The following is a 922,746-nucleotide window of genomic DNA, read 5'->3' on the forward strand; positions in this document are numbered from 1 at the left end:
CTGCCAACCCACAGCCGGGTGCTGGAGCGTAAAAGCCTGATCCGCCGCCGCGCACCGGGCAAGGATCGCAAGGTCCAGCTGATCGCCGCCAATATCGACACGATGTTTGTGGTCACCTCCTGCAATGCGGATTTCAATGTCGCGCGGCTGGAGCGGTTCATCGCCATGGCGTTTGATGCAGAGGTGACGCCGGTGATCGTGCTGACGAAAATCGACCTTTGCGAGGATCCGGCGGAGTATATCAGCCAGGCCAGGAGCATTTCCGATCTGGTGGAGGTGGTGCCGCTGAACGCCAAGAGCGCGGCCGCGCGCGAGGCGCTGGCGCCTTGGGTGCGGGCCGGGCAGACCATTGCCTTCCTCGGCACCTCGGGCGTTGGCAAATCGACGCTGACCAAGGCGCTTGGCGAGGATCTGGATATCGCGACGCAGGGCATCCGCGAGGATGACGCGCGCGGACGCCACACCACCACCCGGCGGCAGCTCTATTTCCTCGACAACGGCTGCGGCGTGCTGGACACGCCGGGGATGCGCGAGTTGCAGCTGACCGATGCGGCCAGCGGTGTCGGCGATGTCTTTGCCGATCTGGAAGAGCTGGCGACACAGTGCCGCTTCCGCAATTGCGCCCATGAAGGGGAGCCGGGCTGCGCGGTGCAGGCTCGGCATTGCCGCCGGTGAGGTTGACGCCAGCCGGTTGGACCGCTGGCGCAAACTGGCCGCCGAAGAAGCCTTCAATTCCGCCTCTCTGGCGCAAAAACGCGCCAAGGACAAAAGCTTTGGCAAGATGGTGAAAACGGCGAAAACCATCAAGAAGCGCAGCCGAAAATAGCCGCTATCGCAGGTTTCAAACCGATAGAAGGGCGCCCGATCTGGGCGCCCTTTGAGTTGTTCAGGCTCGGATCAATAGCAACCGATCAGTTACCGCCCTGCAGAAGCGGCGTGATCCGGCGCACGGCGGCGCGGCGATTGGCACGCTCGGCCCGTTGAGTCACCACCGCCAGATCGGTCTCACCATAGCCCTGCACCACCATATTTTCGGGCGGCACCTTGAAATACTCGGTCAGGGCCAATGCGACACTTTCGGCGCGGCGATCTGACAGTGCGAGGTTAAAGGGGGCGGCACCAACCGCATCCGTGTGGCCTTCGATCAGGAACACCTCCTGCGGGTTCTGCGCGATCATCTCGCGCAGCGCATTGCCCAGCGCCGCCAGTTCTTCGGCCTCTGCTGCGCGGATCACCGCGGAGCCGGTTTCAAAGTTGATCGACTGCACGGTGATTTCCGGAACCAGTTGGCGGACCGCATCGATATTGCGGATCTGGCGCAGGGAGAAGCGGCGGCTGACGGCGGGGGTTTCCTTGGCGGCGAGCGCCAGCGCCAGCTCATCCGCGTTGATCGTATCGCTGTTGAATGCCGACCTGCGCGGGGCGGCGGTGGGCAATTCGGAGACCACCACATTGTCGGCGCGCTGGGTGTCATCGAACAGCACAACGCTGCTGCCATCGGTGAGCGTACGGGTGCGGCGCAGAACGCGGCCATCGCGGGCGCGGATGGTTTCAACCTCCGTCCCGTCTTCGCGCACGACCACGGTGCGGGTGGAGCCGTCCTTGAACTTATACGTGGTGACATTGCTGCCGGGCTGGCGCAGCAGGGCGTCGTCATTCTTGATCACCCGGTACTGGCCGTTTTGTTCCACCACCGCACGGTCACCGGAGTTGGTCACCACGGTTTCGCCCTGCTTCAGCAGCTGGCCAATGGCAACGGCGCCAAGCCCCAGAAGCGCGGCCTTCTGCAGCTTGCTGAGGCCGTCGTCCTCCTCTGCGGCTGGGGCGGCGGCTGCGCTGTTCTCAGTCGGCGCAGCAGTTTCCGCCTCTGCGGTGGTTTCAGCCTCGGCAGCGGGCGTGTTGACGGCGGTTTCAAACTCCTCGTCCGAACTGCGCGCGGTGTCTTCGGTCACGGTTTCTTCCACCACCTCAGCCTCTCCGGTGGTGTCAGCGCTCGCGGCGGCGGCGGCGCTGTCATCCTCGGCCTCAACCTCCGCCAGCGCGTCAGCCTGCGCCTGACTGTCGAGCGGTTCGACCTCGGGTTCGGGTTCAGGCTCGGACGCAGGTGCAGGGTCGGTCCCGTCCTCTGCCTCTGCCAGCGCTGCGGCCAGTTCGGTGTCGGAGGTGGTTTCGACATCAGCCACATCCTCTGGCGCGGCGGTGCCTGCTTCTGTGTTGGCCGCTGTGTTCACACCATCATTGGCGACCGGCTCCACCGGAGTCTCTGCCTCTGCGGTGGTTTCACCTGCGTTCTGTTCAGCGGTTGTCTCTGCCGTCTCGGCCGGAGCTTCGGTCTGCGCGGTCTGAGAGGGGGCCGCGTCTGTGGCGGGTTCTGGGGTAGGTTCAACCGGAGCGGCGGCGGCCTGCTCTGCCTCGGTCGGGGCTGCTGGCTCGGCCTGTTCGCCCGCGGCAGGTACGGCCTCAGCCTGTTCAGCGCCTGCCATCAGTGCGGAGGAGGCAAGGGCGGGATCCAAACCAGCGTCCAATTCACCGGTGATATAGGCTTGGCAGAACTTCGCTTTGGCCCCTTTTCCCTTGCCCTTCAGGATCTCCCCTTCAGGGCTGATGCGCCCATTCTTGAGCCACCGTAGGCAGCGCTGCACCGCCTGTGTGATTTCTTCAGGGGCCATCTGGCTGAGGTCAGTCGGGTCCGATTTCGACTGCGCGGGGGCGGCAACCGGGAGAGTGAGAGAGACGATGACCGCCAGCGCGGTCGAGGATCTGAGAAGCTGCGAAACCATGCGGTGTTCCTTTCGCTGTGCGGTGCAAAGCCTAGAAACATAACCCGCGTCGGGGCAAATAAGTTGCCTGTGAGCGATGATTTTCGGCCAGAGCCTGCCGATCAGAGGTGGCGCTTGTGTCCGTTATTCAGTCGTCAGCATCTGCATCAACCGCTGTTTTTCGCCGCTGTCTTCCGCCCGGGTGAGGACATCCGCAAGATCCTGCAGCGCCGCAATCGAATGGCCCGCGCGGAAGCTGTCCACATGGGGTAACATGGCGCGGATCCCGCGTGCCTTGGGGGCGAAACCGTCAAAGCGCAGCAACGGGTTGAGCCAGATCAGGCGGCGCGCGGAGATATGCAGCCGCTGCATTTCGGCGCTGAGCTGATCGCTGTCATCGCGGTCCAGCCCGTCGGTGATCAGCAGAACCACGGCGCCCCGCCCCATGACACGGCGCGACCAGTCACGGTTGAAATCATGCAGGCAGGCGCCAATCCTGGTGCCCCCCTCCCAATCCTGCGCCTCTGCCCCGGCGGCAGCAAGGGCGGCATCCACATCGCGCTGCCCCAGATGGCGGGTGATATTGGTGAGCCGTGTGCCGAAGGTAAAGCCATGCACACGCGCCCAGCCCGGCCCCTTGCGATTGGCGACCGCATGCAGGAAGTGCAGGATCAGGCGGGAATATTGGCTCATTGAGCCGGAGATATCGCAGATCACCACCAGATTGGGCCAGCGCAACCGGCGTTGAGCGCGTGCGAGGGTTGTGATCTCGCCGCCCTGACGGGCGGCTTGCGCCATGGTGCGGCGCCAGTTGATGCGATTGCCAGTGGCGGAGGCGATCAGGCGGCGGGACTGGATCGGACGGATTGGCAGCTGCATCATGGCCAGCATCCGCTTGGCCTCGGCGACTTCGGCGGTGCTCATCTGCTCAAAATCCAGCTGCCGCAGCCGTTCCTCCCGCGACATGGTGAGTTCGGCGTTTAACTCCAGCTGCTCCGGTGGCTCCTCCCCCTCCGGCTGGTCGGGGCGATCCGGAGCCTCGGCACCATCCAAGAGCGCCTCGGCGGCGCGTTTCTGGGCCGGCTTTGCGGCTTTTTCCTCCTGCGTGCCGCGGATCGCGGGCAGCATCGCCGCCATCATATGCTCCAGAAAGCGCGGATCCCGCCAATAGAGCCGAAAGATCTGTGCAAAGACCTGACGATGTTCAGGTTTGGAGACAAAGCAGGCGTGCAGGGTCCAGTAGAAATCCTGCTTCGAGGTGAAGCCCGCCGTGGCCACCGCCTCGACGGCTTCGGCCACCCGGCCGGGACCGATGGGAAGCCCGGCCCGTCGCAAGCCACGCGCGAAATGGGTGATATTCTGCGCCAGCCGGGGAGCCTCCGGTAGCGGCAGGGGTGGGTATTCAGGCATCAGCGCAGGTCCGCATCATCCTGCAGGGCCCAGCGTTGCGCGCGCCTGATCCAGTATGCGCTTCGCCTCGGAGCCCTGCAAGCGGCTGATATCATCCTGATATTTCAGAATGGCCCCCAATGTGTCGGCGATCACCTCCGGCGACAGATCAATGACATCCAGCGCCAACAGGCAATTGGCCCAATCAATTGTCTCGGCAATGCCGGGATGTTTGAAGAGATCTTCGGTGCGCAACGCCTGCACAAAGGCCACGACCTCCTGCGACAGACGCGGCGCCAGACCGGGCGCGCGGGCGGTGAGGATTTCCATCTCGCGGTCAAAATCCGGATAATCCACCCAGTGATAGAGGCAGCGCCGTTTCAGCGCATCATGCACCTCGCGGGTACGATTGGAGGTGAGGATCACGATGGGAGGTTCCGGCGCCTTGATGGTGCCGAGTTCGGGGATGGTGACCTGAAAATCGCTGAGCGCCTCCAGCAGGAACGCCTCAAACGGCTCATCGGTGCGGTCCAACTCATCAATAAGAAGGATTGGCGCGCCAGCGGGATCGGGCTGCATCGCCTCCAGCAGCGGGCGGCGGATAAGATAGTCGTCGCTGAAGAGTTCCGCCTGAAGGGCTGCGCGATCACGCGGTTCGCCAGCGCCTGCCTCGGCGGCGCGGATGGCGATCATCTGGGCCGCGAAGTTCCATTCATAGACCGCGCTGGAGGTATCCAGCCCTTCGTAGCACTGCAACCGGATCAAGCGACGGCCCAGCGCGGCCGCGAGGGTCTTGGCGATCTCGGTCTTGCCCACACCGGCCTCGCCCTCCAGAAACAGCGGGCGGCCAAGGCGCAGCGACAGAAACACCACCGTCGCCAGTCCGCGGTCGGCGACATACCCGGCCTCCGTCAGCAGGGTTTCCACCGCATCAATGGAGCCGGGCATCCCGCGCGCGCCGACCGGCGCAGAGAGGCCTGCAGCGTGACTGCTGGGATGGCTGACAGTATGGCTGGTGGTCTGCGGTTGGCTCGTCTTCGTCTGCTGCGACATCTGGCTCCCCTTCGGCTCTGCCCAAGAGGCCACGGCGATGGAAGCGGGTCAAGCGGCTGGTCATGCCACTTTGGTCCCATAGGTCATCCGTGGACGATACTGTGCCCGGGTTCCGGACACATTGACCGGCCTGCGCTGCAATGCGATGACAGAGACACGCCATCGGCCCAGGCGGGTCCGGTACAGACGTGGCAGGAGACAGCATGCGAACACTGGCCGTGACATGTGTAAAGAACGAAGGCGCTTTCCTGCTGGAATGGATTGCCCATCACAAGGCGGTGGGTTTCAGCGATATCCTCGTTCTGTCCAACGACTGCGCGGATGGCACGGACCGGATGCTGGATCGGCTGGATGAGCTGGGCCATGTCACCCACCTGCGCAACGATGGTCCCTATGACAAGGGCGGCATTCAGTTCACCGGGCTGAAGAAGGCGGACAAACACCGCCTGATGCGCAAGGCTGACTGGGTGATGGCGCTGGATGTGGATGAATTCGTCAATATCCATGCAGGCGAGGGTCGGCTGGCGGATCTTCACGCAGCGCTGCCCGATGCGGATGCCATCACCCTGACCTGGCGGCTGTTCGGCAATGGCGAGACGGTGCGCTATCAGGACCAGCCGGTGACCGACAGCTTCACCCGCTGCGCGCCGGAGGTGATCCACTGGCCGTGGCGCGCGGCCATGTTCAAGACGCTCTATCGCAACGATGGCACCTATCGCAAACTGGGGGTGCATCGCCCGCGCAGCCCGGACGACGGCGCCACCCTAGAGGAGTTTCGCTGGTTCGATGGTTCCGGACGGGAACTGGATCACGGGTTCAAGACGCAGCGGGTCTATTCCGACTACGGGCAGGCAAATTTCGATCTGGTGCAGCTGAACCACTATCCGCTGGGGTCCATGGAAAGCTATGTGCTGAAGGCCGAGCGGGGGCGGGTCAACCGTCCGGGCGATCTGGGGATGGATTACTGGGTTGAACGGAATTTCAACACCGATGAGGATGAGAGTATTGCTCGTTATCGCCCTGCCCGCGAGGCCATTGCCGATCTGCTGCGCGAGGACGCCAAGCTGCAAAAGCTGCACACCCGTGCGGTCCAGTGGCGCCACGAGCAGTTTCGCAGATTGATGCAGCAGGAGGCATATCGGACGCTGTTTTCGCGGCTGATGATGACACCGCCCTCGCGGCTGATCAGCCCCGGCACCGCACGCACGCTCACCGGCTTTGCCACGTTGGGCCGCCATGGCGCACCGCAGGGCGGCGACAAGAGCGACTGATCCGGCGCAATATTGCGGCCCGCGCCGCAGAGCAGCCAGCCAGACGGCAGGATATGGGACATATGGCGCTGGCCTTAAAAGGCATCTTTTCCAACGAAACCCGCGCCGATGGCCGATAAACCGGCCTTACAATTTCCAATTTTAGCCTTATTTCGCCCTTAGATGTTGCCAGACGCAAACCCGTCCGAACAAGGGCGGGACAAGAGGACGATGCAATGCAGCAGGATACATTGGACACGCTGGACGAGGACCTGTCGGGGCTGAAACCCGCGCAGTGGCAGGCCCGTATGGCCGCCCTGGCCGAGGAAAACGGCATGTATCAGCCACTGGGCAGCCGTCACTTTGCCAGTTTCATTGATCAGGGCAATACGCTGTTGGTCAGTTTCGAGACCATCCAAGGGATCCACAACCTGTCGGATGTGGCGCAGCCGCTGGGGTTTGATCTGGTGAAGAACCTCGGCTGGTCCCATCTGTGCATCATCTCCAATGGCGACACCTGGTTCCGCAACGAGCGGATCTACGGGTTCTTCGACCAGCTGGTTGACGACGGCTTCTTCGATGAATTCGACAAGGTGGTGTTTTATGGCGCCTAGCCCCTGCGGCTATGCGGCGGCGGCCTTCTCCGTTGCCGCCCCCGGCGCAACTGTCGTGGCGGTGCAACCACAGGCAACGCTGGATCCGCGTCTCACAGATTGGGACGATCGGTTCAGCGAGATGCGCCGCGTTGACTTCACCGACCGCTACGGCTTTGCTCCGGACATGATGGATGCGGCCAAGCAGGGTTTTGTCATCTACGACCCGCGTGAGCGGCTGGATTCGATGCATGCCGCCCTGTTTGCGCGCAAGAATGTGCTGCGGCTGCGCACGCCGCATCTGGGCGACACCGTTCAGACGCGGCTGATTGAGATGGAAATCCTCTATAATATCCTCGCTCTGGCTGGGGCGGACCGACTGACCGAGCGGCAGTTTTACAAGCTCTACCGGGCCCGCCGCAGCAATGGCCCCTACCTGCGCAAGTTGATGGCCCGTCTGGAACAGGATGAGCGCCCCTATCTGATGGCGCTGCTGTGCCGCAATGTGACCAGCAGGCTGCGCGCGCCCCGATTCCGCCGCCGTCTGGAGGCATTGCGCAAAAGCGCCGCAGACGGCCAGATCAAACTGCCCCCCGAACGGTAACGGCAGCCCGGCGGCGCCCGGTACAAAAGCCGGTCCCGCCAATCGCTGTCGCAGATGATGCCGTTGCTTCCCCTGCGCGCGCCCCTGTGCTAGGCGGGCGCCATGACCGTTCAGCTCACCATCCCCCGCCCCGATGACTGGCATCTGCATCTGCGCGACGGCGCAATGCTGACAGCCGTTCTGCCTGAAACTGCCCGCGATTTTGCCCGCGCAATCATCATGCCGAATCTGGTGCCGCCGGTGGTGACAGGCGATCAGGCCGCAGCCTACCGCGACCGCATTCTGGCCGCCCTGCCCGATGGCATGGCGTTTGAGCCGCTGATGACGCTCTACCTGACTGAGGACACAGATCCGGCGGATGTGGCCGCAGCCCATGCCAGCGGGTTGGTCAAGGCCGTGAAGCTCTACCCGGCCGGGGCGACCACCAATTCCGCCTCTGGCGTCAGTGATTTCGACAAGGTGCGCGGCGTGCTGGAGACAATGGCCGACATCGGCCTGCCGCTCTGCACCCATGGCGAGGTGACGGACCACGACATCGACATCTTCGACCGCGAGGCTGTGTTTATCGACCGGGTGCTGGATCCGATCCGTCGCGCCACCCCCGGTCTGCGTGTGGTGATGGAACATATCACCACCAAGAACGCTGCCGATTATGTGACCAGCCAGGACCAGGACCTTGGCGCGACAATCACCACGCATCACCTGATCATCAACCGCAACCACATTCTGGCTGGCGGCATCAAGCCGCACTACTATTGCCTGCCTGTGGCCAAACGTGAGGAGCACCGTCTGGCCCTGCGCGCGGCCGCGACCTCTGGCGACAAGCGGTTCTTCCTTGGCACGGATTCGGCGCCCCACACCGATCCCAACAAACTCAGCGCCTGCGGCTGTGCCGGCTGTTTCACCGCCCCCAACACCATGCCGCTGCTGGCGCATGTATTTGAGGAAGACGGCGCGCTGGACAAGCTGGCAGGTTTTGCCTCTGAAAATGGACCGGCCTTCTACCGCCTGTCGGTGAACAGCACGCGCCTGACGCTGGAAAAACAGGACAGCCCGGTCATCTTCCCCGAGCAGATCAGCACCGAGGAAGGCCCGGTTACCGTCTTTGATCCCGGTTTTGATGTGTTCTGGAAGGTCGCCTGATCTTCTGGCCCCAAATACTCCCGCCGGAGGCTTCTGCCACCGGCGTCTCGCGCCGACCAAAAGGATGATAGAATGATCCCCTCCTCCTACCCCTCCCGCGAAGAAATCGCCCGCCTCTCTGCCCGCATGTTGCTGGAGATCGGCGCGGTGAATTTCAACACCGGCACGCCGTATACGCTGGCCTCTGGCCTGCCCTCGCCCAGCTATATCGATTGCCGCAAGCTGATTTCATTCCCGCGGATCCGCACCACGCTGATGGATTTCCTTACCGTTACCGTGATGCGCAATGCGGGTTTCGAGGCGTTTGACAATATTGCTGGCGGCGAAACCGCGGGTATCCCCTTTGGCGCGCTGGTGGCCGAGCGCATGGCGCTGCCGATGACTTATGTGCGCAAGAAGCCCAAGGGCTATGGTCGCAATGCCCGCATCGAAGGGGTGATGACCGAGGACCAGCGCGTGCTGCTGGTGGAGGACATGACCACCGACGGTGGCTCCAAACTGTCCTTTGTCGATGCGATCCGCGAGACCGGCGCCACCTGCGGCCATACCGCAGTGATTTTCTATTACGACATCTTCCCCGAAACCACTCAGCGCCTCGGCGACCACGGTGTTGAGCTGCATTACCTGTGCACCTGGTGGGATGTCCTGGCCGAAGCCAAGGCGCAGAAGAGCTTTAGCGCCGAAACACTGGATGAGGTGGAGACATTCCTGAAGGATCCGCGGGCCTGGCAGGAGGCGCATAAATCCGCCTGATCACCCTCTGTCAGACATGCATCTTATCTGGGGCGGCCTGTGGACAGGGTCGCCCCGAATCAACTTGGAAGCAAGCAGATCAGCGCAGATATAGACAGCTTCCCAGAATGCACCGCATCATATAGACTACACACACCCCAACCCGGCTACTGTAGAAACGACACACAGGTCAGCCTGCGGATATCCACAGGCTGTGCACAGCTTATCCTCAGAGTTTTCCAGATAGCCAGACCGAGCGCCCCGCCGGTATACACAGGCCAAATCACGCGGGCCACATAACGTCGGCCGCAGACGAGAGCAGCGATGAACGATATTACGCCTTTTGATCCCAATCTGCCCGCCGCCCCGGAGCCTGCTGCCAATGGCGAGGCGACGGGCGACGACGCCAGCATCCTGCCGCATTCTGTCGAGGCTGAACAGCAGCTGCTGGGCGCCATCCTGACCAACAATGACGTCTATGATCGCATCGCCTCGATCATCACCTCGGCGCATTTTTACGACCCGGTCCACGCCCGCATCTACGAGATTGCCGCCGCGCGGATTTCCAAGAATGCGCTGGCCTCGCCGGTGACGCTGAAGGCCTTCATGGAGGATGACGAAGGGCTGAAGGAGTTGGGCGGCCCGGCCTATCTGGCCAAGCTGGCGGGCGCATCCATCTCGGCCTTTGCGGTGCGCGACTATGCGCAGATGATCTATGATCTGGCGATCCGGCGGGAACTCATCGCGCTGGGGCGCAGCATTGCGGACAAGGCGCGCCGGGTCGATGTGGCCTCTGAACCCAAGGAACAGATCGTCGAGGCGGAACAGTCGCTTTATAAACTGGCCGAACAGGGCCAGACCGAAAGCGGTTTCAAATCCTTCCTCAAGGCCGTCACCGAGGCGGTCAATGTCACCAATGAGGCCTATCAGCGCGGCGGCGGCATGGCGGGGATTTCCACCGGGCTGGCCGATCTCGACAAACAGTTGGGCGGTCTGCACCCGTCGGACCTTCTGATCCTGGCGGGGCGTCCCTCGATGGGGAAAACCTCGCTCGCGACCAATATCGCCTTCAACGTCGCCAAGGCCTATAAGCGCGGCCAGAAACCGGATGGCACCGAAGGCGCCGTGGATGGCGGCGTCGTTGGCTTCTTCTCACTGGAGATGTCCGCCGAACAGCTGGCGGGCCGTATTCTGGCCGAAGCCTCCGAGATTTCCTCGCATAAGATCCGCCAGGGCGACATGACGGAGGAAGAATTCCGCCGCTTTGTGCAGGCGGCCAAGGATCTTGAGAGTTGCCCGCTGTTCATCGACGACACCCCCGCCCTGCCGATCTCGCAGCTGGCGGCCCGCGCGCGCCGTCTGAAACGGACCCATGGGCTGGATCTGCTGGTCATCGACTACCTGCAGCTTTGCCGCGGCATGGCCGAAAACCGGGTGAATGAAATCGCGGAGATTTCCATGGGGATGAAGGCCATCGCCAAGGAGTTGAACATCCCGGTGGTTGCCCTCTCCCAGCTGTCACGTCAGGTCGAAAGCCGCGAAGACAAACGCCCGCAGCTGTCGGATCTGCGGGAATCAGGCTCGATCGAGCAGGACGCCGACGTCGTGATGTTCGTGTTCCGCGAGGAATACTATAAGGAACGGGAAAAACCCGGCGATCACGAATTGGACAAGATGGAAGAGTGGAAGCAGGCGATGGAACGCCTGCACGCCAAGGCCGAGGTCATCGTCGGCAAACAGCGTCACGGCCCCATCGGCACGGTTGAGCTGGCCTTTGAGGCGCAGTTCACCCGCTTTGGCAACCTCGCCAAGGCGTGGCAGCAGGATCACGCGCCGGAGTATTGATCCGCGTCGCAGCACCAAGATCGCAGCGCGCCGCCTGAGACACCCGCCATTGATACCGGCGGCTGGACCCGGCGGGGCGCCTTTGAACGCGCCCTGTCACCTTTCCTCAAATACTCAAAATTCCCGTGCTTGCCCCGCAGGCTGACGCGTGCAGGGGGCGCCCACGCCGCCCGCCGCAACCCCAAGCCTGGGCGCGAAATCGGCCAACCGCCCCCTCGCCGGGGTCGGAATGCGGTTTCCCCCTTGACCCCTGTGCCCTCCGTGTCATGAACAGCGCATGACGACTGCTAGACTGACACTCAATCTGGATGCGCTGGTGACCAACTGGCGCAACCTCGATGCGCTGACCAATTGCGAAACCGCCGCGGTGGTCAAGGCCAACGGCTATGGACTGGACGCAGGCCGCGTCGGCAAGGCGCTGGCCAATGCCGGTGCGCGCAACTTCTTCGTGGCGATGGCAGAGGAAGGCGTGGCCCTGCGTCGCGCCATCGGCCCCGGCCCCGGCATTTCGGTGTTTGCTTAGCCATATGGAGGGCGACGCAAAACTGCTGCGCGATTTCCAGCTGACGCCGATGCTGAATTCGCTCGACCAGATGCTGCGCCATTTCGAGAGCCTCCCCGGCCATCCCTTTGGCGTGCAGCTTGATACTGGTATGAACCGGCTTGGCATGGAGGCCGCCGAATGGGCCGCCGTCCGCGATATTGCCCTCAGCCAGGGTCCGGTTCTGTTGATGTCGCATCTGGCCTGCGCCGATGAGGCCTCGCACCCGATGAATGACCATCAGCTGCAGACATTTGTTCAGATGACAGAAGGTCTGGATCTGCCCCGTTCTCTTGCCGCTACTGGCGGGCTGCTGCTGGGGCGCAACTATCACTTTGACCTGTGTCGTCCGGGCATCGGGCTTTATGGCGGGCAGCCTTATGGCGATGCGCTGCCCGTGGCGCAGCTGGACCTGCCGGTGATCCAGATCCGCAGCCTCGATCCGGGCGAAACCGTGGGCTATGGCAACAGCTGGACGGCGCAGCGCCCCAGCCGCATCGCCACGGTCGCAGCCGGGTATGCCGATGGTCTGCACCGCGCGCTCGGCAGTGGCCAGATTCAGGTCTACGCAGGCGACACGCCTTGCCCGGTGGTCGGCCGCGTTTCCATGGATCTAATCACTGTCGATGTCAGCGACCTAGGCGACGATCCCAGCCACCTCAGCATCCTCAACGAGCGCCAGACCGTGGATACGCTCGCACAGGCTGCGGGCACCATCGGCTATGAAATCCTCACCTCTCTCGGCGGCCGCTACGCACGGAGCTATACTGGATGAGCACATCTTCGCGTCTTTCACCCCTCAGCCTGATTGCGCGGCTGGGACAATTGGTCCTTGCCGGTCTGGGCGCTGTGGGGCGGGTGACGCTCTTTGGTCTGTCCACGTTCAGCCATATGCTGCGGCCGCCCTACTACCCGCGCGAGCTGCTGAATGCGCTGTTGCAGGTGGGCTGGCTGTCGCTGCCGGTGGTGGGCCTCACGGCGATTTTCACCGGGGCGGCGCTGGCCTTGCAGATCTATGCGGGCGGCGCGCGTTTCAACGCCGAGGCAGTGGTGCCGCAGATCGTTGCCATCGGCATGGTGCGCGAGCTTGGCCCCGTTCTGGTTGGACTGATGATTGCTGCGCGCGTCACCTCCTCCATTGCGGCGGAGATCGCCACCATGAAGGTCACCGAACAAATCGACGCGCTGGTCACACTCTCCACCCATCCGATGAAATACCTGGTGGCGCCGCGTGTGCTGGCCGCGCTGATCACAGTGCCGGTGCTGGTGGGCGTTGGCGATATCATCGGCATCATGGGCGGCTATGTGGTCGCGACGCAGAACTTGGGCTTCAATCCGGCGGCCTATCTGAAAAACACTGTCGATTTCCTTGAGCTGCGCGATATCGTCTCCTCGCTGGTCAAGGGGGCGGCCTTTGGCACCATCGCTGCCACCATGGGCTGCTACTATGGTATGCAGTCGGGCCGCGGGGCGCAAGGCGTGGGCCGCGCCACCAAAGGGTCGGTTGAGGCCGCAGCCGTCCTGATCCTTGCTGCCAATTTTGTCCTCACAGGGATTTTCTTCTCGCTATGATCCAGATGAATGACGTCCATAAGGCCTTTGGCGATAACCGGGTTCTGCAAGGCATGACGCTTGAGATCCCCAAGGGCAGCTCCATGGTGATCATTGGTGGCTCCGGCACCGGGAAATCGGTCGCGCTCAAGAGCATTCTGGGGCTGATCAAGCCGGACAGCGGTGAGATCCTGGTTGACGGCAAGCCCGCCGACAGTGGTGACCGCGATAAGTTTCTGGCGCGGTTTGGCATGTTGTTTCAGGGAGCTGCACTGTTTGACTCCCTGCCCGTCTGGCAGAACGTCGCCTTCCGCCTGCTGCGCGGCTCACTAAAGCGCCCGGTGGATGAGGCGCGCGCCATCGCCATTGAAAAACTGCGCCGGGTGGGGCTGAAGGCCGATGTGGCGGACCGCCTGCCCGCAGAACTGTCGGGCGGCATGCAGAAACGTGTCGGGCTTGCCCGCGCCATTGCCGCCGAGCCGGAGATCATCTTTTTCGATGAGCCCACCACCGGCCTCGACCCGATCATGTCCGGCGTGATCAACGACCTGATCCGCGAGATCGTGGTTGAGATGGGCGCCACCGCGATGACCATCACCCACGATATGACCTCGGTGCGCGCCATTGCCGACAATGTGGCGATGCTGCATGGCGGGGTGATCCAATGGACTGGTCCGGTGGCAGATATGGACCAATCGGGCGATCCCTATATGGAGCAATTCATCCACGGCCGCGCAGAGGGGCCGATTGAAGCGGTGCGGTGACAGGCCCGATGGAAGGCTTGCTAGCGCTCCTGTTATTGGCTTCTCCCTTTGTGGCTGCAGCGGTTACAATGTGGCTAGGGATGAAGCTGCAACGAGAGACAGTGCATCAAAAAGTAGGAGTTAGGCTGGTAATTCTGCCACCGATGACGCTGCTTTGGTTGGCTGTTCTATTCTTCATACTAGCAAGCGGTTCCGATCTAAGGCGACATTTGTCGTGGCAGGTTCATTTCGTGACACTTGCCGCATTCCTAGCTGTCGAGTTTTCACTCATCCGCACGATAATAGTCGGCCCATTTCGCCTGCATGCAGCAGGTGCGGCGGCGCTATGCGGTCTAGCTGGGTTTGCCATTTTTAAAGCGATCTTTCTCTAAGCTCTCGGTCTTCTGGAGGTTAAACAGCGCATACTTCCTTTTTTGTCCAAGCCCCCCGCTAACCGCATTCAACACGAAGCCAGTGCCTGTTCGCGGTGTATGCACAGCGCCCTCCGTTTTACCGCGGGCAAATCTGTGACTTGACGGTGGCGGACGGGCGCTGGCCGGGCCGCAAGCGACCTTGCTGGAAGAAACCTATTGCTTCCCCCTTTCCAATTTAGCCTGAAACGCACAAGTGTTGACCACCGCAAGACAAAGAGCCGCCATGACCCTCCGCTTCCTCACCCTGTCGCTCCTGATCCTCTACCCCGTCGCGTGGTTCGCACCGTTGATGCGGGCGGGGTTGTTGCCGATCTTTGGCCTCAGCGAGATCTCGGTGATCACCGGGTTGCAGAGCCTTTGGGGCAGCGACGTCATTTTGGCGCTGACGGTCACGGCTTTCGCGATCTTCGCGCCGTATCTCAAAACCATCGGGCTGGCGCTGGTACAATGGGGCCTGCTGGACACGCGGGTACAGCCAGTTCTGCATGTCTTGGGCAAGCTTGCGATGGCGGATGTGTTCCTCATCGCGCTTTATATCACGCTGGCCAAGGGGATTGGTTACGCGACGATTGAGACCGCCTGGGGGCTTTATCTGTTTACGGGCTGTATTCTGGCGTCGATTGTCCTGTCTCTTCTGACTGCGCGCCATCTGCGCCGACAGGACGACTAGAAACGGGGCGCTGCTCCCGGCCTTCGGCCTCCCCCGGGATAAGTGTCGCCAGAAGATGCTCTGTGCGCCCCATCTTGTGGCCCGAAATATCCCGGAGCGCGAGGCAGAGCCTCGCATGCCCGGTCTGAGGCGCCGCAGCGCTTGAACAAACCGGAAACATCTGCCACAGCTAGCGCATGGCTAAAACATCCTATTCCTGCTCTGCCTGCGGAGCCTCCTTTTCAAAATGGTCCGGGCGCTGCGATGGCTGCGGCGAGTGGAATTCCATCACCGAAGACAAGGGCCTGTCCAAGGGCGGCCCTGCGTCGAAATCCCTCGGCATGCGGCGGGGCAAAACGATCCCGCTGAGCGATCTGGCAACGGAGGAAACGCCGCCGCCGCGCACCTGTTGTGGTGTGGGCGAGCTGGACCGGGTTCTGGGTGGTGGGCTGGTGCCTGCCTCTGCCATTCTGGTCGGCGGGGATCCGGGGATCGGGAAATCAACGCTGTTGTTGCAGGCGGCAGCGCAGTTTGCCCGCTCGGGCCTGAAGACGATCTATGTGAGCGGCGAGGAAGCCAGCGCGCAGGTGCGGATGCGCGCGCAGCGGCTGGGGTTGGCGGAGGCGCCGGTCAAGCTGGCAGCGGAAACCAACCTGCGCGATATTCTGACCACGCTGGAGGCGGAGCGGCCGCAGCTGGCCATCATCGATTCCATCCAGACCATGTGGGCCGATCATGTCGATAGCGCGCCGGGATCCGTGAGCCAGGTGCGCGCCGCCGCGCATGAGCTGACCACATTCGCCAAGACCAATGGTATCTCCATCATCATGGTCGGCCATGTCACCAAAGAGGGGCAGATTGCTGGTCCTCGCGTGGTCGAACATATGGTCGATACCGTGCTGTATTTTGAGGGCGAGCGCGGGCATCAGTTCCGCATCCTGCGCGCCGTCAAGAACCGCTTTGGTCCCGCAGATGAGATTGGCGTTTTTGAGATGACCGGCGGCGGGCTGAGCGAGGTTCGCAATCCCTCCGCGCTCTTCCTGTCAGAGCGCGGCACCCCCTCGCCCGGGTCGGTGGTGTTTTCCGGCATCGAAGGCACCCGCCCGGTTCTGGTGGAGATGCAGGCGCTTGTTGCACCCTCGCCGCATTCGCAGCCGCGTCGGGCCGTGGTGGGCTGGGACTCCTCGCGCCTGGCGATGATCCTGGCCGTTCTGGAGGCGCGCTGCGGCATCCCGTTTGCGGGGCTTGATGTCTATCTTAATGTTGCCGGTGGCATGAAAATCTCGGAACCGGCGGCGGATCTTGCGGTGGCAGCGGCGCTGCTGAGCGCGCGCGAAGACACCGCGCTGCCCGCAGATACGGTGGTATTCGGAGAAATATCGCTCTCTGGTGCCCTGCGACCGGCCCCTCAGACCGAAAACCGGTTGAAAGAAGCGCAAAAACTTGGTTTCACCGCAGCCATAGCTCCAAGTGGTGGCAAATCCGTCGCGGTCCCCGGACTTGCGGTGCGACAGGCCTCTGATCTCGCCGGTTTTGTTGGCGAGTATTTTGGGGCTGGCTAAAGTCGCAAGAATTCTAATCGCAGGTTAACGGGCGAGGGACATGGAAGGTTTCACCATTATCGACGGGGTCGTGGCCCTTGTCATTGTTGTATCAGCGTTGCTGGCCTATTCGCGCGGATTCGTGCGTGAGGCGATGGCCATCGCTGGTTGGATTGCCGCCGCCATCTTGGCCTTTCTGTTTGCGCCGCAGGTCGAGCCGCTGATGGCCGAGATCCCGGTGATCGGGGAGTTCATCGCGGACAGCTGCGAATTGTCGATCATCGCCGCCTTTGCTGCGGTGTTTGCATTGGCACTGATTGTGGTGTCGTTCTTCACACCGCTGTTTTCTTCGCTGGTGCAGCGCTCTGCGCTTGGCGGGCTGGATCAGGGCATCGGGTTCTTCTTTGGGGTGCTGCGCGGCATCCTGTTGGTGGCGATCGCCTTCTTCCTCTACAATGTCGTGATGACCGGCCAGAGCTTTACCATCGTGGATGAGAGCCGCTCTGCCGTGGTGTTTGAGCGGATGATCGGCAAGATCGAGGACCGCAACCCCGAGCAGGCGCTTGGCTGGGTCACCACGCAGTATGAGAGCCTGATTGGCGCCTGCGAGAAGTAAGCGCTTACTGCCTGATCGCGCATCTGCGACAGTGGTACATATGATCATGATTGGAACGGGGCGCCTCTGGCGCCCTTTTTCGTGGCCGGATGGGAGCGGTTGAGGTTTGGCAGGGTTGCAAGCCCCAGCATTGACCACCGGACCCATCGCCATGTGACCGCTCGCGGCGAGGGCTAAGGCGAGGGCGGAGATTTCGCACGGGACACTTGTCCAATGACGATATTTCCAGATGCAGGCACGTTTACCTTTCCTAACATCAAAAACACTCATTAACACTCTGTTAACCAATTAGAATCGCTATTTTTGGACATTGGAACGCGTGCCGATCCTCGGGTGACACCGGAACGCAGACCGATAAAAGTTAACAAATCCTGCGATCCAAGGTGTTTTCGGGCAACAATTCGGTGAATGAGGCAGGATTGACGGCCAAAAACCCCTGAGTTGTCCCAATCGGCCCGATCCTTGCCCCATTTCCGTCCAATTTCGCAGCGCACATTGGTGTCAACAAGACGCCGGACAGAATGTCAGGCACATCGCTCAGAAGGACGACACCATGCTGCTGGACCACTCGACATCGTTTGCTGACTGTCAGCCCGTTGGTCTTCTGCTGGATTTCCCGGCAGCTGTCTCCCCCGCCGCTCCCAGCCGTGCCCGGCCCCGGCCACGCACTGGTGGTCTGCTGCCGCATGTGATGGTGGAAACGGATCGCGGGTTTGTTCAGGCCCGTGATGTGAAGCCCGGTGACAAGATCTACACACTGGATGGCGGGGCGCAGGAAGTGACCAGCGTCAAACATGCGGTGCCGCGCCTGACCTCCTTGGTGCATGTTCCCGCCGGTGCGCTGGGAAATGATAATGACCTCACCTTGCCTGCGGATCAGAAGGTTGGTCTGGAACTGGCCGCAGTGGAGCGCCTGTTCGACATCCCCACTGCGATGACCAAAGTGGTCTCGCTGATCGGCTACAACGGTATCTCTGCCGCCATGCCGGAGAAGATGGCGCGCATCTATCTCACCTTTGCCGAGGAAGAAATGATCTGGGCCGAATGTGGCATGCTGGTGCATGTGGCAGGTGAGACTGGCGCAGACGACGACGGCGCGTTTCGCATGCTGACACTGACCGAGACGCGTCAGATCCTGGCCAGCGAAGACGGCCGCGCACTTACCGATGCAGGTAAAGGCGACGCGGATGAGCGCGATGAAGAAAGCGATGACGTGCTCTCCGCCTTTGATATGCTGCGCGGTCTGCTGGCGGCCTGAGGGCGCGATTACGATCTGCTTCAGCCAAGCTGAGGCCCTGCGTTTTCTAGCCCCGACCATGGCAAGACACCCGACCTGCGACCGCTCGCAGGTCTTTGTCGTTAGAGAGAGCACCAGCAGCCGGGCGGGGTTTTTACCCCCAACTGTCGTGAAACCGTGATCCTTTGGTGACATGGGCGGGCGGACCCTCTATGTGGGGGGCATCCTGACAACCGGATTCGGAGCCACACCGCCTTGCCGATGCCGCAGATGCCCCCCGCCCACCCGTTTGACGATGACAAGCTGCGCGAAGAATGCGGCATCTTTGGCGTCGTCGGCGTCCAGGACGCCTCCAATTTCGTTGCTCTTGGCCTGCACGCCCTGCAACACCGAGGACAGGAGGCTGAGCGGCATTGTCACCCATGATCCTGTCGAAGGGTTCCAGAGTGCCCGCCGGTTTGGCTATGTCCGCGACAACTTCACCTCGCAGGATGTGATGTCCACCCTGCCCGGCCCGATTGGGATTGGCCATGTGCGCTATTCCACCGCCGGGTCCAAAGGTCAGACCGCGATCCGCGACGTGCAGCCGTTTTTTGGCGAGTTTGCCATGGGCGGCGCAGCTATTGCCCACAATGGCAACATCACCAATGCCGATGCCCTGCGCAAAGAGCTGATCGAACGTGGTTCGATCTTTCAGAGCTCATCCGATAGCGAATGTATCATCCACCTGATGGCGCGCTCCCTGCAGCGCAATATTCCGGAGCGGATGGAAGATGCGCTGCGCCGGGTCGAAGGGGCGTTTTCCGTCGTGGCGATGACCCGCACCAAACTGATCGGCGTGCGGGATCCGCTCGGCGTGCGCCCGCTGGTCCTCGGCAAGATCGGCGATGGCTATGCGCTCAGCTCGGAAACCTGCGCCCTGGACATCATCGGCGCCGAGTTCATGCGCGAGATTGAACCGGGCGAAATGGTGGTGATCACCGACAAGGGCGTCGAGAGCCATTTCCCGTTCCGCCGCCAAGCGTCCAAATTCTGCATCTTTGAGCATGTCTATTTCTCCCGCCCTGATTCGATCCTTGGCGGGCGTTCTGTTTATGAGACCCGCGAAGCAATTGGCCGCGAGCTGGCCAAAGAAAACCCGGTCGAGGCGGATCTGGTCTGCCCCGTTCCCGACAGCGGCACCCCGGCGGCGATTGGCTATTCGCTGCAATCGGGGATCCCCTATGCGATGGGGATCATCCGCAATCAGTACATGGGCCGGACCTTCATCGAGCCGACCGAACAGATCCGCAACATGGGTGTGCGTTTGAAGCTGAACGTGAACCGCGCCCTGATCGAAGGCAAGCGCGTGATCCTGGTGGACGATTCTGTTGTGCGCGGCACAACGTCGCGCAAAATCAAGGAGATGATCCTGGATGCCGGGGCCAGCGAGGTGCATTTCCGCATCGCCTCTCCGCCAACCGCCTGGCCCTGTTTCTACGGCGTGGACACCCCCGACCGTGACAAGTTGCTGGCGGCAAACATGTCCGAAGATGAGATGGCCAAGCACCTCGCCGTGGACAGTCTGAAGTTCATCTCACTGGACGGGCTTTACCGCGCCGTGGGTCAGGATCAGGGGCGCAACAGCGCCTGCCCGCAGTATTGCGATGCCTGTTTCTCTGGCGAATACCCGGTTGTTCCCACCGATATGGTGGAACGGGGGTTTGAAATGAAAGCCGCAGCAGAGTAAGAGCGCAGCCGATATCAGTTCGACTCATGAGGCGCTGATCACCGGATCGGCGCCTCTTGCCGTTTTGCGACCACCACCGCCCGCCACCGAAAGGCCGACCCCTTGGATCCACATCTCGCCCGCATGCTTGGCTCACAGCGCCAGTGCCGCTGTTGCGGGGCGACCTTTGCCCAGCTTTTGAGCCTCAGCTGTGACCGGCCCGATGTCTGCCCGGAAGATATGTTCGTGCATGACAACACCGCCATCTCTGCTCAGGCCGGTGATGTGCTGACCGAGGATTTTTGCCGCCTTGGCAAACTGCGCTTTGTGCGGGCAGTGCTGGCGGTGCCACTGGCGGATACCCGTGGTGAGGAGTTCATTCTGGGCACTTGGGCGCGGCTGAGCCAGGAGGATTTCGAGGCCTATCTCGACCGGTTCGAGATGCAGGAGACCGAGGATCTGGGCAGCAAACGCGCCTGGCTGGCCAATGCCATCCCACCAGACGGCAGCGAGTCGGTCGAGGCGATGCTGCATATGCGGCCTGAAGGGCAATATCCTGAGTTGCAGATCTCTGAGCCGGATCACCCGCTCTACAATTTGCAGATGGTCGGTGCGCAGCTGGAAGAGCTGCTGGGCCTGCTTTATGCCTATGGCCACGATCTGCCGTCGCTGATCTACGACGCCTGACCCCACTGAAGTTCCCCCGCTTCCCAGCCTGCTTCCCCCCGCAAACGTTCAAGGGCCTGCGCGCAATTGCGCAGCGTCAGCAAAGGCCATGCGCAAGGGCTTGCGCACCAATGGGCGGACCACCGGCAGTCGCTTGCCACCATGCCCCGCCCCCTCTGTTCGGCGGAAAGCGAAGCTGATAGCCGACCAGCATCCGCCCTGAGCGCACTAGAGAAAGAACCAAGTTACCAGAATGGCAAATCGTGATAGCGGCAAGACCCCGGCGAATGTTGCAGGTCATGCCACCCAGAAAGACGCCTTGCGTCGCAACCGCCTCAGCCTGTTGGGACTGTTTGGCGCCAGCAACAACCTCAGCGCCATGGTGCGCATGCCCAGTGGGCGCACGCAGGTGGTGACCCGTGGCAGCCGACTGTCTGGCGGTGAGGTCATTGCGATTGATGCCGACGGTCTGATCCTGCAGAAAAACGGCAAAGCTGCGCGGATCGAGATGCCCGGCAGCTGACTCGCTTTGGCGGCTGACGGGGAGCTGGGACGGAGGGCTGGGACGGAGGCTGCGCCGCTTTGGCCCCTTGACCCGCGTCACGCGGCACCGCACAAGGCGCCCATGACACAGAAACTTGCTCTCATCACCGGGGCCTCTCGGGGTCTGGGCGCCGCCCTCGCAGAGGCACTGGCGCCGACGCATCACATCGTTGCCGTGGCCCGCACCACAGGCGCGCTGGAAGAGCTGGACGATCGGATCAAATCCGTCGGCGGTTCTGCCACATTGGCCCCGATGGATATCACTGTCCCCGAGGCTATGGCGACGCTCTGCCGCGGCATCCACGACCGTTGGGGGCAGCTGAATCTCTGGCTGCATACCGCGATCCACGCCGCACCGTTGAGCCCGGCCAATTTCGTCGCTGCGAAGGATTGGCAGAAATCCATGGCGATCAATGCCACAGCGACCTCCGTGCTGATCCCCTATGTGGCCCCGCTGCTGGGGCAAACCGGTCAGGCCGTGTTCTTTGAGGATCCCCGCGCGGGCGAGAAGTTCTTTGGGGCCTATGGTGCCACCAAGGCGGCCCAGATGTCGCTGGCCAACAGCTGGCGGATTGAGACTGCCAAAACTGGCCCCAAGGTGCAGGTGCTGACACCGCACCCCATGGCCACCGCTGTCCGTGCCCGGTTCTTCCCCGGCGAGGATCGCGACGCGCTGGCCAGCCCGCAGCAGGAAGCCGCCCGGTTGTTGCCCCAGATCCTGACCGCCGCCGACTGACCAAACGCTGCTCATCGGCTGCATGACGCCCAATGGCGACGCAGACGCGCGACATTCCGCCGACCGGTGCCCGACAGGGACGCCGGTCGCCTTGGTTTCAGGGCCGGGCGGCAAACCTGTGGCCTCTGTGCCGCAGGGGCCGTCACCGGGTAGCTTGCGCGCGGTCACAGTGGGGAAACTCTTGCCCCCTTTTGCCCCACATCTTATTCAGGTCGGACATGCGGATCGGCGTGACCGCACCCAAGATACAGCCCGCCAGAGCCAGACGAGAGGCCCAGTTCATGCGAATTCTGATCACCAACGACGATGGCATCAGCGCCCCCGGTCTGGCGGTTCTGGAGCAGATCGCCCGCGATGTGGCAGGCCCCGACGGCGAGGTCTGGACCGTCGCGCCCGCGTTTGAACAATCAGGCGTCGGCCATTGCATCAGCTACACCCGCCCCTTCATGCTCAGCCAGCTCGGAGAGCGCCGCTTTGCTGCCGAAGGATCGCCTGCGGACTGTGTGCTGGCAGGATTGCATGTGGTGCTGAAGGATCAGCTGCCGGATCTGGTGTTGTCGGGCGTGAACCGGGGCAACAATTCGGCTGAGAATGCGCTCTACTCCGGCACCTTGGGTGGCGCAATGGAGGCAGCATTGCAGGGCATCCCCGCGATGGGACTGTCGCAGTATTTTGGGCCAGAAAACAACCAGCTGGACAACCCGTTTGAAGCCGCCGCCCAGCACGGCGCCGATCTCATCCGCTCAATCCTTGACACACAACCCAAGGAAGACGCGGATTACCGATTGTTTTACAACATAAATTTCCCGCCCGTCCCGGCGGCGAATGTTAAAGGGCGACGGATCGCACCGCAGGGGTTTCGGCGTGGCAGCCACTTCTCCGCTGAAGAACAGACCTCCCCCAACGGGCGGCGCTACCTCTGGATCCGTGGCGGCAATCAGCATATCGCGACCGCCGAGGGTACGGATGCGGCGCAGAACCTGGCAGGCTATATCTCGGTTACACCGATGCGGGCAGATCTTACGGCGACGGACGCGCTGGAGCGCCTGAAGGGCATTGAATGAGCGAGCCGACTGCCGAAACCAAGATGCAGTTTCTGTTTGCCCTGCGTTCGCGCGGGGTGACGGATGCGCAGGTACTGGACGCGATGGAGCAGATCGATCGCGGCCCCTTTGTGCGGGGGTTGTTCTCGGCGCGCGCCTATGAGGACATGCCGCTGCCGATAGCCTGCGGCCAGACCATTTCGCAGCCTTCCGTCGTAGGGCTGATGACGCAGGCTTTGCAGATTTCGCCCCGCGACACGGTGCTGGAGGTCGGCACCGGGTCCGGCTATCAGGCGGCGATCCTGAGCAAGCTGGCGCGGCGTGTCTATACCGTGGACCGTCATGCCCGGCTGGTGCGGGAGGCGCGGCAGATTTTTGACCAGCTGCATCTGTCCAATATCACCTCGCTGGTGGGGGATGGCAGCCACGGGCTGCCGGAGCAGGCGCCCTTTGATCGAATCATTGTGACCGCTGCCGCCGAGGATCCACCCGGCCCGCTCTTGGCGCAGCTGAAGACCGGCGGTATCATGGTGGTGCCCGTGGGGCAGTCGGACACCGTACAGACCCTGATCCGTGTTCAAAAAACCGCCAGCGGTCTGGAATACGACGAATTGCGCCCGGTGCGTTTTGTTCCCCTGCTTGAGGGGATCGGCAAAGACACGTAAGTGAGAGGCAAGACCTGCCCTCCCCCAAAGTTCGGGAAGATCCCGAGCCGGATCACGTGGCTGGCCGACGGACTATTGGCAAGCCCCAGGGATAATGGGGGCCCGCAAGACGGGAACGGCGTTCTGAGGAGAGCGAAATGACAGTGACTGACCCCACCCGCCGCGATCGCGCGACAGGCCGCAAGGTGCTGATGGCGTTGCCTCTGGTGGCCGTGCTGGCCGCTTGCGAGGCGCCGCTTGACTACGATCTGCGCGGCCAGATCGGTGCTTTCAACACCACCAAGGCGGCCCAAACTGCCACCACCAGCCGTCCGAAACCGGATTCCAATGGCCTGATCACCTACCCGTCCTATCAGGTGGCCGTGGCCCGACGCGGCGATACGCTGAATGACGTGGCTGGCCGCATTGGTCTCCCCGCCAGCGAATTGGCCCGTTTCAACGGCATGAAGACGGACGATCCGCTGCGCCAGGGCGAAATCATCGCCCTGCCCCGCCGGGCACCCGGCACTGCTTCAAAAAGCACAGGCGGTGTAGATATCGCCTCGCTGGCGGGAGATGCTATCGACAGTGCCCCCTCCACCACGCCAAATGCAGCAAGCACCGTCAACACCACACCGCTGGCACCGCAGCCTCCGGCGAGCAAGCCGCAGGTGCAGAGCGGGCCGGAGCCGGTGCGCCACAAGGTGAAACGCGGCGAGACAGCCTATACCGTGTCGCGGCTGTATCAGGTGCCAGTAAAGGCACTGGCGGAATGGAACGGTCTCGGCAGCGATTTTGCCATTCGTGAAGGCCAGTTCCTGCTGATCCCGCTGAAGGACCGTCCGGCACCGCGCAAGGAGGCCTCCGCAGCAGCAGCCGTGCCCGCAGTCGCAACCGTCACGGCCCCCGGTGAGGGCACCAGCACGCCCACCCCACCCAGCGCGACCAAGCCGCTGCCGCAGGAAACCGTTGCCCCGGCCGCAGAAGCTCCCAAGGATCTGCCAAAGGTGGAAGTGCCCGCCCCCACCCGCAGCGCCAGCAGCGCGATGAGTTACCCGGTCAAGGGCAAGATCACCCGCACCTATGCCAAGGGCAAGAACGACGGCATTGATATTGCGGGGGCTGCGGGCGCGCCGGTACAGGCCGCCGATGGCGGCACCGTCGCGGCGATCACCAAGGATTCAAACAATATCCCGATCATCGTGATCCGCCATGACGCCAAGCTGCTGACGGTCTATGCCAATGTCGACAAAATCGCAGTGAACAAAGGCGACACGGTATCACGCGGCCAGACGATTGCTGCGCTGCGTGACGGGCCGTCGGCCTATGTGCATTTTGAGGTTCGCAACGGCTTCGAAAGCGTTGATCCCCTGCCCTATCTGCAGTGACGTCGCCCCCGTACATCAGACCATAAAAAACGGCGCCCGGGAGATCCCTGAGCGCCGTTTTCCATTTGATGTACCGGTGGGGTCGTTCCAAAGCCGCGCGCGACCTTCTCAGGTGACTTTCACACCGTGACGACCGGCGAGATCGGTGAAGAACTGCCAGGCCACCCGCCCCGAACGCGCACCGCGTGTGGCTTGCCATTCTATCGCCTCGGCGCGCAGCTCCTGCTCCGCAATCTCTACACCGTAGGCTGCGCAATAGCCTGAAATCATGGTGAGATATTCATCTTGATCGCAAGGGTGGAAACCGAGCCACAGCCCGAACCGATCCGAGAGCGAGACCTTTTCCTCAACCGCTTCGGAGGGGTTGATGGCGCTGGAACGCTCGTTTTCGATCATATCGCGCGGCATCAGGTGGCGACGGTTGGAGGTGGCGTAGAACAGCACATTATCCGGGCGCCCTTCGATGCCACCATCCAGCACCGCTTTCAGGCTTTTGTAGTGCTGATCATCATGGCCAAAGGAGAGATCATCACAGAACAGGATGAAACGCTCAGGCGCGGCCCGCAGGTGGTTTAGAAGACGTGCCACCGAGGGCAGATCCTCGCGCTGCAGCTCCACCAGTTTGAGTGCTGGAAACTCCGGTGACAGCTGGCCATGGATTGCCTTCACCAGGCTGGATTTCCCCATGCCACGGGCGCCCCATAGAAGCGCGTTATTGGCCCCGAACCCGGCGGCAAAGCGACGGGTGTTGTCCAACAGTGTGTCGCGCGCGCGATCAATCCCCAAGAGCAGGTCCAGATCAACACGGTTGACGCTTCTCACAGGCTCCAGCCGGTCCGGGGCGACATGCCAGACAAAGGCCGACGCCGCACCGAAATCCGGTGCCTTCAACGGTGCGGGCGCCATCCGCTCCAGCGCATCCGCGATACGGGTCAGGCTTGTCTCATCCATAATCTGGGCCTCCGGTTATCTGGCTTGGGGGCGCGACCCTCTGTGGGATCAGCTGTCCTGCGGCTCAATCATATCCACGCGGGTGGCGTGGCGACCGCCTTCAAACTCAGCATTGAGGAAGGCATCAACGATCTCAATCGCGAGGCTGTCACCAACCACACGCGCCCCGATGGAGAGCATATTGGCGTTGTTGTGCTGGCGGATCATCTTGGCGGAGAAGGTTTCGGAGCAGACGCCGCAACGGACGCCCTTCACCTTGTTTGCGGCCATCATGATGCCCTGACCGGTGCCGCAAAGGATGATCCCGAGATCGCAATCGCCCGAGGCCACACGCTCCGCCGCGGCTGCGCCGTGCTTGGGGTAATGGGTGCTCTCCGGGGTCGTGGGGCCAATGTCGACGACCTCCCAGCCATTGGCGGCAATGTGGTCCGCGATGGCCTGGCGCAGCTCAATCGCGGCGTGGTCACTGGAAAGCACAACGCGGGTCGGTTTTTTCTGGTCCATGGGAGTCTCCGTCGGTGGGTTACCTGGGTCAAAGCATGTTCAGGCTGCGCGGGCAAGAGGGCAGCCGCCAAAGCAAAAAGGCGCGCCGTTTCCAGCGCGCCTTTTGTCATCCGTTCCGGTAGGGATTACTTGGCCTTACCGTCGTCCTGATCATCATCTTCAAACTCGGCCATCAGAGGATCATCTTCGGGATGCATATCCATTTCCTCGCCGAGATCATCGTCGTCGTCATAGTAGCCCTCGGCGCGCAACTTTGCCTCGCGGGTCTTCTCAACCCGGCGCACCAGAAGGATCGACACCTCATAAAGACCATAGACCACCGAAAACAGGATCCCTTGCGTGATCACATCCGGCGGGGTCACAAGAGCTGCCAATACAAGGATGGCGACAACCGCATATTTGCGCACGCTCCCCAGCCCGTCAGCGCTGACCAGACCGGCCTTCCCCATCAGGGTCAGAAGCACCGGCAGCTGAAAGCACAGGCCAAAGGCCATGATGAATTTCAGCGTGATATCCAGCGACTCGTTCACCTTGCCAAAAAAGGTGATCCGCACCCCTTCGGTGGTTTCCGGCACCACGGCGGCATCGGCAGGCAGGCTGCTGACCGCGCCAGACAGAAGGTTGGCAAAGATCGACGACACATCGGCAAAGCCAAGGAAGAAAGCCATCGCCAGCGGTGTCACCACGAAATGCGCAAAGCTCGCCCCCAAGAGGAACATCACCGGCGAGGCTATGAGGAAGGGCAAAAACGCATTCTTCTCCGTCTTGTAGAGACCCGGCGCCACAAAGCGCCAGAGCTGGAAGCCAATGACCGGGAACGACAGTGCAAAGCCAAACACCATGGAGATGCGGAACAGCGTGAACAGATATTCCTGCGGGCTGGTGTATTGCAGTGTCGGTGCGGGATCGCCCAGATTGCGCAGGGTTTCCTCAATCGGACCCAGCAGGAATTGCAGGATCGGTTCTGCAACAGTGAAGGCCAGCACGATCCCCACGATGAACGCGCCCACCGCCCGGATCAGGCGGGTGCGCAGTTCAGCCAGATGCTCAATCAGCGGCGCTGTGCTGTCGTCGATGTCTTCAGACGCGCTCATGTCTTGGTCTCACTTTCCGGCGTTGTCGGCGTGTCCGGAGCTGCCAAAGCGGCCTCCGCCTCAGCCGCTTTGGCCTGCGCTTCAGCGGCCTCGCGCGCCTTGCGGTCTGCCGCAGCACGGGCGGTGGCAGCCTGGATTTTCTTGGCATCTTCTGCCCGTTCAGCCGCCAGTTTCCCGGTTTCGCTGTCGGGGTCGAATTTGGTCGGGTCAATCGACTTAGCCATATCCTGCGCCGCCTGTTTGACGCCATCCATTGCGGTGTTCATCGGATTGGCCGCCGCCTTTAGCCCCTTGGCCATGTCATTGACGCCCGCCTCATCGGCAGCGTCATTCATGGCCCGGCTGAATTCGCGCGCCATGCCCTTGGCCTTACCCACGAACCGCCCGACATTGCGGAACAAAACCGGCAGGTCCTTGGGCCCGACAACAATCAGCGCCACAACGCCGATGACCATGAGTTCGGTCCACCCAAGATCAAACATCGCCGCTTAGACCTTGTCTTTTTCGGTCTCGGGGGTCACGTCGCGCGCAGCCTCTGCGGAGTTGTCTTCTTCCAGTTCCTTGGTGCTGTCGTTGACGCCTTTCTTGAAGGCGGTGATGCCTTTGCCCACTTCGCCCATCAGCGACGAAATCTTGCCGCGACCAAACAGGACAAGCACGACAACGGCGATGAGCAGCAGGCCCGGAAGGCCGATATTATTAAGCATGAGAGGGTCTCCTTCTGCGTGCGGACCGGGGGATGGCCCGCAGATGTCATTTGACGACGGTTTTACGCCCCCACCCCGGCGCGGCAAAGATCTGAGCCGCATGGGCGGCATCGGAAACTGACAAAAAAGCAGTTTTATCCGAGGTGACGCAATCCAACTGACAGGTTTATGTCAGTTGAGGGGCGCTATTGCCAGTGTATCACACCGAAAAGGAGACAAGTGATGGACAAACATGTGGCAGAGATCGTGACCTTTCATCTGGCTGAGGGCGTCAAGACAGCGGATTTTGTGGCGCTGATGCAGCGCACCGAAGGATTTGTGCGCGCGCAATCCGGCTTTCTGCATCGTCAACTGACACGGGGCGCAGATGGCAGTTGGACCGACTATGTGGTCTGGCAGGATATGGCGACAGCACAGGAGGTGGCACAAAGCTTCATGACGCAGGAGTTCTCGGCAGAGGTGATGGCGGCAATCGCGCCCGATACGGCCAAGATGCGTCATGAGGAGGTCCGTTTGGTCCATGGCCAGCTAGGGTCAGATAACTTACAGGCTCAAGGGGCGGAGGGTGGTCTTGACCTCCTCCCCGCCCCGTATAAAGGCTAGGACATGCGCCGCACCGACCGCCTGTTCGACATTATCCAGATCCTGCGCGATGGAAAACTGCACCGCGCGCAGGACATTGCCGCACGGCTGGAGGTCTCGACCCGCACAATCTACCGCGACATGGACACGCTGGTTGCCAGCGGTGTGCCGGTCGAGGGTGCCCGCGGTGTGGGCTATATGGTGCGCGAGGCGATCACCCTGCCGCCCCTCACACTCACCAGCGAGGAGCTGGAGGCGCTGAACCTTGGCATGGCGATTGTCGCTGAGGCTGCCGATCCGGATCTGAAAGCCGCTGCCGAAAGTCTGGCCGCCAAGGTGGATGCGGTGTTGCCCGAGGGTACCATTGCCGAAGCTGATGCGTGGAAATTTGCAGTCTACCCCTTCGCCGACGCAGCGCGAGGGTTTACCCAGATGCCGACGCTGCGCGCAGCAATCAAGGCGCGCCAAAAGCTGCATCTCACCTACAGACGTATTGATGACACGCTGACCGAGCGGGTCATCCGCCCGTTGCATATGGAATACTGGGGCCGGGTCTGGACCCTCACCGCCTGGTGCGAGGCACGTGAGGATATCAGGGTGTTTCGGGTTGACCTCATCGAGGCCGCCGAGCCCCTGCCGGAGTTGTTCGTGGATGAACCGGGCAAGCGCCTGATGGATTATCAGCCCTATGCCGACACGCCCGCGCCGGACTAATCCATCGCGTCAGCCGCCGGTTGGAAAGACGAAACAACGGTTGCGGCGCACAGTCAGCCACATCACCCGCCCGGCATCCGGCAGGAAGACATTTGGCACCGTCGCCTTCAACACGCTGCCGTCAAAATCCATACGAAACTCAACCAGGCTCTCATGCCCGAGGAAGCGGGCCCGTTTGACGACGCCGCGCGCGGCAACCCCGTCGCTGGGCGTCGGATGAGGACCGCGTCCGTTGCGGTCAAAATCAATCCGCAGGTGCTGCGGGCGAAACACAATGTCGACCTTGGTGCCATCCGGCACGCCCGGCGCCAGAAACTGGCCAAAGGGGGTTTCGGCAAGTGCTCCGTTCACCTCGGCATGTAAAATGTTGGTATCACTAAAAAAACCCACCGCGGCGCGATCCACTGGTCGGGTGTAGACGTTATAAGGCGCGCCCTGCTGCACGATCTTGCCGGAACGCATCAAAGCAATCTCATCAGCCATCCGCATCGCCTCTTCCGGCTCATGGGTGACCAGAAGGACGGCGGCGTCCTCTTCTTTCAGCAGTGTCAGGGTCTCATCGCGGATGCCGTCACGCAGGCGATTATCAAGCCCAGAAAATGGCTCATCCATCAGCATGATCCGTGGGCGTGGGGCCAGCGCGCGGGCCAAAGCCACACGCTGCTGTTCGCCACCAGACAGTTGATGGGGGAATTCGTCGATATATTGCGCGAGCGAGACCTTATGCAGCAATTCTTCAACGCGGGCGCGTTTCTCGTCCTTGCTGCCCTTCAGGCCGAAGGCGACATTGTCGGCAACGCTCAGATGCGGAAACAGGGCAAAATCCTGAAACATCAACCCGATTTCACGGCGCTCTGGCGGTACGCGAAACACGGTATCGCAGATCAGTTTGCCATCGACGTAGATCTCGCCGCTGTCCTGCATCTCCACCCCGGCGATCATCCGCAACGTGGTGGATTTGCCGCATCCCGACGGACCAAGCAGACAGGTCACCTGCCCGGCCTGGATCTGCAAGGACACATCATCTACCACCGCACGCCCGTCAAAAAAGCGCCGCAGATTGCGGATTTCGAGACGCGGCGCAGCTGCCGTCGGGCTGTCGGTGCCAAGCATCGGATCAGGGGGGGCAGATGTCATGCGACCTCGTTATTCGTGTCCGACCTAAATGATCGGGATTGGCCTGCAGATATCAACGCCAATGTCTCCATGCAAGGGAGCGCACCAGAGCGCGACATCAAGGGTCGACAGTGGCAGCATGATCACTGCGGTGGCAACAAATCAAAACTCAACTCAGCGTGCACGCGCCCGTTGACCAGCAGTTCGAGCCGATGCGGTCCCGGCACCAGAGTAAAGGTGCTCGCCCCGGCTTTCAGCGGATGGCGCTTGCTGAGGCGTGTACCGCCGCCGGTCAGGGCCGTTTGTTTCAGCTTAAAGACCTTGGCCGACACCTTGCCGCCGGGGCGTTGAAAATGCAGACGATAATCCACCAGCACGGGGGCGTCCGGTGCACCGTCCAGCTGGCAGTCAAACTGTAGAGCGCCGCCAATATGCACAGGATCATCGCGCAGCGTGATGGTCGCGGCGAGAGGCATGTCCGGGTCATACCCTAGCATCTCCATCGCGCCGCTGTGCCCGGCCTTCACCAACCCACGCAGCGCATGGGCGGTCATCCAGGCCAGCTCCTGCGGGCGCTGCTGATCTGCCGCCTGCCAGCTGCGCAGCCGATCCAGCACCAGCTCCGGATCCTTTTTTGAGATGTCGTTGAGGTGATTGGCCACTGAACGTGTCACATAGCGGGTCGGATCGGCGTGGAGCTCATCCAGCAGGGGCAAGGGCTGCGCCAATGTGAGCGGAACCGACTGGCCCCAGGGCAGCCTTGGCCGGGTGCCTTCGCTGACTAGCCGCCGAACGTGATAGTTGTCACTTGTCGCCCAACCCTGCATCACGGCCAATGTCTGATCGGTCCAATGGGTGAGAAACGGACGGATAGCCCATTCCATGGAAAACCGCTGGGTGATTTCGGACAGCAACTGCAGCGACAGATCCGGTGCGGCCTCCAGCCCGCGTAGCACCACAAACTCTCCCAGCGGCGCAAAGATGAAGTCGCCGAAATCATCATCCGACAGGCTGGGATCCAGAGGCGGCGGCAGCGCCCGTCGCAGAACGGGTGCGGCGGCCTCCAGATCCGCAGGCAGATGGCGGACCAGCACCTCTGCTATCAGGGAAATGCGCTCCTTCAGCTCCAGATCCGGCAGCTGAGCCATCACCTCAGCCTCAAACGCTGCGGCGTCAAATCCGGGATCCGCCGCCGCGAAAAGGCCCGCTAGGTAGCGGGTCTTCTTCTGATTAAACAGTTGATCCTTCAGCGAGAAACCGGATGCCATCTGCCCGCCCCGTTAAATGGTCATATTGGTGGCGCCACCGTCCAGCAGGATATTCTGGCCGACGATGAAGCCCGCGTGCTGCGAACAGAGGAAGGCGCAGGTGGCGCCGAACTCCTGCCGCGTGCCATAGCGACCAGCGGGAATGCTGGCGGCGCGCTGCTCGGCGGCCTGCTCAAGGGAGATCCCCTGCTGTTGGGCCACGCCGGTATCCAGCGAGACCGCCCGATCCGTGGCGTGGATACCGGGCAGCAGGTTGTTGATGGTCACGCCCTTCGCGGCAACCTGACGGGAGGTGCCTGCCACATAGCCAGTCAGCCCGGTGCGCGCCGCATTCGAAAGGCCCAGAACCGGGATTGGCGCCTTCACCGATTGTGACGTGATGTTGACCACCCGACCCCAGCCCCGTTCCATCATACCCGGCACCAGCGCCTTGATCAGCGCGATCGGGGTCAGCATGTTGGCATCCAGCGCCTTGATAAAATCCTCACGCTCCCAGTCAGACCACAACCCCGGCGGCGGGCCGCCTGCGTTGGTCACCAGAATATCGACCCCCTCGGCTGCGGCGATGACCTTGGCCTGCCCCGCCTCGGTGGTGACATCCGCGGCGATGGTTTCCACGTTGACGCCATGGGCATCCCGGATGGATTGGGCCGAGGCCAGAAGCGCCTCCGCCCCCCGCGCGTTCATCACCAGATCCACCCCGGCCTCTGCCAGGGCCTCCGCGCAGCCGAGGCCCAGCCCCTTGCTACTGGCACAGACCAATGCCCGCTTACCCGCCAATCCCAAATCCATGACATATCTCCCTGTTGCGCCGCGATATCTTATTCCGGCCATGCCGTTTGCAAGCCGGGATCCTACAGCGTTTCCGTCGCGGCGGAGCTTGCACCCTTGTCCCGGTATTGACCAGCCCAAACACCAACCGCAGGTGCCGATGCTGCGGCAAGACGACCCGTGCCTGCGCGTCATTGCCTTCCGGCTCTGCTGGCTTCGCAAAACCACCCCCGTCTGGTCTGCATCTCGCCACATTTGCCGCCAAAATGGGACATCACACGCGCAGGACGCGCGCCGCTATTGGTTAGGTTACCCATGTTGACACAGCTGCATCAGATCCCCGTTGCCGCCCAAACGCTCCCGGTGTTCGCGGCGGCTGACTTCTGCGTCGAAATGGGAGCGAACATGGGCGATAGCCTTGGGGTCTATGATGATCTGCAACTGGACGACGTCTATCAACTGACCCGCAATACCCCGCTCCGCCAGATCGGCCTGACAGCGCGTCCGGACGGGCGCCTTACCCTAGATGAAGGAACCGCGACCGGCACCCCGGGCGCGCGCCTGCATCTGGATTGCCTGCTGACACTGATGCCCGATCTCGGCGCCAATGTTGAGGCTCTGGTTTTGGTCGAGGTGGACGACGACGGGTTGATTGCAGCGATCTATTTGCTGCCACTTTCGCCACTGCGCCCGCAGACAGGCTACACTTTGGTGCGCAAAACGCGCGAGGGCACACGTCAGCGGCTTGCGCAGCTGGCCTGCGTCTCCTTCACGCGCGGCACCCATATTACCCTCGACACTGGTGCACAGCGGCCGATTGAGGATCTTGTGGTCGGGGACCGGGTTCTGACGCGCGATGACGGCGCCCAAGAGGTGCGCTGGATTGGCCAATGCACAAGCCGCGCGGTTGGTGAAATGGCTCCGATCCTGATCCGGGCCGGTGCGCTCAACAATGAAAATGATCTCCTGGTCAGTCCGGACCACCGGTTGTTGGTGCATCCCCGCCGCGACATCCGCCGCAGGGGTCGCCCTGATCATCTGGTTCGGGCGCGAGAGCTGGTGAACGGGATTGATATCTTTGAACAAAGCGGCGGCTTTGTGGATTACTTCCAGCTACTGTTTGAGCGACATCAGATCATATTCGCCGAAGGGATCGCAGCTGAGAGCCTCCTGCTTAACCCGTTGACGCGGGCTGCGCTGCCACAGGACAACCTGAGCCGGACACCGGGCCTGTTGCTGGGCCATCAGCGGGTGGCCTTTGGGCTGGAAATTCAACCGGCGCTGATAGACAGAGGTCAGACCGTGGCCGGGTTGAAGCGCCGCGTCATGTGACCGCGCGCGTCTGATCTGCGCGTCCCGCAGAAAGCTACCGACACAACGACAGATGTGCATCAGCTCAACAGATGCTGAAAAATTCAGCACACCGGGGCAAGAATTTACGATTTCTGATGGAAATCTCCGTGATTATTCCGACACATGGGCCAGACGCCCGGATTTGGAATTTATGGAACTTTGCCTAACTATGACGAAACGAGACCTTGTGCAGCGCTGGTTTTCCGAGGTTTGGGAAAATCGCGACATGTCCATATTTGCCCAGATGCTTGCCCCCTCGCTGGAGAACACCGAACTGCTGGACGGGCTGACCAACCCCCGCAAGGATTATCCCGTCCTAATCGAAGTTGTTCACAAGCTGGCGGGTGAGCTGCAGGTGCAGATGCTGCACTACATGGAAGACGGCGACTGGACCTCAACGCGCTACCTGCTGACATCCGATGGCCCGGACGGGGTCACGCCTGTTCATGCTGAGGGGATCATGATGATTCGTTTTGAAGGCGACAAGATTGCTGAACTGACGTCCCGATTTGACGCCTTCGCCTTCTTCGAACAGCTGGGGCAACTGCCCGCAGATGCAATGCCTGCCTGTCTTGCCGGGCAGGCCCTGATCTGGGATTGAAACGGCGGCCCCGATTGTCGGTAATGCGCAGGGGGCCTGCCCCCTGTTTTTCTTGCCTCGGCGCGCCATCCTGATATACGCGCGCTCATGCTCGATACCGTCCCAAACCGCCCCGACCTGCTTAAGCAGAAATCGCCCGGCGCCGCACCTTTGCGATCATCTCGCATCCGGATGCCGGCAAAACCACGCTGACTGAGAAGTTCCTGCTTTATGGTGGTGCTATTCAGATGGCCGGTCAGGTGCGCGCCAAGGGTGAGGCCCGGCGGACGCGCTCAGACTTCATGCAGATGGAGAAGGATCGCGGTATTTCCGTTTCGGCCTCCGCGATGTCGTTTGACTATGCCAACTACCGCTTCAACCTGGTGGACACGCCCGGTCACTCCGACTTTTCGGAAGATACCTATCGCACGCTGACCGCCGTTGATGCAGCGGTCATGGTGATTGATGGCGCAAAGGGTGTGGAAAGCCAGACCCAGAAACTGTTTGAGGTCTGCCGCCTGCGGGATCTGCCGATCCTGACCTTCTGTAACAAGATGGACCGCGAAAGCCGTGACACATTTGAGATCATTGACGAGATCCAGCAGAACCTCGCGATTGACGTGACACCAGCCAGCTGGCCGATCGGCGTCGGTCGCGATTTCATCGGCTGTTACGATATGTTGCGCGACCGTCTGGAGCTGATGGACCGGGCCGACCGCAACAAGATCGCCGAGAGCATTGAGATCAACGGTCTGGACGACCCGAAACTGGCAGAGCATGTGCCAGAGCACCTGCTGGAGCAGCTGCTGGAAGAGGTCGAAATGGCACGCGAGCTGCTGCCGACACTTGATCCGCAGTCGGTTCTGGAAGGTCACATGACGCCAATCTGGTTCGGCTCTGCGATCAACTCCTTTGGGGTGAAGGAGTTGATGGACGGCATCAGCACTTACGGACCGGAACCGCAGCCGCAGACCGCTCAACCGCGCCAGATTGCGCCGGATGAAAAGAAAGTCGCCGGTTTTGTTTTTAAGGTGCAGGCCAATATGGATCCCAAGCACCGCGACCGCGTGGCCTTTGTCCGGCTGGCGTCGGGCCATTTCAAACGCGGCATGAAGCTGACACATGTGCGGTCCAAGAAACCAATGGCGATCTCCAACCCGGTGCTGTTTCTGGCGTCGGATCGCGAATTGGCAGAGGAAGCCTGGGCTGGCGATATCATCGGTATTCCGAACCACGGCCAGCTGCGCATCGGCGATACGCTGACCGAGGGTGAAGCGCTCCGCGTGAGTGGCATCCCGTCCTTTGCACCGGAACTCTTGCAAGGCGTGCGCGCGGGCGACCCGATGAAGGCCAAGCATCTGGAAAAGGCGTTGATGCAGTTCGCCGAAGAAGGTGCCGCCAAAGTGTTCAAACCCTCCATCGGATCCGGGTTCATTGTTGGCGTGGTGGGGCAGTTGCAATTTGAAGTGCTCGCCAGCCGGATCGAGATGGAATACGGCCTGCCCGTCCGGTTTGAGGCCTCGCAATTCACGTCTGCCCGCTGGGTCAGCGGCGACAAGACCGCGCTCGACAAGTTCATCAACACCAACAAGCAGCACATTGCCCATGATCATGATGGCGATGTGGTCTATCTGACACGCCTTCAGTGGGACATCGACCGGGTTGAGCGCGACTATCCGGACTTGAAACTGACCGCGACCAAGGAGATGATGGTCTAAGACCAGCCTCCCAGATCATCGGTGACACCAGCCCCGCCATGGATATCGACAACGAAAACTATCCTGGCGGGTTCTATAAACTGCTGCGGCAGCTCGAAAAGAAAGAGGTGCCGTTTGTCGAGCCGCTGTCGGCCTTGCCGACGGCGGATGCCGATTTGACCGCTCTCCTTGGTCCGCTGACAGATCCAGGCCCCAAGCCCGCGACGCAGAAGGATCTGCCGATCCACCATATCGCGCATAAATGGCAGTCTCTGCGGGAAGAGTTTGCAGGCGATCCTGAAATCTGGGCGGTCCATGCGCTCTGTATTGCGATCTTGCGCCGCCGGGATGCGCCACCGGAAGCGCGGGCGCTGTTCCTGCGGATCTGGGCGGAGCATGGGGGTGCACTGGCGGCGGGTCTGCCGACGCGCTGGCTGATCTCAGCGGCAACCACCTTTGCGGATCATGGGGACACGATTGATCAGCGGCTTGGCGGACAAGGGCTGCAGTTGCTGTTCCACCTGATCAAGCTGCATGACAGTGAACGGAGATTGTCAGGGCGACCCACCGACAGTGGCCTTCCCCGTGTAAAGGGCAAGGATCTGGATGACATCGGCCTTGGCATGACACCTTACCACCTGCCCCATGGCGATCTGGATCGACAAATGCTGGCGCGGCTGTGGCGGTATGGCGAACGGGACTTGGTGCTGCGGCCGCTCGCCATCAGGATGCTGCGCATGGTGATGGAAGATCCCCGCAGCATTTTCGGACGCATTCAGCGCTACAAGACGCATCGCAGGTCATGACCACGCCGAGCCAACCGAAATGGGGTCTTGTCAGCACCATCAAGGCCGACGCCAAATCTATCCTGGATTTTGCCGCCTACCACCTGGATCTGGGTGCCCACCGGTTACATCTGTACCTTGATGCAGAAAATCCCGACGTCTACCCACATCTAAAGGCGCATCCGAAAATTCGGGTAATCACCTGCGACGACCGCTATTGGAAGCAGCACAAGGCGCCGCGTCCAAAGATGCACCAGCCCCGCCAGACGATGAACGCGACCCACGCCTACGAGCGGATCCAGACCGACTGGGTCGCCCATATCGATGTGGATGAGTTTCTCTGGCCTCATGTTGCAGCCGCGGACCAAAGCCGGGCGATCACAGAAACGCTCGCCGCGCTGCCTGCTGAGACGGATGTGCTGCGGATGCGCCCGCTGGAGGCGCTGGCCGGGCATGCGGATCACTACAAGGCAATGGTCCCCTCTGGTGCTGAACGCGAGCATGAGGTCAGGGCGATCTATCCCGAATTCGGCGTTTTTCTCAAAGGCGGCTTTCTCAGCCACACGGCAGGTAAGCTGTTTGCCCGAACCGGCCTCCCCGATATTCAGTACCGAATCCATAACTTGTTCCAGCACGGCGAGAAAAACACCCGCGAGACCGAGCAGGAGGGATTGCGGATCTGTCATCGCCACGCCGCCAGCTGGGATGACTGGCAAGGCAGCTACCGATTCCGACTGGCGCGTGGCTCCTACCGGCCAGGTCTGGGTGCAGGCTTTCCGGCGCGTTTCGGCGGGTTAAACAAGCATGAGCTGCTGACCATGATCGAACAGGACCACGGTATAGACGGATTGCGACGCTTCTTCGGCGAAATCAATGCGGAGCTGCCTGAGGTCTATGATGCGCTACGCCTGCGGGGTATGATCCATCATTGCCCGCTGAATTTGGCGGCCAAGCGACGTCAACATTTCCCGCAATTTGACTAAACTGTTTCGGATTTACCCGTTACAGGATCAATAACCTGCGAAAACCCGGCTTCGTTTGACGATTGCAGCGGATTTTGCTATGCCCCGCCGCAAGCCGATCAAGACAGGACGCAAGACCATGCGGAATCGGCCCTGACATACACGCGCGGGCCAGGTCAGTGTCCGCAAAAACGGACGCATATGACAAAATTTTCAGATCTGAACCTGAACCCCAAAGTTCTCAAAGCGATTGAGGAAGCGGGTTACAGATCCCCTACCCCTATTCAGGCAGGGGCCATTCCTCCTGCTTTGGAGGGGCGCGATGTGCTGGGGATTGCACAGACCGGCACCGGCAAGACAGCCTCTTTCACCCTGCCGATGATTACCCTGCTGGCGCGCGGTCGCGCCCGGGCACGCATGCCGCGCAGCCTGGTGCTCTGCCCCACGCGCGAGCTGGCAGCACAGGTGGCGGAGAATTTCGACACCTACACGAAACACTTGAAACTGACGAAGGCGCTGCTGATTGGCGGTGTTTCGTTCAAGGAGCAGGACACGCTGATCGACAAAGGGGTGGACGTGCTGATCGCTACCCCCGGTCGTCTGCTCGACCATTTCGAGCGTGGCAAGCTGATCCTCTCCGACGTCAAGGTGATGGTGGTGGACGAAGCCGACCGGATGCTCGACATGGGGTTCATTCCCGATATCGAACGCATCTTCGGCCTGACTCCCTTTACCCGTCAGACACTGTTCTTCTCCGCCACGATGGCGCCAGAGATTGAGCGGATCACCAATACGTTCCTATCTGCCCCAGAGCGCGTGGAAGTGGCGCGTCAGGCAACGACGTCTGAGAACATCACCCAAGGCGTGGTGCTGTTCAAAGCCTCCCGCCGGGACCGTGAGGGCAGCGAGAAACGCAAGTTGCTGCGCCACCTGATTGATCAGGAAGGCGAGAAATGCACGAATGCGATCATCTTCTGCAACCGTAAGACGGATGTCGATATCGTTGCGAAATCGCTGAAAAAATACGGCTATGATGCCGCGCCGATTCATGGCGATCTGGATCAGAGCCAGCGCACCAAGACTCTGGACGGGTTCCGCGAAGGTTCTTTGCGGTTCCTGGTCGCCTCCGATGTGGCGGCGCGCGGCCTTGATGTGCCCAGTGTTAGCCATGTGTTCAACTTCGACGTTCCAAGCCATGCAGAGGACTATGTCCATCGCATCGGTCGGACTGGCCGTGCCGGGCGTGACGGCACCGCGATGATGATCTGCGTGCCCAAGGACGAAAAGAACCTCGAAGACATCGAACGTCTGGTCCAGAACGAGATCCCGCGCATCGAGAACCCGCTGAAGAAAGCCAAGGCCGAGCCAAAGGCGAAAGACAGCAAGGACGATGCAAGCGGCGAGGCGCCTGAGCGCAAGACCCGCAGCCGCCGCTCTTCTTCCCGCAGCTCCGCTGCCAAGGATGTGAACGAGGCGGCAGACGCCCAGCAGGCAAATGATGCTGCGACCGCTGAGGTCGATTCAACAGCACAGGAGCAGAAGGCCCCTGAGCAGGAAAAGCGCGCGTCTGGCCGTGGCAAATCGGCCGAGAACAAATCCTCCGGGCAGAAATCCGGGCAGAAGGGCAACCAGAAATCCGGTCGTGGCCGTGGCGGCAACGACCGGGGCAATGATCGCAATGTGGTTGGCATGGGCGACCACATGCCCAGCTTTATCGCCCTCAGCTTTGCCGAGCGCCGCGCCGGGTAATATCCTCGGTGATGGCTAAAATCATCAGGGCTGCCTCCTGGGGGCGGCCCTTTTTCATTGTGCCGGGTCACCGGACCAACGGGAGCCATGCGCCAGTTGTCGGCCAAACGCCTCTGAGCTTTGCACTTGCAGCATGGCGGGATTGCCCATTTTTGCGGATGTCGCCCGACCCCGAAAAGCCTATCTGAGGGTCAACAAGACATAAGACACCCAAGAGGCCTGCCATGAACAATCTGGAGTTTCCAACCGTGACCGCCGACGAAATCCGCGCCATCGAAGCCCGCGCGCATGAGCTGCGTGCCGAGGCAATGGCCGCTTTCCTGCGCAGCCTTGGCCGGGGCATGGCCAGCCTGCCGGGGAAGTTGGCCGCGCTGATTTCGCGCCCCCGTCACGCCTGATCCGACGCCTGCGCGCAGGCAGCTGAGAGCAGACGGTAAGGTCAATCCCCTACCACAGATGAAAGCCCCGGCACGCTGCCGGGGCTTTTTCGTTACAGCCCATCAACTATGGGCATATGACCGAAACAACGGATCAAAAAAGGCCCGCCACATCAGGTGCGGCGAACCCTTAAATTAGATCAAAACGGTCTGGCTCAGCGCATCCGGCTGACCACAACGGTCACCTCGGGTTTCTTGCCGATCTCATTCTGCGCGGTCTGGCGGGCGACACGGCGAAGGTTCTCTTCCAGCTTGTCATCATCGCGCAGGGTCTTCGCACCGGCACGCATGATAAACTGGTTCAGATCCTCTTCCATTACCTCAACCAGCGCGGCATTGGATCGACCGGTTTCCGCAAGCCCCTTGATATCGCACCAGGGTTCGCCGAGTGGTTCGTCTTCTTCATCCAAGATGACAGTGACGACCACATGACCGTTGAGCGCCATGCGGATCCGGTCGCGGACAACGCCATCCAGCGCGCCATATTTGACCGACCCATCCAGATAGGTGCGCCCGGTGTCGACGTAATCCACCACCTTCGGCGCGTCACCTGTCAGATCCATCATCATGCCGTTCACGGCCACAGCGCTGGCGATACCCTTCGCCTCGCCCAGACGGGCGTGCTGGCGCAGATGGCGGTGTTCGCCATGCATAGGGATCAGCATCTGCGGCTTGATGATGTCATGCATCCGTTCCAGATCGGGACGGTTGGCATGGCCGGATACATGATAAAGACCGGAGCTGTCATCCACCACATCCACGCCTTTTTCGGAGAACTGGTTGATGATGCGAATGACACCGCGTTCGTTGCCAGGGATTGTCTTGGAGGAGAACAGGAACAGATCGCCCTCCTTCACCTCAACGCCGCGATATTTGCCGCGTGCCAATTGGGCAGACGCCGCGCGGCGTTCCCCCTGGCTGCCGGTCACCACCAACATCAGGTTTTCGCGCGGCAGCTCCTGCGCCGCCTCAACGCTGACCACCTTTGGGAAGTTCTTCAGAACGCCTGTTTCGGTCGCGGCCTCCACCATGCGCTGCATCGCCCGGCCAAGAAGGACAACGGAACGGCCCGCGGCATGGCCTGCCTCCGCCAGGGTTTTTACCCGCGCCACGTTAGAGGCAAATGTGGTTGCAACAACCATGCCCTCAGCCTCGCCCACCAGACGGGTGATCTCGGGGCCGACTTCGACCTCGGACCGACCGGGGTTCAGCGAAAACACATTCGTGGAATCGCAGACCAGCGCCTTGACGCCATCCTTGGCGATCTCCGCCCACATTTCCGGGTCGAAGGCTTCGCCCACGATGGGAGTCGAGTCAGTTTTGAAATCGCCGGTGTGGACGATACGGCCCGCAGGTGTATCGATCACCAGACCGCCACTTTCCGGGATGGAATGCGAGATCGGAGCGACGCCGACGGTGAAGGGACCAAGTTTTGTCACCTCGGGCCACGCAGAAACGGTTTTCACCTCTTCACTGTCGAGACCAGCCTCGTCCATCTTGCGGCGCGCCAGATTGGCGGTGAAGGCACGGGCATAGATCGGCACGTTCAGATCGCGGTAAAGATGCGCGACGGCGCCGATGTGGTCCTCATGCGCGTGGGTGATGAACACCCCTTCCAGCTGGTCGGCTCGCTCTTTCAACCAGCGGATGTCCGGCATGATCAGATCGACGCCGGGGCTGCTGTCCATATCCGGGAAGGTGACGCCCAGATCCACCAGGATCAGGCGTTCCTTGCCCGGTTTGCCGTAGCCGTAGATATAGGCGTTCATGCCAATTTCGCCCGCCCCACCCAGGGGCAGGTAGATTAAACGTTCAGTGCTCATCCTCGAGACCGTTATCCTTGTTGTATCTGTGTATGATCTGTAGCCCGTGCATCGTGAGATCATCCTCAAATGCGTCAAACAGATCGGCTGTCTGCTGGAACAAAGGCGCCAGCCCGCCTGTCGAGATTACTTTCATCGGCACGTCACGCTCCGCCTTGATGCGGGCGCAGATTTCACGCACCAGTCCTACGTACCCCCAGAACACACCTGACTGCATACATGCAACCGTATTGGTGCCGATGACGGACTGGGGTTTGGAGATATCCACATGGGGCAAGGCGGCGGCGGCCTGATGCAGCGCCTCAAGGCTGAGATTCACGCCCGGCGCAATGACCCCGCCGATATAGGCGCCATCCTCGGCCACCACATCAAAGGTTGTTGCTGTGCCAAAATCGACCACGATCAGATTGCCACCATATTGATCAAACCCGGAAACCGTATTGACCAAACGATCGGGGCCCACATTCGTTCCCTGATCCACCCGCACCGAAACCGGCAGAAGGCAATCCGGCTTGCCGACCACAAGGGGGCGCGTGTTGTAGTAGCGATCCGCCAGAACCCGCAGGTTGAACACCACACGTGGCACCGTGGAGGAGATGATCATATCGGTGATATCTGCCTCGATCCCCTGCAACCGCATCAGCGTGTTGAGCCAGACATAATACTGATCCGCCGTGCGCCGCCAATCGGTGGCAGTCCGCCAGGTACCGATGAAATTCTCCCCGTCCCAGATTGAAAACACCGTGTTGGTATTGCCGCAATCAACTGCCAGAAGCATGACCTGCCCTGCTCCTCTTCCTAGAAAAAGATATCCGCCGCAGGGATGCTGACGCGGCCCTTGGCGGTCTTGAGGACAAGGTTACCGCTGCCGTCCACCGTCTCAAACGTGCCCTCGGTTTCAGAATTAGAGGTTCGCGCGATGATCACCTCACCCAGACGGGCTGCACGGGCCAGCCAGGCGGTGCGGATCGGTTCGAAGCCATAGGTGACAAACTGCTGTTCGCAGCGGGCATAGGCGGCCGCCAGCTCAGTCAGGAAATCCTCAGGCGTGATGTGGATACCCGTCTCCGACAGCAGTGACACCGGCCAGACCGCGCCCGGCTCCAGCCATTCCTGCATCGGCGTCTCAATCAGATTGACCCCGATCCCAATCGACAGATGAGTGACGCCGCCTGCGACCCCTGCGCTCTCCAGAAGAATGCCCGCCAGCTTACCACCGTTCAAAAGCACATCATTGGGCCATTTCAGCGCCAGTCCCGCGGTCTCCCCGCAGAGTGCGACGCAAGCCTCATGCAAGGCAAGGGCCGCCACGAAGCTGCGCAGCGCCACCTGCTCCGGCGCGCCATCCGGCCGCATCACCAGGGTTGCTGCAAAATTGCCCTTCGGTTCCTTCCAGGCCCGCCCTCTGCGACCGCGCCCCTTGGTCTGGCGCTTGGCCATGATCCATTCCGGGCCGGTCAGCGTAGGCGCGCGGCGCGCGGCCTCATCCAAGGTGCTGTCCACCTCCTCTAGCAGGCTGCGCCCGTATCCCTCTGGCCACTCACTCATGATCCTGTCCCTTCAAGGCAAAAAGGCCCGGTCCGCAGACCAGGCCTTTGTGTGTTCTGTGTCAGAGCGGTCAGTTGACCAGCGTGGCAGCCGCTGATGCCGCTGCACCCTCGATGCCGAACATGTTGATAATACCCAGAAGCATCACCGCAGCCGACGCCATCAGGAACCCCCAGAGGATTGGCGAACGGTTGGTCTCCAACTCCTCGCCCTCTTCACCGAAGTACATGTAGTAGACGATGCGCAGGTAGTAGAAGGCCCCGATGACAGAGGCAATCACACCAGCAACCGCCAGCCACGCAAGGCTGGCCTGATAGGCCGCGTTCAGCACGTATAGCTTGCCGAAGAACCCCAGCATCGGCGGCACGCCTGCCAGCGAGAACAACAGGATCAGCATGGCCAGCGCCTTGCCCGGCTCACGACGGGAATAGAGGTTCAGCGCGCGGATATCGGTGATTGGCTTGCCGTCTTTCTCCATCATCAGGATGAAGGCAAAGGTGCCGATGTTCATGGAGACGTAAATCGCCATATAGACCAGCAACGCCTGCACACCATAGGCCGTACCTGCTGCAAGACCCATCAACGCGTAGCCCATATGGGCAATGGAGGAATAGGCCATCAGACGTTTGATATCGCGCTGACCAATCGCGGCAACAGCGCCGACAAACATGGAAAGCAGCGACAGCAGCGCAATGACCTGGCTCCAGTCCTGCACCGCATGGCCAAAGGCATCATGCAGCACGCGCGCAAACAGACCCATTGCCGCGACCTTCGGCGCCGAGGCGAAGAAGGCTGTGACCGGTGTCGGCGCACCTTCGTAGACGTCCGGGGTCCACATGTGGAACGGCACTGCCGAGACTTTGAATGCCATGCCGGAGATCAGGAAGACCAGACCAAACAGCAGGCCGACAGACACGTCGCCGTGCTTGGCGACGGCGTAGATGCCCGCAAAATCGGTCGTACCGGCAAAGCCATAGACCAACGACGCGCCATACAGAAGCAAACCGGAGGACAGCGCGCCAAGCACGAAATACTTCAGGCCAGCTTCGGTCGATTTCACGCTGTCACGACGCAGCGATGCCACGACATAGAGCGCCAGCGACTGCAGTTCGAGGCCCATGTAAAGCGACATCAGGTTGCTGCACGGAGACCATCACCATCATGCCCACCGCGCTGAGCGCGACAAGAATGGGATATTCAAACCGAAGCATGCCCCGGCGCGACATGTAATCCTGGCCCATAACCAGAACCGCCGACGCCGATAGCAGAATGGCGACCTTGGCGAAGCGGGCGAACCCGTCATCGACGAACATGCCGTTGAACGCCTCGCGGCTACCAGACGCGCCTGTCCCGATCCAGATCGCCAGCGCCGACATCAGACCGGCCATCAGCCAGATCAGAGCCGGGGCCAGTTTGTCCTTGCCCGTGTAGACACCCACGAGGAGCGCCGCCATTGCGCTGAGCGCCAGAACAATCTCTGGCAGGATAACGGTGAGATCAGCTGGGATCATCGCCCACGCCCCCTTAGTGCGAAGCCATCTGGGTCGCCGGGGACAGATCCGCAGCGGCCAGAGATTGGTTGAAGTTAGCAATCAGCGCCTCGGTCGACGGGCTGATGATATCGGTGACAACTGCCGGATAGACGCCCAGCAGGATGGTCATCACGACAAGCGGTGCAAAGATAAACCGTTCACGCGCAGTCATATCCTTGATGGTTTTGAGGCTGCCTTTGATGAGGTCGCCAAATACCACGCGGCGATACAGCCACAGCGCATATCCCGCCGAGAAGATGACGCCGGTCGCAGCAACGGCTGCCACCCAGGTATTTTTCTGGAAGGTCCCCATCAGGGTCAGGAATTCACCGATAAAGCCAGACGTGCCCGGCAGGCCGACATTGCCCATAGTAAAGAACATGAAGACCAGCGCATAGGCAGGCATACGGATGACAAGCCCACCGTAGGCGTCGATGTCACGGGTGTGCATCCGGTCATAGATCACGCCAACACAAAGGAACAGCGCCGCCGAGATGAAGCCGTGGCTCAGCATCTGGAAGATCGCGCCGTCAATACCCTGCTGGTTCGCGGCAAAGATCCCCATCGTCACAAAACCCATATGCGCTACGGAGGAATAAGCGATCAGCTTTTTCATATCCGACTGCACCAGCGCCACAAGTGAGGTGTAGACCACCGCGATGGCGGACATCCACAGGATCACGTCGGTCATTACATCGGCGCCAACCGGGAACATCGGCAGACTGAAGCGCAGGAAGCCATAACCGCCCATCTTCAGCAGGATCGCCGCCAGGACAACAGAGCCAGCCGTCGGCGCCTGAACGTGCGCATCCGGCAGCCAGGTGTGGACGGGCCACATCGGCATTTTTACCGCGAACGATGCAAAGAAGGCCAGGAACAGCAGGGTCTGCATACCGCCAACAACATGGATGCCCAGAAGATCAAAGCTGCCCGCAGAGAAGCTATGCGTCAGCAGCTGCGCAATATCCGTGGTGCCTGCATCTGCATACATCGCGACCATCGCCACCAGCATCAGCACCGAGCCGAAGAAGGTATAGAGGAAGAATTTGAACGAAGCGTAGATCCGTTCTTTTCCACCCCAGATCCCAATGATCAGGAACATCGGGATCAGGCCTGCCTCGAAGAACAGGTAGAACAGCACCAGATCCAGCGCCATGAAGACGCCAAGCATCAGCGTCTCCAGCATTAGGAAGGCGATCATATATTCCTTCACACGCGTGCTGACGCCCCAGCTGGCCAGAATGGTCAGTGGCATCACAAATGTGGTGAGCATCACGAAGAGCACCGAAATGCCATCCACGCCCATCTTGTATTTCAGGCCAAAAATCCACTCCGCCTCTTCGACGAACTGAAAGCCCGTGTTGGAAGGGTCGAACTGAAAATAAATGCCAAGGCTGACCAGGAAGGTGATCGTGGTGGCAAAAAGCGCAACAGATTTGGCGTTGCGCTGCGCCGCCTCATCCTCGCCGCGCAGGAACAGGGCCAGAATGGCCGCCGCAAGCGCCGGGATAAAGGTGACGATAGAAAGGAGATTGTCCATCAGTGCGTTCCTCCGCCGATCGACATCCAGGTAACCAGAGCAGCAATGCCCAGCACCATCCAGAAAGCATAAGTGAAGATGTAACCCGACTGTGCGCGACCGGCGAGGCGGGTGAAGAAGGGAATGATGCCCATGGCGATACCGTTCAGGGCACCGTCAATGGTCTTGCCGTCCCCGCGCTTCCAGAAGAAGCGGCCGATCATCAGCGCTGGTTTGACAAAAATCGCATCATAAAGCTCATCGAAGTACCACTTGTTCTTGAGGAACAGATACAAAGGCTGCTGTTGCTTGGCGAGACGGCCAGGCAGGCTTGGGTTCACGATGTAGAACAGGATCGCAAGACCAAGGCCAAGCAGCATCGCGATGAACGGCGACACCTTGACCCATTTCGGGGCAGCGTGGGCGTCGTCCAGCACGGTGTTCTCGGGGCCGACGTACAGCGCGCCCTCACCCGGCTTGCCGGTGAACACATAGTGATGCTCGCCCGTGGCCGCTTCACCGTGATCATCCTTGGCTTCGCCATGGCTGTCTGCACCATGCGTATCGTCCCCATCAGCATCACCGTGGCCCTCAGCCGAAGCTTCCGCATAGGGGATGCCATAGAATTTGCCGACCTTATCGGTGTGGCCAAAGAAGCTGCTGTACCAGATCATACCGGAGAACACCGCACCAAGCGCCAGAACACCCAGCGGGATCAGCATGACCATCGGGCTTTCATGCGCGTGATCATGCGTGTGCTTGTCGCCACGTGGCTTGCCGTAGAAGGTCAGGAAAATCAGACGCCAGCTGTAGAAAGAGGTCATCGCGGCAGCCGCCACCAGCAGCCAGAACCCGTAGGAGGATCCACCGGCATATGCGCTTTCGATGATGGCGTCCTTCGACAGGAAACCAGCAAAGCCGAAATGGGTTAGCGGAATACCAACACCGGTGATGGCCAGCGTGCCGATCATCATCGCCCAGAAGGTATAGGGGATTTTCTTACGCAGGCCGCCATAGTTCATCATGTCCTGCTCGTGGTGCATCGCGTGGATCACGGAGCCCGCGCCAAGGAACAGCATCGCCTTGAAGAAGGCGTGTGTGAACAGGTGGAACATTGCAGCCGAATACATGCCAACACCTGCGGCGACGAACATATAGCCCAGCTGAGAACAGGTCGAATAGGCAATCACACGCTTGATATCGGTCTGAACCAGACCAACCGTTGCCGCGAAGAACGCCGTGGTCGCACCCAGCACGGTGATGAACGTCGTCGCCTGAGGCGCCACTTCCATCAGCGGCGACATCCGGCAAACGAGGAAGACACCCGCAGTAACCATGGTTGCGGCGTGGATCAGGGCCGACACCGGGGTCGGCCCTTCCATCGCGTCCGGCAGCCATGTGTGCAGGATCAACTGTGCCGATTTACCCATCGCACCGATGAACAGCAGGATGGCAATCAGGTTCGCGGCATTCCATTCGCCCCACAGAAAGCTCAGCTGGGTTTCAGCCAGCTGTGGCACCGCTGTGAAGATATCATCGAAGTTGATGCTGTCGGTCAGGAAGAACAGTGCAAAGATACCAAGCGAAAAGCCAAAGTCACCCACACGGTTGACGATGAACGCTTTCATCGCTGCCGCGTTGGCTGAGGGCTTGCGGTAGTAGAAGCCGATCAGCAGGTAGGAGGCAACGCCCACGCCTTCCCAGCCGAAGAACATCTGGACCAGATTGTCAGAGGTCACCAGCATCAGCATCGCAAAGGTAAAGAACGACAGATACGCAAAGAAGCGCGGCTTGTAGCTCTCGCCGTCTTTCCACTGCGGATCATGGGCCATGTAGCCGAACGAATAGAGGTGAACCAGCGAGGACACTGTGGTGATCACGATCAGCATGATCGCGGTGAGCCGGTCCAGACGGATCGCCCAGGAGGTCGACAACGACCCGCTTTCGATCCAGCGCAGGATTTCGACGGTGTAATAGCCGTTTTCATGCGCAGACGGGTCAAAAGTAAGGAAGATGATCCACGACAGAAGCGCCGACAGGAACAAAAGCCCGGTTGCGGTCCACGTCGCTGCGGTCTCACCGATGAATTTCCAGCCAAAGCCACAGATGATGGCCCCGACCAGAGGGGCAAAGAGAAGGATGGTTTCCATGACGCTTTAGCCCTTCATCACGTTGATGTCTTCCACGGCAATGGTGCCGCGGTTGCGGAAGAAGCAAACCAGGATCGCCAGGCCAATCGCGGCCTCAGCGGCGGCCACGGTCAGCACAAACAGCGTGAACACCTGCCCGACCAGATCGCCGAGGAACGACGAGAAGGCCACGAGATTGATATTCACCGCCAAGAGCATCAGTTCGATGCTCATCAGGAGAATGATGACGTTCTTGCGGTTCAGGAAGAGCCCGAAGATGCCGATGACGAACAGCGTCGCCGCGACGGTTAGATAATGCTCGAGTGTGATCATTGTCTCAAAGCCCCTGCCCCGGTTTCACATCCTTGAGTTCCATCGCAGTCGCCGGGTCACGCATCATCTGCGCGACGATGTCCTGACGTTTCACGTCCTGACGATGGCGCAGCGTCAGCACAATGGCGCCGATCATCGCTACCAACAGGATCAGGCCGGAGAGTTGGAACAGAAGGAAGTATTGATCATAGATGATGAGGCCAAGCGCCTCGGTGTTATGTTGGTCGGCGGGGATCGGCTGAGCCAGCTGCGTGGCGGCCGCCGGTGCGCTCTCCCAAACGCCAAAGGCCATCACGAACTGCATCAGGATGACCAGACCGATGAGCAGCGCCAGCGGCATGTAACGCGCCATCTCGGCCTTCAGCTCGGCAAAGTCCACATCCAGCATCATCACCACAAAGAGGAACAGCACCGCAACCGCGCCCACATAGACGATGATCAGCAGCATGGCAACAAATTCAGCCCCCAGCAGGACGAACAGCCCGGCTGAGGAAATGAAAGCCAGGATCAGCCACAGCACCGAATGCACCGGCTGACGGCTGATCACCGTGAACAGCCCGCCGGTGATGGCGCTGATGGCAAAGAGGTAAAAGGCAAAAACGCTCATGTTTCATCGTCCCCTTTGGCGTCCATGACGTCTTGCGCCAGCTCCAGCGCGCGGGTCATGGCCGGGATGCCGGCAAACACCGACATCTGTCCGATCGTTTCAACGATCTCTTGTTTCTTCGCGCCCGCCTCAAGGGCGTGGCGCACGGTCTGGCGCACGGCTGAATCTGCCTGTGCGCCCTGCATTGTCAGCCCGGCCAGCGTCAGCAACAGACGGGTTTTGGCATCCAGACCGCCCTTATTGACTGTATTGCCGAACATCATTTCCATGACGTCCTTCGGCATCGTCGGCCACAGCGCCTCAAACTCCTTGAACGCGCCGGTGGGAGAGAAGCTCTCCAACGCGGGGTTCAGGGCTTTGGCCATGTCCTGTGCCTGGGCCATCATAGCCTCAAATGGGTTTTTGGCTTCGCTCATCGGTAGGGCGCATCCAGTTCGAGGTTGCGTGCAATCTCAGCTTCCCAGCGTTCGCCATTCGAAAGCAGCTTGTCCTTGTCGTAGAACAGCTCTTCGCGGGTTTCGGTGGCGAACTCGAAATTCGGACCTTCGACAATGGCATCCACCGGGCAGGCTTCCTGACAGAAACCGCAGTAGATGCATTTGGTCATGTCGATGTCATAGCGCGTGGTGCGGCGGCTGCCGTCCTCGCGCGGTTCCGCGTCGATGGTGATCGCCTGTGCCGGGCAGACCGCCTCGCACAGTTTGCAGGCAATGCAGCGCTCCTCGCCGTTGGGGTAGCGGCGCAGCGCATGCTCACCGCGGAAGCGGGGCGACAGCGGGCCCTTCTCATGCGGGTAGTTCAGGGTTGCCTTGGGGGCAAAGAAATACTTCAGCCCCAGTTTGAAGCCGACCCAGAAATCCTGCAGCAGGAAGTATTTGGCGGCGCGGGTGTAGTCGATGTTCGCCATCAGTTAGCCTCCCACGGTCCAGCGAGCGAAGATGCCCCAGAACCAGTCAAATTTTGCAGCAAAGGATACGAAGACCACCCACGCCAGCGAGAACGGCAGGAACACTTTCCAACCCAGGCGCATCAGCTGATCGTAGCGGTAGCGGGGGGTGATCGCCTTTACCATTGCGAAGAGGAAGAAGAAGAACGCCATCTTGGCAACCATCCACAGCACACCATCGGGCAAGCCCGGGATCGGGGACAGCCAACCGCCAAAGAACAGCAGCGAGGTCAGCGCGCACATCAGGAAGATGGCGATATATTCTCCGGCCATGAACAGAAGGAAGGGCGTCGCCGAGTATTCCACCTGATAGCCCGCAACCAGTTCAGATTCCGCTTCCGGCAGGTCGAACGGCGGGCGGTTGGTTTCCGCAAGTGCCGAGATGAAGAACAAGAACACCATCGGGAAATGCGGGATCCAGTACCAGTTCAGCAGCCCCAGATCACCGTCCTGTGCGCGTACGATGTCGCCAAAGTTCATGCTGCCGGTGGAGATGATGACACCAACGATGATCAGCCCAATGGAAACCTCGTAAGAGATCATCTGCGCTGCAGAGCGCAGCGAGCCGAGGAACGGATATTTGGAGTTCGACGCCCAGCCGCCCATGATCACGCCATAAACCTCAAGCGAGGACACCGCGAAAACATAAAGAATAGCGACGTTGATATCCGAGAGCACCCACCCGTCGTTGAAAGGGATCACCGCCCAGGCGATCATCGCCAGAACAAAACTGGTCAGTGGTGCCAGAATGAAGACCGCCCGGTCGGAACCAGCCGGGATCACGACTTCCTTAACCACATATTTGAGCGCGTCCGCCACCGATTGCAGCAGGCCGTAAACGCCCACAACATTGGGGCCCCTGCGCATCTGGACAGCCGCCCAGATCTTGCGGTCCCCGTAAACGAGGAACAGAAGCGAAATCATGACAAAGGCAACAACTGCAAGCACTTGCGCCAGGATCAGTACAGCAATGCCGCCTGGGGTGTTAAAGAATTCAGCCATAGGTCCTCACACCGTGGGTATTCCGTTAGCCTCGCAATCCGCGACCACGACTTCAGCGTCGATGGTGCGCAGTCCGCGCGGGAGGGAAGGCGAGATGGTGTAGACAGCATCTGCCGTCTGAACGCCACCCTCTTGTTTCATTTTTGTGCGCACGTGACGTGCAAATCCATAACCGCGGATCAGCGCATATTGCGCCGCTGCGCATTCAGCATAATTATCCAGATCGGCGCTGTTTCTGGCACCGGTCATGGCAACGTGGAACTGCACCAGATCGCCGTCCAACAGCCGCGTTTCCACCCCTTGGTAATCGGGGGTGAACGGCGCCTGCGATGTCTGTGGGACCTGCACGCAGGCCGCCAGCAGCAAGGGCGATATGATGCCCGCCCGGATCACTCCGCAGCGATCTTCTCAGCGCCGCGCGCCTTTGCACCCGCCGACAGTTCCGCCATCAGCTGCGACGACCGCGCAATCGGGTTGGTCAGATAGAAATCCTTGACCGCCGACAGGAACGCCGCCTTGCCCATCGCCTCGACCTCAAGCGCCGGACCCTCGTTGTCCGCCACGTCGTCGATGCGGGCCAGATGCGGCACCTCTGCGACCAGCGCGGTGCGCAGTTGTGCCAGTGAGTCATAGGGAAGCTTGGCGTCCAATTCTGCGCTCAGCGCCCGCAGGATCGCCCAGTTTTCCTTCGCCTCACCCGGCGCAAAGCTCGCGCGCATAGCCAGTTGCGGGCGGCCCTCGGTGTTCACGAACAGGCCGTTTTCTTCGGTATAGGCAGCCCCGGGAAGGATGATGTCAGCGCGATGCGCTCCGCGATCCCCGTGCGAGCCCTGGTAGATCACCGTCGTGCCCGCATCGATTTCGACCTCATCCGCGCCCAGGTTGTAAATCACCTCAGCCCCGTCAATGGCCGCTTCGACGCCGCCTTCGGTGACGGCATTCACATCCATTGCGCCAACACGGGCCGCAGCGGTGTGCAGCACCATCAGCTTGCTTTCGGTCAGCGCCGCATATTTCTGCGCGTGCGCCAGCACCGCCAGACCGTCGGCCTCACGCAGGGCACCCTGTCCCACAATAACCAGCGTCTCCTTGCCAAGCGCACCTTCGGTCTCGCCATTGAGCAGCGCCTCAAGCGCTGCACGGTCGGTGCCGAGATGCGCATAGTCATAGGTGAGATCGACCGGCTGGCCGATCAGGCCGATGTTGGCGCCATTGATCCAGGCTTTGCGCAGGCGCGCGTTCAGCACCGGTGCCTCGTTGCGCGGGTCGGTACCGATCAGCATGATCGCCTTGGCGCTGTCGATGTCTTCGATGGTTGCAGTGCCAACATAGGCCGCGCGGTTGCCGATGGGCAAACGGGCCTTGTCGGTCCGACATTCCACTTTGCCGCCCTGCCCTTCGACCAGCTGCTTCAGAGCAAACGCCGCCTCAACCGGGACCAGATCCCCGATCAGACCGGCGATTTTCTTGCCCTTCATCGCTGTGGCAGCCGCCTCCAGCGCTTCCGGCCAGGTGGCGGGCTTCAACTTGCCATCAACACGCACGTAAGGACGATCAAGGCGCTGGCGGCGCAGCCCGTCCCAGACAAAGCGGGTCTTGTCGCTGATCCATTCTTCGTTCACGCCATCATGGTTGCGCGGCAGGATCCGCATCACTTCGCGGCCCTTGGTATCCACGCGGATGTTGGAGCCAAGCGCGTCCATCACGTCGATGGTCTCGGTCTTGGTCAGTTCCCACGGACGCGCGGTGAAGGCGTAGGGTTTCGACGTCAGCGCCCCAACCGGGCAAAGATCAATGATGTTGCCTTGCAGGTTCAGAATCCAACGTCTCGTTCAGATAGGAGGTGATCTCGCTGTCCTCACCCCGGCCGGTCTGGCCCATCTGGGTGATGCCTGCCACCTCGGTGGTGAAGCGGACGCAGCGGGTGCAGGAGATGCAGCGGGTCATTGCGGTGCCGACCAGCGGCCCCAGATCCAGATCATCAACCGCGCGCTTGGCTTCGCGGAAGCGTGAGAAGTCCACGCCATAGGCCATCGCCTGATCCTGAAGATCACACTCACCGCCCTGATCGCAGATCGGGCAATCCAGCGGGTGGTTGATCAGCAGGAACTCCATCACGCCTTCGCGCGCCTTTTTCACCATGGGCGAATTGGTCTTCACCTGCGGTGCCTGCCCCTCAGGGCCGGGGCGCAGATCGCGGACCTGCATGGCGCAGGACGCGGCGGGTTTCGGCGGGCCGCCAACAACCTCAACCAGGCACATGCGGCAATTGCCGAGCGATGGACAGGCGTTCGTGATAGCAGAACCGGGGAATTTCCACCCCGGCCTCTTCACAGGCCTGGATCAGGGTCATTGCCCCATCCACCTCAATCTCGGTTCCGTCAATGTTGATCTTGCGGAGGTCAGACATGGTCTATTTCGCCCTCAATAAAACGCCGATCGCGCTGTTTTTCTTGATTTCCGCACGACCAAACGCACAGAATGTTTCCGTTTTCTCATAAGAGACCCCGTTTTGAGCCAGGAAGCGTTCTCCCTTGGCCCGCATCCGGGCTTTTTCCGTGTCCGAGCCGATATAGGCGCGGATTTCACTATCCGTATAGCCGAGGGCATTGGCGCGCGCGCGCAGGCGACGCAGCTCTGTCAGCCCCTTGAAATAACGCGCAGATATGCTGTCGCAGTGGTCCGACACTTCCTTCGCCAGCGCGACCGCAAATAGCGGGTCTTCAATCTCTTGCACGTCGCGCAGAGATGGCTTCGCTGCCGCCATAGAAGGCAGTAACATCAGGCAGGTGGCACAGGTTGCAATCAGGGTTCGCATGGTTGAACGCTCCTTGGTGGGAAAGCGTTCAGCACGCGCGCAGACAGCGGCGTTATGCAATAACACCGCCGCTGGCGCATCATGCGCAGCCACAGGATATGCAGGCGTCATGCTCACGGGGTGCAGGTTCCACCATAGACCGCCGTGTCGCCATCCAATGGGACCGCGACATCCGTATCAAGCGGGTTCACCTGCCACGCGATACGCGAGGATCCGAAATTCTCGATGCAGTAGCGGGTGCCTTCGTGATGCGCAGCCAGCCGCGCGCCCTCAAGCGAACGCGGCGCCTTTGATACCGCGGTGGTAAACACCGCCAGCGTCTCTTTCTTGTTCACCGGCTTGGACTTCGCCTTGAACGGAACGCCTGCATAGGTTGGACGGTCGTTGACGATCCCGTCACACCCCGCCAGTACCCCGCCGCAGAGGGCCAGCACAGCCATGGTTTTGCTCACACTCGTGATCATCAACTGCTCCCCCGGACCTTATTCAGCCGCCATGGCGCCCATGCGCCCGGACTTCTGTGCCTTGATGCGGTCCTCAATTTCCTCGCGGAAGTTGCGGATCAGACCCTGGATTGGCCAAGCTGCCGCATCACCAAGCGCACAGATGGTGTGGCCCTCAACCTGCTTGGTCACATCCCACAGCATGTCAATCTCTTCCAGCTCGGCCTCGCCCTTCACCAGACGATCCATCACACGCATCATCCAGCCGGTGCCTTCACGGCAGGGCGTACACTGACCGCAGCTCTCGTGTTTGTAGAACTTGGACAGACGCCAGATCGCCTTGATGATGTCGGTCTGTTTGTCCATCACGATGACTGCTGCGGTGCCAAGGCCGGAGCCCAGTTCGCCGCGCAGATAGTCAAAGTCCATGATGGCGTCTTTCATCTTCTCGCCGCGTACGCAGGGAACAGAGGATCCACCGGGGATGACCGCCAGCAAGTTGTCCCAGCCGCCGCGAATGCCGCCGCAATGCTTCTCGATCAGCTCCTCAAAGGAAATGCTCATGGCCTCCTCCACAACACAGGGGTTGTTGACGTGGCCAGAAATGGCAAAGAGTTTGGTGCCCGCGTTGTTCTGACGGCCAAAGCCTGCAAACCAATCCGGGCCACGGCGCAGAATGGTCGGCACAACGGCGATGGATTCCACATTGTTCACCGTGGTCGGGCAGCCATAAAGACCGGCACCCGCCGGAAACGGCGGCTTCATACGCGGCATGCCCTTCTTGCCTTCGAGGCTTTCGATCAGGGCAGTTTCTTCGCCACAGATGTAAGCGCCCGCGCCGTGGTGCAGAAAGACGTCGAAATCCCAGCCGGATCCGGCGGCATTGCGCCCCAGCAGACCCTGGTCATAACATTCGTCAATCGCGGCCTGCAGCGCCTCGCGCTCACGGATGTATTCGCCGCGCAGGTAGATGTAGCAGGTATGCGCATTCATCGCGAAGGAGGCGATCAGCGCGCCCTCGATCAGCGTATGCGGATCATGACGCATGATCTCGCGATCTTTACAGGTGCCCGGCTCCGATTCATCGGCGTTGATGACCAGATAGGAGGGGCGACCGTCGCTCTCCTTCGGCATGAAAGACCATTTCAGGCCGGTCGGGAAGCCCGCACCACCGCGTCCGCGCAGGCCGGAATCCTTCATGTTCTGGATGATCCAGTCCCGCCCTTTTTCGATGATGCCCGCAGTGCCATCCCAATGGCCCCGCTGTTTTGCGCCCGCCAATGTGCGCTCATGCATCCCGTAAAGGTTGGTAAAGATCCGGTCCTGGTCCTTCAGCATGTCTGCCTACCTTTGGCTGTCCTGGCGCATGCGCCAGAGTTGAAAAATGTTGACCGCTGCATAGATGAAGCCTGCAAGGGCTGCGAAATCAAACAGCAGAGCGTACCGTCCGGCGAGCCCCAGTGCGGGTCCGATGAACAGTGACATCGCCAGCCAACCAAGCATGGTTGCGGCAATCACCAACGCGATGTGCCGCCCCTTTGCTGCCAGTGCTTTGTCGTGTTCTACGCTCATATGGTCCTGAATTTTGGCCCCTGCCCCGATGGGCAGCGGCGGTTATCTTGTTTCAGTCGTCTTTGTAGCGATCGTCGGCCTTGGCCTTCTTGGCGAAGTCCGTTTCCTCACCTGCCGCAAGCTGCCGGGACTGTTCGATCCAGCCATCGCGGACGATGCGTCCCTTGAACTTCAACCGGCTGTCGACCCAGGCGACCTGCTCGTCGGTCCAGGCTGCGATCTGGTCGAAGTGGAAGAAGCCAAGATCGTTCAGGGTCTGCTCCAGCTTGGGGCCGACACCTTTCAACATCTTCAGATCATCTGCACCGCTATCGCGAGCTGCAGTCAGCGTCTCTGGCTTTTCCTCGACACCGGCAGCCGCCTCAGTCGCGGCCCCCTCAGGAGAGGCCGGTTCACCAACACCCGCTTTTTTCGGTGCGGCCTTCTTTGGCGCGGCGGGTTTCGCCTTGGCAACCTCTGCCTGTTTCACTGCGGGAAGCGGTGTTTTCGGCGCAGGCGGCGGGGTATCGGCGCTGTCGCGTCCGGCAACCTTACCATCCTTACCAATCCAAGGCGTCAGGATCGGAACCTCGGTCCCGTCGATACGCTTAACTGTATCGCCAATATCAGCCGCCAGCTGGACGGAGGCATTATACTGCGTCTTCCCGCTCTCATATTCGGTGAGCGAGGTGAGGCCAGACTTCGGCTCTGCCGCATAGCGTCCGTTCTGCGGACCCGGCAGCGGCACCTGACCAGCGGCCAGATCATCGAGCAGTTTCGCAAAGCCTTCAGCGGTCAAGTCTTCGTAATAGTCCTTGCCGATCTGAGCCATGGGTGCGTTGGTGCAAGCACCAAGGCACTCGACCTCTTCCCAAGTGAACTTGCCATCTGCGGACAAGGTGAAGGGTTTATTGGCAATCTTCTCCTGACAGACTGCAATCAAATCCTCCGCGCCGCAGATCATGCAAGATGTGGTCCCGCAGATCTGGACATGTGCAATCGAACCAGTCGGTTGCAGCTGAAACATGAAGTAGAAAGACGCCACTTCAAGGGCGCGGATATAGGCCATACCCAGCATGTCCGCGACACATTCGATTGCAGGTTTGGTCAGCCAGCCTTCCTGCTCCTGGGCACGCCACAGCAGCGGAATGATCGCGCTGGCCTGACGACCGTCGGGAAATTTGGTGATCTGCGCCTCGGCCCATGTCTGGTTCTCAGACGTGAAGTCAAAGCTGTCGGGTTGTTCGGAATGCAGACGACGAAGCATTAGCGGTCAATCTCTCCAAATACGACGTCCATGGTGCCAATGATGGCAGCGACGTCCGCGAGTTGATGGCCCTTGGCCACATAATCCATGGCCTGCAAATGCAGGAAACCGGGCGCGCGCAGTTTGGCGCGGTAGGGTTTGTTGGTGCCATCTGCGACCAGATAAACGCCGAACTCCCCTTTGGGCGCCTCAACAGCGGCGTAAACTTCGCCAGCGGGGACGTGGAAGCCTTCGGTGTAGAGCTTGAAGTGGTGGATCAGGCTCTCCATCGAGGTTTTCATGTCGCCGCGTTTTGGCGGGGTCAGTTTGCCACGGGCCAGAATGTCGCCGGGAGTTTCGCGCAGTTTGCCGATACACTGACGGATGATCGACAGCGACTGGCGCATCTCTTCCATACGAACAAGGTAACGATCATAACAGTCGCCGTTCTTGCCGACCGGGATCTGGAAATCGAACTCATCATAGCATTCATAAGGCTGCGAACGACGCAGATCCCATGCCAGGCCAGAGCCCCGCACCATGACGCCAGAAAAGCCGTAGTTGAGGATATCTTCCTCAGTCACGACACCGATATCCGCGTTACGCTGCTTGAAAATCCGGTTTTCGGTCAACAGCCCGTCGATATCGTCCATCACCGCCGGGAAGGTATGGGTCCACGCCTCAATATCGTCGATCAGCGCATCTGGCAGGTCCTGATGAACACCACCGGGGCGGAAATACGCCGCGTGCAAGCGCGCGCCACAGGCCCGTTCGTAGAAGATCATCAGCTTTTCGCGCTCTTCAAAGCCCCAGAGCGGCGGGGTCAGCGCGCCAACGTCCATCGCCTGCGTCGTCACGTTCAGCAGGTGGTTGAGGATACGGCCAATCTCAGAATATAGCACACGGATCAACGACGCGCGACGTGGCACTTCCACCCCAGTCAGCTTTTCGATGGCCAGACACCAGGCATGTTCCTGGTTCATCGGCGCCACATAATCAAGGCGGTCGAAGTACGGCAGGTTCTGCAGGTAGGTCCGGCTTTCCATCAGCTTCTCGGTGCCACGATGCAGCAGGCCGATATGTGGGTCGCAGCGCTCAACGATCTCGCCGTCCAGCTCCAGAACCAAGCGCAAAACACCATGTGCAGCAGGGTGTTGCGGGCCGAAGTTGATGTTGAAGTTACGGATCTTCTGTTCGCCGGTCAGGGCGTCGTCCATTTTGGAGCCGTCCATCATTTCGCCCCCTCTTTCTCGTCGCCGGGTAGGATGTATTCGGCACCCTCCCATGGGCTCATGAAGTCAAACTGGCGGTATTCCTGCACCAGGCTCACCGGTTCGTAGACCACGCGTTTCTGCGCCTCGTCATAGCGCACTTCGGTGTAGCCAGTGGTCGGGAAATCCTTGCGCAGCGGATAGCCACGGAAGCCATAGTCGGTCAGGATGCGGCGCAGATCCGGGTGACCGGTGAACAGGATGCCGAACATGTCGAACACCTCCCGCTCAAACCAATTGGCCGAGGGGTGAATGCCAACGATCGACGGCAGCATCTCATCCTCGCGGATCGACACGCGCAGGCGGATCCGCTGGTTTTGATACATCGACAGGAAATGGTAGACGACGTCGAACCGCTTGGGGCGATCCGGGTAGTCTACAGCGGTGATATCGACCAGCGACGAGAACTTGCAGGTCGCGTCCGCTTTCAAAAATTCAACAAATCCCGCCAGATTTGACGGCGCAACATCCACGTTCAGCTCATCAAAGCTGACATCCCAGCCGATAACGCAATCCGGGCGCTTGGCCGCGATCTGGGTGCCGAGTTCGTTCAGCGCTTCAGTCATTTTTGTCTCTCCAACCAAAGCCACTTAGCGCACAAGGGTGCCGGTGCGGCGGATTTTGCGCTGCAATTGCATCAGACCATAAAGCAGCGCCTCTGCCGTGGGCGGGCAGCCGGGCACATAGACATCCACGGGCACAACCCGGTCACAGCCACGCACCACAGAATAGCTGTAGTGATAATACCCACCACCGTTGGCGCAGGACCCCATAGAGATCACATAGCGCGGCTCGGGCATCTGGTCATAGACCTTGCGCAGGGCGGGGGCCATCTTGTTGGTCAGCGTGCCTGCCACGATCATCACATCCGACTGACGCGGGGAGGCGCGTGGCGCAATGCCGAAACGTTCCGCATCATAGCGCGGCATCGAGGTGTGCATCATCTCAACCGCGCAGCACGCCAGACCAAAGGTCATCCAGTGCAGCGAACCGGTGCGTGCCCAGTTGATGATGTCTTCGGCGGACGTCAGCAGAAACCCTTTGTCCTGCAGCTCCGCATTCAGGGCCTGGGTGACGACTTCCTTGTCGACGCCAGCCGTGTTGGCTCCGGTCATCACTCCCATTCCAGGGCCCCTTTCTTCCACTCATAGGCAAAACCAATGGTCAGCACAGCGAGGAACACCATCATCGACCAGAAACCAGCATCGCTCATATCCTTGAAGCCGACGGCCCAGGGAAACAGGAATGCAATTTCCAGATCAAAAATGATGAACAGAATCGACACCAGGTAAAACCGGACATCAAACTTCATCCGTGCGTCGTCGAATGCGTTGAACCCGCATTCGTAAGCGCTGACCTTCTCAGGGTCCGGATTGCGGACGGCCAGCACAACTGCCGCCAAAATAAGAACAATTCCAAGCCCGACCGCTACGGCCAGAAACACCAGAATCGGGAGGTATTCCCGCAACATCTCTTCCACGAGTGGCTCCTTTCCGTGCGCGCGGATTTCTGCGCGCCGTCAATTGGCGTGTTGACTTGGGGCTGTGTCTACTCCCCTGCCCCCTCACCGTCAACCAACGCATCGTTAATGGATAAACCTTCTGTAACCGACGCGGCAGATCAACATCACGGCAGGTAAACCCTATTGTTTTCATAGGATAAGGCGCGCCTCGCAAAAGGCACGCCCTGGTGAATGAAATCCGACATTTTTGACGGAATTACTGCTGCCAGCTGGGCTTTTCCTTGGCAAAAAACGCGGCGATCCCCTCAGGTGCCTCGCGGCCTTCCCAACGGTCCACCAATGCGGCGATGGTGTGGTCAATCACTGCATCGTCGATTTTCGGCCCCAAATCACGGACCAACGCCTTAGCCGCACCCACCGCTTCGGGCGCACAGCTGAGATATGGGATCACTTCCGCCTCGATCGCGGCGCCCAAATCTGCTGCGGGAACCGCCCGAGCGAGAATCCCCAGCTCCACCGCTTCCGCAGCGCCAAACAGCCGCGCCGACATAAAGACACGCCGCGCCCGCGCTTCTCCCATGCGGGCCACCACATAGGGGCCGATGGTGGCCGGGATCAGGCCAAGCCGGGTCTCAGTAAGGCCCATCTTGATATGATCCGCGCCGATCGCGACATCACAGACCGAGGCCATACCGACGCCGCCGCCAAAGGCATTGCCCTGGATCGCGCCAATCACCGGCTGCGGCAGGGTGTTGATGGCCATCAGCATCTCCGCCAGCACCCGCGCCTCGCGCCCGCGGGTTTCGGCATCTGCCTCCATCTGCGCCTGCATCCAGCCCAGATCCCCACCGGCACAGAAACTCTTGCCCGCCCCCGTGAGGACGACAACACGAACAGTGCGATCCTTGGCCAGCTCGGCTGCGGCGGCTTTCAGCTCCTGCAACATCTCACCGGACATCGCATTGTGTTTTTCCGGTCGGTTCAGCGTCAGCGTGGCAACGCCGCGCTCATCCGTCGTGAGCGTGATGGTCTGATACATATCGGGTCTTTCTGCCTGTCGATGTTACAGCCCGAAGGCCACGGGCTGCCTGTAGTGTGATGAAGAAGATGCCCGCCGCGGCTCAGCTGCCGTCGCTGCGCATCTCCCGCGCCATAGCTGCGGCATCGGTCAGCACATCCCCATCAAGGCCGGTTTCATAGCCCAGACGCGTCAGGTGCTCATGCACCGCCTCGGTCGCCACATTGCCCGCAGCGCCCGGTGCATAGGGACAGCCCCCCAGCCCGCCAACAGCGGCATCAAAGACCCGAACACCCAGTGACAAAGACGCATCGATATTGTCAATCGCCCGCCCGGCCGTGTCGTGGTAATGGCCCGCCAGACGGGTGACCGGCACACGCTCCCGCACCGCCAGCAACATGCGCGCTATGGAATCCGGTGTCGCCTGACCGATGGTATCGCCCAGCGAGATCTCATAGCAGCCCATGGAGAACAGGCGATCCGCCAGCGCCGCAACTGCGTCCGGGTCGGTCGGCCCGTCAAAGGGACACTCAGTCACGCAGGAAATATAGCCCCGGACCGGCATATCGATATGGCGCGCCGCCTCGATGATTGGCGTAAAACGCTCAATCGATTCTGCCACGCTCGCGTTGATATTGGCCTTGGAGAAACCTTCGGAGGCGGAGGCAAAAATCGCAATCTCATCCGCCTTTGCGGTCAGGGCATCCTCGTAGCCCCGCATGTTGGGCGTCAGCGCAGCATAGCGCACATCAGACCTGCGACGGATCCCCGCGAGCACCTCTCCCGACCCCGCCATCTGCGGCACCCATTTCGGGGAGACAAAGCTCGCCACCTCGATCCGACGGAACCCGGCATCGGTCAGCCGGTCGATGAGGGCAATCTTTTCAGCGACGGGAATGTCGCGCTTTTCATTCTGTAGCCCGTCGCGCGGACCTACTTCGAAAATTTCAACGCTTTCGCTCATGATGCACTTCTCCCCAAGGCAATCTCAGACATCGCTCAAACCACAGACGTTGCTGCGGTGGCAGATGGGGCAGCACCTATGGCACCGCCCGATCTGATCGCTGTTCAGCTGTCCGCCTCTTCCAGACGAACCAGCGCGGCGCCAGCCTCGACCTGATCACCGGCAGAGGCCAAAACCTCAGCCACCACGCCATCGCGCGCCGCCAAGAGAGAGTGTTCCATTTTCATCGCCTCAAGGATAGCCAGTCTGTCACCTTCTTTGACCTCGGCACCCGCCTCCGCAAACACGGCCTTGACCAAACCGGGCATCGGCGCCTCGATAACATTGGTGTCACCACCGGCAGTCCCGGCCCGATCCAGCGGATCAATCGCATCAAAGATGCTGCTGATCCGGCCAAACACTGTCAGCTCAGCCATCCGCTTCAGCCACATTTGGCAGGGGATCTCCGCTGTGCCGCCAAACTGCGCCATCAAAGGTGACCTCATGACTGCTGTCGTCCAACTGCCAGCGCTGCGCCTGCGGCCCGAGAACCTCAACCGAGATATCAAGGCACGCCTCGCCATGGGTGAGTTGTACTGCCCGATGGAGCGGCGCCCAGAGGGTAAACCCGCTGTCCTCACCTGGCTGATGCAGGCCCAACGCCCGCTGGGCGGCAGCAATCCAATGCGCCACAGGAACCTCACCAACCGCCGTCAACGCCTCAAGATCGCGGGCGATCAGGCCGGTGTGGACCTCGCCCCGGCCAAACCCCTCATGGGCAGCAAGTGCCCCCAGAAAGGCAAGGTTGGTGACCGTCCCTGCAACCTCTGTCCGTTCCAGCGCCCGGCGCAGCTTCGAGAGGGCCACCTCACGGGTGGTGCCATGCACGATCACCTTGGAGATCATCGGGTCATACCACGGGCTGATGGTATCGCCTGCCCGCACACCGCTGTCGGCGCGACACTCAGCCGGGAAGGACAGATGCGTCAGCGTGCCAGTTGCTGGCAGAAACCCCTTCGGTACGTCCTCGGCATACAGCCGTGCCTCAAACGCGTGGCCAGTGATCGTGAGGTCGTCTTGCTGGGCAGGCAGGCTCTCACCGGAGGCAACGCGTAGCTGCCAGTCCACCAGGTCGACGCCGGTGATCAGTTCCGTCACCGGATGCTCCACCTGCAGGCGGGTGTTCATTTCCATGAACCAGAAACCATCCGTGCGCAGCCCATCGGACCCATCAACGATGAATTCGACAGTACCCGCACCCTTGTAACCGATGGCCTCAGCCGCGCGCACGCCCGCCTGCCCCATGGCCTCGCGCATCTCGGCGGTCATGCCGGGTGCGGGCGCCTCTTCGATCACCTTCTGATGGCGACGCTGCAGAGAACAGTCGCGTTCGAACAGATGCACCGCGCGGGTCCCGTCGCCAAAGACCTGCACCTCGATATGGCGGGGTTGCTGGACGTATTTTTCAATCAGCACATCCGGGTTGCCGAAGGCCGTGGTCGCCTCGCCCTGCGCGCTTTTCAGGGCATCGGCAAATTCGGATGGCTGTTCAACCAGCCGCATCCCCTTGCCGCCGCCGCTCGGCAACCGCCTTGATCAGCACCGGATAGCCGATCTTCTCCGCCTCACCTGCCAGGAACTCCGCATCCTGATTGGCACCGTGATAGCCCGGCACCACCGGCACGCCGGCCTCTTCCATCAGCGCCTTGGCAGCATCCTTGAGGCCCATTTTGCGGATCGCATCCGCAGACGGCCCGATAAAGGTGAGGCCTGCGGCCTCGACCGCATCCACAAACCCTGGGTTTTCCGACAGGAAGCCATAGCCGGGGTGGATCGCCTGCGCGCCACGTTCCTGCGCCACACGGATGATCACATCCCCCTTCAGATAGCTGTCCGCCGGGGCCGGGCCGCCGATATGCACGGCCTCATCCGCCATCTGCACATGTTTTGCAGCCGCATCGGCGTCGGAATAAACGGCCACGGTCCGCACCCCCATGGCACGGGCGGTTTCCATCACGCGGCAGGCGATTTCGCCGCGGTTTGCAATCAGGATTTTATCAAACATGGGGGATCCTCACATCCGGAAGACGCCGAAGCGCGTGTCTTCAATCGGGGCATTGAGTGCCGCACTCAGGGAGAGCGCCAGCACATCGCGGGACTTTCGCGGGTCGATGATGCCATCATCCCAAAGCCGCGCTGAGGCATAAAGCGGGTGGCTCTGCTCCTCGAACATATCGATGGTTGGCTGCTTGAAGGAGGCTTCCTCCTCGGTGCTCCAGCTGCCGCCCTGACGTTCGATGGCATCGCGTTTCACCGTTGCCAGCACGCCTGCCGCCTGCTCACCGCCCATCACCGAAATGCGAGAATTCGGCCAGGTCCAGAGGAAGCGCGGGGAATAGGCGCGGCCCGACATGCCGTAGTTGCCCGCCCCAAAGGAGCCGCCGACCAGCATGGTTACCTTCGGTACGTTGGTGGTCGCCACCGCCGTCACCATCTTGGCGCCGTGACGGGCGATGCCTTCGTTTTCGTATTTACGCCCCACCATGAAGCCGGTGATGTTCTGCAGGAACACCAGCGGGATCTTGCGCTGGCTGCACAGTTCGACGAAATGCGCGCCTTTCTGGGCCGCTTCGGAGAACAGCACGCCGTTGTTGGCGATGATCCCGATAGGGCAGCCCTTGAGATGGGCAAAACCGGTCACCAGCGTCTCGCCGAACCTTGGCTTGAACTCGTCGAACCGCGAGCCGTCCACCAAACGCGCAATCACCTCGCGGATGTCATAGGGCGTGCGCAAATCACCCGGCACCACGCCAAGAATTTCCTCAGGGTCATAGGCAGGCTCTTCGGGACTGGCCCAGTTCACCGTCAGCGGCTTGGTGATATTCAGCGACTGCACCGCGCGCCGCGCCAGCGCCAGGGCATGGGCGTCATCCTCGGCGAGGTAATCGGCCACGCCGGAGAGGCGCGTGTGCACATCACCGCCGCCCAGCTCCTCGGCGCTGACAACCTCGCCCGTGGCGGCCTTCACCAGCGGGGGCCCTGCAAGGAAGATGGTGCCCTGCTCCTTCACGATGATCGTCACATCGGACATGGCGGGCACATAGGCGCCACCCGCAGTGCAGGATCCCATGACAACCGCGATCTGCGGGATGCCTTTCGCCGACATCCGGGCCTGATTGTAGAAGATGCGCCCGAAATGGTCACGGTCGGGGAAGACCTCATCCTGATTGGGCAGGTTGGCACCACCTGAGTCGACCAGATAGATGCAGGGCAGATGGTTCTCCTCGGCAATCTCCTGTGCGCGCAGGTGTTTCTTCACCGTCATCGGGTAGTAGGTACCACCTTTCACGGTGGCGTCGTTGCAGACCACCATAACCTCTTGGCCGTGCACCCGCCCGATACCTGCGATCGCGCCCGCCGCAGGAGCAACCCCATCATACATACCATGCGCTGCAGTGGCACCGATCTCCAGAAACGGAGAGCCGGGGTCCAACAGGTTCGCGACCCGGCGGCGCGGCAGCATCTTGCCGCGGCTTTCGTGCCGGGCGCGGGATTTCTCGCCGCCGCCCATGCGCGCGGCCTCTGCCGCCTCGCTGATCTGCGCCAGCGCATCCAGATGCGCCGCGCGGTTCTGTTTGAAGCCTTCAGAGGAAGGCATCGCCTTGGATGTGAGTTTCATGTCCACTCTCCCATTGTAGGGTTGAGATCTTTATTCGCGTTTGGGGCCGCGTGCGCCGGGTAAGCAACACTTTGGATCATTGGCTTGCCTCCCCGATCAGCCCGTCACTGCGCATTAGAATTCTTAGTTTGAGCCAATGCGAAAGCGCCTCCGAATAGCGGCACACCGTTTCGGACGACAAATTTGGGTCCGAAACCTTGGTACAATCAGGCACCTCTCCCAAAGCAGACAAAGGCGGGCCTACGAGGCCGTTGTCATCAAAGACACTCATATCGAAGCCAGGCATCTGAGTAATAATGCGTGCACTATCTGTCTCCATCCAGGCCGCGGCGCTATCAACACAGCGCTTCAGAACCTGCAATTCGTGGCTCAGGTTACACATGCGTACCGCCTGCGAGATGCATTGAGTGTCCATCGGCAACGCATAATCAACATCCGGAACAAATCCTGTGCATGAGCTCAGGAAACCAGCGGTATCGAATAGGTGCGGTTCACTGTCGGCGGCTAAAGGTGACGCAGTGCGCCCCAGAACAACGAAGATGGTCGTGATCGCAAAAAAGGTTGAGTGTTTCATCCTTCCTCCTCCACCGCAGCCCGCGCCTTCAGGTCCTTGCGGATGACCTTGCCGGTCACGGTCATCGGTAACGCATCCAGAAATTCCACCTCTCGGGGATAGGAGTATTGGGCGAGGCGCTGCTTGACGTAGTCTTGCAGATCTTTCTCCGCGGGAGAATGACCGGGTTTCAGCACCACATAGGCTTTCACGATCTCGGTGCGCAGCGCGTCGGGTTTGCCGACGACCCCTACAGTCGCCACCGCCGGATGCGTCATCAGGCAATCCTCAATCTCCGCCGGGCCGATGCGGTAGCCGCGCGGAGGTGATGACATCATCCTCACGCCCGACAAAGCGCAGATAGCCACCTTCCCAGATGCCGCGATCCCCCGTTACCAGCCAGTCGCCATGAAATTTTTCAGCCGTCGCGTCAGGGCGGTTCCAATATTCCAGCATCATTGAGGCAGCCCCCCGGCGTACGGCGACGTCGCCTTCACCTTTGGTGGGGGTGCCGTCGGTGTCTATCACCTCGACCACACATCCCGGAACCGGCTTGCCGATGCAGCCCGGCCGCACCGGAAAATCAGCGGCACAGGAGGACACCGTCATGTTGCATTCGGTCTGGCCGTAGAATTCATTGATGGTCACGCCCAGATGACGCTGGCCCCAGGCGAGCATCTCTGCGCCCAGGGGCTCTCCTCCGGATGCCACGGAGCGCAGACCGTCGAGCCCCTGCCCCGCCGCCTTCAGCAGGCGCAACGCAGTGGGCGGGAAAAACACATTGCGCACATCGCCCTGACGAATGATTTCGGCGCAGGCCTCCGGCGTAAATTTGTCCAGCCGCGCCGCCACAACCGGCACGCCCAGCGCCAGACCCGGCATCAGCACATCGAACAGGCCGCCGATCCATGCCCAATCCGCAGGGGTCCAAAGGCAGTCACCCGGCTGGCCCAGATGATCATGACTGATGGCCACGCCCGGCAAATGACCAGAGAGTACCCGGTGACCATGTAGCGCGCCCTTGGCGCTGCCAGTGGTGCCAGACGTGTAGATGAGCACTGCCGGGGTCTCTGGCGTGGTTTCCGCATAAGGCAGGAGGTGGCCGCTGTGACCTGCGCTTGCAGCCAGGATATCCGCGACCAGCAGCGGTTGCGCCAGCACGCCCAGCTGCGCCGCGCCTGCGCCATCCGTCAGCACCAGCTCAAGCCCCGCATCGCCAATACGCGAGGCCAGCGCATCGTGCTGGAACAGCTTGAACAGTGGCACGGAAATGGCACCGATTTTCCAGATCGCGAGATGCGCCACGGCGCAATCGACAGATTGGCTGAGCAACACACCGACACGGTCACCGGGCTGCACCCGCTGCATCAGATCGCGCGCCATCACATCGACCATCTGCCGCAACTCACCGTAGCGGACATCGCGACGCACCCCGGTGGTGAGATCAATGAGGGCGACCTGCTCGTCCGGATGATCCAGCGCCTGCGCCGCCATGTTCAGACAGGCGGGAAACTGCCAGCCACCGTCGGCGCGCAATCCCGGGTACGATATAGGTCCAGACATGCCGCTCATCCCAAGCCCTTCGCAGAACGCATAACTGATATGCAGTTTTTCCCTGCGTTCCCAAAGGGAAAGCACGCCGCTTCTTGATCCAGATCAGTGTTCTGTCGCTGCCTGAGGCGCATACGTTCTTTGCAAACAAACGACCCGACCACGATAGAAGAGGGATAGTCCCAATGACCCGTATGGTTTCCGCCCTGGCTCTTAGCGCTGCACTGGCAGCTCTGGCTAAGCCCCGCCCTTGCCCAGTCCCAGGGGGATTGGACCCTTGGCGTCGGTATCGCCAACGTCAATCCAAAGTCCGACAACGGCACCGTTGCGGGCGCGGCTGCGACGATTGACGACGATACCGCACTCACCTTCACTGCGGAGTATTTCATCCGCGACAACATCGGTATCGAACTTCTGGCCGCCAGCCCGTTCGAACATGATATCTCCTTGAACGGCGCCTACACCGCGACCACCAAGCATCTGCCGCCGACCCTGTCGGTCAACTATCACTTTCCGACACAAACCCAGTTCAAACCCTTTGTCGGCATCGGCATCAACTACACCACCTTTTTTGAGGAAAGCTCCCCTGCGGGCGTAATCTCGCTTGATGACAGTGTCGGGCTGGCGCTGAACCTTGGTGCGGACTGGCAGATCTCTGACCGCGGCGCACTGCGGGTGAACGTCCGCTACATGGACATCGAAACCGATGTGACCCTCAACGGCGCCAAAATCGGTACCGCCGAAATCGATCCGGTCACAGTGGGCTTTGGCTACGTTCACCGCTTTTGATCCTTTTGACGAGTAACAGACTGAGACGAGTGCTTCAGGGAGGGGCGGCGTGCCGAATGGCGCGCCGCTTTCTCGTTTTCCGGATAAGAAACCGCGCAGAATAAGCGCGAACTGTCCTACCGACCGCCCTAAGGCCCAAGCGTGGCTACATCTGGCCCATCAACTCGCGGCCAATCAGCATGCGGCGAATTTCCGACGTGCCCGCACCGATCTCCATCAGCTTGGCATCGCGGAAAATCCGCCCAACCGGGTTGTCAGAGAGATAGCCCGCACCACCGAAGGCCTGCACCGCCTGATGCGCCTGGGTCATGGCGACTTCGGATGCATAAAGACAGCAGGCTGCCGCATCCTGACGGGTTACGGTGCCCTTGTCGCAGGCCTTCGCAACCTCATAAACATAGGAACGGGCCGTGTTCATCGCAGTGTACATATCCGCGATTTTGCCCTGCATCAGCTGGAAGTTCCCGATGGGCTGGCCGAACTGCTTACGCTCTTTCATGTAAGGCATCATCTCATCCATGCAGGCCGCCATGATACCGGTGCCGATCCCTGCCAGCACCACGCGCTCATAATCGAGGCCGGACATCAGAACGCGCACACCCTTGCCCTCTTCGCCCAGCACGTTGTCAAAGGGGACTTCCACGTCTTCGAAAACCAGCTCGGCGGTGTTGGAGCCACGCATCCCCAGCTTGTCGAAATGCTGCGAGGTGGAGAAGCCTTTCATCTCTTTCTCAATCAGAAAGGCCGTGATCCCTTTTGACCCGGCATCCGGATCTGTCTTGGCGTAGACCACCAGCGTGTCAGCGTCAGGACCGTTGGTGATCCAGTATTTATTGCCATTGAGGCGGTAGTGGTCATTGCGCTTTTCCGCGCGCAACGACATCGAGACGACGTCCGAGCTAAGCGCCTGCTTCGGACATGGCCAGAGCGCCAACATGCTCACCAGACACCAGTCGCGGCAGGTATTTGGCTTTCTGCTCGGCATTGCCGTTCAGCTTGATCTGATTGACGCAGAGATTCGAATGCGCGCCATAGGAAAGCGAGACCGAAGCACTGGCCCGCGCGATCTCCTCAACCGCAACAGTATGGGCCAGGTAGGACATGCCAGCGCCACCGAACTCCTCGGGCACAGTGATGCCGAGAAGACCCAGCTCCCCCATCTCCTGCCAGAGTTCTGCCGGAAATTCGTTTTTCTGATCAATCTCCTGCGCCATCGGGCGGACGCGCTCTTGCGCCCAGCGGTGCACCATGTCGCGCAGGGCGTTCACGTCTTCGCCCAGATCAAAAGTCATGCTTGCGTTGAACATCGTTTTCTCCTGAACCCGTCAGTTATTGAACAGTTGTTCATTAATTGCCACATCCCTCCCCCTCAGTCAATAACGCGTCACGTTGATGCCAGAAATATTCACCCATCCGCCCGCGCACCGCTGGCCGTCGCCACACTGACGCCTTAGTCTGCCATTAGGAAAAAATTTACCGAAGCACATAGAGATCCGGCCAGATGCAGAACTTGATCATAAATGGAACCTTCGACAGCGGATCTGCCAATTGGGGAGGCACCGATCTTGAGACCAGCTACACCGAGAACGCCTATCTCGGGAACGGCTCGTCCAACCGCGTTGCCGAGATGGACGGACAATCCGGCCAGACCACGGTCATGGAGCAATCTTTCACCGTCAACAATCCAATCCAGACCGCGTTGACACTGGATGCCGCCCTACGCACAGCATCGCTGAACCAGGCCGGAACCGAAGGGTTCACCGTTGAAATTCTGGATGCGGGCGGGGCCGTTATCGCGTCGATGTCGGTACTGCCAACCACCAACAGCTTCACGCAGGTCAGTCTGAATGTGGATTTCCCCAGTGCAGGCCAATACACCCTGCGCCTGACAGAACTGGGCAGCGACAACAGCCTGGGCGCCATCGTCGACAATATTTCGCTGATGGTCTGCTTCTGCAATGGCACGCTGATCGAAACGGCTGAGGGCCCCCGCGCAATAGAGACATTGACGCCGGGGACTGTCATCCTGACCGAAAATGGACCGCGGCCGTTGCGCTGGATCGGCAAGCGCAGCGTGTCGCCAGCACAGATTGCAGACAACGCCAAGCTCTGCCCGGTTCGGATCGAAGCAGGCGCGCTTGGCCCCGGACTGCCAAGTCAGCCGCTACAGGTCTCACGCCAGCATCGCATGCTGATCCGCTCGCGCGTGGCGCAGCGCATGTTTGGTCAATTTGAAGTGCTGATCCCAGCCATTCGCCTGACCGCCCTGCCCGGCATCTACATCAACGAAGACCGCGCGGCTGTCACCTACTATCATATGCTGTTCGACAACCATGAGATCGTAGTTGCCAATGGCGCGCCGAGCGAAAGCCTGCTGGTGACCGAACAATCGCTCGCCGCCTTGTCGCCTGCCGCACGAGAAGAGCTGACACTGCTTTTCCCCGATCTGATCTGCGGCACAAAGCATGGCGGCACCGCAAGCGCCAGACCCATCCCGCCGCATGCCAGACAAAAGCGGCTTGTCGCGCGGATCAGCAAGAACAATCGCGCCGCTCTGGATGCCATCTGAGCGGCAACTCTGCGCGGCCGGACCAACCCAAATCTGCCTGTGTTGGACCCTTAGTTAGGGCCTGCCTGGAACACCGCCGCCACCTCTGCGCGGATGATGCGGGCAATCTGCGCGCAGTCATCCAGCGAGAATGTCAGCGGAACACGCATATCTATAACACCGTGCAGAACCCGGTCGCTTGCGGGCATCTCTGGTGCCTCGGCATAGCGCCAGCTGTCATAGCGAGAGGTAAAGGCAACAGGTTCCGGCGCGCCAAACCACTTGAGCTCAACCCCCCGCGCGGCACAACGGTTGAGCACCTCGGTAATCTTCTGAGCAGACCAATCGAGCAGCAGAAACTGGATGGAAGAGCCGACATAAAGCTCCTCGGTCGGGCGTTCGACCACCTTCAGACCCGAGGTGTCGCGCAGACCAGCCTCGATCTGCTGATAGCTGTCGTTCCAGCGCTGCACCTGCCGATCAAGATCTCGCAACTGCGGGCGCAGGATGGCCGCACGCAGATTGTCCATCCGCCCGGAGATATTGGGGGTTTCGTATTTTATCCGCTCAAACACCTCTGGCCCCGGAGCTGCGCGATGCCGCTCATAAAGCATATACGACCCAGACAACATGATCGCGCGTGCGGCGATGTCCGGGTCCGAGGTCACCAGCAGACCACCCTCGCCTGAGTTCACATGTTTATAGGTCTGGCAGGAATAGCAGCCAACCGCACCGTGACGTCCAGACAATACCCCGTTCCAGCGCGCCCCCATGGTGTGGGCGCAATCCTCAATCACGGTGACATCCGAAGCGTCGCAGATCGCCATCAACCGGTCCATATCACACAGATGCCCGCGCATATGCGACAGCATCAGGACGCGCGGGTGCCCGTCGACCGAAAGCTGCCGCTTCAGATCCTCCAGATCCAGCGTCAGCGCCTCAGTGACGCCGACATAGACCGGATCTGCGCCCACAGCCGCAATTGACCCCGGCACCGGCGCGAGGGTGAAGGCGTTGGTGAGGACCTTGTCGCCCGGCTTCACCCCGACAGCACGCAGCGCCGTCGCCAGCGCATAGCCACCGGAGGCCACCGCAAGCGCATAAGGCGCGCCCATCTGTGCTGCGAATTCCTCCTCCAGCAGGGTTACTTCCCCTGCCTCGCCTTCAACCACGTTGTAGCGATGCAAACGCCCGTGCCGCATCACCTCGACGGCGGCGGCAATGGCCTCTTCCGGGATGGGTTCCTGCTGGGTAAAACTGCCGCTGAAAATCTCTGTCATACTGCGTTTGTCTGCGCCCGACTGCCCAAGGTCAAGCCCGGCCAGTGGCATATATTGCGACTAGAGCGGCAGCAGACGCGCGGCCAGTGCGGGCAGATCCTCAAACCGCTGCAACAGCGCTTCCGGGCGCAGCGCCTCAAGGTCGCCGCCAGACGGACCAAAGGTGACCAGCACCGAGGCAACACCCGCAGCAGCGGAGGTCTTGCGGTCCGTATCGGTATCACCAATCAGGATGGTCCGCTCCGGGTCCCCACCTGCCCGGCGCGCGGCCTCGCGCAGGGGTTCGGGATCAGGTTTGCGCACAGGTAGGGTATCCGCCCCAACCAGCGAGTGAAACGCATCCCGCACGCCCAGGCTGCGGGTCAGCTTCTCTGCCAGCGCCTCAGGCTTATTGGTGCAAATCCCAACGCGAAACCCGTCCGCCTTCAACTGCTCAACCGCCGCCATGGCACCGGGATACATCACGGTATGGTGGTCGATCGCATCGCGGTAGTGCTCCAACAGCAACGGGTAATATTCTTCAACGGTTTCTTCGTGATAGTGATCAACCCGCTTCAGTCCGGTCGTCAGCATGCTCTTGCCGCCACGCAGGGCTACGCCCGCATCCCGCGGCAAGGAAAGCAGATCCCCCAACCCCATCTGACGAAAGCAGGCGTTGGCGGCGGCCAGCAGATCGCCAGATGTATCCGCCAAAGTGCCGTCAAGATCGAAGATAACCGTTCGCATATCTGCCCCCTCTCGGCGCGTTTTCGCCACCGCTTGTTGCAACCCGCAACCTTGTTTGATGGCGCTTTGCCTTGCGCGCCTGCTGTTAGCGGATAAAACGGGGGCGCTGAAAAGACAAAGAGAAAACACCACATGAGCACCGCCCTCGTCATTCTGGCCGCAGGCAAAGGCACCCGGATGAACTCCGACCTGCCCAAGGTTTTGCATCCCATTGCCCACGCCCCGATGCTGGAACACGCGCTATCCGCAGGGCGCTCGCTGACCCCGGAACGCACAATTGTTGTGGCTTAGCCACGGGGCCGATTATGTGCGCGCCGTGATGGCCGACATCGACGAAGACGCTGAGATTGTTGTTCAGGAAGAACAGCTTGGAACGGCCCATGCGGTTGCGCAAACCCGTGACGCCTTGTCCGATTTCGAGGGCGATATCGTCGTGCTTTATGGCGACACACCCTTCGTCAGCGCCGAGACATTGCAGCGAATGCTGGCCGCACGACAAAACGTAGATCTGGTGGTCCTTGGTTTCACCGCGGCTGATCCCGCGCGCTATGGCCGGTTGGTCATGGATGGCGACAGCCTTGAGCGGATTGTTGAATATAAAGACGCAACCGAGGCGGAGCGGGCGATTGATTTCTGCAACTCAGGCCTGATGGCGGGCAATGCGGCGCAGATGTTTGCGCTGATTGACCGGGTTGATAGCGCCAATGCCTCGGGTGAATATTACCTCACCGATCTGGTCGAATTGGCACGCACCGATGGGCTGCGGGTCACAGCTGTGTCCTGTGATGAGGTTGAGACCCTTGGCATCAACTCCCGCGCTGATCTGGCCCGTGCGGATCGCGTTTTCCAGCAGCGTAAACGCGTCGATCTGATGGCAGATGGTGTCACGCTGATGGACCCTGAGACCGTCTATCTGGCCTTTGACACTGTCATCGGTCGCGACACGATCATCGAACCCAATGTCGTGTTTGGCCCTGAGGTCACGGTGGAAAGCGGTGTGTTTATCCGATCATTCTCCCACTTCGAGGGCTGCCATATCTCGCGAGGCTCCAAGGTTGGCCCCTACGCCCGCCTGCGTCCCGGTGCGGAACTGGCCGAGAACACCCACATCGGCAACTTTGTGGAAATCAAGAACGCCGAAATCGCCGAAGGCGCCAAGGTCAATCACCTGAGCTATATCGGCGATGCCAGTGTGGGCGCGGCGACCAACATCGGTGCGGGCACCATTACCTGTAACTACGACGGCGTGATGAAGCATCGCACCGAAATCGGCTCCGGCGCCTTCATCGGATCCAACACCATGCTGGTCGCCCCGGTGCGCATTGGCAATGAAGCCATGACTGCAACCGGCGCGGTCATCACCAAATCGGTTGAAGACGGCGCGCTGGCGATTGCCCGTGCTGAGCAACAAAACAAACCGGGCCGCGCGCGTAAGCTGATGGACATGCTGCGCGCAAAGAAGGCCCGTCTGAGCAAAGGAGCCGACTAATGTGTGGCATCGTCGGCGTTCTTGGCAATCACGAAGCAGCCCCCATTCTGGTCGAGGCGCTGAAGCGGCTTGAATATCGCGGCTATGACAGCGCGGGCATCGCCACGGTCAACGGTGGCGCGCTGGACCGCCGCCGCGCTGTGGGAAAACTGGTGAACCTCTCCGATTTACTGGTGCATGATCCACTGCCCGGTAAATCCGGGATCGGTCACACCCGCTGGGCCACGCACGGTGCCCCAACTGTTGGCAATGCCCATCCACACCGGGCCGGTGGCGTCGCGGTTGTCCACAATGGCATCATCGAGAATTTCAAGGATCTGCGCGGCGAGTTGGCTCAGAAAGGCATCACCTTTCAAACCGAGACCGACACCGAAACCGTGGCCCTGCTCTGCGAATTCCTGATGCGTGAGGGGCACACGCCCATTGAGGCCGCGCGTGAAACCGTCGCGCGGCTGGAGGGGGCCTTTGCGCTGGCCTTTCTCTTTGAGGGCGAAGAGGATCTGATGATCGCCACCCGCAAGGGGTCGCCCCTGGCAATCGGCCATGGTGACGGCGAAATGTTCGTTGGCTCCGACGCCATTGCGCTGGCGCCCTTCACCGATCAGATCACCTATCTGGAAGAAGGCGATTTTGCGGTACTGACGCGCAACAGCCTTGAGATCCGGGACCAGCGCGGCGCCATTGCCAACCGCGAGAAACGCCAGATCCAGCTGGTAAATGCCCGCGTCGACAAAGACGGGCACAAGCACTTCATGGCCAAGGAAATCGCCGAACAGCCGGTGGCCATTGACCGCGCCTTGAAGGCCTATCTGGGCGACGACGGGCAGCTGGCGCTACCTGCAGAGCTGGATTTCACCAAGATCGAGCGACTGACCATGGTGGCCTGCGGCACCGCGTTTTATGCCTGCATGGTTGCGAAATACTGGTTTGAGCAAATCGCCCGGATGCCGGTTGAGGTCGATGTCGCCTCCGAATTCCGCTACCGCGAGCCGCCGGTGTCGGACAAGACGCTGGCGCTGTTTGTCTCGCAGTCGGGCGAGACCGCTGACACGCTGGCGGCGCTGCGTTACATGGACGGCAAGGCACAGCAGATCGTCGGGCTGGTCAACGTTCCCGAAAGTTCCATCGCGCGCGAGAGCGATGTGGTGCTGCCGCTGCACGCGGGCCCCGAAATTTCTGTCGCCTCAACCAAGGCGTTCACCTGCCAGCTGTCTATTCTGCTGCTGCTGGCCCTGCGCGCGGCTGAGCAACGCGGTCTGCCACTGCCGGATGGCATGCCTGCCGATCTGCGCGCCCTGCCCGGGCTGATTCACCAATCGCTGGCAGGAGAGAAGCAAATCACCGCCTCTGCCCGCGGGCTGGCCAAGGCGCAGGACATCATCTTCCTTGGTCGCGGGCAGCTTTATCCGCTGGCTTTGGAAGGCGCGCTAAAGCTCAAAGAGCTGAGCTATATTCATGCAGAAGGCTATGCCAGCGGCGAGCTGAAGCACGGGCCCATTGCCCTCATCGACGAAAAGGTGCCGGTGGTGGTCCTCGCCCCCCGTGATGCGCTGTTCGACAAGACCGTCTCCAACATGCAGGAGGTGATGGCGCGCGGCGGCAAGGTGATCCTTGTGACGGATGCTGAAGGTGCCCGGATTGCTGGCGATGGCACCCATGAGGTCATTGTAATGCCGCAAGTCCCCGACACGCTGGCGCCGATCCTCTATGCGGTACCTGCGCAGCAGATCGCCTATTACACCGCAATCGCCAAGGGCACCGATGTCGACCAGCCGCGCAACCTTGCCAAATCGGTGACCGTGGAATGAACATGCTGACGATTGAAGTGGCATTGGCCGCGCTGGAGGCCGCTGCGGAGCCTGCGCGCGCGACCCAGATGGCGGGCTATCACAAGCAAAAACGCCGGGTGTTGGGCGTACCGAACCCGGTGATCAACAGCCTCAGCCAAGAGTGGCGCAAGACACTCAGCGCGCAGGATGACGGCCTTACCGCCCGCTGTGCGCTGGCGCAGGAGCTCTGGGCCAGCGATGTGTTCGAAGCCCGAATCGCAGCGGCCAAGCTGCTGACCCAGGCCCGGATCAAGGAGGACGCGCCGGTCTGGGATCTGTTGCAAAGCTGGGTGCCGGATTTTGACAGCTGGGCCATTGCCGACCACGCCGCCTCAGCCATTCAGAAACGGCTTCAGGCGCAGCCCGAGCGGCTGGACACAGTTGAGGCCTGGACGTCCAGCGACCACATGTGGACCCGCCGCGCCGCATTGGTTTCGACCCTGCCCTGGGCAAAACTGCCCAATCCAAAACCTGAAGAGCTGGCTGCGCGTGAACGGATCCTAGGCTGGGCTGCACGCTACGTGCCCGATCGCAACTGGTTCATTCAGAAAGCCATCGCCTGGTGGCTGCGCGATCTCAGCAAACACGATGCCGACCGCAGCCGCGCGTTTCTGGCCGAACATGGCGCGGCGATGAAACCTTTTGCCCGGAAAGAAGCGGCCAAATATCTAGGGCCCGCTGGTGAACCCACCGCAGATACAACTGTCAGCGACAACGCATAGTCCGATACACTAAGAAAAGGCGCTAGGGAGACATCCCTCGCGCCCTTTTTCATCGCTTCAGGATGTCAGATCACGCCGCTGGCAACACCTGTACTTCGACCAGCTCGGTCAATGGCAGTCCCAGTGCGCGCATCGCATCAATGGACAAGCGGCTTCCAGCTCCGGTATCGCCGCCGATGGGCCGCAGGGTCAGCGTGACCTCGGTGCCGCGCGGCGAACGCACGCGGGCTGTCTGTGGGCTATCGACCAGCGGCGTCTCCATCCACAGACCCGATTGCGAGGGGTCGCCCAAGCTGGCGACGGTCGACGCGCGCCCGGTGTAGCCTGCGGTCACACCGGCTGAGGCGCTCTGCCCTTCTGCCGCATCCAAGGGTGTCTGTTCGACCCCCGGGGCCAGCGGCACCGTATTGGCGGCGGTATCGGTGGCCGACTCCCCGGCCGTGCCAGCGGACGTCCGCCCGCCCAGAACCGAGGAATTCCACTGCAACGGGCCACAGGCCCCAAGCAGCACGACAGAAGACAGGATCAAAACAGAATAACGCATAGCGCGACACTAGCTCTCACCTCACGGCATTGCCAGCGGCAATCCCCGTTTCGGCCAAACTCAGCCCTTGCCGCAAGCCCGCCCCCGCTTTACCTAAGAGGGATGACTGCTCCGCTTATCGATCCCTTCGCCCGCGCCATCACGTATCTGCGTGTCTCGGTCACTGACCGCTGCGATTTTCGCTGCGTTTACTGCATGTCCGAGAATATGACCTTCCTGCCGAAGAAAGAGCTGCTGACGCTGGAGGAGCTGGACCGGATGTGCTCAACCTTCGTCAATCTGGGTGTTGAGAAGCTGCGCATCACCGGGGGCGAACCGCTGGTGCGTCGGGGCATTATGACTTTCTTCCGCTCCATGACACGCCATCTCGAAAGTGGCGCGCTGAAGGAGCTGACGCTGACCACCAATGGGTCTCAGCTGGAGAAATATGCGCAGGGCCTCTACGACGCGGGTGTGCGCCGAGTGAATGTCTCCCTCGATACCATCGATGAGGGTAAATTCGCCGAGATCACCCGCTGGGGCCGCCTACCGCAGGTGCTGCGCGGGATTGACGCCGCACAGAAGGCCGGGCTGCGGATCAAGATCAATGCGGTCGCTCTCAAGGGCTTCAACGAAGACGAGCTGCCCGCCATCACCCGCTGGTGTGCGGAGCGTGATATGGACCTCACCTGGATCGAGGTCATGCCCATGGGCGATATCGGCAACGAAAACCGACTGGGTCAGTACTGGTCGCTGAAAGATGTGCGCCGCGCTTACGACGATCACTACAGCGTCACCGATTTGGCGGAGCGCACAGGTGGGCTTGACGCGCTACGTGCGCTTGGAAGAAACCGGTCAGAAAATCGGTTTCATTACGCCGCTGTCGCATAATTTCTGCGAAAGCTGCAACCGCGTGCGGCTGACCTGCACAGGGGAGCTGTACATGTGTCTGGGTCAGGAAGACATGGCAGACCTGCGCGCGCCCCTGCGCGATCATCCCCAGAATGATCAGGCGTTGGAAGATGCAATCCGTGCGGCGATCACCCTGAAACCCAAAGGCCATGACTTTGACTATTCGCGGCAGAAGCTCGACGGGCAAATGCCCCGCCACATGAGCCATACCGGCGGCTGAGATGTCCAGCCGCAAGACCAGCGCAGCGCCGCTGTTGTTTCACCTCTACCGCGCGATCACTGCGGTGCTGGCGCCGTTTGCCTATCGTAAAGTCGCAGGCAAGCTCGCCGATCACGGCGTGTCAGCTGCCCGCCAGCGCGAACGGATGGGCTATCCAACAGAGCCGCGCCCGGCACCTCAAACGCCCGATGGCCACCCTGCGCCGTTGCTGTGGTTTCACGGTGCCTCGGTCGGCGAGAGCCTGGCCGCGCTGAGCCTGATCGACAAACTGGCCCCCCGCCTGCCCGGCGCGGAATTCCTACTGACTTCGGGCACCGCAACTTCTGCCGAGATGATGGCCAAGCGTATGCCCGGCAATTGCCGCCACCAGTTTGCGCCGCTGGATGCGACAGCCCCCGTGCGCCGCTTTCTGCGGCATTGGCAGCCGGACGCAGCGCTCTTTGTCGAAAGTGAGCTGTGGCCGGTAACGCTGGACGCGGCCAAACGCTCCGGCGTGCGGCTGGCATTGGTCAATGCCCGACTGTCGGCCCGATCCATCGCGCGGTGGAAATCCAAACCGGCCACCGCTGCCTTTATGATGCAGCATTTCGATGTGTTGCTCAGCCAGAACCCGCAGATGGGCCAGAGCCTGATCGACCTTGGCGCCCCGGCTGATCGCGTCCATCCCAGCGGCAACCTGAAAGCCGGGTCCGCCCCGCTGCCCGTTGATCAGACCGCCCTTGCCTCCGTTCAGGCCGAGCTGGGAGCGCGCCCGCTCTGGGTCGCAAGCTCCACCCACCGTGGAGAGGAGGAGACCGTGATCGCCGCGCATAAAGCGCTGCTGGCCGAGACCCCCGACCTCTGCCTGTTGCTGGCGCCCCGTCACCCGGAGCGCGCAACAGAGGTGATCGCGCTGATCAAGAAGGCGGGCCTCAGCGTTGCCCGTCGCAGCGTAGGCGATGCCCTCACCCCTGACACGCAGGTCTATCTGGCGGATACACTGGGCGAGGTCGGCACATGGTATGCGCTGTCGCCCATCGTGTTTCTGGGCGGCTCCCTTGCCCCCATCGGCGGGCATAATCCGTTTGAGGTGGCACAGGCTGGCGCCGCCGTCATCACCGGCCCGGGTTATTCCAACTTTGCCGAGACCTATCCACCGCTGATCGACGCCGGTGGAGCGGTTGAGGTCAGCGACGCCCCAACGTTGGCCGACGCAGTCCAGCATTGGTTGACGGATGACACCGCCCTTAACACGGCTCGCACTGCTGCGCGCAGCGTGGTCGAGGCGCAGGCGGCAGCCCTTGACGGTGTGGTGGACCTGTTGATCACCCATCTGGCGCTCCCTTCACCCAACACGCGCAACTGATCGGAACCGCCAGATGGCCGACCTGCTTGTCACCAACTTCAATCACAATTTCACCGGTGTCTCGGCGACCGCTGCGAATGTGGTGCGTCAACAGGCCGGACGATACGAGATGGCGCTGGTCGGACGCGCCCTGCCCGGCTGCCCGGATCCGATTAGCATCGCCGCCGCCCGCGCGGCCTCACGCCATCATGACCCCGCCAAACCCTTCGCGATCTGGCACGTCCGGCGCAACACCGAAATGCGTGCCGCGATCTGGGCGCGCGACGTCCTGCGCCTGCCGGTGCGGATCGTTTTCACCTCAGCGGCGCAACGGCGGCATTCTGCGTTTCCGCGCTGGCTGATCTCGCGCATGGATGCGGTGATCGCCACCACCGAAGCCGCCGCAACCTATGTCCCCCATGTGCGTGCTGTGGTGCCGCATGGGGTCGACACCGATGTCTTCACACCGGCGGAGAACCGCAGCTCGGCGTGGGCCACGCTTGGCTATGGCGGCCAGCAAGGGATTGCCACCGTCGGGCGTATTCGGCCCGAGAAAGGCACCGATCTGTTTGTTGACGCTATGCTGCGCCTCTTGCCGAAACACCCCGGCGCTATCGCTCTGGTGATCGGGCGTGCCACACGAGAGCATCAGGGCTTTTTGAAGGGCTTGCAGGCAAAGATCGCCGCGGCGGGCCTTGGCGAACGCATTCTGTTTCCCGGCGAAATTCCGGCAAGCGATCTGCCGCGCGTGATGCGGGCGCTGTCGCTGGTGATGCAGCTGCCCCGCTACGAAGGCTACGGTATGGCCCCGCTGGAGGGTCTCGCGAGTGCTGTGCCCTTTGTCGGTTCAGACACCGGGTATTATCGTGCCTTTTCAGCGCAAGGGACCGTCGGCACCGTGGTGCCGTTGGAGGCCGCCGACGCCGCGGCAGAGGCCGCAGGTCAGTTGCTGTCAGCACCCGAAGAACTGTCACGCCGCGGACAAGCTGGTCGCGATTTGGCGGTCCACACCTTCAGCGCCCGTGCGGAGGCAGATGGCATCGACGCCGTTTATCAAGAGCTCTGGTCCGCAAGTTAAGCGCGAGCAGCCTCTCAAGCCCCCTAGATAACGCCAAAAAAAATCGCCTGCCCACAACGGGACAGGCGATCCTCTTAGCTTGTCTTTTACCTCAGTGATCAGGCGGCGGGCATCCGCTGTTCGACAATCTCTGCCCACCAGCTGCACCCGGCGGGAATGGCCTCATCGTTGAAGTTATATTCGGGGTGGTGCACGGCGGCGGTGTCGCCGTTGCCAACCAGAATATAGGCACCGGGGCGTTCTTCCAGCATGAAGGCGAAATCTTCGCCACCCATCACAAGGGGCGCATCATCGCAGCCACCAGAGATATCCCGCGCCACCTTCGCTGCAAACTCGGTCTGTTCGTCATGGTTCACCATCACCGGATACCCCCGGTGGTAGGTCACGGCCGCCGTACCGCCAAAGGTCGCAGCAATGCCATCGCAAATCTCATTGATCCGCTTTTCCGCCAGATCGCGCATCTCGCCAGACATGGTCCGCACTGTCCCCTTGATCTGAACGCTCTGCGGGATGACGTTGAACGCCTTGGAGGAGGTCTCAAATGAGGTCACCGAGACCACGATCTGATGCACAGGATCGGCATTACGCGAGGCAATGGTTTGCAGCGCCAGCACGGCCTGCGCCGACATCACGGTCGTGTCGATGGTTTCCTGAGGCTTCGCCGCATGACCACCGCGCCCTTCAAAGGTGATGTCGAACTGATCGGTCGCCGCAAAAAACGCGCCCGGACGGATCGCGAAGGAGCCAACCGGGCGGCCCGGCCAGTTGTGCATGCCGTAGACTTCCTGGATGTTCCAGCGATCCATCATGCCGTCGTCGCACATTTCCTTGCCACCGCCGCCGCCTTCTTCGGCGGGCTGGAAAATCACCACCACGGTGCCGTCGAAATTGCGGGTCTCAGACAGGTATTTGGCCGCCCCCAGCAGCATTGCTGTGTGGCCATCATGGCCACAGGCGTGCATCGCGCCATCGGTCTTGGAGGCATAGTCCAACCCGGTCTGTTCATGGATCGGCAGCGCGTCCATATCGGCGCGCAAACCGATCACCTTGCCAGAGCTGTCAGACTTGCCCTTGATCACACCAACAACGCCGGTGCGGCCAATGCCGGTGACAATCTCATCACAGCCGAACTCTTTCAGCTTCTCCGCAACCAGCGCGCTGGTGCGGTGGGTCTCGAACAGGATTTCAGGGTTTTCATGGATGTCACGTCGCCAAGCGGTGACTTCGCTTTGCAGTTCGGCGAAACGGTTCTTCACAGGCATGGTAAGGTCCTTTTTCTCTATCAATGCGCTGACGATCTTGGTCCGCGCTGTTTTCAGTTGAATGACGGTTGATGCAGACGACCCCTTCCTATCAAGGCATTGGTAGCCGCTGCTCGATCAGGGTGACGAACCAGCTGCATCCGGCTGGGATGGCATCGTCGTTGAAATCATAAGCCGGGTGATGCAGGCCAGCCGAAGGGCCATTGCCAACACGGATCATGGCACCGGGGCGCTCCTCCAGCATGAAGGAGAAGTCCTCACCACCCATGGCCAGTGCCACCTCCTCACAGTCGCCCGCCACCGCCAGCGCTGCCGCATGGGCGTATGTGGTCGCCTCAGCATCATTGATTGTCACGGGGACACCGTTCACAAACTCCACCTCCGCAGAGCCGCCAAAACTCTGCGCAATTCCGGCAGTGACAGCACGCAGCCGCTCTGGGATCTGTGCCCGGACTTCTGGTGAATGGGTGCGAATGGTGCCTTTCACCTCCGCCCGGTCCGGGATGACGTTATACGCCTTTGACGATGTCTCTGCCGAGGTGATCGACAAAACCCCCTGCATAATGGGATCGACATTGCGCGACACGATGGTCTGAAGGGCTGTGATCAGCGAGCACATCATCACCGTGGTATCGGCGGTTTCCTGCGGTTTGGCCGCATGGCCACCGCGTCCTTGCAGACGAATAATGAACTCATCAACAGAGGCCAGGATCGGCCCCGGGCGCAGGGCGAATTTGCCCAGTTCAAGCCCCGGCGAATTGTGGATGGCATAGACCTCATCAATACCGAAGCGGTCCATCAGACCATCCTTGCACATGGCCTCAGCACCATTGCCGCCCTCTTCGGCGGGCTGAAAAATCACCACGGCAGTGCCATCGAAATTGCGGGTCTCGGACAGGTATTTGGCCGCTCCCAGGAGCATCGCGGTATGGCCGTCATGGCCGCAGGCGTGCATCGCGCCCTCAATCTGCGAGGCATGCGGCAGGCCGGTGTCTTCTGCCATAGGCAGCGCATCCATATCGGCACGCAGACCAATCGCCCGGTGCTGCGTATCGCTGCGACCCCGGATCACCCCAACAACGCCGGTCCGGCCGATCCCCGTCACCACCTCGTCACAGCCGAAGGCACGCAGCTTCTCGGCCACCAGTGCGCTGGTGCGATGTGTCTCGTAGAGGATTTCCGGGTGCTGATGGATGTCCCGACGCCAGGCGGTGATTTCGGCGTGCATTTCAGCAAAGCGGTTCTTCACGGGCATCGGGTCATCCTCAGGCTGCGGGCATACGTCGTTCGACCAGCTCGGCGAACCAGCTGCAGCCCAGCGGGATCGCCTCATCGTCGAAATCATAGGCCGGATGGTGGCACATGGCGGTGTCCCCATTGCCAAGGAAGATATAGGCGCCCGGGCGCTCTTCCAGCATGTAGGAGAAGTCTTCCGATGGCATGATCGGATCCGTGTTGTCGCTCACCTTGGGCGACACGGCGCGCGCCGCCTCCACCGCATAGCCGGTCTCGGCTTCGGTATTCACGGTCACCGGATAGCCCGGCATCCAATTGACCTCAGCCTGCGCGCCGTAGGCCGAGGCGATATCCTCCGCAATGCGGCGCACGCGGGTCTCGGCCAGGCTGCGACATTCCTTATCCAACGTCCGCACGGTGCCCTGCAGCCGAGCCGTATGGGCGATCACATTGGAGGCGGTGCTGTCGGTTTCAAAGGTGCCAACAGTCAGCACCACACGCTTCAGCGGGTCGATATTGCGCGCCACAATCGACTGCAAAGACACCACAATCTGTGCAGCCACAAGCGTGGTATCAATCGCCTCATGCGGGGTAGCCGCGTGCCCCCCTAGCCCGGTCACGGTGATCTCGAATTCATCGGAGGACGCCATAATGGGACCGGAGCGAATGGCAAATTCCCCAACCGGAATGCCCGGCGCATTATGAAGGCCATAGACCTCCTGAATACCCCAACGCGCCATCATGCCGTCATCGCACATCGCCTTGCCTCCGGCACCGCCTTCTTCTGCCGAGCTGAAAAATCAGCACTGCCTTGCCGTCAAAATTGCGGGTCTCGGCCAGATATTTCGCAGTGCCGAGCAGGATCGAGGTATGGCCATCATGGCCGCAGGCGTGCATCAGCCCCGGCGTCTGGGAGGCATAATCCAGCCCTGTCGCCTCAGTGATTGGCAGCGCATCCATATCGGCACGCAGGCCGATAGCGCGGCCCGAGGTGTTGGTCTTGCCCTCGATGACGGCGACGACCCCGGTTTGGCCAACACCGGTGGTGATGTCTGTGATGCCAAAGCTGCGCAGCTTCTCCTCGACAAAAGCGGCGGTCTTATGCACCTCATAGAGCAGTTCCGGCATCTGATGCAGGTGACGCCGCCAACCGGTGATCTCAGCGTGCATTTCAGACAGGCGATTCTTGATCGGCATGGGCATCTCCCTAATATTGGTCCGCTGTCCCAGCTGCATCGCTGGCTGCCAAGCAACGAAAACACTGTTTCCAATGGCGCGAGCAGGCGGATAGCCGCATCAACGGTAAGGTCTGCGGCCACTCTCTTTCAGAAAACTTGCCTTATCAAGTAATGAGGTTCAAGCAGATCGCCGTCGGCCATGATCAGCCCAAGCAAAGGCCCCGAAACCGGCGCAGGCCAGCCGTCAGGCTGCGAGGCGGTCAACCAGCTGCTGCATGAACCGATGGCCCGCGTTGAACTGCGATACCTCGATATACTCATTTGGCTGATGCGCCTGCGCGATATCACCAGGCCCGCAGATCACAGCGGAATAGCCCGCTTCCTGAAACTGCCCCGCTTCGGTCCCATAGCTCACCACATGGGTGCCATTGTCGCCGGTGAGCGCACGCACCAGAGTTTCGGCTTCGCCTTCGACCTCGGGAACCAGGCCCGGCACATTGAACTTCTTGCTGACATCAATGCGGGTGTCGGGATGGACCGCCTGCATCTCTGCCTCGATGTCGCGCAGCTTCGCCAGATAGGCCGCTTCCCATTCGGCCGCAGATTCGCCGGGAACAACCCGGAAATCCATCACGAAACGGCAATCTTTTGCCGTGATGTTATGGGCCGTGCCGCCATTGATCATACCGACGTGGCAGGTGGTGAAGGGCGGCGTGAACAGAGATGCGACGTCATCCGGCGTCTTGGCCATATTCTCCGCATTGCGCGCATTGGCCCAATCAATCAGCCGGGCCCCCTGCATGATGGCGCTGACACCCGTGTGCATGAGAGAGCTGTGCACCTCAAAGCCCACCAGATGAGTGCTGTAGCCAATACCACCCTTGTGCCCGGTCACCGGGCGCATCACCGAAGGTTCCCCAACGATGACACAGGATCCCTTGGGCAGAACCTCCTGCATTGCGACAATCATCGGCGGCGCACCGGTGCAGCCTACCTCCTCATCAAAGCTGAGCGCCAGCTGCAAAGGCCGCGCGACACCTCGGTGGTGCGCGGCGACCAATGCCCAGATCGCCAAGGCGTCAAAACCTTTCATGTCGCAGGTGCCGCGACCAAAATACTTGCCGTCCCGCTCAACCACGGTGAAGGGATCGCTGTCCCACGGCTGCCCCTCAATCGGCACAACATCCGTATGCCCTGACAGCACCACTGCCCCTTCGACCTCGGGGCCGACATGCGCAAAAACCGCCGCCTTATGCGGCTGATCGGGATCTACCCAGCGGTGCGCGGTGATGCCGTGACCGGCCAGATAGCCCTCGACCCAATCCACCAGCGGCAGGTTGGTTTCGCTGCTGACAGTGGGAAAAGAGATCAGCTTGCTCATGATCTCCAGCGGGGTGAGCTGCTCTGCCATGTTCTTAGTAACCGCTATCCGTGGTCAGAACAAAATGCCCCGGTTCCACCTCAATATACTGCGAGGGCTCGGGCTCGTAGTTCAGATCGTGGATCGGCGACGGGATCGGTTTGAAGTTCAGATCCTTCTCCGATTTGCGCTGGTTGGGATCAGCAATCGGCACCGCCTTCATCAAGGCCTGCGTGTAGGCGTGCTGCGGGTTCTCAAACACGCGCGCGCGCGGTCCGAGTTCGACAATGCGGCCCAGATACATCACGCCAACCTGATGGCTGACCCGTTCAACAACGGCCATATCATGGCTGATAAACAGGAACGACAGCCCCAGTTCGGCCTGAAGTTCCATCATCAGATTAAGCACCTGCGCCTGCACCGACACGTCCAGCGCCGAGACCGCCTCATCCGCGACAATCAGTTTCGGATTGAGTGCAAGGGCGCGGGCAATGGCGATACGCTGGCGCTGACCGCCGGACATCTCATGCGGATAGCGGCGCATGAAACCGCGCGGCAGATGCACCCGATCAAACAGGGTGGCAACGCGGTCCTGCAGTTCTGAACCAGAGGCCAGACCGTAGTTGCGCATCGGTTCCGCCACCTGGTCCAGCAGCTGCATCTGCGGATTGAGAGAGGCAAAAGGATCCTGAAAGATCATCTGCATATCAAGCCGCGCCTTGTGCAGCTCGCTCTGGTTCAGGCCAAGGATATCGCGGCCTTCGAATTCCACCGCCCCGGATTGCGGCTCCACCAAGCGCAGGAGCGACCGCCCGGCGGAGGATTTGCCGCAACCGGATTCACCAACCAGCGACAGGGTCTGCCCCTTGAACACCTTGAAAGACACATCTTCAACCGCATGCACATTGGCCACGGTACGGCGCAGGATGCCCCCCTTCACCGGGAAACGGGTCACCAGGTTGCGAACGTCCAGCAGCACCTCATCGCTGCCCGTGATCGGTGCAATTTCCTGCTGCTCCACGCCCATCAGCTTCATCGGCTCCGGGTAGTCCTTGCCGCGCATCTCGCCCAGCTTGGGAACCGCCGCCAATAGGGCTTTGGTGTAGTCATGCTGGGGGTTCTCGAAGATCTCCGTGACGGTACCTTCCTCGACCTTATTGCCACGGAACATGACGACCACACGGTCTGCCATCTGCGCGACCACCGCCATATCGTGGGTGATGAACATCACGGCTGTGCCGGTTTCCCGCTTCAACCGGTCCATCAGCGCAAGGATTTCAGCCTGAATGGTCACATCCAACGCCGTCGTCGGCTCATCTGCGATCAGCAGACGCGGCTCGCAGGCCATCGCCATCGCGATCACCACCCGCTGGCGCATCCCGCCCGACAATTCATGCGGATACTGTTTCAGGCGGCGTTCCGGCTCTGGGATGCGGACCTCACGCAGCAGCTCCAGCGCGCGCGCTTCGGCGTCTTTCTTGCTGAGGTTTTTGTGGATCCGCAGCCCTTCTGTCAGCTGACGCCCGACGGTGAACACCGGGTTCAGCGCGGTCATCGGCTCCTGAAAGATCATCCCGATCTCATTGCCGCGAATCTGTTTCATCAGCGCCTGATCGGTTTTGCCGAGATCCACCTCACCTCCGTCGCGGCGGTCAAACAGCAGCTGCCCTGACGTAATATCGCCGCCACCAAACTCAACCAGACGCATCAGCGACAGCGAGGACACCGATTTGCCAGACCCGGATTCGCCAACAATGCAAACGGTTTCGCCGGGATTAACATCAAAGGAGACATCCTTGACGCCCACCACCGGGCCGTCTTTGGTCTGAAACTCCACCCGGAGCCCTTTGATTTGCGCGATTGGTTGATCCAGCACCGTGACGTCCCCTTCGTATTCTTCTTTTTTCGATGGCGTTAACAGAAAGGTGTACGCACCTGCGCTGACCCCGTCAAACCCACGGCCAGAGCCTGCGCAATTTTTTCTCGGCTGCAAGTCTTGCAATTTGGCAGAAGTCTGTATTCGATACCCGCAGTGCAGCCACGCCTGCCTCCGGTTGCAAGCCCTGATCGCGGTAACGTGATCGCAGCCACAACCCGGCAGAGATTGCGTGCTCAACCGCACAGACCACAGCGATGTGGCAAATCTCCGGGGTGCAACAGACCCGGTCAAAAGAAGGCACATACGTGTCCGACAAGGAGTGAATTATGAAAATTAAGACCCTTTTGCTGGGTGCAATTGCGTCAGCCGCGCTTGCCCCCGCAGCCTTTGCCGAACGGGGATCGGACGGCCAGGTTAACATCATTTATTGGCAAGCCCCGTCCATCCTGAACCCGTTCCTGTCGGGCGGCACCAAGGATGTGGAATCGGCGTCACTGGTGATCGAACCGCTGGCACGCTACGACCCACAGGGCGAAATGGTTCCCTATCTGGTTGAAGAGATCCCGACTGTCGACAATGGCGGCGTGAGCGAAGATCTCACCTCGATCACCTGGAAGATCAAGCCGGGCCTTCTTTGGTCGGATGGTACGCCTTTCACCTCCAAGGATGTGAAATTCACCGCTGATTATTGTATGCACCCCGAAGGCGGCTGCGCGCAGGTCACCAAATTCGAAGGCGTCACCAGCGTCGAAGCTGTCGACGATCTGACCGTCAAGGTCACTTTCGACAAACCGACCCCCTTCCCCTATGGCCCCTTTGTCGGCGGCGAAAGCCCGATCATCCAGGCTGCGCAGTTTGCTGATTGCGTCGGTGCCAAAGCACCCGAATGCACCACCGCCAACTTTGCGCCCATCGGCACCGGCCCGTTTGTGGTCGATGAGTTCAAGCCTAACGACGTGATCACCATGTCGGCCAACACCAACTACCGTGACCCGGCGAAGCCTGCCTTTGCCAAGGTTCTGTTCAAAGGTGGCGGCGACGCAACCGCAGCAGGTCGTGCCGTTATGGAAACCGGCGAGTTCGACTACGCTTGGAATCTCCAGCTGGCCCCCGAAGTCATCGCGCAGATGGAAACTGGCGGCAAAGGCGTGCCAGTCGCGGGCTTTGGTCCTCTGGTTGAGCGTATCATGCTGAACAACACCAACCCCGATCCGGCGCTTGGTCCGGATGAGCGTTCGGTGATCCGCCCGCATCCGTTCCTCAGCGATCCGGCGGTCTACAAAGCCATGTCACTGGCCATCGACCGTCCGCTGCTGGTGGAAATCGGCTATGGCAAGGCAGGCAAAGTCGGCTGTAACTGGGTTCCTGCCCCTGCAGCCTTTGCGTCGGATACGTTCGACTGCTCCACTCAGGATCTCGCCGCCGCTAACGCGATGCTGGACGAAGCCGGCTACAAGGATACCAACGGTGATGGCGTCCGGGAAACACCCGACGGCAAGCCAATGAAAATCCTGTACCAGACATCGACCAACGCCGTGCGTCAGGATTTCCAGGCGCTGATCAAACAGTGGTGGAGCGAAATCGGCATTGAGACCGAGCTGCGCAACATCAACTCTTCGGTCTTCTTCGGTGGTGATCCGGGTTCCCCCGACACCTTCCAGAAGTTCTATGCTGACGTCGAAATGTACGCAAACACCTTCAACGGCACCGACCCGCAGTCCTATCTGGGCAACGGTCTGTGCGACAAGGCACCGCGTCCTGACAGCCAGTGGCAGGGTGAGAACATCTCCCGCTTCTGCGATGAGGAATTCGACAAGCTGCACGCCGAACTGTCCCAAACGGCTGGTCTGGAAGCGCGCGCGGAAATCGCCAAGCGCCTGAACGATATCATCGTCGAAAAAGGTGGCATGATTCCGCTGGTTCACCGTGGTCGTCTGTCCGCGCGCTCCAACACCCTGGGTGGCGTGGATCTGAACGTCTGGGACACCGAGCTGTGGAACGCAGCTGACTGGCACCGCACCGAGTAAGCGTCTAACGCCTGCAGTGGCCCCGGTAATGCGCCGGGGCCTCTTGCCATTTACGTCCGAATGACGTCATTGCATCGGCCAGAAATGGATCTCAGGCAAAAGACCGCCCAGTTCCACCCCATTCTTCCAATTGCAAAGGCGCCTACTGGATGCTGACCTTTACAATCAGACGCCTTGTTCTGTCGGTTCCGACGCTTCTGTTCATCAGCCTTGTTATCTTTTTGCTGCTTGAACTCGCGCCCGGTGATCCGATGGCTCAGGTTCCTCTGACCGTCCCCCCCGAAGTCAAAGAAAAGATGCGCGAGGCGCTTGGCCTTGGCCAACCCGCGCATATCCGATTCTGGAAATGGATCGTACAGTTCTTCTGGATCGAACCTCAGGTTCTGATCGACCACTATTTAGGCACCAGCTTTTCAGCCGGTGACCTGCGTGTGATCTCCTGGCAGACCCGCTCGCCAGTGATGGATATCGTTGTGCAGCGCATGCCGCAGACCCTCTGGGTTGTGGGCACGGCCTATCTGGTGGCGATCGCCATCGCCCTGCCTATCGGCATTTATTCAGCCTACCGCCAGTATAGCTGGTTCGATCAGGTCGGCACCTTTGTGTCGATGGTCGGCTTCTCGGTGCCGCCGTTTTTCTCCGGCGTGTTGGTGATCGTAATTTTCTCGGTGCAGCTTGGCTGGTTCCCCTCGATCTATGACACCACGCATGTGGTGAACAGTTGGGACTCCTTCGTCAAACAGCTGCAACAGATGGTCATGCCGGTCATGGTGCTGGCGTTGCAAATTACCGCACAGCTCAGCCGCTTCATGCGTGCCTCGATGCTGGACAACCTAAATCAGGATTATGTCCGCACCGCCCGCGCCAAAGGCCTGAGCGAATATGTGGTTGTGATGGTCCATGTGCTGCGCAACTCGATGATCCCCGTGGTTACCGTGATTGCGCTTGGTATTCCGGCCATCTTCGGCGGTGCGATCATCACTGAACAGGTGTTCAAGGTGAACGGCATCGGTCAGCTGCTGATCGGCGCGATTGAGGCCAACGATCTGCCGATGGTGCAAACGCTGACCTTTATCTTTGCTGTGCTGATTGTTCTCTTCAACCTGATCGCAGATGTGCTCTATGGCATTCTAGACCCGAGGATCCGCTATGACTGATAAGGACCGTCTGGTTCCCGACGAAGGGATTGCCCCCGCCTCCACCGCCCTGCCCGCCGCAGGTGTGATGGAAGAGCTGGACCAACCGCCCCGCAGCCAGTGGCTGGATGTGTGGGATCAGTTCAAATCGCACAAAGGTGCCATGCTTGGCGGTGCGCTGTTTCTGCTGATCGTGCTGACGGTCTATCTTGGCCCGTTTTTCTGGGATATCGATGCCACCCGCATCGACATCCGCGCCCGCAATCAGGGCCCCAGCTGGGCACATCCCTTCGGGACCGATCAGCTGGGCCGCGACATGCTGGCCCGGATGATGGCAGGGGGGGCGACTTCCGTTTCCGTTGGTCTGACCGCAATGCTGCTGGCGCTGTTCCTCGGCTCGCTGGTGGGCGTATTGGCGGGGTTCTTCAAGCGCCTCGACGGGCCGCTGATGCGACTGACAGATCTGTTTCTGGCGCTGCCTTTGCTGCCGCTCCTCCTGGTGATGATGCTGCTGTTCCGCGAGCCGCTGAACGCGACCTTCGGGCCGGAACAGGGCATCTTCATCCTGATCGTGGCTTCCATCGGCATCACCAGTTGGATGCCCACCGCACGGATTGTGCGGGGCGATGTTCTGGCGATCAAGGAACGGGAATTCGTGTTGGCGGCGCGCTCCATCGGGACCACCAACAGCAAGCTGATTTCGCGCCACATCCTGCCCAACGTGCTGTCGCCGATTATGGTGTCGGCCACACTGGGTATTGCGACCGCGATCATCACCGAGTCGGCTTTGTCCTTCCTCGGCCTCGGCTTCCCGCCGGATTTCCCGACCTGGGGACGGCTGCTTTATGATGCGACGGATTATCTCCAGCAGTATCCTGAGCGGGTGTTCTGGCCCGGCATGGCGATCTCTCTCACCGTGCTGAGCGTCAACTACCTCGGCGACGGCCTGCGCGACGCGCTGGACCCTCGGATCCGGGGCCGCTGATACCGAAGACGCAGTACGGGGCATAACACCCCTACACATTCAAATAAAAACATATCAATCGGCCACTCCCTCAGAGTGGCCGATTTGTTTTTGCCCACTGCAAGCGCGGCGGGACGCCTGATCCAGAGAGATCACTTCGGACAGAATAATTTCCTGCACAATACGCCATGCCATCTGGCCTCAAAGCTTGCTGCCTGCCGAAAAAACGGTCATTTCGGGAAAATATTCCAAAAGCGATGGATCCCGTCGCACCCCATCGCAGTCACGGAGACCGCATATGTTCGAAACACTTGGCTTTGAAGACACCACCGCCCGTGCGGTTTCGGTCCTGTTTGCCCTTGGTGTCGGGATCCTCTTTGGAGGGCTGGCGCAGCTGACCCGGTTTTGTTTTCGCCGTGCTGTAGTCGGCGCGGATCGCCGTCAAGCCGCTGGTGTCTGGGCAATGGCGCTCGCAGTTGCGGTTCTTGGCACCCAAGCCGCTGTGGCGCTTGGCTGGATCAGCTTTGGTGAACACCGCCTGATGGTGGCCGATCTGCCCGTGGCAGCGGTGGTCCTAGGCGGGTTGATGTTCGGTGCTCAGGCATGGTGCTGACACGCGGCTGTGTCTCCCGGCTGATGGTGCTGACCGGCAGCGGCAATCTGCGCGCCCTGGTGGTGATTGTGACTTTCGCCATTGTCGCCCATGCGACACTTAAGGGCGTGCTGGCTCCGCTCCGCACTTGGATTGGCGGCGTAACCTTGCCGGTCGGCGACTATGCCTCACTGGCGACACTGACCGGTGCGCCCTTGGTGGTTGCCACCTTGGTCGCTGCTGCTGCGCTGGTCCTGGCCCTGCGCTCCGGCAATCGCGCGCTTCCACTGCTCGGCGGGGCACTGATTGGCGCGCTGGTGCCTCTTGCCTGGGTGGGCACTGGCTATGTGCTGTACGACGAATTTGACCCCATCGCGATGGAAAGCCTCTCCTTCACCGCGCCATCAGCCGAGACCCTGTTCTACACGCTGGCGTCCAGCGCCGTACCGGCTGGTTTTGGTACGGGTCTGGTCGGTGGCGTGCTAATCGGCGCACTGGTCGCCGCGCTGCTGAGTGGCAGTTTTCAGTGGCAAAGCTTTGAGAGCCCGCGCCAGACTGGCCGCTACCTCAGCGGCGCTGTACTGATGGGCGTTGGCGGTGTTCTTGCAGGCGGGTGCACCGTTGGCGCAGGCCTCGCTGGTATTCCGACACTCAGCCTGGCTGCGGTGCTGGCACTGGCGTCGATTGCCGCAGGTGGCCTGGCCGCAAATGCCTGGCTCAATGCAGCCGCTTCCGGATCTGGCGCACAGCGAGCCACACCATCAGTACAACCGGCAGAGTAAGCGCTGCCGTCATCATCCCCTTGCTGAGGCCCAGAACCGCGGCAAGGGGATAGAGCGCATAGGACGCCAGTGACACCGCATAGTAGCTGATCGCCACCACAGACAGCCCCTCCACCGTATGTTGCAGCCGCAGCGCCATATCTGCGCGGCGGTCCATGCTTTCCAGTAGCGCCTGGTTCTGTGCGGAGCGTTCTACATCGACGCGGGTTCGCAGCAACTCCCCTGCCCGCCGCGCGCGATCCGCCAATGTGGCCAGCCGTCCCTCTGTTGATTTTACGGTCCGCATGGCCGGTTCAAACCGGCGCAGCATAAACTCGGCAAAGGTTTGATACCCTTCAAATCGCGCCTCCCGCAGCAGGGCAATGCGCTGGTTGACCAGCGCATCATAGGCCCCTGTCGCCCCAAAGCGGAACGCCGCCTGCGCCGCCATCGCTTCCAACTCAGCCGAGACGATCAACAGCTGTGACAGCGTCTGTTCGGCAGGCATGCGGTCGCCGGTCATCTCCACCATCATCTCACTCAGATGGGTATCCAGCGCCCCGATGGTGGGGCTGAGGCCACGCGCCCGCGAAAACCCCAGCATCGACATGGCGCGATAGGTTTCGATCTCGCAAAGACGCTGCACCACCCGGCCAATCCGCTGTGCGCCCGTCTCCGTGTTCGGAAAAACGGCGAACCGCATGTGACCTGCCGGGTCGATACGGAAATCCCCAGCCACCACACAACTGTCATCCAGCACCCGCGCAACGGCCAGGCTCTCAGGCACAAACCAATCGGTCAGCGCCCGGCGTACATCCGCAACCTCGCCGCGCGGCAGGATCCGCAGCATCAGCGAGGTGATCCGCTGCCCCGGCGCCTCGGACAGCCAATCAGACGGGAACACATCGAAATCCGCAGGATCGTAGGGCCGCTCGCTGATGCCATCGAAATACAGCGTGTAAGACACGAACTCGGTATGCTGTTCCCATTTCAGGGTATGGCGCCCCAGCTGCGCGGAATGATGTGTCGCACCCGGTTTCGGATGCGGCACCCCGTGCCGGTCCAGTAGCTCAATGAGATGGGCAAGATCCCGGCTGCGGTCGCGGTGCACCGCCTCCTGCGGCTGCTTGATCGCAAGATAGATCACCGTCGACGGATTGCTCATCGTTGGGAACGGGCGGGCGTGCAGCTCATTTGCCAGCTGGTAACGCAGCGGGTGGTCTTGGATTGGCGGCATCTGTGGTCTCCCTGAGCGGCAGACCACAGGTTAGCGGAGGCAAGTTGACCTGTAAAGAATTACGTTATTTCAATGCCTTAACTGGATACAACCGTATACAATCGAGGCAAGCCCGACGCCAGACGAGGGCATTATGCCGCCTCAAACACCTCAATCGCCGCATTCAAACCATTGATGGCCGCAGGCATCCCGCCATAAACCGCCATCTGCCAAATCACCTCCAGAATCTCCGCCTCACTTGCGCCCGCCGCACGGGTATGAGCGATATTTATCTTCAACTGCGGCGTGGTCTGACCGCCAAGCGCCGTCAGCGCGGCAATTGTACAGAGCTGCCGTGTGCGCAGGTCCAGGCCCTCACGCGCGTAATGGCGCCCATAGGCCCATTCCACCAAGCTCTCTGCCATTCCCGGCAAATGTGCATCGTAGCGCTCTGCCAGGATCGCTTCCAGATTCGGGTTCATCTCTGCCAGCAGCTTGCGGCCATTGGTCAATGCGTCAGACATCTGCGCTGTCCTTTTCCAGGTCATGGTAGATCGCCACCTTACGATCCATCAGGGCAAGCGTGTCATGAAGCTGCGCCAGCTGGCGGCGGATCACCTCACGGTGGGCTTCCAGCATTTCGCGCCGTTCGGCCAGTGTTTCCCGCCCCTTTGCCCGTAATCTGGCATAGCGGACGCGGTCCGCCTGCTTCATTCCTGTGGCGTTCAACTGCCCCAGAAAACGGATCCAGCCGAGGATATCGCGGTCATAGACCCGCCGCCCGGCGGCATCCCGCGCGGGCGGGTCTATCAGCCCGATCTTCTCGTAAAAGCGCAGGGTATCCACGCTCAGGCCAGTGGCCATCGCCACGTCTGAAATCTTCATGCACGTCTCTCTTGCTGCCCACCCACCATGGGTGAGTCGGGACACCCTAGCGGCTGGAGTACACTCCAGCTCAAGCGGTATCTGCAGCCCGCCCAATCGGCTGCCACAATTCTATCGGATTGCCCTCAGGGTCGTGCAGCCGCGCGAAATAGCCGATCTCACCGTCCCACTCCGGCCGTGTCTCCACCGAGATATCCGCCGCCTGCAACTGCGCGATCATCGCCGCCAGATCCGTTACCCGGAAATTGATCATCCACTGTTTGCTTGTGTCTCCGAAATAGTCGGTGTCCTCAGCAAACGGGGCAAAGACAGTATAGCCGCCTCCCTGCATCCAGGGTGTCCCCCCAACGGGGTCAATTCCCAGATGGTCATTGTACCATCGGCTGAGCGCTTCTGGGTCTTTGGCGCGGAAGAACACGCCACCTATGCCTTGGGCCTTTTCCATATCATCCTCCTCGGCTGCCCTATGATAGCACAGGCCCCAGTCCGCATTGGCCAACAAAAAAGAGCGCCCCGTCAGGAGCGCTCTTTCAGTGTGTGCAGCGATGAGCCGAACAGTCAGCCGATCATGGTCAGCAGCTTGTCAAGGCTGGTCTTGGCATCGCCATAGAACATCCGCGTGTTTTCCTTGAAGAACAGCGGGTTCTCGATCCCGGAATAACCGGTGCCCTGACCGCGTTTGGAGACAAAGACTTGTTTCGCTTTCCAGCATTCCAGCACCGGCATGCCAGCGATCGGCGAATTGGGGTCTTCCTGTGCCGCTGGGTTCACGATGTCGTTGGAGCCAATGACAATCGCCACGTCGGTTTCCGGGAAATCCTCGTTGATCTCGTCCATTTCCAGCACGATATCATAGGGTACCTTCGCTTCCGCCAAGAGCACGTTCATGTGACCGGGCAGACGTCCTGCAACCGGGTGGATCGCAAATCGCACGTTTTTGCCCTTGGCCCGCAGACGGCGGGTCAGTTCCGCCACATTCTGCTGGGCCTGCGCCACTGCCATGCCGTAGCCGGGGATGATCACTACAGAGTCGGCCTCATCCAGCGCGGTAGCCACGCCATCTGCCTCGATTGCGATCTGCTCACCGTCGATTTCCATCGCCGGGCCTGCAGTGCCACCAAAGCCACCAAGGATCACCGAGACAAAGCTGCGGTTCATCGCCTTACACATGATGTAACTGAGGATCGCACCGGAGGAGCCAACCAGCGCGCCAACCACGATCAACAGATCATTGCCGAGCGAGAAACCAATCGCTGCCGCCGCCCAGCCGGAGTAGCTGTTCAGCATCGAGACAACCACCGGCATATCGGCGCCGCCAATGCCCATGATCAGGTGGTAGCCGATGAACAGTGCCGCCAGAGTCATCAGGAACAGCGGGAAGAGGCCGCCAGTGTTGAAATACCAGATCAGGCAGATCAGCGAGAGCCCGGCCGCACCGGCGTTCAGCATATGCCCGCCGGGCAATTTGGTCGCCGCCGAAGACACTTTGCCCGCCAGCTTGCCATAGGCAATCACCGACCCGGTAAAGGTCACAGCCCCGATGAAGACACCAAGAAACAGCTCAACCCGCAGGATCGCGATCTCAACACCGTCTTTCTTGGCCAGCAGCGCGCCAAAACCCTCAAGCGCCTTCTTGGCGGTGTCATCCATCGCCAGAACGCGACCCAGCTCAATATGGGCGATGAAGCCCACAAAAACCGCTGCAAGACCCACCAGCGAGTGCATCGCCGCCACCAGTTGTGGCATTTCGGTCATCTGCACACGTTTGGCGACATAGTAGCCGATGAGGCCGCCTGCAGCGATCAAGAGGATCGACAACAGCCACAGACCAGCACCCGGCCCAATCAAGGTTGCCAGCACCGCCAGCGCCATACCCGCAATGCCGTACCAGACCGCGCGCTTTGCGCTTTCCTGCCCGCTCAGGCCGCCCAGCGACAGGATGAAGAGAACAGCCGCAACCACATAGGCGGCAGTTGTAAAGCCAAAGTCCATAATCCCGGCCTCCTTAAGATTTCTGGAACATGGCAAGCATGCGCCGGGTGACGAGGAAACCGCCGAAGATATTGATCCCGGCCATGAATACCGACACTGCCGCGAGGAAGATCACCAGGAATGATCCCGATCCGATCTGCATCAGCGCCCCAAGGATGATGATCGAGGAAATCGCATTGGTGACAGCCATCAGCGGCGTATGCAGCGAGTGGGCAACACCCCAGATCACCTGAAAGCCCACAAAACAGGCCAACGCAAACACGATGAAGTGCTGCATGAAGCTGGCGGGCGCAAACAGCCCAACGAACAGCACCAAAGCACCGCCGACAGCCAGCAGGGTGACTTGGTTCTTGGTCTGCTGCTTGAAGGCTTCGACTTCCTGCTCCCGCTTCTCTTCGGGCGTCAGCTCCTTCACCTCTTTCTTCGGCTGGGCCGCGATGGCCTGCACCTTGGGCGGTGGCGGCGGGAAGGTGATTTCCTTCTCGAAGGTCACAGTCGCGCCACGGATCACATCGTCTTCCATGTCGTGATTGATCTGACCGTCCTTTTCGGGCGTCAGGTCAGTCATCATGTGACGAATGTTGGTGGCATAAAGCGTCGAAGCCTGCGCCGCCATGCGGCTGGGGAAATCGGTATAGCCGATGATGGTTACGCCGTTTTCGGTCACGACCTTCTCGTCCATCACCGTGCCTTCGACATTGCCGCCCTTTTCAGCTGCAAGGTCAATGATAACGGATCCAGGCTTCATCGCCGCGACCATATCCTCAAGCCACAGCTTGGGGGCCTCGCGGTTGGGGATCAGCGCGGTGGTGATGACGATATCAACATCAGGGGCCAATTCGCGGAACTTGGCCAGTTGGGCCTCGCGGAACTCGGGGCTGGAGACAGCTGCGTAACCGCCGGTTGCCGCACCGTCCTGCTGGCTTTCCTCAAAATCAAGGTAAACGAACTCTGCGCCCATGCTTTCGACTTGCTCGGCCACTTCAGGGCGCACGTCAAAGGCATAGGTGATCGCGCCAAGGCTGGTGGATGCCCCGATGGCCGCCAGACCGGCAACACCGGCCCCGACAACCAAAACCTTGGCCGGGGGCACCTTGCCCGCCGCCGTGATCTGACCGGTAAAGAACCGGCCAAAGTTATTCCCCGCCTCGATCACCGCGCGATAGCCCGCGATATTGGCCATGGAGGACAGGGCGTCCATCTTCTGCGCGCGGGAAATCCGCGGCACCATTTCCATCGCGATCACGTTGGCGCCCTTGGAGCGTGCAAGCTCCATACCGGCCTCATTGCCGCCCGGATTGAAGAAGGAAATCAGCGTCTTGCCCGCTGTCATCCGCTTCAGTTCCGTTTCAGTCGGCTGGCGCACCTTGGCCACGATATCCGCCGCTTTCCACAGGGCGGCCGGTGTTTTGACGATCTCAACGCCAACAGCCTCATATGTGGCATCTGCAAACCCAGCCGCCGCGCCTGCGCCGGTCTCGATCGCACAGGTATAGCCCAGCTTTTGCAGTTGAACCGCAGAGTCCGGGGTCATCGCAACCCGCGCCTCGCCGTCAAATACTTCTTTTGGCGTGCCTATTTTCACCTTGTCGGTCCCCCTCATTGTCCCCGCGCCAGACTCGCTGAGCACGTATCGCAAATATTTTGACTACATTGCGCAACATTTTTGCGCAACAGTTTCGCTGCGTCGCCGCAACGGATTGCCGCGGTGCCGCAAATCCATCACAGCCATCGCCGTGTCTTCTGTTCATACCGCGCCCAGTCCGCGCGAAACTGCCTGCGCAACCGGTTTTCTTCCGGCAGAATGAACCGCCGCTCCAGCACCCAAACGAAAATCGGCAGCAGCGCCAGCGACAGCACCGCATCGAACCGCAGGATCAGCCCCAGCAGCAACAGGCAATCACCGAGATAAATCGGATTGCGACTGCGTTTGAAAATGCCAGATTGCACCAGCTGGCTGGGCTGCCCATGCGGGTGAAGCGTTGTCTTCTGGCGCCGCAGTTCCGTCACCGCCAGCAGCATCAAAACGATCCCCCCGCCGATCAGCACACCGCTGAGAAACCCCACAAACGCGCCGATTGCGCCCCCCGAGAATTCAAGCCCCAACGGCAGAAACCGGGCCTGGCACCAGGCCAGCACCGCAAAGCCCAACAGCCACACCGGAGGCACGTCGATCCATTTCATTGCAGGCGACACTCCGGGTGATCCTTGTCCGATTTGATGCGCATCAGCGGCAGTTTTCCCTTATGAGGCCAGAAGGTCCACCCTTCGGAGCGCTCCTCCGAAGGATAAGGACAAATTGCCCTGAATGGTCGTGAAACGGCGAATCCGTTCCATTTGCGGCATGATCCTGCACAAATCGTTGTGGATAGCCACGTATACTTTGGCATGCCCAAACGGGTGATCAGCGCAGACGGCGCCAATCACCGGTCACAAGAGCGTCAATGGCCAAAGCGACAGACCCCCTGCGGCTATTCCCACTCCATTTCCTCATAGACGCGACCGGCGTTCTTGGTCGCCAATTCCTCAAAGGTATCAAGCTGCTGCCAGCGGGCCTGATCCACGTAATAAGCCGACGCCAGATCGCCGCCCTCTTCGATATGGGCACCAATCTTGCTGCGCAGATCTACGAGGTAGTCCAGCGTGTAGCGCCGCACCTGATCGAAATTGGTCGGATGGCCGTGACCGGGGATCACATAGGTTGGATCCAGTGGTTCCAACTTTTCCTGCCAAGTCTCAATCCAGCAACTGGTGCAGGTATGTTCAAAAATCGGCAGCATCCGCTCGTGAAACGCGATATCCCCGGCGATCAACATTCCCCACTGCGGAATCCAGACCTGAGTATCGCCAGGATCATGGGCCGGGCCCAGATGCAGGATCTGAAAATCGACGCCCCCCAGCGACAGATCATAGCGATCCTCAAAGCTGAGGTTGGCAGGCTCAATCCGTGTCGCGCCCGCGCGGTCCTTATTGTAGCTCTGCATGCCTTGCAGGATGAAATGGCCGTTCTCTTTGACCTCTGCCGTGGCCTCCATATGGGCCAGAACATCCACGCCCTGATCGCGCCAATAGCCATTGCCCAGCATCGCATGGCCCTGACCATTTTCATTGATCACCAGCACCACCGGCTGATCGGTCAGCGCTTTGATCTCCGCATGCAGCGCAGCCGCCAGCGCGTCCGACGCGCCCGCATTGATGACGACAACGCCCTGATCCGTCACGACAAAACTGAGATTATTGTTGTGACCTGCGTTTTCGTAGGTTGGCGGTGCGGTCGCCCCGATAGCGGAAAATACCTGCGGGATCACCTCCACAGGTTTGGAATACAGCTCGGACTGGGGGTATTGATCGGCGATATCTTCGCTCGCCAGCGCAGCTGCGGGCGATATCAGCGCGGCCAAGAGGCCAAGGGCCAGAGTTTTCATGTTATCCTCCATCTGCAACGGGGGCCTGTCGCCACCTTTGGCATGACATTCACACATTGGAATATTTATGTAAACAATCTCTCGGAGGTGGTCAAAACGGCAAAATCCCCCTGCCCCTGAAATCCCCGACAAAGTGACGGAACGGAGATCTTGCCTGCCTTCGCGCGGCGGTTAGGCTCTTCTCACAGCCGGGAGATATCCCGGCAAAGAACACCAACACCCAACAGCGGAGCAAGGCCATGACACTCAAGGGAAAACACGCGTTGATCACCGGCGGCGGTACCGGCATTGGCCTGGCGATGGCACAGGCGCTGGCCGCAGAAGGTGCAGAGGTCACCATCACCGGACGCAGGCAAGAGGTTCTGGAGGAGGTTGCAACCGACGGGCTGCATCCGCTGGCGATGGATGTCCGTGACGAGGCGGATGTCATCGCCAAGATCGACACCGCCACTGCCGCCCGCGGGCCGATCCAGATCTGCGTGCCCAATGCTGGCATCGCCGAGGGCAAGGCCCTGCACAAGATGTCGATGGAGTTCTGGCGCAATATGATGGCCACCAATCTGGACGGCGCCTTTTTGACGATCCGCGAATCCATGAAATCCATGCGCCAGACCGACTGGGGCCGCGTCGTCACCGTCTCTTCCATCGCGGGCCTGCGTGGCCTGCAAGGCGCGCCATGCTATTCGGCCAGCAAACATGGGCTTATCGGCCTGACACGCTCGCTGAGCGAGGATTATCTGGGCACGCCTTATACCTTCAACGCCCTCTGCCCCGGCTACGTCGATACCCCGATCATCGACCGGAACGTAACCTCAATCTCTCAGCGCGCGGGCGTCAGTGAGGAAGATGCACTGAAGATCATGGTTTCCGCCAATCGTCACAAACGCCTGATTCTGCCCGATGAGGTGGCCGCAGCGCTGCTGTGGCTTTGCGGTCCCGGCTCACAGTCGATCAACGGGCAGACAATTGAGATTGCCGACGGGCAAACCTGATGACACGGGAAGAGTTCAACGCGTTCTGCGCCAGCTTTGCCGCCACGTCCCATGTGGTCCAATGGGGCAATGCCGACGTGTGGAAGGCAGGGGGCAAAGTTTTTGCCATCTGCGGCTGGGCTGATGGCAAAGACGCGTTTACCTTCAAGACCGGCGACATCGCCTTTGAGATCCTGCAAGAGCGTCCGGGCGTCCGCCCGGCGCCCTATCTGGCGTCGCGCGGGATGAAATGGCTGCAGCATTTCAAGGATCCCGGCCTGAGCGACACGGAACTGAAAGAGCAGATCAGCCTGTCCTATCGTCTCGTCACCGCAGGCCTGTCCAAGCGCAAACGCACCGAGTTGGGCATTCCCGAGCCACAGCCGGGTGGCGCCCAGAGCGGGGATCCTGGATCCTATCTCTGGACAGGGGCGGCACGATGCGATAGCACTCCAGAAACTTTAAGCATAAAATATGCTGACCGCCAGATCACCCATGCTCACGAGGTTCAGATGACCGATTTTGCCGCGACCAAGGCCATGTTCTCCCTGCCGGAAGGGATGATCTACCTCGATGGCAACTCTCTCGGGCCAATGCCCCGCGCCACCGCAGAACGGGTGCGCAGCACGATTGAGGACGAATGGGGCGAGATGCTGATCACCGGCTGGAACAAGGCCGGTTGGATGCAGAAACCCACCGCCATCGGCGACCGGATTGCGCGTTTGATCGGCGCCGAACCGGGCCACGTGGTGATGGGAGACACCCTGTCGATCAAGGTCTACCAAGCCGTCGCTTCGGCGTTGGAGCTGAACCCAACCCGCAAGGTGGTGCTGTCCGACAGCGGCAACTTCCCTTCCGACCTCTATATGGTTGAGGGGCTGGTGAAATCGCTGGGCCCGGACTATGCCCTGCGCGTTGTCGCGCCGGAAGAGGTCAGCACCCATATCACCGATGACATTGCGGTGCTAATGCTGACCGAAGTGGACTATCGCACAGGGCGCAAACACGACATGAAGGCGCTGACAGAACAGGCCCATGCCGCTGGGGTTATAACGGTCTGGGATCTGGCCCATTCCGCAGGCGCGCTGCCGGTGGATCTGGCTGGCTGCAAGGCGGATTTCGCGGTCGGCTGCACCTATAAATACCTCAACAGCGGCCCTGGTGGTCCCGCCTTCATCTACGTCGCCCCCCGCCACGCAGATGCCGCCCGCCCGGCCCTGTCCGGCTGGCTGGGGCACGCCGCGCCGTTTGATTTTGACCTGAACTACAAACCCGGCAACGGCATCGAACGGATGCGGGTCGGCACGCCCCCTGTGTTGCAACTCGCCGCGCTTGAGGCGTCGATGGACATCTGGGACATGGCCGATATGGCGGATGTGCGCGCCAAGTCGATTGAACTTTGCGATCTGTTCATCGCTGAGGTCGAAGCCCGCTGTCCCGATCTCACCCTTGCCTCCCCTCGCGATGGCGCTGGCCGTGGCAGTCAGGTCTCGTTCCGCTTCCATGAGGGTTACGCCGCCATGCAGGCGCTCATTGCCCGTGGCGTGGTCGGTGACTTCCGCGCGCCTGACATCATGCGCTTTGGCTTTACTCCTCTCTACATTGATGAGGGCGATGTCCGGGCCGCCGTCGATATCATCGAGGATGTGATGACCAACGCGCTGTGGGACAGTGCCGAATACAAGACCCGCAACGCCGTCACCTGATGATGGCTCTGCCCGCATACCGCGTGCCACTGTGCCGTCCGGCTGGCTGGGTCGCCCTGTGGCGACGCCTGGCCCAATGCGGCACGCTCAATTCGAGAAAGGCTCCTGTTCCCGCAATCTGATACACTACCGGAACACCAAGGAGCCTTACCATGTCCATCCCCTATGATCCCGCCAAAGAAGGCGCGCAGATGTCGTTTGACGGGCGCATGTCCTATGGCGACTACCTGTCGCTCGACACGCTGCTGACCGCACAGAAAACCTGGACCAACACCCATGACGAGATGCTGTTCATCATCCAGCATCAGACCTCCGAACTCTGGATGCGTCTCGCCATTCACGAGCTGACCGCTGCGCGTGCGCGCCTACTAGCGGACAAGCCGCATGAGGCATTCAAGATGCTTGCCCGTGTCGCCCGTATCTTTGAACAGCTGAATTCGGCCTGGGATGTGTTACGCACCATGACACCCTCCGATTACACCGCCTTTCGGGATGAGCTGGGGCAAAGCTCGGGCTTTCAGTCGCACCAGTACCGCCAGATCGAATTCATGCTCGGCAATCGCAACAAGGCGATGTTGCGCCCCCACGCCCACCGGCCCGACATTCTGGCCCTGTTGGAGGAAGAGCTGAGCAAGCCCTCGCTCTATGATGTGGCGCTACGGACGCTTGGCCAGCGCTTCGACCTGCCGGATGAGGTGCTGAACCGCGACCTGTCAGAGGCCTACACGCCCCATCCCGCGGTCGAGGCCGCCTGGTGCGAGGTCTACCGCAATACCGAGGCACATTGGGACCTCTACGAGCTGGCAGAAAAGCTGGTGGATTTTGAAGATTACTTCCGCCGCTGGCGCTTCAATCACGTGACCACGGTCGAGCGCGTCATCGGTTTCAAGCGCGGCACCGGCGGCACTGGTGGTGTAAGCTACCTGAAACGGATGCTTGAGGTGGAACTTTTCCCCGAACTCTGGCACCTGCGCACCGTGCTCTGACACGCCACTCCCTGAGGCAGGCCTGCTTGGTCTGCCTCACCGCGGGGACAGCCCCGCCGCAAACAGCTGCGCCAGCTGACGCACACCTGCGCGATAGCTGGCGTAATCCGCAGAGGTGTGTTTCACGCCCTTCATCGCGCTGCAAAATGTCCGTGCGACCTCTTCGGCCGTGCCTGTCAAACGAATGGTGCCCGTCGCAGCCATCTCAGCCAGCCATGCCGCGTAAACATCCCGCAAGAGCGCCTCGCCTGCATAAATACGGTCCCCCGCGCTGCTCATGCTGGCTTCCAGCACTTCCATCCCATGGGGCGTGTTCAACATCGCTTCCATCGCCTCTCCGCCCTGCGCCTCAAAGGCCGCAAGCAGTTGCGCCGCTGCTGTGCCTTGCAACGTCAGCGCCGCACGGAGCCGATCAGCAGTCTCCGCATAATGCGCATCAATCAACGCCTCCAGGATCGCCTCCTTGTTTCTGAAGTGCAGATAGACCGCGGGTCGCGACATGCCCGCCCGCCTTGCAATGTCGTCCATTGAGGTTTTGCGATACCCGTAGGTCGCAAATCCCCCCCAGGCCGCTTCAAGAATGGCGCGTTGTTTCGGATCGCTGGAAGATTTGATCATGAAATCGCTTCTGACACTTCGCCTCAATTATGTCAATTGACAGCCTGACAAAATAAGCCAATTATGTCACCACGTCAGCCAATCGAGAAAGAGCCCGCCATGTCCACCACCCTTCGCATCAATGGAACCTCTCATCAGGTCGATCTGCCGGACGACGTGCCCCTGCTGTGGGTGCTGCGGGATGAGATTGGTCTTACCGGCACAAAATTCGGCTGCGGCGTCGCGGCCTGCGGCGCCTGCACGGTGCATATCGATGGCGAGGCCGTGCGCTCCTGTCAGGTGGCGCTCTCCGACGTCTGGGGCGATGTCACCACAATCGAAGGGGTCGGAACACCCGACACAATGGCCGTTGTGCAAAAGGCATGGGTCGCCAATCAGGTGGCCCAATGTGGCTACTGCCAGTCCGGCCAGATCATGCAGGCCGCCAGTCTGTTGGCGGAAAACCCCTCGCCCAGTGACACAGAAATCGATGAGGCGATGCAGGGCAACCTCTGCCGCTGCGGCACCTACCCGCGTATCCGCGCCGCCATTCACGACGCCGCCAGTATGATGAAGGAGGCCTGATTCATGGCCAGCCTCAAGAAAATTGCCCGCCGCAGCTTTCTCATCGGCTCTGCCGCCATCGTCGGCGGTGTTGCCTTCGGCACCTATAAATACCACCAGCCCGCCCCCAATCCGCTGGCACAGGAGGACGGGCGCGCGGTGCTCAACCCCTTTGTCTTTGTCGATCAGTCCGGCGTCACGCTGATCGCGCCTCGGGCCGAAATGGGACAGGGTGTGAAATCCGCATGGGCCAGCCTGATTGCGGAGGAGTTGGACGTCGATCCCGGCAAGGTCACCGTGCTGCATGGCCCGGCAGCCAAGGCCTATTACAACAGCGCCATGATGTCCGAGGCGCTGCCCGGTCGCGGCTATGATGCCTCCGAATTCCAGCACTCGCTGGGCGAAATCGTCGGCCACATGTCGAAGTTTCTTGATCTGCAGGTCACCGGCGGCTCCTCCTCCATGCGGGACGGGTTTGAACGGATGCGCCATGCTGGCGCCAGCGCCCGCGAAACCCTGAAACAGGCCGCCGCCGATCAGCTGGGCGTCAGCCGCGATCAGCTCACGACCGAGGACGGCCATGTTATTGCTCCCGACGGCGCCCGCCTGCCCTATAGCGCGCTTGCAAATGCCGCTGCCTCCCTTGCCCCGATTGAAGCGGATCTGCGCCCGGCCTCTGAATGGCGTCTGATCGGCAAAGACGTGCCGCGCATCGACATGGTCGCCAAATCCACCGGTACTGCAGAGTTTGGCGTCGACGTCCGCCTGCCCGGCATGAAATTTGCTGCCATCCGGCAAAGCCCGCATTTCGGCGTTGGCAAAACCGCCTTTGACGCCAGCGCTACCGATGGGATGGCCGGTGTCGAAAAGATCATTGACCTTGGCGATGCGGTTGCAGTCGTGGCCAGCAATACCTGGCTTGCCCAGCAGGCCGTCGATGCCATTGACGTCACGTGGGAGGCAGCCCCCTACCCCGAGACCACAGAGGACATCTTTGAGGAAATCGCTCGCAGTTTTGGCGCCGCACCAAATTCCACCATGCGTGATGACGGCGATGTGGACGCGCTACCAGAGGGCGCGACCGTGATCGAGGCTGAATACCGGTTGCCTTACCTCGCCCACGCCACGATGGAGCCGATGAATGCCACCGCGCTCTATTCCGGAGACAGCTTGCAAATCTGGGCCCCCAATCAGGGTCCAACCATTGTGCAGAAAAACGCCGCAGCCTTGGCAGGGCTCGACACCGACGCGGTGGAGGTGAATACCACCTATCTGGGCGGCGGCTTCGGGCGGCGGATCGAAACCGACTACACGGACCGTGCAGTGCAGATCGCCCTGCAAATGCCCGATACCCCGGTGCAGCTGACATGGAGCCGCGAGGAGGACATGGCGCACGACGTCTACCGCCCCGGTGCCGTTGCCCGCTACCGCGCGGCGGTGAAAGATGGCAAGGCCGTGATGGTCCATGGCAAGATCGCCGCCCAATCCGCCACGGTTGAGGGCGCAGGCCGGATGCTGGGCCTGCCGATGAGCGGCCCGGACAAGGGGCATGTGGACGCGGCCTTCAACCAGCCGCTCGCGATCCCGAACTTCCGGGTTGAGGGCTATCTGGCCACGCCCATGCTCCCGGTTGGTTTCTGGCGCTCGGTCGGGGCGTCGTTCAACGGGTTCTTCTCCGACAGTATTATTGACGAAATGGCCCAAGCGGCGGGCCGCGATCCGCTGGACTTCCGGCTGGAATTGGCCCGCGCCGAATGGGCCCCCGCCGCCAACGTGCTGGAGACCGTGCGCGACATGTCCGGCTGGACTGGCAAAACACCCGACGGCATCGGCCGCGGGGTCGCCATGGCCTACAGCTTTGGCACGCCGGTCGCTCAGGTGATCGAAGTGGCCGATGAAGAGGGCCAGATTCGCATGACCAACGCCTGGATTGCTGCCGATCTGGGGCGTGTCATCGACCCGAAGAACACCCGGGCGCAAATGTTTGGCGGCATGGTCTACGGCTTGTCAGCCGCCTGTTTTGGGGAGATCACCATTGATGGCGGCGCGGTCGAGCAGGAGAACTTCCCCGACTATGACGCGCTGCGCATGCACACGATGCCCCGGGTTGAGGTGACCCTGCTGGAAAATCAGCCCCGAATGGGCGGAGCCGGTGAACCGGGCACCCCGCCTGCCGCGCCTGCGCTGGCCAATGCTCTCTTTGACCTCACGGGCAAGCGCGCACGGCAATTGCCGCTGATGCATGAGTTTGACCTTCTGGTCTGAGAAGGCTTCCCTGACACGACAACAGGCACCGTCATCGCGGTGCCTGTTGATACAAACGCAAGCAGAAGCAGCGCCGTCAGATGCCTCACATCAGGCGCTTTGACGATGGCCCCGCGCTCCGGTCCCGTCCGCCCAATCCCGCACCGCATCCCCGAAGGCCGTGAACAAGGGCCGCGACACAGGATCATTGGCGGCGTCCCATTCCGGGTGCCATTGCACCGCAAGGGTAAAGCCGGGCGCGTCTTTCACATAGATCGCCTCAGGCGTGCCGTCAGGCGCAGTTCCGTCAACCACAATCCGGTTGCCCGGTGCCTTGATCCCCTGCCCATGCAGCGAATTGGTCATCACCTCAGGCGCACCGAACAATCGGTGGAACACACCGCCCTCGCTCAGCTCCACGATATGGCGCATGGCGAATTTCTCCTCCAGCGTACCATCGGGCGGCATCCGGTGGTTCATGCGCCCCGGCAGGTCACGGATCTCCGGGTAAAGAGTGCCACCCATGGCCACATTCACCTCCTGAAACCCCCGGCAAATGCCAAGGAACGGCTGCCCCCGCTCCACACAGGCCCGCACCAGCGGCAACGCGATGGCATCGCGCGCCCGGTCAAAGGCGCCATGCGCATCGGTTTCCGCCTCACCGTATTCATTTGGATGCACGTTCGGTCGCCCGCCGGTCAGCAGGAAACCGTCGAAACTCTCCAGCAGTTCCTCAACCGAGAGGAACCGGGGATCGGAGGGGATCAGCAGCGGCATGCAGCCCGCCACCTCGGCCACCGCCTCGGAGTTCATGGTCCCCCCGGCATGGGCCGGGTATTCATCGTTGATCAGATAGGAGTTGCCAATAATGCCGACTTTGGGGCGTGTCATTCTGTCCTCAGCGGTTTGGGCATCGGTCATGCGCCCTTACGGGCGGCACGACCGGATCAGGACAATCCTACAGCCACGCTGCGGCGAGTGGCAATTCCCCTTAAGGGCGCGACCCGCCGTCAGCCCGTAAAAAGCTGCATATGCGCCGCAGCTTTCACATCGGTCATGTCGTCTGCGGCCTGTCGTCCTGCCCGACCTCCCATGATGTCGGGCAAACCAATCACGCCTCGCCGTTCAGACCGGTGGCCCGAATGCCCGCCATCGCGGCCTCCGCGTCATTGTCGGAGGTATCCCCGGTAACCCCAACCGCACCGATCACGACCCCCGCCTCACTGCGCAGCAGAACGCCGCCCGGAACCGGCACAACCTGCCCACCATAGACACCGTTCACGGCCGCCATGAAATAGGCCTGCTGCTCAGCCCGCGCCATCTGGGCTGTGCCCGCCATGCCCAACATCACCGCGCCGTACGCCTTGCCATGCGCGATAGCAAAACGCCCCGGAGCGGCACCATCTTCACGTTCAAACGCCAGCACGTGACCGCCCGCGTCCAGAACGACCACCGACAACGGCTTAAGCGCCATCTCGCGGCCCTTCGCCCGGGTGTGATCAATGATGCTGCGGGCCTGATCCAGTGTAAGGGTCATTTCGGTGTCCTTGATATGCTCTAGTATGTTCGTAAAAAAAGGGGCCGGGCACAGCGCCCGACCCCATCTGTTCTCTTAGCCCTGCGCCTTCAGTTCAAGGCGACGCGCATGCAGCACCGGCTCGGTATAGCCGGAGGGCTGAATCCGCCCACGGAACACCAGATCGCAGGCCGCCTGAAAGGCAATTCCATCAAATCCCGGTGCCATAGGCGTGTAGCTGGCGTCGCCCGCGTTCTGTCCGTCCACGACTGCGGCCATTTTCTGCATCGCGGCCATGACCTGCGCCTCATCCACAATGCCGTGATGGAGCCAGTTGGCCAGTGCCTGGCTGGAAATCCGGCAGGTTGCACGGTCTTCCATCAGGCCCACATTGTGAATGTCGGGCACCTTGGAGCATCCCACGCCCTGATCGACCCAGCGCACCACATAGCCCAGAATACCCTGCGCGTTATTCTCGATCTCCTGCGCGATTTCGGCCTCCGACAGGTTCTCGCCCTGCATCACCGGGATGGTCAGCAGATCATCCAACGTGCCCCGCGCGCCGCCCGCTTTCAGCTGGTCCTGCACCTGATGGACGTTCACGCGGTGGTAATGCGTGGCATGCAACGTCGCGGCGGTTGGCGACGGCACCCAGGCGCAGGTCGCACCGGACTTCGGATGGCCGATCTTGGCCTCCAGCATCTCGCCCATGCGATCCGGCATGGCCCACATGCCCTTGCCGATCTGGGCCCGCCCTTTCAGGCCGCAGGCCAGACCGATATCAACATTGCGATCCTCATAGGAGGCAATCCAAGGCGTCGCTTTCATCTCGCCCTTGCGCATCATTGGCCCCGCCTCCATCGAGGTATGGATCTCGTCGCCGGTGCGATCAAGGAAGCCTGTGTTGATGAAGGCAACCCGATGTTTTGCGGCCCGGATACAGGATTTGAGGTTTACCGAGGTGCGACGCTCCTCATCCATGATGCCGATCTTGACGGTGTGACGCGGCAAGCCCAGCGCGTCTTCGACATGGGTGAAAATCCGGTCGGTGAAAGCAACCTCCTCCGGCCCGTGCATCTTCGGCTTCACCACGTAAACGGACCCATGCAGCGAGTTGCCGCCCTCGGCCTGAAGATCATGCATTGCACATAGGACGGTGGTCATCGCATCAATGAAGCCCTCGCCTGCCTCGCGCCCAGCGCTATCGCGGACGGCAGGGTTGGTCATCAGATGGCCGACGTTGCGCACCAGCAGCAGCGAGCGCCCTTTCAGCACCAGATCCGAGCCATCCGGTGCGGTGAACGTCTGGTCGTCGTTCAGCACACGGGTGAAGGTTTCACCACCCTTCGTCACCTCTTCGGCGAGGTCGCGCTTCATCAGCCCAAGCCAGTTCGAATAGGCCGTGACCTTGTCCTCACCATCGACGCAGGCCACGGAATCTTCGCAGTCCATAATGGTGGAGAGCGCTGACTCCAGGACAATATCATTGATCCCGGCCTGATCGCCCGTGCCGATGTTCCCGTTGGCATCCACCACGATCACCGCGTGCAGGCCATTGTTCTTCAACAGGATTTTGCCCGGCGTGGCCGCATCGCCTTCATAACCTGCAAACTGCGCGGCATCCTTGAGCGTTGGCACCAGCGCGCCGCCTTCCACAGACAGACCGGTGCAGTCGTTCCACGACCCCTCAGCCAGCGGGAAGGTCTGATCAAGGAACCCGCGACCCCAAGCGATCACCCGCGCACCGCGCCCGGCATCATAGCCTTTGCCCTCAGGCAGATCACCCATGGCATCAGTGCCATAGAGCGCATCATAGAGGCTGCCCCAACGGGCGTTGGCCGCATTCAGAGCAAAGCGCGCATTGGTGATCGGCACCACCAGCTGCGGCCCCGGAACATTGGCGATCTCATCGTCGACATTCTGCGTTTCGATCTCAAAATCGTCGCCCTCAGGCAGCAGATAGCCGATATCGCGCAGAAACGCCTCATAGGCGGCGGCGTCATGGGCCTGCCCTTTGCGTTCGATGTGCCAGGCGTCAATCTGTCCCTGCAGATCCGCACGTTTTGCCAGAAAGGCGCGGTTCTCATCGCCCATCCCGTTGACCAGCCCGGACAGACCGGCCCAGAACGCATCCGCTGTCACACCAGTGCCGGGCAAAGCCTTGTCTTCGATGAAGGACACCAGCGTGTCAGCCACCTGCATATCATGACGTTCCTGCATCCCGCTCATGGGGTGATCCTCCTGTAAATGCGCGTTTGCGGACTCGGATACACCAAAAGTTTCCTATCAGCAACGATGGTGGTAATATTAGTTTACCAATTCAGGCGAAGCTGCTTCAAATAAACACGATAGGTGCTGTTCTCCCTTTAGGATTTCCCGGAACAAACCCAGCGCTATAGAAAAAACCAAAAAAAGACCCGGCAGAGCGCTGCCGGGTCCAGTCGGGGAGGAATTTCAAGTCGTCGGAGGATTGGGTCAGTTGTCCGCGATAGTCGCTTGCACTTCGGCAGCCGTCTGCGGTGTTTCGACGACATCTTGTTCGCCGCCTTTGTTGAAAACCCAAAGCAGGAAGACGGCAAACATCAGCAGCACAGCCACCACGACGCCCCGGATCCCCAGCAGGGCCGGTTTGTGCAGCTTCTCTTCGCGTTCAACATTGGTGTCAGGTGCCGACATGGGCCGCTCCTTTGTCTACAAGTTTGCGCGGTTGCTGGCGCGGGGCCGCAGCCGCTGGTACACAGGCTTGTAATAGATACGCTGACCGACCCGCCCGGGTTCCACGGAACAGGAAAAAACCATGAAAGATGCCGCGCCCACCACCGCACCGGAGACATTTTATCTGAAGGATTACAAACCTTTCGGATTTGAGGTGGAGGCGGTAGAGCTGACATTTAAACTGGCGCCGAATTCGACCCGCGTGCTGAGCAAGATCCGCTTTGCCCCCAAGGAAAACGCCGCCGATCCGCGGTTTTGCCTGCACGGTGAAGCGCTGAAACTCATCTCCGCCAAGATCGACGGTAAGCCTGTGACGCCCGAGCTGATCGCGGGTGGTCTCATCTGCGACACACCCGACACCCCCTTCACCTGGGAAGCGGAGGTGGAAATCGACCCCGCCGCCAACACCGCGCTGGAGGGACTTTATATGTCCAGCGGCATGTATTGCACCCAATGTGAGGCCGAGGGGTTTCGCAAGATCACCTATTACCCTGACCGCCCTGACGTGATGTCGACCTTCTCGGTCCGTATCGAAGGGAATGAAAAGGTCCTTCTATCCAATGGCAATCCCACCGGGTCAGGCGACGGTTGGGCGGAGTGGCACGATCCATGGCCAAAACCGGCCTATCTCTTTGCGCTGGTGGCCGGTGATCTGGTGAACCATCCCGACAGCTTCACCACCCGGTCCGGCAAGAATGTCGAACTCAACATCTGGGTCCGCCCGGGAGACGAGGGCAAATGCGCCTTTGGCATGGAAGCGCTGAAGAAGTCGATGAAATGGGACGAGGATGTCTACGGCCGCGAATATGATCTGGATATCTTCAACATCGTCGCGGTTGATGACTTCAACATGGGCGCGATGGAGAACAAAGGGCTGAACATCTTCAACTCCTCCTGCGTTCTCGCCTCGCCCGAGACCTCAACGGATGCCAATTTCGAACGGATTGAGGCGATTATCGCCCATGAGTATTTCCACAACTGGACCGGCAATCGCATCACCTGCCGCGACTGGTTCCAGCTGTGTCTGAAGGAAGGCCTGACCGTGTTCCGCGATGCCCAGTTCACTGCCGACATGCGGTCAGAGCCGGTGAAGCGGATTGAGGATGTGATTGCGCTCCGCGCGCGCCAGTTCCCGGAGGACAACGGCCCCCTCGCCCATCCGCCGCGCCCGGAACAATTCCAAGAGATCAACAACTTCTACACCGCCACCGTCTATGAAAAGGGCGCTGAGGTCATTGGGATGCTGAAGCGCCTTGTGGGCGATGAGAATTACGCAGCGGCGCTGGATCTCTACTTTGATTGGCACGACGGTCAGGCCTGTACGATCGAAGACTGGTTGAAGGTGTTTGAGGATGCCACCGGGCGTGACCTCAGCCAATTCAAACTCTGGTACAGTCAAGCGGGCACCCCGCGGGTGCAGGTCTCTGAGGACTATGCCGACGGTCGCTATACCCTCACCTTTGAGCAATCGACACCGCCCACCCTCGGCCAGCCCGACAAGGCCCCTCGCGTTATTCCAATCGCGGTGGGACTTCTCTCTCCTAACGGCGATGAAGTGCGGGAAACGGAGGTGCTGGAGCTGACCGAAGCCAAGCAGAGCTTCACCTTTGATGGCATCGCCGCGAAACCCGTGCCCTCCATCCTGCGCGAGTTCTCGGCCCCGGTGATCCTGGAGCGCGAGACCACAAACGCAGAACGCGCCTTCCTGCTGGCCCATGACACTGATCCCTTCAACCGCTGGGAGGCGGGCAACGCTCTGGCCACCGAAACCCGCGTCACTATGGTGACCGAGGGCGCCGCGCCCGACGGGGCCTATCTGGATGCGCTGGAGAAACTGGTGCGTGATGACATGCTTGATCCAGCCTTCCGCGCGCTGGTGCTATCGCCGCCCAGCCAGTCCGAGATTGCCCAATCTCTGCACGACCGAGGTGTCACCCCCGATCCGCAGAAGATCTACGATGCGGCAGAGACCTTCGCTCAGACGCTGGCGCAACAGCTGGAAACCAGCCTGCCCCGGCTCTATGCCGCGACTACTGTAGATGGCCCCTATCAGCCCGATGCCCATGGTGCCGGTCTGCGGGCGCTGAACGGTCGTATCCTGTCCCTGCTGACCCGGCTGGATGGCGGCGAACAGGCGGCACGCCAGTATCAGGCCGCTGACAATATGACCCAGCAATATGCGGCGCTGGCATCACTGATGAAGGCGGAAAATGGCGAGAGCCAAAGTCAGGCGTTCTTCGACCAATGGCAGGATGACCGTCTGGTGATGGACAAATGGTTCGCCCTGCAGGTGGCCTGTGCCGCCCCCGATGCGGCAGCCGGGGTTGCCTCGGACCTCACCGGTCACACGCTCTTTGACATGAAGAACCCCAACCGCTTCCGCGCCGTGATGGGCGCGCTGGCGGGCAATCACGCGGGCTTCCACCATGTCAGTGGCGCGGGCTATCAGCTGCTGGCAAAGAACCTGATCGCGCTGGACAGCCTGAACCCCCAGACCACCGCGCGGATGTGTGCGGCCTTCCAGACCTGGAAACGCTACGACAGTGCGCGACAGGCCCTGATCCGAGTTGAACTGGAACGCATCCTCGCCAAAGAGGGTCTCAGCCGTGACACCCATGAGATGGTCAGCCGGATCCTGCAGGGGTGATGCCCACCACACGCAGAAAGAGCGGGCGGCCTGACTGCCCGTTCCCCTCTGTAGATCTGGAAACGGTGCAGCATTGCCGTCAGCCGGATCTCGGTGACACCCACCGTGCCGTAGGTCTGACGGGTGTCTGACGGCGGTGCCTCCTCCACGGCGTATCGCTACAGCGGGACCGCCCGCACACCGCGCCTCACCGTGGCGCTTGGCCTCTGGGCGGTCGGCATTCTGATCATATCGCTTTATTTCTCCGCCGCTGTCTGGATTGCTGTGGTGCTGGCGCTGCCCCTGCTGCCCGGCCTGTGGGAGCTATGGCGCAACCCTACTGCGATGCTGGCGGTGGACAGCAAGGGCCTTAGCTGGTGCAACGCGGCCTCCGGCAGCACAGATATCCCCCTGGATCGGATCAGCCACATCCGGCTCGACAGGCGCTGGGATTTCTCCCATCGCGCCACGGTTCACACCAACAGCGGCAAACGCCTGCGTATCCCGCCGGATTGCCTGCCGCCGCATCAGCGCTTTGAGCAAGCTCTGATTGCCGCCAATCTGCGGGTTGAGCGACATCATTTTCAGATTTTCTAGCGGTCTGAGCGGCGTCTCCGCCGCAAACCCAACTCTTAACGCCCGTTAACCTGCCACTGGAATATCCCAATCGTCCTCCGCAATGGCGCGCGCGCGCCATGATTGCGCCCCAAAGCCGGGTCAGTTTGTTTTCAGTGATTTAAGCTGCCAGCACGCGGACATAGATATGCTCAACAAAAACACCCCAGCGCGCGATCTTTTCAAACAGGTTTTTGCGACATTTCTGCCCGGCGACGGGCGCGCACCGGCGGTCCAGACCGCCGATGGTCACCCCGTCCGCTTGCCAAAACCAACAACGGTTCAGGACAGTACCTGCGAGCCGCGCAGCCACAGCAGCGCCATCACCCAATCAACCGAGCAACTGATCGTGCCAATCTGCGATCCTGCGCACTCCGGCAGTGACTGCGCGGCGCTGCAGGATCAGGGCCAGTTCCTCGCCCGTCAGGATCGCTGGGCTGACCTCTCCGCCCGGATCGCAGAGGCTGATAGGGCGCGACGCAACACGCCGCATGGCCTCCCCGTCGCCGAACTGCTGGCCCATGGTGCCCGCGGCGATGTGGTCAATGCCGTCGAACACGCGCTGAGCCTCGGCCACGCCGCAGACCGGCGCAAGATGATCGAAGGTGTCATGGGGCTGGAGGCCATGTGCGTCGAGCATCGCGACGACCCCTATCTGCGCACCTTGGTGGCCCTGGCCCATATTGATGTGGCGTGGATCTGGCGGGGGTATTCCGACGTCTTGTCGATCACCGTCGCCAACGGTCAGCGTTGTGCAGCCCATTTCGACAGGGCCGCCGCGCTGTTGCACCCGCTGGATGGCATTGCACTCGACAGCCCCTTCATAGCCGCCGCCAAAACCGCCCTTCTGGCCGGGCAACGCTCTGCCGGGACCACGCAGGTCGCCGATGACTTTGCAGCACTCATTGATCTTGATCCCGACAATCACCGCCACATGCGCAGTCTGGGCACCCATATGCTGCCGCGCTGGTTCGGCGACTATACCGCGCTCGAACTGGAGGCCCGCCGCACCGCCGCTCGCACCGAGGCCACTTGGGGCCACGGCGCCTATGCCTGGGTCTATTTCGATGCCATTGCACTGGACCCGGAGGCCTGCGCCCGCGTCGATATCGACTTCTTCATGGACGGTCTGCGCGATATCGTGGCCCGTCGCCCCGATCAGGAAATGATCAACCTCCTGTCCTCCTATTGCGCCGTGGCCCTGCGCTACGGCGAGGAAGCCGCCACCAAAGGCTCCCCGCAGCGTACCGAAATCGTGGAGGCCGCAGAATGGCTGATCCGCGATCACCTGCGCGAAATCCATCCCCTGATCTGGGCCCACGCAGCCCAGCGGTTTGACAACAACCTGCGCATCGCCTCGCCGCGCCGCTTTGCCGATCACGGACGCAAGGATGCACTGGCCTTTATCGCGAAACTGTTCCGCAATGAGATCGAGGCAGGCCAGAGGGTGGAATTCTCCGCCAGCGGCCTGCGGGTCACCTCAAACTAGCACAGGCGCCTCGCACGCCTGCGCCACGTTCACGCTCCATCCGGTGTCCTGCTATCGTTTCTTGAAGGCATCCATCAGAGCGGCCCCCAGAGCGCCGGTATTCTGATCAGTCTTCTGACCGGAGTTTTGACGCGCGCTTTGAGTTTTGCCCTGCTTCTGCCCCGGCCCCTTATGCCTGCCATGAGCAGACGCAGGCTTGCCGCCCTGTCGCGGGCCTGCCCCCTTGGCCGGTCCGCGTGCGTTACGCTCCTCTTTGGCAGAGGCGCCGCCGTCCTTCTTCATGGTCAGCGCGATCCGCTTGCGCGGCACATCCACCTCCGTGACGGTGACCTTGACCACCTGGCCTGTCTTCACCACCTCATGGGGGTCTTTCACAAACCGGTCCGCCAGCTGGCTCACATGCACCAGCCCGTCCTGATGCACGCCAATGTCCACAAAGGCGCCAAAGGCTGCAACATTGGTCACCGTGCCCTCCAGCACCATGCCGGGCTTAAGATCGGTAATCGTCTCAACCCCATCCTTGAACGAGGCCGTCACAAAGGACGGACGCGGATCGCGGCCCGGCTTTTCCAATTCCTCGAAAATGTCGCGCACAGTCGGCAGCCCGACCTCGCCGCCGACAAACTCCTCTGCCCGCAGAGACTTCAGCGCTGCCCCGTCGCCCATGATCTGACGAATATCGCGCCCGCAGGCAGCCACAATCTTACGCGCCACAGCATAGCTTTCGGGGTGAACCGAGGACGCATCCAGCGGCTCCTTACCATCCCGGATGCGCAGAAACCCCGCGCATTGTTCATAGGCTTTGGGGCCAAGCCGCGCCACCTTCAGCAGCTCGCGGCGTGAGGAAAACGCCCCGTTTACATCCCGATGTGCGACAATCGCCTCTGCCAGACCGGGGCCAAGGCCCGAGACATGCGCAAGCAGCGGCGCAGACGCCATGTTGAGATCAACGCCAACGGCGTTCACAACATCCTCGATCACCGCTTCCAGCGATTTCGACAGTTTGTGCTGGTCCACATCGTGCTGGTACTGGCCGACGCCAATGCTCTTGGGTTCGATCTTCACCAGCTCCGCCAGCGGATCCTGCAGGCGCCGCGCAATCGACACCGCCCCGCGCAGGCTCACGTCCAGATCCGGGAATTCCCGCGCCGCCAGTTCGGATGCGGAATAGACCGAGGCGCCGGCCTCGGACACCACCACCTTGGTCGGCGCCTTCACCTTGGCAGGCAGATGCTTCAGCACCTCCGCCACCATCCGCTCAGTCTCGCGGCTGGCGGTGCCGTTGCCGATGGCGATCAGCTCCACCCCATGCTCGGCGATCAGTTTCACAATCGATACCTGCGCGCCGCGCAGATCGTTCTTCGGCTGGAAGGGATACAGCGTCTCGGTGGCCACCAATTTCCCGGTTGCGTCAACCACCGCCGCCTTGACGCCGGTGCGAATACCCGGATCCAGCCCGAGAGTCGGCCGCGCACCGGCTGGCGCTGCAAACAGCAGGTCCTTGAGGTTGCGGGCAAAGACCTGAATAGCGTCCTCCTGCGCACGACCGCGCAGGTCTCCCATCAGCTCCAGCATCATCGACAGCGACAGCTTCACCCGCCAGGCCCAGCCCGCGACCTTGCGCAGCCAAATATCCCCCGGCCCGTTGCCGCCCGCGCCCAGCTCCGCCGCAACCATGCCTTCGGCCCGCGCGGCACCTTCTTCCGGCTCCGGCCCCACATCCAGCGTCAGCACGCCCTCGTTTGACCCACGCAGCATCGCCAGCGCCCGGTGCGAAGGCACATCGGCCCAACGCTCGGAATGCGCGAAATAGTCCGAGAACTTGGCGCCCTCCTGCTCCTTGCCCTCGATCACCTTGGCGGTGACCACCGCTTCCTTTTGCAGGAACCCCCGCAACCGCCCCAATAGGGCTGCATTTTCAGTCAACCGCTCGGTCAGGATATCGCGCGCGCCGTTCAGCGCATCCTTCACCGTTTCCAACGCCTCGGAAATGTACCCTTCCGCCAGCTTTTCCGGGTCTATGCGGCGGTCGGCCAGAATGGCCTCTGCCAGCGGCTCCAACCCGTTTTCGCGGGCAATCATCGCCTTGGTGCGCCGCTTTGGCTTATAGGGCAGGTAGATATCCTCCAGCTGCGCCTTGGTTTCTGCCGTCGCGATTGAGGATGCCAGCGCATCGGTCAGTTTGTCCTGCGATTTCACCGACTCAAGGATCGCCGCCCGCCGCTTTTCCAGCTCACGCAGATATTCCAGCCGTTCCGCCAGCTAGCGCAGCTGGGTGTCATCCAGACCCCCGGTCGCCTCTTTCCGGTAGCGCGCGACAAAGGGCACGGTGGCGCCTTCGTCCAGCAGCGCGACAGCGGCGCTCACCTGTTTCGCGGCAGCGCCGATTTCCGTGGCAATGGTCTGGCTGATGCGGGCGGATGTGTCCAAGGCGGCCTCCTGTTGAACTGCTCGGGCTGCCAGTTCTATCTGCACGCCCTGACCCCGCCAAGAGGGCAAATACCGCCCCGGCAATCCCGCGCCGCCATTGCCCTCTTGCCCCTGCCCGCGCAGAGGCCTAGAACGCTTGCCAACTATAGACATTCGGATACGGCGGAAAACCATGCTCGACCTGACATATGAACTCCCCAAGCCCAAAGTAATCGCGGGCGCCAAGCATGACTGGGAACTGGTCATCGGCATGGAGGTGCATGCCCAGGTCAGCTCCAATGCCAAGCTGTTCTCCGGCGCCTCCACCAAGTTCGGGGCCGAGCCAAACTCCAACGTGGCATTTGTTGATGCGGCGATGCCCGGCATGCTGCCGGTGATCAACGACTACTGCGTTGAACAGGCCGTGCGCACCGGTCTTGGCCTAAAGGCCGATATCAACCTGTGGTCCGCCTTTGACCGCAAGAACTATTTCTACCCCGATCTGCCGCAGGGCTACCAGATTTCCCAGCTCTATCACCCCATCGTGGGCGAGGGCGAAGTGCTGGTGGAACTGGGCGACGGCACCGCGCGCAACGTGCGGGTTGAGCGCATCCACATGGAGCAGGACGCAGGCAAATCGATCCACGACATGGATCCCAACATGTCCTTCGTCGACCTCAACCGCACCGGCGTCTGCCTGATGGAGATCGTCTCTCGCCCCGACATCCGCGGGCCCGAGGAAGCGGCCGCCTATATCGCCAAGCTGCGCCAGATCATGCAGTATCTGGGCACCTGCGATGGCAACATGCAAAACGGCAACCTGCGCGCCGACGTGAACGTCTCCGTCTGCCGTCCGGGCCAGTATGAGAAGTATCAGGAAACCCAGGACTTCTCCCACCTCGGCACCCGCTGCGAGATCAAGAACATGAACTCCATGCGCTTTATCCAGCAGGCCATCGACGTCGAGGCCCGCCGCCAGATCGCCATCATCGAGGCGGGCGGCACCATCGACCAGGAAACCCGCCTGTACGATCCGGACAAGGGCGAAACCCGCTCCATGCGCTCCAAGGAAGAGGCGCATGACTACCGCTATTTCCCCGACCCGGATCTGCTGCCGCTGGAAATCGAACAGGCTTGGGTTGATGATATCGCCGCCAACCTGCCGGAACTGCCGGACGAGAAAAAGGCACGTTTCATCAAGGATTTCGGTCTGTCCGATTATGACGCCTCGGTGCTGACCGCCGACGTGGAATCGGCCACCTTCTTTGAGGAAACCGCCAAGGGCCGCAGCGGCAAGCTGGCCGCCAACTGGGTGATCAACGAACTCTTCGGCCGCCTGAAGAAGGACGAGGACAAACAAATCACCGACAGCCCGGTCTCCCCGGCGCAACTCGGCGGTATCATTGATCTGATTTCTTCGGACGCCATCTCGGGCAAAATCGCCAAGGATCTGTTCGAGATCGTCTATACCGAAGGTGGCGACCCGGCTCAGATCGTCGAAGAGCGCGGCATGAAGCAGGTGACAGATACCGGCGCCATCGAGGCCGCGCTGAACGAGATCATCGCCGCCAACCCCGCACAGGTGGAGAAGGCCAAGGTGAACCCCAAGCTCGCAGGCTGGTTTGTCGGCCAGGTGATGAAAGCCACCGGCGGCAAGGCCAACCCCAAGGCGGTGAATGAGCTGGTGGCCAAGAAACTGGGCGAGTGAGCGCAACCCGCGGGTCGCAGATCAGACCCAATTGCAGATTGACCAAGGGCGCCCCAGTGGCGCCCTTTTTGGTGCCTGCGCAGGCTGCAACTCACCCGCCTGTGTCCCCTTTGTGCTGACATCACGGCGCAAGCCCCCGTCATCAAACTGGAATTCCGCCGCGGAATTTGGTTATACTACAGATCGACTTGCCCATCGACAGGTCCCCGCCCATGGGGAACGCGGACGCTTGACCCCCCGCACGCTTGCGCTAAACCTGCCGCCGACACAGGAGACGTTTATGCAAGCTTTTGAGTACAAGGTTGTTCCCGCCCCCGCCAAGGGCACCAAGGCCAAAGGGGTCAAAACTGCCGAAGCCCGGTTCGCCAATTCCATCGATATTCTGCTTAATGAGATGGCAGCAGAGGGCTGGGAGTATCAGCGCGCGGAGCTTCTGCCCTCAGAAGAACGCAGCGGGCTGACCGGCTCGACAACCAATTGGCGCAATGTGCTGATTTTCCGCCGCGCCTTGCCAGCAGCGGCTGACGATACACAGTCTGGCGCCATCGCCCAGCTGGCCGCACAGCTCAGCGCCCAGATCGCCACTCAGACCACGGGGCCGACCATCAGCGAGCCAGCAGATCCGGACACCAAAGACGTCGCAGCCGCCACCGCGGAGCCCGCGGCCGCCAGCCGCCCGGAAACCACCACTGTGCCGACCCTTGGTCCGGCGACCACCACCGCCATCGTACCGCCCACCGCCATTGCCGGTGATCCGGAGGCCCCGGCGGGCGCCATCGCCGTTCCCGGTCGGGGTGCACGTGCGATGATGGCTGATGATGGCGTGGAGGAACTCAGCCCGGTGTCTGGCGTAACCGCCGCACTGAAGGCCCGCGCCACCCTCGCCGCAACGCCGAAAGGCGCCGCAGTCAAACCTGCCGCAAAGGCCGAGCCAAAGCTGACAAAGGCGCAAGCCCCCTCCAAAGATCCGGCAGGGAGCTGACCAGCCCCTTACCCGAATTCCCCGCCGACGTTGCCGCATGGTCACATAGGCGGGGCTTTGCCTGACTTGCCGCGCTAGGCGCCGATATCCAGCGCCAGCGCGTGGATGCGGGGCACAATGTCGCCCAACGCCTTATGCACCGCACGATGCTGCGCGACGCGGCTCATATCCGCAAAGGCCGCGGCCCGGATATGCACGTTGAAATGGCTCTCGCCGCGCCCGTCGTGGCCTGCATGGCCGATGTGCTGATCGCTCTCATCCTCGACCCGCAGCACGCTTGGCGCAAATTCTGCGCGCAGGCGTACCTCAATCTCATCACGAATGCTCATTCTGCCGTGTCCTGCATAAAAATCCCCGTATTAATTTTCCCAGCCCCCTTCAATCTGCCGCCCCTTAGACTAAACTGCTGCCTCCGAGTCGAACAGTTGCGTCTAGAAGGTGCGCCCCATGACCAAGTCAGATCCCTTTGGTTTCGATATGTCCATCCGGTCAGCGAAGAAAAAGAACCCCCGCGGGCGGCGGGCCGCCACCGGCGCGTCCGAGACCTCCCAGCGCGTTTGCGACAAGGATGGCTGCGATGAGCCCGGCAAATTCCGCGCACCCAAGGCCCCCGATGTGCTGGATGATTTCTACTGGTTCTGCCAGGAGCACGTACGCGAATACAACAACAAGTGGAACTTCTTTGAAGGCACCACTGAGGCTGAGTTGAACGCTCAGCAGTCCAAGGACAAGGTCTGGGAACGCCAGACCAAACCCATGGGCGATCCAGAGGCGCGGGCCTGGGCGCGGCTAGGCATTGAGGATCCGCATCAGGTACTGGGTCAGAACGCCACCCGCAATCCGGGCCGCTCCGCCCCTGCCGGGCGCCGTCTGCCGCCGACCGAACGTCGCGCGCTTGAGGTGCTGGAGGCCAAGGATGACTGGAGCAAGGCAGACATCCGCAAGGCCTATAAAAAGCTGATCAAAGTGCTGCACCCCGACATGAACGGAGGCGACCGCAGCCAGGAAGAACAGCTGCAAGAGGTGGTCTGGGCTTGGGATCAGATCAAGGACAGCCGCAGCTTCAAGTGAGCCGCTGCACCTAAACCGTTTCAACCAACTGGCGTCATTGCCGTTTCGAAAAAGCCAGAGAGCGGCGCGCAAGCGGCGCTTTTTCTTTGTCCCCTACGCCGCCTCCCGCAGGTTTTCGCCGATCAGCCGAGCGCCCGTTGAACATCGGCAAACTGGCGGATAACCGCGCCTCTCTCCTGCGAATATAACAACGAAAAAAGCCACGGCACATTGGCGCCGTGGCTTCTTCATTTTACGTTGATAGGCGGTTCAGCTGCCCTTGCGCTGCGGTCGCGCGTTGCCGCCGGGTTTACCGGAAACGACTGCACGGGCCTTGTTTTTCTTGCTGTTGGGCTTGCCCTTCGGCGGTGGCGGCCCTTTGCGACCGGATTTCCCCGGATTGGACCAATCGCCCTTGGGCTTGCCCGGAACCGCAGGTTTGGCAGGCGCCGACGGCGTTGCCCCCCGGTCCGACGACCCGCGTGCGGTCACTGTGGCTTTGCCGCCCTCACCTGTGCGCTTGGGCTTATCGAAACGGGGCTTGTCGCCATAGGCCGGTTTGTCACCGCGCGGTTTATCGCCATAGGGTTTGCTGGCACGAGGCTTGTCACCATATGGTTTTTCACCACGTGGCTTGTCACCGTAAGCAGGCTTGTCGCCGCGCGGTTTGTCATAACGGGGCTTGTCGCCATAGGGCTTACGCTCCCCCCGCTCGCCGCCGCGATCTCCGCGATCTCCGCGATCTTGTCCACGGTGGCCGCGCTTGTCATCGCGGAAACCACCGCCTTCACGCCCCTGCGGGCGTGGAGATTTGGGCAGATCCGGCGCCTTGTCCAGACGGGTGACATTTGCCCCCTCTTCCAGACCGTCATGTTTCACCGCGCCCCAGAAGCTTTCGGCGCTGGCTTCGCGCACTTCCACGTAGCTTTGATCAAACTGAACCCGGATCGCGCCGATATCATCCTTGGTCAGCCCACCGGCATTGCACAGCGCAGGCAGCAGTCGGCGTGGCTCGGCACCAGCCTTGCGGCCACCGCTGACGGCAAACCACACGGACGGACCAAAGGGCGCGCGCTCTTGGCGCTCACGTTTGTCGTGCTGCGGATCGCTCAGCTCCTCAGGCGCGCTGTGGCGATCGTGGAACAGACGCAGATAGGCGGCGGCCAGCTGCTCGGGCGAGAACCGCTCAACCAACTCCGCCACAGGGGCGGTCTCGTTTTCGCTGACCGGTTCGCTCCAGGCCTTGTCGCCCAGAAGGCGCTCAAAGTCGCGGGTGCGGACATCATCTGCACTGGGGGCCGGGCTGGTCTCTGCCGTGATCTTGGCCGACCGCAGCAGGCGCAGGGCCTTGCCCTTTGCCTTTGGTGGCACGATCAGCGCGGACACGCCCTGACGCCCGGCACGGCCAGTACGGCCCGACCGGTGCAACAGCGTCTCATGGCTGGATGGCAGATCCGCGTGAATGACCAGATCCAGCTTCGGCAGGTCGATCCCGCGCGCCGCCACATCCGTTGCAACGCAGACCCGCGCGCGCCCGTCCCGCAGGGACTGCAGCGCGTTGGACCGCTCCGCCTGGGACAGCTCGCCGGACAGGGCAACCACGGAAAATCCGCGATTGCTCAGCCGTGTGGTCATCCGATTCACCACCGCGCGGGTGTTGCAGAACACAATCGCATTGGGCGACTCGTGGAAACGCAGCACGTTAATGACCGCGTTCTCAACATCCCGCTGCGCCACGGCCAGCATCTGATATTCAATGTCAGCATGCTGCGAGGCTTCCGCCACGGTTTTGATGCGCTGGTGATCCTTCAGATAGGTCTCCGCCAGCCGCGCAATGCCCGCAGGCACGGTGGCCGAGAACATCAGGGTCCGACGCTCTTCCGGGGACTCGCCCAGAATAAACTCCAGATCCTCGCGGAAGCCCAGATCGAGCATCTCATCGGCTTCGTCCAGCACCACGGCGCGGACCTGCGACAGATTGATGGAGCCGCGCATAATGTGGTCGCGCAGACGCCCGGGCGTCGCCACGACAATATGGGCGCCACGTTCCAGCGCGCGCCGCTCATCGCGCATATCCATACCGCCAACGGTGGAGACCACATGCGCGCCCGCTTCGGCATAAAGCCAGCCAAGTTCGCGTTTGACCTGCAACGCCAGTTCGCGGGTCGGCGCAATGACCAGCGCCAACGGCAGATCGGCACGGTCCAGTTTCTCGGCGTCGCCCAACAATGTGGGGGCCATCGCCAGGCCAAAGCCTACGGTTTTGCCGGATCCGGTCTGTGCCGACACCAGAAGGTCGGACTGATCCAGCTCGGCTGCGGTGACGGCCTCTTGCACGGGTGTCAAATGCTCGTAGCCGCGCGCCTGAAGCGCTTGTTCGAGTGCTGTTTTCAAGATTTCATTTCGCTTGCTGCGGGGCGCGCCGCCAGAGGGCACGCCGATATCGGGAATGTCCCCGACTGCGCAGGAACGCGGATGGCATCATCCAGGTGCGCGCTGATATCGGCTTTGCCCCCTGTTGTACAGGGTTCATTTGCCCATCGGGGCGCCGCAGACCGCCCGCAGACGCAACCCCGCTATGCGTTTACTGCGACATCCACCCGCGTCGCCGACCTCCCGGCACAACACGCGTTAGGCGGAGAGAACATAGCGCATCCGGTAGCGGGGACAGCCCCCATAGGGCCAGTTTTGATCCAAACGTCACGACAGCTGGTCAAACCCGGTCATGGCCCCTTGCGATTGCAGACAAGATCGGGCACCAATCCAGCGGATTGCCCGCAGCCAACGGACGCTGCGCGGATGAGGATAAGGATCGACTGCGATGACCGACGGTTTGCTGGATATGAACGCGAAACCCACCGAGACCTTTTCGGTGCGCGATGTGTTCGGAATTGATACGGATATGACCGTCAAGGGCTTCGCCGAAGGCTCTGACCGGGTTCCGGCTCTGGACCCCACCTATAAATTCGATCCCGAAACCACACTGGCCATTCTTGCAGGGTTCAGCCACAACCGCCGTGTGATGATCCAAGGCTACCACGGCACCGGTAAATCGACCCACATTGAACAGGTCGCCGCCCGCCTGAACTGGCCCTCCGTGCGGGTGAACCTCGACAGTCACATCTCCCGGATCGACCTCATTGGTAAGGACGCGATCAAGCTGCGCGACGGCAAGCAGGTCACTGAATTCCACGAAGGCATCCTGCCCTGGGCCCTGCGCAATCCGGTTGCCATCGTGTTTGACGAATATGATGCTTAGCCGCGCCGACGTGATGTTCGTGATCCAGCGGGTGCTGGAGCATGACGGCAAGCTGACGCTGCTGGACCAGAACGAGATCATCACCCCGAACCCCTACTTCCGCCTGTTTGCCACCGCCAACACCGTGGGCCTTGGGGACACCACCGGGCTCTACCACGGCACCCAGCAGATCAACCAGGCCCAGATGGACCGCTGGTCGCTGGTGGCGACACTGAACTACCTCAGCCATGATGCCGAAGCGGCCATCGTGCTGTCCAAGGCGCCGCATTACAACACCGCCGAGGGCCGCAAGACCATCTCCCAGATGGTGACCGTCGCCGACCTCACCCGGACCGCCTTTATGAACGGCGATCTCTCCACCGTGATGTCGCCCCGGACCGTGATCAACTGGGCACAGAACGTCGAGATTTTCCGCGACGTGGGTTATGCCTTCCGCCTGTCGTTCCTGAACAAATGCGACGAGCTGGAGCGCCAGACCGTGGCCGAGTTCTACCAGCGCTGCTTTGACGAAGAGCTGCCCGAAAGCGCCGCCAGCGTGAGCTTGGGGTGATCAAAGCCCGGCATACTTTAGCCACGTTCCTAGTGGTTTGCGGCTCGGTCAGCACCACATGGGCCGCAAACTCCCCAGCGCCGACACAAAATTTGACAAAGGAAAAAATGCTCGCGATTGCGGAACATCAGGACATGAGCAACCCCAGATTCGTTGCCGCCAGATGCCGCGGACTGTTTGACGCAACAACTATTCATCGGATGATTATGCGATCCAACCCTGTTTCCCGCAAACAAAAGCACCTCGGCGCGCCTTTTGACTGGGTAACCGACCGTGACATCTTTGATAATCTCATTGCCTTAGAAGAAGAGGCTGATGGGCCTGACCACTCGTATATCAACGACTACATGAAGGCATTTGGCCCGATTAGTATTCCCTCGCGTGTTCCTGAGCTCAAGTTGTATATTGCTGACAAGGCAACCTGTCTGGAAAGGTTCGGCAAGAAATGAAAAAGCTCAACGATAACCCCGCCGATCCGTTCAAGAAGGCGCTGGCCGAAGCCACCAAGGTGATGGCTGACGATTCTGAGCTGAACGTCTCCTATTCCGTTGACCCGGCTGGAATGTCCGGGGACAGCATGCGGCTGCCGCAGGTCTCCCGCCGGATGAGCCGCGAAGAGGTGCTGCTGGCCCGTGGCACCGCCGATGCGCTGGCGCTGCGCCACAAATTCCACGACACCGCCACCCATGCCCGCTATGCCCCACCCGGCGATATGGCGCGGGACCTCTATGAGGCGCTGGAGTCCGCCCGCTGCGAGGCGATGGGCGCACGGCACATGCCCGGCACCGCCTCCAATATTGACGTCAAGATCCAGAACGAGGCCCTGCGCAAGGGCTATGACCAGATCAAATCCGCAACCGAGGCGCCGCTGGCGGTCTCGGCTGGCTATCTGATCCGCCATCTCGCCACTGGCCGCCCGCTGCCAGAGGCCGCCGCCAATGTGATGGAACTCTGGCGCGGGTTCATTGAACAGCAGGCCGGTGAAACACTGGCCAACCTTGACGACACCATCGAGGATCAGGCCACCTTTGCCAAATTTGCACGGCAGGTGATCACCGATCTGGGCTATGGCGATCAGCTGGGTGAGGACCCGGACCAGCTCGACGATGAGCAGGAAAACGACGCTGAAGAGGACGCTGAGGAGCAGCAGGACCCCGACAGCAACGGTCAGGACGATTCCGACGAGGAAGAAGCCGACGCCAACCCCGAGCAGGCTCAGGAACAGCAGCAGGACGAGAGTCAGGCGCAGGTCTCCATGGATGAAATGGCGGATGATGAATTCGCCGAAGACACCGAAATGCCCGATGGTGAGGCGCCGCTTGATCCCCCGCCGCCGCCAGCTGTGTCGGAGGCGGATCCCGACTACAAGGTGTTCAACGATGCCCATGACGAGGAAATCGCCGCCGAAGACCTCGCCGAACCTGCCGAGCTGGAACGTCTGCGTGCCTACCTCGATCAACAGCTGGAACCGCTGAAAGGCGCTGTTTCACGGCTGGCCAATAAATTGCAGCGCCGCCTTCAGGCGCAGCAGAACCGCTCTTGGGAGTTTGATCTGGAAGAGGGCATTCTGGATGCTGGTCGTCTGGCCCGTGTGGTCGCGAACCCCACCACGCCCTTGTCGTTCAAACGCGAGAAAGACACCGAATTCCGCGACACCGTGGTGACGTTGCTCCTCGATAACTCCGGCTCCATGCGGGGGCGCCCGATCTCCATCGCCGCGATCTGCGCCGATGTTCTGGCCCGCACCCTGGAACGCTGCAACGTGAAGGTCGAAATCCTCGGCTTTACCACCCGCGCCTGGAAAGGTGGCCTGGCCCGCGAGGCCTGGCTCAATGAGGGTCGTCCGCAATTGCCCGGCCGCCTCAACGACCTACGCCACATCATCTACAAAGGCGCCGATGCGCCGATGCGCCGGACCCGTGACAACCTCGGCCTGATGATGAAAGAGGGCCTCCTGAAGGAAAACATCGACGGTGAGGCACTGGAATGGGCGCACCGCCGTATGATCGCGCGGCAAGAGGCGCGCAAAATCCTGATGGTGATTTCCGATGGTGCGCCGGTGGATGACAGCACCCTGTCGGTGAACCCGGCCAACTATTTGGAAAAACACCTGCGCGATGTGATCGCCATGGTGGAGCGGCGCAAACAGGTCGAACTGCTGGCCATCGGCATCGGCCATGACGTGACCCGCTACTATGACCGCGCCGTCACCATCACCGATGTTGAACAGCTGGCAGGCGCCATGACAGAACAGCTCGCCGCGCTGTTTGACAGTGACCCGCGCGCCCGTGCCCGCGTCATGGGGATCAAACGCGCCAGCTGATCCGATCTGTCAGCCGTCCCTTCTTACCAAAGCCCCGCCAACCGTGCGGGGCTTTGTGTTACAGGGGTTGCGGGAAGCCGCCGGATTTGGAACAAGTGTTCGCGACAGAGCGCGCCATGATTGCCGCGTCATTTCCTTGTTCCTGCCGACGTCGCGCAACACCCTCCCGGAAGGGCCGGTCGCTGCGCCCTGACCGACCGTCGCGGACCACCCGAAACAGATGGAGGGAGCCGATGTTCCAGACCTTTGACGTAGCGACCCGCCCGGACCAAGGCCCGCCCCGGCTCAACGCGCTGCGCGCGGAGATGCAAAAGGAGGCGCTGGACGGCTTTCTGGTGCCCCGCGCCGATGCCCATCAGGGCGAATATGTTGCCCCCGGCGATGAGCGGCTGGCCTGGCTCACTGGCTTCACCGGTTCGGCCGGTTTCTGCGCCGTGTTGCGCGACATCGCAGGCGTCTTCATCGACGGGCGTTATCGCACGCAGGTGAAACAGCAGGTGGCAGAGGTCTACACCCCGGTCCATTGGCCGGAGGTGCAGCTCGCCGACTGGCTGAAAGAACAGCTGCCAGAGGGCGGACGCATCGGCTATGACCCCTGGCTGCATTCGGCGAGCCAGATCCAGGCGCTGACAGCCTCACTGGGCGACCATGGTTTTGACTTCGTCCAATGCGACAATCTGGTGGACCGCATCTGGCCCGATCAGCCCGCCCCGCCCATGCAACCCGTCATCGCCCATCCTGTTGACTACGCAGGCACAACCGCCGCCGCCAAGATCACCTCTCTGGCCGAGGTGCTGCGCAACGCGGGTCAGAGCGCGGCGGTGATCACCCTGCCTGACAGCATCATGTGGCTGCTGAACATCCGTGGCAGCGATATCGCCCACAACCCGGTTGCCCACGGCTTTGCCATTCTGCACGCCGACGCGCGGGTGGATCTGTTCATGGCCGCAGAAAAGCTGGCTGACGTCACCGCACATCTCGGCCCGGATGTGTCCGTGCAAACGCCTGCGGCCTTCCTCCCGGCGGTGGCGGACCTTGCTCAGGCCCGGAATGCCGCCGTCGCCGCTGACCTGACCACCCTGCCCCAGATCGTCGCCGATCAGCTCGGCGATGCGCTGGTCGCAGCCGGTGATCCCTGCGCCTTGCCCAAGGCCCGCAAATGCACCGCCGAGGTCGAGGGCAGCGCCGCCGCTCATCTACGCGACGGGGCAGCGGTGGTCGAAACCCTCGCCTGGCTCGATGCGCAGCCCGCCGGTACGGTCACCGAAATCGACGTGGTCAAACACCTCGAAGCGGAGCGGCGCAAGGATCCCAAACTGCGCGACATCAGCTTTGAGACCATCTCCGGCACCGGCCCCAACGGCGCAATCATTCACTACCGCGTCAGCGAGGACAGCAATGCCACGCTGGACGAAGGCCACCTTCTGGTGCTCGACAGCGGCGGGCAATATCTGGACGGCACCACCGACATCACCCGCACCCTCGCCATCGGCACCCCACCGCAGGACGCCCGGGATGCCTATACCCGCGTCCTTCAGGGCATGATTGCCATGTCGCGGCTGCGCTGGCCCAAAGGTCTCGCCGGGCGCGACATCGAAGCGGTGGGCCGAATGCCACTTTGGCTGGCCGGACAGGATTTCAACCATGGGCTTGGCCACGGGGTCGGTGCCTTCCTCAGCGTTCACGAAGGCCCCCAGCGGCTCAGCCGCGCTGGCGCCGTTCCCCTGGACCCCGGCATGATCCTATCCAATGAACCGGGATATTACCGCGAAGGCGCTTTTGGCATTCGCATTGAAAACCTGTTGGTGGTAGAACCGGCCCCTGAGCTGGCCAGTGCCGACGCAGACCGTGAGATGCTGAGCTGGCGCACCCTGACCTACGCCCCGCTGGACCGGCGACTGATCGTCGCAGAGATGCTCACAACGGCAGAGCGGGACTGGGTGAACACCTATCATGCGGCTGTGGCCGACAAGATTGGACCCAACGTAACAGCCCCGGCGCGACGCTGGCTGGATGCCGCTACGGCACCACTGTGATACCGCAGTGTTACAACCAAAGACGATATTGATCCGTGACGAACGACGTGAAGGAAAAGACCATGACAAAGATCCAAATTCGCAAGGCAGCAGGCACCTGGGTGGTGCGCTCCGGTGGCGCAGTGCTTGGCGAAAGCAGCAACGCGCTTGAGCTGAGCGAGGGCGATCTGGCGCCCGTCATCTATTTTCCGCGCGGTGACATCGCAACCGCCTTCCTGGACCGCAGTGACAAGACCACCCATTGCGCGAGCAAGGGCGACGCCAGCTACTACTCCATCGTGAACAAATCCTCGGTGACGGAAAACGCCGTCTGGAGCTATGAAGATCCACTCGACGCCGTGGCCGAGATCAAAGATCACCTCGCCTTTGTCACCGGAGACACGGTCAAGGTTGAACAGATCTGAGACCCGAAAATCATCGGCAGGAATACGCTGCCCACATCTCGCAGGCGTCCCATATCGGGGCGCCTTCTTTGTGAATAAGCAAGCTTTCGCCCAGATCTACGGGCGGTCAGAAGCCCTGCACACCAAGGGGACGCCGGGTCGTAGTCAGATGCTGACGGATCCGGAAACCGCAGGGCGGCACAGCGTAAATCTGGTCGAAAAACGACCCCTACTCACAAGCAGAGCAGCCGCGGGCCAGCCGCCTGTCGCAAAGCGCGGCACGCAAAACGCACGTATAACGATCAATTTGATCGATTAGTGCTGTGTATTACCGGGGCCGTTTTTAGATCCTTAGAAGCGGATCTGAAGAAATAGAAACAATACCAATTAACAAACCAATATAAGCCGACTGAAACACCGTGGCGGTTAGCTGAGGATCGTTTGGCACAGATGCTCACGCGCCGCCTCTACAGACTCGCCTGTGCAGAACATCTGCGCATCTCGTGCACTTTGAACAACATAGTCGATCAACGCCTCATAAGACGCGCGTTCGTTTTCCTGCTCTACTGCCTTCGCCACGTGTTCAGCCTCTGTCGGGCTGATTTTATTGTGTTGCATGTTTTCACTTCCGAAGAATGATCACCATTATCGTTATGTTAACCATAATTAAGTGGCCGCGCCGACAAAGGTTAAAATTACTTAAGAAAAAAAGCGGACACCCGTTTCAGAAATATCACATATTCGAGATCGTCTTTTGCGGGTATACATACATTTGCGCGGCTCCTTTGTTGGAAATGTCGCAAACCGGCGCTGAGCTGCCGCAGTTTTCAGCCGTCAACTGTGCTCTTCGGCAGCCGCTGCGGCCAATGCGCGGTTGTAGGCCTTGAGCGAATCAATGTGGTAAAGGGCCCCGATGAGATTCGGCGGATTGTCGCCACCTTCCGCCTCAGCCAGAACCGGGAGATACATCAGTTCCGCCCGATCGAAGATCGGCATCGCGGCCTCCAGTGAGGCGGAGGCCCGGATCGACAGCCCCTGTTCAATCAACACGGCGCAGTCTTCGGCGCTGGCACAGCGCGGATCCCCCATCGGCCGCATCACCGCCCCTGCGCGCAGCATCGACAGCAGATAGGCCTGCGGACCTGCGGCACAGTGGATATTGCGCCGCTCCAGCTGGGTGAGGAAAAACGACCGATCCACAATGCGCGAGGCCAGCGCCGTCGACATCGACACCGCCACCATCACCGCCAAGCCAATTTGCCAGTCGCCTGTCAGCTCAAACACAATCAACGTGGTGGAAATCGGTGCCCCCAAAACAGCTGCCGCCACCGCCCCCATTCCGGCAAAGGCATAAAGCGTGTGCGTCCCCGAGACATCCGGCAGCACCGCCGTTGCAATCAGCCCAAAGGCCAATCCGGTCAGCGCGCCCACCATCAGCGAGGGGGAAAACACCCCGCCCCCCATGCGTCCGCCCATAGTGATCGCCACAGCGGCGGTTTTGACTACCGTAAAGAGGATCGTCTGATGCAACACCAACGCCCCTGTCAGCGCCAGAACCGTGGTCTCATAACCGACGCCGATAATATGGGGGAACCACACCGCAATCACGCCCAGCAGCAGACCCGACGCCGCCGGGCGCAGCCAGCGCGGCAGCTGCAACCGGTCCTGCAACGCATTGCCGATCTGCTCGGCGAAGAAAATCGAGCGCATCAGCACCACCGCCACCAGCCCGCAGATCAGCCCAAGCATCAGAAAGGCTGGCAATTCGACATAGAACTGCAGCGCGCCCGGCGTGATTAGATCAAATTCGGTCACATCGCCGTATTCCAGCCGGTTGATCACTGTCCCGGCGACCGAGGCAATCACAATCGGCGCAAAGGCATGGACCGCAAAATGCCGCAGCACCACCTCCAAGGCAAACAGCGCCCCGGCGATGGGCGCATTGAAACTGGCAGAGACCGCCGCCGCCACCGCACAGCCCAGAAGATCGCGCCCGGTGATGCCATCCGCCTGAATGCGGTTGCTGACCCAGGTCGAGATCACCCCGGCCATATGCACCACCGGTCCCTCCCGCCCGGTTGAGCCTCCGGTGCTGAGCGTCAGGAAGGACGCACAGGCCGAGGCCAGCCCGGCGCGCATCTCTACCCGGCCATCTCCCAGCGCTGCCCCTTCGATCACATCCGCAACGGAGCGGACGCGGGCGTCGGGGGTAAACCGGTGCAGGATCAACCCAACCACCAGTCCACCCAGCGTGGGGATCGCCACCAGCCAGTACCACGGCATGCCCTGCGCAAAACTATGCAGAAAATTCACATCTTCCGCGCCGTAGACCCAGGCCTGAAACACCGTGATCCCCTTGCGAAAGAACAGCGCCGCGAATCCGGCGGCAATCCCGATCAGCAAAGCGATAAACCAGAATTGTATCTGGCTTGGGCCGCGATGCCGCAACACCCGCCAGACATCCCGCGCTCCGGCCACGCCCTGAGTGAACTGGGCAGAAATAACGGAGCGAATGGTCTGTGGCATGAACCCGATTGTCCCGGTGTCGTTCTTGTCTCTTTCAGCGGCAGACTATCGACAGGGTGGTTAAACCATCGTGAAAACTCAACCGCTTACGGCCGCCAGAGCGACAGTTTTACATCAGCCCGCCAGCAGCGCCTTGGCAGCGGCGCGGGCCTCTGGGGTGATTGTATCACCAGAAACCATCCGCGCCAGCTCATCAACGCGCTCGCCCTCATCCAGAGGCACCACCTGCGACAGGGTCTGGCCGTCAATCACCTGTTTCTGGACCCGCCAGTGATGCGCGCCCTGTGCGGCAACCTGCGGTGAATGGGTCACCACCAGAACCTGACTGCCCTCAGCCAGCGATTTCAGCCGCCGTCCAACAGCATCGGCGGTGGCACCGCCAACACCGCGGTCGATCTCATCGAAGATCATCGTTTGATTGCCCGTCTCACCGCGCAGACACACCTTCAGCGCCAGCAGGAAGCGGCTCAACTCACCGCCCGACGCGATCTTGTTCAGCGGCCCCGCTCAGCGCGCCCGGATTGGTTGCCACGGTAAAGGCAACAGCGTCCTTGCCCTCCGGCCCCGGCTCCGCATCGGTGAGCCGTGTTTCAAACACTGCCCGCTCCATCTTCAGCGGCGCCAGCTCCGCCATCACTGCGGTATCCAGCGCAGCAGCCGTTTCGCGGCGCGCGGCTGACAGTTGCGCGGCAGCGCCTGCATAGGCGGCCTCAGCCTCGGCCAATGCGGCTTCCTGATTGGCCAAATCCTGATCACCGGCGTCAACCGCCGCCAGTTTCCGGCGCAGCGTCTCGGCATAGCCACCCAGATCATCCGGCAGCACATCATGCTTGCGCGCCAGCGCTCGGATCGCAAAGAGGCGCTCTTCGCTCTCCTCCAGCTCACCGGGGTTGAACTCCAGCCCGTCCAGCACCCGGGCAACGCCGTCCTGCGCCTCGCCCAGTTCAATCATCGCCCTGAGCAACGCGGCAATTGGCGCATCCAGCGCATTTTCCGCCTGATCCGAGACCCCTTCAAGCCACCGCTGCGCATCCCCCAGTGCCGCCTCGGCGCCGTCTGTCAGAATACCCTGCGCACGCTGGATATCACCGCGAATGCGTTCGGCAGACTGCATCTCACGGCGGCGCTGATCCAGCGCGGCATCCTCGCCGGGCTGTGGGTCCAGCGCGTCCAGTTCTGCCACCGCATGGCGCAGAAAATCTTCCTCAGCGCGGATGGCCTCCAGCGCGACACGGGTTTCCTCGACAGCCTTTCGTGCCCGGCTGGCCGTGGCCCAGCGATCTCGCACGGTGGCCAACATGTCGCCCAGCCCCGCGAATTCATCCAGCATGGCGCGGTGGCCGCGCGGGTTCAGCAGCCCCCGGTCGTCATGTTGGCCGTGCAGCTCCAGCAATGTGTCGGACAGTGCCCTGAGCACCTCGCCGGAACAGCGCCGGTCGTTGACCCAGGCGGTCTTGCGCCCCTCAGCGGTGTTCACCCGGCGCAACAACAGCGTGTCGCCACCGGGCAACCCGGCCTCCGCCAGCACCGCATGGGCAGGATGGTTCGGGGTCAGGTCGAACTCGGCCAGAACCTCGCCCTGTTTGGCGCCCTGACGCACCAGTTCCGCACGGCCCCGCCAGCCCAGAACAAACCCAAGCGAATCCAGCAGGATGGACTTACCGGCGCCGGTTTCCCCGGTCAGCACGTTCAATCCCGGCTGAAAATTCAGCTCAAGATGGTCGATAATCAGGATATCGCGGATATCAAGCGCGCGCAGCATGGCCCGGCCCCATTGCGGACGTGGCGATTACAGCCACTGCCCCTTGATGGACTGACGGTAGATCTGGCTCAGCCAGTTGTTGCCAACATCGCGCATTTTCAGCCCGTTGTCTGTCAGCAGCTTGAAGCTGTCCTCATACCATTCGGTCGATTGATAGTTATGGCCCAGAATGGCACCGGCGGTCTGCGCCTCATTCACCAGTCCCAGCGACAGATAGGCCTCCACCAGACGGTGCAGCGCTTCTGCGGTATGGGTGGTGGTCTGGAAATCCTCGACCACGACGCGGAACCGGTTCACCGCAGAGGTATAATGCCCCTTGCGCAGGTAGTAGCGACCGATCTCCATTTCCTTGCCCGCCAGATGATCAAAGGCGAGGTCGAATTTCAGGATCGCTGAACTGGCGTATTCACTGTCGGGATAGACTTCGATCACAGTGCGCAGCGATTGCAGCGCCTGAAAGGTCAGCCCCTGATCGCGGCCCACTTCGTCGATCTGGTCATAATAGCTCAGTGCCAGCAGATACTGCGCATAAGCGGCATCTTCTTCGGTTGGATAGAAGTCGATATAGCGCTGCGCGGCAGCGCGGCTGTCCTCATAGTCCCGGCCCAGATGGTAGGCGTAGGCCTGCATGATCAGGGCCTGTTTGGCCCAGGACGAATAGGGGTAGAGACGTTCAATCTCGGAGAAATAGAAGGCCGCATCCTCGGTCCGGTTGCGCTCCATCTCGAACTCACCACGTTCGTAGATCTGCTCCGGCGTAAAGCCTTCAAGCGGTTGCGAACTCTTGGCCGCGCCCCCATCTCCGCCGCATCCCGAAAGCGCAGCTACGAGTAGAACCGCGCCGATGGTTTTGGCTGCCGCCCCCATGCCGATCATGTCCGCCTAACCTCACCGTCATTTACTTACGGGTGTGAACCCCGGTTCTGCCCGGTCTAGCACATTCAATTGACGCGCAAAACGTCTTTAACCGATTTCCAGCCCACTTGGCAGAGAAAGCGCGGCGGGGTCAAGGGTATGAAGCAGCCCAGCCCCGCCCCGTCGCAGTAAGGCGCGGCAAAACAAAGGTCTGGCATGCGGTCAAAATCAGGTAACACAGGCTCAGCACGGCGGCATGTCACGCACACCCGTTGGCAGCATCCGCCGGTGTGATCTTCGAACCGCCCCGCCCCTCAAGGGTCTGTGCCTAAGAACGGCTCGAAGATCTCCCCCCGGTGCCCCCGGCGCAAGCTGCTCCGGTCGGGCTGCGCCAACGCATGGGCCTGTATAGAAGCGGACGGAGGTGCAGCCTGTGCCCGGCACGCCTGCTGCTTCGCTCTGTCCGAAAATGACCGATGTGCTGTCGTTGCAGCGCGCGGTCCGGTTGGCGCCGGGTGCGCCCCGTTTGCCGGGGGAACCCAGATCGAACGTCAGGCCCCCCAGCCGACGTTCCCGCCCGATAGCCTCAATTCAGTTACGCAACGCGGCGCGCGTCGGTCGGGATCTCGGCCCAGACCAGCCCCTGCCCGGGCAGGCGCGCTGTCATCGCGGTATCGCACGTCACCTGACGCACGGCGCCGGGTGTTGCAAACACGGCCCGCAGCAACGTGTTGGTCAGCGAATGACCAGCACGGTCACCGATGTAATGGCCAAACACAGGGCCACCGGCCAGCGACAAATCGCCAAGCGCATCCAGCATCTTGTGGCGCACCGGCTCATCCGCATGACGCAGGCCCAGACCGCTTTGGACTTCGGGACCGTCAAACACCACGGCGTTCTCACCGGGAACACCCCCCAGCGCCAGGCCATTGGCCTGCATGCTTTCGACATCAACGCGACGGCAGAAGGTGCGGCTGTCACAAAGCTCACGCGCGAAGGCGCCATTGCGCAGATCCAGCGTCTTGCTCTGACGGCCAATCGCCGCCTCAGCAAAATCGATGTGGAATTCGATGGTCAGACGGTTGCTCGGCAACAGGGTCGCTGTTGCGCCGTCGTGACTGACGCTCACTGGCTTCAGGATCTGATAGGCGGTGACAGGTGCAGCGAGACGCTGAATGCCGGTCTGCATGATGCCGCGAACAAAATAGGCCGAAGACCCATCCATGATCGGCACTTCGGGGCCGTCGATGTCAATCATCGCATTGTGGATGCCACAGCCCGCCAGCGCGGCCATGATGTGCTCTACCGTGGAAACCGCAACGCCGGAGGCATTGACCAAACGTGTGCAGAGCGGCGTGCGCTCGACCCGGTCCCAAAGCGCGGGGACCAGAGTGTTGCCCAAGGCAATGTCAGTGCGCCGGAAGCAGATGCCGTGCCCTGCCGCAGCAGGCTTCAGGATCATGCGAACAGGTTTGCCGGAGTGGAGGCCCACCCCGTCAAATGTCACTGATGCTTTAAGCGTATTCTGCACGTTGGCCTCATTCCGTATGGGAGGGCCGCAGTCTTGGCCCTTGTTGCGGAACAGAGGTAAGGTGTCACTCCGTCAGGCTCAACTCAATCTTTGTAACGGAATGAAACATCCCTGTAACAGATAGGCAAAACACTGCCCAACCGGCAATAAACCTCTGATACAAAATGAAAAAAGGCCGCCAGATGGCGACCTTTTTATCTTATATGTGATCAGCTCAGTTGGCTTGACGGCGCAGGAATGCCGGAATTTCGATCCGCTCCTGCTCCGGGTTGGCCTGACGCTGCGGCTGGGCAGCCGGGGCCGCCTGCTGGCCCTGATGCGCAACTTGGGGCTGATGCATCGGCGCCTGTTGAACCGGGGACTGCTGCACCGGCGGCTGCTGGCGCGTCGGCTGCTGCGGCTTGGCAGCTTGGCCTTCAGCGGCGCTGCCAGTCATGCGGTGGATCAGGGAGTTGAGGCCAAACCGGCGCTGTTCCTGACCTGCTGCAGCGGGCTGCTGCTGAGGCTGGTGCTGCTGCACCTGCTGAGGCTGCGGCGCACGCGGCTGAACCGCATCAATCGAGGGGCGCTGCTGCATATGCGGCTGCTGGACCTGCTGTTGCATCGGCTGCTGAGGCTGCGCACGCTGTGCGGCGGCCTGAAGACGCACGATCGCCTCAGGCGAAGGCGTGCCGGGCGCAGGTGCCTTCGGCGCGACAAAGCTTTCGGCCTGAGTGCTGGCCACATCCGCTTGTGGCTGGAATTCCGGCGCAGGCGTGCCCTGATAGGCTGGCGCAGGCAGACCATCGGCGCCCAGCTGTTCGCCTGCGTCTTCCAGAACCTCTTCGTAGTGGCCCTCGGCAGCGGTCTGACCGTCGTCGAATTCCGAGAAAAGCGACGGTTCTTCCTGCGCTGCGGCAACCGGCTCTGCGGTGGCGGCAACGGGCTGCTCGACCGGGGTGCTCAGCTCCAGCGGCGCGGCGCTGCGGGTTTCTTCAACGCTTACGGTCTGTTTCAGCGGCGCGGACATCGGACGACGCGGCACCGGAATGTCGGAGTGGACGTCGACCGCATCAATACCCGTGGCAACCACGGAAACGCGCATCTTGCCTTCCATCTCAGTGTCGAGGGTGGAGCCCACGATGATATTTGCGTTCGGGTCGACCTCTTCGCGAATGCGGTTGGCCGCTTCGTCCAGTTCAAACAGGGTCAGGTCATGGGCGCCGGTGATGTTGATCAGAACACCCTTCGCGCCTTTGAGGCTGATTTCATCCAGGAGCGGGTTGGCAATCGCCTTCTCGGCGGCCTGCACGGCACGATCTTCGCCCTCGGCCTCGCCGGTGCCCATCATTGCCTTGCCCATCTCGTCCATCACGGCGCGCACATCCGCAAAGTCGAGGTTGATAAGACCGGGGCGGACCATCAGGTCAGTCACACCCTTAACACCCTGATAAAGAACGTCATCCGCCATGGAGAACGCCTCGGTGAAGGTGGTTTTTTCATTGGCCAGACGGAACAGGTTCTGGTTCGGAATGATGATCAGCGTATCGACGACCTTCTGCAGGGCTTCGACACCCTCCTCGGCCTGACGCATCCGCTTGTTGCCTTCGAACTGGAACGGCTTGGTGACAACACCCACGGTCAGCACACCCAGTTCACGGGCGGCCTGCGCGATGATCGGCGCCGCACCGGTGCCGGTGCCGCCGCCCATACCTGCGGTGATGAAGCACATATGCGCCCCCGCGAGGTGATCCACGATCTGTTCGATGCTCTCTTCAGCGGCAGCAGACCCGACCGAAGGGCGCGCGCCCGCGCCCAGACCTTCGGTCACCTTGATGCCCAGCTGCACGCGGCTCTTGGAGGCGCTTTGCTGCAGCGCCTGCGCGTCGGTGTTGGCGACGACAAAGTCCACGCCATCCAGCTGTTTGTCGATCATGTTGTTGACGGCATTGCCGCCTGCCCCGCCGACGCCAAACACGGTAATCCGGGGCTTCAGCTCTTCCTGGCCGGGCATCGAAAGGTTCAAGGTCATGCTCGTTCCGCCTGTGTTTATCAGCCCTCCCGCAAGGGCCTATTCCTGTCCATCTTTGCGACAATCCTACCGCGCAGCACGAGTCGCGTCATCCAAAAAAGCGCTATTTTCCACAAAATATAGACATAGTATTGTCTAATTTCGCGACATTTCGCCGATTTTGGCAAATGCTGTGGAAAGCCACGCAACACACCACAACATGACGTCAGCCCCCGAAAACCAAAGCCCTCGAAAGCACATCTCGTCACTGATACTGGTGGCCACTGCTCGGCCTACATGCGCCGCATGATGCGGTCGTTATCGGAATATTAACGCGGCGGGATTTCGCTGTCACCCGCGAAACCGCCTTGCCAGCGAAGTTTTTCGTTAACATTTGATTAATGAAAGCCCTGCAACCACAGGTCCCGAGGTGACGACAGACCCTTGTCAGCCCTGCCGGACACCACCGCTCACCAGTTGTCGCGGAACCATTTCACCGCCCGCTTCAACGTGCCGCTGGCGTTGCGATCCACCGGCATTTCAAAATCCCACCACTCATCCTGCGGATGGGCGGCAAACAGGCTGAGACCAACAGCGGAGGCAAAGCCGGGACCGGTCGCCGATTGCGGCAGGCCGTGAACGCGCAAAGGCTTAGCCAAGCCGCACCTGCTGACCCAAAACACGGCTCGCCAACCCGTCCAGACCCATGATCTGGCTGGACCCACCGGTCAGCACGATCTGTTGGCTGGGCAGGCTGTCAAACCCAGCCGCATCCAGACGCGCACGGACCTCTTCGAGGATCTCCTCAACACGCGGACGCATGATGCCGATCAACTCGGCCCGGCTGACTGTACGGCGATCATGCTCCCAATCGCCGGTGTCGGCATGGATGTCGATCATCTCGCGGTCATCCGCGCCAGTGGCATGCACCCCGCCATGGAAGGTCTTGATCCGCTCCGCATTGGCGGTCGGAACCCCCAGACCCATGGAGATATCGCTGGTGATGTGATCGCCACCCATACGCACCGCATCGGCATAAATCATATGTTTCTTCATGAAGACCGAAATCGAGGTCGAGCCGCCGCCCATATCGATGCAGGCCGCCCCCAGTTCCTGCTCATCCTCAACCAGCGCGGCAAAGCCGGAGGCATAGGCAGAGGAGGCAATTCCCGCCAGTTCCAGATCGCAGCGCTGGATACAGCGCACGAGGTTCTGCACCGTCAGCGCATCCACCGTCAGCATGTGCATATCTGCGGCCAGCGTCTGCCCCATCTGACCACGCGGATCGTTCAGACCGGAGCGGTTATCCAACGCAAAGTTCACCGGCTGGGCATGCAGCACCTCGCGCCCGGCGCCATATTCCGGCACCTCGCAGGCGGCCAGCACGCGGGCGATTTCATTCTCGGTCACCACCTGACCTTCCAGATCGACCTGTGCATCCAGCCCGTAGGAGCGCGGGTTGGCCCCGGAGAAACAGGCGATCACGTGATCCACCCGCACCTCAGCCATTTTCTGCGCCGCCTGAACAGCGGTGCGGATGGCGCGCTCGGTTTCCTGCATGGCGGTGATCTCGCCAAACTGCACCCCGCGGGAGCGGGTGGTGGCCGCGCCGATCACCCGAAATCCCGACTGCCCCGCCAGTGAGCCGATGGAATTGTCCTCGCTCAGCCGCCCGGTACCGTCAAAGCGCAGCACCAGACAGGCGATCTTGGAACTGCCCACATCCAGAATGGCCACAACACCGCGCTGCATCGCCTGACGTCGCATCTGCCGCATGGCGCGCTGGGATTGGTAAAGATCGGTCATGTCATAGCCCGCCTGCGTTCAACTGTCGGATCCGCCACCAGTCCTCGACGGCGTTTTCGGTCATTCTTACGGTCGGACGCGCCGCCAGGCGCATGTCCACCGCCGCCACGTCGCGCTCCAGAAGGTCGCGCACTTCGCTGACGGCAATCACCCGCTCCAGCGCGGGCACTGGGTTTTCGGCTAAGCAACATGATCCGCTGACCACGGTCCAGCACCAGATCCCAGCGCCGCTCGCCAATGCGCACCAACCCGCGCATCCGCGGCCCCAACGGCTTGGCCACGGCAAACAGCCGCAGCGCTTCCACAATGGCATCATCCGCACTGCGCCCGGCCACCAGCGGCAGGTCCGGGTGCATATTGCGCGCCCCCAGCTCAGCCACATGCACCCCATTTGCATCCAGCAGCGCCAACCCTTCGCGGCTGCGCCAAACAACAGCGGGCTGGCGTTCTTCCACCGTGACCTGAAGCACACCACCGGGGCGGATCCGCACATCCGCCGTCTGCACCGGGTCCAGCCCGGTGATCTCATCGCGGATCTGCGTCAGATCCAGATCGAAGGAACTGATGGGGAAATCAATCGGCACCACTTCGCGGATGTCTTCGGCAACGCTGCGCCCGGCCCCATCAATGGCCATCACATTGACCATGAACTCGGGCCGTTCCTCGATCGACGCCCGCAGGTCGCTGATCATCACCTGCAACCGGTCACGCCGCGCCTCATCCGCCATAAAGGCGGCCCCGGCGACAAAAACCAGACAGAAGGGAATGCCAAACCGCACGCCAAAGCGAATACCCGGCGTCAGCATCCAGCGCTGGATGCGATAGGTCAGCCGCGATGGCGCCGGATCAGGGCGCCCCTCGCGGGGTTTGCGGAAACGGTCGATCAACGAGGACATGTCGCATCCTCAACCAACCAGGAACAAAGCTGCCCAAAGGTCATACCGCTGTGCTCCGCCTGCTCCGGCGTCAGAGAGGTCGGGGTCATGCCGGGCTGGGTGTTGGTTTCCAGCAGGATCAACCCCTCGGCGCCCCGCGCCTCGTCCCAGCGGAAATCGGTCCGGCTGATGCCCCGGCACCCCAGCGCATCATGGGCCTTCACCGCGTAATCAAGGCAAAGCGCAAAAATCTCTTCGGGGACATCTGCTCAGCAACACATGCCGCGAACCGCCGGGTTTGTATTTCGCGTCGTAGTCATACCAGCCGTCGGTCAGGATATCCGTTACCGTCAATGGCCGGTCACCCAGCACAGTGGTGGTCAGCTCACGCCCGGGGGCAAAGCTTTCGACCATCACCTCATCCGGCATATCCTGCGACAGCTGCGGCGGGCCATTGGCAACCTCATTCACCAGATAGACACCGACGCTGGAGCCTTCGTTGTTGGGCTTCACCACATAGGGCGGCGCCATCACATGCCCCGCCATCACCTCGGCTTTGGAATAGATCCCGCTCTCAACAACCGGCAGGCCAGCGGCGCGGTAGATGGATTTGGCCCGCTGCTTGTCCATCGCCAGCGCCGAGGCCAGCACGCCGGAGTGGGTGTAAGGGATGCCGAGCCATTCCAGCAGCCCCTGCACGCAGCCATCCTCGCCCCAACGACCATGCAGCGCATTGAACACCACATCGGGGCGATCCGCCTGCAAACGTGCGGCAAGATCCGGACCCGCGTCCAGTTCCGTAACCTGATATCCCTCGTCCCGCAGCGCGGTGGCGCATTCGCGCCCAGTGGACAAAGACACCTCGCGCTCAGCCGAGGGGCCACCCATCAATACCGCCACTTTCGGGAGTGTCCTGCTCGACTTACTCACGACAAGCGCCTCAAATGTTCCGGGGCTTTTCGCCCCTTGTTGTGCGATCCCAAATTGACCGCAAATGCGGCAGGTCAAGACCTGCCTTTTTGATATTGCGAGGCGTGTTCCCCGCACTGCGCGCACCCTTGTGGTTCGCTGTCACCACATTAACGTCATAAACGTTACCGGCCCGTTAACAGTGCCTTTACCAAGATCGCGCTTTTCCAGTTTGCCTGCCGCTGCGATTCCCAAAGCGGTGCCCTGCTGATCAGGAGTAACATCCTGAAAAACATGGCCTTTGTCGGCTATTTGGAAAGCGGATCCCCCACCCGCATGATTTCCCACTCTAGCGTTATGCCAGAATTGGCGTAAACCTTTTTTCTGACATCTTCCCCCAATCCCTCAAGATCTGCGGCAGATGCGCCACCCGTGTTAATCAAGAAATTGGAATGCTTCTCACTCATCTGCGCAGCCCCTCGCCGCGCGCCGCGCATTCCGGCATCATCAATGACCTTCCAGGCCTTCAGATCATGGACATCATCCGCCTGCCCGGTCGACGAAAACCCCGCCGGATTGCGAAAGGTCGACCCGGCTGACCGGTCCTTAGTGGGTTGTGTCGCATCACGCTTGGCCAGCTGTTCTTCCATCCGCGCATGCAGCGCTTCGGGATCACCTTTGGGCCCGCGCAAAACCGCTGACACCAGCACCGCGCCCTCGGGCAGATCGCTCTGGCGATAGGCGAACTTCAGGTCATCACCACGAAGGGTGACCACCTCGCCGCTGCGCAGCACCACGGTCGCGGATTGGAACACATCGGCCATATAGCTGCCGTAGCAACCCGCATTCATCCGCACCGCACCCCCGATAGAGCCGGGAATGGTGCGCAGGAATGTCAGGTCGATGCCCGCGTCTGCCGCCTTACGCGCCACATGGCCATCCAGCGCGGCAGCCCCCGCCACAACCGTGTCGCCCTCAATCTCAATCGCATTGAACCCGCGCCCCAACCGGATCACCAGCGCCCGCATACCGCCGTCCCGCACGATCAGGTTTGAGCCGACCCCCATCGGAAACACCGGCACTTCTGGGTCGAGACTGCGCAGCATATGGCTCAGATCCTCGATATCAGCAGGCTGAAACAGATAATCCGCCGGGCCGCCAACCTGCAGCCAGGTCAACCCGGATAGATCGCGATTGGGATGAAGCTTGCCACGCAGCCCGTCGATATTCATATGCCCTGCCCCTGCCTGTCGCACCAATACGCACTGGCGCCATTATGGCCACCCGGACGCAGAAAAAGACTCATGCGCGCCGGATCAGACCTGCGTTTACTCTGGTTTGGGTCGGGCACACAATGGCCCAACCCGATGCCAGGTGCCAAAGGAAGATTGCAAGAGCGAAAGAATCGGCGGGCTTCAGCCGCGGCTCAGCCGACTGCGCAGCCAGCGGCCCAGATAGATCACCGGCCATCGCAGCATCGACATGCCAGCAAACAGCACGCCCAGCCCCCACCAGGGGCCGTTTTCATAGGTCACATAGCCGACGAGCGGGATACCTGCCGCGATCAGCAGATAGGCGCGCGACCAGTGATTGTCGCGGCTGGGCACCATCGCCAACACATTGGCCGCCACCACCCAAAGACAGGCAAGGATCAGCGACAACGTCATTCCTTCACCTCCGGCGCCGGGGCGCGGCGCAGGCGCGACAGCACGTGCAACAACGGGCGGCGGAACATCGACACCAGCGCAAATGTTCCAAAAGCGGCGGCAAACCAGCCGTGATCCCGTCCCAGCAGATAGATCAGAACCGGCGCCACAGCGATCAGTGCAATCCCCGGCCCCCGCTGCCAGCGCAACGGCAATGCGGCCACGCCGGTGGCCACGAACACCCAGAGGATGGCAGCAAGCAGGCTCAGCATGGCGTCACCTCACCCACCGGGCCAACCGCCAGCAGATATGAGATCACGCCCGTCACCCTCAGCCCCGCAACCGGTCGGGTAGACCATTGGCCCAGGCGCTGATGGTACCCGCACCGAGGCAGACGACCATATCACCGGGTCGCGCCTGTTCGCGCACCAGGCGTTCCAGATCCGATTCGTCCAGCAGGGCGCGCGCGTGGCGGTGGCCATGGCGGATCAGACCGGCCACCAGATCATCGCGACCGGCGCCCTCGATCGGGTCTTCACCGGCGGCAAAGACCTCGGCGATGGCAACGACATCGGCCTCATTGAAACAGGCACAGAAATCTTCAAACAGGCTGGACAGGCGCGAGTAACGATGCGGCTGATGTACCGCAATCACCCGCCCGTCGCAGGCCTGACGCGCCGCTTTCAGCACGGCGGTGATCTCAACCGGGTGGTGGCCATAGTCGTCGATAATGGTCACGCCATCCACTTCGCCCACCTTGGTAAAGCGACGGTTCACCCCGCCAAAGGCGGCCAGCGCCTCGCGGATCTCACTGCTCTTCATGCCCAGATGGCGCGCCACGGCCACGGCGGACAATGCGTTGGAGACATTGTGATCCCCCGGCATCGGCAGGGTGCAGCCCTCGATCACGCGGTCTTCAGCCTGCAAGTGAATGTCGAAATGCGCCACACCGGCCTTGTAGCTCAGGTTGACCGCACGCACATCCGCCTGCGCGTTGAAGCCATAGGTCACAACCCTGCGGTCGGTGATCCGGCCCACCAGCGCCTGTACCTCAGGGTGATCGGTGCAGCAGACCGCGACGCCATAAAACGGGATGTTGGAGACAAAGTCATAAAACCCGTCCCGCAGTGTGTCGAAATCCCCCCAATGCTCCATATGCTCCGGGTCGATATTGGTGACAACAGCGATGGTCGCAGGCAGGCGGTTGAATGTCCCGTCGCTCTCATCGGCCTCAACCACCATCCACTCGCCCTGCCCCATCCGCGCGTTGGAGCCATAGGCGTGAATAATCCCGCCATTCACAATCGTCGGATCAAAATGCCCCGCCACCATCAGCTCTGCCATCATGGTGGTGGTGGTTGTCTTGCCATGGGTGCCTGCAATGGCGATGTTGGATTTGAGCCGCATCAGCTCTGCCAGCATCTCCGCCCGGCGCACCACCGGCAGACCGCGCAGGCGGGCCTCGTCCAGCTCGGGATTGCCCGGTTTGATCGCTGAGGAAATGACCACAACTGCGGCCTCTTCCAGATTTTCTGCTGCCTGCCCGACAAAGATCCGCGCGCCCAGCTCTGTCAACCGGTTGGTGATCTTTGACGCCTTCAGATCCGAACCCTGCACCACATAGCCGAGGTTCAGCAGCACTTCGGCAATGCCGGACATGCCGATGCCGCCGATACCCACAAAATGGATCGGGCCGACGTCGCCGGGGAGTTTGGTCGCAGGGGTCATGTCATTCCTTCCTCGGACAGCTGTTCAACAAGCCCCACCAGCCGCTCGGTCGCGTCGGGAATACCCACCTGCAAGGCGGCCCGCGCCATCTGGCTGGCACCATCGGGATTGCTGAGAACCGCGCTCATTTGCTCTGCCAGCGCCGAAACGTCAAGAGCGCTCTCCGGGATCAGGATCGCAGCACCGGCATCCACCAGCCCACGGGCATTGGCGCTTTGATGATCGCCAGCCGCCGCAGCAAAGGGGATCAGGATCGACGGGCGGCCAATCACCGCGATATCCGCGACCGAAGAGGCGCCAGAGCGTGAAATCACCAGCTGCGCTTCGGACATGCGCGCAGGAACATCACTGAAGAAGGGCTGCACATCCGCCGCAATCCCATGTTCGGCATAAAATTGCGTCACCCGCGCGCCATCCTCATCGCGCGCCTGATGCGAGACACGCAACCGGCTGCGCAGCGCCTCGGGCAGCGCAGCAATCGCCCCCGGCACCACATCCGACAGGATCCGCGCGCCCTGGCTTCCGCCCATCACCAGCACCGACATCGGGTAGTCACCGGGGGGGATATAGCTAAGCCCCAGCGCGTTCAAGAACAGCGCCGCGCACCGGGTTGCCGACATGCACGCCATCAACCCCTTCCGGCAGATCCGTCGGCCAGACGCCACAGGCCACACCGGCCACCCGGGTGGCAAACAGCTGATTGACCCGGCCCAGCACGCCGTTTTGTTCATGGATCATACGCGGCAGTTTCAGCAGCGTCGCCGCCCCCAGTGCCGGAATCGACGGGTAGCCGCCAAATCCCACCACCACATCGGGCCGGTCGCGCCGCATCTGCAGTGCCATCCGCGTAACACCCGCCGCGATCTTCGGTGCCACCATCGCCTTCGCCAGCAGCCCGCCCCGGGCAAAGGTGGCCGAGGACACCTCGGTGATCTCCGTCGTGTGGGGATAGCCACCGGTGTAGCGCGCCCCGCGCGCATCGGTGGACAGCTTCACCCGCCAGCCGCGTCTCAGCATCGCTTCGGCCAGAGCCTGCGCGGGGAACATATGCCCCCCGGTGCCACCCGCCGCCATCAAGAGCAATTTCTGCGCCATCGTAATTCAGGTCTTTCTTCTATCCGCGCCCGTGACCGCGCGCAGGCCCGGTCTGATGCCCGTGACCCCGTCCGTGTCCACGCAGGAAATCCGCGATCTCGCCCTGCGGACGCGAGCGCGAAAACGCCAGCAGCATACCAACCGCAATACCGCCCGCAATGAGGGAGGAACCACCATAGCTCACAAACGGCAGGGTCATCCCCTTCGCTGGCAAGAGCCGTACAGCAACGCCCATATTGATCATCGCCTGCACCCCGAAGGTGCAAACCAGACCGGTGCCTGCAAGGCGGATGAACGTGTCCCGCTCCCGCATCAGGCGGAACAGGGTCCGCGCCACAACAGCGGTGTAGAGCAGGATCAGGATCACCACGAGGACCAGCCCGTATTCCTCGGCCGCGACGGCAATGATGAAATCGGTGTGCGCATCCGGCAGCGACCACTTCACCTCACCCTCGCCGACACCAACGCCAAACAGACCGCCCTCGCGAATGGCGTTGGTGGCATAGCCCATCTGGGTCGTCGGATCGATTTCAGGGTTCAGGAAGCCGTCAATGCGGCGGGCAAAATGCTCTGAGCTGGAATAGGCGACAACGCCGCCCATCACCACCACCGCCGCCATGATCACCAACAGCAGCATCGGCGCGCCAGCCACGAAATACATCACGCCCCAGCCAAACAGCACCAGACAGGCCTGACCAAAGTCGGGCTGCATCACCAACATCAGCACCACGGTCAGACACAGACCAAAGGACATCAGCGTGCCCGGTGGCCCGTTGATCTGCTGGCTTGCGGCAATCATCCAGGCCGCCACCACGATAAATCCGGGCTTCAGGAATTCTGACGGCTGAAGCGACGCAAAGCCAAGGCTGTACCAGCGCGTCGCGCCCTTGCCAAAATCGGTGCCAAACACCGGCAGCAGAGCCAGCGCCACAAAGGCGCAGATAAACCCGATGACCGCCAGCCGCCGCACCAGCGTCGGTGACATCATCGAGGTGATCACCATCGCCACCAGCGCCGTGATACCAAACACCGCCTGCCGCTCAACATAGTGGAAATTGTCAAATCCGTTGCGCTCTGCCAGCGGGACCGAGGCCGCAAGCCCCAGCAAAAGCCCGATGACAAACAGCATCAGGACGCAGGACATTGTCCACTTGTCCAGCGTCCGCCACCATTTAGGTAGAATCGGCTCGCCCGCCTGTACGGGGAGCGCGCCATAGACCATTTCAGTCATGGATAAACCGCCACTATCTGCCTCGTGATCCGTCCCGTTTTCGGGATCGTTGGGCAAACAGTACCCGGAAAGTTTTCATCAGGCCACCCTCTTCCTCTTGCCTTTGGCAGTTATCCGCGCCTATGGCCGGGCATGGCTTATGAAACCCTGATCCTTGGCGCTAAGCGCAGCTGGCATGATGTGTGCAACGCGTTCCGGCCCCGGCACGCTGGTGATTGATCACGCCAAGGCACCGGGTGAAAAAATCCGCATCTCTGGCGGCGGGCGTTGCAATTTCACCAATATGTATGCCAGCCCCGAAAACTACCTGTCGCAGAACCCGCATTTCTGCAAATCCGCCATGGCCCGCTACACCCAGTGGGATTTCATCGAGCTGGTGGACCGTCACGGCATCGCCTGGCATGAAAAAACCCTCGGCCAGCTGTTCTGCGATGGCTCGGCCAAGCAGATTGTCGCGATGCTGGTGGAGGAAATGAAGGCAGCGGGCGCCGATCTGTGGCTGCAAACCAGCGTGACCTCCGTGACGCGCAGCGCCGATGGGTTCCGCGTCGAGGTGGCGCGCGAGGGCAAGCCGCAGGTGCTGACCGCCCGCAATCTGGTGATTGCCACGGGCGGCAAATCCATCCCCAAGATGGGGGCCACCGGCCTCGCCTATGATCTGGCACGCCAGTTTGATCTGCCCCTGACGGACACCCGCCCCGGTCTGGTGCCTTTCACCTTTTCCGAAGAGCGCTTCAAACCACTGGCAGGCGTTGCCCTGCCCGCGCGGCTGTCGAATGAGCGCACCCGTTTTGACGAGGCCCTGTTGTTCACCCATCGTGGCCTGTCTGGCCCGTCGGTGTTGCAACTGTCGTCCTACTGGCATGAAGGGGAGCAGATCAGCGTCAATCTGATCCCTGAAACGCCACTATTTGACCTGTTGCGCAGCCAACGTCAGGAGGCCGGGCGCAAGGCCCTGACCACCGAGCTGGCGCGCCACCTGCCCGGACGGCTGGTGGAATTCTTAGCGCCCGAGTTCAACCTCAACGGACGGCTGGCAGATCAATCCGACGCGGCCTTGCGCGATCTCAGCGACCGTCTGGAAAACTGGCACCTCACCCCCTCCGGCAGCGAAGGCTACCGCACGGCAGAGGTCACGCTGGGCGGCATTGACACCGATGCGCTGTCGTCAAAAACCATGGAAGCGAAGACCGTACCCGGCCTTTATGCCATTGGTGAAGCGGTGGATGTGACCGGCTGGCTTGGCGGCTATAATTTCCAATGGGCCTGGGCCTCAGGCGTGGCCGCGGGCAGCGCCATCGCCGCCCGCAGCTGAGCCAAGCCGCCCGCCTGTGGCTTGACATCCGCGCCCGCACCCCCATTTAGTTAGCATGATAACTCATTAAGGAGCCTTTTCATGACAACGCAATTTCAACTGATCGCCAAAATCACCCCGAAGCCCGAGCATATGCAGGATGTCCGCGACAGCCTCACCAGCATCCTGGCCCCCACCCGCGCCGAACCCGGCTGCCTGAAGTTCAACCTGCTTGAAGGCCGCAGCGGCGATTGTTTCTACTTGGATGAGGAATGGACCAGCGACGACGCCCTCGCTGCCCATTACGAGATGGACTACATCAAACCGATCTTTGCCAAATATGAAAACTGGCTGGCGGCCCCGGCTGAAATCCACAAGATGACCGCGCTGGCCTGACCGCATGTTCTTCCTCAAGGAGCTGCCCTCCCGCCAGATGGTCGAACGCTACGTGGAGGCCTATGGCAGTGACCCGGCGCTCATCAGCGATGCCCTGCTGATGATGCGCCGGGCCAGCCTGCTGATCCGCAAGTTGGAAACCTATTTTGCAGGGCATGGCCTGTCGCAGCTGCGGTTTCTGGTATTGATCGTGATTGACCGGGAACCGGATCGCCAATGGCTCAGCCCGAATGAGATCGCGCAGCGGATTGATGTCTCGAAACCGGTGATGACCCGCACGCTGCACGCGCTGCAGGCCGACGGGCTGGTTCGCATCACCGCAAGCGAGACCGATGGCCGCTCCAAGGAGGTGACACTGACCCCCGAGGGCCATGCCCGGCTACAGGCCACCCTGCCCGAATATTACGAGATCCTATCCAGAGAGATGGCGCAATCCGCAGCTCAGTAGGCGTCAACTCTGCAGCTTCGCCACCTCGGCGATGAAGTCCTCGCCGCGCTGTTCGAAGTTGTCGTATTGATCAAAGCTCGCCGCCGCAGGGGCCAGCAGGACCGTGTCGCCCGCCTCCGCCTCAGCGCTGGCGCGGGCGACGGCCTCGGCCATGGTGATGCAGACCTCAGCCTCGACGTCCAGCTGCATGGCAAAGCCCGCCGCCTCGCGCCCGATCACATAGGCTTTGCGCACCTTGCCGGTCTGGCCGCGCAGGGCCTCCAGCCCGCCATCTTTCTCCAGCCCGCCGCAGATCCAGCGGATATTGTCAAAGGCGCTCAAGGCCTTCACCGCGCTGTCCAGATTGGTGGCCTTGCTGTCGTTGACATAGCGCACGCCTGCGTGGGTCGCGATGGTCTGACTGCGATGCGGCAGACCCGGATAGCTGGCCAGCGCGTCCTCGATCAGACGTGGTGCGAGGCCCAAAGCACGCGCCGCGGCATAGGCCGCACAGGCATTCTGATGGTTATGCGCGCCGGGCAGCCCCTGCATCTGGCGCAGATCAATCGACGCCGCCTGTCGCCCTTTGCGGTATTCACTGAGGAACCCCTTGCGGGCGAAGACCTGCCAGCCCGGTCCGGTCAGTTTCCGGCTGGCCGAGATGCGGATCACCCGGTCGTCGCTGGCGGCCTCAGAGAGCTGACCGGCCAGATACAGCCCCTCATCCTCATCCACGCCAATGATAGCGCGATCCGGTCCGCCTTCGGCAAACAGCCGTCGCTTGGCCGCGAAATAGCCGCCCATGCCCGCGTGCCGGTCCAGATGGTCGGGGCTGAGGTTGGTGAACACCGCCACGTCCGGCGTCAGCGCGCGGGCCAGATCGGTCTGATAGCTCGACAGCTCCAGCACCACGATGCCGCCGGATCCCGGCGGGTCAATGTCCAGCACACCCCGGCCGATATTGCCCGCCAGCTGGCTCTCATGTCCGGCCTCCTGCAGAATATGATGCAGCAGCGCCACCGTGGTGGATTTGCCGTTGGACCCTGTGACGGCCACGATGCGCGGCGCCTGATCGAACCGTTCCCAGCCCCGTGTCGCAACCGAGCGGAAGAACAGCCCGATATCATTGTCCACCGGCACGCCCGCGACCATCGCCGCGCGGATCACCGGGTTGGGTTTGGGATAAAGATGCGGGATTCCCGGCGAGACAACCAATGAGGCGATGTCATCAAAAGCCCCGGATTTCAGCAGATCGCGGCAGGTGAGGCCCTCAACCTCGGCCCGCGCCCGTGCGCCGGGATTGTCATCCCAGCAGATCGGCTCTGCTCCGCCTTCGCGCAGCGCCCGTGCGGTGGCAAATCCCGACCGGCCCAGCCCCAACACAGCGACTTTTGCGCCCTCAAAACCTGTGACAGGGATCATCGCCCAACCTCCCGCAAAACCTTTGATCAAATCGCTACCCGATCCATGGAACCAATGCCAGTCCCGTTGCGTTTGTCACCGCACCAGCATCCGGCTAACGTCGGCCATAAATTGGGAGGCCCCGTAGCCATGGACGCGCGCTTGCAGCAGATCCTCGACGCCATCAACAGCGATCTTCGCGATGACCCCGACCGGGGTGAGGTCGCCAGCTACATCCCGGAGCTGGGTCAGGTCGACCCCGACCAATTTGCCATCACCGTGGCAACCGCCGACGGGCAGATCTACAGCGCGGGGGATGCCGCCACCCGGTTTTCGGCCCAAAGCATCACCAAGGTCTTCACCCTCGCCATCGCGCTCGGTCGCTCTGGCGATCAGCTGTGGCGGCGGGTCGGGCGGGAGCCTTCGGGCACCGCGTTCAACTCCATTGTCCAGCTGGAACACGAACGTGGCCGCCCCCGCAATCCATTTGTGAACGCAGGCGCGATCGTTACCACGGATGAGGTGCTCGCAGGTCGCGAGCCGCGCGAAGCGCTGGCCGAGTTCCTCAGCTTTATCCGCGCCGCGGCGGAGGATGACGACATTCACATCAACGCCGATGTGGCCCGCTCGGAAACCTCCCATGGGCACCGCAACTTTGCCCACGCGCATTTTCTCGCCTCTTTCGGCAATCTCAAGAACCCGCCGGAGAAGGTGCTGGGCACCTATTTCCACCATTGCGCCACCGAACTGACCACCACGCAGCTGGCACGCGCGGGGCGGTTTTTGATCGGCGCCGACTGCCATCCGCGCATGGTCTCGCTGGACCGGGTGCGACGGCTCAATGCGCTGATGCTGACCTGCGGGCATTATGACGGGTCAGGTGAATTTGCCTATCGCGTCGGCCTGCCCGCCAAAAGCGGAGTGGGCGGCGGCATCCTCGGTGTTGTGCCGGGTCAGGCCTGCATCGCCGTCTGGTCGCCGGGGCTGGACCGCAATGGCAATTCCAAACTGGGCACTGAGGCGATGGAACGTCTTGCCCGGGAAATGGACTGGTCGGTGTTTTAGGCGCGTTGCCAGCCCTGCGCACGCAGCGGTTATCCTCCGTTCAGGTACCACCGCTACCCTGGAGACGTTGCAACACGACGACCAGGAGACCGTCCCCCATTCCCAGTCCCACCAAGGCTGTTGGGGGATCCGCACAGGCCGACAGACGGAGATGACCCCTAGCAAAGGTCATCCACCCTCCGCCCCCCGGCGGCGCCGCCTTCTTCGTACTGAAAAACCGCCCGAGGCATCCCTGCCCAGAGCGGTTCCAGATATCAGACCAGACCGGCCCCACCGGCCCCGCAGGACAACCTGCGCGGCGGCAGTCGGTCGTGACTTAGCGCACTTTCAAGGTCGCCAGACCAATCATCGCGAGGATCAGCGAGATGATCCAGAAGCGGATCACAATGGTCGGCTCCGCCCAGCCCTTTTTCTCATAGTGGTGATGGATCGGCGCCATCAGGAACACCCGCTTGCCGGTGCGTTTGAAATAGAGCACCTGAATGATCACCGACAGCGCCTCCACCACAAAGAGACCGCCAACAATCGCCAGCACCAGCTCGTGTTTGGTGACCACCGCAATGGACCCAAGCGCACCCCCCAGTGCCAATGACCCGGTATCGCCCATAAACACGGCAGTGCAGCGGCGCGTTGTACCACAGGAACCCCAGACCACCGCCAAACAGCGCCGCGGCAAAGATCAGGATTTCCCCGGTGCCGGGCACATAATGCACATCCAGATACTCGGTGAAGTCAACACGCCCCACCGCATAGGCGATCACGCCCAGCGTGGAGGTCGCAATCATCACCGGCATAATCGCCAGACCGTCCAGACCATCGGTCAGGTTCACCGCATTGGCCGCGCCAACGATCACGCAGATCGAAAACGGCACATAGAACAGGCCCAGATTGATCAGCGTATCCTTGAACACCGGCAGCGCCAGCTGGTTTTGCAGCTCCACCGGATGATAGGCGGAGGCCCAAAGCGCTGCGATCACCGCGATGGTGATCCCCAGCGCCAGCCGCAGCTTGCCCGGCACGCCTGCGGTGTTCTGTTTGGAGACCTTGGCATAATCATCCGCAAAGCCGATCAGCGCGAAGGACAGCGTGACAAACAGCACCAGCCAGACAAAGGGGTTGTCCCAACGCGCCCACAAAAGCGTCGCGGTCACCAGCGCGCCGACAATCAGCAAGCCCCCCATGGTCGGGGTGCCCGCCTTTGCCAGATGCCCCTCAGGCCCATCATCGCGGATCGGCTGGCCCTTGCCCTGCTTGCGGCGTAGCACGTTGATCAGCGGTGGCCCAAACAGAAACCCAAACAGAAGCGCCGTCAGAAACGCCCCGCCCGCGCGGAAGGTGATGTAGCGGAAGAGGTTGAAGAGATCCCCCCCATCCGACAGCGCGGTTAACCAATAGAGCATGTCAGCCGGTCCTCAGTTCATCAAAGTTCAGAAAGTGGTCTCGCCATGACTCAATTCACGGATGCCGTCAACGATCTTGGCCAATGCCATGCTGAGCGAGCCTTTTGCCAGCACCACATCCCCCGCCTTGATCTGACCCGCCAGATCCGCCAGCACATCAGCGCTGCTGGCATAGTGACCGCCGCGTTTGTCCACAGGCAGCGCGGCATGGAGCGCGCCCATCAGGGGGCCAATGCAATGCACCGCCTCCAGATCTGCCATCGCGGGCAGCTCGGCCAGCGCCACATGCAACTCAAGCTCCTGCGGGCCGAGTTCCTTCATATCGCCGAGGTAGGCAATCCGGCGACCGTCGCAGGGGGTTGCCGCCAGCACCGTCAGCGCCGCCGCCACAGACGTGGGGTTGGCGTTATAGCTGTCATCCAGCAGCAGGACGTCACCCTTCCCTTCGCCCAGCGACACGGTTTCCCGCGCGCCACGACCGGTGACCGGCGACCAGAGCGACAGGCTCTGCACCGCCTTGGTCAGATCCAGATCCAAGGCCGCCAGACAGGCCAGCGCCCCTAGCGCGTTCATCGCGAAATGGGCGCCAAGCGACTGGATATGCAGACGATGCGTCTGTCCATCCGGCAGCGTGATCAAGGCCAGTGTCTCATCCCCGCGCAGGGTGGTTGCGGTCAGCCGGTATGTGGGGGCAATCGACCCCTGCCCAGCGCCGAACCACAACACATCGCGTGCCGCGCCCTCGGCAACCGACTGGAGGATCGGGGCCTCAGCAATATCGGCGTTCAGAACTGCGACACCACCGGGCTCCAGCCCCTCCATGATGGCGGCCTTCTCGGCGGCGATGCCGTCGATCCCGTCAAAGGCCTCCAGATGCACCGGCGCCACAGTTGTCACCATCGCCACATGCGGTCGCGCCTGTCTCGCAAGCGGGCTGATCTCACCGGGGTGGTTCATGCCGATCTCAATCACGGCAAATTCAGTGTCACCCGGCATCCGCGCCAATGTCAGCGGCACGCCCCAGTGGTTGTTGTAGCTGGCGACGGCCGCATGGGTGCGGCCCTGATCCGACAGCATCCGGGCCAGCATTTCCTTGGTCGAGGTCTTACCAACGGATCCGGTGACCGCGATCACCCGCGCATCTGTGCGTGCGCGGCCTGCACGGCCCAGGGCCTCAAGTGCGGTCTGCACGTCGTCAACCAGCAACAGCGGCGCATCTTCGGCAACGCCCTCGGGTCGGTGTGAGACCAGCGCAGCACCGGCGCCTTTCTCCAGCGCTTGCGCCACGAAGTCATGGCCATCGCGCGCCGCCTTCAGCGCCACAAACAGATCGCCCTTGGCAATGCTGCGGGTGTCGATGGAAATACCGTTCACATGCCAGTTGCCAATGGCCTGACCGCCAGTTGCGGCGGCGGCCTCCTTAGCTGTCCAAAGGCTCATACCAATCTCCCGTCCAAAGCGGCGACGGCCATGCTGGCCTGCTCGACGTCATCAAAAGGCAGGACATCGCTGCCGACGATCTGGCCGGTCTCATGCCCCTTGCCGCAGATCAGCAGGGCATCGCCCGCCCCAAGCGCATCAACGCCGCGCAGGATCGCCTCGGCCCGGTCGCCGACCTCCATCGCATCCGGGGCGCCGCCCTTGACGGCCGCGCGGATCACCGCCGGATCCTCGCTGCGGGGGTTGTCATCGGTGACGATCACCAGATCGGCGTTATTCTGCGCCGCCTGCCCCATCAACGGGCGTTTGGCGGCGTCACGGTCACCACCTGCGCCGACAATGGCCACCAACCGACCCAGCACATGCGGGCGCAGCGCCTTGATCGCGGTGGCCACGGCATCGGGGGTATGGGCGTAGTCGACAAACACCGTCGCGCCGTTTTCCCGCGTGGCGGCCAGTTGCATCCGCCCCCGCACGGTCTGAAGATGCGGCAGCGTGTCAAACACCGCCTGCGGATCCTCTCCGCTGGCAATCACCAGACCGCAGGCCAGCAGGATATTCTCCGCCTGAAACCCACCAATCAGGTTCAGCCGCGCCTGATAGGGTTTGTCGTGCCAGGTGAAGCGCATGTCCTGCCCGGAGGCATCATAGCGCGCGCCCACAAGGCTCAGATCACCCACGCCACGCCCGACGGAGATCACCTCCTGCCCGCGAGCGGCAGCGACAGCGCGCATCTGCGCCCCGCGGGGGTCATCCATATTGATCACCGCCACGCCGTCATCCGGCAGGGCCGGCGGAACAGACCCGCCTTGGCAGTGAAATACGCCTCAAATGTTTCGTGATAGTCCAGATGATCCTGGGTGAAATTGGTAAACCCCGCCGCCGCCAGATGCACGCCGTCCAAGCGCCGTTGCTCCAACCCGTGAGACGAGGCCTCCATCGCGGCATGGGTGACCCCCGCAGCCGCCGCCTGCGCCAGCGCATCATGCAGGGTGACCGGTTCCGGTGTGGTGTGATTGAGCGGGTGGCTCCAGGCGCCCTCCACACCGGTGGTGCCAAGGTTCACCGCCTGATGGCCCAGCTCAACCCAGATCTGGCGCACGAAGCTCGCCACCGAGGTTTTGCCATTGGTGCCAGTGACCGCCACCATGGTCTCAGGCTGGGCGCCAAACCAGAGGGCGGCCGCATAGGCCAGCGCCTGACGCGGGTCTTCGACCACGACCAGCGCTACGGTCGACTCGCGCAAAAGCTCAGCAACGATCTGCGCCCCGGCTGCGTCGGTCAGGATTGCCGCCGCCCCATTGCCAAGCGCGGTAGGCGTGAATTTCGCCCCATGCACCTGACTGCCGGGAAGGGCCGCAAACAGCCCGCCCTCGACCACCTTGCGGCTGTCCACGGCAATGCCCCGGATCATCGGATCGACACCGCCACGCGCGGTCAGCCCCAACTGGCTGAGAGGACGGTTTTCAATGGTGCTCATAGCAACCCCACCTGTTCAGTTTGAGGTGAGGGTTATAGCAGCAAGCCCATCGGGTTCAACTTGTGGTCTGAGCCCCAGAAGCGGCGCAACGCGGCCGATCATTTCACCCGCAACCGGCACAGCTGTCCAGCCTGCGGTGCGGCGCTCCTCACCATGGGCAATGACCGACGGTTCATCCAGCGTCACCACCAGCACATATTTCGGATCATGGGCGGGGAACATGGCAGCAAAGGTGGCGATGACCTTGCTCTCGTAATAGCCGCCACGGGGTTTGGGCTTGTCAGCGGTGCCGGTCTTGCCGCCGACCTGATAGCCGGGCACCTCGCCAAAACTGGCGGTCCCGCTGGTCACGACCTTGCGCAGCATCGCGCGGGCCTGACCGGCGGCCTCCGGCGACATGACCCTGTGGCCCAGCTGTGGCCCCTTCTGGCGCAGGATGGTGGGGGCAACATATTGGCCGCCATTGGCAATCGCCGCATAACCCGCCGCCAGATGCATCGGGCTGGTGGACAGCCCATGCCCATAGGAAATCGTCACCGTGCTCAGCTCCCCCCATTTGCGGGGTTTCAGCGGTTTGCCGCCTGCCGCCTCGGCGATCTCAATCGGGGTGGGTTCGAACATGCCCATCGCGCGCAGGAAATCCTGCTGACGCTGCGCGCCAATCTGCAAGGCCAGCCGCCCGGTGCCCCGGTTGGAGCTGTTGACGATAATGTCGGCAACACTCAGCTTGCCATAGTTCTTGTTGTGAAACTCACCAATCGGGAAACGCCCGATCCGCATTGGACCGGAGGTGTCGATAATGGTCTCGGAATTCACAATCCCCAGATCAACTGCCTGTGCCGCCGTGAAAATCTTGAAGGTCGAGCCGAGTTCATAGACGCCCTGCACCGCGCGGTTGAACAGCGGGCTGGTGGAGGGATCAAAGCCGGAGGTGGGCGGACGCGGGCGGTCATTGGGATCAAAATCCGGCAGCGACACGACGGAGATCACCTCGCCGGTGTGGACGTCCATCAAGATCGAGGTCGCCCCCTTGGCGTTCATCAGCTTCATGCCACCATAAAGCACCCGTTCGGAGGCGGCCTGTACCGTCAGATCCAGCGACAACTGCAGGGGACGCCCGCCATTGGCCGGATCGCGCAGGTAGTCGTCAAACTGCTTCTCGACACCCGCGACGCCGATCACCTCGGCGGCGCTGACACCTTCCTTGCCGAAACCGGCCCCACCCAGCACATGCGCCGCGACGCTGCCATTGGGATAAAGCCGCATCTCGCGGGGGCCAAACAGCAAGCCGGGATCACCGATATCATGCACCGCCTGTTTCTGCTCGGGGCTGATTTTCTTCTTGATCCAGATAAACTTACGCTTACCGGTGAAGTCACCGACCAGCCGCTCCAGCTCCAGATCGGGGAAGATCTCAACCAGACGCTGCGCGGCCCCTTCCGGGTCCACCATCTGCGGCGGCTGGGCATAGAGCGAATGGGTTTCAAAGTTGGTCGCCAGAATGCGGCCCTTGCGGTCGACGATATCGGCGCGTTGCATGGCGATGGCGCTGCCGGGCGCGCTGGCGATTGGCTCAACCGGTTCGGAGGTGGCCAGTGTCGCCATCCGCGCGACAATCGCGGTGAAGGCGCAGAGGAAAAACATCCCCAGCACCAGCAGCCGCCCCTCGGCGCGCTGGCGGGATTGGGTCTGCATTTCCGCATGGCGCTGGCGCAGGTTTTCCCGTTCGATGGCATCCGGGTTTTCGCCGCGCGCGCGCGCAGTCAGGATCCGGGCCAAGGGGCGCAGCGGCGTGCGGATCATGGCTGCGTCCCCGTTGCTGTCTGGCCATTGGCCCCAAGCGCGGAAACCTCAACCCCGTTGGTGAAATCCAGCAGCTCATCCTCCTGCGGGGGATAGGCAACCTCATCCACGCGGCCAAATTGTTCCGGGCGCAGCGGCAGCAGGCTGAGGCGATCAAAGTTCAGCTCCGCCAGTTCGCGCAGGCGATCCGGGCGGTTGAGATAGGCCCATTCGGCGCGCAACACACTAAGCCGGACCTGCGAGGCACCGATCTGGCGTTGCAGGCTGCGGGTCTCCTTCAGCACCTGCTGAGTGGTGTAATTCTCGCGGTAAGCCCAGAACGCCAACCCAAAGACAGCCAGGCAGGTGGCGATATAAAGCAGCGTCTTCATGAGCGTTTGTCTCTCCCCTGCGCCTGCTTCAGCTGGGGCATGCCGATGTCCTTGGCGCTGATTGCAATCGGCGCGGCCTCGGTGCGGCGTCCGACCCGCAGCCGCGCAGAGCGGGAGCGCGGGTTTTCGGTCAGTTCCTCGTCGTCTGGGCCCACCGCCTTGCGGGTGACCAGTGTGAACTGCGAGGGGGTTTCCTCCACCTCGGGCGCATAACGGTTGGCGCGACCGGTCTTGCCCGCGCGGTGCTGGAAGAAGCGTTTGACCATGCGATCCTCGATCGAATGAAACGTCACCACGGCCAGCAGTCCGCCCGGCTTCAGCGCGCGCTCGGCAGCCAGAAGCCCTTCAAACAGCTCTTCGTATTCGGCGTTCACCGCAATGCGCAGCCCCTGAAAGCTGCGGGTGGCGGGGTGTGACTGGCCGGGTTTGGAGCGCGGCAGGCAGCCTTCGATAATGCCAGCCAGTTGCAGCGTCGTGGTGATCGGCGCCTCGGTCCGGGCCTTCACGATGGCGCGGGCGATACGGCGGCTGGCGCGTTCTTCCCCAAAGAGGAACAGGATATCGGCCAAGGCGGCCTCATCCAGCTCCGCAACCAGATCAGCGGCTGAGGGGCCATCCTGCGACATGCGCATATCCAGCGGCCCGTCGCGCATAAAGGAAAAGCCGCGTTCGGCCAGATCCAGCTGCATGGAGGAGACGCCAAGGTCCAGCACAACGCCATCAAGATCCTGCGCATAGTCGTCCATGCGGGAGAACACACCCTGTTGCAGGCTCAGACGGCCAGCATAGTCGCCGATCCAGCCTTCGGCCATTTCAAAGGCCAGCGGATCGCGGTCGACGCCAATGACATGATCCGCGCCCGCCTCCAGCAGGCCACGGCTGTAGCCCCCGGCCCCAAAGGTGCCATCAAGCCAGCGCCCGGTGACCGGCGCCACCGCTTTCAGCAGCGGACGCAGAAGAACCGGTACGTGAGGACCGGTTGAGGTTGGGCGGTCCGTTGTCATGGATCAAGCGCCTCCGGCGCCGTCGAGGAGTTCCATCGGGTCGAAGTCCTCGGGCAGATCATCCATCCACTCCTCAGATTTCGCCAGCTCTTCCTCTTCATAGGTTTCAGGCTTCCAGATCTGGAATGTGTCGCTAAGCCGCGATAAAGAACGCTTCGGCCTCCAGATCAATCTTGTTGCGCAGCTTCGCAGGCAGCACCAGGCGCCCGGTTTCATCCACATTGGTCGGGAAGGACTGACCATGGAACATGCGCTGCAACATTTTGCGCGGCATTGAGCCCCGCGGCAAGGCGTCGATTTTGGCGTCGACTTCCTCGATCGCCTCCATCGTGTAACATTCGAGAAAATTGCGGCGCTGGTCGCCGTAGACGATCACCAGTTCGGGGTTGCTGCCGGACTGCCAGTTGGGATCGCCCGCTTCCAGAACACGGCGAAAGGAGGCCGGAATCGAGACCCGCCCCTTTGTATCCACCTTATGGTGGCTTTCACCTCTGAACCTACGGCCCAATCTATCGTCCCTTTTTTCAGCGTCCCTCGTGCCGAAGCGATCCCCAGAAGCAAAAGGGGCGGGCTGATCTGCTGCCACTGATCAACCCGCCTCCCTAATCCCGACATGCGGGGTGTCCGACTGCGCGCGCCACCTGGGGGGATGTCTGCTCGCTCGCGCGCCGGATCTCTCTATTTTCGATGAAAGCGAAGGCCTGTATGAAACCTGCTTCTTAGTAGTTTTGGTTGGGGTCGTTTGGTGCCCCTGCTCTTCGTCTCATTCGATGAACTAGGGATACTATGGGAAAACGTGGGCCACAACTGTTTTCTGTGGACCCTCCTGCCGCATGTAGATAATGCCGCGCCGATTCTACGGAGAGGAATCGATAATTTTCCCACGTATAGATTAAGACATCGCAAAACCCACTACATATAGGTGCGATCGTGGATCTGAAAAAAGTGCCATGATTTCCCAGATATTCTGCAAACAGATCTGGAGAATCAGCGTGTTCTCTTTTCGTTCGAAAAGCTCCATCCGTGCGGAACACTCAAAACGGCCTGATTTGGCCGGTATTCCCGAATAAACGCACCGTAAGGGCACAGTGATTCGGAGTAGCGGCGGCAAAACGCGCTCACGCACGCCCATAAATTCCCACCGGCCCCATGAACTCCCATGGCTCCCATAATTTCCCAGATAGCCCATGATCGCCCAAAGCCAGCCCGGCGGTCGGGCTGCTGTGAGATCCGACAACAGGGCTTGCGGGTGAGACCGGCCTTCAGCAGGCCGGTCGATTGGCGATCAGATAGTGTGTCAGGCCATACCGCCGCGGATCAGCCCTTCGGCCATTTTGGCGTAGGCCTGCGCCATCACGCCATCACCGGCCGCAATCGGCGTGCCATTGTCGCCTGCCAACCGGGTCTCAAGATCAATCGGCAGCGCGCCCAGCAGCGGCACGCCAAGGCGCTCCGCCTCCGCAGCGACGCCGCCATGGCCAAAGATATGATGCTCGCCACCGCAGTCCGGGCAGGAGAAGAAGGACATATTCTCAATCAAGCCCAGCACGGGGGTCTTGAGGGTGTTGAACATGTCGAGCGCTTTGCGCGCATCGAGGAGCGCCACATCCTGCGGCGTGGAGACCACGATGGCGCCGGACAGCTCCGCCTTGGTACAGAGGGTCAACTGCACATCGCCGGTGCCGGGCGGCAGGTCCACAATCAGCACGTCGAGTTCACCCCAGTTCACCTGCCCAAGCATCTGCTGCAACGCGCCCATCAACATCGGGCCGCGCCAGACCACGGCCTTGGCCTCATCCACCATGAAGCCGATGGACATCAAAGTGACGCCATGGGCGTGCAGCGGTTCAATGATTTTGCCATCCGGGCTGGCGGGGCGGCCACTGGCGCCCATCATGCGCGGCTGGCTCGGTCCATATATATCCGCATCCAGCAACCCCACCTTGCGGCCCTGCCGCGTCAGAGCCACGGCGAGATTGGCGCTGACGGTGGATTTGCCCACGCCGCCCTTGCCCGAACCAACCGCGAGAATGCGTTTGACACCACTGGGTTTCAGCGGCCCCTGCTGCGGTTTGGGATGACCGCCCAGTTTCAGGGTCGGCGCCGGTTTGGCGGCCGCGTCCGCATGAGCGGTCAGTGCAGCGGACACGCTGTCCACCCCCGGCAAGGCCAGAACAGTGGCCTCGGCAGCGCGGCGCAGCGGCTCCATCTGGGCGGCGATCTGCGGATTGGGGGCCTCGATCACGAAACTGACGCGCCCGCCATCAACCATCACCGCGCGCAGCATGTCACGTGAGACCAGCGTGCCGCCATCGGGCAGCTGCAGCCGCGCAAGGGCGTCGCGAATCTCTTCCTGGGTGGGGGTCATGGCCGGTCTCCTCATGGTTTCCAGCCATATAAGACCTGCCGCGACCAAGCCCAAGGCCGCATTGCGATGAGAGACCGCGCCGATCAAGGCAGGCGCCATGGCACGCCGGTTCACGCCCCGCCCGGTTTTTGAGCGCCTGACCGCTCCTTGATGCATAACTCAGCAGGATCAACCCCGTTTCCCTTAGGAAACCCATGCATTTGCTGCATAGCAGAAATGCCCCTTTCAGGGATTGTGCGCTCGCAGCATTATCATATTTATGGGGTCAAGCGAGGCCGGAAACGGCCAGACACACACATAGACGTTAAGGACAACACCGATGGCCGCTGTTGATAATATGACAACCCGTAAAGGCGCTCTGGCCTTCAGCCCGCGCGCCGTGTTTGACGAACTGAAAGGCAAGATTGCACGCTACCGCCTGTATCGCCAGACCATGAATGAGCTGTCGACGCTCTCTGGTCGCGAACTGGCAGATCTGGGGCTGAGCCGCTCCATGCTGCGCAGCGTTGCCTATGAGGCCGCCTACGGCACGAAATAAAGAGTTCAGGCTCTCTTCTCCTCCTCCCTTGAGGGCCTGTAATCGCGGTGACATCCTCCTCCTCCCTGATGTCACCGCACCCTATACCGGCGTCATAGCCGGATCCTGATACACCATGCCTCCTCCTCCCTGATGGTATGGTGTTGCACAGAACGGCGGTGCCCTCCTCCTCCCTGGCACCGCCGTTTTTTTGTGCCTTATGGCCTGCACCGCAGTCCCTCCCACTGATCACCGGCCGCAAAAAAGGCGCCGACAGAATGTCGACGCCTGATCTGTTTTGACTGCTATGTCGGCCTTCGTCACTGCGACGACCAATAGATGTGATCCATCACGGCAAGGTCCCATCTAGGTGTGGATTAAAAGGGCACGTCCTCCGCTGCGGAGACAAAGCGGGCCACGACTTTCTTGGTGCCAGCCTTCTCAAAATCCACCTCCAGTTTGTCGCCTTCGATCCCGGTGATCGCCCCATAGCCAAATTTCTGGTGAAACACCCGCTCCCCAACCATGAAGGCGGATGTCGCGGTGAGGTCGATGACGCTGGATTTGCTTTCCTTGGGTTGTGACAGACCACGCTCACCGGCGCGGGATTGCATGCGCTTCCAACCGGGCGAGTTGTACCCGTCGGCAGCTGCCATGCGATCCTCAATCGTGGAGCGCACCGCCCCACCACCACCGCCGGGGGCCGCAGCCCCGTAGCCACCACCATAAAGACCGGGCGGGGTCAGCACCTCCACATGTTCTTCCGGCAGCTCATCAATGAAGCGGGAGGGCAGTTGTGACTGCCATTGCCCAAAGACACGGCGATTGCTAGGCAAAGGAGATGGTGCAGATTTCCTCGGCCCGTGTGATGCCGACATAGGCCAGACGGCGCTCTTCCTCGAGGCCCTTCAGGCCGCTTTCATCCATGGAGCGCTGCGAGGGGAACAGGCCATCCTCCCAGCCGGGCAGGAACACAGCCGGAAATTCCAACCCTTTGGCGGCGTGTAGCGTCATGATCGACACCTTTTGGGCGGCGTCCTGTTTGTCATTATCCATGATCAGACTGACATGTTCGAGGAAGCCTTGCAGGTTTTCAAACGCCTCCAGCGCCTTCACCAGTTCCTTGAGGTTTTCCAGACGCCCCGGCGAATCCGGGTTTTTGTCGGTCTGCCACATGGTAGTGTAGCCGCTTTCATCCAGAATGGTTTCGGCCAGCTCCATATGGGTCATGTCGGCGTCGCCCGCCAGACGTCCCCAGCGGGCAAGATCGGTGACCAGCTGGCGCAGGGCATTGCCCCCCTTCCCCTTGATCTGGCCGGATTCAACCGCAAGCCGCGCGCCCTCCACCAGGGAGACTCCATTGCTGCGCGCCATGGTCTGAATGGTCTGCTGCGCCTTGTCGCCAAGGCCGCGCTTCGGCGTGTTGACGATCCGCTCAAAAGCCAGGTCATCGTCAGCACTGACCACCAGCCGGAAATAGGCCATGGCATCGCGAATTTCGAGCCGCTCATAAAAACGTGGCCCGCCAATGACCCGGTACGGCAGGCCGATGGTCAGAAACCGGTCCTCAAAGGCGCGCATCTGATGCGAGGCCCGCACGAGGATCGCCATATTGTTAAGATCGACCGGCGCCAGACCACGGGTGCCGCGCTGCATCGCCTCAATCTCCTCGCCGATCCAGCGGGCTTCCTCTTCGCCGTCCCAATGACCGATCAGCCGGACCTTCTCGCCGCCGCGCGCCTCAGTCCACAGCTCCTTGCCCAGACGGCCGGAATTGCCACGGATCACACCGGAGGCCGCGCTGAGAATATGTTCGGTCGAGCGGTAGTTTTGTTCCAGCCGCACCACATTGGCGCCGGGAAAATCCTTTTCAAACCGCAGGATATTGCCGACCTCTGCGCCGCGCCAACCATAGATAGATTGGTCATCGTCACCGACGCAGCAGATGTTCTTATGCGCGCCCGCCAGCAGCCGCAGCCAGAGATACTGCGCCACATTGGTATCCTGATACTCGTCCACCATGATAAAGCGGAACCAGCGTTGGTACTGCTCCAGCACATCCGGATTATCCTGAAAGATGGTGACCATATGCAGCAGTAGGTCGCCAAAATCGACCGCGTTCAGATCCTTTAGCCGCGCCTGATACTGAGCATAGAAATCCACGCCGCGATGGTTGTAGGCACTGGCATCGGAGACCGGCACCTTCGACGGCGTCAGCGCCCGGTTTTTCCAATCGTCAATGACGCCTGCCAGCATCCGTGCGGGCCAGCGTTTGTCATCAATGCCCTCCGCCTTGATCAGCTGTTTCAGCAGGCGGATCTGATCATCGGTATCCAGAATGGTGAAATTGGATTTGAGCCCGACCAATTCGGCATGGCGGCGCAGCAGTTTCACGCAGATCGAGTGGAAGGTGCCAAGCCAGGGCATCCCCTCAACCGCCTGCCCCAACATGCCTGCAACCCGCTCCTTCATCTCGCGCGCGGCCTTGTTGGTAAAGGTCACGGCAAGGATCTCGTTTGGTTTGGCGGTGCCCGTGGTTAGAAGATGCACGATGCGCGCAGTCAGCGCCTTCGTCTTGCCGGTGCTGCAGCCCCGGCCAGCATCAGCACAGGTCCCTCCAGGCATTCAACGGCGGCCCGCTGTGCCGGGTTCAGCCCGTCGAGATACGGCATCGGCCGCGCTGCCATGGCGCGCGCGGACAGCGAGATCCCCTCATAGGGGTCGATATCGTCAAAACTGCTCATGAGCGGGACATTAGCGCGATTCAATCCCGGCGGAAAGAGGGCGTTCACAGTCTGTTCCACCCTAATATCATGGCAACTCATGTCCGCTTTGCGGCGTTATCCATGGGCACCCTGCCCCCCTCAAGACGGCCAGGAACTGGGGCGTTAACGTTTTCTAAAACACCGTCAGCCATGTTGATTCACCTATGGGTTGTTGTTGATTGACCAAGTACCAGTGGGGCAGACCAGCACATTATGAACACTGCATTGACCTCAAGCATTGCGGAGAAAATCCGCAGCCTGTCCCTGCTGCTCATGCTGATTGCAGCCGCTGTGGTATCGATCTGGGCAGTACTGGCGGTGCCCGGCCCGGTTGTCGATAAAATGCTGGAGGCGGACATCCGGAAGCAGGCCGAACTGTGGCAGCGCCGCGTGACCCTACATATGGCCAACGCCGAAAAAGCCTTTGAAGAGGGGATCATCCAGCCTCAGGATGCCGCGTTGCTGACCTTGTTCACCGAGGAGACGGATGTCTATCGCTATCGCCTCCTGACCAGCGCGGGAGAGATTTTCTGGTCCTCGCGCAGTGATGAAATCGGGGAATTTGAGGCCAACGTCTTCTTTTCGACTCAGGTGTCCCGCGGTGAAGTCTACTACAACAGTAGAACGGTTTCCGCGTTTGAGATCGACGATTCCCCGCTCAGCGACAGCTACGACGAGGGGATCACCCGAGAGGTTGCCCGCATCTACGTACCGCTTATGCACAATGGTCATTTCGACGGCGCGATTGATTTCCATACGGATATCACCGACCTGCGAGACACCTTCATACAGCTGGCCCGGCTTTCGGTTGCCCTGCTGACCGGCGTTGCGCTGCTGGCAATGACAATTGCCGTCTATGTTATTTTCAAATCGAACCGTTTCCGCATGAACCAGCTGCGTCAGCGCAGCGAAACCGAACGTGAAATTCTGGACGAACAGCTGCGGTTGGCCCGCGAGGTCCAGCTGCTGGGGGAGCTGAACGAATGGCTGCAATCCAGCCGCTCGCTAGATGAGCTGTTTGACATGGTTGCGCGTTTTATGACCCATATCCTGCCAACAGCCGAAGGCAGCGTTTATGTCTACTCCAACTCACGCGATGTACTGGACGGCTGCGCCAGCTGGAATGGCGGCACCCACAAAGATCACATTCACCCGGAAGAATGCTGGGGGTTGCGCCGTGGCCGCACCTATGAATTTGGCGCCTCGGAGATTGATTTTGTCTGCGAACATGCCGAACCCCATGACGGTCGCGCCTATTACTGCTTCCCGATCCTTGCGCATGGCGAAACTGTTGGCCTGATGCATCTGCGCGCCCTGAGTGACGTCACTGAAGAATTCACACAGAGCAAGAAATTGGCCCAGATGTGCGCGGAACAGATTTCCATGGCCATCGCCAATGTGCGGATGCGCGATCAGCTGCATGATCAATCCGTGCGTGACCCGCTGACGGGCCTGTTCAATCGTCGCCATATGACCGAAACCCTGCGCAAGAGCATCAATGCCAGCCAGAAATCGGGCATCCCACTCAGCCTGATCGCGGTGGATGTGGATCACTTCAAGAAATTCAATGACAACCATGGTCACGATGCCGGGGATATGGTTCTGCGCGCCGTTGGCTCGGTGCTGGAGCAGGCCTGCGACGGCGAAGAGGTGGCCTGCCGTCCGGGCGGCGAGGAATTCACCCTGATCCTGCCCGGCGCCAGCCAGGAAGACGTCATGACCAAGGCCGAGCTGCTGCGCCAGGCGGTGGAGGCCATTGTTGTGCGCTACGGGGAAAAGGCGCTGCCAGGAATTTCGATCTCCCTTGGGGTGGCCCATTACCCGCGTCACGGCACCATGCCACAAGATCTGCTGCGGGCCTCGGATGAGGCACTCTATGAGGCGAAGGCAAAGGGGCGCAATCAGGTCTGTGTCGCCTCCTCAGCCGAACAGGCCCCGCGCGACCCCGGCGCGCAAAAAGGCCTGTCCACATCTCCAAAACCCGACGGTCCGATCGCCGCCGAATGAGGCGATTGCGCGTGACCAAGGAGTCGGGCCATCGCGCCCCTTGACCCGGCCAGCAGCGATCTACCGCGCAAGCTCAGCCGCCGCGGTCTCGCGACCTAACCCCTGCCTCGCTGCCCAACCTCTACCGTTCAGTGCGCGCGGCGGTCGTGTGCCTCCCTTGCGCCTGAGACATATTTTCCACCATTGAGTGACACGGCAGCAGCAAGCAAAGATCCGCGAGGGCCGCCGAGGCAAAGGAGACGCCTGCAACACTCAGATGGCTTTCTTGCGCAGCTGACTTGGCCCCTGCAAGCACACAGGTCAGTATGCCCAATGCTCTGGCCCGGCACCTGCCGCACGCGACCAGTATCATGTCACGAAGAGCGCAATGCGGGCGGCGGCGGGCCTGGATGAGCGCATGGCCGCATGGCCTCGCGCAGCCGCATGAGAGGGAACCAGATGGAACAGGCCCAGCACGAATAGTTACAAAATTATTTCAAACCCGCACTCGGCACTAGACTTTTGCTGCAAGGCAGCGACAAATGCGCGGCATGGATCTGCACCAGCGTTATCCCGCTCTCAGTGACCTTCGCCAGCGCGCCCGGCGGCGCCTGCCGCGGTTCGTTTGGGAGTATCTGGACAGCGGCACCGGGACCGAGGCAACCAAGGCCCGCAACCGTGCTGCGTTGGATCAGCTGGGGTTTTCGCCGTCTATCCTGCATGGGCCTCAGCAGACCAATCTGACCCGTCGCTTTCTGGGCGTTGACCGCCCGCTGCCGTTTGGTGTGGCGCCGGTTGGCATGTCCGGGCTGATCTGGTCGGATGCGGAACGGTTGCTGGCGCGCTGCGCTGCGGCACAGGGCCTGCCCTATTGCCTGTCCACCGTCGCCAGCCAGTCACCCGAGGATCTGGTGGATGATCTGGGGGCCGCGCCGTGGTTCCAGCTCTACCCGCCGAAGGACCCAGACATCCGCCGCGATCTGCTGGCGCGCGCCAAGGCCGCCGGATTTGCCGGGCTGGTGCTGACCGTGGATGTGCCCGTCGCCTCCCGGCGGGAACGGCAGACCCGCTCCGGGCTGACGCAGCCGCCGCGGCTCACCCCCCGGCTGCTGGCACAGGTGGCCATGCGACCGACCTGGGCCATGGGCATGGCGCAGCGTGGCCTGCCGCATATGCGGACATTGGACAAATACACCGCTGGCCAGACCGACAGCCTGTCGTCGACCGCCCATGTCGGCTACCTGCTGCGCACCTCGCCCGACTGGGACTATGTGAAATGGTTGCGGGACCATTGGGATGGCCCGTTGATCATCAAGGGCGTTATGCGCGCCGAAGATGCCGCGCCACTGGAGGCCCTTGGCGTTGATGCGCTCTGGGTATCCAATCACGCCGGGCGGCAGTTTGATGCGGCCCTGTCAACGATTGAGACCTTGCCCGGCATTCGCGCCGCCACCCGCCTGCCGCTGATTTTCGACAGCGGAATCGAGGGCGGGCTGGATATCCTGCGGGCGCTGGCATTGGGAGCTGACTTCGTGATGCTAGGCCGCGCCTTCCATTTTGCGCTCGCCGCGCTTGGACCACGGGGACCGGCGCATCTGATCGACATACTGCGTAAGGACCTGGAGGCAAACATGGGCCAACTCGGGATCCCCGATTTGACCAACTTGCCGCAACCGCTGACACTTCCGCCCCTTAACCCGCCATTCGCGACAAATAGGACCGATACGGACATAAATACACCGCCGTAATCGCAATTTTTGCCGGTTTCTGGCCTCAGGTCAGCGCTATCACGCTGGCCATACCCAGAACTACGTCTATACCGGACCCTAATTTGCGCTTATCACTTCGCCAAACTGCACGACCCCGAGGAAGCCATGACCGACTTCAAGAAAATCCTGATCGCCAACCGCGGCGAGATCGCCATCCGCGTCATGCGGGCAGCCAATGAGATGGGCAAGAAGACCGTGGCCGTCTATGCCGAGGAGGACAAGCTGGGCCTGCACCGGTTCAAGGCGGATGAAGCCTATCGGATCGGCGAAGGGATGGGGCCAGTCGCCGCCTATCTGTCGATTGATGAAATCATTCGTGTCGCGAAGGAATGCGGCGCCGATGCGATTCACCCCGGATACGGCCTATTGTCCGAGAACCCGGACTTCGTGGATGCCTGCGCGCGCAATGGCATCACCTTCATCGGGCCGAAAGCGGAAACCATGCGCGCCCTTGGCGACAAGGCAAGCGCCCGCCGCGTCGCGATTGAGGCCGATGTGCCCGTGATCCCGGCAACCGAGGTGCTGGGCAATGATATGGACGCGATCCGCAAGGAAGCCGCAGACGTGGGTTACCCGCTGATGCTGAAAGCCTCCTGGGGTGGCGGCGGTCGCGGCATGCGCCCGATCCACAGCGAAGATGAGCTGGAAGAAAAAGTACTGGAAGGCCGCCGCGAAGCGGAAGCCGCCTTTGGCAATGGCGAGGGGTATCTGGAGAAGATGATCACCCGCGCCCGGCACGTTGAGGTTCAGATCCTTGGCGACAAGCACGGCGAGATCTACCATCTCTATGAGCGGGACTGCTCCGTCCAACGCCGCAATCAGAAGGTGGTCGAACGCGCGCCTGCCCCCTATCTGACAGAGGAGCAGCGCGCCGAGATCTGCGATCTGGGCCGCAAGATCTGCCAGCATGTGAACTATGAATGCGCAGGCACCGTCGAATTCCTGATGGATATGAACGACGGCAAATTCTACTTCATCGAAGTAAACCCGCGCGTTCAGGTGGAACATACCGTCACCGAGGAAGTCACCGGTATCGACATCGTGCAGGCGCAAATCCTGATCGCCGAGGGCAAGACCATTGCCGAGGCCACCGGCAAGGCGTCACAGGATGAAATCCGCCTCAACGGCCATGCCTTGCAGACGCGGGTGACCACTGAAGATCCGCTGAACAACTTCATTCCCGACTATGGCCGCATCACCGCCTATCGCTCGGCCACCGGCATGGGGATCCGTTTGGATGGTGGCACGGCTTATGCGGGCGGGGTGATCACGCGATACTACGATTCGCTGCTGACAAAGGTGACAGCCAAGGCCCCCACCCCGGAGAAGGCGATTGCGCGGATGGACCGCGCCCTGCGCGAATTCCGGGTGCGCGGTGTCAGCACCAATATCGCCTTTGTCGAGAACCTGCTGAAACACCCGACCTTCCTATCGAATGAATATACCACCAAATTCATCGACGAGACGCCGGAGCTGTTCCAGTTCGCCAAGCGCCGCGACCGGGGCACCAAAGTGCTGACCTATATCGCCGATATCTCGGTCAACGGGCATCCCGAAACCGAAGGCCGCGCCGCGCCCCATGCCGATCTGAAAGAGCCGCGCGCCCCCAAGGCGGATGCCGCAACGCAGCCCTATGGCACCCGCAACCTGCTGGAGCAGAAGGGCGCTCAGGCGGTGGCCGACTGGATGAAAGCACAGCGCCAGCTGCTGCTGACAGACACCACCATGCGCGACGGCCACCAGTCACTGCTGGCCACCCGGATGCGCAGCCATGACATGATCAAGGTGGCCCCGGCCTATGCGCAGAACCTCAGCCAGCTGTTCTCGGTTGAGTGCTGGGGCGGCGCGACATTCGACGTGGCTTACCGCTTCCTGCAGGAATGTCCCTGGCAGCGCCTGCGCGATCTGCGCGAGCGGATGCCGAACCTGATGACCCAGATGCTGCTGCGCGCCTCCAACGGGGTTGGCTACACCAACTACCCCGACAATGTGGTGCAGGAATTCGTGCGTCAGGCCGCGACCACCGGCGTGGATGTGTTCCGCGTATTTGACAGCCTCAACTGGGTTGAAAACATGCGTGTTGCCATGGATGCGGTCGTCGAGAGCGGCAAGATCTGCGAAGGCACCATCTGCTACACCGGTGATATCCTCGATCCGAACCGGGCCAAATACGACCTCAAATATTATGTCGGCATGGCCAAGGAGCTGGAAGCCGCAGGCGCGCATATTCTGGGCCTCAAAGACATGGCTAGGCCTGTTGAAGCCAGCGGCCGCCCGCCAGCTGGTCAAGGCGCTGAAGGAAGAGGTTGGCCTGCCGGTGCATTTCCACACCCATGACACCTCCGGTGTGGCGGGTGCCACCATTCTGGCGGCGGCTGATGCGGGCGTGGATGCGGTGGATGCGGCGATGGATGCCTTCAGTGGTGGCACCTCGCAGCCCTGCCTCGGCTCCATCGTCGAAGCGCTGCGCAACACCGACCGCGATACCGGTATCGACATTGCCGCCGTGCGCGAAATCTCCGGTTACTGGGAGCAGGTGCGGGCGCATTATGTGGCCTTCGAGAGCGGTCTCGCCGCGCCTGCATCCGAGGTTTACCTGCACGAGATGCCCGGTGGTCAGTTCACCAACCTCAAGGCACAGGCCCGGTCGCTGGGTCTGGAAGAGAAATGGTCGGATGTGGCGCAGACCTATGCCGATGTGAACCAGATGTTTGGCGACATTGTGAAGGTGACGCCATCGTCCAAGGTGGTTGGCGATATGGCGCTGATGATGGTGTCCCAAGGGCTGACCCGCGATGATGTTGAGGATCCGAAGACCGATGTGGCCTTCCCCGACTCGGTGGTGGACATGATGCGCGGCAATCTGGGCCAGCCTCCGGGCGGCTTCCCTGAAGCGATCGTCTCCAAGGTGCTGAAAGGCGATGCCCCCAATCTGGAACGCCCCGGCGCCCATCTCGCCCCGGTGGATCTGGAAGCGACCCGCGCCGAACTGTCCAAAGAACTGGAAGGCAAAGAGGTCGATGATGAGGATCTGAACGGCTACCTGATGTATCCCAAGGTCTTCCTTGATTACATGGGCCGCCACCGGACCTATGGCCCGGTCCGCAGCCTGCCCACCCGCACCTTCTTCTACGGGATGGAACCGGGCGAGGAGATCACGGCCGAAATCGATCCCGGCAAGACGCTGGAAATCCGCCTGCAGGCGATTGGCGACACTGACGACAAGGGGGAGGTCAAAGTCTTCTTTGAACTGAACGGTCAGCCCCGCGTCATTCGCGTCCCGAACCGTCTGGTCAAGGCCACCACCCAGGCCAACCCGAAGGCCGAGCAGGGCAACCCCAATCACATCGGTGCGCCGATGCCGGGTGTTGTGGCCTCCGTTGCGGTGCAGGTTGGTCAGCCGGTGCATGAGGGCGATATGCTCTTGACCATCGAGGCGATGAAGATGGAGACCGGCATCCACGCCGAACGTGATGCGGTGGTGAAGGCCGTGCATGTCCAACCCGGTGGTCAGATCGACGCCAAGGATCTGCTGATCGAGCTGGAGTGATCGCCGCCAGCGCCTGTCACGGATGGCGGGCGCTGCGAATACATATGAAGGCGTCCCCTCAGATCGGGGGCGCCTTTCTCTCGTCAGATGGTGCGTGCTGCCAGATGCGTGATGGTCAGATCAGCGCCTGTGTCTCAATCGCGGGCGGCAGCATCACCGGGGTCTCGGCGGAATGAAGACCCGCGGCCTGTCCACCGGCGGTGAGTTTGACGCCGATTGCCAGACAAATGGCAACGGTCAGACCCAGAATACGCAGGGTATCCAGCCGGTCGTCCAAGGATGTGCCCAGCCGGTCACGCAGCGGTGTGCTTAGCAGTGTTATCAAGCGGCTCCCTTTTCGGTTTCGCAGATCTGTCTGCGGGTTGGCCCGGCTCATTGGTACGTTGTGCTTGGGGTCGTTTCGGCCGGGCTCATGGTGTCATTATAGAGGTAAAACGCAGCAACCAGCGGGTTCCGTCGCTCAAATCGCTGTGACGGTCATTTTTTTGCCGACCACTTTGCGTTTTTCGCTTGCAGCCCTGCCAGCGAATGACTAAATCCCCCTCACCGAATGGCAGCGCGGGCGTAGCTCAGGGGTAGAGCATAACCTTGCCAAGGTTAGGGTCGGGCGTTCGAATCGCCTCGCCCGCTCCATTTGGACAGCAAAAAGGCCACCGCTGCAGACGCAACGGTGGCCTTTTGTGTTTCTGAAATCCAGCGTAGCCTCTGGCTTGCGCGGAATCACTTCAGCGCCTAAGAACAGAGCGGGAACAGCTGCATCCGCAGCACGAGAACAGGTAATACGGCAGCATGCTCACATCGGTAGAACTCTGCGCAGGGGCAGGCGGTCAGGCGCTGGGGCTTGAGAAGGCCGGATTTGACCACACCGCGCTGGTCGAAATCGACAAACACTGCTGCGCCACCCTGCGCCACAATCGCCCTCAGTGGAACGTACTGGAGGAGGACGTGCGCGCCTTCAAGGCGGATGCCGACGCCTATCGCGGTATTGATCTCCTGGCTAGGCGGCCTGCCCTGCCCGCCATTTTCCGTTGCGGGCAAACAGCTTGGTGAGAAAGACGAGCGCAATCTCTTTGATGACGCCATCGAAATCGTCGCCGCCACCCGCCCGCGCGCGGTGATGATCGAAAACGTACGTGGCTTCCTCGATGCGGTGTTCCATGATTACCGCGAGAAGCTGAAGAAACAGCTCGCCAAGCTTGGCTATGAGACTGACTGGCGGCTGCTCAATGCCTCTGACTACGGCGTGCCGCAGCTGCGCCCCCGGGTGGCGATTGTTGCCCTGCGCAAGGAATTTTCTGGCCAGTTCAACTGGCCCGACCCCCTGCCGCATAATCCGCGCACTGTGGGTGAGACGCTGCTCGACCTGATGAAGGAACGCGGCTGGCGCGGGGCGGACGACTGGGCCGCCAAGGCCGATGAAATCGCCCCGACCATTGTTGGCGGCTCCAAGAAACACGGCGGACCGGATCTGGGTCCGACACGGGCACGGCGTGCCTGGGCGGCCTTGGGCGTTGAGGGGCGCACGATCGCCTATGAGGCACCGGATCCGTTCCACAACGATATGCCGCGCCTCACCGTGCGGATGGTGGCGCGCATCCAGGGTTTCCCCGACAGCTGGCATTTCACCGGCGCCAAGACCAACGCCTATCGCCAGGTCGGCAATGCCTTCCCGCCCCCGGTGGCGGAGGCTGTGGCGCGCCAGATCCGCCTGGCTATTGCACGCCCCAGCCTGAAGGTTGTCACCACGCCTGCCGCCGGACGCTGAGGCGCGTTGAGATGTTGGGCCTGATTTCCGCCTGCTCCGATAGGCCACGCCCTGCCCCGTCACCTTTCCAGAAATACTCATCCCGCCGCTGCGGATCAGCACAGGGCGTGCGATGAAACAGAAACTGCCGCCCAGCCAGGTCAGCCCCGGTCACGCCGATCACGCCCTGCTGTCTGCATTGGCGCAGGACATCACCACCCGTGCGGGCGGGTTGATGGAGCTGACCCGCAGCGTTCCCGCAATGCTGCGCGATTGCATTGACGATGTGATCCTGACCGCCAAAACCGGTCGGCGCGCCTATGAGGATCTGGAAAAAACCGAAAAGACCTATATCGGCACGCGGGTGGAGATTGAGCTGCGCGCACTGCTGCGGCTGCCGAAGGGGCGGCTGGATACCGAAATCCTCGGCCATGACGTGGATATCAAACACACGATGGGCAGCAACTGGATGATTCCAACCGAGGCGGTGGATCAGCCCTGCATTCTGGTGGCGGCAGATGAGCCGCGGGCGCGTTGTTATCTGGGGCTCATTGTGGCACGGCGCGATTACCTGACCGCCGGGCAGAACAAGGACGCCAAACGGTCGATCTCTGCGCAGGGGTTTGAGCATATCCTCTGGCTGCTGTGCGACCAGCCCTACCCGGCCAATTTCTGGCGCCTGCTGCCGGAGGCCGTAGTGGAGGAGATTTTCGCCGGGGACAGCGGCAATGCCCGGATGGCGACCCTGTTCCGGGCGGTACAGCGCCAGCCGATTCCGCGGGATGTGGTGGAGGCCGTGGCAGCGCAGAAGGATTTCATGCGGCGGATCCGTTCGGACGGCGGCCATGGCACCCGCGACCTTCTGGCCCGCGATGGCATCGTGATCCTTGAGGGGCGCAAAGATGCACAACTGATCCGCGCACTCGACCTGCCCAATTGCAGCGCATCCGAATTCATCTCCGCGCAGCTGACCACCCTGGCAGAGGCCCGGCTGGCGGCGAGCGCCAGCCACGCGGGCTGCGAAGATTTTTTCGACAAGGCGTAAAAAGCCGCTGTTTTCCTATTGCAGCCCTGCGCGCAATTGCCTATTCACCGCCTCACCAGATGGCAGCGCGGGCGTAGCTCAGGGGTAGAGCATAACCTTGCCAAGGTTAGGGTCGGGCGTTCGAATCGCCTCGCCCGCTCCATCAGGACAGAAAGGCCGCTCAATTGAGCGGCTTTTTCTTTGTCCAATGAAAACAATTCACTAGAGGATATTTGCCGGATCAGCGCGGGCGGTAAAGCGCAGGCCCGCGAGTGTGTGGGGCCAGCGTGGGTTTTGCTATTTTCTGCTATGGCAGGTCATTTTTCCTCTTGCGGGGGCTGCAGCAATTTCCTACATACCGCCTCACCAAATGGCAGCGCGGGCGTAGCTCAGGGGTAGAGCATAACCTTGCCAAGGTTAGGGTCGGGCGTTCGAATCGCCTCGCCCGCTCCATTTGGATTGCAAAGGCCGCTCTTTCGAGCGGCCTTTTGCGTTTCTGCCTTTTGCTGCGCGCCACATATGGCCTGTGCGGAATTGGCGCGAAGATTTGATCAAATTCCTTTGACCCGACTCTCAAAACCCGCCAATGCTGTGGCCAAAGGGGGCGCCAGCCCCATTCCCGATATGCCGCCGCGGCGGCGCGCCAGCTCAGGAGGACAACAGCCCATGGCCCCGGTCATTTATCCCACCACCAATTTCACCGCCACTGAACAGCTTTGCCTTGAGCGGGGCGAAGGCATTTATGTGTTCGACAGCGACGGGCGCAAATATATCGAAGGGCTGGCGGGTCTTTGGTGTACCTCGCTGGGCTACAGCAACACCGAGGTGATGGATGCGATCACCGAACAGCTGCACAAGCTGCCCTTTTCCCACACCTTTGGCGGCAAGACACATCAGCCGATCCAGGATCTGGCGGATAAACTGGCGGCAATGGTGCCGGTGGAGGATGCCTATATCTTCTTCGGCAACTCCGGCTCGGATGCCAATGACACCCATTACAAGATGCTGCGATATTACTTCAACGCCATCGGCAAGCCGGAAAAACGCAAGATCATCACCCGCGAGCGCGGCTATCACGGGGTCACGGTGGCGGCTAAGCTCACTGACGTCCCTGCCCGCAAATCTGGCGCATTTCGACGCGCCGCTGGAGGCGCTGAGCATCCTGCGCGCCGACTCGCCGCATTATTACACCGCCCGGCAGGGCAATGAGACCGAGGCGCAGTTTGTCGAGCGGATCCTGCAAAACCTTGAGGATCAGATCCTTGCTGAGGATCCCGATACAATTGCTGCGATGATCGTGGAGCCGATCACCGGTGCCTCTGGCGTGATCGTGCCGCCGGAGGGGTACTATGAGGGGCTGCAGGCGCTGCTGCGCAAATACGGCATTCTGATCTGGGCGGATGAGGTGATCTGTGGCTTTGGCCGCACCGGTGCGGATTTCGGCTGCACCACCATGGGCATCACGCCGGATCTGATGACCTTCGCCAAGCAGCTGTCGTCTGCCTATTTCCCGATCTCTGCTTCGGTCATTCCGGGCTGGATGTATGAGGCGATGGTGGATCAGACCAATGAGGTCGGCGTGTTTGGCCACGGCTACACCTACTCCGGTCACCCCGCCGCCTGTGCGGCAGCGCTGAAGACGCTGGAGATTTACGAGCGTGACAACCTGTTTGCGCATGCCGCCGAGGTGGGCAGCTATTTGCAGGCGCAGCTGCGGGAGATTTTCACCGATCATCCACTGGTGGGCGAGGTGCGCGGCAAGGGATTGATTGCGGCGCTGGAGTTGGTGTCGAACAAAACCACCGGCGCGAGTTTTGAAAAAGGGCGTGCCGGAGCAACCGCGCAACGGCTGTGCCAGGACAACGGGCTGATCTTGCGGGCGGTGGCCGGGAATGCCGTCGCGCTATGCCCGCCGCTGATCATCACCCGCGAGGAAGTTGACGAGATGCTGACCCGCCTGAAGACCGCGATCGACGCCAGCTACGCGGAGCTGAAGGCCGGTGGCCACCTGGCCCACTAACGCGAAAAAGCGCGGCAATTAAGACTGCAAAATCAACGGCAGCGGCGTCAGATCATGGCGCCGCTTTTTCTTGGTCAGGTGGCTTATCACGGTGGGGCGCAGGATGGCCTCCCAGATCAGCAATGTCACAAACCTGCGGTTTTTCCCCGTGAATGGACCATAAAATGCTGCAAGGCTTATCCTATTCCAAAGGTGTTCCAAACCAGCATTTCAGCACCAGTTGATTATGTGATCCTGCATGGCCCTGCGGTCAGATGGTTTCGGGGGGAACCAGACGGTCCGGGACTTGCGGTGTACAGAGCGCCAGTGGATCCGGGGACCACTGTATCCGGTAGGTCGGGGAAACCGGGGCAAGGGAGGTGGCGTGGCATGGACCCGCGCCGCTCCCCCGCTGCCCCGAACGCTGCGGCGGATCAGAACACCTTGAAGGTCATTGTGGTGAGCGAGCGTTCAATCCCGTCGATGACCAAGAGCTGGTCATTGATATATTTGCCAACATCCTGATCGCTGGGAATATATAGCTTCATCAACAGATCATAGTCCCCGCTGGTGGAATAAAGCTCGGAATGGATTTCACGCAGAGCAATCTCCTCGGCGACCTTGTAGGTGGTGCCGGGCTTGCAGCGGATCTGGATAAAGACGCAGGTGGACATGGTGCCCCTCAACTGTTTGGGAATGCGTGGTTTGACCGCCAAGCTGACACGCAGGCGCGGCGGAGGCAATCCCCGGCGCGGCCTCCCGTGGGGGCCGCGCGGTCGAATGGCGCAACAGTTTTGCGCCAATTGCTGCGGCAGGCTTGAGCGCGCCCCCGCCCTGCCCCTATAAGCGGCGCAGGATATCAAGGACATGCCGACCATGCGTAGCGCTCAGATCACCCGCAAGACCGCCGAAACCGAGATCACTGTCGAGATCAACCTCGACGGGACCGGTGCCTATGACAACCAGACCGGCGTCGGCTTTTTCGACCATATGCTGGACCAGCTGTCGCGCCATTCGCTGATCGATATGACCATCCGCGCCAAGGGAGATTATCACATTGATGATCACCACACCGTCGAGGATACCGGCATCGCGCTGGGGCAGGCACTGGTTGCGGCCCTTGGTGACAAGAAGGGCATCAACCGCTATGGCGAGTGCCACCTGCCGATGGATGACGCGCAGGTGCGCTGTGCGCTGGATCTGTCTGCGCGTCCGTTTCTGATCTGGAATGTGGATCTTCCGACCCAGAAGATCGGCACTTTCGACACCGAACTGGTGCGCGAGTTCTTTCAGGCGCTGAGCACGCACGGCGGCATCACACTGCATATTGACCAGCTGCACGGCTTCAACAGCCACCACATCGCCGAAGCGGCATTCAAGGCCGTGGCCCGCGCCCTGCGCACGGCTGTCGAAACCGATCCGCGCAAAGGCGATGCCATCCCGTCGACCAAAGGTGCGCTCTAATATGCTGACCGCGATCATCGACTACGAATCCGGCAATCTGCACTCGGCCGAAAAAGCCTTTCAACGCATGGCGCGGGAGGTGGATGGCGGCGAGGTTGTGGTGACCTCGGACGCCGATGTTGTGGCGCGGGCCGACCGGCTGGTGCTGCCCGGCGATGGCGCCTTCCCGGCCTGCGCGGAGGAGCTGCGCGGCCATCGCGGCATCTATGAGGCCATGGTGGAGGCGGTCGAACAGAACGGTCGCCCCTTTCTGGGGATCTGTGTCGGTATGCAGTTGATGGCCACCACCGGCCACGAATACCGCGACACTCCAGGCCTTGGCTGGGTTCAGGGGGATGTGGTCAAGATCACGCCCAGCGACAGCAGCCTGAAAGTGCCGCATATGGGCTGGAACAATCTGGTGATCGACCATGACCACGCGATGTTTGATGGCATCACGTCCGGCGATCACTGCTATTTCGTCCACTCCTACCATTTCCGGGTAAAAGACCCGGCGGAGCGGCTGGCACATGTGGATTACGGTGGCGATGTCACCGCCGTTATTGGTCGTGACACCATGGTGGGGATGCAGTTCCACCCGGAGAAAAGCCAGGACGTTGGCCTGCGGATGATCGGGAATTTCCTGACCTGGGCGCCGTAACCCAAGGGTTGGTATATCATGACATCCGAAAGCCACCTGCTGCGCAGGTGGCTTTTGTATTTGAGTATTTATGGAAAGATGACAGGCGCGGCGGCGATCAGGCAGCCGCCATGCGCAGCGACAGCGGCGCCACGCCATAGGCCTTGCGAAAGGCACGGCTGAAACCTTCGGGGCTGCTATACGCATAGCGCCGGGCCACGGCATCAACCCGATCCCCGCGCGACAGATCCTGATGTGCAAGGATCAACCGCCAGCGGCGCAGGTATCCGATCGGGGTTTCTCCCACCTCTGCGGCGAAAACTTCGGCAAAACGCGACAGCGACAATCCCGCGACCTCGGCCAGATCGGCATTGCTCCAGAGGCGGCCCGGATGATCATGCATGGCGACAATCGCCCGGCTCAGCCGTGGGTCCGCCAGCCCGGCCAGCAGCCCCGGCTGGGTCGCACCATTCTGAAGCTGGTTGCGCAGAAGATGCACCATCAGCACCTCACCCAAGCGGTTGATCACTGATTGCGCCCCGCAGCGACCGGCCTCAGCCTCCCCCCGCATTGCACGCACCAGAGCCTGTACCTCCGGAGCATCGGAGATGTCATATTCGACCTGCGCCGGAAGAGCCGCCAGAAACGGGTTGCGACGTCCAGACCATTCTACCCGCGCCGCCCACATCACCGCAGCAGAGGTGGGCATCTGTGACCGTTCGTTCGTACGATAGCAGATACACACCGGCTCACCTTTGGAATCCGCAAGGGCGATAAGGTTCGCCTCCCCCGGCCCTGCGGCGCATACGCTGAGCTGGAAGCGATCCATCAATGTGGTCAGACGATCCATGGAAATCGGATTATCCATCATATTTTTCGGATTTATGTGACCCTAATCTGCGCAAAGATGAAAAACAAGCCACCAACACTGCGATCTGACAAGGACCACCCCATGCTGATGCCACGCCAAAAAACACCCGATCTCACCCTGCCGACACTGGACCACGGGACATTTGATCTGTCCTCAGAAGATGCGACACGGGGCACGGTGATCTGCTTTTACCGCGGATTGCACTGCCCGATCTGCGCCAACTATCTGACCGAGCTGGAAAAGCGGGTTGCTGATTTCGCCAGCCGCGGTGTGGCCTGTATCGCCGTCAGCAGTGATGGCGAAGAACGGACCCGCGCGATGGCCGACAAGATCGGCGCTGAGGCGCTGCGCTTTGGTTATGACCTGTCGCTGAACGTCGCCCGCCAGTGGGGGCTGTATCTGTCAACCTCGCGCGGCAAGACCTCCATCGGGATTGAGGAACCGGCGCTGTTTTCCGAACCCGGCCTGTTCATGGTGACGCCTGAGCAGACGCTTTATTACGGGTCGGTGCAGACCATGCCCTTCGTGCGCCCGCATTTCTCGGAACTGGTCTCGGCGCTGGATTTTGCCATCGCCAATGACTACCCCGCGCGCGGCGAATACGACGGCGACGTCTGATCACGGGCATCAGATCAATGACGGGAAGGCATCTGGCCGCAGGGGGCTGTGGCCAGATGGCAACCGGACGCCACATGGCAATGTGAAATCCGCGCGAGAATGGATGGACAGTGGGGACGCACACGGGCATACACCGCAAACCCAGATATCCCCAGTCTTTTGCAGGTCGCGGCCCGGTGCAGATCCGTCTCGAAAAATTCGACTATATTGAAGGTCAACACCGCTATTGCGTGCTGAACCTGAGCCAGACCCTGTTCGGGGAGTGGTGTGTCGAACAGACCAACGGCCCGCTGGGAGAGGCCGGGGGTCAACAGCGGCGCAGCTACTACACATCCCAGGAAACCGCCCTGGCAGCTGCCGAGAAACATCGCGATCGCCAGATCAAACGCGGCTTCGTGCCGATCCCGGTGCAGCTGGGGCTGTTCTAGGGCCCTGCCCCCAGTGTCCGCGCACCGATCACAAAAAAAGGCGCCGACCTGATGTCGCCGCCCCCTGATGTCCCGATCATCTCGTGTGATCTTGAAAAGCGCGCTTACTTCACCCGGCTCCAGGTCTGTTTGGAGCAGATCAGACCGCCTGCCACGCAGCCCCGCAAGGCCAGCGATTTGCCGGACAGGTTCATCTTGCCGGTATAGATCTTGTTGTTGGAGGGGCGCCAGACCTTGCCCGCGTAAGACCCATCGCCATTCGCCACCATGTCAATCACCAGCGTTTTGCCGATATTGGGCGATTTATACTCCCCCTCAGCATTGAACGTCCGGCTGATCTTGCCGCAAACGGCTGCGCCACAGGGCGCCATGGTGACATGGGCATATGAGCCGTCATCAGGCTGCGTTTTCCAGGTGCCCAGCACCGGATCAGCTGAGGCCATGCCCGCCAGACCCAATGCACAGGCGATACCAAGTGCCAGTTTCTTCATGTGTCATCCTCCCTTTTGCAGCCAGTCTGGCCGCCAAGAGGCAATTCAGGCAAGCTTGACCTCGGGTCGCGTTGCAATCCGGCGTGGCCTTGTGCAAAAGAGGCCAGCTTAGTTTTATGAAGGACCGGCCAGATGATCCTCTACCCCGCAATCGACCTCAAAGATGGCCAGGCCGTTCGCCTGCTGCATGGTGATATGGAGAAGACCACCGTCTTCAACGATGACCCCGCAGCGCAGGCGCTGGAGTTTGTCGAGGCAGGCTGTGACTGGCTTCATCTGGTGGATCTGAACGGGGCCTTCGCGGGTGAGCCGGTCAATGCGGCCCCGGTCGAGGAAATCCTGAAGCGCTGCAAGGTTCCGGCCCAGCTGGGCGGCGGCATTCGGGATATGGCCACCATCGAACGCTGGATTGACAAAGGTCTGGCGCGGGTGATCCTCGGCACCGTTGCGGTGGAGAACCCCGATCTGGTCCGCGAAGCGGCGCGCGCCTTCCCCGGCAAGGTCGCCGTCGGCATTGATGCCCGCAATGGCCGCGTCGCCACCAAGGGCTGGGCCGAAGAGACCGATGTCATGGTGACCGATCTGGCAAAATCCTTTGAGGATGCCGGTGTGGCCGCGATTATCTACACCGATATTCTGCGCGATGGTGCCATGAAAGGTCCGAACGTTGAGGCCACAGCCGCGCTGGCCGATGCCGTGAGCATTCCGGTAATTGCCTCGGGCGGTGTGTCTTCGCTGGACGATCTGCGGGCGCTCAAATCCTGCGGCGCGCCTTTGAACGGCGCCATCTCCGGTCGCGCGCTTTATGATGGCGCGATCGACCTTGGCGAGGCGCTGAAGATCCTCAAGAGCTGATCGCCCCTCTTCTGGCAGGAAATATCTCTGGGATGAATGGGCCGGAGGCCCAGAGGGGGCAGCGCCCCCTCCGCCTGTGCTGAAACCGCCCGCGTTATTTGACCGCGGCACCCGTCAGCTTGCCAAGCGCGCCCTGCATCTTGGCCACGGCCTCCGCATCGGCCGGAACATCCAGCGCTGAGAGCATCTCGGCCGGATCTTCATAGGTCAGCCAGACCTGCCCCTCCGCGTCCTGATACGCGAGGATTTTCAGGGGCAGGAACAACCCCGCGCGCGGATCCGCCTGCATCACCGGGGTACCCAGTTTGGGATTGCCAAAGATCAGCAGCTGCGCGTCACCAAGCGACAGATCCACTTTCTGCGCCCCTGCGGCGTGATCCACACGGGCAAACACCGTGGCGCCCGCGCCCTCAACGGCGGCCTGCAGCGCATCCATGGTTTCGGCCACGGGTTTTTGGCTTGGTATTTTGATCAGGTCAGCAGCGGCAGGAAAGGCGGACATAACAGCAATGGCTCCGGCGAGGGCAAGGGATTTGATCATAACGGCAGCTCCGAATTGGGGAATGAATGCGCTAAGAACAAGCCAGTACAGCCCTGTGTACAATTCACATCTTTGGCATCGGCAAACCCGTGCCACAGGGCCGGGTCCGATCATTTGCACACAGCAAACCTAGTCATAAATGGTGCCGAGGCAGATGCCGCACCCCCTGCGGCACCGCGCCCGCTTCCCATCTGTCGCAAATTGACGTTTATTGCGCCGCAATAGTGCCGTTGATCTCTCCGGTGCGAAGACAGAAACGGAACTCAGCCCATGCCCCGCGTCCGCAAGACCCGCCTCCCCGACAGTGCCCGTTTGTGGCAGATGGTCTCGCCCGGCGATTTCATCGACGGCTATGCGGTTGAAAGCCCATTGTCCCCGCGGGAGGCTGCCGATATTGGCCTGTCGATGCCGGGATGGGCCTCCGCGCTTTTACGGCTGCGCAACGCGATTGTACGCCCGCTGGGACTAAAAACCGAGGTGAGTGACACCGGCGAAGGCGCGATCTTTCCCGTCACCTTTGAGGACAGCCGCGAATTGATCCTGGGTGCCGATGACAGTCATCTGGATTTCCGCATCACCGTTTTACGCCATGACGGGCAGATTTACATGGCCACCTGGGTACACCGACATAACCTTCTGGGGCGGATCTATCTGGCGCTGGTGATGCCGTTTCACATCCTGATTGTCCGGGACAGCATGCGCCGCATCGCGCGGCACAGCCCCGTGATTGCATCCCAACCACCCGCGCAGTAAGACAGGCCCATCCGCAGCGGCAAAGGGATCCTCCATGCTGAAAACCCGCATTATCCCCTGTCTCGACGTGGCTGATGGCCGCGTGGTCAAAGGTGTAAATTTCGTTGGCCTGCGCGACGCTGGCGATCCTGTTGAGGCCGCCAAGGCCTATGATGCGGCCTAGCGCGGATGAGATCTGCTTTCTCGACATCCACGCGACCCATGAAAACCGCGGCACCATGTTCGATATGGTGCGGCGCACGGCGGAGCAGTGTTTCGTACCGCTCACCGTGGGCGGTGGGGTCCGCACAAAAGAAGACGTGCGTGCCTTGCTCCTGGCTGGGGCCGATAAGGTCTCGTTCAATTCCGCAGCAGTGGCCAATCCGGATGTCATTCGCGAGGCTGCGGATCAGTTCGGCAGCCAGTGCATCGTCTGCGCCATCGACGCCAAAACGGTGGCGCCCGGAAAATGGGAAATCTTCACCCATGGCGGTCGCCGTGAAACCGGCATTGATGCGGTTGAATTCGCCCGGCTCGTAGTGGCCAAAGGTGCGGGAGAGATCCTGCTGACCTCAATGGACCGCGACGGCACCAAATCAGGTTTCAACCTGCCGCTGACCCGCGCGATATCCGATGCCGTCGATGTGCCCGTGATCGCCTCTGGTGGTGTCGGCACGCTGGACCATCTGGTGGAGGGCGTCACCAAGGGCGGTGCCAGCGCGGTTCTGGCGGCCTCCATCTTTCACTTTGGTGAATTCACTGTGCAGGAAGCCAAACAACATATGGCCGCTGCCGGTATCCCGATGAGGCTTACATGACCCTGCTGCACGATCTTGAGACCACTATTCTGTCCCGCAAGGGGGCTGATCCGGACAGCAGCTGGACCGCCAAACTGCTTGCCAAGGGGCCGGAAAAATGTGCCGAGAAATTCGGCGAGGAGGCCATTGAAGCCATCATTGAGGCGGTGAAGGACAACAAGACCGGCCTCGCTTCTGAGGGGGCGGATGTGCTTTATCATTTTCTGGTGATGCTGGCAGCGCGTGATGTGGCGCTGGATGATGTGCTTCAGGTGCTGGCAGATCGTCAGGGTCTGAGTGGCATTGCTGAGAAGGCCGCGCGACCCAAGGGCTGACATAGGGATCTGTGGCTGGTGGGAGCACCGATTTGACCAGCCGCCTCAGAGCTTCGAGGAAATGATCCCGGTGGCAAATCCACCCATGCGCAGCTCTCCGAACAGGCGCTGATATTCGATCTTCGGACAGCGGTTCTGGATCACTGTGACACCACGCGCCTCCGCTTTTGCGGCGGCCTCGGCATGCTCTACGCCGATCTGCATCCAGATCGTCTGCACCCCTTCGCAGACCTCCAGCGCCTCCTCCACGATGGCGGGCACCGCCTCGGAGCGGCGAAAGATGTCGACCATATCGACCGGCTCCTGAATATCACTCAGGCTGGCGTGAATGGTCTGACCAAACAGGGACTTCCCCGCATGGCCCGGGTTCACCGGCAGCACGCGATAGCCCTTGAGGCCGAGATATCGCGCCACATAGTAGCTGGGACGGACCGAATTCGTGGAGACGCCAACCACCGCGATGGTCTTGGTGCGTGTCAGCACACCTTTCAGATGCTGGTCGGTATAGTCTGGCATCGCTCCCCCGTCTGCACTGGTCTCACATCGCCCTGCCAAAGTCGTCTGATGAGCGTTGCGTCAACCCTGACCGTATCGCCTGATGCATTGGGTGCAAGATCAATTGCGTGCTGCAGCCCTGTCAGAAATCACACGCTCCCTACAGAGCAAGAAAAAAGCGCCCGGGATCAGGCCCGGGCGCAAGGTATGGAACGAGGGACAGTGAAAAAGATCTGCGAAGGTTCCAGTTCGCAGTCTGTTAATAATATGGGGTGGGTTGTCGATTTTGAAAGGGAACCTCTCAAATTCGTGACATTTCTCTCGCGCGGCCAGTCACATAGGAACCTGTCGCGGGGCTTTCGCAACTCAGGCAAGAGGCGGTGCCTGCCGGTCACTTCCGCAGGATTTTGGGCCACCGCCCTTCTGCGGCGGCGATCAGCGCTTGCCGCTCGGCCTGCCATGCGGCCAGCGCGCTTGGATTGTTCAGCAGATAAAGCCGACCGTCCGCAATCACCCAAAGCGTCGGATTACCGGGCGCCAGATACCCTTTGGAGAGCGCATATGCGCAATAGCCCCCAAACCGGGGCGCATAGGCGCGGGGGTTCAGCTCAAACCGCTCCTGATTCTGCGAGGAGGCAAAACGCCAGACCGCCCCATGCCACAGGATCGCATGGGTCTGCTGGCCCAGCACGGCCGTCCCATCCTGAAAAAATGCCACCACATCATGGCCACCTGCGGCCACTCCCCTTGGCGCGGAGACCAGCGCCGGGTCAGCGCGGGCTGTCTCAGGCGTCAGCGTCGCCGCCAGAGCGACCACACTGCCGACCGCCAGCACGGCCATCATCGACCTGACCACAGCACCCAGATGCCGGACTTTCCCTTCCCGCAGGCGCGGAATGCGCGACGTCGGGATCGGGTGGGATTGCGGACTGGGCATGGCAGGGCGGCGGGTCACGGGCAGGCGGGGTCCTTCGTCGAGTTGTTCAGTCTTGGCGCGCAGACAGGTGCATGCCCGCGACGGCGTCACGATAAGTCTGCCCGGCAGACCGGCGTCTGCAAAGAGAGGATACGCATTTGTGATAGGCCTGTGAGGGCGCGCTGACATTGTCACGAGAGCGCCTCACAGGCCTGATCGGGGTCGCTGGCACCAATTAGCGAGGCAGCGAGGCGTAGAGCGCAATCGCCGCCGCATTGGAGACATTCAGCGACCCAAAACCACCGGCAGCATCAATCTTGACCAGATGATCCACGGTTTCCTTCGTCTTTTGACGCAGGCCCGGCCCCTCTGCCCCGAGGACCAATGCCACAGGAGCGCTCTTGCGCCCGTCCAGAACCGTTTCGATGGTTTGCTCCGCCTCGCCATCAAGGCCCAGCACCAGAAAGCCCATCCGCTGCAATTCGACAATCGTGTCCGCAAGGTTGCGCATCCGCAGATAGGGTTGGCGCTCCAGCGCACCGCTGGCAGTTTTGGCAAGCGCGCCGGTCTCTGGTGCGGAGTTATGTCGTGTGCCGATGACAGCGCTGGCGCCCAGCACCTCTGCCGAGCGCAGGATCGCGCCAACGTTGTGGGGATCTGTCACCCGGTCCAGCAGCAACACGCGCGGAACCTCCGCGCCGATGCAGTTCTCGTCCAGCCCGCCCCAGTTCAGCGGCTTCACTTCGAGAACGGCGCCCTGGTGGACCGACTGCTTGTCAATCGGCGGGTTGAATTTGCGCGGGTCAATCACCTCTGCCTCAACCCCCGACTGTGCAATGGCATCGGCCAGCTTTGCCTCCGCGTTCTGGGTCACCATCAGTCGGAGTTTTTCACGCTCAGGATTGAGCAGCGCATCGCGCACCGCATGCAGGCCAAACAGCCATACGGTTTCAGCGGAAGCCGCCTTCTTGGCCTGCTCTTTTTCGACGACCCACTTGGGTTTTTTGGACATATTGCTCTCCAGCAGAAAGAAATCAGGACCCGCGTGAAAAACTTGCGTTTTTCCGGTTGACGCCCCTTTGACCTGCTTGTAATCACGCCTCCACATCAGGTGCAACATGCAACTGATTGTGGGCGACAGGCCGCAAGGTGTGGCAGGGGACTGTAACTCCCTCGCGGAGACGCACGCCTGGTTCGATTCCAGGGTCGCCCACCATCTTCTCTCTTTCAACAGTATGAAGCAAGAAGATGGTGGCACTTGCCGCTGGGCGAATATCTTAATCCAACCACCTGATTTATATCATTATTCCTGACTTCACGCACCGACCACCCGCGCCTATACACTCCACTCTCTGATATCATCTGCGGCAGGTACGCCAAACAAACCGGCGTGATATCTCCCACCGGTTTGTTAGATCAGCTGTGCGACTACAGGGATTATCAGCTCTCTTTCGCGGCCTCTTCAACGGCGGAATGGACCCAGTTTACGAGCGCATCAAGATCCGGTTCAGCCTCCTGCGCCAGCCCGTCAGAGAAGTTCTGAAACGCCTCGACATTCATCCGGTTGACGCCAGAAACCACCACCGCTCCGCGCGCCAGCGCCTCGCCGATGACAGGGCGCATTCCGCGCCCGTCCGCCTCATGTTTGCCGAATTTGTTCACCAACAGAACCTGCGGTGCCGGTCCTGCCCCAGCGCCGCCGTGACCTGCCCCACCGCGCGCTCCAATGCCTCCGGGTTGAGACGGCATCCCCGCGCCTCTGGGCCGAGAGATTGCGAAATACGGATGGTCTCACCCAGCCGGCAGGACGCGCACATCCATGTCACACAGCGCGTTGTCATAGCATTCGGTGTTGGTCTGGACGATCCCGGCCAGTCGCAGCCCATCGGCCTGCAACCGCTCTGCCAATGCGCTGAGCAGCTTGTCGGTGGCACCGCGCTCCTGGGTCATGACGTAGGACAGATGCATTGTGGCCTCTTATTTGGTGATTTTCGGCCACAGGCTAGCGCCAAAGCCGCGCAACTGCCAGAGGCGCAATCGTCGCGCGGCCTGCGACTTTGGCCGCAGTGCTGTTCAGACGCGCCGTGCCAACATCAGCACCGGATCATAGGTGAGACACACACCGCCCTGATGGGAAAAACGGCTGCAATAAGCGTCTTCAAACGCCCGAAGCCTGCCACGGCTCCAGCCACCGCGCGACTGGCCGTTCACACCGGTGTCCCGCAGATGGCGCAGCACCGCCCGCGGAGTGTCAAACCTGAGGACGATCGGCGCCTGTCGCAGTTCGATCAGCCGCAGACCCTGAGGCAGCACCCCCGCCCATTGGTGGTGGTCCATATAGTTTGGGGCTGCCGCATCAGAGCCGAGTGCGACCAATTCATGAAAATGCGCCGAGCCGAAACCGGAGAGCGCGAGCCAGCCACCGGGGCACAGCGCAGCCTCAAATCGGCGCAGCAGACCTGGCAGGTCGCTGACCCACTGCACAACAGAGGCCGCTGCGATCAGGTCTAGCGGCTCGGGCAGGCAGATGTCCTCAATTCGCCCTGGGAGGAAACTTGCGGATTTCCCCCGTGCCTTCAGGATCGGCAGCAAACCGGCCTCCGCCTCAGGCAGCAGATCGTTGAGCGTGAGGCGCGAAACCGAGAGATCCCGCAGCAGCGCATCGGTCAGATGGCCAGTCCCGGCCCCAAATTCAAACAGATGCGAAAACGGTGTCTGACCCACGTGTTTGGCCAAAAGCGCCGAAAGTTCGGCTGCAATCTGCGCCTGCGCAGACGCCGCACCGTGATAGCTGCCCAGCCCCCGGCGAAAGGCGCGCGCCACACGGGCGGCATCAACAGCTGGGGGTGTCAGATCTTTCATGGGATCAGGGCCTGCCAGCTGTCGAAGTGATCAAAGGGGGCATGGGCCGCCGCGGGCAGTTCCCGAAGTGGCGCACCTTCCCAGGCCCGGTGCTGATTGGCAGGCGGAAAAATTCGATCCCGCCCCGCGATCCAGACCTGATCGAAGGCCACGGCGGGGGCCGCGCCGCGCGCAGCAACCGCATGCAGTTCAGCGCGGCGGGCCTCGATGTCGATCACCCTGGGGGGTTGCGGCGCATTGAAGGTCCGGCGCAGGAACTGGGCAAAGCTCGCCTCACTCAGCCCTTCCGCCGTTTTGGCCATCACATCTGGCGGGATACCGTGCCCTGCATCCACCGGCGCAAGGGTTCCGTTGACTGCAACTTTGCGGCCAAAGGGATCGGTGCGCCCCTCCTGCCAATGGGCATAGGCTGCAACGCCAAAAGACCACGCCAGAAGGGTGACATGGTCGTAACCCGACATATCGGGAAGGTCTGCATCAAGGCCGCGGTAATCACTGACAAAAAGGATGTCCTGAGGGCCTGTGAGATGATCAAACACATCCGGCCCCACAGCCCAGCCGCCAAAGACCACGATGGCCTCAGCTGCCTGATCCTGTTTGAGCCAGCGGAAATCCATTTACAGCTCCCGCGCCAGCCGCAGCATGCCTGCGGTGATCCGGCTCAGCTGCTCTGGCGAGGTGATGAACGGCGGCATGGTATAGATGTTCTTGCCGAAGGGACGCAGGAACACGCCCATTTCATGCGCCCGGGCGTGGGCCTCATCCGCAGACACCGCGTGTTTCATCTCGATGACGCCAATCGCGCCCAGCACCCGCACATCCGCCACATTGGGCAGATCGCGCGCCGGTGCCAGCTCAGCCTGCATCTGCTCTGCGATCGCAGAGACGGTGCCGCGCCAGTCTTGAGTTTCGGGGGCCTGCCCGGTCAGCAAATCCAGCGAGGCCTTGGCCGCCGCACAGGCCAGCGGATTGGCCATATAGGTCGGCCCATGCATGAAGATGCCAGGGTTGCTGCCGCCGATGCCCTCCGCGACGCGGTCGTTGGTCATGGTGCAGGCGAATGAGATATGGCCGCCCGTCAGCCCCTTGCCCAAACAGATGATATCCGGTTGGACCGTGCAGAAATTGGTGGCAAACAACTCACCGGTGCGGCCAAAGCCGGTGGCAATCTCGTCGAAAATCAGCAGGACACCCAGTTCATCGCACAAGGCACGGGCCTGGTTCAGGTATTCCGGGTGATAGAAATACATGCCGCCGGTACCCTGCACCACGGGTTCCAGAATAAAGGCAGCGATCTTGTCCCGCCCGGCCTCCAGCACGCTGCGCAGCTCACCCAGCCCGTTCAGCGTCGGGTCCTCCACCCATTCTTCATGGATACGGATGGGCGGGCGCGAAACGAAATGCTGCACGCTCAGCGCGCCCTGAAACAGGTGGTGCATGCCGGTGTCCGGGTCGCAGACGCTCATCGCCTTCCAGGTGTCGCCGTGATAACCGGAGCGGATGGTGGCAAACTCCTTGCGCGCTCGGCTGGCCGATGGCATGCTGGTATTGCACCGCCATTTTCATCGCCACCTCGACCGAGACCGAGCCAGAGTCGCAGTAGAAGATGCGCGTCAGGCTTACGGGCGTGATCTCCAAGAGCTTGCGGCCCAAGTCGATCGCCGGATCATGGGTCAGCCCGCCGAACATCACATGCGGCAGGGTGTCGAGCTGGTCGTGGATAGCCGATGTGATCGCCGGGTGCCTGTGGCCGTGCATCATGCACCACCACGACGACATGGCATCAATCAGCCGGGTGCCATCGTCGAGCGTGATGTGGACGCCCGCGCTTTCCTTCACCACGAAGGTCGGGCCGGGTCTGGCGACATTGGTGTAGGGATGCCAGAGGTGCTGCTGGTCGAACTCCAGCTGGCTGAGGTCAGCAGCGCTCATCCCAAGGCCTCCTTGATCAGGTCTATGCGGATACTGGCCTGGAAGGCCACGGCCAAAGCGTCAGAGGTCAGCTCGCCCAGCACCGGCAGACGGCCCAGATGCGCCACCTGACCAAACTGGCAGATGGTTTCTTCAACCGCAGGCTCCGCATCGCCGATAAAGGCCACGCCCACCACCGAGCAGCCCGCGCCGCGCAGGGCCTTTAGCGACAACAGCGTGTGGTTGATCGTGCCCAGCTGCGTCCGCGCGCATAAGATCACCGGCGCGCTCCAGCGGGCAAAAAGGTCAAGATACAGAACCTTGCGGTTCAAGGGAACCATCAGCCCGCCCGCCCCTTCGGCAACCAGCACGCCGTCCACGTGCGGCAAGGCCAGCGTATCGGGGTCGATCTCTACGCCCTCGGCCTCCGCCGATAGATGCGGCGAGGCTGGCAGTTGCAGCAAATACCCTTCAGGCAGCGCCGGACGGCCGGAAAGGCGCGCCACGATCTGGCTGTCGGTTTCCTCTTCCAGCCCCGATTGCACCGGCTTCCAATAGGTGGCGCCCAGTGCCTGCACCAGACCTGCGGAAAAGATGGTCTTGCCGATGCCGGTATCGGTCCCGGTGACGATCAGCGCGCTCATGGGTTAGTCTCCATTTCCCGGGCGAGGTCTTCGAACATTTGGGTGATGACCCCTGCCCCGGTATTCAAAGTAATCGACAGCCGCAGCCGCGAGGTGCCGCGCGGCACCGTCGGCGGGCGGATACCGCGAATATCATAACCCAGCGCCTGCATGGCGGACGCCAGCGCCATGGTGCGCTTATCGTCACCGATCACCACCGGCAGGATCTGGCTTTGGAAACCGTCCAGCCCGCAAAGGCGTTTGGCCTCGCCTTGGGCATGGGTGATCCCCTGCCATGCCTGTTCGCGGCGGCCCGTGTTCTGTTGCAGCTCAGCCAAGGCCGCGCGCACCAGTGCGGCATTCAAGGGCGACGGGGCGGTGGCAAAGATAAACCCGCGCGCCTTGTTGATCAGCGTCTCGATCAGCACCCGCTGGCCGCAGATCAGCGCACCAGAGGCCCCCAGCGCCTTGCCGCAGGTGTGCAGGCTCAGGACATTCGGCCGGTGGGCAAAGTCGTGCGCCAGCCCGCGCCCCAAATCGCCGAACACACCCGTTGAATGCGCCTCATCCACCACCAGCACCGCGCCGTCCGTATCGGCAAGCGCCATCAGCGCATCCAGCGGCGCCAGGTCGCCATCCATGGAATAGACCGCCTCAACCGCGATCCAGACCTGTCCGGTGCCACCAGCAGCGCGCCAGTCCGTCAGCACCCGCGAAGCGTCTTCCGCATCGCCGTGGGCAAAGCTGCGGGTCTCCGCCCGGCCCAGCCGCATCCCGTCATGGGTGCTGGCATGGATCAGCGCATCATACAGCACCAGATCGCCCTGCTGCGGCAGGGTCGAGAAAATCGCCTGATTGGCAGTGAAGCCGCCCCCCATGAAAAGTGCTGCCTCGGTTCCAAAGAACGCCGCCGCCTCAGCTTCCAACTGCTGATGCTCTGCGTCATTGCCGCGCAGCAGGCGCGAACCGCCTGCCCCGACCGGCACTCCGCGCGCCAGCGCATCAACAGCAGCGGTGCGCAGCACATCGCTGCCCGCCAGCCCAAGGTAATCATTGGAGGCAAAGTCATGCCCGTCCCGCGGCATCAGCTGCCGGTAGCGCCCGCGATTGCGCAGCGCTTCCAACGATGTCTCATGCCTCGGGAAGGCCCCCGCCATCAGCGGCTGCCGTCACATCCCACCGCCATCGCGGTGATGCCCAGACGGTCGAACAGCTGCTGGTCCTTGTCCTCTTCCGGGTTGTCGGCGGTCAGCAGCGTGTCACCCACAAAGATCGAGTTGGCCCCGGCAAAGAAGCACATCGCCTGCATCTCGTCCGACATGTCTGTGCGGCCTGCAGACAGGCGCACATGCGATTTCGGCATCAGGATCCGGGCCAGCGCCACGGAGCGGACAAATTCGATCGGATCCAGCTTTTCCACATCCGCCAGCGGCGTGTCGGCAATCGGGATCAGCATGTTCACGGGCACCGAATCCGGGTGCACCTCCAGCGTCGCCAGCGCCAGCATCATGTCGATGCGGTCCAGCTGCTTCTCCCCCATGCCGACGATGCCCCCGGAGCACACCTTGATGCCCGCCTCGCGCACCCGGTTCAGGGTGTCGATACGGTCGGCAAAGGTGCGGGTGGTGATGATCTCGGAGTAGTAACGCTCCGACGTGTCGATGTTGTGGTTGTAGTAGTCGAGACCCGCATCACGCAGGCGGAACACCTGTTCCTCGTCCAGCATGCCCAGGGTCATGCAGGTTTCCATGCCCAGGTCCTTGACCCCCTGCACCATTGCCTCCAGCGCCGCCATGTCGCGGTCCTTGGGCGAGCGCCAGGCGGCACCCATGCAGTAGCGGGTCGCGCCGCTTTCTTTGGCTTTTTTCGCCTCGGCAATCACCCGCTGCACTTCGATCAGCTTGGAGGCCGACAGCTGCGCACCGTTGCGGGCCGACTGCGAGCAATAGGCGCAATCCTCGGCGCAGCCGCCGGTCTTGATGCTGAGCAACTTGGATTTCTGCACCTGATTGGGATCGAAATACTGCCGGTGTACCGAATGCGCCTGAAACAGCAGATCCATTAAAGGCGTGTTGTAAATTGCCTCCGCTTCCTCGCGGGTCCAATCGGTGCGGATGGGTGCAGCGTCCAGCATGCTGTCTCCTGTTCTCTCTACCTGATGGCCATACGCGGATGGCGTTGATGTTTTATAGATAACTTGACGTGCAGCGATCAAGTGCAAAGCTGCGCTGCGGCGAATTCACTCCAACCCCCAGCTAATAACATCACATATCATTGTTACTTAAAGATAATAATAATCTATAAAATAATACATTGACGGAGAGACCATATCTCCCCTACCCCTAAAGCACGCAGGGGAGTCCCGCCAAGGGGACTGAGAGGCGTTTAGGTGCGGGGCATTCCCGAACCGGCGGCGCGACCCTTTGAACCTGACCCAGTTGATACTGGCGTAGGAAGCTAGGCGCGCATGGTTGCGGGACTTGTACACTCCCGGACGTCTTGCGATGACTGAACAAGGGGGCGCTACGCCCTCTGTTTCCCGAGCCAAACCTCATCTGGTGTCTTTTCCAAGTCTAGGCTTCGAGGAGCACCAAAATGAACGTCCCCAATCCCAAGATCACCACAGGCGCATTGCCTGCCTCGCGCAAGATCTATGTCAGCGGCGAAGTCCATCCGGACATCCGCGTGCCCATGCGCGAAATCGCCACCCACCCCACCGCTGGCGAGGCGCCATTGCCGGTCTATGACAGTTCCGGCCCTTACACCGACCCCGATGTGCTGACCGATATCCGCGAGGGCCTGCCGCAGTTGCGCCGTCAGTGGATAGAGGCACGCGGCGACGTCGAAAACTATCAAGGCCGCGATGTGAAGCCTGAGGACAACGGGTTCGTCGAGGGTGACCGTCTGACGCCGGGATTCCCGGTGAAGCCTGCCCCCCTGCGCGGCAAGGACGGCAAGGCACCAACCCAGCTGGCCTATGCCCGTGCCGAGCATCATCACACCGGAGATGGAATATGTTGCCATCCGCGAAAACCAGCTGCGCGAGCTCTCGCCCTGCCACCGCGATGGCAACGACTTTGGTGCCAATATCCCCGATTACGTAACGCCGGAGTTTGTCCGCGATGAGATCGCCGCTAGCCGCGCCATCATCCCCGCAAACATCAACCACCCCGAGATTGAACCGATGGTCATCGGTCGCAATTTCCTGGTGAAGATCAACGCCAATATGGGCACCTCCGCGGTCACCTCCTCGATGGAGGAGGAAGTGGACAAACTGGTCTGGGCGATCCGCTGGGGTGCGGATACGGTGATGGACCTGTCGACGGGGCGCAACATCCACAACACCCGCGAATGGATTGTGCGCAATTCCCCAGTCCCGATCGGCACCGTGCCGATCTATCAGGCGCTGGAGAAGGTGAACGGCATCGCTGAGGATCTGACCTGGGACGTGTTCCGCGACACGCTGATCGAACAGGCTGAACAAGGCGTCGACTATTTCACCATCCATGCCGGCGTGCGGCTGCATATGGTGCCAATGACCGTGGAGCGCGTGACCGGCATCGTGTCGCGCGGCGGCTCGATCATGGCCAAGTGGTGCCTGCATCACCACAAGGAGAGCTTCCTTTATGAACATTTCGAGGACATCTGCGACATCTGCCGCCAGTATGACGTCTCCTTCTCGCTGGGCGATGGCTTGCGCCCCGGCTCCATCGCAGACGCCAATGACGAGGCGCAGTTTGCCGAGCTCGAAACCTTGGGCGAGTTGACCAAGATCGCCTGGGCCAAGGATTGCCAGGTGATGATCGAAGGGCCGGGCCATGTTGCCATGCACAAGATCAAGGAGAATATGGACAAGCAGCTGGAGTGCTGCCACGAGGCACCGTTCTACACGCTGGGGCCGCTGACCACCGACATTGCACCGGGCTATGACCACATCACCAGCGGTATCGGGGCGGCGATGATCGGCTGGTTCGGCTGTGCGATGCTCTGCTACGTGACGCCCAAGGAACACCTTGGCCTGCCGGATCGCGACGACGTGAAAACCGGCGTGATCACCTATAAGATCGCCGCCCATGCAGCCGACCTCGCCAAGGGTCTGCCGGGGGCGCAGCGCCGTGACGATGCCCTCAGTCGCGCGCGGTTCGAGTTCCGCTGGGAGGATCAGTTCAACCTGTCGCTGGATCCGGATACTGCGCGCGAGTTCCACGACCAGACCCTGCCCAAGCAGGCCCATAAAGTGGCGCATTTCTGTTCAATGTGCGGTCCGAAGTTCTGCTCAATGCGGATCAGCCACGACATCCGCGCCGAGGCGCAGAAGGAAGGCATGGAGGCGATGGCCGCCAAGTTTCGCGAAGGCGGCGAACTCTATGTGCCAGCGCCCGAGGCTGCGGAACCGGCGGAATGATCACCATCGCAGGTGCAGGCCTCGCGGGCCTCGCCTGCGCCTATGAACTGGCGCAGCGCGGGGCTGCGGTGCGGGTCTATGAGCGCGCGACAGAGATCGGCGCGGGCAGTGTCTCGCGCTATGCAGGCGGCATGCTGGCACCCTGGTGTGAACGCGAAAGCGCCGAGGAGGAGGTGATCACCCTCGGTGGCCGCGCCATCGACTGGTGGGCCAAGGTCACAACCGTCCACAGGCGCGGCACGCTGGTGGTGGCGCCTGCCCGCGACCGGGCAGAGCTGACCCGCTTTGCCCGTCGCACGACCGGCTATCGGGGGGTTGACGGGGCAGAGATCGCGGCACTGGAACCAGCCCTCACAGGGCGCTTTGCGCAAGGTTTGTTCTTCGAACAGGAGGCGCACCTGGATCCGCGTCGCGCCATCCGGGATCTGGCCGCTGCGGCCGCCGCGCTGGGGGCGGAAATCTACCTTGGCACGGATGCCCCCGGCTCTGTTGATCTGGATTGCAGGGGCATCGCCGCGGCAGGGCAACTGCCAGATCTGCGCCCTGTGCGCGGCGAGATGGCGATCCTGCATTGCCCGGAGGTGAAGATCAGTCGCACGCTTCGGCTGCTCCATCCGCGAATGCCGCTCTACCTGGTGCCGCGGGGCGACAGCCTGTTCATGATCGGCGGCACGATGATTGAGAGCACATCGACGCGCGCAATTTCCCTGCGCTCGCTCAGTGAGTTGCTGAACGCCGCCTTCACCCTGCACCCCGGGTTTGCCGAGGCCAGCGTGGTGGAAACCGGCGCAGGTCTGCGCCCCGCCTTCCCCGATAATCTGCCCCGCCTTCATCAGGACGGCGGGACGCTTTTCCTCAATGGGCTGTACCGCCACGGATTTCTGCTGGCGCCCGCCATGGCGCAGTATGTGGCAAACCGCCTGAGACCGGAGACACAGGATGAAAATCACCGTCAACGCCAAACCGCATGAGGTCCGCGCGGGCACTCTCGACGAGGCGCTGCACCAGCTAGGCTATGCCCAGTCCGCAGTTGCAACCGCCGTCAACGGACACTTCGTGGCCCGCGCTGCCCGCCCCAAAACTCAACTGGCGGAGGGGGATCGGCTGGAGATCCTCACGCCGATGCAAGGGGGCTGAACCATGCAACTCTATGGTCAGGACATCACCTCACGCCTGTTGTTGGGGACCGCGCAATACCCCTCACCCAGCGTTCTGAACGCGGCAATCAAAAGCAGCGCCAGCGAAATCATCACGGTGTCGCTGCGACGGGAAACGGCGGAGGGCACCGGCGCCGGGTTTTGGGATCAGCTGCGGACATTGAACTGTCGCATCCTACCCAACACAGCCGGGTGCCATTCTGTGCAGGAGGCCGTGACCACCGCCCATATGGCGCGCGAACTGTTTGACACCCCGTGGATCAAACTGGAGGTGATCGGCCATTCCGACACGCTGCAGCCCGATGTGTTTGCGCTGGTGGAGGCCGCGCGCGTGCTGTCTGATGACGGGTTTCAGGTGTTTCCCTACACGACCGATGATCTGGTGGTGGGTGAAAAGCTGCTGGAGGCAGGCTGCGAGGTGTTGATGCCCTGGGGCGCGCCGATTGGATCCGGTCAGGGCCTGCGCAACCCCGATGCGCTGCGCGCAATGCGGGCGCATTTTCCCGATGTTCCTTTGATCGTCGATGCGGGCATCGGCCGCCCCTCTGATGCCACTCAGGCAATGGAACTGGGAATGGATGCGGTGCTGCTGAATACGGCAGTGGCAAAGGCCGGAGACCCTGCTTAGCATGGCCCGTGCCATCGCACTCGCGATTGAGGCTTAGCCGTGGAGGGTATCTGGCTGACCCGATGGAACGCCGCGATATGGCCGTACCCTCCACCCCTGTTCTTGGCCTCGCCGCGCTGAGCTGAGCCCCCTCAATTTGGAGACGACAATGGAGCGTTTTTACCTGATCGTTGGCCATGTCAGCCAACTGGAACTGCTGGTGCCGCATGGGGTCCGACTGGTGCAGCTGCGGCTGAAGGATCTGCCAGAGCAGGAGCTCCGCCGCCAGATCGCGCGGGCGCGGGATTTCTGTGCGGTGCATGGCGCACAGCTGGTGGTCAATGACCATTGGCAGGCCGCGCTGGACCTGAATTGCGGATTTGTCCATCTGGGGCAGGATGACATGGACAGCGCCGATTTTGCCGCGCTGCGTCGCAAGGGCGTACGGTTTGGCCTGTCGACCCATGATGAGGCGGAACTGGAGCGCGCCTTCGCGTTTGAGCCGGATTATATTGCCCTTGGCCCAGTGTATGAAACTCTGCTGAAGAAGATGAAATGGGCGCCACAAGGCTTGGATCGCCTGCGGCGCTGGAAGGAAATGGCGGGCGACACACCTCTGGTCGCCATTGGCGGGCTGACGCCCGAACGCCTGCCCGGTGTCTTTGCTGCGGGCGCAGACAGCGCCGCGGTGGTCACCGATATCCAGCAGGCCCCTGATCCGGAGGCGCGCACCCGCGAATGGATCAAGGCCTGTGCCACATGAGTCGCTTTGACCGTCAGATTGCCCTGCCCGAGGTGGGGGCGGAAGGACAGGCAAAGCTCGCAGCCGCCCATGTTCTGGTGGTCGGGGCTGGCGGGCTGGGCAGCCCCGTCCTGCAATATCTCGCCGGGGCTGGACTGGGTGAAATCACGGTGATGGATGGCGACAGTGTGGAGGCCACGAACCTGCCGCGCCAACCCCTGTATACGCCCGCAGATATCGGCCGCTACAAAGTTGACGCCGCCCGCGAAAGGCTGCGCGCCATGGCGCCCGAATTGCGCCTGCATCCCCATGCGCGAGATCTCACCCCCGACAATGTCACAGCTGCGGTGACACCGGTGGATCTGGTGATTGATGCCGCCGACAGCCACGCGGTGTCATATACGTTGTCAGATTGTTGCCAGCGGCTGGGACGAGATTTGATCTCTGCTTCGGCGCTGGCACAATCGGGCTATGTCGGCGTGTTCTGCGGCGGCGGCCCGTCGCTGCGCGCGGTCTTCCCTGACCCGCCCAGCAGTGCCGCCACCTGCGCCAGTTCCGGCATTATGGGGCCGGTTGTCGGCGTGATTGGCGCCTGGCAAGCACAGTTGGCGCTGAAACTGTTGCTCAACCACCAGCCGACCCCGCGCGGGCGCCTCTTCAGCATGGACTTCGCAGGGCTGCAGATGGGTGGTTTTGATTTCAGCACTGCAGAGGAGCCATCCCGCCCCGTCCCCTTCATCGGACGGAACGCGATCACCGATGAGGATTACGTGGTTGAGTTGCGCCCCGAACAAGAAGCCCCGACACCCGCCGTCCGCGCTGCCGTTCGTATCCTGCCGGAGGCCTTGCGTGCAAGCGATCTGCCCCGTGATCGCCGCGTGGTGCTGGCCTGTCACAGTGGCCTGCGCGCTTGGCGCATGGCGGCTGAGATTGCCCCGGAGTTCGCCGGAGAAATTGTCCTGCTGGCTGCGGGTCGGCGCGGATGAGCGCGCTTCTGATCATCGCTGGAACCGACAGCAGCGGCGGTGCGGGATTGACCCGAGACATCGCCGCGGCCACTGCAATGGCGCAGCTGCTGCCGCCATTTGCACAGCGAACGCCCGCGTTGCGGCCGGTGGTGACGGCGATCACAGTCCAGACGGATACGGCGCTGGAGGAGATCCAGCCGACACGGCCCGAGACCATCCAAAGCCAGATACGCGCCGCCGCCGCGACCGGGCCGATTTCTGCAGTAAAAATCGGTATGGTCGGCAGCGCAATGGCCGCCGAAGTCATCGCCAAGGCGCTGGTCCACTCCGTGCCCGAAACATGCCCGGTTGTGCTGGATCCCGTGCTGCGCAGCAGTTCCGGTGGCCAGTTGATGCAGGCCGCAGACCTCAAACCGCTGATTGCGCGCGCCACTCTCATCACCCCTAATCTGCAAGAGGCCGCTCAGCTTGCCCCCTCCGCCAGCAACCGGCACCCCGACAGGCCTGAGGCATCCGGCATCTCATTGCAGGCCCGCCAGTTGCAGCAGGCCCGTGAGTTGCAGCAGGCGGGCGCCGATGCGGTGCTGATCAAAGGCGGACACGGAGGCGGGGCCATGGCGGTTGACCAGCTCTTTTTTGGCGACACGCATGTGCGCTACGACAGACCACGGCTGCCACGCAGCAGGCGTGGCACCGGCTGCACCCTCGCGACGGCAATTGCCGTACAGCTGATGGCGGGTCGGAGGTTGGAACAGGCCTGCGCCCATGCCGGCGATTATGTGCATGAATGTCTGAAGGAAGGCGCGGCCTGAACCGCCCCGCTCAGACCAGACAGACCAGCGCTGCCAGATCTCGCTTTCGGAGCGCCGTGGAACCGCACCCTGGTTGCGTACCATCTCGCGCGTCTTTGCCTCGGCTTGCTCTTGCGGCTTGGACAGCGCCATTCACTGCCGACGGACACATCAGCCGGAACCAGCGGCACGGAAACACCGCGCCGAACTGATCCGGCGCGGTGTTTTTCTAATCGGCCTAATTCCGAGCCTGAGCTGACCTCACTTGGCTTGGAATTGGGGTTGGCGGCTTTTGGCGGGATCAGAAATCCTGCCAGATGTCCTTGGCGGCATTGCCGCTGGTGCTTGCGGCTGCGGGGGCTGGCTGCGGTGTGACAGCCTCAAGATCCCAATCATCGCCATGAGCACTGGGGGCACTGGGGGTGGCATCCTGCGGTGCAACCGGGCTCCGGGTTGGCGCCGGGGCCGCTGCGGGTTTGCGGGCTGGGGCCGCCGTCTGCCCGCCGCCTGCTGCGACACGGAAATGGGCAACCAGGTCGGCCAGTTTGCTGGCATCCGCATTCAACATGTGACCGGCGGCGGTGGCCTCTTCAACCATGGCGGCATTCTGCTGGGTGACCTGATCCAGCTGGGTCACGCCGGTGTTGATCTCATGCAGGCCGGTAGATTGCTCGCTGGCCCCGGTTGCGATGCCGGACACCAGTTGCGAGATATGGCTGACCCGCTCGACAATGCCCTGAAGCGCATCGCCGGTTTTGCCAACCAGATCCACGCCACGCTCCACCTGTTTGGTGCTGTCGCCGATCAGGGTCTTGATTTCCATCGCGGCATCCGAGGAGCGCTGCGCCAGGGCCCGCACCTCGCTGGCGACCACGGCAAAGCCCTTGCCCGCCTCGCCAGCACGTGCGGCTTCCACCCCGGCATTGAGCGCCAGGAGGTTGGTCTGAAAGGCGATGTCATCAATCACACTGATGATCTGCGAGATATGGCTTGAGGATTGTTCGATCTCGGTCATGGCAGAAACTGCGCTCTGGACCACTTCGCCGCTGGTTTCGGCCTCCTGTTTGGCCTCCTGCATGATGCTTTCGACGCTGCGCGCGCCTTCGGCGGCGGATTTCACGCTGGCCGTCATCTCATCCAGAGCGGCGGCGGTTTCCTCCAGCGTGGCGGCCTGGCTTTCGGTGCGGTTGGACAGATCGTCAGAGGCCTGGCTGATTTCATTTGCGCCACTGCGAATGCTCTCGGCTGTGTCAATCACCTGGGTGACCGTGGAGCCAAGGGTTTCCGCCGTGCGGTTGAAATCACGCTGCAGCTGGGCGTAATCCTCCGGCAGGTTTTCATTGATGCGAACGGTCAGATCTCCCTGTGACAGCGTCGCCAAGCGACTGGAGATAACCTGCACCACATCAGCACGCTCCGCATCGCGGGCCTGTTGATGGCCTTTCATCTCCTCCTGCTGCTCCAGTTTCTCGCGGAACGCTTCCAGCGTGCGGGCCATTTCGCCGATTTCGCTGCGGGCCTGCGTGTAGGGAACATCCGCATGGGTTTCGCCCTCTGCCATGGAGGCCATCCGCGCCTTCAGCCCATTGATCGGCCCCGTAACACTGCGCAACAGGACGGTCGAAGCAATCATCAGCAGAACCAGGCTCACGCCAAGGGTGATCATCGATTCGATCCGCATCTGCGCGAGGTCCGCCTGAATGTCAGACACATAAGATCCCGTGCCGATGATCCAGCCCCAGGGTTCAAACGCCTGCACATAGCCGATTTTCTGTTCTGGCGTGGTCTGCCCTGGTTTCTGGAACCAATAGCGGACAGATCCAGCACCGTCGCTGGCGGCAACCTTGCCGAGTTCCTGGAAAACCTTCATGCCCTTCACGTCTTCGAAACCGGACCGGTCGGTGCCCACCCAATCGGGCACCATCGGATGCGCCCGCACAACCAGGTCCTGGTCGAAGGCAAAGAGATACCCGGACGTCTCGAAGCGGATTTTTTCAATCACTTCACGCCCCTGCGCGCGCGCCTCATCGGCGGTAAGGTCACCCGACTGCACCTGAGCCTCAAGATCGGCAAGCAGGCTGATGGACGTGTCAATGATGTTGTTTAGTTCACGGTCACGCATGGCATAGGCATTATCGACCGCGCGCGACAGCAGCAGAACGGTCAACAGCACGGAAAGTGCGAGCGCCATCGCCACCACTGCGTAGATACGGATGGGAAGACGAAAGAATATGGACGGCATCGGTCACTTGGTCCTTTGAGGAATTACATCCCTCGACACTATGCCGCTGCCCCCTAACAAAGCGTTAGGTCAATGCCTTCAATTGCCCGTTTCGCAACATTATTACGTAGAGTTTCGATCTGTTTTCTTAAGGCGTTTGAAACCCACCAAGGCTAAGGCCCTGCCCGGTGTAACAGCGAATCCGCGATCCCCTGCCAAGCGATGAAAAACGGCCCCAAAGCGGGGCCGTTTCATCACATTTGCAACGCAGATCTGCTGGCGTCACTGGACTGACAACATGCCCTTCTCGGACGCCAGTTCGCGCATCTTCTTCTGCAGCTTTTCAAAGGCGCGCACCTCGATCTGGCGGATCCGCTCGCGGCTGACGCCATATTGCGTGCTGAGATCCTCCAGCGTCTTAGCCTGATCGGCCAGACGGCGCTGAGTCAGAATATCCTTCTCGCGATCATTCAACACCTCAAGCGCGCTTGCCAGAAGTTCACGCCGGGCCTCAAGTTCATCGCGTGCCTCATAGTCACCGGCCTGATCTGCGTCTTCATCTTCCAGCCAGTCCTGCCACTGCATGGTGCCCTCGCCCTCACTGCCAACAGTGGCATTGAGAGACGCGTCCCCACCGGACATACGCCGGTTCATGGAGATCACCTCGGTCTCGGTCACTCCGAGATCAGTGGCGATTTTCTTGACGCTGTCCGGGTGCAGATCGCCCTCTTCAAGTGCACCGATACGGGCCTTGGCCTTGCGCAGGTTGAAGAACAGCTTTTTCTGCGCCGAGGTTGTGCCCAGCTTCACCAGCGACCAGGAGCGCAGGATATACTCCTGAATTGAGGCGCGGATCCACCACATGGCATAGGTCGCAAGGCGAAAGCCCTTCTCGGGGTCGAACCGTTTGACCGCCTGCATCAGGCCGACATTGGCTTCAGAGATCACTTCGGCCTGCGGCAGGCCGTAACCGCGATATCCCATCGCAATTTTTGCCGCCAGACGCAGGTGCGACGTCACCATCTTATGGGCAGAGGCACTGTCCTGCTCTTCCACCCAGCGCTTGGCCAGCATGTATTCCTCTTCCGGTTCCAGCAGCGGGAACTTGCGGATTTCCTGAAGGTACCGATTCAGCCCGCCTTCGGGTGTTGGTGCGGGCAGGTTTGCATAATTCGCCATTCTTTGTGTCCCTCCCAATGTATAAGGACTTAACATCTTGTCATATGGGTTAACGCATAGCCCCGTTCAAGAGTTGCCAAGTTTATCTCTTATAGGAATCGTAAGAAAAGCGGTCTGTGACGAAGTTCACAGGGATTTGCACACAAAGGAGCCGCGCATCCACACCGAATGCGCGTATAATCCCCTCTATAATTCAGCAGCTTACCAACCAAGAGGCCGTATTATGCGCTGCAGCGGTTCCCAGCTTTTGCAGCAAATGCGCCATATCTTCCGGCAAGGGCGCCTCAAACCGCATGGCGTCGCCTGTGACCGGGTGGATGAACCCCAGAACCGCCGCATGCAGCGCCTGACGCGGGAAGGTCTGGATGGCAACGGCGGTGTCTTCCGGCAGCGATTTTGCCGCCAGCTTGCGCTTACCGCCATAAACAGGATCCCCAACCAGCCCGTGGCCTGCATGCGCCATATGCACGCGAATCTGATGGGTGCGCCCGGTTTCCAGCCAGCATTCGATCAAGGCGACAACTGGCGGTGTGCCAAAGGCATCGACGATGCGCGCGCGGGTAATGGCATGACGGCCGCCCTGAAACAGAACCGCCTGCCGCTGCCGGTCGGTCTTGTGACGGGCCAACTGGGTGGTCAGCTTCAGGATATTGCCCGGCTCGAAACTGGTGCCTTTTACACCGCGCAGCCGTGGATCGTTGGCGTCAGGCACACCGTAGCAAATGGCGCGGTAGTAGCGTTCCACTGTGTGTTTCTCAAACTGCGCCGCCAGCCCCTGATGTGCGACGTCGGATTTGGCCACCACCAACAGACCGCTGGTCTCCTTATCGATGCGATGAACAATGCCGGGACGTTTGACACCGCCCACGCCGGAAAGGTTGTCGCCGCAGTGATGCAACAAAGCGTTGACCAAGGTGCCGGAGGGTGTGCCAGGCGCCGGATGCACGACCATGCCTGCGGGTTTGTTGATGACAATCAGATCGTCGTCTTCATAGATGACCTCAAGCGGGATATCCTCGGGGCCTATGTGGCTGTCCTCGGCCTCCTCCACGGTGATCTCGATCAGCGCGTCAGCCTCCGCCTTGGCCTTGGGGTCGGTCACGACCACACCGTCCACCTGCACCTGCCCAGCCTCAATCAGGCCTAGCCAGTCGGGTGCGGGACAGGGTGGCTTCCTCTGGCACATCACGCGAAACCGCTTTATCAAGCCGTTTAGGCGGATTTTCCGCGATGACAAACTCGATCCGGCGGCGGGCCATGACACATCCTTCTGAAACAGATAATCAAAGTGAACCGCCCCAGCTGGTGTTCCTGCGGCGGATGGTGACCACATTGACGGTGATCATGATTTGCGGGTTCTTAGTGGTTCTGACCCTGCTTGTCATCCGTTTGTCTGCATCCGGTCCAAACCTGCCGGAAACTGTCTCCCTGCCGACTGGCGTCAGTGCCCGCGCCGTGACCTTTGGCGACGGCTGGATTGCGGTGGTGACAGATGAGGATGAAATCCTGATCCTGAACAATCTGAGCGGCGCGGTCGAGCAGCGGTTGAAGATCCAGCCTGCCGAAAACTGACGCAAGGCGGCGGTCACAAGTCGGCAGACAGAGCCTCACAGGCTTGAGAGAGCGTTGAATTCACAGGATAAAGATAAAACCAACGCAGCATAGCCTGAAGCCGGTTTCTGTCTAGGCCGCGATTTTCTTGGGGTGAAGAGTGGTACCACCTCCCCGGCTCGAACGGGGGACCTCCTGATCCACAATCAGGCGCTCTAACCTACTGAGCTAAGGCGGCACTGAGGGCGATTTAATACAGGGGCGATGAGAGCGCAAGAGGAAAGCCGCAAGTTTTTACCCTCAATGTGCAGAGATGTGCCGCCAATGGGACGGGTCGCGCGCACCCAGACATACCCCGTCTGACATACCCCGTCTGGCGGCGGCGGGTTCTTGCCTTTAGACTGCTGGCAAGCTAGCAGAACCAGCTAACGCAAGCCCGACGACAGGAGTGCCGCATGAGCATCAATACCGAGCGTGACATCGAAGCCAATATGCAGATCGGCCCCACCGATGCTGGCATGGTGCGCATTTTCATCGAAGCCGATGGCATCGAGATCCCGATGGATTTCGACCCGGAAGAGGCCAATGAAATCGCCGAAGAGATCATGGCAGCCGCTCAGGCCGCGCGCAGCCTCAACACCTGATCTCGGGACCGAACCGGCCCTCAGACACTCCAGGTCCCAGCCGCACCCGGCTGGGGATCACGCAACCGATGCAGGCGACTGGCCGCATCCATCGCGAATTTCTGGATCAGCTTTTTGCGTCTGGCGGCGGGCAGCTTCTGCTCCGGCGCCATGCGGACAATCTCTGCGTCGTAGTCATCTGCAATGATCAGCCCGCTGTCATCCGGCAACAGCTCATTCGGAAACGCCAGATCCACGGCCCAGAAATAACGGTCGCACCACTCCAGATAGCCCTGCCATTTGCTGTCGGACTGGAAATCGGCGCGGCTGGACTTGCACTCCACCACCCATAGCTCACCCTTCGGGCCAAGCGCCATAACATCAACCCGAAGACCGCGCGCAGGGACGAATTCCTCAACTGTGACAAAGCCAAGCGTCGCCATGTGACGCGCCACGCCGCGCGCAAGACGCTGACCGGGGGCAAGATCCTGTACCATGGCGGCAATGTGAACAATTCATGAACAAATAGCAAGTCCACGCCATGGACCAATCGTCTGATCACGCCCTGTCAGCGGCGCTGAGTGCCCTGCGTTGACCAACGGCACGAAAAGACTTGGGCCACCCCCTTGTCTCCCCCCTGCCCGCCCCCTAGTTAGAGCGGAGGCGGGTTCTGCCCTTCTCGTGACAGGTAGCATTCCAGTGGCCTTAAGCAATTCCGAGGGAGCTGGCTCTGTTCGGACCCTGGTCCTTTTACCTGGCGCCCACCTGTACATACAGGTCCTCGGGAATCAAAACCGCACGGTTGACTGGTGGTCCCGCCGCATTCCACCACAATTCGATCTGACAAAAGAAAAGCCGCGCCTGAGAGAGGCACGGCTGGTCGATTGGGGGCAAGTGTGCCCAAGCCACATCGCACTGCGGACTAAGGGTCAGCGACGCGGCAGCTGTCTGGAGGCTTTCTCGGCGGGGACCCGCACCGGGATCATCTCACGTTTCACATCCGGCGTGATGCGCATTCCGCCCCGCGGGCCATCGTCCTTCCCTGCGAGCGACATCACCGCATAGCCGAACTGCACCCCAGCAAAGACGATCCCGTTCATGAACCACAGGAGCGCAACCGCCAGCAACCCGCTGTCCGATGTGCTGACCAGATGCCAAAGGTTCATTACATTGAGCCACAACAGCATCCCGACAAAGGCCCCGGCGATGGCAAAGCCAATCACCACATTCTGAATATAGAGTCTCACCAGCTTCGGCATAAAACGCCCTCCTGCTACAGGAAAAACGGTAGCATTCTTTGCTGGGGCGTCCAGCGGCAAATGGCGGATCGGCGGAATTTGACGCATGTCGCCCGGTCTTTGACACTCGCCTTCGGAAGCAGAATCAAAAAAGCGCGCCACTGGGGCACGCTTTCCAATTGTCTTCACATGACGCTCTATCTTCACCTGTCTTTTTGCATCCCGTTACCAAGGGACGCCGCCTGCCAAGCGGGCCTCAAAAGGCCTCGGGCGCTGCCTCGCGGGCCATGTGGTCCAGCACGGCGTTCACAAACTTCGGCTCTTTCCCTTCCGGGAAGAAGGCGCGTGCGATATCGACGAACTCGTTGATCACCACCTTGGGCGGGGTTTTACCCGTCAGAAACTCAGCGCCAGCGGCACGGAACAAGGCGCGCAGCGTGGGATCAATCCGGGCAATCGGCCATTTGGCCACCAGCGCACGGTCGGTCATCTGGTCAATCTTGGCCTGTTCGTTGACCGCGCCCTCAATCAGCTTGCGAAAGCTCTTGGAGTCGCCCTCAGCCATTTCATCGCCGTCATAGACTGCACCAAACCGGTGGTCTTCGAATTCGACAATGACCTTGTCAAAGGTCAGATTGCTATGTTCCATCTGAAACAGCGCCTGCACGGCATAAAGCCGGGACGCTGATTTCATCTTGTGCTTGTCACTGCCCTTGCGAGCGGCGCCCTGGCTGTCCGAGGTGGTCATGCGGTGGTGGGTCCATTATCTGAGTCGGCCAGTCTGATGGCCTCGGAAGGGGCCTTGAAGCCGACTCCCTTGGTTTGGGCGCCCCATTTACGCGTCAGCGCGATCAGATGCAAGGCCGCAGCGGCAGCGCCGCCCCCCTTGTTCTGATCCTTGGTATCTGCCCGGACCTCTGCCTGCTTGCGATTTTCCACGGTCAGGATGCCATTGCCGATGCACAGCCCCTGCAAACCCATCAGCTGAATTGCCCGGCTGCTGTCATTGCAAACGGTTTCATAATGGGTGGTTTCGCCCCGGATCACACAGCCCAGCGCCACATAGCCATCAAAGTTTGAGCTGCGATCGGCGATTGCGATGGCCGTCGGCACTTCCAACGCGCCGGGCACCTCGATCAGCTCGCAGGTGCCGCCCGCGGCCTCAATCTCCGCCTGCGCCCCGGCGACCAGATTGTCGGCGATGTCCTTGTAATAAGGGGCGACGACAATCAGCAGCTTCACCGGCTTGTCAAAGGTCGGGCGGTCCAGCGTGTAGTGGGTTTCATGTGCAGCCATATCAAGCGTCCTTCAACAGAGGTTTGGTGCCAACAATGGTCAGGCCATAGGCATCCAGTCCAACATAGGTGGTGGAGGGCGAATCTGTCAGCAGCACCAGCTCCTGCAGCCCCATTTTTGAGAGGATCTGCGCGCCCAGACCGGTCTGCTTGATGGTGCGCGGGCCCTCGTCGTCCTGCGCATAGAGTGCGCTGCGCGGCTCGCGGAACAGGCAGACCACACCGCGCCCTTCCGCGGCGATCAACTCCATCGCGCGGGGCAGCTGGCGGGCCGACTTGGGACCCAGCCCCAGCAGATCGGTCGCCTCATGCAGCGCGTGGGTGCGGGTCAACACAGGTTCCGGCGTGGTGATATCGCCTTTGATCATCACCACATGTTCGATGCCATGGGTCTGATCGGTAAACAGGCGCATCTCCCAATCACCACCAATCTCGGCCGTCACAGTCTCGCGCGAGGTTTCAACCACCAGATTGTCGTTGCGCGCCCGGTAAGCGATCAGGTCGCTGATGGTGCCAATCTTCAGCCCATGTGTCTTGCCAAAGGTGACCAGCTCCGGCAGGCGCGACATGGTGCCGTCATCATTCATGATCTCACAGATCACCCCGGACGGGTTCAGCCCGGCGAGGCGCGAGATATCAACCGCAGCCTCGGTATGGCCCGCCCGCACCAGAACCCCGCCCCGCTTCGCCCGCAGCGGAAAGACATGGCCCGGTGTCGCGAGCGATGCCATGGTGTTATTCTCGTTAATGGCCTCCGCAACGGTCAGGGCGCGGTCGGCTGCCGAAATCCCGGTCGAAACACCCTCGCGCGCCTCGATTGATACGGTGAAGGCGGTTTCATGACGCGAGGAGTTGTTCACAGCCATCATTGGCAGCCCCAGCGCATCAACCCGTTCGGCGGTCATCGGCAGGCAAATCAGCCCTCGCCCATGAGTCGCCATAAAGTTGATTGCCGCAGCATCCGCAAATTCGGCGGCAATCACCAGATCGCCTTCGTTTTCGCGATCTTCGTGATCCACGAGGATAAACATCCGCCCCTGGCGGGCCTCTTCGATGATCTCTTCAATCGGGCTGATTGCATCGCGCAGCTGGGCTTCAATCGGCCCCGGTGTTTCAAAGCTCATTCAGGCAACCTTTCGGTGGGCAGTCGTGGACAGCGGTCTATGCGACCCCCACAGCCCCGAGCAAGGCCGTGGATACCAAAGCGGGATAGACCAGCCATCCCGCAAATACCAGCCCCGCATGCGGCAGACCATAGCCCGGACGCGGCGTCGCCGTCAGCAGCAGGCCTGTCAGTTGGCGGGTTGGATCGTCAACGTGGCAGCGTCCCGACCTGCCAGTCGCCCTGCAGTCAAGCGTTGACGCGCGCCGCCAAGGCGGCGCGCTCGGCCCAACGCTCTGCGCGGCACTGGTGGTGCCGCGACCAAGGGGCGGGAGCCGTTTGCCTCAGCTCTAGACGGTCGTTCCGGTCGGCGTAGGTGACCAGAGTTAGCTTGCTTCGTTCAACCGCGCGACGTAGCGGGCCAGCGTGTCGATCTCTAGGTTCACCGCATCACCGACAGCCACATCCCCCCAGGTTGTAACCTCTTTGGTGTGCGGGATGAAATTGATGCCGAAATCACAGCCCTCCACATCATTCACAGTCAGTGAAGTCCCGTTGAGCGCAACCGACCCCTTCGGTGCGATGAAACGTGCCAGATCCTGTGGCGCGCGTAGGGTAACACGGGTGCTGTCACCCTCATCGCGGATGTCCACCACTTCGGCAACCCCATCGACGTGGCCTGACACGATATGGCCGCCCAGCTCATCACCAACTTTCAGCGCGCGTTCCAGATTGACCCGCTTGCCAACGGTCCAGCCGTTGCCGCCGATATTGGTCTTGGACACAGTCTCGGCCGATATCTGCACGTCATACCAATCGTCCCCCAGCGCGATCACTGTCAGGCAAACGCCGTCAGAGGCAATCGAGGCGCCAATATCAATGGTGGCGGTGTTATAGCCGGTTTTAATCCGCGCCCGCAGGTCGCCCTGCTGCTCCAGCTCGGTGATGATGCCGATATCGGTGACGATGCCTGTGAACATGGGCGGGCTCCTGCAAATGCGGTTGTGGCCGTGTTGATCGGCTTAGCGCCTCTCTGGTAGCCATTGGACCGCCGCGCGGCAAGCCCCGCTGTTGCCGGATGAACCCGCCCCGCCCTGCAAATGCCCGACACCGATGGCCGCTCTTGCCTTGCGCTGGTCCGGCGCCCTACCCTAGACCGCGAATATGGTTAAGCCGAATTAGCGGTTAAGCCATTGTTTGTACAATCGGGATATAATTGACCCATTATGCACAAGACCGACGATCCACAGCGCGCTTTCCTGTTTCTGCAAGGGCCTCACGGGCCGTTCTTTGCTAGTCTGGCAGAGATGCTGCAGGCGGCTGGCTGCGCTGTCTGGCGCGTCGGTTTCAACGCGGGCGATCAGGCGTTCTGGCGCGACAAGACCAGCTACCTGCCCTATCGCGGCACACCGGAGGACTGGCCTGCACATCTCGAACAGGTGCTGGGTGATCGTCAGATTACCGATCTGGTGCTTTACGGCGACACCCGTCCGATCCACGCGACAGCTGTGTCCGCGGCGCGCGCACGCGGCATCCGGGTACATGTGTTTGAGGAAGGTTATCTGCGCCCGTACTGGGTCACCTATGAACGGGAGGGCTCCAACGGGCATTCCCGGCTGATGGACATGCCGGTCACGCAGATGACCGCGGCCCTTGCCCTGTCCGACATGGAGGCACCATTGCCGCCGTCCCATTGGGGCGATACCCGGCAGCATGTCTTCTATGGCGCGCTTTATCATGGTTTTGTCATGCTGCTCAATCGTGGCTACCGCCAGTTCCGCCCCCATCGGGCGCTGCCGGTCACCCGCGAATTTCAGCTATATCTGCGCCGCCTGCTGCTGATGCCGTTCCAGGCGCTTGAGCGTCGGGTCGCCACAAGACGCATCCGCAACGGCGGTTTCCCCTACCACCTGGCGCTGCTACAACTGGAACATGACAGCGCCTTTCAGGAGCATTCGCCCTTTGCCAGCCTGACGGATTTCCTGACCGACGTGTTTCAGGGCTTCGCTGAGGGTGCGCCACGTCATCATCACCTCGTGGTCAAGGCGCATCCGCTTGAGGACGGCCGGGTTCCGATCCGGCGCACCGTCCGTCAGCTGGCCAAACGCTACGGGCTGGAACATCGCGTGCATTACGTGCGCGGCGGCAAACTGGCCGCCCTGCTGAACGAGGCCCGCACCGCCGTTACCGTGAATTCAACCGCAGGTCAGCAGGTGCTCTGGCGCGGCATCCCGCTGAAGGTGTTCGGCAAGGCTGTCTATGACAAGCCTGAGTTTGTTTCGACCCAGCCACTGGCGGACTTCTTTGCCGCGCCCGCAAGGCCGGACAACCGCGCCTATAAGGACTATCGCCGCTATCTTCTGGAAACCTCGCAACTTCCCGGTGGTTTCTATTCCCGCAAGGGTCGCCGCCAACTGCTGCGGCAGGTGGTGGATATGATGCTGGCGGCAGAAGACCCCTATCAGGCGCTGATGCAGGGGACAGCGGCACCGCGGCAACAGTTGCGTGTGGTGAGCTGAGGCGCCACATCTCTAAGGCTGGATTTTTTCAAGACACTGCGCTAGCTTGGCCCCAAAACTTGAGGCAAAACAATAATAGGTCGAGGAGACCGAGCAGTGAAAACCGTTCCCTTTCAATGGGCGCGACCGGTTGCGATTCTGGCCGCAGTCTCGCTGGCAGCATCCTGTGGCCTTCCCCAGGTCGGCCCGAACAAGCGTCAGATCTACGCCGGTTCCGTGCAAAAAGAAGGCGATGCCTTCATCGTCTCGGTCAATGACCGCGTCACCCGTGCCACCGCTGTTGTACCCGCGCTTGGATTTTCTGACAGTTTCCGCAGCGCCGGTCGGCTGACCTCCGATGTGATCCGCCCCGGTGACGTTCTTGGCCTCACGGTTTGGGAAAACGTCGACGACGGGTTGCTGGCGGCTGAAACAACCAATGCCACGGTTCTGGAAGAGGTGCAGGTCGATAGTGCCGGCTTCATCTTCGTTCCCTATGCTGGGCGGCTGCGCGCCTCCGGCAATACGCCGGATCAGCTGCGCCGCACCATCACCAAGAAACTGGAAGACCAGACCCCGGACCCACAGGTTCAGGTGCGCCGCCTTGCAGGCGATGGCGCAACCGTCAGCCTGACCGGGGCCGTAGGTGGACAAGGGGTCTACCCGATTGAACGCCCCACCCGGACGCTGGCGACCATGCTGGCCCGTGCAGGCGGCGTCGCGATTGAGCCTGAAAACGCCCAGATCACCGTCATTCGTGGCGCCGAGCGTGGCACCATCTGGTTCCAGGATCTCTTCAAACATCCAGAGCTGGACATTGCTCTGCGCGGCGGGGACAAAATCCTGGTGGAAGAGGACAGCCGCTCCTTCACCGCATTGGGCGCCACCAGCGCGCAGGCGCGCGTCCCGTTTGAAAGCCAGAACCTCTCCGCCCTTGAAGCGATCGCGCAGGTCGGCGGTCTGGTCTCCACCGCGTCGGATCCCACCGGCGTCTTTGTCTTGCGCAATGAACCTGCCGAAATCGCCAATCAGGTCTTGGGGCGCAACGATCTGATCGGTGCGCAGCGGCTGGTCTATGTGCTGAACCTGACGAAACCCAACGGGCTGTTTGTGGCGCGCGACTTTGTGATCCGCGATTCCGATACGCTCTACGTCACAGAGGCGCCCTACGCCCAGTGGACGAAGACGATTTCCCTGCTGGCCAGTCCGCTGGCTCCCATCGCCAGCGTCGAAAGTTTGGCCAGCGGCGGCTGATGACATGACGGGACAATACCCGACGACCAAGGCCGGGGGCGCGCGCTCCCGGCTTTTTTATTACAACGCCGGCTTCCTGCGTCAAAAGCGGCTGCGGCGCATCCTGACACTCGCCGGGTATGACCTGCGCTTGGGCAAACCAACCGCCGATGATCTGGTCGCGGTCTGGGGCAATGCTGATACCGCCCATCGTGGCCATGCTGTGGCTGAGGCGCAGGGCTGTGAGCTGTTGCGGGTCGAGGACGCTTTCCTCCGCTCGATCCATCCCGGCCGCGCGGGAGAGCCGCCATTGGGGCTGTTGCTGGACCGCTCCGGGTTGCATTTTGACCCTGCAACTCCCTCCGATCTGGAGCAACTGCTGGCCTCGCACCCACTGGATGACAGCGCATTGATGCGGCGCGCCCGGCGCGCCATCGCACGGCTGCAGGACGCCCATCTGAGCAAATACAACGCCTATTCACCGCAGGCCCCGGTCCCTGATCCCGGTTACGTGCTGGTGATTGATCAGGCTCGTGGTGATGCCTCCGTCCGTGCCTCGACCCCGTTCGAGGGCACCGATCACGCGCGATTTCAAGAGATGCTCTATTACGCCCAGGACGAACATCCGGGCGCCCGTATCATCATCAAATCCCACCCAGAAGACCGCGCAGGCCACCGCCCCGGCTACTACAGCGCAGCAGACGCGCAGGGCCGGGTTGAAATCCTTGACGCGCCGGTGTCGCCCTGGGCGCTGCTGGAGGGCGCAATCGCTGTCTATACTGTATCGTCGCAAATGGGGTTTGAGGCGATCCTCTGCGGCCACAGGCCCCGTATCTTCGGCCAGCCCTTCTACGCTGGCTGGGGCCTCAGCGAGGATGAATTCCCCATCACCCGCCGCCAGCGCCGCCTGACCCGCGCGCAGCTGTTTGCAGCCGCGATGATCCTTTATCCCACGTGGTACAGCCCCCATCACGACCGCCTGTGCGAGCTGGAGGAGGTGATCGACGCGCTGGAGGCAGAGACCCGCGCCTGGCAGCAGGACCGCGCCGGTTGGATCGCCTCTGGCATGCGGCTCTGGAAACGTCAGCCGCTACAGACTTTCTTTGGCCGCTACCGGCGCCTGCGGTTCAGCAACAGCGCCAAGACGGCGAAGACCAGCGGGCGCAACTGGATGATCTGGGCCGGGCGCACCAGCACGGGGCAATCTCCCGGCGCTCATCGTGTCGAGGATGGGTTCCTGCGGTCGCGCGGGTTGGGCGCGGATCTGATCCCGCCGCTGTCGCTGGTGGTGGACCGGCAGGGGATCTACTACGACCCCCACCAACCCAGCGATCTGGAGGATCTGATCGCCGCCCGCGCCACCCTGACGCCGGAGCAGCAACAGCGCGCAGAAGCCCTGACCCAGCGACTGGTGCAGGACAGCCTGTCGAAATACAACCTTGGCGGCACGGTGCCGGACCTGCCGGAGGGGCATCGGGTGCTGGTCGTGGGACAGGTGGCCGATGATGCGTCGGTGCGGCTGGGCTGTGAGAAAATCGCGACCAACGCTGATTTGCTACGTGCCGCGCGCGCTGCAAATCCGGACGCGGTGCTGATCTACAAACCCCACCCCGATGTAGAGGCCGGACTGCGTAGTGGCAGCATCGCCGCTGAGCAGCTGGCGGATGTGGTGGTTCCCGACAGCGATCCGATGGCGCTCTTGGATATGGTACATGAGGTCTGGACGATGACGTCGCTGATGGGGTTTGAGGCCCTGCTGCGCGGGGTGAAGGTCACGACGGTTGGCGCGCCCTTCTATGCCGGTTGGGGGCTGACCACGGATCTGGGAGCCGTCCCGGTGGCCCGCCGCCGTGCACGCCTCTCGCTGATGGGGTTGGTGCACGCTACGTTGATCGACTACCCGCGTTACGTGGATCCAGTCAGCGGCCAGCCCTGTCAGGTGGAACTGGTGGTCGAGCGACTGGCCAAAGGAGAAATCCCCGAACTAAGCGCCGCCAACAGAACACTGGCCAAGCTTCAGGGTCTGCTGGCCACCTACGCCCACCTGTGGCGCTGATCTGCGCGCGCTTAGGAGACCCTTTTGGCAGTGGGCGCCTGCCCCTACTCGCGCAGGGAGCGCGTCCAGCGGTGCTGGATATCAGCCCCGACCGGACGAACATCCAGTAAATCAAAGCGCGGCGCCTCGGCCAATGTGTCCAGCCCGAGGCCGCCAATCGAAGACAAGCCATCGCCGCCGATACCCAGCCCTGCGGTGAACCCGATCAACTCATCCACCAGATCCTGCGCCAGAAGCGAGGCCGCAAGCGCACTGCCCCCCTCGCAGAAGACCCGTGTCAGCCCGGCCTGTCCCAGTTGCTGCAGCACGTCGCCCGCGTCCAGCTGCAACCCGTCCGCCGCGCAGGGCAGCAAGACCGCCCCCAACCCTTCCCAGGCGCGCAGGCGCTCAGTGTCGGCTCCGGCACCGTGGCAGATCCAGACCGGAATGTCGCGCGCGCTGCGCGCCAACTGTCCCATCAGCGGCAGATCCAGATGACGCGAAATCACCACCCGAACCGGCTGATGGGTCACGCCAAGATCCCGCACCGTCAACGAGGGATCATCGGCCCGCGCGGTACCGCCGCCCACCATCACCGCATCATGGCGCGCCCGCATGGCATGTACTGCCCGCCGCGCCTCCGACCCGGTGATCCACTTGCTTTCGCCTGTTGCGGTGGCAATACGCCCGTCAAAACTGCTTGCCAGTTTCAGGGTAACAAAGGGACGTCCCTGTTCGGTCTTCAGGAAGAAACCGGCATGATCCCGCGCTGCCGCATCGGAACAGACCCCAGTGGTGACCGAGATCCCAGCGTCACGCAACATCGCAAACCCATGACCTGAGACGCGCGGGTCGCTATCCTCAATCGCGGCGACAACACTCGCGACACCGGCGTCGATCAAGGCCTGCGCACAAGGCGGTGTCTTCCCGGTGTGGGAGCAAGGTTCAAGCGAGACATAGGCGGTTGCGCCGCGCGCCAGCCCCCCGGCCTGCTGCAACGCCTGTGGTTCAGCATGGGGACGCCCGCCCGGTTGCGTCCAACCACGGCCAACGATGCGTCCGTCGCGCACAATCACACAGCCTACCGCCGGGTTCGGCCAGCAGTTCCCCTGCCCGCGCCGCCCCAGCGACAATGCCAGCGACATGAACCTCGCGTCCTCGGGCCGCGCCCGTTCTGCGGGGCTCACTCTTCCGGCGCCACCGGCGGGCGCAGCTCGTGAACGAAATCCTCGAAATCATCCGCCGCCTGGAAATTCTTGTAAACGCTGGCAAAGCGCACATAGGCAACGGTGTCGATCCGGGCCAGCGCCTCCATCACGATCTCACCAATCTTGCTGGACTGAATATCGGTCTCGCCCATGCTTTCCAGCCGTCGCACGATCCCCGAAATCATCTGGTCAATGCGTTCCGGCTCAATCGGGCGTTTCTGCATGGAAATACGGATCGAACGCTCCAACTTGTCGCGGTCGAAATCTTCACGTTTTCCATTGGTCTTGATCACAACGAGATCACGCAGCTGCACCCGCTCGTAAGTGGTAAACCGACCGCCGCAGGCCGGACAGAACCGGCAGCCAAGCGGATCGAGACATGATCCTCAGCAGGGCGCGAGTCTTTTACTTGGGTGTCGATATTTCCGCAAAATGGGCAGCGCATCAGCTGTCCCCCCTGTTCCAGTCCGCCGGTCAACGGGACGCCGCTGCGCCCTTATCCACAACTATATGGCAGCCTCTAGGGTTTGGGTAGAGGTGAATTGCGACCACAAGATGCCGGGGCCTAGACCAGATGCGCGATCACCCTGCGGCTGTGTGGCGCGTCGCGATGCTCGAACAGGTAGATTCCCTGCCAGGTGCCCAATGCAGGGCGCCCATCGCGCACAGGGATGGACAGGCTGACCGGCAACAACGCTGCCTTGATATGGGCGGGCATGTCGTCCGGCCCTTCATAGATGTGACGCAGATAAGCCATCGACGGATCGGAGGCCGGAGGCACCAAACGGGACAGATAGGCCAGCAAATCGCCCTGCACCTCCGGATCAGCGTTTTCCTGGATCAACAGCGAACAGGACGTGTGCTGCACAAAGAGCGTCAGCAGCCCTTGGCTGCGCCCGCTACCCTGCACCCAACGGGCGATTTGATCGGTTATCTCATACAGCGCCTGGCCACGGGTTGTGACGGTGAACTCTGCCTGCATGGCCTCTGCCCTTGGTCCTGATTGCCTTGATCTGGGCACCTTAGTTGCGACTGCGGAAGGGAAAAATCCAATCTTCGCATTTGCCATAAGCCGCATTGGCGCGGAACGCATATCCCGACGTCAGGATATCGCCGGTCCAATTGCCGGTAAAGGGCGTCACCCCGGTAGCTGCCGGATCCAGCGTGAAGCGCACGGCAGAGCGGGCACCAGTGGTGGCGCTGGGGCCGATACCGTCCACGGCGTAGATCTTCGTCTGCCAGGACAGCCCCAGGGATTTGCGCACATAGTCTCCGGCGGCACACCAATAGTCTGATTTCAGGGCTCCGGCCCGGCCAATCACCTCAAACTGCCCGGTCCCGGCAGGCACCACCTCCAGCCGATTGATGGCGCGAAAGGCGAAGGCCGGTGTCGACAGGGCGACCAGTGCCAGCCCGGCGCCCACGGTTCCCAGAATCCGTCCACCTGAGGTGGGAATAGTGCGGCCCGCTACTTTGGTAAGGTGGGAGGTAAAACGGGAAAGAAAACGCATGGGCAACCTCCTGGTTCGGGGCCACTGTGATCCTTAGAAGCGGGTAAAAGCAGTTGTGCATTGGTGGTCAGCCTGCTGAACACTCAGCCGGTCCCCGACGCGATAGGCGTTGGTCCGCTTCAGCCAGCTGTCGCCACGCTCGCTCGCAACCGGTGTCAGCGTGAAATGCACGGTGGATTTGCGGTTCACCGCCACCCCGGCGCCCAAGCCACGGGCGACGTAAATGTCCTGCCTCCAGCCAGCGCCCAATGCGCGGCGGGCGTAGTCGGCAGCCCCACACCAGAACGCCGAACGAACAGCGCCCTGCGGTGGGGCCACTTCGAACTGGCCATCAGACAGCGCAAAAACCCGCGCCCGGTCAGGGGTGACATGGGCTGTCGGCGCTGCCTCTGCACAAGCTGAGAGCGCAAGCGTCGCTGCAAGGGGTAAAGAAAGTAGTCGCATGATGCCAATCCCTGAATAAGTTGATCTGCCGCGCGTCCGGACTGAAACCCTCAGACCAAAGGGGCCCACTCCGCAAAGCATACGGGTCTCAGACCTGAGATAGGAGGCCAAAGGCAGGATTCCAGATACCGAGCGGTGCGGCCAGTCACAACTGATCACTTTCACCGGGGCAACGCCACTTTGCCGCGGCGACGCAACCAATCACCTGGTCACCGCGTTGAGCAGCCAAACACCCCAAGCGAGAGGATCTTTCTATGGCTCAGAAAACCCTGTTCATCACCGGCGCTTCCAGCGGCATTGGCGCGGCAACCGCCCGTGCGGCCCATAAGGCAGGCTGGAATGTCGGGTTGTTTGCCCGATCCGAGGACAAATTGAACAGCCTTGCCACGGAACTGGGTGACGGTGCCCTGATCCTGCCCGGCGATGCGACGAAATTCGAAGATCAGGTTGCCGCCCTGCAGCATCTTCACGACAGTTTCGGCCAGGTCGACGCTGCTTTTGCCAATGCGGGCACTGGCTTGAACACACCCGGCACGGAGAAGGGCGATCCGGCTGAATGGCACGATTTGGTACATATCAATATCATAGCCCTGCTCTACACAGCCAAGGCCGCCCTCCCACATCTGAAACGCCAGAAAGGCCACATGGTGCTGACCGGCTCGGCAGCCGGGCGCGTGCATATTCCCGGCTCAATCTACGGCGCCTCCAAATGGTTCGTCCATGGCTATGGTGGCAATCTTGCAGAGGAGATGAAGGAATGGGGTGGTCGCTGTACGGTCGTCGCACCGGGCATGGTGGACACCGCCTTCTTTGATGAGGCCAAGCCAGACAAGCTGAAGCCCGAAGATGTGGCCGATGCCGTCGTCTTTGCACTGGAGGCTGATCCGCGTAACGCCGTGCGCGAAGTGTTCCTGATGCCTACCGGCTAACCCGGCAGTCGCAGACTCTATCTGTCGCATACCATCCGGGCGTGGATCACATCCCGTCCGGGTGGTTGCAGCGACATCACAAGTGCCGTCAGCAGAACACCCGGCTTAGTGGCGGCGCTCAGTCGGAAAGGGTATGATTTCAGCGGTTTGTCCTTCGGTCAGGGCCGTGGCCAACACATCCAGAACATCTGGGTCCGCCGCCTCACCAGCCTCTTCGCCGAAGGCGGCGCAGGCCCGATCCATCAACATGGCGCGGGCAGCTGGAGCGTCCAGCTCCTCAAGCAACGCGCGATCCTTGCGCATGATATCCACCAAAAAAGCATTCGCCTTGGTCAGCGCGCTGAGCGATCTAAGTTTGTCGTCCAACACGGTGAGTGCGTCGTTCAAATTCGAATTTTGCGGCATTGGACCCCCTCCGATATCGCGAAATTAATATGTTGGTAACTTAGGTACTCGCAGGCCGAAGACAATTGCTGACCGTTAGGAATGGTTAACACACCGACCGGCCGGTACATCGCCAAGCGCCCCGTATTTCGCCCCGCATCCAGCGCAACCCTGCACACGCGCAACAAAAAAGGCGCCCCGAGTGGGACGCCTTTTTCTTTGATGCGGTTGCATCAATGTTACTGGTCGAGGAACGACCGCAATTTGCGCGAGCGGCTCGGGTGCTTCAGTTTCCTGAGCGCCTTGGCCTCAATCTGACGGATCCGTTCGCGGGTCACGCTGAACTGCTGGCCAACTTCCTCCAGCGTGTGGTCGGTGTTCATACCGATACCAAAGCGCATCCGCAGAACCCGTTCCTCACGCGGGGTGAGCGAGGCCAGAACCCGGGTGGTGGTTTCCTTGAGGTTCTCCTGAATGGCGCTGTCCAAGGGCAGCACGGCATTCTTGTCCTCGATAAAATCGCCCAGCTGGCTGTCTTCCTCGTCCCCGATCGGGGTTTCGAGAGAGATCGGTTCCTTGGCGATTTTCATCACCTTGCGGACCTTCTCCAGCGGCATTTGCAGCTTTTCGGCCAGTTCTTCCGGCGTCGGCTCGCGGCCGATTTCATGCAGCATCTGGCGGCCAGTACGGACCAGCTTGTTGATGGTCTCGATCATGTGGACCGGAATACGGATGGTCCGCGCCTGATCCGCGATGGAACGGGTGATCGCCTGACGGATCCACCAGGTCGCATAGGTCGAGAACTTATAACCGCGACGGTATTCGAACTTATCCACCGCCTTCATCAGGCCGATGTTGCCTTCCTGAATGAGGTCAAGGAACTGCAGGCCGCGGTTGGTGTATTTCTTGGCGATGGAGATCACGAGACGCAGGTTGGCCTCGACCATTTCCTTCTTGGCCTGGCGGGCCTCTTTTTCGCCCTTCTGAACCTGCTGCACAATGCGGCGGAATTCAGAGATATCCAAACCAACGTATTGACCGACCTGGGCCATGTCAGCGCGCAGTTCTTCAACCTTCTCGGTCGACCGCTCGACAAACATCTGCCAACCACGACCGGGCTTTTCGCCCATCTCAGCAAGCCAGTTCGGGTCCAGCTCGCGACCGCGATAGGCCTCGACGAATTCACGACGGTTGATGCGGGCCTGATCTGCCAGCTTCACCATGGAACTGTCGATCGACATGACCCGACGGTTGATCCCGTAGAGCTGGTCGATCAGCGCTTCGATCCGGTTGTTGTGCAGGTGCAGCTCATTCACCAGCAGCACGATTTCTGCGCGCAGGGACTGATAGACCTGCTCGTCGCGTTCGCTGAAGGAGCCATCTTCATTCAGGGTGGCCGAAATCCGGCTGTCCTGCATCTCGCTCAGCTGTGCGTAGTCTGAGGAGATCTGCTCCAGCGTGGTCAGGACCTTGTCTTTCAGCGCCGCTTCCATCGCGGCGAGGGACATATTGGCCTGATCATCTTCGTCGTCGTCATCGTCCTGGGCAATCGGATTGCCGTCGGCATCCAGCTCCGGGCCGGTTTCCTTGGCGGCGGGCTTGTTCGCGGCCACGGCAGAGGTATCCACCACCGGCTCGCTCACCTCGCCATCCTCATCCAGCTGGTTGCCGAATGTCGCCTCAAGGTCGATCACATCGCGCAGCAGGATATCTTCGGACAGAAGTTCATCGTGCCAGATGGTGATCGCCTGGAAGGTCAGCGGGCTCTCGCAGAGGCCTGCGATCATCGTGTTGCGACCGGCCTCGATCCGCTTGGCGATGGCGATCTCGCCCTCGCGGCTCAGCAGTTCGACGGATCCCATCTCGCGCAGATACATCCGCACGGGGTCGTCGGTGCGGTCCAGCTTCTCAGCTGCCGCCCCGGCCACCGCCACTTCGCGGTTGCTCTCGGTGGTCACCAGTTCGGTCGAGCCTTTCTGCTCTTCCTCTTCGGCTTCCTCATCCTCGATGATGTTGATGCCCATTTCGGAGAGCATGGACATCACATCCTCGATCTGCTCCGAACTCACCTGATCCGGCGGCAGGACCTGATTGAGCTGATCATAGGTGATGTAGCCCTTCTCACGCGCTTCGGCGATCATCTTCTTGACCTGAGCCTGGCTCATGTCGAGAGAGATTTCGGGCTCCTGATCGTCAGGTTTGCGGTCGTCGGTATCTTTGGCGGCCATTCAATGCTCCTCGTAGGGGCTGGGGCGATTCGGTTTCGCGAATCATTATCGCGATCCGCTGATTCGTCACCCGGTTTACCCGTTTTTCTTTCGCTCTTCCTTAGCAAAACGACTCACTGCGGCGCAGCGGTCACTTCTTGGAGTAGCCAATTCGTTCCAACAGGGCTCCGAAAGCGTCGCGTTCCTCACGGTTCAGACGCGCTCCGTTCTCCCCCACATCATATTGCGCACGGTCTTCATTCTCGCTGCGCACGGCCTTGTTGCGGGCTTCTGCCGCCTGCCCCAGTCGCCATGTCACGGCTTCATCTGCCAGCCCGTCCAAATCCTCTTCCGCCTCGGCCAGCTCAGCGTCGAGCCCACGGCTCGCCTCCAGTTTGGCAAACTCCTCCGCCAGGGTCAGGCTGGCCACTTCAACGTCACCGGGACGGCGCAGACAGGGGCTGATTGCCACATGGCGAAGCGCAAAGAGGTTTTCAAGGGCATGCGCCCCGGCAGCTGCAGCTATTTCCTCTTTCAGCCGTTCGGGCGCATCCACGCCATGGCGCAGCACCAGATCGCGCAGCAGCGCGTGATCTGACCCGATACAGGCCATGCGCTCCAGATTGACCTCATATTTGGCGATGACGGCCGGGGTGGTGATCACCGTGGCCAGGATCACCGCCTCGCGCACCCGCACCAGCGACTCCTCGCTGCCACCGGCCAGCAGAGAGTTGCGCGTGGTTGCCAGCGGCTGCGGCGGGGCGTTCTTGCCCCGCCAGGGCATGCGCGTACCATCGCGAAACCCGCTGCCCTTGCGGGTTTTGCCGCCCGCATAGCCACCTTGTTTGCCTGCATAGCCCTGACCGCCCGATGAGTCGGACCGACCGGCAAGCACACCCGCTGGCGCTGCCCCGGCATCGTAGGGCCCAGCATCATAGCCGACATCATACCCCGGATCGTAGCCCGCCGGATAATACCCCGGATCGTACCCAGCGTCGTAATCTGCTCCAAAACCGGGATCATCTGCGGGCCTGCTCCCCGGATCAAAACCAGGGTCAGGCGCGACATCGAAGCCGAGATCCAGACCGGACCCGGCAGTATCCTCCCGCGGGCGCCCCCCGCGAAACAGTTCCCAGCGCAGATCCTGCAGGTCCTCGCCATAGTGGCGGCGGATCGACGGATCGCGGATCAGCCGGATCTTGTCGCGCAGCGCCTTGTCCAGCGCCGCCTTGCGTTCCGGGCTGTCAAACACCTTGCCTTCGGTCTCGCGCTGCCACAGCAGCCGCACCATTGGCATCGCCTGATCCAGCACCGCCTGCACGGCCTCGCGCCCTTCGGCGCGGATCAGATCATCCGGGCCCTTGCCTTCCGGCATCAGCGCAAAGCGCAGGGATTTCCCCGCCTCCAACAGAGGCAGGGCCAGATCGATCAGACGCATCGCTGCGCGCAGGCCTGCAGTGTCCCCATCCAGCGCGATGATCGGTTCATCCGCGATCCGCCACAGCATTTGCAGCTGGTTTTCAGTGATCGCCGTGCCCAAAGGCGCCACCGACGCCTCAAAGCCGCCTTCGGCCAGCGCAATCACATCCATGTAACCTTCGGCAACCAGCAGCTGGCCGGATTTCCCCGAGGCGGTGCGCGCAGGTCCGTGATTGTAAAGGCTGCGCCCCTTGTCAAACAGCGCCGTCTCCGGAGAGTTCAGATATTTTGCATTGTCGCGCGGGTCCATTGCACGCCCGCCAAAGGCAATCGCCCGCCCGCGCGCATCACGGATCGGGAACATGATCCGGTTGCGGAAGGTGTCATAAGGTTTGCCGCCCTTGTTGGACGGTTTGGCAAGACCTGCCCCCATGATCAGCTCTTCCGGCACCCCCTTGCCGCGCAGCGCATCCCAGAGGTTCTGCCACCCTTCCGGCGCAAAGCCGATTTCCCAACGTTCCAGCGCGGGGCCGCTCAGCCCGCGCCGCGCCAGATAGCTGCGCGCGCCCTCCCCGGCCCGCGTGTTGAGCTGCAGGCGAAAGAACCGCACGGCCTGCTCCATCACCTCGGCCAGTTGGGCCCGGTGATCCTGTTTCTGCTGCGCCCTTGGATCACGGGCGGGCATTTCCATCCCCGCCTCCTGCGCCAGAATCTGCACCGCCTCCATGAAGCCGACATTCTCGGTTTCCTGCACAAATTTCAGTGCGTCCCCTTTGGCATGGCAGCCAAAGCAGTAGTAAAACCCCTTGCGGTCATCGACGTGAAAGCTGGCGGATTTCTCATGGTGAAACGGGCATGGTGCCCACATGTCGCCCTTGCCCTGGTTCGATTTGCGCTGATCCCACATGACCTTGCGCCCGACAACCTGGGTGAGGCTGACGCGGGTGCGCAATTCGTCAAGGAAACCGGGGGGAAGCGACATCTCAGTTGCTCTGCAGCTGCTTTTTCATCTTCTGGATCTGATCCCAGTTTTCCAGGCACTGCTGTTCCATCAACGCGCCCAGATCCGTATTGCGCAGATCGCGCTTGCGCAGGCTGTAGACATGGGCCGTCAATTGCGGAATGGCCTTGCTGTACTGGTCCGGCCAGCTGGGATCGCTGTCCAGAATCGTCTGGCTGACCTCCGCCTGCTTCACCCGGTCCAGCCGCGCCTGCTGCACCGCCGCCATGACCTGCCCTTGGTACTTGCAGCTTTTTTCTTTCTTTTCAGCTGCATAGACTGGCGTTGCCAGCAATGCCGCGACAAGGGCAAGACGGATCATACAGATGACTCCCGGAATCAGTTGGTGATCCAGAGAGATTACCCCCGTGCCGCGACAGCTTCCATCGCTGTTTTCAGATCATCCACAAGTGTCTCCGCCATGGAGCGGAACACCATGATCTGCAGGGTCTTTGGCCCAAGCCGCGTGATGGATGCCGCCATATGTTTCAACTCACAGCGAACCGTGTGGCCGCGTTTGAACACAGCTGGCCGCAGATCCACCGGGCAGAGCCGCGCCAGCACCGCATCTCCCTGCGCCCCCTCCAGCCGGACCACCGCCCAGCCGTCACTTTGATCGGTAAGCGCAGCATGGTCTGCCAGCACAGGATCCGGCCGGACGCCGCTCAGCAGGGCCATCTCTCGGCCAAACCAGATAATCCGCGCGCCCGCCTTGGCATGGCTGCGGTTCGGTCCCGGCCAGCGCAGCCCATGCGCCGCCTCCAAGGCAGCCGAAAGCGCGCCCGCCTGCCCAGCATAGGGCGCCAGCGTCTTCCTCTCTTCATCCGGCGCTTCAGTCAGCGACAGCGCCCCGACCTCTAAGGGCAGCAGCCCGGCACAGGGGGTTTTTGCACTCAATTCAACCACGGGCACGCTCCCCTTCCGGATCAAAGAACACTGGCTCCACAATCTCACACAACGTATCCAGACCAGCCGTGTGATCCACCATCCGAATAGGATCACCGATCCTGTCCGGGCTAGCCTTGATCAGCGCCAGACCAATCATACGGCCCAATGTCGGCGAATAGCAGACCGAGGTCACATAGCCCTGATCAGATACCCGCGTGACCGGATCCTCCGGGTCGAACAGATGCGCCCCGGCTGTCAGTTGCTGCACCGCACCGGTGGGTTTGATCCCCACCAGCCGCATGCGGGTCTTGTCGACCAACCCAGCGCGCAATGCCATCTCGCGGCCCACGCAGAGCTTACCGGAGCGCAACATTCCATCAAACCCCAGATCATGTAGCGTCGCCGTGCCATTGATCTCGGCATGGGTCAGAAACCCTTTTTCAATCCGCAGGACATTCAGGGCCTCCAACCCGTAGGCCCCACCGCCCAGCGCCTCGGCCCGGCGCAGCAACTCGCCAAAGAGGCTCTCACCGTAGCGCGCTTAGGCACCGCCAGCTCATAAGCCTCCTCACCCGAGAAGGAGATCCGGAACAGCCGCGCGGTAATCTCACCCAGCGCGATCTCACCACAAGCCATGAACGGCCAGTCCTCAGCCACAAAATCCGCGCCAAGCAGATCCTGCAACAACGCGCGCGCCTTGGGACCGGCGATGGAAAACTGCGCCCATTGCTCGGTCACGGAATTGATCCGCACATCCCAATCGGGGTGCAATGCCTGGGTTACGAACTCCAGATGCGCCATGACTTGCCCGGCCGCAGCGGTGGTTGTGGTCATCACATAGTGGTTCTGCGCCAGACAGGCGGTGGTGCCATCATCCATCACAAACCCATCTTCGCGCAGCATCAGACCGTAGCGCACACGACCCGGTTTCAGCTTGGCAAAGCCATTGGCATAGACATAATCCAGCAGCTGCGCCGCATCCGGTCCCTGAATATCAATCTTGCCGAGGGTGGAGACATCTGCGACCCCCACCGCATTACGCACATACCCGACCTCGCGGTCGCAGGACTGCCGCCAATGGGTCTCGCCAGCTTTTGGGAAGTAGCTGGCCCGATACCAAAGCCCCACCTCCATCATATGGGCGCCCATATCCTCCGCCAGCCGGTGCGAGGTCAGCAGCCGCCGGGGCGCAAAGCCCTGATCTTCGGCCCCCGCCCCCATTACGCCGATCGGCACCGGCACATAAGGTGGGCGGAACGTGGTGGTGCCGGTCTCGGGGATACTGCGCCCCGTAGCCTCCGCCAGAACCGCCAGCGCAACCACGTTTGAGCTTTTGCCCTGATCCGTGGCCATCCCTTGGGTGGTGTAGCGCTTCATATGCTCGACCGAGCGGAAGTTCTCGCGCCCGGCCTGACAGATATCCTTGACCGTGACATCGTTCTGAAAATCAACCCAGGCGCGCCCACGCCCCGGCACCGACCACAGTGGGGAGATGCGATACTCAGCCTGCTCTGCCTCAGGCACCTCTGCCGCAACCGCCCGCTTGCCCAAGGCCTCAAGCGCGCCCGCGCCCGCCTCAGCCCCGTCCTGCAAGGCCGCCGCGGTGGTAAACCGTCCGCGACAGGCCCCCACGGGCTCCAGCCCGGGAACCGCACCATCCTGCGGCACAAAACACGCAAGGTCCCGCCGCCAACGGGGCCGCCCGTTCAGATGGCAGGTCAGATGCAGCGTCGGATTCCAACCACCGGACATCGCCAGACAGTCAGCCTGCAACTTTTCCTCCCCCGAAACCGAACGCAGGGTCAGGCTCTCCAACCGTTGTCGCCCGGAGGCATTGCAGACCTGTGCCCCCCGGATCACCCGGAAATCAGGGCTCAGCGGGGCGTCATGGCGGCTGTCGATCACCGCCGCCACATGCACCCCCGCCGCCACCAGATCCTGTGCCGTGCGGTGCGCGTCATCGTTGTTGGCAAACACGGCCACCCGTTCCCCCGGCGCCACCCCCCAACGATTGAGATAGCTGCGCACGGCCCCGGCCATCATAATCCCTGGTCGGTCATTATTGGCAAAGGCCACAGGCCGCTCCAACGCGCCCGCCGCCTGGATCGCCCGTTTGGCCACCAGCCGCCAGAAACAGGCGCGCGGCGCGGCTCCTGCCTGCTGCGGCGGTGTTTCCAGCGCCCCATAGGTGCCCTGATCATAGACCCCGGTCACGGTGGTGCGGGTCATACGGCGTACATTGTCCAGACTGTCCAGCTCTGCCACCGCATTGGCGACCCACTCTCGCGCAGGCAGACCCGCGATGGTTTCCCGCTCACTCAACAGTCTTCCGCCCGGGGTGCTGTCCTCGTCACACAGGATCACATCCGCACCACCCCGCGCCGCCGTCAGCGCCGCCATCAACCCCGCAGGCCCGGCCCCGATCACCAAGAGATCGCAGAACCCATAAGCCTTCTCGTAGGTCGCATCATCCGGCGCACCAGACAATGCCCCCAGCCCGGCGGCGCGCCGGATGATCGGCTCATAGATCTTTTCCCAGAACGCTGCTCGACCACATGAAGGTCTTGTAGTAGAACCCCGCGCCCAGAAACGGCGCTGCCAGATCGTTCACTGCCATGGCGTCAAACCCAACCGACGGCCAGCAGTTCTGACTACGTGCCGCAAGTCCTTCATACACGGGCAGCGTTGTTGCCCGCAGATTGGGCTCTTGTGCGGCCCCTTCTCCCACGGTGACCAGCGCGTTGGGTTCTTCACTGCCTGCAGTCAAGATGCCGCGTGGGCGGTGATATTTGAACGACCGCCCCACCAGATGAATGTCATTGGCCAGAAGCGCCGCCGCCAGCGGCTCCCCTTCCCGCCCCCTTAAGGCGCGCCCATTGAAGGAAAAGCCAACCTCGCGCGCCTCCGCTGCGCCTTCCCAGCCCGCGATCCGCATCAGCCCTCCTCCCCGGATGTGGCCAACTGGGCCGCGAGCATTTCGTGGCTGGCAGTGTCCCGCCGAACCCGGATCCAGCTGCCGCAGCCCTGCTGATGATACCACCACTCCTCAACCGGGCTTGGCGGGATTGTCCCGCAGATGGACATGCGCATGCCAGACCTCAGGACTGTCGCCCTCTGCGGGAGCCGCAAGCGCAGCCCCGCGGTAATAGAACTCGCGCCGGTCGCGCTCACCACATAGGGGGCAGGTAATCCTCATGGTTGACGCCCTTTCACCTTTCCAAAAATACTCATCCCCGCCTCTGCGGCGGCCACAGGTGTTCGTTCGGGAATGCTGGGGTCAATGCAGATTATGCTGCGCACCGGTCGCCTCCTCATCCATCAGGCCACGGCCCGTTTCAAATCGGTCCAGCCGGAACCCCGCTGCCGCCTCATGGGGGCGGTCCGTCGCGATCAGATGTGCATAGCATTGCCCAGAGGCCGGCGTCGCCTTAAAGCCGCCGTAGCACCAGCCCGCATTGAGATAGAGCCCCTCAATCGATGTCCGGTCGATGATGGGTGAGCCATCCGGTGTCATATCCATGATACCACCCCAGCTGCGCAGCAGCCGCGCCTTGCCGATGGCGGGCAACATCGCCATGCAGGCCTCCATCGTGTGTTCCACCATCGGCAGATTCCCCCGCGCCGCATAAGACGCGTAGAGATCCAGGTAGCTGCCAAAAACCAACCCGCCCTTATCCGACTGGCTGATATACAAATGCCCCTCAGCAAAGGTGAGCACATGATCAATGATCGGCTTCAGCCCCTCTGAGACAAAAGCCTGCAGGACATGGCTCTCAATCGGCAGGGTCAGACCAGCCATGGCCGCAACCTGACTGGACCGCCCGGCGGCGGCCATAGCGACCTTGCCCGCGCGGATCAGACCACGGGAGGTCTCAACCCCGATGACCTTGCCACCCTCAGTCCGAATGCCGGTCACCTCACAGTTCTGCAGGATATCAACACCGCGCTGGTCCGCCCCCCGTGCAAAACCCCAGGCCACCGCATCATGGCGCGCCGTGCCCGCACGGCGCTGCAACAGCGCCCCCTGAATGGGAAAGCGATTGTTGGCATAATTCAGCAGCGGCACCATGTCGCGCAGCTGATCGCGGGACAGGATCTCGGCGTCATCGCCCTGATTGATGATCGCATTCGCCCGCCGCACGGCGCTGTCACGTTGTGCATCATTGTGAAAAACGTTCAAAATCCCGCGCTGCGACATCATCGCGTTGTAATTCAGATCTTGTTCCAGCCCCTCCCACAGCTTCAGGGAATGGGAGTAGAACTCAGAGTTGCCCGGCAGATAATAATTTGCCCGCACGATGGTGGTGTTGCGCCCCACATTGCCACCGCCGATATAGCCGCGCTCCAGCACGGCGATCTTGGTCATGCCGTGATCCTTGGCAAGATAGTAGGCGGTCGCAAGCCCATGGCCCCCGCCCCCGATGATCACCGCATCATACTGCGGTTTCGGATCCGGGTCACGCCAATGGCCCTGCCAGCCCCGGTTGCCTGTCAGCCCTTCACGCAGCACGCGCCAGCCAGAAAATCGCATTCCCGCCCCCTTCTCGTCCCGTCGGGGCCCCCGCCTGCCGCCACGTGTGGTCGGACAGGGTCGCGGACGCCGCCTGAGCGACAGTCTGGCGCGATCTGCGCCCAGATACCAGCCCCACGCGCGCCGCGTCGGACGTCATCTTGACGATATCAGCACCATGTTCAGGACATGTCTGTCTAGTGCCAATGCCGACCTCGCGAAGGAACAAAGGGTCGCAGTTCGGCAAGATCAGGCGTGGGACCGCGTTCTTCCCCCAACCATTGACGGTGATTGCGGCAAAACTGCATCCCGTGAACTGCTCCCGTGATCACCGGGCAAACCGCCGCCAAATCGCAGTCACTTTGCGCCGGTTCATTGAGACCCGGTCCGCCAATAAAAAAGAGGCGGGAAACCCCGCCTCCTGTTAATACAGCTGATGCTGCGGTGCCTCTGCGCCTGTCAGAGCCCCTTGGCGCGGTAGCTCTTGGCAACCTTATCGATGGAGACCAGATAAGCGGCGGTGCGCAAATCGGTGACATCGTTGCGGCCGTGCCAGACCTCCCGCATCGACTGATAGGCCGTGCGCATGGTGTCATCCAGACCCGAGCGCACCAGCTCCAGCTCATCCGCCCCGCGCAGATAACGCTCGGTGAACTTGGGGTTCAGCGTCCAGGTCTTGCCCAGGCTTTCGGACAGAGCTTCCAGCTCATCCACCACCAGCTGGTGACGCGCCTCTTCCTGACGGCGCTGCATCCGGCCAAAACGAATGTGGCTGAGGTTCTTCACCCATTCGAAGTAGGACACCGTCACACCGCCCGCGTTGGCGTACATGTCGGGAATGATCACGGTCCCTTTGTCGCGCAGGATCTCATCCGCGCCCGCAGTGACGGGGCCATTCGCCGCTTCAATGATCAGCCGCGCCTTGATGTTGGCCGCATTGGTGAGGTTGATCACCCCCTCCAGCGCCGCCGGGATCAGGATGTCGCAGTCCTCTTCAAGCAGCAGCGCGCCGTTTTCGACGTACCGCGCATCCGGGTAGCCCGTAACGCCGCCATTGCTGGCGATCCACTGGAACACCGCTTCGATATCAAGACCGTTTTCGTCAATCAGACCGCCATCGCGTTCGATTACGGCGGTGATCTTGGCGCCATCTTCCGACATCAGGAACTTCGCCGCGTGGTAGCCCACATTGCCGAGCCCCTGAACGATGACGCGCTTGCCATCCAGCGACCCGTCCATCTTCGCAGCGGCCACATCCTCCGGGTTGCGGAAGAACTCGCGCAGCGCATATTGCACGCCGCGGCCCGTTGCCTCGACCCGGCCAGCGATACCGCCCGCATTCAGCGGTTTGCCGGTGACACAGGCCTTGGCGTTGATATCGGTGGTGTTCATCCGCGCATATTGGTCGGCAATCCACGCCATTTCACGCTCGCCAGTGCCCATATCCGGGGCCGGAACGTTCTGGGAGGGGTTGATCAGATCGCGTTTGGCCAGCTCATAGGCGAAACGGCGGGTGATCAGCTCCAGCTCATGCTCCTCATACTGGCGCGGATCGATGCACAACCCGCCCTTGGAGCCGCCAAACGGCGCCTCAACCAGCGCGCATTTATAGGTCATCAGCGCCGCCAGCGCCTCAACCTCATCCTGGTTCACGCCCATCGCATAGCGGATGCCGCCCTTCACGGGTTCCATATGTTCGGAATGCACCGAACGATACCCGGTGAAGGTCTGGATCCCCCCCGCAGCCGCACGCCAAAGCGTACAGTATAGGTCGCGTTGCAAACCCTGATCTTCTCTTCCAGGCCCGGTGGCAGGTCCATCAGGGACACCGCCCTGTTGAACATCAGGTCCACACTCTGGCGAAAACTGGGTTCTGTTGCACTGCTCATCGGCTGTACTCCGTGCTTCTGCGTCGACTCAGTGAGATAGTGTCCCGACACTATGACTCTTGGATTAAGAAGGTGCGACCTTTTTGACCATTCCCGCGCAAAAAGAATCAATATTAGGCAAATTGAGGACATGCGGCATTTGACTGAGTCGCCGCGTTTTGCAGGTCGCTTCCGGTTTGTTGACGCACCCCGAACAACCCGCGCATGAGCGCCGCATTACCGTTAAAATCAAGGACAATGCGCGCGATTTGGTCCGGTATACGCCCCAATTCCGCCACCTTCATAAAGCATTAATAAGTGTGAAATTCCATTTCTGATGGCGCTGCGCCGGGGGGTTAAGCGGCTGGGGGTTCGACACATGACTATGCGTTTTGACAAGATATCCATCGCGGCCCGACAGGCCTGCCTGACCGCCTGCATCCGCAGCGGGGCACAGCTGCGCGCCTTCCGGCAGGATGACTCGGGCGTGCTGCTGAAACCCATGGTCGGCTTCTTGCTGTCGATGCTGGCCGTTGGCGGGATCGGCGTTGATCTGATGCGCATGGAACGGGACCGCACCATCCTGCAATATACCCTCGACCGCGCGGTTCTGGCTGCGGCCGATCTTGACCAGCCCCTGCCGCCTGCGGCGGTGGTTCAGGACTACCTCAGCAAGGCGGGGCTTAATAAATACTACACACCTCCGGTGGCTGAAACCGGGCTTGGGTTCAAAAAGGTGCAAAGCACCATCGACACCACATTTGAAACCCACATGCTGAAGTTCTCAAGCGGGCAGGACATGCCGCTCTATGCGACCTCCCGCGCCGAAGAGAGCATCGACGGGCTGGAAATCTCATTGGTGCTGGATGTCTCCGGATCGATGCGCAGCAACAGCCGTCTGGCCAACCTCAAGGTTGCGGCAAAAGACTTCGTCGATACGATGATCGCCAATACCATCGACAACAAGATGTCGATCTCCATCATCCCCTACGCCACACAGGTCAGCCTGCCGACCGAGTTGATGGATCAGTACAACACCACGGATGAGCACGCCTATTCCAACTGTGTGAATTTTGTCGGCAGCCATTTTCAGACCACCGCCCTGTCCACCACCCAGGAACTGGACCGGACGATGCACTTCAGCGTTTGGTCCGGCAGTGACTACCGCGCCAGCGCAAACCCGCTGGACAGCCCGACCTGCGAAGACAGTGCCAACCGTGAAATTCTGCCGTTCCAGAAAGATGCAAACACGCTCAAAGGCTTCATTGACGGCCTTCAGGCAGAAGGCAACACATCAATTGATGTTGGCATGAAATGGGGCACTGCCCTGCTCGACCCAAGTGCGCGTCCCGCCATCAGCGCGCTGGCATCGGGCGGCGGCGCCATGGTGCCCGCAACGTTCAACAATCGCCCTGCGGCCTTCAATGACCACGAAACGGTCAAGGTTATCGTGCTGATGACCGACGGCAAGAATACCAACCAGTACTATGTCGAGTCCGACCACCGCGAAGGATCCTCCGACGTCTGGTACAACTCTGCCGCCACCGGATCGAACCCGCGCTACTCACTCTATGATCCGCAACGCGATAAATACTGGTGGGATCGCATGAACCGCTGGGAGGATCACGCCTACGGTCAGGGCAGCTATCGTAAATGCGGCAGCTACAGCTGCTGGTGGCAGGATGAGCAGGGAGAGCCTGAGAATGTCAAACGCCTGAGCTGGGGCGAACTGTTTGGTGAAACCTCGCTGAAGTATCTCTACAAGTACCTCTATGGCGACTGGATGGGCCAGTCCTCAGCGCGCAGCGTCTGGTACTACGGCGTCTATGACTACTGGAACACCAGCACCAAAAACGCCCGCACCCGCGCGGTCTGCAACGCCGCCAAAAACCAGGGCATCGTTGTCTACACCATCGGTTTTGAGGCGCCCAGCAGCGGCACCGCGGTGCTGAAGGATTGTGCCAGCTCGGATGCCCATCACTTTGATGTGCGCGGGCTTGAGATCCGCGACGCCTTTGCCTCCATCGCGACGTCGATCCGCCAGCTGAGGCTGACGCAATGACCCGCCGGAGCCAACATCAAAAGGCAAATCGGCTGCGCCGCGCGCTGCGCCTGTTTCGCAAGCGCGAGGATGGCAACGCCACAGTGGAATTTGCCATTGTGATCCCGGCCTTTCTGTTTCTGCTGATGAATACGGTGGAACTCGGCATGATCACCATTCAGCAATCCATGCTGGAACGGGCGCTGGATCAGACCGTGCGGGGCCTGCGCCTTTCGACCGGCGTACCAAAGCAACACAATGAGATCCGCGACGAGGTTTGCCGCCGCTCCGGTTTCATCCGCAACTGCGGCACGTCGCTGCGGCTCGAGATGGTACAGGTTGACCCTTATGCCTGGACGCCGGTTGACCCGGTTCCCGATTGCATCAACCGGGTTGAGGACGTGCAGCCCGTGCGCAATTTTGTCACCGGCGATTCCAACGAGTTGATGTTCATCCGCGCCTGTATGGCCATGAAGCCCGTGTTCCCTCATTGGGGTCTGGCTGACGATATGGACAATGACGCCGACGGCCGGATCCGCCTCTATGCAACCTCAGCCTTTGTTCAGGAGCCCCGGTAAGCCATGTTGACCCGTATCCGCACCCTGTTCCGCCGCTACAGACGCGAAACCGATGGCTCGGTCTCGGTTGAGTTTGCCTTCTATATGCCATTGCTGCTCGGCGTCTTTGCAGCAATCTACACCTATTTTGATGCGTTCCGTCAGGAAGGGGTGAATCTAAAAGCCGCATATACGATCTCGGATCTGATCTCGCGCGAAACCTCGACCCTGAATGAGGATTACATCGACAGCATGCACGATCTGGCCAAGCTACTGATCCGCGTCGACTCCTCTATTTCTCTCAGGATCTCGGTGATCCGCTGGGACGAGGATGATAACCGCTACTACGTGGACTGGTCCAAGGTGCGTGGCGGCAAATTCACCGAATGGCAGGACGGCAACATTCAAGAGGTCAAGGATGATCTGCCGACCATGCCGGATCAGGAGCGGGTCATTCTGGTGGAAACCAAGAACGATATTGACCCCGCCTTCAATGTTGGCCTGCCCGATATGGATATCCAGAATTTCGTCTTCACTCGCCCGCGTTTTGCACCGCAGGTGAAATTCGAAGGTCAGGACAGCGGTGGTGGCAGCCACGACGACAATAGCGGCCCCACAGACTAAAGCACTTCGCTTTAGGCCAGCGGCTTAATCAACGAAGGCGCCTCCGGCATCGGTGGCGCCTTTTTCTGTTCGACGATACATATGCCGCCTCAGACCTGCGACTGTCCCGCCTCACGCCGCGCAATCATGATGGCGAGGATTTCTGCCATGGATTTGCTCTGCGCGCCCGGCGTCACACCTCCAATGCCAATCCGGTGCCCCAGTCGCCACCAAAGCCCCGGCCGCCAGCTGCGCGCCCCCTTGGTGGCGGTTCGGATCAGAAAGCCGTTTGATGGTTTGAACGCAAACACCCCGCGATCCACCGCAACAACATCCGCCACCTTGGCAATCACCGCCCCGTCGGAGCTGCGCAGCACCTCGTCGGTCAGTTCAATCCGCAATGCGGTGGCCTGCCACAGACGCATGGCCAGCCATAGGCAGAAGACGCCGATGGCCAGCAGAAAGACCAGCCAATGGGGGGCTGGCGGTGTGGCCAGCGCCACATAGATTGCCAGCGCGCCGACCACGATCAGCATCACCACTGCCAGCACCCGCCGCGGCGCGGAGGCATCAACAGTTGCCAAAATCTCATCCTTCATTTCGCCCGATCCCGCCCTCTGGCCCATCACCTATGTCCTCACCCTGGTCTTCAGCCCCGTCTGCACCTTGGGGCCGATCCCGGCGGATGTAGCCTGATTGCGCCAAGGGGCATAGCCCCCTGTTGTGACGGTGTCCCGGAAAGCGGCTCGCACAGCCCATATATGTGCGTCAGCGCACACGGGAAGTTAACACGCGGGCCTTCCCGACACACTCGCACAGGCTTATCTATGAGGGCATACACAGCAACCGGAGACCCGCCATGTCGATCCGTCCCATCCTGGAAACCCGCCCTGCCACACCGGCGCTGGAAGGCGCAGGCGTCAAACTGCACCGCGCCTTTGGTTTTCACGACCCGAGCGAGCTGGACCCCTTCCTGCTGTTCGACGACTTCCGCAATGACCACCCCGAAGATTTCGAGGCCGGTTTCCCCTGGCACCCACACCGGGGAATCGAGACCATCACCTATGTGCTGGACGGGACCGTTCACCATGGCGACTCATTGGGCAATAACGGCACCTTGGGCGCGGGAGATGTCCAGTGGATGACCGCAGGGTCAGGCATCCTGCACCAGGAAATGCCGAAAGGAAACGCTAAGGGCCAGATGCACGGTTTCCAGCTCTGGGGCAACCTGCCCGCCAGCCAGAAAATGACCGCGCCGCGCTATCAGGACATCACCGCCAAGGATATTCCCGAGGTGATTGATGACGACGGCACCCGGGTGAAGGTCATTGTTGGTGACTTCTGGGGCAAACGCGGTCCCGTCGATGGCATCGCTGCTGACCCGCAATATCTGGATGTCTCCGTCCCGCCCGGCGTGAAGAAGACCTTCCGCATCGACACCTACCGGCGCGCCTTTGCCTATGTCTTTGCCGGTCAGGGCGCCTTTGTCGATGCTGCAACGCCGCAGGGCGTGCTGCTGGAAAAAGAGGTCGCGGGCGAGGAGCTGCACATCCGCGACATGTCCGGCGATCGTACGCTGGTCCGGTTTGGCAGCGGTGAAGAAATCACCGTACAGGCTGGCCCGGAGGGCGTCCGCTTCCTGCTGATCTCAGGCGCCCCGATTGAGGAGCCCGTAGCCTGGCATGGCCCAATTGTCATGAACACACAGGATGAGCTGCGGCAGGCCTTCAGGGATCTGCGCAATGGTCAGTTCATCCGACCAGCCCATTAGATCCGCCCCAGACGACATGTCGGTGCCGCGTTGCTGCGCGGCGCCGATCCTTAATTGTACGGATTCAGGCGGGCCGGGTTCAGCCACGTACAGATTTCTGCACCATATCCCAGTAAATCGCCTCGACCTCGTCCAGCGACAGACGTCCGCCGCTGCGATACCAGGTCATTACACCGTTCAGCATCGCGATCACCGCCAGAGTCGCGATTTTGGTGTCGGGGATATGAAACACGCCCAGCCGCACCCCGTCCTTCAGGATTGTTTCCAGCGCATTCTCATATTCGCGACGCAGGGACTCGATCGCGGTGAAATTGTCTTCCGACAGGTTCCGCAGCTCCATATAAGCGATGAAAACCGCATCCGGCCGCTCCAGATGGAAGCGAATGTGAAACCGGGTAAAGGCCTCAAGCCGCGCCAGAACATGATCCTCGGCACCGCCAGACGGCACCGTCTGATCCGGGGCCCGCAGATCCTGCCAGGCCTGCAACAGCTCGGTCATATGACCTTCCATCAGACTGAACAACAGGCTCTGCTTGTCAGGGGTGTAGTTATAAAGCGCCCCGGCCTGCACCCCGACCTCGGATGCGATCTGGCGCATGGAGACCGCCGCATAGCCATGCTGGGCAAACAGCTTCAGCGCCGCAGCACGGATGCGCGGACCGGTGATATCGGAATGTGAACCTTGGGTACGTGCCATCTCTCGATTTTATATGAACATTCGTTCAGATAAAAGCCCCGCTTGTGCCTTTTCACCAATATGTGCATCAAGGGAATAGTGAACAAGGATGGTTTTAATGCAATCGCCCGCACAGCCCAAAAACCGACCCCCGATGCCCATCATCTGTGCAACTCCGGCATCGGCGCCCGTCCGCCGGTATTCTCGGCTGTTTCCCCTGCTCGCCGCAGCTGCACTCATCTCTGCCTGTGCCCGCGTGCCGGAGCTGGAAGACCGACTCACCCCCGATCTGCGCGGCGCCGACTACCCTGCCCTTGTGCCCTTGGAAGATGCACTTCAGCCCAGCACCCCCGCAGCGGAGGAGAGCAAAGCGCTGGAAGACACGCTGGATGCCCGCGCCGCCCGCTTGCAGGCCCGCGCTGATCGGCTGCGCGCCGCGCAACCCTGACGCGGGACACGCCGCTTGGCAGCCCCGGCAGCCCCCGCAGCCATGAGCAAAGCCGCCTGATATCACAGCAACACAGGCCCTGCCCTGGGATTTGTCCGCCGCTTACCGCCGCCGCCGTTGCACCGCTGCGCCGAACCCGCTAAGGCGGGGAGACGTCTTTCGGAAATAAAGGATCCCCAGCTATGACAGAGCCGCTTCGCCTTGGTATTGCAGGTTTGGGCACGGTTGGCACCGGCGTGATCAAGATCATCCGCCGTCAGGCAGCCATGCTGGAGGCCCGCACCGGACGCCAGATCCAGATCACAGCGGTCTCCGCCCGGGACGCGGGCAAGGACCGTGGCGTGCCGCTTGGCGATTATGCTTGGGAAACCGACCCTGTGGCGCTGGCCACCCGCGACGATGTCGATGTCTTTGTGGAGCTGATGGGCGGCCATGAAGGCGCCGCCAAGGCCGCGACCGAGGCCGCGCTGGAGGCAGGCAAAGACGTTGTCACCGCCAATAAGGCGTTGCTTGCGATCCACGGTCAGGCGCTGGCTGAACAGGCCGAGGCCGCAGGCCGCGTGATCCGCTTTGAAGCGGCTGTCGCGGGCGGCATCCCGGTGATCAAATCCCTGACCGAAGGTCTGGCAGGCAATGAAATCACCCGCGTCATGGGCGTGATGAACGGCACCTGCAACTATATTCTGACCCAGATGGAAGCCACCGGCCAGGGCTACAACGCCCTGTTTGAGGAATGTGGCCGCCTTGGCTATCTTGAGGCTGATCCCAATCTGGATGTGGGCGGCATCGACGCCGGACACAAGCTGGCGATCCTCTCCGCCATCGCCTTTGGCACCAAGCCTGCCTTTGACGATGTGCAGCTGGAAGGCATCCAGCGCATCAGCCTGGACGACATCCGCCACGCCGCCGATATGGGCTACCGGATCAAGCTTCTGGGCGTCGCACAGCGCACCGGGCGTGGGCTGGAACAGCGCATGTCGCCCTGTCTGGTACCTGCAAACTCGCCGCTCGGCCAGCTCGAAGGCGGCACCAATATGGTGGTGATCGAAGGCGACGCGGTCGAACAGATCGTCCTGCGCGGCCCCGGTGCCGGCGAAGGCCCAACCGCCAGCGCCGTCCTTGGTGACATCTGCGATCTGGCCCGCGGCAGCCGTCTGGCCACCTTCGGGCAGCCTGCGACCTCTTTGGAGAATGCCCCTGCAGCCCAGACCAGCCTTGCCGCGCCGCATTATCTGCGCCTCGCCCTGCTGGACAAACCCGGCGCATTGGCAAAGGTGGCCGCTGCGCTTGGCAATGCGGGGATCTCCATCGACCGGATGCGCCAATACGGCCACTCCGAGCCGACCGCGCCCGTGCTGATCGTGACACATAAATGCACCTCCAGCACCCTGCAGACGGCACTGGAAGATCTGGCCAAGACCGATGTTGTGGCCAGTGAGCCTGTTGCGCTGCGCATCGAAGAGGTCTGAGCGCCATCAGATATAAAAACACCGGTATCGGCGCCAATTGCGACGGCCCGTTACCGCCAACCGCCCTTGCCCGCGCTGCCAGATGCAGGGTATGCGACGGCACCGACCAGGGATTGAGATAGGACATTGGCTATGACTTCTGACACCAACGACGCCGCATTTAACGACCGCCTGCTGTCGCTCGGCCTGGCCCGCGTGGCCGAACAGGCCGCTCTGGCCTCTGCACCGCTGATTGGTCGCGGCGACGAGAAAGCCGCCGATCAGGCCGCTGTCAACGCCATGCGCGAACAGCTGAACCTCTTGGATATCGCAGGCGTCGTGGTTATCGGCGAAGGGGAGCGGGACGAAGCGCCCATGCTCTTTATCGGTGAGGAAGTCGGCACCGGCAAAGGCCCCGGCGTTGATATCGCGCTGGACCCGCTCGAAGGCACCACGCTGACCGCCAAGGATATGCCGAACGCGCTGACCGTGATCGCAATGGGGCCGCGCGGCTCTATGCTGCACGCGCCGGACACCTATATGGACAAGCTGGCCGTCGGTCCGGGCCTGCCGGAAAATGTCGTATCGCTGGACATGAGCCCGCGCGAACGGGTTGAGGCGCTGGCCAAGGCCAAGGGCTGCGCCCCCTCTGACATCACCGTCTGCATTCTGGAGCGCCCCCGCCACGAGGCGATGATCGCTGAAGTCCGCGAAACCGGCGCCGCCATCCGCCTGATCACCGACGGCGATGTGGCTAGGCGTGATGCATTGCGCCGAATCTGAAATTACCGGCATCGACATGTATATGGGTCAGGGCGGCGCCCCTGAGGGTGTGCTGGCGGCAGCTGCGTTGAAATGCATGGGGGGTCAAATCTTTGGCCGCTTGTTGTTCCGCAACGATGATGAGAAAGCCCGCGCCGCCAAGGCCGGCATCACCGATCTGGACCGCGTCTATGCCCGCGACGAGATGGTCACCAGCGATGTGATCTTTGCAGCCACCGGCGTCACCGGCGGCTCGCTGCTGCCCGCGATCAAACGTCAGCCGGGCTGGGTCGAAACCACCACACTGCTGATGCGCTCCAAAACCGGCTCCGTGCGCCGGATGAGCTACCGGACGCCGCTCAGCGCGCATCAGTAGGATCTGATCTTGCGACGTATCGCAAAGGTTGGATTTTGAGTATTTGAAGAAAGGTGAAAGGCCGGGTCCGCGCAGATCCGGCCTTTGCCATAAGAACGCCCCGTCAGCGCCCGGGGCAGGCACGCGGAAAAGGGACGAAGACATGAGCTTTCTGGGAGTTGAGACCTCGCTCAGCGGGCGTCGCTGGATTGGCCCCGATGTGGAGGTTGCCCGCGCGGCCGAAATGATGGAACAGCAGACCACGCTGCCCGCCGCCGTCTGTCAGGTCCCTGGCCCGGCGCGGCGTGCCCGCCCATGAGGCCAGCGGATTTCTGACACCGCAACTGAAAGAGCTGCTTCCCGATCCGCGCCGGATGAAGGACATGGAACCCGCCGCGGCCCGTTTCCTGCAAGCGGTGGAGCGGCGCGAGCGGATTGCGGTCTTTGCCGATTATGACGTTGATGGCGGCTCCTCGGCAGCGCTGCTTCTGGTCTGGCTTGATCAGGTCGGTCTTGGGGCCACGCTCTATGTGCCCGACCGGATCGATGAGGGCTATGGCCCCAATGATGCGGCGATGGCCGCGCTGGCCCGTGACCACGATCTGATTGTCTGCGTCGATTGCGGCACGCTGTCTCATGGTCCGATTGCCGCCGCCAAGGGCGCTGATGTGATCGTACTCGACCACCACTTGGGCGGAGAGACCCTGCCCGACTGTGTCGCAGTGGTGAACCCCAACCGCCAGGATGAGGACGGCGACCTGGGCTATTTCTGTGCGGCCGGCGTGGTGTTTCTGATGCTGGTAGAGCTACGGCGCCAGATGCGGGACAAAGGGCTCGGCACCGGTCCTGATCTGATGGCGCTGCTGGATCTGGTTGCCCTGGCCACCGTCGCCGATGTGGCACCGCTGATTGAGGCGAACCGCGCGCTTGTCCGGCAAGGCCTCAAGGTGATGGCCGCCCGGCAGCGGCCCGGACTGGTGGCACTGGCAGATGTATCGCGCATGGATTCTGCCCCCTCCACCTATCACCTTGGCTTTCTGCTCGGGCCACGGGTCAACGCGGGCGGGCGGATTGGCAAGGCTGATCTGGGTGCGCGCCTGCTGGCCACCAACAACCCAGCCGAGGCCGAGGCCATCGCCGCGCGTCTGGATGAATTGAACACCGAGCGCCGCGATATCGAAAACGCGGTTCGCGCCGCCGCACTGGAACAGGCGGAGGCGCGCGGTCTGGATGCCCCTCTGGTCTGGGCCGCTGGTGAAGGCTGGCACCCCGGCGTTGTCGGGATTGTCGCCTCGCGCCTGAAAGAAGCCGCTCAGCCGCCCCGCCATCGTGATTGGCCTTGATGGCGACGAGGGCAAGGGATCGGGTCGCTCCGTGAGCGGCATTGATCTTGGAGCCTCCATCCAGCGGGCTGCCGCCGAAGGGCTGCTCATCAAAGGGGGCGGCCACAAGATGGCTGCCGGTCTGACCGTGGCCCGTGACCAACTGGAACCGGCGATGGAGCGGCTCAGCGCCCTTTTGGCCAAACAGGGGGCTGGCGATCTGGGACCAAGCGATCTGAAACTTGACGGGATGCTGATGCCCGGCGCCGCCACCGTGCCGCTGATTGAGCAGATCGAACAGGCAGGCCCCTTTGGGGCTGGCGCCCCCGCCCCACGCTACGGCTTTCCCGACCTGCAGGTGCGGTTTGCCAAACGAGTTGGCGAAAGCCACCTGAAACTCTCGCTCAGTGACGGGTTGAGCAGCGGGATCGATGCCATCTGCTTTGGCGCTTTTGACACCGCGCTGGGGCCGCGTCTGCTGGACCATGGTGGCGCGCGGTTCCATTTTGCCGGTCGGCTTGAAATCAATACCTGGGGCGGCCGCCAGTCCGTGCAGCTGCGGCTGGAGGATGCCGCCGAGGCCTGAGATCGGTCACGGAAAAACACTGCGCACAAAGGCCCTGCCCTCTTAGAATAACCATCCTCCGCCCAGGATAAAATAATTTACGATACTGGTGTTTTTTGGCTTGCGGGTTCCGGCGCGAAACACTAAATACCCGCTCACACCAAGTGGCCCGTTCGTCTATCGGTTAGGACGCCAGGTTTTCAACCTGGAAAGAGGGGTTCGATTCCCCTACGGGCTGCCACTTCTCCGCACAATTGTCGTGATATATCACTTGCTCCTTGCGTAGTGTAGCCTGGGTTTGGCGTTTAACTGCTCGCCATCACCGCACAGATACGATCACCTAATCCGGTCAACTGGCGCTCGTCTCATCGGCGGCGAAGCCCTGCAACCGTCCTTTCTGCGGTTTGGGCCGCACCAACAGACAATCGCTGAAAGCTGCCAGACACCATGCGCAGCATACCCATTTATATTCATGTTTTTCAGAAGCTTGCAGGGCATCTCTCGGAGCTGAAAAAAACTCGCGTGGATGTCAAAATCCCTCTTGCGCCGGGGCGATCTACTCAGTAAACACGCCCTCACAGACAAAGTGGCCCGTTCGTCTATCGGTTAGGACGCCAGGTTTTCAACCTGGAAAGAGGGGTTCGATTCCCCTACGGGCTGCCACTCTGTTTTCCCCTACATAGCGCGATAAAAGCAACGAGCACGCCATCCATAAGGCGGGCCTGATTGTGCAAACCTCTGACTGCCACGGCCAATCCACAGTCTGCCCGCTGTCAACCAGCAGGAAACATGTGACAGGCAAACGGCATTACCGCTCTGATGTGATCAAACCCGGCTCTGGGAGGGGGAGTCCAGCCGCAAGACCAAGCCAGCAGCGCATCAGACCCTCTGCCACAACTCCAGCAGCGCCGCAAACCAGCGCATGGTTCAGCGCTACGCCTCGGGATCCTGCTCTTCCATACCTGGCTGATAGAAGAAATGGCGCGCCCGGCCAGCATTCTTTGCCGCATAAAGCGCCACATCCGCTTGATGGAGCAGCGTTGCCGCATCCAGATCTTCAGAGAAGGCGGCCGAGAGCGAGGTGCCAGCGCTGGCCGAAATCTTGCAGGTCTTGTCACCGAAGGGGATTGGTTCCTCGATGCTGGAAATCAATCGGCGGGCAATACCTGAGAGCTGTATCCGGTCAGTAAGACCCTCAAATATAAGAACAAACTCATCTCCACCGACCCGCGCGACTGTGTCATTCTGGCGGGTGCATTGCACCATCAGCTTGGCCACCCGTTGCAGAACCGTATCGCCTGCGGCATGACCAAGCGTGTCATTGACCTCTTTGAAGAAATCAAGATCCACATGCATCAGGGAGAAATCCCGGCCGGAAGAGATCAGCCGGTTCAGGATGTGATCCATCGCGCGGCGGTTCTTCACACCCGTCAGCGTATCTGTAAACGCCTGCTCCTCAGCGGCGATTTTCGCCCCCTGCAGGCGCAGGTTAAGCTGGCGCGAGGCCTCCATGGCGGCGGATTTCGCCTCAACCAGATAGAGCATCTCAATGGTCAGATCCGTCGGGGAGAAATCAGCACTGGTGAGATCATAATCCCGCACCGCCTCAAGCACCGAAATGCCAAAAGACAGGTTGATGAACCCGCCCTTCCCCTCCGGGAAGGGGGCAAGCACGCCTTTCAGACCGGTTTGCGGTGCATCGCGAAAATTGAGATGCAGTTTCGCGCTGCAGCTGTCTTGATCAAATCCTCAGTGGACCGAACCCGACGCGGCCGTGCGAGGTCAAAGATCCGAAAGAACCGGCTGCCAATCCATTCGGTATCCGGGCGCAGCTTGCGCAATGTGGGACCAACCCCGGTAATCCGCCCTTCATGGTTAATGACCACATGCATCGGGCAGATTTCATTGGCGATGGAGGAGATTTCCCGCATGCTCATCATCATAGTGAATGCGCCCCCAGGTCGAAGGCACGGCCTTCGGCAAATTCAGTTTCAACCAGGGTGATTGCAATCACCTCTGCGTTGTCCTGCGTGCCTGAATGATCAAGGAAAACCAGATCGCCGTAGTCATCCGCCATCGCCCTCAGCGACCCCCATCAGCACATGGGCGTACCCTGGCAGACCGGGCTGGCAATGCAGTTCAAATTGCCCGGGCGCCTGTTCAATCAGCTCCAGCCCCGGCAGGTTCAGATCGGCCACAGCCAGCCGCGCGCGATCCGGCAGATCATCCAGTGAATGCAGGAATTCCACGTAGTTGACCCCGCCAAAACGCAGCAACCGGCGCAGCGCCTCCAGCTGTGGGTTCGACACCAGAAACGTGCCCATATCCTCCAGCATTTCCGGCAACGGGCGTTTCAGAATATTTTCTGCAGTCCGCAACATGATCTGGGATTGCTCATCCGTATAGGTAAGCATCGCTTCGAACTCGCTAAAGCCGAGCTCTGCCGTATCCATGATTGCCTGCCAGCTGTCCTCCCCGAAGGTGGTGCTGACAAACGCCTGGAATGCCCTATTGATCAGACCGTGCATCATTGGCCCCTTGTTACGTGTCTCTACTTTTGGCCCAGCCTGGTTAATAAAGGGCCAACAATTAAAATTGCTACGGTTTTCCCTCAGATCAGCGTCGGCGCTGTATCAATACCTCCAGATCGCCCAGTTTCAACGTATTCTGCCGTGCCGGAGATATCTCGAAACGGCTAAGCCTGCGCCGCCGCCAGCAAGGCCTCGACCTGTTCTTTTGTCTGCTGCTGCGCCGGTGGTCCGCGATCCAGAATTATACGATCCAGAATTATACGGTCCAGCATGTCCGCGCCGTCCGGGCCAAACCGCAAGGCGAGGGTCTCCAGCTGCGCCCCGTCCCGCCCTTCTCTGAAGAGCAGCAAGGCCAGCTCCGCCGCCTCGTCTGAGGTCACTCCCAGCGCGCCGCGAATAAGCACACAGCCCGCGCTGCCATCCGGCAGCAGCCGCTTGCAGCCGCGAATCCAGCGCAGCAGCTGAAAACGCTTCAGCCCTCTGAAATCATCTGCTGTCACTGTGGCTCCGGCGGGCTGTACGGGCAGCAGCTCAATCAGCTCCTTGCGCTGATCATCGGTGACGTCCACCACATCCTTCGTCATCTGCCAACGGCTCGTCGCGCTGCGGGCCAGCTGCAGGCGATTGGAGAGATCTGTATCCCCGGTCTCTTCCGCGTGGGCCTCCAACCGCGTCAGCGCGTCAAGCCCGCCCTGCCCCCAGTCATGGGCCATCTGCCACAGGGGCAGCTCTGCTGCCTCTGTCTCACCCGCCAGCACCCGCGCCACCTGATTGTTGGCCGCAATGCGCCCCGCATCCACCAGCGGCGTCAGGGCCAGCGCCAATGTGGCACCGGTCATCAGCGCCAGGCCGACAATGGCGCGCCGCAACAGATCCGGCCAACCCGCGCCTCCGATGGCCGCACAGCCAGGCATAGACCAACCCGTGCAGCAGTAACGTCATCGCAAACAGCAGCGCATAGATGCGATCCGGCGTCCAACCATATTGCCAAACCCGCATCAGGACCGCCCAGGCTGCCAGACCCGTGACCAGCATCAAACCAATCGCCAGCAGTCGTGCCGCCATGCCGTTTGCGCCCCTTGGATGCTCCTGCCGAGTCAGTGCGACGCAGACCAGTGTCATCATCACCGCTGACATCGCCATCAGCGTCGCAGCCGAGGACAGATGACCAAAGGCGCTGGACAACCCCTGCAGCGGGATCGCGGCCAGAAACAGGCCAACCACCAGCAGCACAGGGATCAACAGCAGGCTGAGCAACCGAAACAGAAGATGCGGCGCGCCACCGCCCCCCAGCTCCTGCACCACCGCCAGGCCCAGACCAAAGACCGCGCCGCTCAGCGTCAGCGCCAGCCAATCCACCTCGGCGATGTCTTCCAGAATGGTGATGTTGACCAGATCCAGCAGGGCATTGGACAACAAACCAAGAATCCAGAAGACCGCGACAAATCCGACCCCGCAGGCCAGGCGAAACACGATACCCCAGCTGGCCGCAGACAGTGCCGCAAACCGGGTCCAGCGGTCGGGCGTGGACAACCGCAGCAACACAAATGGGCAGGCCATGGCGCCAAGCGTCAGCGCCATCAGCACCAACACCTCATTCTGTAGCAGATCGGTCGCAACCGGGTAGCGCAACGCCGCCAGAAACATCAGCGCGGTCATCGGCACCGCAACCCAAAGCGCCCCGCGCAACGCACGCAACAGCGACAGCGGCCCGATCATCGCCAGTGCTGCGCCACAGAAACTGGACAGAAACGCAAACATCGCCAAAAACAGGCTCTCAGAGAGACCCGGCTGGTCCCAGTCCCGCGCCAACAGCCACATGGCAAATCCGCTACCCGCGCCCAAAGCCACCATAGGCAAACGGGCGCGCAAAGCGGTTGCAGTATCCGGGTCAGTCATGGCAGCGATTCTCTCGTTAGATCGGCCTGACTTATACACTTGCGCAAAATAATGGCAGAGGTCTGAACGCGCGAAACTTCCCCTCAACTGCCATTAGAAATCGGTTGGGGCGCCTCCCTCGGATTTACGGCGTGCAACAAAATCCGCCAGTTCCTCTTGCCGGGCGACATCCAGCGGTGGCGCTTCAAATCGGGCAATGATCTCCTTGAACAGATTATGCGCCCGTTCCGGTGTCCAAACCGCACCCGCCGCCTCCCAGGCCTCATAGTTGCGCCAATCGCTGAGGTAGGGTTGATAAAACGCGGTGCTATAGCGGTCCTGCGTGTGCTGAATACCAAAGAAATGCCCGTCGTTTCCGACCTCACGAATGGCCTCCAGCGCGATATCCTCGGGACCGGTGCCAATGACCTCCGGCTGCATATAGCGCTGGATCTGCTGTAGGATCTCGCAATCCATGATAAATTTCTCGGGGCTGGCGATCAGCCCGCCTTCCAGCCATCCAGCCGCGTGATAGACCATATTGGTGCCCGACTGCACCGCCGCCCAGAGCGAATTGGAGGTCTCCCACATCGCCTGCCCATCCGGCACATTGGCCGCGCAGACACCCGAGGATCGCATCGGAAGACCATAATAGCGCGCCATCTGCCCGGTCATCTGGGTCGAGCGCATATATTCCGGTGTGCCAAAGGCCGGGGCACCGGATTTCATATCCACATTGGAGGTGAAGGTGCCGATCACACAGGGCGTGCCGGGGCGGACATATTGAAACAGCGCAATCGCCGAGAGGGATTCGGCAATAGACTGCGCCACAGCCCCCGACATGGTCACCGGCGCCATCGCGCCTAGCCAGCGTGAAGGGTGTGACCACAATCGCCTGCCCCCGCCGTGCCAGTCGCAGACAGCCGTCGATCATAGGCTGGTCGTGTTTCAGCGGCGAGGTGGAGTTGATGTTGGTATACATATGTGGTCGGGCCTCGAACTCCTCATGAGTAAGCCCGCCTGCGATCCGCACCATCTCCATCACATCCTCGACCCGCTCCTTGCCCAAGCTGTAGGCGTGCATCGCCTTGTCGGTGAGGGTCAGCTTGTCATAAAGCACATCCAAATGCCGGACCGAGGCATGAATATCCACCGGCTCCACCGGATACCCCCCGGCAAAATGGATGCAGTTGAAATACTGGGTCAGCTTCAGCAGGTTCTGGCATTGCTCACGGGTGCCCGCGACCTTCGCATTCAGCGACATATCCCAGTAGTTCGGCGGCGAAGACACATTGCCGAACAGGATATGATTGCCCCCCACCGGCAGGGTTCGGTCAGGATTGCGCGGCGTAATGGTGAATTCCGATGGCGCCTTGGCGACCATCTCCATCACGAACTCCCGGTCCAGATGCACCCGGTCACCCACGACCTTGCAGCCCGCCTCCTTGAAGATCTCAAGCGCCTCATCATTGAGGAACACGATGCCGATTTCTTCGAGGATCCGCATCGCACCATCTTGAATGGCCGCCACGCCCTCGGGGCCAAGCGGCTCAATCGGGCGATCAATGTTGCGCGGCACCGACCATGGCATCTGCTCAATCACCGCATCCCCGCGCCGGGCCGCCGCGCCAGCGCGTCCGCCACCGCGTTTTCGGGTTCGTGTCTCTGTTGTCATGGCGGCCCTCCCTGCTGTCAGCTGATCGGTGCGACCACCCATGGGGGCGCCCGACCGTTGGCTCATAGCCTCAGCAGGCCCTGTTCAGGCGCGGTCCGAATGCCTGTTCCCGACAGGTTTGGTCGCTTTTCAGCGCCAACCCCGGTCAGATCACATATTTCTGGGCATATGTGTCCAGTTCACCCGATCCGACAGCTGCCAATCCGCTGCTCGGCGACACGGTCAGCGATCCAGCCAACCGGGGATATGGCCGATATCGGGCAGAACCACATCCGCATGGGCTTCCAGATCCGCCGCCCCGGCCAGACCGGTCAGCACCCCGATCCGCTGCATCCCAGCCGCCAATCCGGCCTCCAGATCATGCAGGCTGTCGCCCACCATGGCGGTGCGCTCCGGCGCGATACCGGTGGCGGCACAGAAGGCCAGCAGCGGATCGGCGTCCGGCTTGGCCCCGTGGCCGCTGTCAAACCCGGCAACAAAGGCAAAGCGATCCAGCACTCCGCTGCGACTGAGCTGTGACTTCGCCGACTGCTCCGCATCATTGGTCATCACCCCCAGCACCTTGCCCCGCGCCAGCAGATCATCGAGAAACGCCGCCAATGGCACCGCCTCGGCCAGGTCCGCCTCACCGGCGCTTTCGGCCATGTAGAGTTCCAGCTGATCCAGATCCATCTGTGGCACATGCGGCGCCAGCGCCTCCGCGACCTGCCGGTTGGTGGAGGCAATCACCAGGCTGCTGGGCAGGATCTTACCCGTCGCCAGATCAAAATCTATCGCCGCCGCCATTGCCTGCAACCGGTCCACCTCACCCTCCGCCAGTCGGTCCAGCAACCGGCCGGTCCAGCGGTTCCAGGTCTCGGCAAAATCAAACAGCGTTCCGTCCTTGTCGAACAGCAGGGCATCAACGGGCATGGGCACTCCTAGATCTGACATCCGCCCGACATAGCGCGCTGGCCTCAGGCGCAAGGGGCAGACGTGGGGCTGTGGTCCTCGATCCACCGGGGACATCGCTCGGACACATAGGCGATTGAAGCCCGCCGCACCAGCCAGCCCGTGGCCATGACCAGTCCGTCCTAGTAAGAGAGGTTAATCACATCCCTTAACGATGCCATCGCGCCCACCCATCAGCGCTGCCACATTCGCAGACCTCAGGTCCAGTGAACCTGCGCCCCACCCGGCAGCGCCATCCGCGCCTGCATCGGCTGGTCATAGGCCAGACCGACGCTGTCACAGAACTGCATGACCCAGGCGTCATCCATCGTCAGAAAGTCGAGAACCGAGCCCAGAAACTCAGGATTGGCCGCCTGCTCACGCAGATCTGCCTCACTCGCGCCGGTTGCGCCCAGAAAAACCGGCAGCAACTCATCGTTGCCTGCCAGCCAGGCAAGCGCTTTTAAGCCCAAAGTTTCGGCTGCATCGGCGGAAAATAGCATATGCGCACACATTCCTGACACTTCACGGTCAAATTGGTGAGAATACGAAAGGGTTTGTTAACCAGTCTCATTAAAACTTGAGTCAATTCCAATGCAAGGGGCGAAAGGGCACCACGTGCAGGGCACTATCCTTATTATCGACGGTGTTGCGACCAACCGGATCATGCTGAAGGTTCAGCTGTCCGCCGCCTATTACCGGGTGGTTCAGGCCGAAACTGTTGCCGATATTGCCAAAACCGCCCTGCGCTGCCGCCCCGATCTGATCCTCAGCGCCATGTCGCTGCCCGATGGCGACGCGGTTGCCGTGAAACAGGCGCTGGCCGCCGATGATCAGCTTGCCGATATTCCGATGATTGCCATCGATCACGACAGCGACGCCGACCGCCGCCTGGCCGCCCTGACTGCCGGGATCGACGATGTGTTGTTGCAGCCGCTGGATGACACCATGTTGCAGGCGCGGATCCGCAGCCTTCTGCGTGCCAGCAGCACCCAGGAAGAGCTGAATTTGCAGCGTGGCAACGCCCATGGCTATGCCCTGCCCCTCTCCAGCCCACATATCAGCGTCGGGCTGGGCGGCGCGCATGTCGCCTTGGTGACCGAACAAGCCGCCACAGGGGTCTACTGGCAGGCCCAGCTGACCCCGCGTGTGCCCTATCAACTCTGCAACCATCAGTTCAATGCGGTCCACCCCCTGATGCGGGAACCGGTGCCTGATGCCATCGTGATCGAACTGGGGCGCAACACGTTGGCGCAGGGGCTGCGCCTGCTGGCGGATCTGCGCGCCCGTGCGACGACCCGCAAATCCGTGGTTATCGCCGTGGTTCATCCCGCCGACCCTGCCATCGCCGCCGAGGCATTGGACCGGGGCGCGCATGATGTGCTTCAGTCCGGCTTCGACGTCGCCGAGCTGGCGCTCCGTCTTGACAGCCAGCTGCGCAACAAGGCCCGCATTGATCAGCTGCGCGACACCGTCCGCAACGGGCTGCGCGCCGCCGTTGAGGATCCGATGACCGGCCTCTTCAACCGCCGCTATGCCAAACCCTTTCTTGAGCGGGTCGCCAGTACCTCTGCCAAGACCGGCGAAACATTTGCAGTGATGCTGGCTGATCTTGACCATTTCAAGCAGATCAATGACCTCTACGGCCACCCGGTCGGCGATGCGGTGCTGATTGAAGCGGCCAAACGCCTGCAAACCGCGCTGCGCCCGGTCGATCTGCTGGCCCGCGTCGGCGGTGAGGAATTCATGATCGTGATGCCCGCGATTGGCGAGGCGATGGCCAAAGCCGCTGCCAGTGATCTCTGCAACCGGATCAACAGCAAGCCGTTCCATATCCCCGGCGTTGATGCACCGATCTATGTGACCATCAGCGTCGGCGTCGTCATCGGCGGGCGCGCCGCGACCGAGCACCAGCACTGCGGCACCGATCTCGCACCGCAGGATCACGACAGTGCCGTCAGCACCCTGATCACCAATGCCGACCGCGCGCTCTATGCGGCCAAACATGCTGAGCCGCAATCAGGTCTCTCTGGCAGGCCTCGCAGCCTGACAGCAACAACGCGACCTAAGCCGTCAACGGCACGGTCAAAGACCACCAGACACGGGACAGTGTCACCGGGCGCCAGTTGCCAAAGACCGGGACAACCCGGCAGACAACTGGCGCAACTACAGGCGGGACCGGCCGAGCAGCCATTTGGTCCAGAACCATGAAACGGGGCAGCGATCCTCTCACTGCCCCGTTCAGTATTCCAGTTAGTCATAGGCCCAGCCGACCGGCGATCAAAACCGGATCAGTGCTGCTTTCCTCGTTCAGTGCCGCCAGTTACGCCGTTTCGGGTGCTGGATACGCTCCTCAAGCTCGTCAGCATAGGCCGCCCGCTCCTCTGCGGTCATGGCAACGATCTGATCCAGCCAGGCCGCCTCAACGGAGCGCTGGAAATCATGTCGCCGTGTGGCCTGCGCCTCCAGCATCCCTCCCAAGGCCTCCGCGTCAAAGGGGCTGGCCCGCAGCAGGTCAACCACTTTGCCGCCTTCCGCACGTCGCCGTCCCTTGTAGCTGCCATGCTCGCCCTCAGCAGTCTTGCGCAGGCTGCGCCGGGTTTCAGCGTCTAGATCCCGAAACAGCATCGCCCCGACCGGAGGTGGCATTCCTGCACTTTTTTTGTGGCCAGTAAACCGCCAGGCCGCCCCGGCGACGACACCAACCACCGCAAGGTTCAGCGCTAGCGACGCCATCAGCAGCCAGCGCAGACGGCGGCCGGGTTTGGATTTGCGGGTCTCGTGGGTCATTCCATCTCCTCGCTCAGCACCACGGCCAAGTCGTAGCTGTCATCAGGCAGGCTGTCTTCGCTCAGCTCGATCCCGGCAAGGCTTACCGGGTCGGGCAGAAACGCAGGTGGCGCCAACCCGATCCACAGCCCGGCAGCGCTGGCCGTAGCCAATCCGCCAAGGGCAGGCCATCCGCCCAGCCCCGCCAACAGCTCCCGCAACCCGGCAAAAAATCCGCTGCCCGCAGCACCCGGCGGCGACGCCAGATCTGATGCCAGCGCCTGACGGTTTAGGATCGCCGCCTGCGTCGCCGCAGCCTCGCTCAGAATCGCCTGCTCCACCTCCTCAGGAAGGGGAGCCGGGGCAGCGGTCCGCACGCTGGCAAACAGATCATCAAGCGCCAGCTCAGCCGCGGCAAGATCCGCCGGATCCAACCTCTCCTCAGCATCAGCGCCCGTCTGTGTAGGCGCGGTTTTTCCAGTTTTATCAACCATCATTATACCCCAGTTCGGCCCGGCGCCCGGCCAGGATTGCCGCCAGCGCCCGCTTGCCCCGCGCGGTCAGACTTTCGACCGCCTCGACGCTGATGTCCATGATCCCGGCAATCTCCGGGTTCGCCAGATCTTCGATATGACGCAGCACCACCGCCTGCCGCTGACGCTCCGGCAATTGCATGAGTGCAGCCTGCAGCGCGTCCTGCCGCGCCCCATCCTGCATCTGCTCCGCCGCAGATTTCGCAGGGTCCGGCGGGTCGGGGATGGCGTCCAGATCCACATGTCCGCCCCGCAATCTGCGTTTATGATCAATACAGAGGTTCATCACCACCCGGTAGAGCCAGGTCGATAGCCGGGCGCGCCCCGGCTCCCAATGTTCCGCCTGCCGCCACAGCCGCACCATCGCCTCCTGCGTGATGTCCTCAGCCTCCGCGCGGTTGCCCAGAACCCGCATCGCAACACCCAGCGCCCGAGGCGCCAGCCGCGCCGTCAGCACACCCGCCGCCTCCGGATCACCAGCGGCAAAGCGGATCAGCATTGCCCCGTCCGGATCCTCCACGACCTCCGCCTGTGGCGTCGCCGGGGTGTCAGGCGGCGGCATCAGCGGGCCCTGCTCCGGGGCCCGCTCCGCAGTATTGGCAGACATATGCATCTGTCGTATCGGATCAGTTCTGTTCCGTCTCGCTGTCTTGCACATCCCCGCGCGGTTTGTGCCCGGCCCCATGACGGCCCCGGAATTTCGCCCGCGCGCTCTCGAATTCTTCCTTGCTGATAGCACCATCGTCATTGGCGTCTACCCGGTCAAACATCTTTCCCATCCGACGCGGCTTTGGCAGTTCGTCCAGGCTCAACGCGCCATCCTTATCCGCATCCATCCGCTCCAGCATTGCAGCCGCGCGGGATTTGGCCCGGGCCTGCGCGGCAGCTTCCATTTCTGCCAGTGTCAATTGACCGTCGCCATCGGTATCCGCCGCCGCAAAACGGGCCTCGCGCAGCCCTTCCATCTCAGCCTTGGTCGCCTGACCGTCGCCATTGGTGTCCATCTCTTCAAAGCTCATGCGCGGACCATGACCGCCCTTGCCGCCAAAACCCGGCTTCGCAATCGCACCTGTGGCTCCGATGACAGCTCCGACAGCGATAACGGCGGCGATAAACTTGGTATGTTTCATGTCTGCGGTTCCTTTTGCAGCAGGCAGCCCGTTGCTGCCAATCACAGAAACAAAACGCAGCCCCGGCAGAGTTCCGTCGCAAAAAATTCAAAAGCCCGGCAGAATTTTCACCCAGCGCATTGCACAGTTTCACCTGTCCATTGCACCATGAGTGCGGACGGCGCACTCTTGCGGCATGCCGACGCACTCCGGCGGACTGCCCCTTTAAACTTGCGGCCAATGCGCTCAAATATGCGGGCAAAAGATAGGATTTGTTATGACCGAGTCATCTGCGGCACTTTCAGCCGATCTAAAAACCGATACTCAGGAAGATCGCCCCACCATGCCCGCCGTGCTGCGCGGCTGGCGGTGCAAATGCCCCAATTGCGGCGAAGGCAAATTGCTGCATTCATACCTGAAGGTCAACGACAGCTGCTCCAACTGCGGGCTCGACCTCACCAGCGCCCGCGCTGATGACGGTCCGGCGTATCTGACCATTCTGCTGGTTGGCCACATTATGGCCCCGCTCCTGCATGTGGTCTATTTCACCTGGCGGCCTGAGCCTATGGTCACCTTCACCGTGTTTTCGCTGGGCTGCCTGCTGTCCTCGCTGTTTCTCCTGCCCCGGATGAAGGGGATCGTGATCGCCTATCAATGGGCGCGTCGGATGCACGGCTTCGGCAAGGCGAGCTGACCCGCCAGCGTTAGGAACGACCCAGACATGAGCAAATCGCCCACCCCGGCCAAGGCAGCCATCGACACCGGCTATGCCGATGCCGCCAGCGCGCGCCGGGACACCACTCCGATCCGCCATGCCGCGACAATTATCGCGGTGCGCGATCGGATGGGCGATGACCCTCAGGTGCTGATGGGCCAGCGCGGCGCCCGCGCCGCCTTCATGCCCAACAAGGTGGTGTTTCCCGGCGGCGCTGTAGATCCCGGCGACGCCGATGTGCCGCTCGCCCGCCCGCTGCCGTCGCTCTGCCAGGACCGCCTGTCCGAGCAGTCCGACGCAGATCTGCATCACGCCCTCGCTGTCGCTGCCATTCGCGAATTATGGGAGGAAACCGGCCTCATCCTCGGGCAGCCCGGCACATGGGCCACCACGCCTGAAGCAGACTGGGCCGACTTCGCCGCCACCGGTCATCTGCCCACCGCCGAGGCGCTGCAGTTTGTCTTTCGCGCCATCACACCGCCCGGCCGCCCGCGCCGGTTCGACGCCCGGTTTTTTCTGGTGGATGCGGCGCATATCAGCAGCGATATTGATGATTTTTCCCGCGCCTCGGATGAGCTGTCGCATCTGCAATGGATCCCGCTCAGCCAGGTCCGCACCTACGATCTGCCGTTCATCACCGAGGTGGTGCTGGCGGAGGTCACCAGACGCATCCGCCAGGACGGCCCGCCAGAAAGCGTGCCGTTCTTTCGCAACGATGATGAATCAAGCCATTTTCTGCGGCTGAAGGGCTATCCGATGCCCACGGACGACTGACCGGTCACCAAAACCGCAGTGCAGGCCGCTCAAATTGCCAGCAGCAGCGCCAGGATCGACAGGATCAGCAAACCCATGCCGACAATCTCGCGCCGGGTGATCTGCTCCTTGAAGAACAGCACTGACGCCAGCAGCGACAGCAGCAATTCAATCTGCCCCAGTGCCTTCACATAGGCGGCGTTCTGCAGGGTGAAGGCCCAGAACCAGCAGAAAGATCCCGCCATACTGGTCAGCCCGACCCAGATCGCCACCCGCCGCGCCGCCCAGACCCGCGCGATCTCGCCGGGCTCCCGCCACTTCAGCCAGACCAGCATGAACAGCGTCTGCAAGCTCACGACGATGGCCAGCGTCACACCGGCGCGAAACGCTGGCGCCAGCGCATCCAGTTCCAACGAGGCGGCGCGATAACTCACCGCTGAAAAGGCAAAGAGCACCCCCGACCCCAGCCCCAACAGCGACGCCGGACTGGACAGATGCCGCCACCACGGCCCCTTGCTCTGCGGTGTCTTCGACAGCACCAGCACAGCGCACAGGCCGATCACAATCGCCACCCAGCCGAGGGCGGTGATCTGATCTCCCAGCACCACCAGCCCAACCAGCGCGGTCTGGATCACCTCGGTTTTCTTGAACGTAATCCCAACCGCAAAATTGCGTTGCCGGAACAGCGCCACCACACAGACCGTCGCCAGGATTTGCGCGGTGCCGCCGATGGTGGCAAACATCCAGAACCGGGCGCTGAGCGCGGGCAACGCTTGCCCCGACAGCGCCAGATAAGACAGCAGCCCGGCCCAGATCAGCGGCGCGGAATAGACAAACCTTGAAAACGTCGCCCCCGCCGTCGACAGTGTGACGCTGCTCAACACCTTTTGCAGCATAAAGCGGACGGTCTGAAAACTGGCCGCCGCGATGGCGATGGGGATCCATAAGGTCATCTGCCCCTTATGGGGGGCTATGGCCGCTCTGACCAGATCGGATGTGCGACCGGATCCTTTGCCCGCAGGGCATAGCGGCGCAGGACCACACCATAAGAGGGGTAGGCGTAGCCGTCATTGCGGGCCAAAAACTGCCCCCGCCGGTCCCGGTAGAGGCGTGGCAACGCATGCCAGGGCACCCCCGGATGGCAATGATGCACCACATGCAGGTGATTGTTCAGAAACAAAAAACCAAGAAGACCGCCACGTTCGATAATCACCGTACGCGCCGCCGGATCAAGATGGGCGCGATGCTCCAGGAAGGTGCGGATCTTCAAGATCGCCAACCCCAGATAGGCCGCCAAAAGGTATGCCCAGAACGGCAGCGCGCTCTGCGCCACCAGCCACAGCGTCAGCCCCGCGCCGAGAAGATGCAGCAACCAGTCGCGCAGCACCGCCTCATCGCCGCCACGGATCAGCCGCCAGTCTTCGGCCATAAAACGGATCTGCCCCAGCAGCGGCCCCAGCAGCACCCGCCCCGCCAGCGTATTGTTGAACCACAGAAGCCCCCGCTGCGCGGCTCCCATCCGGCGCCACTGCGCCGGATCCAGATAATTGGTCTCCGGGTCATCATAGGGGTCGGTCAGCTGCTCGTCATGATGATGGGCCAGATGGGTGTCCCGAAACCGGCCATAGGGCACCGCCAGATTGAGCGGCAGAAACATCAAGGCCTCATTCAAGACACGCAGCCGGAACGGATGGCCATGCAACGCCTCATGGCTGAGCGAGGACTGAAGCGTGATCAGACAGGCCAGAACCGGCACCGCCAGCCAGACAGATACAAACGGCAGCCATGCCAGCGCCGCCCCCCAGGCCGCATAACACCCCAGTATCAGCGCCAGCGTGCCCCATTCGACACGCCCCAATTGCAGCTGCACACGGTCCAGCATGGCGCGCTGGCTTGGCACCTGAGGGCTGACCTGCGGATCAGACATGACGCCGCCCCCAGCGCACCCCGGCCCAGATCCGCTCATAAAGCAGGTAAGACAAGAAGCCGACGCAGGTATTGACCAGCGCCAGTGTCCCGCCAAGCGCAAGCGACCCGGTCAGCAGCCAGCCAATCCCCGCCATCATCGCCAGTCCCAGAAGGTTCCAGATTACCGCCTTCACCACTGATCGCGCCCGCGTGTCCATCTGCAGCCTCCTGTTTTTCTTACCTTTCCTCTGGCCTACACGGATGCCGGGCGATGCAGAATTCCGAATATGATTAACAAAATTCAGCAATCGTGATAAAAATCATCACATGATTGATATTATGGACAAACGTCTGCGCGCGGAGCAGTTTCGCACCCGGCTCAACCGCGCGCTCAACGACAGCGGCCTCAGCCAAAGCGCGCTGGCCCGCGCCATTGGGGTGGATCGCTCAACCATCTCGCAGCTGCTCACGGACGCTGGCGCGCGACTGCCCAACGCCCACGTGGTCGGCGCCTGCGCGGCGGCGCTTGGGGTCTCTGCCGACTGGCTCCTGAGCCTGTCGGACCGGCCTGAGAACGCTGCCGATCTGGTCGCCGCCAGCCTGTCGATGACAAAGGCGCCCCGCGCCTTGGTGGATGAACGGATCTTTGACTGGCATCAGGAGGCACAGGGCTACAAAATCCGCCACGTCCCTGCCGCCCTGCCCGACATGCTAAAAACCCGCGCGCTGCTGGAATGGGAATTTGCGCCGCATCTGGGCCGCACCGCTGATCAGGCCATCGGGGCCTCCGAGGATCGCCTGACCTGGATGCGCCAATCTGCGTCAGACTATGAAATCGCGCTGCCAATCTATGAGCTGGACAGCTTTGCCCAGGGCGCAGGCTATTACGAAGGCCTGCCGCTTGAGATCCGACTGGAGCAGCTCACCCAGTTCGAACGCCTCGCCGAACAGCTGTACCCCCGCCTGCGTATCTATCTGTTTGATGCCAAGCGGCTCTATTCAGCGCCACTCACCATCTTCGGCCCGCTTTTGTGCGTGTTTTATGCAGGCTCACATTACCTCGCCTTCCGCGACAAGGAGCGGATCGCCACTTTCACCAGCCATTTCGACAATCTGGTGCGCGAGGCCGATATCACTGCGCGGCAACTGCCGGGGCGACTGAGGGCGCTCAGGGCGGCGATTTCCTGAACGCTGCAGCCGGGCCGCCTGTGCAGCTCGGCTCACACCTTGGGATCCGGGTTCTCCGTATGGCCATCCACCGCAATCACCTGCCCTGACACCAACCGCGCTGCGTCCGACCCCAGAAACACCGCCATATTGGCAATATCCTGCGCCTCGACAAAGGACCGCATCGACGTCCCCGCAGCATAGCCATCATAGACCTGATCGCGCGTCATCCCCTTGGCCGCTGCCTCACGCTCCAGCACACCCTCCATCCGCGAGCCCTCCACCGCGCCGGGGCAGATCGCATTGGCTCGGATACCAAACGGCCCCAGCTCCATCGCCAGCGTCTTCATCAGGCCAATCACAGCCCATTTTGCCGAGGCATACGGCGCCCGGTTCGGATAGCCGTATTGCCCCGCAGTTGACGACGTCACGATGATCGCCCCGGCCCTGGCCGCCTTCATCATAGGGGCCGCGTATTTGGCGGCCAGAAAGCAGCCCTCCAAGTTGACGCTCACGCATTTGCGCCAGTCCTCCAGTGCCACGTCCTCAATCCGCGCAGTCGGCCCGGCAATCCCTGCATTGGCGCAAAGCACATCCAGCCCGCCCCAGACCTCGGCGATCTCTGCGAACAGCGCCTTCACACCCGCCTCATCGGTGGCATCCACCACCGTTGCACGCCAGCCCTTCGGCACATCCGCCAGCACCTCAGCGCTGACATCCGTAACCCAGACCTGATGCCCGGCGGCGGCAAAGCCTTCCGCCATGGCGCGGCCAATCCCGGACCCACCGGCGGTGATCAGAACCCGGCTCCCCCCTTCAGCGCTCACCGGGGTGCCCCAATCGCGCGGCCCAGCCCCTCAGGGGCTGGTAACCCGGAATGGGCCTCCGCCAGCTTCACCAGATTGGCCTCGATCTGCGGCGCAGGCGGTGCGGAGCGGCGGGTTTTCAGGTCCACATGCAGCAGCATGTGTTCGCCGGTCGCCAGCAAACGCTCGCCGGAATACATATCATGCCACAGATGCATCTTCTTGCCCGCGCCCATGATCACCCGAGTCTTCACCTGGATCGGGTCGCCCGCATGGACCTCATCGATATGGCGGATATGGGTTTCAGCGGTGAAATAGCTGCCGCCATTGGCGATATACTCTGCATCGCAGCCAATGATCATCATCAGCCGGTCAGTGGATTGCGCAAAGGCATCCAGATAGCGGCTCTCGGTCATATGGCCGTTGTAGTCGGTCCAATCCAAAGGCACGATCCGGCTCTGGGTCAGCACCGGCTGGCTCAGATCGTCAAGCGCATCCAGCGACCGCACCAACCCGGCATCCCCCTCGCGCCCCGCGTCATGGGCGTTCTGCAGCGCGCCAGCGCCCCAGTCATTGGCGCCCAGCGCCCGCATCATCCCCACAAGGTTGTCATCGCGAATACGCTCCAACTCGCGGATCGAATGCTGACCGGACTGATCATCCGACTGGCCTGCAATCAGATCGACCAGCTCATCGGTGAACTCAGGCACATCCATCAGCTTGGTCCAGGGCCATTTCAGCGCCGGGCCAAACTGCGCCATGAAATGCTTCATGCCCGCCTCACCCCCGGCCACGCGATAGGTCTCAAACAGTCCCATCTGCGCCCAGCGAATGCCAAAGCCATAGCGGATCGCGTTGTCGATCTCTTCGGTGGTGGCGATGCCATCCTTCACCAGCCACAGCGCCTCGCGCCAGACCGCCTCCAGGAACCGGTCGGCCACATGGGCGTCGATTTCCTTCTTCAGATGCAGGGGATACATACCGATCTCAGTGATGATCGCCTTGGCGCTGTCGATCACGCTGGCCGGATTGGCCTCAGTCGTGACCAGCTCCACCAGCGGCATCAGGTAGACCGGGTTGAACGGATGCGCGACGACGATCTGGGCGGCATTGCTGAAGCCATCCTGCAATTGCGATGGTTTGTAGCCGGAGGTGGACGAGCCGATAACAGCATCCGCCGCGACATGCGCCTGCAAGGCGCCATAGACCTTCTGTTTCAGCTCCAGCCGCTCCGGCACGCTCTCCTGAATCCAGATTGCCCCGGCCACCGCGTCCTCAATGGTGGCGTGATAGCTGAGGCGGCCCTCCGCAGGCAGCGTCACATTGCCTAGCCCCGGCAAACTGCGCCGCGCATTGGCCAGAACCTCGCCAATCTTGCGCTCGGCCTCCGGATCGGGATCAAACACCCGCACGTCCCAACCGTTCAAAAGGAACCGCGCGGCCCATCCGCCGCCAATAACCCCACCACCAATGATTGCTGCTGTTTTTATCATGACATTGTTCTCCAAAAGACATTGGCCCATGAACCACACGGGCACGCCGCGCGGGTTAAGCGCGCATGGCTTCCTTGCCCGCTGGCAAGCAGGCAGTTTTCATTTTCATTGAATTCAAATGCGCTGGCAGCGCGAAACTGGTGATCTGTTTTAGATGAGGAAAGGCAGAACACTGAAGAACGCAAAACCGCCAAGGAAGGCGGTCCCGGCGATCCGGCCCGGGGACAGAGACTTTCGCAAAATCAGAGCAAGAACTGCTCCCAGACCGATAACCCCGGCACCAAGCCACGCCCCGGCTGCGATCCCCATGGCAGGTGGGGCAATGCTGTTTTCCACGACAGCGTCGGACAGACCGACCGCGACCCCAAACCCGGCCAAAAACAGTACGAGCGCCGCAAGCGGCCCTTTCCACCAAGCGGCCTCGGACTGAAGGAAAGCGGTGAGGGACAGCATCGAGGCAGCGAAGAATGGAAGGAATATCATTCAACCAAGTAATCCAATTCCCTTTTGGGCTTCAACCCTGAATTGCCGCCGCCCTGTGTCAGGGGGCACGTTTGCCCCCCATTTTGAAACGCGCCTTACTTCGCCACCGGCGCGCGCTTCACCAGACCGAGCTGTGCGCGCACCTCATCCGGCCCCATAAGCTTGGCCCCCATGTTCTCAATGATGGTGCCTGCGCGTTCGACCAGCTGCCAGTTTTCCGCCAGCTGCCCTTTGCCAAGCCACAGGTTGTCCTCAAGCCCAACCCGCACGTTGCCGCCCGCCAGCACAGACGCCGCAACATAGGCCATTTGATCGCGCCCCAGCGAGAACGCAGACCAATCCCAATCGCTCGGCACATTGTTCACCATCGCCATGAAGGTGTTGAGGTCATTGGGAGCGCCCCAGGGCACCCCCATGCACAGCTGGACCAGAGCGGGGCTGGCCAACACGCCTTCCTTCACCAGTTCCTTGGCGAACCACAGATGACCGGTATCAAAGGCTTCGATCTCCGGCTTCACGCCCAGTTCGGTCATCATCTGACCCATCGCCCGCAGCATGCCCGGCGTGTTGGTCATCACGTAATCGGCCTCGGCAAAGTTCATCGTGCCGCAATCCAGCGTGCAGATCTCCGGCAGGCATTCGGCCACATGCGCCATTCGGGCCGTGGCGCCGATCATATCGGTGCCCGCCTCATTCAACGGCAGAGGGTTTTCGGTATCGCCAAACACCATGTCACCGCCCATGCCAGCAGTGAGGTTCAGCACCACATCGGTGTCGCTCTCACGGATCCGGTCGGTCACTTCCCGGTAAAGCGCCAGATCGCGCGAGGGCGCGCCGGTCTCGGGGTCACGCACATGGCAATGCACAATCGCCGCCCCGGCCTTGGCTGCTGCAATGGCGCTCTCGGCGATCGCCTTGGGCGATCTGGGCACATGCGGGCTGCGATCCTGGGTGCCGCCAGAGCCGGTGACAGCGCAGGTGATGAAGACGTTTTTGGCCATATTCAGAGGCATTTTGGTTTTCCCCTCGATGTACAGGGTTGTGCCCGAGTTATCCCCAAGCCTGCCCCCAGATTCCTGTTTGTGTTGTTTTCGACAGTGCCGCAGCCTTGTTGCACCCACTAGTCAACATGCAGAATCGAACTTGATGAAATCCGCAAAAAACATCCTCCAGCCCGAGAATCAGCCGCTAAAAACGGCTGTTTTGGTGCTTGATGAGAGCAACACCCTGTCCTTCGCCGCGGCTGTCGATCCCATGCGCGCAGCCAATCGGCTGGCTGGTCGTGGCGCCTTCGACTGGGACTATGTCACCGCCACTAGCGAACCTGCGATGCTGACCAGCGGCCTCAGCGTGCCGGGCATCCCGCTGGCGCGCCTGCAAAGCTGCGAATTGCTGATTGTGATCGTCGGCTTCCAACTGGCGCGCCACGCCACCCCCAGCCTGCTGGCTAAGCCTGCGCCGTCTGGCGGCGGGTGGGACGACCATTGCCGGCATCGACGGCGGCCCCTGGCTGATGGCCGAGGCCGGTCTTCTGGACGGTCACCCCGCCACCACCCATTGGGAAGATCTGGACAATTTCGCCAGCCGCTTCCCCGGTGTGCAGTGCCGCAATGACCGCTTCACCCTCTCCGAGGGGCGCATGACCTCCGGCGGCGCGACACCCGCGATTGAGATGATGCTGCATATCATCGGCAGCCGCCATGGTGCGGGCTTTGCCTCCCGCGTGGCCGGCCTGTTCCTCTACGATGGCCCCGGTTCCACCGAGCGCCCGCAAAGCCGCCTTGGCAGCTCCAAGCATTCGTCGCTCACCGCACGGGCCAACGCCCTGATGGAGGCCGCGCTGGATGATCCCAAACCCCTCAGCGAGATCGCCGAGGAACTGGGCACCAGCACCCGCAGCCTGCAACAGCAGTTCCGCCTGCGCCTGAACACCACCCCGCAGGACCACTACCTGCAACTGCGTCTGGCTGAGGCCCGCCGGTTGGTCACCGACACGGATCTGCCGATCATGGAGGTGGCGCTGGCGACCGGCTTCAACTCCCAGTCCAGCTTTGCCCGCGCCTTCCGCACCGCCCATGGCACGACAGCACGCGAATTGCGGCAGGCAAGCCTTACCAGCGCCGCGCCCACACGTCTTGCCACCAGCAAACCGCTGTTCAGTCAGGCGCCGCTGTCACAAGGCCAAAGCCCGCTGCGCCAAAGCGGCCCGCTGCCGCGCCATTCCACCGGCTCTTACTGAGAGCGGGTGGGATAATACTCTATGCCAACGGGCGGCCCTTCTGGGTCGCCCGTCTTGCATCCAAAGTCAGGCCGTCCCCGCCGCAATCAATAGGGCATGGGATGCGCACGATGGGCCGCGTCAATCTCCTCCAGCACCTCCTGCGACAGGGTCACATCCGCCCCCGCCAGCACATGCTGCAACTGCGCCAAGGTGGTCGCCCCAAAAATGGCCGAGGCCATGAACGGCCGCGTGTGGCACCAGGCCAGCGCCATATGCACCGGATCCAACCCATGACGCTTGGCGATTTCCAGATAGGCCGCCACCGCCGGATAAACCCGGTCCGTGTCACGCCCGCCCAGCTCCGGGCTTAGCGTCTTGCGCGAGGCCTCCGGCACCGCACCATCCTGATATTTCCCCGTCAGCAACCCCGTCGCCAGTGGTGAAAAGGCCAGCAAGCCGACGTCCTCATAAAGGCTCAGCTCCGCCAGATCGGTATCGTACAGCCTGCACAGCAGGGAATATTCATTCTGGATTGACGCCACCCGTGGCCCGCCGGTCTCATCCGCCAGCCGCAGCCACTGCGCCGTGCCCCAGGCGCTTTCGTTTGACAGGCCAAAGGCGCGGATATTGCCCTTATCCACCTGCGCCTTCAGCGCCTCAAGACAGCCCGCCATATTGTCCAGCACCTCGGCCCGGTCATCGCCGCCCGGATCATACTGCCAGTTCTTGCGGAACATATAGCTGCCCCGGTTTGGCCAATGAAACTGATAAAGGTCGATGTAATCGGTCTTCAGCCGCCGCAAGGAACCTTCGATCGTAGCGGGGATGGTCTCCGCCGTGATCGGCGCGCCCTCCCGCACCGCCTGCAACCCCTCGCCGGAGTGTTTGGTGGCAAGGATATACTCCCCCCGCCGCCCGGTGCGCGCGTTCCAATTGCCGATGATCGCCTCACTGTCACCGATGGTCTCGGCGCTGATCGGGTTCACCGGGTACATTTCCGCCGTATCGAGGATATTCACCCCTGCTGCCAAAGCCGCATCAATCTGCGCATGGGCATCCGCCTCCCCCGTCTGGGTGCCAAAGGTCATGGTGCCAAGACAGATCTGCGACACCTCCATGCCGGTGCGGCCAAGCGGGTTCATCTTCATGATCGAAATCCTGTTGTTGCAGCTGCTGGGGGCGCCTGCGCCCCCCTGTCAGCGCAAACACTAGCGCAGGCCCGGCGTGATGCAACCGGATCGCCCCACCACGGGCCAGCTTCACCTGCGCGCCTCTGCCCCCTTGCCAAGCGCTGCGCCCTGCCCCAGCCTGCCGCAGGAACCGGACCACCCCAGCCAATAAGCACAGGATCCCACCATGCCCCAGACCATCACCAAAGGCGTCAAAACCCTCCTTGAGGAGGCCAATGCCATCGTCGACACCATGTCCATCGACACCGCACAATCTGCGGTGTCCAACGACGCCTATGTCTTCATCGACCTGCGTGACATCCGCGAGCTGCAGGCCAGCGGTACGATTCCGGGCGCGTTTTCCTGCCCGCGCGGAATGCTGGAATTCTGGATCGACCCCGACAGCCCCTACCACAAGCCGGTGTTCAATCAGGACAAAACCTATGTGTTTTACTGCGCCAGCGCCTGGCGTTCTGCGCTGGCCGCCAAGGCCGCAATGGAAATGGGCCTTGCCCCGGTGATGCATCTTGAGGGCGGGTTTACCGCCTGGAGCAAAGCAGGCGGCAAGATCGCGCAACGCGACGACTGAGCCGCCCCCTCGTCCCGATCCATGGCTGGCGGCGCGGCAAATCTGCCGCGCCGGGCACAAACCAGACACAATACGACACGCCAATCGGGAAAATGTCGGAAACACCCGTGCAATCTGACCTCGCAGCGGTCATGACTGGCCATTATGCGGATGATGATTTCCTTTGCGGCGCTGTTTCTCTCGGTGATCCTGTTGCAGCTGTCGACCGGCGGCGTGGGTCCCTTGGATGCGCTCTCTGGTCTGACACTGGGGTTTGACAAGGAACAGATCGGCTTCCTCGGCTCGGCGCATTTCCTGGGATTTTTCATCGGCTGCTGGTGGGTGCCGCGCCTGATGGGCAATGTTGGCCACAGCCGGGCCTTTGCCGTCTGTACCGCCCTTGGCGCGATGGGGCTGATCGGCCACACCCTGACAGAGGATCCGCTGGCCTGGGCCGCAATGCGGATCGCCTCCGGCCTCTGTGTGGCAGGCTGCTATACGGTGATCGAATCCTGGCTCAACGCCAAGGTCACCAATGAAACCCGTGGTCGCGCCATGGGGTCATATCGGATCGTGGATCTCTCCGCCTCGCTGGTGGCGCAACTGCTGATCGCGGTGCTGCCGCCTGCCGCCTATGTGTCCTATAACCTGCTGGCGATCCTCTGCTGCGCGGCGCTCTTGCCGCTCACCATGACCAAGGTCAGCCAGCCCGACATCCCCGATGCGCCTAGGCTGCGCCCGAAACTCGCCTGGGCCTGCTCACCCCTGGCGGTTGCCGGTGTGATCGTCGCCGCGCTCAGCTCCGCGTCCTTCCGCATGGTTGGTCCGATATACGGGCAGGAGGTCGGGCTGGAGGTCGGGCAGATCGCCTTCTTCCTTGCCACCTTCGTGCTTGGCGGCGCGCTGGCCCAGTACCCGCTGGGTTGGTTGGCGGATAAATACGACCGTCGCTGGGTGCTGATCTGGCTGTCGGTGGTGGCGATCCTATCCTGCGGCGTCACCATGGCTGCCAGCGGCATGGGCACTCTCGCAGTGATGGCCTCTGCCGCCTTCTTCGGCTTCACGACCATGCCGATCTTCTCGGTCTCTGCTGCACACGCCAATGATTTTGCCACCTCGCAGCAGCGGATTGAACTGGCCGCCGCGCTGATGTTCTTCTACGCCCTTGGCGCCATCGCCTCGCCGCTGATCTCCTCGGCCCTGATCGAAAACTACGGCCCCGGCGCGCTCTTTGCCTTTGTTGCGGTGGGCCATCTCGGGCTGATCGTCTTTGGCCTCGCGCGGATGCGCGCCCGCCCCGCACCCGAGGACCGCACCCGCTACGTCTATGCGCCGCGCACCTCCTTCACCATTGGCCGCCTGCTCAAACGCTCCCGCGAGCGGCGCTAGACGGTCTGCGACCCCCTTCAGGGCGGGGAAATTAGCCACAAGTCCCACAGCGGGGTTTTCGGCAGCAGCGCCATGCGCTAGACGGGCCAGCAAAGCTTTAGTTGGATGGATGATATGGCGCGCTTTCTCATTACCTCGGCGATCCCCTATATCAACGGGATCAAGCATCTGGGCAATCTGGTCGGCAGCCAGCTGCCCGCAGATCTCTATGCTCGCTACCAGCGCGCACGCGGCCATGAGGTGATGTTCCTCTGCGCCACCGACGAACATGGCACCCCCGCCGAGCTGGCCGCCGCCAAGGCAGGCAAGCCGGTCGCCGAATACTGCGCCGAAATGCATGAGGTGCAGGCTAGGCATCGCCAAAGGGTTCGGCCTCAGCTTTGACCATTTCGGACGCTCTTCCAGCCCGCAGAACCACGCGTTGACCCAGCATTTCGCAGGCAAGCTGGCCGAGCAGGGGCTAATCCGCGAAGTCACCGAAAAACAGGTCTACTCCCACGCCGATGGCCGCTTCCTGCCCGACCGCTACATTGAGGGCACCTGCCCCAACTGCGGCTATGAACGCGCCCGCGGCGACCAGTGCGAGGAATGCACCAAGCAGCTGGACCCCACCGATCTGATCGACCCGCGCTCCGCGATTTCCGGCTCCACCGATCTGGAAGTGCGCGAGACCAAACACCTTTACCTGTGCCAGTCGCAGCTGAAGGATCAGCTGGACGCCTGGATCGACAGCAAGCACGACTGGCCGGTGCTGACCACCTCCATCGCCAAGAAATGGCTGCATGATGGCGACGGGCTTCAGGACCGCGGCATCACCCGTGATCTCGACTGGGGTGTTCCGGTCAAGAAGGGCGATCAGGACTGGCCCGGTATGGAGGGCAAGGTGTTCTACGTCTGGTTCGACGCCCCCATCGAATATATCGCCGCCTCCCGCGAATGGGCTGACGCCAACGGCAAATCCGACGCCGACTGGCAGCGCTGGTGGCGCACAGACAAGGGCGCCGATGATGTGAAATACGTCCAGTTCATGGGCAAGGACAACGTCCCCTTCCACACCCTGTCGTTCCCAGCCACCATCCTTGGCTCCGGCGAGCCGTGGAAGATGGTCGACCACCTGAAATCCTTCAACTACCTGAACTACGATGGCGGCCAGTTCTCCACCTCGCAGGGGCGCGGCGTGTTCATGGATCAGGCGCTGGAAATCCTGCCCGCTGATTACTGGCGCTGGTGGCTGCTGAGCCACGCCCCGGAAAGCAGCGATTCCGAATTCACCTGGGAGAATTTCCAGCAATCGGTGAACAAGGATCTGGCGGACGTGCTGGGCAATTTCGTCAGCCGCATCACCAAATTCTGCCGCTCCAAATACGGCGAGGAAGTCCCTGCGGGCAATGACTACGGCGAAGCCGAACAGGCCCTGATTGATGAGATCAGCACCCGCGTCACCGCCTATGAGGGCCATATGGCCGCCATGGACGTGCGCAAATCCGCGCAGGAACTGCGGGCGATCTGGGTTGCGGGCAATGAATACCTGCAATCCGTGGCGCCCTGGTCCGTCTTCAAAACCGACCCCGATCAGGCCGCGGCTCAGGTGCGCCTTGGCCTCAACCTGATCCGTCTCTACGCGGTGCTGTCGGCCCCGTTCATCCCCGATGCGACCGAGCGTCTGCTGGCCGCCCTCCAGACCGAGGATCGCAGCTGGCCCGACGATGTGGCCGCCGCCCTTTCCGCGCTGCCCGCAGGTCACGCCTTCACCGTGCCGGAGGTGCTCTTTGCCAAGATCACCGACGAGCAGCGCGAGGAATGGCAGGAACGCTTCTCCGGCACCCGCGACTGATTTCAGGGCCCGCCCTCTGACAATGACCAAGGCCGCTCCACCGGGAGCGGCCTTATTTTTGCGTTCAAAGGTGGATCGACGCCCCCTCCGGCGGCATCCGCAGCTGCCAGCGCGGGGCCAGCTCCGCATGGTGCTGCCGCATCACCTCCGGCCCTTCCCGGTAGAGCGCATAGGTCGAATGATGGATCGGCAGAACCGCCTTTGGCGCAAGCCGCTGCGCAAAATCTGCCGCCTGCTTCCCATCCATGGAAATCTGCCCCAGCGCGCCCGCCCCGCCAACCGCGCCCAGATGCGGGATAAAGACATCAAGCAGACCCGCCCCTGCAACCGGCGCCGCGCGCAGAGCCTGCCAGACCGGCGGCACCAGAAAACTGTCCCCTGCCCAATAGATCCACATCACGCCCAAGCCCGTCTCCACCTCAATCAGATAGCCGTTGCCCAGCCCCAGCAACCGCGCCACCTCTGGGTTTTCTGAATGGACCGCAGGCATGGCCGTGATCCGCAGCACCCCCTCAGGCCCTTCGATCCGCCGCGTCTCGCCATGGGCCAGCGCGCTGGCGGCAACCCCCTTCTGCCGCACCGCTGCAAGGTCATGCTGGGGCACCAGCATCGGCAGCTGCGGGTCCAGCCAGGCCTGCGCCGCCTGATCGAAATGATCCTCATGGGCGTGGCTTAGCAGCACCAGATCATAGCGGTCGTGGCGCAGCCCCGGAAACGGGGTGAGCCGGGCATGTGGCTTGACGTTCGGCCCGCGCGCGAGATCGAACATCTCATTCGGATCCCCCATGACAAAAGCCTCAGGCCCCTCGCCCAGACAGGGATCTGTCAGCACCCGAAGCCCCGCAGCCTCAATCTCCAGCATGGCCCCACCCAACCAGCGCAGCGACACATCCGGCTGCGCCGCCCGCGCCACAGCGGGCAAGCCGCCGCTCAGGGTCAGGGCCGCGCCGCTCTTCAACACTTGACGTCTGTTCATTGTATTCTCCTGTGATATCCGACAGGAGTAAACGCTCGCATATTGCGGGATAATCGGCTTAATATTGAAGACTTTGAACGGATATTTCGCTTAATGGATCGTCTTCAAAACATCGAAACCTTTGCCGAGGTTGCGGGTCAGCTCAGCTTTGCCGCGGCTGCGCGCCGCCTCGGGCTGCCCGCCTCCACGGTCACCAGCCGCATTCGCAGCCTAGAACAAGGCCTGGGGGTGCGCCTGCTGGACCGCACCACCCGGCGCGTGGCGCTGACAGCCAGCCGGCGCGCTGTTTCTGGACCGCTGCCGCCGCGCGCTGGACGAGATCGACGCCGCCCGCGATCTGGTTGCCGCGGAGGCCAAGGCCAGCGGCCTGCTGCGCCTCTCGGTGCCCACGGCGCTGCCGATGGCCCCGCTGGCGGCGCTGACGTCGGACTTCCTGCGCGATTATCCGCAGATCTCCATCACCATAACGGTGGATGACACCCCGGCCGATTTCATGGCCGATGGCATTGATCTGGCGCTGCGCGGCAACCGTCCGGGCAGCGACAGCCTGATTGCCCGTGTGCTGTCTCAGACGCCGGTGGTGCTGGCAGCGCCGCCGGGACAGCTGGCAAATGACGACCTGCCGATTCTCGGCCCGCTGGCGCGGCACCTGACGGACCGGCGCGCAGTGGGCCGCATTGCCTGTGACTCCTTTGCGCTCGCCTTGGAACTGGTGCGCTCCGGCGCGGCGAGAGGCTGTTTTCCGCGCCCGATGTGCGATGCGGACCATGCCTCGGGGCAGCTGGATCTTGCCCCGCCGCCTGTCGGCGTGGAAACCCAGCTCACGCTGTATCTGGTCTACCCGGACCGCCGTCCGCTGCCGCAGCGGCTGCGGCTCTTCATTGACAGGCTGGTGGCGGCTTTCAGCGCCTCCTGATGGCAGCCATTCCCAGCCATCCACAAAGGCAATCGGCAAAAAATCTTAATCTGACTAAAAAAGTCAGGTTGACGATTCTGATTAAATAAGTCAGGTTTAGGACAGTTCAGCCAACCTGTGATTGTGCAGCCAGCCCGACTGATAGCAAATCAACCGAGATCGTCCAGTGTCGTTTCTTCTGCAATTCTTCTCCCTGCGCCATCGCCCCGCCGAGGGCACCCGCGCGCCGGTCAGCCTGCACGCCTACGGGCTGCCGCGCGGTGATCAGGGGTTTTGCCTGGAATGGTATCTGGATCGGTCGGAAAACCGAAACGGGTGACCCTGATGAACCAGATGACCTTTGACCACGCCGCCACCACCACAACCGCAGCCACCGAAGTCTTCCCGACCTACCACGCCGAGGAACTCGCCCGTGGTGGCAATCAGGCCCGCATCCTGCTCAATGGCCAGATCTACAGCCTGCGGATCACCCGCGCCGGAAAGCTGATCCTGACAAAATGATTTCCAACAGCACATCCGCCGCATCTGCGGCACCACGGGGCGGGGCCACTGTCGGCCTGCTGACAGATTTGCCCGCCCTGGAGGCTATGGCCGTACGCAACCTGCGTCACTGGTTCAATGGTCCGGACAGCCGCATTGCGCTGCGCCAAGATCTGCAAGCCGCTCTTGGTCCGGTGCTGGGCCGTCAGGCCTATGAGAATTTCGGACGTCTGTGCAATTTCTGCGTCACCGAGGGCCGCCGCCCGCTGGTGCGTCACGGGATGACCTGCACCTGCCTTGGTGCTGATGAAAACTGCTTTGCCAATCTGGTCGGTGCAGCCGCGCATGGCGAATATGAGGATGCCAATCTCTTCGCCGCCCTGATCGTCCAGCCACAACAGGCGCAGCGCGCCACCGTCCTCGCCGCCAAAATTGGCCTGATCCTGGATCAGCTGAGCGACCAGACAGCTGGCCCCGCCGCGCATCCCGCGCAGCTGCAGCCGCTCTCGACCACCCTTCACTGACGGTCCCACTGCCAGACAGCCACCGTTCCCCTGTAACCCGTTCACATCATACCATCTCGACTAACCCTTAAGGAACGCTCTAATGACATCGCATTTTCTCGCAGGTACCGCTGTTGCAGCGCTCGCCACAGTTGCGGCTCCCGCTTTTGCGGCAGACAAGGCTGAGGTGCTGACCACCTACGCAAACATTGCGCACGCCAAATATCAGGACAGCCTGGACACGGCCAAGACCCTGCAGACCGCCGTTGACGCGCTGATCGCCGAACCTTCGGCCGAGGCACTGGAGGCCGCGCGCAAGGCCTGGCTCGCCGCCCGCGTGCCCTATCAGCAGTCCGAGGTCTTCCGCTTTGGCAACGCCATCGTCGATGACTGGGAAGGCAAAGTGAACGCATGGCCGCTGGACGAAGGCCTGATTGATTATGTCGATACCAGCTACGGCGGTCCGACCGATGAAAACACCCTTGCGGCGCTGAATATCGTCGCCAATCCCAGCTTTGAGCTGTCCGGCAAATCCATCGACGCCAGCGCCATCACGCCTGCTCTGCTCGAGGACACACTGCACGAAGCCGACGGCGTCGAGGCGAATGTGGCAACCGGCTATCACGCCATCGAATTCCTGCTCTGGGGTCAGGACCTGAACGGCACCGACCACGGCGCTGGCAACCGCGCCTGGACCGACTATGCTGCAGGCGAAGACTGCACCAACGGCAACTGCGACCGCCGCGGTGAATACCTGAAGGCGGCGACCGATCTGCTGATCTCCGATCTGGAGTGGATGACCGCACAATGGGGCTCCGAAGGCGAAGCCCGCGGCACGCTTTTGTCGGATGAAAACGCAGGCATCACCGCCATGCTGACCGGCATGGGCTCGCTCTCCTACGGCGAAACCGCTGGTGAGCGTATGCGCCTTGGCCTGATGCTGAACGATCCCGAGGAAGAGCATGATTGCTTCTCCGACAACACCCACAACAGCCATTACTACGATGGTCTGGGCGTGCAGAACGTCTATCTGGGTGAATACATCCGCACCGACGGCAGCATGGTTTCCGGCGCGTCGCTCTCCGATCTGGTGCAGGAGATCGACCCCGCACTGGACGGCGAAATGCGCAGCAAGCTCTCGACCACCATGCGCGCTCTGGGTCAGATCAAGACCGCTGCCGAGGCTGGTTTCTCCTACGATCAGATGCTGGAACAGGGCAATGAAGCAGGCGAAGCGCTGGTCATGGGCGGTGTCAACGGTCTGGTTGATCAGACCCGTTCCATCGAACGCGTGGTGACAGCGCTGGATCTGGATGGCGTCGCCATCGAAGGCTCCGACTCGCTCGACAACCCGACAGCCGTTTTCCAGTAAGACGGGCCAAGGGCTGCCACGGCAGCAAAGATACGGCAGGGGCGGCGCAATGCGTAGCCCCTGCTCTTGGCGTTCTGGCCCGGCCCGTTTGCAGCACCAATTTTCCCCAACAACCCGGACACCCCGAACAACCCGGACAAATTGTCCACCCCGCAAGAGTTGATGCCAGCTCCGGATCCTCCTATCCAAGGTCAGGAGGCCCCGCGCCCCGCCAATAGAAGTGATCCCAGCCCGCATGCGCGTTTCCCCGTCGCCCCACCGCCCGCATCTGTCCCAGCTGTTGATGGGTCTCAGCCTGATCACGCTGATCGCACCGCTTCCCACTCTGGCCGACACGCAAACCACTGCGCTGCCGGAAACCCTGGCAGGGGACGCGCCGGAAGGCGATGCAACCCACGCACAGGCGGCGGCGCCCTATACAGATCTCTCCGATCCGCATCTCGCCACCCTCCCGCGCACCGACGCGGAACAGACCCGCATTCGCGCCGTCACCCGCCCAACAACGCAGTTCGACCAGCCCGAACCCTATGAGGCCCTGCCCGCAGGGGCGGCCACCGTGCGCGCCCGCACCGATGACGAGGCGTTTTCGCAGCACAGCGCCAATCTCAGCTTTGAGGAAGAGCTGGAATTCAAACTTGGCAATGGGCTGTTCAAGAAGATCTGGGTGTTCTCCCCGGCCTCCACTCTCGCCTCTGACGGGCTGGGGCCGCTCTATAATGCGCGCTCCTGCCAGCGCTGCCACCTGAAGGACGGGCGCGGCCATGTGCCGGATGGGCCGGACTATGCCTCAACCACGATGTTTCTGCGCGTCTCCATCCCCGGCCCGGTGCCGGACCAGATGCAGGCCATCACCGACTACATCGGCACCGCACCAGAGCCGACCTATGGTGGCCAGATGCAGGACTTCTCCGCTCCCGGCATCGCGCCCGAATACCGCCTTGGCGTCACCTATAGCGAGGAGATCATCGCGCTTGCAGGTGGCGAGTCGGCCACCCTGCGCCGCCCCGACTACAGCGCCAACTCCCTCGGTTATGGCCCGCTGCACAAGGACGCCATGCTGTCGCCGCGCGTCGCCCCCAGCATGATTGGCCTCGGCCTGCTGGAGGCGATCCCCGCCGCAGACATTCTGGCAGGCGTGGACGAGGATGACAGCAACGGCGATGGCATCTCCGGGCGCGCCAATCTGGTCTGGTCAGCGGAACACAACCGGATCATGCTGGGCCGCTTTGGCTACAAGGCCTAGCCAGCCCACGGTGCATGAACAATCCGCCGCCGCGTTTTCCGGCGATATTGGCATCTCCACACCGCTGTTTCCGGCCCATTCCGGCGATTGCACCGCCGCGCAGACCGCCTGTCAAAACGCCCCGCACGGCGGCGATGATATCCGCGAGACCGAGATTGACCAGCCCAATATGGATCTGGTCACCTTCTACAGCCGCAACCTGGGCGTGCCTGCCCGGCGCGACCCGGACGCCCCCGCTGTCCTGCGCGGCAAGGCGCAGTTCTACGCCGCAGGCTGCACCAGCTGCCACACGCCAAAATTCGTCACCAACCGGCTGGAGGCGCAACCAGCGCAGAGCTTCCAGCTGATCTGGCCCTATAGCGACCTCTTGCTGCACGACATGGGCGAGGGCCTTGCCGACCACCGCCCCGAAGCCCGTGCCACCGGGCGCGAATGGCGCACCGCGCCGCTCTGGGGGATCGGGCTGGTCCAGCAAGTGAACCCGCGCGCAGGTTTCCTGCATGATGGTCGCGCCCGCACCCTGCTGGAGGCGATCCTCTGGCATGGCGGCGAAGCCCAATCCGCCCGAGACACCGTGGTGGGCCTTGCGCCCGAAGACCGCGCCGATCTGATCCGCTTTCTGGAGTCGCTCTGATGCCCAAGCCCACGCCCCCATCACCTATGCGCCCGTCACCTACGCGCCTGTCACCTGTGCTCCTGTCGCGTGTTGTCGCCCTGACCGTTGCGACCACTATGGTCTGCGCCACCCTGCCCCCACAAGCAACCCTTGCGCAGACCGACACCTCAGCTGTCACCACTCCGGAGCAACCGCCCGAAGCCCTCAACCCGGCGCAGCAGGTGGACTGGGTGCTGACCCACCACATTCTCCCCGGCTTTGACCGGCTCGCCGCCGAAAGCGCCACCCTGGCCGAGGTTGCCGCCAGCCACTGCACCCCGGATGATCCGGCCCTGCGCGACGCTTTTGCCCGCGCCTTTGACGCCTGGATCGCTGCCAGCCACCTGCGCTTTGGTCCAACCGAAACCGACAACCGCGCCTTTGCCCTCGCCTTCTGGCCCGACAGCCGCAACAAGATCCCCGGCACCCTGCGCCGCGCCCTCACCGAGGCGACCCGCGATACCCTCACCAATGCAGATACCTTCGCCAGCCAGTCGGTTGCCCTGCGCGGCTTCTATGCGTTGGAATATCTCCTCTTCGATGCGGCGATCCAATCCGAAGGCACCGCAGACCAGCGCTGCGCCTTGGTTGCCGCCATCAGCGCCGACATCGCCCGCACCACCGCCGCGGTCCGCGATGATTGGCACAACAGCTATGCCGTGACACTGGTCAGCCCCGGACCGGGCAACCGCTACCAGTCGGAGGCAGAGATCCGGCAGGAGCTGTTCAAAACCCTGACCACCGGGTTTCAGGTGCTGGTTGATATGCGGCTGGGACGTCCCCTTGGCCAGTTCGACGCCCCCCGCCCCAACCGTGCCGAGGCCCGCCGTTCCGCCCGCAGCCAGCGCCACATCGTGCTGACCCTCACTGCGATGGAACCGCTCGCCCTTGCCCTCGCCGCAGGCGACCCCGCGCTGATGCAGGATATCCATGCAGGCTTTGCCAAGGCGTTGACCCGCGCCAGCGCGCTGGACGATCCCTCCCTCGCCGGGGTGGCCGATCCCGCCCGCCGCTTCCGCATCGAAGCCGTGCAGCAGGACGTCAACGACCTGCGCAGCCTGATCACCACCCGGCTTGGCCCGAAACTCGGCGTCACCGCAGGGTTCAACTCCCTCGACGGGGACTGACCCCATGGCTAAGCCCCTCCCGTCGCGGGTTTCTTGCCGGTCTTCTGGCCGCAGGCATGGCGCCGCAGGCCAGCTGGGCCGACCTTGGCCACCCCGCCTATCTCTCAGCTAGGCAAAACACCTGATGGCCGCTTCCTCCTCGCGGGTCTGGACCGCAACGGCACCATCTTGTTCCGCCATCCGCTGCCCGCTCGTGGCCATGCCGCAACCGCGCACCCCAGCCGCCCCGAAGCGGTCGCCTTCGCCCGCCGCCCCGGACAGTTCGCGGATGTGATCGACTGCCGCACCGGTGCGGCCCTGGCCCGGCTGACCCCACCCAAAGGTCACCATTTTTATGGCCATGGTGTATTTTCCCCGGACGGCTCCCGCCTGTTCACCGCCGAAAACGCCTTTGAAAGCGGCGATGGCCGGATCGGCATCTGGGACGCCAGCGCGGGCTACCGCCGGATTGGCGATCATGCCTCTGGTGGAATCGGGCCGCATGATATCCGCCTGCGCACCAGCCCCGACGACCAGCACGATCTGGTGGTGGCCAACGGGGGCATTCAGACCCATCCCGACAGCGGCCGGGCAAAGCTGAACCTCGCCACGATGCAACCCAACCTCAGCTACCTCAGCCTTGAGGGCACCCTGCAGGATCAGCTGATCCTCGATGCAGACCTACGCCTGAACTCGATCCGTCACCTTACCATCAGCGCCACCGGGACCGTTGGCTTTGCGATGCAGTGGCAGGGCGATCTGGGCGCCGATCTGCCGATCATCGGCCTGCACAAGCCCGGCACTGCCCCCCGCCTGATGGCCGAGGATGACCCCCGCCTGCGCAACCTCAACGGCTATGGCGGTTCCGTCGCCTTTTCCCGCGATGGAACACAGATCGCCGTCACCTCCCCGCGCGGCGGTGTGGTGCAGATCGCCGATTGCACCACCGGCGCGCTGCTGCGGGAACGCCGCCTCGCGGATGTCTGCGGGCTGGCCAGTAACGCAGATGGCTTTGTTGTCACCACCGGTCAGGGGCTGCTGGCACAGCTGAGCACCAGCCAAGCTGATCGTCCGCCGCACATCCTGGCCCGCACAGATCTTGCCTGGGACAACCATCTGATCCCGATTGCCTGATCAGCCAGCCAAGAAAGCGAAACGAAAGTGAAACGAAAATAATCCGTGACTTTTCGCAACCGGAGGCCTAGATAGGCCTGCGAAAGGATCCCCCATGGACGCAAGCGACAGACAGGCTGCCATTCTCGACCTCCTGACCCGACAGGACCGGGTCGAGGTTGAGGACCTCGCGCAGCGCTTTGGCGTCTCGCTGCAGACCATCCGCACCGACCTGCGCGATCTGGCCGCCCGTGGCGCGCTCTCCCGTGTGCATGGTGGCGCGGTCCGCAGCAGCAGTGGCGCCAGCCGCGACTACGCCGAACGGCGCAAGCTGAACGCCCGTGGCAAACGCGCCATGGCCGCGCTCGCCGCCGACCTGATCCCCGACAACTGCGCCGTCACCCTCAACATCGGCACCTCCACCGAACAGGTCGCCCGCGCCCTTTCCGGCCATCGCGGCCTCACCGTTCTTTCCAACAATATCAACATTATCAATATGATGATGGAGGATGAGAGCAAGGAACTGGTGCTTGTCGGCGGGGCCATAAGGCAAAGCGACGGCGCCATCGTCGGCGAGGACGCGCTGGAGTTCATTGCCCGTTACAAAGTTGATATCGCGGTGATCGGCGCCTCGGCCATGGATGCGGATGGCGCCATTCTTGACCATGACCCACGCGAAGTCTCCGTCGCCCGCGCCATCCTCAAAAACGCCCGCAAGCGTGTGCTTGTTTGCGATGGCAGCAAGTTCGAGCGCACCGCCCCGGTCCGCATCTGCGATATCTCTGATCTCGACGTGGTGGTCACCGACCGCCCCGTCCCCGCTGAATTTTCCCGCGCGGCAAAGGCCGCAGGCACGCAAATCCTCTGGGTTGGCGAAAACGAAAGTAGCGAAAATGTCTAACACAAACGCTCAAGACCAAATCACCGATCTTTTCATTATCGGCGGCGGCATCAATGGCTGCGGCATCGCCCGTGACGCCGCCGGTCGCGGCCTGTCTGTTGCGCTGGCTGAGATGAACGATCTCGCCTCCGCCACCTCCTCCGCCTCGACCAAGCTGTTTCATGGCGGATTGCGCTACCTTGAATATTTCGAATTCCGGCTGGTGCGTGAGGCGCTGATCGAACGCGAGGTGCTGTTGAAGGCGATGCCACATATCTCCTGGCCGATGCGTTTTGTGCTGCCCTTCCACAAGGACATGCGCTTTGACAACACCACGCCGACATCAAAGCTGCTAACCACCATCATGCCGTGGATGAAGGGCTTAGCGCCCGGCCTGGCTGATCCGTCTTGGCCTCTTCATGTACGACAGCCTCGGCAAACGCGGCATCCTTCCCGGCACCTCCAAACTGGATCTCGCCAGCGATCCCGCCGGCCGCCCGCTGGACCCGAAGTTCAAGACCGCTTTTGAATATTCCGACTGCTGGATCGAAGACGCGCGGCTGGTGGTGCTGAATGCCCGCGACGCCGAGGCCCGCGGCGCCGACATCATGACCCGCACCAAGGTCACCGGCGCCACCCGCAACGCGGACCACTGGGTGATTGACCTTGAAGACATCACCACGGGCGCAACCTCGCAGCGCCGCGCCAAGATGCTGGTCAATGCCGGCGGTCCCTGGGTGGCAGATGTGCTGCGTCAGAAGCTGGGCCAGAACAGCCGCGAAAGCGTCCGTCTGGTGCGCGGCAGCCATATCGTGGTCCCGAAACTCTATGATCACGGGCGCTGCTACTTCTTTCAGGGCACCGACGGGCGCATCATCTTCGCCATCCCCTATGAGGAAGACTACACGCTGATCGGCACCACCGACGCCGACCACCCCGACCCGCAGACCGCCCCGACCTGCACGCCGGAGGAACAGGATTACCTGATCAATTTCGCCTCGCAGTATTTCGCCAATCCGCTCAGCCGCGACGATATCGTCTGGACCTATTCCGGCGTGCGCCCGCTCTATGACGATGGGGCCAGCTCTGCCACCGCCGCCACCCGCGAATATGTGCTGACCCTGAACGACAGCGCCGCGCCGCTGCTGAATGTCTTTGGCGGCAAGATCACCACCTATCGCAAACTGGCCGAGGCCGCGCTGGACAAGATCGCAACCGCGTTCCCCGATCTGCCCGCCGACTGGACCGCAGGCGTTGCCCTGCCCGGCGGTGATTTCCCGGTTGGGGACGTGGCAAAACTGACCGCGAAACTGGCGCAGGACTATCCTTTCCTCAGCCCATACGCGACTCGCCGCCTGATCCGCGCCTATGGGACAGAGGCCTGGGACGTGCTGGGCACAGCCTCCACAGCTGCCGATCTCGGCCAGGCCTTCGGCGCCACCATCACCGCCCGTGAACTCGACTGGACCATCGCCCACGAATGGGTCCGCACCGGCGAGGATTACCTGTTGCGCCGCACCAAACTGGCGCTGCGCCTGAGCGAGGAAGAGCGCGCGGCGGTCGACGCATATATCCGCAGCAAGGCCGCAGATCTGGCCGCCTGAGTGCGGTCTCTGGGACGGGTGGGCGCCGGGCCATTTCAGGCCCCGACGCCTTAACCCCTCCGCAACACTTCCACTCCCTATGCGTCCGCCCCCTGCGCAACGCCCATAAAAAGTATCAGCCTCCCTGCCCGATTGTTTCGCACGCGAAACATTTGGTCAGAAGGACTGACATTGTTATCTGTGCTCATTAACCGACCCTGCAGGGGCAATGCTGTCTCTTATGATTTCGGAGTGCGGGCGAAGCTATCCGGCAAAGCTGATGTCGCTGGCCGCAACACGACTTATCAAACCACCGGTATTCACCGCATGGTAAATTGAGCGTGGGGGCCGGGCAGCCTCATCCACGTGGCGATGCACCCATTGCCGCCCCTCCAGCGTTTTCAACGACTGAGACAAGGCGCGATCCGTAATCCTGCGCAGATTGCGCTTAATATCGTTGAAGTGGCTTGGCTCATGCAGGGCCGTCAGAATCGGCAACGTCCACGAACGCCGCAGCAAATCGCGATCTTCTTCGGTTGTGACACTGTGGATTTTATTGGCGGTGGCGGCGGCGGAAACGCCCAGCGCAGTCAGCCGAAACTCAGGCCGCAGCGGGTGGCCATAGCCGGGATTTCGCTCCAGCAACCCGATTGAGATCAGATGATCAACGCTTTGCGCAAACGCCGTCCTGCTTGCCCCGGTGGCCGTCAGCAGCGGCGCCTGCCGCCCGGCAACGCCTGCGTGCAGATGGGCCAGAATAGGGATCGCCCAGGCCCTTGAGGTGGTGTTGACAAACGTCTCAATGTCCATAAAGTATAGTTAGTATATTTTCGATCAAAAGGGAAGACCATGGCGCTTATTTCATTGGAAGACACCATCACAATCTCGTTTTCGGTCAAGGATCGCCACGCAACGGCGGATTGGTTCAAAACCATGCTTGGGTTTGACACGATCTACCACGCGGATGAGGCCGGTTGGTCGGAGCTTCAGACCAAGACATCCGGCGTCACAATCGGTCTGGGTGAGCATACCAAACCCGCCCCCGGCAACTGCGTTCCCGTCTTCGGTATCGCAGATCTGGATACGGCGCGGCAGAAACTGGAACAGGCCAAGGTGAAATTTGACGGCGAAACCGATGTCGTCGAAGGCATGGTCAAAACAGCGACCTTCTACGATCCTGACGGCAACGCGATGATGCTGGCCGAAGATCTGACCGGTGGCGCATGACGATGCGCCGTGTCTGCACAGCACCCGTCGCCCTGCTGCTTGCAGCGGGTGTCGCCTCTGCTGACCCTTTCAAGGAGATCACCGTCGGCGTTCCTGTGACCTCGATCACCGATGCAGAAGCGTGGTATCTCACCCTATTTGGCCCTGAGGTTGAGGTGCTAAAGCCCGTTCCCGGCGTTGTCGAATTCAAGGTGGCGCCCGATACGTGGTATCAGATCTTCGAAACCGAAAATCCCCAGCCGTCCGGGGCTGTCGTCCGATTTCTGGTGGAGGATATGGCCGCCTCTCAGGCCATATGGGCTGACGCTGGCATTGATACCGGCGCCGCCATTCAAATTCCAGATGTCGTGACCTATTCAGAGTTTACCGACCCTGACGGGAACGCCCTCGGGCTTTATGATCTGCCGTAAGCGCTCAGAAGTTCGCGACCAGTCAGACCGGCGCAGTTTCGGCGTAACGCCCCCGCATTGGATAGCGGGGGCGTTCCATCTCAAATCGTCAGAAGCGATCAGAATTCCACGCCCTTCTGGGCTTTGATGCCGTCACGGAAGGGGTGTTTGATCTGGCCCATTTCGGTGACCAGATCGGCGATGTCGATCAGCTCTTCCTTGGCGTTGCGGCCGGTCAGCACAACATGGGTCATCGGCGGTTTTTCGGTTTCCAGAAACTCCACCACATCGGCGATGTCGATATAATCATAGCGCAGGGCGATGTTGATCTCATCCAAGAGCACCATGGTATTGCGCTCGTCGCGGATCATCTCCTTGGCCTTTTCCCAGCCCTTTTGCGCGGCGGCAATATCGCGGGCCTTGTCCTGTGTTTCCCAGGTAAAACCTTCGCCCATCGCGTAAAACTGGCACAAATCGCTGAAGTTTTCCTCGATCAGCGTGCGTTCGCCGGTCTGCCAGGCGCCCTTGATGAACTGCACCACGGCCGAGGGCATACCATGGGCGATGCAGCGCATGATCATGCCAAAGCCAGAGCTGGATTTACCCTTGCCCGGGCCGGTGTGGACGATGATCAGCCCTTTCTCACCATCCTTGTTCTGCATCATGCGGTCGCGCGCGGCCTTCTTCTTGGCCATCTTCGCCGCGTGGCGTGCCGCTTCTGCTTCGGAAATGTCGGTCTCGGACTTATCGCTCATCGGGGCTCTCCTAGTGGTTCGCCCATGTCTTGACAAAGACAGGGGCAATGGCGCAAGGGGGTTTTGTTGGTTCCTGCCATTTGGCAGGCGAAGAGGGAATGTGACAGTTGGGCCATCCGGGCCAAACCAAGCACAGCCGCCCCCGCGACCGTGACCGGAGAGGTCTCCGATGCCACTGAGGAAACTCGGGAAGGCCGGATGACCGTCAAGGCCCCAGGCCTTGGCATCCGCAAGCCGGGAGACCTGCCAGCGCAAGAAACGCAACGGGCGGACGGGGTGTTCCGCGACCGGCAGGGATCCCCGCGCGACCTTCGCGCCCCCGCTGGCCCGCAGCCCCCTCGCTGAAACCAAGTGAAGGGCGCTCATGGCCGAGGTAACACTGACGATCTGCACCACCTGCCGTCGCGGCGAGGTGACCGACCCGGAGGCCCCGCGCCCCGGTGCGCAAATGCTGTCCGCCCTGCAGGCGGCCGACCTGCCCGAGGGTGTCAACGTGCGCGGTGTCGAATGCCTGTCGGCCTGCACCCGCGGCTGTTCCATGGTGCTGAGCGGCGGCGATGCCCGCTGGAGCTATATCTACGGCGATCTTGATCCCGACGAACATGTGCCCGACATCCTGACCGGCGCTGCCGCCTATGCCGCCACCACGGATGGTCTGGTGCCCTGGCGCGAACGCCCTGTGGTGTTCCGCAAGCAATCCATTGCCCGCATCCCGCCTGCACCTGTGGCGGTGCCTTCCACTCCCCCTTCGTTGTCCAAGGATTAACCCCATGAGCGACCTGAATAAAATCCCCGTCACCGTCATCACCGGCTTCCTTGGTGCGGGCAAAACCACCCTGATCCGCCATCTGATGCAGAACCCGCAGGGCAAACGTCTGGCCGTGGTCGTCAATGAATTTGGCACCGCCGGGGTGGATGGCGAAATCCTGAAATCCTGCGCCGATGAAAACTGCCCGGCAGAAAACATCATGGAGCTGGCCAACGGCTGTATCTGCTGCACCGTGGCCGATGATTTCATCCCCACCATCGAACAGCTGATGGACCTGCCGGAAAAACCCGATCACATCGTGATCGAGACCTCCGGTCTGGCGCTGCCGAAACCTCTGCTGAAGGCGTTTGACTGGCCCGCGATCCGCTCACGCATCACCGTCGACGGCGTGGTTGCACTGGCCGATGCCGAAGCCGTCGCCAAGGGTCAGTTCGCCACAGATCTGGAGGCCGTGCAGGCCCAGCGCGAGGCCGACGAAGGCATCGACCACGAAACCCCACTGTCAGAACTGTTCAAGGATCAGATCTCCTGCGCCGATATCATCCTGTTGTCCAAGGCCGATCTCGCCGGTGAGGACGGTCTGGACAAGGCCCGCAGCATGATCGAGGCGGAAGCGCCGCGCAAATTGCCGATCCTGTCGATGTCCGAAGGCGTGATCGACCCGCGCGTCATTCTGGGGCTTGAGGCCGCCGCCGAAGATGATCTGGACGCGCGCCCCTCGCATCACGAACACCACCATCATCACGACGATGATCATGATCATGACCACAGCCATGACGATTTTGATACAATCGTGGTCGAAATGGGCGAAGTCTCCGATCCGCAACTGTTGCAGGATGCTATCGTGAAACTCGCCCGCGAGCGCAATATCCTGCGCGTCAAAGGCTATGTTGCGGTGGAAGGAAAACCGATGCGGATGCTCGTCCAGGCCGTGGGTGAACGCCTGCGCGCGCAATATGACCAGCCCTGGGGCGCACAGGCGCGCAAGACGGTTCTAGTGGTCATCGCCGAGCATGACAATATCGACGCCGAGGCGATCCGCGCCGAGCTGGGGGCGTAAGCCGAAATGATGACAGAGAAGCGTAAATTGGGATGCTTCGCCCGGCCCGCAAGCCGGGCAGCGCCCGTCCCGCCCCCCACGGGGCGGGCGCTTCTCGCCCTCCCCGCCGGGACGGGCGCTGCCCTTCGTGGCGATCCCAACAGGAACTAAGCCCATGCATGTCGTCTTCCGCGAAAGCCACGGCCTTGACGAGAGTGATACACCACAGGATCTGGGGCAGACGCCTGCGGACCTTGTGGTGCTGTCCTTCTCCGACAGTGATCTCGGCGCCTTTGCGGCGGGCTGGCATCGCGGCAAGGACCGGCTGCCCACACTGCGGCTCGCCAATCTGGTGGCGCTGAAACACCCGCTGTCGGTGGACGTCTACGCGGAACAAACGCTGGAGGGCGCCAAAGGCGTCCTCGTGCGTCTCATCGGCGGGGAAAGCTACTGGTCCTACGGGCTTGCCACCCTGCAGGATCTGGCCCGCCGCAAAGGCATCGCGCTGGCGATCCTGCCTGCGGACGGGCGCGAAGATCCGCGTCTGGATGAGCTGTCGACCCTGCCCGCCTCTACCCTGCGCCGTCTGCAGCATCTCTGCGACACCGGCGGCGCTGTTGCCGCACAGGCCGCATTGGCGCAGCTGTCGCTGGCGGCGGGGCTCTATGCCGGTCCGGTGGCAGGGCTGAAATCGGTGCCGCAATATGGCTATTACGACCCGGATCGCGGGGTGCTAGCAGATCTGCCTGCGTCGGAAAAACCGCTGGTTCTGGTCAGCTTCTATCGCTCCTATCTGACCGCCGCCGACACCGCCCCGGTGGATGCGCTGATCGGTGAGCTGCGCGGACGGGGCTATGCCGCCTATGGCGTCTTTGCCGCCAGCCTCAAGGCACCGGAGGCCGCCGACTGGCTGCGCGGCGCCCTGCCCGATCTGGCCCCGGCTGCGATCATCAACGCCACTGCATTCTCCGCGCAGGGCAGCGACGGCAGCGCCTCGCCGCTGTCGACCACCGGCTGCCCGGTGTTTCAGGTGGCCCTGTCGACCGCCCGGCGCAAAGACTGGGCCGAGGCCGATCGCGGTCTGTCCCCCGCCGATCTGGCGATGCATGTGGTGCTGCCCGAAGTGGACGGACGAATTTTTGCCGGGCTGGTCAGCTTCAAGGCGCCGGGCAAAAAAGACCCCGACCTGCAATATTCCCGTTTTGCCCATCGCGCCGATATGGACCGGGTAAAGGCCGCGGTGGACCGGATCGAAGGCTGGCTGCATCTGTCCCGCCTGCCCAATCCAGAGAAACGTCTGGCGCTGGTGCTGTCGACCTACCCGGGACGAGATCACAATCTGGCCCATGCGGTGGGGTTGGATGCGCTGGCCTCCTGCGATGAAATCCTGCGCGAGCTTTGGGATCAGGGGTATGCCGTAGAACCGCTGGAGAGCACCGGCCTGCGCCTGATGGAGGAAAGGCAGAGCGTCCCCCTCGCCGATTACCATGCGGCTTTGTCTGCCCTGCCGCAGGCGTTGCAGCAAACATTGACCGAGGCCTGGGGCCAGCCGGAAGACGATCCCGATTGCTATGAGGGGGCGTTTCATTTCAAGGCCTTGCGTGCAGGCAACGCGCTGATCGCCCTGCAACCGGAGCGCGGCGAAGTGAAGACCCGCGTCGACGATTACCACGACCTCGACCGCACCCCGCGCCATGCCTATGTGGCGTTTTACATGTGGCTGCGGGCGCAGGCCGATGCCCTTGTGCACATCGGCGCCCATGGCACGCTGGAGTGGCTGCCGGGCAAATCCGTGGCGCTTTCGGCGGCCTGCTGGCCGGAGGTGCTGACCGGCCCGCTGCCGGTTGCCTATCCGTTTATCGTCAATGATCCCGGTGAGGCGGCCCAGGCCAAACGGCGCATCGGGGCCGTCACCCTTGGCCATCTGCCACCGCCGCTGGCGCAGACCAATCTGCCGGACGGCATGGCGCGGCTCGAAAGCCTGCTCGATGAATATTCCACCGCCGATGGTCTGGACCCCGCCCGCCGCGACCGGCTGATCGACGACATCCGCGCCGAGGCACAGGGCACCGGTGTGGAAGCGGATCTGGGCCTCACCCCGGACAGCTGCGCCGCCGAGGCGATCACCCGGATCGACGCCTTTGTCTGCGACATTAAGGAAAGCCAATATGGCGAGGGGCTGCATATCTTTGGCACCGGCCAATGTGGGGCGGACGAACGCGCCGGTCTGATCGCGGCCCTCAATGGCCAGATGGTCGCCCCCGGCCCCTCTGGATCACCCTTCCGGGGCCGCGCGGATGTGATCCCGACCGGGCGCAACCTCTTTACCACGGACCCCCGCGCGGTGCCGTCGCGGGCGGCGCATGCCCAAGGCGTCAAGCTGGCGGAAGAGCTGCTGCGCCGCCACCTTCAGGACCACGGCGACTGGCCCAAAGGGCTGGTGATTGATCTCTGGGGATCGGCCACCATGCGCACCGCCGGTGAGGAGTTTGCCATGGCGCTGCATCTTGCCGGGCTGGCTCCCAAATGGGATGAAGGCTCTGAACGCGTGTCGGGGTTCGAGGTACTGCCGCTCACGATGCTGAACCGTCCGCGCATCGATGTGACGCTCAGGGTGTCGGGCCTGTTTCGCGATGTCTTCCCCGGTCTGGCCCAGATGTTCGAGGCCGCCGCAGGCGCGCTGGCTGCCCGCGAGGAGAGCGGCGCAGACAACCCCTATCTGACCGAAACACCCCGCGTCTTTGGCCCAAAACCGGGCCAATACGGCCTGTCCATGACCCCGCATCTGGACGATTACACCGACGCGGCGCGGGCAGCGGCGGGCGAGGCCTGGCTCAATGCGTCTTCCCATGCGATTGACGCCAAGGGCGATATCCACGATGCCCGCGAGGCGCTGGAGGCCCGGCTGCAAACCACGGACAGTTTCGTACATCTTCAGGATCTGCCGGAAACCGATCTGCTGGTGGCCTCGGATTATGCCGCCCATGAGGCGGGATTTGCCGCTGCGATGGCGCGGATCGGCCAAGAGGCACCGGCGCTCTACCACATGGACGCAACCCGCCCCGACAAGCCGCAGGCGCGCAGTTTGGGCGAGGAGATCGCCCGCGTCACCCGCGCCCGCGCCGCCAATCCCGACTGGGCCACCTCGATGATGAACCACGGCTTTCGCGGCGCGGCAGAGGTTGCGGCGACGCTGGATCACATGGCCGCCTTCGCGCATCTGGCGCAGGTGGTGCAGCCGCATCTCTTTGATCTCTACTTCGAGGCCACTTTGGGCCGCGAGGATCTGGTTGAGTTCATGAGCCGCGAAAACCCCGACGCCCTTGCCGCCATGCGCGACCGCTTCCGCGCCTTGCACGATGCAGGTCTCTGGAGCACCCGGCGCAACTCGATCATGGCCGAACTGGAGGGGGCGGTGTGAGCACTGCCGCCACACCCAAAGTCTATGGCTGGTGCCCCGGCGCGCTGCGCCCGATGATGTCGGGTGACGGGCTGGTGGTGCGGGTGCGCGCGCCCCTGGGGCGGCTCAGCCCGGAACAGGCATGCGGTCTGGCCGAGATGTCGCAGGCGCATGGCTCGGGTCTGGTTGATATCTCGGCGCGCGCCAACCTGCAGCTGCGCGGCATCCGTGAAGAGGCCCACGCGGCACTGATCGCCGGGCTGCGTGATCTCGGTCTGCTGGATGAGGACGCGGGTGCCGAGGCACGGCGCAATATCACTCTGACACCCTTCTGGCAGGCGGGGGACGTAAGCCACCAGATTGCACAGGATCTAGCCGCCGCGCTGACAGAGGCGACGGATCTGAAGTTGCCCGGAAAATTCGGCTTCGCGGTGGATTGCGGCGCGGCTCCGGTCCTGACAGACACCGCTGCCGATATCCGTATTGAGCGCGGCCCGGACGGGCTGCTCCTGCGGGCCGATGGGGCAGACACCGGCCTGCCAGTAACGGCAGAAGCTGCCGCTGGCGAGGCGCTCGCTCTGGCCCGCTGGTTTCTCGATCAGGGCGGCGCGACTAAGGGGCGTGGCAGAATGCATCAGCTGATGGCGCGCCGCGCGCCCCCCGCAGCGCATGCCGCCCCCGCCCCCGGCGCAACGCGGCTTGCACCGCAGCGACCGGGTGTGACCCCCTTTGGCCTGTTGGTGGCGCTGGAATTCGGCCAGATGCCTGCCCGCACGCTGGCCAAACTTGCCGGTCACGGCGTGCTGCGGCTGACCCCCTGGCGGATGCTGCTGGTGGAAGGCATCGACAGCCTGCCGCCCCTGCCCGGCCTGATCCTGAACGCCACGGATCCCCGCCTGCGTGTGAGCGCCTGCACCGGCGCCCCCGGCTGCCCGCAGGCGCGCGCGGTGACGCGCGATCTGGCCCGCGATCTGGCCGCTTCGGTCCCTGCGGGTCAACACCTGCATATTTCCGGCTGCGCCAAAGGCTGCGCCCATCCCCGCCCGGCCGATCTGGTCCTGACAGCCACCGGCGCGGATACATTCGACCTGATCTGCAATGGCACTGCCGCCGATCACCCGCTAAACACCTCCCTGAGCGCCGCCGCGTTGCGCGCCACTCCCGACCTACTGACAGAGGGCAGCTGACATGCTCCACACCTATGAGACCAACGGCGCCGCGATTTATGCCGAAAGCTTTGCCACCATTCGCCGCGAGGCCGATCTGGCGCGCTTCAACAAGGACGAGGAAAGCGTCGTTGTGCGCATGATCCACGCCGCCGGCATGGTCGGGCTGGAAGAGCACGTGCGCTTCTCCCAGGGCATGGCGGAGGCCGCCCGCGCAGCGCTTGCCAAAGGCGCGCCGATCCTGTGCGACGCCTATATGGTCAGCGAAGGCATCACCCGCCCGCGCCTGCCTGCGGACAACGAGGTGATCTGCACCCTGCGCGACCCGAAAGTGCCGGATATGGCCAAGGAAATGTCCAACACCCGGTCTGCAGCGGCGCTGGAGCTGTGGCGCCCGAAACTGGAAGGCTCTGTCGTGGCTATCGGCAACGCCCCCACCGCGCTGTTTCATCTGCTGAACATGCTGAAGGATCCAGACTGCCCCCGCCCTGCCGCGATCATCGGCTGCCCGGTGGGTTTTGTCGGCGCGATGGAGTCCAAGGACGCGCTGATGGAAGACCTCCCCGTGCCGTCGATGATCGTGAAGGGCCGTCTGGGTGGCTCTGCCATCACGGTGGCTGCGGTCAACGCGCTGGCGAGCTGGAAAGAATAAGCCATGACCATCTCCAAGGGCAAAGTGATCTGCGCCGGGCTGGGCCCCGGGGACCCCGATTTGATGAGCGTCCGCTCGCACCGGATGATCACAGGCGCGCGTCACATCGCCTATTTCCGCAAGGCCTAGCCGCAAGGGTCAGGCCCGCGCGATCGTGGACGGGATGCTGGCCGAGGGCGTCACCGAACACGCGATGGAATATCCGGTCACCACCGAAATCCATTTCTCCGACCCCGAATACAACCGGGTGCTGGCGGAATTCTATGACCGTTGGGCCGATACGCTGGCCGAGATTGCCAAGGATGAGGACGTGGTGGTGCTCTGCGAGGGCGACCCGTTCCTTTATGGCTCTTACATGCATCTCTACACCCGGCTTCAGGGCCGTGCGGAGCAGGAGATCATCCCGGGCATCACCGGCATGTCCGGCTGCTGGACCGCCTCCGGCCAGCCGATCACCTGGGGGGACGATGTTCTGACCGTGGCCATGGCCACCCTCAGCGAGGATGAGCTGGCCAAACGCGCGGCGGAAACCGATGCGCTGGTGGTCATGAAAATCGGCCGCAACCTGCCCAAGCTGCGCCGCGCGCTGGAGCGTGCTGGCCGCGCAGATGACGCTTGGCTGGTCGAACGCGGCACCATGCCGGGGCAGACTGTGCAGAAGCTGTCGGAGATCGACGGCGAGGTGCCTTACTTCTCCATCGTATTGGTGCACGGACAGGGGCGTCGGCCATGAGCAACACAGGAAATGGCTGGGTGGTGATTGCCGGTCTTGGTCCCGGAAACGAGGCGCTGGTGACGCAGGAAGTGCGCGACGCCATTGATGAGGCCACGGATATCGTCGGCTATATCCCCTACGTGAAGCGCATCGCGCCGCGTGAGGGGCTGACCCTGCACGCCACTGACAACCGGGTCGAAGTCGACCGCGCCACCCACGCGCTGGAGATGGCGGCTGAGGGCAAGCGCGTTGTTGTGGTCTCCTCCGGCGATCCGGGTGTGTTCGCCATGGCCTCCGCCGTGTTCGAAGCGCTGGAGAATAACGCAGAAAGCCACCCGGACTGGCTGGATCTGGAGATCAAGGTGCTGCCCGGCATCACCGCGATGCTGGCTGCTGCTGCCGCCATCGGCGCGCCGCTGGGGCATGATTTCGCGGCCATCAACCTCAGCGACAATCTGAAGCCCTGGAGCCTCATTGAAAAGCGCCTGCAGCTGGTCGGCGAGGCCGGTCTGGCGATGGCGTTTTACAACCCGCGCTCCAAGTCGCGGCCGCATCAGTTTGCCCGCGCTTTGGACATCCTGCGGGATGCCTGCGGTCAGGATACGCTCATCACCTTTGCCCGCGACGTGACCAAGCCGGGACAGGAGCTGCTGACCGTGCCGCTGAAGGACGCCACGCCCGAGATGGCCGACATGCGCACCGTGGTGATTGTCGGCAACCGCGACACGCGGCGCATTGGCAGCTACGTCTACACGCCCCGTTACGTTGCCGAAGGATGAGCAATCCAGGCCATAACCTCTGCCACGCTGCCCTTGATGGGGCGCTGCCCTGCTTGGGCGGGCACCTGCGGTCTGCCGATCATGAAGACCGGCAGGCCGAGGGTGCGCGCGGCAGTGAGTTTGGCCGCAGCACCCGCGCCGCCAGCGTTTTTCGCCACAACATGCGTGATGCCATAGCGCTGCATCAGCGCGGTGTCACCCGCCGCATCAAACGGGCCTCGGGCGATTTCGACCGTGGTGTGCGGCAGCGGCAATTCCGCCTCCGGCGCATCCACCAGCCGCAGCAGGTAGTGGTGCTGGGGCTTGGCTGCGAACTGGGTGAGGTTCTGTTTGCCGATGGCCAGAAACACCCGCGCGGGGGCCTCGGGCAGAGCGTTCACCGCGCCTTCGATGCTGTCCGCGTGGAGCCAACTGTCGCCCTCCCCCGCCTGCCAGGCCGGGCGTTCAAAAGCGCAGAGCGGCACCCCCGCCGCCGCGCAGGCCTGCACTGCATTGGTGCTCATCTGCGCGGCAAACGGGTGGGTTGCGTCGATCACATGGGTGATGCTTTCGGTCTTCAAATAACCAGAAAGCCCCTCCACTCCGCCAAAGCCGCCCACACGGGTCGGCAGCGGCTGGCTGACCGGCTTGGCCGTGCGGCCCGCGTAGGAAAACACCGCATCCGCGCCCGCCTCGGCCAGGGTTTTGGCCAGGCTGGAGGCCTCGGTGGTGCCGCCCAGAAGAAGGATGCGTGTCATGTCTAACCCGTGGCTCACAATCATTGGTCTGGGCGAAAATGGACTGGAAGGCCTGAGTGATGCAAGCCGGAAGGCGCTGGTGGAGGCCGATGTGATTTTCGGCGGGCCCCGGCATCTGGAATTGGCTGGTGCTGGCGCCAAGGGGCAGCCCTGGCCGGTGCCGTTTTCGACCGAGCCGGTGCTGGCGATGCGCGGGCGGCGCGTGGTGGTTTTGGCCTCAGGTGATCCGTTCTGGCATGGCGCCAGCGGCTCGCTAATGCGGGATCTTGAAGCGGGTGAATGGGTGTCGCACCCGGCGCCCGCGTGTTTTGCGCTGGCGGCGAACCGGCTGGGCTGGAAGCTGGAGGAGGTTCTTTGCCTTGGCCTGCACGCGGCCCCCTATGCGCGGCTGCGGGCTCTGCTTGGAAGCGGGACACGCGTGATTTGCACCATGCGCGACGGGGCGGCACCGGCAGAGCTGGCGGAATGGCTGACCGCTGAAGGGTTCGGAGCGTCAAGACTGACCGTGATGGAATGCCTTGGCGGGCCGCGTCAGAGGGTGCGGTCTTCAGCGGCACAAGATTTTGACCTGCAAGACATTCAGGCCCCTGTTGCCGTGGCGGTTGAGGCAGCGGGCCGCAAGGGTCTGCCGCAGGCGTCCGGGCTGGCGGATGATCTCTTTGCCAGCGACGGGCAGATCACCAAACGTCCCGTCCGTGCGCTGACCTTGTCGGCGTTGGCACCGCGCGCGGGGGAACTGCTATGGGACATCGGCGGCGGCTCCGGCTCTGTCTCTGTCGAGTGGTGCCTGGCGGCACGGGGAGCGCGGGCCATCACCTTTGAGCCGCGCGAGAGCCAGCTGGACAATATCCGCGCCAATGCGGCGGCGTTTGGGCTGGATCACCGGATGCGTGCGGTGCCGGGCAAGGCGCCGGATGTGCTGGAAGGCCAGCCTCTGCCCGATTGCGTGTTCATTGGTGGCGGCGGCTCGCAGGATTTGCTGGACCATCTGTGGGACATCCTGCCCGCAGGCACGCGGCTGGTGGCCAATGGCGTCACGCTGGAGACCGAGACCCTGCTGATGCAGGCCCATGCGGCACGCGGCGGCCATCTCTTGAAGGCGGAGATTGCTGAGGCCGGGCCGCTGGGGTCGATGCGCGACTGGCGGCGGGCGCGGCCTGTCATTCAGTGGAGCGTCACGCGATGAAGGTGGCGGGGATCGGATTTCGTGAGAGCGCCACGGCGGCGGATTTGCAGGCGGCTTTGGCGCTGACCGGGGAGCGTGTGGATGCGCTGGCCTCTGTCGCGGAAAAGGCTGCAGCGCCTGCCATGCAGGACTTTGCACGCAGCATCGGCCTGCCGGTGATTGCGCTGCCGGAACAGGATATTAGCGGGGAGCAGACCTTGACCTGCTCGCCCCGGATCAAGGCGCGGTTCGGCACTGGGTCGCTGGCGGAAGCCGCGGCGCTGGCCGGGGCGCGCCATGGGGCACCGGGGGCGCGGGCGCGTCTTCTGGCCCCCAGAGTTGTCACCGCGGATGGGCTTGCCACCGCGGCCATAGCAGAAAGACTTGAGCCATGACCGTTCACTTCATTGGCGCCGGACCGGGCGCTGCCGACCTTTTGACCCTGCGCGGGCGCGACATCATCGCGGCCTGCCCGGTGTGCCTTTATGCGGGCTCGCTGGTGCCGGAGGAGATCCTGAGCCACTGCCCGGCGGATGCCAAGATCATCAACACGGCGGCAATGGATCTGGAGGCCATCGTGGCAGAGATCAAGGCGGCGCATGAAGCAGGTCAGGACGTGGCACGCCTGCATTCCGGCGATCTGTCAGTGTGGTCGGCGATGGGCGAGCAGCTGCGCCGCCTGAAAGCCGAGGGCATTCCAGTCAGCGTCACCCCCGGCGTGCCGTCCTTTGCCGCTGCTGCGGCGGCGCTGGGAACGGAACTGACCCTGCCCGGCCTGGGCCAGTCGGTGGTGCTGACCCGCACGCCAGGGCGGGCGTCCTCAATGCCCGCAGGCGAGTCGCTGGAGAATTTTGCCAAGACCGGCGCCACGCTGGCGATCCACCTGTCGATCGGCAATCTTGATCATGTGGTCGAGAGCCTCACGCCCCATTATGGCGCAGATTGCCCGGTGGCGGTGGTGTACCGCGCCAGCTGGCCGGATCAGCAGATCATCCGCGCTTCGCTTGCGACCCTGAAGGACTCGCTGGACGAGAAGATCTCCCGCACGGCGCTCATTCTGGTGGGGCCGGTGCTGAAGGGCGAGGGCTTTGACGAAAGCTGCCTCTACTCTACCGATTACGACCGCCGCTACAGGCCGCAAAGCGCCGACAGCCCGTGGTCGAGCTGGAGCCATGGCGATGACTGATATGACCCCACCCGGACTGATGATTTCGGCGCCCTCCTCGGGCACCGGCAAAACCACCGTGATGCTGGGCCTTCTGCGGGCGCTGGCTGAGGACGGGCTGACCGTGCAGCCCTACAAGAGCGGGCCGGATTACATCGACCCGGCCTTTCATCTGGCAGCCGCGAAACGACCGAGCTTCAACCTGGATACCTGGGCCATGGATGGCGGGCTGCTGGATGCGGTCACCGGACAGGCGGCAGGCGCGGAGATCTGCATCGGTGAAGGCTCCATGGGACTTTACGACGGCGTGGCAACGCGCGGGCAGTCGGGTTTCGGCTCCTCTGCCGAGACGGCCAAGCGGATGGGCTGGCCCGTCGTGCTGGTGGTTGATGTGGGCGGTCAGGCGCAATCGGCGGCGGCCACGGCGCTGGGGTTCAAGAACTATGATCCTGACCTGCCTTTTGCCGGTGTGATCCTGAACCGTGTCGCCAGCCCGCGCCATGAACGGCTGACGCGATTGGGCATGGAGAAGGCCGGGATCAAGGTGCTGGGTTCCCTGCCCCGGCGAGGCGATCTGGCGCTGCCAGAGCGGCATCTGGGCCTCATTCAGGCGGTGGAACATCCGGATCTGGAAGCCGCGATTGCAGGCTATGCGGCGTTTCTGCGCGAGAATGTCGATCTGGAGGCAATCAAGGCTGCAGCCCTGGCCGGTCAGGCGCCTGCACCGGCCAGCCTGCCCCAGCCGCCCGCACAGCGGATTGCGCTGGCGCGGGATGCGGCGTTTTCCTTCACCTATCCGCATCTGCTGAGCGGCTGGCGCGCGGCGGGGGCAGAGATCCTGCCGTTCTCGCCGCTCGCGGATGAGGCGCCCGCTGCGGACTCCGATCTGGTCTGGCTGCCCGGCGGCTACCCTGAGCTGCACGGCGGCACACTGGCGGCGGCAGAGACTTTTCGCGCAGGGCTTCGCAAACACGCGCAGAGCAAGCCGGTGCATGGCGAATGCGGCGGCTATATGGCGCTGGGGGAGGCACTGATCGACAAGGCGGGCACCCGGCACCAGATGCTGGGGCTGCTGGGCCTCGTGACCTCTTACGAGAAGCGCAAGTTCCACCTCGGCTACCGCCGCGCCATTCTGCAGGCGGGGATGCCCGGCTTTGAGGCAGGCACGGCGTTGCGCGGGCATGAATTCCATTATTCCACCATTCTGGAAGAACCCGATGCGCCGCTGGCCAATGTCATGGACGCTGACGGCAACCCGGTGCCAGAGACTGGCTCCATCAAGGGCCATGTCACCGGCACCTTCTTCCATCTGATCACCGGAGAGCAGGGATGAGCGGTTTTGTCTCCTTTGTGTCCTCTGGCCCCGGCGATCCGGAGCTGCTGACCGTGAAGGCGGTGAAGCGGCTGGAGGCGGCGGATGCGGTGCTGTTTGACGATCTGTCCTCCGGGCCGATCCTGACCCATGCCCGCGCGGACGCCGATCTGGTGGGCGTGGGCAAACGGGCGGGTCGCCCCTCCCCCAAGCAGGACCATGTGAGCCAGCTGCTGGTCGATTACGCCCAGAGCGGTCTGCATGTGGTGCGGCTGAAATCCGGGGATTCCGGTGTGTTTGGCCGGTTGGAAGAAGAGATCACCGCGCTGCGGCAGGCCGGGATCGGGTTCGAGATTGTGCCCGGCGTCACGGCCGCCTCGGCGGCGGCGGCGGCGGCGAACATCCCGCTGACCCGGCGCATGACGGCGCGGCGGCTGCAGTTCATCACCGGCCATGACGTCACCGGTGGCCTGCCGGACAATCTGAATATGGCCGCCCTTGCCGATGGTGAGGCCACAACGGTTGTCTACATGGGCAAGAGCACCTTTGCGGCGCTGGCGGAAAAGCTGATGGAGGCGGGGTTGCCGCCGCAGACACATGCGCTGGTGGCGCTGGGGGTGTCGACACCGGAGCAGGAGCTGCATTGCCATACAGTTGGGGACCTGCTCGGCAGCATTGCGGGCGATGCAGACCACCGCGCCGGTGCTGATCCTCTATGGCCCGCTGGCCGATCAGCCCGCAGATCCGACCCACGCCGGATTGGATGCCCCCGAGACCAGCTGATCCGCATCAGGCGGTCGGCCGCGATACGCGTCAGACCCTCTGCTCGCCTGTGCGGGTGCTGCGCCCTCTGTGATGCTCCTGTCTGCGCTGTGCGGATGGGATGTCCTGCTGCGGTGCGCGCAGGGTCCGGCTGACCCAAGGGCGCGTCGCTAACATCTCTTGCGGAGCCGGATTCAAACTTGACCGAGTCAGGCGCCAGCGGGCACATAGGCGGCATATGGTGTTCCAACGGCGCTAAGCGTCAGGACTGAAACGGGAATGAGGAACGGTGGACCCAATCGCGGCACCGAAGCCTCAACCGCCCCCGCGACTGTGAGCGGCGAGCAGCTTTCCAACACCCACTGGCCAACGGGCTGGGAAGGGGGAGAGCAAGCAGCGACCCGCGAGTCAGGAGACCGGCCATGCCACATAATCAACCCGTCGGGTGAGACGGAGAGGAGACAGTAATGCATATCGAACCAGGCATCGTTGATGCCACCAAAATCGGCTTGTCTTATGCCACCGCAGCTGGCGCTGCGACTTATGCCGCCAAGGAAACCTTTGCGGATCTGAAAAAGACCAATATCGTATCCTATGCCCTGCGCGCCATGATCGCGACCGTGGGCGTGTTCCTGTTTTTCGAGGTGCTGCCGCATTTCCCGGTTGGCGTCTCAGAGGTGCATTTCATTCTCGGCTCGACGCTGTTCCTGATCCTAGGGGCCGCACCTGCGGCCTTTGGTTTGGCGGCGGGTCTGCTGATCCAGGGCGTGTTCTTTGCGCCGTTTGATCTGCCGATGTATTTCATCAACCTGACCACCCTCTTGGTGCCGCTGTTTGCCCTGCAAGCGCTGGCCGCCCGTATCATCGCGCCGGGCACCGCCTATGTCGACCTCAAGTACAGCCAGGCGCTGGCGCTGAGCACCGCTTATCAGGGCGGCGTGGTGGCCTGGGTGGCATTCTGGGCCTTCTACGGTCAGGGGTTTGGTGGCGAAACGGTAACTTCCGTGCTGACCTTTGGTGGCGCCTACATGCTGGTGGTGCTGATTGAGCCGATTGCCGATCTGGCGGTTCTGGCCGGTGCCAAGGCAATGCGTGGCCTCAACGGCAGCGCGCTGGTGACACCGCGTCTTTACAACAACGCCTGATCCTTGGCACATGACTGAACCGGCACGGCCCCGCCTTCGGGGCCGTGTTTTCATTTGAAAGGCCCGCAATGATTGACCTTACCCTGATTGGCATCGGCACCGGCAACCCGCAGCATCTGACCCTGCAGGCGGTGGAGGCGCTGAACGCGCAGGATCTGATCCTGATTCCCAATAAGGGCGCCGGGAAGGATGATCTGGCGGGGGTGCGCCAAGCCATTTGCGCCGCAGCGATCCGCGAGGGCGGCCCGGACCACCCCGCGCCCCGCATCGTGGAATTCGACCTGCCGGTGCGGGATGAGGCGACGCAGGATTACCGCCAACGGGTCGATGACTGGCATGACGCGATTGCTGAGATCTGGTGGCAGACCATCACCACCCATTTGCCCGAAGGTGGCGCGGTTGGGTTTCTGGTCTGGGGGGATCCCTCGCTTTATGACAGCACGATGCGCATTGCTGACCGGCTGAAGACGCGGGCCGAGATTGCCCTGCGCGTCATTCCCGGCATCACCTCCATTCAGGCGCTGACGGCGGCGCATGCGATCCCGATTAATACCATCAATGGTCCCTTCACCATCACCACCGGGCGGCAGCTGCGCGATGCGGGCTGGCCGGAAGGGACCGAGACGCTGGTGGTGATGCTAGATGGCGCCTGTTCGTTCCGCTCGCTTGATCCCGCAGGCCTTCAGATCTGGTGGACGGCCTATGCCGGGATGGAAAACGAGATTTCGATCTCAGGCCCGTTGGGAGAGGTCAGCGATCAGATCATCGAAACCCGCGCCAACGCCCGCGCGGATCATGGCTGGATCATGGATATCTATCTGCTGCGGCGGGCTGTCTCCAACCCTCCACGGTGACGCGTAAAAACAGCAAGGCCAGCCAAGCCACCCCGCTTCAGTGGACCTTGCACGCCCCTCACAGACAATTTTCGAAATAACAGTGTTATACGTCGAAGCTTTCAAACGCGTAAAGGCGACTTCACGCGATATATTGATAGTGAGCTACCGCCATAATTTGAGCTAAACACAACATGGAGCATTTCGCTCCCAAAGCCACGTCGTGCTACAAGCGACCTTCTCGCAAAGATGAGAATGAAGCCTTGTCACCATATATTATTAGAAGCGGTTGATAGTCCTCACTCTCGGTGCCTTGACGGAGTTCCGCTTTGGGCTGCGTGCGGTCTTCGAGTAGCTGGGCTGCACGGCGATCTTGCTGAAGGCACGCAGACGCATTGGGTGGCCCTGAGCCCAACCTGTACCTTGGATGGTTTCGCTGCGCGTGCGCCACAGCGCGTTCTGCCACCTGAATTCACAGGTTTCAGGTGAAGCTTGGATAAACCACCTTGGTCAAGCCAAGGTGGCCGACTTGAACGGGGCAGTTTACACTCTGCTGGAAAGGGCGAAGCTAGATAATGCCAAAATCTCACTGCAGGGGTTGGCAGCGTGTCAGAGCGCCGGGCGGCGGACAATCAGTCACCACGAGACGGAAGAATTAATGCAGGCCCTGCCGCCCATATTTGTCTAACGCTGCACAAGGTGCGGCGGCGTGAGGTCACCGGCAGCCAGGTTTACGGTTTCACCGATTTTCATCACAACAGCTTTTTCTGCGCCCAGGCCTAGTTTTTCCGCTGCCTTGCGGAACTTTATTGGCGCTTCAAACGGATTTTCCGGCGTCAACGCAATTGTTCCCCAATGCATACCGATTGCAGCTCGGGCGCCAACTTTCATTGCCAGTTCAACAGCTTCTTCAGGGGTGACATGGGCTCCCTTCATCAGTTTGCGCGGCTCATATGCTCCGATAGCCACCAACGCCAAATCGAAAGGCCCCGCCCTTTTGCCGATCTCGTCAAGGACAGGTCCGCTCGCTGTGTCCCCCGAAAACCAGATGCGGCCTTCGTCGGTGAAGATGCCAAAGCTGGCCCACAGCGTTTTGTTCTTGTCACGGAGACCGCGGCCGGAGTTGTGAAGTGCTTAAGCAAGGTGGAGATTTTGAGGGCGCCGGAGTGCCAGCTCTCCCACCAATCCTGTTCAATCACCTTTGAATAGCCGCGGCTGGTAAAGAATGCTCCCAGACCCAATGGAACAATAACCTGGATGTCCGCCTTGTAGGGATAGGCTTCGATTGTCGGAGCATCGAGATGATCATAGTGGTTGTGACTAACCAGCAGCACATCTGCCTTGGGCAACTCGGCTCCGGTGATCGGAGCTGCGACAAACCGCTTGGGGCCAAAGCCCGCAGGACCGGCAGTTTCCCCGAGGAACGGATCTGTCAGTATGATCTTGCCACCCAGCCTAATGATGAATGCAGAATGGCCCAGCCATGTGACGCTTGGATTGCGGGCCTGCGCCAATTGCCGACGGAATTCGTCACCTCCCAGGACATGATCGCTGGGAATAGGTGTTTTGAAAGAAGAGAACAGCTGGTTCATGATGAACCCGAGCATTTCTCCGGCGGACCCTTCGCGTACCGGGCTGCCGGGAGGGTTCCGGAACCTGTGGTTGGCCGTGTGATGGCTGGGTGTTGAGCTGCTCATGATCTGAATCTTGTTTCTTGTTTCATAGGAAGTACATGCGCCTAGCAGCGCAAAAATTCCGGCTGTGAGGAGAGCGGTACTCCTCAATTTCATGTTCGTTGCCTGAGGTTGCCGACCCAAGCTTGCCTGCCTGACCTGGCGGCCCTTCTCACGGCGCGTGCCATGGCGGATGAACAAGGCACCATGGCATTCCTGGCAGTGGATTGATTGGCCTTCCCATGTGTGTTCAGCTTTTGCTGCTGGCACTTGCGACTGCCGATATCTTTTCGATCAGCATTTGAACGGCAAGGTCGAAAACCTCTTCGTTGGAAGGGATCGGGCTGCCCAGATGGCGGGTCAGGTTCGGGTATTGAGCCGGATCGAGTTTTTTCTGTTTTTCCCTGACCAACGCCTTACTTCGATCCGGATCAGAACCAAACAGATTTTCACCGGTGCCAACACCAATCGCCATGGAAAGCAGGACTTCTCCGAACACTGGGATTTGCCGTTCCGGGAGGCCGGAGTGCTCCAATGCACGATAGATTGCGTCAATCACGTAACTGGCAGCCCGAGCATCAGACTCAGACAGATTGGTGACTTCCAGTCCAATCGTCGGAAAGACCAGATAAACGCTGCGGATGGAGGATGCGATTTCTGTAAGCTGAGTAGCCCAGTCCTCGTCTGTTATATCTTTCGTCAAGCAGCATTCGTGAATAGATCCGGTCTGCCATCGCTTGCAGCAGTTCGTTCTTGCTGCGGAAATAGCGATAGATCGCCGTAGGATCCGCATTCAAGGCCTTGCCAATTTTCCGGAGCGACAGTTTTTCAAGGCTTCCAACCTCCTCCGCCAAGGTGAGGGCGGTGTCCAGGATCAGTTCCGTGCTGAGACTGGTTCCAGCTTTGAAGATCAAGTTATTGGTTTGGATGGTTGAATTTTCTGAAGTCATGACGCGAATGTGATCGCTTTTGACGGGAAGTCAAGCCCGTTGTCACCACCAGCAGTCAACAACTGTTGACAGTGATTGATGATTCTCAATATCAAGGGAGGCATCTTCAAGACACTTCTGCCAAGCCGTGCAATTGCCAAGCAGCGGCAGGGTGGCTCTGCCAAAGGGAAGTCAAGATGACGATCAAGCTGAAACTGAACGGCCAGACGCATACCGTCGAAGCTGCGCCGGGGATCCCGCTTCTTTGGGTGATACGGGACGAACTAAAACTCACCGGAACGAAGTTCGGCTGTGGCATCGCCTCATGCGGCGCCTGCACGGTGCATATGGACGGTGAGCCTGTGCGCTCCTGCCAGACATACATCGAAGATACAGAGGGCGCTGAAATCACCACCATCGAGGCCGTCGGTGACGGAGCGATCGGCGCGGCTGTGCAGCAGGCCTGGCTGGAGCTGGATGTTGTTCAATGCGGCTACTGCCAATCCGGGCAGATCATGTCTGCGACAGGCCTGCTCGCCGAGAACCCCAAACCCAACGCGGAAGAGATCGACGATTACATGTCGGGGAATGCCTGCCGATGTGCTGCGTACCAGCGTATCCGGGCGGGCATCCTGCGCGCTGCTGAAATTCTGGAGGGCTGAAGATGACCGCGAATACGTCCCGCCGTAACTTTCTGAAGGGGGCTGCGGCTTCCACAGCTGTTCTCTTTGTCGGAGTAAACCCCAGCGGCGGTCTTGCCGCTGCCGGGGAAAGCACGGCTCAGTTCAACCCGTTTGTCAAAGTCGGGTCGGACGGTGCGGTGACAGCAATCGTCAAGCACTATGAGGCTGGCCAGGGCATCAGCACCGGGCTCTCCACGCTGATTGCGGAAGAAATCGGTCTGCGCCTTGATCAGATCGAATTCGAGTTCGCGCCATCTAACCCTGAACTTTATGCCAACCTCAGGTTCGGCATTTTCCAGGGCACTGGCAGCTCCACATCCCTTGTCAACTCCTGGGATCAGTACCGCCAGGCTGGTGCGGCAGCCCGTGAGATGCTGATTGCGGCCGCGGCTGCGGCATGGGGAAATGATGCTTCGGACATCACAATCGACGAGGGGATTATCAGTGCTGCCGGGCATTCTGCCCCCATCGGCGACTTTGTGGCGGCGGCCGCACAACTGCTTGAGCACCTGAAAACCCGCGCCTGAAAGATCCGGCAGACTATAAGCTGATCGGCTCACCTGCCGCCCGCCGTCTGGATTCCGCAAGCAAAGGCAACGGTCAGGCAAAATTCGCCATGGATGTGCATCTGCCCAATCAAATGGTTGTACTGATCAAGCGCCCACCGTCGCGGGGTGCCCTGGCCGTCAGCTTTGACGACAGCGCCGCGCAGGACATGCAAGGCTACCTGCATTCTGCAGTTCTGCCAAACAAGGCGGGCATCGCCATTTATGCAGAAAACACCTGGGCCGCAATTCAGGCGCGGGACGCGGTTGAGGCCGAGTGGGATCTCTCTGCCGCCGAGACCCGCAGCTCTGATGAGGTCGAAGCCGAAATCAGGGCGGCGCTGGACGCCGAACCTGAGTTCCGGGCGAACAGCACGGATCCGGACGCCGTGGCGGCAGACATCAAGGGGGCGGAAAAAACCATTGAAAGAACTTTCTACTTCCCGCTGCTGGCGCACGCCCCGATGGAGCCGTTGAATTGCACCATTGAACAGACCGAGGATGGCGACATCGTGCTCCATGATGGGGCGCAAATGCCGACGGCAACCCATCTGGCCTATCAGGAAATCTTCGGGCTGCCGCAGGAAAGAATTCACATCAAGTCGATGTTCGCAGGCGGGTCCTTTGGCCGCCGGGCAACCCCATCGGCGGACTATCAGGTCGAAGCGGCGCTGGCCTTTATCATGACGGATAGGACGCGGCCGGTGAAACTGGTCTGGACGCGCGAGGATGATATTCAGGGTGGCTACTACCGGCCTGCCTTCGGCCACAAGGTGCGGATTGGCCTAGATGCCAAGGGGGCCATCATCGGCTGGCAGCATCAAATTGCTGGCCAATCGGTGATGAAAGGCACCCCGTTTGAACAAATCGTCGTGCATAACGGCGTGGATCACACTTCCGTGGAAGGGGCTGTTGATACCGCCTACAGCATTCCGGGATTTGCCCTCGGCCTAACCGACACTCAAAAGGCAACATCAGTCTTGTGGTGGCGCTCCATCGGCCACGCCCACACAGCCTATGTGATGGAAACAATGATGGATCTGGCGGCCAAGGCAGCCGGAGCCGATCCGCTGGAGTACCGGCTGGCGTATCTGGCGGGCGCGAACAACAAGAACCAGCAGAGGAAGTCAGCGGCTCTGAAACTGGCCGCAGACAAGGCCGAGCTGGGGCAAGGCGCCTGCCGGTCATGCGCAGGGGATTTCGGGCCATATGTCCTTTGGCACCTTTGTTGCGCTTGTTGTCGAAGTCTCGGGCAGTGTGGAGGACGGCGTGCAGATTGAGAAAATCACATGCGCCGTGGATTGCGGCATTGCCGTCAATCCGGACATCGTAGACGCCCAGATCCAAAGCGGCGTCGGGTACGGTATCGGTCACATCATGCGCGATCAGATCACCCTCAGCAGCGGCAAAGTGGACCAGTTCAATTTCCCAGACTACGAGCCGCTGCGCATCGGCGACATCGGAGCCATTGATGTCCACATCATCCCCTCGGCTGAAGCCCCCAGCGGCATCGGCGAACCCGGAACGCCCCCCGCTGGGCCAGCTCTGGCCAACGCTGTCGCAGCCTTGGCTGGCACGATGGTCAGCACACTGCCGATGACTGAGAACGGCGTAACTTTTTCCTAAACCCAAACTCTTCAAGGAAACGACACGACCATGAGAATTGATTGGACGCTGCCCGGCAAACGGGTTGGCTTCTGGGGCTTTATCGACACGCTGATCGGCCCAGGGGCAACAAAAGCAGAAAAGAACCTGCAGCTTTATCCACCGTTCATCTTTGCCGCTGCAGCGTTATTGTCTTCGGCTTCTATCAGAACGCTGATTGGAATGTTTGGCAGTATATTCTGGTGTCATTGATGGCTGTGGATATGGTCGGCGGTGCCATCACAAATTCGACCTCGGCCGCCAAGCGCTGGTTCTTCCGTGAAGGTGAGGGTTTCAAGGCCCACATGACCTTCATTGCGATCCACCTGATCCAGATCACCTTGTTCAGTTGGGCATTTCTGGGCTTTGATTTGGGCTGGATTGCCATGGTCTATGGCTTCACCCTTGCGTCCTGTGCGGCGATCCTTCTGACACCTCTGTATCTGCAGCGCCCATTTGCGGCCCTCATCTACTGCATCGCGCTGCTTCTGTCGCTTTATGTCTTCGAGAATCCTGAACATCTGGAATGGTTCCTGCCCATCCTCTTCTTCAAGCTTCTCGTCAGCCACACGCTGCGGGAAGAGCCCTATCAGCCCTGATGACGGACCCTGTCTGACTGGGGCCTGAACCCGGAGTGGCTCAGGTCCCGGCCAGAGCTGGGCGTGCGTAGAACACACGCATTTTTGCCCTCTGCCTCATTTTCTTAACTGCGAAGATTGGAAATACCATGCTGTTCTCAAAGCTCTTCACCGCGACCGCGACCGCCATTGCTCTGGCAACCCCTGTTTTGGCTGAGGTAACTTATAAAACCCAACAGGGTCACACCGAAGTCCGCGTAAAATGGAGCCACGCAGGCGTCTCGATGCAGCATGGCGAGTTCACCAAGGCTGAAGGCACTCTGGTTTTGGATGAAGCCAATGTCGAAGGCGCACGCCTGAAAGCGGTTGTGGATGCAACCAGCATCCATTCCGGTGTCGCTGCGCTGGATGATCACATCAAGAATGCCGACTTCCTGGAAGTGGAAACATATCCGGAAATCACCTTTGAAAGCGCCTCTGTTACCCGCACCGGTGACAAGACCGCTGATATAGCAGGCAACCTGACCATGCACGGGGTGACCAAGCCCGTGACGCTTCAGGCCACTTTGACCCATATTGGAGAGCACCCGTTGGGGCAGTTCCTAGAGTATTACAAAGGCGATTGGGCGGCGTTTTATGCGCGAGCCGAAATCGAGCCGAAAGACTTTGGTGTTGGCATGACCATCCCGGTTGGGACACTGGTCATCGAAATCGACACTGAAATGCAGGCCGTGGAATAACTGCTCCCCCAAGACACGGTGCCGTCTCCCGCGAAAGAAACGGCACCGATCAGCACGTGACTGCGCGTAACGGACGGGAAAAGAAGAAGAAAACTCCAAGGCACCGGGCGATCTCGCGCCTCAGCGCGACCCGATAGGGCAGGTAGTCACTACCCCGCGCCATCGGGGTCTCAAGATGTGGCTTTTCGCCAGTGCCGAGGTGCGACACGCACGGATCCGAACTGCGAAGAATATGGCCGCAAGTATTGGCGACTGATGCGCGGTGGCGGTGCGCTTGCTCAGCGCTTCACATTCGAAAAGCTCATCAAGAGCGACAAGCCGTCGCTCCAGTGGGAAAGAGTGGCAGGCAGCTGAATTACGACCAGTTGCAGAAGAAAGTCATGGCTGTGCGAAAAACGGCGAGCCTGGCTGAATACTCACAGCACAGTCTGCTTTAAAAACCGCTGGTTAATTGGTTGAAGTCGGTTGCACAGATCAGCAGATTGTCGCGATCACCGGGCACAAGAGCCTATCCTGGTTCAAAAGTATTCGAAAGGGGCAGCCAAAAGCCCCTGGCGAAAGAGGCACAAAGCCTCAGAGACCGAAACAAAAACAGATCGTGAACGTAGAAATTTTTGGGGAAGCCGTGACATTACCCGTTCGGGGTGAGCGGTCAAGGTGGCGGCTAACTACTTGATAAAGTGGCGGGGAGACAGGGATTCGAACCCTGGGAACGCTCTCACGTTCAACGGTTTTCAAGACCGCCGCATTCGACCACTCTGCCACCTCCCCGGTCGGCGCCGGGTTTAGGCGCTGGTTGCCCGTCTGGCAAGAGGGAATTGCATCCTATGCCGTTTCACGGTGCCCGCCACCTGTCCCGGATACCCTGCGCTGCGGGCCGAGCGTGACGGGCTGCCACAGGGATCCGCGATCGCCGAAAACTTGCCGAGCGCGCTGTGGCAGGGTTTCCTTGCGTTGGCGTGGCGGCTATGCTGCGCCCATCATAAGGCGCCGGAACAACCGGTACAGGAACAGCTGACGCCGAAGCAATCGGCACGGAGCGCAGGACAGCGCGCATAAGAAGGCGCAAAGCGCCGTCAGATACGGGCAAGGAAGCACACATGGTTCACGCTATGTCGACACGCAAACACAGCGCCAAAGACCAAGGGTCTTCGCGCCGGGGCCGACGGCTTGCGGCGGCACTGACCGGGCTGATGATCCTCGGCGCCTGCGAAGAAGGCCCCGGATTGGCCTTCCTGAAACCAAAGCCACAGGAAGACGGCGCCGTCACCCCCTCCAGCAGTACCCGCCTGGTCGAACGCGAGGTGGAGGCACCAGAGGTGTTTCAGGTGACCGAAGCGGGCCTGTGGGATGGGCGCCCCTCGCTGGGCGGGGTCTGGGTGGCGCATCCGGATGCCGAAGATCCCGAACAGGTGATCATCCGCAATCAGGCCAATGGCAAATTTGTGATCGGTGCGCTGTTCCGGCGTGAGCGGGAAATTCCCGGTCCCCGGCTGCAGGTGTCCTCCGATGCGTCCGAGGCTCTGGGCATGTTGGCGGGTGCACCGGTTGAACTGAATGTCACCGCGCTGCGCCGCGAAAAAGTTGCCGATCCGGAGCAGGCAGCGGAGGTCATCCTTGAGGAGGCCGATGTCACCCTGGCCGATGGCGGCGATATCGACACGCAGCCTTTGGACCCGATTGCCGGTGCTGCGGCGGCCATTGACGCGGCGGCCCCGACCGCTGTTGCGCCTGCGCAGGCAGCCGCACCCGCCGTGGCCTCAACCGCAACCAAGGCCGCAGCAGCCAGTTCCTCTCTGAACAAACCCTATATTCAGATCGGTATTTTCAGTGTTGAGGCCAATGCCAAACGCACCGCCGATCAGATGCGCAATGCCGGGCTTATGCCCTCAGTCCTGTCCCAGTCCAGCAACGGAAAACCGTTCTGGCGGGTGCTGGTCGGGCTAGCCCAATCGAAATCCGAACGCAGTCAGCTGCTGAAGAGCGTCAAGGCCGTCGGCTTCTCCGATGCCTATGCGGTCACCAATTGACCTCGCTTGTGCGGCTCTGCTTGACGTGACCAACCGGAAAGACGCTTCTGTCATGACCTTTCTCCCCTCTCCGCTTCGCTCTGCTTTGAAACTGACCTGTGCGGCTGGCCTGTTGGTCAGCCTTTCGGCGCTGTCGGCTGCGGCCTTTGATACCCGCGCGCGCGCCGCCTATGTGCTGGATCAGGAGACCGATACCGTGCTGCTGGCCAAGAACGCCGATCTGGCGCTGCCGCCTGCGTCGATGTCGAAACTGATGACGCTTTATGTGGCGTTTGAAGCGATCCGCGATGGCCGCCTGACACTGGATGAGCGGCTGCCGGTCAGCGAACACGCCATGAGCTATAAGGGCTCGACCATGTTCCTCAATACGCAGGATCGGGTCCGGGTGGAGGATCTCTTACGCGGGATTATCGTGCTGTCGGGCAATGACGCCTGCGTGGTGCTGGCCGAAGCGTTGAGCCCGGATGGCACTGAGGCGGGGTTTGCCCGCTACATGACCAAACGGGCGCAGGAGATGGGGATGGAGAACTCCACCTTTGCCAATTCCAACGGCTGGCCTGCCGCCGGGCACCGGATGTCGGTGGAGGATCTGGCGATCCTTGCTGAAAAGCTGATCGAGGATTTCCCGCAGTATTACCCGCTGTTTGCCGAGCGGGAATTTGAATTTGATGGCCGCGCGCCCTCCAATGTGCGCAACCGCAACCCGCTGCTGGGTCTGGGCATCGGCGCGGATGGTCTGAAGACCGGCCACACCTCCGAGGCGGGCTATGGTCTGGTGGGATCCGCCGCACAGGGCGACCGGCGGGTGATTTTTGTGATCACCGGTCTGGACAGCACCACCGCCCGCGCAGAGGAGGCCGAGGCCCTGGTTAACTGGTCGTTTCGCCAATTTGCCAAAAAAACGGTGGCTAAAGCGGGTGTTCCGGTCGCAGAAGCCGAGGTCTGGCGCGGCGCAGAGGCAACCGTAGGGCTGGTGCCCGCGGAGGATCTGACCGTGCTGCTGCCTGCCCTTGCCGGTCGCGAGATCACTGGCGAGGTGGTCTATACCGGGCCGATTGATGCGCCCATCGAGAAGGGGCAGCAGCTGGCCGAACTGGTGCTGCAACCGGATGAGTTGCCAGAGGTGCGGCTGCCGCTGGTGGCGGAGAAGGACATTCCGACCGGTGGCTTCCCGGTGCGGGTGAAGACCGCTGCCGAAGTGCTGGTGAAGCGTTTTCTCAGCGGGCCTGAGGCCAGCCAGTGACAGCGGCCAAAACCGGCGCCGCAGTCGATGGCGAAGCCCTCTATTCCGGCCTCTTCGTCACATTTGAGGGTATCGACGGCTCCGGCAAATCGACGCAATGTCGGCTGCTGGCGGAGGCCTTGCAGGCGCAGGGGATTGAGGTTGTCCTGACCCGTGAACCCGGCGGGTCAGACGGCGCGGAGGAGATCCGCCGTCTGGTGCTGGAGGGGACCCGACCGCTGGTCGGCGGAAACCGAGCTGTTGCTGTTCACCGCAGCGCGGCGCGACCATATGGAACGGCGGATCCTGCCTGCGCTGGCTGCGGGCAAGGTGGTGGTCTGTGATCGCTTTGCCGATAGCACGCGGATGTATCAGGGGCTGTCGCGCGGGGATCTGCGCGCCAGCGTCGATCAGCTGCATCACCTGATGATTGGCCATGAACCGGACCTGACCATCCTGATCGACATGGACCCGGCCAAAGGGCTGGCGCGGGCCAAGGGCCGTCAGGGCAACGAAGAACGGTTCGAGGATTTTGGTCTGGATCTGCAACAGCGGATGCGTGCCGGGTTTCTGGCATTGGCTCAGGAATTTGCCGACCGGTTTCGCGTCATCGACGGGGATCGCCCGATGGACAGCGTCGCGCGCGATGTGCTGGAAGTTGTCTCCACCGCCCTGCCCGCGTCCGAGGGAGACGCAGGCGCATGAGCAAGGATGACGCCCCTCTGCGCGCGGATCAGACAGCAGGCGCGCCCCATCCGCGCGAAACGCAGCAGCTGTTCGGACAGGCGCAGGCGGAGCAGGATTTCCTGACCGCCTTCAACTCGGACCGGCTGCATCACGGCTGGCTTCTGACCGGCCCGCAGGGCGTGGGCAAGGCAACGCTGGCCTGGCGCATTGCGGCGTTTTTGCTATCGCAGCCGCCTGCGGAGGATGCGGGGTTGTTCGGCGCGCCGCCGCCTGCCACCTCGCTGGATATCGGAATGGATCATCCGGTGATGCACCGCATTCAGGCGCTGGCGGAGCCGGGGCTGGCGTCGATTACCCGCAGCGAAAACGACAAGGGCAAGCTGCGCGATCAGATCGTGGTCGATGACATCCGGGCGCTGAACAAATTCTTTGGCCTGTCGGCCACCGACGGCGGACGCCGGGTGGTGATTGTGGATGCCGCGGACGATATGAACACCAGTGCCGCCAATGCGCTGCTGAAGATGCTGGAAGAGCCGCCTGCCCGCACAACCCTGCTGCTGGTTTCACATCAGCCCTCGCGACTGTTGCCGACGATCCGCTCGCGCTGCCGGCTGTTGCGGTTTGCGCCGCTGAGCGCTGAGGACATGCAGGCGGCGCTGACGCAGGCAGGCGCTGAGCTGCCCAGACAGGCCGACCATCTGGCCGCGCTGTCCAATGGCTCTGTCGGGGCGGCGCTGCGGCTGCTGAACCTCGGTGGCTTGCAGGCCTACAGCGATGTGGTGCGGCTGCTGGACAGCCTGCCCCGGCTGGATCGGCAGCGCGCCATGGCGCTGGCGGAACAGGCCGCAGCACGGGGTGGGGCAGAGAAATTCGAGCTGCTGCTCACCCTGATTGATACGGCGCTGGCGCGGCTAGCACGCACCGGCGCCACCGGAACCGCCCCACAGCCGGAGGCCGCCCCGCAGGAGGCATCGGTGCTGTCCCGGCTTTCGCCGACGCCGCAAAAGGCCCGTGCCTGGGCGGATCTGGCAGCGCAGGTGACAGCCCGGATGCGCCACGGTCAGGCGGTGAACCTTGACCCCGCAGCACTTGTCCTAGATACGGTTTTCAAGATGCAGGACACTGCGGCGCGCTGATCCGGAGCACCGGACCCCCGCAGGACGCGACAGAGAGCAGTTATGACCGAGAGCCTTTCCCCCATGCCCCCGTCCATTACGGACAGCCATTGCCATCTGGATTTTCCCGATTTCGAGGGTGAGCTGGACGCGCTGATTGCGCGGGCAGCTGAGGCCGGTGTGATCCGCATGGTCACGATCTGCACCAAACTGCGCAATGAGCCCACCGTGCGCGCCATCGCCGAGGCGCATGCGCCGATCTTCTATGCGGCGGGCACCCACCCGATGAGTGCCGCAGACGAGCCGCTGGTCTCGGTTGATGAACTGGTGGCGCTGGCGCAGCATCCGAAATTTGTCGGCATTGGCGAGACCGGGCTGGATTATCACTATACCGCCGACAGTGCGGAGGTGCAGAAGACCTCGCTCAGAACCCATATTACGGCGGCGCGGGAAACCGGCCTGCCGCTGATCATCCACGCCCGCGCAGCCGATGAGGATATGGCCGCCATCCTGCGCGATGAAATGGCCAAGGGCGCCTATACCTGTGTGATGCATTGCTTCTCCTCCTCGCCTGAACTGGCGCGGGCGGCGCTGGATCTGGGGTTCTACCTGTCAATGTCGGGCATCGCCGCCTTTCCCAAGAGCCAGGAACTGCGCGATATCTTTGCCGCCGCCCCGATGGAGCGGATTCTGGTGGAAACCGACGCGCCCTATCTGGCGCCGCCGCCCTATCGTGGCAAACGCAATGAGCTAAGCCTATACCGCCCATACCGCCCGCGTAGGCGCAGAGGTGTTTGGTGTGGATTACGCCGATTTCGCCGCCCAGACACAGGCCAATTTTGACCGGCTGTTCTGGAAGGCTGCCAAATATGAGGCCGCCGCCTGATGGGCGTGCTGCGCTTTACCATTCTGGGCTGCGGGTCCTCCGGTGGGGTGCCGCGACTGGGCGGGCATTGGGGCGATTGCGACCCTGACAATCCCCGCAACCGCCGCCGCCGCTGCTCGCTTCTGGTGGAGCGGGACGGTCCCGAGGGCACCACGACGGTGCTGATCGACACCTCCCCCGATATGCGCAGCCAGCTGCTGGACACCGGCACCGGGCGGCTGGACGGGGTGGTCTATACCCATTCCCACGCCGATCATGTGCATGGCATTGATGATCTGCGGATGATCGTCTTCAACATGCGCGACCGTATTCCGGTCTATGCCGATGGCGACACGCAGAACGCGCTGCTGTCGCGGTTTGGCTATGCCTTTGTGCAGCCCGCAGGCTCCCCCTATCCGCCCATTCTGGACCTGCGCAGCATTGACGGCCCGCTGACGATTTCTGGCCCCGGTGGCGATATCACCCTGCGCCCGTTTGAGGTCAATCACGGCTCCATTGAGGCGCTGGGGTTCCGCATTGGCGATGTCGCCTATCTGCCGGATGTGGCCAAGATCCCCGACAGTGCGCTGGTGGAATTGCGGGATCTGGACTGCTGGATCCTTGATGCGCTGCGCCGCAAGCCGCATCCCACCCATCTGTCGCTGGACGAGGCGCTGGAGTGGATCGAGCGGATGGCGCCAAAGCGCGCGGTACTGACCAACATGCATATTGATCTGGATTACGCGCAGGTCGCCGCTGAGACCCCTGATCATATCGATCCCGCCTATGACGGGATGGTGATCGAATACCCGATCTGCGCCGCCACATAAGGCGACCGCGACCCCGCCCATAGGAAGGCACATCATGTTTCAGAGCCTGATTGATGTCATCCTGCCGGTGTTTCTGGTCATTGGCGCGGGCTATGTCGCCACGCGGCGCGGGTATTTTCAGTCCAGCCATGTGGATGGGCTGATGAAATTCACCCAGAGCTTTGCCATTCCCTGCCTGCTGTTTCGCGCCATTGCGACGCTGGATCTGTCGGCGAGTTTTGACCCGCGTCTGCTGATCAGTTTCTATACAGGCGCGGCGGCCTGTTTCTGTCTGGGGATGGCCGGTGCGCGGCTGATTTTCAAACGCGACTGGGAAGATTGCGTGGCGATCGGCTTTTGCTGCCTGTTCTCCAATTCTGTGCTGCTGGGCCTGCCGATCACGGAGCGCGCCTATGGGGCCGACAATCTGACTGGCAACTATGCGATCATCGCCTTTCACTCGCCGTTTTGCTACGGGCTGGGGATCACGGTTATGGAGATCGTGCGCAACAAGGGTGCTGGCGGCATCGCTACGGTGAAATCGGTGTTCAGCGCGATGTTCAAGAATGTGCTGATCCTCGGCATCGCATTGGGGTTTGTCGTCAACCTCTCGGGCCTGTGGATCCCTCAAGCGGTGGACGAGGCGCTGTCGCTGGTCATTCGGGCGGCGCTGCCAACGGCGCTGTTTGCGCTCGGGGGCGTGCTGGTGCAATACCGCCCCGAAGGAGACCTGCGCACCATCGGTTTTGTTTGTGCGATCTCATTGATGGTGCATCCGGCGCTGGTCTGGAGCATGGGCAGCGCCTTGAAGGTGCAGCCGGATCTGTTCCGCTCTGCGGTGCTGAATGCCGCGATGGCGCCGGGGTTCAACGCCTATATCTTTGCCAATATATATGGGCGCGCAAAGCGGGTGGCGGCGTCCTCGGTGCTGATTGCCACGGGGTCCTGTATCCTGACGGTCTGGCTCTGGCTCTTGATCCTGGGCTGAGCCACGAAAAAGGGCGCCGCAGCGCCCCCCGTGATCTGTTTCCATGGCGACGATCAATCGCCGTCTGCCACCCCGCGCTGACGCAGCCGGGCGCGGCGGGCCCGGTAGCTGGGCAGGATCACCAACACCGCCGCCAGCCCCAAGAGGCCGATGGTCATCGGGCGTTCCATCAGGAAACCCAGCCCATCATAGAGCTGCATCGAGCGGGAGAAATTATCCTCCAGCATGGATCCCAGAATGAAGCCGATCAGCAAGGGGGCCAGCGGATAGTCGGCAAAGCGCAGTACCGTGGCGCAGATCCCTAGGCCGACGAGGATCAGCAGTTCGGTCGCATTGTTCTGCCCGATATAGGCCCCCATCAAGGTGAAGAAGAAGATGAAAGGGATCAGATAGTTGCGCGGCACCGCCAGAACCTTGGCGATATAGGGGATCAGCGGCAGGTTCAGGATCAACAGGATCAGGTTGCCGACATACATCGAGATGATCACCGCCCAGAAGATCTCCGGCTCATCCACCATCAGGCGCGGACCGGGCGAGACATTGAGCGCGATCAGCGCCCCCAGCAGGATTGCCGTGGTACCCGAGCCGGGAATGCCAAGCGTCAGCAATGGCACAAAGGAGCCTGTGCAGGCGGCGTTATTGGCACTTTCCGGCGCGGCGAGGCCTTTGATGGCGCCCTTGCCGAACTCTTTCTGCTCCTCCTTCGGGGCGATATTGCGCTCCACCGCGTAGCCAAGGAAGGAGGCGATGGTGGCCCCTGCCCCCGGCAGCACACCGATCAGGAAGCCCTGGATCGACTGGCGGCCAATCACCGGCGCGATGGATTTGGCCTCCTCGCGTGTGATGCGCAGATCCTTGATCTCATTGCTGCCACCTTCGGTCTTGGAGCGGCTGGGATCGAGCACCAGATACAGCGCCTCTGGCAGGGCAAACATCGCCATCGCCAGGGTGATGAAACCAAAGCCCGATTGCAGGTCCATGATGCCCATGGTGAAGCGGGGCATGTTGAACAGCGCGCCCTCACCCACTGTGGCCATGATCAGGCCAAGCACGGTCATCAGCAGCGCCTTCACCACCTGACCGGTGCCCGCAAAGGCGGCGATGGCAGAAAGCCCCACCACCATCAGCGCAAAGTATTCGGCGGAATGGAATAGCAGCGCGACGCTGGCCAGCGCAGGGGCGAAGATCATCAGCAGGATCGCGCCAATGCTGCCGCCGCAGAAGGATGAAATCGCCGCCACGGTCAGCGCCTTGCCCGCCTTGCCCTGTCGCGCCAGCGGGTAGCCATCGAAGGACGTCGCCACGGTTGAGGCCACGCCCGGCGCATTGATCAGGATTGACGAGGTCGAGCCACCGAAGATGGCGCCATAGTAGACACCTGCCAGCAGGATCAGCGCAGCCGAAGGATCACCGATGGAGATCGCCACCGGGATCATGATGGAAATGATGCTCATCGGACCGAGGCCCGGCAACATGCCGATGAAGGTGCCGATAAGGCAGCCCCCGATCACCATCAGGATGTTGCTGAAAGAAAAGGCCGTGCTGAGGCCGATCAGAATACCGTCCAGCATATCAGCCCCCAGTTCCCATAAAGAAGGGCAGCGGGCGCAGGTAGATACCCAGCACCTGCTGCACCAGATACCAGACCACGCCAGCCGCCAGAACGGCGATGGGGATCAGGATATGCAGCTTGCGTTCGCCAAGGATCATGGCGCTGATCACCAGAAATGCGATGGTGGAGATCAGGAAGCCAACCGGACGCAGCGCCAGCGCGTAGATCACCATCATCGCGAGAAGTGCCATCGCCTGACCCAGTTTGTAGTCCAGCAAGCGGCGGTAATCGATGTCGCCGGCCTTGGGGCCTGCATCAGCTTTCTGCGGTGACAGCAGGATGATCAGCGCGCAGATCACCGCCATAACGGACAACCCCTTAGGGAAGGTGCTGGGCCAGATGGCATTGAATTTCATGAACGGCGGCAGGCCTTCGTCCATGGTGAAAAAGGCCGTGTAGCCATAGGCGAGGCTGATCATAAGAATGACCAGCGCGATCCATCGGTCGAGCGCCATTGGGCTCTCCCCCTTTGATGAGATATATCGAGCGTGAAACCGGGCGGGCGGCGCGGCCCCCTCCTGAAGATGCGCGCCGCCGGTTTCTGGTGTCAGAGGCATGGCGCCCGGCACAACTCGGACCGGACGCCTGTCTGCTCTGCCAGACTTAGAGGAAGCCGAGTTCCTGCATCAGACTTTTGATGACCTTTTCCTGACCCTCCAGGAAGCTGACGAAGTCGTCGCCGCTGTTATGGATGTTCACCCAACCGTTGCGGGCGCGGACCTCTTCCCATTCGGGGGTGTCATACATCTTGGCCAGGGCGGCGCGGTAGGCTTCGACCTTCTCCTCTGGCAGTCCCGGCGCGCCGAAGAAGCCGCGCCAGTTGACGAAAGTGGCGTCAATCCCCTGCTCTTTCATTGTGGGGGCGTCTGCATAGGCAGGCACGCGGTTCTCGGCGGTGACGCCGATGATCTTAACCTCGCCTGCGTTGGCGAGATCAATCGCCTCGGAGAAACCGGTGGAGAGTGCGGCGATTTCTCCGGAGAGAAGTGCGGCCATAGCCACACCGCCCGCATCATAGGGGATGTATTTCACCGCTGTCGGCTCCTCGCCTGCGGCTTTCATCACCATGGCGGCAACCAGATGATCCATGCCGCCGGGGACCGAACCCCCGCCGATGGCGGTCTTGCGCGGATTGGCCTGATAGGCTGCGATCAGATCCGACATTGAGTTGATCGGGCTGTCCTTGCCCACAACGATGGCCGCGTAATCGCCAATGGTGCCTGCCACCATGGTGAGGTCCCGGAAGTTATGCGGGAAGACACCGGTGAGCGAGCGGATCACAATCGGCGTCGAGTTGACCATCAGGGTGCCGTGGTTGCTCTCGGCGTTTTCGATCAGATAGCCGATCGCCTTGCCACCGCCACCGCCGGACATGTTTTCAAAGGAGGCGTTGCCCACAAGGCCCGCCTTGGTCAGCGCCTCACCGGTGCCGCGCGCGGTGCCGTCCCAGCCGCCGCCTGCGCCGCCGGGGATCAGAAAGTGGATGCTGTCCACCATCTCATCCGCAGAAACCGGCGCAGCAAAGGCCAGTGTCGCAGCGGTCACCGCCATCAGGGCGCGCCGGGTCAAAGTCGTTTTCATCTGTTTGTCCTCCCATTTGACAAATGGCGGCTTGGCCGCTCATGACTGAAAGGGAACACGTCAAGCTGACACAAACCTGTCACATCGCATTTTGCCACCACGGGCGTTGCCCTTCCCACGGATAGATCCCCATGCGTTTTCTGCTGGTCGAAGACAACCTGAGCCTGGCCGCCGCCGTCGAGGACCGGCTGCGGATGGATGGCCATGTGGTGGATCATGCCCCGGATCTGGCGGTCGCGGATGACTATGCGGCGACGGCGGATTACGATTTGATTTTACTGGATATTATGCTTCCGGATGGGGACGGTCGCAGTTTTCTTAAGTCCCATCGCAGCCGCGAGGGCACAACGCCGGTGATCGTGCTGACCGCGCGGTCAGAGGTGTCGGATCGGGTGGGCGTGCTGGATCTGGGCGCGGATGATTACATCACCAAGCCCTTTGATTTTTCCGAACTGGAAGCGCGCTGCCGGGCAGTGTTGCGGCGCCATGGTGGCGGCAGTTCCAACCAGAAACGATTCGGCGCGCTGGTGTTTGATCCCTTGGCGGGCACGCTGGTGGTGGGCGACAAAACCGTCTCCCTGCGCAACAAGGAGCTGCGACTGCTGGAAATTTTCATCAATGCGCCGGACAGGATTTTTTCCAAATCGAAACTGGTGGACCGGCTGTTTTCCTATGAGGAAGACGTTTCGGAAAATGCGATTGAGGTTTATGTGGCACGGCTGCGCAAACATCTGGCCGGGGCGGATGTGGAAATCACCACGGTGCGCGGGCTGGGCTATCGGATGTCGCTTGCATGAGCCGCGCGCTGCCGACCAGCGGGTCAATCCGGCGGCGGCTGACGTTGCAGCTGGTGGGCAGTGCCGCCTTTCTTGCCTCGCTATTGTTCTTCATCGTGCTGGTCTTCACCCGGGATGTGTCGCAGCGCACCCATGACAGTATTTTGCAAGCCTCGGCCACGTCGATCATGGACTCGGTCTCTGTCCGCTCGGGCGATGTGATGGTCGATATCCCCTATTCGGCGCTATCGATGCTGGGCAATGTCAGCGATGATCGGGTGTTTTATCGGGTCGCGCAGAATGATCGTTTGCTCACTGGTTACGGCGATCTTCCGCTGTCCGATCTGCTGCCGCAGCGAGGGAAGCCGCGATTTGATACTGCGCCATACAAGGGTGACAGCATCCGCATGGTGACCCTGGCGCGTCGGGTGTCGCTGAACGGTCAGGTCTCCGATGTGGTGATTTCGGTGGCGCAGACCCGCGAAGGGCAGTCGGCGCAATTGGCGGAGCTGACGCGCACCGCGCTGCAGCTTGGTCTGGGGTTTTTCATGATTGCGGCGTTTTTGGCAATCTGGGCGGCACAGTCCAGTATTCGACCGCTTGCCGAACTGGCAGAAGCGGTGTCGCGACGTGGACCGAAGGATCTGCGCCCGGTGCGCCGCCCGGTGCCGTCGGAGATGATCCCGCTGGTCACATCTTTGAACCGCTTTATCGAGCGGCTGCGGATTTCCCTGTCGCGGTCGGAGGATTTCATCGCAGAGGCCGCGCACCGGGTGCGCACGCCGCTGGCCACGGTGCGCACGCAGGCCGAGATCACGCTGAGACGGGTCGAGCGGGACGAAAACCGCGCCTCGTTGCGCGAGATGATCCGCGCCATCGATGAGAGCTCCCGCGCGGCGGGGCAACTGCTGGATCATGCGATGGTGACCTTTCGCACCGACAGTCTACTGCGCGAAGAGGTGGATCTGGGGGCGCTATCGCGCGATCTGCTGAACCGGCTGCGCCCTATTGCGGAGCTGAAAGATATCGCGCTGCATTCCGACCTGCCGCAAACGCCGCCCCTGTCCGGCGATCCGATCCTGATCCAGAACGCAGTGCGCAACTTGCTGGACAATGCGATCAAATATGCGCCTTCCGAGAGCGACATTCAGGTGATCCTGCGCAAGGAGGGGGCAGAGCTGCGGCTGAGCATCATCGACGAGGCGGGCGGATTTCCCAGCGGTGACACCGACGCGCTGACCGCGCGGTTTGCGCGAGGCGCCAATGCCGAGGGGACGATTGGCTCGGGCCTTGGGCTTACCATTGCGCGTGAAGTTGTGGAGGCCCATGGCGGGCGCCTGACCATCGCGCCGAGCCAGGCTACCAGCGGGCCGCTGCAGCGGCATCTCCAAGACAGGAGGGATCATGCGTTTCCTTGTATTTTCCAGTGCTTTGACAGGCCTGATCCGCGCAGCCTGTCTGGTGGCCCTGACCCTTGTTCTGCCAGCGTTCGCAGCGCAGGCGTTTGAGGTGGAGGATCGGCGCCGGTTCGGCCCCGCCGCCGCTGAGGCGAGCGCGGATGTGTTGCGGGTTTTGTCCACCACGGACACCGATCTGCTGGCCCCACTGGTCGAGAGTTTTCTGCGCACCCGTCCGACAGTGGTGGTGGACTACGTCACGGTCAGCAGTTCAGAGCTGATGCGCGCGGTGGTGGAGGATGGCGCGGGTTTTGACCTTGCCGTCTCCTCGGCGCTGGATCTACAGACCAAGCTTGCCAACGATGGGTACACCCGCGCGCATTCCCCCGCTGGGCGGCTGCGGATCCCGGATTGGGCGGTCTGGCGCGATCATGTTTTTGCCTTCTCGCAGGAGCCCGCGTCGATTGTGTTGTCGCCTGCCGCCTTTGACGGGCTGGAGATGCCGCGCAGCCGTCAGGCGCTGATGTCGCTCCTGCGCCGCTACCCCAACCGGTTTCGGGGGCGCATCGGCACATATGATGTCGAGAAAAGCGGCCTTGGCTATTTGTTTGCCACGCAGGATCTGCGCACCTCGGAGAGTTTCTGGCGAATGATGGAGATTTTCGGCAGCCTTGATTTGCGGCTCTATTGCTGCTCCGGCGAGATGATCGAGGCGGTGGCGCGCGGGGAGCTGGCCATCGCCTATAATGTGCTCGGCAGCTATGCCCGTGCGCGGGACGATCTGGCAGAGCGGATCGAGATCGTCGATCCGCAGGATTATACCAATATGATGCTGCGCACGGCTGTCGTGCTGAGAGGGGCGGAGCGCCCGGATCTGGCGGGGGCGTTCATCGACCACCTTTTGCGGGCCGCTTGGGGCGATGGGCGCGATCCGGACTATCCTTTCCCGCGCTACGCCACCGCCGAGACCAACCCCACCGCCGCCTTGCGCCCGATCCAGATGGGACCGGGGCTGTTGGTGTTTCTGGACCGGCTGAAACGGGCGCGGTTCCTTGAGGAATGGCGCAGCACTGTCTTGCAGAAGTAGCGCGAGCGCTTAGCGATAGAGCAGCGACTGGCCGTTGTGAAAGAGATGCAGCTTGGCCGGGTCGGCATAGAGCCGCACAGAGGAGCCGCGCAGCCCCTTGTGAATGCCGGGGAGTTTGGCAATCAGCGGATCCTTCCCCTCGCCCGCCGCGATGTAGAGCACGGTAACCTCGCCCAGGGCCTCGACGATATCAACGCGGCTGTCGATCAACGCGCCGCCTGTGCCCTCCTCAACCAGATCTTCGGGCCGAACGCCGACATTCACGGCAAGCCCCTGATCGGCGTCAGTTGTTGGGATCTCGGCCACGACCTCCTCCCCACTGGTGAGCCGCACCGTGGTGCGCGGCCCCGTGGCGACCACGGTGCCGGGGATAAGGTTCATGGCAGGTGAGCCGATGAACTGGGCGACAAATTCATTCTCCGGTCGCTGATACAGGTCCAGCGGGGTGCCAACCTGCGCGATGCCTTTGTTGGCGAGCACCACAATGCGGCTGGCCAGCGTCATCGCCTCCACCTGATCATGGGTCACATAGATCATGGTGCTGTCGGGCATCGCCTCTTTCAGCTGGGCAATTTCGATCCGGGTGGCGACCCGCAGCGCCGCGTCCAGATTGGAGAGCGGCTCATCAAAAAGATAGACCTTCGGATCGCGCACGATGGAGCGACCGATGGCAACCCGCTGCCGCTGCCCGCCCGACAGCGCCTTGGGCAGGCGGTCGAGATAGGGTTCCAGCTGCAGGATCTTGGCGGCACGGTCGATGGCGGCGTCGATCTCATCCTTGCTTTTCTTCGCGATCTTCAGCGCAAAGGCCATGTTGTCGCGCACCGTCATATGCGGATAAAGCGCATAGGACTGGAACACCATCGCAATGCCCCGCTGAGCGGGCGGGATGTCATTCATCACCGCATCGTCGATTTCCAGCGTGCCACCGCTGATCCGTTCCAGCCCCGCGATCATCCGCAGCAAGGTGGATTTGCCGCAGCCAGAAGGGCCGACAAAGACGATCAGCTCCCCCTGTTTGATATCAAGGTTGATGTCTCTCAGGGACCTCGACGCCGCCCCCGTAGGTTTTGGCCACATTGGTCAATTTCAGGTTTGCCATCTACTGGTCCCTCCCCTGCTCGTCGTTTCTGTCAGACCCGCACCGCAAGGCAGGCCTGCCACGGTGCCAGCGCAACACGCTCGCCGTTCGGTGGTAGATCGGCCAAGGCGATGTCGGTGTCAGGCGTCCGCCATGTGCCCTGCGGCAGGGTGATCTCTGCCGGGGTGTCCCCCAGGTTGAAGGCGCAGAAGATCACCTCGTCGCGGTCCTGACGGGTAAAGAAAGCGACATTGCCCTCTGCCCGCAGCTGATCATGGGTGCCCACCGCCAGCGCCGGATGCGCCTTGCGCAGGGCAATGGCACGGCGGTAGTGGTGCAGCATGGCGTCCGGGTCGGCCTCCTGAGTGGCGACGCTCAGGGTCAGGTGTTCGGGCGAGACGGGCAGCCATGGCTTGCCCTCACTGAAGCCAGCCGGCGCTGTTCGACGGCTCCCAGACCATCGGTGTGCGGCAGCCGTCGCGGCCCTTGAATTCGGGCCAGAACTCAATGCCATAGGGGTCCTGAAGGTCTTCAAAGGCGATGTCTGCCTCCGGTAGACCCAGCTCCTCACCCTGATAGATGCAGGCGGTGCCGCGCAGGCACATCATCATGGTGGTGAACAGGCGCTGCGCCGCCGGGTTGAGACCCCAGCGGCTGCTGTGGCGGATCACATCGTGATTGGAAAACGCCCAGCAGGCCCAGCCATTTGCGGCAACGCGGTCCACCTCGGCAAAAACCTCAGCCAGACGGGAGGCGGTCAGCACATCCTTGGCCAGAAGTTCGAAGGCATAGCACATGTGAACACCGGTGTTGGCCGCCGTGTAGCTGCCCATGATCTCAAGCCCGCGCTGCGCATCGCCCACCTCGCCCACGGCTGCCTTGGCCGGGTATTCATCCAGAAGCGCGCGGAACCGGCCAAGGAAGGCGAGGTTTTCCGGCTGGTTCTTGGAATAGAGATGTTCCTGATGATTATAGGGGTTCACCGAGGGGGCGATGGTGGCGTTGCGTTGCTCCGGCGGCAGGGCCGGGTTCGAGCGCAGCTCTGCATCGTGGTAGTAGAAGTTGATCGTATCAAGGCGGAAGCCATCAACACCGCGCTCCAGCCAGAAGCGGGTCACATCCAGCAGCGCGTCCTGCACCGCAGGGCAGTGGAAATTCAGATCAGGTTGCGAGACCAGGAAGTTGTGCAGGTAATACTGCTCACGCCGGGGATCCCACTGCCAGGCAGAGCCACCAAAGATCGACAGCCAGTTGTTGGGCGGCGTGCCATCTGGTTGCGGGTCGGCCCAGACGTACCAATCGGCGCGGGCATTGTCGCGGCTCTGACGGCTTTCACCAAACCATGCGTGCTGGTCAGAGGTATGCGACAGCACCAGATCAATCATCACCCGCAGGCCAAGACGATGGGCGGCGGCGACCAGTTGATCAAAGTCGGACAGGCTGCCAAACATCGGATCGACGTCGCAATAATCCGAAACGTCATAGCCAAAATCCTTCATCGGGGAGGTGAAGAACGGCGAAATCCAGATCGCGTCCACCCCAAGCGAGGCAATATGCGGCAGGCGCTGGGTGATGCCCCGAAGGTCACCGATGCCGTCGCCGTTGCTGTCCTGATAGCTGCGCGGGTAGATCTGGTAGATCACCGCACCACGCCACCAATCGGGGTCAGCGGCGAGAACCTGGGCCGGGTCGAGTTGAGCTTGAGCGTTCATGTCAGCTGTTTTCCATAGTCTTAGAGTAAGGGGCAGCGCCGGTCTGATCCGGCCTGCGGATCAGGTCACTTGACCGAGCCTGCAAGGAGGCCGCGGACGAGGTATTTTTGCATCGCGAAGAAGACGGCGAGTGGTACCGCGATCGAGACAAAGGCGGAGGTTGCGAGGATCTCCCAATTGCCGCCACGGGTGCCGAGCAGTTCAACAATCTGCTTGGTCATCACTGTGGTTTCTCCGGTTGCGTCGATCAGGAACACCATCGCCACCAGAAGGTCGTTCCAGGTCCACAGGAATTGGAAGATCGCAAAGGAGGCCAGCGCGGGGAAGGATAGCGGCAGGATGATGCGCACAAAGATCATGAAATCGGTGGCGCCATCGACGCGGGCGTTTTCAATGATGTCGCGGGGAATGCCGACCATGTAGTTGCGCAAGAGGTAAATCGCGAGTGGCAGGCCAAAACCGGTGTGCGCCATCCAGACGCCAATGTAGCCCTTGCCGATGCCGATCTCATTGTGGAACTTCAGCAGCGGGATCAGCGCCAGCTGCAGGGGCACCACCAGCAGGCCAACGATAGCCGCCACCAGTAGGGCACGGCCCGGAAATTCCATCCACGCCAGCGCATAGGCGGCAAAGGCCGCGACGAGGATCGGGATGATGGTGGCCGGAATGGTTACGGTCAGCGTGTTGAAAAACGCCTTTGCCATATTGTCTGTCGCATTGCCGGACACCAGTACGGTCTCATAATTCTCCAGCGTGAACTCTGGCGGCACGGTTGCGGTGACGAACACGCGGGGGCCGCGCTTGCCACTGATTTCCTCAGCGCTTTCAATCCGGTAGGCACCATCCTCGGTGACTGTCAGGGTGCCACCACGGCGCAGCTCTGCCGTTTCACCGGGCTGGTAAGCGGCGGGTTCGCGTGCCGAGGTGCCCCAGGCGGAGATCTCACTCTCGGTGCCGTCGGCAAAGAGACGCCCCTCAATCACATAGAGGTCGCCCTCCTGCACCTGTGCGCTGGGGGGATCGGTGCGCAGGGTCAGGTTCTGCTCGCTCGGGAACATCGCGCGCCACCAGCCGCTGGTCGCGATCTGGTCCGAGGTGCGGAAGGAGGACACCAAGAGGCCCAGCGTCGGGAACAACCACAGGCCCACAAGCAGCACCACAGACAGGCGCAAGGCCCAGATCAGCGCAGGTTTTTCTCCGGCAATAACAGTCATCGCGGTCTCCTCAGCGCATTTCGCGGCGGGCGTTATAGACGTTCCAGACCAGGATCGGCAGCACCAGCAGCATGATGACCATGGCACTGGCAGAGCCGACGCCCCAGTCATTGGCGCGGAACAGTTTGTCGTACATGTAATTGGCCAGAACCTGCGTCTCCCACTGGCCATTGGTCATGGCAAAGACGATGTCAAAAACCTTGAGCACGACGATGGTGATGGTGGTCCAGACCACAACGATGGTGTCCATGATCTGCGGCACCTTGATCTTGAAGAAGATCTGAAATGGTCCGGCCCCATCCACGATGGCCGCCTCCACGGTTTCTTCGGGAATGCCGCGCAGGGCTGCCGACAGGATCACCATGGCAAAACCGGTCTGGATCCAGATCAGCACCATCATCAGAAAGAAGCTGTTCCAAAACGGAATTGTCAGCCATTGCATCGGCCCGTCGCCACCAAAGTAGATGTAGACCGCATTCAAGACGCCGATCTGATCGGTGCCTTCGGGGCGCGCGTCATAGACCAGTTTCCAGATCACCGCAGCGCCGACAAATGAGATCGCCATCGGCATGAAGATCAGCGATTTTGCGATATTTCCCCAGGCCAGCCTGTCGGTCAGCTGTGCGGCCAGCAGACCAAAGGCGGTTGAGGCCGCAGGCACAACAAGGAGCCACAAGAAGTTGTTCTGGAGCGCCTCCCAGAATTTCGCCTCTGCCAGCATCTGCTGGTAGTTTGCAAGGCCGACGAACTCTGATCCGCCACCGGGAATCCGTTCCGTGACCGACAGGCGCAGGGTCTCAACCACCGGATAGGCCAGATAAAGCCCCAACGCGAGCAATGCGGGCAAGAGGAACAGCCAAGGCCGGATCATATTGGCGCGACGGATATTGCGGGCGATATGCGCGCCGCGCGCCGGAAAGATCACCCGGTCCAGCACGAGATTGGAAAAGTAGAAATAGCCGACACACCCTCCGACGCCAAAGGCGATTGTGAGCAGGCCCTGAATGGCTGGATGCATGGAATATCTCCCTTGGTGGTGGAGCGTGGATAGCGGACCGGGGTCAACCGGACAAAGCCTAAGGGGGCGGCCGATCCCGGGGAAGAAAACGGAGCGGGCCGACCCCTCAGGGGTCGGCCCTAGCGCAATCTTACTTCAGAGCGTCCCAAGAGGACTGGATCTCGGCCGCAACCTCTTCCGCCGGGGTGCCGCTCGGCATAGCCGACCATACCGGTCCAGAAGGATCCCGCGCCTACTCCACCCGGCATCAGGTCAGATGCGTCAAAGCGGAAGGTATCGGCAGAGAGCAGGATCTCCCCCATCTTCTTCAGCGTGTCCGTGGCGTAGACATCGGTGTTCACGCCCTTATGCGGGGTCAGGAAGCCCTGCTGCGCCATCCAGACCTCATGCCCGATGGGGGATTTCAGGAACTCCATCAGCGCGCGCGCACCTTTGCTGTCGTTGGTAATCGACCACAGGGTGCCAGCACCCAGAACCGGGCTGCCCAGATCCTTCTCCGCGTAGGCCGGGAAGTAGAAGAAATCAGCATCCAGACCCACTTCGGTCCCTTCTGGGAAGAACGCAGGGATGAACGACGCCTGACGGTGCATCAAACACTGCGGCGGGCTGGCGAACAGACCTTTGGGGCTGTCGCGGAAATCGGTGGAGGCCACGGCGCCCGCACCACCCGAGACGTAATCATCGTTGCGGGCGAAGTAACCGAATTCCTCGATAGCATTCACAACGCGCGGATCGGTGAAGGGGATTTCGTTGGACACCCATTGGTCATAGACGCCCGGCTCCTGCGTGCGCAGCATCATATCCTCAACCCAGTCGGTTGCAGGCCAGCCAGTGGCACCACCAGATCCCAGACCGATGCACCAAGGCGTGTTGCCATCGGCGACCATCTGATCGGTCAGTGTCTTCAGCTCCTCCATCGACTGAGGGATATCATAGCCGAAATCTTCAAATGTTTCAGGCACGTACCAGACAAGGGATTTTACATCGACCTTGTAGAACAGACCAAAGACATCGTCATTGCCATCCGGCCCCGTGAAGCTGCTGAGATCAACCCAGGAGTCGCTGCAGCGGCGTAGTTTTCACGCACCCAGTCTGCGGTCTCACTGCCCAGAGGCGCGATAAACCCGCGCGCGGCCATGTCCGATACCAAACCCGGCTGCGGAAAAACAGCGACGTTGGGCGCGGAGCCTGCCTCTGCATCGACGACGATCTGCTGCTCGAAGCTGTCAGAGCCAGTGTAGCGCACGTCCGCACCGGTGGCTTCAGCGAAATACGCGAGCACCTTTTCGACGACCTCCTGATCCGGGCCGAGCCATGGTCCGAAAACCGTGACCTGCTCCCCCGAAAGATCCGTTGCCTTCAGCGCCTCGAAGCTCTCCCAGTTAAACTCTCCCTCGCCGACCGGAAAGGTCAGCGCGCCTTCGGCCTGCGCAAGACCAGCAGACAGGGCAAAGACGCCGGCTGCTGCCAAAAGACTGCGTTTCATGATGTTTCCTCCCGAGTGTTCAACGCGCCTGCCGTTTGTCACGGTTTCAAAATTTTCAAAGCGCTTTGGATTTTAGCAAAATCCCGGATTCGGGTGGAACTGTCAACAATTTCCCGTCCTAACATCAAACAACTACAAAAAACACGGGACTTGCCAGCCTATCCCCTGCCCTGCCATAACTGCGCAGATGGCCCGTGATTGCCCTGGGTGCATATATTAGAATCAAAGCGCTTTGGAGTTTTCGGCGAATGAACCTGAAGGAACTGGCCGCATATCTGAACCTGTCGCAGACGACAGTGAGCCGTGCGCTCAACGGCTTTCCCGAGGTGAGCGAAGCAACCCGCAAACGTGTCGCGGCCGCCGCAGAGCAACATAACTACCGACCCAACACCCGCGCCAAAGCGCTGGCCACAGGGCGGGCAATGGCGATTGGTCACGTGATCCCCCTGTCGTCGCAGCATGAGATGGTGAACCCCATTTTCGGCGACTTCATTGCGGGTGCTGGCGAGAGCTATGCCGCGGCGGGCTATGACATGGTCTTGTCGCTGGTTGAGGATAAGAAGCAGGAAAAAGCCTATCGCGAGATGGCCTCCAAGCGGAATGTTGACGGCATTGTCCTGCATGCGCCGCGCATGTCGGATCCCCGGATCGGGCTGTTGCGTGAAATCGGCCTGCCCTTTGCCGTGCACGGCCGCGCCTCCGATCTGGCGGGGGATTATTGCTGGCTGGATGTGAACAACAAAAGCGCCTTTGACCGGGCGACGCGGTTTCTCATCGACCTTGGGCACCGGCGGATCTGTCTGGTGAACGGGTTGGAGAGCATGGATTTCGCCTGGCGTCGGCGGGCGGGCTATGAATACGCGCTAAAGGCGGCAGGCCTGCCGCTGGATCCCGCGCTGATGTATGCGGAGGAAATGACCGAGAGCTATGGGTATCGCACGGTTGTGACAACTCAGGCGATGGCGGATCCACCCACCGCCTATCTGGTGTCGTCGATCATCCCCGCAATGGGCGTGCGCCGCGCGATCGAGGATTCAGGGCGTCAGATGGGCCGCGATATTTCGGTGATCACCCATGACGATGATCTGTCCTATCTGCGCAACGGCGATGAGGTGCCGCAATTCACCGCCACCGTCTCCTCCGTACAGGAGGCAGGCCGCCAACTGGCCAATCTGCTGCTGGACCAGATCCGCAATCCCGGCCTGCCGCTTCCAACCCGCCTGCTAGAAGCGCAGCTGACCGTTGGCCGCTCCACCGGTCCTGCGCCCTCTCCTCGCTGACTGCCCCCCGACAGGAGCCCCTTTCCAATGTTCCGAAACTCCCGCGCTGATTTTCCCGAAGAGTTCCTTTTTGGTACTGCCACCTCTGCCTATCAGATCGAAGGCCACGGATTTGGCGGCGCCGGGCTGACCCATTGGGACAGTTTCGCCGCGACGCCGGGCAATGTGGTGCGCGCCGAACACGGCCAGCGGGCCTGCGACCACTATCATCGCTACGCTGAGGATCTGGATCTGGCGGCAAACGCCGGGTTTGACTGCTACCGATTTTCGACAAGCTGGGCGCGGGTTATGCCAGAGGGGCGCGGCGCGCCAAACCCTGAGGGGCTGGATTTCTATGACCGGCTAACAGACGCAATGCTGGAGCGCGGATTGAAGCCCTGTGTGACGCTGTATCACTGGGAACTGCCGCAGGCCCTGGCGGATCTGGGCGGCTGGCGCAACGGCGAGATTGCCAAGTGGTTTGGCGACTATACCGAGGTCACCATGAGCCGGATCGGCGACCGGATGTATTCCGCTGCCCCGATCAATGAGCCGTGGTGTGTGGGCTGGCTGTCGCATTTCCTTGGCCATCACGCGCCGGGTCTGCGCGACATTCGCGCCACCGCACGGGCCATGCACCATGTGATGCTGGCCCATGGCACTGCCATTCAGGTGATGCGCGCCCTCGGCATGGGCAATCTGGGCGGTGTGTTCAATCTGGAATGGGCCACGCCCGTTGATGACAGCGAGGCCGCGCAGCAGGCCGCCGCGCGCTATGATGCGATCTACAACGGCTTTTTCCTTGGTGGGGCGTTTCACGGGCGCTACCCGGATCTGGCGCTGGAGGGGCTGGAACCGCATCTGCCGCAGGGATGGCAGGATGATTTTGCCACCATCACCGCGCCCGTAGACTGGTGCGGGATCAACTATTACACCCGCAAGCGGATTGCCCCCGACACTGGCCCTTGGCCGCATTATGCCGAGGTGGACGGCCCGCTGCCGAAAACGCAGATGGGCTGGGAAATCTATCCGCAGGGGCTTTATGATTTCCTGACGCGGACCGCGCGCGAGTATACGGGGGATCTGCCGCTGTTGGTGACGGAAAACGGCATGGCCAATGCGGATGTGGTGACGGATGGCACAGTGCAGGATGCGGCGCGCGTCGCCTTTGTGGACGACCATCTGGATGCCCTGCGCCGCGCCATTGCCGAGGGGGTGCCGGTGCAGGGCTATTTTCTGTGGTCGCTCTTGGACAACTACGAATGGGCGCTGGGATATGAGAAACGCTTTGGGCTGGTGCATTTGGATTTTGACACGCTGAAACGCACGCCCAAGGCATCTTACACCGCGCTGCAATCTGCACTCACGGGCGTGCGCTAAAGGGCTGGCTTCAGTTTGCCAGCTGGTCTCCCAACCGCTCCAGCATCCTCAGACAGTCCGACAGCTGATCAAGCGACAGGTATTCATCTGCCTTATGCGCCTGCGCGATGGAGCCGGGGCCGCAGACGACCACATCCAGGCCAAGCGCCTGAAACAGCCCCGCCTCGGTGCCGAAAGGCACCAGCTCAGCAGCATTGCTGCCGAGCAGCTCCGCCATGAGGTTACGGGCCTCATTTTGGCTGGTAGGGGTGAGACCGGCCACCTCACCCACCACCTCCGTCTCGATGCTGGCCTCCGGGTAGATGGCCTGCATCGCGGGCAAGAGAGTATCGCGGCAATAGCGCGCCATCGTGTCCTTGACATGATCCGCGTCCGAGGGCTGCACCGGCCGCATTTCCCAATCCACCTGCGCCTTTGACGCGATGACGTTATGGGCGCTGCCGCCGTTGAGGGCACCGATGTTCAGCGTTGTCCAGGGCGGATCAAAGCGGCTGTCCGGCGGCATGCGCTGTTGCAGATCACCGCGCAGATCCAGCAAGCGATTGACGTAGCGCGCGGCGTATTCCACCGCATTAACGCCCCGGCCCGGATCGGAGCCGTGCCCCTCAAGCCCTTGAAACCTTGTGCTGTATTCGTGGCAACCTTTGTGCCCTTCGACGACGCGCATGCTGGTTGGTTCGCCGATAAGTGCCAGTCGTGGTTTCAATTCACGCTCGCGCAGGGCCTGCACCAGATGACCGGCCCCAATGCAGCCCACCTCCTCATCATAGGTGAAGGCGAAATGGAGGGGGCGGCGGCTGATCTGCGCGGCGAACTCTGGCGCCATGGCAAGTGTCGCGGCGATAAACCCCTTCATGTCGCAGGTGCCCCGCCCGTAGAGCCGCCCGTCCCGTTCCACCATTGCAAACGGGTCGCTGGTCCAGTCCTGATCGGTCACCGGCACCACATCGCTGTGGCCCGACAGCACGATCCCGCCATCGGTTTCGGGGCCAAGCGTGGCAAAAAGGTTGGCCTTCTGCCCGCTGGCATCAAACATCACATCCACCCGCGCGCCGCAGTCTTCAAGCCGGTTGGCCAGATAGGCAATCATCTCCAGATTGCTATCGGCTGAAACCGTCGGAAAGGCGATGAGATCTGAGAGAATGCCGGTGGTCTGCTCCATCATCCCCTCACCCTTTCACGAAAAGTTTGCGCTCAATCGAGCAGAGCGGCTCGGCAGCGCCGGTGTCGCGGATCAGCAGAGTCTCCGTGGTCTCCAGCCCCCATGTGTCCATCCAGAGGGCCGGCATGAAATGAAAGACCATGCCGGGTTGCAGCACAGTGGTGTCCTCGCTGCGGATTGACGCCGTGCGCTCCCCCCAATCCGGCGGATAGGACAGGCCAACCGGGTAGCCCATGCGGCCCGAACGCTCGATCCCGTGTTTGGCCATTACGGCCATGAAAGCATCCGCGATATCGCAGGTACGATTGCCCGCGCGGGCCGCCTCGATCCCGGCGGCGATGCCTTCGATCTGCGCCGCCTCGATCCGCAGCATCTCCTGTGAGGGGGTGCCCAGAAATACCGTACGTGACAGCGGCGCGTGGTAGCGCCGATAACAGCCGGAGAGTTCGAAGAAGGTTGCCTCGCCCTGCCGCATCGGGGTGCCGTCCCAGGTCAGATGCGCCGCCGTTGCATCCAGCCCGGAGGGGGTCAGCGGCACGATGGCCGGGTAGTCGCCCCAATCGCCCTCCACACCGGTCACACCGGCATGCAGGATATCGGCCACCAGATCGTTTTTGCGCACACCGGGCGCGGCCCGTTCGATGGCGGTTTGGATCACCTTATCGGTGATCCGCGCGGCCTTGCGCATAAAGCCCAGCTCTGCATCGGATTTGATCAACCGCTGCCAGTTGACCAAGGCCGTTGCCTCCGCCAGTGTCGCCTCCGGAAGGGCGGCCGTCAGCACCGCATGGGCCTTTGCCGAGTAGTAGTAATTCTCCATCTCGACCCCGATCCGGGCATGGCCCAACCCGCGGGCGCGTAGCTGCTCGGCCAGATGCTGCATCGGGTGACAGTCAGTGGATTGGACATAGTGGTCGCCGTAGCCCAGCAGGTGATCCTGCGGCATCCAGCAGGTGCGGCGCGCGCCCATCATATCCATATGTCGCCCCCACCAGATCGGATCGCCATCCGGCAGGACGATCACCCCCTGATGCACGTAGAACGACCAGCCATCGTAGCCGGTAAGCCAGGCCTGATTGGACGGATCGGTAACAAAGAGCGCGTCTAGCCCGGCATCGGCCATGGCCGCGCGCGTTTTGGCCAGGCGCTGCTGATACTCAGCACGTTCAAACGGGATGTTGGGATTTGTCATCGTTGCATCCTTCGTCAACCAAGAACCGCGGAGACCGCCCGATGGGTGGCGGTGACCACTCGGTCGGCCTCATCCTGTGTCAGGCAGAAGGGAGGCGCAAAGCCTAGGATATCCCCCTGAGGCATGGCCCGCGCGATCACGCTGTCCTGCTCCAGCAATTTGACTGCGATCTGCGGGCCGATCTTGTCACTGGCGTCAAACAGGCGGTGGTCGTCCCGATCCGCCACGAATTCCACCGCGCAGAGCATCCCCTCGCCCCGTACATCCCCGACATTCGGGTGATCGCCGAGGGCCTTACGCATCTCACCATTGAGATAACTGCCAACGGTCGCCGCGTTTTCGACAAGACCCAGCTGATCAATCAGGGTGAGATTGGCCACCCCGGCAGCGGCGCCGATGGGATGCGCCGAATAGGTCCAGCCATGGCCAATCGGGCCGTTCTCATCCGTGCCGCGCTCCAGCACCTGCCACATCTTGTCCGACACGATGGACCCCGACAGCGGCGCATAGGCTGAGGTCAGCCCCTTGGCGATGGTGATAAGATCGGGGCGCATGCCGTAGTGATCGGAGCCGAACATCGTGCCCAAGCGACCAAAGCCGGTGACCACCTCGTCCGCGATCAGCAGGATATCGTGCCGTTCAAGCACCGCCTGAATGGCGGGCCAGTATCCTGCAGGCGGCGGGACGATGCCCCCGGTGCCCAGAACCGGCTCCCCGATGAAGGCGGCGATGGTATCGGCCCCTTCCCGCGCGATCAGCGCCTCCAGCTCTGCCACGCAATGGGCAACAAAGTCGGCCTCGCTCTGGCGGCGATCACTGCGGCGGAAATAATATGGGGCCTCGGTATGGACCACCTGTGCCAGCGGCAGGTCGAATTTATTGTGAAACAGCTCCAGCCCCGTCAGCGAGCCGGTCATCAGCCCGGACCCGTGGTACCCCCGCCAGCGGGAGATGATTTTCTTCTTCTGAGGGCGGCCCAGAATGTTGTTGTAATACCAGATCAGTTTGATGTTGGTTTCATTGGCGTCAGAGCCGGAAAGACCGAAGTAGACCTTCGACATATGGTCGGGGGCGCGGTCGAGGATCATCTTTGCCAGGGTGATCGAGGCCTCGGTGCCGTGCCCGACATAAGAATGATAATAGGCCAGCTCGCGGGCCTGATCGGCAATGGCCTCGGCGATCTCAGGTCGGCCATAGCCGACGTTCACGCAGTAGAGCCCGGCAAAGGCATCCAGCAACCGATTGCCGTCGCGGTCCTCAATATGGCAGCCGCTGCCACCGGTCACCACGCGCTGTGGCAGATTTCCGCGAGCAAATTCAGCGAGATGCGTTGAAGGGTGGAAGAAACAGTCGCGATCCCACTGGTCGAGTTGGTCATTGTGAAGCATGGCTCAGTCCTTGGCTTTGGCGGCGCGCCGCCTTTGGTCACATGAAGGGAGCCGGTTGCACGCGACAGACCAACAGGCGGTCCGTTTTTGAGCAGAAAAGGCTCCGCTCACCCGGACAGCAGCGCGCAATGCCTTTATTGCCAGGGTCGTGCCACTGTTGGAGCATAGCGGGTCTGCCCAAGGCAACAGATTTTTTTGTCAGCTGCAGCGGATTGGCCGGTGAGAACGCGCTGCTATCTGCCGGACGGCCGCGCCAAGGACTGACGCGTGACAAGAGTGGTGCTGATGCAGACCGACTGCCCTTCGGACCGCCCCTCCACGATTGCAATCAGTTCTTGCGCTGCCTTGCGCCCCATTTCGCGGTGCGGGACATGCACAGTTGTGAGAGCGGGGCTGACGATTTCCGCCAGCTCGATATCATCAAACCCGGTGATGGAGACATCGTCAGGCACCGCAATCCCCCGGCTTCGCGCCTCGCGGAGCGCCCCTGCCGCCAGAACGTCATTGCCACACATCACCACGGTTGGGCGGGGGGCATGCGACATCAGCTCTGCAAAGGCTGCGGCCCCTTTCTCAATCTCATAGGGGGTTTCGATCAATGTGAGCGCAGCCGGGTCGAGACCTCTGGAACGCATGGCATCCCGGACACCGCTGACACGATTTTGGGCACGATCATTGCCCTGCAGGATACCTGAGATCATCGCAATGTGGCAGTGCCCCGCGTCCACCACCGTTTGGGCCAGATCCCGCATCGCGCCCTTGTTGCTGAACCCGACCGACGGCTGCGGCCGCTCCGGTGCATAAGACCAAGCCACAATGACCGGAACCCGGTGCCTCTCAAGGTATTGATAAATCTGCTCCTCCCGGTCGTGGCCGATCAGCAGCAAGCCATCTGCGCCACGCGCAACCAATGTGCGGATCTGTTCACGCTCCATCTCCGGGCAATAGGCGGAACTGGACACCAACAGGGTGTAGCCATCCTCCCGCAGCTGATCCTGAAAGGCCTGCAACCCGCGCGCAAAAATCGCGTTGTCCATCGTTGGAATAATCGCCCCGATGGTAAAGCTGCGTTTGGCCGCCATGACGCGGGCGGCGAAATTCGGCGTATAGCCCAGTGATTCGACCGCCTCCATCACACGCTGGCGGGTGGTCTCGATGACACGGTCCGGTGAATTCAGGCAGCGCGACACGGTGGCGGTCGAGACGCCTGCAGCCTTGGCAACATCGTTAAGTGTTGGAGCGGAGGGGCTTTTTCCCATGTCGTACCTTGTCATTTCGCGGGCTCATTTTAGCAGATTTCCCGACCGCTGCCAGCGCTTAATGTAAGCGCTTGCATTATTGATGTAAGCGCTTACAAATGGTGATGAGATAACAACGGGGATCTTTCGATGTTTCTGATGGCGTCTGTTTGCGTGTTTGCCGTGTTCTTTGCCAATGTCGCCCTCGGCGCCTTTGGCAGCGGCGGTTTTCTGAGCGACGTCGGCGAGATGGTGATCCTGTTTGCAGCATCCATTCTGTTTGTGGCTGCAATTCTCAAAAAAGAAGCTGACCAAAAAAACCAAGACGGCAGCTGATGGATTTCCAAGGGAGGAAGACAATGACGAATGGCAAGGATGGGCTCAAATCTGCAGAGCGCCGTAATTTTCTGAAACTGGCCTCGACCGGCTCATTTACTGCGGCGTTGGTCGCGGGGGCTGGTGGGGTGCTTTGGTCCACTGAGGCAGTGGCGCAAACCGCCAAGGAAGAAAAGGAGCGTGAACGTGCGGCCGAGCACATCATGACGGTGGCCACCGCCTATGTGCTGGGCGCGTCGCGCAGCTACCCAATCATGCAGTTGGACCTGAAGGAGAACATCCAGAACGCCACCAATGGCAAGATCTATGTCAAACTGGCCCCCGGTGGGCAGCTGGGCGCAGGCGGTGCGTTGGTGCAGAAGGTGCAGGGCGGCACCATTCAGGCGGCACAGCATTCGCTGTCGAATTTCGCCCCCTTCGCCTCCACCGTTGATCTGATCAACATGCCTTATCTCTGTGGCTCCAATCAGCGGTTCACCAATCTGGTGACCTCCGATTTCTGGAACGCTGAGGTGCACCCCAAGGTGGAGGCCAACGGTTTCAAGGCGCTGTTCTATGTGAACATTGATCCCCGCGTCGTGGCTGTGCGCAAGGGCGGCAATGCGGTGACCTCCCCGGGCGACATGGCGGGTGTGAAATTCCGGGTTCCGGGCTCCAAAATGCTGCAGCAGTACTACCGTATGGTCGGTGCCAACCCGACGCCCGTAGCCTGGGGCGAGACGCCGTCGGCGATCAAACAAGGTGTGGCAGATGCGCTCGACCCCTCTGTGGGTGCGCTCTATGTCTTTGGCTTCAAGGATATCCTGAGCCACGTGACCTTCACCCAGGCGGTGCCGGACAGTCAGGTCTATTCGTGCAATCTGGAATGGTTCAATTCCTTGCCTGCTGATGTGCAGGACGGCGTGATGTGGGGGGCGGAGATGACCGCTCATCAGAACCTCTCCAAGGTGCCGTCAGCCCGCGCATACGCCATGGCAGAGCTGGCCAAGGCCGGTGTCGCCTTCCATACGCTGAGCGACGATCAGCTGGGCGAATGGCAAGAGGTCGGCGGCTATCAGCGCAGCGAATGGGATAGCTTCAAGACTGAGCTGGCCGGATCGATGGACAGTTTCGCCAAGCTGGAAGAGGCCGCAGGCACGCAGGGCAAATACTACGTCCACGACGCATAAGCTGTCGCACCACGTGGTTCCGGAACCCCCGGTGCCACGTTCCCTTTCTCTTTTAGCCGCCTGCGACAGCCCGATTTGGGCTGATTCACAAGGCGCGCCCAACCCTCGGGACGAGCGATGGACCTCTTGCGGAAAATTGACAAGAACGCCGAGCGCTGGCTGCTGCTGACCTTCTACGTGATGCTGGTCATCACTATGGCGGTTGAGGTTATCCGGCGCGAACTCTTTGCCTATTCCTCGATCTGGGGGGAGGAGATTGTGCGCTACTCCTTCATCTATCTCGCCTGGATCGGTGCCGCCGCCGCAGTGAAGGAGCGCGCCCATATCCGCATTGATGTGCTGATGCATTACCTCGGGCCGCGCCCTAAGGCGCTGCTCTATATCCTTGGCGATCTGGTGATGTTCGTGGTCGCGCTGGTGGCGCTCTACTGGTCGTTCGAGACGGTGCTGGTCTCCGCCAAATTCGGCTCTGTCAGCCACGGGCTGCGCATTTCCATGGTCTGGTTCCTGATGGCGGTGCCAGCCGGGTTCGCCTTGATGGTCTGGCGGTTGCTGCAATCCTTCCTGCGCGATTTTCGCAGTCTTCGAGACGGCACGCCCGTCTTCGAAGGCGACAAGCTGTTTGATTGAAGGATCTGAGAGATGCTGTGGAATTCACTCAATCAAACAGTGGAACTGGGTTGGGATTTCTACCTGCCGGTGATCATGTTTGTGGCCCTGATTGCGCTGGCGGTGCCGGTTTGGGCGGCCATCGGGACTGCTGCGATCACCATGCTGGTGATGTCCGGCGACCTGCCGCTGAGCGCTATCGGTGAAAGCCTGTTCACCGGCATTGATGCCTTTGCGCTGACGGCGGTGCCGCTGTTCATCCTGACCGGCGATGTGCTGGTCAGAACCGGGCTAAGCAAGAAGTTCCTGGATGTGGCCGAGGCGCTGACCTGCTGGACACGGGGCGGTTTTGGTTCCGCCACGGTCCTGGTCTGCGGCATGTTCGCGGCGATCTCCGGCTCAGACGCCGCTGGCGCTGCTGCGGTCGGACGGATGACCATCAACCGGCTGGTCGAAAGCGGCTACCCCCGCCCCTACGCTTGCGCGCTGGTGGCTGCTGGTGCCTGCACCGGTATTCTGATCCCGCCCTCGATCGCCTATATTATCATCGGTCTGGTGCTGGGCATTTCCGCCTCCACCCTGTTTCTGGCGGCGCTGATCCCGGGGATTGCCATTCTGGTGTCGATCCTCGTCACCAACATCATCATGAACCGGCTTTATACCTATGAGACCGGCGGCAATATGGGCCTGGGAGAATGGCTGGGCAATCTGGGCCAGTCACTGAAATCCGGCTGGTATGCCTTCATCGTGCCAGGGATCATCTTCTACGGTATCTTCTCTGGCCGCCTGACCCCGACTGAGGCTGGCGCCACCGCTGTCGTTGTCACCATCCTGATGGGTTTTCTGCTGGGCACGCTGAAACTGGCGGACTTCCCGGCGATGCTGGTCAGCTCTGCCAAGGTGAACGGGGTGATCCTGCCGATCATCGCCTTTTCAGCGCCGCTGGCAGAGGCACTGGCCATCATGGGCGTGCCGCAGGGGTTTGTCACAGCGGTGACCGGGCTGACCGATGACCCCTCCATGTTGATCCTGTTGATGATCTGCATTCTGATCGCTGCGGGCTGTGTGATGGAGACGACCCCCAACATCGTGATCCTGGCGCCGATCCTGAAACCGCTGGCCGACAACATCGGCATGAACGAAATCCAGTTCTGCATCATGATGATCACCGCGCTGGGTGTGGGGTTCATCACTCCGCCGCTGGGCCTGAACCTGTTTGTTGTCTCCGGCATCACCGGTGAGTCCATCCTCAAGATCGCCGCCCGCGCCATACCGTTTGTTCTGACCATGCTGATTGTGGTGCTGCTGATCGCTTATCTGCCTGCGATCTCAACCACGCTGCTCCCTGACATCTATAAATAGGACCCTTTGGACATGACCCGTGAGTACCTGAAGAAGGCGGCCCTGACCCCCAAGTCGGATGCGTCCGAGACCCATAAGATTGTGCAGGAGATCCTTGATGAGATCGAGGGCGGAGGCGACGCCAAAGCATTGGAATATGCGGCCAAATTCGACAAATACGAGGGCAACGTCCTGCTGACGGATGAGGAGATTGAGGCCGCCTGCGCCTTGGTGCCGGAAAAGCTGAAGGCCGACATTCGGTTCTCCCATGACAACGTGCGCCGCTTTGCCGAACTACAGAAAAGCACTGTGCATGATGTGGAAACCGAAATTTCACCGGGTTTCATCACCGGACAGAAGGCGATCCCGGTGGATGCAGCGGGCTGCTACGTGCCCGGCGGGCGCTACAGCCATATCGCCAGCGCGATCATGACCGTCACAACCGCCAAAGTGGCTAAGCTGCAAACACATCACCGCCTGCTCGCCGCCGCGCCCCGGCGTCGGCGTGGCGCTTAGCCATCGTCTATGCCGCCCATATCTGCGGCGCGGATCAGATCATGGCGATGGGGGGCGTGCAGGGTGTTGCGGCGATGACATTCGGCCTGTTCGGACTGCCCAAGGCGAATATCCTCGTTGGTCCCGGCAATCAATTCGTGGCGGAGGCCAAGCGTATCCTGTTCGGCCGTGTCGGTATCGACATGATCGCAGGCCCCACTGACAGCCTGATCCTGGCCGACAGCACGGCGGACGCCCATATCGTCGCCACCGATCTGGTGAGTCAGGCCGAGCATGGCTACAACTCCCCGGTCTGGCTGGTGACGGATGATCGCACTCTGGCCGAGGAGGTGATGCGGCGGGTGCCGGGGCTGATCGACGATCTGCCCGAGGTGAACCGCGAGAACGCCGCTGCGGCGTGGCGCGATTATGCGGAGGTCATCCTCTGTGCCAACCGCGAGGATATGGCCGCCTGCTCCGACGCCTACGCGCCAGAGCATCTGACCGTACAGGCCGAGGATCTGGATTGGTGGCTGGGGCAGCTGACTTGCTACGGCTCGCTGTTTCTGGGCGAGGAAACCACGGTCTCTTATGGTGACAAGGCAGCGGGCACCAACCATGTGCTGCCAACCTCGCGCGCGGCCAGCTACACCGGCGGGCTGTCAGTCCATAAATACATGAAGATCGTCACCTGGCAGCGCGCCACCCGCGAAGGGTCCAAACCAGTGGCAGAGGCGACCGCACGGATTGCCCGGCTGGAAGGGATGGAGGGCCACGCCCGCGCTGCTGACGTGCGGTTGGCCAAGTATTTCCCGGATGAAACCTTTGACCTGACTGCAAATGGCTGACCCGCGCGCGCTTTTCGACCTGACAGGCCGGACCGCCTGTATCACCGGCGCCAGCTCCGGGCTGGGGCGTCGCGCAGCGATTGCGTTGGCCGCTGCCGGTGCGCAGGTGGTCGCGGTGGCGCGCCGGGCCGAGACTTTGGAAAGCGTCTGTGCCGAGATTGGCGCCAAGGCTGCCCCTGTGATGACAGATGTGGCAGACCGCAGCAGGTTCGACGCATTGCGTGAAGACGTTTCAGCCCCCTTCGGGGCGCCGGATATCCTGATCCATGCGGCCGGTGTAAATACCCGGCAAACGGCGGATGACGTCACCGCCGAGGGCTGGGACCAGACCATCGCACTGAACCTCTCGGCTCCATTCTTTCTGAGCCAGGCGCTGGTGCCTACGATGAAGGACAGAGGTTGGGGGCGGATCGTCAATTTCGCCTCGCTCCAGACCACCCGCGCCTTTCCCGGCGGCGTTGCCTATGGCGCCAGCAAGGGCGGGATCGCCCAGCTGACCCGCGCCATGGCTGAGGCCTGGTCGCCCCATGGCATCACCGCCAACGCAATTGGGCCGGGGTTTTTCCCGACCGAGCTGACCCAGGCCGTGTTCGATGATGGGGACCGTGCGGCCCGAAACGCCGCGCAGACCTGCATTGGCCGCAATGGTCGAGCTGGAGGATATGGACGGGCCGCTATTGTTTCTTTGCTCCGATGCCTCCGCCTATGTCACCGGGCAGGTATTGATGGTCGATGGAGGGTTCACAGCGAAATGAAAGCCTTGGTTTATGAGGGGGTTGAGACGCTGGCATTCCGAGATGTGCCGATGGCTGCGCGACGAGAGGGCGAGCATCTGATCCGCATCCGTGCCTCTGGTATCTGCGGCTCGGACATGCACGCCTATTTGGGCCACGATGCCCGCAGGCCCGCGCCGCTGATCCTGGGGCATGAGGCTGCGGGCGTGATTGAGGACGGACCGCAGGCGGGCCGCCGGGTGACGATCAACCCGCTGGTGACCTGCGGCAGCTGCGCGGCCTGCGCGGCTGGACGTGAAAACCTCTGCGCCAGCCGACAGATCATCTCCATGCCCCCGCGCGAGGGCGCCTTTGCCCAATTCGTGGCGATGCCGGAGCGCAACCTTGTAACCGTGCCCAAAGATGTGCCGTTGTCAAAGGCCGCCCTGGCCGAGCCGCTGGCAGTCAGCTGGCACGCCGCCCGGCTCGCGCTGAAGGCGCTGCACCCGGATATAGAGCGCCGCGCGCTGGTGATCGGCGGCGGTGCCATCGGCTTGGCCGCTGCGCTGGCGCTGCGCGCAATGGGGGTGGAGGACGTCGCGATTCAGGAACCCAACGCCGCGCGCCGGGCTTTTCTGGCAGACCACTGCGGCCAGCAGGCGGTGGCAGAGTTGCAGGGCATTGTACCACTGGTGGTCGACGCCGCGGGCTATGCCGCCACCCGCGCCGCCGCCTCTGCCGCGGCCGCGCCTGGCGGCGTGATTGCCCATGTCGGATTGGGCGAGGATGCGGGCGGTCTGGATATCCGCCGCATGACGCTGCAGGAAATCACCTTTATCGGCACCTATACCTATACCGCGCAGGATTTTCGCGACACCGCGCAAGCGATCTTTGATGGCCGCCTAGGTCCGCTGGACTGGCCAGAACAGCGGTCGCTATCAGACGGCGCCGCCGCATTTCGCGACCTGCGGTCCGGCGCAGTGGCCGCGCCAAAGATCATTCTGGATCCCTGGGCCTAGGCCCTGAGCTGAGCAAACGGAGAGCATCATGTATGACAAGATCCTGGTTCCCATGGCCCTGGACCACGGGGTGTCCGGCACAACACTGAAAGCCGCCGCGACCCTGTGCAACCCCGGCGGACAGATCACCGCACTGCATGTCTATGAGGCCCCGCAAGGCTCTGTCAGCGCTTATCTGGATGAGGATGCCGTGCGCGAAGGGCTCGAAAAGGCCCGTCAGCAGCTGACCAAGAAGACCGCCGACTATGGCGATGTGGCAGCTGAAATTGTCAAAGGTCGCTCGTACCGGGCCATTGTTGAATATGCAGAACAGAACGGTACGGACTGTATCGTCGTCGGCTCACATAAACCCGGGCTCAGCGACTTTTTCCTCGGCTCGACCGCCGCCCGTGTGGTGCGCCACGCGCCCTGCGCGGTGCATGTCTGCCGCCCCCTTTGATCCCCAACACCGAGACCTCAAACAAAGGCAATCGACCATGACAATAGACAAGAGGATCGCTGACGATCTGGCGGCCAATGGCGTCTCCTTCGTCACCACCGTGCCGTGCAAGCAACTGGCGGGTGTGATTGAGGAGATCGACCAGCGCGATGACATTTTTCACATCCCTTCCAACAAGGAAGACGAAGGCATGGGCCTCTGTGCCGGGGCCTGGATGGGGGGAAAACGTCCGGCGATCATCATGCAGAACACCGCCATCGGGGTCACCATCAACACGCTTGCGACGCTGATCCAATACTACCGGATGCCGCTGCCGATGCTGATTTCCTACCGCGGCGAGCTGCGCGAGCCGGTGGCCTGCCAGGTGGAAATGGCCGTGCATACCAAGGCACTTTTGACGCAGATGAATATCCCGACCTACCACTTCCACTGGCAGCGGGACGTCGAGGAATTCGACAACATCCTGAAATACACCTTCATGTGCAACAAACCTGTTGCCATCCTGACCGACGCAAATTTCTGGGGAGGCTATGGCGACCAATGATCCGTTCCGAAATCCTGAAAGAGATCGCGCCCATCCTGCGCAACGAACTGGTGGTCTGCAATATCGGTATTCCCAGCCAAGAGCTGCACGCCATCGATGACCAGCCCAGCAATTTCTACATGCTGGGCACCATGGGCCTTGCCTCCTCCATCGGGCTGGGGCTGGCGCTGGCACAGCCGAAGCCAGTTATCGTGATTGACGGTGACGGCTCAATCCTCACCAATCTCGGCACCCTGCCCACTATCGGCAACAACGCGCCCGGCAACTATATCCTGATGATCATCGACAATGGCTCTTATGGCTCAACCGGCGATCAGCCGACCTACACCAGTCAGCGCACCGATCTGGCTGCCATGGCGCGCGCCGCTGGCTGTGGCCGGGTGATCGAGGTGCAGGACAAAGACACCGGCCCTGCACTGGAACAGACGCTGGCGAGTGGCGAGGCCACGGTGCTGGTGGTGAAATGCGATAGCGGCAACGCCAAGATGCCGGTGATCACGATGGATCCGGTGGTGATCCGCGACCGCTTTATGACGGCTGTCACCAGCTGATGGGCGCAGGCGCCATTCATTCGGCTGAGGACGCCCGCCGTCTGGCCCGGCGGCGGCTGCCTTGGATGGTGTTTGACTATATCGATGGGGCCGCGGGACAGGAAACCGGGGCAGCGCGGAACTGCGCTGCCCTGGATGCCATCACCCTGCGGCCCCGTATCTTGCGCGATGTCAGCCAGCGGTCTTTGGCCACGAGCATATTTGGCGCCGAGGCAGACCGCCCTTTTGGCATTGCCCCCATGGGCATGTGCAACCTGTCGGCTCCTGGCGCCGACCTGATGCTGGCCCGGCTGGCGGCGCGCTACCGGGTGCCGCATGGAGTCTCCACCGTCGCCTCGACGTCGCTCGAGACGCTTCTGGAGGCGACGGAAGGCTATGCCTGGTTTCAGCTCTATTTCAGCGGTGACGGCACTGGCACTTTCAAGCTGGCCGAGCGCGCTCGCGCGGCTGGTTATCAAACTCTGGTGCTGACGGTTGATGTGCCGGAGGTCGGCCGCCGCCCACGCGAACTGCGGCATGGCTTCAAGATGCCGTTCCGCATCGGTCCGCGCCAATTCATTGATTTCGCCCTGCATCCGCGCTGGTCACTAACAACTCTGCTCAAAGGCAAGCCTGTGATGGCGAACTTCAAAATGGACGGCTATGACTTCGACCGCACCGAAAGCCGGGCGCGCGCCACGTGGGACACGCTGGCCCGGCTGCGCGACCTTTGGCCCGGAAAACTGGTGGTGAAAGGCGTGCTGGACGTCGAAGACGCCCGTGCGCTGGTATCGGCTGGAGTTGATGCCATTCAGATTTCCAGCCATGGCGCGCGACAACTGGAAGCCGCACCCGCCCCGATAGAGATGTTGGCAAAGATCCGTGCAGATCTTGGGCCGACGTTCCCGGTTTTCTACGACAGCGGCATCCGGTCGGGCGAGGATGTTCTGAAGGCGATCACAATGGGTGCAGATTTCGTGTTTCTGGGCCGTATCCTGCAATACGCGATTGCTGCGAGGGGCGAGGCTGGGCTGGAGCAATTGTGGGATGCGCTAAGCGAAGAGCTGAGCATTGCCATGGCACAAACCGGGCGCGTCTCACTTGCCACTTGAGAGCGCAGTTCATCGTCTGACGTAGCGCCGCGCGGTTGCCGCTGTTGAGCGCGCTTATGCTGCGTCTGCGTCGCTGCGTTGGCTTTTTGCGTCGACTGTCAGGTGGTAGGCCTGACAGGTTTCGCCGCCTGCTTCAAACCTGGGCCCGGCGGAGGTGATCGACAGGCGCGCCCTGCGCATCAGCAGCGCAGCTGTGACCGACGTGATGCACAAAAAGGCGCTGATGTTCCACTCCTGCGCGAGCCGGGAGAGACCGCGCTCCAGATGTCCGCGCACATCTCTGCGCTCCCGCGCGCTCAGCGTATCTTCGACGAAAAACCGGCTGACCTCCCAGATTGCGGCATCCTGCGGCGCGGAATGATCCAGGACATTTGACGGCAGGCCAGGCAGCAGACCCAATTGCGCATCCCGCAACATGTAGCTGGTGGTCATGCACTGCGCAGTGGTGGGGGTCACCCGGAAACCGCCGAGGACTGTTTTCCCCTCATGAACAGTGCAGTAGATACTCTCTGGTGTGTCGTACTGGTCAAACTCCAAGCCACGCACATTGGGCAGATTCCAGCGTCGCAACTGAACAAAATGACGATAGCGCGCGCGCAACATCTCAGTGAAGAGCCCGCCGGTCTCCGCAAAGTTGTCGAATGTAATTTCTGTCGACTGCATCGCAGGCCCGGTCAACTGTTCCAGCCCGAATGCAAACCTGCATTCCGGCAATTTATCGAAAATTCGACTCAACCTATCCGGAAAGCGTAAATTTTGAATTAATTCAGAAAAGCCACTGCGCTTTTTGCGGCCGCTTCTCACATTGGGATCGCGTCAGTCAAAAATCGCGGCGACCGCCCGACACCAGACAGCACTGCCTGCCCGGAAGGTTGCAACGCGATCAGGCTGAGCGCGCCGCCGGTGCCGATGTAACCTTGCGAATTTCCGAAAGCAGCACGGATTTTTTGACCGGCTTAGACAGGTAACTCACCGCACCGAGCCGCAGGAACAGCTCCTGTTCTTCCGGGGCCGCGTTCGCGGTCAGCATGACCACCGGCGTTGCCGCAATCCGTCCGCCACGCCGCAGCATTTCCGTGAGGGTTTCGCGGCCATCCATCACTGGCATTTTCATGTCCAAAAGCACCAGATCAAACGGGTGTCGCTCCAAGGCGTCCAAGGCCTCGGCGCCGTTTTCTGCATCGGTGATCCGCACGCCGCTGTTCTTTAGAAACGCCCGGACCACCAGCCGATTGGATGTCGTATCATCCACCAGCAAAATAGACAGATCGCCAAGCTCGCTTGCCTCTGTGCGGGCAATCTGCTGCGGCAGGACCTCCACCTCTGAGGCATCCAGCGCGGTGATCGGACAGAAGAAAGTGAAACAGCTGCCCCAGTCGCGGCCGGTCTGCACAGTGATATCGCCGCCCATTATGCGGGCCAGATGGCGGGCAATTGCCAATCCCAACCCGGTGCCGGGGACGTTGGGGGCGTTCTTGTCCTTGGCGCGATAGAAATCTGTGAAGAGTTTGACGCTTTGCTCCGGCGTCATGCCCCGACCGGTGTCGGAAACCGCGACGCGCAGCATCACGCGCCCGTCGAGATCTTCGTAATCAGCAGCCACCTCAACCTGACCGGTTTCTGTGTATTTCACCGCGTTGGAGACCAGGTTGCCGATCACCTGCCGCAGCCGCAATGCATCACATTCCGCATAGTCAGGGATGTTCTGCCCCAGGCTGACAGCCAGCCCGAGCCCCTTTTCATCCGCGCGCGCGCGATACATTTCAACGGCACTGGCGATTTCTTCCCGCGGGGAGGCCGTGGCCAGGTTCAGTTCGAACTGACCCGACTCGATCTTGGCGTGGTCAAGCACATCATCGAGGATCCCGGTGAGCGCCTGAGACGATTTGCGCAGAAGCTGCGTCTGCTCCCGCAGCGTATCAGACCCGGAATTTTCCTCTTCGATCAATTCGGACATGCCACAAATCGCATTCAGAGGTGTGCGGATTTCATGACTCATCGCGGCGAGGAACCGGCTCTTTGCACGGCTCGCGGCCTCCGCCGCGCTCAACGCCTCGCGCAGCCGCGCGGTCAACTGGTGCTGCACCCACATGGCGTGGACCATATAGGCGGCCCCCAACAACAGAATGACCGCGGCGATGATCATTTCGCCGGGACTCGCCACACGGAGAAGCGTCGCGCAAACCATATAGCCTACGGTCAGGATAATCGGCACCGCAGTGATGATCCCAAAATAGAACCATGCCGATCGCGCAACCACCGAATGATTGAGCGCAATGATCAGCAGCATCGCCCCCATCAGTTTGGGGAAGGGTTCAGGATGCAGGAACAACAGCAGCGACAAAGAATTGAAAACGCAGACGCCGACAAATGCGGAACCGGCAAAGAGAATGATGCCGCCGAGCGTTACGCCAGATGACAGACGCTGGTAGACCCGCAGACCAACCAGTTCGACCAGAACGTAGGCTGTGTAGACGATGGCAATGGTCTGCAAGGACAGAAAATAGAGGGACAGCAGCGACACCAGGGTGATCGAGGCAAATCGGGACGGAAGGTCGGACCGAACAAGCTTGTTTTGGCTGGCAACGGAATTCACGAGGTCTGGCGATAATGAAAACAAACGCATCCTCCTTTCCGGGTTTCCCAGGCCACCTCCCCGCCGTCGCGGTCACGCGTCAAAGGCGAGCCTCACCTAATTTGACAACAGCTATCCGATCTCGCTCGTACCGATAAATTGCGGTCAAATGGTGACAGATGACTTAATATTGCCGAGAGGACCTTAACGACAGGCCGATCAAGCTCAACTTTTAGCGAGAAAAACAGCGTCAACACGGCAAGGGATAATCACCCATCCGCACTTCAATCATGACGATATCGATCGGTAGAATATGCCCCACGGCCCTATGATGGACGCCAGCCGCGACCATTGCGATCCGCGTTAACAGAGGCGGGCTTAAGAGCGCGTCCAACCAGCGCATCCCTGAGATCTTTGATCTGGAAAATGGTGCCCCCACACGGACTCGAACCGCGGACCTACTGATTACAAATCAGTTGCTCTACCAGCTGAGCTATAGGGGCCTTGAGCAGCGAGATAGCGCCTCTCGCGAAGGGGTGCAAGACGAAAAATTCGTCTTGTGGCTGAGAATTTCATATCGGTATTTGAATCGAAGATCGTGCATATTTTGCCGTAACCAATCCCGCCCCCTTTGCGGTCTGCCAACAGGATCGCCGATCTCTGCACTCCACCGGTTTGCGCCGTCAGCAGGGCTGACGGCGGCGGCCATCTTCACTGGGCTCTCGGTCATCCCTGCGTGGTCACGGGTCTGCGTTGCGGTCGGGACCCAAATGTCAAATCGATCCAAAGACATGCTGGTGACCGGTGCAGAAATATATGATCATGCCATCAACAAGATGATAGGGGCTGTTGCGTGCCAGCGCAGGCAACGTGCTGACCACCCCAAGAAACCGGAAGCAGCCGTATGACGGAAACACGTTTCAATATCATGATCGTCGGACAGGCAGGGCGGTTGCAATATGAGGCGGTGCTGTTTGCGGCCTCCCTGCGCCAATACGCCCCTGAATTTACAGGGCGGCTCTATGTGGCGGTCCCGCAGTCAGGCGCGCTCTGGACCAGGGATCCCAGCATTCGCAACAAACCGGTATTGGAGGCGTTGGAAGCCTTGGGAGCGGAAATTCTACCGTTTCAATCCGCCACCTTTGGCGAGAGCTACCCCTATGGCAACAAGATTGAGGCGCTTCTGGCCATGCCAGAGGGCGAACCATTTGTGTTCTTTGACACCGACACGCTGATCACCGGTCCGCTCAACCAGATACCGCTGGATTTTGCCCGCCCCTCGGCGTCACTGCGTCGGGAGGGACCTGGCCGAAGCCGACGCTCTATGGTCCCGACATGACCGGGATTTGGCGCGCATTATATGATCGCTTTGGTCTGGATTTCGACAGCAGCCTTGATCACAGCCAGCCTGAAAATTTCTGGCGCCGCTATCTCTATTTCAATGCTTAGCTACTATTATGGGACTTGTCCCCGCGCCTTTGGTCAGCGGTTTCTTGAGTATGCAGTCTCCATCCGCGACGATCTGCCAAAGGCCTTGATCGGCCAGTCGCTGGATCCCTGGCTGGATCAGATCGCTCTGCCTTTGGTCATTCACAGCCTTGGCGGTGGGCGGGCGACGCTGCCCGAAGGCTATCTTGATGGGGAGATGAGTTGCCATTACCGCAGCCTGCCGCTGCTATACGCGCGGGAAAGCGATGATGTGGTCGCCGCGCTGGAGACCGTCGCCAGACCGAACAAGATCAAGAAAGTTCTGAAGCAATATGAGCCGATGAAGCGCATGATCTATCAGGGTCGCGGCGCCAAGGTACGCGCGATGTTTGATCGAGAGAACCTGCCTCGTAAGGAGCAGGCCTTGCGCAACCGGATCAAATCCGCCGGTTTCTGGATGCGATAATCAGCGCTTTCGACATGCGCTCTCTGCGGAAGAGTGCCTTGTGTGCCCAGCCGGATCCTGCGCCACGCGAGGCCAGCGCCAAATTGCAGCTTGCCTTACCGGTCGTGGCAGAGTGTTCTTACGCGCGAAACAAGTCCCGACCAGTAGGGTCGACCATTCAAGGGGAGCACATTCAATGTCTGAAGCGCCAAGCTACGGGTTCGACACATTGCAAATTCATGCCGGCGCCAAGCCCGATCCGGCCACCGGTGCGCGGCAGACGCCGATCTACCAGACCACCGCCTATGTGTTTCGCGATGCAGATCATGCGGCGGCCCTGTTCAACCTTCAGGAAGTCGGCTTTATCTATTCGCGTCTGACCAACCCGACAGTGGCCGTACTTCAGGAGCGCATTGCGACCTTGGAAGGTGGCGTTGGGGCGGTCTGCTGCTCCTCCGGCCACGCTGCCCAGATCATGGCGCTGTTCCCACTGATGGGACCAGGATGCAATGTGGTGGCCTCAACCCGGCTATACGGGGGCACCGTCACCCAGTTCAGCCAGACCATCAAGCGGTTTGGCTGGTCGGCCAAATTCGTGGATTTCGACGACCCTGAGGCGGTGGCCGCAGCCATTGATGACGACACGCGGGCTGTGTTTGGCGAATCTGTTGCGAACCCTGGCGGCTATGTCACGGATATCCGCTCCATTGCGGATGTTGCGGATGCGGCGGGTGTACCGCTGATCATCGACAACACCTCGGCCACGCCCTACCTCTGCAATCCGATTGCTCATGGGGCGACGCTGGTTGTGCATTCCACAACAAAATATCTGACTGGCAACGGTACTGTGACCGGTGGCGTGATCGTGGACTCCGGCACATTTGACTGGTCGGCAAATGACAAATTCCCGTCGCTGTCGCAGCCCGAGCTAAGCCTATCACGGGCTGAAGTTCCACGAGACCTTTGGCGGGCTGGCCTTCACCTTCCATGGCATTGCCATCGGCCTGCGCGATCTGGGCATGACCATGAACCCACAGGCCGCGCATTATACGTTGATGGGGATTGAGACCCTCAGCCTGCGGATGGAACGCCACTGTGAGAATGCCAAAACCGTGGCTTCGTGGTTGGAGCAGGATCCGCGCGTGGACTATGTGACCTACGCAGGGTTGCCATCCTCGCCCTATCATGATCGTGCGAACGCACAGTATCCCAAGGGCACTGGCGGGCTTTTCACCTTTGCGGTGAAGGGCGGGTATGACGCCTGTGTCAAACTGGTGAACTCGCTGGAAATCTTCAGCCATGTTGCCAACCTTGGCGATACCCGGTCACTGATTATCCACTCTGCCTCAACCACCCATCGCCAGCTGACGCCTGAGCAGCAGGAGGCGGCTGGCGCCGGGGCGAATGTTGTGCGCGTCTCTATCGGGATTGAAAACGCCGATGACCTGATTGGTGATCTGGATCAGGCTCTGAGTAAGGCGAGCAGCTAACCCGCTGATACCCAGCCAGTGTTACGTCATAAGGAAAAGGCCGGGACATCCCGGCCTTTTTTGGTTCTCAGTCGTTTGTCGGCAGCTTGATATCGTAAACCACGGAAACGCTGTGGCTGAAATTCAACTCACCTGCCTCGATCGGCATAGGAGCGCTGCGGGCCATCTCCATCGCCATCATCGGCTGGCCACCACCGGTGTCGCGGTCGTGAATTGACCGCACAGGGCCCAGCTCAACCCCCGCGGCCTCTGCCAGCTGGGCTGCCTTGCGTCGTGCATCTTTCACTGCGGCGCCGCGGATCTGGTCCTGCACTTTTGCCGGATCGGTGACTCCGAAACTCAACCCCCGGAAATCATTGGCGCCGACTTTTAGCACCTGATCCAGCACCTCGCCGAGTTGATCCAGATCGCGGATGCGCAGGGACAGGGTATTGGAGGCGTTGAACCCGGTGATCTTGCGGCGGCCATCCGAATAGCTGCGGTCCTGAGACCAGACAGGATTTAGGGAAATCTGCTGGGTCTGCATATCCTCTGCTGCGATACCAGCCGCCCGCAATTCATCAACCACCGCGACCATCTTGGTGGAGACTGCGGACATGGCGAGAGCGGCCTCTTCGGCCTCTTCAGTGACGCCCAAGGTGATTGTCGCCAGTGTCGGGGTGACGGCGATACGCGCCTCACCGGTGACCGAGATCTGGCGATCCACCGGGGTTTCCTGCGCATGGGCAAGCCCTGTTGCCAGCAGAACCGCCAGCGCCGAGGCAAAGATATGTCTAGCTTTCATCGAACTGCTCCTTTTTCTGGGTGTAACATGGGGATGGCAATTGACCGCCTGCAAGGGGGAAATCGTGTCTTTTCCTTTCCCTTGCGCGCGCTCTGCCTTATGGTCTGCGCCAAGATCGCCCTGCCACACAGGGGTATGGGCATACTAAAGCTGAAGGCGTGTTTGCATCATGAAACCGGGGTTTGCACTCTCTCTGTCCTCCACCGGCGTTGGCCTGTTGCAACGTGCCGCCGATGGTTGGCGCCAGATTGGCACAGTCTCGCTGGATGTCGACGATCTGAGCGCCGCGCTAGCGGATCTGCGCCAATTGGGCGAACGCCATGCGCAGGGGCCAATCGCGTGCAAGCTGATCATCCCGAACGATCAAATTCGATATCTGACGCTTGAAACCGGGGTCACCGATCCCGACAGCCGGCGCGCCGCTGCCGAGCAGGGCCTCGATGGGGCCACGCCCTATCAGGTGGAGGAGCTGGTCTTCGACCTGAGCGAGGATGGTGCACAGACCCATGTGGCCGCCGTCGCCCGCGAAACCTTGCAAGAGGCCGAAGATTTTGCGTTGGCACATGGTTTCCTTCCGGTGAGCTTTGTTGCGATGCCGCAGGAGATGAATTTCCTGGGAGAGCCGTTTTTTGGCGCGTCCCAAACCCTGCTGCAATCTGGCGAAGCCCCGGTTGAGCCTGACGGCGTCGCGGTGGTTGACATCGGCCCCGCCGACGCGCCGCCCGCTATTGCTGACGCTGCTGTGGATGCTGAGGGCAATGCAGACACGCCCTTAGACGAAAACGCATCACCCGAGGTGCCCCCCACCACTGCGGCGCCGCTGACCACCACCGCTGATGATGCTGCCTCCGCGGTCCCTGCCCCGTCAGACCCCGAGGAGGCATCTGCCGATGACATTCCCGACGATGTGTCTGACACTGCCGCAGCCAAGGGCAAAGAGGCCGAACAGATCGTAGCTGAGCCGGATCATACCCCAGACGCCGCGCCCGTTACCGACACCGACACCGACACCGACACCGACACCGAAGATACGCCGACGGCGCCAACAGCTATCGCTGCAAGCGGGTTTTCGACGCGACGGCGCAAGGATGGCGACCTGCGCGCGCAGAAAGCCTCTGCACCAACGGCTTCGCCAGTACCGCCCAAAGCGCCTGCAGCGACCAAAGCCGTTGCCGAGGCTAATGCGCCTACGCAGACCAAGCCTAACGATGGCCAGCGGGTGGTGCCTCATGCTGCCTTCGGCTCCATTGCATTGTCCGACAGCCCGACGACACCGGGAAGCGGCACCACCAAAGCGCAGCCGCTGGCCGCTCCGACGACCGGGCCGGTCATAGCCTCCCCCACCGCCAAGGGCGCAATCCCACCCGCGCCAAAAGCAGCAAGTCCGGCGCCGGTTCTGCCCCGTGATGACATCGCGGATATCTCACTCCCGGAGGCGCCCAAGGACAAGAAATCTCTGCATGAGGCTGGCAAGGCTTCTCTGCTCGCCGGTGTTTCAAACCAGAAGGTCGGCGGCAAGCCACGGTTCCTCGGCTTGGCCCTGGTGAGCGGCTTGCTGATTTTCATGGCGATTGTGGCGGCCTGGGCCATCCTTGCCGACAGGCAGTCCCGCAACGCCGTCAGTGATGCAACCACAACGCCTTTGGACAGCCCAGACACAAGTGGTCCCGGTGAAATCGCACCCCAAGTCAGCGCAATACCAGATCAACCTGATGAGGGGGCGTTGTTGCCGCTGGACTCAACGACAGACGGCACAGCGCCCGATGACACGGCTGCCCCTGCGGAGGGTGATGAGGGGTTGTCCAGTACGGATACCGCGGTTCTGGACGCGCTGCGGCTGGAGCAGGACGCCACGCCAACGGCAGATGAAACGCTCACGGAGGATCTGGACCGCGCCGAGCTGGCCCCGGAAACGGATGAACCTGCGGTGACGGCAGATCAGGACACGTCGCTGACACGCGCGGCCCAATATGCCGCAACTGGCATCTGGCAACATGCACCTGAAACGCCCGAAACCCCGGGAACAGATACGCTTGAGACCCTCTATGTGGCGTCAATTGACCCGACCGATATCTCCGAAGATGCAACAGCCCTGCCCGATCAGACCCTGTTCGCCACGGACCTGGAACTGGGCGCGATCAGCACCCCGACTGCTGCCGGACAACAGTTTGAGCTGGATGAGCGCGGATTGGTCAAGGCCACCCCGAACGGGACGCTGAACCCGGATGGGATCATGGTGTTCCTCGGCCGTCCTGAAAAGATCCCTCCACCGACCCCTGCCCGTCCAGACCCGGACGTTGCAGCTGCAGCGGAGGAAGCCGCGCGTCAGGCGATCCTGTCGGAACTTCGCCCTAAACAGCGCCCCAACGATCTGGTTGAACAGAATGAACGCGCGCAGCTTGGCGGATTGAGCCGGGCTGAACTGGGCGCGCTACGCCCTCGCAGCCGTCCACCGGGGTTGAAACCGCCAGAGGAAAACAGTCTGCCCGCAACCGCACAGGCGATTGCCCGCTCCGTTGTGCCCCGTGGGCGGCCAGCCAATTTCGCCAATCTGGTCGACCGTGCGCAGCGCAATCGTCAGCGCAATGCCGAGGCCAGCATCTCAGAAGCGGTCGCCAGCGCCCCGCCCCGGACAGTTACACCACGGATCCCATCCAGCGCCTCGGTTGCGCGGCAAGCGACCGTCGACAACGCGATCAATCTGCGGCGCGTGAACCTGATCGGTGTCTATGGCACCCCGTCAAATCGCCGCGCGCTGATCCTGATGCCCAACGGCCGTTACAAGAAGGTAAAAGTCGGAGATCGGATCGATGGCGGGCGTGTTGTGGCCATTGGCGACAGCCAGCTGCAATACCAAAAGGGCAATCGCAATCTAACGCTGAAAATTCCGAGCAGTTAAGGCCAACCCAGCCGGAACGATACGACCACGGCGCAGAAGATGCCCCAAATTGCGAACCAAAATGACAAAAGCCGGACCACCCTGGGCCCGGCTTTTGTCGTTTAGGTCTGCGAATGGTTGCTTACTCAGCCCCTGCTAGCTCTCCGTTGGCAATCTGCTCACGCTCAATCGACTCAAATAGCGCTTTGAAATTACCCTCGCCAAAGCCATCATCGCCCTTGCGCTGGATAAATTCGAAGAAGATCGGTCCGATCACGGTTTTGGAGAAGATTTGCAGCAGGATCTTGGTCTCCCCACCATCAACAACACCTTCGCCGTCAATCAGGATTCCGTGTTTCTGCATCCGGTCCAGCGGTTCCTCATGGCCGACCACACGGTCGTGGCTCATCTCATAGTAGCTGGCCGGAGGGGCTAGGCATGAACTTGATCCCGCGGTCTGAAATCTCATCCGTCGCGCCATAGATATCCTCGCTACCGACCGCGATGTGCTGGATACCCTCGCCGTTGTATTTTTTAAGATAAGAGACAATCTGCCCGGTTTCGCCACGATCTTCGTTGATCGGGATGCGGATGCGCCCGCAGGGCGAGGTCAGTGCGCGGCTCAGCAGTCCGGTGAATTTTCCTTCGATATCGAAGAAACGGATTTCTTTGAAGTTGAACAACTCACCATAGAACCTGAACCATTTGTCCATATTGCCCTTGAAAACATTATGGGTCAGGTGGTCGAGGTAATAGAAGCCAACACCGCGCGGTTTCGACTGGGTGAGCCACTCAAACTCAGTGTTATACGGCGAGGTGTCATAATACTGATCAATAAAGTAGATCAGCGAGCCGCCGATCCCCTTGATCGCAGGGACGTCCATCGTCTTGTCGTCGCCTTCATAAGCTTCCGCCCCTTTGGCGACGGCGTGTTCGAAGGCCTTCTGCGCATCGACAACACGCCACCCCATAGACGGCGCGCATGGACCATGATCCGCCACGAAGCGCTCGGCAAAGCTGCCTTTCTCGGCGTTCAGGATATAGGTGATATCGCCCTGCTGCCACAGCTCAATGCCCGGCTTGTTCTTGTGGCGCGCCACCAGCTCATACCCCATACGCGCAAAAAGATCGCGCAGCTCCTGCGGGTCGGGATGGGCAAATTCGACGAACTCGAACCCATCGGTCCCGGCCGGGTTTTCGGCGCTGATGACGGATTTCGGGGCATTATGCGGGAACGGACCCATGCGGCTTCCTCCAGATAGGGAATAGTGTAGCTGCATTTAGAATACCGCAATTCAGATGCTTGTTTTGCGCATAGTTTAGGATATGCCAGTGTGTAGGCGCGTAAATCACGCGCATGATGTTGAATATTTGTGAAAGTCCCGCATATGTTAGACGCAACTGATCAGAAACTGCTCTCCGCACTGCAAAAAGACGCCCATCTGACCGCACAGCAGCTGGGGGAATTGCTGAACCTCTCAGCCAGCCAGGCCGGGCGGCGCCGACAACGTCTGGAGGCCGACGGCTACATCCGCAGCTACGAGGCGCGGTTGGATCCTGACAAGCTGGGGTTGAGTGTCCAGGGGTTTGTGCAGGTCCATCTGGAGAGTCACGGACCTGAACAATCTGAACGATTTTCACGGCTGGTTCGGATGCGCCCTGAAATCACCTCAGCCTGGACCATGACCGGCGAAGCCGATTATTTACTTAGAGTATTCTGCACTGATCTTGCTGCATTAAACCGGCTTTTGCACGAAATTCTACTGCCGCACCCAACGGTCGCACGGGTTCAAAGCCAGATTGTGATGGCACAATTAAAAAGCGATGGACCGCTGCCGACTTAAGGTTCCGTGAACACTCGTGCGCTATACAAACAGGGTACAGACTTAGAGATTGGATAGAGACCGTGTCCTTTGTAGATCGTCGCATTGAAAGCCGCCCCACCCGCGGCGAGGCTCCGTTTGGGCTAAACGAGGTGTTTTTCTCCCGCACCGATAGCCGCGGGGTCATCATCGCTGGCAACTATGTGTTCCGCAGGGTGTCCGACTACGATTGGGACGAACTGCTTGGTGCGCCGCATCGCACCATTCGCCACCCCGATATGCCCAAAGGTGTGTTCCAATTGTTCTGGGATACCATCAAGAGCGGCCAAACCATGGGCGCCTACGTCAAGAACAAGGCGAAGGATGGGCTTTATTACTGGGTTTATGCGGTCGTGGTGCCCTGCGCTGACGGCTACCTGTCGGCACGGATCAAACCCACCAGCAAGATGTTCGACGATGCCCGAAGCCTCTACGCCAAGCTGCTGGCAGCGGAGCAAAACGAAGATCTGACGCCGGAGGAAAGCGCCGAACGCCTGAAGGGCTGGATTGTCGATCATGGGTTTGACGACTATCGCCAATTCGCAACCAAGGCGATGAGTGAGGAACTGATCGCACGCGACATCGGGCTGGACAATGAGCCGGATCAGATGATTATCGATCTGTGCCAGATGCTGGACAATGCCAAGACACTCGTCAGTGAGACCGAAGGCCTAATCAAGGATTTCGACGCCATGCACACGATCCCGCATAACCTGCGGGTCATTGCGTCACGTATCGAGCCCTCAGGCGGGCCCGTCACTGTCCTGTCGCAGAACTATGGCGCGATGTCGCGCGAGATGTCTGATTGGTTTGCAGCGCATGTCATGGGCAAGGACAGCAATTTTGCGGTGATTGAGGCTGCCGTGGACGACTCCCTGTTTGTCGAGTGCATGGTTCGTGTCCTGAAGGAATGCGACATCCAGCTGCAGAAGGAGCGGCGCGGTCTGGGGGACATTGACATGCAGGGGGAACGCGATGTGCTGGCCCAATTGGTGGCCCAGCAGCTGGAACGCGCAGGCAAGGGGCTCGACCAGGTGGAGCGCGAAGCCTCGCGTATCATGCATGCCTGCCAGGTTATGCACCGTCATTTTCTGGGCCTCAGCTCAACTCGTGTTCTGTGTAAAATCGAAAGTGCCCGCCTGCCGGAGTCGGGCGAAACACTGGCGGATATCATCGACCAGCTTGGCGTCTTTCAGGAGCGCATCTCCCAACGGCTGGAGCGTATTGCGAAACTCAGCAATGAGATCCGCTCTCTGGAACGCTGACGCCAGGCGCACAGGTTGCACACAAGCCAGGGTTGGGACCCGCTAATCGGCCAGCGCTGGTTTTGTCTGCTGTTGGTATCCCTGACAAGAAATAGAACCGCAAGAAGAGCGGTTCTGTTTCAACGGCCCGTGGCGCCGCAGGGGTAACACAGGCCGCTCAAAATACTCGAAGGGCTGGCGAACCAGGGCCTCTCGCTTTTTTGAAGCTTGGGACCGCCCGCCCCTGCGCGCTCATAGCCTCTGATTTATGGCGCCTCGCATGCCAACTCTGCAGTGATGGATCTCGACCCTAGGCCCCTTTCCAAGTCCCGGTTGGTCACCTGCCTCGTTCGGCCTGCGGCCCGGACCAGTGGCGCTCGACGTTCCGACAGGTCAGCGCTGATTGCCTGATTTCGGGCACATATGATGCCCCGGCGAGCCAAGGCAGGCGCTGCGACACCGACCCACGCCGTCATCGCATGTTAAACGTTGCCAAGCCGGGCACCGCTTGCGATACCAAAACTTATGGATGCATTTCTTTATCAGGCGACGATTTACCTTGCAGCCGCGGTGATTGCCGTTCCGATTGCCGCTCGTCTCGGGCTTGGCTCGGTTTTAGGCTATCTGGCTGCCGGAATTATTATCGGACCGGTGTTCGGGTTTGTTGGAAGCGAAGCCGAAGATCTGCGCCATTTTGCCGAATTTGGCGTCGTCATGATGCTCTTTCTGATCGGGTTGGAGCTGGAGCCGCGCGCGCTTTGGGCGATGCGGCATAAGCTGCTCGGTCTGGGCGGCCTGCAGATCCTCGTCAGTACGATGGCCCTGATGGGGGCTGCCATGCTGGCGGGTGAAACCTGGCAGGTGGGACTGGCCATCGGGCTGGCGCTCTCGCTGTCCTCAACTGCCATCGTACTGCAGACCCTCTCTGAGAAGGGGTTGATGCGAACCGGTGGGGGGCGGGCCACATTTTCGGTTCTGCTCACGCAGGACATCGCGGTCATTCCCATCCTTGCCTTACTGCCGCTGCTGGCGGCCCAACATGGCGCGCAGATCACCGGGAATGGATCCATTGCGCGCGCCGCGGATGACGCCCACGGTGCATCCAGCCACGCCACACTGTCGCTGGTCGAAGGGCTGCCGGGGTGGGCTGTGACCCTGGTCACCCTTGCCGCTATTGCGTCGATTGTGCTGGCCGGTGTCTATCTGGCACGGCCAGTGTTCCGGTTCATCCATGCCTCTAACCTGCGCGAAATGTACACGGCCCTGGCGCTGATGATCGTTGTTGGCATCTCTTTCCTGATGACACTGGTCGGTCTCTCGCCTGCGCTTGGGGCTTTTCTTGCCGGGGTGGTTCTGGCCAACAGTGAATTTCGGCACGAGCTTGAGAGCGACCTCAACCCCTTCAAAGGGCTGCTGCTGGGGCTGTTCTTCATCACGGTCGGTGCCGGTATCAACTATCGCCTATTTCTGGCCGAACCGGGCGATCTGATCGGCCTTGCCCTTTTGGTCATCATCGCAAAAGGTGCTGTGCTCTATTTTGTGGGCAAAGCATTCGGCCTGAGGAAACGCGATCACTGGCTGTTTACGCTGGGCCTTGCGCAAGCGGGTGAGTTCGGATTTGTCCTGCTGGCATTTTCCCGGCAGCTCAATGTGGTGCCACCTGAACTGTCCGAAAAACTGCTTCTGGTGATCGCGCTGTCGATGCTGATCACTCCGCTGTTGTTCATTCTTTATGACCTGCTGTCGAAATACAGCAAGGACAGCCCCAAGGAACAGGCCGCCGACGAAATCGACGAAGAAGGCCCGGTCATTGTGGCCGGGATTGGGCGCTTTGGTCAGATCGTCAATCGCCTGGTCCGTGCCAGCGGGTTCAATACCGTGGTTCTGGACAGCAATATGGCATCCGTTCAGCTGATGCGGCGGTTTGGCGTCAAGAGCTTCCTCGGTGATCCGACCCGCCCCGAACTGCTGAAAGCCGCTGGCATTGCAAAGGCCAAGGTTCTTGTTGTGGCACTTGACGACAGAGAGGCAGCCCTCAGGCTGGTTGCCCATGCCCGTCGCGGTTATCCGGATCTGCACATCATTGCGCGCGCATTTGATCGCAACCATGTGTTTGAACTCTACAAGGCTGGAGCGAATGATATTGTGCGTGAGATGTTCGACAGCTCCCTACGCGCCGGTCGCTATGTTCTGGAGCAGATCGGGCTGAGCGAATATGAGGCGGCGCAGGCGGAGCAGACGTTCTATGCCCATGATCGTCAGACCGTGCGCGAACTGGCGAGTCTCTGGATTCCCGGAACGCCAAGCTAGCGAAAACCCGGCTTATATCGCCCGCGCCCGCGAGCTGGAAAAAGATCTGGAAACAGCGCTCTTGGAGCTTGCAGAGGCGAAGAAATCCTCAGACCAGAAATCAGCCTGATCCTCCGTTGCATCGCCCCGCCTGTCAAAAGGCGGGACGGCAAAGCGGCATCAGTGGCACATAGCGCCAGCTCAACTGCCGGAAACGCCCGCTTCCTCAAAGGTCGCCATACCGCTGTGGCACGCGACAGCCGCCCGCAGCACCTGGATGGCCAGGGCCGCGCCAGACCCCTCTCCGAGGCGTAGATCCAGCGACAGAAATGGCGGCTTGCCAAGATGCGTCAGCAATGCGGCATGGGCGCTTTCGGCGCTCTGGTGACCGGCGACGACATGATCCAATGCCGCCGGATGCGTGCGCATCAAGCAGGCGGCCGCAGCACAGCAGATAAACCCGTCCAGAATGACCGGAATTTTCATCATGCGGGCCGCGGTCATCGCCCCGGCCATGGCGGCAATCTCGCGCCCGCCGAGACGGCGCAACGCCTCAACACCGTCGGTGATGGCCGGGCCATGCAGCGCCACCCCTTCCGCCACAACCCGGGTTTTATTCGCCAGGCCAGTGTCATCAACACCGGTCCCGCGTCCGGTCCAATCCCCGGCGTCACCGCCGAACAGCGCGCAGGCCAGCGCTGCGGCCGGTGTCGTATTGCCGATACCCATTTCCCCCACCACAAGCAGATCGGCGGAGGGATCAACTGATTTCCACCCGGTCTGCAACGCCATGAGCAGTTCGGCGCTATCCATGGCGGCGTCTTTGGTAAAGTCCTTCGTTGGCGTTTCCAGATCGAGGCTATGAACATCCAGACGGGCGCCCGCCAGCTTTGCCAGCTGGTTGATCGCGGCACCGCCGTGTTTGAAATTGGCGACCATCTGCGCGGTCACCTCGCTCGGAAAGGCAGAGACCCCCTGCTCCACGATGCCGTGGTTGCTAGGCAAAGACGATCACCTGCGGCGCCCGGATCACCGGGCGGTCGGTCCCACGCCAGCTGCCGTACCAGATCGCCAGATCCTCCAACCGCCCAAGCGAGCCCGGCGGTTTGGTCAATTGGCTGTTGCGTTCGGCTGCGGCCGTTTCAGCCCGTTCGTCCACGCCCGGAGCCTGCGCAAGCTGCGCACGAAAGTGATCAAGCGAAAAGAGCGGTGATAGCATGGAAAGCCTCATTGCATCGAAGGGGTCGTCGCAGGTAAAGCGGATCATCCGTATGTACCGGTTCATCTTGACACCGCAAGCCCTCCGTGAGGCCCGCAAATGCGAAAAAACGACATATCTGGTGTAGATTTTCTGCTCGTGTTGATCTTGTTGACACGGTTGCCCATGCCAAGGTTGCAAAAACAACAGTTTGCGCGACATGCGCACGCGGTGTGGGCATTTCCCTTTGCCGGGGTTGCCGTCGCGGTACCGGCGTGCCTGCTGGCGGTCATCGCGCAGGGAATAGGATTATCTCCGATGCTGGCGGCTGGGATCGCGCTGCTCACACAGACAGTTCTGACGGGCGCCATGCACGAGGATGGGCTGGCAGATACCGCAGATGGGTTTTGGGGTGGCTTCACCCCTGAGCGGCGGTTGGAGATCATGAAGGACAGCCAAATCGGCACCTATGGTGTACTGGCGCTGATCCTGACACTTGGTCTACGCTGGATCGCCTATGCGAGCCTGCTGGCGGCTGACGCGGCATGGGCGCTCTTGCCTGTGGCCATGCTGAGCCGCGCTATGATGCCAGTCGTCATGGCGGCCCTGCCGAATGCGCGCGGCACCGGCCTGTCCTCCTCCGTCGGGCGCCCTCCCTGGCGCAACTGCGGATTGGGGCTGGCGATTGCAACCCTGGCCGCCGTTCTGATGCTTGGCTGGGCCGCCTGGGGATCCTTATTGGCGATGTGTGTGGTCGCTGCCGTTGTCGCTGCCACAGCCCGCACCAAGATCGGGGGGCAGACCGGAGATGTGTTGGGGGCCACGCAGCAGCTGTGTGAGCTTGTCGCGCTGCTCTGCCTGTCCGCCATCCTCAGCTGAGGCCCGCTGCCGCTTACTCCACGCCGCTGGTGCGGATCTTCAGCTGTCCGCCACAGTGCTTGCAATGGACAGCGTCCACATCGTGGCGGGTTAGCCCACATTGGCTGCAAGTATAACGCACACGCTGCGGATTGAAGATCGCCTGCGCTAGCCGCACAAATAGGGTCACCCCCACCACCATCACAAATACAGAGAAGGTTTTACCAGCAGGCGTCGCCATGGTGATATCGCCAAAACCGGTGGTGGTCAGCGTCGCGACCGTAAAATAGAGCGCATCAATATAAGGATAGTCGCTGCCTGTGGTGTCCATGAAGAACACCAGAGCCGTCATCGACGTCGCAAAGACAAAGATGAATAGGTTGATCCCGGCAATGATTGCATCCTCATGGCGACGAAAGAACCGGCTATCACGCCGCAGATCTTGTAATAGATGGTAGGAGTGGATCAGCCGCAACCCTCGCAAGATGCGCAGGAACGCCAGCCCGCCGGGCAGAATGGTCTCCAACAACAGCGACACCAGCACAATGATGTCAGCGAGCGTGTAGATGCGCCAGAACAGCTTGCGCCGGTTGCTGCTGATCCAAAACCGTGCCGCCAGATCCAACGCGATAACCAGCCCGACCAGCCAGCTCAGCCCGATCAACCATGGCCCGTGGGGGATATGAGCGGTGGACATGAAAAACAGGATGGTCACGGCATCAAAGCCGATCAGCCCATAGCGAAAGCGGACAGATGCGCTGTCAGTGCCCCGATAGAGATCGGTCAGGCGAGTCTTTAGGTCCGTCATGGGTATTCTCTGCTCGTTTTTTTGGCCGTGGTCGGACGCATCACCCTGTCAGATATACGCAGTGACATCGGGAGGGGCTAAATCATAGCCCAAAAATCAAAAAGGCCACGCTCTGAAGCGCAGCCTTTGTTTTCGATTTTCCGAATATCAGCTGGCTAGATCACCGCTGTTTTCGGGTAGAGATCACGCCGCAGCGCGGGAGGTCAGCACCTCGTCAACCTGCTTCGCAGCAGAGATTTCATCGCCACCGGAAACGGCTGCAACCTCACGCGTCAGACGCTCAAGCGCGGCCTCATAGAGCTGACGCTCCGAATAGCTCTGCTCGCGCTGGTCATCGGTGCGGTGCAGGTCGCGGACCACTTCCGCGATGGAAATCAGATCACCCGAGTTGATTTTCTGCTCATACTCTTGGGCACGGCGCGACCACATCGCGCGCTTTACTTTCGCCTTACCCTTGAGCGTGGTCATCGCTTTGGCGATCACATCGGGGGAGCTGAGCGACCGCATGCCAATTTCGGTTGCCTTGTTAGTCGGCACCCGCAGGGTCATCTTGTCCTTCTCGAAGGTGATCACAAACAGTTCCAGCGCGAAGCCGGCCACTTCCTGCTCCTCGATCGAAATGATCTGGCCAACGCCATGGGCGGGGTACACAACATAGTCGTCGGGGCGGAATTCAGGCTTCTTCGATTTAGTCATACAGGTCTTTCCTCGCTATGTGCCGATGTCAGGATCGGCTGGGCTGCCACAGGTCCACACGCGCGATGATCCGAAGATCCGCGTCGCAGACATGTCGCAGGAAAACCGCCAACAGACCCGTGCGACATAAGGCGCACAGCCAAGGCGGACATCCGTGATTGGTCATTTGCTGACTGAGTATATCACATTTTTTGCCTTACAAAAAGGCGAGGACCCGTGAAACCTCATGGTGGGGGGCTATCGGACCATAGAAAACACCGCAAAACGGGCTCACCTTCCAGCGCATCCCTGGCAGCAGCGCCAAGAACACCGGAGGTGAGTCGCCGCTCACATGATGCGATAGTCCTGCCAGGAGCCTTGGCTCAGCCGCCTTCGCCTGGAGCCTCGGAGAAATATTTCTCCAGCTTACCCTCTTCGCCGTCGCGCTCTTCCGCCTCGGGAAGCGGGTCTTTCTTGGAGACGATGACCGGCCACATTTCAGAATATTTGCGGTTGAACTCAACCCATTTATCCATGTCCGGTTCGGTATCGGGGCGGATCGCGTCCGCCGGGCATTCCGGTTCACAAACACCGCAATCAATACATTCATCCGGGTGGATCACCAATGTGTTCTCACCCTCATAAAAGCAATCGACCGGACAGACTTCGACGCAGTCGGTGTATTTGCAGGCGATGCAGTTATCCGTAACGACATAAGTCATGGTTGGCCGAGTCCCGTAGCTGTTTGGCTTGTAGCTAAATCACCGAAGCGCTAGGCTTCAAGATGTCAAAACGCACCATCCCGGCGACTAAGATCAAGCGCTCTGCGCTCTTTCTTATCCGGGCGACCTTTTCCCTCGTAGCGCGGGTTGCGCGGCACGGGGTCCTGTTTTTCGGTCAAATCAAAGTACAGCGCCTGTGCTTCTGGGGCTGGTCCGCGCCGTGTTCCGAGGGCTTCGATCCGCACGGTTCGGATGATGCGGCCCTGCGGGAAGGTCAGAACATCCCCGGAAGAGACGTTCTGAGCCGGTTTTGCGATTTTGTTGCCATTGAGACGAAGATGACCACCACTGACCATTTTGGCGGACAGGCTGCGGGTCTTGAAGAACCGCGCCTGCCACAACCATTTGTCAATTCTGATCTTCTCGCTCACCAGCCCCCTCTTCGGTTTCAGCAGCCGATCAATCGGATTGCTTCAACCCCATCAGCGCTGCGGCAAAGGGGTTGTCAGGGTCAATCTGCTTTTCCTTCTTCGGCGGGCGCGCCGAATAGGTCTTGCTGCCCTGATCCTGACGGCCGCCCTTTTTGCCGGGTTTGCCATCACGACCGCCAGGCTTACCGCCGCGCGGTTTACCCTTGCCACGCGGGGCATCACCACCGCGTTTGGCACCGCCACGGTCGCCGCCAGCCTCCTGACCACGCCGATTGCCGTTGCGGTTTCCACCGGTCTTGCGGGCGCGGCCCCAGGTGAAGGTATAGAAAACCTCGGTTTCCTGTTCCTCAACCTTCGCATCCGCCGCATCGCCGACAGGAGTCTCAATTTCTGCGGTTTCCGGGATCGGATCGGCAGCAACCGGATCAGCGAGCTCTTCCGCCACAGGCGCAACGCCGGCATCTTCGATCCCGGTGACCTCAACCGGAACGTCAGCAGGCGCGGCCGGGTCGGCGACCACAGCGTCGGTGGTTGCAGCGGTGTCAGCCTCATCCGGCGCAGCGGCAGGCGTGTTCTCAACCTGCTGAGCGGCATCCATAACAGGAACATCGGCTTCAGGCGTGCCGGTTTCAGTCACCACGGCATCAACAGCCTTGGCTTTCACCCGCTCGCCCTTGTCAGCCTGGTAGCCAAGCCCCTGCATCAGATCGGCAAACTGCTCCAGCGTCATGCCGGTGATCGACAGCATGTCGGCCTTGGCTTCAAAACCGCCACGGCTGTCTTCGGCCCGCAGCATATCTGCAAGGCGTTCCAGCATATCGATACGGATCATGCGTTCGCCTGCATTGCGATACCCGCACATGGTATCATAACCCTGCGGTGCATCCTTGATGACCGGCACGGTCACCAGACCAGCTGGTGGTGCATCCGGGAACTCCCCCAGACCTTCGGCAAGCGCCCAGAGGACCAGACGCAGTCGGGTCGGTGCCGGCTTCAGCAGCAGTGGCATGAAGATGGTGAACTGGCCAAACCGAATGCCGTGCTTGCGCAGCGCGCCACGGGCATCCTGATCCAGATCCTTCACCTCTTGTGCGACGGCTCCACGCGGCAGAAGGCCCAGCCCCTCGACCATGCGGAAGGCAAAGCCACGCGCAAGGCCGGTCAGCTCTTCGTCCCGCTGCAGGTTGAGCAGCGGCTCAAAAAGCGCGTTGACCTTGCGGGAGATGAAATGCTGCAGGCGGCGTTCGACTTTCTGAGCGACGTCTGCCCCAGCAGCGTCATCGACGAAAACCTCGATACGTGGGTTCAGCGGATCTGCGCCTAGCCACCAATTTGCCGACAGCATGTTCGCCCCACATCAGGCCACCCTGATCGGTAAAATCAATTTCAGTATCCGGCGCGTTGTAAAAACGGTCAGCCCGGAGATGGAAATGCGGTGCGAGTGCTTGCAGGGAGGCGGATTTCAACGCCTTTGCCTCGGCGCCCTGAGCGCTCTTGTCCGGCGAGAACCGGAACCCTTCAAGACGACCAACGAATTCACCTTCGACGGTCACTTCACCCTTGTCATTCACTTCGGCCAAAAGGGCCTCCTTCTGTTTGAGCTAAGCGCAAAAGCACGGATGTGCGCCGGTCCACAAATCGCTGAGTCAGACGTTCGTGCAAGGCGTCCGACAATCTGTCTTCTACAGCGCGCGTCTCTCCGCGCCAATGACTTTCATCACGGACCCAGCCGTTCCGTTGTGCAACGTAGGTCCAGGTCCGGATAAAGGCCAAACGTTTCGACAATGCGTCAATGTCGCCATCAACCCTGTCGATCCGTTTTATCTGCCGTGCCAGCCAATCGTCCGGCACCACACCGGACCCGTGCAGATACTGGAACAAAACGCCCAAAAGGCCAGAATGTTCCGACTGAGAGATACCGCGAAAATCGGGAACCCGGCAGACATCCCACAGCAGTCGCACAGAGGGGGCGTTGGTTGTCCGCGCCAGAATTTCATCCTGTTGGGAAAGCGATTTCAGCGCGATGAGATCATCCGCTTCACGTGCGCGAACCAGATTCTGATCCTCTGGTGCTGATTCGAGGGAACGGATCAGCGCCTCTACAGTGCCAAATTGAAGCTTGGAGGACCGCCAGTTCAGCTTTTTCAGCGGCGTGAAACGATGCTCCATGATGGCCTGCGCCACACCATCGTCCAGCGGCGGCGCGTCGCCGGTCACCCCGAAACTGCCGTGGCTCATGCCGCGCCCTGCCCGCCCGGCGATCTGCGCCAGCTCATTGGGCGCCAACTGCCGCATCCGGCGCCCATCAAATTTGGTCAGGGAGGAAAAGGCAACGTGATCAATATCAAGGTTGAGCCCCATGCCGATGGCATCGGTCGCTACCAGGTAGTCCACCTCTCCGTTCTGGTATAGCTCCACCTGGGCGTTTCGCGTCCGTGGGCTGAGCGCGCCCATGACCACCGCTGCGCCGCCCTTTTGACGGCGCAGAAGTTCGGCAATGGCATAGACGTTGTCGATGGAAAATCCGACGATGGCTGTGCGGGCGGGCATCCGGCTGAGCTTCTTTGAGCCAGAATAGACCAGATCCGAAAGCCGCTCCCGGCGCAGAAACTGGACACCGGGGACCAGTGCTGCGATCGGGCCGCGCATGGTATCCGCACCCAAAAACAGTGTCTCCTGCGTGCCACGCGCCCGCAGCAGACGGTCAGTGAACACATGTCCGCGTTCCGGATCGGCGCAGAGCTGAATCTCATCTACCGCCAGAAAATCACAGCCCATGCCCTCGGGCATCGCCTCAACCGTGCAGATCCAATACTGCGCACGCGGCGGAACGATCCGCTCCTCCCCGGTGACCAGCGCCACCACAGAGGGGCCGCGGGCCGCCACCACCTTGTCATAAACCTCCCGCGCCAGAAGACGGAGCGGAAATCCCATGACACCGGTGCGGTGCCCCAACATGCGTTCGATTGCATAATGCGTCTTGCCGGTGTTGGTCGGTCCCAGAACCGCCAGGGCCGGGAGGTCCCGGAACTCTGCATGCCTGTCATGATAGTGCCCTCAACGCCCGAACCGCGCTCAATTGCCCGCTTTACAGCTCTTTGCCTTCGACTGTGGTCTTCAGCCGATCAAGCGCGCTGGTTATCGCCTCGTGATGCGGATGTATAGCCTGCGCCCTCTGGTAGGCCTCATAGGCGTTTTGCGGATCATTGAATTGTTCGAACATCGCTCCCAGCGCAAAGATCGCGTTGTAGTCATTAGGGTTCAACATCAGCGTCCGCTCCAGATCCGCCACCGCAGGCCCGAAAAGCCCCGCAGTAAAATAGGCCCGCGCACGTTCATACCAACCGGTCGCAAATCCGGGCGCGTGATCGGTCAACGCGGTCAGGTGCTCAATGGCAATGCGGGTGTCGCCCCGCTCCAGAGCGTCTTTGCCTCGTTTCAGCAAAAGGTCCATCGCCGGAGAACCACTGCTCCCCCAAAGCGCCTGCAATGACCTGTCTAGGCCAATCGCCTCACCCGGGTCGGCCTGGGCCAGCGCTGCAAGCAATCCCGCCTCATCCACGGGGTCCTCAGCGCGCGCCTGCAAAGGCACGGAAAACAGGACTGTCAAAGACGTTGCCGCCACGATAGCTTTGAGATTGGAGAATTTTGCAACCATGATGGGTTAAGTGTAACCGCGCAGCCCGCGTTTTCCAGAGCCTGGGGGCCTTCCCTCACATAAATTTGCGGCTGCGGACCAAATATGAGGACTGAACATGAGCGAAACGCTGACCCAAGCAGCAGAAACGCTGAACGAAAAAATGGACGGCGGCTTTGATGGCTCCGCCAAATTCGACATCACCGGCATGGGCACAATCATGCTCGACCAGAACGGTGCGCGCGTCGCTGACGAAGAGGCCGAAGTCACCATGACCGCCGACGCCGAGACGTTCCAGTCGATCATTGAAGGGGAACTGAACCCGACAACTGCCTTCATGAGCGGCAAGCTGACCATTGATGGTGACATGGGCACCGCGATGAAACTGGCATCGGCGATGGCCTGATGGACGCGCACCTGATGGATCTGACCCCCGCCCCATTCTTTGCCGATATCGCGCGAGGACCCGACGGCGGGCAGGCCCATTGGGTGACCACCAGCGATGGCCTGCGCATCCGCGTGGGCCATTGGCGTCCGGACGGCGCCGAAAAAGGCACGTTGCTGCTGTTTCCGGGACGCACCGAATATATCGAGAAATACGGCGCCGCAGCCCAGGACCTGGCCGACCGCGGCTATGCTACATTGGCGGTTGACTGGCGCGGCCAGGGGCTTGCTGATCGGATGCTGCCCGAGCGCCTTCTAGGCCACGTTGTTGCGTTTCGCGATTTTCAGAAAGATGTCGACGCTGCGGTGAATCTGGCGGAACGGCTGGCGTTGCCAAAACCCTGGTTTGTACTTGGGCACTCCATGGGCGGGGCCATCGGGCTTCGCGCCGTGATGGAGGGGCTGCCTGTGAAGGCCTGTGTGTTTTCCGCCCCGATGTGGGGCATTCAGATTCCCCCGGCCCTGCGTCCTGTGGCGCGGTTGCTCAGCGCGATGGGCGACCGGTTCGGCATTGGCGCGATGCGGACTCCGACAACCACCCTTGCCCCTTATGTGCAGGCCAGCCCGTTTGAGGGCAATTCGCTCACAAATGATGCGGAGATGTATCGTCTCATGCAGGATCAGCTGGCGGCACAGCCGGACCTGTCGCTCGGCGGGCCGACGGTCCGGTGGCTGGGTGAGAGTCTGCGTGAATGCGCCGACCTTGCAAAAATGCCCTCGCCTGCGCTGCCCTGCATCACCTTCCTCGGGACGCAGGAACAGATCGTCAATACCGCCGCCATCCATGATCGCATGGCCCGCTGGCCTGGCGGGGAACTGGATCTGGTCAAGAACGCGCAGCACGAGGTGATGATGGAAGGGGCTGACACGCGCCGCAGCATTTTTGACAAGATGACCCGGTTGTTTGACCAATACGCCGACTAGGCTGCCCTGTGCCGTAAGATTGGATTGAGCGCACAGCCTTGGTCATGCGCATAAATCACGCAACACGCAGGGCGGTTGCTTGTGATCCCCTGCCCTCGCGCTTAAATGTCGAAACAGACATAAAACAGCCTGAGGTGCCCTGATGATCAACGCTCCCTTCCTTGACCGCGACCTGATGCGAGACGTCAACGCCAATGCCGCAGGTGGGGCCGGGCCGGACGGGCTGGGCAATCTGCCCGAATGGGACCTCAGCGATCTCTACACCTCCGAGGATGCGTCTGAGCTGGACCGGGATCTGGCCTGGCTGGAAGAGGAATGCGCAAGCTTCGCGGCTGATTACGAGGGCAAGCTGGCTGATCTGGATGCTGATGGCCTGCTCAATTGTGTCCTGCGCAATGAAAAGATCAACGCGATTGCTGGCCGGATAATGTCCTTTGCCGGATTGCGGTATTACCAGCTGACCACCGATGCGGGTCGCGCGAAGTTCATGTCCGACATGCAGGAAAAGATCACCATCTTCACCACGCCGCTGGTGTTCTTCACGCTGGAGATCAACCGGCTTGAGGACACCGTGCTGGACGGCCACTTCGCCGCCAACAGCGATCTGGCCCGCTACAAACCGATCTTTGACCGGATCCGTGCGATGAAGCCTTATCAGCTGTCGGATGAGCTTGAGAAATTCCTGCATGACCTGGGCGTTGTGGGCGATGCCTGGGAGCGGCTGTTTGACGAGACTATTGCCGGTCTGACCTTCACCGTGAATGGCGAAGAACTGAACATCGAGGGCACGCTCAACCTCTTGACAGAGCAGGATCGCAGCAAGCGCGAGGCCGCAGCGCGGGAGTTGGCGCGGGTCTTCTCCGACAACATCAAGATCTTTGCGCGCGTCCACAACACCCAAGCCAAGGAAAAGGAAATCCTGGACCGCTGGCGCGGGATGCCGTCGCCGCAGATGGGGCGCCACCTCTCCAACCACGTCGAGCCGGAGGTCGTGGAGGCGCTGCGCGAAGCCGTTGTTGCCGCCTACCCCAAGCTGTCGCACCGCTATTATGAGCTGAAGCGCAAATGGCTGGGGCTGGACCGCATGCAGGTCTGGGACCGCAATGCACCGCTGCCGATGGAAACCTCGCGCACCGTCAACTGGGACGAAGCCCGCAAAATGGTGATGGACGCCTATAGCGCCTTTGACCCGCGAATGGGCGATCTGGCCGAGCCGTTTTTTGACAAGGGCTGGATCGACGCTGCTGTGAAGCCGGGCAAGGCGCCCGGCGCCTTTGCCCACCCGACGGTGACCGACGTGCACCCCTATGTGATGCTGAACTACCTTGGCAAACCGCGCGACGTGATGACCCTCGCGCATGAGCTGGGCCACGGCGTGCATCAGGTGCTGGCGGCAGATCAGGGCGAGATGCTGTCATCGACACCGCTGACACTGGCCGAAACCGCCTCGGTCTTTGGCGAGATGCTGACCTTCCGCAAGATGCTGGAAAACGCCAAGGATAAGACCGAGCGCAAGATCCTGCTGGCAGGCAAGGTCGAGGATATGATCAATACGGTCGTGCGCCAGATCGCATTCTACGATTTCGAGTGCAAACTGCACGCCGCCCGCGCCGAGGGCGAGCTGACACCAGACGATATCAACGCGCTGTGGATGTCAGTGCAGGCCGAAAGCCTTGGCGAGGCCTTTGACTTCATGGAAGGTTACGAAACCTTCTGGACCTATGTGCCGCATTTCGTCCATTCCCCGTTCTACGTCTACGCCTATGCCTTTGGCGACGGGTTGGTGAACGCGCTTTACTCGGTCTATGCCGAGGGGGCTGAAGGGTTTGAAGACAAGTATTTCGAGATGCTGAAGGCCGGTGGATCCAAGCACCACAAGGAGCTGCTGGCGCCCTTTGGCCTTGATGCATCTGATCCCACGTTCTGGGACAAGGGGTTGAGCATGATCTCCGATATGATCGACGAGCTGGAGGCGATGGAGGACTGATCCTCACGCACATCACCGAACAAATAGAGGGCGTGGTCAATCGGCTGCGCCCTTTGCATTTTTGTCGGCGGTTATTTGAGCTGACTGTCCTTGCTGCCACGCCGATTGATACCACCCCGCGCGCTGTAGGCACTGTCGCGATCCTGCTGGCACTCGATACAGAGCTTCACTCCCGGAATGGCCTTGCGGCGCGGCTCCGGGATCGGTTCCTCGCAATCGGCACAATGGGTGAGGCTTTCACCCACCGGCGCAGGCCGAGACTTAAGACGCGCTAGCTCGTCACTGATCGACGCCTCGATCTGCTCGCTCACCGCGCCATCGCGCGCCCATCCTCCAGCCATGGTCCATCTCCTCTCGTAGGGCTACATCCTATCACATCCGGCAGGCATATGCTGCAACCGCCCCTGATATGAAGCGATCGCTATAGGAAAACACCTGACTGGGCATGCTGGTTCCACTCTCTGATTACATCGATGCGCAGCTGCGGCAGGCCTCAGGAACAAAATCGCGACCCCAACCGTTGGATACACAACGGCGGCGAAAAGGCCGCCGTTCCTTTTGCGATCGACACCCTCTGTAAAGAGACGCCGCCCATGCTGACGATACATTGCCTTGCCTATTCGCGCGCAATCCGCCTGATCTGGCTGATGGAAGACCTGGGGCAACCCTACACTGTCGTCACCTATGACCGCACCGCGTCTTTCAGGGCGCCCGAAAGTCTCGCCAAGGTACATCCGCTGGGCAAATCCCCCGTGATCGAGGATGGCGACACAATGATCGCAGAATCCGCAACCTGCTTGCGCTACATTACCGACCGGTACGGAGATACGCATCATCATCCCTCCCCCGGCAGCGCTGAGGCGGTGCATCACGAGGAACTGCTCGACTATGTCGAAAGCTCCTTCGCCGAAGTGGCCATGGGCGTGCTACTGCCTGCCCTGAAGGGTGAAGAGGCCACCGATGCGGCGAGACGTGCCATGGCTCAACACCTTGATTATCTTACCCAGAAGCTGCCCGAACAGGGGCTGCTGTTTGGCGACACCGCCACCCTGGCAGATATCCAGTTTTCCTACATCCTCGCCAATCTGGCAGCTATCGGCGCGCTAGAGGACGCGCCGCGGGTGGCGCGCTACTGGGCTGATCTGCAGGACCAGCCTGGCTATCAAGCCGCAGTGGCCAAGGTGGGTCCGATGGCGCCCTCGTTCTGACCCGTCAGCTATCGATCACCAATATCATTCACAGGAACTAAGGAGATCACCATGCAAGTTCTCGTAGCTAGCGCCACAGGCAATACCGGTCGCCGGGTCGTTGAAAAACTCCAGCGTCTCGGCCACCACCCAATCGCCCTGGTCCGCGAAGGGTCCGACACAAGCACACTGCCGCGCGGCACGACCACGCGGCACGGAGACCTCACAGATCTGCCTGCAGAGGCCTGCGCAGGATGCGATAGCGTCGTTTTTGCAGCTGGGTCCGGCGGCGACACATCGGCGGAGATGACAGAGAAAGTGGACCGCGATGGCGCAAAAGCCCTGATTGATTTGGCCAAACACGCGGGCGTTTCCAAATTTGTCATGCTCAGTTCCATCGGCGCGGACGATCCTGACCCGGACGGAGATCTTGCCCACTATTTGCAGGCCAAACATGACGCCGACACACACCTGATGCAGTCGGGACTGGACTACGCAATCCTGCGCCCGGTGCGTCTGACCGATGGCGATGGCAGCGGCGACATACTCTTTGGTGAGGAGGTCGATCCCGAAGGCATCGCCGCGCGCGGCGATGTTGCTGCAACGCTCGCAGATGCGGTCAGCAACCCGGCATGGACAGGCAAGGCCGCACGGATGCAGTCCCTGTAAGCCCTTTAGCGGGGCCACAAAACACGAAAGAAACCCCGGCGCGCATCAGCACCGGGGTTTTTCAATTTCAGCGCAGACGTTGCTCTGTCGTCCCGTCGAAGACGTATGCATCCGCATCATCAAAGCCCAGGGCAACGGCCGTCCCCTCAGGCAAGGCTTCGTCACCGCGGGTCTCAACTATGAGCTTTTCACCGGTTGGTGTGCTCAGATAGTCGTAGGACACACCGCCAAGTCGCTCCCTGAGGTCCAGAACCAAGCTGCTGTCTGCGGCTGTCACGCTCAGATGCTGCGGACGCAGACCCAACAGCACCTTGCTGCCATCTGCTGGCAAGGCCACTGAGGTCGCAACGCGACGGTTTTCAAGCGCGGGCACAACGACACCGTCGCCCTGCACGGTTCCTTGAAGGAAGTTCATGCTGGGCGAGCCGATAAAGCCCGCCACAAAGCGATTATCAGGATCTGCATAAAGCTCCATCGGGCTACCGACCTGCTCCACACGTCCGGCACGCAGCACCACAATTTTATCCGCCAGTGTCATCGCTTCGACCTGATCATGGGTCACATAGATCATCGTCGCACCGATTTCCTTGTGCAGGCGCGCGATTTCAACACGCATGTCGACCCGCAGTTCGGCGTCAAGATTGGACAGCGGTTCGTCGAACAAAAACACCTCAGGCCCCCGCACGATCGCACGGCCAATCGCAACCCGCTGACGCTGACCACCCGACAGGGCCTTGGGCTTGCGTTTGAGATAGTCGTCCAGCTTCAGGATCCGGCTGGCTTCGGCCACTTTCTCCCGGACCTTCTCCTTGGGGTGACCGTTCATCTTGAGGCCAAAGCCCATATTGTCCTCCACCGTCATATGCGGATAGAGCGCATAGGACTGGAAGACCATCGCAACGCCGCGATCTGCCGCGTCAAGGCAGGTCACGTCCCGATCGCCGATATGAATATTACCGCTGCTGGTTTCCTCAAGCCCGGCAATCATCCGCAACAATGTCGACTTCCCGCAGCCCGAAGGACCAACGAAGACACAAAATTCGCCGTCGTCGATGCTGAGATCCACATCATGGATCACCTGCACATCTCCATATTTCTTGACGGCCTTGGCCAAAGTGACCCCTGTCATGCGTCTTCTCCCCTTGGGTTAACTTGGAAATTGCCAGGTCTCGGCAGCGGTTGCGATGTCCTTGGCCGTTTGCAGCAGCGCCGGGCGCAGAGCCGTCAGCCCCTCCAGCGACTGACGTTGCAGCGATGATGTGATCGACAGCCCGCCCATCACCTTGCCCGCCTCCGACAGGATCGGGGCGGCGATGCAGATGATACCCGGTTCATGCTCTTCCCGATCAAAGGCCACACCATCACGGCGGATCTCGGCAAGCTCGTTCAGCAGCGCCTCAGGTGTTGCAAGGGTGTGCGCGGTGTGGGCAAAAAACGCCTGCCTGCGAATGGCGTCGGCCTGTGCATCAGCTGACAGATGGGCAATCATGGCCTTACCAACACCGGTGCAATAGCCCGGCCCGATCTTTCCAGCCTGGCTGAACATTTCAATCGGCGTTTCTGCATTGCGCTTGTCAACATAGAGCACCTGCCCACGATCAAGCTGCGCCAGATGAATGGTTTCCCCGACATCCGCAGACAGTTGATCCAGATAGGGACGGGCCACGGGTGCCAATGCGCTTTGCCGCCACGCAGCATGGGCCAAGCGTACCAACCGCAGGCCCGGTGCGTATGTCTGACTGGTTTCGTCGTAGGCCAACATCCCCTGATTGGTCAGGGTCTGGACCAGCCGGTACAGCGTTGCTTTCGGGTGGTCGGATGCGGCCAGCACCTCGCCAAACCGCATCGGGCGGCCAGCCTCGGCGATCTGATCCAGCACCGCCAGCGCCTTGCCGACGGTACCATCCGCCTCTCGTGATTGGGGCGCAGCTTTCGCCATCACTGTCCTTTCTCTGACCGAACCCAGCCGATGTAACTGTTGACATCCTTAGCCGAGCGCGTTCATAGTTTCAATAGTTGGAATTTGGTTCCATTATATGAAACAAAAGAACCTACGTCAACAGGGAGGACGTCATGAAGACTTTGAAAGGAACGGTTGCGGGTCTCGCTCTCAGCCTTGGCCTGGCCACTGCGGCACAGGCTGAATTGAGTGGCACGCTCAAGATTTTTTCGGACATGTCCAATCCTGCGCCCCGCGCAGTGATGGAGCAGATGGCGGAGGAATTCGACGCCATGCATCCCGATCTGTCAGTTGAACTGACCGTGATCGACCGCGAAGCCTATAAGACACAGATCCGCAACTTCCTGTCGGCGAATCCGCCCGATGTGGCCAACTGGTATGCCGCGAACCGTATGCGGCCCTACGTCTCTGCTTGGCCTCTTCGAGGATATCAGTGATCTATGGGCAGAACCTGAAATCGCCGATGCGCTGGCCTCCACCAAAGGTGCGATGACGCTGGATGGCAAGCAATGGGGCGTTCCCTATACCTACTACCAGTGGGGCGTCTACTACCGTGAAGACATCTACAATGAGCTCGGTCTCGAAGAGCCCAAGGACTGGGCAACCTTCAAATCGAACTGCCAGAAGATCCTCGATTCGGGACGCAAGTGCTTCACCATCGGCACCAAGTTTCTGTGGACCGCAGGCGGTTGGTTTGACTACCTGAACATGCGCACAAACGGCTACGACTTCCATATGGCGCTGACCAACGGAGAAGTTGCCTGGACCGATGACCGCGTGAAGCAGACCTTCGCCAATTGGCGCGAGCTGATCGACATGGGCGCCTTCATCGACAACCATCAGTCCTACAGCTGGCAGGAAGCCCTACCGTTCATGGTCAAGGGCGAGGCCGCGGCCTATCTGATGGGCAATTTTGCTGTGGCGCCGCTGCGCGAAGCGGGCCTTGGCACGGATCAGCTGGACTTCTACCAGTTCCCCAGCATCAACCCCGATGTCGAGCTGGCAGAGGACGCACCAACGGACACCTTCCACATTCCGTCCGGTGCACAGAACAAGGAGGCCGCACGCGCCTTCCTGCGCTTTGTCGTGTCAGCTGACAATCAGACCAAAATCAACGGTGGCGCAGCCCTTGGTCAGTTGCCGGTCAACTCCGGCTCTTCGGTCGATGATGACGAGATGCTGAACCAGGGATTTGAGATGCTGTCGTCCAATTCCCCGGGTGGTATTGCGCAATTCTTTGATCGCGATGCGCCTGCCGAAATGGCCTCGGTCGCGATGGAAGGGTTCCAGGAGTTCATGGTGTTCCCGGACAATCTGGATGACATCCTGAACCGGCTGGAGAAGGCACGCGAGCGGGTCTACTGATCAGCGCCATTTTCCCAAACAGCAAGGCCGACAGTCGCCAGCCTTGCCCTCCTCATGAGTTCCCGGCGCCCTGACGCCAGATCGCCATCCGCCTGTCGGGATCCGTGACCAAACCACGCTACTGACGATAACAAGGGAGATTTCCCGTGGCTGAGATGAACCTCGCTCCAGAAACCGGATCGTCTGCCACCTCACCCGGTGTCAGTGACAGCTGGCTCAGGCGCAACCGGCAAGCCCTTGCGCCTTGGCTGTTTCTCGCACCCGGCGTGATCTTCTTTCTGTTTTATGTAATTTTCCCAATTCTGCAGAGCTTCAACCTATCGTTTTATCGCTGGGACGGTCTGGGTGACCCGCAGTTCATCGGGATGGAAAATTACCGGGAATTGATGGATGACCGCGCGTTTGAGGTCTCTCTCTGGAACAATCTCAAATGGCTGCTGCTTTACCTCCTTGCGATCCCGGCAGGCCTGTTCATCGCCTTGTTCCTCAATCAGACTGTGACAGGTATCCGCCTCTACAAATCATTGTTCTTCTTTCCGTTTGTGATCAGCCAAGTGGTTGTCGGGTTGGTGTTCAGCTGGTTCTATGACCCCACATTCGGCCTCCTTAATCAGGTGTTGGCTTGGCTCGGCCTTGGTCCGATCAATGTGCTGGGCGATCCGACGCTGGTGACCTATGGCATTATCATTGCTTAGCCTCTGGCCCCAGACAGCCTATTGCATGATCCTCTACCTGACCGGCCTCAATGCGGTTGACCCCGAACAGGTCGAGGCCGCGCGTCTGGATGGAGCAAAAGGCGCCAAAATGCTGTGGTATGTGATCATCCCGCAGCTGCGTCCGGCGACCTTCGTGGCGTTTGTCGTAACCATCATCGGCGCGCTGCGCAGTTTTGACCTCATCTCAATCATGACCAACGGTGGCCCATTTGGCTCAAGCCGGGTGCTGTCGTTCTATATGTTTGAGAAGGCGCTGTCCGAATATGGCTTCCGCATGGGCTATGGCGCGGCCATAGCTGTGGTTTTGTTCCTGATCATGCTCTGCTTCATCGCCTATTTCCTGTGGTCCATGTACCAAGACGACAAAGGGGCCCGCTGATGTTTCCGAAACCCATTCAGAATAGCTCGCGCGCGTGGCAGACAACCTATCAGGCGCTGGTCCCAGCAGCCCTTATCATGTGGCTGCTGCCACTGATCGCCGTGGCGATTTTCTCGATCAAGCCAGAGGCCGATTTCACCACAGGCAATTACTGGGGGGTGCCGTCATCCTTCGAAGGGGTCAGCAATTATGGCCGGGTCTTCTTTGGTTCCGACATGCCGCGGTATTTGCTCAACTCTGTCCTGATCACCGTCCCTACCGTGATCGGCGCAGTCGCCCTGTCCTGCATGACGGGCTTTGCGCTTGGCGTGTATAAATTCCGCGGCAATCTGTTGCTGTTCTTTATGTTTGTGGCGGGCAACTTCGTCCCGTTTCAGATCCTGATGGTGCCAGTGCGCGATCTGACGCTGGACATGGGGCTTTACAACACGAAGACGGGTCTGGTGCTGTTTCACATTGCGTTCCAGACCGGGTTCTGCACGCTGTTCATGCGTAATTTCATCCGCGCCCTGCCCTATGAGCTGATAGAGGCGGCCCGCGTCGAAGGTGTCGCAGAGTGGCGGATTTTCTGGTTCGTGGTTCTGCCACTGATGAAGCTAAGCAATTGCCGCGCTCAGTGTGCTGATCTTCACCTTCATCTGGAACGACTACTTCTGGGCGGTCGTTCTGACCCAAGGCGCCGAGAGTCAGCCCGTCACAGCAGGTATCACATCATTCAACGCGCAATACCGCGCGGCTTACCATCTGATGAGTGCGGGCAGCATTGTCGCGGCGCTGCCGCCGGTTGCGATGTTCTTCCTGATGCAGCGCCACTTTATCGCCGGTCTGACTCTGGGGGCCGTGAAGTGAGCACGATCACCGGTATCCGCTGTTGGGCGCTTCAGGATCAGAGGCAAAGCCTGATCCTCGCTGCCCATGGCACAGATTTGGCAGAGATCATCTACTGGGGGCCGTGCCTGCCGGATGGGACTGATCTGGAGATGCTTGTTGCCGCCGCGCGCATGGATGTGACGGGGGGCATGCTGGATGCCGTGCCGCCGCTGTCGATCTGCCCCGAGGCCCGGCGGACCTTTCCCGGACAGCCGGGTCTGTCGCTCACGGACAGCACAGGCAAGGCGCTGCTGCCGCGCTTCGCGTTTGATCGAGCGGAAGAAGGCGACCTGAGCCTCATCCTACATTACCACGACACCGGCAACGGTCTTCGCTATCAGGCGATGTTTGAACTGACGCCCACAACCGGCATGATCCGTGCGCAGGCCTCGCTCGCCTCCGAACAGCCGATCAGCGTGAACTGGCTCTCTGCACCAGTCTTTCCGGGGCCTCAGAACAGTCACGAGATGATCGATTTTCATGGTCGCTGGATCGGGGAGTTTCAGACCAGCAGGACACCCTGGAGCGCTCAGCGCACGGCTCAGGGACAATCCCACCGGTCGCACCGGGCATGAGTATTTCCCCGGCCTGATCGTGCCCTGCACAGGCACCACAAACAGCCAAGGAGCCGCCTACGCTTTTCACTACGGCTGGTCCGGAGGCCACAAAATGCTGGCTGAGGAACTGCCTGACGGACGGCGCCAGATCCAATGGGGGCACGCAACCGGCAGCCGCCGCACCCCCGGCATCCAATTTGAAACCGCGCCACTATATGCAGTGTTCTCGGATCAGGGGATAAACGGTTGCGCCGTTGCCTTTCAGCGCCACTTGCGCGACGATACCCTTCAGCCTCCTGCCCCTGCGCGCCCGCGACCGGTGCATTACAACTGCTGGGAAGCGGTCTATTTCGACCACGACCACGCCACGCTCTGCGATATTGCAAGCCGGGCCGCAGCTTTGGGAGCCGAACGGTTCGTGCTGGACGATGGTTGGTTCGGCAAACGCGATGACGATACCAGCTCCCTCGGCGACTGGACAATCGATGCGCGCAAATATCCCGATGGGCTGATGCCCCTGATCAACCATGTTCATGCAGAAGGCATGACATTCGGCATCTGGTTTGAGCCGGAAATGATCAACCTGGACAGCGATCTGTTTCACGCCCACCCCGACTGGGTTCTGGGCGATCCTGATCAGGTCCTGGGCCGACAACAGATGGTGCTGAATATCGCCCGACCAGAGGTTCAGGCCTATCTCTACGAACGCATCTCAGCCGTACTTGCCGACCATCCCATCGACTATGTGAAATGGGATCACAATCGTGTGCTACCCGAGCCAGACAGCGCGCAGGCTGAGGCGATCTATGCACTTTTTGACCGGCTGCGGGCAGGCTTCCCCTCGGTGGAATTTGAGAGTTGTTCATCCGGTGGCGGGCGTATCGACTTTGGCATTCTGTCGCGCACCCATCGCGTCTGGCTCTCTGACAGCAACGACCCGTTGGAGCGGCTGCGGATCCAGCACGAAGCCGCGCTTTTCCTGCCTATGGTCGTGACGGGCAGTCACGTCGGCCCACGTCAGTGCCACACCTCCGGTCGCATAACCGACATCCGCCTCCGTGCCTGGGTCGCAGCGCAGCGGCATATGGGCTTTGAAATGGACCCGCGAGAGCTGACGGTGGATGAGGCCAAGGTCCTGCGCGATGTAACCAACTGGTGGAAAGATAACCGGCATTGGACCGAGCGGGCGGATATTCTGCGCCTCGACAGTGACGATCCGGCAGTGATCGCAGAGCTGCAACGCGCCGAGGATGGCAGTCGGTTTGTCGCCTTTGCTAGCCTCTCAAAAGCCAGTGCGCAGATCCTGCCCCGTCCGCTGCGCCTCACTGGACTGGATGCGGATGCGACCTACGACATCCGCCTACTGAACCGCGACGACGCCCCCGGCCTGTCGCGTGGCTCTCCACTCCTGAAAACCGAAAACGCCCGCCTCAGCGGCCAATATCTGATGCACCAAGGGATCACCCTGCCCTGGACCTTCCCACAGTCGATCTGGGTGATTGAAGGAACACGCCTATGACCAAAGACAGACGAAATCGCGCCTGGTACGGCAAACTGGACAAAGACGGATTTATCCACCGCAGCTGGATGAAAAATCAGGGGTTTCCCGATCACGCCTTTGACGGCCGTCCGATTATCGGGATTTGCAACACATGGTCCGAGCTAACGCCCTGCAACTCCGGCCTGCGCGATCTTGCCGAAGGGGTGAAGCGCGGCGTTTGGGAGGCGGGCGGGTTCCCTGTGGAATTCCCGGTGATGTCGCTGGGCGAAACCCAGATGAAGCCAACCGCGATGCTGTTCCGCAACCTCCTCGCGATGGATGTGGAGGAATCGATCAGGGCCTACGGCATCGATGGTGTTGTCCTGCTCGGCGGTTGTGACAAGACGACCCCCGGCCAGCTGATGGGGGCTGCCTCTGTTGATCTGCCTGCCATCGTGGTCAGTTCCGGACCGATGCTGAACGGCAAATGGCAGGGCAAGGATATCGGCTCTGGCACGGATGTATGGAAGTTCTCCGAAGCGGTGCGTGCGGGAGAGATGACGCTACAGGACTTCATGGCGGCAGAATCAGGCATGAGCCGGTCCAAGGGCGTGTGCATGACAATGGGTACAGCCTCCACCATGGCGTCCCTCGTTGAAGCGATGGGGATGAGCCTGCCAACCAACGCTGCCCTGCCCGCAGTAGATGCCCGCCGCATGGCACTGGCGCATCTGACTGGCAAGCGGATCGTCGAGATGGTCGAGGAAGATATCAAACCCTCCGACGTGCTGACCCGTGATGCCTTCATCAACGCGATCATGGCCAATGCGGCGGTTGGCGGCTCTACCAATGCGGTTGTTCACCTCCTGGCGCTGGCTGGCCGCGTCGGAGTTGAACTGGCCCTGGATGACTTCGGCCTCGGCAGTGATATCCCGCTCCTGGTCAACTGCATGCCCTCAGGCAAATACCTGATGGAAGATTTCTGCTATGCCGACGGCATGCCGGTTGTGTTGAAACAACTTGCCGACAATGGGCACCTGCGCAGCAACACCACCGTTCTGGGCGGCGATATCATGGCCTATGCCGAGGGTGCGGAATGTTTCAACGAAGACGTCATTAAGCGCTTTGACGAACCCGTCAAACCGGCAGCGGGCCTGCGTGTTCTGCGCGGCAATCTTGCGCCCAACGGTGCCATCGTCAAACCCTCAGCCGCGACAGATCATCTGCTGGAGCACGAAGGCATCGCCCATGTTTTCGAGACCATTGAGGACATGAAAGCCAACATTGACCGCGACGATCTACCAGTGACCAAAGACAGCATTCTGGTTCTGAAAGGTGTTGGCCCCAAGGGTTATCCCGGCATGCCCGAGGTCGGCAATATGCCGATCCCCCGCAAACTGGTCCGCGAAGGGGTGCGTGATATGATCCGCATTTCCGATGGTCGCATGTCCGGGACGGCCTTTGGGACAGTTATTCTGCATGTCTCGCCAGAATCACAGGCGGGCGGCCCCCTTGGTCTGGTACAGACCGGCGACCGGATCCGGGTCAGTGCAGAAAACGGCACGCTTGACCTTCTGGTCTCAGCAGAAGAGCTGACCTCGCGCCGGGAGGCCTGGCAGCCGGAGCCGCCGCATTACACGCGCGGCTATGCAAAACTTTATGTCGACAGCGTCCTTCAGGCCGAAGAAGGCGCTGACCTTGATTTCCTCGTGGGCAAAGATACCCGCCCTGTCACACGGGAGAGCCACTGATGAGCGATACCGCAATCTTTCCGGACCTGAAGGGCGCATCGGTTTTCATCACCGGCGGCGGTTCCGGCATCGGGGCCGCGCTGAGCGAAGGGTTTCTACGGCAAGGCGCAAGGGTCGCCTTTGTCGGACGCTCTGACGCCTCTGACTTTGTTGACCGCATGGAAGCCGAGACTGGCAACCGCCCCCTGTTCATCCAATGCGACATCACCGATATTCCGGCGCTGAAAGCGGCTATTAAGCAGGCAGCCGAAGCACATGGCCCGATCACCACACTGGTGAACAACGCAGCCAATGATCGGCGCCACGCCACATCGGATGTGGACGAAGAGTTTTGGGACTGGGCGCAGGCGATCAATCTCAAGGCCTATTTCTTTGCCTGTCAGGCGGTATTGCCGGGGATGCAAGCCGCGGGTGGTGGCTCCATCATCAACTTCACCTCCATCAGCTACATGATGGGAAACAGCGGCTACCCTGCCTATACCACCGCAAATGCAGGTATCAACGGCATGACCCGGAGCCTCGCCCGCGAGTTCGGACCAGATCGCATACGGGTCAATGCCTTGGCGCCGGGTTGGGTGCTCACGGATAAGCAGCTGGATCAATGGGCAACGCCAGAGGCACTTGCGGCCCACCTGGAACGCCAGTGCCTGAAGGACCATCTGGCCCCTAAGGACATTGTCGGCTCCACCTTGTTTTTGGCCTCTGCAACAAGCCGCATGATCACCGGCCAGACTCTGGTGGTGGACGGCGGGGTTGTGGTGACGGGATGACAGCTCCGCCCGACCTCTCCCCAGATAGAACGTCAGACACATCTGCACCTGCATGGATTGCGGCAGACTGGGGGACAAGCCAGTTGCGGCTCTGGGTGATGGATGCACGAAATCAAGTGATCGCCCGCCTCACCTCTGACCGTGGCATGTCACGGCTGTGCCCACAGGACTATGAACCCACACTTCTGGACCTCTTGGGCGATCATCTCCCAACGGGCGAAAACTACCCGCTCCCCGTTATCTGCTGTGGAATGGCAGGCTCGCGCCAAGGTTGGGCCGAGGCCCCCTATGCCAGCGCCCCCTGCCCGCCGCCAGGCATTGCCGAGGCCACCCAGCCTAGCCATCACGGATCCACGCCTCGCGGTCTATTTGCTGCCTGGCATCAAAACCACGGATCCGGCTGATGTCATGCGCGGAGAGGAGACCCAAATCGCAGGGTTTCTTTCCCAAGGCAGCAATCAACAGGAAACCCAGGTCATCTGCCTGCCCGGCACCCACAGCAAATGGGTCAAGCTTGATCAGGGGCAGGTCACCAGTTTCTCCACCTTCATGACCGGTGAGATGTTTGCCCTGCTCCGGGGACAATCCGTGCTGCGACACTGCGTATCTGAGGAGGGCTGGGATGACGCCGCTTTTACCCAAGCCATCGCTGAGAGCCTCGCAGCTCCGGCCTCGATCTCGGCGCAGCTGTTTCGCCTGCGCGCAGATGCGTTGCTGACCGGCCAGCCACCGGAAACCGGTAGAGCCCGCCTGTCGGGCCTGTTGATCGGGGCCGAGCTAGCGGCGACCCAAAACGACTGGTCACACCAACCTATCACCATACTGGGCACCGATCTGCTGGCCCGCTGCTATGAAACAGCCCTGTGCGCGCTGGGGTGCGCCCCCCAGCGCGTTGACGCCGAAACCCTGACCCTTGCCGGCCTCTCAGCCGCGTATGATCAATTGCAAAAGAGCCAAACCCCATGAGCCGAAATATTATCGCCATCCTGCGCGGCCTGCGTCCTGACGAGGCACGCCCCATGACCGATGCCCTGATTGCCGCCGGTATCACCAAGATCGAAGTCCCGCTGAATTCTCCCCAGCCCTACGACAGCATCGCCGCCATGCTGGATCAGGCGAAGGGGCGCGCCACAGTCGGTGCAGGTACCGTTCTCGATACCGGTGCGGTTGCTCAGCTCTCAGCCATGGGGGCACAGATGGTGGTGTCGCCCGACTGCAACCCGGATGTGATCCGCGCGACGAAAACGGCAGGTCTGTTGTCCTATCCAGGGGTTTTTACCGCGTCAGAGTGTTTTTCTGCTCTCCGTGCCGGAGCGGATGGCCTGAAATTCTTCCCCGCCTTCAAACTGGGACTGGACGGGTTTTCGGCGTTGAAGGCGGTATTGCCAATGGATGCTGAAACCTACGCTGTGGGCGGCGTTGGTCCTGACGACTTCTCAGCGTGGCAGAGGGCTGGCATAACCGGTTTCGGCATGGGCTCCTCTCTCTATAAACCCGGCCGCGCAGTCGAAGACGTCGCCCGTCTTGCGGCAGAAACCGTTGCGGCTTACGACGAGGCCTTTGATGGCAGATGACCCAAAAATCCATGCAGCGGCGGCTCAGGTCCTCAGCGAAACCCGCTGCACCCTTGGCGAAGGGCCGCTGTGGCACCCGACCCGCAAGCAGCTGTTCTGGTTCGATATCCTCGAAAAGCGGCTGCTCAGCGTTGTTGGGGAAACGGAGATCCACTGGCAGTTCGACGACTGCGTGTCCGCCGCTGGCAGGGTCGATGAAACGACCCTGATCATGGCCAGCGCCAGCGCGCTCTGGCGGTTTGATATCGAAAGCGGCGCGCGGATCCATCTGGTAGATCTGGAGGCAGATCAGCCCCTGACCCGCTCGAACGATGGTCGGGCAGACCCCTGGGGCGGGTTCTGGATCGGGACTATGGGCTATAAGGCGGAGTTCGGTCTGGGCGCGATCTATCGCTACTATCGGGGCGAGCTGCGCCAATTGATACCAAACCAGACCATCACCAATGCGATCTGTTTTGCCCCGGACAAATCCTGCGCCTATTTCACCGACACCAAGATGGGCAAGATCATGCGGCAGACACTGACAGCAGAGGACGGATGGCCGATTGGCGAACCATCGGTGTTTATCGATCTTAGCGGCGAAGATTTCGGCCCCGATGGCGCCATTGTTGACACGGAAGGCCGGTTCTGGAACGCGCAGTGGGGGGCAGGCCGTGTCGCGGTCTACACCCCAACGGGAGAGCTGACAGCAATCTATCCGGTCCCGACCGCGCAGGCCTCCTGCCCAGCCCTGGGCGGGGAAGACCTGTCAGACCTGTTCATCACCACCGCCGCAGATGGGCTGAATGATCCGGCAGCGGGCAAGACCTACCGCATTCATACGACGGCCAAGGGCCAGCGCGAACACCGCGTCATTCTTTGAGGACCATCATGCAGCGCACGCTTGGCACCTGCTACTATCCCGAACACTGGCCTGAAGATATCTGGCAGGAGGACGCCGCACGCATGGTCGCGGCGGGGCTCACCTGGGTCCGCATTGGCGAATTCTCCTGGTCACAGATAGAACCTACCCCCGGTGATCTGCAATGGGACTGGCTGGACCGGGCCATCGACACCTTGGTCGCGGCCGGATTGAAGGTGGTACTGGGCACCCCGACCGCAACGCCGCCGCGCTGGATGGTGGACCGCCACCCTAACATGTTTGCGCTGGATGCAGACGGCAAGCCGCGCGGCTTCGGTTCGCGTCGCCACTATTGCTTCAGCCACCAGGGATACCGCACAGAGGCCCGGCGGATCGTCACACTGATGGCGGAGCGCTATGGACCCGGCGAGCGCATCGCCGCCTGGCAGACGGACAATGAATACGGCTGCCACGAGACCACGATCAGCTACTCTGACGCAGCCCGTTTGGCATTCGTGCGGTGGCTGGAAGAGCGGTACGACGGTAACATTTGCGCGCTGAACAGCGCTTGGGGAAATGTGTTCTGGTCGATGGAGTATGAGCGCTTTGACCAGATCGGGTTGCCGAACCTCACCGTGACCGAACCGAACCCAGCCCATGTTCAGGCGTTCCGACGGTTTTCATCGGATCAGGTGGTCAGCTTCAACCGCGATCAGGTGGAGATCCTACGCGCCCATTCCGACGCGCCGATTGCGCATAACTACATGGGGCGGGTGACCGACTTTGACCACTACAAGGTTGGCGTGGATCTGGAGATTGCAAGTTGGGACAGCTACCCCCTGGGCTTTCTTGAGGACCGGGTTGGGGCCAGCACAGCAGATCAGCGCCGATATACGCGGCAGGGTGATCCGGATTTTCAGGCCTTTCACCATGACCTTTACCGTGCTGTGGGGCGTGGGCGCTGGTGGGTGATGGAACAGCAACCCGGCCCGGTCAACTGGGCGCCCTACAATCCCGCGCCCCTGCCCGGCATGGTGCGCTTCTGGACCTGGGAGGCGTTTGCCCATGGGGCAGAGGCGGTCTGCTATTTCCGCTGGCGGCAGGCGCCTTTTGCGCAGGAACAACTCCATGCTGGTCTACTGCGGCCTGATAGTGCAGAGACCCCCGCCATCTCCGAGGCACGTCAGGTCGCTGAAGAATTGGCAAGCGCGGGTGAGGTTGAGCCATCGCAGGCTCCTGTCGCGCTGATCTTCGACTATGACGCAGAATGGGCCTGGCAGGTGCAGCCGCATGGTCAAGGTCTGAGCTACTTCGACCTTGTGCTGGACCACTACCGTGCCCTGCGTCGCGCGGGTCTGTCTGTTGACATCGTCCCGCCGACCCAAAGTGATTTCACCGGATACGAGTTGATCCTTGCCCCCGGCCTGATGCACCTCCCGGATGACCTGCGGAGGGCATTGGCTGATGCGCCAGGTCTGCGTCTTTATGGTCCGCGTACAGCGGCGCGGGATGAGGATTTCAAGATTCCAACCGCCCCGTTGCCGCCCGCTCTTCAGGGGCTGGATGTGGTCATCGCAGCGGTCGAAAGCCTCCGACCGGATATGCCGCTGTCACTCGCAAACGGCGATGGCGCGGTTGTCGGCTATCTGGAAACGCTGGAGGGTGAGGCGGATGTTCTGATCGAAACCTCAACCGGTCATGCGGTCGCTGTCGCTGCGGGCGATCAGGTCTATTGTGCCGGGTGGCTGGATCCGGCGGGCCTGGACCGCTTGATCGCAACGCTCTGCGCCCGCGCGGGCGTGACCATCCGCAAAATGCCCGAGGGTGTGCGTATGCGCCAGACCGCGACGGAGGAATTCTGGTTCAACCATCTCTCCGAGCCGGTAGAGACAGAAGTCGGCACGCTCCCGCCCGCAGGTGTTCTGCGCAGGGCACGCGAAAAAGCCTAAAACAAAATCCGCCGGAACCTGCGCCCCGGCGGATTTTTTCAATGAATCTGGTATCGCCTCAGACTGTGCCGCCAAGGCTTCCCTCAAGCGTTGCCAGCTCCTGCCCGCCTGCCATCAAATCCTGCAGCTCCTCAGCGGAGATTTCGCCGCGCTCTGCCGTCCCGAGGGTCTGGCCGCGGTTCAGCACCGTGAACCGGTCGCCAACGGCCAGGGCATGACGCACGTTGTGGGTGATGAACACCACGGCCACCCCCTGCTTGCGTACCTTGTCGATGGTGGCAAGCACATTGGCGGTCTGGCGCACACCCAGTGCCGATGTCGGCTCATCCAGGATCAGCACCTTGGCGCCGAAATGCACTGCACGGGCGATGGCTACGGTCTGACGTTCCCCCCCCGACAGGGTGCCAACAGCCTGATCCGGCCCACGCAGGTTGATACCCATTTTGCGCATCTCTTCCATGGTGATGCGATTGGCGTAATCATGGTCGAACAGCTTTAGTGGACCGATCTTGCGGATCGGCTCATTCCCCATGAAAAAGTTGCGGCTGACCGACATCAGCGGAATCATCGCGAGATGCTGATGCACAGTGGCAATTCCTGCGGCAATCGCATCACGAGGATCCGCGAAATGCAGCGGCTGACCTTCGAACAGGATGTCGCCCTTGGTGGGTTTATGCACCCCGGACATGGTTTTGATGAAGGTCGATTTCCCGGCTCCGTTGTCGCCAAGCAGGCAGTGGCATTCCCCAGGGAACACATCAACCGAGACACCGGCCAGCGCGATGACGCTGCCAAAGTGCTTTTCGATACCCTGCATGCGGATCAAGGGTTGAGACGTAGTCATATCAGCGCTCCCCTGTGATGACGCGGCGGATATAGGTGTTGAGGATGACCGCAAACAGTAGGATCAGACCGAGGAACACCCGGAACAGTGAGCTTTCAACCCCAGCAAAGAACAGCCCCTGCTGCACCACCCCAAAGATCAGCGCACCGAGCGCCGCCCCCAAAACCGAGCCATAGCCACCGGTTAAGAGCGCGCCACCAATCACCACCGCGATGATGGCTTCAAATTCTTTCAGCAAACCGCGATCCGATCCGGCGCCGCCAAACTCCATCACCTGACAGGTTGCAAAGACGGTCGCGCAGAAAGCCGTGAACATGAACATCAGGATTTTCACGCGGTTGACAGGCACCCCGGAGTTCCGCGCAGCCTCAGCGTCACCGCCCGCCGCAAAGATCCAGTTGCCAAACCGTGTTTTGGTCAGGATGACATGACCAACGATCACCAGCAGAATAGCCCAAACGATGAGCATGGGCAGCCCCTCGACCACCGGCTGCCCCTTGCGGGTGCCGCGTTCAAAAACGGCGATCCAGCCGTTGTCGCCCAGCCACTGGAACAGGCCGGTCAGAATTTTGCCGCCAAACAGTGCCGCCATCCAATCGCCCTCGGCGGCGTCAGCCACCCCGCCAATGATGGTCTTACGTTCAATGGTCTGCGGCAAATAAATAGCAAAGCCGCGCAGGATGAACAGGAACGCCAGCGTGACAATGAAGCTGGGCAGCCCCGTGCGCACCACGATAAATCCATTCAGCGCACCAATGGCTGTGGCGATTGCGAAGGTCACCAAAATAGCCAACCAGACCGGCCAGCCCAGCGTTACGCTGAAAATGGCGATCAACATTCCCGCGAACCCGATCATGGACCCGACCGAGAGATCAAACTCGCCCGCGATCATCAGCAGGCAGGCCCCAACTGCGATGATCATGAACTGGGCGGAGATCTGGCTCCAGTTCATCACGCCCTGGCTGTTGAACATGCCGCTGTCACCAGCAAAAATAAGGAACATCGCGAATACGGTGATGGTGCCGATAATGCCGCCCAATTCGGGTCGGATCATGGCTTCGCGGAATTTCGAACGGGTTTTGATCCGCTCGTCTTCCGCAAATTGGGTAGGTGCGTCAGACATAGTGCTCTCTCTAAAATAAGGGGCGGCTGATGTGTCTCAGCCGCCCGCACTTGGGGAGATGATTACCGGTACTCGCCCGCGAACTCTTCGACCTTTTCCAGGCCGTCCTTGGTTACAAAACCAGGGCCAGAGTTGATGTTGTTGCCGGGCAGCACGCCGTAGCGGTGGTAGTTGGTCAGAACCACGACCGGCAGATAGGCTTGCAGGAACGGCTGCTGATCGATACCCCAGTTGATGACACCGGCTTTCAGACCTTTGACGATTTCCTCACCCAGATCGAAGGTGCCGAAATAGATGTCGCCAGCCATGCCGTTTTCTTCCAGCGCCAGCAGGGTCGGATCCGCCGAAGTCGGGCCGAGTGTCAGAATCGCATCAGTTTCCGGATTGGTGTTGAGATAGGCCAGAACGCGGTTCTTGATTTCCGCCGGATCCTGTCCGCTGTCAATCATCTGATCGCCGAGATCCACACCCAGCCCGTCGGCAAAGCCCTGACAGCGTTCTGTTGAAGATGGCGAACTGATGTAGTGGTTTACGCAAAGAAAGCTGCCGACGCCGTCCGCTTTGGCGCGCATACCCGCCGCATGGCCTGCGTCATATTCTGGCTGACCAACATACATCAGGGCGCCGACTTCGCGGGCCTGATCCGGGGTGCCGGAGTTCATGATGATCACATCCACGCCGCTGTCCACGGCCGCTTTGATCGGGCCGGACAGCACATCATAGTCGGACAGGGTTGTGATGATGCCGTTGGGCCCTGAGGCTGCCGCCTGCTCAATGATCCGCGCCATATCGGCGAGGTCACCGGTCGGCGGGTTGCGGTACTCCACCTCCACGTTCATCTGCTCGCCCGCCAGGGCGATCCCGTTCTTGATGGTGTTCCACCAGCTGTCGCTGTCGGGGGCGTGGCTGACGAGGATATATTTTTCACCCTCGGCAGAGGCTGTTGTTGCCAGCATCATCGGCGCCGCTGCAACCGTTGTTGCGAGCATAAATGTCTTGAAGATTGACGTCATTCTTTCCTCCCAAAGTTTTACCGTCACGATCGCGTCCGGGCGGTCCCATTCGCGTCGGGGATCAGAATAACCACGAATCGATTTTTTTTGCAACCGGTTGCAATTTGTGGCAGCATTTTTTCTGCTGAACTCGATTTGGATCCGCGATAGATACTCTGATCCGGTGCGCAGCCGGTTGCACAGGTGGATGGGCCCCAGATGGCCCGGACAAGAGGAAGACCAGGAATGGCTGTAACGTTAAAAGAGGTGGCAGAACGGGCGCAGGTCTCACGATCAGCGGTGTCGCGCACATTCACCGATGGCGCATCCGTCTCCGAAAAGATGCGGCGCAAGGTCGAGAAGGCCGCGCAGGAACTTGGCTACAGTCCGAACGCATTGGCCTCCTCTCTGACAACCGGACGCACCAAACTGATTGGCCTTGTCTCAAACAACTTTCACAACCCGATTTTCCTTGAGGTCTTCGACCGGTTTACACGCCGCTTGCAGGATCGCGGCCTGCGGCCACTGCTGGTCAATCTCTCTGACGAAACCGATCCCGAAAACTCGGTCCGGATGTTGCGACAATATTCTGTGGATGGCGTGGTGGTGGCCTCTTCGACTCTCCCGCCAGGCTTTGCCAAGGCATTTCGCGATGCGGGTGTGCCGGTGGTGCACAGCTTTGGCCGCTCGTCCTCCACTCCGCAGGTACATGTCGTGGGGATCGACAACGTCGAATGTGGCCGGATGGCTGCACGCACGCTTGTAGCCCGCGGATACAAAACGGTCGCTTTCATGGGGGGCCCGCAGACCGCAACCTCAACTCAGGACCGTTGCAAGGGCTTCACGTCGGAGATGGAGATCCATCCAGATGTCACAGCAACGCATAGTTTTGCCGAGGATTACTCCTTCGAGGCGGGCCGCCGTGAAATGCTGCGCCTGCTTCGCGATGACCCGGCTGAGGCCTATTTCTGCGGTGATGACGTTTTGTCGATTGGGGCGCTTAGTGCGATCCGCGAAAAGGGCCTGCAGGTGCCGCAGGACATCGGGGTTATCGGCCTCAACGACATGGAGATGGCACGGTGGGAGAATATTGACCTCACCACCATCCACCAACCGATTGAACAGATCGTCAATTCCTCGATTGAGCTGGTCGCGGCGATGCTGGACGAACCTGATCGCTATCCAGAGGCCCGTATTTTCCCCTGTCATGTGGTAGAGCGCGGAACCCTGCGACCCCAAGAAACCTGAATCACCCGGCATCGAAGAAGGGCGCCGGAATACCGACGCCCCTGCCCTGCTTCAGATCAGGCTCAATCAGCGAAACATAGGCGGACGCGCATCCACCCAGGCCCCGTCTGTTGCGCCGCTCTCCGCGACTGCAAAAACTGCCGCCATGGAGCGTAACCCGTCCTCGGCCCGCGGATATAGATCTGCGGCAGGATCGATTGGGCGCCCGGCCTTTTCAGCCCTGATCGCTTCTGCCAAATCACTGTAAATATTGGCAAAGGCCAGCGGCATCCCCTCGGCATGACCGATGGTTACACGACTGGTGCGATCTGCCTCGGGGCTGAGATTATCCTCGCCACGCTCAATCACCTGCAGCCGTTCACCAAGGGGCATCCAGTAAAGCTGGTTTGGCTGTTCCTGCGACCAACGCAGGCCACCAGTCTCTCCAAACACCTGCAGGGTCAGCCCGTGCTGGCGTCCGATCGCCACCGACGAGGTCCAGAGCCGCCCGACTGTCCCGCCATCAAAGCGCATGTTCACCATGGCGTCATCTTCCAGAACCCGGCTCTCAATACAGCTGACCGTATCAGCTGACAGGCGTTCCACTTCCTGGCCAATGACAAAACTCGCCATATGCAGCGCGTGGATACCGCAATCCGCGAACTGGGCAGATACCCCGGCCTGCGCGGGATCGTAGCGCCAACGCACCCGCGGATTGTCTGCATCAGCCGTGTCCGCATGGTGGCCGTGGGCGAATTCAGCCTTCACGAGCCGGATCTTGCCAAGGTCGCCGCGCGCCACCATTGCCTTCATATGACGGACCAGGGAATAGCCGGAATAGCCATAGTTCACGGCGCAAATCTTGCCCTTCGTCTTGGCGATTTTGACGATTTCCTCGCCTTCTTCCACAGTCATCGTCATCGGCTTTTCGCAGAGCACGTGAAAGCCAGCTTCCAGAAACCTTTTGGTGATCTCAAAGTGCGTGGCATTGGGGGTTGCTACAGTGACCAGATCAACCCGATCCGCGCGATTGCACTCCCCCTCCAGCATCTCCGTCCAGTCACCATAGGCGCGGTCCGCCGCAAGCCCCAGCCGCTGACCATAGGCACGCCCCTCCTCTGGGCGATGATCCAAGGCCGCCGCCGCGAAATCGAAGGCACCATCCAGTCCTGCGCCCAGACGATGAGCCGGTCCGATCTGGCTGCCTTCGCCGCCACCAATCATGCCCCATTTCAGTTTTGTCATGGTGCCGCTCCCTAGTTGAAACCGATAGATTCGAGGTATTCGCGGTTCGCCCGCGCATCACCAACGGGGTCAGGGTCCAGCGTCGGATCGCAATCTTGCTCCACCGTGCACCAGCCAGAAAACCCAGCATCAACAAGCAGTTGCCGAACGGCTGGGAAATCAACATCGCCCTCGCCAAGATTGCAGAAAATCCCCTGCCCACAGGCATCGTAGAAATTTGTCCGCTTGGCGATCACATCTGCCTTCACCTTGGGATCGATGTCCTTGAAATGCATATAGCTGATACGATCCATATGCCGTTTCATAAAGGCAACCGGGTCAAATCCGGCATAGGAATGATGGCCAGTATCGAAACAGATCTTCAGGATCTTGTCGTCAACTTCATCCAGCAAACGCTCCAGCTCCGGCTCAAAATCCATGAACCCCGCTGCATGAGCGTGGATGCCGACGGTCAGACCGTATTCCTCGGTCCCGATCTGGGCCACTGTGGCCAGCCGGTCGCGGAATGCCGACCATTCTGATTGGCCCATCTGTTCAGCCTCCGACGCGCGCCCGGCAGTCGGCGCGCGGCGGGGCGAGATGGAATCGATCAGAACCAAATGCTCCGCGCCATGCGCCTTCAGCGCCTTGCAGGTGCGATGTGCCCCGTCCAGGACGTCGTCCCATTGATCAGGATCATGGAACGCCCGGAACACCACGCCGCCGATCAACTCCAGATCATGTTCGGCCAGCGCATCCCGCAGAATTGCGGGATCTTCGGGCATGTAGCCCACAGGCCCCAACTCAATCCCCTTGTAGCCAGCCTCGGCGCAGTCCTTCAGAACGCTGCGCCAGTCCGGGTTACGGGGATCCTGTGCAAACTCTACCCCCCAGGAACATGGGGCATTGCCAATTCTGATCGTCATTTTGCATTGCTTTCTTAGATATTTAGAACGTTGATACGGTTTGCCAGGACCGCCCTTTTGAGGCGGCCATGGCAGCAGCAATCACCTGATTTACCGCCATCCCATCCTCAAATGTCGGCCAAACCGGTGTCTGTGTTTCGATCGCGCGCAGGAAGTCCCGCGCCTCAATCAGGATCTGATCCTGATACCCGGTGCCATGCCCCGGCCCTTGGCAAAACGGCAGATAGTCGGGATGTGCAGGGCCAGTCAGGATCTTGCGAAAGCCGCGGGTGGCCTCGTCACCCTCGCTCAGATAGAGCCACAGCGCGTTCTGATCCTCTTGATCAAAGCGGATCGCTCCTTTTGTTCCCGTAATTTCATAGGCATAGCCCATCTTACGACCGGTCGCGATACGGCTAAAGAACATCTGTCCCATCGCCCCATTGGCAAAACGGCACATCATCTGCCCCTGGTCGTCATTGGTGACACGGCCACCGGGGCGGTCCGTATGAACGGTCTCTACCTCGGCGATGAGTTCCGTGATCGGCCCGATCAGCGCCATTGCACCATTGATCATATGCGGCGCCAGATCGCCCATGGTCCCATTGGCTTCGCCCTCCGTGCGCCATGTCGCGGGGGCACCGGGATCGGCGTAGAAATCTTCGGTATGTTCGCCGCGAAACCAGGTCACCTCTCCGATCACACCATCGGCAATCAAACGCCGCGCATATTGGCTGGCAGGGGTTCGAATGTAGTTGAACCCGACCATATTGGGACAGCCCGATGTCTCCGCCGCTGCCACCATGGCACGACTATCAGACAGCGATGCACCCAGCGGCTTTTCGCAAAAAACGGGCTTGCCCAGCGCAAAGGCTGCCTCTGCGACGATACGATGGGTCTGCTGTGGAGATGCGATGACAATCGCCTCGACCTTGGGGTCGTTGACCAGCAGCTGCCAGTCGTCCGTTGCGCGTTGAAACCCATAAGCCCGCCGGTACCGCTCCGCACTGGCTGGGGTCGTGGCGCAGACCATTTCCAGACGCGGGCGCAAAGCAGTGTCAAACACCGCCCCCACCGCAGCCATCGCGACGGCATGCGCTTTGCCCATGTAGCCCCCGCCGAGAATTCCGATACCGATTTCGGTCATTCTGGCCTCCCAACCCATCAATTTCAATTTGCAACCGGTTGCAAAACTTGTATCTTGGGATTCGACATCTCGCAAGATCAAATCGACCCGACCACAGACCATCCCAGGGATCCCTGCCTATGACGACGCCGCCAAAAACGATTAAGCTGACCACCGCCCAGGCCATCATCCGATGGCTGTCCAATCAGTTCATTGAGATTGACGGCGAGGAGTTACGTCTGTGCGGAGGTGGCTTCGGCATCTTTGGCCACGGCAATGTGACCTGCCTTGGCGAAGCGCTCTATGAGGCACGTGATGAGCTGCCGCTGTACCGGGGGCAAAACGAACAAAGCATGGGCTTTGCCGCCGCTGGATATGCCAAGCAGTGGCTGCGGCAGCGGTTCATGTTCTGCACAGCCAGTGCTGGTCCGGGTACATCAAACCTTCTCACCTCCGCCGCGCTGGCCCATGCCAACCGCCTGCCGATGCTGATGCTCTGCGGCGACACGTTCCTGACTCGCCTGCCGGATCCGGTACTGCAGCAGATGGAGAATTTTGACGACCCAACCTTAGGTGTGAATGATGCCTTCAAGCCCGTGTCGCGCTATTGGGACCGCATCACCCATCCCGCCCAAATCATCCAGTCCCTGCCCGCTGCGATCGCCACCATGCTGGATCCCGGCGACTGCGGCCCCGCCTTCCTTGGCCTGCCGCAGGACGTGCAGGGATGGACTTATGACTACCCCGAGGTTTTCTTTGAAAAGAAAATCCACCGCATTCGCCGCATCGCGCCGGATTCGGCCGAAATCGCAGATGCTGCCCAAGCGCTACGCGGCGCCAAACGCCCGATGATCATTGCTGGTGGCGGTGTGCAATACAGCCGCGCCGTGGCCGAGCTGACCAGCTTTGCCGAAACACATCAGATCCCAGTTGTTGAAACCATCGCCGGTCGCGCCAACCTGCGTGAAACCCATCCACTGAATATCGGTCCTATTGGGGTCACCGGATCGGACAGCGCCAATGCGATCGCCGCCGAGGCAGATGTGATCCTTGCAGTTGGCACACGATTGCAGGATTTTACCACCGGATCTTGGACCGCCTTTGCGCAAGATGCCCAGTTCATCTCGATCAACGCAGCGCGCCATGACGCAGGCAAACACCGCGCATTGCCGGTTGTCGGCGACGCCCAGCGCGGGCTTCTGGAACTTGGCGCAACAAGCGGTGACTACAAGGCCCCTGGCAGCTGGGTCGCCCGTGCTCAGGAGAGCCGCCGTAACTGGGTGGCCTATGTCGCAGACAACGTCTCTTACGGGGACAACCGGCCCAATTCCTATGCGCAGGCCATCGGTGTTGTGAACGCACTCTGCAATCCGAAGGACCGTGTGGTCGCGGCGGCTGGCGGGCTTCCGGCGGAAGTCACCGCCAATTGGCGCACATTGGAGCCCGGCACAGTTGATGTTGAATTCGGCTTTTCCTGCATGGGTTATGAAATTGCTTAGCGCCTGGGGAGCTCGAATCGCCCAGTCCGAGCGAGAGCCGGATCGTGACACCATCGTCTTTGTCGGTGACGGCTCCTACATGATGTTGAATTCTGACATCTATTCCAGCGTTCTCAGCCAAAAGAAGCTGATCATTCTGGTCCTGGACAACGGCGGCTTTGCGGTCATCAACAAGCTGCAGAACAACACGGGCAATACCAGCTTCAACAATCTGCTTGAGGATTGCCCCACTATACCTGAAGCCTTTGGCGTGGATTTTGCCAGTCACGCGGCCTCGATGGGGGCACTTACCGAAACCGCCGCCAATCCGGCAGAGCTGGGCGAAGCGTTCAAACGCGCGCAAGGCAACGATCGGACAACCGTCATCGTGATGAAGGTTGACGCCTATGAAGGCTGGACCACCGAAGGCCACGCCTGGTGGGAGGTTGGCACGCCGCATATCACCAAGGATGACAAGGTGCGCGAGGCCCATATCGACTGGGAGTCCAGCCGCATCAAACAACGGCGGGGCGTGTGATGAAACAGCCAAGCAAGGCCAGCTCAGATCTGGCAGGCCGCAATTTCCTCGTCCTTGGTCGGGTGGGTATGGATCTGTGCCCAACCCCTGCTGGCACCGCCACGGCTGATGCACTGGACATGATGGTCGCCATGGGCGGCAGCAGCGCCAATATCGCCGCAGGTCTGGTCAAGATGGGATGCAGCGCCGCTCTGGTCACCAGCGTTTCTGATGATGCGGTGGGGTGGTACTGCCTCAACCAGCTGGATCACTACGGTGTTGACCGGACTCACGTGAAACGCATCACCGGTGAATATCGGACCTCTCTGGCGGTTTATGAAAGCCGGGTGCAGGACCATCAAAGCGTGATCTATCGCAACAATGCCGCCGATTTCCAGATGACCGTCGCAGATGTGGAGGCGGTGGATTACAGCCAGTACAGCGCGCTGATCACCGCAGGAACAGTTTTCGCGGCTGAACCATCACGCAGCGCAACCTTCCGCGCCTTTGAGTTGGCGCGCGCGGCCCGGCTGCCGATCATCTTTGATGTGGACTACCGCCCCTATAGCTGGCCCTCGCCTGAGGTTGCGGCGGATATCCTGTCTCGCGCAGGCGCCATGTCCGATATCATTGTCGGCAATGATGAGGAATTCGGCTTCATGGCCGGTGGCATTGACAAAGGCCTCGCCAAAGCACGGTCGCTGGCGCACACCTCTGCCTCCATCGTCGTCTACAAGATGGGGCCCAAGGGCGCTGTCACCTTTGCCGATGGCCAGGAGGTCCGCACCGGTATCTACCCCGTAGATGCGCTAAAACCGACCGGCGCCGGTGACAGTTTCATGGCCGGTTTCCTCGCCTCACTTTCCGAAGGGCGTCCAATGAAGGATGCCATTCTGCGCGGCTCAGCCTGTGCCTCCGTCGTGGTGGCCAAACCCGGCTGCGCCCCCGCCATGCCCGACCTTGCCGCACTGGAGGCGTTTCTTGCAACGCACCCCGGCGCCACCGAAATTTGAAAGGACCCGCAAATGCATATCGCCCCTCATGACAACCAGAACAAAGCCATTGTCGATGCTGACAACGCGCTTGTTCCGCTGAACTATTTCAACATCGTTAAACTAACCAAGGGCCAGACCTTTGAATATCAGGTGCCCGGCTATGAGACCTGCATCGTTCCGGCCACCGGCACCGTAGACATTGAGGTCGAGGGCCTGAGCTATGCTGACATCGGCACCCGCACCGCCGACGTCTGGGACGGCGAGCCGGAAGGCGTCTATATTCCCGTCGGAGCCAAGGTGACCATCACATGCACAACGGATGCGACCGAAACCTTCATCGCGGGCGCCAAATACGACAAGGTGCTGGAACCATTTGACGTGCGCGCCGACGGTATCGATCTGGTGCAATACGGTTCTGACGACACCAAGACTCATCGTAAAATCAAACATATCCTTGGCCAGAAACAGCACGACAAGGTCGGCCGCTTGCTGGTGTCAGAACTGTTCACCGTGGGACAGGGCGGCTGGTCCGGCTTCCCGGCGCACAAACATGATACCGACCGCGAGGATGCCGACGGCAACATCATCGAGACGCGCCATGACGAGACGTATAACTTCCGCTTCCGTCCGAACCACGGCTCTGGCGTGCAGATCCTGCAACGCGAAGAGGGCAAGCCGGGGGACGCCTATCAATTGATGGATGGCTCCACGATCATGATCGACAAGGGGTATCACCCCTGCGCCGTGATGCCAGGATATGAGATGTATTATTTCACCATCCTTGGCGGTCTGAGCCAGCGCAGCCTGATCCAGTACTTCCAGCCGACCCATGCCTATCAGGTCGAAACCATCCCCGGCATCAAGGATATGGTGGCTAAGTTCAAATGACCCTTGCAACATTGGCTGACGTCCTGCAGCCAGCCCTGCGCAATGGCTATGCCGTTGCGGGGCTGGTCACACTGGGCTGGGAAGACATGCGCGCCTATGTGGCTGCTGCTGAAGCCGAAGGCGTGCCGGTCATCCTGCAGGCCGGCCCGTCCTGCCGCGCTCATACTCCGCTACCGGTCCTGGGCAAGATGTTCCGGCATCTGGCCGAAAGTGCATCGGTTCCTGTGGTCGCCCATCTGGATCATGGCTACACCTTTGAGGACTGCCGTATCGCCATCGACAGCGGCTTTACCTCGGTGATGTTCGACGGCTCGCGCAAACCGCTGGATCAGAATATCTCCGAAACCGCAGCCATCGTAGAGATGGCCCATGCTGCGAATGTCTCCTGCGAGGGAGAGATCGGCTTTGTCGGGTATTCCGGCGGCGAGGGGTCAGCCGGTACCGACCCGGAAGAGGCCCGGCAATTCGCACAGGAAACAGGCGTTGATGCCATGGCGATCTCGGTCGGCAATGTGCATCTGCAACAGGACAAGGAAGGCGGACTCGATATCGACCGCATCCGCGCCATAGAGGCGATCACCGAAGTGCCGCTGGTCATCCACGGCGGTTCCGGCGTGCCGGTCGCGCAGCGCAAAATGCTGGCGCGCCAGTCACGTATCTGCAAATTCAATATCGGCACCGAATTGCGCATGGCCTTTGGGGCCGCATTGCGCGATGCGGTAAATAGCGATCCGGACCGGTTCGACAGGGTCAGCATCCTGTCCGAAACCCACGATCCGGTCGTTGCTGCGGCGCGCAGCGTTCTTCGCGCCTTCAAGGGAGAGACACAATGTTGAATATCGGCCTTTTGGGCTGCGGGCGCATCGGGCAGGTCCATGCGCGATCTGTCGGGCAATTGGACGGGGTGCGCGTCACTGCGGTTGCAGATGCGATGCCGGATGCCGCGAATGCCCTGGCCAGCAAGATCGGCGCTGATGTGCGCGAGGCCTCCGCGCTAATCACCAGCGCGGACGTAGACGCGGTGGTGATCGGCACTCCGACTGATACGCATTACGACTTGATCCATCAGGCTGCGGCTGCAGGAAAGGCAATATTCTGCGAGAAGCCCGTCGATATGTCCGCCGACCGCATTCGCGACTGTCAAAAGGTGGTAGCCGAGGCTGGTGTTGCCTTCCTCACAGCGTTTAACCGTCGTTTCGATCCCAACTTTGCCAATCTGCAACAGCGCCTGCGGGCCGGTGAGATTGGCGATGTGGAGATTGTCTCGATCCTGTCACGTGACCCGTCCCCGCCGCCGGTCAGCTATATCAAGACCTCTGGCGGCCTGTTCCGCGACATGATGATCCACGATTTCGATATGGCGCGGTTTTTGCTGGCCGAGGAACCGGTGCAGGTCTTTGCGGTTGGCTCAGCGCTGGTCGATCCCGCCATTGGCGAAGCAGGCGACGTGGACACAGCCGCCATTACGCTGACCACGGCCAGCGGCAAGATCTGCCAAATCTCCAACTCCCGGCGGGCCACATACGGCTACGACCAACGGGTGGAGGTGCATGGCTCCAAGGGGATGCTCCGTGCGGCGAACATGTTGGAGAACACGGTAGAAGTGGCCGGAACCAACGGCTTTCAGACAGCTCCTGCACAGCACTTCTTCCTTGAACGCTACGAAACGGCCTATCGCAACGAAATGGCGCGATTTGTCGAAGCTGTACAAACCGGCAGCACCCCCTCCCCTAGCATCGACGACGGCTTACGCGCCCAGATGTTGGCCGATGCCGCCGCCCAATCGCTTGAGACGGGGGCACCGGTCGCGTTGTAAGCGATCAGATCCTTATGCCTGGCGGCGCAAGTCCTGTGCCGCCAGTGCCTTGTTGAAACGCTCGGATGTCCAACCCTCGGTAAGGGCCTGATGAAACAGCCCGGCCTGCGTTTGTGGGGCCAAACCGCCCACCGGCGGGTCCCGGTCCAGATTGGTTGGAAAAGAATACCCCTCTGCGCAGGCTGCAATTGCTGCGGCCTGATCAGCGTCAGTCATGGCACTCTCACGCTTCAGCCTGGCCAGCGCCGGGAAAAGCCGCTCCGACATGCCGCGCCGGTCCACAGTCTCCATTGCGCGGCCAAAAGCAGACGAAACCTGCAACAGATTTGCCATCCGCTGAACATCCTTCGATCGGTTGGCTCCTGCGGCATGAAACAAAGCCGGATTGAAGAACACGGCATCGCCCTTTGCCAGAGGCAACTGCACACAGTGCTCTTCGAAATAGGCCCGGAAGTCCTCGCGCCGCCAAGCTGCGTAGCCCGCACGGTATTGTTGCGAAAACGGCAGCAGCTTGGTCGGGCCGCTCTCCACCGGCATATCGGTATGGGCCACCGCCCCCTGCAGCGTCAAAACTGGCGATAGGTCATGCACATGGGCCGGATACTGCGCGGAGGTTTCCGCTGATTGAAAGCCCAGATGATAGTCACGATGCGCCTGCTGGGCAGCTCCGCCCGGACGCACCAGATTGATTTGCGCCGTCATCTGGTAGTTGGGTCCAAGCCAGGCCTCGCAAACGGCCGCGATTGATGAGTTGCCAAAATAGCGCGCGAAGACATCCGGCGAAGCGACGCAGAGCTTTTGGAGCGCATTCCAAACCCGGTCATTTGATCCCGCTGCAGCGAAATGGTCCGCACCACCGCCATTTGCCTGCCGCTCCTGTGAGATGATTTCGTCGAAGACAGCGCTTGCGGCATCAATCGGAGCCACGTCCTGATAGGCACCTTGCAGCACCAGAACACCCGCCCCGTATCGCAATCCCTGCGCCCATTCTGCCATCAGATGGCGGCGCGCCTCTGGCCCGCTGAGCATCGCCTTAAGGGCTGCCATGTCATAGATCGGGATATCCTTCTCAATCTTGTCGGCCAGCGGAACCTGGTCGGGTGTCAGTTCCCGTTCAACCTGCGCGGTGAAGTCACTCAACGCGCATCCATCAGGATCAAAATAGGCCTGCTCCATCGGTGTCGCAGCAGCTGTCATCAGAGCCTCCTCTCTACTGTCTCTCGCTATGAGATTGCCGGGTCGGGCTCTTGTGGTCAGCGCGCAAATCCATCAAAAATACATCAATGAGTCATCCTTTCCCGATCAAGGATATCGCCCGGCAATCCGGTCTGAGCACGGCAACTGTGGACCGCGTTCTGAACGCACGCGCCAATGTCAGCCCCCGCAGCCAGGCGCGCGTTCGCGCAGCCATCGCCGAACTGGAGGGACAGGAACAGCAACTCTCAGCACGGGGGCGGCGGCTCTACTTCGACGTTGTGGTGGAAGCACCCGAACGGTTCAGCCGGGAAATTCGGCACGCAACTGAGGCGGTCCTGCCCACCATTGGCCCGGCGGTGATCCACGCGCGGTATAGTTTTCGCCAGATCATGTCCGCGCCTGACTGCGTTGTTCTGCTTCGGCAAATCCTCAAACGTGGCAGTCACGGGGTGGTGCTGAAGGTGCGGGATCTGCCTGAGATCACCGCGATGGTCGCTGAATTGGACAGTAAGGGCGTTCCGGTTGTCTGCGCCTTTACCGACCTGCCAGGGAGTGTTCGCCGCGCCTATTGCGGTCCGGACAACTACGCGGCTTAGCCAGTCAGCGGCCTATATGATCGACAAATGTCTGCCGAACAGCGCTCCATCCGGAGCAACCATCCTGACCACACTCAGCCAATTGGCCTTTCATGGCGAGGCTCAAAGGCGATGTGGCTTCCTCAGGTTGATGTCAGAGCGCCGCCCTGATCTGCGGCTGATGACAGTTTCAGCCGGGGCCGGGCTCGCGTTTGAGACCAGAGCGGTGCTACAGGAGCAACTGTCCGCTCCGGGCCTTGGGCCGATATTAGGCGTCTATTCGATGGGCGGGGCCAATCGCACCATATCGGAACTGCTGAAAGGTTATGGTCACTGCCCCCGTGCCTATGTCGCCCATGATCTGGATAGTGAGAACCGAACACTTTTACGGCAGGGAAACATTACCGTTGCCTTGCAGCATGACATTGCCAGTGACATGCGCAATGCCTTCCTCAGCTTGCTCCACGCCAACCAGATCCTGAAAGCACCGCCCGTTGCGACTCGGAGCCGCATGTCCATGGTCACGCCCTTTGATTGTGCTGAAAACTGATCGGGGCACGCTGTTTCTGTGTGCATCCTCCCTCAGAAATAAAATCGCCATCTGGCGGGTTTCGGTGGAGCCAAGCCGCATATGACCTTTTGAATAATCGCTCCAACTGGGAATCTGTCAAAGCTGCGCGCCGAACAGCTGTTTTTCACTCCAAGAACTGCAATTTTTGTTCCTCTTTGCCCTGGTTCTTGGAATGCTCCTTGAAACAGCCAGCAGGGAGAGCGGCATGAAAGTAGGATTTATCGGCCTCGGAAACGTTGGTGGCAAGCTGAGTGGCAGCCTGCTGCGCAATGGCATTGATCTCAGCGTTTATGACCTGAATGCCGCGCTGGTTGCGAAGGCAGCGGCGGCGGGCGCCACTGCAGCAAATGACCCGGCAGAACTGATGCGCAATTGCGACGCGGTGATCACCTGCCTGCCATCGCCCACAGCCTCCGATCAGGTCATGCAACAGATGCTACCGGAGATTGGGCCCGGCAAAATCTGGATGGAGATGTCCACGACGGATGAGGCCGAGGTCAAACGCCTTGGCGCCATGGTCGAACAGGCGGGGGGAACCGCCGTGGACTGCCCCGTATCCGGTGGCTGTCACCGGGCGGACACCGGCAATATTTCGATCTTCGCCGGCTGCGACCGCGAGACCTTTGACCGGATCGCGCCGCTGCTGAAGACCATGGGACGGCGTATCCTGCACACAGGGCCGATCGGCTCAGCCTCGGTCCTGAAGGTGATCACCAACTATCTTGCAACCGCCAATCTTCTGACCTGCTGCGAGGCTTTGGTGACCGCGAAGGCCGCTGGAATGGATCTTAACACCGCCTATGAGGCGATCAAGATTTCCTCCGGCACCTCCTTTGTGCATGAAACCGAAAGCCAGGTGATCCTGAACGGATCCCGCGATATTTCCTTCACCATGGATCTGGTCTCAAAGGATATTGGCCTCTTTCAGGCCGTTGCTGATCGCCATGACGTGCCGTTGGAGATCAACCCTCTGATGATCAAGATCTTCAAAGACGGCGAGGCCCGGTTTGGCAGCCGGGAGCTGTCCCCAAACATCATCAGACGGCTGGAAGAAGCCACTGGTCTGGAGATCACTGCACCCGGTTTCCCACCTGAAATGACCGATGATGAGCCAGAGGAACCCGGTTACGAGGTCATCCCCACCGGTCGCGATGGCAGCCCTTCCCGATAGGCGCTCTTGCCCTGAAACCCTTCAAAGGCGGCAGTTGACTGCCGTCTTCTGCTCTGCGGTAAGCGCTGATCCGAGCGCCCCAGCGCGCGTATCCGGGCCTCCGCCCCTTGGCATGGGTTGGCAAAAACCCTTGTCAGACTCAATTTTCCCGAATTACGATACAAGTGTCCATATTCTGGGAATCGCATGCAGGACCGACAGATCCTTCTTCTGGAGGCAGTAGCCTCCTCTGCCTCACCGGTAAGCGCAAGCGAACTGGCCCGGATGACGGCGACCCCCCGCGCCAGCCTTTATCGGCATATCGCAGCGCTACTCGAATGCGGCTTTCTGGAGGAGACCGAGACCGGCAGCCGGTATGTTCTGGGACTGCGGTTTGTAAAGATTGCGCTGACGGGAAAGTCCGACACCCATGTCATCAACGCGGTCTCTGCCGTGTTGCAGCGGGTGGTGAAGGATTTGGGCGAGACCGCGTTTCTGGCGCGCTATCGTGGCGGTCGCGTTGATCTGATTCACACGCAGGTCCCGGCTGATCCCTCAGTTCCCTATATCTATCCAGGGTTAGGGGTCCGCCCAGTTCATGCCTGTTCTTCGGCCAAGGCAATTGCCGCCTTCCTCGCGCCGGAGCTTCAGGAAGACCTGATTGACATGTTGCCAATGCGCTTCACCGACAAGACACACACCGACCCGGACCAGATTGCCCGCGAGTTGCAGCAGGTGCGCCGCTATGGCTATGCCACCTGCGATGGTGAGATTGACATCGGGGTCACCAGCATTGCGGTGCCGATCATCGTCGACCGGCTTGGCGCCATTTTCTCGATGGGCGTAGTCGGTCCGACCGGCCGTATCACACCTGCCATCCAGCCCAGAATTTTACCAATTCTCACGAAACAAGCCGTTCATGCCGCCGCGGCCATTCAACATTGCTCGGTCGTTGAGGCGGAAACCACCAATGCCAATTCACTGGCGGCTGCAAAGGAAAGGGCCAGCCAACAACACTGATTTTTTTGAAGGGAGAGAGAATATGAACAGAAGAGAATTCGGCGGGTTATCCGCCGCCGCGCTGGCCATGGCAGCGCCGTTTCGCGCCTTTGCCGATGAGACCTGTCAGTCCCCTTACATGCCCAAGATTACGGGTCAGGAAGAATTCGTCTACGTCTGGACCCTCGGGGTGGAAGGAATGGGAGACGAGCAAGACAAAATGGTAACCGTTGACCTGCGTCCCGGCTCGCCAACCCGCGGGGAGGTCATACACAGTCTCTCAGTCGGTGGCCGGAACGAGGCCCATCATGGCGGCTTCTCAGCTGATCGTCGTTATTTCTGGACTGGCGGGCTTGATACCAATCGGATCTTCATCTTCGATATTCACAGCGATCCCGCAGCGCCCAAGCTGCATAAGGTGATCGAGACATTTGTTGCCGATTCCGGCGGTGTGGTTGGTCCCCACACGTTTTTTGCCCTGCCCGGTAGCATGATGATCACCGGGCTGAGCAATCAGGACGACCACGGCGGTCGAACGGCGCTGGTCGAATACAATGATGACGGGGACTATGTCGCCACCTATTGGATGCCCACCGCTGATGACATGCAAGGGGCCGTCGCGGTCGATGGCGCGGTTGCGGATGGTTATGGCTATGACATTCGCGCCCTGATCCGCAAGAACGTGATGCTCACCTCGTCCTTCACGGGATGGTCAAACTACATGATGGATTTCGGGCAGATGCTGCAGGACGCCGAAGCGATGAAACGCTTTGGCAACAGCATGGTGCTCTGGGATCTGCACACCCGTCAGCCCCGCAAGGTATTCAACGTGCCCGGCGCGCCGCTCGAAGTGCGCTTCCCTTGGGGGCCAAATGCCAATTACGCTTTCTCGACCACCGCACTCACCTCGCAGCTCTGGCTGATCTATGAGGATGACGATGGCGAATGGCAGGCCAAATCGGTGGCAGACATCGGCAACCCCGAAGATATCCCGCTGCCCGTCGACATCTCCATCGCCGCCGATGATCAAACGCTTTGGGTCAATTCTTTCATGGATGGAAAGACCCGGCTGTTTGATATCTCCGACCCGCATAACCCGGCACAGATCTATGAGAAAACCATTGATCGACAGGTCAATATGGTCAGCCAGAGCTGGGACGGCAAACGGGTCTATTTCTCCTCTTCCTTGCTCGCCAATTGGGACAAGAAGGGCGAGGACGATGTGCAGTATCTGAGGGCCTACAACTGGGACGGCAAAGAACTGGTCGAGGATTTCAGCATCGACTTTTATGCTGCAGGCCTGGGTCGCGCGCACATCATGCGCTTTGGCAGCGCCGCGCTTTATTCCGCTTAAGAGACTGCTTTGGGGCGGTATGCTGCCGCCCCGATCTCCCCTCGCGGACCTCACCTTGCCGGAGGAACTCCATGCGCAAGAAAACTCTCGCCGTTTCCATAACCGCTGCTGCGGTGGTGCTGACAGGTGTCGTGGCCCTGGCCGGAACCTGGCGCCCTGCGGATCTGATGGCACGGTTGATGCCCGCTGCATTGCGGGCCACGCCTGCCCGCCTTTCGGAGGTATTCCCAAGCGATCCTGCCTTCCAGTTCAGCCCGCCGGAACCGGGATCTTATCGGCTGAACCGATTGAAACCTGCACCGGATAGCATGGTACTGACCGCCGATGGCACTAAGGGTCGGCTGCACCAACTGATCGATGGCAAGATCACGCTGATCAGTTTTGTCTATCTGACCTGCGGCGATGTTGATGGCTGTCCGCTGGCCTTCTCGACGCTTTATGACATTCACGACGCCAGCGCACAGCTTCCGGATCTGCGACAGGACGTTCAACTGATGACCATCAGCTTCGACCCAGAGCGCGACACGGTCGAGGCCATCGCGGCCTTCGCGCATCCAGTAAGCAGCGATCCTGCCAGCGCCCAGAAACTGGATTGGCAGGTGCTGACCACGCCGGATGCCGCGGCATTGCAGCCCCTGTTGGACGGGTTTGGGCAGGTCGTGGACCGTGGCGGCGCAGACGACCAGATCAACCATCTTCTGCGCATGTATCTGGTCGACCGTCATGGCATGATCCGCAATGTCTACGGGCTGGGCCTGATCGACCCGCGCCTGTTGATGACAGATGTGGAAACGCTGCTACTTGAAGAGGCTAGAGAGTGATCGCCCTCCCCCTGCATCTGCGACGTTGCATATTGCTCAGCGCAGCTGCTGCGCTTTCGCTGAACGCCGCCGCCTCGAGAGCGCTCGCCGACGGAGATATCGTTGCGGGGCCAAGCGATCTGCCGGTGCAGATCTCAGCTGACAGCTGCCCACGGCCAGCAGATGAGCACTGGGCGGAGAGAGCCGCCAAACGCAGCCTGACACCGCAGCTGGGTCTGCCACCTTTGGTCTACCCGGCGGACAATCCTCCGACAGCAGCGCGGATTACGCTGGGGCGGCAGATCTTCTTTGACCGCGCGCTGTCGATCAACAACACCATGTCCTGCGCGATGTGCCATGTGCCGGAACAGGGGTTTGCCAACTGGGAGCTCGCGACTTCGGTCGGCGTGGAAGGGCGCAGCGTGAAACGCAACGCGCCAAGCCTGATCAACGTGGGCCTGCTGGACCCGCTGTTTCACGATGGCCGCGATCCCATGTTGGAAACCCAGTTTATCGGTCCGCTCACCGCCCGAAACGAGATGGCCAACCCATCCGCAGGACGGGTCGTTTCCCACCTTCAAACCGACAATGCCTATAATACCTTGTTTCATGAGGCGTTTGGGGCGCCCGCCTCGCTAGACCGGATCGGCATGGCGTTGGCCGCTTACCAACGGGCGTTGACCGTCGGCAACAGCCCGTTTGACCAATGGTTTTATGGCGAGGACCAGACTGCGGTGTCACCCAGCGCAAAACGCGGGTTCGAACTGTTTCGCGACAAGGCGGGATGTGTGTCCTGCCACAGCCTTGGCCCGGAGCATGCAATCTTCACCGATCAGCAGTTTCACGACACCGGATATGGTCAGATGCGGGAACTGGAACGTCAAAACCCACCGAAAACCCTGCCCGTTCAGGTCGCACCCGGCGTGATCCATCATGTGGACTATGACCTGGTCCGCGCGGTCAGCGGCCCGCGGGATGCTGATCTTGGGCGCTATGAGGTGACCGAGGACCCGCAGGACCGATGGCGGTTCCGAACGCCAACGCTGCGCAACCTCGCTGTCTCGCCCCCCTACATGCACGACGGCGGGTTCAGCACGCTGGCTGAGGTGATTGACTATTACGACAGCGGTGGCGCAGGGCTGCCGGGTCAAGACCCGCGTGTGCGACCACTCGGCCTGAGCCACCGGGAGAAATCTGATCTTCTGGCGTTTATCAGCACTCTGACCTCTTCGGGACTGGATTGTCTGGTCGCAGATGCCCGCCAGCCATGAAGTGCTAGTCCAGGTGATAGCCGCGAAACTCCTTCACGGTGGACACCCCGAGCAGCGTCTTCATCTGCGCAACCGACGGGATCTCCGACAATCTGTTGCGATAGAGTTTCTCATAAGCATCCGTATTACGCGCAGCAACGCGCATCAGATAGTCGAATTCCCCTGAAATCAAATGACACTCCAACACCTCGGGCATATGTGAAATGGCATCTTCAAACGCCTGAATATTCTCCCGCTGCTGACTGACCAGCTTGATCTCGATAAAAATCTGCAGCTCAAGACCAACCTTCTTGCGATCCAGCCGCGCGGCATAGCCTTCGATCATGCCATTGGCTTCCATCATCTTGACACGACGATGACATGCGGACAAAGACAGCCCAACTTTTTCCGACAGGCGGGCCATGGAGATCTGACCGTCCTGTTGCAAGGCGGAAAGAATGCGCGAATCCAGCAAGTCCATCGGAATTTTTCCCAATAGTTAATCGTTATCCGCACATTTTTCCGAAATTTTCCCAATACGCAAGGAAATCGAGAACCTTTCCTATCAACAACGTCTTAAAATTGAGACACTTCGTCACAGGGATGACGTAAACCAAGGGAGGGGCAGATGGCCTCAAAAATCGTAGTTGGCTACGACGGCAGCACAAGCGCGCGCACCGCGCTCAACTTTGCGCTGGACGTGGCAAAGGCACAGGGCGGCAGCATTGTTGTCGCGCATGTCCTGGAATGGTCACCGTATTCGTTTCTGTCCGCCTCCGAGCTGGCAGAGCGCCACAAGCGCCGTACGGAAGAGCTGGAGCGCGCCGAAACCGCATTGATTCAGCCGCTTCTCAAGGATCTGGAAACCAGCGGCGTGGATGTCACCGCCACGGTGAAATACGGCAATATCGCCGAAGTGCTGGTGACCATCGCCAAATCCGAAGGCGCCAATCACGTCGTTATCGGACGCACCGGCCACTCCGCGCTCTCGTCGCGGCTGTTTGGTTCGGTTGCAGGCAGCCTGGCGCAGGCTGCGCCGGTTCCGGTCACCATTGTCCCATAACTGATCGACAGGGGTCATCATGAACACTCTCTCAAAAGCGGCTGCTCTGGCCGTCCCCGGCGCCCTCGGGCTGTCGGGCCCGCTGATGGCACAGACCATCGACGAAAAGGTGAATGAGCTGTTTGCCAGCTCCACCGGCTGGTTTGTCAATTTCATCTTCAGCCCATTCCCCGGCACCAGCTTTCCCTGGATCGTTGCGTGGCTGGTGATTGCGGCAACCATTTTCACCATCTACTTCGGACTGATCCAGTTCCGCGCCTTCCCGCATTCGATTTCCTTGGTCAAAGGCGACTATTCGGATCCGAATGACGCAGGCGAAGTGAGCCATTTCCAAGCGCTGGCCACGGCTCTTTCTGGCACTGTCGGCCTTGGCAATATCGCCGGTGTTGCGGTTGCCGTTGGCATCGGTGGTCCCGGTGCGACATTCTGGATGATCCTCGCAGGCCTGATGGGCATGGCGTCGAAATTCACCGAATGTACGCTAGGCGTGAAGTACCGGAATGAATACCCCGATGGCACCGTCTCCGGTGGTCCGATGTACTATATGACCAAAGGTTTTGCCGCACGGGGCCTGCCCGGTGGTAAGTTCATGGCGGTTCTATTCTCGATCTTCTGTATCCTCGGCGCCTTTGGCGGCGGCAACATGTTCCAGGCCAATCAGGCACATGCGCAGCTGACCAATGTGCTTGGCGACTATCCCGGTTGGATCACCGGCGTCATCTTTGCCGGTGTGGTCTTCGCCGTGATCATCGGTGGCCTGAAATCCATCGCCAGTGTCACCGAGAAGGTGGTGCCGTTCATGGGTGTCCTTTATGTGCTGACCGCACTTGTGATCATCTTGCTGAACTTCGACAAAATCGGCTGGGCCTTTGGCCAGATCTTCGACGGTGCCTTTACCGGTCTCGGCGTTGCAGGCGGTATGGTCGGGGCGCTGATTCAGGGTTTCAAACGCGCGGCCTTCTCCAACGAAGCCGGTGTTGGCTCGGCGGCGATTGCCCACTCCGCGGTGCGGACCAAAGAGCCGATCACCGAAGGTTTCGTCTCGCTTCTGGAGCCCTTCATCGACACTGTGGTCATCTGCACGATGACAGCGCTGGTGATCATCATCACCGGTCAACTGGTCAGCGATCCTGAAACCGGTCTCTATGTGCTGAACGAAGCGGGCAGCGCCATCCAGACCGTCGATGGCAACTCCGGCGTGGCACTGACATCTGCGGCGTTCTCCTCCGCATTTGGCTGGTTCAAATACATCTTGGCCATCGCAGTGATCCTGTTTGCTTTCTCCACCATGATCAGCTGGTCCTATTATGGCCTCAAGGCCTGGACCTTCCTGTTTGGTGAAGGCAAGACCACCGAACTGGTGTTCAAAGTGATCTTCTGCCTGTTCGTCATCATCGGCGCCGCAGCCAGCCTGGGTCCGGTCATCGACTTCTCCGATGCGGCTATCTTTGCCATGGCAGTGGTCAATATCGTGGCACTCTACTTCCTGATGCCCATCGTCAAAGGCGAGCTGAACAGCTATCTGGCCCGCCTCAAAACTGGCGAAATCAAGAAGTACCAGTAACGAAATCGACCCGGCTGCGAGTAGTGGCCGGGTCCTCCTCCCTTGTTAGGGTCTTACCTGATACTGCCATGTCCTGAGGACAACAGCACACGTGCCTCGTGGCTGCGCAGGGATCGCCGCGCCGTTGGAAAGGCGCGCCCCATGCTCTCCAGCTCCGGGAACAGATGGCACAATTCGGACCGCTGGGCCGCATCCATGCCCGACAGCGTCAGATCGCCCGGCTGGAAGCTTTCGCTCCAGGCGCCATCCACACAGACGATTTCGTGCTGATCAAAAAGCAGATGGATATAGGTTACATCCATCGTCCGCGCGCGGCGGATATCGCGATCATTGAGCAGATGCACCGCCGCCACCAAAACCTCGTTTGACCCGAACAGTAACTCGGCGCGGCTTCCGGTCAGCAACATCCGGTGCTGCGGTGACACCATCAGATCCCGGTTCGGCACAGGTTCGCCACCATCAAAACCCAGCGCACCTGCCTCGATGAGAATGGGTTGGAACTGCGGCCGCCGTGCAAGATCGTTGTTGGTCACGGTGCGGCGCGCGGTCCAGCGCAAGGTCTGCGGTCCGCCATCGCGCGTCATCACCCGGTCGCCCACCTCAAGCGCTTCCACCGGCACTGCGCCACCGGGGGTCAAAACGAGGCTGCCCGGGGTGAAACAGGGAATGACCTCTTCGATATTGGAGAACGTCAGCCTGCTGACAAAGTCCCCCTGATCATTTCGGACCTCAACCCGTCCGTCTTCCCGGTCGGCACTGGTGTAGACCACACGCGTGTCGCCCAGCGCGCGCAGTTCACTGATATCCAGGCGGTCATAGTCATCGCCACCTTCGCCGCCATCAACGACGTCTCCGGCCCCACCAACAAAGAAATCCCGATCGTCGTCACCGTATAGGCTGTCAGCGCCAGTTCCGCCGATCAGCGTATCTGCCCCGCTGCCGCCTTCGATGATGTCATCTTCGCTGCCGCCATCAAGCGAGTCACCACCCGCGCCGCCGCTCAGCCGGTCATATCCCTCGCCCCCCAGCAGCGTGTCATTTCCAACGCCGCTGTTCATCACATCGTCGCCGCGACCGCCTTCCCCGTAGAAGGATGATCCGGCGGAGCTTCCGTCCAGAAAATCATTGCCATCGTCGAGGAAAATGCGATCGGAATCCTCATAGACACCGATGAAGGCCAGATCGTCACCATCGCCGCCGTGGATCTCATCATTGCCCTGGCTGCCCGCCAGAATATCGTTCCCGGCACCGCCCCAGACGGTATCCGTTCCCATGCTGCCGATCAGCGTATCGTTGCCGTCTTCGCCATAGATCAGGTCATCCTGGTCACGGCCAAAGACATGGTCGTCGCCGTCACCGGCATAGATCAGATCATTGCCATAAAGCCCTTCGAGCCGATCATTGCCGTCCCCACCATAAAGCGTGTCATCGCCGTAGCCTGCGGTAATGGTGTCGTCGCCATCACCGCCCAAGAGAAGATCGTTGTCGTCGCCACTGCTTAGTGAGTCATCCCCGACACCGCCTTCCAGCGTGTCGCGCCCAGCGCCCCCCTCAAGCGTGTCTCCGCCGCGGCCACCTTGCAGCAGGTCATTGCCAGCCCCGCCTTGCAGCAGATCACGTCCGCGACCACCGGAGAGCGTGTCACTGCCTGCGCCACCTTCAACGGAGTCATTGCCTGCACCGGCATCAACGAAGTCGTCCCCCTCACCGGCCAGAACTGTATCGTCGCCCCCCCCGGCCACGATCACATCATCCTGAGAGCCGTCAGCTGCATCCCCGCTGTCGACACGATCCCCTTCGGGATCGCTCAGATAATCGATATCAATCCTCTCGCCTGCATCCGTGCCTTCCACGACATAGTCGAGTGCGGGCGGAATGGAGAAGGTGAAGTCCGAAAGCCCGGCCCCACCGGAGATCGGCGCATCGCTGCCATTGTCAAAAGTCACATCCAGCTGCGAAATCGGCCCGTCAATCGCGACGCCGATATTGGCAGCTGTGCTGCCCTCCCCTTCGATGGAGACTGTCCCGTCAGCATTGATCGTCACCTGATGGTGGGTCACCCCGGTCAGTCCCGCAATGATCTGTGCCGCAGGGATCAGAACGCCGCTGGCATCCAGAACCCGCAGGGTGAATTTGTCGTCATGAGAACTGCCGTTGGAATTCACATGCTGCAGGTCAAACCGCAGATCGCTCACCGGATTGGAGAAACCATAGCTTGCGGTAATCGGCTCGCTGACACCAAAGGCACCGAAATCGGACACTTGGTAGCCGCTCTGGGAGCTGTCCCAGCTGCCCGGTGTGAAGGTCCCGGTCACGACGGTGGAGTTGCCGCTTTCGCTCAGCGTTGTTGAACCGTTCTGCGCAGCACCGTTGGCACCGGTCAACCAGATCGCATTGTCAAGAGTGGCCATGTCTCACGTCTACCTTGTGCCTAACACTCACCCCGCAGTGACAAAACCTGCGGATACCTCACCGCCGCCCCTTCCAAAGGATCGGCCTGACATGTTGTGTCGTTCCACGACGCAATCAGCCGCTTGGCGCATAGGTCACAACACATCCCTTACGGAATGATTACCCCGCAAAGACGCCCGACGCGGGACCACTCTGGGGTCGACGCAAGTCCATTTTGCGTTGAGAATGTGGCGAAGGACGCAACCAGCAGCAGCCTCAAGGGTGGCTCGACGGGCCTACCCCTCGAATTTACAACGCAAAATCAATAGCCCTAGCCGCAAAAACCGGACTAGACTGCCACCAGACAGCGCGCGGGTACCCGCGTTGGCTGCTCAATAACAAAGTGGTTCGTTAACAGGGACAAGTAGCATGCTTCAGGAATTCAAAGACTTCATTGCCAAGGGCAATGTGATGGACATGGCCGTCGGCATCATCATCGGCGCAGCCTTTACGGCAATCGTCAAAAGCATGGTCAGCGACCTGATCAATCCGATCATCGGTGTCTTTACCGGCGGCGTCGATTTCACCAATTCTTATCTCGTACTGGCAGGCACTGTCCCTGAAGGCGCCAGCCTTGAGGCGGCACGAGAAGCCGGAGCCGCCGTTTTTGCCCACGGTGCCTTTTTGATGGCCGTAATCAATTTCCTTATCATTGCTTTCGTGGTGTTCATGCTCGTGCGCTATGTCAACCGCCTCAAAGACGCCGCCTTCAAGCAGGAAGACGTTGCTCCAGCCGAGGAAGCCCCCGCTGGCCCAACCGAACTGGATGTGCTGTTGGAAATCCGCGACTCCCTGAAACGTTGATCTGCTGACATCTGATCTGCGGGTGACAGCCCAGCCGGGTCCGACTATGCCCGCAGCGAACGCACCGGCAACCGTTGTTGTCGGTGATGGGTATTTCTATGAGATCGTGACAAGGACCAAACAACACTATGGAACAATGGATTGAACAGCTGGGTGCCCTTTGGCCCCTGCTCGTCAGCGCTGCCAAAGCGCTGGTCGTACTGGTTGTCGGCTGGATTGCAGCCGGCCTGATCAGCGGTGCAGTACGTCGTCGCATCAACGCCACCCCGCACCTTGACCAAACACTCGGCAACTTTGCCGCCAGTGCAGTGCGTTGGGTGTTGCTGGCCATCGTGCTGGTCGCCGTTCTGGGCATATTCGGGATCGAAGCCACCAGCCTGGTTGCAATGCTCGGCGCTGCAACGCTTGCCATTGGCCTGGCCCTGCAGGGCACACTGAGCGATCTGGCTGCCGGGGTGATGCTGGTCATGTTCCGCCCCTATAAGTTGGGCCAATACGTCGATATTGGGGGCACCTCGGGAACAGTGGTGGATCTCAACCTCTTCGTGACAGAGCTGGTGACACCTGACAATGTTCAGATCATTATCCCCAACGGCCAGGCCTGGGGCGCGATCATCACCAACTACTCGGCGCATGATACGCGTCGCGTTGATATGGTCTTTGGCATCGACTACGGCGACAGCGCAGACGCGGCGAAGGAGATCATTCTCGATCTTGCGAACGCAGATGCGCGCGTCATGGCAGATCCTGCGCCTTGGGTGCGGGTTACCAATCTCGGCGACAGTTCGGTCGATCTGACAGCGCGCTTGTGGTGCAAGGCGGCCGACTACTGGGAGCTGAAATTCGCAATGACGCAAGCGGTCAAGGAAGCCTTCGACGACAAGGGGATCTCAATCCCCTATCCTCATAGCGTCGAAATCAAGAAAGAGGCCTGATCCGGCAACAGCCGCCCCGCCAAGCCTGCGGGGCGGCTTATTCGTGACATCGGTCAGCGCGTGATCGTGCGCGTCATCACCAGAGTCGGCTCCTCACGATAGAGCGCATCGTGGCTGGGCTGATACCCAAGCTTCTTGGCGACTTTCACCGAAGCTGCATTTTCAGGGTCCAGAAGACAGCAGGTGCGATCCCATTGCGTGGCCTCCGCAGCCCATCGATGCATCCGGTCAACAGCCTCTGTCGCCAACCCTTTCCCGTGGGCAGCAGGCATCAGGGCCCAACCGGCCTCCGGTAGCGCGCCAATCGGTGGATCAATGTCACGGTGATAATCCGCAAACCCTGCCGCCCCGATATAGCGCCCGTCCTCTTGCAGCGTCACCGCCCAATAGCCAAAGCCAAGGGCCTGCCAGTGACCGATGTAGCGCAACAACCGGGTCCAGGTTTCTTCGCGGCTGGCTGGGCGACCGATTGTGTGGCGCACCACCACAGGATCCATCCACAGCGCCAGCAGCGCCTCGAAATCATCCAGCTGGTGCGGTCGCAGACGCAGGCGGTCCGTCGTCAGAGTTGGTCCTGTCACGCAGGCAGGCTCCCCTTCAGCACGTAGCGCAGGATCTCAACAACTTGTGCTGGCTCCTTCGCCACCGCCAGTGCGGCTGCGTGAACCTCCTTCAAGGCATGCTGATGCTCATCCTGTGACAGCACGATCAACGACTTACCAAGGGCTGCCGCATAACCGGCATCAAAAGCCGCGTTCCACTGTTTATACTTCTCACCAAATCGCACCACGACGATATCGGCCTCTTCGATCCCCTTGCGGGTTCGGATCGCGTTGATCTTGGCGCCCTTGTGATCATGCCAGAATTTGTTCGGCTCCGCCCCCAGAATGGCAACACCGCAATCGTCGCTGGCGTCATGATCGGTCACAGGGCTGCTGAACTGCACGTCCAGATCCTTGGCTCCGGCGATGATCTGATCGCGCCAATCGGTGTGAATTTCACCTGAGAGATATATGCTCAACGTCACGAAATGTCCTTTCCTGCGCCAGCAACGGGCAGGCGCGGCCACGCCGTCGAATCCGCCTCACTGCTAAGGTCGCTCATTGATGGATGCCATTGAACCGGACAGAAAACCCGGTCGGCAAGCAGGCGAAGTATTCACCAGCCGAGGACCTTCGTCCAGCGCCGAGCTCAGCGACGCCTTGCCACCAAGTAGCGACCTGGGGTGGACGCAGGATAATTTCCGGTCTCAACGATCTCGAACCCTGCCTGTTCAACCGCGCCCTCCAGATCTGCCACGCTGAGGAAACGCACGTTGCTCGGGGCCTGTCCAACCAGCCGCATAAGCGGGATCACGGTCAAGAACATCCAATATTTGAAGCTGCCTCGTGCCTCACCCAGACAGGGCGTCTTGGAGATGAATAACTTGCCACTGGGCAGGCGCTCGGCAACCGACGAAAGCGCGGCGTCCAAATCCGGCACCAGATGCAACAGGTTGAAGGCCATGACGGCGTCAAACGGTCCAGCGGGCAACCCATCATCGCTGCATTGTTCAAACCGAATATTGTCGGCTCCCGCCTCGGCAGCTCTGTCGCGGCCAATATCAAGCATGGCATCCGACAGATCGGTTGCGGTGATCCTTCCAACTGCATCTGACAATGCGATTGCTGTCGACCCGGTCCCACAGCCGATTTCCAACGCATGATCCGCCGCCGTGAGATAGGATCTGGTCCGCTCCAATGTGTATTGATAGGCGGCTTCGTCCCTGATCTTTGATTTGGCGTATCTTGGGGCTATCCGGTTCCAGAAGCGCGCGTCGGCTGTCATCAGTCTTCTCCTTGAATGAGGATGGTTTACCCATACAGGAACCAGCAATAAATTGCTGAAATTCGCAAGGGTGCTATACATTTCCGCATGGATGATCCGGACTGGAACCACATTCGCGCCTTTTTGGCGACCGCTGAGACAGGCTCTTTGTCTGCAGGGGCGCGCAAACTGGGCCTGACCCAACCAACCCTGTCGCGACAGGTTGCAGCGCTTGAGGCAGACCTCGGAGTTCTGCTGTTCGAACGATTGGGGCGCGGTCTCGCGCTAACCTCGGCCGGACATGACCTGCTGAGCCACAGCCGCAAAATGGGAGACGCCGCGGAGGCACTGTCGCTCGCCGCCACCGGGCAGGCGCAAGCAATTGAGGGCACGGTCCGAATAACCGCAAGCGACGTTATGTCGGCCTATGTGCTGCCGCTAGCCCTCCACCAGCTGAGACAACGCGCGCCACGGCTGACGATTGATGTGGTGGCTGCAAATGACATTCGCGATCTGATGCGACGCGAGGCGGATATCGCCATCCGCCACGTGCGCCCGGATCAGCCCGAGCTGATTGCCCGTCTGGTCAGGGAGTCACACGCCCATTTCTACGCTGCCACCAGTTATCTGGAGCGCCGGGGCCGCCCGCAATCACCCGAAGAGATGTCGCGTCATGATTTTGTGGGTTTCGCCGATCTGGAGCGGTCGATTGAGTTCATGGCCCCACTCGGCATCCACCTGACAGCGCAAAACTTTCGGATCAGTTCCACCAGCGGCCTTGCCTCCTGGGAGTTGGTCAAACAGGGGTTTGGCATCTGTCCGATGATGACAGCTGTGGCAGATCCAACGCCCGGGATCGAACGCCTGCTGCCCGGTCTGGATCCGATCACCTTTCCAATCTGGCTGACCACGCATCGGGAGTTGCACACCAGTCGCAGGATCAGGTTGGTCTTTGATCTGCTTGCTGACTTCCTCGGCCATATATAAAAACACGCCCGAAACCGGGCGCGTTTTCCAAGTCATACGGTCAGATCGGACCAATTGCCCTCAGTCCGCTGTTATCCGCGCAATGTACCGCCGGTCGCCTTTGTGACCTTGGCCACGATCTTGGCGCTGACCGCTTCAATGTCCTTTTCGGTCAGGGTCTTGTCGGTCGGTTGCAACCGCACGGTGATGGCCAGCGATTTTCTGCCCTCCCCCAGACTGCCACCGATGAATTCGTCGAACACACGCACATCGTCAATCAGGACCTTATCCGCGCCAGCCGCTGCGTTGACCAAGGTCAGCGCCTCGACATCATCCGTCACGACAAAGGCAAAGTCACGCTCAACCGCCTGCAGATCGCTTTGGACCAATGCACCCCGGTTGGCGCCGGATTTGCGCGGCATCGGCACCTCATCGGGCCAGATGGTAAAGGCCACGGCGGACCCTTTGATGCCCATTTCGCTCAGCACCTTGGGGTGCAGTTCACCAAAGACACCCAGCACCTTCTTCGGGCCGAGACAGATCTTGCCGTGCCGTCCCGGATGCCACCAGGACTGTGCCCCGCGCAGGATCTGAACCTTTGCAGGGGCGCCGATCGCCGCCAGAACCGCCTCAATATCAGCCTTGGCATCAAAGGTGTCGACCGCGCGGCTGGCACCGTGCACATCCTTGGGACCGGTCCGCCCAACCAGCAGGCCAGAAATAAGGTTATGCTGCTCACCCGGCTCGCCACCGTGGAACGCGGGGCCTGCTTCGAACAGCGCCAGATCCATGAAGCCCCGCGCCTGATTGCGCGCCGCAGCCTGCAAAAGACCCGGGAGCAGCGCAGGACGCATATGCGACATCTCAGACGAAATCGGATTGGCCAGCATGGTGGCATCATCGCCACCGCCGAACAGCGCCGCAGAGGCCTTGTCGATGAACGTGTAGCTCACCACCTCATTGTAGCCGAGGCTGGCACAGGTCCGACGTGCAATCTGCTGGCGGCGTTGTTGCGGTGTCATCACCGGCGCGGGCACACCATCGGTGAGCCGCGGCAAAGGCTTGCCTTCCAGCTTTGTCAGAGAGGCAATCCGCGCCACTTCCTCAACCAGATCGGCCTCCCCCATCACATCGGGGCGCCAGCTGGGAACATGGGCCATATTGCCTTCCAGGCGGAAGCCGAGCCGGGTCAATGTCTGGCGTTGTTCGGATTCCGGGATATCCATGCCGACCAGCGACTGAACCCGCTCCGGATCCAACTTATAAGCCCGCGCATGATCTGGCACGGCCCCGGCGATCACCACATTCGACGGCTCACCACCGCATAGATCAAGGATCATGCGGGTCGCATGGTCCAATCCTTCGCGCGTGTATTCAGGGTCAACGCCCCGTTCAAACCGGTAGCGCGCGTCAGAGTTGATCTTGAGCGCACGGCCCGTGGTCGCGATCTGAACATGGTCCCAGAAAGCACTCTCCAGAAATACATCTGTGGTTTCCTCGGTGCAGCCCGTCGCAGCCCCGCCCATGATACCGGCAATGCTTTCTGCGCCATTGTCGTCAGAAATTACCATTTGACCCTCGGAGAGGGTGTAATCCTTCTCATCCAGCGCTGTCAGTGTCTCGTCACCAGCGGCGCGGTGAACCCGCAGATTGCCAGCCACTTTTGCTGCATCAAACACGTGCAGTGGACGGTTCTGATCGAAGGTGAAGTAGTTGGTGATATCCACCAAGGTCGAGATCGGGCGCAGGCCGATGGCGCTCAGCCGGTCCTGCAGCCACTGCGGGCTTGGACCGTTCTTCACGCCCCGGATCAGGCGGCCCGTGAACAGCGGGCATCCGTCCAATGTATCCTCGGCGATCGCCACCTTGATCGGGCTGTCATAACCGCCCTCAACCGGCTCAATCGTGAGCGGTTTCAGCGTGCCCAGACCGCGCGCGGCCAGATCACGGGCAATGCCGCGCACACCCAATGCATCCGGGCGGTTCGGAGTGATGGCAATTTCGATAACCGGATCGACCTTGGCCGGGGCATTCTGTGCCAACCAGTCAACAAACCGGTCCCCAACCTCTCCCGAGGGCAATTCGATAATGCCGTCATGCTCATCCGACAGCTCCAGCTCCCGCTCGGAGGCCATCATGCCAAAGCTCTCGACGCCGCGGATCTTGCCAACACCGATGGTGATATCCAGGCCTGGAATATACATGCCCGGTTTACACACCACCACGGTGATACCCTCGCGTGCGTTCGGCGCACCGCAGATGATCTGCATCTCGCCTTCGTCAGTGTCGACCTTACACACTCGCAGCTTGTCCGCATCGGGGTGTTTCTCAGCATGTTTCACATAGCCCAAGGTAAAGTCCTTGAGCCGGTCGGCGGGGTTGGACACGCCCTCCACCTCAAGACCAAGATCGGTCAGGGTTTCTGTGATCTCCTCGACCGATGCGTCGGTCTCGAGGTGGTCTTTCAGCCAAGAAAGAGTGAATTTCATCGGTCCAGTTTCCTATGGCAAGCCATGCATGTTGCAGCAGGCAATGACAAAGATTGCCCCCATGTGCAAGCCTTGGCGCGGTTCAGAGCCTAAGGATAGCTGGGGGTGAGACCCAAAAGCTCATCCAGCTGCCGCCCGATCCAACCGTGTGGAATGAAATGCCCGCCGGGATGCAGATCAAGCGTGACATCGTGCCCCGCACAGCTCCAGCTGGTGCGAGAGAAGGTCAGAAAGCTGCGCGCCTGCCAGTCCTTCTGCGGCGCGCCCGCGCCCTCACAACCAAATGCACGCCGCCACAGAGCCACCGGATAGGTCACATCCTCCCCCGGCCCCATCGGAAAATCCATAACCTGATCGGCAAGACCATGTACATGACGCACCTCCTCAGGGGCCTGCGGACAGGTCTCAGTCTGATCGATGCTCCCCGCGACCGCCAAAAGCGCCGCCACATCCGCGCCGCTCTGGCAGACATAGCGCCAGGCCATTGCGGATCCGTAGGAGTAGCCGGACACATAGACCTTCTTCTGATCGACGGGATAGCGCTTGTTCACATCGGCCAGCACCGCATCGGCAAAAGGCACATCTTCGGTGCCTGCAGTCCAGAAGTTCCAGCTCTTGCCGCGACCGTTGGGTGTCACCAGCAGGACCCCCCGCCGCGTTGCCGAGGCCCCCACCCTGTCAGAGCGTTGCGCATGTTTGCCCGTCCGGGACCATCCGTGAAAATGCAGCAAAACCGGTAGAGGCGAGACGCCGTCCCAGCCCTCCGGCTCCAGAACGTGATAAGACCGTTCGCCCAACGCACAGGCCACATCTGCGCCGCAAGGGGCAGCATTGCCCTTCCATGGCCCCATCGAGAGGGCAGAGGTGGCAGTCAGGACAGCAGCAAGGGGCAGAACAAATCGCATCATTTTCCCGACACTAACCAACGTTAGCGCCTTGTCACGTCACATATTTGTGGGGGTGAAGAGAGCGGGAACGTTCGCACTCGTGCTCGCTCCCTTAGCAGGCGCGGCTGCGCCCACTTTTATTGTAGGCCCCCGTTCTTTCTACCGAAAGACCGTATGCCCTGCCCGGCCTGAAGACCGGGGGATGTACCCAAAAACGCAAAACGCCCACCTTCGATAGGTGGGCGATGCGCGATCTAAATTGTTCAAATCTTAGCGGCTCAAACCACCGTGCAGCGTCGGCACGTCCAGGCATTGGAACCCATAGTGGCGCAACCAGCGCAGGTCGCTGTCGAAGAAGGCGCGCAGATCGGGGATGCCGTATTTCAGCATCGCAATCCGGTCGATGCCCATGCCAAAGGCAAAGCCCTGATAGACATCGGGGTCAATACCGCTTAGCCGCAATCACCTTGGGGTGCACCATGCCGGAGCCGAGGATCTCAAGCCAGTCATCGCCCTCCCCGATCTTCAGCGTGCCATCTTTCCAGGAGCAGCGAATATCAACCTCTGCCGACGGCTCGGTGAAGGGGAAATGCGAGGCCCGGAACCGCAGGTCGACGCTGTCCACCTCGAAGTAGGATTTTACGAACTCTTCCAGCACCCACTTCAGGTTGGCCATCGAGATGTCCTTATCGAGGGCGAGGCCTTCGACCTGATGAAACATCGGCGTGTGGGTCTGGTCATAGTCGGCACGGTACACACCACCCGGACAGATGATGCGCAGCGGCGCGCCCATCTTCTCCATCGACCGGATCTGCACCGGCGACGTGTGTGTGCGCAGCACATGCGGAGGGCGGTTGTCGCCTTCCGCGCGGTGCATGTAGAAGGTGTCCATCTCGGCGCGGGCCGGATGGTGGCCGGGAATGTTCAGCGCATCGAAATTGTACCAGTCGGTGTCAATGCGCGGACCTTCGGCAACGGAAAACCCCAGCTCGGCAAATATCGCGGTCAGCTCTTCGCTGGCCTGGCTGATCGGATGCAGCGTGCCGTTGCGGGTCGGGCGGGTCGGCAGCGTGACATCCAGCCATTCGGTCCGCAGGCGCGCGTCCAGTGCGGCATCCGCAAGCCCTGCTTTTTTCGCAGACAGTGCCGCGTTAATCTCGTCCTTCAGCGCGTTGAGAGCCAGCCCTGCGACCTGCCGCTCTTCGGGCGTCATCTTGCCCAGCTCGCGCATCTTAAGGCTGACGTCGCCTTTTTTGCCAACAGCTGCGACCCGGATGGCCTCCAGCGCGTTCTCATCGGCAGCATCGGCGATCTGCCCGAGATATTTTGCTTTAAGATCGTCCATGACGGTCCCCTGAATAATGCTGCCGCTCTGCTATCACAGCAGAGGCTGAAAGCAAGCATTTGCACCGGCTCGCAGCCAATCTGAACGCAATCGCGGCAATCCGGCAGCCCCCCACGCGCACCCAACGCCTGCCGCGACGCCACAGATCGGACGAATACAGGCAAATAGGGGCGCGACATGCAAAACGGGCCGCTCTTTCCAGAACGGCCCGCTTGAATTGATCCTGTGCCTGAACTTAGGCAGCCAGGGCGCTCTGTGCTTGCTTCACGATCGCACCGAAAGCTTCGGGTTCGTGGACAGCCAGATCGGCCAGCACTTTGCGGTCCACTTCAATACCGGCCAGGGTCAGGCCGTTGATGAAGCGGGAGTATGTCAGAGCCTCGTCGTGGCTACGCACAGCTGCGTTGATCCGCTGGATCCACAGCGCGCGGAAATTCCGCTTGCGGTTCTTACGGTCGCGAGTTGCGTATTGGTTTGCCTTGTCAACGGCCTGACGCGCTACCTTAAAGGTATTCTTGCGGCGGCCATAATAGCCTTTTGCGGCCTTGATGACTTTCTTGTGACGGGCGTGAGTTGTGGTACCACCTTTAACGCGGGACATATCTCAGATCTCCTCTTAGCGGTCGTAGGGCATGAAGCCCTTGACGATCTTTGCGTCGGGTGCCGACAGGGTAGTGGTGCCGCGGGCGTCGCGGATGAACTTGCGGGTCCGCTTGATCATGCCGTGGCGCTTGCCTAGCCTGACCTGCGAGGACCTTGCCGGTCGCGGTCACTTTGAAGCGCTTTTTGGCGCTCGATTTTGTCTTCATTTTGGGCATTTCCGTCTCCTTCAATGCGGGTTCGGTCTATGCGCGACTCGGCATGCCACTCTGGGCTTAGCCACGCGAACAGGGGTGCCGTTTACGCAAGCCGGGCCATAAGGGCAAGCGGATTCTTCATCTGAAACACCAAGATTTCATATTCAGGCCTGACGGGACCCGCTGCGACAATCCCCCCGCCGCGACGGTCAGGTAAATCGGCCAATCACCCGGAAAATTGCCTTAGGGATATCATCGACCTGGTAGCCCCCGGATTTGGTGCTGAACGCATATAGGAGCAGACCAACCGCCAGGACAAGGAAAACCGCCGACACCCTGGGGGTGCGGCGGTCGCTTGCGGCAGACAAAAGAGCGGGGATTGCCAAAAAGGCGAGCAAGAGCCCAAGCACCAGTGCCAGATCCGTATCCATGCTGCGCGTCCTCATTCAGGTAAGACGCGCTTAGGTTACTCCGGGTCGGTGCTGTAGATCAAACGTTCATCACAGGGTGCCACGCGCAGGATGTTGGTGGTGCCCGGAACATTGAACGGCACACCGGCGGTGACAACGATCTGATCCGTCTCGCCTGCGAACCCACCAGACCGCGCGGCGCGGGCAGCGCCAACAACAGCGCCTTTAAACCGGTCCTGATCTGTGGTCACAACACAGTTGCATCCCCAGCTCAGCGCCAGGCGGCGGGCGGTGCGCGCCAATGGTGTAAGCGCTATGATCGGCACACCGGGACGCTCACGCGCCGTCAACAGCGCGGTGGTGCCGCTCTGGGTATAACAACAAATCGCCTTGATCTCGGTCTTCTCCGCAATCTCGCGGGCAGCCGCGACGATGGCGTCCGCAACGGTATCGCCCTTGGCAGAACGTGATGCCGCAATGATCTGCACATAGGTCGGATCGACCTCCACCTCTGTCGCGACGTTGTCCATCGTTTGCACAGCCTCGATCGGATACTGGCCCGCCGCTGATTCAGCAGAGAGCATGATGGCGTCTGCGCCTTCATAGATCGCGGTGGCCACGTCGGAGACCTCTGCACGGGTCGGCATCGGGCTTTCGATCATGCTTTCCAGCATCTGGGTGGCCACGATCACAGGTTTTGCGGCCGCACGGCAGCGGCGCACCAGACGTTTCTGGATCGGCGGCACGGCAGAGACAGGCAACTCAACGCCCAGATCACCACGTGCAACCATAATCCCGTCGGAGGCATCCAGAATTTCGTCGAAGTTGTCGACGGCGGCTGGTTTTTCGATTTTCGACAGCACCGCCGCGCGGCCATCAGCCAGCCCACGGGCCTCATAAACATCCTTCGCGCGCTGCACAAAGGAGAGCGCCAGCCAGTCAACGCCCAGCCCGCAGACAAATTCCAGATCGCCGCGATCCTTCTCCGAGAGCGCCGCCAGCGGCAGCACCACATCGGGGACGTTCACGCCCTTACGATTTGAAATGGTTCCACCGGTGGTCACAGTGCAATTGGCAAAATCATTGCCGCAGGTCTCAACCTTGAGGCGGATCTTTCCATCGTTGACCAGAAGATGAGCGCCAGCCTGCAGCGCCTCGAAGATTTCAGGATGCGGCAGGCAGACCCGGTTTACGTCACCTTCGGCCTCGTCCAGGTCCAGACGGAAGGACGCGCCCTCAACCAGTTCTTCTGAACCACTGGCAAACACACCTACCCGCAGCTTCGGCCCCTGAAGGTCGGCGAGAATGGCGATCGAGCTGTCCAGATCGGCCTCGACCTTGCGGATGATCGCATGTTTCGCCGCGATTTCCTCGTGGCTGCCATGGGACATGTTCAGGCGAAACACATCTGCGCCCGCTTCATGCAGCGCGCGAATGGTCTCATAGGTTTCGGATGCTCAAGCCCAAGGGTGGCAACAATCTTTACATTGCGCGATCTTCTCATGGGGTCATCCTCTTCATCGGCTGGAACGGTGTTATCGCAAACATTGCTGCGGCGCTTATCGCCTAAATCCCATTTTGCCGCAACTCCCCTAACGCTTCATCACCAAATGACGACGGACAGATGACATATGGCGCGTAGTTTTCGAGCACCCCAGCGACCCGCCGATTGATCTATCCCCCTTGCCCGCCCTGTCATCAGTTGCCCAGTCCAGGCGCAGCTGTTAGTCAATCGGGTGTTTTCACAGATGGAGCCCGACATGGACAAGCAAACCCAGATCGAACTCGAAGCCGCCGCTTTTCGCAGGTTGCGACAGCATCTGATGGAAGATCGCACCGACGTTCAGAACATCGATATGATGAACCTCGCCGGTTTCTGCCGCAACTGCCTGTCGCGCTGGTATCAGGAAGCGGCCAATGAGCGCGGCATCGAGATGGGCAAATCGGAAGCCCGCGAAATCTTCTACGGCATGACCATGGATGAGTGGAAGACGACCTATCAGAGCGACGCCTCTGCAGAAAAACAAGCCGCCTTCAATACCGCGTTTGAAGAAAACGTCGGCAAAGAACGCTCATAACCGGTCAGCCTACCCTCAAAGATCAGACCTGACGCCCAGACAGAGGCCCCATCGGGGCCTTAGCGTTCTCGCAGGTACAAAACCCGCTTGCTCAGATCACCCCGATCTCGGCAAGCGCCTGTGACAGCTCAGGCGGCAATGGCTTTTCTGCCGTTCGCCCCTTAGGCAAGTCTGGCGGCGTATCCTCCGGCTTCAGGTAGCGCCATCCTTGGAACGGACGACGCAGCGCCACTTGGGTCCGGTGAATCTCCGGCTCCAAAACAATGGCACAGCGCCGGACACCGTCGCCACCAATCACCTCATCCAATCGCAAAATCCGTTGGCGGCATTGGATTTGCCCCTTGATCACCCAGTAGATCGACCCGCCATTGAGGATCTCCGCCTCACGCTTGGGCCACATCCGCGTGACATGGCGCGGCAACCCCTCAGGCAGTTGCTTGCGGTACTCCGCCTGCCAGGCCGCCAGCCCGTCAACGGTTTCAGTCCCAACAGAAAGTTTCACAAGATTGATATAGTTATCCACAAGATGCCCACAGAGTCGTCCAGAGTATGAACCCTATATTGTAGGTCAGACTGGCAGATCGACAAGGTGTTGTGGTATGATGAGGACAAATTTACGCCTCAATGTGATTTCAGCGTTGAGGATTGTCGCGCGGCTGGTGTAGGCAGGCCGCCACCTTAGCCACGACCGACCATAGGGATTCGCCATATGAGCCGTTTTGCCGCCCCGATTGCCGAACAGATCTGGGACATGAAGTACCGTTTCAAACAGGCCGATGGCACCCCCATCGACCAGACAGTTGAGGACAGCTGGCGCCGCATCGCACGCGATCTGGCGCGGGCGGAGAGCGACCCCAAGACCTGGGAAGACAAATTCTATGGTGCGCTTGAGGATTTCCAGTATCTGCCCGCTGGCCGCATCACCGCAGGTGCTCGGCACCGCGCGGCAGGTAACCCTGTTCAACTGCTTCGTCATGGGCACAGTGCCGGACAGCATGTCGGGGATTTTCGACATGCTGAAAGAGGCCGCGCTGACCATGCAGCAGGGTGGTGGCATTGGTTATGATTTCTCCACCATTCGCCCGCGCGGCGCAGATGTAAAAGGCGTCGCCGCAGACGCCTCCGGGCCGCTGTCCTTCATGGACGTCTGGGACGCAATGTGCCGCACCATCATGTCCGCAGGCTCCCGCCGCGGTGCGATGATGGCGACAATGCGTTGCGATCACCCCGATATCGAAGCCTTCATCACCGCCAAATCCGATCCGGCCCGCCTGCGCATGTTCAATATGTCGGTTCTGGTCACTGATCCTTTCATGGAAGCGGTCAAGGCTGATGGCTCATGGGAATTGATCTTTGACGGCAAGATCTACCAGACCGTGCAAGCGCGCGATCTGTGGAACAAGATCATGCAGGCCACCTATGACTATGCCGAACCGGGTGTGATCTTTATCGACCGCATCAACAAGGCCAACAACCTGTCCTACGTGGAACAGATCGCGGCCACCAATCCCTGCGGTGAACAGCCCCTGCCCCCCTATGGCGCCTGCCTGCTTGGCTCCATCAACCTGGCGCGCCTGGTCAAAAACCCGTTCGAGAAGGAGTCCGAACTGGACCCCGAGGGGCTGAAGAACCTGGTCGCAACTGCAGTGCGGATGATGGACAATGTCGTCGACGTCTCCAAATTCCCGCTGGACGCACAGGCACAGGAGGCCCAGAACAAGCGCCGCATCGGCCTTGGCGTGACGGGTCTGGCCGACGCCCTGCTGATGCTTGGCCTGCGCTATGGCTCGGACGAGGCCGCGCGTCAGACCGAAGACTGGCTGCACGCGATCGCCCGCGCGGCCTATCTGGCGTCGGTGGATCTTGCCAAGGAAAAAGGCGCCTTCCCGTTGTTCGATGCGGACGCCTACCTGGCATCAGGCACGATGATGGACATGGATGAAGACGTGCGCGACGCCATCCGCGAGCATGGCATCCGCAACGCACTGCTGACCTCCATCGCCCCCACCGGCACCATCTCGCTTTACGCGGGCAATGTGTCCTCCGGTATCGAACCGGTCTTTGCCTATGCCTACACGCGTAAGGTTCTGCAAAAAGACGGCAGCCGCACCGAGGAAGAGGTCGTGGACTACGCCGTACAGATGTGGCGCGACAAATTCGGCGACAAAGAGCTGCCCGACTATTTCGTCAACGCCCAGACGCTTTCCCCGTCCGAGCACGTCAAAATGCAGGCTGCGGCGCAGAAATGGATCGACTCATCCATCTCCAAGACCATCAACTGCCCCGAAGACATCTCCTTTGACAGTTTCAAGGATGTCTACATGCAGGCCTGGGATCTGGGCTGCAAAGGCTGCACCACCTACCGCCCGAATGACGTGACCGGCTCTGTGCTCTCCGTGAGTGAAAGCGCAGACACGGCACCAGGTGAAACCGCCGATGCCCCCCATGAGGCCGATATCAGCGAGTCCGGTGCGGCAGAAGTGGTCTATATGTCAGAGCCGCTGGACCGCCCGCAATCGCTGGAAGGTCACACCTACAAGCTGAAGTGGCCGGACAGCGAGCACGCGATCTACCTCACCATCAACGACATTATCATCAACGGCCACCGCCGCCCGTTTGAGGTGTTCATCAACTCCAAAAACATGGAGCACTACGCCTGGACGCTGGCCCTGACCCGGATGATCTCAGCCGTGTTCCGCCGTGGCGGTGACGTGTCCTTTGTCGTGGAAGAGCTGAAAGCGGTCTTTGATCCCCGCGGCGGGGCTTGGGTGCAGGGAAAATACATCCCCTCCATTCTCGCAGCGATCGGCGGCGTGATCGAAACACATATGGTTGCCACCGGTTTTCTCGAAGGCGAAGGGATGGGTCTGAAATCAGATCCAAAAGCGGAGGTGGTCTCCCTCAACGCCCCACGCGGCAAACCCTGCCCAAGCTGTGGCCAGTATGACCTGCAAATGGTCGAAGGCTGCATGACTTGCCGCAGCTGCGGCCACTCCAAATGCGGCTGAGCAATCGGTTTCTGCTTGTAATTTAGCATAGCATAACAAGGCTATCCGGGAGCTTTTTGACCTCTCGGCACAGATCAAATGACCACCGAGAGCCTGGCTTTCGGTGGTTTTTTTGTTTCCGGTTGCTTGCGAATGTTGATAAATGGCGCAAATGCCATGGCGCGATCCGTCGGATGTCAGCCGTCCCGAGGTATGGATTTGTGCACGAAATACTTCGAAGAGCTCACTGGGCCACGGAGCTATTAACACTCATCAGCCCGCTTATCTTGGCGCGGCGCGCCCGTGACAGAAGCCAAGTCTGTAGCTCCGTCGCTTCTAAGGTCTTTTCCAAACTCAACTTTTGCCCGGAAACGAAAGATTGATCCAAAATGCAGATCAAACGCTCCGCAGCGACTGCAGCACGCTCGGGCCAAGACCCCGACTTAGACGAATGCTTGGACCGTAGTTGTGAACGGAATCATTAGGAGCCCTTCTGTTGTACTAGAAGGTATCGTTCCGGCTAATTGTGTGTTTTACGTGTAAAACCTCAGTTTCCTTCAGTCGAATGATATCGAAGGAAATCAAAATCTTAGTCTCACAAGTTGGTGCGGTCGAGAAGACTCGAACTTCCACGGGTGTTACCCCACAGCGACCTCAACGCTGCGCGTCTACCAATTCCGCCACGACCGCACTGTCTTGACTTGGTGTAGCGGCGTATAGACGAGCATGGCGGAGTTGTGAAGATGCAAAATGATCATTTCGCAGGGTTTTCGGCAGTCGCCAAAAATATGGGGCGGGAAGATGCTCCCGCCCCTGTCTACAAGCCTGATTGGTCGTCAGATTTCTCAGTCTGTCGAGAAGCTTGGCAACGCGGCTGCCGTGCTAGCGGCCGGAACCGGCTGCGCCAGCCCACCAGTCAGCCCGGCAGAGGCCGCCTTGATCAGTGCCAGACGTTCCGGCTGACCCGGAGCGAAGGCAGGGTCGGCCCCCGCCTCCAGGGCTGCAATAGCTGTCTGGTACCAGCCCTGTGCCTGTTCCGGTGATTTTGCCACACCGAAGCCCTGCGCCAGATGATGACCGATCAACTCGGCGTAGGGACGTTGCCCGACACCCACCATGATCAAGGCCGCGCCGAGGGCCACCTCCATATTGTCCCGGCGATATCCGGAAAACAGGCAAATGCCCGCCGTATTGGAGAGCTGTTCGATCGACATATTCGACTGCAAGACGAATTTCTGCAGATCGGAGACCAGCGTGTCGCTGCCTGTGCTCCCCAGCTTGGCCAGATAGGGCTGCACCACCGGACCAAAGGCGTCGCATTGACTGTCGACTTGCGCCTGGCTCACACCCTGCACCTTGGCGACAAGCGCTTCGCCGGAGTTGATTGCGTAAGAGCGTGTCAGGCAGAACTGCTCACCCAGCGCCAATTCGGGATCGCGCAGATTGGACACCGTCATATAGCCGCCGTTGGAGCTGGTGAGCAGGCTGACTTTGCTGCAATGGCTGGTCAGCGAGGCCGTATTGGCCGCTGGTGCCGGTTGCTGGAACAGCTGAAGCGCCACGAGACCACCAGCCGCAGGAGCAGGCGATGGCGCAGGTGCCACGGCCTGCGGTGCAGAGGCGAGCACCGTACCGCCCACGCTATCACCTGGTGCTGGTGCCGGCGTTGGCGCGCCAGCTTGGACCGTGCCGGGCGCTGGGTCATCGCTCATTCGGCAGACGCCCTGATGGCAGGAAAAATTCGCCGTAGTGACCCCGCGCGCCATGAAGTCATTGCGCTGATACCCCTGCGGGGTTGAGGCAAACACCATGACAGAGCAATGCGACGCCCCGCACCAGAAGGAACTGCCCGACACCGAGGTGTCGATCATATAGTCGTTCTTGCCGTCCCCATTCAGATCTGCCAGCTGCATAAATCCGGATCGCTGCAACAATTGCTCGGCGCTGGGATCAGCGCTGGCGGCGATTTCATCGACCGCCTCGCTGACCTCGAAGGGCAATCCCCCGTAGCTGCCATAGCCGCCAGCGCTGGCACTGCGGGTGCCCGTGGCCTCATCTCGCCAAGTGCGCAGAAGACCGCGCACACCATTCGGCCCCTGCATCGCCTTGATCACCTGCGGGCCGCCGATTTGCGCCCGGCTGTAGGATGACACCAGAAAATCGCGTTCATATTGGGTCAATTGGCCCGTCGCAGGGAAGCCCAGATGGCCCTGATATTGTGCGACGGCGGCGCGGGATTTGCGGCCCATCACACCGTCGGGAGAGCCCGCCGGGAAGCCGAAATAATTGAGTGCAGTCTGCGTTTCACGGTTTTGGACACGCGCCGGTGAATAAGTGCGTTTGCGCGTAACCGGTTGTTTGCGCGCGCGGTTCTTATGCGCCTCGTTGACGATCACACCGCCGATGATACTGCCGACCAGCGCCGCGCCAAGGTTATCGGCAACGGCGGGTGCCGCCCCTGAGGTTGCCAGAACTGATGCGGCTAATGTCGTTTTAAGTGATTTTGAGAACATATTACGCGCCCCCCTATTGATGAAAACATGCAATCACGGTAGCGCACCACGCGGCAAGCAGGCCAGAAAATTCGGCGCGCCGCGCTATACTGGTTACAAAAGTCGTAACAAAGGACACCGTCGATGGTTGAATGGATCACCACCTCAGGCCTTACCGGCTATGACGAGGCCGTCGCCTTCATGGAAGACCGCGCCGCCGGGATTGCCGCCGGAACCCAAGAGGAGTGCATCTGGCTGGTTGAACATCCTCCGCTTTACACCGCAGGCACCTCAGCGCAGCCCAAAGACCTGACAGATCCTGATCGCTTTCCTGTCTATCCGAGCAAGCGCGGCGGGCAATATACCTATCACGGGCCGGGGCAGCGCGTGATCTATGTCATGCTGGATGTGGCCAAACGTGGCCGGGATGTGCGGTGCTTCGTGCGCCAGCTGGAACGTTGGGTGATCCTGGCGCTTGATCGCTTCAACGTGACCGGTCGTATCCGCGATGGTCGGGTTGGTGTGTGGGTCGAACGTGATGACAAACCCCTGCGTGCCAATGGTGAAAAGACCGAGGACAAGATCGCGGCCATTGGTATCCGCCTGCGCAAATGGGTCAGCTTTCACGGCATCTCCATCAATGTCGAACCCGATCTCAGCCATTTTGACGGCATCGTGCCCTGTGGCATCACAGAGTTTGGCGTCACCAGCCTGGTGGATCTGGGCCTGCCGGTGACCATGACCGACGTCGATGTCGCGCTGAAACAGTGCTTCGATGTGGCCTTCGCCACAACAGACACCTGCCCCACGGATTAGGCCAGCGTCGAAGACCGACGGTAAGCTCGCACTTACGAGGGGATGCGCTGCCGCAAATCCTCAATTGCTGCGAACACCAGTTCCGGCTGCGCATAAAGCAGCATGGTCCCGGCCCGTTTGCTGATCCGGATCTGCAGATCCGCACTGCCGGGGCCAAGCGCTGCCTGCAACCGTTCCGCAGGGGTCACGGTATCCTCACCGCCATGCAGGTAGATGGTCGGCGCCGCTTTGGCGCTGTGGCGTGTCTCACGCGGGCGCGCCGCCAGCCGCAGATCCGTCTCATATCCGCCGCGCCCATGTTGCATCATCATCCTGTGGCTCTGCTCCAGCACAGCGCTCAGTTCGGGATCCGCCAGCAATCTCCGATCAGCGCTGTCTTTTGCAATCTGGCGCGAGACCAAGACCTGCGACCCTTTCTGACGCACCGACCGGGACCAGCTGCGCACCACCAACGGCAATACTGCCCTGGCATGAACCGCGCTGAGCGCCATGGCACGTTGATGCCCACGCAAAGCGCCCGCCTGCCCCATACTGGGCAGCGGCAGCGTCGCGCCAACGCCAATAACCCCGCCCAGACGGTCCCGCAGTCGGCGCCCTGCAGCGGCGGTAAACATGCAGCCACTGCGATGTCCAAGCAGGATAGGCCGCTCCAACCCCTCGGTATCAATCAGCGCCTCAAGCTGCGTGATGAACAGATCAACAGGATCGGCCTGGCGCGGCAATCGGTCCGACGCGCCGTATCCACAGCGCAACGGCGCCAACACCTGCAAGCCGCGCGCACGCAGCATGGGCTGCAACCGCTGCACCCCGGCGATACCGTCGAAGATGCCGTGCACAAAGATCACCGCCTGCCCACGGGCCGCGCCAAAACGCAGATAGCGCGAGCTTAGCCCGCAAGGCAAAGAAAGCCGTTTTTGCGGCGGCGATGCGACCCCTGCCGCGATTTCGTAGTCCTCGACCGTCTGGGCAATCAGATATGCCAGAAATCGCAGCATTTCCGGGCAGCTCGGTGCGGCTGTCTTGGTCAGCATCCTGCCCAGAACAGCCAGTTCAGGACCACGCTGCCCCCCCGTGCCTATCCGCAATTCGACCCAGTTGTCACCGGTCAGCAAACGCCGCAGCAGCGACATCTCCTGCGGATCGAATCCAAACCGCTTTGCGATCAGGGTTGCCGCCGTGTCCGACCAGGCGGTCCGCACCTGCTCCACCAAAAATGCAGGCGCGGCCAGATCTGCCGTGCTGCGGGATCGCCGTGACAGATCCGTGTGCCTCAAGCCGATTTGATCAGCGCCGACATCACCCTCCGCCATGTTGGAGAAAACCGCGCGTCCCCCAAGCGGCTGACACATCAGCAGATGCCCCCCGGCAGCCCGTAACAGCACAAGCGCAGGGCGCCGCGCACCAGCGTCGAACAGGTGATGCCATTTTGGCAGGTCAGCATCCGTGATCTGCAACTTGTTGGACATAAACGGCTCGGTGACCCGCCCGCTGCCAGGCCAGTCGCCCCCTGCGGCCAAAACCTCGGCCTCGTGCGATATCAGCGCCCAGTTGCGATCACCGCAAGGAAGCACGGTCTGAAGTTCTGGCCAACAGCCATGATTCTGCGCTGCTGCCAGTCGGCTTCTGAGGTAGATTGCCCGGTCGAAGTGACGCCCGATCAGCACAGGGCCCATTCCCTCCCCCTCCGCCAAAAGAACAGAGTTGAGATCTATGTCACCCGCCTGCGTCGCAGGGCCATTCCAGCCCGCCCTAGCCGCAGTCTGCCTGCTGGCATGGCCCGAACCAATCGCAGACCGGGAGGCCAGATCGGAAACATCATCATAACCGGCCCGGTTCAACCGGTCGCGCCAGGCCTCGGCATTGGCTGTACCCAGAACCGAGGCATACACAGCGGCTGCCACCGTTTCGTCCGACAAACCATCTGAATCGCCGCTATCCTCTGCCGTCCTACCCACGGCCCCTCCTCAGCAACATACACAGGCAAACGCCCGTCACTTTGCAAACCCGCAGCGTACAAACACCCGCGGTGTGAACACAATCAGCCCTGACCTCAATCAGGGCCGTCACCCTGCCTCGCCTGCGGGTACATCTCTCAATGGCCCGACGCTTCAGCAGCGGCTGCTGTAGGTATTCCCCATACCTAAACCCCGTCAGCACCGGAGCGCGCAAACCATGCGCTCCGTGTCTTCACCGACGCGGTCAAACCCCAATGTTTTAAGGACTTCGTGAAAATTTCGGCGACCCTAGGATAAACGGGCCACACATATCAATCCTTTTTTTTCGCGCCAGGGTAGAATAACCTGCGACCCCGACCAGCCAATGGTGTCTCAACCACAGGGCGCCACCTGTTGGGCTACCCTGCGTCCCCCTCACTCAGCGGCAAGTGCCGCGCGCATTTTCTCAGCATGTGCAGACAGGATGTTGGGATCGGCCATAATGCCGGGCGGCCGCACCGTGTCGCCACCGCGGCGCGGAAGGATGTGAAAATGGAGATGGAAAACCTCCTGTCCGCCTTCAGCCTCATTGAACTGCTGTACCGTGACCCCTTGCGCATCGAACGCGCGCATCGCAACGTGGCTCATCTTCTGCGCCGTGGCCATCACGGCGGCCAGTTGCTCAGCCGAGGCATCCAGCAGATTGCGGCACGGCGTCTTGGGGACGACCAGCATATGACCGTCAGATCGCGGCATGATATCCATGAAGACGAAGGTCGCCTCATCCTCATACACTTTGTAGGAGGGAAGCTCTCCGCGCAGAATTTTCGCGAAGATATTGTTTGGATCGTATTGCGCCACTATCTGCACTCCGTGAGGTCGTCGGACGGACTTTCGCGCCCCCGGCGATCAGGGTCAAGCACGCCACGGCATCTTGATTGACAAAACAGTATCGCTTTGCGGTATTGGCGTTGAATTCGGCGGGCGCCAAAGCGAGGTCCCGCCCTCGACCGTGACACCCGTCGGGAGTCCGCGCAGCCCGAAACGGGACTGCCCGCGACAATTATTCTTGATCCATATCAAACTCCACCATTGAAGGCCTGTTGCGGGCGAACTAAAACGCAAGATGAGTTCTAGGCCCACCTATACGGTTTTTTGGGCCTATCGTTATGCAACAGGAGGCACCTTAATGGCAGATGCAGCCATTCATGGTCACGGCCACGAAGACGAGCGCGGTTTCTTTACCCGCTGGTTCATGAGCACGAACCATAAGGATATCGGCATTCTCTACCTGATCGTTTCGGCGATCGTTGGTTTCATCTCCGTCGCGTTCACCGTTTACATGCGGCTTGAACTGATGGATCCCGGCGTTCAGTACATGTGCCTCGAAGGCGCACGTCTTTTTGCAGATGCGTCTGCGGAATGTACCCCCAACGGGCACCTCTGGAACGTTCTGATCACTGGCCACGGCATCCTGATGATGTTCTTCGTGGTTATTCCCGCGCTGTTCGGCGGGTTTGGCAACTACTTCATGCCGCTGCAGATCGGCGCGCCGGACATGGCGTTCCCGCGGATGAACAACCTGTCGTTCTGGATGTATGTCGCAGGCACCTCGCTGGCGGTTGCGTCGGTTCTGGCACCTGGCGGCAATGATCAGGCTGGTTCCGGTGTTGGCTGGGTTCTTTACCCGCCGTTGTCCACCAACGAAGGCGGCTTCTCCATGGACCTGGCGATCTTCGCCGTTCACGTCTCTGGTGCGTCTTCGATCCTGGGTGCGATCAACATGATCACCACCTTCCTGAACATGCGCGCGCCGGGCATGACCCTGTTCAAGGTGCCGCTGTTCAGCTGGTCGATCTTCGTCACCTCCTGGCTGATCCTCTTGTCCCTGCCGGTTCTGGCGGGCGCGATCACCATGCTGCTGATGGACCGCAACTTCGGCTTCACCTTCTTTGATCCTGCCGGCGGCGGCGACCCGATCCTGTACCAGCACATCCTGTGGTTCTTTGGCCACCCGGAAGTGTACATCGTGATCCTGCCGGGCTTTGGCATCATCTCCCACGTGATCGCGACCTTCGCGCGCAAGCCGGTCTTTGGCTACCTGCCGATGGTCTGGGCGATCATCGCGATTGGTGTTCTGGGCTTCGTCGTTTGGGCGCACCACATGTACACCGTCGGCATGTCGCTGAACCAGCAGGCCTACTTCATGCTGGCCACAATGGTCATCGCGGTTCCCACCGGTGTGAAGGTGTTCTCCTGGATCGCCACCATGTGGGGCGGCTCCATTGAGTTCAAAGCCCCCATGATGTTCGCCTTCGGCTTCCTGTTCCTGTTCACCGTTGGTGGTGTGACCGGTGTGGTTCTGTCGCAGGCCTCTGTGGACCGTGCATATCACGACACCTACTACGTGGTTGCACACTTCCACTACGTGATGAGCTTGGGCGCAGTGTTCGCGATCTTCTCCGGCATCTATTTCTACTTCGGCAAGATGACCGGTCGTCAGTACAACGAGCTGGGCGCCCAGATCCACTTCTGGATGTTCTTCATCGGCGCCAACCTGACCTTCTTCCCCCAGCACTTCCTGGGTCGTCAGGGCATGCCGCGTCGTTACATCGACTATCCGGAAGGGTTCGCCTACTGGAACAAGATCTCGTCTTATGGCGCGTTCCTCTCCTTTGCCTCCTTCCTGCTGTTCTTTGGTGTTGTGATCTATTCGCTGCTGCGTGGCGCTCGTATCACCCAGAACAACTACTGGAACGAATATGCCGACACGCTGGAGTGGACCCTGCCCTCTCCGCCGCCGGAGCATACCTTCGAAATCCTGCCCAAGCAGGAAGACTGGGATCGCTCCCATTCGCACTAAGGTGCAGATGAGTTGAAACACAGACAGGCCCCGAAGCACCCGCTTCGGGGCCTTCTTCTTTGTATCAGCACGTCTTGGCACATCTCTGACCCTGTCTGCCGCCAGAGTGCTGGACAGCCTTCGCCGAGACGCTAAATTCACGCCATGCCTTACCAATGGACCACCGCCCGGACCGACAGCTATCAGGAGCTGCATCTTTGGCCGCATCAATCGCTGCCACCGGAGGGGTATGTGCGTTTTCTCGGCGTACTCGCCGCGCTGATCACCATTCCGATGATCCCGCTCCTTGGCAGCGCTGCTCTCTGGGGGGTTCTGCCCTTTGTGACGGCCACGCTTTTTGCCGTCAAATGGGCGCTGGACCGCAGCCGCCGCGACCGCCACGTGCTGGAGGTGCTGACGCTGGACCCCAGCGAAGCGCATCTGGAGCGTATCAATCCAACAGGCGCGCGCCAGAATTGGAGCTGCAATCGCTATTGGACCAAGGTCGAGCTGCACACCGATGATGGCCCGGTGCCCAACTATGTCACCCTGCGCGGCAGCGGTCGCGAGGTCGAAATTGGTGCCTTCCTGTCAGAGGATGAGCGCAAGGCACTCTATGACGAACTACAGACAGCCTTTCGCAAGGCATGACGCCCCCTTGACGTGCTGCCCTTTGACATAGACGCCCAGCCCGGCTATGGCTGACTTATGACCAATGCGAGCCTGATCTTTTCGACCGTCTATTATCCGCTGTTTCCATAACGGCGGACGCATTCTCATTTCTTGATGTTTACCCCGCCGCGATCCGGCGGTCTGAGACATCATCTCCCATCCTTTCCATCGGCATCGCGGCACAGACCGGAGCCCGATTTCAATGCCCCAACCTCCTCTATTCTCCCGTGTTGGCCTCATTGGCTTTGGCGCATTTGGGCAGTTAATCGCCCGTCAGCTGTCACCCCTGGTGCCAATCTGCGTCTATGATCCGGTACAGACCGATGAGGGGCCACGCCACCCATCTCTCCGGTTTGGCTCACTTGCGGAAACCGCCGCCTGCCCCCTGGTGATCCTGGCCGTACCTGTCAGCGCGATGGAGCCGCTGTGTCACGCGCTCGCGCCGCTGGTTCGGCCCGGCACATGGGTGCTGGATGTCGGATCAGTGAAAATGGCGCTAAGCCGATGTGATGCAACGGATCTTGCCGTTAGAGGTCAATTTGCTTGGCACCCATCCGCTCTTTGGTCCCGAAAGCACCCGGCAGGGACTCGCCGGTCAGAAAATCGCCCTCTGCCCCCTGCGCGGCGGGCGCCCATTCCGCTTGGCAGCAATGTTGCGGCATATCTTCCAGCTTGAGGTGATCTGGACCACACCCGAAGCGCATGACCGTGAATTGGCGACGGTACAGGGGCTCACCCATCTGATCGCTCAGGCCCTCAATCAGGTCGCGCCGGAGACACTTCGGATGACCACCACCAGTTTCGAGCTGATGCAGCAGGCCAGCCGCATGGTGACCGGGGATGCCCCCAGTGTGCTGGAGGCAATCCTCCGCGACAATCCGTTTGCGGCAGACATACGGGACAGCTTCCTAGGGCACGCCGCCGATCTGTGCCGAAACCCCATCACGCCGTGCACACAAAAAAGCCCGCCAAACGCGGCGGGCTTCTGATCTCTGCAACGATGTCCGCCTGTCAGTGGCAGGTCAGCAATCGCCCCCTTGGCACAGCTGATCCTTGACCAGCGGACCGACCTTTCCGAAATCCATCTGGCCGGTGTATTTGCCCTTCAGCGCGCCCATGACCTTGCCCATATCCCGGATCGACTGGGCACCGGTGTCGACAACAGCGGCCTTCACGGCCTCTGCCACCTCATCATCGCTCAGCTGCTTGGGCAGGAATTCTTCGATGATGGCAATCTCACCCAGCTCGCGCTCTGCCAGATCCAGCCGCCCGCCTTCTTCATAGGCGCGCGCGCTTTCGTTGCGCTGCTTGGTCATCTTGCCCAGAATCGCGAGGATCTCAGCATCGCCAATTCCCCCGGCTTCGCCGTCCACCCGTTCGGCAATTTCGCGGTCCTTGATCGCGGCATTGATCAGACGCAGGGTTGCCAGTCGGGCTGCTGCGCGGTCCTTCATGGCCTGTTTCAGGGCCATATTGACCCGAGTTCGCGTATCCATTTATCTGTCCATTCCCACGGAGTCGGAAACCGGATCTTTACCTAAAGTGGTAGGGCAATTCAAGTTGCGGCCCTCCGAATGACGTTGGGGCACTCCCCAGCGGCCATCAAAGGCCGTAGCCGAGCAAGAAGACCGCCCGAACGCGGTCAGAACACGGTCGTAACACGCCTAGGCAGGCTTGACGCCTTGCGGCCCTCCCCTTAAAAGCCCATGAATTTTGCCCAGATTGGAGAGTCGCGCCATGGCCGATACCGTCACGCCCAAACCCACCGCATGTTTGGCGCTCGCAGATGGCACCATCTTTTACGGAAACGGCTTCGGAGCATATGGCGAAACAGTTGCAGAACTGTGCTTCAACACCGCCATGACCGGCTATCAGGAAATTATGACCGACCCCTCCTATGCCGGGCAGATCGTGACCTTCACCTTCCCCCATATCGGCAACACCGGCGTCACCCCGGAAGATGACGAAACCGCTGACCCGGTCGCCGCGGGCATGGTGGTGAAATGGGATCCCACACTGGCCTCCAACTGGCGCGCCACCGAAGAGCTGAAGGACTGGCTGACCCGGACCAATCGCATTGCCATCGGCGGCGTTGATACCCGTCGTCTGACCCGCGCAATCCGCCAGCTCGGCGCACCGCATGTGGCGCTGGCCCATGATCCTGACGGCAACTTCGACATCGAAGCCCTGGTCGCCAAGGCCCGCGAATGGTCCGGTCTGGAAGGTCTGGATCTGGCCAAAGACGTGACCTGCACCCAAAGCTACCGTTGGGACGAGATGCGGTGGGCCTGGCCTGAGGGCTACACCCGGCAGGAAGATCCCAAGCACAAAGTCGTCGCCATCGACTATGGCGCGAAACGCAACATTCTGCGGTGCCTCGCGTCTGCGGGCTGCGACGTTACCGTGCTGCCTGCCTCCGCCACCGCTGAAGACGTGCTGGCGCATAGCCCTGATGGCGTCTTCCTGTCCAACGGTCCGGGCGATCCAGCCGCCACCGGGGAATATGCCGTGCCGATGATCAAGGAAATCCTCGACACAACCGATCTGCCGATGTTCGGTATCTGTCTCGGCCATCAGATGCTGGCACTGGCGCTTGGCGGTAAGACCGTCAAAATGAACCACGGCCACCACGGTGCCAACCACCCGGTGAAAGAGAACGCCACCGGCAAAGTCGAAATCACCTCGATGAACCATGGCTTCGCCGTAGATGGTCAGAGCCTTCCCGACGGCGTTGAGGAGACCCATGTCTCATTGTTTGACGGGTCCAACTGCGGCATTCGCATCTCGGATCGTCCGGTCTATTCCGTCCAGCATCACCCGGAGGCCAGCCCCGGCCCGCAGGACAGCTTCTATCTGTTTGAGCGTTTCGCCGAGGCAATGGCCGCGCGTAAATCCGCGTAAATCGGCACCGCTTTAGATAAGCCTTCGCAAAAAACACCGATCCATGGCGAGGTTTTGCCATGGATGACAGGGACTTGGACAGTCCCCTGCCAAAAAAACTCTTGTCCGAATCCATAACCGCATAAACTGTGCAGTTATGGTTGAACACAACCTCAGACTGATCGAGGCCGCGCGGCCCCTGATCCGGCGAGAGCGCCAAACGTCGTTTGAACGGCGTCTGGTTGACCATCACGCCGTCAGCAAGGACCACCTGATGCGGGCGCTGGTTCTGCGCCAGCATCAGCGTGTTCCGATTGATCACATCCTTGTTTCCGAAGGGTGGGCCAGTCAGGAACAGGTTCTGGATGCGCTATCGTCCGAGCATGGGTTGCAACGGGTTGATCTGGGTGGTCACCGCCCCCAGGCGCGTCTGCTCGCGCGCAAGCCCGCCCAGTTTTGGCTGCGTCGCTGTGCGCTGCCATATATGCAACTGGGGCAGACACTTGTGGTGGCGGTTGCGCATCCGGCCGGTTTGGCTGAGCTAGAGCGCGACCTTGCGGAGAGTTTTGGCGACATCCGACCGGTCCTCGCCAGCGAGGCCCAGATCACCGAGTTGCTGACCGCTCATTTTCGCGATGATCTCGCCCGCCATGCCAGCGCCTGCGTGCCGCTGGCCTACAGTTGCCGCACCCTTGGCCAGCCGAACTGGCTCGGTATGCCGCTCCTCATCGGGCTGGCGACCCTTGCACTTGTCACCATTATGCCGAGGGTGGTTTTCACCCTGTTCTGCGGTCTCGCCCTTTTGACACTGCTGCTGTTTGTGCTGCTGAAATGTGCCGGATTTTTATCCCATCTTCAGGATCGACACCGGCAGCGCCTGCATCAAAAGACCCGATTACAGCCCAAGACACCGCTCCGCTCCGATCAGGTACTGGGGGGGCCAGCAACGCAGCAACGCTTGCCGCGGATCTCCGTTCTGGTGCCCCTCTACAAGGAGGCGGAGATCGGCCGCGCCCTGTTGCGACGCCTGTGTAAACTCACCTACCCGCGCAGCCTGCTGGAGATTCTGCTGGTCCTGGAAGAGGAAGACGAGGTCACCCGCAATGCCATTCGCTGCGCCGATCTGCCGGATTGGTTCCGGGTGATCGAGGTGCCCGCCCACGGCGGCCTCACCACCAAACCGCGGGCCATGAACTACGCGCTGAACTACTGCCGGGGTGAAATCATCGGCGTTTGGGACGCCGAGGATGCACCGGACCCCGAGCAACTGGAGCAGGTCGCCCGCGCCTTTGCCCAAGGGGACAATGATCTGGCCTGCCTGCAGGGCGCGCTGGACTACTACAACCCCGGTCAGAACTGGATATCGCGCTGCTTCACGCTTGAATACGCCAGCTGGTTCCGCATCGTGCTGCCGGGCATCGCGCGCCTCGGTCTGGTAGTGCCCTTGGGCGGCACCACACTTTTCATTCGCCGCGACATACTTGAGCAACTGGGCGGCTGGGACGCCCATAACGTGACCGAGGATGCCGATCTTGGCGTCCGGCTCTGCCGACTTGGCTACCGCACCGAGATGCTGCCCACCACCACCTATGAGGAGGCAAACTGCCGTCCCTGGGCGTGGGTCAAGCAACGATCACGCTGGCTGAAGGGCTTCATGGTCACCTATCTGGTCCATATGCGCCGCCCCGCCGTCCTGGCGCGGCAACTGGGCTGGCGGCAATTTCTTGGCTTGCAGGCGTTCTTCCTCGGCACGGTCGGTCAGTTCCTGCTGGCGCCCTGCCTCTGGACCTTCTGGCTGATCACCCTGGGGTTCGACCATCCCAGCACGCCACTGCTGCCTGCCGGGGGGCCCTATCTGGCTGCTGCCGTATTGGTGTTTTTCGAGTTGCTGGGCATCACGATCGGGATCACCGCCGCCTTCGCCAGCGGACGGCGCTGGCTGGCGCTCTGGGCACCCAGCATGATCCTGTATTTCCCGATGGGGGTGATCGCCGTTTACAAGGCGCTTTATGAGCTGATCTTCAAACCGTTTTTTTGGGACAAGACGGCGCATGGGCAATCACAGAATTCCGGCAAAACACCGCTCCCCCCGAACATAGCGTGAGGGCAGCAGGCGCCCTACCCCTTGCTGCGATCGCCAGCGTCCTGTTTCAACCGTGTCATGAAGGCCACCGAAATATGATCCTTCAACGCACGGCTAAGCGGCCTCTTCATCGCGCCGCTCAATGGCGTTCACAATGCTCTTATGCTCCGCCTGCGCAATCCGGCCCCGCCCCTCCGCGGCGAGTGATGTGGTTGCCATCAGCGCCATGGTGCGATGCACGAGGTTCAGCTGCTGCACCAGATACCGATTGTGGGAGGCCAGATGGATCTGCTCATGAAAGCGACGGTTCGCCTTGGCCAGCTCCGTCGGATTGTCGACAAAGGCATCATCCGAGGCGACCATTTCCTGCAGCACCCGGATTTCTTCTTCGGTGGCATGCCGCGCCGCAAGGCTGGCGGCCAGCCCTTCCAGCTCACGCCGCACCACATACAGCTCCGCCATCTGGTTATGGTCCAGTGAGGCAACAATCAGCGACCGCCCGTCACGTTCCAGCAGCGACTGCGTCTCCAGCCGCTGCAAGGCCTCGCGGATCGGGGTGCGTGACACACCAAATCGTTCCGCAAGGTCGCTTTCGACCAGACGGTCACCGGGGCGATAGACCCCGACATCAATGGCTTCAAGGATCAGCGCATAAGCGTCGGTCTGGCTGGTACTGCGAGGAAGGCTCATGTCGATCCTTGGATTGTTGCTCCCCGATGTCTACAGGCCTCGCCGCTGTGCAATCAACCCCGCCCCGGCCAAGCGGTTAAGATCGCGCGGTGTATTCCAGTCAAGGATCGCGTTTCGACCACATCTATTCCACCGACTATTCCCACCGGCGATGCTTGCAATCGCATAGGTCGCGGCCTAGAGTCCCTCGCCATGGTATCGCAATCTTTCTCTCACGTCCGCCACTGGGTGTTCGACCTCGACAACACCCTCTATCATCCATCTGCCCGGCTGTTTGACCAAATTGAGGTCAAGATGACGGATTATGTCATGACTGCCCTTGGCGTTGACCAGGAAATGGCCAACAAGCTGCGCGACGACTATTGGCGCGAGCATGGCACCACCCTTGCGGGGTTGATGGCACATCATGATCTGGATCCAGATCCGTTCCTGCTGGAGGTCCACGATATCAACTTCGACCAGCTGGAGCCGGACGCCCTGCTGGCTGAGCGGATCAAGGCCCTGCCCGGCAAACGGATCATCTATACCAATGGCACCGCGCCTTATGCCGAGCAGGTGCTGGCCGCGCGGGGGCTTGAGGGCTGTTTTGACGAAATCTACGGCGTTGAACACGCCAACTATCGCCCCAAGCCGGAGCGCCAGGCTTTTGACATCATCTTTGCCAAGGCTCGGCATCGACACAGCAAAGGCCGCGATGTTTGAGGATGATCCACGCAACCTGCAGGCCCCGCATGATCTGGGCATGCGGACCGTCCATGTCGCGCCCGAGGCGACACCCGGCGCGCATATCTACCATCATACTGATGATCTGACCCGGTTTCTCGGCCTGCTCTAAGCACCGGTGCCACCACACGCAGCCCCGGCTGCGCTTCCTGTCGCACCCCTGTGGCGCGCCGCCGCACCGCTCTTTTGCCGGGGCTGATAAGGTATATATGACTGGCATCTTTGATGCGCGTCCGTGGCGTCCCGCTGCCACGATCCGCGCGGATTGCTCAGACTGAGGATGCCGCCCAATGAACGACATGACTTTTGACCACGCCCAGCAGCAAACGGCCCCAACGGTGGCCGCCCCCGCTGCTCCATCCCCTGTGACGCCCTCTGACAGCCGCGATCAGGCCAATGCGACAAAGGCCCTGCTGGCCATTCTGCTCTATGTGCTGCTCTGGGGGCTGGCCGTCGCCATCTGGGGCCTGCCGGCGCTGTTCCTGCCTGCGGTCGCCAAAACAGCGATCATGTTCGTGATCCTGGTAAGCATCACCCGCGGCTAGATCTGCGCAGACGCAGTCAACGGCGCCGCCAAAAAAGACAGTATGTCGCTTGTCATTCCGATCATCACCGGCCTATCTCAGAAGCAGAGACGAAAGGCAGGTTCCATGGCTGACAGTTGCGACATTCTGATTTCCGGTGGCGGCATCGCTGGGCTGACCGCTGCGGCGACACTGGGGGCTGCCGGTTTCAAGGTGATCTGCGTCGACCCGACGCCGCCCGTGACGCTGCGCGACGATGCCGGGGCCGATCTGCGCACCACCGCGATCCTGCAACCGGCCAAGGCACTGCTGCAAGAGGCGGGGATCTGGGCACGGCTCGACAGCCACGCCGCCCCGCTGGAGATTATGCGAATCATTGATGCAGGCGGCGCTGAGCCCGTGGCCCGCGTCACCAAAGATTTCAAATCTGCCGACATCTCCGATCAACCGTTTGGCTGGAACCTGCCCAACTGGCTCCTGCGCCGCGAACTTCTGGCGCGTCTTGATGACCTCGATACCGTGGATTTCCGCCCCGGTCTTGGCACCAGTAACCTGTTCACGCGCACAAACGCCGCACAGGTCACCCTGAGTGACGGCACCTGCGTCACCGCCCGCCTGGTGCTGGCCTGTGATGGGCGCGACAGCCCCATGCGACGCGCGGCGGGCATCTCCGTGCGAACAACCCGTTACGGGCAGAAAGCGTTGGCATTTGCCGTCACACACGCGCAGCCACATCAAAACGTCTCGACCGAAATCCATCGCTCTGGCGGACCATTCACACTGGTGCCGCTGCCGGATCACAACGGCCAGCCCTCGTCCGCCATTGTCTGGATGGAACGCGGCCCACGAGCGCAGGCGCTGCAGCGCATGGATGTGGACGCTTTCGAGGCTGAAATGAACCGGCGCAGCTGCGGCGTTCTGGGGCAGCTGCGGCTTGCCTCCCGCCGCAGCATCTGGCCCATCATCAGCCAATCAGCCGCCCGCATGAATGGCGAACGCCTGGCCCTGATGGCAGAGGCCGCCCATGTGGTGCCGCCCATCGGGGCGCAGGGTCTGAACATGTCGCTGGGCGATCTGCGCGTGCTGCTGGATTTGGCGCAGGCCCGTCCAGAAGGGCTGGGTGATGCTGCCATGCTAGACACCTACCACAAGGCCCGCCACAGCGATATTCTGATGCGGGTGAAGGGGATCGACCTTTTGAACCGGACCTCCATGCTGACCCCGCGTCCGTTGCGCGATCTGCGCGCTTTTGGGCTCAATGCGCTCTACTCCATGGCACCGGTGCGCAAAACGCTCATGCAGATGGGGCTGGGTGTCAAATAAGATGCAAGCTCTTCGGCGTGTGATCACAGGACATTGGCAGCTGATCTTCCTGACGCTGTTGATCGTGCTGCTCTGGTCCACGCCAGCTGTGTTGCCGCTGCGTATCCTGACCGTCTTCCTGCATGAAACATCTCATGCCATTGTTACCCTTGCCACCGGCGGTGAGGTTCTCAATCTCACCATAGACCCCTATGAGGGCGGCAGCGTGACCGCGCGGGGTGGCAACCGCTTTCTGATGCTGTCAGCCGGGTATACCGGTTCGCTGCTCATTGGGGCTGCGTTGTTTGTCATCGCCCTGCGCACCGATTGGGATCGGAGAATCCTCGCCCTGTTTGGGGCACTCACGCTGCTTGTTGCGGCCATCTATGTCCGTGATCTCTTCGCGCTGGTCTTCACCCTGACGACAGGCGTGTTGATGTTGGCCACCGCGCGCTATCTCAGCCTTGCCGTCAATGACCTGATCCTGCGGATTATCGGCATCAGCAGCATGATCTATGCGCCGCTTGATATCTGGGACGATACAATCGCGCGCTCTTACCTGCGCTCCGACGCCCGTATGATGGCGGAGGAAATCGGCGGGACGACCGTCATTTGGGGTGGTCTCTGGCTGGTGATCAGCCTCGCAGTGATTGGTGTGACGCTTCGATACGGGCTTGGTCGATCCAGCAATATCGCGCTGCCCCGCAGCCTCTAGGCTAGCCCAGCGGACCGGGCCTGCGTTCCTCGCTCAGCAGGACATTCGCATCGACGCTGCCCACGCCGGGCAGGGTCATCACCCGCCGCCGCAGCACCCGCTCAAAATCGGCAATATCGCGGGCAGTGACCCGCAGGCGGTAATCATACATGCCCAGAATATGCTCCACCGTCTGCACCTCAGGAATGGCGGACACCGCGCGTTCGAAATCTTCCAGCGACACGCGCCCCTTTGTGGCCAGCTTGATGCCCAGAAAAACCGTCACACCAAACCCCAGCTTGCCTGCATCCAGCTCCAGTTTGCGCCCGGTGATGATGCCGGCCTCCTGCAACCGGCGAATGCGCCGCCACGTGGCTGGCTGGCTGAGTCCCATCTCGCGCCCCAAAGCACCCGCAGACTGCGTCGCATCCTGCCCAAGCGCGCGCAACAGCGCGTGATCAATCTCATCCAGCGCCATCATATCGGCAGCGCCTCGTCCGATTTGATCCGCGCCACATGCATCAGTGCCTCGATATCGGTGATATGCGGCAGGGTCAGGATCGCGGCGCGGTAAATCTGCTGGTAATGCGGCATGTCCCGCGCAATCACCGAAAGCCGCACATCCACCTGCCCCAGAAAGGTCTGGATCTCCAGCACCTCAGGAATCTCGCGTGCGGCGGGGATAAACTCGTCAAAGGCTCGTGAATTGGTCTTGTCCAGCGTGATCCGCAGGGAGACTTCGACCTCATAGCCCAAGGCACGCCAGTCAATCACTGCACGCTGCCCCAGCAGGATCCCATTCTCGCGCAGCTTCTCCAGCCGCCGGGACAGCCTCGAGGCCGTAAGGCCGAGGCGGTCCCCCAAATCCGGCAGCGATTGTTCCGGGTCCGTCTGCAGGTGGCGAAGTATGCGTCGGTCAAGATCATCAAGCATGAATCTTATGCTATATCACTTATTAGCGAATAACCATTGCGCATTTTGGGTGATTTTCACTCACATCAGGGCTACTTTGCCTACCAACACGCCCTATGATGCCCTCAAACACGAAACAAAAGGACGATGATCATGCGTGTATACTATGACCGCGACTGCGACGTTAACCTGATCAAGGACAAGAAAGTGGCCATTCTGGGCTACGGCTCCCAGGGTCACGCCCATGCGCTGAACCTGCGCGACTCTGGCGCCAAAAACCTCGTCGTTGCTCTGCGCGAAGGCTCCCCCTCCGCCAAGAAAGCCGAAGGCGAAGGCCTGCAGGTCATGGGTATCGCAGAAGCGGCGGCCTGGTGTGACGTGATCATGTTCACCATGCCCGACGAACTGCAGGCAGAGACCTACAAGAAATACGTCCACGACAACATCAAGCCGGGTGCCGCCATCGCATTTGCCCACGGCCTGAACGTCCACTTCGGCCTGATCGAGCCGAAAGAAGGCGTCGACGTCATCATGATGGCCCCCAAAGGCCCCGGCCACACCGTGCGTGGCGAATACACCAAAGGCGGCGGCGTGCCCTGCCTCGTGGCTGTTGACACCGACGCCACCGGCAAGGCGCTGGAAATCGGTCTGTCCTACTGCTCCGCCATCGGCGGTGGCCGCTCCGGCGTCATCGAAACCAATTTCCGTGAAGAATGCGAAACCGACCTCTTCGGTGAGCAGGCTGTTCTCTGCGGCGGCCTGGTTGAGCTGATCCGCTGCGGTTTCGAGACCCTGGTCGAGGCCGGCTATGCCCCGGAAATGGCCTATTTCGAGTGCCTGCACGAAGTGAAACTGATCGTTGACCTGATCTATGAAGGCGGCATCGCCAACATGGACTACTCGATCTCCAACACTGCCGAGTACGGCCAGTACGTCACCGGTCCGCGCATCCTGAAGTATGACGAAACCAAAGCCCGCATGAAAGCGGTTCTGGACGACATCCAGCAGGGTAAATTCGTGCGCGACTTCATGCTGGAAAACCAGGTTGGTCAGCCCACCCTGAAAGCCTCCCGCCGTGCCAATGACGAGCACCTGATCGAAGAAACCGGCGCCAAGCTGCGCGGCATGATGCCGTGGATCTCGGCTCAAGCAAGATGGTCGACAAAGAAAAGAACTAAGGCGCCCGCGGAACCCTCCGCAGCCTTTTCCTCTGCAGGGCGCTCCATCTTGGAGCGCCCTTTTTATTCAGAAAGTCATTTTCCAATCCTGCCGCCCGACCGATAGGCCGGGCAGCGCCCGACCCTCCCCGACTTGTCAGCAGCAGCGCAGTTTTCCGGCAAACCGGCAAGCTGCCAGTGATTGAGGTTTTGTGATGAGCGACTCCCCCGGCACCACCAATTGGGCCAAGCTTCTGTTTCTTGGCGTGATCTGGGGCGCCTCCTTCATGGCGGTGTCGCTGGCACTGCGGGGCTTTCCACCCATGACCATCGCCGCGCTCAGAATCCTGATCGGCGCGCTGTGTCTGCTCGCTGTCATCAGGGCCATGGGCATCGCCCTGCCCTCGCTGCACACATCTGATGGCCGGATTATCTGGGCCTGCGCTTTCGGCATGGGGTTCTTCAGCAACGCCCTGCCCTTCACCCTGCTCAGCTGGGGGCAAACTTACGTGGCCAGCGGCTTTGCCGGGGTGTGCATGGCTGTGGTCCCATTGTTTGTGCTGCCGCTGGCACATCTTCTGGTGCCCGGCGAATATATGACCCTGCGTCGTACCATCAGCTTCCTGATCGGCTTTGCTTAGCGTTGTGGTGCTAATCGGCCTTGATGCCTTTCGCTCTGCTGGTACAGATTTTGAATCCCTTGCCCGGCTGGCCTGCCTCGGCGCGTCGCTGTGCTACGCCATCGGCTCGATCATCACCCGGCTCTGTCCGCAGGTGAACATGCTGTCCCTCTCCGCTGCGGCTCTCCTCTGCGGTGCTGCAATGATGACCCCCGCCGCGCTCTGGGCCGAAGGTGTGCCAGAGCTGCCCACCATGCAGCCGCTCGCCGCCGTGATCTACCTCGGCCTGCTGCCCACCGCCCTTGCTCAGGTGCTGCTGGTTCAGGTCGCGCGCAGCGCAGGTCCGGCGTTCCTCTCAACTGTGAACTATCAGGTGCCCGTCTGGTCGGTGGTCTTCGGCGCGGCCCTCTTGGGTGAAACCCTGCCGCCCCAGCTGTTTGCCGCCTTAGCGCTGATCCTAGGTGGCCTCCTTCTCAGCCGCAACCGCCGTGCGCGCGGCCTGCCCGTGAAACCACTTCGATAGATAACAAAGCAATTGCCATTGACCCCACCTGCCCGGCGGGATCTTGTCGCGCGGTGAACCAGCGGAGGACCCCATGCCCAACATCGCACCGCGCTATTGGCTGATGATCGCCATCCTCGGCTTTGTCTGGGGCGGAACATTCCTGCTGATCAAGCTTGCGCTGGAGGGCACGACCCCATTCTGGCTGGCCGCCAGCCGCATCTGTTTTGCCGCCCTATTGCTAACGGCGATCTGGGGTGTGCGCGGCTTCAAACTGTTCAAATCCGAGGCAGACTGGCCCTCGCTGACCCTCATCGGCATCCTCAGCACCGCCTTGCCCTTCATGCTCATCTCATGGGGACAGCAGCATGTCTCCTCTGGCTTCACTGGCGTCAGCATGGCCGCCATTCCGCTGATGGTGCTGCCACTGGCGCATGTCTTTATCCCGGGTGAGCAAATGACCCTGCGCCGCGTGATCGGGTTTGCGATCGGCTTTGCCGGGGTGGCGGTCCTGCTGGGCAGCACCGCGTTTGAAAGCAGCGGCGCAGCACTCGAAGGCTATGGTCGCGCCGCCTGTCTTGCGGCGGCCGCCTGCTACTCGGTCAGCTCCATCCTGACACGTCGGTTGCCGCCGGTGGATCCATTGGGGCTGGCGGCCATCCTGCTGCTCATCGGGTCCGCGCTCATCATCCCGGTCGCCTGGCTGGCCGAGGGGCCGCCGGTGATCCCTGACACCCGCACGCTGTTTATCGCAGCAGTCCTCGGCCTGATCCCGACCGCCGCCGCAAACCTCTTGCGCGTGATCGTGGTCCGCGAGGCGGGCCCCACCTTCATGACACTGACGAATTATCAGGTGCCGGTCTGGGCCGTGGTGCTGGGCGCCGTCTTTCTGGGCGAAGAGTTGCCGCCCGCGATGCTGATCGCGCTCCTGCTGATCCTCAGCGGCCTGTGCATCAGCCAGTTTGGCGCCCTGACACGGCTATTCGGGCGCACAGGAAAATAGCCCACGAAATAGAAAACGCCCGCCAGCTGACAGATCAGCGGCGGGCCATTCCTGTGTTTTACATCGCAAGCCAGAGACCGCTTTAGGTCGCGACCGCTGCCTCAACTGCAGCAACCACACTATCCACCGTTGCCGTCAGCATCTCGGCGTCTTCGCACTCAGCCATGACCCTAACAAGCGGTTCAGTGCCTGATTTGCGGATCAACAGACGCCCCTGTCCGGCCAGCGTTTCCTCTGCCACCTTGATCGCCGTCTGAACCTGATCGCTCTCCAGCGGCGTCTGGCTAAGCTGCAAAGCGGACGTTTTTCAACAGCTGCGGCACCGGTGTAAATTGCTGCGCAAGCTGAGAGGCCGGTTTATCGGCGCGCACCATCTCCGCCAGGAAATGCAGCCCGGCCATCAACCCATCACCGGTGGTGGCATAATCCGTCATCACGATATGGCCGGATTGCTCACCACCAAGGTTGAACCCGCCCTCGCGCATCCGCTCCACCACATAGCGGTCGCCGACTGCCGTGCGCTGAAGGTCGATGCCCCGCGCCGCAAGATGACGCTCCAGCCCAAGGTTTGACATGACGGTCGACACCAGCGCATTCCCCGCCAGCACACCGTCCTCAGCCCAGCGTGTTGCCAACAGCGCCATCAACTGATCGCCGTCGGCCACCTTGCCGGTCTCATCGATCAGGATCACCCGGTCCGCATCACCATCCAGACAGATGCCAACATGGGCACCATGGGCGACAACGGTCTCGGCCGCCGTGCCCGGATGGGTCGATCCGCAATCGCGGTTGATATTGGTGCCATCCGGTGAAACCCCCACCGGGATCACCTCCGCGCCCAGCTCCCACAGGATCTCAGGCGCGGCCCGGTGCGCCGCCCCATTGGCACAATCGATCACCACCTTCAGCCCATCGAGACGGATATCACGCGGCAGGGAGCTCTTGACCCGCTCGCCATACCGAAACCGCGCATCGTCGATCCGTTTGGCGCGGCCGATATTCTGCGCCTGCGCAGGCTCAACACCCGCTTCGATCAGGGCTTCCAGCTCCATCTCGACGGTGTCGGACAGTTTGAACCCATCGGGGCCGAAAAACTTGATGCCATTGTCCGCCGCCGGATTGTGGCTGGCAGAAATCATCACACCCAGATCAGCCCGCATCGACCGTGTCATCAGGCCAACGGCCGGGGTCGGCACCGGGCCAAGCAACAGCACATTCATCCCGGTCGAGGTCAGCCCTGCCGTCAGCGCGCTTTCGAACATATAACCGGACAGGCGGGTATCCTTGCCAATCACGACCCTGTGCACACCGGAGGCATCGCGCCGGAAATACCGGCCCACGGCAGCGCCGATGCGCAGCGCCATATCTGCAGTCATCGGGTGGATATTGGCAGTGCCGCGCACGCCATCAGTGCCAAAGAATTTGCGCATATCAGCCCTTTCGGTCGGGGTCTTATCGGACGGCCTGCCACAGGCGAACCGCCTGCGCCGTCTCAGCAACATCATGCACCCGCAGGAATTGCACGCCTTGGGCCAGGGCTGCAAGCCCTACCGCGATGGAGCCAGGCGCACGAGCGGCGGCATCCGGCTCATGACCCAGTTTGCCAATGAACCCCTTGCGAGAGACACCCAACAGGATCGGGCAGCCAAGGCTGTGAAACAGACTAAGGTTTCGCAACAGGGTCAGATTGTGCTCCAGCGTTTTGCCAAAGCCGATGCCGGGATCGATCACGATCTGCTCACGTACCACGCCGATATCCTCCAGCCGGTCAATCTGCGCCTTGAGGAAATCATAAACGTCGAGCAACACGTTATCATAGGCGGGACTGTCCTGCATCGTCGCGGGATCGCCCTGCGCATGCATGATACAGGCGGGCACCCCGGCCTGCGCCGTCAGTGGCGCCAGCGCCGGATCAAAGGTAAAGCCGGACACATCATTGGTGAGGCTAGCACCAGCCTCCAGCGCCTCGGCCAGCACCACGGCCTTGCGGGTGTCGATGGAAATCGGAACCTGCGACCCGGCACGGATCGCGGCAATCACCGGCGCGGTGCGGCGGATTTCCTCCTCCTCAGGCACCAGCTCGGCGCCGGGACGGGTGGATTCGCCGCCAACATCAATAATACTGGCCCCATCCGCCACCATCTGAAGCGCAGCTGCGCAGGCCGTGCCGACTTCATCATGCTGGCCGCCGTCGGAAAAACTGTCTGGCGTTACATTCAGAATGCCCATGATCTGTGGCTGGGTCATATCCAGCCCGGCAATCGTCGCCCGCCGTGCCGTCAGCCTGTGCCGCACGTCCTCGGGCAGCAGCCCCGCGGGCATCAGCCGTGGCGGTGCGCCGCGGTCCAGCACTTCGACTTGGGTAAACCAAAGAGCGCCACTGATCAGCGACAATGCCCCCTCGGGGCGGTTTTCCCCGTGCTGAACCAGCGGTCGGTAATAACTCACAGTTGGGTCTGCTCCACATCCACAGCGCGCAGTGGCACCCCCGGATTGTCAGGCAGTGCAGCGCCAATCACGATCATTTCGCCAGCCTCGAATGTGGCGGCGAACCACGCAGCCAACGCCACCGCTTCCGAAGGCGCAGCCGAAGGGCCATCTACCGCATCCAAAACGATTTTTGACGGTGCCCAGACGCAAATCTGCCCGTTTTTCATAGCCCAGTCCAGCTCTGTCCGCGTGGAAACCACAACGCAGCGGTCATCCTTTGCGGCCAGCCGCCAGGCGGTTCTGTTCAATGGCCAGCAGATCAATCCGCCGCTGGGTCCATTTGTGACCCGTTTGCGGTGTTGCCAGCTCATGTGCGCCGACACAGAGGATCAGAGGGCGCTGGCGGCACTGCATCTGGTCAATCCAACCACTCAACCCGTCGCTGTCGATGGCGCTGTTGGACAGATACATCAGCCTTGGATGTGGGCGCTCTTCGCTGTCCACCTCGCTGGCAACCTGATCGCGGGCGCGCACAATCTCGACGCCCAGCGCACCGGGGCCGCGGTCCAGCTTCTCGATCCGCACGAAGGCGCGCACCGCCTGCGGTTCCAGAAGGATACGCTCCGCAACCCGCTCCGCCAGAGTTTCCAGCAAGTTCAGCCGCTCTTCCGACAATTCATGCGCGATCGCCTCAGTCACACGATCATAGGACAGGATGCGGTCGACATCGTCGTCCAGATCCGCCAGCAGCGGCGCAATTTCGACAACCACGTTGAAGCAGATCCGCTGGGTCGTGCCGCGCTCCGCCTGAAAGGCGCCGATCTCGACCTCTACCGTATGATCCCGAAGCGAAATCCGGTCCAACGGTCCACGCGAAGCCGTGGCCTCCGACCGTTCCGAAGGGTGCGCAAATGCGAGACGAATTTCTGACGACATGACGAACGGGCCCCTGAACTGGCTATCTGGCGGTGAGGTTCCAGCATAAACATGCGGCGCCCGCATAACAGGCCTTCATGCGCCATACCAGTGGCCGAAAGCGGCGCTGCCGAGGTTTCCGCCCCGGCAGCCAAGCCGCAAAACACGCCTTAGTTGTTCAATGCGGTCCGGAACCGGTCATCCCGGTAGAACAGATGAACGCCGATCCGCGCGGTCTTGGTGAAGCTTTTGCTCCAGCGCGGGCGCACAGCCGTGGTGTGATAATAGGTGGCGCCATCGGTGATCCCGGTGGTCGCCCCATCCATCACCAGACGCGCCACTTTTGAGACCCGCTCAAACGCGGTCTTTTCGCGGATCACTTCCTTGTGGCCATCACAGGTGTAGGTAAACTGGCACTGGTATTTCCGACCTGTGCCCTGATTGATCACCGCGCAGAGGCTATTGGGAAACTGCGAGGATTTCACCCGGTTCATGATCACCTCGGCCACGGCAAACTGCCCCTTCACAGTCTCGCCCCGCGCCTCAAAATAGAGCGCCTCAGCAAGACAGGCGAAATTATCTCCACCTTTGGCGACGGGAACGCTGTCCAGCCAGGCCTTGGTGTATTTAACTTCGGTCGGCTTGGACTTTTTGTCCGAGCGGCTGAAGTTGAAAAAATTGTTCAAACGCCCCGTTGGCACGGCGTTCAGGGTGGATTGCTCACGTTTGAACAGCGCGTCCAAACCAGAATCCGCATATACATCTTTGGCCGCTGCCAAGGCGGCAGCAAACACGGCAGCTACTGTCAGAATCTTCATCAGGGTATCCCCACTAGAAAGGTCGCGCACGGCCATCCCAACGTCACGCGATCGCACCTCCTAGTGGAAATCCCTGCAAACGTCCAGCGACGGGACAGCGCACCCCGCTGACCGCTGGGTAGGCGTCAATCCGCCCGCATATCCTGCGACTGAGAAAGCCCCTTGTTTTCCTTAGGATTTTAAGGATTCGCGTGGAGATTTTCCGGTTTGGCTGGAAATCGCCAATTGCGCTGCAGCAAGCCGCGCCACAGGCACTCGGAACGGGGAACAGGAGACGTAATCGAACCCTGCTTCGCGGCAAAACGCAATCGATTCGGGGTTGCCGCCATGCTCCCCACAGATCGACAGCGTGATATCCGGGTTTTCCGCCCGCCCCCGCTGCACCCCCAGTTTCAGCAGCTCGCCCACACCATCGGTGTCCAGCACGTGAAACGGATCCTCGGGAAAGACCCCCTGGTTGACATAGACTGACATGAACCGCCCGGCGTCATCGCGTGACATGCCGTAGGTCATCTGTGTCAGATCGTTGGTTCCGAAGCTCAAAAACGCCGTATGCGGTGAAATTTCACCGGCCCGCAGCGCCGCGCGCGGTGTCTCCACCATTACGCCAAGACGATAGGCGAAATCCTCACCCCGTTCGGCTTTCACTGCCAGCGCCACCGCATCAATGCGTGCCTTCACCAGCTCCACCTCGCGCTTGGCAGAGACGAGCGGGATCATGATCTCCGGCACCACCGGCTCACCTTCCTTCGACGCATCAAGCGTCGCCTCAAAGATGGCGCGCGCCTGCATGTCGTAAATCTCCGGCACCGTCACCCCCAGCCGTACGCCGCGCAGGCCCAGCATGGGGTTGTATTCTTCCATCTCTTCCACCCGCCGGGTCACATCGCTCACCGGGATGCCTAGCGCCTCAGACAGTTCACGCTGTCCGGATTTGGAAGTCGGAAGGAATTCATGCAACGGCGGGTCAAACAGCCGGATACAGACCGGCAACCCTTCCATGATGCGGAACAGCGCAAAGAAATCCTCCCGCTGCATCGGCAGCAACCGCGCCAGCACCGCCGCCCGCCCCTCCGAGGTCTCGGCAAAGATCATCTCGCGCATCACCGTCAACCGACCGGGATCAAAGAACATATGCTCAGTGCGGCACAGGCCGATCCCTTGTGCATTGAACTTGCGCGCGGTTTCGGCATCTTCCGGCGTATCCGCATTGGCGCGGATGCCAATGTCGCGCACCTCATCTGCCCAGGTCAGCAATGTCTGGAACGCCCCATCTTCCGCCGCCTCCAGCATCTCTGGCTGCCCGGCCAGAACCTCGCCGCTGCTGCCATCAATCGTAATGGTATCGCCACGCGTCAATACACGCCCGTCCGTCGCAACCAACTGTTTGCGTTTGCTGTGAAATTTGAGGTTGGAGGCGCCCACGATACAGGGCAGACCCAGCCCCCGGCCAATCACCGCCGCATGGCTGGTGATGCCGCCCCGTTCCGTCAGCACCCCAACCGCGGCATGCATGCCGCGCACATCCTCGGGGGAGGTTTCGCGCCGCACCAGAATGCAAGGCTCGCCCCGCGCCGCACTGGCCTGCGCCTCCGCCGCCGTAAACACCAGCCGCCCGGTGGCCGCACCGGGGCTCGCGGCAATGCCATGGCCAATCACGTCACGGGTCGCATCCGGAGCCACCTGCCGGTGCAGCAGCTCGGTCAAGATATGGGCATCCACCCGCATGATCGCTTCCGCACGCGGGATGATACCATCCTCCGCCAGCGCCACCGCGATCCGCACAGCCGCTTGCGCCGACCGGGTGACACGCACCCCGTCAAGGATATGCACCGCGCCGCTGACGATCACAAATTCCACCTGCATTTCCTCACGCAGACGCTGCCGCATCAGCCGCGCATGGGATTTCAGATCGGCAAAGGCTTCCGGCGCAGAGTCCTCCAGCGAGGGACCGCGCGGATCCCGCTCCAGAAACAGCGCCTCGGCCCCAGCCCCCAGCGCATCGCGCCCCTGGCTCTGGCTGAGATACCGCCCGGTAATCTGAGGCTCTCCAGTCTTGGTATTGACCAGCTGCAACACGCCAGAGCCGCATTCGCCCTGACCAAAACCCGGCACCATTTCCTGCACCACCAGCCCCAACCCCGCATCCGCAGGCGCGCCCTTGGCCTGTCGCAACAACCGCGCCGAGGTGCCCTCCCAGGCCCGCGCCATGGAGCGCAGCACCGCCGCCAGCTGCTCCGCCGGATCCTGCGGAAACGGCTCATCGGTCTCGGCCTCATAGGCATGCAGCACCTCGCTCAACGCATCCGGCCCGCCGTCTTCGACATCGTCAAACACATCCGGGTCCAACCGCGCCACATGCACCGCATAAGACTGCACAAACCGCAGATACAGCGCCGCCGCGCCGTCACGCCCCAGACTGTCACAGAGATCGACATAGCGCGCGTCATTCATCCCGATATTCAGGATCGCGCCGGGTCCGCCCCAATCCGGGTCTTGTGACGAGGGCCGCACGCAAAGCAGCGCATCCGCTGGAAACGCCTCAACAATCGCCGCCATATCGGGCATCTCACCCTGGGCAATGCCATGCACCGCCTGAAACGACAACGCCACGGTCCGCGGCACCGGAAGATCCAGCCGCACCAGCCGCTGCAGACATTTCGCCCGCCCGCCATGGGTGGAATTGGCAATTGGCGCCACCGGGGTGATCAACACCGAATCCGGTGCCTCATTCTGTGGCGTCTGGGCCATGTCCTGATCATCTTTCTGCACTGCGGCGCCTTTCCTTTGCCATGCAGCATAGCCGCGTCCCCGGTTCCCGCAAGGAAAAGCACGGCCGCCACGCAGCAACCCCCCGAAAAAGCAGAAAACCCGGCGCGCCCCTCAGGTCACGCCGGGTTTTAAGACTGTCATTCATGCGACGTGTGCAGCCGCGCGGCCTGTTGCGGCGCCCTTAACCTTCGATGCGGCTGAGGTCGGCAACCTGCCCGCAGACTTTGCGGATCTGGCTGAGGAGGTTCAGACGATTGCGGCGCACCACCTCATTGTCCGAATTCACCTGCACCGCCTCAAAAAACGCATCCACCGGTGCGCGCAGCGCCGCCATGCTGCCCATGGCAGCCGCGAAATCTTCGCCTTCGATGGCCGAAGATATCGCCCCCTCGCTGGTCGCCAGCGCATCAAACAGGGCAATCTCGCTGTCGTCCTCGGCGAATTTCTTGTCCGCGCCATAGGAATATTCGACGCCATCCTTCTCCTCGGCCTGCGCCAGAATATTGTTGGCCCGCTTGAAGCCCTGCAACAGGTTGGGGCCATCCTCGGATTTCATGAAGTCTTCCAGCGCACGCGCCCGTTTCACCAGCAGCGTCAGGTCATCATTGCCGTCCATCGCGATGCAGGCGTCGATCACATCATGGCGGATACCCTGATCGCGCAGGAAGACCTTGAGGCGGTCGTGGAAGAAACCTAGCAGGTTTTGCGATTTCTTCTCAAACTCAGAAGAGTCTTCCGTTTTCATGGTGAAGACACCCAGCAGGCCCATCCGCACATCATTCTCCAGCACCAGCCGGATCACCCCCAGCGCGGCGCGGCGCAGGGCGAAGGGGTCTTTTGATCCGGTGGGCTTTTCATCAATCGCCCAGAAGCCGGTCAGCGTGTCCAGCTTGTCCGCCAGCGCCACAGCAACAGACACCGGTTCTGTCGGTACGTCGTCGGACGGGCCAAGCGGCGAATAATGCGCTTCGCAGGCGTTGGCGACGTCCTGAGGCAGGCCAGCTGCATCGGCGTAGTAGCGGCCCATCAGGCCCTGCAGTTCGGGAAATTCATAAACCATTTCGGAAGACAGATCGGCCTTCGCCACCCGCGCCGCCTGCTCTGCCAGATCAGCATCCGCGCCAACGACAGGCGCGATTTCCCGCGCCAGTGCGGCGATGCGGTCAATCCGCGCCGCCTGCGTGCCCAGTTTGTTGTGGAAGGTGACATTGCCCAGCTTCGCAACCCAAGGCTCAAACCCGTGTTCGGTCACCGTGCGCAGATCGTTCTCCCAGAAGAATTTCGCATCCGCCAGACGCGCCGACAGCACCTTTTGATTGCCCGCCAGAATGGTTGCGCCATTGTCTGCGGTCTCGCGGTTGGCGACGGTGATAAATTTCTCGATCCGCCCGGTCTTGGGATTGCGGACGGAGAAGAACTTCTGGTGTTCTTTCATCGAGGTCTGCAGGGCCTCCGGCGGCAGGGCCAGAAACTCATCGTCAATGGCGCCCATCAGCACCACCGGCCATTCCACCAGACCAGCGACCTCCGCCAGTAGTCCCTTGTCCTCGACCACCTCCAGACCGCTGGCAAAGGCCTGATTGGTGGCCTCATGCCAGATCGCCGCTTCCCGCTCCGCCGGATCCAGCACCACATGGGCGCGCTTCAGCTTGGCGGCATAATCATCAAACCCGGTGACGGTGATCTGATCGGGCGCCATGAAACGATGGCCGTAGGTGGTGTTGCCTGCTGCAATGCCGTCGATATCCAGCGGCACAACCTCAGCGCCGTCTTCTTTCGACAGAATGCAGAGGATCGACTGCAGCGGGCGCACCCAGCGTAAAGTTCCGGTGCCCCAGCGCATCGATTTGGACCATGGGAAATTGCGGATGGTATCTTCCAGCACCTCGGCAATGATCTCTGCCGCCGGGCGACCAGGAACCTCCTGGGAAGCAAAGATTATTTGTTTTCCCTTCACTTCACGATTTTCAAAAGTGACTTCGCCGATAGTCACTTTTGTTCCGACGCCCTCAGCCAGACTGTCGATTATGGGCAAAGCTTGAGGGCTAATTCCAAAAGCGTTCGCGAACCCTTTTAGCGCAGGCAGAGCCGCGCCCACTTTGGGGCCTTTGCGTTCTTCGCGCACGGTCGGCGAGTGGTCCAGCACCCCCTCCAGCGCCAGCGTCAGACGACGCGGCGTCGACAGCGCGTGCGCGCTAGGCATAGGTCAGACCCGCCTCAACCAGACCATCGGTCATACGCTTTTTCAGATCCTCCGCCGCACGCGCCTGCATACGGGCCGGGATTTCCTCGGAAAACAGTTCAATCAGAAGATCAGGCATCAGATGTCCTTACGGATGGCCGCGCATCCGGGCGCAGCAATAAGAAGAGAAAGGGCAGACAGGGCGCAGGTGGTCATCAGTTCCCCTCGCCAGCCTCGGGCCGGGGCGGGCATTCCTCGCCCACAACGGTGCCGTCATAGGCTTTCTGGCCGCAGTCATTCAGCTCGTGCCAGACATAGCCGCGCCCGGCGTCGGTCACCGCCACGATCCGGTCCACGCCGTAGGAGATGTTCTTGACCGACAGGAAGCTCTCGGCGCGCCCCTCCGCCAGAGCGGCACCAATCGCCTCGGCATCAAAACAGTCGAACCAACCCGGCGCATTGCGCGGCTCTTTTTGATCCGACAGCACAAACAGCTGCGCCAGCTCTTCAGGCTTCAGATCGGTGGCAAAACAGGCGCGGTAGCGAATGGGAGAGCTTTCGGCGTCAATCGCCTCAAACCCGCTGTAGCGGATCGGCAGAGGCTCTCCATCGCCAAGCGGCATCAACATCACATCGCGGCCCGGCTGCAGCGCGACGTCCTCGTAAAACCCATAGACCTGAAGGTAATACATCGCCGCCCCGGCCACGAGACCAGAGAGGATCAGGATCAGCGAAAGGAACTTGCCCATATCCGTGGACTCCTCGTGAAAGCGCGGCGCGGCTTACGCCGCGTGGCCGCTCGGCGTCGGTCTGCACAAAGGCGTCGGCGCATTGTTTGGCCAGCGCCCGCACCCGACCGATATAGGCCTGACGTTCGGTCACCGAAATCACCCCGCGCGCATCCAGCAGGTTGAAGACATGGCTGGCCTTGATGCATTGGTCATACGCGGGATGCGCCATGATGATGCGTTTGCCGGTCTTGGGGTCGATATGCTCCTGCGCCAGGATCGCGGCGCATTCGGCCTCGGCCTCCTCGAAATGACGCAGCAGGACTTCGGTGTTGGCCACGTCAAAGTTCCAGCGCGCGTATTCTTCCTCGGTCTGCTTGAACACATCGCCATAAGACAGCGGGATCATTGCATCCGGGTCGTTAAACGGCATGTCCATCACGTGATCAACGCCAAGGATATACATCGCCAGACGCTCCAGACCATAGGTCAGCTCACCCGACACAGGATGGCAGTCGTGGCCGCCAACCTGCTGGAAATACGTGAACTGCGAAACTTCCATACCGTCGCACCAGACTTCCCAGCCCAGCCCCCAGGCGCCCAGCGTCGGGCTTTCCCAGTCGTCCTCGACAAAACGGATATCGTGCATCTCCATATCGACACCGATCGCTTCCAGCGAGCCGAGATACAGCTCCTGCAGGTTCGGCGGCGACGGTTTGATCAGCACCTGATACTGGTAATAGTGCTGCAACCGGTTGGGGTTTTCACCATAGCGCCCGTCCGTCGGGCGGCGCGAGGGCTGCACATAGGCCGCGGCCCAGGCCTTGGTGCCAAGCGCGCGCAGCGTTGTCGCCGGGTGAAAGGTACCGGCACCCACCTCCATGTCGTAGGGCTGCAGAATGGCGCAGCCTTTGGAAGCCCAGTAGGTCTGAAGCCTCAGGATGATCTCTTGGAATGAGCGCGGGGCGCCTTTGGTGTCGGTCATGTTTCTTCCCTATGGGGGCAGCAAATCCGGGGTTCTTCCTATGCAAGCCCCGGCCTAGGGTCAACGGCACATCGCGGCACAGGCCCGTCCAACCGCCCCGAAGCGCCCCCACTGGCCCGCTTACCCCCGTCAGCGGCCTGTCAGACCTTCGGCAAACGCCGGTCAGGCCAACGTCAAAGCCCGAATTTGGCATCAGCGCCCCGGTTTTCCCCCTGCGAAGAGGAGTTCCCTTCGCGCCGCGAAAGTGGTTATGTGCGCGCCAACGACCGATCACCCGATAGAGGCCTTTTGATGAAGACTTTGATTGCTACGCTGGCACTGTCCCTGATGGCGCTGGCATCCGCCTTTTCAGGCGTTGCCACCGCCCAGACCAGCCCCCAACAATCCGCACAGGACACCGTCTGGATCCAAATCGCCGCCCGCGCCTCGCTGCGCGAAGCCCAGGCCGAGGCGCAGGAGTTTGCCGCCCGCCTGCCCGATGTCTCTGGTTTCGCACTCGGCGGTGGCTGGTACGGTATCGTGCTTGGCCCTTATGCGCGCAGCGATGCGGATCGGGTGTTGCAGGTCTACCGCGCCGAACGTCAGATCCCGCGCGACAGTTTCATCGCTTTTGGCCGCAACCTTGGCAATCAGTTCTACCCGACAGCGGCCAGCGCAAACACCGAAACACAGCCCACCGTCGAAAGCCCGGTTCTGGAGCCCATCGACCCCGCAGTGGTGACCGAGGCGCCAGCAGACCCGGCAGCCTCCGCCCAGACACTGCTGCCTGATGAAACCCCCGCCGAGGCCCGCCGCAGCGAATCCCGCCTCACCCGCGAAGAGCGCAAGGATCTGCAGATCGCGCTGAAGGCGGCCGGGTTCTACACCTCCACCATCGACGGGGCCTTTGGTCGTGGCACCCGTGGGTCCATGTCGGACTGGCAGTCGGCGCGTGGCTATGCACCCACCGGTGTGCTGACTACCGCCCAGCGTCAGGCCCTGATGGATGAATACAACGCGCCGCTGATCTCCGTGGGTATGGCCCCGCTCACAGATACAAGGGCCGGGATCACGCTGAACATCCCCGCCGGAGAAGTCACCTTTGACCGCTACGAGTCTCCATTCGCCCTGTTCAAGAGCAGCGGTGATCTCGGCGCGCAGGTCCTCCTGATCAGCCAGCCCGGCGACAAACGCACACTCTATGGTCTTTATGACATCATGCAGACGCTGAAGATCGTGCCGCTGGACGGCCCGCGCCAGCGCAGCGGCAACAGCTTCACCCTTGAAGGGCGTGGCAATGGTATCGTCTCCTACACCGAGGCCCGGCTTGCCAACGGGGAGATCAAAGGCTTCACGCTGGTCTGGCCGATGGGCGATGACGATCGCCGCGCCCGCGTGCTGGCCGAGATGCAAAACAGCTTCGAACGCATTGATGGCGTGCTTGACCCCGCCGCCGGGGCCGATGCACCGCAGAATGTCGATCTGGTCTCCGGTCTCGACGTGCGCAAACCGCGCCTGTCGCGCTCGGGCTTCTATGTCGATGCCAAGGGCAGCGTTGTGACCACCTCTGATGTGGTTGCTGGCTGCGCGCGGGTCACGCTGGATCACGAATATCAGGCCGAGGTTGCCTTCAACGACAGCGCCGCGGGGATTGCCGTGTTGCGCCCGGTTGAGCCGCTCGCTCCGATGGCCGTTGCCACTCTCGCCAGCGCCTCTGCGCGCCTCCAGTCCGATATCGCCGTGTCCGGTTTCTCTTATGAGGGCGTTCTGGGCGCTCCCAGCCTCAGCTGGGGTAGCCTACAGGATGTAAAAGACCTCAGCGGCAACACAGGTGTCTCGCGTCTGCAACTGACCAGCCAGCCAGGCGATGCAGGCGGTCCGGTTCTGACCACTGATGGCGCCGTCCAAGGCATGTTGCTGAGCCAGAGCAAAGGCGCCACCCAGCTGCCCGACCGCGTCAGCTTCGCCGCCAACGCCGATAGTCTGCGCAGCGCGCTGAGCAGCGCCGGGGTGACCGTCACAGACGCCAGCGCCGGGGCCACGGCCCTGCCCGTTGGCGCCCTCACCCGTCAGGCCAGCGGTATGACCGTATTGGTCAGCTGCTGGGAGTGATCAGCCGCTGCCATGGCACTCCAGAAAATCAACAAAGGCCGGAGCACATCTGCTCCGGCCTTTTTTCATGTATCCAGATACGCCTGCGCAACGGCGTGTGCGGCGCGGATCAATAGGCGTGGATACGCCCGTCCCAGGTGTGAAAACAGCCGGTGGTTTCCGTGCTCAGCACATCAAATTCATGCATCAGCCCAGCCACGGATTCCTGCACCGAGATATCGCCCTCATCGCCGCCCATATCGGTGCGCACCCAGCCGGGATGATAAATCCCGACGGCAATTCCTTCGGGCAGCAGATCAGTGGCCAGATTGCGCCCGATGTTCAGCGCCGCCGCCTTTGAGGCGCGATAGGCATAGCTGCCGCCGGGCGCGCGGGCATGGCTCGCCATCTGCGAGGAAATGATCGCGATCTTCGGATCCGCCGCCAACCGCAGGTTCGGTAACAGCGCCTGCACCGTCAGGAAGACACCGGTGACATTGGCCGCCAGCGTCTTGCCCCAGACCTCAGCCGAGTAATCCTCCAGCGCCATCGATTTATCGAGGTAGACCCCGGCATTGCAGACCAGAAGATCCACCGGGCGCCCCTTCAGCTGCGCGGCAAACCGCGCCTGCTGACCGGGATCAGTCACATCCAGTCGCACACCAGAGGAATGATCGCGCGAGGTGCCGGTCACCTCGTGCCCCTCCTCCCGCAGCTTGGCCACCAATTCACGGCCAATGCCCCGGCTGGTTCCTGTCACGACGACATGCATAAACGGTCTTCCTTCAATTGGTTTTTCTATTGGGCAGGAAGGGCAGCGGCAGCACCGGCACGCCCTCCTCGATCAGGGCCTTTGCCTCTTCCGGCTTGGCCTCACCGTGGATCGCCCGCTCTGGTGTGTCGCCCAAATGCATGGCGCGCGCCTCACTGGCAAAATCCTTACCGACATAATCTGAATTTGTCTCGACCTTGCGCCGCAGTTCGGCCACCGCCGCCTCCAACTCTCCCGAGGGGGTGCTCAGCGCGCCCGCTCCAGGTGCCACCGCCGCCGGGGGGCGTGACGGCGCAGCGGTGGCTGGCGCAGCTGGCGACATCTTAGCAGGCGCCGCCGCAGTGCCTGGCTCGGCCTCCCCGACCGGGGACACGGCCTTGCGACCGGGGCGCACCCGCGGCGCCATGATCGCCTTTTCAACCTGACTGGAGCCGCAATGCGCGCAGGACACCATTCCTGCCGCTGCCAACTTGTCAAAAGCGGCAGCCGACTGGAACCAGCTGTCAAAACGATGCCCTTCGGCGCATTTCAGAGCGTATTGTATCATCACCATCACTCTTATCAGGAGGGGATGATTAAATCTTCAATCCCCTGAAGTGCAAGGGCAGAAGCGCCCGCGCCACAGTTCACGTCACATCGGTGCCGCAGGTTCGGGCCGCGATGAACGATCTAACGCGGAGCCAGCAGCCGGTCCTGCAACCGCGCAACCAGAACCTCATGCGGCTGATCCGCCGCAACAGCAAGCCGGCGCAACCCGAAATGCACCCGCGCCATTTCCTGATAGTAGCCCGCGTAGACAAAATTGGTCGTGGCCCCGGCAACAGCGCCCAACACCGGCACGGTCTGTGCCGCCAGTTTCTGGCCCAGCACCACACTGAGCCGGGGCGCCACCTGGGCAATCAGCTTTTGCACCGCGCCGCCGGTCAGCCCCAGCCGCAGCGACAGAAACCCTAGGTCAGCGCCGTCATCCGCCGCCAGCGGCCCCGCTGAGGCAAACACCCGGATACAGTCAAAGCGCACGCCATCTGCCTCGGGATCAAAACCTTCTTCGGCGGCCACCCCCTGTATGCTGCGCAACAGGAACGCCGTTGTCGCAGGCAGTTCCACCAGCGCGCCTGGCAGACCGCCCATCCCCCCCGCAGCGCCCATCGCAGCACTCACCGCGCGATTGACACCGGAGGGCTGGTCCGGCAACACCCGCCGAGACCCGCTGGCCCCCTGCATCGCCAATTGCAGCGCCTGCTCGGTGGCGCCATCCAACCGGCTCCGCACCGGGGCGGGCAGTCTGTCCAAAAGCCCGTCGACAGAGCCGCCCAGAAGGTTCAGGATCTGGATCCCAAGCCCACCGGCCGCGCGATAGCGCTCCGCCAACGCTGTCAGCTCCGCCTCCACGGCGGCAGCGGCCAGCGGCTTGGTCAGGTCTGTATTTAGGGCCGTATCAGGGGTCAGGATCTCACTCATAGCGCACCTCTTGTTGCAGAAAATGTTTGTATTCCCGCCCCGTATTTCAAGATAGCAGCCGTTCGCCGCCGCCACCAAACCCCTCAGCCCGGCGTCTGCGGCCCGCTCCAGCGCAGCACCTGACCGCGCACATTCGCCCAGCTTTCAGGCACCAGATCCAGCCCCAGCACCCGGTCCGGGTTTGTCGGCGGCGGCATGTCGACCCCGCACAATGGGGTGAAGCCGAAGCGGACATAATACGGCGCGTCCCCGACCAGCAAGACCCGGCTCCAGCCACGCTCTGCCGCCTTGGCAAGGCTGTCGCGGATCAACGCACCGCCCAACCCCTCCCCCTGATGGGTCGGGTGAACGGCCACCGGCCCCAGCAGCAGCGCAGGCCATGCCGCATCGCCGATCCGCACTGGCCAGAACCGGATCGCCCCGGCCAGAATGCCGCCCTCGTCCCGCGCCACCTGGCTCAACCCGTTGACCGGCGGCACGGCTTCGCGCAGGCGATAAGACGACAGCGCCTCGCGCCCCGGCGCAAAGCACAGATCATAAAGCGCCTCGACCTCCCACCGGTCCTCGGGCTGCTCTGCCTTCAATTCAATCACGCCGCCCTGCCTCCACGCCCGTCGCCGTCCCTGCCGACACGGATCGTTACTGCCGCACCTGCGGGCTTTGTCCCACAGCGCACGGCAATCTCTCCCGGCAGGCTGGTCATCGGCCTAACACGCGCGTAAGCCTTGGGCAAACCCCGGCGACCGGATCCGCGAGCAAAACCAGCGCGCTACCGCCTTCGCCAAGACATAGGAGACCCGCAGATGTTCTACCGCCCAGAAGATGGCCACGGCCTGCCGCACAACCCGTTCAACGCCATTGTGACCCCGCGCCCCATCGGTTGGATCTCGTCGCGCGGGGCGGACGGCGGCAACAATCTCGCGCCATATTCCTTTTTCAACGCGGTCGCCTATGAACCGCCGCAGGTGATGTTTGCCTCCACCTCCGCCAAGGCGGATCGCGACGGCACCAAGGACAGCGTCGCCAATATCGAGGAGACCGGTGTGTTCTGCGTCAATGTGGTGTCTTATGCGCTGCGGGATGCGATGAACGCCAGCTCTGCACCGCTGCCAAAGGACATCAATGAGTTCGAACATGCAGGGCTTGAGATGGCCGATTGCGAGACCATCAGCTGTGGCCGCGTCGCCGCCGCCCCCGCCGCGCTGGAATGCAAACTGACGCAGATCGTGACCCTGCCCGGCGCTGCCAACAAGGTGGTCTTCGGCGAGGTGGTCGGCGTCCATCTGGATGACAGCTGTCTTAACGACGGCACCTTTGATGTCACCCGGTTCCAGCCGCTGGCACGCCTTGGCTATCGCGACTACTCTGTTGTCCGAGATCTCTTTTCCCTCACCCGCCCCGACCAATGAGGCCCTGCAATGCCCCTTCCCGATCCAAGGCGCCGCAATCCCATCACCCTGCCGGACGGCACCGCGCACGCGGGCACCGTGATGCTGGCCGAGGCGATTGACCACCCGAATTTCACCATCGGCGCCTATACCTATGCCTCCGCCTTTGAGCCGCCATCGGACTGGGCCAGTCGGCTGGCTCCCTATCTTTTTGCCGGATCCCGCGAACGCGTGGTGATTGGCAAGTTCTGCCAGATCGCAGACAGCGTGCGCTTCATCACCGCCTCCGCCAATCACGCGCAGGATGGTCTCAGCTGCTATCCTTTTCCGGTGTTTGACCAGACCCAGATGGCGGGGTTTCAACCCGATACCCGCGATACCATCGTGGGCAATGATGTCTGGATCGGCTATGGTGCACTGATCCTGCCCGGTGCAAAAATCGGCGATGGCGCGATCATCGGCGCAGGCGCCGTGGTGCGCGGCTCCATCCCGCCCTATGCCATCGCCACCGGAAATCCCGCCACCGCTGTAAGGCACCGGTTTTCCAAGCCGCAGATTGCTCGGCTTCTGGCTTTGAAGTGGTGGGATTGGCCAGCCGATCTGATCAGCCGCGCAGAACCGGCCCTACTGGCCGGAGATCTCGACATGCTGGAGGCTCTGGCCCCGGATTGAACCGGGATCGAACCGGGGCTGATCGCGGATCGGCCACCCAGCCGGAACACCCCCAAAAGCGACAAAACCCGCGACCCCCTTGGGGCCGCGGGTTTTGTTTTTGCCAATCCGGCACGCGTCAGTGGCCGCCCAGGATCCCGGTCTTGACCGAGTAATCGACCGCAACCTGATAGTCCGGGTCGTCATCGCTATCGACCATCAGATGGCCCGCCTTGGTCAACAGCTGATGACAGTCGCGGCTCAGGTGGCGCAGCACCACAGCCTTGCCCTCGGCCTCATACTTGCCCGCCAGCGTCTCGATCGCCTGCAAGGCCGACTGATCCACCACCCGGCTGCGGGCAAAATCCACGATCACGTGATCCGGATCATTCGCCACGTCAAACAGCTCAATGAACCCATCGGTGGAACCAAAGAACAGCGGCCCTTCGATCTCGTAAACCTTGGCGCCCTTGTCGCTTTCGGACTCGCGGGTATAGGCGTGAATACGGCGCGCATTGTTCCAGGCATAAGCCAGCGCAGAGACGATCACACCGACAACCACCGCAATCGCAAGGTCGGTCATCACTGTCACCACGGTCACCAGCACAATGACAAAGGCATCCATCAAGGGCACTTTGGTCATCACCTTGAAGCTGTTCCAGGCAAAGGTGCCGATCACCACCATGAACATCACGCCCACCAGTGCGGCCAGCGGGATCTGTTCAATCAGCGGTGAGGCCACAACGATAAACGCCAGCAGGAACAGCGCCGCGGCGATGCCCGCGATCCGCGTCCGGCCACCCGATTTCACATTGATCATCGACTGGCCGATCATCGCACAGCCGCCCATGCCGCCAAAGAAGCCTGTGACCACATTGGACGCGCCCTGCGCAATGCACTCCTGACTGGCCCCGCCGCGCTTGCCGGTGATCTCGCCCACCAGGTTCAGCGTCAGCAGGCTTTCGATCAGACCAATCGCCGCCAGAATGACCGCATAGGGCAGGATGATCCACAGCGTCTCCAGCGTGAAGGGCGCAAGGGCGGTGCCATAAAGCCCCTCACCCGTGCCAAACGGGTTGTGGAAGGAGGGGAAACCACCTTTGATTGAGGCCATATCCCCCACGGTCGGCACATTGATCCCAAAGGCAATCACCAGCGCCGCCACAATGCCAATCCCCGCCAGCGGCGCCGGGATGATTGCGGTGATCTTGGGCGTGCCCCAGATGATCAGCATGGTCAGCCCCACCAGCCCCAGCATCATCATCAACTGCGGACCCGCCAGCCAGGCCTCAGTGTTGCTCGGATCCTTGAACTGCGTCAGCTGCGCCAGGAAGATCACAATCGCCAGACCGTTCACAAAGCCCAGCATCACCGGATGCGGCACCAGCCGGATGAACTTGCCCCAATGCATGACACCGGCGATGATCTGCAGGATCCCCATCAGCACCACGGTGGCAAAGAGGTATTCAACCCCGTGCTGTGCGACCAACGCCACCATGACCACCGCCAAGGCGCCCGTCGCGCCTGAAATCATGCCCGGTCGGCCGCCGAACACCGCCGTGATCAACCCCACCATAAAGGCCGCATAGAGCCCGACCAGCGGATGCACCCCGGCGACGAAAGCAAAGGCCACCGCCTCAGGCACCAGCGCCAGCGCTACGGTCAGGCCGGACAGCAGCTCCGTGCGCACACGGGAGACGGTAAAGCCCTCATCCTGCATGATGGAAAGATTGGGCGGTGAAATCTGCTTGGCGAGCGTCGCCATAATGCCGCGTGTCATGGGGTCACCTGTGATCGGGAAAGGGTCATGTTAGCGCCGCCCCTAGCGGAATTCCGCCATTGGGGCAAGGGCACGGCCCTTTGCGCCGCTTTCCATGAGGCCCAACCGCTGATTGGGTCACCCCTCCTGCCCAATTGTTTCGCACGCGAAACATTGCGGCAACGCTGCTGACATTAAACTTAAGCGGTTGGTAACACTTAGCCACTCGCCCCGCCTTGATTTTCCGGTGCTTTCAAGAAACTGTCGCGTCATTGCACCCAAAGGATTTGACATGCAGCGGTTTAAGAGCTGGGACGAGATTGAAAAGACCATTGAAGGCGGGCCAACAGAGGCGGAGTGGAAGCTGAGGGCAGCTGTGGAGGCCGGTAAACCCTGTCAATGCGATCCGGAGGGTAAAACCCCGTCTGAACCAGAAGATTGGTCATCCCTGCCCACTGATCGCCACATCCGCGCCGATGTGCTGCGTTTTTTCCTTTTGGGTGGCTGTTCGGATGCCTCTGTCACGGAAGTCGGTGTTTTGTTGAAAGGGGCATTTATCAGTGGCCAACTGTCTATAATAGACTGTAAAATATCGTGGAATGTGCTGTTTCACAATTGCCTATTCAATCATGGGATCTACGCCACCCGCTGCACCGCATTGAAAAACGTCTCGTTGAACTCCTGCAAACTGCCGTTTCTTGAAGCTCCCAGCCTCAAAGTCGGCGGCCAGCTCGATTTCGAGGGTGCCGAATTCCAGAACAAGGGCGGAAGAGCGCTGAATCTTCAGAACGCGGATATTAGAAAGGATGTGTTTCTCTCCTCTGCAAAAATCTTCGGCGAAGCGGATCTGACTAGCATCAAAACCCGCGGCAATTTACACTGCACCGACGCAGAGTTCCAGAACAAGCACGGAAAGGCCCTGACCCTCCAGAGCGCTGATATTGAAAAAGAGTTTTTCCTTCGTGACCAGATCGCTGTCCAAGGCGTCGTAGATCTTAGCGCTGCAAAATGCCGCGACCTTGTTGATGATCCCGACTGCTGGCCAGACGATACGCAAGATGGTGAAAACCTCATCCTTGACGGCTTCACCTATCGCCGCATTATTGGCTCCACCGATGCCCGCACCCGGCTCAACTGGCTCGCCAAAGGCGACACCTGGCGTGGTGAATTCTTCCCCCACCCCTACAAACAGCTCGCCAAGGTTCTGCACGATATGGGGCATGAGGCGGATGCAACCAAGGTCCGGGTCGCACTCGGGGAAAAGCTGCGACACCACGCCCGCAAAGAGCGCATTGCAAACGCCAAACACCCCATCCAGCGCCTGTGGGCCATGGCAACAACGCCCGCCCTTTGGATCTGGCATAGCCTCTCCCTGCTCCTGACGGGCCATGGCTTTCGCCCAGAACGCAGCCTGATCGCCTTGGTGCTCCTGTGGGGGCTCGCCACCATCCCCGCCCACCTCGCCTGGGAGGAAGGCAGCTTTGCGCCCAATTCGGCAGTTGCGCTCCAATCAGAGAGCTGGGCGATATACGACGCAGACAACAACCACCCGCCTCATCCCAACCCAGCCAAAGACTGGAGCCTGACCTCCACCATTGGCCGCGACTGGGAAAGCTTCAATCGCTATGCCTATGCGGCAGATCTTGTCGTCCCCATCATCGACCTAGGCCAGACCGACGCCTGGGCACCTTCGACCGAACGGGGCTGGTGGGGCAAGCAGCTATGGTGGCTGCGCTGGGTCTTCACGCTGGCGGGCTGGATCGTCACCGCCCTTGGCGCGGCGGCTTTGACGGGGATCATCCGGCGCGAGTGACCGCCGCCTGTCATCTTTCCCCAAATACTCTCGCCGAAGGCCTCGATGCCGCCCAATGGGCGGCATCAATCACATCCTCCCGGTGCCGCCCAGTGGGCGGTATCAATCACATCATCGCGGTGCCGCCCATTGGGCGGGATCAATCAATTTCCCCCCGGACGCTTGTCAAACCAGCCCCGCCTCAGGCACAACCAAGTGAGCAGCACAAGGGGCAGATCACGTGACACAGGAAACAATGATTGCGGTTATCGGCGGCTCGGGCCTCTATGACATCGACGGTCTCCATGACGCCGAGTGGGTCACGGTGGAAACCCCTTGGGGGGCGCCCTCGGATCAGATCCTGACCGGGGCCTTGGACGGCGTGAAAATGGCCTTCCTGCCCCGTCACGGGCGCGGCCATGTGCATTCCCCGACCGAAGTCCCCTACCGCGCCAATATCGACGCGCTGAAGCGGCTTGGGGTGACGGATGTGTTCTCCATCTCCGCCTGCGGCTCCTTCCGCGAGGAGATGGCGCCGGGGGATTTTGTCATCGTTGATCAGTTCATCGACCGGACCTTCACGCGCGAGAAGAGCTTCTTCGGCACCGGCTGTGTCGCCCATGTCAGCGTCGCGCACCCCACCTGCGAACGGCTCTCGGACGCGGCGGAGGCGGCGGGCAAAGATGCTGGCATCAAGATCCATCGCGGCGGCACTTATCTCTGTATGGAGGGGCCGCAGTTCTCCTCCATGGCGGAAAGCAAGATGTATCGCAGCTGGGGCTGTGACGTGATCGGTATGACCAATATGCCCGAGGCAAAACTCGCCCGCGAGGCGGAACTCTGCTATGCCTCCATCGCCATGGTGACGGATTTCGACAGCTGGCACCCTGAACATGGCGCGGTGGAGATCACCGACATTATCGCCACCCTCACCGGCAACTCCGCCAAGGGCCGCGCGCTGGTGCAGCGCCTGCCTGCGCTCTTGGGCCAGACCCGCGCCGCCTGCCCGCACGGCTGCGACACCGCGCTGGAATACGCCATCATGACCGCGCCGGAGAAACGCGACCCCGCCCTGCTTGCAAAGCTGGATGCCGTTGCAGGCCGCGTTCTGGGCTAAAACCCGCGCCCTGCCCTGACTCTGATGACCCTGATTGGTTCTGAAAGGTCACAACCGCAAAAGACAACGGGCACGGGCGGACCCTGCCCTTGTCTGCACCGCGCCCTTCAGCGACATATCTTTGGCCGCGCCGCTGCCTATGGGCCGCCGTGGCAAAGACACCGCCCAAAAGGCGACCCATAGAGACGACCAAAAAGGGGACACCCCATGGCCCGCAAAACCGCAGTCAAAGACTACATCCGTACCATCGTCGATTTCCCTCACGAGGGCATCATGTTCCGCGATGTCACCACACTCTTTGCCGACCCGCGCGGGTTTCGCATGGCCATTGACCAGATGCTGCACCCCTATGCGGGCGAGCAGATCGACAAAGTTGTGGGGCTAGAAGCGCGCGGCTTCATCCTCGGCGGCGCCATTGCGCATCAGCTGAGCGTTGGCTTCGTGCCGATCCGCAAGAAGGGCAAACTGCCCGGCACCACCATCAGCCAGGAATACAAACTGGAGTATGGCGAGGCGATCATGGAAGTGCATGACGACGCCATCCAGCCCGGCGAGAAGATCCTGGTCGTGGACGACCTACTCGCCACCGGCGGCACGGCGGCAGCAGGTATCAAATTGATTGAGCGTCTGGGCGGCGAAATCGTCTCCTGCGCCTTTGTCATTGATCTGCCGGAACTCGGCGGGCGCAAGGTGCTTGAAGATCTTGGCATGGATGTCACCGTGCTCTGCGAATTTGAGGGCGCCTGATACCGCGCCCCCGCGCAGCAAACTGGCTGTGATCCGTCCCTGAACACATTGGAAACAGGGGTGGATCACCTGAAAATTGCTGGCAAACCTATCTTCTCAATCACATAAATGTGAGTGGAAATCATAAGGGCGCGTGGCTTAGGCGGCGCGCCTTTTTTGTCAACTTGCGCCCGGCGAAAACCCGCCAGATCCAAACCGCAATCCTCCCCGTAACACCGTCAATGCCAGCTTGGGCATGCAACCAAAACAGAGGAATGTACTCATGATCCGCAAGACACTTCTGACCGCCGCCGCAACCATGGCGCTCGCCACCTCCGCCTTCGCCGGTGGCCATGCCAAGGACATTGTCGACACTGCCGCGGGTGCTGGGGATTTCTCAACACTGGTTGCTGCGGTTCAGGCCGCTGGTCTGGTTGACACGCTGAAGGGTGACGGGCCTTTCACTGTCTTTGCCCCGACCGATGCTGCCTTTGCCGCTCTGCCCGCAGGCACTGTAGAGGAGCTGCTGAAGCCGGAAAATAAGGACAAGCTGGTCGAAATCCTGACCTATCACGTGGTCCCCGGCAAGGTGATGTCCGGTGATCTGGTTGATGACATGAAGGCCGCAACCGTTCAGGGCAGCGAAGTCACCATTGATCTGGACAGCGGGGTGATGGTGGATGAGGCAACGGTCACAACAGCAGATATCGAGGCTGAAAACGGCGTGATCCACGTCATCGACACCGTGATCATGCCCTAAAATTCAGGCGGGATGGCCAGCGAAGCGGTTCGCGCGGCCCCCATCCCTGAGTGGCGCGCCTGCTCCTGCGGTCTTTTTCCTTTCGGACCACGGGATGGGGGCGCGGCCACAGTCGGCGGCGACGGCCCGAGATACCGCCGCCGACATAATCTGCGGTGATTGACACCCCTGCTGTCCCTCTCCCCTCTTGGAAGGGGTGATAATCATTGCAGCATGTCGGCGCGTCTCATAGCGTGCCGACATGTCCACCTCTGCTATCCTCGACAGTCGCTATTCCTGGGCCAGACTTCTGGTCACGCTGGCCATTGCCACGGTCGCGAATGTCGGCATGTGGGCGGTGATCGTGGTCATGCCCGCGGTCGAGGTCGAATTCGACGCCGATCGCGCTGCGGCCTCGCTTCCTTATACATTGACGATGATCGGCTTTGCCGTGGGCAATCTGGTGATTGGCCGACTGGTTGACCGGTTTGGCATTACGCTGGCGCTTTGCGCGGCGGCGCTGCTCAGTGCTGTCAGCTACGGGCTGGCGATGCTGGCACCGGATATGATCTGGCTGTCGGCAGCGCATCTGTTTCTGGGGCTGGGCACGGCGGCGGGATTTGGGCCGCTGATTGCTGATATCTCCCACTGGTTTCAACGACGGCGCGGCATTGCGGTGGCACTGGTCGCCAGCGGCAATTACCTCTCCGGTGCGATCTGGCCCACGGCGCTGGCCGGAATGCTGGCCGAAAGCGGGTGGCGCAGCGTCTATGCCACCCTTGCCGGGGTCACGCTGCTGGTGGTGATCCCGCTGTCGTTGGTCTTGCGACGCCGCATCGCACTCAGCGCGCAGGGCGACAGTGCCGCGACCTCCGCCAGCAATGCCGCACGGGTTGGGCTCTCTCCGCGTCAGCTGCAATGGATATTGGGGCTGGCAGGCATCGGCTGCTGCGTCGCCATGTCGATGCCGCAGGTTCATATCGTCGCCTATTGCGTTGGTCTTGGCTATGGCCCGACGGTGGGGGCTGAGATGCTGTCGCTGATGTTGCTGGGCGGCGTGGTCAGCCGGGTGATTTCCGGTCTGGTGGCGGATCGGTTTGGCGGCGTGCGGACACTGCTGGTGGGGTCCATCCTGCAATGTATCGCGCTGTTTCTGTACCTGCCGTACGACGGTATGGTCTCGCTCTATCTGGTCAGCGCCATTTTCGGGCTGGCACAGGGCGGTATCGTGCCAAGCTATGCGTTGGTGGTGCGGGAATACATGCCCCCGCAGGAGGCAGGCACCCGCGTGGGGTTCGTGATGATGATGACCATCCTTGGCATGGCGCTGGGGGGCTGGATGTCGGGCTGGATCTACGACGTCAGCGGATCCTATCAGCTGGCCTTTGTGAACGGGATCTTCTGGAACGGGCTCAATATCGCGATCATGGTGCTGCTGCTGATGCGCAGTCGACCCGCCCGCCCCCGGATGCAGCCAGCCTGAGCCACCTTACCTGCCCTACCTGTCCCTAGTCGGCGAGTGGCACCACGGCACCGGGGTTCATGATACCGTGCGGATCCAGCGCCTGTTTGATCGCCCGCATCGCCGCCAGTTTCACCGGATCGCCATAGCGCTGCAGATCCGCCACCTTCAGCCGTCCGATGCCATGTTCAGCACTGACCGAGCCGCCGTAGTCATGGGTCAGATCATGCACGCAGCGCTTCACATCGCTGCGCAGATGCTCATAGGCGCTGCGATCCTGCCCCTGCGCGGGAAAGACGTTGTAGTGCAGGTTGCCATCGCCCAGATGACCAAAACAATTGATCCGCATATCCCCCAGCGCTGCCAGACGCTTGCCGCCCTCGACAATGAAATCGGGAATACATGAAATCGGGACCGAGATGTCGTGGCTGGAGACCGACCCGATGCGGCGATTGCCCTCGGGGATATGCTCGCGCACCGACCACAGCGCCTGCCGCTGCGCCTCTGACTGGGCAATAACGCCATCGGCGCAAAGCCCGGCCTCAAGTGCGCTCTCGAACACTGCCGCCAGCGCCTCCGCCGGGCTGCGCCCGCTGGGCAGACCAAGATCGATCAGCACACACCATTCTGGCAAATCGTCAAAGGGCAGGCGCAGATCCGGCAGCGTTTCGCGCAGGAACTCAAGCCCCTGCCGGTGGATCAGTTCAAAGGCGCTGATCGTCTCGCCCAGCTGATCACGCGCCATTGCCAAAAGGTCAATCGCCGCCGCCGGGGAGGCGACCGTCAGGATCGCGGTGCCCTCTTCCGCCGGGATCGGCGAAAGCTTCAGCGAGGCGGCGGTGATGATGCCCAGCGTGCCCTCGGCCCCGATCAGAAGATTGCGCAGGTCATAGCCGGTGTTGTCCTTGCGCAGGCGGCTGAGGCCCTGCCAGATCTCACCATTGGGCAGCACCGCCTCCAGCCCCAGACAGAGATCGCGGGCATTGCCGTAGCGCAGAACACTGACGCCGCGCGGCATTGGTCGCCAGCGTGCCGCCAATCCGCGCCGTACCCTCTGCCGCCAGTGACAGCGGGAACAACCGACCCGCCTCTGCGGCGGCGGCCTGCACATCGGCCAGCACCATGCCCGCCTCGACCGCGATCACGTTCTCCTGCGGATAGACCCCGCGCAGGCCTGTCATCCGCTCCAGCGAGATCACCAGCGGTGCCAGCCCCTCCGCGCCCATGATCTGCCCGCCAACAAGCCCGGTGCCGCCGCCATAGGGCACCACCGGCACACGGGCGGCATGGGCGGCCCGCAGAAGTGTCGCGACCTCCTCGGTCCTGCGCGGCAGGGCCACAACACCCGCCTGCCCGTGATAGCGGCCACGCGGCTCTTCCAGATACCGGGGGTCCGCCGCGCGCAGGGTATCCTCGGGCAGCAAAGCGCGCAGATGGTCGATAAAACCAGTGTCCGCAGGGTTCAGGGTCATGCGCGTCTCTCCTATTGCCGTGCTATGGTCGACCGCGCCCACCAGGGCGTCAGGCTTGTCCGACCTGCGTGCGTCCGCGCCGATCATGGCGCAACGAAGCATATAGGACATGTGTCCGCCAGCGCCCGTTGATTTGCAGATAAGATTGCGCCACGCCTTCATATTTGAAGCCGGCACTCTCCAACAGCCCGCGGGAGGCGGCGTTTTCCGGCAAACACGCCGCCTCGATCCGGCTCAGATCCAGCTTGGTAAAGGCGTGATGCACCACCGCGCCAATTGCCTCGCGCATATAGCCGTGGCGGGCAAAGGGCTGACCGGTCCAATACCCCAGCGTGCCCGCCTGTGCAGGCCCGCGCCGGATATTGTCCAGCGTGATCGCCCCGACCAGCAGCTGATCGCTGCGTCGGATCAGGAACAGCGGCAGTGCCGAGCCAGAGCTGACCGCCCGGCGCGCCCAGTAAACCCGATTGGTAAAGCTCTTACGGCTCAGATGATCCGCCGCCCAGCTGGGTTCCCACGGGGTGAGATAGCCCTGGCTGTGCTGGCGCAACGCGGCCCAGTCGCGAAAATCCGCATGGATCGGCGGCCTGAGAGTCAGGCGTTCGGTCTCAATGCGCACCTTGCGTCCGGTCAGCAGCATCAGGCGGCGCGCCTCTCCTGCAGGGCGGTCAGCGGGGCTGCATCGCCCACCGGACCATAGAGCGCCAGCGCCATGGACGCGCGGTGGGCCATATCCTCGGCCATGGCGCGCACATCGGCGGTGGTCACCGCATCAATCCGCGCCACGGTGTCCTCGAGTGGCGGCACCTCGTCCCAGATCTGCACCAGACGGGCCAGCCGTTCGGCGCGGTTGGTCGGGCTTTCCAGCCCCATCAGCATCCCCGCCTTCATCTGCGCCCGCGCACGATCCACTTCGGCATCGCTCATATCGCTGGCGGCGCGCTTCATCTCGTCGATGGTGATCCCGGCCAATTCATCCAGCTGATCCCCGGACGTGCCCGCATAAAGCGTCAGTGTGCCGGTGTCAGCATAGGCACCGGTCTGGGCAAAAATCGTGTAGCACAGCCCGCGTTTTTCGCGCACTTCCTGGAACAGGCGGCTCGACATGCCGCCGCCCAGGGCGCTGGAGTAGATCTGCGCGGTGTAGATCGCATCGTCGCGGTACCCCGGCCCCTCAAAGGCCAGCGCGATATGGGCCTGTTCCAGCGCCTTCTCCTGCCGCGCCTCACCACCGGTGAAGGTTGCCGCCGCAGGCATAACCAGCGTCTTGGGCGCCATACCGCCAAACAGCTCTTCGGCCAGTTTCACGATTGTGTCATGGTCCACGGCACCGGAGGCGGCGAGGATCATCTGACCCGGTCCGTAGTGTTCGCCGACAAACCGCTCCAGATCCTCACGGTCAAAGGCACGCACCCGCTCAGCCGGACCAAGGATGGTCCGCCCGATGGGTTGGTCATGATAGCTTTCTTCCTGCAGCCAGTCGAAAATCACATCATCGGGCGTATCCAGCGCTTGGCCGATTTCCTGCAGGATCACGCCGCGCTCAATCTCAATCTCGCGCGGGTCAAACACCGGGTTCCGCACGATGTCAGCAACGACATCCAATGCCAGCGGCACATCTTCCTGCAACACGCGGGCGTAATAGGCCGTCACCTCGCGGCTGGTGTAGGCATTGATATAGCCGCCCACATCCTCGATCGCCTCGGCAATCTCCAGCGCGCTGCGCCGCTTGGTGCCTTTGAACGCCATATGCTCAAGAAAATGAGCAATCCCGTTCTGCTCAATCCGCTCGTTCCGCCCGCCTGCGGTCACCCAGACGCCGATGGCAGCAGATTGCAGCCCTGGCATGGTTTCGGTGACGATTCTGAACCCGTTGGCGAGTTGGTGTTGTTGAACTGTCAATGCGCGATGTGCTTTCTGATATGTGTCTCAAGAGTGGTCAGATCATTGGCGATCCGTGTCACCCGTTCCGATCTGTCATACAGATCTGCCATGCGCGGGGGAAGAGGCGGATGAATGCCGCTGGCCTCTTCTACCGCCGCCGGGAATTTCGCCGGATGCGCAGTGGCGAGCGTCACCATCGGGACCGCAGGGTTGCGCTGTTCATTTGCAACCTTCACGCCGATGGCGCTATGCGGGCACAGCAACTCGCCGGAGGCCGCGCGTTCTGATTTGATGGTGGCGGAGGTTTCCGCTTCCGAGCAGCGTCCGGAGACATAATGCTCCTGCAAGGCCTGCATGGCGCCCTGACTTACCTCGAAACCACCCGACTTCAGCTCGTCCATCAGCTGGGCCACGGCGGCGCCGTCCTGCCCGTAGGCATAGAACAGCGCGCGTTCAAAGTTCGACGACACCTGAATATCCATCGACGGCGAGATTGACGGAATGGTCTCGCCCTTATGGTAGCCCTGCCCGCTCAGGCAGCGGTGCAGAATGTCGTTCTGATTGGTCGCCACCACCAGCTGGTCAATGGGCAGCCCCATCTGCTTGGCGATGAAGCCGGCGAAAATGTCACCGAAGTTACCAGTCGGCACGGTAAAGCTCACCTTGCGCTCTGGCGCGCCCAGCGACACGGCAGAGGTGAAGTAATAGACCACCTGCGCCAGCACGCGGGCAAAGTTGATGGAGTTCACACCAGCCAGACGCACCTCATCGCGGAAGTCAAAATCGTTGAACATATCCTTCAGCGCGGCCTGGCAGTCGTCAAAATCGCCATCCACGGCCAGCGCATGCACATTGGCATCGGTGGGCGTGGTCATCTGACGGCGCTGCACCTCCGACACCCGGCCATGGGGGTAGAGGATGAAGACATTGACCGCATCCAAACCACCAAAGGCCTGAATCGCCGCAGAGCCGGTATCGCCGGAGGTGGCCCCCACGATGGTCACGCTTTCGCCGCGCCGCTTCAGCGCGGTTTCAAACAGCTGACCGATCAGCTGCATGGCAAAATCCTTGAACGCCAGCGTCGGGCCGTGGAACAGCTCCAGCAGGAAATGGTTCGGCGCCAGCTGCACCAGCGGCGCGCGCGCGGCATGGCCAAAGCCGTCATAGGCGCGGGCGATGATGCCGCGAAATTCCTCATCGGTGAAGCAGTCGCCAAGGAACGGGCGCATCACACGAAACGCGACCTCCTCATAGGACAGACCGGCAAGGGCCGCGATCTCCGCCTTGGACATGGTCGGGATTTCGGCCGGAACATAAAGCCCGCCGTCACGGGCAAGCCCGGTCAGCATGGCATCTTCAAAGGTCAGCTCGGGCGCCTGGCCCCGGGTCGAGATATATTTCATCGCTTCAGCCTTCGGATTTTGGGCGCGAGCGCCACAGGAAATAGGTGGTCATGGCGGCCCAGATCAGGGCCAGCGAAAACCAGGTGATCGCGTATTGCAAGTGATTGTTCTGGATGCCTGCCGTGGTCACCGGCTGCGGTGTCACATCCGCGTCGGCAGAGACACTGCGGGCGACGATCAGCACCGGTTCGGTGCCCAGCCGTTCGGCCATATAAGCCACATCGCGCGCATAGAGGATATTGGTATCGACCTCAGGAGTCGGAGTGGTCCAGTCGCCCTCATCCGGCCACAGGAGGTTGCCGGTGATCGCGGCGGCGCCGGTGGCACGCGCGCGATCCTTCGCGGCGGCGCGAACAAAACCCCGGTCCAACAGCACCCGTCGGCCATCTTCGGTCAGCAAGGGTGAGATGATGCGGTAGCCGGTCTCAGCCGTCTTGGTGACCCAGAACACATGCAGTTCCGCCGCTTCAACCTCGCCAGTGACCGACACCGCACGGTAGCGATCCTCCGCCTGCGTCGGGGTCTCTGGCAGGGCAACCGGGGCCGCCGCGATCCGGGCCTCGATGGTGCGCAGCAGGTCTTCTTTCCAGGCCAGTCGCTGGATCTGCCAGATCCCCAGTGCCATCAGCGCCGCAAGGCCCAGACCGCCAACAAGGGATAGAAAGATCAACCGTCGCATCACGCTGTCCTTGCGAATGAGAAAGCGCGCGGAGCATGGCTCCGCGCGCTGCATGTCTTACGGGGTCAGGTCGGGATTCGAAACCACAAACCTGTACCCGTTACAATTCGGGATGCCCTTAGTGGGCCAGACCTGCAGTGCCCCAGACGTAAACCGCCACGAAGAGGAACAGCCAGACCACGTCAACGAAGTGCCAGTACCAGGCAGCGGCCTCGAAACCGACGTGCTGCTCGGGGGTGAAATCGCCTTTCATCGCGCGGATCAGGCAGACGGTCAGGAAGATGGTACCGATGATCACGTGAAAACCGTGGAAGCCGGTGGCCATGAAGAAGTTCGAGTAGAACTCATCGCCGCCGAATTCCCAGCCTTCGTGCAGCAGGTGAACATATTCATAGCCCTGCAGGAAGGTGAAGAAGACACCCAGCACGATACCGATGGACAGGCCCTGGATCAGCGCCTTGCGGTCATTGTTGTGGACCAGCGCGTGGTGCGCCCAGGTGACAGCACAGCCAGACAGCAGCAGCACCAGCGTGTTGATCAGCGGCAGGTGGAAGGCATCAACCGGATAGATGCTCGGCGCCACATATTCGGTGCCGACATAGGTCTCCATCGGGTAGATCGCGTGTTTGAAGAACGACCAGAACCAAGCGAAGAAGAACATCACTTCGGACATCACAAAGAGGATGAACCCATAGCGCAGACCGATGCGAACAACCGGGGTGTGATCGCCCTGACGCGCCTCGGCAACAACCTCTGCCCACCAGGCATAGGCGCTGTAGACCACCATGATGAGGCCGCCCCAGAACGCATAGGCTGTGACGCCATGCATCCACAGAACCGCGCCAAACAACATGATGAAGGTCCCGAGCGAGCTGAGCAGCGGCCAGATCGACGGCGGAAGAATATGATAGTCGTGATTTTTAGCGTGCGCCATTTAAGTGTCCCTCACCAAAGCGGCCTAGTTCGTGTTTGTGCCTGCCCCGGCTGTATCACCGGTTTCAAGGGCGGCATACCCTTCTGGCAGATCGATTTCATAGAATGTGTACGACAGCGTGATCGTATGCACGTATTTTCCGTCCCGATCCTCGACAATTTCAGGATCGACAAAGAAGGTCACAGGCATTTCCACCCGTTCCCCCGGTTGCAGCACCTGCTCTTCAAAGCAGAAACAGGCGATTTTCTCAAAGAAGGCGCTAAGCCGAATAGGGCGTCACATTGTAAGACGCCTGCCCGGCAACGGGGCGGTCGGTCGGATTGTAGGCCTCATAGAAGGCCAGCCCGGTTTCCCCGATCTTGATCTCCATCTCACGCTCAACCGGGGTGAATTGCCACGGCATATCGCGTTCCTTGGAGGCGTCAAAACGCACGGTGATGGTCTGATCCAGCACCGTATCAGAAGCCTGATCCGCAACGCCAGTGACGCCGCCAAAGCCAGTGACCCGGCAGAACCAATCATAAAACGGCACCGATGCCCAGGCGAGCCCGCCCATCAGGACAACAACACCAACCAGCTGTACGACGGTTTTCTGTGGTCCCTGCAATGCCATCAGTTCTGCTCCTCGGTCTGTTCCACAGCGGCGGCAGTGTTGGGGAATTTGAACCCTGCCGATGTGACCTTGACGATGGTCAGGGCCAAAACCAGCACCACGAAGGATCCCAGCAGAACCCCTACGCCAATGTTGCGGCCTTTCCGTCTCTGGTGCAGCTCATGCTCTTTGCGCAGGCTCATCTTACCAGCCTCCCAATCCATAGGGTTTCAGCACAGCCTCAGCGAGAATCGCGCCGAAGTGCAGGAAGAGATACAGCAGCGACAGTTTGAAGAAGCTGCGCTCGACCTTGAAGTTGTCCGCCTCGCTGTCGTCTTCGTCACGGCGCGAGATCTTCCAAGCGCCTTGCAGGAACAGCGCGTTCAACACCAGCGCCACGCCCAGATAGATTGGGCCACCCACGCCGGAGAAGGCCGTGCCAACCGCCAGCAGGGCCAGCAGGGCCGTGTAGATCAGGATATGTTTGCGGGTGGAGCGGCGACCATGGGTCACGGTCAGCATCGGCACGCCCGCATCGTCATAATCCGAGCGCATGAACAGCGCCAGCGCCCAGAAATGCGGCGGCGTCCACATAAACGTCAGGGCGAACATCAGCCAGGGTTCAACCGCCATGGAGCCTGTGGCCGCAATCCAGCCAATGACCGGCGGGAAGGCACCCGCAGCGCCACCAATGACGATGTTCTGCGGCGTCGCACGCTTCAGCCACATGGTATAGATCACCACATAGAAGAAGATGGTGAAGGCCAGAAACGCCCCGGCAAACACATTGGTTGCCAGTGCCAGCATGATCACCGACAGACCGGACAGCGCCAGCCCCAGCGACAGTGCCTCACCCGGCTCAACCTTGCCCGCGGGGATCGGGCGACTCTTGGTGCGTTTCATCACCTGATCAATATCGGCGTCCCACCACATGTTCAGCGCCCCGGAGGCGCCACCGCCGATGGCAATGAACAGGATAGCGCTGAAGCCGATGACAGGGTGCACGCCAACCGGCGCAGCCAGAAGCCCTACCAGCGCCGTGAACACCACAAGGGACATCACGCGCGGTTTGAGCAGGGCAAAGTAGTCCCCGAACTCCGCGTCCCCTTGCTGGACGGTGCTGGCGTTGATGCTTGCGTCAGTCATGGTGCTCTCTTCTGTCGTGATCTGTCTTAGCGAAAGCGGGCGCGCAGCGACTGCGCGGCCCGATCCGTTTTCACGTGATAGCTAGGTGGCACCCGCCCGGAGGCAAGCGCCAATCGTATCGCTCAGTTGGAGGCGACCTGATAGGACTGGGGCAGACCGGCGTATTCTTCGATCGCGCCTTCCAGCCAGGCGTCATAGGCCTCTTGGCTCACCACTTTTACAGTGATCGGCATATAGGCGTGGTCCTTGCCGCAAAGCTCGGAACACTGACCGAAATAAACGCCTTCCTTGTCAGCCTTGAACCACAGCTCCGCCAGACGACCGGGAACCGCATCCTGCTTCACGCCAAACGCCGGGATGGTCCAGGAATGGATCACGTCTGCACCGGTCACCTGCATCACGACGGTTTTGCCGACAGGCACAACAACGGCCGTGTCGGTGGCCAGCAGATACTCATCTTCGGCATAGCCGTTGTCAGCCAGTTCATCCTTGGCCAGAAGGAAGCTTTCGAAACCGAACTCGTGGTCGACATATTCATAACCCCAGTACCACTGGTAGCCGGTCACCTTGATGGTGATGTCGCCCTCGGGGATTTCCTGCTGACGGAACAGCTCCGGCAGAGAGAAGGAACCGATAAAGACCAGGATGATGATCGGCACAACAGTCCATGCGATTTCAACCGGCGTATTGTGGGTGAACTGGGCCGCATTCGGGTTGGCGCGACGGTTAAACCGCACGATTGCATACAGCAGCAGCCCCCCGACAAACACACAAACAGCGGTGATGATCACCAAAATCATGTAGTCCAGAGAATGGATGCCTTCGGCAAGCTCGGTCGCTGTCGGCTGAAAGCCAAGGCCGCCGTCAACCGGCTTGCCAATGGTTTCCAGACCTTCTTGCGCCATAGCTGGAAGGCTCGAGAGGCCTGAGAAAAGGCCTGAAAGCATCAAAGCGTTCTTCATGTCATGTCCTGATCAGTTGATCGGTTGATCGAGTTGTTCCTGCGCCGACGTCCTATGTCGGAACTTTGATTCCACAAAACGCGCCGGACCCGTTGTCTTTGACGCTGCTAAAAATCATATTCCATCGTGCAGTTAAAGAGGAATGCTCGCGTCAAAGCGTCGCTTTCTTGATTTAGATCAAAAAAACCGAGGTCAAACCATGGATACCGCAGCCTTCCGCCCGTTTGAAACAACCCTGCCCGAAGACGAGGCCCTGGGGGGCCTGCGTTCGGCCCTTGCGGGGGCTGATGATGGGGAGATCTTTGTCGAGCGGCGCAAGTCGGAAGCGCTGGTTTTTGATGATGGCCGGTTGCGCAATGCCAGCTATGATGCCGCCGAAGGGTTCGGCCTGCGGGCCGTCAACGGCGAGGTCGCTGGCTATGCCCATTCCACCGATGTCTCTATTGCCGGGCTGAAGCGCGCCGCCGAAACCGCGCGTCTTGCCGTGGGCGATGGCGGCGGCACCATGGCCCCACCACCGCCGCGCACCAACACCCGTCTTTATACTGAGAATGATCCGATTGGCGCGATGCCCTTTGCCGTGAAGGTAGAGACCCTGCGCGAGATCGACGCCTTTGCCCGCGCACAGGACTCGCGGGTGGTACAGGTCTCAGCAATGCTGGCGGCCTCCCTGCAGGAGGTTGAGATCCTGCGCGCCGATGGCACCCGTGTGCGTGATGTGCGCCCGATGACCCGGCTCAATGTCTCGGTGATTGTCGAACAGGATGGCCGCCGTGAAAGCGGCTCTGCCGGTGGCGGCGGGCGCGTGGGGCTGGACGGTCTGGTGGATCCCGCCGATTGGCAGAGCAAGGTCCGCGAGGCGCTGCGGATCGCCTGTGTCAACCTTGAGGCCGTCCCCGCCCCCGCCGGTGAGATGGACGTGGTGCTTGGCCCCGGCTGGCCCGGCATCCTGCTGCATGAGGCCATCGGCCATGGGCTTGAGGGGGATTTTAACCGCAAGGGGTCGTCCGCTTTTGCAGGCCTTATGGGTCAGCAGATCGCCGCCAAGGGGGTGACGGTGCTGGATGACGGCACTATCGCCGACCGGCGCGGCTCCATCACCGTGGACGACGAAGGCACCCCCAGCCAGAAAACCACCCTGATTGAGGATGGCAAGCTGGTGGGTTTCATGCAGGACCGTCAGAACGCGCGCCTGATGGGCGTGGAGAGCACCGGCAACGGACGCCGCCAAAGCTACGCCCACGCGCCAATGCCACGGATGACCAACACCTATATGCTGGGTGGCGATGCCAACCCCGACGATCTGGTCGCCTCCATCAAGGATGGCATCTGGGCCGTCGGCTTTGGTGGTGGTCAGGTCGACATTACCAACGGCAAATTTGTGTTCTCCTGCACCGAGGCCTACCGGGTGAAGGATGGCAAGGTCGGCGCCCCGGTCAAAGGCGCAACCCTGATCGGTGATGGCGCCACCGCGCTGAACAAGATCCGCGCGCTTGGCAATGACATGGCGCTTGACCCCGGCATGGGCAATTGCGGCAAACAGGGCCAATGGGTGCCGGTGGGTGTTGGCCAGCCCACGGTGCTGATGGGCGGTCTTACAGTTGGCGGCTCCGCCACCTGAGCCATCGCGAGAGGTGGTCGCGGTCTCGCCATCAGACCCGAAGCCGCACTCACCACAAGAATCGCCGCCGTGTCGCTAAACTGCCGACTCGGCGGCGTTTTTCGGTGTTTTGACGATATTTGCCCCTCGCAGAGTGGCAGCGCGCGGGGGGGTGTTTTTGACCGCACCGGACAGAGAAGGCGAATTTTCGCTTATGGTAGAATGAGTTAGATTTGAGTTTGTTAAAATATTTCCTTTAATTCTCCACGTTCATCACCTGTTAACCACTCAAGAGCTAATCATAGTCTTGCAACAAGGCGGAGCGCAGGATGACCGAAGAAGCACATTCTTCCACTCACCCCCCACTCCCACCCACCACGGAAGATATTCGGATTTCCTGGCTCCGTCTTTTGCGCTCAAGACGTGTTGGCGCGGTGACGTTTCACCGTCTCCTCGCGAAATATGGATCAGCGCAGAACGCGCTATCCGCGTTGCCTGAAATGGCACGCGCCGCTGGCGTAAAAGGGTATGAAATATGCTCTGCCGATGCGGCATTGGCCGAAATCAAGGCCGCAGAAGCCGCCAATGCGCGGCTTTTGTGCTTTGGGGAGGCCGACTATCCATCCTATCTGGCCGCGCTGCGCGACGCCCCGCCCCTCCTCTGGGCGGTGGGGGATCCGGCGCATCTGAACCAGCCCACGATCGCCATTGTCGGCGCGCGGAATGCCTCCTCACTGGGGGTGCGCATGGCCCGCGCTTTGGCCCGGGAGCTGGGCGAAGCCGGGTATTGCATCATCTCGGGGCTGGCCCGCGGCATTGATACTGCCGCCCATATGGCCGCCCTGCGCACCGGAACTTGCGCCGTGATGGCGGGCGGCGTCGATGTGATCTACCCCACCGAAAACACCCGGCTGGCCACGGATATCGCCGATCAGGGCGTGATGATTTCCGAACACCCGATGGGCATGTCGCCCCGTGCGCGGCATTTTCCGGCCCGCAACCGCATCATGCCGGCGCCGCCCAGGCTGTGGTGGTGGTGGAAGGTGCCGCGAAATCGGGGTCACTGATCACTGCGCGCGACGCGCTGGATCTGGGGCGCGATGTGCTGGCGGTGCCCGGACACCCGTTTGATGCCCGTGCTGCGGGCTGCAATATGCTGATCCGCGACGGTGCCCAACTGGTACGCAACGCACAGGATGTGATCGAGGCGCTGCCGCCGGTGGATCTGTCGCACCGCGTGGTGGCCGACCTCTCCGACCGCCCGGTGCCCCCGCCTGAGGCGGCGGCCAGCGCCCGCCTCACGGATCTGCCCCCTCCCCCGCCGGAACAGCGCGATCTGCGCGCAACCGCAGCGCTGCACCAGAGGATCCTCGACCGGCTTGGCCCTGCCCCCACGGCGGAGGATCAGCTGGTCCGCGACCTGGCAGTCACGTCACGCGATCTGGCCCCGGCGCTCACCGATCTGGAGCTCTCAGGCGCCGTCGCCCGCGCGGCGGGTGGCCTCCTGATCCGGGGAGATTTCGACCGGGAGCCACAGGGCGCACCGGCCCCCAAATCCCAGCGCTGATTGACGCAACAGCCCATTGTCATTCGAAGCCGGATTGACAATCTCCCCTTGCACCCCACATGTTGCCCCGCCATAGAGCGCCCGCAGCCCGTCCCATAGAGGTTTACGAATTTATGCCCGTTGTTGTTGTAGAATCCCCAGCTAAAGCCAAGACAATCAACAAATATCTCGGCTCCGACTACACGGTTCTGGCCTCTTACGGACATGTGCGCGACCTGCCTGCAAAAAACGGATCGGTCGAACCCGACGATGATTTTGCAATGACCTGGGAGGTCGGCGCCGACAGCCGCAAACACGTCAAGGCCATCGCCGATGCGCTGAAAGACGACAACGCCCTGATCCTCGCAACTGACCCTGACCGCGAAGGCGAGGCGATCAGCTGGCACCTGCAGGAGGCGCTGACCAAACGCCGCTCGATCAAGAAAGACACACCGGTGAGCCGGGTGACCTTCAACGCCATCACCAAGGAAGCGGTGACCGAGGCGATGAAGAACCCGCGTCAGGTTGATCTGCCGCTGGTGGAGGCCTACCTGGCCCGCCGCGCGCTGGATTATCTCGTCGGTTTCAACCTCTCGCCGGTGCTGTGGCGAAAACTGCCCGGTGCGCGCTCTGCCGGGCGTGTGCAGTCGGTCTGCCTGCGCCTGATTGTTGAGCGTGAGATGGAGATCGAAGCGTTCAATCCGCAGGAATACTGGTCCGTGAAGGCAAGCCTCGCGACACCGCGCGGACAGGAGTTCGAGGCCCGCCTGACGGTTCTCGGCGGTGACAAGCTGGACAAATACGCGCTGGCCAACTCCACCGCGGCAGAGTTGGCGGTGCAGGCCGTTGCCAGCCGGTCCCTGACCGTGCAGTCGGTCGAGGCGAAACCTGCCTCCCGCAATCCATCTGCACCCTTCATGACTTCCACCCTGCAGCAGGAAGCCAGCCGCAAATTCGGCATGGGCGCGAAGCAGTGTATGAACGCCGCACAGCGCCTCTATGAGGCTGGCTACATCACCTATATGCGGACCGATGGCATCGACATGGCGCCAGAGGCCGTGCAGGAGGCGCGCGCCGAAATCGCCAAGCGCTACGGCGCCGAATATGTGCCGGGATCGCCCCGGATCTACAAGAACAAGGCCAAGAATGCGCAAGAGGCGCATGAATGTATCCGCCCCACCGACATGAGCCGCGACGCCAAGAGCCTGAAGGTCTCCGAGGATGACCAGCGCAAGCTTTATGATCTGATCTGGAAGCGGACCCTCGCCTGCCAGATGGAAGGCGCCCGTTTGGAGCGGACGACGGTTGATATCGGCTCTGACGACCGTCAGGTGGTGCTGCGCGCCACCGGTCAGGTGATGTTGTTCGACGGCTTCCTGCGTGTCTACGAAGAAGGCCGCGATGATGTTGTTGACGATGATGACAAGCGCCTGCCGCAGATCATGCAGGGTGAGTCGCTGAAATTCGCGGCATCCCTGGCCGCGCAGGCGGAGAAAGCCGACGCAGGTGGCGCCATTCTGTCAGACGACAAGGCGGTTCTGGGCCTGCAGCACCACACCCAGCCGCCGCCCCGCTTTACCGAAGCGACATTGGTCAAACGCATGGAAGAGCTGGGCATCGGTCGCCCCTCCACCTACGCCTCTGTGATCACCACGATTCAGGACCGCGAATATGTCCGCAAGGACAAGAACCGCCTGTTCCCTGAGGACAAGGGCCGGATCGTCACCATCTTCCTGCTGAACTTCTTTCGCACCTATGTGGGGTATGAATTCACCGCCAATCTGGAAGGTGAGCTGGACGACGTCAGCGCTGCAGCGACCGCGACTACAAGGATCTGTTGAGCCGGTTCTGGCGCGATTTCTCCGCCGCAATCTCTGAGACCTCCGACCTGCGCATCACCGAAGTGCTGGATGTGCTGGATGACGCGCTGGCCCCGCAGCTGTATCCGCCGCGCGAAGATGGCGCCGATCCCCGCATCTGCCCCAAATGCGGCGCCGGTCAGCTGCATCTGAAAACCTCGCGCACCGGTGGGTTTGTCGGCTGCGGCAACTACCCGGAATGCAACTACACCCGCCCCATCTCCGGCGAAGGCGCGGAGGGCTACGAGCGTGTGCTGGGCGAAGATGACGGTGATGAGATCCACCTGAAGTCCGGTCGCTTCGGGCCTTATGTGCAGCGCGGCGAAGCCACGCCCGAGAACAAGAAACCACCGCGCTCCTCGCTGCCCAAACAAGGCAAGGATTTCCTGCCGGGCTGGGGTCCGAATGAGGTCACGCTGGAACAGGCCGTCACCCTGCTGACCCTCCCCCGCGAGATTGGCCAGCACCCCGAGGGCGGCGCGATCCAGGCCAATCTGGGCCGCTTTGGCCCCTATATTGCGCATCAGAAACCCGACGAGGAAAAGCCGGTTTACGTGAACCTCAAGGAAACGCTCGACGTCTTTGAGATCGGCATGAACCGCGCGGTGGAAATGCTGGCGGAGAAGCGCGCCAACCCCGGTCGCGGACGCCGCGCCGCGGCCAAGGCGCTGAAAGAGCTGGGCGATCACCCCGAAAGCGGCGGTGCCATCAGCATCATGGACGGGCGTTACGGGCCTTACGTCAAATGGGAGAAGGTGAACGCCACCCTGCCCAAGGACGTTGAGCCGAAGGATGTCACAGTCGAGATGGCCGTGCAGCTGATCACCGATAAAGCTGGCAAATCCGGCGCCAAGAAGAAGGCTCCGGCAAAGAAGGCCGCCCCGAAAAAGGCCGCCGCCAAAAAGACAGCGGCGAAGAAACCCGCCGCGAAAAAGCCAAGCAGCGAAAAAGAAGGCCGAGACCAGCAGCGACGAGGGGTAACCCGCCCCCCGCTGGCCTCTGGCCGCCTCTCCCAAACTGCTCCCACCCGGTGAACTCCCGCCCGGTCAGCCCCGTCTTGCGACGGGTCTCGACCCGTTGGGCATGGCGCCGCTGCCGCGGCGCGCTGTGCCGCGCCATCCGATACCCTGTGCCCCCGTCCGTAGAAATACGTGTCTTTCTCCGTATCGTTGACTCTGTCCCCGGCGGGCGTCAGAACTTTGCCAACCTGGCTGATGATCATGGGAGATGGATATGAAAAAGGTTTATTCCAACGCTGCCGAGGCGCTGGACGGTGTGCTGCACGATGGCATGTTCATCGCCGCAGGCGGGTTCGGGCTCTGCGGTATTCCGGAACTGCTGCTTGATGCGATCAAGGACGCAGGCACCAAGGATCTGACCTTCGCCTCCAACAACGCGGGCGTTGATGATTTCGGCATCGGCATCCTGCTGCAGACCAAGCAGGTGAAGAAGATGATCTCCTCCTACGTCGGCGAAAACGCGGAATTCATGCGCCAGTATCTCTCCGGTGAGCTGGAGCTGGAGTTCAACCCGCAAGGCACATTGGCCGAACGCATGCGCGCTGGTGGCGCAGGCATTCCCGGCTTCTTCACCAAGACCGGCGTGGGCACCGTCATTGCCGAGGGCAAGATGGAGAAACAGTTCCCCACCGGCGAAAATGGCGCCATGGAAGACTACATCATGGAAGAAGGCATCTTTGCCGATCTCGCCATCGTCAAGGCCTGGAAGGCCGATGAAACCGGCAATCTGGTGTTCCGCAAGACCGCCCGCAATTTCAACGTGCCTGCCGCCACCTGCGGCAAGATCTGCGTTGCGGAAGTCGAGGAAATCGTCCCCGTCGGCAGTCTTGACCCCGATGCGATCCACCTGCCCGGCATCTATGTCCATCGCATCATCCAAGGCGATCACGAGAAACGCATCGAACAGCGCACCACGCGCCCCGCAGCACAGTAAGGAGACCGCGATATGGCATGGGACCGCAATCAAATGGCCGCCCGCGCGGCACAGGAACTGCAGGACGGCTGGTATGTGAACCTCGGCATCGGCATTCCGACGCTGGTCAGCAACCACATCCCCGACGGCGTCAACGTGACGTTGCAGTCCGAAAACGGCATGCTGGGCATGGGCCCTTTCCCGATTGAGGGCAAAGAGGATGCCGACCTGATCAACAGCCGGCAAGCAGACCATCACCGAACTGCCCCAGACCGCCTATTTCGACAGCGCGCAATCCTTCGCGATGATCCGCGGCGGCAAGATCGCCATGGCGATCCTCGGCGCGATGGAAGTCGCCGAAAACGGCGATCTGGCAAACTGGATGATCCCCGGCAAACTGGTTAAGGGCATGGGCGGCGCGATGGATCTGGTCGCAGGCGTCGGCCGCGTGGTGGTGGTCATGGACCACACCAACAAACACGGCGACAGCAAGGTGCTGACAGACTGCACCCTGCCCCTGACCGGCAAAGGCGTGGTGGATCGCATCATCACCAACCTTGGCGTGCTGGATGTGGTCGAGGGCGGTTTGAAGATTGTTGAGACCGCCGAGGGCGTCAGCGAGGATGAGCTGCGCGCCGCAACCCAGGCGACCATCGTCAACTGATCGCCGCAAGGCACCCTCAAAACGACGCGGCCCGCCAGATCATCTGACGGGCCGTTTTTCTGTCACGCACCTGCAAACTGGGCCGGTGGCGTCGCAGTCGGTCGCCCCTGTGGCCGCAAGGAGGACCACAGCGGCAACTCCGCCGCATTCAGCAACTCATACATATGGACGCGTTTGTCGTACCAGTTGACGCTCATCTCCCGGTCCTGCTCAAACACGATAACGCAGTAGTCGTCACCATTCTGATCGCAGCTGTCGCGTCCCAACACGGTGACCAGTACCGGATCAACCAGATGGCGGTTGAACAGCACCTGCGCCTTCACCGTCTTGCCCGACAGATGCAGCGCACCGGCAAACAGCGCCACCGCCACCAGAATATGCCCGTAGCCGGAAAAATTGCCGAGCGGGTTGGCATTCGCCAGCCCCGGCCCGAAGGCCACGAACAGCAAGCGCCCGAAAAAACCAACAAATGCGATGGTGCCGAACATGATAATATTGTCAGTCGCCGCATGCGAACCTGCGGCCAAAGCCGACGGATCAATCCCTAAATCCAATGCCTGTCTCCACAATCACTTCAGGTAGAATATGTTCGCGATAAATCAGCCAAATCGGGCAGAAACATGATCCCGGCGGTGAAACCTTAACAATTTTCGGAAAATCGCGGCGCCATGGGATTTGGCACCCTTCTGGTCTACTTCACCCGGCGAAACACACAGCCATCGGTGATAAGCTCCGGCGGTGTCATACACAGGCTGCGCGCCACCTGAAACGCCGCCAGCACCTTGGGCACGTAATCACGCGTCTCGGCAAAGGGCGGCACGCCCGCATGGCTGCGCACAGAGCCCTCGCCAGCATTGTATCCCGCGAGCACCAGAACCGGATCACGGTTGAACTCTCCCATCAGCCAGTTGAGGTATTTCACCCCGCCCGCGATGTTCTCGCCACTGTCCAGGGCGTCACTGACCCCAAACCGCGCCGCTGTGTCCGGCATCAGCTGCATCAATCCTTGCGCGCCTGCACTGCTGACCGCCTCGGCCTTGCCTGCCGATTCCACGGCAATCACCGCCAGCACCAATGCGGGAGAGACATCAGTCCCCACACTGGCGGTCAGGATCTGTACGCCGCGCGCAGTGGCAATCTCCTGCATCAGTTGCAGCCGGGGCGCCGCCACCGGCGTGTCCCCATCCAGCGCCCGCAGCGCCTTGGCCAGTCGACCGGGACCGCCGTCTGCCAAACTGTCGGAGATCTCTGCCCAGAACCCGGTATAGCGCCCCTTATGCGGTGCGGCAGGCGTGACCGCCTCCGTGGCGGCGGGCGGCGCGGGGATATTGGCGGGCGTCTCGATCTGTATCTTGATCCGCTGTTTGGTGCCGGGTTTGGGCGGGCGTACGCGCTTCGCCTCAAACTTAGGGAAAGGCGCCGGTGCGGCTTTCTCAACCACCTGCGCGCCGCTCTCGTCAGCGCTGGTGGTCCAGATCACAGCCGAGGCCACAAGCGCTGCAGCAGCCCTGCGCGACCAACAGTCCACATGCCCACCGTTGCCCCCAACACCGGGACGCCTGCGCCGACTCGCCGACGCAATGGCCGCCACACGGCCAGAAATGGATCGCCAAAGACTCATGGGGCTGCTCTGCCTCTGTTTTCGCCACCGAGACTCGCCGAAGCGTCGGTAAAAATCCAGATTTGCGGCCCAGATTCTGGCAGATTTGCCATATTTACCAAGATCTGCCGCCCCAGAGCCACGGGTGTTGATAAGAAGTAAAAATAATAACTGTTCAAATTCAATGACTTAACTAGATCATTGGCAAAAAGTTAAAGTAGGGCAAATGAGTCCGCGTTTCAGCCCAAATCCTGCCACGCTCCGCTGGCTATATAGCTTCACACCAAGTCGAACAGAGCCGAGCAGGAGAGAGCAGGCTCACAAACGTACGGCAAGGTTGAAACACACTTTTAGATCCTTTGGAGGGACGAACCATGATCAAATTCATCAAAAACTTCCGTAAAGACGACTCTGGCGCCGTGACCGTTGACTGGGTTGTTCTGACCGCCGCTGTGGCCGCTCTGGCAGGTGTTGTTTACACCTCGATCGAAAACGGCGCGTCGAACCTGACATCCGCGACCGGCTCCTACCTGGGCACCAAAGGTCCGTCCGACTCCTAAGTCGCTTTTGACCTGACGAGTTTGAGGGCCGCGCCTTTTGCCTAAGGTGCGGCCCTTTGCCCAAGGAACCTTCGGTTAGCGAGGTCCAGTATGAACAGGTTCAAGCAATTCATTGCCAAAGACGACGGCGCAGTCACCGTTGACTGGGTGGTTCTGACCGCTGCGATCGTTGGGTTGGTTGTGCTCATCGCCGCCTCTATGGAGGATGGCGCATTGGGACTGGCCGACCTGCTGGCAGCCTATATGACCAATTGGTCGTTTAGCTGATCGGGGCGCGGCAACGCGTCTTGTCCGCCGGTGGCGAATGGCATCGGCGGCAGCACTGGGACAGAACGCCCGGTTCAGGCAACGGTTTGACCGACCCAGGCACCGGTGTTGCACCCGCAACTCCGGCAGCCCTTGATGAGAGGTACCACCATGCGTGCAGTATTCGGACTTGTCCTCATTGTCGGAGTCGCCCTTGCTGGGGGGGCTGTGATGATGGCCAAGAACTATATCACCGCTTACCAAAACGAACTCGCCCGTGAGCGCGCCTCGCGGGGAGAGAATATTCCGTTGGTCGATGTCTTTATCGCCAACACGCAACTGAAATACGGCGAACGGCTGACCAAGGAGCATATCCGCACCGTTCGCTGGCCCGAAAACGCCATTCCCGAAGGCGCCTTCCTGACCATGGACGCGCTGTTCCCGCCGCAATACCCCGATGATCATCGCGTGGTGCTGCGCCGCATGGAAAAGGATGAGGCGATTCTGGCGGTCAAGGTCACCAAACCCGGTGAAGACGCGGGCATCACCTCCCGCCTGTCCAAAGGCATGCGCGCCTTTGCGATCCGGGTTGATGTCTCCTCCGGCGTGTCCGGTTTTCTGCGCCCCGGTGACCACGTGGACGTCTATTGGACTGGCTCGCTCAATGATCAGAATGGTGGCCGGAATGGCGAATTCACCCGTCTGATCCAGACCAATATCGAACTGATCGCCGTGGATCAGACCGCCGGTGGCGATCTGGATGGCGCCGTGATCGCGCGCACCGTGACTGCCGCCGTGCGCCCCGAACAGGTTGCCGCACTGGCGCAGGCGCAATCCACCGGTCGACTGTCGCTGTCACTTGTGGGCGCGGGCGATGACACCGTCGCCTCGGTGATTGAGGTCGATCAGCGTAGCCTGCTGGGTCTCGGCGCGATCGAGGCACCGCAACAGGCCGAACAGGAAAAGGTCTGCACCATCCGCACCCGTCGCGGCGCTGAGGTGGTCGAGATCCCGATTCCCTGCACCAACTGATCCCCAAGCGCGCATTCCTGCAAAGGTTTCAGGTGGATAACATATCAAACACCGTCCCTCCGTGGGCGGTGTTTTTATGTGATTGTTGCCGACACCCCACAGGTCAGCCACTGTAGCTGCACGCCGGAAGCCTTTGATTCTTGCAAAAATTCGCCGATGCGCGCAGAGTGGCGCAAACAATGGGCAAAAAGACCCTGTATTGAGGCGTGATCGGAAAGGCAGGTCACATGGCTTTTAGACGGTATGTTGCGGCGGCCCTGACGGGGCTATCGCTGGTGTGTTTCCCGGTTGCAGATGCAGCCTGGGCAAATGGGTTGCGCGTGGTCAAAAAAGGCACCGCCGCCAATCTTGAGGTGCCGATGAACCGGGCGGTGGTGGTCGAAAGCGACGTGCCCTTCTCCGAACTCAGCATCGCCAACCCCAGCATCGCCGATATTTCCTCGCTGTCGGATCGCACGATCTACGTTCTGGGCAAGGCGCCGGGTCTCACCACCCTGACCCTGCTGGATGCCTCCGGTCGCCTGATCACCAACGTCGATGTCCGCGTGGCCGCCGATGTCAGCGAATTCAAGGAACGTCTGCGGCAGATCCTGCCCGGCGAAAAAATCGAAGTCCGCACCGCCAACGATGGCATCGTCCTGTCCGGCGTCGTGTCCAGCTCTGCCCGGTTGCAGCGGGCGCTGGATCTGGCCGAACGCTATGCGCCTGAGCGGGTTAGCAACCTGATGTCGGTCGGCGGCGTGCAGCAGGTCATGCTGAAGGTGCGTTTTGCCGAAATGCAGCGCACCGTTTCCAAATCCCTCAGCGCCTCGCTCGGCGTGAAGGGCGGCAATAGCGTTGGCGTCAACGGTGGTACCAGCACCCTCAACACCCAAGGCGCGCTGACCAACAGCCTGTCCGGCAACATTCCGGCGGCCAATGACAACACCGGCGCCTTTGTCTTCGGCTTCAATGCCGGTGCCTTCCAGGTCAATCTCCTGCTGGAGGCGCTGGAGCAGAAAGGCGTCGTCCGCACCCTGGCAGAGCCCAATCTCTCCGCCCTCTCGGGACAGGAGGCCAAATTCCTCGTGCGGCGGTGAATATCCCATTCCCGTCGCCCAGGAAGACGGTGTCATTACAATTGAATTCAAACCCTTCGGGATTGAGCTGAACTTCATCCCCCGCGTGGTCGATGCGGATGTGATCAATCTCGAAATGAAGGCCGCTGTCTCCGCCATCGATCCCACCAATTCGATTGAGCTGAACGGCCTCAGCATCGCAGCCTTCTCGCGCCGGGAAAGCGTTACAACAGTGGAAATGCGCGATGGTGAGAGCTTTGCCATTGCCGGTCTGATCCGCGATGAATTCCGCGACAATTCCTCGCAGCTGCCCTGGATTGGCGATGTCCCTGTGCTCGGCTCGCTCTTCCGCAGCGCCAACTACCAGCGCGCGCAGACCGAACTGGTGATCATCGTCAGCGCCCATCTGGTAACCCCGACACGCGGCGAGGCGCTGAGCCTGCCGACCGATCGTATCCGCCCGCCAAGTGAGAGTGAATTGTTCCTGATGGGTCGGGTGGCCAAAGGCCAGAAAGGCCCCGCCAGCGAAGTGGCCAAGCAGGACTTCAATGGCTCTTACGGCTATGTGATGGATTAAGCAGAGGGATATGGGGCAGATGATCAGATATGCAGCACTCTTTGGCCTGTCCCTGACAGTGGCCGCCTGTGAATATGAGGCGGGCGAACCGCTGGACCGTTCGGTCTTTGGCAATGCCACCAATTCCAACGCCGCCATGATGGCCGGAGAACGCGATTTCGCAATCCAGCTCGCCACCCGCTTTGCCGAAGAGGTGCCGACCACCATCACCTTCGCCTTTGACAGTGCCCAGCTTGATGGCAATGCCCGCGCGGTGCTGGATCAGCAGGCCCATTGGATCCGGCAATTCCCCGAGGTGCGATTCCGTGTCTTTGGTCATACCGATGCCGTCGGCTCCGCCAGCTACAACAAGGCCCTTGGCCTGCGCCGCGCGCGCGCAGCTGTGAACTACCTCGTCGGGCGCGGCATCAGCCGCAGCCGATTGCAGGCCGTGGTCTCCTTCGGCGAGACACAGCCTCTGATTCCGACCTCAGACCGCGAGCGTCGCAACCGCCGCACCGTCACTGAGGTCAGCGGCTTCCTGAAGCGCCATCCCACTGTTCTGGATGGAAAATACGCGCAGATTATCTACCGTGAGTACATCGAAAGCGCGGTGCCACGGACCTCGCTCACCAGTGAGCGGTCGATCAAAACCACCCTGGAATAAGCACGGCAGGACAGGGTTGCCTGCGGTTAACCCTGTTCAGGCTTTGTTAGGAATTCCCCACAAATGGGCGGCCTTGGCCCCAATCTCGCCCAGATCTTCCCCGACATTGTTCTCAAGAGGTAATGTGCGTCCATCAATCGGATGCACGTGCTAGCGTGCTCCGGCCAAGATGGCGCGACACGCCCCGAGAGAAGGATAACGGTGATGAGCAGCGGTATGCCGCAGACAGAAGCGAATGCGATTGTTGCCTGTACGATCAGTCGGGACGTGCAGAACTTCGACCTGCTGATCGAAGACATGGAAGCAACCATGGGCGAGATCCTGGGGCGACCTCGGCTTCACCGAGGCGCTGGCCTTCTTCAATCAAAGCGAAGCCGAAGCGCTGGAATTTGTCGCCCTCGCCCTGGACAGCGGCGACGAGGACAACCTGCCGCTGATGGGCACCATCATCACCGAGGCAAAGGCCCGCAATATCAAGGTGATCCTGATCGCCGAGGATGTGACCCCCGCCGCGCTGCACAACTTGCTGCGTCAGGGCGCCGATGAATTCATCCCCTACCCTCTGCCGGAAGGGGAGCTGCAGGCCGCAATTGAGCGCCTGCGCCTGGCGGAGGCCGAGCGCACCGCCGAACCCCAGCACGCGCTGAAGACCGGCAGTCAGCGCGATGGCGCCGTCATCGTCTGTCATGGTCTGGCCGGCGGCAGCGGCTCAACCACTCTGGCCGTCAACCTCGCCTGGGAGCTGGCGCAGCTGTCGACCAGCGAGACACCGCGCGTCTGCCTCCTCGACTTCGATCTGCAATATGGCTCGGTCGCAACCTACCTCGACCTGCCGCGCCGCGAAGTTGTGATGGAGATGCTCAGCGACACCGAAAACCTCGACGAAGATGTCTTTGGTCAGGCGCTGGTCACCTATGAGGACAAGCTGCAGGTGCTGACCGCACCGGTGGATATGATCCCGCTGGAGTTCATCACCCCCGAAGATATCGAACGGGTGGTGACGCTGGCGCGCAGCCACTTCGATTTTGTGGTCATCGACATGCCCCACACGTTGGTGCAGTGGTCAGAGACCATACTCAATATGGCGCATGTCTATTTCTCCATGGTGGAGCTGGACATGCGATCGGCGCAGAACGCGCTGCGCCTGAAACGGGCGCTGCAATCCGAGGACCTGCCGTTTGAAAAACTGCGGTTTGCGCTGAACCGGGCTCCGAAATTCACGGACCTGAGTGGCAAGAGCCGCGTGAAACGCATGGCGGAATCCTTGGGCATTTCCATCGACCTGCAACTGCCCGATGGCGGCAAGCAGGTGGCGCAGAGCTCTGATCATGGCAATCCACTGGCCAGTTCAGCGGCCAAAAACCCACTGCGCAAGGAAATTCTGAAACTGGCCCAATCGCTGCATGACCTCGGTCAAAGCGACGCTGCGGCGGCCTGAACCCAGATTTAACCAGGGGCGTTCTTTCCATGTTCTCCAAGTACAAAAAACAGTCTGCCACGCCGCGCGCTGCCGCGCAGTCGGCCCCTGCGGCCGCACCTGCGCCGCAAAAGGCCCCCGCCCCGGCCGCCAACATGCGCAAACCCATGGCCCGCAAGGCGGCTGAGGCAACCCCGGCGGACAAGGAACGCAAACGCAAGGAGCGGATGGGCGAGATCAAGATCCAGCTGCACCGCGAACTGCTGGACAACCTCAACCTCGCCGCGCTGGAACGTGCCAGCGAGGCTGAGCTGCGCGCCGAGATTTCCTCTATCGCCACCGAGATCCTTGAGGAAAAAGGCATCGTTCTCAACCGTGAGGACCGCCAGACCCTGACCAAGGAACTCTATGACGAGGTCACCGGCCTTGGCCCACTGGAAACCCTGCTTCAGGACGACACCGTCAACGATATTCTGGTCAACGGCCCGCAGCAGGTCTTTGTCGAGCGCGATGGCAAACTCCAGCTCAGCGATGTGACCTTCAAGGATGAAAAGCACCTGATGCGGATCATCGACAAGATCGTCTCCGCCGTGGGGCGCCGTGTCGATGAAAGCAACCCTTACGTGGACGCCCGTCTTGCTGACGGCTCGCGTTTCAACGCGATGGTGCCGCCGGTGGCCGTGGATGGCTCGCTGGTCTCAATCCGTAAATTCAAGAAGGACAAGCTGGGCATTGACGATCTGGTCAACTTCGGCGCCTTCACCGAGGAAATGGCCGCCTATCTTCAGGCCGCTGTCTCCACCCGTCTCAATGTCATCGTCTCCGGCGGTACCGGCTCCGGTAAAACCACCACGCTCAACGCGCTGTCATCCTTCATCGACAATGCCGAACGCATCCTCACCATCGAGGATACCGCGGAACTTCAGCTGCAACAGACCCATGTGGGCCGGATGGAAAGCCGCCCGCCCAACGTCGAGGGTCGCGGTGAGGTCTCGCCCCGCGACTGTCTCAAAAACGCCCTGCGGATGCGCCCGGACCGGATCATCGTGGGCGAAACCCGCGGCGAGGAAGTCATCGACATGTTGCAGGCGATGAACACCGGCCACGACGGGTCCATGACCACGATCCACGCCAACTCTGCCCGCGACGGCATTTCGCGTCTGGAAAACATGATCGCCATGGCCGGCATCGAAATGCCGATCAAGGCGGTGCGCAGCCAGATCGCCTCAGCGGTCAACATCATCGTGCAGGCCTCGCGTCTGCAGGACGGCTCCCGCCGCATGACCTCCATCACCGAAATCACCGGTATGGAAGGCGATGTGATCTCCATGCAGGAAATCTTCCGCTTCCAGCGCGTCGGCCTCACACCGGAGAACAAGATCATCGGCCATTTCACCGCCACCGGCGTGCGCAGCCACTACTCCGAGCGGTTCCGCCTCTGGGGGTACGACCTGCCGTCGGCGATCTATGAACCCACCGTGATGGAGGCCCGCTGATGCAACTGAGTGCAGAACCAATCATCTATGGTCTGATCTTCATCGGCGTTCTGGTGCTGGTCGAAGGTCTCTATCTGGTGACATTTGGCAAATCCATCAGCCTCAACAGCCGCGTCAACCGCCGCCTGGAGATGATGGACAAGGGCGGCAACCGCGAACAGGTGCTGGAACAGCTGCGCAAGGAAATGCGCCAGCATATGAGCGCCAAGTCGATCCCGCTCTATTCTCTGCTGGCTGAACGCGCACAGAAGGCAGCCATCGCATTCTCACCGCGCCAGCTGATCCTGATCATGGGCGGCGTAGCGGCCATCGCCTTCGTTGGCCTCAGCGTCGGCACCAGCGCCGAACTGCCGCTGCGCCTGCTGGCCTCGGTCATTATCGGCGTCGGCGCCGTGTTCTTCTGGGTCAACAAAAAAGCCGCCAAACGCATGGCCATGATCGAAGAGCAGCTGCCCGATGCCGTCGAACTGATGGTGCGCTCCCTGCGCGTTGGTCATCCGTTTTCCTCCGCCGTGCAGATCGTCGCCAATGAGGTCGACGACCCGCTGGCCACCGAATTTGGCGTCATCGCCGACGAAAGCGCCTATGGCCGCGATGTCGGCGAAGCGCTGAAGGAAATGGCCGAACGGTTGGACATGCAGGACATGCGCTTCCTCGCCGTGGCCGTGACCATCCAGCAGCAATCGGGCGGTAACCTCGCCGAGGTGCTGGCCGGTCTGGCCAAGGTGATCCGCGCCCGCTTCCGCCTGTTCCGCCGTGTGAAAGCCATCACCGCCGAGGCGCAGTGGTCCGGAAAGTTCCTCTCTGGCTTCCCGCTGTTCTGTCTGGGCGGCATTCTGGCCAAGGATCCGGGCTATTATGACAGCGTGATCGACCACCCTTGGTTCATCCCCGCCTGTTTCGTCGTTGGCGCCATGCTGACCGTCAATCTCTTCGTCATGCGCATGCTGACGAACATCAAGGTGTGAGGCGAAATCCATGACATCCCTGAGTGATATCAACGACCTGCTGGTGACACACCTCGGCCCCTTCGGCCCACTTCTGGTGGTTGGGCTGATCGGCCTCTTCATGATCCTGCTGGCGATCCCGCTGCTGCTGAACCAGCCCGAGGATCCGCTGAAAAAGCTGCAGAAAAGCATGTCGGCCAGCACCCAGACCAAACCCAAGAAGGAACGCCTGCGGCAGGCCGATCGCAACGAACAGCTGCAGAAATTCGCCTCCTTTCTGGAACCACAGGACGCCGCCGAACTCTCCAAGATGGAGCTGAAGCTGCGGCAGGCTGGCTACCAGTCCAAGGATTCGGTGCGTTTCTTCCACTTTGCGCAATTCGCCCTGGGGCTGATCGGCCTCGCGTTGGGTCTGTTCTATGTCTACGTGCTGAACGCCGATATGGAGTATGACAGCCAGCAGATGGTGATCCGCATCATTGGCCCCGGTGCTGCCGCCTATATGCTGCCGAAATACTGGATCACCCGCCGCATCGAAGAGCGCAAGCAGGAGATCACCTCCGGGTTTCCCGACGCGCTCGACATGATGCTGGTCTGTGTTGAGGCTTAGCCAGTCGCTGGATCAGGCCATCGTGCGCGTCGCCAAGGAACTCCATGCCTCCTACCCTGCTCTGGCGGAGGAATTCGACGTCGTCGCCCAGGAGATGAAAGCCGGTAAGGACAAAGACAAGGTCATGCGCGACATGGGCACCCGTTGCGGCGTGCAGGATGTCTCCTCCTTTGTCACCGTGATGATCCAATCGGCCACCTTCGGCACCTCGATTGCCGAGGCACTGCGGGTCTATGCCGGGGAAATGCGGGACAAACGGGTGATGCGCGCCGAAGAGGCCGCAAACAAGTTGCCAACCAAAATGACCCTTGCCACAATGACCCTCACGGTGCCGCCGCTGCTGATCATTCTGGTCGGACCTTCGGCGCAGGGCATCGCCAATCTGGGCAATATGAGCAAATAACACATGATGACACTGGGTTGGGCCACCCCCTCCCGTCTCTGTCGACTGATGCCCGCCACCCTCGCGCTTGCGTTGGTGGCGGCTTGCATGTCGCCGGGCGGCAAATCGGATCCCGACGATCCCCTTGGTGCCCCGGCCCTGCCCGGCATTGATCCCCGTGGCACATCCGAAAGCGGCCTTATTGTAGGCCACCGGCTGATGGCGGCCGCGGAATATGAGCTGGCGCTGGACGCCTTTACCCGCGCTGCACTGGAGGACGGGCTGAGCGCAGAGGTGCTCTCCGGCCTTGGCACCGCCAATCTGGGACTGGGGCGTCTGGGGCAGGCCGAAACCCATCTGCGCCGCGCGGTGGAGCGTGATCCCGACTGGCCCGCCGCCATGAACAACCTCGGCGTGGTGCTGATGGAACGGCAAAAATACCCCGAGGCTGAGCAGATCCTGCGCCGCGCCTTCGCGCTTGATAATGGCGAAAGTGACGCAATCCGCGAAAATTTCCGCCTTGCTCTCGCAAAACTTGACCAGAGCACGCATAGTGATCCGCAACAAAAAGGCTACGCATTGGTGCAACGCGGCGGGGGCAGTTACCTGATTCGCACGTCCCGGTGACGCAAGGCCTAGAGGCAGAGCAGCACAGAGGACGCAAAAAATGCGCCAGCAGATTTTCGTATCCGTATGTCTGGTCGGTGGGCTTGCCCTGTCGGCCTGCGCCAAGGACGACACCGAAGCCGTGGACCGCGCCTTTCAGGAGGTGAACGTGGTCGATGAAAGCAACCTCAACGATGTGATGTTGACCGTTGCCGACCCGAATGAGGCCGTCACCTATTTCCAGCGCACCGTGAAATCCGCCCCCGAGCGGATCGACCTCAACCGGGGGCTGGCGCTTTCGCTGATCCGCGCCAAGCGCAACACCGAGGCCGTCACCGCCTGGAAAAAAGTCGTCTCCCTCCCCGAGGCCACCGATGAGGACCGCGTCGAACTGGCCGACGCGCTGATCCGCACCAGCAATTGGGACGAGGCCCGCACCACGCTCGACAAGGTGCCGCCCACCCATGAGACCTTCAAACGCTACCGGTTGGAGGCGATGGTGGCCGACTCCGAGCAGAACTGGAAACGCTCCGACAGCTTTTACCAGACCGCCGTTGGCCTCACGACGCAGCCCGCGCGCGTGATGAACAACTGGGGCTACTCCAAACTGACCCGTGGCGATTATGCCGAGGCCGAGCGCCTGTTTGGCGATGCCATCCGTCAGGATCAGTCGCTGTTCACCGCAAAAAACAATCTGGTGCTGGCCCGTGGCGCACAGCGCAACTACACCCTGCCGGTGATCCCGATGGATCAGACCGAACGCGCTCAGCTGCTGCACACGCTAGCGCTGTCGGCTGTGAAACAGGGCGACGTCCAGACCGGCGAAAGCCTGCTGCGTCAGGCGATCTCGACCCACCCGCAGCATTTCGACGCTGCCGCCCGCGCGCTTGCTGCGCTGGAAAACGGCTAACCACCGGAGCCTGCGCCCCATGCTGATCTCGGCCCATGTCGCCCTATGGTTTCTGCCTTTTGTCGTGCCGCTCTGCTGCGTGGTCGCGCTCAATGACCTGCGCCATATGCGGATCCCCAACTGGACAGTGGATCTTCTGGCCGCGATCTTTGTCATTGTCGGCCCCTTCCTGATGAGTTGGACAGACTACGGCTGGCAGCTTTTGCATCTGCCCATCGGCATCGGCCTTGGCTTCCTGTGCTACAGCGCTGGCATGGTTGGGGCGGGGGACGCCAAATTCGCCGGTGCCGCAGCCCCCTTTGTGGTCTTTGGTGATCTCTCGGTGGTGGTGATCATCTTCTCCGCCATGTTGCTGGCCGGGTTTCTGACGCATCGGATTGCCAAATACACCCCCCTGCGCCGCCTCGCGCCGGAGTGGAAGAGCTGGGATGTTGGCAGCAAATTCCCGATGGGCCTCTGCCTTGGCGGCACCTTGGTGTTCTATCTGGTGCTGGGCAGCCAGCTGGGCCAGACCGCCCCCGTCTAGGCCCCTCCGAGTCTTCCCGCAGCTTTCCTAAAATGCGCCGTATCCGCGCCGCCGCTTCGCGGAAATGCACCAGCTTTGCCCCGCTTGTGCCACAGTGCTGAATAAACTCTTGTCTGGAACACCCGCGCGCCATCCGGCGTGCCCTTGTGCAACCGAAACAGGCAGGCCGCAGCATGAATATGGAAACCTCCGCCGTGATGGCGCCCCCCTCTCCGCGTGGTCTGGAGCAGATGCAGCTCCCCATGGTGATGATGCGGGACATCCTGCTGAAGACGATCTTCCGCAAGACCTGCGAAAACGTCAGCGAAATCGCCGCCGCAATCTGCCTGCCAATCCCGGTGACACAGGAACTGGTGGATATTGCCCGCGAACAGAAACTGCTGGAGGCCACCGGCACGCTGAATGCGAACTCCGGCAACGAAATGGGCTATCAGCTGACCGACGCAGGCAAGGCCCGCGCGCTGGATGCCCTCAGCCAGTCGGAATACTACGGCGCCATGCCGGTGCCGCTGGACATCTACCGCGAGCAGGTCAAACGCCAGTCGATCCGCAATATTCTGGTCACCCGTCAGCAGCTCTTGGGCGCGATGGGCCATCTGGTGCTGCCCGACAGCCTGCTGGACCATCTTGGCCCCGCCGTCAGCGCTAGCCGCTCCATCTTGATGTATGGCCCCCCCGGCAATGGCAAATCCTCCATCTCCAACGGGATCCGCGATGCCCTTGGCGACAATGTCTATGTGCCCCGTGCCATCGAATATGCCGGTCAGGTGATCACCGTCTATGACCCGATCGTACACACCGCCGTCCCCCTGCCGGAGGATGACCCCAACAGCCTGCGCCGCGCGCGCCGCTTTGACAGCCGCTATGTCATGTGTGAACGCCCCACGGTTGTTACCGGGGGTGAGCTGTCCCTGTCGATGCTGGATCTGGTCTACAACCCCACTGCGCGCACCTATCAGGCTCCGCTGCAGCTGAAATCCACCGGCGGCATTTTCATCGTCGATGACCTTGGCCGACAGGCGGAATCACCGCAGGCGCTGGTCAACCGCTGGATCGTGCCGCTGGAAGAGGGCCGCGATATCCTCTCTCTGCAATCAGGCGAGAAATTTGAGGTGCCATTCGACACGCTGGTGATCTTCTCCACCAACTTTCACCCCAATGAAATCTTCGACCAGGCCGCCCTGCGCCGGATCTTCTTCAAGATCAAAATCGACGGCCCGGATCAGGAAAACTTCCTCAAGATCTTTGCCATGGTGGCGCAGAAGAAAGGCATCCCGCTGGATGAGGCCGCGCTGGTCCACCTGCTCAAGCACAAATATCCGACCATCGACAATATCTACGCCAATTACCAACCGGTGTTCCTGATCGACCAGATGAAGGCGATCTGCGATTTCGAAGGCATCCCCTACCAGATGTCTCCCGACCTCATCGACCGCGCCTGGGCCAATATGTTCGTGAAGGACGAACATATCGTCAAATAAGCCACCCCAAAGTTTTTGAAAAACTTTGGCCAGAACTCTTAGAAAAATTCTGCCGACGCGCCTACATAAGTCGGATGAGCAGGCTTCCCGATGTTATCGCAGATTGGTTCAGCACCCGTGGCTGGACCATCCATCCCCATCAGCAGGAGATGCTGGACCGCGCCGGGGATCCGGCCACTCTGCTGATTGCGCCCACCGGCGGCGGCAAGACGATGGCGGGTTTTCTGCCTACCCTGGCCGATCTTGCCACCGGTGACCATAAGGGGCTGCACACGCTCTATGTCTCACCGCTGAAGGCGCTGGCGGCAGATATCAAACGCAACCTGCGCACCCCGGTTGACGACATCGGCCTGCCCATCCGCATTGATGATCGCACGGGTGATACCCCCGCCAGCCGCAAGCGCAGCCAACGCGCCGATCCCCCCCATATCCTGCTCACCACACCAGAAAGCCTCGCCTTGCTCACCTCTTACGAGGACGCGCCGCGCATGTTTGCCGGGCTGAAACGGGTGGTGCTGGATGAGATCCACGCCCTCGCCGACAGCAAACGCGGTGACCAGCTGATGCTCGCCCTCACCCGACTGCAAGCGATATGCCCCGACATGCGCCGGGTCGGCCTTTCCGCCACCGTCGATGATCCCGCCGCCATCGCGCAGTACCTCGCGCGCCATCCCGACCCCTGTGATATCGTGCTGGCCGATCCCGGCCCCGCCCCCGACATCCGGATGCTGCACACAGACGCGGCCCCACCCTGGGCCGGTGGCGGTGCCGCCCATGCCATCCCCGCCGTGCTGGAGCAGATCGAGGCCCATAAGACCACGCTCATCTTCCACAACACCCGCGCCCAGGCCGAAATCTTCTTTCGCAACCTCTGGCTCGCCAATGAGGACGGCCTGCCGATTGGCGTCCACCACGGTTCGCTTGATCGGGTGCAGCGCGACCGAGTGGAGGCCGCCATGGTCCGGGGAGAACTGCGCGCCGTGGTCTGCACCGGCTCGCTTGATCTGGGCATCGACTGGGGCGACGTGGATCTGGTGATCCAGATCGGCGCGCCAAAAAACGTCAAGCGACTGGTGCAGCGCATCGGCCGCGCCAACCACCGCTACAACGCGCCGTCCAAGGCGCTACTGGTGCCTGCCAACCGGTTTGAGGTGGTGGAATGCCGCGCCGCCCTTGAGGCGGTTGAGGCTGGCACGCTGGACGGCACGCCACGCCATCCCGGCCCCCGCGACGTCCTCTGCCAGCACATCCTGATCCGCGCCTGCGCCGGGCCCTTTGCTGCCGATGATCTGTTTGCTGAGGTCACCGGGGCTGGCGCCTATGCCAGCCTCACCCGCGCAGAGTTCGACGCCTGCCTCGACTTCTGCGCCACCGGTGGCTACGCGCTTCGGGTCTATGATCAATGGCAGCGGTTGCTGCAGCGCCCCGACGGGCTGTGGCAGCTGCGCGACCCCCGCGCCGCCCGCCGCATCCGCATGAATATCGGCACCATTCAGGACACAGACCTCCTGAAAGTCAGGCTCAAACGCAGCCGTGGCGGCAAACCGCTGGGGGAAATTGAGGAAGCCTTTGCCGCGACCCTCACCCCCGGAGATACCTTTCTCATAGGCGGGCAGGTTGTACGCTATGAGAGCTTGCGTGAAATGACGGTGGAGGTCAGTCGCAATGCCAGCAAGACGCCCAAGGTGGCGGTCTTCTCTGGCACCAAATTTGCCACCTCGACCCAGCTCAGCATCCGCATTCTGGATATCCTGCAACGCGACAGCTGGCCGGATCTGCCGTCCCATACCGCCGACTGGCTGGCGTTGCAGCGTCAGGTCTCAGAGATGCCGCGCCGGGGCCAGCTGCTGCTGGAGAGCTTTCCCTTCCGGGGGCGCGAATACCTCTGCGTCTATGGCTTTGCCGGGCGCAACGCGATGCAGACCCTCGGTCTGTTGCTGACCAAACGCATGGAAGAGCTGTCGCTCGACCCGCTGGGCTTTGTCGCCACGGATTATGCCACGCTGATCTGGGGTCTCAGCCCGGTTGACGACCCCGCCCCGCTGTTCGACCCCGACAAACTGCGCGCCGGTCTCGACGGCTGGCTGGCGGACAACGCAGTGATGAAACGCAGCTTTCGCGCGGTGGCCAATATCGCAGGCCTCATCGAGCGCAACACCCCCGGCCAGCGCAAAAACGGCCGTCAGGCGACGTTTTCCTCCGACATCCTCTACGACACCCTGCGCAAATATGATCCTGATCACCTGCTTCTGGACATCACACGGCAGGAGGCGCTTGGCGGCCTGGTGGATTTCGGCCGTATTGAGGAGATGCTCACTCGCATCAACGGAAACATCACCCTCAACCGCCTGTCGCGGATCTCCCCCCTTGCAGCCCCCCTGCTGCTTGAGGTCGGCAAGGTCCCGGTAAAAGGCGCCGCACAGGAAAAATTGCTGCAACGCGAGACCGAAGACCTGATGCGCCTCGCCGGTCTGACCGAGCTGACACCACCGCAGGAACCAGGCCTCTGACAGCGGCAGGCGGGGCTTGCACCCGCCCGTAAAACCAGCGATCAGATCCATGATGACCGGCTATGATTTCTCCCTCGCAGGCGAGCGCCTCACAGCACTTGGATCCGGTGCGCTCTGGTGCCAGGCGCGCGGGCTGCTTTGTGTCGCCGATCTGCATCTGGGGAAATCCGAACGCCAGCTCAGGCGCGGTGGCACCGCCCTGCCCCCCTATGAAACCCGCGATACGCTGGACCGCCTTGCAGCGGTGATCGAGCAGACGCAACCGAAGATGGTCGTCTGTCTGGGCGACAGTTTCGACGATGATGCCGCCGCTGCCGCGCTGTCGCCGACGGATCGCACGCACCTTGAGCAGCTGATTGCCGCCACCCGCTGGGTCTGGATCACCGGAAACCATGATCCCGCCCCGACCGGGCTGGCAGGGGCCGCGCTGGACAGCCTGACCCTCGGCCCGCTGCTGTTTCGCCACATCGCCGACCCGGCATTTACCAGCCAGCCCGACACAGGGGTCGCCGCCGAAATCTCCGGCCACTATCACCCGAAGGCTCGCCTGCGCGGCAGCGCCCGACCGGCGTTTCTGGCCGATCACCAGCGCCTGATCCTGCCCGCCTTCGGCACCTATACCGGCGGCCTCTGCACCACCCATAGCGCGCTGCGGGATCTGATGTCACCACGCGCCCTCGCGATCCTCACCGGGCCACGCGCCCTGCCCTGCCCGATGCCGCGCTGACCCTTTTCCTAGATCTGCGCGCAGCGTCACATCCCCAACGCAATACGCGTGGTCTATGCTGGCTGCACATGTGAAAGGGACCGCCATGATCGAACAGCGCATCCGCGACAGTTTTGCAAAACAGACCATGATGCAGACGCTGGGCGCGGAAATCGCAGAGGTCGGCGAAGGCACCGTCACCCTCACCGCGCCGATCCTGCCGGGCAGTCGCCAGCAGCACGGTGTCGCCCATGCCGCCCTCAGCTTTGCCATTGGGGACAGCGCCGCAGGTTATGCCGCCCTCACCCTGATGCCCGAAGACAGCGAAGTGATGACCGCCGAGATGAAGATCAACCTTCTGGCTCCGGGCGCAGGTGACACGCTGCGCGCCACGGGCAAGGTGATCAAACCCGGCCGCCGCCTGATCATCGTCACCGCCGAAGTCCATGCCATAACCGGCGATGAGGAAAAACTGATCGCCCTTCTGCAGGGCACAATGGTGCCGGTCGCCGCGGGCTGATCCGCAGGCGGTTCCCGCCTGTCACCTTTCCAAAAAATACTCCCGCCCAATGCCCGGCAGGCGGCTTTGCCGCTGAAAGGGGGGCACTCGACGGGAGCAACAGATCTCCGCCATCCGCAGATGGCAGGACAATTCTGATCAGGCTGTCAGCCCTTCCGGCTCTGCCAGCCCATTGGCGCGGCAGCAGGCGGTCACGGTGTTGGCCAGCAGGCAGGCAATGGTCATCGGACCAACGCCGCCCGGTACCGGGGTGATCGCGCCTGCGCGCTCGGCGCAGCTGGCGTAGTCCACATCACCCACCAGACGGGTCTTACCTTCGCCTTTTTCAGGCGCGGGGATACGGTTGATGCCCACGTCGATCACGGTGGCGCCTTCCTTGATCCAGTCACCGGGTATCATTTCCGGGCGGCCAACGGCAGCAACCACAATATCGGCGCGGCGGACAACATCCGGCAGATCCTTGGTGCGGGAATGCGCGATGGTCACGGTGCAGCTGTCGCCCAAGAGCAGCTGCGCCATCGGCTTGCCGACAATGTTCGACCGGCCAATCACAACCGCGTCCATGCCCGACAGCGAGCCGTGATAGTCGCGCAGCATCATCAGGCAGCCCAGCGGCGTGCAGGGCACCATCGACTTCTGACCGGTGCCCAACAGGCCCACGTTGGAAATGTGGAACCCGTCCACGTCTTTCTCCGGCGCGATGGAGTTGATGATCAGATCTTCGTTCAGATGGCCGGGCAGCGGCAGCTGCACCAGAATACCATGCACAGCCGGGTCCTTGTTCAGCTGATCGACCACCGCCAGCAGATCTGCTTCAGACGTATCGGCATCCAGCTTATGCTCAAAGGAGTTCATGCCCGTCTCAACGGTCTGCTTGCCCTTGGAGCGCACATAGACCTGGCTTGCGGGATCTTCCCCCACCAGAACCACCGCCAGACCGGGGGTGATGTCATGCTCTTCCTTCAGCCGGGCCACGTGGCCTGCCACTTTCTCCCGTACGGTGGCGGCAAAGGCCTTCCCGTCGATGATATTCGCTGCCATTGCTTCTGTCCTCTTGCTGCGCGCCACATGGGGCTGCGCGTTACTCCTCGCGGATCACCCGTGCCTCACGGGCAATCGACCAGTCCACCAGCTGTCGCCACAGTGCTTCGATCAGATCCGGGTCGAGCCCCGTGGCCTCTGCCGTGGTACGGGCATTCATGACCACCTCTTCGACACGGGCCGGAATACGCGCTGGCCAGCCGTTTTCCGTCTTTAGCTCGATCGCGCGGTCGATATAGCTGGCCCGCTCTGCCAGACGCGCGATCAAGTCACGATCCAGCCGGTCGATCTGCTGCCGCAGCATGGCCATATCGGCACAGTCCTGCGGCGGGTGTCGTTCAGTCATCGCTTCAAACTCCTGCGGCCCGGGGAGGCTCCCCGGGCCGCAGATTGCCTATTTCAGGCCTTAGAACAAGCCTTCGATCTGGCCTGCGTCATTCAGGCGGATCGATTCCGACGCGGGTTTGCGCGGCAGACCCGGCATGGTCATGATCTCACCGCAGACAACCACGATGAAGCCAGCCCCCGCCGACAGGCGCACTTCGCGAACCGGGACCGAATGGCCGGTGGGCGCGCCGCGCAGGTTCGGATCGGTAGAGAAGGAATACTGGGTTTTCGCCATACAGACCGGCAGGTTGCCATAGCCCGCATCTTCCCATTCTTTCAGCTGGTTGCGGATCTTCTTGTCGGCCAGCACCTCGTCGGCGCGGTAGATGCGCTTGGCGATGGTTTCGATCTTCTCAAAGAGCGGCATCTCATCGGGGTAGATCGGCGAGAAGTTCGCAGAAGCGGCATCGACGATTTCGACAACTTTCTCAGCCAGCGGTGCGGAGCCCTCGGAGCCCAGCTCCCAGTGGCGCGACAGAACCGCTTCGACACCGTGGGTGGCGCAATAGGCTTTGACCGCGTCCACTTCGGCATCGGTGTCGGTGACAAAATGGTTGATCGCAACCACAACCGGCACGCCGAAGGATTTGACGTTCTCGATGTGACGGCCAAGGTTGGCACAGCCGGAGTTGACCGCATCGACGTTCTCAGCGCCCAGATCCGCCTTGGCCACGCCGCCGTTCATCTTCATCGCGCGCACGGTGGCAACCAGCACCACTGCGGAGGGTGCGATGCCTGCCTTACGGCATTTGATGTTCATGAACTTCTCGGCGCCGAGGTCCGCACCAAAGCCCGCTTCGGTGACAACATAGTCAGCCACTTTCAGCGCGGTCTTGGTTGCGATGACGGAGTTACAGCCGTGTGCGATGTTCGCAAACGGACCGCCGTGGACAAACGCCGGGTTGTTTTCCAGGGTCTGCACCAGGTTCGGCTGCATCGCATCTTTCAGCAGCACGGTCATTGCGCCTTCTGCCTTGATGTCGCGGCAGTAAACCGGGGTCTTGTCGCGGCGATAGGCCACGATGATGTCACCCAGACGCTTTTCCAGATCCTTCAGGTCGTTGGCGAGGCAGAGGATCGCCATCACTTCCGAGGCCACGGTGATGTCAAAACCGGTTTCACGCGGGAAACCGTTGGACACGCCACCCAGGGACGCCGTGATCTGGCGCAGGGCGCGGTCGTTCATGTCGACCACACGACGCCATGCAACGCGACGGATGTCGATTTCGCACTCATTGCCCCAGTAGATGTGGTTGTCGATCATCGCCGACAGCAGCGAGTGGGCAGAGGTGATCGCGTGGAAGTCACCGGTGAAGTGGAGGTTCATTTCCTCCATCGGCACCACTTGCGCGTAACCACCACCTGCGGCGCCACCCTTCATGCCGAAGTTCGGGCCGAGGCTCGCTTCGCGGATACAGATCATCGCGTTTTTGCCGATGCGGTTCAGACCGTCACCCAGACCCACGGTGGTTGTGGTCTTACCTTCACCCGCAGGGGTCGGGTTGATCGCGGTCACCAGGATCAGCTTGCCGTCTTCCTTCGACTGCACCGAGTTGATGAAGTCCTGGCTCACCTTCGCCTTGTCGTGGCCATATGGCAGCAGATCGTCGCTGGAGATGCCGATCTTTTCACCGATTTCCTGGATCGGACGCTTCTGCGCCTCGCGGGCGATTTCGATGTCACTCTTGTAGCTCATGGCCGGGTTCCTGAATTGTGAGGTCGCGAATGTACAGGCACAGCCGTGCCGGTTTCCCGCAAGACTTAGCCCTTCTGCGACATTCGATGCGCGTGATTTCCGACATGATCAGGCATTGAAACGGCGTTCACTCACCCTAGGGCAGCCAAAGATTGCCAATTGTGTCAGCCCGACGCCTATACGCAACCGCGAGGGGAGATTGGCCCGACTCAAGCCGTGCCTCAGGTGTGCCTCAGCTGGACTTCAGTCGGGTCTCAGTCAAGTTTCAGGGCGCCCAGGCTGGTTGATCCGGCACAAACAGGCGCAGGGGTTCGCCCGCTTTCAGCACGCCGGGCCGCTCCACCCAGGCCATCACCCCACGCCGCCCGGTGGCCGCCGGTTTGAATTTCGGACCAAAGCCTGCGTGATCCTTCTCGATCTCCTTGGCCGGGAAAATGCAGGGCCGGTTTTCGATATCCACCGTCAGCGTCACCCCGTCTGGCCCTTGCAAGCGGCTGGAGGGCGGCAGATGGCTGAGGTCGGGAATACCGCGCAGCACCAGTGTCGCCCCAAGGTGAACCGGGTCGATCCGCTCCATCCCCATATCCGCAGCGATCAGCGCCAGTTCTTCCTCCGACAGGATGCTGATCTGGCGCAGATTGCGGATTTCCGTGCCCTCGGGATGCAGGTTGCGCACCCGCACACAGGACGCCCGCAAGGCGCCCTCGTGACGCTCCCCTGCGATCCCGTCAAAGCTCAGCGCCAGCTGATCCTGCTGCTCTGATCGCAGCCCCCCGGTGGCCGCCGGAACATAGCCGATCCAGGTCACCTCTCCCTGAAACTCGGTTTCGCGCATCACTGGCATGGGGCACCTCCACTGCAAAATAACCTGACAAATCAGCGCCACCATAGGCACGCGCCCGGTGTCTGACCAGCCCTGCAACAGCCTCTGTGGCTCGCCGTCGGTGCATCACACCCAGCGCATCAAAAAACCCGGCCACCTGTTGGGGACCGGGTTTGGTTTTGCAGTCTTCTGAATGCCTTACCGTCAGGAGGACGGCTCCGGCGCCAGGCCGTCATCCGATGCGGATTTCTTCGGCTTGGCCTTCGGGATCGCGGTGACCGAGGCGCCGCCGGTGTCGGCATCGTCGCCCTCATCCTCGCCCGCCTGCGGCGGGTCGCCCTTCATCACGCGTTTGATCTCGTCACCGGTGAGGGTCTCATACTCCAAGAGCCCCTGCGCCAGCCGTTCCCATTCCTCATTCTTGTCTTTGAGGATCTGCAACGCCTGATCATAGCCCTGCTGGATAAAGCGCTTCACCTCATCCTCGATCAGTTCCTTGGTGTTGGCAGAGACCGAGAAGCCAGCGGTGTTGCCGGAATAGCCCTCATGCGCTTCGGCGTAGTCGATATTGCCGACCTTGTCCGACATACCCCAGCGCAGCACCATGGCCCGCGCCAGCTGGCTGGCCTGCTGAATGTCGCTCAGCCGGGCCGTTAGAGACATGATCCTCGCCGTATTTGATCACCTCAGCCGCCTTGCCTGCCATGGTCATCGCCAGTTTCTGCTGGCACTCATCACGGTGATAGTTCAGCCGGTCCATTTCGGGCAGCGACACCACCATCCCCAGCGCACCACCGCGCGGAATGATCGTTGCCTTATAGACCGGATCACACAGCGGCAGCTCCAGACCGACAACCGCGTGGCCCGCTTCGTGGTAGGCGGTTTTTTCCTTCTGATCCTGCGTCAGCACCATGGACCGGCGCTCCGCCCCCATCATCACCTTGTCCTTGGCCGATTCGAAATCTTCCATGGTGACAAAACGGCGACCGACACGGGCGGCCATCAGCGCGGCCTCATTCACCAGGTTGGCCAGATCCGCACCGGAGAAACCGGGGGTGCCGCGCGCAATGATGCGCAGATCCACATCCGGGCCCAGAGGCGTCTTGCGCGCATGCACGCCAAGGATCTTCTCACGGCCCTTGATGTCGGGGTTGCCGACGGTGACGTTGCGGTCAAACCGGCCCGGACGCAGCAGCGCAGGGTCCAGCACGTCCTTACGGTTGGTCGCGGCCAGAATGATCACGCCTTCATTGGCTTCAAAGCCGTCCATCTCAACCAGCAGCTGGTTCAATGTCTGCTCGCGCTCGTCATTGCCACCGCCGTAACCTGCGCCGCGATGGCGACCCACAGCGTCGATTTCATCGATGAAAACAATACAGGGCGCGTTCTTCTTCGCCTGCTCGAACATGTCGCGCACACGAGAGGCACCGACACCGACAAACATCTCGACGAAATCAGAGCCAGAGATGGTGAAGAACGGCACACCGGCCTCACCAGCAATGGCCCGCGCCAGCAGCGTCTTACCAGTCCCTGGAGGGCCCACCAACAGAGCACCTTTGGGGATTTTGCCGCCCAGACGAGAGAATTTCTGCGGGTTGCGCAGGAATTCAACGATCTCTTCCAGCTCTTCCTTGGCCTCATCAATGCCAGCGACATCGTCAAAGGTCACGCGGCCATGCTTCTCGGTCAGCATCTTGGCCTTGGATTTGCCAAAGCCCATGGCGCCCCCTTTGCCGCCGCCCTGCATCCGGTTCATGAAATAGATCCAGACACCAATCAGCAGCAGGAAGGGCAACAGCGTCAGCAGAAACGACTGGAACCCGGACTGCTGCTGCTTTTCAGCGCGCACCGGGATGTTGTTGTCGATCAACAGCGTGGTCACCTCGGCATCGCCGGGTTTGATGGTCATGAAGTTCTGGCCGTCCGACGTGGTGTAGCGAACCTGTTCGCCATCCAGCGTCACAGTGCTGACGTTGCCGTTTTCAACCGCGCTGACAAAGTCAGAAAAAGTCTTCTCTCGGCTCTGCATGGTGCTGCCGGAACCACTGAACAAGTTGAACAGCGCCAAGACGAGCACAAACAGAACAACCCAAAAGGCGATATTGCGTACGTTGCCCAAGGAAAGTCTCCCAATATGCGAGGCGCACCTGGCAGGCCGCCTTCGTTGCCTCTAAAATAGGGATACTTCACTGAGGTTCAATGCGATAAAAGAGCTGTGAAGAACTCTTCGCTGTTCTGGACCAGTTCTGCGGACCATCCGTTGCCATTTCCCGCCAATGGGGCGGCAATCAGCTGATCCTGTTTCCACACTGCTCGGCGTCGCCTGCAAAACCGCGCCCGGCACCTCGGCCCGGCGCCAGTCAGGGCAATGCAGCAACCCCTCTGGTCCCAGCGCGCGCACCTCGTGATCCATCACCTCTCCGCCAAAAACCCGCCAGCGCTGGTCCCAGATTTTACCCGGCAGCGCCACCTCTTCGGCAACCGGTTTATATTCGCGGCAAATCCAGGTGCGCTGCCTGCGGGTGATCATCCGGCAGCCCCCAAGGGTGAAGGATCCCCCGTGGCGCACCGCATCGCGCGCCTTGACCATCGGTTCCCGGCGTGGCGGATGCACCGCCCCGCTGACCCATTGCACCGACCGCACCAACAGCCGATGGGCGATTTCATCCGGCAGGGTGCGGAACTGGCGCTGGTCGATCACAATCGCGCCATCGCGCACCTCCGCCATGTCCCGGGCAGCCAAAAACGTATACCAATCCAGCGCTTCACGGGCGGTGCCCATATTGCGCGCCACGGCCGCAAGCCGCTCCACCGTCAGCCCCAGCGGTGCCAGCGCGTCCATTGCCTGACGCACCCTGACCCGTTCGAACCGGGCATCTTCATTGCTTGGATCCTCGGCCCAGTCGCAATCACGGGCGCGCAGATATTCGCGCAGCTCTTCGCGTGTGACCTCCAGCAGCGGGCGCAGCAGCGTCACCCCCTCCATGGCCCGGCTGCGCGACATCGCCGACAGGCCAGAGACGCCCGACGACCGGCCCAGCCGCATCAGCAGCGTTTCAGCCTGATCATCCGCCGTATGCCCCAGCGCCACCGTGGAGATGTCATTCAACTGCGCCCAGGAGGTCAGCAGCGCATAGCGCGCAGTGCGGGCCTGTTCCTGCAGATTGCCCGCCTGCCCTGCTGTCGGGCGGTCACACCATTGCAGGATGTCATGGGCCATGCCCAGTTTGGCAGCGGCGCCCGCTACCATCTGCGCCTCCGCGCCGGAGGTCGGGCGCAACCCGTGGTCCACGGTCGCGACACAGATCTCAACACCAACATCGGCAAAACACTCATGCAGCAAATACATGAGCGCCATCGAATCACCGCCACCCGAAACCGCGACCCCCAACCTCGCTGGCAGGGCAGATCGGAACTGCTCCTGCACGATGGCCAGAATATCCCGGTCGGGGCGGGTCAATTGCAGGCCAGTTTGGCGCGCTCGGCCTCCGCTGCGGCCGTCTCGGCGACGCCGGGGAACCGGCTGCCAACCTCGGCGAGGGTCACGCAGGCCTGACTGGTCTGTCCCAGCCGCCCCAGAGCTGCGCCAAGTTCAAACAACGCTTTTGGCGCGGTCTCACCCGTGGCATTGCCGGAAAAAGACGCCAGATAAGCCCGCGCGGCCTCACGGGTGTCGCCCAACCCATCAAGCGCCTTGCCACGGTTATATTCCACCGCAGCGGCCAAAGGGCTGCCCGGATAAGCCTGCGTGAAGGCTGCAAATTTCTCCGCCGCCTCCTGATAGGCACCGCTGTCCAGCGCCGCTTTGGCGGCATCGAAATCCGCCTGTTCCCCGACCGCCAGCTCAGAGGTGGTATCAACAGCGGTGCCCGGCGTTACTGGCAGGGCCGGTGCGCCGCCTTCGGGCAATTCCCCACCGCCAAGCGTGGTCGTTTCGCCCAGCTGCGAGATATCGCCGCCTTCCAGCTCCACCAGCCGGAACTCAAGATCACCAATCCGGTTGGTGCCATCCTGCACAACCCGGTCCACCCGGTAAGACAGCTGTTCGGTCTGCGCGGTCAGCCGCTGCAGCTCCGCCTCGATGGCGCTGACACGGTCCAGAACGCTGTCCCCTGCGACATTGGTCTGCGGGCTGCCGGTGGTCGACATCTCCCGCTTCAATCGCTGAATCTCAACGTGCAGTACCGTCAGCTCCTGACGGATATCAGCAAGCGTTTGTTCATCCTGTGCCCGCGCCATCAACGGCGGCATGACCAGCACCAGCGCAAGGGCGGCAATCGCAAAAGGACGCAGTTGCATGATCGTTTACCCCGTCAGGCCACCCGCCAGCACGGTGACCGCGCGACGGTTCTTGGTGTAACACGCCTCGTTCGAGCAGATCTCCAGCGGGCGTTCCTTGCCAAAGCTGACGACCTGCAGACGGTTGCCTGCGACCCCTTGCGACAGCAGATATTCCCGCGCGGCATTGGCGCGGCGCGCGCCGAGGGCCAGGTTATATTCCCGCGTGCCCTGCTCATCCGCGTGGCCTTCGATGGTGACCACATAATCCGGGTTCGCGGTGAGCCAGCGCGCCTGCCCCTGCAGGACGCTTTGTGCGGCGGGCGACAGCGTCGATTGGTCCACGGCAAACAACACCCGGTCGCCAACGGTTTGCTGGAAATAGGCAGGGCTGCTGGGGTCAAGCTGTCCCGCGGCACCTGCCCCCGCTCCCGCACCGGAGCCATTGCCCCCAGCCGTGTCGTCCCAGGGATTGCCTGCACAGGCACTCAGTCCCAATGCCGCTGCCACCAGCATTGCTTTTGTCAAACCACTCATGATGTCCGCCTCATCCCGTTTCCATATCTTGCACCAGATTTATCACAGCGCTGATGCCGCTGCCACTTTGGTCTTCGTTTCTGACGCGCGTGTTGGGCCAGCATGGCAGACGCGCGACACCTCAGTTCTGCAGTGGCGACCACGCCGGGTCCGACGCGCCATCCGGGGTGCGCACAGGTTTCAGGTTACGTCCTGACACATCCACCGAATAAAGCAGCGCCCGGCCGCTGGCGCCCTGGGTCTCGCGGGTGAACATGATCACCCGACCGTTGGGCGACCAGGTTGGCCCCTCATCCAGGAAAGACGCCGTCAGTAGGCGTTCCTCACTGCCGTCGGTGCGCATCACACCAATGTGGAACCGGCCCTTGTTCTGTTTGGTAAAGGCGATCATGTCCCCGCGCGGTGACCAGACCGGGGTGCCGTAACGCCCCGCGCCAAAGCTGATCCGCCGGGCCTCGCCCCCGGTGGCGGCCATCACATAAAGCTGCGGCGCGCCGGAACGGTCGCTTTCAAAAACAATCTGGCTGCCATCGGGAGAAAACGACGGGGCCGTTTCAATCGACGGCGCGCTGGTCAGACGGGTGCGGGCGCCGGTGTCGATATTCATCGTGAAGATATCGGTATTGCCGCCCTGCGACTGCGAATAAACCACCGTGCGCCCATCCGGGGCAAAGCGCGGTGCAAAACTCATGATGCCATTGTCCGCCGACAGAACCCGGCGTTGAACGCTGCCCACATCCAGCACATGAATCTGGGGAAAGCCGCTTTCATAGCTGGTATAAAGCACCCGGTCACCGGTGGGGGAGAACCGCGGCGCCAGCACGATGGAGGCGCTGTTGGTCAGATACTGCACATTGGCGCCATCGTAATCCATGATCGCCAGCCGCTTGCGCCGGTCATTCTTCGGACCGCTTTCGGAGACGAACACCACACGGCTGTCGAAATAGCCGCTCTCGCCGGTGATGCGGCTGTAGATCACATCCGCCACCTTATGCGCCATGCGCCGCCAGCCATCGGTGGTGCCGGAGAATTGCAGCCCGGTGCCCAGTTCCTTCTCCGCAAAGACATCATAGCCCCGGAACCGCACTGTCAGACGGTTGCCATTGACGCTGAGCGCGCCGGTGATCAGCGCCTGCGCATTCACCGCCTTCCAGTCGGCATAGGACACGGCGGCGTCAAAATCGGTGACTTTGGAGATATGGGCCGAGGCTAAGCACCTCTCGAAACAGGCCGGTGCCGCTCAGATCCGCTGCAATCACCCGCGAGATATCGCGCGCCAGTTCAGCCGCAGCAGGGGTTTCGGGCACAAAGCCGGGCACCGCATAGGGCAAGGGTTCGATCACCCCGTCGGTGATTTCGATCCGCAAGGGGCCATCCTGTGCCTGCGCAGGCAGAGCAGACGTCATCACCGCCGCTCCCAGCAGGGTCGCGCCCATCACGAGCGTTGCCAGATATGTCCTCATTTGATCCGCATCCTTTCGGGATTGAAGGTCATTTCGATATTACGCCATTGGGCATATTTGTCAGACGGAAGTTGGAAGCCGCGCGCACCACAGCGCAAAATCGCCCGTCGCGCCGCGCCGAAGGCCTGATTGGCTGCCGACCCTGACCCGCCGGTACTGGACAACATCCGAATGCTGCCCTCCTCAGGACGGCCATCCTGTGTCAGTGCGACGGAGACCACAACGGTGGTGCGCAGCGCCTCCGACGAGAGCGAGCCAACGTTCCAGCATTGCTGCACCGCAACCCGCAGCGCGTCCTTCTCGCCACTGGTCAGCGGCGGGCCAGAGGGTTCCGGCGCTTCCACTTCGCCGCCACCGGCGAGGGCGGCTGCCAGAGCATCCTCCACCGCATCCGCGCGGTCCGGGGTTGGATCTGTTGCGGGGTCAGCAGGTTCCGGCTCTGGCCTAGTTTCAGGCTCAGATGCGGGTTCAGGTTCGGGCTGGGCCGCTGGCGTGGGCCGATCCGGGCGCCGCCGCGGGCGCAGGGACTGCGCGGGGGCGGCGCTGGCCACCTGCTCGGTCTCGGCCTCCACCTCTTCGGTCACGATCCGGTCGTTGGCCGCCGCCTCGGCGGTGGCCTGCTGGGCCTCCTGTGCCGGCTCGGTCCCGACCTCATCGGACACTTCGGGTTGTGCTACATCAGCAATCTGGGTGTCCGGTTCCGGTGGTGCGACAGGTGTTGGCGCAACCCGGTCAACCGGGCGCAGCTGCGGGCGTTCGGTCAGCTGGGGCGTCACGCTGGTGCTATCCGGCACATCCGGTGGCGATGGCGCGGCCACCGGTGGCGTCGGCTCAACCGGCTGCGGTTCGGGTCGCTCCGTCAGTTCAGGGTCTGGCTCAGGCACAGTCACCGGTTCGGGCTGGGTGATCTGCGGCTCTGGCGCGGGCGGGGTTGGCGGGGTCACCTCCGGCGCGGGATCCGGGTCTGGCTGGCTCAGATCCCCTGCGGTATCCGCAACCACCGGTGCCGCGCGCTGCTGGCTCAGACGCGCGAACTCCTCGGTCGAGATGATCGCGACATCCTGCACCGCCAATGGCAGGGGTTCAGACGGGAACCAGGCGCCGAACACAACCCAGCCCGCCAGCAATCCGTGGCCTGCAAGAGAGATCTTGGTTCCGGTCTGCACACCCGTGCCCCGCCTATTGCCCGGTATCGTCGACGGCCCGCCCGTCAAGGCTCGGACCACCCACATCGGTCACCAGCCCAACGCTGGAAAAGCCACCGGCGTTCAGCGCGCCCATCACCTGCATCACCGCCTCATAAGGGATTGCCCCGTCGGCGCGCAGGAACACCTGATCGGAGGACCGCTCCGCCGCGATGGCGCGCAGTTTGGCGATCAACTCATCCGGGGCCACAGGCGTGGTCTGGATCTGGATTTCACCACCGGCGGTCATGGTCACGGTCAGCGGCTCTTCCTCATCCCCGGGCAAGGCCCCGGCGGCGGTCTTCGGCAGCTCCACCGGCACACCCACGGTCATCAAAGGGGCGGCCACCATGAAGATGATCAGCAAAACCAGCATCACATCGACAAAGGGCGTGACGTTGATTTCCGCCATCGGCCGCGCACGGCTGCGCCGCCGTCCCCGGCGTCGCCCGTTGGCGGCGGAAGGTTGAACCGAGGCCCCCATGGATCAGGAATCCAACTGACGGCTGAGGATGGTGGCAAACTCATCAGCAAAGGCCTCATAGCTGCCGATGATCCGGTCGCTGTCCGCGCTCAGCTTGTTGTAGAAAATCACCGCCGGAATCGCCGCCAGCAGCCCCAGACCGGTCGCCATCAACGCCTCGGCAATGCCCGGCGCCACAACGGCGAGGTTGGTGTTCTGCTGCTCCGCAATCTCAATAAAGGCGGTCATGATGCCCCAGACGGTGCCGAACAGCCCAACAAAAGGCGCGGTGGAGCCAACAGTGGCCAGGATCGACAGACCACTTTGGACATGTTCGCTTTCCTTGGCGATGGCGACATCCATCGACCGTTCGATCCGCGCCTGCGCGCCGGCAATCAGCGCCCCGTCGGTGCGGTGACTGCGCCGCCATTCGGTCATGCCAGCGGCAAAGATCCGTTGCGACTGCCCCTTGGGCTGCGGACCGATCTGATCGAACAGACCGTCCAGCGGCTCTCCCGACCAGAAGGCGCGATCAAACTCCGCCGCCTCGCGCCGGGCAAGGCGATAATTGATCAGTTTCTGCAGGATAATGGCCCAGGACCAGATCGACGAGCCAACCAGCATCAGCATCACCAGTTTGACCGTCAGGGTCGCCCGTTCAAATAGCCCCCACATGGAGAAATCAATCTCCTGCGCCAACGCCAGAGTTTCTGCTTCCATGGACCTGCTCTATGTTTTTGGCCGTCTTTCAGCCGTTTTCCGGCTTTCATTTGGCAAAAGGCTATCGCAGTTCAAGGCCAAAAGCCAATGAAACAGCCATGAGAGCAGGAATTGTTACAGTAATGCGCGAATCTCTGCCGGAAGGCGGATGGGCGCGCCACTCTCTGCATTGACGCAAACCACAGTGACAATCGCGCGAAACAGCTCCGTCTCGCCGCGAAACACCTGCTGTGACATGGTGAGCCGTGCAGGCGTGACCCTTTGCACCTCGGTCTCGATCCGCAGCTCCTCGTCGAATTTGGCAGGGGCGAGGTAATCCGCCTCAATGCGACGCACCACCCAGATCAGACCGGCGTCGCGCATAGCGTTCTGGTCGTTGCCGAGGTTGCGCACCCAGTCGCTGCGCGCCCGTTCAATGAACCGCAGATAATTGGCGTGATAGACGATCCCGCCCATGTCGGTGTCTTCATAATATACCCGAACCGGGAAGCGATGGATCATCTGTCTGGGCCTTTCTGGCGACGGCTCAGTGCCGGGTCGGGTTGGCGTCATCTGCGGGCGGCGTCACCGGCGCTTGCAGCCGCGCAAACAGGCGCAGCGCATGGGAGTTGTCGGCAGCAGCAACCGGCATCATCCGATCATAGGCAGCCGCAATCACCCCGGCAATCTCGGGCCGCAGAATGGTGGCGCCGGTGTCCGGCAGCACCGCCAGCGGCGAGGTCTCGGCAAAGGCGCTGTCGCCCCAGGTCAGCATCATCTGCACCGCCTGCGTCAGCGCCAGGGTTTCGGCTAAGCAGTTTTGCCATGTCACCGGCCATGCGCAGGAACACGAAACAGGCCTGAATGCCGCCCTGATCGTCAAAGCGAAACGCGCGGTACTGGCTGGCATCCGCCTGTTTCAGACGCGCCACCAGCGGGTCCAGATCCGGGATCAGCCGGTCCAGATCCGGCACGCCCGTCAACTCGTCCCAGTCGCGGAAGAAAAACACCATCAGGTTCGATCCCAGCTCGGGATCGGTCTCGGCCATTTGATGGCCTGCAAGGGTCACCACCGCCTCGATCGCGCCCTTGACGGTGGCCAGCGTGCAGTCCTCCACCCCAAAGACAATCGGTGCAATCGGTCGCCCCCAGCGGGCAAAGGCATAAGTGCCATCGGTGCGGGTAAACAGGGCTTCGATCTCGGCTGGGGTCATTATACGGCTCTCCACTCGGACTGCGGTCTTATGGGCGCTTAATGCCCGCTTGCGGGATCAACGACAAGGGTTGCGACCGGCTGCCACCCTGCATTTGCTGGCCTGAAATATCCCCGCCGGAGGCCGCGATGCGCAGGGCGCGGCGCGTCCATCAGGGTTTGCCACGTAGGTCAGCAGCTATGACCAAATGTTTCGCGTGCGAAACATACGCTAAAATTGAATCCAATTCTTCAAATCCACCTTAACCCTTCGCGGCAAATTTGACGCCAAACCGCACAAAGGCTGACGCCAACCGGCAACAGGTGACGCGTTACAGCAGCAGGTCGCCCTGACCGCGTGGCGGGGTCAATCCAAGGTGGGTCCAGGCCTTATGCGCCAGCATTCGGCCGCGCGGTGTGCGCTGGATCAGCCCCTGTTGCAGCAGGTAAGGTTCGATCACCTCCTCCAGCGCGTCGCGGCTTTCGCTCAGCGCGGCGGACATGGTTTCGATCCCGACGGGTCCACCGCCATAGTTCTCTGCCACCATCCGCAGATAGCGCCGGTCGGCGCCATCCAGACCCAGCTGATCCACCCCCAGCCGCGTCAGAGCGCCATCGGCCAGCTCCCGGGTGATGGTGCCATCGCCCTCGACAACCGCGAAGTCCACGACGCGGCGCAGGAGCCGTCCGGCGATCCTGGGTGTGCCGCGGGCGCGCCGCGCGATCTCGCGGGCGCCGTCATCATCGGCGGGGGCCCCCAGCTTGCGGGCATTGCGGCTGACAATCTCAAACAGCTCATCAATGGTGTAGAACTGCAGCCGCGTCGGGATGCCGAAACGGTCGCGCAGCGGTGTTGTCAAAAGACCCATGCGGGTGGTGGCGCCAACAAGGGTGAAGGGCTGCAACTCGATTCGCACAGTGCGCGCGGCTAGCCCCTCGCCGATCACCAGATCCAGCTCAAAATCCTCCATCGCCGGATAGAGCACCTCCTCCACCGCCGGGTTCAGCCGGTGGATTTCGTCGATGAACAACACATCACGCGCCTCAAGATTGGTGAGGATCGCCGCCAGATCGCCGGCCTTGGCCAGCACCGGACCGGAGGTCATGCGGAAGTTCACGCCGAGTTCACGGGCAACGATCTGCGCCAGCGTGGTTTTGCCCAAACCGGGGGGACCATGAAACAGCGTGTGGTCCATCGCCTCGCCCCGGCGGCGGGCGGATTCGATAAAGACGCGCAGATTGGCGCGGGCCTCGGCCTGACCAATGAATTCGCCCAGCCCCTGCGGACGCAGAGCGCGGTCGGTGTCGCCTGCGCTGTCTTCCGGCAGCGGTGCGGGGCGCAGGGTGGGGTCGGCGTCAATCATGGTCCCGCTTTCTGGCATATGCTTTGTCCGGCTGAAGGCCGGGCAGCGCCCGACCCTCCCCACGGGAGGGCGCTTCGCACCCACCCAGGCTCAGGCGCTGCTCTTTCCGTGTCATCATCACCCTTTCGGCGCCAGGAGGCGTAGGGCGGCGCGGATCAGTTCGGCCTCATTGGCGTCCGGGTAGGTGGCGGCAGCTTCGGCCACAGCAGCGGCGGCATCCGATGGACCATAGCCCAGATTGCTAAGCGCGGAGAGCGCCCCCGCAGAGGCGGCAGCCGCACCGGAGGGAGCCTTTGGCGGTGCCTTGCGGGGCGTCTTGCCGGTCTCCACCGGCGCGACGGATTCAACGACATCCAGACCGGGACCGTCCATGGCATCGGCGATGGTGCCGCCCATGGCCATCACACCCGGCGCCTTGTCCTTCAGATCCAACACGATGCGCTGCGCGGTCTTGGGGCCAACGCCCTTGGCCGCCTTCACCGCTGCCCAGTCGCCCAGAGCAATGGCGCGGCTGACGCCATCGGGGCCAAGCGCGCCCAAGATCGCCAGCGAAACCTTGGCCCCCACCCCCTGCACCGAGGTCAGCAGGCGGTGCCATTCTTTTTCAACCAGCGAGGGGAAGCCGTAGAGCTGCATCAGATCCTCGCGCACCACCATATCGGTATAAAGCGCCACCGCCTCTCCCGCGCCGGGAAGCGTGGCGAGGGTGCGGTCAGAGCAAAAGACGATGTAGCCGACACCGCGCACGTCGATCAGCACATGGTCAGTGCTGCGGTATTCTAGTCGTCCAGTCAGTTTTCCGATCACGCGCGCTTCTCCTTCAGCTGGCGGGTCTGCGTGCCCCCATAAAACGCATGACAGATGGCAATGGCCAGAGCATCTGCCGCATCGGCGTTCTTGGGCAGGCAGCCGGGCAGCTGAAGTTTCACCATGTGGAGGATCTGCTCCTTGGCCGCATGACCCACGCCGACCACAGTTTTCTTGACGCGGTTCGGCGCGTATTCACCCACCGGCAGACCGGCCTGCGCCAATGTCATCAGGGCCACGCCACGGGCCTGACCCAGTTTCAGCGTGCCCGCACCATCTTTGTTCACGAAGGTCTGTTCGATGGCGGCCTGATCGGGACGGTAGGCCGCGATCACCTCGATCACCTGATTGTGGAGGGACAGCAGCCGCTCCCCCAGATCATCGCCATCGGAGGTGCAGACGCCGTTTGCGACATGGCTCAGACGGGTGCCCTGTGATTCGATCACGCCCCAACCGAGGTTCCGCAACCCCGGGTCGATGCCCAGTATCCGCATGTCTGCCCTATCCCTGCCTGCCCCGGCAGATGGCCGAGTGGTCATTATTGTCGCAGGATTAGCACAAAACGCGAACATATCCAACCGCTTTCCCCCTGGATCGGGCACCAAATATCCGGCTTGAGACCGCGTGCGGATTGCCGGTTTTCGGCGGAATGCCCCAATCCTGTTCTGAAAACGACCACCCATATTATTGAAACCGACATTCCCCCTCTGCGCATGAAAAATCCGCAGAATTCCCTTGTTTTTATGGGTAATAAGCCATGCGTTTTGCGCATGGGACACATGCAATTTCGGCGATTGTCAGCGGCTTTTCTCCTCACTAAGTGCCGTCCATCGCCCCATGGCGAAGAGATTCATTCAACCTCCGAAAGGACGAGGACATGGCTGCATTTGACACCACCCGCACCACCTATGGCACCAGCAGCCTGTTTGGCCGCTTGAGCGCCAAGACCGCCAGCCTGCTGGCAGCGTTTGTCGACTGGAACGACGCTCGCACCACCCGCCAGACTCTGGGTCAGCTGAACGACCGCGAACTGGCCGATATTGGGCTGTGCCGCGCGGACATCGACCGCATTGCCGAAGGCAAGCCGGTCTTCTGAGGTCTGATCCCGCCCCGGTGCTGCCGGGCGGTCGATCATTCGGAATATGAAAAACGCCGCCTCCCGACGGAGCGCGGCGTTTTCTATAGGTCTGGTTTGCAGATCTGCGCCTCGGCGACACCCTGCTGCGTCGGACATGACTGCGCGACCGTTTTATGTCGGATGCCCCCCAGCGCCCGACACTTGGCCCGCCAGCCTGCCCCTCTACCGCAGCACAGGCCCGATCTTCTCGGCCAGGAACTGCGACACGGGATCCCGCTGCATAACAAATGCACCGGCTTTCTCCAGCCCGGTTCCTGCCCGCAGCTGATCGACACGGTGGTCGTAGCTGCCAAATCCCAGCGCTGCCATCAAGAACCCCTTGAACAGCAGAAACGCCGCGACAAACAAGATCACCGACCGGCCGGAAATCCGCGACTGTACCCGTCGCGGCGCCACCACGATCAACCCATCCGCGCGCACCTTAGCGGTGTAGCCGCGCGCCATGGCCCCGTGTTTGCGCTCCAGTCGGTCAAGCCGAGCGTAGAAATTGTTACTCTGTTCACCCATAACCAAAACCCTGCAATGGCTCCCACCATCCACATCTTAATGCTTAGGTAGGTAATGAGACCATTTTGGGGCGGGTCGTTAAAATGCTCAACAAACTTGAATGATTCAGCCTGTTTTCTGCAGAAGCAGCGTCGTCCAGTCACCAATCTCACTGCGCTGGACCAGATTGATGCCATTTTGTGCATAAACGCCCTGCACCTCATCCGCCTGCTCATTGAGAAGACCGGAGAGAATCGCATAGCCATCGCTGCGCAGATGCGCCGCCACATCCGGTGCCAATGCAACCAGAGGGCCCTTCAGGATGTTGGCGAAGATCAGATCAAAGGGCGCGGCATCAGCCAGGGCCGGAGCGTCAAAGCCCGCGGCCTCAAGACAGTGAACACGGCCTTCCATGTCGTTGGCCTTCAGGTTGGCCTCAGCCACATCCACAGCGACCTGATCAATATCGCTGGCCAGGATCTGCCCGTCCCAGACACGCGCGGCCGCCATTGCCAGAACTGCCGTGCCACAACCGATATCAGCCACTTTGTCGCCGACGAAACCATCGTCGATCAGCGTGTCCAGCGCCTTCAGGCAGCCCAACGTGGTGCCGTGGTGGCCGGTGCCGAAGGCCATCGCCGCCTCAATCAGCAGCGGAATGCGATCCGCGGGCACCTTGTCGGCATCGTGGCTGCCGTAGACAAAGAACCGGCCCGCCTCAACCGGGGCCAGTTCGCGGCGCACATGGGCCACCCAGTCGGTTTCCGGCAGTTCGGAGATCACAAAAGGCTGGGCGTCGAACATGGTCGCCAGCAGCGCCAGACCGGCCTCATCCGGGGTCTCGGTGAAATAGCCGCCAACCTCCCAAAGGCCGGAGCCATCCTCAACCTCAAACACGCCAAGGCCGGTGGGCTCCGGCGTCAGACGCTCCATCGCTTCGCCGAGCGCTTCGGCGGGGGCTTTTCCGGTCAGGGTGGTGAGGGCGGTGAAGGTAGGCATAGCGGTCTCCGGGCAATGGTTGCACAGCGCCTAGGCCCGTCGGCGGCGCAGGTCAAGAGCTGGCGGCGCAGGTCTGCCGGGGGCAACCGGGGGCAGCGCCCACGGCGATGCAGGGTCAGATCTGGCGCGCGCAGGCTTACTCCGCCGGGGCGGCGCTGCGCCATTTCACAAAGATCGTCTCATTGCCCGGCTCCGGATGGCGCGGGATCAGCAGCGACAGGGTGAGCGAGATCAGGGCCATACAGGCCGCCAGTGCGAAGACCGCCGCCGGGGAAACCACCCACAGCAGACCCAGCGTGACGGGCAAAACCACAGCAGCGATATGGTTGATGGTAAAGGCCACGGCAGCCGTCGGCGCGATATCAGACGGGTCGGCGATTTTCTGGAAATAGGTCTTCAGCGCCAGTGCCAGCCCAAACAGGATATGGTCCACCACATAAAGCACCCCGGCCAGCACCACGCCCCAGCTGAACCAGTAAAGCCCGCCATAAGCGGCAAAGACCAGCGCCAGCCCGGTGTATTCAAAAATCAGCGTCCGGCGTTCACCAAAGCGGGCCACAGCACGCCCCAATAGTGGTGCCGCGATCATATTGATCATCAGGTTGATCAGATAAAGGCTGGTCAGCTCATGCACTGCAAAGCCGAATTTCTCCACCATCATGAAGCTAAGCAAAGACAACAAAGATCTGCCGCCGCGCGCCGTACCATGAACTGCAGCGCATAATAGAGCCAGTAGCGCCGCCGCAGGATCAGGCGTTTGGTCTGCGGATGCGGGGCGTCGAATTGCGGATAGGCCAGCAGGCAGAAGATCGCCAGAACCGTGGTGGTGCCTCCGGCCAGCAGAAAGACGATATTATAGGTGAGGCCCAGCGGTTCCCACAGCAGCGCGATCAGGCTGTAGACCACCAGCGTCGCCGCCGATCCCGCCGCCACCAGCCAGCCCAGGATCTGCGGCGCGCGTGTCTTTGGCAGCCATTGCAGCTGCAGCGACTGGTTCACTGTCTCATAGTAATGAAACCCGATGGAGCTGAGCAGCGTGATCGTGAGCAACCCGCCAAGGCTGGGAAACCAGGCAGTGACCGCCGTCGCCACGCCCAGCATCATCAAGGAAACCAGCCCCAGCACCTGTTCGCGCACAAACAGGATCACTGCGATGACGCCAATGGCGAGAAACCCCGGAATCTCGCGTACCGTGTGCAGCAGGCCAATGTCTGCCCCGTCGAAATTCGCAGCCTCAATGACGAAGTTGTTGAGCAACGCGCTCCAGGTATTGAAGGCGATGGGCATGGTCAGCGCCATCACAAACAACAGAGTTGTCGGGCGGCGCCAGAGCGGCATGGAAGCGGCAGCTTCGGTGGGGACAGGTTTGAACATGCCCCAGCAGATACGCCCATCCGCCCCATCAGGCGAGGGAAAAAGCGCCGCGCACATCTGATCTGCATCAATGCACGGAGTAGCTTGGCCTCATATTCAGGTTTTCGAATAGTAACAAGAGGCTGATGCGATGCCGGAACTGGTTGAGATCATGGACTGGGCAGGCGAGCCAGTGACAGCGGCGCTGCTAGGCCTGCTGACCGGGGGGATCTTCGGCGTCGCGGCGCAGCGGTCGCGGTTCTGTCTGCGCGCGGCCACGGTGGAATTCGCCCGTGGCCGACTGGGGGACCGGGTGGCGGTCTGGCTCCTGACCTTTTCCACCGCGCTGGTCTGGGTCCAGGCCGGGCGCTTGCTGGGCTGGATCGACACCGATGAGGCGCGGATGATGGCAGTGCCCGGCAGCTGGTCCGGGGCCATCCTTGGCGGGGTGATCTTTGGTATTGGCATGGTGCTGGCGCGGGGCTGTTCCGGGCGGCTGTTGGTGCTGGCGGCGACCGGCAATCTGCGCAGTGTGGTCTCCGGGCTGATTTTTGCGGTGGTCGCACAGATGAGCCTCGCCGGGTATCTGGCACCGCTGCGCGACTATCTGGCCGGTCTCTGGATCACCACGGGCGGGCGCAATCTGGATCTGCTGGCAGCCTTTGGCCTGCCGGATTGGTCCGGGTTGGCGTTGGGGCTGGGCATGGCGGCTCTCGCCCTTGGGGTCGCGTTGCAAAACCGCATCGGCGCGGCGCGGCTGATCTTTGCCTCTGGTGTCGGCTTTGCGGTGGCACTTGGCTGGGGGCTGACATCGGCGCTGGCGCAGGTGGCGTTTGATCCGGTACAGATCGAAAGCGTGACCTTTACTGGCCCATCGGCACGGATGCTGATGTTCTTTCTGGATCGCGCCTCGGTGCTGGAATTTGATATCGGGCTGGTCGCCGGGGTATTTGGCGGCGCGATGCTGGCGGCGGCTTTGGCGGGCGAGATGCGGATTCAGGCCTTTGACGGGGCGGTCACCATGCGCAAAGCCATGATCGGCGCGGCTTTGATGGGGTTTGGCGGTATGCTGGCCGGGGGCTGCGCAATCGGCGCCGGTGTCACCGGCGGGTCGATCTTTGCGGGCACCGCCTGGCTGGCGCTGTTTTCCATGTGGGTCGGGGCCGTGCTGACAGATCTGCTGGTGGATCAGCGCGGCGTGGCGGCCCCCGCCTAGACGAGGTGCGAGGCGCTGCCCTGATTTATCTGCCTTGTTTTTCGACCGGACTTCAGAAGAAATTCTGCGGATCAATATCGACCGACAGACGCAGATCCCCCTTGAGGCGTGCCGGTTTGATCCAGCGGGCGATGGCGTCCTGCAGGGGGTGCCCTTGCTGGCCTTGATCAGCAGGCGCACCCGGTGGCGGCCACGAATGCGGGCAATTGGCGCCGGGGCCGGACCGAAGACCTGCGCGCCGATCTGGCGCAGCGGCATGTCATTGCGGGCCAGTGCCATCCCCAGATCCATAACGGCAGGCAGCTCCGGCCCGGAGAGGACAATACCGGCCATCCGCCCATAGGGGGGCACGCCCGCGGCCTGGCGTTCGGCGGCTTCGGCTTTCCAGAAGGCTTCTTCATCACCGGAGAGGATCGCTCGGATCACCGGGTGTTCGGGCTGGAAGGTCTGCATCAGCGCCTCACCCGGTTTGTCGGCGCGCCCGGCCCGGCCTGCGACCTGGCGCATCAGCTGGAAAGTGCGCTCCGCCGCGCGCAGGTCAGAGCCTTGCAGGCCCAGATCCGCATCAATCACGCCAACCAATGTGAGCAGCGGGAAGTTATGCCCCTTGGCCACCAGCTGGGTGCCGAGGATGATGTCGGCCTCGCCTGCGGCGATCTCCTCGATCCGTTGTTTCAGGGCGCGGGCAGAGCCGAAAAGGTCTGAGGAGAGAACCGCAATCCGGGCCTCCGGGAACAGCGCGGCGGTTTCCTCACCCAGCCGTTCGATGCCGGGGCCGACGGGGGCCATCTTGCCCTCGACCTGACAGGTCGGGCAGGCGTCCGGTACCGGTTTGGTCTCACCGCATTGGTGGCACATCAGGCGCTTCATGAAGCGGTGTTCGACCATGCGGGAATCGCAGTGGTCGCAGGTCACATGGCCGCCGCAGGCGCGGCAGATGGTGACTGGCGCAAAGCCCCGGCGATTGAGAAACAGCAGCGATTGCTCACCCCGTTCGATCCGCGCAGTCATCGCCTGCTTCAGCGTTGGCGAGATCCAGGTCGAGGCGGGAAGTTTTTCCGCCCGCATATCAATCGCGCGCATCTCCGGCAGAACGGCTGAGCCAAAGCGCGCCGCGAGATCAAGCCGTTTGTATTTGCCCGCCTCGGCATTAGCCCAGGTTTCCAAGCTGGGCGTTGCAGACGCCAGCACCACCTGCGCCGAACACATGGCCGCGCGCAGCACCGCCATGTCGCGGGCATTATAACAGACGCCTTCGTCCTGTTTGTAGGAGGTATCATGTTCCTCATCCACGATGATGAGGCCGAGGTTCTGATAAGGCAGGAACAGGGCCGAGCGTGCGCCGATTACCAGCTGCGCCTTGCCCTGCCCCACCATGCGCCAGACCCGGCGGCGTTCGGTCATCGTCGCGCCGGAGTGCCATTCCGCGGGCGTCGCGCCAAAACGCTGCTCGACCCGTTTGAGAAATTCTGCCGTCAGCGCAATTTCCGGCAACAGCACCAGCGCCTGACGGCCTGCACGCAGGGTGGCGGCGACCGCCTCCAAATAGACCTCAGTCTTGCCCGACCCCGTGACGCCCTTCAGCAGTGTGGTGCCGTAGCGGCCACTGGCAACGCCCTCGCCTAAAGTGGCGGCGGCGGCGGCCTGATCCTCGGTCAGGGTCTTGCCGGGCAGATCCGGATCCAGACGGGGATAGGGCAGATCGCGGGGCGCGTCCTCCTCGCGCAGGGCGCCCTGTTTCACCAGCCCTTTGATCACCGAGGTTGTGACCCCGGCCAGATCCGCAAGTTCTTTCGCCGTGAACGCCAGCCCGCGATATTCATCCGCCGCCGCAAGCACCCGTTCGCGGGGGTCTGTCATCCGGTCGGGCATCTGGCCCGTCGGGCGCAGCACCTTGCGCATGGACACCGGATCGGAGAGGCCGGGCGCACGGGTGGCCAGCCGCAGCATCGCTCGGCAGAGGGGTCAGTGTGTAATCGGCGGATTTGCTCAGGAACTGGCGCATCTCATCGCGCATAGGGGCCACGTCCAGCACCCGGTTCACCGGGCGCAGCTTGGCCGAATCGAAATCCCCGGCCCCCGGCCCCCAGATCACCCCAAGAACGCGGCGCGGGCCAAGCGGCACCTCGACATAGGTGCCCAGATGGCAGCCGCCTTCGGGGGCGCGGTAGTCAAGAACGCGGTCCAGCGGCTGTGTTGTCAGCACGCCAACCCGCTCGCCCTCGTTGAAAAATGCCTGCTCCTGCACGCTGCTTGCCTCTTTTGCCCGGTGGGGATGATGACCCCAAAGCGATGCCCGGCAATCGACGCCGGGCGCACGGGGGGTTTTTAAAGCCTCCGCCATCAGGTAAAGGCTAGCGCAATCAAGGCCAACCCATCCAGAGGACCCTAGCCGATGAAATTCTTCGTAGACACCGCTGAAATCGACGCCATTGCCGAGCTGAACGCATTGGGCATGGTGGACGGCGTGACCACCAACCCGTCGCTGATCAAGAAGTCCGGCCGCGACATCATCGAAGTCACCAAGGAGATCTGTGATCTGGTGGATGGTCCGGTGTCTGCCGAGGTGACCGCAACCGATGCTGACACGATGATTGCCGAAGGCCGCAAGCTGGTCGAGATCGCCGAAAACATCGCCGTCAAAGTGCCGCTGACCTGGGACGGTCTGAAGGCCTGCAAGACCCTGACCGACGATGGTCATATGGTGAATGTGACGCTGTGCTTCTCTGCCAATCAGGCGCTGCTGGCGGCCAAGGCCGAGCGCGACCTTCATCTCGCCCTTCATCGGTCGTCTGGACGATATCAACCTCGATGGTATGGACCTGATCGAAGACATCCGCACCGTCTATGACAACTACGGGTTCGGCACCGAGATCCTCGCCGCCTCCATCCGCAGCGCCAACCACGTGCTGGAAAGCGCGCGTATCGGTGCCGACGTGATCACCGCGCCGCCCGCCGTGATCAAGGGCATGATCAACCACCCGCTGACCGACAAGGGTCTGGATGCCTTCCTCGCCGACATCAAGGCCGCGAACATCAAGATCCTGTAAGCCTCAGTGCACCGGACAGGTTTCAGGAGGGGCGGCCCGGTGGGCGGCCACTTTTTCATTGGCGGATGCCCCTCCCCCGGTGCTCGAGCGGCGGTGCGCCGGTGGCAGGGAATTTTTTACCACGCTTGCGCGAAACCCGTGTTATAACTCCGGCAAAACCCATCAGAGGTCACAAAGAGCAGAACATGAGCACGACGGCAGAACTGGAAGACACTCTGCGCCAGGCGATCCTGGCCAAACCCGACGCCCTGTTGGAAGATCAAAGCGTGATGAACGCGCTGGTCAGCGCCAATGAGCGCGCAATGGGGTCCAATATCGTGGACCTGCGCGGCATCGCGATGGAGCGGATGGAGGCCCGGCTGGATCGGCTGGAGGATACCCATCGGTCCGTGATTGCAGCGGCTTATGAGAACCTTGCCGGGACCAACCAGATCCACCGGGCGGTGCTGCGGCTGCTGGATCCGATGGATTTTGAGAGCTATCTCGGCAACCTCGGTGGTGAATTGGCGGAAATCCTGCGGGTGGATTCGGTGACGCTGGTGCTGGAAACCGCCCATCCCGAACAGGACGCCGCCGTACAGCGCATGGATCAGGTGTTGAAGGTTGTCGAGCCGGGATTCGTGGAACAATACATCAATCCGCAGCGCAATGGCCCTGACCGTCAGGTCACCCTGCGTCAGATGCAGTCCGGCCACGCCCGCACCCATGGTGCCAAGGCGGATTTCATCCGGTCCGAGGCCTGTCTGAAACTGGAACTGGGCGAAGGCCGCCTGCCCGGCCTGCTGGTTCTGGGGTCCGAGGATCCGCATCAGTTCACCCCACAGCATGGCACCGATCTTCTGGCGTTTTTTGCAGGCGTTTTTGAACGGTCGATGCGCCACTGGCTGTCGTGACGCCCCCGTCCCCTCTGTTGATCTCCCCGGCCTGCCGCGATGCGCTGGAGCAGTGGCTGGCCGGGCTGGCCGCGCTTCGGGGGGCGGCTGAGAACACCGTCACCGCCTATCGCGGCGATGTGGTGGAGTTTCTCGCATTTATGACTCAGCATTTTGGCGGCCCGCAGGGGTTGGGGGCGCTGGCGGAGATTTCCACCGGTGATATGCGCGCCTGGATGGCAGCCACCCGCGCCACAGGCACCGGGGCGCGCTCATTGGCGCGCAAACTGTCGGCGGTCAAAAGCTTTTACACCTGGCTGGCTGAGCGGCAGGGGTTTGAGCCCACCGCCGTCTTGTCGGCGCGCAGTCCCAAGTTCCAGAAAAAACTCCCCCGCCCGCTGGCCGAGGATGCGGCGCGGGCGGTGATCGAAACGGTGGAGTTTCAGTCCACCACCGATTGGGTGGCGGCGCGTGATGTGGCGGTGGTGACGCTGCTTTATGGCTGTGGGCTGCGGATCTCCGAGGCCCTGGGCCTGACCGGCGCAGACGCGCCGCTGCCGGCAGTTCTGCGGATCACAGGTAAGGGCGACAAAGAACGGATCGTGCCGGTGTTGCCTGCCGCGCGTCAGGCGGTGGACCGGTATCTCCGGCTCTGCCCGCATCCGCAGGACCGCGCAGCACCATTGTTTCGCGGTGTCCGTGGCGGGGCACTGAATGCGCGGCTCATTCGCAGCGCCATGGCGCAGGCACGCGCCCAGCTGGGCCTGCCTGCCAGTGCCACGCCGCATGCGCTGCGGCACAGCTTTGCCACCCATCTGCTGGAAGCAGGCGGCGATCTGCGTGCCATTCAGGAGCTTTTAGGCCATGCCTCGCTGTCGACAACGCAGGCCTATACGGCGGTCGATACGGCGCATCTGATGGATGTCTACAACCGCGCCCACCCAAAAGCGTAAGGCCTGCGCAAAACACGCCATCAAAGGGCTGGATTTAACCTCGCAGTAAGGGGCCTGCGCCAGATTGCTGGCGTCAAATCCAGAAGGAGCCCCCGTGATGAGTATCGTCGCCCAAAGCCATTCCACCGACGCCGCGCCGCTTGGCGCGCCCTACAACCCCGCCAATCGCAGCGCCGCCAATGCCAGCACATCCGATATTGGCGATGTGGATTTCAGCCAGTTTTATGAGCAGCTTCTGGCGGATCTGGACAGCGATGGCGACCGTGAGATTTCTGATCACGAATGGGCAGCCTATCGCGCGGGCAAGGCCGCACGCGGTGAATTTGTCGCGGCACAAGGGCCATCTGATACCGGTGAGGCGCCGCAGATCGTGGACAGCCGCAGCCTGACCGAGACGCTGTTTCGCAAGGCGCTGATGGAAGATCCTGCCGACCCGTAAAACGGTGGCCCGATGTCGCTGTGGCAGGTGATCCACGGCTAAGCGTTTGCTTTCACGCTGGTGACATGACCACCCCCAAAGACCCGAATTTCCGCGCATGGGCGAGACGTTTTTCCATTGACCACTTGCGAGGGTGCGGGAAATTCGCCATCAGGGGCGTATGACACCTCAGTATCGTGCCCTCTCCGTTCATCTGCTGACCGCCACCGGCGCGGTTTTTGCAATCCTTGCCATGTTGGCTGCGGCTGATGCCAAGTGGAGCCTGATGTTTGTCTGGCTTGTCGTGGCTTTTGCCGTGGATGGGGTGGATGGGCCGCTGGCGCGGCATTATGAGGTGAAGCGCTACGCACCGGAGTTCGACGGTGTGCTGCTGGATCTGATCATTGATTACCTCACCTATGTGTTCATCCCGGCCTTTGCGCTGTTCAAATCCGGGTTGATGGCGGGGTGGACCGGTTGGGTGGCGCTGATTGTGATCACCTTTGCCAGTGCCTTGTATTTTGCCGACACGCGGATGAAGACGAAGGACAATTCCTTCTCCGGGTTTCCCGGATGCTGGAATATGCTGGTTCTGGTGATCTTTGCGCTGGAGCCGAGCCATTGGACCAGTCTGGCGCTGGTCACCCTGCTGGCGATTGCGATGTTCCTGCCGCTGAAGTTCATTCACCCGGTGCGCACCGAACGCTGGCGCAAGGTGTCGCTGCCGATGGCATTGGCCTGGACGTTCTTTGCTGGCTGGGCCGCCTGGGTCGATTTTCACCCGGCAAGCTGGGCGCATTGGGGGCTGGTGCTGACTTCGGTCTATCTGATTTTTGTCGGCATCGCGCAGCAGATCATCCCCGAGAGCAAGGGCTGAGCGGGCCGTCTCAGGCCGATCTCGCCAGACTGCGGGTCTCTCCGTGAGACCCGAAACCGGGCTGCGGGCCTGTCGCGTGATGGCGCGATATGCCGCCACCTAAAGTGACCGTTTCCAATGGCGCGCCTACTCAGGCGGGCAGGTTGAGACGGCGCTGTGGCAGCCTGCGAAGGATTAGCAGCTTCACCGGATGAGGACAGCCACCCGCACGGTCGGATCAGACATATCTCCTGCGGCGGACCCCTTGGTCCGCCTTCCCCCGGCAATATACCCCCTTCGCAAGATGCCGATCAGATCAACAATCCCGCCGCCCCTTCGTGACGCAAAAGAGCGACCTTGGTCTCAACCCCGCCCGCGCCGGAAAATCCCCCAAGACCTGAGGCGCCAAGCACCCGGTGGCAGGGGATGATCACCGGGATCGGATTGGCGCCGCAGGCATTGCCAACGGGTTGGGCCGCTGCGTCCAGATCCTTTGCGATGTCGCCATAGGTGCGGGTTTCGCCCAGCGGGATTGCCGACATGGCAGCGCAGACCGCGCGCTGAAAATCGCTGCCCGCGACTGCCAGCGGCAGATCGAACGCGGTCAGCTCATGGGCGAAATAGGCGCGCAGCTGGGCCAGAGCCTCAGCCGTCAGGGCCGAGCCTGCGACACCCGCGGGCGCGGCCTGCCACGTCAGGCGAACAATGGCGCCATCCTGCTCCCCCACGCACAGCGTGCCGACAGGTGTTTCAAGACTGGCCTCAGCCATCTGCTGGGTCGCGGTTTCAGGGGGCTGCACGGGTCCGGTAGTCCTTACGCTTGATGCTTGCACACCCTGGGCAGCGTCTGCGGGATCCTGCTCAGCGTCAAGGCGGAACCTCAATCCCGCCGCTGGACCTAACCTTTGGGATAGGAGGCTATGCCTTCGGCAGGGTCGGCTAACCTCAGGTGCCCATGCAATTGCACTAAATTTTAGTAAAACTGGGTCTCAAGTTATGAAGAAGGTCAGTCGCCATGCATATCACCACCCAAGGAAATATCAGCGTTTACCGCATGCTGAATGGCCACATGAGTGGGCAGGCGGCGACGAAACAGGCGCAGGCCCAGCAGACCGGAACGCTGCCGGGCGGGCTGGAAACTGCCGCCTCCCTGGCGAAGACGGCCAAGGCCGTGTCCCAGCAGGCCGCCATAACCGGACCAAGTGAGGGCGGAAGTCTGATTGCCGTCGGCACCCAGCATCTGCGCACCGTGGTGCAACAGACCCTGCAAGATCTGCAATCGGGTTGCCACGCCGGGCCACTTCCGACCAGCGAAGTGATCGCCCAGAACAACTATCGCGCGGCGCTGCGGGCGATGGGCTGATCCGGCCCGGATTGCCTGCCTTGCGCTGAGCAGAAAACCCCCGGCGTTCTTTGACACCATACCCCCGTCAAAGACGTCAAAAGAAGCGCGCCGCCCGCCCCATCGAGGGGTGGGCGGCGCGCAGATCCCGTTGGGGATCTGAGATCACCGCTGTCCGGGGCAGCACTGGCTGCCCACCTGGACGGATCGCTATTTTAGCTCAGCGCCGCATCGCAGCGCCCGCAGACACCTGCGTGGCTGTGCTGACCCACATCCGGCAGAATCTTCCAGCAGCGCTGACATTTGTCGCCATCGGCCTTCTCAAACACCACCGACACGCCGTCCACCTCGGGCATACGGAAGGCTTCTGCCGGAGCCGGATCGCCGCTGAGGGCGATATCGGAGGTGATGCAGACATCGGCAAAATTCACCGATTTCAGCGCCTCCAGCACCTCCGGATCGCGCACATGCACCACCGGCGCGGCCTCCAGCGAGGCACCGATCACCTTGTCCACGCGCTGCACCTCAAGGGCCGCGGTGACCACACGGCGGGCCTGACGGACCTTGGCCCATTTCGCGGCCAGCGGCTCATTCAGCCAATCCGCAGGGGTCGCGGGAATGTCCTGCAAATGCAGCGAGCTGTCCTCACCGGGGAAGCGTTCCAGCCAGACCTCTTCCATGGTGAAAACCAGGATCGGCGCCAGCCAGGTTGTCAGGCGGTGGAACAGGATATCCAGCACGGTGCGGGCCGCACGCGCGTTCAGCGTGTCACCATCGCAGTAAAGCGCATCCTTGCGGACATCGAAGTAGAAGGCCGACAGATCCACGGTGGCAAAGTTGAACACCGCCGAGAAGACGCCCTGAAAATCAAAGGCCTGATAGCCGGTGCGGACCTTGTGATCCAACTCCGCCAGACGGTGCAGGACCCATTGTTCCAGCTCCGGCATATCCGCAGGCGCGACCCGCTGATCTTCGGAGAAATCCGCCAGGCTGCCGAGCATATAGCGCATGGTATTGCGCAGGCGGCGGTAGCCATCGGCGACGCCTTTCAGGATCTCCGGCCCGATGCGCTGGTCGGCGGTGTAATCGGTCTGCGCCACCCAGAGACGCAGGATATCCGCGCCATACTGCTGGACGATTTTCTCGGGCACGATGGTGTTGCCGAGCGATTTGGACATCTTGTTGCCCTTCTCGTCCAGCGTGAAGCCATGGGTGACCACATTGCGATAGGGCGCGCGACCCTTGGTGCCACAGGCCTGCAACAGCGAGGAGTGGAACCAGCCGCGGTGCTGGTCGGTGCCTTCCATGTAGACGTCGGCGATGCCGTCCTCGGTGCCGTCTTCGCGGTCGCGCAGCACAAAGGCGTGGGTGGAGCCACTGTCGAACCACACGTCGAGCACGTCAAACACCTGATCATAGTCGTCGGGGGTCACGATGCCGTCGAGCATCTTTTCCTTGAAGCCATCCGTGTACCAGACATCAGCGCCATGTTCCTCGAATTCGGCCACGATGCGGGCGTTCAGCTCCTCATTGCGCAGGAGGAAATCGGGATCGGTCGGCAGCACGCCCTTCTTGGTGAAGCAGGTGAGCGGCACGCCCCAGGCGCGCTGGCGCGAAAGCACCCAGTCCGGGCGGCTTTCGATCATGGAATAGAGACGGTTCCGGCCGGTCTGCGGGGTCCACTGCACCAGCTGGTCGATGGAGTTCAGCGCGCGGGTGCGGATGGTGTCGCCCATCTCGCCCATGCCGTCGTCCAGTTCGCGGTCGACGGAGGCAAACCACTGCGGCGTGTTGCGGAACACGATTGGCGCCTTGGAGCGCCAGGAATGCGGGTAGCTATGGGTGACGCGGCCCCGGGCGATGATGCCATCGGCCTCAACCAGCTTGGCAATCACGGCGGTGTTGGCTTTGCCTTCCTTGCCCTTTTTGTCAAAGACTTGAAGTCCGGCAAAGAACGGCACATGCGGCAGGAATTCAGATTCCTCGCCCACATTGTGGGTCATGCGGTCAATCCAGTTGCGCGCCACGAAACATTCGTAGTCATCCGCACCATGGCTGGGCGCCGTGTGCACAAAACCGGTGCCCGCATCATCGGTGACGTGGTCGCCGTCGATCATTGGCACGTCGTAATCCCAGAAGCCGTTCGCGCCCTCGATGCCCTTGAACGGATGGTTCAGAGTCAGGCCATCAAGTTCGGAGGCCTCGACATCGCGGACCTTGGTGAATTCGGTGACGCGGGACTTCTCTAGCGCGTCTGCGGCCAGCGCATCGGCAAAGAGATACAGCTCACCCGGTTTGGTCCAGCTCTCTTCCTGCGTGGCGTCGACGCGGTAGAGGCCATAGGCGACCTTCGGGTTATAGGCGACAGCCTTGTTCGAGGGGATGGTCCAGGGGGTGGTGGTCCAGATGACAACGCGGGCTTTGGCCAGATCGCCGGTTGCACCAGCAAAGCCAAACGGCACCCAGATGGTGTGGGACTTGTGGTCGTGATATTCGATCTCGGCCTCGGCCAGGGCGGTTTTCTCTACCGGGGACCACATCACGGGCTTGGAGCCCTGATAGAGCGTGCCGTTCATCAGGAATTTCTGGAATTCCCCCGCGATCACCGCCTCGGCGTGGTAGTTCATGGTGAGGTACGGATCATCCCAATTGCCGGTGATGCCGAGACGCTTGAACTCCTCGCGCTGGATGCCGACCCATTCATCGGCAAAGGCGCGGCATTCCTGACGGAAGTCGACAACCGGCACTTCGTCCTTGTTCTTACCCTTCTTGCGGTACTGCTCTTCGATCTTCCATTCGATCGGCAGGCCGTGGCAATCCCAACCCGGCACATAGCGCGCATCAAAGCCCATCATCTGGTGCGAGCGCACGATCATGTCCTTGATCGTTTTGTTCAGCGCGTGGCCGATGTGCAGGTGACCGTTGGCGTAGGGAGGTCCATCGTGCAGGGTGAAGGGCTTGCGTTCCGCGTCCGTGCCCTTAGCGGCGGCGGCCTTTTCGCGGAGTTTGTCATAGACGCCAATCTGGGCCCAACGCTCCAGCCAGCCCGGCTCCCGCTTGGGCAGGCCCGCGCGCATCGGGAAATCGGTTTTGGGCAGATTGAGGGTGTCTTTGTACTCAGGCGTCTGAGGCGTGTCGGCACACATGTGCAGCGTCCTTTGGATGATCTGGTCGTGTTTTGGGATATTCGGTTCGGTGCGATGGCTCAAGCACCTTTGCCCGGCGGCTCACGTGGTCAGAGCGCCGGGGACATAATTCGAATAATGATGGCCGCAACATGGGACATGGAGGCCTTATAGGACTGTGCTATGCCAGCGTCCAGAGCGGATCAGCCCGCCTTAGTCTCGGCACGCTGGATGAGCCGACGCATCTGCGCAGCAGATATGGCCGAGACTGCATTAGCCTTGGCAACCAGATTTACCTTCAAGTTTTCAATCCACTCGTGCTCTGCGCTCAGGGCCTTACTGTTCTTAAGCTTTCTATAAAAAATAGCATCCAGAACCCGAAGGGCAGTGGCACGGTCCCTCTGTGAGAGTTTGAAAATGGCTTCAACTGCAGCCAAGCAGTCCATATGATGAAGGATGGGTGCCTCCCAGTAGCTTACCCCTTCACCTGTATTCTTTTCCAGCAAATCAAGAAATGTTTCTGGCTGGTCCTGAAGATAACCCAGTAATTCAGATGCTCTTTCTGGCAGCTTTCTCGCGAAGGCTTGATCCATGAGTTTACGAATGAGAAGACATAGGCCTTTTCCTCTAGGAGCAGGCTCGAAACCATACCCCCCGTATGAAATGGTTCCACTGGTCCAATCAAATCCATACTGTTCATGAACAGCCGCAAAGCTTGCAACCCGAGCAGGTAGTATGCCCCGTTTTGACAGTGCCCTCACGTAGCAATAGAACTTGCGAGCCGTTTTCCGTGGGCAAAAATCGCCGCGATACTTGCCCATGAAATTTAGAGCGCCGTAGATCTGAAGAATTTCACCGGGATTAGTCACCTCAAAACTCGCCAGACTGGCCTCTATACGGGCAATGACGCCCTCAAGCTCTGTGGTGTCTTGTTCTTCCCAGTTCCACAGGCGGATCCAGTCAGGTGTTTCTTTTGGAGCAGTGAAATGACCTGTCGCTTTGAGTGCAATATTGATTTGTGCGGTAGATGCGTAGCCATCGACAAGAAGGTTGACGCCGAGTTCCGCAGGAAGTGCCCCTCCCCTATAATTCAGGATATCAGCGTTCGGATGTTTCTGCCTCAACTTGCTCAATGGTGATCCATCGTCTTCCTTGCCAGAGTTCAAATATCGACCTGAATCTCCTCGTTGTCTCAGATCATTTTTGTCAATTGACCCTTCATGATAGGCCATATGAAGTGCCAGGAAGGTTTGTGTGAGGCGCTGCACGGAGGTGGTATGAGCAACCATTTCAGGTTCGATCCGATCAATGAGGTCGGCAGCATCCCGTATAGCACGCAGCAAAAGACGGAGGTTCCGATGGCTTGCCTCTTCGAAAATCGTTTTGATGATCGCCTGATGTGCTTGCAAGAACCGACGCCCCTGACCATCAGGGATATCGCCCCAGACCGCTGTCATAGCCGCATCAACATTTGGTTCGATTGTCACGATCTGACCAACCAATTTTTCGCGACTGTGCAAAAAATCGGGAGGTTCGGTATGTTTATCCGAATTCGCAATCAGAATGACGCGCTTACTCTCGTGCTCGACAAAGCGGTTGATCAGCCCCCAAAGCTGTTTCACGGGCAGGCCGCATCGCTCAACATCATCGAAAATGATTGTTTGCGGTAATTTCTGAAGAGCTATTTCTGTGAGGTTTACCTTCGAAGGGTCCGCAGCGAAGCCATACGCTCGAAACGACAAAAGGCCCTTACCTGCACGAACCCAGTTCGCCAGCTTACCGTTGACCCAAGGATTAAGCGCACGAACCAAGGCCCAGTCAAATTCATCAGAGCTGTGGACATTGTAAAGTGACACATAGAGACGTGTGGGATCTGTTTCGCATCCGGTTGCTGCTTTGATAAAGTGGGTTTTTCCGCATCCCCATGGCGCATCAATCAGCAGCGCATATCTAGGCGACTGGAGGTTCAGGTATTTTTCAACAACACGCCTAGCAATCTGATTTGGCAAATCCATGGTCCCGTTCTGTTTTGGGAATGATTTCATGGCTTGGGGCGAAGCTCAACCTACGGGATAAAAGCGTATCAACACGCCGCACAATTGGTCGCAGGGATTGCCCCGCACGGTGGGTGTACCGGCGGGGCGCTCTGGTGTAGCGACGGGTGGAAAGGTGGAGTTCACATGACCCAGACGTCCCTCGCGCGGTTTGACATTACGGCAGAGCAGATCGCCTATGTGGTGGATATATTCTATGCGCGGGTGCGCGGCGATGCGGTGTTGGGGCCGGTGTTTTCGGCACATGTGGAGGATTGGCCGGAGCATGAGGCGCTGATCACCCGGTTCTGGCGCAATGCCATCCTGCGGGAGAAATGTTACAGCGGCAATCCCATGCGGGTGCATGTCAGCAGACCGGATGTAAAGCCCGAGCATTTTGCGATCTGGCTGGGATTGTTTCACGAGGTCTTGCAGGCGGAACTGCCGGAACGAACCGCGCTGCAATGGGGCGCTCTGGCGGACCGGATCGGCGAAGGGTTCCGCACCGGGATCGTCGCAATGCGCCAGCCAAAAGACGCACCACCAAAGCTGTTCTGATCCGCGCAGGCACAAGTGCTCCCGCGCCCATAGATGCCCTGGCGGGGCCAGCGCATCCTTGTGGCCTTGGGCGTGGCTCATGCGAGGCATCAGCCTGGGGCGTGTGGCTAGGCGTCCTTGGTGAAGAGGCCAGTGAGGGCGCGCTGGATAACCTTGCGGGTCCGGGGTTTCTGCGCCTTGGAGAAGGTCATCGGACGGCAGACTTCCATGGCGGCGATGCCAACGCGGGCGGAGAGCGCACCATTCACCAGACCTTCGCCAAAACGGCGAGAGAGTTTGGACAGGATCGATCCGCCTAGCACCGGTTCCAGCAGGTCATCGCCAACAGCGACAGCGCCAGTGGTCACCAGATGGGCCAGCACCGCGCGGGTGAGCCGCCAGGAGCTGAAGAAGCCGGAGCGCCCGCCGTAGATATCGGCGATGCGGCGGATCATCCGCAGCGAGGTCACCAGCGCCGTCACCACATCGGCCAACGCCAAGGGCACCAGCGCGGTAACGGTTGCGACCTGTCGGGCGCCGCTCTCAACCACGCGCAGGGCGCGGGCATCCAGCGGCGCGAGCAGCTCCGCCTCGGCCAGATGCAGCAGCGCGTCGGCGTCCATGATGTCGCTCTTGCGCTCGTCCAGTCGGGCCAACCCCCATGTGAGATCCTTGCGCCCGCGGTAAAACCGTTCCAGTCCCGCAACATAGCTGCGGGCGGCCTTCAGATCCGCGGTGGCATCAGCGGTCTGCCCCCCGGCGGGGTCGGTCGGGTCCGCTGAAAGCAGCGGTTGCGCGTTGCGCAGGCTCTCGACCCGGCGCAGGCGGGAGAGGGCTGCGAGTTCACGCAGGCCCATCAGAAGGGCCAGAAGGACGGCCACGGCAAAGCCTGCGGTGATTGCCCAGCCCAGGAGCGGCATGCGGTCAATCAGGCCGGTGACAAACTCCCAGGCCGCGACCGAGATGACCGCGCCGATCAGCGCTGTCAGACAGGCCCAGAACCAGCGCGCCAGACGCGAGGGGCGACGGCTGGCCAGTACGGCGGCCTGCGCCAGCGCGGGCTGCGGCAGGTCGCTGCTGGCGCCGTCCAGATCCGGGACCGGCGGCGCGCTGGCCACATCCGGGGTTTCGTCTGCGGTGGCGCTGTCTGTGAGGTCGAAGAGGACGGCATCCTTGCGGCTCATGGCGTGTCCTTTTTCGGGCGATCCGGTTTGCCGGCTTGAGGGCTTTGTCACTGCGGCGGCGCGGGGTTTGGGTTCAGGCTTCGGCGAGGGTGCGGGCCAGATGTATTGAATATCCGGCAACCCTTCGTCGTTGCGCGCGCCATCGCTGCGGGTCTGTTCGACGAAACCTTCGCGCAGGTAGAACCGCTGCGCGCCTTCGTTGGCCTGAAACGTCCAGAGCTGGAGCGGCGACTGCACCGATTTGGCATAGTCCAGCAGCAAGCGGCCAAGCCCCTGCCCGCGCGCCGTGTCGCGCACATAAAGCGCGCAGATCTCCGCACCGTCGCGGGCCAAAAACCCCTCTACCCGTCCGTCTATCTGCGCGATGGTGACCCAGCCGCGATCAATCATGGTGCCGCAAAAGCTGATCGCCTCGGCCCCGGTGTGCTGCTTGGGCATCCAAGGGGTATCAACCTCGAAGCGGTGCAGGATCTCGGCGATCTTGCCGGCATCGGTGCTGCGCGCAACACGCAGGATGGGCGGGGATGAGGCTGTCATAGGCGATCTCCGATCAGGAATTCCGCCGCCCGGTCCAGGCGGATATGGGGCGGGCCATCGCCGGGGCGCAGGGTCAGTGGGGCCGGGGCAAAGGCCATGGCCTGATAATCCCCATCGAGCCAGCTTTCGGCGCCCTGACGGGCCGGGGTCAGCAGGTGTGAGGGGTCTTGCGGCAGGGCACCGGGATAAAACGCGGCCGGTTTGCCGCTGTCCAGAAGAGTGCCGCGCACACAAGGCAGATCGCTGCCGTTGTGGCTGCGCAGCTCCTCTGTTGTGGCGCGCAGCGCGGCGAGCGACAGGGCCGCGGTCTCCGCCCCGGCAAAGCGGGCGCGATCCCGCGCGTCGCGGGTCAGCGCCTCGATGATGGCAGTCAGCTGGGGGTGCTGCTGGTGATGCAGGTGATCAGCCTTGGTCGCCGCGAACAGGATTTTCTCCACCCGCTTGCCGCGCAGGATCTGGCGCAGAAAGCCGTTGCGGCCCGGACGGAAGGCCGCGAGGATATCGGTCATCGCGTGGCGCAGATCCTCCACCGCGCGGGGGCCGGAATGGATTGCGCTCAGGGCATCAACCAGCACCACCTGCCGGTCAATGCGGGCAAAGTGATCGCGAAAGAAGGGTTTGACGACCTTGGATTTATAGGCCTCAAAGCGGCGCTCCATCTCGCGGTGCAGGGACCGGCGGGGGGCGGTATCCGACAGCGGGATTGGCGCAAAGGTCAGCACCGGAGAGCCCGCCAGATCGCCGGGCAGCAGGAAGCGCCCCGGTGTGCAGTCGTAATAGCCTACGGCGCGGGCAGCCTGCAGATAGGCCGCAAAGGCCCCGGCCAATTCTTGCGCCAGCGGCTCATCATGCGGGGCGGTGGCGTCGGCCTTTTGTGCCAGATCCAGAAACGTCTGCGCCTGCGCGCGACCACGAATGCGGGTCAGCACCTCATCGCACCATTGGGCATAGGATTTGTCGAGAAGCGCCAGATCCAGCAGCCATTCGCCGGGGTAATCCACGATATCCAGATGCAGCGTGCGCGGCCCCTGCAAGCCCGACAGCAGCCCGTTGGGCTGGACCCTGAGGCTGAGCCGCAGCTCAGACACAGCCCGGGTGCTGTCGGGCCAATAGGGACGCGGACCTGTGAGGGCGCCAAGGTGGTTTTCATAGTCAAAACGGGGCACGGTGTCGTCCGGTTGGGGTTGCAGAAACGCCGTCTCGATCCGCCCCTCGCGCGCGGCGGACAGCTGCACCATACGGCCCCGGTTCATCAGATTGGCCACCAGCGAGGTGATGAACACCGTTTTGCCCGCGCGGGCCAGACCGGTGACGCCAAGGCGGATCGAGGGTTCAAACAGGCTCTCCGATAGGGAGGCGCCCGCCCCCTCGACGCTGCGCAAAACCCCGTCTGCCAGTGATGATAGTCCCAAAGGTTTGCCCCGCCTTGCGGCCCCTGCGTTGGACCGGATCCTTGTTCAATTTGACCAAGATAGGGGTTGGCGGGGCGTGATACCACCCCGGCGCAGTAGTGGCAGGGACTTGTGCCCCAGCCCCGGCCGCGTTACTTGCCCGCCATGCCGCGTTTTGCTCTGAAAGTCGAATATAACGGCGCGCCCTTCGCCGGGTGGCAGCGCCAGAAAGATCAGCCCTCCGTACAGGGGGCGATCGAGGATGCGCTTGCGCGGCTGGAACCCGGCCCGCATACGATTGCGGCGGCGGGGCGCACGGACACCGGCGTGCATGGTCTGGGTCAGGTTGCGCATTGTGACATGGTGAAGGAATGGGATCCGTTCCGCCTGTCCGAGGCGTTGAATTTCCACCTGAAACCCGCGCCCGTGGCGATTGTCGATTGCGCCCGTGTGGAGGGAGACTGGCACGCGCGATTTTCTGCGGTTGAGCGGCAGTATCTGTTTCGCATCCTGATCCGGCGCGCCCCGGCAACCCATGAGGCCGGACAGGTCTGGCAGCTCAATCATGATCTGGACGCCGACGCGATGCAGGAAGCGGCCAATCATCTGATTGGTCAGCATGATTTCACCACCTTTCGGTCGTCGATCTGTCAGGCGGCCAGCCCGCTGAAGACACTGGACGAATTGCGGGTTGAGCGGGTTCAGGGTTTTTCCGGGCCGGAAATCCATTTTCATGTGCGCGCGCGGTCCTTCCTGCACAATCAGGTGCGCAGCTTTGTCGGCACGCTGGAGCGGGTCGGCGCGGGAGCCTGGGCGCCCGAGGATGTGAAAACCGCGCTAGAAGCCGAGGATCGCGCCGCCTGCGGGCCGGTCTGCCCCGGTCACGGGCTCTATCTGGCGCGCGTCGGATACCCTGACGATCCCTTTGGGATTGCGCAATAATCCCCCCAAATTGAACGACGTTTGAACGCACCGGACGGGTCCGGACCAGACGCACGAATTTTTTCTTCGATTTCGGGGAACCATTCGCGGATGCGTGCGTTTTCTTTCCAGATTTGGGTCCAGAACAGGCAGGCGGCGACATGAACAAGGAAATGGATCTTCTGGGCAGCCTGCTGCGGTATTCCACGTTGCCACTGTCGCTGATCAACCCACAAGCGGAAGAGCTGGAACTGTCCTTCGTCAACCCAGCCTTTGAGAAGGCGACCGGGTATAAGGCTGAGGATGTGATCGACCGCCCCTGCCCGCTGTTTGACGGACCCGCGGTGATGCAAAGCACGCTCAGCGAGCTGAAAGTCGCTCGCGATGGCTTCGACAGCATCGCGCGCACCCTGTGGAACTATGATGCCCATGGGCGCCCCTTCGAATGCCTGACCTATATCGATCCGATCACCGTCACACCCGGTCAGGTCGTCTTGCTGGGCTGCCACTTCATGCTGTCACCAGAGCTGTCGTCCGCGCCGCCGCTGACCCCTGCGGACGCTGAGGATGTTGCGGATCAGATATCGGCCAATGGGTCTACCGGTTCTGGACCTACCGGTTCCGAGCCAGAGCCGGAGCGCGCGGCGGAACTGCATCATCTGGAGAACCAGAAGGACGAGCTACTGGATTATGCGCGCAAGGCGCTCCTGCGTTGTCTGGAAATGCGCCGCAATACGCTTTACAGCCGGATTGACCTTTATTTCAATCGCCATCGCGGCAATCTGCTGGGCGCCGATAGTGCCGATATTGACGCCGCTGCAATGATGCGGGATCCGCTGCTGGGGCCACGTGAAAATCAGGCCTGACGGCCTGATCTTGGGATACTACGCCTGTGGCATCTGTGGCACTGGGTCAGCCGCGACCGCGGTATGGGGGCACCCCTTGGTCTGGGATCCAGACCCCTTCGGGTAGCGGGCCGGTCTGCCAGAACACATCAATCGGGATACCACCACGCGGGTACCAGTAGCCGCCGATGCGCAACCACTGTGGTTCAAGAAAATCGGCCAGACGGCGCGCAATCGACACCGTGCAATCCTCGTGGAATGCGCCGTGGTTACGGAATGACCCCAGGAACAGCTTCAGCGATTTGCTCTCCACCAGCCATTTGCCCGGCACGTAGTCGATCACCAGATGGGCAAAATCGGGCTGGCCCGTCATCGGGCAGAGCGATGTGAATTCCGGCGCGGTGAAGCGTATGTTGTAAGCCACATCAGCTTGTGGATTGGGCACCCGCTCCAGCTCGGCGTCTTCGGGGCTTGCGGGCATCACCGTGGCCCCGCCCAGTTGTTTCAGGTCTTTGTAGATATCATCAGTCATTTTGTTGTCTCCTCACTCCACGCGTTCAGACGCCACGTTTGTTGCCCCAGACCAGCACATGCAACTGCGGCAGCACACGGGGGACAAACCAGCGGTCGGCGGTTACTTTTTCAATCAGCCAATGCAGCCGTTCGGTGGCGGCGGTCAGATCCACCGGGGTCTCGGGGTCGACCTCCGGGTTGCCAGGTTGCAGGTAGAGCGGCAGGTCAGGGTAGCGATGTGCCACCGCCTTGGCCCAATCGTAATCGCAGTCATCGAAGATCACGATTTTCAGCACGATCTGAGCGCAGCCCCTGGCAGCCAACAGACAGTGGTCGAATTTCTGCCAGTCCACGCGGTGACCGCTGGAGGGGGGTTTTGGGCTGAGCACAAGGGTATCGAGGGCCGCAAACCAAGGCTGGCTGATGGAGCCTTGTGTCTCGCAGGCGAAGCGATAGCCTGCCTCCTTGCCCAAAGCGATCAGCGGCGCGAAGTTCTGGATTGCCGGGTTGCCACCTGAGAGCGAGACCGTCAGTGGCTGGCCACCGCTGAGGCGGGACACCTCCTGCCAGACCTCATCCGTGGCCATCGGTGCCCAGGTGTCGCGGAAGCGGCTGTCCACCGCATGCAGGCTGTCGCACCAGCTGCAGCGATAGTCACAGCCGCCCGCGCGGACAAATACGGTGGGTTCACCGATCAGCGCCCCTTCGCCCTGAATGGTCGGGCCAAAGATCTCCGCGATACGCAGCGTGGTCGGCGCCGAACGGCTGGCCCCTTGCCTATGCGCAGGAGGGGATGTGTCCCCGGTCGCGCGCTCGGCGCGCGGTATCAGAACCTCGGTCATGGTCGGTATTCCGCCCAGGTCTTAGGCGTCTCTGATACCCGCACCGCGGCGGTTTCCGGCCAGCGGGCGGCACACCAGTCATAGAAATGGCGCGCCATGTTTTCTGCGGTGGAGGGGCCTTCCATCACATCATTCAGATGGCGGTGATCAAAGCTGCCGTCGATGTAGTTCTTCAGCGGTGCCAGCTCGTGATAATCCCGCACAAACCCATCGCTGTTCAGCTCAGCGCCCGCCAGTTCAATCACCACAATGTAGTTGTGCCCATGCAGCCGGGCACATTGGTGATCTGCTGGCAGATGCGTCAGCTGATGCGATGCGGAGAAGTGGAATTCCTTGGTGATCCGGAACATTATGCGCCCCCCTCTTTGATGGCGGTGCGCCAGAAATCCGGGTCAGCGTAGACTGTGGGATCCACGACCCCCGCCAGATCAAAGGCCTCACGGCGTTCAACGCAGGTGCCACAGCGCCCGCAATGATGTTCGCCGCCTTTGTAGCAGGACCATGTCTCGGCAAAGGGGGTGTTTACCGCCGCGCCGTCGGCAACGATGTCCCCTTTGGAGCGATGCACAAAAGGCGTCACCAGCGACACATCGGCATACCCATCCAGCGCCATGCGCTGCATCGCGTCGAAGGCATCGGTGAACGCCGGGCGACAGTCCGGGTAGATAAAGTGATCGCCGCCATGCACCGCCGTTGCCACGGCCGTATCGCCCTTGGCGGCGGCAATCCCGTAGGCAATGGTCAGCATGATGGCATTGCGGTTTGGCACAACCGTGACCTTCATGGTCTCTTCGGCGTAGTGCCCGTCCGGCACATCGATATCATCGGTCAATGCAGAACCGCTGAGCGCGGCGCCGATCGAACGCATGTCGATGATCTCATGCGGAACCCCAAGCCGTTGCCCACAGGCGGCGGCGTAATCGAGTTCCTTGCGATGACGCTGTCCATAGTCGAACGACACCAAACGCGAGAGCTGCCCTTGGGCAGCAAGAATATGGGCAAGGGACACGGAATCGAGCCCGCCCGAGCAGATGACAAGTGTTTTCAAGTTTTCAGTCCTTGTTTTGATATCCGGGTAGGCTGCGACCGGAAGGCGTGCGTATAGCGACTGCCGTTAACCACGGCAAGATATCCACAGAAAATTTCCGCCACGTCAGGATCTGCGGTGATCGACTTTGGCGTGACGTATTTTTTAATTTCATTTCAGACTATTAGCCAAAATACAAAAAGCGCCCTCCGAGTGGAGAGCGCCTGAGAGTGGTTTTTGGACGTCCGTTTTCCCAGCACTCCGCAAGGGGCCGGGGCAGACCGTTAACCGAGATTTTCCTGACTGTAGGCCTTTAGCTCAGCCCGCGCGACCTGCCTGCGGTGGACGGCGTCCGGACCATCGGCAAGGCGCAGGGTCCGCACATGGGTCCAGGCCTGGGCCAGCGGCGTGTCCTGGCTGATGCCCTGCCCGCCGTGCATCTGCACCGCCTCGTCGATCACCTTCAGCGCGACGCGGGGGGCGACCACCTTGATCTGGCTGATCCAGGGCGCGGCAGCGCGGGCGTCCCCCTGATCCATATACCACGCCGCCTTGAGGCAGAGGAGACGCGCCATTTCGATCTCCATCCGGCATTCGGCGATGATGTCGTAGTTGGCGCCCAGCTGGGCCAGCGGCTTGCCAAAGGCCTCGCGGCGCAGTGAGCGGCGGCAGAGCTGCTCCAGCGCGCTTTCGGCCTGACCAATGGCGCGCATACAGTGGTGAATGCGGCCCGGCCCAAGGCGGCCCTGCGCGATCTCGAACCCGCGCCCCTCTCCCAGCAGCATATGATCTGCCGGAATACGCACATTCGAAAAGCGGATATGCATATGCCCGTGGGGGGCGTCATCGTGGCCGTAGACCTCCATCGGGCGCAGCACCTCGATCCCCGGCGCATCCGCAGGCACCACGATCATTGACTGGCGCTTGTGTTTGGGCAGGTTGTCGCCGCCAGTACGCACCATGACGATATAGACCTTGCAGCGCGGATCCCCGGCACCGGAGGCCCACCATTTTTCGCCGTTCAGCACATAATCATCGCCATCACGCACGCAGGACATGGAGATATTGGTGGCGTCAGAGCTGGCGACATCCGGCTCAGTCATCAGATAGGCCGAGCGGATCTCTCCCTGCAGGAGCGGCGCCAGCCATTGCTGTTTCATCGCCTCGGTGCCGTAGCGTTCGAACACCTCCATATTGCCGGTATCCGGCGCGGAGCAGTTGAAGACCTCTGCCCCCAACGGCGTCTTACCCATTTCCTCAGCGAAATAGGCGTATTCCACGGTGGAGAGGCCAAAGCCCTTGTCGCTGTCGGTGAGCCAGAAATTCCACAGACCCTGCGCCTTCGCCTTGGCTTTCAGGCCTTCAAGGATTTCGGCCTGCCGGTCAGTGTATTGCCAGCGGTCGCCCTTGCCGATTTCGGCGTGATACGCGGCCTCCATCGGCATGATCTCGTCGCGGATCATCACCGCCACCCGGTCCAGAAGCGCGCGGTTTTCGCTCCGCATTCCCAAGTTCATGTCCATCCCGGCGCCTCATTTGATTGTTTCGTTTGACTGCAGCATGGCGCGCGGATTGCGGCGCTGTCCAGCCGCGTGACGGGACGTCACGGGAGGATCACCGCAGCGGGGCACGAGAAAACGGGCCCCGAAGGGCCCGTCTGCAAGTGGTTTATTCAGCCGCCTCTGCGTAGTCCTCCATCGGCGGACAGGTGCAGACCAGATGGCGGTCGCCGTAGGCGTTGTCGACACGGTTCACTGGCGGCCAGTATTTGTCGACCCGGAACGCGCCCGGAGGGAAGCAGCCCTGTTCGCGGGAATAGGGGCGATCCCAGTCTTTCACGAGGTCTTCCATCGTGTGAGGGGCGTTTTTCAGCGCGTTATTCTCCGCGTTCATTTCGCCTGCCTCTACCGCGCGGATTTCCTCGCGGATCGACAGCATGGCCTCGCAGAACCGGTCCAGTTCTGCCTTGGTCTCAGACTCGGTGGGTTCCACCATCAGAGTACCAGCAACGGGCCAGGACATGGTTGGTGCGTGAAAACCGCTGTCGATCAGGCGTTTGGCCACATCATCCACGGTGACATTGGCGCTGGCCTCAAACGGGCGGGTGTCCAGAATGCACTCATGCGCGACGCGGCCCGTGGGCCCCTTATAGAGCACGTCATATGCCCCTTCGAGCCGCTTGGCGATGTAGTTGGCATTGAGGATCGCCACCTTCGTCGCCTGGGTCAGACCCGCACCGCCCATCATCAGGCAATAGGCCCAGCTGATGGTTAAGATGGAGGCAGAGCCGAAGGGCGCGGCCGAAACCGGGCCTTCCTCCCCGCCGGTCTCCGGGTGGCCGGGCAGATGTGGCTGCAAATGGGCCTTCACCCCAATCGGGCCCATGCCGGGGCCGCCGCCACCATGCGGGATAGCAAAGGTCTTATGCAGGTTCAGGTGGCTCACATCGCCGCCCAGATCACCGGGACGCGACAGACCCACCATCGCGTTCATATTGGCGCCATCGATGTAGACCTGACCGCCGTGATCATGGGTGATCTGGCAGACCTCATGCACGGTTTCCTCAAACACGCCATGGGTCGAGGGGTAGGTGATCATGCAGCCTGCAAGGTTTTCGGCGTGTTTCTCCGCCTTTTCACGAAAATCATCGAGGTCGATATCGCCGTTTTCGGCGGATTTCACCACCACAACTTTCCACCCCACCATCTGGGCAGAGGCCGGGTTGGTACCATGGGCGGACATCGGGATCAGACAGATGTTGCGATGGCCCTGCCCGTTGGCGCGGTGATAGGCCGCGATGGACAGAAGGCCCGCATATTCGCCCTGCGCGCCAGAGTTCGGCTGCATGGAAATCGCGTCATAGCCGGTGATCTGGCACAGTTTCTCTGACAGGTCGCTGACCATCTCGGCGTAGCCCTGCATCTGATCCTCAGGCGCAAAGGGGTGGATATTGGCAAATTCCGGCCAGCTGAGCGGCATCATTTCTGCCGCGGCGTTGAGCTTCATCGTGCAGGAGCCTAGCGGGATCATCGCACGGTCCAGCGCCAGATCGCGATCCGCGAGGCGACGCATGTAGCGCATCATCTCTGTCTCGGCCCGGTTCATGTGGAAAATCGGATGCGTCAGGTAATCGGATGTGCGGTGCATGTTCTCCGGCACGCGGTACTCAGGCGTGAAATCATCGTCGCCGCGGCGGATGCCAAAGGCGCGCCAGACCGCTTCGATGGTCTCAGAGCGGGTCACCTCATCCAGGGTGATGCCAACGCGGGTTTCGCCAACCCGGCGCAGGTTCAGCCCCTCGTCCACGGCGGATTTCAGCACCGCCTCCTGCAAGGGGCCAACATCCACGGTGATCGTGTCGAAGAAGGATCTGGGATCCACCTTGAAGCCCGCGTCCTCCAGCCCCTTGGCCAGACGGACAGTTTTGCGGTGGATGCGTTGTGCGATGGCTTTCAGACCCTTGGGGCCATGGAAGACCGCATACATAGAGGCCATTACCGCCAGCAAGGCCTGCGCGGTACAGACGTTGGAGGTCGCCTTCTCCCGGCGGATGTGCTGTTCGCGGGTTTGCAGCGACAGGCGATAGGCGCGGTTGCCATGGGCATCGACCGACACGCCGACGATGCGGCCCGGGATCGCGCGTTTATAGGCATCCTTGGTGGCCATATAGGCCGCATGCGGACCACCGGCGCCAACCGGCACGCCAAAGCGCTGGGTCGAGCCGACAGCGATGTCGGCGCCCATCGCGCCCGGCTCCTTCAGCAGGGTCAGCGACAGCGGATCTGCCGCGACAACGCCGATGGCCTTATGCGCGTGCAGCTGGGCGATGTGATCGGTAAAATCGCGCACATGGCCGTAGGTGCCGGGATATTGGAACAGCGCGCCAAAGACCGCCGAGGCGTCCAGCTTATCCGGGTTGCCGACAATCACCTCGATGCCCAGCGGCGCGGCGCGGGTCTGGATCACGGCGATGTTCTGCGGGTGGCAGTCGCGGTCGACAAAAAACGCCTTTGCCTTTGATTTGGAGACCCGCTGCGCCACCGTCATCGCCTCGGCGCAGGCTGTCGCCTCATCCAGAAGCGAAGCATTGGCGATTTCCAGACCGGTGAGGTCTGAAATCATGGTCTGGAAGTTCAGCAGCGCCTCAAGACGGCCCTGCGAGATTTCGGGCTGATAGGGCGTGTAGGCCGTGTACCAGGCCGGGTTTTCCAGAATGTTGCGCTGGATGGCGGGCGGGGTCACGGTGCCGTGGTAGCCCTGACCAATAAGCGAGGTCTTCAGAACGTTCTTACCCGCGACCTCACGCATGTGATGCAGCAGCTCACGTTCGGATAGGGGGCGGCCAAACTCCAGCGCGGCGGCCTGACGGATGGTGGCGGGCACGGTGTCGTCGATCAGCGCGTCCAGGCTCTTGACGCCGACCACGGCAAGCATGTCATCCATTTCCTCGGGTGACGGGCCGATGTGGCGGCGGTTGGCAAAGTCGTACGGCAGATAATCCGTGGGTTCAAAAGACATATGTCGCCCTCTTCAGCAACAGGAGGTTAAGGCAGCAGGAGGCTGCGGGCAGGCCCGATCTTGCGGCTGGTTGCCGCGATCTATGCGGGAACAGCGATCAAAAAACCCCGCCGCGCAAGAGGCGCAGGCGGGGTGGAAGGATCAACCGATGAAGTCCTTGTACCCGGCTTCATCCATGTAATCGTCCATCGGCGACAGATCGGAGGGTTTGATCTTGAAGAACCAGGCATCGCCCTGCGGATCCTCGTTGATCTTGCCAGGGTTGTCGGCCAGCGCCTCATTCACCTCGACGATCTCACCGTCCAGCGGCGCCAGAATATCGGAGGCGGCCTTGACGGATTCGATCACCACGATCTCATCATCCTTGGACACTTCGGTACCGACCTCGGGCAGCTCCACAAACACGACATCACCCAGCTGCTCGGCTGCGTGGCTGGTGATGCCCACTGTGATCAGATCGTCGCCTTCCGGCAGCAGCCATTCGTGTTCTTCGGTAAATTTCATCGGTCTCTTCCTTTGGAGGTGGCGCTGGCGTCAGCGTCTGCGGCGGCCCGCCCGGTTGGACGGTCGCGGTTTGGTGGTGGTGATCTGCGGCATCATGGGGGTGATATCGGCGGCCTCTGCCCCGTCCCGACCGAACAGGTCGCCGCAGGGCAGGTCGACGCAAGGCTGGCCAGCGCCGGGGATCCCGCGCACATCAGCGCGGGAGATGTCTGGTTGTCCCGAAGTCTCAGCAGCCATGCCGATCCATCCCATGCGTTTCAGGGCCGGTCCGATCCGTTGTGGTGGCATGGTCCCGGCATCAAATCGTACGCGCAGGCCATGCCTGCACGATGTGATGCCCCCTCTGTCCCTTTGCCTGAGATCGTTATCCCTTCGGCGCCCCGATGTGGTCAGGGTCTCTCCAGAGTGTGTTGCGCCTGCGGTCCCTGTGGCCTGAGAGTTTCCGGGGCGGTTGCTCCTTCGGCACCAAAGTCGGCGGTCAATTGCCACCGCGCTGGTTCTCCCGCATACGCCTGTATACGCTAGCAATAATATCGTTTCTCTTCAAGCTGCAATGCCGCCATCTGGTGGCATTTCCGACAGGTGGCATCGCCGAATCCGACAGGCATCAAGCGATGGGAGATGAGGGCGAATAAGTATCAGTAAAGATTGAAATATTCGGCCTGCTCCCATTCGCTAACGGTATCCAGATAGCGGGCCCACTCGACCTCCTTCAGATGGGTGAGATAGTCGACCACATCCTCCCCCAGCGCGCTGCGAAACAGCTCCGATGAGGAGAAGGCCTGCAAGGCCTGACCCAACGAGCGCGGCAGCTTCTCCGCGTCATCAGAATAGGGCGACGCGGTCGGGGCTTGCGCCTGCCTGCCCGCCATCAGCCCCTCACTGCCCGCGATAATCTGGGCGGCCAGTGCAAAATACGGGTTGGCGGTGCTGTCTGGCGCGCGGTTTTCGATCCGGCTGGTGGGATCACCGGGCCGCATAAGCCCCCGCAGCATCGCGCCACGGTTGTCTTCCCCCCATTGCACCCGATTGGGGGCCAATTGATAGGGCAGATAGCGTTTGTAGCTGTTCACGGTTGGCGCCACCAGAATTGAGGCGGCCTCCGCATGGGTGAGCAATCCTGCAATCCAACCGCTGGCTTCGGCGGTCAGCGCGCCCGCGACCTCCGGCATGAAGAGGTTGCGCCCGCTCTGGGTGTCGATCAGCGATTGATGGATATGCCAGCCGTTGGCCATGGCATGATCCTGCCGGGGCTTGGCCATGAAACTGGCGTGCAACCCGTTGGCAGCGCAGACCTCCTTGGCCATGGTACGAAACATCACCATGGCGTCGGCCTGCGTCATCGGGTCAGCGGGGTCAAAGGTGAACTCGAACTGGCTCGGCCCCATCTCGATTTCCACGGTCCGCACTGGCAGGCCCAGCGCCTGCGCATGACGCCGCAGGGCATCCAGAATGCCCTCGGCCTCAGCGTAGCGGGTTTCGGTCAGATACTGATACCCCTGGATGAGGTTGCGCGTCTCAACAGGTGCCCCCGGCATGCCCTGCTGGGCGTGGCCCAGCGCAGGGTCGACCCGCTCAAAAATCTGAAACTCAACCTCCAGCCCGACCACCGTCTGAAGCCCCTGCTCCGCCAGCGTTGCCACCGCGTGCTCCAACACATGGGCTGAGCCGAAGGGCACGGTTGCGCCGTCGTGAAAGGCCACATGACAGAAGATCCAAGCCGAATGCGGCGACCAGGGCAGCACCCGAAAGGTCTCAGGACGCGGCACCAGCAGAACGTCACTGGCACCCTGCATCGGTGTCACCACCTCCTCCGGGTTTTCGCTCCACACCGGGAAGACAGTGCGATGCGCGGTGTCTTTCAGCAGCAGCGTTGAGGGCACCGCGATCCCCTGCTCGAACAGCGACCGCAGACCAGCAGCAACCAAGGTCTTGCCACGCAGAATGCCGTGTTGATCGGCAAACAGCACCCGCACAGTTTCCACCCGTGCGGCCTCGCATTGCGCCAATACCGCCTCCGCATCGTGGCAGGCCTGGTCCGAAAGCAGTCCGTTGCGCGCCAGCGCGCCCCTGTTGAGCGATGTTGTCATCTTGTGATCCGGCCTTCTTCCTGTTCACGCCTCCGGGCACTGCTGCTGAACCGCCGTCATTTGTGACGTTGCGTCCAGTGTCAGCTATTGCCCACCTGCTGCACCGCTTTTGTTATGCAACTGGATAATTTAAGCTTGAACTAAAAAACTAGTTCAGGTCCAGTCTCTTATCAGGAGCCAAACGGAAAAACTGCACATTTGGCAGGGATTTCCGCATGTAGCTGAAGACCGGAATAAACATACTACCCAGAGTGGCGAAAACAGGAGCATCAGAAACACGCCGATCATGGCGCAGGTCCACTGGCGGTCGCGCTATAGGCCCAGAGGCAGCGCAGTGAGCCTGTTTGAGTGCATGTTTCGGTGACCGGAGGGGCGCGCTGCCGCGTATTTGTGGAATAGACAATGAGTGAACAAGACCGAAATATTTCCTCCAGCTTTGCCAAGGGGCTGGCTGTTCTGGCTGCATTTGATGCTGCAACGCCGACGCTGACACTGGCCGATATTGCCCGACGCACCGGCCAGGACCGCGCCACCGCGCGGCGCGGGGCGCTGACGCTTGTGCAGGCGGGGTATCTGCGTCAGCAGGGCCGTGTGCTGTCGCTGACGCCACAGGTGCTGGCGCTGTCGGGCGGGTTTCTTCAGGCCAATCAATTTGGCCGCAAGGTGCAGCCGGTGCTCAACCGTCATGCGCGCAGTCTGGGTGCTGAGATCACCCTTGCAACGCTGGATCAGGGGCGTGTGCTGCTGCTGGCGCAGTCCACGGTTGAACATGCGCCGGTCACCTACGGATTCACGGCCGGGGCCCATATCCCGCTGGTTCACACCAGTCTGGGCCGGATGCTGCTGGGCTGTTTGTCGGCAGACGCCGCCGCTGAGACACTGGCAACAGCGGATATGCCCCGCCATACCGAACAATCGCTGACCGAACCGGAGCAGATCCTAGAGCGGGTCACGACGGCGCGACAGCGGGGTTATGCGGTGACAGACAGCGAGTTTGAGACCGGCATTATCGGCTATGCGGTGCCCGTGTCGCGCCCGGAGCAGCGGCCGATTGTTGTTGGCAGCTCCTCCCCGCGCGGGGTGAACCCGGCGCAGGATACAGAACTGTCGTTGCGGGCATTGCAACTTTGCGCCGCTGAACTGCGCCAGAGCCAGGCGTTGGCTGATCTCTGAGCAGATATAACCCTGACGGAGCCGCGCAGGTGCGGCTTCGCTCCCCCTGCCCTATATGCGCCATCACGGCTGTCGGCTGCCGCCTCGCAGCCCGATATTCAAAATTTCGCGAAGGATGTTATCCGCAGCGCCCCCCTTGGAGCGCCCCCTGCGAGTCCGCATAAATGCAGCAAGCATCACGAAAGGACCGCCGATGACCGCGCCGCGTTATTACACCCCTCAGGGAGGCCATCCCGGTCAGGAGCAGTTGCTGACCGACCGCGCCATGTTCACCGATGCCTATGCAGTCATCCCCAAGGGCACGATGCGCGATATCACCACCTCCTATCTGCCAGGTTGGCAGGGCATGCGGATGTGGGTCATCGCCCGCCCGCTCAGCGGCTTTGCCGAGACGTTCTCGCAATATATTGTCGAACTGCAGCCCGGTGGCGGGTCCGACGCGCCCGAACATGACAGCGCCGCACAATCCGTGCTGTTCGTGACGGAGGGCGAGGTTAGTCTGACCCTTGACGGGGCGCAGCATATTCTGACGCCGGGCGGCTATGCCTATATTCCGGCGGGTGCGGGCTGGACCCTGCACAACAGCAGCAACAGCGTGGCCGGGTTTCACTGGATCCGCAAACGCTGGGAGGCGGCGCCGGGTGTCGAGAGGCCCGCACCACTGATCACCAATGAGCGCGACATTGCCCCAACAGTGATGCCGGACACCGAAGGCCGCTGGGCCACCACCCGCTTTGTCGATCCGGCGGACATGTCCCATGATATGCATGTCACCATCGTCACCTTCGAACCCGGTGGCGTCATTCCGTTCCCAGAGACCCATGTGATGGAACACGGGCTGTATGTGCTGGAGGGCAAGGCGGTCTATCGCCTTAACCAGGATTGGGTCGAGGTGGAGGCCGGTGACTTCATGTGGTTGCGCGCCTTCTGCCCGCAAGCCTGCTACGCGGGCGGTCCGGGACGGTTCCGCTATTTGCTCTACAAAGACGTCAACCGGCATATGCCGCTGAGCCCCCCGCGCTAACCAAGGGCACGCGTGGCCATTGCCAGAACGCGCAGCACCGTTAAGGTGTCAGGAGTAGCCAACCCCCTGCACGCGGGCCGACCTCGGCCCGCCCTGACGGAGCCTGCGCCCATGTCGATCATATCTGCCGCGTTCACAGTTGCGTTCACTGCCTTGGCTCTGGGGTTAACGACCCTGCTGGCGTATTCGGGCAGTCATCGCAGAGTACCGGCGCCCCGTGTCGCGCCTGCCCAAACAAGGCCCGGATACCTACGCACACATACCGCACGGCGCGTGTGTAGTCTCGCGCTGGCAGCCGCCCTTGGCCCTGCCTTGCTGACCCTGCCGACCGCAGCCGGTGCCGGATCAGATCCCGCGGCGCAGGTAAGCGTGGTTCAGGTGCTGGGCCGCAGCTGGCATGTTGCCCCGGTGGCTGAACAACAAAGCGAAGGCGGTCGTCTCAGCTCCGGGCGTTACATGGCGCAGCGCCAGAATGCAGAGCTTGACCCGCTGCGCCCACCTGCGGTTCTGAGCGCCAAACAAGCCGTCCGTGCGTTCTACGCAGCCACCGGGTGCCGCGCGCGGATCGACAGCATGGTGCGTTCGATCAACGGGACATATTTCGCGGATCTGGTCTGTCGTTAAGCCGCGATCAGACAGACAGCAGCCGCTTGAAACACCGCGCGGGAAAATGTGACCGAAACGGAGGGCCGATTGCCGCTGTTGCGGATTGAGCCGGATGCCGCGCCCTGTCATAGCTTGGCCATGAAACTTGCAATCAACGGATTCGGCCGTATCGGCCGCGCTATTCTGCGCCAGATCCTGACCACGCCGCGCGGCGCCGGGATAGAGCTGGTTTGCATCAACGATATCGCGCCTTTGGACATGTGCGCCTATCTGTTTCAATACGACAGCACCTTTGGGCCCTACCCCGATCCGGTGGTGATCGACGGCGACAGTCTGTGCATTGCCGACCGCGTGATCCGCTTTCACCAGAGCGCGGATCTCAGCACGCTGGACCTGTCGGGTGTTGACGTGGTGCTGGAATGCACCGGCATCGCACGGACCTCGGATGTGGCGGGGCGTGGCCTCTCTGCCGGGGCGCGCAAGGTGCTGATCTCCGGCCCCTCCCCCGCAGCCGAGCGCACGGTTGTTCTGGGCGCAAATGAGGCGGAGCTGGGGGATGGCAGGATCATCTCCAATGCCTCCTGCACCACCAATGGGCTGGCCCCGCTGGTCAAACTGCTGGACGCGGAGCTGGGCATCAACAGCGCCCATATGACCACGATCCACTGCTATACGAATTCCCAGCCGATGGTCGATGCGCCGCGAGGGGATTTTGCCCGCTCGCGAGGTGGCGCGCTCTCGATGGTGCCGACCACGACCTCCGCGACCCATCTGATTGACGAGGTTCTGCCGCATCTGGCGGGGCGGATCAGCGGCGCTGCGGTACGGGCCCCGACCGCCAGCGTCTCCGCCGTGGATCTGGTGGTGCAGACAGAGCGCCCGATGCAGGGCGATCAGATTGCCGACATGTTGCGCGCCGCCGTCGAGGCCGCGCCCGTGCTGGGCTGGACCGATCAACCGCTGGTCTCCTCAGACCTGCGGGCACGCCCGGAATCGCTGGTCATCGCCGGACCGGAAACACGGGTGACGGGCGCCCATCAGCTGCGGATGTTTGGCTGGTACGACAATGAATGGGGCTTTTCCGCGCGGATGCTGGATATGGCCCGGCTGATGGCTGGGGACGCATAACAGGCAAAGCCCTGCCAGACGCGGTTTGGTATCTTCTCCGCAAAAAATGAGGGCCGCGCAAATCTGCTGCGGCCCCGATTTTCTGTTCTGACTTAGGCCGGTAGCGTTATTCCCCCGGCAGGCTGCCCCGGCCCTGACCGGAAAGGCCGCCGGAAACCTCTTCCGTGGATTCGCTGGCAAGCTCATGTGGCAGCACCAGGTTCAGGACAATGGCGATCAGCGCCGCGGGCAGCAGGCCAGAGGTCATCAGGATCCGCAGCGTGTCCGGCAGATGCTGCACCGCACCCGGCTCCAGCTGCAAGCCAAGACCAATCGAGAGCGAGATCGCAAAGATCACCATGTTGCGGCGGTTCCAGTCCACATCCGACAGCATCGAAATCCCGGCGGCCACCACCATGCCGAACATGACAATGACGCCGCCGCCCAGCACCTCAATCGGAATGGTGCGAATGATCGCGCCGACCTTGGGCACCAGCCCGCAGAGGATCAGGAACAGCGCACCAATCGTCACGACATGGCGGCTCATCACGCCGGTCATGGCGATCAGGCCAACGTTCTGGCTGAAGGACGTATTGGGCAGGCCGCCAAACACACCTGCCAGCGCAGAGCCGAAACCATCGGCATAGGTCGCCCCGGCGATTTCCTTATCCGTGGCTTCCCGGCCTGCACCCCCACGGGCGATGCCGCTGACGTCCCCGACGGTTTCCACCGCCGAGACCAGCGCCATGAGGCAAAAGCCAAGGATCGCTGCTGCGGAAAACTCGATCCCGTATTTGAATGGCACCGGCAGGGCAAAGGCGCTGGCGCGCGACCAGCTGTTACCGATCGCCTCAACCGTGACCATCCCCATCATCATCGCATAGAGGTAGCCCACGATCAGCCCCAGCAGCACCGCCGAGATCGACAGCATCCCACGGGCGAAGAATTTCAGCCCCAAGGTGACGATGATCACCACCAGCGCCGCTGACCAGTTCAGCAGCGAGCCATATTCCGGAGTGCCAATCGCAGGCACGCCGCTCAGCCGCGTATTGGATCCCGACCTTGACCAGCGCGAGACCGATCATCGTGACCACCAGTCCGGTGACCAGCGGCGGCAGAGCAAAGCGGATGCGCCCGATGAAAAGGCCCAATACCGCATGGAACAGCCCGCCGATCAGCACGCCGCCAAACAGGGCGGCCAGCGCGTCAACCCCCTTGCCCGCGACCAGCGGAATCATGATCGGCAGAAAGGCAAAGCTGGTGCCCTGCACAATCGGCAGCGCCGCGCCGACCGGCCCAAGGGTCAGCGTCTGCAGCAGCGTCGCCACCCCGGCAAACAGCATCGACATCTGGATCAAATACAACAGCTCTGGAAAATCCGGAGAGTTCGAGCCAAATCCAAATCCCGCCGCCCCGGCGACGATGATGGCAGGGGTGACGTTTGATACGAACATCGCCAGCACGTGCTGGATGCCCAGAGGCACCGCCTTTGCCAGCGGTGGGGTGTAGTTGGGATCGCGCAGCTGGGCTGGCGTTCCGATTGAGCCGTCGGCCATGGATTTGTCCCTCTCTGTTGATATGCGGTCTGTTGGTCCGTCTTGGTTTGCGGTGTGTCAGCACTCTCGTTTGGCGGGGTGCCTTATGGGAAAGAAAAAGGCGCAAGACCCGGTGGGGCGCTGCGCCTTTGTTTGTATGGTTACGGTCGGATCACCTGATAGGGGCTGTCGAACCAATACTCTTCCAGATTGGCCCCGTCGCCGATCCGGTCCACCACGGCAAACAGCCCCGGTGCGGTCAGCGGCGTCAACACCCCGTGCCAGGTGCCCCGATGGAAGTTGATGACCTGGCCGGGCCGCGTTTCAAAGGCCAGCGGCTCCCCCGGTGCGCCGCCCGTGTCCGGCGCGACGATGACCAGAAATCCGGTCTCACTCATCGGGATGAAGGCCTGACTGCCCTCCGGGTGACGTTCCACCATCAACAAAGGCATCGGCAGCGCGCGCGGTTCAGCGTTGAACAGGCTCAGCCCCGCATGGCCGGTGCTGAAGTCCAGTTGCGCGCGGTCATGGTATCGCCCACAGAGCCCCTGATTGATGATCTTGTCCGGTGCCCCGCTGCAATCGACAAGATCCCCGAAGGGGCCAAATCCCTCAGCGCTGATGGGTTGGATTTCAACGGTTTTCATCGCGGGTCCCCGCATATTGGGCACCCAAAGGACGATGGGCAGATCATGGCAGCAGATCCTTCAGCCGGAATTCCGCGATACGTTCGACCTGTAGGCAGGCTTCGGCGAATTCGCAGGCCCGATCATGGCTGATACGCCGCTCAAAGGCGGCCAAAATCGACGCCTTATCATGGTCGCGCACTGCAATAATGAAGGGAAAGCCGTGTTTTTCCACATAGGCCGTGTTCAGTTGCGTAAACCGTGTGCGTTCCGTGTCCGTCAGCGCATCCAGCCCGGCGGAGGCCTGTTCATTCGTGCTTTCGGCGGTGAGGCGCTTGGCAGCGGCCAGTTTACCCGCCAGATCCGGGTGCGCGGTCAGCACGCCCAGCCGCTCCTCCTCGCTGGCGGAGCGGAACATCCGACAGAGCGCATTATGCAGCCCCATCGCACGATCATGCGCGGGCCCCAGCTCCAGATCATGGGCCCGTTCGGCGATCCACGGCGAATGTTCGAAAATACCGCCATACGCCTCGACAAATCGTGCGCGGGTCATCTGGCTGGGTCGCTCGCGACGCTGATGCGGATGGGTTTTGGCCCAATGGTCGGCGACATCAACGCGGCGCGGACACCACACGCCGTCAAAGCCCTGGATATAATCGATGAACCGCTTCAGCCCCGCCGCCTTGCCCGGGCGGCCGATGAGACGGCAATGCAGCCCGACCGACATCATCTTGGGCGCGCCCGCTTCGCCCTCGGCGTAAAGAAGGTCAAAAGCGTCCTTCAGATACTGATAGAACTGCTCCCCCGTGATGTAACCCGGCGCCGTGGCAAAACGCATATCGTTGGCTTCCAGCGTGTAGGGGATGATCAGCTGATCCCGCGCGCCCACTTCCAGCCAGTAGGGCAGATCGTCATCATAGGTGTCGGACACGTAGTCAAAGCCACCCTCTTCAGCCACCAGACGCACGGTATTTTCGCTGCAGCGCCCGGTGTACCAGCCGCGCGGCCGCGCGCCGACAACCTCCGTATGCAGGCGGATCGCCTCGGCAATCGCGGCGCGCTCCTCCTCTTCGGCCATGTCCTTGTGTTCGACCCATTTCAACCCGTGGGAAGCGATTTCCCAATCGGCGGCCTTCATCGCGGCGACCTGTTCAGGTGCCCGCGCCAGGGCGCTGGCCACGCCGTAAATGGTGACGGGAATATCCGCAGCAGTGAACATGCGGTGCAGCCGCCAGAAGCCGACCCGCGCCCCATAGTCGTAGATCGATTCCATGTTCCAATGTCGCTGTCCCGGCCAGGGCGCCGCACCGGCGATATCGGACAGAAACGCCTCCGACCCCGCATCGCCGTGCAGGATATTGTTCTCGCCGCCCTCCTCAAAGTTCAGCACAAACTGCACCGCGACCTTGGCCTTGCCTGGCCAGGCTGCATCGGGCGGCGTCGCGCCATATCCGATCATGTTGCGGGGATATCTGTTCATTGCCGGGGGCCTCTTTGCAAACGACTGTCAGTCATTAATATGGCAGAAGATCATCGCGATTTTTCAAATATTCCCGAATACACTATCAGATCTCACAGGTTTGCAGCCCCCGGCCCCATCGGGCAGAGGTAGCGCGACAGCAGGAGGATACAGAATGACCACACGGACCGAGCCCGGCTATCTCACCACACATGTGCTGGACACCGCGCGGGGCTGCCCGGCGGCGGGGTTGCCGATCCGGCTCTACCGGCTGGACGGGCGCGGACGGACGGAGCTGGCCAGCATGCTGACCAACGCTGACGGGCGCACCGACAGCCCGATCCTGCCAAAGAAAGATTTTGTGACCGGCAGCTATGAGCTGGTGTTTGAGGCCGCATGCAGTATCTGCGGGCCAGCGGGCAGGCCTCAGGTGAGGTGCTGTTTCTGGATGAAGTTCCCATTCGTTTTGGCATCACGGATGACAGCGCGCACTACCATGTGCCCCTGCTGTTGTCGCCGTTTGGATATTCCACCTACCGCGGCAGCTGAACGCCGCCGCGCCCTGGCGCGGCCATGCCCAACGGCAGCGGCCCTCCGGCGGGAGGGCGGCTGCGGGCGGGAGGGGTTGTTGCCCTAGGCGGGTGGCGTCTCCGCCTGATCAGCCCCGGAACCGTTATCCATGGTGCGATCCGACTGCACCCCATCGGCGCGCAGTGCCGCAGCCAGCCGCGCGGTCATATACTCCATGAACAGCCGCGTCTTGGGATCCTGATGGCGACGGTGCGTATAAAGACAGGCCAGCTGCACCGGTACCGGCGGTGTTGCCTCGGCAACCGGCACCAACCGCCCAGCCGCCAGATGTTCGGCCACCTCGAATAGCGGTTTCAGCACCACGCCCTCCCCTGCCAGCGCCCAATCGGTCAACACATCGCCGTCGTCACATTCATAGCGACCGCTCACCGCAAAGCGGCGCGGACCCTCGCTGGTCTGCAGCAGCCACTGAAACTCACTCGCCCCCGGATAGCGCAGGTTCAGACAGTCGTGGCCATCCCGCAATAGGGCTGTCCCATCTGCAGGCAGGCCCCGCCGTGCCACATAGGCAGGCGACGCGCACAGCACCCGCTGGCAGTCTGCAATCTTGCGGATGCGCAAATTGCTGTCCTCGGGCTGGCCAAGGAAAAACGCCAGATCCAGCCCTTCGCTGGTCAGATCCACAGCCCGATCAGACAGGCGCAGGCGCAGGTTGATTTCGGGATATGTCGCCAGAAACTCCGGCGTCTGTGGCGCCAGCAGCCGTCGCCCAAGCCCCAGAGGTGCCGCCACAAACAGGGTGCCACGTGGCGTATCGGTCAGATGCATCACCTTGGCCTCAGCCACATCAACCGCATCCAGCACCGCAACCGCCCCGTCATAAAACGCGCGCCCCTGCTCGGTTGCGGTCAGATTGCGGGTGGTGCGCTGAAACAGGCGCACGCCAAGATACTCCTCCAGCTGCGAGATCCGCGCTGAGGTCACAGCTCAGCGACACCCTGAGGTCACGCCCTGCGGCTGACATCGACCCCAGTTCATAGACCCGGACAAAGGTGCGGATATTGTCGAGATAAGACATGACAGAGGCCTGCGATTGTTCCAGAATTTTTGATACAGTTTGGCAGTATATGGGAATACCGAAGAAACCCCGGTTTGCCTAGGGTGACTGAGCTGCGTTGCGGGGCTGTCCCGCCGCGCAGGATGAGATGTAACCAAGCCTGCGGTCACGGATCCCAAGGGCGACAAAGGACCGGATTTGAATGTTTGAGCTGTTGATGATGTGGGATTGGCTGGGCTTTGCCATCCGTTGGCTGCATGTGATCACCGCCATCGCCTGGATCGGGTCCTCGTTCTATTTCATTGCGCTCGATTTGGGGCTGCGCAAAGCGCCGGACCTGCCGGTGGGCGCCCATGGCGAGGAATGGCAGGTCCATGGCGGCGGCTTTTACCACATCCGCAAGTATCTGGTGGCCCCTGCCGAGATGCCCGATCACCTGACCTGGTTCAAATGGGAGAGCTATATGACATGGCTCTCGGGGTTTGCCCTGTTGATGGTGGTCTATTGGGTTGGTGGCGAGCTGTATCTGATTGATCAGTCCAAGGCAGATCTGGCGCTGTGGCAGGGGATTCTGATTTCGGCGGCGACGCTGTCTGTGGGCTGGCTGGTCTATGACCGGCTGTGCAAATCGGGCCTTGCTGAGCGTCCGACCCTGTTGATGGTGCTGCTGTTCCTGATGCTGGTGGCCATGGGCTGGGGGCTCAATCAGGTGTTCACAGGCCGTGCCATGATGCTGCATCTCGGCGCCTTCACTGCCACCATCATGACCGCAAATGTATTCTTCATCATCATGCCCAATCAGCGCATCGTTGTGAAGGATCTGCAGGAGGGCCGCGCGCCGGATGCCAAATATGGCAAGATTGCCAAGCTGCGCTCAACCCACAACAATTATCTGACGCTGCCGGTTGTTTTCCTGATGCTGTCGAACCACTACCCGCTGGCGTTTGCCAGTGAATACAACTGGCTGATTGCGGCGCTGGTGTTCTTGATGGGCGTGACCATCCGGCATTACTTCAACACCCGCCATGCCCGCGCCGGGAACCCCACTTGGACTTGGCTGGCCACGGCGCTGTTGTTCCTTGGCGTGATCATCCTCTCCTCACTCGGGCTTGAGCATGAGGGCGACGATGTGCTGGAAGAAGCGGCGCTGAGCGGCACCGCGCTGGCCATGGCCAACACCGAGGGCTTTGAACAGGTGCATGAGATCGTCATGGGGCGGTGCAGCATGTGCCACGCGCGAGAGCCCTTCTGGGACGGGATCCGCACCGCACCCAAGGGTGTGCTGCTGGAAACCGAAGCGGATGTGGCGCGCCGTGCGGGCGAGATCTACCTGCAGGCCGGGGTGACCCACGCGATGCCACCGGCCAATATCACCTATATGGAACCAGAGGATCGCGCCGCAATCCGGGCCTGGTTCCGCGCTGCGCAGATGTAAACTGCCCCTGCAGCGCCTGATCCGGGTCGGTGATACGGGCCACTGTTCCTTGGCTCACATCCACAGGTCGGAACACATTGCCCGCTTTCAGAGAGTTGAACGGAAAATATCCGGGAACTCTTCATGCTCCATTGACGTTACACTCCGGGTTTGCCCTATGCTAGGTGTGAACCCGGTCCCCATGCTTGCCAACGGCACCAGATATCCGGCGGTGGCTCAGGGCCGATTTTGTCTGTTCGGAGCCTTTATGTTCTACTGCCGCGCCTTCCTCCGCTCCGTTCTTGATATATCCCGCCGTGGCCGTTTCGGCCGGTTTGGTCGCGGCATAATCTGCGCTGCGAGCCTGAGCCTTGGCAGCGCTGCGGCACTGTCGGCAGCGGAGACGCGGCTGGTGGCCCCCGGATCAGACGGTGATTTGCGTGATCTTTTGCAGGATGCCTCCGCGACGCTGGCCACCAGCGCCCGGGGAGAGACCGGCGTTCAACCCTTGATGGCCGCAGCGCTGTCGGATTACCGGACGCTGGTTCAGGTGCTTTACGATCAGGGATATTTTTCGCCGGTGGTGCAGATCCGCGTCGACGGACGCGAGGCGGCAAGGATCCAGCCGCTGAACCTGCCGCGCGAGATCAAATCCATTATGATCACAGTGAAAGCAGGGCAGAAATTTACCTTCGGCACCGCCGAGATCACCCCCCTGCCGCAAAAACGCACTGTCGATATTCCCGAAGATTTTGCCACCGGGCGCACCGCAACCACTGCAGTGCTGCGCGATGCGGCCAACGCAGGGGTTGAGAACTGGCGCTACGCCTACCATCCGCAGGCAGAGGTCGGCGGCCAGTCAATCACCGCCAACCATGTTGCGGCACGGCTTGATGCCCGTTTGCGACTGGCGCCGGGACCGCAACTGCGCTTTGGTCGGCTGCAACTGGCCAATCCCTCCGCCGTGCGGGCGGAGGCGATCCAGCGGATCGCTGGCTTCCCGACCGGTGAGGTGTTTCACCCCGATCTTCTGTCCAGATCCGCAACCCGGCTGCGCCGCACGGGCGCGTTTTCCGCTGTCACCATTCGCCCTGCTGAACGCGCCAATCCTGACGGCACCCTCGACTACGTCGCCCGGATCGAAGATCAACCGCCTCGGCGCTTCACCTTCGGGGCGGAGCTGAGTTCCTCCGACGGGCTGGAGGTGAGCGGCTCCTGGATGCACCGCAATCTTTTTGGTGGCGCGGAGCGTCTGAGGTTTGAGGCCCGGCTGTCCGGGATTGGCAGCGCCAATGACCTCGACGGGCGTGTCGCTGTGCGTCTGGATCGGCCTGCCGCCTTTGGCCCCGATGACAGCCAGTTCTACCTGCTTGAGGCAGAGAAGCTGGACGAAGAGCATTATACCGCAACCCGTGGCCTGGGCGCTGTGGGTGTCCGGCGGGTCTATTCCGATAAACTCTTTGCCGAGGCGGCCCTGGGGTTTGAGAGCGTCCTGGCCGAAGATGTCTTTGGCAAGCGCCGGTTCAAATATCTGGTCGGGCAGTTACGAGCAGAATATGACGGGCGCGACAGCAGCCTGAGCGCCACCAGCGGCTATTATCTTGATGCCCGCGCCGTCCCCTTCATCGGGATTGATGGCAGCAAGTCCGGCCTGCAGCTGAAATTCGACGCCCGCGCGTACAAAGGTTTTGGCAGTGATGACCGTATCGTGCTGGCGGGACGGCTGCAGATGGGATCGGTGATCGGCCCGTCGCTCTCCGAGGTGTCGCCCACCCTGCTGTTTTATTCAGGCGGTGCGGGCTCCGTGCGCGGGCAGGAGTTCCAATCGCTGGGTGTGCCTGCGGGGGGTGGCACCTCAGGCGGGCGCGGGTATCTGGCCCTGTCGGGCGAAGTACGGGGCCGTATCGGTGAGAAATTCACCCTCGTAGGGTTCTATGACGTCGGCTTGGTGGACGCGGATAGTTTTGTCTCCTCGGACTCGGCCCGCCATGCCGGGGCCGGTGTTGGCTTGCGCTATGACGTGGCCGGGATCGGCGCCATTCGTTTGGACCTTGCCTATCCGGTGGACGGTGGCAGCGACGATGGTTTGCAATTCTATATCGGCATAGGACAGGCATTTTGAAACATCTCCTCGCAGCCCTTCGCCCTGCCGCCCTGCTGTCGCCACTGCTGTTTGCGACCACGTTGGCCATCGCCCCGACACCGCCCCTAGCGCAGGATCGCGAAGAGTCCGGCGGCTTGCTGGTCGATTTTCTGGAAGACACGCTCTCCGGTGAGAGCCGCGCCATCCGCGTTACCGGGCTGGAGGGGGCGCTGTCCTCACAGGCCACGCTTGAAAAGCTGACTGTGGCCGATAGCGAAGGCATCTGGCTGACCATCGAAGGCGCTGAGCTGGACTGGAACCGGCTGGGCCTGCTGCGCGGCGATTTCTCCGTCAATACACTAAAGGCAGATCGCATCCACGTTGAGCGCGCGCCGACTGCACCGCTGGAAGACCCCGATCTGCCCACTCCCGAAGCAGCGCCATTCCAGCTGCCCGAGCTGCCGGTGTCGATCAATATCGGCGAAATCAAGGTGGGACGTCTCACCCTTGGGCAGGATCTGATCGGGGTGGCGGCTGTGCTGAGCCTTGATGGATCCATGAACCTGGCCGATGGCACGCTCGACAGCGCCTTGCAGATTGCCCGCCTTGACCGTGACAGCGACCGGCTCGACCTCAAGGCGGGGTTTGCCAATGAGACCGGCACCATCACCGTTGATATGATCCTGGAGGAGGACGATGGCGGGCTGGTCTCCACCGCATTGGCCCTGCCCGGCGGCCCCGACATCCGTCTTGCTCTGCAAGGCAGCGGCCCGGTTGAGGATTTCAACGCCGATCTGACGCTGGACACCGATGGGACACGCCGCATCGGCGGCACCGTGGTGCTTGCGGCGGCGGGCGATGCCCCTGCGGACCCGACCCAAGGCAGCCGCCCGATCGGATTTCGCGCCGACCTGAGCGGCGATATCACAGAACTGGTTGATCCGGTTTATCAACCCTTTTTCGGCCCCGATATGCGGGCCCGGCTGCGCGGTCAGACCCGTGCTATGGGCGGTGTCATGATCGATGATCTGGCCCTCACGACGCAGGCACTGGACATCTCAGGCTTTGTAGAGGTTGCCGCCGGTGGGGCATTGGAAAGCGCCGATTTGCGCGCCGATGTGACCCCGCCGCCCGGACAGGAGGCCGTTGTATTGCCGGTGGCGGGCGGCTCCACCACCGTCACGGACCTGTCCCTGCGCGCGGAAAAACCGGCGGGGCGCGATTGGACCGTGGCCGCACAAATGGAACGGCTCAACAATCCGAGCCTGCGGATTTCTCGTGCTGAATTGGAAATGACCGGCACCCTGGATCAAAGTCAGGGCCTTTCGCTGGATGGGCAGATCGCAGCTGCCCTGACCGGACTGGTGCCAACAGATCCCGCGCTGGCTGAGGCTCTTGGCAGCGCGCTGACCTTTGACGGGCGGGTGACCACGGATGGCCCGGGGGCGCTGCGCATCACCGATATGCTGCTTTTGGGTACAGACTATGGTGCCACCGGCGCGGTGACCCTCGACGGGCTGGAAAGCGGGCTGCGGATTGCGGCCGATATCGAAGCCAACGCCCAGAACCTCGCCCGGTTCTCAGACCTCGCCGGGCAATCGCTGGACGGACGGATGACTGCCACCGCTGTTGGCTCTGCCATCCCGCTGTCAGGCGCGTTTGACATTGATCTGTCGGTGCTGGGGCAGGATCTCTCCGCCGGGCTGAAACCGGTTGACGACCTGATCGGCGGCACCACCACAATCGCACTGAAGGCCGCGCGCGATGAGGCTGGGCTGCGGATTGACCGATTTGATCTGGACGCAAAGGCGCTGACCGCACAAGCCAACGGGCAATTGGGCAGCGCCTCTGGCCAGCTCTCCCTAGGGGCAACGTTGAAACAGCTGGAGAAAATCCTGCCACAGGCCCCCGGCCCCTTAGCGTTCAGCGCCGAGATCACCCGTGACAACAAGACGTTCTCTGGCGTTGCAGAGCTGCGGGGGCCCAAATCCTCACGTGCAGAGCTGACCGGTCAGATGACGACCAACGGCGATGGCGATCTTCAGTTCGATGCGGCAATCAATGCGCTGGAACGCTTTGTGCCCACCCTTGCAGGCACCCTCAGCGCCAAGGGCACCGCCAGCCGTCGCGCCGGGGTCTGGACATTTGATGGCGCCGCTGAAGGACCGGCAGGATTATCTGCGGATCTTGATGGCACGGTCTCCGAGAACAAGGGCGACGCCGATATCACCTTTGACGCGCTGGTGGCCGAAGTGCAGCGGTTTGTGCCCGGACTGCCGGGACGGTTGACCGCGGAGGGCACCGCGCGCCGCCGAGACGGGGTCTGGCAGATCAATAGCCGCGCCATTGGCCCTGCAGGTGTCACCAGCACCGTCGCAGGCAGCTGGGACGAGGTGCAAGGTCGCGCTGATATCGATGCCAAGGGGCAGTTGCGCTTGGAAGGGTTGAACCCGTTCATTTCCCCCAATCTGATCCGTGGCCCGGCACAATTTGATCTGTCGCTGAAGGGCGAGCCATCGCTGGCAAATCTGAGCGGTCAGATCCGCACCAGCGGTACCTCATTGGCCATTCCAGCCGCGGCGCAGCGGATCGATGCCATCAACGCAACAGTCTCTATCGCGCGGTCCAGAGCAAATATTCAGCTGACAGCTGCGCCCCGTGATGGTGGCCAGCTGCGTGTTAGCGGACCGGTCGGATTGATCGCGCCCTTTGATGCGCAGTTGCAGATCGCCCTGGCCAATATCGGGCTGAGCGACCAACTCTCCTATGAAACCGAGCTGTCCGGTGCGCTGACGCTCTCCGGTGGTCTGATCGGCACCAACCGCCTGTCCGGGCGGATCGATGTGGGCGAGACCAATATCAACCTGGCCACCGCTGGCGGGTCTGTGACCGCCGCCCCAATCCCCGACATCCGGCATCAGGGCGAACCCGCCGAGGTGCGCCGCACCCGTGCCCGCGCCGGTCTGATCGACAGCGGCAATGGTGGCAGCGGCGGGTCCGGCCGGACTTTGCTGGATGTGCTAATCAGCGCCCCCAATCGCATCAATGCCCGTGGGCGCGGTGTGCGCGCCGAACTGGGTGGCCAGATCCAGCTGCGTGGCAGCACCGCCAATCTGGCGCCCGCTGGTCAGATCAGCCTGATCCGGGGCACCTTCGATATTCTGGGACGGCGGTTGGCGCTGGATGAGGGGCAAATCACTCTGCAGGGCGATTTGCGCCCCTATCTGCTGCTGCGCTCCTCCGCCGCGACCTCCGAGGGCACCGCAACGCTGGAACTTTCCGGCCTGATTGACAGCCCCTCGATCAAGGTGACCTCCGACCCGGAACGTCCCAGCGAGGAGGCGTTGGCGCTGTTGCTGTTCGGGGATAATATTCAGGATCTGTCCCCCTTGGCCTTGGCCCGGCTGGCCGGATCGGTCGCCACCCTCAGCGGACGAGGTGGCAGCAACCGCGCCGAGGGTAAGCTGCGGGACGAGACCGGGGCCAGCAATGTGGAACTCGGGCTCGACAACCTTGGCGCGGGGCTTCTGGATATCGGCGGCTACGTGTCCGAGAACGTCTACACCGATTTCAACGTTAACACCCGTGGCGACAGCGAGCTGAGCATCAACCTGGATGTCAGCAAGAGCCTGACCGTCACAGGCAAGGTTGATGGCGAGGGCGAAACCGGCGTTGGTCTGTTCTTCAAGCGCGATTACTGACGCGCGCCCTCACCCGCTGAGGTGCGTCAGCTGCCGCGACCGGCTCTTTCAATCGCGAAACGTGCTGCACCGCTAACCCCGGCGGCATCATCGGTGATCAGCCACAGCGGCGTGGTTTCACAACGGCTCTGCACGCCGGTGGCAGGTTGCAGGAAACTGTTGAGGAACACCTCACAGGCAGGGGTGCCAAGAATGCCGCGCGCCACGCTGCCCGCAAAGAAGACCCCCTGCCCCGGCATATAAGTCGGCACCAGCTCGCGGGCAAAATCCCCCAAGAGCCGCGCCCAACTGGTGACGGTTTTGGCCGCCGGGCTGTCACCATCGGCGAGATAATCCGCCACGATCTGCGCGCCACCTTCAGCGGCAACACCGTGCAAGGCCTGATGATACCGCACCAGACCCCGCCCCGAGAACAGGTCTTCGTTGGTGGCAAATTCACCTGCCCGAGCGCCGAGCAGATCCGTCAGCCCACGGGCGACAGGGGCCGACAGGCTGGTGTGGCCCATCTCCGCCTCTGCAGTGTGGCCATCCACGGAAAGCGACACGTTGAAGCCGGTGCCGATGCCCGCCACCAGCGCCTGTGTGCCCCGCTGATGCCCCGCCCGCAGCGACGACAGCTGGCCCGGGATCAGTGCAGGCAGCGAATGGCCAAGCGCGGCCAGATCGTTGATCACATCCACCCGCGCACCCGCACCCAGCTGCAACTGCTGCGCAAGATCCGCTGCGGTACCCTGCCAGTTGCGGTTGGTCAGCTGATATTCATTGCCGTAAACCGGCCCAGCCACGGCAATACAAGCGCCAGCCAGCGGCGGCAGATCCGGCTGGGCACAATAGGCCGCCAGAACATCGTCGAGGCTGGAAAAGCTATCATTGGCAAAGCTTTGCAGGGCAGTGACCCCGATTTCAGGCCCGGCAAGGGCCAGCCGGGTATTGCTGCCGCCCACGTCGCCAACCAGCACTGTCATATCCGAGCCCATGTGCTCTGCCTTTCTGAATGTCCGAATTTTGCGAGACACTGCCGTATTCAGAGCCGAAATGCAATTCTGCGACAGTCATAATTTTAGCGCTAACATTGCAAGCGCCTCCCCGCAATGTGCTTGCCACAGATGGTTGTTTTGCACAGTTTGGAGTTGTCAGACAGGAGCTCCGATGACCGGCACGACAGATCCCTCCCGCACAGCGGCCCCGGTCCCGTCCGACCCCATGACTGGCCGGATGCTGTCGCGCCTTGCGGGTTGGTTCGACAGCAAGATCGGCCTGCCGTTTGACCGGTTGCGCTTTCGCATCTCACTCCGGCATCTGTCGGGACCCCGGAAAATTGACCTGCCGCCTGAAGCTGTGACCGTGGTCGCGCTGGTCCGGGATGGCGCCTATTATCTTGATGTGTTCCTGGCCCACTACCGCGCGCTTGGGGTGTCGCATTTTGTCTTCTGCGACACCGGATCAACCGATGGCACGCTGGCGCAACTGGCGCAGGAATCAGATGTTTCCGTGCTGCAATCCCGCCTCCCCTGGGGGCGGTTCGAGAATATCTTTCGCGGCTATGCAGCGCGCAGATTCTCTGCGGATCGCTGGTGCCTTTTTGCCGATATGGACGAGATTCTTGACTTCGAGGGACAAGCCCAGCTCGGCCTGAGCGGGCTTCTGCGCTATCTCAACCGGCATGGGTATAGCGCGATGATGGCCCAGATGCTGGAGATGTTCCCGCAGGCGCCGCTGCGGTCGGTGGCGCAGCAATCCTACCCTGAGGTACAGCGAAGTTTTTGCCATTACGATATCAGCGCCGTCCGCGCCCTACCCTATCATGATCCGGCCACTGGGCTGGGTTTTTTCCTGTCCCGGAACCAGATCCCCGATGCGCCCCCGCCCAAGATGCAGTTTGGCGGCATACGCGGTGCTGTCTTTGGGGAGCGCTGCTGCCTGAGTAAACACCCGCTGGTGTTTATCGGCGCGGACATCGACCCGGCGGTGCATCCGCATGTGTCGGCTCAGCGTCCGCGTGGCCGACACAATGGCAGTGCTGAAACATTATAAATTTGCCAATGATCCGATGGCGCGGGATCAGGCCTCGCTCGCGGCGGATGCCATCCCCCATGGCGAGGATGCACTGCGGGTTGCGGGCTTTGCCAAGAGGCCTGATCTGACATTGTGGTCGCAAACTGCGCAGAAATACGATGGCCCCGAAACCGGACCTGCAGCGCTGCGCAAGGCCGGGTTTTTGCAGGTTTCGGCGCGCTACCTGGCGGAGATCGCAGACTAATGCCTGATGTGTCCTCTCCCACGCCCCCGGCTCCCACGTCCCCCATCGTTGACGCGGTGGTGATTGGCCGCAACGAGGGCGCACGGCTGGTCGCGTGCCTGAACAGCCTGCAAGGGCAGGTCCGCCAGGTGATCTATGTCGACAGCGGATCAACTGATGGATCGGTTGCCGCCGCCGAGGCGATGGGGATCAAGGTGATCAGCCTCGACATGAGCCAACGGTTTACAGCTGCCCGCGCCCGCAACGCAGGTCTGGCCCACCTGGATGGCGACTGTGAGTACGTGCAGCTGGTGGACGGCGACTGCGAGGTGGTGCCCGGGTGGATCACCGCCGCAACCGCACGGCTAGAGGCTGACCCGCAGCTGGCGGTCGTTTGCGGGCGACGGCGGGAACGCCAGCCTGAGGCCTCAATCTACAATCAACTGTGCGACAATGAATGGGACACGCCCATCGGCCCGGCCAAGGCCTGTGGCGGGGATGCGCTGATGCGGCTGCGCGCCCTGCAGGAGGTCGGCGGCTATCGCAACGATCTGATTGCGGGTGAGGAACCGGAGCTGTGTCTGCGTCTGGCGCGGGCTTAGCTGGGGCATCTGGCGGCTGGATGCGGAGATGACGTTGCATGACGCGCAGATGCACCGATTTTCGCAATGGTGGCAACGTAGCCGCCGTGCTGGTTTTGCCTTTGCCGAGGGTGCCGCGCTGCATGGCGCGGTCCCGAACGCCATTGGGTTGCTGAAACACGGCGTGCGTTGCTTTGGGGGGCCGGGATCCCTCTACTGATCCTGATACTCCTGCCGTTTTCAGGCTGGGCGCTGCTGCTTCTGCTGATCTATCCAGCGCAGGGTATGCGCCTCTCGCGCAGGATGGGCCGCACCCGTGCCCTCTATTCCGTGCTGGGCAAATTTGCCGAAGCACAGGGCGCGCTGGAATATCATTGGCTGCGGCTGCGCGGACGCAATCGCGGGCTGCTGGAATATAAGTAACCTCTGAACGCCAACCTGATCAGGGGTGGCGCAGCCGCAACGCATGCAGCAGCTGGCTCGGAAGGATCGCCATGCAGCGCAAATACCGCGGCCCCAGACGGCGCGGGCTGCTCAGGGCGCGCCACAACCACTCCAGTGCCAGTGCGCGCACCCAGGCAGGCGCGCGCTTTTGGTGCCCACCGAGAAAATCCAATCCCGCCCCAATCGAGGCAAAGCCGACCTCCGGCGCCAGGGCGCGGCCACGGGCAGCCATGATTTCCTGCTTCGGCGCGCCAAGGGCCAGAAAACACAAACCAATCTGTTTGCGCGCCAACTCGGACAGGATTTTCTCCGCTTCCGGGCTGTTGGGATCAAACACACCCGAGGGCGCGTGACACCACGCCACCTCAAGTCCCGGCACCTCAGCCTGCAAGGCGTGGGAGGCATCCTGAAGTGCAACGTCGGTGCTGCCCACCAAGGCGATGGGCACCCCAGCCCGGGCGGCCCAGCGGCACAGTGGCACCACCATATCCGAGCCCGGCATCAACGCCACGGGCCGCTGTGCAAGCTGCGACAACCAGACGATCGGGCGGCCATCCGCGACCACGAAATCCTGCGCGGCATAGGCTTTCAGAAACGCAGGCGAGCTGCGCATTTTCACCAGATGGTCGAGGTTGACCGTCGCCAATGCAAAGCCGCGGCGGGTCTGGAAATGCCCCATCACCGCCTGCTCCAGTCGTGCTGGATCGGCAATATTCACATCAATCCGCGTGCCCTTTATGTCAAAATACACCCGCTTCCCCCCAATGCGCCAGAACCAGCCTCCTCCTCGATCACATGGCCCCGTCTTCGTTTCAAGAGTTTACCTCAGAATACGAATGCGGGCGACAGCACAGACATCTGGGGCTAAAGTCATGATCAAGGGGGCAAATAGGAGCGTAGGGTCCGCACGCAATGCCAAATGCACTGGCCTATCTGATGCTGATCGCCTGGCCGGTGATCGCTCATAAGATGTTTCAGCGCCTGTCGTTGCAGCAGGCGATTTTGTGGTGCGTGATTGGCGGCTATCTGTTCCTGCCGCCTCTTGCCGTGTTCGACCTGCCATTGGTGCCAGATATGGATAAGGATTCCATCCCGGCTGTCGTTGCCTTCGTGATCTGTGCCTATATCCTGCGCAAACGGGTCGAGATTTGGCCACGCCATCCGGTGATGCGTGCGCTTGTGGCGATTTTTCTGGGATCGGTGATTGCCACCGTTGTGACCAATGGCGACCCGATTGTGTTCCGGGTGATTGAAAACGCCGAACCCATCGTCTTTCCGACCTACGCCCTGCCCGGCCTGCGCTGGCGCGATCTCGGCTCGGTGATGATCAACCAGATGATTGTGCTGCTGCCGTTCTTTTTGGCGCGGCGCTACCTGTCGCATCCCGACCAGCAGCGCCAATTGGTGATCGTGCTGATGATGGCAGGGCTGGTCTACTCCGTCCCCTCGTTGTTTGAGATCCGCTTCAGCCCGCAGCTGAACACCTGGATCTATGGCTTTTTCCAGCATGATTTCAGCCAGACGATGCGCCAGGGCGGGTTCCGCCCCATCGTGTTCCTGCCACACAGTCTGTGGCTGGCGTTGTTCATGCTGATGTCGGTTCTGGCCGCCACAGCACTGGCCCGCAGCGCAAAGGATCCGGATAAACGCCGATACACCATTGCGGCGGTTTATCTCTTTGGGGTGCTGGTGCTTTGCAAGAGCATCGCATCGCTGGTCTATGGTCTTGTCTTCACGCCCTTTGTCGCCATGGCGTCTTACCGAATGCAGATGCGGCTTGCCCTGGCACTGGGCGTGGTGGCGATTGTCTATCCGATGCTGCGCAATCTCGGGCTGGTGCCAGTGGATGCGATTCTGGCGCAGGCGCAGGCCTTCAGCCCGGAACGGGCGCAATCCTTGGGGTTTCGGTTTACCAATGAAGCGCTGATGCTGGACCGCGCCGCAGACAAGCCCTGGTTTGGCTGGGGCGGCTGGGGCCGCAATCTGGTGCGCAATCTGGAAAGCGGAGAGATCGAGTCGATCCCTGACGGGCGCTGGATTCTGGTGTTCGGCACCTTTGGCTGGGTCGGCTATATCGCCGAGATGGGCCTGTTGGCGGGACCGTTGGTTCTGCTGTGGCAGCAGGTGCGCCGTCATGCGGCGTCTACGCTGTCGCCTTTTGCAGCCCCTCTGGCGCTGATGCTGGCTGCAACATTGGTCGACATGTTGTTGAATGCCACGCTGACGCCGGTGACGTGGCTCTGCGCCGGGTCGGTTCTGGGCTATGCTGAGCGGCTGCGATATCCCGGTCTCTTTACGCCCAAACGGCAGCTGTTCGATGGCAATCAGGCACTGGCCTCCGCGCCATCAGCGCGCAAACGGCGCAGCGTGCTATGATGCCGCATTCTCTTCGCAATTTTGGCGGGATTGGACACAATCCGTCCCTAACGATACCGTATATCTTTTGCAGGGTTCACATTGCGAACAGGGTTTTCCGTCGGCTTGGGGGCCAGCGGGCGAACGCCCTGTTCACAGATTGGGGACCAATTCGTGCCACTGTTGCAGGGCCGCTCAGATAGGGTGGTCAGTGTTGTTAATTGGTTGGGGCTATGTCCGGTGCTGCGTTCACGGCCGGGCACATGATTTGAGGACGATTGGGGCAATTGAAGACATCTGGGAAAACCACGGATCGCACTCCGTTTGATGCCGCGCGTTACAGCGGGGATATTGCCATTGTGGGCATGTCACTTTGCGTGCCGGGCGCCCAGTCCCCCGGCGCATTCTGGCAAAATCTGCGCGACGGCGTGGAATCGATCCGCCCTGTCAGCGAAGACGACCTTCTGGCCGCAGGCGAAGACCCTGAGACACTGTCCGACCCCAGTTATGTTGCCGCCACCGCAGCGCTGGAGGGCTACGCTGAGTTTGATGCCGACTTCTTCGGTTTCAGCCCGAAAGAAGCCGCGATCCTTGACCCGCAACACCGCAAATTCCTGGAGGTTGCCTGGAGCGCTATGGAGGATGCCGGTCATCCACCCGAGAGCCTTGATGGTCCGATCGGGGTCTATGCTTAGCTGCGGCATGGGCAGCTATTTCTACTTCAACATTTGCTCCAACAGGCCGCTGGTCGATGATGTCGGTATGTTCCTGCTGCGCCACACCGGCAACGACAAGGATTTCCTATCCACGCGCGTCAGCCATGTATTCGATCTCAAGGGCCCGTCCGTCAACATCCAAACCGCCTGCTCGACCTCGCTTGTGGCAGTGCATTACGCCAGTAAGGCCCTGCGCGAGGGCGAGTGCGAGATGGCTCTTGCCGACGGCGTCACGATTGAGCTGCCGCAGGGCCGCGGCTATCTGTTCAAAGAGAACGAGATCCTGTCACCGGACGGCCACTGCCATGCGTTTGACCACCGCGCACAGGGGACCGTTTTTGGCTCCGGCGCGGGGGCGGTTGCGCTGCGCCGCCTGGAGGACGCGCTGGCGGATGGCGATCACATCTGGGCCGTCATCAAGGGTTCAGCGATCAACAATGACGGTGCGGATAAGGCTGGCTATCTCGCCCCCTCGGTCGAGGGGCAGGCCAGCGCCGTGCGACAGGCGCTGCGCGCGGCAGAGACGCCTCCGGATACCATCGATTATGTCGAATGCCACGGCACCGGAACCTATCTGGGCGACCCGATTGAGGTCACGGCCCTGACCGAGGCCTACCGAGAGACCACCCCGACGGTCGGCTATTGCCGCATCGGCTCGGTGAAGACCAATATCGGGCATCTGGATACGGCCGCCGGTGTGGCCGGGCTGATCAAGACAACGCTCGCGCTGCACCATGGCCAGATCCCGCCCAGCCTGGGGTATGAGGCGCCGAACCCGGCCATTGATTTTGAGACCTCACCCTTTGTGGTCAACGACCGCCTGTGCGACTGGACCTCTGCCAAAGGCCCCCACCGTGCTGCGATCAACGCGCTGGGGGTTGGCGGCACCAACGCCCATGCGGTGCTGGAACAAGCCGCCCCCCGCCCCGCCTCGGATGAGAGCGATTTCCCGTTTCAGGTGCTTTGTCTGTCTGGCCACTCAAAAGCAGCGCTCAATGCCAATGCTTCGGCCCTGGCCGCCCATCTGCGCGCCAATCCCGATCTGCCACTGGCGGATGTGGCCTACACGCTGAAGGAAGGCCGCCGCGGCTTTGCCAAGCGTCGGACATTGGTCGCCGAAACCCCTGAGGAAGCCGCCGCCCTGCTGGACGCGGGCGATCCAAGGCGCGTGTTTGACCATACCTGCGCCGAAAGCACCCCTGAGGTGGTCTTCATGTTCCCCGGCGGCGGCGCGCAATATGCGGGCATGGCGCGGGACCTCTATGAAACCGAACCGGTTTTTGCCGATTGGATGGACCGGGGTCTGGATCACCTTGAGAGCCAGCTGGACTATGACATTCGCGCGCTCTGGCTGCCGGAGCCGGGGCAGGAGGACGCCGCAAATGCGCGCCTGCAACAGCCATCGGTGCAGCTGCCGCTGATCATGATCGTGGAATTTGCGCTGGCGCAACTGTGGATCAGCTGGGGCGTGCGCCCTGCCGCGCTGGTGGGCCATTCCATGGGGGAGAACACCGCAGCCTGTCTGGCCGGGGTGCTGTCGTTTGAGGATTGCATCGATCTCGTGCTGCTGCGTGGGCGGCTGTTCGACAAGGTACCGCTGCAGCGGCATGCTGTCGATCTCGCTGCCGCTGGAGGAGGTTGAGGCCAGATTGTCGCCGGATCTGGATATTGCCAGCGTCAATGCCCCCCGCCTCACAGCTGTCTCTGGACCTCAGGCCGCACTAGATGCGCTGGCGGCGCAGCTGACGGCAGATGAGGTGGATCACCAACGCATCCAGATCGACATTGCCGCCCACAGCCGCATGCTCGAGGGAATTCTGGAGGAGTATCGCCAATTCCTGCGCGGTTTGACCCTGACAGCACCGGACCGCCCGATCCTGTCCAACCGCAGCGGCCAGATCCTGAGTGACGCCGACGCCACCGACCCCGAGTATTGGGTCGGTCAGCTGCGCAATACGGTGATGTTTTCCGCCTGCCTCGACACGCTCGCCGAGCAACCGAACCGGCTTTATCTTGAGGTTGGCCCCGGCAAGGCCTTGTCCTCGCTGGCGCAGATGGCCCCGGCGATCAAGCCCGGTCAGGTGCTCAGCTCGCTGCGTCATCCCGACCAGATGATGGCCGATGACGCCTATTTCTTTGGCGTGATCGGACGGCTCTGGGCTGCTGGGCTGGAGGCGGATTGGGATCAGATCTGGGGCGACGCCCGCCGCCAGCGTCTGCCGCTGCCAACCTATGCGTTTCAGCGCAGCCGCTATTTCATCGAACCCGCCGCCCCGGCCGCTGCGGACACAGCAATCAGCGCGCCGCAGCGCCATGACGACAAGTCACAATGGGGATCGCGCCCCAGCTGGCGACCCGCGCTGGCCAGCTGCGATCTTGATGTTACCACCGAACTGGATCAGCAACCTGAAACCTGGCTGCTGTTTGAGGATGACACCGGGCTTTGCGCAGATCTGGCCTCGCGACTGGAACAGGCAGGGCACAGGGTGGTGCGGGTCACCCCCGGCGACACCTATGCCCAGCTGAGCGAGAGCCGTTATATGCTGGCCCCCGAACAGGGGCGCGCGGGCTATGATGCGCTGCTTGCCGATCTGGCGCTGGCGGATCTGCTTCCCAGTCGCATTGGCCATTTCTGGCTGGTCACAGAGGGCGAGAGCTTCCGCCCCGGCGCCTCCTTTTTTGATCGCAATCTGGAGATGGGGTTTTATGCGCTGACCGCGCTGGGGCAGGCGCTGGCCCAGATTGACCTTCCGCATCCCCTGCATATGACGGTCTTTACCACCGGGGCGGCGCAGCTGCGCAATGAGCCGCTGCCCTACCCGGAAAAAGCGATGATTGCCTAGCCCTGTGGGCGTGCTGCCGCGCGAGATCCCCGGCCTGACCTGCGCCACGGTCGATATCGAACTGCCAACCCGCCCCAATGGCCTGCGTCGCTGGCTGTCGGATCAGGCTCCGATGTCAATTACTGACCGCCTGCTGGAGGAGGTGCTGGCGGAACCTGCGAATGACACGGCGCTCTGGCGCGGTGACAAGCGTTATGCCTTGCGGTGGCGCCCAGTGGCACTGCCAGACAGTGCGCCTGCATCGTCGCATTCTGGCTTCCGCGAAGGTGGTACCTATCTGATAACCGGGGGCTATGGCGGCATCGGACGCACGATTGCGGCGGATCTGATGCAAAGCTTTGACGCCAATGTGGTGCTGATCTCGCGCGGCGGGTTGCCACCGCGCGACGATTGGGCCAGCTATCTCAATCGTCACAGCCCGGCCAATACAACCGCGCAACGCATCCGCGCCGTGAAGGCGCTGGACGCACTTGGGAAAGGCCGCGTCTTGCCGCTGGCCGCAGATGTATGCAACAGCGAGCAAATGCGCACCGCTGTTGCAGCGGCTGAGGAGATCTTTGGCCCGATCACCGGCGTCATCCACGGCGCTTAGCCAGATCAACGATGCGCCGGTTCTGGCCAAAACAGAAGAGGATATCGCTCAGGTTCTGGCTCCCAAAGTCAGCGGGCTCAGAGTGCTCGACGCCATCTTCGGCGCAGATCAGCTGGAGTTGATGGTCCTGTTTTCCTCTTCCTCGACGGTGACGCGCCCGATTGGTCAGGTCGATTATGTGGCTGCCAATGAGTACCTCAATGCCTTTGCCAAACATCGCAGCGCCCTTGCCTCGCCGGATCAGAGAACGCATGTGGTGGCCGTGGACTGGGGCGTCTGGGCGGACGTCGGGATGGCGGCGGAGGCCCTCGGCGCACACCAGCCCGAGGCGGACAGCGACCCCATCCCCTGCGATCAACCGCTGTTTGACAGCCGCCAGTTCGCCCGTGACGGCAGTTTGCTGTTTCACCGCCGATTGAGCAGTGATCAGTGGATATTGGATGAGCATCGCACCAAGGATGGCACCGCGCTGATCCCCGGCACCGGATATATCGAATATGCCGCTGAGGCGCTGGCGGAGCTGGGCCATGACGCGCCTTTTGCGCTGTGCGATCTCTATTTCCTGCGGCCTCTGGTGGTGGCAGGATCGCCCTGCGATATGATCGTCCGGCTGACTCCGGTGGAGCGGGGGTACGATTTTGCGGTCTACAGCCGTACGGCGGAAGGCTATGCGCTGCATGTACAGGCGCTGCTGGACACCGATCTTGACAGGGACACGCCTGCGCTGGTCGATATCCCTAAACTGAGGCTTCGCATGCCGGAGGTATCGGAGACCACTCCGGCGGAGCGGCTGAAAACACCCCAGGAAGCACATCTGAAATTCGGTCCACGCTGGCATGTTCTGGAAAAGATACGCCATGGGACCGCAGAAGGCCTCGCCCAACTGAAACTGCCGCAGATCGCCGAAAAAGACGGCACCCTCCTGCCCCCCGGGCTGATGGATCTGGCCACCGGCTGGGCCATTGATCTGGCTCCAGCCTATCGAGGCAGCGCGCTTTGGGTGCCGGTGTCCTATGACAGCATCCAGATCTTTGCCCCGCTGCCGATTGAGCTGCTGAGCCATATGCGGCTGGTCGACAGCTCTGCAAATAGCGCGCGGTTCGACATCACGCTGGCGGCTACGGATGGCACTGTGGTCGCAGAAATGCGTGGGTTTCAAATGCAGCAGCTGCCCGGTGCAACCAATCTGGCCCCGGCGGAGGGCGCAGACGCCAGCGCTGAGGATCTGGGACTGACTGCACCGGGCAGTGCGCAGTCCTTGTCGCCGGAGGAACGGCGCCTTCACCGCAATATCGCCCAAGGGATCCGTGCCGAGGACGGTCCCGAGGCCTTGCGCCGGGCGCTCGCCACCGGGCTGTCGCAGGTGGTGGTCTCGTCGCTGGCGCTGCCGGATCTGATTGCGCAAGCCGATCAACCGCCGCCGCAGAATGCCGACACCAACCAGAGCTTTGAGCGACCACAGCTGGACACCAAGTACCTCGCCCCGCGCAATGCGGTGGAAGAAGATATCGCCGCTCAGTTCGCGCGTCTCCTTGGCGTGACGCAGGTCGGGGTCGAGGACAGTTTCTTTGACCTTGGTGGCCATTCTCTGATCGCGGTCCGGCTTTTTGCTCAGATCAAGCGCAGCTTTGGTGTGGATCTGGCGATCTCCACCCTGTTTGAGGCCCCTTCTGTTGCCAAGCTGGCAGAGCTGGTGATTGCGCGCACCGGTGGCGGTCTCACCACTGAGACCCCGGTTGAGAGCGCGGGTGACACCGCTGCTGAGACCCCCAGCTACACCCATCTGGTTCAGCTACACCCCGGTGATGGCACCGGGCGGCGGCCATTCTTCCTGGTGGCGGGCATGTTTGGCAATGTTCTGAACCTGCGTCATCTGGCCCTGATGGTCGGCAAGGACCGTCCCGTTTACGGGCTGCAGGCCCGAGGGTTGATCGGCGAGGATGCGCCGCATGATCGTCTGGATACAGCGGCACGTGATTATCTGTCGGAGATCCGCAGTGTCCAGCCAGAGGGGCCGTATTTGTTGGGCGGGTTCTCCGGCGGCGGGTTGACCGCCTATGAGATGGCCCAGCAACTGCAGGCCGAAGGTGAAGGGACGGCCGCGCTGATCCTCCTGGACACGCCGCTCCCGCTTCGTCCAGAGCTGACGCGCCGCGACAAGGCGCTGATCAAATGGGCCGAACTGCGCAGCAAGGGGATCAGCTATCTGGGCGAATGGATCACCAATCGCATCGCCTGGGAGATCGAGAAACGCCGTTATGCTGCCAGCGGCGACAGCGCCGCACCAGTGTTCAACAACCGCAAGGTCGAACTGGCCTTCCGCGCCGCCCTGCCCGCTTATGATCTACGTCCGTGGTCCGGGCCACTGACACTGTTCCGCCCGCCACTTGACAAGCACTGGCAGGTCTCTGCCGGGAATTGGGTCAGCCGCGAGCGGGAATATGTCTTTGATGACAACGACTGGACCCGTTGGGCCCCCGCCGTTGAGGTGGTCGAGGTGCCCGGCGATCACGACAGTATGGTTCTGGTGCCCAATGTCAGTGTGCTGGCTGGAGAGGTGAAGGCGCGACTGGATGCCGCCGACGCCGCAGCGTTGGCCCGCAGCACCGCGGAGGCGGCAGAATGACCAACACCGCCGCCACGCAGCCTGTAGACGCCGCCTCGGGCGGTACAAATGCGCGCATTCTGACCATCATCCTGAACTACAAAACACCTCAGATGACGCTGGACTGCGCCGCCGCCGCGCTGGAGCAGATGGAAGAGCTACCCGGTGAGGTGGTGATTATCGACAATGGCTCCGCCGACGGCTCTTATGAGCAGCTGCTCACAGCGGTGCAGGCGCGCGGCTGGCTCGACAGCGGCCGCCTGCGCCTGATCGCCAGCGACCGCAACGGCGGGTTTGGCGCGGGCATGAACATCGGCTTTCGCCTTGGCCTATCCGATGGCAGCGCCCCGGAGTTCTACTACTTGCTGAACTCAGATGCCTTTGTGCAGCCGGGCGCGATCCGCGCGCTACGGAACTTCTTGCAAGCGACCCCCGGTGCCGGTCTGGTCGGCTCCTATGTGCGCGGCACCGATGGGACGCCCCATTGTACCGCCTTTCGCTTTCCCACTATCGCGGGGGAGTTTGAATCCTCGGTGCGAACCGGCATCGTGACGCGCCTGCTGAAAGATGCCGTGGTGCCGATGGAAATCCCCACCACACCGACACAGCTGGATTGGACCGCTGGTGCCAGTCTGATGATCCGGCGCGAAGTGATTGATGCGGTAGGCGGGTTTGACGAGACGTTCTTTCTCTATTTTGAGGAAACCGAGCTGTGCCACCGTGCCGCCCGCGATGGCTGGAGCACGCACTACCTGCCGGAAAGCGAGGTGGCCCATGTGGGATCCGCCTCAACCGGGATGAAAGACTGGCAGCGCACCCCGCAATACTGGTTCGACAGCCGGTTGCATTACTTTCTCAGCACCCATGGGCGCGCCTACACGGTTGGGGCCACATTGGCGCTGATCAGCGGCAGCCTGCTCTACGGGCTGCGGCGGCTGGTGTCGGACAAACCGGCCTCCGATCCACCCTATTTTCTGCGGGATCTGATCGTTCATCATAGCCGCGCGATCTTTCGCCGTCGAAAAAACCAACCTATGGAACCGCGCCAGACCCCGTCTCAACCGGAGGAGCAGAAATGACCCCATTCTCCTGTATCGTTCTTGGCAATGAATCACTGCTTGTTGCCTGCGCGGACACATTGCTGGCCCGCAGCCACAGCATCGCCGCCGTGGTCACAAAAGACGCCGAAATCCGCCAGTGGGCCGCTGACAAGGGCCTGACTGTGCTTGAAGACGCGCGCGATTTTGACGGATCAGTCGACTGGCTGCTATCCATCGCCAACCTTGAGATCATCCCCGACAGCGTGCTGGCACGCGCGCGCAAGGGCGGTGTCAATTTTCACGACGGCCCGCTGCCGCGCTATGCCTAGCCTGAACACCCCAAACTGGGCCCTGATCGAAGGGGCTGAGGGTTACGGGATCACCTGGCACATGATCGAGGGCGGCGTGGATGAGGGTGATATCCTCGCCCAGCGCCTGTTTGCGATTGCTGAGGATGAGACGGCCTATAGTCTCAACGCCAAATGCTATGCCGCCGCGATGGACAGTTTTGGCGATGTGCTGGGGCAGCTGGAAACCGGCACGCTGGCGCGGCAGGCGCAGGATTTCAGCACCCGCACGCTCTATACACGCGCTGACCGGCCCGAAGCGGGTGCACTGCTGGATCTGTCGCAACCCGCCGTGGACCTGCACCGGCTGGTGCGCGCCCTTGATTTCAACGGGTACTGGAACCCGCTTTGTGCTGCCAAGGTCCAACTACCTGCAACCAGCGAGGCGCCAGTAGCGTTGATCGGCACCGCAGAGATCGCAGAGGGATCCGGCGCGCCGGGCACCGTGCTGAGCGTGGACGACACGACGATGACCTTGGCCTGCCGCGATGGCGCGCTGCGGCTTGGCGGATTGCACCACTGCGACGGGCGCCCGATCCGCGCAGCTGATCATATCAAAACCGGGGATAGTCTTCCGTCCCTTGATGCAGCGGCCCGCAGCGATTTGACCCGGCAACTGGCCGCGACGCAGGCCAGCGAGGGTAAATGGCGCAAGGCGCTGGCGGCCCTCCCCGCTGTGGATCTGCCCTTGGCAGGTCCGGCAGCTGATGGCGTAGCCGAAATCAACCATCTCACGCTGTCCCACAATGCGACCCTGACAGAGGTCGATGTGCTGAGCGTCGCCCTTGCCCTCATGCTATCCAGCTCCGGGGCGGAGACTGCTGGCATCGCGCTCAGCACGGATGCGCTGCAGGAGACTGCCATCGCGGGACTGATCTCTGACTGGGTGCCGGTGCAGGCCCGCCGCGATGCGCGCCTTGACGAACTGCGATCCAAATTGACTGCAGAGCTGGGCAGCACCCGCAGCAGCGGCGGTTTTCCTGCTGATCTTGTTGCCCGTGCGCCGGAGTTGCGACAGACCGGGGGCAGCGGTTTCTGCCCGGATATTGGCTGCATGCTGGGGCGTGCGCAGCATATCGACGGTTGTGCAGTGACCCTGTCCCTGTCGGAGGGCGCTTTGGCCCTGCACATCGATACAGGCCGATTAGATGCGCAAGCAACCGAGCTGCTGGTGGGGCGGGCCGAACTGCTGATCGACGCGCTGGCCTCGGCCTCCGATGGCACCATCGCCGATTTGCCGATCCTGCCGGAGGCCGAAAGACGCCAGATGTTGGTGGACTGGAACAGCACCGCCCGTTCCGACATCAGGCAAAGCACCATACCGGCGGAGTTTGCAGCCCAGGTGACACGAACCCCGGAGGCCACGGCGCTGGTTTACGAGGGCGAGAGCCTGACCTATGCCGAACTCTCTGCTCGCGTTGATCATCTGGCCGCCCTCCTGCGTGACCGTGGAGTGAAGCCGGGCAGCCATGTCGGTATTTACCTGGGGCGTGGGCCTGATCTGGTGATTGCCGCCCTCGCCACGATGGCGGCAGGCGGGGCTTATGTGCCGCTGGATCCGGCCTATCCGGCGGATCGCATTGCGCATTTCATCACCGACAGCGCCGCTAGCGCGATCCTGACCGACACCGGGCTCCGCGACCAACTGCCCGGCAACCTGTCGGCCGATATCCTGTGCCTTGACGCCCTGCCCGAGGTCTCAGCCGCGGCCGAAACTGTGGCCGAAACGCCTACCACAGCGCCCACACCAGAGGATCTGGCCTATCTGATCTACACGTCCGGCTCCACCGGCACGCCCAAGGGCGTGATGGTCCGGCATGGCAATGTCGCGAATTTCTTTGCCGCCATGGATGACCGCATCCGGCATCAGCCGGGGGACTGCTGGCTGGCGGTGACCAGCCTGTCGTTCGACATCTCGGTTCTGGAGCTGTTCTGGACCTTGTCACGCGGCTTCAAACTGGTGCTGTCCAGTGATGAGGCGCGGTTGCAGCTATCCAATGGCCCGGTCGCCACCAGTGATCGCGGCATGGATTTCAACCTGTTTTACTGGGGCAATGACGACGGCCCCGGCCCGCGCAAATATGAACTGCTGCTGGAGGGGGCAAAATTCGCCGATCAGCACGGGTTCAACGCGGTCTGGACGCCAGAGCGGCATTTCCATGCCTTTGGCGGGCCCTATCCGAACCCGGCAGTGACCGGCGCGGCGGTGGCTGCGGTGACGAAAAATATCGGCGTGCGCGCGGGGTCCTGCGTGGCGCCGCTGCACCACCCGGCCCGCATTGCCGAAGAATGGTCGGTGATCGACAATCTGACCGGCGGACGCGCAGGTATCGGCTTTGCCTCTGGCTGGCAGCCGGATGACTTCATCCTGCGCCCCGAAAATACGCCCCCCGCCAATAAGCCTGCGCTGTTCGAGGCTATTGAGACAGTGCGGAAACTCTGGCGTGGAGAGGAGGTCGCCTTCCCGCGCAAGGATGGTGGCGAACACGCGGTTCTGACCCAGCCGCGCCCTGTGTCAAAGGAGCTGCCGGTCTGGGTCACCACGGCAGGCAACCCCGAAACCTGGCGTGAGGCGGGCAGTATCGGGGCCAATGTGCTGACCCATCTGCTGGGACAAAGCATTGAGGAGGTCGCGGGCAAAATCACCATCTATCATGATGCCCTGCGCGCCGCCGGTCACGACCCGCGCGATCACAAGGTCACGCTGATGCTGCACAGCTATCTTGCGGACACCCGCGAAGACGCCCGCGCCACAGCCCGAGAACCGATGAAGGATTACCTGCGCGCGGCGGCTGGTCTGATCAAACAATACGCCTGGGCCTTTCCTGCGTTCAAAAAACCAGAAGGGGTAAAAAACCCGTTTGAAATGGACCTCGGCATGCTTTCGGCAGAGGAGCTGGAGGCCATTCTCGATTTTGCTTTTGAACGGTATTTTGAGGATTCCGGCCTGTTTGGCACCATTGCCGATGCCCTGCAGCGGGTGGAGCAGCTCAAGCAGATCGGCGTTGATGAGATCGCCTGCCTGATCGACTACGGCATTGCACCGGAGATTGTGCTGGAGGGGCTGAAACCCCTTGCGGAGGTGCTGCGCCTTGCCAACGCCCCGCAAGAGCTGGCCGCGGAGGATGTCTCGCTTGCGGCGCAGATCCTGCGCCACGGCGTCACCCATATGCAATGCACCCCGTCGATGGCCCGGATGATCACCGCAGACGCCGATGCGCGCCCGGTGCTGGGGCGGCTCTCGCATCTGTTCATCGGGGGGAGGCGCTGCCGGGCGATCTGGTGGCCAGCCTGCGCGCGACAACCGATGCCGACATCCACAATATGTATGGCCCGACAGAGACCACCATCTGGTCGACCATGCAGACCCTTGCGGAGGTGCCCGTAGGCACAGCACAGATCGGTGCGCCGATTGCCAATACGACTGTTTATGTCGTCAATGACAGCCTGATCCCGCAGCCGATTGGGGTACCCGGCGAATTGCTGATCGGCGGCGCCGGTGTGACCGCCGGTTACTGGCAGCGCCCAGATCTCACGGCGGAGCGTTTTGTTCCTGATCCCTTTGCCGATGCGGGGACGCATGTGCCCTCAACCCATCTCTATCGCACCGGGGATCTGGTGCGCTGGCGCAGCGACGGTCAGCTGGAATTCCTGGGTCGCAGCGATCATCAGGTCAAAATCCGCGGCCAGCGGATCGAACTGGGCGAAATCGAGGCCGCGCTGGCGGCGCTAGACGGAATCACTGGGGCTGTTGTCATCGCCCGCGAAACCGCTGGTGACACCCGGCTGATCGCCTATGTAACCGGACCGGTGCCACCGGATCAGGTGGCGCTGAAGGCCACACTCACGCAGCGACTGGCTGCGGTCATGGTGCCGAGCCATATCGAACATCTCGACGCCTTCCCGCTAACCCCAAACAAGAAGATCGACCGCAAGGCGCTGCCCGATCCAAAACCGGTACAGATTTCCGCCCCCACCTCCGACGCGCCGCTCAGCGCAGGGGCACAGAGCAAGATTGCCGAAATCTGGAGCGGCATCCTCGGCGTCAGCGGCATCGGGGCTGAGGACAATTTCTTCACCCTGGGTGGCCATTCCCTGCTCGCGGTACAGGCCCACCGCGATATTCGCGGTGCGATGGATGTGCCACAGCTGTCGATCACCGACATTTTCCGCTTCCCAACCCTGTCAGGATTGGCCGGGCATATCGACGGGCTGACCGGGGCCTCTCCCACGGAGGACGCGACAGCAGCACCGGCGGTTGATGCGGCCGCGAAATCCGACATGATGTCCAAACGCCGCGCAATGCGCGCCAACCGCAAGGCCCGCAGCGGATGACCCTGGGTGAGTCATCCTTGCGCAGCGCGCGGCACCGCGCGTTGATCCGCCCGTTGTTTGACGATGGTGTTGCAGTAGAGGTCTGCGATCCGCAGGGAGATCCACCCGCGCCCTTCCCTGAGGAGGCCGCCTGCCTGTCGCCGAACGCGGTGGAGAAGCGGCGGCGAGAGTTCGCTGCAGGCCGTGCCGCGGCACATCTGGCAATGGCAACGCTGGGCCTGACACCCAGCGCAATTCCCGTCGGCCCCAAACGCGCGCCGATCTGGCCGCCCGGGCTGGTTGGGTCGATCAGCCATTGCCGCAGCACCGCCGTTGCCGTCGCCGCCCTGCCGCAGCAAATGCGGGGGCTTGGCGTTGACGTCGAGGAGGACACGCCGCTCGCCGATGATCTGATCCCGCAGATCTGCCGCCCGGCGGAGCGTCTCTGGCTGGCGCAGCAGACCAACCCCGGCCAACTGGCCAAAGTGATATTTTCTGCCAAGGAAGCCGCGTATAAATGCCAATATCGCCTGAGCGAGCGGTTTTTCGGCTTTGACGGGATGGAACTGGAGATGCGTATGGCAGAGGATACAGATCAGATCAGCGGACAGTTTTCTGCGCGGTTTACGGCTGATCAACTGCCCTTCCTGACGGGGGACAGGATTGAGGGGCGATTTGTCATCGGGGAGGGGCTGATCGCGACCGCCGCACAGCTGCCGCAGGTGCGATGATCGGACGGCGTGGTTTTCTGGCACTTCTGTCCCTGTTGCCAATCGGCGCGCAGGCGACCCCCTTCGCGCTGCCACCTTTGACCGCGCCGGAGGGGCCGATGCGGGTGTTTCACCTTGGCCACTCACTGGTTGGGCCGGATATGCCGCATATGGTGCAACAACTGGCGCCGGAGGGGCATCGGTATAACAGCCAGCTTGGCTCCGGCACGCCCTTGCAGGATCATTGGGAGCCGGATCTGGAGATCCTGCATTTCGATCAGGTGAACACGCCTCCGGTCTGGCGCGACGCGCGCGAGGCGATTGGATCGGGCGACTATGACGCCGTTGTGCTGACCGAAATGGTCGAGCTGCGCGATGCGTTGCGTTACTTCAAGGGTGCGCGGTATTTTCGCCGTTGGGCAGATCTGGCGCGCGCCGGTGCCGCGCAGACGCGGATCTATCTCTATGAAACCTGGCACCCGCTGGATACCGCTGATGGCTGGCTGGCGCGGATTGACGGCGATCTGGATCAGCTGTGGCTTGGCGGGCTGGCTGGATCGGACAGCCGTCGCAACCCGAAGCGCCCTGCCTATCTGATCCCTGCGGGCCAGGTGATGGCGGCGGTTGTCCGCGCTGCTGAGGCCGGACAGATCGACGGGCTGACCCACCGCGAAGACCTTTTTGCCCGCACCGAGGAGGGGGCGCTGGATCAGATCCATATCAATGACCTGGGGGCCTATATTGTTGCCCTTACCCATGTCAGCACACTTTATCAGCGCTCCCCGGTTGGCCTGCCCCATCGGTTGCAACGCGCCGATGGCACGCCTACCGATGCCTTAAGTGCTGAAGCCGCGCGGCAAGTGCAAAACATCGTCTGGCAGGTGGTCACCAGCCACCCGCGCACCGGTGTGTCCTCATGACGCTGGCGGATCTGGTCGCCAGCGTGGTCATGGTCGGCCATTCCCTGTTCGGCCCCGACAATCTAGTGATGCTGGAACAGCTGCTGACGCAGCAACCCGCCCTTGCCGCCGGGCAGACAGGGGACACCATCACGGTCGAGGCGCAGATCATCAACGGCGCCCCGCTCAGCTATAATTGGGCCCATGCTGATCAGGCCGAGGGGATCAATGCCCGCACACGGCTGGTCGACGGCATAGATGTTCTGATCGTGACCGAAGCGATCCCGCTCGCCAACCATCTGAAATGGAGCGATACCGAGGGGGCGCTGACGAAGTTCTACACCCTCGCCCATAGTGCCAATCCTGAAGTGGAGGTGTACCTACAGGAAACCTGGCACAGTCTGAGCAGCGGCACCGGGGTTGAGGTGCCATTTGACGCGGGTGCCGCGACGCCATGGCGCGACCGTTTGTCGGCGGATCTGCCGCGCTGGCAGAGCGTTGTCGATACGGTGAACCGCAAAACCGGCGGCAAGATCAAACTGCTGAAGGCGGGCCAGGCGATGGCCCGGCTGGATGACGCCATTCAGGCCGGAACCGTGCCGGGCCTGAGCCGGATCGAGGAGGTCTTCGCCGACGACATTCACCCCAATGACCTGGGGTTTTATTTCCTCTCTGCCCTGCAATATGCGGTGCTGACCGGCCAGTCGCCCGTCGGCCTGCCGCATCAGCTGCGCTCAGCATGGGGCGGTCGCTATGAGGCACCCGCACCAGCACTGGCGCGACGGCTGCAGGAGATCGCCTGGGATGCGGCACGGGAGCGGGTGCAACGGGCCTCCCTGCCCTTGGATCCGCCGCCCCTGCCCTCGGATCCGGTGTTGCCCACCTTGAATCAGCCGGTGCAGGCCAGCCAGAGCGTTGCGTCTGACGCTGTCACGACGCGGGCAGAACCTGCTGTGATCGACGTGCCCAAGCAGCCGATTGCGATGAACCTTGCCTCTATCGCCGATTGGAGTCCGCAGGCGCCCTTCCTCGACCATTTCAAGACCGCGCGTCCCTGGATTGGACATATCGCAGGCCAGTGGGGGGGCGCGGATTACTCTGATCTGACGGCAGCGGGATATCTGGATCCGGACGGCTGGCCCACTGCGATCCCGCCGGAACTGGGATCGGTCGGCACCCTGATCCTCACGGACCTGCCGGAAGATGCCAGCAGCCTTGCGGGGCGGTATGTGCTGCAGTTTGAAGGCGACGGGATTATCGAGGTCACTGGCCGGGCAAGGAACATCCGCTACGGCAAAAGCGAAATCCGCTTTGACTACACCCCGGGGCCCGGCGCGGTTGAAATCCGCATTCAGCGCAGTGACCGGCAAGGGGTCGGCGACTATGTGCGCAACATCACTGTGGTGATGGAAAAACACCTGCCCGACTGGCAGGCGGGGGCGCTGTTCAACCGGGATTGGATCGCCCGATTGCGCGGGTTTGCGGCGCTGCGTTTCATGGACTGGATGGCCACCAACGACAGCACTCAGGTCGGATGGGAGGACCGCCCGCGGGTGCAGGACTACAGTTGGACCGCGCAGGGTGCCCCGGCGGAGGTGCTGGTGGCACTTGCAAATCACCTGCAAGCCGATCCGTGGTTCACGCTGCCGCACATGGCCGATGATATCTATATTCGCAACTATGCGCGACTGGTCCGCGACCAGCTGGACCCCGGCCTGACCGCCTATGTGGAATACTCCAACGAGGTCTGGAACTGGCAGTTTGAACAGGCGGTCTGGGCCGATGATCAGGCGCGTGCGCGTTGGGGTGGGCAGGATCTGTGGATGCAATTCTACGGGGGCCGCGCTGCCGAGGTTGCGATGATCTGGACCGATGTCTTCGGCGACGCGGCAGAGGACCGTCTGGTGCGTGTGGTCTCCACCCAGACCGGCTGGTTGGGACTGGAAGAGCAGATATTGGCGGCGCCCCTTTGGGTGGCCGAAGACCCAGCACGGCGCCCGCCCGCGCGCCTCTTTGATGCCTATGCGGTGACTGGTTACTTTGGTGGTATTCTTGGCCTGCCCGACCGCGCGGCCACCCTGCGCGCCTGGATCGCGCAAAGCCGGGAACAGGCTGCGGCAACCGCTGAAGCCAAGGGTCTGAGCGGAGCTGCAGCTGCGGAATTTGTGGAAGCTCACCAATATGATGCCGCCAGCGCCCTGGCCGCCGCAGAGCTGCGCGACGGGCTTGTCTCTGGCAGTTCCGAGGATACTGTCAGCGATCTTTTGGGGCGGATCCTGCCCTATCATGCCAAGGTCGCTGAGGCGCATGGGCTTGACCTGATCATGTATGAGGGCGGCAGCCATGTGGTGGGTCTGGGCGCGATGGTGGATGATGAAATGCTGACCGGGTTCTTCAGCCATTTCAACTACACCGAAGAGATGGGCGCGTTGTACCGCAGTCTTCTGGCAGGCTGGCCGGAGATAGGCGGCCGCCTGTTCACCGCCTATTCGGATGTCTCATCCCCCGGCAAATGGGGCAGCTGGGGCAGCCTTCGCTACGTGAGCGATGACAATCCGCGTTGGCGCGCGCTGGAGGCGGCAAAATGACACCGCTCCTGAGCGTGCAGATCCCGGCCCACAATGAGGCGGGCTATATCGGGGCCTGCCTGACGGCGCTGTTTGCGAGCGATCCGTTGCCCAAGGGCGCAGGGGCAGAGGTGCTGGTGATCGCCAATGGCTGCACCGACAGCACCGTCGCAGAGGCGCGTGCAGTGGCGGTACCGCAGGGGTGGACCTGTGCTGTGATCGACCGGCCCGAGGGCGGAAAAATCGGCGCAATTGCAGAGGGTGAATTGCGCGCCGCCGGATCTGTTCTGGTCTATCTGGATGCAGATGTGATCGTATCCCCCCCATTGATGGCGCAGATCTGCGCCGCGTTGACCGGGGATCAACCACGCTATGCCAGCGGCACGCCGCAGCTATTCCCTGCCCGCAGCCGGGTCAGCCGTCTGTATGGGCGATTCTGGGCAAAGCTGCCCTTCGTGCGCGAAGGGGTGCCGGGGTTCGGCCTCTTTGCGATGAACCGCGCCGGGCGGGCGCGCTGGGGGCAATGGCCGGATGTCATTGCTGACGATATCTTTGCCCGGCTTAGCTTTGCTCCTGCGGAGCGGGTCCGGGTGCAGGCCAGTTACCAATGGCCGCTGATCGAAGGGTTTCGCAATCTGGTGCGGGTGCGGAGGCGCCAGAATGCCGGAGTGGCGGAGATTGCAGAACGGTTTCCCGCTCTGCTGACCAATGAGGATGTCCACCGCCCTGACCCAGCTGCGATCCTGCGGTTGGCGCTACCTGATCCGGTGGGGTTCATGACCTATGCTGCCGTGGCGCTGGCTGTGAAATCACCGCTGTTTCGCACCCGAAATGAGGCCCGCTGGACCCGTGGGCGATAGGTATATCTGGTCGAGGGCCTAGTCCGTGTCCCGTGGCAGGGCGGCTTGGACATGCTGCGCCAGTTTCGCTGCCTCGACATCGCTGTCGTGACGCTGCAGAACACGGGCGCGCCCGGCCTGTCCCATGGCAACCCGCTCAGCATGGGGCGTGGCGGCAAGGTCCCGGATGGCCTGCGCCAGAACGCCCGGATCCCCCGCTGGCACCAACCAGCCGGTTTCCCCCGGCAGAACAAGTTCAGGGGTTCCGGCAATATAGGTTGCAATCACCGGGCGTGCGGAGGCCATAGCTTCCATCACCACCATCGGCAGGCCTTCGGCGAAAGACGGCATCACCAGCGCCTGCGCGCGCGCCAGCTCGCCTCTCACCTCGGCTTCAGAAAGCCAGCCGGTCAGCGTCACGTGATTGCCCAGCCCATGACGGTCAATCGCCGCCTCAAGATCGGGGCGCATGTCACCATCACCGATCAACGCCAGATGCAGGTCAGGGTAATCCGCGACCAGTTGCGCCATCGCCTCGATCAGCACCATCTGGCCCTTCTGTTCCACAAACCGACCAATCGCAGCAAGCCGGAGCGGCCCCTCGGGCAGAGGCGTGGGATCGGCAAAGTGCGCAGGTTCAATCCCGCAATGGACCACCTTCAGTCGCTCCCAGCTGCCAAAGGCAGCCCAGCGGCTCAACTGACTGCGGCCAAAACTGCTGATGGCGACGGCAAACCTGGCGCGGTCGACTTTCTCCCCCAGCGACAGCGGCTGGGGCGCGTCGAATTCCTCCGGCCCATGGGTGGTGAAACTGTAACCCGGCGCACCCAGAACCTCTGCCAGCATTGCAACTGCTGTTGCGTTGGTGCCGAAATGCGCATGTAGGTGGGCGATTTGATGCTGGGCGGCATACTCCGCGACATAGGCCGCCTCTGCCAGATAAATCAGGTGACGCAATCGACCAACCTGCGAGGCAGCGCCCAAGCGCCATGCCATACGCAATGCAGATATCACCGAACCGGGCGCCCGGATGATGGAGCGCAGCAGCGCAGCGGCCAATTTCAGCGCTCCGGCCTCAAGCACATAGGTCGTGCGGCCCCGCTCAGCCTGATCACCGGGATCGACCAAAGGCGCGCCGGACCGGCGCATCGCGATCCGGTGGATTTCGTGCCCCTGACGCTCCAGCGCCTGCACCTCACGCCGGATAAAACTATGCGACGGCTGCGGATAGGTATTCAGAATATACGCTATTTTCACGAGGACGACGGCCCATTTTATGCAAGAGTTATCGCAGGGTATCGTCAGTTGCCGCGCTTGCCCAGCATTGCCGCGAAGGCGCCGTGGAATTGACGCCTTTGAGGATCAGTGTCGCAAGTGTATCGCAAAACTTCGAGGATATTGATGCAGCAAGTCCTGTCGCTCTTCCAAGGTGAAAGCCTCGCAGCGCGCGTGTTGCGCTCGGCCTCGTGGCTGATGATGGGCTATGGCGGCAGTCAGGCCCTGCGGCTGGCAGCCAATCTGGTGATGACGCGCCTGCTGTTTCCCGAAGCATTTGGCCTGATGGCGCTGGTCAGCGTGGTGATCACCGGGCTGGCGCTGTTTTCGGACATGGGGATTGGGCCGTCCATCGCCCAGAGCAAACGCGGTGACGATCCGGATTTCCTCGACACGGCATGGAGCGTTCAAGTGGTGCGCGGCTTCGCGCTCTGGGGGATGACACTGCTTTTGGCGTGGCCGGTGTCGCAATTCTATGAGGCGCCGGAACTGCTGTGGTATTTGCCGATCGCCGGGATCGCGCTGGTGATCAACGGGTTTGATCCGATCCGGGTTGAAACTGCGCATCGACATCTTCTGGTCGGGCGGCTGACCGCGCTGGAGCTGCTTAGCCAAGCCATTGGCATTGGTGCCATGGTCCTCCTGGCCTGGTGGACGCAGTCGGTTCTGGCGCTGGTTCTGGGCAGCGTTCTGCAGGCGGCGGCGTTTCTGCTGGCTGTGCATCTGGGACTGCCGGGGCGGCGCAGCCAGTTCCGTTGGGAGGCCAAAGCGCTGAAAGAGTTGCTGCATTTTGGCAAATGGATCTTTCTCTCCACCGCCTTCTGGTTTCTGACCTCTCAAGGAGATCGGGCCATTCTGGGCAAATTTGTCCCGCTGGATGTACTGGGCATTTATAATATCGGGTTTTTCCTGGCGAGTTTCCCGATGGCACTGGGCCATGCGGTGAACCAGCGGCTGATGATCCCGGTCTATCGCGACAAGCCTGCGCATGCGGCGCCGGAGTACCGTCGCAAACAACGGCAGCTGCGGGCCGGGCTTAGCGCGATGATCCTGACTATCCTGCTGGCTATGGCCTGGCTGGGGCCTTGGCTTGTCGATCTGCTCTACGATGCGCGCTATAGCTATGCCTAGCCCGATGGTGGTGCTGATTGCGCTGGCGATGGTGCCTGCGGTTATCACCATGACCTATGATCAGGCCGCGCTGGCTGCTGGGGACAGCCGGTCGTTCTTTGTCTTCACCGCTGCGCGGGCGCTGGCGCAGACGGGGCTGTTTCTGGCCGGGGTGATCCTGTTTGGCCTAACCGGTGGGATCGCCGCACTCGCACTGGCGATGGTGCTGGCCTATCCGGTGATGATCTGGCTGGCGACCAAGCATCATGTCTGGGACCCGCTGCATGATCTATTGTTCACCGGTCTGGCAGCGGCTGTTGGGCTGTCGGCGATTTGGTGGCACTGGGGACGGCTGGCGGAGATGATCAACGCGGTCGGGTGACGCCTGCGATCTGTCGGCGGTGCGTGGCTGAGTTCACCCGCTTGGCTCGGTCCCGGACCGTCGTCGCCCGCCAAAAGCCATGCGCAGCCGCGCAAAGACGCCGCGGCGTTTAGAGGACGTGTTGAGAAAGGGGATGGCGACAACAGGTGTCAGACCGGTTTCCCGCTCCATCTGTGCCACGCTGCGCAACACCGGGCGCCGCAGTTCCAGCAGGAACGCGATGCCCAATGCCAATCCGATGCTGGCAACCCCGCCCATCAGCGCCTTTTTCTTACGCCCGCCGGTGGCCGGATAATCCGGCAGCGGTGCAGATTCGATCACCGTCAGACGCTCCGACTGGCGCGATGCCTCCAGACGGAAGCCGACCTCTGCCTCGGTCCGGCGCTGGGCGATCAATTCAAGCTCGGTCTGCAACTGCCCCATCCGGCGCTCATACACACCCAGCTGGCGCTCCACCTCCGGGGTGGTTTCCAGCGAACGCTCCAGAGCGCTGCGACGATTCAACAGTAACTCCCGCTGCGCATCAAGCGTGGCCAGTTTCTCCTCAAAGACCTCGAGCATCCGCTGTGCAGTTGCTTGTCGCTGGTTCGAGGTGGTCTGATCCGCCTGTCTGCGCAATTCGATCTGCTCACGCTCGATCTCCAGAAGGCCGGTGTTCAGGGTCGAAATCTCTTCGCGCCGCATCTCAATCCCGCCCGGCAGGGCAACATTATTGGCATTGCGATAAGCGGTGATTTCATTCTCCAGCTCAGCCACCTCGCTGATGAGGGCGGTTTCCTTGTCCACGAAGAAGGTCAGGGTTTCGCGGGCCTGCTCAATCCGGGAGCTTTGGCTGAGTTCGATCGTGCGGGTGGCAAATTCGCTGGCAACCGCCTGTGCCTGCTCCGGCGTCGGCATCAGGGCGGAGATGGTCAGCACCGATATCGTGCCATCATCGGCAAAGCCCTCCCGCGCGGCGGCCACCCCGGTGAGCGATACAGATTCGCGCAGCAGGGCCACCTTCTCCGACGGGACCAGACCCGGCAGGTCCTGATAAAGGCCAAATTTCTCAATAATATCCAGAACCGACCCGCGGGCCATCAGACGCTGTTCGATCAGCTGCAAGCGACGTGCGGACGACCCGTCGACGGTGGATTTAGCCAAATCATCAGCGATCTTTGGTCGGGTGATCTGCAGGACCGCCGAGCTTTCGTAGAAATGCTGCTGCTTGGCCGCCACCCACAGCGAGACCATGGCGCCAAGGAGGATGACCCAGAAGATCACCGACGCGCGCCGACGCAGCATATCCAATATGTCATCCAGAGTGCGGATCGGTCCCATGTCTTGGCTCGTCGTTGGTTACGGTTGGGTGGATGTCAGGTTACAGGGCGGCGACGGGGCGCGTGGCGGCATCTACTGTCCATATTGCAGCAGGCCAGCACCGCGGGCCCGGTTCAGGCTGACGCCCAGCAGCTGGGTCTGGCCGTCGATCAGTTTTTCACAGGCCGCAAGGTGTTTGGCGGTGGTGCGGGTGCCGTCGGCGATCAGCAGAACCCCGTCCACCTGCGGCAGAAAAGCGGCGGCGTCATCATGTTCGAGAACCGGCGGCAGATCGAACAATGCAACATCGGCGCCGGTGCTCAACACCATGTCATCAATCACGCTGGCGCAACGCCCGTCATGCAGGATTTCAGCCGCGTTGCGATCTGGCGCCGCCGTCAGCCCGACCGCAAGCGAAGCGGCTAAGCCGGATCAGGTGTTCAGGCAGCGTCAGCTCCCCGGCCAAAAATCCGGGCATGTCCCCCGATGGCGGCAGTTTGAGCGCAGCCGCAACGCCAGGACGGCGGAAATTCATATCCATTAGCACCGTGCGAGTGCCGGGAACCCGCGCCATGCTAAGCGCAAGATTGACGGTGGAAAATGTCGCACCGCAACCCGCTGTTGGCGCCGCAATGGCGACGCGTTTCCAACCCTGCACCTTGAGACTGTGCAGCAACCGCGTGCGCAGCAGATCAAAGGCATTTGCCGTCGGGGAGTTGCGGAAGAAATTGACCAGCGGAGAGCGCGCGACCTGATGCCCGCGAATGTCCAGTGGCACCCGGTGGAGCCGCTCCCAAACTTCAGGCAGGGGCAGCCGGCAGGCGCTGTGGCTGGGGGTCGGTGTCCGCAAGCCCTTCAATCGGCTGGCTCTTGCCGGTTTTGGGGCGACGCGCGAAGCGGTTACGCTCCCCACCCTGCGACAGGCGCGCGGTTGCTTTGGCGGATGAAGCCGCCATATCGCGGGCGCTTGTTTCGCTGCTGCGCGATGTCGGTGATCCAGAGTCGGCCTGCTCGGGCAGAGCAGAGTCATGCTCTGGTGCCGAGGTGTCGCGCCCCTTGCGGCGGCGAAATCTCTTGAAGCCTTGTTGCGTCATCGCGAAGGGATCGTCCCATTCCAGTTTCTGTGCACAGCTGCCAGGGGCCTCCGGTCCGGTCATCACATCTTTCATGAAACCCCCTCGCCGTTCTACCACGTTCGGCAGAACCCGCCTATAGCCCGGCCATCACAGTTAGCCCAGGACGGTTAATATCCGGTACCTCGCAGCACGACACCAACGGTGCGCCAGATGAGATCAACATCGGTGCGCAGACAAAGATCGCCGTGATAGTCGGCATCCGCGCGGGCACGCACGGCAAAACCACTCTCGTTGCGAACGGAGACCTGCCACAATCCGGTAATTCCGGGCTTGAGATCGAAATAGGCGGTGGCATCGCCATAGAGCGGCAGCTGATCCGGCATCATTGGGCGCGGACCAACAAGGCTCATCTCGCCGATCAGAACGTTCCAAAGTTGCGGCAACTCATCCAGCGAGGTTGTGCGCAGAAAGCGACCAACCGGGGTGATGCGCGGTCCTCTTTCAGTTTCTGCGTCTCGTCCCATTCGCGCCGCATCGCCGGGTCGCTGGCCAGATGGCGCTCCAGCAGCTGTTCTGCGTCGCGAACCATGGTGCGCAGTTTCAGGATAGAGAAGACCCGACCGCGCTGGCCAAGACGGTCCTGCGTGTAAAACGGATTGCCCCCCTCAAGCCACAGCGCAAGTGCGGCCATCAGGATCAGAGGCAGGCTGATCGGCAACGTCAGAAGGACCAAGGCAATGTCCAGGCAACGCTTTCCAAAAGTGGCATAGCCACCCAATGATCCAGCCCCCGTCCCCGCGCCGATTGCGCCAGCCACAGCAGGCGACATTTTCAGAGAACCGGATACGCTCCGCTTCGACGACGATGGCGGCGCAGAAACCGCTGCGTTCATATTGGCAACACCCATCCCGACGAGGGGGGCGTCACCCACGAGAGCGACCAGACAGCCGTTGCCGAGTGACGGCCAGCGGGACCAATTGGCCCGACCGGTCACAGCACCGGACGGGCGTGCAGCCCCCTCTTGCACGAAATCCTTCATCTCCAACCCCAATCTAGAGCCGCCCCCGCGGCCCTTACCTCTGCGCTGAAACAACAGCGTCTTTGCCCCCGCGAACGGCGGGTGCACTCGCACCAATTTGAGTATCCCGACACGGCAGCGCCCCGGTCCCAAGTCCAATAAGATCGATGGTTTTCCTCCAGCCACACCCCCATGCAGCTGGAACCTTCGTCCCAATCAGGCGGCCCTTTTAGGTCGCCATCCAAGCCGCAGTTGCGGCAATTTCTTAATAAAGCAATTTTAGACAAATCTCAGTAAAAACCGAGAGAGGGCGCTATTTGCTCAAATTTAAGTAAATCAGGGCGCCAGTTGAGAAACAATTCCTCAAAAGGATAGGAACTATCCGCACAGCCTACCCAAAAGTATAAGGAATCAACAGAGACTCAGCGATAAATTCGAGTCAAACAAGAACACACCCAAAGGCGATGTTAATCATATCTTCCGCACCATAGGTTTTGTTAACCTATTTTGGCGCATCGAACGGGCAATTCCACGAGCACATCTGAGGGCGTCAGGACCAGCGTTGATCATCGACCCTAAAATTGGCAAGGAGAGCGGGAATGCCCTGCCGTCTGGTGCCGCCGTGTTCCTGAAATACTGCGGGCACCCCATCTAGCAATCAGACCCAAAGGACGAGACCATGTGCGCCGCATCTGCCGACCCATCCTCCGCATCTCCCGCCGGACACTCCGCGATCAAATCTGCCAACTGGATCGCAGCGGACCATGCAGACGGGCGGATCACGGCCTGGCTGATGCACGAGGGCGAAGCGCGACAGCAGGTCTCCGCCGGATCAAGCGGCGAGTTGATGGCCGATGTCACTGCGGTGATCAGCCAGCTGCACGATTGCGCGGCTGATACGCCGATCCTGCTCAGCGACGACAGTCTGCGCGGCGGCGATACCGGGACCATCACGGTGCCGGCAAAGATCGCCGAGCGGCCCATGGGCGATGCGACACTGGGAGGTCATCCGCTGCGCGTGCTGGGCGGGCTGTCGCAGGCCACACCACCCGCAGTGATGCGCGGTGCCTGCAATCGCATTGCCGGGTTTCTCAGTCTTAATCCGGATTGGGACGGCGTGATCTGTGTCGCCGGGGCGACAACCCATTGGGCGCTGATCAGTGCGAATGAGGTTGTCAGTTTTCAGAGCTTCATGACGTCGCAGCTCTGGCAGGGGCTGGCGGCGAGCCTCAACCTCGGCGACACGCCTGCGTATGATCGCACACAGCGCGCTGAGTTGACGGCATCTATGGACACCGTTCAATCGAAGCCGGAGGCGCTGGCGGCGCGTTTGGCGGAGCTGCAAGCCACACAGGGGGCGCACGGCAATACAGATGCCGCCCGTTTGTGGGGACTGCTTCTTGGCGCTGAGCTGTCGGCAGCGCGCCCCTATTGGCTCGGGCAGAATATCGCCTTGATTGCGCCCCCACCGCTCGACACACTCTATCAGGCCGCACTTGACCATCAGGGAGTGCCGGTGACGCAGACGGATGCCGACCGCATGGCCCTGGCGGGCCTTGTCAGTGCCTGGCGCGCAATGACCACCTGACACGGCCCCTCCTCACTGCGGGCTTTACTCCTAGGGAAGCGGACCCGTCTGAAACAGGCGGATCTTCAACCCGCCGTGGGCCACCGGAGGGCCAAAGGGTTTGAAGGGCAACTGAGTGGCCTTAGCCAATGAGGTTTCGCTGGTGACAATACCAACCCGCCAGCCGCTGAAACGGGCCATCAGCGTCTCTCCCAGGGCCGCATAGAGCGCGTAGAGCAGCTTCTTGTTGCCGATACGTGCGCCATAGGGCGGGTTCACGATCACCAGTCCCGGCGTATCATTCGGGCCGAGATCCGGCGGCGTCAGATCGCTGACTGCCTGCTGAGTGATCTGGACCAGATCCGCTACACCTGCGCGCTCTGCATTGGCTGCGGCCATCTCCACGGCGCCTGCGTTGCGGTCTGAGCCATAGCAGCGGGCGCGGGTTGCGCGCGGCGTTTCCTTAGCCTGCAACTCTGCCCAGCCTTCGGGGTCGAAGCTGGCCATCTGCTCAAAGGCAAAACTGCGGCTGCGTCCCGGCAGCAGGCCAAGCGCGATCTCTGCGGCCTCAATCACAAAGGTACCGGAGCCGCACATCGGATCCACCACCGGCTCCTCGCCATCATAGCCGCAATCACGCAGGAACAGCGCCGCGAGGTTTTCACGCATCGGCGCCTTGCCGACTGCTGTCTTGTGGCCGCGTTTATGCAGCCCCTCTCCCGAGGTATCGACGCTGAAGGTGCAGAGATTATCCTCAATCCGCAGCTTCACCGTGATCGGGGCATCCGCGCTGATCGGCGCCCCAAGCTCCTCGGTTATCGCCCGTTCGATACGCTGCGTGGCGGCACCGGCATGGTAGATCTTCGACTTTTTATTGGTGGTGGTTTCGACCCGCACCGGGACATCGGGGCGGAGCACATCGGCCCAGGGGAATTTGCGCGCCCGTTTGTCCAGTTGGGCAAGGTGGAAGGCCCGGAATGACCCGATCCGCGCCAAAACCCGCGCCGCGCCCCGCAGGTGCAGATTGGCACGCCAGACATCCGGCCAAGCGCCCTCAAATGTGACACCGCCGGGCACGGTTTTTGCACCTGCAAACCCGGCCTCCACCGCTTCGCGCTGCAGGGTCTGCTCCATCCCCGGCGGGGCGGTCAGGAAGATTTCGAATGTATCGCTTGTGTCCATGACCTCTCCTTAGCGATAAAAACCATTGTCAGCGACGCCAAAGTGTACCCGCTGCCCTGCCCTCCCCGGTCTTCAGCATCCGCCTGCAACTTGGTTCGGATCCCGCACAACGGGATTCCTGCGGCATCTGCCGCGATGCAGCACAGAGGGCCACTGCGAGACGATCAAGAAACTCTCCCTTAGGGTGAATTCATTGTACTTTAAAATCATATCGTTACGTCAAACTAAAAAATTAGTTTGACAAGGCAGACCCCGGTGTGGAACCTGTTTGTCAGCCGGGTGCAACGAGGCATCTCTGGCCACAATAAATCACTAGGGAGGAGAAAGATGCGTAAGTATCTTTTGTCCGCAGCCGCGGTTATTGCCGTGGTCGCGGGACAGGCAGCCTATGCCGATGAGGCAGCTGCCAAGAAATGGATCGACGAAGAATTCCAGCCCTCGGTTCTGACCAAGGACGAACAGCTGTCGGAAATGCAGTGGTTCATCAAGGCGTCCGAACCGTTCTCGGGTATGGAAATCAACGTCCTGTCCGAAGGCATTCCGACGCATAGCTATGAGTCCGAAGTTCTGACCAAGGCATTTGAGGAAATCACCGGCATCAAGGTGAACCATCAGATCCTCGGCGAGGGCGAAGTGGTTCAGGCCGTGCAGACCCAGATGCAGACCAAGCGGAACCTCTATGACGCCTACGTCAACGATTCCGACCTGATCGGTACCCACTCGCGCCTGCAACTGGCCTACAACCTGACCGACATGATGGAAGGTGATTTCTTTGACGTCACCAACCCGGAACTCGATCTGGGTGACTTCATGGGCACGCAGTTCACCACCGGTCCCGATGGCGACCTGTATCAGCTGCCCGACCAGCAGTTCGCAAACCTCTACTGGTTCCGCAAGGACTGGTTCGACCGCGAAGACCTGCAGGCCGCGTTCAAGGAAAAATACGGCTACGATCTGGGCGTTCCGGTTAACTGGTCCGCATATGAGGACATCGCCGAATTCTTCTCAAATGACGTGAAGGAAATCGACGGTACCGCAATCTATGGTCACATGGACTATGGTAAGCGCGCGCCTGACCTTGGCTGGCGTATGACCGATGCCTGGCTGTCGATGGCTGGTGCTGGTTCGAAAGGTGAGCCGAACGGTGTGCCGATCGACGAATGGGGCATCCGCATGGAAGCGGATTCCTGTAACCCTGCCGGTGCAAGCGTAACTCGCGGCGGCGCGGCAAACGGTCCGGCTGCGGTCTATGCGATCCGCAAGTGGGATGAATGGCTGCGCAAATTCGCCCCTCCGGGTGCGGCATCCTATGACTTCTACCAGTCGCTGCCCGCTCTTGCACAGGGCAACGTCGCTCAGCAGATCTTCTGGTACACTGCATTCACCGCTGACATGGTGAAGCCGCAGTCCGAAGGCAACAACACCGTTGACGGTGAAGGCAACCCGCTATGGCGGATGGCCCCCAGCCCGCACGGTCCCTATTGGGAAGAAGGCCAGAAGGTTGGCTATCAGGACGTTGGGTCCTGGACCTTCCTGAAATCCACCCCGGTGGATCGCGCCAAGGCGGCCTGGCTCTATGCACAGTTTGTCGTGTCCAAGACCGTCGACGTGAAAAAATCCCACGTTGGTCTGACCTTCATTCGGGACTCTTCTGTGAACCACGAGAGCTTCACCGAGCGCGCACCCAAGCTGGGTGGTCTGGTCGAATTCTACCGTTCGCCTGACCGCGTCGCATGGTCCCCGACCGGCGTGAACGTGCCTGACTATCCGAAGCTGGCCCAGATCTGGTGGCAGCAGATTGGTGACGTCAACTCCGGCGCCTTCACCCCGCAGGAAGCCATGGACCGTCTGGCCGAAGAAATGGACATCACCATGGCCCGTATGCAGCGTGCAGACGAGCAGGCAAATGTCTACGGTGGCTGCGGCCCGCGTCTGAACGAAGAGAAAGACGCCGACTGGTGGTATGCCAACGGTGGCGCCAAGCCGAAACTGGAGAATGAGAAGCCTCAGGGCCAGACCGTCAACTACGACGAGCTGGTTGCCCGCTGGGCATCTGAGTAACCCCTCCTCCCGTGGGGAGCGTGCGGATCTGTCCGCTGCGCTCCCTACTTTCGCCCCGGAGCCTGGCTGGCCCGCTCCGGGGCACCCCTTTCCCCTAAAAAATGATCGCGCATGCCGCGCGCAACAGGCCGTCCGCCGGAAAGTCAAAGCAAGATGGCACTCGAACTCATAAATGTGACCAAACGCGTCGGCGCCCAGCTGCATATCAAGGAAACCTCCCTTGTGCTGGAACCGGGTCACTTCAACGTCCTTCTGGGCGCCACCGGGTCTGGCAAGACCTCTCTCATCAAGATGATGGCTAAGCCTCGACCCGATTGCCAGCGGACAGGTGGTGATGGATGGCCAGGACGTGACCGCGCTCAGCACCCAGAAACGCAACATCAGCCTGGTGCATCAGTTCTTCATCAACTACCCCCATATGACCGTCTACGAGAATATCGCCTCGCCGCTGAAGGTGGCTGGCATGGCGAAGTCCGAGATTGAAGGCCGGGTCGAAGAAGCCGCCGATATCCTGCAGCTGCGCCCGATGCTGCATCGCCGCCCGCACGAATTGTCCGGTGGTCAGCAGCAGCGCACCGCGCTGGCCCGCGCAATTGCCAAGGAAAGCCGTGCAGTGTTCCTTGATGAGCCGCTGGCAAACCTGGACTACAAACTGCGCGAGGAACTGCGCGATCAGCTGCCAGAGCTGTTCGCCGGGCGTGGCGCCGTGGTGGTCTATGCGACCTCCGAACCGGAAGAAGCGCTGCTACTAGGGGGCAAAACCGCCCTGATGCAGGATGGGCGCGTGACCCAGTTTGGCACGACCGCTGATATTTATCGCAATCCCGAAAACGTCGCCGCAGCGCGGGTGTTCTCGGATCCGCCAATCAATACAGCCCCCATCGTGAAACAGGGCAGCACTGCGCGCCTTGGCCAGGATGTCAGCTGGTCGTTGACCGGCGCGGCAGCCGATCTGGCGGATGGGCCCTACACGATTGCGATCCGGCCCTACCATGTGCTGCCCGTGGCGACACCGCTCACCACGGTGCAGCTCTCCGGTCAGGTGCAGGTGACGGAGCTGTCCGGGTCCGAAAGCAGCGCCCATTTCGACATGGGGCTGGATGTGGACCACGGCAGCTGGGTTTCCCTTTCGGCAGGCGTTCACCCCTACGAAGTGGGTGAGCAGCATGACTTCTACATGGATCCGTCGGCGGCATATGTCTTTGCCCCTGATGGCTCCCGCGTGGCGTGAGGCGCAAATGGCTAAGATTACACTTTCAAAACTGCGGCATAGCTATATGCCGAACCCGTCAAGCGCGTCAGACTACGCCCTGAAGGAAATCGACCTCGACTGGACGGACGGCGGGGCCTATGCGCTGCTTGGTCCATCCGGCTGTGGGAAATCCACCCTACTGAACATCATCTCCGGCCTTTTGGTGCCATCCGAAGGCCAGATCCTGTTTGATGGCAAGGACGTCACCAAACTGCCGCCGGATCAGCGCAACATTGCGCAGGTGTTCCAGTTTCCGGTGATCTACGACACGATGACCGTTTACGACAACCTGGCCTTTCCGCTGCGCAACCGTGGTCGCGATGAGGCGACGGTCAAGGAACGCGTCATGGCAATCGCCGAGATGCTGGAAGTGACCGATCTCTTGACGATGCGGGCCGCAGGCCTGTCACCGGACAACAAGCAAAAGATCTCCATGGGGCGTGGATTGGTCCGTGAAGACGTGAACGTGGTGATGTTCGACGAACCGCTCACTGTGATTGACCCGCATCTGAAGTGGAAACTACGCTCCAAGCTGAAGGAACTCCATCAGCGCGTGAAGGCCACGATGATCTACGTGACCCACGACCAGACAGAGGCGCTGACCTTTGCTGATCAGGTTGTTGTCATGCAGCTGGGTGAGGTGGTTCAGATCGGTACGCCGGTCGAGCTGTTTGAACGCCCCGCGCATACGTTTGTGGGTCATTTCATCGGCTCACCGGGTATGAACGTGCTGCCATGCGAATTGCGCGCGGGCCAGCCCTATATCGGTGCCCACCCGATTGCCTTGGAAGGCCCGATCAAAGGGGACGCCGCAGGCAAGACCGAGGTCGGCATCCGGCCTGAGTTTGTGTCCCTCGCCAACAGCGGCCTGCCCGCAACCGTGACCAAGGTTTCGGATGTTGGCCGCCACACAGTTGTGGAATGCGAGGCCGAAGGTCAGCGGATCAACGCTGTGGTCGAAGGTGCAGGCCCAGCCAAGGGGGCAGCTGTCCACCTGTCCTTCCGTCAGAATCAGACCCGGCTCTACGTCGATGGCTGGATCGCGACAGAGGCTGCCCAATCTGCCACCGAGACCAAGACTGAGACCGAGGAGCAGGCACAATGAAAACCGAAAACCAAAAGGCGTGGTTCTTTGTCCTGCCTGTCCTTCTGCTCGTTGCCTTCAACGCGCTGATCCCGATGATGACCGTCGTCAACTACTCCGTTCAGGAGACATTCGGCGACAACGTCTTTTTCTGGCAGGGGCTGGACTGGTTCCAGCAGATCCTGCGGTCCGACCGGTTCCATGCGGCGCTTGGCCGCCAGTTCATGTTCACCTTCCTGATCCTGATCATCGAAATCCCGCTGGGCATCGCCATTGCGCTGTCGATGCCACGCAAGGGGTTCTGGGTGCCAGTGTGCCTGGTGCTGATGGCGCTGCCGATGCTGATCCCGTGGAACGTGGTTGGCGCGATGTGGAACATCTTCACCCTGCCCGATATCGGTCTGCTGGGGTATTTCCTGAACCACACGCTGGGCATCAACTATGATATGACCCAAGATCCTGTCGCGGCCTGGATCACCATCGTGACCATGGACGTCTGGCACTGGACCTCGCTTGTGGTGCTGCTGTCCTATGCTCGGCCTCGTGTCGATCCCGGATGCCTATTATCAGGCCGCAAAGATCGATGGCGCCTCCAACTGGGCTGTGTTCCGCTTCATCCAGCTGCCAAAGATGAAAACCGTTCTGACCATCGCGATCCTTCTGCGGTTCATGGACAGTTTCAACATCTACACCGAACCGTTTGTTCTGACCGGCGGTGGTCCCGGCAACTCGACAACGCTGTTGTCCATCGACTTGGTTAAGATCGCGCTTGGACAGTTCGACCTTGGTCCGGCGGCGGCGATGAGCCTCATCTACTTTGCAATCACACTTCTGGTCAGCTGGCTGTTCTACACCGTCATGACCAAAGACGATCAAAACTAAAGGAGGATACTTCGATGCAAAAACGTACCATCGTCCCCATCGTTTATATCCTGTTCCTCATGCTGCCGATCTATTGGCTGGTCGCGATGAGTTTCAAAACGACAAATGAAATCCTGTCCGGCTTCTCGCTGTTTCCGCAGACCTTCACGCTGGAAAACTACGCCACGATCTTCACCGATCCGAGCTGGTACTGGGGCTACATCAACTCAATCATCTATGTGTCGATCAACACGGTGATCTCTGTCGCTGTTGCCCTGCCTGCGGCCTATGCGTTCTCGCGCTACCGTTTTCTGGGTGACAAGCAGCTGTTCTTCTGGCTGCTGACCAACCGGATGGCGCCTGCTGCGGTTTTTGCGCTGCCATTCTTCCAGCTTTATTCGGCGGTGGGGCTGTTTGACACCCACCTCGCGGTAGCTCTGGCGCATTGCCTGTTCAACATTCCGCTGGCGGTCTGGATCCTGGAAGGGTTCATGGGCGGCATCCCGAAAGAGCTGGACGAAACCGCTTATGTGGATGGCTATTCCTTCCCGCGCTTCTTTGCCACAATCTTCATCCCGTCGATCAAGGCTGGCGTGGGCGTGGCGGCGTTCTTCTGCTTCATGTTCTCTTGGGTGGAGCTGCTACTGGCCAAAACCCTGACCGCTGTTGCCGCGAAACCCATTGCGGCCACTATGACCAAAACCGCCTCAAGCGCCGGTTATGAGCTGGGCCTGCTGGCGGCGGCTGGCACACTGACAATCATTCCGGGCGCGATCGTGATCTACTTCGTCCGTAACTACATCGCAAAAGGCTTTGCGATGGGGAGGGTATAATGCTGAGTTGGATGGCCTGGACCTGGCCCACGGCACTGGTCTTTATCGGGATCTTTTCGGCCATTGGCCTGATGATCGTTCTGGAAATCCGCAGCCCCGGTGGTGACACCCGCAAAGGCGTTCTGGGACTTGTCACAACCCGCGGTGACCGGCTGTTCATCAGCCTCCTGGGCACCTCCTATATCTTCCTGGCCTGGCTGGGATTGGTGGGAATGCCGCTGTGGTGGCCACTGGGCCTGTCGGTTGTCTGGTTTGCCTTCACCTTCTGGAAAGTGTGAAACAAAAACACGAGGGCCCTGTCTGCAGGGCCCCTTTTTACATGCCGTTTTGCCTGACACCTGCGGCCTCGGTGCTGAACTTCTAAAAAAATAGTTTTCAAACGCACCTGCGATCCCCTAGCATGATCAAAGCCTAAGAGAACCGGACACCACATGATGCGTAAGAAACAGGACAACCCGCTTTTGACAGAGGTTGAACTCGAGTTCATGACCGTTGTTTGGGAAACCGGCGGCGGCACGGTGCGCGATATTCTGGCGGAACTGAACAAACGTCAGGAACGCGCCTATACGTCGGTCGCAACCGTGCTGAAAATTATGGAACAAAAAGGGTTTCTGACCAGCGAACGGGCTGACAGATCCTTGGTCTACCGCCCAGCGGTGCCCAAGGCGGATTATCAGAAAACCACTCTCAAGAACCTTTCGAGCAAGCTCTTCAACGGCGCCCCGGCGGCCCTGGTAGCCCGCCTGGTGGATGATGAAGATGTCACCGACGAGATGCTCGTGGAGATACGGGCCTTGCTGAATGAAAGGTTGGGGGACGATGAACGCTGAGAGTTTTCTGAACGCCTATATTGACCTGAACTTACTGTTGTTTGCGGGCACCGCGCTTTGGCTGGCGTTGCGCGCGATCCTGACCCGGAGCCGATTGGGCCCGGCGTTTCGACCACAGCTGCGGCTGCTGAATGGCATGACGCTTTTGTTGACCTTGTCCCCGATGCTGGTGGTGGCGCTGACCACTTATGTCGTGTCGCAGCCGCCGACCCTGTCGGACATGCTGGTCGCGCAGTACCTGCAGGGCAATGTCAACATGAGCGCCACACGGTTTGAGAGTATCCTTGGCCTGCGCGAGGATCTGGTGCGGGCCTTGATGACGCAGAGCAGCCTTTGGGCTCAGCTTGCCGTGGCTGCGTTGATCGTCGGCGCCGTAGTCTCCGTCGTGCAGGTGACATTGGCGGCACTGCGGCTGCGGGCATCGCTGCAGCAGGCCTACGTCTGGAAACAGCTGGGCGGCGTTCAGATTCGCATCAGTGACAAGAGCACAGTTGCCTTCTCCACCCGCGGCTTGTTCACTCGCTACGTCGTGTTGCCATCCGCGCTGATCACCAATCCGTCGGACCTGCGGTTGAGCGTAGCCCACGAGCTGCAGCATTTCCGCCAGCGAGACGTCGAATGCGAATTCCTGCTGGAGGCGCTGCGGCCGCTTCTGTTCTGGAACCCGGCTTATCACCTCTGGCGTCGCGAAGTCCGTATGCTACGGGAATTTGCCTGCGATCAGGCGCTGATGACCCGAGGCCAACGCGATATTCGTGCCTATTGCGAATGCCTGATCCGGGCCTGCGCACTGGCGGCGCAGGATCCAATCCGCTTTGTCCAGCGCAGCCCATCGGTGGCCTTGGTTGATCGTCGCGAGGTGCGCCGCGGGGCAACATTGGCGCGGCGGATTGATGTGGTCACCGCAGCACAACCACAGGACACGCATCTGTTCGGCTGGATGCTGGTTTCCGCCATGCTGGCGACTGGAGTGCTGGCCACCGCTCTGCTGATGCAGCGCCCCGGCGATTGGAGCCATGACCGCATCATGCTGTCGACGATCGTCAATCTTGAGCGTATGGCCCATCGGAACGCTGTGCCTGAGACCAGCCAGACGGCGGTAACAGCGCTGCAGGGCGGGTTCATGACCCTGAGCAAATAAGCCTGTCAGATGATTGAGTGCGTAGTCCCCGTCTGATCGGGCGGGAGGCGCGACTGCAGTCGACATTACCCTCCGATAATCAGATCAAGCATTTTGACCGGCCTACCCGTTTTGATGAGCCGATCTCAGATCAGCCATAAGAGTGGCCCCCGTTTCCGGCATCATCAGCTGCTGCCCAGTCGTCGACACTGTCATGCCCGGCACCATTTCCAAGCTGGAACCGCGATACCACGCCGGTAAGCGCCTGCGCCTCGTTCTGGAGCAGCTGGCTGGCTGCGGAGGCTTCTTCGGACATCGCCGCATTCTGCTGGGTGGTACTGTCCAGGCGCCCGACGGCATTGTTGATATTTTCCAAACCCTTGGATTGCTTCTGCACGCCCTCTGCGATTTCGGTGATAAGGTCGGAGACATTTGTGACCTTGTCGATGATCCCGCTCAGTGCATCGCCTGCGCGACCAACCATGGCGACGCCGTTTGCGACATGCTCCTCGCTGGCCGTGGTCAGCCCCTTGATCTCACCCGCAGCTTTGGAGGCCCGCATTGCAAGGGCACGCACCTCAGAGGCGACAACCGCGAAGCCTGCGCCAGCTTCACCCGCACGCGCCGCCTCCACGCCTGCGTTCAGGGCCAGCAGGTTGGTCTGAAACGCGATATCGTCGATCATATTGATAATCTGCGAAATCTGTTGCGAAGCCTCTTGAATTTGGTCCATCGCCTGCACCGCTGAGGTGACGATGTGATTGCTGTGCTCGGCCTCATTGCGGGTACCGCGCATGGTTTCATCCACCTGCCCGGCCCGGTCAGCGGTCTCGCGTATACTGTTGGTCAGATCCTGAAGTGCTGAGGCCGTCTCCTCCAATGTCCCGGCCTGAGATTCCGTCCGATGCGCCATTTCCTCCGCAGAGGCGCGCTGCTCTTCCGAGAACTTATCGACGTTATGGGCGGCATCGACCACCTCCGCGAGCGAGTCACGCAGGTTGACAAGGCTGCGATTGAAATTCTCCCGCAGAATTTCGTAGTGTTCGACAAAAGGTTGCCCGATATCACAGGCCAAATTGCCTTGTTGCAGTTCGGCCAGGGCGCCACTCATCTCCTCGACCACTGCGGCCGTCTGCTTGGCGGCTTCTTCTTCGCGGTTTGCAGCCTCGTCGGCGATCAGCAATTTGTCGCGGAAGGTATCCAGGCTGCGGGCCAGATCGCCAAGTTCATCACCCCGATCACGTCCGCTGATCTCACTCGCATAGTCTTCTTCGGCCAGCGCGTTTGTCGCCTCACGCAGGGCGAGAATAGGGCGGGTGACATGACGCGCGGCCACAAAAGACACCACAATCGCAATCAGAACCGAAACACCGATCATCAGCATTGCAACCAGCCGGATTTCGGTCACCTCGGCAAAGGCTTCATGTTCATCAGTCTGCAGCACCAAAGACCAGTCGAACCCTTTGATATTCAAAGGCTTGACAAGGGCGATCACCTGTTCGCCGGAGACGGATGTGGAGCCTTCAAACATCCCGGCCTCACCGGCGGTGGCGGCTTTGATTTCCGCGCTGTCGGGCAATTGGTCGCCTGTGGCGAACTGGCCTTCGATGACGGAGGGGCTGCGCGCGATGCCGTCGCGGCCCACCAGAAAGATGTTCTGATGGCCATCAACCTTCATATTGGAGGTCAGCGCCGTCACAACTGACGCGCTGGAAATCTGCACCGCCATCACGCCGATAACTTCTTTCTTCTTGTTGAAAACCGGCACCCCCATGAAGGCACCAGCCGCACCGCCACCCGGCGCGTAGGCGGCAAAATCGGCGGTTACCACCTGACCCGCCTCGGCATTGAGCGCGGCATTGAAGACCTGCCCCAGACCGCTATCCGCATTGGCCCCAGAGCCAAATTGCTGAATGAAATCCTCGCGCTTCTTGACCGAATAGAGCAATTGTCCAGCGGCATTCAGAAGATAGAGATCCTCATAGCCGTTGACCTGCAACGACTGCAGAAACGTCGGGTGGTAGGTCGCATGCGACTGGCTGTAATATGAGCCGTCGCCAGGATCGCTCAGCAAATGACGTTCATTCGCAGCATTGGGATTTTCTTCTATGTAGTGACGCCGCAAGAAGCCGGTCGGCTCCTCCTCGATCATCTTATAAACACGGTCAAAGTTGTTGATGGCGCGGAACACGGTCGGCTGGGAGGCATTGATTGACAGATCGCGGCGCGCGGCCTCCATCATGAACGTCAGGGCCTGCTCACCGGAACGGGCCGTGGTCTCCTTCGAGGCATAGACAAAATCGCGAATACTCTTTTCCGCCATTGAGTAGACAAGAAATGAGACTGTCACCAGAAACGTTGCCGTCAGGGCCACCATGATCAGAGGCAATTTCAGCTTGAGCGAGAGTTTCGGGGTCTGGGGCAGGACGCGCATGTCTTCTCCTTGATAGTGCCGATTCTGTCGCCATGCGACCGAATGACCCAAGAGATAGCCATGCAATTCCTTCGATTTCGTTCACGGTCGGTTTGCGCACATTGCGCGCGAAGGCAACGCCCCGCCCTGCCCTACAGCCGTATCAGAGGCGAAGGGGTGGCTCAAGACACTAGAAACGGTCCGGTGAAAACGGTGCCAGATCAATTGCCGGATCGCGTCCCAGCACCAGATCTGCGACCAGTTCCGCCGTGGCGGCCGATTGGGTTAGCCCGACATGACCATGACCAAAGGCATAGACCACCCGCGCATCACGCTTGGCGCTGCCAATCACCGGCAGGCTATCAGGCAGAGATGGGCGAAACCCCATCCAGCGGGTGCCATCTGCGGTGTCCAGCTCTGGCATGAACCGCGCGGCCTTCGCCAACAGCGTGTCGGCGCGTTTGAAGTTTGCAGGCTGTTTCAGCCCTCCCAGTTCAACCGCACCTCCGACCCGAACACCGCCGCGGATACGGCTCACCACAAAGCCATGACGGCAGAAGGTGATATGCGTGCGCAGATCGAAGCAGCCTGCGGGCAGGGTGGTGTTGTAGCCGCGCTCCGTCTCCAGCGGCAGCGGGTCGCCCAGACGGCGGGTCAGTTGATGCGACCACGCCCCTGCAGCCACGACCACAGCGTCAGCCAGGACGTCCTCCCCGTCTGTCAGAAGACGCAGTTTCTCACCGCCGGTTTCCAGATCACGCACCTCTGCCCGGCGCAGCTGGCCACCCCGCGCCATGAAAATCTGAAAGAGGTGTTCGACCCAGGCTTTCGGATCGCAGGTATTCATCCAGTCAGGGGTGAAGCCTGCATGCGTGAACCGGGGACTAAGCCCCGGCTGGATCTCGGCAATTTCGGCAGGGCTATGCAACAGGGTGAACCGGATGCCGTGATCGCGGCGCAGTTGCCAACCGCGCTGGCTGGCGGCGAACTCAGCCTCAGATTCGTAGAGCTGCAGGGCACCGTCGCGCTGCATCATTGCCTCGCCTTTGGTGTCGGTGATCTGGCGTTCGGTCGCCGATTGGGCCAACTGCATCAGGGATGCCTGGGCGCTGACCACCTTATGATATCGGTCCCGCCAGCTGGCGCGCCAAAAGCGGATCAGCCAAGGCGCCAATTGCAGAGCGTAGGCCGGTGGCACCGATAGCGGGCCAAGCGGGTCCAGCAGCCAGGCCGGTGCTTTTTTCATGATCCCCGGTGTGGCCAGTGGTTCGAGGTCGGTGAATGCAAAGGCCCCGGCGTTGCCCGCAGATGTTTCTTCGGCGACGCCTTTGCGATCCAGCAGGATGACCTGTCCGCCGTTTGGCGCCAGCTCACTCTGCAGGCGCAGCGCCGTGCTGACACCGACAACACCCGCCCCGATAACCACAATCGTTTTTGTCATCTGCCCTGCCTTCGTAACGGTGGCGAGGTTTTCACCCCGCCACCTGACCGTCTTTACGCCAGGGTATAGGCGGTTTTGACCTTGGTATAGAACTCTTTCGCATGGCTGCCCTGTTCACGGGCACCAAAGCTGGACCCCTTGGTGCCACCGAAGGGCACGTGATAGTCAACGCCCGCAGTGGGCAGGTTCACCATCGCCATGCCAGCCTCGACATGTGCCTTGAAATGCGTGGCATATTTCAAAGATCCGGTGCAAATTCCCGCGCTGAGGCCAAAAGGCGTATCATTGGCCACCGCCAGAGCCTCATCATAATCCGCCACGCGGATCACAGAGGCGAGCGGGCCAAAGACCTCCTCTTGATTGATCCGCATGTCGTTTGACGTTTCGGTGACAAGCGCGGGCGCCAGATAAAACCCCTTGCTGCTGCGCTGAAGCGTCTGCCCCCCAAGCACCTGCCCGCCCTCACTGGCGGCCACGTCGAGATAGTAGAGATCCTTCTCCAACTGCCGCTCATCCACAACCGGGCCGATCTGAGTGCTGTCGTCCAGAGCGTTGCCGACCCGCAGGCCCGTCATCCGCTCTCCAAGTGCTGCAACAAAACGATCGTGGATGCCCTCGGTCACGATCAGCCGCGAGGATGCAGTACAGCGCTGGCCCGTGGAGAAAAACGCACCGTTGAGGCTGGCGTCCACCGCCGTCTCAAGATCCGCGTCATCCAATACCACCATCGGATTCTTGCCGCCCATTTCCAGCTGCACCTTCTTGCGCTGCGCCCCGCAGGCTGCCGCGATGGCGCTGCCGGTCTCAACCGAACCGGTAAAGGAGATGGCATCCACATGGCGGCTTTGCACCAGCGTCTGACCAACCGTATTGCCTGTGCCGAACACAATGTTGAATACCCCCTCCGGCAAACCCGAGCGACTGATGATCTCCGCAAGGGCATGCGCGCACCCCGGCGTCAACTCAGCCGGTTTCAGGACGACCGCATTGCCATAGGCCAGCGCTAGGCGCGATCTTCCAGGCGGGGATGGCGATGGGAAAATTCCAAGGCGTGATCAAGCCGACAACCCCCACAGGAGAGCGCGTCACCTCGACGCCGACACCGGGCCGTACCGAGCCAAGGATTTCCCCCGCCTGGCGCAGGGTTTCGCCTGCAAAGAATTTGAAGATCTGCCCGGCCCGCGCGGCCTCGCCAATCCCTTCCGGCAGGGTCTTGCCCTCCTCGCGAGAGAGCAGTTTTCCCAGTTCAGCCTTGCGGGCCAGAATTTCGGTGCCGATGGCGTCCAGCACATCAAATCGCTGCTGTGGCGTGCTGGCCGCCCATCCGGGAGCCGCGTCGCGGGCAGCGACGATCGCGCGCTCCATATCCTCCGCCGGACTATTGGCAGCGTATCCCAAGACGTCCTGCGTATCGGAGGGATTGATATTGGCGGCGGCGGCGGCGGTCTCTGACCAGTCGCCCGCGATTAGATTTTTATATTCCATCAGTATACCTCTTGGCTGGTGATCCCCGCCCGGTAGGGATCGGCAGGGTCAAAGTTCAGAACAGTGTCGCCGGTCACAAAGGCCGTACCGGCAATTGTTGCGATCACGCCTCCAGTCGGGCCTGGCCGATAGTGCAGCGCGTAGGTGCTACCGATCACGCTCTCCTGGATCCAGGTCACACCCGGCGCCAGATCACCATCTGCGGCCAGACAGGCCAGCTTCGCCGCAGACCCGGTACCGCAGGGGGACCGGTCATAAGCCGTTCCGGGGCAAAGAACGAAGTTGCGCGCGTGACCGACACGGGTCAGGGGTGGTCCGACAAATTCAATGTGGTCAATCGCTGCCCCATCGCGGCCAGTGATCCCCTGCTCCGCCAAAGCCTGCCGCAGGGCCACAGCACTGGTGGTCAGCTGGTCGACATGGGCCAGCGTTAGCGGTGCCGGGACATCAGAGGTCAGAAAGAACCAATTGCCACCCCAGGCGATATCGCCGGAAATCCGACCCTGTCCCGGCACCTCCACCGCAACATCAGCCCGATACCGATCACTCTCGACGTTTTCGACCGCAGCCCTGTTCGCTGCCTGCAAATGCACGCCTACGGTGCCGACCGGCGTTTCGAGTTGATGCCGCCCAAGATCAAGACGGCCCAGATGATGCAAACTCACGGCGGTGCCGATGGTGGCATGACCGCACATGCCCAATGGTCCAATCGGATTGAAGTATATCACCGCTGCCGCGGCAGCCGGATCTGTGGGCGGCACCAACAAGGCGCCAACCATAGCGTCGTGACCGCGTGGCTCGGACAGCACTGCGCTGCAGAAATCGCAGTGATCTCTAAACAGCCGATGCGCCCGTTCTGCCAGTGATCCACCGCCGAGATCCGGCCCGCCAGACAGGATCAGGCGGGTCGGCTCGCCGCCGGTATGGCTGTCGATTACGCGCATAGGGCGGCGATGTCGGGCTGCTGGCTCCAATCCGCATACCAGCTGCGAAACAGCGCATACTGGGCCTCGACATAGGCCTGTTGGCTGGCGCTCAACCGATCGCTTTCGTTGAAGTGCAGGCGGTATTCGCTATCCCCATTCAGCACCATCAGATGCTTGTAATAAAGGACCAGATCCGCCCCCTCATCAAAGGAAGATAGAACCGCCAGCGCCGCTTCCAGCTCCAGAGCTTGGCGCCGGGCGGTTGCGTTCCCTTTCGCTGCGAGTTGGCAAAGAGCGACAAGGTGCAGGGACCTCATCCGGCAGCGCATTCCCGATCCCCGTGATCGCGCCCCCGGCCCCGCAGTTGACGTAGCCGTGGAATACAGTGGTATCGACACCGATCATCAGGGTGACACTGCTGTCCTGAGAGGTGATATTTTCAGCCGCATAGCGCAGATCATCAGCGCCCCCGAATTCCTTGAACCCGATCAGGTTTGGATGATCCTTGCGCAGATCGAAAAACAGATCCGCCCGGGTGGCAAACCCATAGTAGGGGCTGTTGTAGATCACCGCTCAGCAACGTTGGCGCAGCAGAGAGCACCGCGGCGAAGTGGTCGCGTTGTGCGGCAACCGAGCTGCCGCGTGACAAGACGCGCGGGATCACCATGAGACCGGCAGCCCCCACCTCTGCGGCATGGGCGGCATGGGCTGCGGCCTGCATCGTGTTGACGGCACCAGTGCCGACAATGGTCGGAACGCCAGCCGCAACAAGTCGGGCGACCCCTTCCATCCGCTCAGCATCGCTGATCAGTGGCCAATCGCCCATGGAGCCGCAGTAGACCACCGCGGACATGCCTTTGGCGATCAGCGCCTGCCCCTTTTTCACCAGCGCATCAAAATCGGGGCGCCGATCAGCGGTACAGGGGGTCATCAGGGCCGGAATGCAGCCGGAGAACACAGGGTTTGTCATGGTTGGATCCTCTCCAATGGGTTTGAACCTGAGCCCGCAAGGCGTGCCCGGCGCTGATGACGCCTTCATAATGCATATTGGATCCAATATTCAATATCTGATTTATGCACACTTCCCCCTCGGCCATGATCAGGGATATAACGACGGCAGGGAGCGCAGATATGAAGTTGAAATCCGTAGATATATCCAAGACCGCCTCCGCCTCGGCGATTGTTTTCGACGCCCTGCGCAAGGCCATCATCGAAGGCGACCTGAAGGAAGGCGAACCACTGCGGCAGGATGAAATCGCCCAGATGTTCAACACCAGCCGAATCCCTGTGCGCGAAGCAATTTCGCGTCTGGAAGAGCAAGGACTGGTAAAAACCCAACGCTATAAAGGCGCCGTGGTCTCTGGCCTGTCAGCCCAGGAAGCTCAGGAAATCTTCGATTTCCGGGCCGTTTTGGAATCTGAAGTTATCCGCCGCGCGGTACCGCGCATGTCCCCCACCGCCATCTCCACCGCGAAAGCTTGTCTAGAGGCGTTTTCGCAATCCGAAGACCCGATGACCTGGGGTGATTTGAACCGCGACTTCCACTCCACGCTCTACCGGGAAAGCGGGCTGCAGTATCATATGGATGTGATCGACAATGCGATGGATCGCGTCGACAGTTATCTGCGGGCGCAATTGGTACTGTCCAACGGCAACGAACGCGCCAATGCCGAGCACCTCGCGATCTGGGAAGCCTGCGTTGCCGGAGATGCCGACCTTGCAGCGGCGCTCACCCGCGACCACATCACCGGCGCCTGCAAAACCCTGCTGGACACCCTGAAAGACCTTGGTTGAGGCCTACGGATCGATACCCTAGGCGGCGCTCAGGCGGTATTGAGCGCCTTTTTGAGGCGACGGCGTTCGGATAAGGCAAATCCCAGCACCCATGAGGGATGTCTCCAAGCTGAGACCCCGAGCTTTCGCAACCCTCCTTCCAGATAGGATCGGCGCAATTGTCGTTCCTCCAGTCGGCGACGCATGGCTTTTACAATTGGATCTTGGTCACTGAGGCCAAACACCTGCGCATCTGCAAGGCGCTGACGCAGAAGGAAAATCTCTCGACCAACCTCAATCAAACGCTTGTTTCGAAAGGCCTCCGCATCCGCAATGTGCCGGGCTGTGCTGGTCTGGCCCATACCGACGCGATACACAATGAGCTCCTCGTCGATGAACGCCACCCTGCCCTCAAGCGCTGCACGAAAACCAAGAACAAGATCCTCGTAGCAATCCGCAAACTGAATGGGACCATACTTGCGGAACAGATCTTTGTGCCATGCGCAGGTCGCACCGAGGAACAACTGCATGGAACAGGCGGCAGACATCGCATCGGTTCGGGTATAGAAGGTGGCTTTTGCGTAGGATTTCGGCATTGGTTTGCCGTCCAACGTCTCAACCCGACCATGTGAGAAGGATAGAAGCGGGTCGTCGCGCTCAAAGACCTCAATGGTACGCGCCACACGACCCGGCAAAGAGATATCGTCACCAGAGGCCGCAATGATTACGTCACCGGAACTAAGTTCAAAACACCGTTCGATATGTTTGTTCACGCCCAAATTCTGCGGATTTTTGTTCAACACGACGGAATGCGGACCTTTGTAATCGGCGACCAGCGCCTCCATTACCTCGAAAGTTTCGTCCATTGAGCAATCATCCGACAGAAGGATCTCGATCGGATCGCTCTCCTGCGCAAGAACCGCCTCAACCGCCTCTTTCACATAGTCCTGCTGATTGTAGGTGAGAAGCACAACTGAATAGCGGTATTTGTTCATTTCAACCCAATCCTACCTGCACGCTCGCGCAGAAAATCCATCATTTTGCCGCCGCCTCCCGCGCCGGTCTCCTGGTCGGGCGCGTCCTGTTTGCGATGTGCGCGTGACGCCACCCAGAGAGCCGAGGCTGCGGCCCATCAATAGAACAGTTCGCTCCGCGGTTCCATGGAAGACGTCGCTTGACGTGTCATGCCCCGCCCATTCTCCCCCTTGGAGCTGAGCAGCATGGCCCCGAACTAGAGAACGGCATCCTGCGCAAGGCGTGCCCTTGCCGCAGCCAAGTTCCGCAGCCCATCCGCAGTCTGTCCAATTCGATTGATCGGGGGCGACAATATGATAGACAACTGAGCCAATAGACTAGACCGGATCGCACTCCTGTGGTGGGAAATCCGACGCCTGTTCCGATCAGCTGCGACAGCGGGTCGATGTCACAATACCGGAGTACGGATTTGCCCCTCAGCGACTGCAAATTTATTGACCTGCCCAAGATCGAAGACGCCCGCGGCAACCTGACATTTGTCGAAGGGATGAACCACATTCCGTTTGATATCAAACGGGTCTACTACCTTTATGATGTGCCGGGCGGGTCCGATCGCGGCGCCCATGCCCATAAGGGCCTGCATCAGTTCATGATTGCGATGTCGGGCAGCTTTGACGTGGTTCTGGATGACGGGGTCAATGAAAAACGCTTCCATCTCAATCGCTCTTATTTTGGCATCTATATCTGCCCGATGATGTGGCGCTATCTCGACAATTTCTCGTCGGGCGCGGTCTGCATGGTCATGGCCTCCGCGCCTTATGACGAGGGGGATTATATCCGCGACTACGGCGCCTTCCGCCAAGCAGTCGGGGTCAAGTGATGCAGGTTCCCTTCCTCGACCTGAAGGCCGCGTATGATGAGCTGGCAGAGCAGAGTGAACCGAAGATGCTGGAGAGCCTGCGGTCCGGCTGGTACATTCTCGGCCCTGAAGTCTCCCGGTTTGAGCAAGATTTTGCCCGCTACTGCGAGGTCTCGCACGCGCTTGGCGTGGCCAACGGGCTGGACGCCCTGAGGCTCGCCCTGGTGGCGCTGGACATCGGGCCGGGCGACCGTGTCCTCGTCCCCTCCAACACCTATATCGCCACTTGGCTCGCGGTCTCCCAATGTGGCGCAATCCCGGTTCCGGTGGAGCCTGATCCCGCGACCCACAATATCAGCGCCGAGGGTATGCGGGCCGCCATGGTCCCCGGAGCCAAGGCCGTCATACCTGTCCACCTATACGGGCAACCTGCGGATATGACCGCGATCATGACAGCCGCGCGCGATCTTGGGCTGAAGGTCATCGAAGATGCCGCCCAGGCGCATGGCGCATGCTGGGATGGGCACCGCATCGGCGGTGCCGAGCGATATCGTCTGCTGGAGCTTCTATCCGGGCAAGAACCTCGGCGCGTTGGGGGATGGCGGTGCGGTCACCACCAATTGCGACGCTCTGGCAGAGCGGCTGACGCTGCTGCGGAATTACGGCTCGCGGGAGAAATACCGCAATGAGGTAGCAGGCTTCAACAGCCGCCTCGATCCGGTTCAGGCCGCCTTTCTGTCAGTCAAGCTTGCGGTGCTGGACGACTGGAATGCGAGGCGCGCGGCGATCGCAGCCCGCTATTTGTCAGAGCTGGACGGACTGGGCCTAACCCTGCCGTATGTCGCCGCAAAGGCCGACCCAGTCTGGCATCTGTTCGTGGTGCGTCACCCGGAGCGGGACCGGCTCGCGGCCGATCTGGCGCAGACCGGCGTTCAGACGCTGGTGCATTACCCTATCCCACCGCATGCTCAGGCGGCCTACGGCGATATGGGCCTGACGGATGAGGCGCTGCCGCTGGCGGCTACCTTGGCACGCGAAGTGCTTAGCCTGCCTATCGGCCCGCATCTGAACACTGCGCAGATCGATCATGTGATCAAGAGTCTCAGACAGCTGGCCTGATCGCCCCACCTTGAGCGCCGTCAGGGAGTGATCGGCAGGAAATCATTGTTCAGATGCTCGACCACCTCCACACTGGGCGGCTGGCGCAGCAGCTTGGCGTATTTGTATTTAAACGCACCACTGGAGAGGGCAACGATCTGCTGCGCGACCCAACCCGGTTCCAGCATGGTCGACGTATCCGCGCCGCTGCCCGCCCAGAACTTCGTTTGGATACCGGACGGCGCAACAACCAGCACCTTGCCAATCCCCTCGCCCCGGACCAGCGCTGCACCCAGCATTCCCAAGCCCGCCTTGGCCGCGCAATAAGCGGGCATTTCGGGCTGCGGTTTATATTGCGAGCTGGAGGTCACCAACATCAGCTTGAGCGGGCCCGATGCCTGCCGAACAAGGCGCTGGATCACCATCATCGGCGCAAGCAGCCCGACATTTGTCATCTGCGAAAGCGCCGCATCCTCCAGCAGAGAAATCGATCCGCGCTGCAAAAATCCGGCGCAGTAGATCAGAGTTTGCACATCCCCAAGCTGAATTGCCAATTCATCAAGCTGAGCGGCTAAGTCTGCAACATCATCAGTGATCGACAGCGCGTGAAACTGCACGCCAGCGCACCCCGGATCAACCCGGCCCGTAATCGTAACGCGATGCCCCTCGGAGGCATAGTGTCGGGCCAATTCCAGACCAACCCCCGAAGAGCCTCCAACAATCAGAATATTCTTTTTCAAAGCGACCTCATACCACAACCTGCAAGGTTACGGATAGCGCTCAACAAACGCGTCAGCAACAGCCCAAGCGCACCCGCCCCGGGGTGCGGCTAGCGCCTATTAGCAATATGATTCAAATGTATGAATGGCGGAGACGAAGGGATTCGAACCCTCGAGACCCTTCCGGGCCTACTCCCTTAGCAGGGGAGCGCCTTCGACCACTCGGCCACGTCTCCGCTGACCCGTCTATCAGCGCAACCAAGCTGAGAACAAGGGCGAAATGCGCTTTTTGGGAAAAAATTTCCGCGCGTTCAGTCGGAGATCCAAAACCAAGATCGCCCCGCCGCGATGTGATGCGGCGGGGCGATATATTACTCTGTTTGCAATGATCTGCGGGGGTCCGCTCGCGCAGCTTACGGCAGGATGGCGAGCCGCTTTAGGAAGAGAGATTTCACAGCGTCTGCGTCAACACCCATGTAGACATCGATGGGCTGGCGGGCGCTGTCAGAGGCAAGGCGGGTTTCGCCCGATGTCTCGCCCTCGCAGGACACCTCCATTGCCACAGCACGTGCGGTGAACAACTCCGGATGGGTACAGGCAATGACCGCAGCTGGATCGTGCAGCGAACAGCCATCGAACTTTCCAACGGTTTCGTAGAAATGCAGATAGAAGACTGACATTTCCTGCAGCATACCGCCCAGTTCCGGTGACGTCGCCGCGATAGCGGAAAAATCTTCCTTGGTGCACAGGATACGGTGGGTCACATCAAGGCCCACCATTTCAACCGTCGCACCGGAGCCAAAGACGACGTCAGCGGCATGAGGATCATGATAGATGTTAGCCTCTGCATGCGGGGTGATATTGCCACCCTCCTCAAGCGAGCCACCCATGATGACGATGCGTTTCACATTCTTTGCGAACTCAGCGTCGCGCTTGATCGCGTGGGCGATGTTGGTCAAAGGACCAATCGGGCAGACCACCAGCTCGCCCTTGTGTTCACGCGCCATGCGGATCAGGAAATCAGCCGCGTCTTCGTCCACGGCCTGTCCCTTAGGCGTCTTTGCCGGGATATCACCAAAGCCCTCTGCACCGTGCACATGGGCGGATGGTGTGAAAGGCGGCAAAACCAATGGCGTTTCCGCGCCATGCGCAACGGGCAGGTCCAGACCAGCAGCTTCCAGCAAACGCAGTGCATTGCGGGTCGCAGTTTTGGTGGTCACATTGCCAAAGATCGTGGTGAGCCCCAATAGATCAATGTCAGGCGCTGCCGCTGCGTAGAAAATCGCCATGGCATCGTCGATACCGGGATCCGTGTCGATGATCAGCTTTGTCATTTTTATCCTTCCGACTGATTAATCGTGGGGGTTTAGCATCTTCGTTAGCGATAACTCAAGCCTGCCACTTTCAGGAATAGGCGACAACTCTATCAAGAAAATACCCGCCTTCTCTAGAAGACGGGCATTGAACGTTGTCTAAATTCTGCAACTGATCAGGTGTTGAACAGGAAGTGCAGAACGTCGCCGTCTTTCACGACATAGCCCTTGCCTTCGGCGCGCATTTTGCCCGCCTCCTTGGCGCCTTGCTCACCGTTGTGCGCGATGAAGTCCTCATAGGCTATGGTTTCTGCCCGGATGAAGCCCTTCTCGAAATCGCCATGGATGACGCCTGCCGCCTGCGGTGCTGCGGTACCTGTGCGGATCGTCCAGGCGCGGGCCTCCTTGGGGCCGACGGTGAAGTAGGTTTCCAGATGCAATAGCTCGTAGCCTGCACGGATCAGGCGATCCAGACCCGCCTCGGCCAGACCCATTTCAGCGAGGAACATCTCAGCTTCTTCCGGCTCAAGCTGGCTGATCTCCTCCTCAATCTGGGCGGAGATAATCACGTGGGAATTGCCTTGGGCGGCCGCCATCTCTGCCACTTTGGCAGAATATTCATTGCCTTCGACGGACTCACTTTCACCGACGTTGCAGACGTAGAGCACTGGTTTGGTGGTCAGCAGCTGCAGCATTTTCCAGGCCTTGGCGTCCTCGGCGTCGACCTCAACCAGACGGGCGGGTTTCCCCTCCTCTAACATTGCTTGCGCGTCCGCCAAAAGGCGATCCTGCTGCTGCGCTTCCTTGTCATTGCCCTTCAGCTTGCGCACCAGATTGGCGCGGCGCTTCTCGATGCTCTCAAGATCAGAGAGCATCAGCTCAGTCTCAATCACCTCAGCATCGGCCACCGGATCGACGCGGCCATCCACATGGGTTACGTCACCGTCTTCAAAACACCGCAGCACATGGGCAATAGCATCGGTTTCGCGGATATTGGCCAGGAACTGGTTGCCCAGGCCTTCACCTTGCGAGGCGCCTTTGACGAGGCCTGCGATATCCACAAAAGTCATCCGGGTCGGAATGATCTGTTTGGACCCGGCAATCGCCGCCAGCTTGTCCAGCCGGGCGTCCGGCACGCCCACTTCGCCAACGTTTGGTTCGATGGTGCAAAACGGAAAGTTCGCCGCCTGCGCCGATGCGGTTTTCGTCAATGCGTTGAACAGGGTCGACTTGCCGACGTTCGGCAGACCCACGATTCCCATTTTAAAGCCCATTTCGGCCTCCTGATGCCACTTGGGAGGTGCTTCTAGGCAGCATTTTGCGGTGACGCAAGCGCGCATCTCCGGCTCACGCCTCGGCTCCAATCCACCGGCCCCTCTGCGCTGCATGATCACCGCTAGGATTATCGGCACCGATGCAGAGCACATAAAAAGTCAGCAGGAGGTGCAACCATTTGGCGACACTCGCGTTCCTTTGAACAGGGCGTGATGCATTTGGCCAATTGGACAGTGGACATTTCCCTGATTTCGCAGATCATTTCAATCAAGCTGACCAACACGAGATTACGAATATGACTTTACGCACCTTCGTTACAGCAGCCCCCTTCGCCTGCGCCCTGATGCTGGCTAACGCCCTGCCCGCCACGGCTGGTGACTGGATATTCGGTGCAGGCTATTCAAGCTTTTCCCGCGAGGGGGCTGAGGATAGTGCGCTGGTGTCAGTTGAATATCAGCACGATGCGTTCTGGCAACGCGGCAATTTTGATGCATCCTTTGGCGCGGCGCTGGACGTTCAGACCACCGGCGATCTATTCATTGGTGCTGGCGCAGTCGGCAAATGGCACCTGCAACGTGGCTGGTTTGTCGAGACCAGTGTGATGCCCGGCGCCTACACCGAAAGTGTAAGGCTGAACGACTTGGGATCCACCTTTGAAATTCGCAGCGCCATCGCCGTCGGCAAGGAGTTTGCAAATGGCAAATCGCTGTCGCTGGCTCTGACCCATAAGTCCAACGCGTCAACAGCAGACATCAATCCGGGGGTGAATTCACTGCTGCTGCGTTGGCACGTCCCGTTCAACGGCTAACCGGTCAACAAGCGGCATCTTCTGCGGCACTGTGGGGACAATGAGGCGCACGGGATTGATTTCCGCCGAAACATTCGGCACACCGGGGCGGACACATCTAAAAGGCCCGATCATGACCCGCATTGACGCCAAATTCGCCGAATTGAAAGCCGCCGAGAAAAAGGCCTTCGTCGCCTATGTCATGGCGGGCGATCCTGACTTCGACACCTCGCTTGAACTGGTCAAGGGCCTGCCTGCGGCGGGCGTGGACGTGATTGAACTGGGCCTGCCCTTCACTGACCCGATGGCGGATGGTCCAACCATCCAGCTGGCCGGTCAGCGCGCGCTCGAAGCTGGCATGACATTGGAGCGCACGCTGGAGCTGGCGCGTGCCTTCCGCGCCGAAGACAACACCACACCCATTGTCATGATGGGCTACTACAACCCGATCTACAGCCGCGGCGTCGACACCTTCCTCAAGGACGCCAAGGAGGCGGGCATAGATGGGCTGATCGTTGTGGACCTGCCTCCGGAGGAGGACAGCGAACTCTGTCTACCTGCACAAGAAGCGGGGCTGAATTTCATTCGCCTGGCGACCCCGACCACAGATGACAAACGACTGCCCCGCGTGCTGCAAAACACCTCTGGCTTTGTGTATTACGTCTCGATTACCGGGATCACCGGAGCCGCAGAAGCCGAAGCAACCAATGTGGGCCCTGAAGTGGCCCGGATCAAATCAAAGACAGATCTGCCCGTCATCGTTGGATTCGGCATCAACACACCCGAAAAATCACAAGCCATCGCATCCGTTGCAGATGGCGCCGTGGTCGGCTCGGCCATCGTCAGCCAGATCGGTGCTAGGCAAACCGGTGGGCGAGGTCCTCAGCTTCGTCAAATCCCTCGCTGATGGCGCGCATTCCGCCTAAGTCATTATTCAGTAACACCCTTTACTGAGGCCGCGCCGGGTTGGTGCGGCCTTTTTGCTGTATCGAGATCATGGATTGCGCTTTCGCCCTCTAATTGGTAAGAATTTATTACCAACTCAGGGGTGAGGACAAAGCCGTGCCGGTCATTACCAATATCAACGATCTGAAACGCATCTACGAACGCCGCGTGCCACGGATGTTCTATGACTATGCGGAAAGTGGCAGCTGGACCGAGCAGACCTTTCGCGACAACACCAACGACTTTGAAAAAATCCGCCTGCGCCAGCGCGTGGCCGTCGATATGGCTGGGCGCAGCACAGCCAGTCAGATGATTGGGCAGGACGTTTCGATGCCCATTGCCCTCGCCCCGGTTGGTCTGACGGGCATGCAGCACGCCGATGGCGAGATCAAAGCCGCGCGCGCGGCTGAAGCCTTTGGCGTGCCCTTCACGCTGTCGACCATGTCCATCAATTCGATCGAAGAAGTCGCCGACGCCACAACCAAGCCTTTCTGGTTCCAGTTATACACCATGAAGGATGATGATTATGTGCGCCGTCTGATCCAGCGGGCCAAGGATGCCCGATGCTCAGCTCTGGTGATTACACTGGATTTGCAGATCCTCGGCCAACGCCACAAGGATCTGAAGAACGGCCTTTCTGCCCCGCCAAAGCTCACGCCCAAGACCATTGCCAATCTGATGACGAAATGGACCTGGGGACTACAAATGCTAGGCGCCAAACGGCGCAATTTCGGCAATATCGTCGGTCATGTGGAGGGTATTTCCGACGCCTCATCACTTGGCGCCTGGACTGCGGAACAGTTCGATCCCTCGCTTGACTGGGGCAAGATCGCCAAGCTCATCGAACTCTGGGACGGCAAGGTCATCCTGAAGGGTATTCTGGACGTCGAAGATGCCAAGATGGCCGCCAAGCTCGGAGCAGATGCCATCGTGGTGTCTAACCATGGTGGCCGCCAACTCGACGGCGCGCTCAGCTCTATTCAGATGCTGCCTGCAATCATGGATGCGGTTGGTGATCAGATTGAGGTCCATCTGGACAGTGGTATTCGCTCTGGTCAGGACGTGCTGAAAGCGCTGGCACTGGGGGCCAAGGGCACCATGATCGGACGCGCCTTTGTCTATGGGCTTGGTGCGATGGGCCAGGAAGGGGTTACCCGCGCGCTGGAGGTCCTGCATAAGGAACTGGACACCACCATGGCCTTGTGTGGAGAGAAATCCGTCGCTGATCTTGGCCGCCGCAACCTCTTGGTACCGGAAGATTTCGGCGGACGCTGGCAGGAATAGCTGGCACCGCGCCAGCCCTGATCCGGTTTGCGACTTGCAATATCGGCCAATCCGGTCTATGCGCACGGCTTCACGCGGGGTGACAGCCTTGGAGGCACCCCCATTATCAAATTGGAGAATTATCATGGCTGGTCAGATTCCTGATCTTGTTTGCCAAGAACGTACGGGGTCGGGCAAGGGCGCCGCTCGTGCAGCACGTCGTGCTGGCATGGTTCCTGGTGTTGTATTTGGTGGTGATGCGGATCCCGTATCCATCCAGATCCCCTTCAACGAACTGCTGAAAAAACTGAAAGCCGGTCGCTTCAAGTCCACTCTGTGGAACCTGAAAGTGGAAGGTCAGGAAGACGTGCGCGTGATCTGCCGCGACGTTCAGCGCGACGTTGTCAAGGACCTGCCGACCCACTTCGACCTGATGCGCCTGCGTCGCACCTCGAAGGTGAACCTCTTCGTTCCTGTTGAGTTCATCAACGAAGAAGAAGCGCCCGGTATCAAGCGTGGCGGCGTTCTGACCGCCGTACGTCCCGAGGTAGAGCTGGTTGTGACCGCAGGTGACATCCCTGAGAAGCTGGTTGTTGACCTCGCCGGTCTGAACGTTGGCGACACCGTCACCATCTCGGCGATCAAGCTGCCTGAAGGTGCAAAGCCGACCATCGACCGCGACTTCGTTGTGGCCAACATCTCCGCTCCGTCGGGCCTGAAGTCCGCAGACAACGAAGAGTCTGAAGACGAAGCCGAAGCGGCCGCAGAAGAATAAGCTCCGACCGAAAGGTTTGGAACGTGAGAGCGAGGCCGGTTTTGGCCTCGCTTTTTTTGTCTGTACGTGAGTGAAGGCCTGTCGCACCGACCACCTGCTCACCACAGAATGATATGCAGGGTCTGGATTTTTTCCCTGAAACGCGCGATGTAGCGCCATAAGACAGTTCCCCATCCCAAACACATCGTTGAAGTGTGCATGAAACTATTTGTTGGTCTTGGAAATCCCGGTGCAAAATATGCAGGCAACCGGCACAATATTGGCTTCATGGCTCTGGATCAGATCGCCAGCGACCATGGGTTCTCGCCGTGGAAATCCAAGTTTCAGGCACAGATCAGCGAAGGCGTTCTTGGGCGCACCAAAGTGCTGCTGCTGAAACCGCAGACCTTCATGAATCTATCCGGCCAATCCGTTGGCGAGGCGATGCGGTTTTATAAACTGACCCCTGCTGATGTGACCGTCCTTCACGACGAGTTGGACCTGGCACCGGGTAAAGCCCGGGTCAAACAAAGCGGCGGACATGCGGGTCACAACGGGCTGCGGTCGATCCATTCGCATATTGGCGCCGACTATGGCCGCGTCCGCTTAGGCATCGGCCACCCCGGTCACAAGGACGCTGTCGCAGGCTATGTATTGCGTGACTTTGCCAAGGCAGATGAAGCCTGGCTTGATGACCTGATGCGCGGAATCTCAGACGGTGCCGCCCAGCTGGCCGCAGGGGACGGTGGAAAATTCATGAATGCCGTGGCGCTGCGCGTCGCCCCCCCGCGCAGCTCTGGTTCCGGCGCAGAAGACAAAGAGCGTAAATCTGTCACCAGTTCAAAGAAAGCGGCACAGCCCGACACCAAGAAGACGCCTCCCCTTGCCGCAGAGGCATCCGCTGCTGAGAGCGCCGATGACACCCCGCCGTCGGCTATTGAACGGCTTCTAAACAAGTTCAAGTAACCAAAGTTTCCGTTGCGTCTTGTTTGCGCGTACGGACTGCGGCTGGCTAGGCTCAGCCGTGTCCGAGGAGGATTATTATGCGTCGATATTTAAAGTTATTTTCTTATTTTCTCATTATCTTACTGATCTTCGCAGGGGCTCTTGCCTATTGGCAGCGCGAACAACTGAGCCGGTTGATGGCCGTTAACACGCTGTTTGACGAAGATCGCATTGTTTCCAATTTCTCAAATATGGATGGTGCATTTTTGACTGCACCGCTTGATCGCGGCGACGGAGCGGTAAGCGCCCTCCCATCCGGGGTGGAGATGACCTTGCCCCCTGGCGCACAAGACTGGATCAACCGCCGCACAGTGACCTCCCTGCTGGTGTTGAAAGGCGGCCAGATCCGCCACGAGAGCTACTATCAGGGCACAGGGCCCGATGATTTGCGGATCTCTTGGTCGATGGCAAAAAGTTATCTCTCCGCACTCTTCGGCGTGCTGCTGCGAGAGGACAAGATCCGCTCTCTGGATGATTTGGTCATCGACTATGCGCCAGAGCTGAAGGGGAGCGCTTATGAAACGGCCAGTATCCGCAATGTGCTGAATATGGCCAGCGGCGTGAAGTTCAACGAGGACTATCTGGACTACGATTCCGATATCAACCGGATGGGCCGTACTCTCGCGCTTGGTGGGACGATGGATGATTTCGCCGCAGGCCTGACGGAAACAATCGGAAGACCTGGCGAAGCTTGGCAATATGTGTCCATCGACACCCATGTTCTGGGCATGGTCATTCGTGGTGCAACGGGGCGCCCGGTCCCCGAGTTGCTGTCCGAGAAAGTACTGCGGCATCTAGGGCTGGAACGCGCTGGCTACTACCTGACGGACGGCGAAGGCGTTGCGTTTGTTCTTGGCGGCATCAATCAAACCACACGTGACTATGGGCGCTTCGGCCAGATGATCGCTCAGAACGGCCGCTACAACGGCAGACAGATTGTGCCTCAGGCCTGGATCGCGGCCTCGACCCGCCCATCCGCCCCGACCAAGGCAGGCCGGATCGGGTATGGGTTTCAATGGTGGATCCCGAAGAACGCGGTTCCGGGTGAATTTCTGGCCAGAGGCGTCTATGGGCAATATATCTACATCAACCAAGGCCGCGACGTCGTCGTTGTGGTGACCAGCGCCGACCGGGGATTTCGCAAGCCCGGTGTTGCGGATGAAAACGTCAAAATGCTGCGCGCATTGGCAAAATCACTGTAGGATAGACCCATGGATCAGGACGACAGCATAAATGTACTCGGGGAGGCACTGGCCCCCTGTTCCACCACACCCTTGACCGGGTTCTTCCGGGACGGCCATTGCAACACCTGCGCGCAGGATCAGGGCAGCCATACGGTCTGCGCGGTGATGACTGACGAATTCCTGGCATATTCCAAATACGTCGGCAATGATCTGTCCACCCCACGACCTGAATTCGGCTTTGCAGGGCTAAAAGCGGGTGACAGCTGGTGCCTCTGCGCTGGACGCTTCCTGCAAGCCGCCGACGAGGGCTGCGCGCCGCAGGTCAATTTGGCAGCGACACATAAACGCGCGCTGGAGATCGTACCGCTCAGCGTGCTGCGAAACCATGCATTGCCGGGAGATGTGGCCTGAGGTCATGACCCGTTACCAGAAACGCAAAAAGGCGCCCGCGATGCGAGGCGCCTTTTGTTTTCTTCGCTCTGCCGGGATCAGTCGCTGTCGCGACCTTCGGTATCCGACATATCAAACCCCAGGTGACGCGCGACGGTAAAGATATCCTTGTCGCCACGACCACACATGTTCATCACGATAATATGGTCCTTTGGCAGGTCGGGCGCGATCTTCATCACATGGGCCAGCGCGTGGCTCGGCTCAAGCGCCGGAATGATGCCTTCCATAGCGCAAGACAGCTGGAACGCCTCCAGCGCTTCCTTGTCGGTGATGGACACATAGTCGGCGCGGCCGATGTCGTTCAACCAGGCATGCTCCGGGCCGATGCCGGGATAATCAAGTCCGGCAGAGATGGAAAAGCCTTCCAGAATCTGGCCATCATCATCCTGCAACAGATAGGTCCGGTTGCCATGCAGCACGCCGGGACGCCCGCCAGTGAGCGAGGCACAATGCTGCATCTTTTCATCAACGCCTTTTCCGCTCAGCCTCAACACCGATGATATTGACCGATTTATCGTCAAGGAACGGATAGAACAGACCCATCGCATTGGAGCCGCCACCGATCGCTGCGATTACGGTGTCCGGCAGGCGCCCCTCGCCCTCCTGCTCGGCCAGCTGCCAGCGAACCTCTTTGCCGATCACCGACTGGAAATCCCGCACCATGGCCGGATAGGGATGCGGCCCGGCCACTGTGCCGATGCAATAGAACGTATCGTGCACATTGGTCACCCAATCCCGCAGAGCGTCATTCATGGCATCCTTCAGCGTACCACGGCCAGAGGTCACCGGAATGACCTCGGCCCCCAGGAGGCGCATGCGGAACACATTGGGCGCCTGTCGCTGCACATCATGCGCGCCCATATAGACCACGCATTTCAGACCGAACTTGGCGCAAACCGTAGCTGTCGCCACGCCATGCTGGCCCGCGCCGGTTTCCGCAATGATCCGATCCTTGCCCATGCGGCGGGCCAGAAGGATCTGCCCAAGCACGTTGTTGATCTTATGCGCGCCGGTATGGTTCAGCTCATCCCGTTTCAAATAGATCTTCGCGCCGCCCAGATGCTCGGTCAGCCGCTCGGCGAAATAAAGCGGGCTGGGGCGACCGACATAGTTTTTCCAGAGATCATCCATCTCCGCCCAGAAACTAGGGTCGTCCTTGGCGCGATCATATTCCTCTTCCAGGCTGAGGATCAGCGGCATCAAAGTCTCGCTGACGAACCGCCCACCAAAAATACCAAACCGCCCCTGTTCGTCGGGACCGTTCATGAAGCTGTTGAATAGATCTTCGGCCATGGTTCTTTCCTTCTTCGCGGCGCTCGATATGAGTATAGCGCGGCCTGCTCCGGGTAAAGAGAGGTGCAGCGGATTCTAGGGTCTGATGCGCAATGTCGCGGCGCTAAGGTCAGGTGTGTAAGTAAGGTCAGGCGTGTAACGCCGATTTGCGCGCTTCAGCGGCGCGGCGCGCCAGCGGCTGCACAGAACGCGCGAATGCAGTCAGGATCCTTTACACCCGGCGCACTTTCCGCACCGGAGGCGACGTCGACCTGACGCGCACCCGTGACGCGGATCGCCTCCGCGACATTCTCGGGTGTCAGCCCACCGGCCAGCATCCAAGGGGTGCGCCAGTATTTCTTGCGCGCCAGAAGCCCCCAATCAAAGGTAACGCCATTTCCGCCCGGCAAGACAGCGCCCTTCGGCGCCTTGGCGTCCACCAGAATCTGATCGGCAACGGCCTCATAGGCCTCGATCCTTTGAATATCCTCGAGAGTGGAGACCCCCAGTACCTTCATCACAGGCAGACCATAGCGCGCCTTCACCTCGGCCACGCGCTCCGGCGTCTCCTGCCCGTGCAGCTGGATCATATCCAATGGAACTGCGGTGGTGATTTCATCCAGCATGGCGTCATCCGGATTGACCACCAACGCCACCTTGCACAAGCCGACGGGCGCCTCGACGGCAAGCGCCGTGGCTTCCTCTACAGTCACTGAGCGAGGGGATTTTGCAAAGAAATTGAAGCCGATATAGGCCGCGCCAGCATCTGCCGCGGCGACGATGTCCTGCGGCGTTTTCAGCCCGCAAATCTTAACCCGAATGTCCATCATGAGAGCGTCAGCTTGCTTCGTCGAGTATAGCAAGGACTTCGTCTTTGCCCTCGTGCTTCTGCTTTTTCAGGCGATTAACCTCACGCGACAATTTCTTCGCTTCGCGGGCCTTCAGATCTGCCTCACGACGGTGTTTGTGTTCACGCAGCCATTCAATGATGAAGCCAATGATCAGGCCAACAGCGATGCCACCCAAAACAACCACAAACAGGGGCAGTTCAATGCGGAAATTATAGCCCAAAAACTCGGCAAAGGCAGTCGGCATCAGCTTGAGCTCAACCAGACCCCGATTTGCCAATGAGACAGAAATAAGGGCGATGGCAATCACCCCAAGATAGGCGTAGCGAATATAGCGCATCAGGCTTTTCCGTTCAGGCGGTCCCTCAAGAGTTTACCTGTCTTGAAGAACGGCACGTGTTTTTCTTCAACATGGACCGTTTCACCCGTGCGGGGATTGCGACCAACCCGCGCATCCCGCTGTTTCACTGAGAAGGCACCAAAGCCCCGCAGCTCCACACGGTCGCCGCGCGCCATTGCGTCGGTCACCTCTTCGAACACCGTATTCACGATCCGCTCCACATCACGCTGATACAGGTGCGGGTTTTCGTCTGCAATCTTCTGGATCAATTCCGAGCGGATCATTTCTCGGCCCTCCCAAGCCAAGCTAGGCACAGTTTCTATCCCACGACTATAGGTACAAAACCTCAAACCGGGAACAGTGGATACAGGCCTGCCCCGCAAATAAGTCAGCGTTTGCCTATCATTAGGCGAGTTCTGGCGACTTCGACCCGCAAAGCCGAGATGGGATCCCCTCAATTCCGCTGCAAGCGGTCGCAATTGTATTTGTGATTCGCAGTGATTTTTCGCCCCTGCCCGCTCCCAGGCTAGGGCAGAGCAGCCTGCGACAAAAAGAAACGGCCCCACCCCAAGGGGCAGGACCGTTCCAAAGTCTTCAGCCTAGGCTGGCTACTGAAATCAGTCGCCTGTTTTCAGCGCTGCGCCCAGAATGTCGCCCAGGGACGCACCGGAATCGGAGGAGCCATACTGTTCGACGGCTTCTTTTTCTTCCGCGATTTCGCGTGCTTTGATCGACAGACCCAGACGGCGGGTCTTGCCGTCCACATTGGTCACGCGCACGTCAACCTTGTCACCAACCGAGAAACGCTCAGGGCGCTGTTCGGCACGGTCACGGGAGAGATCGGAGCGGCGGATGAAGGACTTCATGCCTTCGTATTCCACTTCGATGCCGCCTTCTTCGATGGCGGTGACGTTCACGGTCACGATGGACCCGCGCTTCACGCCGCCAACGGCTTCAGCGAACTTGTCGCCGCCCAGGGCTTTGATCGACAGGGAGATACGCTCTTTCTCGACGTCCACTTCGGAGACAACGGCCGAAACCATGTCGCCTTTGCGGTAGTTCTGAATCGCGTCTTCGCCGCGCTCGTCCCAGGAGAGGTCGGAAAGGTGAACCATGCCGTCGATGTCGCCGTCGAGGCCGATGAACAGACCGAATTCGGTGATGTTCTTGACTTCGCCTTCGACCTGAGTGCCCTCGGGGTGTGTTTCTGCAAACACTTCCCACGGGTTGCGCATGGTCTGCTTGAGGCCCAGGGACACGCGGCGCTTGGCACCGTCGATTTCCAGAACCATGACGTCGACTTCCTGGGAAGTGGAGACGATTTTGCCCGGGTGGACGTTCTTCTTGGTCCAGGACATCTCGGAGACGTGAACCAGACCTTCGACGCCCGGCTCCAGCTCAACAAATGCACCGTAATCGGTGATGTTGGTGACGCGACCCTTGTGCACGGAGGACAGCGGGTATTTGGCGCCAACCAGATCCCACGGATCTTCCTGCAGCTGCTTCATGCCGAGGGAGATACGGTGAGTCTCTTTGTTGATCTTGATGACCTGAACCTTGACGGTTTCGCCGATCGACAGGATCTCGGAGGGGTGGTTCACACGGCGCCATGCCATGTCGGTGACGTGCAGCAGGCCGTCAACGCCGCCCAGGTCAACAAACGCACCGTATTCGGTGATGTTCTTGACCACACCATCCACTGCCTGACCTTCGGACAGGTTGCCGATGACTTCGGCACGCTGTTCGGCGCGGGACTCTTCGAGGATTGCACGACGGGACACAACGATGTTGCCACGACGACGGTCCATCTTCAGGATCTGGAACGGCTGCTTCAGACCCATCAGCGGGCCAGCGTCGCGCACGGGGCGAACGTCAACCTGCGAACCGGGCAGGAATGCAACTGCACCGCCCAGGTCGACAGTGAAGCCGCCTTTGACGCGACCGAAGATAGCACCTTCGACGCGCTGGTCGTCTGCGTATGCTTTTTCCAGGCGATCCCATGCTTCTTCGCGGCGCGCCATCTCACGGGAGATAACAGCTTCGCCACGGGCGTTCTCAGCAGCGCGCAGGTAGACTTCTACTTCGTCGCCAACAGAGATTTCGGGAGCTTCGCCAGGGTTTGCGAATTCTTTAAGCTCAACGCGGCCTTCCATTTTGTAGCCGACGTCGATGATGGCCTGGCCCGCTTCGATCGCGATGACCTTGCCTTTAACAACGGAACCCTCTTCGGGGGTGTCCATTTCGAAGCTTTCGTTCAGGAGGGCTTCGAATTCCTCCATCGATGTGTCTTGAGCCATGTGGTCTCAGGTTTCCTTTACAAATCGGTTTTATCTGGCCGGGCGGTTGTTTCCGCCGGTCTTGAAGATTGGTCCTTATGAGGCGCAGCACAGGCCGGTCTGATCAAACAAACACAAAGGGCCGAGGTATGCCCCGACCCTGCTCAGAATGCCGTCCGTGCGTTAACCGCCTCTATAGTGACAGCGCGCTTAGTATGCGGATTCCCGCTCCGGCGCAAGGGAAACCGTCATCAGGCACCGAGGAGCGGCGAACGATCATGAGTTCGCAGCAGGTTCAGACGGCGCGTGATCACGGGCCGTGGAGCCGTTACAGCGACCGGATCAGGCTAGCGCCGCGCATCAATCGCCGCGATGGCCATCGCCACGGCCTCATCAATCGTGAGAGCACTGGTATCAATCAGCACTGCATCGCTGGCAGGTTTCAACGGCGATTCCGAGCGGTTGGTATCGCGCGCGTCCCGCGCTTTCACATCTTCCAGAACTTCTGCATAGCTGGTGGGATTGCCCGCTGCCATCAACTCCTGCAAGCGGCGCTGCGCACGGACTTCGGCGCTTGCTGTCACGAAAAGCTTGGCCTGCGCGCGCGGGCAGATCACCGTGCCAATGTCCCGCCCGTCCAAAACCGCCCCGCCTGCACGGCGGGCAAAAGCCCGCTGGAAATCAACTAGCGCCGCGCGCACCTCAGCGATCACCGCCACTTTGGATGCGGCCTGCGCCACCTGCGCTGTGCGCAGTTCTGGCCGTTCCAAATCATCCGGCAGCAGCGCAAGGGCGGCCTCTATCGGTTTGTCCCCGGCAAGCATCCGCGCGCCAACCGCACGGTAGAGCAGGCCCGTATCCAGATGGCCAAATCCGAAATGGGCCGCAACCGCCCGAGAAATCGTGCCCTTGCCAGCGGCAGCCGGGCCATCAACTGCAACGGTAAAGCTCATGCCGTTGTCTCTAGCCGCGCCCCCAGCGTGGTCATCAGCGGGGTGAAGATCGGGAAGGACGTGGCAATGGGCGTGCCATCATCGACAGTCACGGATTTCTGGGCCCCCATGCCCATCACCATGAAAGACATCGCGATCCGGTGGTCAAGGAAGCTCTCGCAGGTGCCTCCGCCGGGCACACCGTCCGGTCCCAGACCGGTAACGGCCCACCAATCCTCACCCTCTTCAACCATCACGCCATTTGCGCGCAGCCCCCGCGCCATTGCGTCGATCCGGTCGCTTTCCTTTACCCGCAGCTCCTTCACGCCGGTCATCATGGTCTTGCCCGTCGCAAAGGACGCCACCACCGAAAGCACCGGATATTCATCAATCATCGAGGCCGCGCGCTCCGGTGGGACGTCAATCCCCTTCATATCGGGCGAGTAGCGCGCGCGCAGATCCGCGACCGGCTCACCGCCCTCTTCGCGCATATTTTCAAAGGTCAGATCCGCGCCCATATCCTGCAGGGTATAGAACAACCCTGCCCGCGTCGGGTTGAGACCAATCCCGGGTACCAGCACATCAGACCCCGGCGTAATCAGTGCTGCACAAACCGGAAAGGCAGCGCTAGAAGGGTCACGTGGCACCGCGATGACCTGCGGTTTCAGCTCAGGCTGCCCGGTCAGTGTGATGACCCGGCCTTCATCCGTATCCTCGACAGTGATCTCGGCGCCAAACCCTGCCAGCATCCGCTCAGAGTGATCGCGGGTTGCCTCTTTCTCAATCACAACTGTCTGCCCCGGAGCATTCAGCCCGGCCAGAAGGACCGCGGATTTCACCTGCGCGGAGGGCACCGGAACCGTATAGCGCACAGGTGTCGGCTCCGCCGCTCCAACAATTGTCATAGGCAGACGTCCACCGGACCGACCAACAGACTGGGTCCCAAACAGAGCGAGCGGATCAGTCACCCGCGCCATTGGCCGTTTGTTGAGGCTGGCATCACCCGTGAAGGTAACCGTGATAGGAGAGGTCGCCATAACCCCCATGATCAGCCGCACACCGGTACCGGAGTTGCCGCAGTCGATCACCTGGTCCGGTTCCGCCAGCCCACCAACGCCCACACCATGCACAGACCAATTGCCGCCACCGTGATTGATGACCTCCGCCCCCATGGCCTGCATCGCCTTGGCCGTATCTAATACGTCTTCACCCTCGAGCAGGCCCGAAATCTTGGTCTCTCCCACGGCCAGCGCGCCCAAAATCAGTGAGCGGTGCGAGATTGATTTGTCGCCCGGAACCTCGGCAATGCCGGTCAGCGGATCCGCGCGGTGCGAGGTCATCGGGATGGGCGTACCGTGTCCGGACATGAGGAACCTTTCGAAATGCTAGCGTTCACAATTGGACTACCCAATCGCTTGGTGTCGGTCCAGCGTGTTTTCCCATTGCCGCCACGCCCCGCAAGATATTGCACCAGGCACAGAGCAAGGTCAGGCAGCAGGATCAGAGGCGACGGAATGTCATGTAGTGAGGCGTACGGCCTTCGCGCAGGGCCTTTTGCTCATAGCGGGTCGAGATCCAGTCATCCCAAGCCACGCGCCAGTCATCCGGTCCTTCTGCCAGCCACTCAAACCCGGCCTGCGGCACCTCTTCCATGGTCTGGCGAACGTAGTCAGGAATATCCGTAGCCACCCGAAAGATCGCACCCGGTTTCAGGCATTTTGCGAGTGGTGCCAGATGTTCCTGCGTGACAAAACGGCGCCGATGGTGGCGCGCCTTTGGCCAAGGATCAGGGTAGAGCAGAAACGCGCGGGAAATCGACTGCTCCGGCAAGACATCCATCAGGTCACGGGCATCACCGGGATGGACCTTGATATTATCCGCCCCTGCGCGGCGGATTTTGCCCAACAGCATTGCGACGCCGTTGATATAGGGTTCCGCACCGATGATGCCGACATCCGGGTTCGATTTGGCCTGATGCACCAGATGCTCACCACCGCCAAAGCCAACTTCCAGCCAGACGTCGCGCCCGCCAAACATTTCCTCGAGATCCAAGGGTGTACGATCCGGATTAACATCCCATCCCACCGCGCCGGGGCTGAGCGAGGCCAGATCCTCATCAATATAGCGCTGCTGGCTGTCTTTTAGTTGCTTGCCCTTCAGGCGCCCGTAGAAGTTACGCCAAGGCGCGCCACTCTGATGTTTATCAACCGCGTTGGGCCGACTGTCGCCGGAGGGCGCCTGGTTGGGTTTGGTGTCATCAGACATGGGGGATTTTTCCTATCGAGCGTTCAAAACCTGGCCGCCCCTCTGCCCGATGCAACCGTCTGGGTCAAGCCAGCCACTGCGACGCCCCGCTCTAGGGGGTCTCGCGCAGCACCCCCGCCGCCATCAGACGCAGCCGGGTCGGGTACCAGACGTCCTCGGGGTTGGTTTTCAGCGTCTCAATCGCAAAGGCCGGATCCACACCGCGCTGCATCATATACTTTAGATGACGAAAAACTTCTGACTGCGTATCACGATAAATCCAGGTCCCGAATTCAAACGGTGTGGCCCAGTTTTCATCCTTGCGCCACAGGCGATAATAGCTCTGCACCGCTTTCGGTGCCCAGTCGCGCTGATGAAAGCCAATCTTCGACCCGAGGGTCATCTGACGTCGATTGCCAGCCAAGAAGATATCAACACAGGCGCTGATGCATTCTCCGACCACCCAAGTGTCCAGCGCGTGATCCTGAACAATATCCGCGATCGACTCACCCGCGTAGACACTGCCTCCCCCACTGTTCAGCTGGAGCCGCGTTATGGCGGGGTTGGCATCCAGAATATCGCGAAAAGGTTCGATATCATCATCGCTGATTTCACCGGTTTCAGCGTGCTGCGTGCCATCAACCTCCTGCGCAACCAGATTGTCGGTGTCGTATATCAGCGTTGTCCCATCAATTTTGAACTTGGGTGGAAGCGTCTGCCGGGCCTGCGCCACATGCGGTATCAACGAGACTGCCAGCACACAGGCCAATCCCCACAGCGCAATCCGTCTACACGCGCGCAGGTGCAGGATGAACCAGCAGCGAGACCCCATCAAAGTCAGCTCCATAACAATGCAATTACAGAACTATACTGACCGAAAAATACCCGGATCTCCAAGCGCTTTGCACATCTGAAACCGCCGGATGTGACGCCCACACGAAAAAAGGCGGGGACACCCCCGCCTGTTCTCAACACAAATTGGAAATATGGAACTGGGTCAGATCGCTTTTGTCAGCGCCTCAACCAGATCAGTCCGCTCCCAGCTGAAACCGCCATCAGCATCCGGCTCTCGACCAAAATGACCATAGGCCGCTGTGCGTTCATAGATCGGCTTGTTCAGCCCAAGGTGATGGCGAATACCGCGCGGCGTCAGATCCATAATCCGATCAATCGCCGCCTCAATCCTGGCCGCATCCACATCGCCCGTACCATGAGTATCGGCGTAGATCGACAGCGGTTTGGCAACGCCAATCGCATAAGACAGCTGAATCGTGCATTTATCTGCGAGCCCCGCCGCCACCACATTCTTGGCAAGATAGCGCGCCGCATAAGCCGCTGAGCGGTCAACCTTGGTCGGATCCTTGCCGGAGAACGCTCCGCCACCATGAGGGGCTGCACCGCCGTAGGTGTCGACGATGATCTTGCGCCCGGTCAGACCCGCATCCCCGTCCGGACCACCAATAACGAATTTACCTGTTGGATTGACGTGCCAGATTGTTTCATCGGTCAACCAGCCTTCAGGTAGGGTCTCGTGGAAATAGGGTTCTACGATGGCGCGGATGTCGTTGGAGGTCAGCGTCTCATCCAGGTGCTGGGTCGACAGCACCAGCGAGCTGACACGCACCGGCTTGCCATTCTCATAGACCACCGAAAGCTGCGATTTCGCATCCGGGCCCAGCGTCGGTTCGGTGCCGTTCTTACGCACCTCGGCGAGGCGCCGCAGGATTGCATGGCTGTACTGAATCGGTGCAGGCATCAGTGCGGGTGTTTCATTGGTCGCGAAACCAAACATGATACCCTGATCGCCTGCGCCCTCTTCCTTGTCAGCTGCGGCATCGACGCCTTGGGCGATATGGGCGGATTGCTCGTGCAACAGGTTGGTGATCTCCACCGTTTCATGATGAAACTTATCCTGCTCGTAGCCGATATCCTTGATGCAGGCGCGAGCGATCTCATCGATGCGGCCCATGTAGTCGTGCAGTTTGTCCTGATCCGACAAACCCACTTCCCCCCCAATGACCACGCGGTTCGTGGTCGCAAAGGTTTCGGCCGCGACGCGGGCCTCAGGCTCTTCGCTCAGAAAGGCGTCCAGAACGGCGTCCGAAATACGGTCACAGACCTTATCCGGGTGTCCCTCGGAAACCGATTCCGAGGTGAAAGTATAATTCGTGCGGGTCATGAAAGGTGCTCCGTTGGGTTTAGCCTGCCACGCCAGGAAGCCGTTGTGGCAGTAATCGAACCGCAGTACGCGGGGAGACGTGTGTCGTCAATCTATAATGCCCAGAGGTTAAGCAGCTATGACCCGCGCGCAAGTGTGGTGCTGCGTCGCAGCGCCAGCCCGCCAAGGACGATGCAGAAAAGAAACACCGGCAGATCTCCGGTCTGTGCATAAAGAGTTCGCGGTAGCGGTGCAGGCAGCGCCACATCCCGATAGCCCGCAACGCCCAGAGGCAGGGCGTCCAAAATCCGGCCATAGGGATCAATCATGGCCGAGATCCCAGTATTTGCCACGCGCGCCATCGGCAAGCCCTGCTCAATCGCGCGCATCCGCGCCTGAACCAGATGCTGATAGGGGCCGGAATAGGTCCCGAACCACGCATCATTGGTGATCTGGATCAGCAGATCGGCCCGCCCCGGTGCGGCATTCACATCCTGTGGAAACACTGCCTCATAGCAGATCAAGGGCAGCGCCTTCCCCACAGGCAGATCCAAAAGCCGAGGCCCTGGCCCCGCCGCGTAACCCGCCCCGGCCTGCGACGCAAAACCATGCACGCCAAAGCGTGCCATCAGATTGCCCGCCGGTATATACTCCCCAAACGGGACCAGATGCGCCTTGTCATAGATCTGGGCAGGAACGTTGCTGCCCTCCAGTACAATCGCTGAGTTGTGATATCGCCCATCTATTCTGCGCTGGATGCCCAACATCACCGGCGTATCCCCTGCGGCAGACACAACCTCATCCAAGACATCTTCGGCGTAGTTCAACATCAGGGGAATCGCCGTTTCCGGCCAGAGGATGAGATCCACCTTCGATCCATCAGCGGCTAAGCGCACGCGAGTACTCCAACTGCCGTTCGACAAACGACCAGCGCAGGTCCGGGTGCCATTTCTGATCCTGAGGCGCGTTGGGCTGCACAAGGCGCAGCGTATGTTCGGTCAGTGCGGCGACGGGTGGTTTGGGCAGAAGCACCACGACGGCGCCCACTGTAATGACCGGCAACAGCGCAGCCACCGGGCGGTGGCGGATCAAGCCAAGTGGCACGGTGGCAACCAAGGTCAGGAGACTCAGGCCATGTGGTCCGATCCAGGGCAGCAACTGCGCAGCCGGGGTATCGATCCAGAACTGCCCGAAAGCGGCCCAAGGCAGGCCCGTCAGGACGTAGGCCCGCGCGAACTCCGCCAGCGACAGCACAGCGATGAGCAACAACAGCCTAGCTGTACCTTGCCCAAACCGCACGGCAACACCAAATGCCAGTCCCCAAAACAACGCCAACCCGCCCGCAAGACCCACGACGGCAAAAGGCGCCATCCAGGCATAGCGGTCTGCATCAATCTGAAATGGCTCGTAGATCCAGATCATGCCGACGGAAAAATAGGCCGTTCCCAGCAACCAGCCAAACAGTGCGCCCTGGCGGGGCGAAGACGCCTGAAGCAGCTGATATCCGACCATGCCAAGACAAAGCGGCACCAGCCAAAGCGCGTGAAACGGCGCCAGCGCAAACGCCAGCAGCCCGCCCGCCGCGACAGCGGTAGTAGCAGGTAGGAACGCGGACCGTAGGCTGGTCGCCGACCAGACCTTAGTGGTCATCCCGAACAATCCGGCAGCCGCACCCGCAATCGTTTGATTCGGCGCGGATCCGCGTCCATGACCTCGAACTCAGGCCCATCCGGGTGCTGGATCACCTCGCCCCGTGCCGGTACCCGTCCCGACAGCATGAAAACCAGCCCGCCAAGGGAATCGATCTCCTCACCGTCCACATCCTCGTGGCTGGTCAGTGACCGCCCGATTTCATTCTCGAATTCATCCAGCGGGGTACGGGCCTGTGCGATGTAGCAGCCCTGCTTCTCGCGAAACCAGGTCTGATCCTCACCGGCATCATGTTCATCCTCGATCTCGCCGACGACCTGCTCAATCAGATCCTCGATGGTCAGCAGGCCATCAACACCGCCATATTCATCAATCACCAGCGCCATGTGGCGCCGCTCGGCCTGCATCTTGGTCAGCAGAACACCAATTGTCATGGACGGCGGCACGAACAGAAGCGGCCGCACCATGCCTTCGAGACCGAAATCCGCCTCGGTGCCGTTGAAGCCATGCATCAGGGCGAAATCTTTGAGATGGACAAAGCCGATGGGCGTATCCAGCGTGCCCTCATAGACGGGAATCCGGGTGAAACCGCTTTCGCGAAAAATCTGAACCAGTTCATCCTTGGGTGTGGAAACCGGGATCGCGACAATCTCCGCTGCGGGAATGGCCACATCCTCAACCCGCAGGCGACGGAGGTTGATCATCCCATGCGGCTGGTTCGGCAGACGCGTGTCCGGACCGGCAGTTACGTCTTCTTCAGTCTCTGCCGGGGCGAAGGAGCCGAAAATACGACCCAGAAACCCCGTTGATTGTGCAGCCGCGACACTGTTGTCAGCGCTGCCCTTGTTCTCCAGCGCGCCCTGCGCTGCGTTAGAACTTCCGTCTATATCGTCCATCGTTCCTATCCGATACGCCCCTGATTGGGGCTGTCATCCAAAGTATATGGGTCATCGATACCCATTTTGCCAAGTATCTGCACCTCAAGACGTTCCATCAAAGTGGCGTCAGGGTCACGAATGTGATCGTAACCCAATAGATGCAACACTCCGTGAACGATCAAATGACGCAGATGATCCGCCAAAGGCTTGCCTGCATCCTCTGCCTCGCGTGCACAGGTCTCATAGGCAATCGCAATATCACCCAGCGGGATTTCGCCAGTAAAATCCGCCTCAGGCAGCAGCGGCTCGTCGCCCGCCTCCTCTGGCGAAAGATCCTCCGCGGGCCAGCTGAGCACATTTGTAGGCTTCGCCTTCTGGCGAAACTCAGTGTTCAGCTCCATGATCCGTGCGTCATCGCAGGCCAGCAGAGACAGCTCGCAATCGTCAACATCCAGACCAAAATACCCAAGCACCGCGTGGATCGCCTGTTCCGCATGTGTGATGAGGTCGGCGTCCTGCCAACGGCTGTCATCTATGGAGATGTCGAGGGTCATTGTTCTAATCTCAAAACCAAGGCTGTCCGCAGTCGCATGCGATGTCGGCGCGGGTTCCATATGTCAACACCGTGGAACCCGGCCTCATACCATCCAACAAGATCAATCCGTGACGAATGTGATCAGGCGGGTTTCTCATCCGCCTCATAGGCCTCGATGATGGCGGCCACAAGCGGATGCCGCACCACGTCGCGCGACGTGAAGTAATTGAAGCTCACCTTTGGAATGCTGCTCAGCAATCGTTCGGCATCTGCCAGCCCTGATGCGACCCCGCGCGGCAGATCGACCTGGCTGCGGTCGCCAGTGATCACCATACGCGATCCTTCGCCCAGACGCGTCAGAAACATCTTCATCTGCATCGTTGTGGCATTCTGCGCCTCGTCCAGCACGACAAAGGCATTGGACAGCGTGCGACCGCGCATGAAGGCTAGCGGGGCAATCTCGATCTGTTTTTCTTCCAACAGCTTCGCCAATTGCTTACCCGGCAGAAAATCGTTCAGCGCGTCGTAGAGCGGCTGCATATACGGATCGACTTTGTCTTTCATGTCGCCAGGCAGATACCCAAGCTTCTCGCCAGCCTCTACGGCGGGACGGCTAAGAATGATCTTGTCGACATGGCCAGTGATGAACATGCTGACCCCAACCGCGACGGCCAGATAGGTCTTACCGGTACCGGCCGGACCGATGCCAAATGCCAGCTCATGTTCGAACAGAGACTGAACATAGGCTTTTTGCGCATCGGTGCGTGGCTCGACCAGCTTCTTGCGGGTCTTGATCTCGACCTTGCCGCCCCGGAACATCTCCAGCTGGCTGCCGGGGTCGGCGACCTGCTCCTGCCCCATCCGCAACTCGCGATCAATGTCACCGGCCTCTACGCTTCGACCAGTTTCCAACCGATCATACAGTGCGGCCAGAACTGCTGCCGCCTGATCGCGTGCGGCTTCTTCGCCCAGCACCGAAAGCTGGTTGCCACGCCGGACGATCTGCACACCGAGCTTTTGCTCAAGCGTCGCAAGATTGCGGTCGTATTCGCCGCACAGATCAATCAGCAGTCGGTTATCGGGAAATTCAAGCAGCGCCTCGTGGGAGGCATCCTGCTCCTGCGATGGGGTCAAAGTGCCAATGGCCAATCCGGTCTCCTGTCTTTGACGATGTTCTCTCAGTGTGCCCCTCGACTCGTCCCGGCGCAAGCTGCGCATCCGCAATTTCACGCGATTGAAACAAAATGGCCGCCCCGAGAGGGCGGCCAACAGCCTGGGTTCTGAACATCCGGGCTGGTCCGATCAGATCGGATCCTCAACGCTGGAGCCTGATTTGAACGGACCAACTGCAGTATTTGGTGGTGCAACGCCAGAACACACCGGACGCCCATCCGGCGCCAAGCGTTGCGACAGATAGCCTTCCACACCGTCGTCGATAATCCAGTGATCACAGCCGGTAGGATCCACCCAAATCCCAGCCTTTAACTGAGAGAGATCCTTGCTGTCGAAACCGCGATCCACGGTCTTGTCGACCTTTTCGTCACAGGCCGCGAGACCAATCGCCACCGATGCCAGCAACGCTGCTTTAATGAATGACATAGACGTGCTCCTCAACGCAGGCAGATGATTTCAACACGGCGGTTCTGCGCCATATTGGCTGCAGAATCATTGGGGACACGCGGATCGCGTTCGCCGTAGCCGCGCGCCTCAAGGATGCGCGCGCCGACCGCTTGGCCGACCTTAGCAACCGCATTTGCCCGGCGCTGGGACAGGCGCATATTGTACTCATCCGATGCGCGACTGTCGGTATGGCCGGTGATGATGAATGAACGCGCATTGGCGGATTGGAAAAACTCGCGCAGGCGCTGCTGTCCCGCTGCGCTGATGTGATGCCTGTTGGTGGCAAAAAACTGATCGCTGGGCATGACGCCGCAGATATTACCCCGGCGGCAAACCGGTTTTCCGTCGCGGGTAACATGCGGTGTCATGAAGCCTTCGGCGCCATCATCCATCACCCAGTGTTCGCAACCGTCGGGATCCACCCAGATGGTTGGAATATAGCTTTGACCGATCACAGCGCCGACGCCTGCATCCTGCGCCATCAACGCACCAGCGCTCAGGCAAATGGTCGCGGCAGCAGCAGAAAGAACCCCGCCCAGCTGTTTCGTCAGTGATTTCAACACACCCAAATTCCCTTCACCAGTCGTTCGCAGGCGCACCTAAAGCATGCGGCAAGAGCCACTTGCGGATCCGTCCCGCAATATTCGCAGGTATAGGACGCAAATTGCAATCATTTGCTTAAGGAAATCAGAAGTTTCACGCCACCGTAGCACGATTGAGACCATGGCGCGGTCGACGCGACACCAGCCGTTACCACACCGCCAGTTACTTTTCGATCAGCGCACCCGCCAACGAGTTGGCACCGGAGGACAGGATCCGCACGCGGGCGAGATCTCCGATGGCCCGGTCACAATCCGCGACATGGACCGCATGCAGATAGTCGGATTTCCCGACCATCTGACCCGGGAAGCGCCCTGCCTTCTCAAACAACACGGTGACGTCACGGCCTACCATGCTGTCCTGAACCTCACGCTGCTGCTTCGTCAGCAGGGCCTGCAGTCGCTGAAGCCGATCGTCAGCGGCGGCAGGGTCGACCTGCGCGCGCTCTGCTGCCGGGGTGCCGGGGCGGGTGGAGTATTTGAAGGAATAGGCGGTGCCATATTTGACCTCCTCCACCAGATCCAAAGTTGCCTGAAAATCCTCTTCGGTCTCTTCCGGGAATCCGACGATGAAATCGCCGGAGATCAGGATATCAGGCCGCGCGGCGCGGATGCGCTCGATTAGCCGCAGATAGCTTTCGGCGGTATGCGCACGGTTCATGCGCTTCAGGATCTTGTCGGACCCCGCCTGCACCGGCAGGTGCAGATAGGGCATTAGTTTGGCACAGGTGCCATGCGCCTCGATCAGGTCATCCTGCATGTCATTGGGGTGCGATGTGGTGAAACGGATGCGCTCCAACCCATCGACCTTGTCCAACTCCCAGATCAGCTGTGCCAGCGTCATATCCCCATTGGGACCGGCGCCGTGGTAGGCATTCACGTTCTGGCCCAACAGGGTGATCTCTCGCACACCGCGTTCAACCAGATCCTGCGCCTCTCGCAGGATGCGGTCCGCCGGGCGCGAGACCTCGGCACCGCGGGTGTAGGGCACCACGCAGAAGGCGCAGAATTTGTCGCAGCCTTCTTGCACCGTCAGAAACGCGGTCGGCCCGCGCTTGGCCTTGGGGCGGTTCTTCAGCTTCTCGAATTTGTCTTCCTCAGGGAAATCGGTGTCCAGCACCTTTTCGCCGGTCCGCGCCTTGGCTTCCATCTCCGGCAGGCGGTGATAGCTTTGCGGGCCAACCACCAGATCAACCAGCGGCTGACGGCGCATGATTTCCTGTCCCTCGGCCTGCGCAACGCAGCCTGCGACGCCGATCTTCAGATCCGGTTTCTCTGCCTTCAGCCCCTTGAAGCGGCCCAGTTCGGAATAGACTTTCTCCGCAGCCTTCTCCCGGATGTGGCAGGTGTTCAGCAGGATCATATCCGCATCATCGGGCGATTTGGTTTCAACATAGCCTTCGCCGCCCAGCGCCTCGGCCATGCGTTCACTGTCATAGACATTCATCTGACAGCCATAGGTCTTGATAAACAGCTTCTTCGGGGCGCTCATGGGGACAACCTTTTCAGCGGAGGGTCGCAACAGCGGCGTGGCATAGCCGGAAACGGCTCTGCTTGCAATGCCGCCCCGATTACCCGATTTTAGCAGCAACCGCCAGATAAGGGCGTCGGCAGAGAGCAGTAGGCAATCGGAAATGATGCATTCATCACTCGAGGGATTTCTCGAACATGCCAAAACGGCCCTGACAAAAGGGCCTGTCGCCCTGATCTTTGTCGAAGACAAGGTTGAGATCGCAACAACCCTGCGCCACCACCTTGATCTAGGCTTCGCGACGGTCGTGGTGTTTATGCCCGATGCCTTTGATATCCCCTTTGATCTGGAAACACGTATCGAGCGTGTGCAGTATGATTGCAGCAGGCGGGATGCCGTGTTTGAAGCCATAAACAAAGTCATAGCGGCGGCCGCACCCGGATGTTGGCTCTACTACTGCTACAACGCCGAATACCTGTTCTATCCCTTCTGCGAGAGCCGGAACGTTGTGGAACTGCTGGGCTTTCATGCTGAAGAACGCCGTGACGCGATGCTGAGCTATGTCATCGATCTCTATGCCGGGGATCTTGCGGCGGCGCCGAATGGGGTTTCGCTTGACACCGCGCATCTGGACAAATCCGGCTATTACGCCCAATCCCGCAACGATCCGCAGACGGGGCACCCGCTGGACCGTCAGCTGGATTTCTACGGCGGCGTGCGCTGGCGGTATGAGGAACACATTCCGGCCGCCAGCCGCAAGATCGACCGGATTTCGCTATTTCGCGCCAAACCTGATCTGCATCTGTTCGACGATCATCGCTTTAGCGAGCCGGAGTACAACACCTATGCCTGCCCCTGGCATCATAATTTGACGGCGGCCATCTGCTCCTTTCGGACGGCAAAAGCGCTGAAGCGAAATCCCGGATCCTCCTTTGAGATTGATAACTTTCGCTGGCACAATTCTGCTCCGTTTGACTGGCACTCGCGCCAGCTTCTTGATCTGGGGCTGATGGAACCGGGGCAGTGGTTCTGAAGGTCTGAACCGTCACATCGGCTCAGACCCTGATATCCGTCAGCGCTGCAACAGAACCGGGAACCAATCCTCGCGCAGAATCTGACCCGGTGTCATCTCATGGCCGGGATATGGCGGCGACGTGGGTCCAGGGCGTTCGATGTAGCGCGCATCATCTCCGACAAGGCGCAGCGAAAAGGCACGACGACGGGAGCTGCTGGTATTGGCGCGCGCTCCATGCAGGGTGCGATAATTGAATGCGACCGCATCACCCGGCTGCATCTCCCATTCTTTGACTGTCATGCCCTCAGCATCTGGATCCGGAACCGACATGTACTGCCCCTCATCGGCAAAGAACCCTTCTTCAGACACCCACCGTGTCGGCAGGACCTCTTTCTCCCACCGGTGAGAGCCAGCGACACAGCGCAGTGATGCATCCGTGACCGGGTCAAGCGGCGACCAGAAGCTTATGGTCTGCTGACCCTCAACAAAATAGTAGGGTCCATCCTGATGCCAGGGTGTCGCCATGGAGGTGCCCGGCTCCTTCACCAGGACATGATCATGAAACATCTGAACGCGTTTGGACTGCATCAGATCAGCTGCAACCTCGGCGACGGGTGAGTGTTTGATCGCCTCCTCGAACTGCGGGATTCGGATCCAGTTGCAATAGTCGTCAAAGAAGCGCCCTGTCTGGCCTTTTTTTTTCGTTGTTAGAGGCATAGGGGCCCGGCTCAGCCATATTGGCCTCCACGCCGTCGCGGAGCAGCTCCACCTGATCCGCGAAAAGCCCGCGTATCAGCACCACGCCGTCGCGTTGGAACTGATCGATATGATCCTGAGTGATGAGGGGATGAGGCATGGGGATTGTCCTTGGGGTCGAAATCTGGGCTGCGACGGCGGGCGCTGCGGCCCGCTTGCCCCCGATCTTGCACACAGAGGCTGAGCATGCTCAAATAATATCTTAATATGCAAAAAATAGTCTGATGTTATATCTAACCCTGCGCCACTACGAATACGTTTGCGCTATTGCGCAGCACGGCAGCCTCTCCGCCGCAGCGGCGGCGGTGCATGTCAGCCAGCCTGCGCTGTCCACCGCCCTCGCGCGGATTGAGGCGCAGTTGGGGGAGACCTTGTTTCTGCGCCGTCGTGGCGCGGCGGTGGTTCTCACACCGCATGGACGCAGTTTCGCAGCACGTGCGCAAGCGCTGCTGGAGCAGGCTGCACGGTTGGAACGCCAAGGCAGCGAGGATGCGACCGGCCAGCAGCTGACGGTTGGCTGGTTTACTGACCTCGCGCCCTTCCTGCTCGCCCCCGCTCTTAAGCATCTTCGCACCGCCCTCCCGGGTGTCGCGATCCGCTACAAGGTCGATCATTTTGAACCACTGATCGCCGCGATGATTGCTGGGGATATTGACTTGGCCGTCAGCTACGACCTTGGCGTAGATGCCAGTTTTATGCGCCAGGAGCTGGTACGCCGGTCGCCCGTTGCACTGCTGCCGCGCTGCCATCCGCTGGCAGGGCGGGATCAGCTGTCGCTGGCAGATCTCGCTGAGCAACCGCTGATTCTATCAGAAGAGGGGCACTCCGTGCACCATATGCTTGGGCTATTCAAATCTATCGGCATCCTGCCCCGCATCACCCATCGCGCCGCGTCAGTAGATCTGTTGTGCAGCTTGGCCGCCCACGGCGAGGGCATTGGCATCACCTACAGCAGACCACCCGGCACAAATTCCTACCACGGGCCCGGATTGGTCTCGGTTCCGATCAGTGACGCGTCTGCGGAGGAACCTCTTGTGCTGATCAGCCACAGCCGTGCTGCGCTCGGCAGCGTGATCCAGCGCGCACAAGGCATTTTGGCAGACGTCGTAACGGCCGGTTCACCGGATCAGTGAAGATCTTCAGATCTTGCGCAGGCGGATCACAACATCCACAGAGGCAATTTCAACGCCCTGCGGTGCCGCCGGGAGGCTCTTGATCACCAACTGGTCGGATGGCGCATCTGACAGACGCCCCTCGTCCTCCCAATAGAAGTGAGGATGATCATGGGTGTTGGTGTCAAAATAGCTTTTGGAGCCATCCACGGTGATTTCCTGCAACACACCAGCATCGCAAAACGCGCGAAGCGTATTGTAGACAGTGGCAAGGGACACTGCGGTCCCCTTATCTTTGGCTGCGTCAAACAGACTTTCAGCGGTGACATGGCGGTGCTTGCCATCGCCCACGAGCAATTCTGCCAGCGCCACCCGCTGACGAGTCGGGCGCAATCCGGCTGTTTCCAGCCAGTTGGTAGCGATATCTGCGGGTGTTGGCGTCATAAAGCAGGTCCCTGCATAGCGTTGCTGGACGCGTTTATAGGCCGAAAGGGTCACTGTATTCAATTCAATTTGCGCGGCGTCAGTATCTCCTCCTAGACTGTTACAGTTGAAAAACCTGAAGGCCACAGGCGGGATGCCGGTTGTCCCGCTGCGCCCGGAACCCTTGCAGGAGAGTCGAAACGGGTGCTACAGGGGGCCAGATAGACGATGATAACATAGGCAGGAGAAGCGCCAGCATGGCCGATTACCCCAGCAGCTTTGACAAAGACGATTTGCTAAAATGCGCCAGAGGCGAGCTGTTTGGCCCTGGCAATGCGCAGCTGCCCGCCCCCCCCATGCTGATGATGGATCGCATCACCGATGTGTCCGCAGATGGCGGCGCCCACGGCAAAGGTCACATCACAGCCGAGTTCGACATCACCCCTGAGCTGTGGTTCTTTGACTGCCATTTCCCCGGCAACCCGATCATGCCCGGCTGTCTTGGTCTTGACGGTCTCTGGCAGCTGACCGGCTTTAACCTCGGTTGGCGCGGCTGGCAGGGGCGCGGCTATGCGTTGGGTGTCGGCGAGGTCAAATTGACCGGTATGGTGCGCCCGGATCGCAAGCTGCTGACGTACAAGATCGACTTCACCAAGGCGATCCAGACCCGCCGCCTGACCATGGGTGTTGCCGATGGGATCGTCGAGGCAGATGGCGAAGTCATCTACCAGGTCAAAGACATGAAGGTGGCCCTGTCCGAGAGCTGATCCGCAGCTTTCCTCTGGCCCCCTGAAACAGCATAGGAGTACGCAGCATGCGTCGTGTCGTCGTCACCGGTCTGGGCATCGTCTCGTCCATCGGGAACAATGCCGAAGAGGTCCTTGCCTCTCTTAAAGCAGGGAAATCCGGCATCGAAGCCAGCCCTGAAATGGCGGAACATGGCTTTCGCAGCCAGATCGCGGGCACGCTCAAGCTGAATGTGGCGGATCATGTAGATAAGCGCACCCTGCGCTTCATGGGCGCGGGCGCGGCCTATGCTCATATCGCAATGAGCCAGGCGATTGCTGATGCCGAGCCTGTCCGACGATCAGGTGGTGAATGAGCGCACCGGCCTTGTTGCAGGCTCAGGTGGCCCATCTACATCCGCCATGCTGACCGCCCATCAGACGGTTCTGAAAACCGGCGCGACCAAGCGTATCGGGCCGTTTGCAGTGCCCAAATGCATGTCCTCCACGATCTCTGCCAACCTTGCGACGGCGTTCAAGATCAAGGGTATCAACTACTCCATTACGTCCGCCTGCTCGACCTCGCTGCATTGCATCGGCAACGCAGCCGAGCAGATCATGATGGGCAAACAGGATGTGATGTTTGCGGGCGGCGGCGAGGAACTGGACTGGACGCTTTCGTGCCTGTTCGACGCGATGGGCGCAATGTCGTCGAAATATAACGACACGCCCGAAAAAGCCTCGCGCGCCTTCGATCAGGATCGCGACGGGTTTGTGATTTCCGGCGGCGGCGGCATTGTTGTGCTGGAAGATCTGGATCACGCCTTGGCGCGCGGCGCCAAGATTTATGCTGAGGTCACCGGTTTTGCCGCGACCTCCGATGGGCACGACATGGTCGCCCCCTCTGGTGAAGGCGGCGAACGCGCGATGCGTCTGGCCCTTCAGTCCCTGCCGGAGGGCCGCAAAGTAGACTACATCAATGCCCATGGCACCTCGACCCCGGTTGGCGACGTCGGCGAAGTAGAAGCGGCCCGCCGCGTCTTCGGCGCGGGCAATGTCCCTCCGATTTCGTCCACCAAATCGATGACTGGCCACGCACAGGGCGCGGCTGGCGCCTTGGAGGCAATTTTCTGCCTTCTGATGCTGGACAACGACTTCATCACCCCGTCGATCAATGTCGACACCCTGGCCGAGGGTATTGAACCCGCAGAGGTCGCGACCCAGCTGGTGGAAAACGCCGGTCTGGACAGCGTGATGACCAACAGCTTCGGCTTTGGTGGCACCAATGGCTCAATGGTCTTGAGCAAGTACAAAGGATAACGGCGGATGTCAGGAGTATTGACGGGCAAGCGTGGCCTGATCATGGGGGTCGCCAACGATCGCTCGATCGCTTGGGGTATCGCCAAGGCCATGTCTGAGGCCGGAGCGGACCTGGCCTTTACCTATCAGGGTGAGGCATTCGGCAAGCGTCTTGAGCCGCTGGCGCAGAGCGTTGGCAGCGATTTCATGGTCGATGTCGATGTGACTGACGATGCCTCACTCGACACAGCCTTCGAACAGCTGTCTGCACGTTGGGATAGCATCGACTTCGTCGTTCACGCTATTGCCTATTCGGACAAGGCGGAGCTGACCGGGCGGTTCCTTGATACCAGCCGCGAAAACTTCAAGAACTCGATGGATATCTCGGCCTATTCCTTTGTCGAGGTGGCCCGCCGGGCCTATCCGCTGATGAAGGATGCGGGCGGCACTCTGCTGACGCTGACCTATCAGGGGTCAAACCGTGTAGTCCCCAACTACAACGTCATGGGCGTCGCCAAGGCAGCCCTGGAAAGCGCCACGCGCTATCTGGCCAACGACCTCGGCCCGGAAGGGATCCGTGTCAATGCGATCTCGCCCGGCCCGATGAAGACCCTGGCCGGTGCGGCCATCGGTGGGGCGCGCAAAACCTTCAAGCATACGGCGCAGAACGCCCCGATGCGGGACAATGCAACGCTGGAAGCCGTTGGTGGGACAGCTGTCTACCTCGCCTCTGACGCCGGAGCCTGCACCACCGGAGAAGTCATTCGCGTCGACGGGGGATTTCACGTCCTTGGAATGCCGCAGCAGGACAATCTCTGATCGCGACTATTCGCGACCAAAAGACCAAAGGGCACCCGCGGCGGTGCCCTTTTCTTATTCCGGCGTACGGCTCCCCTGCTGCGCTACGGTCAATTCCCGTGCAAGCGTGGCGACCAGCTCCGCCGTTGGCATAGTCCGCGCTTGGGCGGCACCCTGCCCTGCCCATTGCGCACCATAGCCAACCTCATCACGTTTTTTTGCCGCCGCGTTCAGCGCCTTCCCGGCGTCATAAGCGATGGGGTAGTCCGGGATCTCAACATCATGGTTCTGGCGCCCCCAATCGGTAAATCGGTTGCTCAGGCAGCGTGCCGGGCGACCTGAGATCACCGCGGTCATTTCCGTTTCGGGATCGTCGGCCAACAAGGCTGCCCGATATCCTGCGTCGGCACTGCTCTCCGGGCAGGCAATGAAGGCGGTGCCAAGCTGCGCCGCTGCAGCGCCTGCAGACAGAGCATCGGCGATATCCGCCCCGGTCATCATCCCGCCCGCGGCAATCACCGGCAGCGTCTGTGCCGCCGCCAATTCGCGGACCAGCGGTAAGGTCTGCAGCCGCTCATCCTCACCGGTGGGATCAAAAATGCCCCGGTGGCCACCCGCCTCCCACCCCTGCGCAACAATCGCATCAATGCCAGCGCGCTCAAGACTACGGGCCTCAGTTAGCGAGGTTGCGGTGGCGAGCACTACGACACCTGCGGTTTTCAGTGCCGCGATGACATCCTGCGAAGGCAGGCCAAAGTGAAAGCTGACAACCGCCGGGCGCTGCGCGATCAACATGTCCTGCATGTCGCGATCTACGCAAAAACTGGTGTATATTTCGCGCAAACCCTGCGGTGGCGTCGCGCCGAAGCCCTGAAACACAGGTGACAGATGTTGAAGCCAAGCCGCCTCTCGCACAGGGTCGGCGGTCGCAGGTTGATGGCAGAACACATTGACATTGAAGGGCCGGTCGGTCAGTGCCGCTGTCTGAACAATCATTTTCTCGGCCTGCTCGACACGGGCCGCGCCGATGCCCAGAGCACCGAGCCCGCCCGCATTGCTGACGGCCGCCGCCATTTCGGGCGTACTGACACCCGCCATTGGAGATTGCAGGATCGGCACGGATATCCCCAAGCGATCCATCAATGCTGCTGACGTGGAAATCCCGCTCATCTCACCCTCTTTCGCCACAAATCCTATTTGCGCAAAAGAGCCGGTTTGATGAGGCGGCGCAAGAGGCGCCACCTCATCCCGTCTTAGTTGATTGATACCAATTCGATATCGAAAATCAGATCCTTGCCCGCCAGCGGGTGGTTGGCGTCAAGGGTCACGGTCGCCTCGGTCACTTCAACCACGGTTACCGGCAGAACTTCCCCGGTTGGCGCCTGCATCTGCAGCTGGGTGCCGACCTCAAGCGGGATGTCATCGGGAATGCCTTCGCGCGGGATGGTCTGACGTGCCTCATCATGGCTGGGGCCATAGGCCTGATCAGCAGGAATGTTGAGCGTCTTTTTCTCGCCTGCGGTCATGCCAGCCAGACCTGCGTCCATACCTTCAATGACCTGACCGGAGCCAACGGTGAACTCAAGCGGCTCGCGCCCGTCGGAGCTGTCAAAGACGCTGCCGTCTGTCAGCTTGCCTGTGTAGTGGATGCGTACGGTATCGCCGCTTTTTACCTCGGTCATGGGACCTCCAGTTGGTTTCACGTTACAAAGGCGCGCACAGTATAGGACCCACCCCTGATGTAAACCCAACCGACCAGCGCCCCAAACTGGTAGCTGTTTGTCACGGAATGCACCGCATTGTGGCTGGAATTGACGCCCGTTTTGCGCCTAGGCTGACGCAACCGCAGGACACCGGACGGGAGACCCCATGGCGATCACAACCTGTATCTTCGATGCCTATGGCACATTGTTCGACGTGACGGCGGCCGCGCGGCAAGCCGCCCAAGAACCAGAGTTTCCGCATCTGATCGACCATTGGGCCGAGCTGGCCAACCACTGGCGACTGAAGCAGCTGCAATACACCTGGCTTCGCGCCATCACCGACGCCCACACCGATTTCTGGCAGGTCACCCAAGATGGATTGGACTGGGCGATGGACGCCACCGGCCTCAGTGGGGATCCGCAACTCCGCAAACGGTTGCTCGATCTCTATTGGCAGCTTCAGGCCTATGAGGAGGTGCCGCAGATGCTGCGCGCGCTCAAGACGGCTGGGCTGCAGACAGCGATCCTGTCCAATGGATCACCCAAGATGCTGGAAGGTGCAGTCAACTCGGCCGGGGTGAGCGGGCTGCTGGACGATGTCTTGTCTGTCGAGGCCGTCGGGGTCTTCAAACCCGATGCACAGGTCTACGACCTCGTCGAGGAACGGTTCAACTGTCAGCGCGACGAGGTATTGTTTGTCTCCTCCAACGGCTGGGACGCCGCTTGGCGCGGCAGGGTATGGATTCACCACAGCCTGGGTCAATCGGAGCGGTGAACCGATGGATCGCCTGCCTTGGACGCCACATCATATCCTGAGCGACCTGAGCAGTATTCCAACATTGCTTGGGACATAACCCTGTGTCGCTTACATCAGGACCGCTTTCAGTCTTCACCACCTCGGATGGGATGCAGCTCGCCTATGACGATCCCGACCAAACAAGCATGGAGGGCCGCCCCCCCTTGCTGTGCCTGGCCGGTCTGACCCGCGACGGGCAGGATTTTCGATATCTTCGGCCGCATATCCGTGGGCATCGCATGATCACGCTGGATGCACGCGGTAGAGGCAGGTCGCAATACGCCGAAGACATTCACAGCTATTCAGTCCCGCGTGAGGCGCAGGATGTGATTGAGCTGCTGGATTATCTGAATATTGATCGCGTCACACTTTTGGGCACCTCTCGCGGTGGACTGGTTGCTATGGCGCTGGCTGCCTTGCACAAACACAGGCTGGCTGGCGTGATCCTGAACGACGTAGGGCCAGAAATCCCAGCGGATGGCATCGCGCGGATCATGGCCTATGTCGGGCATCGCCCTGCGGCCAAAACTCATGAACAGGCCGCCTCGGTGCTGGCGGCACATATGGCCCCAGCATTTCCCGATGTGCCAATGGCGCGCTGGCGCGAGGAGGTGGAGGTTTTCTACACCCAGACACAGGACGGTTTGGCCCTACGCTACGACGCGCGGTTGCGCGACGCCTTACTGGCACAGGCCGCCGCCGGGCCGCCGCCGGATTTGTGGCCGCTGTTCCAATCCCTCAGGGGGGTGCCATCGGGCGTCATCCGTGGGTGCAATTCGGATATTCTCAGCGCCGATACCTACCAAAAAATGCAGTGCCACCTGCCGGAGCTGCTCGCCGTGGAGGTCCCGGACCGGGGTCATGTCCCCTTCCTCGATGAACCCAAGTCGCTGGCGCTTATCCATCGCATTCTGGAGATTGTTCAATGACATCCTTTGCCGCGATTGTCGCAGCTGCCGACCGCCTGAGTGGTCACGCACGGGAGACGCCGTTGCTATCTTCGCCGTTTCTGGACGACATTGCCGGACGCCGTGTCCTGATCAAGGCCGAGTGCCTGCAACACACTGGTTCGTTCAAGTTTCGCGGCGGCTGGGCTGCCCTCTCTGCACTGACCGACGACCAGCGACACCGTGGCGTACTGGCCTATTCCAGTGGCAATCATGCACAGGGGGTGGCCGCCGCAGCCGCTGCACATGCGACGCCCGCCGTGATCCTGATGCCGCAGGATGCGCCAGCCATCAAAATTGCCAATACGCGCGCGCTCGGCGCGGAGGTGGTTTTGTTCGACCGGGCCAAAGACAACCGTGATGCCATCGGAGCAGAACTGGCAGAAGCGCGCGGCCTTACCCTGATCAAACCCTACGACGACGCCGAGGTGATCGCCGGACAAGGCACTGTTGGCCTTGAGATTGCCCGCCAAGCTGCGGACCTTGACGTGAGCGAAGCGGATGTTCTGGTGTGCTGCGGTGGTGGTGGTTTGACCAGCTTGGCGTCGCGCTTGCTCTGGAACAGACCGCGCCAAAGATGACAGTCAGCCCTTGTGAGCCTGAGCGTTTTGATGATGTCGCCCGATCACTGGCTGCAGGTGAAATCTGCCGGAACGAGGCCTCTGCGGGCTCACTCTGCGATGCGATACTGACGCCCGCACCGGGCGAACTCACTTTCCCCATCCTGTCGCGGCTCTGCGACTCGGGCGTCGTAGTCAGCGAAGAGGACGCGATGCGCGCCATGGCGCTGGCCTTTTCACGGCTGAAGATCGTGTTGGAACCCGGCGGCGCGGTGTCTCTCGCAGCAGCCCTGTTCCATGGTGACCGATTGAGCGGCCCTGCCACAATCGCTATCGCAACAGGCGGCAATGTCGACGCAGCCCTTTTTGCCGAGGCGTTGCATCGGTTCGGCTGACTCCGAATGACCGCCCTTATCGAGTTTGGAGTACCACATGACCGAATTCACCATTGCATCCTTCAACGTGAAAAACCTGATAGGTCCGGATCAGGAATACTATAAATTTCAAAGCTACACGCCGGAGGAATACGCGTGGAAAGCCGATTGGATGGCCGATCAGCTGCTGACCCTGGATGCCGATATTGTCGGGTTTCAGGAGATCTTCGAGGAAGCGCCGCTGCGTGATATCATCGCTGAGACCGACCGGCGCGGGCAGGAGGCAAATGCCGCCAGCCTGCCTGACCGGTCCAAACGCTATCATCGCAAGGCGATTTTCCGCAAACTGGCCTATACGCCCTATACTGAGGCTGAGCTGGCCTTTGCGCCCAACATAAACGACAGCGAAACACCAGGGAAACGGCGCCCCGGCCTTGCTATCCTGTCGCGGCATGGCTTCGCTGAACCGGTTGAGATTGTTCAGGATCTGCCGCAACCCCTGGATATTCCGATGGCCTGCCTTGGTGGCGAAGAGGACGCGGGCTACTATACGCTAAGACGGCTGTCGCGCCCGATCATGAAGGCCCGGATCCCTGTCGCCGGGCAGATTGTGAGTGTTTTCAACTGTCATCTGAAATCCAAACTGGGTGAGTTCATCACCCCACAGGGTGCACCCTACCCGCCCGAGACCGTGCTCACGGCCTATGATGCGGGTGGTCGCGCCTTGGGCGCGCTGCGTGCTGCGCTGCGCCGTATGGCTGAGGCCTGGGTGCTGCGGCGGATGGTCTTGGACGAATTGGAACAGAACCGTCCAGTCATGGTATTGGGAGATTTCAATGACGGGGAAAACGCCGTCAGCTCCGAAATTATCAGCGGCGAGACACCGTTTCGGAATTACTCCTGGATGCTGCGCCATGACGCCCGGCACACCGGCGACCGTTACAGTGCAGAGGAGGATCGGCACATCCGTGAAACCATCGACAAGTTTCGATTGCGGTCAGCAGAAAAGCAATTCCTTAAAAAGTCGCTCCGCGATGTGGTCTACACCACGGCATTTGGCGGCGTTCATGAAAGCATTGATCAGATCTACATGTCCCGCCATTTTGATCCGGACTGGGCAGGCCACATAGGAGAGATGCAGTATTTCAGCGTCTTCAACGACCATTTGACCGATGGCAGCCATCCCGAAGCTCCCTACAACAAACTCGCCTCTGATCACGGGCAGATCATGGCTCATATGCGGCTCAAATCTGCAGATTAGGGTCGCATATGCTTATCTCTTCACGCTCCGGCTGACTTTACCTGACGGGTAGCCCGCGTTAGAAAGCGCGACCGAACACACCCCGGAGCCCCCTATGCCATTCGCTGATCTGGGCGATATCCAGCTACACTACCAACTGGATGGAACCGCCGACGGACCTCCTTTGGTCTTTGCCAGTTCTCTTGGCACTGACCTGCATGTCTGGGATCAGGTGGTAGAACAACTGCCAAAAGAACTGCGCATTATCCGCTACGATCTGCGCGGTCACGGCGGGACGCCCGCAACGCCCGCCCCCTACGCCATGGGCACCTTGGTCCGCGATGCAGAGCGGTTATTGGACCAGTTGCAGGTGAAGGGCTGCATCTTCGTCGGGTTGTCTATCGGCGGCATGATTGCACAAGGGCTGGCGATCAAGCGGCTGGATCTGATGCGTGGGCTGGTGCTCTCCAACACCGCCGCCAAGATCGGGACCGCCGCTAGCTGGCAGCAGCGCATTGAGACGATCAAGCGTGATGGGATCGACGCCGTTGCAGACACCATCATGGAGAGATGGTTTGCCCCGGCATTTCGCAAGTCGCCTGAACTGTCTCATTGGCGCGACCACCTGCTCCAGCAATCTGTCGAAGGCTACGTCGGATGCTGCGCAGCGATCGCAGGGACAGATTTTTACACACCCACCAGCGGTTTACGATTGCCGACCTTAGGAATTGCGGGCTCAGACGACGGCGCGACACCGGCGGATCTGGTACGCGAAACCGTCGACCTCATCCCCGGTTCCAAGTTCGAGCTGATCCGCCGCGCCGGTCATATACCTTGTGTCGAACAGCCCGAGGCTTTTGCGGATCGTCTGATCACCTTCCTGAGGGAGCAAGGCCATATCTGATGGCCATTGGGCCGCGGTCCGGTGCGTTCTCGGGAGTGTGCGAGCGACCACAATATCTGCACAAATGGTAGCCGACCGCCCTCACGATAGGGTAACAGACCTGGATATACACCCCATTTGCCGCCAATTGCTGCCCCAACCGGATAGCAGCAGCCATAGCAACCCTTAGTGAAAGATCTCTGATGGCCGCTTCTCTCTTCGACAGCCAGCTCTACGCCTCCTTATTTTCTGCCGGAGATGTTTCCCGGCTGTTCTCAGACAGCGCAGAAATCCGTGCCATGCTGCTGGTAGAAGGGGCGCTGGCTAAGGCGCAGGGCAAGCTCGGCCTGATCCCGGGGGAGAGCGCGGCAGCGATTGGCCGCGCGGTGATGGAGGTCGCTCTGGACCCCGGCGCATTGGCCAAATCGGCCGGACAGAATGGCGTCCCCGTGCCCGGTCTGGTGAATGCCTTGAGGGACGAGATGAACGCCCCGGAGCACGCCCAATATGTGCATTGGGGGGCAACCTCGCAGGATATTATGGACAGCGCTTTGATGCTGCGATTGCGGCAGGCGCTTGCAGCAGTTGAGACTGATCTGCTCACCCTGCTTACGCAACTGTCCGATATGGCCGACACCCATGCCAACCTTCCGATGGCTGCACGCACCTATGGTCAGTTGGCCACCCCGACCAGCTTCGGGGCCGTTGTGGCCACGTGGGGGCAACCTCTGGCTGCACTGCTCGAAGAGCTGCCAGTGCTCCGCCAAACCTGTCTGCTGGTGTCACTGTCCGGTGCTGCTGGAACGTCCAGCGCATTGGGATCCAAGGCCAGTGAGCTGCGCGCCGAGCTGGCTGCGGGATTGTCGCTGGCGGACCCACAGCGCAGCTGGCACACGGATCGCAGTCCGGTTCTGCGGATCGCAGACTGGCTCACCCGCGCCTGCACTATAATGGGAAAATTGGGGACCGATTGCCTGGCCCTGCGCCAAAGCGGCATCGACGAGCTGACAACCAGCACGGCAGGCGCGTCCTCAACCATGCCGCAGAAACAGAACCCGGTTGCCACCTCAGCGCTGATCGCGCTGGCATCGCAGGCGACCGCACAGCTTGCGGCTCTGCATCATGCCGCCGCGCATCAGCACCAACGCGACGGCGCCAGCTGGTTTGGCGAATGGCTGAGCCTTCCACAGATCGTTTTTTGCGCCGCAACTGCCGCCCGGACCGCTGTCTCCATGACCAAAGGGCTGGCACCAGACGCCAAGCAGATGTTGCGCAACCTCCACGCTGCCAATGGGACAATCTATGCAGAAGCGCTGAGCTTTGCCTTGGCGGAGCAGATGCGGCGAGGTGAGGCGCAGGCCGCGGTCAAGGATCTCTGCGCCAAGGCTGCACAGCAGGGCGTACCCCTGCAAGAGGTTGCTGCCGTGCAATTTCCAGAGCTGGATCACGCAACACTCTTTGACGCCACCCGGCAACTTGGGTCAGCCCCGGACGAGGCACAACGATTTGTAAAAACAGTGGCCGCTTTGAAAGGCCGCAAAGAATCGACGTGATACGCTGCTCATCACTGATCTAGGCGGGCCATCCTGCTCTCCCTGCGCCTATGTGCCTCGGGATACGACGTTTCACTGACGGTTTCAGACTTGCAGCCCTCCTCCCCCCGGTCCACCGTGGCCTGCAAACAGGGAGAGAGATCGCATGCCAATCATCAAAGCCGCCGTCTGCCACGAGTTTGGTAGCCCTCTCGTGATCGAAGATGTCCAGCTCGCCGCGCCTCGCACTGGAGAAGTTGAGGTGACACTGGACGCCGTTGCGATCTGTCATAGCGACATCTCCTTTGCAGAGGGCGCCTGGGGTGGGTTTTTGCCTGCCGTTTATGGCCACGAAGCCGCTGGCGTGATCAGCGCCGTCGGCGACAATGTACAGGGCTTTGCTGAAGGGGACAGCGTTGTCGTCACTCTGATCCGATCCTGTGGCAGCTGTCCTAGCTGCGCAGGCGGTGCGCCAACCCTATGCGAAACCCCTTATGATGCAGTCAACGGCCCGCTCAAAACCGCTGACGGTGCGCCGTTGATGCAGGCAATGGCCTGCGGTGCCTTTGCAGAGCGAGTGGTTGTGGATCAACGCCAGATCGTAAAAATCCCAAGCGAAATAGCCAAAGACGTCGCCGCGCTTATCTCCTGCGGCGTCATCACGGGCGTTGGTGCTGCAGTGAACGCCGCAAAGCTGCGCGCGGGCGAGGATGTTGTTGTGATCGGCGCGGGGGGCGTTGGCCTCAATGCGATCCAGGGCGCCCGCATCGCAGGTGCGCGCCGGATCGTTGCCGTCGATCTGAGCGAGGAAAAGCTGGAGATTGCCAAGGAGTTTGGCGCGACCCACACAGTCCTCGGCCGCCTCGATGCGCCATGGAAGGCGTCGTACAAGGCTCTTGGCGGCAGAGGGGCTGATGTTGTTCTGGTCACCGTTGGCGCTATCCCGGCCTATGAGCAGGCCACGCGATATCTGGGCATCGGTGGGCGCATGGTAATGATCGGCATGCCGCACTCGGGCGCAAAAGCCAGCTATGAGCCGGTCATCATGGCCGCCATCGGACAAGGCATGATCGGCTCCAAAATGGGTGACGTGGTAATTCAGCGGGATATTCCGTGGATGGTGGACCTCTATCAGCAGGGGCGCCTGAAACTGGACGAGTTGATTTCCGGGCGTTGGAGCCTTGAAGACATCAATGCAGCGATTGCCGATACAAAAACAGGATCGGCGCGCCGCAACGTCATCCTTTTTGACCAATAAACCCCTGAGCAGACACGGAAGAACCTGACATGAAACTGCAAGACCTAGACATCATTGTCACCGCTCCCCCCGCTCCGGGATGGGGAGGGCGCTATTGGATTCTGGTCAAGGTGACCACCGACACCGGTATTACTGGCTGGGGTGAATGTTACGCCGCCTCCGTTGGCCCTGACGCAATGACACATGTGATCCGCGATGTCTTTGAGCGGCATATGCAGGGCATGAATCCCGAAAATATCGAATGGATGTTTCGGCGGGCCTATTCATCGGGTTTCACGCAGCGCCCCGACCTGAGCGTCATGGGCGCCTTTTCTGGCCTTGAGATCGCCTGCTGGGATATCCTCGGCAAGGATCGTGACCGGCCAGTTCACGCTTTGATTGGCGGGCGAATGAACGACCGGCTGCGTGCCTATACCTATCTTTATCCACTGCCCCATCACGATATTGATGCGTTCTGGAACACGCCCGAACTGGCGGCCGAATCCGCAATCGCAGCCGTGGAAAAAGGTTACACTGCGGTCAAATTCGACCCCGCCGGTCCCTATACGATGCGGGGGGGGCATATGCCGAGCCCAATCTGACATCACCCAATCCGTCGCCTTTTGCCGCGCCATCCGCGAGGCTGTCGGCGACAGGGCAGATCTATTGTTCGGCACCCATGGTCAGTTTACGCCAGCAGGGGCTATTCGGCTCGGTCAAGCGTTGGAACCTTATGAGCCCCTGTGGTTTGAGGAGCCAACGCCTCCCGATTTGGTCGCAGATATGGCTCGGGTTGCAGATCGGGTGCGTATCCCGGTCGCGACAGGGGAACGGCTAACAACGAAAGCGGAGTTCGCCGCCATCTTGCGGGCAGGTGCGGCGGAAATCCTGCAACCGGCCTTGGGGCGATCCGGCGGTATCTGGGAGACCAAGAAAATTGCGGCCATCGCCGAAGTCTTCGGCGCACAGATGGCGCCTCATCTCTACGCCGGTCCTGTCGAGTGGGCGGCCAATATCCAGCTTGCAGCCTCAATCCCCAACCTCTTGATGATCGAAACAATCGAGACACCGTTTCATACGGCTCTGATTAAGCAGGGGATCACTGTGGAGGACGGTTTCGTGATCCCGTCAGATGCGCCAGGTCTTGGCATTGAGGTCGACGAAGATCTTGCCCGCGCCCATCCCTTTATCGGGAATGATCTGCACCTCAACATGCAGGATGCCCCATGCAACTATGCCGAGGGCAATAGTTTTGTAGGCGGCGCCCCTCCTATCGAAGAATAACCAGCGCCACGTAGGAGACGCGCGCGGCGTGGCTCAACGGGGCCGGATCTTGGCCAAGATCCGGCAACCGGCGGGAGTGCATGTAGTGAACAAATACAGTCAGTTGTCTTCGACGATATGCTGCCGCTGTTCACCCAGCCCATCGATGCCTAGCCGCAGGATATCGCCCGCCCTCAGATAGATCGGGTCGGGTTTCTGCCCCATCCCAACCCCCGGCGGTGTCCCGGTTGCAATGAGGTCGCCGGGATGCAGGGTCATCAACTGGCTGAGATGCGAGATGATTTCGGCGACGGAGAAGATCATCGTACTGCTGTGACCCTGCTGCATGCGCTTGCCGTTCACGTCACAATAAAGCGCAAGTTGCTGCGGGTCGGGAACCTCATCGGGTGTTACCAGCCACGGGCCAATCGGGCCGAAACTGTCGCAGCTCTTCCCTTTGGTCCATTGCCCGGACAGATCCATCTGGAAAGATCGCTCCGAGACATCGTTGACCACGCAATAGCCCGCCACATGGTCCAACGCGTCTTCAACCCCGACGTATTTGGCTGTTTTCCCAATCACCACGCCCAACTCCACCTCCCAGTCGGTTTTCTGCGCGCCGCGCGGCAAAACCACTGGATCGTTTGGGCCACTGATGGCTGAATTCGCCTTTAGAAACAGGATCGGATGCTGCGGGATCGCAAGTCCCGCCTCCTCAGCATGATCCCGGTAGTTCAGGCCGATACAGAGGAATTTGCCGACGTCGTCAACGCAGGCGGCCAACCTCGGCTCTCCCTGAACGATCGGCAAATCTGCAAGCGGAAGCGATGCCAGCTTCGCTTGCGTGTCATGTCCTAGTTCTGCGCCCGTGAGATCTGCGATATGCTCGCCTAGGTCTCTCAGAGTGCCGTCGTCGGCTCTGAGGCCCGGACGAATACTGGCGCCACTATAGTATCTCAGTAATTTCATGGCAGTGCCTCCCCTCGATCTTAAACGCCCGCGCCTCTCATGGACGCGTAAACAGTGCCTCAAAAGCGATCAGCTCGACACATAGCCTGCAACGACTTGCAACAGTTTAAACGCGGTCGCCGCATCGTTCTCTACAACCGCAAGGAACTCCTCCTCACCAATCCGCAAACAGGTCAAATCGGTTTCCGCAATCATGCTGAGGGCACGGGGTTCCTTCCGGATCAGACCCAATTCGCCGACCAGACGACCTGCGCCGACCTTGGCAACCAGGCGATGTGCCTCCCCGTCCTGCGGCAGGTATAGCCCTGCCTCCCCCTCCAGCACCATATAGGCGCCATCGCTGGCCTCATCATCTTTCAAAAACACTGTGTCACCGGATTTTGCCGTGTACCAGCGCGCGCCAAAGGCCAGCAGACGCAGCTGACGGCGATTGAGTTCGGAGAACAGCTCTGTCTGCTCCAGCGCTCTGAGTTTGCGCGCAAGGTCCGCACTCCCCGCGCCATCGCTGACCGCATCCGCAACCGGGCTGTCGCTGACCAGTCGTCCCTGACGCAGTTCATAGTAGCCGTCGAAAACATCCGGGCTCTCGAAGCTGCTGCCAAGGTAAATCAGCGTGGTGTCCGGCAACAGCTGGCGCAGATTCTTATGGATCGCGATCCGAGTGTCGAGGTCATAACTCGCCATGGCGGCGTCCAAGATCAAGATATCGGGACGTTTGATGGACGCCCGTGAGAACGCAAGCGGCTCCGCAAAACTGGCTGCAAGCCCCTGCCCGCCCAGCGCAATCGGCAGATCAAAGATCAGCTCAACCACGTGATCACGGACACCGTTCTTCACCAGCACATCCGAGACAAGTTTCTGCACCTCTTCCGCCCGCCCGCTCGAGCGCTATCGGAAATTTTGCCGAACAGGGCGTTTTCCAGAACCGTCAAGCCAGGTGCAAATGCCCGGTCATCAAGCGGTTCGAAAATATCATCCAGCGTCGCCATCAGCTGGCTGGAATGGCTCTGCCGGAAGGCCAGAATGCGCTCTTCTATCTCACTGCTGAACGCCGCACCGATCTGCTCGGCTGAAATGCTGAAGGGGACGATCAGCAACCGCGCCAGCTCCTCATGGCTCAGCGCGGAGACACCATCGTTACGGGTCTTGTCCACCAGCGCGAGCGCGCCCTCATAGGCCGAGGCCTCCAGACCCAGCTTGCGGAACAGGGGATGATCGGTGCCATCGATACCAAAGATCTGCCGCAGCATTTCCACGACATCACGGCTAAGGGCCACAAGATCCGCGTCCAGATTGAGGTCACGCAGTTGATCAAGGAAATCGTCCTGTTGGCGCAGCACGTCTTCGCTCATGCGGCCCTGTGTGGTCGCATACAGCAGGTTTTCCGCCACTGGCAGTGCCGGGTTGTACCGATCAGGTGCCAAAAAATGCACATAGTCATCTAGGCCCGCGTCGATGACGGCCTGCTGCACGGTGCCCCGCAGATCGACGAGTTGCTGCGCCAGTTCCGGGTGGCTTGAAGCCTCAAAGCGTTGCTCGACCCCACGGCGAAACAGCGCGGTGTCGGATCCAATGCCTGAAACCAGCCTGAGCCACCAGTCGCGCAGCTCCGCCTCGCTGGAGAACCCGGCGAGGGCCGGATCAAGCCACGACGCGTCGAGCGGATCGGGACTATTGCCTGCACGCTGCGCCACATCATACCGCCGCAGATCCTGTGCGGCTCCCAGTGGCCGCTGTCGGATCGGCATCATCACATTGTCGCCAAACGATCCCTGAAACAACACCGGTCGGGAGGTGGCATGTCCGATACGTGCAGCGATCACCGCCTGATGAATGTCGCGCATATCCTGGCCATCAATCGAAACCTCACCGGCCGAGGGCAGCAATTCCCGGGTCAGCAGCCCCGCCAAGGCGCGGCGGTCTTCCTCCGACGGGGCGGCGACGCCGATCACCTTCCCTGCCGGGAACCGCGCGTTCAGATCTTCCAGAACGAGGTTGCCATTGGCGTCACGAACATTGACCCCCTCAACGACGATATCCCCCTTCAGGCGCTGCAATTCATCCGGTGCGCCGGTCATCAAGGCCTCGTCCACCATTCCCGGAGGATCGAACCGCTCCAGGATGACATCCCAACGCAACGCCATATCCTGCGTCTGGTTGTAGTAGGCCAGCAACTCCTTCCAGGGAGACGCCAAATCCTTGTAGGCTGCGAGAGCTGCAACCAACGCGCCAAGCGAGACCTTGCCCTCCAGCACCAGGTAGCCACCCACCGCGTAGAACAGGAACGGCGTCAACTGCGTGATGAAGTTGTTAAGAAACTTCATGAAGAATTTCTTCTGATAGATCTCAAACCGGATGTCATAAAGCCAGCCAAGCCGGTCAGTGATCACGGCCATCCGGTAGCGCCAGCCGCCATTCAGACGCAGGGTCGACGCCCCCGCCGCACTCTCTCCTATTTCGGAGGCCAAGGCCCGAATCTGGCGAATGCGTTTCTTGTTCAGCAGGTTGATCTGGCGCTGCAACATCGGGATCAACCAGCCCTGCAACGGAATAAGCGCAACAGCCGCCAACCCGAACCAGACATTCTGCATGAACAGAAAATACAGGATGGTCAGCATTTGGCCCGCCTGCAGAACCGGCTGGCTGACCGCATCCCCCATGAGCCCACCCATGGGTTCGCTCTCGGATGTGATCATGGAGACCAATTCACCCTGGCTGACCCGCTCAAAATATGGCTGCGGAAACCTTAGCACGCGCGAGATCAACCGATAGCGAAACCGCCGCAACATCCGCTCGGCCAGAATGCCCTTCATCGTGTTGATGCGCATCTTCAGCAGACCATGGGCCAGCACCGCCACAAGGAACCCGCCACACAGCAGCCAGAGGTAGTGCAGCTGTGTCAGCTCATATCCAAACAGATCAATGCTGGAACTTTGGGCACCGATAGCATCATTGATGATGCGCTTTGGCAGCTCCAGTGTCAGGTACAAGAGTGGAAACAGGCAGGCGGTAACCAACAGCAAGACCAACTGGTCGCGCTTGGAGTAAGTCCAGATAAACCGAAAGAGAGTGCGTTCTATGGGACGGCTCCGAAATGGCGACAGTTGCTGAAACGGATCCTGATATGCCTAGCCCGGATTACCCGTTGCAGGCAATGGCAACAGGGCGATCCCGTCATCAAAGATTCTTCGCAAACCTTAAGACAACACTGAGATCCGACGCAGTTGACGGGGCGTCGCGACGAATACTGTTACAGGCCATTTGCCAGCATCCAAAAAATACGTAAGCTTTCAGAGCTCGCGACACAAAATGAGGCCGTTCCTTTGTCAGATCCTCTCGCATCCCTGTTGGGATTGCTCTGCCTGCTTCAGATCAAGCACATGTTTGCCGATTTTTATCTGCAGACGCCTAAAATGCTGTCAGGCCGCGGGGAATATCTGCATGCGGGGCGCGCGCAACATGCCGGGGTTCATGTATTGGGATCGATCATCGCCTTTGTGATTATGGGGGCACCGGTCGGGTTTGTTCTGATTATCTGCGCACTGGAATGGGTCGCCCATTTCAATATCGACTATTGCAAGGCCTGCTATTCCAAACGCAAGGAGCTGGCGCCCGATATGGCTGTCTATTGGCGTGCAATGGGGACCGATCAGGCGCTGCACCAGCTTACCTATCTGGCGATGGCAGCGGCCTGGGCTCATGTGAGTTTCGGATAGATCTCACCCGGAGACGAGCGGCGCGCACCTAACCCACCAAGTCGGCCCGTCCTAGGGCGCCACGGGTTCGTCGCGTTTAATCGTCCGCAGAACCACATTTGTCTGCGCGCTGGCCACCGCAGGCAAGCGGAACAGAAACTCCTCCAGAAATCGGTTGTAGGCGTCCAGATCAGGCGCCAGCACGCGCAGGTGATAGTCTGACTGCCCAGTGGTCGCATAACATTCCTGAACCAGACGGCTGGTCTCCACCGCCCTGATGAAATCTGCCAGCTTATCGCGATCATGGCGTGTCAGCTGGACGTGAACGATGGCATGAAACCCCAGCCCCATCGCCTTTGCATTCACCACGGCACCGTAACGTTCGATGATGCCAGCCTCCTCAAGCATACGCACCCGCCGCCACAGCGCTGAGGTGGACATGCCGACAGCGTCAGCCAGATCCGCATTCGACATCCGCGCATCCTGCTGAAGGAGTGTCAGGATGCGCTGGTCACGGTCATCCAGCACCAATTCATCACTCATGGCAATATTTTCCAGATTACCTTGCTTAATGGTACGTATATTCACTTTTACCTCTGCGAACAAACAATCTGGCACACATTTTCTGCATGATCGGGTTATTCTTTCAGATGATAGCCATTTTGATGCAAGGGATGCCTCCATGACCCAGCTCAGCCATGATTTCCGCAGCTACCAGCTGGATGACCGATATGAGTATACCAGAGGCCGCGTTTTCCTGACCGGCACACAGGCACTCGCACGGGTCATGTTGGATCAGGCCCGGCGCGACAAGTCTGCGGGATTGAACACGGCGGGTTTTGTCTCCGGGTACCGTGGGTCACCACTGGGTGGAGTTGATCTGGAATTCTGGCGCAGCCGCAAACGCATGGATGCGCACAACATTACCTTCATGCCTGCCGTCAACGAAGATCTAGGCGCAACCGCTGTTCTGGGCGCGCAGCAAGCCATTCTCGACCCTCACTGTGAGGTCGAGGGCGTGTTTTCCATGTGGTATGGCAAAGGACCGGGTGTCGACCGATCCGGCGATGCGCTGAAACACGGCAACGCCTATGGCTCATCAGAAAAGGGCGGCGTGCTGGTGGTTGCGGGCGATGACCATGGCTGTGTCAGCTCCTCCATGCCCCATCAATCCGATGTGGCCTTCATGTCGTGGTTCATGCCGGTCCTGAACCCTGCCGATGTCTCTGAGTTTCTGCAATTCGGCGAGTACGGCTTTGCGCTTTCGCGTTACTCCGGCACGTGGGTCGGATTTAAGGCCGTTTCGGAAACCGTGGAAAGCGCCCGTTCGGTGGACCTGCGCCCGGACCGCAATTTCACCTACCCGGAGCTGCTGGACTACCCAGGTGGCCTGCATATCCGCCGCTCCGATCTCCCCTCTCCCGAGATCGAAACCCGGATCCACGCCAAACTGCGTGCGGTACGTGCCTTTGCCGAGGCCAACCCGATTGATACACGTATCTATGACCTGCCAAAAGCGACGTTCGGGTTTGTGACCACTGGCAAGGGTCACCTCGACCTGATGGAAGCCCTGCGGTTGCTTGGCCTTGATCAGGCCGCCTGCAAGCGTTTGGGCATCGATATCTACAAGGTTGGCATGGTCTGGCCGCTTGCTCGAACGGAGGCGCTGCGTTTTGTGAAGGGCAAGCAAGAGGTTCTGGTTGTCGAGGAAAAGCGCGGTATTATCGAAAGCCAGTTCAAGGAATACTTCTACGACTGGCCTGGCGATAAACCGGAACGGATGGTTGGCAAACATGACAGCCAGGGCAACCCGCTGATCCCTTGGACGGGTGAGCTGTCCCCTCTGACCTTGGTGCCGATTGTTGCAGAACGGCTGAACCGGTTTTTCCCGGAGGAAAACCTGCTGGATCGGGCGAATGCCCTGACCGCGGAACCACCCCGATTGCTGAATGTGCCGGGTGCCACCCGTACGCCGTATTTCTGCTCGGGCTGCCCTCACAACACCTCGACCAAACTGCCCGACGGCAGCAAGGCGAATTCCGGTATCGGTTGTCACGTTATGGCGAGCTGGATGGACCGCGACACCGCTGGCTACGCCCAGATGGGCGGCGAGGGCGTGCCCTGGACAGTCGCCTCCAAATTCAATGGCGGCAAACATGTGTTTCAGAACCTTGGTGAGGGGACGTGGTATCACTCTGGTTCACTGGCCATTCGTCAGGCGGTCGCGGCCGATACGAATATCACCTACAAGATTCTCTATAATGACGCCGTTGCGATGACGGGCGGTCAGCCGGTAGATGGCCCAGTGAGTGTCTCAGGCATCGCCCAGACCTGCCGCGCCGAAGGCGTTGACCGGATCGCATTGGTGTCGGACAACATTGAGAAGTTTTCTAAGTCGGAGTTCCCGGCAGGCACCAGCTTTCATGATCGACGCGACATGGACAGCGTCCAGCGCGAACTGCGCGAGATCCCGGGCGTCACCGTCCTGATCTACGAACAGACCTGCGCCACTGAGAAGCGCCGCCGCCGCAAGCGCGGCACGATGGAGGACCCCAAGCGTTTTGCCTTCATCAATGATCTGGTCTGCGAGGGCTGTGGCGATTGCTCTGTGGAATCCAACTGTCTGAGCGTTGAGCCAAAAGAAACACCCTTTGGTCGCAAGCGTAAAATCAACCTCTCCAGCTGTAACAAGGATTTCTCCTGCCTGAACGGCTTCTGCCCCAGCTTTGTGACCGTCGAGGGCGCAACGCGACGCAAGAAGGAGGTCGCTGCACTCGATTCTTCGGCGTTGACCGCAGATCTGCCACACCCGGCCCTACCGTCACTGAAAGAGCCGTTCGATCTTCTGGTGACAGGTGTTGGTGGCACCGGAGTGGTCACCGTAGGTGCGCTGATCACAATGGCGGCCCATCTGGAGGGCAAAGGTGCCAGCGTGCTGGATTTCACCGGCTTTGCGCAGAAGTTTGGCACAGTGTTGGGCTATATTCGCCTATCCAATACACCGGATGCCCTGCATCAGGTGCGCATCGACCAAAGTGCAGCAGACGCCGTCATCGGCTGTGATGTGGTCGTCAGCTCTGCGCCCAAAGCCTCCGCCCATTATCGCGCGGGCACCAAGATGGTACTGAACCGCGCCGAAATGCCGACAGGCGATCTGGTCCTACGTCGAGATGCAGACCTGATGGCCAACCTGCGTGAGAAATCCATCTCAAATGTCATCGGTGCGGACAACCTGTCAGGGTTCAACGCAAACGAGGCGGCTGAGACCCTCCTTGGTGATGCGGTTCTGGCCAATGTAATGATGCTTGGCTTTGCTTGGCAGAACGGGTTGGTGCCGGTGAGCCTCGGCGCAATGGACCAGGCAATTGTGCTCAACGGGGTTGCCATCGAGAAGAATCGCCTGGCCTTCGCCATCGGGCGTGCATTTGCCCACGACCCTACGCGCCTGTCCGAACTTTATGATGAAGCAGAAGCCCCTGAGGAAACGCTGGCAGAACTGATTGACCGGCGCGCCACCTTCCTGACTGGGTATCAGGACGTCGCCTATGCACAGTCCTATACCGCCCTGCTGGAGGCGCTGCGCAACGCGCTCCCCGCAAGCGGATCAGACACCCTGGTGACCGCCGCAGCGCGATCGCTGTTCAAACTGATGGCCTACAAGGACGAATTTGAGGTGGCCCGTCTGCTGAGCGACGAAAGCTTCAAACATCAGCTCGAAGCCGAGTTTGATGGCGACTTCCGAGTGAATTATCACCTCGCGCCGCCGCTTCTCAGCCGGAAGACCGATGCGCGCGGACGTCCTCAGAAAATGCAGTTCGGTTCCTGGATGCGCCCCGCGCTGCGCCTTCTCGCCAAGGGACGCCGCATGCGTGGCAGCCGTTGGAACCCATTTGGGCGCCACGAAGAGGCGCGTCTGCACCGCGACTTGCTGACGTGGTATCAGACCATCATCGCCACTGCCACGGAGCGCTATTCACCTGAGCATCATGACGCCTGGCTGAAAGTGATGAGCGCCCCCATGGATATACGGGGCTATGGTCCTGTAAGGATGGCGGCGGCTGAAAAGGTCAAAGCCGAGGTCAACACCCAGCTGGAGGCGCTTTGATATCACCGGTCAAGACCGCCTCAAGGACGCCAGAACTCTCTGGCATAGCCCGCAAATTCAGCCAGCTCTTCGGGGCTGGCTGCTTGCCCTGTGAACACTTCCAAATAGGCGCCGGTCATGCCGAGCCGCTGGTCATAGGGCTCGTTCAGACCTGCCATGTCGTATCCCAGCTGCATATAGTAGAGCACCTTCGCACGCGTCTCCGCGTCGCGTTCCGCGAAGTCATAGCGCCGGAACATCGCCGTCAGCGCGTCGATCCGCCTTGCATCAGACATATCCAGAATATTACGTACATGACCGGATCTGCGCGCCCAGTCACGCACCGCGAAATCCAATGCCGTGTTAAACAGCTGCGGATTGGCGGTGCAGCGAAACACATTCAGCACTGCCGCCGCAATGGTTTCAGCTCAGCGCCTCAGCCTGCCCGATCATGCCAATCGTATTGGTCTGTTCCCAGCTGGTCAGCAGCGCGTCGAGCAGATCCTGGCGTGATTTGAAGTACCAGTAGAACGAGGAGCGCGACACGCCCATCCGCTCGGCGAGGGCCAGCACCTTCACCTGTTCTACCCCATCGGTGATAAGAACATCCATGGCAACATTCAGCCAATCCGCGCGGGTGACCTTGATGTTGCCAACCAGCGGAGCGGCATCTGGATCGTCACGATGCAGAACGGGTTTATCTGCCATATCAGGCCCCTGAATTATTGGATCGAGAACGCGGCAGAGCAGCCACAGAAAACGCCCTCAATCTGCCGCTGTTTTCGGCCACTGTCCATCCATGCGCCAGACGCCTCTTCCAGAGAACGCCTACAGTTGAGCGCTGGGTCGCGCGGCGATCCGGTCGTACCATCCACGGGTGGCAGTATTCCCCTTAGGGATACGCATTTTGATAACGCGCGCGAAATCGACAAACACAAACGCAGCGATATCGGCAAGGGTCAGATGATCCAGCGCCACAAAGGTGCTTTGCTGCAATCGTGCCTCCAACAGATCAAAGAATTTCTGCGTTCGACTACGACCCCGTTCTGCCAACTCAGGGATTTGCGCATGGTTTTCCGGGCCGGGAATGGCCCGATGGGCAAAGGCCGGGTGGCTATTGCGCAATGCCTCGGCAATGGGCAACCCACCCTGCGCCTCGACGATCGCATGCCACATCAGGACTTGCCCCTTTTCCTCGGGGGTGCGCCCCATCAAGGGGGGCTCAGGGTGCAACGCTTCCAGATAGGCTGCGATCCCTAGATTCTCGGTCAAGATCAGCTCACCGTCGGTCACCAGCACCGGCAGCGTCGCCTGCGGGTTGATGGCGCGGAATTCCTCGGACATCTGCTCCCCCTTGGCGATGGAGATGTCCCGCGTTTCGATGTCCAAACCTTTTTCCGCGATGAACATCCGCGCCCGCCGCGGGTTGGGTGCAGTGCTGCAGTCGTAGAATATCATCGTGTCACCTCTTGCCAGTGCCCATCATCCCGGATCAGCCTAGGTCGGTTTTTGCTGATGAGGCCAGAGAAACCCAACGTCGTTAAGAGCAGTGCGGCAAGGCGAAGACGTGTCAGGCAGTTCGACGGTAGATGAAACAGCGCCCCGGTACAGCTCCCTCCGGCAACGGCTGTTCCGCCAGCGTGTCGAAATACATCCGGTCAGAGGACACCATCAAACCATCGATCGCCAGCAGCGGTTCAATCAAAGGTGAAATCATCCTAGCAAAGGCGTCGTTCTTTTCCCGGTTGTGCCCGCCCAGATCCGCATGGATCAGGCTGGCGCCCGCAGGAAACCGGGTGCGCGCCGCAGGCAGAGTCTCGCGGACATCACCGAGAATGGTCAAATGTTCCGCAGGGGTGCTGTCCGGGTGCGATGCCACCGCCCGTTCAAACACATAAACATCACGATCTCGGATACGCTCGCGCATGTGGTGAAAGGTGCGCCCGTTGCCCAGGCCCAGTTCGAAAACCGGTTCGGTCCTGCCCGCTGTCTGCGTAATCGCCGCATCCAAGCAGGCCCGTTGGGAGACCATCCGGTCGATAAAGAGATCCAGACGGGTGGTGGTGTTCTGCTCGCTCATGGCATTCTCCCCTTGGGTAAAGATTGGCGCCAGAAGGCGGCCTGCCGCGACAGCTGTGCCAGAGATTGTCGCGAATGTGTAGCATCCTATCGATAGGTGTCCGGGCGTTACAGCACGAGGTTTGGCCGCTCTCATACGCTCAAATTTTCGACATCGATCTTTAGCGGATGGAAATGGGATTTGACTATTGCCCCAGTGGCGCGCGACAGTGGGCGAAAAAACAGGGGATATGGAACCGCGATGCAAGCGCCTCAACGGCTTGGTGGCTTAGGCTAAATGACGCCTCTGCTGTCTGTCGAAAACCTCAGTATCGGATTTGGCCAGGGCGACCCGGTTGTACAGGACGTGAATTTTTCCGTCGCTGCCGGAGAAACCGTTGCCCTTGTCGGCGAAAGTGGGTCCGGCAAAACTGTGACCTGCCGCGCCGTTCTGCGCATTCTGCCAAAGGCCGCGCAGATCCGGCATGGCCGGATGCTGTGGCGCGGAGTCAATGGTGGTGGAGAACGGGATCTGCGGCTCCTTGGCGAGCGGCAAATGCGCGATATTCGCGGCAATGAGATCGCGATGATCTTTCAGGAACCCATGCGCTCGCTTTCGCCGCTGCACCGGATTGGTAACCAGGTTGCCGAAGTCCTTTGGCTGCATGGCGGAAAAAGTGAAAGTGCGGCCAAGCGGGAGGTTCTGACCTGTTTTGAACGTGTGGGCTTCCCCGATCCCGAACGCACCTACAAATCCTACCCGTTTGAGCTGTCCGGCGGGATGCGCCAGCGGGCGATGATTGCGATGGCTATGGTGGCCAAACCTGATTTGCTGATCGCAGACGAGCCGACCACCGCGCTGGATGTGACAACACAGGCCCAAGTCCTAGGACTGATGAAAGATCTGCAGCGCGACACGGGCATGGCCATGATCCTGGTAACCCATGATCTGGGTGTGGTCGCCAATATGGCCGAACAGGTCGTTGTCATGCACAAGGGCCGCGTAATGGAGGCTCAGCAGTGCGGAAACCGTTCTTGGCGCGCCAGCGCATCCCTATACCCAAGCTCTGTTCAAGGCAGCACCGCAAATCCCCGAGACGCCTGAACCTGTCACCCCGGTGCCGAGCGACGACCTGATCCTTGAGTTGCGAAACGTCTCCAAAACCTATGCATTGCGCGCGGGCAAAGGCTGGTCTGCCCCGACCCTCATTCACGCCTGCAAGGAACTGAACCTGGCGTTGCCACGCGGCAAAACAGTGGCGATTGTTGGCGAAAGCGGTTCCGGAAAAACCACTGCTGCGCGCATCGCACTGGGTGCCGAAATGCCTGATCCCGGCGGCGAGGTATTGTTCCGGTCTGCATCCGACGCGATACCGATTGCCGTTCACGATATGAACCGCAGCAGCCGGACCGCCTTTCAAAAAGCGGCTCAGATGGTGTTTCAGGACCCCTATTCGTCCCTATCGCCGCGCATGCGGGTTCAGGATGCCATGGTCGAGCCGATGGAGATCCATGGTCTGGGCAACCGCAGCAGTCGCCGGGATCGCGCTGCTGAGATGTTGCGATTGGTGGGGCTGCAGCCTGAGATGTTGCTGCGATATCCGCATGCGTTCTCCGGTGGTCAGCGGCAGCGACTGTCCATTGCACGTGCGCTGATGCTGGATCCGTCACTGATTGTCTGCGATGAGCCAACATCGGCGCTGGATGTCTCGGTTCAGGAACAGATCCTGCGCCTGTTGGAAGATATTCGCGACCAACAGCAGCTCTCCTACCTATTTATCAGTCACGACCTCGCTGTTGTGGCCCGCATTGCCGACGAGGTTGCGGTGATGCGTCGTGGTATGGTGGTGGAACAGGCACCGCCTGAAACGCTGTTTTATAACCCGCAGCATCCCTACACGAAGGCACTGATTGCCGCCCAACCAGAGCCAAGCATTACGCGCCCGATCAACCTCAAATTGGTCGCACAGGGTGCCGGATCACCCGACAGCTGGCCCGATCGCTTCAAATTCTCTGGCATCACGGCCCCGCCATTGGTGCATGTGGAACCCGGACATAAGGTACGATGTCATGTTTAATCTGCGCCAATCCCTGAAGACCCTCGCAACTGGCGCGTTTTTGGCCCATGTTCTGCCCCTTGCCATAGCCTCTTCTGCTATCGCCAATCCGGCAGCTTTGGTCGAAAGCGGATTTTGGGAGCAGGAGGTCAAATCCGGCGACCTGCCACCGATTGCCGAGCGCCTGCCCGAGATGCCATTGGTGGTCGATCTGGAAGCCAAGGGGCGTCAGCCCGGCATTCAGGGCGGTACCCTCAACACGATGGTCACACGGTCCAAGGACATCCGGCAGATGGTTGTCTATGGTTACGCCCGGCTGGCGGGCTACGACGAAAACTACCAGCTACAGCCCGATATACTGTTGGACTTCGAGGTCGAGGACAATCGACGGTTCACGCTGAAACTGCGCCCCGGTCATCGCTGGTCGAACGGAGACCCGTTTACCTCAGCCGATTTTGAGTATTGGTGGAAAGACGTGGCAAATAACCTGCTGCTCAACCCCACAGGCGCACCAGACTACCTGAAGGTGGATGGCGCCCTACCAACCGTCAGCTTCCCCGATGAAACAACCGTAATTTACGAATGGGCGGCCCCCAATCCAAGCTTCCTACACAGCCTCGCACAGGCCAGCCCGCCGTTTATCTACCGCCCGTCCGCCTATCTGAAACAGTTTCACGCAGACTATGCGGACCCCGCAAAACTTGCCGAGGAGGTCGACTACGCCCGGGTCAAAAGCTGGGCCGCGCTGCACAACAAGCTCGACAATATGTACAAGTTCGACAATCACGAATTGCCGACCCTTCAGCCCTGGATCAACGCCACCTCGGGCAAGAAAATCCGACACCTCTTTGTCCGCAATCCTTATTACCATCGCCTCGACAGCAATGGCATTCAGCTGCCCTACATCGACACGGTCGAGATGGAAATCGTGGCAGGCGGGCTGGTCGCGGCAAAAACCAATGCCGGTGAGGCAGATCTTCAGGCCCGCGGCCTTGGCTTTCGCGACATTCCGATCCTGCGCAAGGGCGAAAGCGATGGCGCCGACTACAAGACCTACCTCTGGGGCAATGGCACCGCATCGCAAATCGCCATCTATCCCAATCTCAACGTCAACGACGACCAGTGGCGCCAGGTGCTACGTGACACCCGTGTTCGCCGCGCATTGTCCGTGGCGATCAACCGCGCAGGCATCAACAAGGCGCTGTATTTCAAGCTGGCAAAACCCGGTGCCATGACGGTTCTGGAGGCCAGCCCTTTCTTTGACCCCGCCCTCCGCGAGGCTTGGGCACAATATGATCCTGAGCTGGCCAATCAGCTGCTGGATGAGGCCGGGCTGACCGAGCGCGACGGCTATGGCATTCGCAAACTCCCCGATGGCAGACCGATGGAACTGGTTGTGGAAACGGCCGGGGAGCGGCAGGAGGTCGAAAACGCTTTGCAGATCATCTCGGACGATTGGCGCGATGTCGGTGTTAAACTGGTGATGCGTCCGCTGGATCGTGACATCCTGCGCAACCGGGTGTTTTCCGGCACCACCATGGCGTCCGTCTGGTATGGTTGGGACAATGGCCTGCCACAGACCTACACCTCGCCTGCGTATTTGGCACCAACGGATCAGGTGTTTCTGTCCTGGCCAAAATGGGGCCAGTACCACCAGACCGGTGGCGATGTTGGCGAGGCTCCCGACCTTGAACCCGCGCAAAGGCTCATGACCCTCTGGCATGACTGGGAAGCGGCCAAGACCGATGAAGAGCGAACACGCGCCTGGCAGGAAATGCTGAAAATCCACGCTGATGAGGTCTACGCTATCGGCCTCGTCGCTGCGGCACCGCAACCGGTTGTGGTCAGCAACCGACTGCGCAATGTACCGCAAAAAGGGATCTGGGCATGGGATCCCGGCGCCCATTTTGGCATCTACCGCCCGGATGAGTTTTTCTTCGAAGATGGCAAAGGCTGAGGAACCGCATTAATGGAGATCCTGCGCTACGCCATCTACCGGTTCGGAACCATGTTGCTGACGCTGCTGGTGGTGTCTGTGCTGATTTTCATCATCATCAACCTGCCTCCGGGTGACTACCTGTCCAACCAAATCGCTGAGCTGCGCGCCTCTGGTCAGTCCTCGGGCGTCGAAAAAGCCGAATTTCTGCGAAAAGAATATGCGCTGGATCGCCCCCTTTGGCAGCAATATATGATCTGGATGGGATTCATGCCCGGCCCACACGGGTTTTCCGGTATGATACAGGGCAACTTTGGCTGGTCTTTTGAATTTGACCGGCCTGTTGCCGAAATCGTTGGTGAGAGCCTCTGGCTGACGGTTTTGGTCAATGTTGCGGCAGTGTTGTTTGTCTATCTTGTCGCGCTTCCTTTGGGCGTTCTGGCAGCGGCCCGATCACGCACCTGGGTTGACTACACTTCCGCCTTCGTGGGCTACCTTGGGCTTGCCACGCCAAACTTCCTATTGGCACTGATCCTCTTCTATTACGGGCATAAATATTTCGACCTGCCCATAGGCGGGCTAATGGATCCCTCCTATGAAGGCGAGCCCATGACCTGGGACAAGGTGAAGTCCATCCTGATCCACTTGATCGTGCCAACCTTCGTCATCGGTACCTCTGGTGCATCCGCCATGATGCAGCGATTGCGTGCCAATATGCTGGACGAACTGGGCAAACCCTATGTGGAAACCGCCATCGCAAAAGGGATGGCCCCGGCACGAATGCTCACCAAATATCCCTTGCGCGTAGCGTTCAATCCCTTTGTTGCGGATATTGGCAATCTGCTGCCCGCAATGATCTCCGGTTCGGTTCTGGTCTCTGTCGTTCTGGGCCTGCAGACCATCGGCCCCACCCTGCTGACTGCTCTAAAGACACAGGATATGTTCCTTAGCGGGTTTGTCCTGATGTTCGTTGCGCTGCTGACGCTGATCGGGACCATGATTTCCGATGTGTTGCTTGTCATGCTGGATCCCCGCATCCGTTATGAGGAGCGCAAGCGATGAGCACACAGCCCGACAATCGCTATGTCGACACCAGCCCCTATGATCCGGATGCAGCCCTGCAAGAGCTGGAGCGCAAGGATCTGGATGCCCCCAATTGGGTGCTGATCTGGCGCAAATTCAAAACACACAAACTGGGCCTCACCTCCGGTGTCTTCCTGCTGGTCTGCTATCTGCTGCTTCCGGTCATTGGTTTCATTGCGCCATATGGGCCAAACGATCGCGACAGTGAGCATATCTATTCGCCTCCGCAGTCCATCAATCTGTTTCACGAAGGCAGTCTTCGCGCGCCGTTCATCTATCCGATGACCTCGGAGGCGGATCTCGAAACCTTCCAATGGATCTTCAAACCCGATCTGGAGAACCCACAGTCGCTACGGTACTTCTGCGAGGGCGCGACTTACAAGATTGCTGGGCTGATCCCCTCCAACACGCATCTTTTCTGCGCGCCCGAAGGGGCCACGCTCTTCATCTGGGGATCCGACCGTTTGGGCCGCGATGTCTTCAGCCGCATTCTCTATGGCGCACAGCTTTCCCTCACCGTAGGTCTGATCGGTATCACCGTGTCCTTCATTCTGGGCATCTTCTTTGGCTCTCTGGCCGGATATTTCGGTGGCAAACTGGACTGGACGATCAACCGTATGATCGAAATCCTGCGGTCCCTGCCAGAGCTGCCATTGTGGCTGGCGCTCTCGGCTGCTGTGCCCTCCAACTGGTCACCTGTTGCGGTGTTTTTTGTGATCTCTATCATTCTGGGCATTCTCGACTGGCCGGGTCTTGCGCGCTCAGTCAGGGCAAAATTCTTGTCCTTACGAGAAGAAGAATATGTGCGCGCAGCCGAAATGATGGGCGCGTCATCAGGACGGGTCATTCGCAAACATCTGCTGCCGAATTTCATGTCGCATCTGATTGCCTCAGCCGCGCTCTCGATCCCGGCGATGATCCTGGGGGAGACGGCCCTGTCGTTCCTCGGCCTTGGTCTGCGCGCGCCTGCGGTAAGTTGGGGAGTTATGCTTAACGATGCACAGAACCTTGCCTCGATAGAAATCTACCCCTGGACCGCTATTCCGATGCTCCCAATCATCGTTGTTGTGCTGGCGTTCAACTTCCTAGGCGATGGGCTGCGTGACAGTCTGGATCCTTATCAGCAATAAGCCACGCCGGTCTAACAACCACCAAAAAGAGGCGGCAATGCGCGATCTTCCCGACCACGACTTGTTCCGCTTGATCCCCGGCGATCACTGGCCAAGCTGCTATGCTGTTTCGGAGTTGGCCAACCGCTCGCTGGCGGCGGTCGGGGTCGCCCTCGCAGAATTGATGAAGGCCACAAATCTCAACGCAGGTGCGCTGCCAATCACCCTAGATCAACGCCGTGCCGCGCTGTGGTTTCGCTACAGTTTTCGTCCTGAGGGCTGGGAGATGCCCAATCTCTGGGATCCTCTGGCAGGTGACTATCGCACCACTGATGGATGGATCCGCCTTCACACCAACCTGCCCCATCATCGCGCTGCTGCGCTGAATGTTCTGGGCTGCAACCCCGATCCGGAAGCCGTTCGCGACGCAGTTGCACAGCAGCCGGGCGATACGTTGGAACAGGCTATTGTCACCGCAGGCGGCGTTGCCGCCGCCATGCGCAGCGCCGCAGAGTGGCAAACCCATCCGCAGGGGCAGGCTGTCGCATCGGAGCCACTGATCGCATGGAGCAATGCCCGCCCTATTCACATGCGGGAGCGGCCCGAAGCCACACCGGAGCGACCTTTGGCAGGGCTTCGGGTGCTGGACCTTACCCGTGTTCTGGCCGGTCCAGTGGCGACGCGAACCCTGGCCGCATTTGGTGCGACGGTGCTGCGGATTGACCCGCCGGGTTGGGATGAGCCCGGTGTTCTTCAGGATATTTCACTGGGTAAACAGATGGCAACGCTGGACCTGCGCTCTGAACAGGGGCGTGACCAGTTCGAAGCCCTGCTGGCAAAGGCAGACGTGCTGGTGCATGGGTTTCGTCCCGGCGCGCTTGAGGGGCTGGGATACGACAATGCAAAACTGCGAAAGCTTACTCCGAACCTGATTGATGTGCGCCTCAATGCCTATGGCTGGAGCGACCCATGGGCCAAACGCAGAGGCTTTGACAGCCTCGTACAGATGAGCAGTGGCATCGCGGAGCGCGGACAGCATTGGATAGCAGGCGGGCAAATCACGCCTGATACATCCGCCAAGCCAGTACCACTGCCCGTTCAGGCGTTGGACCACGCCACCGGTTATCTGATGGCTGCCGCTGTGTTGAATGCACTGACCAAGGCCAGCCAAGGCGATCCCGTCGGGGATGCCCGCCTGTCCTTGGCCCGCACCGCTCATGCGCTTGCGACCCTGACAGAGCATCACGGTGACGACAGCTCCCCGATTGGCCCGCTCATGGGCGCGGCAGATGCCGATTACGCCAACCAGATTGAGCTAACGAGCTGGGGGCCGGGGCGCCGGTTGCTGCCGCCATTGAAGGTTGGTGAAACCCAGATGCGCTGGGACCAGCCTGCAACAGCCGCAGGCACCGCCGCACCAGTCTGGCCCGCATAAGACGTTAGCGGTCGTCTCCCCCGCCATCGTTCACATCCATCAGGTCCTCATCAATGGCGGCCTGAACCGCGCCGACTGCGAGATCACGCTTATCCTTCGGCGCCTGATCTGCCTGATCTTCCGCCAAACGCACGGTCACCTCGCGGTGCGCAAATTTGACCCCTTCACGGGCAAAGAGGTCACGGATTTCCTGAAACACTTTCTTGCGGACGAGCCATTGGTCGCCGGGTTTGGTCATGAATTTGACCCGGATGATCATCGCGGAATCCTGCATTTCGATCACGCCCTGCGACTTCAGGGGCTGGATGAATGTGTCACCGATCACCGGATCATCCAGTAATTCCTGTCCCAGTTTCTTGATCAGCTTACGAACCTTTTCGACGTCGGTGTCATAGGTCACCCGCAGCGGTAGCTTCATCATGACCCAGTCACGAGAATAATTGGTCAGCACCCGGATTTCTCCAAAGGGGATGGTGTGCAGGGCTCCCAGGTGATGCCGCAGCTGAAACGAGCGAACAGAGATGCGTTCAACCGTGCCTTTGACATCGCCGATATCGATGTATTCGCCTTTGCGGAAGGCGTCATCGACCAGGAAAAACGCACCCGAGAAGATATCCCGCACCAGCGTTTGTGAACCGAAGCCAACGGCAAGGCCAACAACACCGGCACCGGCAAACAGCGGGCTGACGTTGATCCCCAGTTCCAACAGGACGATCAGAATGATGGACACCACAACAACCGCGAGAATGGCGCCCCGAAACAGGGGTAACAAGGTGGCAAGCCGACTGGCCCCACCAGCACCACCTTCATCGCCCAACTCACCAACGGGCACATCTCCGACCTCTTCGTCGATCTTGCTGTCGATCCAGATCCGGGCGATGTGATAGACGATGTAGCCGATAAACAGGATCACGATGATGTCGCTCACCCGGGACAGCCGGGAGTTCTCCATCCACGCGGCCTCGGGATTCCAGATGGCAACCATGGCGAAGAAGCCGACAGTGAAGGCCAGAATACCCGCAATTCGGCGCGCGAGATCTTCGAAGGTGGCGACCGGATGCCGCGGCTTTGGCGAGATTTCAACCTCATCGCCCTCGTAGTCGGCGTTGTCCTCATCGTCGGTGGGACCGCTATCGACCAAAACCCGCCGTTGCGACCGGTTAAAGAAACGCTCAATCACATAGTTGATGATACCGTAGACCACGAGGATTGAGGTCAGAACCGAATAGCTCCCGACCGTGAGAGGCAGCGACATATCGCGCTCTAACACCAGATCGAAGGCCAATTCGAGCCAGCCGAAGATGATGTAGATCACCAGAACCGGCGCCCAGACCACAGACAGCAGCCGGACCAGCCATGAGCAGGCCTCGGGCGGGCGGCCTGCGCGGATTGCATTGGAAATCGCGCGGGCGTTGATCACCACCATCAAGAGGTTGCCCAGAGTGCCCACCAGCGCAAGAACGCCATAGACAAGCGCATAGACGTTGTAGTTCAGACCGAAATCCCCGACCCAGGTTGCAAACAACACCGAACTGATGTCGTAGGTCGCCAGCACCGAGGCCCAGATGTAGAGGCGACGTGCATCGCGGTCCGAAAAAACGGGGATGCGGTATTGGCTCAGGTAGGGGGACAGCACCATCCGCCACAAATCCGAGACCGATCTGGACAGGAAGAACGCGGTATAGATCGCGGTAACGGTGAACTTCACCGATGAATTTCCGGACGATCCGAAGATCAGGTAGGACGTCAACAGCGCAAAGGCCATGGCCACAATGGTCCCGACCACGCCCATGAGAAAACGAAATACCAGAAACGGCATTTTGTCCTGATAGCCCTCGGGGTTCTCCTTGATCCGCGCCACCACATGTTTCTTGGCAATCCGTTTGCCGTAGATCTCCACCGAGACCCAACGGCCGATAAACAAGAGCAACAGGCTCCAACCAAGCACCTTCACATAAGTGATAATGCGGCCGTCCGGGCTGGTCTGCCGCAGAATGTACTGCACTTCGAATATCGAATAGGGCATCGCTTCAAGGCGGCTTTCCAAGGCAGCGCCGAATTGCTCGACCTCGGATTGTGCTTTCATCAGCGCCGAGGCGCCGTCCATCTGATCTGTCGCAGGAACCGGGGTGGCGTCGGTCGGTGTATCTGAGGGGGAAACGAGTTTCCCGCGCCCATCCACGATGATCACGCCAACCCCGCTATCAGCCGCCTGTTCGATCGCTTTGGCCAGACCATCGCCGCTGGAGGAATTCGTGGCCTGCGCCAGTGCTTCAGAGGTGCCACTGACCGCAAAGGCGAGCGCCACGATCAAGCAAATAAGAAATTGCGATACCAGTCGCCGCATACGCACCACCTTTGAATTTGTAACCATTTCTTCACCAAGGCCGCAAAACGGTGAAAATATCAAGTCTTTGCACGGTTACATGGATGAAGAGGCCGGGATTATTCCAGTCCTTCAGCGCTTGATTGCAACTTATGCCTCTGCGCGTTATAGAAAATTCAGCGTACCGCGTGAGACGCAAGGACGGGACGGGGCCGACGGGTGCCATGGGCCGCCTTCCACGTTTTGGCCGGACGCAGAAACGATCTGTGCCTTGGCCCGTAGCGTGTCAGGCTGAGCAACCTGAGGCGACACTATGCTGAGGCGGACCCTGGCCAAGCCAACACGCACAGCCGCTGATGCGGGAGGTGGACAGATGTGTCCAATCATCCGCTGCGACGGCAACCTGCTAGATCATGCCGATGCCGCCACCTCCCTTCCCTCTCTCCAGACGCAGGCCCAGCTATGACAGCCAACGCCCCCTCCAGCGCCCTTCGCGGGGCGCGTGTCATGCTCTACAGCCACGATACCTTCGGGCTGGGCCATCTGAGGCGGTCGCGGGCACTGGCAGGCGCGATCACCCATGCTGATCCGACGGCCTCAGCGTTGATCTTGACCGGTTCTCCTGTGGCGGGGCGTTTCGCCTTTCCCTCCCGGGTCGACCATGTGCGACTGCCCGGCGTAATCAAGCGCTCGGACGGTTCCTATGCGTCGCGCACGATGGGTATGTCGATTGAAGAGACCACATCTCTGCGCGCCGGGCTGATCCGTTCAACCGCACTGCAATACGCCCCCGATGTGCTGATCGTTGACAAGGAACCGACAGGGTTTCGCGGGGAATTGCTGCCAACCCTCGACGAGTTGAAGTTCAATGGAAACACACAGCTGATCCTTGGGTTGCGCGACGTGCTGGATGAACCGGAGGTCTTGGCCGCTGAATGGGCGCGCAAGGACGCAGTTGCGGCCACCGAACAGTTTTATGATGAGATCTGGGTCTACGGCATCCGCTCCGTTTACGACCCGACAGCCGGGCTGCCGCTCAGCTCTGAGGCGCAGGCACGCATGCACTGGACCGGGTATCTGCGCCGCGATCTGGGTGATCTGGGCACACCACCCGAGCAACCTTATGTGCTGATTACTCCCGGCGGTGGTGGCGACGGCGCGATGATGGTGGATCTCGTGCTGACCGCCTATGAACGGGATCCGGACCTGGCGCCGCGCGCGATGCTGGTCTACGGCCCGTTTCTGTCCGGCGACACCAGAACCGAATTCGAGACCCGCGTGGCCGCGCTTGACGGTCGGGTCACCGCGGTAGGGTTCGAATCCGAGATCGAAACCCTCTTTGCAGGCGCTCAAGGGGTTGTCTGCATGGGCGGTTACAACACGTTTTGCGAAGTGCTCTCTTTTGACAAGCCCGCTGTTATCGTTCCGCGCACCACACCGCGACTTGAGCAATGGATCCGGGCAAGCCGCGCCGAAGAACTGGGACTGACAGCGATGCTCGACGAACGCCGCGACGGTTGGACGCCTGAGGCAATGATCCGGGCCATTCGCGCGCTTGCCGATCAGCCGCCCCCCTCTGCTGCGATCCCGGACGGCTTGCTGGACGGGCTGGACTACGTGACCGACCGTGTCGATGCGCTGCTGCATGGCACCAACGGAAAGGCTGCCGAATGACTACCGGATCAACCGGGCCATCCCGCCCGCCCCTTGCCGTTGTTGTAAAAGGCTGGCCACGTCTTTCTGAAACCTTCATTGCGCAGGAGCTGGTCGCGTTGGAAGCGGCAGGTCATCAGTTCGAGATCTGGTCTCTGCGCCATCCCACAGACGTGAAACGCCACCCCCTGCACGAAAAACTGACTGCGGCGGTCCATTACTTGCCGGAGTATCTCTATCAGGAGCCAGATCGCGTTTGGGCCGCACGGGATCAGGCCAAAACAATGCCTGGCTACCAGACGGCCTATCGGATTTGGCGCGAAGACCTGCGCCGCGATCCAACCCGCAACCGAATTCGCCGCTTTGGTCAGGCCTGTGTTCTGGCTGCTGAAATGCCCGGTGCGGTGCTGGGTCTCTACGCCCATTTTCTGCACACGCCGTCTTCTGTCGCGCGCTATGCAGCAATTATGCGCGGCCTGCCGTGGAGTTTTTCGGCCCACGCCAAGGACATCTGGACCTCCCCTGATTGGGAACTGCAGGAGAAACTGGCGGCCAAGAGCCATGGAGCTACCTTTGGTGCGACCTGCACCGGATTTGGCGCGAAGCACCTGCAGGACATGGCAGACCGCAGTGACCGCGTTGATCTGATCTACCACGGGCTTGATCTGTCACGGTTCCCCTCGCCCCCGCAGCGTAAATGGCGCGCACCGGGCGATCCGCTGCACCTGATGTCAGTGGGGCGGCTGGTCGAGAAGAAAGGCTTTGACCGGTTGATCGGTGCGCTGGCGCTTCTACCGAAAAGTCTGGATTGGCATTGGACCCATATCGGCGGTGGGGACATGCGGGATTTGTTGCAGGGTATCGCCGAGGACGTCGGGGTCGCGGACCACATCACTTGGCGCGGCGCCTGCGATCAGCCCGAGGTGATCGCCGCCATGCGCGCCTGCGATCTGTTCGTCCTGCCCAGTCGTATTGCTCGTGATGGTGATCGGGACGGCTTGCCCAATGTGCTGATGGAAGCCGCCTCCCAGCGTCTGCCGATCCTGTCCACGGCAGTATCAGCTATCCCGGAGTTCATCGAAAGCGGCACCCATGGCCTGCTCAGCGAGGACACGCCTGAGGCTTTGGCTGAAGCCATCCTGACCCTCAGTCGGAACCCCGAGCAGGCGGCCCGCATGGCAGAGGCTGCCTTGGGTCGGTTGCGCAGCGATTTCGGGATGGACCCCGGTATAGCACGCCTGTCGGAACGGCTGACCCTCATGATGCAAAACGCATGACGCTTGGCCAGGGCCGAACTATAGCCTTTTACGCGCCAATGAAATCGCCGCGCCATCCGGTCCCCTCCGGCGACCGCGAAATGGCGCGAAACCTGATGGGTTTGCTTTCTGATTCTGGCGCGGTTGTCACATTGGCCAGCGAACTGCGGATCTACGACAAATCAGGCGATGCAGAGCGTCAGGCAATTCTGCGCGCCAAGGCGGCGCAGGAAGTCGACCGCATCTGCACCGAGATGGCAACGGCGCCAAAAGCGGAACGACCGGATCTCTGGCTGACCTACCACAACTATTACAAAGCGCCCGACCTGATCGGACCAGCCGTCGCTCGCCGACTTGCGATCCCCTATGTGCAAGTGGAATCGACACGAGCCAAGAAGCGCCTGTCGGGCCCTTGGTCCGAGTTTGCCCAAGCCGCCCATGACGCAGCGGACGCAGCCTCTGTCATTTTCTATCTGACACAGCAGGACCACCAGACATTGTTGCGGGACAGGTATCGCGATCAGCATCTGGTTCACCTGCCGCCGTTTCTGCCGGATCATCGATTGCCGGAGCCCAGTGACCGGTCCGGCGCCATGCTGTGTGTCGGCATGATGAGGGAGGGTGACAAACTCACGTCTTATCGCCTTCTTGCCGACGCGCTGTCTCAGGTTTCGCGACCATGGCGACTGGATATCGTCGGAGACGGCCCGGCCCGATCCGAGGTAGAGCAGATGATGTCGCGCTTTGGTAACAAAGTGCGTTTTCTGGGAGAGTTGGACCGGAACGCCTTGGGCATGTTCTATAGACAAGCCTCCATCTTTGTCTGGCCTGGCGTCAACGAGGCATTCGGGATGGTTTATTTGGAGGCCCAGTCCCACGGGGTTCCGGTCCTGGCACAAGATCGCCCGGGTCTGCGTGACGTTGTCACCAGGTGGGATTTGCCTGCGCTTACCCCGCCACCGGACAGCGGCCCGGAAGGCTATGCACAAGCACTGACACAGGTGCTTGATAATCCCGCCCTGTGTGATCGACAGGCGAGCCGCGTTCGCAGCCGGATCGCAGACCGGCACCTTGCACCGGCGGCCGCACAACGTTTGTGGCCAACACTTTCACCCTTGCTGGAGATCCCATCATGATCAGGCTTGCTCTCTTGCGCCACGGCCACACCGATTGGAACCGCGCTAGGCCGCATACAGGGGCGCAGTGACATCTCGCTGGACGACACTGCCCGCGCTGAACTTTCCGCGCAGTCCCTCCCCGCGCCATGGGATCGGGCGTCCCTCTGGTCCAGCCCCCTTAAACGCGCGGCTGAAACCGCGGAGCTGGTCGCCGGGCGCCCGCCAAAAACTAGCCCGGCCCTGATTGAAATGAACTGGGGCGACTGGGAAGGGCAACACGGCAAGGAGCTTAAATCCGATCCAACCAGCGGGTTTCGCGACATTGAAAATTGGGGGTGGCACTACCGCCCGCCCGGTGGGGAAACCCCGCAGGAGGTCTGGGAGCGAATCGCCCCTTGGCTTGCAGATCTGACCGAAGACACGGTTGCAGTCTGCCACATTGGCATCATGCGGATGATCCTCGCCCGGGCTCATGGCTGGAATTTTGACGGCCCCGCCCCGTTTCAGATCAAGCGCAATCGATTGTTCGTAGTGGAGATTGATGGCAACGGCACGCTCACGCCCATTGCCGAACCAGTGCGCCTCAGCAAACGGGCTGCGGAATGAAAATTCTGATTGCCGTAACGCATCTGTTGGGCACAGGACATCTGTCCCGTGCCCTTACGCTGGGTCGTGCCTTCGCCGCTGCCGGGCATCGGGCCTATGTAGTATCGGGCGGCGGACCCGCACCCCACCTTGATCACAGCGGCGTCGATCTGATCCAGCTGCCGCCGCTGCGCTCTGATGGCGTGGCGTTTAACAGATTGCTGGCTCCAACCGGCGAGATCGCGGACGATACCTATCTCAACAATCGTGTTGAACAGCTCTGCGATACACTTCGAGATGTCGAACCCGATATCCTGATCACCGAGTTGTTTCCCTTCGGTCGGCGCAGCCTGAAGCAGGAGTTTCTGGCACTTTTGGATACGGCCAACACTCTGCCCAGACCTCCGGTCATTCTGGCATCAATACGCGACATTCTCGCACCACCTTCAAAACCCAAGAAGGCGGAAGATGCCGCTACTATCCTAACGACACATTACGACGGCGTGCTGGTGCATTCCGACCCGCAGGCCACCCGGTTGGAGGCCTCATGGCCGGTGACCCCCCAAATCTCGGAGAAACTTCACTACACGGGATACGTTGCTCCAGCTGCGCCGACGCCGCATCCTGAGGGTGTTGGCGAAGGCGAGATCCTTGTCAGCGCCGGTGGCGGCAGCGTTGGGTCTGCACTTTATCGGGTTGCTGCAAAAGCCGCCAAATTGCGACCGGCCCTGCGATGGCGCATCCTGATAGGCGGAAATAATGCAGCGGAGGAAATCGCGCACCTGAAAGAACAGCACGGCGAGACGGCTGCTATTCTGGAGCCAGCGCGGCCAGATTTTCGCCAGATGCTGCAGGGCGCTGCCGCCTCAGTCAGCATGTGCGGCTACAACACCGCACTAGACATACTGCAGACGGGTGTGCCTGCGGTGATTGTTCCCTTTGATGCGGGCAACGAAGTTGAGCAATCTCTGCGTGCCGCCAGCCTCACCCCACTCGATGGCATCACCTCTCTGGCTGCTGCCGATTTGACGCCGGAGATGCTTTGCGCGGCATTGGATGATGTCATCTCCGCCCCTACCCGACCGACAGATGGCTTCCGGTTTGACGGCGCCGCCCGAACGGTAGAGATTGCGTGCAACTTGGCAAAGGAGCGTGCATGACACCGGATTGGACCAGTTTGGACCGCGAGCTTTCTCGATGGCAGGACGATGGGTTGATCCTGCCAATCTGGTGGCGCGACGACGACGCTATTGCCCCCACGCCCCAGTTGGACCGACTGATTGAGCTGTCAGAACGCCTGGCCCTGCCCGCCCATCTTGCGATTGTTGCGCGTGATGCCACGCCCGCCCTTGCCGCCCGGTTGGCGCACGTGGATACATTGGTGCCCGTCGTGCATGGCTGGGCGCATGAAAACCACGCAGGCACCGGTGACAAGAAGGCGGAATTTGGCACCCACCGTCCAATCGACGATGTGTTGGAGGACGCTGAAAATGCTCTGAACCGGTTGCGCGACCTGTTGGGTGACCGGCTGCGACCCATGTTTGTCCCGCCTTGGAACCGGATAGATCCCGACGTCGAACCCTGGCTCGCCGGGTTGGGCTACAGCGCCCTGTCGACCTTCACCCCGCGCCGCCGAGCAAAAGCGGCTCCGGGGCTCTGGCAGATCAACACCCACCTCGACCCGATTGACTGGAAGGGCTCGCGCGGGCTTGTAGCGCCAACGCTGCTGCTGTCACAGCTGGTGACACAGCTTGCCGCGCGTCGTAAGGGGCACGCCGATGTCGCCGAACCCTACGGCATCCTGACCCATCATCTGGTGCAGGATGATGCGACCTGGGGATTTTGCGAGGATGTGATGCGGCGCCTGCTGGATGGTCCGGGGCGCGCCTGGGTATTTGATGAAAGGATTATCTGAATGAGCCGCTTGGATTCCATGCTGCGCCGTCTGACCGCGCAGCGGGATGGGCTGAATTGGGCTGCAGAGCAGGTTCGCAACCTTGCCGGAGATGTGCTCGACATCGGTTTGGGCAACGGGCGCACCTATGATCACCTGCGCGAAACACTGCCGGACCGGCGGGTTCGCGTTATTGACCGGGTGCTGCAATGCCACCCCTCCTGTGTGCCGCCAGAGGCTGATTTCCTGCAAGGCGAGGCCCGCCCGATGCTGGACAAGCTGGCACAGGAACGCAGCCCGATCATATTGGCCCACTACGACCTTGGTTTTGGTGTGAAAGAAAAAGACATTGCCGAAGCCGCCGCTCTGTCCCCGGCGATTGCGGCTGTGATGGCACAGGGAGGGATCATCGTTTCTGGTCAGCCCCTCGTCGGATTTGATGAGCTGGACGGCCCGCAAGGGATACCTCCTGGGCGCTATCTTTTCTATCAGGTGAGATGAGAGCCCCGCGATGCTTGAAAAAACGCCCCGGAACAGTCCGGGGCGTTTTTTGTTACATCTTGCACCCTAGGATCAGGCGACACGATTGCCACGTGACCAGACCGCACCCAGCGCTGGAACGCCAGCCCGCATTCGAAAGCGGATCAAATCCGCCCGCTTCCCAATGTCGATACGCCCGCGATCCGTAAGATTGACCGCATCCGCCGGGGCCGAGGTGACCGTTGCCAAACCGCGCGCAATATCTCCCCAGATTTCGCCAAGCTGCGCTGCCGCCAGCAACAAGGCCGCAGGCACATAATCCGAGGACAGCACATCAAGGAGTTCCAGCTGTGCCAGATCCTTGGCCGCGACATTCCCGGAATGCGATCCCCCCCGGATCAGGTTGGGTGCCCCCATCATCACCTTGATACCATGGTCGTGACAGGCCCGCGCGGCCTCTACCGTGGTGGGAAATTCCGCCAAATGGATACCGTGACCGGCGGACACCGCCACCTGCTCCGCGGTTGTATCATCATGACTTGCCAGGACCGCACCAAAGCGGCGCGCGGCCTTCACGGCCTCCACCTCGTGCAGATCACCGTAGATGTCGCGCATGCGCTTCAACCCGGCGACATGCGCCTTGAAACCATCGTCGTCAAAGCCGTGCTTGCCTTTGACGTAGGCTTCCAGCTTCGACATATCCCGAAACTGTCTCTGCCCTGGGGTATGATCCATCAGGGAGACAAGGCCGACACGATCCGCCTCACCAAATTCGTTAAGCTCATCAACAAGCGTCTCAGAACAGACTTCGGCGCGCAGATGCAGGAAATGGCTGATTTTCAGCGCATCCTGCTCGCGCAACTCAAGCAGCTCGCTTGCAAGGCTGCGCGCATATGCACCATATCGGGACTCCGTTGCGTTGATTGAGCCCACTCGCATCGCATCGAAAACTGTGGTGATACCGGTGCCTGCCAGTTCAGCGTCATGTGCGATAATCGCTGCCGCGTGGGGCCAGTCTACCTTGGGGCGGGGTTGGATATGGCGTTCCAGATTATCCGTGTGCAGTTCGACAAGACCAGGGCAGAGATAATCACCGTCAAGATCAACAGCGCCCTTGGGAACGGATGCGCCATCCGCAATGTCAGTGATCACCCCCTCGGTCAGGATAATGGAGCCGACGCGGGTTTCACCGGGAAGGACAAGAGTGGCATTGGCAAGGATCAAAGGTTCTGTCATCTGAATTTCACACAATTTGAGCTATAGAACGGGCCACACTTAGGAGGCCATTGTGACAGTCACGCGATACGCGATCTATTATGTCCCGCCTGCACAGGCGGAATGGAGCCGGTTTGCATCCAGTTGGCTTGGTTGGGACGTGCATGAGGGATCTCCGTTGGACCATCCCACCGGCACCGGCCTCAACGTGGCGGCCATCACCGATGTGCCGCGCAAATACGGGCTGCACGCGACCATAAAACCGCCGTTCCGGCTTGCGGAGGGAACGACATTTGACGCGCTGGCCGAGCGGTTTGCGCAGTTCGCCTCTGCTGCAAAACCGGTGATACTGGACGGGCTGTCCCTGACCCGACTTGGCCGTTTCCTCGCCCTGTGCCCGCGCGGGGATCAACTGGGGCTGAACCGTCTTGCATTTGACTGCGTTCGCGATCTGGATGAATTTCGCGCCCCCGCCACACTGGATGAGCTGGAGAAACGACGCGCCAGTGGGTTGTCTCCCGCACAGGAACAAGCGCTGGTGACATGGGGCTACCCTTATGTGGGTGACAGTTTCCGGTTCCACATCACCTTGAGCGGCAAACGCCCGAAGGCAGAATTGCCCGCAATCGAAGCTGTGCTGCAGGATCGTTTGGTTCCCCAGCTGCCAACGCCCCTTGTCATTGGCGATCTGGCTTTGGTTGGCGAGGACAGCGACGGACGGTTTCACCTGCTGCATCGTCACGCCCTTTCCGGCTGAAGCCAGGGCATGAGGGCGGTTTCCGCTGCTTGGACCGCCTCTTCCAACTGACCACTGTTGTCGATCTCAATCACCTGCGACAATCCGGCAGGCATAGGTGTTGCCGCGCGGGCAAGCCTGCGCTCAATCTCCGCGCGATCCTCACGCCCGCGCGTCATAAGCCTTTCAGCGAGCACCTCGGGTGTTGTCGTGACAGAAAGAATAACCAACGTGTCGAAGGCCGCCTCAGCCTCCAGAAGTACCTTGCGTGAGAGGTTCACCAGAACACCCGATGCCCGATTGCGCAGCTCGTCAATATACCGCGGAATCGCGTAGCGTAGTCCATGCGCTTCCCAGTGCAGGGCAAAACCCGGCGCGACGCAAAGCGCAGCAAACTGTTCCTCAGTCACAGCGTCGTAGTCTTCCCCGCCGAGTTCCGGTGCGCGGGTAATGATCCTGCGCTGCCTCACCAAGCCCGGAATGCGCTCAAGTAGCGCCTCCATCAGGCTGTCTTTGCCGACGCCCGACGGGCCGACCACAGCAATCACCGGCGCTTTGACTGATCCCGGACTCATGCGGCGGCCTTCGGTGTGAAGGCGGACACATCGACAAAGCGATCACAGACCTGTTCGCGCGCAGCCTCATCATGGAAAATTCCAATGATGGCCGCCCCGCGCGCCTTCGCCTCCTCGATCAGGCTTAAAACCGTGGCGCGGTTTTGCGCATCAAGGCTCGCGGTCGGCTCATCCAGCAACATCGCAGGATAGGTATGGGCAAAACCCCGCGCGATGTTCACCCGCTGCTGTTCCCCACCGGAAAATGTTGTCGGGCTGAGCTGCCAAAGGCGTTCGGGAATGTTCAGCCCCGCGAGCAGTATTGCAGCGCGGTCGCGCGCCGCCGCCGGGTCAACCCCAACAGCCAGAAGAGGCTCCGCCACGACATCCAATGTCGGCACCCTCGGCACCACCCGCAGAAACTGACTCACATAGCCCAGCGTCTCGCGTCGCAGCGCCAGAATTTCGCGGGGTGCGGCCCTAGCGACATCCACCCCACCGATCATGACCGTCCCGGAGGCGGCCAGGTAGTTGCCGTAAATCACCCGCATCAGGGTCGATTTTCCGGCTCCGGACGCACCGGTAAGGCCAATACACTCCCCTGCCGCGACCTTCAGGCTCGCACCCTCCATGACCGGGATGACCGCGCCGCCTTGATTGTGCAAGATGAAGCTCTTGCTCACGTTTTGAAGTTCAATCATCTCGGATCCTCAGACCTGAAGAACGCTGGAAACCAGCAATTGGGTGTAGGCATGCTGCGGATCGTCCAACACCTGATCGGTCAGACCTGTCTCGACGACATGGCCGTCTTTCATGACCATCAGCCGATCCGCCAAAAGCCGCACCACAGCAAGATCGTGGGTCACGATGATCGCGCTCAGCCCCATCTCGCGCACCAGGCTGCGTAGCAAATCCAACAGTCGCGCCTGTACCGAAACATCCAGCCCCCCCGTGGGTTCATCCATGAAGACCAGCCTCGGTCCGGTGACCAAATTGCGAGCAATCTGCAACCGTTGCTGCATACCACCAGAGAAAGCGGAGGGCCGATCATCAATCCGGCTTTCGGCAATCTCGACACGGCCCAGCCAATCGGCGGCGCGGGCACGGATGTTGCCATAGTTGCGATCCCCCACCGCCATCAACCGCTCACCGATATTGCCACCAGCTGACACAGACATGCGCAAACCGTCGCGGGCGTGCTGATGGACAAAGGCCCAATCCGTGCGCCCCAGCATGCGACGCGCCGGTTCCGACATGGTGACCGTGTCCACAAGCCCGTCCGCACGGGTGTCAAAAATCACCTCACCCCGGTCCGGCGTCAGATGCCCCGCCATACTGTTCAACAGGGTCGATTTTCCCGACCCGCTTTCCCCGACGATGCCCATGACTTCGCCCGGATAGAGATCAAAGCTCACATCCGTGCAGCCAATCCGCGCGCCATACATCTTGGCCAGGTTTTTTACTTGCAACAGCGGCGTCATCACGCGGCCTCCGCGCTCAGGCGGCCGAGATGGCCCGCGTCACGCCGGGATCGGCAATAGTCCGTGTCGGAGCAGACAAACATCCGGTTCCCCGCATCATCCAGGATCATCTCATCCAGATAGCTGTCCTCTGCCGCGCAGAGATCGCAGGGATGGGCTGCCTTGCTGGCCTCAAACGGGTAATCCTCGAAGTCGAGTGAGACCACTTCGGTATAAGGCGGGACGGCATAGATGCGCTGTTCACGCCCCGCGCCGAACAGCTGGATCGCCGCCATGTTCATCTTTGGATTATCGAACTTTGGAATGGGAGACGGATCCATCACATAGCGATCTGCGACCTTCACCGGATACGCATAGGAGGTCGCGATGGCGCCGTGTTGGCTGATATCCTCATAAAGTTTCACGTGCATCAATCCGTATTCCTGCAAACTGTGCATCTTGCGGGTTTCGGTTTCGCGCGGCTCAAGGAAGCGCAAGGGCTCCGGGATCGGCACCTGATAGACTAGGATCTGATCCTCGCTCAGCTCCGCTTCCGGGATCCTGTGGCGAGTCTGGATGACATTGGCCTTTGCGGTTTCTTCGGTGGTGGCCACGCCTGCGGTGTTTTCAAAAAACTTCCGGATCGAGACCGCATTGGTGGTGTCATCCGCGCCCTGATCAATGACCTTCAGCGTATCATCCGGTGTCAGCGTCGCAGCCGACACCTGCACCCCACCCGTACCCCAACCATAGGGCATCGGCATTTCGCGGCTGGCAAAGGGCACCTGATAGCCCGGCACCGCCAGCCCTTTGAGGATCGCCCGGCGGATCATCCGCTTGGTCTGTTCGTCCAGATATGCAAAGTTGTAGTCAGACATGTTGCCTCAATTCGTTGCAGGAACCGTTTTATGCAAACGCCCCTGATTTCCTGGATTTTGATTTTGGCCTTCGGGGTGTTCGCTCTTTGGGACTACCGTCGAAAGAAACGTCGAAGGGATAGCCTCCGCAAAGAACCTGATGGCACTTGGACTTGGATTGGCCTTGACGGCTCTGAATACAAATCGCCCAATCATCCTGATCGGCCAGGAGGTGACTGGTACGCCGAAACGAGCAATACTGATGGATGGGGAGACTAGCCTCATTCTGCCGCCTCCTTTGCTGCCATTTGTTCCGCCAGCTCCACTGCCTCGCGGCGCAGTTTGCGGACCAGTTCCAGCTCGGACTGAAAATCCACGTAGTGCGGCAGTTTGATATGCTCTAGAAAACCCGTGGCCTGAATATTATCGGCGTGGCTGAGGACAAATTCCTCATCCTGCGCGGGGGCGCCGAGGTTATCTTCGCCGAGCTCTTCCCAGCGCAGGGCACGATCAACCAGAGCCATAGCGATAGATTTGCGTTCTGACTGGCCGAACACCAACCCGTAGCCACGGGTAAACTGCGGCGGCACAGTTTTTGAGCCCTTGAACTGGTTCACAGTCTCGCATTCCGTCAACTCAACCTCGCCAATCTCGATGGCGAAGCCAAGTTCGGGGATCTCCATCTCCACCGGCACGGCGCCGATACGTAACTCACCCACAAAGGCATGGTTGCGCCCATAGCCACGCTGTGTCGAATAGGCCATGCCGAGGATGAACCCCTCATCACCTCGGGTCAGCGACTGAAGACGCACCGCCCGCCCTGCCGGAAATGACATCGGCTCGCGCGTCAAATCACCCGGTGTTTCATCGGTTTGTGCCTCCTGCTCAATGATGTTTTCGCCATCCAGAAACGACAGAATATGCGGGGTGTCTGCACGCCTAGGCACGGCTGTCTGCGCCTGCGGCTGATCTTCTGCATCGGCCTCCGCCGCGAGTTTGAAATCCAAAAGCCGGTGGGTGTAGTCGAACGTCGGCCCCAGCACCTGTCCACCCGGCACGTCCTTGAATGTTGCAGAGATCCGGCGGTCGCAGACCATGCGGCTGGTTTCAACCGGCCGTGTCGTGCCAAACCGTGGCAAGGTGGTGCGATAGGCGCGGATCAGAAAGATCGCTTCGATCAGATCCCCCCGCGCCTGCTTGATCGCGAGTGCCGCCAGATCAGGATCATAGAGCGAGCCCTCCGCCATCACGCGATTTACGGCAAGACTGAGCTGTTCGCGGATCTGGGCGAGGCTCAACTCCGCCACAGAAGTGTCTCCACGGCGTTCCTCGGCGAGCCAGGCATGGGCGTTGTCAATCGCCCGTTCGCCCCCTTTTACGGCTACATACATGTCTTAGCCTCCTTTATTGGAAAGCGGCGTGATCCGGCTGGATCGGGGCAGCGCAGAAACCTGGCTACCGGCGGCAAAATAGGTGTCAAAGCCAAGTGGGAAGAGCATGGAATTGGCCTGAAACGGACCGATGTCTGGCAGCCAAATCTCGGTGCTGGACTTGATGCCGGGGCCACGCAACTCGGCGTTGGGCGTGTCAAAGCACGGCAACTCGACAATCAGGGTCGCCGAGCGATCCGGATACTCCGACGTTCCGATGCGATAACGATCCAGCGGCGCAAGTGCTGACCATCCGCCGATGGCGAAGTCAGCCTGTTCCGGCCTGACAAAAGGCGCGCCTGTGTGAAAGGTAATCCAGTCCCGCACAGCAGGGCGATCCACGTCGGACGCAAGATAGAGGCCCGTGTCTGGATCGCAGAGCGTCAACAACAGGCATCCTGCGGCAACCGAGAGCCCTTCGGGAGGAGTGGCGCCAGTGATGTCTTTGATCTCACCGGGCCGCGCCATGGCGGTCATCGCAGCGCGAAACGCTTTCGCTGACTGGATCGGCGGAGCGGTGAAACCTCCGGAAAAATGGGACGCCTGGGTTTGTGACGACATCAGTCTTCCCCTCGCACCATGGTGAAAAAATCAACTTTTGTCGCAGCGGCTTTTGCAGCTCGGCTCATTTTTCGCGCCTGCCTTGCAGCCTCAAGCGGTGACAGAATCTGGCGACGAACATCCTCTGCTGCGCCTGTCTGCATCAGCGCATCGACCTTGGCCGCAGTCTCTGCCTGACCCTTGCTGCGCCCCTGCACATATCCGTGTCCGACAGTGCCATCCGGCAGTGTCAGCGCGCAGCGGGTGACCGTCATCTCACCCAGATTGAAGGACGCGCCGCTGGCCCCCATCCGTCCCTGCACCATGACGCCACCAACCTCCGGCGGGCGAAGCCAGGTATGATCGGGATTGCACCCGTAGTCCTGCCACAGATCTTGCAGCGCCTTTGCATCTGCAGTGGCCAGCAGACTCATCCACGCCTTGCGATTGGCGTGATTTCTATTCTCACCCGCTGTCATGCTCTTTTCACTGTTCATCTTGTCTAAGCCTCTTGGCCTGTTTGTCTATATAATATATACAACTAGACAAATATTAGCTGAACTACCCCTTACCGCGCAACGACAACCTTGTGAAAGTTTCGTGACATGGCCCGTACGCCTATCTGGAAATCCATCGCCATCAGCCTCACCGATGATATCGCGCAGGGTCGCTATCAGACCGGAGACAAGCTGCCACCCGAAGTGCAGCTCTCAGGCAGGTTCGGCGTGAACCGGCACACTGTGCGGCGCGCCTTGTCTGAGATGGCAGATCAGGGGTTGGTCCATGCCCGACGGGGGGCTGGCGTCTTTGTCGCTGCGCAGCCGACGGAGTATCCGATTGGCAAACGGGTGCGGTTTCACCAGAACGTTGCGCGTCTGGGGCGCATTCCCGCCAAGCGGATCCTGACGCTAGAGACCCGCGCCGCTGGCCCGCGCGAAGCAGAGGCGTTAGGCCTTGATCCCGGTTCCGCCGTGCATGTCTACGACGGGCTGTCCCTGGCGGATGGTGAACCCATCGCGCTGTTTCAAAGCGTGTTTCCGGCAGACGATTTCCCAGATCTGCTTGCCGCACTGAAAGAGTCCCAGTCAGTAACAGAAGCGCTAAAACACTGCGGCGTTGCTGATTTCACCAGGATCGAGACCCGTATCACTGCCAAGCTTGCAACTGCCACACAGGCCTTGCATTTGAAGATTTCCGAAGGCAGCCCAATCTTGCGAACCACTGGTATCAACGTCGGGCCAAACGGCGACCCGGTTGAATTCGGGCGCACCTGGTTTGCGGGAGATCGCGTCACCCTGACGGTCAGCGACCCTAATAGCAGCAAAGCGGATCACGGTTAATCGGCAACGACACACACGGGCCTAAAATCGGCCCCGACGGAGGCTACGCATATTTCTCCAGAAATGCCTCAGCGCTCAGCACACGAAAGTCGGGAATCGCAGCCTTCACCCGGGTATCCTCCCAGTCCCACCAGGCCAACGCCATCATTCGTTCAGCGACGGTCTCAGTGTATCGGCGGCGGATCAGCCGGGCGGTATTGCCCCCGACAATCGTGTAGGGAGCTACGTCCTTGGTCACCACCGCACCCAACGCCACAACTGCGCCATGGCCGACTGTAACCTCGGGCTTGATCAGCGCGCCGTGACCGATCCAGGTATCATGTCCAATATGAACCAGACGACTGGCCCGATGATCAAACCAAGCCGCGTCATCCTCCACATCGTCCCAATAGCTCGACGACCGATAGAGGAAATGGTGCAGGGAAGCCCTTTGCAGGGGATGGTCGGTGGCCCCGATCCGGGTTGCACTGGCGATATTAGAGAATTTCCCAATTTCCGCATTGGCGATATCGCAGTTTCTATCGCAATAGCTGTAATCACCAAACCGGCTGTTCTGCACGCGACTGTCTGCGCCGATTTCGACAAATGCGCCGAACTGGCTGTTGGTGATGGCACAATTTGGGTGCAAATACGGGTGATCGGCAGCGAGACGAGGCATCTGATGGCTTTCAATGGGATACATCAATGAGACGAAGCCCCGACAGTCAGGGCAGCAACATCGCGGCCCCTTGGCGGCGCGCCTTACGACCCGGCTCTCCCTTGATCAGGCGGCGACGAAGCCAGCCGGAGAGCCAATCCATCAACATCACCATAAGGATGATCAATACGATGTAGTATGCGACCTCTTCCCAGTCTTTCTGGGTGATGATTGCCTGCGTCAGTAGCAACCCGATGCCACCACCGGTGATGGCGCCAATAATTGTCGCGCTGCGGGTGTTCGACTCAAGAAAGTAGAGCAGCTGACTGAGCAACACCGGTGTAATTTGCGGGATCACGCCAAACCGGTAGCGCTGCGCTAGCTTGGCGCCGGTTGAGGCGACGCCTTCGATTTGTTTCTGATCGACGTTTTCCAGTGCTTCGGAGAAGATCTTGCCGAAGGTTCCGGTATCCGTCACCAAAATTGCCAGCGCCCCAGTCAACGGTCCGGGACCGAAGGCCCGTGCCAGAACAACGGTCCAGATCAGCGAATCCACCCCGCGCACAAAGTCGAACACGCGACGGGTGGCAAAGCGAACCGCGCGCAGCGGCATGAAATTCCGGGTGGCCGCAAAGGCCAGCGGAAGCGCAATCAGACCCGCCCCCATCGTTCCCAGAAATGCCATCAGAAGTGTTTCAAAAATCGCCCAGGCGACATCCTGATGACGCCACATCTTATTGGTCCAGACATCATGAAAAATCGCACCTGCTTCGCCGGTTGCAGCTCGCGTCATCAGCTCACCGATGCCCATGCCATGGTACGGGCTGTCCAAGGTGAAGAAAAATAGCTCCCAACCGGCAAAATAGCGAAACACCTCCGCCCGGTTGCGGGTTACTGTCAGGCGCCCGGCGTCCGTCGTGACGGCCAGCCGGTTCTTGGAGGCATTGATCCAATCCGGCAATTCCCCCGCCGGGAATTCCGCCTGCACACCGGCGCTGCGGCTTGGCGTTGCTCGGATCGTGCCATAGCCGGGTATGTCAAAGGCGATGGTCTCAGGACCGAACCGGACCTCATAGCCATCTTCGAGGTCGATGATCGTCACCTGCGAAGAGGTATCGGCAAGCGTCACCCACTCCGGAAACTGCCCGTCCGGATAGGCGCCCTTGCGCTCTCCCTCAACGGCCACGCTGACGGCACCGCTGCGATTATCACGGGTGACGTGGGTTTTGTAACTGTAGCTGTCTGCTACCAATGTGCGCGCATTCTTCGGGTTCATCCGCTCAGCCAGCCCCGCCACATCAAAGGCGACAAACACATAGGCAAGATAGGCAAGCACCAAAAGCGGCAACGCCAGGCTCAAGGCGCGCTTGCGCATGAACAGGCGTTCCATATCCAATTTGCGCAGAGTCGGCGGGACGGTCGTGTCAAAAGTCGTCATTGTTTGGCTCCGTGGGTCAACCGGTCACGCAGCAGGCCCGACAGTTGATCCACCAGGACGATGGTGAAAAACAGCAGAAGAAAGATTGCAGCAGCTTCGTCGTAGCGTCCCTGCCCCCAGGACATCGCGTTGCGCAGCTCATACCCGATGCCGCTCAGCCCCGACGAAACCGAGGATCGCCGAAGCCCGAATATTGATTTCAAACCGCAAGAGCGCGTAGCTGACATAGTTTGGGCCAACCTGAGGGAAAACGCCCAACACCATGCGCTGCGCCCAGCCAGCGCCGACGGAGGCCAGCCCTTCGACTGGTTTCAGGGATGCATTTTCATTCACTTCCGAGAACAGTTTGCCCAGAGCCCCCGCCGTGTGAATTGCAATCGCAATCATCGCAGGCACAGGGCCGCCACCCAGAAGAAAGATCAGAACCAGTGCGATCACGATTTCCGGGATCGCGCGGAAGATATCCAGCAACCGGCGAAAGACCGGGATCAAGGACGGCCAGCGGGCCAGACCCCGCGTCGCCAACAGCGACAGAAGAGTGCCAAAAATGGCGCCAATCAGCGTGGCCGCAGCGGCAATATTCAGTGTCTCGATCAACGCGGGGAAGAACTGCACCACATGCGCAGGCAGCAGGGAAACCTTCTCGACCGCTTCTGACAGCACCTCGGAGGGGTAGTCGAAAACATGGGTAATGCCATTCCAGAATGAGCTAAGCATTGCGATCATCTGCGATCCGGAAACCGGCTGCCATCATGGCGACAAATACCGCCAGAATGACCCCGCCATACAAGCGTTTTCGCTGGATTAGTGCCTGATATTCGGCCTGTATATCAGCCACTGGCCGGGCCGAGACTGTTGCATGTGTCATGACTGCGATCCTGTGTGGCAGCAATTGCGTCAACAGCCTATGGGACAGAGCATCTCTGCTGGCCTGCTCAGACCGTTGGCAATTGGCCGTCAAAATGGCCGGGGGCGATGCTCACGCTCCGCCCCCGCACGCTTTGGTACTGAAATTAGTTGGACTTCAATTTCCGCGCTTCGATGATCACCTCATAGGCATCGTGGGTGATCGGCATGAAACCTTTGGCCTCACCTGCTGCGACACCGTAAAAACACTCCGCATCCATTGATTTCAGGGATGCCATCAAGCCGGTCATCTTCAGTTTTACGTCCTCGGGCAATTCTGTACGCAGAACCACCGGACCTTCGGGGATCGGCTTCGACTGCCAGATCTGCACCAGATCATTCATGTCAACGAGGCCCGCATCAACAGCCCGACGCAGTGCGCCTGAGTTGAAGCCATCTTCCCACTCCCCCAGGCCGTCGGCCCAGCTGACGCCCGCATCCACATCGCCATTCACGACCGCAACGATGGTCTGTTCGTGGCCGCCGGTGAACTTCACTTCACCGAAATAGTCGCCCGACGTCATCGTCGCCCCGGTTGCTTCAGGGATCTCGATTGAGGGGATCAGGAACCCGGAGGTGGAGTTCGGGTCACCAAAACCAAAGGTCTTGCCCTGCATGTCGTCCAGCGATGTGATGCCGCTGTCCTTGCGGGCAAAACCAACGGAGTAGTAGCCGTAGCCACCATCGTTATTGACCTTCACGAGGATAGGCTCAACAGCCGCCGGATCGCTCAGGTAGGTCTTGGCGTAACCCGATGCGCCCAACCATGCCATATCGATGGTGCCGCCCAACAGGCCCTGAATGACACCGTTGTAATCCGCCGGGGCAAAGAGCTTGGTTTCAACACCCAGCAAATCTTCGGTTTTCTGGCGCAGACACTCGTTGTTGTTCAAACGATCCTGAGCATTCTCGCCACCGAGAATACCGATGCGGAATTCCTGAATCTCCGAGGTATCTGCCAGAACGGGTGCGGTCAGGGCTGTGGTCGCCAGAATGGCAGCAAACAGGTTTTTCATATTCAATCTCTCTGGTTGGTCATCCCGGCACAGACACGGCCGGGTTTGGAAATGCTATCAAACAGCCACAGCTGGCTGACGGCGCGGCTTGGTACGGTTCAGGGTCTCAATCTCGGTGGAGGTGGCGGCTTCGGAGAAATCATCACCGGCACCATAGATTTCGCGGGCAACACCCGTGGTCAGTTGCTCTGGCAGCCCGTCAAAGACGATACGCCCATCGCGCATGCCAACAACGCGGTCACAGTAGCGGCGCGCCGTGTCCAACGTGTGCAGATTCGCGATCACAGTCCGGCCATCCTCTTCATGGATACGGCGCAGGGCCTCCATCACGGTCTGTGCGTTCATCGGATCCAGTGAGGCAATCGGTTCATCGGCGAGAATGATCGCCGGATCCTGCATCAGGGCGCGGGCAATAGCGACGCGTTGCTGCTGACCGCCGGAGAGTGCCTCTGCCCGTTTGGCGGCGTGTTCCGCGATGCCCAGCCGATCAAGGATGTCGATCGCACGGTGGATGTCATCCATCGGATAGAGATTGAACAACGTCGCCAAGGTTGAGCGTCGGTTGAGCGTACCGTGCAGCACGTTGGATACGACATCCATGCGCGGCACCAGATTGAACTGCTGAAAGATCATCGCGCAATCCGATTGCCAGGCGCGCTTCTCCTTGCCGCGCAATTGGGTCACGTCTCGCCCTTCGAAAAGGATCCGCCCCTCGCTGGCATCACCGAGCCGGTTTATCATGCGCAACAGCGTGGATTTACCAGCCCCGGACCGGCCGATGATGCCAATCATGCAAGGCTTATCGATATCCAGCGTGGCGGTATCCACCGCGATTTTATCGCCGAATCTCTTGGTCAGTTTGTCAATTCGCAGCACCTGAGGCTCCCGTCTCTGTCTGGGACTAGCTAAGGTGCGAGATCAAAACTTGTGTGTCATCGCGGTGAAGCTTTTGTAACGCCATCCCTCGTGCCCACCACTGCCCCCTAGGCGCGCAGCCTCCAAGCCGCTATATGGCGGCAAAACGCTGTCCACGAACCCAAGGAACCGCTGCCATGTCTTTCGACCGCTCCATCAAGATCGCGCCGTCTATCCTGTCTGCTGACTTCGCCAACTTCGGCCAGGAAATTCAGGCTATCGAAGCTCAGGGGGCCGATTGGGTCCATATTGACGTGATGGACGGTCATTTTGTGCCCAATCTCACCTTCGGCCCGATGGCAGTGAAGGCGTTCCGACCCCATGTGAAAACCGTGATGGACGTCCACCTGATGATCGCCCCGGTTGATCCCTATATCGACGCATATGCCGATGCGGGCGCCGATGTTCTGACCGCCCATGTAGAGGCCGGTGCGCATATTCACCGCACTCTGCAGGCGATCCGTGCTGCCGGGATGAAAGCCGGTGTCGCACTAAACCCCGGCACCCCTGCTGAGGCAGTGGCGCATCTCCTTGACCTGACCGACCTGATTTGCGTGATGACCGTCAACCCCGGTTTTGGCGGGCAAAAATTCATTGATATGACCAGCAAGATCCGCAGCCTGCGCGCGATGATTGGGGATCGTCCGGTCCATATCGAGATTGACGGTGGCGTTGATCCGAAAACCGCACCACTGGTTGCCGAAGCCGGTGCCGACGTTCTTGTAGCGGGCTCCGCCGTCTTCAAAGGCGGCTCTGTCGATACCCCTGAGGTCTACGGCGAGAACATTCGCAACATCCGCGCCGCTGCAAGCGGTGTCTGGGCATAAGGCCCAGCGGGCAGATCCCCTTGAGTAAGAGGCGTCCTGTCGGGCGCCTCTTTTTCTTTGTGGGATCATACGGCGGGCAGTTGATCCGCAAAATGTGACAGCAACACGTGCTTCAGTATCTTCCCTGTCGGTGCGGCTGGCAGTTGGTCCGTCAGGATGAAGAGACCGGGCCGTTTATAGCCTGCAAGCTGCACCGCCACGAAGGCACGCAATTCACTCACCGTTGGTTCATCCCCAACGGCCACCTCTACAAAGGCAACCACCTGCTCATCTCCGCCCTGCGGGCGACCGACTACAGCGGATTGAACCACCTGCGGGTGGGCATTCAGCGCCGCTTCGACTTCTGGCGGAAAGACATTGAAGCCGCCGTGGATGATCAGTTCCTTGGCACGCCCGTCAATATGCAGGTTGCCATTTTCGTCCAAACGCCCGATGTCGCCGCTGCGCAACCAGCCCGCTGAATCAAGGACGGTTTGCGTGGCTTCTTGGTTGGCGAAATATCCCTGCATGACATTGCCGCCCCGCAGGCAGATCTCTCCCAACCCATCGCCACCACCCGGAACGCTCTGATCCAGACGCAGATCAACACCGGGCAGCGGTGGACCAACCGACGTATCAGGGTCACCCAAACCGTTGCGTGTAGCACAGATGCCTGCGGTCGCCTCGGTCATGCCGTATCCGTTTTGCAAGGCAACGCCATAAAACGCCTCGGCCCGACGTTTCCAATCGGGATCCAGCGGCGCAGCGCCGGACGACACATAGCGCAAATCCGGACTGCCGAGGTGGTCCAGCCCCTGCTCCTTGGCATATTGCATCACCAGCGCATGCATCTGTGGTACCGCAGACACCAGCGTGACCCCGGACCGTAGCGCCTGATAAAAACGCTCCGCCGTGAACCGTGTCTCAAGCCGCACCTCGGCTCCGATCATCACGGAAGCAGTTAAAACCGACGCAAGGCCAAACACATGGCTAAGGGGCAACACACCGTAGACCACATCCTCGCTGGTCATATCGCGCAACCGTGCCGAGGCGCCGCCGCCGAAATTCAGATTGTCGTGGCTTAGCATCACCCCTTTCGGAGCGCCGGTGGTGCCTGTCGTATAAAGGAGTACCGCCAACCCCTCGGGTATCTGCACGTGGGATCTGCCATCTGCATCCTGAGAAACAACATGCAGGCGGCCAAAGTCGCCTTCAATGGCATGCGCGCCGAAGCGGCTGGCATGGGCGGCTGCGTCAGGCGAGGCCGCAGCGGTCAACAGGACGACCACAGGCTTGGCATGAGCGAGGATCCGGTCCACCTCAGGCGCGCGCATCCGGGCGTTGACCGGAACCGCCACGGCTCCCAGCTGTGATGTGGCAAACAACGCGGCGACCGCGGCGCAGCAATTCTCGCAGAGCAGCATCACCCGATCACCCGGCCCGACACCTAGGTCGGCCAGATGTGTCCGTAATGCATCGCAGGCCCGCGCGAGATCACCATAGGTCCAGCGCGCGCCACCGCTGTCGCCAAAAGCCGGGGCCTTGGGGCGTTGGCGCGCGTGCTCTTCAAGGTATTCGTGCCATAGCGTCATGGATCATCCCCTGTGATTTTACGAGCCGTGTCGGATCACGCGGCGCAGAAACGATGGGCGCGCGTCAGCCGCGTATCCTTTTGAATACGCCACTTGCCGTGGCGAGCACGTGGCCACCGCAGTCCACCAGTTCGCCTGCGACATAGGCCAATGATGCGCCGCCACCGGTTGCCTTGGCCGTGGCCTCAACCCGGCCCGTGCGTGCAGCAGCCACATAAGAGAGGGTCAACGACACGGTGACCACCGGCGGGTGCGACAGCGCATCGAAATGCTGTGATGCAGTATTGCCGCAAACCACATCGATCAGTGTCGCGACGATGCCACCATGCAACAGACCGTTGCGGTTGAGATGTTGCGGTGCGAGTTCCAGTGAGACACGGCAGGCTCCAGTGCGCGTGTCAATTTCAGTGCGATAGCCGACCAGCTGCTGGCAGCCCGGATCCTCAATAATCCGTTTGACCGGCACCGGCGCCTCTCCGCCCTCCGGCGAGTTGGCTGACGATATCGGATCAGGCTGCCGAGAGGTCAATGAACCGCTCCAGCTGAGTGTCCGCGTCGCCGAAGCGATGTTCGGCCATCACGATGCGCTTGGCGATATGGGCCAGCTCATATTCTGCGGTCATTGCAATGCCGCCATGCAGCTGGATTGCCTCTTCGGCGATATGACGCCCGGTTCGACCAATGAGATTGCGTGCAGCCGCAATGTGGCGGTCGCGTGTCTGCGGGGTATCCTCAAGGTGGCCCGCGGCATTGATCACCGCAGAGCGCGCCTGTTCGACCTCAATCAGCATCTCAGCAACACGATGTTGCAGCGCCTGGAACGTCCCGATTGGCCGCCCGAATTGCTGTCGCGTTGTGAGGTAATCCATGGTCAGCCGCGTGGCCGTTTCCATAGCACCAAGGGTTTCTGCCGCCAGCGCAACCTCTGCTGCAGCCAATGCGGTCTCGATCCGGGTAGCGGCCCCGCCTGCTGTCCCAAGACGCGCTGAGTGCGGCAGGTGGACACCGTCCAGCTCGATCTCTGCGGCTCTGCCGCCGACCAGCAGCGCGCTGCCCTGCATGCGGACCCCAGCCGCTTGTGGATCAACAAGAAACAGTGACAGGCCGTCACGGTCACCAGGGGCTCCTCCTTCGCGCGCAGAGACAATCAACAGCTCCGCCGCCTCAGCATTGACCACCACGGTTTTGCGGCCCGTCAGGACAACATCCTGCCCATCGCCAGTCGCGGTGGTCTCGACCCAACTGCGCTCGTAGCGGCTGGTCGGCTCCCCATGGGCGAAGGCCAATTGCAGGTCTCCCGCAACCAGCCGCTCAAGATATTCCCGATCACGGGGCGACGGCTGCGCTTCACGTGGCCCGCACAACAAGGCACCGCAGAGCACTGCTGAATCAAGGACCGGTTCAACCACACCCGCACGACCCAACTCTTCAAAGACCGTCGCAATGTCAAAGCCAGCGCCGCCGTATCCGCCGACCGCTTCGGGCAGCAAGGCGCCAAGCACGCCCAAGTCAGCCAGTTGTGTCCAAATCGCAGGGGAATACCCCGAAGGATCCGCAATCGCCTCATTTCGCGCAGCCGCCGTATAGCGGTCCGCAAGAAACCGACGCAGGCTATCCTGCAACATCTGCCGCTCGTCCGTCAGCTGAAAGTTCATGTCCGGCCTCCCAGCGATACCTTGGCGATGATGTTTTTCTGGATTTCGTTCGAGCCGCCAAAGATCGACAGCTTGCGATTGTTGAAATACTGCGCCGCAACTGTGTCGCTGCCCTCCGGCGGAGCAAGGGCGCTGTTGTCGCCAGCCAAAGCCTCGGACGCGAAGGGGAGCGCGTAAACGCCAGCAGCACGGCGCGCCAGATCGTTGATCTCCTGACGGATTTCGGTACCTTTCACCTTGAGCATCGAACTCTCCACGCCCGGAGCCTGACCTTGGGCGGCATCAGAGATGATGCGCAGATTGGTGGTCGCCATAGCCATCAGGTCGATTTCTGCGCGGGCCAGCCGCGCCGCGAAATGCGGGTTCTCAATCAGCGGGCGGCCACGATGGATCTGCTGACGTGCGAGCCGCTTCACCGCTTCCAACCCCGCCTGGCTGAACCCCACGCCCGCGATATTCGTACGCTCGTGGGTCAGCAGATACTTTGCGTAGGTCCAGCCCTTATTTTCCTCGCCAACCAGGTTTTCAACCGGAACCCGCACATCGGTGAACCAGACTTCGTTCACCTCGTGGGTGCCATCAAGCAGGATGATCGGTCGCACCTCGATACCGGGCGTATCCATATCGATCAGTAGAAAGGAGATGCCCTCCTGCTGTTTCGCGTCCGGGTCGGTCCGCACGAGGCAGAAAATCCAATTGGCATATTGGCCGAGCGTGGTCCAGGTTTTCTGCCCGTTGACCACGTAATGATCCCCGTCACGAACGGCCCGGGTGCGCAGACTGGCAAGATCAGAGCCCGCACCCGGTTCGGAATACCCCTGACACCACCAATGTTCCCCCGAAAGGATCTTAGGTAGAAAATGGGCGCGCTGTTCGTCGGAACCAAACTTCTGCAAAACAGGCGCCAACATGGTCAGTCCGAAGGGGACGATGCGTGGCGCATGGGCGCGGCAACATTCTTCCTCAAAGATATGACGCTGAACCGCGTTCCAACCGCAGCCCCCATATTCCTCTGGCCAGGTTGGTGCCAACCAGCCCTGCTCATTCAGAATACTGTGCCAGCGATCGTGCCCCTCCTTGCCCAACCCGCGCCCCAGACGCACGGCATCCGACAAATCCTGAGGCAGCTTGGCGTCCAAGAAGGCGCGGACCTCAGCGCGAAAGGCAAGGTCCTCGGTCGAATAATTCAGATCCATATGCCGCGCACCTCCCCGTGCTGATTGGCTGCTATGTTTGACTTGACCGTCCCGCTCCCCTCAACACGGCGAGCCGCGCGCGGGTGTAATCAATAAATCTCGAACAGGCCCGCCGCGCCCATCCCGCCGCCTATGCACATGGTGACCACACCGAGTTTGGCGCCGCGTCGGTGGCCTTCACGCAGGAGGTGCCCCACCATCCGCGCGCCAGTCATGCCAAACGGGTGGCCGATTGCAATTGAACCGCCGTTGACGTTGCAGATCTCATCCGGAATGCCGAGATTGTCGCGGCAGTAAAGCGCCTGACTTGCGAAAGCTTCGTTCAGTTCCCACAAGTCAATATCCGCCACCGTCAACCCGTGCCGCTCCAGCAGCCGCGGTACGGCATGCACGGGGCCGATGCCCATTTCGTCGGGCGCGCAGCCCGCCACGCAAAACCCCCGAAACGCCCCCATAGGATCAAGACCGCGGCGACTGGCCTCATCGGCCTCCATCATCGCAACCGCAGCCGCACCATCCGAGAGCTGGCTGGCATTCCCTGCGGTGATGAATTTGCCTGCACCGCGTACCGGTTCCAGTCCGGCCAGCCCGCCCAATGTCGTCTGCGGGCGGTTGCATTCATCCCGATTTACCGTGACCTCGCGATGACTGATCTCTCCGGTGTCCCTGTCCTTTATCGCCATAACCGTTTGCATGGGCACGATTTCATCGTCGAAGATGCCCGCATCCTGCGCTGCTGCGATCTTCTGCTGACTGCGCAGGCCATAGGCGTCCTGCGCCTCCCGGCTGATACCGTAGCGCTCAGCCACGACATCCGCCGTGTCAATCATCGCCATGTAGACGTCAGGATTATGCTCTTGTAGCCAGGGATCCTGCACCTGCGTCACATTGGGCTGCACCATGGAGATACTCTCCACCCCGCCCGCGACCATCGGTCCGGCCCCTTCGGCAGTGATTTGCTGCGCCGCCAGCGCAATGGTCTGCAGGCCCGACGCGCAGAACCGGTTCACCGTCATGCCAGCCGCAGACCGCGGCAAGCCAGCGCGCAAAGCGATCTGGCGCCCGATATTGTGCCCTGTCGCCCCTTCGGGAAAGCCGCAACCAATAATGCAATCCTCAATTGCGCCCCCATCCAGACCCGCCCGCTTAACAGCGGCGGCGACCGCATGCCCACCCAAAGTGGCGCCATGCGTCTGATTGAAAGACCCACGAAAGGATTTGGCCAGACCGGTGCGGGCGGCGGAAACGATAACAGCCTGTTTCATATCAGCGGGGCTCCTTGTTGAGGTCATCAAAGCTGCGCCCTTCGGCGACCAACTGCTCCAACAGCGGGGCCGGTTGCCAGAAGAAGGCGTCTTCCTTGGCGTAGCGACGAATATCCTTGAGAATGCTGTCCAGCCCCTGCAGGTCCGCCCATTTCAGCGGGCCGCCCCAGAACCGGGGGAAACCGTAGCCAAACAGCAGCACCATATCGACATCCAGAGGACGGCGGGCGATGCCCTCACCGACGACCTTTGCCGCCTCATTGACCATCGCGCACATGTAGCGGCGCAGAACCTCGTCATTGGCAAAAACCTGCGGCGTCACGCCCTGATCGCGCTGATCGCGTTCGATGTATTCGGCTACCTGTGGATTCGGCGTCCCGCCACGCTTGCCCTCTTCGTAGACGTAAAAACCGCGACCGGTTTTCTGCCCGAAATCGCCGCCTTCACATAGCATATCAGCGAAATGCACCACCCGTTCACGTGGGTCGAGTGTCGGCGCGCGACGCTTGCGCGCGGCCCAGCCAATGTCCAACCCCGCGAGGTCGGCGACCGCAAACGGCCCCATGGCAAAGCCAAATCCGGTCATCACCTTGTCGATTTGATAGGGCGATGCGCCGTCCAGAACCATGTAGTCAGCGGCCTTGCGATAGCTGTTCATGATCCGATTGCCGATGAAGCCATCACAAACGCCGGAGCGTACTGAGGTTTTCTTCAGCTTTTTGCCAAGGGCGAAACCGGTAGCCACGACATCAGGCGCTGTCTGATCCGCGACCACCACCTCCAACAGCTTCATCACATGCGCGGGCGAGAAAAAATGCAGTCCGATCACATCAGATGGCCGACCGGTGGCGGCCGCAATGTCGTTGATATCCAGATATGACGTATTGCTGGCGAGAATAGCGCCTGGTTTGCAATGCTCATCCAACGCTGCAAAAACGTCGCGTTTCACATCCATGTCTTCAAAAACCGCTTCGACCACCAGATCGGCCTGCGACAGAGCAGCATAATCCGTTGCCAGTTCAAGCGCCTCATTGAGAATAGCGTCGAATTGTGACTGGCTGATCTTGCCCCGCTTCAGCGCGCCCTTGAGATTGCCTTCAATCCGCTCCCGTGCCGCAACCGAGGCCGCCTCGTCTCGTTCAATCAGCACCACCGACAGTCCTGTCAGCAGCGCAGCTGTCGCGATGCCAGCCCCCATGGTACCACCGCCGATGACCCCCATTGCGGCAATATCGCGAGGAGTTACATCAGCAAGCTCGGGCAGTTTGCTGACCGCCCGTTCCGAGAAGAAAGCGTGGATCAACCCCTGCCGCTGATCGCTTTCCATCAGCTTCATAAACAATTCGCGTTCTTGCCGCACACCATCCAGAAAACTCGGCGCCTCGCAGGCGGCCTGCACCGCCCGCACCGCAATCGCCGGGGAGAGCTGGCCGCGCCCACGGGCCAGAACACGCTCATATGTGGCATCAAAATCGACGGGCTCCGGCGCGGGCATGTCACAGATCGGGCGACGCGGCGCATTCTGTTCGAGGAGTTCACGGGTATAGGCCAGTCCAACCTCGCGCGGGCTGCCCTCAGCAATACGATCAATAACACCCTTGTCAAAAGCCTCGGCAGCGGCCACGTGGCGGCCGGTCGTGATCATCTCCAATGCGGCCTCTGTCCCTGCGACGCGAGGTAGCCTCTGGGTTCCACCGGCGCCTGGAATGATCCCCAAGTGGACCTCCGGCAGCCCCATCTTGGCGCCTGGCACGGCGATCCTGTAGTGCGAGGAAAGTGCAACCTCCAACCCACCGCCCAGCGCTGTGCCGTGCAGGGCCGATACGACGATCAGCTTGGCGGCTTCGATACGGTTGCAGAGATCCGGCAGGCCTGGTTCTTCCATGGGTTTGCCAAATTCACGGATATCAGCGCCCGCGAAATACGTCCGCCCCTCGCCATAGATCAATACGGCACGCGCGCCTTCCGTCTCGGCCCGCTCAATTCCTGCCAACAGACCGCGGCGCACATCTATACCAAGTGCATTCACCGGCGGGTTCTGCGCGGCAAGAACTGCGATGTCGCCAATCCGCTCATAGACAATGGCTTCGGTCATGGAACTTTCCTCTTTTTGCGGGCGGTGCCGATCAGGATTTTAGCACGGCGCAGCTCACCGGAGCCGGTCTTCGGCGTGTCTATCCTTGGTCGACGCAGGCGTCGGTCTCATCAATTTCGCAATGCGGAACATTATTCCGCAACGTGGAACTCATCCTAGATATGGCTCTGCAAGCTGACAAGACCCATCATGCCGCGCCCCACTGCGGCTTGCCAAGCGTCGCTCAACATCTGCGGCATATGACGGCGCGTCTCTTCAGACATGACAATTGCAATCAGTTCGCGGGTTTTGGGATTGGTCGGCGGTAGGCCTCAGTCAATGTGTCATCTACCTCGGACGCCTCGTAGACTCCCAAGAGGATCCCCTTCCGGGCTGACTTTCCCCGCCGCGTGGCAATCTGTTCGTCCGATAGCGTGATGCGCTGCGACATCCGCAGTCCCCACTCCAACAGACGGTCATACATCAGATCAATCACCTCCTGATGCGCGCTCGCCTTAGCAAGATCTATCAACTCATCAGGATCGTCCCGAAGATCAAACAGCATGGGGCGCAGACCGCCTTCTGCGTGCATGAACTTCCACCGCTTATCGACCACCATAAACAGGCGGGCATCTTTGGGGGCCAATCCAAGTTTTTCGCACAACGGCAGCGTCGCATAGTCAAACTCTGCGACGGCATAGTCGCGCCATTCGGGCATCTCGCCACGCAGCCATGGCATCAGAGAGCGCCCCTCAAGGATATGTGGGGCAGGCGTCCCTCCCGCTGCCTCCAGAAAAGTCGGCAACAGATCAATCGCCTCAACCAACTCATCACAAGTGGTTCCGCGTGTGGCATCCGCTTCACTTCGCGGGTCATAGACAATCAATGGCACCTTGATCGACGGTTCGTGGAACAGGTTCTTTTCTCCCAGCCAATGATCGCCGAGGTAGTCCCCATGGTCTGACGTCAGCACGATCATAGTGTCCTGCATACGTCCTGTCGCCTCTAGCCAAGCAAACAGATGGCCCATCTGATCGTCGGCCTGTTTAATCAATCCCATATAGGCCGGGATCACCTTCTCGCGCACCTCATCACGGGAGAAGGCCTGACCAATCTGATTGTTCATCATCCCCTCGAACACGGGATGAGCCTCCTCCCGCTCGGCGGCACTGCGCACAGCCGGAAGCACATGCTCGGCACCATACATATCGTGATAGGGGGCTGGCACGATGTAGGGCCAATGCGGTTTGATATAGCTCAGATGCGCGCACCAAGGCTGATCACCGTCTTGTTCTGCCGTCTCAACAAACCGCATAGCCTCACGAGTAAGCCATGGGGTTTCGCTGTCTTCCTCAGCAATATTGGCTGGCTTGTCCGCATTGACCATGAACCAGCCCGAGGCGACATCCTGCCCCTCCGTCCCGGCATTGGCAAAATCACCCCACGGGTTCTCACCCGGATAGCCCTTCGATTTGAGATATTCATTATAGGGGCTGCGCTTGCTGTCGTAGAAACCATCTGGTCCTTCGGCCCAAAGCCCGTCATCACGCACAAACGGATCAAAACCACATTCCGTCTGACGCACGCCAATAATGCTGTCAGGAGCAAGGCCAAGACGCTGCATCCCTTCGGCATCTGCAACCATATGGGTTTTACCAATCAAATGGCAGCTCATCCCGGCCTTGCGCAGATGGTCACCCATCGTCCATTCTCCCACACGCAGAGGGTAGCCATTAAATTGCACGCCATGGCTTGATGGGTAGCGACCTGTGTAACTGGACATACGCGAAGATCCACAGGTCGGCGATTGCACATAGGCGCGCGTAAACCGCACGCCGCGCTGTGCCAGGCCGTCAATGTGCGGTGTCTGCAAGTGCGGGTGCCCCGCACAGCTGAGATAATCGAACCTCAGTTGGTCAAACATGATGTAGAGAATATTCATCAAGCCCTCCTCCGCCTTTGGCAGTCCCCACCTTTGACTGTCTCTGCCTGCTACTGACACGCTGGTCAAAGGTGCAGGCCAAGGCTCTTGCCAGTCAGAGCGCAGATATAAAATTAGTCAACATGTAAACTATCCCACATCTCATCGCTCAGCGAAACAGGCTTCCGGGCTGGACGCATCAGCACTGCACCGCGCTGACCAACCGGCTGGTGGCAGATTATTGATATGTTACAGATTATTCAAAATATGAATATTTCGGTTACATCTCTCTTGCCGAGAATCACTTCTACGCATATTACCGACTATATGGTCGGCTTATAACATGCCGCGATCTGGAGACGCGAACACCCATGGATGCTTTCATCTGCGATGCCACCCGCACCCCAATCGGCCGCTACGGCGGCGCGCTCAGCCAGCTGCGGACCGATGACCTTGCCGCTCTGCCGATTGCCGCGCTTGCCGCCCGCAACCCGGATGTGGACTGGAGCAGCCTGGACGATGTGATCCTGGGTGATGCCAATCAGGCCGGCGAAAGCAACCGCAACGTGGCCCGCATGGCCGCTTTGCTGGCGGGCTTGCCCACCACTGTGCCCGGCACCACTATCAACCGCCTCTGCGCCTCCGGCATGGATGCGGTCGGCATGGCCTCACGCGGGATCAAGGCTGGCGACTACGACATGGCCATCGCCGGCGGCGTCGAAAGTATGAGCCGCGCGCCGTTCGTGATGCCCAAGGCGACTTCCGCCTTCACCCGTGCCAACGCAGTCTATGATACCACCATCGGCTGGCGCTTCGTGAACAAGAAGATGCACGAAATGTACGGCACCGACTCGATGCCGCAGACCGCCGATAATGTGGCCGAAGATTACGGCATCTCCCGCGAGGATCAGGACGCATTCGCCGCCCGCAGCCAGGCCCGCTGGGCCGCAGCACATGAGGCCGGTATCTTCAACGACGAGATCACTCCGGTCACCATCCCCCAGCGCAAGGGCGATGATCTGGTGGTGGACACCGACGAACACCCGCGCCCCGGCACCTCAGCTCAGAAGCTGGCAGGCCTGAAAGGCGTCAACGGCCCGGACAAGACCGTGACAGCTAAGCAACGCCTCCGGCGTCAACGACGGTGCTGCGGCGATCCTGATGGCGAATGAGGCCGCGGCCGCGAAGAACGGCCTGAAGCCTATGGCCCGCATCGTCGGCATGGCCGCTGCCGGGGTCGAGCCGCGCATCATGGGCATCGGCCCGGTGCCTGCCACCCGCAAGGTTTTGGCCCGCACCGGCCTGACCATCGAACAGATGGACGTGATCGAACTGAACGAGGCGTTTGCCTCGCAGGGCCTTGCGACACTGCGCGAACTTGGCGTTGCCGACGATGCACCCCATGTTAACCCCAACGGCGGTGCAATCGCGCTTGGCCACCCGCTGGGTATGTCCGGCGCGCGGCTGGTGCTGACCGCTGCCTATCAATTGCAACGCACCGGTGGGCGCTATGCGCTTTGCACCATGTGCGTCGGCGTTGGACAGGGCACCGCCCTGATCCTGGAACGCGTGTAACAAACCCAAGGGAGGTCCCAGACATGTATGCTCAGATGGTCAAATCCGAAGCGACCCAGGACGATCCGGAACAGCTGGCGGCCTTTCAGGCGCGCATCGACGCGGGCGAGAAGATCGAGCCCAAGGACTGGATGCCCGAAGGCTACCGCAAGACGCTGATCCGCCAGATCGGCCAACACGCGCATTCCGAAATCGTCGGCCAGCTTCCTGAGGGCAACTGGATCACCCGCGCCCCGACGTTGGAGCGCAAGGCGATCCTGCTGGCCAAGGTGCAGGATGAGGCGGGCCACGGGTTGTACTTGTATTGTGCGGCGGAAACGCTGGGTGTGTCGCGCGACGAGATGACCGAAATGCTGCTGGACGGCCGCATGAAGTATTCCTCGATCTTCAACTATCCGACGCTGAACTGGGCCGACATCGGCGCGGTGGGCTGGCTGGTCGATGGGGCCGCAATCATGAACCAGGTCCCGCTGCAGCGGACCTCCTTCGGCCCCTACTCCCGCGCGATGATCCGCGTCTGCAAGGAAGAAAGCTTCCACCAGCGCCAGGGCTATGACGCCATCCGCCAGATGGCCGAGGGCACGCCTGAGCAGAAGAAGATGGCCCAGGATGCGCTGAACCGCCTGTGGTACCCGTCGCTGATGATGTTCGGACCGTCCGACAAGGACTCGGTTCACTCCGCCCAGTCGATGGCCTGGAAGATCAAGATGAACACCAACGACGAACTGCGCCAGAAGTTCGTCGACCAGACCGTGCCGCAGGCCGAATACCTCGGCCTGACCATCCCCGATCCGGATCTGAAATGGAACGAGGAACGCGGCCACTATGACTACACCGATCCGGACTGGAGCGAGTTCTTTGACGTGATCAAAGGCAACGGCCCCTGCAACGTGGACCGTCTCGCGGCACGCAACAAGGCCTGGGATGATGGCGCCTGGGTCCGCGACGGCCTCTTGGCCCACGCCAGGAAGAAAGCCGCGCGTCAGCACGCCGCCGAGTAACCCCAAGCATTCCGGCGCCCACTATAGCGACGGCGCCCCCTCAGCCAGGAGGATTTAAGACATGAAAAACGAATGGCCCCTCTGGGAAGTCTTCATCCGCGGCCAGCACGGGATGAGCCACCGCCACGTCGGCTCCCTGCATGCGCCGGACGCCGAAATGGCGATCAAGAACGCCCGCGACGTCTATACCCGCCGCAATGAGGGCGTGTCGATCTGGGTAGTTGAGGCCAACCACATCGCCGCCTCCTCGCCCAGCGACAAGGGCCCGCTCTATGAGCCGTCCGAGTCCAAGGTCTACCGCCATCCGACCTTCTTCGACATCCCCAAAGAAGTGGGGGCAATGTAATGACCCGCGAAGACGCATTCACTCAGTTTCTGCTGCGGATGGGCGATAACACCCTGATCCTCGGCCACCGGGTCAGCGAATGGTGCGGCCATGCGCCGGTGCTGGAAGAAGACATTGCACTGGCGAACACCGCGCTTGACATGATCGGCCAGACCCAGATGTGGCTCGGCCTCGCGGCTGAGGTACAGGGAGACGGCAAATCTGCCGATGACCTCGCCTTCCTGCGCGACGCCTGGGATTTCCGCAATGTGCTGCTGTGCGAGGTGCCGAACGGCGATTTCGGCCGCACCTTGATGCGCCAGTTCCTGTTCGACGCCTGGCATTCGATCCAGCTGGGTCGACTGATGAAGTCCTCGGACGAGCGGGTTGCAGCCATCGCCGAGAAGGCTTCGAAAGAGGTTGCCTATCACCTGGAACGCTCCGCCGACACTGTGGTGGGCTTGGGTGACGGCACCGAAGAAAGCCACCGCCGGATGCAGGAGGCGCTGAACTATCTGTGGCCCTATGTGGGCGAGATGTTCCAGTCGGACGCTGTGGATGCCGAGATGGCAGCGGCGGGCATCGCCCCCGATCCTGCGTCCTTGCGTGAGGAATACGATGCGCTGGTCTCCCGCGTGCTGAGCGATGCGACCCTAACCATCCCGGAGAGCCGCTTTGCCCATAAAGGCGGGCGCACCGGTGCCATGCACACGGAACATCTGGGTCACCTGTTGACCCAAATGCAATGGCTGCAGCGCGCCTATCCCGGCGCCAAGTGGTAAGGCCACGGCCAAAGTACTAGGGGCGGCCCCCGACCTCGGGTCGGCGAAACAGCCAGTGAGGATAGACCGCATGAGCCAGGTGACAACTCAGCCAAGCATTGACCAGATCTGGGAGTGGCTCGACGCTGTGCCCGACCCGGAAATCCCGGTGATTTCACTGGTGGATCTGGGCGTCATCCGTGGTGTGGCCTGGGAAGGGGAAACTCTGGTTGTTTCAGTCACCCCTACCTACTCTGGCTGCCCGGCAACTGCAGTGATTGCCCTGGATATCGAAACAGCCCTGCGCGGCCACGGCATTGCGGATTTGAGACTGAAGACCCAGATCTCCCCTGCCTGGACCACCGATTGGCTGTCCGACAAGGGCCGCGCCAAGTTGGAGGACTACGGCATCGCCCCGCCGCAGGCCGCAGGCGGTCCCGAAAAATGCCCGCACTGCGGCAGTAAAGAAGTCACCAAAGTCAGCCAGTTCGGCTCGACCCCCTGCAAGGCTCACTGGCGCTGCCAGGACTGCCTCGAACCCTTTGATTATTTCAAGTGCATCTGAGGAGACCCTGATGGCGCGCTTTCACGACCTAGAAGTCACCGATGTCCGCAAAACTATCCGCGATGCGGTGGTGGTTACCCTGAAGCCCGCGGGCGGCGCGGCTGAGGAGTTTGATTTCACCCAAGGCCAATACCTGACTTTCCGCCGCGACTTCGACGGCGAGGAGCTGCGCCGCAGCTATTCGATCTGCGCCGGGCGCGGCGAGGGTATCCTCCAGGTCGGCATCAAACGTGTTGACGGCGGCGCCTTCTCCACCTGGGCCAATACCGAGCTGAAAGCAGGCGACACGCTGCAGGCGATGCCACCAATGGGGACCTTTTTCACCCCGCTCGACGGAGTGGCCGAAAGGCACTATCTGGGTTTCGCTAGGCGGTTCCGGCATCACGCCGGTGCTGTCGATCCTTAAGACCACGCTGGCGGCAGAACCCAACGCCTCCTTTACGCTGGTCTATGCCAACAAGGGCGTGAACACGATCATGTTCCGAGAGGAACTGGAGGATCTTAAAAACCTCTACATGGGCCGCTTTAACGTGATCCATGTACTGGAATCTGACGCGCAGGAAATCGACCTGTTCACCGGACTGGTGACCGAGGAAAAATGCGCCCAACTGTTCGAGCACTGGATCGACATCAAGTCGGTGGACACCGCCTTTATCTGCGGCCCGGAACCGATGATGCTGGGCATCGCCAGCGCCCTGCGCACCGCTGCAGCCTTAGTGACAGTCAGATCAAGTTCGAACTGTTCGCCTCTGCCCAGCCGGGCCGTGCTAAACGCACGGCCACCGCAGGCGATGCCGCCTCCGGTGCCAACCAGACCAAGGCTGCGATCACATTGGATGGCGCAACCCAGACCATCGAGATGGGTAAGGACATGACCCTTCTGGATGCGGCGCTGGAAAATGCGATGGACGCCCCCTATGCCTGCAAAGCCGGCGTCTGCTCCACCTGCCGCTGCAAAGTGCTGGAGGGCGAGGTCGAGATGGTCGCCAACCATGCGCTGGAGGATTACGAAGTCGAGAAGGGCTATGTCTTGTCCTGTCAGGCTTATCCGCTCAGTGACAAAGTGGTGGTGGACTACGATCAATAGCCCATTAGGTTAGGGCGCAGGCAGCGACGCCCCCCAGCAGCAGACCCGAGGAGACCATGGCATGAATGATGAGATGAGCATCGAGAGCTATCTGGCGGCCGGTGGCGTCCTTAGTAATCCATCCAATGTGCCGCCGCGCTACCGCGCTGAGTTGATGACAATCATGGCCAGCTTCGTCGACAGCGCGCTTGCAGGCGCGGCGGGCTTCGTTGATATCATCAACGAAGGTCCGGGCATCAAATCCCGCATGGCTGCGGCCCGGATAGTGCTGGAAAAAACCGCCAACGCTGATCGTGTTTTGCAGGTCATGGGCGATTTCGGTGCCGACACCGAACGCTATGTGGATCATCACCCCTGGACTGCGCGCCTGGATCGCGAGGCCGGGCTGGATCAGAGCCGTTCCAAACACGACCGGCGCCTTGCGGTATTCAACTACCCGCTGGAAGGGTGGGCCGATGCTGTGGTTATGAACCTTCTGATGGGCCGCGCGGTCGCTGTGCAGCTGGCAGAGTTGTCGATGATTTCCTACCAACCATTGGCTGAAGCTTTCCGCGCGATTCAGCCCGTCGAAGCCCATCATGCGCGTCTTGCCCACGAAGGGCTGTCGCGATTGGTGCAGGAAGGCGACATCAACATGTTGCAGGAATCCATTCACTATTGGTGGCCCCGGGTGGCCATCAGCTTTGGCACTGATGCCTCTGACAAGTTCGAGACCCTCTGTGCGCTCGGCCTGCGCCACCGCAGCAATGCGGACCTGCGCGCCAGGTGGCAAAGCGAGATGCGCGGCGTTCTGCGAGAGCTGGGGCTGGAGGCACCAGAGCCCGCCTGATCAAGACGTAGTCGTCGCCCAGATCTGGCAATACGCCCAGGCGCAGATGGCAGGAAAAGGTCTGGACGACTGACCCATTGCGCCCTAGGGTCACCCCACTCCAGCACCCACAGGACGAGGCCCGGCATGGCGATCAGCAAGACCATTCGCACCTATTTCAACGGCAGCTGGCACGATGGCGATGTCGCTATCATGAAGGCTGCAGACCATGCGGCCTGGCTCGGGTCCTCGGTGTTTGACGGGGCGCGTCTGTTTGATGGGGTCACCCCCGACCTTGATCTTCACTGCGCCCGCGCCAATGCCTCCGCTGAGGCGCTTATGATGGCACCGACCGTCAGTGTCTCTGATATGGTCGCCATCGCCAAAGACGGCCTATCCCTCTTTGCACCCGGCGCGGCCGTCTACATCCGGCCTATGTATTGGGCGACGGGCGGCGATTCCACGATGATCGCTCCGGGGCCCGAGAGCACCCAATTCGCGCTCTGCCTGGAAGAGATCCCGATGGCGCCCCCGACCGCCTCCGCCACATTGACCCGTACCTCCTTTCGGCGGCCCGTCCTTGAGAGCGCGGTGGTGAATGCGAAGGCCGGCTGCCTCTATCCCAACAACGCCCGTATGCTGCGCGAAGCCCGCGCCAAAGGCTTCAGCAACGCCTTGGCGTTGGATGCGATGGGCAATGTCGCTGAAACCGCGACGGCAAATATCTTCATGGTGCGTGACGGAGAGGTCTTCACACCAATCGCAAACGGCACCTTTCTTGCCGGGATCACACGTGCCCGACATATCGCAAACCTGCGCGCCGATGGTGTCACGGTTCACGAGAGCGTCCTGGGCTACACGGATTTTGAACAGGCCGATGAGATTTTCATGTCGGGCAATATGAGCAAAGTCACCCCGGTCACCGCCTTTGATGATCGCCAGTATCAGATCGGCCCCATCGCCAAACGAACCCGCGACCTTTACTGGGACTGGGCCACAAGCAACGGCAGCTGATCCCGGCCGCGTGACGCCGCGTGCTCGTCTATTGCACCATGGGATCGCTTGCGCCATGATCCAATCGGAACAACCAGAGGATCAATATGCGCAAATTTCTTGTCGTATTGGATGACAGCCGGGAATGCCTGAACGCGATGCGGTTCGCTGCCATGCGCGCTGCCAAAACCGGCGGCGGGGTGGAGATCCTTTCGGTGATTCCCCCGGATGAGTTCAACCACTGGATCGGCGTCGGCGAAGTGATGCGGGAGGAAGCCCGTGAACGTATACATGCGCATTTTGAAGTTTTTGCGAAATGGATGCGCGACCGTCAGGGGATTGAACCGAAGCTTGTGATCCGTGAAGGCGAAGCCGTGCCCGAGATCATCGCCCAGATCGAGTCCGACACCGAAATCGGTGTTCTGGTGCTGGGCGCGGGGGACGATCGCAAAGGCCCCGGCCCGCTTGTTACTCAACTGAGCCGATCATCCGGCAGCCTGCCGGTGCCGATCACAATTGTGCCCGGCGATCTGTCCAAGGAAAAACTGGAAGCGATCACCTGATCGCTTCTGACCTGCCAGCACGATTGCCCTTCTCCTCCTGAGGCGATTGGACCAGGACACGCCAGCGCTGCCCGATAGGGCTTTCGAATTTAGAATTGTTCCAAATCTTGACTTAAGCGGGTCGGAGGCGCATATCTCTGCCACGCTTTAAGGAGGCCCGACATGTTCATTCAGACCGAATCCACGCCCAACCCGGCGACGCTGAAATTCCTGCCGGGCCAGACTGTTCTGGAGATGGGCACCGCTGATTTTCCAACCGCAGATGCCGCAGGCAGCTCGCCTCTGGCGCAGCGAATCTTTGCCGTTTCCGGGGTCACCGGCGTGTTCTTTGGCAATGACTTTGTCACGGTGACCAAGGCTGACACCGTTGAGTGGGACCACATCAAGCCCGCGATCCTGGGTGCCGTGATGGAGCATTTCCAGTCCGGCCAGCCCGTCATCTCAGAGGGCGGTGAGCAAACCTCGGGCCATGCCGAACACACCGGTGAGGATGGCGAAATCGTCAACCAGATCAAGGAACTGCTCGACAGCCGTGTCCGCCCTGCGGTGGCACAGGATGGCGGCGACATCACGTTCCATGGCTTTGATCGCGGCGTTGTCTATCTGCACATGCAAGGTGCCTGTGCCGGTTGTCCGTCTTCAACGCTGACCCTGAAAATGGGCATTGAAAACCTGCTGCGTCACTACATCCCGGAAGTGACCGAGGTACGCCCCGTTGCCGTCTGACGCCCTCGTCCTTGGATTTGATACATCGGCCGCGCATTGCGCGGCCGCTTTGTTGCAGGGTGACGTCATCCTTGCCCAAGCTTGCGAAGAGATGGCGCGCGGACAGGCCGAGCGTCTGATACCGCTGCTGGAAGAGGTGCTGGATCAGGGCGGAGTGACTTGGGCGGATCTTGATGCGCTGGGAGTTGGCGTGGGTCCGGGCAACTTCACCGGCATTCGCATTGCCGTCTCAGCTGCGAGAGGCCTGGCACTGGGGTTGGAAATCCCCGCCGTCGGCGTCAGCGGGTTTGAGGCGCGTGAGCACCCCGGCACATTCGCCGCGGTACCTGCGCCACGTGATCAGGTCTATGCGCACCCGCCCGGAGACGACCCTCGGCTGATGCCGCTTGCCGAAGCGCAAGCCATCGCAACCGCGCTGAGGCTGGAATTGGTTGCCGAGGCGACGCCACCGCGCATTGCCGAAACAATCGCGCGTAGGGCTGCAGAGCGCTACAAAGACACTATATCCGCCCCGGCCCCGCTGTATCTGCGAGCGGCTGACGCCGCCCCCGCCAAAGACGCACCGCCAACACTGATTGACGGCTAAAATCTGCCTGCTGACCATGACAACACCCGCGCATAACCACCCGAGCTCTCCGACGCCGGAGGACATGGCCCGCACCCATCAGGCTGCCTTTCTGCAGGGGCGCCCCTGGTCAGCACGCGAATTTGCGGCCCTGCTGGACAGCCCCTTCAGCTATGCCGTCGGGGATGCGCGCAGTTTTGCCCTTGGCCGCGTCGTTGCGGGAGAAGCGGAACTGCTGACGATTGCCACCCACCCCGATCATCAACGGCAAGGTCTGGCGCAGGCGATTCTGGAGAGATGGTGGGAGGTCGCCTTGGCGCATGGTGCAACCGATGGGTTTCTGGAGGTCGCAGAAGACAACCAACCGGCCCGCAGCCTGTACAAGGCTTATGGATTCGCAGAGAGCGGCCGACGGGTCGGATACTACCCCCGCCGAGGCACAGCAGCAGTGGACGCAGTGCTCATGAGCGTCAGTTTACGCAAGGCCGAAAGCGCAGAATAACACCAAAAGGTCAAAAAACGGTTGACCCTTTCCGCAGCCTACGGCCTAAATTGTCGCACCTTTTTAAAAACACATGGGTTGGGGCGGTCAAACTGGCCGCATCAAGAACAACAAATTGGGAGTACCCCTATGACCCTGATGAAATCCCTGATGAGCGCCGCGGCAGCCGTGGCGCTGACAGCAGGTGCTGCGATGGCAGAACCGGCGCTGATCTTCGATCTGGGCGGCAAGTTCGACAAGTCCTTCAACGAAGCAGCCTTCACCGGCGCGCAGCGTTGGGCTGAAGAGACCGGCGAGAGCTTCCGCGAAATCGAACTGCAGTCCGAAGCTCAGCGTGAGCAGGCGCTGCGCCGCTTTGCCGAAGCGGGCGCCAACCCGATCGTGATGGCAGGCTTTGCCTTCGCCGATGCACTGGGTCAGGTCGCTGCAGACTACCCGGACACCAAGTTCGTGATTATCGACATGGTTGTCGATGCACCCAACGTCCGCTCTGTGGTCTTCAATGAGCACGAAGGCTCCTATCTCGTGGGTATGCTGGCAGCCAAGGCATCCAAATCGGGCACCGTTGGTTTCATCGGCGGCATGGATATCCCGCTGATCCGCAAATTCGCCTGTGGCTACGCCGAGGGCGTAAAAGCGGCCAACCCGGACGCAACCGTGATCGCCAATATGACCGGCACCACCCCGGCGGCCTGGAATGACCCGGTCAAAGGCTCCGAGCTGACCAAAGCGCAGATCAGCCAGGGCGCTGACGTTGTCTATGCAGCAGCAGGCGGCACTGGCGTTGGCGTACTGCAGACCGCAGCTGACGAAGGGATCCTGTCGATCGGCGTGGACAGCAACCAGAACCACCTGCACCCGGGCAAGGTCCTGACCTCCATGATGAAGCGCGTCGACAACGCTGTGTTCGAAGCCTTCTCCGACGGTCCTGAGCTGGAAACAGGTTTCTCTGTCATGGGCCTGTCGAACGGCGGTGTTGGCTTCGCAGTTGACGACAACAATGCGTCCCTGATCACCGAAGAGATGACCGCTGCCACCGATGACGCGGCTGCCAAGATCGCAACCGGTGAGATCACCGTGCATGACTATATGTCGGACGACAGCTGCCCGGCTCTGTCCTTCTAAGCACTGAACTGCCCCCCGGCCCACCGTGATCCCCTTGCGATCATGGTGGTGACCGGGGGTTTCATATTGCCCGGAGGCTGCGCCTTTGCCGCCTCCGGGTTTGGTTTTTCCTAGGTTGGCTAAAATGCACATGTTAACCGCTCGTCGCTGTGACGCGGATCTGTGCCAACTGATCAAGGATGAATAAGGGGAGCCCGAATGACGGCACCAGCAATTGAACTAAAAGGCATCTCCAAAGCCTTTGGCCCGGTTCAGGCCAATAAGGATATCTCAATCCGTGTTTCCCCCGGCACGATCCACGGGATCATCGGCGAAAACGGGGCGGGCAAATCAACGCTGATGAGCATCCTCTACGGGTTCTACAAGGCCGATAAAGGCGAAGTTTGGATTCACGGGAAACGGACCGAAATTCCGGACAGCCAGGCGGCGATCTCCGCCGGGATCGGCATGGTGTTCCAACACTTCAAGCTCGTTGAAAACTTCACCGTGCTGGAGAATATCATTCTGGGTGCCGAGGACGGCGGGCTGCTAAAGCCCTCGCTCAGCAAGGCACGCAAATCGCTGAAAGATCTGGCAGCCGAGTATGAGCTGAACGTTGACCCTGATGCGCGTATCGACGAAATCGGCGTGGGTATGCAACAGCGCGTCGAGATTCTGAAGGCGCTCTACCGGCAGGCCGACATTTTGATTCTGGATGAACCGACCGGCGTGCTGACCCCGGCAGAAGCGGATCAGCTGTTCCGCATTCTGGACCGGCTGCGCGCTGAGGGGAAAACGATCATCCTGATCACCCACAAGCTGCGCGAGATCATGGAATATACTGACACCGTGTCAGTGATGCGCCGTGGGGAGATGACCGCCACCGTAAAGACCGCCGAGACCAGCCCCGAGCATCTGGCCGAGCTGATGGTCGGTCGCAAGGTGCTGCTGCGCGTCGACAAGGTTCCCGCGACCCCTGGCAAACCGATCCTCGAGATTGAGAATCTCAGCGTTGTTGATGAGGCTGGTGTCGCGCGTGTTAAGAACATTGATCTGACCGTCCGAGCCGGAGAAATCCTGGGGATCGCCGGTGTTGCGGGCAATGGCCAGTCCGAGCTGATGGAAGTCTTGGGTGGCATGCGTGAAGGTCAGGGGAGCATTCGCCTTAATGGCGCGCCCTTGCCATTGTCTGGTGCCGGATCTGACGCCCGCGCACGTCGCGCAGCCCATGTGGCCCATGTTCCCGAAGACCGCCAACGCGAAGGTCTGATCATGGACTTCCACGCCTGGGAAAACGTCGCATTCGGCTATCACCACGCCCCTGAGTACCAGCGCGGTCTGTTGATGAACAACGCCGCCCTGCGCGCCGATACAGAAGCCAAGATGGCCAAGTTTGACGTGCGTCCGCCGGATCCATGGCTCGCTGCCAAGAATTTCTCCGGAGGCAATCAGCAGAAAATCGTTGTGGCCCGCGAAATCGAACGCAACCCGGAGCTGTTGCTGATCGGCCAGCCCACACGGGGCGTCGATATCGGCGCAATCGAGTTTATTCACAAGCAGATCGTCGAATTGCGCGATCAAGGAAAAGCCATCCTCTTGGTCTCGGTCGAGTTGGAAGAGATCCTGTCGCTCGCCGACCGTGTTGCTGTGATGTTTGACGGGATGATCATGGGCGAACGCCCGGCAGATCAGACAGATGAGAAAGAGCTGGGCCTGTTGATGGCTAGGCGTCGCGGGGGAGGCCGCGTAAATGGATAAGATGCCCAAATGGGCCGATGTCGTGCTGATCCCGCTGATCAGTCTCATATTGGCCGCTATTCTGTCTGCCTTGGTGATCCTTGGCATTGGTGAAGACCCGATCGCCGCGGTGAACCTGATGGTATCCGGCGCGCTGGGATCGACCTATGGCTGGGGCTATACGCTCTATTACGCCACCAATTTCCTGTTCACGGGCCTGGCAGTCTCCGTGGCCTTCCACGCGCGGCTGTTCAACATCGGCGGTGAAGGTCAAGCCATGCTCGGCGGCCTTGGGGTCGCCCTGGTCTGCCTTTATATCCCGTGGCCACATTGGTCGCTTGCATTGATCTTTGCCAGCCTTGGCGCGGCACTGTTCGGGGCAGCCTGGGCGGCCATTCCAGCCTATCTTCAGGCAAAGCGCGGCAGCCACATCGTGATCACCACCATCATGTTCAACTTCATCGCTGCTGCGGTGCTGAACTATGTGCTGGTGAACCTGCTGCGCCCCGAAGGATCAATGGACCCGGCCACAGCCCGCTTTCCTGAAGCCGTTCACCTGCCGTCGCTGCATGAGCTTCTGGCGCCGATCGGCATCGAGTTTTCCAAGGCAGCCCCAGCGAATGTCAGTTTCCTTGTAGCAGTTGGTGCCTGTATTGCCGTCTGGCTGCTAATCTGGCGCACCAAGCTTGGTTATGAAATTCGGGCCTATGGCAACTCTGAATATGGCGCGCTCTATGCCGGGATTTCTCCGGTAAAGATCACCATGATTGCCATGCTGATCTCAGGCGGTCTGGCCGGTATGATGGCCACCAACAATGTGATGGGGGAGGCAGAGCGTCTGGTTCTGAACTCCACCGAAGGCGCCGGTTTCATCGGCATCGCCGTGGCTCTTATGGGGCGCAGCCATCCCTTTGGTGTGTTCCTTGCCGCGATCCTGTTCGGCTTCCTCTATCAGGGTGGCGCTGAACTGGCGCTCTGGACCAGCATCCCGCGCGAATTGATCGTGGTCATTCAGGCCCTGGTGATCCTGTTCACGGGCGCATTGGACAATATGGTGAGAGGCCCGCTGGAGCGGATCTTCCTTGCTCTGCGCCGGGGGAAAGCGTGATGGATTTTCTGACTCTGATCCAGGTGCTTGACAGCACCGTTCGTCTTGCCACGCCGCTGCTCCTGGCCTGTCTGGCAGGTCTGTTCTCTGAACGTGCTGGCATTTTCGACATTGGCCTTGAAGGCAAGATGCTGATGGCTGCCTTCTTCTCCGCTGCGGTTGCCGCGACCACCGGGAATGTCTGGTTGGGCCTTTTGGCCGGTATCGCCTCTTCACTGGTCCTCAGCGGGCTGCACGGCCTTGCCTCGATCACCTTCCGTGGCAACCAGCTGATCTCCGGTGTGGCGATCAACTTCCTCGCTGCTAGGCATGACGGTGCTGATTGCACAGGACTGGTTCCAACAGGGCGGTCGTACTCCGTCCCTGTTCTCAGGTGGTCGTTTTGAACCACTCAATCTGCCGTTTGCGGATGCACTGGCGGATGTGCCGGTACTGGGCCCGATCTATAGTGAGCTGCTGTCTGGCCACTCCGTGCTGGTCTATCTGGCCTTCCTCGCGGTGCCCGCGACCGCATGGATCCTGTTTGGCACCCGCTTTGGCCTGCGCCTGCGCGCCGTCGGGGAAAACCCAGCAGCCGTTGATACCGCTGGTGTGTCCGTGGTCGGGCTGCGTTACGCTGCCGTGATGATCTGTGGCCTCCTTTGCGGGATCGCGGGTGCGTATCTTGCGACCGCACTTCAAGCCGGGTTTGTGAAGGACATGACCGCAGGCCGGGGCTTCATTGCCTTGGCAGCGCTGATTTTTGCGAAGTGGCGTCCGTGGCATGCGCTTGGAGCCTGCCTTCTGTTCGGCCTCCTGCAAGCGGTTGCCCTCCGGTTCCAGAACATCGAAATCGGGACCTTTGTGATCCCGGTACAGATGATGGACGCGTTGCCCTACATTCTGACAGTCGTGATTTTGGCTGGGTTTGTTGGCAAGGCTGTACCGCCCAAGGTCGAGCGGTGAGCCCTACGTCAAGGAACGCTGATATCCAGGTCCATTCCGCATAGTCCCTTGGGACTGTGCGGAAACATCGTCAAGCGCCCGGCCATGGTCGGGCGTTTCGCGTTTCACTCTACTTGCACACGTCAGACAGCAATCAACAGCACCGGGTGCCCTGCCGAAAATCATAGGTCCAGTTTTCCCCACAGCATCAGTCCTGTTTTCTGCACAGCGGCATCGACAGTTGATTTTACGCAGGTGCTGCGGTCTAACACTGATATGCAGATTTATCTTCCCATCGCCGAGGTGTCGGTCAACGCATTCCTGCTTCTGGGGCTCGGCGGTATGGTCGGCATCCTGTCCGGCATGTTCGGGGTTGGCGGCGGCTTTCTGATGACGCCGCTCTTGTTTTTCATCGGTATCCCCCCGGCGGTTGCCGTAGCTACCGAAGCCAATCAGATCGTCGCCTCCTCTTTTTCCGGCGTTCTTGCCCATTTCAGGCGGCGAACCGTCGACATCAAGATGGGTCTGGTCCTGCAAGCCGGAGGTCTGCTTGGCGCGGCGCTCGGGGTTGTGGTCTTCAACTATCTCAAGGCGCTTGGTCAGGTCGATCTACTGGTCAAACTTTGCTATGTCGTCTTCCTTGGCGTGGTTGGCGGGCTGATGTTCGTCGAAAGCCTGAACGCAATCCGAAAATCCAAGGCCTCCGCAGGCGCGGCGCCAGCGCCCCGCAGACAGCGTGGCTGGGTCCATGCTCTGCCATTTAAGATGCGGTTTCGCACGTCTGGTCTCTACATTTCGGTCATTCCACCACTGCTGGTCGGTGTTGTTGTAGGTATTCTGGCAGCGATCATGGGGGTTGGTGGTGGTTTCATCATGGTGCCTGCGATGATCTATATTCTGGGCATGCCAACCAAAGTTGTTGTGGGCACATCGCTGTTCCAGATCATTCTGGTGACGGCCTTCACCACCATGCTGCACGCCACCACGAACTACACTGTGGATATCGTCCTCGCGGTTCTGTTGCTTGTCGGCGGCGTCATCGGTGCGCAGATCGGCACTCGGATTGGGGTTTATCTGAAGGCAGAGCAGTTGCGTATCCTGCTCGCCCTTATGGTGATCGTGGTCTGCGTCAAGCTCGGTCTGGACCTCTTGCTCATGCCGTCCGAGCTCTATTCGCTCGGCAGCGACGGGGGCCATTAAGATGCTCCGTCGCTCTGTCCATCGTAATCACCACGTCGAGGTGCGCTCAGGCTTGCGTCGCGCCAGTCGACGGCTTTGTGCAGCAGTCTTCTTGGCGATGCCGTTCACGCCACTGGCCTCAGCCCCAACGGCAGCACAAACCGCCACCATCCTAGCCGACAGTGAACCCGCAGCCGGACCGCGCGAAGAGGTTGTCCTGGGACTCAGCCAGGACCGTGTGGCCATCACTGCCAACTTTGACGGCTCGGAGATCCTGATCTTTGGCGCCGTGAAGCGCGAGGCACCGATCCCGCAGGATGACCCGCTTGAGGTGATTGTCGCAGTGTCCGGCCCGGCGTCTCCGGTGATGGTTCGGCGCAAGGAAAAGAAGCTGGGGATCTGGGTCAATACTGACAGCGTTCTGGTGGACTCAGCCCCCAGCTTCTATGCCGTCGCAACCAGCGCACCCCTCTCGCAGGTGCTGAGCGATACAGAAGATCTGCGGTATCGGGTATCCGTGGGTCGTGCGATCCGCTCGGTTGGGGCCGGGATGCACATTCGCGGCGCCCAGCGATTTGCCGAAGCCGTGATCCGCATTCGCTCCGAAAATGATCTCTACTCACTACGGGAAAATACCGTCGCTGTGGATCAGCAAACCTTGTTTCGCACGGCAATCGACATGCCTGCCGACCTTACCGAAGGGGCCTATAGCACGCGCATCCTGCTGACCCGAGGGGGGTCAGTGGTGGCCCAGTACGAAACTAGCATCGACGTACGCAAGGTGGGGCTGGAACGTTTCCTCTATGCGATGTCGCGGGAGCAGCCATTTCTCTACGGTTTGATGTCACTGGCCATTGCGATTGCCGCGGGCTGGGGAGCCTCCGCTGCCTTCCGCCTCCTGCGCAGAAGCTAAGGATAGAGCCCCCCGCAGTGCAACGCGCGGCACCACCCCCAACAGATGCGCTGCCAGATAGCTGGTATGGTGCCGGGCGGGAGCTCGCCCGGATCTCGCCTAACCGCGTCCAATGTAGGGCATGGTCGTCGCCATAATCGTCATGAACTGGACATTCGCCTCAAGTGGCAAATCTGCCATATGAAGCACAGATTGCGCGGCGTCTTCCACAGCAAAGGTCTGCATCGGTACAGCAGACGGATCAGCTGCGACCTGTCGCACACTCAGATCTTCCACCATGGGCGTACGCGCGTTGCCGATATCGATTTGCCCACAGGCGATCTGAAAGGGTCGCCCATCCAGTGACAGGCTACGGGTCAGCCCGGTAATCGCAGATTTTGTCGCGGCATAGGGCGCTGATCCGGGGCGCGGTACATGGGCCGCGATGGATCCGTTGTTGATGATCCGGCCACCCTGCGGCGATTGCTGACGCATCTGCCGAAAGGCCGCGCGCGCTGCCAGAAACATACCGTTTAAGTTCACATTGACAGCGGCAAACCAATCTTCCAGCTCAATTTCGTCGATGGTGCCCGAAGGGGTGAATATACCAGCATTGTTGAACAGCACATCCACCCGCCCTACCCGTTTTGCAAAGCAATCAAAGGCGTGGTCGACAGCGTCAGGGTCCGTCACGTCGGCAGGGAGAACATGAGCTGTGTCACGATCCTGCGCGACCTCTTCCAACTGTTCTGCACGACGCGCCAACAGGCCAACCTGCCAGCCCTTTTCCAGAAACAACTCAGCCACGGCACGACCAATGCCGGAGCTTGCCCCAGTTATCAAGATCGTAGGTTTGGAGACTTGATCCTCTGCGCTCATACCGGGCTGTCCTCCTGCATTTCCAAGGTCAGAGCGCTGGCTGGTGCTGCACGCAGGTCGTCCACCTGCAGCGGGCCGGTTGGCTTTGCCAGACGGTTGCGCACCACCCAGATAAGCCGTTCCTGTGCCCGTGTGATGGCGACATAGGTCAGCCGCTTCCACAGGGGCTGACCAGCCTCCACCCGTCCCATCCGCGCAGCCGCGTAGATGTCCGGGGCAAAAACCTGTGCTGTCGGCCACTGCGATCCTTGGGCCTTGTGAATGGTGACCGCTGCCCCATGCAGAAACGCGGCCCCCATACGCGCGGCAAACGGAATGAAAGGCTCTTCTTCTTCGGGCTTTTCAATCTTCACGATTGATGCGGCGGACACCTGAGGGTCTTCTGCCCCCATTACATGAAGACGCGAAAACCCCGGTTTCCGGCCCGGCCCGAGATAGATCACCTGGGCGCCCTTGATCAGACCGCGGGCCTCCAGATCCAGCCGTTTCTTGCGGTGTTTCATCGGCAGTTCAATGCCATCGCAGATCAGCGGTTCGCCCGCCAGCAGGCTGTCTTCCGGGGCACCATGCACATTTCTGAAGGCGTTGATCAGCCGAATTCGGGTGTTGTTGCGCCAGACCAAGACTGGGGAGCGCGCCATCAAATCGACCTCCACCCGCTGACCCCAGACCACGCGCTCATCCTTGCGGGAGAGATCTTCGACCATACGCTCAAAATCCTCAAAGCCGACGTCCGGATCTGCAAGCGCATGGGCAAGATCCAGAATAGGGTTGCTTCGGCCTCCTGGCGGTGTATGCGGTTGAGGATCAGCTTGCGCTCTTCCGGCAGTGTTTCAAAGACCATCGCACCAGATTGGTTCACTGGCGCCAGCTGTGCGGGATCTCCGAACAGCAACAATGTCGGAAAAATCTCCTTCAGATCCTGAAACTGGCGATCATCCAGCATGGAGGCCTCATCGATAAAGCCGATGTCCAGCGGCTCCTCTCGGCGTTTCCAGCCGGTGATGAAATCGGACCCCCGCAGCCCGGCAGCCGCCAAGGCGCCTGGGATGGATTTATTGCGCTCATAGAAGGCTTTGGCACGGGCCAGCGCCTCCTCGGTTAACCCTTCAATTTCCGGCTCGTCACCGCTACCGGCCAGCCATTCGGCAATTCGCTCGTATTCAGGATCATAGACCGGCGTGTAGAGAATTCGGTGGATCGTGGTTGCAGGCACACCCCGCAGGCGCAGAACACTGGCCGCTTTGTTTGTCGGCGCCAGGATCGCAAGCGTGCGGCGGTCCTCGTTTTTCTTCCGGCTTTCATAGTCGCCCGATACGACTTCAACCCCGGCTTTCTCCAGTGCCTTGTACAGCTCCGCCAGCAACAGCGTTTTGCCGGAACCGGCCTTGCCGATCACAGCCATTGCACCGCCGTCACCGCGCGGCGGGTGTAGCAGATCATCTTCCAGATCGACCCCCGCGTCATGAAGAAGACTGCTGACGCGATCAAAGGCAACCGCCTGATCATCGGAGAATTTTATGGGTGCTGCGCTCATGTCGCGACCCTACAGGGGCAGGGCTGGCTGCACCAGAGCAGACGGCCCGGCATGTCCCGGTTTTGGCAGAGGTCAGGTCTGCCTCTCACGTCCTCTTCAGCGCAGTTGTCAGCCGGTCAGGGCGACGGGTCCAGGCTCCCCTGCCCCGCCAAACGAACGATCAAACCACAAAGTCGACAGCTCCGGCTGGATACCCGCCTTCTGTGCAACGCGATGATAGGCCTCCGACGAATAATCCCAAAGGCCTAGGCAGATCCGGTCCCGCCCCTCGCCCATGGTGCCAATGACGTCCGGACTAAAACCAAGCGACCGGTAGATCCGGACCATACGACGGTCAAACACCCCTGCAAAATGGGCGATGTTGAAGTTGCGCATGATCTCCAGCCCGGCCAAGGTCAGGGCTCCGGCGACGTTACCACTGACATCACGCGAAAGGCAGAACCGCGTACATTCCCAGATCAGCGGGCTACAGATCGCGTCGCCTCCAGTTAGTTCAGGAAAGACATCGTTTACCATGATCGGACCAGTGGAAGGCAGGAACCGCATAGAGCCACCGTGGCGGCCATCAGCCTGCTCCCAAATCACATAAAGCGGATCAAGCGCATCATATTCGTCGCGCTCTTCTCCTTGAGCATCTACCGAGACATCCCACCCGAGCCGCGTCTTGAATTGATCGGCGCGGTCCACAAACATCGAATGGGCCAATTCACGGTGCTGGTGCAGGTCGTGTGCATATACATAGCGAAGCATAATTTAGTCCCCTTTAGATAGAAAAGTGGGACCAGATTACGACCAGAAGAGATTCTCAACTATAAGGTTAATGAATTCCTGTAGCTTCAACGCGTTAAATGATGATCAGCCCGAGACTCAGTGCACGCGCGATGGCATGGGTGGTGTTGATAGCCCCCAATTTGAATCGCGCGCTCTCGATATAGACACGTAAAGTATGCTCCGAGATCGTCAGCGTCTTCGCCACCTGTGCACGGCTATAGCCCATCGCTAGCAGGGTCAGCGCGTCAATCTCGCGCGGGGACAGCGGTTGCACATGTTCCGGGCTGCGATCGGGTTCAAACTCCAGCGCCTTGCGATTGAAGTAGTGCCCGATCAGGATCAGATCTCGGCTGTGTTTGTCAGTGAACCGGGTCCACGTGTCATCATCGCAGTTGTGACTGACCGTAAACAGCGCAAATTGCCCGTTCGGCCCCCGGATCGGGATCGAATATCCCTGATTGCCGACGTCATGCGCCAAGGCGTCTTGCAGAAATTCACGCGCGGGTTTGGAGGACCAGTCAAGGCGGCGCCAGTCGACCGGGTGGAAACGCTGATAGCATCCGATAATCACAGGATCGACGCGCACATAGGCCTTTTCCTGATAGCGCTCGACCCAGCCTTGCGAATAGGTGCCAAAATGATAGTGATCGCCCGCACTATCCACCCAATGATACATGGCATGATCAACCTCGAAGGTATCGCAAACCCGTTGGATGATCTCCTGCAGACCATCGACCGAGGTCGTCGCGTCCAATACCTCAAGGATCAGATCAAGATTAACTTTGGTTGCCATAAATTGCCTGAATCTCACTTAGTCTTGGCACAGGTCCCCTGCACCGTTGCGGCTGCTGGTATGCTCTACAAACCGCGTTCTTAGTCTTTGTGCCGCGATCGTCGCGGAAGCGTCAACGACATGCCAGCATATTGATCGAATTTTTATTTCATAGGGGATTATCTAGTGCGCCGCCACACAATGTCTGCCCCATCAGCACCAAGTCGCCTGCCCTTACAACGTCACGATCCGCTGGGCGGCAACGTACCAAACACACGAAAAACCCCGCCAGTCCTATCGGTGACTGGCGGGGCGAAACTGACAGAAATCAGCTGGAGGTTCTACCCTGCCAAGACATCTTCCAGGGTCCGCAGCCCGGTACGCGGCGCCTGGACCAGAACGGACATATTGCCGGGTTTATGTTCATTGCGCAGCATCTTCATATGGGCCTCCGGCAGATCCGACCAAGAGAAGACCTCAGACATGCAGGGATCCAGACGACGCTCTACCATCAGCTTGTTCGCTGCGGCCGCCTGTTTCAGATGCGCAAAATGTGAACCCTGCAGGCGCTTCTGATGCATCCACATATAGCGCACGTCAAAGGTCAGGTTATAGCCGGTGGTACCGGCGCAGATCACAACCATACCACCCTTTTTGCAAACAAAGGTCGAGACTGGGAATGTGCTTTCGCCGGGATGTTCAAACACCATGTCAACATTATTGCCCTTGCCCGTGATATCCCAGATCGCCTTGCCAAACTTGCGCGCTTCCTTGAACCAATGGGCATATTCAGGGGTGTTCACTGTCGGCAGCTGGCCCCAGCAATTGAAGTCTTTGCGGTTGATGACACCTTTGGCCCCCAACCCCATGACGAAGTCGCGTTTGCTCTCGTCAGAGATCACGCCGATGGCATTGGCGCCAGCGGTGTTGATCAGCTGGATCGCATAAGAGCCAAGGCCACCCGAGGCACCCCAGACCAGTACGTTCTGGCCAGGCTTCAGATCATGTGGTTCATGGCCGAACAGCATCCGGTAAGCGGTGGCCAGTGTCAGCGTATAACAGGCGCTTTCTTCCCATGTCAGATGTTTGGGGCGCGGCATCAGCTGCTGTGACTGAACATTGGTGAACTGGGCAAAGGATCCATCAGGGGTCTCATAGCCCCAGATCCGCTGGCTGGGGGAGTACATCGGATCGCCGCCGTTGCATTCCTCATCATCACCGTCGTCCTGATTGCAGTGGATCACCACCTCATCGCCGACCTTCCAGCGCTTCACCTTGTCGCCAACCGCCCAGACAATGCCAGAGGCATCGGAACCTGCGATGTGAAACGGGGCGCCATGCCCATCAAAGGGGCTAATCGGGGTGCCAAGTGCGGCCCACACACCATTGTAGTTCACCCCGGCCGCCATCACGAGAACGAGCACATCGTGGCTGTCAAGTTTAGGCACATCGACAACCTCCTGCACCATGGCGGTGTCGGGGTTGCCGTGGCGTTCCTTGCGGATTGTCCACGCATACATTTTCTGCGGCACATATCCCATCGGAGGCAGTTCACCGATCTCGTAGAGCTCTTTTTCAGGGGCCTCGTAGGAGAGGGCGCCGTTCTGCGTATCCAAAGCCATGCTGGCCTCCTTTTTTCCGCTGTTCGCCGCAATGCAGAATCGCAGCTGCTATCTAGGGAATAAGATTCACCAAGCAACAATGCAACATCATTTATTCAATTTGGGTAACTTTATAACCCAGCAAACGCGGAATATTCCTTCGCACTCGCAGCAAAAACCCCCTATTCAGCCTGCGTTTCGGGCAGATCAGGGATGAGATGTCGAATGGAATTCGCATAGTAGACAAGCAGATCCCGGCGCTCAGCGACTACCTGATAGCGGTTCTGGTGCTCTTCCAGGATCCCCCGGGCTGTCAGCTGACGCAGCCCGGCCTCCGCTGCGTAACCCTGCCCCCCGCCCGGCGTATGAATATGGGCAAAGGGCATCTGTGCCAGTAGCCCCTCCATCGCCTGTTCGATCTCAGACCGGCTCAACGGGTCGGAACCAGACGACAAGCGCACCAGCGTTGCGGCCACCAGAGCCACCGGCAGAACCGGAACACATTCACCAATCCGCCCCATCAACTCCTCCGCCAAGACCGTCGGCGCATCTTCCTCCCCGTCGCGCAACATAAACGCCCGCAGGCTGAGTGGACGCCCGAAGCTGACCGCCGCATATCCAAATCGTTGGTAACGTCCTGTGAGCCAGAGCATCAGTTGACGCAGCATTCGGATGGCGACCACATGGATGCGCGGACGAAACCGCCGCTCTCCGGCTTGGGCCGCCGACGTCAGAATCTTGTCCTCAAGGACACGGTCGTAATTCAGAGCGACCGGCACAAACACCACATCCCGCCCCCCTTCGCCCTGCGCCAACTGCCCATCGACAATATACTTGAGCAGCCCCACCTTCGGCTCGGCCAGGGCGCCGTCCAGGCTGAGCCCGCCCTCGGGAAACATCGCCTGTGTCACACCGCCTTGCGTCGCCAAGCGTACGTAGGTTGCAAGAACACGGCGATAGAGGTCATTTCGTGACTTCCGACGAATAAAATATGCGCCCATTGCCCGGATCAACCGTGATAAGGGCCAAACTCGCGCCCACTCCCCCACCGCATAGGAGAGCGCAGACCGATCTGCCGCGAGGTAAGTGATCAGCACGTAGTCCATATTTGACCGGTGGTTCATCACAAACACCACGGTCGCCTCCGGATCAATGGCCTTAAGCGCGGCTTCGTCGACGTGACCAAGGCGCACCCGGTAGACGGCGTTGGACAGAAACCGAGCCAGGCGGATCGCAATGCTGAAATAAGCAACGGCAGAGAACGAGGGCACAATCTCACGCGCGTAGCGGCGTGCCTCCTCAAAGGCGACGTTCTCCGGAATACTCATATTACGCGCATGATCCGCGATCGCTTGTGCCACCTGCGGGTCGTAAATCAGACGCTGAATCATGTCATAGCGCCGCGCCAGTTTGAACGGCTGAATAGGACGCTCAAGCCGCCGATTGAGACGCGCCACCGCACGCTCAAGCCGACGACGAAAGAACCACCGCACCGAAGGGAACAGAAAATGCGACGCAAAGGTGATCGCAGCAAACAGCAGGATCAGCACAAATAGCCAAAGCGGGAGTTCCACGGTCTGCGTCATCCCGCCAAGCCTTGCCCAAACCTGCCCGGTTTACAAGCCTTTGCAACCTCACCCCCCAGCCACCGATCGACCATTGTGGCCCTGCTCATCACGGCGGGCCAGCAGCGTGCGAACAGCCGTTTGAGAAGGCACCTCAACCAGTCGAAAAATGGCCATCGACAGGATTATAATGCCCGCCATGACAACGGTTGCGGCCAGCACGTAGATCCCGGTAAGCAGCCCGGCAGGCAGCAGTGTAAGCAGGGTCACGCCAATGTAATTGTGCAGCAGATAAACCGGATAGCTGATCAACCCTAGCCCAGCCAACGGTCGCCAAGCCAGAACCTGAGCCACCCTCAATCGCAAGGCACAGGCCGCAACTGCGAGAAAGATCAGGACCAGAAATGCCACTTCCCAGTTATCTTCAGCGCGGTAAAATGCCACCGAGAAGGCCCAGAAGACCAGCGCAGCCTGCCGCTTGTCGCGCGCTCCGGAATAGATTGCGGCAAAGGTGATGCCTGCGGCGAACAGATGCGCATAGGCTAAAAAAAGCGTCTCAATCACCACCTGCGGCACCAGCCCAGCAACCGCAAACTCTACCACTGCGAATATCGCCTGCATGATCAGCAAAACCAATGGCGCCACACTTCCAAAACGTCCCTTGGGTACCAACCAGAAAATCACAGCCGCCAACAGGTAGAACCGAACCTCAATGGCAAGTGTCCAATATACAACGTCGACGTAGCCATCGAACCCAAAGACACTGTGCCAGAAGCGCTGCGATGTGAACGTCCAGGAGGCCGCAAAGCCACTCAGATCTCCTCGTATGTCTTGCGTGAAATTGCTGCCAACGCTGTGCACAAAAACAAACGTGATGAGGGAACAAACCACCAGTGTCGGCCAAAGACGCGCCAGGCGTTTTAGCGCAAACCGCAGTGGCCCGGGCCGTTCGGAAAGCGACAGCGTAATGACAAATCCAGAGATGACGAAGAACAGCTCGACACCCATGTCACCGTATTTCGCCAGGGGCAACAATGCCGCACCGTAGGGGGAGTACTGCGGATAGGCCTGAAAATAGTGGTACAGCACGACTGCCAGCACAGCAACAGCGCGCAAGCCATCAACCTCGGCGAGGCGCCGCCCAGTGATCGTGTTCTTCAAATCAGTGCTCTTCTAATACAAAAATCAACTTATAAGGTCTTAGATCAAACACAAAACCACCTCAACAGCCTGCAAGCGACCTGAAAGCGCGAGAGCCGCTGTCTGACTTACAAATGCCGCAACGCAGCGAATTGACACGGGTCTATAATTGCTATTTAGATCCACTCAGAGAAATATAATTACCACAATCCTGCTGGGAGGCTGATGATGCCGCAGATGCAAAAAGACCGCCCTTGGCTGATCCGCACGTATGCGGGCCACTCCACTGCCAGCGCATCCAACGCGCTCTACCGTGCCAACTTGGCGAAAGGGCAAACAGGCCTTTCCGTGGCCTTCGATTTGCCAACGCAGACCGGCTATGACAGCGACCACGTCCTGGCTCGCGGCGAAGTGGGCAAGGTTGGTGTGCCAGTCTGCCATCTGGGCGACATGCGGTCCCTGTTCGACCAGATTCCGCTGGAACAGATGAACACCTCCATGACCATCAACGCCACTGCCCCTTGGCTGCTGTCTCTTTATATCGCGGTGGCGGAGGAGCAGGGCGCAGACATCTCAAAATTGCAAGGCACCGTGCAGAACGACCTGATCAAGGAATACTTGAGCCGGGGCACCTATGTTTGCCCCCCCAAGCCCAGCCTCAAGATGATCGCTGATGTGGCTGAGTATTGCTACACCAATGTGCCCAAATGGAACCCGATGAACGTCTGCTCCTATCATTTGCAGGAGGCGGGCGCGACGCCCGAGCAGGAGCTGGCCTTTGCGCTCGCAACCGCGCAGGCGGTGCTGGACGAGCTGAAACCGCGCATCGCCCCGGAGGATTTCCCGGCTATGGTCGGTCGCATTTCCTTCTTCGTGAACGCCGAGCATCCGGTTCGTGACCGAGATGTGCAAGATGCGCGCCTTTGTTGATCTTTGGGATGAAATCTGTCGCGACCGCTATGGCGTCGAGGATCCCAAGTTCCGCCGCTTCCGCTACGGCGTGCAGGTGAACTCGCTTGGCCTGACCGAACAGCAACCGGAGAACAATGTTTACCGTATCTTGATCGAGATGCTGGCTGTGACCTTGTCGAAAAAAGCGCGAGCCCGCGCCGTGCAGTTGCCCGCCTGGAATGAGGCGCTTGGCCTGCCCCGCCCCTGGGATCAACAGTGGTCCATGCGGATGCAACAGATCCTCGCCTATGAGACCGATCTTCTGGAATATGGCGATCTGTTTGATGGCAACCCAGCTGTGGATGCAAAGGTAGAAGACCTGAAGACAGGCGCCCGTGCTGAATTGGCGAATCTGGAATCCATGGGCGGCGCGGTGGCCTCCATTGAATACATGAAGGGCCGGTTGGTCGATTCCAACGCCGAACGCCTGAACCGGATTGAGAAAAACGAGACCGTTGTTGTTGGCGTCAACAAATGGACCGAGGGTGAGCCATCTCCGCTACAGACCGAGGACGGCGGCATCATGGTGGTCGACCCGGCGGTCGAGCAAGAGCAGATCAGCCGTCTGGATGACTGGCGCAGTGGGCGCGACGATGACGCAGTTCAAACAGCGCTCATGGCCCTGCGGACCGCAGCGCAAAACGGTGACAATATCATGCCGCCTTCCATCGCCGCAGCCAAGGCGGGTGTCACCACCGGCGAATGGGCCGAGGAAATGCGCAAAGTCTATGGCACCTATCGTGGCCCGACCGGTGTTTCAGGATCGGTATCCAACAAAACTGAAGGCCTGGATGAGTTGCGCGACAAGGTCAACGCGGTGAGCGATCAACTTGGCCGCCGCCTGAAATTTCTGGTCGGGAAACCTGGCCTCGACGGCCATTCAAATGGTGCCGAGCAGATCGCCTTTCGGGCCCGCGACTGCGGCATGGACATCACCTATGACGGTATTCGCATGACCCCGGAGGAACTAGTCGCCTCGGCCATCGCGGATGACGCCCATGTTGTTGGCATGTCAATCCTTTCCGGCAGTCACCTCCCCCTGATCGAAGAGCTGATGGGCCGAATGACAGAGGCCGGTCTTGCGCATGTTCCGGTTATTGTCGGAGGAATCATTCCAGACGATGACGCTGACCGCTTGAAAAAGATGGGGGTGGCTCGTGTTTATACACCCAAGGATTTTGAGCTCAACGCAATCATGGGAGACATTGTCGAACTTGCGAAACAACCAGAAACAGCTGCGCATTAGCGGATTTTCGCAAATAAAAAAAATCGAAACAACTTTCTTGATGAAATCGCCATGAATATGGGGCCATAAATGAATGCACCTCGACGTATCACGTCGTGCATTCATTCATGGAGATAAAAATGGCCGTTGACCTCACATCGATGTCGCGAAAAGAACTTTTGGAATTGCAGACAAACGTCGAAAAGGCGTTGAAAGACGCTGAGCAGCGTGAGCGCATCGAAGCATTGAAAGCCGCGGAAGAAGCCGCCGCCAAATTCGGTTTCTCCCTGGATGAGATTGCCGGAAATGGCCGTAGCACTGCCAAGAAAACCAAGGCCGCTCCGAAATACCGCAACCCTCAAAACCCGGAAGAAACCTGGACCGGCCGTGGCCGCAAACCACATTGGGTTCATGCAGCGCTGACATCCGGCGTTGATATTTCCGACCTGGAAATCTGATTTCCCGAAACTGAGGGTAAAAAATGACTGTTCATATCGGGGCCGCCAAGGGCGAGATTGCCGAAACCGTTTTGCTGCCGGGAGACCCCTACCGCGCGAAATGGGCAGCCGAGACATTTCTGAAAGATGTGCGCCTTGTAAATGAGGTACGCGGGATGCTGGGGTTCACCGGCACATGGAATGGTCATCCGGTGACAATTCAGGGCAGCGGGATGGGCATGCCATCCCTGTCTATCTACGTGAATGAACTGATCCGCGACTATGATGCCAAGACCCTGATCCGCATCGGTTCCTGTGGTGGCATGCAGGACAAGGTGAAGATCCGCGACGTGATCCTCGCCATGACAGCGACAACCACCGGCTCCCCCTCACGCGGGATTTTCAAGGAGGTCAATTTCGCCCCCTGCGCCGATTGGTCCCTGCTCCAGGCGGCCGTAAAAGCCGCTGAAACCCATAAGCTGACCCCGCATGTTGGCGGCATCTATTCGTCGGATGTGTTCTACGATGAACGCCCGGATCTGAACGAACAAATGGTGCGCCACGGCATTCTGGGCGTCGAGATGGAGGCCGCTGAGCTTTACACACTTGCAGCGCGCTACGGATGTCGCGCCCTGGCAGTGCTGACCGTGTCCGATCACCTCGGCACAGGCGAGGCGCTGCCCTCCGATCAACGCGAACGCAGCTTCGGGGATATGGTGGAAATCGCACTTGCGGCGGCATTCGCCTGAACTGATCAAACGCTGTAGTCCAAAGAAAAAGGCAGCGCCTCATGCGTTGCCTTTTTCCTATTGGCAGGATCGCAGATCAGCTGCGCCCATGACTGCCATCGTAGCCATTGCGCTCAGGTGATTGCCAGCCGTCCAACGCAGTGCCCTCGGGCGTAAAGACCTCTACCAACAGCGGGTAGCACGCAGCGCTGTCGCTGGTGTGTTCCGATCCACAATCGCCCCCAGGACACGCACTTAATGCGCCCAACAGGTCGATTTCGGCGAAAAACTCAAGATGGTCACCGGGGCGCACCGGACTGGCCTTCATAAAATACCGCCCGGTATCGCGGGTAAACCCGGTGCACATGAAAACGTTCAGAACGTCGTGTACATGCCGCTCCGCGTCTGCCAGCGATAGGTTCAGTTCATCAGCCAGTGCGCGGGTCAGATTGGAGTGGCAGCAATGGTGATAATGGCCGCCGCCGAGAAGATTGCCGGTATAGGGATCGCAGCGTGTGCCAATCACATCATGTACCGAACCACCGTAGCTGTCGATCCCGTACCAGCCAAGACTATCGGCAACAATGGTCGCCATGGGGCGCAGATGCGGCAGTGTGCTCCACAGCCTCTCCCCGGCTGTCACATGGGTTCCGTGCAAAGCCCGCGTCTTGCCGGAGAAAAACCGCTCGCTCAGATCGGCGCTGTTCCAGAGGTTCAGGTCCCCCACCTGCGCCCCTTCGACCGATGTAATTCGGAAAAAACTGCTTAGCTGCAACACGAAAACAAGCCGCCTGGCGCGGGGCGACAATCACCTCATCGGTCTTCTGCGCTGTCTCCCGCGCTGCAAGGTATCGTGGCAAATCCGGCTTTGGCAGCGTTTCGTTGGGATAGCAGATCACTGGCGGGATCGCGCGCCGCTCCTCTGCATCAAACGGCAACCCTGTCTCGGCATTTGGGAGCTCAGTATTGGACATGGCGCAAACCTCTTTATTGTTTACGCCATGAAAGCCAAAGCGACGCCCCGAGACAAGCGGTGATTGCGACCGCGTTCCCAAGCCGCCTGAGGTCAGATCACCACCACATCCAGCGGCGGGAAGCCATTGAACCCGACCGATGCATAGGTGGTCGTATAGGCGCCACAGGCATGGATCACGACGCGGTCTCCGGCTTTCAGCTCCAGCGGCATTTGATAAAGCTGCTTTTCATAGAGCACATCGGCGCTATCACACGATGGGCCAGCCAGAATGCAGGGACCGGTCTGCCCATCACCATGATCCGTGGTGATGCGATAGCGGATCGCCTCGTCCATGGTTTCGGCCAGACCGGAGAATTTCCCGATATCCAGATAGACCCAGCGGTGCAGATCACCCGCATCCTTGCGCGACACCAGTAGAACTTCTGCCGCGATTGCGCCTGCCTCTGCCACCAACCCGCGGCCCGGTTCCGCCATGATTTCGCAGGCGTCCGGAAAACGCGCGTTCACCAGCGCCATTACTTCCTGCGCGTAGCGGTTCGGCGCCATCACCTCAGTGCCATAGCTGGCGGGAAAACCGCCGCCAATGTTCAGAAGGGTCAGCTCATGTCCGGCGCTCTTGGCCGCGCGCCAGACCTGCGCCACCTGATCAAGCGTGTCGGCCCACATCTGCGGATCACGGGTCTGCGATCCGACATGGAAGGAAAGGCCAGATACGCATAGGCCAAGGACGCGGGCACGGTCCATCAGGGTCAGCGCCATAGCAGGGGTACAGCCGAACTTACGGCTCAACGGCCAATCAGCGCCGGTCGCCTCAACCAGCAGACGGATACAAACCCGCGCACCCGGCGCGTGCTCAGCCAGTTTCTCCATCTCTGCCAAGGCATCAACGGCGAAATGCGTGATACCGATTTCATGCGCGAAAGCGATGTCCGCCGGGCGCTTGATGGTGTTGCCAAAGGTAATCTGTTTCGGCTTTGCGCCAGCAGCCAGACACATCTCGATCTCAGCCCGGCTGGCCGCATCGAAATTGGATCCCATGCTGGTCAGGCGCCTCAGGATCTGCGGCTCCGGATTGGCTTTAACAGCGTAGTGAATACGGGCGCGGCCCAGACCTTGCGCGAGGGCGGCGTATTGCCGGGCAACAGCTTGACTGTCGATCACCAGTGTCGGTCGGTCAAACGCGTTCTGTGCAATGTAAGACAGGTGGCGAGAAACGGGGACAATAGCATCTTGACGGGCAAGTTGCCCGGTTACGTTTGCGTTCATGGTCATCTCCAAAAGACCCGGCCATCTATGACCGCTCACTTCAATCAGAGACGTTACCGTCGCTACGTAACCATGGGGGATAACCCTTGGGACAGAGGCGCGTGCGTTGGCGTCTGTGCGCCATATCCACCAAAGCAATGAGTCGATCAAGCATTTTTTTCGCCCTATCCCTCAACTTATACGGGATAGTCGCACGTGCCGTGTTTCAGCGATCTCATCGGCCATAGAACATCGTGGTTTCAGGCAAAGCCCCTGCCTACCCGGCCTGCCGCAGACATAGTTTCGGCGCCGCAGAGCCGGGCTGTACTGCCCCGCAAGCCGCACATCTCCATTGGTTAGCCGCGCGCTCCTGCCGCCAACGACAATGTCGGCTCAGACTGGACGTTTTGTGCCGCCAAAGGAAATATCCGAAAACGCCAAACAACAGGAAGAGGATCAACACGGGCATGTGGCCTGTCTATCTACCGTTCTATTCAGCCGCAACTGCTGCCAACGCCGCCCTGCTCCGACCAATCAGGCCGCAGCGTAGTAATCGACAACGCCCTCAGTGGTCGCAGGCTCTGTGATAGCGCGGGAGGCCACGCGTGGTTCCGGCACATAGTAAGCCCAGGCCTGTTCCAGATGTGCCAGTGCTTCGGCAGCTCGCCCTGCCTTCGGTGATGCCGACGAATTGGCAGCCGTCTGATAAAATTGCGTCGTGGCTTGATCGGTCATGTGATCGCTCCTGCTCAAGAGAATGCCTCTCCCTGCTCAGGAATTTATGCCTGTGAGCGTGACAACACACCCTCCGTTTCAACAAGATCGCCATGCGCGCAGCGCAACCCCACACGCAAGCGATCTCTGACAAAACAGAGTCTGACGATACAAAGAAAAACGCCGCTCAAAGATCCTGAGCGGCGTTTGAGATTGCGTATGCTGCGTCAGATCAGACCGCGCGTTCCACCATCATCTGTTTGATGTGCGAAATCGCCTTGGCCGGGTTCAGGCCCTTGGGACAGGTTTTTGCGCAATTCATGATCGTGTGGCAGCGGTAGAGCTTAAAGGGGTCTTCCAGCTCATCCAGACGCTCCGGTGTCGCCTCATCCCGGCTGTCGATGATCCAACGATACGCATGCAGCAGTGCGGCTAAGCCCAAGATAACGATCACCGTTCCACCAATAGCTGGGGCAGGACGTCGAACAGGAGGCACACATCACACATTCATAAAGACCGTCGAGTTTCTTGCGATCCTCGATAGACTGTTTCCACTCTTTTGCAGGGCGGTTGGTCTTGGTTTCCAGCCACGGCATGATTGAGGCGTGCTGCGCATAGAAATGCGTCAAGTCGGGAATCAGGTCCTTTACCACCGGCATATGCGGCAGCGGATAGACCTTCACATCACCTTTGATTTCATCCAGCCCGTAGATGCACGCCAACGTATTGATGCCGTCGATGTTCATCGCGCAAGAACCGCAGATCCCCTCGCGACAAGACCGGCGAAATGTCAGGGTTGGATCAATCTCATTCTTGATCTTGATGAGCGCGTCCAGAACCATCGGACCGCATTTGTCCATATCGACAAAATAGGTATCCACCTGCGGGTTCTTGCCATCATCCGGGTTCCAGCGATAAATGCTGAACTTGCGCACATTGGTTGCGCCTTCGGGCTTGGGCCAGGTTTTACCCGTGGTGATCTTGGAATTTTTCGGAAGTGCGAATTCGACCATAGATCGTTCTCCTTGCTTAGCTGCCCACCATCCGCAGGCGCGAGGCGCTGCGGAGGCAGGAGATCGGTGTCTGCGGCCCGGACGGGCCGGATCGCAGATCTTTGGGTGTCGCGGCCATGCCAGCCGCAATTTCATAGGCTCGGGAAAGCATCAGAACAGCCCTCCCGCCGCAAAAGGGGGATGCTCTGCCAGCTGTGACAGCCGGGCCGCATCATCGGGGTAGTGCCGCGCCAAAGCCGCCAGCAGCGCCTCATCACGAGCTGCGAGGTGCAGGATCGCCTGATATTCTGCGTCCTCCGCCATCTGTTTGCAGCGTTGATCCGTCTTCAGATCAAAATCGGCGTCGCCCCGATCCTTGTCAAAGGACGAGCCACCGCCGTAGGTTTGTATCTTGCCGAGGGTGTTGTCTGCGCAGGGCAAATCCAGGCGATCCAGCAGATCCGTCCGATAGTGAGCACTGCGCATCCATCGGTCGTAGTCAACCACCACCAGCGCAAGTTCATCCGCATGTGAGGCCAGCTCCAGCATGCGCCGATAGCTGTCAATTGCCCGCAGCAGCACGGCGTTACGCTGAACAAGAGAAAAAGCAGGGTTGCCCTGAAGCTTCTTCAACAACGACGCGGACCAGTTCAGAAACCCACGCAACAGCAGGACATCGCCACTCAGCAGGCGTTCATCCAGATCACCCGAGACGGGGCGATCCAGATTGTAATCCGACGGAACAGTGTCCTCATAAGAAATCAACAGCAGACCACCGGAGGCCATTGACGCGCCAAGCGCTGGCAAATCACGCGCCTCTGACCGCGACAGGCCCACGGTATTACGCTCTATTCCCTGATGATGCGAAAGCGGCATTCGGGCCGATTTGCAGTTATTGAAGAACAGAGCCTGCTGACCCGGCGCGTTGCGCTGCAACCAATTAGCAACCGCATGATTGCCAGACCGCCGCATTCCGAACAGGCGCAATGCGACATCCGGCTGCCAGCCAAAACCCGGCCAACCGCAGGGTTGTTCTGCAGCAGATGCCGGAGGTGGTGTCGAAACGTCTTGCTCCAGTGCCATCATAGCAGCCCCCAACCATGTACACTCAGCTCCCGCGAGAGAGCGCTGAGTGTCATGTGATATGCAGGAACTGCGCGCATCACGGCCTTAGAACGTCCGCGCCTTGGGGGCGATCTTCGCCTCGCTGATGCCGCCTTCGGCCTCAGTGGTGAGAGGATCCACAATAACCGGGCGATAGGACAGATCCACCTTGTTGCCGTCAACACGGCTCACGGTATGGACACGCCATTTCTCATCGTCCCGACTGGTGAAATCCTCATGAGCATGGGCACCACGGCTTTCCTGACGTGCCTCGGCCCCGACAATTGTCGCCAAGGCGTTTGGCATCAAGTTGGTCAGCTCAAGCGTTTCCATCAGGTCAGAGTTCCAGACCAGCGACCGGTCGGTCACAGCCAGATCGTCGATCTTTGCTGCGATGGCGGTCATCTTGGTCACACCTTCCGCCATGGTCTCCGATGTGCGGAACACCGCGGCATCGCTTTGCATGGTGCGCTGCATCTCCAGGCGCAGATCCGAGGTTGGGATGCCGCCCTTCGCATAGCGCAGACCATCAAACCGGTCGAAGGCTTTGTCCACCTGCGCCTGATTAAGAACAGGGTTGGGCGCATCAGCATCCACCACCTTGCCCGCACGGATTGCCGCGGCACGGCCAAAGACCACAAGGTCGATGAGCGAGTTGGACCCCAACCGGTTGGCCCCGTGAACTGAGGCACAGCCCGCCTCGCCCACAGCCATCAGACCCGGCACCACAGCGGTCGGATCCTCGGCTGTCGGGTTCAGCACCTCACCCCAGTAGTTGGTCGGGATACCGCCCATGTTGTAGTGAACCGTTGGCAGAACCGGAATCGGTTCCTTGGTCACATCCACACCGGCAAAGATCTTCGCGCTTTCGGAGATCCCCGGCAGGCGCTCAGCCAACGCTTCGGCAGGCAGGTGGCTGAGGTTCAGGTGAATGTGATCACCATGTTCACCCACACCGCGGCCTTCGCGGATCTCCATCGTCATAGAACGCGAAACATAGTCACGCGGCGCCAGATCCTTGTACTGGGGCGCATAGCGCTCCATGAAGCGTTCGCCTTCGGAGTTGGTCAAATACCCGCCTTCGCCCCGCGCGCCCTCGGTGATCAGACAGCCGGAGCCATAGATCCCTGTGGGGTGGAATTGCACGAATTCCATATCCTGCATCGCAAGGCCTGCGCGCGCCACCATGCCACCGCCATCACCGGTACAGGTATGCGCAGAGGTTGCGGAGAAATAGGCACGGCCGTAACCGCCAGTTGCCAGCACCACCATCTTCGCGTTGAAGACATGCATGGTGCCGTCATCGAGCTTCCAGCAAACAACACCCTGGCATTGCCCGTCGTCGGACATGATCAGGTCGATGGCGAAATACTCGACATAGAACTCAGCATTGTTCTTCAGCGACTGACCATAAAGCGTATGCAGGATGGCGTGGCCGGTCCGGTCCGCAGCAGCACAGGTCCGCTGCACTGCGGGGCCTTCACCAAACTCGGTGGTATGCCCACCGAAGGGGCGCTGGTAGATCTTGCCCTCTTCGGTCCGCGAGAACGGCACGCCGTAATGCTCCAGCTCGTAAACCGCCTTGGGCGCTTCGCGTGCGAGATACTCCATCGCGTCGGTATCGCCGAGCCAGTCAGACCCTTTGACCGTGTCATACATATGCCACTGCCAGTGGTCAGGCCCCATGTTGGACAAGGACGCCGCAATGCCGCCCTGGGCCGCCACGGTGTGCGAGCGGGTCGGGAAGACCTTCGTCACGCAGGCCGTGCGCAGCCCCTGCTCCGCCATGCCGAGGGTGGCGCGCAGGTCGGCACCACCGGCGCCAACCACGACCACGTCATAATCATGTGTTTCGTATTCGTAAGCAGCCATTGAAAACCTCGGAATTTACAGCGCCAGGCGGATCAGCGCATAGGCGCTGACCGCGGCCACGGCATAAGACAGGCAGGTGACCAGAATGATCGTCAGACGACCGGCAAAGCCATGCACATAGTCCTCGATCATAATCTGCGCACCGGATTTGAAGTGCATCATGCCGACCCAGATGGTCAGCAGAGCAACAAGTGCGGGAAACGGGCGAGCGTAGTAGGCGGTGATCTCTTCATAAGATCCGCCCAGTGCGGAGCCAAAAGTAAACACAAACAACGGCACCAAAATCAGCAGCCCGATGGAGCTGACCTGCATCGACCAGTGATGTGCCGTGCCGGATTTCGCAGCACCCATGCCAACGGCACGCTTGCGATCTGTCAAATAACGCATTGCGATTGCTCCTTCAGATCAAACGATAACAAGGGTGAGGACAGTCAGGACAACCGACCCGACAATGACGAACCAGCCCAGTTTCTGCGCAGGTTCCAGATCCAGCATCTTGCCATTGTCCCAGATCAGGTGACGCACACCGGCCAGCGTGTGATACCAAAGGCCAAGCACCGACAGGCTCATCACGATGTCGCCGAACCAGCTGGTCATTACAGCATTGGCAGTGCGGAAGTAGTCTTCAGAGGTTGCCGCCGCCAGGAACCACCAGGCGATCAGCAACGCGCTCACGATAAGGGCATTGCCCGTAATCCGCGTCAGGATCGAGGTGATCGAAGTGATCTGCGGGCGATAGACCTGCAAATGTGGCGAAAGCGGGCGGTTGCCCCGATTTACATCGGCCATGTTGGCTCCTTTCCGGTTAGCTGACGACGTTTTAGAGGTTTTTTACGTCCTGTCACGCAAACGAGCGGTAAAAATGCGCAGTTATTTTTAAGAATGCCGCGAAAACAGCAATATGTGATCACACGCTTCCGGTAAGTGATCACAAAACAGGATACACGAGAATCCTTACAGAATCACATGGTGTTCGCGAATTTATGGGATCGTCGGGAGAAAGCTGCTCAATTCCGCGTTCTGCTGCGCCACTTCACGTAACAGCTTTTTACGGATCGCTTCCGGATAGTCCTCAAACCCTGCTGCCGTCTGCACAAAGGCGCCCGCTCCATGAATGACCTGCTCAAAGAAATAGGCCGTCAGATCCGGCTCGCTCTCCTCAATGGCCAAAGCATTCACCGTGACGCCAGCGGCGCTGAGCGCGCCCCGGATGGCGGTTGGCTCCACCCCCTCGTTGGACGGTCCGTCGCCAGAAACATCAATCACTCGGCGGCGGCATCCGGGTACGGTTTGAAACTGCTCAATGGCCAGCTGCAGCGCCTCTCCTATGCCCGTTGCATAGTTGCGCCAGGGCCGCGGCGCCGCCGCGATATCAGCCGCCAGCTGGTCCAAGGCTCGAAAGTCCGAAGCATGCCGCCAGCTGAGCGTGATCTCCTGACGACCGCTGCCTGACCACTGCATCAATGCCACCCGCGCCTGCGCGCGCACCAATGCCTCCGCCACGACGCCATCCTGCAATGCTGCAGCCAGGCCTTCCATCTGTGTGCGGTATTCTTCGACGTCGACGCTGCCTGAGACATCCACTGCCAGCACCAATGCCAGATCACAGGCGCGCGCCGGTATCGGCACCTGAGCAAAAAGCATGAAAACCATCAGTCGAAGGATCCGCATATCTTGAGCTTAGCGAAAACCGACCCGCATCCCTATTGTTTTCCGCACCCAGTTGCGCCATCCGCAAACAGGGTCTCGATCGGCGCCCAATGGTCACATGGTTTCCGGCTGTATCGATCGAAGGCAAACCAATTGCCCCCACCAGCTGGCTGATCCCAACATCGATCAATCTCCACCCCCGCCAAGGCACAGAAAAGCAAAGTACCCACTGCACCATGGCCACAGACAATCAACGCGCTGTCCGGGTAGTCCGCCTCGAGGGCGCATATCTCCCGCAAGATGCGGTCTTGCGCATCCACCGCCCGCTCCCAACCGCGCACTGATTGCAAGGGACTCGCAAAAAACGCATCTGCATGCTCTTCAAATGCGGCTACTGGCAGATAGCCCGTGCTGGTTCGGTCGTTTTCATGCAGCCCCCTGCGCTGGTCGACCGCAGCCCCAAGTGCTGCCGCCAGTGGCGCGGCGGTCTCGACGGCTTTGCGCTCAGCGCTGGAGATCACCGCCGCCTTTCCTCCCATCTGCAACCGAGCGAAGCGCTGCGCCAGTTCCGCCACACGCAAGGCCCCGACGTCGGACAAACCCCAATCCGGCACCGCAACTGTTGCGTCAACCGTCACCTGCGGATGCGAGATGTAAAGAACTGTTCCCGGATCACCTATGTTCATGGCTTTTGCACATCGCTTCGCCTGTGAGAAGGTTCCAGCCAAGGCCGATTTCGAAACAGAAACCGCCTCCGCCAGCTGTTATCACAAAGGCATTAATGCCCAATAGTCGAGATCCAGCAGAACCTCCGGGTGATATTTGCCATCGTCCCCTTTCAGCCGGAAGGGAGCACCGCCGTTGGTCGCGACCAGTCGCAAGCGGATCGCCCCGACGCCGGGCGCGCGGGTTTCAACCTTGTCCAGCACCTCCGACCAGGCACGGATTGTCATGCCGGATGTGCAGGGGTTTGCATGCGCGCCCCCGTTCAATCCAACAATCATCTGGGCATTGGCCAAGCCGTTGAAGGACAACGCCCGCGCCATGGAGATCACATGCCCGCCGTAGATCAGCCGCGATCCATCCGGCCGAGCGGTGGTGTCAAAGTGAACCTTGGCCGTGTTCTGCCATAGCCGGGTTGCGAGCATATGCTCGGCCTCTTCCACCGTGACACCGTCGATGTGATCAATCTGTTCCCCCACCGCATAGTCGCCCCAGCGGTGCGGTTCCCCCGCGAGCGTGAAATCATAGCTGGAGAAATCCAGCCCTTCGGGAATGACCAGATCCTCAGCCGGGATCACCCGGGTGAGTTCGGGGATACAGGTCTCAGGCGCGGGCGCCTCCGGGTTGCCTTTACGCACCATGACCCAGCGCACATAGTCCAGCACGCAGTCACCCCGCTGGTTGAGGCCACGTGTGCGAACATAGACGACACCGGATTTGCCGTTGGAATTCTGTTTGACCCCAATCACTTCGCTTTCGGCGCGCAGGGTATCTCCGGCATAGACCGGCAGATGCCAGCGCCCTTCGGCATAGCCAAGGTTTGCCACCGCATTCAACGAAACATCCGGAACGGTCTTTCCAAAGACCATGTGGAACGCCGCCAGATCCTCTAGCGGCGCGCCCGCCAGACCACATCCGCGCGCAAATTCATCCGAGGAGTAGAGCGCATGCCGTGCCGGGTAGAGCGCGTGATACAATGCGCGCTCCCCCCCCGAGACTGTGCGCGGCACCGCATGATGCAACACATCGCCAACGGCATAGTCCTCAAAGAAGCGGCCCGGATTGGTCTTGGCCATTAGTGCTCTCCCAGTTTGGTCTCGGGGGTATAGGTGCCGGGCACCTCTTTCACCACAGATTGACCGCAGCGCATGATCCCCTTCACGGGGTCGAAAGTCTGGGTCGGACTTCCGTAGAGCTCCCACCCTTTGTTCAGCGCATCGGTCACCTTGTGACAGAACGCCGAGGTGTCGTCCTCAGACAGAAAACGATAGAGTTTCATCAGTGATTACCCCGGAAACGGCGAGGGGCCGATCAGCCCGTGAACATAGCCGATCACACCCAATAGGACGATCGACGCGACAAAGAACATGGCATCCTTGGAAAGGCTGCCCTTTTGGTTTGCTGTCCAGACTGGCTCAGCGCGGTTGATCACAACCATTTCCGCCAGCGCCCAGATCAGCATGCTCCCAAAGAGCACAAAGGAGGCCGGATCCCAGTTTACCAGCAGATGTGCGACCGCCCACATCGCAAAGCCCAGCAACATGGGATGGCGGAGTTTGTAAAACAGCGCACCTTTGCTGGGACCAGGGCTGGTGAAGTAGAGCGCCAACAGCATCAACGTGTTGTTGATATGTGTGAAAAACGGCGGCGGCAGGGCCAGATCAAACGACTCCGCACTGCGGTAGCCAATCACCATCAGGACCACGCTCGCCAGCAGGATAAGCGCAATCAGCCCCTTGCCACGATCACCAAGAGCCGCGCGCGCATCCGGCGCCACACGTTTCAAAAAATGGGCGCCCCACCAAATCAGGATGCCTAGAAGCAACAATGCCATGTCAGTCTCCCAAAGAATTATGACCGACCCAACGCCTAGGCTGAAACTGCTGCGATTGCATCCGCTTTTGCAAGAATTTCGCGGGCAGTGACCACGTGCAGGTTCTCGACAATCTTGCCATCCACAACAGCCACACCCTGCCCCTCTGCCTCTGCGGCGTCAAACGCCGCGATCTGACGTCGCGCGAGGTCAATCTCGTCCTCGGAAGGGGCGAAGGCGACATTTGCCACATCCACCTGCGCGGGATGGACCAATGTCTTGCCATCAAACCCCATGTCGCGGCCCTGACTACACTCAGCTTCCAACCCTTCGGCATCCTTAAAGGCGTTATAGACCCCGTCGACAATGACCACACCTTCCGCCTTGGCCGCCAACAGACACTGCCCCAGCCCCGCCATCAACGGTAAGCGATCCGGACGAAAGCGCACCTGCAGCTCCTTCGCCAGATCATTGGTCCCCATCACCATGCCTTGCAATAGCGGATGCGCGGCGATGGCCGCGGCGTTCAACATGCCGCGCGGAGTTTCCATCATCGCCCACAGCGGTTTATTCCCTGTGATGGCTGCCAGAGTGTCCAGATCTGCTGGAGAGGAGACTTTGGGCAACAGGATCGCATCACAGTCCATCTTGGCCGCAGCCGCAGCGTCAGCGCGTCCCCATTCGGTATCCAATCCGTTGATCCGAACAATCTTCATCCGCGCCCCATAGTCCCCTTCGCGCAGCGCCTCTTCCAAAGTCTGGCGGGCGTTTTCTTTCTCATCCGCCGAGACCGCGTCCTCAAGATCAAAGATGATCGCATCCACCGGCAGATTGCGGGCCTTGTCCAGCGCGCGAGGCTTGGACCCCGGGATATACAGAACCGACCGATAGGGGCGTGTGCGCGGATCCATGAGAAATCTCCTGAGTCATTTTGTTGCGCAAACGGCTACATAATTGAAAGTAAGCTTTCAAGTGAAATGATGCCGCACCGCAGAATAAGTCGTCTCAGCACAGCAAGAGAGAAGCGCTGTAATCACACTAAAGCTCTGATAAATAGTCATTATTACTGCCTCCAACCCCCAAGAACGGGCCGTTAAGAGGATGTCAGCTTCTTTTCGTCACTCTGATTGCACCGGATGAGGATCGAACCAAAACGGCATCATACATCCGGGAGCGGGCGCAGCAGCCCGTGCAGACGATGACGCGATACCGGCACGGCGCACACCCTGTCCGGGTCTGATCAAATGACCCGAAGGGCAAGCCCACCGCCGGATCTTCCGGAAAGGGTAAAACCCATGTTGAAGAAGACGTTTGAACTTGCAGTCCTCAAAAGCGCCGCTTTGGCAGCACTCGCCCTGATGGCACTGCCCGCTGTCGCACAGACCAGCAACAACTGCGCGCCCCGCGATCAAGTGGTGAAACGCCTTGCCGAACGCTACGGCGAAAGTCGGCAGAGCATTGGCATCGGCCAGCGCGGCGTGGTGATGGAAACATTCGCCTCGGCGGATACCGGCAGCTGGACCATCACGATCACCACCCCCGGCGGCGTGACCTGTCTTGTGGCCTCGGGCCAGTCTTATGAGTTTCTGGCCGAGGCCTTACCAGTCGTCGACAGTGACGCCTGAGCAAGCTTCCTCGCAAGGTGAGCCTTAGGGATGAGGCATCCGATCTGGCCAGCTCAGCAGAGGGGCCGCGTGACAACGGCCCTCTGCCAGCAGCCCAAGATCCGCCCCCGCTCAGGTCAGCCCGTCCCAGATCAGCTTTGTCCCGGTGGTAACCAACAGCACATAGGTCAGACCAAAAAAGACCGGCTCAGATACCCTGTGATGTAAGCGGACCCCGATCCAAGCCCCCAGCAGGGCAAAGGGCGCCAACATCAGATCCAGCGTCAATGACGCGTGCGTCACCATCCCCAGCATCGCATAGGGGACGAACTTTGCCGCATTCAGAATACCGAACACCAACACCGTCGAGGCTTGATATTCTGTTTTGCTCATATTGCGTCCAAGCAGATAGACAGCCAGCCGCATGGCCCACCAGCGTGGCTTACGAAACTTGTAAACCCGGCAACCACGCTTACCACAATCCCGGTCACATCCGCCTTTTCGCGCGGCTTGGCCAATCGTGCCCTCAACCGCCCGGACAGCTGCCAGGCCACAAACGCGACCGAGATGACACCAATCAATATCCGCATCGCATCGGCGTCGACGGATTTGTAGAACACCGCCCCCAATGCGACGCCAGGCAAACCGCCGAGGATCAACAAGAGCGACTCCCGCAGCCGCCAGCGCCCCCAATAGGGCCGCAGCGAGGCGACATCGATCAACATCAACAGAGGCAACATGAAAGCAAGCGCCACGCCCGGTTCTACAATCAGAGCGAGAATCGAAGACGACGCAAAGGCCGCGCCCGATCCAAAACCGGCCTTGGAAACACCAGCAAACGTAATTGCTAAAACCGCTACCAGAAAAAACATCACTGTAATCTCAGGCATCTGAGAAATCCCTCTAAGTGCCTCATATGTCGGTTTTTTAAACGCATCTGTCCGATTTGAACAGTCTGCGGCACATCGGCCTTCGCCGCGCAGGGATCTTGCGCCACGCCACGGAACGGCTTAGTCCTCCCGGCAATCACAACCGGACCGGAGATAAATTCCAATGGCTCGACCCAAAATCGCCCTGATTGGCGCAGGTCAGATCGGTGGCACACTTGCCCACCTCGCAGCACTGAAAGAACTCGGCGACGTCGTCCTGTTCGACATTGCCGAAGGCACCCCCGAAGGCAAGGCGCTCGACATCGCTGAATCCGGTCCTTCCGAAGGCTTTGACGCCAAGCTAAAGGGCACCCAATCCTACGAGGATATCGCTGGTGCAGACGTCTGCATCGTGACGGCCGGTGTGCCGCGCAAGCCCGGCATGAGCCGCGACGACCTTCTGGGCATCAACCTCAAGGTCATGAAATCCGTCGGTGAGGGCATCCGTGACCACGCACCGGAGGCATTTGTGATCTGCATCACCAACCCTCTCGATGCAATGGTCTGGGCTCTGCGCGAGTTCTCCGGCCTACCCCACGAGAAAGTCTGCGGCATGGCAGGTGTGCTGGACAGCGCCCGCTTCCGCCACTTCCTGGCAGAAGAATTCAACGTTTCCATGAAAGACGTCACCGCATTTGTTCTGGGCGGCCACGGCGACACCATGGTGCCGCTGACTCGCTACTCGACCGTTGCCGGTATCCCGCTGCCTGATCTGGTCAAGATGGGCTGGACCAGCCAGGAGAAACTGGACGCGATTGTCCAGCGTACCCGCGATGGTGGCGCTGAGATCGTCGGCCTGCTGAAAACCGGCTCCGCCTTCTACGCACCTGCCACCTCCGCGATTGAGATGGCCGAAGCCTACCTCAAGGATCAGAAACGCGTCCTGCCCTGCGCCGCCTACGTTGATGGCGCCCTCGGCCTCAAAGGCATGTATGTAGGCGTGCCGACCGTGATCGGTGCTGGCGGCATCGAACGTGTGATCGACATCAAAATGACCTCGGATGAGCAGACCATGTTCGACAACTCCGTCAACGCGGTCAAAGGCCTGGTTGAGGCCTGCAAAGGTATCGACGGCTCGCTGGCCTAAGATCTGGCCAAGACACTGTGAATTCCTTGAAGGTCCGTCCAATTGGCGGGCCTTTTCCTTTGCAGTTTCTTAAGGACGCATCTTTAGCACCGCTGCACGCTTGCTCACGTACCGCCAAGGCGCGCCAAAATGAAATCCGCCCGCGCCACGACGTCGGTCTTCGGCAAAATAACGATATCATAGCCGAGCATCTGATACCCCGCCCGCAGCCGGGTGTATTCCTCACGCGCCTGCGCGTAGCTGTGTCGCCGCTCCGCAGTCTGCCGATAGATTTCCGACCAGGGCGGCGTCAGAAAGACCACATCACAATAGCGCTCGGCAGGATCCAGAGTGGCCGCAACCGAGAGCCCGCAGGCATGGTCAAGTGCCAGGACGGCATCCACCAATCCACGATCAAAGAACACCCAGCCCATTGCAGTTGTCATCCGTTGCCGATCTGCGCGCGCCAGTTCGATGGCGCGCCGGGCGAAGGCCTCCATATTCACCCAAGGAAGCGCCGCCCCCGCACCACGCATCTCTTGCGCGACGATCCGGAGACCCGGCTCCGGCACGGTCTCAAATCCCCGCCCCGACAGCTCTGCCAGCAGCGTTGATTTCCCCCCGCCGGAACACCCGGAAAGGATCACATGCCGTGTCTTGATGTCGGCAGTCATATCGGTGCTCCAGACTTCCTTTGCAGTCGGCATCCCACTATTTTCCAGCCCATCATGTGGCTCCGGACCACGCGGCACCGCCGCACCCCAATCAGTTACGCCTTAACCAGATAGATGCCGCATCAGTGTAACGTAGGGTCGGAGTTGATCAAAACCGCTCTTATCGAATCAACTTCGTTCACCTCTTGTAAATTTGTGATCACACGTCGGAAAGCCGTGATCACAAAATCAATAAATCTTCGGGATTTCTTTACCAGCTGTAAGAAAACCCTTTAAACATTGGCGCTATGACGGCGTATTAGATCAAGATAATTGCAGCCAGACGGGACAGTTTCAGATGAACATCCACGAATATCAGGCCAAGGCCCTCCTCCGCAGCTACGGCGCGCCGGTTTCGGACGGGCGTGTGGTGCTCAAGGCAGAAGATGCCAAAACCGCAGCAGGTGAGCTGGACGGCCCGCTCTGGGTGGTCAAAGCTCAGATCCACGCTGGTGGTCGCGGCAAGGGCTCCTTCAAGGAGGCTGATGCGGGCGAAAAAGGCGGCGTGCGCCTGACCAAATCGGTTGAAGAAGCCGCTGACGAAGCCAAGAAAATGCTGGGCCGCACCCTCGTGACCCATCAGACCGGCCCCGTCGGCAAGCAGGTGAACCGCATCTACATCGAGGCAGGTTCCGGCATTCAGACCGAACTTTATCTCGCGCTGCTGGTGGATCGCCAAACCTCGCGCATCTCCTTCGTCTGCTCCACCGAGGGCGGCATGGACATCGAGGAAGTGGCCGAAGCGACCCCCGAGAAAATCCTCTCCTTCTCTGTTGATCCGGCAACTGGCTATCAGGCGTTCCACGGCCGCCGCATCGCTTTCTCGCTCGGTCTTGAAGGCGCACAGGTCAAGCAATGCGTCAAACTGATGGGCCAACTCTACAAGGCATTTGTCGAAAAAGACATGGAAATGCTGGAAATCAACCCGCTGATCGTCTCCGACACCGGCGATCTGAAGGTGCTGGACGCCAAGGTCGGCTTTGACGGCAACGCGGTTTACCGCCACGCTGATATCTCCGAACTGCGCGACACCACCGAGGAAGACCCCAAGGAGCTGGAAGCCTCCAAATACGATCTGAACTACATCGCTCTGGACGGTGAGATCGGCTGCATGGTGAACGGCGCAGGTCTGGCGATGGCCACCATGGACATCATCAAACTCTACGGCGCTGAGCCTGCGAACTTCCTTGATGTTGGCGGCGGCGCCACCAAGGAGAAAGTGACCGAGGCGTTCAAGATCATCACCTCTGACCCCAACGTCAAAGGCATCCTGGTCAACATCTTCGGCGGCATCATGCGCTGCGACGTCATCGCCGAGGGCGTGGTCGCCGCAGTGAAAGAGGTCGGCCTGAAGGTCCCGCTGGTTGTTCGCCTCGAGGGCACCAACGTGGAAGCTTAAGCAAAGACATCATCAACACCTCCGGTCTTGATGTCATCGCAGCCGACAACCTGTCCGACGGTGCCGAGAAAATCGTGAAAGCGGTTAAGGGCTGAGATGAAACGCTTCATCCTTTCTTCGGCAGCACTGTTAGCGTTGGCTAACTGCGCAGATACAAGTGATCTGCGCAGCCTCCCACCAGGGCCTGCAACGGTTAATTTTCGCGGGGTTCAATCGAGCTACTCACTAGACGCTGAGCTTCCGGCTATTTCCAACTTCTGTGCGACATTTGTTGACCAGAAACGGGCTCCCGACGACCTTGCAAAAGCAGGGTATGAGTTCAATCAATCCAAATACTCATACTCTTATAAGTTGTATCACGGCAAATACAATGCGACGATCAAGGCGCCAACAATTGACGTGCGTGCTACCTCTGCTCGTCCTACGAGTTGGGGGTGCGATATGACGCTTCTTGCTCAAGATGAAACAATAGGTGTCAAAGCCCTCAAAAGCTTTCAACGCGCGATGGCCCAAAAAGGTTGGAAGCCTGTTTCAGGAAGTTCCGAACAGTACACCAAGAACGGACGAACAGTAGAAATCGGCGGCCGCTTTCGAGTATCAACCACCAATTCAGATGCGCGGGTCTGGATCCGCGATTGGAATTGAAGGTCTAGCTAATAGCAGCTTCGAAAAAAAACTTGCGGCGCAGCCGCTCAGAAACAGGAGACTCCTAAAATGGCAGTCCTCATCGACGAAAACACCAAAGTGATCTGTCAGGGCTTCACCGGCTCGCAGGGCACCTTCCACTCCGAACAGGCCATTGCCTATGGCACGAAGATGGTCGGCGGCGTGACCCCTGGCAAAGGTGGCCAGACCCACCTTAACCTGCCGGTCTTCAACTCCGTGCACGAAGCCAAGCATGTGACCGAGGCGAATGCCTCTGTGATCTACGTGCCGCCCCCCTTCGCAGCTGACTCCATCCTTGAGGCCATCGACGCCGAGATGGAGCTGATTGTCTGCATCACCGAGGGCATCCCGGTTCTGGACATGATGAAAGTGAAGCGGGCGCTGGAAGACAGCAAATCGCGTCTCATTGGCCCGAACTGCCCCGGCGTGATTACGCCTGATGCCTGCAAGATCGGCATCATGCCCGGCCACATCCATAAGCGTGGCTCGGTTGGCGTTGTCTCCCGCTCCGGCACCCTGACCTATGAGGCGGTGAAGCAGACCGCAGACATCGGTCTGGGCCAGTCCACCGCTGTCGGCATCGGCGGCGACCCGATCAAGGGCACCGAGCACATCGACGTGCTGGACATGTTCCTGAACGATGATGAGACCCAGTCGATCATCATGATCGGTGAGATCGGTGGCTCCGCTGAAGAAGAAGCCGCAGAATTCATCGCCGAGCAGAAGAAAAAAGGCCGCTGGAAGCCCATCGCGGGCTTTATCGCAGGCCGCACAGCCCCTCCGGGCCGTCGCATGGGTCACGCTGGCGCAATCGTCGCAGGCGGCAAAGGTGGTGCCGAGGACAAGATTGAGGCGATGAAATCCGCTGGCATCGTCGTCGCCGACAGCCCCGCCACACTGGGCGAGGCGGTTCTGAAAGCGATCGGCAAGTAATGCCACAGCCTGCCCCATACGGCATCCAAGACCACTTTCCGGACGGATCTGAACCGTCGGTCCGGAAAATGAGCGCCTGTCATGGGCGCTCTTCTTCCCGTTTCAGGGATCCTTTTGTCGATAGGATTGTTACCTCCAGAGGCCGATCTTATCTGCTGCAGGATTCCAGAGGCGTTTTACTCTTCCGAAACGCCTTCTGATCAGGCTGTCACTCATGACCCCAGGTCGCACTAGAACCGGTCCCAACCCGCAAGAGGTACTTACATGACCGACCAGAGCCCTAACGAACTCTTCCATGCCTCCTCCTTCATGCAGGGGCACAATGCTGAGTATCTTGAGCAGCTCTATGCCCAATACGCCAATGATCCCAACGCGGTGGATGCCGCCTGGGCTGAGTTCTTTCGGCAGATGGGTGACGCAGAACTTGATGTGAAGGCGGAGGCGGCTGGCCCCTCCTGGGCGCGCGCCGACTGGCCGCCTGCCCCCAATGATGATCTGACTGGTGCGTTGACGGGCGAGTGGCCCGCCCCGGCAGAGGCCAAGGGTGCTGGCAAGAAGATCAAGGACCAGGCCGCCGCCAAGGGCGTCGAAGTCACCGATGATCAGGTCCAGCGCGCTGTGCTGGATTCGATCCGGGCCCTGATGCTGATCCGGGCTTACCGGATCCGTGGCCACCTGGCCGCCAATCTCGACCCCCTCGGTATGCGCGAGGAAGCCCAGCATCCCGAGCTGGATCCGCGCACCTATGGCTTCACCGAAGCGGACATGGACCGCCCGATCTTCATCGACAATGTTCTGGGGCTTCAGGTCGCCTCGATGCGTCAGATCGTCAGCATTGTGAAGCGGACCTATTGCGGCACCTTTGCGCTACAGTACATGCATATCTCCGATCCCGAACAGGCCAGCTGGCTGAAGGAGCGGATCGAGGGCTACGACAAAGAAATCCGCTTTACCCGCGAGGGCCGCAAGGCGATCCTCAACAAAATGGTTGAAGCAGAGGGTTTCGAGAAATTCCTGCACGTCAAATACATGGGCACAAAGCGCTTTGGTCTGGACGGTGGCGAGAGCCTCATTCCGGCTATGGAGCAAATCATCAAGCGCGGTGGCGCGCTGGGGATCCGCGATATCGTCATCGGCATGCCGCACCGCGGTCGCCTGTCGGTGCTCGCCAATGTGATGCAGAAGCCCTACAAGGCTATTTTCAACGAATTCCAGGGCGGCAGCTTTAAGCCTGAGGATGTCGATGGCTCCGGCGATGTGAAATATCACCTCGGCGCGTCCTCGGATCGCGAATTTGATGGCAACTCCGTTCACCTATCGCTGACCGCAAACCCCTCCCACCTTGAGGCGGTGAACCCGGTCGTGCTGGGTAAAGTGCGCGCCAAACAGGATCAGCTTAAGGATAGCGAGCGCACCAAGGTGCTGCCGATCCTGCTGCACGGTGATGCAGCCTTCGCGGGTCAGGGCGTTGTGGCCGAATGCTTCGCCCTCTCCGGCCTGCGTGGTCACAAGGCCGCGCGGCACGATGCATATCGTGGTCAACAACCAGATCGGTTTCACCACGGCACCCCATTTCTCACGCTCTTCGCCCTACCCCACCGACAACGCGCTGGTGGTCGAGGCGCCAATCTTCCACGTCAACGGTGACGATCCGGAAGCTGTGGTTCACGCCGCCAGGGTCGCCACGGAATTCCGCCAGAAATTCCACAAGGATGTCGTTCTCGATATCTTCTGCTACCGCCGGTTTGGCCATAACGAGGGCGACGAGCCCATGTTCACCAACCCGTTGATGTATAAGAAGATCAAAGGCCACAAAACAACCCTGTCGCTTTATACTGAGCGTCTGGTCAAGGATGGCCTGATCCCCGAGGGCGAGATCGAGGATATGAAAGCCTCGTTCCAAGCCCGCCTGAATGAGGAATTCGAGGCTGGCAAAAACTTCAAGCCGAATAAGGCGGACTGGCTGGATGGCCGCTGGTCACACCTCGACAAGAAGGACACCGATTATCAGCGCGGCCAGACCTCTGTGTCGCCCGAGACGTTCAAGGACGTGGGCACGGCGCTCAGCCGTGTGCCCGACGGCTTCCCCGTCCACAAGACCATTGGTCGTTTCCTGGACGCACGCGCCAAGATGGTGGACAGCGGCGAGGGGATTGATTGGGCAACCGGGGAGGCGCTCGCCTTTGGCTCTCTCCTGACTGAGGGTTATCCGGTGCGTCTGTCCGGACAGGATGCCACCCGTGGTACATTCTCCCAGCGCCATTCCGGCATCGTCAATCAGAACACCGAGGAACGTTACTATCCGCTCAACAATATCCGCAGTGGGCAATCCCATTATGAGGTGATCGACTCGGCCCTCAGCGAGTATGCTGTGCTCGGCTTCGAGTATGGCTATTCACTCGCCGAACCCAATGCGCTGACGCTCTGGGAAGCGCAGTTCGGTGATTTCGCCAATGGTGCGCAGATCATGTTCGATCAGTTCATCTCCTCCGGCGAAAGCAAATGGCTGCGGATGTCCGGCTTGGTCTGCCTGCTGCCGCACGGGTTTGAGGGCCAGGGGCCAGAGCACTCCTCCGCCCGCCTCGAACGCTTCCTGCAGATGTGTGGCCAAGATAACTGGATCGTGGCGAACTGCACGACACCGGCGAACTACTTCCACATCCTGCGCCGCCAGCTGCACCGCACCTTCCGCAAGCCGCTGATTCTGGTCACGCCGAAATCGCTGCTGCGTCACAAATTGGCCGTGTCCAAGGCAGAAGAGTTCACCACCGGTTCGTCCTTCCACCGTGTGCTGTGGGATGACGCCCAGCATGGCAATTCCGACACCAAGCTGGTCGCGGATGATAAAATCAAGCGCGTCGTTCTCTGCTCGGGCAAGGTCTACTATGACCTTCTGGAAGAACGCGACGCCCGTGGGCTCGACGATGTCTATCTGATGCGGATTGAACAATATTATCCATTCCCTGCCATCTCCCTTGTGAAGGAGCTTGAGCGCTTCAAAGGTGCTGAGGTGGTCTGGTGTCAGGAGGAGCCCAAAAATCAGGGCGCCTGGAGCTTCATCGAACCGAATATCGAATGGGTGCTGACGCGCATCGGCGCCAAGCACAGCCGCCCGACCTATGTCGGTCGCGCCACCTCGGCTTCGCCCGCAACGGGCCTGGCCAGCGAACACAAAGCCCAACAAGCTGCGCTCGTGAACGAAGCGCTGAGCATCGAAGGATAACACCCCATGACCACCGAAGTTCGCGTGCCCACCCTGGGCGAATCCGTGACCGAAGCCACCGTCGCCACCTGGTTCAAGAAACCGGGTGACGCGGTTGCCGCAGACGAAATGCTCTGCGAGCTGGAAACCGACAAAGTCACCGTTGAGGTGCCGGCCCCTGCCGCCGGTACCCTGGGTGAGATTGTCGCCGCCGAAGGCGAAACCGTCGGCGTCGATGCGCTGCTGGCAACCATTGCTGAAGGCGCCTCCTCCGGCACCTCCACCCCGGACACCCCCAAGGCCGAATCCGCTCCCGCAGCCGAAACAGGCAACGCCGGTGGTGGCAGCACCGATGTCATGGTACCGACCCTCGGTGAATCCGTGAGCGAGGCCACGGTCTCCACTTGGTTTAAGAAGGTCGGCGACAGCGTCGCGCAGGACGAAATGCTCTGCGAGCTGGAAACGGATAAGGTCTCAGTCGAAGTCCCAGCCCCAACTGCAGGTATCCTGACCGAAATCACCGCTGAAGAAGGCAGCACCGTCGACGCGACTGCCAAATTGGGTGTGATCTCAGGTGGCGAAGCAGGCGCCGTAACGCCTACACCCACCAAAGATGAAACCGCAGGTGGGGCGCAATATACCACGCCCCCCGCAGGCCAGGGCGGTCCCGCCAAGGATGTTGCCAATGCGCCTTCCGCCGAGAAGGCAATGGCAGAGGCCAGCCTGTCCGCCGATCAGGTGCAAGGCAGCGGTCGCGATGGCCGCATCATGAAGGACGACGTCACCCGTGCCGTGGCGGCCGCCGCAGCTGCACCGACTGCCAGCACTTCGGCCCCAGCAGCGGCCGCACCTGTGCGCGCGCCGGTTGCTGCAGATGACGCCGCCCGTGAAGAACGCGTGAAAATGACCCGCCTGCGCCAGACCATCGCCAAGCGCCTGAAGGACAGCCAGAACACCGCGGCCATGCTCACCACCTACAATGAGGTCGACATGACCGAGGTGATGGCGCTGCGCAACGAGTACAAAGACCTGTTCTTGAAGAAGCACGGCGTGAAACTGGGCTTTATGTCCTTCTTCACCAAGGCCTGCTGCCACGCGTTGAAAGAGGTCCCCGAGGTCAACGCCGAGATCGACGGCACCGACATCGTCTACAAGAACTTCGTCCACATGGGCATCGCCGCAGGCACGCCCACGGGTCTGGTGGTTCCGGTCATCCGCGACGCCGATGCGATGTCCTTTGCCGATATTGAGAAGGCGATTGCCGAGAAAGGCGCGCGCGCCCGTGACGGCAAGCTCTCCATGGCGGAAATGCAAGGCGGCACCTTCACCATCTCCAACGGTGGTGTCTATGGCTCGCTGATGTCCTCGCCGATCCTCAACCCGCCGCAGTCCGGCATCCTCGGCATGCACAAGATCCAGGACCGCCCGATGGCGATCAACGGCAAGGTTGAGATCCGCCCGATGATGTATCTGGCGCTGTCCTATGACCACCGTATCGTCGACGGCAAAGGCGCTGTGACCTTCCTCGTGCGCGTCAAAGAAGCGCTGGAAGATCCCCGCCGGTTGTTGATGGATCTGTAAGAAGGCGATGCAACTGCAGTCCGGGAAGCCCATCTTGCTTTGGTTAATCATCATTGGTTACGCCATTTTTGCAATTTCCGGGTTGTCGCGGACTGCAGACATTCTTTCTATGCCAATGCCGGAGAAACGTTATCCAGCACTACTTTCGAACGAGATTGCATATGTCTTCTCACTCGCGGGTTTCTTTGGCAGCGTCGTCGCAAGCGCTGGCGTCGCGATTTCAAGTTTCTTGAGATCGCGACGGGCGGTTGCATTTACGGCATTATTTCTTGCCTCGCAGCTATTGGTATTTCTTTCAGTTCTCGAAGCCACCGCCTTTGGTCGAACGCTGCCAAATTTCATGTTTTGGACGTTTTTCGGCTACTGGGGAGTTGTGATTTCCGTTTCAACATGTGCCATTGTCTACTTGCTTAAACAAAAGCAAGGTAACCTTCTGCAATGACCTCAACAGGGCGACAATGACGTCTCCTCAACCAGATATAGAGATACGTGCCGAACTTGTCCGACTGATCGAAGGTCTGGACTACTTTCGCACGTGGCGCATTGCTCAGCTGGAAGCCACGCTCCCAGCGGGGGAAACGCTGGACCTCAACACCGTTGTGGTGCCCGGGAGTTTCTTCCTCGATCTTTATGATCAGCAGTCGCGCAAAAGCGATCGCAAGCAAATTCTAAAAGAGGTCCAAAGCTGGTACGCCCACACTGCCAATGAATTTCATGCGTTTATGAAATCCGGCGAGCAGGAGGTTGTGCAGGACATCAACGCTTTCCTCGCCCGGTTTCACGCGGATGTCGGGTTTGATTTCTTTTCGGAGTCCGGCCTGATACGCAAGACGATGAATAAGGCCGTAAAACGCGGCAAACTTGCAAATGACGCGGAGTGGTACGTGCTTCAGGAAATTATGGTGGGCGGCACAGCGGGCGATTTCACCCCCGAGGAGATCGCCCAGATCCAACTTCTGATGACAGTCTATGAGGGATCAAGATGACCCCTGAACTCACCGCCCTCACCCTCGCCGCGCTGCTGCAAGCGCTTCAGTTCTGCGCATACGCCATCACGGCGAATCGCCAACTGGATCCGAAAATCGCACTTGGCCCACGCGACACACCGGTCACCCTGACAGGTACAGCCGGACGCTTCAAACGTGCGATGGAAAACCATTTCGAAGGGCTGATCCTCTTCACCATCGCCTGCGGCGTGGTGGTGATCAGCAATCAATCCACCGGATTCACCGCAGGCTGCGCCTGGGTCTACCTTGCCGCCCGGGTGCTCTACGTGCCTAGGCCTACGCATTGGGCTGGTCTCCTGGCCGCTCAATCATCTGGTTTGTTGGCTTTTTTGCCACCGTCTTTATGTTGATCGCAGCGCTGGTATGAGCTGTCACTTTTCCCCAAATACTCCGGGGGAGGCCCGCAAGGGCCGGGGGCAGAGCCCCCTCCCCGTTCAACCCTGAAGGAGCACATCAAAATGGCATCCTATGACGTCATCGTAATCGGCGCTAGCCCCGGTGGCTATGTCAGCGCCATCCGCTGCGCCCAGTTGGGCCTGAAGACCGCCGTGGTCGAGGGCCGCGAAACCCTCGGCGGCACCTGCCTCAACGTCGGCTGTATCCCGTCAAAGGCCCTGCTGCACTCGACCCATCTGCTGCATGAAGCGGAACATAACTTCGCCCATATGGGTCTGAAGGGCAAAAGTCCCTCGGTCGACTGGCCGCAGATGAAATCCTACAAGGAAGAGGTCATCGGCCAGAACACTGGCGGTATCGAATTCCTGTTCAAGAAGAACAAGATCGACTGGATCAAGGGCTGGGCCTCCATTCCCGAGGCCTAGCAAGGTCAAGGTGGGCGACGACACCCATGAGGCCAAGAACATCGTAATTGCCTCCGGCTCGGTGCCCTCCTCGCTGCCAGGCGTTGAGGTCGATAACGACAAGGGGGTTGTGGTGGACAGCACCGGCGCGCTGGACCTGCCGAAGATCCCCAAGAAAATGGTTGTGATCGGTGCTGGTGTCATCGGCCTGGAACTGGGATCGGTCTACGCACGTCTGGGATCTGACGTGACCGTGGTTGAATATATGGACGCCGTTTGCCCGGGCATGGACAAGGATGTTCAGCGCAGCTTTAAGCGGATCCTCGAAAAGCAGGGTCTGACCTTCATCATGGGGGCTGCGGTACAGGGGGTTGAACCGTCCAAAACCAAGGCAAAGGTGAAGTATCAGCCGAAAAAAGGCGGCGATGAAGAAGTGATTGATGCCGATGTGGTGTTGGTCGCCACCGGTCGCAAACCCTACGCTGAGGGGCTGGGCCTTGACGCTCTGGGTGTCAAGATGACCGAGCGCGGCCAGATCGCCACCGACGCCCATTGGGCCACCAATGTCAAAGGTGTCTATGCCATCGGTGACGTCATCGAAGGTCCCATGCTGGCCCATAAGGCCGAGGACGAAGGCATGGCTGTTGCCGAGGTGATCGCGGGCAAACATGGACATGTCAACTACGGCGTGATCCCCGGCGTGGTCTACACCACCCCCGAGGTGGCCACCGTAGGCCAGACCGAAGATGCGCTGAAGGCCGAAGGTCGCAAGATCAAGACCGGCAAGTTCATGTTTATGGGCAATGCCCGCGCCAAGGCCGTGCATCAGGCCGAAGGTGGTTTTGTGAAACTCATCGCGGATAAGGAAACCGACCGTATTCTGGGGGCCGCCATCATCGGTCCGGGCGCTGGCGACCTGATCCATGAAATCTGCGTCGCAATGGAATTCGGCGCCTCTGCCGAGGATCTGGCGCTCACCTGTCACGCGCATCCGACCTATTCCGAGGCGGTCCGCGAGGCGGCCTTGGCCTGCGGCGACGGTCCGATCCACAGCTGATCTGGGCTTTGTCTACAGGAAACGGGGTACTTTCTGCCGCCGCCTCCTGCTAGAGACAGATCCTACACCAAAGCGGTCCACCTCTGGTGGGCCGCTTTCTCATGAACCGGAGCCTCTGCCATGACCGTCAGCCTGCAAGTGATCTACCCCGCATCCGAAGACGCAACCTTTGACTACAACTACTATGAAAAAACCCATCTCCCCCTATTGGAAGAACACTGGGGAGATCTGATGGACACGGTTGAGGCCTCACGCGGGATTGCCAGCGGGCCGGACGTACCGCCTGCCTTTCTGCTGATTGCGACCATTACCTTCCCGAATATGGAAACGCTCGACACAGCGATGGCGGAGAAAGGCGGACCGATCATTGATGATGTGGCAAACTTCACCAACATTCGCCCGCAGATCCTTGTTGGGCAGGTCCTGATGAGCTGACCGAAGGCACCTCACGCCTTAACTGCCGATGTCCTGACGACAGCGCGCTGGTCCGCGTCCCAACGCATTGGCTTTACCACATGGTCTTGGCGGCGCGCGGTGCCCAGGCCTCGTCATAAGCCTTCCCGCCCTCTTCTCCGGCGGTCTGCTCGGCAAGGATCTCCCCCATCGTTGGTAGATCCGCGCTTTCATCTTCTGAGGTCCAGGTCCGTGCGCGCATCAGTGCGCGGGCGCACTGGCTATAGATCTCGTTGACTTCAATAACAATGACGGTGCGGGGCTGTTTGCCGCTCTTGTCAAACATGGCGCGCAGATCGGCGTCCGCCGTCACCCGAGCGTTACCGTTCACCCGCACCACATTGTTCGATCCCGGCACCAGAAACATCAGCGAGACACGCGGATCCCGCACGATATTGCGCAGGCTGTCGATCCGGTTGTTGCCCCGCCAGTCCGGCAGGGCCAGCCTGCCCGGGTCCAGCTCCAGAACCACCGGACCATCATTACCACGCGGGCTGTCATCGGTGCCTTCTGGTCCAACCGTGGCCAACATACACAGCCGCGAGGCCATGATCCACTTGCGATAAAGCGGCGTCATCTGCCGCGCCACCTTGCGCAGAGAGGGCGCGCCGGGTGTGCCGTAATGCGCCTCAAGCGCCTCAACCGTGGTGAGAAACTCCATCGACTTCGAACCCCGCTTCCTGCATCAACTTATTCGAATGGGCTTCGACCTCGCGCTCCAGCGTGGCCATGAACACATCACGGTCCAGCCCCGGCGCAATAGCGGGCAGGAACTCAACCACACCCAGCCCAGGTTTGCGCATAATCCCGGTACGCGGCCAGAACAGACCCACATTGGTCGCCGCAGGCACACAAGGCTGCTCCAGCGCGGCATAAAGAACCCCGGTTCCGATCTTATAGGGCCTGCCCGCCCCGGGGGCGACGCGGGTGCCTTGCGGATAAATCACCAGCTGACCGGGGTCAGCGAACTCTGCCGCAACATCCTTGACCATACGGGCAATGGCATTGCCTTTCTTACCGCGGTTGACCGGCACGCAGCCCAATCGCTTGGCATAGATGCCGATGATCGGTGTCCACAGCAACTCGCGCTTCATAATGAACTTGGCTGAAGGGGTGGCGTGAAAGATGATCAGAATATCCAGAAAACTCTGATGTTTTGCTGCGATGATCACCTCCTCGGTGGGCACCGGGCCGCGTACCTCGGTACGCAGGCCCAGCATCCAGCGGGCGCACCACAGCACATAACCGGCATAGCTGCGGCAGGCCATGCGGGCGCCGCGCGGCGACACCAGAGCCCATGGCGCAAAAACCAGACCAAAGATCAGCATCATCACGTAGATCTGAGCCATAAACACGGCCGAGAGCAGCCATCGAAATGCAGTTTTCACGCCAAATCTCCAAGACGTTTGTTGGCCGCACGGGTTGTTGCGGCAAAGGCGACGAGCGCACCAAGCAAAGGAATGCACAGCGGCAGGAGCCAGCTCCAGCCCTGAAAGCCCAGACCGGTCAGAAACCCACCCTCGCGCGTGGCCTCGGGCATCAGCCAGACTCCCAACATGCCAAGCAACATACCAACCCCCGCCCCGAACAGCGCGCGCAAGGTAAAGCGCCGGATAAAGGCCTGTGCGATATAGGTGTCCAAGGCGCCAACCAGGCGCAGCACCTCAATCACTTGGGCATTGGCGGCAAGAGCTGCGTTGGCGGCGAGGGTGATCATCGCGGCAGTGGCACCGCCGATCAGCAGAATTGACACCCATGCCAGACGCCGCAGCGCCTGCGCCGCATCCACCAAAGGCGCGCGCCAACGGGTGTGATCATCCAGAACAGCACCCGGCACCTCCGCCTGCAGCCGCAATCGCAATCCTGCATCATCGTAGCCCGGATCACCTTCGATCACCTCAATCAGCTGCGGGATCGGCAGTGTATCCAGCGGCAGTTTGGTCCCGAACCACGGTGTCAGAAGTGCCGCCTGTTCTTCGCGGCTGAGCGCTCGGGCGGAGGCAACACCCGGGGTCTGTTCCAGAATGGTCATCGCCGCTTCGGTCTGGGCGACGCGTTGCTCGGCAGGCGCGTTGATCCGCAGCGTTGCAGCGCGGGCGAGCTCTTCCGCCCAGCGGTCCGCCAACCGGCCCGAGGCCAGCGACAAGGCCAGCGCAAAGACCGCCAGGAACGCCATCGCCCCCGACACAAACAGCGTCAGCTGGGCGGTAAACCCGCTTGGCGGAACCACACGGTCAGCCTGAGCATCTCCGACGATCACATTGCGCAGCCGGGCCAAATTCATAGATCTGCCCCCGCCTGCTGAAGCTGCCGGTTGGAAATCCGCAGAACCCGTGCCTGCACCTGTTTTTTGGCCGCCCGGATGAGCGACAGATCATGGGTGGCCACCAATACCGTTTTGCCCATGTGGTTCAGCTCCACCAGCAATTGCAGCAGTCGCTGCGACATTTCCCAGTCCACATTGCCTGTTGGTTCGTCCGCGATGATTACCTCGGGTGACAGAATAACCGACCGGGCCAGAGCCGCGCGCTGCCGTTCGCCCCCGGACAGCTCCGGCGGCGTTGCATGCGCCCGCTCCGACAGGCCGACCCAATTCAGCAATTCCCTCAGATTGGCCTCTTCCTGATCGATGTCCCGCCCGGATACGGTCAGCGGCAGAGCGATGTTTTCGATCACCGGCAGATGGTCCAGAAACCGGCAATCCTGATGGACCACGCCGATACGCCGCCGCAAATAAGCCATTTGATCACGGTCCAAGCCATTGATATCCATGTTGAAAGCGCGCGCGCGGCCAGACGTTGGGGTCAATGCACCGTAGCAGAGTTTCAACAGGGTCGTCTTACCTGCCCCTGACGGACCGGTCAGGAAATGGAACGACCCCGGCGCCAGCTGTACTGACACCTCGCTCAGCAGTTCCCCGCCACCGTAATTGTACCCCACATTGTCCAGCTCGATCACGGCGGTCCCCTTTTGGTCACCGGTGTTTTGCCCGACTGTGCGACCAGTTTCAATGGTCGGCGCTGTTGCCATGCTGCGCCCTCTGGAAACAGTCGACGCCCGTCGACGCGATTGGCTCTTTCGTGGAAAGGCGGAACTGCCTATGATTATTCAACAATCACACGCCGACAGCCGCCCGGACCCCCCGGAGCCACCCCAGGTCCCAAGGAGTGACCCATGCGACTGACATGTCCGAACTGTGCCGCCCAGTATGAGGTGCCGGATGATGTAATCCCTGATGAGGGCCGCGACGTGCAATGTTCCAATTGCGGTCAGACGTGGTTTCAGGCTGGCCGTGCGCTGGACGCAGATGACGCTGAGAGCGCGCCAGCAGCAGGCCCGGATCTCGCCGACCTGCCGCCGGATGCAGATACGCCGAGCATCTCATATCTCCGATCATGGACCCGCTGACAGAAGACGCAGACGACGATATCGCCGAAGAGACCGATCTGCCCCCCGATGAGGCAGCGTCCGAAGATCACCCCGCCGAAGAGGACACAGCCGAGGATCACGCCCCCGACGTCGCGGCCACTGCGCGCGGTCTGGATCCGGCAATAAGCGATATCCTGCGCGAAGAGGCTGAGCGCGAAGCCAGCCTGCGTGCCGCTGAAAACAGCCCTCTGCAAACCCAGACAGATCTGGGGCTTGATTCACTGCCTGAGGAAGAATCGGCGCGACGTGCCCGCGAAGCCCGCGAACAGATGGCCCGGATGCGCGGCGAGGATCCGCAGCAGCTGGCCACCGCTGAGACGGAATCCCGCCGTGGACTGTTGCCGAATATTGATGAGATCAACTCCACCCTACGCTCCGGCGAGGGTGCCGCAGCGCCAATCGCACCCCCGATGGATGCAGCACCGCCAAAGAAAAAGCGTAACTTTGCCCGTGGTTTTGCCTTCGCCCTGCTGATCGCGCTGGCCCTTGCCATGGCCTATGACAATGCGCCCCTGATCGCACAGAAACTGCCACAGGCTGATCCCTATCTCAGCACTTATGTCGCCAAGGTGGATGCCGCGCGGCTGTGGCTGGATACGCAGGTGCGCGCTTTCACAGTGCAGCAATAGCCCGTCGCGCCCGAGCCTAGAAACGCCCAAACGTGGTGGCGCCACCGGCCTATCAGAACCGGTCGAGTAATCGCTCAAGATAGCTGCGCTCGGTGTCGCTGCGGCTGCGTTCACCGGCCCGGCGGCGAATTTCTTCCAGCAGGTCCCAGGCGCGGCGATAGGCCTGACCCTCGCTGAACTGCCCGTCCGAGACCCCGCCGTCCCCCTGCTCGCCATTGCGCCGACCCAGCGGGTCCATGCGATTGCCCTGCGCCGAGGTATTGGCGCGCCCCTGACCCTGCTGCTGTCCGGGCTGTTGCTGTTCTGCCATCGCTTCGCCAAGCGCCCGCATGCCCTCGCGCAGCGCCTCCATGGCGTCTGATTGCCGGTCGATGGCCTCTGCCAGGTCCCCCTGTCGCAGCGCCTCCTCAGCACCGTCCATGGCACGCCCGGCATCATCCAAAGCGTCCCGCGTCGCCTGATCCCCTTCACCATTGCCCAATGGCAGACCGTCGCGCTGCGCACGCAGCTGATCCCTGAGGGCTTGCTGGCGATCCGCAAGAGAACCACCGAGGCCACGACGCCCACCCGACTGGGCTGTATCGCCACCGCTCTGCCCCCCTTCGGCGTCAGGTGCGCGCTGCCCCTGCCCCCCCTGGCCGGGCTGTCGCTCCTCGCCGGGAGTGCCAGCACCCGGTCGGTCGCCCTGCCCCCCTTGATTGCCCTGTCCGCCCTCATGGGACTGTCCACGGCCCAGACCGCCATTGCGTCCTTCGTTGCCTTCGCTTTCGCCACGGCGGGCGCCGGGGTTGAATTGCTCCTGTAAGTCGCGGAAGGCCTGATCTGACAAGCCCTGCTGTTCGCGCAGGGTATCGGCCAGCCCGTCCATGCTTTGCTCCCCGGGAGACCCATCCTGCCCTTGCTGCCCCTCGGTCACCCGCATGTTTTCCATCATCTGCTGGAACTCGCGCAGCGCCTGTTCAGCCTCGGCCATGCGGCCCTGTTCCATCAGTTCCTGAATCCGGTCCATCATCGCCTGCAAGTCCTGCTGGCTCAACTGCATCGCGTTCTCATCCGGAGCGCCCTGCTGCTCGCCCTGATTGCCCTGCTCCTGTGCCTGCCGCTGCAATTGGCGCAGATAGTCCTGCGTCGCATCGCGCAGCTGCTGCATCAGGCGGGCAATCTCTTCCTCGCTGGCGCCGTCCCGCATCGCCTGGCTCAGCTGCTCCTGCGCCCGTTGCATCCGCGCCATGGCATCTCCGACATCTCCCTCTTCAAGCTGAACAGCCAGATCCCAGAGCGCCTCAGCAAGATCATCCTGCTGATCCGGCCCCAAAGTGCCCGCCGTGCTATGCTGCTCAAGTCGGCGCAAAATGGTGCGTAGGCGCAGGTAATCACCGTGATCGCGAAACACCTCAGCCGGGTAGGTCGACAGGGTGCGCAGAATTTGCGCCACCCTTGGTGCATTTGCCCGCGCCCAGAGGAGATCACGCCGCTGCTCTGCCACGGCAGCGGCCATAGGATCGAAGAAGCGGCGGGTCACAAGCGGCGCGCTCAGCGGCTCGGCCTTCGCCTCCTGACCAGCGGCATCCTGTGCAACCATCCGGTAGGTGACCGGCATATTCGCCCAGGGATGCTTGGCAAAGGTCTCAATCATCTGTTCATCAAACGCACGGCGATCGCCGCTTAGTGGCAGCGGCAGATCCAGCACAATCGGATCACGCGCATCCGGCGTCACCGCCAATCCGTGACGGCGATCCAGCGCGTCCATATCCAGTTCAATCTCCACCCGTCCGCCAGTGACGCCGTAGTCATCGCTCGCGGTATAGGCCAGCGATGTGGTGTCATCGGATTCAAGCGTCGGGTCGCCGATAATGGCAACGCTCGGAGGCTGATCCTTGAGCAGCGTGACATCCCAACTGCGTCCGCCTGCACCGTTGATCGCGAGCGTGCCGTCACGGGTAATCTCAAAACTCTGTTCGGCAGCAGCGGCAGACGGCAGGTCACCGACACGCCCGGAAATGGTCTCGTCCAGCGTCAGATCGCCGACCTCACCATAAAATCGCAGGGTAAGGCGACTGTTCTCCGGCAGGTTCAGCGCGGTCTCAGTCTGATCATTGAGATAGAGCACCGGAAGCCCAGTGTAGCGTGGCGGCTCGATCCAGCCTTCCCAGGTCGGTCCCGTGGCAGCCGCAACTGCGCCGGGGGTGATCTCGCCAAGGGTGCCGACCCGCCAGATGGAGCCGAACAACACTGCCACCGCCAGCGCCAACATCGCCAGATAGCGCAGCGCAAACGGATCCGCCCGCGCAACGGAGAGATTGGGTTTCGGAGCCTTGGCCGCAGCAGCGCGGGCCTGCATCCGCTGCTGGTGCGCCTGCCAGAGCGCTTGCGATGCAGGATCATCAGAACCAATAGCCTGCGCGTCCAGCAGTGCCGCAATCGGATGTCCGGGAACCGTCATATCCAATCGCGCCAGAGTGTCCGACAGGCGAGGCCAAGCAAAGCGCCAGACCCCAAAAGCAAACGCTGCCGCAGCGGCGAGGACCAGCACAACCGCGCCGACCCAGACCAGCTCCACCGGCAGCTCCTCGTGGAGGCCGAGCATTATCGCGGCAAGCGCCAGCATCACCAGAGAGGACAAGGGCCAGAAGGCGCGCACCAGCCGTTCCGACAGCAGGCCAAGCCACGTCAATCGCAGGGACCAGCGCAATCGCGCCAAACGCGGATCAGAGAGTTGCAGGCCAGATAATGGCGAAACTGGCATCGCCTCGCCGTCACCTGCCCCCCATGGCCGCCCCGCATCTGCCTTATCGCGCCCCGGAGAACCGGGCGCGGTTGCAGGTCTGTCGTCAGCCTTACGGCGGAACTTGGGGGTCTTCACCATCCGGGCGGCGCCTCCGTTTGGCCCTGCGCCGCGCCAAATGCCGCGAAACCCGTCAGAACCACTCAGGGATGGTATCGCGGTTTATCATTTCGTCAAAGTCCGGACGTCGGCGGATAACCGCGAATTGATCCCCGTGCACCAGGACTTCGGGAATGAGCGGACGCGAATTATATTCGCTGGCCATCACCGCCCCATAAGCACCTGCACTGCGGAAGGCGACCAAATCCCCCGCCTCAAGTGGCGGCATATCGCGATGGCGGGCAAAGGTATCGCCAGTTTCGCAGACCGGGCCAACAATATCATAGGCCCGCTGTTCGATCCCGGCCCCCGGTTCGATGACCGGAACGATATCATGGTATGCCTCATACATCGCGGGGCGGATCAGATCATTCATCGCACCGTCAATGATCAGGAAATCCCGGTCTTCCCCGGATTTCACATAGATCACCTTGCTCACCATGATCCCCGCGTTGCCCGCGATAAGACGCCCCGGTTCAATCTCAATCTCACACCCAAGGTGCCCCAATGTGCGCTGCACCATGGCACCATATTCAACCGGCAGCGGCGGTGTATCATTGGAGCGGGTATAGGGAATGCCCAAGCCACCGCCGAGATCCAGCCGGTGGATATCATGCCCGTCGGCGCGCAACTGTTCGGTCAGCTCCGCCACCTTCTGGTAGGCCAGTTCAAACGGGGCCAACTCAGTCAGTTGCGATCCGATGTGGACATCGATGCCGATCACTTTCAGCCCCGGCAGGCTGGCGGCGCGGGCATAAACCTCGCGCGCGCGAGCAATCGGGATGCCAAATTTATTCTCGGATTTTCCGGTGGCAATCTTGGCGTGAGTTTTGGCATCAACATCAGGGTTCACACGCACGGTGATAGGCGCCACCGCGCCCAGCTCCAGCGCCACGGCGTTGATCACATCCATTTCCGGCTCGGATTCGACGTTGAACTGGCGAATGCCGCCGCTAAGTGCGGTGCGGATCTCGTCCTGCGTCTTGCCGACGCCCGAGAACACGATCCTGTCGCCCGGAACCCCGGCGGCCTTCGCGCGCAGATATTCGCCCTGGCTCACCACATCCATGCCCGCTCCGGCCTGTGCCAGCGTTTTCAGGATCGCCTGATTGCTGGCGGCCTTCATCGCGTAGCAGACCAGATGATCCATCCCCTTCAATGCGTCATCAAAGAGATGGAAATGGCGCAGCAGCGTCGCGGTGGAGTACAGGTAGAACGGGGTGCCCACAGCGGCCGCGATCTCGGCCACCGGCACATCTTCGGCGTAAAGCGCGCCGTCACGATAGAGAAAATGATCCATAGGTCGCGCTTAGACCAGAACCGGGGCGCGGATCAAATGATTCCGCGCTGCATCACACGCCAAGATAAACGCTGAGCGGCCCCTTGTGCAGACCAAGGCTGCCGCCTGCGTGCACACCGCTGCTGGAAACACCGACGCCTGCGTTCAGAGAGGGGCGCACCGGTTCGCCGTCAACACCGCAGGCTGCCAGTCCAGCGCAGGCTGCCAGCGCACATAGGATCAAAACGGGTTTTGCCATGGTGACCTCTTTCGACGTTGGCCTCTACTCAGTTGGGCGGTTGCGGTCGGGTTACGCCTTCTGACCGCAACCTTGCTGCCGTCAATCGGACAGGACATCCTGCCAGCGGGCGATCTGCGCGCGGACCTGCGCCGGTGCCGTGCCGCCATAAGACATGCGCGAGTTTACCGAATTTTCGACGCCAAGCACAGAGAAGATGTCTTCGGTGATGCCTTCGTGAACGCCCTGCATGTCCGCCAGCGTCAGGTCCGGCAGGTCGCAGCCGCGGCTCTCGGCCATCGCCACAAGCGTCCCGGTCACGTGGTGGGCGTCGCGGAACGGCACCTTCAGCACCCGCACCATCCAGTCTGCGAGGTCAGTCGCTGTGGAAAAACCAGACCCTGCGGCAGCGGCCAAAGACTCGCGGTTGCCTGTCATGTCCCTAACCATGCCTTCCATCGCCGCCAGCGCCAGCATCCAGTTATCGGCAGCGTCGAAAACCTGTTCCTTGTCTTCCTGCATGTCCTTGGAATAGGCCAGCGGCAGCCCCTTCATCACCATCATCAGCGCGGTGTTGGCGCCAAAAATCCGGCCCACCTTGGCGCGGATCAGCTCAGCCGCGTCCGGGTTCTTCTTCTGCGGCATAATGGATGAGCCGGTGGAGAACCGGTCGCTGAGGGTCACAAAGCGGAACTGAGCGGAGGACCAGATCACCAGTTCCTCGGCAAAGCGGGAGAGGTGCACGGCGCTGATCGAAGCCACAGACAGGAATTCCAGCGCGAAGTCGCGGTCGGAAACCGCATCAAGCGAGTTGGCCGCCGGGCGGTCAAAGCCCAGCGCCTTTGCGGTCATCTCCCGGTCGATCGGGAAGGAGGTGCCGACCAGCGCCGCCGCGCCCAGCGGCGATTCTGTTCATACGTTTGCGTGCGTCGCGCACGCGGGACAGATCGCGGCCGAACATCTCGACATAGGCCATCATGTGGTGGCCCCATGTCACCGGCTGCGCGGTTTGCAGATGGGTGAAGCCCGGCATCACCCAATCGGCGCCTGCCTCAGCCTGCGACAGAAGCGCGCGGATCAGCGCCAGCAGGCCGCTTTCGGCTGCGTCCAGCTGGTCGCGCACCCAGAGTTTAAAATCGGTCGCAACCTGGTCATTGCGGCTGCGGCCCGTATGCAGACGGCCTGCAGGCTCTCCGATGACCTCCTTCAGGCGGGCCTCCACATTCATGTGGATGTCTTCCAGCGCGGTGGAAAACTGGAAGGTTCCGCCCTCGATCTCTGACAAAACGGTGAGCAGCCCTTCCCGAATGGCCTCAGCATCATTATCCGTAATAACGCCTGTCGCGGCCAACATCGCCGCATGGGCCCTAGAGCTCGGCAATGTCCTGCGCTGCCATCCGCTTGTCGAACCCGATCGAGGCATTGATCGCCTCCATGATCGCGTCCGGGCCAGCGGCAAAGCGGCCGCCCCACATCTGGTTCGAGGATTGATCTGTCATGGTGTGGAACCCCGGAGATAATATGCGTCTGTTACGTCAGCTTTCCCTTTATATGGCCCTGACCTTGGGTGCAAATGCCGCCTTGGCCGCCGATCCGGTGGCGCTCGCGGATATGCGACAGGGCGACATGAAAAAACTGGTGCTCCATAGCGCCCCAAAACCTGTGTCCAGCGCAGAGTTTCAGCTGGCAGACGGCGCTGGCACCGCAACGCTGGGGGATTACAAAGGCAAGATCGTGCTGCTGAACTTCTGGGCCACCTGGTGCGCGCCCTGCCGCAAGGAGATGCCCCAGCTGTCAGAGCTGCAAGAGGAATTTGGCGGTGGCGATTTCGAGGTGCTGACGCTTGCCACCGGTCGCAACTCGCCTGCCGGTATCCAGAAGTTCTTTGACGATACCGGCATCACCAATCTCCCCCGTCATCAGGATCCCCGGCAGGCCGTAGCGCGTGAAATGGCGGTGTTGGGTCTGCCGATTACCGTTCTGCTCAACCGCGAGGGCGAAGAAATCGCCCGACTGCGCGGCGATGCCGAATGGAACTCTGACAGCGCCAAAGCCATCATTCAGGCGCTGATGGCCTCTGATTGACACTCAGAGCAATCGCTTGCCGAGCGGCCTGCCTGCGACAACGGCAGGCCGCTTGACCCCACGCCACCTTTGACAGGACCGCGCCCCTGCCGCCAATCTCGGCGGCAGGGAGGATATGATGCCGCTGGAGATCCTGATCGCAATGGTGCTGGTCGGCATTATTGTCATAGCTATTCTGCTTCATTTGACTGGCCGGTCGGCGCCGGTCCTCATGACGCGCGAGACGGCTACCAAGGCATGGGCCCGCCACGATCCCGACTCCCGGATCCATGATGCCCAGCCAAGCACTCTTGGCCATGCGGCCCTGATCGACACAGATAAGGGGCTTGGTTTGGTCTGGTGTTTTGGTGCCGACACGATCGCCCGCCCGCTTGCAGGGTGCAGCCTGATGGATCACCCCAAAGGGTTCCGGGTTAGATTTGCCGATTTCGCCACCCCATCTGTGTTGCTGCACCTGTCCGATAAGGAACGCGAGGGCTGGCGCCGCCGGATCCTGGCCGCAAGCGCCACCTCACAGCCCCCGACCGCCACAGAACAGAGAGACCAGACACATGCCTGATACGATCTCCTACCCTGATGTCACCCAATGGGCCGTTCCCTTTTTCATCGCGGCCATTCTGGCGGAGTTTCTCTGGATCGCGATCAAGCGGCGGGGCGGGCGCTATGAAACCCGGGATGCTGTCACCTCTCTGGTGATGGGGGCAGGCAGTGTGGCCTCAGGCATTGCCCTCGGTTTCATCGCTTGGGCGTTCTTCATGCTGCTGTGGCAGATCACGCCGCTGGACCTCGGCACCTCGGTCTGGGTGATTGCTCTGTGTTTTGTCCTTGATGACCTGCGCTACTACTGGGTGCATCGGTTTGGGCACCGGGTGCGCTGGGTCTGGGCCAGCCATGTCAATCATCACTCCAGCCAGCACTACAACCTGACTACGGCACTGCGGCAGACGTGGACCGGCACCTTCACCTTCATGATGGTGGTGCGCGCGCCTCTGGTTCTGCTGGGGTTCCACCCGGCCATGGTGCTTTTCGTCGGGGGGATTAATCTGGTCTATCAGTTCTGGATCCACACCGAAGCAATTGGCCGCATGCCCCGCTGGTTTGAGGCGGTGATGAACACGCCCAGTCACCACCGTGCCCATCATGGGCGCAATCCACGCTATCTCGATTGCAACTATGCTTGCTGTCTTCATCATCTGGGACAAGATGTTTGGCACCTTCGTTCCCGAACAGGATCACGACCGTCCGGATTATGGTCTGGTCCACAACATCGGCACCTTTAACCCGCTGCGTGTGGCTTTTCACGAATGGGTCAGCATTTTCAAAGACATGACACAGCCGGGCCTGACGTTACGGCAGCGGCTGCTCTACGCAGTTGCGCCCCCTGGGTATAGCCACGATGGCAGTCGCGACAGCTCCGAGACGATCCGCGCCAAACATCTGCATCGCCATCCGGAGGACATTGGCAGCGCCGGGTTTGACAAGACCTGAGCGCAGCCTCTCAATTTGGGTAAAATTGTCCCTTTAATGCAAGCGCAACGCTTTTGCGCCAAGGTGCAGCCTGATCCATATTGATCAGACCACGCCAGTGCCAAGGGATACACCCGTGAAGAAGAAGCAACAGGTCATGGCCGACATGCCGGAAGGCGGGGAAAATCCCCTGACCTCTGCGGTCGTCTCACGCGATCGGTCAACTCTCGACATGGTCAGCGATGCGATTCGCCACAACCAAACCATGCTCGCCTATCAGCCCATCATGCAGGCCATGCCGCCGCAGGGCGTTGCCTTCTACGAGGGGTATATTCGTGTCCTCGACTCGACGGGCCGTGTAATACCCGCACGCGATTTCATGCCATTGGTCGAGGATAAAGAGGAAGGCCGCGAACTGGATTGCCTCGCACTGGAACACGGTCTGAAGGCGCTCGCGCGCAGCCCGAATATCCGGCTCTCGATCAACATGTCAGCGCGATCTATCGGTTATCGGCGCTGGATGCGGGTTCTGGAACGCCACCTGAAGAAAGATCTCACCCTGGGCGAGCGTCTGATGCTTGAGATCAACGAAGCGTCCGCGATGGCGACGCCTGAGCTTGTGATAGATTTCATTGACCGGATGCAGAAACATGGCATCGCCTTCGCGCTTGATAATTTCGGTGCCGGGGCAACCGCTGTCAGCTATTTCCGGCAATTCTTCTTTGATGCGGTGAAAATCGACGGGCAGTTTGTGCGCAACATCCATGCCAGCCACGACAATCAGGCAGTGGTCCGCGCACTGGTCGGGATCGCAAAGCAGTTTGATATGCTCGTCGTTGCCGAATCCGTCGAAAGCCCGGCCGACGCAGAATTTTTGATCTCAATCGGGGTCGATTGCCTGCAAGGCTATCTGTTCGGCGCCCCCTCCGTCAGCCCACCCTGGCTGGAGGAACTGCGGGAAAACAGCCGCGCCTCCTGAACGCCGCCAACCGAGCATCCACTCCCCTGCCAGAATTGGCGGTATCTCGCTCCATGCGGGATCGCCTCAAGGCAGTGTTGAATTGATTGCTTGGCAAACGCCCAGGCCTGTCACAGTATATTCGCCATAGTATTGATTGACACAGGCTCTCCCTGTGGGACACCTTGTGCGTGCTGCACCTGCAGCGAAATACACGGCCTTTTTTAGAAAAGGCAGGGGGATCCCGGTTGCTGCGGCTGCGAAAAGCGGCCTGCTCAGTTGGCCTCCCGGGACGATGAATGGCAGAGTGACCCTAACTGATGACCAATGTAGTAATTGCATCCGCCGCACGCACCGCCGTCGGCAGCTTTGGTGGCGCGTTCGCCAAGACCCCCGCTCATGATCTCGGCGCTGCGGTGCTGGAAGCAGTCGTAGAACGCGCCGGGATCGACAAATCCGAAGTCTCAGAAACCATTCTGGGCCAAGTGCTGACTGCAGCGCAGGGTCAGAACCCAGCCCGCCAGGCACATATCAACGCTGGGCTCCCTCAGGAATCCGCGGCTTGGAGCCTCAATCAAGTCTGCGGATCGGGTCTGCGGGCCGTGGCCTTGGCCGCTCAGCACATTCAGTTGGGCGACGCCGCTATCGTCTGCGCCGCACGGTCAGGAAAACATGACGCTCTCGCCGCATGCTGCAAATTTGCGTGCCGGTCACAAGATGGGCGATATGAGCTATATCGACACCATGATCCGCGATGGTCTTTGGGACGCATTCAATGGTTACCACATGGGTCAGACCGCTGAGAATGTTGCCGAAAAATGGCAGATCTCCCGCGAGATGCAGGATGAGTTCGCCGTTGCCAGCCAGAACAAGGCCGAAGCGGCTCAGAAGGCGGGCAAATTTGCTGATGAAATCGCAGCCTTTACGGTCAAGACGCGCAAGGGCGATATCGTTGTGGATCAGGATGAATACATCCGCCACGGCGCCACCATCGAAGCCATGCAAAAACTGCGCCCGGCCTTCGCCAAGGATGGTTCGGTCACCGCCGCCAATGCCTCCGGCCTCAACGACGGTGCCGCTGCCACCTTGCTGATGAGTGCGGATGACGCTGAAAAGCGCGGCATTGAGCCTCTGGCACGGATTGCCTCCTATGCCACCGCCGGGCTGGATCCGTCGATCATGGGAGTCGGCCCGATCTACGCCTCCCGCAAAGCACTGGAGAAGGCAGGCTGGTCCGTTGATGACCTTGATCTGGTGGAGGCGAACGAAGCCTTCGCAGCGCAGGCCTGCGCCGTGAACAAGGACATGGGCTGGGACCCGGCGATCGTGAACGTCAACGGCGGCGCCATCGCCATTGGTCACCCGATCGGGGCCTCTGGATGCCGCGTCCTCAACACCCTGCTGTTCGAAATGAAGCGGCGCGACGCCAAAAAAGGGCTGGCAACCCTTTGCATCGGTGGCGGCATGGGTGTCGCCATGTGTGTGGAGCGCCCCTGAGGCGCAGACTGCTGACCATATCAAGGGCGCCCCGGTGGCGCCCTTTTCTATCTCTGGCGTATTTTGCGATACCTTTGCGGAGCAGGGCGACGCGACGTTCACCTCAATGTCGACTTAAGAAGAGATTTTTCACACGCAATATAATTGCGTAATTCAAAACAAAATAGTAGCAAGATTACCAAGTCAAATAACGGAGGACTATTCCATGGCACGTAACGCACTCGTCACCGGCGGCTCCCGCGGCATCGGCGCAGCAATCTCTCAGGCGCTGAAGGCGGAGGGTTACACGGTGGCGGCGACCTATGCCTGAGCAATGATGAAGCGGCGGCAAAGTTCACCGAAGAGACCGGCATCAAGACCTACAAGTGGGACGTTGCCAGCTATGAGGATAGCGCTGCCGGTATCGCCAAGGTCGAAGCGGATATCGGCCCCATCGACATCGTGGTCGCCAATGCCGAGCATCACCCGCGACGCCCCGTTCCACAAGATGACGCCGGAACAGTGGCAGCAGGTGATCGACACCAATCTCACCGGTGTGTTCAACACCGTGCATCCGATCTGGCCCGGCATGCGTGAGCGGAAATTCGGTCGCGTCATCGTGATTTCCTCAATCAACGGACAAAAGGGCCAGTTCGCGCAAGTGAACTATGCCGCCACCAAAGCTGGCGACCTCGGCATCGTGAAATCCCTGGCCCAAGAAGGCGCCCGCGCCAAGCATCACCGCAAACGCCATCTGCCCCGGCTATATCGCAACTGAGATGGTGATGGCCGTTCCAGAGAAAGTCCGCGAATCGATCATCGGTCAGATCCCGGCAGGCCGCTTGGGTGAACCCGAGGAGATCGCCCGCTGTGTCGCCTTCCTCGCGTCGGAGGACTCAGGCTTCATCAACGGCTCAACCATCTCGGCAAACGGCGCGCAGTTCTTCGTCTGAGACCCAGAAAGCCAAAAACGGTAAGGGCCGGTCCTACGGGCTAGCCTTTTCCAATCCCGTAAGGACATGCGCGCTATGCCCAGCGGGAAACCCCTGCACCCACACGGCCAATACGGCGGGATGTAAATAAACGCGCCCAGAGTGCACGAAGGACCTGACCGCGCTCTTCATGCGCGCGCTGCATGGCCAGTTTCACGGTACTATTGGCAGAATATTCCATCGTTTCGGCCTCCATTCAGATCAGTGTTGCTAACTTGACCTCAATATGGACCTTTCTTGCAAAAGCGACAAACGAGACTTTTCACGGCTTCAGTTAAGTAATACTGATGTCATATGCCGGACCGTCTCCCCCCCTAACCGCCTTACGTGCCTTTGAGGCAGCTGCCCGCCACATGTCTTTTGCCCGGGCCGCGCAGGAGCTCAACGTGACGCCCGCCGCGTTGTCGTTCCAGATAAAATCACTCGAAGAGCATTTGGGCACACCGGTGTTTCGTCGGCTAAACCGCGCAGTGGAGCTGACCGCCGCCGGAACCGCATTGGCGCCTGGAACATCCGATGGGTTCCAGGCTCTGACCGCGGCGTGGCGCACGGCCCTGCGCCTGCAAGACGACGGCGCCTTGACGGTTACCGCTGGCCCTGCCTTCACTGCCAAATGGCTGGCCCCGCGTTTCTATGAATTTGCCCGCGCCCATCCGGAGATTGATCTTCGGTTTTCCGCCAGCCTGCGCCGGGTTGACCTGATGCGTGACGACGTGGATGTGGCCATCCGCTTTGGCTATGGCCCCTACCCGGATGTCTATTCGATGCCGCTTCCGGTCGAATGGGTCATGCCGGTGATGACGCCGGAGATCGCCAGGCAATACCCCACGGTTACTGCGCTGAAGGATGCGCCGTTGATACATGATGATTCACTGAATTTCATGTCACCACAACTTGATTGGGCAGCTTGGTTCAAGATGATGGGCGAGGAGTTCACTCCGACCCATGGCGCGCGCTTCAGCAACGCCGATCACGCGGTAGACGCGGCGTTGGCCGGTGCCGGAGTGGCCTTGGGAAGACGTGCGCTGGTGGTAAAGGACATCGCCGAAGGACGGCTGGTTACACCGTTCAGAACAGCACTGACAGGCAAGGCCCGCTTTAGCTTTCTGTGCCAGAAGGGAGCCGAGAACCGCCCGCAAATTGTCGCCTTCCGAGATTGGATCCTCGCCGAGATCGAAAAGACGGCTGAAGTATCCGAGGGATTGACCATCGTCTCCGTGGACAGCCTTACATGAGCAGAAATCGCGCAACCGCCATCGGATTTATCGCTGTGCTGCTTTGGTCTCTGCTGGCGGTTCTCACCGTTGGCACGGCCCCAACCCCGCCACTGTTGTTAAATGCGCTGTGCTTCACAATTGGCGGTTCGCTGGGGCTGGTCTGGTGCTGGCGCAGTGGCGGCCTTACCGCATTGCGGGCGGTGTCTTGGCGGGTCTACCTCTTTGGCAGTCTGGGCCTCTTTGGTTATCACGCGCTCTATTTTTCTGCCCTGCGGCTGGCCCCCGCCGCTGAGGCCGGATTGATCGCCTACCTCTGGCCATTGCTGATCGTGCTGTTCTCCGGCCTGTTGCCTGGTGAGACCCTGCGGGCCGGACATCTCTTCGGGGCTATTTTGGGGTTTGCAGGGGCCGCCGCCATTATCACCGGCGGCGGCGCGGAGTTTGATGCCGCTGCCCTTCCGGGATACGCGCTGGCGCTGCTCTGCGCCTTGGCCTGGTCCGGCTATTCCGTTCTGGCGCGGCGGCTCGGGACCGCGCCCACCAGCACCGTTGCCGTGTTCTGTCTGATCACGGCCGTGGCCTCCTGGCTGCTGCATTTCGCGCTTGAGGACAGCCAATGGCCCATTGGCATCGCAGGCTGGGGCGCAACACTGGCGCTGGGGTTGGGGCCGGTTGGGCTGGCGTTCTACGTCTGGGACATCGGTGTGAAACAGGGCGACATCCAATTGCTGGGCACCAGCTCTTATGCGGCGCCGCTTCTCTCCACCCTGATCCTGGTACTGGTTGGAATTGCCCCTGCCACCTGGACGCTGGCCATCGCGGCCTGCCTGATCACGGGCGGAGCCGTTCTTGCCGCCCGCGCCAACAGAGGTCAGTCGTAGCGGGTACCATCGAAAAGGGGTCACCAGCCGCGCTGATGACCCCCTCACATCCTACTTTCAAGCTCCCGGTACCGCGGCGGTGGGGCCGCAGGTCACGCGGGAGACAAGGCGCCCCTCAGACGGCAAGCTCCTCCGTCGAGAGGCGTTCAATTTCTTCTTTCAGCTTTAGTTTCTGCTTCTTCATCGACGCGATACTTAGCCCGTCTGTCGCGGGCGAACGTTGGGCGTGTTCGACTTCCATGCTCAGATGCTCGTGCTTCTTCTTAAGTTCGGTGAGATGCGAGCTGAGGCTCATGTCATTCCTCCTTCTTTGAGCGTGTTGCGTACAAAGTGAGTGGAACACAAGAATATTGCTCTGTCACGCTGCAGAAGCATATATTTTGTCATGAAACCGTCATTTCGGCATGGACCCGCCGAATAGGGTCCGATTTTCCACGGATCATCGGGAAATATCAACGAGGCCAGGGCAGCGCACATCCGTCACGAAGGACCGCCCGGATATCCGGCCGGTAGCTCTCCGCATCACACAGATGCGCCTCACCATCATGCAGGATCAGTGGCGCGTGCAGCTTGAATCCCGCACGTCCGCCCTTGCGCGCGCGCAGCAGAACAAGCTCAGCACTCCGGCCCACACGGGCGGCCAACGGCAGAACCTCAAGCGATCCTAAACGCCCCAGACAGGCCCCCAGCATTTCCGGCAGGCGATCGGCCCGCTGGATCATATGAAGATACCCTTTGTGAGAGAGACGCCGCGCAGCCGTGTCGAACCAGACGCTCAATTCGGTTGCGCCACCCAGCGCAATTTGCCGCCCGACATCCTGCGCGGGGCTGTGCGCGCCTGCGCGGTAATAGGGCGGGTTGGCGATCACCTGGTCAAATTGCTGCTGCCGCAGATCCATCGGCAACTCTGCCAGATCCGCTTCAACCACGGTCATATCGACAGAATTCAGCGCGGCATTGCGTCGCGCCAGATCCGCATAGTCGGCTTGCAGCTCCACGCCGGTCAGGTTCAGGTCCGGCACCCGTGCCGCCAGACACAGCAAGCCCGGCCCGCCACCGCAGCCCAGCTCCAGCACCCGGTCGCCAGCGCGTGCAGGGACAGCCGCAGCCAGCAACACCGGGTCCACGCCAGCACGATACCCCTGTTTTGGCTGCAACAGCTGCACTTGCCCCCCCAGGAAGGCATCCTGACTAAGCGCCGCGTCGTCAAAGCCGGGCATCAGCGCAACGGGATATCATTGTCGCGCATCACGCGCTCGGCAGCGGCATGATCATCGCTGCGCACCATCAGCCTGCGGGGAAAGATTCCGATACCGCCTTCAAGGATGCTCATATTTACGTCCATTTGAAAGCAGTCTATATCCTCACCCTCAAGAAGGGCGGTGGCAAAGGCTATGATGGTTGGGTCGGTGCTGCGCAAAAGTTCCTTCATAGGGATGGATCTAAGGGCAAGGCCTGCGCCTTGTCGAGCCTTGCAAGCGGGAAAACGATGAATCAAATCCTGACGCAAAAGCCGCATGACATGCTGGCCGCGACACTCAGCGACGAAATGGCAGCGGTGAATACGCTGATCCAGACCCGGATGGCGTCCAAACACGCCCCACGCATTCCCGAAGTGACGGCCCATCTGGTTGAGGCTGAGCGGCAAACGTCTGCGCCCGATGCTGACGCTCGCAGCCGCGCGCCTCTGTGGTTACAGCGGCGACAACCATGTGAAACTGGCAGCAACTGTGGAGTTCATCCACACCGCCACCTTGCTGCATGACGATGTTGTCGACGAAAGCGGCCAGCGGCGCGGTCGCCCGACGGCAAACCTCCTCTGGGACAACAAAAGTTCCGTCTTGGTGGGCGACTACCTGTTTGCCCGCAGCTTTCAGTTAATGGTGGAAACGGGATCATTGCGGGTTCTCGACATCCTCGCCAATGCTTCTGCCACCATCGCCGAAGGTGAAGTCCTGCAAATGACCGCCGCCAGTGATCTGGCCACGGACGAGGACATCTACCTTCAGGTTGTGCGGGGCAAAACTGCGGCATTGTTCTCAGCAGCCACGCAGGCTGGTGGTGTTGTCGCAGGAGCGCCTGAGGCGCAGATTGATGCCCTCTTTGCCTATGGTGACGCCCTCGGCATCGCCTTTCAGATCGCTGATGATCTTCTGGACTATCAAGGTGATAGCGCCGCGACGGGCAAGAACGTCGGTGATGATTTCCGCGAGCGCAAGCTGACCCTGCCGGTGATCAAAGCCGTGGCGCAGGCCACCGCAGAGGAGCGTGCATTCTGGGTCCGGACTATTGAGAAGGGGCGTCAGGACGAGGGCGATTTGGATCACGCGCTGGCGCTGATGGACAAATACGACACCCTGACCGCAACCCGCCACGACGCCATGGATTGGGTGGCAAAGGCGCAGGATGCATTGACCGCGCTGCCCGATGACCCAATCCGCCAGATGCTGCATGATCTGGCCGATTACGTGGTGGCCCGGCTCGCCTGATATCGCAAAATAAAGTGGTGATTTAGCCAATACGAAGCCAGCGCCCATGCGCTGGCTTTTTCAGTATCAGGGCCTCAGGCCAGCAAACGCCCCGCGCGCACCCACCACGCAGGATGCCCCACCCGCAAATGGTCTGCGGCGGCCTGTGCCTCTGCCTCTGTTGGGTAGAGACCATAGCAGGTCGCGCCCGAACCAGACATGGCGTGATACAGGGGCGCCGTCTCAGACAACGCATCCAGAACCTCTCCAATCACCGGCTCCAATCGGATCGCTGGCGGCTGAAGGTCGTTGCGCTGTGTCTTGAGCCATGCCGCCAAATTTCCAACGGTGCCCCAGGTCGGCAGTTCGGCAGGCATGGCAGGGTTGTCCCGTTTGCCCATCGCGCGGAAAATCGCAGGCGTGGCAACGGACACGCCCGGATTGATGAGTGCAATTGCGCAGTCTGGCAGCGGCGACAGACCGTCCAGCTGTTCACCGATCCCACGCATCCGCTGCGTGCCCGGCGACATGCAGACCGGCACATCGGCACCCAGCGGCAGGACATCCTGCGTGCCCGGCAGGGGGAGCCCCCACAGTTCCGCAAGTGCCCGAAGAGTCGCCGCCGCATCAGAGGACCCACCGCCAATACCAGATGCGGGCGGCAGGTTTTTCTCCAGTGACAGCGCAGCACCGCGCCCAGGATCCATCAACGCTGCGGCCTTCATCATCAGATTGCTGGCATCCACCGGCACGCCTGCTGCCATCGGCCCGGTCACCTGCAGCGATCGTTCATCCGACGCAGCAACCGTGATCCGGTCACCGATATCAGCAAAAACCACCAGCGAATCAAGGAGGTGATAGCCATCTGCGCGTTGGCCAGTCACATGCAGGGTCAGATTGATCTTGGCCGGGGCAAAGGCCTCAACCGTCATGGGCAACCTTCAATGGCGCTGCTCCCTCTTCCGCGAGAACCGCATCCAGCCCGGCGTCCAGTTTGCGGCGAATACGCTCTGGGTCGGCCTCGCTGTCGGTATCCTCCGGGTCGATGAAGGACAGCGCCCGCTTCCACTGGAATTCAGCCTCACGGGCCCGACCAACGGCCCAGTAAACATCGCCAAGATGATCATTCACCACCGGATCCACCGGCATCAGCTCAACGGCAGTCTCCATATGGCCAACCGCCTCTTCATAGCGCCCCAGTCGATAAAGGACCCAACCAAGGCTATCAACGATATAACCCGCATCAGGCCGTGCCGCGACAGCGCGCTCAATCATCGAAAGGGCCTCATCCAGCTTGATCTGCTTTTCCACCAGTGAATAGCCAAGATAGTTCAGCACCTGGGGTTGATCGGGGCGAATATCCAAAGCCGCGCGAAAATCAGCCTCCGCCTGCTCCCAGTTCTTCAGCCGCTCGTGACAGATTCCGCGGGCATAGAGCAGGAACCAGCGCCCCTCGACGCTCTCATCCATCAGATCCAACGCGGTATCATAGGCGGCGACCGCGCCGCTATAATCTTCCTGCTGGCGCAGCAGGTCACCCAGATTGGTGTGAACCGGCACTTCCTTTGGGAAGTCGCGCGCCAACTGCTGCAACACCTCGGCGGCGGCATCCGGCTTAGCTGCACGGCGCAGGGCCTCAGCCCGGCCCAGTTCAGCCGCGTGATAATCTGGGTGGTCGCGCGGCACCTGTTTGTAGAGATCAATCGACAGGGTATAGCGGCCCAATTGGTCAAACAGCTCAGCCGCGAGCAGCAGCGCATCCACATGATCTTCGCGCAGGGCTGCAGCGACGCGCGCATACATCAGCACATAGTCATCCGCCATCTCACCATTGAGTGCCGCACCCATGGTGAAAAACACTTCGGCAATGCCCTGTCGCGGTGTCGCCGCCAACGCGTACGGCAGCGTTTCGCCGTCTTTCAATCGCTTTGACACGGCCGCCAGGCCCGGATCCAGTTGTCCACTAAAAGCCTCGGAAAGAACCTCCAGCGCCCGTTCGTTGCGCCCCAGCTGAGACAGGATTTCAAGCCGCGCAATCACCGCCCGGCGTGACGTATTGGTCAGCTGCCCCTCATCGGCGGCAAACAGCGCCTCCGCCCCCTCATAATCGCCAACGGATGCAAGCGCCAAGGCACGGTGATAGCGCGCAAAGAGGCCCAGCCCGTCTTTCTTTCCCAGTTGGTCGAACTGCGCCAGCGCATCATTCACCGATCCGGCGCCAAGATACGCCCAGCCCAACAGCAGCCCATCAACCAGCGCGTTGATTTCATATTGTCCGTCTTGCTGCGAGGTCACGCGCTCAATGATGGTCTGGTAGTCCTCTGCCATCACCAGACTGGCGGTCATGACAATATTGGCAACCTGACTGCGCGCGCCCATTTCGGACAGGCGTTTCGCAACCGGCGCTGCCCCTTTGACGTCGCCCAGCGCCAGCCGTGCAAAGACCACATGCTCCATCAGCAGCGGGTTCTGCGGATCGCGCACCAACGCCCGATTGTAATAATCTGCCGAGGCCTGAAAATCGCTATCCAATGTCGCCGCCCGCGCCGCCAGATACGCCCCGGAAAGCCCATCTGCATGCGCCGCATCGGCCTGCAAGAACATCGGCAGGGTGGTCGTCGCGGCAAGAGCCGCCGCACATGTCAGGCTGCGAAAGAATCGGACGGGCACGGGGGGCCTCCTCTTTGGTGACTGGTCAATATCTGCCTCGCCACAAAGCGTAGAGCGCCACCCCTTAACACGCAATGGGGCAGCCCGCAGGCTGCCCCTATTATTCCGGCAAATACTCGCCGAAACCGCTCGCGACATGATCACATGTTCGGGTAGTTCGGCCCGTCACCGCCCTGAGGCGTGGTCCAGGTGATGTTCTGGCTCGGATCCTTGATGTCGCAGGTCTTGCAGTGAACGCAGTTCTGGAAGTTGACCACAAACTCTGGTTTGCCGTCTTTTTCGACCACTTCATACACACCCGCCGGGCAATAGCGCTGCGCCGGTTCCGCGTATTTCGGCAGGTTCACCTGAATCGGTGTATCCTGATTGCCAAGGCGCAGGTGGCAGGGCTGGCTTTCCTCGTGGTTGGTGGCCGCAAATGCCACGTTGGTCAGGCGGTCAAAGGACAGGACACCATCGGGCTTGGGATAGTCGATCGGTTTGTGCTGATCTGCAGGCTCGGTCGCCTCAGCATCGTTCTTGCCGTGACCAATCGTTCCGAACAGGGAAAAACCAAATGTGTTGGTCCACATATCCAGACCACCCAGCATCAGGGACGCAGTCAGCCCCCACTTGGACCACATCGGTTTGACATTGCGCACCTTCTTGAGGTCCGCGCCAATCGCACCGTCGCGCACGCTGACTTCATAGGCGGCCAGCTCGTCGCTCGAACGCTCTGCCTTGATGGCGTCATAGGCCGCTTCGGCGGCGGCTTTGCCGGACAGCATGGCGTTGTGGTTGCCCTTGATGCGCGGCACGTTGACCATACCCGCAGAACACCCCAGAAGCGCGACGCCTGGCGCCACCAGCTTGGGCATGGACTGATAACCGCCTTCGGTGATCGCACGGGCGCCATAAGCGACGCGTTTGCCACCCTTCAGCAGCTCTGCCACCATCGGGTGATGCTTGAAGCGCTGGAACTCCATGTAGGGATAGAGATGCGGGTTCTTATAGTTCAGGTGAACCACGAAGCCGACATAAACCTGATTGTTGTCCAGGTGGTAGATGAACGAGCCACCGCCAGCATTGGAGCCAAGCGGCCAGCCCATGGTGTGGGTAACAGACCCCTCTTTGTGCTTGGCTGGATCGATCTCCCAGATCTCTTTCATGCCAACGCCGTATTTCTGCGGCTCCTTGCCATCAGACAGGCCGTATTTGGCGATCACTTCCTTGGACAGCGAACCGCGCACCCCCTCGGAGAGGAACACGTATTTGCCATGCAGTTCCATCCCCGGCTCGGTGTTGGGACCGTAGGAGCCATCAGCCTCCAGGCCGAAGACACCGGCAACCACGCCTTTGACTTCACCGTTGTCGCCGTAAACCAGCTCGGAACAGGCCATGCCGGGGAAGATCTCGACGCCCAGCTCTTCGGCCTGCTCTGCCATCCAGCGGCAGACGTTGCCCATAGAGACGATGTAGTTGCCGTGGTTGTTCATCAGCGGCGGCATCGGGAAGTTGGGGATGCGGATCTGCCCCGCCTCACCCAGCATGTAAAAATTGTCGTCCTTGACCGGCACGTTCAGCGGCGCGCCTTTGTCCTTCCAGTCAGGGATCAGCGCATCCAGACCGCATGGGTCTAGCACTGCGCCTGACAGGATATGCGCGCCCACTTCGGAGCCTTTTTCCAGCACCACGACCTGCAGGTCGCTGTCCAGTTGCTTAAGTCGGATCGCCGCAGACAGACCAGCCGGGCCTGCCCCAACGATCACAACGTCGTATTCCATCGCTTCACGTTCAATCTCGGCCATTGCGGGCTCCTTGGCTGTAGGTCTGAGCCATCCCGTGCGGGTGGCGTATCCTTGGCGTAATTTTGTTTCGCGGTTGCTTAGCGGGTGGCAGAGGCACTGGTCAATCCAAACTCTACGTTACACTGCTGTAGAACCCTCAAATGCGACAATTCGAGCGTCAGTTTTCGTCATTTGGAAGAGTATTCCCGTCGTTCACCGTCTCTGAGGGCTTATCCCCCAACAGATAGCGCGGTCCCTGCCCTTTGGCAGCAGCCGCATCATCGGGATTGTACAGCTTGCAGGTGGGCAACGACAGGCAGCCGCAGCCGATGCAGCCGTCCAGATTATCGCGCAAACGCTCGAGCGTTTCGATTCGGGCATCCAGATGGCTGCGAAAAGCGGCGGACAGATTGGTCCAGTCAGCCTTGGTCGGGGTCCGCCCGCCCGGCAGGCTTTTCAGAAAGTCGCGGATCTCCGGCAGTGTGAAGCCGAACTTCTGCGCAATCATAATGAAACTCAACCGCCGCAGATCCGCCCGGTGAAACCGCCGCTGCCCGCCCGTATTGCGCCAAGGCTCAACCAGCCCCTGTGCCTCATAGTAGCGGATTGCCGATACCGCCAGGCCTGTGCGTTCCGCCAGATAGCCGATGGTCAACCCGTGAGATGCAGCCATGAAATACTCCCTACCAGTCCCTGAGATTCCGTCGCGTCTCAGCCTGCGGGCCGAGAAAAATCACAAAACATCAAAAAAATCCTTGAGCTAAAGTTAGGTTTAGAAATTACGACTCAATCAGGCAAGAGAAAACACAAAGGAGCCTGACATGACCGTACGTCTTGAACACGCAAACATCACCGTGTCCTCTCCCGAGAGCACTGCCGCCTGGATGCAGGATGTTTTTGGCTGGCACATTCGCTGGCAGGGGGAGGCCATCAGCGGCGGCTACAGCCTGCACGTGGGCGAGGCTGACAGCTATCTGGCGCTGTACTGCCCCCCGGAACCCCTGGCCGAGGCCCCGACCAGCTACGCCATCAACGGGGGGCTCAACCATATCGCCGTTGTTGTCGACGATTTGGACGCCGTCGAAACACGGGTACGCGCGGCTGGCTTCACCCCGGGCGAGCATCACGACTATGAACCGGGTCGCAGGTTCTATTTCCGAGACCGGGACAATATCGAATTCGAGGTGGTACAATATGATGCTTGATCTTCTCTGGCACAGCAGCCACCCACGCGCGGTTTTACCCACCCAGCGGCGGCACCCGGCCCCGACGATATTGTCACAGCAGCGCGCGACGACACCCCAGCTGCAACGGATCCGACACTCTTCCCCGATCAGCCGTCTGATCAGCTTGCTGCAACGGCTGGATCCCCGGCCACGGGTGCCCCGCCACAGCATCACCGGCAAAACATCCAGCCTGCCGGAGGATTCCTGACCGCACCAAGACGCTGGCGCGATGAAGCCAAAACCGGACCGAAGTCGGCCGACACATTGCAAGTTTCTCGCCGACCCTCTGTCCGGGGGCGTCTAAAAAAGCGGAGTTTTCCGCCTGTTGGCATGAAATCGCTGTGGACAGGCAACCCCGCCCTCTTGCATTCGGCGGCAGGATTGGGTCAGGTAAATGCGACACAACCGGTTTGTCCCGCTGTCAGTTCGGCAGTGGGACAACCGGTTTTCCTATAGACGCGAACCGCCACGCCTGGTGGCCAAACCTGACACGATATCTGGACACAGACATGGAAAAGATCCCGATGACCCCCACGGGTCACGCCGCCCTCGAAACTGAGCTGAAGACCCTGAAATCGGTGGAACGCCCGGCGATCATCAAGGCCATCGCCGAAGCCCGTGAACTGGGCGACCTGTCGGAGAACGCCGAGTACCATTCCGCGCGCGAAAAACAGTCCTTCATTGAAGGTCGCATCAAGGAACTGGAGGGCATCCTGTCGCTGGCCGATGTGATCAATCCGGCCAAACTTTCCGGTGCGATCAAGTTCGGCGCCAAAGTCACCGTCGTCGACGAAGACACTGACGAAGAGAAGACCTGGCAGATTGTCGGCGAACATGAGGCCAATATCGAAGCCGGTCTTTTGAACATCAAATCTCCCATCGCCCGTGCCCTGATCGGCAAGGAAGAAGGCGACAGCGTCGAAGTCCGCACCCCCGGTGGGGACCGCGCCTATGAGATCCTCAAGATCATCTACGCCTAACCACTGCAACGGCGTGGCGCACCATACAGGCGCCCCGCCCACCTCACCCAGCCGTCGCACCCTGCGGCATGTGCCAACCCAGTACACCCCTGTTTCCGAGCAACAGTATGACCCGTTCCAGTTCCCCAGCCGCAACGCCGCCCACCAGCGCCCTTGATGCGCCGCCGGAACGACCAGTCTTTGGCCTGATCGAGGCCGCAGCACTCGGGCTCAGCGCCCTGTGGTTTCTGGTGGTGGTTGCGATCTTTGTATTGGGTGGCACAGCAAACACGCCAGCAGCGGGATGGCCGGATATTCTGCTGCGTATCGTCGCGGTGATCCTGCCGATTCTGCTGATCTGGGTGGGCGCCATCGCCTTGCGATCAGCGCAGGTGATGCGGGATGAATCACAACGACTTCACGCGGCCATCGACGGGATGCGCAACGCCTATATTGCCCATGCCCAGCAGGCGGCCTCGGTTGCCGAACCTTCGGTGACGCGCAAGCTGGATGAAATCGCCGCCGCGACCCGCAAGACGGAAACCGCCCTCGCCACCTTCCACACCAGCCGCCGTGACCGGCCGATGCCGGGGATCTCCACCACCGCCGCAGCAGGGGGCGAGGTGACCGATCAGGGGCTTCTGGCACTTGGCACCCCCGCCGAGGATCTGGCCACTCCGCTGCCCTCCACCCAGTTGATCCGCGCGCTGAACTTTCCGGAAACCGCAGAGGATGAGGAAGGCTTTGCCGCGCTGCGTCTGGCCCTGCAGGATCGTAAGGCTGCACAGGTTATTCAGGCCGCGCAGGATGTGCTGACCCTGCTCAGCCAGGATGGCATTTACATGGACGATCTGCGCCCCGATATGGCGCGTCCTGAAATCTGGCGTCAGTTTGCCCAAGGCACCCGTGGCCGCGCCGTGGCCGCCCTTGGCGGGGTCCGCGACCGCAGCTCCCTTGCGCTGACCTCCGCCCGGATGAAGCAGGATCCGATCTTTCGCGATGCAGCCCATCACTTCCTGCGCCGCTTTGATCAGATGCTGGCCGAGTTCGAGGAAGAGGCAAGCGATACGGATATTTCATCGCTGGGCGAAACCCGCACCGCCCGCGCTTTCATGCTGTTGGGCCGTGTGGCTGGCACCTTTGACTAACACCGCGCGGTTTACAGGCCGAAACTTGCATAGGGTATGAAACGCACCGGGTCACCGGGTTGGATCGTGGCCGCACCATCCGCCAAGTCAACCAGCCCTTCCGCCCAGCTGAGGGAGCTGACCCGTCCTGAGCCTTCGGATTTGAACACCTCGACCTTGCCATCCCGCACGCGGGCACGCAGATATTCCCGCCGCCCCGGCTTCTTCCGCTTCTGAAAGGCGGCAGGCAGATCAAAGCCCTGCGGCTCCACCCAGCGCGCACCCGCCATCAGCCCCATGGCCGGGCGCGCAAAAATCAATGTGCAGACCATCGCCGCAACTGGGTTTCCCGGCAAACCAAACACCGGCACCCCCTGCCACAGCCCCAGCGCTAGCGGTCGGCCCGGCTTCAAGGCAATCCGCCATTGCTGCATCGCCCCGCTTTCGCGCAGCAATGCCGACATATGATCCTCATCCCCCGCAGACGCCCCGCCGCTGGTCAAGATCACATCGACCTGTGTCGCCGCGCGATCCAGGCGGTTGCGCAACGCCGCGCGATCATCGGGCGCTTTCCCCAGATCCACAGCAACGAAACCCATCCGGGTCAGCAAGCCCAACAACATCGGACGATTGGCGTCATAGATCTGACCCGCCGCCGCAGGCTCCCCCGGTTCCACCAACTCATCGCCGGTAGAGAGAACGCCCACCCGCAGCAGCTGTCGCACTGGCAGTTCAGACACGCCCGTCGCCGAGGCGAGCGCCAGATCCGCAGGGGTGATCACCCGCCCCTTGGACAGGATCAGATCACCAGCAGCCGCATCCTCGCCCGCCTTGCGGGTATTGGCGCCCGTCTTCAGCGGCCCATGAAAGGCGATCTCGGCGCCCTCCCGGCTGACATCCTCCTCAAGGATCACGGTATCCACACCAGACGGCAGCGCCGCGCCAGTCAGGATACGAATAGCCTGCCCGGCGGCGACCTCCCCCTCATAGGCCAACCCGGCAGCGGCCCGCCCCTCAGTGAGCGGCAGCACCTGCGGCCCATCTTCTATCGGGCCAGCAAACCCGTAACCATCCACGGCGGTATTCGCCTGCGGCGGGTTGCTGCGGGCTGCAAACACGTCCTCAGCCAGCACCCGGCCAAGGCTTGCGGCCAGCGATACACTCTCAACCGCAGTCACCGCAGTCAGGTTCTGTCGCAGATGGTCCAGCGCGACATCTACCGGCGTCCAATCCACCCCGGCGGGCAAAGCAAAGCAGTCATTGCGCAGGGGCGGCGGGGCAAGGGTTTTTTTTACCTCAGTAATTGCCAATCGGGCCTGTCGATCAAGCAGCTGACCGCAACCAGCCCCCAAAATCCACGCCTCCTCCATCGCATCCGAACTTGGCGCGGTAAACAGAGCGGAAAATGCCGCCTCATCCAATGCTGACAATGCTTGCGACAGTAGACGCACTTGTGTCTTGTCGCGGATTTCATTCGGGCCATCATTCGCGCTCGCCAGTTTGACAGCTCCCTCAATAAGACCCGGCCAGACCTCGGCAAACACCAGACGAGCGGACTCAATTTCCTGAAACGGCCAAACTTTAGCGTGATGCCGCTCCCGCAACCGCTCCAGAGTTGGCAATCCCATCAAAATTTGGCTTCCAACCGTAGGGTTGAAAAACAACTGAAAACACGACGACGAAGCTTTGGCGACCAGGTCTGTTTTGCGCCGCTCTGGCACCAACTCATAGACGATACCGGATTTGCGGTAAGGTATCTCAGGCCAAGCCTCATCGTTTGGCTTACCCCAAAGCGGGCCTTTGCCCCGAAAAACTCGATTTATTTCTGACGCAACTGCAAAGCGATTGTTCCGCCCCATTTCATCATCGGTGATGCGCTCTGAGAGCCATCGCCAAACCGCAAAGGGATCATCCTTGCCTGTCAACTGAGCAGCAAACCCCTTAGGGTAACCAAAAGGAAAATCGAACCCAGCCAAAACCCGCCGTCCTGCGAGGCGTTCTGCGTCGAAAAAAGTGTTCAGCCATTGCTCCGCCTCAATACGAGAACGGCAATAAACTTGCTCCACCGACACCCCCGCACGCGCAACACCCAGCCAGATCGCATTCTTACTCACTTTCACAGGCCTGCGTTTACCCGCGGACCAGTCGGCAACAAGCACCGTATCAAACATCGTCAAAGCTCAATGTCCCCCGCGATGAAATCCGCAATCGCGGCTGTATCGTCCAGATCAAACACTGGCCGGTCGAGATGAAGCGGAACATCGCTGGCGATGGCACGAATCGTTGCGTCCTCGGGCGCAATAAGTGGCTGGCCCGCTGCCGTGCGATAGGCCTCGATCTTCGGGTGGGTCTCGCGTTTGAACCCTTCGACCAGCACCAGATCGACCGGGCGCAGCCTGGACAACAGCTCAACAAAACTCGGCTCATCCGCTCCGCGCAGCTCCTGCATAATCGCAACCCGGTTTGGCGAAGCAAGGATCACCTCAGCCGCCCCAGCCGCCCTGTGACGATAGCTGTCGGTGCCTGGCTGATCCACATCCGTGCTGTGATGGGCGTGTTTTAACGTCGAAACACTGTGGCCGCGCCGACAGAACTCAGCGACCAATCGCTCCATCAATCCGGTCTTGCCGCAGTTTTTCCAGCCCGTGACACCGTAGATCTTCATCGCAGCAATGCCTCCGCCTGCGCCAGATCGTCCGGTGTATTGACGTTGAAAAACGGATCAAAAGGCTCGGCCTCAAATAGGGCTTCGCGCCCCTGGTGCTGATCGGTCCAAAGCACCACCTTGCGCAGACCACCCTGCAAGGCCGCGCGCAGGTCATCGCGCAGGGCCACCGGCCAGAGGCCAAAGGTCGGATGTCGGTTTACCCGGCGGCGGCCACCGGATTTCAACTCTTCTCCGGTGCGTGGCGTTGTCGCCAGCACCAACGGATGCACCTGCCCGGCGGCGCTTTCGCTCAGGCGCGCGACGAGATCCTGCGGGAAAAAAGGCGTATCGGCCGCAACGGTCACGATGCTGTCAGCCCCCTGTTCGGCGGCCCAGTCCAATCCCGCCAGCACCCCGGCAAGCGGCCCGGCAAACCCATCGATACTATCCGCAATCACCGGCAGCCCCAGGTCGTCGAAACGCGCAGCCTCCCCATTGGCATTCAAAGCCACCTGCTCCACCTGCGGCGCCAGGCGATCGATCACGTGACGGATCAGGCTACACCCACCAACCTGCAGGCGCCCCTTGTCGCCACCGCCCATGCGGGTCGCGAGACCTCCTGCGAGGATGACGCCCAACGGTCCGTTTTGTCTCATGACATCTCCTCTTTGCGCGCGAAATGACCTGGCTTCGAAAGTAGAGCCCACATGCAAGGCACCTATCGTTCTGCGCTCTTGCGCCGATGCGCCTTTGCCTCTGCGGGCACATTGGCCGGATCCATATCCCGGATCAGCCGCGCCTCCCCGGACAGACAGATAAACCGCTGCCCACGCATCCGGCCGATGAGTGTCAGGCCCAACTCCTGTGCGATCTCCACACCCCAGGCGGTGAAGCCGGAGCGCGACACCAGCACCGGGATCCCCATCATCGCGGTCTTGATCACCATCTCTGAGGTCAGCCGCCCGGTGGTGTAGAGGATCTTGTCGGACACCTCTGCGCCCGTGCTCTGGATCCAGCCCGCAATCTTGTCCACGGCATTATGCCGTCCGACATCCTCCATATAGACCAGCGGGCGATCTTCCTGACATAGCACCGTGCCGTGAATGGCGCTAAGCCTCAAGATAGAGCGAGGGCGTGCGATTGATCTTATGGGCCAGCGCATAAAGCCAGGAGCTGCGCACGGGCGTCTGCGGCAGCACGACCCCCTCAAGCCCTTCCATCATATCACCAAACACCGTGCCCACGGCGCAGCCGGATGTGCGGGTCTTCTTCTGCAGCTTGTCTTCATAGGAGGTTTCAACCGCGGTCCGAACCACCACCGTCTCCAGCTCTTCGTCATAGTCGATGGCAGTAATTTCATCACCGGGGTGCAACATGCCCTGATTGCGCAGAAAGCCGAGCGCCAGATACTCAGGATAATCCCCGATGGTCATTGCCGTCACGATTTCCTGACGGTTGAGGTAGATCGTCAGCGGTCGTTCCTCCACCACCGAGATTTCTGTTGCCGTGCCAGTGTGGTCGATCCCCTGAACCGCCCGCGTCAGCCGCGTATCTGCAGGCGCAGGGGCAATCACATATTCGGCCAATACCGACGCCAGATCAGAGCCTTCTTCAGCCATCATCAATTGCAAACCTCCGCCACCAGGCTTATGCCATCTGAGCAGTAACCTAGGACCAGATCATGGCAATCACCACCACGAAATCGGCGTTTTGGAAGGGGTTTCGCGACGGCGCGCCCTTCCTTCTGGTCTCGGGACCATTTGGGCTACTGTTTGGCGTTCTCGCCGCCGAAGCGGGACTGATTGTCCCCGAAGCCATGATCTTCTCGCTCTCGGTCTTCGCCGGGTCAGCACAGTTTACGGCCCTGCAGCTGATGGAAGAGAACACACCACTGGTGATCATCCTGATTTCCGCTCTGGCAGTGAACCTGCGGGTTGCGATGTATTCAGCATCGCTCACACCGTACCTCGGCGGCGCTCCTCTGTGGCAGCGCGCCTGTGCCGCGTATCTGACGGTTGATCAGTCTTATGCACTCTCCATCGTGCAGTTCGAAACCCACCCGCAGATGACCCTGTCGCAGCGTATGGCCTATTTCTTTGGCACCAATGGCTGCGTGGCGCCGGGCTGGATGATCGCCACCTATATCGGCGCATTGGTCGGCACCCAGATCCCCGCCAGCTGGGGTCTGGATTTCGTCTTGCCGCTGGCGTTTTTGGCTATGATCGGGCCAATGCTGCGCACGCCGACCCATGTTGTGGCCTGTTTCGCCGCCGTCGCCACCGCCCTGCCTGCTACTGCGCTGCCCTATAACCTTGGTCTGATTGTTGCAGGCCTCGTCGGCATGATGGCCGGTGCTCAGGCCGAAGTCTGGCTGGAGCGCCGCCAAACTGCAAAGGATCCGTCATGACCCAGGCCCCCGATCCAACCCTGCTCTGGACCATTATCATTGGCCTTGCCATCGGCAGTTTTGCCCTGCGGTTTGCCTTCATCGGGCTCATGGGCGGGCGCAGCATGCCACCCTGGCTGATGCGTCATCTGCGATACACGGCGGTCGCGATCATACCGGCACTGGTGACGCCTCTGGTGGTCTGGCCGACCCCAACTGGCGGGACGCCCAGCCTTCCGCATCTGGCGGTTGCGGCGGCGGTTTTCGCACTCGGCTACTGGACGCGAAATGTGCTGATCGCCATGGGCAGTGGCGCGATTGGCTTTCTGCTGCTGTTTCTGTTTTCAGCCTGATCCATACCGATCAAAAACAAAAGCCGCAGGCGATGCTGCGGCTTTTCAGATATCTTCAGTCGCGGCACGCGCCGAGGGGATCAACCGCCCGCGTTCAGCGCCGCGTTGTTCTTCGCCAGACCTTCTTGCAGGTCTGCGCTGTCATTTTCCCGATAACGCTCCGTCGTGACACCCGGCAATGCGCCGAACTGCTCAGACAGGTTACCCGGATAAAAGGTCACGTTCAGGCTCTCGAACCCCGGAACCTGTTTCAGAATTGATGCCGTAGCATTGGCACAAAACGCCCCCGGTACGCGTCCGTTCGCCCGGACCAGCTGATAGGCCCGTTGCGCTTGCTCCGGTCTCACCTCAAGTCGCTGCACCACCACATGATGCGTGCTGCGCGCATGAGACCCGCGATAGGCCTTCTCTACGCCCGGCGTAATGCCGAACAGCACATCGTCGCGTTCTGGCACCACATCTGCATAGAAGGAACCCGCCGGATCAAAAATCACCCGTTCGGAGGCGTTGACCATCAGCGATGTATGCGCGCCCTTGCCGGTACGGTTATTGATCATGGTGTACAGCGTCAGCGCAGGCGGACCATTGTGACGATAAGCCACCCGCTCAAGCGTGGCGTCATCGGCATTGGGCTGCTGCTGGGCCGCACAGGCCGTCAGCGCAGCAACCGCCACACCGAGCGCTGCAACCCGCAATCCGGTCGACAGCCGCCGGATACCGGAGCGCCCGTTGAGATCAGAACCGCTCACGAGGGTGATCAGGTCGCGAAAATTGCAAGGAACACCGCAAAGAGCAGCGCCGCAATGCAGAACCGGGTGGTGAATTTGAGAAAGCCTTCGTAGGTCTTTTCCTGAACGGTAATATCCATCGAACCGTGCTTATGGTCAGCCATATGTCCATTCCTATACGCGTCTGTTTTCCGCTGAATACTGGATTTCACGGACCCTGTCACCACGTCAATCGGGCGCAGCCGGATCAAATCAGCGGGTGAAATTGCCATGGCAGGGCCGATAGCCATACCCCCAACGCCAACTCAACCCCGAGCAGGGCGCACCACCGAATCGCACGGCTGCATAGACCGCAGCCGCCACTGGTGACGCAAGATTGGCGATTGTGGGATCGTTGGCGCTAAGATTTGTCTCTACGCAGCGGCGCAGAGCCTGATCCGCAGCCAACCGCGCACCTTGACTGGCCGTCGCCAGTTCTGCCGCTTCCGACACGGCTGGATCCGCACCGCCAATCCCAGCCGCGTTGTGATATTTCCGGTCATGGATCACACAGCAGGCCTCAAACGGCGGACCACCATCAGCCCCGGATTGCCCGCTCAGCTGCCGCCAGATCGCCGACAAACCACCGCTACACCCATCCGTGGTGAACGGCGCTGTCTTCCCCCCAGCCGCTGCGACCTCCTGCATCAGCGCCTGATGCGCGGCCCGCTCCAAGCGCTGCCAATATCCGTCTGGCACCTCCACATCCCCGGCAGCAGCGCCCGCGGCGACGCAGCAAAACAGCGCAACGCCAACCCACAGGGATAGTGCTACCCCGCGATCAGGTCTCAGACCCATCGCCCTCCAGATCGGAGACCAGACGAAAACCGATCCGGTTGGCAGGTGCTGCCTCATTGCGCTTGGGCAGGGCGCGCAGCATCACGTTCAGCTGGCTGACATGCTGCACCAACTGGGTGCGTGCGCCGCTGGAATCGCTGCCGTAATAGGTAATGATATCGGGATCAAAATACCCCATGCCTTCAATCCGCATCACCCCGGCATCGCCACCGGCAAACCCCATGGCGACCTCATGCTCGCCATCCAGCTGTTCTTCGAAATTCTTGATGTAGAGGATCAGCCGTTCATAGGCCCAGCGTGCAGCGCTTTTGTCTGCGACCGGCTTTTGCAGCGGCTCAGGCAGCTTTTTGATGCCTGCGCAGGCATCTGGATCTGCATGGACCTCATGTACACAGGGCAGAACAGCCGCCTCGGCAGCCTCGGCGCTTGTTGCGATTTCATCTGTCATGATCTCTCCCTTTCCAGGGGTCGATCACCCCTTGCGCTGGTAGAGCCAGGCCCCGTCAGCCCGGCGGCTGCGGTCCACCTGACCCAGGTGGTACAGATGATTTACATGGGCCACCGCCTCAACCAAAGCAAGCCCGTATTCCCCGCCCCCGATCTTGCGCTTGAACAGCGGGGCAAAGCACTCTGCCGCAGTCCTCGGTTCATCCAGGTGGTCAAGCAACCGCGCCAGCGCACCGTGATGATTGTCAATAAGCTGCGCCATGCGGTGCGGCAGTCCAAGAAATGGCAGCTTATGACCGCCCAAGGCCAGCTGATCAGGCCGTGTTAACGGTGCCAGGCGCTCGCAGGCCTCCAGCCACTCCGCCACCGGATCGGCCATGGGTTCGGTGGCATAAACGCCGATATTGGGGCTGATCGACGACAGGATCTGATCCCCTGTGATCACCAGATTGTCATCGCGGCTCCAGAAGGTTGCATGCTCCGGCGCGTGGCCATTGCCCATATGCACATCCCAGTCGCGCCCGCCCATGCGGAACAGGTCGCCCTGTTTGATACGGGTAAATCCAAGCGGCATGGAATAGACCGTATCAGAGAAATTGAATGGCCGCTCCGCCACCCGCGCGTCATAGATCGCCGGATCCATCCCGGCGCTGCGATAAAACGCCAGCGTCTCCTCCGGCCAGCTTTCCTGCACATCCAGCGTCAGCATGCGGGCAAACAGCCAGGCGGTGCGCGTGGTCACCAGCTCGGCGCCATGCACCGACTGGAACCATCCCGCATTACCAATATGGTCCGGGTGATGGTGGGTCACGACCACCCGGCGAACCGGTTTGCCACCCAGTGGCCCCGCCATCAGCTCTTCCCAGATCCGACGGGTCTTGTTCGACGACATACCTGTGTCCACGATGGTCCAGCCATCGCCGTCGTCCAGCGCATAGACATTCACATGATCCAGCTTCATCGGCAGTGGCAGGCGCATCCAGAGCACGCCTTCCGCCACCTCGATCGCCTCGCCCTGCGCGGGAGGTTCACTCCATGGGCCGTCTGGGCGTGGGCTGGTCATCCGTCTGCCAGCTCATCCAGTGTCAGCGCCCGCGCGCCCGCGCTCCCCGCCTGCGCATGCGCCAGTAGGGAGGCGTGCTCTGGCAGCATCCGGTTGATGTAGAAGCGTGCCAGCTTCTCACGCGGCCCGCCCAGATCCGCCATCGCCGCCGCCAAATGGTAATGCCCGCCCAGAACCCGTGCAAAAGCATGCAGATAAGGCACAGCCCCGGCAAAACGCTCGTCCAGGTCATCCTGTGCTGTCAGCCATTCAGTCGACTCGCGCAGGGATTCGCAAGCCTGCCAGACCGCTTCGGCCATATTCGGATGGGTGGTGCGGGCGCGCTCTGCCTGTTCCTCGATCTCGTCGATCAGACGGTGTGCCATGTCACCACCGTCCATCATCTTGCGGCCCACCAGATCCATCGCCTGAATACCGTTGGTGCCCTCGTAAATCGCCGTCACCCGCACATCGCGGTAGAATTGCGCCGCGCCGGTTTCTTCAATGAACCCCATGCCGCCGTGAACCTGCACACCGGTCTCTGAGACCCGCATCCCGGTTTCGGTGCCAAAACCCTTGGCAATCGGCGTCAGGAAAGCCGCCCGCGCTGCCCACTCCTGCGCACCGGTGGCGGTCTGCATATCAATCGCCTGCGAACAGGCCAGAAGGATCGCACGTGCGGCAAACAGATCTGCCTTCATCTCCATCAGCATCCGGCGCACATCCGCATGATCAACGATGGTACCAGACGCAGATTTGCCCTGCTTGCGCTCCAGCGCGTAGGCCAGCGCCTTCTGATAGGCCGCGCCAAGCAATACCGACGCCCTGACCACCAACGCCAAGACGGGCGTTGTTCATCATCGTGAACATCGCCGCCAGACCACCGCCCGGCTGACCGATCATCCAGCCAATGGCACCATCATATTGCATCACACAGGTGGGTGAGCCGTGCAGACCCATCTTGTGTTCCAGGCTCACCACCTTCAGGTCGTTGGCCTTGCTGGGATTGCCCTCGGCATCCGGTAGATACTTGGGCACCAGAAATAGCGAAATTCCCTTGGTGCCCGGCGCCGCATCAGGCAGGCGCGCCAGCACCAGATGGCAGATATTGCCCGCAAAATCATTGTCACCCCAGGAGATGTAGATCTTCTGCCCGCTGATCGCATAGGTGCCGTCGTCCAACGGCTCTGCCTTGGAGCTGAGCGCCCCCACATCGGACCCCGCCTGCGGCTCGGTCAGATTCATGGTGCCGGACCATTCGCCCGAAATCAGCTTCGGCAGATACAGCGACTTGATCTCATCGCTGGCGTGATGTTCCAGCGCCTCGATCTGGCCCTGGCTCATCAGCGGTGCCAGTTGCAGCGACAGACAGGCCCCCGACATCATTTCATTCACGGCGGTGGTCAGGGTCATCGGCAGCCCCATGCCGCCAAACGCCTCAGAGGCGCTCATCCCGATCCAGCCCCCCTCGGAGATCGCCTGCCACCCTTCGGCATAGCCCGGCGATGTGCGCAACACCCCGTTTTCCAGATGTGCCGGCTGCAGATCGCCGCCCCGATTCAAGGGCGCCATCACCTCGTCACAGAACTTCCCGGCTTCGGTCAGGATTGCCGTCACGACATCGTCGCTCGCCTCGCTGAACCGCTCAGTTGCGGAAATATCGCTATAGCCAACGATGTGGTTCAGAAGAAACTGATACTCGGGAACGGGGGCGCGGAAGGTCATGTCTGGCCTCTTTCAGAGAGAGCTGGTCGGGGCAGCCTTGGCATCATTGCCCCAAACCTTTATGTTGAACGTCTTGTCCGATTACCTAACCGGGCCCTTTATTCAAGCAACCAAAACGCCGCGTCACCAGCCATGTCCAGCCCAACAACCCGCCTCCTGACCGCTCAGCCGCAGGAAATCAGCACCGCTGCGGACCTGTTGCAGGAGGGCCAGCTTGTCGCCTTTCCGACAGAAACCGTCTACGGACTGGGCGCCGATGCCCGCCAGACCGACGCGGTTGAGGCGCTTTATGCCGCCAAGGGACGCCCCAGCTTCAATCCGCTGATCGCGCATGTCCATTCGGTCGAAACCGCTCAGCGCCATGTGATCTGGTCCGATATCGCCGATCGGCTGGCGGACGCCTTCTGGCCCGGCCCGCTGACCCTGGTCCTGCCGCTGCGCGAGGACCACGGTATTTCACCTCTGGTCACCGCCGGGCTGAACACCCTCGGTATCCGCATTCCTGCCCATCCCGCCGCCCGTGCGCTGCTGTCTGTGCTGGATGGTCCGGTGGCCGCGCCTTCGGCAAATCCGTCGGGCAAGATCAGTCCGACAACCGCCGCCCATGTTATCGCCGGTCTCGATGGGCGGATCGCCGCGGTTGTTGATGATGGACCCTGCGGTGTTGGTGTGGAGTCAACAATCATCGGACTGGCCACTGGCACCCCCTTGTTGCTGCGACCCGGAGGGCTGGCCGCAGAAGAGATCGAGGCGGTTCTGGGCCAGCCCCTGCACCTGCGCGATGCCAGCGATCCGCTCACCGCGCCGGGACAGCTGCTGTCACATTACGCCCCCCGCGCCAGCGTCCGCCTGAACGTCACGGCCCCGCAGGACGGTGAACTCTACCTTGGCTTTGGCGCCATGGAATGTGATTTGAACCTTTCCGCCAGCGGTGACCTGCGCGAGGCGGCCGCGCAGTTGTTTGGCCACCTGCACCGTCTCGACGCCAGAGCACAGCCCATCGCTGTCGCCCCCATACCGGAGACCGGGCTGGGCGTCGCCATCAACGACCGCCTGCGCCGCGCCGCTGCGCCGCGCTGACCGGCAGTCCCCAAAACGTCAGCATGTCTTGATTGGTCAGGCGTGACCGGCACTGGTCGACAGGGTCAACGGATCAACCCCCAGCGACCGCAAGGCCGCCTCCCATTTGGTGAGATCATCCAGACCGAATACCAACTCCGGTGTTGCCGGAGCGGTCAGCCAGCCATTATTGGCAATCTCCGTCTCCAACTGCCCCGGCCCCCACCCTGCATATCCCAGCATCACCATAACCTGCTCAGGCCCGCGTCCCATCGCGATGTCTTCCAATACATCCACGGTCGCCGTCATTGAGAACGCATCGGCCACCCGCAATGAACTGACGTTGGATTTATATTCAGGCGAATGCAGCACAAAGCCACGCTGCGTCTCAACCGGCCCCCCGAAACGGACCGGCAGCGCCGCCTCCTCTGCGCTGCGCGGTGTGATGTCCAACTGTTCCAGAAGGTTGGACAAATCGACACCCGCTGCGGGCTTGTTCACGATCAACCCCATTGCGCCATCATCTTCATGTGAGCACAGCAAGATCAGCGAATGTTCAAACCTCGGGTCACCGATGCCGGGCATCGCAATCAGCAGTTCGCCGGTAAGATCCATATGAAGCTGTCGTCCTTTTTTTTAATTGCCGTCATCCGCAGCGCGGCAACGGGCCTGCCCTCTCACAATGGCCACCCGCAGCGAGAGGTTCAAGGCCAAGCCGTGCCAAAGCGTCAGCTCGCAGGCGCTGACCGGAACGTGACTTGGCATTTCAGGCGGAATTGCGCATGTAACCTGGCATGACGACACATCCGTTTCTCTCTGTTCTCGCAACCGCTGCCAGATCACTGGCGAAGGGTCTTTGCGCACCGCTTGCGCTGGGGCTTCTGGCCTTGCCTGCCAGCACGTCAGCCGAGCAAATGTCCGATATCGTTCAGATCGAAGTGCTGGATGGCGGCCCGACCCGACGCGGCACACATATGGGCGCATTGCGACTGACGCTCTCGGAGGGCTGGAAAACCTACTGGCGCGCACCCGGTGACGCCGAGCATCCCGCCCCGGTTCAGCTGGCGGGGATCGCGCAACGTCGGTGCGGTGGAAATACGCTGGCCCACGCCCGAGGTTTTCCTGACCTCAGGATTTCGCACCATAGGCTACCATGATCAGCTGGTGCTTCCGATTGAAATCACCCCCGCCAAACCCGGCCAGCCCCTACGGCTGAAAGGCCGGATGGAGCTGGGCATCTGCAAAGATGTCTGCATCCCCTCCGAACTGCGCTTTGATCGTCCACTCCAACCCGACAGCCGCCGCAATCCGGCGATTGTTGCAGCGCTGGCGGATCGCCCATGGTCGGCGAAAGAGGCCGGCGTGCAGGCCGCAACCTGTGCGATCGCCCCCAGCCGCTACGGTATGGAGTTGGTCGCCCGGATCACCATGCCCAGCGCGGGCGGAGATGAGATCGTGGTGGTTGAGCCTGGCCCTCCCACTTTGGTGACGACCGAGACGACAACCACCCGGCAGGGTCGCCATCTGACCGCCAAAACCGAGATCATCTCCGCTGAGGGTGGCCCCTTCGCCGTTGACCGTTCGCAGATGCGGTTTACCGTGCTGGGCCGCAACCACGCGGTGGACATTCAAGGCTGCACCCGACACTAATAAGGGGATTATCAGCCGGATCGGATCCAGCCATGCCCAACGATGCAGCCATCCCCGATAGCTCCGGCGTTCCAAATCAGCCACGACGCCCGATCCTTGGCGCCCTTGCCGTGGTCTGCCATGCAAATCAGGGCGGCGATCAGGTCATCCTCATCCAGCGCAGATCGCCCCCGAATGCAGGCTGGTGGGGCTTCCCCGGCGGTCATGTCGAACTGGGCGAAACCGCGATGCAGGCTGCCGCCCGTGAATTGTTTGAAGAAACCAGCGTCATCGCAACCCCGCGCGAGGTGCTGACCCATGTCGATGTGATGCTGCGCGATGAGGCCGGGAAGGTCCAACGACAGTATCTCTTGGTTGCTGTGCTCTGCGATTACATCTCAGGTCAACCAACCCCGGACGATGATGCCCTGCAGGCGCAATGGGTGCCGGTCGCCGATCTGACCAGCCGTTTTGGCGCTACCCCTGACCGTATGCTGATCGATCAGGTGGCAGAGGTCGCCGCCCTCGCCCAGGAACGGCAGCATCGCACAACGGGCGCGTGACCTCAATTTCGCAGGACGAACCGGTGGCCGCCGATCGTCAGATCCTTGCGCGACGCCCGCCCAAGACCCGCGCGCTGACGTAAGCAATTGCACTCAACAGCGCCGCGCCGGTCACAAACAGCAGCAGGGCAGCGCGCAGCGGATCCATATCCACCAGCCCGGGCGCGACCGCTCTCAGCACCGGATGCAGCGCCCCCACCGCCATTGCATAGCCAACAGTCACCGCCAGCCACAGGATCTGTGCCGCTCCCAGCCCTAGCGTCAGCCAACGCAGGTCACCAGCCCGCGATGACATTCCCCGCCGCAGCGCTGCAAAGGGACGCGCCACATCCGCCTGCACTGCCACCAATGCGGGCACAACCAGCAGCACCAGAAACATGCCGAACCCAAGGCCATAAACCAGCGTGATCACTGTGGGTTTGAGGAACTGTGCTTGTTGCGAGCCTTCATACATCAACGGGGCCAGCCCCAGAACGGTTGTCAGCGTGGTCAGCATCACCGGCCGCAACCGATCCGCAGCCCCGTCAATGATCGAGGGGATCAGCCCGCGCTCTTCTGCGTATTCGTCAATGGTTGTCACCAATACGATCGAGTCATTGATGATGATCCCTGTCATCCCCAACAGGCCAACAACGGTGAACATCGACAGCGGCACCTCCCACAGGTAGTGCCCCCAGATTGTCCCGACGAGGCCAAAGGGAATGATAGCCATAACCACTAAGGGCCGCGTCCAGCTGGCGAAAATCCAAGCCAACACCAGATAAATCCCCGTCAAACACAGGATCAATCCGGTTCTGGCGTCATTCAGAAATTCGTTTTCCTGCTCGCTCAGCCCCGCCAATTGCCAATCCACCTGTCGCTCACTGGCGACCTTCGGCAGGATCTCGTCTTGCAGCGCTGTGGCAATGGCCTGTGCCCGTGTCGGATCATCCTCTGAGATATCCCCGGTGACGCTGATCACACGGACACCATTTTCACGCCGAACGGTGGAAAATCCGGTGCGCTGGGTCACCGACACGATATCGGCCAGGGGCAGATAGACACCCGCCGGGCTGCGCATCAGCGTACGCTCCAGAAAATCAGCGGTCAGCTCGCCCTCCGGCAGTTCAACCCGGATCGCGGCACTGCGCGGCCCGTCTGGATAGGTCGCCGCCTCTATGCCGTTCAACCGGGCCCGCAAGGCCCGCCCCAGCGTCTCCACTGTGAACTCCAGCGCCCGCCCCTGCGGGGTCAGTTCGAGCACCAGCTCTTCCTTGTCATAGGCAAGATTATCCTCAACTGCTGACACCTCCGGGTAGCGCAGAACGGCGGTTTTCAGATCCTCTGATGCAGCCTTCAACACCTCGACAGCAGCGCCGCTGAATTGCACATCCAGCGCATCACCGCCGGGACCCGACCGCCAGCCTCTGAACGATACCGTCTCCGCCAGCGGGTGGCGGCGCACAGTGTCCTGCAGCTCCGCCACAAAGGCAAAGCTGGAATAAGGCCGCAGATCAGCATCAATCAGCTCAATCGAAATCCCGCCAAGAAGATCGCCGTCCTTGGCGTCCACCCCGGCCAGACCACGCCCGGCGTTGCCGCCAATCTCCGCCATGACAAAATCAACCGGGTTGCGGCCATGCCGGGCCTCATAGTCACGCCCCAGCGCCTCAACCGCGCGCTGCATTTCCCGCATCATCGCCAGCGTATCTGCCCGGGTTGCCCCCTCGGCCATGGCAAAATTGCCGGTGACCGATCCACGCTCCGGCGCGTTGAAGAACCGCCATTTGACGTCACCACTAATGAACAGCGCCAGCTGGCTCGCCAGGATCACCGCAGCACCAGCCAGCACCACGTAACGGGAGCGAACCACCAGCGCCATCAAAGGGCGGAATAGCGTGTCACGCAGGCGGCGGAACCCCCGATTTACCACACGGCTGGGCAGGTCATACCAATGCTCCTTGGCACTATGTGCCAGCGCATGGGCCAGATGGTTGGGCAGAATCAGGAAACACTCGATCAAAGATCCCAGAAGCACCGCAATCACTGTCAAAGGAATGTCGCGGATCAACTCGCCAAACCGTCCGCCAATCGACACCAGCCCGAAAAACGCAATCACCGTGGTCAATGTGGCCGCGAAGACCGGCATCGCCATGCGGCGCGCGGCGTTCTCTGCCGCAGCAACCGGGTGTTCGCCCAGACGCCGCGCCCTGAAATCGGCATGTTCCCCCACCACAATTGCATCATCCACCACAATGCCAAGGGTGATGATCAGGCCAAACAGGCTGATCATATTGATGGTCAGCCCGGCCATATACATCAGGGCAATAGCGGCAAACATTGCCGCCGGAATGCCCGCTGCCACCCAGAAGGCGATGCGTGCATTGAGAAACAGGAACAGCAGCGCCAGCACCAGACCCAGCCCCATCAGCCCGTTATCGACCAGAATATCCAGACGCCCGGTGATCGCTTCCGCGCGAGTGCGGATCAGATCCGCACTGACGCCATCCGGCAGGCTGGCCTGCAAGGCCTCCACCACATCTTCGACCTGATGCTGAATTTCGATGGCGTCGCCCTGATCCGACCGGTCCACCCGGATCGACATCGCGGGATTCTCCCCCACGAAGTAGGAGCGATTGCGATCCACGCCCTCCACCCGGATCGTGGCGACGTCACCAACCGTCAGGGCCGATCCATCCGGATTTGTCCGCAACACGATACCGGCCAGCTCCTCTGGCGTGCGTTTTTCACTGCCAGTGCGGATGCGCGCATTGGCGCCACTCACGTCACCCGCCGGATTGGCGTCAACCTCCGCTGCAATCGCCGCCGCAATATCAGCCATCGCAATATCATGGGCGATCAAGCTGGCAGAGGGCACTTCGACCATGGTCTGCGGGGCCGCAATGCCCCGGATCGTGGTACGGGTGACACCCACCTCAAACAGGCGCACAACCAGCTCATCCGCAAACAATCCCAACTGGCGCGGTGCAATTGGCCCGGTGATCACCACATCTGTGACCCGATCACGCCACGCCCCGCGGCGCACGCTCGGGTCTTCGGCCTCCTCCGGCAGTGTGGTGATCCCGTCTACAGCACTCTGGACATCATCCGCTGCGCGCGCCATGTCCCAGCCCGGCTCAAAGTCCAAGGAGATGCTGGCGCGCCCCTCGCGCGATGTGGCACTGGAGCTTTCGACCCCGTCAACGGCCAGCAGCGCGGGTTCCAGCGCCTGCACAATGGCGCTGTCGATGTCCTCAGGCCCGGCCCCTTCCCATTCGACGGAGACCGACACCCGGTCGACGATCACATCAGGAAAGAACTGCGCCCGCATATTGGGAATCGCCGCCGCGCCCAGCACCAGCAGCAGCACCAGAAGCAGGTTCGACAAGGTCCGGTGACGGGTAAAATAGCTCAGAACGCCGCCAGCCGAACGGGGGAGGTTCCGCAGCATGACCCCTATCCCCCCATCCGGGTTTCAATGCGGTTGATCAGCCGCGCGGGGACCTTTGCGGCGGCCAGCTGTTCCAGCATCCGCGCCCGCACCGCCTCCGGCATCCCGCTATTGCCTTCAACCATGGCAACCAGCCTGGCCCGGCGATCTTCCGACAGTTCAATCAATTCAGCCTCTGCCGCTGCGGTGTCGCGCGGGGTGTCAGCATTGGCGCCGGTAACCTCAGCGCCCTGCCGCAGGGGTCGCACCTTGATACCTGCGCCCAGTAGGGGCGTGCGCCCGGTGACAACCTCGCGACCCTCCAGCCCGGCGCCACGCAGCAGCACATCGTCCCCTTGTCTGCGCACCAATGTCACCTCCAGCGCCTGCAACCGGCCCTCCTCTCCCAGCACCAGCACGGTGCCGTCCGAACCCAGCGTCGAGGCAGGCAGTCGGGCCACCTCGCTCACCACCGGTTCCTCAACCTCAACCGTGACAAAATCACCGGGCTTGAAACCGGGCGCCGGGTTCAGCCGGGCGTAGATCAGTCGACCGGCCAATCCCTCGCCTGCATCGCCACTGTCGCGCACCACCACGCCGGATGCCGTCAGCGCTGCACCGGTTGCGTCAAGCGTAACCGCCACCGGCGCCGAGAGCAGCTGCCCCGCCGCGTCCAGCAGCCGGGCGTATTGCACGGTCGAAACCCGGAACGCCACATCCAGCTGCGCCGGGTCCACCAGATCCGCAAGCTTTTCATTGGCCGAGACCAGCCGCCCCTCAACCAGATTGACCGACTGCAAAGTACCGTCAAAGGCGGCGCTGATGGTCGTATCGTCAAGATTGCGCCGTGCCTCATCCAGCGCGATCTGCGCCCGCGCCAGCCGGGTTGCCGCCTGATCAATGCGCGCCTCCGCCAGGGACAGCGCCTGCCGACGCGAGATCACCGCCTGCCGGGCCTGTGCAGCAGCCAGCTCCGCCACTTCCACTGTTGCAGCAGACCCAACACCGCGGGTTTCCAGATTTTGTTGCCGGTCCAACGCACGGGCCCGCAGCGCTGCCTGATCCTCGGATGCCGACAGCTCATCCTGCGCCAGCGCCAATCCGCGCCGGGCCTCGCGGGTTTCCGCCTCGGCATCCCTCATGTCCGCTTCTGCCCGTTGCAGGGCCGCGCGCGCATCAGCCGGATCGATCTGCACCAGCAGGGTGCCCGCCGTGACGTCGCCGCCATCCTCGAACCCGGGCGCCAGCTCAACCACCCGACCAGCCGCTGCCGTGCGCAGTTCCAGCCTGCGACGGCTCTCGATCCGGCCAAAGGCGGTCAGCACAGGCTGCACTGCGCCCAACTCGGCCCGTACCACATTCACGGCAAACACCCGTTCGCGGGGCGGCGGCGCACGGCGCTCCTCCCCCATACGGGTCTGGATCGCGGACAGCACCATCTGCACCGCCAACAGCAGCAGCGCCGCTGTCAGCGCCGCCAGGAAAACCCCAATCACCGTTTGCCGCAAAAAGCGCATTCTCTATCCCTCAATCGGCCAAACGAACCGGCACAGACAACTGCCGCAGTACCCATGAACGGGCCTCGTCAGGCCCAAAGAATACCAGTTTGCACAAAGCTATACGAGGTTACACGCAGTCGCGGATCAATTCCGTCTCACTTGCGACGCAAATGTTCGTCAAGCCGTGGCATGATTTCCACGAAGTTGCAGGGCCGGTGCCGGTAGTCGAGCTGCTTCACAAGGATTTCATCCCAGGCGTCCTTACAGGCCCCCGGACTTCCCGGCAGCGCAAAGAGGTAAGTGCCCCCCGCGACCCCGCCTGTGGCCCGTGACTGCACAGCCGAGGTGCCGATTTTCTGCATCGACACGATGGTGAAGACCGTTCCAAACGCGTCGATTTCCTTCTCGTAGACATCGCGGTGCGCTTCCACCGTGACATCGCGCCCGGTCAGACCGGTGCCTCCGGTTGAGATCACAACATCTATCTCCGGGTTGGCGATCCAGTCCCGCAGTTGGCCTGCAATCTCTTCCCGTTCGTCCGGCAGGATCTTGCGGTCTGCCAGCACGTACCCCGCAGCGTCCAGCCGATCAACCAGCACCTGACCGGAGCGATCTTCCGCCAGTGACCGGCTGTCCGATACGGTCAGCACTGCAATGCGGACCGGAATAAAATCCTTGCTGTTGTCGAGTTGCGCCATGGTTCTGGCCCCTATCGCTTATGTTGTCACAGTCTTTAAGAATGATGTCCGAAGATCGCTTGGCCTGATCAGGTTTCAACCTGCCGTCAGCCGCGCCTTGATCTCCAGCAGATCCGCCCAGGCGGCCCGTTTCTGCGCGGGCTGTCGCAACAGATAAGCCGGATGGAACATTGGCATCACCGGCTTGCCCTGCGCCTCCTGCCACGTGCCACGCATCCGGGTGATTCCGCGTTTGCCGAGCAGCGCATCACAGCTGATGTTGCCCATGGCGATCAGGATATCCGGCTTTGCCAGCGCAATATGACGCTCCAGAAACGGGGTCATCATGGCGATTTCTGCTTAAGCAGGGGATCGCGGTTCTGCGGCGGCCGCCAGGGCAGAACATTGGCGATATAGACGCTGTCCTTGCGCGACAGACCGATGGCCGCCAGCATCCGGTCCAGAAGCTGCCCGGCCCGGCCCACAAACGGTTTGCCCGCGATATCCTCATCGCGGCCAGGCGCCTCGCCCACCACCATAACGCGGGCACCAGGCTGGCCATCTGCAAACACAAGATTGCGCGCACCTTTTTTCAGCTCGCAATGCTCAAACTGGGCCAGCGCCTCATAAAGACCCTCCAGCGACCCGGCGGTTCCCGCCATCTGTCGGGCCACCTCAACCGGATCAATCTCCCGAGGTTTCGCCGGTGCCGCCTCAGCCGCGGCTGCGCCGGGTTTGGGCAACCGCGCCTGCAATTCATAGCGATTGACCGGCGCGTCCCCGATCGCATCGGTCGCCCCCAGTTCGATCTGCCACGCCAAGAGCGCATGGGCGCTGTGATAATCCAATGCCGATTCCATGCCCCAAGCTACCCTGCCTAGAGGCGGATCAAAATACCCGCCGTGCGCGCCGCTTGCCGCAGGTCACAGCCCTGCTATAAGAGCGCCAAACATCGCGGAGCCTGCCCATGCCCACAGCCACCTCGTCACCTGATCCGATGGCCTTTTCTCAACGGCATCTCTTGGGCATCGAACCGCTGAGACCGCATGAAATCACCGCGATCCTTGATCTCGCGGACAGCTATGCCGATCTGAACCGCCGTCCCGACAAACACGCCAATGCGCTGTCAGGGCTGACCCAGGTCAATATGTTCTTTGAGAACTCCACCCGCACCCAAGCCAGCTTTGAAATCGCGGGTAAGCGGCTGGGCGCGGATGTGATGAACATGGCGATGCAGGCCTCCTCGATCAAAAAGGGTGAGACCCTGATTGATACGGCGATGACGCTGAATGCCATGCATCCCGATCTTCTGGTGGTGCGCCATCCGCATTCTGGCGCCGTGGACCTTCTGGCGCAGAAGGTAAACTGCGCCGTGCTGAATGCCGGCGACGGACGGCATGAACACCCCACCCAAGCGCTGCTCGATGCCCTGACCATCCGCCGCGCAAAGGGCCGTCTGCACCGGCTGAACATTGCGATCTGTGGTGATGTGGCCCATTCCCGGGTGGCGCGCTCGAACCTGATCCTGCTGGGCAAGATGGAAAACCGCATTCGTCTGATTGGCCCGCCAACACTGGTGCCCAGCCATTTTGCCGACTTTGGCGCCGAGATTTACGATGACATGCGTGAAGGCCTGAAAGACGTGGATGTGGTCATGATGCTGCGCCTCCAGAAGGAGCGTATGGACGGCGGTTTCATCCCGTCGGAACGCGAATACTACCATCGCTACGGGCTTGATGCGGAGAAACTTGCGCTGGCCAAACCCGACGCCATCGTCATGCACCCCGGCCCGATGAACCGGGGCGTTGAAATTGACGGCACGCTTGCCGATGACATCAACCGCTCTGTCATTCAGGAACAGGTCGAAATGGGTGTCGCCGTGCGGATGGCGGCGATGGATCTTTTGGCCCGTAACCTGCGCGCCAGCCGCGAGCGTGCGGCGTCGCAACCGGGCGTGGCCTGATCCATGGTTGGCCCGGTGGCACAGCCCCTGATCATCGCCGCAGGTGAGCAGCGGATGATCCATGTTTTCGGCCTCGATATGCGGCCCGAACAGGCACGGTTCCTGCGTGAACCCGGTGCGCTGGCGCAGGTTTTGGGCATTGATGAGATAGATCTGGATCACGTGGAGATTTTCCCGGTAAGCGATCTGGAGGACCTAGGGCTTGTCGGCTATCTGCGCGATGGCTGCGGGATCCCAAAAGAGCAACTGGCCTCCGACGCGCAGAAACTCGCCGCGATCGAAGGCTATGTGCTGCTGCTGCGGTCGCGCGCGTTGCGCGGCGAGGCAACGCGCCTCACCCCGGCCAGTCAAATTCGACACATTGGCGACTATAGTGAGGTGGGGGCGGATTGGGCCAGCGTTCCCAGCAATCCTGACGACGCACCGGAAAGCGCCAAACCCTATTCCGCATCACGCCCCTCCCCACGGGAGGCCCGCTCTCGCGCACGGCGCATCGGGGCAACGATCTTTGTAATCGTGATGGTGCTGATCCTGCTTGTTGTGCTGATGCTGGCGACCTGAGATGTCCGAAACCGTCTTCACCCCTGATCGTATGGCCTACTGGCGCAGCCACGCCTGGCTCGCCGTGATTGCCATGCTGGGCGCCATGGGCATTCTTTGGGTGATGGGAAACCCCCACGTCTGGACCGGTGCCATCGGCGGGCTGGCCGCCATTGGCCTGCGCGGCGGTTACCTCCTGTCCGATGAGATGACCCGCGTCTGGTCGCTTGGGGGCAAGGTTATCAAAGGGCCCGATCAACAGACCATTCCGCTCGCGGATGTCGCCGAGCTGAACCGCCTAGGCAGCACGGTCCAGATCGTCACCCATGAGGGGCACAAGCACCTGATCAAATACCAGCCCGACGCCGCCGCTACAATTGCAACGCTGCAAAACGCCCTGTCCACCCTGTCCGAGAGATCCCGCGTATGACCCTTCTGTTTACCAACGCCCACCTGATCGACCCAGAAGCCGGAACCGACAGTGTGGGTGCGGTTCTGGTGCGGAACGGACGCATCGCGGCAGTCGATAAGAACGGCACAGACCCTGACCAATTGTTTCGCGCGCGAAACATTGGGGCAGAGGATGTGACCCTTATTGATTGCGGCGGCAAATGTCTGGCCCCCGGCATTGTCGATATCGGCGTGAAGGTCTGCGAGCCGGGTGAGCGCCATAAGGAAAGTTATAAATCCGCAGGCCTCGCAGCGGCAGCGGGCGGGGTCACCACCATGGTGACGCGCCCAGACACAACCCCATCCATCGACAGCCCGGAAACGCTGGAGTTCGTGACCCGGCGCGCGCAGGCAGATGCGCCGGTGAATGTTCTGCCCATGGCCGCCCTGACCAAGGGCCGCGCAGGCCGGGAGATGACCGAGATAGGCTTTCTCATGGATGCGGGCGCGGTGGCCTTCTCCGATTGCGATCATGTGGTCGCCGACACTAAGGTCTTTTCCCGCGCGCTGTCTTATGCGCGCAGCTGCGGCGCGCTGGTCATCGCGCATCCGCAAGAACCGGGATTGAGCAAAGGGGCTGCGGCAACCTCGGGTAAATTCGCCACCCTGCGTGGGCTGCCCGCCGTCACGCCAATGGCAGAGCGGATGGGACTGGATCGCGATATCGCCCTTTTGGAGATGACCGGCGCCAGATACCACGCCGACCAGATCACCACCGCCCGCGCCCTGCCCGCCCTGCAGCGGGCGAAGGCAAACGGTCTGGATATCACCGCAGGCACGTCGATCCATCATCTGACGCTGAACGAACTGGACGTGGCGGACTACCGAACTTTCTTTAAGGTGAAACCACCGCTGCGCTCCGAAGAAGACCGTCTGGCGCTGATCGAGGCGCTGCGCGAGGGGCTGATTGACACGATCTCCTCCATGCACACCCCGCAGGACGAGGAAAGCAAGCGCTTGCCCTTTGAAGAGGCCGCTGCCGGTGCCGTGGCGTTGGAGACACTGCTGCCTGCCGCCCTGCGGCTTTATCATGCGGAGCAGCTGGACCTGCCGACACTGTTTCGCGCGATGGCACTGAACCCGGCCAAACGTCTGGGACTGGACTGTGGCCGTCTGTCCCAAGGGGCTCCTGCTGATCTGGTGCTGTTTGATGCGGACCAGCCCTTTGTGATGGACCGTTTTGCGCTACACTCGAAATCACAGAACACCCCCTTTGACGGGCAGCGGATGCAAGGTAGGGTGCTGGCAACCTATGTGGCCGGTGAACCGGTCTACCGGAGAGATTGATGCCGCCTATTGAAACTGCCGCCCCTGTCCTGCTGCTATGGGCCGTGATTGGCTATGCACTGGGGTCTATTCCCTTTGGCCTGCTGCTGACCCGGATCATGGGGTTGGGCAATCTGCGCACTATCGGATCGGGCAATATCGGCACCACCAATGTGCTGCGCACCGGCTCAAAAAAAGCCGCTGCGCTGACCCTGCTGCTGGATGGCGGCAAGGGGGCCGTCGCGGTGCTGCTGGCCCGCGCGCTGGTCGGTGAAGATGCCGCACAGCTGGCCGGTCTGACGGCTTTTCTCGGCCATTGCTTCCCGATCTGGCTGAAGTTTCAGGGCGGCAAAGGCGTTGCCACCTTCCTTGGTCTGATGCTGGCGCTGGCCTGGCCCGTGGGGATCGCCTGCTGCCTGACTTGGCTGGCTGCCGCCTATCTGAGCAAGATCTCCTCGATGGGGGCTTTGGTGTCTGCAGTGGCGGCACCGCTGTGGTGCCTGCTTCTGGGTGCACCAATGACGACCGGTCTGGCAGCCCTACTGGCGGTGATCATCCTGTGGCGACACAAGGAAAACATCGCGCGGCTGCGTCTCGGGACCGAGCCAAAGATCGGGCAAAAGTAACCCATCACCTGCTAAACCTTTGTTTTACAAAGAAGCCCTCTTCCGCCATGGACGAGGGCTTTTTCGTGCTCACAGGAATGTGCCACCGCGCCTGTGCAGAGAGTTTGTGCATCAACGCACATACAAAAGGAGTTGTTTTGAACGTGATCGAGGGAGTCCTCATATCGGTGTCGTGACCAAAACGGTCCAATTTTGAAGACCTGAATTTTGATGACGTAACGCTTTGATCATTCCAACTCAGGGTGCCGAGGTACCCGCTACATCGAAAGGTTCATACCGATGAACACCGTAAAATCCCTTCTGGGCGGGATCGCCCTCTCTGTTACTCTGGCAACCTCCGCACTGGCCGCTGGCGTCGATGTCAACGCCTCCTCTACCGGTCTGGCCATGCAGGGGTATGACCCTGTCGCCTATTTCAACGCCGGTGAAGCGACCAAAGGCTCCTACAAGGTGACCGCCACCCACGATGACGCCACATATTGGTTCGCCACTGAAGAGAACAAAGCCCTGTTTGAGGCCACCCCGGACGCCTACATCCCGGCGTATGGCGGCTACTGCGCCTTTGGTGCGGCAATGGGCTTCAAGTTCGACGGTGATCCGCACCAGTGGAAAATCGTGGATGATGTTCTCTACCTGAACCTGTCGAAGGACATTCAGGAACGTTGGAGCACAGACATTCCCGGCTTCATCGAAAAAGCCGATGTGAACTGGGATGAGATCGCTGACGCCGAACCGGCGGAGCTGCTGCAGTAAGCCTGTAACGGCAGATCCAAACTGCAGATGGGCGGCAGGATATCCTGCCGCCCATTCTGGTCCACGTCTCAGAGGGGACATTCCCTCCGCACGGGGTATTACTTCGAGGCCAGCCGTTCGACCGCTTCAGCCGTGCGCTTGGTGTTGTTGTAAATCCCCAGCGCGAGGTAGAGCGAGCTGAGCGATCAGGATCACATAAAGAGTGCCCACAACCAGCACACCGAGTGCTGCAAGGATACCGCCGCTGCCCGGCTGCATGGTTGCCAGAACCGCGCCGCCGACAACTGCGAGCAGCAGCAGCACCACGACGACACCAACCAGTTTCTCAAATGCCGAAATGAAGAAATTGCCCATATCAATACCTTTCAGAGCCATAGATTGCGCGCTCTTTTAGGGGGGCAAAATTCAGAGAACAAGCTCTCAATTAGGGGGAAAATCAAGCGGATAGCGCCAGAGGAATCTTCCGCCAACATCCACAGCACCAGTCGCACAACCGCCCGCCGCCCAGGCAGAAAAAAGGGCGCCTGCCAGCGCCCTTTCCGTGATCTCAGCCTGATCCCTTATGGGGCTCAGTAGCTGTATTCAGAGTAGATGCGGCTCAGATCGCCATTCCAGTCGCCACGGTAGCGATCCAGCAGCTCATCCGCGGGGACTTTGCCGGTTTCGATACTGTCCTTCAGCGCATTCAGGAAGTGGGTTTCATCCGGGACCAGCCCCCCCGCCCCGGCGCGCGCGCGGGATTTGAGGCCGGCCTCGGAGATCGCCACAACTTCGCGGGCCAGATCATGCATTTTGATGTTGCCGACCTGTGCCTGCAGCCCCTGTTCCGATGCGGCCACACGCAGGGCCTCGCGGGTCTCGGCATCCCAGCCCTTTGCCAGATCCCAAGCGGCATCAAGGCTGGATTGATCGTACATCATCCCCACCCAGAAAGCCAAGCAGCGCACAGAGGCGGCGCCAAGGCCCGCCATCGGCACCGCGCATTTCCATGTATTTCTTGATCCGCGCTTCGGGGAAGGCGGTGGTGAGATGATCAGCCCAGTCGCTCAGAGTGGGGGTTTGCCCCGGCAGTGCGGGCAGCTCCCCCTTCAGGAAATCGCGGAACGACATGCCAAGCGCGTCGATATACTCACCGTCGCGGTAGACGAAATACATTGGCACATCGAGCGCATATTCGACCCAGCGTTCGAACCCGAACCCCTCGTCAAATACGAAAGGCACCATGCCGGTCCGGTCCGCATCCAGATCGCGCCAAACGCGCGAGCGCCAGGATTTGTGGTTGTTCGGCTTGCCCTCAAGGAAGGGCGAATTGGCAAAGAGAGCGGTTGCGACGGGTTGCAGCGCGATGGCCACACGCATTTTCTGCACCATGTCCGCCTCGGACCCGAAGTCGAGGTTCACCTGAACGGTGCAAGTCCGGCGCATCATGGTGCGGCCCATAGTGCCGACCTTGCCCATATAGGCATCCATCAGCTTATAGCGGCCCTTGGGCATCAATGGCATTTCTTCGTGGGACCAGATCGGAGCGGCCCCCAGACCGATGAAACCGACGCCGATTTCATCCGCGATATCCTTCACCTCGCGCAGGTGGGTGTTCACCTCGTCGCAGGTCTCATGGATCGTCTCCAATGGGGCCCCGGAGAGTTCCAGCGCGCCACCGGGTTCAAGCGAGACATTGGCGCCGTCTTTCTCCAGACCGATCAGATGGCCACCTTCGCGTACCTCGGACCAGCCGTGGCGGTCGCGCAAGCCCTCAAGAACGGCCACGATAGAGCGCGTCCCCTCAAACGGCAGCGGCTTCAGCGAGTCCTTGCAATAGCCAAATTTCTCATGCTCGGTGCCGATACGCCATTGGTCACGGGGCTTGCAGCCAGAGGCAAGATATTCCGCCAATTGTTCGTGCCGTTCGATCGGCCCACCGCCGGATTGAGGGATAGACATCTGGGGCTCTCCGTAAGGTTGATCCGTCTTGCGCTGCAAGTCGTGGTCGGTATTTCCGGCAGTGTCAATGCAGCCTGTGCACGGTTGGTCGTGTTGGCGCGCGCTCCCAGATCACGACCTGGTGACCGCCGGATCTGTGCAATTCTGCCAGCATCCGCTCCATACGCAACCCCGGCAAGGTCGCGAAGGCATCAAAGAGCGCATCGGTGTTGGTTGCATTGACCGGGATCGCCAAGGCGGACTGCCCCGGTTGGTCCAGCAGCCAATGGGGTGGTTTGGCGGCGTGATCCAGTGTCAGGCGCTCCAGTTCGGAGAGCGCGACAGCACCACCGGTGAGGGGGCCGAAATAGGCGATCTGCCCTTCGTCCACCTGAACCACACCGGGGCCGCCGCCGCCGAGGCGAAACCGCCTGCGCTGCATGCCGATAACCGCGATGACAACGCCCAGCCCCAGCAGCGCCCAGCCCAGCAGCGCCTGAAATCCGTAGCTGCCAAGCGCCCAGAACAAGCCAAGCGCACCAAGAGCCGTCGCCGCAATCATCTCGCGCCAGCGCCAGAGCGCCGCGCGGGCTTCTGGTCGAATGAAGGTCATGAGACAGACCCTCCCCCCGCCATCGCAGGCTGCGGTACGTGATCAAAAAGGACCAGCGAATAGCCGCCAATGAGTTGAAATCCGATGGCCCGATAGGCCCGCACGGCGGCCTCTCCCGCTGCAAAAAGCACGGCCTGTTCCACCCCTGCCGCATGGGCCTCCTTGAGGTGTAGTGCCAGCGCGCAGCGGGCGTAGCCGTGGCCGCGTTGTTCCGGCGGTGTGTAGACCCCGCCGATCTGCACCACCTCTGGCAGCTGCGCGTTAAATCCTGTCATCGCAACCCAGCGGTCTGCGATGTTCAGCACCCGGTGACTGTCGCGCAGCAGGTAACTGTCGATATCCTGTGATGCGACGGCCACGGCCTCGGTCGCGGGGGTGCCGAGAATTTCCTGATGATAAGCCGCCCGCCACTGCACCAACATCGGACGGGGCGCAGCCGACAACGGGTGTAGCGTCGCGCCCGTTAGTTGCGGTCGGTCTAGGCTGCGCAGATCCAGATCCGTCAGCGATAGCGCCAGCCCCGGTTCATCACGATCAAGCCGTTTGGGGTGCTGGTCGAGCCCGGTGGCCGCAAGGTAGCGCCGCGCTTGAGTCGTTTCCCCCAAGACGCCGACCTGGGGGTGCGATGAGGTCTCTGCCAGTCGCTGCTCGACCAGCTGTTGCAATTCGTGCCAGTCCGTGGCGCTGGCCTCCGCCGCCTGCAGCAACAGGGTGCCATCGTTGGTCAGACCCGCGACGCCGCCATTGCCACTGCCGCGCACCCACAGGCGCATGGCCTTGGCCTCGGCCCCGTGCAGGCCGTGGTCGCGCAGATTGATCAGTAGAAACATGGAGCTGGCGACGTTGCAACGCAGCAGATCATGGATCGCAGCGAGGTCGCCGTCCAGTGCCGGACGCCAGCTCATCCCCAATCTCCATAGCGTTGCTGCCAAACGGTTAGTGCCGCGACCGCAGCGGTATCAGCGCGCAGGATGCGCGGGCCGAGGCTCACGACATGGGACTGCGGCAGCGCGTGCAGACGCTTGCGTTCGGCTTCAGAAAACCCGCCCTCGGGTCCAATCACGATGGCCCATGGCGCCTGTGCCGCTGTTTCGCTGGCCAATGCCAAGGCGCTGCCGACCTCGGCTTCGTCGCAAAACATCAGCTGGCGCTCTTCGGGCCAGTGGTCCAGCACACGGGAGAGTTTTTGCAGATCGGCAACCTCTGGCACATAGGTGCCACCACATTGTTCGGCGGCTTCAACCGCGTGGGCCTGAAGGCGGTCCTGGCGAATGCGGTCGGAATTTGTGAACTCGGTCTGGACCGGCAGAATCCGCGCCGCCCCCATTTCGGCGGCCTTTTCCACAATGAAATCGGTACGGGCCTTTTTGATCGGGGCAAACAGCAGCCACAGATCCGGCGGCAACGCCAGCGGGCGGGTCTGCTCCTGGCAGATAAGAACGCCACTACGCTTGCTGGCCTCGGCCACCTCCACGCGCCACTCACCGTCGCGCCCGTTGAACAGCAGCAGCTGTGCCCCCACCGCCTGCCGCATCACCCCAAACAGGTAATGCGCCTGATCCCGGTCCAGAGGAACCGATTGCCCTGCCCCCAGCGGGTGCTCTACATACAGTCTGATCTTTGCACTCATGAGGCATACATATGCAAGGCGGGACGCCAACACCAGATGGACAGGTCGCAGATGCGGTCAAAGGCAATTGGGTCGATCGCTACGCCCCTGAATGGAGCCGCCCCTATCTGCGCCTCAGCCGCGCCGATCGACCCATCGGCACCTGGCTGCTGCTGATCCCTTGCTGGTGGGGGCTGATGCTGGCGATCCTGTGGGATCAAAGCCCACGCTGGGGGGATCTGTGGATTTTTGTCGCCTGCGCCGCCGGAGCCTGGCTGATGCGCGGCGCGGGCTGCACCTGGAACGATATCACCGACCGCAATTTTGACGGGCAGGTGGAACGCACCCGGTCACGACCCATTCCATCGGGTCAGGTCACGGTCACCGGGGCTGTTGTCTGGATGGGGCTGCAGGCGCTGATCTCGCTCGGTATTCTGCTGAGTTTCAATCAGGCCGCGATCGCGATGGGCATTCTGGCCTTGTTCCCGGTGGCGATCTATCCCTTTGCCAAGCGGTTCACCTGGTGGCCACAGGTGTTTCTGGGGCTGGCCTTCAACTGGGGCGCAATGCTGGCCTGGGTTGCCCATACCGGCACGCTGAACTGGCCAGCCGTTATCCTGTATCTGGCGGGAATTGCCTGGACGCTGTTCTACGACACCATCTATGCCCATCAGGATACTGAGGATGACGCACTGATCGGGGTCAAATCGACGGCACGGCTGTTTGGCACGCAGACGCCCATGTGGCTGCGCCGGTTCATTGTCGCCACTGTCAGCCTGATGGCGATCGCCATCATTTTGGCTGTGCAGCCGCAGGGATCGGTTCTGGCGCTGATGCTGGCGCTGGTCGCGCCTTGGGCGATGGGCTGGCATATGACCTGGCAACTGCGGGTGTTCGATGCAGAGAACACTGATCGTTTGTTGCAGTTGTTTCGCCTCAACCGGGATACGGGCTTGATTCCGCTGATCTTCTTTGCCGCAGCTCTGTTCGCATGATTGAACCCGTCGCGCAGCCCCTGTAAGACAGGCAAAAGCCGTCTCAGACGGACGCCCCAACGGAGACCAGCCTGCCCATGCGCCTGTCCTCGCTTTTGATCTCTGGCCTGACCTTTGTCGCCGCTGCCGCGCTGAGCCTGGTGGTGGCCGGTTTTGCGGTGACGGGCATCGAAGCAGGCAGCGAAACCGCCGTACGCCGTGCGCTGGACAAAGCCGGTCATACCTGGGCCGAGGTCACCGCTGACGGGCTGCGCGTGATCCTGAATGGCACTGCACCCGATGAGGCCACACGGTTTGGCGTGATATCACTGGTCGGCGGCGTGGTCGACGCGGCGCGGGTGATCGACGAGATGCAAATCACCCCCTCAGAAGGCATTGCCCCGCCCCGGTTTTCAGCCGAAATTCTGCGCAACGACAGCGGCATTTCAATCATCGGGCTGATCCCGCGCGTAACCGACCGCGAAACAGTGATCACCCGGCTGAATACAATCGCCGGTGCGGATCAGGTTGCGGATCTGCTGGAAACCGCAAATTACACCGCTCCCAAGGGCTGGATGCCCGCAATGGACTACGCATTGGATGCGCTGAGCCTGCTGCCCCGGTCAAAGATCTCGGTCGAGGCAGAGGAAGTATCCATCACAGCCATTTCCGACAGCGCCGAAGCCAAGGAACAGATCGAGAAACGCCTGACCCGCATGGCGCTGAGCCGGGCTGCGCCTGTCGCTGGATATTGCGGCGCCGCGCCCGGTCATCACCCCGTTTACGCTGCGCTACAGTCTCGATGACACCGGCGGCCGTTTTGATGCCTGCTCTGCCGAAAGCGAGCTGAGCCGCGACCGCATTTTGCGGGCGGCGACCAAGGCCGGGTTTGACGGCAAGGCTGATTGCGTAATTGGTATGGGCGTGCCCTCGCCCAATTGGGCCCGCGCCGCAGAGCTGGGGATTGCATCCTTGGCAGAACTGGGCGCGGGGTCGGTGACGCTGGCCAATGCCGATATGACGCTGGTTGCAGCGGAGGGGACCGCACCGGCACTGTTTGATCATGTGGTCGGCGAGCTGGAGAGCGCGCTGCCCCAGGTTTTTGCCCTGCATGCGGTCTTGCCCGAGCCGGAAACCAATGAAGGCACCGGTCCGCCTGAGTTTACCGCAACCCTGAGCCCGGAAGGCCAAGTGCAGCTGCGGGGGCGGATTTCGAATGAGGCGCTGCGCCAGATCAGCAGCAGCTATGCCAAGGCGCGGTTCGGTTCACAGAATGTCTATAGTGCCACGCGGGTGGTTGAGGATCTGCCTGCCGATTGGCCGGTGCGGGTGCTGGCCGGGCTTGAGGCGCTGTCCCATCTTCAGCGCGGCGCGGTGTCGGTGACCCCGGACAGCCTGAGCCTGAACGGAATGAGCCACCGCGAAGATGCGCCCTCTGAGATCGCCAAGCTGTTGTCCGCCAAACTGGGTGAGGCAGAGAGCTATGAGCTGAACGTAACCTATGAGGAGCCGCCGGAACCTGCGGATAAACCGATGTCGCCGGAACTGTGTGAGGCGGAGCTGGCTGCGGTGCAGACAGTCTCAAAAATCACCTTTGAACCGGGGTCGGCGACCGTGGCCGCCGACAGCCGGGACACATTGGATCAGATCGCCGACATCCTGGCGCGCTGTGACGGGGTGCGGCTGGAAATCCAGGGTCATACCGACAGTCAGGGGCGCGAAGAAATGAACCAGAACCTCAGCCAAGCACGGGCACAATCGGTTCTGAATGAGCTGCGGGGCCGTCGTCTGGTCACCAGCAGCTTCACCGCCAAGGGGTATGGCGAAAGCACCCCGATTGCGAGCAATGACACCGAAGATGGCCGTGAAGCCAATCGTCGGATCGAATTCCGCCTGATCCGCCCGGCCAATGAGGCCGCCAGAGAAACCACGCTTGATGAGGCCGCCACCGCCCCTGAAGGCACCTCAGAGACCCCTACCGACAGTGAACAGGAGACATCCGGACAATGAACAGGACAGAGTTCATCATCACCACTGCCATTATCCTGTTTGTCGCCTTTGCGATGGGGTGGTTTGCCAATTGGCTGGTGCATCGCTTTACCCGCGTGAAGCAGAGCGACGTGGCCGATCTGGACCGGATGAGCCAGGAATTGCACGAAGCAGAAGAAACCCGCGATCAGGCGATCACCTATCTGCAACAGCGTGAGGCCGAGCTGTCCAATCAGCTGGCCCAGACCGAGGCAGAGTTGCGGGCGGCGATGGACGGTCTGCGGGATGCGCGCCGCGAAGCCGAAGAGCTGCGCGGACAGCTCCACGCCTAAGGCGCTCTGCGGGGATTACACAGTCTTCCCAGCGGGTCAAAGCCGCAGTGAGGTCAGTCCCAGCGGGTCAGCGCCTCTTCGTCGCTGTCCTTGGCCTCGACCCAGTTGCCGGTGCCGTCCTGTGTCAGCTCTTTCTTCCAGAAGGGGGCGCGGGATTTGAGGTAATCCATCAGATATTCCGCCGCCTCAAATGCATCGGCGCGATGGCGTGCCGCGGTGGCGACCATCATGATCTGCTCACCCGGAACCAACCGCCCATGGCGATGAATGACCAGCGCATCCGCAAGGGACCAGCGCTGTTGTGCCTCCTGCGTGATCGCCTCTATCGCGCGCTCGGTCATGCCGGGGTAATGCTCAATCTCCATCGCCACCATGTCGCCGTTGTCGGCCCCCCGCACCACGCCGGTGAAGGTTACAAGAGCGCTCGGCATTGGTGCCAAAGGTCGCAACATCCGACGCAAAGCGCTGGCTTTCCTCCCCCAGATCAAAGGCGTCCGTCTGCACTGCGATCCGCATCGCTCAGCCTCCGGTCATAGGTGGGAAAAACGCCACCTCTCGCACGCCATCAAGCGAGGCATCAAAATCAGAGAGATCCTGATCCAGCGCCACACGTAGCGCCGACAGATCGGCGAAGGCGGCCGCATAGCGCGGATCGCGGGCGCTGAGTTCGGCCACCAGATCGCGCACATTTGCGGCCGTGCTGTCCACACGCTCCTTGGGCAGTCCGATACGCTCGCGCACCCAGGCGAAGTAGAGAACATCCATCAGCGTGTCTCCTTCAGATGTGGCAGCGCCTTGCGCATGTAGTCGGCGCCAGTGATCAGCGTCAGCGCCGCCGCGACCCACAGCAGCAACAGGCCCAACCAGCTGGTCCAGATCATACCCTCGTATTTCCAGCGCAGGCCAAATTCATCGCTAACCTCCCCCAGCATAATCTGATCGACAAGCGCCTGATCCATGCCAAAGGAAGACATCACCAGATAGTGTTCGAAAATCCCTTGGGAAAACAGCGTGGCGATGGCGATCATCTGCGCGGTGGTCTTCCATTTTGCCAGCGCCGTCACCTTGAGCGTGCCAGCCGTATCGCCGAGAAATTCGCGCAGACCGGAGACAAACACCTCACGAAACAGGATCACCGTGGCGGGCAGCACCAGCCAGGGCGTCCAGTGTTCGGCGGCGTATCCAACGAGGATCATCAATGCGATCACAACCATCGCCTTGTCAGCGATGGGATCAAGCATCGCCCCCATCTTCGTCTCCTGCCCCCAGGACCGGGCGAGGTAGCCGTCAAACCAGTCGGTGATCGCCGCGCTGACAAAGAGGATCAGCGCAAACCAATCCGCATAGGGGCGCGAAAAATAGAGGAACATAATCGCGAGCCCCGGTGCTGCCACCAGGCGCATCAGGGTGAGGATATTGGGCACGGTCCATTTCATGGCTGCACACTAGCCCGCAGTTTCACGGGTGGAAAGCGGTACAGATGAATTTTCGGACGCGAATGGCCACATCTTCGCGACTGTTTTTTGACCATCAAGTCAGGACCTTGTCGCTGCCATACCTTCTGCCACCCACGGAGTGCGCCGCGCCCGACACCAGATCGCTGCCTGGCAAGCTGACACTGGTGTTAAACACTTACCCCTGCGCGTGGAAGAAATCATAGATCCGCTGCGCAAGCGCCGCCGAGACCCCCTCTACCGCCTTCAGGTCCGACAGGTTGGCCCGGCTGACCGCCTTGGCGCTGCCAAAATGCGCCAACAGGGCACGTTTGCGGGCCGCACCGACGCCCGGCACCTCATCCAGCGGCGTGGCGCCCATAGCTTTCGCCCGTTTGGCGCGGTGGGTGCCAATTGCAAAACGGTGCGCCTCATCCCGCATCCGCTGCACAAAATAAAGCACCGGATCATTGCGCTGGAGCGCAAAGGCGGGCTCACCCAAGCGGTGAAACTCCTCCTTGCCGTGGTCCCGATCGACACCTTTAGCGACACCAATCATAGGGATGTCCTGCACACCATGCTCTGCCATGATCTCTGCCACCGCGCTGACTTGCCCGGCACCACCGTCGATCAGCAGAAGATCCGGCCAGAGTCCCTTCTCGCGGTCGGGATCCTCCTTCAGCAGGCGCGAGAAGCGGCGGTTGAGCACTTCTTTCATCATGCCGAAATCATCACCGGGCGTGAGGTCATCCCCCTTGATGTTGAACTTGCGATAGGCGTTTTTCATGAACCCCTCCGGGCCCGCAACGATCATGCCACCCACCGCATGGCTGCCCTGAATATGCGAGTTGTCGTAGACCTCGATCCGCTGCGGCGGCCCTTCCAGTCCAAAGGCCTCGGCCACACCGCGCAGCAGTTTCGCCTGTGTTGCGCTTTCGGCCATGCGGCGGGCCAGGGATTCGCGGGCGTTGCGGACGGCACCCGCCACCAGCTCTGTTTTCTCCCCGCGTTGCGGCACCAGAATTTCGACCCGGCGCCCGGCCTTGTCGCTGAGTGCCTGCTCCATCAGGTCGCCGTTTTCAATCTCATCAGACAGGATCAGCTGCCGGGGCGGTTCCTTGTTGTCGTAGAACTGGCCGATGAAGGCCTCCATCACCTCCGCCGGGGAAACATCACCGTTGATACGGGGATAGAAATCCTGGTTGCCCCAGTTCTGATTGGCCCGAATGAAAAACACCTGCACGCAGGCCTGTCCGCTGTCGAGATGCAGACCGATCACATCCGCCTCCGCCACACCACGGGGGTTGATGCCCTGCGAGGTTTGCACCTGAGTCAGCGCCTTGATCCGGTCGCGCAGGGCGGCGGCGCGCTCAAACTCCATCGCCTCGGAGGCGGCGGCCATCTGCTCGGCCAGCTCTTCCTGGATCTTGGTGGAGCGCCCGGACAGAAACCGCTCGGCATCCCGCACGGAGGCCGCATAGTCCTCGGCCGAGATTTCACCGGTACAGGGTGCGGTGCAGCGCTTGATCTGGTATTGCAGGCAGGGACGCGTGCGGCTTTCGAACATCGCATTGGTACAATTGCGCAGCAGGAAGGCCTTCTGCAACTGGTTGAGCGTTCGGTTCACCGCGCCTGCACTCGCGAAGGGGCCAAAATAGCTGCCCTTCTCGCGCCGGGTGCCGCGGTGTTTCTTGATCTGCGGAAACGCATGATCCTTTGCGACCAGAATATTGGGGAAACTTTTGTCGTCGCGCAGCAGCACGTTGTATTTTGGCTTGAGCTGCTTGATCAGGTTCTGCTCCAGCAGCAGCGCCTCAGTCTCCGTGCGGGTGGTCAGGAACATCATCGATGCGGTTGCCGCAATCATCCGCTCAATCCGGGGCGAATGGCCCGGACGGGAATAGTTCGACACCCGCGCCCGCAGATTGCGCGCCTTACCGACGTAGAGGACACGGCTCTCGCTATCCAGCATCCTGTAGACGCCCGGAGAGCTGTCCAGGGTCTTCAGATAATCCTGTATAACGGCGTACCCCGTCCGGAGGGTCGGGCATGCCGTTTCGGGCGAGGTTTCGGGCTGATGGTCTGTCATGTTTCGAGATCTATGATTCCCGCAGGTGGTCTGCAATGTTAGCGCATCAGGATCAACATGGAACAAATCCACTGATGCTGTGGATAAGTCTGGTAATATCTTATGGCTATCCGCGATTTTTCCTTATTTTTGGCTGATTTCCAGCGTCTGCCTAAAAAATAGGCACTTATGTAGGTTATTGATATCACAACAAAAGTTTTCATATTGCGGACAAGTTTATGATTTCAAAAGGATTTTTGTAACGGATTTACGACGGGTTGACGCTACGTGCACAACTTCGGCGCTACCACTTTTGAACCGCTCCGCAAAGCGGGTTATTCCAGCCCCACAACGTCCGGTGTTTCCCAGCTGAGATGCTGACCGCTATCGATGCAAATCAGCTGCCCGGTGACCGATGGCGCGCGCAAAAGATAGCTCAGCGCCGCTCTGATATCAGCCGGATCGGCACCGCGCTGCAGCGGGGTGTTGGCACATTGGCGGGCGAATTGACTTTCGCTCTGCCGCGGACCTCTCAGCGTGGGCCCCGGGCCGATACCATTGACACGGATGCGGGGCGCAAGCGCCTGCGCACTGGTGCGGGTCAGCGTCCACAGCGCGGATTTCGCCAGCGTATAGGTCATGAAATCCGGTGTCAGTTTGCGCACGCGCTGATCAATAAGATTGATGACGGAGGCAGAAGCCAGCGCCCGCCCCTGCTCATCAACCTGTTGCGGCAGATCCTGCGCGGCCAGCTGCTGCGTCAGGATAAAGGGCGCACGCAAATTGCTGTCCATATGGCGGTCCCAGCTGTTGCGGGTCGCCGTCTCCAGACTGTCGTGCTCAAATATGGAGGCGTTGTTCACAAGACAGGTGATCGGCCCTCCCAGAGCCTCCGCAGCGGCAGGCAGCAGAGCCTCAGTCGCCGCCTCCTCCAGCAGGTCGGCCTGCAGGGGAACAGCAACGCGGCCCATCGCGCGAATATCTGCCGCTGTGGTTTCTGCCGCATCAGCTGAGCTCGCGTAGTGGACAGCGACGTCATAGCCGTTTGCCGCCAGTTCCAACGCCATCGCGCGGCCAAGTCGCTTGCCCGCGCCGGTTACCAATGCCCGCATTTTGCTCTCTCCTCATCTGCCTGTTGGCAATGAGTTAGAACAGCTGCACCAGGTAGACCACATAAACGGCAGATAAAATCACACCCCAGGTGCGGGTGATGTCCATTTTGAAGAAGACAAAGGGCACCAGCAGCAGTGACGAGGCCAGCATCACCCAGAGATCCGCCCGCAGGAAAGAGGGGTCAACACTGATCGGACCAACAAAGGTCGCAATGCCGACGATCGCCAGGAGATTGAACATATTGGAGCCGATAACATTGCCAAGCGCGACATCCGCCTGACGGCGCAACGCGGCCATGACGGTGGTCGCGAGTTCCGGCAAAGAGGTGCCAATCGCCACCAGCGTCAGGCCGATCACAGTTTCCGTGACCCCATAGGTGCGGGCGATGATCGACGCGTTGTCGACCAGCAAATCAGCCCCCAGCGGCAGGCCGATCAGCCCCAGGAAAAGGTAGATACCGATGCGCCAGTAAGGCATATCGGGATCGGCCTCCTCGATGTCATCCAGCTCACTGTCCTTGCCATTGCGGCGATGGGCGCGGGCCTCGCGGAAGGCAACACCAAGAACCACAGACAGAGCCGCTAGCAGGATCAGGCCGGACCAGACCGTGAAAGTCCCGCAGAAGGCCAGTCCGATAAACAGGACCGAGGCGATCAGCATAAACACATAGTTCTTGCGCGTGTCGCACTCGCTGGTGTGCAAGGATCGCATCAGGGCGGGAATGCCCAGGACCATCAGGATGTTGGCCGTGTTTGACCCGACCACATTGCCAAGCGCAATCCCGTCAGCATTTTCCCCGACGGCGCGGATGGCGATCAGCAGCTCCGGCGCCGAGGTGCCAAAAGCCACGATCGTCAGACTGACGATCAACGCTAAGCACACCCAACCGCAGGCTGAGGTTCACAGCCCCGCGCACCAAAGCGTCCCCGGCGAGCAGCAGGATCACAAGCCCAAGTCCAGACAACAGCCATGGCATCATTGCCGAGGCCCTCCATTCTTTTTGCAGGCGCAGGGGCCTTTTCCGATCTTGAAGCGGCCGCAGCTGCCACAGCGCCGCGAGGCCAGATGTTTTTGGCCGGGCATCCGCAGCTTGCCGAACATCGCCAGCACAGCCATCACCACAAGAAACAGGGAAACGATCTTAAAAATCACGTCAGAGGCCAAACCGCGCGTATTCGGCGCGTTCCTCAATGCCGCTCAGCGTGTCTTGCGCAATCTGCACACCGATCCGGCCCAGAAGCGGCTTCTTAATGCCGTAGCGGCGGAACCGCACCTTGGGACCAAAGCGCGCCTGCATTTTGGGGCGCAAATGGCCGATGCCATCAATCAGACCAAGGGAGACGGCGCGTCGTCCGAGCCAGATCTCACCGGTGTAGAGATCCTCGCTGGTGTCCAGTTTGTCGCCACGGCGGTCTTTGACATGGGCGATGAAATTGTCGTGGATATCGCCCAGCAGCTGCTTCAGGCGCTTCACGTCCTCTGCATTTTCCGGACGGAACGGGTCCAACATCGATTTGCTGCGACCGGCCGTGTAGACCCGCCGCTCGACGCCTTGACGCGCCAGGAACACATGGGCACCGAAGCCTGCGGAAATGACGCCAATGGAGCCAAGGATCGAGCTTTCATCGGCCCAGATCTCATCCGCTGAGGCCGCCAGCCAGTAGCCACCTGAGGCCGCCACATCTTCGACAAAGGCGATGGTGGGAACCTTCAGCTCCTCAGAGAGGCGGCGAATACGCGCGCCGATCAGGGCGCTTTGCACGGGTGAGCCACCGGGTGAGTTGATCTCGAACGCGACCGCAGCAGGCTTTCCCTTGCGGAAGGCACGTTCCAGCACCGGACCCAGTGCGGCATCATTCAGTGCACCGCGACCGGCCATGCCAATGGCGCCATTGAGGCGCACAACAGCAACCAGCGGTGGCTTGTTCAAGAAGGGCAATTTCAGGTTCATGTCGCCGATGTAGAATGCCGACTGACCTGAAACAAGGGATGGCGCCGGAACGAAGCAAGCGCAGCGGCAAAAAAGCCGCGCAGCTTGGGTAAAATTGCAACGTTCCCCTAATACGTGCGAGGTTCGCACAGATCGCCTGCCGTTGGGGCAGCCTGATCAGGGCCGCCCCGATATCGTGTGTTGATGGCGCATCAGGAGCGAATGCGCCAACCGGTTTTGAATATCCACCAGATCACCGCAAGACAGAGCGCCGTAAAGCCGCCGATGGCCAGCAGGCTAAGTCCGACGGGCACGTCTGAGGCGCCGAAGAACGACCAGCGGAAACCGGAAATCAAATAGACCACCGGATTGAAGAGGGTGATTTTCTGCCAGATCGGCGGCAGCATCGAGATTGAATAAAACGACCCGCCCAGAAACACCAGTGGTGTGACGATTAGCAAAGGCACCAGTTGCAACTGCTCGAAGTTCTTGGCCCAGACCCCAATAATGAAGCCCAAAAGAGCAAAGCTGACGCATGTCAGCACCATGAACAACACCATAGCCAGCGGGTGCGCGATGGTCAGATCGACAAAGAGCGACGCCGTCACCAGAATAACCACGCCGATGAACAGCGCCTTGGTTGCCGCCGCCCCCACGTAGCCAATCACGATCTCCAGGAAATTCACCGGCGCGGAGAGCAACTCATAAATGGTGCCGATAAATTTTGGAAAATAGATCCCGAACGACGCGTTGGACGTGGCCTGTGTCATCACGCTGAGCATGATCAAACCCGGCACGATGAAGGCACCGTATGGCACGCCTTCAACCTGGTCAATGCGGCTGCCGATAGCTGCTCCGAACACCACGAAGTAGAGCGAGGTGGACAGCACCGGAGACAGGAAGCTCTGCATCAGTGTGCGAAAGAACCTCGCCATTTCAAAGCGGTAGATTGAAGCGATTGCGGTCCAGTTCATGTCGATTCTCCTGAAACCAGCCCGACAAATATGTCTTCAAGGCTGGATTGCCGGGTTTGCACATCCGCCAGCGTAAGGCCGGACTTTGCCACGTCGTTCAACAGCGCCGTGATGCCGGTGCGCTCGGCGTTGGTATCGTAGGAATAAATCAGCCCGCGACCATCCTCGGTCAGGGTCAGCCCATAGGCAGCAAGGCTGTCGGGGACCGCTGTCAGCCCGTCGGTCAACTGGACTTCCAGCTGCTTCTTACCGAGCTGCGCCATCAGCTTGGCCTTCTCCTCGACCAGCAGGATTTCCCCATTCGTGATGACGCCCACCCGATCGGCAATGGCCTCGGCTTCCTCAATATAATGGGTGGTCAGAATGATGGTGACACCATCGCGCTTCAGCTCTGCCACCACATCCCACATGTCTTTGCGCAGTTCCACGTCGACGCCAGCAGTCGGTTCATCGAGGAACAGGATGCGGGGATCGTGGCTAAGCGCCTTGGCAATCAGGACGCGCCGTTTCATGCCGCCTGACAGTTCCATAATCTTGCTCTTGCGTTTGTCCCAGAGCGACAGTTTGCGCAGGATATCCTCAAGCAAGGCATCGTTGCGCGGTTTGCCAAACAGCCCGCGGGAAAATCTGACGGAGTTCCAGACCGTTTCAAAGGGCTCAAGATTGATTTCCTGCGGCACCAGCCCGATCAGGCTGCGCGCGGCGCGGAAGTCTTCAATAATGTCGTGCCCGCCGACCGAGACATGGCCTGATGTGGGTGTTGTGATGCCGCAGACGGTTGAAATCAAAGTGGTTTTACCGGCACCATTTGGACCGAGCAACGCAAGGATTTCGCCCTCCTCAATATCGAGCGAGACCCCCTTGAGGGCCTGAAACCCACCCTCATATGTCTTTTCCAAATCACGAATGGATAGGATGGCTGACATTGCTGCCTCCTTCAAAAGTAAACTCATCAGTTCAGCGCAAGGTAGCGCCAACATTGCGCAACCGCCAGCGGGGATTGCAGCGCCAGCGTTTACAGGTGCGCATTATCTTGTGCATTGGTGCAGATCGGATTTTATCTTGACGTCAAACTATTTTTACATCATCAGCTATCTCGACATCAAGATATGAGGCATGACATGGATATTCTTCTTTTTGGGGCGACCGGAGATGTCGGCCGCGCCACGGTGCAGCAGGCCATTGAACGCGGGCACCGTGTGACTGCGATTGCGCGCAATCCAGACCTGCGCGGACCACTGGGCGACCAGCTGGTGACACCGCTCGCCCTGGATGTGTTGACCAGCGCTGAGCAACTGGCCGATCTTGCCCGCCGCCATCAGATCATTATCAGCGCATTGCGCCCGATCGCCGGGCAGGACGCCTTGCTGGTGGAGTTGACGCAAGCGGTGCTGCGGGCCGCAGAAGCGGGCAATATCCCCGCTCTGATCACCGGAGGCGCTGCCCTTTTGAAACTGGCTGACGGCAGCGGGGAAACGGTGCTGAGCGCACCGGGCTTTCTGCCGGATGCCGTACGTCCGATTGCAGAGGCCTGCGCCACGCAGGATCATTTGCTGGAGAGCACATCATATGTGGATTGGACCTGCCTGCGCCCACCTGCGATGCTGCAGGAGGGAGAGCGCCGGGACCGCTACGAATGGGGCACCGATACGCTGGTGACCGATGCCGATGGGCTGTCGCGGATTTCCTTTGCCGATTTTGGCGGTGCCTTGATGGATCTGGCAGAGCAGCAAAATCGCCCCGAGAAGCGGTTGACTGTCGCTTGGGGGAATGCCTGAGTTCAGACCCTAATAAGGCAAACCGACGTAGTTTTCGGCCAAAGATGCCTGCGCCGCGTCCGAGGAGAACAGATAGTCGAGATCGGCCTGCTGCAGCCGCAGATCCGCTGGCGACATGTCAGGGAAGCGATGCAGCAGGTTGGTCATCCACCAGCTAAACCGCTCAGCTTTCCAGATCCGCGCCAGCGCGCGCTCGGAATAGCTGTCCAGCGCAGTATCATCACCGCGCTGGAAGTGATCAGACAAACCTTCGTACAGATAATGGATATCCGAGGCCGCGAGGTTCAGCCCCTTGGCCCCTGTGGGGGGCACGATATGGGCGGCGTCGCCCGCCAAAAACAGCGCGCCATAGCGCATAGGCTCGGCCACGAAGCTGCGCAGCGGCGCGATGGACTTCTCAATTGAGGGCCCGGTTTGCAATCCACGCGCCACATCGTCGGGCAAACGTCGCTTCAACTCCTCCCAGAAGGCGGCATCGCTCCAGTCCTCGACCCGGTCGGTCAGCGGCACCTGAATGTAGTAGCGGCTCAACTGAGGATTACGCATCGAACACAGCGCAAATCCACGGTCGTGCCGGGCATAGATCAACTCATCCGCAGCGGGCGATGTCTGCGAGAGCACGCCGAGCCAGCCAAACGGGTAGACCTTTTCGTATTCACGCAGGACATCTGACGGGATCGACTTGCGGCTGACCCCGTGAAACCCATCCGCGCCCACAATGAACGTGGTATCAATGCGACGGGTTTCGCCCTGCTGTTCATAGGTAACATAAGGCCGCACCGTCGTCAGATCATGCAGCGCGACATTCGCGGCCTCGTGGATGATCTGCCCTCCCATGGCGTCACGGGCCTCATAGAGATCGCGCGTCACCTCGGTCTGGCCGTAAACCATCACCGTCTGTCCCTTGGCGCTGCCCGCAAGGTCGATACGGTCTAGCCGCCCCTGATGGGCAATGTGAAATCCATGGTGCACCATACCGTCGCGGTCCATGCGCGCGCTGGCGCCAGCCCGGCGCAGCAAGTCCACAAACCCGTGCTCCAGAACGCCTGCGCGAATGCGTCCCAGCACGTAGTCCCGGGTCTGACGCTCCAGAACGATTGTGTCGATCCCGGCCCGGTGCAGCAGCTGCGACAGCAACAGCCCGGAGGGACCACCTCCAACAATCACCACCTGTGTTGTCTGGCTCTGCATCAGCTCTCTCCTGTTCGCCCACCCATCATGCCGAAACTCCGCCATCTTGCGAATAGACCCAATCGCCGCATTCTTGTATATTTCGTACATGACTGATCCAAAGGCGATAACCACCTACTCCCTGTTTGGGGAGAATACAGAACTGGCGGATCTTCTGCATATCGAGAGCATTGAGGCACGGTCCTCGCTCCATGATTGGTCGCTGACGCCCCATCGCCATGCCCGGTTGCATCAGATTTTGGCGCTGACGCAAGGCGGTGGTCTGACCACGCTTGACGGTATCGAGCAGGATCTTCATTCCCCGTGCATGATCAATATCCCTCGGGGCGCCGTGCATGGGTTCCGGTTTAGCAGCGACACCAGAGGATGGGTGCTGACACTGACATCCGACCTTATGGATCAGGTGCTTGGCGATCGTTCCGACATTCTGACAACACTGGATCGTGCGGCGGTCACCCCCCTGCGGGATGACTTGTTACAGCTTATCACCGCGATCCGTGATGCTTATGGTGCCGACGGGTTTGCACGTACAGCGATCCTACGTGGACTTGTGGGCGCGGTCACCGGCACGGTCGCGCAATACATCGGTGCGCAGCAGTCCCGCGATGCCAACCCGAAGGCGCATCAATTGTTCGCCCGGTTCGAAACACTGGTAAACCGGGATTTCCGTGCCCGGCGTCAGGTCAGCGACTACGCACGTGAACTTGCCGTTTCGACAACGCACCTCAATCGGATCAGCCATCAGGCCACCGGGCAATCCGCCTCACAGCTGATCAACGAGCGGATGCTACGTGAGGCGCGTCGCCTGCTGATTTACACGACATTGAGTGCAGCACAGATCGCCTATGAGCTTGGCTATGCTGACCCCGCCCATTTCAGCCGTGTGTTTGCGCGGGGGACCGGGCTGCCGCCAAGACGGTTTCGCTTAGCATGTCACCGCAGGCGGGTTGCCACCTGAATAAACCGTCGCTGTCTCGACAGATGGTCAAAAAGAAACCGCCCCGGATCGCTCACGGGGCGGTTTGATTGGTTTCGGCCAGATGGCTGGCGCTTACTCTTCCGGGCCTAGCTTTGACAGACCTTTCAGAATGTCGATGGCATAGGCCAGTTGATAATCCTCTTCGCGGCGCTCCGCTGCGGCCTCGGCTTTGGCGCGGTCTTCCTCGATCTGGCGGATCTCATCCTCGGAAAGGCTGTCGTTGTTCAGACGCCCCCGCAGGTCTGCCTCAGACCGGGTCCGGCGGGCGGCGGAGGTATTGTCCTCTTCCTCTTCCGCATTTGGATCCCGGCGCGGCTGTTCCACGACAATATCCGGGGACACCCCGAGCGCCTGGATCGAACGGCCAGAGGGCGTGTAATACCGCGCCGTGGTCAGGCGCATCGCACCATCCCCCTTAAGCGGCATCACCGTCTGGACCGACCCTTTGCCAAAGGATTTGGTGCCGACCACAATGGCACGGCGATGATCTTGCAGCGCACCCGCAACAATCTCAGATGCCGAAGCCGAGCCACCGTTGATCAGCACCACGATGGGTTTGCCGTCAACCAGATCGCCCGGCGTCGCGTTGAAACGTTCGCCGTCCTCAGGATTCCGCCCACGGGTAGAAACAATTTCACCGCTGTCGAGGAAGCTGTCCGCCACCTTAATCGCCTGCGTCAGCAGACCACCCGGGTTGTTGCGCAGATCCAGTACGATACCGTTGACATTGTCCATGCCGCCAGCCTCTTCCAGCTGCTTTTTCAGACCCGCCTCAAGGTTGGGCGTGGTCTGGTCGTTGAAGGTGGTCAGGCGCAGAACAACCGTTTCATCCTCGGTCCGGGCGCGTACGGCTGTCAGCTTGATGGTGTCGCGAATGATCGACACATCAAAGGGCTCCGCCTCACCTTCGCGCACAACGGTGATGACGATCTCGGAGCCAACCGGCCCGCGCATCAGATCCACCGCCTCGTCCAGAGCCAGTCCCAGAACGCTTTCGCCATCCACATGGGTGATGAAGTCGCCCGATTCCATCCCGGCCTCATCCGCAGGGGTGCCATCAATGGGCGAGACCACTTTGACGAAGCCTTCTTCCTGCGTGACCTCAATGCCCAGACCACCAAATTCGCCACGGGTCTGCACCCGCATATTGGCGGCATCATCCGGGGAGAGATAGCTGGAATGCGGGTCCAGTGAGGCGAGCATGCCACCAATGGCCGCTTCAATCAGCTCAGTCTCATCGACGTCTTCGACATATTGCACGCGGATGCGTTCAAAGATGTCCCCAAAGAGGTCCAGCTGCTCATAAACGCTGGCCTCCCGGCTGCCTTCCTGGGCCAGAAGCGGCTCAGCTACATAGGTGGTGGCAAGTATCCCTGCCAGCGTGCCGCCCACTGCGGCCATCGCGAATTTTCTCATGAACTAATTTCCATCCTTGTCGGTGCGGAACCAGGTTTCGGGGTCCACCGGACTGTTGTCCATTCTCACTTCTATATAGAGCGTTTCTGTGCGGTCAGTTCCAGCCCCTTCACCGCTTAGTGACAAAATGGCGCCGATTTCCGGGTTTTTGCCCCCCATCAGGCCAACCGGGGTTCCTGCGGGGATGACCTCGCCCATGGTTCCGTAAACTTCGGCCAGTCCCGACAGCACAAAAAGCGTCTCGGGCTGCGGTTCGAGGATGACCACATTGCCAAGATCCAGCAGCGGCCCCTGATAGCGGATCGTGGCGGCGGTGGGCGACACCACCAGCGCGCGCGGACGTGCCGCGATCAGCCAGCCGGGGCGGGCGATGCCAGCGGCGTCTTTCTCACCATAGCCGCGCAGGACCAGCCCTTCGACGGGGATCGGCAGCTCGCCTCGCAAAGCACTGACATCGGCCTCAATTGTTGCGATCTCCCCCTCTGCGATTTCAGCCAGCCCGCTGGCAAACCCGCTGAGCGTCTCCGTCGAGGATATCAGAATGGCCGTTCGCACAGGATCCTGGGTGAAGCGGCGTGGCAGATCGGTGCGGTCGGCAATGGCGGCAGACAGTTTCACGCGGGCCTCTTGCACACCGTTCAGACCTTCCTTCAGGGTATTGGCGGCGCTTTGTTGCAGCAGCCGCAGCGTCTGGACCTCCTCCAGATCACGGCGCAGCGCGGTTGCCCGCGCCTGCAAGGCCGGTGTCACCTCAGCCAATGTCATGGCAGAGCGCGCGGCCCCAAGCGGCCCCGAGGGGTGCAGCATCAGCACCGGTGGTGGTGCGGTCTCGATGGTCTGCAAAACCCCGAGCAAATCCGCCACATCATCTTCGCGCGCTTTCAGCTGGGCCGCCAACTGCCCCTCGCGCTGCGCGACACGGCGCAGGCCATCGCGCATGGCAGCCAGCCCGGCCTCGTAGGCGCGGACGGTTTCGGTCAATGCAGTAACGCGGTCCCGTGCAGTTTCCGCCTGCTGAAGCTCAAGCGTGGCGGTCTCCAGCTGGTTGGCCGCCCGCTGCGCCGCTGTTGCGGGATCCTCTGCCGCCTTTGCGCCCCATGCCAATACTGACAAGGCCAGCGCAAGGGCAGAGGCCTGCAAGCCACGCCGAACAACATCAGGCCAAAAGATGCCGCAAGCTGAACTCATGCCAGCAGGCTCTCTCCGGTCATTTCATCCGGTTTCGGGAGGTTCATCAGCTGCAAAAGCGTTGGCGCCAGATCTGCGAGACGGCCATCACGCAGCTGCGCCCCAGCCGGTCCACCGACCAGCGCGACGGGTACCAGATTGGTGGTATGGGCGGTGTGCGGACCGCCTGTGTCAGGATCGACCATCACTTCACAATTGCCATGATCAGCTGTGACCAGCATCACGCCACCTGCGGCCTTCAACGCGGCGGCGACCTTGGCCAGCCCCTGATCGACCGCTTCGCAGGCCTTGATCGCAGCACTTAGATCACCGGTATGACCAACCATATCCGGGTTCGCATAATTGGTGACGATCAGGTCATAGCCTGCCTCAATCGCCTCGACAAACCGCTCGGTCACCTCAGGCGCTGACATTTCCGGTTGCAGATCATAGGTCGCAACCTTGGGCGATTTCGGCATGGCGCGGTCTTCGCCCTCCTCCGGGTCTTCTTTGCCACCATTGAGGAAGAAGGTCACATGCGGATACTTCTCCGTCTCGGCGAGGCGGAATTGGCGCTTGCCCTGTCTCGCCACCCAGGCACCCAAAGTGTTGATGATCGCGCGTTTGGGAAACACGGTTTGCATGTATTCGTTATGACCTGCGGAATATTCCACCATGCCCAGTAATGCAGCCAGCTCCGGGCATGCCCCGGTATCGAAGGCATCAAAACCCGGCTCCCCCATAGCGCGCAGGATCTCGCGGGCGCGGTCGGCGCGGAAATTCAGGCAGAAAATGCCATCCCCGGCCTTCACACCGCCATACCCATCAATCACCGTGGCCTTAATAAACTCATCCAGCTCATCGCGGGCATAGCTGGCCTTGATCGCGTCCGCGGCGGTCTCCGCCTCATATTGCCCGCGGCCAAGGATCATGGCGTCATAGGCCTGACTGACACGTTCCCAGCGATTGTCGCGATCCATCGCATAGTAGCGCCCGGTGACGGTGGCGATACGCGCGCCCTCCGCGAGATCGCCTTGCAGGGCGGTGACGAAATCCAGAGCAGATTTCGGGGCGACATCGCGCCCATCGGTCATCGCATGCAGCCAGACAGGCACACCCGCATCGCGGATCGCCTTCACCGCCGCAAGGATATGGGTGATATGGCCATGGACGCCGCCATCCGAAACCAACCCCATGAGATGTGCCGCACCGCCGGTTTCCTTCAGCCGGGCAATGAAACCCTGCAGCGCCTCATTGTCGAAAAACGAACCATCCTCGATTGCGAGATCAATCTGGCCCAGATCCATTGCCACCACCCGGCTAGCGCCGATATTGGTGTGGCCCACCTCTGAGTTCCCCATTTGCCCGCTTGGCAGGCCGACATCCGGCCCATGGGTGATCAACCGCGCCATTGGGCAGGTCTTGGCAATCTCGTCGAGCGTTGGTGTCTGTGCCAGATAGGGCGCATTGGCGGTTCCTGGATCGGCATTGCCCCAACCATCAAGGATACACAGAACAACTGGTTTGGGCGTCGACATGGTTTCAGGCTCCGGCTCTGAGTGGCGTTACTGCCTTCTACAGATTTGCCGGGGATTGGGAAACCGCCGATCGGTCTGGAGGGGCTATCCGCTCGCCCCTCCGGTCTTGGGCGAGCCCCTCAGACCGGCTGCGCCGCCGATGTGCGATACTGGCGCTCAATGTCCAAGAGCCGCTGTTTGCGCCACAGCCCCCCACCGTATCCGGTCAGCGACCCATCCGCACCAATCACCCGGTGGCAAGGCACCACCAAAGCGATCTGATTGGCGCCATTGGCGCGGGCAACAGCACGGGTGGCATCAGGGCGGCCAATGGTGCGCGCAATCTCCGAATAGCTGCGGGTGATGCCCGGTGGGATCTGTCGCAGCGCATCCCAGACCTGCTGCATGAAGGCTGTGCCATGATAGGCCAAAGGAGTCTCAAACCGCGCCGAACGCCCCGCAAAAAACGCATCCAGTTCCGCCCGGATCTGCTCGCTCGGCGGTGTGGGACCTATGCCGAGGTCGCCTTTCACCGCGCGTTGCAATTTGTCCAATTCGCCCTTGAGCGCCTTGCGCTCCACGAATTCCAGCAAATGCAGTTCTGTCTTGCTGGCAACGGCAATCATGTCACCAAGCGGTGTCGCAATCCAATCCGCCAGCAACAGGCCTTCGCCGGTCAGGCTACCAGGCGCGTGCCCCAACAGGCGGGCAAATGCGGCGCGAAACGCGCTGGGGGAGTCAAATTGCGCATCCAGCTGCGCCTCGATCACCTTGCCGCCGTCCGACAACACGGTGAAACCTTCGCGCAGCTGGCGCTGGCGGGCCATCTCCAGAAAGGTCATGCCAAACTGCCGCTTGAAACTGCGGCGCACCGTGGAGAGATCAAAGCCCATGCGGGTGATGTCCCCCTCCCCCCAGCGGTAGTCCGGGCGTTGGTCAAGGGCCGCCAAGAGGGTGGCCACTGCGGGATCTGCCTCTGCCATCGGGCGCAGGGGGTGGCACCGTTTGCAGGCGCGAAACCCCGCTTCGATACATTCGCCTACGCTGCCGAAAAACTGGCAGTTCTCGCGTTTGGGTTTGCGTGCCGGGCAGGTCAGGCGACAGAAGATGCCGGTGGTCGCGATGCAGACATAAGCCTGCCCGTCATACCGGTCATCACGATTGAGCAGCGCCTGATACAGCGCCTCATGGTCAGGAAGATCAAACAACATATGCCCTGTTTAGCATATGGCCCTGAGCCTGCCGCCGATAATCAGGCGTGGATTATGCGGCGGCAGGTTTTTTGGTTTGGCAGCCTCTGGCATGCGCCCGTATCAGTCCAGCGCGACGCGGCACCAGACGGCATCGTGATCGGACAGCGGACGGCCATTTTCATCAACTGAAGACACCAGACGGTTTTCCGTTGAGCGCATACCACGGGTGCAGAACCAATCCAGTTTCATCTGCCGGTCCGGATGCGGCGTGATAAGGCTTGGCCGTGTGGTGACACCATCCGGGGTCGCCGACCAGTCATAGCCATGCGCGCGCGCCAGATCGAACAGCGTCTCACGTTGCCAGTCGAAATCAGGCGGCAAATGGTTGCCAGTGTTGAGATCACCGCCGATCAGCACCGGCATATCCGGCGCAAACGCCTCGATTGCATGCAGCAGACGGTCGAATTGCGCATGGCGGTGGTCGGCGTCAGCATTGCTTTCCAGATGGGTGGAGACAACGCAAATCGGCCCCGCCTCAGTCGGCAGGACCGCCGCGATAGCCATCCGCCCGCCAAGACGCGGCTGTTCCGGATCGGCGGGCACCTCATCGGAGGAAAACCAGTGGCCGTGGTCATCCAGCCGGATCAGGGTGACACGCTCTGGCGGAACTGCCGAGAGGATGGCGTTCCCATGCCAGCCAAACAGGTTGAAATCATCCGTGCAAAATGCCTGCTCGGTCGGGCCACCCAGATCCAGTTCATGGAACTCAACGCCAAAGACATAGGCCATGTCCAATGCTTCCGCCATGGCCTCGGTGGTGTGGCGCTGACCGGTGCGGGCCATGCCGTGATCCACCTCCGACAGCAGGACGACCTGCGGGGCGAGAGGTTGAATATGGCGGGCCGTATCCTCCGGGAACAGGCAGCGCTCGACGTTCCAGGCAACAACAGAAACCGAGGCGGTCAAGACCTCCAGAGAGGCCTGACCGCCGGATTGCAAGGCCGACATTGCCGGCACCTCAGCCATCAGCGCCCGATGCGCCACCGCATTGCGCGGCGCCGCCTTGATCCGCGCCTGCAGATCGGATGAAACCGACGGCAGACTGTCCAGAACCCGTGTCATCGTCGCTGGCCGCTTTCCGCATCAAACAGGCAGATCGCAGCTGGATCGACCGAGATCTGATGGGTGCCGGGATCAACCGGGATGTCCTTCAGTACGTGAATGGTGAAGGGTTGCCCCCCCAGTTTGCCATGCAGCAGTCGATGGGCGCCGAGTTCTTCGATCAGCTCCACGTTGATGGCAAGGCCACCTTCGGCGACCAGCTGGACGTCCTCCGGCCGGATACCCAGCTTGACCGCGCCCTGGGCCGAGGTGTCCAGCGCGCCCATGGAGACACCATCCGGCAATGTCACCTGGCCGTTGGCGATGGTGGCGTCGATCAGATTCATCGGCGGGGCGCCCATGAAGGATGCCACAAAGACAGACGCCGGGTTGTGGTAGATCTCAGACGGGGTGCCGATCTGTTCGATACGGCCACCGTTCAGCACGATGATGCGATCCGCCATGGTCATCGCTTCGACCTGATCGTGGGTCACGTAGATAGAGGTCACGCCCAACCGACGTTGCAATGCCTTGATCTCAATCCGCATCTGGTTGCGCAGCTTGGCATCGAGGTTCGACAGAGGTTCGTCGAACAGGAACAATGCCGGGTCACGCACGATGGCACGGCCCATGGCAACCCGCTGGCGCTGTCCACCGGACAACTGAGACGGTTTGCGGTCCAGATACTCTTCGAGGTTCAGCATCTTGGCGGCCTCGGCCACCTTGCGCTCGATCTCATCCGCAGGGGTTTTGCGGTTTTTCAGACCGTAGGCGATGTTCTTGCGCACGGTCATATGCGGATAAAGCGCGTAGTTCTGGAACACCATCGCGATATCGCGATCTGCGGGATCCACGTTGTTCACCACCCGGTCGCCGATCTCCAGCGAACCTTCGGTGATATCCTCCAGACCGGCGATCATGCGCAGCAGGGTGGATTTGCCACAGCCCGACGGGCCGACCAGGACGACAAACTCGCCGTCCTCGATCTTGAAGCTGGAGGAGGTGACGGCCTCAACCCCGTTGGGGTAGACCTTGCGTACAGAATTCAGGGTAACCTGAGCCATTGTGTGAAGTCCTTACTTATCGGATTCCGTCAGGCCCTTGACGAACCAGCTTTGGAAGAAAATGACGACTGCCACCGGGGGCAGGATGGCAATCACTGCCAGAAGATTTGCGCGACCGAATTCCGGCACATTGGTGCCTTCCAGGGTCTGGGTGATCTGCTTGATCCCCCGCACCAGCGTATACATGTCCTCTTCGGTCGTGATCATCGTGGGCCAGAGATATTGGTTCCAGCCAAAGACAAACATGATGATGAACATCGCTGCGATCATGGTTTTGGACAGCGGCACGAGAATATCGATGAAGAACTTCACCGGCCCTGCCCCGTCGATGCGGGCAGCCTCAACAAGTTCTTCGGGGATCGACCGGAAATACTGCCGGAAGAAGAACGTCGCCGTGGCCGATGCGATCAGCGGAATGATCAGCCCCTGATAGGTGTTCAGCATACCCAGCTGCTGCACGACCTCATAAGAAGGCAGAATACGCACCTCCAGCGGCAGAAGCAGCGTGGTGAAGATCACCCAGAATGCCAGGGAGGCGAACCGCAGGCGGAAGTAAACGATGGCATAGGCCGCCATCATCGCGATCACGATCTTGCCAAGCGCAAAACCGATGCCCAGCACGAAAGAGTTGAACAGCATTCGGGTCCCGGTATTCGCTCCGGAGAACCCAGACGCCTCAAACATCGCCTTCTCGAAATTCTCATCGAACTGATCGCCGATTTTCAGCTGCGGGCCGTATTTGATGATGTCCACATCCGGCACCGTGGTGGTCAGCACCACCATGATCAGCGGCACCAACATGAACAGCGAGCCGAGGATCAGCACAGTGTGGTCGCCTATAGCCCCCCAGTTGATGGAGCGGCGTGGCGTTTGGACGGGTGTTTGGTCAGCCATGTCAGCCCCCTCAGGTATAGTGGATGCGGCGGTCGATCAGCCGGAACTGAAAGATCGTAAGCGCCAGGACAAGGACCATCAGAATAACCGACTGCGCCGACGAACCACCCAGGTCGTTGCCACGGAAACCATCCACGTAGACCTTGTAAACCAGGGTCATCGGGTTGTTCCCCGGCTCACCTTTCACAAGGGTATCGACGATGCCGAAGGTGTCGAACAGCGCATAGGTGATATTGATGATCAGCAGGAAGAAGCCGGTCGGCGCCAGCAGCGGAAAGGTGACATCCCAGAACCGGCCTGTGGCTGAGCGATTGTCGATCAGGGCCGCTTCGCGCACGGAACGCGGGATCGACTGAAGCCCGGACAAAAAGAAGATGAAGTTGACCGGAATCTGTTTCCAGACCGACACCAGAACCATGGCGGCAGCAGTGTCATTGAAATTCACACCCAACACAAAATCCCAACCAAAGACGCCAGCAAGGCGCGTCAGCGGCCCCCAGCTCTGGTCGAACATGATCAGGCCGATGAAGCCTGCAACCGGCGGTGCCACCGCGTAGACCCACATCAGAAGCGTCCGGTAGGTGCGGGCACCGCGCAGAACATTGTCCGCCTTCACCGCCAACAGCAGTGCAATCGCCAGCGAGAAGAAGGTTACCAGCACTGTAAAGACGAGAGTGAAGATCGCGACACGGCGATATTCGGAATTGCCCAGAAGATCGGTATAGTTATCCAGCCCCACGAAGGTAGAGCCAAACCCAAACGGATCCTGAAGGTAGAAGGACGACTGGATTGCATGCCAGGCGGGCCAATAGAAGAAAATAGCGATAATGACGAGCTGCGGCATAAGCAACAGGATCGGCATCCACTTGGTCGAGAATCCGGCGCGTTTCACGGTGTGCCTCTTCGTTGGAATGCGTGACGGCCGCAGGGGCTGCGGCCGTCACAAGTAAGGGGAAGCCCCGCGATTAGCCTTGGGTTTTTGCGAAACGGGCCAGCAGGTTGTTGGCTTCGGCTTCGATGGCGTTGAACGCGTCTTCAACCGATGTCTCACCAGTCAGGATGCGGCCGTATTCACGGTTCATCACGTCGCGAATCTGCACGTAGAAGCCCATGCGATAGCCTTTGGTGTTGTCACCACCGGGCAGCGACAGCTGCTGGATACCAACCTCGGCAGCAGGCGCACGGTCATAATGGCCGTCCGCTTTTGCCATTTCATAGGCGGCTTCTGTGATCGGCACATATCCGGTCTCTTTGTGCCAGAAATACTGCACCTCAGAAGAGGTCAGGAAGTCGAAGAACGCAGCAGTTGCCTTGTTTTCTTCGGCATCATGACCAGCCATCGCAAACAGGGACGCGCCGCCGATAAACGTCTGCGTCGGCTCTTTGGTCACACCTTCCCAATAGGGCAGCATGGTAGCGGAGAAATCAAACGGCAGGTCTTTCTTGCTCAGACCACCAAAGGAGCCGGAAGACCCCAGCCACATGGCAACCTTGCCTTCTTCAAACGGCGTCTGGTTGTCGCCCCAGCCTGTGCCGAACCATTCGAAATGGCCCTTTTCCTGCCAGTCGGTCACAGCGGTGAAATGCGCCTTGATCGCGTCATTGTTCACCAGAATCTGCGTGTCGACGCTGTCGTAACCATTGTTGTTGGTTGCAAACGGCAGGTTATGGCGGGAATGGAAGTTCTCGGTGAAGATCCAGGGCAGGTGCGATTGCGAAAGGGCGGTATACCCGGCCTCTTTCAGCGCGGGTGCGGTCACGGTCTGGAATTCTTCCCAGGTCTTGGGTGCGGTAACCCCCGCTTTTTCTAGCGCCTGGATGTTATAGTACATGATGGGCGTGGAAGAGTTGAACGGCATGCCGATCATCTTGCCATCGCTGTCGGCGTAGAAATAGCGCACACCAGCGATATAGTCGTTGATATCGAAATCAACGCCATTGTCGGCCAGAAGATCCTGCACCGGAATGGTCGCGCCCTTCGCGCCAATCACGGTAGCCGCGCTTAGCGTCAAACACCTGCATCACATTGGGTTGCTCACCCGCGCGGAAGGCGGCGATGCCTGCGGTCAGGGTCTCTTCATAGGTGCCCTTGAAAACCGGGGTGATCTTATACTCATCCTGGCTCGCGTTGAAGTCAGATGCGATCTGGTTGACGGTATCACCCAGCGCACCACCCATGGCGTGCCACCAGGTGATTTCAGTTTCGGCATATGCAGCATTGGCGGCGAATGCCAGCGTGGCAGCGGTTGTGAACGCAATACGTTTCATCTTCTGTCTCCGGTCCTCCGTCGCCCTTTTGCGAGCGAGCGGTTCCAATTGAACCACGGCGACCGGTTCAGCCCGCCGCGGCATTATGAATTGGCCTCCCCTTAGGCCAGTGAGCTCTGCTGCAGCAGCGCTTTAAGCGCTTTTGTCTCAGGAACGAGTCCGTTGCACCAGACCTGCACACGTGTTCATATAGGGGCGGTATGTAACGGTTGTGTCAAGGGTTTCGGTGTTTAACGAAAAAAACATCCCGCCCGAGAGGGACGACAGATGAAACGACAAGGCCCAGCAGCTGGTAGGCGGCTTTCGCGCGTGACAGCAGCGGATGTCGCTGAAATCGCAGGTGTTTCGCGTTCGGCAGTGTCACGGGCCTTCACCGAGGGCGCCTATCTTGATCAGGAGAAGCGCGAACGCATCCTGTTGGCCGCCCATGAGCTGGGCTATCAACCAAACGCGCTGGCGGCCACGTTGCAGGGCGCCCGCTCAAATCTGGTTGCGGTCTTTGCGGGGGAGATGCGGAATGAATACGACAAAGAGGCCACCTCGGCCCTGATTGCTGGCCTAAACGCTGCGGGTAAATGGCCTGTGGTGATCGCTGGTAGTGGCGACCATGCCCGCGATGCCGTCACTCAGGTGCTGCGATATCCGCTGGACGCGATGATTCTGCGCAGCGGCAGCCTCGCCTCCGAGATTGTCGATCTTTGCAGCAAACTGCATATCCCCGTCATTGCCTCTGGCCGTATCATCGACGCTGAGCGGGTCGATAACATATGCCTGCGCAATCATCAGGCGGCGATGCTGGCAGCAGATTTGTTTGCGCAACGGGGGCGGCAGCACGTCGCATTGGTGGGCGGGCCCGACGACTTCGGCGCGACCGCTGAGCGTCGGAATGGGCTGCTCGACGGCCTGGCGAAGCATCGGCTCACCCTTGCTGGAGAAATCAAAGGAAACTACACGACCGAGAGCGGGTATTTCGCCACACAAAGACTGTTGGAACAGGCCAACTTCGATGGAATATTCTGTGCCAATGATGCCATGGCCATCGGGGCACTCGGGGCGCTGAAGGATGCCGGGCGTACCGTATCACAGGATATCTCGGTCATCGGTTTTGACGATATCGAAATGGCCCGCTGGCCAACGATCCGGCTGACCACATTGCGAAACCCTATTGGTGACATGGTCGCTGCGGTATTGTGCTGTCTGGATCGGCGCCTTGACCACCCTCAGGCGCAGGAAGAGACCGTGCTGCTGGATGCGGAAATCATTCTGCGTGACACGCATTGACCACCACATCCTATTTCTAAAACAAATCCAATATCTTACCCCGCCTAAGACATGCCCCTCTGACTTCCCCCCAGAGGAACAGGCACAGGTCGGCAGCGCGGATCAACACGCGATTTGGATAGCATCTGCTCAGCAATATGAGGAAGAACACTCACCTAGCAGTCATAACCACTGTTTGCGTGACCACCGCGTAAACGCCGTGAACAGCCCGAGCATACGCCCGAGGGCAAATCGTCTAGTTTATCGGATGTTCAGAGAAAAATGGCTGGGGTGGTAGGATTCGAACCTACGATCTTCAGTACCAAAAACTGTTGCCTTACCACTTGGCCACACCCCATCGGTGAGCGGCTGTCTAAAGGCAGATATCGGGAGGCGCAAGGGGGTTTCTGGAAAAAAATGCAGTTTTCGCGCTTCCCTTTGATCGCGTGGATTGGCCTTGGAAATCACCGCCTGCGATCTTTGGTTTTTCGTGGCTCACCCAGTCTTTACAAGGATCGCGCCCGCGCGTTTTCCGGCCTCCACGGCCTGATGCGCCTGAGCTGTATCCGCCAGGTCGAAAACCGCGGCGATAGGAGGCTGAAGCGCGCCCTGCGCCGCAGCGGCATTGATACGTTCGATGGCATTGCGCCGGGCCTCTGCGGGCAGCAGATAGACCAGCGCCATCTCCAGCGTTACGGCTTTAAACATCAAGGGATAGAACGGCAGGCTTGGGGTCATGTCCCGTGCCGATCCATATGCGGTGATGCGTCCGTTGGGGGCGATGACAGCGGTGTCGACCGCACAATTGGCACCAAATTCAACCTCAACAATGTGATCCACGGGACGGCCCCCGTTTGCGGCCAGGATCTGGTCAGCCAGATCATCCTCAGCGTAACTCAGCACTGCATCAGCTCCGGCACGCTGGACCCGCTCAAAATCCGCAGACGAGCAGGTGGCAACCACCCGCGCGCCGCCCCATTTGGCCAGCTGCACTGCCAGCAGACCAACCGTCCCGGCGCCGCCTTGGATCAGTACCGTTTTGCCACCGACATCGCCGCCGGAAAATACTGTATGGGCCGCTGTAAGTGCAGGAATACCCAAGACTGCACCCTGTTGCAGGGTCAGCCCTGCGGGCAGAGGAACAGCCTGATTCTGCGGGTAGGGTGATCGAGGTGGCTGCGGTGCCATTTGGACGTTGCCACTGACCATTCCAGATCCAGACCTGCTCTCCGATCCGGGCCGGATCACCCCCCTCGCCCACCTCGACGACCACGCCAGATCCGTCGCTATGCGGGACAATCACAGGATAGGGCAGTTCAGAGACGCCAGCACGGGCACCGGCCCTTGCCTTCACATCCGATGGGTTGACGCCGGAATAGGCCAGTTCAACGCGCAGTTCGCCCAGCGCAGGCGCGATATCGGGCAGGTCCTCCAATTGCAGCACAGTTTCCGCCGGTCCAAATGCCCGATATGTGATCGCTTTCATGATGTGGCCCCTCTCACCCTATGCGACCGAGCGCCCGCGTCGGCAAGACCCGGCACCAGTCACCCCCGCAAAAGAACGAAGACGCGGCAGGCTTGCAAGCCCCCGCGTCTGCGTTGTTTTCACCCGGTTTAAAGATCACCCGGCTGTCATCCTGTTCAGGCAGGAACGCCTGCGGATCTCAGCGCCTTGCTCCAGTCCTTGCCAAAAGGGGCATTGGGGGCAGCATGGTCTTTCTCATAACGGGCGATATTGAAGCCCGGCTGGACATCCAGCAAGGATTTCACCACATCCCGTGCCTTGGCCGTTTGACCCATGGATTGCAGGGCGATGGCCTTCGTCCGCAACGTTGCCGGGAACGTCGGGTTGGCCTGTAGCGACCGATCCGCAAGGCTGACCGCACGGTCATAGTTCTGCGCCCCAAGGTTGGCCGTAGCCGAAAGCGAATCAAAGTAATATCGCTGCGGCCCAAGCGGTGACAGGCGACGCGCGGCATCAGTCAGGCGGACGGCATCTTCCGGCTGATTCTGATAGGCAAGCGTTGTCCCCTTGAGCAGCAAGGCCAGGGCCTCATTCGGGTTGTCCTTCAACGCAAGGTCATAGGAATCCTGCGCCAGATCGAAGCGGAACATCAGGTGGCTCGCGATCAATCCGCGCACGGTCAACGCCAGCGAAAAGGACGGATCCTGCGCCAGTGCCGCCGCAATCAGCTGATTGGCCAGATGCGCATCCAATTGCCGGTCGGTCGAGAACCCCTTCTGCACACGCATCACGTGCCACATGGCCATCCACGTCAGAGCAACCGGATGCTGCACCTCACGCTCCAGCAATACAGCAAGAATTTCCTGCGCCTGATTGAACTGCGGCAGCTGCATGTCCTGCATCAGTGCAATCGCCGCCATCAGCAGCGTGTGGCTGTCATGTTTGGACAAGGGGCGAAAGCCAACCAGCCGCACCGACTCCCCCACAACCGTCCATCCGATCTGCGCAGTCACATCCCGCAATGCTGCGCTGCATCCACTGGTCAGTGATGCGAGGGACTCGGTGAAATCTCGAGACCAGATGACCCGCTCACGCTCGGCGTCATGCAAATCGACCTGAAGCCGATACGTCTGTCCGGTAACATTCACCGTTCCTGAAACCAGATAGTTGGCGCCCGCCATCGAGTAGACTTCGCTTGGCCGGATTTGGTGCGGATCAAACTGCCGCGAGGCCAAATATGACGTCACACAAAAGGCATGGCTGCGCGACAGATGGCGCACCAATTCCTCCGAGAGCAAGGCGCCAAGTGGTGATTTCGCATCTCCCGGCGCACGATGCACAAATGGCAGAACCGCAATTGGTGGCAGCAGGCTGTCAAGCACCGCGCGGCTGTAGTCCCGCAGCATTCCGGTCGCAGCCCGGTTTCGGGCATCGGCTCGCGTTAGCTCATTGCGCTGCTGTTCCAGCCAGACCGCGAACGTCGTTTCATGTGGAAGCTCAAACCCCTCCATGAAATCGCCTTTTCCCGGATCTGCATCCACCTCTATTTGGGACAGATCCAGCACCACACGCTCCCGATTGGCAGACAGCAAACGCGCGCAATCCGCGCCAAGATGTCGCCGAAGGGTCGACAGCGCTGTCCTCAGGCTGGCCTTGGCCTGTTCTGGCTGCGCCAAACTCCACAGTGTACGCTCAAGAAAGGCCCGCGTTCGGACCCCGCCCTCTGCGGTAGACAAAAGTGCCAATAATGCTTGGTGCTTTGAGCCGAGGAGAACACTCTCTCCATCGGGCAGAAAAACTCCAAACGCGCCAAACTGGCGAATTCTAAGTTTATTTTCCATATCCCAACCCATTATCTCTGGCAATTCAACCGAGACCTAAACCCCCTTACCCCGACCAAATTGATTACCCACAAATTAACCATCTCACAGGAATCAATAAAAGTCACCATAAATAATACAACCTAAAGGGTTTCAAAGTGTTTGAATAACGAACTTTTGTAACAACGCCAACCTACCCGGATATTGGTTGGCAAGCACCCATGCCAGAGCACTCCATCTATGTGCGACGTAGATCGGGACAGAGGGGTGGGATCGAAATCCAGCCGCCCTGTTCGTCTCAGCAACCGATGCAAACCAACCACGGGCAAGAGGCAGAAAGAGCTTACAGTTCAAGGAACAGGTCATATCTGACCCGCCTCCATTTCATGTAGCTTCACCAAACCAGTATATGCACGCAAGGGTTGTTTTTGAATTAAGCACTCGGCACAAATCGATACCCATCGCCGGAGGCCTCGACATACCCAACGCCATTCTCTGGCAGATGATAGCCCACAACCAACAGCTGTTCAGCGGCCAATTGCTGTAGCAGCTGCTGCCGCACCTGCGCTGCGGCAATGGGATCCTGATCCGACGCAAGCTCCCAGCCCGGTTCAGAAAAACTGACATGGGCGTTGGTAACCGCATCCCCCAAGACCATAACTCTGTCGGAACCACGGGCGACCTCAAACGACATGTGGCCGGGCGAATGGCCAAAAGTGGCCCGCGCAGCAACGCCAGGAAGGATCTCAGCACCATCGTCAAACAGGGTGATCCCCTCTGCCAATACCTCCATCCGGCGACGCGCACCGACGGCCATGGATGCCCTTTCCTCGCCAATCGTCTCGACCGTCGCCGGATCAAACCAATAGTCCCATTCCTGACGTCCCATCAAATGCTTTGCGTTGCCAAAAAGCGGATCATCAAAATCGTCCAGAACTCCCCAGAGGTGATCCGGGTGGCAATGGGTAAAGACAACATGGGTAATATCCTCCGGGCTAATGCCGACCGCAGCCAGAGCATCCGGCAATTGCCCTGTCCCATCCTGAAAGCCAGGCCCGGCCCCCGCATCGAAAAGAACAATGCGATCCGCGTCACGCAGAAGGGTGATATTGATCGCTCGGCGTCAGCGGATCGTCAGGCGTCATCCCATGCTCTGCCAGAACCGGGGCAAGCATGGCGGGATCCAGATCGCCGTATAGGAACGACGGCGGCAGACGCATCTGACCATCGGACAGGCTGAGAATCTCCGCACCACCAAGCGAGACTCTGGTCTCAGACCAAACGCGACTCGCTGGCAACAAAGCCATGCCCGCCCCCAACCCCTGCACGAAACACCGTCTTGTCACTGTCATGATCTGCCTCCCTCGACACGCCCTTATGATATTCAAATATGTGCATAAAATGAAGCCCGTCAGACCTGATATCTCGGATTGTTTCGCAGAACAAAAAAAGAGCCTACAGATTGCGATCTGCAGGCTCTTTGGTTTTCATTGCGAGAAAATGAATTACTTCCGGCTCAACTCTTTCCAGACGCCGTTTTCAACCACCGAAATAACAATGACATCGGCACCGCGATGATCATCAGGACCATATGTGATTTGTGTGTCAGTCAGCGCATCGAAGAAATCGAGGCTTTCCATCCCCTTGATGAAGCTCTCATGCGTCAGCTCGGGGCCCGCCGCCTCCAGCGCGTTCACCACGGTATTGGCAGCGCTATATCCAAGCATGGCAAAGCCACCGGCGGGCTGGCCGAACTTGGCCTCATAGTCCGCCATAAACTTGGCGGGCACTTCATCATTGGCCCGGGCGATCAGATCGGCCCAGCCTGCCGCCGCATATAACCCGTCTGTCACGCCGCCCGGTACGGCGGCCACCACCTCAAGAAATCCGGCAGAGGTGTTGAGGAATTTCACATCCGTCCAGCCCAGTTTCTTGGCCGTGCCAACCACGGTGATCCCCTGCCGCACGCCAAGCGCCATGGTGACGACATCGCACCCTTCCGCCTTCAGCTTGGTGAGGGAGCCAACAAAATCCAGCTCATCCGGTTTGTGCGTCGTCTCAGCAGCGAAACGCAGGCCCAAATCGGCGGCGATATCCGCACTGCCCTCCTTGATCTCCTTGCCAAAGTCGGACGGGATATACATGGAGCAGACTTCCTTGGCATCGAACTCCTCTGCCAGATAGCTCACCCCGGCCTGCACCTGATCATAGTAGCTGGAAAAGCCGATGAATTTATTGTCCACCGGGTCCTGCAGCATCTGCCGCGCAGCGGTCAGCGGGCTGATGTTGGGGATGCCCTTCGGGTCGAGCAGTTTAAAACCGGCGATATTCATCGGTGTGCCAAGCGACAACAGCATCGCAAACACCTGATCGCGGTTCAGAAGCTTGTTGTAGCCCTGCATCGCCCTCGGGATCTGGTAGCCATTGTCTTCCACCACGAAACGGATCTGACGGCCATGGACCCCGCCATTTGCATTGGCTTCCTCAAAACGCAGATTGGCGCCATTTACCGCAGGCACGCCCACCGCAGCAAAGATCCCGCTTAGGTCATTGACTGACCCCAACACGATTTCGCTGTCGCTGACGCCCTGAGTGTCCGCCATCGCCTGCGGCGCAAGCCCCGCTGCCAGAGCTACCCCGACAAGCTTCGCTGTCCATGTCTTCATCTGCGCTTACTCCCTTGTGTCCCCCGGCGCGGATGCGCCTGTTATGTCAATACATCTGGTCAATCAGGTTCTTGTGCTTTTTCTCCACCAGCCCGCGTTTCAGCTTCATCGTTGCGGTCAGCTCGTCATCCTCAGCCGTCAGCAGGACATTGATCAGGCGAAAATCCTTGATCTGTTCGACGCGCGCAAAATCCCGGTTCACCGCGTCGACCTCGCCCCGGATCAGATCAACCACCTGTTCCGCCGCACAGAGCGAGGCAAAATCACTAAACGGGATTTTTCGATCCTGGGCAAATTTCTCGACATTTTCCTGATCAATCATAATCAGGCAGGTCAGGAATTTACGCCGATCACCAATCACCACCGCATCGGAAATATAGTGGCTGAATTTTAGCTCAGCTCTCGATTTCCGCCGGGGTGATATTCTTCCCACCAGCGGTGATGATAATGTCCTTGATCCGCCCGGTGATGGTTAAGAAACCTGCATCATCCAGCTGTCCAACGTCGCCTGTGCGCAACCAGCCGTCCTCGGTATAGGTTTCAGCGGTTTTTTCAGGCTTGTTCCAGTAGCCCTGGAAGTTGTTCAGCCCCCAAAGCTGAATTTCGCCATCCGGCGCGATGCGGATCTCGACGCCTGGCACCGCCTGACCAACGGTGCCCGGACGATGGGACAAGACGCGGTTGGCAGCGGTCAGCCCCGCGTTTTCGGTCATTCCGTAGCCTTCGATCAGGGGCACCCCAATCGACCAGTACCAGCGCAGCAACTCAGGTGAGATCGGTGCCGCCCCCGTACCGCCCCGGCGCAACCGGTCCAGCCCCAGCATCCGCCGCAGATTCCGCAGGACCAGCAGATCCCAGATACGGTAGCGCAGCGCGATGCCGCTCGGGACGGGTTTCGCGGCCAGCACATAGTTGGCCCGCGCCGCGCCCACCGCCACCGCCCGGTTAAAGGCCCAGCGACCCAGCCAGGTCGCCTCCTGCGCCAGCACCAGAACGCGGGAATAGACTTTCTCCCAGACACGCGGCACCGCAAAGAAGGTTGCAGGCGAGACCTCCTGAATATTGTCAAAGACCGTCTCCGGGCTTTCGGCGAAATTCACCGTACTGCCCGCCGCCATCGGCAGATAGACCGAGACGTTGCGCTCAAGAATATGGCACAGCGGCAGGAAACACAGCTGTTCATCCGTGGCATAACACTCCAGCGACCGCGCGCCCGATTCCATCGTGGCCAGAATGTTCTCATGGCTCAGCATGGCGCCCTTAGGCAGACCCGTGGTGCCGGAGGTATAGATCAGCAACGCAGTATCATCCGGTCGAGATCGCGCCACCGCATCCTCAAACGCGGTTGGATTGGCGATTTTATAGGCTGCCCCCTGATCATAGAGCTGATCGAGAAACAGACATTTTTCATGCCGGAGATCATGCAGCCCGTCGCGGTCCAGAATGATCACCCAGCGCAGGTGCGGAACCTCCGCCTCAATCTCCAGAAACTTGTCCAGCTGTTCGTCATTCTCCACCACCAGGAACCGGCTGCCGCTGTCGTTGACCAGATAGGCCAGCTGCTGCGCTGAATCCGTGGTGTAGACCCCCGAGGCAATCGCCCCGGCGCCCTGAATACCCATATCGAGGTAGAGCCATTCCTTGCGATCTTCGCTGAGGATTGAGACAACTTCGCCGCGTTCCAACCCAAGCGCCATCAGGCCGAGGCCGATCTTCTCAGCGTGGTCCCAATAGTCCTGCCAGGAATAGGCCTTCCAGATGCCCATGTCCTTCTCTCGGTGCGCGGTGCGGGGACCAAGCGTGCGGCAGCGCAGTGCAAAGAGCTTCGCCACTGTATCGCAGCGATCCACCATGACCGGCCGTTGTCCGGGCGTCGCGTTGTAGCTGGCACCGTTCAGCACGACCTGAGGCAACGGGGCCGTTGCCCCATCCTGCTCTGCTCTGCGATCTGCCGCCACCACTGTCTGTGTCACCGTTACCCCCATCCGCGCTTGAACCCATGTTTTTGCGCCTGTTCAGCCCTCTTGGTCAGCGCCATGTCTTCTTGCGCTTCCAGCGTTTTTCACTGCGTTGGCCCGCCTCCTGATGGCCCAGATAGAAGGATTTGATATCCTCGCTCTCCATCAGCCGGTCGGCGCTGCCGTCCATGACAATGCGCCCGATTTCCATGACATAACCGACATGAGCCAGTTCAAGCGCGATACGCGCGTTCTGTTCCACCAACATCATGGTCACCCCCTCATCGCGGTTCAGCCGTTTGAGGATGCCAAAAATTTCCTGCACCAGTAGCGGCGACAACCCCAGGCTTGGCTCATCCAGAAGCATGATCCGCGGGCGCAGCATCAGGCCGCGACCAATCGCCAGCATCTGCTGCTGACCGCCGGACAACGTCCCGGCCTCCTGGTGGCGCCGTTCCGCCAGAATGGGAAAATAGTCAAACACCATCTGGCGATCACGCTCGATCTCCGCTTGATCCCGGCGGGTGTAGGCGCCCAGTGTCAGGTTTTCCTCAACAGTCAACAGGGGGAATACCTCCCGTCCCTCCGGCACATGCACGATGCCGCGCCGGACAATGCGGTGTGGCTCCTCGCCTTGGATCTCTTCACCATCAAAGCTGACACTGCCCTTTTCAGGATCCATGATCCCAGAAATTGTCTTTAGCAGCGTCGATTTCCCAGCCCCATTTGCTCCCAGAACAGTAACGATCTGACCAGCCTCCACCGACAGTGAGACACCACGAATGGCCATGATGGGGCCGTAGAAACTCTCCAGATTGCGGATGTCCAACAAGGCGGCGCCCATTACACCGCCCCCGCGCCCAGATAGGCCTCAATCACCGCAGGATTGGCCTGAACCTCAGCCGGGGTTCCTTCCGCCAATTTGGCGCCATCCGCCAGCGCCAGCACCCGGTCCGATACGCTGGAGACCAGCCCCATATCGTGCTCCACCATAAGCACGGTGATCCCCATCTGCTTGCGAATATCATCAATCCACCAGCGCATGTCCTGTGTCTCTTCAACCGACAGGCCGGAGGCGGGCTCATCCAAGAGCAAAAGCCGCGGGCCGGACGCCAGCGCGCGGCCCAGTTCAACCACCTTGCGCACCCCATAGGGCAACCCGGCGATCATCTTGTCGCGGTAGGCCTGCAGATCGAGGAAGTCGATCACCTCCTCCACCGCGGCCCGGTGGCGGCGCTCTTCACGCCGGACGCGCGGAGAAAAGAACAGCTCCTCCATCAGCGTGCTACGCCGGTGGCGATGCCGCCCGACCAGCAGGTTCTGCAACACGGTCGCATGGTCGAACAGCTCGATATTCTGGAACGTGCGCGCAATGCCCAAGTCGGCGACCGCATCGGCTTTGGACTGCAGCAGGTCCTGCCCGTCAAAACTCAGACGGCCCGAATGCGGTTGGTAGAACCGGGAAATCAGATTGAAAACCGTCGACTTACCCGCGCCATTGGGGCCGACGATGGCATAGACCTCCCCCTCCTCCACCGAGAAGCTGAGATCGTTCACCGCCACCACGCCGCCGAATTTCAGCGTCGCATGTTCAATCTCCAACAGGCTCATCTGAGGCGCTCCGTCTTGAGATAAGATTTCTGGCGGCGAAACATGTCCTTGCGAGCAAAGGGGAACAGCTCAAACCAGATACGGATCTTCAGCCAGCGCCCATAGAGGCCCATTGGTTCAAACAGGATGAATAGGATCAGGATCATCCCGAAGACGCCGGTTTCCAGCCCCGGAATGGCAACACCACTGCCCAGCACGCTGTCCTTCAGGATCGACAGCCCCTGCGGCAGGAACGCCACCACCACCGCGCCAAAGAACGCGCCATGGATGGATCCAAGCCCCCCGATGACGATCATCATCAACAAGGTGATGGAGATCACCAGGGAAAATGTCTCGTTGTTGAAAGCGCCCGCGTAATAGCCCATCAACGCCCCGGCCCAACCGGTGATCATGCAGCTCAGCCCGAAAGCGGTCGCCTTGGTGCGGGCGATATGAACCCCCATCGCGGTGGCGCTGACCTCACTGTCGCGCACTGCGGCAAAGGCCCGGCCAAGCGGTGAGCGCAGCAGGTTTCGATAAAACAACGTGCAGATTACCGTGACACCGAGCACAAGATAGTAGAACCGGACCGGCATCGTCCAACGCTCGATTTCAATACCGAACAGGCGGATCACATCAGGGAACTTGCCCGAGACACCACCGGTCCAGGGTTCCAGCAAAACGATGATATCATCGGCAAGGATAGACAGGGCAATCGTCGCGATAGCAAGGTAGATCCCGTGCAGGCGCAGCGCCGGAATGGCGATGATGCCCCCGACGATCCCGGTAATCACCCCAGCCAGCGGAAACGCCACAGCAAAAGGCAGCCCTTGTTCGATCAGGATGGTATTGGCATAGCAGCCAATTGCCAGAAACGCGGCGTGGCCAAGGCTGGCCTGACCGGTCTGACCGGTCAGCAACATCAGCCCCAGACCGGCAATTGCCCAGATCAGAACATTTGTGACTTCGCCAATGTAGAACTCATTGATCAGCAGCGGCAGCGCCAGTGCCAATGCGATCAATGCGCCATAAACGAGCAGGCTGTGACGGTCGGGAAACAGGCGGATATCGTGGTCGTAGCTGGTTTTGAACTGGATCCGCATGGCTTCAGACCTTCTTTGTGCGGACTTGGCTGAACAGGCCGTGTGGACGGAACACCAGCACGGCGAGCAACAGCACGTAGGGGGCAATCTGTGAATACCCAGCCGCGAGGTATCGCGCGGCAAAGGGTTCAATGACACCCACGATCAACCCGCCTGCCAAGGCACCGGGCAGCGAGCCGAAACCACCGATGACCGCTGCTGCAAAGGCCTTGATCCCAAGTAGCCCCGCATTCGGATCAATCGCCCCTTTGGAGGCAAAGAGAATGCCCGCAACCGCCGCAGTTGCCCCCGAGAGCCCCCAGATCAGCCCCTGTACCCGCTTGACAGGAATACCCATGAAATACGCCGCCATCTGGTTCTGACTGGCCGCCTGCATCGCCAGCCCCAGCTTGGTGCGCTGAAAGAACTGATAGAGCGACCAGGTCAGCAGCACGGTCACAATGATGATCGCCAGATCCGCCAAGCCCAGAACAACCCCTGCAAGTTGCACATCACCGAGGGCAAGCGGGCTCTCCAGCGTTTGCGGTTCATGCCCCCAGATGGCACCCGCGAAAAACCGGATGACAAAGCCGAGCGCGATGGTCAGGATGACCACCGCCGTCTGGTTCTGGCCGAAGAGATGGCGCAGGATCACCAGATCCAGCAGATACCCGAGCCCGGCCATGATCGCGATCGACAAGGGCGCGGCCAACCAGAACGGCAGATGCAGATATTCGGCGTTGGTCAGCCCCAGCGTGACAAAGGCGCCGAGCATCATGAAATCGCCCTGCGCGAAATTGACCGCTTCGGTCGCCTTGTAGATCAGCACAAAGCCAAGCGCGATCAGGCCGTAAACACAGCCATTCGCAAGCCCGCTGACCAGCAGCTGCACTCCGTCCAAAATGTCCTCCCCTGCCCGTTCAGGGCGGTTTTCGCGTATTTTTGCACGATGCAGGCCTCCTCAAGCCTGCTCGTTACCGCGATTAAACCCAGAGTAGAGAGATACATTTTCACCTGTCAATCCACGCGACCCTGCGTCAGGGCCAGAAAAACAGGCTATCAGATTCGCAGAAAGCACCTAATATTCGCGTCGGATCAACCGGCCACAGCATCACCAAAATAGGTCGTGTCGTCGCGGTCAGCTGCAGACGTTTTTCAGTGCAGCGCAGAATCTCGCGGCGGCTGGGGACAGGCGATGTTCACTGCGCAGGCACAGCCCCACTGGCCCACGGGTGCTGTCCGTATCCAAGGGCAGTGCCACCAGAACACCGCTGGCAAGATCGGACCTCACAACGCCGTGGCTGATCACCCAGATGGCCTGATGGGCCAACGCGAATTGGCGACCAAACGTCGACGACACTGTCTCGATGGGCGCATCGGGCATCGGGATGCCCTGCTCCAGGAACATCCGCTCAACTGAGGAACGTATGATCGACGCAGGCGGCGGCATCAGCACCGGGTATTTGCCGAACAGGGCATCCGGCAGATGTGCAGCATCCAACCTTGTCAGCGGGTGGTCCGGCGCCACAACCACCGTGACCCGCTCGCGAAACAGCGGATCGAAATCCAAGCCGACCATGTTTTCAGGCGCAGGCAAACGCCCCACCACGACGTCCAGCTCTCCGCGTCGCAACAGATCAAGGAGATATTGATTGTCACCTGACATCACCGAAAACCGGCTGCGCCCGCCTTGCTCCCAGATACTGGCCAGCGCGTCTGGCACCACGGTGGCCGATACCGTTGGCAAAGCCCCAATGGTAACTTTCGATCCTTCCGCCGCATCCAGCCCGCGCAGCAGATCAACACCATCACGCGTCAGTGCCAAGCTGCGTCCGGCATAGTCCCGAAACATTTCACCATAGGCAGACAGACGAATACCGCGTCCATGCTTCTCCACCAGCGGCTTCTCACAGACCGCTTCCAGCTCACGCAGGGCGCGCGTCACCGCCGGTTGGGTCATACCCAACCGCTCCGCCGCCTGGGTGACGCTCATCTTTCGCGCAACCTCGACAAAGACCTCCAGATGGCGGAGTTTCAACTGAGACGAAAGACGCATATCATTTTCGACATAAAAATATCCATATTGCAGGATTATACAGACCAATTACGATATGAGATAACACATAGCGAATGGAGAAGCAGATGCGCAAGCCACAGTATGACGCAGGTCAGAACATTCGCCGAGAGGTCTTGGGAGCCGCCCATGTCACCAACGCAGATGCGACCACAACCCCGTTGGACGCGCCGTTTCAGCAGCTGATTACCGAAGCCGCCTGGGGCACGGTCTGGGCTTCAGATCAGATCAGCCGCCGCGAGCGGTCTATGCTGACGCTGGCGCTCTTGGCAGCGCTCGGCAATTTTGACGAGATCCCGATGCACATACGCGCAACCGCAAACACAGGGGCAACGCCCGAGGATATTGCAGAAGTTTTTCAGCATGTCGCCATTTATGCCGGGGTGCCACGCGCCAACCATGCGTTGAAGCTCGCCAAGACAACCTATGCCGAGATGGCCGCCGAAAAAGAGGCCACAGACAACCATGCAGGAGACAGCCATGACGCCCCCTGATTACTTCTCCCGCGACCGACGCTGGCACCCGCCCGCTTTTACACCGGACTACAAAACATCGGTTAGCCGGTCACCGCGATTGCCCCTGCTCAGTCTGGAGAACACGGCGAGCGAAATCACCGGCCCGACCTTTGCGCCAACTGACATCGCAGAAGGCGACAACGATCTTCTGACCAATTTCGCGCGTGATGGCGGCAGTCCGATCGGAGAGCGGATCCTGCTGCATGGCCGGGTCTTGGACGAAAACGCACGACCTGTCCCCAACACGTTGGTAGAAATCTGGCAGGCCAATGCCTCTGGCCGGTACCGGCACAAGAAAGACGGCTATTTGGGCGCGTTAGACCCGAATTTCGGCGGCTGCGGTCGGGTGCTGACAGATGACAATGGCGCCTATGCCTTTCGCACGGTGAAACCGGGAGCCTATCCCTGGCGCAACGGTATCAACGACTGGCGTCCGGCGCATATCCACGTTTCGGTCTTCGGCAGCGCCTTTGCCCAGCGCCTGATCACTCAGCTTTACTTCGAAGGCGACCCGCTGATTGCCCGCTGCCCCATTGTCAGCACCATCCCGGATCCAGTCGCCGTACAGCAGTTGATCGCGCGGCTCGATATGAATGAAACCCGCCCACTGGATATGATCGCTTATCGGTTCGACATCGTTCTGCGCGGACGTCGGTCGACGATGTTCGAAAACCGAATGGAGGGGAACTGATGACGTCGCTGAAGGAAACACCCTCACAAACTGCAGGGCCTTATGTCCATATCGGTCTGGCTCCCGGCGCTGCCGGGTTTGACATCTACGAGACCGAGCTGGGGCAGGATATCGCGGGGCCAGAGGCCAAGGGCCAGCGTATTCGCATCGAAGGTCGGGTTCTGGATGGCACTGGCGCCCCGCTGAAGGATGTGTTGATCGAGGTCTGGCAGGCCAACGCCAAGGGGATATATGCGCACCGGGAGACGCCCCAACCGGAAGGGAAGCAGCAACAGGTCGAGGCCGGGTTCCAGGGTTGGGGGCGCGTGATTTCAGATTTTGATACCGGCGACTGGCAGTTTGAAACCGTGAAACCCGGTCCGGTTCGCGGCCGCGACGGCCAAATGATGGCGCCCCATATCAACCTCTGGATTGTGGCGCGTGGCATCAACGTTGGCCTGAATACCCGGCTCTACTTTGAGGAAGAGCAGGAGGCAAACCGTAACGACCCTGTGCTGAAGCTGATCGAGCAGACCGCTCGACGCAGCACTCTTCTTGCTCGGAGGAAGGGGCAGGCAGACACGGGCACCGCTGCAACACCTTTGGTCTATCGCTTCGACATTCATCTACAGGGACCGGATGAAACCGTGTTTTTTGATATCTGAGGAGGCTGATCATGAACAATCCTTGCATCATCTGCGTCGCCATTACCGGCTCCGTTCCGCGCAAAGCTCATAATCCGGCCGTACCAATCAGCATTGAAGAGCAGATCGAAAGCACCCACGAGGCCTACGAATCCGGTGCCAGCATCGCGCATTGCCATGTCCGGCTTGAGGATGAGACGCCGACCTCGGATCCCGACCGCTTCGCCCGGCTCATGGGCGGGATCCGTCATCACTGCCCTGATATGATCATCCAGCTGTCGACTGGCGGGCGGTCAGGGGCCGGGCGCGAACGCGGCGGCATGTTGTCGCTGCGACCGGACATGGCCTCGCTCTCTGTCGGCTCCAACAACTTCCCGACCCGCGTCTATGAGAACCCACCGGATCTGGTGGACTGGCTGGCGGCACAGATGCTGGCGTATGACGTCAAACCGGAGATTGAGGCCTTTGACCTCTCGCACATTCACCAGGCAGTGGCGATGTCACGGGACGGTCGACTGAAGGCCCCGCTCTATGTGCAGTTTGTACTCGGTGTCAAAAACGCGATGCCAGTGGATCGCGATGTCTTCGATTATTACGTGAAGACCATGCAGCGGCTTGCTCCGGACGCGCAGTGGTGCGCCGCTGGGATTGGTGCCGGTCAGCTGGACGTCAACGAATGGGCCATCGCAGCGGGTGGTCACACACGCACCGGGCTGGAGGACAATCTGCGGCTGGACCGCCATACGCTTGCGCCCTCCAACGCCGCATTGGTGCGCCGCGCCGCAGATCTATGTGATCGCTACAACCGCCCTGTGGCAACATGCGCCGAAGCCCGTTCCATTTTAGGTCTGCGCGCTGCCAACTGCTGAGACCCTTCGCGCACAACCTCTTGGCCCTAGGTTGTCGCGAGCCCTCCGCTCCCCTCTTTCGGCTGTTTTATGCTGAGAATTACGGACGCCGCGTCAGGCGGCTCTCGCCTCTTGTTTGCGCGGATAGCGCACCTTATCTCGGTGATGCGCGCGACGCATTCGCAGCAAGAGCCGCTCCTCCCTCGGCTGCTGTTGCCCCACTGCCTGACCCTCCCGAGTTGCATAGGGCCTCGAATGCGCCGCGCGTCACCTTACATCACAAACATCGGCTGATCTGATTGACCCGCCCGATTACTCACCCGTTTCAGGTGGCTGCGACAGATCACGCAGAATGGGGCAGTCAGGCCGACTGTCGCCTGCGCAACAGGTCACCAGCTCCGACAGGGTATCCCGCATCGCTTCAAGATCGGCGATCTTGATATTGATCTTATCGAGATGCTCCTGAGCCAATTGTTTCACGTCGGCACTGGCCCGACTCTCATCCTCATAAAGCGCAAGCAGCGTCCGGCAATCTTCGATGGTAAAGCCAAGCGCGCGGGCGCGACCCAGAAACGCCAGCTTGTGCAGGTCGGTCTCCGCAAAACAACGATAGCCATTCTCACTGCGCCGCGGTTTGATCAGACCAATGTCTTCATAGTAGCGAATGGTCTTGGCTAAGCAGGCCAGAACGGCTGGCCACATCACCAATGTTCATGGTCGCACCTCATTCATCTGCTGCGCAGGTGTTGGATCCGCCTGTGTCTCTGACTGATCTATGTCCGACCGCAGCCCACGCAAGCGCAGCGCATTGCTGAGCACAAACACGCTGGACAGCGCCATCGCACCGGCTGCCAGCCCTGGCGACAAAAGCGGCCCGCCAAAGGGTACAAGCACGCCCGCAGCCACAGGCACCAGCAGAATATTATAGCCAAAGGCCCACCCCAAATTCTGCCGGATATTGCGCAACGTCGCCCGGCTGATCTTAATGGCGTTGACCGCCCCGCGCAGGTCACCAGAGACCAGGACGATGTCAGCTGTCTCAATTGCCACATCGGTACCGGTGCCGATTGCAATCCCGACGTCTGCCGCCGCGAGGGCCGGGGCATCATTGATCCCGTCACCAACGAAGGCAAGGGCCCCGTGTTGCTTTTGCAGCGCCTCCAATGCGCTCACCTTATCACCGGGCAGACAGTTCGCTTCAACGATCTCAATCCCCAGATCATCAGCGATAGACTGCGCCGTGGCCGCCCCATCGCCGGTCAGCATCGCAACCTTCAGCCCCTGCGCGGCCATGGCTTTCACAGCGGCACGGCTGCCCTCTTTGACGGGATCGGTTACGGCCACCAACCCGGCCAAGCGCCCATCAACTGCCGCATATAGCGTGGTTGCACCGCGCGCGGCGAGACTCTCAGCCTCCACCTCAAATGGCGCACAGGAAATCCCCTCACGCGTCATCAGTCGTGCAGCCCCGATAAGAACCAGCTGACCCGCTACAGTTGCACGCAAACCATATCCTGGGATGGCCTCGACCTCTGTCGCCTGCGGGATATCCGCCCCCGCTGCCGCTGTTATGGCCCGTGCGATCGGATGTTCCGACTGGGCCTCCGCCGCCCCCAGCAGCGGCAGCAGCCCGGCCCTGTCAAACCCGTCGGCACAGCGCAGCATGGTCAGGGTCGGGCGGCCTTCCGTCAGGGTGCCCGTCTTATCCAAGGCAACCACGCGCGTATCCTGCAACCATTGCAGAGCGTCTCCCTTGCGAAACAGCACGCCCATCTGCGCCGCACGTCCAATCCCAACCATGATTGACGTTGGCGTCGCCAGCCCCATTGCACAGGGGCAGGCGATGATCAGCACAGACACCCCCGCAACCAGCGCCAAGGGCAGGGCCGGGTCCGGGCCAAACAGCAGCCAGACAGCGACCGTCAGCGCCGCAATCATGATCACCGCCGGGACAAACCACAGTGTCACACGATCCACCAGCGCCTGCACCGGCAGTTTGGCGCCCTGCGCCTGCTCGACCATGCGCACGATCTGCGCCAGCAGCGTATCGGCGCCGACATGGGTGGCGCGATAGTCCAAAACCGCAGCCCCATTGATGGTGCCCGCCGTCAGCGCATCGCCACCCGCTTTCTCCAAGGGAAGCGGTTCTCCGGTGATCATGCTCTCGTCAACAAAGGAGCGTCCGGTCAAAACCGTGCCATCCACGGCAATCCGCTCACCCGGTCGCGCCCGCAGATGATCGCCAACGCGCAGCTCCGAGACCGGACGCTCCTCCGCCTTGGTGCCCGTAACAAGCAACGCGACCTTGGGCTGCAGCCCGACCAGAGCACGGATCGCAGCGCCGGTGCGCCCCTTGGCGCGGGCCTCCAGCCAGCGTCCCAGCAGGATCAGGGTGACGATCACCGCTGCCGCCTCGTAGTAGACATTGGCGGTTCCCGCAGGCAACAGGTCCGGGGCAAAGGTTGCCACCACCGAATACCCGTAGGCCGCCGCGGTCCCGATCGCCACCAGCGCATTCATATCCGGCGCAGCGCGCAGCAGCGCAGGCACCCCCTGGCGGTAGAACCGCAGACCAGGACCAAACAACACCAGTGTTGTCAGCAGAAATTGCAGAATATGGCTGTTTCCGGTGCCGATGGTGCGCGCAACCCAATGATGCAGCGCCGGGATCATATGGCCCCCCATCTCAATCACGAAGACCGGTAGCGTCAGGGCCGCGGCGATAAGGAATTCCCAGCCAAGACGCTGAATTTCAGCTTCCTTTTCGACCTTCAGGCTATCGGCGTCGCTTTGCGTGTTCCCGATAGGGGTCGCGGGATAGCCTGCGTGCTTGCTGGCCTTCAGCAGATCCTCCGCAGTCAGCACCCCGGCCAGATAGGTCACACGGGCCTGCTCCTGTGCAAGGTTCACGTCTGCCGAAACCACCCCGTCGACCTGTTGCAGAGCGCGTTCGACGCGACCAACGCAGCTTGCGCAGGTGAGACCGCTGATCTGCAACTCTATCGTCGCTTCTGCCGCCGGGTATCCGGCCGTTTTCAAGGCTCCGCGCAGACCCTCCGCCGATACCTCGGACGAACCAACAACGCGCGCCTTGCTGGTTGCCAGGTTGACGGACGCCTCCTTCACCCCTGGCACCGCAGCCAACGCCCGCTCTGCCCGGCCCACACAGCCCGCACAGCTCAGGCCGGTCACCTCAATAGTCCGCTCCCTGACATGTGATTCTTCCATGGCTGACACCTTCCAGACATTGTCATTAAGATCATATCTTTGCTGATATGGGGCTTCCAGTCACAGGAAGGTCAAGAGCCTATCCGTGTGAAATTTAAACCTTCGACATCGAAGCCCCCCTGCGCGCCAACTGGCTTAGGGATGACGGGAACGGATGTCCCGCTGTCGTATTTTTTCAGGGCGCAGTCGATCAGCATCGCTAGACTGGCGACAGCAAGAAATGCACATCCCGCGACGGCGGGTGGTTTACGCCCCCCCAACGGGTCTGCCAATATGCGGCTCAGCGCAATTGGCGCCTGCCGTCACAGACAGAACAAAGGAATTTCACCATGATACGCACTCGCGCCGCTGTGGCCGTTGCCCCGGGCAAACCGCTGGAGATTATGGAGGTGAACCTCGAAGGCCCGAAAAAGGGCGAGGTGCTGGTCGAAATCAAGGCAACTGGTCTTTGCCACACGGATGAGTTCACCCGCTCTGGTGATGATCCCGAGGGGATCTTTCCGGCAATTCTGGGCCATGAGGGTGCAGGCGTCGTAGTCGAAGTTGGCGAAGGCGTGACCAGCCTGGAAGTGGGCGACCATGTGATCCCGCTTTACACGCCGGAATGCCGCGAATGCGAATATTGCCTCAACCCCAAGACCAACCTGTGTCAGGCGATCCGCTCAACGCAAGGGCAAGGCCTGCTGCCCGACGGCTCCACACGGTTCTCAATGTTGGATGGCACACCGATCTACCACTACATGGGGTGCTCCACCTTCGCCAACCACACGGTGGTGCCCGAAATCGCCTTGGCCAAAATCCGCAAAGACGCCCCTTTCGACAAGGTCTGCTACATCGGTTGCGGTGTCACTACGGGTATCGGCGCGGTGATCAACACCGCCAAGGTAGAGATCGGCTCGCGCGCGATTGTCTTTGGTCTTGGCGGCATCGGCCTCAACGTGATTCAGGGCCTGCGCCTGGCCGGTGCGGATCAGATCGTCGGTGTGGACCTCAACCCCGGCAAGGTCGAGATGGCCACGCAGTTTGGCATGACCGATTTTGTGAACCCGGCTGAGGTTGACGGCGATCTGGTCGCTCATCTCGTGGAGTTGACCAAAGGTGGCGCAGATTACACCTTTGATGCCACAGGCAATGTACAGGTGATGCGGACCGCGCTTGAGGCCGCGCATAAAGGCTGGGGTGAGAGCATCATTATCGGCGTTGCACCGGCAGGTGCCGAAATCTCCACCCGTCCGTTCCAGCTGGTCACAGGCCGCAGCTGGCGCGGCACCGCCTTCGGCGGCGCGGCCGGGCGGACGGATGTGCCCAAGATTGTAGACTGGTATATGGACGGCAAGATCGAAATCGATCCGATGATTACCCACAAGCTGTCTCTTGATGAAATCAACCACGGGTTCGACCTGATGCATGAAGGCAAATCGATCCGCGCCGTCGTCGAATTCTGATCCTGCATCGCAAATAAGACACTACAGGCAAAACCATGACGCAGGCCACCCGGCCTGCGTTTTCATTTGGGCTGCGCATCCGTCAGAATCCGGATTCAGACACGCCCACAGGGCTGGCGGCAAGGCTCAACCACAGGCATAATCAACCTCACATGCTCCGCTTTGGCCGAGGAACCGGATTGAAACTGCACGCTATCGATATCTCCAAGAGTGAGTCTGCGGCGACGATCATTTTTCGTGCGCTGCAGAAGGCAATCATCACCGGCGACCTCTCTGACGGCACCCCCCTGCGACAGGATGAAATCGCCAAGGCCTTTCGCACCTCGCGCTTTCCCGTACGCGAGGCCATCGCCCGTTTGGAACAACAGGGGTTGGTCACCTCACAGCGCTACAAAGGAGCGGTGGTCGCGACCCTGTCGATGCAGGATGCCTCCGAGATTTTTGAACTGCGCGCAAAACTTGAGGCCGATATTATCCGCGCCGCGGTTGCCAACATGACGCAAGAGATCACAGATCAGGCCCATGCGCATCTGGATGCCTTTGCGGCCTGCAATGATCCGATGCAATGGGGACCGCTGAACCGGCAATTCCACGGCACGCTCTATGGCGTCAGCGGCCTGCCCTACCATGTCGAAGTCGTCGAGGGCGCGATGGATCGTATCGACCGCTATCTGCGGGCGCAGTTGATCATGAGTGACGGCATGGCCCGCAGCGACCAGGAACATCGCGCTATTCTCCGCGCCTGCGAAGCGCGCGATGCTGAACAGGCCGCCCGGCTCACGGCAGACCATATACTGGCGGCCAAAACCTCACTTGAGGAGCAATTGCGGGCTCAGATCCCCTGATCCAGCCTCATTCCCCTGCATCGACTGCCGCAAGACTGACATCGTATCCCCATAGCCTGCGCAGGTGCTTCAGCACCTCGTCGCGGTCCTCCTCCGACAGGTGGATTCCGTCCCGCACGGTATGGGTCAGCTTCAGCTCGCGGTCCCCCTTCAGATCGGCGTCTGTGACCTGAATATCAGGCTCTAAATAGGCCAGATCGTAGGAATGCGCGAGATCCCGGCGCACGGAGCGATAGCCGGTTCGGTTGTGAATCTGGCTCACCACCAGATGTGATTGATCCGCATCATCCGCGAGGGTGAACAGCTTGAACTTGCGAATGAGATGCGGCGACAGGAACTGCTGGATGAAGCTTTCATCCCGGTAGTTGGCCCAGGCGTCCCGCATCACCCGCCGCCAATCCGGATCACCTGCAAAATCAGGGAACCACTCCCGGTCCTCGTCGGTCGGCGCCTCGCAGATTCGCCGGATATCCTGCATCATCGCAAAGCCGAGCGCGTAGGGATTGATGCCCGAGTAACGCGGGTCGTCATACTCCGGCTGAAGCACCACATTGGTGTGGCTGTGCATCATTTCCATATAGGAGCCTTCGGTCAGGCGCCCCTGCTCAAACAGCTTATTGATGATGTAATAATGCACAAAGGTCGCGCAGCCCTCGTTCATGACCTTGGTCTGCTTCTGCGGATAAAGATACTGTGCCAGCATCCGCACAATGCGCAGGATCTCGCATTGCCAAGGCTCCAGCACCGGACTGTGCTTTTCCAGAAAATACAGCAGGTTCTCCTGCGGCAGATTCATCAGCTTGCGGCGGGCACTGTAGGGTTCATCCTTGATCTGTTCCAGCTTGTCCCGGCCCAGCGTCGCATCGGTCCAGATATCCAATACGCTCTGCGCGCTCTCATGGCCCTCCCGCACCTTCTGCATCGCGGCCAATTCTTCGGTGGTTGGTTTGGGCGGGCGCCCGTAGCGAAACACCCCCTGCGACTGCAATGCATGGGCCGCATCCAGAATTTCCTCAACCGCGCTGAGGCCATAGCGTTCCTCGCAGGCCGAGATGTAATTCTTGGCGAAGGCCAGGTAATCATGGATACCGGCCGCGTCGGTCCATTGCTGGAACAGATAGTTGTTCTTGAAGAAATGATTGTGCCCAAAGGCGGCATGCGCCATGACCAGCGTCTGCATGGCCATGGTGTTCTCTTCCATATTGTAGCTGATACAGGGGTTTGAGTTGATGACAATCTCGTAGGCCAGCCCCTGCCGCCCGGTCCGGTAAAGCGCCTCATCACGGGCAAAATGCTTCCCAAATGACCAGTGCTGATACATCAGGGGCAGGCCGACGCAGGAATAGGCATCCAGCATCTGTTCGGCCGAGATGATCTCGATCTGGTTTGGATAGACGTCCAGCCCCAGATCATTGAGCGCGATTTCCTCAATCGCATCGCGCGCGACTTCCAACAACTCAAAGGTCCATTCCGGCCCCGTGAACATCGGTTTCGCGACAGTGTCACCCGCCTGCATTCTGCGCCCCTTTTGCCTTGGGAAGGAAAAACTCCCGGAAAATCGGATAGATATGCGATGGCTGCGACACGCGCTGCATCTCAAAATGCGGAGCCTGTGCCTTCACCTGCCGGTAGTTCTGCCACAAATCCTCGCCCGCCTCGGGGTTGTTCAACAGCATCTCGGCGTTTTCATCGACGATTTCGACGTACGCGTAGTACTGGCAAACCGGCAGCAGATCCTCCAGCAGCAGCGCCTTGCAGCGCGCCGAGTCATTGCCGAAATTTTCCCCGTCAGACGCCTGCGCACCATAGATGTTCCATTCATCCGGCGGATACCGTTCAGCGACGATCTCCTTCATTTTTTCCAGCGCGGTCGAGACAATGGTGCCACCGGTCTCGCGCGCATAGAAAAACGTCTCCTCATCAACCTCCTGCGCGTGATGGGTATGGCGCACGAACACCAGTTCGGTGTGTTCATAGCTGCGCGTCAGAAACAGATGCAGCAGCAGGAAGAAGCGTTTTGCCAGATCCTTCTCCCGCTCCTGCATGGAACCCGACACATCCATAAGGCAGAAGACGACCGCGCGCGAATTGCGGATTTTCTCTGGCACATGCGTATCATACCGCAGATCCAGCGGGTCAATGTAGCCCACCACCCGACGTTTGCGCTCCAACACCTCCAGCCGATGGCGCAAATCCTCGAGATGGATCTGCTGTTTTTCGCTACGCTCCGGCAGCGACTCCAGCTCTTCGATCTCGGCCTGTAGCTCGGCAATGGATCTGGCGGAGGGCCGCTGCAACGCGATCCGGCGCCCCAAGGAATTGCGCATGGTCCGCACAAGGTTGAGGTTATTCGGCGTGCCCGCAGTGGTCAGCCCGGCGCGGCGTGTTCCGATGGTTTCGGTCTCTACAGTGGCCTTTTCGACCAGATCCGGCAGCTCCAGCCCATCGAACAGAATTTCAAGATATTCGTCCCGCGTCAGGGTAAAGGAAAATTCATCCGCGCCATCACCATCCTCGGAGGCCTGTTTGCCGCCCTCACCCGCGCCACCCTGGGGTCGTTTCAGCGTATCGCCAACCACGAATTCCTTGTTGCCCGGCAGCACATGGCGCCGTCGCCCCCCTTTGGAGGAATGGTGAAACCGGGGCTCCTTCAGCCCGCGGGACGGGATGGTGACCTTCTCGCCTTCGGCCGGGATGCCACCACCATCCTTGATCGACTTATCTCGGACCGATCTGTCGACACGTTCCTTGATACTTTCGCGGGCACGTTCAAGGAACCGTTGCCGGTTCCCCAAACTCTTGCCCTTGGGATTGGCGCGCCTGTCGATAAAATGATGCATCTGGCACCCACCCTTTTTCTGTTAGCCCGCCTTGTTCACGCGCATGTACCACTCCACCAATCTGCGGACCTGCCGGTCGGTGTAGCCGTGGCTGCGCATCCGTTCGACGAACTCCTGATGTTTGCCTTCGGTTTTGCTGTCCTTCTTGGAGCCAAAGGAAATCACTGGGAGCAGCTCCTCGACCTGGCTAAACATGTGTTTTTCGATCACATCGCGCAGCTTCTCATAGGAATTCCACGCCGGGTTTGAGCCGGTATTGGCGCGGTGGCGCAGGGCGAATTTCACAACCTCATTGCGGAAATCCTTGGGGTTGGCGATACCGACGGGTTTCTCGATCTTGCTGAGCTCCGCATCCAGAACCTCGCGATCATAGAGCTGGCCAGTATCGGGGTCCCTTGTAGTCCTGCTCCTCAATCCAGGCGTCAGCGTAGGAGATATACCGGTCGAACACGTTCTGCCCGTATTCGGTATAGCTCTCCAGATAGGCCTTCTGGATTTCGTTGCCGATGAACTCCTCATAGCGCGGCGCCAGTTCTGTCTTGATGAAGGCAAGATATTTTGCCTCCGTCTCCGTCGGGAACTGCTCGCGCTTGATCATCTGTTCCAGCACATACATCAGATGGACCGGATCTGCCGCGACCTCATCGGTGTCGAAGTTGAACGTGGTCGACAGCACCTTGAAGGCAAAGCGCGTGGAGATCCCGTTCATGCCCTCATCAACACCGGCGCGATCCTGATATTCCTGCACGGTTTTCGCCTTCGGGTCGGTGTCCTTCAGGCTCTCGCCATCATAGACGCGCAATTTGGAATAGAGGTTAGAATTCTCATGCGGCTTCAGCCGGGTGAGAACCGAGAACCGGCTGAGGATTTTCAACGTCTCAGGGGCACAGGGCGCCGCTGCAAGCTCGCTGTGCTCAATCAGCTTGTCGTAGATCTTCGCCTCTTCAGTGACGCGCAGGCAGTACGGCACCTTCACAATCGATACCCGGTCGATGAAGGCTTCATTGTTCTTGTTGTTCTTGAACTGCTGCCATTCAGATTCATTGGAATGAGCAAGGATCAGGCCGGTAAAGGGGATCGCGCCGAAGCTTTCGGTCCCCATGTAGTTGCCTTCTTGCGTCGCTGTCAGCAGCGGGTGCAGCATCTTGATCGGAGCCTTGAACATCTCAACAAACTCAAGAATGCCCTGTGTTGCGCGGTTCAGACCGCCTGAGAAGCTATAGGCATCCGGGTTGTCCTGGCTGAAATGCTCCAGCTGGCGAATGTCGACTTTGCCCACCAGGGTAGAAATGTCCTGATTGTTCTCATCCCCCGGCTCAACCTTGGCCACGCAGATCCGGCGCAGCCGAGACGGATACAGTCGCACCACCGAAAATTTATTGATATCGCCGCCGAATTCATCAAGCCGCTGCACCGCCCAGGGTGACATCAGCCCGGGCAGGCGGTGCTGCGCGATCCCGTATTCATCGTTCAGCAGTTTGCCCATCCGCACCGGATCGAAGAGGCCAAGCGGGCTCTCGAAAATGGGGGACAGCTGGTCCCCTGCCTTCAGAACGTAGATCGGCTGATCCTCGACCAGACGCTTCAGCCGTTCCGCGAGAGAGGATTTGCCGCCGCCAACGGGGCCCAGCAGGTAGAGGATCTGCTTGCGCTCTTCCAACCCCTGCGCGGCGTGGCGGAAGTAGCCCACGATCCGCTCAATTGTGTCCTCCATGCCGTAGAAGTCTTTGAAGGCAGAATATCGTTTGATGGTGCGGTTCTGAAAGATCGGCCCCAGTCGCGCATCTTTTGATGTATCGACCAGTTCTTCTTCGCCAATCGCCTTGAGCATACGCTCTGCGACATTGGCGTACATGCTGGGATCATCGCGGCAGGCATTCAGATAGTCCTGCAGCGACATCTCCTGCTCGCGCGTTTCGCCATATTGTTCGGCAAAGATTTCGGCAATGTCTTTCATCTGGCTCTAGCCTCCTAGTTACTGCGCGCCGGTCCTCCTGGGGTCCAAAATCGCACACGGACAGAGGGCGCCCAGCGCGAGGGCCAAGGAATGTCCGCGTGAAAATATTCGTCTGAATTCTGCTCGGCGCCGGATCCGGCGATACAAGACCAGCGGGTCACTCTGAGCGGTGACATTCCAGCTGTGGCCTGGGTTTCGGCGTCGTGTACTTAGGATCAACTCTACACCAATTATGCCCTTCATCCTATCTGAAACTGGTGTCTTTTTGGTTAATTGCCAGTACGTTTTAATAGAACACTTGTTCACACATCAGCGATATACCTGTGACCTGAGTGGTCAAAAACGCGCCCTAATCACGCTGTTCAAGACACCACAGATTCCGGCAACCGCCTTAGAGATAAGGCCCATGAACGCTCGCCCGCAGCGCAAACCCATCGCAAACACACCGCAAGAAATTCCCTAACGTCAACCAGAGGGGAACATTAACAAAAATCACCCGATAAACTTCGATGCAAATTGAATACAAATTAGCCACACCCGGATCTTTTCGGTAAAAATCCGCTCATCAAAACCTAGACAAGGCCGCTGGGAAGGCAGCAATATGGCGTCAATATGGCCGCGGAGACGGCTGATGGGCAAAACAATGCAGGCTACCTTGGCGCTATGATTCTGGCGCTTTGGTCTTTGACGAGCGGTATATAAAAATGAGTACGGTTGGATACATCGTCCGCGACATGGCGGGCACCAAACAGCATGGTACATCTGCTGACACCCCCCAGGCAACAATTGCAACGGCAACGGCGAAAGACATTTCGCTGAATCTCGGCCCGTCTGATGTCGAGAGCTATGCGCGGCGCGGTCAGGACCTTCATATTACGCTGATCGACGGCCAAGTGGTGGTGCTGGATGATTTCTTCAACACCGGCGCAACCGGAAATAAGAACCTGTTCCTGAGCGAGGAAGGCAACTTTGTCGAGGTGGTTCTGGAGGACCGTACCGATGGGATGCTCTATGCCAGCTACGAACCGCTGGACCTAAGCGGCAAGTGGAGCGCCTATGATGATATGGTGTTCCTTGACGTGGAACGCATTGAACCCGTTGTGGCACCTCTCGTAGCGCCACTTCTCGGCGGTCTCGGCACTGCTGGTGCGGCGGCCGGTGTTGTCGGTGCAGCTGCCATCGTTGGTGGTGGCGGAGGCGGTGGTGGCGGCGGCGGGGCAGTCACGCCCACTGTCGACAATCCCGATGCAACCTATCCCGTTGCCGGATCCACCACCGAAGATGTGGTCGTCAGCGGCACCGGTGCCCCCGGCTCCACCGTCGAGGTGACACTGGGCACAATCACCGAAACTGTCACGGTTAAGGACGATGGCACCTGGGTTGCCAATTTCCCGGTCACCAACATGCCGCCAGACGGCTCTTACGAGACCACAGTCTACGTAAAGGGCCCGGACGGGACCGAATTCAATCTGGATGGCCCTTCGGTCATCATCGACACCACGCCGCCGCCAATCGACGTCAACACGGTCGAGGGCGATGACCACATCAACTACATCGAAGTGGCCGATGGTGTTGTGATCAACGGTACCGGTGAAGCTGGTGCCAGCGTCAGCGTGGAATTCCAGGGCGTGACCCGCACCACCACAGTCGCTGATGACGGCACATGGTCGGTGAACTATAGTGTGAACGAGGTGGCGACAGGCATCTACAGCTCCACCATCGAAGTCACCAGCGCCGATTCCTTTGGCAACACCAGCACCACCACCCATACGGTTGATGTCGACACCGAAACCCGTGTGACCATCAACACCCAAGTGGGCAATGATCACATGATCAGCGGTGCTGAACAGGCGGCGGGCATTACCCTCACCGGCACAGCCGAAGCCGGATCAAGTGTTGTGGTGACCTTCCAAGGGGTGAGCCGCACAGTGACAGCTGACGCACAGGGCAACTGGTCAGCCAGCTATCTCAGCTCGGAAATCGCGACCGGCACCTATGACGCAAGCGTCTCTGCCGTGGCGACCGATACCAGCGGCAATACCAGCTCCACCTCAACCACTATCCCTGTGGACACTGAAACCACGGCCTCTCTCGACGCGGTTCAGGCGGGCGACAATGTGATCTCCGCACCGGAGGTGACCAGCGGTGTAACCCTGACTGGCAAGGCCGAGGCCGGTGCCAGCGTCGCTGTGACACTTGAGGGCACCACGCACACCGTGACGGCGGACGCGCAGGGCAACTGGAGTGCGGATTTCGCCAGCAGCGAGATCCCGACAGGCGAATATGACGCCAATGTCTCGGTCACGGCAACCGATGCGCTCGGCAACACGGCCTCCACCACAGGTACCGTCCGCGTGGACACCGAAACCGAAGTGGCACTCAGCAACCCGCTTGCAGGGGACAACCTGATCAATGCGGTTGAGGCCAATAATGGCCTGGATCTGACCGGCACCGCCGAGGCGGGTGCCAGCGTTGTGGTTCAGCTGGGCAATGCAACCCGCACCGTGACGGCCAATGCTCAGGGGCAATGGACTGCGAGCTTTGCCGGGTCCGACATTGCCGATGGAACGTATGGCACAACCGTGACGGCGACGGCGACCGATGCCTACGGCAATACCGCCTCGACCAGCAGCCAGATCCACGTCGACACCACGACCAGCGTCGGCCTCGACAACGGGCAGGCCGGTGGCGATGACGTGCTGAATGGTGCGGAAGCCGCAGGCGGCCTCACCTTGACCGGCACCGCAGAGGCCGGTGCATCCGTTGCTGTCACCTTCCAGGGCATCACCCGCACCGTGACAGCGGATGCACAGGGCCGCTGGAGCGCGCCTTATACCACTGGCGAAATCACCCCCGGCGAATATGACGCTCCGATCAGCGTCACCGCGACCGATGCAGCCGGGAACAGTGAGAGCACGACAGGCACCCTGCGCGTCGACACCTCGACCGCGGTCAGCATCGATGCCAATCAGGCAGGCGGTGACAATATCGTCAACGCCGCCGAGGCACAGGCCGGTGTGACGCTTACCGGCGCTGCCGAGCCAGGATCTGCCGTTGAGGTGACGGTCGCGGGTGTGACCCGTACTGCGACCGTGGCTGCAAATGGCACTTGGAGCGCCCTCTTCGAGCCGGGCGCACTGGCGGCTGGCGAATACAATACCTCGGTCACAGTGTCGGCAACGGACGCGGCGGGTAACACCGCTTCGGCCTCCTCTGCCCTGCGGGTAGACACCGTTGCAGGCACTGTGGCGCTATCTCCCGACCCGATCGAACTCGACGATGTGATCAACGCCGTTGAACGTGCCGACGGTGTTGAAATCAGTGGCACCGCGACGCCAGGCCTGACCGTGACGGTTGGCCTCGGCGCGGCTAGCCGCCAAGTGGTCGCCGATGTCAACGGCGACTGGGCCACCACCTTCCCGGCGACCGCAATCCCGACGGGCACCCAGTCCCTGCCGATTACCGCCTCTATCATTGATGACGCGGGCAATACGGCAAGTGTCTCTGACACCGTCGCACTCGATACCGAAGTGGTGCCTTTGACGGTTCAGCCGAACCAGACGTCGGACGACATCGTGAACAAAGCGGAGCAGATCGCAGGCACCACCCTGTCGGGCACAGTTGAGGCCAGCTCTACGGTTGCTGTCACCATCGGCGCGGTCACCAATAACGCGACGGTTGATGCCTCCGGGAACTGGAGCGTGACCTTCTCGGATGCGGACCTGCCCGACGGCACCTATACCGCGACGGCTACCATCCGTGCGACAGACGCCGCTGGAAATGAACGCAGCACTGTTGAGCAGTTCTCGGTGGATACCGAAGTTGGCGCCGCGACGATCAACACGGTCACAGAGTCGAGTGACGGGATCGTCCGGCTGGAAACGCTCGATGCAACCGACAACTATACGGTCAACACACTCAATCCGAATGGCACCATGGGGTCCCCTGCTGCGTCCAAAACAGTCGATCCTATCGACGGGACAGAATTCCGCTTTGGCACCGCCATCCCGGACGGGACGCATCTTGTACTGTCGCGCAACGACGCAGTCGGCAACACCTCCAGCACGCTTGTGGTCTTTGACGACAACGCGACCAATGCAGGCTCTCTGGATCACGCGTCCCTTGGCCAGTTCAACGTCGACGATCTGAACCTGCATTACGCATCCGATGTCAGCCTGACCCTGAACGAGGCGGATATCAAAGCGCTGTCCGGCAATTCAGACACGCTTACGATCCGTGGTGACAACAACGACACCATCACCCTGGCTGGTGGCAATGCAGGTGGCACCCGTCAGATCGACGGCGAAACCTTCAATGTCTATACCATCGGCAACGATGGCACGACGCTGATTGTCGATCAGGACGTGCAGGTGGTTCTCTGATCCACAGAGATCGACCGGGGGCCGATTTGGCGCTGGCCATTGGCCCCCGACACGAATACCCGGACACAAGGGTAAGGACACAGGCGATGCGAGGGGGCAGAATGCAATTGGGACGACCCATTGGCGCGGTGGCACTGTTGTGCTGCCTGTCGGCCTGCATGCAGTCCCTCCCCTTTGCCAAGCCCGGCGAAGGCGCCGATACCGATGTCAGCCGTCGCGCCAGCAGCTTTGCCCAGCCGGATGCCAAGAACCCTTCAGCCGTGATCTCCACGCTGATGCAGCGTCAGTCGCTGCTGGAAGACGGCAGCGTCTATGACGTCGTGGCCCAGTCTACGATCTCCGCCTCTGCCCGAGCCGCGGAGGCAGAGCTGACCAGTGCCAAACTGCGCGCCGAAGCCAAGTCGAAGAACTGGCTGCCCACGCTGGGGCCTTCTGTCAGTCTTACGGATCTCGGCGACCTGGTGGCGGGTATCCTGATTGAACAGGTGCTGTTCGACAACGGCCGCCGCAAGGCAGAGCGCGCCTTTGCCGCCGCCGACGTCGAGGTCGCCGCCGTCAACCTGTCAATTGATATGAATGAGCGCGTCGAAACCGCGCTCAGCCTCTATGTGTCCGGGCTGCGCGGCTCCGAGAAAGCCGCCGTCGGCACCCGTGCCCTGTCACGGATGTATGAATTCGAGCGTATCGTTTTGGGCCGGGTTGAAGGCGGCGTCTCGGATCGCGCCGATCTCAATGTGGTGCAGAGCAAAATCAACGGCATGCGCTCTGCTGTGGCGACGGCAAAGGACGCAACCTCGACGGCCACCGCCGAGTTGAAAGCGATCACCGGTCAAAGCTTTGCCGAGACCCCGAGCCACCTGCAACTGGCCTCCCCACCGGAAGCCGGAACCTATTTGACTGTTCTCAAGGCGGAAGCCGAGGCCACCCGCAGTGTGGAACAGGCCAAAATGGAACGCGCCGGTCTGCTGCCGCAGGTCTCTGCAGCGGGCAATGTCACCAGTGATGGATCCGGCGCGGGTCTGACACTGGATCTGGCGCAGCCCTTTGGCCTTGGCACCCCGGCTGCGCTGAAGGCGATTGAAGCCTCCAAGGAAATTGCCAAACGTCAGGTCTCCGAAGTCGAGGAAGACGCGCGCCGCGACTACAGCCGACAGATGCAGCGCCTTGCCTCCTATCGCAGACAAGAGGCCGAAGCCGCGACACTGGCGCAGACCAGCCGCGAGACCTATCGCCTGTTTCAAGCACAGTTTAAGGCCGGGCAACGCTCGGTCATGGATGTGGTGTCCATCTATGAAGAAGTGGTACGCCGCGAACACGCCCATATCGATGCAAAATACGAAGTCGTTCTGATCCAGCTGGCACTGGCAAGCGATATGGGGCTTTTGGCCGATGGGGACCGGATTTGAGCAATTCCAACCGCCCGACAGATGACACCGTGCTGCGGACCGTCCCCCCAGCCCCCCGCACGCCGGATGATGCTGCACGCGCCAGCGGCGGCAAACCCGTACTCCGTGCTGTAGAGACCCAAGCCGCACCACATCTGGCGCCAGCTTCGGCTGCACCTACGCCCACACCCGGCCCCGCAGCCCCGCCAATGGCTGAGGTGGATCTAACTGGCCTGCTGGAAGACGGTGACATAGGTGAGGTCAGCGCGCTGATTGAGGATGCGACAGCCCGCATTCAGCACCGCGCCGCATTGATCGCGACCTTTGCCGCCCTCAAAGGGACCAATGTCGCCCTCAGTGACGTTGCCGAACACATGTGGCGCAACGATCCCGGCGATGTCTCTGTGGACTCGCTTGCGCGTGCGCTACAAACCACCGGCATGCAGGCCCAGATCAATCATCAGGTGCCTCTCACCGCCGAGAGCTGGCCCGCGCTGGCAATGATGAACAACGGCCAATGTGTGCTGGTGCTGTCGCAAAGCCGTGACATGCTCAGCGTCTATGATACCACCTGCACGGACAATCGCGCCGATGTTCCGGTGGGCGAGTTCGGCCCCTATTTCACCGGCACCACGCTGGGCGCGCGCAATTCGCTGAAACAGATCGCCGCGCGTCATACGCCGCAGCTGGAAAGTGACCATTGGTTTTGGGGGGAATTCCCCAAATACCGCCGTCAGGTCGGTGAAATCATGCTCGGCTCGCTGGTTGCCAATATTCTGGCAGTCTCGGTCGCGCTCTTCTCCCTGCAGGTCTATGACCGTGTCGTGCCGCACCAGTCCCACGCGACGCTTTGGGTGCTGGCGGTTGGTGCTTTCCTCGCCATCATGCTGGAGGCGCTGCTGAAACTGGCCCGTGCCCGGCTGACCGATGCCGCCGGACGCCAGATTGAGCTCTCGGTTCAGAACAACCTGATGCGCCGCCTGATCGGGATGCGGTCGGACAAGAAACCGCTGCCCCCATCAGGCTTGTTTGCCGCGATGCGTGACTTTGGATCGGTGCGCGAGTTCTTCACCTCGACCACGATTTCGACACTGGCTGATATCCCCTTCATCGCCGTGTTCCTGCTGCTGGTCGCATCAATTGCTAAGCCCGATTGTCTGGATCATCATCGCCGCAGCGGCATCCTGATGCTGCTCCCCGCCTATTTCATGCAGAAACGCATGATTGCTCTGACACGTCAGACCCAAGGGGCCAATGCCAAGGCTGGTCGCCTGCTGCATGAGGTGGTGAATGAGCTGGACACCCTCAAGAGCCAACGCGGCGAGGACCGTGTGCTGCGCCTTTGGGACGAGTTGAACACATTGTCCACCCATGCCGCAACCGAACAACGCCGCCTGTCCAGCGCCCTGACCCATTGGTCGCAGGGTGTGCAGCAGGCGACCTACATCGGGTCGGTTGTGGTTGGTACTCTGATGGTGTTTGCCGGTGAGTTCACCGTCGGGACCATTATTGCGACCGGCATTCTGACCAGCCGGACGCTGGCGCCTCTTACCCAGTTCGCCGCGACACTTGCCCGTTGGAGCAATGTGAAAGGCGCGCTGGAGGGGCTGGATGCCATCGCCAATTCTGCTCAGGAAAAAGAAGACGAACGGTCCTATCTGCGCCGCGACAGCCTGCAAGGGCGGTTTGAACTGCGCGAAGTGATGTTCCGCTATGACGAAGACGGCGCGCCGACGCTGGATGTGCCGGGTGTCGCGGTGACACCGGGCCAGCGGGTTGCCGTGCTGGGCGTCAACGGCTCGGGCAAATCCACGCTGCTCAAACTGATGTCGGGGCTCTATGCGCCGGATCGCGGCCGGGTGATGATCGACGGCACCGATATGACCCAGATCGACCCACGCGACCTGCGCCGCCACATCGGCTATCTCAGCCAGGATGTCCGCCTGTTTGCCGGCACCCTGCGCGAGAACCTGAACCTGAACCAGCTGGAGCGCGACGACGACCGGTTGATGACAGCGCTGGATTTTGCTGGCCTTGGCGCGCATGTGCGCAACCACCACAAGGGCCTCGATCTGGAAATTTTCGACGGGGGCGGCGGTCTTTCCATCGGGCAACGCCAATCCATCGGCTGGGCGCGCCTGTGGTTGCAGAACCCGTCAATCGTGCTGCTGGATGAGCCCACGGCGGCGCTGGATCAGACGTTGGAACGCACCTTGGTCAGCCGGTTGGAAACCTGGCTTGAAGGCCGCACGACCGTGATTGCGACGCACCGGATGCCGATCCTGTCGCTGACCAACCGGACGCTGATCCTGCAATCGGGCCGGATGGTGGTCGATGGCCCGCGTGACCAAGTTCTGGCCCATCTCGCGGCAGGGGAAACCAAATGACCTCAACCGGCTACGATCTTCGCGAAACCTCGCGCGGGGCCAGCCGTATCATCTATCTGGTCGCAGGCGCGCTGGTGGTGTTTCTGCTCTGGGCCAGCTTTGCCTGGGTTGATGAAATCGTGCGCGCGGATGGCGAGGTTGTCTCCTCCTCGCGCTCCCAGATCGTGCAGAACCTTGAGGGCGGCATTCTGGCCGAACTGCATGTCCATCAGGGCGATGCGGTGAAGGCCGGACAGATCCTTGCCCGCCTGCAAGACACCAAATTCCGCGCCGCTGCAGATGATCTGCAGGACCGGATCGACGCGCTGGAAATCAAACAGTACCGGCTTGAGGCCGAGCTGGAAGGGGCCTTCGACTTCAAGGTGCCGGAGGAATTGGCGGATCGCTCTTCCGGAATTTATACGTCTGAACGCGCGCTTCTGAATGCCCGTCAGACAGATTTTACCAGCCGTCGCGCCAGTGCCCGCGAAATCCTTGACCAGTTGAAGGATGAATTGGCCAACATGCAGCGCCTCTATAAAAAAGAGATCGTTGCGCTGATCGAGGTCAACCGCGCGCAAAAATCGGTTAGTGATGCGCAGGCGAAATACAATGAAATCGGCACCCAGTCAGAGCTTGAGCTGGCGGAGGACTACTCCAAAACGCTGCGTGAGCTGACCTCCTACCGGCAGGAACTGCGGCTGGCGCAGGATCAGTTGAACCGGACCGTGATCACCTCCCCCATGGCAGGGATTGTCAACAGTCTGGCCGTCACCACCATCGGTGGCGTGATCCGCCCGGGCGAGGAGATTGTCGAAATCATCCCGCTGGGTGAGGAGATGTTTGTCGAAGCGCGGGTGAAGCCCGAGAATATCGCCAGCGTGCAACCCGGACAGGATGCCACGATCAAACTCTCGGCCTATGATTACACCATCTATGGCTCGCTGCGTGGCAAGGTGGATTTTGTTTCCGCTGATACATTCGAGGACGAACGCAATCCGCGTGCCGAACCCTACTATCGTGTTACGGTGAAAGTGGACCGGTCGGAGTTTACCGAACGCCAGCAGGCGATTGAGATCCGTCCAGGTATGCGCGCCACGGCGGAATTGCAGACCGGTAGCAAGACGATCCTCAACTACATGCTAAAGCCGCTGTATAAATCCCGCGAGGCGCTGCGCGAACCTTAGGGGCACGTCCCAACGCGCCCGCTGCGATCCAATCGGGATCAGGCGCCATCGCACCGCATCATTGCTGAGCTGAGATCGGTCTGAGGCTGCGCTGGTCCGGGAGGGCAGTTCAAAAGAACTCTAATATCAGCCAAATGCTGCCGGAATAACCTCTGAAAAGCGACTGTGTGGGTGGGTCAACGGGGGCTGCTCGATCCGGTCTCTATGCCGGTTTACCCCGTCAGATCCTCACATCAGCTGGCAGAGCGCATCATCGCAATCACTGTGCGGTCAAATGAGGTTCCGATGGAAACCCGGCGATTGCCCACCGCCGCCTTGGCCGAAATAACTGATACCAATCGCGGCATCCGGCCCGGCGCCACATCAAACACTGGCGCTCCGGAAGCTCCGAAATCAACCCGGCAGGTCATCACCACGACTTGCGCCTGTCGCGCCAGAACATGGCAATTCTGCTCCAGATTGGGGCGGTTCTGCTGCGCCATCGAATAGGACAGGACCTCAACCGATGCGCCGCGCGCCGGGCGGTTCGCCAATTCAAAAGGCTGGATCATCTTGCGACTGATGGGGCGGTTAAGACGCAGGATCGCGATATCATTGCCAAGTTGTGAATCCCCCGGCTGTTCGTATTGATAGCTGGGATGTACGACCGTTTTTGTGATCGACCGCGCCGCCTTTGCCCGCCGTCCGTTTAGCCCCGCCTCAAAGCGGATGCTGGTCGGATCAACCTGACGGCCGGTGGTCGGATCATAGACACAATGCGCGGCTGTCACGACCAGATCAGGGGCAACCAGTGCCCCGGTACACATGTTCCGCCCCGAAATGTTCAGCCGACCCACGGCCTCCCATCCGACGACAGAGGTGATACTGGACTGCGGATCGTCCGCAGCAGCACTGTAAGGCACGCCAAACAGGAGGCATGCCGCAAAAGCAGCAAAAATGCGTTTCATCGCCCTCTCCAAATTCCCACGCTCACACCTTGGTGTAAGGCTGCGACCGGAATGAGGCGCGAACCTGCCGAACATGGTCGAAACCATGCGCGAAATAAGTCTCTATTAACAAATCAGTACCCCCCCCAGGGTTTTGATGCCCCATCATCGCAAAAAAACCGCAGAGCGCACACAATTTCTCAGTGATTTTATTAACTTTTTAATAAGTGACTGTAATTACTTGACAAATGACGCTGACCCTCCGCGCGCAGCCCGCCCATGCCTAGCCTACCCCTGCAGCATTGGGGCCCTCCGGCGGCAAGGTCGCCACAATGCCGCGGATGCGACTCTCATGGGCGACAGGTGTCGGCGGCAGACAGCCGGATTAACTTTCAAAAAATCAAAACTGGGCCTTAACCCTCTGTTAGGTTTTCTCTGTAATATCTTAACGCGCGGTGGTGTGATGCTGCCAATTTGACCTATCTGGAGCGGCGTAGCCCCCTGAACGGCTGAATAAGAATCATATTGAGCCGGGGAATCAGGGCCCACATCGCAGCGCCAAGTGCCAGACAGGCCAACAGCACAGCCGCCGCACGAAACATCCCGAGAAACCCAAGTTTGGCGATTCCCGGAATGCTCACAGCCGGGGACAGGACCTGCCCCAGAAACACCGAAGCCATCAACGCCCCTGCAACGATGCCGCGCCGGTTGGCCGGTGATAAGGCCAGCGCCAGGGCGATGAAATTTGGCATCACGGTTGCCAATCCGCCACCAATCGCACCCATCGCAAGGCTGTGCCACAGATCACCGTCAATCGTCAGCAGCAGGAACCCGCCCGCCATCAGGGTGTATCCCAGCGCATAAGAACCGGCCTCACGAAGAACCCGGTTGATGCGGAGGTAGAAGAATCCCATCATGCCGCCAGACAGCGTCAGAATACCCAGCATCAACCCGGTCTTTGCCGCATGACCCTCGCCCTGTGCAGCAAGAAAAAACGGCAATTGGGTTGGCATCATAAAGAAAACCAGACTGGTGACCATCTGCAGCAGCGCCAGCCCAGAGAGTAATATCCGCCATCTTGCGTGACCTGCACCACCCTCAGGCCCGGCGGCATGTTTGTTCTGGCGTAGAGGATCCGGCTCTGTCACGTGTCGCCAGACCAGGGGCACAAGGATGATCGCAGCACCATAGATGGCAAACGGCAGCCGCGGAGATATCAGTGCCAGCCAGCCTGCAGAGGTGATGAACAGCAGCCCACCAAAGTTGCGCGCCGAGGTCTGCAACCCCATCATATTGCGCCGCGCGTCACCGACGAAATAATCGCCGATCAGCGCGGTTTGTGCGGTCATGATCATGGCGACCGCCACCCCCAGCAGCAGCCTGCTGATCATGATGGACGGCAGGTCGGGCAAGATCAGGCCCGCCGCACCGCTGACCGCAAAGAGCACCACGCCCAGCAGCAGCATCCAGCGCCGCCCGTATCGATCTGCAAGCCACCCTGCAACCGGCGCGCAAATCAGCACTGACAGCGACGGTGCAGGCACCAGGAACCGCGTCAACAAAGCCGCATTCGGGCTTCCGGCGAATTCTGCCTCGATGCCAGGCAGCGCCGGGCTGATGGTGGCATTTGCCATGATCGTCAAGGTTGCCGCCAGTAACAATGCTATGGCGCGCGGATCCCTCCAGATGGCGTCGGATACTGAAACTATCTGCCCGGACATGCAAAACTCCTGTTGTGAAAATCAGCACTCTCAAGCACCCTGCAACTTCAAGTCCACTTTAGGTCAAGAGGGGAAATCGATGCGCCTATACGATATCGGAGAGGTTGCTGCCCGCTGTGGTGTCACACCCGCCACGCTCAGGTATTACGAGGAACTCGGCCTGATCACCTCGCTGAGCCGCAAGGGATTGCGGCGGCAGTTCGGACCGGAGACGCTCTTGCAGCTCTCGCTCATCGCACTTGGCAAGGCTGCCGATTTCACGCTGGCAGAAATTTCCGGAATGTTTGGGTCCGACGGTCAACCGGACCTGCCCCGCGCAGATCTGCATCAGCGCGCGGATCAACTGGATCAGCAGATCCGCAACTTGACGACCCTGCGGGACGCCATCCGCCATGTCGCCGACTGCCCTGCTCCATCACATATGGAATGTCCAACATTTCAGCGCCTGCTGAAGGTTGCAAACCGCGCCCGTGCCACCGGATAACACCTCATATGTCGCGCTATGCATAGACTTATGCAGGCTCTGATCCATATCGCAGGGAGCAAGGGTTCTAGCTGCGAGGCAAAGACATCATGGGTGTGGCACATTCGATTTACAAGCTGATCACAGATGCGAAGGCTCCAGATCAGCAGGCAGCCGACCGGGTCGCCACCCATGTTACCGCTCTGACTGCAACCAAGCTGGCCGACGGGTTGATTGACCCTAAACTGGTGCTGGCTTGGCTGCTTAACGCAATCGGAGCACCGGGCTACCTGATTGGCGTGCTGGTTCCGGTGCGTGAATCCGGCTCATTGCTGCCACAGCTGGCGCTTGCGCAGCGCATCGAACAAAGTCGCTGAGCGCAAATACTATTGGGCTGCAGGCTCGGCGCTACAGGGGCTGGCAGCACTCGGCGTGGCAGCAGCGGCCATGCTGCTGCCGGGGTTCTGGGCGGGCTGGATTATCTTGATTTGTCTGGCGCTGCTCGCCGTGGCGCGGTCGGCCTGCTCTGCCAGCTACAAGGATATTCTGGCCCGCACCGTGGACAAAGGTAAACGCGGCTCGGTCTCGGGGACGGCGGGGACGCTCGCGGCCAGTGGCGTTTTCCTCTTTGCCGTTCTTCTCAGCACCGGCATTCTGCCACGCACGACTGTCGCAATCTCGCTGGTGGTTGCCTTGGCAGGGGTGTTCTGGCTTGGCTCGGCAGTGATTTTTGCGCGACTGGATGAGCCCGAGGCCGCCCCCCAGGAGGCTGAAGGTTTTGCCCCGAACCAGCTGCTGCGTCCCCTCAAGGAAGACCAGGAACTGCGCCGCTATATCGGCACAAGAGCGCTGCTGATCTCAACCGCCCTGGCGCCACCGTTTCTGGTAATGCTTGGTGGCCGAGATGCAGAGGGCGGATTTGGCAACCTTGGCCTCTTGGTTCTGGCGTCATCGATAGCCGCGATTGTGTCGTCATATATCTGGGGGAAGCTGTCGGATCGCTCCAGCCGCCAGACCTTGATGATCTCAGGTGCATTGAGCGCCGTAACGCTGGCTATGGCCGCCGCTGCTGGCTGGGCCGCCGGAGCGCCTGCAGGTATCGTGGTTGCTGGTTTTGTCTTTGTGGCGCAGGTCGCCTATCAAGGCGCGCGGGCCGGGCGCAAGACCCATCTGACGGACATGGACACCCATGGGCACACATCAGTTTACACGGCGCTGTCCAACACGATGATTGGGGTGCTCCTGCTGCTGGGTGGCGGCTTTGGGCTGCTGGCCGATGCGGTTGGGGCCGCCCCTGTTCTGGCTATCCTCGCAATGCTCAGCGGGCTTGGCGCGGCTCTTGGCACGCGGTTGAGCGAGGTTCAGGCAGACGCCGATGACTGACCGCCGCACCTCGCCCACGCAGCTCAGGCTGCAAAGGACGACGACTGGTCGTCACGCCGCGCTGCGCCGCCTTCGGCCTCTGCGGCGAGTGGGGCACAATCAGATTCAGTATTTGCCCGTCTTTCAGCGTCCAGCCCAGCGCCGAACAGGATGACAAAGGCGGAGAGCCACATCCACGTGAGGAGCAGGATCACCCCCGACAGCGCGCCGAACGTTTCGTTGTAGCTGCCAAACGCCTGCACATAGAGGCTGAAACCAATGCTTCCGGCCACCCAAAGCGTGCAGCTGAGAATTGCGCCAGGGGTAAACAACTGCCAGCCCTCACCTGACCGATCCGGGCCAAACCGATAAAGCAGCGAAATTCCGGCGATCCCAACCACAAACATCAATGGCCAACGCAGCAGCTGAGTTACCCCAGACAACAGGGCGGAGTCGCCAAAGAGGGCAACCGCTGCAGGAATTGCCGCAACGATCAATAAGAGCAGAAGCGCACCACAGATTGCGGCAAATGTGATGGTGACAATCACCGCCTTCAACACGATAAAACTGCGCTGTTCCTTCGTGCCAAAAATGACGTTCAACCCTTGGATCACACTATCGGTGCTGCGCGACGCCGACCACAATGCCAGCGCCGCAGAAGCGGCAGCGGCCCAACCGAGCGTATCAGGCCGCGCCCCGGCAACCTGCACCAACTGCTGGTTCACCAGCTCCGCCGCCGAAGACGGCAATAGGCTGGTCAGCCAGCTGGATTGCTCGGTGATCAATGTCGGATCCGCAAACAACCCAAACAATGCAACCGACGCCGTAATCCCAGGAAATACGGATAGAAGCCCGTAAAAGGCCACGCCCGCCGCCAACAACCCGCCATGAGCGTTGCCCATGCGGGTCCATGCACACCAAAGCAGCTTCACGGACGACGGAAGCCTTTCTAGCCAGCCCGTAGCACCGGAGGGTCGCCGTTGGTTGGTGGCAACGGAACGCTTGTCCGCTGCGCTGTCCGGCCGCAGTGCATCCCGACCCTGAGGTGTAGTTTGCGCAAAATCATCTTTAACCGGAGTTCCATCCTCGGTATGGCCTACGGTGAAAGCTGCCTGTCTGGGCGCATCCCTTCGATTGTCTGGCTGGCTTGGCATATTGTCTCTCCTGGGTTGACAGACCAACGCAACAAAGGCGCTTTTTGTTTCTTGGAACTTACCGGGTGGTTGCGGGTTGGGGTCCTGACTCAGTCTGATCGGAGATAACCATGAGCCATTTGACCCACCCTCCCGCAGCGTCCCATGATCTTGTGGTGATCGGCGGTGGCTCCGGCGGGCTGGCCGCAGCAAAGGCCGCCGCACGATTGGGCGCATCTGTCGTCATGATCGAGCGGGCAGAACTGGGTGGAACCTGCGTCAATCGGGGCTGCACACCAAAAAAGCTGATGTGGAGCGCCGCTGCGCAACAGCAGAGCCTAAAAGAAATGGCCAAGGTCGGCCTGATCGACAGGCCGCCCCTTGACTTTGCCGCCCTACGCCGCAGGTCGGACGCAAAAATCGACCGGCTCAATCGCCACTTCGAAGACGAGCTGCAGCAAGTCGGCGTTCGCCTGCTGCGGGCAACCGCCGAGATTGGCGAGGCTGGCCAGGTGCACGCCGGCGGCGATGTCTTTCAACCGGGCAAGCTATTGCTTGCCACCGGTGCTCGCCCGCGCGCTTTGGACATTCCGGGAGGGGATCTGGCCGCGACAAGCGATGATGTCTTCCACTGGACCGATCTGCCCGGTCGGCTGCTTATTGTCGGCGGCGGCTATATCGGCTGCGAGTTCGCCAGCATTTTTGCGGCCCTTGGTAGTGAAGTTCAGCTTATGACCGATGGCAACCGGCTGTTGAAACAGTTTCACGCCCCCGCTGTTGACTGCGTGCAGGCTGGCCTCGAAAAACAGGGCGTGACCATCGGCTTCGGCTGCAAGCCTGTTCAGATCGACTTCAACGGAACCATGTTTAAGGTCAGCTTTGATGACGGCAGCATCCAATATGCTGATCGCGTCATTGCGGCGATCGGACGGGTGCCCAATACGGACAACTTGGGGCCGGGCCTTCAGGGCATCGCTCATGCGAAAACCGGGGCTTTGGCCATTGATGAGCGTTTCCAGACCTCGATCCCAGGCATTTATGCGATCGGCGACGTCGCAGACCGTCTGCCACTAACACCGGTGGCGACACGCGATGGCGCGTGTTTCGCCGCGCAACATTTTGGGGCGGGCGCCGATCAGATCAATCTGGATCTGGTTCCGCAGTCGGCCTACACGATCCCGCCCGTGGCCCAGGTGGGCTCGATGTCAGAGAGACAGGATGACGGCGAGGTCATTGCCGATTTAGCCAGCGATGTATTGGACGACGGCACCGCAGCGAATTCTTTCTTCGCACGCGCGATCCGTGACGGTTGCCTGAGCGGTGTCGCCTTGGTCAACCACGCAGCACCTGAGATGATCACCCCCTTTGCCGCTCTCCTGGCAAGTGGGGCAACCGCTGAGGATCTGGCTGCTGTCACTGGCATCCATCCGAGTTTCGGGGAAGAGACTGTCGGCCCTTAAGGGTGCCTAAAAGACAAAAGACGCGCTCCCTTGGGGTCGCGTCTTTTTTGCGGCAAACTGAGCCAGTCGGCCCGGTCTCTTTGCGTTGTGTTCTGACTGTTGCAGGATCAGTTGCAGAGTGTCCTGTCGATCAGTGCCAGTCCAAGTAGAAACATCGAAATCAAAAAGACCACATTGGCAACCACGGCCAGCCCGGTCGCAACGCCACCAAATGCCAGCACCGCCGAGGCCGCAGCAACCAGAGAGAAAATCAATGGCCAGTTTATCATCGCTCTTCCTCACTCTGTCGTTATCGATCTGTTGGGAAAACGCTTTTCATAAGGGAAAGTTCCCTCCCGGACCGCGCCGCAGAGACGTCCGGTCCGGATTCGCTCTGAGGCCCTGGCCTATTTCTCAGGGATCTCAGGTTTGATCTGCGCATAGGTCAGCACGGTGAAGACCGCAGTGCCGCCAATGACATTGCCAACCAGCACCGGGATAAAGAACCCAAAGATCGCTTGCCCCAAAGGCAACAATCCCTGCACCATCAAAAACGCCATTTCAACTGATCCAGCAACAATATGGGTGAAATCGCTTACCGCGATCAACCATGTAAAAATGACAATCAGAGGGATTTCGCTGTGCTGTGCGGACGGCAGCATCCAGACAATTGCAGCGATCAAAATCCCCGATGGAATGCCACTGATCATGCCGATAAGGGGCGGCATACCGGTTGCGTGTTCACTGATTTTCACCATGGCCGCGCGCAGGTCGGCATCCAAAACCGGTGTCAGCGCAAAAAACGACGCGATCAGGAAGGCACCGACGACATTCGCCGCCAGCACAACCGCCCAAAGCCGCGCCGTGCGCAGAAAACTCGCCTTGTCCCCGCGCAGCATGACAGGCACCACTGTGGTGATGGTATTCTCGGTGAAAAGCTGCATACGCCCCAGGATCACCATCAAGAACCCAAGCGAATAGCCGAGGTTTTCAACCAGGGGGGACCAACTGGCCTCGGGCAGATGTGTCTTGAACACCGCCTTGCCCAGCACCGAAAAACTAATCAGCAGCCCCGCGGCAATCCCCGACCACCAAAGCGCCCGGACCGGGCGTTCCAGCTCCTCTTCGCCATTGCGACGTATGGTTTCAAAGATCAATCTGGGAGACAGACCTGTCGCCTCCTCGACCGCCTCATTCTCGCATTCTTCCTGAATGAGATCCTCGCCGGGGGTTCTGGCCTCGGTCATATGCAGCTCCTGCTTTTCCAATATTACACAACGCTCCGGCGCCCCTAGATGTTCCGTCCGACGGAACCTTTTTCGCGCGCCCGCGTTGAGAGACGAGCCGTACAAAAAGGGGATGCCCGTGACCGAAGACCTCAGCCTGACACTGATGGAGCAGATGAGCGGCTGGGTGACGAGTGCTGTCACAGCGGCCCCGCGCGTCGGCGTTGCACTGGCCATCCTGCTTCTGACAGCCCTTCTGGTCTGGCTGGCCAAGACTGTTATCAGACGCATCAGTCATCAGCTGGAGCTGCGGCGCAATCTCTGCGATGTGCTGCAGCTTTTGGCCAGCGTGGTGCTGTGGCTGATTGGCAGCCTGATTGCCGTGACGGTGGTCTTTCCGACTGTGACCCCCGGCAAGGCGCTCACCACGCTTGGTCTCGGGTCTGTCGCCATCGGCTTTGCGTTCAAGGACACCTTCGAGAACTTTCTGGCCGGTATCCTGTTGCTGTTACGCGAGCCGTTTCAGATTGGTGATTTCATCGAATGTGAGGGAGCCGAAGGGAAGATCGAGGCGATCACCGTGCGTGACACCCACATTCGTCAGACTGACGGTCAACTGGTTGTTGTCCCCAACGCACAGCTCTTTCACAACGCGGTGACCGTGCGCACCAACAAAGAACTGCGCAGAGCCACATTGATCTGCGGCATCGCTTATGGCGAAAACGTTGACGCCGCGCGCAGCGTAATCTCCGAAGCAGTGCGAAATGTAGACATGGTGCGTGACGATGTCCGCGATGTTCAGGTTTTTGCAAAAACCTTTGGCGCCTCCTCCGTCGACTTCGAAATCACCTGGTGGACCGGGTCCGAACCTTTGGATATCCGCGCCAGTCGGGATCAGGTCGTGGCGGCCGTGAAAAGCGCCTTGGACGATGCCGGGATTGAAATCCCGTTTCCCTATCGAACTTTGACTGTAAACGAGCCCGTCCCAGTCCAAATCGACAGCCCGCATGATGGCCAAGAATAACAGCGCATCGACAAGTTTTACCCGCCCCTGATGCCCGCAAGCGACGGTTTCTAATGCCATCCACGCCCCGGATTGCTTTGGCATAGCGACAAGGTAATGGGACTATCACTCATTCATATATCGAAACAGTTGGGATCGTGATTCATGACCCCATGCCGACCGCTGTCTCGTTTCTGGGGCGATGGCTAAGCCACATATATTTTCACAGCGCTGGTGCCCATGGTCTCAGCCCTCTGTGCTGACCGGCAGGTCCATGCCGTGGTCTTTCAGCAGGGCGTGGCGGCGGGCGGTCTTGAGGTCTTCGCGCACCATTTCGGCGCACATCTCTTGGGTGGTGATTTCCGGCTCCCAGCCCAGTTGCTCCTTCGCCTTAGAAGGATCACCCAGCAGCGTCTCCACCTCGGCGGGGCGGAAATAGCGCGGGTCAATGCGCAGCACCACATCGCCCACTTTCAGCGCCGGGGCCATATCGCCCTCAATCGCGGTCACCGTGGCAATTTCCTCGACACCTGCGCCCGAAAACGCCAGCGTCAGCCCCAGCTCCTGCGCCGACCAGGTGATGAACTGGCGCACCGAATATTGCTTGCCGGTGGCAATCACAAAATCCTCAGGCGCCTCCTGCTGCAGCATCATCCACTGCATGCGCACGTAATCTTTGGCATGGCCCCAGTCACGCAGCGCGTCGATATTGCCCATATACAGACAGTCCTCGAGGCCTTGGGCGATATTGGCGAGGCCGCGGGTGATCTTGCGGGTCACAAAGGTCTCGCCCCGGCGCGGGCTCTCGTGGTTGAAGAGAATGCCGTTGCAGGCATAGATGCCATAGGCCTCGCGGTAGTTGACCGTGATCCAGTAGGAATACAGCTTGGCCACCGCATAGGGCGAGCGCGGGTAAAACGGCGTGGTCTCGCGCTGCGGGGTTTCCTGCACCAGACCATAGAGCTCAGACGTGGAGGCTTGATAGAAGCGGGTCTTCTTCTCCAGCCCGAGAAAACGGATCGCCTCCAGCAGGCGCAGGGTGCCGATGCCATCCACATCGGCGGTATATTCCGGCGCCTCAAAGCTGACCGCCACATGGGACTGCGCGCCGAGGTTATAGACCTCATCCGGCTCAATCTCGCTCAGCAGCCGGGTCAGGTTCGACGTGTCGGTCAGATCGCCGTAATGCAGTTTGAACCGGGCATGATCCACATGCGGATCCTGATAAATGTGATCCACCCGCTGGGTGTTGAACGACGACGCCCGCCGCTTCAGCCCATGCACCTCATAGCCCTTCTCCAGAAGAAACTCCGCAAGGTAGGACCCATCCTGACCCGTTACACCGGTGATGAGGGCTTTTTTCACAGTTGGCATTTTTGTATCCATAGTTCTTGCAATCAGACGTCGGATGCAGCTCAGGCTGCACGATCACACATGGTTTTGGGCTGCGCCACCGCTTTGAACGCACTGGCAACGCTGAGAACATCCGCAGTCGACAGGTTGTGGTGGTTTGGCAAATAGATCCCGTAATCATGGATCAGATCCGCATTTGGTAAAGTCTCTCGCCCATAGTGCCGAATCCAGAAAGGATGGCGAGCGATGTTACCGCAGATGAGCGGCCGACATTCGATCTGCTGTTCTCTCAGATGCTCAAACACGTCCATTCTATTCTCAACCAGTGTGCCATAGGCAAAAGAGGACAGCAGATCAGTCTCGCTCTCCTGAGAATAAAACCCGTGCAATTCCTCGGCATAGGTGTCGAAATTGCGCGCGCGCACGCGGCAGATATCGTCAAGCTTCAAAATCTGCTGCCGTCCGATAAACGCCTGCAGATCGGTCGAACGCAAATTAAAGCTAAGCGTAATAAAAGGTATAGAGATTGCGAAAATCGTCGATGTTGTGATCCTGCTGCAGTTGGTCTCGCAGCGTTGGGTTCAGATCCCGGCTCCAGCCGTGAGAGCGAAGCGACAACATGACCTGATGCAACTCACTGTCGTCGGTGACTACCATCCCGCCCTCGATCGTTGAGATATGGTGGCCATAGTAGAATGAAAAGCTGCCCGCAGCGCCGTAGCAGCCGAGTTTGCGCTCACCGCTGACCGAGCCAAGCGCTTCGCAGCTGTCTTCCAGCAACAGCACATCGTAACGGTCACAGATATCTTGGATCGCTTTCATGTGATTGGCATGACCCAACACATGCACAAGGATCAGCATCGCAGGGGCCTCATCCTTGCAGAGCTGTTCCAAGTGTTCCAGATCCAGACCAAGGTTTACCGGATCACAGTCACAGAGCCTGACATCGAACCCAAACTGAATGAGCGGCGACACTGTAGTCACCCAGCTAACCGCAGGCGCAATCACCTTATTGTTTCGCAGCCGCCCTGCCTCACGGGCAGCATATATCATCAACAGGTTTGCTGAAGAGCCGGAGTTAACGAATACTGCATGTTTGGACCCCATCCAGGCCGCAAATTCTTCCTCAAATGCCACGGTTTCCTCGGCCTTTGTCAGGCGGTTACCAGCCATCATCCAAGCCGCTGTCTGCTGCAATTCGCGCCGCGAGATCGTGTCCTGCGCTAGTGTGATCGGGCGGGGAGGTTGGAAATTCTTCATGCCTGTGCCCCCCTCACAGCCTGCATCGCCTTCAGTTCGACGTAGTAGTGGCGCACCTCATTGTAGGCGGCGGCAATATTGGCGGCTTTCTCCTTGTCCTTCAGCGCATCAATCGTAATCGATCCATCATGAGCGCGGAAACTTGCCAGAGGTTCCTTTACAAACCCTACCTTTGGATAGCGCAGCATGGACAACAGCGAGGCAAAGATGTCCGGGCCCACACCATGGTATTCACTGCTCTGCAGTGGCAGGCGCCCCTGATAAAGCGCATCAATCAGCACTTGACGCCGGAATAGCGCCGCGCCCGGCGAGATGAGCGAGCCGACAATGTTCTCCTCCGCTAACCGGTTGTCGAAGATACCGGTCTCCGGCAACCATTCCAAAAACTGCACCATCATCTGTTTGCCGGTTTTGTCGTCGATGACTTCCGCACCGCTAAAGGCAAACCCCACATCATCCTTGAGGACAGACGCGCATTTTTCGATGAAGGTCGGCGCAATCCAATCATCATCATACTGCAGATGGACAAATTCGCCGGAGGCATGCAGCACGCCTTCAAGCCAGCAAAAATGCGGGCCAAAGTCTTTCTCCCGGCGAATGTACGTGATTCTGTCACCATATTCTGCAGCGACCTGTGCAGTATGATCGGTCGACCCGTGGTCAGACACGATGACCTCGCAAGGCACCGTTTGACTAAGAGCGCAGTCAATCGCTTTGGGCAACATATCCGCGCGATTAAACGTCGGGATTACGATGGAAATTGTCTTAGTCATGGCGTTCTCCAAGGATCGCACGCAGGCGCGTCACATCAGCCTCGAGCGTGTCGTTTTGGCCCACGGGCCGTATATTCAGCGAAAAGGGAGCGATTGCTTGTGCAAAGTCGGCCACAGTCATCGCGCTACCAGACGCGACATTGACCGGGCCCTCTGCTTCAGAAAGCGCAAGTTCAGTGATCAGGCGCGCAGCCTCAGACGCCGGAAGAAAATCGCGCCGACTGCCAGCTCCATACAATTCAAACGGCGCCTCTGGTGAATGAGTAGCAAATCGCTTCTCAAGTGTAGGGCGCAGATAGCTTCCGGTTTGCTCGGGGTCGTGGATTGAAAACAGTCGGGCGATGCACAGCGATCGACCGGTAGCCGCACAGATCTGCTGCGCAGCCTGCTCTGAAATCAGTTTTGTTTGACCATAAAGTGACACCGGCTCTTTTGCGTCGGTCTCTCGAAGCGGAGTCTCCTGGCTTGCGTAGACATGACTGGACGAACACAAAAGCATCCGTGCTGCGCTGCCATCAAGCGCCGTAAGAAGGTTGATCGTCCCACCCGCATTGATGGCAAAGGCCGCGCCCGGATTTGCGCGAACCGACTGAACAGGCACCATTGCCGCAAGATGGATAACCAGATCCAGCGGCCCAGCTCTCTCGATAACCTGAGCAACGTCATGCGGATTGGTCAGATCGGCGGTGTTTCGCAACACCTCGGCATCAGGTGCTAGCGTCTTCAGTGCCGTCAGCGCATGGCGCCCTACGATACCCCCGCTTCCGGTTATGAAAATACGTCTCGACATGGTCACTGCACCACAACCGATTGTGCCGTGCGCTGTGCCCCAAGCCCCATGGCGCGGAATTGGACGGCCAGCTTATCACTGGCCTGTTCAACCTTGTTACGCGGTCCGCCGTCCGGAACAATGGGCTCAGGGTTCGCGCCTGGCCATTTTGAGAAGTCATTTGAAAGGATGAAATTGGCAAAGGAAACCAGACTGACACCATGAGCGCGCAGATGGTCATTGTCCTGATGAGGTCGAAATTCGGCTTGCGAGTCCTCGTCTGAATAATACCGGCCGACGATCATAGGAATGCGTGTGATTTTGCATTTTTTGTTGGCCAGCATTTGCCAAAAGATCGAGTCTCCGATCGATTTGATCGGCATTTGGTTGCCGAAATAACTGGGATACCACTGCCCCACCTGTTTCAGATTCCAAAGTGTCGCCTAGCCCATAGGTCCCCCGCTCTCCTGTGCCACTGCCGAGCCTAAGGTCAGCCTGCGCCTTCGGCGGCCAATCGGCGATGAAATTCGTCTTCCAAAGGTCCTCGACCACAAAGTCCTGTTCCAGATGGCTCTCATCAAAACTAACCAGCCATTCGCCACCCACCAATGCCGACTTGGTGGCAGCAGCTGTCGCCACCATTGTCTGAACCGCATTGGTGGCCAAGCGATCGTCCATATTGAGATTCATGATGTAGTTGGTCTGTGCCAATGCGGTTGCTGCTGACCAGGCTTCATAGATCGTCAGAGGCGCGTCAAAGCTATGCCAGGGGGCCTCCAGCCAATCCGGAGCAACGTCGCCGTTGTCGAAAATGTAACAAGGCTCAACCGGAATCGACTGCGCCTTCAGGTTTTCCCAATGAGAGCGCAACAACTCCAGTTTGTTGGGCTGCTTATGCCAAACAGCACAGAAAACCGTCACCAGCGGGCGATCGGGCGCATTTGAATCAGGAGCATTAAACGAACGAAACTTCATGTGACCGGTTCTCCAGCAAAATACGCACCGCTTTGTGCGCGTACATTCGCGAAGATACGCTCAGAAGGGATAAATTTGAGTTAAGTCACTCTGGATCTGACAATTCCCGCTGGAAGCTGGGTCAGGTTGCCATCTAGTGAAACGGGCCGCACAAAAGACGCCCTATCCCATGCAACCCGATATCATTGGGCTACAGCACCACAAATAGTTTATGAATCGCAGCCTCAGTTGATTTTGCAGATCCTGCGGCTGCGATTTTGTCGTGGGGTGCCTATACGTCGACTTCGACCTTCCCGATGGGGTTTGAACAGCAGGCCAGAATGTAGCCAGCCTCGATATCACCATCTGATATGCCGCCGTTGTGTACCATGTGGACTTCACCAGAGGTTTTCTTGACTTTGCAGGTCCCGCAGACACCAAATGTACAACCCGATGGGATGTTCAAACCAGCCGACCGAGCAGCTGCTAGAACCGTGTCGGTCTCTGCGATCCTGGCGGTTACATTCGAATGTGTAAACAAGATCTCCGCACGGCCATCATCGTTGAGTATGACGTCATCCAGTTCAGGCTGATCGGCCTCAGTCTCGACAGGTGCACCGAAGCTCTCTTGTCGGTAGTTGTCCATATCAAAGCCGAGACCAGCCAAAGCATCACGCACGGCTTGCATGAACGGCTCTGGACCGCAGCAATAAACCTCCCGCTCTAAATAATCAGGAGCGATCAAACCGAGCATCAGCTGATTGAATTGCCCCTGATATCCAGTCCATGGGCTGTACCGATCCGGTTCTTCAACAACAAACTTCAGATCCAACCCATCGGTGCGACTGGCCATTTGCTCTAACCGTTGGCGAAAGATAATCTCCGACGGACGTTTGGCACAGTTGATGAAGGCAATGTCCAGATCGCGGCCTTCGTCCCACATACATGTTGTCATCGACATCATCGGCGTGACGCCCGAGCCTGCCGAAATAAACAAGTATTTTTGGGCAGAGCTATGCGCGTTAGTAAAAACCCCCGCTGGTCCTATAGCCTTAATCCGCATACCGGGCTGCAGGTTGTCTAGTAGCCAACGCGTACCGATACTATCGGGTTGTGCTTTCGCGGTGATCGTGATCGACCGAGGCCGCGACGGGGAAGATGACATGGTATAGGTCCGATGCACCACGCCTCCCGGTTGACCGGGGGCAGGGATTTCAAGCGTCAGGAACTGACCAGGATGATACTTGAATTGTGCTCCCGACGGGGCGCGAAATGAAAAACTGGCGGTATTCGGTACTTCAGGCACGACCGAAACGCATTCCAACATTTCGGCATCCTGCCAGACGTCGGCAGAGGCTGTGTCTAGATCTCTCATTCGTCCTACTCCGCCGCTACCGAATTTTGTGGCAGACGCGCGCTCAGCCTATTGCAGTACCATTCCACAAATTGCAGTACACCCGTCTCCTGGCTCGGCGAATAAGGCCCTGGCGCATAGGCCGGACTATCAATGCCCTGCTGATTATCCTCTACCACCTGACGATCCTCAGAATTGGTGGCCATCCAAACTTCGGTCAGCTTAGCTCAGGTCATAGTCAACGCCCTCTAGCGCGTCTTTGTGGACCAGCCATTTCGTCGTCACCTCAGTTTCGGTGGCGCTAATGGGCGTGACCCGGAAGACGACGGCGTGATCTGCTAGAAAGTGATTCCATGTTGTAGGGTAGTGGAATTTCAGCAGTGCTCCGGCATCAACAAACGGCAACTGCCCCAGTCGGCGGCGTACCGCAGATTTTCCGTCCAGGGTATAGCTTTCTGCAGCCGCCTTTAATGGCATGCGCGCCAACCGGTACTGACCGCCATCGTGCAGGTAGAACTGCGATGGCATTCCCGCGCCCTCGCAACGGTCGAAATGCGCCTGAATATGAGGTGGAACTCTGCCATCCTCTATACCTGTCACTGCCGGGTCGTCCGGAAAGGTGCGACAGAGCGCAGGATGATTGCCAGCGCAGTGATAACATTCTCGGTTGTTTTCCCAAACCAACTTCCAGTTGCCGTTCTCGATGATCGTGCTTTCAAAGGCCACCTTGGCGTTACCCAGATCATGGGGCTCTAGATAGGGGCGCGCGATATCAGCGAACATGTCAAAATCCGGGGCCGTGTGAGCAAGACAAATATAGACCAACCCCGCCAGTTCCCGACAATGAACCGCCTTCAATCCATGCTGTTTCGGATCAAAATCTGGCCCCATATCACGTGCCCATAGCAACGAGCCATCAAGTTCATAGGTCCATTGATGATATGGGCACACAAGCTTAGGAGCATTTCCCTTGGCAGCCTTGCAGATAATCGACCCACGATGGCGGCATGTATTGTGGAACGCTCTGATATGATTGTCAGCACCACGTACGATTATCAGACGGTAGGCTCCGACCTTATAGGTCACATAGTCACCGCTCTTCACCAGTTCGCATGCAGGAATGGCAAAAAGCCAGTCCTGATAATGGATGACTTCAAGATCTGCTTGAAAGACCGCAGGATCAGAATAGAACGCCTGCTCCAAGGCATAGCCCGGGTTTCGACGCATCAATAGGCTTTGAATATTGTTCACTTCTGGCTCTCCTACCGCGCCCCGCGGCATTGCTTGGGCAGATGGCATAGAGGAGCTGTTCGGATACTCGCGAGGATCACGTCCGAAACCAGTGCCCCCACCGCCACCCGCGGTTTGACGTATACAAGAGGCTGGTTTCCGGACTTGAAAGGGGCTTTCACCCGGTCTCGACACCTTCCCGGGATCCTCATCCCAGTGGCTGATCGTCGAGCCTGACCTTCCTTACCGTTGCGGGGGCAGTGCCGGACTTAAACCGGCTTCCCAATTCTCCACGGCCTGAAATCAGGCAGCGGCACCTCGTATTTGCAAGATACTCATGAGCCACATTGGAACTGAAATACTTGCGACATTCCCAGACGCAAAACAGACATTGGAGCAGTCCCACCGACATAAGAAATGTGTTTATTCACTGATATCGATTCATCCACGAGGCGGTGAGCTGTCACGCGCTTGATCGCGCACACCTTGGGATCGCTCAGAATGGGCATGGGTATCCTCACTTCACGACTTCGGCAGCACCTGCTCATACTATCATTCAGTGTACATCGGGATGGGTCGCGACGAATACCTGATCGATCTGACCAAGGTAGTGGCCTAGTCCCTACGCTTGAGCCCGAGATTGAGACAAGGCCCACTGTGGCCATCGAACTATCCTAAAACCATCCATAAACCACCTATGCGCAAGCGCGAGGCAGTGGCGAACGAAAAGGTTTTGGATGCCGGGACAGAGGTCGAGGATCTGTTGCAACTCGTGAAGGTCTACGCTGCGGACTGCGCTTGCTTCACCAGGTCCAAGGCTTATTTCTCGGCCACTGGTTTCAGTCGGGACACTGGCGCGCCCACGTCGAGGATATCGGCAAGAACTGCGAAGAAACGAAGGCCAAGGAAGCCCTGATGCGCGCAGGCCTTGCCGATTGGGTGACGGGCAAGCATCCGCTTTGCCGCCACATCACACCCGGCCAGATCAATGCGCTCGTGTCTGCAGAGTTGGTCATCCACGCGCAAATCCAAGCCGCAGGCCGAGCTCTCTAAGGTCTACACCACACAGTAACCACCACACTTCGCGAAACTGGGCTCGATGAACACCGCATCGCAGACCTTCTAGGACAGAAGGCACCATCCACAGCACGGCACTATTCACGATCCGCAAATCTTGCCGAATAGAACCGGGAAACCGTGGCGACACTGGAAGAAGATAACCGAAAGCGGGCCGAAATTGTCAAACCTTATCAAAACGAGGATAAGCCAAGACCAGAGAACACAAACATACCAGCTTGTTAAGTGGTGCCCGGGGGCGGAATCGAACCACCGACACGAGGATTTTCAATTTTCCTTAGGCGCTATGCGGGGTGGTGCATGCTGTTGCTTTCTGAACGATTTACCCAACGATACCAAACCGCTGCGTCTTGCATGTCAACTCAAGGCTTGGCGAAGTGTATCGTTTCAACCCACGAATTTTTGCACCCATATGACACCCCGCGGACCACGTTTGCTTGGTTTATTTGTTGAAGAGTGCACGGCCATACGTTTAGTTCGACCGTGGTACACTTTGGAGCATCAGGCATGTTCACTGATTATCGCGCCTATTGGAATTTCTCCCACAGAGTGAGGAATTCCAACCGTTATGCCCTAGATGAAGCAAGTCTAGAATTTTTGAGAATATTTCGTGAAAGTGTCCACCAACGAGAGGAGACGATCCGTGGTGGAACAAATCTTGTTCGGGCCGTTCGTGACTATGAGGAGATTTACGGTGAATACGGAGAAGTCACGAACATCACCGGTGCAAGCGAAGACAGAATCCTCCCCAAAAGGCAGTTTGCGTATGAGGGCCGCGTCAATCCAAGTGGCGTAGTTACCTTGTACTTGGCTTCCTCCCAGACGACCGCCGTGTCTGAAGTCAGGCCTTGGGTCGGTGAAACAATCTCGATTGCATGGGTTTCTATCGTTAGAGACCTCCGCATCGTTAACCTCTCCATTGGCCACGACAAAAACCTTCTTTCAGAACTGACACTGGGCGAATTGACGGGAGAAACGCCGATCCCAAAGGAAAAGGCCAACAGGTGCGTTTGGAACGACATTGATAACGCCTTTTCAACTCCAACCACACGCACTGACACTGGTGCAGAGTACGCCCCAACACAGATTCTGGCCGAAGCCGTGAAGTGCGAAGGCTTCGACGGTCTTGTTTACAAAAGCTCATTTGGAGGAGAGCACGGTTACAACGTCGCTCTGTTCAACGTGGATGACGCAAAGGTCGAGTGGTGTAATGCGTTTTCAATCGACGACATTGAAATCAGTTTTAGCCAAGCAGGAAATCCTTGGTCGAAAAGAACGACGTGAGGTTGCTATTTCTTTGGTTTCACGGATCTTCGATGATTGCGTTTGGTCGTCTTAGCCTGCTTCTTGTACCAAATGCGGAACGCCGATTTGATGCGTTCAACTGACTTGACCTCACCGAGTGCGTCCAGAAAGGTTAGATCTTCGCTACATCCAGTTTCGGCCATCGTTTCGAGTCGTGCAACCGCATCAGTGGGTAGAAAACCAGCCAGCGCATTGTATTGCACCTCGGTACGGTGCTCTGGATTGGTTAATAGGATAAGGGATACAAAAACTTGTCTGTCGGGATTGGCGGCAAGCGCTTTTGCAGCTTGCATCAAACGGCCCTCGGTTGCGACGACCGCCGTTAACATACAAAGCCAGATGCAGACATCGGGATCGACCGAAGCAAGCACGTTGTCATCGATCAAATCCAAATTTCCACTTTCGAAACTGTCAGACTCAATGAATAGAGCCCGCGCGACCAACGCTTGAAGTGTCGGTCGACCTTCACCGGTCGCAATTTTCACAAGCTTTGCCTGTCGTACCGCTGTTCCATGCCTTGCCATGGTACGTAACAATTGCAAACGAACATCATAGTTTTTTGTTGCTCGTAGGGACTTCACTAGTTCTTTATAGACATCGTCTGAAAGAGACGGTTGTTCGCGAAGCAACTCGATTGCGCTTTCTGCAATGGGAAAAGAAACATTTTCCTCATAATGCTGGTGATGATCTGGCGTCCACGTGTCATATGAGAGCTGGATTAGCGTTGGAATATGAGAGCGATCCTGCTTTTCCGTGAGCATTTCGACAAGGCGTCTTCGCACAAGGCTGCTTGTGTCACGATGAGTTTCGAGAAGGCGAGCGGGCAACCCATCGGTTGATGAAGCAAAGACAGCATTCATTGCCTCTATACGAACTCTGGCAAAGTCGTGCTGCAATCCAAGATCGACCAAACTGTTGGCTGCAATCGTCGTGGCCAACTGCATCGCTTGGGTTGCGATGTCGATGTTTCCTTCGTCCACCTCTAGCGTTGCAGAAAGTATGTTCGTCAATCTGCCTTCAACGTTTTGTCCGCATTGGGTCAAAATCCGAGAAACAGCTAGGTTGAGGCTGTGATGTGTGTCCTCAGGGATTGATGCCAGCAATTCGCTGCATGGTACTGAAAGGCCGACGCTACTGTGTTCGAGCAGGGCTGAAATGACGTCTCTTGTGTTTTGGTCAAGTTCGCTTGTGAGCGTGCTGAAGTCTAAGCTCGAAACCTCGCCATTTTCATCGCCCAGACATGTTTGCACATCGAGGACCAACTCAAGTAGCCGTTGTGGCTTCAATTCTGATGATGCTGAGAATGCGCCTTCGATCAACGGAAGAGCGTGTCTTAGGGCAGTTCTGGAAGCACTCACACGCGCGTCGTCGTTTTTAGAACCCTTGACTAGTCGTGCTTGCAGCGAGCTCTCTAGCGCTGGGTCATAATGTTTCTCAAGAAGCTTCCAGAAATCGCTTTCGTATCGACCGCCCTTCGTTAGTTCAGAGAGGGCTAGCAATTCTTCTGTGCAAGGGGGATAGTCGCTTTTCTGCGCTAAGTGGAGCCATTCCCACATAAACCCACTAATGTTTGGATGATCCTTCAGACGCGCCCATTCATTGCGTTCTCGAAGCATTTCAATGTAAGCGCGCAGTATCTCGCTTGCAGTGTGGCCGTCTTCACCCATGATTTCCCAATAGTGGTCAATCGCTTCGTCGTCATAGTCGCGATTGAAGAGCGGGAGCAGCTTTTCCCTATCTTGGTTAGTTCGTTGCTCGTCGAAAAACTGCGCGGCTTCGGTGAAGACTTGTGCGAAAGCCTCAGCGTCTACCAGCGCACCATCAATCAGGACAACTGCGTTGGGATTGTAGCCATGGCCGACAATTTTTTGGAGCGCTCGCAAAAATGATGGGATCAAACCTAATGATAGCTTTCCGATCGCTTCGTGGAAGCTTCCTTGAAATGAACCATTTCTGAAAGGTATAATCCTAGTAATAAAGGCGTCGCAAATGGCATGCGTATGAGGTTCTCCAGACACCCACTCATACCAGTCATCCGACTTCTTGGGTTCTTTCCATGAAGTCATGTTGAACCATTGCTTGTCGATAGGGCTCTCCTCGAGCCAACGAGCAAGCTCAGCTACAGCACAGTTCTGAGACCCAGCTTTGGCCGCATTAGAGAGGTCATCGCCAAATGTGCTGTCTAGAGCGGCGAGACGGATCGTGAGCCAATCATCAATGCGCTGCTGGGTCGGCGGCGTTATTTTGAAATTCGTCAACTTGATTGAACGAAGCGCAGCAACAATCTGGGCTGCCGTTTCTGTGCCCCAATCCGTTTGACTATGTTCATCGATTTCGACCAGTGCATTGAGGAGGAAACTCAGCGCACGGGAGGTCGCAATGGGTTTTTTCAGCATTGCTTCTTCGAGGCCAGCTTCAACGCGAGGGTGCGCAAAACTAAATTCTGTTTTGTCTTGGCGTAAATTCCCCCCAGCAACTAGGAAACTAGCAAGGGCAGAAAGTCGATCTTCCAGTTTTGGTACGGTTTGACAGAGATAATACTCTATTTCCCCAAGGGCGTTAAACGTCAGTTTTTTTCTTACCTTCAGCAATGCCCAGAGTACCGCGGCCCCTTCCCAAATCTCTTGTCCGTCAATAGCAAGAACTAGTGCGCTTTCGATGGACTGCTTTCGCGCGCCATCAATGCACCGATTCATGTAGGTAGCTTCACTTTCGCCTTCGTCAGGCCCAAGGCCCAACGCACCGAAGAATCGATCCAGTTCGAGTGGGAGAGTTAGGTTTTTGAAGACTGTTGATCGATACTTGAGTGCTGATACCTGTTCCGATCTAGGTAAACCTCCAAGCCTCATGTCGAATAGCCTGGCTCTGTCGCTGGCTCGGTAATGCCCTGCAAGAAGTTCGCCTACAAAACGCTGATCAAGGGACGTCAAGTTTGCGCTTTTTATCACGTCGCTGCGGCTGGTAATCACGAACATTCGGTCAAGTGACGCAGACCCAAGAAATTCGTTCAAGGCGTCATTCCAAGGTAGGCAGTCTGGCTCGGCACGGTACCTTCCCCAAGGGTCTTCAATTTCATAGACAACTGACCCTATGGTTTTGTCATCTCGGAGACGTTCTGGACCACCTTCAATTTTCACATGTGTAATTCCCGCATTTTCCTCACGAAGTGTCGCGATTAAAGCCTTCGCAGTTGTGGTTTTGCCCGTTCCTGAGGGTCCTGTGAGGACAATCGCATTCCTTTCTTTCAGTTGGTTCAGAAGGTCATCCCAATTGGCAGGGTGCACAAACTGACTAAGGTCTCTTGAGACACCATCATAACCCCCATGTGTTTCGACGATGCCAATGATCTCTTGCCGTGTCCAAACACCGGCCTGAGCGCCTTTCATGCGTATTAATGCGCCCTCTTCCAACTGTTGAATGCATGCTTGGACGCTACTGCGCGGTACGCGGAACCGCTCAGTTAGCCGGTCGACTATGCGATGCTCCACCTTTTCCTGATCGAGACTGTTCCAGACGGCGACGCGACCATCGGCTCCATTGGGCAAAGCGCCCTTGAGGCTCGGGGGCATCGGCTTCAGTTGGCTCCACTGCGTCGGGCCACTTACTGATAGTTTTCGGGCGACGCCATCGAGATCCGCTGATGTCACGAGCAAGTAGTGCGCATCAGCGTCTTTTAGCATTTCTTTCGCGGGTTTCCGTCTTTTGCCGTGAGCAAGCAAAGATTTTATTTCATTGATTTTCCATGGTCCGGTGCTTCTTAGTTTGCACTGCACAATCAATTTTTTTGTTCTCAACTTGAAGCCTTGCGTCAGCGCGCTGACTTCTCCAGTCAATTCTGTGTAGAGATCTTCTTCGCTCGCAGGTTCAAGAGTGATTTGATCCGTTTGCTGCTTGTTCGCCAAAAGGTCTAACGCGAAAAGAACAGATACTTTTAGCTGATACCAATACCCATCAAGTGAAGAATGCGCGCTAGTCGTTGTTTCTGATTCAGATTCGCAATTCGACATGGAGGAATTCTCTTTGAGGGCACGTGCAAGTTGACCGATCTTGCTGGTATCAGCAATGACATCATCACACCCAGCTGTCGTATTTGGCCGGTTTTCTGTCCTGACCACAGAGCGAGCAGCCAAAGCGAGGCCCACCTCTCTACCTAACGCACGCATTCTGCCAAACTCAGTTTCAGTTTGTTGCCGTTCCTACCAAACCATACCCTGACACGCGGATTCTGGGTGTCTTACGATGTCTGCATGAAACAGATGCTGACAACCAAATCGCTCGACGCGATGCCTCCGGCGACCACAAAACGTTACGAGGTGCGCGACCAGAAAGTAAACGGCCTACATGTGCGTGTGTCGACCACAGGTGCCAAGGTGTTCTACACGTTGGTCCGACCGAACGGTGCGCGTAGGCGTATCAAAATCGGCCCTTACCCTGTGGTCTCCCTTGCCGACGCTAGACGCCGCGCGATGGAAATCGCCCGTGATGTCGAGTTGGGCGAGTTCGACAAGATACCTGACGTTCCCGTGGAAAGGGCACCGTCACTGGGTGAGGCGATTCCACAATTTATCGAACTATACGCCAAACCTCGCAACAAAGACTGGAAACGAACCGAGAGCGTCCTTCACAAGTTCGACGGGTTGAAAGACCGGCCCATTGACCAGATCAAGCGGCAGGATGTGACCAGGGTGTTGGACGACATCATCGACAACGGCACGCCGACACGCGCTAACCGGGCGCTCTCGGCCATCAAAAAGCTCATGAACTGGTATGTTATGCGCGGCGACATCGAAACGTCGCCTGTGGCTCTCCTTAGGCCGCCTGCGCGCGAAGTTGCTCGTGATCGCGTTCTCAATGCTGATGAAATTCGAACGATATGGCATCATAGCGACGTCGAAGGCTACCCATTCGGGCCATTCCTCAAACTGCTGATGATGACGGGGCAGCGACGGGCAGAAGTGTCTGACATGCGCTGGTCTGAACTCAATCTCGATGAAGGTGTCTGGGAACTTCCGGCGAGCCGTGTGAAAAACGCTCGTTTGCATATCGTGCCCCTGCCTCCACAGGCCGTGGACATCTTGCGATCCTTGCACAGGTTTCTCGACAGCGACTTTGTGTTCACCACGACAGGGCGCTCAGCGATATCTGGGTTCGGACGCCTCAAGGAACGTATTGCGGCAACTTTGCCAGAGAACACACAAGATTGGCGCTTCCATGATTTCAGGCGCACCGCCTCCACAGGCATGGCGAAGATCGGTGTGGCTCCTCATGTGATCGATGCCGTAACCAACCACAAATCAGGGGTCGTATCAGGTGTCGGCGCAACCTATAATCGCTACACGTATTTGAACGAAAAACGCGAGGCGCTGGAATTGTGGGCGAGCGACTTGATGAAAATAGTGAACAGCTAGTATTCGGACAATCGGCGCTGGATGAAATTCGTGACCGATTGCGAGTAGATATCGGCCAACTGATTGTTGATGAACTCAATCAAATTCTGCGGAAATATCGTCCTGTTATTCTCGCCGTGCCGACCCACTCAAAACTAGGGCCTGAACACGTCGACGTGTCTAAACAAGCTCAATGGGTACAGAATAGTATTATCAACACAGCAGAAAAATTGCGTGATGCGCTCGTGAATGAGGCTCATATGCTCCGAGGGATTATGTCGCCTGACACAGACAAATTGATTGATACGGCAACCTACATTCCTATGCTGAACAAGCTAATCGAAGAAGCAGACATGGCGTTTGTTGACCTAGACCAACAAGCTGCACTCGGAATTCGCAATTCTGAACAAATAAAGCTTGAGATCATCAAAGACCTGTGGTCGGTTTTTGAGACTCACTTTGAAGACAGCTTTCACGCACGGGGCCAGAACAATGCTGATCAAGCCATTCGAGTGGCCTTCGCAGAAGTCTATGGTCAGAGCGAAAGCCTCGCAAGCCTCTTAAAAGAAATGAGAAAATCTAGCTAGGCTGAAGCTGGTTTATCTGATCCAGATTGTCGATTTCTGACGCAAATAAGACCATTCTTATTGGTGTCGGAGCGCTCCTTCGCAAACGCAAACATGCAGAAGGAAAAAAGACAATGGATATTTCGAACGGGCAAAAGGCCCTCGCAACACGCGCTGATCTTAAGCGCTTGGGCATCACCGTAAGCAACAGCACGCTTTTGCGCTGGGAAGCCCGTGGGCGTTTCCCACGTCGGGCCCGCCTTGCTGGTACTAGTGTCGCATGGTTCCTGCACGAGATCGAACAGTGGCTCAACGAGCGCGCTGAAGAACGGTCGCGCACCCATTACGCCGAGTTCTGAACCCGGTCTCCCCCTCACAACAGCAGTCGAAAACCGCGTGCCATTTGCGCGAACCGCAAGGCTGCAAGCAATGAAAGGAAAGCGCATGCCTTCCAACTCCAAAACAAATACTCGGCCCCCCTATGGCCATCCTTACCCCTTCGAAGACTATGACGATGACTGCATCATCCACTCAAGCATGATGGGCTTCCTCGTTGATGTTTGGAAGGGAGCACCAGCAAATAGCCATCTGTTCGTCGCCACCTCCGATCCTAATGGGGAGCGTTGGCGCGAACACGTCATTCAATCAAGCAGAACATCCATTGGCCTGAACAGGTTTTTGCGCGCTCACTCGCGCTGGGACTTCAACTTGTACTTTTGTCCAAACCCATTCTCGCATCACAAAAGGCAAAAAAGGTTTGCCCTCCCTTCAAGACTGGGGTGGTGCGACATGGACGACAGCGACCCCGATGCTTATCGACCACAGCCCAATCATGTATGGGAGACTTCGCCAAACCGCTATCAAGCATTATGGCTCTGGGACAAGTGGCACGATATTTGTGAAGCCGAAGCCTTTTCACGCGAATCGGCTGCGCGACATGGAGGCGACAACGGTTGGTCCATCACCAAGATGTTGCGCATTCCCGGCTCTATCAACCACAAACCCGACTATAATGAACCATTCGTCCGGCTAGTGAAAAGGAATTGGCGCAAAACGCTCGTTCGTCCTGACGCGTCACCAGCAAAACACAGAACGTTGGCGACAGATTTCCCAGTCCTTCCAATGCACCCTTATGCATTTACTCGTTTGGAGGTGCTCAAAAAGTACCGTCTTAAACTGGATGTATCTGCGCGCACTGTGCTGCGCCATGATCGAGTGATCGCCACAGATCGATCTAAGTGGATCTTTGTCATAGTCGCTGGACTGTATCGGGCAGGTGCGCACATAGATGAAATCGCCGGTGCTGTTTGGTCCAGCCCATATTTCTATGAGAAGCACGGAGCCAACACCGAAAAGCTCGAACGCGAAGTCTCGAACATCATCGCATACTTGGAGGTGGACAGATGACCGTGAAGAAAAAGGAGCTCTTTGTCGGTCTCGACACAATCGATCCCAAGGAAGTCGAGTGGTTGTGGGAACCCTTTATCCCGTTCAGCATGATCACCATCATGGAAGGTGATCCGGGCGTGGGTAAATCATTCCTTGCTATGCAACTGGCCGTACAGGTCAGCATAGGTGGGGAGCTACCTGATGGGCAAAAGCTGGGGCGTGGTCGCGTCCTTTACCTCAGCGCCGAGGATGACGCGGCATATACGATCAGGCCCCGCATCGATGCGATGGGGGGCGATCCGTCACGCATTCGGGTTCAGGGTGACTTTCTGTCTCTGGATGAAAAAGGGTTGCAGGCACTCATGCGCGAGGTGAAGCGCAAGCCCCCAGACTTGCTGATCCTCGACCCACTGTTCGCGTATATTCCGGCAGGGCAGGATATCTACAAGCCAAACGTGATACGTCAGCTTTTGTCGTTCCTGAAAGATATTGCAGAAGCCGGTGAAACGGCTGTCGTCATCATCCGGCACCTGACTAAGGCCAAGCACAGCAAGGCCATTTATCAGGGGGGTGGTTCTATGGATGTGATTGGCGCGGCGAGGTCAGCATTTCTAGTATGCGTGCATCCGAGCGACAGTTCGACCAAGCTTGTTGTACATATCAAGCATAACATTGCCGTTCGGGGGCTAACTCAAAGCTATGAGATCATTGGTGAAGAAGGAAGCAGGGCGACCCTGAATTGGCTGGGGCCTTCGGACATTACGATTGATGACCTGATTTCTTCTGATGGTCCGCCCCGCATGTCGGCACTGGATGAAGCGACTCAGTTCCTGCGCGTGTTTCTCAAGAATGGGCCGGAACCTTCAACCAAGGTGGAGAAAGAGGCTGCTGCTCGAGACATCGCCCCCAAGACCTTGGAACGTGCAAGGCGCGCTCTGGGCGTCAGGTCCAAGAAAAAGGCAAAGGGTTGGTTCCTATCGTTGCCAGACGAAGAATGACCACAGGTAGGATATGAAGTGCGCCAAGAACGCCAACATCGCCATTGATGATTTTGGCGCATTTCACCCCTCAAGTTCGCCACGATGATGCATGACGCCCTTGGCGATCTTGACGTTCTTGAAATCGGCTAGAGACCGAAAATCTCGGCAGTCGATATGACCACTTGTCCGTCTGAAGGGCTCGCGCCAATAAAAAACAACTCCCCCCATCCCCCTGTGGTCACATGTTGTCTTCGCCTGCGTTGGTGTGGCCAGATGCGCCCGAGACCGACACGCGGACTATTGATCAGGCTGTTGGAGGTGAGGTGGACTCGAATAGCTGAGTCTTTTCAATCAGTCTGCATTCGGGTTCATCTGAGTGGGTGTATTCGGGTGCCGCATGGGTGGGTTTACTCATTGGCTGGACTGTCCGGCGCATCAATTTTGAACCCACCCCTTGCGATGGTAGTGGCGCAGCACGATGGCGCGGTTGAACAAGGGGAAGCCGATCCACAGGCCATTTAAGGTGAAGACGGATAAGATTGCCCACCACCACATGCCTTTGAATGCATAGTAGAATGGGCCGAACAGCAGGCACCACAGGCGATGCCAATTGCCGAGTACAACTTTCTCCTGCCCGTTAAATTTCCATGTTGCCCGAATGACCATTGTGGTCTCCTTTGCTGATTGCGGCTGCAACAGCGCAATAAGATCGAGCAGTGGTGGGCGTCAGGGTAATTCCTAGATCATTGAACGTCTGCGAGGCGCACAGGGGCCAGCACTGGCGTCAGCGGCGCTTTCGTCTCAACACGTCGTTCGTCGCGACCACGAGGCCCTCTGGCTCAATGTAACACTGCCGCGCGCGCTTAACGCCGTATGCTCTAGGGATTTGTTGTGGGGTTGTCCCTGACATGCCTACTGATCTCGTCTTATCGATCTGCATCAGAAACCTAGGAAAACAACATGTCCGACATCATCACACTGAAAACCCTTTGCGAAGAACTGAAGATCGACCCGCGCGAGGCACGCGAAAAGCTACGCGCCGCTGTTAGCGACGCAAAGGCAAACCCCGAACTCGCGAAAGCACGTAAGCCACGCACACCGTGGCAATGGGTCAAGGGGTCGGCAGCTGAGAAGGCCGCAAGAAGCATTCTCTCATGATAGCCAACAGAGCGCTTTGTTGTCCTCATTCTCCGGCGACCAAGTGCTCTACATCAAATCCAAGAAGCCGTATCCCCCGAATTGAGCGATTGTTGAATGGCGGCCGCGTTTGGTCACCCCAACCGAGCAACTCCATCACACAGGCTTCGGCAAATCCGTTTAGCTTATAGCTGCCAAACACACAGTCATAGGCTCGATCAATTGCATCACCACGGCCAGACAACAGGTACCTAACCGTTTTGACAACGGCCTCGCGTGTATTGTTCGCCTGAAAATCAAGGCGCAAACGCTCGAGGCCAGTCAAGTCTTCGCCCAGGTCTTTCGATGCAAAGCGCAGTCGTTCAAGAAAGGCGTGACACCCTGTCAAATAGTGGAACAAGTCGTCGTAGCTGAGTTGCTCAAGTTCAGAGGGGTCACAAAGGTAGGTTCGAATGTTTGCGATGTTCTCGATTTCCGAGGAGGCGTGGTAGGCGTCACCCTTCACGGTATCGTCAGTCGACTGCCAAAGGTCCACGTAGTGCGCTATGCGACTTGCCCGTTGCCCGGGATCAGTCAAAAGTGTCGTCTCACGCCACCCGTTGCCTCCACCCTGTGTAAGTCTCAACCAACCTAGGAAACGCCCCATTTCGATCTGAGGGTCCTGTCCGGAATACTCTGGGCGCCCAAACCCGTGCTCTTTCGCGACGGTAAGGATCTCGTGGTGGGCTGGAACCAG

The 922,746-nt window shown here is 60.8% G+C and carries 707 protein-coding genes, 12 tRNA genes, 158 pseudogenes and 7 riboswitches (2 of these 884 cut by a window edge); of the genes and pseudogenes, 420 read left to right on the plus strand and 457 right to left on the minus strand.

The features are described from left to right. A pseudogene (rsgA, locus tag L0Z65_RS08130) lies at positions 1-826 on the plus strand (ribosome small subunit-dependent GTPase A); it begins 268 nt to the left of the window's first position. Between the two features lie 85 nt (positions 827-911). Here the strand turns inward: rsgA and L0Z65_RS08135 are convergent. From L0Z65_RS08135 to L0Z65_RS08145, 3 genes are all read right to left on the minus strand, one after another. After that, the gene (locus L0Z65_RS08135) at positions 912-2,780 is read right to left on the minus strand and encodes an OmpA family protein (RefSeq protein WP_405112247.1); all 1,869 of its coding nucleotides are present in this window, start codon (positions 2,778-2,780) and stop codon (positions 912-914) included. Positions 2,781-2,903: 123 nt separating this feature from the next. Next, positions 2,904-4,169 (minus strand): vWA domain-containing protein, encoded by a 1,266-nt coding sequence (locus L0Z65_RS08140; protein WP_405112250.1) that lies wholly within the window; start codon positions 4,167-4,169, stop codon positions 2,904-2,906. A 15-nt stretch (positions 4,170-4,184) separates the two neighbouring features. Beyond that, a complete protein-coding gene (locus tag L0Z65_RS08145; protein WP_192870597.1) occupies positions 4,185-5,096 on the minus strand; it encodes a MoxR family ATPase in 912 nt (303 codons plus the stop codon). A 308-nt stretch (positions 5,097-5,404) separates the two neighbouring features. Between L0Z65_RS08145 and L0Z65_RS08150 the strand changes: the two genes are divergently transcribed. From L0Z65_RS08150 to L0Z65_RS08240, 19 genes and pseudogenes are all read left to right on the plus strand, one after another. After that, positions 5,405-6,472 (plus strand): glycosyltransferase family 2 protein, encoded by a 1,068-nt coding sequence (locus L0Z65_RS08150; protein ID WP_405112253.1) that lies wholly within the window; start codon positions 5,405-5,407, stop codon positions 6,470-6,472. Positions 6,473-6,687: 215 nt separating this feature from the next. After that, a pseudogene (locus L0Z65_RS08155) lies at positions 6,688-7,648 on the plus strand (phosphoadenosine phosphosulfate reductase). A gap of 102 nt (positions 7,649-7,750) precedes the next feature. Further along, positions 7,751-8,791, plus strand: coding sequence for a dihydroorotase (gene pyrC, locus L0Z65_RS08160; protein ID WP_096871003.1), 1,041 nt, complete (start codon positions 7,751-7,753; stop codon positions 8,789-8,791). A gap of 72 nt (positions 8,792-8,863) precedes the next feature. Next, the gene (locus tag L0Z65_RS08165; RefSeq protein WP_096871002.1) at positions 8,864-9,544 is read left to right on the plus strand and encodes an orotate phosphoribosyltransferase; all 681 of its coding nucleotides are present in this window, start codon (positions 8,864-8,866) and stop codon (positions 9,542-9,544) included. Between the two features lie 303 nt (positions 9,545-9,847). Continuing rightward, positions 9,848-11,368 (plus strand): replicative DNA helicase, encoded by a 1,521-nt coding sequence (locus tag L0Z65_RS08170; protein ID WP_040172918.1) that lies wholly within the window; start codon positions 9,848-9,850, stop codon positions 11,366-11,368. A gap of 277 nt (positions 11,369-11,645) precedes the next feature. Beyond that, positions 11,646-12,684 (plus strand): annotated as a pseudogene (gene alr / locus L0Z65_RS08175) (alanine racemase). Continuing rightward, the gene (locus L0Z65_RS08180; protein ID WP_027247608.1) at positions 12,681-13,481 is read left to right on the plus strand and encodes an ABC transporter permease; all 801 of its coding nucleotides are present in this window, start codon (positions 12,681-12,683) and stop codon (positions 13,479-13,481) included. The pseudogene alr and the gene L0Z65_RS08180 overlap by 4 nt, the downstream one beginning before the upstream one ends. After that, positions 13,478-14,224 carry an ABC transporter ATP-binding protein gene (locus tag L0Z65_RS08185; RefSeq protein WP_040177957.1) on the plus strand — a complete coding sequence of 249 codons (747 nt, stop codon included), beginning with the start codon at positions 13,478-13,480 and terminating at the stop codon, positions 14,222-14,224. Before L0Z65_RS08180 ends, L0Z65_RS08185 begins: the two co-directional genes overlap by 4 nt. 636 nt (positions 14,225-14,860) lie before the next feature. Further along, positions 14,861-15,307, plus strand: coding sequence for a paraquat-inducible protein A (locus L0Z65_RS08190; RefSeq protein WP_405112259.1), 447 nt, complete (start codon positions 14,861-14,863; stop codon positions 15,305-15,307). Positions 15,308-15,483: 176 nt separating this feature from the next. Next, positions 15,484-16,848, plus strand: a complete 1,365-nt coding sequence (radA, locus tag L0Z65_RS08195; RefSeq protein ID WP_024097800.1) for a DNA repair protein RadA — start codon at positions 15,484-15,486, stop codon at positions 16,846-16,848. A gap of 40 nt (positions 16,849-16,888) precedes the next feature. Beyond that, positions 16,889-17,443 (plus strand): CvpA family protein, encoded by a 555-nt coding sequence (locus L0Z65_RS08200; protein WP_040172899.1) that lies wholly within the window; start codon positions 16,889-16,891, stop codon positions 17,441-17,443. A gap of 553 nt (positions 17,444-17,996) precedes the next feature. Beyond that, positions 17,997-18,701, plus strand: a complete 705-nt coding sequence (locus tag L0Z65_RS08205) for a Hint domain-containing protein (RefSeq protein WP_405112263.1) — start codon at positions 17,997-17,999, stop codon at positions 18,699-18,701. A 249-nt stretch (positions 18,702-18,950) separates the two neighbouring features. Further along, positions 18,951-20,409, plus strand: a pseudogene (gene purF, locus L0Z65_RS08210) (amidophosphoribosyltransferase). Positions 20,410-20,532: 123 nt separating this feature from the next. Beyond that, on the plus strand, positions 20,533-21,075 hold the full coding sequence (locus tag L0Z65_RS08215) for a DUF2199 domain-containing protein (RefSeq protein ID WP_014874195.1): 543 nt from the start codon (positions 20,533-20,535) through the stop codon (positions 21,073-21,075). A gap of 232 nt (positions 21,076-21,307) precedes the next feature. Beyond that, on the plus strand, positions 21,308-21,577 hold the full coding sequence (locus L0Z65_RS08220; protein ID WP_014874194.1) for a hypothetical protein: 270 nt from the start codon (positions 21,308-21,310) through the stop codon (positions 21,575-21,577). Between the two features lie 102 nt (positions 21,578-21,679). Continuing rightward, entirely contained in the window at positions 21,680-22,333 is a 654-nt protein-coding gene (locus L0Z65_RS08225) for an SDR family NAD(P)-dependent oxidoreductase (RefSeq protein ID WP_405112266.1), read from the plus strand. A 281-nt stretch (positions 22,334-22,614) separates the two neighbouring features. After that, positions 22,615-23,397, plus strand: a complete 783-nt coding sequence (surE, locus tag L0Z65_RS08230) for a 5'/3'-nucleotidase SurE (protein WP_405112269.1) — start codon at positions 22,615-22,617, stop codon at positions 23,395-23,397. Continuing rightward, on the plus strand, positions 23,394-24,041 hold the full coding sequence (locus L0Z65_RS08235; RefSeq protein ID WP_014874191.1) for a protein-L-isoaspartate(D-aspartate) O-methyltransferase: 648 nt from the start codon (positions 23,394-23,396) through the stop codon (positions 24,039-24,041). The genes surE and L0Z65_RS08235 overlap by 4 nt, the downstream gene beginning before the upstream one ends. A gap of 137 nt (positions 24,042-24,178) precedes the next feature. Then, positions 24,179-25,408 carry a peptidoglycan DD-metalloendopeptidase family protein gene (locus tag L0Z65_RS08240; RefSeq protein ID WP_405112273.1) on the plus strand — a complete coding sequence of 410 codons (1,230 nt, stop codon included), beginning with the start codon at positions 24,179-24,181 and terminating at the stop codon, positions 25,406-25,408. A gap of 108 nt (positions 25,409-25,516) precedes the next feature. Here the strand turns inward: L0Z65_RS08240 and L0Z65_RS08245 are convergent, their stop codons facing one another. From L0Z65_RS08245 to tatA, 5 genes are all read right to left on the minus strand, one after another. Continuing rightward, the gene (locus L0Z65_RS08245; RefSeq protein ID WP_405112276.1) at positions 25,517-26,359 is read right to left on the minus strand and encodes an ATP-binding protein; all 843 of its coding nucleotides are present in this window, start codon (positions 26,357-26,359) and stop codon (positions 25,517-25,519) included. A gap of 48 nt (positions 26,360-26,407) precedes the next feature. Further along, the gene (gene rpiB, locus L0Z65_RS08250) at positions 26,408-26,863 is read right to left on the minus strand and encodes a ribose 5-phosphate isomerase B (protein ID WP_014874188.1); all 456 of its coding nucleotides are present in this window, start codon (positions 26,861-26,863) and stop codon (positions 26,408-26,410) included. Positions 26,864-26,988: 125 nt separating this feature from the next. Continuing rightward, positions 26,989-27,957 (minus strand): twin-arginine translocase subunit TatC, encoded by a 969-nt coding sequence (locus tag L0Z65_RS08255; protein ID WP_040177947.1) that lies wholly within the window; start codon positions 27,955-27,957, stop codon positions 26,989-26,991. Further along, a complete protein-coding gene (tatB, locus tag L0Z65_RS08260; RefSeq protein WP_027247619.1) occupies positions 27,954-28,439 on the minus strand; it encodes a Sec-independent protein translocase protein TatB in 486 nt (161 codons plus the stop codon). Before tatB ends, L0Z65_RS08255 begins: the two co-directional genes overlap by 4 nt. A 6-nt stretch (positions 28,440-28,445) precedes the next feature. Further along, the gene (tatA, locus tag L0Z65_RS08265) at positions 28,446-28,664 is read right to left on the minus strand and encodes a twin-arginine translocase TatA/TatE family subunit (protein WP_040172879.1); all 219 of its coding nucleotides are present in this window, start codon (positions 28,662-28,664) and stop codon (positions 28,446-28,448) included. A 222-nt stretch (positions 28,665-28,886) separates the two neighbouring features. On the opposite strand from tatA, the gene L0Z65_RS08270 reads away from it, so the two are divergent. Both L0Z65_RS08270 and L0Z65_RS08275 read left to right on the plus strand, forming a co-directional pair. Beyond that, positions 28,887-29,267 (plus strand): antibiotic biosynthesis monooxygenase family protein, encoded by a 381-nt coding sequence (locus L0Z65_RS08270; protein ID WP_405112283.1) that lies wholly within the window; start codon positions 28,887-28,889, stop codon positions 29,265-29,267. A gap of 3 nt (positions 29,268-29,270) precedes the next feature. Further along, positions 29,271-29,960, plus strand: a complete 690-nt coding sequence (locus L0Z65_RS08275; RefSeq protein ID WP_405112285.1) for a helix-turn-helix transcriptional regulator — start codon at positions 29,271-29,273, stop codon at positions 29,958-29,960. Positions 29,961-29,969: 9 nt separating this feature from the next. Here L0Z65_RS08275 and L0Z65_RS08280 read toward each other — a convergent pair whose 3' ends face one another. The 3 genes from L0Z65_RS08280 to L0Z65_RS08290 all read right to left on the minus strand — a co-directional run bounded on the left by L0Z65_RS08280 (position 29,970) and on the right by L0Z65_RS08290 (position 33,136). Next, positions 29,970-31,097: an ABC transporter ATP-binding protein gene (locus L0Z65_RS08280; protein ID WP_405112288.1), complete on the minus strand. Its 1,128-nt coding sequence runs from the start codon at positions 31,095-31,097 to the stop codon at positions 29,970-29,972. A gap of 122 nt (positions 31,098-31,219) precedes the next feature. Beyond that, the gene (locus L0Z65_RS08285) at positions 31,220-32,344 is read right to left on the minus strand and encodes a hypothetical protein (RefSeq protein ID WP_405112291.1); all 1,125 of its coding nucleotides are present in this window, start codon (positions 32,342-32,344) and stop codon (positions 31,220-31,222) included. Positions 32,345-32,356: 12 nt separating this feature from the next. Then, positions 32,357-33,136, minus strand: a complete 780-nt coding sequence (locus L0Z65_RS08290) for an SDR family oxidoreductase (protein ID WP_096870984.1) — start codon at positions 33,134-33,136, stop codon at positions 32,357-32,359. A 294-nt stretch (positions 33,137-33,430) separates the two neighbouring features. Between L0Z65_RS08290 and L0Z65_RS08295 the strand changes: the two genes are divergently transcribed. From L0Z65_RS08295 to L0Z65_RS08325, 7 genes and pseudogenes are all read left to right on the plus strand, one after another. Beyond that, the gene (locus L0Z65_RS08295; protein WP_405112294.1) at positions 33,431-34,447 is read left to right on the plus strand and encodes a Hint domain-containing protein; all 1,017 of its coding nucleotides are present in this window, start codon (positions 33,431-33,433) and stop codon (positions 34,445-34,447) included. Between the two features lie 190 nt (positions 34,448-34,637). Continuing rightward, on the plus strand, positions 34,638-35,069 hold the full coding sequence (locus L0Z65_RS08300) for a nuclear transport factor 2 family protein (protein WP_123618705.1): 432 nt from the start codon (positions 34,638-34,640) through the stop codon (positions 35,067-35,069). A gap of 87 nt (positions 35,070-35,156) precedes the next feature. Continuing rightward, positions 35,157-36,766: pseudogene (locus L0Z65_RS08305) on the plus strand (peptide chain release factor 3). A gap of 38 nt (positions 36,767-36,804) precedes the next feature. Continuing rightward, on the plus strand, positions 36,805-37,551 hold the full coding sequence (locus L0Z65_RS08310; protein WP_405112297.1) for a hypothetical protein: 747 nt from the start codon (positions 36,805-36,807) through the stop codon (positions 37,549-37,551). Further along, the gene (locus L0Z65_RS08315) at positions 37,548-38,513 is read left to right on the plus strand and encodes a glycosyltransferase family 2 protein (protein WP_405112300.1); all 966 of its coding nucleotides are present in this window, start codon (positions 37,548-37,550) and stop codon (positions 38,511-38,513) included. Before L0Z65_RS08310 ends, L0Z65_RS08315 begins: the two co-directional genes overlap by 4 nt. A gap of 180 nt (positions 38,514-38,693) precedes the next feature. Beyond that, positions 38,694-40,241 (plus strand): DEAD/DEAH box helicase, encoded by a 1,548-nt coding sequence (locus L0Z65_RS08320; protein ID WP_405112303.1) that lies wholly within the window; start codon positions 38,694-38,696, stop codon positions 40,239-40,241. A 224-nt stretch (positions 40,242-40,465) separates the two neighbouring features. Then, positions 40,466-40,639 (plus strand): RSP_7527 family protein, encoded by a 174-nt coding sequence (locus tag L0Z65_RS08325; RefSeq protein WP_405112306.1) that lies wholly within the window; start codon positions 40,466-40,468, stop codon positions 40,637-40,639. A gap of 194 nt (positions 40,640-40,833) precedes the next feature. Here the strand turns inward: L0Z65_RS08325 and L0Z65_RS08330 are convergent, their stop codons facing one another. The 28 genes and pseudogenes from L0Z65_RS08330 to L0Z65_RS08465 form a co-directional block, all read right to left on the minus strand. Next, positions 40,834-42,501, minus strand: a complete 1,668-nt coding sequence (locus tag L0Z65_RS08330) for a ribonuclease J (protein WP_405112309.1) — start codon at positions 42,499-42,501, stop codon at positions 40,834-40,836. Beyond that, positions 42,491-43,279: a type III pantothenate kinase gene (locus tag L0Z65_RS08335; RefSeq protein WP_096870978.1), complete on the minus strand. Its 789-nt coding sequence runs from the start codon at positions 43,277-43,279 to the stop codon at positions 42,491-42,493. Before L0Z65_RS08335 ends, L0Z65_RS08330 begins: the two co-directional genes overlap by 11 nt. A 20-nt stretch (positions 43,280-43,299) precedes the next feature. Beyond that, the gene (locus tag L0Z65_RS08340) at positions 43,300-44,049 is read right to left on the minus strand and encodes a biotin--[acetyl-CoA-carboxylase] ligase (RefSeq protein WP_405112313.1); all 750 of its coding nucleotides are present in this window, start codon (positions 44,047-44,049) and stop codon (positions 43,300-43,302) included. A 70-nt stretch (positions 44,050-44,119) separates the two neighbouring features. Then, positions 44,120-45,560, minus strand: a pseudogene (gene nuoN, locus L0Z65_RS08345) (NADH-quinone oxidoreductase subunit NuoN). 13 nt (positions 45,561-45,573) lie between these two features. Then, the gene (locus L0Z65_RS08350) at positions 45,574-47,121 is read right to left on the minus strand and encodes an NADH-quinone oxidoreductase subunit M (RefSeq protein ID WP_096870975.1); all 1,548 of its coding nucleotides are present in this window, start codon (positions 47,119-47,121) and stop codon (positions 45,574-45,576) included. Then, a complete protein-coding gene (gene nuoL / locus L0Z65_RS08355; protein WP_096870974.1) occupies positions 47,121-49,250 on the minus strand; it encodes an NADH-quinone oxidoreductase subunit L in 2,130 nt (709 codons plus the stop codon). Before nuoL ends, L0Z65_RS08350 begins: the two co-directional genes overlap by 1 nt. A 6-nt stretch (positions 49,251-49,256) precedes the next feature. Continuing rightward, positions 49,257-49,562, minus strand: a complete 306-nt coding sequence (nuoK, locus tag L0Z65_RS08360) for an NADH-quinone oxidoreductase subunit NuoK (RefSeq protein WP_014874166.1) — start codon at positions 49,560-49,562, stop codon at positions 49,257-49,259. A gap of 4 nt (positions 49,563-49,566) precedes the next feature. Beyond that, positions 49,567-50,169: an NADH-quinone oxidoreductase subunit J gene (locus L0Z65_RS08365; RefSeq protein ID WP_096870973.1), complete on the minus strand. Its 603-nt coding sequence runs from the start codon at positions 50,167-50,169 to the stop codon at positions 49,567-49,569. Next, positions 50,166-50,585, minus strand: coding sequence for a carboxymuconolactone decarboxylase family protein (locus L0Z65_RS08370; RefSeq protein ID WP_405112318.1), 420 nt, complete (start codon positions 50,583-50,585; stop codon positions 50,166-50,168). The genes L0Z65_RS08365 and L0Z65_RS08370 overlap by 4 nt, the downstream gene beginning before the upstream one ends. Then, positions 50,582-51,076 carry an NADH-quinone oxidoreductase subunit NuoI gene (nuoI, locus tag L0Z65_RS08375; RefSeq protein WP_014879596.1) on the minus strand — a complete coding sequence of 165 codons (495 nt, stop codon included), beginning with the start codon at positions 51,074-51,076 and terminating at the stop codon, positions 50,582-50,584. The genes L0Z65_RS08370 and nuoI overlap by 4 nt, the downstream gene beginning before the upstream one ends. A gap of 3 nt (positions 51,077-51,079) precedes the next feature. Continuing rightward, a complete protein-coding gene (nuoH, locus tag L0Z65_RS08380; RefSeq protein WP_096870972.1) occupies positions 51,080-52,117 on the minus strand; it encodes an NADH-quinone oxidoreductase subunit NuoH in 1,038 nt (345 codons plus the stop codon). 6 nt (positions 52,118-52,123) lie between these two features. Next, positions 52,124-52,510, minus strand: a complete 387-nt coding sequence (locus L0Z65_RS08385) for a hypothetical protein (RefSeq protein ID WP_405112322.1) — start codon at positions 52,508-52,510, stop codon at positions 52,124-52,126. Continuing rightward, positions 52,507-54,527, minus strand: a pseudogene (gene nuoG / locus L0Z65_RS08390) (NADH-quinone oxidoreductase subunit NuoG). Before nuoG ends, L0Z65_RS08385 begins: the two are co-directional and overlap by 4 nt. Before the next feature lie 3 nt (positions 54,528-54,530). Next, positions 54,531-54,935 (minus strand): DUF5333 domain-containing protein, encoded by a 405-nt coding sequence (locus tag L0Z65_RS08395; RefSeq protein ID WP_040178022.1) that lies wholly within the window; start codon positions 54,933-54,935, stop codon positions 54,531-54,533. Between the two features lie 113 nt (positions 54,936-55,048). Then, positions 55,049-55,399 (minus strand): hypothetical protein, encoded by a 351-nt coding sequence (locus L0Z65_RS08400; RefSeq protein WP_405112325.1) that lies wholly within the window; start codon positions 55,397-55,399, stop codon positions 55,049-55,051. An 18-nt stretch (positions 55,400-55,417) separates the two neighbouring features. After that, positions 55,418-56,716 carry an NADH-quinone oxidoreductase subunit NuoF gene (gene nuoF / locus L0Z65_RS08405; RefSeq protein WP_040172812.1) on the minus strand — a complete coding sequence of 433 codons (1,299 nt, stop codon included), beginning with the start codon at positions 56,714-56,716 and terminating at the stop codon, positions 55,418-55,420. Between the two features lie 6 nt (positions 56,717-56,722). Further along, entirely contained in the window at positions 56,723-56,950 is a 228-nt protein-coding gene (locus L0Z65_RS08410; protein ID WP_014874156.1) for a DUF5337 domain-containing protein, read from the minus strand. 52 nt (positions 56,951-57,002) lie between these two features. Continuing rightward, positions 57,003-58,196: an NADH-quinone oxidoreductase subunit E gene (locus tag L0Z65_RS08415; protein ID WP_405112329.1), complete on the minus strand. Its 1,194-nt coding sequence runs from the start codon at positions 58,194-58,196 to the stop codon at positions 57,003-57,005. Beyond that, positions 58,196-59,407, minus strand: a complete 1,212-nt coding sequence (locus L0Z65_RS08420; protein WP_040172804.1) for an NADH-quinone oxidoreductase subunit D — start codon at positions 59,405-59,407, stop codon at positions 58,196-58,198. Before L0Z65_RS08420 ends, L0Z65_RS08415 begins: the two co-directional genes overlap by 1 nt. After that, positions 59,407-60,012 carry an NADH-quinone oxidoreductase subunit C gene (locus tag L0Z65_RS08425; protein WP_014879588.1) on the minus strand — a complete coding sequence of 202 codons (606 nt, stop codon included), beginning with the start codon at positions 60,010-60,012 and terminating at the stop codon, positions 59,407-59,409. The genes L0Z65_RS08420 and L0Z65_RS08425 overlap by 1 nt, the downstream gene beginning before the upstream one ends. Positions 60,013-60,036: 24 nt before the next feature. Then, positions 60,037-60,570 (minus strand): NADH-quinone oxidoreductase subunit B family protein, encoded by a 534-nt coding sequence (locus L0Z65_RS08430; RefSeq protein WP_014874152.1) that lies wholly within the window; start codon positions 60,568-60,570, stop codon positions 60,037-60,039. Further along, entirely contained in the window at positions 60,561-60,926 is a 366-nt protein-coding gene (locus L0Z65_RS08435) for an NADH-quinone oxidoreductase subunit A (RefSeq protein WP_014874151.1), read from the minus strand. The genes L0Z65_RS08430 and L0Z65_RS08435 overlap by 10 nt, the downstream gene beginning before the upstream one ends. Positions 60,927-61,164: 238 nt before the next feature. Then, positions 61,165-61,947, minus strand: a complete 783-nt coding sequence (locus tag L0Z65_RS08440) for a crotonase/enoyl-CoA hydratase family protein (RefSeq protein ID WP_405112333.1) — start codon at positions 61,945-61,947, stop codon at positions 61,165-61,167. An 82-nt stretch (positions 61,948-62,029) separates the two neighbouring features. Next, the gene (locus tag L0Z65_RS08445; RefSeq protein WP_405112336.1) at positions 62,030-62,890 is read right to left on the minus strand and encodes a hydroxymethylglutaryl-CoA lyase; all 861 of its coding nucleotides are present in this window, start codon (positions 62,888-62,890) and stop codon (positions 62,030-62,032) included. Between the two features lie 104 nt (positions 62,891-62,994). Next, positions 62,995-64,934: pseudogene (locus L0Z65_RS08450) on the minus strand (biotin carboxylase N-terminal domain-containing protein). Between the two features lie 9 nt (positions 64,935-64,943). Continuing rightward, complete coding sequence (locus tag L0Z65_RS08455; protein ID WP_096870965.1) at positions 64,944-66,548, minus strand: carboxyl transferase domain-containing protein; 1,605 nt, start codon at positions 66,546-66,548, stop codon at positions 64,944-64,946. Between the two features lie 76 nt (positions 66,549-66,624). Further along, positions 66,625-67,122: a hypothetical protein gene (locus tag L0Z65_RS08460; RefSeq protein WP_405112339.1), complete on the minus strand. Its 498-nt coding sequence runs from the start codon at positions 67,120-67,122 to the stop codon at positions 66,625-66,627. Beyond that, a pseudogene (locus L0Z65_RS08465) lies at positions 67,119-68,664 on the minus strand (AMP-binding protein). The gene L0Z65_RS08460 and the pseudogene L0Z65_RS08465 overlap by 4 nt, the downstream one beginning before the upstream one ends. 173 nt (positions 68,665-68,837) lie before the next feature. Between L0Z65_RS08465 and L0Z65_RS08470 the strand changes: the two are divergent. After that, a pseudogene (locus L0Z65_RS08470) lies at positions 68,838-69,441 on the plus strand (OmpW/AlkL family protein). A 145-nt stretch (positions 69,442-69,586) separates the two neighbouring features. Here the strand turns inward: L0Z65_RS08470 and L0Z65_RS08475 are convergent. Continuing rightward, positions 69,587-70,748 (minus strand): annotated as a pseudogene (locus L0Z65_RS08475) (isovaleryl-CoA dehydrogenase). Positions 70,749-70,942: 194 nt separating this feature from the next. Between L0Z65_RS08475 and L0Z65_RS08480 the strand changes: the two are divergent. Next, a complete protein-coding gene (locus L0Z65_RS08480) occupies positions 70,943-72,010 on the plus strand; it encodes a Hint domain-containing protein (protein ID WP_405112342.1) in 1,068 nt (355 codons plus the stop codon). 50 nt (positions 72,011-72,060) lie between these two features. Here L0Z65_RS08480 and L0Z65_RS08485 read toward each other — a convergent pair whose 3' ends face one another. Then, positions 72,061-73,269, minus strand: a complete 1,209-nt coding sequence (locus tag L0Z65_RS08485) for a DegT/DnrJ/EryC1/StrS family aminotransferase (RefSeq protein ID WP_405112345.1) — start codon at positions 73,267-73,269, stop codon at positions 72,061-72,063. 60 nt (positions 73,270-73,329) lie between these two features. Continuing rightward, complete coding sequence (locus tag L0Z65_RS08490) at positions 73,330-73,995, minus strand: HAD-IA family hydrolase (protein ID WP_096873103.1); 666 nt, start codon at positions 73,993-73,995, stop codon at positions 73,330-73,332. Between the two features lie 132 nt (positions 73,996-74,127). Here L0Z65_RS08490 and glmU point away from each other — a divergent pair. The 3 genes and pseudogenes from glmU (at position 74,128) to L0Z65_RS08505 (ending at position 78,035) form a co-directional block, all read left to right on the plus strand. Then, positions 74,128-75,484: pseudogene (gene glmU / locus L0Z65_RS08495) on the plus strand (bifunctional UDP-N-acetylglucosamine diphosphorylase/glucosamine-1-phosphate N-acetyltransferase GlmU). Beyond that, positions 75,484-77,292 (plus strand): glutamine--fructose-6-phosphate transaminase (isomerizing), encoded by a 1,809-nt coding sequence (gene glmS, locus L0Z65_RS08500; protein WP_405112348.1) that lies wholly within the window; start codon positions 75,484-75,486, stop codon positions 77,290-77,292. The pseudogene glmU and the gene glmS overlap by 1 nt, the downstream one beginning before the upstream one ends. After that, positions 77,289-78,035 (plus strand): DNA alkylation repair protein, encoded by a 747-nt coding sequence (locus L0Z65_RS08505; RefSeq protein ID WP_405112351.1) that lies wholly within the window; start codon positions 77,289-77,291, stop codon positions 78,033-78,035. The genes glmS and L0Z65_RS08505 overlap by 4 nt, the downstream gene beginning before the upstream one ends. A 70-nt stretch (positions 78,036-78,105) precedes the next feature. Here L0Z65_RS08505 and L0Z65_RS08510 read toward each other — a convergent pair whose 3' ends face one another. Then, positions 78,106-78,579 carry a hypothetical protein gene (locus L0Z65_RS08510; RefSeq protein ID WP_096870957.1) on the minus strand — a complete coding sequence of 158 codons (474 nt, stop codon included), beginning with the start codon at positions 78,577-78,579 and terminating at the stop codon, positions 78,106-78,108. A gap of 102 nt (positions 78,580-78,681) precedes the next feature. On the opposite strand from L0Z65_RS08510, the pseudogene moaA reads away from it, so the two are divergent. The 3 genes and pseudogenes from moaA (at position 78,682) to L0Z65_RS08525 (ending at position 82,092) form a co-directional block, all read left to right on the plus strand. Then, positions 78,682-79,690 (plus strand): annotated as a pseudogene (moaA, locus tag L0Z65_RS08515) (GTP 3',8-cyclase MoaA). A gap of 1 nt (position 79,691) precedes the next feature. Continuing rightward, positions 79,692-81,035, plus strand: a complete 1,344-nt coding sequence (locus tag L0Z65_RS08520; protein WP_405112354.1) for a 3-deoxy-D-manno-octulosonic acid transferase — start codon at positions 79,692-79,694, stop codon at positions 81,033-81,035. Positions 81,036-81,048: 13 nt separating this feature from the next. After that, complete coding sequence (locus tag L0Z65_RS08525) at positions 81,049-82,092, plus strand: glycosyltransferase family 4 protein (RefSeq protein WP_405112356.1); 1,044 nt, start codon at positions 81,049-81,051, stop codon at positions 82,090-82,092. 98 nt (positions 82,093-82,190) lie between these two features. Here L0Z65_RS08525 and L0Z65_RS08530 read toward each other — a convergent pair whose 3' ends face one another. From L0Z65_RS08530 to L0Z65_RS08550, 5 genes and pseudogenes are all read right to left on the minus strand, one after another. Continuing rightward, positions 82,191-83,354, minus strand: a complete 1,164-nt coding sequence (locus L0Z65_RS08530) for a M20 aminoacylase family protein (RefSeq protein WP_096788889.1) — start codon at positions 83,352-83,354, stop codon at positions 82,191-82,193. A gap of 91 nt (positions 83,355-83,445) precedes the next feature. Further along, positions 83,446-84,609: a M20 aminoacylase family protein gene (locus L0Z65_RS08535; protein ID WP_405112360.1), complete on the minus strand. Its 1,164-nt coding sequence runs from the start codon at positions 84,607-84,609 to the stop codon at positions 83,446-83,448. Positions 84,610-84,619: 10 nt separating this feature from the next. Then, positions 84,620-85,787: pseudogene (locus L0Z65_RS08540) on the minus strand (M20 aminoacylase family protein). A gap of 225 nt (positions 85,788-86,012) precedes the next feature. Further along, entirely contained in the window at positions 86,013-87,179 is a 1,167-nt protein-coding gene (argE, locus tag L0Z65_RS08545; protein WP_102897337.1) for an acetylornithine deacetylase, read from the minus strand. Between the two features lie 4 nt (positions 87,180-87,183). After that, on the minus strand, positions 87,184-89,004 hold the full coding sequence (locus L0Z65_RS08550; protein ID WP_405112363.1) for an ABC transporter ATP-binding protein: 1,821 nt from the start codon (positions 89,002-89,004) through the stop codon (positions 87,184-87,186). Positions 89,005-89,333: 329 nt separating this feature from the next. Between L0Z65_RS08550 and L0Z65_RS08555 the strand changes: the two genes are divergently transcribed. The 4 genes and pseudogenes from L0Z65_RS08555 to L0Z65_RS08570 all read left to right on the plus strand — a co-directional run bounded on the left by L0Z65_RS08555 (position 89,334) and on the right by L0Z65_RS08570 (position 94,508). Beyond that, positions 89,334-91,034, plus strand: a complete 1,701-nt coding sequence (locus L0Z65_RS08555) for a peptide ABC transporter substrate-binding protein (protein ID WP_096870950.1) — start codon at positions 89,334-89,336, stop codon at positions 91,032-91,034. A gap of 149 nt (positions 91,035-91,183) precedes the next feature. Continuing rightward, on the plus strand, positions 91,184-92,191 hold the full coding sequence (locus L0Z65_RS08560; RefSeq protein WP_040172757.1) for an ABC transporter permease: 1,008 nt from the start codon (positions 91,184-91,186) through the stop codon (positions 92,189-92,191). Continuing rightward, complete coding sequence (locus L0Z65_RS08565; RefSeq protein ID WP_096870949.1) at positions 92,184-93,155, plus strand: ABC transporter permease; 972 nt, start codon at positions 92,184-92,186, stop codon at positions 93,153-93,155. Before L0Z65_RS08560 ends, L0Z65_RS08565 begins: the two co-directional genes overlap by 8 nt. Positions 93,156-93,432: 277 nt before the next feature. After that, positions 93,433-94,508 (plus strand): annotated as a pseudogene (locus L0Z65_RS08570) (YeeE/YedE family protein). On the opposite strand, the gene L0Z65_RS08575 reads toward L0Z65_RS08570, so the two are convergent. The 8 genes from L0Z65_RS08575 to L0Z65_RS08610 form a co-directional block, all read right to left on the minus strand. Next, positions 94,444-95,724 carry a DUF3422 family protein gene (locus L0Z65_RS08575; RefSeq protein ID WP_405112368.1) on the minus strand — a complete coding sequence of 427 codons (1,281 nt, stop codon included), beginning with the start codon at positions 95,722-95,724 and terminating at the stop codon, positions 94,444-94,446. The pseudogene L0Z65_RS08570 and the gene L0Z65_RS08575 sit on opposite strands and share 65 nt — an antisense overlap. A gap of 131 nt (positions 95,725-95,855) precedes the next feature. Beyond that, the gene (locus L0Z65_RS08580; RefSeq protein WP_102897339.1) at positions 95,856-96,227 is read right to left on the minus strand and encodes a carboxymuconolactone decarboxylase family protein; all 372 of its coding nucleotides are present in this window, start codon (positions 96,225-96,227) and stop codon (positions 95,856-95,858) included. Next, complete coding sequence (locus L0Z65_RS08585) at positions 96,220-96,588, minus strand: MerR family transcriptional regulator (protein ID WP_405112371.1); 369 nt, start codon at positions 96,586-96,588, stop codon at positions 96,220-96,222. Before L0Z65_RS08585 ends, L0Z65_RS08580 begins: the two co-directional genes overlap by 8 nt. Before the next feature lie 70 nt (positions 96,589-96,658). Then, positions 96,659-97,033, minus strand: a complete 375-nt coding sequence (locus L0Z65_RS08590) for a VOC family protein (RefSeq protein ID WP_096788883.1) — start codon at positions 97,031-97,033, stop codon at positions 96,659-96,661. A gap of 113 nt (positions 97,034-97,146) precedes the next feature. Continuing rightward, positions 97,147-98,580, minus strand: a complete 1,434-nt coding sequence (locus L0Z65_RS08595; protein WP_405112375.1) for an NAD(P)(+) transhydrogenase (Re/Si-specific) subunit beta — start codon at positions 98,578-98,580, stop codon at positions 97,147-97,149. Positions 98,581-98,593: 13 nt separating this feature from the next. Further along, positions 98,594-100,165 carry a Re/Si-specific NAD(P)(+) transhydrogenase subunit alpha gene (locus L0Z65_RS08600; RefSeq protein WP_102898243.1) on the minus strand — a complete coding sequence of 524 codons (1,572 nt, stop codon included), beginning with the start codon at positions 100,163-100,165 and terminating at the stop codon, positions 98,594-98,596. 137 nt (positions 100,166-100,302) lie between these two features. Next, a complete protein-coding gene (locus tag L0Z65_RS08605) occupies positions 100,303-100,764 on the minus strand; it encodes an isoprenylcysteine carboxylmethyltransferase family protein (protein ID WP_040174139.1) in 462 nt (153 codons plus the stop codon). Between the two features lie 287 nt (positions 100,765-101,051). After that, a complete protein-coding gene (locus tag L0Z65_RS08610) occupies positions 101,052-102,005 on the minus strand; it encodes an MBL fold metallo-hydrolase (protein ID WP_405112378.1) in 954 nt (317 codons plus the stop codon). 239 nt (positions 102,006-102,244) lie between these two features. Between L0Z65_RS08610 and L0Z65_RS08615 the strand changes: the two genes are divergently transcribed. The 4 genes and pseudogenes from L0Z65_RS08615 to kynA all read left to right on the plus strand — a co-directional run bounded on the left by L0Z65_RS08615 (position 102,245) and on the right by kynA (position 105,668). Continuing rightward, positions 102,245-102,997, plus strand: a complete 753-nt coding sequence (locus L0Z65_RS08615; RefSeq protein WP_405112381.1) for an SDR family NAD(P)-dependent oxidoreductase — start codon at positions 102,245-102,247, stop codon at positions 102,995-102,997. After that, positions 102,997-103,290 (plus strand): annotated as a pseudogene (locus tag L0Z65_RS08620) (MmcQ/YjbR family DNA-binding protein); the annotation flags it as partial. The gene L0Z65_RS08615 and the pseudogene L0Z65_RS08620, both read left to right, overlap by 1 nt. 198 nt (positions 103,291-103,488) lie before the next feature. After that, positions 103,489-104,682 (plus strand): kynureninase, encoded by a 1,194-nt coding sequence (kynU, locus tag L0Z65_RS08625; protein WP_405112504.1) that lies wholly within the window; start codon positions 103,489-103,491, stop codon positions 104,680-104,682. A gap of 152 nt (positions 104,683-104,834) precedes the next feature. Next, positions 104,835-105,668: a tryptophan 2,3-dioxygenase gene (kynA, locus tag L0Z65_RS08630; RefSeq protein ID WP_405112384.1), complete on the plus strand. Its 834-nt coding sequence runs from the start codon at positions 104,835-104,837 to the stop codon at positions 105,666-105,668. 36 nt (positions 105,669-105,704) lie between these two features. Here the strand turns inward: kynA and L0Z65_RS08635 are convergent, their stop codons facing one another. Beyond that, entirely contained in the window at positions 105,705-106,286 is a 582-nt protein-coding gene (locus tag L0Z65_RS08635) for a TetR/AcrR family transcriptional regulator (protein ID WP_405112387.1), read from the minus strand. A 99-nt stretch (positions 106,287-106,385) separates the two neighbouring features. On the opposite strand from L0Z65_RS08635, the gene L0Z65_RS08640 reads away from it, so the two are divergent. Then, complete coding sequence (locus tag L0Z65_RS08640; protein ID WP_405112390.1) at positions 106,386-106,850, plus strand: (2Fe-2S)-binding protein; 465 nt, start codon at positions 106,386-106,388, stop codon at positions 106,848-106,850. Between the two features lie 3 nt (positions 106,851-106,853). After that, entirely contained in the window at positions 106,854-109,094 is a 2,241-nt protein-coding gene (locus L0Z65_RS08645; protein WP_405112393.1) for a molybdopterin cofactor-binding domain-containing protein, read from the plus strand. Positions 109,095-109,184: 90 nt separating this feature from the next. Here L0Z65_RS08645 and L0Z65_RS08650 read toward each other — a convergent pair whose 3' ends face one another. The 4 genes from L0Z65_RS08650 to L0Z65_RS08665 form a co-directional block, all read right to left on the minus strand. Further along, positions 109,185-109,964 (minus strand): gamma-glutamyl-gamma-aminobutyrate hydrolase family protein, encoded by a 780-nt coding sequence (locus L0Z65_RS08650; protein ID WP_040174153.1) that lies wholly within the window; start codon positions 109,962-109,964, stop codon positions 109,185-109,187. A 220-nt stretch (positions 109,965-110,184) separates the two neighbouring features. Beyond that, on the minus strand, positions 110,185-110,610 hold the full coding sequence (locus tag L0Z65_RS08655) for a heme-binding protein (protein ID WP_040174154.1): 426 nt from the start codon (positions 110,608-110,610) through the stop codon (positions 110,185-110,187). A gap of 75 nt (positions 110,611-110,685) precedes the next feature. Further along, positions 110,686-112,818, minus strand: coding sequence for a malate synthase G (locus L0Z65_RS08660; protein WP_405112397.1), 2,133 nt, complete (start codon positions 112,816-112,818; stop codon positions 110,686-110,688). A gap of 246 nt (positions 112,819-113,064) precedes the next feature. After that, positions 113,065-113,265: a hypothetical protein gene (locus L0Z65_RS08665; RefSeq protein ID WP_014874107.1), complete on the minus strand. Its 201-nt coding sequence runs from the start codon at positions 113,263-113,265 to the stop codon at positions 113,065-113,067. 121 nt (positions 113,266-113,386) lie between these two features. Here L0Z65_RS08665 and pepN point away from each other — a divergent pair, with 121 nt between their 5' ends. The 3 genes from pepN (at position 113,387) to L0Z65_RS08680 (ending at position 118,034) form a co-directional block, all read left to right on the plus strand. Continuing rightward, positions 113,387-115,951, plus strand: a complete 2,565-nt coding sequence (gene pepN / locus L0Z65_RS08670) for an aminopeptidase N (RefSeq protein ID WP_405112400.1) — start codon at positions 113,387-113,389, stop codon at positions 115,949-115,951. A gap of 123 nt (positions 115,952-116,074) precedes the next feature. Then, positions 116,075-116,527, plus strand: a complete 453-nt coding sequence (locus tag L0Z65_RS08675; RefSeq protein WP_405112403.1) for a hypothetical protein — start codon at positions 116,075-116,077, stop codon at positions 116,525-116,527. 166 nt (positions 116,528-116,693) lie between these two features. Next, on the plus strand, positions 116,694-118,034 hold the full coding sequence (locus tag L0Z65_RS08680; RefSeq protein ID WP_254683088.1) for a hypothetical protein: 1,341 nt from the start codon (positions 116,694-116,696) through the stop codon (positions 118,032-118,034). A 51-nt stretch (positions 118,035-118,085) separates the two neighbouring features. Here the strand turns inward: L0Z65_RS08680 and L0Z65_RS08685 are convergent. Beyond that, positions 118,086-120,464, minus strand: a pseudogene (locus tag L0Z65_RS08685) (Tex family protein). Between the two features lie 172 nt (positions 120,465-120,636). Here L0Z65_RS08685 and gatB point away from each other — a divergent pair. Next, positions 120,637-122,151: an Asp-tRNA(Asn)/Glu-tRNA(Gln) amidotransferase subunit GatB gene (gene gatB / locus L0Z65_RS08690; protein WP_405112406.1), complete on the plus strand. Its 1,515-nt coding sequence runs from the start codon at positions 120,637-120,639 to the stop codon at positions 122,149-122,151. Positions 122,152-122,431: 280 nt separating this feature from the next. Then, on the plus strand, positions 122,432-123,133 hold the full coding sequence (locus tag L0Z65_RS08695; protein WP_405112409.1) for a DUF4177 domain-containing protein: 702 nt from the start codon (positions 122,432-122,434) through the stop codon (positions 123,131-123,133). A gap of 74 nt (positions 123,134-123,207) precedes the next feature. Here the strand turns inward: L0Z65_RS08695 and L0Z65_RS08700 are convergent, their stop codons facing one another. Then, a complete protein-coding gene (locus tag L0Z65_RS08700) occupies positions 123,208-123,462 on the minus strand; it encodes a BolA family transcriptional regulator (protein WP_102897353.1) in 255 nt (84 codons plus the stop codon). Positions 123,463-123,580: 118 nt separating this feature from the next. Between L0Z65_RS08700 and L0Z65_RS08705 the strand changes: the two genes are divergently transcribed. Continuing rightward, entirely contained in the window at positions 123,581-124,204 is a 624-nt protein-coding gene (locus L0Z65_RS08705; RefSeq protein ID WP_102897354.1) for a J domain-containing protein, read from the plus strand. 249 nt (positions 124,205-124,453) lie between these two features. On the opposite strand, the gene L0Z65_RS08710 is transcribed toward L0Z65_RS08705, so the two are convergent. After that, complete coding sequence (locus L0Z65_RS08710; RefSeq protein WP_405106861.1) at positions 124,454-126,577, minus strand: DEAD/DEAH box helicase; 2,124 nt, start codon at positions 126,575-126,577, stop codon at positions 124,454-124,456. Positions 126,578-127,004: 427 nt separating this feature from the next. Here L0Z65_RS08710 and cobS (L0Z65_RS08715) point away from each other — a divergent pair. The 5 genes and pseudogenes from cobS (L0Z65_RS08715) (at position 127,005) to L0Z65_RS08735 (ending at position 132,755) form a co-directional block, all read left to right on the plus strand. Next, positions 127,005-127,992: pseudogene (cobS, locus tag L0Z65_RS08715) on the plus strand (cobaltochelatase subunit CobS). Further along, on the plus strand, positions 127,989-128,441 hold the full coding sequence (locus L0Z65_RS08720) for a hypothetical protein (RefSeq protein ID WP_405106864.1): 453 nt from the start codon (positions 127,989-127,991) through the stop codon (positions 128,439-128,441). The pseudogene cobS (L0Z65_RS08715) and the gene L0Z65_RS08720 overlap by 4 nt, the downstream one beginning before the upstream one ends. Further along, positions 128,438-130,315: a cobaltochelatase subunit CobT gene (cobT, locus tag L0Z65_RS08725; RefSeq protein ID WP_405106867.1), complete on the plus strand. Its 1,878-nt coding sequence runs from the start codon at positions 128,438-128,440 to the stop codon at positions 130,313-130,315. Before L0Z65_RS08720 ends, cobT (L0Z65_RS08725) begins: the two co-directional genes overlap by 4 nt. A 233-nt stretch (positions 130,316-130,548) precedes the next feature. After that, positions 130,549-132,351, plus strand: coding sequence for an aminopeptidase P family protein (locus L0Z65_RS08730; RefSeq protein ID WP_405106870.1), 1,803 nt, complete (start codon positions 130,549-130,551; stop codon positions 132,349-132,351). Between the two features lie 62 nt (positions 132,352-132,413). Next, positions 132,414-132,755 carry a DUF427 domain-containing protein gene (locus L0Z65_RS08735; protein ID WP_405106873.1) on the plus strand — a complete coding sequence of 114 codons (342 nt, stop codon included), beginning with the start codon at positions 132,414-132,416 and terminating at the stop codon, positions 132,753-132,755. A 405-nt stretch (positions 132,756-133,160) separates the two neighbouring features. Here L0Z65_RS08735 and L0Z65_RS08740 read toward each other — a convergent pair whose 3' ends face one another. The 16 genes and pseudogenes from L0Z65_RS08740 to ftsW form a co-directional block, all read right to left on the minus strand. Next, positions 133,161-133,352, minus strand: coding sequence for a hypothetical protein (locus L0Z65_RS08740; RefSeq protein ID WP_014879533.1), 192 nt, complete (start codon positions 133,350-133,352; stop codon positions 133,161-133,163). 216 nt (positions 133,353-133,568) lie between these two features. Then, positions 133,569-135,260, minus strand: a complete 1,692-nt coding sequence (locus L0Z65_RS08745; protein ID WP_405106879.1) for a chloride channel protein — start codon at positions 135,258-135,260, stop codon at positions 133,569-133,571. A gap of 114 nt (positions 135,261-135,374) precedes the next feature. Further along, positions 135,375-137,022 (minus strand): annotated as a pseudogene (gene recN, locus L0Z65_RS08750) (DNA repair protein RecN). Positions 137,023-137,049: 27 nt separating this feature from the next. Continuing rightward, entirely contained in the window at positions 137,050-137,898 is an 849-nt protein-coding gene (locus L0Z65_RS08755; protein ID WP_024097905.1) for an outer membrane protein assembly factor BamD, read from the minus strand. A gap of 574 nt (positions 137,899-138,472) precedes the next feature. Next, positions 138,473-139,408, minus strand: coding sequence for a UDP-3-O-acyl-N-acetylglucosamine deacetylase (gene lpxC, locus L0Z65_RS08760; protein WP_096788863.1), 936 nt, complete (start codon positions 139,406-139,408; stop codon positions 138,473-138,475). Between the two features lie 214 nt (positions 139,409-139,622). Further along, complete coding sequence (gene ftsZ, locus L0Z65_RS08765) at positions 139,623-141,419, minus strand: cell division protein FtsZ (protein ID WP_405106884.1); 1,797 nt, start codon at positions 141,417-141,419, stop codon at positions 139,623-139,625. A gap of 449 nt (positions 141,420-141,868) precedes the next feature. Continuing rightward, positions 141,869-143,204: pseudogene (gene ftsA / locus L0Z65_RS08770) on the minus strand (cell division protein FtsA). 1 nt (position 143,205) lies between these two features. After that, a pseudogene (locus L0Z65_RS08775) lies at positions 143,206-144,100 on the minus strand (cell division protein FtsQ/DivIB). Next, complete coding sequence (locus L0Z65_RS08780) at positions 144,088-144,303, minus strand: hypothetical protein (RefSeq protein ID WP_405106887.1); 216 nt, start codon at positions 144,301-144,303, stop codon at positions 144,088-144,090. Before L0Z65_RS08780 ends, L0Z65_RS08775 begins: the two are co-directional and overlap by 13 nt. A 7-nt stretch (positions 144,304-144,310) precedes the next feature. Next, a complete protein-coding gene (locus L0Z65_RS08785) occupies positions 144,311-144,967 on the minus strand; it encodes a D-alanine--D-alanine ligase (RefSeq protein WP_405112506.1) in 657 nt (218 codons plus the stop codon). 329 nt (positions 144,968-145,296) lie between these two features. Next, the gene (murB, locus tag L0Z65_RS08790; protein WP_405106890.1) at positions 145,297-146,220 is read right to left on the minus strand and encodes a UDP-N-acetylmuramate dehydrogenase; all 924 of its coding nucleotides are present in this window, start codon (positions 146,218-146,220) and stop codon (positions 145,297-145,299) included. A 183-nt stretch (positions 146,221-146,403) separates the two neighbouring features. Then, positions 146,404-146,655, minus strand: coding sequence for a DUF2484 family protein (locus L0Z65_RS08795; protein WP_040174185.1), 252 nt, complete (start codon positions 146,653-146,655; stop codon positions 146,404-146,406). After that, positions 146,652-146,906 (minus strand): DUF2484 family protein, encoded by a 255-nt coding sequence (locus L0Z65_RS08800; RefSeq protein WP_024097913.1) that lies wholly within the window; start codon positions 146,904-146,906, stop codon positions 146,652-146,654. The genes L0Z65_RS08795 and L0Z65_RS08800 overlap by 4 nt, the downstream gene beginning before the upstream one ends. Before the next feature lie 58 nt (positions 146,907-146,964). After that, entirely contained in the window at positions 146,965-148,362 is a 1,398-nt protein-coding gene (murC, locus tag L0Z65_RS08805; RefSeq protein WP_102897365.1) for a UDP-N-acetylmuramate--L-alanine ligase, read from the minus strand. Continuing rightward, positions 148,359-149,457: pseudogene (locus tag L0Z65_RS08810) on the minus strand (UDP-N-acetylglucosamine--N-acetylmuramyl-(pentapeptide) pyrophosphoryl-undecaprenol N-acetylglucosamine transferase). The gene murC and the pseudogene L0Z65_RS08810 overlap by 4 nt, the downstream one beginning before the upstream one ends. 19 nt (positions 149,458-149,476) lie before the next feature. Continuing rightward, positions 149,477-150,688 carry a putative lipid II flippase FtsW gene (ftsW, locus tag L0Z65_RS08815; RefSeq protein ID WP_052463923.1) on the minus strand — a complete coding sequence of 404 codons (1,212 nt, stop codon included), beginning with the start codon at positions 150,686-150,688 and terminating at the stop codon, positions 149,477-149,479. 132 nt (positions 150,689-150,820) lie between these two features. Between ftsW and L0Z65_RS08820 the strand changes: the two are divergent. From L0Z65_RS08820 to L0Z65_RS08830, 3 genes and pseudogenes are all read left to right on the plus strand, one after another. Continuing rightward, positions 150,821-152,003: pseudogene (locus L0Z65_RS08820) on the plus strand (NAD(P)/FAD-dependent oxidoreductase). An 81-nt stretch (positions 152,004-152,084) separates the two neighbouring features. Beyond that, positions 152,085-152,378, plus strand: a complete 294-nt coding sequence (locus L0Z65_RS08825; RefSeq protein WP_040174194.1) for a putative quinol monooxygenase — start codon at positions 152,085-152,087, stop codon at positions 152,376-152,378. Positions 152,379-152,382: 4 nt separating this feature from the next. Beyond that, positions 152,383-152,826 carry a MarR family winged helix-turn-helix transcriptional regulator gene (locus tag L0Z65_RS08830; protein ID WP_118067524.1) on the plus strand — a complete coding sequence of 148 codons (444 nt, stop codon included), beginning with the start codon at positions 152,383-152,385 and terminating at the stop codon, positions 152,824-152,826. Positions 152,827-152,829: 3 nt separating this feature from the next. On the opposite strand, the gene murD is transcribed toward L0Z65_RS08830, so the two are convergent. Further along, complete coding sequence (gene murD, locus L0Z65_RS08835; protein ID WP_405106897.1) at positions 152,830-154,227, minus strand: UDP-N-acetylmuramoyl-L-alanine--D-glutamate ligase; 1,398 nt, start codon at positions 154,225-154,227, stop codon at positions 152,830-152,832. A gap of 129 nt (positions 154,228-154,356) precedes the next feature. Here murD and L0Z65_RS08840 point away from each other — a divergent pair, with 129 nt between their 5' ends. Next, on the plus strand, positions 154,357-155,271 hold the full coding sequence (locus L0Z65_RS08840) for a glutaminase (RefSeq protein WP_102897371.1): 915 nt from the start codon (positions 154,357-154,359) through the stop codon (positions 155,269-155,271). A 316-nt stretch (positions 155,272-155,587) separates the two neighbouring features. Here L0Z65_RS08840 and mraY read toward each other — a convergent pair. The 8 genes and pseudogenes from mraY to L0Z65_RS08880 all read right to left on the minus strand — a co-directional run bounded on the left by mraY (position 155,588) and on the right by L0Z65_RS08880 (position 165,137). Beyond that, positions 155,588-156,671: pseudogene (gene mraY, locus L0Z65_RS08845) on the minus strand (phospho-N-acetylmuramoyl-pentapeptide-transferase). A 27-nt stretch (positions 156,672-156,698) separates the two neighbouring features. Then, on the minus strand, positions 156,699-158,111 hold the full coding sequence (gene murF / locus L0Z65_RS08850) for a UDP-N-acetylmuramoyl-tripeptide--D-alanyl-D-alanine ligase (protein WP_405106901.1): 1,413 nt from the start codon (positions 158,109-158,111) through the stop codon (positions 156,699-156,701). Then, a pseudogene (locus tag L0Z65_RS08855) lies at positions 158,108-159,591 on the minus strand (UDP-N-acetylmuramoyl-L-alanyl-D-glutamate--2,6-diaminopimelate ligase). Before L0Z65_RS08855 ends, murF begins: the two are co-directional and overlap by 4 nt. Before the next feature lie 15 nt (positions 159,592-159,606). Continuing rightward, complete coding sequence (locus tag L0Z65_RS08860; RefSeq protein WP_405106904.1) at positions 159,607-161,394, minus strand: peptidoglycan D,D-transpeptidase FtsI family protein; 1,788 nt, start codon at positions 161,392-161,394, stop codon at positions 159,607-159,609. Beyond that, a complete protein-coding gene (locus L0Z65_RS08865) occupies positions 161,391-161,765 on the minus strand; it encodes a cell division protein FtsL (RefSeq protein ID WP_096870910.1) in 375 nt (124 codons plus the stop codon). Before L0Z65_RS08865 ends, L0Z65_RS08860 begins: the two co-directional genes overlap by 4 nt. Further along, the gene (gene rsmH / locus L0Z65_RS08870) at positions 161,762-162,769 is read right to left on the minus strand and encodes a 16S rRNA (cytosine(1402)-N(4))-methyltransferase RsmH (protein ID WP_405106908.1); all 1,008 of its coding nucleotides are present in this window, start codon (positions 162,767-162,769) and stop codon (positions 161,762-161,764) included. Before rsmH ends, L0Z65_RS08865 begins: the two co-directional genes overlap by 4 nt. A gap of 3 nt (positions 162,770-162,772) precedes the next feature. Beyond that, positions 162,773-163,241 (minus strand): annotated as a pseudogene (gene mraZ / locus L0Z65_RS08875) (division/cell wall cluster transcriptional repressor MraZ). Between the two features lie 825 nt (positions 163,242-164,066). Then, on the minus strand, positions 164,067-165,137 hold the full coding sequence (locus tag L0Z65_RS08880; protein WP_096870908.1) for an Mrp/NBP35 family ATP-binding protein: 1,071 nt from the start codon (positions 165,135-165,137) through the stop codon (positions 164,067-164,069). A gap of 319 nt (positions 165,138-165,456) precedes the next feature. Here L0Z65_RS08880 and L0Z65_RS08885 point away from each other — a divergent pair, with 319 nt between their 5' ends. Continuing rightward, positions 165,457-165,675 carry a DUF1127 domain-containing protein gene (locus tag L0Z65_RS08885; protein ID WP_014874065.1) on the plus strand — a complete coding sequence of 73 codons (219 nt, stop codon included), beginning with the start codon at positions 165,457-165,459 and terminating at the stop codon, positions 165,673-165,675. Between the two features lie 356 nt (positions 165,676-166,031). Here L0Z65_RS08885 and L0Z65_RS08890 read toward each other — a convergent pair. Then, a pseudogene (locus L0Z65_RS08890) lies at positions 166,032-168,398 on the minus strand (ATP-dependent helicase). A 234-nt stretch (positions 168,399-168,632) separates the two neighbouring features. Between L0Z65_RS08890 and L0Z65_RS08895 the strand changes: the two are divergent. From L0Z65_RS08895 to L0Z65_RS08905, 3 genes and pseudogenes are all read left to right on the plus strand, one after another. Beyond that, positions 168,633-170,426, plus strand: coding sequence for a sensor domain-containing diguanylate cyclase (locus tag L0Z65_RS08895; RefSeq protein WP_102897376.1), 1,794 nt, complete (start codon positions 168,633-168,635; stop codon positions 170,424-170,426). Positions 170,427-170,947: 521 nt separating this feature from the next. Further along, positions 170,948-172,153 (plus strand): alpha-hydroxy acid oxidase, encoded by a 1,206-nt coding sequence (locus tag L0Z65_RS08900; protein ID WP_405106914.1) that lies wholly within the window; start codon positions 170,948-170,950, stop codon positions 172,151-172,153. Positions 172,154-172,279: 126 nt separating this feature from the next. Next, positions 172,280-175,724: pseudogene (locus L0Z65_RS08905) on the plus strand (pyruvate carboxylase). Between the two features lie 115 nt (positions 175,725-175,839). On the opposite strand, the gene L0Z65_RS08910 reads toward L0Z65_RS08905, so the two are convergent. Further along, positions 175,840-176,049, minus strand: a complete 210-nt coding sequence (locus tag L0Z65_RS08910) for a hypothetical protein (protein WP_254683509.1) — start codon at positions 176,047-176,049, stop codon at positions 175,840-175,842. A gap of 233 nt (positions 176,050-176,282) precedes the next feature. Here L0Z65_RS08910 and L0Z65_RS08915 point away from each other — a divergent pair. The 6 genes and pseudogenes from L0Z65_RS08915 to L0Z65_RS08940 all read left to right on the plus strand — a co-directional run bounded on the left by L0Z65_RS08915 (position 176,283) and on the right by L0Z65_RS08940 (position 180,512). Further along, a tRNA-Gly gene (locus L0Z65_RS08915) sits at positions 176,283-176,357 on the plus strand. Positions 176,358-176,513: 156 nt separating this feature from the next. Then, positions 176,514-177,489: pseudogene (locus L0Z65_RS08920) on the plus strand (DNA cytosine methyltransferase). Positions 177,490-177,601: 112 nt separating this feature from the next. Beyond that, complete coding sequence (locus L0Z65_RS08925) at positions 177,602-178,513, plus strand: NaeI family type II restriction endonuclease (RefSeq protein WP_405106917.1); 912 nt, start codon at positions 177,602-177,604, stop codon at positions 178,511-178,513. 67 nt (positions 178,514-178,580) lie between these two features. Next, positions 178,581-178,655: transfer RNA gene (locus tag L0Z65_RS08930), tRNA-Gly, on the plus strand. 215 nt (positions 178,656-178,870) lie between these two features. Then, positions 178,871-178,945 (plus strand) — tRNA-Gly (locus L0Z65_RS08935). A gap of 213 nt (positions 178,946-179,158) precedes the next feature. Further along, a pseudogene (locus tag L0Z65_RS08940) lies at positions 179,159-180,512 on the plus strand (aminotransferase). A 413-nt stretch (positions 180,513-180,925) separates the two neighbouring features. Here the strand turns inward: L0Z65_RS08940 and L0Z65_RS08945 are convergent. Further along, positions 180,926-181,165: an Lrp/AsnC family transcriptional regulator gene (locus L0Z65_RS08945; protein ID WP_040174309.1), complete on the minus strand. Its 240-nt coding sequence runs from the start codon at positions 181,163-181,165 to the stop codon at positions 180,926-180,928. 202 nt (positions 181,166-181,367) lie between these two features. Here L0Z65_RS08945 and hisB point away from each other — a divergent pair, with 202 nt between their 5' ends. Then, positions 181,368-181,955: an imidazoleglycerol-phosphate dehydratase HisB gene (gene hisB / locus L0Z65_RS08950; protein ID WP_040182101.1), complete on the plus strand. Its 588-nt coding sequence runs from the start codon at positions 181,368-181,370 to the stop codon at positions 181,953-181,955. Position 181,956: 1 nt separating this feature from the next. After that, positions 181,957-182,595 (plus strand): imidazole glycerol phosphate synthase subunit HisH, encoded by a 639-nt coding sequence (gene hisH / locus L0Z65_RS08955; protein ID WP_405106922.1) that lies wholly within the window; start codon positions 181,957-181,959, stop codon positions 182,593-182,595. 97 nt (positions 182,596-182,692) lie between these two features. Here hisH and L0Z65_RS08960 read toward each other — a convergent pair whose 3' ends face one another. After that, positions 182,693-183,424 carry an AraC family transcriptional regulator gene (locus tag L0Z65_RS08960; protein WP_405106925.1) on the minus strand — a complete coding sequence of 244 codons (732 nt, stop codon included), beginning with the start codon at positions 183,422-183,424 and terminating at the stop codon, positions 182,693-182,695. A gap of 102 nt (positions 183,425-183,526) precedes the next feature. Here L0Z65_RS08960 and L0Z65_RS08965 point away from each other — a divergent pair, with 102 nt between their 5' ends. Both L0Z65_RS08965 and L0Z65_RS08970 read left to right on the plus strand, forming a co-directional pair. Then, a complete protein-coding gene (locus L0Z65_RS08965) occupies positions 183,527-184,063 on the plus strand; it encodes a peroxiredoxin-like family protein (protein ID WP_040174244.1) in 537 nt (178 codons plus the stop codon). Between the two features lie 176 nt (positions 184,064-184,239). Continuing rightward, positions 184,240-184,491: a WGR domain-containing protein gene (locus L0Z65_RS08970; RefSeq protein ID WP_014874051.1), complete on the plus strand. Its 252-nt coding sequence runs from the start codon at positions 184,240-184,242 to the stop codon at positions 184,489-184,491. 104 nt (positions 184,492-184,595) lie between these two features. Here L0Z65_RS08970 and L0Z65_RS08975 read toward each other — a convergent pair whose 3' ends face one another. Then, positions 184,596-184,982: a DUF2147 domain-containing protein gene (locus L0Z65_RS08975; protein ID WP_014874050.1), complete on the minus strand. Its 387-nt coding sequence runs from the start codon at positions 184,980-184,982 to the stop codon at positions 184,596-184,598. 132 nt (positions 184,983-185,114) lie between these two features. Here L0Z65_RS08975 and hisA point away from each other — a divergent pair, with 132 nt between their 5' ends. Beyond that, entirely contained in the window at positions 185,115-185,837 is a 723-nt protein-coding gene (hisA, locus tag L0Z65_RS08980) for a 1-(5-phosphoribosyl)-5-[(5-phosphoribosylamino)methylideneamino]imidazole-4-carboxamide isomerase (RefSeq protein WP_096870899.1), read from the plus strand. Positions 185,838-185,931: 94 nt separating this feature from the next. Here the strand turns inward: hisA and L0Z65_RS08985 are convergent, their stop codons facing one another. Then, entirely contained in the window at positions 185,932-186,378 is a 447-nt protein-coding gene (locus L0Z65_RS08985; protein ID WP_405106931.1) for a DUF302 domain-containing protein, read from the minus strand. A 270-nt stretch (positions 186,379-186,648) separates the two neighbouring features. Between L0Z65_RS08985 and L0Z65_RS08990 the strand changes: the two genes are divergently transcribed. The 3 genes and pseudogenes from L0Z65_RS08990 to L0Z65_RS09000 all read left to right on the plus strand — a co-directional run bounded on the left by L0Z65_RS08990 (position 186,649) and on the right by L0Z65_RS09000 (position 188,242). Further along, positions 186,649-187,131 (plus strand): DUF2867 domain-containing protein, encoded by a 483-nt coding sequence (locus tag L0Z65_RS08990; protein ID WP_118067508.1) that lies wholly within the window; start codon positions 186,649-186,651, stop codon positions 187,129-187,131. Between the two features lie 34 nt (positions 187,132-187,165). Continuing rightward, a pseudogene (gene hisF, locus L0Z65_RS08995) lies at positions 187,166-187,928 on the plus strand (imidazole glycerol phosphate synthase subunit HisF). Next, entirely contained in the window at positions 187,925-188,242 is a 318-nt protein-coding gene (locus L0Z65_RS09000) for a phosphoribosyl-ATP diphosphatase (RefSeq protein WP_014874045.1), read from the plus strand. Before hisF ends, L0Z65_RS09000 begins: the two are co-directional and overlap by 4 nt. Positions 188,243-188,287: 45 nt before the next feature. Here the strand turns inward: L0Z65_RS09000 and L0Z65_RS09005 are convergent, their stop codons facing one another. The 3 genes from L0Z65_RS09005 to rlmB form a co-directional block, all read right to left on the minus strand. After that, positions 188,288-188,758, minus strand: coding sequence for a CoA-binding protein (locus L0Z65_RS09005; RefSeq protein WP_405106935.1), 471 nt, complete (start codon positions 188,756-188,758; stop codon positions 188,288-188,290). Positions 188,759-189,128: 370 nt separating this feature from the next. Beyond that, on the minus strand, positions 189,129-189,692 hold the full coding sequence (locus tag L0Z65_RS09010; protein ID WP_254683090.1) for a YHS domain-containing (seleno)protein: 564 nt from the start codon (positions 189,690-189,692) through the stop codon (positions 189,129-189,131). A gap of 196 nt (positions 189,693-189,888) precedes the next feature. Further along, entirely contained in the window at positions 189,889-190,665 is a 777-nt protein-coding gene (gene rlmB, locus L0Z65_RS09015; RefSeq protein WP_405106938.1) for a 23S rRNA (guanosine(2251)-2'-O)-methyltransferase RlmB, read from the minus strand. Positions 190,666-190,785: 120 nt separating this feature from the next. Between rlmB and L0Z65_RS09020 the strand changes: the two genes are divergently transcribed. Then, positions 190,786-190,869 (plus strand) — tRNA-Tyr (locus tag L0Z65_RS09020). A 224-nt stretch (positions 190,870-191,093) separates the two neighbouring features. Here L0Z65_RS09020 and L0Z65_RS09025 read toward each other — a convergent pair. The 7 genes and pseudogenes from L0Z65_RS09025 to bioB all read right to left on the minus strand — a co-directional run bounded on the left by L0Z65_RS09025 (position 191,094) and on the right by bioB (position 197,183). Beyond that, positions 191,094-191,621: pseudogene (locus L0Z65_RS09025) on the minus strand (DUF2478 domain-containing protein). 105 nt (positions 191,622-191,726) lie between these two features. Beyond that, positions 191,727-192,515, minus strand: a complete 789-nt coding sequence (locus L0Z65_RS09030) for a methyltransferase (RefSeq protein WP_102897386.1) — start codon at positions 192,513-192,515, stop codon at positions 191,727-191,729. Then, entirely contained in the window at positions 192,512-193,132 is a 621-nt protein-coding gene (locus L0Z65_RS09035; protein WP_102897387.1) for a pimeloyl-ACP methyl esterase BioG family protein, read from the minus strand. The genes L0Z65_RS09030 and L0Z65_RS09035 overlap by 4 nt, the downstream gene beginning before the upstream one ends. Beyond that, positions 193,133-194,447: pseudogene (gene bioA / locus L0Z65_RS09040) on the minus strand (adenosylmethionine--8-amino-7-oxononanoate transaminase). Then, positions 194,444-195,070, minus strand: a complete 627-nt coding sequence (gene bioD, locus L0Z65_RS09045; RefSeq protein WP_405106942.1) for a dethiobiotin synthase — start codon at positions 195,068-195,070, stop codon at positions 194,444-194,446. The pseudogene bioA and the gene bioD overlap by 4 nt, the downstream one beginning before the upstream one ends. Further along, positions 195,067-196,206 (minus strand): 8-amino-7-oxononanoate synthase, encoded by a 1,140-nt coding sequence (locus L0Z65_RS09050; protein WP_405106945.1) that lies wholly within the window; start codon positions 196,204-196,206, stop codon positions 195,067-195,069. Before L0Z65_RS09050 ends, bioD begins: the two co-directional genes overlap by 4 nt. Further along, entirely contained in the window at positions 196,206-197,183 is a 978-nt protein-coding gene (bioB, locus tag L0Z65_RS09055) for a biotin synthase BioB (RefSeq protein WP_405106948.1), read from the minus strand. Before bioB ends, L0Z65_RS09050 begins: the two co-directional genes overlap by 1 nt. A gap of 209 nt (positions 197,184-197,392) precedes the next feature. Next, a riboswitch (TPP riboswitch) is annotated at positions 197,393-197,522 on the plus strand. A gap of 122 nt (positions 197,523-197,644) precedes the next feature. Between bioB and thiC the strand changes: the two are divergent. The 7 genes and pseudogenes from thiC to L0Z65_RS09090 all read left to right on the plus strand — a co-directional run bounded on the left by thiC (position 197,645) and on the right by L0Z65_RS09090 (position 203,740). Continuing rightward, positions 197,645-199,454: pseudogene (gene thiC / locus L0Z65_RS09060) on the plus strand (phosphomethylpyrimidine synthase ThiC). Then, on the plus strand, positions 199,451-200,425 hold the full coding sequence (locus L0Z65_RS09065) for an FAD-dependent oxidoreductase (RefSeq protein ID WP_405106951.1): 975 nt from the start codon (positions 199,451-199,453) through the stop codon (positions 200,423-200,425). The pseudogene thiC and the gene L0Z65_RS09065 overlap by 4 nt, the downstream one beginning before the upstream one ends. Next, positions 200,394-200,591, plus strand: coding sequence for a sulfur carrier protein ThiS (gene thiS, locus L0Z65_RS09070; RefSeq protein ID WP_040174277.1), 198 nt, complete (start codon positions 200,394-200,396; stop codon positions 200,589-200,591). Before L0Z65_RS09065 ends, thiS begins: the two co-directional genes overlap by 32 nt. A 3-nt stretch (positions 200,592-200,594) precedes the next feature. Beyond that, positions 200,595-201,364, plus strand: a pseudogene (locus tag L0Z65_RS09075) (thiazole synthase). Between the two features lie 23 nt (positions 201,365-201,387). Beyond that, positions 201,388-201,981, plus strand: coding sequence for a thiamine phosphate synthase (locus tag L0Z65_RS09080; protein ID WP_405106954.1), 594 nt, complete (start codon positions 201,388-201,390; stop codon positions 201,979-201,981). Beyond that, positions 201,957-202,946 carry a ThiF family adenylyltransferase gene (locus tag L0Z65_RS09085; protein ID WP_405106957.1) on the plus strand — a complete coding sequence of 330 codons (990 nt, stop codon included), beginning with the start codon at positions 201,957-201,959 and terminating at the stop codon, positions 202,944-202,946. Before L0Z65_RS09080 ends, L0Z65_RS09085 begins: the two co-directional genes overlap by 25 nt. Next, the gene (locus L0Z65_RS09090) at positions 202,943-203,740 is read left to right on the plus strand and encodes a hydroxymethylpyrimidine/phosphomethylpyrimidine kinase (protein WP_405106960.1); all 798 of its coding nucleotides are present in this window, start codon (positions 202,943-202,945) and stop codon (positions 203,738-203,740) included. Before L0Z65_RS09085 ends, L0Z65_RS09090 begins: the two co-directional genes overlap by 4 nt. A gap of 280 nt (positions 203,741-204,020) precedes the next feature. On the opposite strand, the gene L0Z65_RS09095 is transcribed toward L0Z65_RS09090, so the two are convergent. The 3 genes and pseudogenes from L0Z65_RS09095 to L0Z65_RS09105 form a co-directional block, all read right to left on the minus strand. Continuing rightward, a complete protein-coding gene (locus L0Z65_RS09095) occupies positions 204,021-205,961 on the minus strand; it encodes a methyl-accepting chemotaxis protein (protein ID WP_405106963.1) in 1,941 nt (646 codons plus the stop codon). Positions 205,962-206,222: 261 nt separating this feature from the next. Next, complete coding sequence (gene rpoH / locus L0Z65_RS09100; protein WP_014874008.1) at positions 206,223-207,119, minus strand: RNA polymerase sigma factor RpoH; 897 nt, start codon at positions 207,117-207,119, stop codon at positions 206,223-206,225. Between the two features lie 193 nt (positions 207,120-207,312). Further along, positions 207,313-208,378: pseudogene (locus tag L0Z65_RS09105) on the minus strand (RluA family pseudouridine synthase). Here L0Z65_RS09105 and L0Z65_RS09110 point away from each other — a divergent pair. Further along, the gene (locus L0Z65_RS09110; protein WP_040180863.1) at positions 208,377-208,691 is read left to right on the plus strand and encodes a DUF6476 family protein; all 315 of its coding nucleotides are present in this window, start codon (positions 208,377-208,379) and stop codon (positions 208,689-208,691) included. The pseudogene L0Z65_RS09105 and the gene L0Z65_RS09110 overlap by 2 nt on opposite strands. 140 nt (positions 208,692-208,831) lie before the next feature. Here the strand turns inward: L0Z65_RS09110 and L0Z65_RS09115 are convergent. Next, a tRNA-His gene (locus tag L0Z65_RS09115) sits at positions 208,832-208,908 on the minus strand. Positions 208,909-209,125: 217 nt separating this feature from the next. On the opposite strand from L0Z65_RS09115, the gene L0Z65_RS09120 reads away from it, so the two are divergent. Then, entirely contained in the window at positions 209,126-209,314 is a 189-nt protein-coding gene (locus L0Z65_RS09120; protein ID WP_014874005.1) for a DUF6324 family protein, read from the plus strand. 20 nt (positions 209,315-209,334) lie between these two features. Here L0Z65_RS09120 and L0Z65_RS09125 read toward each other — a convergent pair whose 3' ends face one another. The 6 genes from L0Z65_RS09125 to L0Z65_RS09150 all read right to left on the minus strand — a co-directional run bounded on the left by L0Z65_RS09125 (position 209,335) and on the right by L0Z65_RS09150 (position 213,908). After that, positions 209,335-209,790, minus strand: a complete 456-nt coding sequence (locus L0Z65_RS09125) for an MmcB family DNA repair protein (protein ID WP_102897400.1) — start codon at positions 209,788-209,790, stop codon at positions 209,335-209,337. Positions 209,791-210,222: 432 nt separating this feature from the next. Beyond that, positions 210,223-210,552 (minus strand): hypothetical protein, encoded by a 330-nt coding sequence (locus L0Z65_RS09130; protein ID WP_102897401.1) that lies wholly within the window; start codon positions 210,550-210,552, stop codon positions 210,223-210,225. A gap of 235 nt (positions 210,553-210,787) precedes the next feature. After that, positions 210,788-211,279 carry a transcription antitermination factor NusB gene (nusB, locus tag L0Z65_RS09135; RefSeq protein WP_040180865.1) on the minus strand — a complete coding sequence of 164 codons (492 nt, stop codon included), beginning with the start codon at positions 211,277-211,279 and terminating at the stop codon, positions 210,788-210,790. Then, positions 211,276-211,827: a 6,7-dimethyl-8-ribityllumazine synthase gene (locus tag L0Z65_RS09140; protein WP_014874001.1), complete on the minus strand. Its 552-nt coding sequence runs from the start codon at positions 211,825-211,827 to the stop codon at positions 211,276-211,278. Before L0Z65_RS09140 ends, nusB begins: the two co-directional genes overlap by 4 nt. Position 211,828: 1 nt before the next feature. Further along, positions 211,829-212,950 (minus strand): 3,4-dihydroxy-2-butanone-4-phosphate synthase, encoded by a 1,122-nt coding sequence (gene ribB / locus L0Z65_RS09145; protein ID WP_014874000.1) that lies wholly within the window; start codon positions 212,948-212,950, stop codon positions 211,829-211,831. Positions 212,951-213,314: 364 nt separating this feature from the next. Then, on the minus strand, positions 213,315-213,908 hold the full coding sequence (locus L0Z65_RS09150; RefSeq protein WP_118067488.1) for a riboflavin synthase: 594 nt from the start codon (positions 213,906-213,908) through the stop codon (positions 213,315-213,317). A 246-nt stretch (positions 213,909-214,154) separates the two neighbouring features. Here L0Z65_RS09150 and L0Z65_RS09155 point away from each other — a divergent pair, with 246 nt between their 5' ends. The 3 genes from L0Z65_RS09155 (at position 214,155) to L0Z65_RS09165 (ending at position 218,715) form a co-directional block, all read left to right on the plus strand. Next, complete coding sequence (locus L0Z65_RS09155) at positions 214,155-215,447, plus strand: capsule biosynthesis protein (protein WP_096870875.1); 1,293 nt, start codon at positions 214,155-214,157, stop codon at positions 215,445-215,447. Positions 215,448-215,543: 96 nt separating this feature from the next. Next, positions 215,544-216,680, plus strand: a complete 1,137-nt coding sequence (locus L0Z65_RS09160) for a polysaccharide biosynthesis/export family protein (RefSeq protein ID WP_024097976.1) — start codon at positions 215,544-215,546, stop codon at positions 216,678-216,680. Between the two features lie 4 nt (positions 216,681-216,684). Further along, entirely contained in the window at positions 216,685-218,715 is a 2,031-nt protein-coding gene (locus L0Z65_RS09165; protein WP_405106972.1) for a capsular polysaccharide biosynthesis protein, read from the plus strand. Positions 218,716-218,759: 44 nt separating this feature from the next. Here the strand turns inward: L0Z65_RS09165 and ribD are convergent, their stop codons facing one another. The 5 genes and pseudogenes from ribD to L0Z65_RS09190 all read right to left on the minus strand — a co-directional run bounded on the left by ribD (position 218,760) and on the right by L0Z65_RS09190 (position 221,857). Then, positions 218,760-219,881, minus strand: a complete 1,122-nt coding sequence (gene ribD, locus L0Z65_RS09170) for a bifunctional diaminohydroxyphosphoribosylaminopyrimidine deaminase/5-amino-6-(5-phosphoribosylamino)uracil reductase RibD (protein ID WP_405106975.1) — start codon at positions 219,879-219,881, stop codon at positions 218,760-218,762. Further along, a pseudogene (gene nrdR / locus L0Z65_RS09175) lies at positions 219,878-220,347 on the minus strand (transcriptional regulator NrdR). The gene ribD and the pseudogene nrdR overlap by 4 nt, the downstream one beginning before the upstream one ends. Before the next feature lie 120 nt (positions 220,348-220,467). Next, positions 220,468-220,884, minus strand: a complete 417-nt coding sequence (locus L0Z65_RS09180; RefSeq protein WP_405106978.1) for a secondary thiamine-phosphate synthase enzyme YjbQ — start codon at positions 220,882-220,884, stop codon at positions 220,468-220,470. Between the two features lie 40 nt (positions 220,885-220,924). Then, the gene (locus L0Z65_RS09185; protein ID WP_405106981.1) at positions 220,925-221,413 is read right to left on the minus strand and encodes a hypothetical protein; all 489 of its coding nucleotides are present in this window, start codon (positions 221,411-221,413) and stop codon (positions 220,925-220,927) included. 33 nt (positions 221,414-221,446) lie between these two features. Next, positions 221,447-221,857: a hypothetical protein gene (locus L0Z65_RS09190; protein ID WP_040180877.1), complete on the minus strand. Its 411-nt coding sequence runs from the start codon at positions 221,855-221,857 to the stop codon at positions 221,447-221,449. Between the two features lie 254 nt (positions 221,858-222,111). Between L0Z65_RS09190 and L0Z65_RS09195 the strand changes: the two genes are divergently transcribed. Then, positions 222,112-222,786 carry an SDR family oxidoreductase gene (locus tag L0Z65_RS09195; RefSeq protein WP_405106985.1) on the plus strand — a complete coding sequence of 225 codons (675 nt, stop codon included), beginning with the start codon at positions 222,112-222,114 and terminating at the stop codon, positions 222,784-222,786. A gap of 105 nt (positions 222,787-222,891) precedes the next feature. On the opposite strand, the gene L0Z65_RS09200 is transcribed toward L0Z65_RS09195, so the two are convergent. The 9 genes and pseudogenes from L0Z65_RS09200 to L0Z65_RS09240 all read right to left on the minus strand — a co-directional run bounded on the left by L0Z65_RS09200 (position 222,892) and on the right by L0Z65_RS09240 (position 235,083). Continuing rightward, the gene (locus L0Z65_RS09200) at positions 222,892-223,191 is read right to left on the minus strand and encodes a hypothetical protein (protein ID WP_096868444.1); all 300 of its coding nucleotides are present in this window, start codon (positions 223,189-223,191) and stop codon (positions 222,892-222,894) included. Between the two features lie 218 nt (positions 223,192-223,409). After that, a complete protein-coding gene (gene rpoD, locus L0Z65_RS09205; protein ID WP_040180881.1) occupies positions 223,410-225,398 on the minus strand; it encodes an RNA polymerase sigma factor RpoD in 1,989 nt (662 codons plus the stop codon). Between the two features lie 130 nt (positions 225,399-225,528). After that, positions 225,529-227,778: a DNA primase gene (gene dnaG, locus L0Z65_RS09210; RefSeq protein WP_405106990.1), complete on the minus strand. Its 2,250-nt coding sequence runs from the start codon at positions 227,776-227,778 to the stop codon at positions 225,529-225,531. A gap of 1 nt (position 227,779) precedes the next feature. Further along, positions 227,780-228,118 carry a hypothetical protein gene (locus tag L0Z65_RS09215; RefSeq protein WP_024097986.1) on the minus strand — a complete coding sequence of 113 codons (339 nt, stop codon included), beginning with the start codon at positions 228,116-228,118 and terminating at the stop codon, positions 227,780-227,782. A gap of 38 nt (positions 228,119-228,156) precedes the next feature. Then, positions 228,157-228,702: a sarcosine oxidase subunit gamma gene (locus tag L0Z65_RS09220; protein ID WP_405106993.1), complete on the minus strand. Its 546-nt coding sequence runs from the start codon at positions 228,700-228,702 to the stop codon at positions 228,157-228,159. Beyond that, a pseudogene (locus L0Z65_RS09225) lies at positions 228,695-231,619 on the minus strand (sarcosine oxidase subunit alpha family protein). Before L0Z65_RS09225 ends, L0Z65_RS09220 begins: the two are co-directional and overlap by 8 nt. Next, positions 231,619-231,880 (minus strand): annotated as a pseudogene (locus L0Z65_RS09230) (sarcosine oxidase subunit delta). Before L0Z65_RS09230 ends, L0Z65_RS09225 begins: the two co-directional pseudogenes overlap by 1 nt. Positions 231,881-231,961: 81 nt before the next feature. Further along, positions 231,962-233,215, minus strand: a complete 1,254-nt coding sequence (locus tag L0Z65_RS09235) for a sarcosine oxidase subunit beta family protein (protein ID WP_405106996.1) — start codon at positions 233,213-233,215, stop codon at positions 231,962-231,964. Positions 233,216-233,653: 438 nt separating this feature from the next. Beyond that, positions 233,654-235,083: pseudogene (locus tag L0Z65_RS09240) on the minus strand (Glu/Leu/Phe/Val dehydrogenase). 358 nt (positions 235,084-235,441) lie between these two features. Here L0Z65_RS09240 and L0Z65_RS09245 point away from each other — a divergent pair. From L0Z65_RS09245 to L0Z65_RS09255, 3 genes are read left to right on the plus strand one after another with little or no spacing between them, the layout of a single operon-like run. Continuing rightward, positions 235,442-237,124: a pilus assembly protein TadG-related protein gene (locus L0Z65_RS09245; protein WP_118069927.1), complete on the plus strand. Its 1,683-nt coding sequence runs from the start codon at positions 235,442-235,444 to the stop codon at positions 237,122-237,124. Further along, complete coding sequence (locus L0Z65_RS09250; protein WP_405107000.1) at positions 237,121-237,681, plus strand: TadE/TadG family type IV pilus assembly protein; 561 nt, start codon at positions 237,121-237,123, stop codon at positions 237,679-237,681. The genes L0Z65_RS09245 and L0Z65_RS09250 overlap by 4 nt, the downstream gene beginning before the upstream one ends. A 3-nt stretch (positions 237,682-237,684) precedes the next feature. Beyond that, the gene (locus L0Z65_RS09255) at positions 237,685-238,284 is read left to right on the plus strand and encodes a TadE/TadG family type IV pilus assembly protein (RefSeq protein WP_040173673.1); all 600 of its coding nucleotides are present in this window, start codon (positions 237,685-237,687) and stop codon (positions 238,282-238,284) included. An 89-nt stretch (positions 238,285-238,373) separates the two neighbouring features. Here L0Z65_RS09255 and L0Z65_RS09260 read toward each other — a convergent pair whose 3' ends face one another. Continuing rightward, a complete protein-coding gene (locus tag L0Z65_RS09260; RefSeq protein ID WP_405107004.1) occupies positions 238,374-238,889 on the minus strand; it encodes a hypothetical protein in 516 nt (171 codons plus the stop codon). Between the two features lie 233 nt (positions 238,890-239,122). Here L0Z65_RS09260 and L0Z65_RS09265 point away from each other — a divergent pair, with 233 nt between their 5' ends. Continuing rightward, positions 239,123-240,034: a pirin family protein gene (locus L0Z65_RS09265; protein ID WP_405107007.1), complete on the plus strand. Its 912-nt coding sequence runs from the start codon at positions 239,123-239,125 to the stop codon at positions 240,032-240,034. 79 nt (positions 240,035-240,113) lie between these two features. Here the strand turns inward: L0Z65_RS09265 and L0Z65_RS09270 are convergent, their stop codons facing one another. Further along, entirely contained in the window at positions 240,114-240,731 is a 618-nt protein-coding gene (locus L0Z65_RS09270) for a TetR/AcrR family transcriptional regulator (RefSeq protein WP_040180889.1), read from the minus strand. Between the two features lie 97 nt (positions 240,732-240,828). On the opposite strand from L0Z65_RS09270, the gene L0Z65_RS09275 reads away from it, so the two are divergent. The 6 genes and pseudogenes from L0Z65_RS09275 (at position 240,829) to L0Z65_RS09300 (ending at position 246,273) form a co-directional block, all read left to right on the plus strand. Continuing rightward, on the plus strand, positions 240,829-241,158 hold the full coding sequence (locus L0Z65_RS09275) for a hypothetical protein (RefSeq protein WP_405107010.1): 330 nt from the start codon (positions 240,829-240,831) through the stop codon (positions 241,156-241,158). A gap of 182 nt (positions 241,159-241,340) precedes the next feature. Next, positions 241,341-242,627 carry a homoserine dehydrogenase gene (locus L0Z65_RS09280; protein ID WP_040180893.1) on the plus strand — a complete coding sequence of 429 codons (1,287 nt, stop codon included), beginning with the start codon at positions 241,341-241,343 and terminating at the stop codon, positions 242,625-242,627. Between the two features lie 132 nt (positions 242,628-242,759). Then, positions 242,760-243,744, plus strand: a pseudogene (glpX, locus tag L0Z65_RS09285) (class II fructose-bisphosphatase). Positions 243,745-243,886: 142 nt separating this feature from the next. Then, a pseudogene (gene recJ, locus L0Z65_RS09290) lies at positions 243,887-245,631 on the plus strand (single-stranded-DNA-specific exonuclease RecJ). Positions 245,632-245,776: 145 nt separating this feature from the next. Then, positions 245,777-245,851, plus strand: a tRNA-Glu gene (locus tag L0Z65_RS09295). A 347-nt stretch (positions 245,852-246,198) separates the two neighbouring features. Next, positions 246,199-246,273: transfer RNA gene (locus tag L0Z65_RS09300), tRNA-Glu, on the plus strand. Between the two features lie 270 nt (positions 246,274-246,543). Here L0Z65_RS09300 and L0Z65_RS09305 read toward each other — a convergent pair. The 7 genes and pseudogenes from L0Z65_RS09305 to L0Z65_RS09335 all read right to left on the minus strand — a co-directional run bounded on the left by L0Z65_RS09305 (position 246,544) and on the right by L0Z65_RS09335 (position 253,127). After that, positions 246,544-247,550, minus strand: a pseudogene (locus L0Z65_RS09305) (diguanylate cyclase domain-containing protein). Further along, positions 247,550-248,138 (minus strand): annotated as a pseudogene (locus tag L0Z65_RS09310) (heme NO-binding domain-containing protein). Before L0Z65_RS09310 ends, L0Z65_RS09305 begins: the two co-directional pseudogenes overlap by 1 nt. Before the next feature lie 167 nt (positions 248,139-248,305). Continuing rightward, the gene (locus tag L0Z65_RS09315) at positions 248,306-248,980 is read right to left on the minus strand and encodes a hypothetical protein (protein WP_405107013.1); all 675 of its coding nucleotides are present in this window, start codon (positions 248,978-248,980) and stop codon (positions 248,306-248,308) included. Then, positions 248,886-250,040 carry a hypothetical protein gene (locus tag L0Z65_RS09320; protein ID WP_405107016.1) on the minus strand — a complete coding sequence of 385 codons (1,155 nt, stop codon included), beginning with the start codon at positions 250,038-250,040 and terminating at the stop codon, positions 248,886-248,888. Before L0Z65_RS09320 ends, L0Z65_RS09315 begins: the two co-directional genes overlap by 95 nt. A gap of 93 nt (positions 250,041-250,133) precedes the next feature. Continuing rightward, positions 250,134-251,694, minus strand: a pseudogene (locus L0Z65_RS09325) (trimethylamine methyltransferase family protein). A gap of 222 nt (positions 251,695-251,916) precedes the next feature. Further along, entirely contained in the window at positions 251,917-252,606 is a 690-nt protein-coding gene (locus L0Z65_RS09330; RefSeq protein ID WP_405107019.1) for an HAD family hydrolase, read from the minus strand. Positions 252,607-252,842: 236 nt separating this feature from the next. Continuing rightward, complete coding sequence (locus L0Z65_RS09335; RefSeq protein ID WP_014879450.1) at positions 252,843-253,127, minus strand: DUF3572 domain-containing protein; 285 nt, start codon at positions 253,125-253,127, stop codon at positions 252,843-252,845. Between the two features lie 115 nt (positions 253,128-253,242). On the opposite strand from L0Z65_RS09335, the gene L0Z65_RS09340 reads away from it, so the two are divergent. Continuing rightward, positions 253,243-254,835, plus strand: a complete 1,593-nt coding sequence (locus L0Z65_RS09340; RefSeq protein WP_405107023.1) for a diguanylate cyclase domain-containing protein — start codon at positions 253,243-253,245, stop codon at positions 254,833-254,835. Positions 254,836-254,934: 99 nt separating this feature from the next. Here the strand turns inward: L0Z65_RS09340 and L0Z65_RS09345 are convergent, their stop codons facing one another. The 4 genes from L0Z65_RS09345 to L0Z65_RS09360 are packed head-to-tail and all read right to left on the minus strand — an operon-like array spanning position 254,935 to position 257,056. Continuing rightward, positions 254,935-255,414, minus strand: coding sequence for a periplasmic heavy metal sensor (locus L0Z65_RS09345; protein ID WP_405107026.1), 480 nt, complete (start codon positions 255,412-255,414; stop codon positions 254,935-254,937). Continuing rightward, positions 255,411-255,887 carry a hypothetical protein gene (locus L0Z65_RS09350; RefSeq protein WP_405107029.1) on the minus strand — a complete coding sequence of 159 codons (477 nt, stop codon included), beginning with the start codon at positions 255,885-255,887 and terminating at the stop codon, positions 255,411-255,413. Before L0Z65_RS09350 ends, L0Z65_RS09345 begins: the two co-directional genes overlap by 4 nt. Then, a complete protein-coding gene (locus L0Z65_RS09355) occupies positions 255,880-256,539 on the minus strand; it encodes an RNA polymerase sigma factor (RefSeq protein WP_118067465.1) in 660 nt (219 codons plus the stop codon). The genes L0Z65_RS09350 and L0Z65_RS09355 overlap by 8 nt, the downstream gene beginning before the upstream one ends. Positions 256,540-256,552: 13 nt before the next feature. Next, a complete protein-coding gene (locus L0Z65_RS09360) occupies positions 256,553-257,056 on the minus strand; it encodes an EF-hand domain-containing protein (protein WP_096870853.1) in 504 nt (167 codons plus the stop codon). A 256-nt stretch (positions 257,057-257,312) separates the two neighbouring features. Between L0Z65_RS09360 and L0Z65_RS09365 the strand changes: the two genes are divergently transcribed. Beyond that, positions 257,313-257,729 (plus strand): DUF983 domain-containing protein, encoded by a 417-nt coding sequence (locus L0Z65_RS09365; RefSeq protein ID WP_040173715.1) that lies wholly within the window; start codon positions 257,313-257,315, stop codon positions 257,727-257,729. A 27-nt stretch (positions 257,730-257,756) separates the two neighbouring features. Continuing rightward, positions 257,757-258,524, plus strand: coding sequence for an NUDIX hydrolase (locus L0Z65_RS09370; RefSeq protein WP_405107033.1), 768 nt, complete (start codon positions 257,757-257,759; stop codon positions 258,522-258,524). Between the two features lie 29 nt (positions 258,525-258,553). On the opposite strand, the gene L0Z65_RS09375 is transcribed toward L0Z65_RS09370, so the two are convergent. Genes L0Z65_RS09375 through L0Z65_RS09385 form a run of 3 tightly spaced genes read right to left on the minus strand, consistent with a single transcriptional unit; the run spans position 258,554 to position 260,629 of the window. Then, positions 258,554-259,456, minus strand: coding sequence for a DMT family transporter (locus L0Z65_RS09375; protein ID WP_096870851.1), 903 nt, complete (start codon positions 259,454-259,456; stop codon positions 258,554-258,556). 17 nt (positions 259,457-259,473) lie between these two features. After that, positions 259,474-260,430 carry a fatty acid desaturase gene (locus L0Z65_RS09380; RefSeq protein ID WP_405107036.1) on the minus strand — a complete coding sequence of 319 codons (957 nt, stop codon included), beginning with the start codon at positions 260,428-260,430 and terminating at the stop codon, positions 259,474-259,476. Then, positions 260,423-260,629, minus strand: a complete 207-nt coding sequence (locus L0Z65_RS09385) for a DUF2061 domain-containing protein (RefSeq protein WP_096870849.1) — start codon at positions 260,627-260,629, stop codon at positions 260,423-260,425. The genes L0Z65_RS09380 and L0Z65_RS09385 overlap by 8 nt, the downstream gene beginning before the upstream one ends. 109 nt (positions 260,630-260,738) lie before the next feature. Between L0Z65_RS09385 and L0Z65_RS09390 the strand changes: the two genes are divergently transcribed. After that, entirely contained in the window at positions 260,739-261,599 is an 861-nt protein-coding gene (locus L0Z65_RS09390) for a helix-turn-helix domain-containing protein (RefSeq protein WP_405107039.1), read from the plus strand. Positions 261,600-261,631: 32 nt separating this feature from the next. On the opposite strand, the gene L0Z65_RS09395 is transcribed toward L0Z65_RS09390, so the two are convergent. The 4 genes from L0Z65_RS09395 to L0Z65_RS09410 all read right to left on the minus strand — a co-directional run bounded on the left by L0Z65_RS09395 (position 261,632) and on the right by L0Z65_RS09410 (position 265,373). After that, positions 261,632-262,405 (minus strand): SDR family oxidoreductase, encoded by a 774-nt coding sequence (locus L0Z65_RS09395; protein WP_405107042.1) that lies wholly within the window; start codon positions 262,403-262,405, stop codon positions 261,632-261,634. Continuing rightward, positions 262,402-263,877, minus strand: coding sequence for a carnitine 3-dehydrogenase (locus tag L0Z65_RS09400; RefSeq protein ID WP_405107045.1), 1,476 nt, complete (start codon positions 263,875-263,877; stop codon positions 262,402-262,404). Before L0Z65_RS09400 ends, L0Z65_RS09395 begins: the two co-directional genes overlap by 4 nt. Positions 263,878-264,027: 150 nt before the next feature. Beyond that, entirely contained in the window at positions 264,028-264,360 is a 333-nt protein-coding gene (locus tag L0Z65_RS09405; RefSeq protein WP_014879437.1) for a hypothetical protein, read from the minus strand. A 95-nt stretch (positions 264,361-264,455) separates the two neighbouring features. Beyond that, positions 264,456-265,373: a 3-keto-5-aminohexanoate cleavage protein gene (locus tag L0Z65_RS09410; protein WP_405107048.1), complete on the minus strand. Its 918-nt coding sequence runs from the start codon at positions 265,371-265,373 to the stop codon at positions 264,456-264,458. A gap of 133 nt (positions 265,374-265,506) precedes the next feature. On the opposite strand from L0Z65_RS09410, the pseudogene L0Z65_RS09415 reads away from it, so the two are divergent. Then, positions 265,507-266,599 (plus strand): annotated as a pseudogene (locus L0Z65_RS09415) (GlxA family transcriptional regulator). An 86-nt stretch (positions 266,600-266,685) separates the two neighbouring features. Here the strand turns inward: L0Z65_RS09415 and L0Z65_RS09420 are convergent. Then, a complete protein-coding gene (locus L0Z65_RS09420) occupies positions 266,686-267,729 on the minus strand; it encodes an aldo/keto reductase (protein ID WP_405107051.1) in 1,044 nt (347 codons plus the stop codon). Positions 267,730-267,937: 208 nt separating this feature from the next. Between L0Z65_RS09420 and L0Z65_RS09425 the strand changes: the two genes are divergently transcribed. From L0Z65_RS09425 to metG, 3 genes and pseudogenes are all read left to right on the plus strand, one after another. Continuing rightward, positions 267,938-268,339 (plus strand): rhodanese-like domain-containing protein, encoded by a 402-nt coding sequence (locus tag L0Z65_RS09425; protein WP_405107054.1) that lies wholly within the window; start codon positions 267,938-267,940, stop codon positions 268,337-268,339. 144 nt (positions 268,340-268,483) lie between these two features. Next, the gene (locus L0Z65_RS09430) at positions 268,484-269,707 is read left to right on the plus strand and encodes an MFS transporter (protein WP_040173741.1); all 1,224 of its coding nucleotides are present in this window, start codon (positions 268,484-268,486) and stop codon (positions 269,705-269,707) included. A gap of 114 nt (positions 269,708-269,821) precedes the next feature. Then, a pseudogene (metG, locus tag L0Z65_RS09435) lies at positions 269,822-271,541 on the plus strand (methionine--tRNA ligase). A 64-nt stretch (positions 271,542-271,605) separates the two neighbouring features. Here metG and L0Z65_RS09440 read toward each other — a convergent pair. Beyond that, positions 271,606-272,517, minus strand: a complete 912-nt coding sequence (locus tag L0Z65_RS09440; protein WP_405107058.1) for an MBL fold metallo-hydrolase — start codon at positions 272,515-272,517, stop codon at positions 271,606-271,608. A gap of 93 nt (positions 272,518-272,610) precedes the next feature. Here L0Z65_RS09440 and L0Z65_RS09445 point away from each other — a divergent pair, with 93 nt between their 5' ends. From L0Z65_RS09445 to glpD, 11 genes and pseudogenes are all read left to right on the plus strand, one after another. Then, on the plus strand, positions 272,611-272,994 hold the full coding sequence (locus L0Z65_RS09445) for a LysR family transcriptional regulator (protein ID WP_405107061.1): 384 nt from the start codon (positions 272,611-272,613) through the stop codon (positions 272,992-272,994). After that, positions 272,918-273,433, plus strand: a complete 516-nt coding sequence (locus L0Z65_RS09450; RefSeq protein WP_405107064.1) for a LysR substrate-binding domain-containing protein — start codon at positions 272,918-272,920, stop codon at positions 273,431-273,433. The genes L0Z65_RS09445 and L0Z65_RS09450 overlap by 77 nt, the downstream gene beginning before the upstream one ends. A 166-nt stretch (positions 273,434-273,599) precedes the next feature. Beyond that, entirely contained in the window at positions 273,600-273,752 is a 153-nt protein-coding gene (locus L0Z65_RS09455; RefSeq protein ID WP_158524458.1) for a hypothetical protein, read from the plus strand. A 5-nt stretch (positions 273,753-273,757) separates the two neighbouring features. Beyond that, positions 273,758-273,934, plus strand: coding sequence for a hemin uptake protein HemP (gene hemP / locus L0Z65_RS09460; RefSeq protein ID WP_036767300.1), 177 nt, complete (start codon positions 273,758-273,760; stop codon positions 273,932-273,934). Next, a complete protein-coding gene (locus L0Z65_RS09465; RefSeq protein ID WP_040173750.1) occupies positions 273,931-274,437 on the plus strand; it encodes a hypothetical protein in 507 nt (168 codons plus the stop codon). Before hemP ends, L0Z65_RS09465 begins: the two co-directional genes overlap by 4 nt. An 82-nt stretch (positions 274,438-274,519) precedes the next feature. After that, a complete protein-coding gene (locus L0Z65_RS09470; RefSeq protein WP_405107069.1) occupies positions 274,520-275,788 on the plus strand; it encodes an imelysin family protein in 1,269 nt (422 codons plus the stop codon). Positions 275,789-276,023: 235 nt separating this feature from the next. Beyond that, positions 276,024-277,665: pseudogene (locus tag L0Z65_RS09475) on the plus strand (di-heme oxidoredictase family protein). Then, positions 277,665-278,813: an imelysin family protein gene (locus tag L0Z65_RS09480; RefSeq protein WP_405107072.1), complete on the plus strand. Its 1,149-nt coding sequence runs from the start codon at positions 277,665-277,667 to the stop codon at positions 278,811-278,813. Before L0Z65_RS09475 ends, L0Z65_RS09480 begins: the two are co-directional and overlap by 1 nt. A 56-nt stretch (positions 278,814-278,869) precedes the next feature. Continuing rightward, positions 278,870-279,926: pseudogene (locus L0Z65_RS09485) on the plus strand (DUF1513 domain-containing protein). Between the two features lie 94 nt (positions 279,927-280,020). Next, entirely contained in the window at positions 280,021-280,806 is a 786-nt protein-coding gene (locus tag L0Z65_RS09490) for a DeoR/GlpR family DNA-binding transcription regulator (RefSeq protein WP_040173758.1), read from the plus strand. Beyond that, positions 280,799-282,389: pseudogene (glpD, locus tag L0Z65_RS09495) on the plus strand (glycerol-3-phosphate dehydrogenase). The gene L0Z65_RS09490 and the pseudogene glpD overlap by 8 nt, the downstream one beginning before the upstream one ends. Positions 282,390-282,632: 243 nt before the next feature. Here glpD and L0Z65_RS09500 read toward each other — a convergent pair. Continuing rightward, positions 282,633-283,178 (minus strand): winged helix-turn-helix transcriptional regulator, encoded by a 546-nt coding sequence (locus tag L0Z65_RS09500; protein ID WP_405107076.1) that lies wholly within the window; start codon positions 283,176-283,178, stop codon positions 282,633-282,635. Between the two features lie 39 nt (positions 283,179-283,217). Between L0Z65_RS09500 and L0Z65_RS09505 the strand changes: the two genes are divergently transcribed. Both L0Z65_RS09505 and L0Z65_RS09510 read left to right on the plus strand, forming a co-directional pair. Further along, the gene (locus tag L0Z65_RS09505; protein ID WP_405107079.1) at positions 283,218-283,595 is read left to right on the plus strand and encodes a VOC family protein; all 378 of its coding nucleotides are present in this window, start codon (positions 283,218-283,220) and stop codon (positions 283,593-283,595) included. Continuing rightward, on the plus strand, positions 283,592-284,005 hold the full coding sequence (locus L0Z65_RS09510) for a VOC family protein (RefSeq protein ID WP_405107082.1): 414 nt from the start codon (positions 283,592-283,594) through the stop codon (positions 284,003-284,005). Before L0Z65_RS09505 ends, L0Z65_RS09510 begins: the two co-directional genes overlap by 4 nt. Before the next feature lie 98 nt (positions 284,006-284,103). Here the strand turns inward: L0Z65_RS09510 and cobO are convergent, their stop codons facing one another. Further along, positions 284,104-284,739 (minus strand): cob(I)yrinic acid a,c-diamide adenosyltransferase, encoded by a 636-nt coding sequence (gene cobO / locus L0Z65_RS09515; protein WP_405107085.1) that lies wholly within the window; start codon positions 284,737-284,739, stop codon positions 284,104-284,106. Between the two features lie 50 nt (positions 284,740-284,789). Then, positions 284,790-285,005: riboswitch (cobalamin riboswitch) on the plus strand. A 98-nt stretch (positions 285,006-285,103) separates the two neighbouring features. Here cobO and L0Z65_RS09520 point away from each other — a divergent pair. From L0Z65_RS09520 to cobJ, 7 genes and pseudogenes are all read left to right on the plus strand, one after another. Then, positions 285,104-285,505, plus strand: coding sequence for a DUF1636 family protein (locus tag L0Z65_RS09520; protein ID WP_405107088.1), 402 nt, complete (start codon positions 285,104-285,106; stop codon positions 285,503-285,505). 4 nt (positions 285,506-285,509) lie between these two features. Then, the gene (cobW, locus tag L0Z65_RS09525) at positions 285,510-286,568 is read left to right on the plus strand and encodes a cobalamin biosynthesis protein CobW (RefSeq protein ID WP_405107091.1); all 1,059 of its coding nucleotides are present in this window, start codon (positions 285,510-285,512) and stop codon (positions 286,566-286,568) included. 154 nt (positions 286,569-286,722) lie between these two features. Further along, positions 286,723-289,968 carry a cobaltochelatase subunit CobN gene (gene cobN / locus L0Z65_RS09530; RefSeq protein ID WP_405107094.1) on the plus strand — a complete coding sequence of 1,082 codons (3,246 nt, stop codon included), beginning with the start codon at positions 286,723-286,725 and terminating at the stop codon, positions 289,966-289,968. Further along, positions 289,965-291,134, plus strand: a complete 1,170-nt coding sequence (gene cobG / locus L0Z65_RS09535) for a precorrin-3B synthase (RefSeq protein WP_405107097.1) — start codon at positions 289,965-289,967, stop codon at positions 291,132-291,134. The genes cobN and cobG overlap by 4 nt, the downstream gene beginning before the upstream one ends. Before the next feature lies 1 nt (position 291,135). Further along, a complete protein-coding gene (locus L0Z65_RS09540; protein ID WP_405107100.1) occupies positions 291,136-291,765 on the plus strand; it encodes a precorrin-8X methylmutase in 630 nt (209 codons plus the stop codon). Between the two features lie 3 nt (positions 291,766-291,768). Then, positions 291,769-292,498, plus strand: a pseudogene (locus L0Z65_RS09545) (precorrin-2 C(20)-methyltransferase). Then, the gene (gene cobJ / locus L0Z65_RS09550) at positions 292,495-293,259 is read left to right on the plus strand and encodes a precorrin-3B C(17)-methyltransferase (RefSeq protein ID WP_405107103.1); all 765 of its coding nucleotides are present in this window, start codon (positions 292,495-292,497) and stop codon (positions 293,257-293,259) included. The pseudogene L0Z65_RS09545 and the gene cobJ overlap by 4 nt, the downstream one beginning before the upstream one ends. Here cobJ and L0Z65_RS09555 read toward each other — a convergent pair. Continuing rightward, the gene (locus L0Z65_RS09555) at positions 293,241-293,996 is read right to left on the minus strand and encodes a cobalt-precorrin-6A reductase (RefSeq protein WP_405107106.1); all 756 of its coding nucleotides are present in this window, start codon (positions 293,994-293,996) and stop codon (positions 293,241-293,243) included. The genes cobJ and L0Z65_RS09555 overlap by 19 nt on opposite strands. On the opposite strand from L0Z65_RS09555, the gene cbiE reads away from it, so the two are divergent. The 7 genes and pseudogenes from cbiE (at position 293,995) to cobF (ending at position 300,399) form a co-directional block, all read left to right on the plus strand. Beyond that, positions 293,995-295,182 carry a precorrin-6y C5,15-methyltransferase (decarboxylating) subunit CbiE gene (cbiE, locus tag L0Z65_RS09560; protein ID WP_405107108.1) on the plus strand — a complete coding sequence of 396 codons (1,188 nt, stop codon included), beginning with the start codon at positions 293,995-293,997 and terminating at the stop codon, positions 295,180-295,182. The two genes, L0Z65_RS09555 and cbiE, sit on opposite strands and share 2 nt — an antisense overlap. Next, a complete protein-coding gene (locus L0Z65_RS09565; protein ID WP_405107111.1) occupies positions 295,179-295,556 on the plus strand; it encodes a cobalamin biosynthesis protein in 378 nt (125 codons plus the stop codon). Before cbiE ends, L0Z65_RS09565 begins: the two co-directional genes overlap by 4 nt. Beyond that, positions 295,553-296,347, plus strand: a complete 795-nt coding sequence (cobM, locus tag L0Z65_RS09570) for a precorrin-4 C(11)-methyltransferase (protein WP_405107114.1) — start codon at positions 295,553-295,555, stop codon at positions 296,345-296,347. Before L0Z65_RS09565 ends, cobM begins: the two co-directional genes overlap by 4 nt. Next, on the plus strand, positions 296,340-297,659 hold the full coding sequence (locus tag L0Z65_RS09575) for a cobyrinate a,c-diamide synthase (protein ID WP_405107116.1): 1,320 nt from the start codon (positions 296,340-296,342) through the stop codon (positions 297,657-297,659). Before cobM ends, L0Z65_RS09575 begins: the two co-directional genes overlap by 8 nt. Beyond that, positions 297,656-298,421: pseudogene (gene cobA, locus L0Z65_RS09580) on the plus strand (uroporphyrinogen-III C-methyltransferase). Before L0Z65_RS09575 ends, cobA begins: the two are co-directional and overlap by 4 nt. Before the next feature lie 201 nt (positions 298,422-298,622). After that, positions 298,623-298,840: riboswitch (cobalamin riboswitch) on the plus strand. Between the two features lie 27 nt (positions 298,841-298,867). Then, on the plus strand, positions 298,868-299,545 hold the full coding sequence (locus L0Z65_RS09585) for an energy-coupling factor ABC transporter permease (RefSeq protein WP_096868414.1): 678 nt from the start codon (positions 298,868-298,870) through the stop codon (positions 299,543-299,545). A gap of 68 nt (positions 299,546-299,613) precedes the next feature. Then, the gene (gene cobF / locus L0Z65_RS09590) at positions 299,614-300,399 is read left to right on the plus strand and encodes a precorrin-6A synthase (deacetylating) (protein WP_405107120.1); all 786 of its coding nucleotides are present in this window, start codon (positions 299,614-299,616) and stop codon (positions 300,397-300,399) included. A gap of 663 nt (positions 300,400-301,062) precedes the next feature. Here the strand turns inward: cobF and L0Z65_RS09595 are convergent. The 4 genes from L0Z65_RS09595 to L0Z65_RS09610 form a co-directional block, all read right to left on the minus strand. Next, positions 301,063-301,428, minus strand: coding sequence for an MBL fold metallo-hydrolase (locus L0Z65_RS09595; protein ID WP_405112509.1), 366 nt, complete (start codon positions 301,426-301,428; stop codon positions 301,063-301,065). After that, a complete protein-coding gene (locus tag L0Z65_RS09600) occupies positions 301,314-302,075 on the minus strand; it encodes an MBL fold metallo-hydrolase (RefSeq protein ID WP_405107123.1) in 762 nt (253 codons plus the stop codon). The genes L0Z65_RS09595 and L0Z65_RS09600 overlap by 115 nt, the downstream gene beginning before the upstream one ends. Positions 302,076-302,301: 226 nt before the next feature. Further along, entirely contained in the window at positions 302,302-302,754 is a 453-nt protein-coding gene (locus L0Z65_RS09605; protein WP_405107126.1) for a TetR/AcrR family transcriptional regulator C-terminal domain-containing protein, read from the minus strand. Beyond that, a complete protein-coding gene (locus L0Z65_RS09610) occupies positions 302,636-303,001 on the minus strand; it encodes a TetR/AcrR family transcriptional regulator (protein WP_405107129.1) in 366 nt (121 codons plus the stop codon). Before L0Z65_RS09610 ends, L0Z65_RS09605 begins: the two co-directional genes overlap by 119 nt. A 176-nt stretch (positions 303,002-303,177) precedes the next feature. Here L0Z65_RS09610 and L0Z65_RS09615 point away from each other — a divergent pair, with 176 nt between their 5' ends. The 7 genes from L0Z65_RS09615 (at position 303,178) to L0Z65_RS09645 (ending at position 307,170) form a co-directional block, all read left to right on the plus strand. Beyond that, positions 303,178-303,642: a (2Fe-2S)-binding protein gene (locus tag L0Z65_RS09615; protein ID WP_405107132.1), complete on the plus strand. Its 465-nt coding sequence runs from the start codon at positions 303,178-303,180 to the stop codon at positions 303,640-303,642. A gap of 2 nt (positions 303,643-303,644) precedes the next feature. Continuing rightward, positions 303,645-304,190: a molybdopterin cofactor-binding domain-containing protein gene (locus L0Z65_RS09620; protein ID WP_405107135.1), complete on the plus strand. Its 546-nt coding sequence runs from the start codon at positions 303,645-303,647 to the stop codon at positions 304,188-304,190. A gap of 89 nt (positions 304,191-304,279) precedes the next feature. Then, on the plus strand, positions 304,280-305,488 hold the full coding sequence (locus L0Z65_RS09625; RefSeq protein ID WP_405107138.1) for a xanthine dehydrogenase family protein molybdopterin-binding subunit: 1,209 nt from the start codon (positions 304,280-304,282) through the stop codon (positions 305,486-305,488). After that, the gene (locus L0Z65_RS09630; protein ID WP_405107141.1) at positions 305,478-305,834 is read left to right on the plus strand and encodes a molybdopterin cofactor-binding domain-containing protein; all 357 of its coding nucleotides are present in this window, start codon (positions 305,478-305,480) and stop codon (positions 305,832-305,834) included. Before L0Z65_RS09625 ends, L0Z65_RS09630 begins: the two co-directional genes overlap by 11 nt. A 30-nt stretch (positions 305,835-305,864) precedes the next feature. Continuing rightward, positions 305,865-306,065, plus strand: a complete 201-nt coding sequence (locus L0Z65_RS09635; protein ID WP_405107143.1) for a hypothetical protein — start codon at positions 305,865-305,867, stop codon at positions 306,063-306,065. Continuing rightward, positions 306,065-306,451: a hypothetical protein gene (locus tag L0Z65_RS09640; protein WP_405107146.1), complete on the plus strand. Its 387-nt coding sequence runs from the start codon at positions 306,065-306,067 to the stop codon at positions 306,449-306,451. Before L0Z65_RS09635 ends, L0Z65_RS09640 begins: the two co-directional genes overlap by 1 nt. A gap of 128 nt (positions 306,452-306,579) precedes the next feature. After that, positions 306,580-307,170 carry a YceI family protein gene (locus L0Z65_RS09645; RefSeq protein ID WP_405107149.1) on the plus strand — a complete coding sequence of 197 codons (591 nt, stop codon included), beginning with the start codon at positions 306,580-306,582 and terminating at the stop codon, positions 307,168-307,170. Between the two features lie 681 nt (positions 307,171-307,851). On the opposite strand, the gene L0Z65_RS09650 is transcribed toward L0Z65_RS09645, so the two are convergent. Next, a tRNA-Ser gene (locus tag L0Z65_RS09650) sits at positions 307,852-307,941 on the minus strand. A 329-nt stretch (positions 307,942-308,270) separates the two neighbouring features. Here L0Z65_RS09650 and L0Z65_RS09655 point away from each other — a divergent pair. The 7 genes and pseudogenes from L0Z65_RS09655 to L0Z65_RS09685 all read left to right on the plus strand — a co-directional run bounded on the left by L0Z65_RS09655 (position 308,271) and on the right by L0Z65_RS09685 (position 314,886). Continuing rightward, complete coding sequence (locus tag L0Z65_RS09655) at positions 308,271-309,200, plus strand: SPOR domain-containing protein (protein ID WP_405107152.1); 930 nt, start codon at positions 308,271-308,273, stop codon at positions 309,198-309,200. A gap of 52 nt (positions 309,201-309,252) precedes the next feature. Continuing rightward, positions 309,253-310,443, plus strand: coding sequence for a D-alanyl-D-alanine carboxypeptidase family protein (locus L0Z65_RS09660; protein ID WP_040173793.1), 1,191 nt, complete (start codon positions 309,253-309,255; stop codon positions 310,441-310,443). Beyond that, positions 310,440-311,127: pseudogene (gene tmk, locus L0Z65_RS09665) on the plus strand (dTMP kinase). Before L0Z65_RS09660 ends, tmk begins: the two are co-directional and overlap by 4 nt. Then, positions 311,124-312,245, plus strand: coding sequence for a DNA polymerase III subunit delta' (locus L0Z65_RS09670; RefSeq protein ID WP_405107155.1), 1,122 nt, complete (start codon positions 311,124-311,126; stop codon positions 312,243-312,245). Before tmk ends, L0Z65_RS09670 begins: the two are co-directional and overlap by 4 nt. A 42-nt stretch (positions 312,246-312,287) precedes the next feature. Beyond that, positions 312,288-313,110 (plus strand): annotated as a pseudogene (locus L0Z65_RS09675) (TatD family hydrolase). After that, complete coding sequence (locus L0Z65_RS09680) at positions 313,110-313,919, plus strand: MBL fold metallo-hydrolase (RefSeq protein ID WP_405107158.1); 810 nt, start codon at positions 313,110-313,112, stop codon at positions 313,917-313,919. The pseudogene L0Z65_RS09675 and the gene L0Z65_RS09680 overlap by 1 nt, the downstream one beginning before the upstream one ends. 34 nt (positions 313,920-313,953) lie before the next feature. Next, on the plus strand, positions 313,954-314,886 hold the full coding sequence (locus tag L0Z65_RS09685) for an AEC family transporter (RefSeq protein ID WP_405107161.1): 933 nt from the start codon (positions 313,954-313,956) through the stop codon (positions 314,884-314,886). 53 nt (positions 314,887-314,939) lie between these two features. On the opposite strand, the gene L0Z65_RS09690 is transcribed toward L0Z65_RS09685, so the two are convergent. From L0Z65_RS09690 to L0Z65_RS09700, 3 genes are all read right to left on the minus strand, one after another. Next, on the minus strand, positions 314,940-316,457 hold the full coding sequence (locus tag L0Z65_RS09690) for a tripartite tricarboxylate transporter permease (protein ID WP_405107164.1): 1,518 nt from the start codon (positions 316,455-316,457) through the stop codon (positions 314,940-314,942). Position 316,458: 1 nt separating this feature from the next. After that, positions 316,459-316,953, minus strand: a complete 495-nt coding sequence (locus L0Z65_RS09695; RefSeq protein WP_405107167.1) for a tripartite tricarboxylate transporter TctB family protein — start codon at positions 316,951-316,953, stop codon at positions 316,459-316,461. 148 nt (positions 316,954-317,101) lie between these two features. Beyond that, positions 317,102-318,079 carry a Bug family tripartite tricarboxylate transporter substrate binding protein gene (locus tag L0Z65_RS09700; protein WP_405107170.1) on the minus strand — a complete coding sequence of 326 codons (978 nt, stop codon included), beginning with the start codon at positions 318,077-318,079 and terminating at the stop codon, positions 317,102-317,104. A gap of 131 nt (positions 318,080-318,210) precedes the next feature. Here L0Z65_RS09700 and L0Z65_RS09705 point away from each other — a divergent pair, with 131 nt between their 5' ends. The 3 genes from L0Z65_RS09705 to L0Z65_RS09715 are packed head-to-tail and all read left to right on the plus strand — an operon-like array spanning position 318,211 to position 321,339. Then, positions 318,211-318,876: a response regulator transcription factor gene (locus tag L0Z65_RS09705; RefSeq protein WP_040173806.1), complete on the plus strand. Its 666-nt coding sequence runs from the start codon at positions 318,211-318,213 to the stop codon at positions 318,874-318,876. Next, a complete protein-coding gene (locus tag L0Z65_RS09710) occupies positions 318,873-320,363 on the plus strand; it encodes a sensor histidine kinase N-terminal domain-containing protein (protein ID WP_405107173.1) in 1,491 nt (496 codons plus the stop codon). The genes L0Z65_RS09705 and L0Z65_RS09710 overlap by 4 nt, the downstream gene beginning before the upstream one ends. Further along, positions 320,260-321,339, plus strand: a complete 1,080-nt coding sequence (locus tag L0Z65_RS09715) for an ABC transporter substrate-binding protein (RefSeq protein ID WP_405107176.1) — start codon at positions 320,260-320,262, stop codon at positions 321,337-321,339. Before L0Z65_RS09710 ends, L0Z65_RS09715 begins: the two co-directional genes overlap by 104 nt. A 9-nt stretch (positions 321,340-321,348) precedes the next feature. On the opposite strand, the pseudogene L0Z65_RS09720 reads toward L0Z65_RS09715, so the two are convergent. The 5 genes and pseudogenes from L0Z65_RS09720 to L0Z65_RS09740 form a co-directional block, all read right to left on the minus strand. Further along, positions 321,349-322,441, minus strand: a pseudogene (locus L0Z65_RS09720) (ABC transporter ATP-binding protein). A gap of 31 nt (positions 322,442-322,472) precedes the next feature. Then, a pseudogene (locus tag L0Z65_RS09725) lies at positions 322,473-324,132 on the minus strand (alpha-amylase family glycosyl hydrolase). Between the two features lie 65 nt (positions 324,133-324,197). After that, complete coding sequence (locus L0Z65_RS09730) at positions 324,198-325,346, minus strand: carbohydrate ABC transporter permease (protein ID WP_405107179.1); 1,149 nt, start codon at positions 325,344-325,346, stop codon at positions 324,198-324,200. A 10-nt stretch (positions 325,347-325,356) separates the two neighbouring features. Then, positions 325,357-326,364, minus strand: coding sequence for a carbohydrate ABC transporter permease (locus tag L0Z65_RS09735; protein WP_405107182.1), 1,008 nt, complete (start codon positions 326,362-326,364; stop codon positions 325,357-325,359). Between the two features lie 130 nt (positions 326,365-326,494). Further along, a pseudogene (locus L0Z65_RS09740) lies at positions 326,495-327,850 on the minus strand (ABC transporter substrate-binding protein). 248 nt (positions 327,851-328,098) lie between these two features. Here L0Z65_RS09740 and L0Z65_RS09745 point away from each other — a divergent pair. Together L0Z65_RS09745 and L0Z65_RS09750 are read left to right on the plus strand one after the other, a co-directional pair. After that, the gene (locus tag L0Z65_RS09745) at positions 328,099-329,130 is read left to right on the plus strand and encodes a LacI family DNA-binding transcriptional regulator (RefSeq protein WP_102897463.1); all 1,032 of its coding nucleotides are present in this window, start codon (positions 328,099-328,101) and stop codon (positions 329,128-329,130) included. Between the two features lie 27 nt (positions 329,131-329,157). Beyond that, positions 329,158-330,489, plus strand: coding sequence for a GH1 family beta-glucosidase (locus tag L0Z65_RS09750; protein ID WP_405107186.1), 1,332 nt, complete (start codon positions 329,158-329,160; stop codon positions 330,487-330,489). A 10-nt stretch (positions 330,490-330,499) separates the two neighbouring features. Here L0Z65_RS09750 and argE (L0Z65_RS09755) read toward each other — a convergent pair whose 3' ends face one another. The 4 genes from argE (L0Z65_RS09755) to L0Z65_RS09770 all read right to left on the minus strand — a co-directional run bounded on the left by argE (L0Z65_RS09755) (position 330,500) and on the right by L0Z65_RS09770 (position 335,490). Continuing rightward, a complete protein-coding gene (gene argE / locus L0Z65_RS09755; RefSeq protein WP_405107189.1) occupies positions 330,500-331,654 on the minus strand; it encodes an acetylornithine deacetylase in 1,155 nt (384 codons plus the stop codon). A 4-nt stretch (positions 331,655-331,658) separates the two neighbouring features. Then, positions 331,659-332,843, minus strand: coding sequence for a M24 family metallopeptidase (locus L0Z65_RS09760; RefSeq protein ID WP_405107192.1), 1,185 nt, complete (start codon positions 332,841-332,843; stop codon positions 331,659-331,661). Positions 332,844-332,857: 14 nt separating this feature from the next. Continuing rightward, positions 332,858-334,231, minus strand: a complete 1,374-nt coding sequence (locus L0Z65_RS09765) for an aspartate aminotransferase family protein (protein ID WP_405107195.1) — start codon at positions 334,229-334,231, stop codon at positions 332,858-332,860. A gap of 233 nt (positions 334,232-334,464) precedes the next feature. Then, a complete protein-coding gene (locus tag L0Z65_RS09770; protein WP_405112512.1) occupies positions 334,465-335,490 on the minus strand; it encodes a LacI family DNA-binding transcriptional regulator in 1,026 nt (341 codons plus the stop codon). A gap of 129 nt (positions 335,491-335,619) precedes the next feature. Here L0Z65_RS09770 and L0Z65_RS09775 point away from each other — a divergent pair, with 129 nt between their 5' ends. From L0Z65_RS09775 to L0Z65_RS09825, 11 genes and pseudogenes are all read left to right on the plus strand, one after another. Beyond that, complete coding sequence (locus L0Z65_RS09775; protein ID WP_040173837.1) at positions 335,620-335,805, plus strand: hypothetical protein; 186 nt, start codon at positions 335,620-335,622, stop codon at positions 335,803-335,805. Positions 335,806-335,828: 23 nt separating this feature from the next. Beyond that, the gene (locus L0Z65_RS09780; protein ID WP_405107199.1) at positions 335,829-336,974 is read left to right on the plus strand and encodes a TRAP transporter substrate-binding protein; all 1,146 of its coding nucleotides are present in this window, start codon (positions 335,829-335,831) and stop codon (positions 336,972-336,974) included. Between the two features lie 117 nt (positions 336,975-337,091). Continuing rightward, positions 337,092-337,604, plus strand: coding sequence for a TRAP transporter small permease (locus L0Z65_RS09785; protein ID WP_405107202.1), 513 nt, complete (start codon positions 337,092-337,094; stop codon positions 337,602-337,604). 12 nt (positions 337,605-337,616) lie between these two features. Next, a complete protein-coding gene (locus tag L0Z65_RS09790; RefSeq protein WP_102906688.1) occupies positions 337,617-338,945 on the plus strand; it encodes a TRAP transporter large permease in 1,329 nt (442 codons plus the stop codon). Positions 338,946-338,957: 12 nt separating this feature from the next. Beyond that, a pseudogene (hisD, locus tag L0Z65_RS09795) lies at positions 338,958-340,267 on the plus strand (histidinol dehydrogenase). Next, positions 340,260-341,022 (plus strand): annotated as a pseudogene (locus L0Z65_RS09800) (SDR family NAD(P)-dependent oxidoreductase). Before hisD ends, L0Z65_RS09800 begins: the two co-directional pseudogenes overlap by 8 nt. After that, entirely contained in the window at positions 341,019-341,999 is a 981-nt protein-coding gene (locus tag L0Z65_RS09805) for an alcohol dehydrogenase catalytic domain-containing protein (RefSeq protein WP_405107206.1), read from the plus strand. Before L0Z65_RS09800 ends, L0Z65_RS09805 begins: the two are co-directional and overlap by 4 nt. 28 nt (positions 342,000-342,027) lie before the next feature. Continuing rightward, positions 342,028-342,438: a universal stress protein gene (locus L0Z65_RS09810; RefSeq protein ID WP_096870781.1), complete on the plus strand. Its 411-nt coding sequence runs from the start codon at positions 342,028-342,030 to the stop codon at positions 342,436-342,438. Positions 342,439-342,475: 37 nt separating this feature from the next. Further along, positions 342,476-342,982, plus strand: a complete 507-nt coding sequence (gene comD, locus L0Z65_RS09815) for a sulfopyruvate decarboxylase subunit alpha (protein ID WP_102897474.1) — start codon at positions 342,476-342,478, stop codon at positions 342,980-342,982. Continuing rightward, positions 342,979-343,533 (plus strand): sulfopyruvate decarboxylase subunit beta, encoded by a 555-nt coding sequence (comE, locus tag L0Z65_RS09820; protein WP_405107210.1) that lies wholly within the window; start codon positions 342,979-342,981, stop codon positions 343,531-343,533. Before comD ends, comE begins: the two co-directional genes overlap by 4 nt. Then, positions 343,533-344,624 carry an alpha-hydroxy acid oxidase gene (locus tag L0Z65_RS09825; protein WP_405107213.1) on the plus strand — a complete coding sequence of 364 codons (1,092 nt, stop codon included), beginning with the start codon at positions 343,533-343,535 and terminating at the stop codon, positions 344,622-344,624. The genes comE and L0Z65_RS09825 overlap by 1 nt, the downstream gene beginning before the upstream one ends. A 54-nt stretch (positions 344,625-344,678) precedes the next feature. Here the strand turns inward: L0Z65_RS09825 and L0Z65_RS09830 are convergent, their stop codons facing one another. From L0Z65_RS09830 to L0Z65_RS09840, 3 genes are all read right to left on the minus strand, one after another. Then, complete coding sequence (locus L0Z65_RS09830) at positions 344,679-345,287, minus strand: acyl-homoserine-lactone synthase (RefSeq protein WP_040172505.1); 609 nt, start codon at positions 345,285-345,287, stop codon at positions 344,679-344,681. Positions 345,288-345,507: 220 nt separating this feature from the next. Then, the gene (locus tag L0Z65_RS09835; protein WP_254683096.1) at positions 345,508-347,250 is read right to left on the minus strand and encodes an ATP-binding protein; all 1,743 of its coding nucleotides are present in this window, start codon (positions 347,248-347,250) and stop codon (positions 345,508-345,510) included. A 376-nt stretch (positions 347,251-347,626) separates the two neighbouring features. After that, positions 347,627-347,702: transfer RNA gene (locus L0Z65_RS09840), tRNA-Thr, on the minus strand. A 401-nt stretch (positions 347,703-348,103) separates the two neighbouring features. Between L0Z65_RS09840 and L0Z65_RS09845 the strand changes: the two are divergent. Together L0Z65_RS09845 and L0Z65_RS09850 are read left to right on the plus strand one after the other, a co-directional pair. Continuing rightward, positions 348,104-349,093, plus strand: a pseudogene (locus L0Z65_RS09845) (hypothetical protein). 175 nt (positions 349,094-349,268) lie between these two features. Then, positions 349,269-350,562: pseudogene (locus L0Z65_RS09850) on the plus strand (O-acetylhomoserine aminocarboxypropyltransferase/cysteine synthase family protein). 67 nt (positions 350,563-350,629) lie between these two features. Here the strand turns inward: L0Z65_RS09850 and L0Z65_RS09855 are convergent. Next, a complete protein-coding gene (locus L0Z65_RS09855; protein WP_102897479.1) occupies positions 350,630-351,346 on the minus strand; it encodes an SIMPL domain-containing protein in 717 nt (238 codons plus the stop codon). A 169-nt stretch (positions 351,347-351,515) separates the two neighbouring features. On the opposite strand from L0Z65_RS09855, the gene L0Z65_RS09860 reads away from it, so the two are divergent. After that, entirely contained in the window at positions 351,516-354,245 is a 2,730-nt protein-coding gene (locus L0Z65_RS09860) for a hypothetical protein (protein WP_405107218.1), read from the plus strand. A 121-nt stretch (positions 354,246-354,366) separates the two neighbouring features. Here L0Z65_RS09860 and hppD read toward each other — a convergent pair. Beyond that, a pseudogene (gene hppD, locus L0Z65_RS09865) lies at positions 354,367-355,468 on the minus strand (4-hydroxyphenylpyruvate dioxygenase). A gap of 144 nt (positions 355,469-355,612) precedes the next feature. Between hppD and L0Z65_RS09870 the strand changes: the two are divergent. The 3 genes and pseudogenes from L0Z65_RS09870 to L0Z65_RS09880 all read left to right on the plus strand — a co-directional run bounded on the left by L0Z65_RS09870 (position 355,613) and on the right by L0Z65_RS09880 (position 359,749). After that, the gene (locus L0Z65_RS09870; protein ID WP_040172464.1) at positions 355,613-356,068 is read left to right on the plus strand and encodes an Lrp/AsnC family transcriptional regulator; all 456 of its coding nucleotides are present in this window, start codon (positions 355,613-355,615) and stop codon (positions 356,066-356,068) included. Positions 356,069-356,130: 62 nt separating this feature from the next. Beyond that, positions 356,131-357,351 carry a PAS domain-containing protein gene (locus L0Z65_RS09875; RefSeq protein WP_096870759.1) on the plus strand — a complete coding sequence of 407 codons (1,221 nt, stop codon included), beginning with the start codon at positions 356,131-356,133 and terminating at the stop codon, positions 357,349-357,351. 504 nt (positions 357,352-357,855) lie between these two features. Beyond that, a pseudogene (locus tag L0Z65_RS09880) lies at positions 357,856-359,749 on the plus strand (monovalent cation:proton antiporter-2 (CPA2) family protein). Between the two features lie 71 nt (positions 359,750-359,820). Here L0Z65_RS09880 and cobT (L0Z65_RS09885) read toward each other — a convergent pair. Continuing rightward, positions 359,821-360,838: pseudogene (cobT, locus tag L0Z65_RS09885) on the minus strand (nicotinate-nucleotide--dimethylbenzimidazole phosphoribosyltransferase). Between the two features lie 99 nt (positions 360,839-360,937). On the opposite strand from cobT (L0Z65_RS09885), the gene cobS (L0Z65_RS09890) reads away from it, so the two are divergent. Then, positions 360,938-361,696: an adenosylcobinamide-GDP ribazoletransferase gene (cobS, locus tag L0Z65_RS09890; protein WP_405107222.1), complete on the plus strand. Its 759-nt coding sequence runs from the start codon at positions 360,938-360,940 to the stop codon at positions 361,694-361,696. A 13-nt stretch (positions 361,697-361,709) separates the two neighbouring features. Here the strand turns inward: cobS (L0Z65_RS09890) and L0Z65_RS09895 are convergent, their stop codons facing one another. From L0Z65_RS09895 to L0Z65_RS09920, 6 genes and pseudogenes are all read right to left on the minus strand, one after another. After that, a complete protein-coding gene (locus L0Z65_RS09895; protein WP_102897484.1) occupies positions 361,710-362,483 on the minus strand; it encodes an ion channel in 774 nt (257 codons plus the stop codon). A 183-nt stretch (positions 362,484-362,666) separates the two neighbouring features. Continuing rightward, positions 362,667-363,179 carry a CarD family transcriptional regulator gene (locus L0Z65_RS09900; RefSeq protein ID WP_014873844.1) on the minus strand — a complete coding sequence of 171 codons (513 nt, stop codon included), beginning with the start codon at positions 363,177-363,179 and terminating at the stop codon, positions 362,667-362,669. 362 nt (positions 363,180-363,541) lie between these two features. Further along, a complete protein-coding gene (fdxA, locus tag L0Z65_RS09905) occupies positions 363,542-363,880 on the minus strand; it encodes a ferredoxin FdxA (protein ID WP_014873843.1) in 339 nt (112 codons plus the stop codon). Between the two features lie 65 nt (positions 363,881-363,945). Continuing rightward, positions 363,946-364,311, minus strand: coding sequence for an RNA-binding S4 domain-containing protein (locus tag L0Z65_RS09910; RefSeq protein WP_040172575.1), 366 nt, complete (start codon positions 364,309-364,311; stop codon positions 363,946-363,948). A 28-nt stretch (positions 364,312-364,339) separates the two neighbouring features. Then, positions 364,340-367,358, minus strand: a pseudogene (locus tag L0Z65_RS09915) (helicase-related protein). A 41-nt stretch (positions 367,359-367,399) separates the two neighbouring features. After that, on the minus strand, positions 367,400-367,969 hold the full coding sequence (locus tag L0Z65_RS09920; protein ID WP_040172452.1) for a tetratricopeptide repeat protein: 570 nt from the start codon (positions 367,967-367,969) through the stop codon (positions 367,400-367,402). Positions 367,970-368,066: 97 nt separating this feature from the next. Between L0Z65_RS09920 and L0Z65_RS09925 the strand changes: the two genes are divergently transcribed. The 3 genes from L0Z65_RS09925 to L0Z65_RS09935 all read left to right on the plus strand — a co-directional run bounded on the left by L0Z65_RS09925 (position 368,067) and on the right by L0Z65_RS09935 (position 371,303). After that, the gene (locus tag L0Z65_RS09925; protein WP_040172450.1) at positions 368,067-368,354 is read left to right on the plus strand and encodes an SCP2 sterol-binding domain-containing protein; all 288 of its coding nucleotides are present in this window, start codon (positions 368,067-368,069) and stop codon (positions 368,352-368,354) included. Then, positions 368,354-369,316 carry an alpha/beta hydrolase gene (locus L0Z65_RS09930; RefSeq protein WP_405107231.1) on the plus strand — a complete coding sequence of 321 codons (963 nt, stop codon included), beginning with the start codon at positions 368,354-368,356 and terminating at the stop codon, positions 369,314-369,316. The genes L0Z65_RS09925 and L0Z65_RS09930 overlap by 1 nt, the downstream gene beginning before the upstream one ends. 142 nt (positions 369,317-369,458) lie before the next feature. Next, the gene (locus L0Z65_RS09935) at positions 369,459-371,303 is read left to right on the plus strand and encodes a M3 family oligoendopeptidase (RefSeq protein ID WP_405107234.1); all 1,845 of its coding nucleotides are present in this window, start codon (positions 369,459-369,461) and stop codon (positions 371,301-371,303) included. A 71-nt stretch (positions 371,304-371,374) separates the two neighbouring features. Here the strand turns inward: L0Z65_RS09935 and L0Z65_RS09940 are convergent, their stop codons facing one another. Further along, complete coding sequence (locus L0Z65_RS09940; protein ID WP_014873836.1) at positions 371,375-371,644, minus strand: DksA/TraR family C4-type zinc finger protein; 270 nt, start codon at positions 371,642-371,644, stop codon at positions 371,375-371,377. A gap of 252 nt (positions 371,645-371,896) precedes the next feature. Between L0Z65_RS09940 and L0Z65_RS09945 the strand changes: the two genes are divergently transcribed. Both L0Z65_RS09945 and L0Z65_RS09950 read left to right on the plus strand, forming a co-directional pair. Further along, positions 371,897-372,511, plus strand: coding sequence for a glutathione S-transferase family protein (locus L0Z65_RS09945; protein WP_405107238.1), 615 nt, complete (start codon positions 371,897-371,899; stop codon positions 372,509-372,511). Positions 372,512-372,562: 51 nt separating this feature from the next. Beyond that, positions 372,563-373,159, plus strand: a complete 597-nt coding sequence (locus tag L0Z65_RS09950; RefSeq protein ID WP_405107241.1) for an SDR family oxidoreductase — start codon at positions 372,563-372,565, stop codon at positions 373,157-373,159. 67 nt (positions 373,160-373,226) lie between these two features. On the opposite strand, the gene L0Z65_RS09955 is transcribed toward L0Z65_RS09950, so the two are convergent. After that, positions 373,227-374,288 carry an ABC transporter ATP-binding protein gene (locus L0Z65_RS09955; RefSeq protein ID WP_405107244.1) on the minus strand — a complete coding sequence of 354 codons (1,062 nt, stop codon included), beginning with the start codon at positions 374,286-374,288 and terminating at the stop codon, positions 373,227-373,229. Between the two features lie 18 nt (positions 374,289-374,306). After that, on the minus strand, positions 374,307-375,098 hold the full coding sequence (locus tag L0Z65_RS09960; RefSeq protein ID WP_096870747.1) for an IclR family transcriptional regulator: 792 nt from the start codon (positions 375,096-375,098) through the stop codon (positions 374,307-374,309). 134 nt (positions 375,099-375,232) lie between these two features. Here L0Z65_RS09960 and L0Z65_RS09965 point away from each other — a divergent pair. The 10 genes and pseudogenes from L0Z65_RS09965 to L0Z65_RS10010 all read left to right on the plus strand — a co-directional run bounded on the left by L0Z65_RS09965 (position 375,233) and on the right by L0Z65_RS10010 (position 387,371). Further along, positions 375,233-376,484, plus strand: a pseudogene (locus L0Z65_RS09965) (ABC transporter substrate-binding protein). 155 nt (positions 376,485-376,639) lie between these two features. Next, a pseudogene (locus tag L0Z65_RS09970) lies at positions 376,640-377,579 on the plus strand (carbohydrate ABC transporter permease). Next, a pseudogene (locus L0Z65_RS09975) lies at positions 377,579-378,428 on the plus strand (carbohydrate ABC transporter permease). The pseudogenes L0Z65_RS09970 and L0Z65_RS09975 overlap by 1 nt, the downstream one beginning before the upstream one ends. Continuing rightward, positions 378,425-380,525 (plus strand): annotated as a pseudogene (locus tag L0Z65_RS09980) (alpha-galactosidase). Before L0Z65_RS09975 ends, L0Z65_RS09980 begins: the two co-directional pseudogenes overlap by 4 nt. Beyond that, the gene (locus tag L0Z65_RS09985; protein ID WP_405107248.1) at positions 380,522-382,237 is read left to right on the plus strand and encodes an IlvD/Edd family dehydratase; all 1,716 of its coding nucleotides are present in this window, start codon (positions 380,522-380,524) and stop codon (positions 382,235-382,237) included. Before L0Z65_RS09980 ends, L0Z65_RS09985 begins: the two are co-directional and overlap by 4 nt. Further along, positions 382,237-383,007, plus strand: coding sequence for an SDR family NAD(P)-dependent oxidoreductase (locus tag L0Z65_RS09990; protein ID WP_405107251.1), 771 nt, complete (start codon positions 382,237-382,239; stop codon positions 383,005-383,007). The genes L0Z65_RS09985 and L0Z65_RS09990 overlap by 1 nt, the downstream gene beginning before the upstream one ends. Further along, positions 383,004-383,973: pseudogene (locus L0Z65_RS09995) on the plus strand (2-dehydro-3-deoxygalactonokinase). Before L0Z65_RS09990 ends, L0Z65_RS09995 begins: the two are co-directional and overlap by 4 nt. Then, entirely contained in the window at positions 383,970-384,581 is a 612-nt protein-coding gene (locus L0Z65_RS10000; protein ID WP_405107254.1) for a 2-dehydro-3-deoxy-6-phosphogalactonate aldolase, read from the plus strand. Before L0Z65_RS09995 ends, L0Z65_RS10000 begins: the two are co-directional and overlap by 4 nt. Continuing rightward, positions 384,571-385,443 carry an SMP-30/gluconolactonase/LRE family protein gene (locus L0Z65_RS10005; protein WP_405107257.1) on the plus strand — a complete coding sequence of 291 codons (873 nt, stop codon included), beginning with the start codon at positions 384,571-384,573 and terminating at the stop codon, positions 385,441-385,443. Before L0Z65_RS10000 ends, L0Z65_RS10005 begins: the two co-directional genes overlap by 11 nt. 8 nt (positions 385,444-385,451) lie before the next feature. Next, positions 385,452-387,371: a beta-galactosidase gene (locus L0Z65_RS10010; RefSeq protein WP_405107260.1), complete on the plus strand. Its 1,920-nt coding sequence runs from the start codon at positions 385,452-385,454 to the stop codon at positions 387,369-387,371. A gap of 58 nt (positions 387,372-387,429) precedes the next feature. On the opposite strand, the gene L0Z65_RS10015 is transcribed toward L0Z65_RS10010, so the two are convergent. From L0Z65_RS10015 to L0Z65_RS10025, 3 genes are all read right to left on the minus strand, one after another. Next, positions 387,430-388,215, minus strand: a complete 786-nt coding sequence (locus tag L0Z65_RS10015) for an ATP-binding cassette domain-containing protein (protein ID WP_040172410.1) — start codon at positions 388,213-388,215, stop codon at positions 387,430-387,432. A 1-nt stretch (position 388,216) separates the two neighbouring features. After that, positions 388,217-389,338 (minus strand): ABC transporter permease, encoded by a 1,122-nt coding sequence (locus L0Z65_RS10020; RefSeq protein ID WP_040172408.1) that lies wholly within the window; start codon positions 389,336-389,338, stop codon positions 388,217-388,219. Between the two features lie 62 nt (positions 389,339-389,400). Beyond that, positions 389,401-390,351 (minus strand): sugar ABC transporter substrate-binding protein, encoded by a 951-nt coding sequence (locus L0Z65_RS10025; RefSeq protein ID WP_040172405.1) that lies wholly within the window; start codon positions 390,349-390,351, stop codon positions 389,401-389,403. A gap of 225 nt (positions 390,352-390,576) precedes the next feature. Between L0Z65_RS10025 and L0Z65_RS10030 the strand changes: the two genes are divergently transcribed. Further along, positions 390,577-391,578, plus strand: a complete 1,002-nt coding sequence (locus tag L0Z65_RS10030; RefSeq protein ID WP_096870734.1) for a LacI family DNA-binding transcriptional regulator — start codon at positions 390,577-390,579, stop codon at positions 391,576-391,578. 66 nt (positions 391,579-391,644) lie between these two features. On the opposite strand, the gene L0Z65_RS10035 is transcribed toward L0Z65_RS10030, so the two are convergent. From L0Z65_RS10035 to L0Z65_RS10045, 3 genes are read right to left on the minus strand one after another with little or no spacing between them, the layout of a single operon-like run. After that, a complete protein-coding gene (locus L0Z65_RS10035) occupies positions 391,645-392,802 on the minus strand; it encodes a Gfo/Idh/MocA family protein (protein ID WP_405107266.1) in 1,158 nt (385 codons plus the stop codon). 11 nt (positions 392,803-392,813) lie between these two features. After that, the gene (locus L0Z65_RS10040; RefSeq protein ID WP_096870732.1) at positions 392,814-393,707 is read right to left on the minus strand and encodes a sugar phosphate isomerase/epimerase; all 894 of its coding nucleotides are present in this window, start codon (positions 393,705-393,707) and stop codon (positions 392,814-392,816) included. 22 nt (positions 393,708-393,729) lie between these two features. Then, positions 393,730-394,833: a Gfo/Idh/MocA family protein gene (locus L0Z65_RS10045; RefSeq protein WP_199536569.1), complete on the minus strand. Its 1,104-nt coding sequence runs from the start codon at positions 394,831-394,833 to the stop codon at positions 393,730-393,732. Positions 394,834-394,952: 119 nt separating this feature from the next. On the opposite strand from L0Z65_RS10045, the pseudogene iolD reads away from it, so the two are divergent. The 5 genes and pseudogenes from iolD to iolG all read left to right on the plus strand — a co-directional run bounded on the left by iolD (position 394,953) and on the right by iolG (position 400,506). Then, positions 394,953-396,828, plus strand: a pseudogene (iolD, locus tag L0Z65_RS10050) (3D-(3,5/4)-trihydroxycyclohexane-1,2-dione acylhydrolase (decyclizing)). Beyond that, positions 396,828-397,820 (plus strand): 5-dehydro-2-deoxygluconokinase, encoded by a 993-nt coding sequence (iolC, locus tag L0Z65_RS10055; RefSeq protein WP_102897506.1) that lies wholly within the window; start codon positions 396,828-396,830, stop codon positions 397,818-397,820. The pseudogene iolD and the gene iolC overlap by 1 nt, the downstream one beginning before the upstream one ends. Before the next feature lie 12 nt (positions 397,821-397,832). Then, positions 397,833-398,690, plus strand: a complete 858-nt coding sequence (locus L0Z65_RS10060; RefSeq protein ID WP_405107270.1) for a 5-deoxy-glucuronate isomerase — start codon at positions 397,833-397,835, stop codon at positions 398,688-398,690. Further along, the gene (locus tag L0Z65_RS10065) at positions 398,687-399,526 is read left to right on the plus strand and encodes a class II fructose-bisphosphate aldolase (protein ID WP_405107273.1); all 840 of its coding nucleotides are present in this window, start codon (positions 398,687-398,689) and stop codon (positions 399,524-399,526) included. Before L0Z65_RS10060 ends, L0Z65_RS10065 begins: the two co-directional genes overlap by 4 nt. Next, complete coding sequence (iolG, locus tag L0Z65_RS10070; RefSeq protein WP_405107276.1) at positions 399,520-400,506, plus strand: inositol 2-dehydrogenase; 987 nt, start codon at positions 399,520-399,522, stop codon at positions 400,504-400,506. Before L0Z65_RS10065 ends, iolG begins: the two co-directional genes overlap by 7 nt. 12 nt (positions 400,507-400,518) lie before the next feature. Here iolG and L0Z65_RS10075 read toward each other — a convergent pair whose 3' ends face one another. Beyond that, positions 400,519-401,703 carry a phytanoyl-CoA dioxygenase family protein gene (locus L0Z65_RS10075; RefSeq protein WP_405107279.1) on the minus strand — a complete coding sequence of 395 codons (1,185 nt, stop codon included), beginning with the start codon at positions 401,701-401,703 and terminating at the stop codon, positions 400,519-400,521. Between the two features lie 86 nt (positions 401,704-401,789). On the opposite strand from L0Z65_RS10075, the gene L0Z65_RS10080 reads away from it, so the two are divergent. The 7 genes from L0Z65_RS10080 to L0Z65_RS10110 all read left to right on the plus strand — a co-directional run bounded on the left by L0Z65_RS10080 (position 401,790) and on the right by L0Z65_RS10110 (position 408,423). Continuing rightward, positions 401,790-402,299, plus strand: coding sequence for a LacI family DNA-binding transcriptional regulator (locus tag L0Z65_RS10080; protein WP_405107281.1), 510 nt, complete (start codon positions 401,790-401,792; stop codon positions 402,297-402,299). A gap of 16 nt (positions 402,300-402,315) precedes the next feature. Then, entirely contained in the window at positions 402,316-402,828 is a 513-nt protein-coding gene (locus L0Z65_RS10085; protein WP_405107284.1) for a hypothetical protein, read from the plus strand. Between the two features lie 226 nt (positions 402,829-403,054). Next, a complete protein-coding gene (locus L0Z65_RS10090; RefSeq protein ID WP_405107287.1) occupies positions 403,055-404,020 on the plus strand; it encodes an NAD(P)-dependent oxidoreductase in 966 nt (321 codons plus the stop codon). A 186-nt stretch (positions 404,021-404,206) separates the two neighbouring features. After that, positions 404,207-405,019: an IclR family transcriptional regulator gene (locus L0Z65_RS10095; RefSeq protein ID WP_405107290.1), complete on the plus strand. Its 813-nt coding sequence runs from the start codon at positions 404,207-404,209 to the stop codon at positions 405,017-405,019. Between the two features lie 22 nt (positions 405,020-405,041). Then, the gene (locus L0Z65_RS10100; RefSeq protein ID WP_405107293.1) at positions 405,042-406,352 is read left to right on the plus strand and encodes a selenium-binding protein SBP56-related protein; all 1,311 of its coding nucleotides are present in this window, start codon (positions 405,042-405,044) and stop codon (positions 406,350-406,352) included. Positions 406,353-406,423: 71 nt separating this feature from the next. Continuing rightward, the gene (locus tag L0Z65_RS10105) at positions 406,424-407,173 is read left to right on the plus strand and encodes an SCO family protein (protein ID WP_405107296.1); all 750 of its coding nucleotides are present in this window, start codon (positions 406,424-406,426) and stop codon (positions 407,171-407,173) included. Beyond that, on the plus strand, positions 407,170-408,423 hold the full coding sequence (locus L0Z65_RS10110; RefSeq protein WP_405107299.1) for a cytochrome-c peroxidase: 1,254 nt from the start codon (positions 407,170-407,172) through the stop codon (positions 408,421-408,423). The genes L0Z65_RS10105 and L0Z65_RS10110 overlap by 4 nt, the downstream gene beginning before the upstream one ends. A 4-nt stretch (positions 408,424-408,427) precedes the next feature. On the opposite strand, the gene L0Z65_RS10115 is transcribed toward L0Z65_RS10110, so the two are convergent. Further along, on the minus strand, positions 408,428-408,883 hold the full coding sequence (locus tag L0Z65_RS10115; RefSeq protein ID WP_024098143.1) for an Lrp/AsnC family transcriptional regulator: 456 nt from the start codon (positions 408,881-408,883) through the stop codon (positions 408,428-408,430). A 147-nt stretch (positions 408,884-409,030) separates the two neighbouring features. Here L0Z65_RS10115 and L0Z65_RS10120 point away from each other — a divergent pair, with 147 nt between their 5' ends. Continuing rightward, a complete protein-coding gene (locus tag L0Z65_RS10120) occupies positions 409,031-409,465 on the plus strand; it encodes a universal stress protein (protein WP_096870718.1) in 435 nt (144 codons plus the stop codon). 19 nt (positions 409,466-409,484) lie between these two features. Further along, a complete protein-coding gene (locus L0Z65_RS10125; RefSeq protein WP_096870717.1) occupies positions 409,485-411,029 on the plus strand; it encodes a sodium:alanine symporter family protein in 1,545 nt (514 codons plus the stop codon). A 53-nt stretch (positions 411,030-411,082) separates the two neighbouring features. Here L0Z65_RS10125 and L0Z65_RS10130 read toward each other — a convergent pair whose 3' ends face one another. After that, on the minus strand, positions 411,083-413,440 hold the full coding sequence (locus L0Z65_RS10130; protein ID WP_405107304.1) for a Hint domain-containing protein: 2,358 nt from the start codon (positions 413,438-413,440) through the stop codon (positions 411,083-411,085). 409 nt (positions 413,441-413,849) lie between these two features. Between L0Z65_RS10130 and mscL the strand changes: the two genes are divergently transcribed. After that, a complete protein-coding gene (gene mscL / locus L0Z65_RS10135; protein ID WP_096707193.1) occupies positions 413,850-414,284 on the plus strand; it encodes a large conductance mechanosensitive channel protein MscL in 435 nt (144 codons plus the stop codon). Between the two features lie 128 nt (positions 414,285-414,412). Beyond that, positions 414,413-415,219: a mechanosensitive ion channel family protein gene (locus tag L0Z65_RS10140; protein WP_024098148.1), complete on the plus strand. Its 807-nt coding sequence runs from the start codon at positions 414,413-414,415 to the stop codon at positions 415,217-415,219. A 53-nt stretch (positions 415,220-415,272) separates the two neighbouring features. Here L0Z65_RS10140 and L0Z65_RS10145 read toward each other — a convergent pair whose 3' ends face one another. From L0Z65_RS10145 to L0Z65_RS10155, 3 genes are all read right to left on the minus strand, one after another. Continuing rightward, on the minus strand, positions 415,273-415,800 hold the full coding sequence (locus tag L0Z65_RS10145; RefSeq protein ID WP_405107309.1) for a GNAT family N-acetyltransferase: 528 nt from the start codon (positions 415,798-415,800) through the stop codon (positions 415,273-415,275). Continuing rightward, positions 415,797-416,246, minus strand: a complete 450-nt coding sequence (locus tag L0Z65_RS10150) for a YtoQ family protein (protein ID WP_040181546.1) — start codon at positions 416,244-416,246, stop codon at positions 415,797-415,799. Before L0Z65_RS10150 ends, L0Z65_RS10145 begins: the two co-directional genes overlap by 4 nt. 164 nt (positions 416,247-416,410) lie before the next feature. Beyond that, positions 416,411-417,046 (minus strand): class I SAM-dependent methyltransferase, encoded by a 636-nt coding sequence (locus L0Z65_RS10155; RefSeq protein ID WP_405107313.1) that lies wholly within the window; start codon positions 417,044-417,046, stop codon positions 416,411-416,413. An 87-nt stretch (positions 417,047-417,133) separates the two neighbouring features. Here L0Z65_RS10155 and L0Z65_RS10160 point away from each other — a divergent pair, with 87 nt between their 5' ends. Then, positions 417,134-418,012, plus strand: a complete 879-nt coding sequence (locus tag L0Z65_RS10160; protein ID WP_405107316.1) for a LysR family transcriptional regulator — start codon at positions 417,134-417,136, stop codon at positions 418,010-418,012. Positions 418,013-418,083: 71 nt separating this feature from the next. On the opposite strand, the gene pheT is transcribed toward L0Z65_RS10160, so the two are convergent. The 7 genes and pseudogenes from pheT to pyk all read right to left on the minus strand — a co-directional run bounded on the left by pheT (position 418,084) and on the right by pyk (position 425,423). Next, positions 418,084-420,480: a phenylalanine--tRNA ligase subunit beta gene (gene pheT / locus L0Z65_RS10165; protein ID WP_405107319.1), complete on the minus strand. Its 2,397-nt coding sequence runs from the start codon at positions 420,478-420,480 to the stop codon at positions 418,084-418,086. An 89-nt stretch (positions 420,481-420,569) separates the two neighbouring features. Beyond that, entirely contained in the window at positions 420,570-421,388 is an 819-nt protein-coding gene (locus L0Z65_RS10170) for a PHB depolymerase family esterase (protein ID WP_096870710.1), read from the minus strand. 249 nt (positions 421,389-421,637) lie between these two features. Beyond that, positions 421,638-422,712: pseudogene (pheS, locus tag L0Z65_RS10175) on the minus strand (phenylalanine--tRNA ligase subunit alpha). 235 nt (positions 422,713-422,947) lie between these two features. Continuing rightward, entirely contained in the window at positions 422,948-423,313 is a 366-nt protein-coding gene (gene rplT, locus L0Z65_RS10180) for a 50S ribosomal protein L20 (RefSeq protein WP_014873789.1), read from the minus strand. Positions 423,314-423,328: 15 nt separating this feature from the next. Further along, positions 423,329-423,530: pseudogene (rpmI, locus tag L0Z65_RS10185) on the minus strand (50S ribosomal protein L35). Positions 423,531-423,718: 188 nt separating this feature from the next. Beyond that, positions 423,719-423,940 (minus strand): hypothetical protein, encoded by a 222-nt coding sequence (locus L0Z65_RS10190; protein WP_014879316.1) that lies wholly within the window; start codon positions 423,938-423,940, stop codon positions 423,719-423,721. 35 nt (positions 423,941-423,975) lie between these two features. Then, a pseudogene (gene pyk, locus L0Z65_RS10195) lies at positions 423,976-425,423 on the minus strand (pyruvate kinase). Positions 425,424-425,679: 256 nt separating this feature from the next. Here pyk and L0Z65_RS10200 point away from each other — a divergent pair. Beyond that, on the plus strand, positions 425,680-425,997 hold the full coding sequence (locus L0Z65_RS10200) for a DUF1244 domain-containing protein (protein ID WP_405107324.1): 318 nt from the start codon (positions 425,680-425,682) through the stop codon (positions 425,995-425,997). Between the two features lie 91 nt (positions 425,998-426,088). On the opposite strand, the gene L0Z65_RS10205 is transcribed toward L0Z65_RS10200, so the two are convergent. After that, positions 426,089-426,520, minus strand: a complete 432-nt coding sequence (locus L0Z65_RS10205) for a DUF1489 family protein (protein ID WP_040172343.1) — start codon at positions 426,518-426,520, stop codon at positions 426,089-426,091. A gap of 186 nt (positions 426,521-426,706) precedes the next feature. Here L0Z65_RS10205 and L0Z65_RS10210 point away from each other — a divergent pair. Beyond that, a pseudogene (locus L0Z65_RS10210) lies at positions 426,707-429,005 on the plus strand (adenosylcobalamin-dependent ribonucleoside-diphosphate reductase). A 582-nt stretch (positions 429,006-429,587) separates the two neighbouring features. Here the strand turns inward: L0Z65_RS10210 and L0Z65_RS10215 are convergent. Together L0Z65_RS10215 and L0Z65_RS10220 are read right to left on the minus strand one after the other, a co-directional pair. Continuing rightward, a tRNA-Leu gene (locus L0Z65_RS10215) sits at positions 429,588-429,674 on the minus strand. Positions 429,675-429,829: 155 nt separating this feature from the next. Further along, complete coding sequence (locus L0Z65_RS10220) at positions 429,830-431,497, minus strand: peptidoglycan-binding domain-containing protein (protein ID WP_405107327.1); 1,668 nt, start codon at positions 431,495-431,497, stop codon at positions 429,830-429,832. Between the two features lie 123 nt (positions 431,498-431,620). Between L0Z65_RS10220 and lipB the strand changes: the two genes are divergently transcribed. Further along, on the plus strand, positions 431,621-432,292 hold the full coding sequence (lipB, locus tag L0Z65_RS10225; RefSeq protein ID WP_405107330.1) for a lipoyl(octanoyl) transferase LipB: 672 nt from the start codon (positions 431,621-431,623) through the stop codon (positions 432,290-432,292). Positions 432,293-432,324: 32 nt separating this feature from the next. On the opposite strand, the gene L0Z65_RS10230 is transcribed toward lipB, so the two are convergent. Beyond that, a complete protein-coding gene (locus L0Z65_RS10230; RefSeq protein WP_405107333.1) occupies positions 432,325-434,247 on the minus strand; it encodes an alpha/beta fold hydrolase in 1,923 nt (640 codons plus the stop codon). Between the two features lie 414 nt (positions 434,248-434,661). Then, on the minus strand, positions 434,662-435,087 hold the full coding sequence (locus L0Z65_RS10235) for an HIT family protein (protein WP_405107336.1): 426 nt from the start codon (positions 435,085-435,087) through the stop codon (positions 434,662-434,664). 328 nt (positions 435,088-435,415) lie between these two features. Here L0Z65_RS10235 and ctaD point away from each other — a divergent pair, with 328 nt between their 5' ends. The 3 genes from ctaD (at position 435,416) to L0Z65_RS10250 (ending at position 438,729) form a co-directional block, all read left to right on the plus strand. After that, positions 435,416-437,089, plus strand: coding sequence for a cytochrome c oxidase subunit I (gene ctaD / locus L0Z65_RS10240; protein ID WP_014873767.1), 1,674 nt, complete (start codon positions 435,416-435,418; stop codon positions 437,087-437,089). A gap of 144 nt (positions 437,090-437,233) precedes the next feature. Further along, entirely contained in the window at positions 437,234-437,719 is a 486-nt protein-coding gene (locus L0Z65_RS10245; protein ID WP_096870704.1) for a DUF2244 domain-containing protein, read from the plus strand. A 530-nt stretch (positions 437,720-438,249) separates the two neighbouring features. Beyond that, complete coding sequence (locus L0Z65_RS10250) at positions 438,250-438,729, plus strand: prephenate dehydrogenase dimerization domain-containing protein (protein WP_405107341.1); 480 nt, start codon at positions 438,250-438,252, stop codon at positions 438,727-438,729. Positions 438,730-438,762: 33 nt separating this feature from the next. On the opposite strand, the gene L0Z65_RS10255 is transcribed toward L0Z65_RS10250, so the two are convergent. Next, positions 438,763-439,236 (minus strand): GatB/YqeY domain-containing protein, encoded by a 474-nt coding sequence (locus L0Z65_RS10255; RefSeq protein WP_024098195.1) that lies wholly within the window; start codon positions 439,234-439,236, stop codon positions 438,763-438,765. 241 nt (positions 439,237-439,477) lie between these two features. Here L0Z65_RS10255 and carA point away from each other — a divergent pair, with 241 nt between their 5' ends. Then, on the plus strand, positions 439,478-440,641 hold the full coding sequence (carA, locus tag L0Z65_RS10260) for a glutamine-hydrolyzing carbamoyl-phosphate synthase small subunit (protein ID WP_040172220.1): 1,164 nt from the start codon (positions 439,478-439,480) through the stop codon (positions 440,639-440,641). A gap of 136 nt (positions 440,642-440,777) precedes the next feature. Beyond that, entirely contained in the window at positions 440,778-442,724 is a 1,947-nt protein-coding gene (locus L0Z65_RS10265) for a glycosyltransferase (protein WP_405107345.1), read from the plus strand. Positions 442,725-442,738: 14 nt separating this feature from the next. Here the strand turns inward: L0Z65_RS10265 and L0Z65_RS10270 are convergent. After that, positions 442,739-443,393 (minus strand): annotated as a pseudogene (locus L0Z65_RS10270) (GntR family transcriptional regulator). A gap of 192 nt (positions 443,394-443,585) precedes the next feature. Here L0Z65_RS10270 and L0Z65_RS10275 point away from each other — a divergent pair. The 4 genes and pseudogenes from L0Z65_RS10275 (at position 443,586) to L0Z65_RS10290 (ending at position 446,657) form a co-directional block, all read left to right on the plus strand. Then, positions 443,586-444,228 (plus strand): annotated as a pseudogene (locus L0Z65_RS10275) (pyrimidine 5'-nucleotidase). 178 nt (positions 444,229-444,406) lie between these two features. Beyond that, on the plus strand, positions 444,407-444,661 hold the full coding sequence (locus L0Z65_RS10280; protein ID WP_102897539.1) for a hypothetical protein: 255 nt from the start codon (positions 444,407-444,409) through the stop codon (positions 444,659-444,661). Positions 444,662-444,766: 105 nt separating this feature from the next. After that, on the plus strand, positions 444,767-445,963 hold the full coding sequence (locus L0Z65_RS10285) for a UbiH/UbiF family hydroxylase (RefSeq protein ID WP_405107348.1): 1,197 nt from the start codon (positions 444,767-444,769) through the stop codon (positions 445,961-445,963). 1 nt (position 445,964) lies between these two features. Beyond that, complete coding sequence (locus L0Z65_RS10290; protein WP_405107351.1) at positions 445,965-446,657, plus strand: M50 family metallopeptidase; 693 nt, start codon at positions 445,965-445,967, stop codon at positions 446,655-446,657. 1 nt (position 446,658) lies between these two features. On the opposite strand, the gene L0Z65_RS10295 is transcribed toward L0Z65_RS10290, so the two are convergent. Both L0Z65_RS10295 and L0Z65_RS10300 read right to left on the minus strand, forming a co-directional pair. Further along, positions 446,659-447,117 carry an Lrp/AsnC family transcriptional regulator gene (locus tag L0Z65_RS10295; RefSeq protein ID WP_040172203.1) on the minus strand — a complete coding sequence of 153 codons (459 nt, stop codon included), beginning with the start codon at positions 447,115-447,117 and terminating at the stop codon, positions 446,659-446,661. Then, positions 447,114-447,569, minus strand: a complete 456-nt coding sequence (locus tag L0Z65_RS10300; RefSeq protein WP_405107355.1) for an Lrp/AsnC family transcriptional regulator — start codon at positions 447,567-447,569, stop codon at positions 447,114-447,116. Before L0Z65_RS10300 ends, L0Z65_RS10295 begins: the two co-directional genes overlap by 4 nt. 132 nt (positions 447,570-447,701) lie before the next feature. Between L0Z65_RS10300 and ilvC the strand changes: the two are divergent. The 3 genes and pseudogenes from ilvC (at position 447,702) to L0Z65_RS10315 (ending at position 450,830) form a co-directional block, all read left to right on the plus strand. After that, positions 447,702-448,726, plus strand: a pseudogene (gene ilvC / locus L0Z65_RS10305) (ketol-acid reductoisomerase). 194 nt (positions 448,727-448,920) lie between these two features. Next, a pseudogene (locus L0Z65_RS10310) lies at positions 448,921-449,848 on the plus strand (DMT family transporter). 73 nt (positions 449,849-449,921) lie between these two features. Then, the gene (locus tag L0Z65_RS10315) at positions 449,922-450,830 is read left to right on the plus strand and encodes a DMT family transporter (RefSeq protein ID WP_096870695.1); all 909 of its coding nucleotides are present in this window, start codon (positions 449,922-449,924) and stop codon (positions 450,828-450,830) included. Between the two features lie 82 nt (positions 450,831-450,912). On the opposite strand, the pseudogene glmM reads toward L0Z65_RS10315, so the two are convergent. The 8 genes and pseudogenes from glmM to L0Z65_RS10355 all read right to left on the minus strand — a co-directional run bounded on the left by glmM (position 450,913) and on the right by L0Z65_RS10355 (position 461,660). Then, positions 450,913-452,260, minus strand: a pseudogene (gene glmM, locus L0Z65_RS10320) (phosphoglucosamine mutase). Positions 452,261-452,282: 22 nt separating this feature from the next. After that, a complete protein-coding gene (gene folP / locus L0Z65_RS10325) occupies positions 452,283-453,278 on the minus strand; it encodes a dihydropteroate synthase (RefSeq protein WP_040172188.1) in 996 nt (331 codons plus the stop codon). Continuing rightward, positions 453,275-454,196: pseudogene (locus L0Z65_RS10330) on the minus strand (dihydroneopterin aldolase). The gene folP and the pseudogene L0Z65_RS10330 overlap by 4 nt, the downstream one beginning before the upstream one ends. Positions 454,197-454,345: 149 nt before the next feature. Next, positions 454,346-455,029, minus strand: a complete 684-nt coding sequence (locus L0Z65_RS10335; protein ID WP_405112515.1) for a cell wall hydrolase — start codon at positions 455,027-455,029, stop codon at positions 454,346-454,348. A 135-nt stretch (positions 455,030-455,164) separates the two neighbouring features. Then, a complete protein-coding gene (locus L0Z65_RS10340) occupies positions 455,165-457,744 on the minus strand; it encodes a putative PEP-binding protein (RefSeq protein ID WP_405112518.1) in 2,580 nt (859 codons plus the stop codon). A 202-nt stretch (positions 457,745-457,946) separates the two neighbouring features. Further along, positions 457,947-460,086: pseudogene (gene glyS / locus L0Z65_RS10345) on the minus strand (glycine--tRNA ligase subunit beta). A 76-nt stretch (positions 460,087-460,162) separates the two neighbouring features. Next, positions 460,163-460,696 (minus strand): DUF6446 family protein, encoded by a 534-nt coding sequence (locus tag L0Z65_RS10350; protein ID WP_040172174.1) that lies wholly within the window; start codon positions 460,694-460,696, stop codon positions 460,163-460,165. A gap of 33 nt (positions 460,697-460,729) precedes the next feature. After that, a pseudogene (locus L0Z65_RS10355) lies at positions 460,730-461,660 on the minus strand (glycine--tRNA ligase subunit alpha). 291 nt (positions 461,661-461,951) lie between these two features. Here L0Z65_RS10355 and L0Z65_RS10360 point away from each other — a divergent pair. Then, positions 461,952-463,751 carry a serine protease gene (locus tag L0Z65_RS10360; RefSeq protein WP_405107359.1) on the plus strand — a complete coding sequence of 600 codons (1,800 nt, stop codon included), beginning with the start codon at positions 461,952-461,954 and terminating at the stop codon, positions 463,749-463,751. A 109-nt stretch (positions 463,752-463,860) separates the two neighbouring features. Here the strand turns inward: L0Z65_RS10360 and L0Z65_RS10365 are convergent, their stop codons facing one another. The 4 genes from L0Z65_RS10365 to L0Z65_RS10380 all read right to left on the minus strand — a co-directional run bounded on the left by L0Z65_RS10365 (position 463,861) and on the right by L0Z65_RS10380 (position 466,556). Continuing rightward, positions 463,861-464,502, minus strand: coding sequence for an SDR family oxidoreductase (locus L0Z65_RS10365; protein ID WP_024098218.1), 642 nt, complete (start codon positions 464,500-464,502; stop codon positions 463,861-463,863). A gap of 13 nt (positions 464,503-464,515) precedes the next feature. Further along, a complete protein-coding gene (locus L0Z65_RS10370) occupies positions 464,516-465,049 on the minus strand; it encodes a DUF1178 family protein (protein WP_405107363.1) in 534 nt (177 codons plus the stop codon). Between the two features lie 122 nt (positions 465,050-465,171). After that, positions 465,172-465,963 carry an EcsC family protein gene (locus tag L0Z65_RS10375; RefSeq protein ID WP_405107366.1) on the minus strand — a complete coding sequence of 264 codons (792 nt, stop codon included), beginning with the start codon at positions 465,961-465,963 and terminating at the stop codon, positions 465,172-465,174. A gap of 83 nt (positions 465,964-466,046) precedes the next feature. Then, complete coding sequence (locus L0Z65_RS10380) at positions 466,047-466,556, minus strand: GNAT family N-acetyltransferase (protein WP_040172162.1); 510 nt, start codon at positions 466,554-466,556, stop codon at positions 466,047-466,049. 210 nt (positions 466,557-466,766) lie between these two features. Between L0Z65_RS10380 and L0Z65_RS10385 the strand changes: the two genes are divergently transcribed. Both L0Z65_RS10385 and L0Z65_RS10390 read left to right on the plus strand, forming a co-directional pair. Then, entirely contained in the window at positions 466,767-467,372 is a 606-nt protein-coding gene (locus L0Z65_RS10385) for a flavin reductase family protein (RefSeq protein ID WP_040172160.1), read from the plus strand. A 9-nt stretch (positions 467,373-467,381) separates the two neighbouring features. Then, positions 467,382-468,023, plus strand: coding sequence for a CatB-related O-acetyltransferase (locus L0Z65_RS10390; protein WP_405107370.1), 642 nt, complete (start codon positions 467,382-467,384; stop codon positions 468,021-468,023). 118 nt (positions 468,024-468,141) lie between these two features. On the opposite strand, the gene L0Z65_RS10395 is transcribed toward L0Z65_RS10390, so the two are convergent. After that, on the minus strand, positions 468,142-469,782 hold the full coding sequence (locus tag L0Z65_RS10395; RefSeq protein ID WP_040172156.1) for a SulP family inorganic anion transporter: 1,641 nt from the start codon (positions 469,780-469,782) through the stop codon (positions 468,142-468,144). A gap of 271 nt (positions 469,783-470,053) precedes the next feature. Here L0Z65_RS10395 and L0Z65_RS10400 point away from each other — a divergent pair, with 271 nt between their 5' ends. The 5 genes from L0Z65_RS10400 (at position 470,054) to L0Z65_RS10420 (ending at position 475,618) form a co-directional block, all read left to right on the plus strand. Beyond that, positions 470,054-471,574, plus strand: a complete 1,521-nt coding sequence (locus L0Z65_RS10400; protein WP_405107374.1) for a hypothetical protein — start codon at positions 470,054-470,056, stop codon at positions 471,572-471,574. A gap of 235 nt (positions 471,575-471,809) precedes the next feature. Continuing rightward, positions 471,810-472,670 (plus strand): S-methyl-5'-thioadenosine phosphorylase, encoded by an 861-nt coding sequence (locus L0Z65_RS10405; protein ID WP_405112521.1) that lies wholly within the window; start codon positions 471,810-471,812, stop codon positions 472,668-472,670. Positions 472,671-472,877: 207 nt separating this feature from the next. Then, positions 472,878-473,417, plus strand: a complete 540-nt coding sequence (locus tag L0Z65_RS10410; protein WP_040172078.1) for an adenine phosphoribosyltransferase — start codon at positions 472,878-472,880, stop codon at positions 473,415-473,417. Positions 473,418-473,679: 262 nt separating this feature from the next. Then, on the plus strand, positions 473,680-474,156 hold the full coding sequence (locus tag L0Z65_RS10415) for a fasciclin domain-containing protein (RefSeq protein ID WP_096788694.1): 477 nt from the start codon (positions 473,680-473,682) through the stop codon (positions 474,154-474,156). 241 nt (positions 474,157-474,397) lie between these two features. After that, complete coding sequence (locus L0Z65_RS10420) at positions 474,398-475,618, plus strand: CynX/NimT family MFS transporter (protein WP_405107378.1); 1,221 nt, start codon at positions 474,398-474,400, stop codon at positions 475,616-475,618. A 25-nt stretch (positions 475,619-475,643) separates the two neighbouring features. Here L0Z65_RS10420 and L0Z65_RS10425 read toward each other — a convergent pair. The 10 genes and pseudogenes from L0Z65_RS10425 to coxB form a co-directional block, all read right to left on the minus strand. Next, a pseudogene (locus L0Z65_RS10425) lies at positions 475,644-477,069 on the minus strand (FAD-binding oxidoreductase). Between the two features lie 49 nt (positions 477,070-477,118). Then, positions 477,119-477,709 (minus strand): GNAT family N-acetyltransferase, encoded by a 591-nt coding sequence (locus L0Z65_RS10430; RefSeq protein ID WP_024098231.1) that lies wholly within the window; start codon positions 477,707-477,709, stop codon positions 477,119-477,121. Continuing rightward, positions 477,709-478,971, minus strand: coding sequence for a M16 family metallopeptidase (locus L0Z65_RS10435; protein ID WP_405107380.1), 1,263 nt, complete (start codon positions 478,969-478,971; stop codon positions 477,709-477,711). Before L0Z65_RS10435 ends, L0Z65_RS10430 begins: the two co-directional genes overlap by 1 nt. Then, entirely contained in the window at positions 478,968-480,356 is a 1,389-nt protein-coding gene (gene thrC / locus L0Z65_RS10440) for a threonine synthase (protein WP_405107383.1), read from the minus strand. Before thrC ends, L0Z65_RS10435 begins: the two co-directional genes overlap by 4 nt. A gap of 4 nt (positions 480,357-480,360) precedes the next feature. Further along, a complete protein-coding gene (locus tag L0Z65_RS10445; RefSeq protein ID WP_102898265.1) occupies positions 480,361-481,035 on the minus strand; it encodes an SURF1 family protein in 675 nt (224 codons plus the stop codon). Between the two features lie 118 nt (positions 481,036-481,153). After that, positions 481,154-481,969 (minus strand): cytochrome c oxidase subunit 3, encoded by an 816-nt coding sequence (locus tag L0Z65_RS10450; protein WP_096870677.1) that lies wholly within the window; start codon positions 481,967-481,969, stop codon positions 481,154-481,156. Between the two features lie 24 nt (positions 481,970-481,993). Next, a pseudogene (locus L0Z65_RS10455) lies at positions 481,994-482,582 on the minus strand (cytochrome c oxidase assembly protein). Continuing rightward, complete coding sequence (locus L0Z65_RS10460; RefSeq protein WP_024098237.1) at positions 482,582-482,764, minus strand: hypothetical protein; 183 nt, start codon at positions 482,762-482,764, stop codon at positions 482,582-482,584. The pseudogene L0Z65_RS10455 and the gene L0Z65_RS10460 overlap by 1 nt, the downstream one beginning before the upstream one ends. Position 482,765: 1 nt before the next feature. After that, a complete protein-coding gene (gene cyoE, locus L0Z65_RS10465) occupies positions 482,766-483,707 on the minus strand; it encodes a heme o synthase (RefSeq protein ID WP_040172052.1) in 942 nt (313 codons plus the stop codon). 122 nt (positions 483,708-483,829) lie between these two features. Beyond that, positions 483,830-484,669 carry a cytochrome c oxidase subunit II gene (gene coxB / locus L0Z65_RS10470; protein WP_405107387.1) on the minus strand — a complete coding sequence of 280 codons (840 nt, stop codon included), beginning with the start codon at positions 484,667-484,669 and terminating at the stop codon, positions 483,830-483,832. 199 nt (positions 484,670-484,868) lie between these two features. On the opposite strand from coxB, the gene tldD reads away from it, so the two are divergent. From tldD to L0Z65_RS10495, 5 genes and pseudogenes are all read left to right on the plus strand, one after another. Next, the gene (gene tldD / locus L0Z65_RS10475; RefSeq protein WP_405107389.1) at positions 484,869-486,290 is read left to right on the plus strand and encodes a metalloprotease TldD; all 1,422 of its coding nucleotides are present in this window, start codon (positions 484,869-484,871) and stop codon (positions 486,288-486,290) included. A 308-nt stretch (positions 486,291-486,598) separates the two neighbouring features. After that, a pseudogene (gene dprA / locus L0Z65_RS10480) lies at positions 486,599-487,836 on the plus strand (DNA-processing protein DprA). Positions 487,837-487,949: 113 nt separating this feature from the next. Then, positions 487,950-490,708 (plus strand): annotated as a pseudogene (topA, locus tag L0Z65_RS10485) (type I DNA topoisomerase). A gap of 199 nt (positions 490,709-490,907) precedes the next feature. Then, complete coding sequence (locus L0Z65_RS10490; RefSeq protein ID WP_040172528.1) at positions 490,908-491,627, plus strand: CoA transferase subunit A; 720 nt, start codon at positions 490,908-490,910, stop codon at positions 491,625-491,627. A 12-nt stretch (positions 491,628-491,639) separates the two neighbouring features. Next, positions 491,640-492,270, plus strand: a pseudogene (locus tag L0Z65_RS10495) (3-oxoacid CoA-transferase subunit B). A gap of 62 nt (positions 492,271-492,332) precedes the next feature. Here L0Z65_RS10495 and L0Z65_RS10500 read toward each other — a convergent pair. Together L0Z65_RS10500 and L0Z65_RS10505 are read right to left on the minus strand one after the other, a co-directional pair. Then, a complete protein-coding gene (locus L0Z65_RS10500; protein WP_405107391.1) occupies positions 492,333-492,824 on the minus strand; it encodes a hypothetical protein in 492 nt (163 codons plus the stop codon). Positions 492,825-492,961: 137 nt separating this feature from the next. Next, positions 492,962-493,891, minus strand: coding sequence for a lytic transglycosylase domain-containing protein (locus tag L0Z65_RS10505; RefSeq protein ID WP_405107394.1), 930 nt, complete (start codon positions 493,889-493,891; stop codon positions 492,962-492,964). A 353-nt stretch (positions 493,892-494,244) separates the two neighbouring features. Here L0Z65_RS10505 and L0Z65_RS10510 point away from each other — a divergent pair, with 353 nt between their 5' ends. The 16 genes and pseudogenes from L0Z65_RS10510 (at position 494,245) to L0Z65_RS10585 (ending at position 510,100) form a co-directional block, all read left to right on the plus strand. After that, complete coding sequence (locus L0Z65_RS10510) at positions 494,245-494,430, plus strand: hypothetical protein (RefSeq protein WP_014873714.1); 186 nt, start codon at positions 494,245-494,247, stop codon at positions 494,428-494,430. Positions 494,431-494,520: 90 nt separating this feature from the next. Next, positions 494,521-494,697 (plus strand): hypothetical protein, encoded by a 177-nt coding sequence (locus L0Z65_RS10515; protein WP_014873713.1) that lies wholly within the window; start codon positions 494,521-494,523, stop codon positions 494,695-494,697. A gap of 150 nt (positions 494,698-494,847) precedes the next feature. Next, positions 494,848-495,708 carry a Flp pilus assembly protein CpaB gene (gene cpaB / locus L0Z65_RS10520; RefSeq protein ID WP_405107398.1) on the plus strand — a complete coding sequence of 287 codons (861 nt, stop codon included), beginning with the start codon at positions 494,848-494,850 and terminating at the stop codon, positions 495,706-495,708. A 227-nt stretch (positions 495,709-495,935) separates the two neighbouring features. After that, positions 495,936-497,343 (plus strand): annotated as a pseudogene (locus L0Z65_RS10525) (type II and III secretion system protein family protein). 19 nt (positions 497,344-497,362) lie between these two features. Next, entirely contained in the window at positions 497,363-497,989 is a 627-nt protein-coding gene (locus L0Z65_RS10530; RefSeq protein ID WP_405107401.1) for an OmpA family protein, read from the plus strand. 204 nt (positions 497,990-498,193) lie between these two features. Next, a pseudogene (locus L0Z65_RS10535) lies at positions 498,194-499,427 on the plus strand (CpaE family protein). Positions 499,428-499,456: 29 nt separating this feature from the next. Next, positions 499,457-500,902, plus strand: a complete 1,446-nt coding sequence (locus tag L0Z65_RS10540) for a CpaF family protein (RefSeq protein WP_405107403.1) — start codon at positions 499,457-499,459, stop codon at positions 500,900-500,902. Beyond that, complete coding sequence (locus tag L0Z65_RS10545; protein ID WP_405107406.1) at positions 500,902-501,870, plus strand: type II secretion system F family protein; 969 nt, start codon at positions 500,902-500,904, stop codon at positions 501,868-501,870. The genes L0Z65_RS10540 and L0Z65_RS10545 overlap by 1 nt, the downstream gene beginning before the upstream one ends. A 10-nt stretch (positions 501,871-501,880) precedes the next feature. Then, positions 501,881-502,862: pseudogene (locus L0Z65_RS10550) on the plus strand (type II secretion system F family protein). Between the two features lie 3 nt (positions 502,863-502,865). Continuing rightward, positions 502,866-503,468 carry a tetratricopeptide repeat protein gene (locus L0Z65_RS10555; protein WP_405107409.1) on the plus strand — a complete coding sequence of 201 codons (603 nt, stop codon included), beginning with the start codon at positions 502,866-502,868 and terminating at the stop codon, positions 503,466-503,468. Between the two features lie 40 nt (positions 503,469-503,508). Continuing rightward, a complete protein-coding gene (locus tag L0Z65_RS10560) occupies positions 503,509-504,357 on the plus strand; it encodes a lipopolysaccharide assembly protein LapB (RefSeq protein ID WP_040172022.1) in 849 nt (282 codons plus the stop codon). A gap of 19 nt (positions 504,358-504,376) precedes the next feature. Continuing rightward, complete coding sequence (locus L0Z65_RS10565) at positions 504,377-504,883, plus strand: prepilin peptidase (RefSeq protein WP_040172019.1); 507 nt, start codon at positions 504,377-504,379, stop codon at positions 504,881-504,883. A 173-nt stretch (positions 504,884-505,056) separates the two neighbouring features. Then, positions 505,057-506,364 carry an ATPase gene (locus tag L0Z65_RS10570; protein WP_405107412.1) on the plus strand — a complete coding sequence of 436 codons (1,308 nt, stop codon included), beginning with the start codon at positions 505,057-505,059 and terminating at the stop codon, positions 506,362-506,364. A 74-nt stretch (positions 506,365-506,438) separates the two neighbouring features. After that, positions 506,439-508,874: a ligase-associated DNA damage response DEXH box helicase gene (locus tag L0Z65_RS10575; protein WP_405107415.1), complete on the plus strand. Its 2,436-nt coding sequence runs from the start codon at positions 506,439-506,441 to the stop codon at positions 508,872-508,874. Positions 508,875-508,926: 52 nt separating this feature from the next. After that, positions 508,927-509,601: a ligase-associated DNA damage response endonuclease PdeM gene (gene pdeM / locus L0Z65_RS10580; RefSeq protein ID WP_405112524.1), complete on the plus strand. Its 675-nt coding sequence runs from the start codon at positions 508,927-508,929 to the stop codon at positions 509,599-509,601. Between the two features lie 85 nt (positions 509,602-509,686). After that, positions 509,687-510,100, plus strand: coding sequence for a PaaI family thioesterase (locus L0Z65_RS10585; RefSeq protein ID WP_405107418.1), 414 nt, complete (start codon positions 509,687-509,689; stop codon positions 510,098-510,100). A 138-nt stretch (positions 510,101-510,238) separates the two neighbouring features. Here the strand turns inward: L0Z65_RS10585 and folD are convergent, their stop codons facing one another. The 17 genes and pseudogenes from folD to ruvC all read right to left on the minus strand — a co-directional run bounded on the left by folD (position 510,239) and on the right by ruvC (position 526,528). Then, complete coding sequence (folD, locus tag L0Z65_RS10590) at positions 510,239-511,141, minus strand: bifunctional methylenetetrahydrofolate dehydrogenase/methenyltetrahydrofolate cyclohydrolase FolD (protein ID WP_102897568.1); 903 nt, start codon at positions 511,139-511,141, stop codon at positions 510,239-510,241. Between the two features lie 40 nt (positions 511,142-511,181). After that, complete coding sequence (locus L0Z65_RS10595; RefSeq protein ID WP_040172007.1) at positions 511,182-511,487, minus strand: chorismate mutase; 306 nt, start codon at positions 511,485-511,487, stop codon at positions 511,182-511,184. A gap of 60 nt (positions 511,488-511,547) precedes the next feature. Beyond that, a complete protein-coding gene (locus L0Z65_RS10600) occupies positions 511,548-513,224 on the minus strand; it encodes a formate--tetrahydrofolate ligase (RefSeq protein ID WP_096868318.1) in 1,677 nt (558 codons plus the stop codon). A 265-nt stretch (positions 513,225-513,489) separates the two neighbouring features. After that, a complete protein-coding gene (locus L0Z65_RS10605) occupies positions 513,490-514,068 on the minus strand; it encodes an MOSC domain-containing protein (RefSeq protein ID WP_040172003.1) in 579 nt (192 codons plus the stop codon). 183 nt (positions 514,069-514,251) lie between these two features. Continuing rightward, positions 514,252-516,166 (minus strand): annotated as a pseudogene (gene ftsH, locus L0Z65_RS10610) (ATP-dependent zinc metalloprotease FtsH). A gap of 77 nt (positions 516,167-516,243) precedes the next feature. Then, positions 516,244-517,405 (minus strand): annotated as a pseudogene (tilS, locus tag L0Z65_RS10615) (tRNA lysidine(34) synthetase TilS). Positions 517,406-517,503: 98 nt separating this feature from the next. Then, the gene (gene ybgF, locus L0Z65_RS10620; RefSeq protein ID WP_405107423.1) at positions 517,504-518,346 is read right to left on the minus strand and encodes a tol-pal system protein YbgF; all 843 of its coding nucleotides are present in this window, start codon (positions 518,344-518,346) and stop codon (positions 517,504-517,506) included. Between the two features lie 6 nt (positions 518,347-518,352). Continuing rightward, the gene (pal, locus tag L0Z65_RS10625; protein WP_014879240.1) at positions 518,353-518,862 is read right to left on the minus strand and encodes a peptidoglycan-associated lipoprotein Pal; all 510 of its coding nucleotides are present in this window, start codon (positions 518,860-518,862) and stop codon (positions 518,353-518,355) included. 121 nt (positions 518,863-518,983) lie between these two features. Further along, a pseudogene (tolB, locus tag L0Z65_RS10630) lies at positions 518,984-520,325 on the minus strand (Tol-Pal system beta propeller repeat protein TolB). After that, a complete protein-coding gene (locus L0Z65_RS10635; RefSeq protein WP_405107427.1) occupies positions 520,322-521,491 on the minus strand; it encodes an energy transducer TonB in 1,170 nt (389 codons plus the stop codon). The pseudogene tolB and the gene L0Z65_RS10635 overlap by 4 nt, the downstream one beginning before the upstream one ends. A gap of 13 nt (positions 521,492-521,504) precedes the next feature. After that, positions 521,505-521,993: a protein TolR gene (tolR, locus tag L0Z65_RS10640; protein WP_040171989.1), complete on the minus strand. Its 489-nt coding sequence runs from the start codon at positions 521,991-521,993 to the stop codon at positions 521,505-521,507. Positions 521,994-521,996: 3 nt separating this feature from the next. Further along, positions 521,997-522,692 (minus strand): protein TolQ, encoded by a 696-nt coding sequence (tolQ, locus tag L0Z65_RS10645; RefSeq protein ID WP_040171986.1) that lies wholly within the window; start codon positions 522,690-522,692, stop codon positions 521,997-521,999. 114 nt (positions 522,693-522,806) lie between these two features. Next, positions 522,807-523,193 carry a tol-pal system-associated acyl-CoA thioesterase gene (gene ybgC / locus L0Z65_RS10650; protein ID WP_405107431.1) on the minus strand — a complete coding sequence of 129 codons (387 nt, stop codon included), beginning with the start codon at positions 523,191-523,193 and terminating at the stop codon, positions 522,807-522,809. Between the two features lie 25 nt (positions 523,194-523,218). Next, a pseudogene (locus tag L0Z65_RS10655) lies at positions 523,219-523,885 on the minus strand (hypothetical protein). 310 nt (positions 523,886-524,195) lie between these two features. Then, positions 524,196-525,227: a Holliday junction branch migration DNA helicase RuvB gene (ruvB, locus tag L0Z65_RS10660; RefSeq protein ID WP_405107434.1), complete on the minus strand. Its 1,032-nt coding sequence runs from the start codon at positions 525,225-525,227 to the stop codon at positions 524,196-524,198. Positions 525,228-525,344: 117 nt separating this feature from the next. Beyond that, positions 525,345-526,034: a Holliday junction branch migration protein RuvA gene (gene ruvA, locus L0Z65_RS10665; protein ID WP_405107437.1), complete on the minus strand. Its 690-nt coding sequence runs from the start codon at positions 526,032-526,034 to the stop codon at positions 525,345-525,347. Further along, positions 526,031-526,528 carry a crossover junction endodeoxyribonuclease RuvC gene (gene ruvC / locus L0Z65_RS10670; protein ID WP_405107440.1) on the minus strand — a complete coding sequence of 166 codons (498 nt, stop codon included), beginning with the start codon at positions 526,526-526,528 and terminating at the stop codon, positions 526,031-526,033. The genes ruvA and ruvC overlap by 4 nt, the downstream gene beginning before the upstream one ends. A gap of 383 nt (positions 526,529-526,911) precedes the next feature. Here ruvC and L0Z65_RS10675 point away from each other — a divergent pair, with 383 nt between their 5' ends. Continuing rightward, the gene (locus tag L0Z65_RS10675) at positions 526,912-527,130 is read left to right on the plus strand and encodes a DUF1127 domain-containing protein (protein WP_024098276.1); all 219 of its coding nucleotides are present in this window, start codon (positions 526,912-526,914) and stop codon (positions 527,128-527,130) included. 204 nt (positions 527,131-527,334) lie between these two features. Here the strand turns inward: L0Z65_RS10675 and L0Z65_RS10680 are convergent, their stop codons facing one another. The 3 genes and pseudogenes from L0Z65_RS10680 to L0Z65_RS10690 all read right to left on the minus strand — a co-directional run bounded on the left by L0Z65_RS10680 (position 527,335) and on the right by L0Z65_RS10690 (position 530,031). Continuing rightward, a complete protein-coding gene (locus tag L0Z65_RS10680) occupies positions 527,335-527,679 on the minus strand; it encodes a hypothetical protein (RefSeq protein ID WP_040181879.1) in 345 nt (114 codons plus the stop codon). Between the two features lie 105 nt (positions 527,680-527,784). Further along, positions 527,785-528,657: a 50S ribosomal protein L11 methyltransferase gene (locus L0Z65_RS10685; RefSeq protein WP_405107444.1), complete on the minus strand. Its 873-nt coding sequence runs from the start codon at positions 528,655-528,657 to the stop codon at positions 527,785-527,787. Positions 528,658-528,793: 136 nt separating this feature from the next. Continuing rightward, positions 528,794-530,031: pseudogene (locus L0Z65_RS10690) on the minus strand (MFS transporter). A gap of 130 nt (positions 530,032-530,161) precedes the next feature. Between L0Z65_RS10690 and L0Z65_RS10695 the strand changes: the two are divergent. Further along, positions 530,162-531,226 carry a YeeE/YedE family protein gene (locus L0Z65_RS10695; protein ID WP_405107447.1) on the plus strand — a complete coding sequence of 355 codons (1,065 nt, stop codon included), beginning with the start codon at positions 530,162-530,164 and terminating at the stop codon, positions 531,224-531,226. Between the two features lie 52 nt (positions 531,227-531,278). Here L0Z65_RS10695 and L0Z65_RS10700 read toward each other — a convergent pair. Further along, positions 531,279-533,474 (minus strand): annotated as a pseudogene (locus L0Z65_RS10700) (primosomal protein N'). A 147-nt stretch (positions 533,475-533,621) separates the two neighbouring features. Here L0Z65_RS10700 and fsa point away from each other — a divergent pair. The 5 genes and pseudogenes from fsa (at position 533,622) to L0Z65_RS10725 (ending at position 537,396) form a co-directional block, all read left to right on the plus strand. Next, positions 533,622-534,276 (plus strand): annotated as a pseudogene (gene fsa / locus L0Z65_RS10705) (fructose-6-phosphate aldolase). Between the two features lie 185 nt (positions 534,277-534,461). Further along, a complete protein-coding gene (locus L0Z65_RS10710) occupies positions 534,462-535,169 on the plus strand; it encodes a DUF484 family protein (protein WP_405107450.1) in 708 nt (235 codons plus the stop codon). Beyond that, positions 535,166-536,101: a tyrosine recombinase XerC gene (locus L0Z65_RS10715; protein ID WP_405107453.1), complete on the plus strand. Its 936-nt coding sequence runs from the start codon at positions 535,166-535,168 to the stop codon at positions 536,099-536,101. Before L0Z65_RS10710 ends, L0Z65_RS10715 begins: the two co-directional genes overlap by 4 nt. A 97-nt stretch (positions 536,102-536,198) precedes the next feature. Then, a complete protein-coding gene (locus L0Z65_RS10720) occupies positions 536,199-536,540 on the plus strand; it encodes a hypothetical protein (protein ID WP_102897578.1) in 342 nt (113 codons plus the stop codon). Between the two features lie 160 nt (positions 536,541-536,700). Then, positions 536,701-537,396 (plus strand): phosphatidylcholine/phosphatidylserine synthase, encoded by a 696-nt coding sequence (locus tag L0Z65_RS10725; protein ID WP_096870656.1) that lies wholly within the window; start codon positions 536,701-536,703, stop codon positions 537,394-537,396. 290 nt (positions 537,397-537,686) lie between these two features. On the opposite strand, the gene L0Z65_RS10730 is transcribed toward L0Z65_RS10725, so the two are convergent. Next, the gene (locus tag L0Z65_RS10730; RefSeq protein WP_405112527.1) at positions 537,687-538,145 is read right to left on the minus strand and encodes a methylated-DNA--[protein]-cysteine S-methyltransferase; all 459 of its coding nucleotides are present in this window, start codon (positions 538,143-538,145) and stop codon (positions 537,687-537,689) included. 245 nt (positions 538,146-538,390) lie between these two features. Between L0Z65_RS10730 and L0Z65_RS10735 the strand changes: the two genes are divergently transcribed. Then, positions 538,391-538,738: a hypothetical protein gene (locus tag L0Z65_RS10735; protein ID WP_102897580.1), complete on the plus strand. Its 348-nt coding sequence runs from the start codon at positions 538,391-538,393 to the stop codon at positions 538,736-538,738. Positions 538,739-538,932: 194 nt separating this feature from the next. Here L0Z65_RS10735 and ileS read toward each other — a convergent pair whose 3' ends face one another. Together ileS and L0Z65_RS10745 are read right to left on the minus strand one after the other, a co-directional pair. Further along, a complete protein-coding gene (ileS, locus tag L0Z65_RS10740; RefSeq protein ID WP_405107457.1) occupies positions 538,933-541,863 on the minus strand; it encodes an isoleucine--tRNA ligase in 2,931 nt (976 codons plus the stop codon). Between the two features lie 182 nt (positions 541,864-542,045). Further along, positions 542,046-543,857 (minus strand): P-loop NTPase fold protein, encoded by a 1,812-nt coding sequence (locus tag L0Z65_RS10745; protein WP_405107460.1) that lies wholly within the window; start codon positions 543,855-543,857, stop codon positions 542,046-542,048. Positions 543,858-544,022: 165 nt separating this feature from the next. Here L0Z65_RS10745 and L0Z65_RS10750 point away from each other — a divergent pair, with 165 nt between their 5' ends. After that, positions 544,023-544,433: a group III truncated hemoglobin gene (locus L0Z65_RS10750; RefSeq protein ID WP_405107463.1), complete on the plus strand. Its 411-nt coding sequence runs from the start codon at positions 544,023-544,025 to the stop codon at positions 544,431-544,433. Positions 544,434-544,540: 107 nt separating this feature from the next. Here the strand turns inward: L0Z65_RS10750 and L0Z65_RS10755 are convergent, their stop codons facing one another. The 3 genes and pseudogenes from L0Z65_RS10755 to L0Z65_RS10765 all read right to left on the minus strand — a co-directional run bounded on the left by L0Z65_RS10755 (position 544,541) and on the right by L0Z65_RS10765 (position 547,545). Then, entirely contained in the window at positions 544,541-545,596 is a 1,056-nt protein-coding gene (locus L0Z65_RS10755) for a YcjF family protein (RefSeq protein ID WP_405112529.1), read from the minus strand. A 162-nt stretch (positions 545,597-545,758) separates the two neighbouring features. Further along, a pseudogene (locus L0Z65_RS10760) lies at positions 545,759-546,133 on the minus strand (GNAT family N-acetyltransferase); the annotation flags it as partial. Further along, on the minus strand, positions 546,130-547,545 hold the full coding sequence (locus L0Z65_RS10765) for a YcjX family protein (protein ID WP_405107466.1): 1,416 nt from the start codon (positions 547,543-547,545) through the stop codon (positions 546,130-546,132). The pseudogene L0Z65_RS10760 and the gene L0Z65_RS10765, both read right to left, overlap by 4 nt. Before the next feature lie 144 nt (positions 547,546-547,689). Between L0Z65_RS10765 and truA the strand changes: the two genes are divergently transcribed. Together truA and L0Z65_RS10775 are read left to right on the plus strand one after the other, a co-directional pair. Next, positions 547,690-548,466: a tRNA pseudouridine(38-40) synthase TruA gene (truA, locus tag L0Z65_RS10770; RefSeq protein WP_405107469.1), complete on the plus strand. Its 777-nt coding sequence runs from the start codon at positions 547,690-547,692 to the stop codon at positions 548,464-548,466. Positions 548,467-548,606: 140 nt separating this feature from the next. Further along, a complete protein-coding gene (locus L0Z65_RS10775; protein ID WP_405107472.1) occupies positions 548,607-549,311 on the plus strand; it encodes a hypothetical protein in 705 nt (234 codons plus the stop codon). A 46-nt stretch (positions 549,312-549,357) separates the two neighbouring features. Here L0Z65_RS10775 and queF read toward each other — a convergent pair whose 3' ends face one another. The 9 genes from queF to L0Z65_RS10820 form a co-directional block, all read right to left on the minus strand. Continuing rightward, the gene (gene queF, locus L0Z65_RS10780) at positions 549,358-549,822 is read right to left on the minus strand and encodes a preQ(1) synthase (RefSeq protein ID WP_040180360.1); all 465 of its coding nucleotides are present in this window, start codon (positions 549,820-549,822) and stop codon (positions 549,358-549,360) included. A 25-nt stretch (positions 549,823-549,847) separates the two neighbouring features. After that, positions 549,848-550,645, minus strand: coding sequence for a 7-carboxy-7-deazaguanine synthase QueE (gene queE, locus L0Z65_RS10785; protein ID WP_405107475.1), 798 nt, complete (start codon positions 550,643-550,645; stop codon positions 549,848-549,850). Continuing rightward, positions 550,642-550,995, minus strand: coding sequence for a 6-carboxytetrahydropterin synthase QueD (gene queD, locus L0Z65_RS10790; RefSeq protein WP_102897590.1), 354 nt, complete (start codon positions 550,993-550,995; stop codon positions 550,642-550,644). The genes queE and queD overlap by 4 nt, the downstream gene beginning before the upstream one ends. Beyond that, positions 550,995-551,693 (minus strand): 7-cyano-7-deazaguanine synthase QueC, encoded by a 699-nt coding sequence (queC, locus tag L0Z65_RS10795; protein ID WP_405107479.1) that lies wholly within the window; start codon positions 551,691-551,693, stop codon positions 550,995-550,997. Before queC ends, queD begins: the two co-directional genes overlap by 1 nt. 263 nt (positions 551,694-551,956) lie before the next feature. Then, the gene (locus L0Z65_RS10800) at positions 551,957-553,195 is read right to left on the minus strand and encodes an acyl-CoA dehydrogenase family protein (protein WP_405107482.1); all 1,239 of its coding nucleotides are present in this window, start codon (positions 553,193-553,195) and stop codon (positions 551,957-551,959) included. A gap of 145 nt (positions 553,196-553,340) precedes the next feature. Next, positions 553,341-556,190, minus strand: coding sequence for an aminomethyl-transferring glycine dehydrogenase (gene gcvP, locus L0Z65_RS10805; RefSeq protein ID WP_405107485.1), 2,850 nt, complete (start codon positions 556,188-556,190; stop codon positions 553,341-553,343). A 141-nt stretch (positions 556,191-556,331) separates the two neighbouring features. Beyond that, positions 556,332-556,694, minus strand: coding sequence for a glycine cleavage system protein GcvH (gene gcvH, locus L0Z65_RS10810; protein WP_024098303.1), 363 nt, complete (start codon positions 556,692-556,694; stop codon positions 556,332-556,334). A gap of 30 nt (positions 556,695-556,724) precedes the next feature. Next, complete coding sequence (locus tag L0Z65_RS10815) at positions 556,725-556,931, minus strand: hypothetical protein (protein ID WP_405107489.1); 207 nt, start codon at positions 556,929-556,931, stop codon at positions 556,725-556,727. A 102-nt stretch (positions 556,932-557,033) separates the two neighbouring features. After that, positions 557,034-557,102, minus strand: a riboswitch (glycine riboswitch). A gap of 1 nt (position 557,103) precedes the next feature. Then, positions 557,104-557,209, minus strand: a riboswitch (glycine riboswitch). 123 nt (positions 557,210-557,332) lie between these two features. Then, entirely contained in the window at positions 557,333-558,784 is a 1,452-nt protein-coding gene (locus L0Z65_RS10820) for a glutamine synthetase family protein (protein ID WP_405107492.1), read from the minus strand. Between the two features lie 402 nt (positions 558,785-559,186). On the opposite strand from L0Z65_RS10820, the gene L0Z65_RS10825 reads away from it, so the two are divergent. From L0Z65_RS10825 to L0Z65_RS10840, 4 genes are all read left to right on the plus strand, one after another. After that, positions 559,187-559,957, plus strand: coding sequence for an IclR family transcriptional regulator C-terminal domain-containing protein (locus tag L0Z65_RS10825; RefSeq protein WP_096870639.1), 771 nt, complete (start codon positions 559,187-559,189; stop codon positions 559,955-559,957). A gap of 193 nt (positions 559,958-560,150) precedes the next feature. Beyond that, positions 560,151-560,981, plus strand: a complete 831-nt coding sequence (locus L0Z65_RS10830; RefSeq protein ID WP_405107495.1) for a bifunctional allantoicase/(S)-ureidoglycine aminohydrolase — start codon at positions 560,151-560,153, stop codon at positions 560,979-560,981. A gap of 273 nt (positions 560,982-561,254) precedes the next feature. Further along, complete coding sequence (locus L0Z65_RS10835; protein ID WP_405107498.1) at positions 561,255-561,605, plus strand: hypothetical protein; 351 nt, start codon at positions 561,255-561,257, stop codon at positions 561,603-561,605. Positions 561,606-561,653: 48 nt separating this feature from the next. Next, complete coding sequence (locus L0Z65_RS10840; RefSeq protein ID WP_405107501.1) at positions 561,654-562,715, plus strand: type I glyceraldehyde-3-phosphate dehydrogenase; 1,062 nt, start codon at positions 561,654-561,656, stop codon at positions 562,713-562,715. 106 nt (positions 562,716-562,821) lie between these two features. Here the strand turns inward: L0Z65_RS10840 and L0Z65_RS10845 are convergent. The 3 genes and pseudogenes from L0Z65_RS10845 to puuE form a co-directional block, all read right to left on the minus strand. Then, a pseudogene (locus L0Z65_RS10845) lies at positions 562,822-564,250 on the minus strand (uracil-xanthine permease family protein). Between the two features lie 140 nt (positions 564,251-564,390). Next, positions 564,391-564,876, minus strand: coding sequence for an ureidoglycolate lyase (locus L0Z65_RS10850; protein WP_405107504.1), 486 nt, complete (start codon positions 564,874-564,876; stop codon positions 564,391-564,393). A gap of 43 nt (positions 564,877-564,919) precedes the next feature. Beyond that, positions 564,920-566,335, minus strand: a complete 1,416-nt coding sequence (gene puuE, locus L0Z65_RS10855; protein WP_405107507.1) for an allantoinase PuuE — start codon at positions 566,333-566,335, stop codon at positions 564,920-564,922. 154 nt (positions 566,336-566,489) lie between these two features. Here puuE and uraH point away from each other — a divergent pair. Continuing rightward, positions 566,490-566,863: pseudogene (gene uraH, locus L0Z65_RS10860) on the plus strand (hydroxyisourate hydrolase). A gap of 84 nt (positions 566,864-566,947) precedes the next feature. Here uraH and L0Z65_RS10865 read toward each other — a convergent pair. Continuing rightward, positions 566,948-567,923: pseudogene (locus L0Z65_RS10865) on the minus strand (LysR family transcriptional regulator). Positions 567,924-568,104: 181 nt separating this feature from the next. Here L0Z65_RS10865 and L0Z65_RS10870 point away from each other — a divergent pair. From L0Z65_RS10870 to L0Z65_RS10880, 3 genes are all read left to right on the plus strand, one after another. After that, positions 568,105-569,337, plus strand: coding sequence for a urate hydroxylase PuuD (locus L0Z65_RS10870; RefSeq protein ID WP_096870631.1), 1,233 nt, complete (start codon positions 568,105-568,107; stop codon positions 569,335-569,337). 157 nt (positions 569,338-569,494) lie between these two features. Continuing rightward, entirely contained in the window at positions 569,495-571,438 is a 1,944-nt protein-coding gene (locus tag L0Z65_RS10875) for an autotransporter assembly complex family protein (RefSeq protein ID WP_405107511.1), read from the plus strand. Next, positions 571,435-575,100, plus strand: coding sequence for a translocation/assembly module TamB domain-containing protein (locus L0Z65_RS10880; RefSeq protein WP_405107514.1), 3,666 nt, complete (start codon positions 571,435-571,437; stop codon positions 575,098-575,100). Before L0Z65_RS10875 ends, L0Z65_RS10880 begins: the two co-directional genes overlap by 4 nt. 26 nt (positions 575,101-575,126) lie before the next feature. On the opposite strand, the gene L0Z65_RS10885 is transcribed toward L0Z65_RS10880, so the two are convergent. Beyond that, positions 575,127-576,077 carry an ROK family protein gene (locus L0Z65_RS10885; protein WP_405107517.1) on the minus strand — a complete coding sequence of 317 codons (951 nt, stop codon included), beginning with the start codon at positions 576,075-576,077 and terminating at the stop codon, positions 575,127-575,129. Between the two features lie 172 nt (positions 576,078-576,249). On the opposite strand from L0Z65_RS10885, the gene L0Z65_RS10890 reads away from it, so the two are divergent. The 3 genes and pseudogenes from L0Z65_RS10890 to L0Z65_RS10900 all read left to right on the plus strand — a co-directional run bounded on the left by L0Z65_RS10890 (position 576,250) and on the right by L0Z65_RS10900 (position 578,343). Beyond that, positions 576,250-577,134 (plus strand): glycosyltransferase family 2 protein, encoded by an 885-nt coding sequence (locus L0Z65_RS10890; RefSeq protein ID WP_405107520.1) that lies wholly within the window; start codon positions 576,250-576,252, stop codon positions 577,132-577,134. Beyond that, positions 577,112-577,360, plus strand: a complete 249-nt coding sequence (locus tag L0Z65_RS10895) for a hypothetical protein (protein ID WP_405107523.1) — start codon at positions 577,112-577,114, stop codon at positions 577,358-577,360. Before L0Z65_RS10890 ends, L0Z65_RS10895 begins: the two co-directional genes overlap by 23 nt. Next, positions 577,360-578,343: pseudogene (locus L0Z65_RS10900) on the plus strand (glycosyltransferase family 2 protein). The gene L0Z65_RS10895 and the pseudogene L0Z65_RS10900 overlap by 1 nt, the downstream one beginning before the upstream one ends. Before the next feature lie 19 nt (positions 578,344-578,362). Here L0Z65_RS10900 and L0Z65_RS10905 read toward each other — a convergent pair. Further along, positions 578,363-579,115 (minus strand): WecB/TagA/CpsF family glycosyltransferase, encoded by a 753-nt coding sequence (locus L0Z65_RS10905; RefSeq protein ID WP_405107526.1) that lies wholly within the window; start codon positions 579,113-579,115, stop codon positions 578,363-578,365. 161 nt (positions 579,116-579,276) lie between these two features. Here L0Z65_RS10905 and L0Z65_RS10910 point away from each other — a divergent pair, with 161 nt between their 5' ends. The 8 genes and pseudogenes from L0Z65_RS10910 (at position 579,277) to L0Z65_RS10945 (ending at position 598,212) form a co-directional block, all read left to right on the plus strand. Continuing rightward, complete coding sequence (locus L0Z65_RS10910; protein WP_405107529.1) at positions 579,277-580,740, plus strand: hypothetical protein; 1,464 nt, start codon at positions 579,277-579,279, stop codon at positions 580,738-580,740. Positions 580,741-581,006: 266 nt separating this feature from the next. Beyond that, positions 581,007-587,496: pseudogene (locus L0Z65_RS10915) on the plus strand (type I polyketide synthase). Then, the gene (locus L0Z65_RS10920) at positions 587,493-588,554 is read left to right on the plus strand and encodes a glycosyltransferase family 2 protein (protein WP_405107532.1); all 1,062 of its coding nucleotides are present in this window, start codon (positions 587,493-587,495) and stop codon (positions 588,552-588,554) included. The pseudogene L0Z65_RS10915 and the gene L0Z65_RS10920 overlap by 4 nt, the downstream one beginning before the upstream one ends. Next, positions 588,551-593,197 (plus strand): annotated as a pseudogene (locus tag L0Z65_RS10925) (MupA/Atu3671 family FMN-dependent luciferase-like monooxygenase). The gene L0Z65_RS10920 and the pseudogene L0Z65_RS10925 overlap by 4 nt, the downstream one beginning before the upstream one ends. Continuing rightward, entirely contained in the window at positions 593,194-593,907 is a 714-nt protein-coding gene (locus L0Z65_RS10930) for a 4'-phosphopantetheinyl transferase (RefSeq protein ID WP_405107535.1), read from the plus strand. Before L0Z65_RS10925 ends, L0Z65_RS10930 begins: the two are co-directional and overlap by 4 nt. Then, on the plus strand, positions 593,904-594,806 hold the full coding sequence (locus L0Z65_RS10935; RefSeq protein WP_405107538.1) for a hypothetical protein: 903 nt from the start codon (positions 593,904-593,906) through the stop codon (positions 594,804-594,806). The genes L0Z65_RS10930 and L0Z65_RS10935 overlap by 4 nt, the downstream gene beginning before the upstream one ends. Beyond that, positions 594,803-597,373, plus strand: coding sequence for a hypothetical protein (locus L0Z65_RS10940; protein WP_405107541.1), 2,571 nt, complete (start codon positions 594,803-594,805; stop codon positions 597,371-597,373). Before L0Z65_RS10935 ends, L0Z65_RS10940 begins: the two co-directional genes overlap by 4 nt. Continuing rightward, positions 597,370-598,212 (plus strand): glycosyltransferase, encoded by an 843-nt coding sequence (locus L0Z65_RS10945; RefSeq protein WP_405107544.1) that lies wholly within the window; start codon positions 597,370-597,372, stop codon positions 598,210-598,212. Before L0Z65_RS10940 ends, L0Z65_RS10945 begins: the two co-directional genes overlap by 4 nt. Before the next feature lie 18 nt (positions 598,213-598,230). On the opposite strand, the gene L0Z65_RS10950 is transcribed toward L0Z65_RS10945, so the two are convergent. Beyond that, a complete protein-coding gene (locus tag L0Z65_RS10950; protein ID WP_405107547.1) occupies positions 598,231-599,448 on the minus strand; it encodes a glycosyltransferase family 4 protein in 1,218 nt (405 codons plus the stop codon). 144 nt (positions 599,449-599,592) lie between these two features. Here L0Z65_RS10950 and L0Z65_RS10955 point away from each other — a divergent pair. After that, positions 599,593-600,958: pseudogene (locus tag L0Z65_RS10955) on the plus strand (oligosaccharide flippase family protein). 33 nt (positions 600,959-600,991) lie between these two features. Here the strand turns inward: L0Z65_RS10955 and L0Z65_RS10960 are convergent. From L0Z65_RS10960 to L0Z65_RS10980, 5 genes and pseudogenes are all read right to left on the minus strand, one after another. Continuing rightward, on the minus strand, positions 600,992-602,278 hold the full coding sequence (locus L0Z65_RS10960; RefSeq protein WP_405107550.1) for a GumC family protein: 1,287 nt from the start codon (positions 602,276-602,278) through the stop codon (positions 600,992-600,994). 72 nt (positions 602,279-602,350) lie between these two features. Then, entirely contained in the window at positions 602,351-602,587 is a 237-nt protein-coding gene (locus L0Z65_RS10965; RefSeq protein ID WP_405107553.1) for a hypothetical protein, read from the minus strand. Between the two features lie 40 nt (positions 602,588-602,627). Next, complete coding sequence (locus L0Z65_RS10970; RefSeq protein ID WP_405107556.1) at positions 602,628-603,035, minus strand: hypothetical protein; 408 nt, start codon at positions 603,033-603,035, stop codon at positions 602,628-602,630. A 22-nt stretch (positions 603,036-603,057) separates the two neighbouring features. Next, on the minus strand, positions 603,058-603,426 hold the full coding sequence (locus L0Z65_RS10975) for a hypothetical protein (RefSeq protein ID WP_405107559.1): 369 nt from the start codon (positions 603,424-603,426) through the stop codon (positions 603,058-603,060). Between the two features lie 74 nt (positions 603,427-603,500). Then, positions 603,501-604,372: pseudogene (locus L0Z65_RS10980) on the minus strand (sugar transferase). 658 nt (positions 604,373-605,030) lie between these two features. Between L0Z65_RS10980 and L0Z65_RS10985 the strand changes: the two are divergent. Then, complete coding sequence (locus tag L0Z65_RS10985; RefSeq protein WP_405107562.1) at positions 605,031-605,939, plus strand: 2-dehydro-3-deoxygalactonokinase; 909 nt, start codon at positions 605,031-605,033, stop codon at positions 605,937-605,939. 30 nt (positions 605,940-605,969) lie between these two features. Here L0Z65_RS10985 and L0Z65_RS10990 read toward each other — a convergent pair whose 3' ends face one another. After that, positions 605,970-607,100, minus strand: coding sequence for a class I SAM-dependent RNA methyltransferase (locus L0Z65_RS10990; protein ID WP_405107565.1), 1,131 nt, complete (start codon positions 607,098-607,100; stop codon positions 605,970-605,972). Between the two features lie 327 nt (positions 607,101-607,427). Between L0Z65_RS10990 and L0Z65_RS10995 the strand changes: the two genes are divergently transcribed. The 8 genes and pseudogenes from L0Z65_RS10995 (at position 607,428) to L0Z65_RS11030 (ending at position 615,162) form a co-directional block, all read left to right on the plus strand. After that, positions 607,428-609,161: an ABC transporter substrate-binding protein gene (locus L0Z65_RS10995; RefSeq protein WP_024098336.1), complete on the plus strand. Its 1,734-nt coding sequence runs from the start codon at positions 607,428-607,430 to the stop codon at positions 609,159-609,161. A gap of 153 nt (positions 609,162-609,314) precedes the next feature. After that, positions 609,315-610,392 (plus strand): annotated as a pseudogene (locus L0Z65_RS11000) (ABC transporter ATP-binding protein). A gap of 7 nt (positions 610,393-610,399) precedes the next feature. Then, positions 610,400-611,518, plus strand: a complete 1,119-nt coding sequence (locus L0Z65_RS11005) for an ABC transporter ATP-binding protein (RefSeq protein ID WP_405107568.1) — start codon at positions 610,400-610,402, stop codon at positions 611,516-611,518. Further along, positions 611,515-612,379, plus strand: a pseudogene (locus L0Z65_RS11010) (carbohydrate ABC transporter permease). The gene L0Z65_RS11005 and the pseudogene L0Z65_RS11010 overlap by 4 nt, the downstream one beginning before the upstream one ends. 14 nt (positions 612,380-612,393) lie before the next feature. Then, positions 612,394-613,191 (plus strand): carbohydrate ABC transporter permease, encoded by a 798-nt coding sequence (locus L0Z65_RS11015; RefSeq protein WP_008561997.1) that lies wholly within the window; start codon positions 612,394-612,396, stop codon positions 613,189-613,191. After that, positions 613,191-613,469 carry a DUF2160 domain-containing protein gene (locus tag L0Z65_RS11020; protein ID WP_024098340.1) on the plus strand — a complete coding sequence of 93 codons (279 nt, stop codon included), beginning with the start codon at positions 613,191-613,193 and terminating at the stop codon, positions 613,467-613,469. The genes L0Z65_RS11015 and L0Z65_RS11020 overlap by 1 nt, the downstream gene beginning before the upstream one ends. A gap of 156 nt (positions 613,470-613,625) precedes the next feature. After that, the gene (locus L0Z65_RS11025) at positions 613,626-614,021 is read left to right on the plus strand and encodes a BlaI/MecI/CopY family transcriptional regulator (RefSeq protein ID WP_014873615.1); all 396 of its coding nucleotides are present in this window, start codon (positions 613,626-613,628) and stop codon (positions 614,019-614,021) included. Next, positions 614,011-615,162 (plus strand): M56 family metallopeptidase, encoded by a 1,152-nt coding sequence (locus tag L0Z65_RS11030; RefSeq protein WP_405107573.1) that lies wholly within the window; start codon positions 614,011-614,013, stop codon positions 615,160-615,162. Before L0Z65_RS11025 ends, L0Z65_RS11030 begins: the two co-directional genes overlap by 11 nt. Before the next feature lie 130 nt (positions 615,163-615,292). Here the strand turns inward: L0Z65_RS11030 and L0Z65_RS11035 are convergent, their stop codons facing one another. The 5 genes and pseudogenes from L0Z65_RS11035 to L0Z65_RS11055 all read right to left on the minus strand — a co-directional run bounded on the left by L0Z65_RS11035 (position 615,293) and on the right by L0Z65_RS11055 (position 622,376). Beyond that, positions 615,293-617,575 carry a methyl-accepting chemotaxis protein gene (locus L0Z65_RS11035; protein WP_405107576.1) on the minus strand — a complete coding sequence of 761 codons (2,283 nt, stop codon included), beginning with the start codon at positions 617,573-617,575 and terminating at the stop codon, positions 615,293-615,295. A 169-nt stretch (positions 617,576-617,744) separates the two neighbouring features. Continuing rightward, positions 617,745-618,995 carry an NAD(P)/FAD-dependent oxidoreductase gene (locus L0Z65_RS11040; protein WP_405107579.1) on the minus strand — a complete coding sequence of 417 codons (1,251 nt, stop codon included), beginning with the start codon at positions 618,993-618,995 and terminating at the stop codon, positions 617,745-617,747. Between the two features lie 53 nt (positions 618,996-619,048). Continuing rightward, a pseudogene (locus tag L0Z65_RS11045) lies at positions 619,049-620,480 on the minus strand (aldehyde dehydrogenase family protein). Beyond that, on the minus strand, positions 620,480-621,424 hold the full coding sequence (locus tag L0Z65_RS11050; protein WP_405107582.1) for a proline racemase family protein: 945 nt from the start codon (positions 621,422-621,424) through the stop codon (positions 620,480-620,482). Before L0Z65_RS11050 ends, L0Z65_RS11045 begins: the two are co-directional and overlap by 1 nt. After that, positions 621,415-622,376, minus strand: a pseudogene (locus L0Z65_RS11055) (dihydrodipicolinate synthase family protein). The gene L0Z65_RS11050 and the pseudogene L0Z65_RS11055 overlap by 10 nt, the downstream one beginning before the upstream one ends. Before the next feature lie 161 nt (positions 622,377-622,537). Here L0Z65_RS11055 and L0Z65_RS11060 point away from each other — a divergent pair. After that, positions 622,538-623,200 (plus strand): GntR family transcriptional regulator, encoded by a 663-nt coding sequence (locus tag L0Z65_RS11060; RefSeq protein ID WP_040170961.1) that lies wholly within the window; start codon positions 622,538-622,540, stop codon positions 623,198-623,200. Positions 623,201-623,229: 29 nt separating this feature from the next. Here L0Z65_RS11060 and L0Z65_RS11065 read toward each other — a convergent pair whose 3' ends face one another. Continuing rightward, the gene (locus L0Z65_RS11065; protein WP_118069694.1) at positions 623,230-624,174 is read right to left on the minus strand and encodes a glycosyltransferase; all 945 of its coding nucleotides are present in this window, start codon (positions 624,172-624,174) and stop codon (positions 623,230-623,232) included. A 425-nt stretch (positions 624,175-624,599) separates the two neighbouring features. On the opposite strand from L0Z65_RS11065, the gene L0Z65_RS11070 reads away from it, so the two are divergent. Continuing rightward, entirely contained in the window at positions 624,600-625,034 is a 435-nt protein-coding gene (locus L0Z65_RS11070; RefSeq protein ID WP_040170965.1) for an FdtA/QdtA family cupin domain-containing protein, read from the plus strand. Then, a pseudogene (locus tag L0Z65_RS11075) lies at positions 625,034-626,132 on the plus strand (DegT/DnrJ/EryC1/StrS family aminotransferase). Before L0Z65_RS11070 ends, L0Z65_RS11075 begins: the two are co-directional and overlap by 1 nt. Before the next feature lie 20 nt (positions 626,133-626,152). Here the strand turns inward: L0Z65_RS11075 and L0Z65_RS11080 are convergent. The 4 genes from L0Z65_RS11080 to ychF all read right to left on the minus strand — a co-directional run bounded on the left by L0Z65_RS11080 (position 626,153) and on the right by ychF (position 629,417). Next, on the minus strand, positions 626,153-626,851 hold the full coding sequence (locus L0Z65_RS11080) for an SDR family NAD(P)-dependent oxidoreductase (protein WP_405107586.1): 699 nt from the start codon (positions 626,849-626,851) through the stop codon (positions 626,153-626,155). 125 nt (positions 626,852-626,976) lie between these two features. Beyond that, positions 626,977-627,066: transfer RNA gene (locus tag L0Z65_RS11085), tRNA-Ser, on the minus strand. Positions 627,067-627,243: 177 nt separating this feature from the next. Beyond that, complete coding sequence (locus L0Z65_RS11090; protein WP_096870593.1) at positions 627,244-628,164, minus strand: nucleoside hydrolase; 921 nt, start codon at positions 628,162-628,164, stop codon at positions 627,244-627,246. Positions 628,165-628,319: 155 nt separating this feature from the next. After that, positions 628,320-629,417: a redox-regulated ATPase YchF gene (gene ychF, locus L0Z65_RS11095; protein ID WP_096870592.1), complete on the minus strand. Its 1,098-nt coding sequence runs from the start codon at positions 629,415-629,417 to the stop codon at positions 628,320-628,322. A gap of 296 nt (positions 629,418-629,713) precedes the next feature. Between ychF and L0Z65_RS11100 the strand changes: the two genes are divergently transcribed. The 7 genes and pseudogenes from L0Z65_RS11100 (at position 629,714) to L0Z65_RS11130 (ending at position 635,767) form a co-directional block, all read left to right on the plus strand. Next, entirely contained in the window at positions 629,714-630,226 is a 513-nt protein-coding gene (locus tag L0Z65_RS11100; protein ID WP_405107591.1) for an acyloxyacyl hydrolase, read from the plus strand. Between the two features lie 112 nt (positions 630,227-630,338). After that, positions 630,339-631,131: pseudogene (gene trpA, locus L0Z65_RS11105) on the plus strand (tryptophan synthase subunit alpha). Between the two features lie 136 nt (positions 631,132-631,267). Beyond that, the gene (locus L0Z65_RS11110; RefSeq protein ID WP_405107594.1) at positions 631,268-632,434 is read left to right on the plus strand and encodes an L-lactate dehydrogenase; all 1,167 of its coding nucleotides are present in this window, start codon (positions 631,268-631,270) and stop codon (positions 632,432-632,434) included. Positions 632,435-632,558: 124 nt separating this feature from the next. Further along, positions 632,559-633,188 carry a 50S ribosomal protein L25/general stress protein Ctc gene (locus tag L0Z65_RS11115; protein ID WP_040170986.1) on the plus strand — a complete coding sequence of 210 codons (630 nt, stop codon included), beginning with the start codon at positions 632,559-632,561 and terminating at the stop codon, positions 633,186-633,188. A gap of 198 nt (positions 633,189-633,386) precedes the next feature. Further along, entirely contained in the window at positions 633,387-634,133 is a 747-nt protein-coding gene (pth, locus tag L0Z65_RS11120) for an aminoacyl-tRNA hydrolase (RefSeq protein ID WP_405107597.1), read from the plus strand. Positions 634,134-634,210: 77 nt separating this feature from the next. After that, positions 634,211-635,374, plus strand: a complete 1,164-nt coding sequence (locus tag L0Z65_RS11125) for a serine hydrolase domain-containing protein (RefSeq protein WP_405107600.1) — start codon at positions 634,211-634,213, stop codon at positions 635,372-635,374. A gap of 9 nt (positions 635,375-635,383) precedes the next feature. Continuing rightward, positions 635,384-635,767, plus strand: a complete 384-nt coding sequence (locus L0Z65_RS11130) for a DUF2237 family protein (protein WP_405107603.1) — start codon at positions 635,384-635,386, stop codon at positions 635,765-635,767. Between the two features lie 77 nt (positions 635,768-635,844). Here L0Z65_RS11130 and trpB read toward each other — a convergent pair. The 17 genes and pseudogenes from trpB to miaB form a co-directional block, all read right to left on the minus strand. After that, positions 635,845-637,099 (minus strand): annotated as a pseudogene (trpB, locus tag L0Z65_RS11135) (tryptophan synthase subunit beta). A 155-nt stretch (positions 637,100-637,254) separates the two neighbouring features. After that, positions 637,255-637,908, minus strand: coding sequence for a phosphoribosylanthranilate isomerase (locus L0Z65_RS11140; protein ID WP_102897632.1), 654 nt, complete (start codon positions 637,906-637,908; stop codon positions 637,255-637,257). 7 nt (positions 637,909-637,915) lie between these two features. After that, positions 637,916-638,266 carry a lipopolysaccharide assembly protein LapA domain-containing protein gene (locus tag L0Z65_RS11145; protein WP_014879148.1) on the minus strand — a complete coding sequence of 117 codons (351 nt, stop codon included), beginning with the start codon at positions 638,264-638,266 and terminating at the stop codon, positions 637,916-637,918. Further along, positions 638,266-638,550 carry an integration host factor subunit beta gene (gene ihfB, locus L0Z65_RS11150; protein WP_008560927.1) on the minus strand — a complete coding sequence of 95 codons (285 nt, stop codon included), beginning with the start codon at positions 638,548-638,550 and terminating at the stop codon, positions 638,266-638,268. Before ihfB ends, L0Z65_RS11145 begins: the two co-directional genes overlap by 1 nt. A gap of 333 nt (positions 638,551-638,883) precedes the next feature. Beyond that, a complete protein-coding gene (gene rpsA, locus L0Z65_RS11155; RefSeq protein ID WP_014873584.1) occupies positions 638,884-640,563 on the minus strand; it encodes a 30S ribosomal protein S1 in 1,680 nt (559 codons plus the stop codon). Between the two features lie 326 nt (positions 640,564-640,889). After that, positions 640,890-641,495, minus strand: a complete 606-nt coding sequence (cmk, locus tag L0Z65_RS11160; protein ID WP_040180445.1) for a (d)CMP kinase — start codon at positions 641,493-641,495, stop codon at positions 640,890-640,892. Next, on the minus strand, positions 641,492-642,841 hold the full coding sequence (aroA, locus tag L0Z65_RS11165) for a 3-phosphoshikimate 1-carboxyvinyltransferase (RefSeq protein ID WP_405107610.1): 1,350 nt from the start codon (positions 642,839-642,841) through the stop codon (positions 641,492-641,494). Before aroA ends, cmk begins: the two co-directional genes overlap by 4 nt. Positions 642,842-642,974: 133 nt before the next feature. Next, positions 642,975-643,739 (minus strand): tRNA (guanosine(46)-N(7))-methyltransferase TrmB, encoded by a 765-nt coding sequence (locus tag L0Z65_RS11170; protein WP_096870585.1) that lies wholly within the window; start codon positions 643,737-643,739, stop codon positions 642,975-642,977. Positions 643,740-643,830: 91 nt separating this feature from the next. After that, positions 643,831-644,550: an ATP-dependent Clp protease proteolytic subunit gene (locus L0Z65_RS11175; RefSeq protein ID WP_096868251.1), complete on the minus strand. Its 720-nt coding sequence runs from the start codon at positions 644,548-644,550 to the stop codon at positions 643,831-643,833. A 165-nt stretch (positions 644,551-644,715) separates the two neighbouring features. Continuing rightward, complete coding sequence (gene metK, locus L0Z65_RS11180; protein ID WP_096870584.1) at positions 644,716-645,897, minus strand: methionine adenosyltransferase; 1,182 nt, start codon at positions 645,895-645,897, stop codon at positions 644,716-644,718. Positions 645,898-645,903: 6 nt separating this feature from the next. Continuing rightward, positions 645,904-645,952: riboswitch (SAM-SAH riboswitch) on the minus strand. A gap of 61 nt (positions 645,953-646,013) precedes the next feature. After that, a pseudogene (lnt, locus tag L0Z65_RS11185) lies at positions 646,014-647,526 on the minus strand (apolipoprotein N-acyltransferase). Continuing rightward, positions 647,523-648,422 carry a hemolysin family protein gene (locus tag L0Z65_RS11190; RefSeq protein WP_096870582.1) on the minus strand — a complete coding sequence of 300 codons (900 nt, stop codon included), beginning with the start codon at positions 648,420-648,422 and terminating at the stop codon, positions 647,523-647,525. The pseudogene lnt and the gene L0Z65_RS11190 overlap by 4 nt, the downstream one beginning before the upstream one ends. 5 nt (positions 648,423-648,427) lie before the next feature. Further along, positions 648,428-648,958, minus strand: a complete 531-nt coding sequence (gene ybeY, locus L0Z65_RS11195; RefSeq protein WP_405107616.1) for an rRNA maturation RNase YbeY — start codon at positions 648,956-648,958, stop codon at positions 648,428-648,430. Between the two features lie 122 nt (positions 648,959-649,080). After that, positions 649,081-650,088 (minus strand): PhoH family protein, encoded by a 1,008-nt coding sequence (locus L0Z65_RS11200; protein ID WP_027248017.1) that lies wholly within the window; start codon positions 650,086-650,088, stop codon positions 649,081-649,083. Between the two features lie 153 nt (positions 650,089-650,241). Then, complete coding sequence (locus L0Z65_RS11205) at positions 650,242-650,538, minus strand: hypothetical protein (protein WP_096788597.1); 297 nt, start codon at positions 650,536-650,538, stop codon at positions 650,242-650,244. Between the two features lie 11 nt (positions 650,539-650,549). Continuing rightward, the gene (locus tag L0Z65_RS11210) at positions 650,550-651,110 is read right to left on the minus strand and encodes an OmpA family protein (RefSeq protein WP_405112532.1); all 561 of its coding nucleotides are present in this window, start codon (positions 651,108-651,110) and stop codon (positions 650,550-650,552) included. A gap of 214 nt (positions 651,111-651,324) precedes the next feature. Further along, positions 651,325-652,650 carry a tRNA (N6-isopentenyl adenosine(37)-C2)-methylthiotransferase MiaB gene (miaB, locus tag L0Z65_RS11215; RefSeq protein WP_040180449.1) on the minus strand — a complete coding sequence of 442 codons (1,326 nt, stop codon included), beginning with the start codon at positions 652,648-652,650 and terminating at the stop codon, positions 651,325-651,327. Between the two features lie 142 nt (positions 652,651-652,792). Between miaB and L0Z65_RS11220 the strand changes: the two genes are divergently transcribed. Then, positions 652,793-653,662, plus strand: a complete 870-nt coding sequence (locus L0Z65_RS11220; protein WP_405107621.1) for a glycosyltransferase family 2 protein — start codon at positions 652,793-652,795, stop codon at positions 653,660-653,662. 39 nt (positions 653,663-653,701) lie between these two features. On the opposite strand, the pseudogene L0Z65_RS11225 reads toward L0Z65_RS11220, so the two are convergent. Then, positions 653,702-654,500 (minus strand): annotated as a pseudogene (locus tag L0Z65_RS11225) (phytanoyl-CoA dioxygenase family protein). Between the two features lie 124 nt (positions 654,501-654,624). Here L0Z65_RS11225 and L0Z65_RS11230 point away from each other — a divergent pair. Next, the gene (locus L0Z65_RS11230) at positions 654,625-655,533 is read left to right on the plus strand and encodes a LysR family transcriptional regulator (protein WP_405107624.1); all 909 of its coding nucleotides are present in this window, start codon (positions 654,625-654,627) and stop codon (positions 655,531-655,533) included. Between the two features lie 6 nt (positions 655,534-655,539). Here the strand turns inward: L0Z65_RS11230 and irrA are convergent, their stop codons facing one another. After that, the gene (gene irrA, locus L0Z65_RS11235) at positions 655,540-655,956 is read right to left on the minus strand and encodes an iron response transcriptional regulator IrrA (RefSeq protein WP_405107627.1); all 417 of its coding nucleotides are present in this window, start codon (positions 655,954-655,956) and stop codon (positions 655,540-655,542) included. Positions 655,957-656,192: 236 nt separating this feature from the next. Between irrA and fabA the strand changes: the two genes are divergently transcribed. The 3 genes and pseudogenes from fabA to L0Z65_RS11250 all read left to right on the plus strand — a co-directional run bounded on the left by fabA (position 656,193) and on the right by L0Z65_RS11250 (position 658,778). After that, positions 656,193-656,702 (plus strand): bifunctional 3-hydroxydecanoyl-ACP dehydratase/trans-2-decenoyl-ACP isomerase, encoded by a 510-nt coding sequence (gene fabA / locus L0Z65_RS11240; RefSeq protein ID WP_014879135.1) that lies wholly within the window; start codon positions 656,193-656,195, stop codon positions 656,700-656,702. Between the two features lie 47 nt (positions 656,703-656,749). Beyond that, a pseudogene (fabB, locus tag L0Z65_RS11245) lies at positions 656,750-657,980 on the plus strand (beta-ketoacyl-ACP synthase I). A 6-nt stretch (positions 657,981-657,986) separates the two neighbouring features. Next, the gene (locus tag L0Z65_RS11250; protein ID WP_405107630.1) at positions 657,987-658,778 is read left to right on the plus strand and encodes an enoyl-ACP reductase; all 792 of its coding nucleotides are present in this window, start codon (positions 657,987-657,989) and stop codon (positions 658,776-658,778) included. 54 nt (positions 658,779-658,832) lie between these two features. Here the strand turns inward: L0Z65_RS11250 and L0Z65_RS11255 are convergent, their stop codons facing one another. Both L0Z65_RS11255 and L0Z65_RS11260 read right to left on the minus strand, forming a co-directional pair. Further along, a complete protein-coding gene (locus L0Z65_RS11255; RefSeq protein ID WP_405107633.1) occupies positions 658,833-659,927 on the minus strand; it encodes an NAD(P)H-dependent flavin oxidoreductase in 1,095 nt (364 codons plus the stop codon). An 83-nt stretch (positions 659,928-660,010) separates the two neighbouring features. Further along, positions 660,011-660,439 (minus strand): peptidylprolyl isomerase, encoded by a 429-nt coding sequence (locus L0Z65_RS11260; RefSeq protein WP_040171057.1) that lies wholly within the window; start codon positions 660,437-660,439, stop codon positions 660,011-660,013. A 187-nt stretch (positions 660,440-660,626) separates the two neighbouring features. On the opposite strand from L0Z65_RS11260, the pseudogene L0Z65_RS11265 reads away from it, so the two are divergent. The 8 genes and pseudogenes from L0Z65_RS11265 (at position 660,627) to L0Z65_RS11300 (ending at position 669,313) form a co-directional block, all read left to right on the plus strand. Then, positions 660,627-661,314 (plus strand): annotated as a pseudogene (locus tag L0Z65_RS11265) (haloacid dehalogenase type II). A gap of 52 nt (positions 661,315-661,366) precedes the next feature. Continuing rightward, positions 661,367-662,185 carry an alpha/beta fold hydrolase gene (locus L0Z65_RS11270; protein WP_405112535.1) on the plus strand — a complete coding sequence of 273 codons (819 nt, stop codon included), beginning with the start codon at positions 661,367-661,369 and terminating at the stop codon, positions 662,183-662,185. Then, positions 662,182-663,158 (plus strand): annotated as a pseudogene (locus L0Z65_RS11275) (threonine/serine dehydratase). The gene L0Z65_RS11270 and the pseudogene L0Z65_RS11275 overlap by 4 nt, the downstream one beginning before the upstream one ends. A 37-nt stretch (positions 663,159-663,195) precedes the next feature. Continuing rightward, positions 663,196-664,398 (plus strand): endonuclease/exonuclease/phosphatase family protein, encoded by a 1,203-nt coding sequence (locus L0Z65_RS11280; RefSeq protein ID WP_405107636.1) that lies wholly within the window; start codon positions 663,196-663,198, stop codon positions 664,396-664,398. Positions 664,399-664,492: 94 nt separating this feature from the next. Continuing rightward, positions 664,493-665,281, plus strand: a complete 789-nt coding sequence (gene pcaD / locus L0Z65_RS11285; RefSeq protein WP_405107639.1) for a 3-oxoadipate enol-lactonase — start codon at positions 664,493-664,495, stop codon at positions 665,279-665,281. A gap of 182 nt (positions 665,282-665,463) precedes the next feature. Continuing rightward, the gene (locus tag L0Z65_RS11290) at positions 665,464-666,813 is read left to right on the plus strand and encodes a lyase family protein (RefSeq protein WP_405107642.1); all 1,350 of its coding nucleotides are present in this window, start codon (positions 665,464-665,466) and stop codon (positions 666,811-666,813) included. A gap of 145 nt (positions 666,814-666,958) precedes the next feature. Further along, positions 666,959-668,050: a Zn-dependent alcohol dehydrogenase gene (locus L0Z65_RS11295; protein WP_405107645.1), complete on the plus strand. Its 1,092-nt coding sequence runs from the start codon at positions 666,959-666,961 to the stop codon at positions 668,048-668,050. Positions 668,051-668,079: 29 nt separating this feature from the next. Beyond that, positions 668,080-669,313, plus strand: a pseudogene (locus L0Z65_RS11300) (mandelate racemase/muconate lactonizing enzyme family protein). A 99-nt stretch (positions 669,314-669,412) separates the two neighbouring features. On the opposite strand, the gene L0Z65_RS11305 reads toward L0Z65_RS11300, so the two are convergent. Together L0Z65_RS11305 and L0Z65_RS11310 are read right to left on the minus strand one after the other, a co-directional pair. Next, a complete protein-coding gene (locus L0Z65_RS11305; RefSeq protein ID WP_405107648.1) occupies positions 669,413-670,261 on the minus strand; it encodes a fumarylacetoacetate hydrolase family protein in 849 nt (282 codons plus the stop codon). Between the two features lie 69 nt (positions 670,262-670,330). Then, positions 670,331-673,290: pseudogene (locus L0Z65_RS11310) on the minus strand (ABC transporter transmembrane domain-containing protein). A gap of 294 nt (positions 673,291-673,584) precedes the next feature. Here L0Z65_RS11310 and L0Z65_RS11315 point away from each other — a divergent pair. Continuing rightward, on the plus strand, positions 673,585-673,977 hold the full coding sequence (locus L0Z65_RS11315; protein ID WP_014873552.1) for a DUF3307 domain-containing protein: 393 nt from the start codon (positions 673,585-673,587) through the stop codon (positions 673,975-673,977). A 51-nt stretch (positions 673,978-674,028) separates the two neighbouring features. On the opposite strand, the gene L0Z65_RS11320 is transcribed toward L0Z65_RS11315, so the two are convergent. Further along, positions 674,029-674,499 carry an Lrp/AsnC family transcriptional regulator gene (locus L0Z65_RS11320; protein WP_096870567.1) on the minus strand — a complete coding sequence of 157 codons (471 nt, stop codon included), beginning with the start codon at positions 674,497-674,499 and terminating at the stop codon, positions 674,029-674,031. Positions 674,500-674,638: 139 nt separating this feature from the next. Here L0Z65_RS11320 and L0Z65_RS11325 point away from each other — a divergent pair, with 139 nt between their 5' ends. Beyond that, positions 674,639-678,061 (plus strand): indolepyruvate ferredoxin oxidoreductase family protein, encoded by a 3,423-nt coding sequence (locus L0Z65_RS11325; RefSeq protein WP_405107653.1) that lies wholly within the window; start codon positions 674,639-674,641, stop codon positions 678,059-678,061. Positions 678,062-678,081: 20 nt separating this feature from the next. Here L0Z65_RS11325 and L0Z65_RS11330 read toward each other — a convergent pair. The 3 genes and pseudogenes from L0Z65_RS11330 to L0Z65_RS11340 all read right to left on the minus strand — a co-directional run bounded on the left by L0Z65_RS11330 (position 678,082) and on the right by L0Z65_RS11340 (position 680,120). Continuing rightward, positions 678,082-678,748 (minus strand): annotated as a pseudogene (locus tag L0Z65_RS11330) (TetR/AcrR family transcriptional regulator). A 120-nt stretch (positions 678,749-678,868) separates the two neighbouring features. Next, the gene (locus L0Z65_RS11335) at positions 678,869-679,498 is read right to left on the minus strand and encodes a glutathione S-transferase family protein (RefSeq protein ID WP_405107656.1); all 630 of its coding nucleotides are present in this window, start codon (positions 679,496-679,498) and stop codon (positions 678,869-678,871) included. Positions 679,499-679,610: 112 nt separating this feature from the next. After that, entirely contained in the window at positions 679,611-680,120 is a 510-nt protein-coding gene (locus tag L0Z65_RS11340) for a class I SAM-dependent methyltransferase (RefSeq protein ID WP_096870564.1), read from the minus strand. Positions 680,121-680,396: 276 nt separating this feature from the next. Between L0Z65_RS11340 and L0Z65_RS11345 the strand changes: the two are divergent. The 5 genes and pseudogenes from L0Z65_RS11345 to L0Z65_RS11365 all read left to right on the plus strand — a co-directional run bounded on the left by L0Z65_RS11345 (position 680,397) and on the right by L0Z65_RS11365 (position 687,718). Next, positions 680,397-682,176, plus strand: a pseudogene (locus L0Z65_RS11345) (dipeptide ABC transporter ATP-binding protein). Continuing rightward, complete coding sequence (locus L0Z65_RS11350) at positions 682,169-684,112, plus strand: ABC transporter substrate-binding protein (RefSeq protein WP_405107660.1); 1,944 nt, start codon at positions 682,169-682,171, stop codon at positions 684,110-684,112. The pseudogene L0Z65_RS11345 and the gene L0Z65_RS11350 overlap by 8 nt, the downstream one beginning before the upstream one ends. 12 nt (positions 684,113-684,124) lie before the next feature. Beyond that, positions 684,125-685,153, plus strand: a complete 1,029-nt coding sequence (locus tag L0Z65_RS11355; protein WP_024098404.1) for an ABC transporter permease — start codon at positions 684,125-684,127, stop codon at positions 685,151-685,153. After that, positions 685,150-686,304, plus strand: coding sequence for an ABC transporter permease (locus L0Z65_RS11360; RefSeq protein WP_102897660.1), 1,155 nt, complete (start codon positions 685,150-685,152; stop codon positions 686,302-686,304). Before L0Z65_RS11355 ends, L0Z65_RS11360 begins: the two co-directional genes overlap by 4 nt. A gap of 37 nt (positions 686,305-686,341) precedes the next feature. After that, a complete protein-coding gene (locus tag L0Z65_RS11365; RefSeq protein WP_405107665.1) occupies positions 686,342-687,718 on the plus strand; it encodes a CoA transferase in 1,377 nt (458 codons plus the stop codon). 4 nt (positions 687,719-687,722) lie between these two features. Here L0Z65_RS11365 and L0Z65_RS11370 read toward each other — a convergent pair whose 3' ends face one another. Continuing rightward, the gene (locus L0Z65_RS11370; protein WP_405107668.1) at positions 687,723-690,065 is read right to left on the minus strand and encodes a mechanosensitive ion channel family protein; all 2,343 of its coding nucleotides are present in this window, start codon (positions 690,063-690,065) and stop codon (positions 687,723-687,725) included. A 441-nt stretch (positions 690,066-690,506) separates the two neighbouring features. On the opposite strand from L0Z65_RS11370, the gene L0Z65_RS11375 reads away from it, so the two are divergent. The 7 genes and pseudogenes from L0Z65_RS11375 (at position 690,507) to L0Z65_RS11405 (ending at position 697,051) form a co-directional block, all read left to right on the plus strand. Beyond that, a complete protein-coding gene (locus L0Z65_RS11375) occupies positions 690,507-691,718 on the plus strand; it encodes a glycosyltransferase family protein (RefSeq protein ID WP_405107671.1) in 1,212 nt (403 codons plus the stop codon). Then, positions 691,715-692,974: a glycosyltransferase family 4 protein gene (locus L0Z65_RS11380; RefSeq protein WP_405107674.1), complete on the plus strand. Its 1,260-nt coding sequence runs from the start codon at positions 691,715-691,717 to the stop codon at positions 692,972-692,974. Before L0Z65_RS11375 ends, L0Z65_RS11380 begins: the two co-directional genes overlap by 4 nt. Positions 692,975-693,069: 95 nt before the next feature. Continuing rightward, positions 693,070-694,089 (plus strand): glycosyltransferase family 4 protein, encoded by a 1,020-nt coding sequence (locus L0Z65_RS11385; protein ID WP_405107677.1) that lies wholly within the window; start codon positions 693,070-693,072, stop codon positions 694,087-694,089. Next, positions 694,086-694,677, plus strand: a pseudogene (locus tag L0Z65_RS11390) (histidine phosphatase family protein). The gene L0Z65_RS11385 and the pseudogene L0Z65_RS11390 overlap by 4 nt, the downstream one beginning before the upstream one ends. Then, positions 694,674-695,816: a glycosyltransferase family protein gene (locus L0Z65_RS11395; RefSeq protein WP_096870556.1), complete on the plus strand. Its 1,143-nt coding sequence runs from the start codon at positions 694,674-694,676 to the stop codon at positions 695,814-695,816. The pseudogene L0Z65_RS11390 and the gene L0Z65_RS11395 overlap by 4 nt, the downstream one beginning before the upstream one ends. Beyond that, positions 695,813-696,571 (plus strand): polysaccharide deacetylase family protein, encoded by a 759-nt coding sequence (locus L0Z65_RS11400; RefSeq protein ID WP_040180495.1) that lies wholly within the window; start codon positions 695,813-695,815, stop codon positions 696,569-696,571. Before L0Z65_RS11395 ends, L0Z65_RS11400 begins: the two co-directional genes overlap by 4 nt. Further along, a complete protein-coding gene (locus L0Z65_RS11405) occupies positions 696,572-697,051 on the plus strand; it encodes a class I SAM-dependent methyltransferase (RefSeq protein ID WP_014879105.1) in 480 nt (159 codons plus the stop codon). It abuts the gene before it with no gap. Between the two features lie 72 nt (positions 697,052-697,123). Here the strand turns inward: L0Z65_RS11405 and L0Z65_RS11410 are convergent, their stop codons facing one another. Then, positions 697,124-698,266 carry an alpha-D-ribose 1-methylphosphonate 5-triphosphate diphosphatase gene (locus L0Z65_RS11410; RefSeq protein ID WP_096870554.1) on the minus strand — a complete coding sequence of 381 codons (1,143 nt, stop codon included), beginning with the start codon at positions 698,264-698,266 and terminating at the stop codon, positions 697,124-697,126. A 52-nt stretch (positions 698,267-698,318) separates the two neighbouring features. Here L0Z65_RS11410 and L0Z65_RS11415 point away from each other — a divergent pair, with 52 nt between their 5' ends. Next, positions 698,319-699,002 carry a DUF1045 domain-containing protein gene (locus L0Z65_RS11415; RefSeq protein WP_102897669.1) on the plus strand — a complete coding sequence of 228 codons (684 nt, stop codon included), beginning with the start codon at positions 698,319-698,321 and terminating at the stop codon, positions 699,000-699,002. Here the strand turns inward: L0Z65_RS11415 and phnN are convergent. The 7 genes from phnN to phnG all read right to left on the minus strand — a co-directional run bounded on the left by phnN (position 698,984) and on the right by phnG (position 704,319). Next, positions 698,984-699,556 carry a phosphonate metabolism protein/1,5-bisphosphokinase (PRPP-forming) PhnN gene (gene phnN / locus L0Z65_RS11420; RefSeq protein ID WP_405107683.1) on the minus strand — a complete coding sequence of 191 codons (573 nt, stop codon included), beginning with the start codon at positions 699,554-699,556 and terminating at the stop codon, positions 698,984-698,986. The two genes, L0Z65_RS11415 and phnN, sit on opposite strands and share 19 nt — an antisense overlap. After that, positions 699,553-700,236 carry a phosphonate C-P lyase system protein PhnL gene (gene phnL, locus L0Z65_RS11425; protein WP_405107686.1) on the minus strand — a complete coding sequence of 228 codons (684 nt, stop codon included), beginning with the start codon at positions 700,234-700,236 and terminating at the stop codon, positions 699,553-699,555. The genes phnN and phnL overlap by 4 nt, the downstream gene beginning before the upstream one ends. A gap of 9 nt (positions 700,237-700,245) precedes the next feature. Beyond that, a complete protein-coding gene (gene phnK / locus L0Z65_RS11430) occupies positions 700,246-701,016 on the minus strand; it encodes a phosphonate C-P lyase system protein PhnK (protein WP_405107688.1) in 771 nt (256 codons plus the stop codon). After that, complete coding sequence (locus L0Z65_RS11435; protein ID WP_405107691.1) at positions 701,016-701,873, minus strand: alpha-D-ribose 1-methylphosphonate 5-phosphate C-P-lyase PhnJ; 858 nt, start codon at positions 701,871-701,873, stop codon at positions 701,016-701,018. The genes phnK and L0Z65_RS11435 overlap by 1 nt, the downstream gene beginning before the upstream one ends. A 260-nt stretch (positions 701,874-702,133) precedes the next feature. After that, positions 702,134-703,243, minus strand: a complete 1,110-nt coding sequence (locus L0Z65_RS11440; RefSeq protein WP_405107694.1) for a carbon-phosphorus lyase complex subunit PhnI — start codon at positions 703,241-703,243, stop codon at positions 702,134-702,136. A 3-nt stretch (positions 703,244-703,246) separates the two neighbouring features. Further along, on the minus strand, positions 703,247-703,843 hold the full coding sequence (phnH, locus tag L0Z65_RS11445) for a phosphonate C-P lyase system protein PhnH (RefSeq protein WP_405107697.1): 597 nt from the start codon (positions 703,841-703,843) through the stop codon (positions 703,247-703,249). Beyond that, the gene (phnG, locus tag L0Z65_RS11450; RefSeq protein WP_405107700.1) at positions 703,843-704,319 is read right to left on the minus strand and encodes a phosphonate C-P lyase system protein PhnG; all 477 of its coding nucleotides are present in this window, start codon (positions 704,317-704,319) and stop codon (positions 703,843-703,845) included. The genes phnH and phnG overlap by 1 nt, the downstream gene beginning before the upstream one ends. Positions 704,320-704,427: 108 nt before the next feature. On the opposite strand from phnG, the gene phnF reads away from it, so the two are divergent. Further along, positions 704,428-705,162 carry a phosphonate metabolism transcriptional regulator PhnF gene (gene phnF, locus L0Z65_RS11455; RefSeq protein ID WP_405107703.1) on the plus strand — a complete coding sequence of 245 codons (735 nt, stop codon included), beginning with the start codon at positions 704,428-704,430 and terminating at the stop codon, positions 705,160-705,162. A 43-nt stretch (positions 705,163-705,205) separates the two neighbouring features. Here the strand turns inward: phnF and L0Z65_RS11460 are convergent, their stop codons facing one another. The 5 genes and pseudogenes from L0Z65_RS11460 to phnC form a co-directional block, all read right to left on the minus strand. Continuing rightward, the gene (locus tag L0Z65_RS11460) at positions 705,206-705,820 is read right to left on the minus strand and encodes a chloramphenicol acetyltransferase (RefSeq protein ID WP_405107706.1); all 615 of its coding nucleotides are present in this window, start codon (positions 705,818-705,820) and stop codon (positions 705,206-705,208) included. A 46-nt stretch (positions 705,821-705,866) separates the two neighbouring features. Continuing rightward, on the minus strand, positions 705,867-707,237 hold the full coding sequence (gene phnE, locus L0Z65_RS11465) for a phosphonate ABC transporter, permease protein PhnE (protein ID WP_405107708.1): 1,371 nt from the start codon (positions 707,235-707,237) through the stop codon (positions 705,867-705,869). Continuing rightward, a pseudogene (gene phnE, locus L0Z65_RS11470) lies at positions 707,234-708,105 on the minus strand (phosphonate ABC transporter, permease protein PhnE). The gene phnE (L0Z65_RS11465) and the pseudogene phnE (L0Z65_RS11470) overlap by 4 nt, the downstream one beginning before the upstream one ends. 145 nt (positions 708,106-708,250) lie before the next feature. Then, positions 708,251-709,159: a phosphonate ABC transporter substrate-binding protein gene (phnD, locus tag L0Z65_RS11475; RefSeq protein ID WP_405107711.1), complete on the minus strand. Its 909-nt coding sequence runs from the start codon at positions 709,157-709,159 to the stop codon at positions 708,251-708,253. A 57-nt stretch (positions 709,160-709,216) separates the two neighbouring features. Further along, complete coding sequence (gene phnC, locus L0Z65_RS11480) at positions 709,217-710,035, minus strand: phosphonate ABC transporter ATP-binding protein (protein WP_040171131.1); 819 nt, start codon at positions 710,033-710,035, stop codon at positions 709,217-709,219. Between the two features lie 176 nt (positions 710,036-710,211). On the opposite strand from phnC, the gene rpe reads away from it, so the two are divergent. After that, positions 710,212-710,901 (plus strand): ribulose-phosphate 3-epimerase, encoded by a 690-nt coding sequence (gene rpe, locus L0Z65_RS11485; RefSeq protein ID WP_405107715.1) that lies wholly within the window; start codon positions 710,212-710,214, stop codon positions 710,899-710,901. A gap of 65 nt (positions 710,902-710,966) precedes the next feature. Here rpe and L0Z65_RS11490 read toward each other — a convergent pair whose 3' ends face one another. From L0Z65_RS11490 to L0Z65_RS11520, 7 genes are all read right to left on the minus strand, one after another. After that, entirely contained in the window at positions 710,967-712,472 is a 1,506-nt protein-coding gene (locus tag L0Z65_RS11490; protein ID WP_405107718.1) for a class I adenylate-forming enzyme family protein, read from the minus strand. Between the two features lie 64 nt (positions 712,473-712,536). After that, entirely contained in the window at positions 712,537-713,001 is a 465-nt protein-coding gene (locus L0Z65_RS11495) for a PaaI family thioesterase (RefSeq protein WP_405107721.1), read from the minus strand. Further along, positions 712,982-714,127 carry an acyl-CoA dehydrogenase family protein gene (locus L0Z65_RS11500; protein WP_405107724.1) on the minus strand — a complete coding sequence of 382 codons (1,146 nt, stop codon included), beginning with the start codon at positions 714,125-714,127 and terminating at the stop codon, positions 712,982-712,984. Before L0Z65_RS11500 ends, L0Z65_RS11495 begins: the two co-directional genes overlap by 20 nt. Continuing rightward, positions 714,124-715,323 (minus strand): acyl-CoA dehydrogenase family protein, encoded by a 1,200-nt coding sequence (locus L0Z65_RS11505; protein ID WP_405107727.1) that lies wholly within the window; start codon positions 715,321-715,323, stop codon positions 714,124-714,126. The genes L0Z65_RS11500 and L0Z65_RS11505 overlap by 4 nt, the downstream gene beginning before the upstream one ends. A gap of 89 nt (positions 715,324-715,412) precedes the next feature. Continuing rightward, positions 715,413-716,588 carry an acetyl-CoA C-acyltransferase gene (locus tag L0Z65_RS11510; RefSeq protein ID WP_405107730.1) on the minus strand — a complete coding sequence of 392 codons (1,176 nt, stop codon included), beginning with the start codon at positions 716,586-716,588 and terminating at the stop codon, positions 715,413-715,415. Between the two features lies 1 nt (position 716,589). Continuing rightward, a complete protein-coding gene (locus L0Z65_RS11515) occupies positions 716,590-718,683 on the minus strand; it encodes a 3-hydroxyacyl-CoA dehydrogenase NAD-binding domain-containing protein (protein WP_405107733.1) in 2,094 nt (697 codons plus the stop codon). 274 nt (positions 718,684-718,957) lie between these two features. Beyond that, a complete protein-coding gene (locus L0Z65_RS11520; RefSeq protein WP_405107735.1) occupies positions 718,958-720,604 on the minus strand; it encodes a sulfatase-like hydrolase/transferase in 1,647 nt (548 codons plus the stop codon). A 350-nt stretch (positions 720,605-720,954) separates the two neighbouring features. On the opposite strand from L0Z65_RS11520, the pseudogene pcaF reads away from it, so the two are divergent. The 18 genes and pseudogenes from pcaF (at position 720,955) to L0Z65_RS11610 (ending at position 737,019) form a co-directional block, all read left to right on the plus strand. After that, positions 720,955-722,158: pseudogene (pcaF, locus tag L0Z65_RS11525) on the plus strand (3-oxoadipyl-CoA thiolase). Between the two features lie 23 nt (positions 722,159-722,181). After that, complete coding sequence (paaA, locus tag L0Z65_RS11530) at positions 722,182-723,159, plus strand: 1,2-phenylacetyl-CoA epoxidase subunit PaaA (protein WP_405107737.1); 978 nt, start codon at positions 722,182-722,184, stop codon at positions 723,157-723,159. 61 nt (positions 723,160-723,220) lie between these two features. Then, positions 723,221-723,505 carry a 1,2-phenylacetyl-CoA epoxidase subunit PaaB gene (paaB, locus tag L0Z65_RS11535; protein WP_405107740.1) on the plus strand — a complete coding sequence of 95 codons (285 nt, stop codon included), beginning with the start codon at positions 723,221-723,223 and terminating at the stop codon, positions 723,503-723,505. After that, complete coding sequence (gene paaC / locus L0Z65_RS11540; RefSeq protein ID WP_405107743.1) at positions 723,505-724,266, plus strand: 1,2-phenylacetyl-CoA epoxidase subunit PaaC; 762 nt, start codon at positions 723,505-723,507, stop codon at positions 724,264-724,266. The genes paaB and paaC overlap by 1 nt, the downstream gene beginning before the upstream one ends. A gap of 70 nt (positions 724,267-724,336) precedes the next feature. Further along, complete coding sequence (gene paaD, locus L0Z65_RS11545) at positions 724,337-724,810, plus strand: 1,2-phenylacetyl-CoA epoxidase subunit PaaD (RefSeq protein ID WP_405107746.1); 474 nt, start codon at positions 724,337-724,339, stop codon at positions 724,808-724,810. Positions 724,811-724,820: 10 nt separating this feature from the next. Further along, a pseudogene (locus tag L0Z65_RS11550) lies at positions 724,821-725,897 on the plus strand (2Fe-2S iron-sulfur cluster-binding protein). A gap of 61 nt (positions 725,898-725,958) precedes the next feature. Next, entirely contained in the window at positions 725,959-726,726 is a 768-nt protein-coding gene (locus tag L0Z65_RS11555) for a Phenylacetic acid catabolic protein (protein WP_096870531.1), read from the plus strand. Positions 726,727-726,852: 126 nt separating this feature from the next. Next, complete coding sequence (locus L0Z65_RS11560; protein ID WP_405107749.1) at positions 726,853-727,719, plus strand: branched-chain amino acid aminotransferase; 867 nt, start codon at positions 726,853-726,855, stop codon at positions 727,717-727,719. An 86-nt stretch (positions 727,720-727,805) separates the two neighbouring features. Next, the gene (locus L0Z65_RS11565; RefSeq protein ID WP_014873502.1) at positions 727,806-728,261 is read left to right on the plus strand and encodes a universal stress protein; all 456 of its coding nucleotides are present in this window, start codon (positions 727,806-727,808) and stop codon (positions 728,259-728,261) included. A 162-nt stretch (positions 728,262-728,423) separates the two neighbouring features. Next, positions 728,424-728,987 (plus strand): NifU family protein, encoded by a 564-nt coding sequence (locus L0Z65_RS11570; protein WP_014873501.1) that lies wholly within the window; start codon positions 728,424-728,426, stop codon positions 728,985-728,987. Then, the gene (tsaB, locus tag L0Z65_RS11575; RefSeq protein ID WP_405107753.1) at positions 728,977-729,573 is read left to right on the plus strand and encodes a tRNA (adenosine(37)-N6)-threonylcarbamoyltransferase complex dimerization subunit type 1 TsaB; all 597 of its coding nucleotides are present in this window, start codon (positions 728,977-728,979) and stop codon (positions 729,571-729,573) included. The genes L0Z65_RS11570 and tsaB overlap by 11 nt, the downstream gene beginning before the upstream one ends. A 64-nt stretch (positions 729,574-729,637) precedes the next feature. After that, entirely contained in the window at positions 729,638-730,054 is a 417-nt protein-coding gene (locus tag L0Z65_RS11580; RefSeq protein ID WP_405107756.1) for a GNAT family N-acetyltransferase, read from the plus strand. 129 nt (positions 730,055-730,183) lie between these two features. Then, positions 730,184-731,179 (plus strand): BMP family protein, encoded by a 996-nt coding sequence (locus tag L0Z65_RS11585; RefSeq protein WP_096870527.1) that lies wholly within the window; start codon positions 730,184-730,186, stop codon positions 731,177-731,179. A gap of 198 nt (positions 731,180-731,377) precedes the next feature. Beyond that, complete coding sequence (locus tag L0Z65_RS11590) at positions 731,378-732,916, plus strand: ABC transporter ATP-binding protein (RefSeq protein WP_405107759.1); 1,539 nt, start codon at positions 731,378-731,380, stop codon at positions 732,914-732,916. Next, positions 732,909-734,003: an ABC transporter permease gene (locus L0Z65_RS11595; protein ID WP_040171184.1), complete on the plus strand. Its 1,095-nt coding sequence runs from the start codon at positions 732,909-732,911 to the stop codon at positions 734,001-734,003. The genes L0Z65_RS11590 and L0Z65_RS11595 overlap by 8 nt, the downstream gene beginning before the upstream one ends. Beyond that, positions 734,003-734,970, plus strand: a pseudogene (locus tag L0Z65_RS11600) (ABC transporter permease). Before L0Z65_RS11595 ends, L0Z65_RS11600 begins: the two are co-directional and overlap by 1 nt. 233 nt (positions 734,971-735,203) lie before the next feature. Next, complete coding sequence (locus L0Z65_RS11605) at positions 735,204-736,127, plus strand: sulfite exporter TauE/SafE family protein (protein ID WP_014879074.1); 924 nt, start codon at positions 735,204-735,206, stop codon at positions 736,125-736,127. A gap of 97 nt (positions 736,128-736,224) precedes the next feature. Then, positions 736,225-737,019, plus strand: a complete 795-nt coding sequence (locus tag L0Z65_RS11610; protein WP_405112538.1) for a TIGR02186 family protein — start codon at positions 736,225-736,227, stop codon at positions 737,017-737,019. 99 nt (positions 737,020-737,118) lie between these two features. Here L0Z65_RS11610 and L0Z65_RS11615 read toward each other — a convergent pair whose 3' ends face one another. The 7 genes and pseudogenes from L0Z65_RS11615 to L0Z65_RS11645 all read right to left on the minus strand — a co-directional run bounded on the left by L0Z65_RS11615 (position 737,119) and on the right by L0Z65_RS11645 (position 745,284). Beyond that, a complete protein-coding gene (locus tag L0Z65_RS11615) occupies positions 737,119-737,877 on the minus strand; it encodes an SDR family oxidoreductase (protein ID WP_405107764.1) in 759 nt (252 codons plus the stop codon). Continuing rightward, positions 737,874-739,414, minus strand: a pseudogene (locus tag L0Z65_RS11620) (AAA family ATPase). The gene L0Z65_RS11615 and the pseudogene L0Z65_RS11620 overlap by 4 nt, the downstream one beginning before the upstream one ends. 108 nt (positions 739,415-739,522) lie before the next feature. After that, entirely contained in the window at positions 739,523-740,164 is a 642-nt protein-coding gene (locus L0Z65_RS11625) for an acyl-homoserine-lactone synthase (RefSeq protein WP_118069571.1), read from the minus strand. A 94-nt stretch (positions 740,165-740,258) separates the two neighbouring features. After that, positions 740,259-740,978 (minus strand): LuxR family transcriptional regulator, encoded by a 720-nt coding sequence (locus L0Z65_RS11630; RefSeq protein ID WP_024098459.1) that lies wholly within the window; start codon positions 740,976-740,978, stop codon positions 740,259-740,261. 320 nt (positions 740,979-741,298) lie between these two features. Next, positions 741,299-742,579, minus strand: coding sequence for a crotonyl-CoA carboxylase/reductase (gene ccrA, locus L0Z65_RS11635; RefSeq protein ID WP_405107769.1), 1,281 nt, complete (start codon positions 742,577-742,579; stop codon positions 741,299-741,301). Positions 742,580-742,740: 161 nt separating this feature from the next. Further along, positions 742,741-744,144, minus strand: a complete 1,404-nt coding sequence (locus tag L0Z65_RS11640) for a 1-acyl-sn-glycerol-3-phosphate acyltransferase (RefSeq protein WP_405107772.1) — start codon at positions 744,142-744,144, stop codon at positions 742,741-742,743. A gap of 48 nt (positions 744,145-744,192) precedes the next feature. Continuing rightward, a complete protein-coding gene (locus tag L0Z65_RS11645) occupies positions 744,193-745,284 on the minus strand; it encodes an acyltransferase family protein (RefSeq protein ID WP_405107775.1) in 1,092 nt (363 codons plus the stop codon). Between the two features lie 207 nt (positions 745,285-745,491). Here L0Z65_RS11645 and L0Z65_RS11650 point away from each other — a divergent pair. The 3 genes and pseudogenes from L0Z65_RS11650 to deoD all read left to right on the plus strand — a co-directional run bounded on the left by L0Z65_RS11650 (position 745,492) and on the right by deoD (position 748,625). Continuing rightward, positions 745,492-747,460: pseudogene (locus L0Z65_RS11650) on the plus strand (protein meaA). 119 nt (positions 747,461-747,579) lie between these two features. Next, positions 747,580-747,897 carry an H-NS family nucleoid-associated regulatory protein gene (locus L0Z65_RS11655; RefSeq protein WP_040180570.1) on the plus strand — a complete coding sequence of 106 codons (318 nt, stop codon included), beginning with the start codon at positions 747,580-747,582 and terminating at the stop codon, positions 747,895-747,897. Positions 747,898-747,920: 23 nt separating this feature from the next. Further along, on the plus strand, positions 747,921-748,625 hold the full coding sequence (deoD, locus tag L0Z65_RS11660) for a purine-nucleoside phosphorylase (protein WP_096870518.1): 705 nt from the start codon (positions 747,921-747,923) through the stop codon (positions 748,623-748,625). Between the two features lie 76 nt (positions 748,626-748,701). Here the strand turns inward: deoD and L0Z65_RS11665 are convergent. The 14 genes and pseudogenes from L0Z65_RS11665 to L0Z65_RS11730 all read right to left on the minus strand — a co-directional run bounded on the left by L0Z65_RS11665 (position 748,702) and on the right by L0Z65_RS11730 (position 760,604). Then, positions 748,702-749,578: pseudogene (locus L0Z65_RS11665) on the minus strand (urea carboxylase-associated family protein). Positions 749,579-749,670: 92 nt separating this feature from the next. Next, positions 749,671-750,852 carry a type III PLP-dependent enzyme gene (locus L0Z65_RS11670; RefSeq protein ID WP_405107779.1) on the minus strand — a complete coding sequence of 394 codons (1,182 nt, stop codon included), beginning with the start codon at positions 750,850-750,852 and terminating at the stop codon, positions 749,671-749,673. A gap of 507 nt (positions 750,853-751,359) precedes the next feature. Next, positions 751,360-751,560, minus strand: coding sequence for a hypothetical protein (locus tag L0Z65_RS11675; protein WP_405107782.1), 201 nt, complete (start codon positions 751,558-751,560; stop codon positions 751,360-751,362). Between the two features lie 211 nt (positions 751,561-751,771). Beyond that, positions 751,772-752,552 (minus strand): annotated as a pseudogene (locus L0Z65_RS11680) (succinate dehydrogenase iron-sulfur subunit). A 150-nt stretch (positions 752,553-752,702) separates the two neighbouring features. Continuing rightward, on the minus strand, positions 752,703-753,617 hold the full coding sequence (locus L0Z65_RS11685; RefSeq protein WP_405107785.1) for a hypothetical protein: 915 nt from the start codon (positions 753,615-753,617) through the stop codon (positions 752,703-752,705). Between the two features lie 84 nt (positions 753,618-753,701). Continuing rightward, positions 753,702-755,507, minus strand: coding sequence for a succinate dehydrogenase flavoprotein subunit (gene sdhA, locus L0Z65_RS11690; RefSeq protein WP_405107788.1), 1,806 nt, complete (start codon positions 755,505-755,507; stop codon positions 753,702-753,704). Positions 755,508-755,522: 15 nt separating this feature from the next. Next, complete coding sequence (sdhD, locus tag L0Z65_RS11695; protein WP_014873477.1) at positions 755,523-755,894, minus strand: succinate dehydrogenase, hydrophobic membrane anchor protein; 372 nt, start codon at positions 755,892-755,894, stop codon at positions 755,523-755,525. 18 nt (positions 755,895-755,912) lie between these two features. Then, positions 755,913-756,296: a succinate dehydrogenase, cytochrome b556 subunit gene (gene sdhC, locus L0Z65_RS11700; protein ID WP_040171217.1), complete on the minus strand. Its 384-nt coding sequence runs from the start codon at positions 756,294-756,296 to the stop codon at positions 755,913-755,915. Between the two features lie 192 nt (positions 756,297-756,488). Continuing rightward, positions 756,489-757,178, minus strand: a complete 690-nt coding sequence (locus L0Z65_RS11705) for a DUF1194 domain-containing protein (RefSeq protein WP_405107793.1) — start codon at positions 757,176-757,178, stop codon at positions 756,489-756,491. A 32-nt stretch (positions 757,179-757,210) separates the two neighbouring features. Further along, positions 757,211-757,843, minus strand: coding sequence for a histidine phosphatase family protein (locus tag L0Z65_RS11710; RefSeq protein ID WP_405107796.1), 633 nt, complete (start codon positions 757,841-757,843; stop codon positions 757,211-757,213). A gap of 81 nt (positions 757,844-757,924) precedes the next feature. Continuing rightward, a complete protein-coding gene (locus tag L0Z65_RS11715) occupies positions 757,925-758,956 on the minus strand; it encodes a MaoC family dehydratase (RefSeq protein WP_405107799.1) in 1,032 nt (343 codons plus the stop codon). Next, positions 758,956-759,159, minus strand: a complete 204-nt coding sequence (locus L0Z65_RS11720) for a DUF1737 domain-containing protein (protein ID WP_040104187.1) — start codon at positions 759,157-759,159, stop codon at positions 758,956-758,958. Before L0Z65_RS11720 ends, L0Z65_RS11715 begins: the two co-directional genes overlap by 1 nt. Positions 759,160-759,165: 6 nt before the next feature. After that, positions 759,166-759,714: an NnrU family protein gene (locus L0Z65_RS11725; protein ID WP_405107803.1), complete on the minus strand. Its 549-nt coding sequence runs from the start codon at positions 759,712-759,714 to the stop codon at positions 759,166-759,168. Between the two features lie 35 nt (positions 759,715-759,749). Continuing rightward, positions 759,750-760,604 carry an HpcH/HpaI aldolase/citrate lyase family protein gene (locus L0Z65_RS11730; RefSeq protein WP_405107806.1) on the minus strand — a complete coding sequence of 285 codons (855 nt, stop codon included), beginning with the start codon at positions 760,602-760,604 and terminating at the stop codon, positions 759,750-759,752. Positions 760,605-760,988: 384 nt separating this feature from the next. Here L0Z65_RS11730 and L0Z65_RS11735 point away from each other — a divergent pair, with 384 nt between their 5' ends. Beyond that, positions 760,989-761,318, plus strand: a complete 330-nt coding sequence (locus L0Z65_RS11735) for a hypothetical protein (RefSeq protein ID WP_096707435.1) — start codon at positions 760,989-760,991, stop codon at positions 761,316-761,318. Between the two features lie 111 nt (positions 761,319-761,429). Here L0Z65_RS11735 and L0Z65_RS11740 read toward each other — a convergent pair. Continuing rightward, positions 761,430-762,187: pseudogene (locus tag L0Z65_RS11740) on the minus strand (sulfite exporter TauE/SafE family protein). A gap of 163 nt (positions 762,188-762,350) precedes the next feature. On the opposite strand from L0Z65_RS11740, the gene mdh reads away from it, so the two are divergent. Next, positions 762,351-763,313, plus strand: coding sequence for a malate dehydrogenase (mdh, locus tag L0Z65_RS11745; protein ID WP_096788526.1), 963 nt, complete (start codon positions 762,351-762,353; stop codon positions 763,311-763,313). A gap of 104 nt (positions 763,314-763,417) precedes the next feature. On the opposite strand, the gene L0Z65_RS11750 is transcribed toward mdh, so the two are convergent. Further along, a complete protein-coding gene (locus L0Z65_RS11750; protein WP_405107810.1) occupies positions 763,418-763,999 on the minus strand; it encodes an AAA family ATPase in 582 nt (193 codons plus the stop codon). Positions 764,000-764,303: 304 nt separating this feature from the next. On the opposite strand from L0Z65_RS11750, the pseudogene sucC reads away from it, so the two are divergent. The 10 genes and pseudogenes from sucC (at position 764,304) to L0Z65_RS11800 (ending at position 775,085) form a co-directional block, all read left to right on the plus strand. Continuing rightward, a pseudogene (gene sucC / locus L0Z65_RS11755) lies at positions 764,304-765,499 on the plus strand (ADP-forming succinate--CoA ligase subunit beta). Between the two features lies 1 nt (position 765,500). Further along, complete coding sequence (locus L0Z65_RS11760; RefSeq protein ID WP_123619027.1) at positions 765,501-766,049, plus strand: hypothetical protein; 549 nt, start codon at positions 765,501-765,503, stop codon at positions 766,047-766,049. Between the two features lie 69 nt (positions 766,050-766,118). Continuing rightward, positions 766,119-767,003 (plus strand): succinate--CoA ligase subunit alpha, encoded by an 885-nt coding sequence (gene sucD / locus L0Z65_RS11765; RefSeq protein WP_014873464.1) that lies wholly within the window; start codon positions 766,119-766,121, stop codon positions 767,001-767,003. 264 nt (positions 767,004-767,267) lie between these two features. After that, positions 767,268-770,226 (plus strand): annotated as a pseudogene (locus L0Z65_RS11770) (2-oxoglutarate dehydrogenase E1 component). A gap of 6 nt (positions 770,227-770,232) precedes the next feature. Beyond that, positions 770,233-771,786 carry a 2-oxoglutarate dehydrogenase complex dihydrolipoyllysine-residue succinyltransferase gene (odhB, locus tag L0Z65_RS11775; protein WP_405107815.1) on the plus strand — a complete coding sequence of 518 codons (1,554 nt, stop codon included), beginning with the start codon at positions 770,233-770,235 and terminating at the stop codon, positions 771,784-771,786. A 7-nt stretch (positions 771,787-771,793) separates the two neighbouring features. Continuing rightward, positions 771,794-772,228 (plus strand): hypothetical protein, encoded by a 435-nt coding sequence (locus tag L0Z65_RS11780; RefSeq protein ID WP_040171239.1) that lies wholly within the window; start codon positions 771,794-771,796, stop codon positions 772,226-772,228. 16 nt (positions 772,229-772,244) lie between these two features. After that, a complete protein-coding gene (locus L0Z65_RS11785; protein WP_096870500.1) occupies positions 772,245-772,772 on the plus strand; it encodes a hypothetical protein in 528 nt (175 codons plus the stop codon). Beyond that, a pseudogene (locus tag L0Z65_RS11790) lies at positions 772,769-773,160 on the plus strand (MAPEG family protein). Before L0Z65_RS11785 ends, L0Z65_RS11790 begins: the two are co-directional and overlap by 4 nt. 91 nt (positions 773,161-773,251) lie before the next feature. Further along, positions 773,252-774,650: pseudogene (gene lpdA / locus L0Z65_RS11795) on the plus strand (dihydrolipoyl dehydrogenase). A 120-nt stretch (positions 774,651-774,770) separates the two neighbouring features. After that, positions 774,771-775,085: an EthD family reductase gene (locus L0Z65_RS11800; RefSeq protein ID WP_102897718.1), complete on the plus strand. Its 315-nt coding sequence runs from the start codon at positions 774,771-774,773 to the stop codon at positions 775,083-775,085. 73 nt (positions 775,086-775,158) lie between these two features. On the opposite strand, the gene L0Z65_RS11805 is transcribed toward L0Z65_RS11800, so the two are convergent. The 4 genes from L0Z65_RS11805 to L0Z65_RS11820 are packed head-to-tail and all read right to left on the minus strand — an operon-like array spanning position 775,159 to position 778,061. Then, the gene (locus L0Z65_RS11805; protein ID WP_405107820.1) at positions 775,159-775,764 is read right to left on the minus strand and encodes a pyridoxamine 5'-phosphate oxidase family protein; all 606 of its coding nucleotides are present in this window, start codon (positions 775,762-775,764) and stop codon (positions 775,159-775,161) included. Next, positions 775,742-776,491 carry a lysophospholipid acyltransferase family protein gene (locus L0Z65_RS11810; protein ID WP_405107823.1) on the minus strand — a complete coding sequence of 250 codons (750 nt, stop codon included), beginning with the start codon at positions 776,489-776,491 and terminating at the stop codon, positions 775,742-775,744. The genes L0Z65_RS11805 and L0Z65_RS11810 overlap by 23 nt, the downstream gene beginning before the upstream one ends. After that, positions 776,488-777,387 carry a cell division protein FtsX gene (locus L0Z65_RS11815; RefSeq protein ID WP_405107826.1) on the minus strand — a complete coding sequence of 300 codons (900 nt, stop codon included), beginning with the start codon at positions 777,385-777,387 and terminating at the stop codon, positions 776,488-776,490. Before L0Z65_RS11815 ends, L0Z65_RS11810 begins: the two co-directional genes overlap by 4 nt. Then, positions 777,384-778,061 (minus strand): cell division ATP-binding protein FtsE, encoded by a 678-nt coding sequence (locus tag L0Z65_RS11820; RefSeq protein ID WP_014873455.1) that lies wholly within the window; start codon positions 778,059-778,061, stop codon positions 777,384-777,386. Before L0Z65_RS11820 ends, L0Z65_RS11815 begins: the two co-directional genes overlap by 4 nt. Before the next feature lie 216 nt (positions 778,062-778,277). On the opposite strand from L0Z65_RS11820, the pseudogene L0Z65_RS11825 reads away from it, so the two are divergent. Beyond that, a pseudogene (locus tag L0Z65_RS11825) lies at positions 778,278-779,161 on the plus strand (zinc-ribbon domain-containing protein). Between the two features lie 52 nt (positions 779,162-779,213). On the opposite strand, the gene L0Z65_RS11830 reads toward L0Z65_RS11825, so the two are convergent. The 4 genes and pseudogenes from L0Z65_RS11830 to argH all read right to left on the minus strand — a co-directional run bounded on the left by L0Z65_RS11830 (position 779,214) and on the right by argH (position 785,061). Continuing rightward, entirely contained in the window at positions 779,214-782,027 is a 2,814-nt protein-coding gene (locus tag L0Z65_RS11830; protein ID WP_405107829.1) for a DUF4175 domain-containing protein, read from the minus strand. 52 nt (positions 782,028-782,079) lie between these two features. Continuing rightward, on the minus strand, positions 782,080-783,345 hold the full coding sequence (gene lysA, locus L0Z65_RS11835) for a diaminopimelate decarboxylase (RefSeq protein ID WP_102897723.1): 1,266 nt from the start codon (positions 783,343-783,345) through the stop codon (positions 782,080-782,082). Between the two features lie 52 nt (positions 783,346-783,397). After that, positions 783,398-783,583: a hypothetical protein gene (locus L0Z65_RS11840; protein ID WP_014873451.1), complete on the minus strand. Its 186-nt coding sequence runs from the start codon at positions 783,581-783,583 to the stop codon at positions 783,398-783,400. Between the two features lie 81 nt (positions 783,584-783,664). Next, positions 783,665-785,061, minus strand: a pseudogene (gene argH, locus L0Z65_RS11845) (argininosuccinate lyase). A 22-nt stretch (positions 785,062-785,083) separates the two neighbouring features. Between argH and L0Z65_RS11850 the strand changes: the two are divergent. From L0Z65_RS11850 to L0Z65_RS11885, 8 genes and pseudogenes are all read left to right on the plus strand, one after another. After that, positions 785,084-785,647 (plus strand): TlpA disulfide reductase family protein, encoded by a 564-nt coding sequence (locus tag L0Z65_RS11850; RefSeq protein WP_405107833.1) that lies wholly within the window; start codon positions 785,084-785,086, stop codon positions 785,645-785,647. A 118-nt stretch (positions 785,648-785,765) separates the two neighbouring features. Next, the gene (locus tag L0Z65_RS11855) at positions 785,766-786,206 is read left to right on the plus strand and encodes a hypothetical protein (protein WP_096873066.1); all 441 of its coding nucleotides are present in this window, start codon (positions 785,766-785,768) and stop codon (positions 786,204-786,206) included. Continuing rightward, positions 786,199-787,135: pseudogene (locus tag L0Z65_RS11860) on the plus strand (sterol desaturase family protein). The gene L0Z65_RS11855 and the pseudogene L0Z65_RS11860 overlap by 8 nt, the downstream one beginning before the upstream one ends. Before the next feature lie 136 nt (positions 787,136-787,271). Further along, positions 787,272-788,093: an EAL domain-containing protein gene (locus L0Z65_RS11865; protein ID WP_096870488.1), complete on the plus strand. Its 822-nt coding sequence runs from the start codon at positions 787,272-787,274 to the stop codon at positions 788,091-788,093. A gap of 299 nt (positions 788,094-788,392) precedes the next feature. Further along, positions 788,393-789,569, plus strand: a pseudogene (locus L0Z65_RS11870) (acetyl-CoA C-acetyltransferase). Positions 789,570-789,774: 205 nt separating this feature from the next. Beyond that, a pseudogene (gene phbB, locus L0Z65_RS11875) lies at positions 789,775-790,501 on the plus strand (acetoacetyl-CoA reductase). Between the two features lie 326 nt (positions 790,502-790,827). Then, positions 790,828-791,775 (plus strand): transcriptional regulator GcvA, encoded by a 948-nt coding sequence (gene gcvA / locus L0Z65_RS11880; RefSeq protein WP_405107836.1) that lies wholly within the window; start codon positions 790,828-790,830, stop codon positions 791,773-791,775. Further along, positions 791,772-792,638, plus strand: coding sequence for a DMT family transporter (locus tag L0Z65_RS11885; RefSeq protein WP_405107839.1), 867 nt, complete (start codon positions 791,772-791,774; stop codon positions 792,636-792,638). Before gcvA ends, L0Z65_RS11885 begins: the two co-directional genes overlap by 4 nt. Positions 792,639-792,753: 115 nt before the next feature. Here L0Z65_RS11885 and L0Z65_RS11890 read toward each other — a convergent pair whose 3' ends face one another. The 3 genes from L0Z65_RS11890 to L0Z65_RS11900 all read right to left on the minus strand — a co-directional run bounded on the left by L0Z65_RS11890 (position 792,754) and on the right by L0Z65_RS11900 (position 794,070). Next, positions 792,754-792,933 (minus strand): YdcH family protein, encoded by a 180-nt coding sequence (locus L0Z65_RS11890; protein WP_014873441.1) that lies wholly within the window; start codon positions 792,931-792,933, stop codon positions 792,754-792,756. Positions 792,934-793,090: 157 nt separating this feature from the next. Beyond that, positions 793,091-793,858, minus strand: a complete 768-nt coding sequence (locus L0Z65_RS11895; RefSeq protein ID WP_096870483.1) for a tRNA1(Val) (adenine(37)-N6)-methyltransferase — start codon at positions 793,856-793,858, stop codon at positions 793,091-793,093. Continuing rightward, a complete protein-coding gene (locus tag L0Z65_RS11900) occupies positions 793,858-794,070 on the minus strand; it encodes a DUF2007 domain-containing protein (RefSeq protein WP_096870482.1) in 213 nt (70 codons plus the stop codon). The genes L0Z65_RS11895 and L0Z65_RS11900 overlap by 1 nt, the downstream gene beginning before the upstream one ends. Positions 794,071-794,127: 57 nt before the next feature. On the opposite strand from L0Z65_RS11900, the pseudogene L0Z65_RS11905 reads away from it, so the two are divergent. Beyond that, positions 794,128-795,127: pseudogene (locus L0Z65_RS11905) on the plus strand (polyprenyl synthetase family protein). 74 nt (positions 795,128-795,201) lie between these two features. Here L0Z65_RS11905 and L0Z65_RS11910 read toward each other — a convergent pair. From L0Z65_RS11910 to soxR, 4 genes are all read right to left on the minus strand, one after another. Continuing rightward, on the minus strand, positions 795,202-796,038 hold the full coding sequence (locus tag L0Z65_RS11910; RefSeq protein ID WP_405107844.1) for a 4-(cytidine 5'-diphospho)-2-C-methyl-D-erythritol kinase: 837 nt from the start codon (positions 796,036-796,038) through the stop codon (positions 795,202-795,204). After that, positions 796,028-797,776, minus strand: a complete 1,749-nt coding sequence (locus L0Z65_RS11915) for a tetratricopeptide repeat protein (RefSeq protein ID WP_405107847.1) — start codon at positions 797,774-797,776, stop codon at positions 796,028-796,030. The genes L0Z65_RS11910 and L0Z65_RS11915 overlap by 11 nt, the downstream gene beginning before the upstream one ends. A 140-nt stretch (positions 797,777-797,916) precedes the next feature. Further along, complete coding sequence (locus L0Z65_RS11920) at positions 797,917-799,563, minus strand: 4Fe-4S dicluster domain-containing protein (protein ID WP_405107850.1); 1,647 nt, start codon at positions 799,561-799,563, stop codon at positions 797,917-797,919. 157 nt (positions 799,564-799,720) lie between these two features. Further along, positions 799,721-800,215 carry a redox-sensitive transcriptional activator SoxR gene (gene soxR / locus L0Z65_RS11925; protein ID WP_102897730.1) on the minus strand — a complete coding sequence of 165 codons (495 nt, stop codon included), beginning with the start codon at positions 800,213-800,215 and terminating at the stop codon, positions 799,721-799,723. 148 nt (positions 800,216-800,363) lie between these two features. Here soxR and L0Z65_RS11930 point away from each other — a divergent pair, with 148 nt between their 5' ends. The 4 genes from L0Z65_RS11930 (at position 800,364) to L0Z65_RS11945 (ending at position 802,875) form a co-directional block, all read left to right on the plus strand. Beyond that, the gene (locus L0Z65_RS11930) at positions 800,364-800,747 is read left to right on the plus strand and encodes a VOC family protein (protein WP_040180624.1); all 384 of its coding nucleotides are present in this window, start codon (positions 800,364-800,366) and stop codon (positions 800,745-800,747) included. Next, the gene (locus L0Z65_RS11935) at positions 800,737-800,976 is read left to right on the plus strand and encodes a hypothetical protein (protein WP_405107854.1); all 240 of its coding nucleotides are present in this window, start codon (positions 800,737-800,739) and stop codon (positions 800,974-800,976) included. Before L0Z65_RS11930 ends, L0Z65_RS11935 begins: the two co-directional genes overlap by 11 nt. Positions 800,977-801,277: 301 nt before the next feature. Further along, positions 801,278-801,748: a transcription elongation factor GreA gene (greA, locus tag L0Z65_RS11940; RefSeq protein WP_024098515.1), complete on the plus strand. Its 471-nt coding sequence runs from the start codon at positions 801,278-801,280 to the stop codon at positions 801,746-801,748. Between the two features lie 107 nt (positions 801,749-801,855). Continuing rightward, complete coding sequence (locus tag L0Z65_RS11945) at positions 801,856-802,875, plus strand: hypothetical protein (RefSeq protein ID WP_405107858.1); 1,020 nt, start codon at positions 801,856-801,858, stop codon at positions 802,873-802,875. An 11-nt stretch (positions 802,876-802,886) separates the two neighbouring features. On the opposite strand, the gene glp is transcribed toward L0Z65_RS11945, so the two are convergent. The 4 genes and pseudogenes from glp to L0Z65_RS11965 all read right to left on the minus strand — a co-directional run bounded on the left by glp (position 802,887) and on the right by L0Z65_RS11965 (position 807,123). Continuing rightward, the gene (gene glp, locus L0Z65_RS11950) at positions 802,887-805,025 is read right to left on the minus strand and encodes a gephyrin-like molybdotransferase Glp (protein WP_405107861.1); all 2,139 of its coding nucleotides are present in this window, start codon (positions 805,023-805,025) and stop codon (positions 802,887-802,889) included. A gap of 2 nt (positions 805,026-805,027) precedes the next feature. Then, complete coding sequence (gene mobB / locus L0Z65_RS11955) at positions 805,028-805,519, minus strand: molybdopterin-guanine dinucleotide biosynthesis protein B (RefSeq protein WP_405107864.1); 492 nt, start codon at positions 805,517-805,519, stop codon at positions 805,028-805,030. Continuing rightward, positions 805,516-806,157 (minus strand): molybdenum cofactor guanylyltransferase MobA, encoded by a 642-nt coding sequence (gene mobA, locus L0Z65_RS11960; protein ID WP_405107867.1) that lies wholly within the window; start codon positions 806,155-806,157, stop codon positions 805,516-805,518. Before mobA ends, mobB begins: the two co-directional genes overlap by 4 nt. 62 nt (positions 806,158-806,219) lie before the next feature. Beyond that, positions 806,220-807,123 (minus strand): annotated as a pseudogene (locus L0Z65_RS11965) (formate dehydrogenase accessory sulfurtransferase FdhD). Positions 807,124-807,182: 59 nt separating this feature from the next. Here L0Z65_RS11965 and L0Z65_RS11970 point away from each other — a divergent pair. Next, positions 807,183-807,908 carry an AzlC family ABC transporter permease gene (locus tag L0Z65_RS11970; protein ID WP_405107870.1) on the plus strand — a complete coding sequence of 242 codons (726 nt, stop codon included), beginning with the start codon at positions 807,183-807,185 and terminating at the stop codon, positions 807,906-807,908. Beyond that, the gene (locus tag L0Z65_RS11975; RefSeq protein WP_024098523.1) at positions 807,905-808,240 is read left to right on the plus strand and encodes an AzlD domain-containing protein; all 336 of its coding nucleotides are present in this window, start codon (positions 807,905-807,907) and stop codon (positions 808,238-808,240) included. Before L0Z65_RS11970 ends, L0Z65_RS11975 begins: the two co-directional genes overlap by 4 nt. A gap of 80 nt (positions 808,241-808,320) precedes the next feature. Here the strand turns inward: L0Z65_RS11975 and L0Z65_RS11980 are convergent, their stop codons facing one another. From L0Z65_RS11980 to L0Z65_RS12005, 6 genes and pseudogenes are all read right to left on the minus strand, one after another. Next, complete coding sequence (locus L0Z65_RS11980; protein ID WP_405107873.1) at positions 808,321-808,989, minus strand: hypothetical protein; 669 nt, start codon at positions 808,987-808,989, stop codon at positions 808,321-808,323. 8 nt (positions 808,990-808,997) lie between these two features. Next, positions 808,998-809,132, minus strand: coding sequence for an aa3-type cytochrome c oxidase subunit IV (locus tag L0Z65_RS11985; RefSeq protein ID WP_024098525.1), 135 nt, complete (start codon positions 809,130-809,132; stop codon positions 808,998-809,000). Positions 809,133-809,220: 88 nt separating this feature from the next. Further along, positions 809,221-809,706 carry a hypothetical protein gene (locus tag L0Z65_RS11990; RefSeq protein ID WP_405107875.1) on the minus strand — a complete coding sequence of 162 codons (486 nt, stop codon included), beginning with the start codon at positions 809,704-809,706 and terminating at the stop codon, positions 809,221-809,223. Between the two features lie 82 nt (positions 809,707-809,788). Next, complete coding sequence (locus L0Z65_RS11995) at positions 809,789-810,253, minus strand: DUF6173 family protein (RefSeq protein WP_040171316.1); 465 nt, start codon at positions 810,251-810,253, stop codon at positions 809,789-809,791. Between the two features lie 24 nt (positions 810,254-810,277). Continuing rightward, positions 810,278-811,315 carry an MBL fold metallo-hydrolase gene (locus L0Z65_RS12000; protein ID WP_405107879.1) on the minus strand — a complete coding sequence of 346 codons (1,038 nt, stop codon included), beginning with the start codon at positions 811,313-811,315 and terminating at the stop codon, positions 810,278-810,280. After that, a pseudogene (locus tag L0Z65_RS12005) lies at positions 811,312-813,019 on the minus strand (acyl-CoA dehydrogenase). Before L0Z65_RS12005 ends, L0Z65_RS12000 begins: the two are co-directional and overlap by 4 nt. A 132-nt stretch (positions 813,020-813,151) precedes the next feature. On the opposite strand from L0Z65_RS12005, the gene L0Z65_RS12010 reads away from it, so the two are divergent. After that, entirely contained in the window at positions 813,152-814,099 is a 948-nt protein-coding gene (locus tag L0Z65_RS12010; protein ID WP_405107882.1) for an L-threonylcarbamoyladenylate synthase, read from the plus strand. A gap of 36 nt (positions 814,100-814,135) precedes the next feature. Here L0Z65_RS12010 and L0Z65_RS12015 read toward each other — a convergent pair whose 3' ends face one another. Next, positions 814,136-814,693: a YqgE/AlgH family protein gene (locus L0Z65_RS12015; protein WP_040180640.1), complete on the minus strand. Its 558-nt coding sequence runs from the start codon at positions 814,691-814,693 to the stop codon at positions 814,136-814,138. 179 nt (positions 814,694-814,872) lie between these two features. Here L0Z65_RS12015 and L0Z65_RS12020 point away from each other — a divergent pair. Both L0Z65_RS12020 and L0Z65_RS12025 read left to right on the plus strand, forming a co-directional pair. After that, positions 814,873-815,728: pseudogene (locus tag L0Z65_RS12020) on the plus strand (protein-disulfide reductase DsbD domain-containing protein). 32 nt (positions 815,729-815,760) lie between these two features. Next, positions 815,761-816,270: an NUDIX hydrolase gene (locus L0Z65_RS12025; RefSeq protein ID WP_405107885.1), complete on the plus strand. Its 510-nt coding sequence runs from the start codon at positions 815,761-815,763 to the stop codon at positions 816,268-816,270. 37 nt (positions 816,271-816,307) lie between these two features. On the opposite strand, the gene L0Z65_RS12030 is transcribed toward L0Z65_RS12025, so the two are convergent. The 4 genes and pseudogenes from L0Z65_RS12030 to L0Z65_RS12045 form a co-directional block, all read right to left on the minus strand. After that, the gene (locus L0Z65_RS12030) at positions 816,308-819,700 is read right to left on the minus strand and encodes an efflux RND transporter permease subunit (RefSeq protein WP_405107888.1); all 3,393 of its coding nucleotides are present in this window, start codon (positions 819,698-819,700) and stop codon (positions 816,308-816,310) included. A 5-nt stretch (positions 819,701-819,705) separates the two neighbouring features. Beyond that, on the minus strand, positions 819,706-821,196 hold the full coding sequence (locus L0Z65_RS12035; RefSeq protein ID WP_405107891.1) for an efflux RND transporter periplasmic adaptor subunit: 1,491 nt from the start codon (positions 821,194-821,196) through the stop codon (positions 819,706-819,708). 137 nt (positions 821,197-821,333) lie between these two features. After that, a complete protein-coding gene (gene moaB / locus L0Z65_RS12040) occupies positions 821,334-821,876 on the minus strand; it encodes a molybdenum cofactor biosynthesis protein B (RefSeq protein WP_405107893.1) in 543 nt (180 codons plus the stop codon). A 75-nt stretch (positions 821,877-821,951) separates the two neighbouring features. Continuing rightward, positions 821,952-822,715: pseudogene (locus L0Z65_RS12045) on the minus strand (uracil-DNA glycosylase family protein). Between the two features lie 107 nt (positions 822,716-822,822). On the opposite strand from L0Z65_RS12045, the gene L0Z65_RS12050 reads away from it, so the two are divergent. From L0Z65_RS12050 to L0Z65_RS12075, 6 genes are all read left to right on the plus strand, one after another. Continuing rightward, on the plus strand, positions 822,823-823,818 hold the full coding sequence (locus tag L0Z65_RS12050) for an aspartate carbamoyltransferase catalytic subunit (RefSeq protein ID WP_405107896.1): 996 nt from the start codon (positions 822,823-822,825) through the stop codon (positions 823,816-823,818). A gap of 3 nt (positions 823,819-823,821) precedes the next feature. Beyond that, positions 823,822-824,379: a hypothetical protein gene (locus tag L0Z65_RS12055; RefSeq protein ID WP_405107899.1), complete on the plus strand. Its 558-nt coding sequence runs from the start codon at positions 823,822-823,824 to the stop codon at positions 824,377-824,379. 1 nt (position 824,380) lies between these two features. Next, positions 824,381-824,788 (plus strand): hypothetical protein, encoded by a 408-nt coding sequence (locus L0Z65_RS12060; protein WP_405107902.1) that lies wholly within the window; start codon positions 824,381-824,383, stop codon positions 824,786-824,788. After that, on the plus strand, positions 824,785-826,095 hold the full coding sequence (gene pyrC, locus L0Z65_RS12065) for a dihydroorotase (RefSeq protein ID WP_405107905.1): 1,311 nt from the start codon (positions 824,785-824,787) through the stop codon (positions 826,093-826,095). The genes L0Z65_RS12060 and pyrC (L0Z65_RS12065) overlap by 4 nt, the downstream gene beginning before the upstream one ends. Continuing rightward, positions 826,095-826,700: a glycerol-3-phosphate 1-O-acyltransferase PlsY gene (plsY, locus tag L0Z65_RS12070; protein ID WP_118069517.1), complete on the plus strand. Its 606-nt coding sequence runs from the start codon at positions 826,095-826,097 to the stop codon at positions 826,698-826,700. Before pyrC (L0Z65_RS12065) ends, plsY begins: the two co-directional genes overlap by 1 nt. A gap of 279 nt (positions 826,701-826,979) precedes the next feature. After that, positions 826,980-827,453 (plus strand): YHS domain-containing (seleno)protein, encoded by a 474-nt coding sequence (locus L0Z65_RS12075; RefSeq protein WP_014873405.1) that lies wholly within the window; start codon positions 826,980-826,982, stop codon positions 827,451-827,453. Between the two features lie 98 nt (positions 827,454-827,551). On the opposite strand, the pseudogene L0Z65_RS12080 reads toward L0Z65_RS12075, so the two are convergent. The 5 genes and pseudogenes from L0Z65_RS12080 to L0Z65_RS12100 form a co-directional block, all read right to left on the minus strand. After that, a pseudogene (locus L0Z65_RS12080) lies at positions 827,552-827,807 on the minus strand (hypothetical protein). A gap of 215 nt (positions 827,808-828,022) precedes the next feature. After that, positions 828,023-829,394: pseudogene (locus tag L0Z65_RS12085) on the minus strand (glutamate--cysteine ligase). Positions 829,395-829,458: 64 nt separating this feature from the next. Beyond that, complete coding sequence (locus L0Z65_RS12090; protein ID WP_405107909.1) at positions 829,459-829,986, minus strand: hypothetical protein; 528 nt, start codon at positions 829,984-829,986, stop codon at positions 829,459-829,461. Beyond that, positions 829,983-830,891, minus strand: coding sequence for a GNAT family N-acetyltransferase (locus L0Z65_RS12095; RefSeq protein ID WP_405107912.1), 909 nt, complete (start codon positions 830,889-830,891; stop codon positions 829,983-829,985). The genes L0Z65_RS12090 and L0Z65_RS12095 overlap by 4 nt, the downstream gene beginning before the upstream one ends. Continuing rightward, positions 830,888-831,616, minus strand: a complete 729-nt coding sequence (locus L0Z65_RS12100) for a 16S rRNA (uracil(1498)-N(3))-methyltransferase (RefSeq protein WP_102897755.1) — start codon at positions 831,614-831,616, stop codon at positions 830,888-830,890. Before L0Z65_RS12100 ends, L0Z65_RS12095 begins: the two co-directional genes overlap by 4 nt. Positions 831,617-831,627: 11 nt before the next feature. On the opposite strand from L0Z65_RS12100, the gene ubiA reads away from it, so the two are divergent. From ubiA to L0Z65_RS12115, 3 genes and pseudogenes are all read left to right on the plus strand, one after another. Beyond that, complete coding sequence (ubiA, locus tag L0Z65_RS12105; RefSeq protein WP_118069513.1) at positions 831,628-832,590, plus strand: 4-hydroxybenzoate octaprenyltransferase; 963 nt, start codon at positions 831,628-831,630, stop codon at positions 832,588-832,590. Positions 832,591-832,667: 77 nt separating this feature from the next. Next, a pseudogene (locus L0Z65_RS12110) lies at positions 832,668-834,579 on the plus strand (OmpA family protein). Beyond that, a complete protein-coding gene (locus tag L0Z65_RS12115; RefSeq protein WP_040171367.1) occupies positions 834,576-834,890 on the plus strand; it encodes a hypothetical protein in 315 nt (104 codons plus the stop codon). The pseudogene L0Z65_RS12110 and the gene L0Z65_RS12115 overlap by 4 nt, the downstream one beginning before the upstream one ends. 53 nt (positions 834,891-834,943) lie before the next feature. Here the strand turns inward: L0Z65_RS12115 and L0Z65_RS12120 are convergent. The 9 genes and pseudogenes from L0Z65_RS12120 to L0Z65_RS12160 all read right to left on the minus strand — a co-directional run bounded on the left by L0Z65_RS12120 (position 834,944) and on the right by L0Z65_RS12160 (position 843,334). After that, positions 834,944-835,406 (minus strand): annotated as a pseudogene (locus tag L0Z65_RS12120) (molybdenum cofactor biosynthesis protein MoaE). 3 nt (positions 835,407-835,409) lie between these two features. Continuing rightward, on the minus strand, positions 835,410-835,655 hold the full coding sequence (gene moaD, locus L0Z65_RS12125; RefSeq protein WP_040171373.1) for a molybdopterin converting factor subunit 1: 246 nt from the start codon (positions 835,653-835,655) through the stop codon (positions 835,410-835,412). Continuing rightward, positions 835,655-836,326: a CDP-diacylglycerol--glycerol-3-phosphate 3-phosphatidyltransferase gene (gene pgsA, locus L0Z65_RS12130; RefSeq protein WP_096870447.1), complete on the minus strand. Its 672-nt coding sequence runs from the start codon at positions 836,324-836,326 to the stop codon at positions 835,655-835,657. Before pgsA ends, moaD begins: the two co-directional genes overlap by 1 nt. Before the next feature lie 196 nt (positions 836,327-836,522). Continuing rightward, entirely contained in the window at positions 836,523-838,412 is a 1,890-nt protein-coding gene (gene uvrC / locus L0Z65_RS12135) for an excinuclease ABC subunit UvrC (RefSeq protein ID WP_405107918.1), read from the minus strand. Positions 838,413-838,726: 314 nt separating this feature from the next. Beyond that, entirely contained in the window at positions 838,727-839,503 is a 777-nt protein-coding gene (locus tag L0Z65_RS12140) for an SDR family oxidoreductase (RefSeq protein WP_102897760.1), read from the minus strand. Between the two features lie 34 nt (positions 839,504-839,537). Then, positions 839,538-840,483 (minus strand): annotated as a pseudogene (locus tag L0Z65_RS12145) (calcium/sodium antiporter). Positions 840,484-840,657: 174 nt separating this feature from the next. After that, positions 840,658-841,455 (minus strand): S49 family peptidase, encoded by a 798-nt coding sequence (locus L0Z65_RS12150; RefSeq protein WP_405107921.1) that lies wholly within the window; start codon positions 841,453-841,455, stop codon positions 840,658-840,660. A 191-nt stretch (positions 841,456-841,646) separates the two neighbouring features. Further along, positions 841,647-842,408: an ABC transporter permease gene (locus L0Z65_RS12155; RefSeq protein WP_024098559.1), complete on the minus strand. Its 762-nt coding sequence runs from the start codon at positions 842,406-842,408 to the stop codon at positions 841,647-841,649. Then, the gene (locus L0Z65_RS12160; protein ID WP_405107925.1) at positions 842,405-843,334 is read right to left on the minus strand and encodes an ABC transporter ATP-binding protein; all 930 of its coding nucleotides are present in this window, start codon (positions 843,332-843,334) and stop codon (positions 842,405-842,407) included. Before L0Z65_RS12160 ends, L0Z65_RS12155 begins: the two co-directional genes overlap by 4 nt. On the opposite strand from L0Z65_RS12160, the gene L0Z65_RS12165 reads away from it, so the two are divergent. Beyond that, positions 843,324-843,521, plus strand: coding sequence for a hypothetical protein (locus L0Z65_RS12165; RefSeq protein ID WP_405107928.1), 198 nt, complete (start codon positions 843,324-843,326; stop codon positions 843,519-843,521). The two genes, L0Z65_RS12160 and L0Z65_RS12165, sit on opposite strands and share 11 nt — an antisense overlap. Before the next feature lie 8 nt (positions 843,522-843,529). Beyond that, positions 843,530-844,186, plus strand: a complete 657-nt coding sequence (locus tag L0Z65_RS12170) for an NAD(P)-dependent oxidoreductase (RefSeq protein WP_405107931.1) — start codon at positions 843,530-843,532, stop codon at positions 844,184-844,186. A 9-nt stretch (positions 844,187-844,195) separates the two neighbouring features. Here the strand turns inward: L0Z65_RS12170 and pobA are convergent, their stop codons facing one another. Next, positions 844,196-845,377: a 4-hydroxybenzoate 3-monooxygenase gene (gene pobA / locus L0Z65_RS12175; RefSeq protein ID WP_405107933.1), complete on the minus strand. Its 1,182-nt coding sequence runs from the start codon at positions 845,375-845,377 to the stop codon at positions 844,196-844,198. A gap of 88 nt (positions 845,378-845,465) precedes the next feature. On the opposite strand from pobA, the gene L0Z65_RS12180 reads away from it, so the two are divergent. Further along, entirely contained in the window at positions 845,466-846,335 is an 870-nt protein-coding gene (locus L0Z65_RS12180) for a helix-turn-helix domain-containing protein (protein WP_405107936.1), read from the plus strand. A 93-nt stretch (positions 846,336-846,428) separates the two neighbouring features. Here L0Z65_RS12180 and L0Z65_RS12185 read toward each other — a convergent pair whose 3' ends face one another. The 9 genes and pseudogenes from L0Z65_RS12185 to L0Z65_RS12225 all read right to left on the minus strand — a co-directional run bounded on the left by L0Z65_RS12185 (position 846,429) and on the right by L0Z65_RS12225 (position 856,976). Further along, positions 846,429-847,772 carry a S41 family peptidase gene (locus L0Z65_RS12185; RefSeq protein WP_405107939.1) on the minus strand — a complete coding sequence of 448 codons (1,344 nt, stop codon included), beginning with the start codon at positions 847,770-847,772 and terminating at the stop codon, positions 846,429-846,431. Positions 847,773-847,775: 3 nt separating this feature from the next. Continuing rightward, a complete protein-coding gene (locus L0Z65_RS12190; RefSeq protein WP_405107941.1) occupies positions 847,776-848,960 on the minus strand; it encodes a murein hydrolase activator EnvC family protein in 1,185 nt (394 codons plus the stop codon). After that, positions 848,957-850,477, minus strand: coding sequence for a 2,3-bisphosphoglycerate-independent phosphoglycerate mutase (gpmI, locus tag L0Z65_RS12195; RefSeq protein ID WP_405107944.1), 1,521 nt, complete (start codon positions 850,475-850,477; stop codon positions 848,957-848,959). Before gpmI ends, L0Z65_RS12190 begins: the two co-directional genes overlap by 4 nt. Before the next feature lie 119 nt (positions 850,478-850,596). Continuing rightward, positions 850,597-851,667, minus strand: coding sequence for a bifunctional transcriptional activator/DNA repair enzyme AdaA (locus L0Z65_RS12200; protein WP_405107946.1), 1,071 nt, complete (start codon positions 851,665-851,667; stop codon positions 850,597-850,599). Between the two features lie 102 nt (positions 851,668-851,769). Further along, positions 851,770-852,771 (minus strand): endonuclease/exonuclease/phosphatase family protein, encoded by a 1,002-nt coding sequence (locus L0Z65_RS12205; protein ID WP_096870436.1) that lies wholly within the window; start codon positions 852,769-852,771, stop codon positions 851,770-851,772. Next, positions 852,768-853,814, minus strand: a complete 1,047-nt coding sequence (locus tag L0Z65_RS12210) for an ABC transporter ATP-binding protein (protein ID WP_040171407.1) — start codon at positions 853,812-853,814, stop codon at positions 852,768-852,770. Before L0Z65_RS12210 ends, L0Z65_RS12205 begins: the two co-directional genes overlap by 4 nt. 12 nt (positions 853,815-853,826) lie before the next feature. After that, positions 853,827-854,708, minus strand: coding sequence for an ABC transporter permease subunit (locus L0Z65_RS12215; protein ID WP_040171410.1), 882 nt, complete (start codon positions 854,706-854,708; stop codon positions 853,827-853,829). Between the two features lie 10 nt (positions 854,709-854,718). Further along, complete coding sequence (locus L0Z65_RS12220) at positions 854,719-855,600, minus strand: ABC transporter permease subunit (RefSeq protein ID WP_024098571.1); 882 nt, start codon at positions 855,598-855,600, stop codon at positions 854,719-854,721. Positions 855,601-855,673: 73 nt separating this feature from the next. Beyond that, positions 855,674-856,976, minus strand: a pseudogene (locus L0Z65_RS12225) (extracellular solute-binding protein). Positions 856,977-857,243: 267 nt separating this feature from the next. On the opposite strand from L0Z65_RS12225, the gene L0Z65_RS12230 reads away from it, so the two are divergent. Then, on the plus strand, positions 857,244-858,257 hold the full coding sequence (locus L0Z65_RS12230) for a LacI family DNA-binding transcriptional regulator (protein WP_405107952.1): 1,014 nt from the start codon (positions 857,244-857,246) through the stop codon (positions 858,255-858,257). Between the two features lie 262 nt (positions 858,258-858,519). On the opposite strand, the gene L0Z65_RS12235 is transcribed toward L0Z65_RS12230, so the two are convergent. The 12 genes and pseudogenes from L0Z65_RS12235 to pcaQ form a co-directional block, all read right to left on the minus strand. After that, a tRNA-Gln gene (locus L0Z65_RS12235) sits at positions 858,520-858,594 on the minus strand. Positions 858,595-858,731: 137 nt separating this feature from the next. Next, positions 858,732-859,722, minus strand: a pseudogene (locus L0Z65_RS12240) (NADPH:quinone reductase). A gap of 155 nt (positions 859,723-859,877) precedes the next feature. Continuing rightward, complete coding sequence (locus L0Z65_RS12245) at positions 859,878-861,542, minus strand: tetratricopeptide repeat protein (RefSeq protein ID WP_096870433.1); 1,665 nt, start codon at positions 861,540-861,542, stop codon at positions 859,878-859,880. A gap of 412 nt (positions 861,543-861,954) precedes the next feature. Further along, entirely contained in the window at positions 861,955-862,635 is a 681-nt protein-coding gene (locus L0Z65_RS12250) for an MBL fold metallo-hydrolase (RefSeq protein WP_405112541.1), read from the minus strand. Next, positions 862,613-862,873, minus strand: coding sequence for a hypothetical protein (locus L0Z65_RS12255; protein ID WP_405107955.1), 261 nt, complete (start codon positions 862,871-862,873; stop codon positions 862,613-862,615). The genes L0Z65_RS12250 and L0Z65_RS12255 overlap by 23 nt, the downstream gene beginning before the upstream one ends. 153 nt (positions 862,874-863,026) lie before the next feature. Further along, complete coding sequence (locus L0Z65_RS12260) at positions 863,027-864,187, minus strand: ABC transporter substrate-binding protein (RefSeq protein ID WP_405107958.1); 1,161 nt, start codon at positions 864,185-864,187, stop codon at positions 863,027-863,029. A 46-nt stretch (positions 864,188-864,233) separates the two neighbouring features. Next, positions 864,234-866,172, minus strand: a pseudogene (locus L0Z65_RS12265) (AMP-dependent synthetase/ligase). Positions 866,173-866,215: 43 nt separating this feature from the next. Next, positions 866,216-866,989 carry an ABC transporter ATP-binding protein gene (locus L0Z65_RS12270; protein WP_040171429.1) on the minus strand — a complete coding sequence of 258 codons (774 nt, stop codon included), beginning with the start codon at positions 866,987-866,989 and terminating at the stop codon, positions 866,216-866,218. Next, on the minus strand, positions 866,989-867,756 hold the full coding sequence (locus L0Z65_RS12275; RefSeq protein ID WP_040171430.1) for an ABC transporter ATP-binding protein: 768 nt from the start codon (positions 867,754-867,756) through the stop codon (positions 866,989-866,991). The genes L0Z65_RS12270 and L0Z65_RS12275 overlap by 1 nt, the downstream gene beginning before the upstream one ends. Further along, on the minus strand, positions 867,753-868,838 hold the full coding sequence (locus L0Z65_RS12280; protein ID WP_405107963.1) for a branched-chain amino acid ABC transporter permease: 1,086 nt from the start codon (positions 868,836-868,838) through the stop codon (positions 867,753-867,755). The genes L0Z65_RS12275 and L0Z65_RS12280 overlap by 4 nt, the downstream gene beginning before the upstream one ends. Positions 868,839-868,842: 4 nt before the next feature. After that, entirely contained in the window at positions 868,843-869,718 is an 876-nt protein-coding gene (locus L0Z65_RS12285) for a branched-chain amino acid ABC transporter permease (RefSeq protein WP_014878973.1), read from the minus strand. A 237-nt stretch (positions 869,719-869,955) separates the two neighbouring features. Next, positions 869,956-870,873 (minus strand): pca operon transcription factor PcaQ, encoded by a 918-nt coding sequence (gene pcaQ / locus L0Z65_RS12290; RefSeq protein WP_405107967.1) that lies wholly within the window; start codon positions 870,871-870,873, stop codon positions 869,956-869,958. 86 nt (positions 870,874-870,959) lie between these two features. Between pcaQ and pcaC the strand changes: the two genes are divergently transcribed. From pcaC to L0Z65_RS12310, 4 genes are read left to right on the plus strand one after another with little or no spacing between them, the layout of a single operon-like run. Beyond that, the gene (gene pcaC, locus L0Z65_RS12295; protein ID WP_405107970.1) at positions 870,960-871,385 is read left to right on the plus strand and encodes a 4-carboxymuconolactone decarboxylase; all 426 of its coding nucleotides are present in this window, start codon (positions 870,960-870,962) and stop codon (positions 871,383-871,385) included. Further along, positions 871,372-872,097 (plus strand): protocatechuate 3,4-dioxygenase subunit beta, encoded by a 726-nt coding sequence (pcaH, locus tag L0Z65_RS12300; protein ID WP_040171437.1) that lies wholly within the window; start codon positions 871,372-871,374, stop codon positions 872,095-872,097. The genes pcaC and pcaH overlap by 14 nt, the downstream gene beginning before the upstream one ends. Then, entirely contained in the window at positions 872,097-872,741 is a 645-nt protein-coding gene (gene pcaG, locus L0Z65_RS12305; protein ID WP_096870428.1) for a protocatechuate 3,4-dioxygenase subunit alpha, read from the plus strand. Before pcaH ends, pcaG begins: the two co-directional genes overlap by 1 nt. 11 nt (positions 872,742-872,752) lie before the next feature. Further along, positions 872,753-873,589, plus strand: a complete 837-nt coding sequence (locus tag L0Z65_RS12310) for a 3-keto-5-aminohexanoate cleavage protein (protein WP_096870427.1) — start codon at positions 872,753-872,755, stop codon at positions 873,587-873,589. A gap of 291 nt (positions 873,590-873,880) precedes the next feature. On the opposite strand, the pseudogene cueR reads toward L0Z65_RS12310, so the two are convergent. Next, a pseudogene (cueR, locus tag L0Z65_RS12315) lies at positions 873,881-874,283 on the minus strand (Cu(I)-responsive transcriptional regulator). Beyond that, complete coding sequence (locus L0Z65_RS12320) at positions 874,280-876,796, minus strand: heavy metal translocating P-type ATPase (protein ID WP_405107975.1); 2,517 nt, start codon at positions 876,794-876,796, stop codon at positions 874,280-874,282. Before L0Z65_RS12320 ends, cueR begins: the two are co-directional and overlap by 4 nt. Before the next feature lie 329 nt (positions 876,797-877,125). On the opposite strand from L0Z65_RS12320, the gene L0Z65_RS12325 reads away from it, so the two are divergent. Beyond that, a complete protein-coding gene (locus tag L0Z65_RS12325; protein ID WP_040171450.1) occupies positions 877,126-878,241 on the plus strand; it encodes an S-(hydroxymethyl)glutathione dehydrogenase/class III alcohol dehydrogenase in 1,116 nt (371 codons plus the stop codon). A 179-nt stretch (positions 878,242-878,420) separates the two neighbouring features. Beyond that, positions 878,421-879,086, plus strand: a complete 666-nt coding sequence (locus L0Z65_RS12330; RefSeq protein WP_405107979.1) for a GntR family transcriptional regulator — start codon at positions 878,421-878,423, stop codon at positions 879,084-879,086. A 7-nt stretch (positions 879,087-879,093) separates the two neighbouring features. Here L0Z65_RS12330 and L0Z65_RS12335 read toward each other — a convergent pair whose 3' ends face one another. The 3 genes and pseudogenes from L0Z65_RS12335 to L0Z65_RS12345 all read right to left on the minus strand — a co-directional run bounded on the left by L0Z65_RS12335 (position 879,094) and on the right by L0Z65_RS12345 (position 883,883). Then, a complete protein-coding gene (locus L0Z65_RS12335; RefSeq protein WP_040171456.1) occupies positions 879,094-880,602 on the minus strand; it encodes a SpoVR family protein in 1,509 nt (502 codons plus the stop codon). Then, positions 880,589-881,926, minus strand: coding sequence for a YeaH/YhbH family protein (locus L0Z65_RS12340; protein ID WP_096870423.1), 1,338 nt, complete (start codon positions 881,924-881,926; stop codon positions 880,589-880,591). The genes L0Z65_RS12335 and L0Z65_RS12340 overlap by 14 nt, the downstream gene beginning before the upstream one ends. A 21-nt stretch (positions 881,927-881,947) precedes the next feature. Further along, positions 881,948-883,883, minus strand: a pseudogene (locus tag L0Z65_RS12345) (PrkA family serine protein kinase). 704 nt (positions 883,884-884,587) lie between these two features. On the opposite strand from L0Z65_RS12345, the gene L0Z65_RS12350 reads away from it, so the two are divergent. The 4 genes from L0Z65_RS12350 (at position 884,588) to L0Z65_RS12365 (ending at position 893,203) form a co-directional block, all read left to right on the plus strand. Beyond that, positions 884,588-888,265 (plus strand): Ig-like domain-containing protein, encoded by a 3,678-nt coding sequence (locus L0Z65_RS12350; protein WP_405107983.1) that lies wholly within the window; start codon positions 884,588-884,590, stop codon positions 888,263-888,265. A 101-nt stretch (positions 888,266-888,366) separates the two neighbouring features. Next, positions 888,367-889,671, plus strand: coding sequence for a TolC family protein (locus L0Z65_RS12355; RefSeq protein ID WP_040104192.1), 1,305 nt, complete (start codon positions 888,367-888,369; stop codon positions 889,669-889,671). Beyond that, positions 889,668-892,037, plus strand: a complete 2,370-nt coding sequence (locus tag L0Z65_RS12360; protein WP_405107986.1) for an ATP-binding cassette domain-containing protein — start codon at positions 889,668-889,670, stop codon at positions 892,035-892,037. Before L0Z65_RS12355 ends, L0Z65_RS12360 begins: the two co-directional genes overlap by 4 nt. After that, a complete protein-coding gene (locus L0Z65_RS12365) occupies positions 892,034-893,203 on the plus strand; it encodes an HlyD family type I secretion periplasmic adaptor subunit (RefSeq protein WP_096870419.1) in 1,170 nt (389 codons plus the stop codon). Before L0Z65_RS12360 ends, L0Z65_RS12365 begins: the two co-directional genes overlap by 4 nt. A 233-nt stretch (positions 893,204-893,436) precedes the next feature. Here L0Z65_RS12365 and L0Z65_RS12370 read toward each other — a convergent pair whose 3' ends face one another. Continuing rightward, positions 893,437-894,150: a trypsin-like serine peptidase gene (locus L0Z65_RS12370; RefSeq protein ID WP_405107989.1), complete on the minus strand. Its 714-nt coding sequence runs from the start codon at positions 894,148-894,150 to the stop codon at positions 893,437-893,439. Positions 894,151-894,608: 458 nt separating this feature from the next. Continuing rightward, entirely contained in the window at positions 894,609-895,850 is a 1,242-nt protein-coding gene (locus tag L0Z65_RS12375; RefSeq protein ID WP_405107992.1) for an MFS transporter, read from the minus strand. 79 nt (positions 895,851-895,929) lie between these two features. Here L0Z65_RS12375 and L0Z65_RS12380 point away from each other — a divergent pair, with 79 nt between their 5' ends. The 3 genes from L0Z65_RS12380 (at position 895,930) to L0Z65_RS12390 (ending at position 897,696) form a co-directional block, all read left to right on the plus strand. Further along, positions 895,930-896,334: a helix-turn-helix domain-containing protein gene (locus L0Z65_RS12380; protein ID WP_096870416.1), complete on the plus strand. Its 405-nt coding sequence runs from the start codon at positions 895,930-895,932 to the stop codon at positions 896,332-896,334. A gap of 95 nt (positions 896,335-896,429) precedes the next feature. Further along, positions 896,430-896,690 (plus strand): hypothetical protein, encoded by a 261-nt coding sequence (locus L0Z65_RS12385; protein WP_405107995.1) that lies wholly within the window; start codon positions 896,430-896,432, stop codon positions 896,688-896,690. Next, positions 896,662-897,696 (plus strand): MFS transporter, encoded by a 1,035-nt coding sequence (locus L0Z65_RS12390; RefSeq protein WP_405107998.1) that lies wholly within the window; start codon positions 896,662-896,664, stop codon positions 897,694-897,696. Before L0Z65_RS12385 ends, L0Z65_RS12390 begins: the two co-directional genes overlap by 29 nt. A 23-nt stretch (positions 897,697-897,719) precedes the next feature. Here L0Z65_RS12390 and L0Z65_RS12395 read toward each other — a convergent pair whose 3' ends face one another. Then, positions 897,720-898,607, minus strand: coding sequence for a YihY/virulence factor BrkB family protein (locus tag L0Z65_RS12395; RefSeq protein WP_405108001.1), 888 nt, complete (start codon positions 898,605-898,607; stop codon positions 897,720-897,722). A gap of 332 nt (positions 898,608-898,939) precedes the next feature. Between L0Z65_RS12395 and L0Z65_RS12400 the strand changes: the two genes are divergently transcribed. Then, entirely contained in the window at positions 898,940-900,268 is a 1,329-nt protein-coding gene (locus L0Z65_RS12400) for a dihydrolipoyl dehydrogenase family protein (RefSeq protein ID WP_405108003.1), read from the plus strand. Between the two features lie 107 nt (positions 900,269-900,375). On the opposite strand, the gene L0Z65_RS12405 is transcribed toward L0Z65_RS12400, so the two are convergent. Further along, positions 900,376-900,537 carry a DUF1328 domain-containing protein gene (locus L0Z65_RS12405; protein WP_096870412.1) on the minus strand — a complete coding sequence of 54 codons (162 nt, stop codon included), beginning with the start codon at positions 900,535-900,537 and terminating at the stop codon, positions 900,376-900,378. A gap of 117 nt (positions 900,538-900,654) precedes the next feature. Next, on the minus strand, positions 900,655-901,494 hold the full coding sequence (locus L0Z65_RS12410) for a formate/nitrite transporter family protein (protein ID WP_405108007.1): 840 nt from the start codon (positions 901,492-901,494) through the stop codon (positions 900,655-900,657). Between the two features lie 112 nt (positions 901,495-901,606). On the opposite strand from L0Z65_RS12410, the gene L0Z65_RS12415 reads away from it, so the two are divergent. Further along, positions 901,607-902,497: a mechanosensitive ion channel family protein gene (locus tag L0Z65_RS12415; RefSeq protein WP_405108010.1), complete on the plus strand. Its 891-nt coding sequence runs from the start codon at positions 901,607-901,609 to the stop codon at positions 902,495-902,497. 225 nt (positions 902,498-902,722) lie between these two features. Here the strand turns inward: L0Z65_RS12415 and gmd are convergent, their stop codons facing one another. From gmd to L0Z65_RS12460, 9 genes and pseudogenes are all read right to left on the minus strand, one after another. Then, on the minus strand, positions 902,723-903,841 hold the full coding sequence (gene gmd, locus L0Z65_RS12420) for a GDP-mannose 4,6-dehydratase (protein WP_102898281.1): 1,119 nt from the start codon (positions 903,839-903,841) through the stop codon (positions 902,723-902,725). Positions 903,842-903,891: 50 nt separating this feature from the next. Then, positions 903,892-904,278 carry a DegT/DnrJ/EryC1/StrS family aminotransferase gene (locus L0Z65_RS12425; protein ID WP_405108013.1) on the minus strand — a complete coding sequence of 129 codons (387 nt, stop codon included), beginning with the start codon at positions 904,276-904,278 and terminating at the stop codon, positions 903,892-903,894. Positions 904,279-904,330: 52 nt separating this feature from the next. Continuing rightward, positions 904,331-905,089, minus strand: coding sequence for a DegT/DnrJ/EryC1/StrS family aminotransferase (locus L0Z65_RS12430; RefSeq protein WP_405108016.1), 759 nt, complete (start codon positions 905,087-905,089; stop codon positions 904,331-904,333). Further along, positions 905,086-905,874 (minus strand): glycosyltransferase family 2 protein, encoded by a 789-nt coding sequence (locus L0Z65_RS12435; RefSeq protein WP_254683319.1) that lies wholly within the window; start codon positions 905,872-905,874, stop codon positions 905,086-905,088. The genes L0Z65_RS12430 and L0Z65_RS12435 overlap by 4 nt, the downstream gene beginning before the upstream one ends. Next, entirely contained in the window at positions 905,855-906,652 is a 798-nt protein-coding gene (locus L0Z65_RS12440; RefSeq protein WP_405108020.1) for an NAD-dependent epimerase/dehydratase family protein, read from the minus strand. The genes L0Z65_RS12435 and L0Z65_RS12440 overlap by 20 nt, the downstream gene beginning before the upstream one ends. A gap of 216 nt (positions 906,653-906,868) precedes the next feature. Next, a complete protein-coding gene (locus tag L0Z65_RS12445) occupies positions 906,869-907,606 on the minus strand; it encodes a hypothetical protein (protein WP_405108023.1) in 738 nt (245 codons plus the stop codon). Between the two features lie 271 nt (positions 907,607-907,877). After that, positions 907,878-908,960, minus strand: coding sequence for a hybrid-cluster NAD(P)-dependent oxidoreductase (locus tag L0Z65_RS12450; protein WP_102897793.1), 1,083 nt, complete (start codon positions 908,958-908,960; stop codon positions 907,878-907,880). Positions 908,961-908,965: 5 nt separating this feature from the next. Then, positions 908,966-910,220: pseudogene (locus tag L0Z65_RS12455) on the minus strand (aromatic ring-hydroxylating dioxygenase subunit alpha). Between the two features lie 81 nt (positions 910,221-910,301). Continuing rightward, a riboswitch (cobalamin riboswitch) is annotated at positions 910,302-910,505 on the minus strand. 483 nt (positions 910,506-910,988) lie between these two features. Beyond that, a complete protein-coding gene (locus L0Z65_RS12460) occupies positions 910,989-911,189 on the minus strand; it encodes a hypothetical protein (RefSeq protein ID WP_405108026.1) in 201 nt (66 codons plus the stop codon). A 564-nt stretch (positions 911,190-911,753) separates the two neighbouring features. Between L0Z65_RS12460 and L0Z65_RS12465 the strand changes: the two genes are divergently transcribed. Beyond that, positions 911,754-912,530 (plus strand): RES family NAD+ phosphorylase, encoded by a 777-nt coding sequence (locus tag L0Z65_RS12465; protein ID WP_405108029.1) that lies wholly within the window; start codon positions 911,754-911,756, stop codon positions 912,528-912,530. Between the two features lie 5 nt (positions 912,531-912,535). On the opposite strand, the gene L0Z65_RS12470 is transcribed toward L0Z65_RS12465, so the two are convergent. Continuing rightward, entirely contained in the window at positions 912,536-916,681 is a 4,146-nt protein-coding gene (locus tag L0Z65_RS12470) for a hypothetical protein (RefSeq protein ID WP_405108032.1), read from the minus strand. A gap of 117 nt (positions 916,682-916,798) precedes the next feature. Here L0Z65_RS12470 and L0Z65_RS12475 point away from each other — a divergent pair, with 117 nt between their 5' ends. The 5 genes from L0Z65_RS12475 (at position 916,799) to L0Z65_RS12495 (ending at position 920,891) form a co-directional block, all read left to right on the plus strand. Beyond that, a complete protein-coding gene (locus tag L0Z65_RS12475) occupies positions 916,799-917,959 on the plus strand; it encodes a tyrosine-type recombinase/integrase (RefSeq protein WP_405108035.1) in 1,161 nt (386 codons plus the stop codon). Beyond that, positions 917,923-918,525 (plus strand): hypothetical protein, encoded by a 603-nt coding sequence (locus tag L0Z65_RS12480; RefSeq protein WP_405108038.1) that lies wholly within the window; start codon positions 917,923-917,925, stop codon positions 918,523-918,525. The genes L0Z65_RS12475 and L0Z65_RS12480 overlap by 37 nt, the downstream gene beginning before the upstream one ends. A gap of 113 nt (positions 918,526-918,638) precedes the next feature. Continuing rightward, the gene (locus L0Z65_RS12485) at positions 918,639-918,863 is read left to right on the plus strand and encodes a helix-turn-helix transcriptional regulator (RefSeq protein WP_405108041.1); all 225 of its coding nucleotides are present in this window, start codon (positions 918,639-918,641) and stop codon (positions 918,861-918,863) included. A 70-nt stretch (positions 918,864-918,933) separates the two neighbouring features. After that, positions 918,934-919,911 (plus strand): DNA-primase RepB domain-containing protein, encoded by a 978-nt coding sequence (locus L0Z65_RS12490; RefSeq protein ID WP_405108044.1) that lies wholly within the window; start codon positions 918,934-918,936, stop codon positions 919,909-919,911. Beyond that, the gene (locus L0Z65_RS12495; protein WP_405108047.1) at positions 919,908-920,891 is read left to right on the plus strand and encodes an AAA family ATPase; all 984 of its coding nucleotides are present in this window, start codon (positions 919,908-919,910) and stop codon (positions 920,889-920,891) included. The genes L0Z65_RS12490 and L0Z65_RS12495 overlap by 4 nt, the downstream gene beginning before the upstream one ends. Positions 920,892-921,308: 417 nt before the next feature. Here the strand turns inward: L0Z65_RS12495 and L0Z65_RS12500 are convergent, their stop codons facing one another. Further along, positions 921,309-921,539: a hypothetical protein gene (locus L0Z65_RS12500; protein WP_405108049.1), complete on the minus strand. Its 231-nt coding sequence runs from the start codon at positions 921,537-921,539 to the stop codon at positions 921,309-921,311. 294 nt (positions 921,540-921,833) lie between these two features. On the opposite strand from L0Z65_RS12500, the gene L0Z65_RS12505 reads away from it, so the two are divergent. Further along, entirely contained in the window at positions 921,834-922,031 is a 198-nt protein-coding gene (locus tag L0Z65_RS12505) for a hypothetical protein (protein WP_405108052.1), read from the plus strand. A gap of 25 nt (positions 922,032-922,056) precedes the next feature. Here L0Z65_RS12505 and L0Z65_RS12510 read toward each other — a convergent pair whose 3' ends face one another. Continuing rightward, positions 922,057-922,746: the 3' portion of a phospholipase D-like domain-containing protein gene (locus L0Z65_RS12510; RefSeq protein ID WP_405108055.1), read on the minus strand. 627 nt of this gene lie beyond the right edge of the window; only the last 690 of its 1,317 coding nucleotides appear in the window; the start codon falls outside the window, past its right edge — the gene reads right to left on this strand; the stop codon is at positions 922,057-922,059.

Origin of the sequence: Phaeobacter sp. BS52 (assembly GCF_045040595.1) — a bacterium.
GTDB lineage: Bacteria > Pseudomonadota > Alphaproteobacteria > Rhodobacterales > Rhodobacteraceae > Phaeobacter > Phaeobacter piscinae.

Coding starts and splice junctions, on each gene's coding strand:
- L0Z65_RS10600 (WP_096868318.1), bottom strand. CDS start 513,224: ATGAGCTACAAGAGTGACATCGAAATCGCCCGCGAGGCGCAGAAGCGT.
- L0Z65_RS09245 (WP_118069927.1), top strand. CDS start 235,442: ATGACTATGCGTTTTGACAAGATATCCATCGCGGCCCGACAGGCCTGC.
- nuoF (WP_040172812.1), bottom strand. CDS start 56,716: ATGCTGAAGGACCAGGACCGGATCTTTACCAACCTTTACGGGATGCAT.
- L0Z65_RS08615 (WP_405112381.1), top strand. CDS start 102,245: ATGACACTCAAGGGAAAACACGCGTTGATCACCGGCGGCGGTACCGGC.
- L0Z65_RS09490 (WP_040173758.1), top strand. CDS start 280,021: ATGGACGCAAGCGACAGACAGGCTGCCATTCTCGACCTCCTGACCCGA.
- L0Z65_RS11060 (WP_040170961.1), top strand. CDS start 622,538: ATGAAGTTGAAATCCGTAGATATATCCAAGACCGCCTCCGCCTCGGCG.
- L0Z65_RS08925 (WP_405106917.1), top strand. CDS start 177,602: ATGAAACAGAAACTGCCGCCCAGCCAGGTCAGCCCCGGTCACGCCGAT.
- L0Z65_RS11580 (WP_405107756.1), top strand. CDS start 729,638: ATGGCCCGCACCCATCAGGCTGCCTTTCTGCAGGGGCGCCCCTGGTCA.
- L0Z65_RS10170 (WP_096870710.1), bottom strand. CDS start 421,388: ATGATGCGATTTGTTCTGCCCCTTGCTGCTGTCCTGACTGCCACCTCT.
- thrC (WP_405107383.1), bottom strand. CDS start 480,356: ATGAAATATATCTCGACCCGGGGCCAGGCGCCCGAGCTGACCTTTGAA.
- L0Z65_RS09715 (WP_405107176.1), top strand. CDS start 320,260: ATGCGTTTCCTTGTATTTTCCAGTGCTTTGACAGGCCTGATCCGCGCA.
- hisA (WP_096870899.1), top strand. CDS start 185,115: ATGATCCTCTACCCCGCAATCGACCTCAAAGATGGCCAGGCCGTTCGC.
- L0Z65_RS08395 (WP_040178022.1), bottom strand. CDS start 54,935: ATGCGAACCCTGATTGCAACCTGTGCCACCTGCCTGATGTTACTGCCT.
- L0Z65_RS08460 (WP_405112339.1), bottom strand. CDS start 67,122: ATGAAACACTCAACCTTTTTTGCGATCACGACCATCTTCGTTGTTCTG.
- L0Z65_RS11260 (WP_040171057.1), bottom strand. CDS start 660,439: ATGACCGAGGTAAAAAGCGGCGATACCGTACGCATCCACTACACAGGC.
- L0Z65_RS08310 (WP_405112297.1), top strand. CDS start 36,805: ATGGATATCGACAACGAAAACTATCCTGGCGGGTTCTATAAACTGCTG.
- L0Z65_RS11130 (WP_405107603.1), top strand. CDS start 635,384: ATGGATCAGGACGACAGCATAAATGTACTCGGGGAGGCACTGGCCCCC.
- L0Z65_RS09855 (WP_102897479.1), bottom strand. CDS start 351,346: ATGAAAGCTAGACATATCTTTGCCTCGGCGCTGGCGGTTCTGCTGGCA.
- L0Z65_RS09410 (WP_405107048.1), bottom strand. CDS start 265,373: ATGCCTCTGAATATGGCCAAAAACGTCTTCATCACCTGCGCTGTCACC.
- murB (WP_405106890.1), bottom strand. CDS start 146,220: ATGAATATCGACGGGCTGCGTGGCAAGCTTCATCCCAATCGCGATCTA.
- L0Z65_RS08755 (WP_024097905.1), bottom strand. CDS start 137,898: ATGATCGGCATGGGGGCGGCAGCCAAAACCATCGGCGCGGTTCTACTC.
- L0Z65_RS12060 (WP_405107902.1), top strand. CDS start 824,381: ATGTCCGAAACCGTCTTCACCCCTGATCGTATGGCCTACTGGCGCAGC.
- L0Z65_RS09270 (WP_040180889.1), bottom strand. CDS start 240,731: ATGGCACGTACCCAAGGTTCACATTCCGATATCACCGGTCCGCGCATC.
- L0Z65_RS11520 (WP_405107735.1), bottom strand. CDS start 720,604: ATGAATATTCTCTACATCATGTTTGACCAACTGAGGTTCGATTATCTC.
- L0Z65_RS12500 (WP_405108049.1), bottom strand. CDS start 921,539: ATGGTCATTCGGGCAACATGGAAATTTAACGGGCAGGAGAAAGTTGTA.
- cbiE (WP_405107108.1), top strand. CDS start 293,995: ATGTCTAACCCGTGGCTCACAATCATTGGTCTGGGCGAAAATGGACTG.
- L0Z65_RS09745 (WP_102897463.1), top strand. CDS start 328,099: ATGAACCTGAAGGAACTGGCCGCATATCTGAACCTGTCGCAGACGACA.
- L0Z65_RS08370 (WP_405112318.1), bottom strand. CDS start 50,585: ATGAGCGAAGCCAAAAACCCATTTGAGGCTATGATGGCCCAGGCACAG.
- cobF (WP_405107120.1), top strand. CDS start 299,614: ATGATTGACCTTACCCTGATTGGCATCGGCACCGGCAACCCGCAGCAT.
- L0Z65_RS12370 (WP_405107989.1), bottom strand. CDS start 894,150: ATGAAACGCATTTTTGCTGCTTTTGCGGCATGCCTCCTGTTTGGCGTG.
- L0Z65_RS10400 (WP_405107374.1), top strand. CDS start 470,054: ATGCAGCGGTTTAAGAGCTGGGACGAGATTGAAAAGACCATTGAAGGC.
- L0Z65_RS09860 (WP_405107218.1), top strand. CDS start 351,516: ATGAAACCGGGGTTTGCACTCTCTCTGTCCTCCACCGGCGTTGGCCTG.
- L0Z65_RS09585 (WP_096868414.1), top strand. CDS start 298,868: ATGCATATCGAACCAGGCATCGTTGATGCCACCAAAATCGGCTTGTCT.
- L0Z65_RS10445 (WP_102898265.1), bottom strand. CDS start 481,035: ATGCGACGGTTGATCTTTCTATCCCTTGTTGGCGGTCTGGGCCTTGCG.
- L0Z65_RS11125 (WP_405107600.1), top strand. CDS start 634,211: ATGCGTCGATATTTAAAGTTATTTTCTTATTTTCTCATTATCTTACTG.
- L0Z65_RS11015 (WP_008561997.1), top strand. CDS start 612,394: ATGCAAAAACGTACCATCGTCCCCATCGTTTATATCCTGTTCCTCATG.
- L0Z65_RS12155 (WP_024098559.1), bottom strand. CDS start 842,408: ATGAACTGGACCGCAATCGCTTCAATCTACCGCTTTGAAATGGCGAGG.
- L0Z65_RS11590 (WP_405107759.1), top strand. CDS start 731,378: ATGACGGCACCAGCAATTGAACTAAAAGGCATCTCCAAAGCCTTTGGC.
- L0Z65_RS11735 (WP_096707435.1), top strand. CDS start 760,989: ATGTTGAAGAAGACGTTTGAACTTGCAGTCCTCAAAAGCGCCGCTTTG.
- L0Z65_RS10460 (WP_024098237.1), bottom strand. CDS start 482,764: ATGAGCCTGCGCAAAGAGCATGAGCTGCACCAGAGACGGAAAGGCCGC.
- L0Z65_RS08575 (WP_405112368.1), bottom strand. CDS start 95,724: ATGCCGCCAATCCAAGACCACCCGCTGCGTTACCAGCTGGCAAATGAG.
- cobT (WP_405106867.1), top strand. CDS start 128,438: ATGAAAAAGCTCAACGATAACCCCGCCGATCCGTTCAAGAAGGCGCTG.
- L0Z65_RS11500 (WP_405107724.1), bottom strand. CDS start 714,127: ATGAACTTTCAGCTGACGGACGAGCGGCAGATGTTGCAGGATAGCCTG.
- L0Z65_RS09790 (WP_102906688.1), top strand. CDS start 337,617: ATGCTGTGGAATTCACTCAATCAAACAGTGGAACTGGGTTGGGATTTC.
- L0Z65_RS11730 (WP_405107806.1), bottom strand. CDS start 760,604: ATGGATCCGCGCACACGCCCCTATCGGTCGGTTCTGTATATCCCGGGG.
- L0Z65_RS09870 (WP_040172464.1), top strand. CDS start 355,613: ATGTTAGACGCAACTGATCAGAAACTGCTCTCCGCACTGCAAAAAGAC.
- L0Z65_RS11725 (WP_405107803.1), bottom strand. CDS start 759,714: ATGGCATTGTTGCTTCTAGGCATCCTGATTTGGTGGGGCGCCCATTTT.
- L0Z65_RS09360 (WP_096870853.1), bottom strand. CDS start 257,056: ATGAAACATACCAAGTTTATCGCCGCCGTTATCGCTGTCGGAGCTGTC.
- L0Z65_RS08655 (WP_040174154.1), bottom strand. CDS start 110,610: ATGACCCTTACACTGGATCAGGCCCGCAGCATCATTGATCACACCCGG.
- L0Z65_RS09555 (WP_405107106.1), bottom strand. CDS start 293,996: ATGACACGCATCCTTCTTCTGGGCGGCACCACCGAGGCCTCCAGCCTG.
- L0Z65_RS10140 (WP_024098148.1), top strand. CDS start 414,413: ATGGAACAATGGATTGAACAGCTGGGTGCCCTTTGGCCCCTGCTCGTC.
- L0Z65_RS09155 (WP_096870875.1), top strand. CDS start 214,155: ATGCACAAGACCGACGATCCACAGCGCGCTTTCCTGTTTCTGCAAGGG.
- L0Z65_RS11065 (WP_118069694.1), bottom strand. CDS start 624,174: ATGAACAAATACCGCTATTCAGTTGTGCTTCTCACCTACAATCAGCAG.
- L0Z65_RS08860 (WP_405106904.1), bottom strand. CDS start 161,394: ATGATCCGCACGCCGCTGCGCCCCTTGGCCCGGATCCTGACTGCGCGC.
- L0Z65_RS08410 (WP_014874156.1), bottom strand. CDS start 56,950: ATGAGCGTAGAACACGACAAAGCACTGGCAGCAAAGGGGCGGCACATC.
- L0Z65_RS10190 (WP_014879316.1), bottom strand. CDS start 423,940: ATGGATACGGATCTGGCACTGGTGCTTGGGCTCTTGCTCGCCTTTTTG.
- L0Z65_RS12185 (WP_405107939.1), bottom strand. CDS start 847,772: ATGAGAAAATTCGCGATGGCCGCAGTGGGCGGCACGCTGGCAGGGATA.
- L0Z65_RS08420 (WP_040172804.1), bottom strand. CDS start 59,407: ATGGACGGCTCCAAAATGGACGACGCCCTGACCGGCGAACAGAAGATC.
- L0Z65_RS09095 (WP_405106963.1), bottom strand. CDS start 205,961: ATGCCGTCCATATTCTTTCGTCTTCCCATCCGTATCTACGCAGTGGTG.
- pheT (WP_405107319.1), bottom strand. CDS start 420,480: ATGAAATTCACTCTTTCTTGGCTGAAAGACCACCTCGAGACCGACGCA.
- L0Z65_RS10255 (WP_024098195.1), bottom strand. CDS start 439,236: ATGGATACGCGAACTCGGGTCAATATGGCCCTGAAACAGGCCATGAAG.
- L0Z65_RS11350 (WP_405107660.1), top strand. CDS start 682,169: ATGTTTAATCTGCGCCAATCCCTGAAGACCCTCGCAACTGGCGCGTTT.
- tldD (WP_405107389.1), top strand. CDS start 484,869: ATGGATACCGCAGCCTTCCGCCCGTTTGAAACAACCCTGCCCGAAGAC.
- L0Z65_RS11515 (WP_405107733.1), bottom strand. CDS start 718,683: ATGACCGAAGCCATTGTCTATGAGCGGATTGGCGACATCGCAGTTCTT.
- pgsA (WP_096870447.1), bottom strand. CDS start 836,326: ATGAAATGGACCGTGCCCAATATCCTCACCCTGATGCGCCTGGTGGCA.
- L0Z65_RS11585 (WP_096870527.1), top strand. CDS start 730,184: ATGACCCTGATGAAATCCCTGATGAGCGCCGCGGCAGCCGTGGCGCTG.
- L0Z65_RS11850 (WP_405107833.1), top strand. CDS start 785,084: ATGCGTCTGTTACGTCAGCTTTCCCTTTATATGGCCCTGACCTTGGGT.
- L0Z65_RS09825 (WP_405107213.1), top strand. CDS start 343,533: ATGGGCGCAGGCGCCATTCATTCGGCTGAGGACGCCCGCCGTCTGGCC.
- L0Z65_RS08400 (WP_405112325.1), bottom strand. CDS start 55,399: ATGATCACGAGTGTGAGCAAAACCATGGCTGTGCTGGCCCTCTGCGGC.
- L0Z65_RS09700 (WP_405107170.1), bottom strand. CDS start 318,079: ATGAAAACGACTTTGACCCGGCGCGCCCTGATGGCGGTGACCGCTGCG.
- L0Z65_RS11205 (WP_096788597.1), bottom strand. CDS start 650,538: ATGTCATTCATTAAAGCAGCGTTGCTGGCATCGGTGGCGATTGGTCTC.
- nusB (WP_040180865.1), bottom strand. CDS start 211,279: ATGACCACCTCGGACAGCCAGGGCGCCGCTCGCAAGGGCAGTGACAAG.
- L0Z65_RS09945 (WP_405107238.1), top strand. CDS start 371,897: ATGCTGACGATACATTGCCTTGCCTATTCGCGCGCAATCCGCCTGATC.
- L0Z65_RS09960 (WP_096870747.1), bottom strand. CDS start 375,098: ATGGCGAAAGCTGCGCCCCAATCACGAGAGGCGGATGGTACCGTCGGC.
- L0Z65_RS08965 (WP_040174244.1), top strand. CDS start 183,527: ATGCTGATGCCACGCCAAAAAACACCCGATCTCACCCTGCCGACACTG.
- mobB (WP_405107864.1), bottom strand. CDS start 805,519: ATGAAGATCTACGGTGTCACGGGCTGGAAAAACTGCGGCAAGACCGGA.
- L0Z65_RS11335 (WP_405107656.1), bottom strand. CDS start 679,498: ATGATATTCTACGACTGCAGCACTGCACCCAACCCGCGGCGGGCGCGG.
- L0Z65_RS10890 (WP_405107520.1), top strand. CDS start 576,250: ATGACCGGCACGACAGATCCCTCCCGCACAGCGGCCCCGGTCCCGTCC.
- L0Z65_RS12100 (WP_102897755.1), bottom strand. CDS start 831,616: ATGAGTGCAAAGATCAGACTGTATGTAGAGCACCCGCTGGGGGCAGGG.
- L0Z65_RS12190 (WP_405107941.1), bottom strand. CDS start 848,960: ATGAGTTCAGCTTGCGGCATCTTTTGGCCTGATGTTGTTCGGCGTGGC.
- L0Z65_RS09940 (WP_014873836.1), bottom strand. CDS start 371,644: ATGGCTGGAGGATGGGCGCGCGATGGCGCGGTGAGCGAGCAGATCGAG.
- L0Z65_RS09375 (WP_096870851.1), bottom strand. CDS start 259,456: ATGACCTTATGGATCCCCATCGCCATCGCGGCGGCCAGTTTTCAGACC.
- L0Z65_RS08840 (WP_102897371.1), top strand. CDS start 154,357: ATGGACGCGCGCTTGCAGCAGATCCTCGACGCCATCAACAGCGATCTT.
- L0Z65_RS08190 (WP_405112259.1), top strand. CDS start 14,861: ATGACCCTCCGCTTCCTCACCCTGTCGCTCCTGATCCTCTACCCCGTC.
- ubiA (WP_118069513.1), top strand. CDS start 831,628: ATGCAAGGCGGGACGCCAACACCAGATGGACAGGTCGCAGATGCGGTC.
- L0Z65_RS10340 (WP_405112518.1), bottom strand. CDS start 457,744: ATGGCCCAGACGCCACAGAATGAGGCACCGGATTCGGTGTTGATCACC.
- L0Z65_RS09370 (WP_405107033.1), top strand. CDS start 257,757: ATGAGCAAATCGCCCACCCCGGCCAAGGCAGCCATCGACACCGGCTAT.
- L0Z65_RS09165 (WP_405106972.1), top strand. CDS start 216,685: ATGACGGGACAATACCCGACGACCAAGGCCGGGGGCGCGCGCTCCCGG.
- L0Z65_RS11325 (WP_405107653.1), top strand. CDS start 674,639: ATGACCCAGCTCAGCCATGATTTCCGCAGCTACCAGCTGGATGACCGA.
- phnE (WP_405107708.1), bottom strand. CDS start 707,237: ATGACGACTTTTGACACGACCGTCCCGCCGACTCTGCGCAAATTGGAT.
- L0Z65_RS10335 (WP_405112515.1), bottom strand. CDS start 455,029: ATGGCCGTGCGCGACCTTTCTAGTGGGGATACCCTGATGAAGATTCTG.
- L0Z65_RS09120 (WP_014874005.1), top strand. CDS start 209,126: ATGAGCATCAATACCGAGCGTGACATCGAAGCCAATATGCAGATCGGC.
- L0Z65_RS10585 (WP_405107418.1), top strand. CDS start 509,687: ATGATCGAACAGCGCATCCGCGACAGTTTTGCAAAACAGACCATGATG.
- L0Z65_RS08490 (WP_096873103.1), bottom strand. CDS start 73,995: ATGCGAACGGTTATCTTCGATCTTGACGGCACTTTGGCGGATACATCT.
- L0Z65_RS09190 (WP_040180877.1), bottom strand. CDS start 221,857: ATGCGACTACTTTCTTTACCCCTTGCAGCGACGCTTGCGCTCTCAGCT.
- L0Z65_RS11140 (WP_102897632.1), bottom strand. CDS start 637,908: ATGATGGACATTCGGGTTAAGATTTGCGGGCTGAAAACGCCGCAGGAC.
- L0Z65_RS09985 (WP_405107248.1), top strand. CDS start 380,522: ATGACCAAAGACAGACGAAATCGCGCCTGGTACGGCAAACTGGACAAA.
- L0Z65_RS11505 (WP_405107727.1), bottom strand. CDS start 715,323: ATGGATCTGAATTATTCGACCGAGGACCTTGCCTTTCGCGCTGAGGTC.
- L0Z65_RS08590 (WP_096788883.1), bottom strand. CDS start 97,033: ATGGAAAAGGCCCAAGGCATAGGTGGCGTGTTCTTCCGCGCCAAAGAC.
- L0Z65_RS11365 (WP_405107665.1), top strand. CDS start 686,342: ATGCGCGATCTTCCCGACCACGACTTGTTCCGCTTGATCCCCGGCGAT.
- L0Z65_RS11090 (WP_096870593.1), bottom strand. CDS start 628,164: ATGACAAAGCTGATCATCGACACGGATCCCGGTATCGACGATGCCATG.
- L0Z65_RS12450 (WP_102897793.1), bottom strand. CDS start 908,960: ATGAGAGATCTAGACACAGCCTCTGCCGACGTCTGGCAGGATGCCGAA.
- phnG (WP_405107700.1), bottom strand. CDS start 704,319: ATGAACAGTGAAAAGAGCATGACAGCGGGTGAGAATAGAAATCACGCC.
- L0Z65_RS08585 (WP_405112371.1), bottom strand. CDS start 96,588: ATGAAGATTTCAGACGTGGCGATGGCCACTGGCCTGAGCGTGGATACC.
- L0Z65_RS12050 (WP_405107896.1), top strand. CDS start 822,823: ATGCCCACAGCCACCTCGTCACCTGATCCGATGGCCTTTTCTCAACGG.
- pepN (WP_405112400.1), top strand. CDS start 113,387: ATGAAAGATGCCGCGCCCACCACCGCACCGGAGACATTTTATCTGAAG.
- soxR (WP_102897730.1), bottom strand. CDS start 800,215: ATGGCTGCATCTCACGGGTTGACCATCGGCTATCTGGCGGAACGCACA.
- rlmB (WP_405106938.1), bottom strand. CDS start 190,665: ATGTCCAAAAAACCCAAGTGGGTCGTCGAAAAAGAGCAGGCCAAGAAG.
- L0Z65_RS09345 (WP_405107026.1), bottom strand. CDS start 255,414: ATGACCCACGAGACCCGCAAATCCAAACCCGGCCGCCGTCTGCGCTGG.
- L0Z65_RS10375 (WP_405107366.1), bottom strand. CDS start 465,963: ATGAGTGAGATCCTGACCCCTGATACGGCCCTAAATACAGACCTGACC.
- L0Z65_RS08880 (WP_096870908.1), bottom strand. CDS start 165,137: ATGACCCCCACCCAGGAAGAGATTCGCGACGCCCTTGCGCGGCTGCAG.
- L0Z65_RS09355 (WP_118067465.1), bottom strand. CDS start 256,539: ATGCATATGTCTGCCAATACTGCGGAGCGGGCCCCGGAGCAGGGCCCG.
- L0Z65_RS09085 (WP_405106957.1), top strand. CDS start 201,957: ATGGATCAAGGCCTGTGCCACATGAGTCGCTTTGACCGTCAGATTGCC.
- L0Z65_RS08340 (WP_405112313.1), bottom strand. CDS start 44,049: ATGAGTGAGTGGCCAGAGGGATACGGGCGCAGCCTGCTAGAGGAGGTG.
- L0Z65_RS10010 (WP_405107260.1), top strand. CDS start 385,452: ATGCAGCGCACGCTTGGCACCTGCTACTATCCCGAACACTGGCCTGAA.
- L0Z65_RS10745 (WP_405107460.1), bottom strand. CDS start 543,857: ATGGATTTGCCAAATCAGATTGCTAGGCGTGTTGTTGAAAAATACCTG.
- L0Z65_RS11035 (WP_405107576.1), bottom strand. CDS start 617,575: ATGCGCGTCCTGCCCCAGACCCCGAAACTCTCGCTCAAGCTGAAATTG.
- L0Z65_RS12320 (WP_405107975.1), bottom strand. CDS start 876,796: ATGGAAGAATCACATGTCAGGGAGCGGACTATTGAGGTGACCGGCCTG.
- L0Z65_RS12355 (WP_040104192.1), top strand. CDS start 888,367: ATGCAATTGGGACGACCCATTGGCGCGGTGGCACTGTTGTGCTGCCTG.
- L0Z65_RS11040 (WP_405107579.1), bottom strand. CDS start 618,995: ATGACAAAAACGATTGTGGTTATCGGGGCGGGTGTTGTCGGTGTCAGC.
- queE (WP_405107475.1), bottom strand. CDS start 550,645: ATGACCGAGGTTCTGATACCGCGCGCCGAGCGCGCGACCGGGGACACA.
- metK (WP_096870584.1), bottom strand. CDS start 645,897: ATGACCCGCACGAATTATACTTTCACCTCGGAATCGGTTTCCGAGGGA.
- L0Z65_RS11460 (WP_405107706.1), bottom strand. CDS start 705,820: ATGCCTCGTCTCGCTGCCGATCACCCGTATTTGCACCCAAATTGTGCC.
- L0Z65_RS09625 (WP_405107138.1), top strand. CDS start 304,280: ATGGATGTGCATCTGCCCAATCAAATGGTTGTACTGATCAAGCGCCCA.
- L0Z65_RS11230 (WP_405107624.1), top strand. CDS start 654,625: ATGTTATATCTAACCCTGCGCCACTACGAATACGTTTGCGCTATTGCG.
- L0Z65_RS11640 (WP_405107772.1), bottom strand. CDS start 744,144: ATGACGCAGACCGTGGAACTCCCGCTTTGGCTATTTGTGCTGATCCTG.
- L0Z65_RS08285 (WP_405112291.1), bottom strand. CDS start 32,344: ATGGCATCCGGTTTCTCGCTGAAGGATCAACTGTTTAATCAGAAGAAG.
- L0Z65_RS10295 (WP_040172203.1), bottom strand. CDS start 447,117: ATGATGGCGCTGGATGAGATTGATCACGCGCTGTTGCGCGCGCTTGGG.
- L0Z65_RS09470 (WP_405107069.1), top strand. CDS start 274,520: ATGACATCGCATTTTCTCGCAGGTACCGCTGTTGCAGCGCTCGCCACA.
- pobA (WP_405107933.1), bottom strand. CDS start 845,377: ATGCAGAGCCAGACAACACAGGTGGTGATTGTTGGAGGTGGTCCCTCC.
- L0Z65_RS10290 (WP_405107351.1), top strand. CDS start 445,965: ATGCAAGCTCTTCGGCGTGTGATCACAGGACATTGGCAGCTGATCTTC.
- L0Z65_RS09000 (WP_014874045.1), top strand. CDS start 187,925: ATGACCCTGCTGCACGATCTTGAGACCACTATTCTGTCCCGCAAGGGG.
- L0Z65_RS12180 (WP_405107936.1), top strand. CDS start 845,466: ATGACTGATCCAAAGGCGATAACCACCTACTCCCTGTTTGGGGAGAAT.
- plsY (WP_118069517.1), top strand. CDS start 826,095: ATGCCGCCTATTGAAACTGCCGCCCCTGTCCTGCTGCTATGGGCCGTG.
- L0Z65_RS12495 (WP_405108047.1), top strand. CDS start 919,908: ATGACCGTGAAGAAAAAGGAGCTCTTTGTCGGTCTCGACACAATCGAT.
- L0Z65_RS12280 (WP_405107963.1), bottom strand. CDS start 868,838: ATGCGGATCCAGTTCAAAACCAGCTACGACCACGATATCCGCCTGTTT.
- moaB (WP_405107893.1), bottom strand. CDS start 821,876: ATGGCGCAACTCGACAACAGCAAGGATTTTATTCCGGTCCGCATTGCA.
- L0Z65_RS12075 (WP_014873405.1), top strand. CDS start 826,980: ATGAACACCGTAAAATCCCTTCTGGGCGGGATCGCCCTCTCTGTTACT.
- L0Z65_RS08945 (WP_040174309.1), bottom strand. CDS start 181,165: ATGTCCACCTGCGTCTTTATCCAGATCCGCTGCAAGCCCGGCACCACC.
- L0Z65_RS10130 (WP_405107304.1), bottom strand. CDS start 413,440: ATGGCCACTCTTGACAATGCGATCTGGTTGACCGGTGCCAACGGTGCT.
- L0Z65_RS09680 (WP_405107158.1), top strand. CDS start 313,110: ATGGGCGTGCTGCGCTTTACCATTCTGGGCTGCGGGTCCTCCGGTGGG.
- tatA (WP_040172879.1), bottom strand. CDS start 28,664: ATGCTTAATAATATCGGCCTTCCGGGCCTGCTGCTCATCGCCGTTGTC.
- L0Z65_RS11370 (WP_405107668.1), bottom strand. CDS start 690,065: ATGCGGCGACTGGTATCGCAATTTCTTATTTGCTTGATCGTGGCGCTC.
- pcaC (WP_405107970.1), top strand. CDS start 870,960: ATGCGCAAGCCACAGTATGACGCAGGTCAGAACATTCGCCGAGAGGTC.
- L0Z65_RS11570 (WP_014873501.1), top strand. CDS start 728,424: ATGTTCATTCAGACCGAATCCACGCCCAACCCGGCGACGCTGAAATTC.
- L0Z65_RS11595 (WP_040171184.1), top strand. CDS start 732,909: ATGGATAAGATGCCCAAATGGGCCGATGTCGTGCTGATCCCGCTGATC.
- L0Z65_RS10730 (WP_405112527.1), bottom strand. CDS start 538,145: ATGGCTGAGGCCAGTCTTGAAACACCTGTCGGCACGCTGTGCGTGGGG.
- L0Z65_RS09620 (WP_405107135.1), top strand. CDS start 303,645: ATGACCGCGAATACGTCCCGCCGTAACTTTCTGAAGGGGGCTGCGGCT.
- kynU (WP_405112504.1), top strand. CDS start 103,489: ATGACCGATTTTGCCGCGACCAAGGCCATGTTCTCCCTGCCGGAAGGG.
- L0Z65_RS09445 (WP_405107061.1), top strand. CDS start 272,611: ATGGATCGTCTTCAAAACATCGAAACCTTTGCCGAGGTTGCGGGTCAG.
- L0Z65_RS09955 (WP_405107244.1), bottom strand. CDS start 374,288: ATGACAGGGGTCACTTTGGCCAAGGCCGTCAAGAAATATGGAGATGTG.
- L0Z65_RS08315 (WP_405112300.1), top strand. CDS start 37,548: ATGACCACGCCGAGCCAACCGAAATGGGGTCTTGTCAGCACCATCAAG.
- L0Z65_RS11020 (WP_024098340.1), top strand. CDS start 613,191: ATGCTGAGTTGGATGGCCTGGACCTGGCCCACGGCACTGGTCTTTATC.
- bioD (WP_405106942.1), bottom strand. CDS start 195,070: ATGAGCGCGCTGATCGTCACCGGGACCGATACCGGCATCGGCAAGACC.
- pcaD (WP_405107639.1), top strand. CDS start 664,493: ATGCCATTCGCTGATCTGGGCGATATCCAGCTACACTACCAACTGGAT.
- L0Z65_RS11935 (WP_405107854.1), top strand. CDS start 800,737: ATGATGCTTGATCTTCTCTGGCACAGCAGCCACCCACGCGCGGTTTTA.
- L0Z65_RS10065 (WP_405107273.1), top strand. CDS start 398,687: ATGACCCTTGCAACATTGGCTGACGTCCTGCAGCCAGCCCTGCGCAAT.
- L0Z65_RS09200 (WP_096868444.1), bottom strand. CDS start 223,191: ATGCCGCAAAATTCGAATTTGAACGACGCACTCACCGTGTTGGACGAC.
- cmk (WP_040180445.1), bottom strand. CDS start 641,495: ATGAGCTTTACCGTTGCAGTTGATGGCCCGGCTGCCGCTGGCAAGGGC.
- L0Z65_RS10450 (WP_096870677.1), bottom strand. CDS start 481,969: ATGGCGCACGCTAAAAATCACGACTATCATATTCTTCCGCCGTCGATC.
- L0Z65_RS10675 (WP_024098276.1), top strand. CDS start 526,912: ATGGCTGCATTTGACACCACCCGCACCACCTATGGCACCAGCAGCCTG.
- L0Z65_RS08560 (WP_040172757.1), top strand. CDS start 91,184: ATGCTGACCTTTACAATCAGACGCCTTGTTCTGTCGGTTCCGACGCTT.
- L0Z65_RS12035 (WP_405107891.1), bottom strand. CDS start 821,196: ATGCGCTTTTTGCGGCAAACGGTGATTGGGGTTTTCCTGGCGGCGCTG.
- L0Z65_RS10410 (WP_040172078.1), top strand. CDS start 472,878: ATGGCCCGCAAAACCGCAGTCAAAGACTACATCCGTACCATCGTCGAT.
- L0Z65_RS09990 (WP_405107251.1), top strand. CDS start 382,237: ATGAGCGATACCGCAATCTTTCCGGACCTGAAGGGCGCATCGGTTTTC.
- L0Z65_RS08645 (WP_405112393.1), top strand. CDS start 106,854: ATGGCCAGCCTCAAGAAAATTGCCCGCCGCAGCTTTCTCATCGGCTCT.
- L0Z65_RS11630 (WP_024098459.1), bottom strand. CDS start 740,978: ATGGCAACCAAAGTTAATCTTGATCTGATCCTTGAGGTATTGGACGCG.
- L0Z65_RS08640 (WP_405112390.1), top strand. CDS start 106,386: ATGTCCACCACCCTTCGCATCAATGGAACCTCTCATCAGGTCGATCTG.
- L0Z65_RS09765 (WP_405107195.1), bottom strand. CDS start 334,231: ATGCTTCACAATGACCAACTCGACCAGTGGGATCGCGACTGTTTCTTC.
- L0Z65_RS10965 (WP_405107553.1), bottom strand. CDS start 602,587: ATGGTGTTGAGCACCGGCGCCGATGTTGCATTGTTCGATCTGCCGCCG.
- pcaQ (WP_405107967.1), bottom strand. CDS start 870,873: ATGCGTCTTTCGTCTCAGTTGAAACTCCGCCATCTGGAGGTCTTTGTC.
- L0Z65_RS09895 (WP_102897484.1), bottom strand. CDS start 362,483: ATGACGGACCTAAAGACTCGCCTGACCGATCTCTATCGGGGCACTGAC.
- L0Z65_RS11270 (WP_405112535.1), top strand. CDS start 661,367: ATGCAGCTCGCCTATGACGATCCCGACCAAACAAGCATGGAGGGCCGC.
- L0Z65_RS10680 (WP_040181879.1), bottom strand. CDS start 527,679: ATGGGTGAACAGAGTAACAATTTCTACGCTCGGCTTGACCGACTGGAG.
- L0Z65_RS11115 (WP_040170986.1), top strand. CDS start 632,559: ATGGCTGGTCAGATTCCTGATCTTGTTTGCCAAGAACGTACGGGGTCG.
- L0Z65_RS11930 (WP_040180624.1), top strand. CDS start 800,364: ATGACCGTACGTCTTGAACACGCAAACATCACCGTGTCCTCTCCCGAG.
- L0Z65_RS11715 (WP_405107799.1), bottom strand. CDS start 758,956: ATGGCCAAGACCAATCCGGGCCGCTTCTTTGAGGACTATGCCGTTGGC.
- hemP (WP_036767300.1), top strand. CDS start 273,758: ATGAACCAGATGACCTTTGACCACGCCGCCACCACCACAACCGCAGCC.
- L0Z65_RS10395 (WP_040172156.1), bottom strand. CDS start 469,782: ATGACACGCGGCATTATGGCGACGCTCGCCAAGCAGATTTCACCGCCC.
- L0Z65_RS10315 (WP_096870695.1), top strand. CDS start 449,922: ATGCCCAACATCGCACCGCGCTATTGGCTGATGATCGCCATCCTCGGC.
- L0Z65_RS12165 (WP_405107928.1), top strand. CDS start 843,324: ATGGCTGACATTGCTGCCTCCTTCAAAAGTAAACTCATCAGTTCAGCG.
- L0Z65_RS12275 (WP_040171430.1), bottom strand. CDS start 867,756: ATGAGCCTGTTGGAGATTGAACATGCGACGCTGAAATTCGGCGGCGTG.
- L0Z65_RS08415 (WP_405112329.1), bottom strand. CDS start 58,196: ATGCTTCGTCGTCTGCATTCCGAACAACCCGACAGCTTTGACTTCACG.
- L0Z65_RS09180 (WP_405106978.1), bottom strand. CDS start 220,884: ATGCAGGCAGAGTTCACCGTCACAACCCGTGGCCAGGCGCTGTATGAG.
- L0Z65_RS10775 (WP_405107472.1), top strand. CDS start 548,607: ATGAACAAGGAAATGGATCTTCTGGGCAGCCTGCTGCGGTATTCCACG.
- L0Z65_RS08335 (WP_096870978.1), bottom strand. CDS start 43,279: ATGCTTCTGGCAGTTGATTGCGGCAATACCAACACGGTGTTTTCAATC.
- phnD (WP_405107711.1), bottom strand. CDS start 709,159: ATGAAAAACCTGTTTGCTGCCATTCTGGCGACCACAGCCCTGACCGCA.
- L0Z65_RS12055 (WP_405107899.1), top strand. CDS start 823,822: ATGGTTGGCCCGGTGGCACAGCCCCTGATCATCGCCGCAGGTGAGCAG.
- L0Z65_RS11320 (WP_096870567.1), bottom strand. CDS start 674,499: ATGAGTGATGAATTGGTGCTGGATGACCGTGACCAGCGCATCCTGACA.
- cobS (WP_405107222.1), top strand. CDS start 360,938: ATGCGAAAAAACGACATATCTGGTGTAGATTTTCTGCTCGTGTTGATC.
- L0Z65_RS09280 (WP_040180893.1), top strand. CDS start 241,341: ATGACAGAGCCGCTTCGCCTTGGTATTGCAGGTTTGGGCACGGTTGGC.
- L0Z65_RS08325 (WP_405112306.1), top strand. CDS start 40,466: ATGAACAATCTGGAGTTTCCAACCGTGACCGCCGACGAAATCCGCGCC.
- L0Z65_RS08220 (WP_014874194.1), top strand. CDS start 21,308: ATGGCAAATCGTGATAGCGGCAAGACCCCGGCGAATGTTGCAGGTCAT.
- L0Z65_RS09900 (WP_014873844.1), bottom strand. CDS start 363,179: ATGACTAAATCGAAGAAGCCTGAATTCCGCCCCGACGACTATGTTGTG.
- L0Z65_RS08695 (WP_405112409.1), top strand. CDS start 122,432: ATGCAAGCTTTTGAGTACAAGGTTGTTCCCGCCCCCGCCAAGGGCACC.
- glp (WP_405107861.1), bottom strand. CDS start 805,025: ATGTTTGATACGGTGCTTGTTGCCGACTGGTCCGCGGGTAAACGCAGG.
- sdhD (WP_014873477.1), bottom strand. CDS start 755,894: ATGCGTTATTTGACAGATCGCAAGCGTGCCGTTGGCATGGGTGCTGCG.
- L0Z65_RS10755 (WP_405112529.1), bottom strand. CDS start 545,596: ATGAGCCGCAAGGATGCCGTCCTCTTCGACCTCACAGACAGCGCCACC.
- L0Z65_RS09420 (WP_405107051.1), bottom strand. CDS start 267,729: ATGAAGATGAACCCGCTTGGCCGCACCGGCATGGAGGTGTCGCAGATC.
- L0Z65_RS10895 (WP_405107523.1), top strand. CDS start 577,112: ATGGCAGTGCTGAAACATTATAAATTTGCCAATGATCCGATGGCGCGG.
- L0Z65_RS08270 (WP_405112283.1), top strand. CDS start 28,887: ATGGACAAACATGTGGCAGAGATCGTGACCTTTCATCTGGCTGAGGGC.
- L0Z65_RS12410 (WP_405108007.1), bottom strand. CDS start 901,494: ATGACCGAGGCCAGAACCCCCGGCGAGGATCTCATTCAGGAAGAATGC.
- L0Z65_RS11885 (WP_405107839.1), top strand. CDS start 791,772: ATGAGCAGAAATCGCGCAACCGCCATCGGATTTATCGCTGTGCTGCTT.
- L0Z65_RS10540 (WP_405107403.1), top strand. CDS start 499,457: ATGTTCTCCAAGTACAAAAAACAGTCTGCCACGCCGCGCGCTGCCGCG.
- L0Z65_RS08150 (WP_405112253.1), top strand. CDS start 5,405: ATGCGAACACTGGCCGTGACATGTGTAAAGAACGAAGGCGCTTTCCTG.
- L0Z65_RS08510 (WP_096870957.1), bottom strand. CDS start 78,579: ATGCGTTATTCTGTTTTGATCCTGTCTTCTGTCGTGCTGCTTGGGGCC.
- pcaH (WP_040171437.1), top strand. CDS start 871,372: ATGACGCCCCCTGATTACTTCTCCCGCGACCGACGCTGGCACCCGCCC.
- L0Z65_RS10300 (WP_405107355.1), bottom strand. CDS start 447,569: ATGCTTGATGATCTTGACCGACGCATACTTCGCCACCTGCAGACGGAC.
- L0Z65_RS08255 (WP_040177947.1), bottom strand. CDS start 27,957: ATGAGCGCGTCTGAAGACATCGACGACAGCACAGCGCCGCTGATTGAG.
- paaA (WP_405107737.1), top strand. CDS start 722,182: ATGTATGCTCAGATGGTCAAATCCGAAGCGACCCAGGACGATCCGGAA.
- ychF (WP_096870592.1), bottom strand. CDS start 629,417: ATGGGCTTTAAAATGGGAATCGTGGGTCTGCCGAACGTCGGCAAGTCG.
- L0Z65_RS11555 (WP_096870531.1), top strand. CDS start 725,959: ATGAATGATGAGATGAGCATCGAGAGCTATCTGGCGGCCGGTGGCGTC.
- L0Z65_RS10685 (WP_405107444.1), bottom strand. CDS start 528,657: ATGCCTACCTTCACCGCCCTCACCACCCTGACCGGAAAAGCCCCCGCC.
- L0Z65_RS09090 (WP_405106960.1), top strand. CDS start 202,943: ATGAGCGCGCTTCTGATCATCGCTGGAACCGACAGCAGCGGCGGTGCG.
- L0Z65_RS10560 (WP_040172022.1), top strand. CDS start 503,509: ATGCGCCAGCAGATTTTCGTATCCGTATGTCTGGTCGGTGGGCTTGCC.
- L0Z65_RS09835 (WP_254683096.1), bottom strand. CDS start 347,250: ATGCGTTTGTTTTCATTATCGCCAGACCTCGTGAATTCCGTTGCCAGC.
- L0Z65_RS11910 (WP_405107844.1), bottom strand. CDS start 796,038: ATGACGGTTGAGGCCTTTGCCCCGGCCAAGATCAATCTGACCCTGCAT.
- tolQ (WP_040171986.1), bottom strand. CDS start 522,692: ATGGAAGCAGAAACTCTGGCGTTGGCGCAGGAGATTGATTTCTCCATG.
- ctaD (WP_014873767.1), top strand. CDS start 435,416: ATGGCAGATGCAGCCATTCATGGTCACGGCCACGAAGACGAGCGCGGT.
- L0Z65_RS08135 (WP_405112247.1), bottom strand. CDS start 2,780: ATGGTTTCGCAGCTTCTCAGATCCTCGACCGCGCTGGCGGTCATCGTC.
- paaC (WP_405107743.1), top strand. CDS start 723,505: ATGACCCGCGAAGACGCATTCACTCAGTTTCTGCTGCGGATGGGCGAT.
- L0Z65_RS09920 (WP_040172452.1), bottom strand. CDS start 367,969: ATGGTTGCAAAATTCTCCAATCTCAAAGCTATCGTGGCGGCAACGTCT.
- L0Z65_RS10040 (WP_096870732.1), bottom strand. CDS start 393,707: ATGACGATCAGAATTGGCAATGCCCCATGTTCCTGGGGGGTAGAGTTT.
- L0Z65_RS10725 (WP_096870656.1), top strand. CDS start 536,701: ATGACACCTCAGTATCGTGCCCTCTCCGTTCATCTGCTGACCGCCACC.
- aroA (WP_405107610.1), bottom strand. CDS start 642,841: ATGTCCGGACACGGTACGCCCATCCCGATGACCTCGCACCGCGCGGAT.
- queD (WP_102897590.1), bottom strand. CDS start 550,995: ATGTTCCGGATCACCAAGGAATTCCACTTCTCCGCATCGCATCAGCTG.
- L0Z65_RS09130 (WP_102897401.1), bottom strand. CDS start 210,552: ATGCCGAAGCTGGTGAGACTCTATATTCAGAATGTGGTGATTGGCTTT.
- L0Z65_RS08525 (WP_405112356.1), top strand. CDS start 81,049: ATGGCCGACCTGCTTGTCACCAACTTCAATCACAATTTCACCGGTGTC.
- L0Z65_RS08960 (WP_405106925.1), bottom strand. CDS start 183,424: ATGGATCGTCTGACCACATTGATGGATCGCTTCCAGCTCAGCGTATGC.
- L0Z65_RS10945 (WP_405107544.1), top strand. CDS start 597,370: ATGACACCGCTCCTGAGCGTGCAGATCCCGGCCCACAATGAGGCGGGC.
- fdxA (WP_014873843.1), bottom strand. CDS start 363,880: ATGACTTATGTCGTTACGGATAACTGCATCGCCTGCAAATACACCGAC.
- sdhC (WP_040171217.1), bottom strand. CDS start 756,296: ATGGCCGATGTAAATCGGGGCAACCGCCCGCTTTCGCCACATTTGCAG.
- L0Z65_RS10430 (WP_024098231.1), bottom strand. CDS start 477,709: ATGCTGCTGACCGGACGCAAGGTGCGCATTGAGACCGAACGCCTGACT.
- L0Z65_RS09390 (WP_405107039.1), top strand. CDS start 260,739: ATGATTGATATTATGGACAAACGTCTGCGCGCGGAGCAGTTTCGCACC.
- pcaG (WP_096870428.1), top strand. CDS start 872,097: ATGACGTCGCTGAAGGAAACACCCTCACAAACTGCAGGGCCTTATGTC.
- murD (WP_405106897.1), bottom strand. CDS start 154,227: ATGATCCCTGTCACAGGTTTTGAGGGCGCAAAAGTCGCTGTGTTGGGG.
- L0Z65_RS08225 (WP_405112266.1), top strand. CDS start 21,680: ATGACACAGAAACTTGCTCTCATCACCGGGGCCTCTCGGGGTCTGGGC.
- rpiB (WP_014874188.1), bottom strand. CDS start 26,863: ATGGACCAGAAAAAACCGACCCGCGTTGTGCTTTCCAGTGACCACGCC.
- sdhA (WP_405107788.1), bottom strand. CDS start 755,507: ATGGCTGCTTACGAATACGAAACACATGATTATGACGTGGTCGTGGTT.
- phnF (WP_405107703.1), top strand. CDS start 704,428: ATGGCCCGTACGCCTATCTGGAAATCCATCGCCATCAGCCTCACCGAT.
- L0Z65_RS09500 (WP_405107076.1), bottom strand. CDS start 283,178: ATGGACATTGAGACGTTTGTCAACACCACCTCAAGGGCCTGGGCGATC.
- L0Z65_RS08660 (WP_405112397.1), bottom strand. CDS start 112,818: ATGAGCGGGATGCAGGAACGTCATGATATGCAGGTGGCTGACACGCTG.
- L0Z65_RS09480 (WP_405107072.1), top strand. CDS start 277,665: ATGCCCAAGCCCACGCCCCCATCACCTATGCGCCCGTCACCTACGCGC.
- L0Z65_RS11840 (WP_014873451.1), bottom strand. CDS start 783,583: ATGGCAAAACCCGTTTTGATCCTATGTGCGCTGGCAGCCTGCGCTGGA.
- L0Z65_RS09635 (WP_405107143.1), top strand. CDS start 305,865: ATGAGAATTGATTGGACGCTGCCCGGCAAACGGGTTGGCTTCTGGGGC.
- L0Z65_RS08215 (WP_014874195.1), top strand. CDS start 20,533: ATGCTTGGCTCACAGCGCCAGTGCCGCTGTTGCGGGGCGACCTTTGCC.
- L0Z65_RS08795 (WP_040174185.1), bottom strand. CDS start 146,655: ATGACGTTGTCGCTGATCCTTGCCTGTCTTTGGGTGGTGGCGGCCAAT.
- paaB (WP_405107740.1), top strand. CDS start 723,221: ATGAAAAACGAATGGCCCCTCTGGGAAGTCTTCATCCGCGGCCAGCAC.
- L0Z65_RS12505 (WP_405108052.1), top strand. CDS start 921,834: ATGTCCGACATCATCACACTGAAAACCCTTTGCGAAGAACTGAAGATC.
- L0Z65_RS11295 (WP_405107645.1), top strand. CDS start 666,959: ATGCCAATCATCAAAGCCGCCGTCTGCCACGAGTTTGGTAGCCCTCTC.
- coxB (WP_405107387.1), bottom strand. CDS start 484,669: ATGAAGAACGCTTTGATGCTTTCAGGCCTTTTCTCAGGCCTCTCGAGC.
- L0Z65_RS09505 (WP_405107079.1), top strand. CDS start 283,218: ATGGCGCTTATTTCATTGGAAGACACCATCACAATCTCGTTTTCGGTC.
- L0Z65_RS12375 (WP_405107992.1), bottom strand. CDS start 895,850: ATGTCCGGGCAGATAGTTTCAGTATCCGACGCCATCTGGAGGGATCCG.
- L0Z65_RS09465 (WP_040173750.1), top strand. CDS start 273,931: ATGATTTCCAACAGCACATCCGCCGCATCTGCGGCACCACGGGGCGGG.
- L0Z65_RS10510 (WP_014873714.1), top strand. CDS start 494,245: ATGATCAAATTCATCAAAAACTTCCGTAAAGACGACTCTGGCGCCGTG.
- L0Z65_RS09520 (WP_405107088.1), top strand. CDS start 285,104: ATGGCCGAGGTAACACTGACGATCTGCACCACCTGCCGTCGCGGCGAG.
- L0Z65_RS08275 (WP_405112285.1), top strand. CDS start 29,271: ATGCGCCGCACCGACCGCCTGTTCGACATTATCCAGATCCTGCGCGAT.
- L0Z65_RS11340 (WP_096870564.1), bottom strand. CDS start 680,120: ATGAGCGAGCAGAACACCACCACCCGTCTGGATCTCTTTATCGACCGG.
- L0Z65_RS12490 (WP_405108044.1), top strand. CDS start 918,934: ATGAAAGGAAAGCGCATGCCTTCCAACTCCAAAACAAATACTCGGCCC.
- cobW (WP_405107091.1), top strand. CDS start 285,510: ATGAGCGACCTGAATAAAATCCCCGTCACCGTCATCACCGGCTTCCTT.
- L0Z65_RS08635 (WP_405112387.1), bottom strand. CDS start 106,286: ATGATCAAATCTTCCAGCGATCCGAAACAACGCGCCATTCTTGAAGCG.
- L0Z65_RS09540 (WP_405107100.1), top strand. CDS start 291,136: ATGCTCCACACCTATGAGACCAACGGCGCCGCGATTTATGCCGAAAGC.
- L0Z65_RS08245 (WP_405112276.1), bottom strand. CDS start 26,359: ATGGATGAGACAAGCCTGACCCGTATCGCGGATGCGCTGGAGCGGATG.
- L0Z65_RS10035 (WP_405107266.1), bottom strand. CDS start 392,802: ATGACAAAACTGAAATGGGGCATGATTGGTGGCGGCGAAGGCAGCCAG.
- ruvC (WP_405107440.1), bottom strand. CDS start 526,528: ATGCGGATACTGGGCATCGACCCGGGGTTGCGGAACCTCGGTTGGGGC.
- L0Z65_RS10025 (WP_040172405.1), bottom strand. CDS start 390,351: ATGACGTCAATCTTCAAGACATTTATGCTCGCAACAACGGTTGCAGCG.
- L0Z65_RS09760 (WP_405107192.1), bottom strand. CDS start 332,843: ATGACAAATCCCAACATCCCGTTTGAACGTGCTGAGTATCAGCAGCGC.
- L0Z65_RS09385 (WP_096870849.1), bottom strand. CDS start 260,629: ATGGACACGCGGGCGCGATCAGTGGTGAAGGCGGTAATCTGGAACCTT.
- L0Z65_RS11375 (WP_405107671.1), top strand. CDS start 690,507: ATGACAGCCAACGCCCCCTCCAGCGCCCTTCGCGGGGCGCGTGTCATG.
- phnK (WP_405107688.1), bottom strand. CDS start 701,016: ATGACGCCGCTGTTGCAAGTAAAAAACCTGGCCAAGATGTATGGCGCG.
- L0Z65_RS11800 (WP_102897718.1), top strand. CDS start 774,771: ATGACCGTCAGCCTGCAAGTGATCTACCCCGCATCCGAAGACGCAACC.
- L0Z65_RS11405 (WP_014879105.1), top strand. CDS start 696,572: ATGAGCCGCTTGGATTCCATGCTGCGCCGTCTGACCGCGCAGCGGGAT.
- L0Z65_RS11675 (WP_405107782.1), bottom strand. CDS start 751,560: ATGACCGATCAAGCCACGACGCAATTTTATCAGACGGCTGCCAATTCG.
- L0Z65_RS08485 (WP_405112345.1), bottom strand. CDS start 73,269: ATGACAGAGATTTTCAGCGGCAGTTTTACCCAGCAGGAACCCATCCCG.
- L0Z65_RS08680 (WP_254683088.1), top strand. CDS start 116,694: ATGCTCAACAAAAACACCCCAGCGCGCGATCTTTTCAAACAGGTTTTT.
- cyoE (WP_040172052.1), bottom strand. CDS start 483,707: ATGACTGACGCAAGCATCAACGCCAGCACCGTCCAGCAAGGGGACGCG.
- L0Z65_RS11815 (WP_405107826.1), bottom strand. CDS start 777,387: ATGAATTTGGCCCGGCTGCGCAATGTGATCGTCGGAGATGCTCAGGCT.
- L0Z65_RS09195 (WP_405106985.1), top strand. CDS start 222,112: ATGGCTCAGAAAACCCTGTTCATCACCGGCGCTTCCAGCGGCATTGGC.
- L0Z65_RS10245 (WP_096870704.1), top strand. CDS start 437,234: ATGCCTTACCAATGGACCACCGCCCGGACCGACAGCTATCAGGAGCTG.
- L0Z65_RS12090 (WP_405107909.1), bottom strand. CDS start 829,986: ATGACCTTCATTCGACCAGAAGCCCGCGCGGCGCTCTGGCGCTGGCGC.
- pth (WP_405107597.1), top strand. CDS start 633,387: ATGAAACTATTTGTTGGTCTTGGAAATCCCGGTGCAAAATATGCAGGC.
- puuE (WP_405107507.1), bottom strand. CDS start 566,335: ATGAACAGATATCCCCGCAACATGATCGGATATGGCGCGACGCCGCCC.
- L0Z65_RS09705 (WP_040173806.1), top strand. CDS start 318,211: ATGCGTTTTCTGCTGGTCGAAGACAACCTGAGCCTGGCCGCCGCCGTC.
- L0Z65_RS09350 (WP_405107029.1), bottom strand. CDS start 255,887: ATGGTTGATAAAACTGGAAAAACCGCGCCTACACAGACGGGCGCTGAT.
- L0Z65_RS12310 (WP_096870427.1), top strand. CDS start 872,753: ATGAACAATCCTTGCATCATCTGCGTCGCCATTACCGGCTCCGTTCCG.
- L0Z65_RS09030 (WP_102897386.1), bottom strand. CDS start 192,515: ATGAAAGATCTGACACCCCCAGCTGTTGATGCCGCCCGTGTGGCGCGC.
- L0Z65_RS10385 (WP_040172160.1), top strand. CDS start 466,767: ATGTTCTACCGCCCAGAAGATGGCCACGGCCTGCCGCACAACCCGTTC.
- rpoH (WP_014874008.1), bottom strand. CDS start 207,119: ATGGCGAATTATGCAAACCTGCCCGCACCAACACCCGAAGGCGGGCTG.
- gatB (WP_405112406.1), top strand. CDS start 120,637: ATGCTCGACCTGACATATGAACTCCCCAAGCCCAAAGTAATCGCGGGC.
- L0Z65_RS11250 (WP_405107630.1), top strand. CDS start 657,987: ATGTCAGGAGTATTGACGGGCAAGCGTGGCCTGATCATGGGGGTCGCC.
- L0Z65_RS08895 (WP_102897376.1), top strand. CDS start 168,633: ATGAACACTGCATTGACCTCAAGCATTGCGGAGAAAATCCGCAGCCTG.
- L0Z65_RS09775 (WP_040173837.1), top strand. CDS start 335,620: ATGTTTCTGATGGCGTCTGTTTGCGTGTTTGCCGTGTTCTTTGCCAAT.
- odhB (WP_405107815.1), top strand. CDS start 770,233: ATGACCACCGAAGTTCGCGTGCCCACCCTGGGCGAATCCGTGACCGAA.
- L0Z65_RS11510 (WP_405107730.1), bottom strand. CDS start 716,588: ATGAAACAGGCTGTTATCGTTTCCGCCGCCCGCACCGGTCTGGCCAAA.
- L0Z65_RS11615 (WP_405107764.1), bottom strand. CDS start 737,877: ATGAGCGCAGAGGATCAAGTCTCCAAACCTACGATCTTGATAACTGGG.
- L0Z65_RS09600 (WP_405107123.1), bottom strand. CDS start 302,075: ATGAGCAGCTCAACACCCAGCCATCACACGGCCAACCACAGGTTCCGG.
- cpaB (WP_405107398.1), top strand. CDS start 494,848: ATGCGTGCAGTATTCGGACTTGTCCTCATTGTCGGAGTCGCCCTTGCT.
- L0Z65_RS11170 (WP_096870585.1), bottom strand. CDS start 643,739: ATGTCTGATGACACCAAACCCAACCAGGCGCCCTCCGGCGACAGTCGG.
- L0Z65_RS11760 (WP_123619027.1), top strand. CDS start 765,501: ATGAAACGCTTCATCCTTTCTTCGGCAGCACTGTTAGCGTTGGCTAAC.
- L0Z65_RS09450 (WP_405107064.1), top strand. CDS start 272,918: ATGGCCCCGCTGGCGGCGCTGACGTCGGACTTCCTGCGCGATTATCCG.
- L0Z65_RS12000 (WP_405107879.1), bottom strand. CDS start 811,315: ATGACCAGCCCACGCCCAGACGGCCCATGGAGTGAACCTCCCGCGCAG.
- L0Z65_RS09610 (WP_405107129.1), bottom strand. CDS start 303,001: ATGACTTCAGAAAATTCAACCATCCAAACCAATAACTTGATCTTCAAA.
- L0Z65_RS09565 (WP_405107111.1), top strand. CDS start 295,179: ATGAAGGTGGCGGGGATCGGATTTCGTGAGAGCGCCACGGCGGCGGAT.
- L0Z65_RS11830 (WP_405107829.1), bottom strand. CDS start 782,027: ATGGTGAAGACCCCCAAGTTCCGCCGTAAGGCTGACGACAGACCTGCA.
- L0Z65_RS11705 (WP_405107793.1), bottom strand. CDS start 757,178: ATGCGGATCCTTCGACTGATGGTTTTCATGCTTTTTGCTCAGGTGCCG.
- gcvP (WP_405107485.1), bottom strand. CDS start 556,190: ATGTCTTTTGAACCCACGGATTATCTGCCGTACGACTTTGCCAACCGC.
- L0Z65_RS10850 (WP_405107504.1), bottom strand. CDS start 564,876: ATGAAAACCGTTGAAATCCAACCCATCAGCGCTGAGGGATTTGGCCCC.
- nuoI (WP_014879596.1), bottom strand. CDS start 51,076: ATGGCGAACATCGACTACACCCGCGCCGCCAAATACTTCCTGCTGCAG.
- moaD (WP_040171373.1), bottom strand. CDS start 835,655: ATGGATGTTCTCTACTTCGCCTGGGTGCGCGAGCGTATCGGACTGCCC.
- L0Z65_RS11625 (WP_118069571.1), bottom strand. CDS start 740,164: ATGCTTCGCTATGTATATGCACACGACCTGCACCAGCACCGTGAATTG.
- L0Z65_RS11780 (WP_040171239.1), top strand. CDS start 771,794: ATGCAACTGCAGTCCGGGAAGCCCATCTTGCTTTGGTTAATCATCATT.
- L0Z65_RS08170 (WP_040172918.1), top strand. CDS start 9,848: ATGAACGATATTACGCCTTTTGATCCCAATCTGCCCGCCGCCCCGGAG.
- mdh (WP_096788526.1), top strand. CDS start 762,351: ATGGCTCGACCCAAAATCGCCCTGATTGGCGCAGGTCAGATCGGTGGC.
- L0Z65_RS10545 (WP_405107406.1), top strand. CDS start 500,902: ATGCAACTGAGTGCAGAACCAATCATCTATGGTCTGATCTTCATCGGC.
- L0Z65_RS10885 (WP_405107517.1), bottom strand. CDS start 576,077: ATGGGCTCGGATATGACAGTGCTGGTTGGCGACGTGGGCGGCAGCAAT.
- L0Z65_RS08830 (WP_118067524.1), top strand. CDS start 152,383: ATGTTCTTCCTCAAGGAGCTGCCCTCCCGCCAGATGGTCGAACGCTAC.
- L0Z65_RS08825 (WP_040174194.1), top strand. CDS start 152,085: ATGACAACGCAATTTCAACTGATCGCCAAAATCACCCCGAAGCCCGAG.
- L0Z65_RS10820 (WP_405107492.1), bottom strand. CDS start 558,784: ATGACAACATCGCTCAACAGGGGCGCGCTGGCGCGCAACGGACTGCTT.
- L0Z65_RS08350 (WP_096870975.1), bottom strand. CDS start 47,121: ATGGACAATCTCCTTTCTATCGTCACCTTTATCCCGGCGCTTGCGGCG.
- L0Z65_RS11190 (WP_096870582.1), bottom strand. CDS start 648,422: ATGGACGATATAGACGGAAGTTCTAACGCAGCGCAGGGCGCGCTGGAG.
- L0Z65_RS12260 (WP_405107958.1), bottom strand. CDS start 864,187: ATGAAGACATGGACAGCGAAGCTTGTCGGGGTAGCTCTGGCAGCGGGG.
- L0Z65_RS10570 (WP_405107412.1), top strand. CDS start 505,057: ATGAATATGGAAACCTCCGCCGTGATGGCGCCCCCCTCTCCGCGTGGT.
- mobA (WP_405107867.1), bottom strand. CDS start 806,157: ATGAGACAAAACGGACCGTTGGGCGTCATCCTCGCAGGAGGTCTCGCG.
- L0Z65_RS11750 (WP_405107810.1), bottom strand. CDS start 763,999: ATGCCGACTGCAAAGGAAGTCTGGAGCACCGATATGACTGCCGACATC.
- L0Z65_RS11710 (WP_405107796.1), bottom strand. CDS start 757,843: ATGAACATAGGTGATCCGGGAACAGTTCTTTACATCTCGCATCCGCAG.
- L0Z65_RS09695 (WP_405107167.1), bottom strand. CDS start 316,953: ATGGCGCTCGACCGATGGATCGCGCTGGTCATTCTTATGATCAGCCTC.
- greA (WP_024098515.1), top strand. CDS start 801,278: ATGGAAAAGATCCCGATGACCCCCACGGGTCACGCCGCCCTCGAAACT.
- L0Z65_RS11560 (WP_405107749.1), top strand. CDS start 726,853: ATGGCGATCAGCAAGACCATTCGCACCTATTTCAACGGCAGCTGGCAC.
- L0Z65_RS08165 (WP_096871002.1), top strand. CDS start 8,864: ATGATCCCCTCCTCCTACCCCTCCCGCGAAGAAATCGCCCGCCTCTCT.
- radA (WP_024097800.1), top strand. CDS start 15,484: ATGGCTAAAACATCCTATTCCTGCTCTGCCTGCGGAGCCTCCTTTTCA.
- L0Z65_RS10605 (WP_040172003.1), bottom strand. CDS start 514,068: ATGCCAGTGATGCGCGAAACCGAGTTTCAGGGAGAGGTGACCTGGATC.
- L0Z65_RS10120 (WP_096870718.1), top strand. CDS start 409,031: ATGGCCTCAAAAATCGTAGTTGGCTACGACGGCAGCACAAGCGCGCGC.
- L0Z65_RS10015 (WP_040172410.1), bottom strand. CDS start 388,215: ATGACTACGTCTCAACCCTTGATCCGCATGCAGGGTATCGAAAAGCAC.
- L0Z65_RS09655 (WP_405107152.1), top strand. CDS start 308,271: ATGGTTCACGCTATGTCGACACGCAAACACAGCGCCAAAGACCAAGGG.
- L0Z65_RS10920 (WP_405107532.1), top strand. CDS start 587,493: ATGACCAACACCGCCGCCACGCAGCCTGTAGACGCCGCCTCGGGCGGT.
- L0Z65_RS12200 (WP_405107946.1), bottom strand. CDS start 851,667: ATGTTGTTTGATCTTCCTGACCATGAGGCGCTGTATCAGGCGCTGCTC.
- L0Z65_RS12115 (WP_040171367.1), top strand. CDS start 834,576: ATGAACAGGACAGAGTTCATCATCACCACTGCCATTATCCTGTTTGTC.
- L0Z65_RS10935 (WP_405107538.1), top strand. CDS start 593,904: ATGATCGGACGGCGTGGTTTTCTGGCACTTCTGTCCCTGTTGCCAATC.
- L0Z65_RS09780 (WP_405107199.1), top strand. CDS start 335,829: ATGACGAATGGCAAGGATGGGCTCAAATCTGCAGAGCGCCGTAATTTT.
- thiS (WP_040174277.1), top strand. CDS start 200,394: ATGAAAATCACCGTCAACGCCAAACCGCATGAGGTCCGCGCGGGCACT.
- L0Z65_RS12030 (WP_405107888.1), bottom strand. CDS start 819,700: ATGCTGCGGAACCTCCCCCGTTCGGCTGGCGGCGTTCTGAGCTATTTT.
- L0Z65_RS10985 (WP_405107562.1), top strand. CDS start 605,031: ATGTGCGCCGCATCTGCCGACCCATCCTCCGCATCTCCCGCCGGACAC.
- L0Z65_RS09670 (WP_405107155.1), top strand. CDS start 311,124: ATGAGCAAGGATGACGCCCCTCTGCGCGCGGATCAGACAGCAGGCGCG.
- L0Z65_RS10735 (WP_102897580.1), top strand. CDS start 538,391: ATGCATATCACCACCCAAGGAAATATCAGCGTTTACCGCATGCTGAAT.
- phnH (WP_405107697.1), bottom strand. CDS start 703,843: ATGTCGTCACAAACCCAGGCGTCCCATTTTTCCGGAGGTTTCACCGCT.
- pdeM (WP_405112524.1), top strand. CDS start 508,927: ATGACCGGCTATGATTTCTCCCTCGCAGGCGAGCGCCTCACAGCACTT.
- L0Z65_RS10125 (WP_096870717.1), top strand. CDS start 409,485: ATGAACACTCTCTCAAAAGCGGCTGCTCTGGCCGTCCCCGGCGCCCTC.
- L0Z65_RS10975 (WP_405107559.1), bottom strand. CDS start 603,426: ATGAAAGATGTGATGACCGGACCGGAGGCCCCTGGCAGCTGTGCACAG.
- L0Z65_RS11435 (WP_405107691.1), bottom strand. CDS start 701,873: ATGTCTGACTACAACTTTGCATATCTGGACGAACAGACCAAGCGGATG.
- L0Z65_RS11890 (WP_014873441.1), bottom strand. CDS start 792,933: ATGAGCCTCAGCTCGCATCTCACCGAACTTAAGAAGAAGCACGAGCAT.
- L0Z65_RS11610 (WP_405112538.1), top strand. CDS start 736,225: ATGCCGTTCACGCCACTGGCCTCAGCCCCAACGGCAGCACAAACCGCC.
- L0Z65_RS10530 (WP_405107401.1), top strand. CDS start 497,363: ATGATCAGATATGCAGCACTCTTTGGCCTGTCCCTGACAGTGGCCGCC.
- L0Z65_RS12230 (WP_405107952.1), top strand. CDS start 857,244: ATGAAACGACAAGGCCCAGCAGCTGGTAGGCGGCTTTCGCGCGTGACA.
- L0Z65_RS08565 (WP_096870949.1), top strand. CDS start 92,184: ATGACTGATAAGGACCGTCTGGTTCCCGACGAAGGGATTGCCCCCGCC.
- L0Z65_RS11050 (WP_405107582.1), bottom strand. CDS start 621,424: ATGCGCGTAATCGACAGCCATACCGGCGGCGAGCCGACCCGCCTGATC.
- L0Z65_RS08280 (WP_405112288.1), bottom strand. CDS start 31,097: ATGACATCTGCCCCCCCTGATCCGATGCTTGGCACCGACAGCCCGACG.
- L0Z65_RS08140 (WP_405112250.1), bottom strand. CDS start 4,169: ATGCCTGAATACCCACCCCTGCCGCTACCGGAGGCTCCCCGGCTGGCG.
- L0Z65_RS10490 (WP_040172528.1), top strand. CDS start 490,908: ATGAAAAAGGTTTATTCCAACGCTGCCGAGGCGCTGGACGGTGTGCTG.
- L0Z65_RS11490 (WP_405107718.1), bottom strand. CDS start 712,472: ATGACGCTATGGCACGAATACCTTGAAGAGCACGCGCGCCAACGCCCC.
- truA (WP_405107469.1), top strand. CDS start 547,690: ATGCCGCGTTTTGCTCTGAAAGTCGAATATAACGGCGCGCCCTTCGCC.
- L0Z65_RS11865 (WP_096870488.1), top strand. CDS start 787,272: ATGGCCGACATGCCGGAAGGCGGGGAAAATCCCCTGACCTCTGCGGTC.
- L0Z65_RS10155 (WP_405107313.1), bottom strand. CDS start 417,046: ATGACAGCCGACGCGCGCTTCTGGAACCGGATAGCCCCAAGATACGCC.
- L0Z65_RS10800 (WP_405107482.1), bottom strand. CDS start 553,195: ATGGACATGAACTTGGGAATGCGGAGCGAAAACCGCGCGCTTCTGGAC.
- L0Z65_RS11720 (WP_040104187.1), bottom strand. CDS start 759,159: ATGAAACTCTATCGTTTTCTGTCTGAGGACGACACCTCGGCGTTCTGT.
- L0Z65_RS08300 (WP_123618705.1), top strand. CDS start 34,638: ATGACGAAACGAGACCTTGTGCAGCGCTGGTTTTCCGAGGTTTGGGAA.
- L0Z65_RS09125 (WP_102897400.1), bottom strand. CDS start 209,790: ATGGTACAGGATCTTGCCCCCGGTCAGCGTCTTGCGCGCGGCGTGGCG.
- L0Z65_RS10750 (WP_405107463.1), top strand. CDS start 544,023: ATGACCCAGACGTCCCTCGCGCGGTTTGACATTACGGCAGAGCAGATC.
- L0Z65_RS11670 (WP_405107779.1), bottom strand. CDS start 750,852: ATGACCATGAACGCAAACGTAACCGGGCAACTTGCCCGTCAAGATGCT.
- nuoL (WP_096870974.1), bottom strand. CDS start 49,250: ATGGAAACCATCCTTCTCTTTGCCCCTCTGGTCGGGGCCATCATCTGT.
- L0Z65_RS10220 (WP_405107327.1), bottom strand. CDS start 431,497: ATGTTCTCAAAATCACTTAAAACGACATTAGCCGCATCAGTTCTGGCA.
- L0Z65_RS09065 (WP_405106951.1), top strand. CDS start 199,451: ATGATCACCATCGCAGGTGCAGGCCTCGCGGGCCTCGCCTGCGCCTAT.
- queF (WP_040180360.1), bottom strand. CDS start 549,822: ATGACTGATGATATCTACAAAGACCTGAAACAACTGGGCGGGGCCACG.
- L0Z65_RS09730 (WP_405107179.1), bottom strand. CDS start 325,346: ATGACTGTTATTGCCGGAGAAAAACCTGCGCTGATCTGGGCCTTGCGC.
- L0Z65_RS10515 (WP_014873713.1), top strand. CDS start 494,521: ATGAACAGGTTCAAGCAATTCATTGCCAAAGACGACGGCGCAGTCACC.
- L0Z65_RS10080 (WP_405107281.1), top strand. CDS start 401,790: ATGAGTCATCCTTTCCCGATCAAGGATATCGCCCGGCAATCCGGTCTG.
- L0Z65_RS11380 (WP_405107674.1), top strand. CDS start 691,715: ATGACTACCGGATCAACCGGGCCATCCCGCCCGCCCCTTGCCGTTGTT.
- L0Z65_RS09615 (WP_405107132.1), top strand. CDS start 303,178: ATGACGATCAAGCTGAAACTGAACGGCCAGACGCATACCGTCGAAGCT.
- gpmI (WP_405107944.1), bottom strand. CDS start 850,477: ATGTCGACGCCCAAACCAGTTGTTCTGTGTATCCTTGATGGTTGGGGC.
- L0Z65_RS09110 (WP_040180863.1), top strand. CDS start 208,377: ATGACACATCCTTCTGAAACAGATAATCAAAGTGAACCGCCCCAGCTG.
- L0Z65_RS08520 (WP_405112354.1), top strand. CDS start 79,692: ATGTCCAGCCGCAAGACCAGCGCAGCGCCGCTGTTGTTTCACCTCTAC.
- bioB (WP_405106948.1), bottom strand. CDS start 197,183: ATGCTGGACGCTGCACCCATCCGCACCGATTGGACCCGCGAGGAAGCG.
- L0Z65_RS08295 (WP_405112294.1), top strand. CDS start 33,431: ATGTTGACACAGCTGCATCAGATCCCCGTTGCCGCCCAAACGCTCCCG.
- L0Z65_RS09645 (WP_405107149.1), top strand. CDS start 306,580: ATGCTGTTCTCAAAGCTCTTCACCGCGACCGCGACCGCCATTGCTCTG.
- L0Z65_RS10085 (WP_405107284.1), top strand. CDS start 402,316: ATGATCGACAAATGTCTGCCGAACAGCGCTCCATCCGGAGCAACCATC.
- L0Z65_RS10505 (WP_405107394.1), bottom strand. CDS start 493,891: ATGAGTCTTTGGCGATCCATTTCTGGCCGTGTGGCGGCCATTGCGTCG.
- L0Z65_RS09380 (WP_405107036.1), bottom strand. CDS start 260,430: ATGTCTGATCCGCAGGTCAGCCCTCAGGTGCCAAGCCAGCGCGCCATG.
- L0Z65_RS10030 (WP_096870734.1), top strand. CDS start 390,577: ATGGCTGTAACGTTAAAAGAGGTGGCAGAACGGGCGCAGGTCTCACGA.
- L0Z65_RS09080 (WP_405106954.1), top strand. CDS start 201,388: ATGGAGCGTTTTTACCTGATCGTTGGCCATGTCAGCCAACTGGAACTG.
- L0Z65_RS08865 (WP_096870910.1), bottom strand. CDS start 161,765: ATGAAGACGCTGCTTTATATCGCCACCTGCCTGGCTGTCTTTGGGTTG.
- L0Z65_RS10060 (WP_405107270.1), top strand. CDS start 397,833: ATGCATATCGCCCCTCATGACAACCAGAACAAAGCCATTGTCGATGCT.
- L0Z65_RS11100 (WP_405107591.1), top strand. CDS start 629,714: ATGACTTTACGCACCTTCGTTACAGCAGCCCCCTTCGCCTGCGCCCTG.
- L0Z65_RS11030 (WP_405107573.1), top strand. CDS start 614,011: ATGAACGCTGAGAGTTTTCTGAACGCCTATATTGACCTGAACTTACTG.
- L0Z65_RS08535 (WP_405112360.1), bottom strand. CDS start 84,609: ATGCCCGTGAAGAACCGCTTTGCTGAAATGCACGCCGAAATCACCGCC.
- miaB (WP_040180449.1), bottom strand. CDS start 652,650: ATGAGCGCCCCGAAGAAGCTGTTTATCAAGACCTATGGCTGTCAGATG.
- L0Z65_RS12365 (WP_096870419.1), top strand. CDS start 892,034: ATGACCTCAACCGGCTACGATCTTCGCGAAACCTCGCGCGGGGCCAGC.
- L0Z65_RS10115 (WP_024098143.1), bottom strand. CDS start 408,883: ATGGACTTGCTGGATTCGCGCATTCTTTCCGCCTTGCAACAGGACGGT.
- L0Z65_RS08605 (WP_040174139.1), bottom strand. CDS start 100,764: ATGAAATGGATCGACGTGCCTCCGGTGTGGCTGTTGGGCTTTGCGGTG.
- L0Z65_RS08785 (WP_405112506.1), bottom strand. CDS start 144,967: ATGGGTGGCCCCTCGGCTGAGCGCGAGGTGTCTTTGTCCACTGGGCGC.
- L0Z65_RS08735 (WP_405106873.1), top strand. CDS start 132,414: ATGACAAAGATCCAAATTCGCAAGGCAGCAGGCACCTGGGTGGTGCGC.
- L0Z65_RS09150 (WP_118067488.1), bottom strand. CDS start 213,908: ATGTTCACAGGCATCGTCACCGATATCGGCATCATCACCGAGCTGGAG.
- L0Z65_RS10940 (WP_405107541.1), top strand. CDS start 594,803: ATGACGCTGGCGGATCTGGTCGCCAGCGTGGTCATGGTCGGCCATTCC.
- L0Z65_RS10910 (WP_405107529.1), top strand. CDS start 579,277: ATGCCAAATGCACTGGCCTATCTGATGCTGATCGCCTGGCCGGTGATC.
- L0Z65_RS10595 (WP_040172007.1), bottom strand. CDS start 511,487: ATGACTGAACGACACCCGCCGCAGGACTGTGCCGATATGGCCATGCTG.
- L0Z65_RS11895 (WP_096870483.1), bottom strand. CDS start 793,858: ATGCCCGGCTTTGACGACGCGGCGCTTAGTCAGGATGCCTTCCTGGGG.
- L0Z65_RS08235 (WP_014874191.1), top strand. CDS start 23,394: ATGAGCGAGCCGACTGCCGAAACCAAGATGCAGTTTCTGTTTGCCCTG.
- L0Z65_RS12270 (WP_040171429.1), bottom strand. CDS start 866,989: ATGGGCGCCGCCTTGTTGGACATCCGCAATCTGGAGAGTTTCTACGGC.
- L0Z65_RS09735 (WP_405107182.1), bottom strand. CDS start 326,364: ATGCATCCAGCCATTCAGGGCCTGCTCACAATCGCCTTTGGCGTCGGA.
- L0Z65_RS12405 (WP_096870412.1), bottom strand. CDS start 900,537: ATGATAAACTGGCCATTGATTTTCTCTCTGGTTGCTGCGGCCTCGGCG.
- kynA (WP_405112384.1), top strand. CDS start 104,835: ATGTCCATCCCCTATGATCCCGCCAAAGAAGGCGCGCAGATGTCGTTT.
- rsmH (WP_405106908.1), bottom strand. CDS start 162,769: ATGACAACGGACCGCCCAACCTCAACCGGTCCTCACGTACCGGTTCTT.
- paaD (WP_405107746.1), top strand. CDS start 724,337: ATGAGCCAGGTGACAACTCAGCCAAGCATTGACCAGATCTGGGAGTGG.
- L0Z65_RS09265 (WP_405107007.1), top strand. CDS start 239,123: ATGTCGATCCGTCCCATCCTGGAAACCCGCCCTGCCACACCGGCGCTG.
- L0Z65_RS12215 (WP_040171410.1), bottom strand. CDS start 854,708: ATGGCTGACCAAACACCCGTCCAAACGCCACGCCGCTCCATCAACTGG.
- nuoH (WP_096870972.1), bottom strand. CDS start 52,117: ATGGCTGAATTCTTTAACACCCCAGGCGGCATTGCTGTACTGATCCTG.
- ybgC (WP_405107431.1), bottom strand. CDS start 523,193: ATGATCCATCGCTTCCCGGTTCGGGTATATTATGAAGACACCGACATG.
- L0Z65_RS08365 (WP_096870973.1), bottom strand. CDS start 50,169: ATGAGCGTTTTTGCCTTTTACCTCTTTGCCATCAGCGCCATCACCGGC.
- L0Z65_RS08650 (WP_040174153.1), bottom strand. CDS start 109,964: ATGACACGCCCCAAAGTCGGCATTATTGGCAACTCCTATCTGATCAAC.
- L0Z65_RS10830 (WP_405107495.1), top strand. CDS start 560,151: ATGACCGCGCCGCGTTATTACACCCCTCAGGGAGGCCATCCCGGTCAG.
- L0Z65_RS12160 (WP_405107925.1), bottom strand. CDS start 843,334: ATGTCAGCCATCCTATCCATTCGTGATTTGGAAAAGACATATGAGGGT.
- L0Z65_RS09425 (WP_405107054.1), top strand. CDS start 267,938: ATGCCCCAGACCATCACCAAAGGCGTCAAAACCCTCCTTGAGGAGGCC.
- fabA (WP_014879135.1), top strand. CDS start 656,193: ATGGCCGATTACCCCAGCAGCTTTGACAAAGACGATTTGCTAAAATGC.
- L0Z65_RS11410 (WP_096870554.1), bottom strand. CDS start 698,266: ATGACAGAACCTTTGATCCTTGCCAATGCCACTCTTGTCCTTCCCGGT.
- hisB (WP_040182101.1), top strand. CDS start 181,368: ATGCGTAGCGCTCAGATCACCCGCAAGACCGCCGAAACCGAGATCACT.
- L0Z65_RS11355 (WP_024098404.1), top strand. CDS start 684,125: ATGGAGATCCTGCGCTACGCCATCTACCGGTTCGGAACCATGTTGCTG.
- cobO (WP_405107085.1), bottom strand. CDS start 284,739: ATGAGCGATAAGTCCGAGACCGACATTTCCGAAGCAGAAGCGGCACGC.
- ileS (WP_405107457.1), bottom strand. CDS start 541,863: ATGTGTGCCGACACGCCTCAGACGCCTGAGTACAAAGACACCCTCAAT.
- rplT (WP_014873789.1), bottom strand. CDS start 423,313: ATGTCCCGCGTTAAAGGTGGTACCACAACTCACGCCCGTCACAAGAAA.
- dnaG (WP_405106990.1), bottom strand. CDS start 227,778: ATGTCGCTTCCCCCCGGTTTCCTTGACGAATTGCGCACCCGCGTCAGC.
- L0Z65_RS08665 (WP_014874107.1), bottom strand. CDS start 113,265: ATGTCGGCACCTGACACCAATGTTGAACGCGAAGAGAAGCTGCACAAA.
- L0Z65_RS11805 (WP_405107820.1), bottom strand. CDS start 775,764: ATGGAGTTTCTCACCACGGTTGAGGCGCTTGAGGCGCATTACGGCACA.
- L0Z65_RS11025 (WP_014873615.1), top strand. CDS start 613,626: ATGCGTAAGAAACAGGACAACCCGCTTTTGACAGAGGTTGAACTCGAG.
- cobJ (WP_405107103.1), top strand. CDS start 292,495: ATGAGCAACACAGGAAATGGCTGGGTGGTGATTGCCGGTCTTGGTCCC.
- rpoD (WP_040180881.1), bottom strand. CDS start 225,398: ATGGCCGCCAAAGATACCGACGACCGCAAACCTGACGATCAGGAGCCC.
- L0Z65_RS10020 (WP_040172408.1), bottom strand. CDS start 389,338: ATGTCTGACGCACCTACCCAATTTGCGGAAGACGAGCGGATCAAAACC.
- L0Z65_RS10990 (WP_405107565.1), bottom strand. CDS start 607,100: ATGGACACAAGCGATACATTCGAAATCTTCCTGACCGCCCCGCCGGGG.
- nuoK (WP_014874166.1), bottom strand. CDS start 49,562: ATGATCACACTCGAGCATTATCTAACCGTCGCGGCGACGCTGTTCGTC.
- L0Z65_RS08740 (WP_014879533.1), bottom strand. CDS start 133,352: ATGCAACACAATAAAATCAGCCCGACAGAGGCTGAACACGTGGCGAAG.
- L0Z65_RS09255 (WP_040173673.1), top strand. CDS start 237,685: ATGTTGACCCGTATCCGCACCCTGTTCCGCCGCTACAGACGCGAAACC.
- ybgF (WP_405107423.1), bottom strand. CDS start 518,346: ATGCAACTGCGTCCTTTTGCGATTGCCGCCCTTGCGCTGGTGCTGGTC.
- L0Z65_RS10100 (WP_405107293.1), top strand. CDS start 405,042: ATGAACAGAAGAGAATTCGGCGGGTTATCCGCCGCCGCGCTGGCCATG.
- L0Z65_RS08440 (WP_405112333.1), bottom strand. CDS start 61,947: ATGTATCAGACCATCACGCTCACGACGGATGAGCGCGGCGTTGCCACG.
- uvrC (WP_405107918.1), bottom strand. CDS start 838,412: ATGACAGACCATCAGCCCGAAACCTCGCCCGAAACGGCATGCCCGACC.
- L0Z65_RS09250 (WP_405107000.1), top strand. CDS start 237,121: ATGACCCGCCGGAGCCAACATCAAAAGGCAAATCGGCTGCGCCGCGCG.
- L0Z65_RS08990 (WP_118067508.1), top strand. CDS start 186,649: ATGCCCCGCGTCCGCAAGACCCGCCTCCCCGACAGTGCCCGTTTGTGG.
- L0Z65_RS12440 (WP_405108020.1), bottom strand. CDS start 906,652: ATGTCGAGACGTATTTTCATAACCGGAAGCGGGGGTATCGTAGGGCGC.
- L0Z65_RS12465 (WP_405108029.1), top strand. CDS start 911,754: ATGTTCACTGATTATCGCGCCTATTGGAATTTCTCCCACAGAGTGAGG.
- gcvA (WP_405107836.1), top strand. CDS start 790,828: ATGTCATATGCCGGACCGTCTCCCCCCCTAACCGCCTTACGTGCCTTT.
- L0Z65_RS10555 (WP_405107409.1), top strand. CDS start 502,866: ATGATGACACTGGGTTGGGCCACCCCCTCCCGTCTCTGTCGACTGATG.
- L0Z65_RS10930 (WP_405107535.1), top strand. CDS start 593,194: ATGACCCTGGGTGAGTCATCCTTGCGCAGCGCGCGGCACCGCGCGTTG.
- L0Z65_RS09925 (WP_040172450.1), top strand. CDS start 368,067: ATGAGCGAAACGCTGACCCAAGCAGCAGAAACGCTGAACGAAAAAATG.
- L0Z65_RS12475 (WP_405108035.1), top strand. CDS start 916,799: ATGAAACAGATGCTGACAACCAAATCGCTCGACGCGATGCCTCCGGCG.
- L0Z65_RS10265 (WP_405107345.1), top strand. CDS start 440,778: ATGGTTGAACACAACCTCAGACTGATCGAGGCCGCGCGGCCCCTGATC.
- L0Z65_RS10870 (WP_096870631.1), top strand. CDS start 568,105: ATGTTTGAGCTGTTGATGATGTGGGATTGGCTGGGCTTTGCCATCCGT.
- ccrA (WP_405107769.1), bottom strand. CDS start 742,579: ATGGCTTTGGATACGCAGAACGGCGCCCTCTCCTACGAGGCCCCTGAA.
- L0Z65_RS10280 (WP_102897539.1), top strand. CDS start 444,407: ATGAACGACATGACTTTTGACCACGCCCAGCAGCAAACGGCCCCAACG.
- L0Z65_RS11145 (WP_014879148.1), bottom strand. CDS start 638,266: ATGCGCTATATTCGCTACGCCTATCTTGGGGTGATTGCCATCGCCCTT.
- L0Z65_RS09785 (WP_405107202.1), top strand. CDS start 337,092: ATGGACCTCTTGCGGAAAATTGACAAGAACGCCGAGCGCTGGCTGCTG.
- L0Z65_RS12415 (WP_405108010.1), top strand. CDS start 901,607: ATGCCCGTGACCGAAGACCTCAGCCTGACACTGATGGAGCAGATGAGC.
- L0Z65_RS11900 (WP_096870482.1), bottom strand. CDS start 794,070: ATGAAGGAACTTTTGCGCAGCACCGACCCAACCATCATAGCCTTTGCC.
- L0Z65_RS10075 (WP_405107279.1), bottom strand. CDS start 401,703: ATGACAGCTGCTGCGACACCGATGGAGCAGGCCTATTTTGATCCTGAT.
- L0Z65_RS08185 (WP_040177957.1), top strand. CDS start 13,478: ATGATCCAGATGAATGACGTCCATAAGGCCTTTGGCGATAACCGGGTT.
- L0Z65_RS09685 (WP_405107161.1), top strand. CDS start 313,954: ATGTTTCAGAGCCTGATTGATGTCATCCTGCCGGTGTTTCTGGTCATT.
- L0Z65_RS12380 (WP_096870416.1), top strand. CDS start 895,930: ATGCGCCTATACGATATCGGAGAGGTTGCTGCCCGCTGTGGTGTCACA.
- ftsZ (WP_405106884.1), bottom strand. CDS start 141,419: ATGACCTTGAACCTTTCGATGCCCGGCCAGGAAGAGCTGAAGCCCCGG.
- ybeY (WP_405107616.1), bottom strand. CDS start 648,958: ATGACCCTCGACATCTCCATAGATGACAGCCGTTGGCAGGACGCCGAC.
- L0Z65_RS11005 (WP_405107568.1), top strand. CDS start 610,400: ATGGCTAAGATTACACTTTCAAAACTGCGGCATAGCTATATGCCGAAC.
- L0Z65_RS12255 (WP_405107955.1), bottom strand. CDS start 862,873: ATGACAGTGACAAGACGGTGTTTCGTGCAGGGGTTGGGGGCGGGCATG.
- cobN (WP_405107094.1), top strand. CDS start 286,723: ATGCATGTCGTCTTCCGCGAAAGCCACGGCCTTGACGAGAGTGATACA.
- sucD (WP_014873464.1), top strand. CDS start 766,119: ATGGCAGTCCTCATCGACGAAAACACCAAAGTGATCTGTCAGGGCTTC.
- L0Z65_RS11855 (WP_096873066.1), top strand. CDS start 785,766: ATGCCGCTGGAGATCCTGATCGCAATGGTGCTGGTCGGCATTATTGTC.
- murC (WP_102897365.1), bottom strand. CDS start 148,362: ATGACCCCTGCGACCAAACTCCCCGGCGACGTCGGCCCGATCCATTTT.
- L0Z65_RS10360 (WP_405107359.1), top strand. CDS start 461,952: ATGAAGACTTTGATTGCTACGCTGGCACTGTCCCTGATGGCGCTGGCA.
- L0Z65_RS10710 (WP_405107450.1), top strand. CDS start 534,462: ATGAGCACGACGGCAGAACTGGAAGACACTCTGCGCCAGGCGATCCTG.
- L0Z65_RS12015 (WP_040180640.1), bottom strand. CDS start 814,693: ATGGATCTTACCGGCGAACTGCTGATTGCGATGCCCGGCATCGGTGAC.
- tolR (WP_040171989.1), bottom strand. CDS start 521,993: ATGGGGGCCTCGGTTCAACCTTCCGCCGCCAACGGGCGACGCCGGGGA.
- L0Z65_RS08555 (WP_096870950.1), top strand. CDS start 89,334: ATGAAAATTAAGACCCTTTTGCTGGGTGCAATTGCGTCAGCCGCGCTT.
- L0Z65_RS11685 (WP_405107785.1), bottom strand. CDS start 753,617: ATGATGGCACTGGAGCAAGACGTTTCGACACCACCTCCGGCATCTGCT.
- L0Z65_RS09430 (WP_040173741.1), top strand. CDS start 268,484: ATGCGGATGATGATTTCCTTTGCGGCGCTGTTTCTCTCGGTGATCCTG.
- iolC (WP_102897506.1), top strand. CDS start 396,828: ATGAAACAGCCAAGCAAGGCCAGCTCAGATCTGGCAGGCCGCAATTTC.
- L0Z65_RS08455 (WP_096870965.1), bottom strand. CDS start 66,548: ATGAAACTCACATCCAAGGCGATGCCTTCCTCTGAAGGCTTCAAACAG.
- rpsA (WP_014873584.1), bottom strand. CDS start 640,563: ATGGCTCAAGACACATCGATGGAGGAATTCGAAGCCCTCCTGAACGAA.
- L0Z65_RS08580 (WP_102897339.1), bottom strand. CDS start 96,227: ATGTCTGACGCATTGACCAATGGCCGCAAGCTGCTGGCAGAGATGAAC.
- hisH (WP_405106922.1), top strand. CDS start 181,957: ATGCTGACCGCGATCATCGACTACGAATCCGGCAATCTGCACTCGGCC.
- L0Z65_RS10045 (WP_199536569.1), bottom strand. CDS start 394,833: ATGACCGAAATCGGTATCGGAATTCTCGGCGGGGGCTACATGGGCAAA.
- L0Z65_RS08730 (WP_405106870.1), top strand. CDS start 130,549: ATGTTCCAGACCTTTGACGTAGCGACCCGCCCGGACCAAGGCCCGCCC.
- L0Z65_RS09510 (WP_405107082.1), top strand. CDS start 283,592: ATGACGATGCGCCGTGTCTGCACAGCACCCGTCGCCCTGCTGCTTGCA.
- argE (WP_102897337.1), bottom strand. CDS start 87,179: ATGGCAGAGCAGCTCACCCCGCTGGAGATCATGAGCAAGCTGATCTCT.
- L0Z65_RS10815 (WP_405107489.1), bottom strand. CDS start 556,931: ATGGCTGCTGAGACTTCGGGACAACCAGACATCTCCCGCGCTGATGTG.
- L0Z65_RS11440 (WP_405107694.1), bottom strand. CDS start 703,243: ATGTATGTAGCCGTAAAAGGGGGCGAACGGGCGATTGACAACGCCCAT.
- L0Z65_RS09750 (WP_405107186.1), top strand. CDS start 329,158: ATGTTCCGAAACTCCCGCGCTGATTTTCCCGAAGAGTTCCTTTTTGGT.
- L0Z65_RS11975 (WP_024098523.1), top strand. CDS start 807,905: ATGACCCAGGCCCCCGATCCAACCCTGCTCTGGACCATTATCATTGGC.
- iolG (WP_405107276.1), top strand. CDS start 399,520: ATGTTGAATATCGGCCTTTTGGGCTGCGGGCGCATCGGGCAGGTCCAT.
- L0Z65_RS08505 (WP_405112351.1), top strand. CDS start 77,289: ATGAACATGCTGACGATTGAAGTGGCATTGGCCGCGCTGGAGGCCGCT.
- gcvH (WP_024098303.1), bottom strand. CDS start 556,694: ATGAAATTTACCGAAGAACACGAATGGCTGCTGCCGGAAGGCGACGAT.
- L0Z65_RS12170 (WP_405107931.1), top strand. CDS start 843,530: ATGGATATTCTTCTTTTTGGGGCGACCGGAGATGTCGGCCGCGCCACG.
- L0Z65_RS09640 (WP_405107146.1), top strand. CDS start 306,065: ATGGCTGTGGATATGGTCGGCGGTGCCATCACAAATTCGACCTCGGCC.
- L0Z65_RS11605 (WP_014879074.1), top strand. CDS start 735,204: ATGCAGATTTATCTTCCCATCGCCGAGGTGTCGGTCAACGCATTCCTG.
- lysA (WP_102897723.1), bottom strand. CDS start 783,345: ATGGATCATTTTCTCTATCGTGACGGCGCGCTTTACGCCGAAGATGTG.
- L0Z65_RS09035 (WP_102897387.1), bottom strand. CDS start 193,132: ATGGATTTCCGCTGGCTCAAACAGGATCAGGCAGCTGAGGCCATCGTG.
- L0Z65_RS09335 (WP_014879450.1), bottom strand. CDS start 253,127: ATGCTATTTTCCGCCGATGCAGCCGAAACTTTGGGCTTAAAAGCGCTT.
- rpe (WP_405107715.1), top strand. CDS start 710,212: ATGTCTTTCGACCGCTCCATCAAGATCGCGCCGTCTATCCTGTCTGCT.
- L0Z65_RS08530 (WP_096788889.1), bottom strand. CDS start 83,354: ATGCCTGTGAAGAACCGTTTCGCCGAACTGCAAAGCGAAGTCACCGCT.
- L0Z65_RS10000 (WP_405107254.1), top strand. CDS start 383,970: ATGAGCCGAAATATTATCGCCATCCTGCGCGGCCTGCGTCCTGACGAG.
- L0Z65_RS12245 (WP_096870433.1), bottom strand. CDS start 861,542: ATGGAAAATAAACTTAGAATTCGCCAGTTTGGCGCGTTTGGAGTTTTT.
- pyrC (WP_096871003.1), top strand. CDS start 7,751: ATGACCGTTCAGCTCACCATCCCCCGCCCCGATGACTGGCATCTGCAT.
- L0Z65_RS12485 (WP_405108041.1), top strand. CDS start 918,639: ATGGATATTTCGAACGGGCAAAAGGCCCTCGCAACACGCGCTGATCTT.
- L0Z65_RS10575 (WP_405107415.1), top strand. CDS start 506,439: ATGAGCAGGCTTCCCGATGTTATCGCAGATTGGTTCAGCACCCGTGGC.
- L0Z65_RS11385 (WP_405107677.1), top strand. CDS start 693,070: ATGGGTTTGCTTTCTGATTCTGGCGCGGTTGTCACATTGGCCAGCGAA.
- L0Z65_RS09935 (WP_405107234.1), top strand. CDS start 369,459: ATGATCAACGCTCCCTTCCTTGACCGCGACCTGATGCGAGACGTCAAC.
- L0Z65_RS09260 (WP_405107004.1), bottom strand. CDS start 238,889: ATGGGCCAGAGGGCGGGATCGGGCGAAATGAAGGATGAGATTTTGGCA.
- L0Z65_RS11175 (WP_096868251.1), bottom strand. CDS start 644,550: ATGGGGTCTCGCTGCTGGTTCATCCTGCACCTGCGCGCGTGTAGACGG.
- L0Z65_RS08240 (WP_405112273.1), top strand. CDS start 24,179: ATGACAGTGACTGACCCCACCCGCCGCGATCGCGCGACAGGCCGCAAG.
- phnN (WP_405107683.1), bottom strand. CDS start 699,556: ATGAGTCCGGGATCAGTCAAAGCGCCGGTGATTGCTGTGGTCGGCCCG.
- murF (WP_405106901.1), bottom strand. CDS start 158,111: ATGAGCCTTTGGACAGCTAAGGAGGCCGCCGCCGCAACTGGCGGTCAG.
- L0Z65_RS11290 (WP_405107642.1), top strand. CDS start 665,464: ATGGCCGCTTCTCTCTTCGACAGCCAGCTCTACGCCTCCTTATTTTCT.
- L0Z65_RS12430 (WP_405108016.1), bottom strand. CDS start 905,089: ATGAAGAATTTCCAACCTCCCCGCCCGATCACACTAGCGCAGGACACG.
- L0Z65_RS11985 (WP_024098525.1), bottom strand. CDS start 809,132: ATGGCTGACCATAAGCACGGTTCGATGGATATTACCGTTCAGGAAAAG.
- L0Z65_RS09810 (WP_096870781.1), top strand. CDS start 342,028: ATGTATGACAAGATCCTGGTTCCCATGGCCCTGGACCACGGGGTGTCC.
- argE (WP_405107189.1), bottom strand. CDS start 331,654: ATGATGGAGCAGACCACCGGCATTCTCTCAGATCTCATCGCCTTTCCG.
- L0Z65_RS12335 (WP_040171456.1), bottom strand. CDS start 880,602: ATGCAGGCGGGTGACACTGTCGCGAAACCGATGTTCACGGGGCCGGAA.
- L0Z65_RS09950 (WP_405107241.1), top strand. CDS start 372,563: ATGCAAGTTCTCGTAGCTAGCGCCACAGGCAATACCGGTCGCCGGGTC.
- carA (WP_040172220.1), top strand. CDS start 439,478: ATGGCCGATACCGTCACGCCCAAACCCACCGCATGTTTGGCGCTCGCA.
- L0Z65_RS09440 (WP_405107058.1), bottom strand. CDS start 272,517: ATGAACAGACGTCAAGTGTTGAAGAGCGGCGCGGCCCTGACCCTGAGC.
- L0Z65_RS11360 (WP_102897660.1), top strand. CDS start 685,150: ATGAGCACACAGCCCGACAATCGCTATGTCGACACCAGCCCCTATGAT.
- L0Z65_RS09710 (WP_405107173.1), top strand. CDS start 318,873: ATGAGCCGCGCGCTGCCGACCAGCGGGTCAATCCGGCGGCGGCTGACG.
- L0Z65_RS08985 (WP_405106931.1), bottom strand. CDS start 186,378: ATGATCAAATCCCTTGCCCTCGCCGGAGCCATTGCTGTTATGTCCGCC.
- L0Z65_RS09930 (WP_405107231.1), top strand. CDS start 368,354: ATGGACGCGCACCTGATGGATCTGACCCCCGCCCCATTCTTTGCCGAT.
- L0Z65_RS09050 (WP_405106945.1), bottom strand. CDS start 196,206: ATGGCGGGGGCCTTCCCGAGGCATGAGACATCGTTGGAAGCGCTGCGC.
- glmS (WP_405112348.1), top strand. CDS start 75,484: ATGTGTGGCATCGTCGGCGTTCTTGGCAATCACGAAGCAGCCCCCATT.
- cobM (WP_405107114.1), top strand. CDS start 295,553: ATGACCGTTCACTTCATTGGCGCCGGACCGGGCGCTGCCGACCTTTTG.
- L0Z65_RS10285 (WP_405107348.1), top strand. CDS start 444,767: ATGGCTGACAGTTGCGACATTCTGATTTCCGGTGGCGGCATCGCTGGG.
- L0Z65_RS10090 (WP_405107287.1), top strand. CDS start 403,055: ATGAAAGTAGGATTTATCGGCCTCGGAAACGTTGGTGGCAAGCTGAGT.
- L0Z65_RS10995 (WP_024098336.1), top strand. CDS start 607,428: ATGCGTAAGTATCTTTTGTCCGCAGCCGCGGTTATTGCCGTGGTCGCG.
- pal (WP_014879240.1), bottom strand. CDS start 518,862: ATGAGTGGTTTGACAAAAGCAATGCTGGTGGCAGCGGCATTGGGACTG.
- L0Z65_RS12350 (WP_405107983.1), top strand. CDS start 884,588: ATGAGTACGGTTGGATACATCGTCCGCGACATGGCGGGCACCAAACAG.
- L0Z65_RS09320 (WP_405107016.1), bottom strand. CDS start 250,040: ATGACTGACCCGGATACTGCAACCGCTTTGCGCGCCCGTTTGCCTATG.
- L0Z65_RS11070 (WP_040170965.1), top strand. CDS start 624,600: ATGTCACAATACCGGAGTACGGATTTGCCCCTCAGCGACTGCAAATTT.
- L0Z65_RS08700 (WP_102897353.1), bottom strand. CDS start 123,462: ATGAGCATTCGTGATGAGATTGAGGTACGCCTGCGCGCAGAATTTGCG.
- phnL (WP_405107686.1), bottom strand. CDS start 700,236: ATGATTGAACTTCAAAACGTGAGCAAGAGCTTCATCTTGCACAATCAA.
- L0Z65_RS09235 (WP_405106996.1), bottom strand. CDS start 233,215: ATGCGATTTTCTGGCTGGCGCGTGCTGCGTGAAGGGCTGACAGGCAAC.
- L0Z65_RS10250 (WP_405107341.1), top strand. CDS start 438,250: ATGCAACGGATCTTGCCGTTAGAGGTCAATTTGCTTGGCACCCATCCG.
- L0Z65_RS08900 (WP_405106914.1), top strand. CDS start 170,948: ATGCGCGGCATGGATCTGCACCAGCGTTATCCCGCTCTCAGTGACCTT.
- L0Z65_RS09365 (WP_040173715.1), top strand. CDS start 257,313: ATGACCGAGTCATCTGCGGCACTTTCAGCCGATCTAAAAACCGATACT.
- deoD (WP_096870518.1), top strand. CDS start 747,921: ATGACTGTTCATATCGGGGCCGCCAAGGGCGAGATTGCCGAAACCGTT.
- L0Z65_RS11255 (WP_405107633.1), bottom strand. CDS start 659,927: ATGAGCGGGATTTCCACGTCAGCAGCATTGATGGATCGCTTGGGGATA.
- L0Z65_RS11970 (WP_405107870.1), top strand. CDS start 807,183: ATGGCAATCACCACCACGAAATCGGCGTTTTGGAAGGGGTTTCGCGAC.
- L0Z65_RS08975 (WP_014874050.1), bottom strand. CDS start 184,982: ATGAAGAAACTGGCACTTGGTATCGCCTGTGCATTGGGTCTGGCGGGC.
- L0Z65_RS09575 (WP_405107116.1), top strand. CDS start 296,340: ATGACTGATATGACCCCACCCGGACTGATGATTTCGGCGCCCTCCTCG.
- L0Z65_RS09660 (WP_040173793.1), top strand. CDS start 309,253: ATGACCTTTCTCCCCTCTCCGCTTCGCTCTGCTTTGAAACTGACCTGT.
- mscL (WP_096707193.1), top strand. CDS start 413,850: ATGCTTCAGGAATTCAAAGACTTCATTGCCAAGGGCAATGTGATGGAC.
- L0Z65_RS11220 (WP_405107621.1), top strand. CDS start 652,793: ATGATGCATTCATCACTCGAGGGATTTCTCGAACATGCCAAAACGGCC.
- L0Z65_RS11920 (WP_405107850.1), bottom strand. CDS start 799,563: ATGGCCGAGATTGAACGTGAAGCGATGGAATACGACGTTGTGATCGTT.
- L0Z65_RS12445 (WP_405108023.1), bottom strand. CDS start 907,606: ATGAAGTTTCGTTCGTTTAATGCTCCTGATTCAAATGCGCCCGATCGC.
- L0Z65_RS09215 (WP_024097986.1), bottom strand. CDS start 228,118: ATGATCCGTCTTGCCCTTGTCGCGGCATTGCTGGCAACGCCAGTCTAT.
- L0Z65_RS08425 (WP_014879588.1), bottom strand. CDS start 60,012: ATGACTGAAGCGCTGAACGAACTCGGCACCCAGATCGCGGCCAAGCGC.
- L0Z65_RS10365 (WP_024098218.1), bottom strand. CDS start 464,502: ATGCATGTCGTCGTGACAGGAACCAGCCGGGGCATTGGCCGTGAATTG.
- ribB (WP_014874000.1), bottom strand. CDS start 212,950: ATGAGCTTTGAAACACCGGGGCCGATTGAAGCCCAGCTGCGCGATGCA.
- ftsW (WP_052463923.1), bottom strand. CDS start 150,688: ATGACTGAAATGGTCTATGGCGCGCTCCCCGTACAGGCGGGCGAGCCG.
- L0Z65_RS10405 (WP_405112521.1), top strand. CDS start 471,810: ATGATTGCGGTTATCGGCGGCTCGGGCCTCTATGACATCGACGGTCTC.
- L0Z65_RS08480 (WP_405112342.1), top strand. CDS start 70,943: ATGCAGAACTTGATCATAAATGGAACCTTCGACAGCGGATCTGCCAAT.
- L0Z65_RS10390 (WP_405107370.1), top strand. CDS start 467,382: ATGCCCCTTCCCGATCCAAGGCGCCGCAATCCCATCACCCTGCCGGAC.
- L0Z65_RS08745 (WP_405106879.1), bottom strand. CDS start 135,260: ATGCCACAGACCATTCGCTCCGTTATTTCTGCCCAGTTCACTCAGGGC.
- comE (WP_405107210.1), top strand. CDS start 342,979: ATGATCCGTTCCGAAATCCTGAAAGAGATCGCGCCCATCCTGCGCAAC.
- L0Z65_RS10370 (WP_405107363.1), bottom strand. CDS start 465,049: ATGATACAATACGCTCTGAAATGCGCCGAAGGGCATCGTTTTGACAGC.
- L0Z65_RS10720 (WP_102897578.1), top strand. CDS start 536,199: ATGAGTATCGTCGCCCAAAGCCATTCCACCGACGCCGCGCCGCTTGGC.
- L0Z65_RS10875 (WP_405107511.1), top strand. CDS start 569,495: ATGCTAGGTGTGAACCCGGTCCCCATGCTTGCCAACGGCACCAGATAT.
- L0Z65_RS10350 (WP_040172174.1), bottom strand. CDS start 460,696: ATGGGCAAGTTCCTTTCGCTGATCCTGATCCTCTCTGGTCTCGTGGCC.
- L0Z65_RS11995 (WP_040171316.1), bottom strand. CDS start 810,253: ATGACAGATGAAATCGCAACAAGCGCCGAGGCTGCCGAGGCGGCTGTT.
- tatB (WP_027247619.1), bottom strand. CDS start 28,439: ATGTTTGATCTTGGGTGGACCGAACTCATGGTCATCGGCGTTGTGGCG.
- L0Z65_RS09005 (WP_405106935.1), bottom strand. CDS start 188,758: ATGCCAGACTATACCGACCAGCATCTGAAAGGTGTGCTGACACGCACC.
- L0Z65_RS10160 (WP_405107316.1), top strand. CDS start 417,134: ATGGATGATCCGGACTGGAACCACATTCGCGCCTTTTTGGCGACCGCT.
- L0Z65_RS09830 (WP_040172505.1), bottom strand. CDS start 345,287: ATGCAGTCGACAGAAATTACATTCGACAACTTTGCGGAGACCGGCGGG.
- L0Z65_RS10695 (WP_405107447.1), top strand. CDS start 530,162: ATGCCGGAACTGGTTGAGATCATGGACTGGGCAGGCGAGCCAGTGACA.
- L0Z65_RS08205 (WP_405112263.1), top strand. CDS start 17,997: ATGCTGCTGGACCACTCGACATCGTTTGCTGACTGTCAGCCCGTTGGT.
- L0Z65_RS11655 (WP_040180570.1), top strand. CDS start 747,580: ATGGCCGTTGACCTCACATCGATGTCGCGAAAAGAACTTTTGGAATTG.
- L0Z65_RS08330 (WP_405112309.1), bottom strand. CDS start 42,501: ATGAGCACTGAACGTTTAATCTACCTGCCCCTGGGTGGGGCGGGCGAA.
- L0Z65_RS08705 (WP_102897354.1), top strand. CDS start 123,581: ATGACCAAGTCAGATCCCTTTGGTTTCGATATGTCCATCCGGTCAGCG.
- L0Z65_RS09140 (WP_014874001.1), bottom strand. CDS start 211,827: ATGGCTGCACATGAAACCCACTACACGCTGGACCGCCCGACCTTTGAC.
- L0Z65_RS12095 (WP_405107912.1), bottom strand. CDS start 830,891: ATGAGCTGGCGTCCGGCACTGGACGGCGACCTCGCTGCGATCCATGAT.
- L0Z65_RS10005 (WP_405107257.1), top strand. CDS start 384,571: ATGGCAGATGACCCAAAAATCCATGCAGCGGCGGCTCAGGTCCTCAGC.
- L0Z65_RS08445 (WP_405112336.1), bottom strand. CDS start 62,890: ATGAGCGAAAGCGTTGAAATTTTCGAAGTAGGTCCGCGCGACGGGCTA.
- L0Z65_RS11395 (WP_096870556.1), top strand. CDS start 694,674: ATGAAAATTCTGATTGCCGTAACGCATCTGTTGGGCACAGGACATCTG.
- L0Z65_RS12210 (WP_040171407.1), bottom strand. CDS start 853,814: ATGGCTCAGGTTACCCTGAATTCTGTACGCAAGGTCTACCCCAACGGG.
- L0Z65_RS12010 (WP_405107882.1), top strand. CDS start 813,152: ATGTCCAGCCCAACAACCCGCCTCCTGACCGCTCAGCCGCAGGAAATC.
- L0Z65_RS10200 (WP_405107324.1), top strand. CDS start 425,680: ATGGACAAGCAAACCCAGATCGAACTCGAAGCCGCCGCTTTTCGCAGG.
- L0Z65_RS12025 (WP_405107885.1), top strand. CDS start 815,761: ATGCCCAACGATGCAGCCATCCCCGATAGCTCCGGCGTTCCAAATCAG.
- L0Z65_RS08145 (WP_192870597.1), bottom strand. CDS start 5,096: ATGCCCGGCTCCATTGATGCGGTGGAAACCCTGCTGACGGAGGCCGGG.
- L0Z65_RS11400 (WP_040180495.1), top strand. CDS start 695,813: ATGACACCGGATTGGACCAGTTTGGACCGCGAGCTTTCTCGATGGCAG.
- L0Z65_RS08320 (WP_405112303.1), top strand. CDS start 38,694: ATGACAAAATTTTCAGATCTGAACCTGAACCCCAAAGTTCTCAAAGCG.
- L0Z65_RS10960 (WP_405107550.1), bottom strand. CDS start 602,278: ATGGGACCGATCCGCACTCTGGATGACATATTGGATATGCTGCGTCGG.
- L0Z65_RS11945 (WP_405107858.1), top strand. CDS start 801,856: ATGACCCGTTCCAGTTCCCCAGCCGCAACGCCGCCCACCAGCGCCCTT.
- ruvB (WP_405107434.1), bottom strand. CDS start 525,227: ATGATTGACGCCGACCCCACCCTGCGCCCCGCACCGCTGCCGGAAGAC.
- L0Z65_RS09690 (WP_405107164.1), bottom strand. CDS start 316,457: ATGCTGGACGGTATTCTGATCGGCCTCAGCACGGCCTTTTCTTTCAGC.
- L0Z65_RS10825 (WP_096870639.1), top strand. CDS start 559,187: ATGAGTGAACAAGACCGAAATATTTCCTCCAGCTTTGCCAAGGGGCTG.
- pyrC (WP_405107905.1), top strand. CDS start 824,785: ATGACCCTTCTGTTTACCAACGCCCACCTGATCGACCCAGAAGCCGGA.
- L0Z65_RS11280 (WP_405107636.1), top strand. CDS start 663,196: ATGACCGAATTCACCATTGCATCCTTCAACGTGAAAAACCTGATAGGT.
- L0Z65_RS10420 (WP_405107378.1), top strand. CDS start 474,398: ATGTCCACCTCTGCTATCCTCGACAGTCGCTATTCCTGGGCCAGACTT.
- L0Z65_RS09185 (WP_405106981.1), bottom strand. CDS start 221,413: ATGCGTTTTCTTTCCCGTTTTACCTCCCACCTTACCAAAGTAGCGGGC.
- L0Z65_RS12205 (WP_096870436.1), bottom strand. CDS start 852,771: ATGACACGGGTTCTGGACAGTCTGCCGTCGGTTTCATCCGATCTGCAG.
- L0Z65_RS08885 (WP_014874065.1), top strand. CDS start 165,457: ATGGCCGCTGTTGATAATATGACAACCCGTAAAGGCGCTCTGGCCTTC.
- L0Z65_RS12400 (WP_405108003.1), top strand. CDS start 898,940: ATGAGCCATTTGACCCACCCTCCCGCAGCGTCCCATGATCTTGTGGTG.
- L0Z65_RS08800 (WP_024097913.1), bottom strand. CDS start 146,906: ATGCTGAGCCTGCTTGCTGCCATCCTCTGGGTGTTCGTGGCCACCGGC.
- lipB (WP_405107330.1), top strand. CDS start 431,621: ATGGTTGAATGGATCACCACCTCAGGCCTTACCGGCTATGACGAGGCC.
- L0Z65_RS08180 (WP_027247608.1), top strand. CDS start 12,681: ATGAGCACATCTTCGCGTCTTTCACCCCTCAGCCTGATTGCGCGGCTG.
- L0Z65_RS11785 (WP_096870500.1), top strand. CDS start 772,245: ATGACGTCTCCTCAACCAGATATAGAGATACGTGCCGAACTTGTCCGA.
- L0Z65_RS09770 (WP_405112512.1), bottom strand. CDS start 335,490: ATGGGAAAAAGCCCCTCCGCTCCAACACTTAACGATGTTGCCAAGGCT.
- L0Z65_RS10105 (WP_405107296.1), top strand. CDS start 406,424: ATGCGCAAGAAAACTCTCGCCGTTTCCATAACCGCTGCTGCGGTGGTG.
- surE (WP_405112269.1), top strand. CDS start 22,615: ATGCGAATTCTGATCACCAACGACGATGGCATCAGCGCCCCCGGTCTG.
- L0Z65_RS09315 (WP_405107013.1), bottom strand. CDS start 248,980: ATGACCGGTGCCACATTGGCGCTGGCCCTGACGCCGCTGGTGGATGCG.
- L0Z65_RS10565 (WP_040172019.1), top strand. CDS start 504,377: ATGCTGATCTCGGCCCATGTCGCCCTATGGTTTCTGCCTTTTGTCGTG.
- L0Z65_RS11565 (WP_014873502.1), top strand. CDS start 727,806: ATGCGCAAATTTCTTGTCGTATTGGATGACAGCCGGGAATGCCTGAAC.
- L0Z65_RS08290 (WP_096870984.1), bottom strand. CDS start 33,136: ATGGATTTGGGATTGGCGGGTAAGCGGGCATTGGTCTGTGCCAGTAGC.
- irrA (WP_405107627.1), bottom strand. CDS start 655,956: ATGACGCCAACACCCGCAGATATCGCTACCAACTGGCTGGAAACAGCC.
- L0Z65_RS12340 (WP_096870423.1), bottom strand. CDS start 881,926: ATGCATCATTTTATCGACAGGCGCGCCAATCCCAAGGGCAAGAGTTTG.
- L0Z65_RS10415 (WP_096788694.1), top strand. CDS start 473,680: ATGATCCGCAAGACACTTCTGACCGCCGCCGCAACCATGGCGCTCGCC.
- comD (WP_102897474.1), top strand. CDS start 342,476: ATGACAATAGACAAGAGGATCGCTGACGATCTGGCGGCCAATGGCGTC.
- L0Z65_RS09405 (WP_014879437.1), bottom strand. CDS start 264,360: ATGATATTCCTTCCATTCTTCGCTGCCTCGATGCTGTCCCTCACCGCT.
- L0Z65_RS09805 (WP_405107206.1), top strand. CDS start 341,019: ATGAAAGCCTTGGTTTATGAGGGGGTTGAGACGCTGGCATTCCGAGAT.
- L0Z65_RS11305 (WP_405107648.1), bottom strand. CDS start 670,261: ATGAAATTACTGAGATACTATAGTGGCGCCAGTATTCGTCCGGGCCTC.
- L0Z65_RS08610 (WP_405112378.1), bottom strand. CDS start 102,005: ATGAAAACTCTGGCCCTTGGCCTCTTGGCCGCGCTGATATCGCCCGCA.
- L0Z65_RS10095 (WP_405107290.1), top strand. CDS start 404,207: ATGCAGGACCGACAGATCCTTCTTCTGGAGGCAGTAGCCTCCTCTGCC.
- ihfB (WP_008560927.1), bottom strand. CDS start 638,550: ATGATCCGCTCGGAATTGATCCAGAAGATTGCAGACGAAAACCCGCAC.
- L0Z65_RS09330 (WP_405107019.1), bottom strand. CDS start 252,606: ATGCCCGTTGATGCCCTGCTGTTCGACAAGGACGGAACGCTGTTTGAT.
- L0Z65_RS08200 (WP_040172899.1), top strand. CDS start 16,889: ATGGAAGGTTTCACCATTATCGACGGGGTCGTGGCCCTTGTCATTGTT.
- L0Z65_RS08430 (WP_014874152.1), bottom strand. CDS start 60,570: ATGGGAGTGATGACCGGAGCCAACACGGCTGGCGTCGACAAGGAAGTC.
- folD (WP_102897568.1), bottom strand. CDS start 511,141: ATGGCAGCGAATATCATCGACGGGAAGGCCTTTGCCGCCACCGTACGG.
- L0Z65_RS12150 (WP_405107921.1), bottom strand. CDS start 841,455: ATGAACCTGAAATTGCCCTTCTTGAACAAGCCACCGCTGGTTGCTGTT.
- L0Z65_RS12325 (WP_040171450.1), top strand. CDS start 877,126: ATGATACGCACTCGCGCCGCTGTGGCCGTTGCCCCGGGCAAACCGCTG.
- L0Z65_RS12140 (WP_102897760.1), bottom strand. CDS start 839,503: ATGCGGGCATTGGTAACCGGCGCGGGCAAGCGACTTGGCCGCGCGATG.
- L0Z65_RS09400 (WP_405107045.1), bottom strand. CDS start 263,877: ATGATAAAAACAGCAGCAATCATTGGTGGTGGGGTTATTGGCGGCGGA.
- L0Z65_RS09275 (WP_405107010.1), top strand. CDS start 240,829: ATGCAATCGCCCGCACAGCCCAAAAACCGACCCCCGATGCCCATCATC.
- L0Z65_RS08595 (WP_405112375.1), bottom strand. CDS start 98,580: ATGGACTTTGGCTTTACAACTGCCGCCTATGTGGTTGCGGCTGTTCTC.